742 protein-coding genes, 5 tRNA genes, 5 pseudogenes, 4 riboswitches and 2 other annotated features (1 of these 758 only partly in view) are annotated in these 730,485 nt (G+C 42.2%); of the genes and pseudogenes, 200 read left to right on the top strand and 552 right to left on the bottom strand.

Features of this window, described 5'->3' with window-relative positions; translation table 11 throughout:
- From nikE to NSQ72_RS15580, 18 genes are all read right to left on the bottom strand, one after another.
- Positions 1–339 carry the 5' portion of a nickel import ATP-binding protein NikE gene (gene nikE, locus NSQ72_RS15495; protein WP_327842134.1) on the bottom strand. The gene continues 477 nt to the left of window position 1, outside the view, so the window shows 339 of its 816 coding nt (coding positions 1–339); its start codon is at positions 337–339; its stop codon lies beyond the left edge, outside the window.
- 13 nt (positions 340–352) lie between these two features.
- Positions 353–1,168, bottom strand: a complete 816-nt coding sequence (nikD, locus tag NSQ72_RS15500) for a nickel import ATP-binding protein NikD (RefSeq protein ID WP_181286097.1) — start codon at positions 1,166–1,168, stop codon at positions 353–355.
- A gap of 4 nt (positions 1,169–1,172) precedes the next feature.
- A complete protein-coding gene (nikC, locus tag NSQ72_RS15505) occupies positions 1,173–2,006 on the bottom strand; it encodes a nickel ABC transporter permease subunit NikC (protein ID WP_039181542.1) in 834 nt (277 codons plus the stop codon).
- Positions 2,003–2,947, bottom strand: coding sequence for a nickel ABC transporter permease subunit NikB (gene nikB / locus NSQ72_RS15510; protein ID WP_327842133.1), 945 nt, complete (start codon positions 2,945–2,947; stop codon positions 2,003–2,005). Before nikB ends, nikC begins: the two co-directional genes overlap by 4 nt.
- 18 nt (positions 2,948–2,965) lie before the next feature.
- The gene (nikA, locus tag NSQ72_RS15515; RefSeq protein ID WP_064498021.1) at positions 2,966–4,588 is read right to left on the bottom strand and encodes a nickel ABC transporter substrate-binding protein; all 1,623 of its coding nucleotides are present in this window, start codon (positions 4,586–4,588) and stop codon (positions 2,966–2,968) included.
- Positions 4,589–4,737: 149 nt separating this feature from the next.
- Positions 4,738–5,916, bottom strand: coding sequence for a DegT/DnrJ/EryC1/StrS family aminotransferase (locus tag NSQ72_RS15520; protein ID WP_064498020.1), 1,179 nt, complete (start codon positions 5,914–5,916; stop codon positions 4,738–4,740).
- Positions 5,913–6,602 (bottom strand): acetyltransferase, encoded by a 690-nt coding sequence (locus NSQ72_RS15525; RefSeq protein WP_064498019.1) that lies wholly within the window; start codon positions 6,600–6,602, stop codon positions 5,913–5,915. Before NSQ72_RS15525 ends, NSQ72_RS15520 begins: the two co-directional genes overlap by 4 nt.
- Complete coding sequence (locus NSQ72_RS15530; protein ID WP_039181552.1) at positions 6,565–7,158, bottom strand: sugar transferase; 594 nt, start codon at positions 7,156–7,158, stop codon at positions 6,565–6,567. Before NSQ72_RS15530 ends, NSQ72_RS15525 begins: the two co-directional genes overlap by 38 nt.
- Before the next feature lie 20 nt (positions 7,159–7,178).
- Positions 7,179–8,693, bottom strand: coding sequence for an MATE family efflux transporter (locus NSQ72_RS15535; RefSeq protein ID WP_064498018.1), 1,515 nt, complete (start codon positions 8,691–8,693; stop codon positions 7,179–7,181).
- 28 nt (positions 8,694–8,721) lie between these two features.
- Positions 8,722–9,750, bottom strand: a complete 1,029-nt coding sequence (locus tag NSQ72_RS15540; RefSeq protein WP_064498017.1) for a polysaccharide pyruvyl transferase family protein — start codon at positions 9,748–9,750, stop codon at positions 8,722–8,724.
- A 5-nt stretch (positions 9,751–9,755) separates the two neighbouring features.
- On the bottom strand, positions 9,756–10,778 hold the full coding sequence (locus NSQ72_RS15545; protein WP_327842131.1) for a glycosyltransferase family 2 protein: 1,023 nt from the start codon (positions 10,776–10,778) through the stop codon (positions 9,756–9,758).
- Positions 10,779–10,805: 27 nt separating this feature from the next.
- On the bottom strand, positions 10,806–11,909 hold the full coding sequence (locus NSQ72_RS15550) for an EpsG family protein (protein WP_059376647.1): 1,104 nt from the start codon (positions 11,907–11,909) through the stop codon (positions 10,806–10,808).
- Between the two features lie 14 nt (positions 11,910–11,923).
- Positions 11,924–13,054, bottom strand: coding sequence for a glycosyltransferase family 1 protein (locus tag NSQ72_RS15555; RefSeq protein WP_106025598.1), 1,131 nt, complete (start codon positions 13,052–13,054; stop codon positions 11,924–11,926).
- Positions 13,047–13,886, bottom strand: coding sequence for a glycosyltransferase family 2 protein (locus NSQ72_RS15560; protein WP_144494108.1), 840 nt, complete (start codon positions 13,884–13,886; stop codon positions 13,047–13,049). The genes NSQ72_RS15555 and NSQ72_RS15560 overlap by 8 nt, the downstream gene beginning before the upstream one ends.
- On the bottom strand, positions 13,879–15,027 hold the full coding sequence (locus NSQ72_RS15565; protein WP_144494106.1) for a glycosyltransferase family 4 protein: 1,149 nt from the start codon (positions 15,025–15,027) through the stop codon (positions 13,879–13,881). Before NSQ72_RS15565 ends, NSQ72_RS15560 begins: the two co-directional genes overlap by 8 nt.
- Complete coding sequence (locus NSQ72_RS15570; RefSeq protein ID WP_341084494.1) at positions 14,993–16,867, bottom strand: polysaccharide biosynthesis protein; 1,875 nt, start codon at positions 16,865–16,867, stop codon at positions 14,993–14,995. The genes NSQ72_RS15565 and NSQ72_RS15570 overlap by 35 nt, the downstream gene beginning before the upstream one ends.
- A 165-nt stretch (positions 16,868–17,032) precedes the next feature.
- Positions 17,033–17,716, bottom strand: coding sequence for a CpsD/CapB family tyrosine-protein kinase (locus NSQ72_RS15575; RefSeq protein WP_024423527.1), 684 nt, complete (start codon positions 17,714–17,716; stop codon positions 17,033–17,035).
- Positions 17,706–18,437 (bottom strand): YveK family protein, encoded by a 732-nt coding sequence (locus NSQ72_RS15580; RefSeq protein WP_024423528.1) that lies wholly within the window; start codon positions 18,435–18,437, stop codon positions 17,706–17,708. Before NSQ72_RS15580 ends, NSQ72_RS15575 begins: the two co-directional genes overlap by 11 nt.
- Before the next feature lie 257 nt (positions 18,438–18,694).
- On the opposite strand from NSQ72_RS15580, the gene slrR reads away from it, so the two are divergent.
- Entirely contained in the window at positions 18,695–19,165 is a 471-nt protein-coding gene (slrR, locus tag NSQ72_RS15585; protein WP_058837587.1) for an HTH-type transcriptional regulator SlrR, read from the top strand.
- An 86-nt stretch (positions 19,166–19,251) separates the two neighbouring features.
- On the opposite strand, the gene NSQ72_RS15590 is transcribed toward slrR, so the two are convergent.
- From NSQ72_RS15590 to NSQ72_RS15605, 4 genes are all read right to left on the bottom strand, one after another.
- On the bottom strand, positions 19,252–19,476 hold the full coding sequence (locus NSQ72_RS15590) for a phage holin (RefSeq protein WP_008347764.1): 225 nt from the start codon (positions 19,474–19,476) through the stop codon (positions 19,252–19,254).
- A gap of 144 nt (positions 19,477–19,620) precedes the next feature.
- On the bottom strand, positions 19,621–20,520 hold the full coding sequence (locus NSQ72_RS15595; protein ID WP_039183325.1) for an iron-hydroxamate ABC transporter substrate-binding protein: 900 nt from the start codon (positions 20,518–20,520) through the stop codon (positions 19,621–19,623).
- 17 nt (positions 20,521–20,537) lie between these two features.
- Positions 20,538–21,539: a FecCD family ABC transporter permease gene (locus NSQ72_RS15600; RefSeq protein WP_039181585.1), complete on the bottom strand. Its 1,002-nt coding sequence runs from the start codon at positions 21,537–21,539 to the stop codon at positions 20,538–20,540.
- Complete coding sequence (locus NSQ72_RS15605) at positions 21,536–22,564, bottom strand: FecCD family ABC transporter permease (protein WP_180272443.1); 1,029 nt, start codon at positions 22,562–22,564, stop codon at positions 21,536–21,538. Before NSQ72_RS15605 ends, NSQ72_RS15600 begins: the two co-directional genes overlap by 4 nt.
- 323 nt (positions 22,565–22,887) lie before the next feature.
- Between NSQ72_RS15605 and NSQ72_RS15610 the strand changes: the two genes are divergently transcribed.
- A complete protein-coding gene (locus NSQ72_RS15610) occupies positions 22,888–24,297 on the top strand; it encodes a polysaccharide deacetylase family protein (protein ID WP_144467949.1) in 1,410 nt (469 codons plus the stop codon).
- A gap of 15 nt (positions 24,298–24,312) precedes the next feature.
- On the opposite strand, the gene abc-f is transcribed toward NSQ72_RS15610, so the two are convergent.
- The 8 genes from abc-f to NSQ72_RS15650 form a co-directional block, all read right to left on the bottom strand.
- On the bottom strand, positions 24,313–25,872 hold the full coding sequence (gene abc-f, locus NSQ72_RS15615; RefSeq protein WP_341085043.1) for a ribosomal protection-like ABC-F family protein: 1,560 nt from the start codon (positions 25,870–25,872) through the stop codon (positions 24,313–24,315).
- A 332-nt stretch (positions 25,873–26,204) separates the two neighbouring features.
- Positions 26,205–26,975, bottom strand: coding sequence for an ABC transporter ATP-binding protein (locus tag NSQ72_RS15620; RefSeq protein WP_341084497.1), 771 nt, complete (start codon positions 26,973–26,975; stop codon positions 26,205–26,207).
- The gene (locus NSQ72_RS15625; protein WP_341084498.1) at positions 26,969–27,787 is read right to left on the bottom strand and encodes an ABC transporter ATP-binding protein; all 819 of its coding nucleotides are present in this window, start codon (positions 27,785–27,787) and stop codon (positions 26,969–26,971) included. Before NSQ72_RS15625 ends, NSQ72_RS15620 begins: the two co-directional genes overlap by 7 nt.
- Positions 27,750–28,637, bottom strand: a complete 888-nt coding sequence (gene opp1C / locus NSQ72_RS15630; RefSeq protein WP_151284840.1) for a nickel/cobalt ABC transporter permease — start codon at positions 28,635–28,637, stop codon at positions 27,750–27,752. The genes NSQ72_RS15625 and opp1C overlap by 38 nt, the downstream gene beginning before the upstream one ends.
- 5 nt (positions 28,638–28,642) lie before the next feature.
- Complete coding sequence (gene opp1B, locus NSQ72_RS15635; protein WP_268464320.1) at positions 28,643–29,572, bottom strand: nickel/cobalt ABC transporter permease; 930 nt, start codon at positions 29,570–29,572, stop codon at positions 28,643–28,645.
- Positions 29,573–29,586: 14 nt separating this feature from the next.
- Positions 29,587–31,230, bottom strand: a complete 1,644-nt coding sequence (gene nikA / locus NSQ72_RS15640; RefSeq protein WP_106025594.1) for a nickel ABC transporter substrate-binding protein — start codon at positions 31,228–31,230, stop codon at positions 29,587–29,589.
- A gap of 320 nt (positions 31,231–31,550) precedes the next feature.
- A complete protein-coding gene (locus tag NSQ72_RS15645) occupies positions 31,551–32,720 on the bottom strand; it encodes a macrolide family glycosyltransferase (protein WP_341084499.1) in 1,170 nt (389 codons plus the stop codon).
- 857 nt (positions 32,721–33,577) lie between these two features.
- The gene (locus NSQ72_RS15650; protein WP_341084501.1) at positions 33,578–34,363 is read right to left on the bottom strand and encodes a helix-turn-helix domain-containing protein; all 786 of its coding nucleotides are present in this window, start codon (positions 34,361–34,363) and stop codon (positions 33,578–33,580) included.
- Positions 34,364–34,493: 130 nt separating this feature from the next.
- Here NSQ72_RS15650 and NSQ72_RS15655 point away from each other — a divergent pair, with 130 nt between their 5' ends.
- Positions 34,494–34,697 carry a helix-turn-helix domain-containing protein gene (locus tag NSQ72_RS15655; protein ID WP_269927731.1) on the top strand — a complete coding sequence of 68 codons (204 nt, stop codon included), beginning with the start codon at positions 34,494–34,496 and terminating at the stop codon, positions 34,695–34,697.
- Between the two features lie 45 nt (positions 34,698–34,742).
- Positions 34,743–35,087 (top strand): YolD-like family protein, encoded by a 345-nt coding sequence (locus NSQ72_RS15660; RefSeq protein WP_341084505.1) that lies wholly within the window; start codon positions 34,743–34,745, stop codon positions 35,085–35,087.
- A gap of 15 nt (positions 35,088–35,102) precedes the next feature.
- On the opposite strand, the gene NSQ72_RS15665 is transcribed toward NSQ72_RS15660, so the two are convergent.
- From NSQ72_RS15665 to terL, 24 genes are all read right to left on the bottom strand, one after another.
- A complete protein-coding gene (locus NSQ72_RS15665; protein ID WP_341084506.1) occupies positions 35,103–35,654 on the bottom strand; it encodes a hypothetical protein in 552 nt (183 codons plus the stop codon).
- Between the two features lie 92 nt (positions 35,655–35,746).
- Positions 35,747–35,986 carry a phage holin gene (locus NSQ72_RS15670; protein WP_074041884.1) on the bottom strand — a complete coding sequence of 80 codons (240 nt, stop codon included), beginning with the start codon at positions 35,984–35,986 and terminating at the stop codon, positions 35,747–35,749.
- Complete coding sequence (locus NSQ72_RS15675) at positions 35,983–36,822, bottom strand: peptidoglycan recognition protein family protein (RefSeq protein ID WP_341084507.1); 840 nt, start codon at positions 36,820–36,822, stop codon at positions 35,983–35,985. Before NSQ72_RS15675 ends, NSQ72_RS15670 begins: the two co-directional genes overlap by 4 nt.
- Before the next feature lie 25 nt (positions 36,823–36,847).
- Positions 36,848–37,159 carry a hypothetical protein gene (locus NSQ72_RS15680; RefSeq protein WP_047204067.1) on the bottom strand — a complete coding sequence of 104 codons (312 nt, stop codon included), beginning with the start codon at positions 37,157–37,159 and terminating at the stop codon, positions 36,848–36,850.
- A gap of 32 nt (positions 37,160–37,191) precedes the next feature.
- Entirely contained in the window at positions 37,192–37,332 is a 141-nt protein-coding gene (locus NSQ72_RS15685) for an XkdX family protein (protein ID WP_341084508.1), read from the bottom strand.
- Entirely contained in the window at positions 37,332–37,619 is a 288-nt protein-coding gene (locus tag NSQ72_RS15690; RefSeq protein WP_341084509.1) for a hypothetical protein, read from the bottom strand. The genes NSQ72_RS15685 and NSQ72_RS15690 overlap by 1 nt, the downstream gene beginning before the upstream one ends.
- Before the next feature lie 11 nt (positions 37,620–37,630).
- The gene (locus NSQ72_RS15695; RefSeq protein WP_341084511.1) at positions 37,631–39,067 is read right to left on the bottom strand and encodes a phage baseplate upper protein; all 1,437 of its coding nucleotides are present in this window, start codon (positions 39,065–39,067) and stop codon (positions 37,631–37,633) included.
- A gap of 14 nt (positions 39,068–39,081) precedes the next feature.
- On the bottom strand, positions 39,082–40,962 hold the full coding sequence (locus NSQ72_RS15700; protein ID WP_341084513.1) for a right-handed parallel beta-helix repeat-containing protein: 1,881 nt from the start codon (positions 40,960–40,962) through the stop codon (positions 39,082–39,084).
- Between the two features lie 12 nt (positions 40,963–40,974).
- The gene (locus tag NSQ72_RS15705; protein ID WP_341084514.1) at positions 40,975–42,366 is read right to left on the bottom strand and encodes a phage tail protein; all 1,392 of its coding nucleotides are present in this window, start codon (positions 42,364–42,366) and stop codon (positions 40,975–40,977) included.
- Positions 42,367–42,377: 11 nt separating this feature from the next.
- On the bottom strand, positions 42,378–43,805 hold the full coding sequence (locus NSQ72_RS15710) for a glucosaminidase domain-containing protein (RefSeq protein WP_341084515.1): 1,428 nt from the start codon (positions 43,803–43,805) through the stop codon (positions 42,378–42,380).
- A 15-nt stretch (positions 43,806–43,820) separates the two neighbouring features.
- Positions 43,821–46,625, bottom strand: coding sequence for a phage tail tape measure protein (locus NSQ72_RS15715; protein WP_341084517.1), 2,805 nt, complete (start codon positions 46,623–46,625; stop codon positions 43,821–43,823).
- A gap of 335 nt (positions 46,626–46,960) precedes the next feature.
- Positions 46,961–47,341 carry a hypothetical protein gene (locus NSQ72_RS15720; protein WP_341084521.1) on the bottom strand — a complete coding sequence of 127 codons (381 nt, stop codon included), beginning with the start codon at positions 47,339–47,341 and terminating at the stop codon, positions 46,961–46,963.
- 56 nt (positions 47,342–47,397) lie between these two features.
- Complete coding sequence (locus NSQ72_RS15725) at positions 47,398–47,940, bottom strand: hypothetical protein (protein WP_035389492.1); 543 nt, start codon at positions 47,938–47,940, stop codon at positions 47,398–47,400.
- 43 nt (positions 47,941–47,983) lie between these two features.
- Positions 47,984–48,358, bottom strand: coding sequence for a minor capsid protein (locus NSQ72_RS15730; RefSeq protein WP_341084523.1), 375 nt, complete (start codon positions 48,356–48,358; stop codon positions 47,984–47,986).
- Positions 48,358–48,768, bottom strand: a complete 411-nt coding sequence (locus NSQ72_RS15735; RefSeq protein ID WP_341084525.1) for a hypothetical protein — start codon at positions 48,766–48,768, stop codon at positions 48,358–48,360. The genes NSQ72_RS15730 and NSQ72_RS15735 overlap by 1 nt, the downstream gene beginning before the upstream one ends.
- Positions 48,765–49,103, bottom strand: coding sequence for a hypothetical protein (locus NSQ72_RS15740; RefSeq protein WP_024427745.1), 339 nt, complete (start codon positions 49,101–49,103; stop codon positions 48,765–48,767). The genes NSQ72_RS15735 and NSQ72_RS15740 overlap by 4 nt, the downstream gene beginning before the upstream one ends.
- A complete protein-coding gene (locus NSQ72_RS15745) occupies positions 49,104–49,490 on the bottom strand; it encodes a hypothetical protein (protein ID WP_341084527.1) in 387 nt (128 codons plus the stop codon).
- A gap of 15 nt (positions 49,491–49,505) precedes the next feature.
- Positions 49,506–49,727 (bottom strand): hypothetical protein, encoded by a 222-nt coding sequence (locus NSQ72_RS15750; protein WP_341084528.1) that lies wholly within the window; start codon positions 49,725–49,727, stop codon positions 49,506–49,508.
- 55 nt (positions 49,728–49,782) lie between these two features.
- Complete coding sequence (locus tag NSQ72_RS15755) at positions 49,783–50,874, bottom strand: SU10 major capsid protein (protein WP_341084529.1); 1,092 nt, start codon at positions 50,872–50,874, stop codon at positions 49,783–49,785.
- Positions 50,875–50,929: 55 nt separating this feature from the next.
- Positions 50,930–51,613, bottom strand: a complete 684-nt coding sequence (locus NSQ72_RS15760; RefSeq protein ID WP_341084530.1) for a phage scaffolding protein — start codon at positions 51,611–51,613, stop codon at positions 50,930–50,932.
- Positions 51,614–51,676: 63 nt separating this feature from the next.
- Complete coding sequence (locus NSQ72_RS15765; RefSeq protein WP_341084532.1) at positions 51,677–52,507, bottom strand: phage minor capsid protein; 831 nt, start codon at positions 52,505–52,507, stop codon at positions 51,677–51,679.
- Positions 52,507–54,108 carry a phage portal protein gene (locus NSQ72_RS15770; protein ID WP_341084533.1) on the bottom strand — a complete coding sequence of 534 codons (1,602 nt, stop codon included), beginning with the start codon at positions 54,106–54,108 and terminating at the stop codon, positions 52,507–52,509. The genes NSQ72_RS15765 and NSQ72_RS15770 overlap by 1 nt, the downstream gene beginning before the upstream one ends.
- 3 nt (positions 54,109–54,111) lie before the next feature.
- Positions 54,112–54,537: a phBC6A51 family helix-turn-helix protein gene (locus NSQ72_RS15775; RefSeq protein ID WP_099496794.1), complete on the bottom strand. Its 426-nt coding sequence runs from the start codon at positions 54,535–54,537 to the stop codon at positions 54,112–54,114.
- 17 nt (positions 54,538–54,554) lie between these two features.
- Positions 54,555–56,321 (bottom strand): phage terminase large subunit, encoded by a 1,767-nt coding sequence (gene terL, locus NSQ72_RS15780; RefSeq protein WP_341084536.1) that lies wholly within the window; start codon positions 56,319–56,321, stop codon positions 54,555–54,557.
- A gap of 102 nt (positions 56,322–56,423) precedes the next feature.
- On the opposite strand from terL, the gene NSQ72_RS15785 reads away from it, so the two are divergent.
- Positions 56,424–56,969: a tyrosine-type recombinase/integrase gene (locus NSQ72_RS15785; RefSeq protein ID WP_341084538.1), complete on the top strand. Its 546-nt coding sequence runs from the start codon at positions 56,424–56,426 to the stop codon at positions 56,967–56,969.
- A gap of 17 nt (positions 56,970–56,986) precedes the next feature.
- On the opposite strand, the gene NSQ72_RS15790 is transcribed toward NSQ72_RS15785, so the two are convergent.
- The 5 genes from NSQ72_RS15790 to NSQ72_RS15810 form a co-directional block, all read right to left on the bottom strand.
- Positions 56,987–57,535: a hypothetical protein gene (locus NSQ72_RS15790; protein ID WP_341084541.1), complete on the bottom strand. Its 549-nt coding sequence runs from the start codon at positions 57,533–57,535 to the stop codon at positions 56,987–56,989.
- Between the two features lie 320 nt (positions 57,536–57,855).
- Entirely contained in the window at positions 57,856–58,077 is a 222-nt protein-coding gene (locus NSQ72_RS15795; protein ID WP_341084544.1) for a hypothetical protein, read from the bottom strand.
- Between the two features lie 115 nt (positions 58,078–58,192).
- Positions 58,193–58,468, bottom strand: a complete 276-nt coding sequence (locus NSQ72_RS15800; protein ID WP_341084547.1) for a hypothetical protein — start codon at positions 58,466–58,468, stop codon at positions 58,193–58,195.
- Positions 58,465–58,764, bottom strand: a complete 300-nt coding sequence (locus NSQ72_RS15805) for a hypothetical protein (protein WP_341084548.1) — start codon at positions 58,762–58,764, stop codon at positions 58,465–58,467. Before NSQ72_RS15805 ends, NSQ72_RS15800 begins: the two co-directional genes overlap by 4 nt.
- A 1,058-nt stretch (positions 58,765–59,822) precedes the next feature.
- Complete coding sequence (locus tag NSQ72_RS15810) at positions 59,823–60,047, bottom strand: helix-turn-helix domain-containing protein (RefSeq protein ID WP_144482279.1); 225 nt, start codon at positions 60,045–60,047, stop codon at positions 59,823–59,825.
- Positions 60,048–60,166: 119 nt separating this feature from the next.
- Between NSQ72_RS15810 and NSQ72_RS15815 the strand changes: the two genes are divergently transcribed.
- From NSQ72_RS15815 to NSQ72_RS15835, 5 genes are all read left to right on the top strand, one after another.
- Complete coding sequence (locus tag NSQ72_RS15815; RefSeq protein WP_254965504.1) at positions 60,167–60,292, top strand: hypothetical protein; 126 nt, start codon at positions 60,167–60,169, stop codon at positions 60,290–60,292.
- A 404-nt stretch (positions 60,293–60,696) separates the two neighbouring features.
- Complete coding sequence (locus NSQ72_RS15820; protein ID WP_341084552.1) at positions 60,697–60,873, top strand: hypothetical protein; 177 nt, start codon at positions 60,697–60,699, stop codon at positions 60,871–60,873.
- Complete coding sequence (locus tag NSQ72_RS15825; RefSeq protein ID WP_341084553.1) at positions 60,873–61,256, top strand: hypothetical protein; 384 nt, start codon at positions 60,873–60,875, stop codon at positions 61,254–61,256. The genes NSQ72_RS15820 and NSQ72_RS15825 overlap by 1 nt, the downstream gene beginning before the upstream one ends.
- A 29-nt stretch (positions 61,257–61,285) precedes the next feature.
- Positions 61,286–61,417, top strand: a complete 132-nt coding sequence (locus NSQ72_RS15830) for a hypothetical protein (RefSeq protein ID WP_340968137.1) — start codon at positions 61,286–61,288, stop codon at positions 61,415–61,417.
- A gap of 43 nt (positions 61,418–61,460) precedes the next feature.
- Positions 61,461–61,637, top strand: a complete 177-nt coding sequence (locus NSQ72_RS15835) for a hypothetical protein (protein ID WP_445285755.1) — start codon at positions 61,461–61,463, stop codon at positions 61,635–61,637.
- Positions 61,638–61,681: 44 nt separating this feature from the next.
- Here the strand turns inward: NSQ72_RS15835 and NSQ72_RS15840 are convergent, their stop codons facing one another.
- The 3 genes from NSQ72_RS15840 to NSQ72_RS15850 form a co-directional block, all read right to left on the bottom strand.
- Entirely contained in the window at positions 61,682–62,518 is an 837-nt protein-coding gene (locus NSQ72_RS15840) for a MarR family transcriptional regulator (protein WP_341084556.1), read from the bottom strand.
- Between the two features lie 41 nt (positions 62,519–62,559).
- Positions 62,560–63,048 (bottom strand): hypothetical protein, encoded by a 489-nt coding sequence (locus NSQ72_RS15845; RefSeq protein ID WP_341084558.1) that lies wholly within the window; start codon positions 63,046–63,048, stop codon positions 62,560–62,562.
- Positions 63,049–63,206: 158 nt separating this feature from the next.
- Positions 63,207–63,590, bottom strand: coding sequence for a sigma factor-like helix-turn-helix DNA-binding protein (locus tag NSQ72_RS15850; protein WP_341084559.1), 384 nt, complete (start codon positions 63,588–63,590; stop codon positions 63,207–63,209).
- A gap of 77 nt (positions 63,591–63,667) precedes the next feature.
- On the opposite strand from NSQ72_RS15850, the gene NSQ72_RS15855 reads away from it, so the two are divergent.
- A complete protein-coding gene (locus NSQ72_RS15855) occupies positions 63,668–64,042 on the top strand; it encodes a hypothetical protein (RefSeq protein WP_341084561.1) in 375 nt (124 codons plus the stop codon).
- Here NSQ72_RS15855 and NSQ72_RS15860 read toward each other — a convergent pair.
- From NSQ72_RS15860 to nrdF, 10 genes are all read right to left on the bottom strand, one after another.
- The gene (locus tag NSQ72_RS15860) at positions 64,021–64,581 is read right to left on the bottom strand and encodes a dephospho-CoA kinase (protein WP_341084563.1); all 561 of its coding nucleotides are present in this window, start codon (positions 64,579–64,581) and stop codon (positions 64,021–64,023) included. The two genes, NSQ72_RS15855 and NSQ72_RS15860, sit on opposite strands and share 22 nt — an antisense overlap.
- Positions 64,578–65,240, bottom strand: a complete 663-nt coding sequence (locus NSQ72_RS15865; RefSeq protein ID WP_341084564.1) for a hypothetical protein — start codon at positions 65,238–65,240, stop codon at positions 64,578–64,580. The genes NSQ72_RS15860 and NSQ72_RS15865 overlap by 4 nt, the downstream gene beginning before the upstream one ends.
- Positions 65,237–65,740 carry a SprT-like domain-containing protein gene (locus tag NSQ72_RS15870; protein WP_341084565.1) on the bottom strand — a complete coding sequence of 168 codons (504 nt, stop codon included), beginning with the start codon at positions 65,738–65,740 and terminating at the stop codon, positions 65,237–65,239. The genes NSQ72_RS15865 and NSQ72_RS15870 overlap by 4 nt, the downstream gene beginning before the upstream one ends.
- A gap of 13 nt (positions 65,741–65,753) precedes the next feature.
- Positions 65,754–66,038 carry a 3D domain-containing protein gene (locus NSQ72_RS19370; protein ID WP_445285756.1) on the bottom strand — a complete coding sequence of 95 codons (285 nt, stop codon included), beginning with the start codon at positions 66,036–66,038 and terminating at the stop codon, positions 65,754–65,756.
- A gap of 490 nt (positions 66,039–66,528) precedes the next feature.
- Positions 66,529–67,335, bottom strand: coding sequence for an FAD-dependent thymidylate synthase (gene thyX / locus NSQ72_RS15875; RefSeq protein ID WP_445285757.1), 807 nt, complete (start codon positions 67,333–67,335; stop codon positions 66,529–66,531).
- A 15-nt stretch (positions 67,336–67,350) separates the two neighbouring features.
- Positions 67,351–67,572: a hypothetical protein gene (locus NSQ72_RS15880; RefSeq protein WP_341084568.1), complete on the bottom strand. Its 222-nt coding sequence runs from the start codon at positions 67,570–67,572 to the stop codon at positions 67,351–67,353.
- Positions 67,569–67,889 (bottom strand): hypothetical protein, encoded by a 321-nt coding sequence (locus tag NSQ72_RS15885; RefSeq protein ID WP_341084570.1) that lies wholly within the window; start codon positions 67,887–67,889, stop codon positions 67,569–67,571. Before NSQ72_RS15885 ends, NSQ72_RS15880 begins: the two co-directional genes overlap by 4 nt.
- Entirely contained in the window at positions 67,886–68,410 is a 525-nt protein-coding gene (locus tag NSQ72_RS15890; protein WP_341084571.1) for a dUTP diphosphatase, read from the bottom strand. Before NSQ72_RS15890 ends, NSQ72_RS15885 begins: the two co-directional genes overlap by 4 nt.
- A complete protein-coding gene (locus NSQ72_RS15895) occupies positions 68,407–68,787 on the bottom strand; it encodes a DUF7448 domain-containing protein (protein WP_341084572.1) in 381 nt (126 codons plus the stop codon). Before NSQ72_RS15895 ends, NSQ72_RS15890 begins: the two co-directional genes overlap by 4 nt.
- A 626-nt stretch (positions 68,788–69,413) precedes the next feature.
- Positions 69,414–70,388, bottom strand: a complete 975-nt coding sequence (gene nrdF / locus NSQ72_RS15900; protein WP_341084573.1) for a class 1b ribonucleoside-diphosphate reductase subunit beta — start codon at positions 70,386–70,388, stop codon at positions 69,414–69,416.
- 93 nt (positions 70,389–70,481) lie between these two features.
- Between nrdF and NSQ72_RS15905 the strand changes: the two genes are divergently transcribed.
- Positions 70,482–70,811 (top strand): hypothetical protein, encoded by a 330-nt coding sequence (locus NSQ72_RS15905; protein ID WP_268475203.1) that lies wholly within the window; start codon positions 70,482–70,484, stop codon positions 70,809–70,811.
- Here NSQ72_RS15905 and nrdE read toward each other — a convergent pair.
- The 22 genes from nrdE to NSQ72_RS16015 all read right to left on the bottom strand — a co-directional run bounded on the left by nrdE (position 70,794) and on the right by NSQ72_RS16015 (position 85,306).
- Positions 70,794–72,881 (bottom strand): class 1b ribonucleoside-diphosphate reductase subunit alpha, encoded by a 2,088-nt coding sequence (gene nrdE / locus NSQ72_RS15910; protein ID WP_445285748.1) that lies wholly within the window; start codon positions 72,879–72,881, stop codon positions 70,794–70,796. The genes NSQ72_RS15905 and nrdE overlap by 18 nt on opposite strands.
- Positions 72,878–73,234 carry a class Ib ribonucleoside-diphosphate reductase assembly flavoprotein NrdI gene (nrdI, locus tag NSQ72_RS15915; RefSeq protein ID WP_341084576.1) on the bottom strand — a complete coding sequence of 119 codons (357 nt, stop codon included), beginning with the start codon at positions 73,232–73,234 and terminating at the stop codon, positions 72,878–72,880. Before nrdI ends, nrdE begins: the two co-directional genes overlap by 4 nt.
- Positions 73,231–73,395, bottom strand: a complete 165-nt coding sequence (locus NSQ72_RS15920) for a hypothetical protein (RefSeq protein WP_165783676.1) — start codon at positions 73,393–73,395, stop codon at positions 73,231–73,233. Before NSQ72_RS15920 ends, nrdI begins: the two co-directional genes overlap by 4 nt.
- Entirely contained in the window at positions 73,392–73,565 is a 174-nt protein-coding gene (locus tag NSQ72_RS15925) for a hypothetical protein (RefSeq protein WP_341084578.1), read from the bottom strand. The genes NSQ72_RS15920 and NSQ72_RS15925 overlap by 4 nt, the downstream gene beginning before the upstream one ends.
- Positions 73,562–73,729: a hypothetical protein gene (locus NSQ72_RS15930; protein WP_341084580.1), complete on the bottom strand. Its 168-nt coding sequence runs from the start codon at positions 73,727–73,729 to the stop codon at positions 73,562–73,564. Before NSQ72_RS15930 ends, NSQ72_RS15925 begins: the two co-directional genes overlap by 4 nt.
- Complete coding sequence (locus NSQ72_RS15935) at positions 73,726–73,929, bottom strand: hypothetical protein (RefSeq protein WP_341084583.1); 204 nt, start codon at positions 73,927–73,929, stop codon at positions 73,726–73,728. Before NSQ72_RS15935 ends, NSQ72_RS15930 begins: the two co-directional genes overlap by 4 nt.
- A gap of 2 nt (positions 73,930–73,931) precedes the next feature.
- Positions 73,932–74,285 (bottom strand): hypothetical protein, encoded by a 354-nt coding sequence (locus NSQ72_RS15940; RefSeq protein ID WP_341084584.1) that lies wholly within the window; start codon positions 74,283–74,285, stop codon positions 73,932–73,934.
- Positions 74,278–74,595: an ImmA/IrrE family metallo-endopeptidase gene (locus NSQ72_RS15945; protein WP_341084585.1), complete on the bottom strand. Its 318-nt coding sequence runs from the start codon at positions 74,593–74,595 to the stop codon at positions 74,278–74,280. Before NSQ72_RS15945 ends, NSQ72_RS15940 begins: the two co-directional genes overlap by 8 nt.
- Positions 74,596–74,850, bottom strand: coding sequence for a hypothetical protein (locus NSQ72_RS15950; protein ID WP_341084586.1), 255 nt, complete (start codon positions 74,848–74,850; stop codon positions 74,596–74,598).
- Positions 74,851–74,928: 78 nt separating this feature from the next.
- Positions 74,929–75,114 carry a hypothetical protein gene (locus NSQ72_RS15955; RefSeq protein ID WP_341084587.1) on the bottom strand — a complete coding sequence of 62 codons (186 nt, stop codon included), beginning with the start codon at positions 75,112–75,114 and terminating at the stop codon, positions 74,929–74,931.
- Entirely contained in the window at positions 75,115–75,651 is a 537-nt protein-coding gene (locus tag NSQ72_RS15960; RefSeq protein WP_341084588.1) for a crossover junction endodeoxyribonuclease RuvC, read from the bottom strand. It abuts the gene before it with no gap.
- Positions 75,648–75,851 carry a hypothetical protein gene (locus NSQ72_RS15965; protein WP_341084590.1) on the bottom strand — a complete coding sequence of 68 codons (204 nt, stop codon included), beginning with the start codon at positions 75,849–75,851 and terminating at the stop codon, positions 75,648–75,650. Before NSQ72_RS15965 ends, NSQ72_RS15960 begins: the two co-directional genes overlap by 4 nt.
- Positions 75,851–76,900: a hypothetical protein gene (locus tag NSQ72_RS15970; protein WP_341084593.1), complete on the bottom strand. Its 1,050-nt coding sequence runs from the start codon at positions 76,898–76,900 to the stop codon at positions 75,851–75,853. The genes NSQ72_RS15965 and NSQ72_RS15970 overlap by 1 nt, the downstream gene beginning before the upstream one ends.
- The gene (locus NSQ72_RS15975; RefSeq protein WP_341084595.1) at positions 76,897–79,713 is read right to left on the bottom strand and encodes a DNA polymerase; all 2,817 of its coding nucleotides are present in this window, start codon (positions 79,711–79,713) and stop codon (positions 76,897–76,899) included. Before NSQ72_RS15975 ends, NSQ72_RS15970 begins: the two co-directional genes overlap by 4 nt.
- 176 nt (positions 79,714–79,889) lie before the next feature.
- Positions 79,890–80,642, bottom strand: coding sequence for a hypothetical protein (locus NSQ72_RS15980; RefSeq protein WP_341084597.1), 753 nt, complete (start codon positions 80,640–80,642; stop codon positions 79,890–79,892).
- Between the two features lie 40 nt (positions 80,643–80,682).
- Entirely contained in the window at positions 80,683–81,117 is a 435-nt protein-coding gene (locus NSQ72_RS15985) for a group I intron-associated PD-(D/E)XK endonuclease (RefSeq protein WP_341084599.1), read from the bottom strand.
- A 2-nt stretch (positions 81,118–81,119) separates the two neighbouring features.
- Positions 81,120–81,368, bottom strand: coding sequence for a hypothetical protein (locus NSQ72_RS15990; RefSeq protein WP_341084600.1), 249 nt, complete (start codon positions 81,366–81,368; stop codon positions 81,120–81,122).
- 13 nt (positions 81,369–81,381) lie between these two features.
- Positions 81,382–82,155: a hypothetical protein gene (locus tag NSQ72_RS15995; protein WP_341084603.1), complete on the bottom strand. Its 774-nt coding sequence runs from the start codon at positions 82,153–82,155 to the stop codon at positions 81,382–81,384.
- Positions 82,156–82,404: 249 nt separating this feature from the next.
- Positions 82,405–82,929, bottom strand: a complete 525-nt coding sequence (locus NSQ72_RS16000) for a hypothetical protein (protein ID WP_341084605.1) — start codon at positions 82,927–82,929, stop codon at positions 82,405–82,407.
- Positions 82,926–83,069, bottom strand: coding sequence for a hypothetical protein (locus tag NSQ72_RS16005; protein ID WP_341084608.1), 144 nt, complete (start codon positions 83,067–83,069; stop codon positions 82,926–82,928). The genes NSQ72_RS16000 and NSQ72_RS16005 overlap by 4 nt, the downstream gene beginning before the upstream one ends.
- 144 nt (positions 83,070–83,213) lie before the next feature.
- Positions 83,214–83,849 carry a hypothetical protein gene (locus tag NSQ72_RS16010; protein ID WP_341084611.1) on the bottom strand — a complete coding sequence of 212 codons (636 nt, stop codon included), beginning with the start codon at positions 83,847–83,849 and terminating at the stop codon, positions 83,214–83,216.
- Positions 83,850–84,118: 269 nt separating this feature from the next.
- Positions 84,119–85,306, bottom strand: coding sequence for an AimR family lysis-lysogeny pheromone receptor (locus NSQ72_RS16015; protein ID WP_341084613.1), 1,188 nt, complete (start codon positions 85,304–85,306; stop codon positions 84,119–84,121).
- Positions 85,307–85,656: 350 nt separating this feature from the next.
- On the opposite strand from NSQ72_RS16015, the gene NSQ72_RS16020 reads away from it, so the two are divergent.
- On the top strand, positions 85,657–85,962 hold the full coding sequence (locus NSQ72_RS16020; RefSeq protein ID WP_341085046.1) for a helix-turn-helix domain-containing protein: 306 nt from the start codon (positions 85,657–85,659) through the stop codon (positions 85,960–85,962).
- Here NSQ72_RS16020 and NSQ72_RS16025 read toward each other — a convergent pair.
- From NSQ72_RS16025 to NSQ72_RS16100, 17 genes are all read right to left on the bottom strand, one after another.
- Positions 85,959–86,960: a toprim domain-containing protein gene (locus NSQ72_RS16025; protein ID WP_341084616.1), complete on the bottom strand. Its 1,002-nt coding sequence runs from the start codon at positions 86,958–86,960 to the stop codon at positions 85,959–85,961. The genes NSQ72_RS16020 and NSQ72_RS16025 overlap by 4 nt on opposite strands.
- 111 nt (positions 86,961–87,071) lie before the next feature.
- Complete coding sequence (locus NSQ72_RS16030; protein ID WP_341084619.1) at positions 87,072–88,463, bottom strand: DnaB-like helicase C-terminal domain-containing protein; 1,392 nt, start codon at positions 88,461–88,463, stop codon at positions 87,072–87,074.
- Positions 88,460–89,110, bottom strand: coding sequence for a hypothetical protein (locus NSQ72_RS16035; RefSeq protein WP_341084622.1), 651 nt, complete (start codon positions 89,108–89,110; stop codon positions 88,460–88,462). The genes NSQ72_RS16030 and NSQ72_RS16035 overlap by 4 nt, the downstream gene beginning before the upstream one ends.
- Positions 89,111–89,872 (bottom strand): ATP-binding protein, encoded by a 762-nt coding sequence (locus NSQ72_RS16040; RefSeq protein WP_341084625.1) that lies wholly within the window; start codon positions 89,870–89,872, stop codon positions 89,111–89,113.
- Positions 89,873–89,892: 20 nt separating this feature from the next.
- Positions 89,893–90,105 carry a hypothetical protein gene (locus tag NSQ72_RS16045; protein WP_341084627.1) on the bottom strand — a complete coding sequence of 71 codons (213 nt, stop codon included), beginning with the start codon at positions 90,103–90,105 and terminating at the stop codon, positions 89,893–89,895.
- Entirely contained in the window at positions 90,102–90,938 is an 837-nt protein-coding gene (locus NSQ72_RS16050; protein ID WP_341084630.1) for a hypothetical protein, read from the bottom strand. Before NSQ72_RS16050 ends, NSQ72_RS16045 begins: the two co-directional genes overlap by 4 nt.
- A gap of 1 nt (position 90,939) precedes the next feature.
- Positions 90,940–91,308, bottom strand: coding sequence for a hypothetical protein (locus tag NSQ72_RS16055; protein WP_341084633.1), 369 nt, complete (start codon positions 91,306–91,308; stop codon positions 90,940–90,942).
- A complete protein-coding gene (locus tag NSQ72_RS16060) occupies positions 91,292–91,570 on the bottom strand; it encodes a hypothetical protein (RefSeq protein ID WP_341084635.1) in 279 nt (92 codons plus the stop codon). Before NSQ72_RS16060 ends, NSQ72_RS16055 begins: the two co-directional genes overlap by 17 nt.
- The gene (locus NSQ72_RS16065; RefSeq protein WP_341084637.1) at positions 91,570–91,911 is read right to left on the bottom strand and encodes a hypothetical protein; all 342 of its coding nucleotides are present in this window, start codon (positions 91,909–91,911) and stop codon (positions 91,570–91,572) included. The genes NSQ72_RS16060 and NSQ72_RS16065 overlap by 1 nt, the downstream gene beginning before the upstream one ends.
- Before the next feature lies 1 nt (position 91,912).
- Positions 91,913–92,191, bottom strand: coding sequence for a hypothetical protein (locus tag NSQ72_RS16070; RefSeq protein ID WP_341084640.1), 279 nt, complete (start codon positions 92,189–92,191; stop codon positions 91,913–91,915).
- Positions 92,172–92,378 carry a DUF7695 domain-containing protein gene (locus NSQ72_RS19375; RefSeq protein WP_135226363.1) on the bottom strand — a complete coding sequence of 69 codons (207 nt, stop codon included), beginning with the start codon at positions 92,376–92,378 and terminating at the stop codon, positions 92,172–92,174. The genes NSQ72_RS16070 and NSQ72_RS19375 overlap by 20 nt, the downstream gene beginning before the upstream one ends.
- A gap of 23 nt (positions 92,379–92,401) precedes the next feature.
- On the bottom strand, positions 92,402–92,737 hold the full coding sequence (locus NSQ72_RS16075) for a hypothetical protein (RefSeq protein ID WP_341084642.1): 336 nt from the start codon (positions 92,735–92,737) through the stop codon (positions 92,402–92,404).
- A gap of 2 nt (positions 92,738–92,739) precedes the next feature.
- Complete coding sequence (locus NSQ72_RS16080) at positions 92,740–93,027, bottom strand: hypothetical protein (protein WP_341084644.1); 288 nt, start codon at positions 93,025–93,027, stop codon at positions 92,740–92,742.
- A 238-nt stretch (positions 93,028–93,265) separates the two neighbouring features.
- Positions 93,266–93,589, bottom strand: a complete 324-nt coding sequence (locus tag NSQ72_RS16085) for a helix-turn-helix domain-containing protein (protein ID WP_341085047.1) — start codon at positions 93,587–93,589, stop codon at positions 93,266–93,268.
- 89 nt (positions 93,590–93,678) lie between these two features.
- Positions 93,679–94,599, bottom strand: a complete 921-nt coding sequence (locus NSQ72_RS16090) for a hypothetical protein (RefSeq protein WP_341084646.1) — start codon at positions 94,597–94,599, stop codon at positions 93,679–93,681.
- A gap of 143 nt (positions 94,600–94,742) precedes the next feature.
- On the bottom strand, positions 94,743–95,729 hold the full coding sequence (locus NSQ72_RS16095; protein ID WP_341084648.1) for a tyrosine-type recombinase/integrase: 987 nt from the start codon (positions 95,727–95,729) through the stop codon (positions 94,743–94,745).
- Between the two features lie 183 nt (positions 95,730–95,912).
- A tRNA-Arg gene (locus NSQ72_RS16100) sits at positions 95,913–95,988 on the bottom strand.
- 260 nt (positions 95,989–96,248) lie between these two features.
- Here NSQ72_RS16100 and clpP point away from each other — a divergent pair.
- Complete coding sequence (clpP, locus tag NSQ72_RS16105; RefSeq protein WP_024427684.1) at positions 96,249–96,845, top strand: ATP-dependent Clp endopeptidase proteolytic subunit ClpP; 597 nt, start codon at positions 96,249–96,251, stop codon at positions 96,843–96,845.
- A gap of 62 nt (positions 96,846–96,907) precedes the next feature.
- On the opposite strand, the gene NSQ72_RS16110 is transcribed toward clpP, so the two are convergent.
- Positions 96,908–97,486 carry an LOG family protein gene (locus NSQ72_RS16110; RefSeq protein ID WP_041088147.1) on the bottom strand — a complete coding sequence of 193 codons (579 nt, stop codon included), beginning with the start codon at positions 97,484–97,486 and terminating at the stop codon, positions 96,908–96,910.
- Positions 97,487–97,619: 133 nt separating this feature from the next.
- On the opposite strand from NSQ72_RS16110, the gene NSQ72_RS16115 reads away from it, so the two are divergent.
- Positions 97,620–97,961: a MazG nucleotide pyrophosphohydrolase domain-containing protein gene (locus tag NSQ72_RS16115; protein WP_058837578.1), complete on the top strand. Its 342-nt coding sequence runs from the start codon at positions 97,620–97,622 to the stop codon at positions 97,959–97,961.
- A gap of 27 nt (positions 97,962–97,988) precedes the next feature.
- Here NSQ72_RS16115 and NSQ72_RS16120 read toward each other — a convergent pair whose 3' ends face one another.
- Together NSQ72_RS16120 and NSQ72_RS16125 are read right to left on the bottom strand one after the other, a co-directional pair.
- Positions 97,989–99,611: a SulP family inorganic anion transporter gene (locus NSQ72_RS16120; protein ID WP_047203861.1), complete on the bottom strand. Its 1,623-nt coding sequence runs from the start codon at positions 99,609–99,611 to the stop codon at positions 97,989–97,991.
- A 37-nt stretch (positions 99,612–99,648) separates the two neighbouring features.
- The gene (locus tag NSQ72_RS16125) at positions 99,649–100,230 is read right to left on the bottom strand and encodes a beta-class carbonic anhydrase (RefSeq protein ID WP_047203875.1); all 582 of its coding nucleotides are present in this window, start codon (positions 100,228–100,230) and stop codon (positions 99,649–99,651) included.
- 553 nt (positions 100,231–100,783) lie between these two features.
- On the opposite strand from NSQ72_RS16125, the gene NSQ72_RS16130 reads away from it, so the two are divergent.
- Positions 100,784–101,761 carry a 2-hydroxyacid dehydrogenase gene (locus NSQ72_RS16130; RefSeq protein WP_341084649.1) on the top strand — a complete coding sequence of 326 codons (978 nt, stop codon included), beginning with the start codon at positions 100,784–100,786 and terminating at the stop codon, positions 101,759–101,761.
- Between the two features lie 345 nt (positions 101,762–102,106).
- Positions 102,107–102,433: pseudogene (locus NSQ72_RS16135) on the top strand (ribonuclease); the annotation flags it as partial.
- A 50-nt stretch (positions 102,434–102,483) separates the two neighbouring features.
- Here the strand turns inward: NSQ72_RS16135 and NSQ72_RS16140 are convergent.
- From NSQ72_RS16140 to NSQ72_RS16220, 17 genes are all read right to left on the bottom strand, one after another.
- The gene (locus NSQ72_RS16140; protein WP_341084650.1) at positions 102,484–103,227 is read right to left on the bottom strand and encodes an arylamine N-acetyltransferase family protein; all 744 of its coding nucleotides are present in this window, start codon (positions 103,225–103,227) and stop codon (positions 102,484–102,486) included.
- 38 nt (positions 103,228–103,265) lie between these two features.
- Positions 103,266–103,523, bottom strand: coding sequence for an HPr family phosphocarrier protein (locus tag NSQ72_RS16145; protein WP_338592895.1), 258 nt, complete (start codon positions 103,521–103,523; stop codon positions 103,266–103,268).
- 26 nt (positions 103,524–103,549) lie between these two features.
- A complete protein-coding gene (whiA, locus tag NSQ72_RS16150) occupies positions 103,550–104,500 on the bottom strand; it encodes a DNA-binding protein WhiA (RefSeq protein WP_024423550.1) in 951 nt (316 codons plus the stop codon).
- Positions 104,501–104,517: 17 nt separating this feature from the next.
- On the bottom strand, positions 104,518–105,477 hold the full coding sequence (locus tag NSQ72_RS16155; protein WP_034281026.1) for a gluconeogenesis factor YvcK family protein: 960 nt from the start codon (positions 105,475–105,477) through the stop codon (positions 104,518–104,520).
- Positions 105,478–106,365 carry an RNase adapter RapZ gene (gene rapZ / locus NSQ72_RS16160; protein ID WP_039183329.1) on the bottom strand — a complete coding sequence of 296 codons (888 nt, stop codon included), beginning with the start codon at positions 106,363–106,365 and terminating at the stop codon, positions 105,478–105,480. It lies immediately after the preceding gene.
- Between the two features lie 39 nt (positions 106,366–106,404).
- Positions 106,405–106,869 carry an 8-oxo-dGTP diphosphatase gene (locus tag NSQ72_RS16165; RefSeq protein ID WP_024423553.1) on the bottom strand — a complete coding sequence of 155 codons (465 nt, stop codon included), beginning with the start codon at positions 106,867–106,869 and terminating at the stop codon, positions 106,405–106,407.
- Positions 106,870–107,226: 357 nt separating this feature from the next.
- Positions 107,227–108,177, bottom strand: a complete 951-nt coding sequence (gene trxB, locus NSQ72_RS16170; RefSeq protein WP_039183330.1) for a thioredoxin-disulfide reductase — start codon at positions 108,175–108,177, stop codon at positions 107,227–107,229.
- Positions 108,178–108,411: 234 nt separating this feature from the next.
- Positions 108,412–109,806 carry a C40 family peptidase gene (locus tag NSQ72_RS16175; RefSeq protein ID WP_058837575.1) on the bottom strand — a complete coding sequence of 465 codons (1,395 nt, stop codon included), beginning with the start codon at positions 109,804–109,806 and terminating at the stop codon, positions 108,412–108,414.
- 363 nt (positions 109,807–110,169) lie between these two features.
- Positions 110,170–111,630, bottom strand: a complete 1,461-nt coding sequence (locus tag NSQ72_RS16180; protein WP_144490035.1) for a tetratricopeptide repeat protein — start codon at positions 111,628–111,630, stop codon at positions 110,170–110,172.
- Positions 111,631–111,761: 131 nt separating this feature from the next.
- Positions 111,762–112,391 carry a bifunctional phosphoribosyl-AMP cyclohydrolase/phosphoribosyl-ATP diphosphatase HisIE gene (gene hisIE, locus NSQ72_RS16185; RefSeq protein ID WP_058837573.1) on the bottom strand — a complete coding sequence of 210 codons (630 nt, stop codon included), beginning with the start codon at positions 112,389–112,391 and terminating at the stop codon, positions 111,762–111,764.
- Positions 112,388–113,146 (bottom strand): imidazole glycerol phosphate synthase subunit HisF, encoded by a 759-nt coding sequence (gene hisF, locus NSQ72_RS16190; protein WP_047201833.1) that lies wholly within the window; start codon positions 113,144–113,146, stop codon positions 112,388–112,390. The genes hisIE and hisF overlap by 4 nt, the downstream gene beginning before the upstream one ends.
- On the bottom strand, positions 113,143–113,880 hold the full coding sequence (hisA, locus tag NSQ72_RS16195) for a 1-(5-phosphoribosyl)-5-[(5-phosphoribosylamino)methylideneamino]imidazole-4-carboxamide isomerase (RefSeq protein ID WP_058837572.1): 738 nt from the start codon (positions 113,878–113,880) through the stop codon (positions 113,143–113,145). Before hisA ends, hisF begins: the two co-directional genes overlap by 4 nt.
- Entirely contained in the window at positions 113,877–114,515 is a 639-nt protein-coding gene (gene hisH, locus NSQ72_RS16200) for an imidazole glycerol phosphate synthase subunit HisH (RefSeq protein ID WP_058837571.1), read from the bottom strand. Before hisH ends, hisA begins: the two co-directional genes overlap by 4 nt.
- A complete protein-coding gene (gene hisB / locus NSQ72_RS16205; RefSeq protein ID WP_024423560.1) occupies positions 114,515–115,099 on the bottom strand; it encodes an imidazoleglycerol-phosphate dehydratase HisB in 585 nt (194 codons plus the stop codon). The genes hisH and hisB overlap by 1 nt, the downstream gene beginning before the upstream one ends.
- Complete coding sequence (gene hisD, locus NSQ72_RS16210; RefSeq protein ID WP_341084655.1) at positions 115,099–116,385, bottom strand: histidinol dehydrogenase; 1,287 nt, start codon at positions 116,383–116,385, stop codon at positions 115,099–115,101. Before hisD ends, hisB begins: the two co-directional genes overlap by 1 nt.
- Entirely contained in the window at positions 116,382–117,029 is a 648-nt protein-coding gene (hisG, locus tag NSQ72_RS16215) for an ATP phosphoribosyltransferase (protein ID WP_058837569.1), read from the bottom strand. Before hisG ends, hisD begins: the two co-directional genes overlap by 4 nt.
- Entirely contained in the window at positions 117,022–118,197 is a 1,176-nt protein-coding gene (locus tag NSQ72_RS16220; protein WP_126682340.1) for an ATP phosphoribosyltransferase regulatory subunit, read from the bottom strand. The genes hisG and NSQ72_RS16220 overlap by 8 nt, the downstream gene beginning before the upstream one ends.
- A 233-nt stretch (positions 118,198–118,430) precedes the next feature.
- Between NSQ72_RS16220 and NSQ72_RS16225 the strand changes: the two genes are divergently transcribed.
- Positions 118,431–119,222: a C39 family peptidase gene (locus NSQ72_RS16225; protein WP_260774897.1), complete on the top strand. Its 792-nt coding sequence runs from the start codon at positions 118,431–118,433 to the stop codon at positions 119,220–119,222.
- Between the two features lie 41 nt (positions 119,223–119,263).
- Here NSQ72_RS16225 and NSQ72_RS16230 read toward each other — a convergent pair whose 3' ends face one another.
- The 8 genes from NSQ72_RS16230 to hprK form a co-directional block, all read right to left on the bottom strand.
- Positions 119,264–119,896, bottom strand: coding sequence for a DsbA family protein (locus NSQ72_RS16230; protein ID WP_260774898.1), 633 nt, complete (start codon positions 119,894–119,896; stop codon positions 119,264–119,266).
- Between the two features lie 45 nt (positions 119,897–119,941).
- On the bottom strand, positions 119,942–120,583 hold the full coding sequence (locus tag NSQ72_RS16235) for an NAD(P)-dependent oxidoreductase (protein WP_058837565.1): 642 nt from the start codon (positions 120,581–120,583) through the stop codon (positions 119,942–119,944).
- Positions 120,584–120,670: 87 nt separating this feature from the next.
- Positions 120,671–121,099: an Rrf2 family transcriptional regulator gene (locus NSQ72_RS16240; protein ID WP_024423567.1), complete on the bottom strand. Its 429-nt coding sequence runs from the start codon at positions 121,097–121,099 to the stop codon at positions 120,671–120,673.
- Positions 121,100–121,168: 69 nt separating this feature from the next.
- Positions 121,169–121,687: an acyltransferase gene (locus NSQ72_RS16245; protein ID WP_039181684.1), complete on the bottom strand. Its 519-nt coding sequence runs from the start codon at positions 121,685–121,687 to the stop codon at positions 121,169–121,171.
- 1 nt (position 121,688) lies between these two features.
- Complete coding sequence (ppaX, locus tag NSQ72_RS16250) at positions 121,689–122,339, bottom strand: pyrophosphatase PpaX (protein WP_106025583.1); 651 nt, start codon at positions 122,337–122,339, stop codon at positions 121,689–121,691.
- Positions 122,336–123,280, bottom strand: coding sequence for a nucleoside recognition domain-containing protein (locus tag NSQ72_RS16255; protein ID WP_039181688.1), 945 nt, complete (start codon positions 123,278–123,280; stop codon positions 122,336–122,338). The genes ppaX and NSQ72_RS16255 overlap by 4 nt, the downstream gene beginning before the upstream one ends.
- Positions 123,281–123,299: 19 nt before the next feature.
- Positions 123,300–124,124, bottom strand: coding sequence for a prolipoprotein diacylglyceryl transferase (gene lgt / locus NSQ72_RS16260; protein WP_039181691.1), 825 nt, complete (start codon positions 124,122–124,124; stop codon positions 123,300–123,302).
- A gap of 11 nt (positions 124,125–124,135) precedes the next feature.
- Positions 124,136–125,068 carry an HPr(Ser) kinase/phosphatase gene (gene hprK / locus NSQ72_RS16265; RefSeq protein WP_024423572.1) on the bottom strand — a complete coding sequence of 311 codons (933 nt, stop codon included), beginning with the start codon at positions 125,066–125,068 and terminating at the stop codon, positions 124,136–124,138.
- 177 nt (positions 125,069–125,245) lie between these two features.
- On the opposite strand from hprK, the gene nagA reads away from it, so the two are divergent.
- The 3 genes from nagA to NSQ72_RS16280 are packed head-to-tail and all read left to right on the top strand — an operon-like array spanning position 125,246 to position 127,905.
- Positions 125,246–126,436, top strand: a complete 1,191-nt coding sequence (gene nagA, locus NSQ72_RS16270) for an N-acetylglucosamine-6-phosphate deacetylase (RefSeq protein ID WP_341084660.1) — start codon at positions 125,246–125,248, stop codon at positions 126,434–126,436.
- The gene (gene nagB, locus NSQ72_RS16275; RefSeq protein WP_039181696.1) at positions 126,436–127,161 is read left to right on the top strand and encodes a glucosamine-6-phosphate deaminase; all 726 of its coding nucleotides are present in this window, start codon (positions 126,436–126,438) and stop codon (positions 127,159–127,161) included. The genes nagA and nagB overlap by 1 nt, the downstream gene beginning before the upstream one ends.
- Before the next feature lie 18 nt (positions 127,162–127,179).
- The gene (locus NSQ72_RS16280; protein WP_341084664.1) at positions 127,180–127,905 is read left to right on the top strand and encodes a GntR family transcriptional regulator; all 726 of its coding nucleotides are present in this window, start codon (positions 127,180–127,182) and stop codon (positions 127,903–127,905) included.
- 30 nt (positions 127,906–127,935) lie between these two features.
- On the opposite strand, the gene NSQ72_RS16285 is transcribed toward NSQ72_RS16280, so the two are convergent.
- The 5 genes from NSQ72_RS16285 to NSQ72_RS16305 all read right to left on the bottom strand — a co-directional run bounded on the left by NSQ72_RS16285 (position 127,936) and on the right by NSQ72_RS16305 (position 133,911).
- Entirely contained in the window at positions 127,936–131,790 is a 3,855-nt protein-coding gene (locus tag NSQ72_RS16285) for a metallophosphoesterase (protein ID WP_341084666.1), read from the bottom strand.
- Positions 131,791–131,884: 94 nt separating this feature from the next.
- A complete protein-coding gene (locus NSQ72_RS16290) occupies positions 131,885–132,271 on the bottom strand; it encodes a phage holin family protein (RefSeq protein ID WP_024423577.1) in 387 nt (128 codons plus the stop codon).
- On the bottom strand, positions 132,272–132,466 hold the full coding sequence (locus tag NSQ72_RS16295; protein ID WP_024423578.1) for a PspC domain-containing protein: 195 nt from the start codon (positions 132,464–132,466) through the stop codon (positions 132,272–132,274).
- A 6-nt stretch (positions 132,467–132,472) separates the two neighbouring features.
- Entirely contained in the window at positions 132,473–133,564 is a 1,092-nt protein-coding gene (locus tag NSQ72_RS16300) for a DUF4097 family beta strand repeat-containing protein (protein WP_341084667.1), read from the bottom strand.
- Positions 133,565–133,575: 11 nt separating this feature from the next.
- Complete coding sequence (locus tag NSQ72_RS16305; protein WP_041088094.1) at positions 133,576–133,911, bottom strand: membrane protein; 336 nt, start codon at positions 133,909–133,911, stop codon at positions 133,576–133,578.
- A gap of 197 nt (positions 133,912–134,108) precedes the next feature.
- Here NSQ72_RS16305 and NSQ72_RS16310 point away from each other — a divergent pair, with 197 nt between their 5' ends.
- Positions 134,109–134,339: a hypothetical protein gene (locus NSQ72_RS16310; protein WP_034281058.1), complete on the top strand. Its 231-nt coding sequence runs from the start codon at positions 134,109–134,111 to the stop codon at positions 134,337–134,339.
- Between the two features lie 31 nt (positions 134,340–134,370).
- On the opposite strand, the gene uvrA is transcribed toward NSQ72_RS16310, so the two are convergent.
- The 3 genes from uvrA to NSQ72_RS16325 all read right to left on the bottom strand — a co-directional run bounded on the left by uvrA (position 134,371) and on the right by NSQ72_RS16325 (position 139,765).
- Complete coding sequence (gene uvrA / locus NSQ72_RS16315) at positions 134,371–137,247, bottom strand: excinuclease ABC subunit UvrA (RefSeq protein WP_341084669.1); 2,877 nt, start codon at positions 137,245–137,247, stop codon at positions 134,371–134,373.
- A gap of 7 nt (positions 137,248–137,254) precedes the next feature.
- Positions 137,255–139,240: an excinuclease ABC subunit UvrB gene (gene uvrB, locus NSQ72_RS16320; RefSeq protein WP_039181713.1), complete on the bottom strand. Its 1,986-nt coding sequence runs from the start codon at positions 139,238–139,240 to the stop codon at positions 137,255–137,257.
- Between the two features lie 279 nt (positions 139,241–139,519).
- Positions 139,520–139,765, bottom strand: a complete 246-nt coding sequence (locus NSQ72_RS16325) for a CsbA family protein (protein ID WP_025093987.1) — start codon at positions 139,763–139,765, stop codon at positions 139,520–139,522.
- Positions 139,766–140,046: 281 nt separating this feature from the next.
- On the opposite strand from NSQ72_RS16325, the gene NSQ72_RS16330 reads away from it, so the two are divergent.
- From NSQ72_RS16330 to NSQ72_RS16365, 8 genes are all read left to right on the top strand, one after another.
- Positions 140,047–142,578, top strand: coding sequence for a PEP/pyruvate-binding domain-containing protein (locus tag NSQ72_RS16330; RefSeq protein WP_341084672.1), 2,532 nt, complete (start codon positions 140,047–140,049; stop codon positions 142,576–142,578).
- 89 nt (positions 142,579–142,667) lie between these two features.
- Positions 142,668–143,240 carry a TetR/AcrR family transcriptional regulator gene (locus NSQ72_RS16335; protein WP_126682352.1) on the top strand — a complete coding sequence of 191 codons (573 nt, stop codon included), beginning with the start codon at positions 142,668–142,670 and terminating at the stop codon, positions 143,238–143,240.
- Positions 143,241–143,280: 40 nt separating this feature from the next.
- Positions 143,281–144,615 carry an MFS transporter gene (locus tag NSQ72_RS16340; RefSeq protein ID WP_341084677.1) on the top strand — a complete coding sequence of 445 codons (1,335 nt, stop codon included), beginning with the start codon at positions 143,281–143,283 and terminating at the stop codon, positions 144,613–144,615.
- Between the two features lie 276 nt (positions 144,616–144,891).
- A complete protein-coding gene (locus tag NSQ72_RS16345) occupies positions 144,892–145,875 on the top strand; it encodes a surface antigen (protein ID WP_039181725.1) in 984 nt (327 codons plus the stop codon).
- The gene (locus tag NSQ72_RS16350) at positions 145,872–146,558 is read left to right on the top strand and encodes a response regulator transcription factor (protein ID WP_039181727.1); all 687 of its coding nucleotides are present in this window, start codon (positions 145,872–145,874) and stop codon (positions 146,556–146,558) included. The genes NSQ72_RS16345 and NSQ72_RS16350 overlap by 4 nt, the downstream gene beginning before the upstream one ends.
- Positions 146,555–147,970, top strand: coding sequence for a HAMP domain-containing sensor histidine kinase (locus NSQ72_RS16355; RefSeq protein WP_341084680.1), 1,416 nt, complete (start codon positions 146,555–146,557; stop codon positions 147,968–147,970). The genes NSQ72_RS16350 and NSQ72_RS16355 overlap by 4 nt, the downstream gene beginning before the upstream one ends.
- A gap of 205 nt (positions 147,971–148,175) precedes the next feature.
- A complete protein-coding gene (locus NSQ72_RS16360) occupies positions 148,176–150,290 on the top strand; it encodes an ArnT family glycosyltransferase (protein ID WP_341084683.1) in 2,115 nt (704 codons plus the stop codon).
- Between the two features lie 31 nt (positions 150,291–150,321).
- A complete protein-coding gene (locus NSQ72_RS16365) occupies positions 150,322–151,314 on the top strand; it encodes a glycosyltransferase family 2 protein (protein ID WP_341084686.1) in 993 nt (330 codons plus the stop codon).
- Between the two features lie 44 nt (positions 151,315–151,358).
- Here NSQ72_RS16365 and NSQ72_RS16370 read toward each other — a convergent pair whose 3' ends face one another.
- Positions 151,359–152,708, bottom strand: a complete 1,350-nt coding sequence (locus NSQ72_RS16370) for an amino acid permease (RefSeq protein ID WP_059377561.1) — start codon at positions 152,706–152,708, stop codon at positions 151,359–151,361.
- A 74-nt stretch (positions 152,709–152,782) separates the two neighbouring features.
- Positions 152,783–153,007, bottom strand: a binding site (T-box leader).
- 89 nt (positions 153,008–153,096) lie between these two features.
- A complete protein-coding gene (locus tag NSQ72_RS16375) occupies positions 153,097–153,771 on the bottom strand; it encodes an NAD(P)H-dependent oxidoreductase (RefSeq protein WP_039181741.1) in 675 nt (224 codons plus the stop codon).
- 228 nt (positions 153,772–153,999) lie between these two features.
- Here NSQ72_RS16375 and NSQ72_RS16380 point away from each other — a divergent pair, with 228 nt between their 5' ends.
- Positions 154,000–154,365 carry a winged helix-turn-helix transcriptional regulator gene (locus tag NSQ72_RS16380; RefSeq protein ID WP_024423595.1) on the top strand — a complete coding sequence of 122 codons (366 nt, stop codon included), beginning with the start codon at positions 154,000–154,002 and terminating at the stop codon, positions 154,363–154,365.
- Between the two features lie 9 nt (positions 154,366–154,374).
- On the opposite strand, the gene NSQ72_RS16385 is transcribed toward NSQ72_RS16380, so the two are convergent.
- From NSQ72_RS16385 to ctpB, 3 genes are all read right to left on the bottom strand, one after another.
- Complete coding sequence (locus tag NSQ72_RS16385; RefSeq protein WP_024426241.1) at positions 154,375–155,562, bottom strand: PDZ domain-containing protein; 1,188 nt, start codon at positions 155,560–155,562, stop codon at positions 154,375–154,377.
- A 68-nt stretch (positions 155,563–155,630) separates the two neighbouring features.
- The gene (locus NSQ72_RS16390; protein ID WP_003212923.1) at positions 155,631–155,984 is read right to left on the bottom strand and encodes a swarming motility protein SwrAA; all 354 of its coding nucleotides are present in this window, start codon (positions 155,982–155,984) and stop codon (positions 155,631–155,633) included.
- A gap of 344 nt (positions 155,985–156,328) precedes the next feature.
- The gene (gene ctpB / locus NSQ72_RS16395) at positions 156,329–157,777 is read right to left on the bottom strand and encodes a carboxy-terminal processing protease CtpB (RefSeq protein WP_039181746.1); all 1,449 of its coding nucleotides are present in this window, start codon (positions 157,775–157,777) and stop codon (positions 156,329–156,331) included.
- Positions 157,778–157,930: 153 nt separating this feature from the next.
- On the opposite strand from ctpB, the gene NSQ72_RS16400 reads away from it, so the two are divergent.
- A complete protein-coding gene (locus NSQ72_RS16400; RefSeq protein WP_024423598.1) occupies positions 157,931–158,671 on the top strand; it encodes a sulfite exporter TauE/SafE family protein in 741 nt (246 codons plus the stop codon).
- A 50-nt stretch (positions 158,672–158,721) separates the two neighbouring features.
- Here the strand turns inward: NSQ72_RS16400 and NSQ72_RS16405 are convergent, their stop codons facing one another.
- From NSQ72_RS16405 to NSQ72_RS16425, 5 genes are all read right to left on the bottom strand, one after another.
- Complete coding sequence (locus tag NSQ72_RS16405) at positions 158,722–159,984, bottom strand: murein hydrolase activator EnvC family protein (protein WP_341084687.1); 1,263 nt, start codon at positions 159,982–159,984, stop codon at positions 158,722–158,724.
- A 110-nt stretch (positions 159,985–160,094) separates the two neighbouring features.
- Positions 160,095–160,985: a permease-like cell division protein FtsX gene (gene ftsX, locus NSQ72_RS16410; protein ID WP_039181755.1), complete on the bottom strand. Its 891-nt coding sequence runs from the start codon at positions 160,983–160,985 to the stop codon at positions 160,095–160,097.
- On the bottom strand, positions 160,978–161,664 hold the full coding sequence (ftsE, locus tag NSQ72_RS16415; protein WP_024423601.1) for a cell division ATP-binding protein FtsE: 687 nt from the start codon (positions 161,662–161,664) through the stop codon (positions 160,978–160,980). The genes ftsX and ftsE overlap by 8 nt, the downstream gene beginning before the upstream one ends.
- A gap of 381 nt (positions 161,665–162,045) precedes the next feature.
- Positions 162,046–162,375, bottom strand: coding sequence for a cytochrome c551 (gene cccB / locus NSQ72_RS16420; RefSeq protein ID WP_058837547.1), 330 nt, complete (start codon positions 162,373–162,375; stop codon positions 162,046–162,048).
- Between the two features lie 48 nt (positions 162,376–162,423).
- Positions 162,424–163,272, bottom strand: a complete 849-nt coding sequence (locus NSQ72_RS16425) for a YitT family protein (RefSeq protein WP_024426245.1) — start codon at positions 163,270–163,272, stop codon at positions 162,424–162,426.
- A gap of 189 nt (positions 163,273–163,461) precedes the next feature.
- On the opposite strand from NSQ72_RS16425, the gene NSQ72_RS16430 reads away from it, so the two are divergent.
- On the top strand, positions 163,462–164,196 hold the full coding sequence (locus NSQ72_RS16430) for an alpha/beta family hydrolase (protein ID WP_126682361.1): 735 nt from the start codon (positions 163,462–163,464) through the stop codon (positions 164,194–164,196).
- Positions 164,197–164,212: 16 nt separating this feature from the next.
- Here the strand turns inward: NSQ72_RS16430 and NSQ72_RS16435 are convergent, their stop codons facing one another.
- The 25 genes and pseudogenes from NSQ72_RS16435 to NSQ72_RS16550 all read right to left on the bottom strand — a co-directional run bounded on the left by NSQ72_RS16435 (position 164,213) and on the right by NSQ72_RS16550 (position 186,313).
- Positions 164,213–166,006 carry a M3 family oligoendopeptidase gene (locus NSQ72_RS16435; protein WP_330545596.1) on the bottom strand — a complete coding sequence of 598 codons (1,794 nt, stop codon included), beginning with the start codon at positions 166,004–166,006 and terminating at the stop codon, positions 164,213–164,215.
- Positions 166,007–166,130: 124 nt separating this feature from the next.
- Positions 166,131–167,232 (bottom strand): peptide chain release factor 2 gene (gene prfB, locus NSQ72_RS16440; RefSeq protein WP_098677688.1). Its coding sequence is split into 2 segments (ribosomal slippage): positions 166,131–167,159 and positions 167,161–167,232, totalling 1,101 coding nucleotides; the frame shifts between segments, so codons are not numbered across the junction.
- Positions 167,233–167,299: 67 nt separating this feature from the next.
- Positions 167,300–169,825 (bottom strand): preprotein translocase subunit SecA, encoded by a 2,526-nt coding sequence (secA, locus tag NSQ72_RS16445; protein WP_106025568.1) that lies wholly within the window; start codon positions 169,823–169,825, stop codon positions 167,300–167,302.
- 198 nt (positions 169,826–170,023) lie between these two features.
- Positions 170,024–170,587, bottom strand: coding sequence for a ribosome hibernation-promoting factor, HPF/YfiA family (hpf, locus tag NSQ72_RS16450; RefSeq protein ID WP_024423608.1), 564 nt, complete (start codon positions 170,585–170,587; stop codon positions 170,024–170,026).
- Positions 170,588–170,775: 188 nt separating this feature from the next.
- Positions 170,776–171,723, bottom strand: coding sequence for a methyl-accepting chemotaxis protein (locus tag NSQ72_RS19380; RefSeq protein ID WP_404841323.1), 948 nt, complete (start codon positions 171,721–171,723; stop codon positions 170,776–170,778).
- Positions 171,715–172,461, bottom strand: a pseudogene (locus NSQ72_RS19385) (HAMP domain-containing protein); the annotation flags it as partial. The gene NSQ72_RS19380 and the pseudogene NSQ72_RS19385, both read right to left, overlap by 9 nt.
- A 33-nt stretch (positions 172,462–172,494) precedes the next feature.
- Positions 172,495–172,875 (bottom strand): hypothetical protein, encoded by a 381-nt coding sequence (locus tag NSQ72_RS16460; protein WP_039181775.1) that lies wholly within the window; start codon positions 172,873–172,875, stop codon positions 172,495–172,497.
- 13 nt (positions 172,876–172,888) lie between these two features.
- Positions 172,889–173,230, bottom strand: coding sequence for a flagella biosynthesis regulatory protein FliT (fliT, locus tag NSQ72_RS16465; protein ID WP_039181778.1), 342 nt, complete (start codon positions 173,228–173,230; stop codon positions 172,889–172,891).
- A complete protein-coding gene (gene fliS, locus NSQ72_RS16470; protein WP_041088057.1) occupies positions 173,227–173,631 on the bottom strand; it encodes a flagellar export chaperone FliS in 405 nt (134 codons plus the stop codon). Before fliS ends, fliT begins: the two co-directional genes overlap by 4 nt.
- 17 nt (positions 173,632–173,648) lie before the next feature.
- Complete coding sequence (locus NSQ72_RS16475; protein WP_341084693.1) at positions 173,649–175,178, bottom strand: flagellar hook-associated protein 2; 1,530 nt, start codon at positions 175,176–175,178, stop codon at positions 173,649–173,651.
- Positions 175,179–175,198: 20 nt separating this feature from the next.
- Positions 175,199–175,540: a flagellar protein FlaG gene (gene flaG / locus NSQ72_RS16480; RefSeq protein ID WP_039181788.1), complete on the bottom strand. Its 342-nt coding sequence runs from the start codon at positions 175,538–175,540 to the stop codon at positions 175,199–175,201.
- 160 nt (positions 175,541–175,700) lie between these two features.
- Positions 175,701–175,925 (bottom strand): carbon storage regulator CsrA, encoded by a 225-nt coding sequence (gene csrA, locus NSQ72_RS16485; RefSeq protein WP_008360181.1) that lies wholly within the window; start codon positions 175,923–175,925, stop codon positions 175,701–175,703.
- On the bottom strand, positions 175,919–176,353 hold the full coding sequence (gene fliW / locus NSQ72_RS16490; protein WP_041088051.1) for a flagellar assembly protein FliW: 435 nt from the start codon (positions 176,351–176,353) through the stop codon (positions 175,919–175,921). The genes csrA and fliW overlap by 7 nt, the downstream gene beginning before the upstream one ends.
- Positions 176,354–176,381: 28 nt before the next feature.
- Entirely contained in the window at positions 176,382–176,960 is a 579-nt protein-coding gene (locus NSQ72_RS16495; RefSeq protein ID WP_341084694.1) for a DUF6470 family protein, read from the bottom strand.
- Between the two features lie 46 nt (positions 176,961–177,006).
- Positions 177,007–177,915 (bottom strand): flagellar hook-associated protein FlgL, encoded by a 909-nt coding sequence (gene flgL / locus NSQ72_RS16500; protein ID WP_039181799.1) that lies wholly within the window; start codon positions 177,913–177,915, stop codon positions 177,007–177,009.
- A gap of 9 nt (positions 177,916–177,924) precedes the next feature.
- Entirely contained in the window at positions 177,925–179,445 is a 1,521-nt protein-coding gene (gene flgK, locus NSQ72_RS16505; protein ID WP_126682364.1) for a flagellar hook-associated protein FlgK, read from the bottom strand.
- Between the two features lie 15 nt (positions 179,446–179,460).
- Positions 179,461–179,943 carry a flagellar protein FlgN gene (locus tag NSQ72_RS16510; protein ID WP_024423619.1) on the bottom strand — a complete coding sequence of 161 codons (483 nt, stop codon included), beginning with the start codon at positions 179,941–179,943 and terminating at the stop codon, positions 179,461–179,463.
- 18 nt (positions 179,944–179,961) lie between these two features.
- Positions 179,962–180,225 (bottom strand): flagellar biosynthesis anti-sigma factor FlgM, encoded by a 264-nt coding sequence (flgM, locus tag NSQ72_RS16515; RefSeq protein WP_024423620.1) that lies wholly within the window; start codon positions 180,223–180,225, stop codon positions 179,962–179,964.
- Between the two features lie 79 nt (positions 180,226–180,304).
- Positions 180,305–180,724 (bottom strand): TIGR03826 family flagellar region protein, encoded by a 420-nt coding sequence (locus NSQ72_RS16520; protein ID WP_039181808.1) that lies wholly within the window; start codon positions 180,722–180,724, stop codon positions 180,305–180,307.
- A gap of 56 nt (positions 180,725–180,780) precedes the next feature.
- A complete protein-coding gene (locus NSQ72_RS16525) occupies positions 180,781–181,467 on the bottom strand; it encodes a ComF family protein (RefSeq protein WP_064497978.1) in 687 nt (228 codons plus the stop codon).
- Positions 181,464–181,757 (bottom strand): late competence development ComFB family protein, encoded by a 294-nt coding sequence (locus tag NSQ72_RS16530; protein ID WP_039181811.1) that lies wholly within the window; start codon positions 181,755–181,757, stop codon positions 181,464–181,466. Before NSQ72_RS16530 ends, NSQ72_RS16525 begins: the two co-directional genes overlap by 4 nt.
- Before the next feature lie 49 nt (positions 181,758–181,806).
- Complete coding sequence (locus tag NSQ72_RS16535; protein WP_151284859.1) at positions 181,807–183,204, bottom strand: DEAD/DEAH box helicase; 1,398 nt, start codon at positions 183,202–183,204, stop codon at positions 181,807–181,809.
- A 120-nt stretch (positions 183,205–183,324) separates the two neighbouring features.
- Entirely contained in the window at positions 183,325–184,167 is an 843-nt protein-coding gene (locus tag NSQ72_RS16540; protein ID WP_039181815.1) for a DegV family protein, read from the bottom strand.
- Between the two features lie 216 nt (positions 184,168–184,383).
- Positions 184,384–185,073 carry a two-component system response regulator DegU gene (degU, locus tag NSQ72_RS16545; RefSeq protein ID WP_008348273.1) on the bottom strand — a complete coding sequence of 230 codons (690 nt, stop codon included), beginning with the start codon at positions 185,071–185,073 and terminating at the stop codon, positions 184,384–184,386.
- Between the two features lie 64 nt (positions 185,074–185,137).
- Positions 185,138–186,313: a sensor histidine kinase gene (locus tag NSQ72_RS16550; RefSeq protein ID WP_003213166.1), complete on the bottom strand. Its 1,176-nt coding sequence runs from the start codon at positions 186,311–186,313 to the stop codon at positions 185,138–185,140.
- A 221-nt stretch (positions 186,314–186,534) separates the two neighbouring features.
- Here NSQ72_RS16550 and NSQ72_RS16555 point away from each other — a divergent pair, with 221 nt between their 5' ends.
- Both NSQ72_RS16555 and NSQ72_RS16560 read left to right on the top strand, forming a co-directional pair.
- Positions 186,535–187,203: a YigZ family protein gene (locus NSQ72_RS16555; protein ID WP_012011434.1), complete on the top strand. Its 669-nt coding sequence runs from the start codon at positions 186,535–186,537 to the stop codon at positions 187,201–187,203.
- Positions 187,188–188,279, top strand: a complete 1,092-nt coding sequence (locus NSQ72_RS16560; RefSeq protein ID WP_034623744.1) for an LCP family protein — start codon at positions 187,188–187,190, stop codon at positions 188,277–188,279. The genes NSQ72_RS16555 and NSQ72_RS16560 overlap by 16 nt, the downstream gene beginning before the upstream one ends.
- Before the next feature lie 35 nt (positions 188,280–188,314).
- On the opposite strand, the gene NSQ72_RS16565 is transcribed toward NSQ72_RS16560, so the two are convergent.
- From NSQ72_RS16565 to NSQ72_RS16630, 14 genes are all read right to left on the bottom strand, one after another.
- Positions 188,315–189,382 (bottom strand): glycosyltransferase family 4 protein, encoded by a 1,068-nt coding sequence (locus tag NSQ72_RS16565; protein ID WP_034660156.1) that lies wholly within the window; start codon positions 189,380–189,382, stop codon positions 188,315–188,317.
- Positions 189,383–189,516: 134 nt separating this feature from the next.
- Entirely contained in the window at positions 189,517–190,716 is a 1,200-nt protein-coding gene (tuaH, locus tag NSQ72_RS16570) for a teichuronic acid biosynthesis protein TuaH (protein WP_126682366.1), read from the bottom strand.
- 17 nt (positions 190,717–190,733) lie between these two features.
- On the bottom strand, positions 190,734–191,489 hold the full coding sequence (tuaG, locus tag NSQ72_RS16575) for a teichuronic acid biosynthesis protein TuaG (RefSeq protein WP_341084696.1): 756 nt from the start codon (positions 191,487–191,489) through the stop codon (positions 190,734–190,736).
- Positions 191,490–191,513: 24 nt separating this feature from the next.
- Positions 191,514–192,191: a teichuronic acid biosynthesis protein TuaF gene (gene tuaF / locus NSQ72_RS16580; protein WP_341084698.1), complete on the bottom strand. Its 678-nt coding sequence runs from the start codon at positions 192,189–192,191 to the stop codon at positions 191,514–191,516.
- A gap of 72 nt (positions 192,192–192,263) precedes the next feature.
- Positions 192,264–193,721, bottom strand: a complete 1,458-nt coding sequence (tuaE, locus tag NSQ72_RS16585; protein ID WP_341084701.1) for a teichuronic acid biosynthesis protein TuaE — start codon at positions 193,719–193,721, stop codon at positions 192,264–192,266.
- Positions 193,722–193,760: 39 nt separating this feature from the next.
- Positions 193,761–194,690: an NAD-dependent epimerase/dehydratase family protein gene (locus NSQ72_RS16590; protein WP_106025564.1), complete on the bottom strand. Its 930-nt coding sequence runs from the start codon at positions 194,688–194,690 to the stop codon at positions 193,761–193,763.
- A 14-nt stretch (positions 194,691–194,704) separates the two neighbouring features.
- Complete coding sequence (gene tuaD / locus NSQ72_RS16595; RefSeq protein WP_126682370.1) at positions 194,705–196,042, bottom strand: UDP-glucose 6-dehydrogenase TuaD; 1,338 nt, start codon at positions 196,040–196,042, stop codon at positions 194,705–194,707.
- Positions 196,043–196,121: 79 nt separating this feature from the next.
- Positions 196,122–197,306 (bottom strand): teichuronic acid biosynthesis protein TuaC, encoded by a 1,185-nt coding sequence (gene tuaC, locus NSQ72_RS16600; RefSeq protein ID WP_126682371.1) that lies wholly within the window; start codon positions 197,304–197,306, stop codon positions 196,122–196,124.
- Positions 197,303–198,754: a teichuronic acid biosynthesis protein TuaB gene (tuaB, locus tag NSQ72_RS16605; protein WP_126682372.1), complete on the bottom strand. Its 1,452-nt coding sequence runs from the start codon at positions 198,752–198,754 to the stop codon at positions 197,303–197,305. Before tuaB ends, tuaC begins: the two co-directional genes overlap by 4 nt.
- A gap of 18 nt (positions 198,755–198,772) precedes the next feature.
- Positions 198,773–199,432 carry a sugar transferase gene (locus tag NSQ72_RS16610; protein ID WP_034281119.1) on the bottom strand — a complete coding sequence of 220 codons (660 nt, stop codon included), beginning with the start codon at positions 199,430–199,432 and terminating at the stop codon, positions 198,773–198,775.
- A 199-nt stretch (positions 199,433–199,631) separates the two neighbouring features.
- Positions 199,632–200,231: a hypothetical protein gene (locus tag NSQ72_RS16615; RefSeq protein WP_228280141.1), complete on the bottom strand. Its 600-nt coding sequence runs from the start codon at positions 200,229–200,231 to the stop codon at positions 199,632–199,634.
- Positions 200,232–200,433: 202 nt separating this feature from the next.
- Positions 200,434–201,924, bottom strand: coding sequence for an N-acetylmuramoyl-L-alanine amidase (locus NSQ72_RS16620; RefSeq protein ID WP_039181847.1), 1,491 nt, complete (start codon positions 201,922–201,924; stop codon positions 200,434–200,436).
- 23 nt (positions 201,925–201,947) lie between these two features.
- On the bottom strand, positions 201,948–204,056 hold the full coding sequence (locus NSQ72_RS16625) for a SpoIID/LytB domain-containing protein (RefSeq protein ID WP_126682374.1): 2,109 nt from the start codon (positions 204,054–204,056) through the stop codon (positions 201,948–201,950).
- Positions 204,057–204,080: 24 nt separating this feature from the next.
- Complete coding sequence (locus NSQ72_RS16630; protein ID WP_039181853.1) at positions 204,081–204,404, bottom strand: hypothetical protein; 324 nt, start codon at positions 204,402–204,404, stop codon at positions 204,081–204,083.
- A 182-nt stretch (positions 204,405–204,586) separates the two neighbouring features.
- Here NSQ72_RS16630 and tagU point away from each other — a divergent pair, with 182 nt between their 5' ends.
- The gene (tagU, locus tag NSQ72_RS16635; RefSeq protein ID WP_041087989.1) at positions 204,587–205,507 is read left to right on the top strand and encodes a polyisoprenyl-teichoic acid--peptidoglycan teichoic acid transferase TagU; all 921 of its coding nucleotides are present in this window, start codon (positions 204,587–204,589) and stop codon (positions 205,505–205,507) included.
- A gap of 32 nt (positions 205,508–205,539) precedes the next feature.
- On the opposite strand, the gene wecB is transcribed toward tagU, so the two are convergent.
- Positions 205,540–206,679, bottom strand: a complete 1,140-nt coding sequence (wecB, locus tag NSQ72_RS16640; RefSeq protein WP_228280134.1) for a non-hydrolyzing UDP-N-acetylglucosamine 2-epimerase — start codon at positions 206,677–206,679, stop codon at positions 205,540–205,542.
- Between the two features lie 269 nt (positions 206,680–206,948).
- On the opposite strand from wecB, the gene galU reads away from it, so the two are divergent.
- A complete protein-coding gene (gene galU / locus NSQ72_RS16645) occupies positions 206,949–207,830 on the top strand; it encodes a UTP--glucose-1-phosphate uridylyltransferase GalU (RefSeq protein WP_008343198.1) in 882 nt (293 codons plus the stop codon).
- 26 nt (positions 207,831–207,856) lie between these two features.
- Here galU and tagH read toward each other — a convergent pair whose 3' ends face one another.
- Positions 207,857–209,458 (bottom strand): teichoic acids export ABC transporter ATP-binding subunit TagH, encoded by a 1,602-nt coding sequence (gene tagH, locus NSQ72_RS16650; RefSeq protein ID WP_144489995.1) that lies wholly within the window; start codon positions 209,456–209,458, stop codon positions 207,857–207,859.
- A 19-nt stretch (positions 209,459–209,477) separates the two neighbouring features.
- Positions 209,478–210,305: an ABC transporter permease gene (locus tag NSQ72_RS16655; RefSeq protein WP_034281130.1), complete on the bottom strand. Its 828-nt coding sequence runs from the start codon at positions 210,303–210,305 to the stop codon at positions 209,478–209,480.
- Between the two features lie 292 nt (positions 210,306–210,597).
- Between NSQ72_RS16655 and NSQ72_RS16660 the strand changes: the two genes are divergently transcribed.
- On the top strand, positions 210,598–213,135 hold the full coding sequence (locus NSQ72_RS16660) for a glycosyltransferase (protein WP_144489993.1): 2,538 nt from the start codon (positions 210,598–210,600) through the stop codon (positions 213,133–213,135).
- A 108-nt stretch (positions 213,136–213,243) separates the two neighbouring features.
- Here the strand turns inward: NSQ72_RS16660 and NSQ72_RS16665 are convergent, their stop codons facing one another.
- The 3 genes from NSQ72_RS16665 to tagD all read right to left on the bottom strand — a co-directional run bounded on the left by NSQ72_RS16665 (position 213,244) and on the right by tagD (position 217,518).
- Complete coding sequence (locus tag NSQ72_RS16665; protein ID WP_144489991.1) at positions 213,244–215,523, bottom strand: CDP-glycerol glycerophosphotransferase family protein; 2,280 nt, start codon at positions 215,521–215,523, stop codon at positions 213,244–213,246.
- Between the two features lie 43 nt (positions 215,524–215,566).
- Positions 215,567–217,033, bottom strand: a complete 1,467-nt coding sequence (locus NSQ72_RS16670) for an alpha-glucosyltransferase N-terminal domain-containing protein (protein ID WP_341084705.1) — start codon at positions 217,031–217,033, stop codon at positions 215,567–215,569.
- A gap of 95 nt (positions 217,034–217,128) precedes the next feature.
- Positions 217,129–217,518: a glycerol-3-phosphate cytidylyltransferase gene (gene tagD / locus NSQ72_RS16675; protein WP_034281137.1), complete on the bottom strand. Its 390-nt coding sequence runs from the start codon at positions 217,516–217,518 to the stop codon at positions 217,129–217,131.
- 368 nt (positions 217,519–217,886) lie between these two features.
- On the opposite strand from tagD, the gene NSQ72_RS16680 reads away from it, so the two are divergent.
- Positions 217,887–218,657: a WecB/TagA/CpsF family glycosyltransferase gene (locus tag NSQ72_RS16680; protein WP_039181899.1), complete on the top strand. Its 771-nt coding sequence runs from the start codon at positions 217,887–217,889 to the stop codon at positions 218,655–218,657.
- 11 nt (positions 218,658–218,668) lie between these two features.
- Positions 218,669–219,859, top strand: a complete 1,191-nt coding sequence (locus NSQ72_RS16685; protein WP_281733646.1) for a CDP-glycerol glycerophosphotransferase family protein — start codon at positions 218,669–218,671, stop codon at positions 219,857–219,859.
- Between the two features lie 17 nt (positions 219,860–219,876).
- Here NSQ72_RS16685 and NSQ72_RS16690 read toward each other — a convergent pair whose 3' ends face one another.
- From NSQ72_RS16690 to NSQ72_RS16745, 12 genes are all read right to left on the bottom strand, one after another.
- A complete protein-coding gene (locus NSQ72_RS16690) occupies positions 219,877–222,507 on the bottom strand; it encodes a glucosaminidase domain-containing protein (protein ID WP_151284865.1) in 2,631 nt (876 codons plus the stop codon).
- 124 nt (positions 222,508–222,631) lie between these two features.
- Entirely contained in the window at positions 222,632–223,582 is a 951-nt protein-coding gene (manA, locus tag NSQ72_RS16695; protein WP_058837516.1) for a mannose-6-phosphate isomerase, class I, read from the bottom strand.
- Between the two features lie 147 nt (positions 223,583–223,729).
- Positions 223,730–224,551 (bottom strand): carbohydrate ABC transporter permease, encoded by an 822-nt coding sequence (locus tag NSQ72_RS16700; RefSeq protein WP_041087976.1) that lies wholly within the window; start codon positions 224,549–224,551, stop codon positions 223,730–223,732.
- Entirely contained in the window at positions 224,548–225,519 is a 972-nt protein-coding gene (locus NSQ72_RS16705) for a carbohydrate ABC transporter permease (RefSeq protein ID WP_180272448.1), read from the bottom strand. The genes NSQ72_RS16700 and NSQ72_RS16705 overlap by 4 nt, the downstream gene beginning before the upstream one ends.
- A 55-nt stretch (positions 225,520–225,574) precedes the next feature.
- Positions 225,575–226,840 carry an ABC transporter substrate-binding protein gene (locus tag NSQ72_RS16710; protein WP_144491548.1) on the bottom strand — a complete coding sequence of 422 codons (1,266 nt, stop codon included), beginning with the start codon at positions 226,838–226,840 and terminating at the stop codon, positions 225,575–225,577.
- Between the two features lie 102 nt (positions 226,841–226,942).
- Positions 226,943–228,361 carry a response regulator gene (locus tag NSQ72_RS16715; protein ID WP_144491549.1) on the bottom strand — a complete coding sequence of 473 codons (1,419 nt, stop codon included), beginning with the start codon at positions 228,359–228,361 and terminating at the stop codon, positions 226,943–226,945.
- Positions 228,355–229,797: a sensor histidine kinase gene (locus NSQ72_RS16720; RefSeq protein ID WP_039181916.1), complete on the bottom strand. Its 1,443-nt coding sequence runs from the start codon at positions 229,795–229,797 to the stop codon at positions 228,355–228,357. Before NSQ72_RS16720 ends, NSQ72_RS16715 begins: the two co-directional genes overlap by 7 nt.
- On the bottom strand, positions 229,794–230,795 hold the full coding sequence (locus NSQ72_RS16725) for a sugar-binding protein (protein ID WP_144491550.1): 1,002 nt from the start codon (positions 230,793–230,795) through the stop codon (positions 229,794–229,796). Before NSQ72_RS16725 ends, NSQ72_RS16720 begins: the two co-directional genes overlap by 4 nt.
- A 67-nt stretch (positions 230,796–230,862) precedes the next feature.
- Positions 230,863–231,318, bottom strand: a complete 456-nt coding sequence (locus tag NSQ72_RS16730; protein ID WP_144489979.1) for a GNAT family N-acetyltransferase — start codon at positions 231,316–231,318, stop codon at positions 230,863–230,865.
- Positions 231,319–231,438: 120 nt separating this feature from the next.
- Positions 231,439–232,038, bottom strand: coding sequence for a bifunctional 4-hydroxy-2-oxoglutarate aldolase/2-dehydro-3-deoxy-phosphogluconate aldolase (locus NSQ72_RS16735; protein ID WP_212042523.1), 600 nt, complete (start codon positions 232,036–232,038; stop codon positions 231,439–231,441).
- Entirely contained in the window at positions 232,010–233,026 is a 1,017-nt protein-coding gene (locus NSQ72_RS16740; RefSeq protein WP_341084707.1) for a sugar kinase, read from the bottom strand. Before NSQ72_RS16740 ends, NSQ72_RS16735 begins: the two co-directional genes overlap by 29 nt.
- An 86-nt stretch (positions 233,027–233,112) precedes the next feature.
- Positions 233,113–234,123: a LacI family DNA-binding transcriptional regulator gene (locus tag NSQ72_RS16745; protein WP_039181927.1), complete on the bottom strand. Its 1,011-nt coding sequence runs from the start codon at positions 234,121–234,123 to the stop codon at positions 233,113–233,115.
- 258 nt (positions 234,124–234,381) lie between these two features.
- Between NSQ72_RS16745 and kduI the strand changes: the two genes are divergently transcribed.
- The 5 genes from kduI to NSQ72_RS16770 all read left to right on the top strand — a co-directional run bounded on the left by kduI (position 234,382) and on the right by NSQ72_RS16770 (position 239,803).
- A complete protein-coding gene (kduI, locus tag NSQ72_RS16750) occupies positions 234,382–235,209 on the top strand; it encodes a 5-dehydro-4-deoxy-D-glucuronate isomerase (protein WP_341084708.1) in 828 nt (275 codons plus the stop codon).
- 5 nt (positions 235,210–235,214) lie between these two features.
- Complete coding sequence (kduD, locus tag NSQ72_RS16755; RefSeq protein ID WP_251181007.1) at positions 235,215–235,988, top strand: 2-dehydro-3-deoxy-D-gluconate 5-dehydrogenase KduD; 774 nt, start codon at positions 235,215–235,217, stop codon at positions 235,986–235,988.
- 102 nt (positions 235,989–236,090) lie between these two features.
- Entirely contained in the window at positions 236,091–237,557 is a 1,467-nt protein-coding gene (locus tag NSQ72_RS16760) for a spore germination protein (protein WP_106025549.1), read from the top strand.
- Positions 237,558–237,560: 3 nt separating this feature from the next.
- Positions 237,561–238,661 (top strand): GerAB/ArcD/ProY family transporter, encoded by a 1,101-nt coding sequence (locus NSQ72_RS16765; protein WP_106025548.1) that lies wholly within the window; start codon positions 237,561–237,563, stop codon positions 238,659–238,661.
- On the top strand, positions 238,658–239,803 hold the full coding sequence (locus NSQ72_RS16770; protein WP_341084710.1) for a Ger(x)C family spore germination protein: 1,146 nt from the start codon (positions 238,658–238,660) through the stop codon (positions 239,801–239,803). Before NSQ72_RS16765 ends, NSQ72_RS16770 begins: the two co-directional genes overlap by 4 nt.
- Positions 239,804–239,988: 185 nt before the next feature.
- Here the strand turns inward: NSQ72_RS16770 and NSQ72_RS16775 are convergent, their stop codons facing one another.
- Both NSQ72_RS16775 and NSQ72_RS16780 read right to left on the bottom strand, forming a co-directional pair.
- Positions 239,989–241,386, bottom strand: a complete 1,398-nt coding sequence (locus NSQ72_RS16775) for a bifunctional glycosyltransferase family 2 protein/class I SAM-dependent methyltransferase (RefSeq protein ID WP_341084712.1) — start codon at positions 241,384–241,386, stop codon at positions 239,989–239,991.
- A 136-nt stretch (positions 241,387–241,522) separates the two neighbouring features.
- Entirely contained in the window at positions 241,523–242,887 is a 1,365-nt protein-coding gene (locus tag NSQ72_RS16780) for a sugar porter family MFS transporter (protein WP_144489965.1), read from the bottom strand.
- A 257-nt stretch (positions 242,888–243,144) separates the two neighbouring features.
- Here NSQ72_RS16780 and NSQ72_RS16785 point away from each other — a divergent pair, with 257 nt between their 5' ends.
- Together NSQ72_RS16785 and NSQ72_RS16790 are read left to right on the top strand one after the other, a co-directional pair.
- On the top strand, positions 243,145–244,110 hold the full coding sequence (locus NSQ72_RS16785; protein WP_058837502.1) for an LCP family protein: 966 nt from the start codon (positions 243,145–243,147) through the stop codon (positions 244,108–244,110).
- 164 nt (positions 244,111–244,274) lie between these two features.
- A complete protein-coding gene (locus NSQ72_RS16790; RefSeq protein WP_186307906.1) occupies positions 244,275–245,156 on the top strand; it encodes a Cof-type HAD-IIB family hydrolase in 882 nt (293 codons plus the stop codon).
- Between the two features lie 56 nt (positions 245,157–245,212).
- Here NSQ72_RS16790 and NSQ72_RS16795 read toward each other — a convergent pair whose 3' ends face one another.
- The 5 genes from NSQ72_RS16795 to pgsB all read right to left on the bottom strand — a co-directional run bounded on the left by NSQ72_RS16795 (position 245,213) and on the right by pgsB (position 249,543).
- Positions 245,213–246,436 carry a C40 family peptidase gene (locus NSQ72_RS16795; protein ID WP_341084717.1) on the bottom strand — a complete coding sequence of 408 codons (1,224 nt, stop codon included), beginning with the start codon at positions 246,434–246,436 and terminating at the stop codon, positions 245,213–245,215.
- Positions 246,437–246,544: 108 nt separating this feature from the next.
- On the bottom strand, positions 246,545–246,715 hold the full coding sequence (locus tag NSQ72_RS16800) for a hypothetical protein (protein ID WP_087976066.1): 171 nt from the start codon (positions 246,713–246,715) through the stop codon (positions 246,545–246,547).
- Complete coding sequence (locus NSQ72_RS16805) at positions 246,712–247,878, bottom strand: CapA family protein (RefSeq protein WP_341084719.1); 1,167 nt, start codon at positions 247,876–247,878, stop codon at positions 246,712–246,714. Before NSQ72_RS16805 ends, NSQ72_RS16800 begins: the two co-directional genes overlap by 4 nt.
- An 18-nt stretch (positions 247,879–247,896) precedes the next feature.
- Positions 247,897–248,346 carry a poly-gamma-glutamate biosynthesis protein PgsC gene (gene pgsC, locus NSQ72_RS16810; protein ID WP_007497520.1) on the bottom strand — a complete coding sequence of 150 codons (450 nt, stop codon included), beginning with the start codon at positions 248,344–248,346 and terminating at the stop codon, positions 247,897–247,899.
- A 15-nt stretch (positions 248,347–248,361) separates the two neighbouring features.
- Complete coding sequence (pgsB, locus tag NSQ72_RS16815) at positions 248,362–249,543, bottom strand: poly-gamma-glutamate synthase PgsB (RefSeq protein ID WP_039181962.1); 1,182 nt, start codon at positions 249,541–249,543, stop codon at positions 248,362–248,364.
- A gap of 746 nt (positions 249,544–250,289) precedes the next feature.
- On the opposite strand from pgsB, the gene NSQ72_RS16820 reads away from it, so the two are divergent.
- From NSQ72_RS16820 to rbsB, 9 genes are all read left to right on the top strand, one after another.
- Positions 250,290–251,771: a spore germination protein gene (locus tag NSQ72_RS16820; protein WP_039181964.1), complete on the top strand. Its 1,482-nt coding sequence runs from the start codon at positions 250,290–250,292 to the stop codon at positions 251,769–251,771.
- A complete protein-coding gene (locus NSQ72_RS16825) occupies positions 251,761–252,858 on the top strand; it encodes a GerAB/ArcD/ProY family transporter (RefSeq protein WP_039181967.1) in 1,098 nt (365 codons plus the stop codon). The genes NSQ72_RS16820 and NSQ72_RS16825 overlap by 11 nt, the downstream gene beginning before the upstream one ends.
- Positions 252,848–253,990 carry a Ger(x)C family spore germination protein gene (locus NSQ72_RS16830; RefSeq protein ID WP_341084722.1) on the top strand — a complete coding sequence of 381 codons (1,143 nt, stop codon included), beginning with the start codon at positions 252,848–252,850 and terminating at the stop codon, positions 253,988–253,990. Before NSQ72_RS16825 ends, NSQ72_RS16830 begins: the two co-directional genes overlap by 11 nt.
- A 117-nt stretch (positions 253,991–254,107) precedes the next feature.
- Positions 254,108–255,094, top strand: a complete 987-nt coding sequence (locus NSQ72_RS16835; protein ID WP_039181973.1) for a LacI family DNA-binding transcriptional regulator — start codon at positions 254,108–254,110, stop codon at positions 255,092–255,094.
- On the top strand, positions 255,091–255,969 hold the full coding sequence (rbsK, locus tag NSQ72_RS16840; RefSeq protein ID WP_339208418.1) for a ribokinase: 879 nt from the start codon (positions 255,091–255,093) through the stop codon (positions 255,967–255,969). The genes NSQ72_RS16835 and rbsK overlap by 4 nt, the downstream gene beginning before the upstream one ends.
- Positions 255,966–256,358, top strand: coding sequence for a D-ribose pyranase (rbsD, locus tag NSQ72_RS16845; protein WP_339208420.1), 393 nt, complete (start codon positions 255,966–255,968; stop codon positions 256,356–256,358). Before rbsK ends, rbsD begins: the two co-directional genes overlap by 4 nt.
- 15 nt (positions 256,359–256,373) lie before the next feature.
- Complete coding sequence (locus NSQ72_RS16850; protein ID WP_341084724.1) at positions 256,374–257,855, top strand: sugar ABC transporter ATP-binding protein; 1,482 nt, start codon at positions 256,374–256,376, stop codon at positions 257,853–257,855.
- A 1-nt stretch (position 257,856) separates the two neighbouring features.
- The gene (rbsC, locus tag NSQ72_RS16855) at positions 257,857–258,810 is read left to right on the top strand and encodes a ribose ABC transporter permease RbsC (protein WP_039181984.1); all 954 of its coding nucleotides are present in this window, start codon (positions 257,857–257,859) and stop codon (positions 258,808–258,810) included.
- 13 nt (positions 258,811–258,823) lie between these two features.
- Positions 258,824–259,741, top strand: a complete 918-nt coding sequence (rbsB, locus tag NSQ72_RS16860; protein ID WP_041087924.1) for a ribose ABC transporter substrate-binding protein RbsB — start codon at positions 258,824–258,826, stop codon at positions 259,739–259,741.
- A gap of 35 nt (positions 259,742–259,776) precedes the next feature.
- On the opposite strand, the gene NSQ72_RS16865 is transcribed toward rbsB, so the two are convergent.
- Entirely contained in the window at positions 259,777–260,379 is a 603-nt protein-coding gene (locus tag NSQ72_RS16865) for a flavin reductase family protein (RefSeq protein ID WP_047202606.1), read from the bottom strand.
- Between the two features lie 65 nt (positions 260,380–260,444).
- On the bottom strand, positions 260,445–261,341 hold the full coding sequence (gene alsR / locus NSQ72_RS16870) for an acetoin biosynthesis transcriptional regulator AlsR (protein ID WP_064497939.1): 897 nt from the start codon (positions 261,339–261,341) through the stop codon (positions 260,445–260,447).
- Between the two features lie 150 nt (positions 261,342–261,491).
- On the opposite strand from alsR, the gene alsS reads away from it, so the two are divergent.
- The 5 genes from alsS to NSQ72_RS16895 all read left to right on the top strand — a co-directional run bounded on the left by alsS (position 261,492) and on the right by NSQ72_RS16895 (position 265,758).
- Positions 261,492–263,192 (top strand): acetolactate synthase AlsS, encoded by a 1,701-nt coding sequence (gene alsS, locus NSQ72_RS16875; RefSeq protein ID WP_341084725.1) that lies wholly within the window; start codon positions 261,492–261,494, stop codon positions 263,190–263,192.
- A gap of 35 nt (positions 263,193–263,227) precedes the next feature.
- Entirely contained in the window at positions 263,228–263,998 is a 771-nt protein-coding gene (gene budA, locus NSQ72_RS16880; RefSeq protein ID WP_058838581.1) for an acetolactate decarboxylase, read from the top strand.
- A gap of 149 nt (positions 263,999–264,147) precedes the next feature.
- Positions 264,148–264,624: an Lrp/AsnC family transcriptional regulator gene (locus tag NSQ72_RS16885; RefSeq protein WP_039183339.1), complete on the top strand. Its 477-nt coding sequence runs from the start codon at positions 264,148–264,150 to the stop codon at positions 264,622–264,624.
- Between the two features lie 16 nt (positions 264,625–264,640).
- Positions 264,641–265,222, top strand: a complete 582-nt coding sequence (locus NSQ72_RS16890; RefSeq protein WP_039182001.1) for a chromate transporter — start codon at positions 264,641–264,643, stop codon at positions 265,220–265,222.
- Complete coding sequence (locus NSQ72_RS16895; RefSeq protein WP_249115323.1) at positions 265,219–265,758, top strand: chromate transporter; 540 nt, start codon at positions 265,219–265,221, stop codon at positions 265,756–265,758. The genes NSQ72_RS16890 and NSQ72_RS16895 overlap by 4 nt, the downstream gene beginning before the upstream one ends.
- A gap of 33 nt (positions 265,759–265,791) precedes the next feature.
- Here the strand turns inward: NSQ72_RS16895 and NSQ72_RS16900 are convergent, their stop codons facing one another.
- Positions 265,792–267,111, bottom strand: coding sequence for a UDP-glucose dehydrogenase family protein (locus NSQ72_RS16900; protein WP_341084726.1), 1,320 nt, complete (start codon positions 267,109–267,111; stop codon positions 265,792–265,794).
- A 116-nt stretch (positions 267,112–267,227) separates the two neighbouring features.
- Positions 267,228–267,371, bottom strand: a complete 144-nt coding sequence (locus NSQ72_RS16905; protein WP_003214884.1) for a hypothetical protein — start codon at positions 267,369–267,371, stop codon at positions 267,228–267,230.
- 186 nt (positions 267,372–267,557) lie between these two features.
- Between NSQ72_RS16905 and NSQ72_RS16910 the strand changes: the two genes are divergently transcribed.
- Both NSQ72_RS16910 and NSQ72_RS16915 read left to right on the top strand, forming a co-directional pair.
- Positions 267,558–269,165, top strand: coding sequence for an SWIM zinc finger family protein (locus NSQ72_RS16910; RefSeq protein WP_341084727.1), 1,608 nt, complete (start codon positions 267,558–267,560; stop codon positions 269,163–269,165).
- Complete coding sequence (locus NSQ72_RS16915) at positions 269,152–271,929, top strand: DEAD/DEAH box helicase (protein WP_341084730.1); 2,778 nt, start codon at positions 269,152–269,154, stop codon at positions 271,927–271,929. Before NSQ72_RS16910 ends, NSQ72_RS16915 begins: the two co-directional genes overlap by 14 nt.
- A 69-nt stretch (positions 271,930–271,998) precedes the next feature.
- On the opposite strand, the gene NSQ72_RS16920 is transcribed toward NSQ72_RS16915, so the two are convergent.
- The 3 genes from NSQ72_RS16920 to NSQ72_RS16930 form a co-directional block, all read right to left on the bottom strand.
- Positions 271,999–272,787, bottom strand: coding sequence for a PAS domain-containing protein (locus NSQ72_RS16920; RefSeq protein WP_268473631.1), 789 nt, complete (start codon positions 272,785–272,787; stop codon positions 271,999–272,001).
- 153 nt (positions 272,788–272,940) lie between these two features.
- Positions 272,941–273,801: a Cof-type HAD-IIB family hydrolase gene (locus NSQ72_RS16925; protein ID WP_341085048.1), complete on the bottom strand. Its 861-nt coding sequence runs from the start codon at positions 273,799–273,801 to the stop codon at positions 272,941–272,943.
- Positions 273,802–274,203: 402 nt separating this feature from the next.
- Positions 274,204–274,560 carry a hypothetical protein gene (locus NSQ72_RS16930; protein ID WP_041087904.1) on the bottom strand — a complete coding sequence of 119 codons (357 nt, stop codon included), beginning with the start codon at positions 274,558–274,560 and terminating at the stop codon, positions 274,204–274,206.
- 117 nt (positions 274,561–274,677) lie between these two features.
- Here NSQ72_RS16930 and NSQ72_RS16935 point away from each other — a divergent pair, with 117 nt between their 5' ends.
- Positions 274,678–275,088, top strand: coding sequence for a YwpF-like family protein (locus NSQ72_RS16935; RefSeq protein ID WP_024423692.1), 411 nt, complete (start codon positions 274,678–274,680; stop codon positions 275,086–275,088).
- Between the two features lie 223 nt (positions 275,089–275,311).
- On the opposite strand, the gene mscL is transcribed toward NSQ72_RS16935, so the two are convergent.
- Positions 275,312–275,707, bottom strand: a complete 396-nt coding sequence (mscL, locus tag NSQ72_RS16940; RefSeq protein WP_144491568.1) for a large conductance mechanosensitive channel protein MscL — start codon at positions 275,705–275,707, stop codon at positions 275,312–275,314.
- 127 nt (positions 275,708–275,834) lie between these two features.
- Positions 275,835–276,269 (bottom strand): 3-hydroxyacyl-ACP dehydratase FabZ, encoded by a 435-nt coding sequence (fabZ, locus tag NSQ72_RS16945; RefSeq protein ID WP_047202525.1) that lies wholly within the window; start codon positions 276,267–276,269, stop codon positions 275,835–275,837.
- Between the two features lie 219 nt (positions 276,270–276,488).
- On the opposite strand from fabZ, the gene NSQ72_RS16950 reads away from it, so the two are divergent.
- Positions 276,489–277,544 carry a tetratricopeptide repeat protein gene (locus tag NSQ72_RS16950; RefSeq protein WP_144491569.1) on the top strand — a complete coding sequence of 352 codons (1,056 nt, stop codon included), beginning with the start codon at positions 276,489–276,491 and terminating at the stop codon, positions 277,542–277,544.
- A 14-nt stretch (positions 277,545–277,558) separates the two neighbouring features.
- On the opposite strand, the gene NSQ72_RS16955 is transcribed toward NSQ72_RS16950, so the two are convergent.
- The 4 genes from NSQ72_RS16955 to spoIIID form a co-directional block, all read right to left on the bottom strand.
- Positions 277,559–278,377, bottom strand: a complete 819-nt coding sequence (locus tag NSQ72_RS16955; RefSeq protein WP_039182027.1) for a flagellar hook-basal body protein — start codon at positions 278,375–278,377, stop codon at positions 277,559–277,561.
- Between the two features lie 29 nt (positions 278,378–278,406).
- A complete protein-coding gene (locus NSQ72_RS16960; RefSeq protein ID WP_039182029.1) occupies positions 278,407–279,246 on the bottom strand; it encodes a flagellar hook-basal body protein in 840 nt (279 codons plus the stop codon).
- 124 nt (positions 279,247–279,370) lie between these two features.
- Positions 279,371–280,372, bottom strand: a complete 1,002-nt coding sequence (gene mbl, locus NSQ72_RS16965; RefSeq protein WP_007497573.1) for a cell shape-determining protein Mbl — start codon at positions 280,370–280,372, stop codon at positions 279,371–279,373.
- Positions 280,373–280,556: 184 nt separating this feature from the next.
- The gene (gene spoIIID, locus NSQ72_RS16970; RefSeq protein ID WP_008343327.1) at positions 280,557–280,835 is read right to left on the bottom strand and encodes a sporulation transcriptional regulator SpoIIID; all 279 of its coding nucleotides are present in this window, start codon (positions 280,833–280,835) and stop codon (positions 280,557–280,559) included.
- 347 nt (positions 280,836–281,182) lie between these two features.
- Here spoIIID and NSQ72_RS16975 point away from each other — a divergent pair, with 347 nt between their 5' ends.
- The 3 genes from NSQ72_RS16975 (at position 281,183) to NSQ72_RS16985 (ending at position 283,513) form a co-directional block, all read left to right on the top strand.
- The gene (locus tag NSQ72_RS16975) at positions 281,183–281,596 is read left to right on the top strand and encodes a MarR family winged helix-turn-helix transcriptional regulator (RefSeq protein WP_024423697.1); all 414 of its coding nucleotides are present in this window, start codon (positions 281,183–281,185) and stop codon (positions 281,594–281,596) included.
- A 15-nt stretch (positions 281,597–281,611) separates the two neighbouring features.
- Positions 281,612–282,799, top strand: a complete 1,188-nt coding sequence (locus NSQ72_RS16980) for an MFS transporter (protein WP_039182032.1) — start codon at positions 281,612–281,614, stop codon at positions 282,797–282,799.
- A gap of 114 nt (positions 282,800–282,913) precedes the next feature.
- Positions 282,914–283,513 carry an undecaprenyl-diphosphatase gene (locus NSQ72_RS16985; RefSeq protein WP_024423699.1) on the top strand — a complete coding sequence of 200 codons (600 nt, stop codon included), beginning with the start codon at positions 282,914–282,916 and terminating at the stop codon, positions 283,511–283,513.
- A 38-nt stretch (positions 283,514–283,551) separates the two neighbouring features.
- Here NSQ72_RS16985 and NSQ72_RS16990 read toward each other — a convergent pair whose 3' ends face one another.
- Entirely contained in the window at positions 283,552–284,940 is a 1,389-nt protein-coding gene (locus NSQ72_RS16990; protein WP_341084735.1) for an MFS transporter, read from the bottom strand.
- Positions 284,941–285,110: 170 nt separating this feature from the next.
- On the opposite strand from NSQ72_RS16990, the gene NSQ72_RS16995 reads away from it, so the two are divergent.
- The 5 genes from NSQ72_RS16995 to NSQ72_RS17015 all read left to right on the top strand — a co-directional run bounded on the left by NSQ72_RS16995 (position 285,111) and on the right by NSQ72_RS17015 (position 289,235).
- Positions 285,111–285,998, top strand: a complete 888-nt coding sequence (locus NSQ72_RS16995) for a transporter substrate-binding domain-containing protein (RefSeq protein WP_039182039.1) — start codon at positions 285,111–285,113, stop codon at positions 285,996–285,998.
- A 41-nt stretch (positions 285,999–286,039) separates the two neighbouring features.
- Entirely contained in the window at positions 286,040–286,717 is a 678-nt protein-coding gene (locus NSQ72_RS17000; protein WP_212043454.1) for an amino acid ABC transporter permease, read from the top strand.
- Positions 286,718–286,727: 10 nt separating this feature from the next.
- The gene (locus NSQ72_RS17005; protein WP_341084738.1) at positions 286,728–287,468 is read left to right on the top strand and encodes an amino acid ABC transporter ATP-binding protein; all 741 of its coding nucleotides are present in this window, start codon (positions 286,728–286,730) and stop codon (positions 287,466–287,468) included.
- A gap of 192 nt (positions 287,469–287,660) precedes the next feature.
- Positions 287,661–288,869, top strand: coding sequence for an ammonium transporter (locus tag NSQ72_RS17010; RefSeq protein WP_039182048.1), 1,209 nt, complete (start codon positions 287,661–287,663; stop codon positions 288,867–288,869).
- An 18-nt stretch (positions 288,870–288,887) separates the two neighbouring features.
- Positions 288,888–289,235 (top strand): P-II family nitrogen regulator, encoded by a 348-nt coding sequence (locus tag NSQ72_RS17015; protein ID WP_039182051.1) that lies wholly within the window; start codon positions 288,888–288,890, stop codon positions 289,233–289,235.
- An 86-nt stretch (positions 289,236–289,321) separates the two neighbouring features.
- Here NSQ72_RS17015 and NSQ72_RS17020 read toward each other — a convergent pair whose 3' ends face one another.
- The gene (locus tag NSQ72_RS17020) at positions 289,322–290,218 is read right to left on the bottom strand and encodes a peptidoglycan DD-metalloendopeptidase family protein (protein WP_034281210.1); all 897 of its coding nucleotides are present in this window, start codon (positions 290,216–290,218) and stop codon (positions 289,322–289,324) included.
- 116 nt (positions 290,219–290,334) lie between these two features.
- Here NSQ72_RS17020 and NSQ72_RS17025 point away from each other — a divergent pair, with 116 nt between their 5' ends.
- Complete coding sequence (locus NSQ72_RS17025; protein ID WP_039182054.1) at positions 290,335–290,844, top strand: GNAT family N-acetyltransferase; 510 nt, start codon at positions 290,335–290,337, stop codon at positions 290,842–290,844.
- 32 nt (positions 290,845–290,876) lie between these two features.
- Here the strand turns inward: NSQ72_RS17025 and NSQ72_RS17030 are convergent, their stop codons facing one another.
- The 3 genes from NSQ72_RS17030 to NSQ72_RS17040 are packed head-to-tail and all read right to left on the bottom strand — an operon-like array spanning position 290,877 to position 293,762.
- Positions 290,877–291,407: a TlpA family protein disulfide reductase gene (locus NSQ72_RS17030; RefSeq protein WP_341084740.1), complete on the bottom strand. Its 531-nt coding sequence runs from the start codon at positions 291,405–291,407 to the stop codon at positions 290,877–290,879.
- On the bottom strand, positions 291,404–291,961 hold the full coding sequence (locus NSQ72_RS17035) for a MauE/DoxX family redox-associated membrane protein (RefSeq protein ID WP_064497927.1): 558 nt from the start codon (positions 291,959–291,961) through the stop codon (positions 291,404–291,406). Before NSQ72_RS17035 ends, NSQ72_RS17030 begins: the two co-directional genes overlap by 4 nt.
- Before the next feature lies 1 nt (position 291,962).
- A complete protein-coding gene (locus tag NSQ72_RS17040) occupies positions 291,963–293,762 on the bottom strand; it encodes an ABC transporter ATP-binding protein (RefSeq protein ID WP_341084741.1) in 1,800 nt (599 codons plus the stop codon).
- A gap of 98 nt (positions 293,763–293,860) precedes the next feature.
- Here NSQ72_RS17040 and NSQ72_RS17045 point away from each other — a divergent pair, with 98 nt between their 5' ends.
- Complete coding sequence (locus tag NSQ72_RS17045; RefSeq protein WP_341084743.1) at positions 293,861–294,370, top strand: thiol:disulfide interchange protein; 510 nt, start codon at positions 293,861–293,863, stop codon at positions 294,368–294,370.
- A 46-nt stretch (positions 294,371–294,416) separates the two neighbouring features.
- Here the strand turns inward: NSQ72_RS17045 and NSQ72_RS17050 are convergent, their stop codons facing one another.
- The gene (locus NSQ72_RS17050; RefSeq protein WP_212043458.1) at positions 294,417–294,812 is read right to left on the bottom strand and encodes a hypothetical protein; all 396 of its coding nucleotides are present in this window, start codon (positions 294,810–294,812) and stop codon (positions 294,417–294,419) included.
- Positions 294,813–295,337: 525 nt separating this feature from the next.
- Here NSQ72_RS17050 and NSQ72_RS17055 point away from each other — a divergent pair.
- From NSQ72_RS17055 to rpsN, 4 genes are all read left to right on the top strand, one after another.
- Positions 295,338–295,760 carry a DUF5362 family protein gene (locus NSQ72_RS17055; protein ID WP_039182073.1) on the top strand — a complete coding sequence of 141 codons (423 nt, stop codon included), beginning with the start codon at positions 295,338–295,340 and terminating at the stop codon, positions 295,758–295,760.
- A 144-nt stretch (positions 295,761–295,904) separates the two neighbouring features.
- A complete protein-coding gene (gene rpmG, locus NSQ72_RS17060) occupies positions 295,905–296,054 on the top strand; it encodes a 50S ribosomal protein L33 (protein WP_003214771.1) in 150 nt (49 codons plus the stop codon).
- A gap of 81 nt (positions 296,055–296,135) precedes the next feature.
- A complete protein-coding gene (locus NSQ72_RS17065; RefSeq protein ID WP_341084744.1) occupies positions 296,136–297,332 on the top strand; it encodes a GTP-binding protein in 1,197 nt (398 codons plus the stop codon).
- Between the two features lie 16 nt (positions 297,333–297,348).
- Entirely contained in the window at positions 297,349–297,618 is a 270-nt protein-coding gene (rpsN, locus tag NSQ72_RS17070) for a 30S ribosomal protein S14 (RefSeq protein WP_025093900.1), read from the top strand.
- Positions 297,619–297,872: 254 nt separating this feature from the next.
- Here rpsN and moaA read toward each other — a convergent pair whose 3' ends face one another.
- Together moaA and fdhD are read right to left on the bottom strand one after the other, a co-directional pair.
- Positions 297,873–298,880: a GTP 3',8-cyclase MoaA gene (gene moaA / locus NSQ72_RS17075; RefSeq protein WP_341084745.1), complete on the bottom strand. Its 1,008-nt coding sequence runs from the start codon at positions 298,878–298,880 to the stop codon at positions 297,873–297,875.
- Between the two features lie 10 nt (positions 298,881–298,890).
- Entirely contained in the window at positions 298,891–299,679 is a 789-nt protein-coding gene (gene fdhD / locus NSQ72_RS17080; RefSeq protein ID WP_064497921.1) for a formate dehydrogenase accessory sulfurtransferase FdhD, read from the bottom strand.
- 134 nt (positions 299,680–299,813) lie between these two features.
- On the opposite strand from fdhD, the gene NSQ72_RS17085 reads away from it, so the two are divergent.
- Positions 299,814–301,079, top strand: a complete 1,266-nt coding sequence (locus NSQ72_RS17085) for an L-lactate MFS transporter (protein WP_039182087.1) — start codon at positions 299,814–299,816, stop codon at positions 301,077–301,079.
- Between the two features lie 82 nt (positions 301,080–301,161).
- Positions 301,162–303,510: an FdhF/YdeP family oxidoreductase gene (locus NSQ72_RS17090; RefSeq protein ID WP_341084750.1), complete on the top strand. Its 2,349-nt coding sequence runs from the start codon at positions 301,162–301,164 to the stop codon at positions 303,508–303,510.
- A 50-nt stretch (positions 303,511–303,560) separates the two neighbouring features.
- Here the strand turns inward: NSQ72_RS17090 and NSQ72_RS17095 are convergent, their stop codons facing one another.
- The 6 genes from NSQ72_RS17095 to NSQ72_RS17120 all read right to left on the bottom strand — a co-directional run bounded on the left by NSQ72_RS17095 (position 303,561) and on the right by NSQ72_RS17120 (position 309,057).
- Complete coding sequence (locus NSQ72_RS17095; protein WP_059376383.1) at positions 303,561–304,238, bottom strand: VWA domain-containing protein; 678 nt, start codon at positions 304,236–304,238, stop codon at positions 303,561–303,563.
- Positions 304,239–304,321: 83 nt separating this feature from the next.
- Positions 304,322–305,020: a VWA domain-containing protein gene (locus tag NSQ72_RS17100; RefSeq protein ID WP_039182096.1), complete on the bottom strand. Its 699-nt coding sequence runs from the start codon at positions 305,018–305,020 to the stop codon at positions 304,322–304,324.
- 322 nt (positions 305,021–305,342) lie between these two features.
- Positions 305,343–306,368, bottom strand: coding sequence for a stage II sporulation protein D (gene spoIID, locus NSQ72_RS17105; RefSeq protein WP_041087858.1), 1,026 nt, complete (start codon positions 306,366–306,368; stop codon positions 305,343–305,345).
- A gap of 254 nt (positions 306,369–306,622) precedes the next feature.
- Positions 306,623–307,930: a UDP-N-acetylglucosamine 1-carboxyvinyltransferase gene (gene murA / locus NSQ72_RS17110; RefSeq protein ID WP_024423722.1), complete on the bottom strand. Its 1,308-nt coding sequence runs from the start codon at positions 307,928–307,930 to the stop codon at positions 306,623–306,625.
- Between the two features lie 32 nt (positions 307,931–307,962).
- Positions 307,963–308,697, bottom strand: coding sequence for a YwmB family TATA-box binding protein (locus NSQ72_RS17115; RefSeq protein WP_341084753.1), 735 nt, complete (start codon positions 308,695–308,697; stop codon positions 307,963–307,965).
- A 129-nt stretch (positions 308,698–308,826) separates the two neighbouring features.
- Positions 308,827–309,057: a DUF1146 family protein gene (locus tag NSQ72_RS17120; RefSeq protein ID WP_341084755.1), complete on the bottom strand. Its 231-nt coding sequence runs from the start codon at positions 309,055–309,057 to the stop codon at positions 308,827–308,829.
- Between the two features lie 170 nt (positions 309,058–309,227).
- On the opposite strand from NSQ72_RS17120, the gene NSQ72_RS17125 reads away from it, so the two are divergent.
- Positions 309,228–309,704: a hypothetical protein gene (locus NSQ72_RS17125; protein ID WP_058838604.1), complete on the top strand. Its 477-nt coding sequence runs from the start codon at positions 309,228–309,230 to the stop codon at positions 309,702–309,704.
- 42 nt (positions 309,705–309,746) lie between these two features.
- Here the strand turns inward: NSQ72_RS17125 and NSQ72_RS17130 are convergent, their stop codons facing one another.
- The 21 genes from NSQ72_RS17130 to prfA form a co-directional block, all read right to left on the bottom strand.
- A complete protein-coding gene (locus NSQ72_RS17130; protein ID WP_003214592.1) occupies positions 309,747–310,142 on the bottom strand; it encodes a F0F1 ATP synthase subunit epsilon in 396 nt (131 codons plus the stop codon).
- 24 nt (positions 310,143–310,166) lie between these two features.
- Positions 310,167–311,588 (bottom strand): F0F1 ATP synthase subunit beta, encoded by a 1,422-nt coding sequence (atpD, locus tag NSQ72_RS17135; RefSeq protein WP_008354929.1) that lies wholly within the window; start codon positions 311,586–311,588, stop codon positions 310,167–310,169.
- 24 nt (positions 311,589–311,612) lie between these two features.
- Positions 311,613–312,479, bottom strand: coding sequence for a F0F1 ATP synthase subunit gamma (locus tag NSQ72_RS17140; RefSeq protein ID WP_024423727.1), 867 nt, complete (start codon positions 312,477–312,479; stop codon positions 311,613–311,615).
- 88 nt (positions 312,480–312,567) lie between these two features.
- Entirely contained in the window at positions 312,568–314,076 is a 1,509-nt protein-coding gene (gene atpA / locus NSQ72_RS17145; protein ID WP_039182105.1) for a F0F1 ATP synthase subunit alpha, read from the bottom strand.
- 16 nt (positions 314,077–314,092) lie between these two features.
- The gene (locus NSQ72_RS17150) at positions 314,093–314,638 is read right to left on the bottom strand and encodes a F0F1 ATP synthase subunit delta (protein ID WP_024426340.1); all 546 of its coding nucleotides are present in this window, start codon (positions 314,636–314,638) and stop codon (positions 314,093–314,095) included.
- Positions 314,635–315,156, bottom strand: coding sequence for a F0F1 ATP synthase subunit B (gene atpF, locus NSQ72_RS17155; RefSeq protein ID WP_034281220.1), 522 nt, complete (start codon positions 315,154–315,156; stop codon positions 314,635–314,637). The genes NSQ72_RS17150 and atpF overlap by 4 nt, the downstream gene beginning before the upstream one ends.
- A gap of 120 nt (positions 315,157–315,276) precedes the next feature.
- Positions 315,277–315,489: a F0F1 ATP synthase subunit C gene (gene atpE / locus NSQ72_RS17160; RefSeq protein WP_003214968.1), complete on the bottom strand. Its 213-nt coding sequence runs from the start codon at positions 315,487–315,489 to the stop codon at positions 315,277–315,279.
- Between the two features lie 49 nt (positions 315,490–315,538).
- The gene (atpB, locus tag NSQ72_RS17165; RefSeq protein WP_039182108.1) at positions 315,539–316,273 is read right to left on the bottom strand and encodes a F0F1 ATP synthase subunit A; all 735 of its coding nucleotides are present in this window, start codon (positions 316,271–316,273) and stop codon (positions 315,539–315,541) included.
- Between the two features lie 7 nt (positions 316,274–316,280).
- On the bottom strand, positions 316,281–316,664 hold the full coding sequence (locus NSQ72_RS17170) for an ATP synthase subunit I (protein WP_341084758.1): 384 nt from the start codon (positions 316,662–316,664) through the stop codon (positions 316,281–316,283).
- A 498-nt stretch (positions 316,665–317,162) separates the two neighbouring features.
- A complete protein-coding gene (gene upp / locus NSQ72_RS17175) occupies positions 317,163–317,792 on the bottom strand; it encodes a uracil phosphoribosyltransferase (protein WP_003214553.1) in 630 nt (209 codons plus the stop codon).
- A 147-nt stretch (positions 317,793–317,939) separates the two neighbouring features.
- Positions 317,940–319,187, bottom strand: a complete 1,248-nt coding sequence (glyA, locus tag NSQ72_RS17180; protein ID WP_034281450.1) for a serine hydroxymethyltransferase — start codon at positions 319,185–319,187, stop codon at positions 317,940–317,942.
- Positions 319,188–319,364: 177 nt separating this feature from the next.
- Entirely contained in the window at positions 319,365–319,904 is a 540-nt protein-coding gene (locus NSQ72_RS17185) for a TIGR01440 family protein (RefSeq protein WP_144468014.1), read from the bottom strand.
- A gap of 12 nt (positions 319,905–319,916) precedes the next feature.
- Positions 319,917–320,366: a ribose 5-phosphate isomerase B gene (gene rpiB / locus NSQ72_RS17190; protein WP_003214714.1), complete on the bottom strand. Its 450-nt coding sequence runs from the start codon at positions 320,364–320,366 to the stop codon at positions 319,917–319,919.
- Positions 320,367–320,499: 133 nt separating this feature from the next.
- Positions 320,500–320,958 (bottom strand): low molecular weight protein arginine phosphatase, encoded by a 459-nt coding sequence (locus NSQ72_RS17195; RefSeq protein WP_260774948.1) that lies wholly within the window; start codon positions 320,956–320,958, stop codon positions 320,500–320,502.
- A gap of 63 nt (positions 320,959–321,021) precedes the next feature.
- Positions 321,022–321,576, bottom strand: coding sequence for a manganese efflux pump MntP (locus NSQ72_RS17200; RefSeq protein ID WP_260774949.1), 555 nt, complete (start codon positions 321,574–321,576; stop codon positions 321,022–321,024).
- Between the two features lie 60 nt (positions 321,577–321,636).
- Positions 321,637–322,689 (bottom strand): L-threonylcarbamoyladenylate synthase, encoded by a 1,053-nt coding sequence (locus NSQ72_RS17205; protein ID WP_260776115.1) that lies wholly within the window; start codon positions 322,687–322,689, stop codon positions 321,637–321,639.
- Between the two features lie 161 nt (positions 322,690–322,850).
- Positions 322,851–323,294 carry a GNAT family N-acetyltransferase gene (locus NSQ72_RS17210; protein WP_059376369.1) on the bottom strand — a complete coding sequence of 148 codons (444 nt, stop codon included), beginning with the start codon at positions 323,292–323,294 and terminating at the stop codon, positions 322,851–322,853.
- A 64-nt stretch (positions 323,295–323,358) separates the two neighbouring features.
- Positions 323,359–324,012 carry a stage II sporulation protein R gene (spoIIR, locus tag NSQ72_RS17215; protein WP_341085049.1) on the bottom strand — a complete coding sequence of 218 codons (654 nt, stop codon included), beginning with the start codon at positions 324,010–324,012 and terminating at the stop codon, positions 323,359–323,361.
- A 122-nt stretch (positions 324,013–324,134) separates the two neighbouring features.
- Positions 324,135–324,614 (bottom strand): hypothetical protein, encoded by a 480-nt coding sequence (locus NSQ72_RS17220; RefSeq protein WP_024423739.1) that lies wholly within the window; start codon positions 324,612–324,614, stop codon positions 324,135–324,137.
- 141 nt (positions 324,615–324,755) lie between these two features.
- Complete coding sequence (gene prmC, locus NSQ72_RS17225) at positions 324,756–325,640, bottom strand: peptide chain release factor N(5)-glutamine methyltransferase (protein ID WP_341084767.1); 885 nt, start codon at positions 325,638–325,640, stop codon at positions 324,756–324,758.
- The gene (gene prfA / locus NSQ72_RS17230) at positions 325,630–326,697 is read right to left on the bottom strand and encodes a peptide chain release factor 1 (protein ID WP_039182133.1); all 1,068 of its coding nucleotides are present in this window, start codon (positions 326,695–326,697) and stop codon (positions 325,630–325,632) included. The genes prmC and prfA overlap by 11 nt, the downstream gene beginning before the upstream one ends.
- Before the next feature lie 210 nt (positions 326,698–326,907).
- Between prfA and racA the strand changes: the two genes are divergently transcribed.
- On the top strand, positions 326,908–327,456 hold the full coding sequence (racA, locus tag NSQ72_RS17235; RefSeq protein WP_058838550.1) for a chromosome-anchoring protein RacA: 549 nt from the start codon (positions 326,908–326,910) through the stop codon (positions 327,454–327,456).
- Between the two features lie 35 nt (positions 327,457–327,491).
- On the opposite strand, the gene NSQ72_RS17240 is transcribed toward racA, so the two are convergent.
- From NSQ72_RS17240 to NSQ72_RS17285, 10 genes are all read right to left on the bottom strand, one after another.
- On the bottom strand, positions 327,492–328,448 hold the full coding sequence (locus NSQ72_RS17240; protein WP_039182138.1) for an AEC family transporter: 957 nt from the start codon (positions 328,446–328,448) through the stop codon (positions 327,492–327,494).
- A 90-nt stretch (positions 328,449–328,538) separates the two neighbouring features.
- Positions 328,539–330,239, bottom strand: a complete 1,701-nt coding sequence (gene malS, locus NSQ72_RS17245; protein ID WP_039182140.1) for an oxaloacetate-decarboxylating malate dehydrogenase — start codon at positions 330,237–330,239, stop codon at positions 328,539–328,541.
- 279 nt (positions 330,240–330,518) lie between these two features.
- On the bottom strand, positions 330,519–331,121 hold the full coding sequence (locus NSQ72_RS17250) for a thymidine kinase (RefSeq protein WP_024426350.1): 603 nt from the start codon (positions 331,119–331,121) through the stop codon (positions 330,519–330,521).
- Between the two features lie 87 nt (positions 331,122–331,208).
- A complete protein-coding gene (rpmE, locus tag NSQ72_RS17255; protein ID WP_003215407.1) occupies positions 331,209–331,409 on the bottom strand; it encodes a 50S ribosomal protein L31 in 201 nt (66 codons plus the stop codon).
- A gap of 132 nt (positions 331,410–331,541) precedes the next feature.
- Positions 331,542–332,825, bottom strand: coding sequence for a transcription termination factor Rho (rho, locus tag NSQ72_RS17260; protein WP_008354975.1), 1,284 nt, complete (start codon positions 332,823–332,825; stop codon positions 331,542–331,544).
- A 366-nt stretch (positions 332,826–333,191) separates the two neighbouring features.
- Complete coding sequence (gene glpX / locus NSQ72_RS17265) at positions 333,192–334,157, bottom strand: class II fructose-bisphosphatase (protein ID WP_012011567.1); 966 nt, start codon at positions 334,155–334,157, stop codon at positions 333,192–333,194.
- Positions 334,158–334,189: 32 nt separating this feature from the next.
- Complete coding sequence (locus tag NSQ72_RS17270; protein ID WP_024423746.1) at positions 334,190–335,479, bottom strand: UDP-N-acetylglucosamine 1-carboxyvinyltransferase; 1,290 nt, start codon at positions 335,477–335,479, stop codon at positions 334,190–334,192.
- Positions 335,480–335,726: 247 nt separating this feature from the next.
- Complete coding sequence (fsa, locus tag NSQ72_RS17275; protein WP_039182147.1) at positions 335,727–336,365, bottom strand: fructose-6-phosphate aldolase; 639 nt, start codon at positions 336,363–336,365, stop codon at positions 335,727–335,729.
- Positions 336,366–336,476: 111 nt separating this feature from the next.
- A complete protein-coding gene (locus tag NSQ72_RS17280) occupies positions 336,477–337,334 on the bottom strand; it encodes a class II fructose-bisphosphate aldolase (RefSeq protein ID WP_024423748.1) in 858 nt (285 codons plus the stop codon).
- A 178-nt stretch (positions 337,335–337,512) separates the two neighbouring features.
- Entirely contained in the window at positions 337,513–337,887 is a 375-nt protein-coding gene (locus NSQ72_RS17285) for a response regulator (protein ID WP_003214681.1), read from the bottom strand.
- A 180-nt stretch (positions 337,888–338,067) separates the two neighbouring features.
- On the opposite strand from NSQ72_RS17285, the gene NSQ72_RS17290 reads away from it, so the two are divergent.
- Positions 338,068–338,598 (top strand): DUF2529 domain-containing protein, encoded by a 531-nt coding sequence (locus NSQ72_RS17290; RefSeq protein ID WP_039182149.1) that lies wholly within the window; start codon positions 338,068–338,070, stop codon positions 338,596–338,598.
- Positions 338,599–338,638: 40 nt separating this feature from the next.
- On the opposite strand, the gene pyrG is transcribed toward NSQ72_RS17290, so the two are convergent.
- The 8 genes from pyrG to NSQ72_RS17330 form a co-directional block, all read right to left on the bottom strand.
- Entirely contained in the window at positions 338,639–340,246 is a 1,608-nt protein-coding gene (gene pyrG / locus NSQ72_RS17295; protein WP_039182151.1) for a glutamine hydrolyzing CTP synthase, read from the bottom strand.
- 239 nt (positions 340,247–340,485) lie between these two features.
- A complete protein-coding gene (gene rpoE, locus NSQ72_RS17300) occupies positions 340,486–341,025 on the bottom strand; it encodes a DNA-directed RNA polymerase subunit delta (RefSeq protein WP_064498795.1) in 540 nt (179 codons plus the stop codon).
- Positions 341,026–341,272: 247 nt separating this feature from the next.
- Positions 341,273–341,470 carry a hypothetical protein gene (locus NSQ72_RS17305; RefSeq protein WP_082700883.1) on the bottom strand — a complete coding sequence of 66 codons (198 nt, stop codon included), beginning with the start codon at positions 341,468–341,470 and terminating at the stop codon, positions 341,273–341,275.
- Positions 341,471–341,607: 137 nt separating this feature from the next.
- Positions 341,608–342,750, bottom strand: a complete 1,143-nt coding sequence (locus NSQ72_RS17310; protein ID WP_126682420.1) for an acyl-CoA dehydrogenase — start codon at positions 342,748–342,750, stop codon at positions 341,608–341,610.
- Between the two features lie 16 nt (positions 342,751–342,766).
- Positions 342,767–343,879, bottom strand: coding sequence for an acyl-CoA dehydrogenase family protein (locus tag NSQ72_RS17315; protein WP_341084775.1), 1,113 nt, complete (start codon positions 343,877–343,879; stop codon positions 342,767–342,769).
- An 11-nt stretch (positions 343,880–343,890) separates the two neighbouring features.
- The gene (locus tag NSQ72_RS17320) at positions 343,891–344,754 is read right to left on the bottom strand and encodes a 3-hydroxybutyryl-CoA dehydrogenase (RefSeq protein WP_341084777.1); all 864 of its coding nucleotides are present in this window, start codon (positions 344,752–344,754) and stop codon (positions 343,891–343,893) included.
- Positions 344,754–345,947 (bottom strand): acetyl-CoA C-acetyltransferase, encoded by a 1,194-nt coding sequence (locus NSQ72_RS17325; protein ID WP_341084778.1) that lies wholly within the window; start codon positions 345,945–345,947, stop codon positions 344,754–344,756. Before NSQ72_RS17325 ends, NSQ72_RS17320 begins: the two co-directional genes overlap by 1 nt.
- A 103-nt stretch (positions 345,948–346,050) precedes the next feature.
- Entirely contained in the window at positions 346,051–348,162 is a 2,112-nt protein-coding gene (locus NSQ72_RS17330) for a heterodisulfide reductase-related iron-sulfur binding cluster (RefSeq protein ID WP_024426357.1), read from the bottom strand.
- Positions 348,163–348,305: 143 nt separating this feature from the next.
- Here NSQ72_RS17330 and cls (NSQ72_RS17335) point away from each other — a divergent pair, with 143 nt between their 5' ends.
- From cls (NSQ72_RS17335) to NSQ72_RS17345, 3 genes are all read left to right on the top strand, one after another.
- Complete coding sequence (gene cls / locus NSQ72_RS17335; protein ID WP_341084781.1) at positions 348,306–349,502, top strand: cardiolipin synthase; 1,197 nt, start codon at positions 348,306–348,308, stop codon at positions 349,500–349,502.
- Between the two features lie 12 nt (positions 349,503–349,514).
- Positions 349,515–350,477, top strand: a complete 963-nt coding sequence (gene uvsE, locus NSQ72_RS17340) for a UV DNA damage repair endonuclease UvsE (RefSeq protein WP_341084785.1) — start codon at positions 349,515–349,517, stop codon at positions 350,475–350,477.
- Positions 350,478–350,550: 73 nt separating this feature from the next.
- Positions 350,551–350,805, top strand: a complete 255-nt coding sequence (locus NSQ72_RS17345) for a hypothetical protein (RefSeq protein WP_039182170.1) — start codon at positions 350,551–350,553, stop codon at positions 350,803–350,805.
- A 27-nt stretch (positions 350,806–350,832) separates the two neighbouring features.
- On the opposite strand, the gene NSQ72_RS17350 is transcribed toward NSQ72_RS17345, so the two are convergent.
- From NSQ72_RS17350 to cls (NSQ72_RS17365), 4 genes are all read right to left on the bottom strand, one after another.
- Entirely contained in the window at positions 350,833–351,831 is a 999-nt protein-coding gene (locus tag NSQ72_RS17350; protein ID WP_341084787.1) for a S66 family peptidase, read from the bottom strand.
- Positions 351,832–351,918: 87 nt separating this feature from the next.
- Positions 351,919–352,161 (bottom strand): hypothetical protein, encoded by a 243-nt coding sequence (locus NSQ72_RS17355; RefSeq protein ID WP_039182177.1) that lies wholly within the window; start codon positions 352,159–352,161, stop codon positions 351,919–351,921.
- Between the two features lie 151 nt (positions 352,162–352,312).
- A complete protein-coding gene (locus NSQ72_RS17360) occupies positions 352,313–354,028 on the bottom strand; it encodes an ABC transporter ATP-binding protein (protein ID WP_341084789.1) in 1,716 nt (571 codons plus the stop codon).
- A gap of 105 nt (positions 354,029–354,133) precedes the next feature.
- Entirely contained in the window at positions 354,134–355,651 is a 1,518-nt protein-coding gene (cls, locus tag NSQ72_RS17365; RefSeq protein ID WP_249117613.1) for a cardiolipin synthase, read from the bottom strand.
- Between the two features lie 137 nt (positions 355,652–355,788).
- On the opposite strand from cls (NSQ72_RS17365), the gene NSQ72_RS17370 reads away from it, so the two are divergent.
- A complete protein-coding gene (locus NSQ72_RS17370; RefSeq protein WP_341084791.1) occupies positions 355,789–356,760 on the top strand; it encodes a S66 family peptidase in 972 nt (323 codons plus the stop codon).
- A gap of 611 nt (positions 356,761–357,371) precedes the next feature.
- A complete protein-coding gene (locus tag NSQ72_RS17375) occupies positions 357,372–357,584 on the top strand; it encodes a hypothetical protein (protein ID WP_341084793.1) in 213 nt (70 codons plus the stop codon).
- A 40-nt stretch (positions 357,585–357,624) separates the two neighbouring features.
- On the opposite strand, the gene argS is transcribed toward NSQ72_RS17375, so the two are convergent.
- The 5 genes from argS to speE all read right to left on the bottom strand — a co-directional run bounded on the left by argS (position 357,625) and on the right by speE (position 362,040).
- Positions 357,625–359,298: an arginine--tRNA ligase gene (gene argS, locus NSQ72_RS17380; protein ID WP_058838538.1), complete on the bottom strand. Its 1,674-nt coding sequence runs from the start codon at positions 359,296–359,298 to the stop codon at positions 357,625–357,627.
- On the bottom strand, positions 359,295–359,717 hold the full coding sequence (locus NSQ72_RS17385) for a DUF1934 domain-containing protein (RefSeq protein WP_003215400.1): 423 nt from the start codon (positions 359,715–359,717) through the stop codon (positions 359,295–359,297). Before NSQ72_RS17385 ends, argS begins: the two co-directional genes overlap by 4 nt.
- A 124-nt stretch (positions 359,718–359,841) precedes the next feature.
- Positions 359,842–360,189 (bottom strand): hypothetical protein, encoded by a 348-nt coding sequence (locus NSQ72_RS17390; RefSeq protein ID WP_341084794.1) that lies wholly within the window; start codon positions 360,187–360,189, stop codon positions 359,842–359,844.
- 78 nt (positions 360,190–360,267) lie between these two features.
- Positions 360,268–361,140 (bottom strand): agmatinase, encoded by an 873-nt coding sequence (gene speB / locus NSQ72_RS17395; RefSeq protein WP_039182190.1) that lies wholly within the window; start codon positions 361,138–361,140, stop codon positions 360,268–360,270.
- Between the two features lie 69 nt (positions 361,141–361,209).
- Entirely contained in the window at positions 361,210–362,040 is an 831-nt protein-coding gene (gene speE / locus NSQ72_RS17400; protein ID WP_003214614.1) for a spermidine synthase, read from the bottom strand.
- 224 nt (positions 362,041–362,264) lie between these two features.
- Between speE and NSQ72_RS17405 the strand changes: the two genes are divergently transcribed.
- Complete coding sequence (locus tag NSQ72_RS17405) at positions 362,265–364,334, top strand: transglycosylase domain-containing protein (protein ID WP_341084795.1); 2,070 nt, start codon at positions 362,265–362,267, stop codon at positions 364,332–364,334.
- Between the two features lie 125 nt (positions 364,335–364,459).
- Here the strand turns inward: NSQ72_RS17405 and NSQ72_RS17410 are convergent, their stop codons facing one another.
- Positions 364,460–364,978 (bottom strand): YwhD family protein, encoded by a 519-nt coding sequence (locus tag NSQ72_RS17410; RefSeq protein ID WP_039182196.1) that lies wholly within the window; start codon positions 364,976–364,978, stop codon positions 364,460–364,462.
- Between the two features lie 12 nt (positions 364,979–364,990).
- Positions 364,991–365,647: a site-2 protease family protein gene (locus NSQ72_RS17415; protein ID WP_224929975.1), complete on the bottom strand. Its 657-nt coding sequence runs from the start codon at positions 365,645–365,647 to the stop codon at positions 364,991–364,993.
- A 113-nt stretch (positions 365,648–365,760) separates the two neighbouring features.
- Here NSQ72_RS17415 and NSQ72_RS17420 point away from each other — a divergent pair, with 113 nt between their 5' ends.
- Positions 365,761–365,946, top strand: coding sequence for a 2-hydroxymuconate tautomerase (locus NSQ72_RS17420; RefSeq protein WP_003214939.1), 186 nt, complete (start codon positions 365,761–365,763; stop codon positions 365,944–365,946).
- 50 nt (positions 365,947–365,996) lie between these two features.
- Here the strand turns inward: NSQ72_RS17420 and NSQ72_RS17425 are convergent, their stop codons facing one another.
- Complete coding sequence (locus tag NSQ72_RS17425; RefSeq protein ID WP_058838532.1) at positions 365,997–366,809, bottom strand: zinc-dependent metalloprotease; 813 nt, start codon at positions 366,807–366,809, stop codon at positions 365,997–365,999.
- Between the two features lie 369 nt (positions 366,810–367,178).
- Here NSQ72_RS17425 and NSQ72_RS17430 point away from each other — a divergent pair, with 369 nt between their 5' ends.
- Positions 367,179–368,507, top strand: coding sequence for an LLM class flavin-dependent oxidoreductase (locus NSQ72_RS17430; protein WP_341084797.1), 1,329 nt, complete (start codon positions 367,179–367,181; stop codon positions 368,505–368,507).
- Between the two features lie 39 nt (positions 368,508–368,546).
- Here NSQ72_RS17430 and NSQ72_RS17435 read toward each other — a convergent pair whose 3' ends face one another.
- Positions 368,547–369,437 carry a LysR family transcriptional regulator gene (locus tag NSQ72_RS17435; RefSeq protein ID WP_341084800.1) on the bottom strand — a complete coding sequence of 297 codons (891 nt, stop codon included), beginning with the start codon at positions 369,435–369,437 and terminating at the stop codon, positions 368,547–368,549.
- 150 nt (positions 369,438–369,587) lie between these two features.
- On the opposite strand from NSQ72_RS17435, the gene ssuE reads away from it, so the two are divergent.
- From ssuE to NSQ72_RS17475, 8 genes are read left to right on the top strand one after another with little or no spacing between them, the layout of a single operon-like run.
- Complete coding sequence (gene ssuE, locus NSQ72_RS17440; RefSeq protein WP_212043522.1) at positions 369,588–370,139, top strand: NADPH-dependent FMN reductase; 552 nt, start codon at positions 369,588–369,590, stop codon at positions 370,137–370,139.
- Positions 370,123–371,148, top strand: coding sequence for an LLM class flavin-dependent oxidoreductase (locus NSQ72_RS17445; protein ID WP_341084802.1), 1,026 nt, complete (start codon positions 370,123–370,125; stop codon positions 371,146–371,148). The genes ssuE and NSQ72_RS17445 overlap by 17 nt, the downstream gene beginning before the upstream one ends.
- Positions 371,148–371,402 carry a glutaredoxin family protein gene (locus tag NSQ72_RS17450; protein WP_251180972.1) on the top strand — a complete coding sequence of 85 codons (255 nt, stop codon included), beginning with the start codon at positions 371,148–371,150 and terminating at the stop codon, positions 371,400–371,402. Before NSQ72_RS17445 ends, NSQ72_RS17450 begins: the two co-directional genes overlap by 1 nt.
- Positions 371,403–371,428: 26 nt before the next feature.
- On the top strand, positions 371,429–371,992 hold the full coding sequence (locus NSQ72_RS17455) for a GNAT family N-acetyltransferase (protein ID WP_058838526.1): 564 nt from the start codon (positions 371,429–371,431) through the stop codon (positions 371,990–371,992).
- A 13-nt stretch (positions 371,993–372,005) separates the two neighbouring features.
- The gene (locus tag NSQ72_RS17460; RefSeq protein ID WP_341084804.1) at positions 372,006–372,767 is read left to right on the top strand and encodes an amino acid ABC transporter permease; all 762 of its coding nucleotides are present in this window, start codon (positions 372,006–372,008) and stop codon (positions 372,765–372,767) included.
- Between the two features lie 17 nt (positions 372,768–372,784).
- A complete protein-coding gene (locus NSQ72_RS17465; RefSeq protein WP_341084807.1) occupies positions 372,785–373,627 on the top strand; it encodes a transporter substrate-binding domain-containing protein in 843 nt (280 codons plus the stop codon).
- Positions 373,628–373,643: 16 nt separating this feature from the next.
- Positions 373,644–374,354 (top strand): ABC transporter permease subunit, encoded by a 711-nt coding sequence (locus NSQ72_RS17470; protein WP_341084809.1) that lies wholly within the window; start codon positions 373,644–373,646, stop codon positions 374,352–374,354.
- A complete protein-coding gene (locus tag NSQ72_RS17475; protein WP_058838523.1) occupies positions 374,351–375,094 on the top strand; it encodes an amino acid ABC transporter ATP-binding protein in 744 nt (247 codons plus the stop codon). The genes NSQ72_RS17470 and NSQ72_RS17475 overlap by 4 nt, the downstream gene beginning before the upstream one ends.
- Positions 375,095–375,187: 93 nt before the next feature.
- On the opposite strand, the gene NSQ72_RS17480 is transcribed toward NSQ72_RS17475, so the two are convergent.
- From NSQ72_RS17480 to NSQ72_RS17490, 3 genes are all read right to left on the bottom strand, one after another.
- Positions 375,188–375,688, bottom strand: coding sequence for a YwgA family protein (locus tag NSQ72_RS17480; RefSeq protein WP_047202587.1), 501 nt, complete (start codon positions 375,686–375,688; stop codon positions 375,188–375,190).
- A gap of 30 nt (positions 375,689–375,718) precedes the next feature.
- On the bottom strand, positions 375,719–377,020 hold the full coding sequence (locus NSQ72_RS17485; RefSeq protein WP_007497716.1) for an HD domain-containing protein: 1,302 nt from the start codon (positions 377,018–377,020) through the stop codon (positions 375,719–375,721).
- A gap of 170 nt (positions 377,021–377,190) precedes the next feature.
- On the bottom strand, positions 377,191–377,412 hold the full coding sequence (locus tag NSQ72_RS17490) for a DUF1450 domain-containing protein (RefSeq protein ID WP_003215259.1): 222 nt from the start codon (positions 377,410–377,412) through the stop codon (positions 377,191–377,193).
- A gap of 242 nt (positions 377,413–377,654) precedes the next feature.
- Between NSQ72_RS17490 and NSQ72_RS17495 the strand changes: the two genes are divergently transcribed.
- Positions 377,655–378,464: an RsfA family transcriptional regulator gene (locus NSQ72_RS17495; protein WP_341084814.1), complete on the top strand. Its 810-nt coding sequence runs from the start codon at positions 377,655–377,657 to the stop codon at positions 378,462–378,464.
- A gap of 33 nt (positions 378,465–378,497) precedes the next feature.
- Here the strand turns inward: NSQ72_RS17495 and NSQ72_RS17500 are convergent, their stop codons facing one another.
- The 16 genes from NSQ72_RS17500 to pta form a co-directional block, all read right to left on the bottom strand.
- Positions 378,498–378,731, bottom strand: a complete 234-nt coding sequence (locus NSQ72_RS17500; protein ID WP_058838521.1) for a DUF5970 family protein — start codon at positions 378,729–378,731, stop codon at positions 378,498–378,500.
- Positions 378,728–381,004 (bottom strand): glycosyltransferase, encoded by a 2,277-nt coding sequence (locus NSQ72_RS17505; RefSeq protein WP_341084816.1) that lies wholly within the window; start codon positions 381,002–381,004, stop codon positions 378,728–378,730. Before NSQ72_RS17505 ends, NSQ72_RS17500 begins: the two co-directional genes overlap by 4 nt.
- Positions 381,005–381,109: 105 nt before the next feature.
- Positions 381,110–381,595, bottom strand: coding sequence for a tetratricopeptide repeat protein (locus NSQ72_RS17510; RefSeq protein WP_341084817.1), 486 nt, complete (start codon positions 381,593–381,595; stop codon positions 381,110–381,112).
- 36 nt (positions 381,596–381,631) lie between these two features.
- A complete protein-coding gene (locus NSQ72_RS17515) occupies positions 381,632–382,477 on the bottom strand; it encodes a lipoate--protein ligase family protein (protein WP_058838518.1) in 846 nt (281 codons plus the stop codon).
- A 240-nt stretch (positions 382,478–382,717) separates the two neighbouring features.
- Entirely contained in the window at positions 382,718–383,113 is a 396-nt protein-coding gene (locus NSQ72_RS17520) for an SMI1/KNR4 family protein (RefSeq protein ID WP_341084818.1), read from the bottom strand.
- Positions 383,114–383,218: 105 nt separating this feature from the next.
- Positions 383,219–383,488 carry a hypothetical protein gene (locus NSQ72_RS17525; protein WP_341084819.1) on the bottom strand — a complete coding sequence of 90 codons (270 nt, stop codon included), beginning with the start codon at positions 383,486–383,488 and terminating at the stop codon, positions 383,219–383,221.
- Between the two features lie 241 nt (positions 383,489–383,729).
- Positions 383,730–384,062, bottom strand: a complete 333-nt coding sequence (locus NSQ72_RS17530) for a hypothetical protein (protein WP_341084820.1) — start codon at positions 384,060–384,062, stop codon at positions 383,730–383,732.
- Between the two features lie 19 nt (positions 384,063–384,081).
- The gene (locus NSQ72_RS17535) at positions 384,082–385,776 is read right to left on the bottom strand and encodes a T7SS effector LXG polymorphic toxin (RefSeq protein WP_341084822.1); all 1,695 of its coding nucleotides are present in this window, start codon (positions 385,774–385,776) and stop codon (positions 384,082–384,084) included.
- Between the two features lie 11 nt (positions 385,777–385,787).
- Positions 385,788–386,066: a YwqI/YxiC family protein gene (locus NSQ72_RS17540; RefSeq protein ID WP_341084823.1), complete on the bottom strand. Its 279-nt coding sequence runs from the start codon at positions 386,064–386,066 to the stop codon at positions 385,788–385,790.
- A gap of 4 nt (positions 386,067–386,070) precedes the next feature.
- Positions 386,071–386,463 (bottom strand): YwqH-like family protein, encoded by a 393-nt coding sequence (locus tag NSQ72_RS17545; protein ID WP_341085050.1) that lies wholly within the window; start codon positions 386,461–386,463, stop codon positions 386,071–386,073.
- Between the two features lie 175 nt (positions 386,464–386,638).
- Positions 386,639–386,905 (bottom strand): hypothetical protein, encoded by a 267-nt coding sequence (locus NSQ72_RS17550; RefSeq protein WP_341084826.1) that lies wholly within the window; start codon positions 386,903–386,905, stop codon positions 386,639–386,641.
- Between the two features lie 13 nt (positions 386,906–386,918).
- On the bottom strand, positions 386,919–388,253 hold the full coding sequence (locus NSQ72_RS17555; protein WP_039182254.1) for a TRAP transporter large permease subunit: 1,335 nt from the start codon (positions 388,251–388,253) through the stop codon (positions 386,919–386,921).
- Between the two features lie 46 nt (positions 388,254–388,299).
- Complete coding sequence (locus NSQ72_RS17560) at positions 388,300–389,175, bottom strand: prephenate dehydrogenase/arogenate dehydrogenase family protein (protein ID WP_341084827.1); 876 nt, start codon at positions 389,173–389,175, stop codon at positions 388,300–388,302.
- Between the two features lie 13 nt (positions 389,176–389,188).
- Entirely contained in the window at positions 389,189–389,860 is a 672-nt protein-coding gene (locus NSQ72_RS17565) for an RraA family protein (protein ID WP_082700881.1), read from the bottom strand.
- A gap of 149 nt (positions 389,861–390,009) precedes the next feature.
- Positions 390,010–390,861 (bottom strand): MurR/RpiR family transcriptional regulator, encoded by an 852-nt coding sequence (locus NSQ72_RS17570; protein ID WP_106025491.1) that lies wholly within the window; start codon positions 390,859–390,861, stop codon positions 390,010–390,012.
- A 129-nt stretch (positions 390,862–390,990) separates the two neighbouring features.
- Positions 390,991–391,962: a phosphate acetyltransferase gene (pta, locus tag NSQ72_RS17575; RefSeq protein WP_056766819.1), complete on the bottom strand. Its 972-nt coding sequence runs from the start codon at positions 391,960–391,962 to the stop codon at positions 390,991–390,993.
- Between the two features lie 240 nt (positions 391,963–392,202).
- On the opposite strand from pta, the gene hemQ reads away from it, so the two are divergent.
- Positions 392,203–392,973 carry a hydrogen peroxide-dependent heme synthase gene (gene hemQ, locus NSQ72_RS17580; protein ID WP_024423793.1) on the top strand — a complete coding sequence of 257 codons (771 nt, stop codon included), beginning with the start codon at positions 392,203–392,205 and terminating at the stop codon, positions 392,971–392,973.
- A gap of 67 nt (positions 392,974–393,040) precedes the next feature.
- Complete coding sequence (locus tag NSQ72_RS17585; protein WP_341084830.1) at positions 393,041–394,201, top strand: MFS transporter; 1,161 nt, start codon at positions 393,041–393,043, stop codon at positions 394,199–394,201.
- A gap of 13 nt (positions 394,202–394,214) precedes the next feature.
- Here NSQ72_RS17585 and NSQ72_RS17590 read toward each other — a convergent pair whose 3' ends face one another.
- The gene (locus tag NSQ72_RS17590) at positions 394,215–394,694 is read right to left on the bottom strand and encodes an Lrp/AsnC family transcriptional regulator (protein WP_047202792.1); all 480 of its coding nucleotides are present in this window, start codon (positions 394,692–394,694) and stop codon (positions 394,215–394,217) included.
- Positions 394,695–394,839: 145 nt separating this feature from the next.
- Between NSQ72_RS17590 and NSQ72_RS17595 the strand changes: the two genes are divergently transcribed.
- The 6 genes from NSQ72_RS17595 (at position 394,840) to NSQ72_RS17620 (ending at position 400,940) form a co-directional block, all read left to right on the top strand.
- Complete coding sequence (locus tag NSQ72_RS17595; RefSeq protein ID WP_144468046.1) at positions 394,840–396,072, top strand: MFS transporter; 1,233 nt, start codon at positions 394,840–394,842, stop codon at positions 396,070–396,072.
- Positions 396,073–396,221: 149 nt separating this feature from the next.
- Complete coding sequence (locus tag NSQ72_RS17600; protein WP_024423797.1) at positions 396,222–396,824, top strand: bacilysin biosynthesis protein BacA; 603 nt, start codon at positions 396,222–396,224, stop codon at positions 396,822–396,824.
- A 2-nt stretch (positions 396,825–396,826) separates the two neighbouring features.
- Positions 396,827–397,534: a cupin domain-containing protein gene (locus NSQ72_RS17605; RefSeq protein WP_341084832.1), complete on the top strand. Its 708-nt coding sequence runs from the start codon at positions 396,827–396,829 to the stop codon at positions 397,532–397,534.
- A complete protein-coding gene (locus NSQ72_RS17610) occupies positions 397,531–398,292 on the top strand; it encodes a glucose 1-dehydrogenase (protein ID WP_058838507.1) in 762 nt (253 codons plus the stop codon). The genes NSQ72_RS17605 and NSQ72_RS17610 overlap by 4 nt, the downstream gene beginning before the upstream one ends.
- Before the next feature lie 15 nt (positions 398,293–398,307).
- A complete protein-coding gene (locus NSQ72_RS17615; RefSeq protein ID WP_341084834.1) occupies positions 398,308–399,729 on the top strand; it encodes an ATP-grasp domain-containing protein in 1,422 nt (473 codons plus the stop codon).
- 17 nt (positions 399,730–399,746) lie between these two features.
- On the top strand, positions 399,747–400,940 hold the full coding sequence (locus tag NSQ72_RS17620) for a pyridoxal phosphate-dependent aminotransferase (RefSeq protein ID WP_058838600.1): 1,194 nt from the start codon (positions 399,747–399,749) through the stop codon (positions 400,938–400,940).
- 213 nt (positions 400,941–401,153) lie between these two features.
- Here NSQ72_RS17620 and NSQ72_RS17625 read toward each other — a convergent pair whose 3' ends face one another.
- The 12 genes from NSQ72_RS17625 to NSQ72_RS17680 all read right to left on the bottom strand — a co-directional run bounded on the left by NSQ72_RS17625 (position 401,154) and on the right by NSQ72_RS17680 (position 412,203).
- Positions 401,154–401,945: an SDR family oxidoreductase gene (locus tag NSQ72_RS17625; protein ID WP_341084835.1), complete on the bottom strand. Its 792-nt coding sequence runs from the start codon at positions 401,943–401,945 to the stop codon at positions 401,154–401,156.
- A gap of 104 nt (positions 401,946–402,049) precedes the next feature.
- Positions 402,050–402,505 (bottom strand): dTDP-4-dehydrorhamnose 3,5-epimerase family protein, encoded by a 456-nt coding sequence (locus NSQ72_RS17630; RefSeq protein ID WP_058838504.1) that lies wholly within the window; start codon positions 402,503–402,505, stop codon positions 402,050–402,052.
- A complete protein-coding gene (rfbD, locus tag NSQ72_RS17635) occupies positions 402,498–403,352 on the bottom strand; it encodes a dTDP-4-dehydrorhamnose reductase (RefSeq protein WP_341084838.1) in 855 nt (284 codons plus the stop codon). The genes NSQ72_RS17630 and rfbD overlap by 8 nt, the downstream gene beginning before the upstream one ends.
- A gap of 3 nt (positions 403,353–403,355) precedes the next feature.
- Positions 403,356–404,321 carry a dTDP-glucose 4,6-dehydratase gene (gene rfbB, locus NSQ72_RS17640; RefSeq protein WP_039182292.1) on the bottom strand — a complete coding sequence of 322 codons (966 nt, stop codon included), beginning with the start codon at positions 404,319–404,321 and terminating at the stop codon, positions 403,356–403,358.
- Positions 404,318–405,058, bottom strand: coding sequence for a sugar phosphate nucleotidyltransferase (locus NSQ72_RS17645; RefSeq protein ID WP_099663781.1), 741 nt, complete (start codon positions 405,056–405,058; stop codon positions 404,318–404,320). Before NSQ72_RS17645 ends, rfbB begins: the two co-directional genes overlap by 4 nt.
- 2 nt (positions 405,059–405,060) lie before the next feature.
- Positions 405,061–406,089, bottom strand: a complete 1,029-nt coding sequence (locus tag NSQ72_RS17650; protein ID WP_064498866.1) for a PseG/SpsG family protein — start codon at positions 406,087–406,089, stop codon at positions 405,061–405,063.
- Positions 406,086–406,826: a cytidylyltransferase domain-containing protein gene (locus NSQ72_RS17655; protein WP_064498865.1), complete on the bottom strand. Its 741-nt coding sequence runs from the start codon at positions 406,824–406,826 to the stop codon at positions 406,086–406,088. Before NSQ72_RS17655 ends, NSQ72_RS17650 begins: the two co-directional genes overlap by 4 nt.
- Entirely contained in the window at positions 406,819–407,940 is a 1,122-nt protein-coding gene (locus tag NSQ72_RS17660; RefSeq protein WP_341084842.1) for an N-acetylneuraminate synthase family protein, read from the bottom strand. Before NSQ72_RS17660 ends, NSQ72_RS17655 begins: the two co-directional genes overlap by 8 nt.
- 1 nt (position 407,941) lies before the next feature.
- Positions 407,942–408,817 carry a GNAT family N-acetyltransferase gene (locus tag NSQ72_RS17665; protein WP_268501936.1) on the bottom strand — a complete coding sequence of 292 codons (876 nt, stop codon included), beginning with the start codon at positions 408,815–408,817 and terminating at the stop codon, positions 407,942–407,944.
- Positions 408,814–409,992, bottom strand: coding sequence for a DegT/DnrJ/EryC1/StrS family aminotransferase (locus NSQ72_RS17670; RefSeq protein WP_260774987.1), 1,179 nt, complete (start codon positions 409,990–409,992; stop codon positions 408,814–408,816). Before NSQ72_RS17670 ends, NSQ72_RS17665 begins: the two co-directional genes overlap by 4 nt.
- Positions 409,993–410,013: 21 nt before the next feature.
- Positions 410,014–411,426: a capsular polysaccharide export protein, LipB/KpsS family gene (locus NSQ72_RS17675; protein ID WP_341084844.1), complete on the bottom strand. Its 1,413-nt coding sequence runs from the start codon at positions 411,424–411,426 to the stop codon at positions 410,014–410,016.
- A 6-nt stretch (positions 411,427–411,432) separates the two neighbouring features.
- A complete protein-coding gene (locus NSQ72_RS17680; RefSeq protein WP_058838495.1) occupies positions 411,433–412,203 on the bottom strand; it encodes a glycosyltransferase family 2 protein in 771 nt (256 codons plus the stop codon).
- 184 nt (positions 412,204–412,387) lie between these two features.
- Between NSQ72_RS17680 and NSQ72_RS17685 the strand changes: the two genes are divergently transcribed.
- The 3 genes from NSQ72_RS17685 to NSQ72_RS17695 all read left to right on the top strand — a co-directional run bounded on the left by NSQ72_RS17685 (position 412,388) and on the right by NSQ72_RS17695 (position 414,536).
- Positions 412,388–413,053, top strand: coding sequence for a YIP1 family protein (locus NSQ72_RS17685; RefSeq protein WP_231730911.1), 666 nt, complete (start codon positions 412,388–412,390; stop codon positions 413,051–413,053).
- Between the two features lie 193 nt (positions 413,054–413,246).
- Complete coding sequence (gerQ, locus tag NSQ72_RS17690) at positions 413,247–413,789, top strand: spore coat protein GerQ (RefSeq protein ID WP_034660388.1); 543 nt, start codon at positions 413,247–413,249, stop codon at positions 413,787–413,789.
- A 129-nt stretch (positions 413,790–413,918) separates the two neighbouring features.
- On the top strand, positions 413,919–414,536 hold the full coding sequence (locus NSQ72_RS17695; protein ID WP_039182316.1) for a cupin domain-containing protein: 618 nt from the start codon (positions 413,919–413,921) through the stop codon (positions 414,534–414,536).
- Positions 414,537–414,575: 39 nt separating this feature from the next.
- Here NSQ72_RS17695 and NSQ72_RS17700 read toward each other — a convergent pair whose 3' ends face one another.
- The 3 genes from NSQ72_RS17700 to NSQ72_RS17710 all read right to left on the bottom strand — a co-directional run bounded on the left by NSQ72_RS17700 (position 414,576) and on the right by NSQ72_RS17710 (position 416,691).
- Positions 414,576–414,947, bottom strand: a complete 372-nt coding sequence (locus NSQ72_RS17700; protein WP_025093833.1) for a DUF423 domain-containing protein — start codon at positions 414,945–414,947, stop codon at positions 414,576–414,578.
- Positions 414,948–415,017: 70 nt separating this feature from the next.
- The gene (locus tag NSQ72_RS17705; RefSeq protein ID WP_041087711.1) at positions 415,018–416,325 is read right to left on the bottom strand and encodes a purine/pyrimidine permease; all 1,308 of its coding nucleotides are present in this window, start codon (positions 416,323–416,325) and stop codon (positions 415,018–415,020) included.
- Positions 416,326–416,358: 33 nt separating this feature from the next.
- Positions 416,359–416,691 (bottom strand): YwdI family protein, encoded by a 333-nt coding sequence (locus NSQ72_RS17710; protein ID WP_039182322.1) that lies wholly within the window; start codon positions 416,689–416,691, stop codon positions 416,359–416,361.
- Between the two features lie 170 nt (positions 416,692–416,861).
- Between NSQ72_RS17710 and NSQ72_RS17715 the strand changes: the two genes are divergently transcribed.
- Positions 416,862–418,220 carry an aldehyde dehydrogenase gene (locus tag NSQ72_RS17715; RefSeq protein WP_341084845.1) on the top strand — a complete coding sequence of 453 codons (1,359 nt, stop codon included), beginning with the start codon at positions 416,862–416,864 and terminating at the stop codon, positions 418,218–418,220.
- A 33-nt stretch (positions 418,221–418,253) separates the two neighbouring features.
- Here the strand turns inward: NSQ72_RS17715 and NSQ72_RS17720 are convergent, their stop codons facing one another.
- Positions 418,254–418,934, bottom strand: coding sequence for a uracil-DNA glycosylase (locus NSQ72_RS17720; protein ID WP_039182328.1), 681 nt, complete (start codon positions 418,932–418,934; stop codon positions 418,254–418,256).
- A complete protein-coding gene (locus NSQ72_RS17725) occupies positions 418,931–419,758 on the bottom strand; it encodes a glycosyltransferase (RefSeq protein ID WP_064498857.1) in 828 nt (275 codons plus the stop codon). Before NSQ72_RS17725 ends, NSQ72_RS17720 begins: the two co-directional genes overlap by 4 nt.
- 128 nt (positions 419,759–419,886) lie before the next feature.
- Between NSQ72_RS17725 and NSQ72_RS17730 the strand changes: the two genes are divergently transcribed.
- The gene (locus NSQ72_RS17730) at positions 419,887–420,201 is read left to right on the top strand and encodes a general stress protein (protein ID WP_039182334.1); all 315 of its coding nucleotides are present in this window, start codon (positions 419,887–419,889) and stop codon (positions 420,199–420,201) included.
- 125 nt (positions 420,202–420,326) lie between these two features.
- Positions 420,327–421,136 (top strand): bifunctional hydroxymethylpyrimidine kinase/phosphomethylpyrimidine kinase, encoded by an 810-nt coding sequence (locus NSQ72_RS17735; protein ID WP_341084847.1) that lies wholly within the window; start codon positions 420,327–420,329, stop codon positions 421,134–421,136.
- Positions 421,137–421,185: 49 nt separating this feature from the next.
- Here the strand turns inward: NSQ72_RS17735 and NSQ72_RS17740 are convergent, their stop codons facing one another.
- From NSQ72_RS17740 to NSQ72_RS17765, 6 genes are all read right to left on the bottom strand, one after another.
- Positions 421,186–422,259: a chitobiase/beta-hexosaminidase C-terminal domain-containing protein gene (locus NSQ72_RS17740; RefSeq protein ID WP_058838489.1), complete on the bottom strand. Its 1,074-nt coding sequence runs from the start codon at positions 422,257–422,259 to the stop codon at positions 421,186–421,188.
- 154 nt (positions 422,260–422,413) lie between these two features.
- Entirely contained in the window at positions 422,414–422,668 is a 255-nt protein-coding gene (locus tag NSQ72_RS17745; protein ID WP_041087697.1) for a hypothetical protein, read from the bottom strand.
- Positions 422,669–422,884: 216 nt separating this feature from the next.
- Positions 422,885–424,225: an MFS transporter gene (locus NSQ72_RS17750; protein WP_341084851.1), complete on the bottom strand. Its 1,341-nt coding sequence runs from the start codon at positions 424,223–424,225 to the stop codon at positions 422,885–422,887.
- A gap of 173 nt (positions 424,226–424,398) precedes the next feature.
- Positions 424,399–425,487 carry an amidohydrolase family protein gene (locus tag NSQ72_RS17755; protein WP_075612108.1) on the bottom strand — a complete coding sequence of 363 codons (1,089 nt, stop codon included), beginning with the start codon at positions 425,485–425,487 and terminating at the stop codon, positions 424,399–424,401.
- A 730-nt stretch (positions 425,488–426,217) separates the two neighbouring features.
- Positions 426,218–427,675, bottom strand: a complete 1,458-nt coding sequence (locus NSQ72_RS17760) for a sucrose-6-phosphate hydrolase (RefSeq protein WP_341084853.1) — start codon at positions 427,673–427,675, stop codon at positions 426,218–426,220.
- A gap of 19 nt (positions 427,676–427,694) precedes the next feature.
- The gene (locus NSQ72_RS17765; protein WP_039182351.1) at positions 427,695–429,083 is read right to left on the bottom strand and encodes a sucrose-specific PTS transporter subunit IIBC; all 1,389 of its coding nucleotides are present in this window, start codon (positions 429,081–429,083) and stop codon (positions 427,695–427,697) included.
- A 336-nt stretch (positions 429,084–429,419) separates the two neighbouring features.
- On the opposite strand from NSQ72_RS17765, the gene NSQ72_RS17770 reads away from it, so the two are divergent.
- The 4 genes from NSQ72_RS17770 to NSQ72_RS17785 are packed head-to-tail and all read left to right on the top strand — an operon-like array spanning position 429,420 to position 431,613.
- On the top strand, positions 429,420–430,466 hold the full coding sequence (locus NSQ72_RS17770; RefSeq protein WP_341084854.1) for a hypothetical protein: 1,047 nt from the start codon (positions 429,420–429,422) through the stop codon (positions 430,464–430,466).
- Positions 430,444–430,830 (top strand): ASCH domain-containing protein, encoded by a 387-nt coding sequence (locus NSQ72_RS17775; protein WP_079919346.1) that lies wholly within the window; start codon positions 430,444–430,446, stop codon positions 430,828–430,830. The genes NSQ72_RS17770 and NSQ72_RS17775 overlap by 23 nt, the downstream gene beginning before the upstream one ends.
- Before the next feature lies 1 nt (position 430,831).
- On the top strand, positions 430,832–431,350 hold the full coding sequence (locus tag NSQ72_RS17780) for an ATP-binding protein (protein WP_260335622.1): 519 nt from the start codon (positions 430,832–430,834) through the stop codon (positions 431,348–431,350).
- A gap of 26 nt (positions 431,351–431,376) precedes the next feature.
- On the top strand, positions 431,377–431,613 hold the full coding sequence (locus NSQ72_RS17785) for a DUF3850 domain-containing protein (RefSeq protein WP_079919349.1): 237 nt from the start codon (positions 431,377–431,379) through the stop codon (positions 431,611–431,613).
- Between the two features lie 173 nt (positions 431,614–431,786).
- Here the strand turns inward: NSQ72_RS17785 and NSQ72_RS17790 are convergent, their stop codons facing one another.
- Both NSQ72_RS17790 and NSQ72_RS17795 read right to left on the bottom strand, forming a co-directional pair.
- Positions 431,787–432,620, bottom strand: a complete 834-nt coding sequence (locus tag NSQ72_RS17790; protein ID WP_039182354.1) for a PRD domain-containing protein — start codon at positions 432,618–432,620, stop codon at positions 431,787–431,789.
- A 52-nt stretch (positions 432,621–432,672) separates the two neighbouring features.
- Positions 432,673–432,951, bottom strand: coding sequence for a hypothetical protein (locus tag NSQ72_RS17795; protein WP_341084855.1), 279 nt, complete (start codon positions 432,949–432,951; stop codon positions 432,673–432,675).
- Between the two features lie 500 nt (positions 432,952–433,451).
- Between NSQ72_RS17795 and NSQ72_RS17800 the strand changes: the two genes are divergently transcribed.
- Complete coding sequence (locus NSQ72_RS17800) at positions 433,452–435,878, top strand: S8 family peptidase (protein ID WP_341084857.1); 2,427 nt, start codon at positions 433,452–433,454, stop codon at positions 435,876–435,878.
- A 320-nt stretch (positions 435,879–436,198) separates the two neighbouring features.
- Here the strand turns inward: NSQ72_RS17800 and NSQ72_RS17805 are convergent, their stop codons facing one another.
- The 3 genes from NSQ72_RS17805 to NSQ72_RS17815 all read right to left on the bottom strand — a co-directional run bounded on the left by NSQ72_RS17805 (position 436,199) and on the right by NSQ72_RS17815 (position 439,328).
- The gene (locus tag NSQ72_RS17805) at positions 436,199–437,203 is read right to left on the bottom strand and encodes an LLM class flavin-dependent oxidoreductase (RefSeq protein ID WP_341084858.1); all 1,005 of its coding nucleotides are present in this window, start codon (positions 437,201–437,203) and stop codon (positions 436,199–436,201) included.
- A gap of 53 nt (positions 437,204–437,256) precedes the next feature.
- Positions 437,257–438,006 carry an oxygen-insensitive NADPH nitroreductase gene (gene nfsA / locus NSQ72_RS17810; protein WP_039182366.1) on the bottom strand — a complete coding sequence of 250 codons (750 nt, stop codon included), beginning with the start codon at positions 438,004–438,006 and terminating at the stop codon, positions 437,257–437,259.
- A 110-nt stretch (positions 438,007–438,116) separates the two neighbouring features.
- Positions 438,117–439,328: an FtsW/RodA/SpoVE family cell cycle protein gene (locus NSQ72_RS17815; RefSeq protein ID WP_064498922.1), complete on the bottom strand. Its 1,212-nt coding sequence runs from the start codon at positions 439,326–439,328 to the stop codon at positions 438,117–438,119.
- Between the two features lie 475 nt (positions 439,329–439,803).
- Between NSQ72_RS17815 and NSQ72_RS17820 the strand changes: the two genes are divergently transcribed.
- The gene (locus NSQ72_RS17820; protein WP_008345491.1) at positions 439,804–440,067 is read left to right on the top strand and encodes a spore morphogenesis/germination protein YwcE; all 264 of its coding nucleotides are present in this window, start codon (positions 439,804–439,806) and stop codon (positions 440,065–440,067) included.
- Between the two features lie 77 nt (positions 440,068–440,144).
- Here NSQ72_RS17820 and qoxD read toward each other — a convergent pair whose 3' ends face one another.
- From qoxD to NSQ72_RS17860, 8 genes are all read right to left on the bottom strand, one after another.
- Positions 440,145–440,525: a cytochrome aa3 quinol oxidase subunit IV gene (qoxD, locus tag NSQ72_RS17825; RefSeq protein WP_007497818.1), complete on the bottom strand. Its 381-nt coding sequence runs from the start codon at positions 440,523–440,525 to the stop codon at positions 440,145–440,147.
- A gap of 1 nt (position 440,526) precedes the next feature.
- A complete protein-coding gene (gene qoxC, locus NSQ72_RS17830; RefSeq protein ID WP_039182371.1) occupies positions 440,527–441,144 on the bottom strand; it encodes a cytochrome aa3 quinol oxidase subunit III in 618 nt (205 codons plus the stop codon).
- Positions 441,144–443,102: a cytochrome aa3 quinol oxidase subunit I gene (gene qoxB, locus NSQ72_RS17835; protein WP_007497822.1), complete on the bottom strand. Its 1,959-nt coding sequence runs from the start codon at positions 443,100–443,102 to the stop codon at positions 441,144–441,146. Before qoxB ends, qoxC begins: the two co-directional genes overlap by 1 nt.
- 27 nt (positions 443,103–443,129) lie before the next feature.
- Entirely contained in the window at positions 443,130–444,086 is a 957-nt protein-coding gene (gene qoxA, locus NSQ72_RS17840) for a cytochrome aa3 quinol oxidase subunit II (RefSeq protein WP_099663814.1), read from the bottom strand.
- Between the two features lie 517 nt (positions 444,087–444,603).
- Complete coding sequence (locus tag NSQ72_RS17845) at positions 444,604–445,686, bottom strand: M24 family metallopeptidase (protein ID WP_341084860.1); 1,083 nt, start codon at positions 445,684–445,686, stop codon at positions 444,604–444,606.
- 12 nt (positions 445,687–445,698) lie between these two features.
- Complete coding sequence (gene galT, locus NSQ72_RS17850; protein ID WP_341084861.1) at positions 445,699–447,210, bottom strand: UDP-glucose--hexose-1-phosphate uridylyltransferase; 1,512 nt, start codon at positions 447,208–447,210, stop codon at positions 445,699–445,701.
- A 35-nt stretch (positions 447,211–447,245) separates the two neighbouring features.
- On the bottom strand, positions 447,246–448,238 hold the full coding sequence (gene galE, locus NSQ72_RS17855; RefSeq protein WP_039182383.1) for a UDP-glucose 4-epimerase GalE: 993 nt from the start codon (positions 448,236–448,238) through the stop codon (positions 447,246–447,248).
- Entirely contained in the window at positions 448,238–449,419 is a 1,182-nt protein-coding gene (locus NSQ72_RS17860) for a galactokinase (protein WP_445285749.1), read from the bottom strand. The genes galE and NSQ72_RS17860 overlap by 1 nt, the downstream gene beginning before the upstream one ends.
- A gap of 181 nt (positions 449,420–449,600) precedes the next feature.
- Between NSQ72_RS17860 and NSQ72_RS17865 the strand changes: the two genes are divergently transcribed.
- Entirely contained in the window at positions 449,601–450,446 is an 846-nt protein-coding gene (locus NSQ72_RS17865) for an AraC family transcriptional regulator (protein ID WP_064498814.1), read from the top strand.
- Positions 450,447–450,480: 34 nt separating this feature from the next.
- Here the strand turns inward: NSQ72_RS17865 and NSQ72_RS17870 are convergent, their stop codons facing one another.
- Entirely contained in the window at positions 450,481–450,738 is a 258-nt protein-coding gene (locus NSQ72_RS17870) for a hypothetical protein (protein ID WP_024423842.1), read from the bottom strand.
- 27 nt (positions 450,739–450,765) lie between these two features.
- Positions 450,766–451,197, bottom strand: a complete 432-nt coding sequence (locus tag NSQ72_RS17875) for a GtrA family protein (RefSeq protein WP_039182392.1) — start codon at positions 451,195–451,197, stop codon at positions 450,766–450,768.
- A 408-nt stretch (positions 451,198–451,605) separates the two neighbouring features.
- On the opposite strand from NSQ72_RS17875, the gene NSQ72_RS17880 reads away from it, so the two are divergent.
- The 6 genes from NSQ72_RS17880 (at position 451,606) to NSQ72_RS17905 (ending at position 456,016) form a co-directional block, all read left to right on the top strand.
- Positions 451,606–451,746, top strand: coding sequence for an anti-repressor SinI family protein (locus NSQ72_RS17880; protein ID WP_008345506.1), 141 nt, complete (start codon positions 451,606–451,608; stop codon positions 451,744–451,746).
- Between the two features lie 300 nt (positions 451,747–452,046).
- Complete coding sequence (locus NSQ72_RS17885; protein WP_341084863.1) at positions 452,047–452,736, top strand: class I SAM-dependent methyltransferase; 690 nt, start codon at positions 452,047–452,049, stop codon at positions 452,734–452,736.
- A complete protein-coding gene (locus NSQ72_RS17890; protein WP_058838475.1) occupies positions 452,729–453,397 on the top strand; it encodes a glycosyltransferase family protein in 669 nt (222 codons plus the stop codon). The genes NSQ72_RS17885 and NSQ72_RS17890 overlap by 8 nt, the downstream gene beginning before the upstream one ends.
- A gap of 107 nt (positions 453,398–453,504) precedes the next feature.
- Positions 453,505–453,819, top strand: a complete 315-nt coding sequence (locus NSQ72_RS17895) for a DUF485 domain-containing protein (protein WP_024423845.1) — start codon at positions 453,505–453,507, stop codon at positions 453,817–453,819.
- Positions 453,816–455,357, top strand: coding sequence for a solute symporter family protein (locus NSQ72_RS17900; protein WP_341084864.1), 1,542 nt, complete (start codon positions 453,816–453,818; stop codon positions 455,355–455,357). Before NSQ72_RS17895 ends, NSQ72_RS17900 begins: the two co-directional genes overlap by 4 nt.
- Before the next feature lie 320 nt (positions 455,358–455,677).
- Complete coding sequence (locus tag NSQ72_RS17905; protein WP_106025468.1) at positions 455,678–456,016, top strand: DUF4288 domain-containing protein; 339 nt, start codon at positions 455,678–455,680, stop codon at positions 456,014–456,016.
- Positions 456,017–456,041: 25 nt separating this feature from the next.
- Here the strand turns inward: NSQ72_RS17905 and NSQ72_RS17910 are convergent, their stop codons facing one another.
- From NSQ72_RS17910 to cidR, 4 genes are all read right to left on the bottom strand, one after another.
- On the bottom strand, positions 456,042–456,416 hold the full coding sequence (locus tag NSQ72_RS17910; RefSeq protein ID WP_106025467.1) for a nuclear transport factor 2 family protein: 375 nt from the start codon (positions 456,414–456,416) through the stop codon (positions 456,042–456,044).
- 133 nt (positions 456,417–456,549) lie between these two features.
- Positions 456,550–457,218, bottom strand: a complete 669-nt coding sequence (thiE, locus tag NSQ72_RS17915; RefSeq protein ID WP_064498818.1) for a thiamine phosphate synthase — start codon at positions 457,216–457,218, stop codon at positions 456,550–456,552.
- Entirely contained in the window at positions 457,205–458,029 is an 825-nt protein-coding gene (thiM, locus tag NSQ72_RS17920; protein WP_247543919.1) for a hydroxyethylthiazole kinase, read from the bottom strand. Before thiM ends, thiE begins: the two co-directional genes overlap by 14 nt.
- A gap of 16 nt (positions 458,030–458,045) precedes the next feature.
- A complete protein-coding gene (cidR, locus tag NSQ72_RS17925) occupies positions 458,046–458,933 on the bottom strand; it encodes a cidABC operon transcriptional activator CidR (protein WP_039182411.1) in 888 nt (295 codons plus the stop codon).
- 164 nt (positions 458,934–459,097) lie between these two features.
- On the opposite strand from cidR, the gene NSQ72_RS17930 reads away from it, so the two are divergent.
- Positions 459,098–459,481 (top strand): CidA/LrgA family holin-like protein, encoded by a 384-nt coding sequence (locus NSQ72_RS17930; protein ID WP_080967207.1) that lies wholly within the window; start codon positions 459,098–459,100, stop codon positions 459,479–459,481.
- Positions 459,475–460,155, top strand: a complete 681-nt coding sequence (locus tag NSQ72_RS17935; RefSeq protein ID WP_341084866.1) for a CidB/LrgB family autolysis modulator — start codon at positions 459,475–459,477, stop codon at positions 460,153–460,155. Before NSQ72_RS17930 ends, NSQ72_RS17935 begins: the two co-directional genes overlap by 7 nt.
- A 239-nt stretch (positions 460,156–460,394) precedes the next feature.
- On the opposite strand, the gene NSQ72_RS17940 is transcribed toward NSQ72_RS17935, so the two are convergent.
- Positions 460,395–461,576 carry a class I SAM-dependent rRNA methyltransferase gene (locus NSQ72_RS17940; RefSeq protein ID WP_039182418.1) on the bottom strand — a complete coding sequence of 394 codons (1,182 nt, stop codon included), beginning with the start codon at positions 461,574–461,576 and terminating at the stop codon, positions 460,395–460,397.
- Positions 461,577–461,694: 118 nt separating this feature from the next.
- Between NSQ72_RS17940 and NSQ72_RS17945 the strand changes: the two genes are divergently transcribed.
- Complete coding sequence (locus NSQ72_RS17945; protein ID WP_039182421.1) at positions 461,695–462,078, top strand: VOC family protein; 384 nt, start codon at positions 461,695–461,697, stop codon at positions 462,076–462,078.
- 87 nt (positions 462,079–462,165) lie between these two features.
- On the opposite strand, the gene NSQ72_RS17950 is transcribed toward NSQ72_RS17945, so the two are convergent.
- From NSQ72_RS17950 to NSQ72_RS17960, 3 genes are all read right to left on the bottom strand, one after another.
- Positions 462,166–462,894: an amino acid ABC transporter ATP-binding protein gene (locus NSQ72_RS17950; protein ID WP_039182423.1), complete on the bottom strand. Its 729-nt coding sequence runs from the start codon at positions 462,892–462,894 to the stop codon at positions 462,166–462,168.
- Complete coding sequence (locus NSQ72_RS17955) at positions 462,891–463,535, bottom strand: amino acid ABC transporter permease (RefSeq protein WP_024423856.1); 645 nt, start codon at positions 463,533–463,535, stop codon at positions 462,891–462,893. Before NSQ72_RS17955 ends, NSQ72_RS17950 begins: the two co-directional genes overlap by 4 nt.
- A gap of 70 nt (positions 463,536–463,605) precedes the next feature.
- On the bottom strand, positions 463,606–464,370 hold the full coding sequence (locus NSQ72_RS17960) for a transporter substrate-binding domain-containing protein (protein ID WP_024423857.1): 765 nt from the start codon (positions 464,368–464,370) through the stop codon (positions 463,606–463,608).
- Between the two features lie 518 nt (positions 464,371–464,888).
- Here NSQ72_RS17960 and NSQ72_RS17965 point away from each other — a divergent pair.
- Complete coding sequence (locus tag NSQ72_RS17965; protein ID WP_341084868.1) at positions 464,889–465,974, top strand: Rap family tetratricopeptide repeat protein; 1,086 nt, start codon at positions 464,889–464,891, stop codon at positions 465,972–465,974.
- Between the two features lie 19 nt (positions 465,975–465,993).
- Entirely contained in the window at positions 465,994–466,134 is a 141-nt protein-coding gene (locus NSQ72_RS17970; RefSeq protein WP_341084869.1) for a hypothetical protein, read from the top strand.
- Between the two features lie 44 nt (positions 466,135–466,178).
- On the opposite strand, the gene NSQ72_RS17975 is transcribed toward NSQ72_RS17970, so the two are convergent.
- The 5 genes from NSQ72_RS17975 to NSQ72_RS17995 form a co-directional block, all read right to left on the bottom strand.
- Positions 466,179–466,811, bottom strand: a complete 633-nt coding sequence (locus tag NSQ72_RS17975; RefSeq protein ID WP_039182427.1) for a GTP pyrophosphokinase — start codon at positions 466,809–466,811, stop codon at positions 466,179–466,181.
- A gap of 93 nt (positions 466,812–466,904) precedes the next feature.
- The gene (locus NSQ72_RS17980) at positions 466,905–467,918 is read right to left on the bottom strand and encodes an ABC transporter permease (RefSeq protein ID WP_039182429.1); all 1,014 of its coding nucleotides are present in this window, start codon (positions 467,916–467,918) and stop codon (positions 466,905–466,907) included.
- Positions 467,915–469,411, bottom strand: a complete 1,497-nt coding sequence (locus tag NSQ72_RS17985; protein ID WP_341084871.1) for a sugar ABC transporter ATP-binding protein — start codon at positions 469,409–469,411, stop codon at positions 467,915–467,917. Before NSQ72_RS17985 ends, NSQ72_RS17980 begins: the two co-directional genes overlap by 4 nt.
- A 69-nt stretch (positions 469,412–469,480) precedes the next feature.
- Positions 469,481–470,599: a sugar ABC transporter substrate-binding protein gene (locus NSQ72_RS17990; protein WP_064498822.1), complete on the bottom strand. Its 1,119-nt coding sequence runs from the start codon at positions 470,597–470,599 to the stop codon at positions 469,481–469,483.
- A 171-nt stretch (positions 470,600–470,770) separates the two neighbouring features.
- Positions 470,771–470,880: riboswitch (SAM riboswitch) on the bottom strand.
- A gap of 97 nt (positions 470,881–470,977) precedes the next feature.
- Positions 470,978–472,405 (bottom strand): DUF1565 domain-containing protein, encoded by a 1,428-nt coding sequence (locus NSQ72_RS17995; protein WP_064498823.1) that lies wholly within the window; start codon positions 472,403–472,405, stop codon positions 470,978–470,980.
- 368 nt (positions 472,406–472,773) lie between these two features.
- Between NSQ72_RS17995 and NSQ72_RS18000 the strand changes: the two genes are divergently transcribed.
- Positions 472,774–473,865, top strand: a complete 1,092-nt coding sequence (locus NSQ72_RS18000) for a branched-chain amino acid aminotransferase (protein WP_039182437.1) — start codon at positions 472,774–472,776, stop codon at positions 473,863–473,865.
- 95 nt (positions 473,866–473,960) lie between these two features.
- Positions 473,961–474,155, top strand: coding sequence for a hypothetical protein (locus NSQ72_RS18005; RefSeq protein WP_039182442.1), 195 nt, complete (start codon positions 473,961–473,963; stop codon positions 474,153–474,155).
- A gap of 19 nt (positions 474,156–474,174) precedes the next feature.
- Here the strand turns inward: NSQ72_RS18005 and NSQ72_RS18010 are convergent, their stop codons facing one another.
- The 13 genes from NSQ72_RS18010 to sigY form a co-directional block, all read right to left on the bottom strand.
- Positions 474,175–474,573 (bottom strand): hypothetical protein, encoded by a 399-nt coding sequence (locus NSQ72_RS18010; protein ID WP_144489842.1) that lies wholly within the window; start codon positions 474,571–474,573, stop codon positions 474,175–474,177.
- Between the two features lie 122 nt (positions 474,574–474,695).
- Positions 474,696–476,024, bottom strand: coding sequence for a 6-phospho-beta-glucosidase (locus NSQ72_RS18015; protein ID WP_144489840.1), 1,329 nt, complete (start codon positions 476,022–476,024; stop codon positions 474,696–474,698).
- A complete protein-coding gene (locus NSQ72_RS18020) occupies positions 476,021–476,347 on the bottom strand; it encodes a PTS lactose/cellobiose transporter subunit IIA (protein WP_039182451.1) in 327 nt (108 codons plus the stop codon). Before NSQ72_RS18020 ends, NSQ72_RS18015 begins: the two co-directional genes overlap by 4 nt.
- A gap of 26 nt (positions 476,348–476,373) precedes the next feature.
- Positions 476,374–477,723: a PTS cellobiose transporter subunit IIC gene (gene celB / locus NSQ72_RS18025; protein WP_024423868.1), complete on the bottom strand. Its 1,350-nt coding sequence runs from the start codon at positions 477,721–477,723 to the stop codon at positions 476,374–476,376.
- Positions 477,724–477,737: 14 nt separating this feature from the next.
- Complete coding sequence (locus NSQ72_RS18030; RefSeq protein ID WP_003214824.1) at positions 477,738–478,043, bottom strand: PTS sugar transporter subunit IIB; 306 nt, start codon at positions 478,041–478,043, stop codon at positions 477,738–477,740.
- A 122-nt stretch (positions 478,044–478,165) separates the two neighbouring features.
- Positions 478,166–480,109: a BglG family transcription antiterminator gene (locus NSQ72_RS18035; protein WP_144489838.1), complete on the bottom strand. Its 1,944-nt coding sequence runs from the start codon at positions 480,107–480,109 to the stop codon at positions 478,166–478,168.
- Positions 480,110–480,345: 236 nt separating this feature from the next.
- On the bottom strand, positions 480,346–480,960 hold the full coding sequence (locus NSQ72_RS18040) for a class F sortase (RefSeq protein ID WP_144489836.1): 615 nt from the start codon (positions 480,958–480,960) through the stop codon (positions 480,346–480,348).
- A 59-nt stretch (positions 480,961–481,019) separates the two neighbouring features.
- Positions 481,020–482,411, bottom strand: coding sequence for a copper amine oxidase (locus NSQ72_RS18045; RefSeq protein WP_341084873.1), 1,392 nt, complete (start codon positions 482,409–482,411; stop codon positions 481,020–481,022).
- A 121-nt stretch (positions 482,412–482,532) separates the two neighbouring features.
- On the bottom strand, positions 482,533–482,646 hold the full coding sequence (locus NSQ72_RS18050) for a hypothetical protein (protein ID WP_223250414.1): 114 nt from the start codon (positions 482,644–482,646) through the stop codon (positions 482,533–482,535).
- 82 nt (positions 482,647–482,728) lie between these two features.
- Positions 482,729–484,099 carry an NADP-specific glutamate dehydrogenase gene (gene gdhA / locus NSQ72_RS18055; protein ID WP_039182467.1) on the bottom strand — a complete coding sequence of 457 codons (1,371 nt, stop codon included), beginning with the start codon at positions 484,097–484,099 and terminating at the stop codon, positions 482,729–482,731.
- Positions 484,100–484,410: 311 nt separating this feature from the next.
- Positions 484,411–484,623: a hypothetical protein gene (locus NSQ72_RS18060; protein ID WP_039182469.1), complete on the bottom strand. Its 213-nt coding sequence runs from the start codon at positions 484,621–484,623 to the stop codon at positions 484,411–484,413.
- Positions 484,620–484,931, bottom strand: a complete 312-nt coding sequence (locus NSQ72_RS18065; RefSeq protein ID WP_058838459.1) for a YxlC family protein — start codon at positions 484,929–484,931, stop codon at positions 484,620–484,622. The genes NSQ72_RS18060 and NSQ72_RS18065 overlap by 4 nt, the downstream gene beginning before the upstream one ends.
- Positions 484,928–485,461 (bottom strand): RNA polymerase sigma factor SigY, encoded by a 534-nt coding sequence (sigY, locus tag NSQ72_RS18070; protein WP_144489833.1) that lies wholly within the window; start codon positions 485,459–485,461, stop codon positions 484,928–484,930. The genes NSQ72_RS18065 and sigY overlap by 4 nt, the downstream gene beginning before the upstream one ends.
- Before the next feature lie 452 nt (positions 485,462–485,913).
- Here sigY and NSQ72_RS18075 point away from each other — a divergent pair, with 452 nt between their 5' ends.
- Positions 485,914–486,951 (top strand): pectate lyase family protein, encoded by a 1,038-nt coding sequence (locus NSQ72_RS18075; protein ID WP_064498828.1) that lies wholly within the window; start codon positions 485,914–485,916, stop codon positions 486,949–486,951.
- 53 nt (positions 486,952–487,004) lie between these two features.
- On the opposite strand, the gene cydC is transcribed toward NSQ72_RS18075, so the two are convergent.
- The 15 genes from cydC to NSQ72_RS18150 form a co-directional block, all read right to left on the bottom strand.
- Entirely contained in the window at positions 487,005–488,738 is a 1,734-nt protein-coding gene (gene cydC, locus NSQ72_RS18080; RefSeq protein WP_341084875.1) for a thiol reductant ABC exporter subunit CydC, read from the bottom strand.
- A complete protein-coding gene (gene cydD / locus NSQ72_RS18085; RefSeq protein ID WP_341084876.1) occupies positions 488,728–490,464 on the bottom strand; it encodes a thiol reductant ABC exporter subunit CydD in 1,737 nt (578 codons plus the stop codon). The genes cydC and cydD overlap by 11 nt, the downstream gene beginning before the upstream one ends.
- Positions 490,464–491,480, bottom strand: coding sequence for a cytochrome d ubiquinol oxidase subunit II (gene cydB, locus NSQ72_RS18090; protein ID WP_039182483.1), 1,017 nt, complete (start codon positions 491,478–491,480; stop codon positions 490,464–490,466). The genes cydD and cydB overlap by 1 nt, the downstream gene beginning before the upstream one ends.
- Positions 491,467–492,882 carry a cytochrome ubiquinol oxidase subunit I gene (locus NSQ72_RS18095; RefSeq protein WP_039182485.1) on the bottom strand — a complete coding sequence of 472 codons (1,416 nt, stop codon included), beginning with the start codon at positions 492,880–492,882 and terminating at the stop codon, positions 491,467–491,469. The genes cydB and NSQ72_RS18095 overlap by 14 nt, the downstream gene beginning before the upstream one ends.
- Before the next feature lie 323 nt (positions 492,883–493,205).
- The gene (gene isdG, locus NSQ72_RS18100) at positions 493,206–494,321 is read right to left on the bottom strand and encodes a heme oxygenase (protein WP_341085053.1); all 1,116 of its coding nucleotides are present in this window, start codon (positions 494,319–494,321) and stop codon (positions 493,206–493,208) included.
- Positions 494,322–494,328: 7 nt separating this feature from the next.
- Complete coding sequence (locus NSQ72_RS18105; RefSeq protein WP_341084877.1) at positions 494,329–495,342, bottom strand: FecCD family ABC transporter permease; 1,014 nt, start codon at positions 495,340–495,342, stop codon at positions 494,329–494,331.
- Positions 495,339–496,277: an ABC transporter substrate-binding protein gene (locus NSQ72_RS18110; protein WP_247543942.1), complete on the bottom strand. Its 939-nt coding sequence runs from the start codon at positions 496,275–496,277 to the stop codon at positions 495,339–495,341. The genes NSQ72_RS18105 and NSQ72_RS18110 overlap by 4 nt, the downstream gene beginning before the upstream one ends.
- Before the next feature lie 18 nt (positions 496,278–496,295).
- Entirely contained in the window at positions 496,296–497,045 is a 750-nt protein-coding gene (gene srtB / locus NSQ72_RS18115; RefSeq protein WP_341084879.1) for a class B sortase, read from the bottom strand.
- A 26-nt stretch (positions 497,046–497,071) separates the two neighbouring features.
- Positions 497,072–497,842 (bottom strand): ABC transporter ATP-binding protein, encoded by a 771-nt coding sequence (locus NSQ72_RS18120; protein WP_064498835.1) that lies wholly within the window; start codon positions 497,840–497,842, stop codon positions 497,072–497,074.
- Positions 497,829–498,815 carry a FecCD family ABC transporter permease gene (locus NSQ72_RS18125; protein ID WP_039182499.1) on the bottom strand — a complete coding sequence of 329 codons (987 nt, stop codon included), beginning with the start codon at positions 498,813–498,815 and terminating at the stop codon, positions 497,829–497,831. The genes NSQ72_RS18120 and NSQ72_RS18125 overlap by 14 nt, the downstream gene beginning before the upstream one ends.
- 34 nt (positions 498,816–498,849) lie before the next feature.
- Positions 498,850–499,737, bottom strand: coding sequence for a heme ABC transporter substrate-binding protein IsdE (isdE, locus tag NSQ72_RS18130; protein WP_341084880.1), 888 nt, complete (start codon positions 499,735–499,737; stop codon positions 498,850–498,852).
- A gap of 76 nt (positions 499,738–499,813) precedes the next feature.
- A complete protein-coding gene (locus tag NSQ72_RS18135; RefSeq protein ID WP_341084881.1) occupies positions 499,814–501,670 on the bottom strand; it encodes an NEAT domain-containing protein in 1,857 nt (618 codons plus the stop codon).
- Positions 501,671–501,689: 19 nt separating this feature from the next.
- Positions 501,690–502,346: a heme uptake protein IsdC gene (isdC, locus tag NSQ72_RS18140; protein WP_341084882.1), complete on the bottom strand. Its 657-nt coding sequence runs from the start codon at positions 502,344–502,346 to the stop codon at positions 501,690–501,692.
- A gap of 20 nt (positions 502,347–502,366) precedes the next feature.
- Positions 502,367–502,825 (bottom strand): NEAT domain-containing protein, encoded by a 459-nt coding sequence (locus NSQ72_RS18145; protein ID WP_341084884.1) that lies wholly within the window; start codon positions 502,823–502,825, stop codon positions 502,367–502,369.
- Positions 502,826–503,195: 370 nt separating this feature from the next.
- Positions 503,196–503,528 carry a winged helix-turn-helix transcriptional regulator gene (locus NSQ72_RS18150; protein ID WP_047202942.1) on the bottom strand — a complete coding sequence of 111 codons (333 nt, stop codon included), beginning with the start codon at positions 503,526–503,528 and terminating at the stop codon, positions 503,196–503,198.
- A gap of 177 nt (positions 503,529–503,705) precedes the next feature.
- Between NSQ72_RS18150 and NSQ72_RS18155 the strand changes: the two genes are divergently transcribed.
- The 3 genes from NSQ72_RS18155 to ribD are packed head-to-tail and all read left to right on the top strand — an operon-like array spanning position 503,706 to position 506,416.
- Positions 503,706–504,560, top strand: a complete 855-nt coding sequence (locus tag NSQ72_RS18155; RefSeq protein WP_247543952.1) for a VOC family protein — start codon at positions 503,706–503,708, stop codon at positions 504,558–504,560.
- Between the two features lie 16 nt (positions 504,561–504,576).
- A complete protein-coding gene (locus NSQ72_RS18160; protein ID WP_024427515.1) occupies positions 504,577–505,338 on the top strand; it encodes a GTP cyclohydrolase II in 762 nt (253 codons plus the stop codon).
- Positions 505,325–506,416: a bifunctional diaminohydroxyphosphoribosylaminopyrimidine deaminase/5-amino-6-(5-phosphoribosylamino)uracil reductase RibD gene (ribD, locus tag NSQ72_RS18165; RefSeq protein ID WP_041087597.1), complete on the top strand. Its 1,092-nt coding sequence runs from the start codon at positions 505,325–505,327 to the stop codon at positions 506,414–506,416. The genes NSQ72_RS18160 and ribD overlap by 14 nt, the downstream gene beginning before the upstream one ends.
- 44 nt (positions 506,417–506,460) lie before the next feature.
- Here the strand turns inward: ribD and NSQ72_RS18170 are convergent, their stop codons facing one another.
- The 7 genes from NSQ72_RS18170 to NSQ72_RS18200 all read right to left on the bottom strand — a co-directional run bounded on the left by NSQ72_RS18170 (position 506,461) and on the right by NSQ72_RS18200 (position 513,550).
- Positions 506,461–506,829, bottom strand: coding sequence for a VOC family protein (locus NSQ72_RS18170; RefSeq protein ID WP_047202939.1), 369 nt, complete (start codon positions 506,827–506,829; stop codon positions 506,461–506,463).
- Between the two features lie 298 nt (positions 506,830–507,127).
- Positions 507,128–507,976, bottom strand: coding sequence for a polysaccharide deacetylase family protein (locus NSQ72_RS18175; protein WP_445285750.1), 849 nt, complete (start codon positions 507,974–507,976; stop codon positions 507,128–507,130).
- Between the two features lie 65 nt (positions 507,977–508,041).
- Positions 508,042–508,371 carry a PTS lactose/cellobiose transporter subunit IIA gene (locus NSQ72_RS18180; RefSeq protein ID WP_024423898.1) on the bottom strand — a complete coding sequence of 110 codons (330 nt, stop codon included), beginning with the start codon at positions 508,369–508,371 and terminating at the stop codon, positions 508,042–508,044.
- Between the two features lie 19 nt (positions 508,372–508,390).
- Entirely contained in the window at positions 508,391–508,714 is a 324-nt protein-coding gene (locus NSQ72_RS18185) for a PTS sugar transporter subunit IIB (RefSeq protein ID WP_047202937.1), read from the bottom strand.
- 12 nt (positions 508,715–508,726) lie between these two features.
- Complete coding sequence (locus NSQ72_RS18190) at positions 508,727–510,160, bottom strand: glycoside hydrolase family 1 protein (RefSeq protein ID WP_212039558.1); 1,434 nt, start codon at positions 510,158–510,160, stop codon at positions 508,727–508,729.
- 31 nt (positions 510,161–510,191) lie between these two features.
- Positions 510,192–511,502, bottom strand: coding sequence for a PTS sugar transporter subunit IIC (locus NSQ72_RS18195; protein WP_341084889.1), 1,311 nt, complete (start codon positions 511,500–511,502; stop codon positions 510,192–510,194).
- Between the two features lie 89 nt (positions 511,503–511,591).
- Complete coding sequence (locus NSQ72_RS18200) at positions 511,592–513,550, bottom strand: BglG family transcription antiterminator (RefSeq protein ID WP_144468105.1); 1,959 nt, start codon at positions 513,548–513,550, stop codon at positions 511,592–511,594.
- A gap of 137 nt (positions 513,551–513,687) precedes the next feature.
- On the opposite strand from NSQ72_RS18200, the gene NSQ72_RS18205 reads away from it, so the two are divergent.
- Complete coding sequence (locus NSQ72_RS18205) at positions 513,688–513,891, top strand: hypothetical protein (protein ID WP_039182539.1); 204 nt, start codon at positions 513,688–513,690, stop codon at positions 513,889–513,891.
- Between the two features lie 48 nt (positions 513,892–513,939).
- Here the strand turns inward: NSQ72_RS18205 and NSQ72_RS18210 are convergent, their stop codons facing one another.
- The 6 genes from NSQ72_RS18210 to NSQ72_RS18235 form a co-directional block, all read right to left on the bottom strand.
- Positions 513,940–514,365: a YwqH-like family protein gene (locus NSQ72_RS18210; protein ID WP_039182541.1), complete on the bottom strand. Its 426-nt coding sequence runs from the start codon at positions 514,363–514,365 to the stop codon at positions 513,940–513,942.
- A 287-nt stretch (positions 514,366–514,652) separates the two neighbouring features.
- Positions 514,653–514,916, bottom strand: coding sequence for a YwqI/YxiC family protein (locus tag NSQ72_RS18215; RefSeq protein WP_024423905.1), 264 nt, complete (start codon positions 514,914–514,916; stop codon positions 514,653–514,655).
- A gap of 37 nt (positions 514,917–514,953) precedes the next feature.
- Complete coding sequence (locus tag NSQ72_RS18220) at positions 514,954–515,379, bottom strand: YwqH-like family protein (RefSeq protein WP_041118256.1); 426 nt, start codon at positions 515,377–515,379, stop codon at positions 514,954–514,956.
- A gap of 295 nt (positions 515,380–515,674) precedes the next feature.
- Positions 515,675–517,081 carry a Na+/H+ antiporter NhaC gene (nhaC, locus tag NSQ72_RS18225; protein ID WP_024427525.1) on the bottom strand — a complete coding sequence of 469 codons (1,407 nt, stop codon included), beginning with the start codon at positions 517,079–517,081 and terminating at the stop codon, positions 515,675–515,677.
- Between the two features lie 145 nt (positions 517,082–517,226).
- Complete coding sequence (gene aspA, locus NSQ72_RS18230) at positions 517,227–518,648, bottom strand: aspartate ammonia-lyase (RefSeq protein ID WP_099663822.1); 1,422 nt, start codon at positions 518,646–518,648, stop codon at positions 517,227–517,229.
- Between the two features lie 28 nt (positions 518,649–518,676).
- Positions 518,677–519,666 (bottom strand): asparaginase, encoded by a 990-nt coding sequence (locus NSQ72_RS18235; protein WP_024427527.1) that lies wholly within the window; start codon positions 519,664–519,666, stop codon positions 518,677–518,679.
- 205 nt (positions 519,667–519,871) lie between these two features.
- Between NSQ72_RS18235 and NSQ72_RS18240 the strand changes: the two genes are divergently transcribed.
- Positions 519,872–520,219, top strand: a complete 348-nt coding sequence (locus NSQ72_RS18240) for a helix-turn-helix domain-containing protein (RefSeq protein WP_039182556.1) — start codon at positions 519,872–519,874, stop codon at positions 520,217–520,219.
- Between the two features lie 54 nt (positions 520,220–520,273).
- Here the strand turns inward: NSQ72_RS18240 and NSQ72_RS18245 are convergent, their stop codons facing one another.
- From NSQ72_RS18245 to NSQ72_RS18265, 5 genes are all read right to left on the bottom strand, one after another.
- Positions 520,274–520,738 (bottom strand): helix-turn-helix domain-containing protein, encoded by a 465-nt coding sequence (locus NSQ72_RS18245; RefSeq protein WP_039182560.1) that lies wholly within the window; start codon positions 520,736–520,738, stop codon positions 520,274–520,276.
- A 98-nt stretch (positions 520,739–520,836) separates the two neighbouring features.
- On the bottom strand, positions 520,837–521,364 hold the full coding sequence (locus NSQ72_RS18250) for a YfjD family protein (protein ID WP_058838437.1): 528 nt from the start codon (positions 521,362–521,364) through the stop codon (positions 520,837–520,839).
- Positions 521,365–521,385: 21 nt separating this feature from the next.
- Positions 521,386–522,144 (bottom strand): hypothetical protein, encoded by a 759-nt coding sequence (locus NSQ72_RS18255; RefSeq protein WP_341084892.1) that lies wholly within the window; start codon positions 522,142–522,144, stop codon positions 521,386–521,388.
- Between the two features lie 12 nt (positions 522,145–522,156).
- Positions 522,157–523,353: a DUF6861 domain-containing protein gene (locus NSQ72_RS18260; RefSeq protein WP_024427531.1), complete on the bottom strand. Its 1,197-nt coding sequence runs from the start codon at positions 523,351–523,353 to the stop codon at positions 522,157–522,159.
- A 4-nt stretch (positions 523,354–523,357) separates the two neighbouring features.
- Positions 523,358–523,681, bottom strand: a complete 324-nt coding sequence (locus NSQ72_RS18265) for a WXG100 family type VII secretion target (protein WP_024427532.1) — start codon at positions 523,679–523,681, stop codon at positions 523,358–523,360.
- A gap of 226 nt (positions 523,682–523,907) precedes the next feature.
- Here NSQ72_RS18265 and pepT point away from each other — a divergent pair, with 226 nt between their 5' ends.
- Both pepT and NSQ72_RS18275 read left to right on the top strand, forming a co-directional pair.
- Complete coding sequence (gene pepT, locus NSQ72_RS18270) at positions 523,908–525,140, top strand: peptidase T (protein WP_039182570.1); 1,233 nt, start codon at positions 523,908–523,910, stop codon at positions 525,138–525,140.
- A gap of 289 nt (positions 525,141–525,429) precedes the next feature.
- Entirely contained in the window at positions 525,430–525,609 is a 180-nt protein-coding gene (locus tag NSQ72_RS18275) for a hypothetical protein (RefSeq protein ID WP_039182574.1), read from the top strand.
- 87 nt (positions 525,610–525,696) lie between these two features.
- On the opposite strand, the gene NSQ72_RS18280 is transcribed toward NSQ72_RS18275, so the two are convergent.
- Positions 525,697–526,374: a DUF3298 and DUF4163 domain-containing protein gene (locus tag NSQ72_RS18280; RefSeq protein ID WP_064498846.1), complete on the bottom strand. Its 678-nt coding sequence runs from the start codon at positions 526,372–526,374 to the stop codon at positions 525,697–525,699.
- A 161-nt stretch (positions 526,375–526,535) separates the two neighbouring features.
- Between NSQ72_RS18280 and NSQ72_RS18285 the strand changes: the two genes are divergently transcribed.
- The 5 genes from NSQ72_RS18285 to NSQ72_RS18305 all read left to right on the top strand — a co-directional run bounded on the left by NSQ72_RS18285 (position 526,536) and on the right by NSQ72_RS18305 (position 532,692).
- On the top strand, positions 526,536–527,393 hold the full coding sequence (locus NSQ72_RS18285) for a MurR/RpiR family transcriptional regulator (protein WP_181286087.1): 858 nt from the start codon (positions 526,536–526,538) through the stop codon (positions 527,391–527,393).
- A 198-nt stretch (positions 527,394–527,591) separates the two neighbouring features.
- On the top strand, positions 527,592–528,485 hold the full coding sequence (garR, locus tag NSQ72_RS18290) for a 2-hydroxy-3-oxopropionate reductase (RefSeq protein ID WP_044334415.1): 894 nt from the start codon (positions 527,592–527,594) through the stop codon (positions 528,483–528,485).
- 7 nt (positions 528,486–528,492) lie between these two features.
- Complete coding sequence (locus NSQ72_RS18295) at positions 528,493–529,914, top strand: four-carbon acid sugar kinase family protein (RefSeq protein ID WP_251180924.1); 1,422 nt, start codon at positions 528,493–528,495, stop codon at positions 529,912–529,914.
- Positions 529,915–529,964: 50 nt separating this feature from the next.
- Complete coding sequence (locus NSQ72_RS18300; RefSeq protein ID WP_024423918.1) at positions 529,965–531,284, top strand: gluconate:H+ symporter; 1,320 nt, start codon at positions 529,965–529,967, stop codon at positions 531,282–531,284.
- 82 nt (positions 531,285–531,366) lie between these two features.
- A riboswitch (SAM riboswitch) is annotated at positions 531,367–531,479 on the top strand.
- 88 nt (positions 531,480–531,567) lie between these two features.
- Positions 531,568–532,692 (top strand): 5-methyltetrahydropteroyltriglutamate--homocysteine S-methyltransferase, encoded by a 1,125-nt coding sequence (locus tag NSQ72_RS18305; protein ID WP_341084894.1) that lies wholly within the window; start codon positions 531,568–531,570, stop codon positions 532,690–532,692.
- Between the two features lie 53 nt (positions 532,693–532,745).
- On the opposite strand, the gene NSQ72_RS18310 is transcribed toward NSQ72_RS18305, so the two are convergent.
- From NSQ72_RS18310 to NSQ72_RS18400, 19 genes are all read right to left on the bottom strand, one after another.
- Positions 532,746–534,164 (bottom strand): glycoside hydrolase family 1 protein, encoded by a 1,419-nt coding sequence (locus NSQ72_RS18310; RefSeq protein WP_341084895.1) that lies wholly within the window; start codon positions 534,162–534,164, stop codon positions 532,746–532,748.
- Positions 534,136–536,043, bottom strand: coding sequence for a beta-glucoside-specific PTS transporter subunit IIABC (locus NSQ72_RS18315; protein WP_341084896.1), 1,908 nt, complete (start codon positions 536,041–536,043; stop codon positions 534,136–534,138). Before NSQ72_RS18315 ends, NSQ72_RS18310 begins: the two co-directional genes overlap by 29 nt.
- A gap of 327 nt (positions 536,044–536,370) precedes the next feature.
- On the bottom strand, positions 536,371–537,204 hold the full coding sequence (gene licT / locus NSQ72_RS18320; protein ID WP_024423922.1) for a BglG family transcription antiterminator LicT: 834 nt from the start codon (positions 537,202–537,204) through the stop codon (positions 536,371–536,373).
- Between the two features lie 339 nt (positions 537,205–537,543).
- Entirely contained in the window at positions 537,544–538,194 is a 651-nt protein-coding gene (locus NSQ72_RS18325; protein WP_034738276.1) for a methionine ABC transporter permease, read from the bottom strand.
- A 19-nt stretch (positions 538,195–538,213) separates the two neighbouring features.
- Positions 538,214–539,236 (bottom strand): methionine ABC transporter ATP-binding protein, encoded by a 1,023-nt coding sequence (locus NSQ72_RS18330; RefSeq protein ID WP_341084897.1) that lies wholly within the window; start codon positions 539,234–539,236, stop codon positions 538,214–538,216.
- Positions 539,237–539,256: 20 nt separating this feature from the next.
- Entirely contained in the window at positions 539,257–540,582 is a 1,326-nt protein-coding gene (locus tag NSQ72_RS18335; protein ID WP_341084898.1) for an LLM class flavin-dependent oxidoreductase, read from the bottom strand.
- The gene (locus NSQ72_RS18340) at positions 540,579–541,442 is read right to left on the bottom strand and encodes a MetQ/NlpA family ABC transporter substrate-binding protein (protein ID WP_341084900.1); all 864 of its coding nucleotides are present in this window, start codon (positions 541,440–541,442) and stop codon (positions 540,579–540,581) included. The genes NSQ72_RS18335 and NSQ72_RS18340 overlap by 4 nt, the downstream gene beginning before the upstream one ends.
- A gap of 17 nt (positions 541,443–541,459) precedes the next feature.
- Positions 541,460–541,873, bottom strand: coding sequence for an OsmC family protein (locus NSQ72_RS18345; RefSeq protein ID WP_077233713.1), 414 nt, complete (start codon positions 541,871–541,873; stop codon positions 541,460–541,462).
- A 23-nt stretch (positions 541,874–541,896) separates the two neighbouring features.
- The gene (locus NSQ72_RS18350) at positions 541,897–542,742 is read right to left on the bottom strand and encodes a MetQ/NlpA family ABC transporter substrate-binding protein (RefSeq protein ID WP_059377422.1); all 846 of its coding nucleotides are present in this window, start codon (positions 542,740–542,742) and stop codon (positions 541,897–541,899) included.
- 15 nt (positions 542,743–542,757) lie between these two features.
- Positions 542,758–543,786, bottom strand: coding sequence for an LLM class flavin-dependent oxidoreductase (locus NSQ72_RS18355; protein WP_008355598.1), 1,029 nt, complete (start codon positions 543,784–543,786; stop codon positions 542,758–542,760).
- A gap of 79 nt (positions 543,787–543,865) precedes the next feature.
- Positions 543,866–544,750 (bottom strand): LysR family transcriptional regulator, encoded by an 885-nt coding sequence (locus NSQ72_RS18360; RefSeq protein ID WP_341084904.1) that lies wholly within the window; start codon positions 544,748–544,750, stop codon positions 543,866–543,868.
- A 321-nt stretch (positions 544,751–545,071) separates the two neighbouring features.
- Positions 545,072–545,887 carry a YwqG family protein gene (locus NSQ72_RS18365; protein ID WP_330545743.1) on the bottom strand — a complete coding sequence of 272 codons (816 nt, stop codon included), beginning with the start codon at positions 545,885–545,887 and terminating at the stop codon, positions 545,072–545,074.
- A 169-nt stretch (positions 545,888–546,056) separates the two neighbouring features.
- Positions 546,057–546,896, bottom strand: a complete 840-nt coding sequence (locus NSQ72_RS18370) for a methyl-accepting chemotaxis protein (protein ID WP_039182599.1) — start codon at positions 546,894–546,896, stop codon at positions 546,057–546,059.
- Positions 546,897–547,046: 150 nt separating this feature from the next.
- On the bottom strand, positions 547,047–547,781 hold the full coding sequence (locus NSQ72_RS18375; RefSeq protein WP_058838430.1) for an energy-coupling factor transporter transmembrane component T family protein: 735 nt from the start codon (positions 547,779–547,781) through the stop codon (positions 547,047–547,049).
- Positions 547,771–549,369, bottom strand: a complete 1,599-nt coding sequence (locus NSQ72_RS18380) for an ABC transporter ATP-binding protein (RefSeq protein WP_341084906.1) — start codon at positions 549,367–549,369, stop codon at positions 547,771–547,773. The genes NSQ72_RS18375 and NSQ72_RS18380 overlap by 11 nt, the downstream gene beginning before the upstream one ends.
- On the bottom strand, positions 549,344–549,943 hold the full coding sequence (locus NSQ72_RS18385) for an ECF transporter S component (RefSeq protein ID WP_025093768.1): 600 nt from the start codon (positions 549,941–549,943) through the stop codon (positions 549,344–549,346). Before NSQ72_RS18385 ends, NSQ72_RS18380 begins: the two co-directional genes overlap by 26 nt.
- Entirely contained in the window at positions 549,940–550,626 is a 687-nt protein-coding gene (tenA, locus tag NSQ72_RS18390) for a thiaminase II (protein WP_234107465.1), read from the bottom strand. Before tenA ends, NSQ72_RS18385 begins: the two co-directional genes overlap by 4 nt.
- Before the next feature lie 87 nt (positions 550,627–550,713).
- A riboswitch (TPP riboswitch) is annotated at positions 550,714–550,817 on the bottom strand.
- A 56-nt stretch (positions 550,818–550,873) separates the two neighbouring features.
- Positions 550,874–552,001, bottom strand: a complete 1,128-nt coding sequence (locus NSQ72_RS18395) for a hypothetical protein (RefSeq protein ID WP_341084908.1) — start codon at positions 551,999–552,001, stop codon at positions 550,874–550,876.
- A gap of 140 nt (positions 552,002–552,141) precedes the next feature.
- A complete protein-coding gene (locus NSQ72_RS18400; RefSeq protein WP_341084909.1) occupies positions 552,142–552,798 on the bottom strand; it encodes a type 1 glutamine amidotransferase domain-containing protein in 657 nt (218 codons plus the stop codon).
- A 258-nt stretch (positions 552,799–553,056) separates the two neighbouring features.
- Here NSQ72_RS18400 and NSQ72_RS18405 point away from each other — a divergent pair, with 258 nt between their 5' ends.
- On the top strand, positions 553,057–553,221 hold the full coding sequence (locus NSQ72_RS18405; RefSeq protein ID WP_003214630.1) for a hypothetical protein: 165 nt from the start codon (positions 553,057–553,059) through the stop codon (positions 553,219–553,221).
- A 34-nt stretch (positions 553,222–553,255) separates the two neighbouring features.
- On the opposite strand, the gene NSQ72_RS18410 is transcribed toward NSQ72_RS18405, so the two are convergent.
- The 11 genes and pseudogenes from NSQ72_RS18410 to NSQ72_RS18460 form a co-directional block, all read right to left on the bottom strand.
- On the bottom strand, positions 553,256–553,627 hold the full coding sequence (locus tag NSQ72_RS18410) for a DUF1304 domain-containing protein (RefSeq protein ID WP_034281380.1): 372 nt from the start codon (positions 553,625–553,627) through the stop codon (positions 553,256–553,258).
- A 5-nt stretch (positions 553,628–553,632) separates the two neighbouring features.
- Complete coding sequence (locus NSQ72_RS18415; RefSeq protein ID WP_039182618.1) at positions 553,633–553,887, bottom strand: ORF6C domain-containing protein; 255 nt, start codon at positions 553,885–553,887, stop codon at positions 553,633–553,635.
- A gap of 205 nt (positions 553,888–554,092) precedes the next feature.
- Positions 554,093–556,474 (bottom strand): immune inhibitor A domain-containing protein, encoded by a 2,382-nt coding sequence (locus NSQ72_RS18420; RefSeq protein ID WP_341084911.1) that lies wholly within the window; start codon positions 556,472–556,474, stop codon positions 554,093–554,095.
- 189 nt (positions 556,475–556,663) lie between these two features.
- Entirely contained in the window at positions 556,664–556,957 is a 294-nt protein-coding gene (locus tag NSQ72_RS18425) for a putative quinol monooxygenase (protein ID WP_039182626.1), read from the bottom strand.
- Between the two features lie 25 nt (positions 556,958–556,982).
- A complete protein-coding gene (locus NSQ72_RS18430; RefSeq protein WP_126682515.1) occupies positions 556,983–557,621 on the bottom strand; it encodes a nitroreductase family protein in 639 nt (212 codons plus the stop codon).
- 13 nt (positions 557,622–557,634) lie between these two features.
- Positions 557,635–558,119: pseudogene (locus tag NSQ72_RS18435) on the bottom strand (MarR family winged helix-turn-helix transcriptional regulator).
- A gap of 140 nt (positions 558,120–558,259) precedes the next feature.
- A complete protein-coding gene (locus NSQ72_RS18440) occupies positions 558,260–559,561 on the bottom strand; it encodes a pyrimidine-nucleoside phosphorylase (RefSeq protein ID WP_039182634.1) in 1,302 nt (433 codons plus the stop codon).
- 25 nt (positions 559,562–559,586) lie between these two features.
- Entirely contained in the window at positions 559,587–560,768 is a 1,182-nt protein-coding gene (locus NSQ72_RS18445; protein ID WP_025093762.1) for a NupC/NupG family nucleoside CNT transporter, read from the bottom strand.
- Positions 560,769–560,934: 166 nt separating this feature from the next.
- Positions 560,935–561,606 carry a deoxyribose-phosphate aldolase gene (gene deoC / locus NSQ72_RS18450; RefSeq protein WP_039182640.1) on the bottom strand — a complete coding sequence of 224 codons (672 nt, stop codon included), beginning with the start codon at positions 561,604–561,606 and terminating at the stop codon, positions 560,935–560,937.
- A gap of 84 nt (positions 561,607–561,690) precedes the next feature.
- Positions 561,691–562,635 (bottom strand): sugar-binding transcriptional regulator, encoded by a 945-nt coding sequence (locus NSQ72_RS18455; RefSeq protein ID WP_341084912.1) that lies wholly within the window; start codon positions 562,633–562,635, stop codon positions 561,691–561,693.
- A 60-nt stretch (positions 562,636–562,695) separates the two neighbouring features.
- The gene (locus NSQ72_RS18460; protein WP_341084913.1) at positions 562,696–563,571 is read right to left on the bottom strand and encodes an aldose 1-epimerase family protein; all 876 of its coding nucleotides are present in this window, start codon (positions 563,569–563,571) and stop codon (positions 562,696–562,698) included.
- Positions 563,572–563,810: 239 nt separating this feature from the next.
- On the opposite strand from NSQ72_RS18460, the gene NSQ72_RS18465 reads away from it, so the two are divergent.
- Positions 563,811–565,634, top strand: a complete 1,824-nt coding sequence (locus tag NSQ72_RS18465) for an acyltransferase family protein (protein ID WP_341084914.1) — start codon at positions 563,811–563,813, stop codon at positions 565,632–565,634.
- A 167-nt stretch (positions 565,635–565,801) separates the two neighbouring features.
- Here the strand turns inward: NSQ72_RS18465 and NSQ72_RS18470 are convergent, their stop codons facing one another.
- The 3 genes from NSQ72_RS18470 to NSQ72_RS18480 all read right to left on the bottom strand — a co-directional run bounded on the left by NSQ72_RS18470 (position 565,802) and on the right by NSQ72_RS18480 (position 568,971).
- Positions 565,802–567,073: an MFS transporter gene (locus tag NSQ72_RS18470; protein ID WP_341084915.1), complete on the bottom strand. Its 1,272-nt coding sequence runs from the start codon at positions 567,071–567,073 to the stop codon at positions 565,802–565,804.
- A gap of 96 nt (positions 567,074–567,169) precedes the next feature.
- Entirely contained in the window at positions 567,170–568,267 is a 1,098-nt protein-coding gene (locus NSQ72_RS18475) for a saccharopine dehydrogenase family protein (RefSeq protein WP_341084916.1), read from the bottom strand.
- Entirely contained in the window at positions 568,264–568,971 is a 708-nt protein-coding gene (locus tag NSQ72_RS18480) for a class I SAM-dependent methyltransferase (protein WP_341084918.1), read from the bottom strand. The genes NSQ72_RS18475 and NSQ72_RS18480 overlap by 4 nt, the downstream gene beginning before the upstream one ends.
- 129 nt (positions 568,972–569,100) lie before the next feature.
- On the opposite strand from NSQ72_RS18480, the gene NSQ72_RS18485 reads away from it, so the two are divergent.
- Positions 569,101–570,108, top strand: a complete 1,008-nt coding sequence (locus NSQ72_RS18485; RefSeq protein WP_341084919.1) for a helix-turn-helix transcriptional regulator — start codon at positions 569,101–569,103, stop codon at positions 570,106–570,108.
- 37 nt (positions 570,109–570,145) lie between these two features.
- Here NSQ72_RS18485 and yidA read toward each other — a convergent pair whose 3' ends face one another.
- Positions 570,146–570,958: a sugar-phosphatase gene (yidA, locus tag NSQ72_RS18490; protein ID WP_341084920.1), complete on the bottom strand. Its 813-nt coding sequence runs from the start codon at positions 570,956–570,958 to the stop codon at positions 570,146–570,148.
- A gap of 300 nt (positions 570,959–571,258) precedes the next feature.
- On the opposite strand from yidA, the gene NSQ72_RS18495 reads away from it, so the two are divergent.
- Positions 571,259–571,618, top strand: coding sequence for a MerR family transcriptional regulator (locus NSQ72_RS18495; RefSeq protein WP_047203566.1), 360 nt, complete (start codon positions 571,259–571,261; stop codon positions 571,616–571,618).
- Between the two features lie 130 nt (positions 571,619–571,748).
- Entirely contained in the window at positions 571,749–572,732 is a 984-nt protein-coding gene (locus NSQ72_RS18500) for a Gfo/Idh/MocA family protein (protein WP_059377475.1), read from the top strand.
- Positions 572,733–572,771: 39 nt separating this feature from the next.
- Here NSQ72_RS18500 and NSQ72_RS18505 read toward each other — a convergent pair.
- Positions 572,772–574,151: pseudogene (locus NSQ72_RS18505) on the bottom strand (PAS domain-containing protein); the annotation flags it as partial.
- 449 nt (positions 574,152–574,600) lie between these two features.
- On the opposite strand from NSQ72_RS18505, the gene NSQ72_RS18510 reads away from it, so the two are divergent.
- On the top strand, positions 574,601–575,938 hold the full coding sequence (locus NSQ72_RS18510) for an amino acid permease (protein WP_024423951.1): 1,338 nt from the start codon (positions 574,601–574,603) through the stop codon (positions 575,936–575,938).
- 31 nt (positions 575,939–575,969) lie between these two features.
- Here NSQ72_RS18510 and NSQ72_RS18515 read toward each other — a convergent pair whose 3' ends face one another.
- From NSQ72_RS18515 to NSQ72_RS18540, 6 genes are all read right to left on the bottom strand, one after another.
- Positions 575,970–577,058, bottom strand: coding sequence for a hypothetical protein (locus NSQ72_RS18515; RefSeq protein ID WP_445285758.1), 1,089 nt, complete (start codon positions 577,056–577,058; stop codon positions 575,970–575,972).
- A 110-nt stretch (positions 577,059–577,168) separates the two neighbouring features.
- Positions 577,169–578,497, bottom strand: coding sequence for a GntP family permease (locus NSQ72_RS18520; RefSeq protein WP_039182672.1), 1,329 nt, complete (start codon positions 578,495–578,497; stop codon positions 577,169–577,171).
- 24 nt (positions 578,498–578,521) lie between these two features.
- Positions 578,522–580,066, bottom strand: coding sequence for a gluconokinase (gene gntK, locus NSQ72_RS18525; protein ID WP_047203716.1), 1,545 nt, complete (start codon positions 580,064–580,066; stop codon positions 578,522–578,524).
- Between the two features lie 184 nt (positions 580,067–580,250).
- Positions 580,251–581,108 (bottom strand): MurR/RpiR family transcriptional regulator, encoded by an 858-nt coding sequence (locus NSQ72_RS18530; protein WP_212039541.1) that lies wholly within the window; start codon positions 581,106–581,108, stop codon positions 580,251–580,253.
- A gap of 91 nt (positions 581,109–581,199) precedes the next feature.
- Positions 581,200–582,135 carry a nucleoside hydrolase gene (locus tag NSQ72_RS18535; RefSeq protein WP_047203718.1) on the bottom strand — a complete coding sequence of 312 codons (936 nt, stop codon included), beginning with the start codon at positions 582,133–582,135 and terminating at the stop codon, positions 581,200–581,202.
- A 94-nt stretch (positions 582,136–582,229) separates the two neighbouring features.
- On the bottom strand, positions 582,230–582,736 hold the full coding sequence (locus NSQ72_RS18540; protein ID WP_341084923.1) for a DUF1433 domain-containing protein: 507 nt from the start codon (positions 582,734–582,736) through the stop codon (positions 582,230–582,232).
- 127 nt (positions 582,737–582,863) lie between these two features.
- Between NSQ72_RS18540 and NSQ72_RS18545 the strand changes: the two genes are divergently transcribed.
- From NSQ72_RS18545 to NSQ72_RS18555, 3 genes are all read left to right on the top strand, one after another.
- Complete coding sequence (locus NSQ72_RS18545; RefSeq protein WP_341084924.1) at positions 582,864–584,348, top strand: lipase family protein; 1,485 nt, start codon at positions 582,864–582,866, stop codon at positions 584,346–584,348.
- A 12-nt stretch (positions 584,349–584,360) separates the two neighbouring features.
- Positions 584,361–584,771, top strand: coding sequence for a hypothetical protein (locus tag NSQ72_RS18550; RefSeq protein WP_047203721.1), 411 nt, complete (start codon positions 584,361–584,363; stop codon positions 584,769–584,771).
- Between the two features lie 82 nt (positions 584,772–584,853).
- Positions 584,854–586,530 (top strand): hypothetical protein, encoded by a 1,677-nt coding sequence (locus NSQ72_RS18555; protein ID WP_341084926.1) that lies wholly within the window; start codon positions 584,854–584,856, stop codon positions 586,528–586,530.
- Between the two features lie 15 nt (positions 586,531–586,545).
- On the opposite strand, the gene NSQ72_RS18560 is transcribed toward NSQ72_RS18555, so the two are convergent.
- The gene (locus NSQ72_RS18560) at positions 586,546–587,445 is read right to left on the bottom strand and encodes a LysR family transcriptional regulator (protein ID WP_144489765.1); all 900 of its coding nucleotides are present in this window, start codon (positions 587,443–587,445) and stop codon (positions 586,546–586,548) included.
- A gap of 172 nt (positions 587,446–587,617) precedes the next feature.
- Here NSQ72_RS18560 and NSQ72_RS18565 point away from each other — a divergent pair, with 172 nt between their 5' ends.
- The 7 genes from NSQ72_RS18565 (at position 587,618) to NSQ72_RS18595 (ending at position 597,203) form a co-directional block, all read left to right on the top strand.
- Positions 587,618–588,613: a LacI family DNA-binding transcriptional regulator gene (locus tag NSQ72_RS18565; protein WP_341084928.1), complete on the top strand. Its 996-nt coding sequence runs from the start codon at positions 587,618–587,620 to the stop codon at positions 588,611–588,613.
- A 172-nt stretch (positions 588,614–588,785) separates the two neighbouring features.
- A complete protein-coding gene (locus tag NSQ72_RS18570; protein WP_212039537.1) occupies positions 588,786–590,051 on the top strand; it encodes an extracellular solute-binding protein in 1,266 nt (421 codons plus the stop codon).
- A 146-nt stretch (positions 590,052–590,197) separates the two neighbouring features.
- On the top strand, positions 590,198–591,436 hold the full coding sequence (locus NSQ72_RS18575) for a carbohydrate ABC transporter permease (protein ID WP_047203725.1): 1,239 nt from the start codon (positions 590,198–590,200) through the stop codon (positions 591,434–591,436).
- A 1-nt stretch (position 591,437) separates the two neighbouring features.
- Positions 591,438–592,280: a sugar ABC transporter permease gene (locus tag NSQ72_RS18580; protein WP_041087477.1), complete on the top strand. Its 843-nt coding sequence runs from the start codon at positions 591,438–591,440 to the stop codon at positions 592,278–592,280.
- 11 nt (positions 592,281–592,291) lie between these two features.
- The gene (locus NSQ72_RS18585; protein WP_107162820.1) at positions 592,292–593,500 is read left to right on the top strand and encodes a glycoside hydrolase family 53 protein; all 1,209 of its coding nucleotides are present in this window, start codon (positions 592,292–592,294) and stop codon (positions 593,498–593,500) included.
- Between the two features lie 23 nt (positions 593,501–593,523).
- The gene (locus tag NSQ72_RS18590; protein WP_341084932.1) at positions 593,524–595,590 is read left to right on the top strand and encodes a beta-galactosidase; all 2,067 of its coding nucleotides are present in this window, start codon (positions 593,524–593,526) and stop codon (positions 595,588–595,590) included.
- Positions 595,591–595,874: 284 nt separating this feature from the next.
- Complete coding sequence (locus NSQ72_RS18595; protein ID WP_341084933.1) at positions 595,875–597,203, top strand: CitMHS family transporter; 1,329 nt, start codon at positions 595,875–595,877, stop codon at positions 597,201–597,203.
- 41 nt (positions 597,204–597,244) lie between these two features.
- On the opposite strand, the gene NSQ72_RS18600 is transcribed toward NSQ72_RS18595, so the two are convergent.
- The 7 genes from NSQ72_RS18600 to NSQ72_RS18630 all read right to left on the bottom strand — a co-directional run bounded on the left by NSQ72_RS18600 (position 597,245) and on the right by NSQ72_RS18630 (position 603,997).
- A complete protein-coding gene (locus tag NSQ72_RS18600; protein WP_341084934.1) occupies positions 597,245–597,673 on the bottom strand; it encodes a DUF4064 domain-containing protein in 429 nt (142 codons plus the stop codon).
- A 24-nt stretch (positions 597,674–597,697) separates the two neighbouring features.
- On the bottom strand, positions 597,698–598,648 hold the full coding sequence (locus tag NSQ72_RS18605; protein WP_126682533.1) for an ABC transporter permease subunit: 951 nt from the start codon (positions 598,646–598,648) through the stop codon (positions 597,698–597,700).
- Positions 598,645–599,574: an ABC transporter ATP-binding protein gene (locus NSQ72_RS18610; RefSeq protein WP_126682534.1), complete on the bottom strand. Its 930-nt coding sequence runs from the start codon at positions 599,572–599,574 to the stop codon at positions 598,645–598,647. The genes NSQ72_RS18605 and NSQ72_RS18610 overlap by 4 nt, the downstream gene beginning before the upstream one ends.
- Positions 599,575–599,893: 319 nt before the next feature.
- Positions 599,894–600,232 carry a zinc ribbon domain-containing protein YjdM gene (locus tag NSQ72_RS18615; protein ID WP_024423969.1) on the bottom strand — a complete coding sequence of 113 codons (339 nt, stop codon included), beginning with the start codon at positions 600,230–600,232 and terminating at the stop codon, positions 599,894–599,896.
- A 92-nt stretch (positions 600,233–600,324) separates the two neighbouring features.
- Positions 600,325–601,464, bottom strand: a complete 1,140-nt coding sequence (locus tag NSQ72_RS18620) for a glycerate kinase (RefSeq protein ID WP_341084936.1) — start codon at positions 601,462–601,464, stop codon at positions 600,325–600,327.
- A 30-nt stretch (positions 601,465–601,494) separates the two neighbouring features.
- Positions 601,495–602,766 (bottom strand): GntP family permease, encoded by a 1,272-nt coding sequence (locus tag NSQ72_RS18625; RefSeq protein WP_341084937.1) that lies wholly within the window; start codon positions 602,764–602,766, stop codon positions 601,495–601,497.
- Positions 602,767–602,884: 118 nt separating this feature from the next.
- Positions 602,885–603,997: a CdaR family transcriptional regulator gene (locus NSQ72_RS18630; protein WP_341084938.1), complete on the bottom strand. Its 1,113-nt coding sequence runs from the start codon at positions 603,995–603,997 to the stop codon at positions 602,885–602,887.
- Between the two features lie 160 nt (positions 603,998–604,157).
- Between NSQ72_RS18630 and NSQ72_RS18635 the strand changes: the two genes are divergently transcribed.
- From NSQ72_RS18635 to NSQ72_RS18650, 4 genes are all read left to right on the top strand, one after another.
- Complete coding sequence (locus tag NSQ72_RS18635) at positions 604,158–604,808, top strand: TetR/AcrR family transcriptional regulator (protein WP_039182718.1); 651 nt, start codon at positions 604,158–604,160, stop codon at positions 604,806–604,808.
- Between the two features lie 69 nt (positions 604,809–604,877).
- Entirely contained in the window at positions 604,878–606,131 is a 1,254-nt protein-coding gene (locus tag NSQ72_RS18640; RefSeq protein ID WP_059377321.1) for an MFS transporter, read from the top strand.
- Positions 606,128–608,452, top strand: coding sequence for an ABC transporter permease (locus NSQ72_RS18645; protein WP_341084939.1), 2,325 nt, complete (start codon positions 606,128–606,130; stop codon positions 608,450–608,452). Before NSQ72_RS18640 ends, NSQ72_RS18645 begins: the two co-directional genes overlap by 4 nt.
- A 16-nt stretch (positions 608,453–608,468) precedes the next feature.
- On the top strand, positions 608,469–609,230 hold the full coding sequence (locus tag NSQ72_RS18650) for an ABC transporter ATP-binding protein (RefSeq protein WP_341084940.1): 762 nt from the start codon (positions 608,469–608,471) through the stop codon (positions 609,228–609,230).
- Between the two features lie 32 nt (positions 609,231–609,262).
- Here NSQ72_RS18650 and NSQ72_RS18655 read toward each other — a convergent pair whose 3' ends face one another.
- Positions 609,263–609,475 carry a hypothetical protein gene (locus tag NSQ72_RS18655; RefSeq protein ID WP_058838595.1) on the bottom strand — a complete coding sequence of 71 codons (213 nt, stop codon included), beginning with the start codon at positions 609,473–609,475 and terminating at the stop codon, positions 609,263–609,265.
- 411 nt (positions 609,476–609,886) lie between these two features.
- Here NSQ72_RS18655 and NSQ72_RS18660 point away from each other — a divergent pair, with 411 nt between their 5' ends.
- Entirely contained in the window at positions 609,887–611,065 is a 1,179-nt protein-coding gene (locus NSQ72_RS18660; RefSeq protein WP_341084941.1) for a Rap family tetratricopeptide repeat protein, read from the top strand.
- A gap of 94 nt (positions 611,066–611,159) precedes the next feature.
- On the opposite strand, the gene NSQ72_RS18665 is transcribed toward NSQ72_RS18660, so the two are convergent.
- The 5 genes from NSQ72_RS18665 to NSQ72_RS18685 all read right to left on the bottom strand — a co-directional run bounded on the left by NSQ72_RS18665 (position 611,160) and on the right by NSQ72_RS18685 (position 617,768).
- On the bottom strand, positions 611,160–612,008 hold the full coding sequence (locus NSQ72_RS18665) for a PRD domain-containing protein (RefSeq protein WP_047203741.1): 849 nt from the start codon (positions 612,006–612,008) through the stop codon (positions 611,160–611,162).
- Positions 612,009–612,038: 30 nt separating this feature from the next.
- Complete coding sequence (locus tag NSQ72_RS18670) at positions 612,039–613,505, bottom strand: glycoside hydrolase family 1 protein (protein WP_341084943.1); 1,467 nt, start codon at positions 613,503–613,505, stop codon at positions 612,039–612,041.
- A 4-nt stretch (positions 613,506–613,509) separates the two neighbouring features.
- Complete coding sequence (locus tag NSQ72_RS18675; protein WP_059377336.1) at positions 613,510–615,369, bottom strand: beta-glucoside-specific PTS transporter subunit IIABC; 1,860 nt, start codon at positions 615,367–615,369, stop codon at positions 613,510–613,512.
- 341 nt (positions 615,370–615,710) lie between these two features.
- A complete protein-coding gene (locus NSQ72_RS18680; RefSeq protein ID WP_341084946.1) occupies positions 615,711–616,664 on the bottom strand; it encodes a hypothetical protein in 954 nt (317 codons plus the stop codon).
- Positions 616,665–616,874: 210 nt separating this feature from the next.
- A complete protein-coding gene (locus NSQ72_RS18685) occupies positions 616,875–617,768 on the bottom strand; it encodes a hypothetical protein (protein ID WP_059377339.1) in 894 nt (297 codons plus the stop codon).
- Positions 617,769–617,922: 154 nt separating this feature from the next.
- Here NSQ72_RS18685 and NSQ72_RS18690 point away from each other — a divergent pair, with 154 nt between their 5' ends.
- Positions 617,923–618,474 carry a PadR family transcriptional regulator gene (locus NSQ72_RS18690; RefSeq protein ID WP_047203745.1) on the top strand — a complete coding sequence of 184 codons (552 nt, stop codon included), beginning with the start codon at positions 617,923–617,925 and terminating at the stop codon, positions 618,472–618,474.
- 4 nt (positions 618,475–618,478) lie between these two features.
- Positions 618,479–618,961 (top strand): DUF4188 domain-containing protein, encoded by a 483-nt coding sequence (locus tag NSQ72_RS18695; protein WP_341084947.1) that lies wholly within the window; start codon positions 618,479–618,481, stop codon positions 618,959–618,961.
- Positions 618,962–618,972: 11 nt separating this feature from the next.
- On the opposite strand, the gene NSQ72_RS18700 is transcribed toward NSQ72_RS18695, so the two are convergent.
- On the bottom strand, positions 618,973–619,596 hold the full coding sequence (locus NSQ72_RS18700; RefSeq protein ID WP_341084948.1) for an NUDIX hydrolase: 624 nt from the start codon (positions 619,594–619,596) through the stop codon (positions 618,973–618,975).
- A gap of 171 nt (positions 619,597–619,767) precedes the next feature.
- On the opposite strand from NSQ72_RS18700, the gene NSQ72_RS18705 reads away from it, so the two are divergent.
- Both NSQ72_RS18705 and NSQ72_RS18710 read left to right on the top strand, forming a co-directional pair.
- On the top strand, positions 619,768–619,974 hold the full coding sequence (locus NSQ72_RS18705; protein WP_003215336.1) for a helix-turn-helix transcriptional regulator: 207 nt from the start codon (positions 619,768–619,770) through the stop codon (positions 619,972–619,974).
- Complete coding sequence (locus NSQ72_RS18710; protein WP_126682546.1) at positions 619,971–620,651, top strand: DUF3169 family protein; 681 nt, start codon at positions 619,971–619,973, stop codon at positions 620,649–620,651. The genes NSQ72_RS18705 and NSQ72_RS18710 overlap by 4 nt, the downstream gene beginning before the upstream one ends.
- Positions 620,652–620,698: 47 nt before the next feature.
- Here the strand turns inward: NSQ72_RS18710 and NSQ72_RS18715 are convergent, their stop codons facing one another.
- Entirely contained in the window at positions 620,699–622,045 is a 1,347-nt protein-coding gene (locus tag NSQ72_RS18715) for an amino acid permease (RefSeq protein ID WP_058838384.1), read from the bottom strand.
- A 163-nt stretch (positions 622,046–622,208) separates the two neighbouring features.
- Positions 622,209–622,288: riboswitch (glycine riboswitch) on the bottom strand.
- Positions 622,289–622,552: 264 nt separating this feature from the next.
- Between NSQ72_RS18715 and NSQ72_RS18720 the strand changes: the two genes are divergently transcribed.
- From NSQ72_RS18720 to NSQ72_RS18730, 3 genes are all read left to right on the top strand, one after another.
- Positions 622,553–623,572 carry a LacI family DNA-binding transcriptional regulator gene (locus NSQ72_RS18720; RefSeq protein WP_039182756.1) on the top strand — a complete coding sequence of 340 codons (1,020 nt, stop codon included), beginning with the start codon at positions 622,553–622,555 and terminating at the stop codon, positions 623,570–623,572.
- 439 nt (positions 623,573–624,011) lie between these two features.
- Positions 624,012–625,193, top strand: a complete 1,182-nt coding sequence (locus tag NSQ72_RS18725; RefSeq protein WP_039182759.1) for an MFS transporter — start codon at positions 624,012–624,014, stop codon at positions 625,191–625,193.
- An 18-nt stretch (positions 625,194–625,211) separates the two neighbouring features.
- On the top strand, positions 625,212–626,114 hold the full coding sequence (locus NSQ72_RS18730; protein WP_024423990.1) for a shikimate dehydrogenase: 903 nt from the start codon (positions 625,212–625,214) through the stop codon (positions 626,112–626,114).
- 41 nt (positions 626,115–626,155) lie between these two features.
- On the opposite strand, the gene NSQ72_RS18735 is transcribed toward NSQ72_RS18730, so the two are convergent.
- From NSQ72_RS18735 to NSQ72_RS18790, 11 genes are all read right to left on the bottom strand, one after another.
- Positions 626,156–627,349, bottom strand: coding sequence for an MFS transporter (locus NSQ72_RS18735; RefSeq protein ID WP_059377345.1), 1,194 nt, complete (start codon positions 627,347–627,349; stop codon positions 626,156–626,158).
- A gap of 306 nt (positions 627,350–627,655) precedes the next feature.
- On the bottom strand, positions 627,656–629,131 hold the full coding sequence (locus NSQ72_RS18740; protein ID WP_058838379.1) for a glycoside hydrolase family 1 protein: 1,476 nt from the start codon (positions 629,129–629,131) through the stop codon (positions 627,656–627,658).
- A gap of 18 nt (positions 629,132–629,149) precedes the next feature.
- Entirely contained in the window at positions 629,150–629,992 is an 843-nt protein-coding gene (licT, locus tag NSQ72_RS18745; protein ID WP_048237973.1) for a BglG family transcription antiterminator LicT, read from the bottom strand.
- A 35-nt stretch (positions 629,993–630,027) separates the two neighbouring features.
- A complete protein-coding gene (locus tag NSQ72_RS18750) occupies positions 630,028–631,905 on the bottom strand; it encodes a beta-glucoside-specific PTS transporter subunit IIABC (RefSeq protein ID WP_126682547.1) in 1,878 nt (625 codons plus the stop codon).
- A 583-nt stretch (positions 631,906–632,488) separates the two neighbouring features.
- Positions 632,489–632,821 (bottom strand): tRNA-Val4, encoded by a 333-nt coding sequence (locus NSQ72_RS18755; protein WP_341084950.1) that lies wholly within the window; start codon positions 632,819–632,821, stop codon positions 632,489–632,491.
- Between the two features lie 83 nt (positions 632,822–632,904).
- Entirely contained in the window at positions 632,905–633,231 is a 327-nt protein-coding gene (locus NSQ72_RS18760; RefSeq protein WP_341084951.1) for a hypothetical protein, read from the bottom strand.
- A gap of 19 nt (positions 633,232–633,250) precedes the next feature.
- Positions 633,251–634,972 (bottom strand): T7SS effector LXG polymorphic toxin, encoded by a 1,722-nt coding sequence (locus NSQ72_RS18765; RefSeq protein WP_341085059.1) that lies wholly within the window; start codon positions 634,970–634,972, stop codon positions 633,251–633,253.
- 164 nt (positions 634,973–635,136) lie between these two features.
- Entirely contained in the window at positions 635,137–636,375 is a 1,239-nt protein-coding gene (locus tag NSQ72_RS18770) for a TerD family protein (protein WP_341084952.1), read from the bottom strand.
- A 327-nt stretch (positions 636,376–636,702) separates the two neighbouring features.
- Positions 636,703–637,683, bottom strand: coding sequence for a restriction endonuclease (locus tag NSQ72_RS18780; RefSeq protein WP_341084953.1), 981 nt, complete (start codon positions 637,681–637,683; stop codon positions 636,703–636,705).
- Between the two features lie 151 nt (positions 637,684–637,834).
- A complete protein-coding gene (gene bglA, locus NSQ72_RS18785) occupies positions 637,835–639,274 on the bottom strand; it encodes a 6-phospho-beta-glucosidase BglA (RefSeq protein WP_247544072.1) in 1,440 nt (479 codons plus the stop codon).
- Between the two features lie 9 nt (positions 639,275–639,283).
- Entirely contained in the window at positions 639,284–641,182 is a 1,899-nt protein-coding gene (locus tag NSQ72_RS18790; protein WP_341084954.1) for a beta-glucoside-specific PTS transporter subunit IIABC, read from the bottom strand.
- A 155-nt stretch (positions 641,183–641,337) separates the two neighbouring features.
- Between NSQ72_RS18790 and NSQ72_RS18795 the strand changes: the two genes are divergently transcribed.
- Positions 641,338–642,048: a GntR family transcriptional regulator gene (locus tag NSQ72_RS18795; protein ID WP_039182781.1), complete on the top strand. Its 711-nt coding sequence runs from the start codon at positions 641,338–641,340 to the stop codon at positions 642,046–642,048.
- Positions 642,049–642,098: 50 nt separating this feature from the next.
- On the opposite strand, the gene NSQ72_RS18800 is transcribed toward NSQ72_RS18795, so the two are convergent.
- Positions 642,099–643,082, bottom strand: coding sequence for a hypothetical protein (locus tag NSQ72_RS18800; protein ID WP_445285759.1), 984 nt, complete (start codon positions 643,080–643,082; stop codon positions 642,099–642,101).
- Positions 643,083–643,212: 130 nt separating this feature from the next.
- A complete protein-coding gene (locus tag NSQ72_RS18805; protein ID WP_341084956.1) occupies positions 643,213–645,396 on the bottom strand; it encodes a hypothetical protein in 2,184 nt (727 codons plus the stop codon).
- 238 nt (positions 645,397–645,634) lie between these two features.
- Here NSQ72_RS18805 and NSQ72_RS18810 point away from each other — a divergent pair, with 238 nt between their 5' ends.
- A complete protein-coding gene (locus NSQ72_RS18810; protein WP_341084957.1) occupies positions 645,635–646,531 on the top strand; it encodes a PhzF family phenazine biosynthesis protein in 897 nt (298 codons plus the stop codon).
- Positions 646,532–646,571: 40 nt separating this feature from the next.
- On the opposite strand, the gene NSQ72_RS18815 is transcribed toward NSQ72_RS18810, so the two are convergent.
- The 10 genes and pseudogenes from NSQ72_RS18815 to NSQ72_RS18860 form a co-directional block, all read right to left on the bottom strand.
- Entirely contained in the window at positions 646,572–647,447 is an 876-nt protein-coding gene (locus NSQ72_RS18815) for a LysR family transcriptional regulator (protein ID WP_341084958.1), read from the bottom strand.
- 8 nt (positions 647,448–647,455) lie between these two features.
- Positions 647,456–647,962, bottom strand: a complete 507-nt coding sequence (locus tag NSQ72_RS18820; RefSeq protein ID WP_341084959.1) for an LURP-one-related/scramblase family protein — start codon at positions 647,960–647,962, stop codon at positions 647,456–647,458.
- A 102-nt stretch (positions 647,963–648,064) separates the two neighbouring features.
- A complete protein-coding gene (locus NSQ72_RS18825) occupies positions 648,065–648,406 on the bottom strand; it encodes a darcynin family protein (protein WP_144489733.1) in 342 nt (113 codons plus the stop codon).
- A 70-nt stretch (positions 648,407–648,476) separates the two neighbouring features.
- Positions 648,477–649,067: a Crp/Fnr family transcriptional regulator gene (locus tag NSQ72_RS18830; protein WP_024424005.1), complete on the bottom strand. Its 591-nt coding sequence runs from the start codon at positions 649,065–649,067 to the stop codon at positions 648,477–648,479.
- Between the two features lie 148 nt (positions 649,068–649,215).
- Entirely contained in the window at positions 649,216–650,064 is an 849-nt protein-coding gene (locus tag NSQ72_RS18835) for an MBL fold metallo-hydrolase (RefSeq protein ID WP_341084960.1), read from the bottom strand.
- A gap of 340 nt (positions 650,065–650,404) precedes the next feature.
- Complete coding sequence (locus NSQ72_RS18840) at positions 650,405–650,632, bottom strand: hypothetical protein (protein ID WP_341084963.1); 228 nt, start codon at positions 650,630–650,632, stop codon at positions 650,405–650,407.
- Between the two features lie 207 nt (positions 650,633–650,839).
- On the bottom strand, positions 650,840–651,058 hold the full coding sequence (locus NSQ72_RS18845) for a recombinase family protein (RefSeq protein ID WP_341084965.1): 219 nt from the start codon (positions 651,056–651,058) through the stop codon (positions 650,840–650,842).
- A gap of 596 nt (positions 651,059–651,654) precedes the next feature.
- Positions 651,655–651,801, bottom strand: a complete 147-nt coding sequence (locus NSQ72_RS18850) for a hypothetical protein (RefSeq protein ID WP_341085064.1) — start codon at positions 651,799–651,801, stop codon at positions 651,655–651,657.
- A 13-nt stretch (positions 651,802–651,814) separates the two neighbouring features.
- A pseudogene (locus tag NSQ72_RS18855) lies at positions 651,815–652,269 on the bottom strand (JAB domain-containing protein); the annotation flags it as partial.
- A 122-nt stretch (positions 652,270–652,391) separates the two neighbouring features.
- Entirely contained in the window at positions 652,392–653,735 is a 1,344-nt protein-coding gene (locus NSQ72_RS18860) for a DNA-methyltransferase (RefSeq protein ID WP_341084966.1), read from the bottom strand.
- A 54-nt stretch (positions 653,736–653,789) separates the two neighbouring features.
- Between NSQ72_RS18860 and NSQ72_RS18865 the strand changes: the two genes are divergently transcribed.
- On the top strand, positions 653,790–654,764 hold the full coding sequence (locus NSQ72_RS18865) for a HindIII family type II restriction endonuclease (RefSeq protein WP_341084968.1): 975 nt from the start codon (positions 653,790–653,792) through the stop codon (positions 654,762–654,764).
- 137 nt (positions 654,765–654,901) lie between these two features.
- Here NSQ72_RS18865 and rlmH read toward each other — a convergent pair whose 3' ends face one another.
- The 6 genes from rlmH to NSQ72_RS18895 form a co-directional block, all read right to left on the bottom strand.
- Entirely contained in the window at positions 654,902–655,381 is a 480-nt protein-coding gene (gene rlmH / locus NSQ72_RS18870; protein ID WP_046312614.1) for a 23S rRNA (pseudouridine(1915)-N(3))-methyltransferase RlmH, read from the bottom strand.
- An 80-nt stretch (positions 655,382–655,461) separates the two neighbouring features.
- A complete protein-coding gene (locus NSQ72_RS18875; protein ID WP_144493776.1) occupies positions 655,462–655,632 on the bottom strand; it encodes a CxxH/CxxC protein in 171 nt (56 codons plus the stop codon).
- 161 nt (positions 655,633–655,793) lie between these two features.
- The gene (locus NSQ72_RS18880; RefSeq protein ID WP_041089458.1) at positions 655,794–656,624 is read right to left on the bottom strand and encodes an energy-coupling factor transporter transmembrane component T family protein; all 831 of its coding nucleotides are present in this window, start codon (positions 656,622–656,624) and stop codon (positions 655,794–655,796) included.
- On the bottom strand, positions 656,615–658,330 hold the full coding sequence (locus NSQ72_RS18885) for an ABC transporter ATP-binding protein (RefSeq protein ID WP_341084970.1): 1,716 nt from the start codon (positions 658,328–658,330) through the stop codon (positions 656,615–656,617). Before NSQ72_RS18885 ends, NSQ72_RS18880 begins: the two co-directional genes overlap by 10 nt.
- A gap of 19 nt (positions 658,331–658,349) precedes the next feature.
- On the bottom strand, positions 658,350–658,907 hold the full coding sequence (locus tag NSQ72_RS18890; RefSeq protein ID WP_024424020.1) for an ECF-type riboflavin transporter substrate-binding protein: 558 nt from the start codon (positions 658,905–658,907) through the stop codon (positions 658,350–658,352).
- 14 nt (positions 658,908–658,921) lie between these two features.
- Entirely contained in the window at positions 658,922–659,782 is an 861-nt protein-coding gene (locus tag NSQ72_RS18895) for an SAM hydrolase/SAM-dependent halogenase family protein (protein ID WP_041089455.1), read from the bottom strand.
- A gap of 111 nt (positions 659,783–659,893) precedes the next feature.
- Positions 659,894–660,164, bottom strand: a binding site (T-box leader).
- 192 nt (positions 660,165–660,356) lie between these two features.
- On the opposite strand from NSQ72_RS18895, the gene NSQ72_RS18900 reads away from it, so the two are divergent.
- Positions 660,357–661,046 (top strand): ABC transporter permease subunit, encoded by a 690-nt coding sequence (locus NSQ72_RS18900; protein WP_058838361.1) that lies wholly within the window; start codon positions 660,357–660,359, stop codon positions 661,044–661,046.
- Positions 661,047–661,928 carry an ABC transporter ATP-binding protein gene (locus NSQ72_RS18905; RefSeq protein WP_058838360.1) on the top strand — a complete coding sequence of 294 codons (882 nt, stop codon included), beginning with the start codon at positions 661,047–661,049 and terminating at the stop codon, positions 661,926–661,928.
- A 39-nt stretch (positions 661,929–661,967) separates the two neighbouring features.
- Here NSQ72_RS18905 and NSQ72_RS18910 read toward each other — a convergent pair whose 3' ends face one another.
- From NSQ72_RS18910 to NSQ72_RS18960, 11 genes are all read right to left on the bottom strand, one after another.
- Entirely contained in the window at positions 661,968–662,432 is a 465-nt protein-coding gene (locus NSQ72_RS18910; protein ID WP_341084971.1) for a GNAT family N-acetyltransferase, read from the bottom strand.
- A 68-nt stretch (positions 662,433–662,500) separates the two neighbouring features.
- Positions 662,501–663,691, bottom strand: coding sequence for a S1C family serine protease (locus NSQ72_RS18915; protein ID WP_390273471.1), 1,191 nt, complete (start codon positions 663,689–663,691; stop codon positions 662,501–662,503).
- A gap of 78 nt (positions 663,692–663,769) precedes the next feature.
- Positions 663,770–664,564: an MBL fold metallo-hydrolase gene (locus NSQ72_RS18920; protein ID WP_024424026.1), complete on the bottom strand. Its 795-nt coding sequence runs from the start codon at positions 664,562–664,564 to the stop codon at positions 663,770–663,772.
- A 6-nt stretch (positions 664,565–664,570) separates the two neighbouring features.
- On the bottom strand, positions 664,571–665,434 hold the full coding sequence (locus NSQ72_RS18925) for a two-component system regulatory protein YycI (RefSeq protein ID WP_126682570.1): 864 nt from the start codon (positions 665,432–665,434) through the stop codon (positions 664,571–664,573).
- A complete protein-coding gene (yycH, locus tag NSQ72_RS18930) occupies positions 665,421–666,800 on the bottom strand; it encodes a two-component system activity regulator YycH (protein WP_341084972.1) in 1,380 nt (459 codons plus the stop codon). The genes NSQ72_RS18925 and yycH overlap by 14 nt, the downstream gene beginning before the upstream one ends.
- The gene (gene walK / locus NSQ72_RS18935; protein ID WP_341084973.1) at positions 666,790–668,628 is read right to left on the bottom strand and encodes a cell wall metabolism sensor histidine kinase WalK; all 1,839 of its coding nucleotides are present in this window, start codon (positions 668,626–668,628) and stop codon (positions 666,790–666,792) included. Before walK ends, yycH begins: the two co-directional genes overlap by 11 nt.
- A gap of 7 nt (positions 668,629–668,635) precedes the next feature.
- Positions 668,636–669,343: a response regulator YycF gene (gene yycF / locus NSQ72_RS18940; protein ID WP_024424030.1), complete on the bottom strand. Its 708-nt coding sequence runs from the start codon at positions 669,341–669,343 to the stop codon at positions 668,636–668,638.
- Positions 669,344–669,690: 347 nt separating this feature from the next.
- Positions 669,691–669,763 (bottom strand) — tRNA-Phe (locus NSQ72_RS18945).
- A 27-nt stretch (positions 669,764–669,790) separates the two neighbouring features.
- Positions 669,791–669,867, bottom strand: a tRNA-Asp gene (locus NSQ72_RS18950).
- An 82-nt stretch (positions 669,868–669,949) separates the two neighbouring features.
- Positions 669,950–670,021: transfer RNA gene (locus NSQ72_RS18955), tRNA-Glu, on the bottom strand.
- Between the two features lie 6 nt (positions 670,022–670,027).
- Positions 670,028–670,103, bottom strand: a tRNA-Lys gene (locus tag NSQ72_RS18960).
- Between the two features lie 342 nt (positions 670,104–670,445).
- Between NSQ72_RS18960 and NSQ72_RS18965 the strand changes: the two genes are divergently transcribed.
- Complete coding sequence (locus NSQ72_RS18965; protein WP_024424031.1) at positions 670,446–670,970, top strand: peroxiredoxin family protein; 525 nt, start codon at positions 670,446–670,448, stop codon at positions 670,968–670,970.
- Between the two features lie 29 nt (positions 670,971–670,999).
- Here NSQ72_RS18965 and NSQ72_RS18970 read toward each other — a convergent pair whose 3' ends face one another.
- The 7 genes from NSQ72_RS18970 to NSQ72_RS19000 all read right to left on the bottom strand — a co-directional run bounded on the left by NSQ72_RS18970 (position 671,000) and on the right by NSQ72_RS19000 (position 678,064).
- The gene (locus NSQ72_RS18970) at positions 671,000–671,209 is read right to left on the bottom strand and encodes a hypothetical protein (RefSeq protein ID WP_129193078.1); all 210 of its coding nucleotides are present in this window, start codon (positions 671,207–671,209) and stop codon (positions 671,000–671,002) included.
- Between the two features lie 14 nt (positions 671,210–671,223).
- Complete coding sequence (locus tag NSQ72_RS18975) at positions 671,224–672,357, bottom strand: DUF418 domain-containing protein (RefSeq protein WP_341084977.1); 1,134 nt, start codon at positions 672,355–672,357, stop codon at positions 671,224–671,226.
- Between the two features lie 136 nt (positions 672,358–672,493).
- On the bottom strand, positions 672,494–673,783 hold the full coding sequence (locus NSQ72_RS18980) for an adenylosuccinate synthase (RefSeq protein ID WP_024424032.1): 1,290 nt from the start codon (positions 673,781–673,783) through the stop codon (positions 672,494–672,496).
- Positions 673,784–674,036: 253 nt separating this feature from the next.
- The gene (locus NSQ72_RS18985) at positions 674,037–674,450 is read right to left on the bottom strand and encodes a VOC family protein (RefSeq protein ID WP_039182849.1); all 414 of its coding nucleotides are present in this window, start codon (positions 674,448–674,450) and stop codon (positions 674,037–674,039) included.
- A gap of 131 nt (positions 674,451–674,581) precedes the next feature.
- The gene (dnaB, locus tag NSQ72_RS18990; RefSeq protein ID WP_024424034.1) at positions 674,582–675,946 is read right to left on the bottom strand and encodes a replicative DNA helicase; all 1,365 of its coding nucleotides are present in this window, start codon (positions 675,944–675,946) and stop codon (positions 674,582–674,584) included.
- A 220-nt stretch (positions 675,947–676,166) separates the two neighbouring features.
- A complete protein-coding gene (locus NSQ72_RS18995; RefSeq protein ID WP_144493771.1) occupies positions 676,167–677,123 on the bottom strand; it encodes a DUF4885 family protein in 957 nt (318 codons plus the stop codon).
- Positions 677,120–678,064 (bottom strand): DUF4885 family protein, encoded by a 945-nt coding sequence (locus tag NSQ72_RS19000; protein WP_126682575.1) that lies wholly within the window; start codon positions 678,062–678,064, stop codon positions 677,120–677,122. Before NSQ72_RS19000 ends, NSQ72_RS18995 begins: the two co-directional genes overlap by 4 nt.
- A gap of 110 nt (positions 678,065–678,174) precedes the next feature.
- Here NSQ72_RS19000 and NSQ72_RS19005 point away from each other — a divergent pair, with 110 nt between their 5' ends.
- Positions 678,175–679,032: a hypothetical protein gene (locus tag NSQ72_RS19005; protein WP_126682576.1), complete on the top strand. Its 858-nt coding sequence runs from the start codon at positions 678,175–678,177 to the stop codon at positions 679,030–679,032.
- 118 nt (positions 679,033–679,150) lie between these two features.
- On the opposite strand, the gene NSQ72_RS19010 is transcribed toward NSQ72_RS19005, so the two are convergent.
- Positions 679,151–679,369, bottom strand: a complete 219-nt coding sequence (locus NSQ72_RS19010) for a hypothetical protein (protein WP_059376728.1) — start codon at positions 679,367–679,369, stop codon at positions 679,151–679,153.
- Between the two features lie 523 nt (positions 679,370–679,892).
- Between NSQ72_RS19010 and NSQ72_RS19015 the strand changes: the two genes are divergently transcribed.
- From NSQ72_RS19015 to NSQ72_RS19070, 12 genes are all read left to right on the top strand, one after another.
- A complete protein-coding gene (locus NSQ72_RS19015) occupies positions 679,893–680,777 on the top strand; it encodes an alpha/beta hydrolase (protein WP_341084978.1) in 885 nt (294 codons plus the stop codon).
- A 4-nt stretch (positions 680,778–680,781) separates the two neighbouring features.
- On the top strand, positions 680,782–681,567 hold the full coding sequence (locus NSQ72_RS19020; RefSeq protein ID WP_126682578.1) for a 2,3-dihydro-2,3-dihydroxybenzoate dehydrogenase: 786 nt from the start codon (positions 680,782–680,784) through the stop codon (positions 681,565–681,567).
- A gap of 26 nt (positions 681,568–681,593) precedes the next feature.
- The gene (gene dhbC, locus NSQ72_RS19025; RefSeq protein ID WP_341084979.1) at positions 681,594–682,775 is read left to right on the top strand and encodes an isochorismate synthase DhbC; all 1,182 of its coding nucleotides are present in this window, start codon (positions 681,594–681,596) and stop codon (positions 682,773–682,775) included.
- A 24-nt stretch (positions 682,776–682,799) separates the two neighbouring features.
- Positions 682,800–684,419, top strand: coding sequence for a (2,3-dihydroxybenzoyl)adenylate synthase (locus tag NSQ72_RS19030; protein ID WP_228280010.1), 1,620 nt, complete (start codon positions 682,800–682,802; stop codon positions 684,417–684,419).
- 18 nt (positions 684,420–684,437) lie between these two features.
- Entirely contained in the window at positions 684,438–685,346 is a 909-nt protein-coding gene (locus NSQ72_RS19035) for an isochorismatase family protein (protein WP_341084980.1), read from the top strand.
- Between the two features lie 15 nt (positions 685,347–685,361).
- Entirely contained in the window at positions 685,362–692,510 is a 7,149-nt protein-coding gene (locus NSQ72_RS19040; RefSeq protein WP_341084981.1) for an amino acid adenylation domain-containing protein, read from the top strand.
- Positions 692,511–692,530: 20 nt separating this feature from the next.
- A complete protein-coding gene (locus tag NSQ72_RS19045; RefSeq protein WP_341084982.1) occupies positions 692,531–692,758 on the top strand; it encodes an MbtH family protein in 228 nt (75 codons plus the stop codon).
- A 123-nt stretch (positions 692,759–692,881) separates the two neighbouring features.
- Positions 692,882–694,507 (top strand): AraC family transcriptional regulator, encoded by a 1,626-nt coding sequence (locus NSQ72_RS19050; RefSeq protein ID WP_341084984.1) that lies wholly within the window; start codon positions 692,882–692,884, stop codon positions 694,505–694,507.
- 98 nt (positions 694,508–694,605) lie between these two features.
- Positions 694,606–695,571, top strand: a complete 966-nt coding sequence (locus NSQ72_RS19055) for an iron-hydroxamate ABC transporter substrate-binding protein (RefSeq protein ID WP_341084986.1) — start codon at positions 694,606–694,608, stop codon at positions 695,569–695,571.
- A gap of 98 nt (positions 695,572–695,669) precedes the next feature.
- Complete coding sequence (locus NSQ72_RS19060) at positions 695,670–696,404, top strand: alpha/beta hydrolase (protein ID WP_341084989.1); 735 nt, start codon at positions 695,670–695,672, stop codon at positions 696,402–696,404.
- Between the two features lie 72 nt (positions 696,405–696,476).
- A complete protein-coding gene (locus tag NSQ72_RS19065; RefSeq protein WP_064498621.1) occupies positions 696,477–696,623 on the top strand; it encodes a YycC family protein in 147 nt (48 codons plus the stop codon).
- A 22-nt stretch (positions 696,624–696,645) separates the two neighbouring features.
- Entirely contained in the window at positions 696,646–697,860 is a 1,215-nt protein-coding gene (locus NSQ72_RS19070) for a CynX/NimT family MFS transporter (RefSeq protein WP_268465189.1), read from the top strand.
- 39 nt (positions 697,861–697,899) lie between these two features.
- Here the strand turns inward: NSQ72_RS19070 and rplI are convergent, their stop codons facing one another.
- The 3 genes from rplI to NSQ72_RS19085 are packed head-to-tail and all read right to left on the bottom strand — an operon-like array spanning position 697,900 to position 701,294.
- The gene (gene rplI, locus NSQ72_RS19075; RefSeq protein WP_008359128.1) at positions 697,900–698,349 is read right to left on the bottom strand and encodes a 50S ribosomal protein L9; all 450 of its coding nucleotides are present in this window, start codon (positions 698,347–698,349) and stop codon (positions 697,900–697,902) included.
- Positions 698,346–700,325, bottom strand: coding sequence for a DHH family phosphoesterase (locus NSQ72_RS19080; protein ID WP_039182890.1), 1,980 nt, complete (start codon positions 700,323–700,325; stop codon positions 698,346–698,348). Before NSQ72_RS19080 ends, rplI begins: the two co-directional genes overlap by 4 nt.
- Before the next feature lie 30 nt (positions 700,326–700,355).
- The gene (locus tag NSQ72_RS19085; RefSeq protein ID WP_268501862.1) at positions 700,356–701,294 is read right to left on the bottom strand and encodes a YybS family protein; all 939 of its coding nucleotides are present in this window, start codon (positions 701,292–701,294) and stop codon (positions 700,356–700,358) included.
- A 303-nt stretch (positions 701,295–701,597) separates the two neighbouring features.
- On the opposite strand from NSQ72_RS19085, the gene NSQ72_RS19090 reads away from it, so the two are divergent.
- Complete coding sequence (locus NSQ72_RS19090) at positions 701,598–702,524, top strand: manganese-dependent inorganic pyrophosphatase (RefSeq protein WP_024424048.1); 927 nt, start codon at positions 701,598–701,600, stop codon at positions 702,522–702,524.
- Positions 702,525–702,579: 55 nt separating this feature from the next.
- Here the strand turns inward: NSQ72_RS19090 and NSQ72_RS19095 are convergent, their stop codons facing one another.
- From NSQ72_RS19095 to NSQ72_RS19105, 3 genes are all read right to left on the bottom strand, one after another.
- The gene (locus NSQ72_RS19095) at positions 702,580–703,437 is read right to left on the bottom strand and encodes a DUF3298 and DUF4163 domain-containing protein (RefSeq protein ID WP_268501861.1); all 858 of its coding nucleotides are present in this window, start codon (positions 703,435–703,437) and stop codon (positions 702,580–702,582) included.
- Positions 703,438–703,932 carry an RNA polymerase sigma factor gene (locus NSQ72_RS19100; protein WP_039182900.1) on the bottom strand — a complete coding sequence of 165 codons (495 nt, stop codon included), beginning with the start codon at positions 703,930–703,932 and terminating at the stop codon, positions 703,438–703,440.
- 149 nt (positions 703,933–704,081) lie between these two features.
- On the bottom strand, positions 704,082–704,741 hold the full coding sequence (locus NSQ72_RS19105; protein ID WP_106025365.1) for an aspartate/glutamate racemase family protein: 660 nt from the start codon (positions 704,739–704,741) through the stop codon (positions 704,082–704,084).
- Between the two features lie 84 nt (positions 704,742–704,825).
- Between NSQ72_RS19105 and katX the strand changes: the two genes are divergently transcribed.
- On the top strand, positions 704,826–706,436 hold the full coding sequence (gene katX / locus NSQ72_RS19110) for a catalase KatX (protein WP_411264195.1): 1,611 nt from the start codon (positions 704,826–704,828) through the stop codon (positions 706,434–706,436).
- 49 nt (positions 706,437–706,485) lie between these two features.
- Here katX and wrbA read toward each other — a convergent pair whose 3' ends face one another.
- From wrbA to NSQ72_RS19160, 10 genes are all read right to left on the bottom strand, one after another.
- Positions 706,486–707,100, bottom strand: coding sequence for an NAD(P)H:quinone oxidoreductase (wrbA, locus tag NSQ72_RS19115; RefSeq protein ID WP_034283654.1), 615 nt, complete (start codon positions 707,098–707,100; stop codon positions 706,486–706,488).
- Positions 707,101–707,172: 72 nt separating this feature from the next.
- Positions 707,173–707,781, bottom strand: a complete 609-nt coding sequence (locus NSQ72_RS19120) for an alpha/beta hydrolase (RefSeq protein ID WP_039182909.1) — start codon at positions 707,779–707,781, stop codon at positions 707,173–707,175.
- A complete protein-coding gene (locus NSQ72_RS19125) occupies positions 707,778–708,749 on the bottom strand; it encodes a ring-cleaving dioxygenase (protein WP_039182911.1) in 972 nt (323 codons plus the stop codon). The genes NSQ72_RS19120 and NSQ72_RS19125 overlap by 4 nt, the downstream gene beginning before the upstream one ends.
- Before the next feature lie 192 nt (positions 708,750–708,941).
- Entirely contained in the window at positions 708,942–710,459 is a 1,518-nt protein-coding gene (gene opuFB / locus NSQ72_RS19130) for an osmoprotectant update ABC transporter permease/substrate-binding subunit OpuFB (RefSeq protein ID WP_341084992.1), read from the bottom strand.
- The gene (locus NSQ72_RS19135; RefSeq protein WP_341084993.1) at positions 710,452–711,417 is read right to left on the bottom strand and encodes an ABC transporter ATP-binding protein; all 966 of its coding nucleotides are present in this window, start codon (positions 711,415–711,417) and stop codon (positions 710,452–710,454) included. The genes opuFB and NSQ72_RS19135 overlap by 8 nt, the downstream gene beginning before the upstream one ends.
- Positions 711,418–711,620: 203 nt before the next feature.
- A complete protein-coding gene (gene rpsR / locus NSQ72_RS19140; RefSeq protein ID WP_008359105.1) occupies positions 711,621–711,860 on the bottom strand; it encodes a 30S ribosomal protein S18 in 240 nt (79 codons plus the stop codon).
- Between the two features lie 40 nt (positions 711,861–711,900).
- Positions 711,901–712,443 carry a single-stranded DNA-binding protein SsbA gene (gene ssbA / locus NSQ72_RS19145; RefSeq protein ID WP_007497456.1) on the bottom strand — a complete coding sequence of 181 codons (543 nt, stop codon included), beginning with the start codon at positions 712,441–712,443 and terminating at the stop codon, positions 711,901–711,903.
- Between the two features lie 36 nt (positions 712,444–712,479).
- Positions 712,480–712,767: a 30S ribosomal protein S6 gene (gene rpsF / locus NSQ72_RS19150; RefSeq protein ID WP_024424058.1), complete on the bottom strand. Its 288-nt coding sequence runs from the start codon at positions 712,765–712,767 to the stop codon at positions 712,480–712,482.
- Positions 712,768–712,875: 108 nt separating this feature from the next.
- Complete coding sequence (gene ychF, locus NSQ72_RS19155) at positions 712,876–713,976, bottom strand: redox-regulated ATPase YchF (RefSeq protein ID WP_058837887.1); 1,101 nt, start codon at positions 713,974–713,976, stop codon at positions 712,876–712,878.
- Between the two features lie 216 nt (positions 713,977–714,192).
- Positions 714,193–714,399, bottom strand: a complete 207-nt coding sequence (locus NSQ72_RS19160; protein ID WP_008347561.1) for a DUF951 domain-containing protein — start codon at positions 714,397–714,399, stop codon at positions 714,193–714,195.
- Between the two features lie 294 nt (positions 714,400–714,693).
- Between NSQ72_RS19160 and NSQ72_RS19165 the strand changes: the two genes are divergently transcribed.
- Positions 714,694–716,013 (top strand): hydrolase, encoded by a 1,320-nt coding sequence (locus NSQ72_RS19165; RefSeq protein ID WP_144468188.1) that lies wholly within the window; start codon positions 714,694–714,696, stop codon positions 716,011–716,013.
- A gap of 15 nt (positions 716,014–716,028) precedes the next feature.
- Positions 716,029–716,439 carry a hypothetical protein gene (locus tag NSQ72_RS19170; protein ID WP_039182926.1) on the top strand — a complete coding sequence of 137 codons (411 nt, stop codon included), beginning with the start codon at positions 716,029–716,031 and terminating at the stop codon, positions 716,437–716,439.
- 25 nt (positions 716,440–716,464) lie between these two features.
- On the opposite strand, the gene NSQ72_RS19175 is transcribed toward NSQ72_RS19170, so the two are convergent.
- Positions 716,465–717,520: a YkvI family membrane protein gene (locus tag NSQ72_RS19175; protein WP_080967203.1), complete on the bottom strand. Its 1,056-nt coding sequence runs from the start codon at positions 717,518–717,520 to the stop codon at positions 716,465–716,467.
- Positions 717,521–717,592: 72 nt separating this feature from the next.
- On the opposite strand from NSQ72_RS19175, the gene yyaC reads away from it, so the two are divergent.
- Positions 717,593–718,219, top strand: coding sequence for a spore protease YyaC (gene yyaC / locus NSQ72_RS19180; protein ID WP_058837885.1), 627 nt, complete (start codon positions 717,593–717,595; stop codon positions 718,217–718,219).
- Between the two features lie 25 nt (positions 718,220–718,244).
- Here yyaC and NSQ72_RS19185 read toward each other — a convergent pair whose 3' ends face one another.
- From NSQ72_RS19185 to rpmH, 12 genes are all read right to left on the bottom strand, one after another.
- Positions 718,245–719,099, bottom strand: coding sequence for a ParB/RepB/Spo0J family partition protein (locus NSQ72_RS19185; RefSeq protein ID WP_024424064.1), 855 nt, complete (start codon positions 719,097–719,099; stop codon positions 718,245–718,247).
- Entirely contained in the window at positions 719,092–719,853 is a 762-nt protein-coding gene (gene soj, locus NSQ72_RS19190) for a sporulation initiation inhibitor protein Soj (RefSeq protein ID WP_008360890.1), read from the bottom strand. The genes NSQ72_RS19185 and soj overlap by 8 nt, the downstream gene beginning before the upstream one ends.
- Before the next feature lie 235 nt (positions 719,854–720,088).
- Positions 720,089–720,916 carry an orthopoxovirus pf05708 family protein gene (locus NSQ72_RS19195; RefSeq protein WP_341085061.1) on the bottom strand — a complete coding sequence of 276 codons (828 nt, stop codon included), beginning with the start codon at positions 720,914–720,916 and terminating at the stop codon, positions 720,089–720,091.
- Between the two features lie 149 nt (positions 720,917–721,065).
- A protein-coding gene (locus NSQ72_RS19200) for an IS3 family transposase (protein WP_341084994.1) occupies positions 721,066–722,216 on the bottom strand; the annotation gives its coding sequence in 2 pieces (ribosomal slippage) (positions 721,066–721,943 and positions 721,943–722,216; 1,152 coding nt in all).
- Positions 722,217–722,332: 116 nt separating this feature from the next.
- Positions 722,333–723,208 (bottom strand): nucleoid occlusion protein, encoded by an 876-nt coding sequence (gene noc / locus NSQ72_RS19205; RefSeq protein WP_039182930.1) that lies wholly within the window; start codon positions 723,206–723,208, stop codon positions 722,333–722,335.
- A 105-nt stretch (positions 723,209–723,313) separates the two neighbouring features.
- Positions 723,314–724,033 carry a 16S rRNA (guanine(527)-N(7))-methyltransferase RsmG gene (gene rsmG / locus NSQ72_RS19210; protein ID WP_024424068.1) on the bottom strand — a complete coding sequence of 240 codons (720 nt, stop codon included), beginning with the start codon at positions 724,031–724,033 and terminating at the stop codon, positions 723,314–723,316.
- A gap of 13 nt (positions 724,034–724,046) precedes the next feature.
- Positions 724,047–725,933, bottom strand: a complete 1,887-nt coding sequence (mnmG, locus tag NSQ72_RS19215; RefSeq protein ID WP_039182934.1) for a tRNA uridine-5-carboxymethylaminomethyl(34) synthesis enzyme MnmG — start codon at positions 725,931–725,933, stop codon at positions 724,047–724,049.
- Positions 725,934–725,950: 17 nt separating this feature from the next.
- Complete coding sequence (gene mnmE / locus NSQ72_RS19220; RefSeq protein WP_039182936.1) at positions 725,951–727,330, bottom strand: tRNA uridine-5-carboxymethylaminomethyl(34) synthesis GTPase MnmE; 1,380 nt, start codon at positions 727,328–727,330, stop codon at positions 725,951–725,953.
- Between the two features lie 401 nt (positions 727,331–727,731).
- On the bottom strand, positions 727,732–728,355 hold the full coding sequence (jag, locus tag NSQ72_RS19225; protein WP_039182938.1) for an RNA-binding cell elongation regulator Jag/EloR: 624 nt from the start codon (positions 728,353–728,355) through the stop codon (positions 727,732–727,734).
- Entirely contained in the window at positions 728,352–729,134 is a 783-nt protein-coding gene (gene spoIIIJ / locus NSQ72_RS19230; protein ID WP_087976621.1) for a YidC family membrane integrase SpoIIIJ, read from the bottom strand. Before spoIIIJ ends, jag begins: the two co-directional genes overlap by 4 nt.
- A gap of 158 nt (positions 729,135–729,292) precedes the next feature.
- Positions 729,293–729,652, bottom strand: a complete 360-nt coding sequence (gene rnpA / locus NSQ72_RS19235; RefSeq protein ID WP_341084995.1) for a ribonuclease P protein component — start codon at positions 729,650–729,652, stop codon at positions 729,293–729,295.
- Positions 729,653–729,730: 78 nt separating this feature from the next.
- Positions 729,731–729,865, bottom strand: a complete 135-nt coding sequence (rpmH, locus tag NSQ72_RS19240; RefSeq protein WP_073208224.1) for a 50S ribosomal protein L34 — start codon at positions 729,863–729,865, stop codon at positions 729,731–729,733.
- Positions 729,866–730,485: the final 620 nt, after the last annotated feature.

Below are 730,485 nucleotides of genomic sequence, written 5' to 3' on the forward strand. Positions count from 1 at the left end.
TAAAATTTGTTCAACTGTCCATCTTGGATTAACCGCCGAATAGGAATCCTGAAATACCGCTTGCACATGCCTGCGAAAATGCTTACGTGTTTGCTGATCTGCACGATAGACATCCTGACCTTCAAAAAGAACCTGTCCAGCTCTTGGTTTCTCTAAACCAAGTATGATGCGGCCAAGTGTACTTTTCCCTGCGCCGCTTTGTCCCAGCAGCCCAAGGCATGTGCCTTCTTCAATGTTCAAATCGACGCTTTTCAGGACAGGGGCTGCGCCTTTATTTCTTATTAGAAACGACCGGCTGTTGTATGCATGACTGACTGCTTTTACTTCTAATAAATGCAAGGGCCTTCTCACCTCAAATCGGGCAAACAGCTGGGATGGATGGACGAGCTGCTAGTAGTTTTTTTGTATAATCATGCTTTGGTTGTTCAAAAAGTTCAAGAACTCCTGCCTTTTCCACAATTTCTCCTTGTTTCATGACGACAACTTGATCTGCCATTTCAGCAATGACACCAAGATCGTGGGTAATGAGTAAAATGGCCGTTCCATAGTCATGACGAATTTGGTTCAGATGCTGAAGCACCCGTTTCTGATTGTGTACATCTAAAGCAGTTGTCGGCTCATCTGCAATGATGAGGGGCGGGTGCATACAGGCAGCCATGGCGATCATGACACGCTGCAGCATCCCTCCGCTTAATTCAAAGGGGTATTTGTTGAACAGTTCGTCTGGCTGCGGCAGATTCATTTGTGCTAATGCATCTATTGCCTGTGCTCGTGCCTGCTTTTTACTAACAGCAGTATGCCGGCGGATGGTTTCAACCAGCTGATGGCCGATTGTCCATACCGGCGTAAAGCTGTTCATTGGATTTTGCATAATATATGAGATGTCTTTGCCTCGAATGGACCGCATATTCTTTTCACTTATACCGATCAATTCTCGTCCCTGTAATGTGATACTGCCAGTGACTTCAGTTGTTTTTCGATCAAGCATACGTAAGATCGACATACTTGTCACTGTTTTCCCGCAGCCGCTCTCACCAATTAATCCAAGGATTTGACCGCGCTCTACTTCAAACGATACTTCTTGAATAAGAGGAGTTGTCCCTTGAGGTGTTTTCGTATGCACATGCAGGTTCTCTATTTTTAAAATGGGCTCTTGCACATTGATCATTCCTTTACACACGGCGTTTGATACCATATTTCTCTGAAAGGGCTTCTCCTAGTAAATTAAACAGAATCACCACAGTCATGATCACAAGACCCGGGTACAGCATCAATTGAGGATTCGTTTGAATATACGATTTCCCTTCATGAATCATTGCTCCCCATTCAGGCATAGGAGGCTGAACCCCTAATCCGAGGAAAGACATCGCAGAAATGTCCATAATCGCCCAGCCCATTTCGAGTGTTCCAATGACTGCTAATGGCGGCAGGACATTGGGAATCATATGCTTTCTCATGATGTTCCAGTGCGAGGTCCCACTGATTTTTGCAGCTGCAATAAAGTTCTGTTCTTTTAAACTGAGCACCATTCCTCGGAAGACGCGGGCATAATACACCCATTGCACAAGCATCAAGGCAAGTACGACTTGAGAAAGTCCCGGACCGAAAATGCCGACTAATCCAAGGATCAGCACCAGGTTTGGAAATGCCATGACACCGTCACAGATTCTCATCAAAACATGATCAATCCAGCCGCCTTTGTATCCTGAAAACAGGCCGACAATTAAACCAATGAATAACGAAGAAAGAAAGATTAATAACGCACAGCCAAGCGAAACACGCGCACCATATAAAATACGAGATAAATTGCACCGCCCTAATTGATCTGTTCCAAGAGGATACTCCCACGAAGATCCCTTTAGCTTCATCGCTAGATTAACAGCTGCCGGATCATGCGGAGCGATCCATGGCGCACATATTGTCACAATCAGCAGGAGACCGAGCAGCAGGGCGCAGATCGAGATCATCTTTTGATGAGAGAAGAGATGTTTTACTTTTGTCATCATTGCTGGCGGCCTTCCTTTCTAGAAATACGAGGGTCAATGATCAATTGAATCAAGTCAACCATCAAGCTGCTCAAGATAAAAATACAGGCTGACATGAGGACATAAAATTGAATGACTGGCAGATCCCTGTTAAAGATCGCTTCAATAAAAAATCGGCCAAACCCTGGCCATGAGAAAACGGCCTCTACAATAATGGTTCCGGTTAACAGCTTGCCGAGGTTCACCCCAAGTCCGGTCAACATCGGCGATATCGCAATTCTGAACACATGCTTGAACATGATCGATTGTTCCTTCAATCCTCTCATTCTCGCATATTGAACGAAAGGTTCTTGAAGCGCCTCACTCACACTTGACCGTAAAAGCCTTGTATACGTAGCAATTAAAGGGACTGCCAGTGTGATCGACGGCAGAATGAGATGCTCCCATGTGCCGATCCCTTCAACGGGTAAGAGGTCAAGATTCACTGAAAAAAAGAAGATGAGCAAATACCCCAAGACAAACGTCGGGATAGATGCTCCTAAGAAAGAAATGAGCCGGCTCACATGATCAACGGCACCATTTTTCCTCATGCCGCTGAAAAAGCCGAGCGGAATGCTGACACAAATAGCGATCAGCAGACTGGTCAGTGCCAATTGAATCGTTGCCGGTATTCGATACATCACCTCATCAACGACAGGCTGATTGGACATATACGACCGGCCGAAATCAAGATGAATGACTTTTTCAATGGTATGAAGATACTGCATATAAAATGGCTCATCTAAGCCGAATTCACTTCGTTTTTGCGCTAATATTTCATCCGTAGGTTGGATATGAGCCGCTGCTAAATATGCCTCAGCCGGGTCAACTGGCGAAAGGTGAATCATACCAGTTGTGAGCAGTGTGGCTAATAAAAATACAGGAATAATTGATAGCAATCGTTTGACGATATAGCGGCCCATTTCCTTACCTTCCTTCTGTTACTTCAGCTTAATGCCTGTGAAAGGTTGTTCATCACGATTCGCAGGGAATTCAAAGTCTTTCACAGCTTTTTGATAAACGGCTGTCTTTTTAAAATAAGAGATTGGCACAATTGCCCCTTGATCCTGTAAAGAGGATAAGACAGACGAATACAGTGCTTTACGTTTCTTTTCATTTGTTGTTGATGGAATTTCCGTCATTTCTTTGATCAGCTTTTCCTTATTTGGGTAGGCTGAAATGGCTTCTTTGAATCCAAATCCATCTGATGAGAGAACGTTCATAAACGTATGCGGATCATACGGCGCTCCGTAGTTGCTAAAGAAGTTCATATCAAACTTATTGGCTTTAAAGCGCTGAACCTGTGTGGCTAAATCCACACCCTCAAGCTTGACGCCGACACCAACGGCTGCCCATTCTGCTTGCAGCGTTTCTGCCATCGCTTTTTGAATCGATTCTGCTGAATCATACATCATGCTGAACTCAAGCTTTTTCCCATCTTTTTCACGAACGGATTTTCCTTTTGGAAGTGTCCAGCCCGCTTCATCCAGCAATGCTTTGGCTTTATCCACATCATATTTGAAAGACTTCACCTGAATGTTTGACGTATACGGCATGTTTGTCGGTAAGATGTGATCTGCTTCATCCTCTAAACCAGAGGTGACCCCTTCTACCATTGATTTTTTATTGAAGGCATATTGAAGGGCATGACGCACTTTCTCATCTGACAGCTGATCCACTTTTGTGTTCATGACAAGCTGTCTCGTTGCAACAGGCTCTGACATTTTCGTTTCATACTTGCCGCTTGCCTCTAGCTGTTTGTAGGAATCAAGGCTAATGGTTCCTTCTCCGTAAAGTAGATCCACATCACCTTTTTCAAATGCCATGACTCTCGTTTCCGCATCTGGGATAACCTTTACCTTGATTTCTTTTACCTTTGGTTTTTCTCCCCAATAATGATCGTTTCGTTCGAAAATAGCATAATCATCTTTCTTATATGTTTTTAAAACCCAAGGGCCTGTCCCCACTGGTTTTTCAATTCCTTTTGACGTATCTCCATTTTTAGGGAAGCCTGCTTCACCTAAGAAACGAACTGGACGAACAACGGCTAATTCTTGAACAGTTGGATAATATGGTGCTGTTAATGTGAGTTTAAATGTCTTTTTATCAACGGCTTCTGTCTTTTTGATTTTCTTAATGACACCTAACCAGCTATGTAAATCTTTATTTTTTAAAATCGTATCAAAGTTCTTTTTAACAATATCCGCATTAAATTCAGAGCCATCTGAGAATGTTACTCCGTCTCTTAAATGGAACGTATACACCTTGCCATCCTTTGAAACATCCCATGATTTCGCTAATTCTGGTTTCAGCTTTCCATTCTTTTGATAGCTCACCAACGGCTCATAAATCATTGATTGTGCAAACAATTGTGATGGGTTGTATACGTGTGGATTCATTTCACCAATATCTCTTGGCCACGCCATAGTGATCATGTCAGGGTGATCCTTGTTTCCATCCGCTCCATTGTTTGTTTGAGAGCATCCTACTAATAAAAAGAGAATAAGCAGGAAGGGTAACACAGTATTTATTTTAATTTTCGGAAAATTATTCCAAATAGTCATAAGTTGCTCCTCCTAATTGATGCTGATAATCATTTTCATTTTAAGGAGGAAGGGAGCCCTTGTCAATATCATATTTGAAACGACATGACAATACTTATTCCTAATTATTCCACAAATTGAGGAATTTGATAGAAAGAGAGGCAGGCTGCTTACGAATGAGCAGCCTGTGAAGAGGTAAATGTTTTTTCTCGCAGCATGTCATGAAGTATATGGATGATACGCTCCTGATCTGCATCTGTCATGCTCGTTCCAGACGGGAGACAAAGCCCCCTCTCAAATAACAGCTCGGATACAGGCGTCCCTTTTTCCGCAGTATAAAAAGGGCAATGGCGAAAGAGCGGCTGCTGGTGCAGCGGCTTCCATACATGCCTTGCTTCGATTTGTTCTTTTTCTAAAGCAAGAATGATATCTGCTGGAGACAATTTTGTATCACGATCAATGGTCAATGCCGTCAGCCAGCGGTTGGATTTCGTTTCTTGATATTCTGGCATCAAATGAAGACCCTCCGCTTCTGATAAAGCGTCCTGATAACGCTGGAAAATGCGGCGCTTTTGATCAACACGCTCGTCCAGCACTTCCATTTGAGCAATCCCGACCCCTGCTAAGAGGTTGCTCATGCGATAGTTGTAGCCCATCTCTTGATGCTCATAGTGCATGGCTTGTTCTCTGGCCTGTGACGCAAGAAAGCGGCATCGTTCAATCGCAGCTTCATCATCACTCACAAGCATTCCGCCCCCTGATGTTGTAATGATTTTATTTCCATTAAAAGAATAGATACCGAACCTGCCCATTGAGCCGCTTTTTCTTCCTTTATACAGCGCACCTAACGATTCAGCCGCATCCTCAATGACGGGTACATCATATGCTTCACACAGAGCCATGATCTCGTCCATTTTTGCACTTTGCCCATATAAATGGACGACAATGACCGCGCGAGGTTTTTTACCAAGACGTTTTGATTCAACAAAGGCTTTCTCTAAAGCGAGCGGGCACATATTCCACGTCTCCCTTTCAGAATCAATAAAAACGGGCGACGCTTGTTCATATAAAATCGGATTTGCCGTTGCAACAAACGTGAGGGTGGAACAAAAGACAATGTCTTCTTTTTGTACACCTATCAGCTTTAAAGCAAGGTGAATCGCCGCTGTTCCTGAGGATAAAGCCGCTCCTGACTTCACTCCTGCATAGTCCGCTACTGTCTGCTCAAATTCATTCACAAGCGGTCCAAGCGGCGCAATCCAGTTGCTCTTGAAGGCTTCCTCTATTTTGAGATCCTCTTTTCCGCTCATATGCGGAGGAGATAAGTAAATTCGCTTCCTTTCTTTCATGACTTCCCACCTTCTTTCCGATCTTTGATTTCCATTGCAGGAATTCCTACCGCGACCTTCTGATCATGTATATCTCTTGTCACTGCCGCTCCAGCCCCAATGACCGTCCAGCTTCCAATCGTTGTACCCGGTGTCACGACGGCACCTGCCCCAATATGTGCACCCTCCCGCACGGAAACACCGCCAGTCAGAACCGCGCCTGGTGACAGGTGCACAAACGATTCGAGTATGCAGTCATGCTCCACGATAGATCCTGTATTCATAATCGCATGCTCACCGATGGCTGCATCTGCTTGTACCACTGCCCTTGCCATCACGACAGTCCCCCTTCCAATGACAGCTGACGGACTTATGACCGCCTCTGGATGAATGAGTGTGGCGTACGCTGTATTTTCAAATGAGAGGCGTTCCTTCATGAGCAGTCTGATCTCATTTTGCCCGATTGCAATCAGCCATTTCATATGTGGCATGGTCTTTCTCAGCTGCTCACTCATGGAGATCGGTCCATACAAAATCCCGCTTTGAGTGACCACCTCTTCAAATTGATCATCTAACACCGCACATAATGAGTAATCGGAATGTGCAAAAATGAGATCTTGGATGACTTTGCTATGTCCTCCAGCCCCAATTAAACCAATGGTTTGCTTTTTACATATCGGTTCCTTTGAATTTTTCAGCTGTGGCATGATCCGGCTGCTGCACCCCCTCTGTTTTCATGACTTTCAGCAAGGTCATCCATAGAATTTTCATATCGAGCCAAAACGATTGATGCTCGACATACCAAAGGTCATAGGTGAATTTCTCCTCCCAAGAAAGCGTGTTTCGGCCGTTCACCTGTGCCCATCCTGTTATGCCGGGCTTCACAAGATGACGCCTTGCTTGTTCCTCTGTATACATAGGCAAATACTCCATCAAAAGCGGTCTTGGCCCGACGAGACTGAGCTCTCCTTTGAGTACATTGACAAGCTGCGGCAATTCATCAAGACTAAGCTTTCGAATCAAGGCGCCGGTTTTTGTTAAACGCAGATGATCTGGCAGCAGCTCCCCATGTTCGTCGCGTTCATCGGTCATTGTCCGAAATTTATAGAGCATAAAAGGCCTGCCATACAGACCAGGCCGCTTCTGCCGAAACACCACAGGCGTTCCAATTTTCCATCTAATCAGTCCATAGATGAGAAGAAAAAGAAGACTGCCTGCGATGAGCAGCGTCAATGCCACCATCACATCGATCATTCTTTTCATCATTGCATCTCCTTTTCATATTAGCGGGAGACCGCATGTTTTACCTTACGCATCAGCTGCATCCGCTCTCGTTTCGTTCCTGCAAACACATACAAGTAGCCTATATAGAGAATGAAACAAAGCCCGCCAATACAAAACAGCTCCCACCATGAAGTCACGTTATATACCACTTGAATTCCTGCGCAGACGCCCCAAATAAATAGCGCTCCTGCAAGCGGAACCAGCGTATGCTTGTAAAAGATGGTGCGTTTCTGATTCGTGATGCTAGCCGTATAAAATGGCAGAAACACAATATTTTTGATCAATAAAACCATTGCCCCCGCGGATGCAATGCCATATAAACCGAGCTGCAGCATATGAGTCAATCCATAGGCAAAAAGCACATTAGACACACCTAATATAAGGGTGACAACCGCAGGAACTTTAAAACGATTAAACACGGTTGGCACATATGTGAGCGGTAAAAACATCAAGGTCAAACATAAATAAGCCGCATGAATCATGAGAAGCCATTTCAGCTCCTCAAAAGCAGGGCCAAGCCATAGAAGCATGAGCGGACCAGCGAGACCTCCTAAAAGCGCGGCTGGGAACGCAACAAATAAGCCGCTCCACTTAATAGCGTTTGCAGCATATTGAATGAGCCCCTCTTTGTCGTGATTCGAATAAAATTTCGTGATTGTTGGTGCAAACACAACGGCCAGTGTCCCTGCCAGTGTGCGTAATAATAATGGAAACTGTAAAATCGCCGCATATTTGCCTGTCGCTTCAGCTCCAATGAGCAAGTTGGTCATCAATAAATCAATTTGTAAAAACAACAAAATCCCCATTTGCTCAAATGAATGCCAGACCCCTGATCGAACAAGAGTGAGACTAGACGATAATGAGACATGCCGCCACTTAAACGAAAACCAAGGGATGAGTTTTTTAAAATAATAGATACCGATTCCCATAGCCGCTAAGCTTCCAATGACGGCCGCAAGTGGAATATGCCAAATGGCTGGTGTCGTCCATGTAAACAGGATGACAATCATCAGTGCTCTCAGAAACATTTGAATTGCCTGTCCAACACTTGATACATAGAGCTTATTCGCATAAAACGGTGCAGCCCCAATGCCAGACATGACGAAATTGAGCATAAATAAAAGACCCCCTAAAATAAAGGCGGTCTGTGTGTCTTTTGCGAGATGATCGGGCACATGAAGCCACTCAACCAGCTGATGAGATATGAAAAGACAAAGCAAAAAGAGACTAATAGATAGTAAAAACGAACTGACGAAATAGGAAGCGAGATAGCGCTGCGCCCTCTCCATCTCTCCTTTATGAGCCGCCACAGAAAAAAAACGCACAACAACCGCACTTAACGAAGCGGTAATGACCGATAAATAGTTGATCATATTTTGCGTCAGATGGATTAAGCCGAATGCTTCCACTCCAAGTGTATGAACAATATAAGGTGTTAAACAGACAGACATGAGCATCATCAGGACAAATGTGATTAAGTTCGCACTGGCATTATAAAGAAACGCTCGATTCATTGTGCTTTCACGCAGCGTTTAAGAGCCCTCATCCAGCTTCCTCTCCCTTTTGACCACTTGTTTTCATCAGCTGATGAACGGCCTCTTTCACAGCGGCCTCATTTGGTTCTTTTAAAAGGGTCATAAACGGAAGGTGAGCCACCCATTCAAATCCTTCCATTACCTTATGATCAAACGATCTCAGGACAACACACGGTGTATGAGTGATCGCACAAAAGATCATGCCATGCAGACGATCTGTCACGACGACCTGTGCTTGTTTTAACTCCGTCCATAAAGCCGTTAATTCATCTAAGCGAGTTGTTCGATCGACCCGTCTGCCAATTGTCGTTGTGATTAAACCGACTTGATCATATGTCTCTTGAATATACTGCTGTAGCTGTTGGCGCTCCTCCTTTGTGAGATATGCTTCTTGATCCTCACGCAGACAAAGCAAAACCCCTTCACGTGTTTCATCCTTTGATGATTCGTCTAATGACAGCACCATATCAGGCTGTTTCCACACATCTTGATCAGGAAAATGCTGCTTCATCCATTCATAGGTTGTTTGATCTCTTGCCATGAGGAGCAGTCTTGGGTGCTGCTTATACGTGTGTATGGCGCGTCGCTCCTCCCGTTTCCCTTTCTTTGTTTCTGTAAAATGAACAGTAGCAGGCAGCTGGATCATAGGATAGGACTTGAAGGTCTTGATGATAAATTGTCTCGTCCATTCTTCGTATCGGTATAAATCACCCATATTGCCCCCACCGATCATACAAACGATGTCTTCTGGGTGCCGGCTGCGCTTTAGCGGACGAGCGAGGCGATAGATCTCTTTCATGTCCACTTCTATGATGTCATAGGCTGGAAAGTGTTTCTTTAAAAAACAATAACTCGCATAGGCAATCGCATGATCCCCCAAATTATCATGTCCCGGCAGCAGCGTGAGAATGATTTTCTTCTGATGACTCAGCTCTGGCAGTCTTTGGCGGCTCAGTCTATACTCAAGCGGATATTTGACCTTTAAGAGCAGCCACTCTGCGGCGTTTGCCTTCAATTGCTGCAATGTCAATCCCATCACCCCTATTTCCTTGTCTGATATTCGATCCATTTTTGATAGCTAGAAGCCGCAGCAGAAAGCGGATAAATCAATCGGCACTTAGCAAGAAATAAGATCATACGCTTTCGAACTGTGAGCTTCGATGGTTCCACTTGTTTGACGGCATGCTGGAATGCATCGTGTGTCACCATTTCCCGCATGTGATCAAGCTTTTCCTGAATGGAGAGGTCATTTTGGCTCTTCCATTCGTTGAGCATACAATGAAGCGTATGATTGACGATAAAAAAGTCTAATGCTTTCTCATATAGAGAGATGTCATCATGCTCTTTTAAAAACGAGCGCTGTGCATGATAATAGGTCAGTCCATGATGAAAATACTGCTTCTGATATCGTTGCACAATAGATGACAGATGAACTCTGTAGTAATAAAGGGGCTCATGAACAAAAGCAATGCTGCGTGATAAAGAAAAACAGCGCAGCGTCACATATTGATCTTCAATGTTCTCAAGCTCCCCCCGCAGCGGAAATCGAATGTGATGTTCTTCCATGAAGGCACGCCGATACAGCTTATTCCATGAGAATCCAGTTAAGTTTCCATGTAATAACGCTTTGATTAAATCCGTTTTTTCAGCTGACCGCTTGTCTAACAGCGTCGTTGGTATCGTTCGCTTTGACTGTTCAAATTGAATCCAATACTCACTCACAACAAGATCTGCCCCGGTCATTTCGGCTTTTTCGTACATGGCTTCACAGTAATGAGGAGCGAGAATATCATCTGAATCCACAAAGGCGAGGTACGTCCCTTTCGCTTCCTCGATGCCCCTGTTTCTCACAGCGCCTAACCCTTGATTGGATTGATGAATCACCCGGAAACGCTCATCACGCTCAGCAAATGCTTCAAGCCATTCACCGCTGCGGTCGGTCGATCCATCATTGATAAGAATGACTTCTATATCGGAAAAGCTTTGATCTGCAATTGATTGAAGACATTGCTCCACATATTGACTCGTATTGTAAACTGCGACCAATAGACTGATAGCTGGCATTACAGCATGCCCCACCTTTCTTCAAATCTATTTATTAAATATCGTTCTATACGGCAAAACCGAAGAATCGAACGGCATCAGCATGATGCTGTACAGAATATAGCAAACAGCAATCCCTACATACATAAACACATTAGACCGCTGATCAAAAATGCGTGTGAAATATGGCAGTAAAATGAGCTGATACAAGCCAAAGTAAATATGAAATCTTGCATAAATGACATCTTTCGTTGCAAGGATGCCAAACAAGAAACCAAGCAAACAAAAATTCACAACGTAATCACTCTCAGGTGTCAGCTCACGAAGTCGTTTTCGATAAAAGAAAGCGAGCAGAAGCGGCAAAATCAAGACACCGATTTTTGTCACATTCATTCCATTCGTATTCGTTGTGAGCCATTCCTCGTAATGACCATATGAACTTCCTTGCAGCATCACGACAAACACTGAGACAAAACGGTCATAAAGCGCGGTTAAGCCTAAGAAAATCAGGCATAAGAACAGCATCATCCAAGACCAAGCCTTTGTCCTCACAATAAAATACACAGGAATCATGATGAGAGCCGATGAATGAAACAATGAACATACAAGGACGAGCGGAAAATACAATTTCCACTGACCATTGATCACCAACCGGATGGCATAAAAAAGAATCGCTGCCACCATATACTGACGCATGCCATTAAATGACGCATAATAATGAAAGGTCCCAAGAAAAAGCAGCATACTGAGCTCAAATGGACGGCCATATTGAATAAGCGTCTTGATAATAAAAAAATAAGTAATGGCTCCGACTGAGATATACATGATTTGCGGATCATGAGTCAGTTGATTAAGCATCCATAAAATAAACGTAAACCCTGGATCCGTTGCGGCTTTATCCACACCGAATCCAAATATATGCCAAGGCTTTTCATAGTTAATGGAGAACTCATACATCTGTCCATATGTGACAAAATCGGTTCCTACTTTATACCGAATACCAGACACGATACAAAGAAACAAAAACGGAAAAAACACAAGAAGCTTGTTAGGCCGCCATCCGCTTTGAATGGTATCATCACGTCTGCCGTAAAATGCGGCAAAGCTCGACCATAAATAGACCATGATCATGTTCACCAAATAAACCGCCATCTGCCATTCCTTCCTTACAGTCCATATAGATTCATCACACGTGTAATATTCTGTTTCACATCAAATCCTCTTTGTTCAAGCTGTGAGGTAATGGTCTCTTGAAGAGGAGGTTCTGCATGATATGCTTCAAGCACCGCCTTCATCCATTCATGCGCGGAATCTCGCAGCGACATCCTTTTCACAAGCCCGCAGCCTAAATCTACTTCCTCTGTAATATGATCTGAAATCACACAAGGCAGCCCAGATGCCTGTGCTTCCACTAATACAAGCGGAAGACCTTCAAACAAGGAAGGCATCACAAAAATATCAAATGCTTTCATATACTGTGGAACGTCTGATACGACGCCTGTAAAGACAATGTCCTCCATCAGGCCTGCCTTCTCCGCATACGATTCGACTACTTGCTTCAGCGGTCCATCTCCTACGAGGACAAGCTGAAATGAAACGCCTTGCTTCTTTAAGGTCTGGGCCAGCTCCATAAAAAAAACATGATTTTTTTGCTCATGGAACCGCCCAATATGACCGATGACCATGTTTTTTTCGCGAAGATGGAGCTGCTTTTTGATCTCCGCCTTTTCGTCTGGATCAGGCTGAAAAAAAAGGGATAAATCAATCCCATTTGGCAGCACCTCAACTTGCCCGTTCTGCATTTTTTTCTGTCCAAATAAAAAGACTCCGGCATCCTCGCCGCATGCAACAAGCTGTGTAGAGAATGCAAAGATCAGCTGGCGAAACCCTTTGAGCATCATATGATCCAGCCAGTTTGGCGACTGCTTCCACGCTGTATTATGCGAATGGCAAATGCGCACCTTCACACCCGCTAGTTTTGCAGCAAATGCGGAGAAGCCTGTCTGAAAATCCGTATGTGCATGCACGGCCTGATAGGGTCCTGTTTGCCTAATTGTCTTTGTCAATGTTTTCACAAAAGCAACCGGAGAGGACGCCCCAATACTCGGGACATAAAAGATGCGTCCCCCAAGCTCGCGAATTTCCTCATCATAATCACAGACGTCCTGCCGGTGGGTAATGAAATCAAATTGAAGGACATTCCTGTCGAGTGCACGATAGATATTCATAATCATCGTTTCAGCTCCGCCGCGGTTCATCCCGCCCACAATATGAAGCACGCGCTTTGGCTCACTCATCCCGAACAGCCCTTCTCTTCAGCATAGACGTCGCCAGCTTCCGGCGATGATAAAGCTTCATGACCTTCGGTGACAAGCAGGCACGGACCACCGGCTTTAGAGCAAATAAATAGTCAAGCGGTGATAGCTTTAATAGCCAGCATGCTTTCAAAACGAGCCAGGCATTATCCATCGAATATCGAAACTTTCGCCGCTGAAAGGCTGCTTCATCCTCTCTCACAAGATATAACGGCTCTTGTAAATTAAAGCCTTTCCTCCCAGCAGCAAAAAAGCGGATCCAAAGATCGATATCTTCCATCCGCCTTGTTGTTTTCACAGAGCGATATCCATTTAAAGCTTTGTAAGCAGAAGCCCTCATCATAATGGTCCCATGACAAAAAGGAGTTCCTCTTGCCATCACCTTCCGATCAGGCTCTGAAACAAGTGCCCGCACACCCCTTGTTCCCGTTTCATCAAAAACTGTCATCGCCGTACCGACCACATCGTATTCAGGATATGTATCGAGGAAATGAACCTGTTTTTCTAAACGAACAGGCACCGATAGATCATCGCCATCCTGCCTTGCAATCAACTCCCCCCTCGCTTCAGCCAGACAGCGATTAAGACTGGCAGCGAGCCTTTGATTTTGTTGATTACGGATCAGGCGAATTCTTTCAGGATGTCGTTTTGTATAAGACAGCACCTTCTCATAAGTGCCATCTGTTGATGCGTCATCACATATGATGAGCTCCCAGTTTTCATATGTTTGATGAAGAATGGATTCAATACTTTCTTCTACTGTCTCTTGGCAATTGTAGACGCCCATGATAATTGACACCTTTGGTTTACGCATGCTGTATCACCTTCTCTGCTTGATCCATATAAATTGTATAAATTTCTTCCATTGCACTGACCGTCTGCTCCTGTGCAAATGCATGAGCGATAGAGCGTCCCGCTTTTCCCATGAGAAGCAGCTGATCCTTTTTGTCATAGAGCTGCTGCAAGTAATCAGCTAAACCATTCACATCCTGCGGTTTAACTAAAAAACCATTGACGCCATGTTTGACAAGCTCACAATGCCCTCTATTCTCCGTTGCAATCACGGGTTTTTCTGCCGACATCGCTTCAAGCAGGTTCATGCCGAGCCCTTCTCTCAAGCTGGTGGAAACACACACATCGCTCAAATGCATCCATTCCTCCATTTGTTTGCAAAACCCAGCAAAGTGAACATGCTTTTCAAGCTGGAGCTGGCGGGTAAGCTTTTCATAGTTTGGTCTCATTGTCCCTTCCCCGGCAAACACGATCTTTATATTTGGTATTTTCCTAGACAGTTGTGCACATGCTTTGATGAGCATTCCTTGATTTTTATTCATGTTTAATTCGCCAGCACACAGTACGATAAAATCTTCCGCAGAAAAGCCGTAGGCTGCGCGGAGACGCTGTTTCTCTTTTTCATCAACTGGTGCGAACCGTTTCATATCCACACCCATACCGGGCACATAATAAACAGATGTCCGCTCTTTTGATAGACGGTCTGCTCTTTTAAAATCCTCCCCATTAATGGTGATCAGTGCGTCTGTATAGCGGGCAAGAAATCTCTCAATTGGATAATAGAGCAGCCAGTTTTGAAGCGGCGCCCCCTGCCAAAAGTGAAAGCCATGTGCCGTGTAAAGAACCTTCGTTCCTTTTTTGCGCGCGCCCTTGGCTGCAAGCCTGCCAATGACACTTCCCATTGGTGTGTGGCAATGGATGAAATCATAGTGCTCTTTCGCTAACAGCTTCTTCAGTTCTACATACGCAAGCCGGTTGCGGACATGAAAAGGAGAGCGCTGAATCGGAATCGAGTGAGCTTGATTCACATAGGGCAGCTCCAGCTGGCCATTTGCCGCTGTATGCACTTCCCATCCTTTTTCCTGAAACCACTGGAAATATGGAAGGTGAAAGGCTTTAAAGTGATAATCAACCGTTGCGCAAAACAAGACTTTTTTCTTCATTGGCAAGCGGCTCCTCCTCTCGTTTCATCTGTTCGGACAACATATCATGCGACTCAATGGCCGCAAATAATGCTTGTCTCATTTGCTCTTCACTCATCATGTCAAATTCATGGATAAAGCGGTTCAGCACATATGGGTCACCATCCAGCGCATGGCCGATATGAATTTTCGGGAAGATTTGTTCCTGTGCTTTTTCATGCTGGTTCAGTAGTTCTTCGTACATTTTCTCCCCAGGACGAATGCCTGTGAAAGTGATCGGAATCTGGTCTGTGGTGTAGCCTGAGAGGTGAATGAGGTTTTCTGCGAGGTCTACGATTTTCACTGGCTCCCCCATATCTAAAACAAAAATCTGTCTTCCTTCTGCCAGTGCACCTGCCTGAATCACAAGCCTTGATGCTTCTGGGATGGTCATAAAATATCTTGTCATGGCTGGGTGCGTGACTGTCACCGGCCCGCCTTGCTCGATTTGTTTCTTAAAAATAGGGATGACGCTCCCTCTGCTTCCAAGTACATTTCCAAATCGAACGGCGACAAATTTTGTTTCGCTGCTTGCCCCCATTTGCATAATCAACATTTCAGCAAACCGCTTAGTGGCTCCCATCACATTGGCAGGGTTGACTGCTTTGTCAGATGAGATGAGGACGAATGTTTCAATGCCGTGCTCATGCGCGGCTTCTGCGACATTTTTTGTGCCGATAATATTGTTTTTCACGGCTTCTTTCGGACTGATCTCCATGAGCGGAACATGCTTATGTGCCGCGGCATGATAAATCATATCCGGTTGAAACTGACCAACGATTTCACTCATTTTCTGTTTATCTTGAATATCCGCAATTTGTGGATAGAGTCTGATGCTGTCTCCATATAATTCTTTCAGCTCTAGTAAAATAGAATGAATGCTAAATTCTCCATGTCCCACAAGTACAATCGCTTGAGGAGCAAACACACAAATTTGACGGCAGATTTCTGACCCAATTGATCCGCCTGCCCCTGTGACCATGATCGTTTTTCCTTTTAAATGTACAGATAGACGGCTCGTATCTAATTGAATCGGTTCTCTCCCTAGTAAATCCTCTGGCTGTACATCCCGTAATTGATTCAGCGCATGGGTTCCCTTTAGAATCTGATCCATTTCCGGCATGATCTGTGTTTTGACTCCAGTCGCTACACATTCCTTATACAGCCCTTTTAAGGTGTGGCTGCTTTTGGACGGAATGGCAATGATGATCTTCTGAATATCCATCATCACGACAGCTGTTTGAATTTGTTCTTTTCCTCCTATGACAGGCAGACCCATAATTTCAAGCCTATGTTTCGTCTTGTCATCATCGATGAAGGCGACTGGCTCAATATGTACATCACTCGATTGCTGTAGCTGACGAACGAGCATGGTCCCCGCTGATCCGGCGCCAATGATTAATGCCCGCTCCTTTTCTGCCTGAAGCCGCTTTGCTCCGTCATGAAATAGCCTGGAAGCCATCCGAGAGGCACCGATGAATAAGATATGAAAAAGCCACACGATGAATAAAAACCGAAATGGCCATGTCTGCACGAAAAGGTACAGCATCGTCATCGAAAATAAAAAAGAACACACAAAGGTCTTCATTAAAGAAAATAACTCTCTTACTCCTGTATAAGCCCATACTTGCTTGTACACATGAAATATGCAGGCAAATAGATGGTGCCCAATGAGCAGACTGAGTGAAGAAATGGCGAGCATTTCAAATGTATAAACGGTTAAAGCCGCCTCTTGGACAAATTGAAAACCAAAAAAGACGGCAACTAAGATGAGATATGAATCTAGTGCTACGATGATTGATAATCTTTGGGCGTAAGTCAACGCTCCTCCCCCTTTTTAAAGCATCACTATTCTTACGTAACATGGGCATCAAACCCGTCCTCACATCCCACTACTGATGACGAGCATCTAAGGCACCGGTTGTGCCCACAGCAGGATCGAGTGCCTCCATTGTTAAAGATTAGGAGACATCACCTATCAATCTTTTTAATACATGTACAGCCTGCCCTTTTTCTCTTTCTTGCCATTTAGCATAGCTCCAAGCAGTTTACTTGTTGTTCCCTCTAATACTTCTTTTGATTTCTTCACAGCAGCAATCTTTGTTTTGCCGCTTAAGACAACGAGAATGCTCCCATCCGTCCGGTTCGCCAAGATCTTTGCATCTGCAACTGGCAGAAGCGGCGTGGAATCAACAATCACCATGTCATATTGCTGTTCAATCTCATAAAATAGCTGCTTCATCACAGAAGAGGAGAGCAGCTCTGCTGGATTCGGCGGAATGGTTCCGCTCGGAAGCAGCTCTAAATGCTCAATCGGTGTAGGTAAAATAGCTTCTTCCAAGCTGCAATTATTTAATAGCACATTTGTCAAACCGGTGTGATGACTCAGGTCAAAATATTCATGAACGGCCGGCTTTCGCAAATCAGCGTCCATGAGCAGCACCCGCTTGTTCTGCTGTGCAAAAACAGCTGCTAAGTTTGCAGCCGTAAATGATTTCCCTTCCTTCGGCAAGGAGGAGGTCACTAATATCGATTTCAGCCTTGTTTGGATCGATGTGAATTCGATGTTTGTTCGGATCGTACGGAATTGTTCCGCAATGACAGAGTGAGGATTTAATACAGAAATACAGGATAAATCTCTCTTTTCTCTCTTCTTCCTCTTAAAGATCAATGTTCTGTCCTCCCGTTATGACGGACTGCTTGTCTTTTTTGGCCCTCCTGTCTGCCTGCATCTGATAGACACTGCCAAGGGACGGCAATCCGATCTCTTCTCTTATTTGATGTGTTCGTTTTACAGTATCATCGAGTAAATTCATTAAGAAAATGAGTGTCATTCCCCCTAATAAAGAGGCGCCTAGTGCCAGAACGATATGAACGAATTTCCTCGAATTCATCAGAATCGTGTTGGACAGCTTGGCTTCAGACAAAACATTAATGCGATCCATATTCATTGTTTTTTTGATTTCTTCTTGCAGCACCTCTGTTGCAGTATTCGCAATGGCGACTGCCTTCGCGCGATCCTCATCTTGTACAGAAATATTGATGACCTCAGACTCATTTTCTGTACTTGTGGCAATTTTGTGTTTTAATCCTTCTGCTGATTCTGTGAGATGGAGTGTTTCTTTTACTTTTTCAATGACGATTGGGCTTTTTAATAAAACTTGAAAGGTACGTGTATATTGAAGGTTCATCTGAATATCGTTTAAATCTGCTTGTGCGTCATTGCTGCGTTTATGAACAAGAATTTGAGTGGTTGCCTGATATACAGGAGTCGAGACATAGAACTGATAATAGGCTGAAATGCCCGTTACGATCAGGACAATCAGGATCAGAAGGGCCATTTTCTCTTTAATGACAGAAAACAGCTGCTTAAAACCTATATTCTCATTCATAGATACCTCCCGATTTCATCATAAAAAGGTTATATATGGTTTCTTTTTGTTAATGATTGGATTATAAAAGATAATACCCGCAAAGAAAAATGTCATAATAGGTCTTATAGTTCTTTTTAAAGAACGAAATCGTTCGTTTTCTTTTGTTTACTTCCTGATTCTTACGTTTTTGAATTTTATAAAGAACAATTTATTTCTTATAATGAACGAAAAGGTCGCAGAACTATTCGCCGGGGAGAAGGGAGATCATTGATCGAATGATAGGCAAGGTGATACGCATTTACCGAAAGAGAAAAGGATACTCGATTCAGCAGCTGGCTGAGGATGCTCATGTCTCTAAGTCATATTTGAGCAAAATTGAGCGTGGTGTCCACAGGAATCCATCTGTCCAGTTCTTAAAAAAGGTATCCTCTTCATTAGAGATTGATTTACAAGAGCTGTTTGATGCAGAGACGATGATGTTTCATTACACTGAGGGTGATGAACACGAATGGCGGGAGCATATCGTCAATGCCGTCCAAGCCGGCATGCCTAAAGAAGAGCTCTATCAGCTGCTCCAAACGTATCGAAAGGAGCAGGAAGAAAAGTCGATACATGTCACCCATAGAAAGCTGACTGACTCAAATATTGCAGAATGGAAGCGTCTAATGAGTGAAGCGAAGGCAATTGGCTTAAGCATTGAGGAAGTAAAAGCTTTCCTCAACAACATGGGAGAACGCCGGGCGTAAGCCTTTCAGGAAGAATGATTGCGGGGAGAGGCGTTTGACGCTTCGATGAAAAAGAGCCTTTGATTCATGAAAGGCTCTTTTTTCTCTTATTCTTCTTTTTTTGTTCGTGCTTTTTTCGTTATATCATTGTTTTTCCAATAGGCCCATAGTGATGTAATCCCTAGAAAGGCCAGCGTGATGAATTGCTGAACGCCTTCTTCATCAATAGGAATTGGGCTTTTTCCCGCAGCGGTTAGCGCACTGTTAACAAGCGCCAGTAAAAGCAGCACAAGCCTTGCAATTGTACCTGCACTAATTTTTTGAACCTTCAACTGTAACCCCTCCCTTTCCTCTTCTCACGGGCGGTATTGCTCGTTCTCTCTCATATGTATGCAGCGGCCGAATGAATAGAAGAACGAATCAAAAAAAGAGACATCATTCCTATACGCGGAATGATGTCTGATTTCATTTGCTATTTATTTAGAAAACATCTCTTTTGCTTCATCCAATGCCATTTTATTGCCTAGAGCTGAGTAATCGAGCCATGGCTGATCGGCAATCGGATAGACTTGGTTTTTCTTCACTGCTTTTAGACCCTTCCAAATTGGAGTCTTTTCTAATTGCTTGAATGCCTGCTGCGCTTTATCATCACGGTTGACGACAACAAAGATCGCATCAGCATCATAATCAGGAAGAACCTCTTGAGAAATCACTTCAAATGGGCGCTTGCTGTCCAGCTTTTTCACACCATCGACAGGTGTCAGGCCTAAATCATCGTATAAAATAGGACCCATTGGGCGCTTCATGCTAAATACGCGAAGCTCCTTTGCTGTCACACGGATCGCCATGACTTTTCCGTTTCCAATCTTTTTCTTGATGAGCGATTTGACTTCTTTTGCTTCTTGATTGTAATTCTTAATATATTGGTCCGCTTCTTTTTCTTTATTGACGTGTTTGGCGATTTTTTTCAAGTGATCCCGCCATGTGCCATCATTTAAATTAAACACTTCTGTTTTGGCGATCTTCTTATATTTCGATAAGTCTTGTCCGGCTAATTCTTCATCAACATAAATGACATCTGGTTGTAACGCAAGCAGTGATTCCATATCTGGATCAGCTGCAATGCCGAGCTTCTTTGTCTGACTCAGCTGCTTTTTCGCATGTGGAAGGAAATCTTTTAAGTCTCCTCCTACAACAGAGCCCGCTGGTTTGATACCGAGTGCTAACAAGTCATTTGTTAAATGAATGGACAAGGAAGCAATCTTTGGTGTTCCATTGGTCTTTTCATTTGTTGTATTCTTTGTTTCCTGTTGTCCGCAAGCGGCAAGCAGCAAGAAACAGAGCGTTAATCCAAACACTAGTAGTTTTTTCATGATGAGTTCCTCTTTCATGTTTATTTCGTTTTAGTTAATAAATAGAGAAAATACGGGGCACCGATAAAGGCCACGACCACACCCGCTGGTATGGCATTTGGAGCAAAGATGGACCGCCCGATTGTATCGGCACTGACCAAAATCAACAAGCCAAGCAGCGCACTCACTGGTAAAAAATACTGATGCAGTGACCCGACCAGCCGCCTGGCCAAATGCGGGGCGACGAGGCCAATAAAGCCAATACCGCCTGTCATCGAAACACTTGCACTCGCGAGGCCAACCGCTAAGGTCAGCAAGAGGAGGCGTTTACGCTGGACTCGCACACCTACACTTGAGGCGACAGCATCTCCTAATGTCAATGCATTGAGCGTGTTTGACTGCATCAGCGTAAGCGGCACAAGGCATACAATCCAAGGCAGAAGTGCCAGTACATGAATCCAGTCTCTCCCCCAGACATTGCCCACAAGCCATCTCGAAGCAAACGTGTATGTATCTTCATCCAGCTTCAATGACAAATATAAGGTGAGTGCACTAAATCCCGCAGCAACCGCAATGCCAACTAAGATCAGACGGATAGGAACAAGCCCTTCATGCCGGTCATATGCAAGAAGCACAATAACCGCTGCCGCAAGCAGTCCGCCGCCAAACGTAAAGAGCGGAATAAGAAGAGACGGATTGCCTTCAAGTGCATGAAAATATGTCACAAACACAATTAAGCCAAATGCTGCCCCTGCATTCAGTCCAATGATTCCAGGATCGGCCAGAGGGTTACGGGATAAGCTCTGCAAAATGCCGCCAGCAATGCCAAGACCAATACCAGCTAACATCGTCACCACGATTCGAGGCAGACGATAGTCAAACAGCACCGTTTCACTTTGGAAATCTCCAAAGCCAAATAACGTTTTGACGACCATAACAGGACTGAGTTTCAGCGTACCGGTATTTAAACTATACAGAACAACAGCCGCACTCAGGCAAAGCAAAACGACTGTCACGGCAAGAGCACGCTGTTTCTCTCTCATGACAAGTTCCTCCCTTCTTTTCTGGCAATGTATAAGAAGAAAGGAACACCAACAAGTGCCACCATCACGCCAATGGCAAGCTCTCTTGGCGGATTGACTGTACGGCTGGCAAGGTCTGCAAAGACAAGCAGCATTGCGCCTAATATCGCTGACATCGGAATAACGAAACGATAATCTACACCAACAAGCTTTCGTGCAATATGCGGGATGACGAGACCGACAAACCCAATCGACCCGACTGCTGATACAGAAACCCCTGCTAATAACACAGCAGCGGTCATGCCTAGTATTCGCACTTGTCGGGTTTTCACCCCTAAATTCGCCGCTGTATCTTCACCGAGCGATAGTAAGGAAAGTGACCGGCCTAATAGTATTGCCCATACGATCACAATCAGAATGACCGGAGCAAGAATCGTCAGCTGCGGCCATTTCACACCAGCTACCCCGCCTGCATACCAAAAAGCCAGATCCTGACTCAGATCAAAATAAATCGCGATCCCAGAGCTGAGCGCATGAAGCAATGCGGCGACAACCGCTCCTGCTACAGTGAGACGCAGCGGTGTCAATACGCCGCCAGCCGCCCCAATCGCAAAGATCAGTAGCGTACTGAGCACAGCACCAATAAAGGAGAAAAACATCAGTGCCGAATAAGGCATTCCTGGGAAAAAAGCAAAACAGAGAGCGACCACAAACATCGCACCGCCATTAATACCCAAAATCCCCGCATCTGCCAGTGGATTTCTTGTGATGCCCTGCATAAGAGCACCCGCTACGGCAAACGCCGCTCCCACTAGAGCTGCCCCTAAAACACGTGGAAGTCTTAATTCATGGATGATCTGCTGCTCTGTGACATTTGACTGATAGTCAAATACAGCTGTCCAAACCGTTTGCAGAGACAATGTTTTTGCACCGTATGACACAGCAAAAAACATGGCAGCCGCTAAACCAATAACGGCGAGAAAAAATATTAAAAAGAACAGAATATGTGATGATCGCTTTTGTTGAGGTTTTCGCTTATCCTGCAAAATCGGTGTCATCCTTTTCTTCATTAAAAGTCAGTTTGAAAATGAGAATCATAATCAACAAAATTATAGCCGCCAGCCTCTAAAAAATCAATGTACACCCTATTTTTTAATTAATGAAGGTATGTGCGGAGTAGAGAAAGGCGGGGTTCTTTTTGCCTCACAGAACGACCTATCATGTTTTCTCATATTTTAATAGGAAAATAGTTGACATTTTGCATGAATATCCACTAAAATTACAAAAGTAAGTCAAATGTTATAAAAATATTACAAACAGATGTCAAAATAATAAAGAATGACCCGTCATGAGAGGAGATTTGAAAGTTGTGTCAGTAAAGGGAAAATGGAGTATCGTCCTATTTGCGCTTGCAGTCGTCATTGGAGCAGTTGCTTTCTTTCAAAATCAACAAGCAAGCGGTACAGAGAAGAAAAATGTAAAGCAAGATACGAACTATAAAAACGTGGAAATTGTCACTCTCGTAAATGACGGGAAATTTATGAGATATGCAGTCAACTATCCTCTTTTTCATCAAAAAGAGCTAGATGACAAGATTCAAAGCTATGCCAATTCAGCATTAGAGCATTTCAAAAAAACATTCAGCGAAGCAAAGGATATCGATGAACATAAACGCTATGAACTGAATATTGATTATGAAATGGTGCATTATGCAAAGCAGTCTGCTGCCATTCGCTTTACGACCTATACGTATACTGGCCAGCAAAATGGAACCACCAATCATCTCACGATTAACTTTGATTTTCAGAAAAAAACCTTTCTTGACACAAAAGATCTATTTCTGCCTAAAACCAATTATTTAAAGAAATTATCCTATATTACATATTCGGAGCTTCGAAAGGATAAAACCTTATCTAAGGATCAGCCTCTCCTTCAGAAAGGAACAGCCCCTGATGCTCAAAACTTCAGTCAATTTGCCTTGAAAGACAAATATGTAGAATTTTATTTCCCTGCATCTCAAGTAGCCGCAGAGGATCTTGGTCCGCAAACACTCGCAATCAAAAAGACATTGCTGAAGGACATATTAAAGCCAGAATATATGGATAAAATCAAAAATAAAAATGAAATGAAAGAACCGAACCCAAAAAGAAAAGCCGTCAAGCTTCCGCAAAAATCAAAGCTTGACCCGAATAAAAAAGCCATCGCACTCACATTTGATGATGGACCGAATCCAGCGACAACCTCAAAAATTTTAGATGCGCTGAAGAAAAATAAAGGACATGCCACCTTTTTCGTCTTAGGCAGCAGGGTGCAGTATTATCCTGGAATGCTTGCCGACATTCTAAAAGGCGGGAATGAGATCGGAAACCATTCCTACAATCACCCTTTATTAACAAGACTGCCTTTAGAAGAAGCCGTGAAACAAGTGAAGGACACCCAGCAGCTGATTGAGAAAGCAAGCGGATATACACCTACGCACTTTAGACCGCCATATGGCGGTACAAATCAAGACATCAATGAGGCGATTGGGATGAAGGTCACTTTGTGGGATGTTGATCCTGAGGATTGGAAAATCCGCAACAGCCAGCAGATCACAAACCGCGTTCTCTCACATGCAGCAGATGGCAGAACAGTGTTAATGCACGATATTTATGAAAGCTCAGCTCAAGCAGCAGTAAAGATCATCCGTGAACTCACCAAACAAGGCTACCAGCTCGTCACAGTGAGTGAACTTGAACAATTAAAAAAAGAACGACATGAACAAACCCCTGTAAAGTAAACAGGGGTTTTTGTTTTATGACTCCAAAGACTTTTTTTGCTTCAATAATGCTTGAAATCTCTCTTCAAGCTCTTGCGACGGCTCAATACTTAAACGGCTGAGCACTTCAGACAGCTCCATATCAATTAACAGAAGCTCCTCATCTCTATTTGTCACAGCTGGTTTTTCTTCCTTTTGTTTATATGCTTCATATGTGCCATCAAATCCTTCAATACGTTCCTCATGAATATGGAAAATACGAGTGGCAACTTCCTCTATCAGCCTGCGATCGTGGGAAACAAACACAACGGTACCTGGATAATCCTTCAAGAGACCTTCAAGTGCTTCAACTGCGGCCAGATCTAAAAAGTTCGTCGGTTCATCCAGCATGAGAACATTGGCATCACTGACGAGTAAGGACGCAAGCATCGTTTTCACCCGTTCTCCCCCGCTTAATACGCCAACAGGCTTATGCACATCATCCCCTCTAAATCCTAGTCTCGCCAAAACCGTTCGAACCACTGTCTCTTCTTGAACCGCCTCTTTCAGCGCATTTTGTAAAATCGATTCATCTACCTTCAGTCCTGAAAGATCCTGACGGAAGTACGCTAGCTTGACGGCCTCTGAACGAGTAACTCCGGGATATCCATTCACTAACATACGGAGAAATGTCGTTTTGCCGCTCCCGTTCTTTCCGATAATAGCAACCTTGTCTCCGCCCCTCACTTCCACATTCGCCTGCTTCCAAAGCACTTTATCGCCCGCCTTGCCATCTACATTTTCCACGCGCAAAATGGTACGGCTAGCTACTTCCTTCATCGTATGCTGAGTCATTTGGATCGGCTGAATGTCCTTTACCTTCTCAACCTTTTCTAATTTCTCCATCCTGGTTTCAATGGATTTGGCTGTTTTTTGCAGCTTTTTTTGCTTATTTGCATAGTAGGGCTTTGCAATTTTAGGTCCTGAGGATTTCACCTTTTGGGATGGCTTTGTCGCTTTGTCCGCCTTTTTCTTTTTCTTTTCCAGGGCATGCTCTAATTGTTTTTTCTTTTGTGTATAGGCTTCGTATGCTTCCACCTGCTGACGATGTGCCAGCTCTTTTTGCTGTGCAAAATGTGTGTAGTTGCCTTTGTAATGATGAAGCTTCCCATGATCCAGCTCCCAAATCTCCGTACATATTGCATCTAAAAAAGCACGATCATGTGAAACAACAATGAGAGCTCCCTGATAATGAAGCAGCTTATCTTCCAGCCACTCAATATGCTCTGTATCCAAATGAGTTGTCGGTTCATCTGCTAATAAAAGGGCTGACGGCCGGCTTAATGCTCTTTCAATATAAGTCTGGGTCATTTCACCGCCACTCTGTCTGCCATCTCCTTGTTTCAATTGTGGAAGCAGTATACAAGTCGCTGTGGCGGCCACCGTGCCGCTGTCTGGTGTTTCCTGCCCCGCCAGCACATGCAGTAAAGTTGTTTTGCCGCTGCCATTTGTCCCTACAAGACCAATGCGATCATCTTGATGAATGGCTAGTTCCTCAATATCAAATAACAAGCGATCTTTTCGAAATACTTTTAACTGATTGGCTTTTAATAACATCCAATCCTCTCCTTTCGTATCAGGAGACATGAAAAAGCCTCCCATTCTCAGAATAGGAGGCAAAATGGTGTACAAAAATAAGCGGATTGATCCAGTATGGTGTGCCGTTCCAATTTGAACACACACATCCCACGTATCAATCACCTCATTCTTTGATTCCCAAGCTGTACCATCCTATTCCGAAGCTAAAAAATGAAAACGCAGCAAACATGGCAAACCGATCGTTTGCTAACTGCCTTCGTTCATTCATTTTGCTTACAGGTCATAGGATTAGTACTTCATTGCATTGGGTCACCCTTCCGTCGTTTGTTACGTATACGATAAAAGATTGGTTATTTTTTGTCAAGCTGAAAAGGCATAAGTGAGTCGATTAACTGGAGTGTAAATGGATGGGACACTTCAAACAGTTCGTCCTTTTTGCATTCTTCCACTAGGCTTCCTTCATGTAAAAATAGGAGACGGTCACATAGATACACCGCTGCTTCTACATCATGAGTAATGAGAAGGATGGTCATGTCTAGCTCTTGTTTTAATGTCTCAAGCAGCTCCAATATTTGTACTTGAACAGAGACATCCAGTGAGCTCAAGACTTCATCTAGTATGAGAATGGATGGGTGCGTTGATATGGCTCGTGCGATGCACACTCGCTGGAGCTGACCGCCGCTTAGCTGATGAGCATATTGATTCAGTACAGACGAGGGCATTCTGACTTGCTGAAGTAATGACAAAACTTTCTGATCCAGATTCTGATTCTGCTTTAACAAACGCATCGGTTCTGCTACGATCTCTTTCACCGTAAAGGAGGGATGAACAGAAGATAGATAATCCTGAAAGACAACACTCATTTTCCCCCGATTTACTCTCCGCCACTTGTCAGCTGGCATACCATCAATCTGTACCTCGCCTCCATCTATTTTTTCTAAACCGAGCAGGATACGTGCCAATGTACTTTTGCCACTGCCGCTCTCACCGACTAATCCGGCACATTGTCCTTTTTCAATTTGAAACGAAACGTTTGATATGCGTTCTTTTGATTTCTTTTGATGTGAAAAAAGACCTTTCTTCTCGCCCTGTTTGACTAGATTTAAAGCTGTGATCAACATGGAAACGCCTCCACTCTCTTCTGCTGCCGCAGTGCTTTAATAGGAGCAGATAATCGAAGCCTCGTCTCCAGTAAATGCTTTGTTTGGGGATGCTCGGGTGATGTGAACACTTCCTTGGCTGACCCATGCTCAAGCATTACTCCTTGGTGCATGACCATCAACTCATCGGCGATTGCCTGAACGACGCCTAAATCATGCGTTATGACGATCAAGGTAACACCGGTTTCTTCCTTTAGCCTGTGTAATTGTCTGATGACTTCACGCCGATTAAAGGCATCAAGCGATGCAGTTGGCTCATCTGCAATGATCACGTTAGGAGAAAGCATCATCGTGATGCCAATCATCACACGCTGAAGCATTCCTCCAGACAGTTCATACGGGTATTTTTTCATCAAATCATATGGATTTTTTAAATGAACACGTGCAAGCCCAGCCATAGCATGTGCTTTTGCTTCTTTCCCGCGTAAGCCCAAATGCTGCTGAAATGTTTCCAATATTTGATGACCAATCGTTTCGATGGGATTGAATGCATTCATAGCATCTTGTGAGATGAAACCTATTCGTTTCCCCCGCCATTGATGTGCTTCTTGATTGGTCAATGTTTTGCCGTCAAAAATGATCGTTCCTTCCACTTCTAGCGAAGGGGCGACAAGGTCAATTAACGCTTTTGCGAGAGTTGATTTTCCACTGCCACTTTCTCCAATGACGGCTAAACAGCGTTGTTGGTGTAAAGAAAATGTGATATTCGTCACTATATTCTTTTGCTGCTGTGGATCATGTACGGACAGATTTTTTACGTCGATTAAAGGCAAATGGCCTCCCCCCTTTCTTTCTGGTATGATGCATGGCAGGATTCGCGGCATGCTGAAGGCTGTCTCCTAAAAAGTTCAACGCCATGACCACAAACAAGATGGCAAGTCCAGGCGCAAGCATATGGGCAGGATGTGTCACCATGACATTCTTCGCCTCGTTGAGCATCATACCCCATTCTGGTGTAGGTGCACTCACACCTAACCCAAGAAAAGACAGTGCTGATATATTTAAGATTACCCAGCCCGCATCAAGTGTCGCAAAAACAGCAATTTCTCCTGAGATACGAGGAATTAGATGTCTCCTCAATATGTAAAAGGGTGTGCCGCCAGACACCTTCGCAAACTGAACAGAAGGTTCATTCGCATATTGAAGGACAGATGAACGAATCATTCTTGTATACCAGGCCCATTTCGCTAGAACATTCGCCAAAATAATATTGAATAGTCCAGGTCCGAGGATTCCCACAACCGCAAGGATCATCACCTCTGCTGGAAAGGAAAGCATGACATCACACAGCCTCATCAAAACCCCATCCACCTTTCCTCGAAAGAATCCTGCCATGAGTCCAAGTACACTGCCAATGAGCATCGTGATACACATCGTCAGCATGGCCGCAAGCATTGTTGTCCGAATGCCATATAAAAGCCGAGACAATACACATCTCCCTAGATGATCCGTTCCTAATGGATAAGTAAGACTGATACCGGCATATTTTTGAAGAATGTTCGTATTTGTTGGGTCATGTGGTGCTAACACTGGTGCAAACAGTCCAGCTAATGCAACCAGTGCTAACAGCCAGATTGAAAGAATCGCCATACGGTCTTTTCTTAATTGATGCCACCCTATCATCGTTGTCAGACCTCCTTTCGCAACTGCGGATTCATGGTCATTTGGATCACATCAGCGATGAGATTGCACATAACAAACAGGAACCCCATCACAAATAAATAGGCTTGAATAATAGGGAAATCAGCATGGAAAATAGCTGTTACACACAACCGGCCAACCCCTGGCCAAGCAAAAAGGTTCTCAATAATAACAGTTCCCGCAATGAGCTTTGGAATAGACATGCCAAGTGCTGTCACCGCTAATTGCAGGGCATGCCTCATGACTTTCAGTTGAACGGTTCGTTCCTTTAAACCACGTGCTCTTGCGTAAAAAACAAAGGGCTCGTGCTGAAATTTTAGAATTTGATTGCGTATCAGTCTCACATAGGTCGATAAGTAGCCAAATGATAATGTGACAGCTGGAAGAAGAATCGATTTGAACCCTTCCATTCCACTCGTATTGACCCAATTGAATTTGACAGAAAAAAGCCAAATCAACAATATCCCCAGCCAAAAACTAGGCATTGAAGCGGCGATAAACACAAAGGCTCTCAAGATCCGGTCCACCCAGGAATGATCAGCATATGCACAAATCACCCCGAACAACAAACTGAGCAATATGATCAAAAAGAGCGCTGCTCCTGCAAGCTGCAATGTAGCAGGCAGCGCCTCCATGATAAGATTAAAAACCGGCTCCTGTGTGACATAGCTCTTACCAAAATCACCTGTTAATCCATCTTTAAGCCATGTGGCATAGCGGATGAAAAACGGCTGGTCTAAGCCTAATTCCTGACGCATCGATTCAATCATTTCTTCTGTTGGTGTGACTTGATTCACCCGCAAAGCGACCTCAGCTGGATCACTTGCCCGCATCGTCAGCAGGACAAAAGCAAAGAAGGTGATGAAGATCATAAGCGGAAAAAGCATCAGTATTCGTTTTAAGAGATAGCGAGTCATGTCTCTACCTCGTTTTATGACGCAAAATACATACGGTCAAATGGGATTTCATACTGAGACACATGAAAACCTACGCCTTTCAGGCGCTTATTATAAACGGCCTTTGTCACAGAATAAGAGATTGGGATGTAGACATTTTCATCATGGATATACGTCAATATTTCTTGATACATTTGTTTCCGCTTTTGCTCATCTGGTTCTACTAATACTTCCGTAATCGTCTCATCCAGCCACTTTTTCTTTTTCAGTCCTAATTGGGCTTGATAATCAGCATGGGATGCTACACGGAATGAAGAGACATAAGTTTGTGGATCATATGGGAGTCCCCAAGACAGCGAGTACATCAGATCGAACTTTCCTGTTTTTTGGCGATCTAAAAATGCCTGTTTTTCTTCTCCTCTAATATCCAGCTTGATCCCCACCTGCTTGAAATCTTGTTGAATCGATTCACTGATCGTTCTTTCCCCTGCATTATCGGAATTATAGTAAATAGCCACACTCAGCAGTTTGCCATTTTGATAGCGATACCCGTCTTCTTTCATCCTCCAGCCTGCCTCATCCAATATTGCCTCTGCTTTCTTCTTTTGATAAGTTTTCTTTTTCAATGGAATATTTGCGTAAGGGACAGAAGGGGCAAGCAATGTGTGTGCCACCTTTTCCGTTCCATTTAAAATGCCTTCTGTGATCATGTCCTTTTGAATGGCGTATTGAAACGCTTCTCTTACTTTCGGATCTTTTGTGATTGGCTGGTTTGAATTAATGACTATCGATCTTGAACCAACAGGAGGACTCACGGTTACACCATATTGACCTGCTTCTTTTAAAGCCTGGAATGAGTCTCCATCGATCATGTCACCATCTGCTCCAAATAAAAGATCTATCTCTCCTTTTTGGAGCGCAAGTAAGATGGTCTGGTGATCCGGCATGACTTTCCATTTCACGGTTGAAATTTTCGGCTTTTTCCCCCAATAGTGGTCATTCATTTCAAAAACGGCATATTGATTTTTCTTATGTTCCTTTAGAACATAAGGACCTGTACCTGCATAGCTTTTGACTCCTTTTGCAGTCGTTCCATCAATGAAGCTTTTTGGAGAAATAAAACGGAAGGGGCGTGTTAAGCCCAGCTCTTCTAACGTAGGATAATAAGGCTCTTTCAACGTGAGAACAAATGTATCGTCATCTAACGCCTTTGTGGATTTGATTTCGGATACGAGATTAAGCCAAGCGTTCTTTTCAATATTTTTGACGACAGCATCTATGTTCAACTTAACTGCCTTTGCATTAAAAGGCTCACCATCTGAAAAAGTCACACCTTTTCGAAGATGAAAGGTGTAGGTTTTTCCATCTTTTGAAATGTCCCAGCTTTTCGCTAAAGCAGGCTGAACGCCCTTCTCTGTATTGACGACAAGCGATTCAAACACCATATTTTGAGCAGCCATCTCTCCGCCGTATAGATGGGGATTGATGTCCCTGATATCTTTTGTACTTGCATACACGAGCTCATCTTCTTCTCTATCATTCATGCTGGAAGATGCTTTGTTTCCAGAGCATGAGGCCAATAAAAAACAAGCCATCACTGAAAACAGCATCATGGTGTATGTCACATAGAGATGCTTTTTCTCATATTTCTTCTTTATGTAAACAGGTTGATCACTCATATGTACTTCCTCCAATTCAACATTATCGTAATCATTACGATTATTAATCGAAATGATTACGAATTGAATACTAGCATACAGAAATGGGAAATACAACATCTTTTCATAAAAAAACAGACTCATGATTGAGTCTGTTTCAGATTGTTGACAAAGGGCTAAAATGATCTTGATTTTAGCCCTTTGTCTTCTTTTCAGCGTGATAGAAAACCTTTGCAGTCTAGGAAGGACGAGTACCGGAGCGGAGCGAATTTAACATTCGTGAGCACCGGAGCGCAGGACTGACAACGAATGCGGGGGTTTGGCTACACGCTGAAACAGACTCATGATTGAGTCTGTTTCGCTTGTATGAATTGATCGATCACCCTTAATGCTTTTTCTGTTCCACCTGCTGCTTGGAAGCTTTCTTCAATTTTCTCAATCCCCGCCCGGTACGTATCACTGCCTAAAACCGTCTCAACGGTCTCTCTTAGCTGCTCTGCTGTCAGCTGATCTTTATCAAGTGCGCAGGCAGCAGATAATTCGGTAAGTCTTTGTGCCACCATCGGCTGATCTTTGTCGACTGGAATGACGACCATCGGAACGTGGTAATGAATACCTTCATTGACACTATTCATCCCGCCGTGCGTTATAAACACATCTGTCAGTTCGAGCACTTCAAGCTGCGGCACATAAGGCTCGATCAGAAAATGAGCAGGCGCCTCTTTTAAGAGAGAACGATCTACTTTTTCACCTGTTGCGATAATTACTTTTCCGTCAAAGTCTGCGAAGGCATCTATACACATATTAAAAAATGCTTCTGTATCCCCAAGAACGGTGCCCATGGAAATAAAAACGACTTTTTCTTGCTCAAGTGCTTCCAGCGGGAAATCATGCTGGTCGGCTCTTTTTAGAAAGCTCGGTCCAATGAAGACAAACGAATCGTTTAATGAATCAACAGAAGGCTGGAAATATTCACTTGTATAGACGATATTCAGTTCTCCACGGTTTTTCATAAATTGCATCAAACGCGTTGGCTGAACGCTAAAACGCTCTTGTATTTTTTCTAACAGATGCTCAGCTTTCTCATCCTTCCTGTATAGCGGTGTATCAAAATGCGCCTCTTGCAGCACAAAAGATGGGTTGGATCCAATGCTCGGAATGCGCAAGTAATCTCGAACAAGCTCTCCCGCCCCAAACATATCGTAGTAGACCAAATCAAATGAATGCTTATCGGAAAGTGTTTCCACTACCTCTAAAATATCATATGATGTTTGCAGCATGGCATGAAAGAACGGCTGCATGGAATCTAAATCTCCTTCTTCCACATGTAATGTCCGAATATAGTCTGGATTTATATGTACGTGAGCGCCTAAGCGTTTGATTCGTTCCTCATAATGTACAGTTGTGACCGCATGCACTTCATCGCCTCGATCCGCCCATGCTTTAATCATTCCTAACATAGGGTTCACATGTCCTTCAGCTGGAAACGTAATCAATAAAATCTTCGCCACAAGAAATCCCTCCTCATTGTCAATTCCCTTCCATGTTAATCATATACAGCAAGCCGGCTCAACAAATACGCCTGAAAAGGGAAGAAATGAGTCTTATGTCCAGTATTTCATGGAGAGACATGAACCTGATAAGATTGTTACAAAGCATATAATGCACTTCTCATACGAACATCTAACATAACCCTTTATTATTCATTTTTGTATAATTAGTATATTATTTATAGATTCATATTGGAGGGATATTTTGTGAAAGTCTTGGAGAAATACAGTTATTTAATCATCATTCTTTGTCTGGTGGCAATGATCGTGACAAACTTCACTGTGAATGACAATACAATAAAAAATACTGTATCCGTGATTGGATTTATCATTGTTCTTCTTACAATTATACCTGCGGCTATTTACAGGAAAGGCCAAAAAGGCAGGTAACCCCTTTATAGCAATAACCCCCATCCTTATGTTAAGAGTGGGGGTTATTTTATTATATTCGGATAGATGTTGCTGTTTTGCAACAAGATCGTTTTTTCACTTGCTTACCCTAGCTTTATTAGAAGAGAACGATAAATCCGATTGAACATACAAAACCCCTCTTCTAAATGAAGAGGGGTTCATGAATGACCTTTATCATCGTAAACAAGGTCAATTACGCGCTCGGAGGGATTCGAACCCCCGGCAGACGTGGTACCGGAAACCTATTGCGGAATTTATTACGATTCTTACTACGAAAGCCTTACGTACACTTATTTCGGATAACGGTCCGTATTATTTCGGACACGAATCCGGAATGTAATCAATGCGATTATACACCGGATAATATAGCTGGTCAATATTAACTGTCGCAATTTGAGACGGTTGAGTTACGATTCAAGAAACGCCTCGAACGCCTCTAATTTACCACGCATTTTCCTACGTTTTGCCTCGCTTGCTGCACGTTGGAACGAAATATACACGTAGTCATCAAAACGGTTAATTTCGTTCAATTTCGCTTTGAGTATCGTCTTATGCCACGCATCTACGAATGGCTCCGAATCATGCTCGATCATTAGCGTAGGATCTACGGAAGCCTTAGCACGTAATAACAATCCGTAATATTTATAGATTTCTGCTGCGTCAAAGTAGCGACTCATAGCGTTATAGATTTCCGTTGGCAACGAGTTTTTCAGCGCTTCAGCCGGCACCGCAGCCGTATCTTTAACGTGCTTTTGATTTAATTGATTAATAGAATCCGATGGTTCATTTTCGATTTTCGGCGTCTCAACCGTTGGCACATCGGCGTTTTCCGGCGCTGGTCGAGTGGACATTGTCGACTGGTCATTCGCAGCTAACGGTAAGATGACGATGATGTTTGCGCCCTTGCCTCCGTTGATTTTACGAGTCGTTGCGACTTTCTTTATGATGTTCAGCGCAGCCAATTGATTAAGAACGCGACGCGCCGTCTTGACTGATTTACCGATTAGGTCTGCCAAGGTTTCCGCTTTGAGATGCGCTGCGCCTGCGAACTTAACCGCATAGCGTGCGATCTGTTTAAGTGCGGTCCGCGCCGTATCGGATAGGTCGTATGAGTTTCGTTTGATGTGTTCGTAGACGGCCGTGTTTAGGGCCTGCGTTGATGAGAACGTTTGGTGTTCCGCTAAGTAATGCATATCGATTCCGCCTTTCGTAATTTACTGTTAACGTAATTATAGTTACGGAAAACAGAATTGTCAATTACGTATTGCGTAATAAACGAAAAAAGATTATACTTAGCGTAATGAATATCGGAGGTGGCTTACGTTGAGGCTTCGCATTAACGAGTTATTGCAAAAGCACGGATACACCCAGCAGAAGGATTTCGCGGAAAAGACCGGACTATCAACACGCACTGTAAGCGAAATGTGTTCCGGAAAGATGAAGAGATACCCGAAGGATGTTCTCGAGAAGGTAATAAAAGAGTTCGGACTAACTGATGCGAATGAATTGTTTGATATTTCCGATTGATAAACGAACACACATTCGGTTATAATTTAACCGGAGGTGTCGCCGATGTGGGACGAACGGAAGGATCAGAACCGCTGGCAAATGAAGTTTATACTGCCGGAACACAACGAGGCTTTGCGTCAATTACGCCTCGCGAAGCAGAAGATAGAACGGCCGGCATTAAGCGAAGAACAATTCGCCGAATTTGAGTTTGTTATTTCTTCGGCAATGAGCGAAGACTTGCCGCTGGATTTTGAGTTATATGATGACGGCTTTGTTCGTGAAGTAAATGGTCGCGTTGTGTACGTGGATCATTTACGGAAGGAATTTCGTGTGAAGGATAATCGAGGCGATACTAATTTCGTTAGGTTTTCGGATATACTAAACGTAAAAAACGCCCCATCCAGTTAGGGACGGGGCTTTTCGTTATTGATTAAACGTATATTCGCGAGAAAATGAAGTCGAGTCAGAGACGTCCTTTCCGGCCATTTCGTAAATTTTCCACGATAAACTAACGCTAGTTACTTCGTTTGGAGACGTATTTGACATAGGCCATGCGTAAAAGAAGTCGAGCCTATCGCCTTTGTTCTTCAGTTTAGACGTGCCTTCTTCCGATACTTTAATTAATTCTTCCGGACCGAGTTCTTCACCGGTATTTAACTTAATCGTTTCGGATGCCGGGAATGCTTCGAAGGAAGAATGTCCGATATTTTCGATCGAACCTTTTATCGCGATATGAGCGCTTGAGGGCGAAATGAGAATTCGATCAACCTTTATATTCAGTCCGTCGATATTATCCTCGTCATTAATCTCCGAGCTATACGCCCACAGATCGCTGTCCTCACGCAAATTATCGTTTCCTTCGGTTTCTTTTGCTTGTACTTCTTCGTCTTTATTGCTCGGCTGAGTATTCGACGAACACCCCGCAATTATCAGTAAGGCTATTACTATAGAAAAAAGTAGTCTGACACGCTTCATTTAACCACGACCTTTTTCTTTTAATTATACGTTATTGTTATGTAAGACGGCTACCTACGTTTTTATACGTAAGCAACCGCCGAAAGTTCCGCTTATTTCTTGCCGACTTCATCCAACGCTTTTCTTTCGCGCGCCTTCTTTGTCACGTCGTTGTTTTTCCAGTACGCTAATAGCGAAGTTGCCCCGAGGAACAGTAGCGCAATAAAGTCGGACACTGCCGCTTCATCTACCGGAATAGTCTGCACACCAAACATCGTTAGCCCGCTGTTTACGAGAGCCAACGCAAGCAGAATAAATCGAGTCACCGTTCCTACGCTAATATTCGTCTTCATACGCTATACCCCGCTTTCTTTAGTGCCGCCACCAGTTTGGCGCGTGTTGCCGGTCCATAGATGCCGTCGTTTGCAATTCCGGACTGTGTCGATTGGAATCGTTTGACTGCGTTTGCCGTTTTCGGACCGTAGATGCCGTCGATACCGTTATTCTTGGCGCCTTTGTCCGGATAGAAATAAACGGCTGCTAGTGCGTTTTGAAGTTGTGTAACGGCTGACCCGCGAGCACCTGGACGGATTACACCGGTAGGTACCGTTAGTTTTTTAGCCGACGCCTTTGGTTTAGACGTTTTCACCGGCTTAGTCGCTGCGCCCGTTTTAGACGGCGCTTTGCTTCCGTTTAGAGCCGCAAGTTCCTTCGCGATTGCCGCTTTAACTGCGCCCCATCGACCTTCGTCTAGCACGCGGTGTGGGCAATGCTTTCCGCTCCAATCTTCGTGCTTCTTGACGCGATCGACGCCCCAGCCGCGTTCTTTTAGAAGCTGCGCAATAAATTTGATCGCTAGTGCTTCCGCTTTTTTGTACCGTTCGCCTCCGGATTCAGAGTAGCAAACCTCGACGCCGATTGACGTTCTGTTTCCGCTATTCGCGCCACTTCCATCTCCGCAGTGCCAAGCGTTTCTATTAACCGGAATTCCTTGACGCACTTCTACGTCATCTACTGCGAAGTGGAACGATACCTGATTGCTGTTACCGTTCATATACGAAATCTCGTTTTTGGCCGAGGCATCATTCGCAGTATTGTGGAACGTGATATATTTTGCGTCCATTGAATTCGGACATTTAATACCGTATTTACTCGGGGATACAAGATCCTGCGTCACTTTAATCGTCATATAATCGTCTCCCTTTTCGTTTTATTTAGAAGTAATAACGGAACAGGACCGGCACCAACGCCAGCATTACCGGGACCGCAATCCCGATAAGCCAACGCCGGTCACCTTTAACCTGGTCGCGGTATTCTCGTAGATCGTCGCGGGCAGTTTTAGCAATACGTAGGGCTTCGCTCGCCTTGTCGTCAGCCGTGTCTGCCCTAGATAGCGCCGTTGCCGCCATTTCTCGGAACTCTTCGAAGATGCGTGTCTGATGTTGTTGTGTTGCGATGATGGTGGCGATGTCGACCTGTATCTTCGCGATCTTTTCATTAAGTTCGTGCGTAGTCGGTTGAGTCACCGCAAATCCTCCTTAAGTGCAAAATAAAAAGCCTACGCTTCTACGTAAGGCTCACCCGCAATTTCTTCGTATTGTTCCGGCGTAATTTTCCCCTTGACGACCGCCGCAGCGACTTGTTCCTTCGTCCAATCTCCGTCTGCATAAAACTTCTTGATGATCGCGAACCAATCCATTAAATCACCCCTCCCATCATTAGCGTAAAAACCAACTCGGCGTGCTGTTGTCGTAGAACTTCGATTTCAGTCGGCGGCGCTTTCGGAAAAAGACTGTCAATATACTCTTGCGTAGCCCCTTCGAACCACTCTCCTTTATCCGGATCAAACGTCGCAATAAACAAGCCGCCTTGCGGTTTAACTGGCGTGTATCCTTCGGGAATTTCTTCGCCGTTTTCTATGTCTAATAAGATATCCGCCGACGGAAGATAAATAAAATCGTCGTCATATTTATAAACCCATATCATCTAAACACCTCCTAGACCTTCGCTCTAAAACGGAAGCCAAACGTGATGAATTCGTTTGGATTTGCAGTATTAGAGCACGATTGAACACAAACTCTTCCATCCGTGCTGATGTAAGTTCGGTGATATTGCGGTACACCAGGCGTTCCGACACTAGAAGCCACGCCAATAAAATGCATTGATTGTGCTGGGAAGTACTCAGGGAGTAGCGTAAATGCGGTAACGTTAGCGCCGATAGCACCTCCGGATATTGAACCTAGAATTTCCACGACCCCTCCAGCATCCTTTGTGTATCGGAGTGTATGAGTCGATCCGTCCGTCGAAGCATATTGAACCCAACCGTTGCCTGGAGTCGGGTACTTCCACGTAACGTTAGCATCCGCATCTGTTATGACGCGTCGCCATCCACTCCATACGTTATTGTTTAAATAGTTGGTATATATGTTATTGGCGTAATCCGTTGCATACACCCATCCGTAAGTTGCTTTACCGTTAGAAGCGTCAGTCATATGGTACATTCCTCTAAAGGATCGAGTATTCGGTAAGTCTCGCGAACTAGCTATTGCGTAAAACGTTCCCTGCCCTAATCCGTTATTTGTTATCGACTCTAGAATACTTCCGGAAGTATCTTTTAGAGAAATTAACGGGAGACCCGTGTCTTCAGTAATTCTTCTTTTTTGGTAATTACTTACGTATTCTTTCGCTTGCCGCAGTGCTTCGTCCGACTTCAACTGCGCCCCTGACGTAGTTTCCTTCGAGTTCCATGCCGATCGTTCTTCGTTAGTTACGTGTTTCACTGTATCATTTGCGTGTGCGGTTACCTTCGCTTGGGCACCTGCCGTCGACTCCTTCGCGTCCCATTCCGCTTTCTCCTCAGTCGTGACGTGAACATCCGTGTTTCCGGCATGCGCATCGACTTTTTCCTGCGCACCCGCCTTCGTCTCTACGTTATCTAAGTCCTCGAACTTCGCTTCGATTTCCGCAACGGTTGCAACAACGTCATCGTAAAGATCGTTAATTTGACCGCGCAGTGTTTCAAAGTCATCGATGTAGTACTCCGCGACGGGGACGATGTCTTGATCGATGAGTGACTGCTCGATGTTGAAGCCGAATTTATGAATCGAAAGCGCCTGCCCGTTCGTGTAATACAGAACCAGCTCGGCTTTTACCGCGCCGTAATGTCGGATCTCATCCGCAGCTAAAATATATTCGGCTAGTCCTTCCGGTTTATTTACTAGTGTGACCGGTCGAATAAAACGGCTCCCATCCGCCATCGAAAGGACTAATTTACCTACGACCGCAGACAACGGCAACGGCACGCCGTCTTTCGTGAGTTTAAAGGACAGGCGTGCCGTGTTTATATCTTGCGTGCTAAATTGTATGGCGGCATTGATAGGCCGCTTTGTTTGCGCATTGACGTCGAAAGACAAAGCGCCATCTTTTGCTAACATCCGTTTTCCTCCCTTTAAATAACGTTCGCAGTCGAAGTAATCGGGTCAATGCTGTTATCGTTATAGCTATCGTCAGAACCGGCACCCTTTACGTAGTTTCCATACGTGGATATTTGCGAGCAAGTATTCGTTAAATAAATCCCGTGGCGCATGGTCGTACCGGTTACGTCATTAAATGCGCACATAGATCGCTCAACGCCGGTCAAAAAGATGATGCCGTCGTACCCGTCGCTTTCCGTCGTTCGTGTACCAACGTCTACGAGCGTATTAAAAAAGACGCGCACTCTTTGTGACGACCCTGATACTGAGATTCCGGAAAAGCCGACTTCTTTCAAAATGTTATTTGCGACAGTGACGTTATTGCATCCGCCCTCTTCAACCCTAACTCCGTTACCTTTAATGCCTCGTAAAACATTCGCCGTTACGGATCCGTACATGCTTCGAGTAATTAAAATGCCGTGGTGACCGGTTCCATCGAGAACATTGCTGGAAATGGTAAAGTTATAGACGTCTGATACATGGATCCCATGTCGTTCTACTACGTTATCAATGACGTTATTGGCGATTGTCACATCATCGATCGTCTGATAGCCTTTCCTACCGTACACTTGAATTGCGTGATTCTTCGATATGTTCGTGATTGTATTGTCTGTAATAACGTGATGCTTCGTTTTGTTTATACGACCAGTCGGATTACCGTTCGCATCTTGTGTATATTGAGACGTTATGGTTGGTAGTAGAATACGGATGCCGGAAGCGCAGTTGTTTAGCTTGTTGCCGCTGATTCGCGTATCGTACCATTTGTTTCCGCTGATCGCGTACTCAGTCGTGTCTTCAATAACGTTATCTAAGATGCGGATTACCGAATACCAAACGCCGTCCGTACTCGTATGTGAATCGACCGCACGCGCCCAACCACCGAGGTTGTTTGATTTTCCGAAATAGTTCCCGCGAATGACGATGTTTCTTGTGACGGTTTGATCGTACGAACCGAAAGCGCCGAAGTTTGCAGAAGAACGCATTAAGTCTATCTGAATGGCCGCCGAGAACCATCGGTCGCCTACGTAGTCAGCGTAACCCTTGAATTTTACATTCTCGATCAGGACGTTTTGGTTGCCTGCGCAGTCAAACGCATGCCCACCTACAACGTCAAGTACGGTAATATCGCGAATGATAATTCCGTCTGCATGTGCGAATCCGAAAACGGAACACTGCTGCTTAATGACGGTTCCGTTACTATCGAAGGTACCACCGCCTTCAATTACGATGTTTCCATGCCCGTTATAGCCGCTAAAATTATCAGTTTCCAGTCCGTTGACTAGCATTGAACCAACGAAGTTCCGTTTGATAACTGCGCCGCCCTGAACGATGAGCCGCGTGTTTCTGAAAATACGAAGCGTTCGTGTCTGCGTATAATTACCAGGCGGAACCACAAGCGTAATGGGCGTTGATTTCGATAAGTCCAGTGCTGCTTGCATTGCGTCATCAAAGTTGCCGTATTTCTCTAAGTACGGACGCAACGAAACAAATACGGCCATGTCTTCGATCTTCTTCATTAGCTTAGCGAAGTCATAATCGAAGCGATCTTTCGCTGTTGGATGCGTAGATGCATCGAGTGCTACCCTAAGATCGACGACTTCTTTGACGTCTTCGCCATCGTGATTAACGACGAGGTTCGCAAAGCGAGCGTTCAAGTTATCTAGGCGATTGGCAGCAGTAAAAAGCCCGTGCTGAATTTGCTCGGACTTGTGTGCGGGCGATGCGTTTTTGTGGGCGTTTAGCTCAGCCGTGACCTTCGTAAAACCTTGCTCGATATTCGAAAAGTTATCGTTTAGGTTATTCCGCGCAATACGATCCCACGCCGTTGCTATTCGCTTTAAAAATACGTTAGCCATTTAGTGCCTCCTTTATTTTGATTCCAGCGCGTCTACTCTCGCAGTAAGCGCCGTTAGGTCCGTTACTAGTTTATTAAGATCAACGTTGGCTCCCGAAGAACTGACGATGATCTTCGATAGTTTTATGAAATCCGCCGAAGACATTAGGCCGGCTTTTGATGCGCTTGCCATGTCTACTTGCGGCTTACCATCCGGACCAACGACGATGCTTTGTAGCTTCTGAAAATCGCCCGACGTCATTAAGCCGTCAGAAACCGCAGTCGCCGGCCCGTATTTCGGAATAGTTGTCGGGTCATAGCCGTCGTCAAAGTTGGCGTCACTTCCGATGCGTATTCCGGCTCCGATGGTCGTTCCTTTTACCTTTCCGGCCGCATCGAACAGTTTAGATACGCGCTTCTCCGTCTTACGGAAACCTTTCATATCCGTTTTAATATCGCGCTTCAGCTTTCCGAATGTGTAGACCGGAGATTTATTCGGATCGGAATAGCGCTCGACACCGACAACTTTAATCCTCTTGTTAATTCCGAAAGGATCGATCATGCACCATACGTAGTCGCCTTTACGTATATCTTGGACTCCGAAATGCCGAAGCTCCGTATAGGTTAACGTTAGTGATAGTTCGATCGTATCCGTTAGCTCTTCTTGCAGGCGGATTTCTAACTCGTCAGCATTAGCCGAAGTATAAGCATCGTCGCGAATAGGTGCTGCGTGCTTGATTCCGTATATTTCCGCCAAAGGGCTCGTATACTCAAGTTCGACCGCGTAGGCCTGCGTCTTGTCGTTCTGCTTGCCAAAACCGCGTATATACGTCTTCAGCGAACTTGTATCGATCTCAACCGATTCGTCGCGCGAATTGAATTTATATCGAATCTGATAGTCGGTATCGCGAGCCAATTCCTTCGCAATGACTACTTTTTTGCCGTCGAAGGTGTATTCCGCTTTGTACTTATCGAGAATATCCCGCAGTAAATCGTTAGAGAAACCGTCGCCGAAATCTTCGAGTTCGAACGTAGCGTCTAGTCCCTCCGGTGATATGTCATAGGAGTACCCCGATCCTTCGAGCGCGATCGTAACCATGTCGTCAATGGTCATTTTCCGCTTCTTTCCGCTTTTGCTATAAACGTAGTTGTCTGCGAGGTCGATTAACGGCTTATAAACTCCGGACGCTTCAATCTTTATGGTTTCATTTACCGTGACTGGACGCGTCTTCTTGATGACGTACTCTTCGCCGTCGCAGACGAGTATGTTTTCGTTCTCGATCAATCCGAAAGAATGATCGTTGTTCCTCGTACTTAAAACCGACACATCTAGCGACTTCTCATTCTCGGACGTCTCCCGTACCGTGCAGTCGTAGTCGGTAAGCGCCTCGACTTCGCCTCTTACCGTTTTTATAAGTAGCTCCATCGCGCCACCTCCTAGAAATAATAGAATCGGAAATCGAATTTGATTTCGAAGGACCCGCTCGTTCCCGATAGTACAAATTCGTTCCAGCCCGGCTCGAGCCGAATCGTCTGCCGGTTTGTATCTCCGAAAATGCTCACGCCCTCTTTTCGTGCCTTCACACCGTCTAATACGATCGTCTCTTTAGCCGTCGAATCTCCGGTATATTGCCACGCATCGCCCGTCGTTTTGTTCGTGATCTTCAACTTAGACGAAGCGCCCTTATACGAAATGACGAACGGTAATTCTAACGGATCAATACGAATAGCCCCCGCATTGTAAATACGAAAGCTCTTTGACGTATGTTTATAGACCGGAATAGTATCTTCTAAGTTTTCTCCGAACTGCCAAAGACTCGCGTCAAATGTGAACGGGTCCTGCGTCGTTCCGACCGATTCGCAATAAGGAGACGCACTCTCGAACGTTAGCGAAAAATCGGCCACGCTTCCGCTTCTTTCCGGATCAAAAGAATCGCTCAGCTCCACTCGCCATCGTTTCTTCGGATTGCCTTCCGCGACTAGATAAAACTCGGATTCTTGGTAGAGAGCGTTATATATTTCGTCACGCAGCAGGTAGAAGTCGGCTGCGTCTTCGGCGTACATTGTACAGTCGGCTGTGATTCGTCGATTTCCGAAGTCTTTACCTGTACGATAAGAACCGTTTTTTCCTGGTATGTTTTCGTAGGTGATATTCGGAGACGGAGCCGAAATAACCAAGCTACGTACTAAAACCGATAGATCCCTCGCCATATCAATAATCGTTCCATTGCGATACTGTATTCGGAAGTTTGCATCCGAACGCGGAATCGCTGAAGATCGCCCGAAAACAATATCCGGCGAGAACGCATCTTCATTAAAGTTTTCGTCTATATCAACTACGGACGGTTCCGGCTTTGGTTGCGCTGACTTATCAACATCGGTACTCGTATCCGTTGTCTTCTTCGTATCGTACTTCGTCAGGTTATGCGTCGCGATAATATTGTTCAGTTTCGTCGCGTACGCTGGGTCCGTTGCATATCCGGCATTTACGAGCGCCTTCGTTGCTTTCCTATAGTTCGTTTGACCGACGACTGCTTTGTAGTGATTCGGGTCCCAACTCGTTCCGTTAATGTATAACTTCGCGAGATCCTGCATCGACTCGTACCATGACGGATACTTACGGAAGTCGGCGTAGACCTGAACGTTACGACCGTTATAAACCTCCCACGTAAGCATCCGAATTGACTCGCCTTTGTACGACCCTTTGACGCCGAATAGGTTTTTCCCTTTCGTAGCCAAGCCCGAATTACCATAGCCGGACTCCAAGCATCCCTGCGCAATGATAAGCGACGCGAGTATGTTGTAATTCCGGTATATTTTCTGCGCGTCCGGCGCTATCGCTTTGATAAAACTAGCGTTGCTCAACCGCTCACCTCCTCACTAATAACTGCTTCGATCTATTTCGTCCATCTGCCGCCTGCTTACGTGTGGCTCGACTAGGCGTCCGACCACTTCGCCCTCCATAACCACCGAAAGCCCTTTAAGAGAATCGATAGCAGTTGCGAGACTGGATAGGTGCGCCTGTATTTGCGGACTGTTGCCGCCTGCTGCCGAAGTTATTCGTGCTGTGTGACCCGCGTCGATCATACGGAAAAGATTCGCTTGCTGCGCTTCTGTCAAGACCATCTCGTTCCTTAATGCACGGATATCAACTTCTCGGCTCATTGGATTTCCGAATTTGGACGCCATGCCACCTGAGTGCAGCTTTCCGGCTGGTTTACCGACGATGCCTCCGACATGGTAAGTACCTTCGTTTCCGCGCCCACGGCTGACGGCTCGTTCCGTTTTACGTGTGACGTCCGTCGTGATAATCGTGATGCGCTTACTAAGATCCTTGCTTAGTTCTGCGTTCATAGTCGATGCTTGACCGGTGATTTCGATAACCTTGTTCTTAGTCCGCTCTAACTGCGATAGCTCGCTCTCAATTGCGGCTAGGGACTCTCGGTACTCGGCCGTCTTTTTGTCCGCTTCGGTCGTATTGTTGATTAAGTTTGCACGAGCATCTCGAAGTTTACTTATCTCTCTATCTAGGACTGCGACCCCTTGCCCTTTTTTCGCAGTAAGGCCGACTTGTCGAAGCTCTAATTGGACCATTTTTTGGTTAACTTGATCGAGTTTCGAAAGCTCCTTTTGTGTTTCCGCTAGGCTGGCACGTTTTTTCTGTAAAGACTCCGTACTCTTTACTAATTCGGTTTGCTTTGCCTCCAAAATACGCTTCTCTTGCGCGAGATTGACTTCAAGCATATTAGCTGTTGCCTTATCCCCGTTTTGCTTGGCTTGCGCGATTTTCTGTTCGATACTTTCAACGACAGCTAATTGATTGGCGACCGCCTGTTCTTTGCCTGCGCGCTGTTCTGTGATTCCGTTAATCTCCTGCTTAAGCTGCTTTTCCTTCTGCAATTGACCGTCCATATTTCGTTCAGCAATCGTTTTCTGCTTCTCTAATTCCAAGCGCAACTCTTCCGCTTTCTCAGCACTCAATCGTTTCATCGCCTCGGTGTTCTTCGCGATTGCATTCCCTTGCGCCGAGAAAGCCGCTTCTGTTTCCGGTGACTTCTTGATGATCTGATCGTTCAGTTGTAAGAACCGGTCGAACTCCTCATTCGTAAGCCCCGAGTTTTTACGGAGGTCGTCTTGTTCAGCGTTTAGCTTTTTAATCGCAGTCGAATCTTTTTCGTTAGCCAGCGCGTCTTTGTTGTCTAAGTAGCGAAGAAGCTCATCGTTCGTCAGCTTCATTTTCGCCTGAAGTCCGTCGTATTCTTTGATCGTCTTATTGATTCCGTCGACTTCCTTTTGCTTCGCATTTGCCGCTTCGAGACTGACCGTATTCATCGCTTTATAACCTGCGGAAACCCCTACTAACAAACCGCCAAGTATCGAAAGACCTGTTATGACCCAACCGGCTGGACCCATCGCTGCGAAAAGACCTCGCAATGCAAAGCCGAGTTTGACCGCTGATGCAGCCGTTAGTGCGATCGCCGCCGACGTACCAGCCATTGCGAATCCTGTCGCAACCACGCTAGGATTAATCGAACTGAAAGCCCGAACCAAGTCGGCTCCAATGTCGACTATTTTTCGTAGGTGTGGCAAGAACTCGTTTCCGAGCTTAATACCGAGCGTCTCGACTGCGCCGCTAAGTTCTTCTACTGATCCGAGGAAGTTGTCGAGCTTTACTTTCGATACTTCCGCCGCCGTTACTTTCGACATGGCCGCCGCCATATCTTCAACGCCTTTTGCGCCTTCTTTATAGAACACCGTACCAGCACGAACCGCATCTGAACCGAATAACGTCTGTAGCGATGATTGCCGCTGCTGATCCGTTAGCCCCTTGAATGCGTTTTGAAGAATGCCGGAAATAGACGCCAAGTCTTTCAGTGAGCCGGCTTGGTCGAAGAACTTATTCGTTCCGTCTGCCGTTATAAGGCCGAGTTCCATCATCTCTTCGTGTTGCTGCTTCGTCTGCGGCTCTAACCGCGATAGCATCGTTTTAAGCGACGTGCCGGCATCCGAGCCTTTGATTCCGTTCTGCGCAAATACCGCAAGTGCCGTCGCCGTGTCTTTAAACGACATTCCGATTCCGGACGCGACTGCCGATACCTGCGCCAAGCCGAACTTCATTTCGCCTACGTCCGTCGCCGATGCGTTGGCTGCGCCTGCGAGAATGTCGGCCGCTTCAGATACCGATAAGCTATCGGCCTTGAACGCGTTAAGTGCAGTACTGGCAATCTCGGCCGCATCCGCAAGATTTAAGTTGCCCGCCGCTGCTAGATCGAGCGCGCCCGCTAGGCCTCCGTTTATAATGTCCTTAGTCGTTACACCGGCCTTTACGAGTTCCTCGGTCGCCTGCGCAGTTTCGGTCGCACTGAACGATGTCGATTCGCCTAGCTTGATTGCGAGGTCGGTCAACGTTTTCATTTCGCCAGCCGTAGCGCCCGATACCGCTTTGACGGCGCTCATTTGCTGCTCGAAGTTCGCCGCCGCTTTTGCAGACGCCCCGATGCCGACCACGACTGCGCCGCCCACCGCTAGGGCCGCTTTCTGCACGAGACCCATTTGCGAGCTTAACGACTTAGCCGAATTGCCCATCTGTTGCATCTGCGCCTGGGCTTGCGCTACGCCTGCCGTAAATTGGTTCGATTGTAGCGTCAGCGTCGCTGTGATTTCGCCTACTGATACACCCGCCAATAGATTTCCTCCTTTCCTCCGTTATTTAAAGAAGTTCCGCAATTGCTCGAACTTTTCACGGTCAAATTCTTCGCGATCAACATAGCCGGCCTGTTTACGTAAGTCTTTTACGAGACGTTGGTATTCGCGATCATCCATGGCTCGCCCCTCAGAACCTACAAGCAACGAAATCATCGACAGGCGATCTATCGCATTAGCCTTCGTCTTGGAGCGTAAGATTTTCGGAATATCAACCATGTAATAATCGTTTTCTATTTGCCGCTGCGTGACGCCGAGCAGAACCGCCGCATCTATTAAGTAGTCATCGATTGTGTACTCGCCTTCATCCGTTTGCTTTACTCCGCTACTTTCGGAAGAAGGCTTTTCAGGTTTTTTGCTACGGATTGCAGACGGTTCTTCTCAACTACCGCGATTAAAAACTCGACAATCTCGTCAGTGCCTACGTTTTCGTGCACGTAGTCTTTGTCTAGTCCGGAAAGGACAGCGACAATCTTTACGACTTCATCCATCGCTAGATTAATAGCCGCAACTAGGGTCGCTGCGAAGTCTTCTTGGCCGTTCGTGCTCAAAACCGTAAAGAATAAGTGTGGCAGGCGATCGACTACTTCGAATAGTTCCTTCCATTTGACCGGCGTTAGTTTCGGTACTTGGACCGTTTTGTCGCCGAGTGTAAGTTCGCTTGATACCTTTTTCGTGCCGATACCAAATAAGCTCATTGCGTAACCTCCTTTCAAAATAAAAAGACACCGCCGCTAAGCGATGCCTTTCGTTGTTATTCCGCTGTTTCGTCACCCATGATAAATAGGTCACCGTCGTTGTCCGTATCCGGATATGCTTTAAACGTTAGATTCGCGATACGCTCATCGTCTGAGTTGTACGTGTATTCCGGATCTGACATAGCACCCGCAAGTGGGATCGTGATATAGTCATTTGGCGTTGTGCCTGTAGCCGTCGGTTTAATGACGAGCTTTTTGGCAGCCGCTAACATATCGAATCCTGCTTTACCGGAAACGACTAACTTCATCTTCGCCGGGTCCGTACTATCTTTCACGAGTCGGCTATTCGGCATTGCTGCGGCTAATCTTTCTAAATCATGAAGCGCAAAAGGCACCGTTACTTCCGCATTACGGCCTTTCATCGTCGACTTGACGGGGGTGTCCCCATACTGGTCGACCGTCGTATCTTGAATTGACGTCTCCGCCTTGAAGACGATGCCGCCTTTCGTGATATCAAACGTAACTAGCTCGGAACCTTCGCCAAATTCGACGATTGCCGGACCGATAGGAACGTTAATTCCTCTAATTCCTGCCGCCATCTATTTTCCTCCTTTTATATTTGCGCAAAATAAAAAGCGCCCCCTAAGGACGCTCTACGCAATCGAAATTTAATGAATATATTGGACGATCGGATTCGTCGTCTCCTAAATACAACGGCGCCGAGTTATTACAGCGTATCTGTACGATTGAGCTTTCGCCGATCTGAACTTCGGACAGATTCGTAAGCGCATCGTATAACTCAAACGCTTTGTCTTCCGCCCCTGCCCCGTCTCTTGATTCGCCGCGGACGAGTATTTGGAAAGACGGTCGCTTTAGTCCGGTGTACTTAGACGTCGGGAAGCCGCCCGTTAATTTAACGGATATTTCCGCTCCTGTTCCGTCTATTGAAAACTTATTTGCGTAGTAATCACCGTCGACTCGCGCCTTGATAAAGTTAATTAATTCGACTATACGCATTAGGTCAGCCCTCCACGTGCACCATCGGCAATCCAACGGACGTACTTCTCGGCGTTTCCTTTTAGAGGCCTTTCGAGGTATTTGTTTCCGACCTCGTAACCGTCAATTTCGCCAGCACCCGCCGACGTCGGTCCAAGTTTGTAGTCCATTTCGTGCGTCCAAATTGCGTAGTTAAAACCGTCCTCGACCGCTCTGAATGAGACGTCGACCGATGCTTTTCCTGCCGTCAATTTAAACTTCTTCGTGACGCTGCTCCGTAACGTTCCTTTGTCGATCGGCGCGATGTTCTGCGCAACCCTTGCGAGGTCGTCACCCGAATCACCAAGCGCCTGTGCCGCGCCTTCAAGTGCACCTCGACTGGCTGTGCTGATCCCGCTGATAAAGTTACTCGCATCAAACGTAAAACTCATAGAAGCACCTCCGTCAGAATCGCTTTACCGCCGATATGTCTCTTAACGTTGATTTCCTTCGGTCTCTTTTCCATCGTTTCTCCGAGTTCATTCGTATAAGAGATAACGTCGGTGTAGCGCACGTCTGCCAGGCGATCTAGTAGAATACGAGCCGATGCGACTGTTTCCTCGGACTTAGTGACGCCATTGTTTCGCGACTTGACCGCGGTAGAGCCTTCGTCGATGCGGCATTTTAGCGTTAACTCTTCGGCTTCGGCGATCGGATTTCCCCAAACGTCTCGTTCAGAAGATAGGCGCTTCACCGTAATAGTTTGGCGCATAGGAAAGATCGCCATTTACAGCACCGTCCTTCTGATACGTTTGCCTCCGATTTGAACGCCGTTTTCTTCTTCGATCGCGCTGATTGACTCGCGTGGAATCAAGTCTTCGTCTTCGCTCCGCAGCGTATCCTTGTAGTTAAACGCAGCGACGCCCGTGATTGAATACGAGGAAATTCCGTGTTTGTTCAACCGGTTCGTATCGTTGTACGCGATTGCCAGTACATTGATAAATTCGTAGATTGCTTTATCCGGTATAACGTACGTAGGAAAAACACGAGTAAGAGTCGTAGAAGCTCGGTTAAATAGGCGTGTCTGCGTCTTTTCATCCGCCGCATTCCAGTCCTCGATATCTACTAAAAACGTATTGATATATTCGTTTGCACCTTCGACCGTAGCCGCCATTCGCCCCACCTCCTGTTATTTTGTGGAGGATTTCTTGGCGGGCTTTTTAGCTGGCGCCGGCTTCGGTTTATCCTCCGTTTTTGGTTCGTCTTTAGCCGTGCAAACAGCATCGACGAGTGCGGTTAATACCTCGATCTCTTCCGGATCTGTAGTCGCGTAGATTCCATCCGAAAACTTACGAGGCGCGCCGCCTACATAAAACGTTAATTCTTTGTATCGTGACTCAAACGTTGCCAAGTCCGCATTACCTCCGTTCTATCAAAAAAGTAAAGCCCGCGCTTGCGGGCCGTTATTACTTAGCGCCTTTAATACGTGCGTGAGCTGGCTCCTGTTGGAACTCTAGCGTGTACTCACCGACTAGCATGCCTTGGAAGTAGTCGCCTTTCTTGCCGAGGTACTCATGGCTCATATCGCGCGTCTGTAAAGGGCGAATTTTGATGCGGTTTTTATCGACGATAAGTACTTCGTCCGCTGCCAAGTTATCGTTAATAGATACCGGAAACTCTCCGAAGTCAGTCGTCAAGAAGTTAACAACAGTTCCTCGGCTCTCTTCGCCCTGGTTTACTCTGACAAGCGACTTATCAAATTTAGAAACGATGCGTTTTTGTTTCGCAGGTACGATGATTTCGTACTGACCGCCGGACTTGAAGCCGCCTTTAGTGTAGATTGACTGAACAGCGTCGTTGATAGCTTCTAGCGAAAGTTCTTGACCGGCAAGATCAGTCACGTTAGTTTTAATGAAGCTGCGAACTCCGTCCATTTGACGTACTAATCCGTTCTCGTAGCGAATGCCGCCAATGAACGCTTTTTCCATTTGAAGCGCTAATTCAAGCTGTTTCTTTTGCTTTTCGTACTCGTACATATCCGTGATGCCGTAATTGGCGACAGCCGCAGCAGTACCGGAAATTTCAACAGTTTCGTCAAAGATTTGCGTAATGTTCGATACGCGTTTACGTGGCTTGTAGCGACCTTGTCTAGCGTCAGCACCTTCCGAACCTTCTACGAACTGAACCTCAACTTTCTCGTTCGCAGTAATTGCAGCCGCAGTAGTATTGGCGTAGCCACGGACTACTGTTAGTTCCTTCGCTGACTTATTAACCGCAGTAACAAGCGCTAGTTCTTCGCCAAGTTTAATGACATGCCCGTTACGGAAAGGTTCTACAGAAGATACTTTTAGAACAGTTGCGTCGGCAGCAGCCGCGTCAGTAACGTTGCCTTCATACGCAAACATCTCGTCCTCGAACCATTGGTGCTCGGTTTGTGTTACTGGTTTAGAAAAACCAAGCATCGCAAGCAACGGAGTTTGGTGCGGATTTAAAAGTAGTAATTCGTCTTGTACCGATTCTGTTTTACCAATCAAATCATTAGAGAAAATCTGTGACATAAAAATATGTCCCCCTTTTTGTTTGTATTAAAAAAGACCCCTAATTAAAGGAGTCTCATTTTCTTAACTGTCTTTTTAATTGAGCAACCGCAGCGCGATCTTCTGTACGACCGCTCTTACGTGCTTTTTCCTCGGCTTCTTTAATAAGCTGATCCGGCGTTTTGTCGATCTTATCCGTCCCCGAATTCGTACTCTGACCGATTGGCTTCGGCTTCTGCGCAATAAGGAATGGCTTTTCTTCAACCAACGCCTTTACTACGTCCTCGACGCCGACTACTTTTCCGTCTTCTACCGAAACGCTGCTTAAATCAGCCAAGCGCAATGCATCGTCAAGGTAAGCGATATTTTCCGACGTTGCCGCCTTGATGAATGCGTTCGTAATCTTTTCTTGTTCGCCCGCTTTTTTGAGGTCCTCGATCTGCTGCGTAAGTGATTGCTCAACTTCCGACTTTGCTTCGAGTTCCTTTTTGATGCGGTCGAGTTCCGTTAGCTCTGCATCTGCCTTTTCTTGCTCCGCTTTTTCGTACGCGCTCAGCTTCTCTTTTAAAGCGTCATAATCTGCGTATTTAGAGACCGCGCGTTTAATGCGAGACGTAATCTTCTCGTCAAACTCTTCCTGCGTGAGTTCAAGTTTCTTCGGCTGATCATCGTTTGGTTGCTGCGTCACTTGATCTTCGACTTGGCCTCCGCCTGCTTGATCATCTGCGTCAAATAACGGCATAAATCGTTTTACAAACATATCGTCCTCCAACCGTTTTAAGGCCGTCGCCTATTAGATAAAACAGCCGTTTAGTTTAACGTCTTAACGTTCGGACAATAAACCGACATCTCTAATCGGTGAAAATACGTGCTTACAACGCGGATGAAATATCTCACCCGTCGCCTGTAGTTCTTCATAGGTTTTAAAATCGCCAGGCGCTTCCGGCGTCAACTTTATGATCTCGCCTTCATGACCGCGACAGGCGTCTTTCGCCCCGTGTGACGATATTTGCGCATACAAAACGCCGCGATCAACGGCTTCGTTAGTCGTTGCTTCACGGTATGTCTGCATCATTTTCGTACGAGTCACCATGTCGGCGTATACTTCCGGCTTCCAGCGACGTCCTTTTGCGTCGACGATTCCGGTCACGACCGATTCTTTGAGGCGCTTTTTGATATCGTCTCGTATCGTCCGTCGTCCGTTTGTACCTGACGCCATGTTGTACTTGATAGAATCAGAAACGGCACGGCGAACCGCGGCTTTTGTTTTCCGATCTACGTTCTGCGTGACGGCTAAAAGGTCCGCTTGCGTATCCGCAATAGCAGCCGCGACCATTGCTTCGTTTAGCTCATTGAACTTTACGATAAGAGCCGCTTGCTCAACTGTCTCAGCGACTTTAAGCGCAACAAGCGTATTGATTACGCCTTCGTTTGCGGCAATAGGTACGTTTTCACTAACCCACCGCGCTGACTTCGTATCAAGATCGGATAAAATGCGGCTGATTGACTGAAGCGTTGCGAGCGCATTGGCTCGTCGGAAATCCGTAATATCAACGCGATCAAGCTCGGCGAGAATGTCTTTGATGGCGGAACGATAATAGCCGGCAAGTTGCTTCGTCTGATAATCGTAATTAGGTGCCGGTACTTTCGTCATTACTCATCGTCCTCAGTTTCAGGTGGCGCTTCCGGTTCATTAAAGATCGACGCATCTACGAAGCCATTTGCGGATGTTTCGTCTTCTTCAATGCGGCGCATGATTTCGTCTGCCTTTTCGTCGTCAACGTCATCCATCGCCTTGATTGCGCTTTTCACATCGAGAGTCGGCTTACCTGCCGTTCTAATCTGCATGATCTCCGCCCATTCTTTCTCATTCTGCGGAATACCGTCGTTCCACACAGCCCTCGGATAAACAGCCGCATCAATCTTAATCCGTTTGACGGCCTTCTCCAAGAGCATACACGTCCACAACGCATCTCTAATCGCTTTATCATAGTGCGCCCGTATTCGCTTAACTTTTGATAGAATCGGCATGAACCGCGCTTTAATTGCGGCGCCGTCGGTGTGGGACGTTCCTGTTCCGCCCGAATTATCTCCCGACAAAACAGTTCCGAATAACCACTGCGGCGTCTCCGAGTTCATAAATACACTGCTAAACAATACATCTAACTGCTTAAAGGCCGCGTCTAGTTGCGCTTGCCACACCATATATCCAGGCGTTACGTCTTCTTTTCCGACTGGAATGTAAGCCCCACCGAACTGAACCGTGTTTCCGTCGTCTTGAATTTCCGGTCCGTACGCAGTAGGGTCGCTATGCTTCCATAGGATATAGTCGATCTGCATTAGACGATCGTTAATTGCAGCAAATACCGTTTCTAACTTCTCTAAACCGCCGATGCCAAAGAACTCATCGTCGATCGACTTATACGGAACATGAAATACCGGAATATGCGGCAAATGAGTTTCTTCGATATCTTCTTCGCGACCTGTCGGTAATTGTTCGCCGATTCTATATACGGATACGTGCGTACCTGTTGAGGTATCAACTCCGTTTTCGTACAAACGATATCGCGAATATAGGATGTAGCCCGGTACGTGACGTTCAACGTTTAAAAACGGAATCTCCGTTTTCTCCGTTTCGATCCATTCAACTTGCGCAATATTGACCGCCTTTAGTTTTTTTATGTTCCCGACACTAAACTCCGGAAAGACTGCGCCAGCACTAACATGTTCAATGATCGCTTCCATCTCGGCATCTGCCGGCACTGGTAAGCCGAGTTTCTCAACTTCCGAAAAGTCTTGACGGTATCCATATCGAACCTTAAACCACGAATCGCCGCGGAAGCCGTTTGCCGTTGCGCTTTCGTGGAGAAGCTGATTAATATCGTTTTCCTCTACGTAGCGATTGAGCGCTTTTTGTTCTTCGCTGTCATCGGGAAGGCCACTTTCGAATTGAACCGGTTCGCCTACGAGAAGGTCGGCCGGCTTCGTTACGAGAATGTCGGCAAGATTGACCGCGATATATAGCTTCTTTAATTGCTCGGCTTGCGGTGAATCCTTCAGAACGTCGGTCGCACGCTCGTAGACGTCTCGTTGCTTTCCTTCAAACAGCTTTTTCATGCGCCGATATTTCGCTAGTCGTTCGATCGAATCAGCCGGAGGAAACTGCGCGCCGGGTCGGATGATGCTATACGTTTTAGTATGCGATCCGTCGTCGGGCTCGTGGTTGCGGTGCTTAAAAAAGTCCGTAAAACCCATCGCTTATTCCTCCTTCAAAAGATCGTCTAATTCGTTTGTTAGCGCGTTTATGTCCTCGATTGTTTGATTATCCGATGTGTTGTCGGTGATAATCTGTCTATCCGCTAACTTACCGATTAATTTCGTGTAAATTTCGATAGCCTTCATCGAAGGTTGTTTTCCTCGTATCGACCGCATCAATTGACCATAAACTTCCGCTTGGTGACTCGCTAACATCTCGTCAGCTAATAGACCCATATATTCGATGAACACGGGGTCTTGAGTTCGCCAACGATACAATCCCATACGCGACATGCCTAGTTCTTCAGCTAATTCCGCTTGCGTTTTCTTTGCGCCGTCTTCCGGCATTATTTCATTCATGGCACATGCAAGGGCTGCTTTCCTTTTTTCATACGACAGCTTTGCTTCTAGTTTCTTTTTTAGCGACATTTAACGTCCTCCTTTCGTTACATATACTTCGGCTTCGCTTTAATCACCGTTTTGGCTCGTTTACTGACACTCACCGCCATCTCGAGCGCATCCGGTAGATCATCGTGCCAGTTCGAGCCGTACCGTTCAAACTGTTCGAGTAAAAGCGCTTGACTGCGATGAAATTCGATCTCACCTTTTTCAATCTGCGGCATAAGCGCCTCGATACGTAATGCTTTCCGGGACCTCTGATTGATCTTAGAAACACGTGTAGTTGATGGATATCCTTTTAACGCTAATTCACGTTTGAGGGTGTCAACGAACCATTCTTGTGCGTTTTGAGATTCCGCAGCGATACGGTCCGGCTGATACTCCATGACTTTCTCGACAATTACCTCGAGAAATTTGTCCGGGTGTAGCCGTTCACCATAAGCATCAATAACGTATATTTTTCCAGTCTTTTTATGTTTGGCTACTGTAGCAATCGCGGAAAAGTCGCCTTTCTCTTTCCCCATCGCAAAGTCAATTCCCATATAAATGGCGTATTCTTTATGATTGAGTTTAAAATCCGTCCAATACGAAAAGGACTCCGGTTTAAATATCTGCGAATCCTCGTCAATTGGGTTATTCATAAATTCGGTATTGAACGCTTTTGTACCGATATTGACTTTTTCGATCATCAGCGCAGGCAAAGGGAAGCGTCTAGGCCACAAAACCTCGGCACCTTCGTCCATTTCCTCTTTGTGTTCTTCGTAGAAGCGCATTGCAGCGCGCGCATTCGGGGTAGACATTGTGTCTTCTGATTCCGCCTGCATCATTTCTTCGACTTCTTCGTCGCTTGGTACGTACTCTTTGTAAATACGTTCGAACTCCGCCCACAAGTCGTTTCGTTTCGGCGGCTTGAGGATCGCCGGAAAACTATTCTTAATAAAATCGCGACGTTCGTTCAGTACGTAGTTCAGCAAAGAGTCGAAGTGTACAAGTGTCCCCATGAAAATAAACGCTGTTTTCGTGGGATCACCCGCTGGCATAAGGTCTTGGTTAAGCCAATCCTTCGCCTTTTGGCGCAATTCAGGAGTATTGTTCGAATCAAGCGACTCCAAGTCGTCCAATAAAATTAAATCCGGTCGCTGCGAGCCATTACGGAAACCACGAATCTGTGTTCCGAGGGACGTCGCTTCCATTTTGATTCCAGTAGTTGTAATAAAAGCCGTTTCGGAATCCTTTTCGTTGCGCGTTTTCTGTTCGTACAGGACTTCGCCGAAGTCTTCCCGTAGCTTTTGGTTGTATTTAAGCTGGCCGGCGACCCACTTGATAAATTTGATCGATCCGGCGTTCGTTTCCGAGATAATCAATATCATTCGTCGCTTTTTATAGACGATTTCATGCACCGGAAATCCATTCGATAAGTACGCTGACTTTGCGTGTCCCCTTGAAGCCGCCCATGCGATACGTGCCGTTTTATTACGGTTAGATACTGAGTCGAGAATGGACGATAGCTTCCGGTGAAATTCGGGCGCGTCGTCCATGTCTACTGCGGTCGTCGGTACGAGGTTATCAGGATTGCCGGGGTTCCGAGCTTCCGAAAAGTATTCGTAGAAGAAATACAGCATATCGGTTTCGGCGCGATGAACCCGTTTTAGTTTGATTAATTCGTCGCGATCCTTCCGCATAAGATCGACGTGATATTCGGTATGCTTGCCCGCCTGGATAATATCGCGCAGTTTCTTCAGCCGTTCCGTTACGGCCTCTATCCGCGCTTGCCTTTCTTCACGTTCTAAAAACTTGCCGTTAATAAACGCCAAACTACCACCTCCTTCCCGTCTATTTGCCGTTGACTTACCGAGTTCGATAACGTATAATGAATGTAACTTAAAAATAATTAAAGTACATTGGAGTGAAGACGTATGGCTAACGAAGTTAATCCGATTAAAAGTAAACGCGATTTCAATAAACTAAAAAACGCCCTCAAACCGGGGCGCGACCGTCTGTTATTGCAACTAGGAACGGCTTTTGGACTTCGTATTTCCGACTTACTTTCGCTTAAGATCGGCGATCTTCGCGGCCAAACGTCTCTTAAAATAACCGAGGCCAAGCGCAAGAAAACGCGTGTCATTACGTTCTCGGCATCCGTCATAAAGCTCGTCAATGAACTCGAAGGTGCTGACGATGACTACGTATTTGCCAGCCGAAAGGGCGCTAAGCCGATCAGCCGCGTTCAGGCCTACCGCATTCTTAACGAAGCCGCCGAGCGTGCCGGAATCGCTCAAAAGATCGGCAACATCGGCACTCACACGCTTAGAAAAACGTTCGGCTATCGTCTGTACGAAATGAATATCGCAGTCGACCGGATCATGGCGATTCTCGGTCATTCATCCGAAAAAGATACGCTGAAATACATCGGTATCACAGCCGACGAGATTTCGGTCGCATACGAGAGCATCGCGATTTAAGTCGTGGTGCTTTTTATTTATCTCATTACCTTGGCTGACGTGATTGCGACGCCATCAATAACTATCAACGATTCTTTATCCACATCGACTGTCTCAATCGTTATTAGGCTTAGAGGCGATGGGAATCCGGGCAGCCTGATACCGGGTTCTTTAAATACGATCTTTCCGTTTAATTCGTTCTCTGACGGTTTTTCGTCTAATCCTTCTAAATAAACAACGTCGTCAAACGTTTCAGCTAATGCCCGCAGCGAAGTGGTAACGCCAGCGCATCGTCTGAACATCAATGGACCCGCGTATCTTGTTTCATATGCGCGATAGATAATATCGTTTGTCATCGCTCTTTCGCCGGATCTTTCACCGACCTCATCTTCAATACGTTTGATGTATTCGTTGTATTTACTGCCGTAATTCGAAGCAGCCGCGTCTTGACTACGTAGTTCTGCTAGAGAGCGTACCGTCTCTTTTACTTCGCGCTGTACCGCTTTGAGTCCTTTGATAGCCTCCGAAACATCTACGTCTACCTTTACGTTTAAATCGCCGACTGATTCGCGTTTGTTATCCGCCATTCACGTCATCCCCTTTGTCCGTTTTATTGCTGCGCGTTTAACGCAAGCACAAAAAGACCTCCGGCGCTGACCGGAAGCCTCGTTCTGATTGCGACAATATTACACGCTTTCCGGTACGTATTTTACGTCCCCACCGGCGGAGAATCCTTAGTCGCGTCAGGATATGCGGACGAGGATTTGCACCTCGTATGATCGACATTTCTTCACAACGGGCAGCAGCTTACCTGACTTCCCCTTTACGGTTCCCACGGGTTTAAAACCTCGCCGAGTCGTATTCGATCTTATGTCTAAGCGTCTACCTATTCCGCCACCGCATCCGTTTACTTACCGAAAATGTACTTTAATACTTTTAAGGCCATTCGTATTTTCCGACTGAAAGTTACGCTCGACCCTGCGCAATAAATTACGTGGTCCGTGATATGAAACGCCGTTTTAGACGACTTATCCGTTTTCAAGTCAAAAGCTACGCTGTCTTTCGTTAAAATCAAGTCGCCGTTTCCTGCGATTTTGACAACACCGGATTCTCTCGTATCAATAATCATCTTCCGAACCTCCTTCGAAATCCCACGAAATCAGCGTTTTTCACCGTCCACCCTTACGAATACCCTAGTCGGCTACCAAAACGTCTAATTTCGTGCATTTTACATGTTAAAATCGTTATGCTAGTCCGTACCGTTCACGCAATACTTTCATATCGGCGGTTATTTCCGCTTTGAGTGCGTCGATTGCCGCCGGATCCGCCCCGTCCGTAAGTCGTAGTTGTTTCAGCGTCTCGATTTTCGTCCTTAACGCACTGTTCGTGATCGCGGTTGGGTAATGCGTACCGCAGACGATACAGTCAAAGTACGTTTCGACGACGCCTTTTCGTACGGACCGTTCTTTTAATACGACGGCGGTGCGCTGAGTACATGCGTCGCAGGCGGCGAAGGTCATGGTCGTCCCTCCGTTTCCCATACGACGATATACGCAGCTCCGTCTTCCCCGATACAGAGAGGCGCTCGCTGCGACAGTATTTCCTTATCTCCCGAATCGACCCGATACGTATAAACGACTAATAAGTCGGGGCCCGGTCCTTTTATCGCGATCCTATCCGGTACATATTTCGCGTGCAGGTCCGCTAAAAACTCCGCGGCATTATCTCCGAAGGATTTCCGAAATGAATCGCTAAAAGTGTCCGTTACAAAAACGTTCTCTTCGAGTTGAATACATTCGTCAATATTTGGCGCCATGTGAACGCCTCCTCTCCGTTTAATTAGTGTATTAACCCTCTAGCCCTTCCGAGAAACTTCGGATGATTAACGTACGTCTACGTAGGGTCAGACGATTAACACCCCGAGTTTAAAAAATTGTGCGCAAGTTTAAAGCGTCAGATCCGGCGGTTTTGGCCGGGGCGCTTGGGGGCGGTCGGCTTTCGTTTATTTTTCGCGATTATTATTGAATAACGCATTCATAACGTTGCATAACGAAAGTAACAAAAAGACTTTCTGTTACATTCGTGTTGACCACAAACGTTGGTGTGTCGCCGTTGGTAGTCGTTCGACCAACGCAACTAAACGAATGAACTTTATGCATCGTACCAGCCTCGCCATGCCGCCGTTCGTGCGGGCTACCTATGCCGGCCGTCATGCATACGATCGTGCATAAACGGATTGGCTTCGGCTTTCAACCCCCCCCCCCTGAGTTTTCGGAGGCCTCGTCCGCGGGCGGCGCTTGCTTGATTGCGGAGTTCCTTTCCGGTATATCCACGTCACCCTACCGACCGCCTTCGTACTATATTATATAGACCATCTGTGCCTGCCGTTACATAGCGCCTGTATGACGGTACCCTAAACGCTACCTATCGTCTGCTTACCGTTAGTATGTTACGTAGCGTTACGTCTCTCTATAACGTAAGACAGCATATCCGTATGTTGCACAAGTATATCTACGCAATCCTTAACGATTAGCGACCGGTTATATGTCCGTCCTATTAACGCTATCCTTTCCGTATGTATTTAAGTACAGCGCCCTCGGCTCCGCCTCGTCCGCAAATAAAGACCCGCCGTCCTTCTATATGTATTCTATTGCGTTATCTGCGGAACGGAGTGACGCTAGGTCTTTCCCTAAGAATAAGACAACGTTAACGCCTAAAAACGGCTGTATCCCACGTGGCTCTAAGCGTCAAGGCGGTTTTAGCGTGTTCTGTTTTCGCCACACTGAAAGGCCGTTTTGTTCTGTTTTCGCCACACTGAAACGTCGGCTCCCCGTTTTTAGACGCAAAAAAAAGAGACGCTCGCCCTGAACGTCCCTACTTTTCGTCGCTACCGTCCTCTATTTCGAATAGATCCTCGTACTTCCATCCGCCTGCTTTCATGAGCGCGACGACCTGCCAATCCTCGTGTCGCCCATTCGAATCGAACCGCGAGATAGAACCTTGCGGAACGCCTGACGCTTCCGACAGCCTTGTTTGCGTCCAGCCATCCGCCTTCATTAATTCCTTCAGACGCGGCCGTACGTTTATGCGCTTGCTCATCCGCACCACCTCCGTATTTATATAAGTAATTATACGATATCGAATATTATTTCGCAATATACGTTGACATACGTTATACGATATCGTATAATAAAGGTACAGAAAGGAGGTGCACACGATTGATTGAACTAGCTACTAAAATATCCGTCTTGCTTGCGTCGTGGTTGGCGATCATCAAAACCGCGATGGAAATCAAGGCAATGAAAAAGCGACGGTCTCCCTCCAAGAAGAAACGTCGCAAGTAAACGGACGGGGCGCTAAGCCCCGGTTCAATCAATTATACCACACATGCGCAAAATTAATACGCTTGATACGTTGCTCATTATCGTTTTGATCGCCTGGATAGCGTTCACGGATCACGGTTCAATGCAGCCGATAGACTGCGCAGCCATTGCAACGCTACTGATTTTCGGCTTTACGGTCGCCTTAAAATCGCTAATGAAATAAGACGTCGAGCAGCCGTCCCTGCCTATGACCCTAAGACGCAACTAAGACGGCTCTGACGTACTAAAATCGTGGAGGAATCGCCCAATATGATCGAGTATAACTGCCCGGACTGCTCATTCGCCCGGCTAGACGTAGAAATCGAAACGGCCGCTAAATGTCCGAATTGCGGCGGCCTTCTGAATATCGAGGAGGAGATCGCTTAGTGGACGTAAAATTGACGGCTTTAGGCGATACACAAGCGGCAGTCGATCCGCTACAGCGAGCCGCCGAACTATTTAAAAGAGAACGCGACGATGCGCCAGCCGGTTTTGACTTCGGCTTTAGACTCGCTCTGATAGCGTTCGGATACGATATAAAACTCGAAGGAGATGTTGAATAATGAAACGTTTTATCACGATAACAATCGCGGTGGCACTTATGACGATCGGCTTAACAACGCCGGCCAGCGCAGCATCCATTACGGTTAAGGTTGACGCTCCATACTACACGCCCAAGGCGACTTCAGTAGACGTTGTGGCGTCGAAAAGCGGCGGTAGCCGTGTATATTACACGATGACTTTGCAGCAACAGTACACCGACGGATGGAAGTCGAAGCAATCGTTAAGGGGCGAGTTCGTTAAAAGCACGCCGACCAAACGCTTCTATACAGCAACTATGACAAACGGCCAATATCGAATCAAATTAACGGCTTATAGCAACGCAGCCAAGACGAAGAAAATCGGTACTTACCTATCGAAAGACTTCGCAGTGACTCGGTGGTAGGCGTCTAAAATACGAAGGAGGACGACGATATGAATTTCCGCAGATTCTTGTACGGATGGGCACGTTTCTTAGGCGACGTGAACGCGGTGAAAAAGAACGACGTAGGCGGCCGTATCATGCGACGCAGCGTCGGAAGAGCTTTCGGAAGATTGTTTAAATAAGCGCATAGATACGTTATAATACGAAGGTTGTGAGGTGAAAGACGTGAATAGACCGCAGCCAGGTGATTATGACGTATCTGTCGTTTATGATGTTCGCGAGCTGCCCGACGTTAAGAGCGGACGGTGCGACAATTGCGATACGTCGAAGTTTAACAGTTCGATCAAAGGCGGAGTTTTCCTCCGCAGGTGTTCGAAGTGCGGAATGACTAAACGAATATAGACGCAAAAATAAAGACGCCCTCGTAGGCGTCCTTTTTCGTTTATTTAACGCGCCTTCTTGGCGTGATCATCGAATAACTTTCGCACGGCTACCGTCCATTCCGTTTTAAAGCCTTCGGGTTGGCGGAACAGTAAATCCGGATGCACTAAGTAGCGTACCTCGTTGCGTGTTCCGGTGACTAATACGGCTCCTACGCCTTGCAGACGCCCCATGATTTTCGAAACGGTCGATGCATCGTGTCCGATTAGGTCAGCCAACGTTTCGCGTCCGATATATTCAATGTCCGTCTTTTCTGCGTTAGGATCAGCGCAAAGGTAATATTCGCTATAATGAAAGAACGGAATGATCTTATACAGCATGCCGATTTCGTTTAGGCGCAGATTAGCGATGGTCTGCCGCGCTTTAACCGTATAGACTTTCGTAAATACTTCGTTTTTGATGCGTCCACCCATCGTATGAAAGCGGCTGCTAACGTAAATGCCATCGTCTTTTAGCTCGATCAGTCCGAGTTCAGCCAAGCGGCCGACCAACGCATTAGCATTCGAGCGGCTTCGATCAAGCAAACGCGCTATGTCCGACTTATTCATCGGGTCTCCGGCTGCACCTTTTACGAGCTTGCCGTCGCTTTTGATACGTAGCTGAAGCATGATTTTAACCATCGCGCCGGCTTCCGTAAGTGATAGGTCGCGAATAATAGCGCTGAGTGTATCGTTATAAGATACGATGTAATTGCGACCATGATGAAAACGTTTCTTTGGCGCTAATGTCGCTCGCAAGCGTGCCTTTTCGAGTTCTTCCGGCGTTCTAATGACGGCTTTTATGGTATCCGGTACAAATACGCCGAGTTCTCCGTCCTCATTTACTACGCGATCATACTTCATCATACCGCCCCTTTTCGTATTTATCGCAAAACAAAAGACGCCTATTGAGCGTCTGACCTTACCGTTTTGATGCCGGTTGCTATATTTACGGTGAACTGCCCGCTTGACTTTCCGTTGACGAAATCGTTGTATCGTTTGCGAGCCGTTTTATTACGCGCTTTTGCGAGACGGTCCGTGAATAGATTATCGTACGGTGACCGAGTGCGTCGTTTAGGTACTCCGCGATTAGTGCCGGTGATGTCGTATTCTTCGGCCATCTTGTCGGATGCTTCGCCAGTCTTGCGTGTCTTTTCCATACGCTCAGACATGATCGGATATTCTTCGGCTGTCATTTTATTGCGGCGTGTGTCCGAAAGTTCTTCGTATAAGATTAAGTCGGATAGCCGTTCCAGTGCGTTTTCAGGCGGTGTGCCGTCGTATTTCGCGATCAAAGCGCTAATTGCTGCGATACGTTCTTCTCGCTCTAAAGCACCGGTTTTTGTGTGTTCATATAGAGCCGTAATGGCTTCGTGTAGTTCTTCCTTCGTCAATTAGGCGCCCTCCCTTTTCGGTATTAAGATGTAGCCGCATTTTTCACAGCCGTATACTACCTTATTAGACCGATCCTCCAATTCGGCGATGGCTATCGGGTAGTAATGATGCGCGCATAGAAGCTGTTTCGTACGGGACGCGATACTGACCTTAAGCATCAAACCGCCCCTTTCACAGTTCCGTATCCTTCGCCGTGTGACGCCCAATAATAGTAGATATCGACGATCTTATTTACCGCAGCATTAATCGCATAATCTACGGCCTGCTGCGTAATGCCGAGCGCCGCGCCCGCCTGTGTTTGCGATAGGTCATCGAAATAGACCAGACGCAGGGCTTCGTATTGCTTTCCGGTCAGTGCCGCCAATTCAATAGCGCGGTTCAGGTCGATTAGAATATCGCAAGCAGCCATGTCGCCTAAGAATCTCCGCTGTCTGAGCGTTGTATAATCGGCTAGTAGCGCTTTGACGCCGTCAGATCCGTCGAGCTTGTACTGCGTTTCATAGCGCAGATGTTGGTCGGGCTTGTTCGTTGATGCGCCCAATAAAACCGCCTCCTCCGTTTGCTTTCCGTTGGTATATCGTCTATAATGGTCTTATAAAATAAGCGAGGTGTATCTGCATGGCCTTAGAATGGATTTCCGCGGTAAATAATACCGCCTACATAACGTTGGATAGTCAGAAGCGTATCTTCGTCAATAAAGGCGCGAAGGAGTTAATCGGTATCCCGCCGAATAGTCCCTTCCAGCTAACGATTGGTTACGACGCAGAAGCTAAGTGCTTAGTCGCGGCCAAGCCGGAAATGGTAAGAGCCGACGTGAAGCCGTTCAAATTTAGTAAAGACGCCTATAGTTGGTCGGCAGCCCGTGTTTTACAGCACGCCGGCCTAGACGATCAAGAACTTCCGTTGCGTTTCTTTTTGATCGGTGATGGCGAGGCGTCTAAGCAGCCGCATCTAGCCTATCCGAAAGGTACCTACGCGTTCTCTTTAAGTTGATCGGCCATAATCTCGTCTAGTCGCGCATATAGGTCGTCGAGCGAACCGTCATTTACGATTTCATAATCGACTTCAAAGCCGTCAAGCGCCGTTTCTGTCGGATGGTTTAAGTCGGCTGCCTTGAACTTGTCACCGCGTCGTTTGGCGCGATCAATGCGTGTTTCGCACGGTGCCGTAATGCGGAGAATCTTAAACCCTTCCGCCTTGGCTCGTTCGTATTCAGCCGGCTTCCGAATGTCCGTGATCAATATGCGGCTATCTCGGCAGCAGCGCAGCTTATCGTGGTCTTCAATGCGGCGGAACAAATAATCGACCCATACGTCTTTAGCGCCAGGTACGTCTAATTCGGTGATTCCGTTAATGAAATCACGCATAGGCTGGCGCTGTTTGGCGTCGCCACGTAATTCCGGAAACAGTTCGTAGAAGAGCGCCTTACCTTTTGCGGAAAACGTGAACGGAAAGAATTCGTACATGGCTACGAGATAATCGACGGCTACGTCCTTACCGGCGCCTAGCTTACCCGTGATTGCGAGTTTCATAGGTCGGCCTTCTTTAAGGCGATGATGACTTCCGCGATAAAGGCACCGGATAGCTCCGTTTTACCACCGATATCTGCCGCCACCTTTGCGATCTGTTCGCCTAGACGGACTTTATCTTCGTGGAGGGCGTTGATTTCCGCTTGATGGCGGGCTACGGTACGTTTTAATTCCGCCACCTCTGCGCCTAGATTGGCAAGGACGGTGATGACGTCTGATTCTTGCGGTTCCTCTTCCTCGCGATCATCGGTGACTGGCGTTAGTTTGTACGTTACGCCTCCACCGGAAATAATAGGAACATGCGACGCAGTCCACGGCTCGATATTGACAGGGTTCCCGCCGATTTCCATAGTGAATTTAATCGCGTCCTTTTCCGGATCTTCTAAACGGTAGCGCTCACCGTCAATGTGGACGATGTCGGTCGGTTCGAGTACGTGGTAATTTTCGTGGTTAATTAGCCAGATTTCGTTATCAATGTTGCTTTCAAATCTAGCGCGTGCGCAGTTGCCGCCTAAACAATGGACAACACCATACTCATCTTTCCGGTAAAAACCGCCCCCGTCTACTAATGTATAAATCTTCTCGCCAACCTCCGCGTTTCTATCCACCGCAACATATTCACGATCAACGCCGAGCTTTTCGTCCTTTAATACGTGCATCATTCTGCCGCCTCCCTTTTATCTCCGTAAATTACGTCTTTTCTAACGTTGACTAATTTCGCCTTACAACATCGGGTTTTACACCGCTCATGCTTCTGTAATACCGACATTGTTTCCGTGTAGGCGCTTTTTCCGCATTTTTCGCAATTAAACCGAACGATAGGTCCATATAAAATCGGAACTCCTGTTGAACTGACGCCGTGCTTTTTCAGCTCCGCTTCAAACTCTACACACCCGTCTCTGTAAGGTCGTCCTGATGAATAAAGCGCGTAGTGTATTAATTCGTGGTGTAAAACGTCGATAACTTCCGATCTGCTAGCATAATCCATCAACTTTCCATTAATTTCGATGTCTAAGGCGCCTTCCTTAACGCTGCTTTGAAACCAGCCGAGTGTATTTCGTAATCGATTATTGCGTTTAATTGGAATACCGAGTTTCATGTCGTAGTTCTCCGCTAGAAACCGTTCCGCTTCCGTTATTAGTTCCTCGACTGATACCGCCATAGATAGCGCCTCCCTATTTCGTAATGATCTCCGCTTTCAGCCGTTGACGCCCGAAGCTACGCGCCTCGGCAATGCCCGCAACGTACAGGTCGATATGTCCTTCCGTAATTGCGCCGCCTCGGTCCTCGCAAGTCCTGACGCCGATGCCTTCGATGTTCAGCCGTGTCCCAAACGCCATTGAAGGCGGGCAAGCAATCGTATGGCCGGTCTTGGTGCGTGTGCCGCTTGCCGTGATGCCATAGTCGGGGTCGCCGGCTGACTTGCCCGTAGACTCGGCACCGTTTGTGTACGCAGTCACTTCGTATGTTTGCGCTAGTTTTGGCGCTTTCTGCTTGCGTTTAACTACGTGCTTCGTCGGCTTCTTAAGCGACTTTACTTCGCCCTCTAACGTCTTGATGCGTTGGTTAGCTCGTTGTAAGGCCGCTTGATCAGCCGTTAAAATGGGCGCTGGATTTTCCGCCGCTGGTTGCTGCGTACATAATAAGCCGCACGCGATCGTAAGTTCCGTTATGAATCCGATACAAACACCTCCAGGAAAGTCGAATATCAATAGGTAACGTAGGATACTAGAGCGTCTAGAAACGATTCATTTAATTCACGCATCCGATACATTATCCAATCTATACCTACACCTCTCCTATATAGTTTTAAAAATTTATAGAAATCATCATCCGATAGCTCCAATCGGTACTTGTTCGCACAATCTCTGACTTTTTCAAACTCCCATTGAGACTTACCGCCTGTTACGTATTCTTCCGCAATATGGTCGTACGGTATTACGTATTTCATCACGACACACCCTCGAAGAATTGCGCAGTCCACGGCTCGACTTCGGTTACGGCACGGCGTAAGGCTTCGGCTAGATCGGCGATTTCCGCCTGTGCGCCGTTACCTTTCCGTCTTTTAGCGTAGAAGTCTAGTAGAGCGCGTAGGTTGACGGTCATTACGAGATTGGTAGACGCGGCTTGCGGTAGGACGGCTCTCGCATCTTCTGCCGGAATTCCAAACTTTCTAAGTTCGTCATACATGCGTTGAATTTCCTGCATAGCGACCTTGAACGCATCTTCTGCGGTACATAAATCCTCATCCGCAAAATACGATAACTTTTTCGAGCAGGACTTAACCTTTTCCGGAACGACGTAATCGAATCCGCCCGACCTATCATCGCTCCCTAATCGTACATAACGCTGTGATTGGACGCTGAAGCTAAAGCCGGCGCGGTGCCGTGTTAACTGCGCCAATAAAGCGCGGCTGACGCCTTCGATCGCAAAGGTGAACGTTAGGTGTTCGAGGGTCGACGTATGTTTCGATGCGACGATCTGTCGGAATAGTCGGTCGGCGTCAGTGCCTAAGCCGCCGTCTGATGCGCTGTTGCCGAAATACTTGGCGCCTTCTTTGGCTACGATTTCGGACGGTTTGTTTGCGCTGTAGCACGTTCTAATCGAAGATAAGGCGACCGCTTGGCCGTCGGTTGCTTCGTAATCATCGAAATGGTTGCCGTCACATCGACCGAGAATAGCATCGTAGTTTCCGTGGTCTAGTGATCGATAGAATTTATCGCTTAGTTGCGTATGTGCGAGTAACTTCACGTTCATTTTGGTTTCCGCCATTTATTCGTCCTCCATTCGTTTCAAGGCTTCGTAGTTATTTACGAGGGTCTCTTTTAACATTACTTCGCGCATTTTCTCAACCGTCGTCACTCGGAATGTCGCTTCATCTTTTCCGTACATTTCGCAATAAACGACCCAATCACGAAATAAGTCGTTTATATAGGGAAGATCGCCTTTTCCGTAAAGTTTTCCGTTTAAGAAGCACGCGTAGATTTGCGTCATTTATTGGCCGCCTCCTTGACCGTCTTCGCAATCCTTCTATACTTCCGCTTTGCTTCGTTTCTACTAACGTTTTCGTAATATACGATCATTTCGGCGACGGCTCGTTCTAATGAATCGTATTCCTCTTCGTTTATCCATCCGAGGTTTACCCATAATCCGCTAACGTTTTTATTAGCCCAACGTAAGGTCGTCTTGATCGGCGTTCTATAAACGATTGCACGTAACGCAATGAAATCGACTGCGTATTCCGAAATCAGTTCGAAACGTTCGGTATGAACAAACGTCTTCCCGCTTTTTCTCAGTGGCAACTTCGTCATTTCCCGACCCCGCTACTCCCGAAGCCGCCCGCACCTCGTTCCGTTTCTTCCAACGCATCCACAACCGTAAAGGTCGCTTGCTCTACTGGTTTAATGACCGCTTGGGCAATGCGATCTCCTTTGCGGATCTTAATTATGGCGTTATTATTGAAAACGCCAAGTTTCGAAGCTGATCCGTCTATATGTGTAATAGGGTACGTTTTATCAACGTCCACAACGCCTCTATCTGCGGTGTTTTTCGCAATATTATCCACGATCACGCCGACCTCACCCGCGTATCCGCTATCTACCGTACCTAATTGAACGCGTAGATGCGTCTTCAGCGTAATACCCGAACGCGGCCTAATCTGCATTTCGTAGCCGGGCGGAATCTCGAACGCGAGGCCAGTTGGCACAAGCGCCGTCTCGCCCGGCTCGATAATAACGTCTTCCGCCGCGTATAGATCGAAGCAGGCGTCCGTCGAATGTGCGTATGTTGGCGTAGTTGCGTCGGCTGATAGCCGTTTAATATTTACGTTCACTGCGATTCCTCCAATTGTTCGAAATCGACTGATTCCGAGTAATGTCCGTTTGATGATCCGAACCAACGAATGGTAACGTCGCCTTTGATGGTCGCAAACTTATAAAAAGTCCACGTATATGATCCGTGATGATCTTCTTCCGGCGGCTCTTCTTCGCTTGTTACTTCCTCCGCCATCAGCAACGGATGACCGATTAAATCGGAAAGGTCTCCGCAAATATCGTTTATATGGACGTCCTCGCAACAGTTCTGATAATGATACATGCGGTACTCTTTTCCGCATTCTGTATCGAAAAATATTTCGTCGTCTCCGCTCTGCGTGACCTCAACAAGCGTCTTACCGAGTAGGTCGGATACTTCTGCATCAATAGCGCTCATCTACTCGCCCTCCTTTTGGAAACTTGCACCGGCTAGAATTCCGGCGAACAACGTAAGAAGAACGAGGATAGACTCGATGATTGACGGTTTAGCTATGTCTAGATACTGCGCGAATAATACTACGACAGCTATCGAAGTTTGTGCCTTCATCTACTCGCCCCCCCCTTTTTTTTTCGTATAACCACACGTCCGAATGCCTAACTACCCGGGTCTCTCGTTTATTCACGCTACCGAACGGAATTAAAACAATATTCCCGCCCGCATTGTACCCGACTACTGCGTACAATTTACCGCCCTCATACGGACATCTGACTAATTGACCTCGATTAAACTTTGTCAACTTTTCTCCGCCTTCTTACCGTCCTCAAACGGTAGCGTCATTACGTATAGTAAGAACGGCACACCCGCCGCCACGAACCACCAAAAGCCCGCTGCATGTGCGTACCAAAAGGCCGGCACGATTGACGCTATAAGCAAAGCGCCTCGGTTAATCGTCTGTCGCATACGATCAGCTCCTTCGCGTTGTATCTACGTAATAATACCCGCGGCTTAGAATAGCCGCGCAATATAAGCCGAATTTATTCTGCTTTCATTAATAACTGCGTATAAACTTTTCGTATTGGACATTAATCGGCAGGAAAATAAAAATCTTCGTCTTTAAGTTCCTCGACCGTCGCCTTTTTATATCCGTTCCCTTGCATTGAGAAGAAGTCATGTGCCTTCGTCTTCGTACTCAACCCGTTAATCACGATCGGATTGACCAGTTCATCCGGAAAATACGCCTCAAAACCGAGATTCATAAGCGCCTTATTCGCGTTGTATCGAACGAATGCCTTAACGTCATGCGCCAATCCGACCGCTCCATATACATCGTCTGTATATGCGACCTCGTTTTCGTATAGATCCGATAACAAACCGACAGCCCACTCGTGTAAGCCCGCTTTCACGCCGTCTGTTTGACGATTATAAATTTCCTGCGCAAGCAAACCGACATAGACGCCGTGGATCGCTTCATCACGAATAATTAAGTTGATGATCTCACCGCTCTGCATCATACGGCCCTGCCCGTAGAAATACAACGGATAATAAAAACCGCTATAGAATAGGAAACTTTCGAGGTACACCGAAGCCACCATCGCTTTGTACAACGAAATGTCGTCGCCTTCCTTAATACCGCGATAAAGGTCGGTGATCAGCTTCGCTTTGCGCTGCAAATACCGATTCTCTTTAACCCATTCGAAGACGGCCGTAATCGTTTCCGAAGGCGCCAGCGTTAGAAAGATATTCGAATAGGACTTCGCATGGACTGCGTTCTCCATCATCGCCATGAAATTAAGGACGGCCTTGCGTTGGTGACCGTCTACGTGCGCCATGATCGCAGGCATTCCGGTATTTCCTTGCTCCGTATCTAGCAGCGTCAGGCCGGCGAGTACTTTCATATACGTATCGCGTTCGGCTGGTTTTAGTTCGTGCCATGCGAGAAGATCGCCATTAAGCGAAATCTCCTCCGGCAGCCAAAACTGCTTAACGTTCTGATCGTAGAACATGGCCGTGAAATTATCGTCTGATTGCGACCAGTTAGCCGCTGTGAATGTCGTCAATTATTCGTCCTCCTTTTTTTGGTTTAAACAAAATAGACAAAGTTGTATAATGTTCTCAGGTATTAACTAATCTTGGAATTGGAGTTGGTATTGATGATTACAAATGCATTTCCAGCCACTACACCCTGTAATTACACTTTTTTATATCCGCCTGCTATTAGTTCGGACGCGATCCAAAAGAGCCAACATGCGGTCACAATGATATATAGTCCGCTGTCAAACAAAGCGTACATTGCGATCACAAAAGAGAAGGGGATCGGGTTCACGTTTCCGGTAAGCGGCGACCCAATGACAATTGCGCAGAAGTTCGGCGAAATCCCTTGGGAAGAAGTAGAGATTGCAAATGACAACGGGATATTCACTTACAAAAAAGCGCCTTCTTACAACGAGATGGTAAATTACTTCTCAGACAGCGCAACTTAAACACCCTTCCTGCCCAGTATCTTTAGTGCGCGCATAATACAGCGTCTTAATGCCTTTGTGGTGCGCGTATAGGTCAATCCGATTCAGATCACGCGTCGTCATCGTATCTTTTAAAAACAGCGTAAATGAGATGCCTTGGTCGACGTGCTGCTGAATCGTTGCGATCATATCGACCACTTTAAACATGTCCATATCGTATGCTTCTTTATAGAAGAACCAGTTTTGCGCTGAAAGACCCGGCATTGGATAGTACGTCTTCGAGTTTCCGTAAGTCCGCTCCTCAATACGCTCCATAATCGGCATGACCGAAGCTGTCGCCGATTGCACATACGAAATAGATCCGTTAGGCGCAATCGCAAGTCTATAGGCGTGGTAAAGGCCGTGTATATTTACGTTATCGCGTAAGACTTCCCATTCGAGTGGCGTTGGAATCACGACGTCTTTAAACAACGCCCGCACTTTATCCGTTTTTGGTCGGTAATCCCCTTCGAAATACTTCTCGAAATACTCACCGCTCGCATACGTTGATCCTTCGTATCCTTCAAACGTTGATCCCGTTTCCTGCGCCAATTCATTCGAACGCACCAGCGTCCAGTAATTAACCGTCGCGAAGAATACGTTAGCAAAGTCACGCGCTTCTTCCGATTCGTAGGCGATGCCATTTTGCGCTAGATAGCCGTGGAGGTTCATTGCGCCGAGTCCGATAGAACGCATTTCACGGTTAGCCTTTGCGACGGCTGGCGCGTTTTTAATATTCGTAGATTCAGAGACGACCGTAAGCGCATCGACGGCCAATTTGACGGCGTTCTCGATCGAGCCGCCCGCCATTACATTCGCGATATTAAGAGAGCCGAGATTGCACGAAATATCTAAGCCGATATCGTCCGGTTCGCCGTAGTCGGTGTACTGCGATACTTTACTGCTCTGAAGCACCTCAGAACAGAGATTAGAGAATTTAACACGGCTAATATGATTCAACGCATGTTCACGGTTAACGTTATCTTGAAACATCATATACGGATACCCCGACTCGGAACGCAGCACGGCCATTTTTTCGAGCAACTGACGCGGGTTAATCCGTTCTTTACGTACCGCCGGATTATTTACGAGTTCATCGTACATTGCGCCGATATCCATCTCGTCAAGATGCGTGCCGTATGCTTTGTAGACCGTGTGTGGGTAGAAAACGTAAGTCGGACGATCTTCTCGCGCTAATTCAATGAACTTATCTGGCACAACGACACCGATAGATAGCGTTTTGACGCGGACGTCTTCATCAGCCGAGATTTTCTTCGTATCTAAGAAATCGTTTATGTCCGCGTGGAATACGTTTAGATACGCAGCACCCGCACCTTGCCGCTGGCCCATCTGATCCGCATATCGGAACGCATTATCGAGCAGCTTCATTACGCCAACTACGCCTTTTGTCGCTCCGGCAACGTCCTTGATCGCCTCGCCTTTTGCGCGAATCTTCGAGAGGTTAAGCGATACGCCTCCGCCCGACTTCGATAACTGCATTGAAATGTCGATTGCGCGCGAGATATCGTTCAGCGAATCGTTAACTTCGAGCAGGAAACACGACACCATCTCGCCTCTACGTTTGCGTCCGGCGTTTAGGAACGTAGGAGTCGCCGGCTGGTATTCCTGGCGGATCATTAGTTTCGCAAACTCTATCGCTTTGGCTCCGTCACCTTTTCCGAAGTACAGCGCACAGCAAGCGATGCGATCTTCGTAGCGTTCGAGAATCTTTTTGCGGTCGTTCGTCTTCAGCGCGTAGTCATTGTAAAACTTAAACGCGCTCATGAACGAAGGGAATCGGAACTTGGCGGCATAGGCCGTTTTATAGACCGCTTTGATTTCCTCGAATGTATAAGCGTCTAGGAACTCCGTCTCGTAGTAATCGTTATCGCGTAGGTAGTCGAGCTTCTCGCGTAAGTCGTGGAAAAATACGGTGTTTTGATTTACGTAGTCTATAAAATAAGCACGGACGGCTTCTCCGTCTTTCTCGAATTGAAACCGTCCGTCTTTTTGAATCATAATTTCGTTATTTAACTCGATGTGTCTCTTCAAAGCGCCTTCACCCTTTCCGTGAATAATCTAACGTCCTCTTCCGTCCCTGCTAATTCGAATTTGCCGATCACCGGCACGTCGTAAAGCGTCGCAATAACGTCGGCAGCCGCGCCAAAGCCGTCTCCCCAAGCACGATTGCCTGACGCAGCCACTCCGACCATCCAATCGCCGTTATCCTTAAGCCATTCGCTTACCGTTGCGGGCGGCTGTCCGAAGTCGTAAGTCGGCGTTACGAGCACGAACGGTTCCTCGACGACCTCGCCCGTCTTGACTTCGCGTGCCTGACCGCCTAGTCCGGTCTTAGCGATGAACCGCCGCACGTTCCCCGTCAGCGAGTAGAAATATACGTTCACGGCTGAACTCCGGTCGCGTACGCTAATAGCACCGCAGTAGGAATGATCAATAAAACGAGGCCGGCGATTTTCGTCGTGATTTCTTCGAACGTCTTCGCCTTTGTGCCGCCTACAAATATAATGAGAATCGCGAGGCTGAATAGCGCTACGTACGTAATCATTCGTCTTCACCAGCCTCGACGTCTAATGCCGCCAATTCAGATTCGAGAGCATCGACTTTTTCGTTCAGATAGTTGAGCTCGCCTTCTAAGTCGTCGATTTTATTTTCGGTAACCTCAACCAAGTCGTATAATTCGAAAAGTTCCGCTTCCATATCTTCGTATTTTCTCATCCGCGAGCACCCTTTCTGATATCGTCCATACTCCGCCCTAACTTATTTAACTGCCGTTCAACCTCTGCGCTTCCTTCCTCGCCAAAGTATGCCGGATCTGCGCCGAAAACTTTAGTCGCTGCTTCCATCGCCTTGGCAAAAATAGCATCGTTAATATCCGTCATCCGCGTCCACCTCTCCGTTCAATTTCCGCTTCTAATTCCGCAATCCTAGCCACCGTCCGGTCACGTTCGATTTCCGTTTCAACACGTTTCAGTTCAAGCCGACTCAGTGTGTATTCATGGTCGCCTAGATCCGATTCAAGACGCCGCTTCATGTCGAGTAAATTTGCGATTGGTGCAACGAAAATGTCTCCGTATTCCATCGTTATTTACCTCCGATCGTGTCGAGGATTTCTTTGATTGCGTAGTATTCCGGATTGAGAACCGCTTTGATTCCACTTGAAGCGATGATAATCGAAAGAACTAACAAAACCACACCGATAATAATGCCCCACACAATACCGTCAAATATCTCGTTTGTTACTTTGTTATCGGTTCTTTTCAATACCCGAATAATAATTATCGAAATTGCTACGGCCACAAGCGCAAATATAACTGCGACTCCTATCTTTGTAGCACCCTCAACTACCGCCTGCTTAACGAGCACCCCGTAAACATGTTCCGCCGCCACTCCGAGCTTTGCGGCCAATTTGTCGATGTAAGCCATCGCTTTATCCATTTGCGCCCGCCTCCTTAGTTTCTCGGATAAATGAGAAATCATTATCGCGAAGAAGTGCGTGTAGAACCGAAGCAACTCGGTTGACTACGTCTTCATCTTGCGTCATAAAACCGGCTTCATTAAATACTGCGTGTGTCAATTCGTGGATTAAAACGTTATTCGTTCGTGTAGGTGATAACTCTTTTTCGATCTGAATACTCGTATCTTGATAGGTAACCTGGCCCCATAACTGATGAAGTCTATGCAGTTCGGGTACTAATTCAACGGAGTAATCAACGCCGCCAACACGAAATACCTTACCGTCTATCATCTACTTCGCCTCCTTCGTTGCACTCTCGATCGCTTTCCGAACCGCCAATCCGTTAAGTACGTGCGTAAATTCAATCGAGTTCTTATGGTCGCCTGTATAGTGGTTATACATGACTCCGAGAGCCGTGCTTGCAGCCGTAAAGAATTCCGTTAAGTCGACGTTCTTTAATTCCGCAATAAAATGCTCGGATTCTTCGTGGAAAACTTCCTCCAATGCGCCTGCAATTTTGATTGCGTACTCGTCGTGCTTATCCATCCGAATCACTCCATATCGATTTTATAGTCGGTCGTAATCGTGTTTTCCGGTAAGTTAATTAGCCCCCTGTACACACGGCTAAGTAGTAAGGAATCCGTCGTAAATTAACGCAAAAAGCATCGCGAATGAACCGATAAATACTCCTGATAAAACGGCAACCGCATAATCTTGAAAATTATCGAAAGCATATCCGAATGATCTGCACAGTACAAATCCGCCAACTATCGAAAGCACAATAACCGCAACAATTGATCCTGCGTCCATCTATTCCGCCCCTTTCCGTTTCTCAATTACGCCTTCACGAACTAGATACGAAAGTCCAACCGCCACCGCATCCGATTCATCATCCGTACGAAACGTAAAGTCATCCGATAACGCAAGCATCCGCCTTACCCCCGCCTCTACTTCGTCCTTTGATGCGCTGCCTTTTCCAGTCACATCCCTCTTAACTGTGGTCGGCGGTATCTCTACATCGGCCTTGTATCCATATTTACCAAGCGCCATATCAATGACCGACCATGCTCCGAACACTGTTTGCGTCGACCTCTTATTTCGCCCACCCGTGAAATGTTCGCGGACAACTACGTCAAATGGTCCGTATTCGTGCAGAACCATTGTCGTTGCGGCTTCGATATAAGAGTAGCGATGGCTATCCGGCGATTGGCTTGTCGTGCTGACAGATGCTACGTGAACGAGGTTGATACGCGGCCCTGACTTTAGGTGCTTAACTTCGAGGACTGCGAAGCCTGGATTCGTGGATATGTCCAGCGCAAGGATGCGAATAGGCTTGGCGGCGGTCATCCTAACCACCGATAGAATTCGATTTTCTCCGTCTTTAACGCCTCTGCCGCAAGTTTTTCCGGGTTATCTGCACCATTTGCGATTGCCTTTAAAACCTCCGTATACAATTCGTCTTCCATGCCGTGAGCCGTCTCGTCATCTTCAGCTTCGGCTACTTGTCGGATATCTTCGACACGTTTCATAACGTCATCTACCGTCATCAAACCGCCTCCCCTTCTCGTACTCTCTCGATAAATGCGAGCGCCTCTGCGTACTGCTGCTTTGTGCTTGCGTACATTCCCGACCTACGAACCTGCGCTACTTTCTCGCGGATGGTTTGTAGTTCCTCGTCCGTCAGCGACTTAGCAATCGTAGTTTTATAGTTGTTGAACGTCCATGCTCCGAGATCAAGCGCCGGCGGCGTGCCTGCATCGACAGCATTTCGGATTTCTACGAATCTATCAAGAATCGCGTCAATGTCATGCGGCTTAATTTCGATACCGAACGCTCGGATGTCCGGCGACTTCTCGAACTCACCTTCCGGATAGACCCACGATTTCTTGGACGCATTGACGTAGAGAATAACGTAATAATCGACGCCATACATCGGTCCGTAAGTCACGCATTGTGCTACGTGCTTTGCTTCCGGTTCACGCATCGAGTGTAGCGATGTCTTGGCTGCGGTCGTTTGCTTCGACTTGATTTCGAGGCCAACCCGTAAGATTTCGCCATCCGCCGTCACGTACCGCAGAATACCGTCGCAAGTCCCGTATAGATAAAATGTCTGACCGCCGCGCTCGATCTTATGATTCCGTTTGGCGAAGTCCTCAAATACCGGCGTACCGTCTTCGTTGCGTTCGAAGTCAAACGGACATACACGGCCTGTCTTTTTGCCGAAGTGCTTCGCCATAAACAAAATATCGCGCTGGATCATGTCGCCGATCGCCGTTCCCAGGCGCGTCCATCGTCCTTGATATGGCGGCTTGGCTTCGACGTCCTTTTTCGCGTTCAGTGCCTTGTGATATAGTTCGCGCGGACATGCGTTTGCTGCCGACGGTGAGTAATACGGCCGCTTCGGAAATACGTTTGGCGCGTTCGCATACCATCGGTGAATATCTGCGTCTAGTTGGTTATCCCACGTCTCAGGCAGCGAGTGCCATTCGTTAAGATACGATACAAGTTCATCCGCGATTGATTGCGCAAATGATGGCTCGGAAGAACCGTCGTTACTAAGTAATTGAGCCGCTAATTTTCGTTTGTCTGCCGTCAATTAATCACGTCCTTTTTAGGTTTACAATTCTCGAAGTCCCAATCATCCGGACTGTATTCGTCCATCCAACACGGCTCAATTACCGTGTCACAACCTAACGGAAGTACGAGCGTAAATGTGTTCGTCATAATATCGTCAAATAGCTCGACTGCTTCTTCTGTTAGTTGCTCGTTTGGAGTAGCCGTCTTTAACTCATCGTGAAGCGTCAACGGAAATTCCCAGCCGCGCTCTAAAACACACTCGTAATAAACGCGTATCATGCACATCTGTAAGATATTTGCGCCCGACCCCTGAATCGTGTGGTTAAATGCAGCGCGTTCGCAGCCGCCAGTAAATCGCATCAAGTCCCAAAACTCCGATCGGTCTTCCCATCGTAATTTATTCGTTTTCTTGCCGAGGTCCGGATCGTTTTTGTCCGTAATTCCGCATTTGCGCATCAGTTGGCAAAGTCGTTTGTACTTTTCGACATAGCCCGGAAAGCGCCGCTTCTGCTTAAAGATTGTCGCCGTCCATCCGTGCTTACGTAGGTGTTCGAATGTAGACTCAACCATCCCCTTGAATCCCGGAAGAATCTCGTCAAACTTCTCGTAAGCGACTAACGCCTGATCCTTACCGATCCCAAATGGTATAACGCCTTTATAAAACATATCGAATGCCTGACCGTAGCCAATCGCGAGAAACATCTGCTTCATAGCTTTACGGTAGGCCGGGACGGAATCGTCGGTCCCTTTTACGGATTTATAATAATCCTCCGTACAGATTTCACGCGGGACATCGAATAAGATAGAAGCGAATTCAACGTAAGGGTCTAACCCACGTCGGTACATATCCGCAAATATCTCATCGTTAAATTCTGTCGCCATTCTATGCGCTTGTATTCTCGGTTCAATTGACGATAAATCTGATCCAATGAACGTATAGCCTTCCGGTGGTTTAAACGCCATTCGTACGCGCTGACCTTTTTCAGTTCGCGACGGAATGTTTTGAATGTTCCGCCCCTTTTCCGTCTTCTTTGGCGCATCTACTAATAGACGCATGTATTCTAGAAAATTCTTATCGTTGATATCGTTTCTGTAAATCTCGTTATCTTTTCCTGTGTACTTTTTCGAACTGTAGCGCCCCGTCGATACAGTTTGTAATTGCGTATGAAGACGCCCATCTACATCCTTAACGTTAGGAATTCGATTGATGAACGTTCCTAATAACGTAGATAGTTCCGAAAATGTCGCAAGTGGCTTCAAGCGTGCGTCTTCTTTAAAATACAGCGCGAGAACGTCCTTACTTACGGCGCGTGTTTTTTTCTTGTCGATAATTTTCGTCTTATCTTCAATTCCGAGAACGTCGTAGATTAAATACTGTAGGTGTTGGTCGGAGTCTAGGTTAAATTCGTGTATGAAATCGGGTGCATTCTCCGGAATAGCAGACGCGAGTGGCTCTGTTTTGTATTTCCGGATACGCTCTTTAAGCTGCGTGTATTTCTTGGTTGTCGGATTCGCTTTCTGTAGTTCCGCCTCACATTTCGCAAGCATATCTTTCTGCTTCGCAATTTGCTTTTCGCGGTTTTCTTGCCATGCTCGGATTTTATCTCCTTTTATGTGCATCGACATTGAACGTAAGAACTCGGCATCGATTCCGTATGCTTCGTTAATATCATCTATCGCTTTCTGTAACTGCGGTTCATACTCCGATTTAAGGCGCAACAATTCAGCATCATCGATTACAAAGCCAGTTCGCTCGATCGTCGTGTTAACCTCGTATAGATATTGACGGATCTCAAAGTACGGATAGTATAAGTCGTCGATTTTCAACATCATATCGATCTGCCAACGAGTTAGATACCAGCCTTTTTCAACGTCCTTTATCGCGTAAATGCCTACGATCTCAGGCGAATAGATCATCGGAGAACCTTTTCCGAATAGATCCTCGAAAGTGTATCCGTCTAAATGCGTCGTTCCCGTATGTTCTTTGTATTTCGTATCTAGTTCCTTCAGGCCAAACGACGGCTCGTGTTCGTTCATTAATCGAGCAGCATCAAGTGAGTCGTATCGGAATCCTTTCGGTTTCAGCCCGTCATTCAAGAACATAGCGTAGTCAAAGGGCGTATTGTGGAACGATTTTATGTGTCGTGCGTCTTCGATAAATACTCGGCAGATATCAAGCGCAGCCGATCGCGTACATTGTTCATCTTCGGTTAAATGACCGTACGCGACGTAGTAACCTTCGTTTAAGCACGGGAGCCAAAACGAATAGCCGCCCGACATATCCATAAACGTATCTGTACCGGATGTCTCCGTATCCCATTCCGTAAATGAAACGGCCAAAGGAACTTCGATGCCACGCTCGGCTAATTTGCTGCGAATATGCGTATTGTTGAATAGATCGAATACTTTTCGGAACCACGGATCTAGTTGCTGCGCCTGAACTTCGGCTCGTAATCGTTCGATCATAGGCGCCAGGTCGGCGTCCTTTGTAATAATGTAGTAGTTATCAGGCTTCGTTCTTAGCGTCTCCTGCATACGTTCGTGTCGCAAAGATTCGTTTTCTTTTTCAAGGTGACGGCGTCCGATTGCGCATGCTTCAGTTTTAGTCAGCTTCGTATTTTTAGTACGTACTAGCTCGCCGGCTTTCTGCGCTCGCCATGCCGCTTCAAATTCGCGACGTTCTTTATCGGAGAATTTACACGTTCTCTTCAAGCGATCGAATGCTTCGTCTAACGTTTCCTCTGACTTGGCCGCTTGCTTACGTTTAGCAACGTCGACCGCCGGCGCCGCCTTACTCGCAGTTACGTTTAGTTTTAACGGCCTGATTTCCACGTCGCGTCCTCCCTCCCGTTTAAAATTCGATGGTTTCCGTCCACTTCCGTTTATGAACCGTCTCAATTTCCGCATAAAACTCCGACCAGCAGTCACCGTCGCAACAATACACTTCGTAAAGTGAATCGTAAACGGCGGACTGGCCTTCGTTAATAGGCGCTTGGCAGGCGGTGCATTTAGCTGCGATCAAAACGTGCCTCGACCGGAGTGATTAGCGTGAGTCTTGATGTAGGTAAGAAGTATTCTTCTAGAGCACCCCTGTAGTCTATCGCGCCGATTTTCGGGCCTCTATAACACTCTGAATCTACGATAACTTCTCCGATACCCTCATTCATAAATAAAACTGGATCATCATACGCAACAATATCGCCGACTTTATACTCGTCAACTTTGCGGTCGATCTTCGCCCATTTCGCTTCGATAGAACGTTTTGCTTCCGCTTCTTTGGCGGCTGCGACTTCGTCTTCGGTTGCGAGGACTATATCGGATTCTTGCGCCCAAAAGTAGTCGCCGGCTCCTTTACCCGTAATAACGTCGCATCTAAAAGGAATATTACCGCGATCATCTTCCGTAATCTTAACGATATCTCCTGTAATAGAGATTTCTCCCTCATCGACCACCTTCGCATAATCACCGACTTTTAGTCGTGTATACTTTTTTCGGAAAGCTACACCTTTTTCAATGCTTTGCGTGTATGATGCGTTACCTATAGAGGCTGTCGGAATTACGATGCCGCCCTCTTCGTGTTTTTTAGTCGAATAAAAAGCGCCGGCTGCTCCGCCGATAACGAAATGCCCTTCCTTTAGTAAGAACAAATCGCCCGCCTCAACGGGACTTTCCGTCTTCTCATACTCCGCACCTTCATACGCAACTTTTGTGATTTCTCCGTCCACCATATCGAGCGTCTTTACGCCTTTTAATGCCGCCATCGTTTCGTCCTCCTTTGATTGACCGTCCGACCCGGTAAGGTCAAACCGCCTCCGCTTCGTTTTCTAGGGCCGCCAAGAATGCGCGGTCCAAGTTCAGTTTGAGTTCGTGCCATGCTCGGACGCCTTCGTTCTTACGCGGCATCCAATAGTCCGTAATATTGCGACATTCGAACATATACGCTTTGGTCTCGTGGTCTTCGATTAGCACGCCGATAAAATAATCCGTATCAGATTTCGTATAAGCCTGACCGGTGTTCTTCCGTCCACTGACCGTTAAGCACCCGCGGCTGTCCCGACGGTCACGAATCGTCTTGACCTGAATACGTTTGATTGCGCCCGTAATCGGCTCGGCCGCGAGAATATCATACGGTTCTTCGGTTTCCGGCTTACTAACGCCTGACCAGCCGGCCGCCATTAAGGCAGCGCGAGCGATCAGTTCGGCGAATTTGCCAATCGTTTCTTCTTTGTGCGCCATACTCAGTCCTCCTTCACGCCGTGTGAGGCGAGGATCTCGTCGATATTTCTAGCGATTAATGCCCCGTTCGCTTCCGTATCTCTTAGATATCCGAAATCTTCATTCCAGTGGGTCGACAATCTCCTTCTTAAATCACCGATAATTACCTCACAAGCCGAGGCCGATAACACGATCAACTCCGCCAACGAAACTTCTACGGTGACCTTTTTCGATAAATCTAACGTCTGCGCTTCCGTTTTAACTTCCCGCATCTATACGCCCTCCTTAAAATGGCAAGTCTTCTTCGGCTGGTAGTTCGTCGTCTGCTGCGCTGCCGTCAAGCGATTCTTCGATCAGCGCCAAGTTAAAGCCCGCCGCGACAAGGTTTTCGAGCATTTCCTTTTCGTCTGCTTCGTAAATTAAGCCGTCAAATAACGTCATATCGAATTCCTTACCGTTTTGATCGGTAAAATGCTTGCGTTCAGCTTCCGTCAAGTCTTCTTCCATATCGATAAGAGGTGTTAATGAAACGACTGTGTTCGTACCTGAACCGGACTTCTCCAATTCAAACGCGATACGGCCTAGCTTCTTTTCCTGCTTTTTAATGACCGCGTGAACCGTCGTAGCTTGCGTTTTAGAAAGGTCGACGATGATCGGCAGCCCCGTTTCAAGGTTAATAAAACCGAGCGCATATCGTTCTTTGACGCGATACTTAGCCGCCTCTTGCTTAGCTGCCTCTTCCGCTTTGGCGTCGCCTCGATCAGCCGCCGCTTTCTTTTGGTCTTGGTAATACTTCCACGCGCGATCCCATGACGTTAGATTCGACTCAGGAAAGCCGTTTTTGTTTAGCGTGCTCGGATTAGCCGCCGAGAACGAATTTACTTTCTTATAGATTCCGTATGAAAAGAAGCGAATTAGATCGAAAGCACTCATAACGCGTACCTTATAAACCGTTCCCGTCTTAAAGCTCGCAAACTCGGCGCTATTACCTCCGCCGCCTCCTTCATTTGTTGCGTTCAATGCGTTTAGAGCGTCAGCTCCGCTAGTGTACTTTGTCATCCGATTACCTCCGTTAATTTGTTTTAGGGTTTGACCCTCGCAAAACACCGGTATCTGCGCCCGAGACGCCGCCAGCGCATGGCATAGCGACGCGACAGTTTTACTTAACGAACGCCCCGGTATTCTCCGAGCGTCGGCGGTCATTCGCCGCCTTTAGTCCGTCTTTCTTCGCGTACAAGCGACCAGTACATGCCGCCGATTATGAATGTCGAGATGCTGCCTACGAATGCGAAATACATTAGGAAATCGTCAAACATACGCAGCCACTCCTCTCGCATAGCGTGTTACCTTGCGCTTGAGTTCGAGTGATTCGGTAGGCAGTTCATCGACGCGCATTTGAACGGCATTAATTCGAGCCTGTAGCGCCATTCTTTTAGCTTTCGAACGAGTACGTTTGAGTTCTTCGCCTAGCCAACGCAGTTCTTCGTCTAATTCCTCCGAGAACGTTTCTGTTTTACTAAGCGCCTCGTTTGCGTTCTTTTGTACGATATTATAGGCGTCAATAAGTAAACGCTTGGCGATTGATCCGGCGTTATCTTTTTCTTTATAAACGGTAATAACGACGTTTGAGTCTACCGCAAAATGAATAACTACGCCTTTACTCGCGTACATACGTGCCTCTTTTCCGGATTCATCTACGGTGATTCCGAGATACCGGGCGTGCTCCATTTTCTGCGCGATCCAATTACGTGCGGCATAATGATTGTCGATACCAAACCGCTCTCTAAACCGCTTCTTTGCGTGGTGGGTTATGGTTATTTCGGAAGGTTTCATCCGACGCGCACCGCCTTGATCGTATTCGGTCGGTAATAGTCCGCCGGATCATCTTCGCGGTTTAGTGCGCCTTCGTATTGTAATTCCGTTAATTTTTGGATGTTTACTACGGGTGGGAAATCGTTTGTAGGTTGTTTCATAGTACGTTAGTCTCCTTTTCGATTAGGTTAAACGTACTAGACGGAGGGTTGTTCGCATGGTGTTCGCTTGAAATTCGATTCTCAATCGATTATCATTAAAATACGTAGCGAAGCCCTCGTGCCTAGATACGTGATTATGGCGTGTTATACAGACAGGTAAGCGTTACGCTCGCCGTATTTTGATGCGTCGTAGTTTTCCGCTAATCCTTTAATAACGCGCTCAACTTTCTTATAGTGAACGCCCACTTTTTTTCCGATTGATGAGTAGGTTGGTCGTTCGCTCGCAAGATGCTCGGTAACGATTGCTCTCGTTATTGAGTCAGTATTTTCTGTGAGGGCCTTGATAAGTTGCCGCTTATCATGGTCCGTTTTTGTTTCCCCAAAAGTATGTGAAATTACGTACTCCTCAAGATTGAAGTGCTCATCGGATTCAAATGTTGCCGCATTTTCCTCCGAAGTTGTACCAACTGGTATTCTTCTACTAACGTAAGTCATTTGTTTCCCTCTTGTGAAATCTATGGCGCATCTAAATAATTGGACTTTCAGGTGGCCTTCAATATCAATGCTTCTTGATGAGTCGAAGTTATCGATACAAAACCATAATCTCTCGTTGAGGACGCTAACCATGTCATCGAAAAGAAGTCGACAATTTCTAGTATATTTCGAAGCAACCCCTTTGATTAGATATTGAAAGTGTTCAAAGACTTGATTAAATAATTGAGGGTCTTTTGTAGATTGATAAGTCTGTATGACCGCTATTAAGTTTTTGTTTTTCTTCAACTAAATCACCTCTCACTTATAACTGCGTAATCAGAACAAAGGACGGACACGAGTTTGTGTTTTTTTTATAATTTTTCTTCCATGACCATATAGTACCAAAAACAATTATGTAATCTTTGAAAGTTGAAAAACTAAAAAAAGATTTTGATTTTAAACTAGATTCTATTTTTAGGCAAAAAAAAGAAGCCTAATGGCCTCGTTATCCTCCTGGACGTATATCTGCTGTTTTATACGGTTGATCTGCTTCTAAAGCGCCTTCCGTCCCTTTGTTAAGCTGTACAGTTGATACCGCGATTACTGAAATCAATAAAACACTCAATAAAATTTTCTTCAAAATAAAGCATCCCCTTTTTCGTGTAGTTGTAGTTTGAAAACGTATCAATTAGGTACTTAGGCACCCCAGCGTCTTTGAAATCTCTCATTACTAACGCTGAAAAGAAAAAGTCTGAGTTGAAAAGGAATTGACGATGGCACTCAAATAACCCTTCGACACTACCTGTTTTATATTTTTCAAGGTATATGTAAAAGTCGTCTTTTCTCTCTTCGTATATCACCTCCTTTAATTGAGCTAATAATGCCGAAAGTTTATCAGGGTCTTTTCTATTAACATACGCCTCAGCGAGAAGGAAGTTGTTTTTTGCGTTTGTAATAACGAAATCAACACCCGTTCTATAAGCATATTTATAGCTCTCTTCGAACAAAGACATTGCGTCCCGCTTCCCTTTTGACATCGCAATCATCCCCAAAATATAGTTCGCGTCGGAAACGGACTTATTAGAGATATTTCCATTCTTTATAATAGTTGCGTAGTGTTTGGCTGCGCTTAGATTATTCAAACGTAAGAATACGGGCGACATTAACTCTGCATAACGATGAACGTAGCACTCTTTAATGAAGAGTTTCTTTTTGCCCCCTAGCGATTTGATGTTATCGCCGATTGAAGGTGCTTTGTCTAGGATTGAATGAATTTCACCTTTTCCATAATAACCATAACACATATAAATAGAAGATAATATTCGCAATTCTTTATGCCTACTTTTTGAGAAGAAGCTCATCTCCTCTACCATACTGTCAATACTTATTTCTGCGTTGATGTACTTCAATATAGTTCGGTAAATCTGCACATGATCTTCTAGACCGAAAGTCTTCGCGTGAGTATTGATTAGTTCTGTTAGTAAATCTGTATTCCTTGTGACTGCTGCGTACTCCATCATTTGTTTTAAGTAATCATTATTATCAGTCTTTTGAATCGACAAACACCATTCGGTAATTTTTTTATTGGAGTTATTCGGAAATAGGAAATGTGCGAGGATTACAAGTGACCTAAAACTAATTGTCCCATTGTTCCGGAAGTGTGTCATGGTTGATTTATCTGCTCGAATGATTTTTGCGATCTCTTTATACTTTAAATCACTATCTTCAATCAAACTACATAATTCTCGTCTAATCGATTCCAAAAGCTCTGACCCCCTTCATTGTTCCTTGTCTTTTTATATAAGTTGAGTATAATTGAAGTATACTATATATGTTCGCGTACGTAAACATATATTTTTAATATTTTCCATAAATTATTGGAGGTGTATGAATTGGTTGATTTCTCCCCGCTCTTTGACACTTTGAGAGAGCAAGGTAAATCCAAAAGTTATTTGCGCAATTTTATGTCGTCATCTACTCAGGCTAAAATTACGAAAGAGCCTGCGATGAACGGCGCTAACTTAGAGTTCCGCGTAATAGAACGTATTTGCCTCGAATTGGACGTACCTATCGAAAAGGTTGTCCGAATTCTACCAAATCCGCCCGAATGACGATGGAATCGGCGCGGTTATGTGGTATAATTTCCTTCGTAAAGCACGCATTTTGCTTTGCGGAGGTGTTTATCTCGCAGTATTCGGTCGTCGATTGCCGGATAAAGGAGCTGTGTTATAAACGCGGTTATACTCTTATTCAACTCGCAGAAATGGTCGGAATCTCAAAAACGCAGCTTTCCGATTATATAGCGCTTAGAAACGTCCCTAACGTTGAAATGGCGTATTCTATTGCGCGCTGCCTCGACTGCCCGGTCGAAGACTTATATAATTGGCGTCCTTTATCCGGTAGCAACACGGAGGGTTAAGACAACCTCCGCCGACCGAAAGTTCGGATATTCCCGAACCTTACGTTAATACTTACCGCCTCCGCACGATCAACAACTCGCTTAAGAGCGCCCTCACCTTCCGCCATCAATAATTCATTCGCATCTTTGTACCCTTTCGTTATATAACCGTGCGCAAGCCTGACTTTGCCGCGCATCTTTAGCTCGACCTCCTCCCGCAATTTCTCACCGGCTTCGTCGTTGTCAGATACTACTATTAAATATTCGATCGGTGACTGCGCAATTATGTCCGCCTTTCGATCGGAAAATTTACTGCCGCCTGTCGCAATGCCGCAAAAGCCTGCCGTACGCCACGAAAGCGCATCGATTTCAGCCTCGGCAAGAACGGCTACTTTGGCGCGATCAGCATAAACGGTGTCTATGCCGTAGATTAATTCACGGATCGGCCATCCGCCTTTTGCGTACCAAAACGCTTTATTACGGGTCGATCGGTACTTCACGTTTGCTAGGCGTTTATCAGGCAGCCGCCACGGAATCACCACCGTTTGTCCGACTATACCTACGCCTGCTTCGCGCTGGACTTCTTCGCTTATGCCGCGATTAGTTAAGTACGCATTCGGACCGATTTTAACCTCGTCCAGTAAAGTCTCGGCTAATGGACGCCTAGGCTCAACGATTTTTAAACGAGGAACACGGAGTTTTAGTCGCGTTTCGCCTTCGCCAGTACCGTAAGTCTCGGTGAGATAATAAGCCGTCTCTTCCTCGGTTTCTTCACGTAGGAACGCAAGTAATTTAATGAAGCCGCCGCGTTCGCCCGTGCCGCTATCCCCGAAATAGCCGGCTTTTGCGGTCGGAGTGTCTTCGTAGTAAACGTAAAAACTAGGAGTCCGATCGTCGCGAAAAGGGCTTGCCGCTGTTAAACGGTCAGAATGCCAAGTCGGCCTATCCCATTCGAATCGCTCTAATTCTTCGCGTATGTCGACGTCCGTCGGGACGCCATTGATCGTAATGATCGACATGTATATACGACTCCTTTCGTTATATTACACTATTCTCATCGACATTGTAGTCGTAATTTGTCGAAAAGATTCAGATATTTACGGTGTAATTCATGGTAGGCGTTCCAATTTCTAGAATCCGAAAGCCGCTAAATCCGTTTCCTCAGCCGCTACTTGCTTAATTAAGCCGACTTGCGGCAAATAAACGATCTCAACGACTTCATCCTCGCCACCGTCGCGGCCTTTGTTGACGCCAACCAAGCCCCGACCTTCTCTTGCGTTCGTATCAACCGGAATTAATACCGCAGCATCTTCTAGTAAGGACGAGGTTTTCTTGACGTCTTTACGCTTCGGCAACTTGATCTCACGATTACCTAAGTCGTCTTCAGTCGCGTCATCTTCTCCGGCTTGTGTAATGGCGAAAATAACAACGTCCATCGTTCCGGCTAAACGGCGCATCTTTTTGGACGTATCGGCAGCCGCACCGCCTGTCGTTTTATTCGAGTTAGATTCGTAGTCAAGGTAGTAAAACGGGTCGATCATAACCACGTCTGCATTCGTTTGTTCGATATCCGCTTTGAGGTCTTTTAGCGAACGAGAATCGAAGTCTTTGTCATCTACGGCACGGACCGTAATAGATCCAGCTATTAGCGTATTCAACGTCGCGATGAATTCCATAAAGCCTGCCTCGAACTCTTCTGATAACTTGCCCTGGCGAACGTCCCTCGAATCAAAGCCGGCTTCCATTTGTTGACCGTCGATTTCGCTTAAAGCGACGCCTTGGTCTCCGGAAAGTGATACGTAGATACGTACGAGGACCTCAAACCATCCCATCTCCATCGACCAAATAAGAACGTTAGCGCCTTGGATTGCGCAATGAATGACTTCTTCGAGTGTGATCGCCGACTTGCCGCGCCCTGGCTTTCCGTACACAACGTACATGTTCGAGCTAACGTATCCGCCGATCGCCTTATTAAGCGCCGGAAACTTACTGTTCCATATGCGGAAAGACTCGCCAGCCTTGCGTTTTTCGTATTCGGCTCGGAACTTATCGACGTCTGTCACGACGTTTGTTCCCACCGATTTACGAACGCTTGTTCTTATTTTACTCCGTTCCGCGACTTCGGTCAACCAATCAAAAAATTCCTGCGGATTACCTCCTTCCTGTACACGGTTGAATCGCTGAATAAATTCCGAATCGGCTTTTTTGACTCCGTTGGCGTCGTACTTATCGTTGAATATTTCGGTAAAGTCGTTTAACGCAGCCGTTTCCTTCGCCTTCTGCGCCAGGTACTCGAACGTTGCGTCGATGCTGAATTCCGGCTGGAATGTCGGTACCTCGGTCGCTACCATCTCGGCGGTCGGCGCTTGGTTGCCGTTCTTTTCCGCGTAGGCACTAATATATTCGAAGGCTGCCCGTTCGCCATCCGTTTGGAAATCCTTGCGTGTCAAGCCATAGCGCAATAAAGCCGACGGATCGTTTGCTTCGATTACTTTCGATAGTAGAGAAGATCCGAAACTCATCGGCGTTCAGCTCCCTCGCCAGCCAATTGCGCCATAGTTTCGTCCATCTTCGCCTTAAACGTTACCTCACCCGTCTTTTCATACTGCGCCTTATTCCAGTTATAAATGTCGAGTAGGTTATCGGTTTGTGCCGCCGCATCTTTACGTTCCTGCTTACGTTTTTCCGCTTCAATCGCGCTGAGCTGTCTCGGTGTCTTCGGCTGTTCTTTTGCCGCCATTTCCTCCGCCTCCGTTTCGTAGTTTATTAGATAAACGGTACTTCTAGCTGGCGGATAGTCTTCAAGGTTGAAGTCCGCCAAGTAATCCTCCGCAACGAGCGCGTTAGCTAATAACGTTATGTCCGCCTCGAACGCTTCTAACCATTCGCCGTTGATCGCCTCGTACAGATCGTATTCAATAAAGTTAAAGACGGCCTCTTTCGACGTTTCCTCGATATAGCGTGCGCAGTCAATATAAAAGACGCGTCCTTTATAGCCTTCGACGGAAACTAGGTCGCCAGTTTTATAGACCGGCGTATGGTCCGCAAATTCAAGCGCATCTAGTTTATCGAAAATAGCGAGTTTTGATGCGCCCTCTCCGTTAGCCAACGAATCCGCAACGAGTAGGTCGCGTAGGTACTGAATTTCCGTCAATGATAATCCGCCCATTTACAGCCGCCTCCTTTTTGATTCGCCCGCGAAGACGATTTCTTTGCACTGGTCAGCGATACGGTCCGCCAGTCGCGCTTCCTCGAAAACTTCCGGCAGGTTTTCTATTTTAATATTCGACGTATAAACGGTCGGCAAACGGTTCGTCACGCGGTAGTTGATTATCGTGTGTAAATCGCCGCGAAATCCGTCCGTTACGTCTCTCATGCCTATTTCGTCCAGCACTGCGAAAGGCGCTCGTTTTGCTGCTTCTAGCGCGGTATAATATCGTTTGGCTGCCGGCTCTGCGATTGCGTCGGGTACTCGCGGTCTATTAAACTCGTTGTATTCGTTTTGCCACGCATTAACATCGAGGAAATAAGCCGGACGCTGGTCGGGTTGTATGCCGAGCTTCAAGGCGCCGATGTAATGGACTGTTAGATATTCGTTTAAAAGAGCCGCTGCCGTCGTAGTTTTGCCTGTTCCTGATTTCGCGCTATATAAATACAGCGATTTAATGCGGTCGGCTTCGGCGTCAAATTGACGCTCAAACGTCTGCGCATAAGTATCCGCCGCCTTATAAGCTCCGGGCTGATCGCCGCGTGCCGGCGAGTTGCTCAGCGTCACTAGCCGATAGTCTTCCGCCAATCCAGCCGCGCCTGACCGTCCGCCTCCGCCGTCTAAGCCATGCAAGCCGAGGTATAGTTCGCAGTGTTTCGTACAATTAACGCCGCCGGCTTGGGCGCATTTTCTTGCGAGTAGGCAACGCGATTCATTCGTCATTCATAGCCACCTCCTTTCGGTCAATTTTTAGGAAAGAATAGATGCGGAACAATGTATGGTTCTTTTCCGTCGTCACTGTCCGTTACCGACATTACCATTTCTTTAATTCGGTGATGCTTCGGTATTTCTTCAAATAGTGCCTCATATCCGTTTAACGTCTCCGAAATTTCGATCGTCTCATCCGTATAATATTTACCGCTAGTTTTGAAGTATCGTACATTCACCGTTTTCATTCGCCCTCACCCTCTCTCGTATCGTCGATCGTTTTCGGATCAGTTGCGAGCAATCCGATTCGTCTAGCATGGGCTAAGTAAAAGTCCACATACGGTTCGTTACTGTACACTATGCCGTTCTCGATGCGGTGTACCGTGGTCACATACTTGGCCCCTTTCATACCCGTAAATTCTACCACGTCACCCACACGCACTTCTGTCGGCTGCGGCACGTTAAGGTACTCCGCAGGAACCGACCACCCTAACGCACGTCTTAGCGCAATAGCCTTACCGATGTGTGCGTTGAAGCAGTCGGTAGGGGCGCACTTGGCAATTCCTCTTCGGACTATATTTGTACACCCTTTTATTTTTCTCAGGTCAACGACTGTTCTTTTAGCAGTGTTTACGATAAATTCGTGGTCATGTCCGTAGTCACTCTCAAGCAATCGCCTAACGTCTTCCTTCGCTTTCGCAACGATATCATCCCGTTTCTGCTGATCGGACTTTTCATACGTACCATGCGTCGCCTCAATTTCCGCATCAAAACGTCCTTGATCGTAGCCGTTCTTATATGAGCGTGTTCTTAGCGCCTTCATTGCGTCCTCAACTAGCGCAATTAATTCGTCACAGTCCATTTCGTCTAGGTTCGGTGCTGGCTTGTGTTCTCCGACGATGACTTCGTATTCATGATCGTAGATAAGCCGACCCTTTTTATCGTGTACCACCCGCCCTTGAGAATCTATAACATCTAGCACCGCGCCATTTTCATACCGCGTTTCATTCACATCTACATTCGTAATCAAAATACGCTCGCCAACGTTTTCCTTACGTTTCTCCGTCTTACACTTCGTCATACTAAAACAACTCCCCGTAGTTTATTTGCGACTGTGCAGCCGCCCTTTGATCGTCTTCTTCCGACTGTTTAGCCGTCTTTTGCTTTACGAGTAACGGCGGCAGATGCCGGTCTCGCATATACGAAAACATAAAGCCGAAGTTGCAGCCGGGCCACTGAGACGTCGGTTTCTTATGCGCGAAACACGCGTCGATAAAGTCCCGTACAATAGCCGCCCCATGTTCGCCAATCATCGTCTTTAGGTTCCGCGCTTCCATGCCGCGATTATTGGCGACGTACTTAATGCCGTAGACTTCGAGGTGTCGTTCGTGTAGATAGACGATGAAGTCGCGTGCCGTCCATTTTTCGATAGGCTTATTTATTTCGGGCATTATCCCGTTCCTCCTTACGCTTGGCGTCCGGGTTGCATTCGAGTTGTAATCGGCATAGACCACGCGTTGAAATGGTGACTTCTCCGTGGCGATCCCGATAAAATTCGTTCCAAGTCGCACCAAACGTTATGAAGTCGCGGCTCATTAAACGTTCGGCACCCACCGTCTTCAGTCGTTTGAACTCCTCCTCTGTCGTATAGTACGAAAAGTCGCCACCTACTCGATATGAACCTTTTACGATATATAACGGTTTATCGTACATTACGCATTCACCCCTTCGATTTTGATGCCGAGATGTTCGAGGGTTCGTTTAATTCCTTGCGAAACACCTGTCGTGTAATGGTCTTCCCCGCTAAACGGCTTCGACTTTTCGTGTTTGGCGTAATTAGATTCGTAGTAATCTCGTACCTTCTCCTCCGGTGTCATTACGATTTCATATCCGTTGATTAACGCAGCCGCTAATGAAACACGACTTAAATTGTTCAGTACCGCGCAATGTCTGACATATACGCCAAAGTGACTCAAAATATATTCGTCGTCCCTACCGAGTCCTCTTAAATACGTTATAGCTTCCGCCTGCTCTTTAGTGATTTCCGGCTTCATTTTAACGCCTCCTTTTTATGTCCGCGACCAATTCATCTATTACATAATCCTTGTCGACGATAAACTCTAACTCGCTACACTCCGGAATAGATGCGTAAATACCCTCGGTATTTCTTACGATAGTTTCTCCGGTAGATAGTTTAACTTTAAAACTGCCATACTCAGATGGTCTCGTGTCGTGAACGATTCGGAGGCACTCGACGTACGTCTCATTCTCCGCAATAAGCTCCGCCATTGCCTGACGTAATTCTGCGATTTCTTCATCCTTCGTCTTCTTCATACTTTGACAACTCCTCGAAGTGATTTTCGGCGGGTTGTTCCGGGAATCCCCTACGTAGATATGCAAATCCCCCGTCAACGAATACTTTTCCGCAGGAACATCTTCGGAAATCGTGCGTTGATTTTGATTCGATTATCTCGGCGCAGTGCTTGCATTTGATTGCGTTACGAAGTATCTTTTTAGTCACGATTTAACCGCCTCCTAACCGTTTTATTTGTCGGTAGTATTAGCGCCCTCGATCGTCAGTGCCGCCGCTAATTCCGTGCGAAATTCACGTACCATTTGCGCTATCTCGGCTAAAGACGTCGCATCCGACGTTTTGATTTTCCGATTCATGACGTCCAAGACGGCGCGATCAACCGTAGCGTGATATGAAACTTCTCGCCAGCGTTCGACCGGCGTTGGGTCGGCGTCAGGGTTCTCGGCTAGTTTCTTCGCCCAGCCCGGCGCTTTGGTCGGGTCGGTGAAATAGCGTTCATTTACGATGATGTTGTGGACGTCGGATGTTAGTCGGTAATCGGGTGAGATCGGAATTTCAATCGCCATGATTATCGGACTCCTTTTCGTTTATTGATTCGCGATTCAAGAATCTTTCGTGCCTTACCTAGTTCCTCTATTTCGTACTGAGTGGGACGTAGATTAACCGGGTCAAGTGCGAGTATCTCCTCCGCCTGTTCTTCGGAAATCGTCGATTCTCTTTCGTTTATTAATCGCAATACTTTGTCGCTTAAATCGCCCACCTTTAGTTTTACGCCGTCTTTAAATTGCGACTGAGTGCTCGGGCCTAGTTCGGTAAGCGCTTCGTATATAGTAACGAGTTCATGTTTCGTAAACATAACGCACCTCTTTCCGTTTTATTTAAAACCGTAGCAATTCGTTCGCTTACGCTCACTCTTTGCAAATAACTTTTATCGCGATAGATATATCTTTTAAAGTAATTATTTGCGCGAAAGGTTTTGATTGAGCGCTATTATTTATCTAGTTATTAATGGTTCTAGTTAAAAGATGGTTCTAGTTAGTGTAAAGCCGAGCCGTGTACGGGTCAGCCGTATATGGGTAGACGATACACGGCGTTTATAATTCCTCCGTATCTCCGTCAAAAATAGCGAGTTGACTAATCGGAAGTATCGTATAGCGAGTGTTCTCCCACCGCTGAGTCTTTCCTTCGCGCCCTTGTTTCTTAACGACGAGAGGTCGTCCCTGCCATCGGTATTCACATAGCGATTGTATCCGCTTATTTGCTGCAACTCGGCTTAAATTTAGCGCTTCCCCGATTTGATCCTGCGTCGGATAGCATTCGCCGTTTGCGTTCATAAACGATGATAGTACGCAAAGCGTCTGCCAACGTTCAGGCCCGATATCCGCGATCAAGCCTTTCTTGACGGCATCGACGTACATCTTAACGAAGATACGCGTTTCAGACTTTCCGGACGTTAAGTTATATTCCGACTGAGTTTCTACGGAGACGAGCCGTTGGTGTTCGTTTGTCACGCTACCACCTCGCCCGTCTTTAAGCAGTTAGAGATAAAAACGTCAATTTCATCGTACAGGTCGAATCTACCTAACAATTTCAGGTCTCTTTTAAAATATTCAACACTGAGTAAAGTTACTCGAGTGTCGGAGTTATGCATCGGCTTATCTATGGCGTATATGATAGTTAACTTGTCTGTATGTTTTAAGTATTTTGTAATCGTAGAACATCGTCTGTTAAACACAGTATTTTTGTTCAGTTTAGCGTCAACCCACCCAATACTATCAACAATGAAATCAGGTATACTGTCGTCAACACGAACTTGGTAGTTAACTTCTCCAGGATAAAGAGCATCTAGGATACGTTTCACAAGATTCTCGAACTTCCTCCCATTTAAAATTGAAGCCGATCGACTGCCGCAATCGGTTAATAGGTTTATATCTAGTCCGCAATCTATACAAATATTGCGTATATTACCATTGTAAAATTTATTTATATAATGTTTGATGTGGTATTTCCCCTTTTTTTCTAAAGTAGAGTAGAGCAATCCGTGAGGAAATGCGGCTCTCACATACGAATCTAAAGCCTCTCGTTGAGCCTTAATCCATGCTTCACCTTTTATGCGTTTGAAATCAATGTCTGATAAGTTACACAGTGCTTTCAGGTACGAGATAACATAATTGTTTTCAACCACTCGATAATCTCCGTCTACCGAAAAACATCTATTAAGTTCTATCTCGCTTGGAACGGCTGTAGAATCAAATAGACCATACGCTATTAATGATTCTTTAAGACCTCCAAACGCCCTATATAATCGTTTTCTATCAGCGTTGAATTTCTTGGTAGATAATTCCTTGCGAAGTTTAGTGAGATCAACACCTGACTCAACCAAGTCATCCAGAACCTCTAGTGCTTTTTCTTGTTGAGCATTAAACAAACGCAACACCGCCCCCTCCATCTAAAACGTACAAAATTCACAATGCTATTTTCGCTTTCATAATTAACTGCGTATAAACTTCTCACGTTAGACATATTTTTTCAAAAAAAAAATAACCCCGCCTATTTAGACGAGGTTTTCTTTTACACTTCGAGAGTGTCGTTTTTATTCGCTTTATTAAATTGCTCCACGACGACATCATCAACATAGTCGAGATATACTTGCGTAGATTCTAAGTCAGCGTGGCCAAGTATCTTTTGTAGCGAACGGATATCTCCGCCATTTCGTAGATAGTTGATCGCAAACGTATGACGTAGGCTATGGATACTTGCGCGGCATTCTCCTTTAAGGTTCGCCATTCCAGCGTACTTGGCAGCGCGCTTCCGTAAATGTTCCTTCGCCATCTCGTCTCCGTACTGATTTACGAATACCTTTTGCGCAACTCCGAAATAGTCTTCCGTTTCTAATAGAAGTTGGTGGAGATTATCGGCAACTTTTTCGGTCATCGGGACCATACGGTTTTTACGATTCTTGTTGATTGCGCCCGGCAACATAAGAACTTTATTATCGAAATCGACGTCGGTCGGCTCGAGGCCTTCTAGTTCATTCGACCTTAATCCGCATTTTAATGAAAGATAAAACGCCACGTAGTCTCTGAATCCCGCAAAAGTATCCTTATCGATGACGCTGAAGAATCGCTTTACCTGCGAATCAGTAAGACTTTTAACAACGGTCTGATCGGTACGTAGCTTTGTCACACGACCGCAAGGACTCTCGTTAATAAGGCCGCGCTCTACCATCTTACTGAATAACGATTTAATACCGCCTAACCGAATGTTAATCGTTACCGGCGATAGACCGCGCTTCTTTAACATTATCGTAATATAAGTATGGAAATGATCTTCGGTGACCGCCGTAATTGGCATCGCAGGATCTAACGCAGTCTCGTCCAAAAATTCGCCGAAATGGGCACAGTAGTCACCAATGGTTCTTTCTCTAAAATTCTGCGCAGTCATAACGGTAACTACCGTATCTAATGCGTCTTTTATTGTCGTGAATGAGGACCGAATTCGATCGCTACCTACATCGCGCCTATTACGCACGCCTTGCCGTCTTCTTATATTCGCCATAATAAAAGCCTCCCGGAAATTATTCCGCAAGGCTTCGTAGAGAATCGGTCTAGTTTGTCCGCTAAGACACGAAATCGGATAAAAAACGAATGTCCGTTTCTTCCTAGATCGCGCCCTTCCGTACACTTATCGCATTAACGGACCGTTGGAAAACGTTGATATAACGGCGTTAAAACGTTGTTACGCGCTCGGAGGGATTCGAACCCCCGGCAGACGTGGTACCGGAAACCACCGCTCTATCCAACTGAGCTACGAGCGCACGATATGTTTTTTGAACGTCAGCATATCAAATTATAAGGGAAATACTGCGAGAAAGCAATGATTAATCATTCGTCATGATGATGTATTTTCTTACTTTGGATACATAAACTATTATGATGGTTTGAAGTGGAATGATTTTGGGGAAAATGGATAGGGGTATTTGAATTTAGGTCAGCGTTTTGTTTGACCTTTATTGACCAAAAATGTATCATTGAATTAAGAATTACATACTTACCTAAAAGGTGAAGGAGGAACATTATGAATTTAATACCTACAGTCATTGAGCAAACAAATCGTGGGGAAAGAGCTTACGACATTTATTCTCGTCTTTTAAAAGACCGTATTATCATGCTTGGTTCTGCGATCGATGACAATGTTGCCAACTCCATCGTGTCACAGCTGCTTTTCTTAGAAGCTGAAGATCCAGAAAAAGATATTTCTATCTACATTAACAGCCCTGGCGGTTCAATCACAGCTGGTATGGCCATTTACGATACGATGCAATTTATTAAACCAAAGGTATCAACTATTTGTATTGGTATGGCTGCATCTATGGGTGCGTTCCTGCTTGCTGCTGGTGAAAAAGGTAAGCGTTATGCTCTTCCAAACAGTGAAGTCATGATTCACCAACCACTAGGCGGAGCCCAAGGTCAAGCAACAGAAATTGAAATTGCGGCAAAACGAATCCTTTCTTTACGCGATAAACTGAACCAAGTACTTGCTGAACGTACTGGTCAGCCAATTGAAGTCATTGAGCGCGATACAGATCGTGACAACTTCAAAACAGCGGAAGAAGCACTTCAATACGGACTCATTGACAAAGTCTTGACCCGTAATACAGAAGACCAAAAATAATGATCACAACACAAACCGTCTGTTCCTTGAACAGACGGTTTTTTGTCATTTAAACATATACTTTAAGACAGCTCCGTCCATTTCTGCTGAAGAGACGGTGTTTGATAAGAAGCCATCTGCGTGATTAATTCCTCCGGTTCGCTCGAAGCATGTAACAATTGAAGGTGTGATTCATTTGAAAAGCCTTCCTGTACACTAAACTTCACCATGTCCATAAGCGGGTTGAAATAGTCATTCACTTGATACAATCCAATCGGCTTTTGATGGATGCCGATTTGTGCCCAGCACAGCACCTCAAATAATTCTTCATATGTACCAAAGCCACCTGGCATCGCAATAAACCCATCGGCCAGCTCGCTCATTTTCGCTTTTCGTTCATGCATGCCTGTTACCTCAATTAACTCTGTCAGCTCTTGATGCACGACTTCTCCTCTAAAAAGCCCCTTAGGCATGACACCGATCACTTGCCCGCCATGTCTCATGACCTCATCGGCAATCGCGCCCATTAACCCAATACGCGATCCGCCGTAAACAAGACGAATGCCCTGCTTCGCCATATAAGCCCCCAGCTCTACAGCCTTTTGTTTGTAGACATCGTTTACACCTGGATTTGAACCAGCAAACACACAAATCGTTTTCATCAAAACAGCTCCATCTCTCTCTATGATTTCTTCACTCATTCTACTATAATGATTTGTAAAAAAACAGCCGTTTCTTCTATATATAGTGTAAAATCAAAAGAGTGAACACCATATAAGGAGCTGTATAGAGAGAATGCAAACAACTGAAATGGAGAAGTGGATCAAGGATTTTTATCAAATGAGAAATTGGACAGAATATGGACCGTTTATCCGGTTAGGCTTCTTAATGGAAGAAACGGGAGAACTCGCTCGTGCTGTTAGAGCAATAGAAATTGGACGAGACCGGCCTGATGAGCAGAGACAGGAATCATCTGAGCTGAAGAAAGAACTCATTGAAGAAATGGGAGATGTCTTAGCAAACCTCCTCATTTTAGCGGATCTCTATGACGTCACAGTAGAAGAGGTCTTCAGCGCTCATCAACAGAAACTCACAAAACGTTTTTCTGGAGAAAAAGAGTCAGTAAAAAACACGTGACCAAGCTGTCACGTGTTTTTCTAAGCCTTAAAGATGCTGTGGTGAGATGTCATCTGTTCGTTCAAAGAAATGCTGCTTTCCGATATGATGGAAAAGACCTGTTCGATGCAAAAGCTCCTTAGGCTGTGATTGAAGCCCAACGATCATCAGCTTTCCATTATGATGCTTTAACCGATTGGAGATATTCATGAGAACCGCTTCTGCCGACGTGTCCATATAATTGACTTTATTCATAAGCAGAATGAGTGTTTTCGGTTTTGTTTGAACATGGTCCAAAATCGAATTTTCCAATGAATCTGTTGTTCCGAAAAAGAGCGGACCTTCGATGGAATACATACTGATCCCTTTCTCGTCTACCTGTTTTTCTAAAGCAGCTGCTGTTTCCATTTGAGGAACAGCGACATTTGTATGGATATTGGTCGTCTGGCTCATTTTTTTGATAAAAGCGATAAACGCTAAAATGAGACCAGCGGTAACGCCAATAATCAAATCACCGATCACTGTGAGCAGGAAGGTCACGACAAGTACAAGCGAATCGGCATTTTTCACTTTCACAATATTGATAAATTCTTTTCTCTCACTCATATTCCAAGCAACAAACATTAAAATTGGTGCCATTGCAGCAAGTGGAATCATTGACGCATATGGCGCAAATACCATTAGAATTAACAAAACGACAACGCCATGCACAACACCAGAAATCGGACTTGCTCCGCCATTTTTTATGTTCGTTGCCGTTCGGGCAATAGCTCCGGTCGCTGGAATTCCTCCGAAAAGCGGTGCCGCCATATTGGCAATTCCTTGTCCAACAAGCTCTTTATTGCTGTCATGCTTAGAGCCTTTCATATTATCAGCAACCATTGCGGACAAAATCGATTCCACGCCGCCTAAAAGTGCAATGATAATTGCTGGAGGCAGGAGGTATATCATTTTTTCAATCGTCAATTCAGGAAAAGCGAAGGTTGGCAGCTGACGAGGGATTTCACCATATGCAGAGCCAATCGTTTCAACTTGTCCTTGAAAGAAGAGAACAGCGAGAAACGTAGAAGCCAATAGACCTAATAGAGCACCAGGTATTTTGGGAATGTATTTTTGTGCCGCCAAAATCACAATGAGCCCGGTGACGGCTGTGATGATGGCGAGACTGTTTGTGGTACCGAGATGGACCACGATTTCTCTCATATTGAGGAAAAAACTTTCATGTTTTTCAACACCCTTTAATCCGAGGAAGTTGGCAATCTGTCCTGAAAAAATAATGACAGCAATGCCAGCAGTAAAACCGATGATAACCGGACGAGGAATAAACTTCATGAGCTTTCCTAGTTTGAATATTCCGAATAATACAAGCATACAGCCTGCCATAAAACCGGCAATAAGCAAGTTTTCAATACCGTACTGGCTGACAATCCCGAATAAAATTGGAACAAACGCCCCAGTCGGCCCGCCGATCTGATACTTTGAACCACCAAACAATGAAATCAAAATGCCGGCAACGATGACTGTGTATAATCCATATTCTGGTCCGACACCAGATGCAATGGCAAATGCCATGCCTAAAGGAATTGCCACAACCCCCACGACAAGCCCAGCGATTAAATCGCGTCTAAACTTTGATGAATTGTACCCTTCAAATCTTCCATAAAAACGCATGGTATGTGTTGGCCTCCTTTAAGTATGTGTAGATGATTTAGGTATACTGCGGGTCAATCAGTTTATCTTTCACAACGACATCCAGCTTTCCTGTTGCTGGATGAATCACCAGTCCATGAACAGCCACATCACTTGGCATCAGTGGATGTTCTTTCACTAATTTCACACTTTGGGCCACGCTCTCTTCAACTGAATCAAAGCCTGTCAGCCAGCCCTTTAAATCGACTCCTGAGTTTTTCACAATGCTTAAGCATTTCTCTTCGATTCCACGTGCTTTCGCCTTTTCAAGTAAAGGATCCGCCGCAAGACCTGCCATTCCGCATTCATGATGACCTACAATGCATACTTCCTCTGCCTTTAGCTCATAGATAGCTAGCAGGATACTCCGCATCACACTGCCGAACGGATGTGTCACGATGGCGCCCGCATTCTTAATGATCTTTGCATCCCCATTGCGCAGTCCCATAGATTGCGGCAATAATTCCAAAAGACGGGTATCCATGCACGTTAAAATGACCAGTTTTTTCTCAGGAAATTTCCCCGCTTTGTAAGGCTCATAATGTCTCTCATTCACAAACTCTGAATTGTGCTGAAGAATCTGTTCTAATTTTGATCCCATTTTGCCATCTCCCATCTTTTTTTAAGTAACGTAAGCTCGTGCCCGTCCCCCTTTTCCTTCTCGTGTTCTCAAGAATAGAGAAGAAAAATGATAGAAAAAAAAGAAAAAAATGAGAAAACGATGAGAAGAAATATCGTTATTTTCTCTATTTTACGCTGCATCCCAGCGGATTCGCGGGTTTGTTTTCAATCTATTGTTCTCATCACACTAAAAGACAATAAAATGGTTTAGTAGAAAATGACCATCCCGTTTAATACATTTCAAATATAATAAATTTTCTATCAAAAAGTCTCGATCTATTTTCCAGTTTGTCAGATAATCTCTCGTAAAATCTTGCAAATTCACATGTCTCCTCTACCATCCAATTATTTTTATATAGATAAAAAATGCATCAGATGGCATATGAATCTACTTTTTCACTAAGAAAATGTCTTTCTTTACCGTTATTTTAGTATATTAAATATTGAGCTGCTAACATTCAAACGTGTTCTGCCGAAATGGTTGCTTTATAATAAAAGGAGTAAGATGACCATGTGAAAGGAGCGAATTGACTGTGATACCACACATTTTTGTCGCCAAACCCTTACCTGCTTCTTTTGAGGAAATGCTAAAGGAACATTGTACATACGAGGTTTGGCAATCTAAAGACCCTATTCCAAGAGACATTTTGTTTGAGAAGCTGCAGCACGCTGATGGTCTTTTAACGTCTGGAACGAAAATCGATCAAGAGCTGTTAGATCACGCACCAAAACTCAAGGTAGTGAGTAATAACTCTGTCGGCTATGACAATTTCGATATAGAAGCGATGAGGCAAAGAGGCGTGATTGGTACGCACACCCCTTATACGCTCGATCATACCGTGGCTGACCTTGCCTTTTCGCTCATTCTCTCCTCTGCGCGAAGAATCGCCGAGCTTGATCGTTTTATCCGTGAAGGAAAATGGACAAAATTCGTACAGGAAGAAGAGATCTTTGGCATCGATGTACATCACCAAACGCTCGGTATTATTGGCATGGGACGTATTGGAGAACAAGTTGCCAAACGGGCAGCACATGGTTTTGATATGAATGTTCTTTATCATAACCGAAGCCGGAATGAAAAGGCTGAATCGGCGTATGGCGCTGTCTATTGTGCACTTGATGATCTTTTAAAACAAGCTGATATCATTGTGTTGATTACACCGCTGACCGAGGAAACGTATCATATGATTGGGGAACGAGAATTGAAGTTAATGAAGCAAACGACTTTATTTGTAAACATTTCCCGCGGGAAAACAGTGGATGAAAAAAGCCTCATTCAAGCACTTCAGAAGGGATGGATCAAAGGCGCTGGTCTTGATGTGTATGAGCAGGAACCGCTTCAAGAGGATCATCCTTTCAAAGAGATGAACAATGTCACCCTAGCCCCTCACATCGGTTCCGCTACTGAAACAACAAGGGATCTCATGCTGAAACGAGCCATTCATAATGTGATTCACGGAATAGATGGGAAGGCGCCTGTTGATGTTGTAAAGGAGCTTACTTCCTCTTGATCAAATAAGACGCAGGGAACTGAACTGCGTCTTTTTATTTATTTCTTTAGGAGACATCAGGAGAAAAGACTCATTTTAGCAAAGATCCTGATTCTTTACATTTCCTTCATGTTCGGGTGCTATAATATGAGCTAGACAAGCATCAAGAGGACGGCATCCGATTTCCTTAATAGGAGGATGAAGATGAAAAGATTAAGTTCGGTTTTGACTATGTTCGCTCTGATCGCTGCTATTCTGTTTTCTGGATTTATCCCGCAGCAAGTTCATGCAGAAACACCTCTTACACCAACAGCCACAACTGAAAATGCTTCTATTCAGCTCACGCCAGATGTACGTACCCTTGCCGTCATTAATACGTTTGATGGTGTAGCAGATTATTTAATTCGCTACAAACGACTGCCTGATAACTACATTACGAAATCACAAGCAAGTGCTCTCGGATGGGTGGCATCTAAGGGAAATCTAGCAGAAGTGGCGCCAGGTAAAAGCATCGGTGGAGATATTTTCTCAAACCGGGAAGGACGTCTTCCTTCAGCAAGCGGCCGCACATGGCGTGAGGCAGACATCAACTACGTTTCAGGCTTCCGCAATGCTGACCGTCTTGTGTATTCAAGCGACTGGCTCATTTACAAAACAACAGACCATTATGCGACTTTCACACGTATTCGATAATCAATACAAAAGACAGCCCTGTTTCATCTGGGGCTGTCTTTTAGTATGGTTTACGGTATAAGCTTTTTCACATAATCCTCAAAAGGAACCGGAAGCGGCTTTTTCGACACTTCTTCATGTTCATGTGTGGTGACATGATCCTCAGTAACGACCACACGTCCTGTTGGCGTGAGCTTTGACGCAAGCAGTCTTTTGTTAAAAGGAGAGGATTCATTTTCATAAATCTCGTGTCTCAATTGGACCAATGCAGCCTCGTCCACCTCGTTCAATGTGAAAGCATAGCCTGTTTCAGCACCATCTCCCTTATCTAACTGAAGCAGATGTGTCCCTTTTTCGGTTTCCTTTGCTTTGACGCGAAACCGAATAGACGCTCCTTCCACCCAATCTTCTGTAAAAGGCACAGGCTGAAGAGGTAAATTCACACCAAATCCCGCATCAATGAGAAAGCGTTCGTTATGATGCTTCAACATGATGGCTACATGCGTGCCATCAATGGCCCACGTGTCCGCTTCTTTGATATACACTGTCCCTTGAAGAAGCTGTACAGAGAGCCCTGCCTCTTTTAACACATAGTATAAGAGAGGATTGAGATCGTAACAAAGACCTCCTCTGTTTTCTTCAAGAAGATGCTGCTTCAACCCTTCTTGATTCAAAGCGTAGGATTGTTTGTTCAGAACAGATCTATTTTCGAATGGAAAGGTATAGGCCATTTTTTTTAATAATACAGGTAAGTCATTAAAGGTGATGGACTGACCTTCATATCCGATCTTCTGTAAAAAAGCTGATTGAATCATGACATTCCCTCCTAAAAAAACTGAGCCTTTGTAGAGACTCAGTTTTCTTGATTGATAAAATCTGTTAACGCCTCAATGGCTTCTTGTTCGTCCGCACCATCTGCAATCAGTGTGACAGTAACCCCAGAGCTGATCGCTAGACTCATGAGACCCATAATGCTTTTCGCATTGACTTTTTTCCCATCTTTCTCTAGAAAAATCTCAGCTCCAAAGCGATTAGCCTCTTGTACGAACAAAGCAGCTGGACGTGCCTGCAAGCCTGTTTTCAGCTGGATGGTGACCGTTTTTTCCACCATATGATCTGCCTCCCTTTTTCATTCTCCTATTTGAGTGTAACAGCTTGTCCGTTTCGTAATTGTTCTGCGATTTGATCTAGCTTTCTTAAACGGTGGTTAATCCCTGACTTGCTGATCTTGCCGCTTTCCACCATTTCTCCAAGTTCCTTCAGCGTGACCTCTTGATAGTCGACTCGCAGTTTAGCAATTTCACGAAGCTTTTCCGGCAGGGCATCAAGTCCAATTTTTTCATCAATAAATTGAATGTTCTCGACCTGACGCAGTGATGCACCAATCGTTTTATTCAAGTTTGCTGTTTCACAATTGACGAGCCGGTTGACGGAGTTCCTCATGTCTCGGACGATTCGCACATCTTCAAAGCGAAGCAGTGAGTTATGAGCGCCCACAACACTTAAAAATTCCGTGATTTTTTCTGCTTCCTTCATGTAAGTAATGTACCCTTTTTTGCGCTCAAGTGTTTTACTATTGAGATGAAATTGATTCATCAGCTCACAAAGGGCATCATTATGTTCTTTATATAGTGAAAAAATCTCAAGGTGATAGGAGGACGTTTCTGGGTTATTCACAGAACCGCCTGCTAAAAAAGCACCTCTCATATAGGAGCGCTTGCAGCATCTTTTCTTCACGAGCTCTTCTGAAATATTGCGCTCAAATACAAATTGCTCACCTAATATTTTTAAATCCTCTAAAATGGTTTTCGCTCGTTCTACCAGTCTGACAATATACACGTTATTCTTTTTCAATCTCATTTTTTTACGGACGAGCAGCTCGACTGTCACATCGTATTTCTTTTTAAGCAGCGTATAAATACGTCTTGCAATGGCTGCGTTCTCTGTCTGTATATCTAAAATCAATTTTCGATTAGAGAAAGATAATGAACCGTTCATACGGATGAGGGCAGAAAGCTCTGCTTTTGTGCAGCAGTCCTTCACGTCCAGATTAGTCAGCTCTTTTTTTGTTTCGGATGCAAATGACATCCTTGCCACCCCCATTCCTATTTTTTCTGATGCAGCAGATCGACAAGCAGCGAGGCTACTTTTAGCGTGTCATGACGAATGACATGCTGGTCGTATGTAATGATTTCTCCAGGAATCACTTCTAGTCCCATTGCTTTCAGTGCATCTGTGTCGAATTGGACAGGCTGTGCCTGTTCTTCTGCATATTTTGCTTTGATTTCTTCTGGAATTTCTTTATTGTTCACAAAAATCGTATCGATAAATGGACGATCCATATGATCATTTAATGCCTGAACATGATCAGCTGCACTGTAGGAAAGCGTTTCCCCCGGCTGCGTCATGACATTGCAAATATACACTTTTTTCGCCTTTGAGCGAATCACTTCTTCTCCAATATGCGGGACAAGCAAGTTTGGCAAAATACTCGTATACAGACTGCCAGGCCCAATGACGATCAAATCCGCCTCACGAATGACTTGAATAGATTCTGGCAGCGGTTCAATCGTATCGGGTGTGAGGAACACTCGTTTAATTCGCTCACCATAGGTGGGAATTTTCGATTCTCCTGTCACCATTTGCCCATTTTCTAATTCCGCATGAAGAACAACACTTGAATTTGCTGCTGGCAATACTTTTCCTCTCACATTTAAAACCTTGCTCATTTCAGTGACGGCATGAAAAAAATCACCGGTTATATTTGTCATGGCCGCAAGAATGAGGTTGCCGAGTGAGTGGCCTGTTAAGTCATTCCCTTTGTTAAAACGGTGCTGAAATAAATCTTCTACAAGCGGTTCAACATCAGAGAGAGCTGCAAGGACATTTCGAATATCACCTGGAGGGGGAATATTCAAATCATGCCGCAGTCTGCCTGAGCTGCCTCCGTCGTCAGCAACCGTTACTATAGCGGTAATGTCCACTGGCTTCGTTTTTAGCCCTCTGAGCAAAACAGATAAGCCAGTGCCGCCGCCAAGAATGACCACCTTTGGTAGTGTCGTCATCTATTTTCTGCTTCTCTTTTCAATGTCCCGGTGAGTGACATGTGTATAGTAATCGTTTTTAAAATACTCCGATAAATAGTTGGCCAGCGTCACAGATCGATGCTGCCCGCCTGTACAGCCGATGGCGATCACAAGCTGACTTTTTCCTTCCCTCTTATACGACGGAAGCATAAAGCTGAGAAGATCGATTAATTTCTCTGTGAATTTTTGCGTTTCACTCCATTTCATCACATAGGAGCGCACTTCTTCATCGTTTCCAGTCTGTGGACGCATACTCTCAATATAGTAAGGATTCGGCAGGAATCTCACGTCAAAGACAAGATCAGCATCAATCGGCAGACCGTATTTAAAGCCAAAGGACATCACGTTTACTGTAAACACCTGACCTTGGTTTGTGGCAAAGTGCGTGACGATTTTTTCTCGCAGCTGTTTTGGTTTTAAATCCGATGTATCAAAAATCATTTGAGACCGGCCTTTTAACTCCTCTAACAGCTCGCGCTCCATTGCAATTCCTTCAAGCGGCAAACCTGTTGTCGCAAGGGGGTGCGAACGTCTCGTTTCTTTGTATCTTGAGACAAGCACCTTATCATTTGCATCTAAAAATAGAATCCTTGGCGTGATCCAGTCAAGATCACTCATTTCATCTAATGCCGCAATTAAGCTGTCAAAAAATTCGCGTCCGCGCAAATCCATCACAAGAGCGACCTTGCTCATCTTGGAATTCGATTCCTTCATGAGCTCTAGGAACTTCGGTAAAAGTGATGGCGGCAGGTTATCAACACAAAAGTAGCCTAAATCTTCAAAGCTTTGAATGGCGACGGTTTTCCCCGCACCTGACATTCCTGTAATAATCACAAGCTGAATATCTTCTTGTTTGTGTGTATTCATGCCTGCTTCCTCTCCTTCTTTATGAAAACGGTTCATGTATTATTCTCCCTGAGGATCTAACCGATAAGCAATCAGCTCAAAATCGGGTGTATACGTAAAAGTGCCGTGCAGAAGTCCTTTTCCTTTGAGCATGAAATCAAGAATATGGGAATCTCCTGGAGCCATCGGCAAATGAGGCACATCCTTTACGTCATGCCATTTTAAAATGCCTTCCTCTGACTCTGTTACGTTTTTTCCGGTAAATGAATCTGCCATAAAGGTGAACATCATCCACTCTTGAACGATTTGATCGCCTTCTTTTATGATAAAGGTAAAAACACCTTTCAGTTGCGGATTTAAAATATAAATACCTGTTTCTTCTCTATATTCTCGAACGACTGAATCTTTGACCGATTCTCCGCTTTCCATTTTGCCGCCCGGTGCTACCCACCAGCCCCGTCTTGGCTTTTGCAGCAAGAGAACTTGATCTTCGTGATGCAGCACACAATTGGTTACTCGTTGCATCAGCTGTCACCTACTCTTTTATGTCTTTAACTTATTATACAGGTTCAACCTGACTCCCACAATGAACATGCCCGTTCTTCCCCGAAAACAGACCGGTTTTCGTTTGAATGATGTAACGAGCCATTTCTCTACTCTTTATTTTACAGCATCTAACGGTTCTCCATGCGTCATTTGTGAACATCTGGTGAATTTCTGATTTCAGGCAAAAAAAAGGACACGGATTCACATCCGTGCCAAACATGTATTCCTTATAAAAGGGGGTCAATTACTAGTTTTATCATAACGGAAAATTATTTCACCCGTGTTACATTCCAGTTAAAAGCCCATGACGCTATATTAAGGATTTACGACAGCCATTTATTTCGTTGCTTTGAGTTTTTCAGCAAGCTCTTCTACATAATGCTGTGCGCTTTGTGCTGCAATACTTCCGTCTCCTGTTGCTGTGACAATTTGACGAAGTGTTTTTTCACGAATGTCACCCGCTGCGAAAATACCTTCCACTCTCGTTTCCATTCTTTCGTTTGTCTCGATGTAGCCTTCTTTATTTGTAATGCCGAGATTTTCAAATGGTTTAGACAGTGGCAGCATTCCGATATAGATAAAGGCGCCGTCTGTTTTAAACTCTTCTTCTTCACCAGTCACCGTATCAACCAATGTCACACTGCCGACTTTCCCGTTTTCTTCATTGATCTGTTTCACGGTTTTGTTCCACATGAAGTCAATTTTTTCATTATCAAAGGCACGCGCTTGTAAAATGCTTTGTGCACGAAGTTTATCGCGTCTATGGATAATCGTTACTTTAGAAGCGAAGCGTGTGAGATACACACCCTCTTCTACAGCAGAATCTCCGCCGCCAATGACGACAAGCTCTTTGTTTTTAAAGAATGCTCCGTCACATACTGCACAATATGATACGCCGCGGCCGCCAAGTTCTTTTTCACCTGGTGCACCGATTTTTTTGTATTCAGCCCCTGCCGCGATAATGACAGAGCGTCCTTTGTATTCTTTTGAGCCGGCTTTGACGATTTTGTATTCTTCACCGTTCACGATTTCTTTGATATCGCCATACGCATACTCTGCACCGAATTTCTTCGCATGCTCAAACATTTTATTTGAAAGTTCCGGCCCCAAAATGCTTTCAAAGCCAGGATAGTTCTCGACATCTTCCGTATTCGCCATTTGTCCGCCTGGAATTCCTCTTTCAATCATTAATGTTGAAAGATTTCCCCGTGATGTATAAACAGCGGCTGTCATTCCGGCAGGACCCGCTCCAATGATGATCGTATCGTAGATTTTTTCTTCTGACACAACTGTCACTCCCTCTTCAATTGCTGCTCGCATTTCTTATTAGAATGCCCTTGGGTGATGCTTCCATTCATGACAGAGAGCATCATTTCCACTCTTAGCTTTTATTCCTTACCCATATCCTATTAAATCTGCGGGGAATAAGCGAATCATTTGCTCATATCTTCAAAAAAAGAAAAAGCTTCCTTAAACTGCTGTTTAAGGAAGCCTGTTTACGGTTATATAAAAAGTAATGATTTATTCAACGACTCTTCTTACAACGCCTTTGAATGCTTTTTTCCAGTATACGTTGCTCATTGAGTCAACTGAAACACCGCGAGAGCTGTTATCGTTCAAGAATGTACCGTTTCCTAAGTAAATACCAACGTGTCCATTTACTTTATACGTATCAAAGAACACAAGGTCTCCGCGTTTCATGTCAGATGCACTTACAGCTCTTCCTTTACCTACAAGCGAATCTGTTGTTGTACCGCCAACTGGTCCAAGGTTGATACCTGCTGATGCAAATGCCCAGCGAACGAATGAAGAACAGTCAAAACGACGTGCGTCAATATCGGCTTGTGATCTGCCGCCGCCCCATTTATATGGAGATTGTCCAACAATAGTAGAACCTGTGCTGATTGCACCTTCAATTCCGCCTACGTTACTGCTGACAGGTGATCCACCGCCAGTAGATGGCTTCTTGCTTGGTGAACTGCTGTTGCTGTTATTATTGTTATTGTTGTTATTAGATGACCCGCTGTTACTTGAAGACGGGCTGCTATCGTTATTTGAGCTGTTGTCTTCCGCTTGAACACTAGCTTGACGCTGCTGCTGTTGTCTTTGCGCTTTTTCTTCTTTTGCTTTTTGAGCTGCTTCTCTAGCTTCTTTTTCAGCTTGTTTTTGGGCAGCTACTGTTGCATCCTTTTCAGATGCAATGCTGTTAGCCTCACTGTTTAACTCGCTGATTTCAGAAAAAGCACTTCCTTTTTGCTTTTTCACTTGCTTGAATAGCTTGTCTTTTTCATCAAGCTGTTTATTCAAGTCTGATTGAAGTGTTTCAAGCTTTGCAAGTGTGCTTTGCACATTTTCAAGCTTTGTGTTTAATTCGTTCTCAGACTTTTGAAGCTCTGCTTTGTCTTTTTCCTGCTCTTTAATGATTTCACTGTCTGCGTTGATCAATGTAGAAACTGCACCTGCACGGCTGATGAAATCGCTAAAGCTTTTTGCTCCTAGTAATACATCTATGTATTTCGTCGAACCACCGCTCTCTTGAAGGGCACGTACACGCTTTTTCAAGAACTCGTTTCTTTCTTCAATACGTTTTTCTGTATCAGCAATTTCTTTTTTCAGTGCTTTGATTTCTTTTTTTGTTTTTTCATTTTCTTTTTGTTTTTCTTCGATTTGATCACTTGTTTTTAAAGCTTTCTCATCAATATCTTTAAGCTTTTGTGCAAGTGCCTCTTGTTTTGCTTCAAGCTTTGAAAGCTCTTCTTTTTTCTTTTGAAGATTCTTGTTTACCTCAGATTGCTTGCTGTCTAGTTCTTGTTTCTTTTGTTCAAAGTTCTGTGCGTTTGCTTCATGTGTAAATGGAATAAATAAACCGCTCGCTCCGATCACCGAAGCTAAACCGAAAGTAATAAACTTTTTCACAAATAGTTCCTCCTTTGACAATTTCCCAAGCGACATTAGAAAGCAGCAAATTCTCTGCGACCAATCTGTGCTCTCTATGTCTTTCTTCCTGATTGTTCAGTCAGATGTTGACCAGATTGTTTCATCACTGGGTGTTTCATTATGTATAGTAAAATATTTAAATATCTATCTTTGTTTTAATCCACGATTTTCATTATACATGAGACATCGACAAAATGAGCTAATATTTTTATTACATTTATGTTTCAAAAACATGTCGTGATTGTCATACTTCGCCAATTCCTTGCAAATCCCACCTTTTTATCCAAGAAAAAAGCATGACCTTTTCGGCCATGCTGGGATGTTCTGAATCTATTTACCTATTTAATCAATTAACGTACAGATTTCTCGTTCGTATTTTGACAGTGTTTGAACACTGATTTGAAAAGCAGACGCAATGTCTTTTTTGCTGACAGCTGATTCTTCTTGTTCATTCATCCATAGATAATAAGATGCTGCTGCCCAGGCAGGCGCATTTTTCTTATCAATACCAGAAGCACGTGCCTGCTGAATAATATGGAATAACCAAAAATAAGGCATATGGCTGTCAGGCTGAACGGCTTCCTCTAAACTGGATGCCGCCTGTTTTGCAAAAACTGCATCTTCTGAAAAAGACTTTTCTTTCATTTCATCTTCATACAAAAGCAGTTCTATGAATTGCTGTTCAAAGGCCGTTTTCGCTGCACGTGCATCAAGGACAGACTGCAGAACGTCACGTTCTCCTTTTTGTTTGCTGACATAGTACGCAGTCAGACGTTCCTCAATCGAGACCATTGGCTCAGTCTCCTCAGGTTTATCCTGCCACGGCTTGATCTCATCTGCGTCGATATCTTCTTCGACCATCTTATCCCAAACCGTTTGGGCGAGCGTTTTGTGGCCTGTATGATAGGCTGCGCTTGCAAGCCAGTATAAAAATGTACTATCTCCCTGAAAACCTGTTTTGTACAAAGAATAAAGCCATTTAAAGGCCCATTCAAATTCTCCTACAAGGGCAAATGTTGCACCAAGCTTATAACGCTGTTCACTTAGTATTGGATACACGTGCGTTAATTGCTTCGCTAACTTGTTGACCTTCTCTTCTTCTTTTTCATAATGGTAGAAGACTAGCTGATTGCAAAGGGCATGCAGATTACCGGGATTTTCATGAAGGACCCGGTTCAACATTTCTTTCGCCTGATGGATTCGGCCAGAATAAAAATAGGCCAAAGCGAGATTGTTATACGCTGACCAAAATTCTGGATACTCAACAATCATCTGTTCCAGCATCTCAATGGCTTCATCGAGTCTGCCGCTTTCAAGCAAATGGTTTGCTTGATCCTGCTTCACAATCAGGTCATCCTGATCATAAGGAAAATCTTCGTCCTCTTCGTCGCTCATATCGAGCAGGTCCAAGAGATCGTCATTTTCATCCGCAAATTCCCCGTTCTCTTCCAGTGCGGCATAAGCAGTAGCTGATTTATATGCCTCTTGAAATAGTCCGAGATTGGCATAATTATTGGCTTTAAAGTAGTGACACTCAGACATGTTTTCATCGATGTGTTCGAGGATGAAATCAAGCAGTTCGTTTGATTGCTGGTAATGACCCATTTCAGTATAAATAATGGCAAGCTGTGACAGCATTTCTACATTTTCAGGCTCAAGTACGATGGCCCGCTGTATTAGCTTACTTGCCCTAGACAAATTTCTTTCTCTATATGCTTTAAGACCTTTATGAAAAAAGTAATGCCCATCTTGAAAAAGCTGGACGACTTGTGTGTGATTATTTTGAGAAGTGTATTTACTCACCGATACCCTCCATTTCGAACAGTGTACCGTGTGTAGTATAACATACTTCACCAGTCGTCACATAGAACAAAAGGAAAGGAAGGATTTGTTTTTCATTTAAAAATAAAAAGCCTGGGATATCCCCCGGCTTTTCATTCACCTTGATGACGCTTTTTTAATACCTTTAATACATCATCAAGCGGTAATTGCTGTTCACGTAATAGCACAAGAAGATGATAGAGGAGGTCCGCTGTTTCCCATTTCAATTCTTCTTGATCCCGGTTTTTCGCTGCAATGATCACCTCAGACGCTTCTTCCCCTACCTTTTTCAGGATTTTATCGACCCCTTTTTCAAATAGATAGGTAGTATAAGCACCTTCAGGCATTTCCGCCTGACGCTTTGCAATGACCTGTTCAAGTTCATTTAATATCGCAAAACGATCCTGCTCTTCGCTTTGACGCTTTACGCCTTCTTCCGAAAAACAGCTATAGCTGCCAGTATGACAGGCTGGGCCGCTTGGCGCGACAAGGACAAGCAAAGCGTCCTTGTCGCAGTCATATCGGATAGAACTCACTTGCTGGGTATGTCCGGAGGTGGCGCCTTTGTGCCAAAGCTCGTTTCTCGACCGGCTATAAAACCATGTTTCACCTGTCTCCAGCGTTTTTTCATAGGATTCTTGATTCATATATGCCAGCGTCAGTACTTCCTTACTTTGAGCATCCTGTACAATCGCAGGAATCAGGCCTGCTTCATTAAAAGTTAATTCATTTGCCTGTTTCATCTGACCTTCACCCCGTGTTCTCTCAAATATGTCTTTACCTCGTGAATGGAGGTTTCTTTGTAATGGAAAATGGAGGCTGCTAATGCTGCATCAGCTTCTCCTTTTGTAAATGCCTCCAGCATATGCTGGGCATTGCCAGCGCCGCCAGAAGCGATAACTGGCACAGTGACTGCCTCTGATACAAGCTTTGTCAATCGATGATCAAAGCCTGTCTTTTCACCATCGGCATCCATACTTGTCAGTAAAATCTCTCCTGCACCTCTTTGCACAGCTTCCTTCGCCCAGTCGCTAACCTCTAAATCTGTTTGACGGCGTCCCCCGTGTGTATAGACCATATATGCTTTTTTCTCTTCATCGTATTTTGCATCAATTGCGACAACGATACACTGGGAGCCAAAAAAGTCAGCACCTTCTGAAATCAGTTCTGGCCTTAACACAGCTGCTGTATTGACAGATACTTTGTCTGCACCCGCTCTTAATATACGCTTCATGTCATCAAGGTGGTTAATCCCGCCTCCTACCGTAAATGGTATGGCAAGAGTGGACGCGACTTGTTTAACCACATCCACCATCGTTTTCCGGCCTTCATGCGACGCAGAAATATCTAGAAAGACAAGTTCATCCGCCCCTGCCTCATCATAGATCTGCGCTAATTCTACCGGATCACCAGCATCCTTTAAGCCTAGGAATTGCACTCCTTTGACAACACGCCCTTCCTTCACATCAAGACATGGGATGATTCGTTTTGTCATCATATGCGGTCAAGCCCTTCAAATGCTTCCGCTAAAGTAAACTGCTTCGTGTAAAGTGCTTTTCCAATGATCGCACCAGACACACCAGTTTCTTTTTGCGCTGACAGCTTTTGAAGATCAGCTACCGCGCTGACACCGCCTGAAGCAATCACTTGTTTGCCGGTTGCTTCTGCTAAGCGAACCGTGCTTTCCACATTGGGACCAGACAGCATGCCATCCATTTGAATATCGGTGAAAATAAAGACCTCTGCGCCTTCCTTTGCCAATTCCCTGCCGAGCTCCTCTGCCTTCACTTTAGACGTTTCAAGCCACCCTTCAGTCGATACAAAGCCATTTCGCGCATCAATCCCAATTGCGATTTTCTCTCCATATTGCGCCAGCATTTTTTTCACAAAGGCTGGGTTAGATACAGCTGAGCTGCCAAGTATCACTCTATCGACGCCGCTCTTTAAATAAAAAGCAACGTCTTCTTCTGTCCGAATACCGCCGCCGATTTGTACCTTCACATCTAAAGAAGATGCAATCGCCAGCACATGCTCATGATTGACACGTTTCCCTGCTTTTGCACCATCTAGATCCACAAGATGAATCCACGTTGCTCCATCCTTCGCAAATTTCGCGGCCATGTCGAGCGGTGAATCTCCATAAATGGTTTCTTGATCATAATCACCTTGTACAAGACGTACACATTTGCCATTTCTCATATCAATCGCTGGATATAATGTAAACTCACTCATTTGCTCACCCTCTGTTCGTTTGCTAATTGAATAAATTGTTTGAGCAGCGCCATTCCCGTTGTACTGCTTTTTTCAGGGTGAAACTGTGCACCAAGCACATTTCCCTTGCCAACGATTGCTGGTACTTGAACACCATAGTCCGCGCTTGCTAATTGCTCATCTGGGTTCATATCACTCACATAATAAGAGTGAACAAAGTATGCAAATCCTTCTGGTACACCGTCAAACAATGGGGAGGGCTGATGAAATGTGAGCTCATTCCACCCCATATGAGGTACCTTCAGCCTTTTCCCGTCCTGATCACGATCTTTTAAAAGAACGACACGCCCTTTTAACAGCCCCAATCCTTTTGTGCGGCCTGCCTCTTCGCTTTCTTCAAATAACAGCTGCATGCCAAGGCAAATGCCGAATAACAGCTTTCCTTCCTGCACAACTTGATGAATAAACGCCTCAAGTCCAGTCTCTTTTAACAGCTGCATTGCATCACGAAACGAACCAACTCCGGGCAAAATATAAGCATCTGCTTTTTTCAGCTCCTCCACATCAGAGGAAACGATATAACGGGCACCTGCTCGTTCCAGTGCTTTTGATACGCTGAACAAATTTCCCATTCCGTAATCAATGACTCCGATCATTAGAGCATCCCCTTTGTCGAAGGAATTCCTTTCACACGTGGATCAATGGTTGTTGCTTCATCTAAGGCACGTGCCATCGCTTTAAAAATGGCTTCAATCATATGGTGTGTATTCGTTCCGTAGTGAACAATGACATGAAGGTTGATCCGGGCTTCAAGTGCAAATTTCCACAGAAACTCATGTACTAGCTCTGTATCAAAGGTACCTACCTTTTGACTTGGAAAGGCCGCTCTCATTTCCAAATGAGGACGATTGCTTAAATCGACCACGACCTGGGCAAGAGTTTCGTCCATCGGAACAAAGCTTGAACCATACCGCTTAATTCCCTTTTTATCGCCTAACGCTTCCTTAAACATTTGCCCGAGCACAATGCCGATATCTTCTGTTGTGTGGTGATCATCAACATCCGTATCTCCTTTCGCATCGACGGTCAAATTAAAGTGTCCATGCTTCGTAAATAAATCAAGCATGTGCGTCATAAAAGGGACGTCTGTTTGAATATCCGCTTTTCCTTCTCCATCAATTTCTAGCGCTAATGAAATGTTCGTTTCATTTGTTTTTCTCGCTGTTTTCGCCTGTCTCATTACGATTCCTCCCGCTTTCTCGCTTCAATCGACCTTGCATGTGCTTCAAGCCCTTCTAATCTGGCAAAAGCGGCAATGCTTTCCCGGTGTGTTTCAAAGGCCTCTTGACTATATGAAATAATGCTCGTTTTCTTTTGAAAATCAGTCACACCAAGCGGGCTGGAGAATCGAGCTGTTCCGTTTGTTGGCAGCACATGATTCGGCCCTGCAAAATAATCGCCCACCGGCTCTGGACTATAGCGTCCTAAGAAAATCGCACCCGCATGCTTGATTTGACCAAGAAGTGATTCTGGATATGCTGTCAGCACCTCTAAGTGCTCTGGTGCTAATTGATTGACGACGTCTACTGCACGATCAATTGATTCTGTCACGTAAATATGGCCATGATCTTGAATGGATTGTGCTGCGATTGATTTTCTCGGCAAAGTATCAAGCTGCTTTCTGACTTCAGCCTGCACGCTTTCAGCAAGTGTCTTAGACGGTGTTACCAAAATACTAGATGCAAGGGCATCATGCTCTGCCTGCGAAAGTAAATCCGCCGCTACCTCATGCGCGACTGCTGTTTCGTCTGCTAGAACTGCAATTTCACTTGGACCTGCAATCATATCAATATCTACCTGACCAAATACTTCCCTCTTTGCCAGCGCTACATAAATGTTCCCTGGACCTGTGATTTTATCAACAGGCTTGATGCTTTCCGTTCCATAGGCAAGTGCCGCAATTGCCTGTGCACCGCCCATTTTATACATCTCAGAAATACCAAGCTCCTTCGCCGCAGCTAAGACAGCGTCAGAGAGACGTCCATCTTTCCCAGGGGGTGTCACAAGAACGATTCGTTCAACGCCAGCGACTAGCGCAGGGATTACATTCATTAAGACGGATGATGGATAGGCAGCTGTTCCGCCCGGGACATACACACCTACCGCATCAAGCGGTGTCACCTTTTGACCAAGCATTGAGCCGTCCTTTTGGTGATAAAACCAAGAAGAGGTCAGCTGGCGCTCATGGTATGTGCGAATATGCTTGATAGCCGTTTGGATAATCTGAACCATCTCTTTATCCAAGCGGTCACAGGCTTTTGCCATTTCATCCTCTGTAACAAGCGGATCTTCAATCAACACCCCGTCAAATTGCTTTGTAAAAGACCGTACAGCTTCATCACCATTTGTTCTCACTTCTTGTATAATGCGCTGAACAGTCTGACGCTGCTCTTCTGTTCCTGTATCTAAAGTCCGTTTGAGTGAGAGAGTATCTGTCTCACCTTCTTGTATGCAGGTGATGTTCATGATGATTCCTCCTCTTCACCTTCAATAATTCTTGCAAGACGCTGTGCCATTTCATCGATCACCGTATCCTTCATCCTGTAGCTCACAGGATTGACAATAAAACGTGACGTGATATCACAAATATGCTCTGTTTCCACAAGTCCATTTTCCTTTAGTGTTTGACCTGTAGAGACAATGTCAACAATGCGATCGGCAAGCCCAATGAGCGGTGCTAATTCAATGGAACCATTCAGCTTAATGATCTCCACCTGCTCCCCTTGCTCTCTAAAATAGGACGATGCGACATTTGGGTACTTTGTTGCCACACGCGGTGCGACACCACCCCAGCTCGCTCCTGGCAAGCCAGCAACAGCTAAATGACATTTACTGATGTTTAAATCGAGCACTTCATACACATCACGAGCTTCTTCGAGCATGACATCCTTCCCTGCAATGCCAACATCCGCCACACCGTGCTCTACGTAAGTGGTCACATCCATTGGCTTGGCTAAAATAAAGCGGAGGTTTTCTTCTGGTACATCAATGATTAATTTTCTTGAATCCTCGAATTCCTCTGGCAGCTGGTACCCCGCCTGTCTTAACAGCCCGGCTGCTTCTTCAAATATCCGGCCCTTTGGCATTGCCATCGTCAACACTTTACCCATTTCGCTCTTCCTTTCTAGCGCCGATAAAATAAGTCACCTGTTCAAATGCCTTGGTCATCGCGTCAATATTTTCAATCCCCGCTAAGTCTTGCAGGACGATCTTTTTCCCTTTTGACCGCTCCTTTTCTGCAAAAGCAAAAGCTTCAAGTCTTTGTTCTTTGCTAAAAATCACAGCTTCCTGCGGCTCATTGATCTCTTTCGCATCCAGCGCTTCAAGAAGACGGTCTAGTCGAAGCCCGAACCCTGTAGCTGGTGCGGGTGCATTAAAATGAGCAAGTAATTGATCATATCTACCGCCACTTCCGATGACCGATCCAACATGATCAGCAAATACTTCAAACAAAATACCCGTATAATAGCTCATATGACTCACCATGCTTAAATCTAAACGGATATATTCTGTACAGCCGTAATCTTCAAGTGTCTCCCATAGCGACTTTAGCTGTGCGAGCACCTCTTTTCCTTCTTGTGAAACGACGATTTCCTCTGCCCGCTCTATCACTTCTTGGCCGCCTCTTAACTCTAAAAGCTGTAACAGCCTCATTTTATCGATGGAGGAAAGCGGTAATTGTTTCACATGCTGACGGTATCCTACATAATTCTTTTCATATAAGAAGCGGCGAAGGACGTTTGCACGCTCTGTATTTCCGAGTACATCGACAAATAACGTCTCTGCTAAAGCGACATGCCCAATCGCGATTTTGAAGGACCTTAGCCCGGCATTTTTTAAGGCAAATACGGCAAGTGCGATGACTTCAGCATCTGCACTAATTGAACCATCACCAATCAATTCAATTCCGACCTGCTCAAATTCCGAAGGCCTTCCGCCTTCTCTTTCCTGCGCACGAAACACACTCGCTGCATACCCGACACGAAGCGGATACGCCTGTTCATGAAGCTTAGAAGCCGCCACCCTTGCAATCGGACCTGTCATATCAGGTCTCAGTACAAGGGTTTGCCCGTTTTGATCAAGAAGTTTAAAAAGTTGTGTATCAGTAATCGCCGATTGCACACCGACTGTATCGTAAAATTCAAGCGTTGGTGTCTCCATTAAACGGAAACCCCAACCATTCATAACATCTGTTAAAGAATGTCTCACTTTTTTCTTCGTCTCATACAATCCAGGTAATGAATCCCGCATACCATATGGTTTCTCAAACATAAACATGTTCTTCCGCACCTCCAACACATTAAAACAAAAAATTCCGAATCCTTTAGTTCGCTAATATGATAATATGCTAACAAAATAAAGTTATTAAATCAATCATTTTTATTTCTCTCTATTTTCATCAACATATTCTGGAATTATTACATTCAAGTGACACCTGTGCCTTTTCTGCATGTTCGGTGAAGGAACGTGCTATAATACTTAAAAATATTGAATAACACAGGAGATTAACAGTGAAGTTCATCCAGACATTAATCTTAACTTTGTTGTGCGCATGTCTTGTTTATTTCGGCTTTATATACGTTTCACAAATCGACCAAGTCAAGAAAACAGCTTCGCCGCAAGAAGCAGCAAAAAAAGAAAACGATACGGCACTCGCGGCTGAAGAAACTCGTTCAACAAAAAAAGCAGAAACCACACATCATTCACTAAAAGGAAGCAAAAAAGCCATGGACGTCATTCTCTACAATCAAATGGATGCACCAAGGCTTTATAATGGATGCGAAGTCACGAGCTTAGCGATGCTGCTTCATTACAGCGGCTATGAGCACGTAACGAAAAACGCATTGGCAAATGAAATCAAACGTGTTCCGCTCAATTATGAAAATGGCTTAAAAGGTGACCCTCATGACGGATTTGTAGGCGATATGGAGAATGGACCGGGTCTTGGGGTTTACCACGAACCGATTTATCAGCTTGCGAAAAAATACGCGGGCGATCAAGTTGTCGACTTAACCGGAAAGCCTGTTAAAAAGGCCATCTATCAGTCACTTGAAAAGGGCTATCCTGTCTGGGTGATTACGACATCCACCTTCGACAAAACCGATAACATCGAAACTTGGAATACACCAAATGGCAAAATAGATGTAAGCTTTAATGTGCATAGCGTAGTCATCACAGGCTATGACAAGGAGCATGTCTACTTGAATAACCCATATGGAGAAAAGAATCAAAAGGTCGACCGTGATCAATTTGAAGATTCTTGGAAACAGATGGGCAGTCAGGCGATTATCATTAAAGCGTAAAAAAACAACCTCTATCCGCATAGAGGTTGTTTTTAAATGATTTATTTTTCTAGTAATTCCTTCAGGCGGTCTTCAAGCTTTTCAGCCGTCATTGCACCTCCGCCCAAGCTGAAGTATTCATCCCCTCTTTTTAATAAAAGTGTAGGATAGCCATTCACATGAAGTTGATGAACCTTCGCAAAGTCAGCATATGCATCATTGATCGCTTCTTTTGTTTTCATACGTTCAATGACTGCGTCAGGATCAAGATGATGCGCCAAAGCGATCTCCCGATACGTTTCCTCATCACTCAGACTTTTTCCGTCTTGATAAAAAGCCTTTTGCATCGATGAAGCCAAGTACAATGAACGCTCAGGTGCGATGTATCTTAATGCAGAAAAACCAATGGCCGCAGCCTCAGAGTCTAAAAGAAACGTTCCGTTTGCTAGCAGCTTTTGATAACGTTCACCAAACTCGACACCAGTCAGCTGACTAATACGTTGATTTGCTTCTGGGATGTGTGGATAATCCTTTATCGGAAGACTCCTTTCCCCTACAAATAAACCACCCGACACAAGTGTTAGTGATATCTCTGGATGATTTTCATGTAAAGTGCGGATACTGTTTGAAAATCCATAACACCAGCCACAATATGCATCCCATACATAGATGAAAGACAATTCTTGCTCGTTCATACGTTAGACTCCCCATTTATCATTTTTAGGCGGCCATGAACCTGCTTATTCAGCTTCAGATACGACGGTAAAACGTTCTCCAACATGGGCTGCCTGCTCCACTTCATCAACCAGTGCAATGGCGTAGTCAGCATAGCTTACATAGCTGTCACCTTTAGAATTGACAATCAGATTGTCTTTCCCTTTCACGTATGAACCTGTACGTTTGCCAGCTGGATTAAAGAATGCGGCTGGGCTGAGGAATGTCCATTTTAATCCCTCTGACTGTTGAAGATCTTTTAGATTTTCTCCTTGCTGAGAAGCAGTAGGCACATACTCCTTCGGAAATTCTGGTGTGTCCACAAGTCTTGTTGTTTTCGCCTCATCTACAAATAGACTTCCTGCTCCGCCCACAACGATTAAACGAGTCTCAGGTGTTTCTTTTAAAATATCAATCAGCTTTTTCCCTGCTTCTACGTGAAGATGCTCCTGTCCAGGAGGTGCGCCAAATGCATTCACAATCACATCAAATCCTTTGATGTCATCTGCTTGCAAGTGAAACACATCCTTCTCAAGAACAGCTAGTGATGAATCAGTCACTTTTTGTGCATCGCGGACGATTGCCGTTACTTCATGTCCTCTTGATTGAGCCTCTTTCACAATTTCTTGTCCCGCTTTTCCTGTTGCGCCAATAATTCCAATTTTCATGTTAACTCCTCCTGCAATATGGTTTTATGTTGATAAAGAAAGGTGTAACTATTTCGGTTACAACAGAGGTAAAAAAAATTGAATTGATCATCCAATTTTTTTGATTAGCACATGCGTTAGTTCACTTAATTTGATCTCAGCAAGTACTTGCTCCATCGCACTTTGAGCGCGGCATAAAATTAATTCAAGCACCGCTTGAATATTTGCACCGATCGGACAGTCAGGATTTGGGCTTTCATGAATTTGAAACAATTCACCCTCATCTACGACTTCAACCGCTTTATACACATCGAGCAATGTGATGTCGTCTTCACTGCGGTTCAGCTGCGAACCACCTTTGCCAAGACTCGTTGAGATTAGGCCTGCTTTTTTCAATTTACTCATAATGCGGCGGATGACCACTGGGTTTGTATTCACACTTCCTGCGATATCCTCCGATGTCTGTAAAGATCCTTTTTCAAGTGATAGCAAGGCCAGAATATGGACAGCGACAGTAAATCTGCTGCTGATTTTCATGTTTTCTCACCTCTGTTGTAATCATTATAGTTACACCATGTCACATTGTCAACAAAAAAGTCTGCCGAGCTACTCAGCAGACTTAGATTGACGTGCTTCCATTTCTTCCTTCGTATAAATCATGCGCATTGGATTTCCTCCAACAAATGAGCCTGCTGGCACATCCTTATGAACAAGTGTACCAGCCGATACTATCGCTCCATCCCCAATGGTCACACCAGGTAAAATAGTGGAATTAGCTCCAATTAAGACTTCATCACCAATATAGACTTCCCCAAGTCTGTACTCTTTAATCAAATACTCATGGGATAAGATGGTCGTGTTATAACCGATTACACTATTTCGTCCGACGGTGATTTTCTCAGGAAACATCAGATCAACCATTACCATTAAGGCAAACGCCGTATCCTCGCCGACCTTCATACGAAGAAAAGTTCGGTATATCCAATTTTTCATTCCCATAAACGGCGTGTACCTTGCCATTTGAATAAAAATGAAATTTTTCACGACTTTGAAAAAGGGAACTGTCCGATAGACTTGCCGCAGCGAATTGACCCCTTTTACTGGATATCGATCTGTTTTTCTCAACTTAATCAGCTCCAACAATCGCCAGGAGATCACTCATTTTCTTCAGCATGAAGTCAGGGCGATGCTTTAAAAGGGCCTCTTCTCCTTTAATAGACCAAGCCACACCTGCCGTTTTTGTCCCTGCCGCTTGACCAGACAAAATGTCATGATAATTATCACCAACCATCACCGCTTCATGCGGATCACTGCCAAGCTTTGATAATGCAAGCTGAACAGGCTCCGGATGCGGCTTCTCATTTTGTACATCATCGAGCGTCACAATGACCTCAAAGAACGGCTCTAAACCGGTCAGCTTCAATCCCATTAAAACCGTATCCCGTATCTTCGTTGTGACAATACCGAGCTTAAATCCTCGATCCTGCAGGACTTTCAATGTGTCTAAAACGGTCTCATATTCAGTCACAAGCAGATCATGCTGCTTATGATTAAACGTGCGGTACATCTGAATCATGTCATCCGTCAACTCAGGATCCATCGCAGAGAATGTATCAAACAAGGACGGACCAATGAAATGAAGAATATCCTCACGGCTGTACTGACCAGGGTAATAATGGTCCAGCGTATGCTGAAATGAAGCAATAATTAATTCATTTGTATTGATTAATGTGCCATCTAAATCAAATAGCACTGTGTTGATCGTCGATTCGTTCATATGGCTTCCTTTCTAACAGCTGCATGTTCCCGCTTCCGCCAAATATAGCTAATGGCAGCTGTCAATAAAATTGCAGAAATCAGGCGGATCACAAGAAGCGGCCATACTGGAATACCAAGTGGAATAAAAACCAGCGTATCTTCGACCACCGCATGGCAGGCAACGAGGAAAATAAAAGCTAGGGTTAAGTCCTTTTTACTCACACCGTCCTCTTCCACTGCCTTCATCATCACGCCGGCTCCATACGCCAGACCAATCGTTAATCCAGCCACCATTGTCATAGACGTATTTTCTTTCATCCCAAGCATTCTAGTAAAAGGTGACAGCCACTTAGACAGTGTATGAAGCCAGCCTAAATCTCTCATGAATTGAATGATGATCATGAGCGGGATAACGATACAGGCAAGCTGCAGCACACCGAGTACTGCTTTTTGTATAGCAAGAAGAACGATCATGTACCAGCTGGAAGGCACATCAGCCGCCTGAGCTGCACTCAAAAGTCCATATTGCGCCGGCTCCTCGCCTCCCTGCCAAACGAGATGAATGACAATAGCAGAAATAACAGCAAGACTGATTCTAACCAGCAAAATCACAGATACTCTCAGTCCAACCTTTGCCGCCACTGTCGATTCGATGATCAGGTTATGGCAAAAGGACAGCATCACTGCCAAAATAAACACTTCCTTCACAGGAAGCTCTAATGTCAAAATGGCTGCAATTCCCGCATACAAATTCAGCATGTTTCCTAATACAAGCGGAATCGCTGCTTCCCCCGAAAGACCAAACAGCCCCATAAATGGCTGAATGAATCGAATGATCCAATCCATGACAGGCGTATGCTGCAAGATACTGACGAGAATAGTTACTGGAAAGATAACTTTGCCAAGAGTCCAAGTTGTCGATAGCCCTGCTTTCAAGCCGTTTTTCCATGTCTCTCTCATCTCTTCTCATCCCCCCTGCTTAATTCGATGAATTGTTCTCTTTATACGGAATTGATGCGTACCCTTTCATTCTTCTAAAGAAAATCAGTAGAACAGCCACTGCGAATATCGCAATCGAAATCATCTGTGCGATTCGAAGATGCTCTGTCAGCATTAAGCTGTCTGTTCTCATCCCTTCAATGAAGAAACGGCCGATTGAATACCAAATTAAATAAGACAAGAAGATTTCGCCTCTGCGCAGCGAAGTTCTCCGTAATAAAATCAATATGACAACACCGGCAAGATTCCATAATGATTCGTATAAGAACGTCGGGTGATAATAGGTACCATCAATATACATTTGATTAATGATAAACTCAGGCAGATGCAAATTTTCTAAAAAGGCTCTTGAAACTGCCTCACCATGCGCTTCTTGGTTAATAAAATTCCCCCAGCGCCCAATTGCCTGCCCTAGTAAAATACTAGGGGCTGCGACATCAGCTATTTTCCAAAACGATACCTTTCTCACTTTTGTAAAAACGATGGCTGTCAGCACAGCACCAATCAGCCCGCCGTGAATCGCAATTCCACCATTCCAGATTTTAATGATTTCGTTTGGATGCTGCTGATAGTAATCCCATTCGAAGGATACATAATAAATTCGGGCACAAATAATCGCGATTGGAATGGCAAATAAGATTAAGTCAATAAATAGATCTTTATTGATTCCTCTTTTTTCACATTCTCTCAGTGCGAGCCAGAGTCCAAGCAAGGCTCCGACCCCAATAATCACACCATACCAATGAACCGAAATAGGTCCGAGCTGAAAAGCGATCGGATCAATTGGCTGAATTGCTTCGTTCATATAGTCAACTCCTATTCATCTTGGCCATTGTCTTCAATGACATCGGCAAGTTTACTTGTAAATTGTTCTGCTGCATTATGCCCCATACGTTTCAGCCTGAAGTTCATCGCAGCCACTTCAATGATAACCGCTAAGTTTCGACCTGGCCGCACAGGGATCGTCAGCTTCGGCACATCTGTATCAATAATTCTCATTTTCTCTTCTTCAAGTCCTAAACGATCATACTGTTTGCCTTGTTCCCAAAGCTCCAGATTCATCACAATCGTAATTCTCTTATAACTTCTGACAGCGCCTGCTCCAAATAAGGTCATCACATTAATAATGCCTAACCCGCGGATTTCTAAAAGATGTTCAATCAGCTCTGGTGCACTTCCGACTAACGTATCCTGATCCTCTTGACGGATTTCCACGCAATCGTCTGCAACGAGGCGATGTCCCCTCTTCACTAATTCTAAGGCTGTTTCACTTTTTCCTACTCCGCTTTTCCCAATTAATAATACACCTACACCATATACATCGACGAGCACACCATGAATGGCAGTTGTTGGTGCCAGCTTACTTTCTAAAAAGTTGGTCAATCGACTCGAAAGTCTTGTCGTTTTTAGACTAGATCGTAAAACGGGCACACCATTTTCATTTGATGCTTCGATTAATTCCTTCGGCACATCACGATCTCGAGACAAAATAATGGCAGGGGTAATATCTGTACAAAGAGACATCATTCTCTGCTTTCGTTCGCGTTCTGGGAGCTGTTCAAAAAAAGAAAGCTCTGTTTTCCCTAAAAGTTGAACTCTTTCTTTTGGGTAATATGTAAAATAACCAGCCATTTCAATACCTGGTCTGGAAAGATCACTGATTGTAATGGGACGATTAATCCCTTCTTCCCCACTTACCAGTTCAAGATGAAATTGTTCCATTATGTCCTTCGTACGAACTTTCGGCACGCTTCTTCCTCCTTTTATCACAGGCGATTCAGAAATACAGCTCTATTTTATCACTTTCAATGATGAACCCAAAACAGTATTTTATCCTGTTCCTGTTTCACCGTCCTCACTGGTATAGACAACTATACTTAAAAAGAGTAAACTTAAATGAAAGATAACGAATAAGGGGGCTCAAACATGAGCGGTTCTTTATTGCTCTCCAATATTCATATTGTGACAAAGACAAAGATCATTGAAAACGGTTTTGTCGGTTTACGCGATGGCAAGATTGACTATATTTCAACATCACCACCGACAGGAAATTATGAAAAAGTATATATTTCCCGGGAAAACTTTTATTTACTCCCTGGAATGATTGATATTCACATCCATGGTGGATATGGTGCAGACATGATGGATGCGACAGCAGAAGCGATGAATACACTCGCTGACAACCTTCCATCAGAAGGAACGACAAGTTTTTTAGCGACAACCATTACACAAAACCATCATGAGATTGAGCAGGCACTTAAAAATGTCGCTCAGTGGAAACAAAGTAATGAAGAACAAGCAGGAAGTCAGGCGCAATGTCTAGGAATCCACCTAGAAGGTCCATTTATTTCTAAAGATAAGGCAGGGGCACAGCCTGTTCAATGGATTAAACAGCCCGATATTCCGCTTTTTAAAAAATGGCTGGATGCATCTGAACAGCTAATTCGAATTGTCACGTTTGCGCCTGAGGAAGACACAGATTTTGCTTTTCTGTCCCTGTTACAGGAAAAGAACATGATCCCTTCTATTGGACATACGAATGCCCATCATGACATGATAAATTTAGCAGCTAAGCATGGTGCACGCCATGTAACGCATCTTTATAATGCAATAAGTTCGTTTCAGCATCGTGAACCGAACGCTGTAGGTGCTGCTCTTACGAATGAGAACCTTTATACCGAGCTGATCACAGACGGGATTCACTCCCATCCTCTTTCCATCAAGCTAGCGTATTTGGCAAAGGGAAGTGATCGTTTAATCATGATCACAGACTCGATGCGTGCAAAAGGGCTTGGTAATGGAACATACGAATTTGGCGGTCAGACGGTCACAGTCAGCGGCGAAAAAGCATTGCTGGAAGATGGTATACTTGCAGGATCGATTTTGCGAATGAAAGATGGCGTCAAACGGATGAAACAGCTCACAAATTGTGAGTGGACAGAGATTGCGAAGATGACCTCAACCAATGCAGCCGCTCAGCTGGGACTTGATCAACAGCTCGGTTCCATCGAAATTGGAAAACTAGCAGATTTGGTGATTTGGGATGAATCTGGTGAACTGATGATGACGATCTGCCGTGGACAAATCGTCTTTGAAAAAAAGGAGGCTAACCACTAATGAACATCATCGAATTTGAAAGCAAGGAGCAATTAGGAAAAGAAGCAGCCGCCATTATTGCACATGCAATAGCTGCTAAACCTGATGCCGTACTCGGCCTAGCAACGGGCGGTACACCTATTGATACTTACAAAGAGTTAATTCAACTTCATCAAGCACATCAATTGTCTTTCAAGCAAACAAAAACAATCAATTTAGATGAATATGCAGGACTTGATCCAGAACACGAAAATAGTTATATGACCTACATGAAACGTCATTTATTTAACCATATTGATCTACCTCAGGGTCAGTATTTTCTTCCAAATGGCAATGCAGCTCACTTAGAAAAGGAATGCTTAAGATATGACCAGCTTATTGAGGATGTAGGCGGCATCGATCTTCAGCTCCTTGGAATCGGTCAAAATGGACATATCGGTTTTAACGAACCTGGTACCCCTTTCAACTCAAAGACTCATGTCGTGCAATTAGATGAGAACACGAGACAGGCTAACGCAAGATACTTTTCTTCTATTGATGAGGTACCTACTCATGCGATCACAATGGGAATTGCGAGCATTCTTTCAAGTAAAAAGATTCTCCTTCTTGCTTCGGGAAAATCGAAAGCGAAAGTGATACAATATTTAGAACAGGCAGAGATTCATCCAGACTTCCCAGCATCTGCACTGAAACTCCATGAAGATGTAACAGTTTTGATTGATCGAGAAGCTGGATCACTACGCTAAAAACGAGAGGATTTTCACATGTTTATTGATAAGCAGTCACCTATTCCGATGTACCATCAGATTATGGAGAACTTGAAAAAGCAGATTGAGGATGGAACATTAGCACCTGATACACTCATTCCTTCTGAAAGAGAATATGCCGAACGCTTTGGTATTAGTCGAATGACTGTCAGACAAGCCTTATCGAATCTTGTGAACGAAGGATATTTGTATCGACAAAAAGGTAAAGGCACCTTTGTTAGCCGAAAAAAATTTGAACAGCCGCTTCAAGGCTTAACAAGCTTTTCAGAGGATATGCGGCAGCGAGGGCTCAAAGCATCAAGCCAGCTGATTGACTTCAAAAAAACCGTATGTCCAGAGCACTTGCTGCCAGCCCTACAACTGTCAAATAGTGATGATGTTTTTGAACTAAAACGGATACGCCTTGCAAATGATGAACCGATGGCGATTGAAACGAGCTATATACCTGAAAGATTTGCAGGAGATTTAACAAAGGAACATTTAACTGGCTCTTTATATGAATATATAGAAACTCACACTGGTCATGTCATTGCTCATGCCAAACAGGAGCTTGAAGCCAATGTTGCCTCAAAGGAAGAAGCATACTTGCTGTCTATTTCAACAGGCGATCCTGTGCTTTCCATAACAAGAACGACTTTTTTTCAACAAGAAGTTCCATTTGAGTATGTTGTTTCCGTTTATAGAGGGGATCGTTACAAGCTCATTCATACAATGGAAAGATAAACAGTGCCCCTGACACGGAGCACTGTTTTTTTATTTCCTAAGAAATTTTGTTTCATCATCATTTTTTGTATGAATTTTCCATATTGGTGAAATGGCTTTTCCTTGGAAACGATCTTTTGCTACAGTGTACCAATAATAATCTTCATTTGGCTTTAAGCCCTTCCACTCAAAGCTCGCTTTTTTGCCGCTTTTTACGCCGCGCGCTTCTCCTAGAAGAACATTCGTATACACATTGAGTTCAAAATAATTGGTTTTGACAGATTTCATTTTCGGTGTCAAATCCACATCGATTGAAAATTCATCTTGATCTCCATACGTTTTTGGATCGTAAAAATGCTCTTTATTCAAGTATGGTGAATATGTTGTAAAATGAAGCTGATTTTTTTCTTGATCGGCTGTTATGACCCTCATAAACCCTTGCCCACCTTCAGGTCCTGACTGATAATCGGCGAGTATTTGATATACTTTCCTGTCTGCTTTTCCATCATGGTCATCATCAAGCTCATCTACTTTCCTGCTGGCTCCATGGTAGTGGCCGCTAAATACTGCCACAATATTAGGATGGCGTTTCACCACTTGATGGAAGATGAGATCGCCAATCGGGCTTCGATTGCCGCTCACTAACAAATACTCATGGAAATTTAAAATGACAATACGATCTGGATGCTCAGAAATCACGCGGTTTAACCAATCAATTTCATCTTGCTTAATCCCCCAGCCCATGTACACCATCATATAATCATTGCCGCCGGCAGAGATGAGATCATAATGACCTTTATTGTTTCGATAGGATTCACCATAGTAAGGCTTATCAGCAAAGCGTTTTTCCCCGAAATATTTCCCGTATTCCGCATATAAACCGTCCTTGTGTCTAACATCATGATTTCCTGCTAAAACACCATAGGGAATGTGATTCTCATCTAATACACGCATAAATGTATCAGCACGGTGCCATTGCTTATCCTTTGAATCATCCACAATATCGCCTGTATGGAACACATATTGAATGTTTAATTTCTCCCTCTGATCTCTGATCCATTCGACCATTTGTTTAAAGATATGAGGATAGCTCTTTGCATAATATTGAGTGTCAGACATCCACACCATCTTATATGGCTTTTGTGATTTGCTGATTTCATCCTGTACTAGCAAATCAAACGTTTGATTCTTCATGTACTGTCTCACTGACAGCAGCCCTTTTAGGTAAAATTCCTTTTGATCCTTGGCAAAGTGATGAGTGATTTTATCCCACTTTTCCTGCTGGTGATTCCATGCGTACATTGTCACCTTTCTCCCCGACAATGAACTCCCTTTCCATACAGCTTCGACGACATCCTTTTCGCGCACATCATGATGAACCTTAATTTGAAAACGATGATAAGGAAAACGCTGTAAATCCTTCGTTTCAACTGCCTTCCCATCAACAAATGCAATGCGGTTCCTTTCTTGATCAGAAAAAATCATTTCTCCTTTTTGAAGAAAACTCTTTGGCGGCTCTGTCTCTGCTGCATACTTAAAAATCTTCATTGAAGGATGCAGCGATGTATATTGATAGGCACGATAAAAAGAGTAATCTAACTTATCATTGGTTGGATCCTTGGTTAGCACAGTTTGCTTTGATGATTTCATTTTCGTCTTATCTGCTACCCGTTCTGGTGTTTCTGGATGCTCATGTACCGTCTTGAACTCTTTTTTCAACGTCGACATGTTCCCAGCAGCATCTTTTGCTTTGACCATAAACGTGTGCTTCCCAGGCTTTAATTCACTAGAGGACGTCTGATATGGCAAAGAAACTGGTTTGCCATCTACATACGCCTTCAACTCTTCTATATCACTCCAACGATCCGTTACTTTTGCTTTTAATGTAAAGGCACCTTTATATTGATCCTTTGCTTGTACGTTGGTCTTAATTCTCGGCCCAGTGTTATCAACTTTCACACGTACTGAAGCATGCTCGTCTGAGGTTTTGGCCTCAATTAGGTGCGGCCCTTCTTTCAGCCTTTTTGTATCCCACTTTATATAGGTTGAGACATAAGCCTCTTTTGGAATCTCAAATTGAAACGTTCTAACCTTTTTTGCGTTCCCGCTGTCTCCCATTCTCCATTCTTTTTGCGGCTTCGCATTGATTGGATGAATTTGTGTTCCATTAGATAAGATCATCCTGACGTTTTTCAATTCAAAATCATCATGATTCTCTCCAGGGAGCCTGTCTATCGGAGAAGACTTTGTGCCAGCGTGGAATGAGATCGTTTGGAGACCTGCCTTTTTTATCTCTTCTTCTGGTATTGGCATTGTATAGGTACGATACACTTTTGTCGAATCATCAAAAACAGAAAGTAAACGCTTACCTATAGATACCCCATTTTTAAAATATAAATTTGTTCCTTTGACATCAAATGCGATATATGGATCTGCTTCAAGGGCAGCGGATACTTGCTGATTCCGTTTTCCATCTATCCGTAATTCGATGCTTTTTTTCTGATCAGACGTTGCCTTTAATGAAAATAACCCTGAAACCGTATCTCCCTCTTCTACATTGAATCGGAGACCGTGGGCTTTACTAACCTGCTCCACATCAACCGTTTTTTTCAACGTCTTGGTTTCATTTTCGCCATCTGACGCTTCAAGCTGATATTCCAATTGTTCCTTCCCAATCAACTCAGGTGAATAAATAATATGATGAAATAACCGGTCATTTTGGTCTTTTTGCAGCAGTATTTCCTTGAACGCTTCTTTTCGATTCGTTCGATAACGCAGCTTGACGGTTTTCACGGCCTGATCATCCTGGACATCTGCTTTAATCTCTACGCTTTCAGTTGGTTTCACCGGTTTCCTTATCGTCATATCTTCAATCACAGGTTTATGGATATCTTGAGAAATTTCCTTTTTCTCAGATGGAATTTGTGCTTTTAGCACATTACCTGGAGTGGGCTCTTCCTCAATTTTCGAAATCAGCTTCGTCTGCGTCGTACCATCCATTGGATACTTAAACAGCAAGGATTTATGCTCGCTAAACCACGATGGCTTCAAACGAAATGCGGCAGAAGAAATCTCTTCACCTATATTTGTTGTGATCGAAACAAGACGAGATTTAGAGTTGGACAGCCCTTTGCTCTCGATAATGGTTAGATGCTCGCCCTCTTTTAATTGGCTTTTGTACATGGCATTAAAGTCCGCTACAGTTAAATGCTCCTGCCCTTTTTTTCTCAGCCAAAAAACATAAGGTTTTCCAGGTGAAATGGTGATTGGATTTTTATGAAAGGAATATACATCATCCAATTCGATACCCTGCGTGGGATTGCGGTAGCGGAGCTGATAATGTTTAAGTGAGATAGGCGCATGTGTCGTGTTATACACTTCGATAAACTCAAAAGCATCTTTGCCTTTTCGGTTTTTTGAATTAACGACAATTTCTGTGATGAATAAGTCCGGAATATGCGAAAGATCCTCTTCAAATCCATTTAAATGAACCGATTTCTCTGCTGTTTTGATCACTGATTTTTGCGTAAGGAACTCTGTATAGTAATGAACGGTTGGATTCCATAATTGTTCTGGCGGAATTTTCGCTGTAAATTCTGGCTTCATTCCGGGCAGCCGTTCCATTGGAATCAAGCGATACCCCAGTTCATCACTTTGTTTATAATACAAGTTCGCAGACAAAATCTGTTCTTGGTCACTAATGGACGCACGAAACTGAAGGTCATGGCTTTTTCCTTGAACCGGGCGGACATCCACATGAAATTGATCAAAGATAAAAGGCGAAAAAGGCTTGTCCGGTACATTCACTTCTGTTTGAATAAAAGGCCCTGCTGAAGCAGGCTGACTAAAACAAAAAAGAATGATAAAAAAACATAAAAGCATGATTTGTCTGCTCACGTTCACCATCTTGCACCGCCTCCCTTCGGATATTGTGTCTCCTGAAGGTGGTTTTTATGTCAGATGGAACGGAGAAACGATACAAATTTGCACAAAAAAACCGTTAGCTTTTTTTCGCTAACGGCTCTACGATTCCTTTTTGTATCAACAGATGGAAAATGGACAAAATGACAGCCATCCAAATGGCCGTTCCGAATCCATCAATGTTAAAGCTATCTCCCATAAAGCTCGATGTCATCATGAGTGTAATGGCATTGATGACAAATAAGAACAATCCTAGTGAAAGGACGGTGACTGGAAGCGTTAAAATGATCAAAAACGGCTTCACTAAAATATTGAGCAAGGACAAAATGATACTTGCCACAATGGCTGCGCCAAATCCTTCAATATACACGCTCCCGAGCCCAGGCAAAATGCCTGAATCAAAATATCCAGCAATGACGATTAAAAGTAATGCATTTACTAAAATACTGACGATCCATCTAAGCATTTATTTAGTGCCTTCTTCCGGAACAACAAAATACCAGATGAAGTAGATCAGGAAGATCGGCATAAATGCTGTCAAAAATCCGATGATGACGGTTAAAATGCGAAGCAGCGATGCATCAACACTTAAATATTCCGCAAGTCCACCAACAACACCCGCTATTTTTTTATCTGTTGCTGAACGATAAAGTTTCTTCATGTAGAATCACTCCTTGTCTGATTGGTGCTTTACTTGTATTGAGCCTGTTTTTGTTTCTGCAAAAATGGATATACTGTGCGCCGCTTGTTGATTGGCTTTGATCATTTTCTCTTTTTGTAATGTTTCATTTTTTTCTTTAATCATCTCTGCATCAAGTAAATCGTGAGAGATAGACCCAAGATTGCTTTTCAGCTCAGCGGTCACTGCACATGCGCGCGGGATCTGAACGTCCACACTGCCTGTTGTCGTTTTCGCATAGATGGAACGGCACTTTTCATCTGACAGCTGAACCGCAATATTTCCGTTAAAGCTCTGGGCATCAATTGATTCACTTTTCCCGCGCAGGTCTATGAGCCCATTGATGGTTTCTACTTCAATCATACCACACTCGTGATCTGCCAGTTTGATTTGTCCGTTTGCTGTTTCAATTCCGACTTTTTCTGCCTGTAACGAGGCAAAAGAGACAACACCATTTGTGGTTTTCGCGGCAAGTTCTTTTGTCTTTAGCTTTTCCCCGCGAATCGGCCCATTAAACAGCTTGACCTTGATCTTATTGTATTGGATACGCGGTACGTATAAAGTAACATTGACTTTCATCGTCTTCTTTTCGGTTCGAATAAAAAATTTATCCCCTTCAAGCCCGCAGTCCAATTGATTGAGAAATTGCTGTCTTGCCTGCTCTCCATCCTCTGCACGGTAGATTTTCGCATGACATTCTGCTCGAATATCTCGATCGTCCCAAGGCATCACGTTGAGGCTGCCGTTCGCTAATTGAATATCTAAATGAGAGAGCGATGCGTCTTTGAACTGAAAAATATGCTCAACATCAACGGACTGTCCAAAGTTCAAATCAAGATCCACGTCTTTTACCTTTTTCACCGCAGTATCTAGCCAGCCAAACAGCTTTGCCCCAAGATTTTCGGTGCCATTTCCTTTACTCTCTGCTCCAGCTTTTTCTTCATGAAAGGTGTGATCAGCCGTAGATTTTTCTAATGAGACGGACTGACCTTCTTCTAATTTTTCTAGCAGCGTAATTGCTTCTTTTGCTGATAATACCCCGTCTTCTACTAATTTTAAAATTCGTTCTTTTTCATTCATACAAAGCCCTCCTAAGATTTGATGGATTGAAGTACTTTAATACCTTGAATGATATTCCAAATGACAGAGATCAAAAAGCCAATGGCTACTAAAAAAGACAAGATGAACACCGTCATGACTGGAATGAGCGAGTCGCCTGCCTGTGTCGCCAATAAAAACGGGATAGACCCAAAAACCAATAGAATGCACGCTGCGACCGGCAAAAGATGTGACCATAATGCCCGCATCGCATGCCGTTTCGTTTCCTTTTGGTCTACTACAAAAACCGCCACGATCGGTACGATAAACGGCATAAAAAATACACTAAAGTAACAAATAGAAGCAATAATCGACTGATCTCTATTCATATATATTCGCTCCTTCATAACGAAAATTCCTTTCTAACTCATACGTTTATTGCGTATAAAAAGTTTCAAAATCATTCGATTTACATATGACCTTAGACACAAATTATTTCTTTTTGCACCTAAGAGTAGATTCTTCACAGATTACCCTTTAAAATATGTTGAAAAGATGGTGATTATCATTATAGGGGGTAATTATTTTGACAGATCATCATAATTCAAACCACACGGCTCAAACGCTTTTAGACCTTATACAGAAACAGAAAAGCATGAACAGCGATATGATCAAGGAGCTTGAGACCATTCATCCGTCTCATCCAAAGTATGGTGATATCCGTTATTTAAAGGTACTGCTCGATAGCAGCAGCACGCATATTTTAAAGGATTTAACGCACCTCAGTAATTTAATGCCGAAGGAAGATGTCCAATAAAAGAAAAACCCCTCTTATCGAGGGGTTTTCTTTATGAAGAAGTCACACTTTCTGTTTCTTTGACCAGCTGTTTCATACGCTTACGGTCACGCTCTAAAATAGGCTTCAAGTATTGGCCTGTGTAAGATGCTTCTTCTTTTGCAATGTCCTCAGGAGTGCCAGAGGCAATGATCGTTCCGCCGCCTGCACCGCCTTCTGGTCCGAGATCAACGAGGTAATCAGCAGCCTTGATAATGTCAAGGTTGTGCTCAATGACCAGCACCGTATCACCGTTCTCAACCAAACGCTGAAGCACTTTTAATAAACGGGCAATATCATCCACATGCAGACCTGTTGTCGGCTCGTCCAAAATGTAAAGAGACCTTCCGTTTGAACGGCGGTGAAGCTCAGATGCCAATTTCACGCGCTGCGCCTCTCCTCCGGACAATGTCGTTGCAGGCTGTCCAAGTGTAATGTATCCAAGCCCCACATCATAAATCGTTTGAAGCTTCCGCTTAATTTTCGGGATATTCTCGAAAAATTGGAGTGCGTCCTCCACCGTCATTTCCAGCACATCAGCAATGTTCTTCCCTTTATATGTGACCTCAAGAGTTTCACGGTTATAACGTTTCCCGTGACACACTTCACAAGGTACATACACATCTGGCAAAAAGTGCATTTCAATTTTAATGATGCCATCCCCGCGGCACGCCTCACAGCGCCCGCCTTTGACGTTAAAACTGAATCTGCCTTTTTTATAACCTCTTACCTTTGCTTCGTTGGTTTGTGCAAACACATCCCGCACATCATCAAAGACACCTGTATACGTGGCAGGGTTCGATCTCGGTGTACGGCCAATTGGAGATTGATCAATATCAATGACCTTATCCAAATGATCCATTCCTTTGATTTCTTTGTGCTGCCCTGGCTTCGCCTTCGCTCTGTGCAATTTTTGTGAAAGTGATTTTAATAGAATTTCATTCACAAGCGTACTTTTCCCTGAGCCGGATACTCCAGTCACAGCTGTAAAGACGCCAAGAGGAAACTTCGCATTCACGTTTTTCAGGTTGTTTTCTTTTGCACCTTTTATCTCAATATAGCGGCCGTCAGGCTTTCTTCTCTCGATTGGCAGCGGAATAAATTTCTCACCTGATAAATATTGTCCTGTTAATGATTTCGGATCCTTCATGACTTCTTCTGGCGTTCCAGCTGAAATCACTTCTCCTCCATGAACTCCTGCTCCAGGTCCAATATCTATTAAATAATCAGCGGCAAGCATGGTATCTTCATCATGCTCGACGACAATCAGTGTGTTCCCGATGTCGCGCATGTTTTTCAACGTCCCAATCAACCGGTCATTATCGCGCTGATGCAGACCAATGGATGGTTCATCTAATATATAAAGAACACCTGTCAGCCTTGACCCGATTTGAGTGGCCAGACGAATCCGCTGCGCTTCTCCACCTGATAGTGTGCCAGCTGACCGGCTCAAATTCAGATAATCTAATCCCACATTATTTAAGAAAGACAAGCGCTCTTTGATTTCACGCAAAATGAGCTGGGCAATCTGCAAATCTTTCTCAGACAACTCGATTTTTTCATAGAAATCAAGGGCATCAGAGACAGACAAATCGGTGATTTCTCCGATATGCTTGCCATTGATGAGAACCGCCAGCGTTTCTTTTTTCAGACGATATCCTTTACATGTCGGACATGGCTGATTCGCCATATATTTTTCCATTTGCTCACGAATATAATCAGAGCTGGTTTCTTTATAGCGTCGTTCAATATTACGAAGAACACCTTCAAACTCAATTTCATTTTCACGTACCTGTCCAAAATCATTTTCGTATTTAAAATAAATCCGTTCAGATCCGCTTCCATATAAAATTTTATCGAATAAATGCGATGGGATATCTTTCACAGGAATGTCCATGTCGATGCCATAATGTGTACATACGGCCTCAAGAAGCTGAGGATAGTATTGCGAGCTTTGCGGCTCCCATGGTGCAATGGCATGCTGACGTAAAGTCAGATCCTTATTAGGAATGACAAGCTCAGGGTCGACTTCTAGTTTGGAACCGAGCCCATCACAGCTCGGGCAGGCACCAAAAGGACTATTAAATGAAAACATTCTCGGCTCAAGTTCACCAATAGAGAACCCGCAATGCGGACAAGCATGATGTTCGCTGAATAACAGCTCTTCTTGTCCAATCACATCAATCATCACTCGGCCTTCACCTAGCCGCAGCGCGGTTTCAAGTGAGTCAGACAGACGAGCAGCCACGCCTTCCTTCACCACGATACGATCAATAACCACTTCAATGGAATGCTTCTTGTTCTTTTCAAGCTCGATATCTTCTGAAAGGTCTTCCATCTCTCCATCGACTCTCACTCGCACATAGCCCTGCTTCCGAATTTGATCAAGTACTTTCACATGTGTTCCTTTGCGGCCGGAAACAACTGGGGCAAGCACTTGTAATTTCGTTCTTTCAGGATAATCTAAAATACGATCTGTCATCTGCTCAATCGTTTGTGACGTAATTTCAATCCCATGTATAGGACAAATCGGTTTTCCGACTCGAGCATACAAGAGACGCAAATAATCATAAATTTCAGTAACAGTACCAACTGTTGATCTAGGGTTTCGGCTCGTCGTTTTCTGATCAATACTAATCGCCGGAGAAAGACCTTCAATGGCATCTACATCCGGTTTATCCATTTGCCCAAGAAATTGGCGTGCGTACGCTGAAAGAGATTCAACGTACCTGCGCTGACCTTCTGCATAAATGGTATCAAAGGCAAGCGACGATTTTCCTGAACCAGATAACCCCGTAATGACCACTAGCTGGTCACGCGGGATATTCACATCAATATTTTTAAGGTTGTGGGCTCTAGCACCTTTCACCTCTATTCGTTCCATAGCCATCAGGCAATCATCCTTCCGCTTTTAGCTCTAGCAATAGATCTCTTAATTCTGCTGCTTTTTCAAAATCAAGCGCTTTTGCTGCATCTTTCATTTCCATCTCGACTTTTTCGATCACTTTTTCTCTTTCTTTTTTGCTCATTTTCGAAAGCTTTGGTGCTGCTTTTGTTTCGTATTCTTCCGAATCCTCATGTATCTTTGTTGCCTTAATAACATCTCGAATTTTCTTATGGATGGTTTGTGGGGTAATCCCAAATTTCTCGTTATATGCTTCTTGCTGTTCTCGTCTTCGCTTCGTTTCTTGAATCGCAATGTCCATCGATTTCGTCATATTGTCTGCATACATAATGACCCGGCCTTCTGCATTTCTCGCTGCACGGCCAATCGTCTGGATGAGGGATCTTTCAGAGCGCAAAAAGCCTTCTTTATCCGCATCTAAAATGGCCACGAGCGACACCTCTGGAATATCCAGTCCTTCACGAAGAAGGTTGATTCCAACAAGCACATCATATTTACCGAGACGCAAATCACGGATAATCTCAATCCGCTCAAGGGTCTTAATTTCTGAATGCAGGTAATTCACCTTGATTCCGATTTCTTTTAAGTAATCTGTGAGATCCTCAGACATTTTCTTCGTTAGTGTGGTCACAAGCACACGCTCATTTTTCTCAATTCGTGCATGAATTTCTCCAATTAAGTCATCAATTTGTCCTTCAATTGGGCGCACCTCAATAATTGGATCAAGTAATCCTGTTGGACGAATAATTTGTTCCACAACCTCAGGCGTTTTCTCAAGCTCGTATGGACCAGGCGTTGCTGATACATGCACAATATGATTGATATGCTTTTCAAACTCATCAAAGGTGAGCGGTCTGTTATCAAGTGCTGATGGCAGGCGGAATCCGTGATCAACCAACACTTGCTTTCTCGCTTGGTCCCCGTTGTACATGGCACGGATTTGCGGAATCGTCACATGCGATTCATCGACAACAATCATAAAGTCATCTGGGAAATAATCAAGCAGTGTGTAAGGTGTTGAACCAGGAGGACGCAAGGTCAGATGTCTTGAATAATTCTCGATTCCTGAACAAAAGCCCATCTCTCTCATCATCTCAAGGTCATATCTTGTCCGCTGCTCAAGGCGCTGCGCTTCAAGCAATTTTCCATTTTCACGAAGCTTTTCAAGCTGTTCTTCTAGCTCTTGTTCAATATTGATAATGGCTTTTTCCATTTTTTCTTCTCTTGTGACGAAGTGAGATGCTGGGAAAATAGCCACATGATCACGATCACCAAGTATTTCTCCAGTCAACGCATCCACTTCACGAATACGTTCAATTTCATCACCGAAAAACTCCACTCTGATACAATGCTCATCTCGTGAAGCAGGAAAAATCTCAACGACGTCTCCTCTGACTCGGAAGGTTCCGCGCTGAAAATCTATATCATTACGAGAATACTGAATATCCACCAGCTTACGAAGGAGCTGATTGCGTTCAATCTCCATTTCAGTGCGCAAAGACAGCACAAGCTCTCTGTATTCCTCTGGCGAACCTAAGCCATAAATACAGGACACACTGGCAATGATGATGACATCCCTTCTCTCAAATAACGAGGACGTAGCCGAGTGTCTCAGCTTATCAATCTCATCATTGATGCTGGCATCTTTCTCAATAAATGTATCGGTCTGAGGTACATATGCCTCTGGCTGATAATAATCATAGTAACTCACAAAATATTCAACAGCATTATTCGGGAAAAATTCCTTGAATTCACTGTATAACTGACCGGCAAGTGTCTTATTATGCGCAATGACAAGCGTCGGTTTGTTCACTTCTTTGATCAGGTTGGAGACAGTAAAGGTCTTTCCCGTACCTGTAGCACCTAACAGCGTTTGATGCTGTTTCCCCTGATGGATCCCCTCAACAAGCTTTTCAATCGCCTTTGGCTGATCTCCTTGGGGCTGATAGTTAGAAACTAATTCAAAGCGGTCACTCACATCAAAGCCTCCGTTTCGTTACGAAATCTATCTAATGAATATATTATCATAAAAGAACACAAAAATACGAACTAAAGTTCGGCTCTCGCTTGATTTTTATTTCCAATACAGTCATACCCTCTCTCCCTTGGCAAATAACCCTCTTAAGAAAACCTTCCTTTCAGTATGGAACATTTTGGAGTGAGATATTCGATGAGCAGAAAAAGAAAGCTGTGCTTACTAGAAATCGTAAGCACAGCTCTTGTTTAAAACATGTCAGCTTTCAGCATTAAGATAACATCATTGATGTTTTTCAGCTTTTTCTCTCTTTTCGATTTCTTTTTTAGCCATAAACAAAGCCCCAGCTACTAAAGAAATAATATCTAATCCCACAATAAAGTAGGTTTCTGTATAGCCTTTCATATACGAAGCAAATAAAAGCGCTGCTGTTAACGCAATGCCTACGTAATGATTATAAGTAACCTTTGAAAATAAAATAACGAGCAGGAAAGGAAAAACTAGTGCAAATATGGCTTTTGTAATCACAAAAACCCTCCCTCTTCATGGTCTACTTCCTTGATTATAGTAAAGATTGGCATATTGAACAATTCACAGTTTTCAATTTTGCCTTTTTTCTTCATGTTCGGAGACTTTTGTTTTAGAAATAGCAGAAAATTAGTGAGATTGTCCCCTTTGTAAAGATAGGTCTTTCCGTCTTTGACAATAACATCCAATCAATTCTATGATTAAAATGATAGTGCGCACTATCATTTTGAAAAATAGAGAGACATACAAATCATTGGCTATTTGGATAAGGGGGCATTCCCATGTATTCAGTTTTATTTCATGCGGCTGAAGAATCCGCATCACTCGCAGGGGCAAAAGGCCTGAATTTAATCAAATTAAACAATCACGGCCTGCCAGTACCAGATGGATTTATTATTAAAACCAACAGCTTTGAAAGCTTTCTTTCATATCACAATCTGCAGCCAGCAGAACAAAACCTTTCTCAAAAAATCAAAGAAGCATCGTTTCCTTCACAAATGGAAGCAGAGCTGATTTCGTCCTTTCAATCCTTGCGGAAGACTTATCCCTCAGTTGCAGTACGATCCTCTTCTGTTGCTGAAGATCTCGAAGGCGCCTCGTTTGCAGGACAGTACGAGACCTATTTAAATATCAAAACAAATGAAGAATTTTTACAGGCGGTCAAAGAATGCTGGTCTTCTTATTTTGCAGCGAGAGTCACAGAATATAAGGAAGAGATGAATGAAAACGAGGAAGATATGCCGCTTATGGCCGTTGTCGTTCAAGGATTGATCCATTCTGACGTCTCCGGTGTCATCTTTAGTGAGAACCCCATATCGGGAAAACCAAATGAAATGATGCTGACCGCAAGCTACGGATTGGGAGAAGCAATTGTCTCCGGTCTTGTGACACCAGACACGTTTATTGTAGATAAAGAGAACTTTTCGATTGAAAAAACACTTGGGGCGAAAGAGCTACAAATTGTTCCTTTCCAAGAGGGTGTCATCGAGGAACCAGTAGCGGAGGAAATGGCTGACCAGTTTTGCTTAAACGATGATCAATTGATAGAAATCGCACAAATCACAAAACAAGTAGAAGAACTTTACGGACATGGAGTCGATATCGAATTTGGAATTGCAGATGGGTCGTTTTATTTACTTCAAGCGAGGCCGATTACTACAGCTCTCCCAAAAGCAGTAAATGAAACAGCGGGTGCTTCTTTTCAAATGAAGCCAGATGAGCTGCAGGATTTCTGGATTTCAATGGATGATCATATGCCTGGCCCAACGAGCCCTCTTTTCTCAAGCCTGATCATACCAGCCTTAAAAAGCGGGATGAAGAAAAATGGAGAAAAGTATCAAGTACCTGATATGAACATCAAAGATATTAAGCTTTACAGAGGCCACTTATACTCAGCACCGGCACTGCCAGAAGCGCAAGAGGGAGCTGCACCCGTTTTTGATGAACGTATATTTGAGCTATTTCCGCATTTAAGTGAACGGATGTATGAAATTCTAGAGAAAAATTTCTTTCCATTTTACGAAAAACTCGATCGCCAAATGAATGAACCTATGACCATTGAAAAAGCCATCATTGGCTTTGAAGAATTAAAGGATTTTTATATCCAAGCATATGATGATCATTTTGATATCGTCACACCGCAAGTCATACTATCATCCATCATTGAAGACATGCTTGTAACATATACCGGTGATCAAACACAAGTCGTCTTGATGCACGAAATGATGATAGGCGTGATGAACAAATCTCTTGAAACAGACAAGCTGCTATCTGATATAGCAAAGGATGTCCTTCAAGATCCAGAACTTCATCAGGCATTTATTCATCATGAAAAGAACGCGGACCTGTTATATGCACTCAATCACTCCGAAAAAGGGAAACATTTCATTTCGAAATTGAAGGATTTTCTCCAAGTTTACGGCTGGCGATCTGTTAAAAGTCATGACCTTACGGATGAGACTTGGGTAGAAAACCCGGAGTTTATATTAGATATCATCAGAAATAACATCCAGTCCCAATGTGATTTTGATGAAGAATTTGCAAAAGCAGTGATTAAAAGACAAGAGACGTATAAACATTTTATGAGTCAAGTGAAGGATGAGTCGTTTAAAACAAAATTTGAGACGCTGTATCAATTTGCCCTTCAAGCAGCGAATATCCGAGATGACCACCACTTCTACATTGATGCAATGTTAGATGCAAAAGCCCGGGTATATCTATTAAAAATTGGTGAGCTTCTCGCAAAAAAAGGAGCGATTCCTCATCAAGAAGATCTTTGGTATCTCTACGATGAAGAGGTACAAAAAGCGCTCACAACGTCTATCTCATTCGATTCGGTTATCCAGCAAAGAAAAATGGAAATGAAAGAAAATGAAGCCATTCAACCACCAGCTTACACCGGCACTCCAACTGAAGCTGAATTGCAGCAAGTGGAAAGAATGCTTGGTTCATTAAGAGAAAATGAACACAACACACACGATGTGATCCATGGAATTGGTGCATCCAGCGGTATTGTTTCTGGAAGAGTAAAAGTCATTACATGTGCTGATGAATTCTCACAATTTCAAAAGGATGATATTTTAGTTTGTAAAACGACCACACCTTTATGGACGAGCTTATTTAGAGATGCGAAAGCAGTCATCACCGATGCTGGAGGCATTTTATCTCATTCAGCTATTATTGCAAGAGAGTATATGATGCCAGCTGTCTTAGGTACTAGAATAGCAACTGAAACACTTCAATCCGGTGATCTTGTGACAGTAGATGGCAGCAATGGGCGCATTCAAATATTAAAGCAGCATTCGCGTTCATAAACTTATCATTTGGATGATATTGGCGCTCATAGGTTTTATCGGTATACTTACTTTGTTGCAAACACATTCATAACCTGAGGTGAGTATGCTTGTTAAAATCTACAAATCAACGAATCATTCGCGCAACAATGGATTTATTAACTGAAAAGGGCTATCAAAAAACAACAACCAAAGAAATAGCAACAAAAGCGAATGTGAGTGAAGCAACTATTTTTCGCAACTTTAAAAACAAACGCGGCGTCATTGCTGCCATTATGAAAATGAAATCAACACCGACAAAAACCCTAGAAGCAGAATTTAAAGGCGATTTATACACCGATTTAAAGTTTCTCGGCACCTATTTCCTTGAAGATTTGACTTCAAAAAAAGAATTTATTTATATCAGCATGCGAGAACCAGCTATGTTTAAGGATTTAACCAGTCATGAAAAGATTTATCCTCAAGAACTAAGAGAAATGCTGATACAATATTTCAAAAAGATGGGTGCCGAGCATCTTGTATTAAAAGGAAAAGAAGACATTTATGCAGACATCTTCATTAGTACGTATTTTGGATTTTTCATTCAGCAGCTAGAGCAAGATCTACAACTCGTGCTCACACAAAAAGAAGATTTTATTGAGACATGCACACACATTTTCATGAGAGGAATTTCTCCCGCTTAAAGGGTGAAATTCTTCTTTTTTACAAAAGGTGGTATACACATTGAGGTTAAAAAAAGAGAGTTTGGTCATCTATTCTTTGTTGCTTGGAGCTATACTAGTTCCAGTCAACTCAACGATGATCGCTGTCGCTCTATCATCCATTTCAACTTATTATAATCAATCCCTTTCAAACATCACTTGGGTTGTCACAATTTATCTTATTGTCATGGCAGTCACTCAGCCTATCGCTGGTAAGTTAGGAGATATATATGGACACAGGCGAATGTATTTAATTGGGGTCATGCTCTTTTTAATTGGCTCGATTGGATGTGCTTTAGCACCTAATCTAGCTTTTCTTATCACTTTTCGTTCCATTCAAGCAGCTGGTGGTGCTATTTTAACACCGAATAGCATTGCATTGATTCGTGCAACAGTATCCCCCGAAAAACTGTCTAAAACAATGGGATACTTTGGGTTTGGAGCCGGTATTGGTGCCGCACTTGGACCTTTTATTGGTTCGATTCTTATTCAGAGTTTTGATTGGCACTCTATATTCTTTGTAAATATCCCATTCTTGTTCCTTACACTTGTGACCGGCGTAATACTCATTCCAAAAATAAACCATACACGCTTACAAGCAAATGTGGACATCATTGGTTCATTGTACTTAACCATCGGGATTGCCACACTCATTCTATGCACAAAAAGCCATTTGCTAAATGAATACTTGATCTATGGAATTCTAGCGTTGATCGTCATTCCATTATTCTTTATACATGTACGGAAAGTAAAGAATCCGATCATCGATTTATCGCTTTTTAAAAACAGTTCATTTACAAATGCAAACCTGTCGATCATGCTAAGTAATTTTGTCATGTATGCCATCCTTCTAATTATGCCGCTGTTTATGGAACAACAACTTTCACTGTCTCATACACAAAGTGGTATCATTCTATCGGTATTTTCTCTTTGCATGTCTATTAGTGGCTTGCTAGGGGCAAGACTCCATCCGAAAAAAGGCGCGAAAAAAATGATTGGCTTTTCATTTATCTGTCTCACTTTATCAGGGATCATGTTAATCACACTCAGTCAGTACCCTACCTTACCACTGCTTATCGTGACACTTATCGCAGGTGGAATTTCATCAGGGATTGGAATGACTAGTATGCAGATGGCTTCTTTAACGTCTGTTGATCAAAGCTTATCCGGTTCAGCATCTGGTATTTTCTCTACCTTTCGATATTTTGGCAGTATCATTTCGTCTACATTGATTGGGATCATGAGTGGTTTTCAATCTTTATTTATTGTATTAATGGGTGCAGGCATTCTTGGTTTCTTTTTATCTCAACGTGTAAAAACAAAATCAACCTCCCCATCATCTGAACATTCCGCCTAATGGCTCCCTTGCTCTATGTCTATTTAGAGCGGGGGAGTTTTTCATCATTTGTATCACTGTAAGCTATAGCAAGTGCATCCATCAAATCCTGAAAATCATCTTTTTAAAAAGGAAAAATGGCATATGCCCCGACAAAAAAGGAACTTCAGGTGCAAATTGTCTCCCCTCACTCACCTAAAAACTCTTTTTCATTCTTTTCAGCATAAATAACTTCAATTTTTTTTCACAATTTTTGTGGTATGATTTTGAAAATAGAGAACGCAAAGGAGCGGAAGAATGGAACGTATGAAATATGTTTTAATCTGTTTATCAGCTCTACTTTTATTCTTGACAGGCTGTGGAAAAGAACAGCAATTTACACCGCCAGGCAGCTCTCAATCGATCGCTGTCATCTCTCAATTAAAAAAAGCCTCCTTTTCAATAGTTGATATACAAAAAAATAAAATGCTCTCTTCTGTGGATTTAAAACACCCACTTACTGATCTTATTCAAATCAATAAAGACGTCATCATCGCTACAAGTAAAGAGGGAGAATCCCTTATCGAAATCAATCTAAAAAATGGGACAGCAACAGATTATATGAATGTTGATAAAGGGCTGACTTCCCTTACATATGATGCAGCTTCTCATACATTAATTGCTGCAAATTCGCAGAAAAATGTCGTTTATTTTATTGATACGAAGAGTAAAAAAATAAAATCAACTGTGAAAACCGGAAAATTACCTTCTTCTATGACACTTTCTTCATCAGGTGTTTTATTTGTTTTAAATGCAGAAAGTCATACTGTCTCAGTCATAGATATTAAAAAGGAAAAAAATATACGTACGTTTTCTGTACTTGAACGGCCTTCTGGGATTCATTTTGATGGACAGTCCATTTGGATCGGCGGCCATGGTAAACAAGGTACCTTAAATAAAAGTATTCTTGCTTATGACCCTAAAACAGGCAAAAAACAGCGAGAAATAAAGCTAGGCGTTATGCCTGTTGCATTTTTTCCAGAGAAAAATTCTTCTACTTTATATGTACTATGTCATGGAGATCATACGCTATACAAAGTAGATACCAAAACAAATAAGCAGCTTGCTTCTGTTGAAACTGGTCAAAATCCGAATTATATCACCGCTGATACGACATCAATTTATGTGAGTAACTTGGATGACAACTCAGTATCCATCATCGATAAACACTCACTTATTATGAAAAATCAACTAAATGTCCCCTCAGGACCTTATGCTATCGTGTTGGAGGAAAAGAAATGAAGGAACAAATGCGTATTTTAATCGTAGATGATGAGCTTGATATGCTTGAGTTAATCGGGTCTTTTTTAAAGAGACATGGATTTCACATTACTACTGCGAATAATGGAAAAGATGCCTTGCATCAGCTTGAAAAGGAATCTATTGACCTTGTTGTATTAGATATCATGATGCCTGACATGGATGGATTTGAAGTCTGTCAGCGTATTCGACAAACATCTCAAATTCCAATTTTATTTTTAACAGCAAGAAGTTATGAGGAGGACCGAATTAGAGGACTTGAAATTGGAGCAGATGACTACATCATGAAACCTTTCAGTCTGCGTGAGCTTGCAGCAAGAATTGAAACAACCCTGAGACGAATTAGAGGTCTTTCGCTAAAGCGCAGCCGAATACAGATTGGTGACATGGAGATTGATCAAGATGGCAGACAAGTTTACCTCCATCAACAGCCCGTTAATTTAACAAGAAGAGAATTTGATTTACTCATGTTTCTTTTGCTCAACCAAGGACAAGTGTTTTCAAGAGAACACCTTTATCAAAAATTGTGGGAATCACATTCAACGAGCGGCTCTTTAAGAACAGTCGATACACATATCAAAACGCTGCGACTGAAATTAAAGGAAGCAGAACGATATATTAAAACCGTTTGGGGTGTCGGCTATAAGTTTGAGGAGGAAGAATGAAGCCATTATCGATTAAAAAGAAAGTACTCTTCTTAATCCTTGCAGTGATCGGAATCGTTGCAGCCTCAGCGCTTGCCCTTACTTTTTACTTATACCAGCATTTATATATTGATAAACAGATCGATTCCTTAAGTTTGCAAGGTAAGAAGCTGGCAGAAATCTATCACACACACGGGAAAGACAAGTATTTTACCGACAGAATGAAATGGGCAAATGACTCAAGTCAGGCGAACGTTATTTTTACAGATGATCCAATGGAACTTTCAAGTGGACTTCCTTTTGATACGGACACAAATGACAATCTCATTACGTTCAAGGAACGCCAAAAGCTCCTTCAAGGTGAAACCGTCGTGTTAATTAGAGAACACCCAAAGTTTCACCAAGATATTCTTGGCATCGCCATTCCTGTTTTCTCAATCAATGATGATCTATCGGGGACTATTTTCCTCTCCATGCCCTTATCAGATGTATATGAACCCTTTGTTCAAATTAGATTGACGCTTGGTATATCCATCTTATTGATTATGCTCCTGATATTCTTGATCGGATATAAGAGCTCCAATAAAATTGTGCAGACCATTAATAAAATGAAAGAAATTGCAATAGAAATGGAATCTGGTGATTTTTCAAAACGAATGGCCGTAACCAAAAAAGGAGATGAGTTAAACCAGCTTAGCCGCTCCTTTAATAAACTGTCTTCAACTCTCGAAAAAGTTGAACAGCACCGTAGAGAATTTCTTGCGAATGTCTCTCACGAACTTAGAACGCCTTTAAGTTATATGAAAGGCTATGCAGAAGGAATTGAAGAAGGGATCATTGATCAAAAGAAAGGGATGCAAATCATCCAAGATGAGGCCACACGTTTAAGCCGTCTTGTGCACGATCTTTTAGACCTTGCACAGTTAGAAGGAGACTCTTATCCACTAACGATGGAGCCAATTGTCTTTGCACAGCTGATCCACGATGTTCTTGATCAAATGGCATTCGTCGCTGATAAGAAAAGCATTACTTTCAAACGAACGCTTGAAGAGGATTGTATTGTTTATGGTGATAGCGACCGTCTCCAACAAGTGATACGTAATTTACTGGACAATGCCATTCATTACACGCCATCTGGGAAATCAATATCGATTGAATTACAAGCTCACCAAAGTGTTGCTCAATTGAGAGTGACTGACGAAGGCAATGGTATTCCAAAAGAAGATCTTCCACATGTTTCTGAGCGATTTTATCGTGTAAATAAAGCACGAACAAGAAAAGATGGCGGCTCTGGCCTTGGATTAGCCATTGTCTATCAAATCATCAAAAAACACCATGGGACATTCAACATTCAATCTGAGCCTGGCTTTGGTACAACAGCCATCATTCAACTTCCCAATGCTCCATTCAATGAGAGCTCACCTACTCTATAGCTACTCACATATTTTACTCTCATTGGAATCACTATTTTATCTGATAAATTCAGTATCCATAGAACTTTCTACAACTTGAACAGCTCTTTTCATTAAGAGCTGTTTTTATTTCTAAAAAATAAAAAAATGGCCTTTTTTTATTAACATTTTATTCATATTTGCTTGTTACACTTTTTTCAAGTGAAGAAAAAGGAGTGACATGCTTTTGATCAGACGTTTTCAGAAATTTGATATTTATTTATTTTTCATATTGATCATATCTGCCATCTTAAACATTTATAACATTTGGGAAGATGATACGGTGAATGCGTATTATACTGCGGCTGTCACAAGTATGATGCAAAGCTGGCATAATTTCTTCTTTGCTTCATTTGATCCAGCAGGATATGTCACGGTGGATAAACCCCCGCTCACCTTCTGGCTGCAAACGATGAGTGCCAAAATTTTTGGTCTCCATGGATGGAGCGTCATCTTGCCTCAAGCTTTAGCAGGCATTGGATCTGTTTATCTGATCTATCGTCTTGTCAAACCAACTTTTGGTCAAGCAGCGGCAAGATTAGCGGCACTTATCATGGCGTGTACACCTATTGCGGTTGCTGTATCTCGAACAAATAATATTGACAGCTTACTTGTCTTTATACTTTTACTAGCAACAGGAATGATGTTCAAGGCTGTAAAACAGCAAAAGGTTCTTTGGGCGATTGTTTCGTTTGCGATGATTGGCGTCGGCTTTAATACAAAAATGCTACAAGCCTATATGATCGTACCAGCACTCATTCTTTTTTACATCATTGCCTACCGAACGACATGGAAGAAAAAGTTGTTATCACTGATGATTTCAATGATTGTTCTTTTAGGTGTATCTGCTTCTTGGTCTATCGCTGTTGATCTCACTTATAAAGACAATCGCCCTTATATGGGATCAAGTCAATCGAACTCAGCACTAGAATTAGCCTTTGGTTACAACGGTCTTCAGCGGTTGACTGGTCAACAGTCTGGCGGGGGAGGTGGCACAAATCAGGGTGAGGGACAGCCACCTTCACAGCAGGGTGATCAGCAAAATGACAATGATTCATCCACCATGCCTCAGCCGCCATCTAATGGAAATCAAAACAACTCAGACAATTCAAACCAATCATCCAGTCAGGAACAGCCTTCAATGCAAGGACCACCAAGCAGTGCAAACGGCACAACACCACCTGATATGCCATTTGGCGGTAATGGTGATGGGCCGCCAAATGGCGTGGGCGGAAAAATGGGAAATGGCTCCGGCATGTTTGGTACAGGAACCAAAGGACCGCTACGTCTGTTCCAATCTGAACTATCCGATCAAATCAGCTGGCTGCTTCCATTTGCAATCTTCGGTGCGATTGGTATCTTCTTCTCGACTGCCTTTGAAAGAAGACGTCTCAATACAAAACAAAAAGAAACTCTATTTTGGTTAGCTTGGCTTATACCTGTTGCTGCATTTTTCAGTGTAGCAGGATTTTTCCATCATTATTATTTGATCATGCTGGCACCACCAATTGCTGTATTAGCAGGAGCCGGATGGGTTTCGATGACACAATTATTTCAAACAGGAACTGGGTTTAAAAAATGGCTGCTTCCAATTGCGATATTCGTTACAACAGCATTTGAAACCTTTATCCTATCCACTTTTACAAGCACGATCGGTCTTGGACTAAGCATTGCAGTCGGTATCATTGGTGTTGGAACAATCCTTTCTCTGCTTTTGATAAAAGGAAAAGAAAAACGAAAACAATTCGTGTCTCTCATCGCCATCCTTGGCATGCTGGTTGCACCACTATACTGGGCAAGCACACCTCTTCTTTATGGAGGAAATAGTATGCTTCCAGAGGCTGGTCCTCAGCTTGCCACTTCAAGTGGCAGCATGAGTTCACAAGTCAATGAAAAGTTGATCAGCTATCTTGAGAAAAACAATACGGGAGAAGAATTCCTATTCGGAACAACAGATGCAACCACTGCTTCACCTTACATTATTAAAACTGGAAAAGCTGTTATGGCATTAGGTGGATTTAGTGGATCTGATAACATTCTCACTCTTAGTGAATTCAAACAGCTCGTCAAAGACGGCAAAATCAAATACTTCTATCTTTCTGGTATGAGAGGCGGCAGCTCTGACATTCTAACTTGGATTCAAAAAAATGGAAAAGAAGTATCTGCTTCTAAATGGCAGAACAGCTCTACATCCAAAGTGAACCAACAAACAGACAGCCAACAATCAGAACAAAATGATCAGTCAAATGGACGAATGGGCGGAATGGAGAGCGGCACTCTTTATGAACTATCCGTTGATTAATTCATCTATTAAAAGGGAGGAACGATGACTGATGGAAAAGAACATACAATATTCTATTGTAGTCCCAGTCTATAATGAAGAGCTTGTGATCCATGAATCCTATCAGCGACTGAAAACAGTCATGGATTCGACGGGAGAAGCATACGAGCTTCTCTTCGTCAATGACGGTAGTATGGATCGAACAGCTGAACTAATTAAAGGGTATTCCCAAAACGATCCAAAGGTAAGACTCATTGATTTCTCACGTAACTTCGGACACCAAATTGCAATTACAGCTGGGGTGGATTATGCAAAGGGAGAAGCTGTCATCGTGATAGATGCAGACCTACAAGATCCGCCTGAATTGATATTAGAGATGATCGCAAAATGGAAAGAAGGCTATGAAGTCGTATACGCCGTGCGCACCAAACGAAAAGGTGAATCTTTTTTCAAAAAGCAAACCGCTTCCCTTTTCTATCGCGTTTTACGTCAGATCACCGAAGTAGATATCCCAATCGACACCGGTGACTTCAGGTTAATGGATCGTAGAGTGTGCCATGAAATGAGAAAAATACGAGAAAAAAATCCATTTGTTCGCGGTCTAGTCAGCTGGGTAGGTTTCAAACAGATTGCAGTAGAGTACGTTCGAGATGAACGTCTAGCAGGAGAAACCAAATATCCGCTCAAAAAGATGCTTAAGCTCTCGATGGATGGAATCACTTCCTTTTCCTATAAACCTTTGAAGCTAGCGAGTATAGCAGGAATTGCCCTTTCCGCTATCGGATTCATTTCAATGTTTCTTGTACTTTACTTAAAGCTTTTTACAAACAGCACCATTACAGGATGGAGTTCATTAATTGTCATACAGCTGTTCTTTAGCGGCATTATCCTCTTTATGCTGGGAATGATTGGGGAATACATCGGCCGAATCTACGACGAGGCAAAAGATCGACCACTTTACATCGTAAGAGAGAGTTACGGGCTTCAGTCAAAGCCACATCCTGTTCAACCCCCTGTTCATTTCAAGCAATACAAACAGCATTAAAAAAGCGTGTGAGACCTGTTTCAAGGTCCCGCACGCTTTTTGTATTAAGCAGCAGTTTCAAACCGCTTTCTGTTAATGAAGAAAGAAAGAGTAATCATCAGATAAATGCCCATTGTGACCATTGTTTGGACAATTGGAGTTGTTGACACAACGCCGATGAAAATGGCAATGATCGCAATCACAGAAAACCATGTTGTAAAAGGATACAGCTTCACACGATATCCTCCTGGTTCTGCTACACTTCGAGATTTTAAATGCCCGACAGCAATAATAAACCAGATGAATAAGACCGTATAGCTTAAAGATCCCATTAAATAATTAAAGGTTTGACTTCCTACAAAAAGAGAAATCAATACAGCGGCATACAATGTAGATGTACACACTAGGATTGCTCTAACAGGCACCTGCTGTTTTGATAGCTTTGAGAAGCCCTTCCATACACGTCCATCCATCGCTTGCGTATAAAGTACCCTTGAGGATGCGTACAGTCCAGAGTTCATAGAAGACAAGATCGCTAGTAAAATGATACCGTTCATGATATCACTTGCGTATGGCACGCCAATTGTTGCAAACACGGTGACGAATGGACTCACTTGCTCATTGTTTACTTGATTCCAAGGAATCAAGCTGACGATGATGAAGAACGGCAGTACATAGAAACCGATGATTCGTACAAATGTACTTTGAATAGCCTTTGGAATGACTTTTTCAGGGTTTTTTGTTTCTGCTAATGTGACCCCAATCATTTCCGTCCCGCCATATGAATACACCACAACAAGCATAGCCGCAATTAAGCCGCCCGTTCCATTCGGGAAAAATCCTCCATGGCCGGTTAAGTTGGATAATCCCGGTGCTGCATGCTGACCAAATGAGACAAAAAGCATGGTTAACCCAATGATAATAAATAAAATAATGACAGCAATTTTAATAGAAGCTAACCAGTACTCCGTCTCAGCAAACATTTTAACGGAACAAACATTGATCAATGTCACAACAAGTGAAATGATTAACACAAGTATCCAAATCGGCACCTGTGGGAACCAGTACTGAATAAAGATCGCAGATACGATCGCTTCTGCTGCAATGTTCAGCACCCACATTTTCCAGTATATCCAATCTAAGAAATAGGCCGGATATTTGCCTAACACAGGTTCAATTAAATCACGAAATGTTCTTGCACCAGGTCGTGCAACCGTCATTTCAGCAAGTCCTTGCATAATAAATAATAAAATAAGACCACCAATCATATATGCCAAAATGACAGCAGGACCTGCGATATCAATAGCAGAGCTGCTTCCTTTAAAAAGACCAGCACCAATTGCACCGCCAAGTGCGAGCATCATAATATGCCTTGACGTCATTGTTCGTTTTAACTGCACATGTTCCTTTTCCATTTTCTTTAGCTCCTTTAAATTTGAATCTTCAGACAAATATAAGATAAAAGCATATAAAAAGGCCAGTCATCTCCTGAAGAGACGACTGACCTTGCAACCGCGTTACCACTCTAATTGATTCAACCCTAGCTGAATCCAACTTAAAACCCGTTAACGGAGGTCACACGTAAAGACTTACTATTCATTCAGTCTTACCGCTCTTTGAGCGAGTTCAATGATTCGTTTTACTGCGTTGCACCAACCCGCAGCTCTCTTAAAAAACGGATGTTCATCTACTATTCTCAAGTCAAAGCGTTTATAGTCAATTTGTATATTCATCAAAGATTTTATTTTTTAAATATACTGACTAACCACGCAATTGTCAACATCCTTTTTCAGACATTCTCTTTTAACGAATCCAAACAGCTACTTCATCCATCGGACGGCGCGTTTTGCCGCGCTTCGGCTCGGTCACACGATAACCAAAGGCTGCCATGACAGAAATATCATACTGACCATCCTCAAGCAGCCCTTCTTCATCTAGAATGCGATGAATCTCATCGTAGCTGAATCCCTCGACTGGACATGAATCAATACCAATTTGCGCAGCGGCTGTCATCATGTTTCCAAGGGCAATATACGTTTGTTTTGAAGCCCAATCAAAGAGCGTACGTTCATTTTCTAACAAATGAAGATCATTCTCTTGGAATTCTTGGTAGCGTCCCTTCACCATCTCGAACGTTTCGTCTGTCATTCCTTTGATTTGCTTGTTGATGTATTCTGCATATGCTGAATCATAACGGGCGTCTGTTCTTGCCAAGATGATCACAAAATGGCTCGCAGTCGGAAGCTGCTTTTGCGCTCCCCATGTATACTCTTTTAATTTTTCTCTAAATGCTTCATTTTGAACAACGAGGAACTTCCAAGGTTCAAACCCTACAGAGCTTGGGGAAAGTCTTCCTGTTTCTAAAATAAACGCAAAATCATCTTCTGATATTTTTTTCGCTGGATCAAACTCTTTTGTCGCATGGCGGAACTCATACGCCTCAATGATTTCTTTTTTTAATTGTTCTTTGTCTCGCATTGTATTCATCCTTTCTATTAACCAATTAGGGTGTGTGTTTCATCAATCCAATTTCTTTCCATTCACATATAGAAATTGTTATGATAAGAAAACAAACAGCCCGAATGTGTGATGTGATATCTCTATGGTATAAGAAAAGCTTCGGGTGATTCAAGTACGCACATTTTTGTTCGTTAGTTACCATCTTGTTCGTATATCACCAAATTTGCCTTAGAAAGGAGTCTTAAGATGAGTGCACCATCCAATCCAGTCAGTATTGTCAATCATGGCTGTCCCGTTTCAGTGACGACAAGTGTCATCGGAGGGAAATGGAAAGGAGTGATCCTTTATCATTTGACTTGCGGACCAAAACGCTACAATGAATTGCGCCGGCTTCTGCCAAGAATTTCTCAGCGTGTCCTCACACTGCAATTGCGTGAGCTTGAACAAGACGGCGTTGTTCATAGAGAAGTCTATGAGGAGGTCCCCCCTCGTGTCGAATATTCACTCACTTCTCTCGGAAATACCTTAAAGCCTATCATCTTCGCCATGCGTGAATGGGGCGAATCCTACGGGAAAGAAGCGCGCCCAAAAGAAAAAAGCTGCCATCTCTAGCAGCTTTTTTTAAGATGAAATTGCCGTTGGTTCTTGCTGTGGATCATCCTTTACAAACAGGATGCCAAGCTGATGATGCTCCCCTTCATAAGAAGCCCGTTTCTCAAATCTTGTCTGACCATTTAAGCCAATGATCTCGAGCTTTGTTAGAGCACGATTGGTTTGAAGGGCTTCATAAAATTCCGAAACGGTTTTTACCTCAATTCCATTCACTTTTGTAATGACCTCTCCGATCTCAAGCTTTAAATCAGCCGCTGGTGTATTTGGAATAATTCCTAGCACCATCAGCCCTTGATTACGCTTAGAGAAGTAGAACGGGGCAGCATTGTCATTGACCCTCTGCTTCCATGAGAGAAAGGCTCTTCCTATCACCGCAATCAATACAGCTCCCCAAGCAATCGGTTCAAACCAAATACTTGCAGCACCTAATAAGGCGACAGCGAGTCCGAGCATGAGAATACGCCGCGCTGTAATTTGAATACTAACAATTGGCAGTGAGCCTTGAATTCTCTGACCGAATCCGATGATATAAGGAATCAAAATAAATGAAAAGCTTTGATCATGCACTTGAAGCACCGGCCACCATGGCAGAGAAGAAGTGAATTCACCTGCTGGCATCAGCAAAACAAGCGGTAAAAGCCACAGACGGTTTGCCCGCTGCTGACCAATTAAAAGTCCTCTCGCACTCATCACCATAGCAGGCGATGTACGTAAATGCGCCGTTCGATAGGCTAGGATCCCCTCGGTCATTAATAAAAGTCCTAGCAGAATGACAACGGCTGATGCATTCATCATTGAGAGCTGCGGCAGCCAAGAATGACTCACTTGGAAATGCATCAGTCCAAGTGCCGCAATAAAACTGAAACCGAGTGTGTATGCAGACGAAAGCGCACTCGCCTTAAAGAATAAAGAGAAAACGATGGTCATCGCTGCAATCAGCACGATGAATCCAGGGGGGAGGGCAATCCCTAAGCCTACTGAAATGACGGATAGGCATATCCCTAGAATCCATCCCTTTGAATATGTAAATTTAAGTTCATCGTATACATCTTCTATTCTTGTTTGAAACGCTTTTCTCTCCCGCTTTACGCGGATGTAGCCATGCAATAGGCTGATTAATATCATGAAATAAAAAAGAGGATGGATTAAAAACAGACCGACCGCTTTTAATCCGGCTCCCATCCACTCCGAGCTCATTATCGTTCACCGCCCAAGTCAAGCATTTTCTCTTATTCTATCAAATAAATCGATGCTTGACATCAGGTTTATTTCTCCTGATTCATCCAAAGTGTGACATTCGACAGTGAAAAATCTTTTAAGTAGTGATTGACATCTACATCTAGTATGCCGCCGAGCAGCTGCATCGACCTCTTGATGTCGGTTAAGTTTATACCAAGTCTCTTATGATTATCCATTAAATAATTGAAGTATATCTCAGCACAGTCTTCATCGATTTCGTCGACTGATTCTACCGTTGTGTAATTGACCAAGTACCTGCTTAACAGCATGAGCAGACTTAATGCCTTTGTAGCGGAAAACGTCACATCTTTCGAACGACTCTTAAGTTCCTCTACCAACTCGTAATATTTTTTCTCTCTCACAATACTTGCCCTTTTCAATTGTGTACCCCCATTTACTAGTTCTTTTAAGAAAAGCGCAAACCTCGGTACAGCTTAATGCTCAAGCTGAATATCCGCAAAAAATAAAATATTTAAAATGAGTGCTACTTTTTATTGTAAGAATTATTTATGTAACATACAACTTTCAAAAGTTTCATTTTCATGACATGTTTAAATCAACAGAAAGTCTCTTATATACATATGTTATCGGGTAAAATCGAAGGAATGTTATGTTTTTTGTAAAATAAATGAATATATTTCTCGATATAATTTATTTTTAATCATAAATTATTACATGTTCATGACACTTATGAACCAAAAAAAAGAGGCTATTATTCGCCTCTTTATTTTTTAAGATATAGTGCTTTTAGTGCAGTCTGTAATTGAAGGTCATTTTTTTCGTATGATTTCACTTCATCCACCATTTTGTTCATCATTTCCGCTGTTTTCAAATCAATGACACCTGATTTATCGAGATTGTATGTGCTTTGGAAGGCAAGTACGGCCTTTTTCGTTTCTTCATCAAAATATCCATCTACTCTGCCAGGGTCAAATGACAATCCCTTTAACAGCGTCTGGGCTTGTCTCACTTCTTCATTGTTCATATCAAGCTGAAGCGGTTCTTTTAGCTGAAGCGGACCTGCGGTAAAGTAATCTGGCTGATGAATAGCAATTGTCGGTACGACGCCTTTTTTGTGTATCCAATTGCCTTTTGGGGTGAGCCATTTATACAGCGTTAATTTAATATTACTTCCATCTCCCATCGGAACCGCCTGCTGCACAGTTCCTTTTCCAAATGAGACATCACCGACGACTTCATACTTTCCGGCTTCTTTCATGGCTCCAGCAAGTATTTCCGAAGCGGAAGCACTGCCTTTATCAATTAAGACGTTAACTGGGTAAGGCTTTTGTTCTTTCAGTTTTGAAAAATATCGCTTCCGGTCGCCATTCCGTTCTGCGATTTGAATATAGGGCTGATCCTTCGTAATAAAATGCTTCAAAATATCTTCCACACTTTGCAGATAGCCGCCAGGGTTTCCTCTCACATCCAGTACAAGGCCTTCTATGCCCTTTTTCTCGAGCTGTTTCAGGCTTGACGTGAAATCCTTCGCCGTATCTTCAGAGAAGCTGGAGATCGCAATATAGCCTGTTTTATGCCCATTGACCTCTTTTACAGAGGAAGTCACTGTTTCAAGCGGGATTTCCTCTCGTTTGATATGGAACGTTAGCTCTTTTTCAATCCCATTTCGTTTGATTGTTAAGGCGACAGAAGTTCCTTTTTTCCCTCTTATTTTCAGCACAGCATCGTTTAAGCTTTTTTCTTTCATCGGTTCACCGTCAATGCTGATGACTTCATCTTTCGGCTTTAGACCCGCTTTTGCCGCAGGGGATTTTTTAAAGGCTGAGACGATAATGATCTTTCCTTCATCCATCCCCACTTCTGCCCCAATTCCCTCAAAGGAAGAATCAAGCGAATCAGAAAATTGCTTTGCGGTTTGCTTGTCCATGTATACTGAATATGGATCGTTTAACGTCGAAAGCATTCCTTGGATCGCGCCTTCAAGCAGCTTTTGCCGATCCACTTCCTCTACATATTCATTCGAAATAAGGTCATAGGCTTTCTCGATCTTTTCCATCCCATTCTCTTTCGCCTTATCACTTGATTGAGCTTGTCCAGCCATTGCAGCAGCTGCTTGCGGTGACTCCGCATGAGTTCCTTCTTTATGCGTCATCACACCTGCACTTATTAAGAGAACGACACTTGCCATAATAGATGCGATTTGTTTTTTCATATTTGGCCTCCTTCTTCAACTCTTCCTGATGACCTGAGTTATTATATGCCAGAAGAAGGGATTTCATGTAAAGACATTCTCCCGTGAAGGCTTGACGAATCATTTTATTAGGTGTAATTTTTATTTTGTTATGATTGAGAAGGAGTCTTGGCTATGTATATTATCTTGACGATGCTTTTATTAGGAATTTTATTAGGTTTTGTAGGAGCAGGCGGGGCGGGATTTGTCATCGCATTGCTTACATTAATTTTTGATATCCCTATCCATACAGCACTCGGGACGTCATTAGCCGCTATGGCATTTACGACACTATCAGGTGCATACAGCCACTACAGGGAAGGGAACATTCAGTTAAAATCTGGTTTGATTGTCGGGGCTCTGGCTTGTATTGCTTCTTTTGCCGGGGCTAAGGTCGCTCCTTTTATTCCAGAAGAGAGTCTGCACTATTTAACAGCAGGGATGCTTTTTTTATCCGCTGTTTTTATGATGATCAAACTATTTGTTCTTAATGAAGAGGCTGAGCAGCAACCGCTTTCTTCACGTCAGCTGATGACAAGAGGCATTATTTTAGGCCTTGTGTCTGGAATGCTGTCAGGCATGTTTGGTATCGGGTCTGCACCATTTATTCAAGTAGGACTTTTGATTTTACTGAAGCTGTCGATTCGGCAAGCCGTTGGCACGACGATGCTTGTCATTATTCCGATTTCCATCGGCGGTGGAATTGGATATATTTCAGAGGGCTATGTTGATTTTATCTTGCTGATCCAAATATTAATCGGAACCGTCTTAGGCGCATTTATCGGCGCGAAATTCACACGCCTTGCACCGAAGCTCTTATTGAAATCAGCTGTTCTGTTAACACCTATTATTGCCGGGTTACTGCTGTTATTTTAATTCTATCTAGACAAAGAAAAGCCGATAACGTCATGTTATCGGCTTTTTGATTAGCGGATATATTGCGCTGGATTGACTGCATTTGATTTCGCGCCATTCCATAATCCTTTATGAATTTCAAAATGAAGATGCTGACCATGCGATTGGCCGGTATTTCCCATATAGCCAAGGAATTGTCCTTGTTCAACTCTCTGTCCTGTTGACACACTTCTTGTAGACAGGTGGGCGTATACAGTTTGATATGTCTGTCCATTGATATTGTGCGTAATGAACACAACATTTCCGTAGCTCGATGAGTAGCTTGAGTTTGTGACGGTTCCAGATGCTGCTGCATAGACAGGAACTGTGCCTTTTGCTGCAATATCTAATCCGAAGTGGTTTCCGCCAGAACGTCCGCCAAAGCCAGATGAGAAACGCCCTGCAGCTGGTTTAATAAAGCCTGAGCTGCTTGCTGGTGTATCAGATACTTGATCTGAGCCGCCGCTACGAGGTGCAGGTGCATTTTTTTCAGCTGCTTGCTTTGCTTTCGCCGCTTCTTCCTTTTGACGGTGAGCTTCCTCAGACTTCACAGCCGCTTTTTGGTTCGCAAGAATTTCTTGTTCATTCTCAAGCTTGCCTAGTTCATCATGTGCATGATTTTTTTTATCTGTCACATCACCTAAAATGTGTTCTTTTTCTTTATGCTTCTTAGATAAATCTTTTTTCAGTGCTTCTAGCTCTTTCAGAGATGTTTCAAGTCCACTTAGCTGATTATTTAGCTCTGCTTCTTTTTGCTCCACCAGCTTTAAATCATTTTCATGTTCTGTAATCATGTCTTTGTCTGCTTCAACAATCGTTGTGACAGCCCCAACACGACCGACAAAATCACTAAAGCTGCGAGCACCTAGCAGCACATCTAAATAGTTGATCGTACCGCCGCTTTTTTGCATAGAACGAATTCGGTCTTTGAAAATGGCTTTTCTTTTTTCAATTCGCTCATTGATGACTTGAATGTCTTTTTTTAGCTTCTTGATCTCTTGCTTCGTTTTTTTAACTTCTTTCTCTTTTTCAGCGACTTTTTCAGTTGCAGTACTTACCTTTTGGTCAATTTGTTCAATTTCTTTCTTGAGCTTTGATTCTTTCTTTTCAAGCTTTGCCAGCTCTGACTTCTTCTTCTTCAAGTTTGATTCAGTCTTCGATGTTTTCTCTTCGATTTGTTGACGTTTTTGATCTAGGTCTTCGTATGCAGATGCACGATTCTCGTTCCCTGGAATGTATAGCCACGTTGTTCCAATAAACGCTGCCATTCCAGCCATCATCAGCTTTCTTTTCAAAACGATATTCCCCTCCCATGACAACTGTCGACATGAAGAGCCGACCGGATGAATCGGATCAACCGGTCACATCTTCTATAGAATTCTCGAATGCTGCCATCAAAATATATTTATACTTTTAAGAATTTACGGATAGACGTTAAGCTTCCCCATACCCCAATGATTGCACCGATCACTAGCAGGATCAGTGATACTTGATAGACAAACGGGTTGTATGGAAGCATTGAAATAAATGAGCCTTGTACTCTCGGTGCGACCCAGCCCACTGCATATTGATACGTGCCAAGCAATAGGGCAATAGGTATAATGGAACCAAATACACCAAGCAATAATCCTTCAATGAAGAATGGCCAGCGGATAAACCAGTTCGTTGCACCTACCAGCTTCATAATCTCAATTTCTTTACGTCTAGCAAAGATCGTAATTTTGATCGTATTGGAGATTAAGAACATAGCTGTAAATAACAGCCCAATAATGAGCACAATGCCGACATTACGCGCTACTCCGACTACATTAAAGAGTCGGCTGACCTCTTCTTTCCCATAGGTTACCTTATATGTACCCTTTAGGTTTTCTAATTTCTTCGCTACTTTTGGTGTATCGTGAGGATCTGTTGTTTTCACAATGAACGCATCGTTTAATGGATTTTCTTGATCAACAAGTCCCATGGATTGTCCATTTTCTCCAAAGCTTTTAATCAGTGCTTTCAGTTCGTCATCCTTAGATGAGTACTTCACATTACTGATTTCAGGAATCTTTTCAATTTCTGCTTTTAATTCATCCTGCTGCTTTTGATTCGCCGTTAATTCGATTAATACTTTTACTTCTACTTCTTTTTCAGCGTTCGATGCCATGTTATTCAAGTTGAGCATAATCACAAGGAAAACCCCAACTAAAATCAATGTGACAGTAACCGCACTAATTGATGCAAAAGTCATCCACGTGTTTCTTCCTAGTGAACGGAAGCTCTCACGTAAATGCCGCGAGAGAGTTTTAATCATAAATTCCGTACTCCCCTCTTGCTTCGTCACGCACAATCATTCCATCTTCGATTGCGATGACGCGTTTCTTCATGGTGTTTACAATTTCTTTGTTGTGTGTCGCCATAACCACTGTTGTTCCGCGGTTATTAATCTCTTCGAGCGTCTTCATGATTTCCCAGGAAGTGTCTGGATCAAGGTTTCCTGTCGGCTCATCTGCAATGACGACCTCAGGGCTATTGACGATCGACCGAGCGATAGATACACGCTGCTGTTCACCGCCGGACAGCTGGTCAGGAAATTGGCGCGCTCTGTGTTTTAGCTGGACCAGATCGAGAACGTCAAGCACTTTTTTCTTAATGATATGAGGCTGTTCACCAATCACTTCAAGAGCAAATGCAACATTCTCAAACACAGTAAGAGTTGGAAGCAGCTTGAAATCTTGGAATACTACGCCAATTTCTCTTCTTACGTAAGGAATTTCTTTTTCCTTCATTGAACCTAAATCTTTGTTATTAATTAAGATTTGCCCTTTGGTTGGCTTCTCTTCACGATACATCATTTTGATGAAAGTGGATTTACCAGCACCACTGGGACCAACAACATACACAAACTCTCCTGGATGGATAGAGACATTGATTCCATTGATCGCCTTTACGCCATTAGGATAGATCTTGTAGACTTCCTTCATTTGAATCATGTAATCACCTAATCTTTTCTTATTCGCTGACTAACAGCTATCATGATGTTTTGACACTTCTCGTCAAAAAACGTTATGTATGGTTACGCACATACCCTTCGATACTTACTAGCAATTTATGTCCTTTTCATCCAAAAAGATGAAAAAATTGAATCGTCTCATTTTCAACAACTCCAATTATACGTCATGAATCGACGCAATGGTATTACATTTATATTTCAAAACTTATAAATAAAAGGTAAATAGAACAACCAAAACCGAAAAACGTGCCTTTATACCCTTATTTTTTAAATAAAATTTAATATAATGCGTTTTCATACTATCCAAAAGTCTTTTTCTACATATAAAAAACAAAAAAACCTTGTCGATTAGACAAAGGTTTTATTTTTTCTCTGCAAGCCATTTTGCTACTTCTTTTGCTTGCTTCTCATCTACCATTCCGCTTGGCATAGAGCCTTTACCGTTTTGCGCAATATCTGCGATTTGGCTTTCATTATATTTCTTCCCTACTTCTTTCAGGCTTGGTCCGCCTCCGCCAGATAGGTCTTTCCCATGACAGCCAATACAGTTTTGCTGATAGATCTCCTCACCACTGCTCACAGATGAAGCACTTTTGCTGCCTTCTTTTTCGCTGCTGCTTGAATTTCCTCCACAAGCCGCGAGAACAAGAAGCATTGCTGCAAATAGCATCGTTAATCCGCTTTTTTTCATCTATTTCCCTCCCTTACAATCATTTGGTCAACGCTATTATATCCTTGTTTATGCCCTTTTAAAACCCTCACCAAGCACCTCTTTTGCATCCATTACAATGACAAAAGCTGATGCATCGATTGCTTTCACCACTTGTTTCAACTTTGTGAATTGTGACTGCCCAACGACACACATCAAAATTGGGCGGTCATGATCGGTATATCCTCCGACTGCTGAGATCTTCGTCACACCGCGGTCAATTTGATCAAAAACCGCCTGTCTGACCTCATCTTCATGCCCTGTAATGATCATCGCCATTTTCGAATGACTGAAGCCAGCCTGTACCACATCAATCGTTTTACTCGAAATAAACACACCAATAACCGCGTACAGCCCCTCTTCGATTCCAAAGACCGTCATTGCAGCCAGAACAATCAAACCATCCATCATCGCTAAGCATGTGCCTAGCGTGAGTCCGGTGTACTTATTGATGATTTTGGCAGCGAGTGCCGTTCCACCTGTTGATCCATTCCCAAGGAACACAAGCCCTATACCGATTCCAATGACCACACCGCCAAAAATAGCTGCCAGCAGCGCTTCATGTGTGACAGGTGCAATATGTCTTGTGACAAACACCATGAAAGGTAAAAAAATCGAACCAACGAGTGTTTTCACTCCAAATGTACCACCTAATAAATAAAAGCCAGCGATAAACAGCGGAATATTGAGCCCCCATTGCACATACGCTGCTTCAAAGCCGAATGACTGCATAATGGTACTAATTCCGCTCACACCGCCTGCTGCAATCTGATTCGGTAATAATAACGTATTAAATCCAATCGCCACAATGGCAGATCCGATTAAAATGAACAAATAATTTTTCACTTCGATCCAAAATTGTGAATGTCCCTGCTTCATGTCTTTCTTCCTCCGTTACTTCTGAATGCACACCTATTTTAAGCCCTCTTAAAACGATTGTAAATAACAGCCAAATGCAGTGCTAATGGATTAATACTTTATCACACAGACGGATCAGCGTACTTGCCGGTTGGCATAGGAGTAAATGATGGTATATTTAATATGTACATGAGAAAGAAGGGGCATGCGATGAAGAAAATACTGAAGATAACAGGTATGACATTACTTGCACTGATCATCTTAGCTTTTGGTGCTTTCTATACATGGAGCCGCTTTACATACGGACCATCAGAAGCATTAAAAAAACAGGTGAACATGGAGCAAGTGGAACATAAAAACGATGTTTATACATTTGAAGCATCAAAAAGTGATACTGGCATCATTCTCTATCCTGGGGCAAAGGTGGAACCACTTGCGTATGCCTATATTGGGGATACGCTGATGAAAAAGGGCTACTCTGTCTTTATCCCTGACATGCCATTTTCCTTTGCGATCTTCAATCCAAACAAAGCGCAAGACATCATCAAAGACCATCAAACGATCAAACACTGGTATATTGGTGGACATTCACTTGGCGGGGCAGCTGCCGCTATGTTTGCAGAAAAAAATCAGAGCAAGCTAGATGGACTTTTTTTCCTAGCATCTTATCCAGCATCAGATGACCTGAAACAATCGTCACTAAAAGTCCTCTCTATTTCAGGTGAAAAGGATGGGCTGGCAACACAAGAGAAAATCAAAAAATCGAAAGCAAATCTGCCGTCTCAAACCGTTTATCATGAAATAAAAGGCGGGAATCATGCGCAATTTGGCATGTATGGCAAACAAAAAGGGGATCAGACGGCGGACATTCCAGCCCTGTCGCAGCAAAATGATCTCATTCAGACAATGCTGGATTGGCTGAAGCCAGCAAAAAAGCTCCCATAATGGGAGCTTTTCATTTTTATTTTTTCGTCACTTCTAAAAATTCTTCAGCATCTGCTACAGCCAAACGAATGGCTTCTTCCCAAAATGCTTTTTGGGTAAGATCAACGCCTAGATGCTTTTTAGCTAAATCTTCCACTGTCATTGAAGCAGTATCTTTTAATAATGCAATGTATTTCTCTTCAAACGATGTACCAGCCTGCAATGCTTTTGCATAAATCCCCAACGAGAACATGTATCCAAAGGTGTATGGGAAATTATAAAATGGAACATTCGTGATATGGAAATGCAGCTTAGACGCCCAGAAATGAGGATGGTATTCATCTAATGAGTCACCAAACGCTTCCTTCTGCGCTTCGACCATCAATTCATTCAATCGGTCAGCTGGCACTTCTCCTTGTTTACGCTCTTCATAAAACCGCTGTTCAAATAAGAAACGAGATTGAATGTTCATGAAGAATGCTACACTTCGCTGCAGCTTATCCTCTAACAAGCTGAGACGCTCCTCTTCATTTGCCGCTTCTTTTAATGAAGCATCAGCTACAATCATTTCTGCGAAGGTGGACGCTGTTTCAGCTACATTCATTGCGTATTTGCGATTCAGAATGCGAACATCCTGCATCACGTCCTGATGGAACGAATGACCAAGCTCATGCGCTAGTGTCGCCACATTGGATGGACTACCTGAGAAGGTCATAAAAATGCGTGATTCTCCGCTGTCAGGGAAATTTGTACAAAAGCCGCCTACCCGTTTGTTTGGACGGTCCTCAGCTTCTACCCAGCGTTCGTTAAAGGCTTTTTCTGTAAAAGCAGCGAGCTCTTCTCCAAATCCAGCGAAGTGTTTCACAATAAAAGCAGCTGCTTCTTGATAAGGATAGATTTTGGTCTCACTGCCGATAGGAGCCCCAACATCAAACCAGCTCAGCTTATCCACTCCAAGCATCTCAGCTTTTCGATGTAAATAATCAATGAATGGCTGCTTATGTTCATCAATCACAGACCACATTGTATCAAGGGTTTCTTGTTTCATACGACAAATTTCAAGCGGCTCTTTTAAAATGTGATCCCAGCCTCTTGCTTCATACACTTGCAAACGAAAGCCAGCAAGGTGGTTGAGCGTACTAGCAAATAAATGTTCATCCTGTGTCCATGCATGCTCTAGGTTGTGGTAAACAGCCTTTCTGACTTCACGATCGGAATCATCCATTGCATTTTCCGCTTGGCCTACAGAGATCATCTGCGTTTCACCATGCTGTTCAAACGGAATGGTAATTTTATTCACTAAGCTGGAATAAAGCTCATCCCACGCATGGTACCCATCTACAGCCAGCTTTTGGATCAGTGTTTCTTGTTCAACAGGTAATTGATCCTTCACACGGTCTCTTCGCTCATTTAATATGTAGCGGACATCTGAAAAGACTGCTGAATTCATCAGTTCTTCCCACTTGTTTGCAGGAATAGCAGCAAGCGCTTGATCAAACAGTGCAAGGATGGTTCCTAAATCCGCTTCTAGCTTGGCAATCGTACCTCGAAGGCTGCCTGCTTTCATATCCTTCGTATTTTGAGCTTGGAGGCAGGATACAAATGAACCTGCTTGAGACAATTTTTTATATGTAGTTTCATACGTGTCAAGGACAGACGTTAATTTGCTTTCAATGTGTGTATCTTCTTTTGAAAAGGCATCCACCTTTTGTCGTAATTCATCTAATAGCTGCTGAATGGTTTGCAGGTATGTCTTAAATTCTGGTGAAGAACTGCCTCCTTTAAAAAAGGCATCTAAATCCCACGTTTCTTGCAATGGTGTTAATCCCAAAATATTTCCCCCTTTATTTGCTAATTTCATCATACAAAGGATATAGAATCAGTATGTCGTAAGTATTCCTTTATATTCATTATATTTTCTCACAATTAAAAAAACCCGGCAAGAAGCCGAGTTTTTATGATAATTTCGAACGTAGGTATGCATCGATAAATGAATCTAAATCTCCATCCATCACCGCTTGAACATTTCCCATCTCCGTATTGGTTCGATGGTCTTTCACAAGAGAATAAGGGTGGAATACATAAGAGCGAATCTGGCTGCCCCAGCCAATTTCTTTCTGCTCTCCTCTGATTTCATCCAATTCTGCCTGCTGTTCTTCGATCCGTTTTTGATAAAGTTTCGATTTCAACATTTTCATCGCACGTTCTCTGTTTTTGATTTGTGATCTTTCTGTTTGGCACGTCACGACGACATTGGTTGGAATGTGTGTAATACGAACAGCAGAGTCCGTCGTATTAACGTGCTGTCCGCCTGCTCCACTTGCACGATACGTATCTACCTTGATATCCTCTGTGCGAATATCAATATCAATTTCTTCATTGAATTCCGGCATAACATCACATGAAACGAAGGATGTATGTCTACGGCCAGATGAATCAAAAGGAGAAATACGGACCAAACGATGGACACCTTTTTCTGCTTTTAAATAACCGTACGCATTATGCCCTTTGATCAGCAATGTCACCGACTTAATTCCTGCCTCATCACCTGGAAGGTAATCAAGCGTTTCAACCTTAAAGCCTCTGCGCTCTGCCCAGCGAGTGTACATTCTCAAAAGCATTGAACCCCAGTCCTGTGATTCGGTACCGCCTGCACCTGGGTGAAGCTCCAGAATGGCATTGTTTTTATCATAAGGTTCGCTTAAGAGAAGCTGCAGCTCAAATTCGTTAAATTGCTTCGTTAAGTTCTTCAGCTCTTTTTCAAGCTCTGCATGAAGCTCTTCGTCATAATCTTCCTTTAATAAGTCATGCGTCATTTGCAGCTCTTCATGCGATTCACTGAGCTCATGATAGGAATTCACAGAATCCTTCAGTGCATTGGCTTCATTGATAACGCCTTGAGCCTTTTGCTGATCATTCCAAAAATCAGCCTCTGACATCGTCGCTTCAAGCTCTGCGATTTTGGCTTCTTTTGTTTCTAAGTCAAAGAGACCCCCTAAAATCAGCTAGCCTGCTAGCCATATTTTCAAGCTCTTGTCTAATTTCTACTAATTCCATATCCTTCACCTCATAGATGTATGGGGGCTGACATGAATAGAAAGAGGTTTTCACCTCTTTCCATTACTTATTCTGTCTTCCCATGACAATTTTTATATTTCTTGCCGCTTCCGCAGTGACATGGAGAGTTTCGTCCAATGTCTACGACTTTACGTACCGGCTTTTTCTTCACTGTCTTCTCCTCATCGCCCTCTTGTGGCTGATGAGCCGTTGTTTGACCTTGAACCACTTCTTCGCGTTCTAGGTTGTTTTGGATTTCTGATTTCAAGACATACTTGGCCACATCATCTTCAATTGAAGCAACCATATGCTCAAACATCGCAAATCCTTCCATTTGGTATTCACGAAGCGGATTCGTTTGTGCATACGCACGTAAATGAATACCTTGACGCAGCTGATCCATTGCATCGATATGGTCCATCCACTTCGAATCCACCGCACGAAGAACGATGACTTTTTCAAATTCACGCATTTGTTCTTCGCCGAATGTTTCTTCTTTTGCATCGTATTTTTCTTTAATACGATCCATGATGAAGTCTGTGATTTCATCTGCTTCTTTACCGAAGATATCTTTGACCGTGATGGCACCTTCGTCTAAATAGTTCGTGTTGATTAATTCAACAAGACCATCTAGTTTCCATTCTTCAGGCAGCTCTTCTTTTGGCGTATAAGATCCCACAGCACGCTCAATTGAAGATTGGATCATATTGATGACAATTGATTTTAAGTTGTCGGAATCGATGACTTCAAAACGCTGTTTGTAGATCACTTCACGCTGTTGACGAAGCACATCGTCATATTGCAGAAGCTGCTTACGGGAATCAAAGTTGTTCCCCTCTACACGTTTTTGTGATGATTCAACGGCTTTAGACACCATTTTACTTTGTATTGGTGTAGAGTCATCCATGCCAAAGCGGTCAAGCATCGCCATCGTCCGCTCTGCACCAAATCGGCGCATCAATTCATCTTCCATGGATAGATAGAATTGGGTAATCCCTGGGTCTCCTTGACGTCCAGAACGTCCGCGAAGCTGGTTATCAATCCGGCGGGATTCATGACGCTCTGTCCCGATAACAGCCAGACCTCCAAGTTCTTTTACACCTTCGCCAAGCTTGATATCTGTACCACGTCCTGCCATGTTTGTCGCAATGGTCACAGCACCTTTTTGACCAGCCTCTTCAATAATTTGTGCTTCACGCTCATGGTTTTTCGCGTTTAACACTTGATGAGGAATGCCTTTATTTTTAAGCAGCTTAGAAATAAGCTCAGATGTCTCAACTGCTACTGTTCCGACAAGAACTGGCTGTCCTGTCATATAGCGCTGCGCAACATCCTCAGCCACTGCTTTAAATTTACCATCCATTGTGCGGTAAATTAAATCAGGTCGGTCATCACGAACTACTGGTTGATTGGTCGGGATTGACACAACCTGCATGTTGTAAATGTTACGGAATTCTTCTTCTTCCGTTTTTGCTGTACCAGTCATACCAGATAACTTTTCATACATACGGAAGTAGTTCTGGAACGTAATTGTTGCTAGTGTCATGCTTTCGTTCTGCACTTCAAGACCTTCTTTTGCTTCGATGGCTTGATGCAGACCTTCACTATAACGGCGTCCTTTCATTAAACGTCCTGTGAAGGAGTCTACGATGACTACTTGGCCTTCTTCTACCACATAATCCACGTCTTTTTGCATCGCAACATGTGCTTTCAGTGCCTGAGCGATGTGATGGTTGAGCGCGACATGTTTGACATCAAACAGGTTCTCGATGCCGAATGCTTTTTCCGCTTTCGTCATTCCGCTTTCAGTCAGCTGCACACTTTTTGTTTTAATATCATACGTGAAATCATCTTCGATTTTTAATGTACGGACAAATGCATTGGCTTGTACGTAAAGCTTTGTTGATTTCGCAGCTTGTCCAGAAATAATAAGAGGTGTTCTCGCTTCATCAATTAAAATGGAGTCAACCTCATCGATCACAGCATAATGAAGTGGTCTCTGAACCATCTGCTCTTTATAAAGCACCATGTTATCTCGTAAATAGTCAAAGCCGAGTTCATTGTTTGTTGAATACGTGATATCAGCGGCGTACGCTTCTCTTTTTTCATCTTTGTCTAAGCTGTTTAAGTTTAAGCCGACCGTTAAACCAAGGAATTCAAAAATTTTGCCCATTTCCTGCGCATCACGGCTTGCCAAATATTCGTTGACTGTCACGATGTGGACGCCTTTTCCAGAAAGAGCATTTAAGTAAACAGGCATTGTGGATGTCAATGTTTTACCTTCACCTGTTTTCATTTCAGCGATATTGCCTTCGTGAAGTGCGATCCCCCCCATGAGCTGCACCTTAAATGGGAACATTCCTGTTACGCGGCGGGAAGCCTCGCGAACCGTAGCAAATGCTTCAACCAACAGGTCATCCACGGATTGTCCTTTTTCAAGTTTTTCTTTAAATTCAATCGTTTTATTTCGTAAAGCCTCGTCAGATAATTTTTCAAAATCTTGAGCGAGAGCTTCGATTTCATTTGCCTTTTTTTCATATCGGCTGATCGTACGTTTCGTAGGATCAAACACTTTGTTTAAGATTCCAAGCATATAATAACGCTCCTCTATTTCATGCAATTTTTCGGCATGTCCAAAAGTTTGACAGGTCCATATTTACCTGCATTTATCATACCATACCTTCTTTCATTTCCAAAGAATTTGCCATAATTTCGCACAAAAAACCCGCCCCTTATGAAAGGAACGGGTTTACTTTATTTAGGTTGTTTTTGAATCAGCATCTACTGATATTTAAGCGTTTGGCTCAATGAGTCCATATTTACCGTCATTTCGGCGATAAACCACATTGGTCAAATTTGTCTCAGCATTTGTGAAAACGAAGAAACTATGACCTAACATGTTCATTTGGAGAATGGCCTCTTCGCTATCCATCGGCTTTAAGTTGAAACGTTTTTGTCTGACGATTTCTGTTTCATCAATCTCTTCGTCATCTTGAACTGCTACTTCAGCCGTACCATTTCCTCCAGCAAATAAGTGCTTTTTGGCACCTTGCTCGCGGAATTTACGGTTTACTTTTGTTTTGTGCTTTCTAATTTGACGTTCTAATTTACTGGCTGCTAGGTCTACTGCATTGTACATATCCTCATTATGCACCTCAGCTCGAAGTGCTAGATCAGTCATTGGAATGGTAACCTCAACTTTAGATTCTTGATCATTGTAAAACTTCAAGTTCACGTTGACTGAAGCATCAACATCTGTCTCAAAATAACGCTCCAGCTTTCCAATTTTTTTCTCGACATGATCTCTTAGTGCAGGTGTTACGTCGATGTTTTCTCCTCTGACATTGTAATTCATGTAAAGAACGCCTCCTTTAAAATTAAGGATATGTAAACCTATTTCTACTTTTCCCTCCTTTTCTCCTGCTCAAACGTAAAAAAAATGTGAATATTTATTGAAATTTGTCGAATTTTGCGGTGCTTCAACTGTTGCTTGCTAGGTGATGAATATATATTCGGCTGATTCTTGAAAAAGACCAGCTCACATTAAATGGTAAAAGATGAAATCGATGTTTTCAGCGATTGAGACAAGGATTTTAAATCCTCCGCAGCGGCTTTCATCTCTTCATTGGCCGCTAATGATTCTTCAACAGCAGCAGACATATACTCTGTTTCTTCTGAGTTTCGTTTCGCACCTTCTTCAATGACACCAACCGTTTGAGAAATTTCCTCTGTACTAGCAGAAATTTGTTCTGCAGTGGCTGACAGTTCTTCGGCTTTCATTGAAATATCACGAATAGATTCCAGGATTTCATGGAAGCTCTGTTCAGATAATTGTGATACTTTTACACCCTCTGCTACATCCCGCTCAACCTTCGTCATCGATTGCGATGACCTTTCTGTATCTTTGTTCACGTTCTCTAGTAATTGACTAATTTGATCTGTCAGCTGACTAGATTCTTCTGCCAGCTTCCTCACTTCATCTGCTACAACTGCAAAACCTCTTCCATGTTCTCCCGCTCTTGCTGCTTCTATGGCTGCGTTTAAAGCAAGTAAATTCGTCTGGTCAGCAATGGCATGGATATGACCTAACAGACCTTGAATGCCTGTAAACTGCGCTTGTACATTGGCCATTGTGGAATGGTGTTCATTCACAGACTCTTTAATAGAACTCATTTGTTTCACAAATTGTTGAATAAGAGCGGCACCCTCTTCAGCCTTTTCAGTCACTGAAATTGAGTGACCCGAAACATCGGACGTGTGTACAGCTGCATTTTGCATGCCAGTCGATACTTCTTGAATGGCAGAGGCGACTTTTCCGACCGCATCTGATTGTTCACGTGAAGCTTCACTGACCTGTTCGATCGAACTAGATGTCTGCTCACTAGCCGATATCGTTTGACTGATGGTTTCCTCAAATTGAGCAGCAGAATCAGCAAGCTGTCTTGATCCGCTTTGCACCTGCAAAATAAGCTGACGCAAATGAGCCGTCATTTGATTAAAGGCTGTGCCAAGCTGACCAATCTCATTTTTAGAGGTCACTTCAATCTCTTCAAGGGTCAGGTCACCATCTGCCATCCTTCTTGCGGCATTTGTGACAGAAACAATTGGTTTTGTCATGCGATGAACGAATCTGACACCAATCACCAGAAAGCCAACAATAATCGCTGCACTGACCAAAATGAGTGTAAGCAATAATTGATTACTATCTTGATTGAGCTGATTGATTTTTTGATCACGTTGTTTTAACTGGTTTTGAGCGAATTCTTTTGTAAAGGTATGTATTTCTTGTTCGATAGGTTGTAATTCTTGAGTGAGGCGGGTGTTGAATTCTTTTTGATTTTGCATATTTAATGAATTAAATAATCGATTCGTTGAGGTGTAGTAGAGATAATTTTTTTCTGAGATTTGATCTAATAGATTTTTTGCTTGTTTGACCGTACTTAATTTTGAAGCTTCTGTTGTTTTCTTATTAATATCTTCATATGTTTGCTCAATTTTCTGCAAATTTTCAGCATCTTGGACGACGACATATGTTTTGATCTGTGCTTCCTGCTTTTGCAGAAGCGCCTCTAATTCCAGCGAGGTCTGATAAAGCTTCACTTCCTTGCTTAATAACGCTTTATAGGATTGATCTGTTTTGTAATAGAGAAAGCTTGAGAATCCTAACATACTGACAAACAATACACATATGACAATAAGCCCAAATAAAAATTGATTTTTTAGTCTCATAATTTCCTCCGAATGGTCTGAATTGGACAAAAATTAATGAATGACATACGGCCTCATACAGGCATGTATTTCATCCATCCACTTTCTATATTCAGGTATAAAATATGATTTCAGGAATGATTGGAAGTGATTTGAAGGGAATGTATAGAAAGCTAGTATATCAAAACTTAAAAATATTTGATCAAACGAACGAATCGTTTTGGCAAAGTGTTCATTTTCAATAATTGAAAGCAGAAGGGGGTGTGTTGTGTCTAAATGAAAGAAGGCATGGATCAGATCATTAAAGATCCGATCCCCTTCTGTTTTGTCAAAATCCTTCTCAATTTCATCTAAATATTTTAGACTCTCTTCTATCGTGTATAGAAGTTCATAATATGTGGTTAATAAAATATAGTCATTTGAACGATACGCCACAGGTCTCACCTATTTATTTCCGTTTATCGTAATATACGCCGTCACTTGTTATGGGCTGGTATGGATTTTGATAATTCAGCTGTTTTGTTTTCTTTTTTTGAATGGCTTGAATATCTGCTTTTATCCCATTTTGGATAACCGTTAATTGCTTCGCCATCTCTTGATCTGTTTGTATGATTTCTCGGATTTTCTCTTTTTCTTGATCCGTCAATTCATGCTGTATATCTCTCATTAATTCGTCTCTCTCGATTAAAAAGGCGTCAAAGTCTTCAACCAGTGTCTCACTTTGCGGATTTTCCGCTATCTCTGCTGCCATTTTTAATGTTTGATCATGCAGCTGGTCCACAATACTCATAGAGAGCCCCCAATAGAGTGGTGGCGGCCTTTTCGATCGGTTTGAATGACTTCCTTCCACGCATCACGGAAATCAGTTACGTACTGTTCTACTTCATTCAATATCTCTTCGTCATTTTGAAGATTGGCTTCTATCAGCCTGCGATAAATGTAATCATACATACTTGCCATACTCTTTGATACGTCATAGGAACGATTTAAGGTGACATTTAATTCTTGAATTATGTTTTGAGCCTTTTTCAGGTTCAAGTTTCTCGTTTCTGCATCCTCTTTTTGAATGGCATGCTTCGCTAGTCTGATGAACTTTAAGCAGCCTTCATAAAGCATAAGCGTCAACTCGGCAGGTGTTGCGGTCTCAATAGAATTTTTCTGATAGGCGGCATAAGGGTTCTGTATTGCCATATGTTATAAACCTCCAATTATTGTCCAAGCAGTTGAGAAAGGTAGCCAGATTGGTTGTTTAGCTTTTGAATTGCACTATCCATCGCATTAAACTTTTTGTAGTAACGGGCTTCAACCATTTTTAAGCGATCTTGGAATGTACTCATTCGTTTTGTCAAGGAATCAAGGTCCTTACCAAGTCCATATTCCTTTGATTCCATTGTTGTGCTGCCAGCCTTTTTTTGAATACTTTTCGTTAAGGCTGATAAGGAATTTTTGACACGATAAATGATTCCTTGTTCTTGATATTGCTGCTGCGCTTTGTCTTTATCTTTTGAATCCACATTTAAACTACCCGAGATGAACATTTGTCTGACCTTCTCCGGGTCTTCTTCAATGGCTTTTTTTAATATCTCTACTCCATCACTACCCTTAATAAATTCAAGCTTCCCGCCATCTTTATAACTGGATGATGTCGAAATACCGATTTGTGTGAGTTGGATTTTTTCCCCATCACTTGTCGTAATATTAGCATACAAATCACTTCTTATTTTAGAGGCACCAGATCGTAAAATGGAATCACTTCTCAGCAAGCCAGACTTCGCGGTCGTTTCCCATAGCTCTATTTCTTTTTCAGACATCGCTTTTTTCTCTTCAGCCGTTAATGGATGATAGTCTCTGTTTTTCTTTTCATTGACTTTTCCATTAATCTGCTCAACGAGTTCGTTATATTTATCAACAAATTGTTTAATTTTATCATATATGGCATCAACATCTGTTGAAACGTTTAAGCTGACGGGCTTATCTGTGGTTGCTTTAAGCTCGTACGTAATATCAGCCTGTGTGAATGTATTGTTGTTATTCTCCATTTTCAGACCATTAATCTCGTATTGCGCCTTCTGTCCTTGAGTGGTCGCAACTAATTTGTTATCTCCATCTACTTGGAATCCTAATTGCGTTAAAAATGAAGCCGAATTGCCATCAGCTGCTTTAATACTGACGCCTTCACCCGTTGTCCGAGAAGTAAGAGCAATTGTATCCACGTAGTTAGTGCCATCAGAGATTTGGCCTTTGTAAGCCGTCACACCTAATTGTGCGCTGTTCAGCTTTTTCACGATGTCATCAATTGTGTCGGTATCAGAAGTATTGATTGTCACCATTTTTGGTTTTGTCGAATCTGGTGTCGTCACTTCAAACGTAAACGTTCCGTTTGTTGGTGTAAATCCAGATGTACCAGAAGATTTGAAGACGGAAGCTGTCGCTAGCTGAGTGACATGAATAGAGCCAGAGGTCGCATTTGTTGATCCAGTTGCTGTGACAGCAGATTCATTAGAGCTTGTCACCTTTTTGGCACCATATGTGCTTGGAAGATTTAACTTTAAACTGTTGATCAAATCATCTAATTCTTTAATTTTCGAGTTAACCTCGCGATAGCTGTCTCTTTGCCATTCAAGTGTTTGTTTTTGGCGCGTCATTGTATCAAGTGGTGCCTGCTCCGTTTTCATCAGCTTTGATACGATTTCATCAATATCGAACACATTTGAAAATCCAGTAATACGATTGACCATTGTTTATGTTCTCCCTTCATTTACATCCTTTTATCTACAAATAAACCGACAATTTCTGTCATTGCCGCATAGAAATCAAGCCATTCCTTGGAAGGAATTTCTCTAATAACTTCTTCTGTTTGGTTATCTACGACTTTGACATAATATTCATTGAGTTTTTCATGTAATTCAAATTGAAGATGAAATTGAGTAGGCTCAATCAGCTTGTTTGCGCCTTGAAGCGTTTTTTCAATTTCTTCTTTTGAAACAGCCCTGCCATTTGCTTGTGAGTCAGAGTTTACATTGTCATTCTGGTTATTAGAAACACGGGTTTGAAATGCATCGATAATTGGCTCTAGCGATGTCAACTTACCAACAGACATAGTTATTCAGCTCCTGTGCTTTAATCTATCTTTTATATCGGCTTTGAATTTGCAAATTAAATATAGATGGACCGATTTGTTAAAGTTTCCTATAGATCATGAACATCTGTATCGAACACTTTCACACGGAGAAGGACAGCTGAATGCAATAAAAAAATCCTCACTTTTTTTGTGAGGATAATTGAGAGAGGAGATCTAAGGATAAGCTCGCAGCACGATTGTTCTCTTCTTGAATAGACAGGTACACTTCTTTCCTGTGAATATCAATGTGCTTAGGAGCCTCAATCCCGACTTTCACTTGATCGCCCTCGATTGAAATAATCTTGACTTCAATATCATCGCCTATTTGAATTGACTGGTTTAATTTACGAGACAGCACTAACATGAGGATGCCACCTCTAACAAATGTTTTGTATGATAGGCTGAATCATGCAAAATCACCTGCTTGGCTTTCATGTTTTTCCGGTTCACAATAATAGGCGCTCTTAAATTAGCTGTTGTTTTTTCAATAGATGATTCCATTGTTAAAATAACCATTACTTCCACATCATTGGCATCTTCTACTTCCAGTATGTCTACAACCGTTTCGTCTAAATCAAATTCGTATTGATTGAAGAATAAAAACGGACTGCTGACGATAAAGCCTAATGCTGCGTTTTTCAATGATTGAAGAACTAAAAACGGAGATTCTTCTGATAAAGGCAAAATGACAAACTGTTTTTGATCAAGAAATCCTGGTATCCCGTTAGAGAAGTTGATGATTTGCTCCTCTTTGATTGTCACTTCACCATGGTATTTTGTTTGAATGATCATAATTCACGACCTTTTTCGTTTTTCTTAACTATACCTTATCACCATTTTGGCCCGTTTCGTCAACTTCTATTTTTAATTCTGGGTATTGTAACATATCAATATTGACCTTACCTGGCTGGTAGTTAACGATTGGTTTATGAGGTGTTGCCTCTATGACAGCTTTTTGCGGCTCCACATCAATTTGAAGCTCAGAAGGCTGATAGTGAATTTTCACACTAAAGAATGAAGGTATCACACCAATGGTGAATTGTTTTGCTGGAGGACTGCCGTTGATCTTGGCAAATTCAGCAATCACATTTCCACCATTCTCGATCTTGATAAGTTCACTTCCTTCTTCCGCTCTTCGGCCCATTCCTTCTCCAACAGCACGCTTCCCCTCAGCTGCCCATTCCTCAGAACGTCTAAAAATCGACTTGATGTCCATATCGGCAAATGCCTCGGTTTGATCAATGGTTAATTTCGATGGTGTCCTTTTGATATCCATGACAGCTCGCGGCTGCTGAATCTCAAGGTCCGCTCGTGGCTGCTCTACTTCTTGCCGGGAAGGAGTTGTCGACATTTGAAGCTTTGCATAGGTTTGCTGCATTAATAATCTAGGGATTTGCATATGTTCACCTCCATGATGCAAAAAAGCACCCATCGGATGCTTTTTATTATCTTAAGAAATCAACAAGGGATGGCTGAATGACTTTAGCTGTTGTCGCTAAAGCAGCTCTATTCACCGTCTCTTGTTGAAGAAGATCAAGAATTGCCTTTTCACTTTCAACATCTTCATTATCTGATTTAGCATTTTTCAATACTTGGTATTGTGAAGTTAAACGACTTCCTACTAAGTCAACACGATTCGAACGCGCTCCTAGGTCAGATCGCTCAGCACTCATCACTTCTTTAAACTGATCGATACTTCCTAATGCATCATCAGAATTCGCGAATGTTCCATTTTTCAATGAATTTTCTAAATCAGTCAGCATTTCAATGACATTTTGACCGTTGGCCTGTCCACCAAACGCTGAAATTGGATTTGAGTTTACATTTAAAGTAATCCCATCAGAAATATTCGCTTGAACAACATTCGCATCTGTATAATTTTCGAAGTTAAATGTATACGTTCCGTCTGCATTCTCAACAACTGGTTTAACATTTGTATTTGTCCCATTAAATACGAACTTACCTAGCATTTGAGTGTTCATTGCATCGATGATTTGATTCTTCATCTGACCAATTTCCACTCCGATAGCTGCTAAATCTTCTGGCTGCTTTGTTCCGTTTGCCGCATCAAGCACTTTATCTCGTATATTTGACATAATATCAATAATTTCAGTGACACTTGTTTCAGATGTATCAATCCAGTTTTGTGCTTCATTTAAGTTATTTTTATACTGTTCATTTCGAAACAAGGCAGTACTATATTGAAGGCTTTTTACTGCTGCAACAGGATCATCAGACGTATTCGTGAAACGTCTTCCTGTTTGTGCCTGCTCATTAATTTTAGAAAGTTTTTCGTAACTTTTACTAATATTTCGAAGTGAGTTTTGAGAAATCATACCTTGTGTGACTCGCATCCGTTATCCCTACCTTCCTACGACACCCATGCCGTTTATTACCTTATCCAGTACTTCATCTTGTAATGTCATAATTCTCGCAGCCGCATTATATGCATGCTGGAATTGGATCATATTCGTCATTTCTTCATCGATGGAGACAGCGCTAGTCGACATTCTACGTTCATTGGCTGAATTGACAAGAGCAGCTGAACTGCTTTCAAGCGTCATGTTCTTTTTCCCTTGTACCCCCATCTCAGCAATAACATTTTGGTAATAATCCTGAATGGTCGTTGTATTTCCGCCGATTGGTAATTTTAAGTCTTGTATATTAGCTAATTTCGTAGCATTCGAACCGTCACCTTGAGTTTGATTGAGAGATGCTGCAATATTATCTGTTGATGCTAAAATGACATCGCTCACTTTAATACGAGCTGCCAAACCTTTATTCAACTCATTGTTATTCTCGATATCAAAAAAGTCTTGTCCACTTGCACCAGTTAACGTGTACCCCTGCTTATGTACATCGTTAAATGTATCCATGAATACTTTTGCTACTTCATCCAGTTCTGCAAGCATATCTGGATACATGCCTTTTTCAGCACCGTTTGACATGTAGCCATAAGCCTCAACAAGTGCTTTTACTTTACCGTTTACTTGTAATTGATCCGCTGCAATAGTTGTTGTTCCGAATTGAAGTGAGTTAACAAGTCCCGTAGTATTATCGTAAGAGATTTGCAGTTCAGACTTTTCATTTGTAATACCATTCAAAATGTTTCCAGCAGATTGTCCATTTGCACCGATAATGTCGATATTGACAGTTCCTTCAGCAATTTTAAGTGCATTACCGCCAGGTGGATTGTAGCTGACCTTAATATCAACAAGTGAGGATAATTGATCTACCAAAGTATCACGTGTATCATAAAGATCATTTGGAAGATATCCATTTGGCTCAACTGCTGCAATCTGTTTGTTCACTTCATCTATTTGAGATAATAGAGTGTTCACATCTTTGGCTGTTGAATCGAGTTCCGTTTTCAAATTCTTTTGTACCGTTGTTAAAGAAGAATTGAGCAGACGGAATTGGTCAACTAGAGCCTGTGCACTTGTTTTAACAACTGTACGTGCAGAAGCTGTATCAGCATTTTTTGTTTCTGATAAGACCTGTAATGATTTCCATAGGTTATCAAAAGCTCTGTTCAAGCCTTCATCCGTCAAATCATTCATAACCCCTTCCATCTGTGAAAGGGCATCTGACTTCGTTGAGTAGTAAGACAAGTTGTTGTTATGATCTCTATATTGTAGATCTAAAAAGCTATCTCGAATTCTTTCAACCGTTCCAACTTGTACACCTGTCCCCATTTGACCATACGTCTTTCCATCATAAACAGAAAGGACTGGATAAGGATTTTCTGCTTTAAAGGTCACTCTTTGTCTTGAGTAGCCTTCCGTATTTGCATTGGAGACGTTGTTTGATGTGACATAAAGCCCTGCACGCTGGGCTGTGATTCCTCTTTTTGCCGTTTCTAGTCCCATGAATGTAGAACCCATTGGTATCCTCCTTGTTTACGCCTTTGAATCAAACAAAGCCCTTTGCTGTTTAGGCTTTGAACTCTCAAGACCATTTTGTCCGTAATTCATATTTTCTTTATTGGGGTTAACGAGATCGAATGTCAGTGAAATAAATTGAAGTGACTGCTGAATAAGCTGCTTGTTCAGTTCATTTACATCTTTTAGTTCCACCATGATGTCATTTAGTTTCTCATATAATGAAATGAGCTCTTCTTGATCTGTACCTTCAGCCTTTTCGATACATGCAGTGATGGTTGGTGATTGATCACTTTGTAAAAATTGAACGGTCGCTTCAATTCGTTTTTCTTCTAATTGAGAAATGGCCTGAATATACTTTTGCTCTAAATTCAGAACCTCTGAAAGAGCATCAATCTCATTGCTTTTCAGCATTTCTGTTTTATCCTTAGACAACTTTAATAGCTGTTCATGCAATCCATAGAGACGATGCAGTTCTTCAATAATTATTTTAACTGACATTCACGCTGCTCCCTTTTGTTATTGTTGTTTATAAAAATTCAGCATTTTATCTGCAATGCCTTTTGTATCTACTTGATATGTTCCGGCTTCAATGCTTTTTTTAATTTGGTCAATTTTATCTTGACGTTCTCTCATAATATTCGGCACCTTTTGCATTTCGATTGCCTTTTTAGAAATTTCGACTTTATCAGTTGATTTCGCTTGATTCGATTGCAACGTTTGTTTCTCATATGTTTTCTTGTAAGGATTTACTGGTTGTGTTCCATATCGATTAATTTTCACGGGATTCCTCTCGCTTTCCGTTACAGTCTGTCTTGATTCTATCCATTTTATCGACCAAACTGCAACTTAGTTTAGGGAATCAGTCGTTTTTAGGATTAATGGCATAATAGGTGTCTTTTTTCCTAGATTCAATCTCCCTTTTACGCTCTTCTTCTTGGTTCATTTGGCTGATTTGCGAATGAATATCCTGTTCACATTGGCTACATAGCTTGTTTTTCCTGATCGCTTTGCCACATCTTTCACAAGGATAATTAATATTCGGAAATTGACTAATTTGCAGTCTTTTCAAACGAATAAATTTCAAGATTAATTCTTCATCAACCTCAGTTGCATCTACTATTTCAGCGATGGTTGATTGTCTATTACTTTGTTTTCTTAAGAATTTATATACGATATCAAAAGAACGTTCTTCTTCTTCATAGCATTTGTTACAAACCGTTTGGATGGTGGTTTTTAAAAATAGCTGATTACATTGTGGACAGTTTGCCAATTGATTCATAACCAAAACCCCTTACGTTATTTTCTTTTCTTATTATCGGTTAATTATCATGATTTTTAACTACGTATCAACGTAAAAGAAGAAACACTTTTGGCACCTGCGTCTTTTAAAATTCTTGCTGCATCATAAATGGTTGCTCCCGTTGTATAGATATCATCAACTAATATAATATCCCTTTGAACAATCACATCTGTATGCTTTATTTGAAACAATCCTTTTTGATCTAGGCGTTCATTTTTCTTTTTTTTGGACTGCTTACTTTGATGTATTTTCACGAGTGGCTGCAATATTGGCTTACCTATCAAGGAAGCGATGATGACGGACTGATTAAATCCTCTTTCTGTTAGTCTTTCATGACTTAAAGGGATCGGAATCAGCAGTGGTTCTTTTATGCTGAAGGAATGTTTAAATGCTGCTTGTACATCTCGTTTAAACAGCTCAACTAAAGCCGTATCACCCCGAAATTTAAAGCGGGCAAGGACATCTTTCATCAACTCATTGTAAGTATAAACTGACCTATTTTTCACAAGAACTTTAGTAGAATCAGGGCGTTCATTCCATCTATCGCAGTCCTGGCACATTTGGTCATTTGACTGCGCCCTTCCACACGTTGGACAAATAGGACGCTCAATCTTTACTAAGTCATTCTTACATGCTACACAAAGACGATCATCATTTAATAGTAGGAATGATTTCCAGGTAAAAGCCGGCACAAAATGTCCCTCACAAATTTGGCAATTCAATTGTTTTTCTTGTTCAGCAGCAGACGATTTTCACACCTTGGAAATGCGGAGACCTTGGAAGCTGCTTCTGTCAGAATAACTAGCATAGCAGTATTCTTCTGTTTATCCACCATCTCAGATTTACTGTAAGATATTTTATCGATGTCTGTTATATATTGTGGTTTCACTTGATTCAGTGAAATTGCTAATACATCTTCCATACACTTTTCACAATGACAAATCATGTTTAATTGGTTGAGATATTGATAGAGAATTTCCTTGAGTAGTATTTCTTTTGCATTGAGTAGCATATTTTGTCTCTCCTGCCATTTGTGTATTGTGAATATAATGTACCATGATTTAGTTGAACCCACACTGTTTTTCAGAAAACTCATTTGCAGCCGTATCATTCATTTTAACGATATGCTTCTTTGCTTGTTTCATACTTCTCGTTAAACCAAAATGAAAAAGGAAAACGTCTCCTGTACAATAATCCGGGTGTCTGCCTACTCTTCCAGAAATCTGAACAAGTGCACTCTCTGTAAAAATAGTAGATTCCGAACCTAATACCCCCACTTGAACATTTGGAATGGTTACGCCTCTTTCTAGAATAGTGGTTGTAACTAGTACATCGTATACGTAATCTCTAAAGTGCTGAACCTTTTGTTTCCTATCTGGATCATCGGCAGACACTCCCTCCACGTTTAAGGAGTGTTCTCGAAGAATTTTCGTTACCTTCTTCATGGTAGCAATTGAAGGAACAAAAAGTAATACTCTTCTTTTATTTGCAATATGTCTCTGCATCCAATTCATCACTTTACGGGGCAGCTGATTCTTTTTTAATTTCTTTTTCCAATGTCCAATCCAATGAAAGGTCGGTACGGGTAATGGTTGTTTATGAAAACGCAGAGGAATTTTTATCGCTTCCAGTTTTCCACTAGAAACCTCTCTCGTCATTTTTTTAGAGGGTGTCGCACTTAAATAAATCCTAACCCCTCCGTTCTTTCTCATCGCCTTTAGAACAGCAAATTGGAGACGTTCATCCATTGAATAAGGAAAGGCATCGACTTCATCTACAATGACCACATGAAATGCATTTTTGTACCTCATCAGCTGATGGGTTGTGGCGATCACTAGCGGTGCAATCTGAAACCTTTGAGAACTGCCTCCATAAAGTACGGCTATTGTCATCCCTTGAAATGCTTTTCTAAGTCGTGGTTCGAGTTCAAGCACAACATCTGTTCTAGGGGTCGCAATACAGACACTCATTCCTTGATTTAACGCATATTCGATTCCGTGAAAAAGCACCTCCGTTTTCCCTGCCCCGCAAACCGCCCAAACAAGCAGATCAAATTTGCTTTTGATAGCTTCAATCATTTTTTCTGACGCTCTTTTTTGTCCTTTAGACAGCTCTCCCTGCCATGTTAATTCAGCTCGATATGTTTCTACTTTTTGTGGACCTGTCCATTCATAAAGAAACCCACATTCAGTTGCTTTTCCCATCATGATGCATGATCTACAGTACACACAATCCTTTTGACACACTTCACATGGAGAGTGAGCAAAGTACCGCTTGTGTGATACACCGCACCGGCAGCATGTAAAACCATTTGCTTTCCTCTCAATCGCAGGTGTTCGATTGACTAAGCCCTTCTCCTCCAGCCAATCCAATTTGTACTGTGGGCACCTTGTTTCGGCGGTGAGCAAATGGCGTGAATGCAGCTGCCGCATTAGTTCCATTGCTTTGTCCATATTCAACTTAACCAAACACCTTTCAATTGATGTTTGCCTATTATGCGCAAAGACATGACCTTTCGTCCAACGGGTAAAATAGAAAAACAAAACCCCTTTTCCATAAGAAAAGAGGTTTTTTAGGAATTATCTAATCACCCAGCCAAGAGCTAAAGAGCCTTCACCTAGATGGGTGCCGATCACGGCACCAAAGTAGCTTTTATAAAATTCAACATGAGGATATTTTTCTGATAAGTGCGCAATTAATTCTTCTGCTTCTTCTTCTCTATTACCATGTATCAGTGTTGCTCTCATCGGAACACCACGTGATGCATCTTCATCAAATAATTCAAAAATACGTGAAATGGCTTTTTTACGTGTGCGAATCTTCTCAAAAGGGACAATTAGCTTGTTGTCAAAATGCAGAATAGGCTTTACCTTTAAGAGGCTTCCAATAAAAGCCTGTGCACCATTTAATCTGCCGCCTCTTTGCAAATGAGTTAAATCATCTACCATAAAATACGCCCGCTGACTTTCTTTCAGGTAATTTAGATGTGCTAACACTTCTTCTAAAGAAGCACCTTCTTGGATTTTTTCAGCAGCTTCTAACACATAAAAACCTTGTGCCATACAGCTTGTTTCTGTATCAAACGGGTAAATATCAATCCCTTCAACTAGATCATTCGCTGAAGCAGCACTATTATACGTTCCACTAATTCCACTTGAAAGGTGAATACTAATCACGGCGTCGTATGTTTCACTTAGTTTTTCATATAAGGCTATTAATTCACCAAAAGCAGGCTGAGAGGTTGTTGGAAGATCTTTGTGTTTTTTGATTTCTTCATAATATGTCTTCCAGTCCATTTCTATTTCTTCACGGTATGATTCACTGCCAAAGATGACGTTGAGGGGGATCATATGAATATTATATTTATCACGTAGCTCTTGTGGTAGATAAGCAGTACTGTCTGTTACAACGGCTATTTTCATTCTTAAATACCTTCCTTATTCGTTAAGTTACTCTTTTTTATTTTAAAAGAATGATCATTTTTTCATTAGATTTATAATAGTAATCAAAAAAGCCTGCCTAATCAATAGGCAAGCCCGCTATATCCGAAAAAGACTCCTTACCCTGTCTATCATTTCCCTCCAACTAAAATGTGAGAGAACAAAAAACAGGCGAAAAAGGAGTACTTGTCCGGAACATTATCTCATTTCTACCCAGCCGTTTTTAATTGCTACAACAACAGCTTGTGTACGGTCGTTTACATTCATTTTTTGCAAAATGTTACTCACGTGGTTTTTGACTGTTTTCTCACTAATAAAGAGCGATTCACCAATTCCTCTGTTGCTCTTTCCGTCAGCTAACATTTGAAGAACTTCGCATTCACGTCTAGTTAAGATATGAAGTGGTCTGCGAATTTCAGGATATACCTCGTGTTGTGGATGTGCTGAAACGCCGCTAGTTGCTAGGCGTCGGAATTCATTTACTAAATTATGAGTGACTTTCGGATGTAAATAAGAGCCTCCGTCAGCTACAACTTTCACTGCTTCGATGAGTGTGTCTGCATCCATTTCTTTTAACAGGTAGCCTCTCGCTCCTGTTTTCAATGCATGTGTTACATAGTTTTCATCATCATGAATAGATAGAATAATGACTTTTGATTCGGGATAAAGCTCAACAAGCTGCTTTGTAGCTTCAACACCATTTACATTCGGCATATTAATGTCCATAATGACAACATCCGGATGATAGTGTTCTACGATACGTGCAGCTTCGTCACCGTCGTCTCCTTCTGCAACTACTTCAAAAGTAGGTTCAAAATCTAAAATCCGTTTGACACCTTCACGGAATAATTGGTGGTCATCAATAATTACAATATTTACTTTAGTCACAAGCTACGCCTCCCCATGTTTATTGTTCTACACCTGAACTTTATGGTCAATATGTCTTTTGACTCTATTTTACAATTTTATTTTGCAATGTTAGTGGCACGCGAATCATGATGAATGTCCCTAGACCTATTTTTGAGTCTATGGTCATTTTACCTTCCAGTAAGTCTACGCGTTCTTTCATGCCAAGTAAACCGAAGGATTTGTTTTTGTTTGTTTTCACATCTTTCATATCAAAGCCTTTTCCATCGTCTTTAATAATTAAGGTCACAAAGTCTTTCGTTACTTCTACTTTGACAGAGATTTCTTCGGCTTCTGAATGCTTTAATGAATTTGTGACAGCTTCTTGGGCTAGTCTAAACAGTGCTACTTCAAATTGAGAAGCAATTCTTTCGCTTTCTGTATCACCTAGGCATTGGAACGTAATTTTGGTTTTCCCATCATATTCTTCAATTGTGTTTAAGTATTTTCTTAGTGTTGGAATCAGACCCAAATCATCTAAAGCCATCGGTCTTAAATCATAAATGATTCTTCTTACTTCGTACAGTGCATTTCGCACATTTTGTCTGAGACTTCTAATTTCTTTAAAGCCTTCTTCTGTACCGCGGTCTCTAAAAATCCGTTCAATTAATTCGGAACGCATCATCACGTTTGCCAGCATTTGAGCAGGGCCGTCATGAATTTCCCGAGACACTCTTTTGCGTTCTTCTTCTTGGGCTTCAATAATTCTGAGCCCAAAATCTTGTTTTGCCTGAGCATCTTCAAGTAAAACGCCGACCTGGCGTAAATCCTGGTTGAGATAGTTGAGAACAACTGTAATCTGACTCACAAGGGTTTCAGAGCGTTCTATGACGTCTTGCAAGCTTAGTAATCGTCTTTCCAGATCGTCTCTTCTTTCTCTCAGCTGCTTCTCGCGCTGCTGAATCATGGTGAGTTCCACCTGCAAGTTATGTGCTTTTTCGTAGGCCTCCCGTATTTCTTCTTCGCTGAATTTGTTGAAGTTTCTGCTGACCTCAGATAAGCGATTTCTAGCATGTCTTGTATGGACTTCCAGCTTATCCCCAAAATCAATTACTTCGTTTACTTGCTGCTTGATTTGCTTCAGCTCTTCTACTAGGCTTTCATATTGTTGACGGGACTGTTCGCCTATTCTAAATACTTCGTCCTTGCTGCCATCAACTGTACTTAGCATTTTCATGATGATTGAATCCAATAATTTTGGATCCATTTTGGGTGTTGTCATGGCTTTTCCCTCCCGTAACAGTGATGTCATCTTTTTTTATTATAAATGTCATTGATCTGCATTTTATGTCGAATTATAATGAAAGAATGCGTATAAATCTTGAAGTTTTTATGACGACCCTTTTTCCGCTCCTATCATCATAACAAAATACGCTGTAAAATTCTAAAACCAATGCAAATTTTCACTAGTCTTACAATTTGCTTGTCAGGAGGGTGTGTCTTTTGCTGAATCGCTATCTTACAGTAAAAAGTCGTGGCGAGCATGAGATCGTCATTGAAAAATCACGTTTTATTTGTCATATACAGCGTGCTGTCTCAGAAGAAGAAGCACAAGCATTTATACAATCCATTAAAAAACAACATTGGAATGCCACACATAATTGTTCAGCCTATCTCATTGGTGAACATGACCTCATTCAAAAAGCGAATGATGATGGTGAACCAAGTGGTACAGCAGGTGTGCCAATGCTTGAAGTGCTAAAAAAACGGAAGCTGAAAGATACAGTCGTTGTGGTCACTCGTTATTTCGGCGGTATCAAGCTAGGTGCCGGTGGATTGATTCGTGCCTACGGAAAATCTGTATCAGAAGCTATCAACCATGTTGGAATGGTAGAGCGCTGTTTAATGCGTACAATGCACACAACAATAGATTATACATGGCTTGGAAAGGTAGAGAATGAGCTTAGAGCCTCATCTTTTCAGCTAAAAGAAATCCATTATGCAGAAGATGTTATTTTTGAGACATATGTCGAAGAAACACAAACAGAGCAGTTCATTGAGTGGATGACTGAGCTGACAAATGGAAAGAGTGTTACAAAAGAAGGCGAATTGATTTATTTAGAAAAGGACATTGGTCCGATAAAGGAGACAGATGAATGGCACAACGAGTAAAAGTGCGTGTACGAAAGAAAAAGAGTAAGAAGAAGAGAATTATCAAACGTATTCTGGTCTTATTTTTGCTACTTATCATCTGCATGGGCGGATTCGCAGTATATAAAATCGTCAATACTCTTCAAGCTGCTGACAAAACATATGATGAACTAAACCGTGGAGAGAAATCGAATCTTCGTGATGCTGTCATTGATATTAAGAAAAAACCTTTCTCTGTATTATTTGTCGGAATTGAGGATTATGCCACAAAGGGTGATCATGGCCGTTCAGATTCACTCATTGTCGCAACGATTAACCCTCAAGACAAAACGATGAAAATGGTTAGTATTCCTCGTGACACACGCGTACAGCTTGCAAGTGATACAACAGGAAGTAAAGAAAAGATTAATGCAGCATTTGCTAAAGGTGGTAAAGACGAAACGATCGAAACTGTCGAACAATTCTTGCATATTCCGATTGATAAGTATGCAACCGTTGATTTCGACGGATTCAAGGATGTCATTGATGAAGTCGGCGGAATTGATATCGATGTTCCATTTGACTTCAATGAAAAAAGTGATGTTAAAAAATCGAAAAAGATTTACTTCAAAAAAGGCAATATGCATTTAAACGGGGAAGAAGCACTTGCTTACGCACGGATGAGAAAACAAGATCCACGCGGTGATTTCGGACGTAACGATCGTCAGAAACAAATTTTACGTGCAATGATTGATCAAATGGCGAAGCCAAATAACATTGCGAACGTCGATAACATCGCTAAAGAGGTCAGTGATCACATTACGACCAATTTCCGTATCACAGAAGGTCTTGCGCTTCAGCAAATCTACAGCGGATTTAAAGGAGACGACACAGAAACACTTTCTATTAAGGGATCAGACCTTTATTTAGGGCCAAATCGCACGTATTACTTTGAGCCAGATCCGACCAATTTAGCTAACGTCCAAAATGAATTACGGACGCATTTAAAGCTTCCTACTGAATCTTCAACTGAAACAGATTCACAAACCAATCCATCCTCTGGTGAAACAGGGTCAAGTGATACAACTAACTCATCGACCAGCACACCTGGACAATAATAAAAACAGCCCAGTTCCTAGGAACGGGCTGTTTTTTACTGCCTTTTGACCATTCGTTTATAAAATTTCGTAAATGGTTTAAATTCTTCATTCACTAAGCCTGTGACTTCTGCAATCACTTGCATGAACATGACCAGTAAAAAGATAATGATCAGTGATAACCAAATGGTGGCGCTTGTCAGCAAAATTGCACTTAGACTAAAGACTAATCCAATCATATAAATCACGATGACAGCCATGCGATGGGACAAGCCAAAGGCCATCAGTCTATGGTGAATATGAGATTTGTCGGGTGCTGAGATCGGCTGTTTGTTTAATATTCGCCTAATAATGGCAAAGGTGGTATCGAAAATAGGGACACCTAAGATGATCACTGGAACAACAACACTAAACAAAGTGACACTTTTGTATAGCCCTAATAGTGACAGTACCGAAATCATATAGCCTAAAAAAAGCGAACCGGTGTCACCCATAAAAATTTTCGCCGGATGAAAGTTGTAAAAAAGAAAGCCGATGGTACTACCAATGACAACAAGGGATAAAGAAAGAATCAAAATTTTATCAGCTGAAAATGCCATCACGGCAATGGTTGATAAACCGATGACAGAAATACCGGCAGCCAGTCCATCAAGGCCGTCAATTAAATTAATGGCATTTGTGATTCCGACAATCCATAACACGGTTAGGGGATATGCCATCCAGCCTAACTCAATTCGATCTGTTAAGAAAGGAACAGAGAAAAAGTCCATTTTTAAGCCTGTGCTTACAATCAGACAAGCAACAAGAACTTGTACGAGAAATTTGAATTTTGCACTTAAATTATATTTATCATCAAATATACCTAGAATGACGATAAGTACGGCACCAACTGAAATTGCTGTAATTTTATTATGTAGAAACAGCCCGCCTGCTAATGCTCCAGCCGCTACCCCAATAAAAATTGCCAAACCGCCCATTCGAGGCATTACTTTATCATGAACTTTTCGTTTATTCGGCTGGTCCACTGCACCAATCTTAATTGCAAACTTTTTGACGATTGGTGTCACAATTAAAACTGTAGCCAGAGAGACAAAAAACGCTAATAAGGCGCGTTCGTAATCCATAGGTCAGTCTCCTTCTAAATTGAAATCTGTATTTTGTATATTGGCCGCTCTTTCCATTATACAATTGAATAGAGGATGATCACAAGCTTCCCCTGTGAAGAAGAAACAAATAAAAACGCACAATCCCTGATGAATTATGCGTTTTCTTTAATATTCGTTAGTTCCACCATGTTTGTGAACAGCGCGTGCCAATCTTTTTTCTTCGCACGGCTTTGTCTTAGATGTCTATAATCCATATCGTCTTTTTTGCTGATCACTTTTTGGCAGGCTTCTACGAAGAGTGCAGGATCTTCGCCCTCTAAATATTCATACACATCATTCTCTTTTAGCCTTTCCGTTGACGGAAGATTTAAACCGACAACCGGTATTCCTGCGGCTAAAAATTCATATAGCTTGAGCGGGAACACGGCTTGATTGTAAGGAGATTGTTTGTATGGCATCATGCCTACATCAATCAGCTTCATATACGCAGGCACTTCTTCTGGTGCAACAGCACCTGTCCAAATCACATTTGGCAGTTTAAGTGCATGCTGAAAAGATGGATCACCATTTGTTCCATCCGGACCGACAAATAAAAATGTCCAATCAGGCTGCATGCGGGCAGCTTCTGCTATCATGTCAAAATCCAGCTTCGGCTTGATGCCTCCAATAAAACCAAGAACAGTTCCTTCTCTTCCTCCCAGCACATCCTCCTTACATGGAAGATTGCTTTTGGCAAACACATCGTACTCAACGCCATTTTCCACTGTAAAGACATCTTTCGGTTCACCCATGAGACGTTTTTTAATTTGATCGTGCAAGTATTGAGAAGAGCATGTAATGCTGTGTGCGTATTTGATGATTCGATTTTCTGCTTTCACAATGACACGCTGCCTCATATAAGAAAGCAAATTATTTTTGCCGCTTATCGGCTCTCCCCACAGGTCACTGCAGTCATAGACAATATGTTTCCATTCAAATAAAGAAGATAAGAGCGGAAAGCCCGGAAACGTATACCATAAGCAAACAGCGATTCCCTTCTTTTCCTCCTGCCGTAAATGCTCAAGAAGTGGGGACAATTTATGAATATAGAACATGTCTTGATATCGGCCAAAGCGAAAAAATTTGCTCTTAAGCACATCAGGAATGGTCAATTGCTTCATTCGATCGGTTATGGGCTGAAAGGGAGCTTTATGACGGGATACAGATGGGCATACCCAGATGACCTCTTTCGTTTCTGGATCAGATGCTAGAAATTCCGCCAGTCGATGCCGTCTGTACCTCAAGCCGTCCTGTCCCCATTCTCCCGTCGCTACGATAACATGTATGATCGAGTCTGCTTTCACCTTTATCACCTTTTTTCCCTTCTGTTTTATAAGCGCTTCTTCACAGCATTTGTCGCATAGTGCATAAAACACCAAGATGCTTTGACAAAATGAAGCTGCTCAATTTCTCTGTAGACGAACCACGTTTTTTTCGCTGCTTTCCACTTGTTACTAGAGATCGAGTTCCCAACGATGCGGTATTCACTGAGCGGTTCACTCATACCATAGGCTGTAAATCCTCTTTTTAATATGGACAGCCACGTTGCTAAATCCTGTCTTGTGCGGATGTTCGGCATTTCTATATGTCCGATCTTCTGTACATCAAGCATCACCGTTAAACAGCCGATAATGGTATTTTTCAAAGCTTCATCATAAGTTAATCTTGCTGGTGCAGTGACGGTTTTTTCTAATGGTTCTCCATTTTCTGCGATAATATCATATGCCGTGAATGTAAAGGCATAATCGTTTGTCAGCATGAAGTCTACCTGCTTTTCGAGCTTCGTCTCTTTCCACTTATCATCGCTGTCTAAAAAAGCAATAAAGCGGCCTTTTGCCTTTTTGATGGCTGTATTTCTAGCGATGGCGGCTCCCCCATTTTTCTCTAAATAAATGACGTTGATTCTGTCGTCTGCTTCACTTAAGTCCCCAAGCAGCTTCCTTGTTTCATCTGTTGAACAATCATCTGCGATGATCAGTTCCCAATTGGAATAGGTTTGGGCAAGGACGGAATGAACTGTATCCGTTAAATAACGTTCCGCATTATAGGCCGGTGTAATGATTGATACTAACGGTTGATTGTTCACCTAAGACTCATCTCCAGTTCATCATTAAGATTCTTTGAACACTTCGGGCAAGACCACAAACATGAGCGAGATACTAAAGCCAATGACAAGTCCAAGCAGTGCACGTTTTTTCGCTGACATGCCTTTATTGCCTTCATCAAGAACTTGAGCAGGATCCACAATCTTCGCCTGCTTCATTCCAAGCTTTATAGACTCCAATTCATATAGGAATCGTTCTTTATCTACTTTGGAATCGTTGCTGACAGATTCGTCTTTTAAAGCAGATAATCTACTTTCAATCACCTGCTGCCTTTTTGTAAATAATGCTTTGTCTTGCTTCAGAAATGTATCTGACACCTGCTTCACGACAGCTAAAGCATGATCCTTCTCAGCATCTGTGAAGGACAGCTGTAATTGTGTATCTGATTGATTGGTGAGGATGAGGCGGCTTTTCACATCCTGCCTTTCTTCTTCTTTGATGTCACTGAGTGCTTCATTCAGAAATGCATCGCTTTTTAATAGAGATGTCACTTCAGCTATATTGTTATACACTCCGTCATCATATTTACCAAGCGTGAGAGTAACAGCAGCTGTGTAACTAGACTGCTGCGTTGTTCCTTTGGCAAAAAAGAATCCAAAAGCGCCTAATACGACAGGCAGCAGTACGAGCCATACGATATACTTTTTGATTCGCTTCCCTATTCTAGATATGAAACCAGACATGTTCATTCTCCCAACATTGACGTATTTGCTTTTTCACTAGTGTAGCCATACCAGCGCAGCATCACACACGGTTTACCAAGTCTTAAACCGCTGTTTGTTTTTCAACATATTCACCGCTGCGATCACGAGGCCTAAAAAGACCCAGTGGAAATATAAATTCGAGACAGAACTAGGACTGATACTTGAAACGAGAAAGCTCAGCATGGCAGCGAACAAACCTTCAATGATCATTTTTGCTGATCTTGTGTCAGCCCATTGGTATTGTTTATACAGTGTGAACATGAGATAAGCGTAGACGGAGATATAGCCCAGCATGACCGCAAATCCAAAGTTCGTCATCACTTCCAGCAGCCAATTGTGCACTTCAACCACTTGATCTGTATCAAAGATTGAAAAGTGGGCTAAGTAGTAAGACACATTCCCCGCTCCGACACCAAATCCGTATGAATCCGTAAAGAAATGCCATGCATTTTTGATCAAATTCGCTCTCGCAATGTTGGATGGGAGTGGTTCACTAAAAGAATGCGCGACCTGAGAAGCGAGAAACAAGTCATAAAAGACTGAATAAATCTTGGCTGAAAAAACAGTGATACAGATGACACCAAGTCCACCTGCTGCGATGAGTGACCACTTTTTGAGAAAGCGCGGCATGAGCAGCCACACATAGATGGCGACTCCTGCAAATATGCCAAGCAGGCTCGCGCGGGATTCTGTTAACAAAATGAGATACAGTGCTGCAATGGCGCCAAATAATCCAAATGCTTTGAGATAACCATTTTTCATTTGTCGCATACACGCTAAATATAAGAAAAAGCTAATCGATAAAAACGTCGCAAAATCATTTTGATTAAAAAAGACAGCTGTAGGATAGTGCTGTTTATACGCCGGCCCAAGATATAATGAAGTATTCGGTAAATGGTTCAAAGTAAAGTGATTATAAAACCCTATCCCCATGACAAATACAGTCATGATGAGCCAAATGCTATAAAAGGTGACCACTTGATCCATTCGCTGGATGTACATGACCACAAGGAAGACAAACCCCATCCCCATAGCAAGCAGGGACATATATTTGAGACCGTCTGTCACCGAATGAGCCCACAGCAGTGAGATGAGCCCATAAAGAAACCATGCAGCGAAAAAACCAAGAATCCCTTTTACACGAATCTGCTGCCACTGCGATATGTACGTCCCCTTATCTCTAATCCGCCATATGAATAATGCAAAGGCAGCAATGAGCATAATACGGTAGAGAAAAAGACTAAAGAACCCAGCACTAATTGAAAAGAAAGCGTTGTTGAGAAAGGTCATTGCAATTAAAAGATAAATGGCTGACATGAACACTTGCTCACCGTTCATGTATAGCTTCATTAACACGAGAAAAGCCGTCAGGATCAAAAGCAGGACCGGAATAGCGACGATCTTTTTTAACCCGATGGGCTGCGCAGACGCCATTTGTACAAGTCCTAGCCCTGCTGCAAATAATATACATCCGATCATGATTTGCCATGCTGTTTGTTTCACGCTCATACCCATTTTCCTCCTAAGCAACCCATCCGATTTGAGGGATTAAGCCTTGACTTCCTGTTTATAGTAGGAAATGGTACGAGCCAAACCTTCCTGTAAACTCACAACAGGCTCCCAAGCTAAGACTTGTTTCGTTTCCTCATTTGCTAATGTACTATGCACGATATCTCCTGCACGCTGCGGTTTGTAAATCGGTTCAAGCTGTGATCTCGTTACCCGTTTCATCGTTTGAAACAGTTCATTCACAGTGATGGAATGACCACACGAAATATTTAAACAAACGTTTGATTGGGCTGTTAATGCCGCAACATTCGCTGCCGCTAGATCACCCACATAGATAAAGTCTCTTGTTTGTTCCCCATCTCCAAAGATAAAAGGGGCCTCATCCTTTGCAAACTTATCAGAGAAAATAGAGACAACACCACCTTCGCCAAGTGCGTCTTGGCGCGGACCATATACATTGCTGTACCTGAGAATACAATAGTCCACATCATAAAGTGATTTTGCCATTTCTAAATACCGCTCTACTGTCAGTTTTGCTAAGCCATAAGGTGAACCAGGCTTCAGCCGGTGAGCGGTGTCTACTGGCAGATACACCGGGTCTCCATAGACAGCTGCTGATGAGGCAAAGATGACTTTTTCCACCCCTGCTTCAGCCGCAGCTTTCATGACGTGCAGAGATCCTTTGATATTGACCTCTTCGTCATAAACGAAATCCTGAACGGAAATGGCTACACTTACTTGTGCTGCAAGATGAATGATATAATCCGGTGCGATTTGTTTGATCAAATCAATCGTCGCTGGCTTTGTGACATCTGCCTCTATGCATTGCACGGAAAGATGGGCAATATTTTCTCGAGATCCAGTTGAAAAGTTATCAAGAATGATGGGCTCATAGCCTTTTTCTAGTAAAGCCTCTACCGTATGTGATCCAATAAATCCGCTTCCCCCAGTAACCAATACTTTCTTCATCCAAGCTCCCCCTGTTATTGTGCCTTCGATACCAATTCTGCTTCCCATACACTTGGGCGGCCGATAGACTGGTAAATAAATCCTCTCTCTTTCATTTCTGCTGGATCAAACAAATTCCTTCCATCAATTACAATTGGCGAACGAAGCAGCTGCTTGATCTGGTCTTTATCCATCTTCTGTACGTCATCCCATTCTGTTAGGATGAGACAGGCATCGGTATCTTTTACTGTTTCATACAGGTCATTGCTGAAAACCGCCTGCGGACCAAGCTCCCGCTCAGCTTCCATATAAGCAATCGGATCATAGGCTTTTACAAAAGCACCTAGCTCTCTCAGCATTGGGATAATATCTAATGCAGGTGCGGAACGCATATCATTCGTATTCGGTTTGAATGCAAGACCTAAGACAGAAATGGTTTTTCCTTTAATATCACCGAACACACTCATCAGTTTGCTGACAAGGTGGGCTCTTTGGTTGTTGTTCGTTTCAATGACAGATTCGATCAGCTTGAACCGATACCCGGATGTTTCGGCAATTTTGAGAAGAGCCATTGTGTCTTTCGGAAAACAAGAACCCCCAAATCCAATGCCTGCTTTTAAAAATTTATGCCCGATGCGGCTGTCTAATCCAACTCCTTCACTGACTTTTTCAACGTCAGCGCCTACCCTTTCGCAAATATTTGCAATGTCATTAATGAAAGAGATTTTTGTGGCAAGCATGGCATTTGCAGCATACTTAATCATTTCAGCACTTTCTAAGTTGGTCTCCACAACCTCTGTTTGAAACGGATCATGCAGCCTTTTGATGGTAGTGGAAGCATGAGTGCTTGTTGAACCAATGACCGCCCGCTCCATATTCATCGTGTCTTGAATTGCAGAGCCTTCTCGGAGAAACTCTGGATTGGATACGACGTCAAAGGGATATTTGCTGCGCGATGCCTTTTCCACAATGGCTTGAACGAGACGGCCTGTTCCAACGGGCACTGTGCTTTTATTGACGATGATTTTATAGCCATTCAGGTGTTCACCGATCGTTTGAGCGACGGCTTTCACATACGTTAAATCTGCTTCCCCTTGTGGTGTCATCGGTGTCCCTACAGCAATATAGATAATCTCTGATTCCCTAATAGCGGCAGGAATATTCGTTGTAAAAAACAGTCTTCCTTCTTCTGTATTCTTTTCAATCAATTCCTTTAAACCTGGTTCATAAATGGGAACGACACCACTTTTTAAGCTGTTGATTTTTGATTCATCGATGTCACAGCAGATGACACGATTTCCGATATCAGCAAAACAAGTACCCGATACTAACCCGACATACCCTGTTCCAATCACAGCAATTTTCTTCAACATTTTTCATCCTCTCAGTAAAAGCATATTGTCCGTTCCAAGCTGTTTATCTATCTATCATTCTTTGCACATTTCATCTTGTTTAAACGATGGATGTTGATTGATTGAGCACCTTCTCATATTGCTGAATGAGGTGCTTCGCATTATGTTCTGATGAATATTCTGTATGAACCATTTCATGAAGATCGCTTTTCACTTGCTCATTCCATCTGTTTTCATAAAGGCAGGCGTGAATCGCCTCTTTCAACTGACTCGCCGAACGTGGTTCAACGAGCAGGTGTTGATAGGTAGAAAATAAGGATGGGAGACCGCCAACCCGTGTTGCAATGACAGGTACTTTTAAAGCGAGCGCTTCTAGAACGACGGTTGGCATTCCTTCACTGTAGGAAGGGAGTGCAAACAGATCAGCTGCCATTAAGTAGTCTCTTACCTGCTCATTCGGCACCTGCCCTGGAAGTATGATAGATGCTCCCGCCCGTTCCGTGAGCTCCTTTGCAAGGGGGCCTTTTCCGACAAAGACTGCTTTCACACCATCCATGCTGCTGACAGCATCAGCTAATTCAAGCAAGCCCTTCTCTTTCACTAAACGCCCGACGAAAACAACGAGCTTATCTTGAAGCGGTAAACCTAAGTGCTTTCTGATGCCTTTTTGATCTTCTTCCGTTCTTGAAAATGATTGGAGCGGTATACCAAGCGGAAGACATTTTGCTTCTACCTTCGTCATATCATTTGTCTTTTTAGCGAGCTCCTCACTCACCGTCAGAACAACAGACGCCTGCTTCACCGCCGTTTCAAAGGCTGCCTGTGCCCCTTTGCTATAGCTCGGATATACGTTCACATCACTGCCGTGTAAGGTCAGAAGATAAGGGATTTGCGTTTCTTTCTGAATGACAGCCGCCGCTCCGCCAGACGGCATGGCAAAGTGCGCATGGATGAAATCTGGTGACAGCTGATGATGCTGCATTGCCCGGAGAACGGAAGCCGCTATTCGTTTACTCGGCTGTGCCCATTTCAGCTGTCCAGGGAGCGCTCGATAAGACGGTCTGTAAACTGTCACTCCGTTCCGCACTTCCTGTTCAGGCAGCTCTTTTTTCTGCCTATAGGATGCCTTGAGCATCCGTAAAACCGGCGGATTCTCTGGATTAGGACAAATGACAGTCACTTCTATTCCTTGTTTGAGCAGCTCCTGGACTTGCGTTTCATGAAATACGCCCTCACTCGGATGTTTTTCACTAGGATATACACTTGTCAGCCATAGTACCTTCATGACGAACGACCTCTTCTCAATAATTTGCCTGCAGCCTGGGGATACATTTTGATGAGCAACAAGCCATACAATGCAGCACTGACACAAACAGTCAGAAGTAATTGAAGTGAAATATCTGCTGATGTCAGCTTCATTCCTTGATGTAAAGCTATCGCACAGATCGCCATAAGCAGTGTCATGATAGCAGGCTTTCCAAGTGATTTTAAATACACCTTCATATCAAGCTGAATGACATATGCCATGAGCCATCTACCGACAATAAAGTTGAGCAGGCTGACACCTGAGTAAATCCAAGCTACTGTGAGCAGACTGCCTGTCATGACACCTGCATATAATGCGTAGCCATACACGATGAGCATCCCCGTATCCCAATAAAAGGCTAAGTCCGCTCTCCCTTTTGCAAGAAGTATGGAACCGTTTGGATTCATCAACACACGCAGCAGGCCGACAATGCACAATATATTTAAAACCGGAACCGCTACTAGCCATTTCTCTCCAAACACGACTTCTATAAAACTGTCTGATACGGCAGCAAGGCCGATTAATAATGGAAAACTAACCAATGCGAGCATATTTGTCATACTGAGGAAGCCCTCACGCAGCATGGAGTGATCACGCTGACTTTTTGCGAAAACTGGGAAAGCCACTCTCGTCACAATCGGATTTATCTTCAGTACGGGTATCGTCACAATTTGATACGCCAAGCTGTAAATACCTAACGCCTCCGCTCCAAGAAATCGGCCGATTAAAATCATGTCGATGTTTGATCCTGCTCGGTTGACCAGTCTGGATGCGAGCTGGAATGCACCGAATGAGAAAAATTCCTTCACCTCTCCTAATGCAAAAACAGGTGCTGGACGCCACTTCTTCCAATAAGCCGCTGCATACATGAGACCTTTTCCTGATTGCAGCAGCACTTGAGAAATGACATAGGCGATAATCGGATTCATGAAGAAGGCGAAAACGAGTAAAACGAGCAGCGATATGATGGTCGCAATAGCTTCAATGGTGCTTAATGTTTTAAAGGCTAAGTCTTTTTGCATCATATACTGGTACTGCTGGCCAATCGGTGCAATCAGAAACATGATCGATAATAGCTTGAGCAGACCCTCTAGCTCTGGCCGGTTATAAAAAGCGGCTATCATTGGGCTTAGCAGGATGAGCAGACAAAACAAGATAATCCCTGTGAGCAAGTTGATCCAATATAATGTAGATAATTGACGTTCTGTCGTTTGTTCCTTTTGAATGATCGCTGCCCCAATTCCTAGATCAAGTAAAATCTGCGTAAATATTGTGACAGTTGTGATCATGCCAACGAGTCCAAATTCCTTGAGTGACATCACATTCCCTAAAAAGGCGAACTGTGCAATTTGGATGATGGTGATGATCAATGCGGACAAGCTTGTCCATTTTGCCCCGCCTAGCATGCGTTTTTTTATACTTGCCATTTCTCTTCCCTACTTTACTTATCTGGCTCCGTCACCAGTCATGATGACTTTTAACGTTTTTACCATAATCTTCGTGTCGAGAGAAAATGTCAAGTTTTGAATATACTGTAAGTCATGTGTTAATTTTTCACTTGGACTCATTTCATATCCGCCATTTACTTGAGCAAGACCTGTCAGCCCCGGCTTTACTGCCAATCTTTTTGTGAAGCCTGGAATCGTCCGATTAAATTCTGCGGTAAACATCGGTCTTTCCGGACGAGGACCTACGATACTCATTTCTCCTTTTAACACGTTGATAAATTGCGGAAGTTCATCAATTCTTGTTTTACGGATGAATGCCCCCACTTTGGTGATACGCGGGTCATTTTTTTGAGCCCATTTTGCTCCTCCGCTTTCTGCGTCAGTTCTCATCGATCTGAGCTTCCATAATTTAAAGTAAACACCGTCTTTCCCGACCCTTTCCTGCATATAAAAGGCTGGCCCTGGTGTTTCCAGCTTAATCAAAAGAGCAAACAGCAAAATGATTGGCGTACTCAACATCAATCCGATGAACGAGAACATTAAATCTATGAAACGTTTTGCAAATAAATAACGAACCATATGTTCTGTTAAGGCAAAAGAGTGATTTCGTCTCACTTCATATTCTCTGTAAAGATTCATCGCTTTCTCTGCACTCACTGACCTGCACCTCACCATTCAAAGTAGTTGTTGTGTAAAGAGATGTTCTATGAAAGTCAGTTTAGCAGAGCAACATTAAGCAAATGTAAATGGGTTGTTAAGTCTTGTAAAACTGTGTTAAGAATGTGCACTTATATCAAGTTATGCCCTTTTCAACGTAAAAAAGACCCGCAATTCTGCGGGTCTCCGGGTCTTTTCTTTATTTTGCTTTTACAGATTCGATCGTTTTCAATCGAAGTGTTCCATTTGCATCTTTTGTATAGGTTACTTTTACTTTTGATTCTTCTTTTAAGCTGTTCACTTGTTTAGAAAAGGTATTTCCGAATTGAATCGCTACTTCTTTTCCATCAATGTTGACAGCAATTGTATGTCCATCAGCCAAACCGACATATGTGCCTTCTTTGGTGACTTCATTTTTCTTACTAGTTGTTGATTCTTTCTTTGTTTTAGAGTCAGATTTTGAGTCAGTTTTTGATTGGTCTTTAGCAGGTTCTTCTTTTGTAATTTCTTTGCTTGAGCTGTCTTTTGCTTCTTCATCAGATTGACCTGCTGGTTCTTCTGTTTGAGCAGCTGTTTCTTTGCTTTGATCATCTGATTTTTCATTTTTTGATGATTGATCATCTTCTGATTTTTCGTCTGCAGCCTTATCTTTGTTTTGATCGGTTGCTTCAGTTGTTTCTTTTTGACTGTCATCCTTTTTGTTATCGCTTGATTGATTTGTTGTGCCGCACGCTGTGAGCAATACTCCTAGAAGCAATACTAGAAACGGCATTGTGATTAATTTTTTCAAGATCGTCACCTCTTCATGATTTGTCGGTTTGCTGAAGATTTATGCGTAAACCATTCACCTTCTATGTTTCAATTATAACAAACATAGCCAAAAATGAAATGTATTTTTAACTTGACAATGTTTCTTCGTGGACTTTTAAAAAAAGGCTGCCGAGTTCTTACTCGAGCAGCCTAAGAGGAGTAACTGAGGCACCCCTCAGGTTTGTGTTTTCTTATCTAAAATAACCTGACACACCGCTTGAAATACCTGACGCTAAACGATCTTTATACGTAGCAGATTTCAAGATGTTTGAATCAACTGGACTAGAAACAAAACCAGTTTCTAAAAGAACACTCGGCATCTTAGAATATTTAATGACGTAGAAGCCAGCTGTTTTCACACCACGGTCTCTTGTCCCTAGTGCACTAACCATTTTTGGCTGGATGTTTTGCGCCAGCTTCAGGCTGTTTGCAGCCGCATATGTTTTGTCATAGTATGTTTCTGTTCCATTTGCACTGCTGTTATCATTTGAGTTCGCATGGACACTAATGAAGATATCCGCTTTCGCATTGGCACCTTTGCTCACTCGTGTTTGAAGACTATCAAATGTGTCTGATGTTCTTGACATGGTCACAAGTGCACCAGCGTTGTTTAATTTCGTATTTAAACGCTTTGCTACGTCTAAATTCAAATTCTTTTCATATAATCCGTAACCTACAGCTCCTGAATCATGCGCGCCATGACCTGGATCAATGAATACTTTTTTCCCAACAGCCGGGTTTTTCAGCTGGTTTACAACAGTTGGAGTGACAGTATTTGTACTGCCTACAACAGTAAATTTAGTGATTTTCTTGCTGCTCACTGTTGCTCTTGTTACTTTTGGCAGCGTCTTTTCATTCGTTAGAAGCAATGCTTTGTTTTGCTTCGCCGCAATGCCAGCAGCAGAAGATGAAGTGGCATAGCCAAATCCTCTTCCTACATAGGTATTATTGACGCTCATATTGTATTTTTTCACAATATTTGCCGCGACATCATAACGAGTCGATCCTTTGATTCGTGTTGGAGACTTCAATTGGTTATAAGCTGCTTTTGTGACGTAGTTCTCTCCGCCGACTACAATGGTTTGTTTGACATTGCTTGCTTTTGCAACAGAAGCGATTTCAGAACGAAGTCCCTTTTTATCTGTGTATAGAATCGGGAATCCTTTTTGAGCGGCTACAGGTGCAATTGCAATCCCATGTGCATAGAAAGAACCCTCAACGACAACGACGCCTGCTGGCTTTTTCATTTTTTTCGCGATATTAGCAGATAGCTCATATCGGTTTTTTCCTGAAATACGCTGTGTGGAGATGCCCATTTTCTTCACTTGGTTGACCACGTTGTTTGACACACTTGATGTGCTGCCTAAAACGATCACCGTTTTTGTTTTTAATGAAGTTAAGGCTTTCTTTGTATCACCCGAAAGGCTTTTACTGTTTGTGTAAAGAACTGGTCCATTTTTTTGATGTGCAAGTGGAATTCCTGCTGTTGCATCTGCATACGCAGTTTTCCCTACTAAAACGACTGTACTTGCAGTTCCCCATCCTTTTTTCGCTACGTTTGCCGCTACAGCATATCTGCTACCGCCATCAATTCGTGAGACTGAATTGTCTGCCAAAGCTGTTGGAACGATAACGAAAATAGCGATGAGGCTGAGGATGGCTGTTTTCATCAATGAGCGCATCTTCTATGTCCTCCTTTTACCCTTTAATAGTTTGTTAGTTTTGTACCTGGATAGTAGAACGAGAGTATGGAAGAATATGAGTTTCCAGATTCAGCTCTCGCTTTGGCTCCGTATTGGCTCATACCAATGCCGTGGCCATATCCTTTTCCTGAAATCGTGAAGTCATTTGTGTTGTTTTTGACTGACGCAAACGTGCTTTTCACTTTTGTTGCGCCCATGACTGATCGAAACTCGGTCATCTTCATACTTGCCGTTGTGCTTTTGTTCACCGAATATGTGCCTGTTTTGTTTTTCAGATGGTATGTCAGTTTGATCGATACCGTCTTCGCACGCTGGCCTTTTGTTTTCCCTGAGAACGTCAGGCTTGAGATGGATGCGATTTTCATATCAGATGCAGCAGTTTCTTTGTTTTTAAGCAGCCATGATTTCAGGCCAGCAAGGTCAGCTGCATTTGTCTCTTTTGCCTTAGACCATTGAGATGCTGCTGTGCTAGCAGTCAATGTCGTGCTCAGTTGTTTTTTAGAGAGTTTCAGTGTCCATGGATTGACTGGATCTTTTGGATCCTTTTTGGCCACTAAGTATGGCAGTGCATTTCCCCATACTTCTTCACTTGCCTCTGTATAACCGCCATTGCTAGAGTAATAGGTTGCTGAAATGAGTTGATTGTTGTATTTCAGAACCTTTCCTTTTGTGGCATCGACAGCTTTTGTCGAATTTGTGTACCAGTTATATCCTCCATAGACTTGGAAGGCTGTTGTATCAGGGACGACTTTTCCAATACTTTTCACAGAATACGTTCTAGCGGCAACTGCCTGTGCTTTTAACGCTTCAACATTCCAGCTTGCAGGCATTTCATTAGGCACTACGCCTTTTAGATAGTCTTCAAATGGAATATTTTCGAGAGTCGGCCTGATATACCCTGATTCAATTGCAAAGTTTACGCTGCCTAAATACGGCTTTCCTGCAATTTGAAGGACATTTTTTGTTGAATATTTCTCAGGAACAACTCTTACTGTGCTATACGTTTTTATGCCTTTTAATGAAATTTTTCCGTTAGAAATATTCAATTGGTAGTTTTGATTTTTTTTCAGATAAACTTGTTTGGCTAAGGAATTTTTCAAGCTATCTTTAATCGCACTTGTGCTGCCCGCAAGATGATAAGCATATGTACCTTTTTCCTTCAACAGTGCTTTTAAAGACGCTGTGACAGAATCGGGTTTCACATACACAACGGTACTGTTAGATTTTGCAGCCAATTGCGACAGCGGCATAGCATAAATATAGCTCGAAGCTTTCGCCAAATAAACTTTATCTGCATTAATATTTAATTTCTTTATAATATTCACAGATAATTCATAGCGATTGGCACCGCTGATTCTTGTCACCTGTGAGGTTTTTTTGATTTGATTTTCAACTTTTTGTCCAGTACTTTTCGTACTGCCGATGATGATCACTTTACTTGGCATTCTATAAGACGGAATGGAATCTTTTTTTGTTAACAGGATAGGGTATCCCTTTCTCGATGCATAGGATGCAATGGCAATCCCATTCATAAATGAGTTCCCGCCGACAACGACAGCTTGCTTATAGTTACCCATTTCTTTAGCGATTTTTTGGGAGATTTCAAACTTGTCTTTTCCACTAATACGTCTGACTTTGCCATACTTTTTAATAGATTTCTCAGCAGCTGTTGAAATGCTTTTCGTATTTCCGACAATCAGAATGTTATCCGGCTTCATTTTCTTCAGCTGGTTTTCTGTTGTTTTCGTCAGTTTTTCAATATTCGTATACAAAATAGGTGCGCCCAATTTGTATGCTAACGGTGATACAGAAATAGCATGATCAAATGCATCACGACTGACAATGACAACAGTTGAAGGATTTTTCCAGCCAGCAGATGCAATGCTATTGGCTACTTCATAGCGATTTTTGCCGTCATATCTTTTCGTCACAGCAACATTTGATCCTGATAGCTTGTATTCCCCAGTTGTTGAGATATCCATGCTTGTTTTGTTTCCGATATAATTAGACAATTTCACTGAAATTGCCGAGCTTGCCATGGCAGACTGAAAGGGTGCGACTAGTAGAGTCAGTATCATGAGAACGATTAGTGTAACGCCTGTTTTCTTCAATTTTGTTCATCCCGCCCATCTTTTTTACTTCTGTTTTTCAATCTTCTGGATTTCCTTTTGACCACTGTCATTAATAAAGTAAGAGATTTCTACTGTGTCTCCTGGTTTAAATTCATTTAACACATCTTTAAAATTATCCGTAAATTCATAACTTAAGGTTGTATTCACTTTTTTCACTTCGACTGTATGTGCATCAGCCATTCCAATAAATTCAGCTTTCTCTTCCAGCACCTGAGGAGTTGAACTGCTTGTCTTGTTTTCTCCTGTGGACTGCTCAGCCGTTCCACATGCAGTGAGCACGATACCTAGTAGCAGTATTAAGAACGGTAAAACGACGATTTTCTTCATTTTTTTCACCTCATGTCTTTGTATCGTCTTATAACTTATTATTTTAAGGTAAATTTAAGGTTTTTTGAAACCTTTTTTTTGTTACAACGTCTATATCTAGGTTCAGAGTAAAAAAATAACTTGTTTATCAAGATTCGTAAACCTATAATCATGGAAGAATCATAGAAAAGGTGAGGGACATTATGAGAGCTGAAAGAAAAAGAAAGAAGAAAAAGGTTCTTTGGATTGTTTTATCGATTATTGGCTTATTCGTATTAGCAACTGGCGGATACGCATATCATCTTTGGAACACAGCAGCATCGACCGTCGCAGGCATTCAGGAGAATTTAAAGAAGTCAGATAAGCGTGACAAAGATGTCGATTTAAATAAGAAAGACCCGATTTCTATTTTAGTCATGGGTGTCGATGAACGAAAAAATGACCGAGGCCGTGCAGATACATTAATATACATGACAGTAAATCCGAAAACGAAAACGACCGAGATGGTGAGTATCCCGCGTGATACGTATACGAAAATTGTCGGAAAAGGCACAATGGATAAAATCAACCATTCCTACGCATTCGGCGGTACACAAATGGCAGCAGATACTGTAGAGGAACTGCTTGATGTACCTGTTGATTACTTCGTTAAAGTCAATATGGAAAGCTTTAAGGATATTGTCGATACACTTGGCGGCATTACGGTGAACAGCACGTTTGCATTTAGCTATGATGGCCACTCATTTGGTACAGGAGAGATTAACCTGAACGGGGATCAAGCCCTTGCCTATACGAGAATGAGAAAGCAAGATCCAAAAGGTGATTTCGGACGTCAGCAAAGACAGCGCCAAGTTATTGAAGGCATCATTGCAAAAGGTGCCAACATTTCATCTATTACGAAATTCGGCGATATGTTCAAAGTCGTGGAAAATAATATGAAGACAAACATGTCATTTGACGATATGTGGACGATGATGAATGATTATCGTGATGCAAGACAGCATGTGGAGCAGCACGAGTTGAAAGGATCAGGCGCACGTATCAATAACATTTATTACTACCAGCTTGATGACAGCAGTCTGGCTAAAGTGAAGAAGGAATTGAAGGAAAGTCTAGAGCAGTAAAAAGAAGACTACAGAAATGTAGTCTTCTTTTTTTATGATTGAAATGGAACTGGTTTTTCTTCGCTTAATCCAAAACGATGGAGAAGCTCTTCGACAATTCGTTTTGACGCTTGTCCATCACCATATGGATTAGACGCCTTCGACATGTTGTCGTACTCTTTCTGATCGACTAGCAGCTGTTTTGCCATATTGTAGATGGTCTCTTCATCTGTACCCGCGAGCTTAAGCGTACCAGCTTTCACACCTTCAGGGCGTTCTGTTGTATCGCGCAGCACTAGTACTGGCTTCCCTAGAGAAGGCGCCTCCTCTTGTACACCGCCAGAATCCGTTAATATAAAGTGTGAGGCAGCAGCGAAGTTATGGAAATCAACAACTTCAAGCGGCTCAATTAAGTGCACACGATCAAGATCACTGAATTCTGTCTGAGCCGCATCACGAACAGCAGGGTTTAAATGTACAGGATATACAACCTGAACATCTTCAAACTCTTCTACAATACGTCTAATCGCTCTAAACATGTTTTTCATCGGCTGGCCGAGATTTTCTCTGCGATGAGCCGTTAACAAAATCATTTTATCTGTTCCTATTTTCTCTAAAATAGGGTGTTGATACTGCTCTGTAACCGTTGTTTGCAATGCATCAATCGCTGTATTCCCCGTCACACAAATCGTCTCTTCTTTTTTATTTTCAATTAAAAGATTCTGTTTCGCCTCATTTGTTGGAGCAAAATGAATATCGGCAATCGTGCCTGTCATTTGTCGGTTCAATTCCTCAGGGAACGGCGAGTATTTATTGTGTGTTCTTAAACCCGCTTCAACGTGACCGACAGAAATTTGGTGGTAGAATGCGGCCAAGCTTCCTGCAAAGGTTGTAGTGGTGTCTCCATGAACAAGGACAATATCAGGCTTTTCCTCTTGGAATAATTGATCTAGTTTCAAAAGTGCATTTGATGTGATTTCAGATAATGTCTGGCGTTCTTTCATAATATTTAAATCATGATCTGGTTGAATGTTAAAGGCTTTCAACACTTGATCAAGCATTTGCCGATGCTGTGCAGTCACAGTGACTGAGGATTTGATTTGCGGATGTCTTTTTAGCTCAAGGACAAGGGGTGCCATTTTAATCGCTTCAGGCCTCGTCCCGAATACAGTCATTACATGTAATGTTTTCAATAGTCGATGCCTCTTTCCTTCTCATTTATCATAAGTGTATTATACAAAAGAATAGAAACGAATCCTAATCATTCTATTTTCAATTTTTACATCGCCTTTACTCTTTTCAACATAAAAATTTACACAAACTCTTTACAATAGATATTGAATCAGATCATGCATTTATCGTAAATCATTTGTCATTTCTATCATTTGTAAGTTACACTTTATGAAAGATGAAAAATGAAGTCAAATCATTTTTTCTATATGTAAGGAAGGTGCAAAGTTCATTGAAAAAAGTACGTAAAGCCATTATACCAGCTGCAGGTCTCGGAACACGTTTCCTCCCTGCAACAAAAGCAATGCCTAAAGAAATGCTTCCAATCGTTGATAAACCTACCATTCAATATATTATTGAAGAAGCTGTTGAATCAGGAATCGAAGACATTATTATCGTCACTGGAAAAGGGAAAAGAGCCATTGAGGATCATTTTGATTTTGCACCAGAGTTAGAGCGCAATCTTGAGGAAAAGGGAAAGAGTGAGCTTTTAGAGAAAGTGAGAAAATCCTCTAACATTGCTGACATCCATTACATACGTCAAAAAGAGCCAAAAGGACTCGGTCACGCCGTTTGGTGCGCACGTAACTTTATCGGTGATGAGCCTTTTGCTGTTTTATTAGGTGATGACATTGTTCAAGCCGAAACACCTGGGCTTCGCCAGCTGATGGATGAATACGAAAAAACCCTTTCATCTGTCATCGGGGTTCAGCAGGTAGCAGACAGCGATACGCATCGCTACGGGATCATCGACCCTCTAACACAAGAAGGGCGCCGCTATCAAGTCAAAAACTTTGTTGAAAAGCCGCCGCAAGGAACAGCACCATCGAACCTAGCCATCTTAGGGCGCTATATTTTCACACCAGAGATCTTTATGTACCTCGATCAGCAAGAAATTGGTGCAGGCGGAGAAATTCAGCTGACAGATGCCATTCAAAAGCTGAATGACATCCAGCGCGTATTTGCCTATGATTTCGAAGGGAAACGATACGATGTCGGCGAGAAGCAAGGCTTCATTGAAACAACGCTTGAGTTTGCTCTTCAGGATGAAGAATTAAAAAAGAAACTCATTCCATTTATGAAACAGCTTCTCGAAAAAGAAGAAGTGAACTAAAAAAGCTGCCGACATCGGCAGCTTTTTTAATTCATGACTGAAATAGTCAGTGTATGCTGTTCATTATCAATGACAAACAGATTGTTTTCGCCCTTCACTGCGAATTTCGTTTGTTTCTCATTCATCCAGACATTCTGTTCTGTCAGCCCAAGTGTGGAAGGAGAGATCGGCATAATCTCGCGAAACACAATGGTGTTTGCCTGACCATTTTGAATGACATAGTCAGTTTTCTCTGTGGTCAATCGTTCAATCGTATCTCCTTGATCACTTTTGATCGAGCTCAGCGTCTGCATTCTTTGCTTTAGCACAGATTCTTCTTTTCCAAGGAAAGAAAGTAGATACTCATATGAACCTGCTGATGCAGGCGATACATATGAATTAAACTGTCCTGGTCCAATGGATAATGACTTTAAATCCTCTGCATTTTGAAGGGCATCAGGTTTAACAAAATACGTTTCTGATGCTGTTTTAATTTGAACGGTTTTTTTATTTTCAGCCACAGCCTGTACTGCTTGTCCAAATGGCAAAGTGACATCAGCCTTTTTTTTCATGGCTTGGTCTTTGTAAACCTTGAGTGGGTCAGCCGTGACAATCATCTGTTGATCCACCTTTTTCATATCGGGCGCCCCCTTCGTCTGCGGGTTCTTTGACTGAGGCGCTTCTGCCTTATCTGATGAAATTGCACCAAATGTCGCAAGTGTACGAAGCGGGCGATCCGAAAACATTGATAAGGCAAGCAAAATCGTTAAGGCCGCTAAAACTGTCACTTGAAATGCGGGTCCGAACAATGAGCGCCGTTTTCCGTTCTCTTGATAACGAGACACCTTTTCTGTCTTTTGTACGCCTTTTCTGCCTTCCTTATGTTCCATTTGATATTTTTGTTTCTCTTTCTTGGAAAGCTTGTTAAACCAATCAACAAACTCCTTATACTCTTTCACGACCTTTTTCGTATCATCAAACATACGAAGTTCACCATAATGCATCCAAGCCACCCGATCACAAATTTTTTGGATTTGGCTAATAGAATGACTGACAAAAAAGATCGTCTTTCCTTGTTCTTTGAATTCTGTAATGCGGTCCACACATTTTTGATAGAAGGTTTGGTCTCCAACAGACAGTGCTTCATCAATAATAAGGATATCTGGATCGATATGTGCTGAAATGGCAAAACCAAGACGGGATTTCATTCCGCTTGAATAGCTCTTTACAGGCTGGTCAATAAAGTCACCAATATCCGCAAACTCTACGATTTTTTCATAAAGTTCGTCTATCTCTTTATTCGTCAGTCCCATCATTAAGCACTTTAAACGAATGTTGTCTTTTCCGCTTAATTGGTTGTTCAGCCCTGCTGCAATGGCAATTAGCGATGGCTGGCCGTCCATATCAATTTCACCACTTGTCGGTGGAATGATTTTCGCTAGAAGGTTCGACATTGTCGATTTCCCAGATCCGTTAATCCCCACAAAACCAATGGTCTCGCCTTCATATACATCAAAGGACACATCACGAACAGCAAAGAAACCTTTTTCATTTTTATTAGGTAAAAACAGTCCTTTAATCTTATCCGACTGTTTTTTATATAGGACGTATTGCTTGGATACGTTTCGAAACGAAACCTTTAGTTTCATCGTATAATCTCCTTACTTTTTAAAGAAAATCGACAAATTTATCCCTAAATTTCATATGAAGCAATGAACCGACTGTTAAAAGAAGAAGCGTAATCAGCCAAAAATAAAGTGTGTATTTGACATCATGGAAGAACCATTCTCCCTTTAACAAACTATTTCTAAAACCATCAATAATGTAGAAAAGAGGATTCAATCTTAATATGTCCCCAATCCACGCTTTGTCTCCAGTGAGCTTTTCTGAGATATTCCAAAAAATCGGCAGCAAAAAGAAAAGTAATCTTGTCACAGATTGTAAAAGAAATTGATAGTCTCTCACGAGTACACTAATCGTGGAATTAAACAAACTAAACGAAAACATAAACGCGATCATACAAATAAGATAGTATATATATTGCAGCCAATGCGCGTCAGGGTATATGCCATAGGAAATCAGCACAATCAGATAGACACCCATCATAACAAAGTAGCTGAACAAGTTGGACATAATCACCACAGAAGGCAGCGCACTAATCGGAAAATTCATTTTCGATACCATATTAATGCGTTTAAACACACTGTTTGATCCATCAAGAATCGTCGGACTAATGAAGAACCAAGGGATTAAACCGGCAAGCATCCAGATGATAAATGGAACCTCCATGTCTCCAATGGCAATTGGCTGTCCTCCGCGAATACCCATACCGAAAACAAACCAGTATGCCAGCATCTGCATTAATGGATTTAAAAACTGCCATAAAACACCCAAATAATTCATCTGATATTTTGATTTTGTTTCATAAACAGCAAGTCGCATAATCAGCGGAAGTGAGCTGATCTGCTCTCTTAATATTGTAAACAATGCGTTCATTCTAATCTTCCTTAGATATTAGTTTTTGGGATTGCCTCTTTAAAAAAATCACCGCTCATAATTGTAACAGATGTTGAGAAATATTTCACTTTTCAAATCGAATGAGTATATTAAATAGTAGGGAAATTTGATCAAAACAAACACTGGTATATTCAGCTATTCTAGGTTACTAATTACCTTATTATATCATTGCTTTATAATTGCCATTAGAATATAATTATCAGGATAATTGCATTTCCAAAATAAATATCATTTTCCTATTATATATATTACATGAAGGGGCTTAACATTAATGAGAATCAAGCAATTCAAAAAAATCGTTACAAGAAAGATTAAATTTATTTTAGATCCACTAATTGAATTTTCCAGAGATTCGCGACTTCGTATTAGAAGTAAATACACCTCCTATTTAGAGAAAAACCCAGTAAGAAGTAATTATATTCTATATGAAGCTTATCATGGCAAAAGTATTTCTGGAAATTGTTATGCAATTTTTCTAGGCTTGATGAAAGATAGTACTTTTAAAGATTTACATCATGTTTGGGTCATTAATGATTTTAATGATCCAATGATTGCAGAATTAAAGCAGAAAACTTCTAATATTTCCTTTGTTAAAGTTGATAGTAACGAATATCTAAAATATTTAGCAACTTCTAAATATTTAGTTAATGATACGTCATTTCCTTTTTATTTTATTAAAAGAGACGAGCAAGTTTATATTAATACATGGCATGGAACTCCTTTAAAAACTTTAGGGAAGGATCTTAATAAAAGATCAATGTCTGGTCATAAAAATATCCAAAGAAATTTGCTTCATTGTGATTACCTTATTAGCCCGAATACTTTTACGTATGAAAAGTTACTAAAATCAAATGATGTATTTGGGATATTTGCCGGGAAAATTGCAAATATCGGTTATCCTAGAGTAGATTTAACATTAAACACTAGCAGTGAAAATGTGAAAGAAAGATTAGACTTACCTTTTAATAAAAAAATTGTACTTTATGCTCCAACATGGAGAGGAACAATAGGTGCCGAAGAGGATACTTGCTATACATTGCATAGTGAAGTTGTAAAAATTCAGCAGGCGCTTGGTGATGATTACTTAGTACTTTTAAAATCCCATTACTTTTCTTATAAATTTTTTAAACAGAGCGGTCTTGAACATCTTTGTGTTCCAAACTGGATTGATACAAATGAACTTTTATCGGCTATAGACATTTTAATTACAGATTATTCAAGTATCTTTTTCGATTTCCTACCTTTAAAAAGACCTGTCTTTTTCTATATGCCTGACTTACGTGAATATGAATCAGAGAGAGGTTTTTATATAGATATAACCAAACTTCCAGGACCTATCTGTGAAAGTATAGTTGATTTAATTGACAGCCTAGGCCAACTAAACAGTTTAAATAACTTCAATAAACAATTTGAAAGTCAATACAATGAGTTTTTAGATGAATACTGCTCTTATGATGACGGAAATGCTACTGATCGACTCATTGACATAATATTCAAAGGGAAAAATCAAGATGAATTAATCAAGGTTGAAAGCAATAAACAAAAATTACTTTTTTATTGTGGGGGCTTCTACAATAATGGTATAACCGTTTCAGCGACTAATTTATTTGATCAGATTGATTACAACAAATATGAAGTTGTCGTCATTGATAACTCAAATTATCATAAGGATAAATGGATGAACATACAAAAGCTTCATCCTAATGTTCATATTATTTATAGACCAGGTTTTGTTAATAGAACATTAATAGAAACATATAAACAGAATCTAATTTTCCGCCGTGGTATATACAATAACAAAATGTTAAAATACACTCCAGTAAACTCATACAAAAGAGAATTAAAGAGGATTATTGGTAATACGAAGTTTGATGTGGGAATAGACTTTGGAGGATATAACAAATTTTGGACCCTTCTCTTAGCATTCGGAGATTTTAAAGTCAAAAGTATTTTCCTACATGCTGACATGATGAAAGAGTATAACAAGAAAGTGAACCACAAATATAAACATCGCGGTAACCTAAAAGTAATTTTCTCACTGTACAAGTTCTTCGATAGAATTGTTTCAGTTGCCGAATCGACTAACATAGAAAATCACTTGAATTTAAGCCCTTATATTCCTAATGCTTTAGAGAAAATGGTTTTTGTTAATAATGTAATCTCGCCTAACAAAGTACTTCAAATGAAAGAAAATAAAGAGATTATAGAATTTAATAATGAGAGATATTTAATTACTTATCAAAATGATAAAAACGAATCCATCGGTCTTAATTTATCCGGGATACCACTTCCAAATAAGGAGTATATCAACTTTATAACAATAGGAAGATTATCTCCTGAAAAAGGGCAAAAGAAATTAATTTCTGCTTTTTCACAATTACACAAACAATACCCAAAAGCTGTATTGTATATAGTGGGTGAAGGGCCTTTAAAAAGAGAATTAAAAGATCACACAAAAAAATTACATCTAGAACATTGCGTGTTTTTTGTTGGACAACTCGAAAATCCATTTTCTTTACTAGATGAATGTGATTGTTTTGTCTTATCATCAGATTATGAAGGACAAGGTTTGGTTCTCATGGAAGCAATGATTCTAAAAAAACCAATTATAGCTACCGATGTAACTGGAGTACATTCCGTCTTAGAGGGTGGATACGGATTATTAGTTGATAATAATGAAACTGCGCTATTTAATGGTATGTCTGATTTTATCCAGAATAGTATGGAACAAAAATCCTTTGATTATGAAAAATATAATAGCGAGGCGCTAGACCTCTTCTACAAAAATGTCTGTACAAAAACTAATTAACCACTTATATACAGAATAAATTATATGTATTTAAAAACACCTTTGGATAATGGTCAAGTATTGAACTTGATACCTTCCAAAGGTGTTTTTCTATCTATAAGAAAACAATTAAAAGCGTTCCGAATTAAAAACTACTTCAACCACCCGCTTCGATGACTCTCCGCTCTCTAAGTAACAGAATTTCTCATAAAACGGTGCAAATGATTCTGGTAGTGTAAAGGTCGGCTGTTCTGTTTCTCTTATCCAGTCAATAACACTTGCTGTCTCTTTCACAAGCGGTCCAGGTGCTTCTTGTTCAAAGTCGAAGTAGAAGCCTCTGAGCTTGTCACGATAGGTTTCAATGTCTGGCACATAGAACAGCATCGGACGTTTAAGGTTTGCATAATCAAAGAACACAGATGAGTAATCTGTGATAAGCAGATCTGAAATCATATAAAGGTCTCTAATGTCTTCGTAATGAGAGAAGTCATAGGCAAAGCCTTCATATGGTCCTAAATCAAAGTTTTCAGCAACTAGATAGTGCATACGCAGAATGATAATATATTCATCTCCGATAGCAGCTCTCAGCTCATGCAGATCAAGGTCTAAATCAAATTTGTACTGCCCTTTTTTATAAAATTGATCGTCTCTCCATGTCGGTGCGTATAAGATCAATTTTTTATCGAGCGGCAGGTTCATTTTTTGTTTCAGTGCTCTCATCGTTTCTTCATTGTTTTGATTGTGAAGGAAGTCATTTCTCGGATATCCTGACTCAATCATGGTCTTTTGAAATTGGAACGCACGTGTAAAGATTTCAGTCGAGTAGGCATTAGGAGAGATGAGATAATCCCAATTCGATGCTTCTTTCGTGAAATTCTTTTTGTATTTCTTCGTATTTGTTCCAGGCATATGCACCTCGTCCATGTCCATTGCCAGTCGTTTTAACGGAGTACCATGCCAAGTCTGCAAGTATGTTGTGTGATCTGGCTTTGGAACCCATAGCGGCAGACGGCTGTTTACGACCCAGTACTCGGCTCTTGCCATCGCAAAAATCCATTTCAATGACAGACGATTGATATAATAGATGCCTTTTTCCTTAAACGGTGCTTCATGACCCTTTTTAACGCTCCAGATCAGCGTATATTCAGGGTGATTTTCTTTCATATACTCATAAATACCACGCGGATTACAACTGAATTGTTTTCCGTTAAAGCTTTCAAAAACAACGGTTTTCTTTTTCACAGACAGCTTACTCGCCAGTTTAAAGGTCGTTTTAAACGTTCTTGTCACAAGGCGGTTACGGACTTTTTTGATTTTACCGATCTTCTTTTTGAATTTCTTCCACTTGCTTTTGACGTAATACTTGGCACGTGTTTTCATGGTGTAGTCATTAATACGGATGCCAAGCGTTTGTCTTTTTTTCTTTCGGTACACTTCATATCGAATCGGTACATCGTTTCGCTTATGAATTTGAACAAGTCCTTTGAGTTTGTTCGAGCGGTCTCCAAGCACTAAAGAAGTGGTTGTTAATGTTTCCTCTACTCCGTTCACATCGCAGATAAATTCAAGATAGAAGCGATATACAAGGCGTCTGTTCAAGGAATAGGTCAATTCCTCTAAAGGAACTTCTGCTAAAAATTGATAAAGCTGTGGTACCTGTTGATCATCACGGTATTCGATCACTTCATCTTTTATATGGGTGATATTGACCGGAAAACGATGTTCAATTGGTTCTTCACCATTTTTCTTCAATAGAAGTTTTGCTTCTTTGATCTCATATGGATGTTCTGCACTTAGAACACCTGCATACCCGGATAAAGATAACATACATCCTTTGTTGAGCTCGATTTGATTGAATTTTACAACCTTTAGCTCACGCTTGATTTTCAAAGAAGCATTCCCTTTGTCTGTGCGGTATGGAATGATATACAGCATGGCGTCTTTATTTTCTAAAAAAGTCAGCTCAGGCTTTTCTACTTCCATTTTCAAACGGCGTTTATAGTTTGACGTTTTCTCTTCAGATTCATTATCTGTATTGATATCTGCTTCTTTTACTTCTTCTTCCTCTTCTTCGGAATCAGAATCATAAGCTGAGTCCTCAAGCTCGTCCTCATCCTCTTCTTGGTTTGTGCTTAAATAGTCCGTGACATACAAGTTATATGTCTGGCCTTGCTCTAACGCAAGCGGCAGCGATGATTCACTCAATACCAATTTGAATAGATTCTCTTCTTGATGAACAAGCGGAAGGAAAAGCTCTTGTTTTGATACTCTTTCCCTCATAAACAAATAAAATTCCCTATCTGTTAATGGCATGTCATCATCGATGCGAATCAGCATTTCTAATTTCTCATGGTGATTTTTTAACCCTTCAACAACACTCTTCTTCTTATGAATTCCCTCTTCAATCATTAATCGTTAATCTCCTCTGTTCAGAAATCTTACCGTTATATGGCTATTTCACTTTCCAAGAATAGTTTCCTTGCTTCGTTTGATATGACCATCCATCGATGGACGATGGTTTATTCGTAAGCAGCTCGCCTTCTATTTCTAGACGCTGCAACACCTCTTGAAGTTCTTCTGTTTTAAAACGAATGTAAAAATCCACAAATTTCGTTTGGTTGATTTCAATGTTTTTCTTTGTTTGAAAATGGCCAATTGGGAAGCTGACTAAAAGGTTTTCATCGATTGTTTGAGAAATGATTTCAGCTCCATTCACTCGATCATATCCTGCAAAATCGATTTGCACATGATTCGCATGACTCATTTCATCTTTTAACTCAAGCTGAAGATGAAGAACGTGGTTCTCAGAGCTCAGATCACGCAAGATCCATTTTGTACAATCCACAATCCTTCTTAGTTCATCTTTACGCTCACGATTTTCGAGCATATGATGAAGTGCTGTATTCCAAACCGACATTTTATCAGAAGGTATCATATAAAAATAGGCTTGTTCTCCTAAAATCTTCTCGACATCTTCTTTATGCTTAGTATCCCCAAAGAACACGGCATCCACTTGCTGTTTTCTTATTTGTTTAAACAATTCTTCATATTGGGGTTTCAGCTGATGCTGCTCTTCCTCATAATGTGAGTCATGCACAAATGCAGCATAATAAGTTGTTTCAAGCTGCTCAATTTTAAACAAGTGGCGGTCTTGATCCCGGTCTTCTGTAATCATCAATTTCAAACGGTCATTTTGTGATTGAATGCTGGATAGCCATAATTGTTTAATATCCGTCTTCTTTGTAAATGTTTGAATTCCTGTTTTTTTATACCAATTAATATGCCGAACTGGATTCTTTTTTACATCTCCATGGTAGAGGAACTCCATATAAATACTGCCATCGTCATTGATCAATTCCTCCAAGTATAGTGCACCTGTATGGGGAACAAAACTTTGTACTCTGCATAAAACGCCCTGCCAATTATATTCTTCCCTTTTCACCAATTGCCGCTCTTCATTATACTGTTCAATATAACAAATGGGAGAAGAAGACCGTTCATATCTCGTCACCTGAATCTTGGATTCTTCTGCTGGAATTACGGCTTCATTGATCGAATGCGATGATTCACCGACAATAAATTCCGAGTAACGTCTTTTACTTCCGCTTTCCGGTAGAATATAGTGTTCATACACATTCAAGATCTCAACCTCAGGAGAAAAAATTTCTTCCATGCGGTGAATACGTTCCTTCATATTTACATCATAATTCAAAGTTAAAATTGCAGTACGTTTATGTGGATCAACTAATGGTTCTATTCTTGCCTTTAAAGACTTCGTTAAGCTCTCATCCTGTTTTGGTACATCGCCCATAATAAAGTAGTAGTCCATATCAGGCATGTCCACTGAGGCCATTGTTTCATGTTGTTCAGGTTGATCAAATGTGTCTTCAACTTTTTTCTTCATCCAATTTTGAAACAAAGGAAGCTCTCCTTCATAATATTGTTGACTTACTCATTGTATTTTACATGAAAAAGTACTTCTTACCAAAAGATAAGAAGTACTTTTTTGATCTATTAAAGTCCAGCAATTTCTTCTTTAATTTGGGTTGTCGAGATGCCTTCGGTTCTCTTCAAGTAAACGACTTCGCAATGTTCTTTTAAGAAATCGAACTTGCCTTCCCAGTCATCTCCCATCACAAACACATCAATATCATGCTCTTGCACATCATGGACTTTTTGATCCCAGCTGTTTTCTGGAATAACTTCGTCTACATAACGAATGGTTTCAAGAATCAGCTTTCTATGCTCGTAACTGTGATAAGCTTTTTTTGATTTTTGTAAATTAAACTCGTCTGTAGAGATGGCCACCACTAAGTAATCTCCAAGCTGCTTTGCACGTTCTAGCAGCTTAATGTGCCCCCAGTGTAATAAATCAAATGTACCGTAAGTAATAACTTTCTTCATTGCAAACATAAACTCCTTTCTTTCATCCTTATTCGTCTGCTTTAGGGCAGTAATGTTTATCCGTAATCCTATTATCATCGATCATTTTCTCGCTCTTCGGAACTTCATTATATCACAACGCCTATAAAAGGTTAAGAAAATGTAAAGACAAACTATTTCCAATTTATTGGGCGCAGGAGGAAAAGTCCGAGGAATCAATGTTTCACAGAGGATCGTCCATTTGAATTGATGAAAATGTCATGAAATTTAAAGGTTTGTAAAGTTATTGTTAATATTTCATGGAGCATCTGTGATAAAATGATGAGTAGGCGAAGAATGAATTTACAATGAACGTTCATAGATAACAAGTTAAAAAGGAGGTCTAAACAATGCAAACAGAAGTGGTCTCTAACCTTTCTTATGTAAACGGCGACTTAGATGAATTTATCAGCTATATGAACCAGCATCATATTTCTCAGAAAAGAGGCGCCATGATTGCAACTGTCAATCCAGAGATAGGCTATGCCGTCATGAAGGATCATGCGTACCATCAAGTCGTCTCATCTGCGGATTATGTACTGCCGGATGGCGTAGGCGTCGTGTTGATGTCTCGCATGACCCAAAGTCCGCTTAAGTCAAGAATTGCCGGCTTTGATGTCTTCATGTCTATGCTTGATCTAGCAAACAAGCAGTCTAAAAGAATCTTTTTATATGGTGCGAAAAAAGAAGTGCTTGAGGCTGTGAAACAGCGAATTGATACGGAATATCCAAATGTGGTCCTTGCCGGAAGCTGTGACGGCTATCAAGCTGATAAACGTTTCGTAGCGAAGCAAATCGCGCGCTCGAAACCTGATATGGTGTTCGTTGCATTAGGTTATCCAAACCAGGAGAACTTTATTTACGAATACCGCCATTTATTCCCGCAGGCTGTTTGCATCGGTTTAGGCGGAAGCTTTGATGTATTTAGCGGAACGGTGAAGCGTGCACCACGCTGGATGATTAAGACAAATACAGAATGGCTGTATAGATTGATTGTGAATCCATGGAGATGGAAACGAATGCTGAATATTCCTAAGTACGCTTTTGCCGTATTGAAGGAAAGCAAAGGGAAAAAACGTTACTATCCTGAGCAGGTAAAGGATCAGACGAAGCAGCTGTAAGAGACTGACAAATGATGAATATACGCTCAATGATGATTTCATGTTACGCAGCTTTTATTTCTTTCATTGGATGGCTGATGAGCGGCGTGAAACCGCGTGAAAACCAGGTGACGCTGCTTGTTTCGTTCCAAGAGAATGCGGCTGCTCTCATTCATACTTATCAACAACAGGCGAACATGACAATGAAGCTTACTGTCCTCTATACGAAGCATGCTTCTGCGATAGAAAAGGACGGGCCTCATCTGTCATTTCGCTATTTTCATGAAAAAAATCCTCTCCATCTCATTCAATGTATGTATACGATGTTTAAAAGCAAGGTTGTCGTGACGGATAATTACTTTCTCATGACGAGTGTGCTTAGAAAACGGCCTTCTACCACCTGTATTCAAGTATGGCATGCCAATGGCGCTTTGAAAAAGTTCGGGCTTGAAGATGCTTCAAATTCTGAACGAAGTCCCCGTGACATCGAGCGCTTCAAACGTGTCTATGCGTCTTTCGACTATATCGTAACAGGCTCAGATCACATGCGTGAGATTTTCAAGACCTCGTTTGGAGCCAATGATGAACGCTTTTTACCAACTGGTGTACCACTGACGGATCTGTACTATGAACAGCATCAGCCTTCCTTAAAGCTGAATGATATCCCAAAAGGGAAAAAGATCCTGCTCTATACACCGACCTATCGAGACTTTGCAATGGACAGTCTTGTCCTGCCTTTTTCAAAAGAGCAATTGCAAACTGAGCTGAATGGCGATTATATTCTGCTCGTCAAGCTTCATCCTGCAGTCAAACATTTAGCGAAAGCAGAAACAGACGGTGAATGGATATTTGATGTGTCCGATCAGCCGCTCTATCCATTGCTTTGTGATTGTGATGTCCTAGTGACAGATTATTCGTCGATTGTGTTTGAATATGCACTGCTCGAAAAGCCTGTCTTGTTCTTCACTTATGACTTAGACACTTATCGGGAGAAACGCGGCTTAGTTGATCGGTATGAAGACATCATTCCTGGAAAGGCTTGCGTCACACAGGACATGCTCTTGCAGGAGCTTTTACACCTAAACGGATCAACCAATAAAGAACGAATCAAAACCTTTGCTGAGGAATGGAACCAATATTCAAAGGGACAATCAAGTCAGCAGCTCCTTTCATTCATTGAACAGCAGCTGCTCTTACAAAAAAAACGTCCGGCTTCTCAATAGGAAGCACGGACGTTTTTTTATTTGTTATACACTGGGATATCGTAATACAGCGTATAGTCATCAAGCAGGTTATACAAACTATACATACGAGTGACTTGCTTAGAAGCCCAGCCAATATCTGTTGCATATTGATGAGTTGCTGTAGCAGACCAGCGCATTTTATAAATCGTATCTTGTTTGTATGTCGCATTATTGATGTAGCTGTTGCCAATGAATTTTGCCCCGCCAATAATCGCAGCCTCTGGTGTGAACCATTGCTGTTCATACGCATACTTTGCACCGAGATAATTCGGATTGCTGTCATATGCACCAATGCCATACATGTTATATACTTTCTTTCCATTAAACATTGTACCATTCGCTAGAATGGAACTTCCGTTACCCGTTTCAAGCAACGCATGAGAAATAAGATAAATTTCGTTGATATGATACGTTTTTGCTGCTGTAATAAAGGCTTGTCCTTTACCAGCAAGAATTCCTTTGCCTGCTAAAATCTTTGTATTGACCTCTGCCGGATTGAGATTCGCAGCTTCAGAGAGTTTCAGAAATTGAAAATAAGATTGCGTGCCTTCTGCAATATTGGCTGGATCGACATATTTTTGCACCTCTGCTGCACTTGCATTTCTCCAGCCGAGGTTGATCCTGATCCAGTTTCCTTCTTTTCCAAGCTGTTTCACTTTTGCTCCTTTATTCAGCTGTGCCACAATGTTGCTTGCAGAGCTCGAATCAGGTGTAGAACGGACATTTAAGCCATCCGTATTCACTGTCGATGTTGCTTGGTCTACATATGATGCATAGACATAGGCCGCACCATCTGTCTGTGGTGACACCTTCATTTGTTTGTTTACCATCTCATTGACAGTGAGGTTGTAGTTCGTTTGCATGACCATTGGGCCATTTTTAATTTTTACGGCTGTGGCAGTCCAGCCATATTGGCTTTTCACAAATGCAATGGCTTCATTTACAGTTGGTAATCCTGTAAATTGCTGCGTAATGTTGATTTTGTAAGTTGGTTTCGTTGTTGTTGTATACGCAGCGGTTTCATTCCGTTTTTTGAAAAATGCCATGCCTTGGTCACGCAGTGCAGCTGTTGAGATGGCACCTGTTTTGATCTGATATTGAGCATAATCGACTGCGCCTGTTTTTTGTGCAGCAGCCTTCATTTTTTGTTTCGTCAAATAGCTGAGTGCTTGATTCAGTTTTGTCTGATTCACTGTCGGCTCTGTCGTGATACGGTATTGCTTGACCACTTCTGTCAGCGTTTTTGTACTGCTGGCAATACCATTTTTCTTGATGATCTCTTGAGCCTGCTTCACTTTAGTTTGTTCATATACAGGTGTTGTCTTAAGACTATATGTTTTGCTGACAGCCTGTCCCTTGCTTGTCTTGATGCTGCTTGTCACCTTCTGCGTTTTTAAGTATGCGGCACCTTTATTCACTTTCGCTTGGTCCACTGCTTGATTGACGACGAGTCGATATGTGCTGTCTGATACCTTGCCTGTTTTTTTTGTTGTTGCAGATACTTTTTTCTTTTGGAAGAAAGCCGCTGCTTTTTTCGCTTGGTCATCTCCTAAAAGATTCCCTGTCACTACTTGATATGGCTGTGTAGAAGAAATCTTTTTGGACGTGTAGCGCCATTTCTTTTTCTTGAAAAAAGCTATCGTTTTTGCGTAAGCTGTATCGTTCAATTGATTGAGCTTTACGATATAATTTTTTGTTTTTCCCACTCGCTGCACAGTACCTGCAGCACCGGTTTGCTTCTTAATTTGAGCCGCAGCTGAAGCTGCTTGTTTGTTGTCTTTGAAATAGCCTGATTCCAAGCTGTAGACATTTTTTAAGGCTCCTGTCTTTTGAATCTTCCCGCTGATTTTTGCTTCTTTTTGCAGCTGAGTAAGGAGTGTCTGTGCTTTCGACTGGTTCGCTTGTGCAGCGGATGTGACGATGTAATACGGCTTACCCGCTGTTACCGTTTGAAGCACTGGTTTTAAACCGGATGCCTTCTGAAAACCTTGCAGAATCGTATTCGCCTTACTTTGTCCAACAATACCGCTTGAAATCAGCTGATATACAGTGCCAGCTTTGTTTTCGGTTTGGTATGTACTGGTGACGCCTGCCTGCTTTTGCAACTCGGTTTGAATATTTTTCACTTTCGTTTCAGAATCAATGGTTCCTGATATGACCTGATAAGAAGGCCTACTTTGATTGATAACTTCATAGGAGCTATTGAGCCCAGATGTTTTTGTTAGCTCAAGTGAGAGCTTTTTCGCCTGATTTTCATCGTTAACTGGGTCAGATACGACCTTTTGTAAAGGAAGGCGGTCACCTACTGGAGACACCGTACCGCTCATGCCCACCTCTTTTTTTAATGCAGCTGCACTTGCACTCGCTGCTGCTTGTGACTCATATCCTGAGGCAGTGAGCTGATAGCTCGACGTATTTCCTGAGGTTTGATAAGTGGCTGTCCACTTTTTGTCCTTCTTCAGTGTTTCCACTGCTTTTTTCACTTCTGCTTCTGTTGTAAATACCTTTGTGGTGTTCATCGTATAAATGGATTGGTCGACATAGGAGGCTGCTTGCGCTTCTTTACCCGTGTGTAATGTCATACCAAAGGCAGCTGCGAGTAACATAATCTTGATGGTTTTTTTCACGTTCCCTGTCCCTCTCTTAACTTTGCATAATAGTCTACTAATCTCTTTATCGACAAAAACAAGTACTCTTTCAAGTCATTTATGCAATAGAAAAATAGAGGACCCTCTTGAAGTCCTCTTTGCCTTATATATGCGACACAATCAGTTCACAAGATCCTTCAATTGAGAAGCTTCCTGTTTCAGCCGGCAGAATAAAATGAGCGCCCTTTGGCAGTGGATATGTGTTTCCGTCATGCTCTAAAGACCCTTCTCCATCAATCACACTGCATAGCAAAAACGGATAATCCTGAGAAAGCTCTACTTTTTGATCAATTTCCCATTTATACACAGAGAAGTATTCTGCTTCAACAAATGTACGAATGGTCACTCCTCGGCGTGTTTCAACTGATTCATCTGCATAACCGTCTACATGAGGAACCGTCGTGACATCAATTGCTTGTGCAAAATGAAGTTCACGTTCGTTGCCATCCTGGTCTTTTCGTTCATAATCATATACGCGATAGGTTGTATCTGAGCTTTGCTGCGTTTCAAGGACAAGCGTTCCTTCGCAAAGTGCATGAATGGTACCGCTTGGCACATAATAAAAATCACCAGGCTTAATTTTCACCCGCCGCAAAAGACCTTCCCAATCTCCGCTATTCATCATGGTGACAAGCTCAGTTCTTGTTCTTGCATTGTGCCCATAGATCATTTCCGCTCCTTCTTTGCAGTCAATGATATACCAGCACTCTGTTTTTCCAAGCTCGCCATTTTCATGTCTTTCCGCATAATCATCATCTGGATGTACTTGAACAGACAAGTCTTGGTTTGCATCTAAAATTTTGGTTAACAGTGGGAAGCGATCGCCTTCTATCCCCCCGAACAATTCTCTATGATTGTCCCAAAGTTCGATCAGCGTTTTCCCTTTATATGGACCGTCTTGCACGACACTTGGTCCGTTTGGATGAGCAGAAATTGCCCAGCATTCTCCCGTTTGATCAGAAGGAATATCGTAGCCAAATTGATCCCTTAAGGCTGTACCTCCCCATATTCTTTCCTTCAATTCAGGCAGTAAAAAAATTGGTGACTGCTTCATTCAGGATGACTCCTCCCTTTGCTACCCTTTGATAATCCTTACCTAGCTTGATGAAAACTAGTAAGTCTCAACTTTTATTATGACGCTATCTAAAGAGAAGTCAATCCTTTCAGTACACCGAATGAAAACGATAACACAAAAATTGTTTTACCCTTTGACAGAGCCTGCAAGAAGCCCTTTGACAAAGTATTTTCCAAGAAGAATATAGACGAGTAGTGTCGGCAGCGCAGCCAATATCGCTCCTGCCATTTGGACGTTCCACTGCACAATTTGACTGCCTGATAGATTTTGCAAGGCAACCATCACCGGCTGATGCTCCGCAGTGGTCATCGTGACTGCAAATAAAAATTCATTCCACACATTTGTGAACTGCCAAATGGCGACCACAACAAACCCTGTGATCGAAAGCGGAAGAATCATATGTCTGAAAATCCCGATAAACCCTGCGCCATCCATTTTCGCCGATTCAATCATTTCATCTGGGATGCTCACATAGAAATTTCGGAACATGAGTGTTGTGATCGGAAGTCCATACACGACATGGACAAGCACAAGCCCTGGAATTGAATTATACAATCCGACTTCACGCAAAAATTGAATAAGTGGAATTAGAATACTTTGATATGGAATAAACATCCCAAAGAGCATCAGCGTAAAGACGACTTCTGATCCTTTGAAACGCCATTTTGATAATACATAGCCATTCATTGCACCTAATACAGCTGACAATAAAGTAGCAGGAATGACTAGATAAAGAGAATTCATTAAATTGGGTGCCAGCTTTTCAAACGCGATTTGATAGCTTGAAAAATCGATTGTGGATGGCAGCGACCACATTCGTTCAAGGGTGACTTCACCTAATGGCTTCAAGCTTGTGACGAGCATGACATAAACTGGCATCAAAAAAAATAGACTGCACAAAATCAATAAAGCATAAAGAACTGGACGGACAAACTGTCTGGCTGTCATGATGAAGCCCCCTTCCGGCTCGACAGGAGGTATGGCACGATAAAGACCGCAACAGAGATCAGCATGACAATCGCAATGGCGGCACCACCTGCATAATGGTTTCCTCTAAAGGTCATTTCAAACATATACACGCCCGGGACATCGGTGACAAAGTTCGCACCCGGTCCTGTCATCGAGTAAATCAAATCGAAAATCTTTAATGAAATATGAGCCATGATGATAACAACACTTGCAGTAATCGGTTTTAAAAGAGGAAAAATGATTTTCCAGTAAATCTGCCACTCCGATGCACCATCCATTCTAGCAGCCTCTCTTACTTCCTCTGGAATTCCTCGCAGACCCGCCAAATACATCGCCAGAGAGAAGCCTGTCATTTGCCAAACAGCTGCAATTACGACGGCAATCATGGCCGCAGGTACACCAAACTCAATTTTCCCCCAGACAAATCCGGCCAAAATGTTCGTATCCGTGTACCATTTAGGTTGGATACCGAGCGTTTTCAAAAATAAATTCACCCCTGTTGACGGGTTTAAAATCCATTGCCATACAACCCCTGTGACAACGAAGGAAAGGGCCATCGGAAAGAAGAATAAATTCCGAAAAAGAGATTCCCCCTTGATCTTCTGATCTAGTAAAATCGCAAGTGCAAGACCAGAGACAATGACAGCCCCAATAAAAAATAGAGTAAAAAAGACCGTGTTTCGAAGATCTGACTGAAAGCGGAAATCTTGAAACAGCATGGCATAATTGCGAAGACCTGCGAAAGAGAAATCAGGAACAAGCGTGGTCCAGTTTGATAATGACACATATCCTGTCCAGCCAATAAAGCCGTAAACAAAGATGAATAATAAAACCGCTGACGGGGCTAAAAAGAGCAGCGCCAGCAGCTGATCTCCATTCCATTTTTTCCGCATACGTTTGACCTTGGGCATAGATGTTTTTGTCATCGGCGATGTGTCCATGCGCATGAAGCTACACTCCTTTTAAAAAAGAGGCGGTGCCTAGCCGCCGCCTCTTTCGTCTTTATTTCATTGCATCTTTTAAAGATGATACAAACTGGCTGCTGTCTTTTTGTGTCACGAAGATATTGACGGCTTGATTCGCTTTCGTCACAAACCCTTCTTCAGCAGCTGAGCCATGAGCAAGAGACGGCGCCAGCTTAGCCTCTTTAAATGCCTTCATCGCCGATTTTCCGTATTCATCATATTTTGATACGTCTGCATCCACACGTGCTGGAATCGATCCTTTTAGCGGATTAAACGCATCCTGTCCTTCCACAGATCCTAAAACAGATAAGAATTTCTTCACGTTTTCTGGCTGTTTCACACCCTTTGGCAGTCCGAATGTATCGGTGATCACCATAAAGCTTCCTTCCGTTCCAGGAGTCGCCGTGTATCCAAAGTCTTGATTCACCTTCAAATCAAGATCATTCACAAAGTACCCCTTCGCCCAGTCACCCATGACATTCATTGCAGCTTCGCCTTTTGCCACGAGCTGTGAGGCATCCTGCCAGTTACGTGAGCTGTGATCATCATTGACGTATTCGAGCATGCGCCCAAAGATGTCTGCCGCTTCCTTCACTTTCGGGTCATCCATTTTCATGTCGCCAGCCCAAAGTTTTTGATAACCATCTGCCCCTAATACACCAAGCAAAACACTTTCAAACAAATGAGTCGCTGCCCAAGGCTCCTTATCTCCAAGCGCAAGTGGCGTGATCCCTTTTTTCTTTAATGCATCTGCTGTTTTGAAAAATTCATCAAATGTCGCTGGCGGCTCTAAGCCTGCATCATCAAATACCTTCTTGTTATACCAAAGCACATTGCCCCTGTGAATGTTCACTGGCACGGAATAGATTTTTCCATCTTTGCTGACAAGATCAATCAGTGATTCTGGAAATTTGTCTTTCCAGCCTTCTTTTTCATATAAATCATCCAGCGGCTCCATTTTGCCTGCCGCGACCCAGCTCTCATTCAGCTCCGCCCCGCCATGCACTTGAAACGTAGCAGGCGGATCATTCCCCTGCATACGGCTAGTCAGAACAGCCTTTGCATTCGTACCAGCACCACCTGCGACAGCTGCATTTTCAATTGGAATATCTTTATTCTTCTCTTCAAACAACTGGATGAGTGCCTTTAGCCCGTCTTCCTCACCCGCTCCTGTCCACCAAGAGAAAATTTCGAGCTTTTCCGTTCCGCCTTCTTTTTTTGCCTCTGAGTTCGTCGATGAACTGCAGGCAGTAACGATCAGCATACAGAGTGCAAGCAGTGTAAAGCCTAATTTGACCTTCATGATTGATCCCCCATCCCTATTTTGTAAGCGTTATCAAAATAAGTATAATGGCAGATCCTTGCTTTTTTTCAGGCAAACTTCTGCACTTTTTTATGAAATTCTTCATTTTTTTACGGCCTGTTTTCGATATTCCTTCGGTGAACAGCCGACCATCTTCTTAAACACACGGCTGACGTAATTAGGATCTGTATATCCTGCTTGATAGGTAATTTCTTTTAAGCTAAGCGAGCTGTCCTTGAGGAGCTTTTTGATTTTATCCAGCCGGCAGTTTGTCACATACTCTTTAAATGTCAGACCCGTCTCGTCTTTAAAACGTTTTGTGAAATAGGTTGGACTTAAATCAACATAAGCGGCTGTTTGCTCAAGTGTGATCTGTTCACAATAATGCGTTTTGATGTAACGTTTTGCCCGCTCAATGTCATTGATGGTCTGGGTTCTCGCTTCATACACGTCAAATAGGTGTTCACAGCACTGACGGCATTCAGCTGCGGTGCTGATTGTCAATATCGATAGATCTGTACGGAGACGTGATTTGAAGAGAATCAGCAGTTCCTTTACTTGTGAAATCGTCGCCCCCTCTAATTGAAAGGCATCAAATAAAGCCAGCGCATCCTCTCTTCTCCCTTCCTCGAGCGCCTGCATCATGCTATCCGCAAGGTCTGGCAGATGAATCAATGGACCGGGCTTTATGTCTGTTTGGTAAAAGCCATAACGAACAACGCTGCCACTCTTTTTTCGCTGATAATAGGAAAGCTTCGCCTCTGCTGCACTTTTCTGAAGATGAAGCGGGTTTGAGACTGGGTGCCCTATGCCAACGACAGGTGAAGGCTGACCGTTTGTCATGGCAGCTCGAATGGCTTGCAGCACCTCTGCCTTAAGCTGACCTGGTCCTTGCTGACTATAAATAAAGCATGTAAACAGTTCACCCCCCATCTGAATAGGCACCGTATGAAATTGTGCAGATTTCTGTAAATCGTTCAACAGTTGATTCCCGCCCGTCCGCTGCACCGCGATGATAAGACCTGCTTCATATTCTGAAAATAGCTGTTGAAACTCCATGGAGGTATAGGATTGACCGTTCATGATATGGACTTCAAGCCACTTTGACTGCTGATCGGCCGCTGCCGCCTGCCGCTGAGACGCCTCCTGCTTTATTTCTGCTGCTACAAATCGAATGGCTGCGATGGTTTCGTCTTTATCAGCTGGTTTGACAAGGTATTGTTTCACCCCTTCTTGCATCGCTTGCTTGGCGTAATCGAATGTATCGTAGGCTGTCAGCATAATGAATTTTGTATGAGGACTGCTTGCTTTGATCTGTTTGATCGCCGCCAGTCCATCCATGCCAGGCATCTGGATATCCATGAGCACAAGATGAATGGGCTCAGATCGCACGAATTCAACCGCCTTCTTTCCATTTTCCGCTTCTCCTGCTATATGACACTCTGGAACCCATTCGGTTAAGAACTTCCGCATCGCTAGTCGTTCTATTTTTTCATCATCGACAATCAGCACGTTCAGCATGCCGGTCCCTCCTTCATCGGAATAGCCAATTGTATGGTGGTGCCTTCGTTTGGCTTTGAATCAATTTGAAGGGCATTTTGCACCCCGTAAAACAAACGCAGTCTTGACATCACATTTCGAAGACCAATTCCTGTCGAGTGGCCTTTACTCAGGATGTTCGGATCTTCCTCTTCTTTTTCTGATAGCAATCTTCTTTTCTCCAATTCATTGATGCCCATCCCATTGTCCCGAATCCGAATCATCACATAGCCGCCTTCTTGATAGATTGAGAGCTCAACAAGTCCCTCTTCCTCCTTTGGTTCGACGCCATGAATGAAGGCATTTTCGACAAGCGGCTGTAAGGTGAGACTTGGGATATGTACAGATAAACACGACTCATCGATGGACGTTTTGCACGTAATACGGTCGGCAAATCTCGTTTCTTGTATATGAAAATACTCTTTTACCACTTTCACTTCTTGTTCCAATGTAACGGATGTACTCAGAGCAGACAGCGAATACCGCATCAGCGTGGAAACGGATTGAATCAATCTCGATGTGGCTTCCGCTGATTCTAAGTAAGCCATCCGCGAAACGATGTTTAATGTGTTAAATAAAAAATGCGGGTTCATTTGGTTTTGCAGCGTTTTTAGCTTCATGTCTTTGATTTTTTGATCCAATGCTGCCTTTTGTTTGATCTCTTCAATCATCATTTTCATCTCTTGCCGCATTCGCTGAAAGGCTTCATTTAAAACAGAAATTTCATCCTTTGAGGTGACATGCAAATTCGCTCCATCAAAATTTCCTTCTGATACTTCTTTTACGCTTCGGGACAGATGAACAATGGGTCTTGATATCCCGCCAGCAATCATATAAGCCATCCATAATGCGACCCCGATTGATAACGTAAACAGGCACAAGGTAAAGAGCGCATAGGTATGATGCCTTTTTTGAAGAGATTGATAGAGTACTTGATATTCAGATAATTCATCATCAAGCAGGGTCATCGTCTGCTCTTGTATATAGGAGGAGACGGTTCTCACTTCCTTCACACTTGCAGCATATTCTTCGATTTTCCCTTCTTTTACATGTGTCATGGTCGCATCACTTTCATTGATGAGCGTCCGTATCATATATTGATATTTTTCAATCGATGGAATCGCAGCATGAAGCCCGGCATCCTTTCGCAGCGCTTGATCGTAGGATTTCATTTTTTGTTTTGACGTAAGGTATTCTTTGGCAAACTTCCGATCCTTTTCAATGGCATAGGCATTGACTTTTTCATACATCGTTTTTGCTTCTGTCGATATATCATTGAGCAGCAGAAAAGAACGGAAGCTCCGGCTATATTCTGATGTGATTTTTGAACTGCTCCAGTAGACAAAAAAAGCGGCTACGTTGCCAAGAAGCACAAGGATTAAAAATGCCAATAACAGCTTACTTCGAATTTTTCTCATGGCTGCATCCCCTGCTTTCTGTCTGTTTGCTGAAGAGGCAGATCCCCGCGCCGGATCACACTCGTTCCCGTGTACTGAAGCGGTTCTTCTTTTTCACCTTTTTGCAAACGAACAAGCGATTCAACCGCTTGATAGCCCATTTCATAAGGATGCTGCACGACCACGGCATCAATCGTTCCATCATCAAGCGCCTGAATCGTATCAGGCAATGTGTCAAATGCAAGCACATAAAAATCAGTGGATGATTGATACTGTGCGATTGCTTGAATGATGCCTGCACCATCTAATGCACTTGTGCCATAAAATGCGGTGAGCTTCGCATGATCGTTTAATAGTTTATAAGCGGCACCTGAGGCACCTGACTTCGTAATGGCTGATTCTTCTATTCCAGCAATATGAATGCGTTTTTCAGCGGAGACGGCATCTCGAAAGCCTTTGACGCGCAGCTTTTGATGAATGGCATCCAGCCTGCCTGTGACAATTCCTACATACTGTTCACCTTTTGTATCTGCGATGAGTGCCTGCCCTGCGATAAAGCCTGAATAGTAATTGTCCGTTCCTACATACACTTGACGTTTGCTCCCTTCTGCATCCGTATCGACGGTGACGACATCAATTCCTTTTTCCCTCGCCTTCTGAAAAAGCGGTTTGTATTTTTTTGCATCAAGTCCCTGCGTCATAATGCCATCAACATGCCCAGCGATCGCCATATCAATGGTTTTCAGATGATCGTCGACATCCGCTTGCTTTGGGCCCAAATATTCTAGATACACGTGATGAACGTCTGCCGCATCAGCAGCTCCTTTTTGTACAAGCTGCCAATATTCGTTATCAAGTTCCTCCGGTACAAGGACAAAATGGTATTGATATGTTGACGCTGTTTTATCGGAAGCGCTTTCAATTTTAAATAAATCTTGACCTAATAACGTTAAAAAAATGACAGATACCGCACAAAATGTGAGAAATGCGCTCATTCCAATCCACTTAGATAATTTCACCTTGTCCTCCTCCTTTCACTATTTCAGCATAAAAAAAGAGCTGCTTATAAGCATACTCTCTCGACCTCTATAATTCCTTTGTCATAAATAAACTGTTTGGATCTTCTTGATATGTACCAAAAGGCGGGCCATACTGAAACCCAGCGCTTTCATATAGTTTTCTTGCTGGTTCAAAGAAAGCCATTGCCCCTGTCTCTAAGCTGACACGTGTATACCCGCGCCGTTTTGCCTCTTGGAGAAGATGATTCAGCATATACCTCGCTACACCTTTCCGCATATGGAGGGCTGCAGTTCTCATCGATTTGATTTCCCCATGTTCACTTGACAGCTCCTTTAACGCTCCGCAGCCAAGAAGCTCCTCTCCATCTCGCACACTCCACACGGTGACATCTTGTTTTTTTAAATCAGTTAATGGAAGGGCATGAATGCTTTCGGGCGGCGAATGCTCCTTCATTTCTTCTATATGTGCAGTAATCAGCTGATCAATTCGTCCATCCGTAAGTTCATCTTGTAGAATATACATTTCCATCACTCCTTCACGATCATTGTACGTGAAGAGTTGAATGGTTATCTGCTGTTATGTGAGATAAACGAACAAACAACTGGCATCTACAAGCCAATTGTTTGTTCGTTTTACAAGTATTTATGAGGAAAGAACGGCTTGTAATTCCTCTGCTGTACTGTTTTCAAGCTGACTTCCGACACCGACAGCCACCGCGCCTGCTTGAAGCCACTTCGGAACATCAGCTGGATGAATGCCACCCGTAGGAATAAATTCAATCTCTGGAAATGGACCTTGCAGGTTTTTCATATAGGATAAACCGAAGGAGCCGCTTGGAAAAAGCTTGAGCAAGCTGTAGCCATCTGCTTTCGCCTGCATGATTTCACTTGGGGTGAGAACCCCTGGTACATAGAGTGTGTCGTAAAATGAGAGATGTTCTCCAATCATAGGAAGATACCCTGGGCTGACGATAAACTGTGAGCCTGCCTCAATGGCTGATTGTGCCTGCTCCAATGTCGTAATCGTTCCCGCTCCTACTATGAGGTCTTGTTCATGCTGAAAGGATGCGATAATGCGTTCAGCATTTGGCGTGGTATACGTCACTTCAATGGCACGGACCCCTTTTTTCTTTAAACGCTCAATCATTTCAATGCCTTCTGTTTCACTACCCGCTCTCACCACTGCGATCAATTTACAAGACGCGAGCTGCTTTTTAACGTTCAAACTTGCTGACTTTCCCATATCTCTCATCCCCTTTCATGTAATCCCGCCTTTGATATCGTTTGGCTTCTTTCATAAAAGATTGAAGCTCCTCCCGAGTAGGCAGTCCATCCTTATCGCCAGGAGACATCACTGCAAGTGCCCCAACCGCATTACCTCTTGTCACGGATTTTTCATTTGATAAGCCGTCAAGTAAGCCGCTGATGACCCCCACTGCAAATCCATCACCAGCTCCGACTGTATCTACGACATCCTGCACATAAAATCCATTCACCATTCCTTGTCCGGCTGCACTTTTATAAAAGGCACCTTCTGCCCCTAGCTTAATGACCACTAGCTTGACGCCTTTTTGCAAATAAACATCTGCAATTTCTTCTGGCTCGTGACAACCCGTGAGCCTTTGCCCTTCTGCAAGCCCTGGAAAAAACCAATCCACTTGCGAGGCGATTTGATTCACCGTCTGAATCATGTCCTCCTCCTCTTCCCATAGCTGAAGCCGAAGATTTGGATCAAATGAAATGGTTTTGCCCGCTGCTTTCATTTCTTGAAGGGCACGAAGAGAAAACGCTCTCATTTCACTGGATAAGGCAGGCGGAATACCAGTCATATGAAGGTGGCCTGCCTGTTTGAAATAGGTGGCGGGAAAGTCGCTTGGACTCATTGTGCTCGCAGCAGAGCCTTTCCGATAATACGTGACGTCAGGGTCTCCATCGATCACTTTTGATTTAAGTAAGATGCCCGTTTGAGACCCATCATTTGAACGGAGCACTGCACTTGTATCGACCCCTTCTTTTTGAAGCTCTTCTAAAATAAATGTACCAAGTGAATCTGCTCCGACTTTGCTCATCCAGCCCACATGAAAGCCCAGCCTCGCCAAACCGACAGCCACGTTACTTTCTGCACCAGCAAGCGCCTTTTGGAATGTATGCACTTGATGAAGCTCCCCAACTTCCTTTGCATAAAACATCGCCATTGATTCCCCAAATGTGACCGCATCCAATGCTTTCACTCATTTCTCCCCTTTCTTGGTACCGGTTTCAAATCAGTTGAAAAAGAGAGAGCATGCACGTCTGTATACTCTTCTCTGCCTATCATTTATAAAGATTTCCTTACAATGATTTCACCATCAAGCTGAATCGTTTGGGGCGCACTTTCATCCCCTTCAAGCCGTGTCTTGATTTTTTGCATGGCTGCTTTCCCCATTTCATGAGAAGGCTGGGCAACTGTAGTGATTCCAGGTCCAATCAGCTTATACCATTCTGTATCATCAAACCCTGCAATGCCGATCTCATCAGGAATCTTCATCCCAAGCTCTACAAGTTCACTAATCAGCTTCAGCATGAGTAATCCATTGCCTGCTAAAATCGCTTTTTTCTGTTCGTTTGATTGTAGAAAACGGACAATCTCTTCGCGCATTTGTTCCTTTTGCTTTAAATCAATTTCTGCAATGATTGGCTTCTTATGTTTACTCAAAGCTGTCTGTTCATATGCTTCCTTTCGTTCTTCACGAGGACTGATTCCATCGACGGGCTCAGTAAAGAATGCGATGTGATCATAGCCTTTCTCATACATTTGTTGAAGCAGCCGGATTGTGATATCACGGTTGTTCGTGGTCACTGTGTCGACTTTTAGTTCAGGCAATTTCCGGTCCACAAGAACAATCGGCACACCGTTTTTCTTAAACTCCTCCAGAATGTCATTGTTCTGTCCTGTTGTATTGATGATGAGCCCTTCAATATAATGTGCATTCAGCTTAAGGAGCATTTCCCGTTCTTTTTCTGGACGATTATCTGTGTTGCACACCATGATACTGTATCCATATTCATCACAAATCTCTTCAACTCCGCGAAGTGTTGCCACAGAGAATGGATTCGTAATGTCGGCTACAATAAACCCAATGACCTTGCTTTTTCTGACTTTTAGTCCTTGAGCAAGCTGACTCGGGCGATAGTGGAGTTCCTCAATGGCTTTCTTGATTTTTTTTACCTTTTCTGAAGAAATTTCATTTGTTCTGCCATTGATATATCTGGATACAGTTGATTTTGAGACCCCTGCATAAGCTGCTACTTCATTAATGGTCACTTTCGTTTGCTTTTTCTCTTTCATTCAAAAAACTCCCACAATTGATCTTCTCATTTGGTTCGAAACCGATTTCAAATAAACTTAAAAAGAGCATATCATAATTGATGGCATTTCAGAAGATTTTTTTGCATGAAGATGGCAAAAATTTGTCTAATTAGAGAAAAAGAAAGCGATTTCAAAATAACGGTTGACGGCACTCTCTTTTTCCTCTAGAATTTCCCTTGAAACCGATACCAAATAAATATCAATATTTGTTTCAGATGGAAAGGGAGGCTTATCCAAATGGAAAATCGTTATGCTGTACATCCTGAACAGGTCAAACGTTTTACAACAGAGGAACTTCGTCGTCATTTTCATATTCCTACGCTATTTGTCAATGGTGAATTAAAGCTCTATTACTCTCATGAGGACCGTGTGGTGATTGGCGGAGCCATGCCGGCGGCAGAGCCGATCACACTAGATGCTGGGGACTTTTTACGGACGGAGTATTTTCTTGAAAGACGTGAAATCGGGATTGTGAATGTCGGCGGACAAGGAACGGTCACTGTTGATGGTGAGGCCTTTGTGCTGGAGCATAAAGATTTCTTATATATTGGTCTTGGTCACGAAGATGTACAGTTTGCTAGTTCATCAGGAGAGCAGGCCAAGTTCTATCTAGTTTCAGCCACGGCTCATAGAGCGTACCCTACGCAAAAAGCAGCCATCGCTGAATTAACACCAAACCACTTAGGGGAAGCAGCTGCCTCCAACGTACGAAACCTGTATCAAGTCATCCATGCAGACGGCATCCAAAGCTGTCAGCTCATGATGGGAATCACTCAACTGGAAACCAATAACACGTGGAACACGATGCCTGCACATATTCACGATCGCCGGATGGAAGTATACTTATACCTTGATATCGAAGAGGATGCACGCGTCTTTCATTTTATGGGGGAGCCAACTGAAACAAGACATCTTGTTGTGGCAAATGAGGAAGCAGTCATTTCACCTGCCTGGTCCATCCATTCAGGCTCAGGCACAGCGAATTATTCATTTATTTGGGCAATGGCGGGCGAAAACTATACGTTCAAAGATATGGACTTTGTCCCAATGGATCAGTTGAGGTAACAAGGATGATGACAACATCATATGCAGCGTCCCTCTTTTCCCTTGAAGGAAAAACAGCCCTTGTGACAGGTCCTGGAACCGGCATTGGGCAAGGCATTGCCGTGGCGCTTGCCCAATCAGGTGCAGATATCATCGGCACTTATCACCACACACCGCTTGAAGAAACAAAGGCACTTGTCGAACAGGCAGGCCGATCATTTCATGCGGTTCAGGTTGACTTTTCCGATCCTCAAACTGCAAAACAGGATGTCGACGCCATATTAAAGAAGCACACGATTGATATTTTAATCAATAATGCTGGAACGATTAAAAGAGAGCAAGCGGCTCACTATTCAGAGGAAGATTGGCATACGGTCATGGATGTGAATATCAACAGTCTTTTTTTCCTCACGCAAAAGGTTGGACAGCAAATGCTGAAAAACGGGCAAGGGAAAATTGTCAATATCGCCTCCCTTCTATCGTTTCAAGGTGGCGTCTTTGTCCCCGCCTATACAGCAAGCAAGCATGCTGTCGCAGGGCTGACGAAAGCTTTTGCCAACGAATGGGCGAGCCAGCATATTCAAGTGAATGCGATTGCGCCTGGGTATATTGCGACCAATAACACACAAGCCATTCGGGACGATGAAAATCGAAATGAAGAGATTCTCAAACGAATTCCCGCCGGGCGCTGGGGAAAACCTGAGGATCTAGCAGGTGCTGCTGTTTTCCTTAGTTCACCAGCTTCTGATTATATGAACGGTCATATTTTAGCCGTTGATGGCGGCTGGCTTGCAAGATAAAAAGACGAGAGAATTCCTATCCGGGATTCTCTTTTTTCTACTTGTATAATTCTCCACCTTCCGAGTCACTCTATAAAAAACATGTGATGAGGGTGAGGTATTATGAAAAGTCGTATTGAACAAGATATAGCGTCCGTCATTAAGCGTGTCAAAAGCTTTGCCGGAAGAAGTGATGATATCGTGTTCCACTCTTTTTCATTTGGTCCTTCCACTATGTCTGCATGTCTCGTGTACATTGAAGGACTCACAGAATTTGAGATGCTTTCTAAGCAAATCATTTCACCAATGCAAAAGGAACTGGACCTCACTGAGGTTGATTCTACTACACTTCCCTCCCTTTCAAAAACGTTCTTTGGCATTCAAAGTGATGTGCTGGATGATATGAACCTTGCCATCGAGCAGTTATATAGCGGCAGGGCTATTTTATTTGTAGATGGAGCGGCTCAAGCACTTGCACTCCATACAAATCTTTTTCAATTTAGGGAAGTAGAAGAGCCGCAATCTGAAGTTCTTGTAAGAGGACCACGGATCGGATTTATTGAGAATCTTGAAAAAAACACGGCTTTACTCCGTGAACGGGCAAACGACCCAAATCTTGTGATTCAAAAGGTGAGTATCGGTACTCGCAATAAAAAATCCGCTGCTCTTGTGTATGTTCGTGATATTGCTGATCCTAAACTAGTAGAAGATGTTCTATCACGCATGGCCGAAATCAAAATGGATGACATCCCTGAAACCGGCTATATTGAACAGTTGATTGAGGACAGTCACATCTCTATTTTCCCACAGATTCAAAACACAGAACGTCCTGACCGGGTGATTGCATCTGTGCTTGAAGGCAAAGTCTCGATTTTGCTCGATGGGACTCCTTTTGCCCTCATTTTACCAATGACACTTACAGCTTTGATGCAATCACCAGAGGATTATTATCAGAGGTGGACAAGCGCGACTCTTTTGCGTTTACTTCGTTATATTGCCGTGCTGCTCACGATTTTTTTACCCGGGCTTTACATTGCACTTGTCTCTTATCATCCCGGTTTATTACCGACAAGAATGGCACTCACCATCGCAGGCAGCCGGCAGAATGTTCCCTTCCCTCCTGTTGTCGAAGCCATTCTCATGTCTTTTACGATAGAGCTGCTGCGGGAAGCTGGACTACGGCTTCCAAGAGCCATCGGACAGACAATTGGGCTCATTGGCGGGGTTATTATTGGTCAGGCAGCTGTCCAAGCCAATATTGTCAGTGCCTTAATGGTGATTATTGTGTCGCTGACCGCACTGGCTGACTTCACGGCACCGTCATATGACTTTAGTTTCCCACTGCGTATTTTGCGGTTTATGGCCATTTTTAGTTCGGCATTGTTTGGATTATACGGTTTAATCATGTGTTATTTATTTGTGCTTTGTCACTTGATGCAGTTAAAGACCTTTGGTTTTGACTATTTCACACCTGTGTTGTCTTCACCGTTTTCAGATTTAAAGGATACGTACGTTCGTTTACCAATCGGGCTATTTAAATCCAGACCAAAAACAGCAAAAATAAAAAACCTCAGAAGACAAGGAGATTAAACGATGTACAGACCTGAAAAGCTATCATTGTTACAAGTCACCATTCTGTGCAGTTCTACAATGATAGGCGCTGGAATTTTAACCATTCCACGCAGTTCTGCCAATTCAGGATTCCCTGATGGCTGGATCATTGTATTATTACAGGGCGTCATCTTTGCTTTCGTTGCTTTTTTGTTGGGCTGGATTGCCGAAAAGAATGCACCAGACACCATTTTCGAGTCAAATACAAAAGGAGCAGGCGCATTCTTTGGCACAATCTTTAATTTAATGCTGATCGCCTATTTATTAGGCATTGTCGGCTTTGAGGCGCGTGTCCTTGGGGAAGTGGTTCAGTTTTTCCTGCTGCAATCGACTCCCATGACCGTGATTGTGATGATTTTTTTACTCGTTGCGATCTATCATTTGAAAAGCGGTATCTTTCCAGTCGTCAAAATGGTGACCTATATTTATCCGATCACCATGGTCATTTACATAGCGCTCATGCTGTTTTGTTTAAAAATATTTGATTTTGATTATTTGCGCCCTGTGATGGCGCATGGTTTTAAAGATTTTAGTAACCTTTTCTCTCAAACCTTTATTCAATTTACAGGGTTTGAAGTGATTTTGTTTGTTGTCCCGCTCATTTATAAAGACAAATGGTCTAAGGCAAAATGGGCGGCTGCGATCGGGGTTGGAATTACTTCTCTTGTATATTCCCTCACGCTCTTTATAGTGATTGGCTCCATGACCGTTGGTGAAACGAAATCTCTCACTTGGCCAACAGTTTCCCTCATTCAAGCGCTTGAACTTGAAGGAGTGTTTATCGAACGATTTGATATTTTCTTACTGACGATCTGGACGTGCCAGCAGTTCATTTGTATGCTGGGCTTTTTCCAGTTTGCGATTAAAGGCTGCTTCACTGTTTTTAAAACAACCAATATAACGAGACTGTTATGGCTGTTATTTTTGATTACATCAGCACTCTCACTTTTCCCTAGAAATATCAATGAAGTCTTTTACTACTCAACTTTACTCGGCTACGCATTGTTTGCGGTTTTAGCCATTCCTTTTATTACTGCTATCCTGCTGATGATACGTAAAAAATGGGGAGGTCGTTCTACATGAGAGGCAGGCGTATACTGTTATTCTTTTTTTCCTGCTGTCTTTTCCTTCTATCAGCAGGCTGCTGGGACTTAAAGGATATTGAAAAACTATCGTTTGTACGCGGTGTTGGTATTGATGAGGATGATGACAATGGAGTTAAGCTGACCTACCAAAACCTTGTACCGAAAACAAGCGGAACACAAGAGGCCGATTCTCCCGGCTATGTGAATGTTGTCTCAAAGGGAAAAAATGTGCTTGAGGCTGTCAGTAATGTCGCCTTGAAGGACCCGCCGATCTATAGTGATCACCTAAAAATCTTCTTGTTCGGCAAAACCCAGGCGGAGCATCACGATATTCAAGGAACACTTAATCATTTCATTCGAGATGATGAGGTTCGGCGCAGCAGCTATCTCCTCGTGTCACGAGGAGATGCGTCAAAAGTCATCAATCAAAAGTTAAAGTCTCAACAGAAGGTACCGGTTGAGCATATCTTTGAAACATCCAAAAACCGAAGCTTTAACGGAAAGATCGCACCACCAACACGTATTGGCCGGTCGTCTGATTACTTTCAGATGGGCGTTAGCTTCCTCGTACAAAGTGTAGATGTGATCGACAGTGAAATTATTTATGATGGGGCAGGAATCATACATGGGAAAACGCGTAAACTGATTGATTTTATTCCAGCAAAAGATGTCCAATCTTTAAACTGGGTAATGGGCCGTATCACTGGCGGCGTTGTACCTGCCACCTACAAAGGTTATCCGATCACGTATGAAATAAAAAAAGCAAAAACCAAGGTCAAGCCCTATCTGAAAGACGGAAAGGTATCCTTTAAAATTAGCATACAAACAAATGGAAAATTGTCTGAGGATCAATATCCTCCTGAAAACTCATTCGATGAGCAGTACATTAAACGTTTTGAGCGTATCTTTGCTCATAAAATTAAAGAACGCATTCAAAAAGCAGTAAATCATGTGCAAAAAGAAGTCGGCGTTGATCCCATATTTTTAAACCAGCAGTTCCGTATGAAATATCCCGACTATTGGGATCAGCACGGTACCGAGTGGGATAGGCTATTCCAAGAAGCAGCCATCGATTACGATGTCAAAGTCAGCATTTTGAACTTTGGTGCAGAAGGCGCAACAAAAAGCTTTAAATGGTAATGCCAAAAGGCGGTATCCCAATGGGGAGCCGCCCTCATACTGTTGACAAAGGGCTAAAATGATCTTGATTTTAGCCCTTTGTCTTCTTTTCAGCGTGATAGAAAACCTTTGCAGCCCTAGGAAGGACGAGCACCGGAGCGCTGACCTGACACCGAATGCGAGGGTTTGGCTACACGCTGAAGCGGTTATCCCGGTGGGGAGCCGCCTTTTTTACGTACGACAATGAGAAGCTGATACAAAGTCACTTGGTCAGACAACGATTTTGTTTGAAAGCCAAGTGATGCTCCTATTCTTGCCACCTCATCAAAAAACAATTGAACGTTTTGATCAATCTGTACATTGACCCGCTGCTCGATCACACGTTCAAACAATTGGTCTGGGAAAAGCGCACGCATGGTGTTTGGTGTGAAGAACCGCATATGGGTTCGATCTAAAATTCCTACATCTTGATACGTAAAGTCCCCTGTCATCAAAGGAAGAAGCACCTCTGCATGCATCATGTTAGGCAGGCAGCAAATGATGACACCGCCTGGCTTTAAAGATGCGTGCGCTTGTTCAATGATGTGCCAAGGGTCTGACACATGCTCTAAAACATCTGAAAAAATGACCGCATCAAAAAAGGCCTCTTTCTCTGACCATGGGTATTCATCCACATTTGCCTCAATCACTTCTTCGTAATACGCCTTTGCGACCGCTGCTTTTAATGCATCCTCCTCTACCCCGTACATGGTTACAGACTGCCGGTTCATCAATTCAAGCCCGGTTGCCCCTGCGCCGCATCCAACATCCAGCACACATGCAGCTTCCTCAGGGAGCAATTCCGTAAAATACGGATGAGGGGTGATCAAATTTAGATCTATGCCCCACTTATCTAAAAATCGAAGTCTGTTCTCAGTAAACAGTGTAGAGATGTTCGTTTCTTGATTGGCATTGAAGGTAGCATGACCATGATGATGCACAAAGGAATCATGCACAATTTGCAGCTGATACCCTTGCAGTAATGAACGTAAGCAAAGATCGTCATCCTCAAATGATCCATATACAAACCGCTCATCAAATAACCCCACATCCTCGATCAGCTTTCTTTTCACTAGCAAGCAAAACCCTACAAGCCGGTGCACATAAGTTCTCTGACCTTTTCTCTTAGACGTATATTCCTTAGCAAAGGCTGGGAGCTCCTTCACATCTGTATACGACGGCTGAACCATCTGAGGGCCGCTCACATAATTGGAGACTGGCCCCACCATCCCAATCTGTTCTGATGCGAATAGCGCCTCTTTTAATGGAGGAAGCCAATTTTCCGTCACGATCGTGTCATTATTTAAAAAGAGAATGCTGTCTCCTGAAGCTTCTTTTGCCCCTTGATTACATCCCTTTGCAAAGCCTTCATTCTTTTCATTATCAATGAAAATCACATCATCCAGCTCTCTTACATATTCCTTCGTGCCGTCAGTTGACGCATTATCAACGATGATGAGTTCATATTGGTCGCTGCTCGTATGCTGTTTAATGCTTTGGATACATGTTTTCGTTAAATGCAGTTCGTTGTACGTCAGCATGACAATGCTTGTTTTCCCTTTCATCTCATTTCCACCTTTCGCCCGCCTGTTCCATATGTATGTCATATGGAGCACGTTCAGAAGATGAGGGAATGTCCTTTCTTGATTAAACGTTTGTTTAACATAGAAAAACCAGCTGCATACGGCAGCTGGTCATTGTTCACACTGTTTTCCCTTCGTCACCTGCGACGGCACGATTTCTCTTTTTTAAATCTTCTTCAATTTCTTCAAGACTTTTCCCCTTCGTTTCGGTCACCAAGTACCTCACAAATAAGAAGGCGCCTACACCGATGACCGCATAGATGAGGAAGAGATTACTGATACCAATCGCGCTTAATAAAGCTGGGAATGTAAGCGAGATGATTAAATTTCCTGTATGAAGAAGGAAAGTTGAAACGCCTGTACCGATTCCTCGGACATGTACCGGGAACAGCTCAGGAAGCATTACCCAAACGACTGGCCCCCAGCTGACAGCAAAGATGACGATAAAGAGACCTAAACAAATAACGGTTGTCCATCCTGCAGCTGTTGACCCTTCGAAAAATCGGTTGACCACTGACAGGACAATTAAACTAAGGACCATTCCTGCATTCCCAAATAGGAGCAGCGCTTTCCTCCCTACACGGTCAATGATTTTGATGGCAACAAACGTCATGATGACATTCACTGCACCAATTCCGACAGTTCCTAAAATCGCCGCAGAATTCCCAAAGCCAACACTTGTGAATGTTTTTGGTGCATAGTAGATGATCGTATTTGTACCGATAAACTGCTGCAGAAAGGCTAAGCCGACACCGGCAATCAATGCTGGGCGTACCCATGGCTCAAATAATTCCTTAAAACCGCCTTTTTCTTCACTTTCCGCCTTTTGAATATCCGAAATTTCTTCTTCCACTTCTTGCTTACTTTTTCTGAGTTTAGATAATATCTCCTTCGCACGATCAGCCTGTCCGTGGACAAACAGCCAGCGGGGACTTTCCGGCATAAACAAAATCCCACATAACAAAAGAACAGAAGGAACAACCGCAATTCCAAGCATCAAGCGCCATGCCTCTGCATCCGCTAAAGCGTAGTTCACAATATAGGCTAGAAGAATACCAAATGTGATCATGAGTTGGTTTAATGAGGATAGTGCCCCCCGTGATTCCTTTGGCGCAAGTTCAGATAAATATAATGGAACAATCGTTGTCGAGCACCCGACAGCGAGCCCTAGTACAATTCGGAATAAAACCATCACTTCCGTATTCGGGGCAAGAGCTGTACCAAATCCGCCGATAATAAACAAAATCGCTGCGGCGATGATGGCTTTTTTCCGCCCAAATTGGTCTGTCAGCTTTCCAGAAAGAGAGGAACCGAGCATCGCCCCTATTAAAATCGAGCTGACGACAAGCCCCTCTGTAAACGCATTTAAACCTAAATCCTCTTTCATAAATAAGATGGCGCCAGAGATGACACCTGTATCATAGCCATATAAAGCACCGCCAAGGGCGCCGAAGAAATAAAGCCATCCATTCCGATTTTTCATGTTCATAACCCCACTTTTGTCTCTGTACTCTATGAAAAATCATTTTCCTCACTTCCTGTCATTTCAAACATTTCGATGTTTTATGACAAATATATTTCATTTGTATATCTTTGAAACTTTTTACGAGAAGGATACGTCAATTAAGCGTTAGTGAAAAAAATGTCGCACTATATCCCGTTTTAAGGTATATTTGTTTTAGTTTGTAAGCATAAAGAAGGACATCTTTACTATAAAATCATAGCGAGGGTTTAAAATATATGGATCAATCACGAAGTAAGCGCAAAGGGAAAAAGCGTTTAAAACCATGGGTGAAAGTCACTCTTTTTATATTTGGTATTCTTTTACTGACGACCGCTTCTGTTACTGGCTACGCCTACTACAAAGTAACAAATGCTGCCAAAAAGGCTCAAGTATCTCTTGATCGCGGCGCACAATCTGTGAAACGGATTGAAGCATTCGATCCAGGAAAAGACAGCTTTTCTGTCTTGCTGCTTGGAATTGATAGCAGACCGGGCGAAACAGTGAAACAAGCACGAAGTGACGCAATGGTGTTGGCAACCATTAACCGCACAAATAAAACCGTTAAATTATTAAGCATTCCTAGGGACTCATACGTTAATATTCCAGGCCACGGTTTTGATAAAATTACTCACGCACACGCATTTGGCGGTGCAGATTTAACAGTGAGTACAGTTGAAGATTTACTAGATATTCCGGTCGATTTTGTCATCCAAAGTAATTTTGTAGCATTTAAAGAAATCGTCAATGAATTAAACGGTGTGTCTATTAACATCAAGGATGATTACCTTGTGAAACAGATTAAAAAAGATACAAAAGGCAAAGTTGTGCTTCAAACTGGAACTCATACACTAGATGGGGATCAAGCGCTCGCATATGTGAGAACAAGAAAAGCAGATAGTGATTTAATGCGTGGACAGCGTCAAATGGAAGTGTTAAAAGCCATTTTTGATAAATCAAAATCATTAACATCTATCCCGTCATACGACAATATCATTGATACACTCGGCGATAATGTGTCAACCACCCTTTCTATGAAGGAGTTAGTCGGTCTTTTCCCGCTTCTGACTTCATTGAAATCGGTTGATACCATCCAGCTTAAAGGATCTGATTACCAGCCAAACGGGGTTTATTATTACCAATTGGATCAAAACCAGCTGAACGAAGTGAAGACTGAATTGAAGAAGCAGCTTGAATTATCATAAATAGAAGCGTCCCTTTGGGGCGCTTTTTCTTATTTCCTTGATCATTCGCTCATTTTTGTTTAGCCTTGATAGTGAGGAAACAACCATCCTTTTTTTATGAGAATGAAGGAAATCGTACATACTTTGAAGAGGCTATTGCATGAATGAAGGAGGATTTGACAGCGATGAGAAAAATGATTGCGATTGATCTAGACGGTACACTTTTAAATACAAAAAGTGAAATATCCGCTCAAAACCGAGAGGCATTGATTCGTGCGAAGGAAGCTGGATATATTGTGACCATCTGTACAGGACGGGCAACTTTTGATGTAAAGGAGCTGCTTGGCGATTTGGACATCCCCATTATTGCGGCAAACGGCGGGACTGTCCATACAGAAGGATACGAGCTCTTCAGCCGAATCACATTGGACCAAGAAGCGGGCAAGCGGGCTGCTAAGGCATTAGTGGAACGAAACATTTACTTTGAAGTCTATACAGACGATGCTCTCCTCTCCCCTTACGATGGAAAAGAGAAGCTGAAAGCAGAATTCGATCTGATCGAAAGCGCAAACCCAAATGAGGATCTCGCTGATCTATGGGAAGGAGCCATGACCCAATTTAAACAATTTGGCATCAAACCAGTAGATGATATCCGTCAGATTTTTGAGTCGAATGAACCGACCTATAAATTACTCTGCTTCTCGTTTGATATGAACAAACTGACCGAAGCACGAAATCTTCTGGCAGACATGCCCGAGCTTTCATTGACCTCGTCTGGAAAACATATTATTGAGGTGCTGCCAAAAGAGTCTGGAAAAGGACATGCCCTGAAAAAACTCGCAGCCCATTATGGTGTAGACCGCTCACATATTTATGCAATTGGTGACAGCCCAAACGACCTTTCTATGTTCGAAGAAGCAGGTCACCGCATTGCAATGGGGAATGCGGTTGATGTCATTAAAGAAAAGAGCACTTACATCACAAAAGGGAATCATGAAGATGGTGTCGCTTATTTTATTGATCTTCTTTTACAAAATCAATTCCATGAAAAAAAGACGCTTGTCTGATCAGCGCCTATAGAGAAGTCGAGAAGTCCGATCCAAGTATTGATCGGGCTTTTTCTTTATTTTTTGATTCTAACAGCCGTTTCATATTTGTCCTTCCAGTACGTACTTGTTTTCATATTGGTTAAGACAACACCGTTTGAGACAGTCACATGAATGACTTGATTTGATCCTGCATAAATTGCCGGCATCAATGATGTCCCGCTGAAGAAGACAAGATCTCCCGGCTGAAGCTCAGAACGTTTCACAGGCGCACCTGCTTTGAGTTGACCTGATGCATAGCGGGGCAGCTCAATGCCAAGCACTTCTTGATACACGTACTGCGTAAACCCTGCTGTATCAAATCCTTGTTTTGGGTTCGTACCGCCTTTGACATAAGGGACTTCGCCAATATACGTAGCAGCTTTTGATACGATAGGGTCCTCTTTTGAAAGCTCCAGATCTGTTAATCGTTTCGCACCTGTCCATTTTTCCCGCCAATACGATTCAGACAAATAAGAAATTGTCACACTTTCAGAACGGCTCGCATGAATAAAGCGGTCGCCTCCAATATACATACCTACATGAGAAATTCCGGGTTTATATGTGTTGCTAAAAAAGACAAAATCCCCAGGGCGAATATCGTCTAATGCCACTTTTTCTCCAACAGCCCACTGCTGTTCAGCACTTCGAGGTAAATAAATTCCAAGTGATTTTTCAAATAAATACTGTAAAAATCCTGAGCAGTCGAATCCAGTCTTTGGATCGGTTCCTCCAAATACATAAGGAATACCTAAATAGGTCATCGCATCTTTCACAAGAGGGTCATCAGAAATGTCTTGTGTGCCGGGCAAGCGTTTGACCGCATAAAATCGATCAGTCCAATATTTGCTTTTGCTGACATCCGTTTTCACCACACCTTGACTAAGCGTGATATGGATGACCTGATCGTTCCCCGCGTACAACGCCACATGTGTTGGGATATCCTTCGTTTCTTCAAGACTTCGGAAATACACAAGGTCACCGGGCTGCGCCTTATCCCATGATACCTTTTTTCCAATCTGATATTGGTCAATTACCTTCCGCGGCAAATCAAATGTTTCGGATGTCTTGTACACATATTGAATAAACCCAGATGCATCAAAGCCCGTTTTTGGATCGGTTCCTCCTTTATGATAAGGTGTTCCAATCAGCTTTTCCGCTTGCTCCAAAAGAGATGGTGTTTGAGCAGATACCGCTGGTTGAGACATGAACATCAGCCCTACAAGCGCACACCCTCCGATCAACATTCCTTTCCATTTCATGATCCTTTCCCTCCTATCTTCTATAGTTTCGGCATGACACCATTCATTTTACACCCTTTTTCGACAAAAAAAGAACACGCGATGTGCGTGCCCTTTCTCCTATTTAGGTTATTTACCTGCTTCCGCTTTTGACTGCTTTTGCTGTTCAATTTTCTGCATTTCAACCGAAATCTTTTGTTTTTCGTGATCTGTCAGACTGTCACTAAATTTAAAAGCAGACATAAAGACAAAGACTAAAATTAACGCAACAAACGGCCAGCTTGCTTTTAGGAATTTCATTTCTTCTCTTTCCCTCCGTTTTCTTTTAAGTTTTTAACTTTATCAGCGTGATCTACTTCAAAGAAAATGTGTCCGTCTTTTTCTTTCCAATCCGCATTCGTTCCATTGGTCAGCATACGGATAATGGCTTTTGATTCAAGAGATCCTGCTTTTACTGGAGCAGGTGTTGCTTCTTTGATGTACATTGGGACAACTTCAAATGTCGCTTTTCCATCTTCATTCAGATGATACTGAACAAGTGCAGAATCACGTGTTCTTGACCAGCCTTGGTCAAAAATAAAGTTGCCTAGGCTATAGAAAATCGCCGTTCCGTTATAGACTTCCATTGGTTCAAGGACGTGTGGGTGAGCACCGATAATGATATCAGCACCGGCCTTAGACATCGCTCTTGCCAATTCTCTTTGCCTGTCGTTTACTTCATTGTTGTACTCCTGTCCCCAGTGAGCATGAACAACGACAATATCTGCCTTTTCAGCAGCCTGCGAAATCATCGGAATAAAGATAGATGGATCGGCTGGCAGAATACCCGCCTGGCGATTCGTTGCTTTGAAATCTTTCCCATACACATCTGTAAAACCAAGCGTTGCAATTTTGACACCATTTACTTCTTTGTATGAAATGTTCTGCTTCGCATCTTGGAGGTTACGACCTGCACCTGTATAATCCATGTCAGTTTGTTCAAAGGCATCGATTGTATTATTCAGCCCTTTTTCACCATAGTCTGCCGCATGGTTATTCGCAAAGTTTAAGACAGAGAAATTTAAATCCTTCAATGCTTGGACAGAATCTTCATCTGTTTTTAAATGAATATTCTTTTGGGCTGCCTGTTCTTTATCTGATGCGACTGGATGCTCAAAGTTGCCTGTCACATAATCTGACACATCAAAATATGGCTTGGCATAGCGAAAGAGATGCTCTTTACCATAACGTTCTGTTACTTTCTCTACGTTTCTTCCAAACATAATGTCACCGACAAACGAAGCGGTCAGGATGTTTTCTGGATTCTTTTGTACAGTTGGCACTTGTGCTTTTCCGATAAACGTAAATAGAAATGTACAAGCTATGACGATCGGTAAAGCAATGAGTACGTGTTTATTCGTCTTTTTCTTTTGGTTCTTTGTGATTTTCAGCAGCTTTTCCTGAAAGCTCAATTTTTTATTCATCATTGGACACACCTTATCTTAAAATAGATAGTAAACATACATGATGGCAAATGTTGCACCACTTAGAAGTAACGTGCTTCCAAGGGTAATTGTAAGACCTTGCTTTTGAATCGTATTCGCAATCAATCCAGGAACGATGATTCCAATTCCGCGGAATTCTGCTATTTCAAATGGGACGACTGGATAGAAGAAATCAAATATCAGTTTTAAGGCAATCCCTGTAATGAGCATCGCAGCAAACTTTCTGCGTCCGTATAAAATCATGAATTTTGATAAGCCAAAACGAACGATCACATACGTAAGCAAGCTGACAGATAAGACGACTAAAATGAAGACTGGCTGATTAAATACGAGCGCCAGATAACCTGGGACAACAAGTCCAGCTGGTACGATTCCTGTTTTTTCTGCAAAGATTAAACTGAGTAGAACTCCTAAAATTAACGAGATATAAAGATCTGATCCGAACATTTTCTATATTTCCTCCTAGCTGACAAGCTGCTTAATTTTGTATTCTTGAATTTTTTCGATTAAAGGTTCAGCGGCACCATGGATATTGCCGACTCCATAAACCACTCGATTATGAAGCTTTTTCTCAAGCATATTCATAATTTGTTCTGTAGATTGATATTCAAGGTTGTGTAAGTGGTCAGCCGGAATTTTCCCTTCCTCATATGCCTTCACAATTGGATCTGTTGTTTCACCAATTAAAACAAGGTCACTTGCTTCAATATAAGGAAGTACATCCTCCGCAAACTGGATCGTTCTATCTACTCGATCCGCACGGCAGTTCATAATAATAATCGGTTCATCTGTTGGATATCCAATTTCTTTCACACGCTTCCAAATGTTCAATGTAGAGGATGCGTCATTTGCCGCAAATCCATTTACAAAGTGTCCAGGTGTTTTCGCGTCCATTAATGGAAGAATTCTCATCGCTCCTGGATCAGGTGGCGCATTTAACATTCCTCTGAATGCCGTATCTTCATCAATCCCTAATGCTTGGGCAACACCAAGTGCCAGTGAAGCATTATCTGGGAAAACCATGTACTCAAATTTCCTCAAAAACTCATCGGAAATCTTGGAATTATCTGCAACAATGACTTCTGTGTTGCGTTTTTTCGCAATCTCTTTAAAGAAATCCGTATATTCACTATCCGTAATAACCAAGTGTCCATTGTAAGGAATTGTCGCTGTAAAGGCTTCTGCTATTTCATCAAGTGTTGGCCCCATGACGTCCATATGATCTTCAAGAACGTTTACGATTACGCCAATGTTTGCTTGAAGCAGCTCTTCCTGAAAGATAATTTGGTAATCTGGATTTACCGCCATACATTCACTGACGATGGCATTTGCTCCTCTTTCAACTGTTTCTCTCATAACTTCCTTCTGCTCTCCGATATTCGGTCCTTGCGGTTTCCTTTTAATCGGTTTCTCCTCTGGCGTATCCCAATAAATCATTCTTGCATCCGTTCCCGTTGTTTTACCGACAGTTTTATAACCTGCCTCCATTAAGATACCGGTTGTCAATCTTGTGACGGTAGACTTTCCGCGAATACCATTAATATTGACGCGCACCGGCAGGGCATCGATATTTTTCTGATGACGCTTCTTTTCAATAAAGCCAATCCCTAACATGATGACACAGGCTATAACGATTAACCACATCGCTATCTACATCTCCTTTTTTTATGAGTGTGATATGTAAATTCAATCAACAGTATATCTGTTCAGCATAAAATCACAATCGGTATTATGTAACATAATCTTTCACTTCCTCGTATGCCAAATTCCTCTAATCAAAAGGCTTTTTTGCCTACCTATCCTTTAAATGAAAAGGCCAAAAGACGGACAAAAATCAGTCTGAATTTCTGCTGAATTCATGAGAAAGCGTTAACATCAATGATCCGAAAATCTTTTGTCCTTTTCTCCCTAAATTTTTCGACAATTATTAAGATGTATTTTGAATCAATGTTTTAAAGTCTGTTATTCTCTATAACATCAGTCATATCAGCGCTTTAAATGAATAGTGCGTGTTTTGGAATGTTTTATATTTTTGAATGAACAGGTTAGAAAGTCATTCTCCTTGGTCAGATTGCTGTGTGTTGACCTATGACAAAGGTCACCTCTAAAAAAATCAAGTCATCTGCTTATTTTTAGGTCACAAAAAATTGGGATAAGATGTAAAACTTTGATCATTTCGGTGTACCTTCTCTTTACGAGATTCGCACCTTATGACCTAAACAATGAAACATTATTCATTTGTTTTTATCAAGATTCATCATTTCTTAACATTTTTAATATGAATTTAGTTGAAAGTTGTCAGCTCATGTCATGCTTTCCCCAAAGGTGACGAATAAAATTCGCTTCTCCGCTTACACTATGGTTAAAAAATCTGTGAGAGGAGGCTCAAGATGCCAAACTCCAATGAGCAAACACGCCTGCATTTTTTATCAGGAAGCTTTGAGGAAAAAATCCGGATCCTGAAAAAAACATTTCAGCAAAGCGGCGATTTTGAATACCGAGAATTAATGGTGAATGAAACGAAATCTGCGCTGTTTTTTATAAAAACAAGAATAGATGAAGGAAAACTAAATGATTTCATCATCGGCAACTTGTTAGGCCCTCCTGGAAAGCAGGATTATACAAAATCTCTTAGCACACTTGAAACAGGCGACTTGACGCTGATCACAGACAGTATTATTGCAGGAAGTATTGCCTTTCTTGATGAAAACTCCTCACAAATTAAGCTATTTGCTGTTGGACAGCCTCCGCTGCGCTCTATTTCTGAACCTTCTTCGGAAAGTATTATCGCAGGCGCACATGATGGATTTGTTGAAAGTCTTGATACCAATATCTACTTACTGCGTTCCCATTTAAATGATCGGAAGCTCGCCATTCAATATCATAAGATCGGTACAAAATCGGAAACAAAGCTTGCAACGGTTTATATATCTGATATTGCCAATCAAGAAAAGGTCGAAGAGGTCAACAGACGGATTTCTTCTATTAAAGTAGACACACTGTTAAGTCCTGGCTCTATCGTTGAGGCAATTGAGGAGGATTCATTTTCTATTTTCCCGCAGCTGATTGATACAGAACGTCCGGACAAGGTGAGATCTGCGATCCTTGAAGGCAGAATAGTCGTACTCATGGATGGTAGTCCAATGGCCATCATTCTGCCTATCACGTTCTTTAGCTTCTTTCAGTCACCAGATGATTATAACAGCCGCTGGATTCCTGCTACGTTTATTCGAATTTTGCGTTATCTTGCCTGCATCATCGCAGTTATATTGCCATCTTTTTACATTGCTGTTATTGCGTTTCATTATGAGGTTGTCCCAGATGAACTAGCCATTACCATGAAGAACTCTATTATCGGAATTCCCTTTCCTCCATTAATAGAGGCTATTTTGATGGAGATCACGATTGAACTCATACGTGAGGCTGGAGTGCGTCTGCCTAAACCAATCGGGCAGACCATTGGAATCGTAGGTGGTTTGGTTATTGGGGATGCGGTTGTACAGGCAGGACTTATTTCGAATGTCCAAGTGATTGTAGTCGCTGTAACAGCTGTCGCTTCATTTGTACTTCCGTCGTTTGAAATGACGTCCACCATCAGGATGCTTCGTTTCCCGCTCATGTTTATGGCATCAATGTTTGGATTTATTGGCATTTCATTTGGGCTCGCCATTATGCTCATGAATTTATGCCGCTTAGAATCACTAGGGGTACCATATTTATCACCTGTTGCTCCATTTAACTGGCAGGACTTAAAAGATACTGTGGTTCGACTCCCAATGTGGATGTACAAAAATCGACCTGTTTATTTAAATCCGCAAAAGAGCAAACAAATTGAACAACTGAGAGGATGGAAAAAGAAAGATGAAAAATAAAATATCTCCACCTCAAGCTGTTTTTTTTATTATCCAATCTCAAATTGGTGTTGGAATTTTAGCTCTCCCCCATTTGCTGATGAAAGACATAGGACACGATGGCTGGATGGCGATTATTTTAGCGTGTTTTTTTATACAGATCATCAATACGATTTTTCTTTATATCATCTACAAGTATCCTGAAACGTCATTTTTCCAAGTGCTGATTGAGGTTTTTGGAAAATGGATTGGACGCATCTTGGTCACGCTCTATACGGTATACTTTGCCTCGGTTTGTATCGTTGTGCTTTCAATATTCACAAGGATTCTTGGCATATGGGTGCTCCCGCTTACACCAAACTGGGTCATTAACCTATTACTCATGATATGCATTATCTATATCGCAAAGGAGCAAATTACAGCCATTGTCAGATTCAACTTTATCTTAACGCCCTTTTTGCTCATGCTCTCTCTATTGATGTTCTATGCATTGAAAGGAACCAATATTGATTATCTCATGCCTTTTTTCCAAACGGATGTTTCTCAACTCCAAATTGGATTGAAGGATGTGGTGTTGTCAATGAATGGATTTGAGATGATTCTGGTCATCTCCCCACTAATGAAGGGCTCCATTAAGGAACGATATAAAGTGATGACCATTTCAAATATATGTACGACACTTTACTACCTATTTATTACATTAATTTGTTTTATGTTTTTCAGCCCGGCTGAGCTTAATGTCATCCCGAATCCTGTTTTGTACCTTTTAAAAACCATTACGTTCGGTGTCATTGAGCGGACGGATTTAATTTTTCTAAGCTTTTGGGTCTTTGTCATTCTAGCTACACTGAGTAATTATCTGTACTTTTGTGCAAATGGTGTATCCAGTATGCTTAAGAAAAAAAATCACAAAAAATATGTCTACTATTTTGCCATTTTGATTTATGCTGTCAGCTGTTATCTTTCAACTGATAACTTTAGAATTCAGCGCTTTAATGACTTTACCACTGTTGCACAATATTCATTTATTTACACACTTCCGATCATGATGGCCGTTATTATCTTGATCAAACACCGCAAAAAGAAGGTGAAATCACATGCATCATAAGTACATGTTGACACTGCTTATGTGTGTTTCTCTCATTTTCATGCCAGGCTGCTGGGATCAAAACCTATTAAAAGACATCTCTCTTGTTTTAACTTCAGCTGTTGATCAAGGAGAGGATGACAATGCGAGATATTCGATTACCTATCGAAAGGTGCAGCAGTCTCAAAGTATGCAGCAAGGGAATACCGGCAGTTATTTAACCACTGTTCTCACAACCGATGCACCTACTTTAAGAAAAGCAAGAAGCAACTTTAGCCGGAGTGTAGACCAAAAAATCGATATGTCGAAAATGCGTGTGCTGCTGATCGGTGATGAATTTGCCCAAAACCGGCTGCTCCCTTACTTAGATATGTTTTACCGCGATCCCAAAAGCCCTTTACTCGCAAACTTGGCAGTGGTGCAAGGCGGGAGCTGTGTAGATTTAATCAATCAACTGCTCAAGGAAAAACTTATTGTGAGCGACTATTTAAACAACCTGATCACTTCTGCATCACGCTCCTCACAAGTTTCACCTAAGAACATTCAAAATATCCGGTCCAAAATGCTGCAAACCGGTGAGGATTTCACACTGCCGTTACTCTACTACGATAAGTCAAAAAAGTTAACGAGTGTGAGGGGGGTTGCCTTATTTGATAATGAGAAAAAGAAAGGTGAACTCTATGCCCAGGATGCCATTCTGCTCACCATTATGGATGGAAAAATGGGCAGCTATGCAAACTTCACGAAAAAAGTAAGAAGTGATATGAAATTAAAAGAGAACAATTACATCACCGTTCAAGTAACCGATTCAAATAGAGACATTAAAATCGTCAATCCTGATCACCGAAACTTAACCTTCTCTCTTGAGTTTGAATTCACCACCTCTGTTATTGAATACCCGAAAGACAATTTAGATACAGATAAAAAAATTGAAATGTTAAATAAAAGGCTATCAGCTATTTTCACAAAAGACGCTGAAAAAGTCATTGCCGCCCTGCAAGAAGCGAATTCTGACGTTCTCAGCCTTGGCAGAAAATATCGGGTAAGACACTATGATGAGTATATGAAAATGAACTGGGTCACCGATTATCCGAAGGTGAAAATCATTCCAAAAGTGAAAGTGAACATTACACAAACAGGTATTATTAGTTAAGAAAAGGAAGAAGTCATCTTTCTTTTCTTTTTTTATTTTTTTTAGATTGTCATTTTGATGCTTTCGTGATAATCTATGTGTGTAAACGGTTACACACTCATGAAGGGAGGCTCTCCATTGGCTACCATTAAAGATGTTGCAAAAGCTGCACAAGTGTCTGTTGCCACTGTTTCACGCGTGCTCAATGATACTGGATACGTCCATTCAGATACGAAAACCCGCGTGACACAAGCGATGCAGGAGTTGAACTACTTTCCCAATGAAGTGGCTAGATCCCTTTTCAAAAGAGAATCACGCTTAATCGGCTTAATCTTGCCTGATATCACAAACCCCTTCTTTCCTCAACTAGCTAGAGGTGTTGAGGATGAGATTCATGCGCACGGTTTTCGGTTATTATTCGGGAACAGTGATGAGGATCGAGAGAAGGAAATGGCCTACTTACAAACCTTTAAACAAAATCAAGTGGTCGGTGTCATCGCAGTCACAAATGAACCTGAATCAGATATATACAACGATGATGATTTACCTGTTGTGTTTTTAGATCGAACCGTTCCACATGCACCTTCTGTTTTTGCAGATGCTGCAGCTGGCGGGAAAATGGCCGCAATGGAATTAATTAGACGCGGCAGCCGGCAGATCACACTGCTAAAAGGACCTGCCCACCTACAAACAGCTCGGCAGCGCTTCAAGGGCGCACTCGATGTTCTCACGGATACAGGTGTCGACTTTCATGTGATGTCTAATGCTTCCTTTTCCTTTCAAGAAGCCCGAAAAAGCGCCAAAGCCCTCTTCCAGCTGTACCCTGAAACAGATGGGATCATTGCCAGCAATGACATCGTCGCAACAGCGGTCATCCATGAAGCGCTTCGTATCGGAAAAGCCATTCCAGGAGACGTTCAAATCATTGGATTTGATGATATTCCGCAAAGCGAGCTGCTTTTCCCTTCCTTATCGACCATTAGGCAGCCCGCCTATGAGATGGGGAAAGAAGCGGCACAGCTGTTAATCAAAGCGATTCAGAAACAACCGATAGATCAGCCAGTTATTCAAATGCCCGTCTCTTTTATTGAACGAGAGACCACAAGAAAGGTGGATTCACAATGAGTCATATTGTTGTAGTAGGAAGCTGTTCAATGGATTTAGTCGTCACATCAGATAAACGGCCAAATGCCGGGGAAACGGTTTTAGGCGAATCGTTTAAAACGGTCCCAGGCGGAAAAGGTGCCAATCAAGCAGTCGCAAGTGCCAGACTCGGTGCAGATGTATATATGGTCGGCCGAGTTGGTGATGACGCTTATGGTCAGGAAATTCTCAGTAATTTACAAACACAAGGTGTCCGCATCTCACATATGAAACCGGTTACCGAAATGGAGAGCGGCACAGCTCATATCATTTTAGCAGAAGGTGATAACAGCATTGTCGTGGTCAAAGGGGCAAATAATGAGGTCACTCCTGACTATGTAAATGATGCTCTTTCTACAATTGATGATATCGGGATGGTTCTTATCCAGCAGGAAATACCTGAAGAAACGGTCGAAGCGGTCTGCTCCATTTGCAGTGAAAAAGAAATCCCTGTGATTTTAAACCCTGCACCAGCCCGCAAAGTATCGCAGCAGGTTTTAAATCAGGCTGCTTACATTACACCGAATGAACACGAAGCTGTTCTTATGTTCGATGGTCTGCCAATTGAAGATGCCTTGCGTCAATACCCTAACAAATTACTAGTCACAGAAGGGAAAAATGGGGTTCGATATTTTGATGGATCGAAAGAAGTATTAGTTCCAGGTGTACCTGTAGAAGCAGTCGATACAACAGGAGCTGGCGATACCTTTAACGGAGCCTTGGCTGTCGCCTTAACAGAAGGCAAATCCCTCTATGATGCACTTGCCTTTGCCAATCTTGCAGCATCAATGTCTGTCACAAAGTTTGGCGCACAAGGCGGCATGCCAACAAGAGAAGAATTGGAGAAAAAGAAATGAAAAAAAACGGCATCCTAAACAGCCATATCGCCAAGGTGCTTGCTGACCTTGGCCATACAGATACAATCGTCATCGCAGACTGTGGTCTCCCTATTCCAGAAGGTCCAGCCAAAATCGACCTGGCATTATCAATCGGCACACCGTCCTTTCAGGAGGTCACCTCCCTCCTTCTTCAAGAAATGGCTGTTGAAAACATGACTGTGGCTAGTGAAATCAAAGAGGCCAATGAACGAGATCATTTATTTCTTAAGAAAGCGTTCTCAAAACCATTACATGAAGTAGACCACGAGACGTTCAAAGACATGACCAAACAGGCAAAAGCAGTCATTCGAACGGGTGAAGCCACCCCATACGCAAACTGCATTCTTCATGCCGGTGTCATCTTTTAAAAGGAGGAGCCAGATATGAACATAGAGATGCATAACATCCATAAGGCTTTTGGGAAAAACACCGTTCTCTCCGGGGTCTCCTTTGACCTCGTCACAGGCGAAGTCCACGCACTCATGGGTGAAAATGGTGCAGGAAAATCAACTTTAATGAACCTGCTTACAGGTCTTTATTCTTTAGATCAAGGAACGATACAAATCGACGGAAAAGAAACCGCTTTCAAAAATCCAAAAGAAGCGGAACAGCACGGCATCGCCTTCATCCATCAAGAGCTCAACATATGGCCGGATATGACCGTCTTGGAGAACCTATTCATCGGGAAAGAAATCTATACGAAGCTTGGGCTGCTAGACACAAAGAAAATGAAGGCCCTCGCCCAAACGCAACTGGACCGATTGTCTGTGAATCTCTCGCTTGATCAAGAGGCAGGCAGCTGTTCTGTTGGACAAAAACAAATGATTGAGATTGCAAAGGCATTAATGACCGATGCGAAAGTCATCATCATGGATGAGCCGACAGCAGCTCTAACGGAACGTGAAATCGAAAAGCTCTTCCAGGTCATTGAATCTCTCAAAAAAGAAGGCGTTTCTATCGTCTATATTTCTCACCGTATGGAGGAAATCTTTGCAATCTGTGACCGAATTACGATCATGCGTGATGGGAAAACGGTCGATACGAAAGCCATACCTGAAACGAATTTCCATGAAGTCGTCAAAAAAATGGTCGGTCGTGAATTGACAGATCGATATCCCGAGCGTACGCCTTCTACAGGAGATATTGTCCTTGAGGTGAAAAAAGCAACGAAAAAAGGACAATTTCAAGATATCAGTTTCTCAGTTAAAGCTGGAGAAATCGTCGGTGTTGCAGGCTTAATGGGGGCTGGCCGGACCGAAATGATGCGATCACTCTTTGGCCTTGATCCTCTTGACCAAGGAGAAATCTGGGTTCATGGAAAAAAGGCTGTTATTAAAAAACCAAGTGATGCTGTCAAGCTCGGTATCGGCTTTATCACGGAGGATCGTAAGGATGAAGGGCTCATGCTTGATGCATCCATCCGAGAAAACATCGGTCTGCCAAACTTAAAAAGCTTCTCTCCAAAGGGACTGATTGATAAAAAAAATGAACAGGATTTTGTCGATCTGCTCATCAAACGACTGACGATTAAAACGGCTTCCTCTGACATTTCTGCCCGAAGCCTGTCTGGTGGAAATCAGCAAAAAGTCGTAATCGCCAAATGGATCGGCATACAGCCAAAGGTCTTGATTTTAGATGAACCGACACGAGGTGTCGACGTCGGAGCGAAACGAGAAATCTATCAGTTAATGAACGAACTGACCGATCGGGGCGTTGCCATTTTAATGGTCTCCTCTGAACTCCCAGAGATACTCGGGATGAGCGATCGAGTACTCGTCATCCATGAAGGTACCATCAGCGGAGAATTAGACAAAACAGAAGCAACACAAGAACGAATTATGACACTAGCTACAGGAGGGAAGTAACATGAAACCACTTACTTCAAATGGACGATTTGATAACATCATGCAAAAGCTTGGGCCATTCTTAGGACTCATCATCCTTGTCGCCATTGTTTCTATTTTAAACCCGGCCTTTTTAGAACCTTTAAACATCTTAAACTTACTGAGACAAATCTCCATTAATGCCCTCATTGCCTTTGGGATGACGTTTGTGATTTTAACTGGAGGTATTGATTTATCAGTTGGTGCCATTCTTGCACTATCCAGTGCCCTGACTGCCGGCTTTATCGTTTCTGGCATGGACCCGATTTTAGCCATTATCGTTGGCTGTATCATCGGTGCCGTTCTTGGGATGATTAACGGTCTATTAATCACAAAAGGAAAAATGGCTCCTTTTATCGCAACACTTGCGACGATGACGATTTTCAGAGGTTTGACACTCGTTTATACAGATGGAAACCCAATTACTGGGCTTGGCTCTAACTATGCCTTTCAGTTATTCGGGCGAGGATATTTCTTAGGCATTCCTGTTCCAGCAATCACGATGCTTCTCACCTTTATCGTCCTTTGGGTACTGCTTCATAAAACGCCTTTCGGCAGAAGAACATATGCGATCGGCGGGAATGAAAAAGCTGCGCTCATTTCAGGAATCAAAGTACCGCGCGTGAAAATTATGATCTATTCATTAGCAGGCTTCATGTCTGCCTTAGCAGGTGCGATCTTAACATCTCGTCTGAATTCTGCACAGCCAACAGCTGGCACGTCCTATGAGCTTGACGCCATTGCTGCCGTCGTACTTGGCGGGACAAGCCTGTCCGGCGGAAGAGGACGAATTGTCGGCACACTCATCGGGGTACTCATTATCGGTGTCCTGAACAATGGTATGAACTTACTTGGTGTTTCATCATTCTATCAATCTGTTGTGAAAGGGATTGTCATCTTGATTGCAGTCCTGCTAGACAGAAAGAAATCTGCTTAAGGAGGCAGCTGCTATGAAAAAATATCTTATTCTCATCCTGACTCTCTCATTGTTCATGCTTTCTGCCTGCTCACTTGAACCACCTGAGTGGGCCAAGTCATCAAAAGATGGCAAGAAAAAAGACATCAAGATTGGGCTGTCAATCTCGACATTAAATAACCCATTCTTCGTTTCTTTGAAAAACGGTGTGACAAAAGAAGCGAAAAAGCTAGGCATTGACGTCGTGATTGCAGATGCACAAAATGATTCAGCTAAACAAACAAGTGATGTAGAAGATTTAATTCAGCAAGGTGTCGACGCATTGCTCATCAACCCAGCGGATTCATCTGCCATATCAACCGCTGTCGAATCAGCGAACGCTTCTGATATACCTGTCATCACATTAGACCGCTCAGCCGAAAGTGGAAAGGTAGAAGCACTTGTCGCCTCAGATAACGTCAAAGGCGGAGAAATGGCAGCTAACTTTATCATCGACAAGCTCGGCAAAGGAGCAAAAGTCGCTGAATTAGAAGGCGTACCAGGCGCTTCCGCTACACGTGAGCGTGGAAAAGGATTCCATCAAATAGCAGATAAAGACTTAAAAGTGACAGCGAAACAAGCTGCTGACTTCGACCGGACAAAAGGACTGAATGTCATGGAAAACCTCCTTCAAGGAAACCCTGACATCAAAGCCGTTTTTGCCCACAATGATGAAATGGCACTTGGCGCGCTAGAGGCAATTCAAAGCTCCGGAAAAGACATTCTCGTCGTTGGTTTTGACGGGAACGAAGATGCACTCAGCTCAATCAAAGCAGGAAAACTCTCTGCAACGGTTGCGCAGCAGCCAGAGCTGATCGGTCAACTGGCAGTCGGTGCTGCAAACGACGTATTAAAAGGGAAAAAAGTACAAAAGAACATCGCAGCTCCACTGAAATTAGAACAGAAGAAATAAACAGAACCCCCGAGCATCACTCGGGGGTTTTTTGATTACTGTGGTCTTTTCAGCACAAATGACGTGCCTAAATGGGCATAATCATTACCTGCTAGTCGCGCGACTGGTTTCAGTTCATTAGTAGAAACATAGCCTTTTTCTACATCATAAACACCCTCATCTAAATGTGCACATACAACCCGGCCAATGATATGATCGACCGTGATCTCCCCTTCATCATTTTGAAAGGTGAGATGCTTTTCCAGCTGACATTCAAAACGAATGCGCGCTTCCTTGATCCCCGGCACTGAAATGACATGACTCTCTACTTGATGAAGACCGGTTCGATCCAGCTCACTCTCTTCCTGCGGCAGCGTAGCAGCTGTTTCATTAATATCTTCTATTATGGCTTCATCACTCACATGAATGACAAACTCTTCCCTATCGATAATATGCTGCGCAGTATCTTTCATCTGACCTTCACGTCGACCGATAGAAACGGCAATGAGCGGTGGGTGTCCACTGATGACATTAAAGAAACTAAATGGTGCGGCATTGACGACATTTTCTTTAGATAGACTTGTAATAAACGCTATCGGTCTTGGAACGATAGAACCAGATAATAATTTATATGCCTCTTTTCGTGACAGCTGATCCATTTGCAATGTAATCAATTCAGGTACGCCTCCTTTTAATGTAACGACATCATACCATAACCCGTTCCCTATACCTCTAATTCCAGCTCGGTGCGATGCAGGATATGGTGGACAAGATGAAATAAAGCAGGATTATGATTTTCCCGTCTATAGGAAATCGTCCATTCCGCCAGAAGCTGTTCACCCTCAATGGCCCGATAAACAACATCCAGATTAAATAGACGCCGGGCTGATTTCGGAATCACCGCAATACCGATCCCTGCTGTGACAAGGCCAATGATCATTTGATATTCCGCCGCTTCCTGCACGATATTTGGAGAAAATCCGTACTTTTCACATAGCAGGACAAAGTGCTGATAAAGGGACGGCCACGATTCCTGTGATAAAGAAATAATCGGTTCATGACGGATATCTTCAATCGTGACAGTCTCTTGTTGAGCCAATCGATGATTTTTTGGAATCGCAAAAATACATTCACTTTGCTTCATCAAACGACTGACTAGTTCTTCATGCGGCGCTGTAGGATGTAAGAAACCGATATCAATCTCACCATTTAACAATGCCTCTAGCTGCTGCGAAACAGAAAGCTGCTGCAGCTCGATACTGACAGAGGGATACAGCTCCCTGAATTCACGTACAACGGGCGGCAGAATATCATACGTCGCCGTTCCAACAAAACCTATGATGATTTTCCCCAGCTCTCCTCTTGCTGTGTGACGGGCATGATCAACCGCTTTATCAAGCTGTTGCAACACTCCCCGAATCTCATGTAAAAAGACCTTTCCAGCAGCTGTTAGCTCCACCACCCGTTTCGACCGGTGAAATAAAGGAAAACCCAATTCTTCCTCAAACTGCTTAATTTGCTGACTAAGTGGAGGCTGTGTCATATTCAACCGTGCGGCTGCTCTGCCGAAATGCAGCTCCTCCGCTACTGTGACAAAATACTGCAAATGTCTCAGTTCCATCCTTTCACTCCTCACACACTTATTCGTGAAACATATCAAAACTGCGTTAAACATATATTGGAAATTTTATTTTATGAAATGTATAGTAAATCATATCATGAAAATATATTTTCATAAAAAATTTTACTTGCCGAAAGGAGTGCGGGGTAAATGAAATCTCAAGCACAACCCCTAACAAGACGAGGAGCAGAGTTGATTGTCGATACGCTGATTGCTCAAGGTGTGACCCATGTTTTTGCCATTCCAGGTGCAAAAATTGACGCTGTATTTGATGTATTAAAAGACAGAGGTCCAGAGCTTGTCCTATGCAGACACGAACAAAATGCAGCCTTTATGGCAGCTGCTGTCGGACGTTTAACTGGCAAACCAGGTGTTTGTCTCGTCACATCAGGTCCTGGAGCATCTAATTTAGCAACAGGTCTATTAACAGCCAATACAGAAGGTGATCCTGTTGTCGCAATCGCTGGAAACGTCATTCGTGCAGATCGTCTGAAACGAACACATCAATCACTCGACAATGCGGCATTATTCAAACCAGTCACCAAATATAGTGTTGAAGTACAAGACGTTCATAATATACCAGAAGCATTAACAAATGCTTTTCGCGCGGCACAAAAAGGGCAGGCTGGAGCAGCATTTATCAGCTTTCCACAAGATGTCGTGACAGAACACACCACACAAACAGCAGTGTCTGCTCACCCTTCTCCAGAATTAGGTCCTGCACCGGATGCTCTCATCAGTTCGGCTATCGCCAAAATTCAAAATGCACACTTACCTATTGCGATTGTGGGAATGAAAGCCAGTCGTCCAGCTGCTGCAAATGCCACAAGAGCATTATTAAAAACACTTGGTATCCCATTTGTTGAAACGTATCAAGGAGCCGGCGTTCTCTCAAGAGAGCTCGAGTCTCAATATGTAGGCAGAATCGGCTTATTCCGTAATCAGCCGGGTGACCTTCTCATTGAACAAGCAGATGTCCTTTTGACCATTGGCTTTGATCCAATCGAGTATGATCCGAAGCATTGGAATCTTCAGCCGCAGCAGCGCCAAATCATCCATGTTGATGACATGCAGGCAGATATTGACCATTTTTATGAGCCAGCGCTTGAACTTGTAGGCAATATTTCTGAAACCGTCAAACATCTAGCGCATGACAGTGTTCCTCTTTCTCTATGCAAAGAGAACATAGAATTAGTCACTGAATTACAGGAGCTATTAAGCGACATTGAAAAGGTACCAGAAAGAGAAAGTCATCGATCTCACCCGCTGGATGTCATTCATACATTGAGACGTCTGATTCCTGATGACACAAAGGTCACATGTGATATCGGATCTCACGCGATTTGGATGTCCCGTCACTTCCGCGCCTATGAACCGAACTCATTCTTGGTGAGTAACGGCATGCAAACATTAGGCGTCGCATTACCATGGGCAATTGCGGCTTCTATATTGAATCCAGATGAAAAGATTATTTCGGTTTCGGGTGATGGCGGTTTTCTCTTCTCCGCAATGGAGTTAGAAACAGCTGTCCGCAAAAAGACAAACCTCGTTCACCTTGTTTGGAACGACAGCACATATGACATGGTTGCGTTCCAGCAGGAAATGAAATATGACCGTACATCCTGCGTTGAATTCGGACAGATCGATTTAGTGAAATATGCGGAAAGCTTTGGAGCGACTGGATTACGGGTCAACTCACCTGAGGAGCTTTCAACCGTCCTTCAAAAGGGTATAAACATAGAAGGACCCGTGATCATTGATATTCCGATTGACTATCAAGATAACCCTGACCTCGCCAGTCAAAAATGGCCAGAAGTCTATCGCAAAAAACACACAGCGAACGTCAGATAAGACTTCGATACATTACATTAAAGGAGTGAGCGGATATGGGTATGATGCACCCAATGAATCAACAGAATGACACAAGACAGCATGACAAACAGCAAGAGGTCTATCAAGTATCGACGATGACCTCCTTGCTTGAAGCCGTATATGATGGAGATTTCTCCCTCGCACATATTCCTGAACACGGTGATTTCGGCATCGGTACATTTAATCAATTAGATGGGGAGCTGATCGGCTTTGACGGTGCATTCTACCGGCTGCGCTCGGATGGAACAGCGACACCAGTCACCGATCAAGATTATTCACCATTCTGCTCTCTAGCTTTCTTTGAAACAGATATCGTTCATCGAATTGATGCACCTATGACGTCCAAAGAGCTGGAAGAAGAAATTGACCGCATTTTACCAAGTAAAAATATCTTTTATGCGGTACGCATTGATGGATCATTCAAAAAGGTTCAAACACGTACGGTTGAAAAACAGGAAAAACCTTACGTTCCGATGGTAGAAGCAGTCAAGTCTCAGCCTATTTTCGACTTTGAGGATATTCAAGGTACGATCGCAGGGTTCCGTACACCGCAGTATGCACACGGCATTGCGGTAAGTGGATATCACCTTCATTTTATTGATGAAGATCGAAGTGTTGGCGGACACGTATTTGATTACACCGTTGATCAAGTCACCATCCGCATATCTCAAAAACGTCATATGAATTTACACCTGCCGAATACGCAGGAATTCTTCCAAGCAGACATTGATCGAGCTGACCTTGCACAGCAAATTGCCAGTGCAGAAAGCAACCCGGATCAATAAATGAAGACACCCCGATGAGCTCGGGGTGTTTTTTATGCATAAAGATGTTTTTTCACCCGTAACGTTTTCGTTTCGATAGCAAATGAGAAATCAATCATTCTATACGTAATGAAATATGATAGAATCAACAGAAGAAAGGTGGTTATATGGTGTCAAAAGACTATAGCATTCCGAACTTAACATTAGACGAAAGAGATAAACAAATTTTATCCCTATTACACGAGGACGGGCGCATGTCTTACACAGATCTCGGCAAACAGGTCGGTCTGTCACGTGTTGCCGTACAAGCCCGCATTCAGCAGCTCATTGAAGCAGGAGTCATTGAACGTTTCACCGCTGTGATTAACCCCGCGAAGGTCGGCATTCATGTCTCTGTCTTCTTTAATGTAGAGGTAGAGCCAAAATTTTTAGAAGCGGTTGCCCTTCAGCTTGAACAGGAAACAGCTGTCACGAGTCTTTATCATATGACAGGACCAAGCAAGCTGCATATGCATGGCATTTTTCAGGATGAACAGGAAATGGAGACATTTCTGACAAAAAAACTATACCCGCTAGAAGGCGTTGTCAGTGTGGACTGCCAAATGCTCATTAAACGATACAAAAGCCGTATGGGTATGAAATTGTAGACAGGAGTTGAACCACTTGCAATCATATATCGAACTCATTATCGCTATGGTGCGAACCGGGATTCTCGGTTTTGGCGGAGGCCCTTCCGTGATACCGCTTATTCGCCATGAAGCGGTGGTGAAATATCAATGGATCAACGATGACGAATTCGGAGAAACACTCGCCATCGCCAATGCATTACCAGGCCCGATCGCAACCAAAATGTCAGCATACCTCGGCTATCGATTAAAAGGCGTATCTGGCGCAATTGTCGCAACAGCTGCACATATTTTACCGACATGTCTCGCCATGGTAGCCCTTGTCACACTTGTCAGCGTCTTAAGCTCCTCACAAATCATTCAAAATATGATTGGTGCTGTGACCCCTGTCATTGCCGTTCTGTTAGGCATCATGGCATATGAGTTTGGACAAAAAACGCTGAAAGGCTTCGGCATGATCTTCGGGATCACTCTATTCCTTCTTGCCTTTGTCGGACTGCAAGTGCTCTCCATTCATCCAGGAATCATTGTGATGATCTTTTTATTTTATGGCGCTTTTCATTTTAAGCTGAAAAATCGCTGGCATCGGTCAAATAAAGAGAAAGGAGTGTCTTCATGATACTGATTCTCTTTTTATTCTGGGCTTTCTTTTTATCTAATCTATTAGGATATGGCGGAGGCCCTGCATCCATCCCGCTCAATTATGAAGAAATCGTCAATCATTTTCATTGGATGACGAACGAAGGATTTTCCAATATGCTGGCTTTAGCCAATGCACTGCCGGGGCCAATCGCTACGAAGATTGCAGCATATGTCGGCTATGACGTCATGGGCTGGCCAGGTTTTATCGTGGCACTGCTTGCAACTGTCCTGCCTTCCGCTGCCGGACTCATTTTATTGCTCAAGCTCATTGACCGTTTTCGCCAATCTCCCGTCGTCAAAGGCATGACCTTATCCGTACAGCCTGTCATTGCGATGATGATGCTTTTACTAACATGGGAAATCGGCGGAGATGCAGTGAAAGCCATCGGCTGGACACAATCTCTCGCCATTGCCGCGATCTCCTTTTTCTTGATGACCAAATTCAAGCTGCACCCTGCCTTTCTTATTGTGGCTGCATTTTTATATGGTGGATTCATTCTGCCGCATTCATAAAAACCGATAACATTCACTGTTATCGGTTTTCTTTTACATATAAATTGGAGAAACTGATCTGCGCCCAATCGAATGATACTCGACCCCTGCTTCTTCTGCCGCTTCAAGTGTATGACAGTTTCGTCCATCGAAAATAAGCGGCTGCTTCATCCATTTTTTGTAGGACGCGAGTGGAAACGACTGAATATCCGCCCACTCTGTTAATAGACAGACCGCATCGGCATCCTTGATCGCTTCTTCAACCGTTTGAGCAAATAAGACTTGATCCGGCAGTTCACGAGCTGCACGCCGGGCAGCAACAGGATCATATGCCACAAGCTCCGCACCTAATTGATGGAGCTCATGAGCGATCGGAATAGACGGTGCCTCCCTCATATCGTCTGTATTCGGTTTAAAGGACAGACCAAGAAGCGCAATTCGCTTCCCTTCAAGCGATGCTCCCAGCCGCTCCTGGATATTTCGGATAAAACCTGCCCTTTGCTCATTATTTACTTTGATGACAGCCTTTAATAGCTCAAAATCATGGGACACATGCCCTGCAATTTGGACAAGTGCATTTGTATCCTTTGGAAAACAAGAACCCCCGTAGCCAATGCCCGCTCTGAGAAAGGAAGAACCGATCCGCTGATCAAGCCCCATTCCCTGCGCCACCCATTCAACATCAGCTCCTGTTTTTTCACAAATGGAGGCAATCTCATTCATAAAGCTGATCTTTGTCGCAAGAAATGCATTTGATGCATACTTGATCATTTCAGCACTTTTACGGTCTGTTTTCACCAATGGAAGGTGGAAATCAGCATACATCTCCTCTAACTGGTCTAATACGGCTTTTGTTTCAGCTCCAATCACAAGCCGGTCCGCCCTCAATGTATCTGAAATGCCAGAGCCTTCCCGTAAAAATTCTGGGTTAGATGCAATCGCTAATGGCTCCTTCCGTCCTAATTCTTGATGGATTAACTGATCGATTTGATCACCCGTTCCGACAGGCACCGTACTTTTCACCACAAGAATCGCACCTGATTTTGCTTTTATCCCCATCTCTTTCGCAGCTTGAAACACAAACTGTAAATCAGCTTGGCCATCTGCCTGCTGCGGGGTGCCGACCGCGATCATTAATACATCTGCCTTCGTGTAGGCTTCTGCTCCATTTATGTGAAAATGAATTCGTCCCTGCTCAAGATTGCGTTTCAATAGCTCTTTTAACCCGGGCTCATACATTGGTGGAGTTCCCTGTTTCAGCTGCATGACCTTTCGGCGGTCAATATCAATACACGCCACATCATGACCTGCCTCCGCTAAACACACACCTGTCACAAGCCCCACATACCCACAGCCTGCAATCGCAATATTCATGACACCATCAGCTCCCCATACTCCTTATGCTTGTAATGACATCGTATGCCGGGAGCTTTCATTCCATTCTTAAAAGCATACAAAAACCCCCTGCCATCACTAGCAGGGGGTCACTTTTATGAAACAAGACCATTTCGAATATGAGCAATCAGATTTTCAAGCATTTCTTTTGTTGTGACATCATTTGAATTTTCACCAATATCATGAGCGTACATCAAAATCTTTAAAAACTCTTCTTGATTTAAACCCTTATTATCCATGTCTGTATCCTTTCGATTCCACTAATTTCATTATTATATGCTGTAAGGTTGGTTTATGCAATACTCTATTACATCATTCGACAGCTTTTGAAATTTATGACCATTTTCATGAAAAACTTTTTTATAAACCCCCATTGAGCTATAATAAGAGAATTGGAATCTTTTACTTGGTTAGGAGCGGATCAAATGCTTCAGCACAACATCAATGAAGAAGAAATCAAACAAACAGCCGAACAGATCAAAGAACTTCTTCCTGCAACAGATGAAAACAAACAACTCATCAAAAAAGCATTGATTACTTATAGACAGGACAGCGTATATCGGCTCAAGCAAGAGTCTGATACTGAATGGTCAGCTTATGTACATGATGTCGTGGCAGCAAGAGTCCACCTTCATGTGCTGTTTCCTGTGAGAAGCAGCTGCTCATGTCCAGCAGATGGACTTTGTAAACACATTCTCGCTGTCTTCTTTTCGCTATACGCTCAAGTAGAGAGTGTGACCGGATTTACAGAAAATTGGTCAGAAAAGGATGAATTACAGCGCAGCAAAGAACTGATTCGCCAGCACTTCCAAGTGAAGCGCCCAGACGAACAATCGCTTCAAAGCTGGCTGACTTTTTTCCAAGAGGAATTTAACCTCTGGCTGAAACGGACACCGAAGCACCAGCAAACACCGCAGCATTTGTATTACGGCTATTTATCGATCCTAAAAAAACACGCACCTGCTTCACCTGAATTCAAGAGCTTGTATGCGATTCATTCGTCGATCGATGTATGGCTGAGGCTTCATGAACTGATCGACCTCGGCCGGCTTGATGCCGAAAAAGACTTTTATTCCATGAATCCATATGTAGAACAGCTCATGAACACCATTTTCGATTCAGTGGATCATTTGAAGACATACGCCCTTTCCTTTTCCCTCGATCCGTTTCTTGAAAACACACCAACTGCCGTTCGCACACTTCTTCAAATCAAGGGACCTTTCCAGCATGAACGAGTAGCGGTCTTTATGGAGATTTGGGGCACCATATTAAATAGAGGGAAATGGTTCAAAAAAGAAACAGAATTACTAAAGAACGCCCAGAAAAAAGAACAAACGGTTGAACGTACCATCGGACTGATGCACATGGATTATTTACTGAAAGAAGATGAAAGCCTCTTTCAGCAATTACAGCTGCTCAATGCCGATATGCTGCCAAATGTGCTCAATTGGCTGAAGGATCTCACAAACCGAAAGGACTGGAAGCGGCTCAAGCTCTGGTATCACGAAATCACCTATATATTAGAGGAATATTGCCAGCTCGACCTTTCCTACAGAGAACTGCGGGGAGCCGTCAGTGATTTCTTCTTTTATTTAGATGCATATTTTAAGCAGACGAAGGATCATCATTTATATGAACGCTACCTTCAAATCTGTATGCCCTATGCGTTTACCGAATACAGTCAGCTATTGTATGCACAGCAGCGTTATGCGGAATGGATTGAGATTCACAGCCTTGTTGGTTTCTCCATTAGTGAACTGGAGAAGGATCTGATCAAACAGATTGCAAAAGAGGAGCCAGAAGCCCTCATTCCATCGTACCACCGTGAAATCTCACTGCTTCTCGATCAAAAGAATCGAAGTGCTTATCGAGAGTCTGTGAAAATGCTGAAGAAACTGCGCACGCTTTATCATAAAACGAAAAAAACCGCGATTTGGGAAAGGTATGTAAAGCAGCTGCAAGATTCAACAAAACGGCTGCGTGCGTTCCAAGAGGAAATGAAGAAAGGAAAATTGATTGATGACACGCCATAAACAAATTGTCATTCATGCAGAACAAACAGAAGATTTCTCTTTCACCATTTCAGCGCAAGCAGAGGACGGACATCCTGTTCCGCTTAATGAAATGAAGAGGCAGCTTTTCCAATGGCACGAATCTTCTTTCTACGGAACATTCTTAGAAGATGTCAGCTTTATTGGAACACCTGCCTTCCTGTTAAGCCCTTGGATGACCGTTGAATTGCTAGGAAAAAATTCATTTAATACGTTTAGTCATGTGACATTAACGGATGAAACGGAGCCCCTGATGAAAACAGCCTCCACGATTTACGAATTTATCGAGGACGAAGATTTCGTTCCCGATTACGAGGCATGGACAAAAGGCGAGCTTCGGTTTAAAGACAAAGAAGGTTTATTAGATGGTTATACGGCTGATTGGTTCTCCTTTGCTGTACAGGATTATATTCAGTATGATGATGCCTTGCAGCACAAATGGGAACGCATGAACGCACAATCTCCGGCACTTTCAACCTTCCAAGGACATTTTCTAGATGAGCAGGATTTCTTGGAGACGATTGGCTGGATAGATGACGAGACGCCGTTCACTGTCGGCTTGCGCTTAAATGAGCCGGATTTTGACGGAGATGATTGGAAAATCGAATTGTTTTTGCGAGATAAGAAAAACAGTGACCTTCACTTTTTTGAAGGCATCCGTTCATTGAAAAGGTCTTGGCATCCGTATCAAGATAAAATTTCAAGAGAGCTGGAACGATTCAGTCAAATTGTCCCTTGGCTTTCTTTCACATCTGGCACCACACTCATGTCAGAAGAAGAGGCGTGGCTCTTCCTATCTGAAGCGAGTGAAACCCTTGTTAATATGGGTATTGAGATTCTGCTCCCATCGTGGTGGCAAATTGTTAAAGACAGCACGATGATGTTAAAAGCAAGGATCTCTTCTACACCGCGAGGCGAATCGCATGTCGGAATGGACGCATTAATGGACTTTAATTGGCGCTTTGCTACAAACGGCATTGAACTGACAGAAGATGAGTTCAACGAGCTTGTCCAAAGCAAACGACGCCTTGTCAACATTCGAGGACAATGGATCAAAATAGATCCGACCTTCATCCAGCAAATGAAAAAGTGGATGGAGCGTGCCGAAAACGAAGGACTTCACATGTCTGATATTTTGTCACGTGAACTGGCAGATCAAGAAGCCTCCTCTGAATCGATTCCAGAGCTATTGGACAGTTCAGCATTTGCCCATATTCAATTTGAACTTTCATCGCAATTAAGAGGGCTTGTCCACCAATTAAATGATACGCACGAGCTGCCTTCCTACGAAATGAGTGAGTCCTTTAAAGGCACACTGCGTCCGTATCAGCAGCATGGCGTGAACTGGCTTTTATTTTTAAGATCGCATGGATTTGGGGCTTGTTTAGCAGATGATATGGGCCTTGGAAAAACGATTCAAATGATTGCGTATTTCACCTATTTGAAGGAGCAGGAGCAAAATGCCGCTCCATCTCTCATCATTGCGCCAACCTCTGTTTTAGGAAACTGGCAGCGAGAGCTTGAAACATTCGCACCACATTTGAAGGTTGCCCTGCATTATGGCCCATCGCGTCCACAGGGAGAGGACTTCACAAAAGCATACGAGTCAACAGATATTGTTCTGACGTCTTATGGACTCTCACATTCTGATCGTGATGAATTAACGGCAGCAAAGTGGAATACCATTTGCTTAGACGAAGCCCAAAACATCAAGAACGCCCATACGAAACAATCGAGAGCGATTAGACAGCTCAAAGGACAGCATCACATTGCCCTCAGCGGGACACCAATGGAAAACCGTTTGACAGAGCTTTGGTCCATATTCGACTTCGTCAACAAAGGATATCTCGGCAGCCTGACCGGCTTCCATAAGAAGTTCGTCCTTCCGATTGAAAAAGACCGTGAAGAAAAAAGAATTGAACAGCTGCAGCAGCTGATCAAACCATTTTTATTAAGACGAACAAAACAAGATGAAGAAGTCGCTCTGAACCTGCCTGAGAAACTCGAAGAAAAAGAATTCATTCCGCTATCCGCTGAGCAGGCGTCTTTATATGAACAGCTCGTGAAGGATACATTTGAACATATGGCATCATTAACAGGGATGCAGCGAAAGGCCATTATTTTAAGTATGCTTGGCAGACTCAAACAGATTTGCGATCACCCTGCTCTCTATTTAAAAGAGAGTGGAACAGAAGTGAAACTGCTGAAACGTTCGTTAAAAATGGATAAACTCGCAGAGCTGTTAAAAGTGATACATGAGCAAGGAGAAAGCTGCCTCATCTTTACGCAGTATATTGAAATGGGCAACATGATCAAGCAGCTGGCAGAAAAGATGTTTGGAGAACCGGTCCAATTTTTAAATGGCAGCCTCTCAAAACAGGAGCGGGACAAAATGGTGGACCGCTTCCAGAAGAAAGAATTCAACATTTTAATTCTTTCTTTAAAGGCAGGAGGAACAGGACTCAACCTAACCGCCGCAAACCATGTCATTCACTACGATAGATGGTGGAATCCTGCTGTGGAAAACCAAGCGACAGACCGAGCTTATCGGATTGGACAAAAACGATTTGTTCACGTCCATAAGATGATCACAACGGGCACAATAGAGGAAAAAATCGATCAAATGCTCGAAACAAAACAAACATTAAATGATCAAATTATCCAAAGCGAGAGCTGGATTACAGAGCTATCGACAAACGAACTAGAAGACTTATTTACCTTAAGTGCCGCCGCTCAATCATCTTAATCACAGCAAAAAGAGGACTTTTCTCAAGTTTCATGAAAAGTCCTCTTTTTTATTAGATATAAACGTAAGCTAAATGTTCAGTTTTTTCAATGCAGATTTCACATTCATATACGTATTTAATTCACGGAAGTCCTCTCTCATTTCTCCCATTTTCATTGCAAGATTCGGTTTAATTCCTGTCACAATGAGTTCAGTACCCGTCATTAAAATCAAATCGTTCAGCTTAAAGATCGCATCTGCCACAAATGAATCCACTTCTAATAATCCGGACAGATCGACAATAAAATAATCATCCTTGGATTGAGAGATATAGGTGGAGACCGTTGAAATGATCTTATCAAATCTTGGCGCTGTTAACGTACCAATGATCGGTAACACAGAGATCCCATCTTTCACAGGAACGATTGGGACAGAAATATTCAGCACTTCATCAATTGATTGCTCAAGAAGCTCCTGCTGTTCCTTCTCTTTCGTAACATCCTTTTGCAGACCAACGAAATAAAGACGTTTCCCTTCATTTTCGTCAATCCAAAGAGGAGCGACACTTAACTCGTTCCAAAACATTTGTCCAGATTTTTTATAATTTTTCAGCTGAACAGTGACAGCCTCTTTGTTCTCAATGGCTGTTCTAATTTGTTTGAGAGCGATTTGTTCAGTTTCATCTCCCTGAAGGAAACGACAATTCCTCCCCAATACATCGATTTCTTGATAGCCTGTCATATCTAAAAAGCCCTTGTTCACATATATTAAAGGATTATCAGGTAAAGACGGGTCCGTCACCGTCAGGCCAACCTGAGTATAGTCCAAGGCTTCCTTGATTAAATGCAGATTTTCGGACTTATAAGATTCCAGCGCCATTCGTTTACTCTCCTTATTTTCCTTACAAGCGGGTTATATTCATAATTAAATTATATGATGTTCCACATCATGTGTAAATAGAAGTGGTTCTGAATTCCTCTTTTGTAGAATGCGCTTCATCCTATGTGATTTATACCACGACATCTGATTCATCTATTTCAAAAGGTGCCGGATCATATGCGCCACACCATGTTCATCGTTTGATAACGTGACGTGATCAGCGATTTCTTTTATATCCTGCCTCGCATTCCCCATCGCAACCCCAACACCAGCAGCTTGAAGCATCGATTCATCATTTAAACTGTCTCCTACAGCCGCTGCCCTGCTTAAAGGAATACCTAGTCTTTCTGCCAGCCTTGTTAATGCCTGCCCTTTAGACGCGTGCTTTGAACCAATTTCAAAGTTATGATCAGCCGAACTGACCAATGTTAAATCTGAATCATCACCAAACATATCCCATCCGGCTTTCAATCTGTCCTGAAAGAAAGAAAAACCTAAGATGTTGTAAAATGAAAGCTCTCGATCCTCACGAAACAATTCTTTATATGTATCAATATAAGAAAAACCAGACTGGCTGTATTGAACTTCTGCCGCTTGCTTTAAGACATTTTGATCCGTTTCTGGATTTGCACTTTTTAAACGGTCCATTTCAATCGCAAGAAGCTCTCTGCCGCGATTCGGTGTGAAAATGGCTTCGTTTGTAAAGACTTCATAATAATAATCATGTTCTTTCAGCCATGACAATATGTGTTTAGCCTTTTCTTCTTGTAAAGCAGCTGAATGGTACACTTGTCCAGTTGGATCATGAATCACAGCTCCATTGGCACTAATCACCCATGTATTCATACCAAGCTGGTCAAAAATAGACTTCACATCAAAATACGCTCTCCCTGTTGAAACGACAACCTCAATTCCATTCGCAGCTGCTTCCTTTAATGCCTGCTCGTTTTCCTGACTCACTTTGTGTTCACTGTTCAATAAAGTGCCATCTAAATCCGTTGCGATTAATTGAATGTTTGTCATCATTCTCTCCTTTTTGTCTTTATTTTCAACCGATATCCCGTTAACAAAATCCATCATCATTATGTAATGAGTATCCACCATTTGCAAGAGCTGATCGGTTAAACAGTGAATAAAAGGGTATCCGGCCACGCATTATGACCGGATACACACAAAGGGGATTCATAAGGGGACACATGACCTATACAAAGAAGCATTGGTTCTATTACGCAGTGTTCATATGCACAAGGCAGCATCTATCAGCTTTAGCTAGAGGGGGGCTGTCAGATGATAGACGTTACCTTTTGATCGGGACTTGCCTCCTTTCCTTTCAGCTACCCCTAGTCTACGGAGAAAGGCCTGATGTGACAAAACGTGAAAATAGCAAAATAGGCCTTCAAATTCTCTATATCCTCATTAATTTCTGTTTTTTACCGCTTGCGTATAAAACATCATCTTGTTTTGTTTGATGAAATACTTATTTTTCATAAATTGATAAAAAATATCTGAATGAATCCAATTACTAGAAGGCATGTGAATATAATCAGATCCGTCCCACGCAAACCAATAAAAACAAAGCCGGCCATCATGAACCGACAGCTGAAACTCAAAGCAGTCCATTTGATCCTCAGTAACATATTGAAACGTGAGTGACTCTCCTTCTTCCATATAGACATCACAAAATGAAAGAATGTCTCCCCACGAATAAACACGTATATCACTCTTTGCCTTCTCCTCGCCAATATGAATATTTCTCAATTGATAGGACTCCATAAAACATCTCCTTTCACTCATGTGCAGCTAGTTCTAAGCAGGTAGCGGTTTCATTTATACAGATGTTGTATGCTATAATAATACTTACGAATAATGAACGCTTGTGAGGTGATAAATATGAAAACCTTTAGGCTGATTGATTTAAAAATTGAACTTGATCCACAGCAAGATAAAATGTCCAGCATTCCCCTTCGTGACGGTTTAATCATTAATAAAGAAGACGGTGAAAATCACTGGATGATCGAGGCACTCATTCCAAAGAAACATAGACAGGTGTTTGAGGTACTCTTTCAGCAGCACACAGAAGTGAAGATTCTTGTAACGATCACTAAAGAAAACAACCGCCCTGTTCACCTATCTGTCCAAGTCAAAAACATCGTTGCCTTAGAAGAAAACATTTCTGTATTACTCGATGGTAAAATGATTACAAATCGTTACAGAACAGAAACTGAAGAAGTATTAAAAGACCTCGTCAAAGAGGGGCTTTCAGGAGAAAAACTACTGGATGCTTTTAAACAAAACACATAAAAAAAGAGCGGGATCAGCCGCTCTTAGATTGTTGACAAAGGGCTAAAATGAACTTGATTTTAGCCCTTTGTCTTCTTTTCAGCGTGTTTGAAAACCTTTGAAGTCTAGGAAGGGCGAGCACTGGAACGGAGCGAATTTAACATTCGTGAGTACCGGAGCGCAGACCTGACACCGAATGCAAGGGTTTGTCTACACGCTGAGAGCGGGATCAGCCGCTCTTTTTCTATTGCACATCTTTAGACTGGCTTTGATTTTTCAATAGATCTCTAATTTCAGTTAGCAAAACTTCCGTTTGATCCGGCGTTTCCACAACCTCTTCTTCCTCGACCTTTTTCCGTTTTAACTTATTCAAATAACGAATAAAGATAAAAATGGAAAACGAGATAATTAAGAAATCAACCACTGTTTGAATTAAGTTTCCATATAAAATTTGAGCAGCTCCGATTTTAATGGATAAACCGCTAAAGTCATGCCCTCCAATAATAATACCAACAAGCGGCATGATTAAATCATTTACAAGAGAAGTGACAATTTTGCCAAATGCTCCCCCAATGATGACACCTACAGCCAAGTCAATGACATTGCCCTTGACGGCAAACTCTCTAAATTCTTTCAGCATCCTTTATCACCTTCATCTTTTTTTGTCTAATATGACGTTTTTTTGTCAAAATTGCAAGTCCTTATCCGTTCTAACTGAACGTTTCTAAATAAAAAAGCGATTCATGCTTGATGAACCGCCAGGAAAATCATGATACTTTAGGACCGATAGAAAATGTCAGTTCTGCTTCACATGCAACTTCGCCATCTACTGTCGCTACTGCTTTTCCTTTTGCAACCGGTCCGCGGAGGCGCGTCACTTCAACCTCTAAACGAAGCTGGTCTCCAGGCTTGACCTGTCTTTTAAAGCGGCAGGCGTCAATCCCTGCAAACAAACCAATTTTCCCTTTGTTTTCTTCCTTGCCTAACATAATCACACCAAAAACCTGTGCGAGTGCTTCTACAATAAGCACCCCCGGCATGACTGGGTATCCTGGGAAATGGCCATTAAAAAATTCTTCATTTACTGTGACATTTTTAATCCCAACCGCTCTTTTTTCTCCATCAACCTCTAAAATACGGTCGACCAATAAGAATGGATAACGGTGTGGAATAATGTCTTGAATTTGCTGAGCATCAAGCATATCTTGATCTCTCCTTCTTTTCTATATCGCTGAGCTTCATTTGATTCCTATAGAAGTATATTATGAATGCTGGCATTTTTCAATATTCTCCTCGCGTATATGGTAAAAAATAGAATCTACCATTACCAATTGTCATCAAATATAATCCACACTACACTCATTGTTTTTTCACAAATATGGTAATATATATTACATCATTGATTAAATAAGAGGGTAAAAATGAATTTTATGAGCGATAAATCCATAAAAAAACTTCTCCATTCCTGGTATACAATGCTGAAGCATCGACATTTTTCGAAGGCTGAAGAAATCAAAAAAACACTACTAAAATATAAACGTAAATTATCAAGAAAACAGGAGCTCTATTTCCATTATCAGCTGATGCTTTTTCGTCATCAGCTCTGGATGAATCAAACAGAGGACTTAGAAAAACTCAAACACGAACTGCTGCCACACAAAGATGAAATGAATGAAGAACTACAATATTATTTTTACTTCTTTCTCGGATTATATGAATCTTTAAAAAGTGATCAAAATGATGCGATTCATTATCTCGAAAAGGCAGAGGAACGACTTCCATTGCTTAACGATGAGCTGGAAGAAGCAGAGTTCCATTTCCGTACAAGCGGTGTTTATTATAACAACCGTTACTCGTTGTTATCGATTCGTCATGTTCAAAAAGCCATGGATATTTTTGCAAAGCACGAAGACATCCACAGCATCTATCGGTGTAAAATTGTACTCGCTCTTAACTATAGCGACCAAAAAAAATATGAGGAAGCAGAAGCTATTTTCATTGAGATTATTGATTACGTGAAAAAGATTGATGATCAAGAGCTGCTCGGTATCGTTTATTATGACGCTGGCTTTATTCAGTCGAGACAAAATCGTCACAAGGAAGCACTGGACTACTTTAAAAAAGCGCTTCGTCTCCCAGCATACCGAAAGTCAGCACACTCCTATGTATCGTGCCTATACGAAACTGTGCGTTCCTGCTTTAAAGAAAATTTAACCGATGAAGGGATGAAGTATATTCAAAAAGGGCTGAAAGAAGCCGTTGCTTCGCAGTTTGATATATTAAGAATGAAGTTTCAAATCTTATCTCTTCTCTACAGCCAAACGCCAAAGGCAGATGAGCAGATCGCCACGCTCGTCACATGTCTTGAACGAAAAGAAGCCTGGATTGATCTTGAGGATCTGCTTGCTGATGTCTCAGATTTTTATAAAAAAAAGGGCGACTTTGAGCGAGCCGCCTTTTTTATCATGAGAGGCTGATACGAGCCTGCTGATTATCGAATTGTATTAATTAATCCCAGCATCTGATCGCCCATCGTAATAGATCTTGAGTTCAACTGATAGGAACGCTGCGTTGTCATGAGGTCTGTTAATTCTTTCGACATGTCCACATTTGACGTTTCCAGCGCACCTTGCTGAAGCTGAATCGCCTCTCGGTTTGCACCATTTAGAGCTGTTAATGCGCCTTGATAGGTTCCATCAACTGAGAATAAATTATCTCCTTCAGAGACAAGTGCTGACGAATTGTTGACTCGTACAACGCCTAGATTCACTTGCTGATTCGGTTGATTATCTCTTGAAATCGCCGTAAGCCGTCCATTTTTATCGATTGAAATATCACGGAAATTCGCATTTAAGACGATTGCATTCCCATTTTCATCAAGAATCGGATAGCCTTCGCTCGTGACAAGCTGTACTTGGTTACGGTTATTGCCCGGCTGTAAGTAAAGTGAACCATCTCTTGTATAACGGATATTACCGCCGGCGTTGACCTGCAAATACTGCGACGGCGCTCCGAATGCAACATCAAGATCACGTCCAGTTTCTTTAATTGAGCCTTGCAGCGAGTTAATGGACGCATTGACCATTGTCCCCGTACCAAGCCTTAACCCAGCAGGTGTCAGACGACTGTTTGCCACCTGATCATTTTTTTCATCTACCTGATTAAACTGCTGTCTGATCAGCTCTGAGAAACGGGTGTTTTTCGCGCGGTACCCTGTTGTCTCACTGTTCGCGATGTTGTTGCTGATGATGTCAAGCTGCTTTTGCACTTCATTCATCGATACAGCTGCGTTTATCATCGTTCTAAGCATAAGTATCCTCCTTTCTTTTTATTTCTTGATTAGTACACTCTTCCAATTTCATTCACTGCTTTTTCTAAGCTTTTATCATATGCCTGAACCACTTTTTGGTTTGTTTCAAATGCTCGGTAGGCTGTTGTCATATCTGTATATGATTTCGTCACATCGACGTTCGACAGCTCCGATACCCCTTGGCTTAACGTATAGGACATTTGACCGTTATTGACTGCACTTGGGAGGGGTTGATTATCAGCTGTACGATATAAATCATTTCCTTCACGCGCTAGGTTTCTTGTATCCATCGCAACTCGTACATCGATTTGACCAAGATTTTGGCCATTTTCAGTGACAGTACCATCTGCATTCACTTTGAAATTCTCACTCTGAACCGTAATCGGCTGACCCGTCACGGAAAGAAGAGCACGGCCATTAATGGTCAACTGATTTTGTGCGTTCAATGTAATGGAGCTGCTTTTCGTATAACGAACGCCTTCTGGTGTGTTGACCGCATAAAATAGCGCTGATTTCTGATTGGTCTCAGGATTGATCGGCACATTATTTTCAACTAGTGCTACATCTGTTGTTTGATCTGTTGTTTTTAAAGTTCCCTGTGTAAATTGAGGGATTAATTCCTGCATATATGTCCCAGTATTGATTCCACCAATCGGCGATTGCAGTGGAACACTAAAGCCTTTGCCTGAGGATGTTTGGAAACGTCCTGATTCCATTCGGCTCAGCAGCATTTCTGGAAATGCACGCATTGCCCCTTCATCTGCTTTATAGCCTGGCGTATTCGCATTTGCGATATTATTTGAAAGCATTTCTGTCCGCCGCTCTTGAGCGATCATGGCAGATGTTGCGGTGTATAGTCCTTTTAACACGTGCTCACCTCATTCAAATTCTTTCACATGACCTAAACACAATCTTCTATGAAATATATCGGCTAATTAGCAGGGTTCTTTAATAAAAATCCCCCATTCTTTCTAAAAAGAATGAGGGAAATCATTAGCTGAGTTTACGCTTTGGCAGCTTGTCCATATTATCAAGCATCACGCCAGTACCAACTGCTACACAGTCCATTGGATTTTCAGCAACGAAAACCGGTACTTTCAGCTCTTCAGCAAGCAATTGATCAAGCCCGTTTAGAAGAGCTCCGCCACCTGTAATAATGACGCCGCGATCGATAATATCAGCTGATAATTCAGGCGGTGTTCTCTCAAGAACTTGTTTCGCAGCCTGAACAATCGCAGATACAGATTCACGCAATGCTTCTTCTACTTCTTTGCTTGTGACGGTAATCGTTCTTGGTAATCCTGTCACCATGTCTCGACCACGAATTGAAATCTCTTCGTGACGTGCGTCTGGGAATACCGTTGCAACTTGGATCTTAATATCCTCAGCCGTGCGCTCACCGATCAACAGCTTGTACTCTTTTTTAATGTAGTTTAGAATTTCCAGATCAAATTTGTCTCCAGCCATTTTAATAGAAGAGGCGGTTACAATGTCACCCATTGAGATGACAGCGATATCTGTCGTTCCGCCTCCAATATCTACGACCATGTTTCCACTTGGCTGAAAAATATCCATACCAGCGCCAATGGCTGCTACTTTTGGCTCTTCTTCAAGAAATACATGCTTACCACCGCTTTTTTCAGCAGCTTCTTTGATCGCCTTCTGCTCAACAGATGTAATGTTTGTCGGGCAGCAGATGAGCATACGCGGCTTAGAGAATAGCCCTTTCACATTTAATTTGTTAATAAAATGCTTGAGCATCGCTTCAGTTACTTCAAAATCAGCAATTACGCCATCTTTTAATGGACGAATCGCAACAATATTCCCAGGCGTACGTCCAACCATACGTCTAGCCTCTTCTCCAACAGCCAAAACTTTCCCGCTGTTTTTGTCAAGAGCTACCACAGATGGTTCATTTAACACAATTCCTTTTCCTTTGACATGAATCAGTACATTGGCAGTACCAAGATCAATTCCAATATCCCTAGCAAACATCTATATATATCCTCCTTGAAAATCTGTTTCCATAGCAAATACCACATTCTGCCCTAATTATATATTCTATCATAATTTGCAGAAAAAAAGATATTTCTTTACAAAAGTCTTTACAAAATTTGTGGTTAGAAACTACCGATATGAGGAAGATATATATATCATGTTTATGAACAAAGAACTAAGCTTACTGTTTCACAGGCTCGCCTTCTAAAATTTCTTCTTTTTTATACTTTAACTTGGTGGCTTCTCCTCCTCGCAAGTGGCGGATTGATTTATGATAATCCAGTATCTCCTTCACTTCATTAGCCAGATCTGGATTAATTTCTGGCAGTCTTTCTGTTAGATCCTTGTGTACAGTACTTTTAGAGACTCCAAATTCTTTCGCAATAACACGAACGGTTTTCTTTGTCTCCACGATATACTTTCCTATCTTGATTGTTCGCTCTTTGATGTAATCGTGCACACCACTCGACCTCCCTAAAATGGATGTGAGAAGTGTGAAATGAGATCCGTATGAAGATTATCCATTTTCAGCGGCGCTTGTTCGTCGTAATTTCTCATCCATTAGGTAGTAAATGCCAAACACGATCCCTCACCTCAAACACTCTCTTTGTCAGGTTTGTAACAGTGTATTAGCATTGAATAGGGAATATGCTAAAAATGAAGATGGGACAAGGGATTTATCAGAAAAGGCAAAACAAAAAATCATTTCGGGGCGCGAAAATTTTCACTTTACAAGAAAGGATTCAGCACGTAAAATAGAAAAGGTGAATTTATTTACCTAGCTAAATATTTAAAAAAGGTGAGCATATGGATACGTTAAATAGAGAGTGTTTACATCAAATACATCAAGGCGCACGACTGCTGTCTAAAAAGGCGAACGAAGCGCTTGCTGCTTATGACTTGTACATGTCCCAGTGGACTGTGCTTTTTTGTTTGGATACATTCGGCCCGAAAACCCAAAAAGATATCTGGACATATTTGAACGTCGAAGCACCGACGATCACCAGAACCGTCACCCGTTTAGAAGCAAACGGCTGGGTAAAACGTGTACAAGGAAAAGACAAACGTGAGAATCTGATCGTGATGACAGATGATGCAAAAGCCCGATTTGAAGAAATCAAACGCACGATGGAACAATTTGAAGAAGAATGTCTTTCAGATTTTACCTACGAAGAAAAACAACTCCTCCATACACTTTTACACAAATTATCAACTGAATAGGAAGTGACATACATCATGAACGAACGTATTTGGACAAAAGACTTTATTATGATTGTCCTGGTGAATTTATTTACGTTCACCTCTTTTTATGCCCTTTTGACATTACTGCCCATTTACACAATGGATGAACTAAATGGAACAGAATCACAGGGCGGCCTGCTTGTGACGGTCTTCTTATTATCTGCCATTGTGACAAGACCTTTCTCGGGCGCCATTATTGAGAAATTCGGCAAAAAACAGATGGCGATTTTCTCTTCTACGGCCTTTGCCTTACTCACTTATTTATACATCCCAATTGATCAATTCCAAACGCTTCTTATACTGCGTTTCGTACAAGGGATCTTTTTTAGTATTTTGACGACAGTAGCCAGTGCCATTGCGGCTGATATGATCCCGAAACATAAACGCGGGGAAGGACTCGGATACTTTGTGATGTCCATGAACCTCGCTGTTGTCATCGGTCCATTTATCGCACTGAATCAAGTAGGAAAAATAGGATTTCATTCCTTATTTCTTCTCTTTTCCATTATCGTAACGATCGGAGCCGCTTTTACGATGCTGATTAGACAGCCAGAGCCTGAAAACGGTGGAAGTATCGTCTTCCGATTCACGTTTTCTCACCTGTTTGAAAAAGGCGCATTAAAAACAGCGGCCGTCGGCATCATTATTTCCTTCTGTTATTCGCCGATTATTTCATTTATTTCAGTTTATGCCAATTCACTCCATTTGATGGGTGCAAGCAGTTATTTCTTTATTGTGTTTGCGGCTGCAATGCTTGGATCACGTCCATTTACAGGCAGACTTTTTGACCGAGTTGGAGCTCACGTTGTGATCTATCCTTCGATTGCCCTTTTTGCCATTGGTTTATGGATGCTGACAGCGACACATTCAGCCACAATGCTTCTTCTATCAGGCGCTGTGATTGGACTTGGCTACGGATCGCTCGTGCCATGTTTACAAACTCTTGCGATTCAGCACTCACCAGCTCACCGTACAGGATATGCGACGGCCACTTTCTTCACCCTGTATGATACGGGTATTGCTGCTGGCTCATTTGTCTTTGGACTCCTTGTCAGCTTCACAGACTTTTCAAATGTGTACCTCATTGCGGGTATTGTGGTCTTACTGAGTATGGGCGTTTTTTATTGGAGCGAACGAAAACCCCAGGAAGCAAAAGCACAAAAGGTCTCCCTTTCAGAATAAAAGGATACTATTTTAAACTTCACCGGAAACATGCTAAAATATAGGATATTTCAAATAGAGCATACAGGCTTTTTTGAAAAATAGTTGGCATTAAGCGAAAGTATAGGTGATGTTTTGAATTACGAATTGTTTAAAGTCATACACGGGATGGCTCACCATTCTGAGTTTTTAGATCAGGCCATGATATTCATTACGAAAAAGGCCATTCTTGTGTATGCCCTTGTCTTATTGATTTGCTGGTTTTTAGGGAATCACAAATTTAAGAAGCATGTCTTCTTTTCCGGTGTAACAGGCATTGCAGCACTTATCGTCAACTTTGCCATTACATTGTTTCATTATGAAGAGCGGCCGTTTGTGGCGCATAAAGTCGACACACTCATCCCGCACTCAGCAGACGCTTCCTTCCCAAGTGACCATACAACAGGTGCACTGGCTCTTTCATTAGCCATTCGATCCCGTAATAAAAAGCTCGGCAACATCTTGCTCGTCTTTGGATTACTCACAGGATTCTCCCGCATCTGGGTTGGTCATCATTATCCATTTGATGTTTTAGGCAGCTTAGTCGTATCAATTGTGGTTGTCTTTATCATGAATAAATTATGGAAGTTCTTTGACTCTCCTATTGATCGTATCGTGACATTTTATGAGACAATTGTGGGGAAAATTTTCAGAAGGAAGACAAAGGATCAGGGCTCAGACCTGTCCAACTCTTAAGCGGCCTTGCGATAACGTGATGAAGATTCTTCTCTCACTTATCGTGCCGCTTTTTTTATTGGCTGTCTCCCTCTAACCATACTTGAAAAATATAGACTGACACCAATGCCAATAAGAGAAATGATGATCAACGTCCAGCCTAATTGCGCAAAATGAGAACCAGCAATTTCATCCCCAAAGAGCATGCCAAGCACAGCAGATGACAGAATGGAACCAAGGTAGCGGCATGTTTGAAAAAGTCCAGAGGACGTGCCAATCATTTGCTGAGGACTTGCCTTGAGCATCGCAGCTTGAAGCGCAACATTCCCAATTCCATAACTGAGTCCAAGCAGCGCTAGAACCAATCCTTTCCCCCATAATGGCGCAGGAATAAAAAAGAAAGTCATTGCAGACGCTCCAGCCAGCATCAATACTGCACTCGCTAAAACTGGATGGCGTTCATCCCCGCGATCTACCCACTTTCCTGTCAGAGGCGACACAATAATGCTCACCCCTGACATACACAGCATAAAAAGACCCGTCATCTCCACACGCCAGCCTAACTCATCTTGAAAATAACTCGGCAAACCAAAAAAGAGACAATAGAAAAAGATATTTAAGATGATAAATTGCACATACACAAGTGACAGCCGCTGCTCTTCTCTGAACATCCGTATTTGAATAAACGGTTCATCCACCTGATACTCCCACCAAATAAAAGCGCCTGCACTCAGGAGACAAAGAATGCCTTGAACATATTGAATGCCATCACCGAGTGATAATAAAAATGAAAGCAGGAGAACAATGCAGACAGTAAAAAGAAGCATCCCTGGCAAATCGAGTGTTCGCACGGTTTCGCCTATGCGCAGCTTTCTCTTCTTCTGCTCCTTCGGAAACAACAATAGACCGAGAAAGAAACTGATCAAAATAAACGGCAGATTCACTAAAAAGATAGCCGGCCAGCCGCCAATGGTCATCAAAAATCCGCCAAGCGTCGGCCCAAGTGCCGTCATCGCTGAAGCAAAAATGGATAATACCGCTAACGCAGAAGCCTGTCTTTCTTGAATATGATCCCGAATGAGTCCGACCCCAGAGGGATAAATGGCACTGCTTCCAATCGCCTGTAACAGACGGATCACAATCAGCACCGCAAACGTCGGAGCAAACGGCGCGCAGATGGCTGAGACTGCGACAAGAACGAGACCGAATAAAAATAAGGTTCTCCGGCTCATGACATGATCCCCAATCCGGCCGCTCACTGGCTGCGTCACTGCACTGGCTAAATAAAAAGAAGAAATAAGCCAAGATACAGTCGTAAACGACAAACCGAATTCATGCTGAATTTGATGCAAGGCTAAAGCAATCATTGATGAATTCAGCGGATTCAACATCGTTCCAAAGGCAATAGCGGTTAAAAAAACTTTTCGATTGTCTTTCCACTTGTGCATACACTACTCCTCTTTCTGGCATGTTCTTTGCCCATCCTCCCGTTATTATGAGATTCAATTCCCTTTTTTACCCTGATCAAATCGAGTTCTCTCTCGGAAAAGCTAGACATACATTTTAAAAAGGGCGGCTTTTGGAAAAGCACATATAAAATTGAGAATATGAGGTAGAGATGGTAATATTCATTTCATATTTAAAAGCCTACTTTCTCCTTACAGGGAGAACGGCTGAAAAGGAGGAGAAGCTTATTATTAAAAAAAGACGGTTTTGGGTCCCAGCCCTTTTCTCGGTTGCAGTATTACTTCTGTCTTCGTGTGGTTCAAATGAAACAAATGGGAACGGAGATAAACGTAATTCTACAGCGAAAGGGTCGCCAATTTTGGAGGATGGAAAATTTATTTTTGCAGCATCAGGTGAATTTCATCCGTTTAGTTACATGGATGGAAATCAGATGTCCGGCTTTGATATCGACGTAGGCAATGCGATTAGTGACAAACTAGGCCTCGAACCTATACAGAAAAAATATAAATTCGCAGGCATTGTCGAAGGTGTGAAAGCAGGTAAATTTGATGCGGCAGTTGCAAGTCATACCATCAATGAGGAACGAAAAAAACACGTCCTTTTTTCTAAGCCCTATTACTACTCTGGTCCGCAAATTTTCACAAGACCTGGAGCAGACATTCAACATGCTGATGACTTAAAAAACAAAGAAATTGCTGTATCAAAAGGATCGTCCTACGCTGATATTGCAAAGGAACATAGCGGGAAAGAACCAAAATATTATGATAGTGATGTCGTCGCCTTAGAAGCACTAGCCAACGGAAAACACGATGCAGTCGTGACAGATTTCGCCACAGGTGCAGAAGCGATGAAGAAAAAATTGAAAATCACAGCGCAGGAAAGACTCGGACAAAGCGAGCAGGCAATTGCTGTATCAAAAGAAAATAAACAGCTCATAGAAGAGATCAACGATGCGATTGATGCATTAAAAAAAGACGGAACATTAAAACAAATTAGCGAAAAGTACTTTGATGAAGACATCACGGTCAAACAAGATTAAAACCACGATTGTGCGCCTTTTTATAGGCGCACTTTCTTCAAATGGAGATGATTGTTTTGCCTACCTTAGCACACTTTTTTCAGACACTCATTGATTCTAGAGGCATTTTCTTAGAAGGAATGCTGATCACCTTACAGCTCACGGTGATCAGCATCTTCATCGGTATGTTCATCGGGCTCTTCTTTGCTTTATTGAAAATATCCCGCATAGCCGTTTTCGGTTATATTGCCAATGCTTATATCTTTCTTGTACGCGGAACACCACTTATTGTTCAAATTTTCATCCTATATTTCGGTCTCACAGAATTGAATATACCCGACTTCTGGGCTGCTTCCATTGCGCTCGCCTTTCATAATGGCGCCTATATAGCCGAAATATTTAGAGGCGCCATCCAATCCATCGATCAGGGGCAAAAAGAGGCAGGACGCTCTCTTGGCATGGGTCGTTTTTTAACCATGAGGCGCATCATTCTCCCGCAAGCGATGCGGCGCGCCCTCCCCCCTCTTGGCAACCAGTTCATTATCGGTTTAAAAGATTCATCACTCGCCGCCTTTATTAGTGTGAATGAACTATTTAACATCGCCACCACGCAAGGCTCCAACAGCTTTGATAATATGACGTATTTACTTGTTGTAGCCGTCTATTACTTAGTTCTTGTCCTGCTGTTAACATTCGCTGTCCAAACCTTTGAGAAGAAATTATCAGCCAGTGACCAATAGGAGGAGTAGTATGACAGAATCAAAGGAAGTCATTCGTGTTGAAAAACTCAATAAATACTTTGGAGAGCTTCATGTTTTAAAAGATATCGATCTCACCGTTTATGAAAATGATGTAGTCGTCTTAATTGGCGCAAGCGGTTCTGGAAAAAGCACCTTGCTCCGCTGTATGAACTTTTTAGAAATAAAAAATGACGGAGATATCATCATCGATGGCAGTCCTGTTCATCCAAAGCGCGACCAATTAAACGAAATGAGACAAAAAATAGGAATGGTGTTTCAACATTTTAATCTTTTTCCGCACAAAACTGTTCTTGAAAATATCATCGAAGCGCCTGTCATGGTGAAAAAAACAAAAAAAGCGCAAGCCATCGCCGAAGCCATCACCTTGTTAGAAAAAGTCGGACTTGCAGATAAAGCCAACGTATATCCTTCTAAACTATCAGGCGGTCAAAAACAGCGTGTAGCCATCGCCAGATCTCTCGCTATGAAGCCTGATGTCATGTTATTTGACGAACCTACGTCTGCCCTTGATCCAGAGCTTGTAGGCGAGGTGCTGCAAACGATGAAAAGCCTCGCAAAAGAAGGCATGACCATGGTCATTGTCACACATGAAATGGGCTTTGCGAAAGAAGTTGCTGATCGTGTCGTCTACATGCACGAGGGCCGCATCGTCGAAGAAGGCGTCCCTTCGGAATTGTTTGATTCTCCTAGGGAGGAACGTACAAAACTGTTTCTCAGCTCCATTTTATAGGTCAAACGCCCTTCATTTTTAGTGCTTAACTGACGTTTTTGCTCATTTTTTACGAACTTTTCATCCATTTATATTGAACTTAACCAAAAAACCATGTTAGATAAACTTACATGTATATGTTATATATGACTTTTCTCTCTATAATGAAGAATTAAGAAAACAATAATTCTGAATGATTCGGGGGAATGCAGCATGCAAATGGGTGATACAGTATTTATGTTCTTCTGCGCACTACTCGTGTGGTTAATGACACCGGGTTTAGCTTTATTCTACGGAGGACTCGTGAGAAGTAAAAACGTGTTAAGCACAACCATGCACAGCTTAACGTCACTAGCGATCGTTTCAATCGTATGGATCGTATTCGGTTATTCCTTAGCTTTTGCACCAGGCAATGCATGGATCGGAGGATTAGACTGGGTTGGCCTGAAAGGCGTAGGCTTTGAGCCCGGTTCCTATAGCGAGACCATTCCACATTCATTGTTCATGATGTTCCAAATGACCTTTGCCGTCTTAACAACAGCCATCATCTCAGGTGCCTTCGCTGAACGGATTCGCTACTCAGCAGTCGTTGTATTTACACTCCTTTGGGTCACATTTGTATACGCTCCAGTCGCACACTGGGTATGGGGCGGCGGTTGGATTGGCGAGATGGGTGCGCTTGACTTCGCAGGCGGAAACGTGGTTCACATCTCATCCGGTGTTGCGGGTCTTGTCGTGGCGATTGTGCTCGGGAAGCGTAAAGACGCAGCAAGCTCTTCTCCGCATAACTTGATCTACACTCTTCTCGGCGGAGCTGTCATCTGGTTTGGCTGGTTTGGTTTTAACGTGGGGAGTGCTCTTACATTAGACAGCGTGGCCATGTTTGCCTTTATTAACACCAATACAGCCGCTGCTGCAGGAATCATCGGCTGGCTGTTAGTAGAGTGGATGATCAACAAAAAACCGACTATGCTCGGCGCGATCTCTGGAGCCATCGCAGGTCTTGTCGCCATTACACCTGCCGCAGGCTTTGTTACACCGTTTGCTTCTATTATAATAGGATTCATTGGCGGGATCGTCTGTTTCTGGGGCGTCTTTTCTCTCAAAGCCAAATTTGGCTATGATGACGCACTAGACGCATTCGGCCTTCACGGAATTGGCGGTACTTGGGGAGGAATTGCAACAGGACTTTTCGCCACAACTTCTGTCAATGACGGTGGAGCCAATGGCTTATTTTACGGAGATCCCAGCTTACTTTGGAAGCAAGTGGTCGCGATTGTTGCCACGTACGCTTTTGTTGCCGTTGTGACATACGTGATCATCAAGTTGGTCAATGTCTTCTTCAAAATTCGTGCAACCGAAGAAGAAGAATCCGTGGGTCTTGATTTAACCATGCACGGTGAAAAAGCTTATCAAGATTAAAGAAAAAGGGGTGTCTCTATGAGCAAAATGTATAAAGTGGAGATTGTCACACGTCCAGCTAATTTTGAAACATTAAAGGTGGAGCTTGGAAAGATTGGTGTCACCTCGATTACCTTTTCAAATGTACACGGCTGCGGCTTACAAAAGGGACATACAGAGCTATACCGCGGTGTCAAAAGAGAAAGCAACGTGTACGAACGATTAAAGATCGAAATCGTCCTAAGCAAAGTACCTGTCGAACAGGTCGTTGAAACAGCTCAAAAGGTACTTCGTACAGGCGAACCAGGGGATGGGAAAATTTTTATATATGAGATAGCGAATACAATCAACATTCGGACAGGTGAAGAAGGACCTGCCGCCCTATAGTTTATCCTCCGCCGAGTGGCGGAGGATCTTTTTAAGCAGAAAAAAACCTCTGCATATTTTTATATACACAGAGGACCTTGAAGACATTAAGATTGTTTTGTTTCTTCTGACTGACTGCTGTCTTTAGAGGAATCAGAAGACTTTTCTTGATCAGAGGATTTCCCCTTCTCATCAGACTTTTCTTCTGATTTTTCTCCAGCTGGCTCTTTGGCTTTATCTTCAGCAGCAGGTTCCTTCGTTTTTTCCTCAGTCTTTGGCTGAGCAGGTTCTTTTGCTTGTTCCGTCACTTCTTGCGCTGCTTTTTCAATCGTAGAAACAGGCTTGTCAATGAAGCTAAGCGGATTAAGCGCTAAACCTTCCATACGAATTTCAAAATGCACATGGTTGCCGCTTTCAGCGCCATATAGGTTTTTACCAGAAGCACCGATGACATCATTCTGCTTCACTTCATCGCCTTCTTTAACACTCACTTGTGACAACGATTGATAGACAGTTGATAATCCATCTTCATGTTCAATTTCAACGACATGACCAAGAACTGGATCTTTTTTCGCTTGAACCACTGTTCCACTAAGAGCAGCTGTGACATCAAACACTTTGCCATCTTTATCTGCAAGATCAATACCTTTGCTCAAGGTATAGGTGTTATTATAGTTTACAAGTGCTGCTTCTTTTTCTTTTTGGTCAGCATCTGCTTCATAGAACTTTTTCACGACAGAAACATTATCAGAATTCTGGACCGGCATTGCGACATTTTCAATTGGCTTTCCAACTTCAACAGCATCATCGCGCTGTTCTTGCCCTGTTTGATTTCCATCAGATAGTTGGTCTTTCACATCTTTTGATACAGCTTGATACCAAAGAACGGCTGTTAACACGACCGCTGCGCTGACCAAGTAAATAGCAGGGAATACCCAGCGCTTACGGAAAAATTGCTGAACTTTTGTGATTTTGGAAGTACGTTTCTTTTCTTCCTCTCTCATTTTTCATCACCTCAGCAACATTCTGAACACTTTTCAAAAAATATATACACACGAAATCATTTTTCTTTTTATTTTGCGCAATCGCATCAATAATATGTATGATAAATGAAAAAAAGATGGGGGACTTAATTGTGAAAACTTTCAACCGCATAGCAACAGAAGATGACCTCAAAGCGATCGTTGATATCTACAATTCAACCATTGCTTCAAGAGAAGTGACCGCTGATACAGAACCAGTTTCTGTTGAGGACCGCCGGCAATGGTTTTTGAATCATTCCGAAAAAAGACCTCTCTATGTGAAAACAGATGAGGATGGAATTATCTACGGCTGGCTGAGCTTTGAAACATTTTACGGTAGACCTGCATACAACGGGACCGTTGAAATGAGTATCTATTTGAACCAAGACTATCGAGGAAAAGGCTTAGGCTCACTTTTCTTACAAGAAGCCATTGATTTAGCACCTTCATTAGGCATTCGAACGTTACTTGCCTTTATTTTCGGGCACAACGAAGCCAGCATTCGACTATTTAAAAAGCACGGCTTTGAGACATGGGGCCACCTGCCACGCATCGCAGAAATGGACGGCAGCAGATACGATTTAGATATCCTAGGAAAAGAATTATAAAATGAGCGTCTCCCTGACAAAGAGACGCTTTTTTATGACGCATGTAACAGCTGTTCAAACTGTTTCGCATTTTGAAGAGATTTTCTTTGCAGAATGATACCATGTTCATCAATGAGAATTGCTTGTGGAACAACCGTTACCCCATACAACTCCATAATTTGTGAAGAACGCGTATACACAGCTTGGGACGGAAGCAATTCAAGGATCGGCGTATCATCCGCCTGCTCATCTCCATTAATAATAATGAATTGAGTATCATCGCCAGCGATTTGCTGCTGCAGATCTGCCAAAATACTTTTGCACGTCATACAAGTAGAATTTACAAATAACAGCATCACAGCACTCCCACTTTGAAAATATTCCTTCAAAATGACCTTCTTCCCTAAATGGGAATAGCTTCGAAATAACGGTGCAGGATCCCCCACATCCGCTTCCTTTAATTCAATTCCATCAAGGGTTTTAATTTTATTCATAAATTTTCCGATAAAACGGGCGAGCAAAAATATCACAGCCAGCTGAGCAATGACAATGAATAACACAATAATCAATAGAATATCTGTCATTTCACATCGTCTCCTTCTATAAATAATTCAAATTGATTGATCCATTTTCTTTTAAACATTAAGACTTCTTGACCCACCGCTATCATGAAAGAGACAGCCACGGCAATGAGAAAACAAATAATGTTATATTGCCATGGAATGGTTTCTACATAGGAATGCACATAAAACAATCCGATCACAAGAGCCAGCATCGACACATTGCGAATCACAATTCCCCAGTGAAGGCGTTCATTATCAAGCAGTCCACCACAACCGCAAGAAATATCACGATGTCCTCTCAATAAATTGAAGGTCACCGCTCCAGTATAAATACATAAAAGTGCTGTAAGACCAATCGCCGGTACAAGAGTCATGTGCCATATGAACAAATAACCAGTACAAACCAATTCAGCAGTTAAAAACAAATAAAACATGGGTGCCGTGAAAGAAGGAGGCAACAGCCGATAAGCATCCATCTGCTGCATATGTGCCGTCTGTTTTTTCACTTTATCAAACCATGCACCCGCAAAAATGATCCCTAGTAAATAGACACCTATATAATAAAAGACACTCACCTTACGCCATCTCCTTTTGTTGAAATAATTGAGATTGTGCCTCGTAAAGCCTTTTATACTCTCCGTTCAACACCATCAGTTCATTATGGTTCCCCTCTTCAACGAAAGCACCATCTTTCATTACGATTATACGGTCTGCTAAACGGGCCGCTCCCATTCGATGTGTGATAAACAAGACACCCTGATCCTGCGTGTGATCGAATAGCTTTCGAATGAGTGAAATTTCCGAGAGTGGATCAAGAGCAGAAGTCGGTTCATCTAAAATGATAAAATCACTCTCTCTAAAGAAGGTTCTAGCCATCGCGAGCTTTTGCCATTGTCCGCCAGACAGTTCATGGCCTTCTTCAAAAAACCGGCCAAGCTGTGCATCATATTTTTCTTCCATTTGATGAATTCTTTTCTCTATGCCTGCTTGCCTTGCAGCTGAGATCATCCGCTCTTCCTCGTCTATATGATCAATACGGCCAAACCCGATGTTTTCTTTCACAGTCAACTCGTACTTCATAAAATCTTGAAAAAGAACAGCCATTCTCGCATGATATGACTTTTTTTGAATAGTAGAAATAGACTCACCGTTGACTTTTTGCATATTCGGCTGATCTGGATCATATAAACCGGTCAAACATTTGATCAAGGTGGTTTTACCTGATCCGTTATCCCCCACCAATGCAATACGTTCACCTTTATTGATATGAAAATGTATATGCTCAATGGCAGGTGTTTTCATATTCGGATAAGTAAATGAGAGATTTTCAAGTGTAATGGACTGAATAGACTCGATCTTCCGAAGCGATGCCCCCTCTTCTACCTGCTCATGAATTTCTTCTTCTCTCTTTTGAAAAACTCTCATTTCATCAACATAAAGACTTGTTTCATATAAACTAGAACATTCTCTTGTTAAGTCCTGAAAACCACTTTGGATGTTTTGCACCGCTTGCAGCACAGCGACAAATGTCCCAGCAGCTAATTTTTTTTGAAAAATAAGAAAGACAATAAAAAGACCGCAGCATACATAGGAAAATGTCATAAGCAATCCGCCCGCCATCTCCCAGCGAACTTGCCGCTTAAGCAGTTTATATTTTTCATCTGCACTTTTTACATAATGACCTTTCCATTTCTGAAGAAGATAATCCCCGATTCCATATAAACGGATCTCCTTCAATGAATCTCGTTGCGCGACAAGATCGGACACATACATTTCTCTGCGGTCATTGGCAGTTAACATGCGGTTTAATTGATAACGCGCTCCTCCAAAGAAAAGCTCAATCCACAAGACAGGTAGGGTAAACACGATCAGAATGACCGCCAAGCCCCAATGGATTCCGATCATATAGATAAGAAGTGATACAACAGTAATCAATGCGCTCATGATTGTAAAGATACTTCTAACCATACTCAGAACATGCTGATGACTGTTCATCACACGTTGACTTTCATTGTAAAAAGAAGGGTGTTCAAATGTAATAAACGGCAGCCTAATCGCCTTTTGAAGTAATTCACCCTTCAAATGCAGACCAATCAAATTTGTCGCTTTCTGCTGGCTAAGCTGAAGAACGAATTGAAGCCCATATCCTAAAACCACAATGACCATTTGCAGTCCAAATAACCACAAAACCTTTTGAATGTCTCCTGAAGACGTCATGAATAAAATAATTTCATTAATCAAAGTTTGAATAATCCAAACACTAGCCAAAGGCATAAAACCAACGATTACTTGGATCAATAAGGTAAGAAGAAGATAAGATCGACTTCTTTTCCAAGTATAGGAGATTGCATATAGACAATGGTTCACTGTACTCATCAAACGCTCCACCTTACACCATTTAGTATAATTGACATATTTTTGATATTTGTATTATGATAGCTTTGCGTAACTTCACTCTGAGAGGACGATATACGATGAATGCAATCTTACTTTTACAGCTCACTCTTATTCTTTGCAGCCTATTATTAACGATCGGAGTCATCATCTATTTAAAACAACAAATGGAACTGATCATCTTACCGATACAGCATGTTGGACAAAAACTAGTGCATCCGCTGCTTGAAAAACCAGCACCTATTCCAGTGAATGATTTACTGCAAACCAACAGTAAGCATCAGCTGCTTATTTTCACTGATACATCATGTCCGCATTGCATTCCATCACTTGAACAATTCCTAGAAACGAAAAAGCAGCGTAAATTAGACATTTCATTTAGTATTTTGCTAAAGAATGGGCAAAAAGAGGATCAAGAATTATATCGTGATAATAAAACCAACATGCGAATTATCCCAGTGGACGAACAAATGATAGACACATTCCAAATTGAAGAATTTCCGTATTACATCATGGTAGAAGAAGATGAAATCATCTCATATGCAGCACCTTTTCCGGATGGTCTTTATTCAAGGGTATCTGCAAAATAAAGATAAATGAGGCATGTGAAGAATATCAAACACATGCCTCATTTTTTTATTGTGGATCTGAGTGAACATCTAGATCTTTTTCCCCTGCAGCAGCTTCACTTGCTTCATCTGAAGCCTGTTCCTCGGCTTGTTCAAACTCACTCCGTGCCTCATTTGAAATGTCTACTTGGTCACCATGCTGATTCACAGTAACAGACGAAGAAGACGTCTCTTTTTGAGCCTCTTTCTCTAGTTCCTTTAATTTAGAAACATGAAGTTCCAAATCTTTACCTTGCTGAACTAAAGTAAGTTGTTGAAATAATGCCTTTCTCTCTTCTGGAGAATGGTCACCTTGAACAATTTGAGCCGCTTGGGTTAAAAAAGAATTTGATGATTGACCCGCTTGACGCCTATTTGACGTCTGCATAGCATTTGTTAAGAATGAAATTGAAGATATGCTCATGCGTTCACATCCTATTAAATAAGATCCTTAAATTTAGCAGCCACATCTAACGCGTTCTTGACTAGTACAAATCTCACCTGTGTCACGATCCACGTAGTAACGGAAAGTTCCAACACCTTGAAGGAAACAAGTCGGTGCTGATTTGCATGAAGTGACTAATTTTTGCAAAATACATCTTGCAGCTGCAGGTTGAACATTGGTCATTTTGTTTAAGAAACGATCTAACATATGAATTCCACCTTCCAATTTTTATGGTAATACAACACAATAATAACCAATTACAAGACAACTAACAACATATTTTGATAAATTTACTAATTATTTTTTACTATCAATCTTGTTTATGACATAATTTGTCGATAATTTTAATAGTAAATGTTACTTTTTTCTTATTTGAAAATAATTTATTTATCCATAAATAGTGAAGTGAAGATAGAAACATTTTCATTAATCAACATTCACTCTTCCTAAAGCACTACTTACTCAAGTATGATAAAGAGTGAATACATAAAGGAGTGAACACCAATGCAACAAACTGAGAAAATCATTCAATCTCTTCATTCAATCGTAAAGTGGGGAAAGGTTGGTAGTATCTTTCTCTATATTTCAGGCGGTCTGGCTATTCTTATTGGTTTTTGGCTTGTTCTTCCTGCAGCCCTTGGCGTCTTCCTCATTATGATGGGAATCCATGTACAAAAATCTGTAAAAGCAGCTGAACAATTGATTCAGGCTCCTGATACTTCTTACGAAGAATTATTAGAACAATACGCTAAGATGATGAAAATGCAGACACTGTTTGCCATTTCAAGTATTGCCGCAGTTATTCTTTCATTCATTGCCATTGTTTTGATGCTTATACTAGGCGGGTTAGCCTTCCTCCAAGAAATTCCTTATGATGTCCAGCAATATGAAGGTGATTACGAACAAGAACTCGGTGACTTTTATTAATGGAGTGGGGTATCAATGGTCGTTCGATACCCCTTTTGTTTTTATCATTTGGATTGGATTATCCTCCTATGCTTGACATTCAGTTTTATTCATTTTAAAATACAAATCGTAACTATTACGAATTAAAGGAGGACCCTATAACTTATGCGCGTGAAAATTACGTTGGCCTGTACTGAAACAGGTGACAGAAACTACATCACAACAAAAAATAAAAGAACGAATCCCGACCGATTGGAGTTAAAAAAATATTCTCCTCGATTAAAGAAATACACCCTTCATAGAGAAACAAAATAATTTTTTAGATTATAAATCGTAATGATTACTTTTTAAGTGAGGCGGAAAACAAAATGATCGTTTTCAAAAGGACAAAAACAAATGAATAAGCGTATACCTGTTACAGTATTAAGCGGCTTTTTAGGAGCAGGAAAAACAACGATATTAAATCATGTTCTTCAAAATCGCAAAGGATTAAAAGTGGCTGTGATCGTCAATGACATGAGCGAAATTAATATTGATGCAGAACTAGTCAAACAAGGCGGTGAGCTTTCTCGATCAGATGAGAAACTAGTTGAATTATCTAACGGTTGTATTTGCTGCACTTTGAGAGAAGACTTGTTAATCGAAGTAGAACGCCTTTGTAAGGCAGGTAATATCAATTATATTGTCATTGAATCAACTGGAATTAGTGAACCTATTCCCGTCGCTCAAACGTTTTCTTATATTGATGAAGAAATGGGCATAGATTTGACCCGCTTTTGCCGTCTAGATACGATGGTCACAGTAGTAGATGCAAATCGCTTCTGGACTGATTTCCAGTCAGGAGAGAGTTTATTAGATCGTAAAGAAGCGGTTTCCGATGACGACGAACGAGAAATTTCAGATTTACTCATTGATCAAATTGAATTTTGTGACGTGCTCATTATCAATAAATGTGATCTAGTATCATCCTCAGAGTTAGATCGACTTGAGCATGTGCTGAACAAACTACAACCAGAAGCATCTATCATCAGAACCTCACAAGGTAAAGTACAGCCAGATGACATATTGAATACTGGTTTATTTGACTTTGAAAAATCAAGTGCTTCTGCTGGATGGATCAAAGAGATCAACGCAGGACATGCTCAGCATACGCCGGAAACAGAAGAATACCAAATTTCATCCTTTGTTTACGAAAGAAGACTCCCTTTTCATACAGGCAGGCTGAATAATTGGTTAGATCAAATGCCTGAGCAGATCGTTCGTGCGAAAGGTTTTACTTGGCTTGCCACACATCATGATTTAACCATTTTAATTTCACAAGCTGGGAAATCTGTTGCGATTGAACCAATTGCATACTGGATTGCTGCTCTGTCTGAGCAAGAAAAAACACGGATATTAAATCAGGAACCAGAGCTTCTAGATGAGTGGGACGCAGAGTTTGGTGATCGTCATACAAAACTTGTGTTTATCGGTGTGGATTTGCCTAAAGCAGAAATTATTCGCACTCTTGATCAATGCTTGCTCACACCTGAGGAATTTGATCAAGATTGGACTACATTTGAGGACCCCTTTCAATGGAAAATACAAAATTAGGCCAGGAGGGTTTTAATTGGCAAAGAAATCTAAGATTGCTAAAGAAAAAAAACGGCAGCAGCTTGTATTGAAGTATGCAGAATTAAGGAAAGAGTTAAAAGAAAAAGGTGACTATGAAGCTTTACGGAAATTACCTAGAGACTCTTCCCCTACCCGCTTAAAAAACCGTTGTGAATTAACCGGCCGTCCAAGAGGTTACTTAAGGAAATTCAAAATGTCTAGGATTGCTTTTCGTGAGCTTGCCTATAAGGGTCATATCCCTGGGGTGAAAAAATCGAGCTGGTAAAGAATGATTTGATCTTATCACAGCACTCGGAAAAGTAAAGCGGCACAAAACGATGAAAAATCTATTTTCAAGTCTTATCTCATGCTTTTTGAAGTTCAAAATAGGCATTTAAAAACCAGCAGAATCTCTGCTGGTTTTTTATAATGAATGAGTTCATAAGATAAAATAACCTGTTCGCAAAAAAGGATTTTCAACAATGATTACGCCATTTTTCCTTCTTTTCAAAAATACCTGATCATGATACTTTGTTGTCATTATCCACCGATGTATGACATTTCAACCTTTTTCTGATCTTTTTTCTGCTCTCTCTCAGCTGAATATTGATCAAGTCTATTCGACCATAGTTCCTTTAACAAGTTTGCTAACTCTTCATTATCTTTTGTCGTACGAATCATCCGTTTCAGATCAAAACCCGATGATGCAAACAGACATGTAAACAATTCCCCTCGTGCAGATAGCCTTGCTCTGTTACATGTTCCACAAAAAGCATCTGAAACGGAAGAAATAATGCCTATCTCACCTGAACCATCTTTGTAAAAAAATCGGTTGGCAACTTCACCTGTATATTGAGGAGGTTCTGGTTTGATAGGATATGTTGAATCAATTAATTCAATTATTTCATTCTTTGTCATGACATGTTCTAGATTCCATTTATTCGTATTACCGACATCCATAAACTCGATAAACCTGAGAACGTGCCCTTCTTTTTTAAAGTAAGCCGCCATTGGTAAGACATCCTGATCATTCACACCTTTTTGAACAACCATATTAATCTTGATAGCAAGTCCAGCCTTTTTTGCCGCCTCAATGCCATCAAACACTTTTTGGATAGAAATGTGCCTTCCGTTCATTTGCTTAAAACGATCGGGATTTAATGAATCTAAACTAATGGTGACTCTATTAAGACCAGCTCTCTTTAACTGATCAGCATATAAAGGTAAAAGCGTTCCATTGGTTGTCATCGCAATGTCTTCAATCCCTGGAATTTTTGCGAGCTTTTCTATTAAGACAGGCAGATCCTTCCGCATTAAAGGTTCCCCGCCCGTGATGCGTATTTTTACCACACCTAGATTCTTTACAAAAAGGGTAGCAAGTCGTTCAATTTCTTCGAAACTAAGCAGTTCTTCTTTTTTCAAGAAAGGATAATCTGGTCCAAAAATTTCAGCAGGCATACAGTACGTACATCTAAAGTTACAGCGATCAGTTACTGATATTCTTAAATCGCGCAATGGTCGATGTCTTTTATCTAAAATACTGTCCATACTTTGCCTCCTATTCTGTAATACGCTGAGGATGAGTGTAAATATTAAAGGATTTCCCTCTGACGAATCCAACTGTCGTAATATTTAATTCTTCTGCCATTTGAAGCGCTAGCTCAGTAGGTGCCGATTTTGAAATGACGATAGAGACTCCTAGTTTTGCTGCCTTCAATAGAACTTCTGACGATATCCGGCCGCTAAACACAAGAATTTTATCTCTAAGTGGGATTCGCTGGAGTAAACAATATCCATAAATTTTATCTAAAGCATTATGTCTTCCTATATCAGTTCTAGTGATGAATAGCTTCTCTGTGTCACACAGTCCAGCATTATGCACCCCGCCAGTATGTTGAAATAATTGACTTTCTTCTTGCAAACATTTCATGAGATGCATACAGGTTTCAGCAGAAATACTAATTCGATCAATGGCTGTTTTTGCCGTCTTCACATCTTGAAGAAAATAAAAGTGTCTTCCTTTCCCGCAGCATGAACCAATCACTCGTTTTGTAAAATCTGATGAATCAAATCCACTTGAGTGAACTAAATCAACATAGGCAAAACCCAGACTTTCATCTATTGTAAACCTTTTAATCTCATTTTCAAATCGAATGACCCCTTCTGAAGCCAAAAAACCGATAACCAATTCTTTCAGGTGCTCTGGTGAACAAACAAGTGTCACAAATTCTTCTCCATTCACCATCACAGTTAAAGGAAATTCTTCTACAATTTCATCAGATTTGCATGTAAACTGGCCTTCACGGTATTGGTGTATGACTCGTTTCTTTTTAACAGAAGGATTCATTGTATGATCTTCCTTTCAATGCAAATTTAGTTATATGATCCAATCAAATTGTGATATTATTTTAAAAAGTCATGAAAATGTAACATATTTCTATCTTATCAAACTTCTTGATTGCTTTATATGGGGGGAACAAAATGAACAAATCGAAAAATCGCTGGCTCATTGCAACAAGTGCTGTAGGAATTCATTTATCTATTGGGTCTGTTTATGCTTGGAGTGTTTTTACGAATCCTTTACATGAAGCCTTTCAGTGGTCATTAACAGAAATCAGTCTCACCTTCAGTATTGCTATTTTATTTTTAGGTTTATCTGCTGCTTTCATGGGACATTTCGTTGAAAGGTATGGTCCAAAGGCATCGGGGCTCTTCTCAGCTATTTTCTTCGGCATCGGAATGACTGGATCAGGATTCGCTGTCCACATGTCCTCACTGCCCCTTCTCTATTTATTTTATGGTGTACTTGCTGGAATAGGTTTAGGTGTAGGCTATATTGCACCTGTATCAACTCTAGTCAAATGGTTTCCGGATCGAAGAGGGCTTGCAACCGGCTTAGCCATTATGGGGTTTGGATTTGCTTCTCTTATTTGCAGCCCAATTATTCAATTTCTCATTGAAAAAGTGAATATCGCAAATACTTTTTATATTCTTGGAATCTCCTATTTTATCATCATGGTGATCTCATCTCTTTATTTATCACCACCAACACCTGATGACGTCAAGCAATTTGACGCATTCAAAACAAAGCAAGGAAAAATTCCTCAAGATTTATCACAGCTTACTGCAAATGAAGCGATCAAGACAAGACGTTTTTATTATTTGTGGCTTATGCTTTTTATTAATATCACATGCGGAATTGCTATTATTTCAGTAGCGTCACCTCTTGCTCAAGAAAGTGTTGGGTTCACTGCAGGTGCTGCAGCTACTCTTGTGGGCATTTTAGGTGCTTTTAATGGGTTAGGACGAATTGGCTGGGCATCGTTCTCAGATTATATAGGAAGACCGAATACGTACACGATTTTTTTCAGTATCCAGCTCATTGCTTTTCCTTTACTCCCCTATTTAAAAGAACCGCTCATCTTTTCAATCGTCATGGCGATCATTTATACGTGCTATGGAGGAGGATTTGCTTCAATTCCAGCTTATATTGGGGATTTGTTTGGTACAAAGCAACTTGGTGCCATACACGGTTATATTCTGACGGCTTGGGCCGCTGCGGGTTTAGCAGGACCCCTATTTTCATCCTTCATCCGAGATATAACAGGTAATTACACACAGAGTCTTATGGTGTTCTCTGGCTTATTTTTCATCGCTTTTATCATATCACTTCTTATTCGGAAGGATATTCAGCAGCTGAGAGAAACAAGCCCACCTGCTGCTTCCTCTGTCTCAGCCCGACCTTAATTTGAATTTGACAGAATCACAATCTAAAGGTAATTTTTAGATATGAAAACGCTTTACAAAGTAATAGGAGGGTGATGATCTCATGGGGAAAACTAAACATAAGGGGCCTGTTAAACTCAATAAAAAACCCTCACCAAAGCTATGGGCCTCTTTTGCACCAATGGGGCTTGGCAAAGTGAAACCGAAACACATTCGAGATACGATGAAAGTGGCATGGGAGAACAAAGATAACCTTCCCTACGCGTACCGTATTTTAACGCAGGGCGTTTGTGACGGCTGTGCCCTTGGCGTCTCAGGACTGTATGATCAAACGCTCACAGGACCCCATATATGCACTACAAGACTAAATGTACTTCGTCTTAACACAATGCCAGCTATTGATCCAAAATGGTTTGAAGATATTCATCAGCTAAAGCAAATGGACAGCACCTCTCTTCGCAAGCTTGGGCGAATTCCTTATCCATTGCTCCGAAAAAAAGGTGACAATGCCTTTACACGTATTTCTTGGGATAATGCACTAGATCAAATCGCAGCTAAAATTCAATCAATTGATAAACGGCAGCTTGCTTTCTATTTAACCGCCAGAGGAATTACAAATGAAGTTTATTATACCGCTGCAAAGGCAGCTCGATTTATAGGGACGAATCATATTGATAATGCTTCTCGCATTTGCCATTCACCAAGTAAAACCGCTCTTAAACGGTCCCTTGGCATCGGCGCTTCCAGCTGTAATTACAGTGATTGGATTGGAACGGATGTATTAATTTTTTGGGGATCTGTCGCAGCAAACAATCAGCCTGTTTCCACTAAATATATGTACGCTGCTAAAAAGAAAGGGACAAAAATTATCGTCATCAATCCATATAAAGAGCCTGCCATGGAAAAGTACTGGGTTCCTTCTATTCCAGAGAGTGCTTTATTCGGGACAAAAATTGCGGATGATTTTTACCAAGTCAATATAGGCGGAGATATTGCGTTTATGAACGGCGTCATCAAGCATTGGTTTGACATGGAGCAGCATGCTCCCCATTCAGCTCTTGATCACGAATTTATTCAAAACCATACAACAGGCATACAGGATTTAAAGCAGCATGTCGCACAGTTGAAGTGGGAGGACCTAGAAGCATCATCAGGTTTATCAAAAGAAAGAATGAAGGATTTTGCAACACTGCTTGCCAATGCTAATTCAGGTGTTTTTATTTGGAGTATGGGCCTTACTCAGCACCGCTTTGCAACTGATAATATATCACAGGTTGCCAACCTTGCCATGCTGCGAGGATTCATTGGCAGAAAACATTGTGGTGTCATGCCAATTCGGGGACATAGCGGCGTCCAAGGTTCCGGTGAAATGGGCGCTGATCCATTCGTTTTGCCGGGTAGTGATTTTGATGAAGAGAATATTGAAAGAATCGAACATATATGGGGATTTGACATTCCTAAATGGCATGGTGACACCATTGGGCAATCCTTTGAGAAGATGGCTCTCCCAAAAGATCATCCACAAAAACTCAAAATGCTGTTTACGAGTGGTGGAAACTTTTTAGAAACGATGCCAAACCCAGAAGCGATTGAAAAAGCATTATCTGAACTTGAACTCCGTGTCCACCAAGATATCATTTTGAATACCTCTACGCTGGTAGACGCTGAAGAGGCGGTAATTGTGCTGCCTGCTATGACAAGATATGAACAACCAGGCGGCGGCACATCAACCAGTACAGAACGCATGGTATATTTCAGTCCAGAAATTGAAGGACCTCGTATTGAGGAAGCCAGAGCTGAATGGGACATTTATGTTGATCTTGCGAAAAGGGTCCGGCCAGAAGATGCCGAGCTGATTCATTTTGAAACACCTGAAGACATTCGTCGTGAGATAGCGATCGCCAATCGAAACTATGATGGCATCCAGCATTTACGTCATAAGGGAGACGTTTTTCAATGGGGAGGCGCTTGGCTTTGTGAAGATGGCGTATGTCCAACACCAGACGGAAAGGGGCATCTGCTTCCTGCTCAGCTGCCTCAATATCGAAAAACTGAAGGACATTTCAATATCACGACAAGAAGAGGAAAGCAATTCAACTCCATGATTTACAGTGAAAAGGATGCCTTTAATGGTGGAAAACGTCATTCTATCCTGATGAATGAAGAAGATGCAAAAGAGCTTTATGTCCAAGAAGGTGATCCAGTTGTTCTCTTTAATCAATATGGATCCTATCAAGGAGTGGCTCAATTCGGAGAGTTAAGACGTGGCAATATCGCAGTTTATTGGCCGGAAGGGAACGTTTTAATTCCTAAAGGTGTGTATGAGAGTTACTCACAGATTCCCGAGTATAATACGGCTGCCATATTAGAAAAAGCCGAAACCTTCCATGCAAGAAAGGATCAGCATTACGTGGAGAAACGAATTGATGAATTAGAAACGACCTTGAATTAATCGTCAACTTAAAAACAGCTGGGGTTGTTTCCCCAGCTGCCATTCACTCTCTACTGACCAAAAGCGCTCGCTTCTTGTTGAAGAATGCGGTTCAATTCTTCGGCATTTGCAGCCGGTTGATAATGTCCTCCACCCGCTTTTGCAACAGATTTTAAACTTTTTGCTTCTTTTTCATTTACGTCGAAGCCAATGATATTGACGATTGTATCTATTCCTTCTTCATGTAATTCCTTTGCTGCTTGTGAAGGGCTTCCACCACAAGTTTCTTCACCATCACTGACAACATAAACAATATTTTTCCCTTCAGCCTGGTGATCTTCAAAATCTTGTTTCGTATCAGTTAATGCTTTTGCAAGTGGTGTCCAGCCGGTTGGCTTATACACATTTAGTGCTTGCTGAAATGTTGATGGCTCATATGATCCAAATCCGTAAACAGCTTCAGAACTTGAACAAGAAACGGCTTTCCCTGCATTTTTATTGGTTCCTTCATGACCAAACACACGAAGCAAAACTTGTGTATCTTCTGATAAAATGCCCGCAAAGCTTTGAATAGACCGTTTGGCGATATCGATTTTCTTTTCACCTTCAACTGATTGTGCCATGCTACCGCTTAAATCGAGTAATATCACTACATGAGCAGGCGGCTCTTGTTTTGTTACAGCATGAGCTGGTGAAGAAAGAAGCAGGACAAGACTAGCCAAAATGGTTAATATGATATTTCTTTTCATCAATAAAAACCTCCATTTTTTACTTTTGTACAGAAAAAGAGAAACGAAAGCATGAATCAATCGTTTCCCTTTTGTTCAGCAAGTTATTCGTGTAGTTTTAATGATTCTGCTGATAAGATAGAACCCATTTCTTTACCAGTGCTTGCTTGGTAGTAATGGCCTTTACCAGCTTTGGCTACTTGCTTCAATTGACCTTCATAGCCATCGTTAAAGTCTAACCCGATCACATTTACAACAGTTGATCCTTTTGAGTTATGCAATTCTTTTGCTACTTTTACTGGATCTCCGCCACAAGTTTCTTCACCATCAGTGATTAAGTACACAATATGCTTTGTTCCTTCAGTAAGCTGCTCATCCGCTTGCTTTGCATTTTCAAGTGCACGTGCAATTGGTGTCCAGCCATTTGGTCCAAGTCCGTTTAAAGAATTTTCAAAGCTGTCTTTTTCATAAGGCTGTACGCCGTAAACGCCTCTAATGACTTCACATGATTGAGCTTTACCTGAATTTTTGTTGTTTCCTTCAGAACCAAACAAGCTCATACGAATTTTAGCGTCTTTTGGAAGTGATTGAGCAAATTTAAATACCTCTTGTTTGGCGAGATCAAATTTGCGCTCTCCCTCAACTTTTCTTGCCATACTTCCACTTGCATCAAGTAAGATTGTGACTCTTACATCTTTATTATGTTTTTTGACTGTAGATGCTTCTGCAAATACTGGTGAAGAGATTGACATAGATAATGTCAATACAGCTAAGGTTACGAGTGAGAATACTTTTTTCAACATAATTTTCCTTCCTCCTTATGTATTTAATTGAAACATCTTAATCGTAAAATATTCTGTCTTGGAATGGTATAGGACTCGGTCCCTTTTTCTCTTTCATCAAAATCACTAAAATTCTGTCAGATGTCTAGATATTTTCACCTAACAGACCCTTTATCCTCTCGATTTCTCCTCCTTTTGAGGGGCTTTGTATCGGCCATCAGTTCTTATCGGGACATAAATGTTTAAGTTTTCCTTCGGTGCGTCTTAAGTCGCAATTTGTCACATTCTGTTCAAACCTCTTTGACCACACAAAAAAATGCCCCATTTCTGAGGCACCTTTGCTTTATTTTTTAGCCATATACGTGTTGAGAAAACGATCGGCTGATTCGATTTGAATTCCTTTATAATAATGTTTCACGATGGCATCTACTTTTTTGCCAGCCTGCGCCATATAATGCGCACCATATTGACTCATGCCTACACCATGACCATATCCTTTTGTTGTAATGACAATCTGCTGGCCCTGGCGTTCCCATGTGAAGTCCGCTGAATGAAGGCCTAGTGATTCTCGAATGTCTCGTCCTGACAGTGTTTTACCGTTGATCACGGCTTTCGCTACTTGGTTTCCTGGTGTCCGTTCTACTATCTGTCCGACCTGAGCCTGCTGAGTGAGCGTCACACCTAATTTTTGCTGAAATTCACTTACCGAGATGGTTTTCTTGTTTTGAAATTTTGGCGATTTTTCGTCCCATTTACTTGAGACACTTTTCAAATAAGGGATTTCGTTTTTCCAATAGGCTTCGGCATTTTCCGTTTTTCCGTTACTTGTTGAAAAGAATGAAGCATCAATTGGTTTCTCGTCATAAGTCAGCACTTTTCCTTGTGTGCTGGCGACAGCTTCCGTGACCTTTTTTAATTTCCAATTGTACGCTTTCCCCCAAATTTTCTTGAGTTCCTGTTTGTTTTTGTACACCTGGAACATTTGGGTATCATCTACAAGCGAGCCCTTAGGTGATTTGACGGTCTTATCACTGATCATTTGTCTGACGATATACGTTCTTGCTGCGAGCGCCTGTGCCTTGAGTGCTTCCATTTCAAAATCAGCTGGCATTTCAGATGCTACGACACCAATCACATACTCTTCTAAGGGGATGTTTTCTACCTGCTGATGAGCAGAGCGATAGACGGGGATAGCGACGGGTGATTGCTTCAATTTGACTGAACCCTTCACTTCTTTTTTAACTGATGGTTCCGCTGCTACGTGCTGGCTGGCCGCCGGCTTCCCTTGGAATGTCGGCAACACAAGTAATGTTGGAATCATTAAAATGATGATGCATATTCCTGCGATTGTCCATATCATTGGTTTCATATTTGGCTGCCCCCATTTGTCATTGAATCTCTTTTATCCTATGGGCAGGGACAAGCTAATATGACAGCTTCTTTCATTTAGTGGACAAGTCTTTTATCGAGGTATGAGGCTGTTCTTCAAATGGATTTTACTGTTCGTCTGTATGAATAAAATTTAAGATGGTTGGATACACTAATGATAAGCTTCGTGAAATGAGGCATTCTATGAATCTAAAAAAATCAGCATGCCCAATGGACACACTGATTTCTTTATGATTACGCGTTCAGATCTGATACAACTTGTTCTTGTGTCACATCTGCTGATTCATCGTTTACTCTTTCAATATCTGCACCGATTGCTGCAAGCTTTTGGTGGAAGTTCACATAACCACGGTCAATATGCTTCAACTCTGTGACACGTGTATGACCTTCTGCCACTAATCCAGCAAGTACAAGTGCTGCTCCTGCTCTTAAATCAGTCGCTGCCACTTCAGCACCTTGAAGTTGAACCGGCCCATTGATAATGACAGAGCGACCCTCAATTTTAATATCGCCATTCATGCGGCGGAATTCTTCAGCATGCATAAAGCGGTTTTCAAACACCGTTTCTGTGATCATGCTTGTTCCGTTCGCACGAAGCAATAGCGCCATCATCTGAGATTGCATATCCGTTGGGAACCCAGGATGCGGCATTGTTTTTAGATCGATTGGCTTGAGCTCAGATGGTCCAATGACTCTTAAACCTTCTTCTTCTTCAATGATCTGAATACCCATTTCTTCCATTTTTGCAACAAGTGATGTCATGTGCTCTGGCACTGCGCCTTTTACAAGAACATTTCCTTCTGTAATGGCTGCTGCCACCATGAAAGTACCTGCTTCAATTCTGTCAGGGATGATGTTGTGTTTTGCACCGTGAAGTGTTTCCACACCTTCGATTTTGATTGTACCAGTACCAGCACCGCGAACCTTACCGCCCATGGCATTGATGTAGTTTGCTAAATCAACAATTTCAGGTTCTTTTGCTACGTTTTCTAAAATTGTTGTTCCTTCTGCTAATGCTGCTGCCATGATGATGTTTTCAGTTGCCCCTACACTTGGGAAATCCAAATAGATTTTTGCACCTTTTAAACGGCCTTTTACTTCAGCCTCGATGAAACCATTACCTACTTGAATTTTAGCTCCCATCGCTTCAAAGCCTTTTAAATGCTGATCAATTGGTCTTGAACCAATTGCACAGCCTCCAGGTAATGCAACTCTTGCATGACCTGTTCTTGCTAAAAGTGGTCCCATGACAAGCACGGATGCTCTCATTTTACGGACATACTCAAACGGAGCCTCAGTTTCTAGTGCATGAGATGCATCAACTGATACTTCGTTATTTTCAAAATGTACTTCTGCTCCTAAATGACGTAACACTTCATTGATTGTATATACATCGGAGAGCGTAGGTACATCACAAATTACGCTTTTTTCTGTACTTGCTAACAAAGATGCAGCGATAACTGGTAAAACGGCATTTTTTGCGCCTTCTACTTTAACTGTGCCGTTTAACTTTTGACCGCCGCGGACGATGATTTTTTCCAAGGTCTTCCCCTCCGCGTCCCAAATTCTCTATATTAATATTCAGTCGTTACGATTGGTGTGCCAACCGTAATCGTATGATTTTCGTTCATTTCCGAACTTCTGATGGCAATTTGAACATTCATTTTATCATTTGAAGTCATAATGAACTGTTCCCACTTCTCTGTGTAAGCGGAAAGCGACACAAAATTAGACTCAACGAGATACTCAACTGGTTTTGCTTGAAATTCATTTGCTAACGTTTCAGCTTTTTTTTGCAAAACAACATCCATCATACCATTTACATGACCATCGAGACAAGTAAAAATTACAATTTTCTCTTGTAATATGCTTTTTGCATGACGTACGAACTGATCATATGTATGCTCCCAGGTATTCAGTGGGCGAGCACCTTTTTGCTCATATAATAAATACGACTTTTGATTTGATTTTGTGTCGGTCTTTACGAGTAAAATTTTCGATTCTGTATCATTTTTTTCATCTTTGTAAATTCCTGTGACTTTGGTGACATGTTGTTCTTTTTTTTCGGTCCACTCATACTGTCGTAGTTCGTCTTTCAAACGTTTCACTTTTTTTGAAAATTGTTCGGATGAAATATCTACATTTGTTTTGGCATGAAGGGTCCATCCATCGACTTCGATTTGCTGGTTTTTCAAACCTTCTGCTATTTGAGCGAGCGGAGAAGATTCTTCCGCACAAGCACCTTGAATCATCAGAACAAAAAAAAGAATAAACGCAAATAATGGCCAACCTTTCAAATACTTTCTCACCTGTCATTCCCCCTTGCTACAAGTGTTGCCGCAAGGAGGTCAATGCATACGTGGAAAAGTCAACAAAAGGCGAGCCTTTTGACCCTTTTTTTTACGTTCCCGCAGAAGCCCGTGACCAAACCTTTTATGTTAGAACATATAAGGAATTTGTCTGGATAAATTTAAGTAATCAAGGAAAAAATTGCTGACCGCAGATGCGATGGCAATCGTAATGAGCATCATCAGCAGCCTTGCTTGAACGATTTTCCCTTTTTTAATGAGTGGATCAATATTTACAGCAAGCAGTGCCCACCATGTAACCGCGATAAAAAATAGGTGAATCACAATGCCCACGATTGCTTGTTGTCCAACGTCTTCCATACAATTGAATCCTCCTTTTATTAATTTCTGTAAAGGAAAACTCCCTTTCATTATATCCTCGAAAATCGGAAAGATGAATCATTTGGAAAAAAGAGCTACATTTAGTGTGAATCCCCTCTTATCCTGATGCCAAGGAGATGATATACTGCGTGTGGAAGGAGCTGAACACATTGAAAGATTCTTTTCCTGACTTTGTTGATTTGTACGGAGAATTGGTTCCCTCATTTGATCATGAATGGGAGGCCATTGCTTTCTACTTTGATTATAGACAGACACAGCTAGAAGAATTAGCACAATTGTGTCATTTTCATAACATTTCTTTGGATTACTCTGAGGAAAGCCTGTATCAGTTAGAATCACTATACTTTGATGCATTGACCAAGCAGCTGTTCGCTGAGTGGAAAATGCCAATAGATGCATTAGAAGCGATGATGAGTGTGTATTTAGGAGAGGTTGTCATCCGTCATCATTCAGATGCTGACTGGGTAGTGCGGCCTTATATGGACTCTTCGCACCAATATACGCTTGGCTTACGCAGAAACAATAAAACATGGCATTGCAGTACGCAATTTTGCGAGCAGTTATATTTAGAAAAGCAAGCAACTCATCCTTATGTGTCGATGTATCAATCTCTCATGTCATCCTAAAAAAAATCCTTCTTATCACTGTGATAAGAAGGATTTTCTGTTTTATTTCCCTGCTACATTTAAACGGTTTAACGCCCGTTTTAATGCGAGTTCCGCCCGGCGTACATCACTTTCATTCGGGTGGTTCAAATGCTCTTCAGCACGCTGTTTCGCTGATTTAGCGCGATCAACATCAACTTTGTCTGATGTTTCAGCGGCCTGAGCAAGAATCGTTACTTGTTCAGGGCGGACTTCAACAAATCCGCCACTTACTGCAACCAATTCAGTTGATCCACTATGTTTTAAGCGAACTGCACCGATTTTTAGCGGAGCAACCATTGGAACGTGGCCAGCTAAAATACCAAGCTCACCGCTTTCTGCTCTTACACTGACCATTTCCACATCCGCTTGATACACTGGGCCGTCGGGAGTAACGATATTGACTTGAACGGTCTTCATGCTTTTACCCTCCTAAGGACCAGATTAGGCCTCTACACCCATCTCTTTGGCTTTTTCAACCACTTCTTCAATGCGTCCAACTAAGCGGAATGCATCTTCTGGAAGGTGATCGTATTTACCAGATAAGATTTCCTTGAAACCTTTAACAGTTTCTTTCAATGGCACATAAGAACCCTTTTGGCCAGTGAACTGCTCTGCTACGTGGAAGTTTTGAGATAGGAAGAATTGAACACGACGCGCTCTGTGTACCACAAGCTTATCGTCCTCAGATAATTCATCCATACCTAAAATGGCAATAATATCTTGTAGCTCTTTATAACGCTGCAATGTTTGCTGCACTTCACGCGCAATCGCATAATGCTCTTCGCCAACGATCTCAGGTGCAAGTGCACGAGATGTTGAAGCAAGAGGATCAACCGCTGGGTAAATACCCATTTCAGTCAGCTTACGCTCAAGGTTTGTCGTTGCATCAAGGTGAGCGAACGTAGTTGCTGGAGCTGGATCCGTATAGTCATCCGCAGGTACATAGATCGCTTGAATCGATGTAACAGATCCTACGTTTGTAGACGTGATACGCTCTTGCAGCTGACCCATTTCTGTTGCAAGTGTCGGCTGATAACCTACCGCTGAAGGCATACGTCCAAGAAGGGCTGAAACTTCAGAACCTGCTTGTGTAAAACGATAGATGTTATCGATGAAGAACAATACGTCTTGACCTTGTTCATCACGGAAATGCTCTGCCATTGTCAAACCAGTTAGGGCAACACGCATACGTGCACCCGGCGGCTCGTTCATTTGGCCGAAGACCATGGCTGTTTTTTCGATAACGCCAGAATCTTTCATTTCGTAGTAAAGGTCGTTTCCTTCACGTGTACGCTCTCCAACACCAGCGAATACAGAAATACCGCCGTGTTCTTGTGCGATGTTGTTGATCAATTCTTGAATCAGAACGGTTTTACCTACACCGGCTCCACCGAATAGACCGATCTTTCCACCTTTGATGTAAGGAGCAAGCAGGTCAACAACTTTGATACCTGTTTCAAGAATTTCAACTTCTGTAGAAAGTTGATCAAAAGAAGGCGCTTGTCTGTGGATTGGATCTCTTTGAGCTTCCACACCAAGTGGCTCATCTAAGTCAATGTTATCTCCCAGTACGTTGAATACACGTCCAAGTGTTACGTTACCAACTGGTACTGAAATTGGTTTTCCAAGGTCTACAGCTTCCATACCGCGTTTCACACCGTCTGTTGATGCCATCGCGATGGTTCTCACTGTATCATCACCTAAATGTAGTGCTACTTCTAAAGTTAAGTCGATATCAACTTCACTTTCGCTTTCCGCTTTATGCGAAACTTTGATCGCATTATAAATCTCAGGCAAGTGACCGTCTTCAAAACGAACGTCTACGACTGGTCCCATGATCTGACTGATGCGTCCTGTTTTCATTGCATTCCCTCCTGACAATTATTTCTATTCTAAGGCAGCTGCTCCGCCGACAATTTCTGTAATCTCTTGTGTAATCGCTGCTTGACGAGCACGGTTGTAAGAGAGTGTCAGGCTGTCGATCAATTCTTTTGCGTTGTCTGTTGCACTCTTCATTGCTGTCATTCTTGCAGCATGTTCACTTGCTTTGCTGTCAAGAAGCGCACCGAAAATCAAACTCTCTGCATATTGAGGAAGGAGAACTTCAAGAATTTCTTCTTCAGAAGGCTCAAACTCATAAGATGCGGAACGTTTATTTGGTGTCGCTGCGGCCGAAAGGTCCGTTAGCGGCAATAATTTCTTCTCTGTTACTTCTTGTGAAATCGCACTGACAAAGTGGTTGTAGAACATGTAAAGTTCGTCAAACGCTTCATCAGAGAACATTTGAACTGTGCTGCTTGCTAATTCTTTAATATCAGCAAACGCTACTTCGTCTCCAAGCCCTGTTACTTCAGAAATAACTGGAATACCACGCTTTTTGAAGAAGTCGCGTCCGATTTTACCAATGACAATCACCGCATATTCATCTGCGGATTGATGACGAGATTGAATGGTTTGGTAAGCGGCACGCAAAATCGAGCTGTTAAAAGGTCCTGCAAGCCCTCGATCAGATGTAATGACGAGATACCCTGTTTTCTTGACAGGTCTTGAAAGAAGCATTGGGTGCTTAGCACTTGTTCCAGTTGCGATTGCAGCAACCACTTCCTGGATTTTCTCCATGTAAGGAACAAAAGACTTCGCATTGTTTTCAGCACGATTCAGTTTCGCAGCTGATACCATTTGCATCGCTTTTGTGATCTGACTCGATTTTTTCGTTGACGTGATCCTTGACTTTATATCGCGTAATGAGGCCAAAGATTTCACCACCTTTTTTCAGGAATCCGTGTTCATTTACGTGAAAAGAGAGAAAAAGAGAATCTTTTTCTCTCGGAAAGATTACTAATTAGTTGCTTGGTGCAAACGTACGTTTAAAGCCTTCGATTGCTGTCTTCCACTCTTCATCAGCAGGCATATTTCCTGTTTGAGAGATTGTGTCAAACAAGCCTTTATGGTTTTCTTCAATGTACATGAATAACTCAGCTTCAAAACGTTTAACATCAGCAATGGCAACATCGTCTAAGTATCCTCTTGTTAGTGCGTAAAGAATCGCTACTTGTTTTTCAACTTTAAGCGGTTTGTTCAAGTCTTGTTTTAAGACTTCAACAGTTCTTGCACCACGGTTTAATTTCGCTTGAGTCGCTTGGTCTAGATCAGATCCAAACTGAGCGAACGCTTCAAGCTCACGATAAGAAGCAAGATCCAGACGAAGTGTACCTGCTACCTTTTTCATCGCTTTGATTTGTGCAGAACCACCTACACGAGATACAGACAATCCTGCGTTTACCGCTGGACGTACGCCTGAGAAGAAGAGGTCAGATTGTAAGAAAATCTGTCCATCTGTGATGGAAATAACGTTTGTTGGGATATATGCAGAAATATCGCCAGCTTGCGTTTCTACGAAAGGCAATGCTGTGATAGAACCGCCACCCTTTTCGTCACTAAGCTTCGCTGCACGTTCTAATAAACGAGAGTGAAGATAGAAAACATCACCAGGGAATGCCTCACGACCTGGAGGACGACGAAGCAATAATGAAAGCTCACGGTAAGCTGCCGCTTGTTTAGAAAGGTCATCATAGACAACAAGTACGTGCTTGCCGTTATACATGAATTCCTCACCCATCGTTACACCTGCATAAGGAGCAAGGTAAAGAAGTGGAGCTGGCTGTGATGCAGAAGCTGTGACAACGATTGTGTAGTCAAGCGCACCATGCTTACGAAGTGTTTCAACAACACCACGAACCGTTGATTCTTTTTGTCCGATGGCTACATAAATACAGATCATGTCTTGATCTTTTTGGTTTAGAATCGTATCGATTGCAACAGATGTTTTACCTGTTTGACGGTCACCAATGATCAATTCACGCTGTCCGCGGCCGATTGGAATCAAGGCATCAATTGCTTTAATTCCTGTTTGAAGCGGCTCATGTACAGATTTACGATCCATAACGCCAGGTGCTTCACTTTCGATTGGACGTGTTTTGCTTGTTAAGATTGGACCTAGTCCATCAACAGGCTGACCAAGCGGGTTCACAATACGTCCGATTAACTCTTCACCTACTGGAACCTCCATGATACGACCTGTACGTTTTACGTCGTCACCTTCGCGGATATCTTTGTAAGGTCCTAAAATAACGATACCTACGTTAGACTCCTCAAGGTTTTGAGCCATACCCATTACACCGTTAGAGAACTCAACCAGCTCTCCTGCCATAATGTTGTCAAGGCCATGTACACGCGCGATACCGTCCCCTACTTGAATGACTGTACCGACATCTTTTACTTCAATTTCTGATTGATAGTTTTGGATTTGCTGCTTTATCAGCGCGCTAATCTCTTCAGCTTTGATACTCACTAAGGTTTCACCCCTTCTAACGATTTTCGCCTGCAAGCTGACGTTCAATGCGGGAAAGCTTTCCGCTGACACTGCCGTCATAAATGCGGTTTCCGATACGGATTTTCACTCCGCCTATTAGATCCTTGTCAATCACATTTTCAACACGCAGTGATGTGACTCCGGCTTTTTTGGCAAATACTTCAGATAAAGATTGAATTTCAGCACCGCTCAGCGGTTTCACTGAATACACGACCGCATCGTCTATTTGTTTCGTGCGGTTTGCAAGTTTCACAAACTCAGACGTCATTTCAGAGAAAATATTTGTGCGTCCGCGGTCAATCAGTAAATACATTGTGTGCAACACATAAGTAGAAACACCTTTGAAAGCTTCAGCAATCAACTGTTTCTTTTTGTCTGCCGTAATCTTTGGATGAACAAGGAAGTCATTGAGTTCTTGATCAGCCTTTAGAACTTTTTTGATCTCATTCAGCTCTTTTTCAGTTTCGTCTACTGCCGAAGAAGCAAGAACGATGTCAAAAAGAGCAGAAGCGTAACGCTTAGAGACAATAGTTACGCTCATCGGCTTTCGCCTGCCTCTTTAAGGTACTCTTGAATCAATTTCTCTTGTGCCTGCTCATCAAGTTCTTTTTCAATCACTTTAGATGCAATCAGCACAGATAGTGATGCAACCTGCTCACGCAGTGCAGCCACAGCTTGTTCTTTTTCTTTCACGATTTCAGTTCTAGCAGACTCTTTCAAGCGCTCTGATTCTTGACGTGCTGCTTGAATGATCTCTTCTTTTTGTTTCTCACCAATCTTTTTCGCATTTTCGATGAGTGTATGTGATTCTTCGCGTGCTTCTTTCAATAAGACACGTTGTTCTTCAAGAAGCTTTTCAGCTTGAACGTGCTTTTCTTCAGCACTTGAAATTTCATTTCCTATATAATCTTCACGCTGCTTCATAATACCTAATAAAGGTTTAAGCGCAAATTTCTTTAAAAGTGCAAGCAAAATGAGCATAGCGATAAGCTGGAATAACATATCACCGGCGTTGAAGCTTAAGCCCCCTGCTCCTAAAACCACTGGTAACTGAGACATTTAGTACGGCAACTCCCTTCTTTAAATAATATGTTAAGAAACAAAACATAAAGGAATGGCGAAGTTTCGAACTAATCTGATCTTCGCCATTAAAATTCATATTAGAACGCTTCTCACATATTAACCAAAGAATGCCAAGAATGCGATAACGACAGCGATAATTGGAAGTGCCTCAACTAAAGCGACCCCGATGAACATAAGTGTTCTTAGTTCTCTACCAGCTTCTGGCTGACGAGCGATTCCTTCAACTGTTTTAGATACGATTAGACCGTTACCAATACCTGCTCCTAGTGCTCCTAAACCGATTGCAATTGCTGCTGCTATTAAATTCATTAAAAAGCTCCTCCTTTAAAATAACGTCCTTTTTGGACTCTCAATTTTTTTAGTGTTCGTCGCTGACTTTATGGGAAATGTACACCATTGTCAGCATGGTGAAGATAAATGCCTGGATTGTTCCGACAAACAAACTGAATGCCTGCCATACAATCATTGGCACGATAGCACCTAATGTACCAACGATACCAAGCGCAATGTTTTGCGAGTAGAAATTAGTCGCAAGTCCTGCAAGTAAACCAAGAAGAATCTCTCCAGCGAAAATATTTCCGTAAAGACGCAAACCAAGTGTTAGCGTGTTTGCAAATTCTTCAATAAGTTTCAATGGTACTAAAAGCGGAATTGGTCTAAAGTAGTCTTTCGTATATTCCTTGACTCCTTTTGCCTTGACACCGTAGAAGTGTGTAAGTCCCATGACCATAATTGCTAGTGTCATTGTGATTGCAGGATCAGCAGTTGGTGATTTCCACCACAAGTTGTGATCGACCGTAATCGAGAATGGCAGTCCAAGCATGTTTGAAACAAATATGTACATGAGTAATGTAACGCCAAGCGCTAGAAATGGGGCTCCTGTTTTCATGTCCATCGAACTACCTATGATATTTCGAACAAAATCAACGATCCATTCCATGAAGTTCTGCGCCTTAGTCGGACGAATAGACAGAACACGAGTAGTCAGCACCGCTATGAGAAGAACGATGATACTAGCAATCGTAATCATGAGAACATTGGATAAGTTGAACGTTAACCCTAAAAATTCTGTAGTTTTTGAACTGTGACCCAAAGAGTATTCACCTCTCTTCCATAGTAGAACGTTTAAGTTGAATGAAGGAATCTATCATAATGACAGGATATATTGTCATTAATCCTATAACAACACCTGCCAGATGAACTTCATTAGGGTAACGCCAAGCAATCGCTACTGCGAGAATCGCGTTGGCCCACCTGGCTGTACTTCCCATTGAACGAATGGATTTTCCTTTTTTAACCGCTCGATCAAAAGCGTGCATTCTCCGTATAAGTAGGAATAAATTAAAGAAAGCAAAAATTGTGCCGATAATGAAACCAAGAAACAGTGGTTTAAAACCAGGCATGGCATAGCCAAACACAAAAATTGCCAATAGATAGACCATGTATTTACTCTGTCTGCGGAAAATCGCGTTTGGATCGTTCATTCATCTGACTCCCGATGAAAAATATTGTAAAAAAGGTGATAAATGGTGATGAAAACTGCGTAGAAGACGCTTATGATAAGCCGTCCTATTCGAAAAAAATCAATCACCCATCGGTCTAATTGCACAATCAGACTTGAAATCTTTAGATCTATGGGATGCTGCTTCATTCGTTGATACAAACCCTGATTATTAAAGGGTTCACAATGAGGATTAGTAGAGTGCTATAGGCTATGAAAACCTTACCATAATACCCTCGTTTAGCATACAATAGCGTCTATGATGTGTCAATCGGTTGAAAGTTAAAAAACTTTTCTATAGTGATAGAGCACACAAAATGTTCACAATTTCATCAAACTTTAGGAGAGATGTGACATTCATTGAAAAAAACAGCCAATGTTCAGTATACAATGATTTTTCTAAGAACGGTATCAACCGTTTGTCATATATTTCAAAAAGCCCACATGCACGTTTTGCATGTGGGCTTTTATTAAGACTTTCTTATTTCGTTCCATACATACGGTCACCAGCATCACCAAGACCTGGGATGATGTAACCTTTTTCGTTTAGTTTCTCATCTAATGCTGCAATGTAGATATCAACATCTGGATGATGCTTTTGCATTTCTTCTACACCTTCAGGGGCAGCAATCAGACACATGAAACGAATGTTTTTCGCACCGCGTTTTTTCAAGCTGTTTAACGCTTCGACTGCTGAGCCGCCAGTTGCAAGCATTGGATCTACTACGATAAATTCACGCTCTTCCACATCAGATGGAAGCTTCACATAATATTCAACAGGCTTTAATGTTTTCGGATCGCGGTATAAACCAACATGTCCCACTTTAGCAGCTGGAATGAGTTTCAAAATCCCGTCTACCATTCCAAGACCTGCTCTTAAAATTGGCACAACACCGAGTTTTTTACCTGAGATCACGTTTGATTTCGCTACTTGTACAGGTGTTTCTACATCTACCTCTTCAAGCGGTAAATCTCTTGTGATTTCAAATGCCATTAATGTTGCGACTTCATCCACTAGCTCTCTAAATTCTTTAGTTCCTGTATGAACGTCACGAATATATGTAAGTTTGTGCTGAATAAGCGGGTGATCAAATACATAAACCTTTGCCATAGCTTGCTACAACTCCTTTTCTGTCATCTTCCGGTGAACTTTGCACACTTCCTACAATTCTACATAAAAAGACATCATCTTTCAATATGATTCGCAAATCCTACAAAAAAAACCCACATGCCAAAAATAGGCAAATGGGTCTGTTTTTTAATAATCTAATTCGTTATATAGAGGGAAACGAGCCGTAAGATCAGATACACGCTTTTTCGCCTCTTCTAATTTCGCTTCATCTTCATGATGTTTTAGCGCAAGTGCAATAATGGAACCGACTTCTTTCATCGCTTCTTGATCGAAACCGCGGCTTGTTACTGCTGCTGTCCCTACACGTACACCACTTGTGACAAATGGTTTTTCTGGATCATAAGGAATTGCATTTTTGTTCACCGTAATACCGATTTCATCAAGAACGTTTTCTGCAATTTTTCCTGTGATGCCAAGAGAACGCAAGTCGATGAGAACAAGATGGTTATCTGTTCCGCCAGATACAAGCTGAATATCTTCAGATAAAAGAGTTTCAGCTAGTTGTTTTGCATTATCAATGACGTTTTGTGCATATGTTTTGAAATCTCCGTTCAATACTTCACCGAAAGAAACAGCTTTTGCAGAGATGACATGCATGAGTGGTCCACCTTGAATACCAGGGAAGATCGATTTGTCGATCTTTTTACCAAACTCTTCACGGCAAAGAATCATTCCGCCGCGAGGTCCGCGTAATGTTTTGTGAGTTGTCGTTGTCACAAAATCTGCGTAAGGAACTGGATTTGGATGAAGACCTGCTGCAACAAGACCAGCAATGTGAGCCATGTCGACCATAAAGTAAGCACCGACTTCATCAGCAATCTCACGGAACTTTTTGAAATCAATTTGACGTGGGTATGCACTTGCACCCGCAACGATCAGTTTCGGCTTATGTTCACGTGCTTTTTCAAGTACATCTTGATAGTCGATATGCTGAGTTTCTTTATCTACACCATATTCTACAAAGTTGTACTGTACACCACTAAAGTTTACAGGGCTTCCGTGTGTTAAATGCCCGCCATGTGATAAGTTCATGCCCAGCACTGTATCGCCATGCTCAAGAATAGTAAAGTAAACAGCCATGTTCGCTTGAGCACCTGAGTGAGGCTGTACGTTCACATACTCAGCGCCAAAAATTTCTTTTGCGCGGTCACGTGCGATATCTTCCACAACGTCTACATGTTCACAGCCGCCATAGTAGCGTTTACCAGGATAACCCTCAGCGTATTTATTTGTTAATACAGAGCCCTGTGCTTCCATGACTGCTTCGCTTACGAAGTTTTCTGATGCAATTAATTCGATTTTGTCCTGCTGGCGTTTCCGCTCTAGTTGAATTGCTTTGAATACTTGTGCGTCTTGCTCAGGTAAATGTTTCATCAGCGAAATCCTCTCCAATCTATTTCCATTCGATGTTTTCACCATCTCATTGTACACGGTTTTTGAGTAAAATGTAAAAGTTTTTTTTGGAAAATCGACTTCTTTTTTATGAAAACCCGAATATTCAAGTGGTAAAGCGTCTTCATCATTCAACATTATATTAGAAATATATCGAAGCTATGATCTTGTATAAACCGCTCTTTCTCCGCCAATCAGCTTCGGACGTGTTTTCGCAAAAGTCACATGTGCATGTCCTAATTGATGACGGCTGAGACGGACAGGTACAGCCACTCTCTTTAGGTGCATCCCAATTAACGTATCACCGATATCAATTCCAGCATGCGCCTCAATGGATTCGACTAATACAGGATGTTCCATTTGCTGATACGCGTGAGCTGCCATCGAACCACCCGCTTTACGGACAGGTACTGCAGCTACAATCTCCAAGTTAAAACGGAAAGCCACTTCTTCTTCAACAACTATGGCACGATTTAGATGCTCACAGCATTGAAAGGCGAGCTCAATGCCGGTCTCTCGTCTTAACTGATCCAATTCTTGATAGATGGACGCAGCAATTTGCTCACTCCCTGCAGTACCAATATGCTCACCAGCCACTTCTGACGTACTGCAGCCAATGACTAAGATTTGCCCGGCACGCAACTCAACTGTTTGATGAAACTCTTTTAACATTTCAAGCCAATCTTGACCAATGTTCATATTAAGCGCTCCTTATAGGTGCTTTTCTTCGTAATCAGCAATTTTGCCAATCCGCACAGCATGGCGTCCTGCTGTAAACTCTGTTGTCAGCCAAATGTGCGCAATCTCACGTGCTAATCCTGGTCCAATCACTCGCTCTCCCATTGCAAGAACGTTCGTATCATTATGTTCTCTAGTTGCTTTAGCACTAAATGTATCATGTGCTAATGCACAGCGAATTCCTTTTACTTTATTTGCCGAGATGCTCATGCCGATGCCTGTCCCGCAAATTAAAATGCCGCGGTCGACTTCTCCGTTTGCCACCATATTGGCTACAGGGAATGCATAATCTGGGTAGTCTACAGAACCTGATCCGCATTCACAACCCATATCAATGTATTCAATCTTCAATTCATCCATCAGTTGTTTGATTTCTTCACGAATATTCGTTCCGCCGTGATCGGATGCAATGGCTACTTTCATCGGGCAATTCCTCCTAAGGGTGAGTTGATCTGTTATATCTTACATTCATTCTTTATTTACAGTTATATTTTAACCTCTGCCTAGTGATTTGCAAACAAAAGCAGAAAAACCGTTGACGCAACGGTTTTACAGGTTATCTATGATGATGATCTTTTTTCAATTTCTCAGCGAGCTGATACAGTAAGGCTTCAAGTTCATCACGAGTTTCCTGATAAACAGAAAGACTTCCGCCAAACGGGTCGGATACATCGCCTTCTGTTCCTGTCGCAAATTCCTTTAAAGTGAAGACCTTGCCTTTTGCATGCGCATACTGCTCAGTAATCAACTGTTTATGCTGCATAGTCATCGTGAAGACGTAATGAGCTTCGCGCAGAAGCTCCTCTGTCAATTTTGATGATGAGTGATTCAGTGGAATGCTTTTCTCAAATAATGCTTCGATCGCTTGAGGAGAAGCCTTCCCTTCATTGGAGGCAAAAATGCCCGCTGATTTTACAGTGACCTCTAAACCTTTTTCATCTGCAATGGAAGCAAAAAGGGCTTGAGCCATTGGACTTCTGCATGTATTTCCCGTACAAACAAATAAGATTTTCATCTTTCGCCCTCCTTTTCTTCTATTATATAGCATTTCATTCTACATGTTATGTAAGGAGACTGGCTAGAGCGGAAATAATAATTTGATACCAAAGGCTAGTAAAATGATTCCGCCAAGCACGCCGCTATATGAACCCACCCATGACCGAACCTGTTTACCGAGTAATAATCCGAGCCATGTGAGAAGCATACTAAAAAAACCAAACAATAATATAGTCATCCACACCTGGGAACCGTAAATCCCGAGGCTTAAACCAACAGAGAAGCTGTCTAGGCTGACACTTGTAGCAAAAAGAACGAGACCAGTCCCAACAGGTGCGATAAAGGGCTTATCCTCTTTGCGGATAGAAGCAACGATCATTTGCAGTCCCAGCACCAAAAGCAGCGCCCCGCCAATATAGGTGGCAAGAAGACCGAGCCATCCGGATAAGAGCTGACCTGTCAGCATACCAAAAAGCGGCATAAACATATGAAATATCCCAATAACAAGTCCAATATAAATGATCTGGCGGAACCTCAGCTGAATCATCCCCATACCAAGTCCAACCGAAAAAGCATCCATTCCAAGTGCAAAAGCCATGATGCTGAGCGTCAGCAATTCGCCAGCTAGTTCGTTCATGTAAATCCCCCTTGGACACACATTCTCCTTTAACCTATGTTTGTCCAAGAAAGGTTAGAACTATTGGAACGAAGGGAGTGTACGCCCTCCTGCGGCTTTTTGCAGACGGTTCATAATGGCAGAACCAACTCCTTGCTCTGGAAAGGCTTCTGAAATAATCAAGTCTACATCCGTTTCATCAAATTGTCTCAGTACACGATAGAGGTTTGCAGCAACCGTTTCAGGTTTTTCTCTCCATCCACAGCTGTACACAACATCTGCCGCAAACAACGATTTCTTTTCTTCTGTTGTCAGTACTCCGACTTTTAGACCTTCAGCTTTGTATCTCTGAATGTGCCGCTGCATGTCTTCATCACTTCCATGAAAGATATACATTTGGGCTTCAGGTGCATAGTGTGTGTATTTCATACCTGGCGATACAGGCACCTCGTCCTTTTTTGTCAGCCCTGGATCCACACTCACCGTCCCCACGACCTCTTCTAATGCTTCTTTTGTAATTCCGCCCGGTCTTAAAATCACTGGGGTCTCACCGACACAGGATACAACCGTTGACTCAACGCCAATTCCAGTTGAACCGCCATCCACAATTCCAGCGATTCTTCCTTCGAGGTCACTCGCTACATGGTCAGCTTGTGTTGGTGAAGGTTTCCCTGAACGGTTCGCACTTGGTGCAGCAATTGGCAGACCAGCTGCTCGGATGAGCTCAAGCGCAATGGGATGGTCAGGCATTCTCACACCTACTGTGGATAAACCTGCTGTAACCTGCTTGGATAAAGTGCCCGGCTTACACGGAAGAACGATGGTTAAGGCGCCCGGCCAAAAGGCATCCATCAGCACCTTCGCTTTTTCGCTTTCTATTTGTGCAAATTCGTGAAGCTGCTGAACTTCCGCAATGTGAACAATCAACGGATTATCACTCGGACGCCCTTTCGCTTCATAAATTTTCATCACGGCTTCTGTCTCTTTCGCATTTGCCCCGAGTCCGTAAACGGTCTCTGTCGGGAAAGCAACCACTTCATTTTGCTGCAGCAGATCGGCCGCCTGTTTAATTTGTGGATAGTATGTGGATAAATCCTTTTCTAAATCCACAGACCACCTTTTTGTATTTAACATCATACAAACTCCTTTTAAAAAAGATAAAACTGTTGATATATCTCAATTATCCTTTTGAAAGTATAAAAGATGATGATCAATAAAACAAGCATTGTCCACAATTTGTGGATAACGCTTGTTTTATAGTGGATAAGTATGTGTATAAGTCCATCGTTTTGTGATTAACTGCCTTTTTTTTGCAGGACCACAGCCTGTTCTTTCCCCAATGTCTCTTTTGCATGTGCAGAACTCCATATGCTTTCTGGGATTTCCTCTAAAGGCGTAAAGCCCATTAATGCCAAAAAATCATGGGAAGAGGAATGGTTTGCAACGACATAAAAAGTATCCACACCTATTTTTTCTCCGAGCGTTTGAACGCTTTGGAACAAGGAGACAATGTGCCCCTGACCGAGCTTATCTGATATGACAAGCGACCGCAGCAATCCCTCTTGTTCATTGAGCTGTTCAAGACCTAAGCAGCCTGCCAGCTGACCATCCGCATCTTCCATCACGACAAATGTCGTTCGCTCTGCAAGCGTTACTCCGCCTTTTGCTTGTCCCTTTTCAAGAAAAGCATTGATCGACGGGACATCTTCCTCTGTGGCTATTCTTAATTGATAATACATGCTTTCACCTCTTTTTTGATCTCTTACTTCAACTCTATGAGGCAAAAACCGATTTATACCTTTTTTAAGAGAAAAGACTAGAGACCCATTCGAACAAAAAGAACTTCACTTCACCTGTCTCTTCTTCCTCTTCTTTCACCACTTCATTGACAGACTCTTTCGTTTGCTGCGCTGTCACTTGTTTATCATCATCGCCTTCTGGTGAGGCGATGGCTTCTCCGTTTGAAAAATCGATAAAACAGAGCGGCGGGAATAACACACACCACCAGTTGGCTCCGTCCCCTTCTCCAAGCGTAATTAAAATGGCTTCATATTTCCCAGCAGGATAGACGAAATTTCCATAGAGTTTTGTTGGAAATGAAGCTTTTTGAAAACTGACCGATACAGATTGATCAATATGCTGTTCCTTCAATTTCGCTTTGGCGATACGATTGATTTCTGGCAGCTTCGATCGAATGACACGTCTTGCTTCTTCAATGGATGTGAGGTCTTTGACCCACTCCGTTATATTCGCATTGACCTCGTCACGAATACTTCTTTTCACATCCTGATCCGCTGAACGATCACTATTTGCTAAAATGCGTAATCGAATCGCTTCATCTGGTATAACAACAGGCTGATTTGCAGAAGCAGCCGCCGTCTCCTCTCTGCCAAGGTTTGCAAAAGCACCGCATAATAATAGAAACATATAAAGACAAATCATCGTTTTACTTTTCAACATTGAGTGTTCCCCCCACTTTTTCTCTTCGCTACAAACATTGTGTCCAGGAAACTCATTTCATAAACAGTCAATATGAATTTTTTAATAGATTATGAGTCAAAACAAAAAAGCCGTTCTCTTTAAGAACGACTTTTGAGTGAGGATTGGTAGTCAGAAGGGTACAGTCTCCCATCCCAATCTCGGCTGATTTTTAAACCAGATTCTGTTTTAATAACAGTCATGGCCCCTTTTTTCTCGATTTCTTTTTTGACTTTTCCTTTTTGATCGATAAATTGGATCACCATTTCATAGTTAAATTCAATTCTGTCATCGCTTTCATCTGAAGGCGTAAACATAATTTTCTTCAGTTTAATTTGACAATCTTGATCCTTCGCCGCTTCTAATATGCTCGGGAACATGCTGTCTTGTGTATATTCTTGATATTCATGTTCGGTTAAATAAACCTTCAGCTTCTCTTTCATATCAGATAGGTCATCCGTTCGATTCACTGTGTATTGTGCTTTTTTATAGCTTTCTCCAAATGCTGCTGCCTCTTTTTTAAAGCTCGGTTTACCACAAGCACTCACAATCAATAGTACACTGACGATGACCAACACCATCGCATACCTTTTGTTCACACCATTCGCTCCTTCAAAACAAATTTATGTAAAAAATCATGATCAGAATGTTCATTCTTCTATATATACGTTTCTCTTTTACCATAAGTTTCATCTTTACATAATAAAATAGTCCGGCTATATTCAGCCGGACTTTCCGTTTTGAATGTGTGCGCAAACAGCTCGATCTTTTCCATTAATATCTTTGACGGTGTAGACATGCGCTTTAGGGAAAGCCTGCACGAGAAGCGCTGTGACATCTTGACCTTGCGTATGTCCAATTTCAAAGACAACAACTGCCTGTTCACTCAGCACGCTGTGAAGATCACGAACAAGACGTTTATAAAACCACAAGCCATCACGTCCGTCCGTCAGCGCATTCACCGGCTCATGCTTCGTCACAACCTCAGACAGACTGTCCATTTCTTCCGCCGCAATATAAGGTGGATTGGAAATAAATACATCTACTTTAATACCTTGAGCTATAACCGGTTCAAGTAAATCTCCATGTAAAAAATAAACGTCTGCACCGAGCGCTTGTTGATTCCGCTTTGCTACCGCAAGCGCTTCTTGTGAGATATCAGTCGCTGTGACAGATAGTGATTTTTTTTCAAGAGCGAGCGTAATTGCAATGGCTCCGCTTCCTGTGCCAACGTCAACTGCTTTGAGCGGCTGATCGGGCGGGAAAACGTCACCTACCAAATTGAGCGCCGCCAGAACAACTTCTTCCGTTTCAGGACGAGGAATGAGAACATGCTTGTTCACCTCGAAAGGACGTCCGTAAAAGAATTCAACACCCGTTAAATGCTGAACAGGAACACCTGCCTTATGCTGCGTCACAAATTTGCTGAACAGTTGATCTTGCTCCTCAGGCAGCGCATCATGAAATCGTGCAAGAAGCTCACTTCTGCTCCAGCCGAGCACATGCATCAACAGGAGTTCTGCTGCATTTTGGTCTCTGCCAGCTTCCGTTAACAAAGAAGAAGCCCATTTAAGGGCTTCGAAGATTGTTCGCTCTTTATTTTGCATCTTGAAGCTTTCTTGCTTGGTCTTCCATAATTAGTGCATCAATGACCTCGTCAAGTTTTCCTTCTAAGATTTGATCAAGCTTTTGAATCGTCAATCCGATGCGGTGGTCTGTTACACGGTTTTGCGGGAAGTTGTACGTACGGATACGCTCTGAACGATCCCCTGTTCCAACCGCAGATTTACGCGTTTGATCATATTCAGCCTGTGCTTCACGCTGGAATTTATCATAAATTCTCGCACGCAGTACTTTCATGGCTTTTTCTTTGTTTTTAATTTGTGATTTCTCATCCTGACAGGATACAACAACACCTGTTGGAAGGTGAGTTAATCGAACAGCAGACATGGTTGTATTGACACTTTGTCCGCCAGGTCCGCTAGATGTAAAAGTATCGACACGGATGTCTTTTTCATGGATATCAATTTCAACTTCCTCAGCCTCAGGTAATACAGCGACTGTCGCAGTTGATGTATGAATCCGTCCGCCTGATTCCGTTTCTGGAACACGCTGCACGCGGTGTGCGCCATTCTCAAACTTTAGTTTGGAGTATGCGCCTTTCCCACTGATCATAAAGATGATTTCTTTATAACCGCCTGTGCCAGTGACACTTGCTTCCATGACTTCTGTTTTCCAGCCTTGCATTTCAGCATAACGGCTGTACATGCGGTAAAGGTTTCCTGCAAAAAGAGCAGCTTCTTCTCCACCCGCTGCACCACGAACCTCCACAATAACGTTTTTATTGTCATTCGGATCTTTCGGGATCAGCAAGATTTTCAGCTCGTCTTCTAAACGTTCCGTTTCCTCAGTGAGCTCTGAAATTTCTTCTTTGACCATGTCGCGCATCTCAGCATCCAGCTTCTCTTCGAGCATTGCTTTCGCATCATTCAGCTGGTCGTATGCCGCACGATATTGTCTATATACCTCAACAGTTTCTTGAATATCGGATTGTTCTTTCGAATATTCACGAAGCTTCGTAGTGTCGTTCACCACTTCAGGGTCACTTAAATATTCATTTAGTTTTTCATAACGTTCTTCAATTGATTTTAAACGGTCTAACATGGTCTTCACCTCTGTTTTGTGCGTAACAGTCTAATTATAGTATAGCGGGGTATGACAGTCAAAAAAATTTCCAAAACAATTGATTTTCTGCAATTTTTCGCTAGAAAACACGATCTTTGGCGATTGGTTACTTGTTTTGTCTAACGTGAAGGAACAGGTCCTCCTTAAAGAGAATGGTACTTGTAATTGAAAAAAGGGAGGGCATTTGGTTTGAATACAAATGAGGTTGCAAAGGAAATTGGTGTTTCTTCAAAGACGATTCAGCGTTGGGTCAAACAGCTCAACATCCCTGTCGCCCGGAATGAACTTGGACATTATGAATTTCATGAAGATATTGTACAGCTGCTCAAAGAGGTCAAACACCAGATGAGTGAAGGTGTGATCCTCCAAGATATTCAACTGCCAATCCATAAGGAAACCGTTCGTCAATCAGCACCTGCTGTCGAGGCTGATGTCTCTATACAGCGGATTGAAGCATTAGAAAAACAAGTGAAAGCGCTCATCCAGCAGCAATTACACGTCACTGATGTCGAAGACCGCCTGCAAGAACTTGAACGGAAATTGGCTAAAAAAGCAGATGAAGGTGTATCGTATCAGCTGCTTCAGCACCGCAGAGAAATTGAAGATTTATCCACAAAATTTGACCGCCTCGCCGCAACCTTGAAACAACCGTCACAAGCAGAAGAAAAAAAGGAAATCGCACCCCCTGACCTCAAAAAAAAGCGTGTACTCTTCCCTCTGTTTCATTCATTTCGCTAAGAAAGGCTGCCTCAATAGGCAGCCTTTTTACTATATTATACGGTAAGAGCAATAATGATCGGTAATGTGATGAGTGACATGATGGCACTGATGACAAATGCGGATGCAGTTTCCGCCTCTTGTTTTTCAAATCGTGTTGCGATCATTGCTGCAACAGCTGAACCTGGGAAGGCTACAAGTAATACAGCTTTTGTAATTTCATCAGCCGAAAGACCCATAAGAACCGCAATAAGATACATAAGTATTGGTTGTACAGCTACTTTTAGCAATGCAATACTGAAGGCTGGCAAGCTTAATTTAATTTTGCGGATACCAACAGTGACACCGACTGCGAATAGCGCAACCCCTGATGTAACGCTGCCAATTTCCTCTAACATTTCGTGTCCAATTGCAGGAAGTTTAAATCCTAAAAGAACAAGAATGATACTAGCTAACGGTGCAAGTGCAAGCGGCTCTGATAAACCGTGTAAAATTGCTTTTGTCGTCATTTTTAGGAAGCTTTCGCCGTCTTTGGTTTTCCCTTTTGTTTTTTCACCGACAGTTGATACAATAATTGCAATTGGATCAAGCATTGCATTTACAACTATTCCGGTAATCGCAATCGGAATTGCAACTTCTTGAGCCCCAAATAAACTACCCAAGACCGGAATCCCCATAAATGCAAAGGTCGGTTGTGCTGAGTTTAATGAGAAAACAGATGAGTCTGTTAAATCATATTTAAAAGCAAATTTCGTAACTAAAAGGATAATGATATAAAAACCAACGATTCCGAAAATCAATGCAACGAAAAATGGAATTTGACTATAGAATTTATCTTTTGGTGTTGACAGAATACTGGCGATAAAGTGCGCTGGTAAAGCATACTTTGTTACAAGTGTACTTACACCTTTTGCAGATTTAGCGTCATAGCTGCCGAAGTGTCCTGCGAACCAACCCAGCGCGATAACGAAAAAAATCGGTGCTAGGAGGATCAAAATATTTAAAAAGTCCATCTTACTATTCCTCCTTAAATCCTTTACATGTTTCTTATTTATTGCGGCATTGCTTAGATTACCCGAAGCAATGCCGCGTTACACATTTTATTATGCTCTTACTATTTTTTTATATTCAGGAATCCACATTGCGTCTTTCACAGCTTGTTCGATGTTGTCCGGCGTTTTTCTTGCGACACCATCTTCAATTGCTGCTTTCGCTACTTCAACAGCCACATGAATTGACACTTCTTGCAATTTATCAATACTTGGAAGAAGACCAGCACCTGGTTTCTCATGATCAACCATTTCAGCAATTGCATTTGCAGAAGCAACGAACATGCCTTTTGTGATGATTTTTGATTCTGTTACGATTGAACCAAGACCAAGTCCAGGGAAAACGAACGCATTGTTTGATTGTCCGATTTCATGTTCGATTCCGTTATACTCAACGTTTTCGAACGGGCTTCCTGTTGCAACAAGTGCACGGCCGTCAGTCCATTTGAATAGATCCTCTGGCACTGCTTCAGCAAGCGGTGTTGGGTTAGACATTGGCATGATCACTGGACGCTCTGTATGAGCTGCCATTTCTTTAATGATTTCTTCAGTGAATGCGCCGCCTTGACCTGAAGTACCAATAAGAATTGTTGGCTTCGCTTGGCGAACCGTTTCAGCAAATGAGATTTGTCCTTTTTCATCGCGTGCCCAGCCTTCTACTTCATCAGAAGAACGAAGGTATGGTTTTTGGAAATCAAGCACTTCATCTTCAAATTGGTCTGTTAGCAATCCTCTGTAGTCTAAAGTCCAGAATGCATTGTTTGCTTCTTCTTCTGTTAGACCTTCAAGAACCATTGTGTCACGCATTTGATCTGCGATTCCGATACCAGCTGATCCAGCTCCGAAGATGACAACACGGTGATCTTTCAATTGAGTACCAGTTTTCTTGACAGCTGCAAGAACACCCGCTAAAGTAATGGCACCAGTACCTTGAATATCATCGTTGAACGTTAAGATGTTATCATTGTATTTTTTCATGATGTTACGCGCATTTTTGTTTCCAAGGTCTTCCCAGTGTAGCAATGCTTTCGGGAAGAATTTAAGTGCTGCTTTTACATAAGCATCAATGAATTCTTCGTATTTTTCACCTTGTACACGTTTGTGATGGTTCCCGATGTATAATGGATCATTCAATAATTTTTCATTGTTTGTTCCAACATCTAATACAACTGGAATAACGCGGCTAGGATCAATACCTGCTGCAGCCGTGTAAACAGCTAATTTACCGATTGCGATGTTGATACCACCAACACCCCAGTCACCAATTCCAAGAATACTCTCAGAGTCAGTTGCAACGATGAGGTCAATATCTCCAGCAGTTGCGTGCAAGTTTTCAAATGCTTTCTCGATGCCGTCAATGTCGTCGATTGAAAGATAGACACCATGAGGTCTTCTGTATTCATGGCTGTATTCTTGAATCGCTTCACCAACAGTTGGTGTGTAGACAACAGGAAGCATTTCACGAAGCTTTTCTGTTAAAAGCTTGTAGAACAATACTTCGTTACGGTTTTGTAAATCACTTAAGTATACGTTTTGACGAAGACGATCCGGCTGAGCTAGAAATTGCTTGTACGCTCTTTCTGCTTGCTGTTCTAAAGTGAGAACGGTTGGAGGAAGTAAGCCTTCTAGTCCAAGCTCTTGTCTTTCTTCTTCAGAGAAAGCAACGCCTTTGTTCAACGTTGGAATCGATAATACATCTTTACCTGTCAAAGTGGTTTCGAGGTACCCTTCTTTTGTTTTCTTCACGTTGTTCATCAAAAACTACCCTCTTTCTAAAATATAAATAAAGTGAACTATTAATCCAAAGAACGATTAAGGAGAAAAATCCTTAATCAAAAAAATTATGACAAGAAATCGAACTTTTCGTTTAAATGCTTTACACTACAGTTAGTCATTTTATGCCTGCTTATAACAAAACGCAAGCGTTGAAAATTAGATAATTTAATCGTAGTGTTATTTAATTTATTTAAGTACAAATGATGGGTGTTCAGCCAAAATCTCGAAAAACGAAACACAGCGGCATTTGCTATTTTTTTATTTGTCAAGTGTTGTACCAACATCAAGTCTTGGTACTTCATGGTGATGTCTGCATCGTGCTTCGTATGATTCCTGCGCACCTACTAAAATAATAGGATCATCATAGGATGCGGGTTTACCGTCGATCAAGCGTTGTGTTCTACTCGCTGGGGAGCCGCATACCGAACAAACTGCTTGAAGTTTTGTTACAAGCTCTGCACATGCCATTAAATGCGGAACAACACCAAATGGCTCTCCTCTGAAGTCTTGATCCAGGCCTGCAACAATGACTCGGTAGCCTTGGTCAGCCAATTGAGTGACAATGTCAATGATTGTCTCATCAAAAAATTGCACCTCATCAATGCCAATGACATCGGTTCTTTCTGATATGTGCGTTATTATGTCTTTTGGTGAGGCTACTGCAATCCCATCTAATGATGAACCGTTATGTGACACAACTGAGCTTGTACTATATCGGTTATCAATCGATGGTTTGAATATTTTTACTTCTTGTTTGGCAAAGGTGGCCCTTTTGGCTCTCCGAATCAATTCTTCCGACTTTCCAGAAAACATACTACCGCAGATGACTTCAAGCCAACCGCTTTGTTTCATCACATACATAAGGTCTTCTCCCCCGTTTTAAAGTTCCATCAATCCACGTAAAAAAACAGGCAAGAACGGATTCCTGCCTGTTTATTGTATCTATTATTACTTAAGACCGTATTTTTTGTTAAAGCGGTCAACACGTCCATCAGCAGAAGCGAATTTTTGACGGCCTGTATAGAAAGGATGGCACTCAGAGCAAATCTCGATGCGTACCTCTTCTTTTACTGATCCAGTTTCAAACTCATTTCCACAAGCGCATTTGACTGTAGCTTTTTTGTAGTTAGGATGAATTCCTGTTTTCATCTACTGTCATCTCCTTCCGCCCTGAATCCAATTCGGAAACAGAGTTAATATCTCAGAAATAAATTCTGAAACGCACATGATAAAATTATAACAGTGTAAGTCTATGATTGCAAATGTATTTTTTCAGGGAAGCTATCTTCTTGATGCAGACATATTGGCTTGTTTCCATTCTTGCGTTAAAATATCGAAAAACTCTTGGTTTGTCTTTGTTTTTCTCATTTTACGCATGAACTTCTCAGCGAAGTCAGGTGTATCTGACATCGATTTTCTCATCGCCCATAGACGATCAAGATGCTCTTTTGGCACAAGCAGTTCTTCTTTTCTCGTACCAGAACGGCGAATGTCGATCGCAGGGAAAATTCTTCTTTCGGCCAAAGAACGGTCCAAATGAAGCTCCATGTTTCCAGTTCCTTTAAACTCTTCATAAATCACGTCATCCATACGTGATCCTGTATCAACAAGTGCAGTGGCTAAAATCGTCAAACTTCCGCCTTCTTCAATGTTACGCGCAGCACCAAAGAAGCGTTTTGGACGATGGAAAGCCGCTGGATCAATACCACCTGAAAGCGTTCGGCCGCTTGGCGGAATCACAAGGTTGTATGCACGAGCAAGCCTTGTGATACTGTCCATTAAGATGATGACATCTTTTTTATGTTCAACAAGACGCATCGCACGCTCTAAGACAAGCTCTGCTACTTTAATGTGGTTTTCCGGTACTTCGTCAAAGGTTGAACTAACAACATCCCCTGCAACAGAACGTTCGATATCTGTTACTTCTTCTGGTCGTTCATCAATCAAAAGGACAATCAGCTCTGCCTCTGGGTGATTTTCAGAAATGCTGTTGGCAATTTCTTTAAGCAAAATGGTTTTCCCAGCCTTAGGCGGTGCAACGATTAAACCACGCTGTCCAAATCCAACTGGCGCCATCATGTCCATAATTCTAGTTGACAGGTGATTAGGCTGTGTTTCAAGAATCATTTGGCGGTCAGGAAATAGCGGTGTGAGTGCAGGAAAGTGAACACGTTCCTTTGCTGATTCTGGGTCGTCCCCATTTACCGCTTCTACATGAAGGAGGCCATAGTAGCGTTCATTCTCTTTTGGAGGTCGTACCTTTCCAGACACTTTATCTCCATTTCGTAAATCAAAGCGTCTGATTTGTGAAGCAGAAATATAAATGTCTTCTGAGCTTGGGGAGTAGTTAATCGGTCTTAAGAAACCAAATCCCTCAGACTGAATAATTTCAAGAACCCCTTCCATAAATAAGAGATCCTCTTGCTCAGCATTCGCCTTTAAGATGGCAAAAATTAATTCTTTTTTTGTTAGTTTGCTGTAATAAGAGATTTTGTATCGTTTTGCTAACTCATACAGCTCTTTTAATTTCATATTTTCCAAAGATGAAATCGAAACATCTTTCAATATGGACACCACACTTTTCTAGTCAATGTATTTCTTTACAAATGCATGACCATTGTATTTGATTAGCTTTTTAATTCCGTTGTTGTTGGAATGACCTCGCTCTGATGGTAACGCTCCCACTCGTTTTATCGTGAAAGATAGGAACAATGTGAAATAGAGCTTTTTTAACATAGAGAAGGATAATGAGTATATCGTCATGATGCGGCAGTATTTAAACTTGTTGAAGCTTAAAAGAAGTAAATTCGCAGAAAATTTCGCAGCACTCTTTAGTTTTACCTCATTTGCAGAGAATATTCAACTTTAAAAAGAAAATGATATACATTTGACACCTATATGAAAAGCGGGTAATGAATACCCGCTTTCAGATTACGGACGAATGACAAGATTCGGTTTTTTCTTTAAGCTGTGTCTGCCGTCTACGAAACGAACTGTACCCGATTTCGCACGCATGACAACACTATGTGTTGTTCCAACAGAGCCTTTGAATTGAACACCTTTAAGTAATTCCCCATCTGTTACACCTGTCGCTGCAAAAATGGCGTCATCTCCTTTTACGAGATCTTCCATTCTGAGGACTTTACCAACATCCAGCCCCATTTTCTCACAGCGTCTTAATTCTTCTTCACTTTGAGGAAGAAGCTTACCATGAATTTCACCACCAAGTGCCTTTAATGCAACAGCAGAAAGGACACCCTCAGGCGCTCCGCCTGAACCAAATAGAATATCAACACCTGTGTGATCAAATGCTGTATTAATGGCTCCTGCAACGTCACCATCATCGATCAGTTTAATTCTTGCTCCTGCTTCTCTCAGTTCAGCAATAATTTTTTCATGTCGATCTCTGTTTAAAATCGTTGCAACCACATCTTCAATATCTTTGTTTTTCGCTTTTGCAACAGCGCGAAGATTATCAATGACAGGCGCTTCAATATCGATGCAGCCTACCGCTTCTGGACCTACTGCGATCTTATCCATGTACATATCAGGTGCATTCAGCAGGTTGCCATGATCTGCAACTGCAATGACAGCTAAGGCATTCCAGCCGCCGCTTGCCACAATGTTTGTTCCTTCTAATGGATCAACAGCGACATCCACGCGAGGTCCATATCCGTTCCCAAGCTTTTCCCCAATATAAAGCATTGGTGCTTCGTCCATTTCTCCTTCGCCAATCACCACTGTTCCCTTCATCGGAATGGTGTCAAATACATCACGCATTGCACTTGTTGCAGCATCATCCGCTTCGTCTTTTAATCCTCTTCCCATCCAACGGGCAGATTTTAATGCAGCTGCTTCTGTCACCCGTACTAGTTCCATCGATAAACTTCTTTCCATTTTTGTCCAAATCTCCTCTCACAGTCAAAGCCTTATGAATTTTGAAGTTCTTCTATTTCTTGGTCATTCAGCTTTTCACGCCAGATGGTTGCACCCAAGCCTTCAAGCTTCTTCTCAAGCAAACTATATCCTCTGTCTATATGTTCAAGCCCTGTGATTTCGGTCACACCGTCTGCCATTAGCCCTGCGACAACAAGACAAGCTCCTGCACGCAGATCACTTGCTTTGACCTTTGCTCCTTGAAGCTGCGTTTGTCCGGTAATAATAGCGGATCTTCCTTCGACCTTCATGTTTGCACCCATTCGGCGCAATTCGTCAATGTGCTTAAAGCGAGCTGAGTAGATCGTATCTGTGACCACACTCGTGCCTTTCGCTTTTGTTAACAGCGCCGTCATCGGCTGTTGAAGGTCAGTCGGAAAGCCCGGATACACAAGGGTTTTGATATCGACAGGCTTGAGTCCTTCGTTTCTGCCAACGATCAGCATCTGATCGTTGCTCGTTTCAATGGTGAACCCCATTTCTCTAAGTTTCGCCGTAATTGATTCTAAATGAGTTGGGATCACATTATCAAGTACAACTTCATCTCCCATCGCTGCACCAGCTATTAAAAATGTTCCTGCTTCGATGCGGTCAGGGATGATTGAATGCTTACAGCCATGAAGGGATTCTACACCTTCGATTCGAATGACATCGGTCCCCGCACCTTTGATTTTGGCACCCATGCTTGCAAGCAGTGTCGCTACATCGATAATTTCGGGTTCCTTTGCAGCATTTTCAATCACGGTTTTTCCTTCAGCCAGTACGGCTGCCAGCATGATGTTGATCGTCGCACCTACACTGACAACATCAAGATAAATCCGGGCTCCGACTAATTTTTCAGCGCGCAAATAAATCGCACCCTGCTCGTTTGTCACCTCAGCTCCGAGTGCTTCAAAGCCTTTGATATGCTGATCAATCGGTCTAGGTCCTAAGTGACATCCTCCTGGCAGTCCGATGACAGCCTGCTTGAATCTTCCCAGCATGGCTCCCATTAAATAATAGGATGCACGCAGTTTCTTCACTTTTCCATTAGGAAGCGGCATACTGATCATAGAAACAGGATTAACAACCATTTCACCTTTTTCAAAAGTGACCTTTCCGCCAATTTCTTCTAACAGATCTCGCAATGTGTCGATATCTGATATATGCGGAAGGCCTTCAATGGTTACTGGAGAATCAGCGAGAATCGTGGCAGGAATCAGTGCCACAGCACTATTTTTCGCACCACTAATATGTACGGTCCCACGCAAGGGATCACCGCCGGCAATGTTTAACTTTTCCATATTTGTCTCCCTTCTTAAAGAAGATCACTGTTGGAGTTATACTGTTTGTGGATGTCGCGCTTTAAAAGGTCTTGTCCAAAATTTAGCCAATATCAAGAGAAAGAATACAGGTTAAACGAAATTTGTCGGAAGAAAAATAATCGAAGCTTTGCGAGGCTGTGATGTTCTCTTCTTTGCACAAAACATTTCTTAGCGTTTAAAAGGAAAACTGCGGCAAACGAGAGACGATCCCGCCTGCCACAATCATTTATTTATTCCAGTCTGCTAAAAATTGCTCAATGCCTGCATCCGTTAATGGGTGTTTCGTCAGCTGCTTGATGACTTTCAGCGGCATTGTACCGATATGAGCACCTCTAAGCGCAGCTTCTGTCACATGCTGCGGATGACGAATGGATGCAGCAATGATTTGTGTATCTAATCCATGAACATCAAAAATAGTTTTCACTTCACTGATGAGATCAAGACCATTTTGGCCAATGTCATCTAAGCGGCCAAGGAATGGAGAAACATACGTCGCACCAGCTCTAGCTGCAAGAAGTGCCTGGTTTGCACTAAAAATCAATGTGACGTTTGTTTTAATTCCAAGGTCCGTTAATGCTTTAACAGCTTTAAGGCCATCTGTAGTCATTGGAATTTTGACCGTGATATTTGGTGCGATAGCAGCAAGCTCTTTTCCTTCTTCAATCATTTCCTCTGCTTTTAGGGAAATCACTTCTGCACTGACAGAGCCTGATACCACGTCAGTGATTTCGCGAAGGCGGTCGTGGAATGATACGTTCTTTTCTTTCGCTACTAAACTAGGGTTTGTTGTGACGCCTGCTAAAATGCCAAGCTCGTGCGCCTCTTTGATGTCTTCAATATTCGCTGTATCTACGAAAAATAACATAACTGTGCCACTCTCCTATCAATAAATTGTCTGAAATGTAAATTTGATTGCGCTTTCTCGAGATATGGAGAAAACCGCCTGTGACTCAGGCGGCTTTCGGTTCTCATCAAATTATGCTTGGTTAGAAGAACCAAATTCGCGCATTTTGCCGATAACAGTCGCTTTAATTGCGTCACGAGCTGGTCCAAGATATTTACGTGGATCATACTCTTCTGTTTTTGCAGCAAGTGTTTCGCGTACTGCTTTCGCAGAAGCAATTTGGTTTTCAGTGTTTACATTGATTTTTGCTGTACCAAGTGAAATTGCACGCTTGATGTCAGCAGTTGGGATACCTGTTCCGCCGTGAAGAACAAGTGGAAGACCAGTTGTTTTACCGATTTCTTCCATTTCAGCGAAACCAAGGTTTGGTTCACCTTTGTATGGACCATGTACTGAACCTAATGCAGGTGCAAGGCAGTCAATGCCAGTGCGTTCTACAAGCTCTTGGCACTCTTTTGGATCAGCATAAATAACGCCCTCAGCGATGACGTCATCTTCTTGCCCACCAACAGTTCCAAGTTCAGCTTCAACAGACACACCATGGAAATGTGCAAGTTCAACAACTTTCGCAGTTGTTTCCACATTCTCATCAAATGGGTGGTGAGAAGCATCGATCATGACAGAAGTAAATCCTGCATGAATCGCTTTTGCACAAGATTCAAAGCTTGAACCGTGATCTAAATGAATCGCAACAGGAACTGTTACATTATATTCTTCGATTAACGCTTTAACCATTGCGACAACTGTTTTGAAGCCGCCCATGTAGCGTCCTGCTCCTTCAGATACTCCTAAGATAACAGGAGATTTCTCTTCTTCAGCAGCTTGTAAAATCGCTTGCGTGAATTCTAAGTTATTTAAGTTAAACTGTCCAACAGCGTAACCTTTTTCCTTTGCGTCTTTCAACATTTCTGTCATTGAAACTAAAGGCATGATGAAAAATCCTCCCTATGTAGCTAATTTGCTTGCTAAAAAAAGCTCTCCACCCTAGCATGACCAGAATTTCTCGCCATATGTAAACTTTCAAAGTCAGATCGCTTTCTTCTTCCTTTCTAGGATACCAATTATTCGACAAATCGGCAACAGAATGGCTCGATTCAATCATTTCCATCTAGCCATTTGTTTCAAGCGGCAAGTATTCTTTGACAGCATCTCGGATTTCATCAATATCAAAAGGCTTAGCGAAGTGCGTCAATGCACCGAGTTCTTTGGATTCTTGGATCATATCTAATTCGCCATAGGCTGTCATAATGATGACACGGATGTCTTCATCAATTAATTTCATCCGTTTTAAAATTTCGATACCATCCATTCCTGGGATTTTCATATCAAGCAGGACAAGGTTCGGTCTATGGTTTTTCACAATATCTAATGCCTGTAGTCCATTGGCAGCTTGGAAGGTTTGATAGCCTTCTTTATGAAACACTTCATTCAATAATATTCTAATACCGTACTGATCATCGACAATTAAAATTTTCTCATTCATCTGTTACACCCCATTGCTTTCATTTTTCGCCATAAAAAGAGCTGTTGTTAAATAATTCTGTTTGATTTTCACATTTCCTTTAATTATAATAGTTTACTTTACGACATTTTCTGAGCATTTTTCCTAATATTCTCTTTATATTCTATTATAAAATGATCTGACCGAAGGAGGAAATGAGTCTTGTTAAAAATTTTTACGACCCAGTTATCAGGTATTTTTTCACGTATTGGAGAAAAGCAGGCTGAAGCGATTGAGGACGGTGCACGCCTTCTTGCACAGGCTGTTGTCAGTGGACATGCCGTTTATTTTCACGGAAAAAATGAACTGGCTGCTGTCGCCCTAGAGGCATCTGAAAGCAATGAGCCGTTTCCCGGTGCGAAAGTGCTGCCGCTCGATCAAAAGGAGCGCAGCTTACTTCAACCAAGTGACAGGGTGCTGCTATTTTATTCAGACCCAGAAGATCAGGAAATTCAATCTCTTGTTAAAGAACTGCACGAACAAGGTACGCCCGTTGTTGGTGTAGGGCCGGCACAAAAGGAGCCGTCCACGATTGAAGAGCATTGTGATGTCCACATTGATTTCCAGCTCAAGAAACCGCTTGTGCCCGCAGAAGATGGGACAAGGTTTGGTTTTCCTGCTTTAATGACCTGCTTATACGTCTACCATGCCCTATCGTTTACTGTGAAGGAGATCGTGGAGGAATATGAATAAAAAAACTGCCGAGAAGTGATATTCTCGGCAGTTTTTTGTTTTATTTTGATTCAGATGCTTGTAGTGAAGCACCAACGAAATCTCTAAATAATGGCTGTGGTCTTGTCGGTCTTGAAACGAATTCAGGGTGGAACTGAGAAGCAAGGAACCAAGGGTGATCCTTGAGCTCGATGATTTCAACAAGACGTCCGTCTGGGCTTGTACCAGAGAAGACGAAGCCTGCTGCTTCCATTTGCTGTCTGTATTCGTTATTAAATTCGTAACGATGACGGTGGCGTTCGTAGACCACTTCGTCATTGTATGCAGCAAATGCTTTTGAGTCTTCATTTAATTTACAAGGATATAGACCGAGACGAAGTGTTCCGCCTAGATCATCTACATCCTTCTGTTCTGGAAGAAGGTCAATGATTGGGAATGCTGTTTCAGGATCAATTTCCGCTGAATGAGCTCCTTCAAGGCCTAATACGTTTCTCGCGTATTCGATTGATGCCACTTGCATTCCTAAGCAGATTCCGAAGAATGGCACTTTGTTTTCACGGGCAAATTGTGTAGCAATGATTTTCCCTTCTACTCCGCGGTCTCCGAAGCCTCCAGGAACAATAATGCCGTCAACATCTTGTACGAAATCAGCGATATTCTCTGCTGTCACTTCTTCTGCATTGATCCATTTAATTTGAACATCTGCATCAAACGCATAACCAGCATGACGAAGTGATTCAACGACAGAAATATAAGCATCTTGCAGCTCAACATATTTCCCTACAAGACCAATTGTGACTTGTTTTGAAAGGTTTTGCACTTTATCAACAAGTGCTGTCCACTCTGTCATGTCCGCATCTTGGCAGTCAAGTTTCATATGTTCACATACTAGCTTGTCCAGCCCTTGTTTTTGTAAATCAAGCGGAATGGAGTAAAGCGTGTCTGCATCCTGACATTCGATAACAGCTTTTGTATCAATATCACAAAACAGTGCAATTTTGTCCTTCATATCTTGTGCCAATGGCATTTCCGTTCTGACCACGATGACATTTGGCTGAATACCAAGACTGCGAAGTTCTTTTACACTATGCTGTGTTGGTTTTGTTTTCAATTCACCCGCTGCACGGATGTAAGGAACGAGGGTACAATGAATGTACATCACGTTTTCACGGCCGATGTCACTCTTCATTTGACGAATGGCTTCAAGGAATGGAAGGGATTCGATATCTCCTACTGTTCCGCCGATTTCTGTAATAACCACATCTGCACCCGTTTCTTTTCCGGCACGGTACACGCGGTCTTTGATTTCATTTGTAATGTGGGGAATGACCTGTACTGTTCCACCTAAGTAGTCACCGCGGCGCTCTTTCTTCAGAACAGTAGAGTAGATTTTACCAGTTGTGACGTTGCTGTACTTATTTAAGTTAATATCAATGAAACGCTCGTAGTGACCTAAGTCAAGGTCTGTTTCAGCACCATCATCTGTGACAAAAACCTCACCGTGCTGGTATGGACTCATTGTCCCCGGGTCTACGTTGATGTATGGATCGAATTTTTGAATGGTGACATCCATCCCTCTATTTTTCAGAAGGCGGCCTAACGATGCAGCCGTGATTCCTTTTCCAAGTGAGGAAACAACTCCTCCTGTTACAAAAATATACTTTGTCATTTCGTATGCTCCTCTCTTTTTTACCCTTGCATGTCTACACATGCACAGCTTCATCCTTTTTAGAGTGTATCCCTAAATCTCTTGAAAAATAAGAAAGCTCCCTTTCAAATAAATGAAAGGGAGCGTAAATGAACGTATCTTTACGTACTCTTTTTTAGAGAGCCCAAAATACATACTACATAGTTCGCTCACGAAAGTCAAGACGGTTTTGTCCTGTTTTGAGGACGGGTTTGAGAGGGTTATTTCTCTTCCTCATCATCGTCTAAATCGTCTTCATCAATCTCCGTTAAGCCGTCATCATCTTCATCATCATCTTCGTCGAAGTCTTCAATATCTTCATCGATTTCTTCATCATCGTCTAGGTCGAGATCATCGTCGTCTTCTACAAGATCAAGGTCTTCTTCAAGCTCGTCAATTTCTTCTTCCTCTTCGATTTCATCGAAGTCGTCTTCAACGACAGCTGCTTTTGATTTTTTCTTTTTCGCTTTTGTTTTCACAGCTGGCTGAACTTCTTCTTCGATTTGATCAACTGGATACCAGCTGCGAAGTCCCCATCTCTGATCACCTAACGAAATAAAGCGGCCATCTATATTTAAGTCTGTATAAAATTGAGCAAGTCGATCATCAAGATCGGATTTTTGTATTCCTTGCAAACGGACAATTTCATCTATTAACTCGGAAAACGTAATTGGTGTTTTGCTGTCTCTGAAAATTTCATAAGCAAGTTCAACTAAAGACATTTGTTTGAGCTGTTCCTGTGAGTATTCTTTCAAACTCAAGGTCAGACACTCCCTTTCTATTACATGTATGTATCCATTTATCAGTGAAATAATAAGTATTTATACCTTATTCTTACGACAAACCATACCTCTCATTATAAACAAATTAGGGGAGTTTATGCCACCTTTATTGTTGTTAATTTTTGATTTTTATCACGAGTAGCGCCAAGAGGTCCATCATCTGTATGAAAATGGACCGGTTCTTGTATACGGCATACTTTTTGTCTTTCAGTTGATCACGTCTATTTTAAAACTGGATATTCTGAATGGATGAGAGAACGAGAAAAATCGTGAATAACATTCCCGCTGACATGAGTACGATTAGTTTTCTGCGGCTGTTGTTTTTTTCTTCCTTCTTTTTTGTAGACTTTGTAAGCTCTGCGGAAACCATAATCCAGATAACCATTGTGACGATTGCTGTAATGCCCATAAATGTTGAGTTCAATATCACACCCCCATATTATTCCTATTTTTAACATAATACCACATGCTTATGGATTATGATTGGAAATTACATTACATACTAACTGCATGGCCCACCAAAACAGACCACCTCACATTCAGGTGGTCTTTGCTTCGTTTCTACATATCTAGCAGTTTCCTTGAGATGACCAGACGCTGGATTTCCTGAGTTCCTTCATAAATTTGAGTGATTTTCGCATCACGCATGTATCGTTCGACTGGGTAATCCTTTGTGTAGCCGTACCCGCCGAAGATTTGAACCGCTTCTGTCGTCACCTTCATCGCTGTATCACCGGCAAAGAGCTTGGACATGGCTGATTCCTTTCCATACGGGAGGCCTTTCGTTTCGAGCCATGCCGCCTGGTAAGTAAGCAGCCTTGATGCTTCAATCGCGGTGGCCATATCAGCCAGCTTAAAGGCGATTCCTTGTTGCTGAATGATTGGTTTACCAAATTGTTTACGCTCCTTGGCATAATCAACCGCCGCATCAAGAGCGCCTTGAGCAATCCCAACTGCCTGTGCAGCAATGCCGTTTCTGCCGCCATCGAGCGTCATCATGGCTATTTTGAATCCTTCTCCTTCTTGACCGAGCCGGTTCCTTTCATGAATCCGGCAATCTTCAAATCGAATTTCAGTTGTTGGCGATGAGCGTATGCCCAGTTTGCTTTCCTTTTTGCCAACGGAAAAACCAGGTGTCTCTTTTTCTACAATAAAAGCAGTTGTATTTCGGGATGAAGCTCCTTGGTCTGTTACGGCAAACACAATATAATAATCTGCAATGCCTCCATTTGTAATAAAGATTTTCGCCCCGTTCAGGACATATTCATTGCCTGCCTTGACGGCCGTTGTCTTCATTCCGCCAGCATCTGAGCCTGAACCGCTCTCTGTGAGCGCATATGCTCCTATCTTCTGCCCTTCTGCAAGCGGCTTTAAATAGGTCTCTTTTTGTTCATCCGTTCCGAATGTATAGATTGGCCATGAAGCGAGAGATGTATGAGCGGACAAGGTGACGCCTGTAGAGGCGCATACTCTTGAAAGCTCCTCAACTGCTATGACGTAGGCTAAATAGTCACTGCCGATTCCGCCCACGTCTTCCGGCCAAGGGATACCCGTTAAACCGAGCTCCGCCATTTTGCGAAAAATAGATGGATCATATGTCTCTGTTTCGTCTCGCTCTGCTGCTGTGGGCTCCACTTCATTTTTCGCAAAGTCTCTCACCATTTTTTGAATCATTTCATGTTCGTCACTTAATTGGAACTGCATCGTGAGCCACCTCGTTTCATATTAGCTGTTTACAGATGACCAGCCTTTGAATTTCACTTGTTCCTTCATAGATTTCACAAATTTTCGCATCACGAAAGTAACGTTCTGCTTGATAGCGATTCGTATAACCATCCATGCCTAGCAAATGGATCGCTTCTGTACTGATCTCCACCGCCGTTTTTGACGCAAATAGCTTTGCCATTGATGCTTCCTTTGTGACGGGACGATTGGCCTCTTTGAAAGAAGCCGCTTGATAGACGAGCAGTTTGGCCGCCTCAAGCTTCGCCGCCAAATCGCCCAGTCGAATGGTCGTTTCAAGACCTGCTGGATGTCGCTTTAAATAGCTAACTGCCTCGGTTAAAGCAGCTTCTCCAATGCCAAGGCTTTGAGCCGCAATTCCGATTCTCCCTGCATTTAAGCTAGACATGGCAATTTGAAAGCCTTCTCCTTCTGCACCAAGCAGCTGATCTTTTGGAATCCGCACGCCATCAAAATGAAGCGTGACTGTTTTTGAACCGTGCAGTCCCATCTTTTTCTCATCTTTTCCAATCGTAAATCCCGGCGTATCTTTCTCGACAATGAACGCCGATATATTTTTTCTCGCAGAAGCCGGATCGGTCACCGCAAAGACAAGATATAGCTCTGCTTCTCCGCCGCTTGTGATAAAGATTTTCGTCCCATTTAATACATAATCACCGCCCATCCGCTCTGCTCTTAACTGAATACTGGAGGCATCTGATCCAGCCTTTGGTTCAGTCAGACAAAAGGCTCCAAGCTTCTCTCCTGATGCAAGCAGCGGGACATAGGATTCTTTTTGTTCCTTCGTTCCAAAAGTCAAAATAGGCATCGTCACAACAGATGTATGAACGGACACAATGACACCGATGGTCGCACTCACTTTCGATAATTCATGGATTGCGATGATATACGTTGTAAAATCTGCTCCTAAGCCTTGATACGAAGCTGGTATTGGAATCCCTAGATAGCCTTTCCGTCCCATTTCACTTAAAAGGGTTTTTGGAAACCGGCCTTGTTCCATAGCTTCAACTTCAGGGAATACACGCTGGCGTGCAAATTCTGCTGTCTGTTCTCTCCAGAGACGCTGTTTATCCGTAAGCATAACATCCATCTTGACTCCCCCTATGAGTGGTCGTGGTATGTGTAAAAACCTCTCTTTGTCTTTTTGCCAAGCCAGCCTGCATTCACGTATTTTTTTAAAAGAGGACAAGGTCGATATTTGCTGTCTCCAAGTCCTTCGTGAAGGGTATTCATTATAAATAAACATGTATCCAGTCCAATGAAATCAGCTAGACGAAGCGGCCCCATTGGGTGATTCATCCCAAGTGTCATCACGCCATCAATGCTTTCTGCATCTGCCACGCCTTCATATAGGGTGTAAATGGCTTCATTGATCATTGGCATCAATATGCGATTTGAGACGAACCCTGGGAAGTCTTCCACTTCAATTGGGGTTTTGTTTAATGTCTTCGCTGTTTCATAAACAAATTGATATGTGTCATCACTCGTTTGCAGCGCGCGAATGACTTCAACGAGTTTCATGACAGGAACGGGATTCATAAAATGCATGCCAATCACTTTCTCCGGTCTGCTCGTCACAGCTGCTAATTCTGTGATCGACAAGGAAGACGTATTTGTCGCAAATATGGCCTCCGCCTCTGCAAATTGATCAAGTATTTCAAAGATTTGTTTTTTGACACTCATTTGTTCAGAAGCAGCTTCAATTACTAAATGAGCCTGCTGGACGTCTTTTAAATCTGTGGATACGGCAAGCCGCTGCGTGATATCTCGGACGGCCTGATGTGCCAGTTTTCCTTTTTCTGCCCGCTTCGTCAGTTGTTTGGTCATGGAGGAAATCGCTCGATGAATCTGCTTTTCTGATGCATCATGGAGCAGGACTGTATAGCCTGACTGTGCAAACACTTGAGCAATGCCTGATCCCATTTGACCGGCTCCAACGACCAAAACGGTCTCTTCTATACTCATCAAAAAACGCCCCCCTTTTCATCTACCTTTATCATGATCGCATCTCCTTGACCGCCTCCACTGCAAATTGCCGCAATGCCAATGCCACCGCCTCTTTGTCTTAATGCATGAATCAATGTCAATATGATACGTGTTCCGCTTGCCCCAATCGGATGACCGAGTGCGACAGCCCCTCCGTTGATATTCATTTTCCGCCGGTCGATCCCGGTCATTTTTTCACATGCCAGAGCCACAGCTGAAAAGGCCTCATTGATTTCAAACAAATCGATATCCTCTAGGCGCTTTCCTGTTTTCTTTAAAAGCTTCTCGATGGCAAAGGCTGGTGTTTTCGGGAAATCCTTCGCCTCTACAGCAACCTGAGTATGACCGAGAATGACTGCCATTGGCTTTACGCCATGCCGTGCAGCATACGTGTCTTTCATTAGAAGAAGTGCACTTGCACCATCATTGACACCTGGTGCGTTTCCAGCGGTGATGGTACCTTTCTGATCAAAAACAGGCATGAGCTTTGACAGCCGTTCATATGACGTATCACGCCGCGGAGATTCATCTTCTGTGATCAGCCGTTCTCCCGTTTTTGTTTTGACGGTGACGGGAGTGATTTCATGTTGAAAAAAGCCACTTTTTTGCGCTTCGATGGCCCGTTCATGACTTCTGAGTGCCCACAGATCCTGCTCTTCCCGCGTGATACCAAGCTCCTTTGCAGCCATACCTCCATACTCACCCATATGAACGCCTGTAAACGAACAGGTTAACCCATCTAAAATCATCGCATCTTGTACTGCACCATCTCCCATTTTGTAGCCCCATCGCGCTTTTTTTAGCAGATAAGGAGCGTGAGACATGGATTCCATACCGCCCGCCGCGATGACCTCAGCATCACCGGCTCGCATGATTTGATCTGCTGTGGTCACACTGCGCATGCCTGATGCACAGACTTTATTGATGGTTTGTGTTGGAACAGACCAAGGAAGATCAGCATATCTTGCTGCTTGCCTTGAAGGAATCTGCCCTTGCCCTCCTTGTAAAACACTTCCCATAATGACCTCATCTATTTCATGAGAACCCGAAACTCTTTCCAGTGCAGCCTTGATCGCTATACCGCCTAGTTCTGCGGCACTCAAACCACTGAGAGCACCGCCTAGTTTTCCAAATGGTGTTCTTGCACCAGATACAATGACCGTCGTACTCATGTATGCCCCTCCCCATTTGTTAACGCTTACATATCATTTAGACAGCTGATGAAACAGCCCCATGGATAAGCCGATGAACATCCTATTCATCGGCCTGTCATCTTTACGACACCTGTTTTCCAGGCTCGCCAAACACTGATTTTTCAAGAAGTTCGGCGACATCAAATGTGCCTACCTGCTCCTCTACTTCCTTCGCCTTCGTCCCATCTCCCAGCATCGTTAAGCAATAAGGACACCCTGAGCTGATGATGGACGGCTGGACCTGTAGCGCCTGCTCCGTTCGTGCAGTGTTAATCCGGGTACCCGTCTCTTCTTCCATCCACATTAAGCCCCCGCCTGCACCGCAGCACATACCAGTTTCACGGTTGCGTTCCATTTCTTTCAGCGTCACACCTGGAATGGCTTTTAAAATGTCTCTTGGCGGGTCGTACACTTCGTTATATCTGCCTAAGTAGCAAGAGTCGTGGAAGGTAATTACCTCGTTCACTTCATGTACAGGCGTTATTTTCCCTTCTTTCACTAACTCTGCCAATAATTCTGTATGATGGTACACTTCTGCCTCAAGTCCAAAGTCTGGATATTCATTTTTAAATAAGTTGTAGGCGTGTGGATCAATCGTGACGATCTTTGTGACGCCGTTTTTCTGAAATTCTTCAATATTTTTTGCAGCAAGCTCTTGGAATAAAAATTCGTTTCCGAGTCTTCTTGGTGTATCGCCTGAGTTTTTCTCTTTATTGCCTAGGATCGCAAAGGATACCCCCGCTTCATTGAGGAGTTTTGCAAAGGCAAGTGCAATCTTTTGGCTTCGATTGTCATATGCCCCCATTGAACCAACCCAAAATAAATAATCAAAGGTTTGCTCTGCTTTTTTCAGCTCTTTCACTGTCGGCACATGCACATCTTCTCTCAGTTCACGCCAATTTTCTCTTTCTTTCCGGTTCAACCCCCACGGGTTCCCTTGGCGCTCAATGCTTGTCATGGCACGCTGTGCATCTGCGTCCATTTTTCCTTCGGTCAGCACAAGATATCTGCGCATATCAATAATCTTGTCGACATGTTCATTCATGACAGGGCATTGGTCTTCACAGTTTCGGCATGTCGTACATGCCCAGATCTCTTCTTCTGTAATGACCTCTCCAATAAGAGAAGGATGATATATAGAGCTGGCAGCCGACTCTTCCGCACCTGCTCCTCTCGCCTGCAGTGCCAGCTGGTTTCCTGTTGTCTGCTTGAAGGCAAGCTGCGGGACCCAAGGTGTCTTCGATGTAATGGCGGCCCCTTTATTGGTTAAATGATCTCTTAACCTTAAAATCAAATCCATTGGAGACAGCATCTTCCCTGTCCCTGTTGCCGGGCACATATTCGTGCAGCGCCCGCATTCCACACAGGCGTAAAGATCGATCAGCTGAGACTGACGAAAGTCTTCAATTTTTCCCACACCGAAGGTCTCTTGTGTCTCATCTTCAAAATCGATTTTTTGCAGCTTGCCTGGCGGGTCTAATCTGCTGACAAATACGTTCACAGGCCCTGCAATCAGATGAGCGTGCTTTGACTGAGGAACATATACTAAGAATGTCAGCAAAATGAGCAGATGCACCCACCATGCGGCATAAAAAACAATCGCAGCCGCAAGAGGTGAAATTCCTCCCAGCAAGAAAGCAATACCAGAAGCGATTGGCTCAGTTGGTGATAGAGAGTGCCCATGCCAGATGATGTTCATGCCGTTCCCTAGTAAGACTGTCAGCATTAATCCGCCAATAAATAAAAGCACTAGACCCGATTTAAAACCTCGTTTTAAACGGACAAGTTTTTCCACATATCTTCTATGGAAAGCCCATACAACGGCCACTAAAATGAGAAGTGTGACCACCTCTTGGAAAAACGTAAAGACGCCGTACACCGGACCTAAAGGAAGCCCGCTGTCTGGAATAAGCCCCTTCAAAATAAAATCAAGGGCTCCGAACTGTACAAGGATAAATCCGTAGAAAAACAGCACATGAATGATGCCGCTCTTCTTGTCCTTTAACAGCTTCTTTTGCCCAAATACATTGACCCAAACACGCTCTAAGCGTTTCTTCATGTCTTGTTGAAACTCTTCTTTTTTACCAAGACGAATATACGCCGCTCGTGTTCGAATGAGATAAACAAACAAATACACAGCGTAAGCGGTCACCGCCGCAAATGCGATCAAGTTGATGATTAAAAGGCTATTCATCTTGCTCCCCCTTTCATTCCCCAAAACCCACTTTGTTCCGTTTCCATGTTGTACCTCTATCATAAATAATGAATGAGTATTCAGTCAATATTTTTTGTGCGTTTGGGTACACTATTGAAATATGCAAAAAAGGAGGAAGTTTCATGATCGCATTGATCATCCTACTCGTACTCATTGCCATCGTTTTGCTCGTCATGTTAGACCTTTATATGGGAAAGAAATATTTTTCTACGCACGCATTTGAACGGTCTTTTGACCAAACAAGCGGCGATGCCACCTTTTATCATGATGGCGAACCATTTTTCGATCAGCTGCTTACGGATATACAGCAGGCCTCTTCTTCTATTCATATGATGTTCTTTATTGTAAAGAACGACAAGATTGGTCAAAGGGTGTTCCAAGCATTGAAAGCCAAAGCGGAGCAAGGCGTTTCCGTCTTTTTGCTAACCGACCGATTAGGCTCCTATCCGTTTGATCAAAAGTCGATTGACATGCTAGAAAGAAGCGGCATTCAATTTTACTTTTTAAATAAGCCTCGTTTTCCTTTTTTGATTTACCGGTTAAACATGAGAAATCACCGTAAAATTACGGTGATTGATGGGAAGATTGGCTATATTGGCGGATTTAATATAGGCGATGAATATGTTGGGAAAAAAGGCCGCTTTGGCATTTGGAAAGATTATCATTTGCGGATGACTGGACAGGTTGTCGCAGATCTCCAGCATGTGTTTCTGAATGATTTGTACCGGTCGTCTGGCATTCATCAGCTGCAATATGAGGTTTTCCCTGCATTGGAACCGGGAACATTACAATGCACAACACGCGCGACTGCCGGTTTTTCTTTAGAAGCTTTATTTCTCCAAGATATTCAGCAGGCAAAGAAACAGATCATCATCTGTACGCCTTATTTTATTCCATCAGCCCCTCTTCTGAAGGCGCTGCTTGATGCACGAAAGCGGGGCGTCACAGTTGAAATTATCATTCCAATGAAAGCGGATCATCCACTTGTCAAAGAGGCTGGTTTTCATTATTTAAAGGATCTCATTGCCTCTGGATGTCTTGTTTATCGTTTTTATAAAGGATTTTATCATTCGAAAGCCATATTGATTGATCACAGCCGCTGTATGATCAGTACCGCGAATTTTGATAAACGAAGCTTGTTTTTAAACGAAGAAGTAGATGTGGCCATTGATGATCCCGACTTTACTGCACACGTAGAGGAAAAGATTCGGGAGCATATGGAAGTATCTGAGATCCTGACAGAAGAAACATTGTCAAAGCGCCCTCTTTTCACACGGCCGCTTGAGTGGGTTGCCGCCATGTTCTCGTATTTTTTATAAAGGAGATGACCTATGCGTTATCGATTTGGTTATGTGTCCAATGCCGTCACCTTGTGGGAAGCTTCTCCTGCCAAGTCGCTGACCTTTGCAAGATACAGCAAGCTCTCTAAGGAAGAAAGAAAAGAGGCTTTATTGCGAACAACGAAAGCCAATCTCGTGAATACATTAAGAACGCTTTATTTCGCCATTGCTCATGATATCCCGCTGTACCGTTTTTCAAGCTCGATCGTCCCGCTCGCGACCCATCCCGAGGTGCGCTGGGACTTCGTGACACCTTTTCACAAAGAATTTCTTGAGATTGGCGAGTTGGTGAAACGGCACAACTTACGGGTAAGCTTTCACCCCAATCAATTCACCTTGTTTACCAGCCCAAAACCTTCAATTACAGACAATGCCGTCATCGATATGACGTACCATTATCAGATGCTTGAGGCGATGAAGCTCGAAAAGGAAGGTTACATGAATATTCATGTAGGCGGGGCTTACGGCGATAAAGAATCGGCTCTTCAACGCTTTGATGAAAATATTAAACAACTTCCGGCTCATATCAAAGCGAGAATGACACTTGAGAACGATGACAAAACATATACGTCGCTCGAAACGCTTGGTGTATGTGAAAAGCATGACATTCCATTTGTTTTTGATTATCATCATCACGTGGCAAATAAAGATGACGATGCCGCACTCGATGACATCCTTCCAAGAATGTTCGACACTTGGACAAAGACTGGCATTCCGCCCAAAATCCACTTGTCTTCACCTAAATCAGAAAAAGCCATACGCAGTCATGCAGATGGTGTAGATATGACCTTTGTCTTACCGCTTTTTCAAGCATTAAAACCGTATGGCCGTGAAGTAGATTTTATGATTGAAGCAAAATTAAAGGATCAGGCTCTGCTCCGTCTAGTCGAAGAACTGTCTGCGATTAGGGGCAATAAGCGGACGGGCGGAGGAACCATTGAATGGAAATCATAGAGAAAGGTTTACCTTTGTGCAAATGGGGGTAACAAAGCTATTGTGAGAAAGTAATTAACAGGAGGATATGAAGATGTCTCAAATCTATTCAATCCGAATCGCTGCAAAAGCGTTGAATTTACATAAGCTTATTTCTCTTTATGAAAAGTGCCAGCAGGCTCAGCATCGTATATATGTGTATTCTAAAAAAACAATGTGCAGCATTAAGAACATCGTAGAGCTTGAAACCTTCAGGCTCACTCATTTAGAATCTGATTACTTAATTGTCGTAGAGGGGAAAAAAGCGCAAGACCTTCTACAGCCGTTTGAGAAAGAAAAGGTTTCATAAAAAAGAGCAGCCCCGAGCCGCTCTTTTTTATATCCACTCTTCTGTCAGCCAAACTTGTTTAGAAGCTGCATCTATTTTCACTTGTGCCCCAATTGGCATCGTAAGCATTGGGTGCGTATGGGCACAGTCAAAATCAGCGATGAGTGGTCTCTTCGTCTCTCCGAGCACCTCAAGCAAAATCTCGTAAGGCTCTTTGCCCGTCCCTTCATCATCAAACAGCTCATGTTTTCCTAAAAGAATCCCTGACACCCGTTCAAACACTCCATTTACTTTCAATAAAGAGAAATTCTTTTCTACAACAGAAGCGGTTTTCATGCAATCTTCAATGAGGAGGATGTCTCCGTTTTGGATGGCTGGCATGAACTCACTTCCCCAAATGCCGTACATCGCATTCAGGTTCCCTCCGATCAATCTGCCTTCTGCCTGTCCCTCTATGACGCACAGCCAATCATTCGGACGCTGCTTTTTGTCACGCGTCTTTTCTTCCCAATTGATTCGTTCATCTGTCCAAAAAGGCGGTTTTTCAATCTGATAAGGAATGCTTTGAGGAGACATCAAGATGTCCTCAAATGACTGATATGTAAAATTGACAAACGGTTCAAACTCGCCAAAAGAAGGAACAAGCGCCGGCCCGTAGAAAACAGGAAGTCCCGTTTTTTCATACGCCGCCAGTAGAATCGCTGTCGCATCTGAATAACCGATCATGATTTTCGGATGTTGATTCAGCAGCTCAAAATCAAGATAAGGCAGCAAACTATTTGAATTCGTACCGCCAATCATTGACATGATGCACGCCAAGTCCTCTCTAGCCATCAGCTCATTCAGCTCATCAGCTCGTTCTTGAATTGCACCGGAACGGTAGTGATCCTCTTTCCCTGTTAATGATCCTGGGATCACAATGAATCCTTTTTGCTCAAGCCACTTCTTCGCCCGCTGATACCTAAGAGGCGAGGTCGCTGATGCAGGACTGGAAGGTGAAAAAATACCGATCTTATCGCCCTTTTGTAATCGCCGAAGCCCCTTCATTCCATCAGATCCTTCCTACACGCATTTTTTCTATCCTAACAAAAAAAGCCCTTTATCAAAAGGGCTACTGAACGAATGAAAATCTTTTCAAAAAAATATTTTAAAAAGGCCAAGTAATATGAGCGTAAAACTAATAATCAATGCTATCGATATTTTGACTTTGCTTAAAGAACTGTCTATAACGTTTACAAAAAGGTGAATGCCAAATAAAATAATCCCAATGTAAAAAAATACTGGGTTGATTCCAGCTGGAATGATCAATATAAATAAACCAACAAGAGTCACGTAGTGAATGCTTTTCAGCATGAATGTTTTTGCTGTTTCGCTCAAACAACCCTCTCCTTTTGGATCTAATTTCCTTAAATTATATCAGAATTCCATTTAAATGGTGATTTAAATATTTGCAGGACGAACCACTTTTTATTATCACATGTAAAAAAATGAGTCCAACTCAATAGCTGAACTCATTTACGCCTTACTATCAATGACCAAACTGCGCTTCATGCAGTCTGCTGTACACGCCGCCCATTTGGATGAGTTCTTGGTGGCGGCCTTGTTCTTGAATGCCTTCTTTTGTTACGACGATGATACGATCGGCGTGCTTAATTGTAGCGAGGCGGTGGGCAATGACAAGTGTCGTCCTGCCGACAGCCAGTTCGCTTAGTGCATCCTGTATAGCTTTTTCTGTTTCTGTATCAAGTGCTGATGTGGCTTCATCTAAAATAAGAATTGAAGGATTTTTTAGGAACATCCGCGCAATGGACAGGCGCTGCTTTTGACCACCTGACAATTTGACGCCGCGCTCGCCTATGACAGTATTTAATCCTTCTGGGAAACGCTGAACGAGTTCCTCTAAATGCGCACGACGTACAGCCTCCCAAATCTCCGCATCACTGGCTTCTAGGTTGCCGTATGCGATGTTTTCTCGAATGGTGCCTGAGAATAAAAAGACATCCTGCTGCACAATGCCGATCTGCTGTCTTAAAGAAGAGAGGGTCATCGATTTTGTACTCACGCCATCAATCGTAATCTCCCCTTCATCCACATCATAAAAACGTGGCAGCAAACTGCAAATCGTCGATTTCCCGGCTCCTGAAGGCCCGACAAACGCAACGGTTTCTCCTTGTTTGATCTTCAAATCGATATCCTTTAACACATGACTGTGCTCATCGTAGCCAAATGTCACGTTTCGATATTCAATTTCACCTTTCAGCCCGAATACATCACGAGCTCCTTCTGTATCCTTCACATCTGGCTCTGTTTCAAGTAAGTCGACATAACTTTTAAAGCCCGCAATGCCTTTTGGATACATTTCAATCACTGTGTTAATCTTATCAATCGGTCTGAATAAGACGTTTGTAATCAGAACAAACGCGATAAATCCACCTGCCGTTAATTGACCCTGCAGAACAAACCATGTCCCTGCTAGAAGGACAAACAGTGTCACAAGACGTGTCAGAATGTAACTGATTGAGCCGTTAACCGACATGATTTTATATGAAAGAAGCTTCGCTTTCCGAAAGCGGTTGTTGTTTTCAGCAAAACGCTTTTTCTCAAAATGTTCGTTGGCAAAGGCTTGAACAAGACGAATACCGCCGATATTGTTTTCAACCCTTGCATGAAAGTCTCCAATGTCATTGTTCAGCTGTGTAATCGCCTGTGTCATCTTTTTATTAAAATGAAGGGCAAGCCAAATGATGACAGGCATGATCAAAAAGGTTAAAATAGCAAGCTGCCAGTTAATCATTAGCATGACAGCAAAGGCGCCAAGAATCGTCATAATCGCAATAAACAAATCCTCAGGTCCGTGATGAGCCACCTCACCAATGTACATGAGGTCATTTGTCATCCGAGACATAAGCTTACCCGTTTTGTTGTTATCAAAAAACTTAAATGAGAGACGCTGAAAATGATCAAACAGCTTCTTCCTCATATCTGTTTCAATATTAATGCCAAGCATGTGTCCCCAGTACGACACAATAAATTGCATCACTGAGCTGAGGGCATAAATGATAAACAGAGCAAGTGCGGTCCAGGCAATGACTGTCCAGTTCCCTGTTGGTAATAACGTATCAATGAAGTAGTTCACGATCAGCGGGAAACCAAGTTCCATTAATCCAACTGCGACAGCGCAAAAGAAATCTAAAAAGAACAGACCGCGATAGGGCCTGTAATAGGCGAAAAAGCGTTTTAGCATATGTAAAAGGACCTCATTTCCTCTATAATTGATAATCATTTTCAATTATAGAGGAATCCTCTGCAAAATACTAGATCAGGAAATGATTTCATTGACTGGAAATCCTCATAATACGCCAGAAAACAATCGAGCAAATGATTCCTTCAACCGCTCTTTTAAGCCTCTTTTATAAAAATGAACAGGACCCATTTGCTCACATTCCTTCATATCTTCCTCATAGTGGGCCATCAATTGCTCAATTGGCTTTTTCGCAGCTGTAAAGACATTGACCTCAAAATTGAGCTGAAAGCTTCTCATATCAACATTTGCGGTACCGACAGAGGCGAGCTCTCCATCTGCGATCATCACCTTTTGATGCATGAACCCTTTTTGATAGTGATACACCTTGATGCCCTCTTTTAGAAGCTCAGAAAAATAGGATCGTGTGGCATATTGCGTGAGAAATCCGTCATTGATCTCCGGTACCATCACCCGCACATCCACCCCTCTTGTGGCAGCGATTTTGAGCGCAGTGCGAATCGATTCGTTTGGTACAAAGTAAGGTGTGGCAATCCAGACAAATTGTTTCGCATTAGAAATGAGAGCATCATATAAATCACTCATACTTTCTTTCATATCAGGTCCAGTTGGTACAACCTGAATGACATCCTCTCCGGTCACAGGATGCGGCGTATGATACTTCGGATCATCAATTAATACTTCATCTGATACGTATTCCCAGTCGAGCATAAAAACGGAGTGAAGGGTCTGAACAGCCTCACCCTTTAACATGGCATGCGTATCACGCCAAAAGCCGATCTTTTCATCCCGTCCTACGTATTCCTTGCCAACATTTAATCCGCCGACGAACCCTGTTTCTCCATCAATAATGACGATTTTTCGGTGATTTCGGAAATTGAATTTTTGGTTAAAAAATCCATATTTTAAAGGTAGAAAAGGAGCGACCTTTACCCCTGCCTGCTTCAAGCGTTTAATATCTTTTCGTGAGAAACGAATGCTGCCCGCCGCATCATATATGAAGCGGACCTCTACCCCTTCTTTCACTTTTTCAATCAAAATCTCCATCATCCGGTGGCCGAGGAAATCAGATTTAAACATGTAATATTCAATATGAATGAATGATTTTGCTTTTTTTAACTCTTCAAAAATTCGGGGAAACGTCTCCTCTCCATTCTTTAAAATGTCCATATCACTATTTGTATTCACATGCATGCCTGTAGCTTTTTCTGTGTATTGAAAAAAACCACGCTGATTATCGGTTAAACGTGATTCATCCGGCTTGCTCTCAAGCTCAGATATTCTTCTTAATTTTTCACGGTTATACATTCTCTTTGATTTGAATAAATGACCTTTTACATAGAGCTGCCCTGAGAACAGATAAAACATATAGCCAATGATCGGGAAAAAAACCAGCACATATATCCATAATAACGTGTGCTGTGATGTACGATTCTCCAGCATGAGTGAGACGATACTAAATAAAATAATGGCGATATAAATCGCTGCGTACAGCTGAACGCTCCACGCCGGCACAGTCCACCAATACACCACATATGCCCCAAATATCATAAAATATAAAAATAAAAATTCCAGTCTTCTCTTTTTCACATTCTCCGCCCTCATTCTGTCTTTTTCTCTTCCATACCCTTTGCACAGCTCGTATGAAACGCACGACCCATTCCTTTCTCCTAGCCTTTACAGACTTTCGCTATTTGATCCGATATAATAGAGAAATATGTGATGGAAAGGAAGATCTGTTTATGCATACCTCCTCACCTCTTAAAAAAGGGAGCCATATACGTGTTATTGCCCCAAGCCGAAGTGCCAGCATTTTATCAGAAGAAGGAATTGCTCAAGCGAAAAAACATTTAGAGGCTTTAGGCTTCACTGTCTCTTTGGGACAGCACGTGTTTGAATGTGACCTTCATTCCTCATCGTCTATTGAACACCGCTTGTCTGATCTGCATGAGGCGTTCAGAGATCATGATGTCGATGGTATTTTGACAGCCATCGGAGGCTTCAACTGCAATGAACTTTTGCCTTATATTGATTACGACTTGATCCGTCAGCACCCTAAAGTCCTCTGCGGCTATAGTGACATCACTGCACTTGCAAACGCCATTACAGCGAAATGTGATATGGTGACATATTCCGGCCCCCATTTTTCCAGCTTTTACATGGAGCAGGGGCAGGAGGAGCAGACTGCCATGTTTCAAGCTTGCTTGATGAACGGCGGCGAACCGTTTGATGTGATTCCTTCGACAAAATGGAGTGATGATGCTTGGTATCTCGATCAAGCGAACAGGCAGTTTCATCCGACAACATGGGGGATTTATCAGGAAGGAACAGCTGAAGGCACCTTGTATGGCGGAAACCTTTGTACACTGAACTTACTGCAAGGGACATCGTTTATGCCGAATGTAAAGGATGCGATCTTATTTGTCGAGGATGATGAGCTGGTATTCCCTGAAATGTTCGCCAGAGACCTTACCTCCCTCTTGCAGCATGCACAATCAATCAAAGGATTGATCATCGGACGCTTTCAGAAGAAATCCAAGATGACAGAGGAACTTTTGAGGTTCATTCTAGATAAGCACCCAATGCTCAAACACATCCCAGTGATTTACGATGTCGATATCGGACATACACAGCCCGTCTTCACCTTCCCGATTGGCGGAAACGTTCAGCTAGCGTGTACAAATGGTGACATAAAGCTACGCATTCATTCATAACTAAAGGCAAAAAAGCACCCGAATAGCCGGTGCTTTTTTCTATGCCACCATCTTTTTTAAAATTTTTTTAGAAAAAGTGATCCACCCCTTCATTCCCTTCGTTAAGTAGATGTAAAAAGAAAAGAGAGGAGGCAAAAATATGTTTTCTGATGTACTTAGCCAATTATTCGATTCTATCTCTAACATTATTAACACACTTGGATAATTTCATTTGACGCACACATACTACATGCTTACCGAAGGGAGGCACACTCTATGTTCTCTGATGTACTTAGCCAATTATTTGATTCTATTTCTAACATTATTAATACGCTTGGATAATTTTTAAAACCCGCTATCTCTTGAGGATAGCGGGTTTTTACATGTTTTGAGTGGATGACATGTTGTTCCATTAAATAAATCTAGAACAATGCCTTCTATGAGCATGTTTCTGTTAAGTTATTTAAACAAACCTAATTGGATGCTATAATCTATTAAAGGAATATATTAACTATTTAAGGAGATATAATGAAAAAACGTTTGATTGGTTTGTTTTTTTTACTCTTTGTATTCTTGGATTAAGTTCCACTCCAAATCGTCTCACTCTTTCTGAAGAAGAATTAGATCAAAAGGTGACACAAGTATTAGACTCGTTATGGAAAGAGCATGGCTTGTTACATTATCAAATCGTTAAGACAGATCCCACAATTTCCATCGGCATCAATACTTCAAAAGATATAGCAGGTTTGCAGTCTATATTAGAAAAGAAACTTCCTAAACAAGCATTAGAGAATTATGAAATTGAGATTTTCCAGAGAAATAAAAATGATATAAACGTTGAATGACAAAAACCCACTCCTGTTCCGAGTGGGTTTCTGCGTGTTCTTACATCTTTTCCGGAGCCGATACACCAATTAGTTTTAATGCATTAGCGAGCGTGATTTGTGTTGCTTTCATGAGTGAAAGACGTGCTGTTGTTTTTGTTTCGTTTTCTACATCGATGACCTTCTCGGCATTGTAGAAGCTGTGAAGGGCTGATGCAAGGTCGTAAATATAGTTCGTCACGCGGTGCGGAATACGCTTTTCAGCTGCTTCTGCTACAACTTCTGGGAAGCTGCCAATGATTTTCAGAAGATCGTATTCTTTTTCCGATTGAATGTGAGAGAAATCGGCTTTTTCAAGGTTTGGTTCGTAGCCTTTTTCTTCTCCTTGACGCAACATGCTGCAAATTCTCGCATGCGCATATTGAGCGTAGTACACAGGGTTTTCGTTAGACGTAGAAATGGCTAGGTCTAGGTCAAAGTCCATATGTGTCGCCGCACTTCTCATCGCAAAGAAATAACGAGTCGCATCTAAGCCGACTTCTTCAATGAGATCACGCATTGTGACAGCTTTTCCTGTACGCTTACTCATCTTCATCTTTTCACCGTTTTTGTAAAGATGCACAAGCTGGATGATTTCTACTTCAAGCTTGCCAGCTGGATATCCAAGTGCTTGGATCGCCGCTTTCATTCGAGGGATATAGCCGTGATGGTCCGCTCCCCAAATATTAATAAGCTGGTCAAAGCCTCTGTCCAATTTGTCTTTATGATATGCGATGTCTGGAAGCAGGTAAGTGAAGCTGCCGTCTTTTTTAATCAGCACACGATCCTTGTCATCGCCAAAATCAGTTGAACGCAGCCATGTTGCGCCGTCTTCTTCAAAGACATAGCCTTTTTCACGAAGTGTTTCCAGCGCTGGTTCGATTTTTCCGTTTTCATATAAAGAGGTTTCTGAATACCATACATCAAATGGCACACGGAAATTCTCAAGGTCTACACGTAATTTCTCTAATTCGTATTTCAAGCCGTATTCACGGAAGAACTTCATACGCTCTTCTTCCGGTTCATGCACGAAACGGTCACCAAATTCATCCGCAAGCTTTTGTCCGATGCCTTTGATATCTTCCCCTCTGTAGCCGTCTTCAGGCATTTCTTTTTCAAGACCGAGTGCTTCAAAATAACGTGCTTCGACAGATAAAGCGAGGTTATTAATTTGATTCCCTGCATCGTTGATATAGTATTCACGGCTCACATCGAACCCTGCTTTATCAAGGATATTGCAAAGGGAATCTCCTACAGCTGCTCCGCGGGCATGTCCAAGGTGAAGGTCACCTGTTGGGTTGGCTGAGACGAATTCGACTTGCACCTTTTGACCGCCGCCTGTATTCGTTTCGCCATACGCTTCTTTTGCTTCAAGGACAGCTGGAATCAGCTTTGTTAAATACTGATTGTTCATATAAAAGTTAATGAATCCTGGACCTGCGATATCCAGTTTTTCAATGGAAGCTTTCCCTTTATCAAACGCATTGACGATGTCTTCTGCGATTTGACGAGGTGCTTTTTTCGCAATGCGGGCAAGCTGCATCGCCATGTTGGTAGAGTAATCACCGTGAGTTTTGTCTTTCGGCACTTCTAAAAGGACATCTGGCACCTGGCTTTCATCGGCAAGTCCTGCTTTGACGACTGCCGCAATGATTTCTTCTTTTAACGCATCTTTGACCTGTTCTGCGATATTCATGAACGTAAATCCTCCTTATACGAAATCGATAATGTATGTAAATGCTTTTGATCTTCTCCTGTCAGCATATCGTACGTAATGTGCAGCAGTCCCTTGTCCACATCGAGATCAATGCCATGTGTGTGCACATCTAACTGAAGTGTACCGAATGGCATTGTGTAATGTGTGACGGTCGTTTCTCCAATGAGAAAGCGCTGCTTCATTTGAATAGCCCCTGATCTCATGACAAAAATTTCTTTTTCACTCATTTTCACAACGGTTTTTACTTGACCCATTTCATGTTCTTCATGGTAAGTGAGATACGTTTTGTCATTCTTCTCTTGATACGTTCCAGTCGTGCGGAATTCGATCGTTTCAGCCGGCTCCGTCTCTGGTTTCATCACTGACTTTACATGAATTGAAATTTGGTTTTGTGTCATTTTGCACTTCCTTTGCTAAGACCCGTTTAACTAAAATAGTATACCATAATCATGAGCGCCTATCATACCATCATTTCTCTTCTTCACGGCGATTAAACTTCGTTTTTCATCTTCAGCCATCCCTTTAGAAAAAAAGAAAAATGCAACTGACCAATACGACAAGTCCAGCCTTTACGCCTAAGTCTTTTCTTTTCAGTAAATAAAAAAGAGCTTGTATGCCTGAACTTGCCAAAAATGCCTGAAAAAAATCAATTGGTGCGATTAGATTCTTCTTAAATACCACCTTCATGAATAACGCAATGGCCGTAAGATAGAAAAAGCCCCGATCCTGAAATAAACCAACTAACTCCTCCTTTGCTTCCTTTTTAGAAGCAAAAACAGGTGGATCAGCTGCGAGCTCTCGTTTCAGTGTGAGAAAGCCTGCCGCTAACACACATAAAGCGAGGAACACCATCAATATTGACGAAAACATGAGCTGCCTCCTTTATTTTTTGACCAATGTAAAAAAAGAGCTTGTCCACATGAGATGACAAGCTCCTCTATCAACTGATTATTTCACAAACCCAAGCAGCATTTCGCGTAAAAGCTTACTCGCTGTATTCGCTGTTTGGTCAGAGTGATCATATACAGGTGCTACCTCGACAAGGTCTGCCCCGACTACTTGGACGTCAGATCCTGCAATCGCATGAATGGATGCAAGCAGCTCTTTTGATGTAATACCGCCAGCATCTACCGTTCCTGTACCAGGTGCATGGGCTGGGTCAAGTACATCAATATCGATCGTCACATATACTGGACGCCCTTTTAGCTTTGGCAATACTTGCTTCAATGGCTCCAGCACTTCAAATTTAGAAATGTGCATACCCGCTTCTTTTGCCCATTCAAATTCTTCTTTCATTCCAGAACGGATGCCGAAAGAAAATACATTTTCAGCTCCAATAAGTCCTGCAACTTTACGAATTGGTGTTGAATGTGAAAGCGGCTCACCTTCATATTCCTCACGAAGATCTGTATGTGCGTCCATATGGATGATCGCCAAATCAGGGTATTTCTTATACATCGCACGGAAAACCGGCCAAGACACGAGATGCTCGCCGCCCATTCCTAATGGAAACTTTCCTTTTTCTAAAATGCTGTCGACATACTCTTCAATTAAATCTAAGCTCTTTTGTGCATTCCCAAAAGGAAGTGGGATGTCACCCGCATCGAAGAATGGCACCTCGTGCAGCTCACGATCTAAATAAGGACTGTATTCCTCTAAACCGATCGATACTTCACGAATGCGGTTCGGACCGAAACGTGAACCTGGGCGGTAGCTAACTGTCCAGTCCATCGGCATGCCGTATAAAATGACCTTTGCATCTTCCCATGTCGGATGACTTCCAATAAACACTTTTCCTGAATAAGCCTCGTCGAATCTCATGCAAGATTCCTCCTTTTACGCTTCAAAAAATGCGCAAACTGTCATTTGCGCATTCCCATTTCGCTTCATTTATTTGATTAAGTCGCTCACAAATTTCGGCAGAACGAATGCCGCTTTGTGCAATTCTTTTGTGTAATATTTCGTATCAATATCAAAGAAACGGCTGTCTTCTACAGCAAGTGGATCGTATTTTTTAGAACCGATGGTGAATGTCCAAAGACCGCTTGGATACGTTGGAATATTCGCTGTGTAAAGCTTCGTAATTGGGAAAATTTCTTTCACATCACGCTGTACATTTGTAATCAGCTCCGGTGTGAACCAAGGGTTGTCCGTTTGTGCAACGAAAATACCGTCTTCTTTGAGTGCCTTTGAGATTCCTGCGTAAAATCCTTTAGAGAATAGGTTCACAGCTGGTCCAACTGGCTCAGTTGAGTCCACCATGATCACATCATACTCGTTGTCAGCTTCAGCAATGTGCATAAAACCGTCTCCGACTTTGACATCTACACGAGGATCGTCTAATTTCCCAGCAATAGAAGGAAGGAATTTTTTCGAGTATTCGATAACCTTTCCGTCAATATCAACAAGTGTCGCTTTTTTCACACTTGGGTGTTTGAGGATTTCACGAATAACACCGCCGTCTCCTCCACCTACGACAAGAACATTTTCCGGGTTTGGATGAGTGAAAAGAGGAACATGAGCCACCATTTCGTGGTATACAAACTCATCTTTCTCAGATGTCATCACCATGCCGTCTAAAAACAGCATATTGCCAAACTCTTCTGTTTCCACCATTTCTAAATGCTGAAAGTCTGTTTGTTCTGTGTGAAGGGTTTTGTTCACCTTCAATGTAATACCAAAATTCTTCGTTTGCTTCTCTGTATACCAAAGTTCGCTCATTGTTCATCTTCCTCTCATCCAATAATAAACAAACATCTATTGTTAGCGCCTTTTATCGGCTTTGACTATATCGATTGTCCAAGAAAAAAGTATAGTGGATTCATATCAAATTGTAAAGAACCGCTTGAGTTCTCTTCATTTTTTAAAGCGCTCCTGCAATCGCTTGTTTAAAACGGTTTTCTTTGTTCCATACTGATAAAAAACCGTCAAAATGGGGGCTTTGCATGGACACAATCATGAGTAATAAAAAAATCCGCATGACCGTGAAAACGATTCGAGCCTGTTTTTTTATCGGCTTGCTCGCTTTTCTATTTGCAGGCACTGTCTTTTTGACGATTCTATTAATAGCTAAATGGCAAGGTGCCCCTTCTGTTCAAGTTCCCCAATCCACGACCATTTATGCAGCCGATGGCTCAAAGCTTGGAGAATCCAGCTTTGGAGAAAAGAGATATTGGGTGCCATTAAAGGATATGTCTCCTCATATGAGACAGGCTGTTGTGGCTGTTGAGGATAAAACCTTTTATGAGCATCATGGCTTTGATGTAAAACGGATGGCAGGTGCTGCGGTGGCCGATATTCGTGCCATGGCTAAGGTACAAGGTGCCAGCACGATCACCCAGCAGTATGCACGAAATCTGTATTTAGATCATGATAAAACGTGGAAGCGGAAGTGGAATGAAGCCTTTTACACGATTCGTTTAGAGCAAAACTATACAAAAGATGAGATTTTAGAAGGATACTTGAACACCATTTATTATGGTCACGGAGCGTACGGTGTGGAAGCAGCGTCACGTCTGTATTTCGGGAAAAAAGCAAAGAACTTAACCCTCGCTGAATCTGCCCTTCTTGCCGGTATCCCAAAGGGGCCTTCTCTGTATTCCCCTTATGTGAATGAGGAGAAAGCCGACGCAAGAAAGAATATGATTTTGAGACAAATGCAAGAGGATGGCATGATTACTAAAAAAGCAGCCGATGACGCTGCGAAAGAAAAGCTGTCCTATCGCCCTTTGCAGAAGAAGCAGCTGCAAGCAAAGCAAGCCCCATATTTTTATGACGATGTGATTCGAGAGTTGAAACAAAACTTGGGGTTAACAGAGGAACAGATCGAAACCTATGGACTTCATATCCAAACGACCCTTAATCCAAAATTACAGAAAATCGCAGAAAAGACGTTAAAAAACACGATGGATTCCAAATCAGATATCCAAATTGGCTTTGCCGCCATCCATCCTCAAACAGGGCATGTACTTGCCCTCATAGGTGGGAGAGATTACGAGAAAAGTCCATTCAATCGGGTGACACAAGCAAAAAGGCAGCCCGGTTCAACCATGAAACCCCTTCTTTATTACATTGCCTTGCAAAACGGGTTTACACCCGCAACCGTCATGCGCAGTGAGGAAACGGTGTTTGAACTGGATGATCAAGGCAGCGGTGCGGCTTATTCACCAAGCAATTATCACGGCTATTACGCCAATGACGGCATTACAATGCTACAAGCTTTAGCGCTGTCTGATAATATTTACGCTGTAAAGACCCATCTATTTTTAGGAATGGAACAGCTTGTACGTGCTGGCAAGACATTTGGAATCAAGGAGAAACTAGACCAAGTACCATCTCTTGCTCTAGGCACGTCTCCTGTGAAACCCATTGAAATGACCAATGCTTACGCCATGCTGGTAAATGGCGGAAAACGCGTCAAACCAACCTTTATTACGAAAGTAACCGACGCAAAAGGCAATGTGCTTTTTGAAGAGAAACAAAAACGAGAACAAATCCTCGATGAAAAAGCAGCTTTTGTCACCACCGATATGATGTCAGGAATGTTCAACGATCAATTAAACGGCTATACAAGTGTCACTGGCCGCACCATTATAAAGGACCTTACACGAACATACGGAGGGAAATCCGGGACAACAGGAGCCGACAGCTGGATGATCGGCTTCTCTCCCCAGCTCGTCACAGGTGTATGGACTGGCTATGATAAAGGCCGCACCATTGACTCAGTCGAAGAAACGGCCTATGCGAAAAAAATATGGGCTTCCTTTATGGAATCAGCCCTCTCGAAGCAGCCAGCCTCCTCCTTCATGCCGCCTGACGGTGTCAAAGGGGTATATATCAATCCAAAAACTGGCGATCTCGCAGGACCAGGATGTAACTCAAAGGTATTCACCTATTTTATAGAAGGAACAGAGCCGACAGGTGTCTGCTATGGTGCTGAGGACAAAGCCTCTGAGCAGGAACCAGTTCAAGATCAAAAGCCAAAGAAATGGTGGGAAAAGTGGCTGAAACGTTAAAAAAAGACATGAAAAACCCCGAGATCTGCATCTCGGGATTCTCCATGTCCTAGCTTTAACACCAGTTTACTCAAAAAACGGATGGATTTGGTAGCGATCCGCCATTCTTCACAAAAATTTCACAATTATTCAGGGACAGCCAATCCTTCTTTTAATTCATCTGTCGATGCGTCCCATAGCGCTTCATTGTGACCCTTTAAGAAATCAGCCAGCACCTTTTTGGATACGTCATCCATATGACTCACGACGATTTTTCGCTTCATCGATTTATCCATTAAATTCACATGCTCTGGAAGTGATTTATACCCGCGGCGAATCGAACGGTCAACGGTCATTTCACAAGCCGTCACACCTGCATAATAAGGCCCTTCTTCTCTGCGGTCAATCGTCACCCATACGAGCCAATAAGGCTTTCCGTTCGGTACCTCTTCTTTTGTTTTCAAAAATTTAATTCCTTTTTCGACGGCACTTCTTGCATGCATGGCACCAATATCAATGACAGCTTCCTTTTCCTCTACATCAATGATGACTGGCGAGATATTATCAAGGCTGAGTGCACCTGCCCCAAAGCCTCCATGTCCGTCGGTTGCATCTGTTTTTTTAATGATGTTAAAACCAATTGGTTTCTTCTTTTTACCTTCCATTCATTAAACCTCCTAAAGCAGCGGCTTCAAAATAAGATTAAACCAGTATATGATTTGATCCCGCATTCCGATCAATGGACCAAACACAAACTGACCCAGCGGTGTGATCACGAATATGAGAAAAATAATGATCCCATATTGTTCAAATTGCGTCATTTTCGCACGAATACCAGGACTGACGACGTCCTCAATGATACGATATCCATCAAGCGGCGGAAGCGGCAATAAGTTAAATAGGAACAAGATGACGTTTAAGTTAATAAAGATCTGGAAGAAATAATCGACTCCCGGCTCAAAGCGCATGATCCATTCTCCGCCAAACTTCTGAAGAAGCACATACACAAGAAAGCCCAAAAACGCCAGCACTAAGTTACTTAATGGTCCAGCAATGGAGACACAAATCCCTGCTAAACGCGGTTTTTTAAAATGGTAACGATTCACTGGTACAGGTCTCGCCCAGCCAAACCCGGCCACAAAGATCAAAATCGTCCCGAAAATATCGAGATGCTTCAGTGGATTTAACGTCAGTCTCCCTTGATTCTTAGCCGTCGGGTCTCCGAAACGGTACGCAACATATGCATGTGCCAGCTCGTGCATCGTAAATGCAACAACAAGCGTAATGGCGACATATGGAATAAGTTCTAATGGATAAACAAGAAATTGGTTCAAAGGCATGAATCCCTCTTTCTTTCTATACAATGATTTACTTCATTCAGTATACTATAAGAAGTCCCTTAAACTAAAGGGAAGCGTAGCATTAAAGGAAAAAGGAGGTTTTCGCCATGCCGATTGTCACCGTACAAATGCTTGAAGGAAGAACAGACGAGCAAAAAAGAGCGCTTGTGGAGAAAGTCACTGATGCTGTTGTTGAAACAACAGGCGCAGGTGCAGAAAAAGTCTCTGTTATTATTGAAGAAATGAAAAAAGAACACTATGCCGTAGCAGGAAAGCGAATGAGCGACCTGTAAGCATATAAAAAGGACAAACCCATATGGTGTTTGTCCTTTTGTCTTCTTTCTTATCTGTACCAAGCTTTATTACGGTTCACTTGATTTTTATGAGCCGCATCAAAGTAGTCAACTGTGTAGGAATAATCATAATTCATTAAGCAGACAATGCCGCTTCCTTGAGGGTCATGCGGTAAGCCAAAGTTATGGCCATATTCATGTGTAGCCGCTTTTGCTGTATTCGCTGTTCCTTGGTCAAGGTTCACGGCGAATGCACTTCCGCTTGGTGCACTATTGTAGACATAAGCGATTCCGCCAGCATCAAAGTTTGGATTTGCTGTAAATCCAGTGACAAAGTCGTATCCTCTGCCATCAAAGCTGCGCGCAAGGTTGGAAAGAATTTGTGATGAATTTGATCCCGAAGACGTCCAAGATCCTACTGCTTGTACGACAAAGTCCACATCATGATCACGGTTAAACGTGACATCTGCTTGCTCGATGATGTTGACAATCCGTGTTTGCCAGTCACTATATTTCGCACGATACTGCGCATCAGCAACCGCATAGACAGTGACCTTCTGACTGCCTGTACTTGCTTTTGTTGAAATTGAATCTCCTGTATTGGCCTTAAAGGTTCTCGAGCCTACCTGCTTACCAGACTCATCTAATACCTTTGTTGTTACATCTCGTTCAATTGGAGGTGCTGCCGTCAAATCTTTAAAACTGTTTGCTTTTGGCAACCCCTCACCAATATGGGTTTCGAACGGCGCATGACCATGATCATGCCCATGACCAGCACTCGCTACTGGTGCTGAAGCTGAACTTACTCCCGGTAACAAACTACCTACCAATAAAAATGACAAAAAGACTGAACGCTTTTTCATTCCTATCCCTCCTTTGTTTTTCACAAAGTTATATATTCACTGAAAATTCACCATTTTCCTTCTCTTCAGTCAAAAACAGGGAATTAGATGCACAGGAAAAAAGTCGAATTACGTCATTTTCACTAATTTTTCAGATATTTTGACACACATTTCATCGAAAAATAGCGCTTTTGGTACGGGTCATTTACTTCGTAAACATCCATGTTTTTAAGAAATCATATCATGGACCTAACGACACATCTGAAAGAAAAAAATGATATTAGAAAAGATAAAGTCACACTTTACTGATACCAATTATACTTCTCTGCGGTTCTGCCTTATGATGAAGAACATAAAACATTGCTACCTCAAACAGAAGGGACGATCGGCATGACTGGAAAAAAGCACATACAATTTGGATTAATGTTACATGGCCCAGGGGGTCACATGAATGCATGGAAGGATGAATCGGTTCCAGCAGATGCAAGTGTTAACATTGATTATTATCAAGCGATGACAAAAAAGGCAGAATCAGCGGGTTTCCGTTTTGTTTTTGTTGCAGATGGTTTATATATCCATGAACATTCAATTCCTCATTTCTTGAACCGATTTGAACCATTAACCATCTTATCTGCGCTTGCCACAGTCACCAAACAGATTGGACTTGTGGGTACTGTATCCACTTCATACAGTGAGCCCTTTACCATTGCCAGACAATTTGCTTCCTTGGACAAATTAAGTAAAGGCCGGGCAGGCTGGAATGTTGTGACTTCCCCATTAGAGGGCTCTGCTGAAAATCACATCATCCGTTCGCACCCAAGCCACTCACTTCGATATGAAATTGCAGAAGAGTACTTACATGTAGTGAACGGGCTTTGGAGCTCATGGGAAGAAGATGCTTTTGTAAGGGATCGTTCAACGGGGGTTTTCTTCGATCGAGATAAATTGCACACTTTAAACCATCATGGAAAACACTTTTCTGTCAAAGGTCCTTTAAATATTGAACGCTCTGAACAAGGGCAGCCCGTAATTTTTCAGGCAGGCGCTTCAGATGCTGGAAAAGATCTAGCCGCAAAAGAAGCAGACGCTGTATTTACAAATGCCGATTCACTTGAAAAGGCAAAAGCCTATTACCGCGACGTGAAAAATAGAGCCGAAGCGTTTGGGCGAAAACCATCCGATATCAAAATATTCCCTGGCATCCACCCGATTACAGGAAGAACAGTCGAAGAAGCAGAAGAAAAATATGAAGCCATTAAACATCTAGTCTCTATTGAAGAAGCTCTGCATTATTTGGGCCGATTCTTTGACCACTTGGACTTCAGTCAATTCCCGCTTGATGAACCTTTTCCTGATATAGGTGACGCTGGGTCAAACAGCTTCCAATCCACAACAGAGTCCATTAAGAAAATGGCCAAAGAGCAAAACCTGACCTTAAGAGAAGTCGCTTTACAAGTGACCACGCCCAAAAGTGCCTTTTTCGGCACTTACGAACAAGTAGCTGACAAATTAATTCAATGGATCGAAGAGGATGCCGCAGATGGATTTATTTTTGGCGCTCCGATTTTAGCTAGTGGTTTATCCGAATGGACGGAGCACGTCATTCCGATATTAGTCGAAAGAGGATATTACGACCCAAATTATCCAGCTCATACCCTTCGCGAAAACTTGGGTCTGCCCATTAAGAAGAATCAATTTCTGAAACAAACAGTGAAATAAACTTGAAAGAGGGGCTAGCATAAAGGCTAACCCCTCTTTTTATGATGGTTGGTGCTGGTGCAATCGATTTTCAATGAGATCAATAAACTGGAGCACAGCTCTTCCAGGCGTATCATTTGTTTTCCTTAATAGACCAACTGGCGGGGAAACTTGAATGCCCTTTATTTCTAATACCTTCGTACCTGGGAGTGTAAAAGAATGTGCCGTTCGTGTAAACAGAGAAACTCCTAAGCCCGCCTGAACATAGTGTTTATGGGACATGCTGCTAGTAATCTCTAATTTCTTATAATTTGTCCCAATGACATCGACGATTTGTTGTTCAATTTGAATGCGAATGGGGCAATTTTGCGGTGTGAATAATATGGTCTCATTTTCTAAATCTGTTACCTCCACTGCCTCTTTTTCCGCCAATCGATGGGAAGACGGGACCAGCAGGACGATATCATCTTGAAAAAGCGGCTTGTAGCTATTTTCCATCGAAGCTTCTGGTGCGCCGCAAATCGCAAAATCAATCTCATCATGGGAAAGCAAGGAACTCAGTGTATTTGCATCTGCTACTTGCACAGAAAATTCTACATTCGGAAACCTTTCCTTGAATTCTGCAAGGAGCGCCGGGAATTCTAAACTGGCAGTAGGCTCAGAAACACCGATGCGAATTAATCCCGCAATGCCCACTTCTAAATCTTGGAGCGTTTTCGTCAGTTTCTCATATTCATTGAGTAAAGAATTGGCTCTTTCATAAAAAAGCTGTCCTGATGCTGTTAACTTTAAGGTCTTCCCTCTCTCTAGAAGCTTCTCTCCAATTTCCTCTTCTAAATGTTTGATGTGCAAGGTAATGGTTGGCTGAGAATAATTCAGTGCTTCTGCTGCTTTTAAAAAATTCCCATATTTCACGATGGTGGCAAAGGTGCGGATCGCACGAATCTCCATAAAAACCCCTCTTTTCTCTATATTTTAAATAACTGAATCGTGTATTTATGATTACTAATTATACTTTTCAATTGGTTTGCCTTATTATAATTTATATTATCAACTATTCCAAGTTGTTTAGAAGGAATTATGTGAAATGGAGGAGACGAAATGACGAAAGTAACGATTATAGCAGGCGGACATTCCGTCCAATCTCGATTAACCGGTGTACTGCAGCATGTTCAGCAGCATTTAACGATCAATGGAATCGATGTACATATCATTCAAGTTCACCAGCTGCCTAGCAGCGCACTAATACGTGCGGACTTTTCAAACGAAGAGATTGTCAAGGCCATTGAACTTGTGAATGAGAGTGACGGTGTCATTGTGTTAACGCCTGTCTACAAAGCGTCATTTTCCGGTATTTTAAAAACGTTTTTAGATTTACTTCCACAGAAAGCGTTGCAAAGAAAACCCGTCCTTCCGTTCGTTTTAGGAGGAACCTACGGTCACCTGCTCGTCATTGAATATGCTCTTAAACCGATTATTCATCAACTTGGTGCAACAGTTGTTCAATCTGGCGTGTATGTAGTGGATCAACAGGTCACAAAGCAGGAATCAGGTGATTATTTACTTGATTCAGATGCAGCAAACAGGTTAAACCTCGCATTATCTCAATATCAAAGTCTGATAGGAGGAACAGCCAATGTCGTTCACCCTTAGTATTCTTGATCAAAGCCTTGTCGGTGAAAACGAGAACGCAGAGACGGGCATTCAGCATACTGTCAGATTGGCTGAAGCAGCGGATCAGCTTGGCTATCACAGGTTTTGGGTGTCTGAACATCACAATAACCCTCAAGTAGCAGGTTCTTCCCCTGAAGCTCTTGCCGGCTATCTCTTAGCAAAAACAAACAACATACGCATTGGGTCTGGCGGTGTAATGCTTCAGCATTACAGTCCGTTTAAGGTGGCTGAAACATTTCACGTCCTGGCATCATTAGCGCCTGGAAGGGTCGATTTAGGTGTTGGGAAAGCACCGGGAGGACTGAACCTATCGACACAAGCTCTTCAGGAAGATTATCAGGCGTCACGGAAGGATTTTTCTCAAAAATTAGTGGATCTCAACACCTATCTGACGGAACACACAAATGACTTGAATGCTCAGCCCATCCCGCGCATATCACCTGACATCTTCCTTTTAGGGGGAAGTACGGAGAGTGCTGAATTCGCAGCAAAACTTGGTATCTCCTTTGTGTTTGCCTTCTTTATTAATGGAGATGAAGCCTTATTAAAAGAAGCAAGAGAGACCTTCCAAACATATCAGAAAGCGGGCACCCGCCAGCAGTTCCTTCTTGCCATCACCGTTTCTGTAGCTGAAGATCACGAACAAGCACTCTCGCACATCAAACAAAAGGAAACAGTAAAGGTCTCCTTTTCCGATGGAAGAAAGCTGAATGTCACATCGTTAGAGGATGCAGAAAAACTGGTGAAAGAAACGGAGAAGGAACACTACAACATTCACGTACAAAAAACCGGCTACACCGCTGGCACAAAAGAAACCGTTCGTCACAGACTGACTGAGCTATCCGAGTCATACGATATCGATGAATTCATCGTGCTGTCACCGATCGTAGATATTGATAAAAGGATCACGTCTATTACTTTATTAAAAGAAGCACTTGATCAAGAACAAACAAACCAAAAACCAATCAATCAAGAGGTGAACGTCTAATGTCAAACAATCAAAAAATCATTTTATGGAGCAAAAATGGATGCAGTTATTGCAAGGACATTCAATCCTACTTCAACGAACAGCAGATTCCTTTTTCAACGATTGATGTCACAGAGCATGACGATTACAGAAACATTTTAGAAGCAAAATACGGTGTCCGCTATGTGCCTGTAGTTGAGATCAGCCATGATTCCCACGTGTATCAAGCATTGCTGAATCCAGATATCGAGACTTTAAGAAAAGCGTTAATCTGACATTACATTTTGAATGGAGGTTTGTCATGAGTCGAGATATTTTTCGCATCGCTACCGAAGAAGATGCACCAGCTTTTTTAGAATTGCTGTCCAGTGCATTTAAACCGCTTGGTGAAATGGGCATCGATTGGCCATCCACGAACGCCACGCTTGAAATGGTCACAGAAAACATTAAACAGTCCGCTGCCGTTGTATTAGAACGAGACGGCCGGCTCATATCTACCATCACCATACGTTTTCCTTGGGAAAGCACTGAGCCGGTCTCAGGCTATCCATTTGTTTGGTGGTTTGCGACAGCTCCTGATTTAGCCGGTCAAGGGATTGGAAATAAGCTGCTCGATTATGTAGAAAACACCTTGCTTAGGCAGACATATAAAGCGCCTGCATATACACTGGGCACTTCTGGCCGGAAACACCCTTGGCTTTTAGAGATGTACGAACGAAAAGGATATACAAAATATATTGAACGCGAGGCTGAAAATGGAGATTTAGGTGTTTTGATGTATAAAGTGCTTATCCCTGAACGCTTTGATCCAGACATTCTAGGGACACCACCCGCAGAAGAAAAAGTCGAAACGACTTCTACATAGGAGGTGATTCAACGTGGGTGAGTTTTTCAAATGGGAGTACGTGGTCACACTCTTTCCTAAAGTATTATCAGCCCTTCCAACGACCTTGCTGATTGTTTTATTTGCCACTTTGATTGGCAGCTTTCTTGGATTCATCCTTGCTTATTTTCGAATTGAGCGCATTCCTGTTCTGCACCAACTCAGTGCAGTCTATGTCTCTTTTATTCGCGGAACGCCTATTCTGGTTCAAATGTTTATTGTCTTTTATGGTCTGCCAAGTGTGCTCGCAGCAATTGGCCTTGATATCTCCATGTGGAACAAATTGATCTTTCTTTATATTACATATGGACTCAATACAGCTGCCTACTTTTCAGAAATATTCCGATCAGCCTTATCAAGTGTCCCAGCATCTCAATATGAAGCGGCTGCCTCAATTGGGCTGACGAAATGGCAGATTTATAGAAGGACGCTCATTCCTCAAGCAGGTAGAATCGCGCTCCCGAATATTGGCGTAGCCATTGTCAACTTATTACAAAATACCTCCCTCGCCTTCACATTGGGCGTGATGGATATTATAGGAAAGGTTCAAACATTAGGGGCTTTATACTATCGCGTATTAGAAGGATACTTTATTGCTGCCGTCATTTTTATTTTGTTAAGTCTGCTGCTGGAAAAAGCGTTTGACCTATTGGAAAAACAGATCAATACACCGAAAACAAGAAAACAGCGTCAGACGACATTCGTTTCCTTAAAAAGACCCGAAACGGCTTTCACAGTAGAAAAGCGTGCGAAGTAAAACGAGGAGGATTTCACATGAAAAATAACAAACAATTCAAAAAACATTACATCATCGGTCTGCTTACACTTGGCTCATTGTTGCTTGCTGCCTGCGGAAATGCAGAACAATCGAGTGGAAACAAAGCGGAAGCAGCGAATAATGATCCAGATGCGAAAGAAATCATCGTTGGCACAGGGAACGCTTATCAGCCTTTCGTTTACTTAGATGAAAACGGTCAACTAACAGGCTATGAGAAGGCTGTATTAGATGAAGTGGATCAGCTGCTTCCACAATATAAGTTTAAATATGAATCCTTCGAATTTAAAAATATTCTGCCCGCTTTAGATGCTGGCAAAGTAGATCTCGCTGCCCATCAATATGAAATCAATGATGAGCGCCAGAAGAAGTATCTATTTGGAAAAGTTGGCTACACAGATTATACAAGCTATGTGGTTGTTGATAAAGCCTCCGGTCATGATTTTCAAAGCCTTCACGATTTGGCTGGACACAAAGTGCACACCTCTACAGGTAGTAATTTCGCTTATCTTCTTGAGCAATATAACAAAAAGCATGATCGGAAAATTGACATTGTCTACGGAGATGGCGGAAACGAGATTCTCGTCAAAAACCTTCAAAATGGCACAGTCGATGCGGCCCTGCTCACAAAGTATGACGTCAACAAGCTAAACAAACAATTTAATGCCAATCTAGTCACCTCTGGAAAGCCTGTAAATGTATCTAAAACGTATTATCTTTATCAAAAAAACAATACGAAACTTCAAAAAGACATTGATCAAGCATTACAAAAACTAATCGATAACGGCAAGCTCGCTGACTTGTCTAAGAAAATATTAGGCGGAGACTTTACTACATCATAAGAAAGGAGCGATCTGAGTGGATTTTGATGTTGCCTTTATGCTGCAGGCCTTTATAGCCGCACTTCATTATTTGCCAACGACATTGCTATTATGCTTTCTCCCGCTATTATTTGGCTCTGTCTTTGGATTTGGTATTGCCCTTATCCGTTTTTATCAGGTGCCTGTATTGTCTCCCTTGTTCAAATGGTTTGTGGCTATTTTTAAAGCAATTCCGGTTGTCCTGATTTTGCTCGTATCTTATCTGCTTTTTTCCGATACACTGGACCATTTGGCTGCATCTCTTTCTCTTCAGATTCGTTTCAGTGATTTGGACAGACGATGGATTGCCATTTTCGCCCTTACTTTATATGCCGTAAGCGGGTTATCTGAAATATTTCGAAGCTCTCTTGCATCTATTCCAAAGGGACAATTCGATGCTGCTCTATCCGTTGGTTTCACCAGCAAACAGGTCTTAAGAAGGGTCATCATACCGCAAGTCTTTCCCATCTCCCTTCCAATGCTGAACAACATGCTGATCAGTTTAATCAAAGCCTCTTCTCTCGTTTCTATGGTGTCTGTGGTCGATATTTTAAACGGCGCTTTAATTAAAGCCAATGTGAACTATCGTTATCTTGAAGCATACATCGCCGTTGCCCTGATCTACTGGGCCCTGTGTGCCTCAATCGAAGCCATTACAGCCGGATATGAGAAATATGGACACAAAAACAAAAGGAGACGATTGGCATGATTGATATCAAACAGGTGCATAAAGCGTTCGGTAAAAATCAGATTCTGAGAGGAATTGATTTAACGGTAGAAAGAGGCGAAGTGGTCGTCATTTTAGGTCCGAGCGGTTCTGGAAAATCAACCTTTCTGCGATGCTTGAATTTTCTTGAGCGTGCAGATCAAGGAGAAATCAGCATTGATCACACGACCGTCAAGTTCAATCAAGCAAAGCCTAAAGACATTCTCGCACTTCGCAGAAAAACCGCCATGGTCTTTCAGCAATACGATCTATTTCTTCATAAAACAGCACTTGAAAACGTCATGGAAGGTTTAGTCATTGCCCGTAAACAACCAAAAGATCAAGCCTATGACACAGCTCTCCAATTAATCACAAAGGTCGGATTACTAGAGAAAAAGGATGCCTATCCGCATCAATTATCCGGCGGACAGCAGCAGCGAGTCGGCATTGCACGGGCACTGGCTTTGAATCCAGAAGTCATTTTATTCGACGAACCGACCTCTGCATTAGATCCAGAACTTGTAGGAGAAACGCTTGATGTCATTAAACAGGTAGCACAAACCGGGGTCACCATGATCATCGTCACCCACGAGATGAGCTTTGCCTATGATATTGCTGACAGGGTGATTTTCATGGAGGATGGAGTCATCGTCGAATCAGGTACGCCGGAAGAAGTCTTTGAACAGACGAAAGAAGAACGTACAAAACAATTTTTAGCAAGATTCTCTTATCACCATTCATAAAATACAAGTCGATCCATGCGGTCGGCTTGTTTCTGTACAAAAATAAAAACCAGTCTGTTCTAGCCATCAGCCATCACATACTGGTTCTTCTCGTTAGTTCAATTCCTTCAACTGATCAATATAAGCAAGGGCAGCCTCAAATTCTTCGTCCGTATAACGCTGCTTGCTTTTAATGGTGAAGACCTTTTCCTTTATCTCATCTTCTGGCAGGTCATCAAAATATAAAATCGTTGAGACAAGCTCTAGGAAACGGGACGATTGCTCGTTCATCTGGTGCGTCAGCGCTTTGAGGTCAGGCATGTCCACTTCACATTGATCGAGAAACTCTTTCCCATTGTCCGTCAGCGAATAGCGATATTGATAGTATCCGCCCTTTTTTTCCTTCATTTCGTCCAAGAATCCAAGGTTGCACAGCTCTTCAATTCTGAGCGTCAACTCCTCTGAATAGGGGCCATAAAAATGAAAATCGTATTTCTCGTAAAAAGGCAAATTTAGCTTTTTTGCTATGTAAATCATCTTTTGCAGCTTCTTCCGTCCAACGATTTCCCCTGATTCAGAGAATACCTTCATCAACTTTGCATGCTCTTTCAACAAATTCCCGACATCTCCTTTTTCAGTACTTCTTTATCCCAAACCAAGCAGCTTCATGATCGCCTTCTTTTCTTCAGCTTTTTCCGACATATCTACAATTAAGTCCATCGGGAAATAAAGTTTATGATCGGTTCTTCGTTTACCGGAAATGGCGTCAACAATATCTGACTGTCTCGACAGTTCTTTAATATGACCGCTTTGCGTCAAAAGGTGAATTGGCAGCCTCTCTTCTTCCTCTCCTGGTCTATAAAAGTCATAGGGCAAATCAGAAGACGAGTCGACCACTAAATAGTAGTCAGGATCAATTCCTGCCTCCTTAAACAAGGCGGTCAGCTTGAAATATTTCGTCATTTCTTCATTTGGATTAAACTCTGTATATTGGAACAATCGGCGGTTCATAAAACGGCGGCACAAATCGGCCAGCACGTGATCTTCTTCATCTTCCCACGCCTGAAAATAAAATAAGACAATGGATTCATCCAGCTTAATATAGTCCTCTGTGGTGACATTTCCCTCAAAGATTGAGTAAAAATGAACTGGGGCATGTGTAAAAATATAACCCGTTTCATGCAGCTCTTTTGCACGATGAAGGATTTTCGTTAAAATGACTTCAGCACTGCGTGTCACTGGGTGGAAATAGACTTGCCAGTACATTTGATAACGGCTCATAATATAATCTTCTACCGCATGCATCCCGCTCTGCTTCATCACAATCTGATCTTCTCTCGGGCGCATCACACGTAAAATACGTTCCATATCAAAGTGGCCGTAGCTGACGCCTGTATAGTAGGCATCACGCTGCAAATAGTCCATTCGGTCGGCATCGATTTGACTTGAGATCAAACTAACCACCTGTTTGTTTTGATACGTTTTGGCAATGACTTCAGCCACATGCTTCGGGAAATCATCACTCACCCGGCGGAGCACTTCATTGACTTCCGTCTGCCCTAAAATAATATCTCTTGTAAACGATTCATGGTCTAAGTGGAAAACCTTTTCAAAGGAATGAGAAAATGGACCATGTCCGAGGTCATGAAGCAAGGCTGCACTAAGTACAAGCTCGCGCTCTCCTTCATCCCATTCAGGCCGCCCTTTAAACACATCATCCACAATTCGTCTTACAATCTCGTATACACCGAGTGAATGATTGAATCGGCTGTGTTCTGCACCATGAAACGTCAAATACGTAGTTCCTAGCTGTTTAATCCGTCTCAGGCGCTGAAATTCTCTTGTTCCTATTAAATCCCATATTAATGCGTCCCTTACGTGAACATAACGGTGCACAGGATCTTTAAATACCTTTTCCTCAGATAATTTACCTTTTGGATACGCCATCGTTTCGTCCCTCTTTTTTTAAGACGTGTTTCTATTATATCGGGTAACTTTTCCCGAAAACATCCTTGAATTTGCTGGTGAATGTGTTCTCAAAGATTGCACGGACGTAAAAAGCCCGACCTGACAGGGACGGACCTCTTTTTAGGTCGACTGAACACATTCAGTGACATTTATTTGACTTTTTTTTGAACCTTTTCGAGTAATTCATCTTCTGTTGGTGCGGATAATGGGCGATTGTTCACAAACGCAAAAGCCTTTTTTCGTCCTGGACCACAATAGGATTGACAGCCAATCTCAATTTTTGCATCAGGGTCAACCGATTTGAGTCGAGGCAATAACGTCTTTAGGTTCGTCGCATCACAATCGTCACATACGCGAAACTCATTAGCCATGGTCTTACGCTTCCTTTCAATGATGATACTTCATTCTATATGAAACAGTTGGACAGCCAATCGTGATTAATATACCACCCAACATTGTACATCGAAGCGGCTGGACTTGCAAGACGCTTTGCCGTCCCAATGACGCGCTTACATAAAAGCTAGTATTTTCCACTATCCTTTTAGCAAACTTGTATAAACCTTCTTGAACTTGGCTAATCTAATACCATCAAATCATATGGGGGTTTAAACACATGTCAAAACAAAGACAAGATGCTTGGTCAGAGGAAAATGATCTCCTCCTGGCAGAAACCGTCTTACGTCACGTCAGAGAGGGCAGTACGCAGCTAAATGCGTTTGAAGAAGTAGGAGACAAGCTGAACCGCACCTCCGCAGCATGCGGATTTAGATGGAACGCTGTCGTGAGGCATCAATATGAAAAAGCGTTGGCACTAGCCAAAAAACAACGAAAACAACGGATGCGTGCACTTGGCAATGGCCAGCCTGCGAAAAAACGATTACTTTATCAGCCGCAAGTAGAAGAAACAGTCACTCAGGAGGAATTCTCCCAGGAATTGGAGCCAGCAAAGGAAGAAACATTTGCACCAGCTGCTGAAACTGCCGAACAGCTTCAGTTTGTGGATCAAAGCTACAATGAAGAGTTAGCTAGTTTATCACATTTATTGTCACAGGCTTCTCCTGCCCCAAATACCGCAGAGAAAAAGCCGGAAGCGAATCCATTTAGGCAGCATCAAGAATTAACCATCGACGATATCATTGATTTCTTACGCCGTTATGAAGGCGATGGTCAGCAATCCACTGCCTTACGTATGGAAAACAGCCGCTTAAAACGAGAAAACAATGAGCTTTCTCATAAAGTCTCGCAGCTAGAAGCTGAAGTGAAAAAGCTTGAAAAGGATCAGCTCACGATTCAAGAAGATTATGAAACACTCGTCAAAATCATGAACCGTGCAAGAAAACTAGTTTTGTTTGAAGAAGACGATTGTGCCGCACCAACCTTTAAAATGGACCGGAACGGCAACCTCGAAAAAATGGCAGAATAACAAAAAGTGCTCCCCGCCTCGGGAAGCACTTTTTTAAATGCCCAAAAATAGCATTACACTAAAAAGGACATTGATCAAAAACACGAACATAAAAATATACTTGACCTGCCTTACTTGAAAATCACCAAACATAAAAATATAAAGACCTGCGATGCCAAGTGTTAGTACAGGCTGAAGAAATGGCACTAAAAGCGAAATGCCGTAGCCGGCTCCCATGATGACAGGAAGCCATAGTAAATAGAGGTAACCGCCATTTTTGGATTTCAAGAAACCACTCCCTCTCTTTCTTCTATCTGCTTGATTTCAGGCTGAACAAACTTGAGTCCGGCTATTGTGCGGCCGCGTTTTTGTGATGTCCAAACCACAATCGCCGGCTGCTCTGTCAGAGATTCTGTATCAATGGTGATTAGCACTTTGTCATGTAATTCAATTGAAGCCTCTGACTCGATTTTACACCCAGATAAACTAATATCATGTATGTTCACCGGCACCTTCTCTTCTAACCGGTCCTCATAGACTAGCGTGCCTGCCACACCTTGCAACGGTCTTCTCATCCATTTGCGCCGAATAGCCTTTGGTACTTTCTCCGATTCTCTTACAAAGCGGAGAAATGTCCGAACAGCATAGGATTTTTTCTCACGATCCGTTATCGATACGTGCTCTCGTGTGAATAAGAAGCGGATCAGTGATAGGTACTGTGATTTTTCTGTGTCAGTAAAAGCCACACCAACCATCAGCTTGTCTCCCTCCGGATGACTCCAGACCACAGCACATGCCACACTTTCATTCTCTGAAAAGAATAATTGCATTTGTCCTTGATTTAGAGAAGAAGCTTGATCCGATGGAATGGATAGACGCGCACCTGAATCACTCATATCTAGTAGAAAACAAGCAATCGACTCATCTTGATGATCGGAACGAAGATGCCCCTCTTTTTCAATGACAAACCGCTCTGATTTTCGATAACGCGGACGATCAAACGCCACAATGAGTGCCATGAACAGCCCTGCACCGTTATAAAGTACCCAAAAAATATTAATCAACGTGAGATCAGCATTCATCGTCCCATTTACCTTCATATCGTATCCTATTTTCACAAGGACAAGCAATGAGAGCAGCAAGAAGATCAAATGAGGAATCATCGTTTTCAAATGAAAATGTCTCTTGTCCGTTTGAATTCCCTTCGGTGTGACAAGAAATTCAACCCTCTTCTTCAAAAACAGCTCACTTAAAGCCACACCAGCCAGGTGGAATGCCATAGAGCTTTCGTAAATATGACTCCAAAACATACTTCTTTTTTGATTCGACACCATTTTAAACGCTAAGTACGAACTAAAGAACGCCGGCAGCCAAAACATGAAAATGGACTGAAAATCTGCCCAGAAACTTTGAATACCAAATAATAAAAACAATATCGGTGTAAGAATGTAAATCATTTTAAACAAACCGTTAAACCAATACACAATGCCATCTAAATAAAGAACGCGCTGCATAAGCGTTAAGCCGCGAACCTTCAATGGATTAAACTTACGGGCGCACTGAATGTTCCCTCTCGACCAGCGGTCTCGCTGCTTTAACAGATCAAGCCAGCTTTCAGGTGCCAGACCGACAGCTAATACCTCTCCGACAGACACAGATTTGAACTTCCCTTGGAGAAGCATTCCTGTCGCCATGTCTTCTGTAATTACCCCAGTAGCAAATCCGCCAATTTCCTCTAATGCTGTTCTTCTAAATACCGTATTACTCCCGACATACATGACCGCATTGAATCGATCTTTACCAGCTTGGAGGGTTTGCATGAAGAAGTCCTGCTCATTTGGAATTCGATCCTTCGAGAACATATTATATTGGAAAGGATCTTCGTTATAAAACGCCTGTGGAACTTGAACAAATGCAGTCGCTCCATCATGAAAGTAAGGCACTGTCTTTTCTAAAAAGGCAGGAAGCGGGACCATATCAGCATCAAGTGTGAGAATCAACTCCCCATTCGTTTGAGACATCGCATGGTTTAAATTCCCCGCCTTAGCAAACTTGTTATCCGTTCTTGTCAGATAATGAACACCAAACTCAGAAGCAAGCTGCTTCACAGACTCCCTCTTGCCATCATCACATAAATAAATATGGACGCTGCCTTTTGGATAAGACAGATTCAAACAACCTGCAACCGTGCGTTTTAGCACTTCAATTGGTTCATTATATGTAGCTATGAAAATATCAACTGTTGGCAGCCTGTCAAGATCACTGATCATGACTTGTTTCCGATTTGAAGGCTTCCAAACAAGTGTATAAAACACAAGCAGCTGTAAAAATCCAATACATTCACAGGCCACAAGCAAAATTCCCATCACAATATTAAATGTACCTTCATGCGGCAGTGTAAAGAAGAGACGCCAGCAAATGTATGCGGCATTTGTTAACACACAGAGCACAATGGTGATTTTTTTAATCGTAGAGGCCATCGGCTGAATACGATACATCACATACAACAAAGACAAAACACAAAGCATAAACAGCGGGTAATACGTGGTGATGAATGACAATACATTTTCCTTCTTTCTTATGTCATAAAGGACTATCACATATATAAAATTTCATAACAAAGGAGGGGATTCTTCCATTACATTGCCCCTCCAAATCTATATAAATCATTTCCACAATCTATCTAACTGATTCGAATAAAAATCAATGGCTTTTCGATAACTCAAAATAGTAGGATCGTTTGTCGTCTCAGTTAAACAGTTCAGTAATATTTCCATCGCTTTGCTATGTTCCTTCAAATTATACAAAGTCATGGCATAAAACGTTTGAATGGCTTTATTATCCGCATAAGTTTCCATCGCATGTAGGAATATCTGTTTTGACTTTTCATATTCCCCTAAGGTTCTGTATGTACTTCCTAATCCTAGTAAAGCGTCTTCTAGTTCTTCTGAAGACAATCCTAACTCAATGGCCCTTTCATAAAAAAAGACAGCTTGTTTTTCTTTTCCTAACACATCATAACTCCAAGCACATTGATAATGGATGGAGGCATGGTCTGGATACTCTTCTACAAGACGGGTGAGCATGTCATTGGATTCTTGAAGATGTCCACTTTCTCGAAGTTCAATGGCTTTCAGAAGTTTCGTTTCCATTACATCACCCCTATTTTTTAAGATGGAAAGATGTGTTTACGAGAACACTTTCTCATTCCGCTCAATCATCCGCGTCATGTTTTTCTCAAACTCTAGCTGTTCCTCGGTGGTCAGTCCTGAAGCTGTCAGTTGATCGCTCAGCTTTTGGAGTTCTTCTAGTAAAAGACGCATGAGAAGCGCACAGTCAATTGGTTTTCCAGTTAATTCTGATAGGGATGCCATCGTATCCGGCTGTATATCAGGGAATACCGCTTTCACCTCATGTCGTTTATCCTTTAAGGCCACCTCATAAAAACGGCGAATCAAATCAGCTCGTTTTCGACCGCTTCCATCTGCACACAAATAGATTTGCACAGCGACCCCTCCGCGTAATCTACGCTGAGAAATGCCGGCAAATTTCTTTCCATTGATACTCAAATCGTAGCTGCCTGGACAGTAAGAGCCGACAATTTCATAGGCTTCAATGTCCACCTCGTACATTGACAGCATCCGGCGGATCAATTCCACCATCGCATCATACCCGCGGTCAATATCAATGCCCTTCTTTTGTTCAGCAAAGATTAAAGACACATTCAGTACGCCTTCATCCAGTACCACAGCAAGACCGCCTGAATTGCGCACAATCACACGATATCCTTCATCCTCAAGCAGCTTTACACCATCTTGGAGAAAAGGAAGTCTTGTATCCTGAATCCCAAGCACAATCGTATTGTGATGCACCCAAGAACGGGCTGTCGCTGGTGAGAGGCCCTTCCCCACCGACGCGCAAAGCGTATCATCCATCGCAAAGGATTGCTTTGGGTCTACATAGAGACCTAGGCTCGATTGATCTATGATTCGCCATGTCGGCTGTGTCAATAACTCAATAGGTTCATTTTTCATGTCCTGCATATCCTCTCGTTCATAAACTGTGTTTATTATACCATGGGAGGAATGGAGGGAGAATGCAAAAAAGCTCCATAACATTTGGCGTCACAGAGCGTTTCAGTTAGATGATTTTGTTTTCTTATTCTTCCTTTTCGAGATGAAATAAAAAGCTGCAATTAAAACGACAGGAACCCCAACCACGAGGCATGCAGCGATCAATGTATTCCACGGCAAATTGATCATCTCCTTAATAGACTAAACTTCTATGAAACAGCCCTCATTTACCCAGCTCAACAAGTCTTCAGCCACCAATTCCGCATGCTGAGGGTCCATCACACCAGCATCGACGATCCACACTTTTGTCTCCTCTTCTGCCTGCCGCATGAGAAGTACTCGCCCGCCGCCATCGTCCCCAATTGCTGCATAGCCGCTTGCATATTGCTGAATCTCCCATGTTGCATTGCGTTCCACCATGTCCTCAGTTCCGTATAGTAGAACATCGCCTCCAACAGAACATCCATTTGTCTGTTTCAACAATTCCTTATAAGCATGGGGCAGTTGCATGTTTAGCTGGGATTCTGCCTCTTTGATATGTATGTCACTTGCTGGTTTGTTCACGTGCAAATTTGGGATTTGAGGTAAATTGAGCATTTTAAAGCCTCCTCTATGTTAAGTAGCTGATTTTTTTCATGACCCTTTTATACATCTTTAAAAGAAAATAGCCTCATCTAGAACTATAGACAGCCATTTTATCTATTACAGCATTTCTTTAAGCAAACTCTCTGCTTTATGCAATTCATCTAGAAAGGGGTTTAGATAGTCATTGTAACTATCCAAATAAGCTCTCACCCCGCCAATGATCAACATCTTTTGGAGATCTTCATTGTTCTGAATGATCCTTTGTGCATCCTTATATCTTTTGTATATTAATTGGAGAACACCTTGATTGATCTCTTTTGAATATTCTTTTTCTAGGATGTTGATGACGGTTTGGATTTGTTTCGTTAGTTCTTGTTTTTTGTTCATTGAACGCTCCTATTTTCGAAGTTTTATTTAAATCATTCAATGGTACTTTACTGTTAATAATATAGATTGAGCTTTGATGATACACATGCGCTATCATATTTCAGCCCAAACTGCCCCGGGTATGAACCTACAGAAACCGGTTTTGCCAATGATCAACTTGACGCATATTTCACTAACTCATAAATAATTAAAAGGCCCTCTTACCGAGGGCTTGGATTTTAAAGTTCTAAGATGTCAATTGTTACTCAATTGCCAATTCCCATACTATTTGACCATCTACCAAAATCTTATTTGGTGGATCATCATAAAGAGATATCTCAACTAAAGAGCTTTTCTCTTGAATTAACCAATCGTATACACTGCCACTGTTTTCATTAGGATGAGATAGAATATCATTCACTTGGAAAGCAGCAGCAATATATTCTGTAAAATTAATATCATCTTCATCTAACATATTATTTGTTTCAAAAACTGTATCTAGTTTTCCTAAGATTTTCAACCCACTATTCCATTCCAAAATCATATCTTTTTTTTCATACTTTATTAATGTTCCAATCAAAGAATCGTAACCCATTTTTTACCTCCAATTCATTTTAAGGCCTCGCTGGTACGATGTGAGCACCATCTTTCCCATAATGTATCATTCCCTTAGTAGTCTCTTCATACTTTCCAGTATCAATATTATAGTATTTTCCTATTGCTTGGCCAAAGTCTATCCTTTCTTTATTCTTACCCAATTCTTTGCCTGTCCCTGCATATTTATCCAGCAATTCTTGTGCCTTTTTATTATCTCCGTAAAAAATGCTTTTCTTTTTTCCATTTACTACTTCTTGCTTGTAATTTGGTGTTTCTGGAATATGTTTTTCTTGAGCTCCTGATTTTACTTTTGCTGGGAAACCATTTACTTCACGGTAAGGTCCTTTAGGTACGGATTGTTTTCCGTAAGCAGGTGTTTTAACCCTCTTCACATTCTTCCCTTGATCCAACCTAAAAACATATTTCCCAACCTTCACTATTTTCGTGATTGGGATGATAGAGGCTGCGGATAAGGCTCGGTCTGTGCTACTGATGTTTTGGCTGGTTTCTGGGTCTTTGCCAGTAACGGCTCGGTAGCCGTCGTAGATGCCGCTGTATTCTAGGATGATGTTTTCGGTGGTTGAGACGACTTCACCGTCTAATATGCGTTTAGCGTTGCCACGGCTGCGGCTTTCTGGAATTTTGTCGACTTCTTCTATTCTTATTTCGCCGTTTGCGATATACGTTCGGATGATTTGTTTATTGGCGTAAACGGTGTATCTTCCGCCAATAAAATCAATATCCGATGGATCTGTGACGACTTCATCTGCGATGTCGAATTCTTTTAACTTTTTAATGCCTTTTACGTTGAATAGTTTACCATTTATGACCCTGATGTCTCTATGAATCTTGTTTTTCCCGTTCACGGCTTCCCTTTGCAATCTCGTAAGCGACGGATCGTTTGCTGTGATTTGTTTACTGATGTTTTTATGGGTGTCATTCCGAACAACCGTCTCCACATTCGCTTGTTGTTTCTCTTTCAGTTTCTTCAGCATGATGATCATTGGATTGTCTTTTGGGTTGTCTATTTTGTCGTTCAATCCACTGATGGTGCTGCTTACTTTTTCTTCTTTTCCATCTTTGAAAATAGATCCCTTTTGATAGCTCGAGATGTCGATTTTAGGGCCGGTGAACATGGTACTTAAGGTATCTATGTATTGCTTCATTGTTTGAAGGGAGCTTTTGGTTTCATGTAAAGCACTTGTCTGCTCCCTGTCAAATGCATGAAGCAGACCAATGGTTTTTGAGGTCTCAAGCCATGCCTTTTGATAGTTTTGCTGAAAAGCTGATTCGTCTACACTTGGCAAGTGAACAATATGACCAACTCTGCCGATGGCGTGGTTTACCTCTGATACGATTTCAGAAATCGTACGTTCAGCTTTTTTTAAGCCTTGATCAAGATCATCTTCGATAAACGCTTGTGAGATAAAGCCGTGCTCGTTTGATTCTAGTGCATGAAGAGCCTGCTTTATGTTTTTTAATGCAGCACTATATTCCTCAATGACGACCTGAAAGAATTGCAGGAAGGGAATATGGCATTCTGTATAAAAGGCGCGGATGGCTTGTCCTGCCTCTCCCTTTAGTGCGCCATCGAGTGAGATGATGTGATGGATTTGTTTTTCTAAGGAGCTGATTTGCTGTGACTGTTGCTTTAACGTATTCAGCGTTTGATCTATTCCGTTTATTAGTGCAAAGGCGTCAAGGGTTTTCATTGCGTTCTCCTTTATTTTCTTTTACTGCTGGAAGCAAGCGCCTTGTCCGTTTCAACCATGGTGTTCACCGCTTGTTCTGTTTGTACAAGCTGTTTCTGAAGGATGCCTATATAGGAATTACTTAATTCGTTCAACTGTTGATTGATCTTTTCTAATGAGTCTGCCGTCAGGAGCTGATTTCTTCCTTTGATGGTTGTTGGAAGGGCTGCATTCATTTGAGTGCCTGATTGTTTTGCATGCTGTAATACTCGTTTGACCTGACTGGCATCTATTTTAATTTCTCTCGTCATGTGACTACCCTCTTTTTTCTTCCAGTTGTTTTTCTTTCTCTATTTTTCTTTCAACCGAATGAATTTCATGTTCTAACGATTGGATCTCTGATATTAGGTCATTGATTTTCTCATCAATTCGATTTAATAAATTGGTTAGCTGTACACTTTTTATCTCTTGACTGGCGGAAGCCATTCCGTCACGAATGTCATCAAACGTGTCTGCCAAATGGCCAAACCATGTTTGTGATGTCAGATCTGGATGAGTGATTTTCTTGCTGGCATCTGACAGGGTTGATTTTGCCTCTTTAATTTCTTTGCGGCACATGTTGAGTTCGATGATTTGTTCTTTTTTTATAGATATATCTGCCTTTAATGAATACAAGGCTGTTTTATAACCGATGATTGCTCCAGATATGGTCAAACACCTCTATCCCTTAAATAGTCCTCCGTTATGTTACCATTTACTAGAACAAGAGGCATATGATTGAAAGTGAATTTACCAAAAAATGAATCGTACGTATTGGGTTTTAATACCTATTTCTCGCGCACAAAAAAGCTGAATTCATTTACTGAATCCAGCTGTTTATTGCTTATTTGAGCGAATCACTCGCTGATGCTGATGGATGATCGCTAAATGAGGTGTCTTTCTTTTTAGGAATATAATTGAGAGAGAAACCAACAAGACTAAAAAAGGCACTTAACACCAGTGTTGGGTTTTTGAATAGATTCGTACTCGCAATAATCATATCTCCCTTTTGCAAGAGAATCCCTAGTATTTGACCGAATACCAACAGGGCTCCTGACGTTAAGAACAGGACAAGCAGCACTTTAAATAATAATTCCATTAATGCTCTCATGTGTTTCTCCTTTCTATACTGGAAGTATTCCCATTCCGATGAGCCAGCCAATTCCCACGATTGGCAGCATATAGTAGAGAATCAGCGGTATAAATGTTTTCTCAGGTTTGGCTCCTGCAAGACCAGAAGCAATGAAAATCGATCCTGATGCCGGAGGGGAAGCGCCTTCTGTCGATGAAAAAGCAAGAATGGCGACAACAGCCACAACTGGATCAACTCCGACTGAGACTAAAGCTGAAAATGAGACAAGTCCAACAGCTGTTAATGTAGCTGTTGAAGATAATGGCCCAGCCACCAGCGTGACAAGAATTCCCACAATGAGCACCATGAGCCACTTCGGAATGGTAAGTACTGATGTGATTTGCGTCAAATCTTCTGCCAATCCTAATTCAGCAAGCACCTGGCTTGCCGCAACAGCAAACAGCATCAAGGCACCAATCGTTGTAAATTTAGGAATGGCCGACTTGAAAAACTGAGACCAATCAAGTGCAGACGCCTTTTTCCTTCCAATTGTTAAACTAATCAACATCATGAGAATCGGAATCCACGTAATTAAAGAAATTTGATCCATTGCCTCTGGTCCGATGTTTGGATTACTTTTTAAGTAGTTTGCCAGCGGACCTATTGTGATAATGATAGGAATCAAGGCACCGAAAAAAATAAAGATCGACTTCCACCCTTGTTTCACAGCTTCCCTAAAAGGAAGAATATCATCTGGCGGCATGGCCTGAATTTTATTCTTTTTCACCAGAATATACACCAAAATAAATCGGTATACGACTTGATACAGTCCTCCTATGAGAAGCGCAATATATAAATCTCCCTCAGATACAAGGGCTGCAATTGGTGCAAACCCCAGCATGATAAACATGGAAGAGTTCGGAGGCAGTGCCGCTCCAAGTCCGCCATTCCCTGCTAAAATGGTCGCTGTATGGGTTCGGCTCCAGCCTGATTTAATCATCCAAGATGCCGTGATAGAGCCAGTGGCAGCTGTGTTTGCAGAATTTGAACCTGAAAGAGCACCTAAGACTGCTGAGCCTAACGTACTCATATAAGCCGCTCCACCAGGAAGTTTACCTACAACCGAATTTAAGATTCGCAAGAGTGCATGAATTAATTCCAGCTTTTCAATTAAATAAGCCATGAATACAAATGCGACAGCTGCATAGAGCACCTCATATGTGGATGCAAATTTTAATCCATCCCAGAAAAGTCTTAATGCATCCAATCCGCCAAATAATGTGGTTGCAATAAAGCCTAATAGCATGGCTTCTCCCATATTCCGTTTCACGACGACATTCCATATAATGATGACAGCTATGAATACAATCAACGCAATAAAACCCATATCGTTTTTTCGCCTCCCCTTTGTTAAATAAAACGCTTACAATCTATTACCCCTGCTGCATCACGTCAATGACTTCTTCCCAGCTGGCCGGCTTTTTCCCATTAAACCGTTCAACGAATTGAAAGTCTGCTAATCTCTCTAGCTTCTGTTGCGCTGCCCGAGACATGCTGGCATCAACCTCTGCTTCATCTAACATTTCAATAGAGCCAAGAAGCTCGATCGCTCGTCGTTTTGCATGTAATGCACTCCCTGTCACAAGACGGTTCATGGTCTCTTCAAAACTTTTGCTATCCATTGTATCGCTTAATGAAGAAATCACTTGTTGTTCCACATTATATTTTTTGGAAATTTCCAAAAATTCAATCATGAGACCAACGATCCCCTTCATATAAACGCTTCTGATCAGCTTTAAGGCAGAAGCATCTCCTGGCTGGTCACTGATTTTTGTGATATTCATGCCATAAGCATTCATTACTTTCATGAATTGGTCGGTTCCACTGCCGCTTGCCGTGATCGGAACCTTGTGTTTGTTGACTGGAAGAGGCCCTAGCATGGCAGCATCTACGAATAGAGCTTTTTGCTTATCAATTTCATTGGCCACTTGTTTTTTGATGTCTGGTGTTGATGCCGATACATCTACATATAGTTGATTCTTTTTCAAACTTCCCGTTACAGATTGGGCAACTTCTAAAGTTTTATTCGCTGGCACAGCTGCAATGACAATATCAGATTTCTCAATGACTTCACTAATACTGCTGGTTAATTGAACTCCTGTCTGCGATGCTTTTTCTTTCAACGTTCCAGCCAATTTCTCATTTTGTAAAAGTACATCATACGCATAAAATTGATCTAATCCTTCTGTTTTCAATCCCGTTGATAGCTCATATGCTGCTTCTCCATAACCGATAAACCCTATTTTCATCACCGATTCTCCCCTATTCCTGAAATTTTTTCAATTTGCCTGCCAGCCATGCAGGTGCTAAGAGACTAGTGTCTTGCTTTCCTTCGTCCATATATTGTTGAATCGTGTTTAATCTCTGATTTTCATACGCTTGTTTCTCTTCCGCTAGTGTGAGCATGTGTTCCGCCTTCTCCTGTGGAACGATGACGACTCCATCATCGTCAGCAATGACTAAATCACCTGGTGCTACTTTGACACCGCCGCACGAGATGGTTTGATTCAATTCCCCAGGACCATCTTTAAAAGGTCCGTTTGGCATAAACCCCTTACTGTATATTGGAAAAGCCAGCTCCTCTAAAGCAAGTTTGTCGCGAACAAGCCCGTCAATCACGATTCCTTCTATTCCTACAGCCTTTGCTACACCTGCCATCAATTCCCCTAAATATGCATGACCTTTATGGTCTTTTCCATCAACAATCAGTACATCTCCTTCTTTAGCAGAGTAGATCGCATGATGAAGAAATAAATTATCCCCTGGCCGTAAGCTAACGGTAAAAGCAGTCCCTACTATATTCATACCTCTTGCAACAGGTTTAATTTGATGATCCATCGCTCCGGTGCATCCCATCACGTCTGACAGCAAGGTTGAGTTAAGCTTTCTTGCCCGATCTATTAGATCATTTGACACGAATTGAACAGTACTCATTGTTTCCATCATCCCCTTTGAGTTATATTCGTTACATTAAACTTTATTAAAGTAATATATATTACTTTCGTGACACGATCATACCATCTCGATTTTATTTAGTAAAGCGCTTTCAAAAAATTAAATGAAAAAAATGAGTCACCACACGACTAATGTGTTGTGTGATAACTCATTTTCGTTAACATATGATTGATTTGATCTAAACGTGGTTTTGTCCTTTCAGGGTCATTAATGGCTAAGGCACTTAAAATATAATCTACGATAAAGATAGCAGATACGACAGAGTTATGAGAGCCCGCACTTGCTGAGGAGCATGGTAATACATATTGTGCATACTTAGTTAGTGGAGAGCTGTAGCTGTCTGTAATTAAAAGCACTTCCACCCCATATGACTTCGCTGCCTCCAGCAAGTCCTTTATACGCTTTGCATAGCGAGGATAGCTGACCGCTATAATGAAATCATCAGATTGAAAATGAACGAGATCATCCACCCAGTCGCTTTTGTCCGCATCAATATATTGACAGTTCCCCAATAGCCGATTAATTCCAAATGACAGATACTCGCCAACAGGTCTTCCACTTCGGACACTTGTACACAGAACCTGGCGGGAGCTGGCTATTTTTTCAACAATATGCTGAAAGTTTTCTTCCGTGATATTGTCTAAAGCGTACTGGATATTTTGAAATTGCAGGTCTACATGATTATGCAAAAGCTTACTTTTATTTGAATGCTTGAGGTTCGCTTCAAGTCTCGTTTGAGGGGCAGCTTTATGCTTCATGTTTGATTGAAGCTCTTTTTGAAGCTCAGAGAAACCGGAATACCCTACAGCAGCAGAGAATCTCATGATGGTAGCTGTACTCGTCCCTACTTTTGAAGCCAATTTATCTACAGTTAAAAACGCGACCTCCATCGGATTGTGCACGATATAATCTGCAATTCTCCTTTGTGCCTCTGTTAATCCCGCGACCTTATGCTGAAGCTTATGTATTAAATCGTTCATTATAGCACCTGCCCATTCTATCGGCTTTATCTACGATCAAATTTTTTCTTTTCCCCTATATTGTACACATTTGTCATCAAAAAAACAGCCAGCACGAATCTATCGTACTGGCTGCCTTTGTCGAGATCATTATAATGCTTGAGCTGCTGTGATCAGCGCAAGGTTGTAAACGTCTTCGGCATTACAGCCTCTTGAAAGATCGTTTACTGGCTGGTTTAAGCCTTGCAGGATAGGACCTACAGCTTCAAAGTTACCTAAACGCTGTGCAATTTTGTAACCGATGTTTCCAGCTTCGAGGCTAGGGAAAACAAATACGCTAGCATCACCTTTGATCACGGAATCTGGCGCTTTTTTCGCTGCTACTGAAGGAACGAAAGCTGCATCGAATTGGAATTCTCCATCAAGTACAAGCTCAGGTGCCTTTTCTTTCGCAATGCGAACTGCTTCAGATACTTTTTCTGTTTCGTCTGATTTTGCTGAGCCTTTTGTAGAGAAGCTAAGCATTGCCACACGTGGTTCGATATCAAACATTTTTGCTGTGTTTGCACTTTCAATCGCAATTTCAGCTAGATCTTGGCTGTCTGGAGCAATGTTGATTGCACAATCAGCAAACACGTACTGCTCTTCGCCGCGAGCCATAATGAAGACGCCAGATGTTTTCTTTACGCCTTCTTTTGTTTTAATGATTTGAAGTGCTGGACGCACTGTGTCAGCAGTTGAATGTGCCGCACCGCTCACAAGTCCGTCTGCAAGACCTTTATACACAAGCATTGTACCGAAGTAGTTTTCATCTAGTAATGCTTTTCTTGCTTGCTCTTCTGTTGCTTTGCCTTTACGTCTTTCGACGAAAGCTTGTACAAGCTCTTCAAAACCTTCATATGTATGAGGATCATACACGTCAACACCAGCAAGTGTAAGACCTAATTCTTTTGCTTTTGCTTCAACTTCTTGTTTTTTACCTACCACAATTGGCTGCAATACTTTGCCGTCTGCTAGTTTTTGAACGGCTGTTAGAATGCGTTCGTCCATTCCCTCAGGAAAAACGATCTTTACTCCTTTACCTGCAACCTTTTCCTGAACTGTTGAAAAAATATCTGCCACTACAATACCCTCCTTGATTTTACAAAAAAAGCGTTCTCTTTTAAGCATACTCTTCTTCTACCTAAATTCAAACTACCAACTTATATTATAGCGCTTACAAATTAAATTCTTATTTTTCAAACTAATTTAATCAATTTTGATAAAAGCTGTTTTCTTCGTTCAAGTTTTGATCACATCTCCATTTGGACAAACTATGTTATAGTTGGAACAGATGGAAAACTGTTAATAGGAGTGAAAGAAATGAGCGAACAACATACAACAAATGAAGCAGCTCAAACACTAGATGGCTGGTATGCGCTGCATGATTTTAGAACGATCGACTGGACAGCTTGGAAGCTGCTGACAAGTGATGAGCGCCAAGCCATCATTCATGAGTTCACAGGTCTATTGGAAAAATGGAAAACAGCTGAGCAAGATAAAGCTGGAAGCCAAACAATCTATAGTATTGTCGGCCAAAAAGCAGATATTATGCTCATGATTTTACGTCCGACAATGGAAGAACTAGGTGAAATTGAACTTGAATTCAACAAAACACGACTAGCAGAGTTTACGATTCCAGCTTATTCTTATGTTTCAGTTGTTGAGCTCAGCAACTACTTAGCAGGAGGCGGCGATGGCGGAGATCCTTACGAGAACCCGCATGTACGTGCGCGCCTATATCCAGAGCTTCCTTCTTCTCAATACGTGTGCTTCTATCCAATGGATAAAAGACGTTCTGGCAATGACAACTGGTACATGCTTTCCATGGATGAGCGTAAATCTCTTATGAGAAGCCATGGCTTAATTGGCCGAAGCTATGCTGGAAAAGTAAAACAGATCATTACAGGTTCTGTTGGTTTTGATGATTATGAGTGGGGCGTTACCCTTTTCTCTGATGATGTGCTCCAATTTAAAAAATTGGTTTATGAAATGCGCTTTGATGAAGTCAGTGCACGCTATGGCGAATTCGGTTCCTTCTTTGTTGGAAACCGATTAGCAAACGAGCAGCTGGCGTCTTATTTCCATGTATGATAAACTCTTAAGGCTTCGGATCTTTCCGAAGCTTTTTTATGTATTTGTTTAGAAAGGTGATCACATCATGAGAAACTTCCCCATCGCTATTTTTGCATTAACGCTCGGTGCGTTTTCGATTGGCATGACTGAATTTGTCATCATGGGCCTTTTGCCAAATGTCGCAAACGATCTTCATGTATCAATTTCTGCTTCAGGACAGCTGATTACTGGATATGCACTTGGTGTCGCAGTTGGCGGACCTATATTAACGTTATCGACTGGGAAAATGTCGAGAAAACGTCTCCTCATTCTGTTAATGATTCTTTTCGTGGCGGGAAATGCTGCTGCCGCTGTCTCGACCTCTTATGGTCTATTAATGGCCGCCCGTATTTTAACGTCATTTGCTCATGGAACGTTCTTTGGCGTCGGAGCCATTATGGCTGCACGGCTTGTGCCTAAAGAGAAAAGTGCAAGTGCGATCAGCTTCATGTTTACAGGACTGACGGTAGCCAATGTACTCGGTGTGCCGTTCGGTACCTTTATAGGAAATCAATTCGGCTGGCGTATGTCTTTTCTAGTCATTGCCGTCATTGGTCTCATTTCCTTAATCGGTATCATCAGCTTAGTTCCGAATCAATCAAAGGAAGAAGTATTGGATATTCGAAATGAAGTATCCGTCTTGAAAAAACCACAGGTACTCGTTTCCTTTGCGATGACCATCTTTGGTTTTGCTGGTGTTTTTACAGCATTTACGTATATCAGCCCAATCCTGCTGCAAGTCACTGGCTTTCAGGAAAATGGGGTAACGCTCATCCTTGTCCTATTTGGACTTGGGGTCACCATCGGGAATTTAGTTGGCGGAAAGCTTGCTGACTGGAAGCTGATGCCGAGTATTATGGTGACACTGATCCTACTCATTGCTGTCCTGTTATTGTTTACAGTCACTTCCGAATTCAAAGTGTTTGCCGTGCTGACCATTTTTGTTTGGGGAATCATTTCATTTATTCTTGTTCCTACCTTGCAATACCGCACGATGAACATGGCACATGAAGCACCGACACTCGCATCGACGCTCAGCCATTCTGCCTTTAATATTGGGAATGCCGGCGGTGCAGCGCTTGGCGGTCTTGCTATCGACATCACACATTTACAGCTTGTTCCGTTATTTGCTGCAGCTGTGACATTTATTGGCCTTATCATTACGTTTATGAGTTATCAGTCAGATAAACGAATAAAAAGGACCTGACATAGGTCCTTTTTTATTTCATCACAGTCATTTCTGGCTCTTCTATTTGTTTCAAGCGTTCCTGAATAGGGTGAGAAAAAGAGTGCTCTGACAAGACAATATGGGAGACGGTTTTTGTAAATCCAGACACTTCTTGAATAAAGGCTTCAATTTCTTCAAGAGACGAAACTGACAGCTTAATGAAAAAGCAAGACTGTCCTGCCACTCGATAAGCAAAAAAAGCGCGTGGGTGCTCGTTCATAAAAGCCACAAAACGCTGATACTCCCCATTTAACACCGTAACTTCCAGCAGGCAGTCAATCAGAAGCCCTAATTTTTTATAATTGACCTGAACAGAATACCCTTCGATAATCCCTGCGTCCTCTAATTTACGCACTCTTTCTGCTACCGCAGGTGCTGATAAATTCACTCGTTTGGACAATTCCCTCATGGATAAGCGGGCATCTTCTCTCAATTCATTTAAAATATGCACATCAACATCGGTGATTTTCATTCGTACCTCTCCTATCCAAAAATCGTTCCATTTGAAAAGTATTTGATGATAATACTTATGATGCGAAATGTAAAATAAAACTAAATAATGGTAGAATTTATTTTAACGGAATTGAATGAAAAAGCAAGTATGGAGGGATCACTTGATGAAAGAATCTTTAGACAGCCAGGCTTCTAAAACATTTCCCATCACACTTGCCATCGCACTCACACTTGGCGTTTTTGCGGCGGGATCGGAGGAACTGGTGATTTCACCACTGCTGCCTGATTTATCAAACTCATTTCAGCACTCTCTTGATGTTCTCGCTCTTTCCATCAGCATTTATGGGTTAGCTGTGCTGGTTGGAGCTCCGCTTCTCGTTCCTTTAGGGGACCGGTATTCAAGAGAGCTGTGTTTAATAATTGGGCTGTCTTTCTTTTTGATTGGAACAGTGATGTGTGCTGCTGCCCCAAATTTGGCCGTGTTTTTTGCAGGCCGTGCTATTTCTGGGCTGGCGACTGGTGTATTTGTGCCAACAGCCTATGCTCTTGTGGGCGACCGGGTTCCCTACGAATATCGCGGCAAAGTGATGGGACTCATTGTATCGAGCTGGTCTCTTTCTCTTGTCCTTGGTGTGCCTATTGGCGCTTTTATCGGTCAAAGTTTGAACTGGCGCTGGACATTTTGGATTTTCGCCATGATGAGTCTCGTTGTCCTGCTGCTCGTCATCCTTGAATCTAGAAAACAAGTCGCCACAGCTGATAAGAAGGCACCTCAAGCTAGGGAGAAATCAGGTTCTTTATGGGGGGCTTTGAAAATCGACCGTGTCCCTGCCTATTTGACCGTGACATTTTGTAACATGCTTGGATTTTATGGCATGTACTCATTTTTAGGAGCTTACCTGCAAAGTTTGTTTTCCGGAGGGCAATCAACAGCTGGACTTCTGATCATGGCTTATGGCGTTGGTTTTTCCATGAGTATATTTACCGGGAAATTAGCAGATTGGTTTGGCAAAACACGGTCTCTTTTCTTTGTGCTGGGCGGGATTGCGCTCGTTCTTGCCTTACTTCCTTATGCACCGTTCTCATGGACATTGCTCATTTTCGCTTTATTTATTTGGGGTGCCATGCAAAGTTTATCCGTCACGCTTTTGAGCACCGTCCTGAGCGACTGCTCCCAAACCCACCGAGGCAAAGTGATGGCTTTTTACAGCCTTGCTTCCAATCTAGCCGTTATGCTTGGGTCCGCTTTGATGGGACCTGTTTATGTCCATTTCGGCTATCATACGGTAGGACTTGTATGTGCACTCATTACGCTCGTTGGTTTTCTCATCAGCTTCATCAGCTATAAACGTGAAAAAACCTTACAGCAGAAACATAAAAACACATTTGAAACGTGAGCTCATTTCACTGCACATCTCGATATGTGCAGTTTTTTAGATCAATTTTTAATATCATCATAAAATACATTTTTTATAAATTTTGTTGACAATTACCAATTTTATTTTTTATAATCTAGTAAAAATTTGAAAAAGATTGGATGGTAAACATGATCTTAAAGAATGATGTTTTTCATTTCAAAGAAGAGCCCATCGTTTCACCTAAGATGTTTACAGTCAATACATTAGGCCCTAAGGGGACAAGCAGTGAATATGCAGCAAAACATTTCATCTCTCATTCCACCACTACTCTCGGCACTCATACGAAACTATCCCTTTACGACACATTCGAAACTTGCATTGAACATACTCTCTCTAACGCACTCCAATACACTCTCGTTCCACACGCATACGAAGGAATTAAACACTTCTACATGAGACCTGACCTGCAGCTTTTACAAATATTCAGATGTGACACGCCCATGTATGGTTTGGCTGTCAGACCAGATTTCCCCTTTCAAGAACAAATGCTTCACCATTTAAAAATTGTTTCTCATCCTGCACCTGTGAATTTGATTCAATATTTTATTCATCAAAATGCTGAATTTGAGCTTGTCAATTCCACAAGTACAGCCGCACAAAAAGTAAGAGACGGCGAATTTGATTTCGCTTTAACCAATGAGGTGGCTAGAGCTACATACGGCCTCACCTTCATTCGAACATTTAAAAGCATTCCTATGAGCTGGTCTATATTCGGAAAAGGAGAGATGTAAACATGACAACTGAACAAAAGGTGCAAGAATTATATTTTCCTCAAGCGAAAAAACGAGAATGGGATAATGGTGTCATCCAATATTCTACTGTCAGAGGCGATACGGAAGTGTTAATTTCATACGTCCCTCCTCACACGATCATCGAACCTCACGAGCATCCAGAAGCACAAATCGGCATCGTATTAAAAGGCGAGCTTCAAATGACGGTCGGCCAATCGACACAAGTGCTCACCCCATTAGAATCAGCCTATATTGCACCACCATTCGTTCCTCACGCCGCATCGAATTTGACAGATGAAGAAGTGATCGCCATTGATATTAAGAGATTAAAAGATGGCGAGGAATATACGGCTCCTCCTACTTATTTCTTAGACATTTTCAAAACGCGTGATTTGCTTCCTGGCATGGAAGTGACCTTTTTTGTGGAGGACTGGATGGAGCTTATGATTGCCAACATTCCGGGGAATGGCGGGGAAATGCCTTTTCATAAGCACCGTAATGAACAAATTGGGATTTGCATTAGCGGTGGATACGATATGACGATTGAAGGCTTTACAGAGAAGATGGAATTTGGCACGACCTACTTCTGTGATCCAAAAGAAGATCACGGCGCCATTAATCCAAAGCCAGAAGCATCAAAGTCTATTAATCTCTTCTTCCCTCCACGCTATAACCGCTTAAAGCCAAAAGCGTCTAAGGTGAAGAAATGAACATTGCCGGAAAAGTCGTCCTGATTACAGGAGGTGCGTCTGGGATTGGGCTTGCCGCCGTCAAGCTTTTCCTTGAACACGGAGCAAAAGTAGCTGTGGCTGATATCAATGAAGATAGCGGTAAACAACTTGTTGAATCATTGCCTCATGAACATGCTGCGTTTTTCAAAACAGATATTACAAATGAGGCTGACTGTCAAAAAACCGTTCAATCCGTGCTGAACCAATTCGGGACAATTGATGTGTTGATTAACAATGCAGGCATCGAAATTGTCTCACCTATTCACGAGATGACATTGGAGGATTGGAACCACATTCTACAGGTCAACCTGACGGGTGTATTTCTCATGAGTAAGCATACATTGCCGCATATGCTTGAGAAGAAAAGCGGAAGTATTATTAATACTGGATCTGTCGGAGGTCTCGTTGGCTGGCCTGACATTCCTGCATACAACGCAACAAAGGGCGGTGTCATCCAGCTCACCAAATCGATGGCGATCGACTATGCCGCTCATCAAATCAGGGTGAATTGTATCGCCCCAGGCATCATTGATACGCCATTAAATGAAAAATCCTTTTTAGACAATCATTCAGAAAGTCTTGAGGTTGTCAAAAAGGAAAAAGCAAAGGTGAATCCCTTACTCCGCCTCGGAAAACCTGAAGAAATTGCGGGCGTGATGCTGTTTCTCGCCTCTGATCTATCCAGCTATATGACTGGAAGTGTTGTCACAGCAGATGGCGGATACACCGCTAGATAAAAAGGAGTGCTTTCATTGAGTAAAAAAACCGTACTTGTCATTGCTGACTTAGGAGGATGCCCGCCCCATATGTTTTATGAAAGCGTGGCGGCATCTTATCATATCGTTTCTTACATCCCGAGACCCTTTGCCATTACAAAGGGTCACGCTGAACTAATCGAAAAATACTCCATTGCCGTCATCAAAGATCGTGATTATTTTGAGACACACCCTTCTTTTGAACACCCTGATTCTATTTACTGGGCACATGATGATTATCTGAAATCAGAGGAAGAAGTGGTAGATGACCTAGTCCGTGTGGCTTCCTTTTTCAAAGCTGATGCCATCACCACCAATAATGAATTATTCATTGCACCAATGGCAAAAGCAGCTGAGCGTCTGGGGCTGCGCGGCGCTGGGGTAAAAGCAGCTGAAATGGCACGTGATAAAAGTCAAATGAGGGCTGCATTCAACGCTGCTGGTGTCAAAACGGTGAAAACTCAGCCTGTCACCACTTTAGCTGATTTCCAGCAAGCTATTGAACATATCGGAACACCGCTTATTTTAAAGCCTACATATTTAGCAAGCTCGATTGGCGTGACCCTTTTTCATGACAGAGCGGGCAGTGATGATCTCTTTTTAAACGTACAATCCTACTTGCAAACGATTCCCGTCCCAAACGCTGTGACATATGAAGCACCATTTGTCGCTGAAACGTACTTAGAGGGTGCTTACGAGGATTGGTATCAAGAGGGTGGCTATTCTGATTATGTCAGTGTAGAAGGGTTCGTCTTGGAGGGAGAATATGTCCCTTTTGTCATACATGACAAGACCCCTCAAATCGGTTTTACAGAAACGGCTCATATTACCCCCTCGATCTTAGACAATGAAGCCCAGCAAATCATCATTGAGGCAGCTAAGAAGGCAAATGAAGGGCTGGGACTTGAAAACTGTGCGACCCATACAGAGATCAAGCTCATGAAAAATCGAGAAACAGGACTGATCGAATCCGCAGCTAGATTTGCTGGCTGGAATATGATTCCGAATATCAAAAAAGTGTTTGGTGTGGATATGGCCAAGCTGCTGATCGATGTATTAGTCGATGGAAAAAAAGCGAATCTGCCAAAAGAGCTGCTTTCTGGACATACGCATTATATAGCAGACTGCCATTTATACCCTCAGCATTTCAAAGAAAGCGGACACATACCGGCAGAGGCCACACATATCACCATTGATCATGTCCATATTCCGCAGGATGCTTTAGTTGGAGATACTGTGATCGTCAGTGAATCCGTCCCATCTAAAGGCACCTTTGTGGATCTCTCTTTATTTGAAGCCTTTAATGGCATCGTGTCGCTTGAATTAAAAGGGTCATCCTCACAGGATGTTGCCGCATCCATCCGCAACTTACAGAAGCAAGCTGCCATTCAGTTAATGGATGAATTAGTGAAGGGATAGAAAGAGAGGGTAATGTGGTGAAGATCTTACCATCTAACGTGATTGAACGGCTGCCAGAACAGAAATTTGGAACCGTCTTTGAGAAAATTGCGCATAAAGCACAAAACGGGGCGAACATCATCAACCTTGGGCAGGGAAATCCTGATCTTCCGACTCCTGCACATATCGTAAGCGCGCTTCAAGAGGCAGCAGGCACTTTAGAGTTTCAGCAGTATGCACCTTTTAGAGGCTTCGACTTTTTCAAGCAAGCCATTGCAGATTTCTACAAAAAAGAATTCGAGACTGAGATAGACCCACAGAAAGAAGTGGCCCTTTTCAATGGGGGGAAAACAGGCCTTTATGTCATGAGTCAGTGTCTGCTTGACCCAGGGGACATTGCCCTCGTCCCCGATCCAGGATACCCAGAATATCATTCTGGGATCTTGATGGCAGACGCAAAGCCCTACTGCATCAAACTTGAAACTAAAAATGGCTATTTGCCGAATCTCTCTTCAATTGATCCGGAGGTGCTCAAAAAGGCAAAGGTTCTTTTCTTAAATTATCCGAATAACCCAACAGGTGCTGTGGCAAATGATGCATTTTTTGAAGAGGCTGCTGATTTTGCATCAGCTCACGGACTGCATGTCATTCATGATTTTGCCTATGGTTCATTTCATTATGAGCAAAAACCAGTAAGCTTTCTGAATGCTCCTCTTGGAAAAAGTGTAGGAGTAGAATTATATTCTCTATCCAAAACATTTAATATGGCAGGGTGGAGAGTCGCTTTTGCTGTAGGTAATGAGGACATCATCCAAGCCATTAACGCCTTCCAAGATCATGTGTTTGTTAGTATGTATGGCGGATTTCAACAAGCCGCAACCGTCGCCTTGCAAAGTGATGACCGTCACATTCAATCATTAAAAGAGGTCTACCTTGAACGAATTCACTTCTTCATCCGTCAGGCAGAAAAGCAGCTAGGATGGTCCATCGAACGTCCAGCTGGCGCCTTTTATTTATGGGCTCCAATCCCTGATGAGTTTGAACATTCTCATGCATTTGCAGACTATTTACTCGAACATACCGATGTCGTTGTCACGCCCGGGGGGGTGTTTGGAGCACATGGAAAACGTCATGTCCGCATCTCAATGGTTGCTCCAATTGAACAGCTTGCCCTGTTTATCGACCGGCTTCGCATCCTTCCGATTCGCTTTAATCAAAAAACCCGCATCTAGCGGGTTTTTTTGACAAATGGCTAAAATGGGTCTTGATTTTAGCCATTTGTCTTCTTTTCAGCGTGATAGAAAACCTTTGCAGCCCTAGGAAGGACGAGTACCGGAGCGGAGCGAATTTGACATTCGTAAGCACCGGCACGCAGACCTGACACCAAATGCGAGGGTTTATCTACACGCTGGATCAAAAAACCGCATCTAGCGGTTTTTTTGATGCTATATACTTTTCATCGCTCCACCATCGACAGATATTTGTTGTCCTGTAAGATAGGAGGCTTCCTCTGATGCGATAAAAGCGGCCAATGAAGCCATTTCACTCGCTGAGCCCACTCGTTGCATTGGAATTCCTGACGCTACAGCCTGTACAGCTTCTTCCCGCGATAATGCCTGTTTACGTATCATGTTTCCGATAAATTGTTCATACCGATCTGTAGCAATAAATCCCGGGTTTAAACAATTCACTGTGATCCCTGAAGGTGCAAGCTGTGTGGCAGCATTTTTACTAGCATTGATAATCGCTGCATTCATCATGCTGTTCGTAAACATTTGGTCACCAGGTTCCTTCCATAGGTTCCCGACAATTTGAATGATCCGGCCATATTCATGTCGTTTCATCATCGCTACTGCACGCTTCATCGTATCAATGTACGCAATGGCTTTTTGAGAAAATGCTGCCATCATCTGCTCGCTCTCACACGAATCAAAGGTATCTGGCTTTCCCCCCGGAATGTTATTAATCAACACATCCAGTCTGCCAAACTCTTTTTCTATTTCCTCAAAAGCCTCAGCCCTCACCCCTTCATCTGACATGTCGCCACAGAAAATAGCCACCGGCTCCTTTGTTTCTGCCATACGCCCAATGTCCTGCTGCGCTTCTTCTAGTGAGGATTGATTTCTAGAATTGATGATGATCTTTACATTGTCTTGAGCGGCAAGCTTTATGGCGATGGCCTTTCCAATTCCTGTACTTGCTCCTGTTACAAATGCAATTCTTTTAGACAAACTCATCCACATCCCTTTTCTTATCAGCTTCGTACATATACATAAAATGACACATATAGAATGTATTTCAACAAAAATAGACCTTTCTCCTGCGAAAGGCCCCTCGTTCTCTATTTAAATGTCGTTTCCCAATCAAACCCGATCATTTCGTCATTCCAGGCGATTCGCTTTTCATCTGGGTTTTTCGGGTCATACGATTCTGTTGTGAAATACACAATTTGCAGCGGCGTCTCACCTAATACACGGTAGCCATGCGCGACACCCTTTGGTATGAGAAGCAGCATCGGATTGTCTTCCCCCATATAATACACATCGGTTTGCCCCTTTGTGGGAGAGTCCTCACGCAAATCATATAACACGACCTGTGCATGACCTGCGGGGAAGAACCAAACGTCGTCTTGTTTTTCATGATAATGAAAGGCTTTGATCACGCCTGGAAAGCTTTTCGACCATGACGCCTGACCAAAGCGTTTCAGCATCGGTTCATCATCTCGAATGAGCTCTGCAAAAAAGCCGCGGTCATCACAATGTTTCATGAGTTTTTTCGTTTGAACACCATCAATCATGCTGATGCCATCTCCCTTCTTTCTGCAAGTATTCGTGAAGTGCATCCTTCCAATGCCTCGGCTGCCAGCCTGTGGCTTCAATCGCTTGAAGATCTAAGACAGAATAGGCCGGGCGTGGCGTTTGGAAGCCATACTCTTCCGTGGAAATCGGCTCAATTGTGGCGGACAAGCCGCTTTTCATCACAATTTCTGACGCAAAATCAAACCAGGAACAGCTTTCTCGGTTACTGACATGGTACACGCCTGCCTTCTGATCAAACAAATGAATCAGAGCCTCGGCTACATCCTTTGTATAAGTAGGAGACCCTATCTGATCGTTCACAATGCGTAAATGATCCTTCGTTTCAGCAAGCCGAAGAATGGTATTCACAAAATTATGCCCCTCATGTCCGTAAAGCCACGAGGTACGAATGATTTTCACTTCGTCTGATAAAAGCTGAATCAATTCCTCACCAAGCTTTTTACTCTTTCCATAAATGGTTTGAGGATCTGCTTGTGCATCGACTTGGTAAGGGGTGTCCGCCTGCCCGTCAAACACATAATCTGTACTGACATGTAACACATCAGCCCCTGCGCGCTTTGCTTCTAATGCTGTATAGTAGGCGCCAATGCCATTCACAAGATACGCCTTTTCGGTTTCTGTTTCACATTGATCAACAGATGTATAGGCTGCTGCACTGACAACAATATCAGGCTGATAGTGTCTCATCGCATGTCTGACCGCTTGCTGGTCTGCGATATTGAGCATGTTCCTCGTTAAGGCAATGACGGTCATGTCTTTTTCCTTGAGCTGCCTGCTCAATTCTTTCCCTAATTGGCCGCCTGCACCGGTGATTAAAACTTTCATCCGTCACCCTTCTTCGCTCTGATCGTATTTGGCTCGATACCAATTGATCGTTTTTTCGATACCCTCTTCAAATGACGTCTCCTGCGTCCAGCCGAGCTCGCCTTTTAGCTTACTGGCATCAATGGCATACCGTCTGTCATGTCCTTTTCGATCTTGAATAAACGCAATTTGATCATGACTGATCCCGAGCTGCGATAAAATTGTTTTGGTCAAATCGAGATTTGTTTTCTCATTGCCGCCGCCAATATTGTATACCTGCCCCGCTGTGCCATTTTCGAGCACCTGCTTCACAGCTCTCGCATGGTCCTCTACATACAGCCAATCGCGAATTTGCTGACCGTCTCCATAAATCGGGATGTTCTCTCCATTGACTGCTTTTCTAATAATGGTCGGGATTAATTTTTCCTCATGCTGATACGGTCCGTAATTGTTGCTGCATCGTGTAATCATCGCGGGTAATTGGTGAGTGTGGATATAGGATTTCACAAGCAGGTCTGAACTCGCCTTGCTTGCTGAATAAGGATTATTCGGTGAAAGTGGTGTTTGTTCTGTGAAAGCAGGATCATCTGGCTCCAAATCTCCATATACTTCGTCTGTTGAAATATGAATGAGCTTTTTCGCCTTTCCTTTTAAGACCGCTTCAAGCATACGATACGTTCCGAGGACATTTGTTTGAATAAAAGGCTCTGCTGATTCAATGCTGCGATCAACATGCGATTCTGCCGCAAAATGAATGATGGCATCATAGACTTCGTCAAATGCTTGATCCAGCTCATGCTGAAGGGTGATATCCCCTTGAATAAAACGAAAATGAGACAACTTTAATAATTCATCCATCTCCTCTGGATGGCTGGCATAAGTTAATTTATCAAAAACGGTGAGCCGGACATCTGTATCCTGAAGCAGCAGCTTCACAAAATTCAGTCCGATAAAACCCGCTCCGCCTGTAATTAAATAAGACTTCGTCATTCGGATCCCTCTTTTTTCTTCATCGTTTCAAACATTTTCGCAGATGCTTGGTGGAGAGATTCATGTGTTCCTGCATCAATCCACCACCCTTTTAACATATCATAGGTCAGCTGGCTATTTGAGATATACAGATTGTTCACATCTGTAATCTCTAATTCGCCTCGATCTGACGGTGAGATTCTCTCAATATATTGAAAGACTTCCTGGTCATAAAAATAGATGCCCGTGACGCAGTAAGATGAGCGCGGATACTCCGGCTTTTCCTCTATTGATAAAATTCGTTGGCGCGAGGCATCAATTTCTGCAATGCCAAACCGCTTTGGATCTGCCACTTCTTTCAACAAAACCTTGGCTCCTCTTTCTTGCTGCTGAAAGGCTTCAACAAAAGGGTTTAGTGAATCCTCAAATACATTATCACCAAGCATCAGCACAAACTTCTCCCCTTCTACAAAGGGCTTTGCATAGGATAAACCGTCTGATATTCCAGACGCTTCAGGCTGTACCTGATATACGATGTTCATCCCCAGTTCCTGATCGCTTTCAAGCAGCTTTTGAAACAGCGGGATTTGTTCTTCTTGTGATATGACCATCACATCTAAAATCCCTGCTTCCTTCAATTTGAACAATGACCAATAAATCATTGGATATGGACCAACCGGCAATAAATGTTTATTGAAAATCTTCGTTAAAGGCGCCAGTCGTGATCCCTTTCCTCCTGCTAAAATAACTCCCTTCACATCTACACATCCTTATGTTCTTTTTGGTGATGATTCATGAGGTGTATAAGAATGTTTTTCACTCGTTCAGTTCCTTTTCCATCTATGAGTGTCCGTCCATTGAGATGAATGCTCCTGCGGAGAAAATAGCTGCCGGACAGTCTTTCCACAGCACGCCGAATATCTTTTTCATCCACAAGTTCACCTAATCCAAGATGGTGACAGGCTCCCTTTTGCGCAAAACGAGCGGCTGTCACTGCTTGGTGGTCTACTTGTGAAAGGACAATGCTGGGCACTCCGATACAAACTGCCTCGTATAACGTCATCCCGCCAGCCACTATTGCCAGATCAGCTTCTGAGAGACGCGCAGGTAATTGATCTGTATGACGAATGAATTGAATATGCTCAGCCTCTATTTGTTCTTCAATGCGGGAGGCTTTTCCTGTAACCGCTAAAATGTGTAGGTGATCAGCTTTGAGAAGTGCTGATACAGCCTTTGATAACAATCCTCGCGGGTCACTGCCTCCAAGGCTGATGACTACCTTATTGCATTCTTTTCGAACCTCATATGTGTCTTTTAATCGGCTTATCTCTTGATCTAACAATAAATACGGTGTTCCATCAAAATATGCTGTCCCATCTACTTGCATGTGCTTTTCGTCCAGACCGCCATAAATGCCGTTCACGACAGCATCGGCAAGCTGACACGCTTCTGCTCTATTTTCTTCGAATAAAACCAGCCTTGCAGAGCCGGAGCACGCTTTGATCAATCGAAGAAATTGGAGGTCACATTCAAGTACATCAATCAGCAAAAGATCAGGATTCAGCTCTTTTATATCCTTTTCCATCTGAAGGAATGCCTTCGACTCCTGCACTAAATGAACGTGCCAATTTGGACCTGAGAGCATTTCTACACAGATCTGTTCATTTGTATAGAAATATAAGTCGTTTCCTTCTTGAAGCAGTTGATTTGCCAGCCGTTTCATTCTGACAACATGCCCCATTCCTCTTAAAAACCCGCCATACACAACAATCATGATTTTCTTGTTCATTCAGCATCCTTCTGTTTCACAAATTGATTCAATCGAACAATATCGGGATCTTGTTCGCAAATGGTGATGAGTTCAGCCGTAGGCACATTAATGGAGCCGCCAGCTTTCTCTAGTAAACGGGTCGCAAACTCATAATCTTCTTCTGTATCAATCGTGAATCGATAAGCAGGATATGCAAGTTCTTTGGGCGGTGTGAATAATTGCAGATGAAATTGCTCAGGATGCTTTCTGATATAGAGCGTGACATGCTCACGCTCTGGCTGCGTAAGGGGAAAATTGTCGATTTTACTTAAAATCTGTGCGTCGATCATTTCCCCGGAAATACCGAGTGGTGTGCCAGTCGTATACGTGTAATCAACCTTCTCTTGTCTATGTTTTTCAAGCATTTTCGACAAAAGGGCCGGATCTATAAATGGGTTATCTCCTGTTAAACGCACAATGATTTTCGGTTCAAAATGACGGACAATCTGCGCAAATCGCTGCAATACATCTGTCTCACTGCCACGAAATACTTTATATCCCTTTGAGAGACAATAATGAGCTAGCAGATCATCTTCTGCCTCAACTGTTGTGGCGATCATGAGGTTCTGCGTTTTGTGATTGTAATGATCTGATTGCTTTACCCGTTCAACAATCAGGTCGATCAGCGCCATACCGCCGATCGGTTTCATCACCTTTTTGGGCAGCCTTGTTGAGCCCATTCTCGCCTGTATGACAAAGAGCACATCATTAATCATTTGGCGTCTCCTGCGTGAGTACATCTTTCCACGAAACCCCTGTATGGGCTGGGATATCTCTGACAGCCTTTGCGCCAAGTAAAATCGCCATATACCGCGGATGCAGACCTTGGCTTTTTTGTCCTGGACGTAACACAGCTAGATTTTCTGCGGTCAATGTCTCGCCCTTCGCAATGCCTTTTGTCGTAAAAATGCCTCGATACGCAAATTCACGAATCTTGCCTTCAATAGCTGTTGTCGTTTTATAAGAACTGCCAAGGAGCTCTTCTGGCACTGAATGAGTGTCAGCTTCTTTTAGATTCCGCTGCTTTTCTGCCGCTCGAATATGCTGAACCATTTCCTTCAATTCATCAGGATCAAGAGCAAAGGAATGATCCGCCCCAGGTAACGTTTTATCTACTGTAAAATGCTTTTCAATGATTGCTGCCCCAAGCTTCACAGCGGCCACTGGCGCTTCAGTCGGATGCTCACTATGATCAGAAAAGCCAATAACTGCATCGGGAAATGCCGCAGCTAATGTTTGAAGCACTCGCAGGTTCGTGTAAGCTCTAGGTGCTGGATACTTTGCTACGCAATGCATGATAGCGACCTGCTGATTTTGTTCGCTTGTAATCGCCTCATATGCTTCATGGACATCTGAAATGGTTGCCCCGGCTGTTGAGAAAATAATGGGCTTTTGAAAAGATGCCGTGTGACGCATAAGCGGCAAATGATTGATTTCATAGGATGCCAGTTTGAAAGCCGGCGGATCAGTCTGATTCAATAGATCCGCAGATTCTTCGTCACACACTGTGCTTAAAAAAATCAGCCCTTTTTCCGCGCAGCGTGACAATAACACCGGGAGCCATTCTGGCGGTAGCTCCATTTTTTCTACTAAAGAAAAAATGGACACCTCTTCTCCCTTGGCTGTTTCATACAAACCCGGTTCCTTTTGATACATCCGACCAGCTTGAAACATTTGAAACTTCACCGCATCGGCACCTGCTTCTTTTGCCACATCAATTAAAGCAAGTGCCTGATCCAGCTTTCCATCATGGTTAATGCCTGCCTCTGCAATGATAAAGACAGGCGCACCATCCCCCACTTTGCGATCTCCGATATAGAAATGCGCCATCTTACCTCTCTCCTTTTTTCGGCCACACATGGTAATACAAGAAGGCATTTTTTGTTCTAAAGCCTAGCTTTTCGTACAGCTGAATCGCGGTTGTGTTATGCATCTGAGTTCCAGCAGACATAAACCGGTGCCCTCTCTCATACGAGGCTTTTATCATCGCAGTAACCAGCTTTTTTCCGATCCCTTTTCCTTGTGTATCTGGTCTAATGGACAATAAATCAAGGATCAGTTCATCGCCCTTTGTTACACCTTGAATCAATCCAATGACTTCACCGTTCACCTTTGCCGCGAGATTGATATCTGCACGTCCGAGTAAATTGTTTCTCATCCATTCCTGAAAGAAATGCTGGACGACATTCTGATCTAGAAAAGGATCAAGTGCATACCGGCTTTTCCCAAAAGCCTGATGAGCAAGTGACACCGCCTCATCGTATTCCTTTTCATCTGGCAGACTGATGACCACATCTTCACCTGTTGATGGCATTTCCATTTGAACAGGCGGCGCCTCAAGACGAGTGAGCCCGCCTACATAGTACACATGTGACAGCCTTTGGACGATGCGGTTTTTTTCAAGATCAGACGCTTCAAGACGTAAAAAGAAAAAATCGCATTTTTCTGTTCTCATCCAATTGATGAAACGCTCCATCAATTCTTGAAAAGCTGACGCTGACTCCGCTTCTATAAACTTCACATGAAAAATATGCTGATCAAAAATGCCGCTTTCCCATTTTGACCATTCATATAACAGGACCGCTTTGAGCTGGGCGCCATTAACAAGAGCAAACTGCTTGAAGGCGTTCATTTGTTCCGCTTGTTGGCCGTATTTCTCCAGCCAAGCCGCCAGCACCTGATCATCGATGGAATGAACGACCTTCATGATGATGCCTTCTGTTCTTTTAAAATAGACAGCACCGCTGTGATAACATCCTGCACATCTTCATCTGTCATACTTGGATAGAGCGGCAGTGAGAGCGTCTGCTTGTAGTATGCGAGTGACTCAGGGAAATCCTCTGGTGAATAGTGATACGTTTGTTGATAGTATGGGTGCAGGTGAACAGGGATAAAGTGAACACTCGTGCCGATTTTATATTCCTTTTGCAGTTGATCAATCAGTTCATCACGCGTGATGAATGCTTCTTTTGGATTTACTTGCAGTACATACAAATGCCATGCATGTCTTCCTTCTTGATGCACAGGCGGCAGGATCAGGCCCGCTTCTTTTTGAAAAGCCTGATTGTATTCTTTTGCAATCTGTTCTCTCCGTGCCTGCATGTCATCTAGTCGGCTTAGCTGAACAAGTCCTAGCGATGCCTGCACGTCAAACATATTCATTTTATAACCAGGTTCCTCGACCTCGTAATACCACGTTCCTTTTTCTCCATAACGATTCCACGCTCCCTTGCTCATCCCATGGAGCGCTAGTCGTCTAATTCGAGCCGCAAGCGCATCATCATTTGTTGTCAGCATGCCGCCTTCACCAGTCGCTAGGTTTTTCGTTGCATAAAAGCTAAAAGCGGTCGCATCCCCAATCGATCCAACGGGCTGACCGTGGTACGTTGTGTAAAGAGCATGGGCAGCATCTTCAAGTACAAATAGATCATACTTTTTGGCAATCGCTAAAATCCGGTCCATATCGCACGATTGACCAGCAAAGTGAACAGGGACAATTGCTTTTGTATGTGGTGTTATGGCCGCTTCTATTTTCTCTGCATCCAGATTGAGTGTTGCTGGATCAATATCGACAAATACAGGCGCTGCTCCCGTATGGATGATTGTATTTGCTGTTGCGCAGAATGTCAGAGGTGTTGTAATCACCTCATCCCCAGCCCCAATCCCTCTTGCCTTTAACGCTAAAAATAAAGCAGCCGTACATGAATTGACTGCGATCGCATGTTTTGCACCGGTCAGCTGCTGAAATTCTTCTTCAAATTGTCTTACTTTTGGTCCAGTTGACAGCCAGCCGGACTTTAATGTTCCGATGACTTCATCGATTTCTTCCTGTTCAATGAAAGGCAGAGCATAAGGAAGAAATTGTGCTCTCTTTTTTCCCATATCGCTTGCACACCCCTATCTTCATCTCTGAAAATCCACACCAGTTTTTATTTTGAGCAGAGAAAGCAGAACATCGGTAGATCGCGCATGCGGATAGTGTTGTTTAATGAACTGAGCTCCTTGCTGATTTGCCAGCTTCATCTCTTGTTCATCCGACAAAATACGAATGGCTTTCTCAGCTAGTTCAACAGGGTTTTCCATATGATAGCTGCCAAGCGACTCGTAATATGGGTATCTTCTGCCTTCTGTCATTTTCCCGATCAGCACACTCTTTTCAAAAAGCATGGCTTCAAGACCAACTGTTGATGTGAGCGTAATCACGATATCCACATATGGCAGCAGGTCATACAGGTCAATTTCTTTTTTAATCAATTTCACATGATTTCCCGCTCGTTCAATAGACACATAGTCGTTTAATCGATTTCGAGCAATTTCCCAAGGATGCGGCTTCATGATCAGCTGAATGTCTTTCCGTTTGGCAATCGTTTTAAGAACATCACCATAGAAGGCTTCAGAAAACGGCTGCGTTGCCACAAGCACGGTCTTTTTAGCCGGACTGAAGTTCAATTTACGAAAAATGAGATCCTGTTGAAGCGGTGTTCGCTCCTTCACCAAATCAAACCTCGGATGACCTGTGATTTCCACCTGTTCCGGCTGACAGCCTTTGTCTACATACCAGTCCTTTTCATACTTTCCAAACACTCCATGACAAGTCGTGAAAATCGGTAAAAAGGCTTCGTCTCCCATAAGCGCGCCGTGCTGAAGACAGATACTCGTCAGCTGGCGTTTCACTGTTTGCAAAGCGAGTACGCGGCTGTAAGCATCCTCCGTCGTTCCAACAATAACAGCTGCAATCGGCTGCATTTGAAACAGCACTTCTATCTGGTCAATGACATCAATAAATTGCACAATGTCCTTCCGCAATTTTTCTCTAAAAAAGACATTGCCAAAGACAGGGTGGTGAGCGTAAGGTTTAAGGAGAGCATTTGCTTTTTCAATATATTCAGCGTGGGCTTCTTTATTAACCTCTCCGGTTAATTCCGGCTTACTGATAACAGGTAATCCGAAATAATCTGCCTTCTTCCAGCGAGCAAGCACCACCGTTTGGTTTGGATGGAACCGCTTGTAATTTTGTTCAGTAAAACGCAGGTGTTCAAAGTGAAGCAATACCTTTCCATTCGCCGGACGATAAGCGATACGCTTGATCTGCTGCTTATGCTGATCAAAAAATGGCTGAATCTCTTCCGGTAATGGACAATCGGTTGTCAGTTCTTGACCAAATGCTTCATCTTCCATGCGTTCCCTCACTTCAGGACTGATATATTGATAAAAATTGCTGATCAACCCAAGAGGAATTTCCTTGTAGGACAAATCTTTCATCAGATTCACATACTCAAAGTACACCTGCCAATAATGATGAATATAGTGCGACATTTCAGGTCACCTCCCATATTTTTGTTTTAATATACTGCGGAGATCCCAGCAGGTAGACTGCTCGGGAAGTGCATGAATAAAGGCACTTTTCTCTTCTGCTGCCAGCTGATAATGAATCGACTGTTCTGTGATGTAATTTGTATCTAATATTTCTTCAAAGGGATAAAACGGATAAAAATGATTTAATCGAAAAAAGAAGCGGGCATCCCCTATTCGATAAAAATGCGGACTCTCGTCCCAGTAGGACCCAAATTCATCATGAATTTTTGATAAGATGGATGCACGATGCACGACAGAGCAATGATCTATGGCGCAGGGAGCATTCCATTGCACTGTTTGCGCCGGCCGAATCATTTCCTTCACTGGCTCTTTTTTGCTATTTAAATAGATAACTTTAGAACTAGAATAGACAATATCTTTATCTGGATGGGCATCTAGATAATGAGTGAGCTTCTCTAAACGGTCCGGGGCATAGACATTGTCATCAGTGGCATAGGAAATATACTCACCCTTTGCCAGTTCTAATGCTTGATTAATCAGCACGGCATAGCGAGTTTTCGCTGTTCTCTCTTCCAATGTTTTGACACCGCTTTGGATAAAGTGAACGCGTGGATCTTTGCGAAACGGTTCAATAGCAGCAAGGGTTTTTTCGTTTGATCCATCATCCATGATAAAAAGTTCAAAGTCTGACAGCGTCTGCTGCAGGACCGCTTCAATCGATCTGCCGACGTAAGCCGCCTTGTTGTAGCTCGTCATAATGACAGTTACTTTTGTCAAAATTATCACCTCGGTCTCTTTCAAACTATGTTTATCATATGTGTCTCCTCTTAAAGAGACTGTAGAGTGACCTATTTTTTATAAAATTGTATTTTTTTATTGATCTTTCTTTGAAAAACGTGAAGTTTTTGGTAATATAAGTAATCATTTATGTGTATTAAAGGAGTAAAGAACATTGGAAGCTATGAAGAATGATCACTCCCAAGAAGAGGAAGTAAAAGGATTTTTTCGATTTTTTAAAATTTTCGTCGCGACAAAAACGATTATTCGCTCATATCGACATTCCAATATACCAATTTGGCTGATGATGCTCCTTGCAAGTATCGCCGGTACGGGCTGGATCTACGAAGGGTATTTTAGCGAGTATATGGGCAATCATATTCCATTCCCTTTTATTCTGTTACAAGGAGCGGGTTATGGTATTTTGGCAGGCAATATGATTCTATTTTTCGGTGCCCTCATCATCAAGTGGTTAGGGCGTCTCTTTTTCGGCTGTCAAACGGCGTATCGAGATATACTCAAGGCCTGCACACTGACGGTCTTTTTCCCTTCTGCTTTATTTGCACTTACTTGGATTTCCACTGTTGGGATGCTCGGTCCGTATACGTTTGTTAAAATCACACCATATTTAGATCAGCATTATGAAGTATGGTATTATATCGATCTTTTAACTCTTACGGATGTATATGCAAAGACGTGGATATTTGGAATGGCTGTTTTAGGCATTGTCGCTGTGATGAAGCTCAGATTATGGCAAGCCTTCATCATTGTGATCACACCGCTCGCCGCGTTTTTTCTCATCGTGACACTTTTATTTGATGTCCAGCACGCAGTAAACTGGATTATGTAAAAAGGACGAGTACCGATAGAAGGCGAAGGTTTGTCTACACACTGAGGAATTGCGCAGCAGTTCCTTTTTTTCGTTCAATGTACATATTCTCCCCTCCTGTCTCATAGTGTGAAAGAGAGAAAGAATGCTATGGAAACAACAGGCGCCTAAACGCCTTCTGTTTAGAACACCATGAGGAAAGAGGAGGAACGTTATGAAATTGAAAAATCAATTTGGGCAAGGTTCGGGTTTCGAAGGTCAAGATTTCCGCCAGCAACAATATGGAGCAAATCCGTATCCTGCGCAGCAGATGGGTTATTCAGTCCCTCCCCAAACGCAGGGTCAAATGCAAGGACAAATGCAACAGGGGTTTTCACCAATGCCGTCTACCGGCACTTCACAAGGAGGCCAAGGAACGCAAGGCGGCGGTCAGCCATATCAAATTCCTTCTGGACCGATTTATCAGCAAAATGTCACCGGACAGCTGCCTATTGAGCAGTCCTATATTGAAAATATTTTACGATTGAACCGCGGCAAGGTAGCCACGATTTATATGACGTTTGAGGCGAGTAAAGAATGGAATTCGAAGATTTTTAGAGGCGTCATTGAAGCTGCAGGACGTGACCACATTATCATTAGTGATAACAAAACAGGAACACGATACTTACTATTAACAATCTATCTTGATTACATTACGTTTGATGGAGAAATTCAGTACGACTATCCATATTCAATGTCAACATATTCTCCGAGATAACGACATACATGGCAAAAGCAAGGCTCAGGTGCCCTTGCTTTTTTCTTTTGTCTAGGTTTTTGTCACACCTCTGGGGCGCGGCTCATAAGATGCCTAGTAGTTTTTATCAAAAGCCTAGAGGTGACATCAATGACTGTTGAACTGGATTATACATCACCAAATGTGAAATTTTCATACGACCTGAATCAAAGCCCCCTTGTGAAATACGATCAGCATAACCTGATTAATGTGTTAGGAAAAAAACAATTAAACTCATTGGATCAAGTGTCCCTGCTGGATATATATTTGAGTAAAAGCAAAGTCGTAGAGCCTCATTATCATCAAAATGCCGCAGAGCTTGTTTATTGTATAGCCGGTTCTGCTGCCGTATCGATGCTGAATCCATTTACAAAAAAACTGCACACCTACACCATTACACCTGGACAGGTGGCAAACGTGCCTCAAGGCTGGTGGCACTATGAAGTCGCTCTCCAAGACAGAACTCATTTGTTAGCCATTTTTAACGCATCTACACCTGAAGTGATCCTAGGCTCAGACCTTCTCACCCTCACCCCTTCTCACATCATGGCCCATACTTATTGCATGAACGAAACACAATGGAAGCAGGCGACAAAGCCTGTGAAACCAAGCGTGTTTATCGGACCATTTTGCCACCGGGAGGAAGAGTCTCAAACGCATCCTGTCCCTCCTTCTCACTACGTCCCTTATTATCAAGCACCACCCAATTATACTCCTTACTGGAGTTAAGAAAAAACCGATGCCCCTATGAGAGCATCGGTTTTTGGCTTATAAATTTTTTGCTGCTGCAATGACAAGCATGATCCAAGAGGCGATAAATGCTACTCCGCCAATGGGGGTAATGGCACCTAGAATCTTCACCTGAGTCAATGCCAGCACATAAAGGCTTCCTGAGAAGAAAAGAATGCCTGCAAGCATCACCCAGCCAGCGGCAGGAACCAAGGAGACACCTGACAGCTTATCTGCAAGAAAAGCGACAACAAATAAGCCAATGGCATGGAACATCTGATATTGAACACCTTTATTCCATATTTCAATATATTTTTCAGGGATTTTCCCTTCTAGACCGTGCGCACCGAAGGCTCCAAGGCCTACAGCAAGCATGGCGTTAATGGCACCTAAAATGAAAAATAGTTTCATTCGTCATTCTCCTTATCTCGTCAATTATGTTTATCATAGCGCGGGTGAAGGGCGACATTCAACTTTCCCTTTACGTTGACACGAGATTGTCAGATTTCTTTTTCTTTCGTAACAAGACCTGATCGACAACAATCGCAATGAGCGTGCCTAGAACAAGACCGTTGCTTAATAATGAAATGAGCACAGGATGCATGCCTTTCAAGGCCCCCTGAGGCACAAACATCGCCCCTACGCCTGCTAAAACGGCAATCCCAAGGACAAAGCGAATCCGCGGAATTTCTTCTTTCTCATATTGATCAAACTCTGACATCGCAATCCCAATCATAGAAGAGAAGACCACAAAGTTTACAGCAAGCCCCACAGGTGATGGCAATGCAGAGAAAAAGCTCATGAGCAGCGGAAACAAACTAATGAGAACAACAAGCAGACTTCCTATGAAAAAAGGCTTTCTCGAAGGAATTTTGGTTGTCTGGATAAATCCTGCTGCCCCCGAAATAGGTACAGGCGCAATCGCACCGATCAGCCCGCTTAGTAAATGACCAAATGCTGCGACAAAACCGGCAGGACGTGCTCTCTTCCGCTCACGCAGTTCACCAAATGCCTTCACTGAGCTTTCCACAATTCGGATACTTGCCAGCATGTTCACAATGAGTAAAATCGTTATAAAAAAGGACGTGACAAGCAATCCACTGTCAAAGACCGGCATACCGAATGGAAACAGCTTCGGAAACTCGATGATTTGCTCTGGAATTCGAACTGGCTTCGCCAATCCGAGTAGAGCGAATAACAGCCATCCGCCTGCAAGTGCGAATAACACAGAAAACTGCCTCAAGTAATGCCATTTTGAGCGGCTGATCATGAAGGTGAGGATAATAATCAAGATCGATAAGCAAAAGACAAGCCCGTCTACTTGATTTCCTCGATACCCGATCCCCATCAGCCCTTTCATGATTGGCTGACTTAGCTGCACAACAAGCAGCAGCAGGTAAATGCCTGTGACGACTGGCGTAAATAAAGACGCGAGCCAATTGATGATTTTAAATAGACTAAAAATAAAAAAGAAAATAGCACTAAAAATTAAAGCCCCTTGTAATGCTTGCAAGGTTTCAGGATACGTCGCAAAGATTGTTCCTGTCATGCCGGCATAAAGCGTATACACACCCCACCAAAGCCCTGCTGGACTTTCATTGATTGGCAGCATATGGCCGCATAAACACTGCACCATCGCCACAAGACCAAGTGAAAAGAAAGTACTTTGAATCAGCTCTGCCGATTGTACTTGGTTCAATTCAAATGCTTGTGCAATCGCAATTGGTACGGCAATAGAAGCTGCGATAAAAAATGCCATCCACTGAATGGCGCCCAAAAATAGTTTCAAACCGATCACCTTCCCTTTGTCGTGACAAGACCATTAAAAATCAAAAATAGAGTCGCCGTTCCCGTCCTTCTCTTTTTGACCCTCATCATTTTGCTGAAATTTCTTCGCGCCACTTGTGCCCATGAGTTTCTCCAGCATGGCTTGATCTGTAGACACAGATGGCGCTGATGGTGTATGTATCGATGGAGGTGGTGAGATGACCGGCGACTGCGGCATTTGCACCTGTGATGGTGCGTCGAGAATGACATCACATAGTGAAGAAATCGCCGCCACTTGACGTTTCACCTCTTCATCATTTCCACTTTGTTTTGCTTTTTGAACCGCTTCCTCCATTTTTTGAAGCAGGCTTGATATATGAATATTCAAGGGTAGACCCTCCAATCTAAAAAAATCTCTTTTCAACATTATTTTACCAAATGAACAAACCAAATGGGTTCATTTTTTCAAAGCAGTGCGCTCACGACTCTCTTATTTGACCCGTCACCATCATTCACACATAATAAAAGAAACAAAATCGTCTATGAAAGGATTGAATAATGGACAAGCTCACTGCTCTATTTCAGAAACAAAAAGTCTTTCAGAAGCCGGCGGTTCAAGAACGCATCCGCATTCTTCAAGACTTAAAAGCAGCAATCAAACAGCATGAGAAGGATATTTTACAGGCCTTAGCCCATGATTTGCATAAATCCGAACAGGAAGCCTATACAACAGAAATCGGGATGGTGTATGAAGAAATCAATCATACCATCAAGCACCTTCACAAATGGGCGAAGCCAACACGCGCGAAAACACCGCTGACTCATATCGGATCGAAAAGCATGATCATCAAGGAGCCCTATGGAAGTGTGCTCATCATTGCTCCTTGGAACTATCCTTTCCAATTGGCCCTTTCTCCATTAGTCGGCGCGATTTCTGCGGGAAATGCCGTGATTTTAAAACCATCTGAGCTGACGCCGGCAGTCTCACAAGTGATCAGCACTATCATCAAACGTGTATTTCAAGAAGACCATGCGGCTGTTGTAGAGGGCGGTGTCGATGTCAGTACAGAGCTGCTGAAGCTGCCCTTTGATTATATCTTCTTTACTGGAAGTGTGGCAGTCGGCAAAGTCGTCATGGAAGCCGCCGCAAAGCATTTGACCCCTGTCACACTTGAGCTTGGCGGAAAAAGCCCCTGCATCGTCATGCCTGATGCCGACATCAAACTGGCAGCGAAGCGGATCACCTTTGGAAAATTCACCAATGCAGGGCAAACCTGCATTGCACCAGATTATTTGCTCGTTCATGAATCCATCAAAGAGAAACTTTTGCTAGAAATGACGGCCTGTATCCGTGACTTTTATGGTGAACATCCCGAAACACATCCGCACTTCGGAAAAAATGTCAGTCAGCGTCATTTTGACAGACTCACACAATTTCTCTCAAATGGAACGATCGTCACAGGTGGACAACGCAATGAACAGGAGCTCAAAATCGCTCCGACCATTTTAGACGACATCACTTGGGAAGACCCCGTCATGCAGGAGGAAATTTTCGGACCGATCCTGCCTGTCATGACCTTTGATTCTCTGCATGAGGCAGCGCATATGATCAAAGCAAGGCCAAAGCCGCTGGCGCTTTACTTATTTACAACAAATAAAGAAACAGAATCGTATATTCTAGACAACCTCTCATTTGGCGGAGGATGTATCAATGACACGCTTATGCATGTCGCTACACCTTACCTGCCATTCGGAGGCGTCGGCGAAAGCGGCATGGGACGATATCACGGGAAGGAAAGCTTCTTTACTTTTACGCATGAAAAAAGCGTCCTGCGTCAAACGAACCGCTTCGATTTTTCCTTCCGTTATCCAAATGCGAAAAACGGACTCGACTTGGTCCGCAAATTTTTAAAATAAACAGGACGAAGGGGCTCTCCCCTCGTCCTATTTTCATTCAATATCCTTGATACACCAATTGATTTCTTCGAATCCCATTTGCTTTAAATACGTGTTTACCTTTGAAAACGGCCGGCTGCCAAAAAAGCCGTTTCTTGCAGAAAAAGGACTTGGATGAGGTGACTCAATGATGTAATGCTTGTTTTGATCAATGCGTTCTTTCTTGTTTTGAGCATGTCTGCCCCATAACACAAAAACGACAGGCTGATCACGTTCATTCAGCACATCAATCACGCGGTCTGTCACACGTTCCCAGCCCTTGCCTTTATGCGAATTCGCCTCTCCCTTTCTCACAGTCAGCACAGTGTTTAAGAGCAGCACACCCTGCTCTGCCCAGCTGACAAGTGAGCCGTGGTTTGGAACAGGACAGCCAAGATCATCCTTTAGTTCTTGAAAAATATTTCTCAAAGATGGCGGGTGTTTGACGCCTGGCTGAACAGAAAAGCTTAATCCATGTGCCTGCCCTGGGCCATGATAAGGGTCTTGTCCTAAAATCACCACTTTGACCTTTTCATATGACGTCAAATGAAGGGCACGATACACGTCATCTGGTTTTGGAAAAACGGTCTGCGTGCGATATTCTTCCTTCATCCATTCTCGTAATTCCTGATAATATGGCTGTTCAAATTCACTTTTCATCACAGCCCACCAGCTATCATTTAAAAATGGCTTCATTGTGGTTTTCCTCCTTCTACTTGCTGCGCTAGTCTGGAGATCATCGGTTTTCCATCCCACACAATCTCACTCTCTGATTCTCGTTTTTTCATCGCTGGTTCTTCTAATAATATAGCAAAGTTCGCTGTTGGCAGGTCGCCTAAATCATGCTTTTCACTTAAATCATCTAGGTAGTTCTTCCTTGTTTCACCAAGATCACTAGACTGATTTCCACCGCCGTCAAAAAACGCATAGATCACGCTGGCAGCCGGTACTCGTTTGACTCGGGCATGCTGTGATACACGTAAAAAGAAGTCCCAGTCCCAATAATGATGCATCGCTGGATCAAAATAGCCAATCTCATCGTGTATAGAGCGTTTGTACATACTGCCGGAAGGAACATATGTAGAAAAGACACGCATATCCTCAATGTCCGCTGTATAAGCAAACAAACGTCTCGACAACGGGAAGCGGGTCGCGCCTTTTTCTTCAAATGACACAATTTCTGCATCAGAAAAGACAAAATCGGCATTTTCCAGCGCCTTGCTCATGCGTTCGATATGACAAGGTGTGAAGTAATCATCGTCGTCACTCAGCATGATGATGTCGCCTGTCAGCTCCCGCACCCCCACATTTCTGGCATTCACATGCTGGACATTCTCATCTAAATGAATCAAGCGGATCGGAAGCTCAGGGTAAAGTTCCTGAATGATGTCGACTCGCTCTCCTGCATCATTGACGACGACAATTTCAAAAGGCTGTACGGTTTGTCTTGTAATGGATTCAAGCAGCTCACACAGTGCACTGAGCCGGTTATGTGTCACAATTAATAAGGAAATCTTCATATGCAGCTTACTCCTTTAATAGATTCGTCTTTTTCCATTAAAACATAAATTGGCTTTCTTCTCATGATATAAAAGGCGGTTTGATTTGATGAAAAAATGGGAATTTTTGATGAAAAGGAGTGATGATCATGGAATATATCACGGCTGAGAATAGTAAAGAAGCGAAACAGGCCATCGACCACTTTCATTCATCGGGTTCAACAAAGGACGCTGTTTTTGTTTTTGCATACGACCCAGAACGCTCTGATACCGTAACGGAGTATACAGACGCCAAAAGCATGACTGCGGTCGATCAAGGGATTTTGGATCAAGTCGCCAATGTCATTCGCACCCGGGATGATGAACTGATGGCCAAAATGATGTCAGTTGGCGCCGATCAAGAGTTAGCTTTAACCCTTTTAGACGAACTGAAAAAAGGGAAATTGGTGATTTGTAAAAGGTAAGAAAGAAAGGCGTTCCGAAGAGAGGAACGCTTTTTTATGCCGTTTCATTGTGATAAATGGAAAAGCTGATTATAATAAGGGATAGAACAATAACTGTTACACATCACATTGGAGGTTCAGCAACTATGTCTATGAATAAAGCACTCACCATCGCAGGTTCGGATTCAAGCGGCGGTGCAGGTATCCAAGCAGATTTAAAAACGTTTCAAGAAAAAAACGTCTACGGGATGACAGCTTTAACCGTTGTCGTTGCAATGGACCCTCATAATCATTGGGATCATCAGGTGTTTCCAATTGATACGGCGACGATTCGCGCGCAGCTCTCTACCATTGTTGAAGGCATTGGTGTAGATGCACTGAAAACGGGTATGCTCCCAACCGTCGACGTGATCGAGCTTGCAGCTGACACCATCAAAACATACGACCTAAAAAATGTCGTCATTGATCCTGTTATGGTTTGTAAGGGTGCGAACGAAGTCCTTTACCCAGAGCACGCGGAAGCATTGCGCGAGAAGCTCACGCCACTGGCAACCGTTATTACACCTAACCTTTTCGAAGCAGGTCAATTAAGCGGAATCGGCGAGATCAAAACGATTGAACAAATGGAAGAAGCAGCAAAACGCATTCACGAACTTGGTGCAAAATATGTGGTCATCACTGGAGGCGGTAAGCTAAGCGAGGACAAAGCCCTCGATTTGCTTTATGATGGACAAACCTTCGAACGCCTTGAAACAGATAAAATCGACACAGAATACACACACGGCGCAGGCTGCACATTCTCAGCAGCAGTCACAGCTGAACTAGCAAATGGATCAGACGTGAAAGAAGCCATTTATGCAGCAAAAGAATTCATCACTGCTGCCATCAAAGGCTCTTTCCAGCTAAACGAATACATCGGACCAACAAAGCATTCTGCTCATCGTTTTGACAAATAAAACAGAAAAAAACCGATTCGCCTTGTTAGTAGGTGAATCGGTTTTTTGTTTATCGAAAGCTGCGTCTCTGTGCAAACAGCCAATCGGTTAAGCCTGGCGTCTCATAAGCAGGCGTCCATGATGCATGGTCATATCCATACTTGCTTGCGTACTCCGTATAAAGCGGATTTCCGCCTGCTTTTTGAATAGCTTGAATTGTATTTCTCGCATAGCTGATAGGGATAATGGAATCATCTTCTGCATGAAATGCCCATATCGGCTTGTGTGCTAAAATTCCTGCCTTGCTTGGATCTGCACCCCCCGCAATAGGAATCATCGCTGCAAACAAACGAGGATATGTGATGTTCAACTGGTACGTGCCAAATCCACCTTGTGATAAACCCGTCGCATAAATCCTTTTCTGATCAATCTGATAAGAAGTTAACACATGCTGAAGGACATCATAAGCTTTGTGTAAATCCGGTGAAAATTGAAACACGTTTGTCAGATCGATTTCATTTTGCAAATTTCTTGTTAATGCAAAGCCTCCATCCACAGCATTTCGCGCCTGAGGGGCTAATACGTACGAAGGATGTTTCTTTTGGACTTCAGGGGAAGCCCATAAAACTGCACCATCATTCGCAAGTAACTGCTTTTGATTGTCTGTTCCCCTCTCACCGCCTCCATGTAAGAACAGGACGAGAGGATAGGCTTTACCCCTCTTACGATTTTTTGGAATATACAGCCGATAAGGCATTCCTTTGTATTCGAAAGATAAAAAAGATGATGCAATGTCCTCTCGTGTGACAAACCGATAATTGTATGTAGACGTGGAAAGGCGGTGGTTTTTCTTGTAAACGCTTACTTTTAAAGTCGTATCTTTTTCGATATGTATGGGCTTTTTGTACAACTGACTTTGAGTTGTCGGCTGGCTGCCATCTGTTGTGTAATAAAGAGAAGCTTTTTGAACGTGAGAATGCAGAGCTACCTCTTGTGAACGATAATATTGACCAGACGGGACTGAAGCAGTTGATGCAGCATACGACGTATGATTTCGGGCAGAAGAAATGGAAGGAAAAAGAAAACTCATAGAAAATAGGACAATCATAAAGGTGATCAGGCATTTCTTGGTTGTATGGTTCATATCGTTCCTCCTGTACATGCTCAGATGAATTTTTATTTATTATTTATCATGACAATAAGAATGTCAACGCTTTCATTTAAATTTCTGAATAATCTGACCGAAACAAAAAAGCATACCCGCAACCGAGTACACTCTTTTATCCATTCATGAATGCCTATTTTTGCTGATCGGACTCTTTCGCCATTTTTCGAATAAAGGCTTCGATAGATTCAACAAATAAAGCATATTCTTTCATTTGTTTATACGTATCTGTCAGCTTCTCTTTCACTTCTTCCTGCTCTAAAGAAGGTTCACCGAGAATAGATTGAACTTGAATGAGCAATTCTTTATATTCTTCACGTTTATCTTCAACATGATCTGCCATTGTCTCCAAGCGTTTTCTAGTCGTCGGCTGCTGTTTTGAATTCAAGTAAACAACCCCTTTTTTGTCCTACCGCATTTGGATAAACGTCAGCCTCAGCTGTATATATTTTAAAATGATACCATAATTCCACCTGTTATCATATATGTAAAACGTCATCAAACCGCTTTAGGCCAACCTTGTATATACACGATATAGACCTTAAGATACAGGCTGATTTCACTAGAAAAAGCAGATCATTGATCTGCTCATATTGTAGACAAATTATTTTTCAAGCCGGATTTCCCCTATTTCCTTCTGACTCTTGAAGGCAGTTCTTTTTTGCTCAAATTTCATCGCTAATACTAATATGAAAGCTATTATTAAAATAATACTTAAGAAAATCAAGCCGGCTTGCATTTTTCCTGTAGCATCTTTTAGCCATCCAACTGCATAAGGGCCAACAAAACCTCCTAGACTTCCAATTGAATTAATGACTGCAATTCCAACAGCTACTGTGGCTGGACTCAATATCATAGTGGGTAATGACCAAAAAGGACCTTTAAAACAATACATGGCTGCCAATGATATGGTGATGAAAACCATTGCAATAAATGGATTGGATACCATTCCTACACTGAGTAACGTTAAACCAGCTACGAGTAATGGTAAAGCTGTGTGCATACGTCTTTCACCAGTGCGATCTGAGCGTCTTGACCAGTAATTCATGACGATTGAAGCAATAATGTAAGGGATTGTAGCAATGAAGCCGATCTGGGTGTTTGATAAATAACTAGATAAGCCTTTAATAATTTGGGGCATCCAATATCCAACCCCCAGTGTACCTGCAGTATATACAAAGTAAATTAAGGCGAGGTACCACAGTTTAGGATCAGTCAAGGCCGTCTTATGACTAGTTGTTTGTTGGCCTTTCTTTTCTCGTAGCTCCTCGTCCTTTCTTAATTCTGAAATCAACCAATTTTTTTCTTCGGCTGTTAGCCACTTTGCTTGTTCTGGCCGGTCTGTTAAGTAGAAATATGTAACAAACCCTAAAATAACAGCAGGTGCGCCTTCGATAATAAACATCCAACGCCAACCAGGCACATTCATCCAATGAATATGATCAATAATTAAAGTAGAAACGGGAGCTCCTATAATATAAGAAACGGCGATTGCTGTCATAAACATCGCAATTGTACTTGCTCTTTCTTTAGCTCGAAACCAATAAGTAAGGTATAGAATAATACCTGGAAATAGACCTGCCTCTGCTATTCCAAGAAGGAATCTAATGATATAGAGCTGGGTAGCATTCTGAGCAAACCCAGTTGCCATAGAAATAATTCCCCAAGTAAAGAGTATCCTAGTAATCCAAACTCTTGCCCCAAATTTTTGCATTAAAATATTACTTGGTACTTCAAAGAGAAAATAACCAATAAAAAAAATACCTGTCACAAGACCAAACATTTTACTTGTTAGTCCTAGTGCTTCATTCATTTCCAATGCAGCATATCCCACATTTGCCCTGTCTAGATAAGAAATAATATAGAGTAAAAATAGTAACGGGATAATTCTTCGTGTCACCTTTCGAATCGTCTTCTTTTCGAAATTCAATTGAGAATTTTCCAATCAAATTCCTCCTTTTAAAAAGAAATTTTGATAACGCTTACATTTATCTAAAAAATAAAGAGATACTCTTACGCTTCTGTAAGATGTCTAAGAGTATCTCCATTTACCCTTCTGTTGTTTCCTCAAGACAGCGAACAAAATGAAATATATCTTCTTTCATCGTGTCAAAACGTTTATTTCCAACTAGAAACGCTCTCAATATCTGGTATACCGTTAAATATTAAGTGTTTCGGTTGATAATTAATGTTACCTAACACCGTTTCTCCATCTACATCAGGAAAAGCAGTCTCAGTAGAAGTAGAATCCAGAACCACAAGGTTATTTGGAGTAAAAGTAAAATCGTCAATTCCTAACAATTTAGGAGCTGTTACCAGAACGGTTCTAAAAGCTTCATCTAGAGACAGTCCACCTACAATCATTTTAGAAATGATGTAGCTCATGTTATAAACGGGGTATTTTCTCCATGACGCGCTTGTTAAATCTGAACTGATCGTATCTGGTTTAATTCCTTCAGCTAAGCATTTATAAAAAACATTCCAATTAAAGTGTTTTCTACCGTGACCGATATCTAATACTATCCCTCTTTCTACTGCATCTAGAAATTCTTTTTTTACCTTCCCGGCAGTATTTAACACGTTTCCATCCCTTCCTTGAAATGGATGAGTGAGAATGTCCCCTTTATTAAAATATTGTGTTACCTCTTCAATATCTAGTTTAGTTTCAGTTAAATGAACCATCATTCGTAAATCAGTTCGATCGGCTGCTTCTCTTGCTAAGCGTAATAAAGACCGGTCAGTCGTTATATCCACCTGACCTAAGCGAATCTTAATTCCTAATAAACGATCATCAGCTAAAGATGCAACTTCAACTATTCGATCCAACGAAATACTTTCTGGCTTGGTTGGGTTAGGGTTGGGATGATTGGTTAGCCCTTCTGGTAAGGCTGATAACCAAGAACGAACTGTTAATGGGCTCTTTTCCCAATAACGATTTGCTTCCTCCCATCCGTCATAGCCAAAAGTACCTGCGTCCCCAACTGTCGTTACTCCTGAGGAGAGATATTGTTTATCTGTCACACCAATCTCCGCTCCAGGTGCCCATAAATGACAATGAAAATCGACTAGTCCTGGTACAATTACGCTAGATTCAGATAAATGAATATCCCTATCATCCTCATGAGTAACTGTTATTCTTGTAGACTTATTTGGAATGAATCCCTTTTCTGACCAAATAGAACCGCCTTTAAAATTCCATACTCCCATGCAAATACACCCCTTAACTTCATATTGATATAATAGATTCGTTTATTTAATTGTTAACAATAGCATCTTTTTTACATGCCTTGATAACATCCAACCACTGTGCTAAATCACTGACCAACATACACTCCTCTTCTTTTTGGATAGTAGAAACAATCAACTAAGAGATTCATTTCCATACACAAATCAATAAGATAGCGCTTTCAAAAAATATAATGAATGATGCAACCCCTATCCCAAAAGGATTATCACGCACCTCAAAAAAATTTTTATGATTTATCCTATGTAATAAAAATTACTATTTTTTATATAAGAGTAATGTTTATTACCAACAATTTAAATGTATGTTATCACTCATACTTAATAAAGTAAACCTTTTTTATAAAGAACAGCAGATAAAGTAAAACGAACAGTGAAGCAAATGGGAAACGATCGTTTTCCGGAAAATATAATGGAATTGATGGCGAGGGATATGTAGACGTTGTGATTACCATTGGTCCAAAAGCAAAAAAACAATGAAAATAAAAATTCCACTTATGACAGTGGAATAAAATGAGGATGCGGTATTGGGGTACCCAATTTCCCGCACCTCGCTTATCTGATAGAGAAATGTATTCATCAAACCTTTCTATCAATCGTGCAGACGGCTCTGAATCTCCCTTTTTTATATGCCGTGCTGTTTTTGGTTACTTTTAATTTCACATCATATTAATCATCACATGTAGGGTTCGGATCAACGACCTGCTTCTTTTTGTAAATGCCATGTCTTCAATGTCAGCTTTGTTTCATTTCTTCCACTGATGGAGATTGATTTATTTCCCGGGGAAGGAAAGTAACGTGCAGTAAAAACTTCTTGGCCTCCGTTTACAAAAATCTCAATCGACGATGCATCAATAAAGATATGCAGGTCGTGTAATTCCTCTATGACCGCTTCACGAACTTCTTTTGATCGATCTTCAAATCGATCCCGTTCTAATGTCAGCTTCCCTTCCTCTTTATCATAGATGATCCGTGCAGCTGCACGGATACAGCATTCAAACCCTTTCTGTGTGTCAATTTGATCAATGAATACCTCTGCGCTCGTAATATCATCTACAGGGATAGAATGAACAGAACGTTTAATATGAAAAACATGCTCTTGTTCATTGGTCCGCATGGATTGAAGTTCACTTACTGGTTTTTGAATGAGATGTCCGTCATCATCTAAACGGAGCTCTCTCGGGATCGTGAGGCAGTGTATCCATTGATAAGAAATCGTCGGATGATGCTCTTCTCCTTGATCAGGCACCCCCATCCACCCGATTAAAAGACGTCTGCCTGATTCGTCTAGAAAGGTTTGCTGGGCGTAGAAGTCAAAGCCGCGATCCAGCTCCTCAAACGCTCCATGCGTATATTGATAGGTATGATCATCCAATCTCCCAACAAAATAACCTGATTGATGGGTATTGTGATATTTTAAACCATCTGGCTTGAGCCCTTGCGGTGACACAATCAATACATCCCGGCCGTCTAATTCAAACAGGTCTGGACATTCCCACATATAGCCGAAATTGTCTAAACCATTCTTTCCACTGCCTGCAATCGTGCCTTGAAACGTCCACTTCTCTAACGTATCAGAGGTAAACAAAACAAGGTGTCCTTTCAGATCTAAGCTTTGTGCACCAAGGACCATGTACCACTGACCATTCCTCTTCCATACCTTTGGATCTCGAAAATGGGCAGTGAAACCTTCCGGCAGCGTTGCCACGACACCTTTTTTCTGAAAATGAATGCCATCCTCTGAAACAGCTAAACATTGATACGTCTCACGGTTCCCTTGTTCATCCCGAACGTTTCCAGTGTACATCACATGCATCTGCCCATCGTCTATAAATGCACTGCCAGAATAACAGCCGTTTTGATCAAACCAATCACTTGGGGCAAGAGCGGCTTCTTCGTGATGCCAATTCACTAGATCTGTCGATGTATAATGCCCCCAGAATTTTGCACCATGCCCCGTTTTGAATGGCTGCCACTGATAAAAAACATGATAAATTCCTTTCCACTGAATCAGCCCATTCGGATCATTTAAAAGACCAACTGGCGGCATCAAATGAAAATGCTGCCGGTACACATCCTTTTTAACCAAATGCTCATAGTTTCGAATACGTTCTGCTATTTTTTGACGAAGTGCTGCGTCAGTTGTTGTCATGACTGTGACCACCCCTTGATTATTTTTCGACTTCTTTTACTTTAAAAATGATGGTGAGAATAAATGAAACAGCAACAGCGATTAACATACCAATCACATAATTGACCACATTTTGAACACCGAATGGTGCTGCAATCGCAATCATTGGAATGCCTGTTAAACCATAAGCATTGGCGGCTACCTTCGTGAAAACGACGAATGCCCCGCCCAATGCGCCTCCGATCATCGCCGCAATAAATGGTTTACGGTAGCGAAGGTTTACACCGAATATAACAGGCTCGGTAATTCCTAAAAAAGCAGAGAAGGCAGCAGGAAGGGCAATTTCTTTTGTTTTTGCACGCTTGGCTAAGAAAAAGACAGCCAATCCTGCCCCGCCTTGCGCGACATTGGACATTGCCCAAATTGGCAGCAAATAGTTACGTCCAATATCATTCAGCAATCCTGCCTCAATCGCATGGAAGCTATGATGAACCCCTGTCAGCACAATTAAAGAGTAAGCACCGCCGAAAATGAGTCCTGCTAAGAACCCTGCATGGTCATAGATAAACGTCAGCGCATTCGAAATTCCTGTACCAAGCATTCTTCCAAGCGGGCCAACTGCAATAAACGTCACAAATCCAGTTACAATCACCGTCACAAATGGGGTCACAAGTAAATCAATACTGTTCGGAACCACTTTTCTTAAATTCTTCTCAACAAGACACATGATATATACGGTCAATAACACTGGAATAACCGTCCCTTGGTAACCAAGAAGAGCAATATCAACATTGAATAAATGCATATATTCTGGTTTTGCTTCCGTCAATCCCCACGGATTAAGCAGATTCGGGTGAATCATAATTCCCCCAATGACGGCTCCTAAATATGGATTTCCGCCAAACTCTTTCGCTGCACTGACCCCAATTAAAATCGGCAAAATGATAAAGGCTGCACTTGAGAACATATCAAGCATTTGGAAGACCGCAGAGCTTGGGTCAGCCCATTTGAAGGCTTTCATCATTCCTAAGAGACCCATTAATAAACCGCTTGCCACAATTGCTGGAATGATCGGTACAAAAATATTCGATAACGTCTTTGCAAAACGCGCAAGTGGATTCATTTTTTGTTTCACTGCTTCATCATGGCTGACAGGCTTTTGTTTCTCGTCGCCTGTCTCGAGACCAGTCTCACGAGCAAATGGTTCATACACTTTGTTGACAGATCCAGTTCCAAAAATCACCTGAAATTGCCCTGAACTTGAGAAAGCCCCCTTCACTCCTTCAAGTTCTTCAATAGCCTCTTTGTCAATCAAATCCTCATTTTTCACCACCAATCTGAGTCTTGTTGCACAATGTGTGGCACTGATGACATTTTCCTTGCCGCCTAACAGACTTGTTAATTCTTTGGCTGTTTTTTGATAATCCATGATGTCTCCTCCTTTTTTAAAGCAAAAAAGACCTAAAATTCACCAACGAGCAAAGGACATACACGTCCCCTCGTTACGCAAATTTTAGGTCTTGCCTGCCTGACAGTCACAATCCCGCGATATCAAATTTTGATGACGCTTTCATCATAGTATAAGACTGTGACATGCGTCAACTAGCATTCTAAAAAAATTTCAAATAAAAAAGTCTTATTGGATTCATTACTTATTCCTTAAATAATTTTGCTATAATTGTCTATAGAAAAATTTTCTAAATAAGGATCAGAACACCTGTTTGATCCTATACAAAATGTGAGTTACTATTAGGAGGTATCTTTGGTGAAAAATGATGTAATAGAGCATGTAAAATTTTCTGACCTGAATGTAAACGATCCATTCTTTTTAAGTTTGATTGAAGATTACGAAGGGTTTAAACACTGGTTTATAAAAAAATCGAATCAAGGTGAGAAAGTTTACATTCTAAAAGAACAAAAATTATTGGGTTTTTTATATCTTAAAGAAGAAAACGAGGAATCTATTGATATTAATCCCAAATTCCCCAAAAAACGCCGACTTAAGATAGGGACTTTTAAAATAGATGCACATGGGACAGTTTTAGGTCAAAGATTTATTGGTTTGATTCTAAAACAAATGATTGAGCAAAAGCATAATGAATGTTATGTTACTATTTTTAACAAACAACAACCTCTAATCAAACTATTCGAGAAATTTGGTTTTAAATTATGGGGGAGCAAAGAAAACGGTGAGTTAATTTATGTAAAAACATTAGAATATCATAATAATTTATATAAAGACTTCCCACGTATTCAAAGCCAAAATAGTTCAAAATATATTTTGTCCATTTATCCCGAATATCACACGAAATTATTCCCATACTCTAGACTCCAAACCGAGAACGACCATAAAGTAGAAGATCTATCTTTTACAAATACTTTAGAAAAAGTATATTTGGCTAAGATGTACGGTATGGATAAGCTGAAATCTGGAGATCTAATTATTATCTATAGAACTGCGGAAAATAACAAATCAGCTGAGTACAGCTCTGTTATTACTTCCGTATGTTCAGTAGTAGATACTCGAAATATTAATGAATTTCATACAAAAGAAGAATTCATTAAATATTGTGGAAAAGGAACTATATTCAGTACAGGAGAGTTAAATTATTTTTGGTCTACGAAAAGATATCCTTACATCGTTAAAATGCTTTATAACATCTCCTTGCCCAAGCGGATTATACGACGTGAATTAATAGAAAATCAAGTAATAAATCGGAGCGATTATGCTGGTTTTCTCCCTCTAACAAACTCTCAATTTGAGAAGATTATAGAATTAGGTGAAGTAAATGAAAGTTTTATTATCAATTAAACCTGAATTTGTAGAAGAAATAGTTTTAGGGAAAAAGAAATTTGAATACAGAAAAAGCATATTTAAAAGGGAAGGTATTTCCTCGATCGTAGTTTATGCAACTAAGCCCTATGGTAAAGTAGTTGGAGAATTCGAAATCGAGGACATATTATATGATAAACCAGAAAATATTTGGAATAAAACTAAGGATTTTTCAGGAGTTACAAAAAGTTTCTTCAATCAATACTTTCAAGATAAAGCTACTGGTTTCGCTATACAAATAAAAGAATTTAAAAAATACGATATACCTCTAGATTTATTTGAGTTTGACAATAGCTTAAAAGTTGCTCCTCAATCATTTTGCTATACAAACGGAGGATTATAAGTTGAAATATATTTTTCTTTCAGGTATTCATGGGGTTGGAAAATCGACTTTGTCTAAAAAAATTCAAGAATTATTAGATATTCAAACCGTGACAGTCAGCAATCTGATCAAACAAGCAGGAAAAAATTTTGATAGTTATAACAAGGAAACTAAAAATATTTCAAAAAATCAAGAGTTATGGAAGAATGAGCTGAATAATTTAGATTTGGGTAAATCTAAATTATTACTGGATGGACACTTTTGTTTATTGGATTCAGAAAGGAATATTGTCTTATTACCTTTTGAAACTTTTAATGATACTAATATGGATAAAATAATTGTGATGAAAAATAGGCCAGAGTTAATTAGGGATCGTTTATTTGAGAGAGATCAGATAGATTATTCAATAGATTTTTTGCAGAAATTTCAGGACTTTGAAATTCAACAATCAATAAGTTACTCTAATAAATATGAAATTAAACTATTCATATATGATGAAAAACAACCTTTATCAAATTTACTACACTTTATAACTAGCTAAGAGAATTTCGTTAGAGGGGAAAATTTATGCTTCATAATTTAAAAATAAATCGTGAGTTTTTCAATCCTGTACTAGAGCAGACTAAAACTTTTGAAATCAGAAAAAATGATAGAGGTTTTTGTGTAGGAGACACTGTGATTCTGAATGAGTGGGATAATCAAACGAACCAATACACGGGTAGAAAAGTAAAAATTAAAATTACTTATATGACCGAGTTTGAGCAAAAAAATAATTACGTTGTTTTTAGTTTTATAATGTTATAAATGGGTTATTAACTTGAAAGAGGCAACTAACATGTTGTCTCTTTCTTACTTTATATCAGACGGTCTTTTTCCAGTAAAGAAACTATTAAGCACTATGAAGTCTTGCTATTATCTAAGATGATTGATTATTATCATTCGACCTATTAAAAAAAGCCTGCATGCAGGCATCACAATTAAACCAATTCGGCTTCCTGCAGACGCTGGACATGCAGCGTGATGTAGCCGATCTCCGATTCAGGGAGATGAAGTCCATATTCATCTTTTAACAAATCAGCGAGTCCAAGTGCACACCGGTAAGCCGTATCATACTTTGTTTGGATAAAAATCAGCATGTCATCGTCCATGATTTGAAATGCCTCATTCGATTCCAACCTGCCTAATGCATACCTCAAATGTGTCACAAGCCGCTGATAGGAAATACTATCCTCATCAATTGAATGCTGAAAATAGCTTTCAATATGCTCGATCATTTCTTTGATCATCGTTGTATATTTCACGGTCTTTTTCATGGACTCCGTATTCATTTTGGCCGTATGAATATGAAGTGCCACATATCCTGCCTCATCGTCCGGCAGTTCGACCCCAAGCCGCTCCTTTACATAACGAATGGCATACTTTCCAATCTCATATTCCTGCTTATATAAGACTTTGATCTCACCAAGCAATTTATTATATAACACAATGCCTTTTTGAAGACGTTCAATGGCGAAGGACAAATGATCAGTCAGTGATATGTGAATGTGATCACTGAGCGGCATCATAAGTTTACCTTCTGCATAACTGATGATATGCTCTGCCACCTCAATATGCGCTTCTGGCAATGTGGCAAGAATTTGTTTGAATTTCTCATTTTCTTCACGCACAACAAAGATTTTCTCTATTTTTTGAAGAGGAACGACGTCATTTTTCCCCTTCTGAAAAGCAATTCCGGGTCCCATCACAATTTTCTCCTGATCGCCCTCCTTTACAACCACTGCGTTGTTATTCAATATTTTATATATCTTCAAGGGGTATCCTCTCCCAGCAGATAACATTTCTTATGTGGGATTTTACCCTGTTTCACTTTTTCTGTAAAGGTAAGAGCGGACCAGCACGCGCCTCTCGCATCGTCTTCTCTTCAAGCATCATCAGACTTTGAGTCATCCGCTTCTCTGTCCTGCGTTTCTTCTTATGTTCTTCTGCCAGCTTTTCCAGCTCTCTCTCTTTCACTACTTGAAAAAATCCGGCATCCGCCGCGGCCGCCTGAAACCCTTGCTGCTTTATCATCACACCAGGGTTCACAAGCACATTCATCATGAAACCAAACCATACGCTCAACCAGCTTTTTAATTTCTTCACTGAACATCCCTCCGCTTTTCTTAGAATCTAGCAGCTCTATCAAAACAACTGCTCCTATCATATCCCGAGAAAAAAGAGAGGTTTGTCACAATCTGGGTGAAAAAACAAACTAGTTTTCAGAAGTTTTGTTGAAAAGTGCAGAAGATCATCATGTGCCTAGATGTTTCATTGAAAATTTTATGCACACGCTATCCCAAAGATAAGCACACCTTATCAACAGGGTTTATCCACATATCAACACCCTCTCACTAGATTTTGTGTATGTAAATTTTTTATTTTCCATATATGTATCTTAATAATCGAGTTATCAACAGACATTTGTGAATAAGTGCGACTTTATAAACAAAATAGTTCTTTGTAACTATGTAAAATAAGACCATTTTAGTAAAGGAATTGTTTTCAACATATTGAATACTTAATAACGGGCAGTGAATCTTTCCTATTTATCCACAAAAAGAAAGGCTATCTCCCTAAAAACACAGCTAGAAAGGGGAAAATTAATGAAAAAGGTCATATCTCGTTCTTCTGTTCTATTGTTTTCCACTATATTTATTTTATCCACATTCTTTACCGGTCAACAGGCGGCGGCGGCTCCATCTAACAAAAAGGTGGAACTAGAAAAAGCAGAAATCTTCGGTGAAATCAATGTCAACTCGAAAAAACAAACCACTGTCATTGTTGAATTAAAGGAAAAATCCTTAGTTGAAGCCAAGCAAGACGGCGAAGTACAAACAAAAGCCTCCCTCAAAAAATCTCGAACCAAAGTAAAGAACGCAGCACTCAAAGAGGTAGATAAAGCGAGTGTTCGTCAAGAATATGAAAAAGTCTTCTCTGGTTTCTCTATGAAACTTCCTGCAAACGAAATCCCGAAGCTGCTCGCAGTTGATGGAGTAAAAGCTGTTTATCCGGATGTTACATATAAAACCGATGAAGTGAAAAAGGAAAGCATCCAGCTTCCAAACGAAGATGTCTCCCCGCTTATGGATAAGAGCGCTCCATTTATCGGTGCACCAAAAGCATGGGATGCCGGCTATTCTGGAAAAGGGGTCAAAGTCGCAGTCATTGATACTGGAGTAGACTATACCCACCCTGATTTAAAAGGAAACTTCGGTTTATACAAAGGCTATGATTTTGTTGATAATGATTATTCTCCGCAAGAGACACCTAAAGGAGATCCTAGAGGTGAATCCACAGATCACGGCACACACGTCGCAGGAACGATCGCGGCAAATGGACAAATTAAAGGTGTCGCAAAGGATGCCACACTTCTTGCATACCGTGTACTTGGACCAGGTGGATCTGGAACAACTGAGAACGTTCTTGCAGGCATCGACCGGGCGGTTACTGACGGAGCAGATGTCATGAACCTCTCTCTTGGAAACAGTGTCAATAACCCTGATTATGCAACGAGCATCGCTCTCGATTGGGCCATGTCTGAAGACGTTGTCGCTGTTACATCCAATGGAAACAGCGGTCCGAACAACTGGACAGTCGGTTCACCTGGCACATCAAGAGATGCTATTTCTGTCGGAGCAACTCAGCTTCCGTACAGCCTTTACAATGTGAAATTCCCGAACTATTCCACTGCAAAAGTCATGGGCTACTACCAAGAGAGTGATTTAAAAGCGCTTGACCAAAAACAAGTCACACTCGTCCAAGCTGGAATCGGTGACGAAAAGGCCTTTGAAGACATCGATGTTAAAGGAAAGGTGGCTGTGATTGAACGTGGTGCCATTGCTTTTGTGGATAAAGTCGACAATGCAAAAGCAGCTGGTGCAATCGGCGTTGTGATGTATAACAATACCGATGGAGAAATCCCAGTCGATGTACCAGGTCTCGCACTTCCTACAATTAAGCTGTCAAAAGCTGAAGGAACAGCGCTTATCAAAGCCATTGAGGCTGGAAACAATACAACGGCTTTCTCCATTCAATTTGTCAAAGAACTTAGTGAGCAAGTCGCTGACTTCTCGTCCCGCGGACCTGTTGTGGATACGTGGATGATTAAGCCTGATCTATCAGCACCCGGCGTCAGCATTGTGAGTACGATCCCAACGCATGATCCATCTCAGCCTTACGGATATGGTTCTAAGCAAGGAACAAGTATGGCTTCTCCTCATGTGGCAGGAGTAGCAGCGATCATCAAACAAGCAAAACCATCGTACTCAACTGGACAAATCAAAGCATTGCTGATGAATACAGCAGAAAAACTGTTTGACGCAAATGGCAGCCCATTCCCTCATAACACACAAGGAACAGGCAGCGTTCGAATCATGGAATCACTTCAAGCGTCTTCAATCGTTTCTGATGCGAGCTATTCTTATGGCACTTTCTTAAAGGAAAAAGGCGTTCAAATCAAAACGAAGAAATTCAAGGTAGAAAACCTTTCAAAAGCACCGAAAACGTATACCATTGATTACAAATTCAATGGCAGCGGCATTAGTACAAACGGAACGAAAAAAATCAGCGTCAAAGGGAATTCCACTGGATCCTTTACTTCCGCAGTACAGGTGAATTACGGAAAAACCAAAAAAGGGACGTACCAAGGCAGCATAACCATTCGCGAAAATGGCAGAAAGGTCACGGAAATCCCTACTTTATTGATTGTGAAAGAGCCAGATTATCCGCGCGTCACTTCTGTTTCCGTAGAGCCTGACAACCGTGCTGGAAGCTATGTCATCAGCAGCTACCTGCCTGGCGGTGCTGAGAACCTTGCATTCCTTGTCTACTCAACAGATGGAGAGTATTTAGGTGAAGCTGGTGTTTATCAACTTGTTGATAAAGGAGAGCACCGCGTAAAATGGAATGGTACGATCAATCAAGGCCAGAAGCTTGAAGCTGGTGAGTATACAATGCTTGCGTATGCAAGTTTGAAAGGAAAATCAGATACCGTACAAACGAAGGAACCTTTCGAAATTTACCCTGAATAAATGTGTATCACAAGAAAAGCCTTGTATGAGCGGATAAACTCATCAAGGCTTTTCGATCATATATGGAGGAAAGAGAAACTCATGTTGATATGGCTATGGATCGTTTCTTTTTTTACTGCTTTTTTTCTGACGATCACCTTGGTTTATTTTCTAACCTTTTTACATACGAAGCAGCCTCGTCCTTTTCATCAAGCATGCGAGCTGACTGTTTATGCTTCCTGTATCTACCCGCTCAGTCTGCTCGTGTCAGCCACCTTCTTCCTCACTCTGATGCTGCTTTTCCCCTTTTACTGGCTGCGTGGACGATAAATATACATACGTTATGCATCAAAGGCTTCTTTTAATAAACGATACGATGTGAGCCGGTCTTGCATGTGATGTGTGATGGTCACAGCAATCAATTCATCTGTCCGATAAGCCTTGGCGAGTGTGGTCATCTGCTTTTTCACAGATGCTGGTGTTCCAACGACCATCCTTTGACGATTGGCAGCCACTCGTTTTTGTTCATATGGACTGTAAGAATACGCCTGTGCCTCTTCAAATGAAGGAAAACCCTCAAGCTTCAGCCCCTGTTCATTGGCAAGTAAAGATAAATCTAAGCTGACAGCTAGTTTTTCTGCCTGCTCCTCTGTTTCAGCACATAAAACAAAGACTGCCAGACTGACACGCGGCTTATCACCGAATACTGAAGGTTCAAACCGATTGATATATTGCTCTATAGAATCTTCTCCGCCTTCACCATTAATAAAAAGAGCAAACGTGTAGCCTGCACCTGCTTTCGCCGCAAGCCTTGCACTCCCTCCAGAGGAACCGAGCATCCAAACTTCTGGCGCGGTCTCGACCTTCGGAGAAGCAGTCAAATGAGGCAGCGGGTAAAATTCATCCGCTAGATCGTGTAAATACACCTTCAATTCTTCTACTTGCTCAGGATATTGATCACCTAAACGCTTCCGCTCCCCATGATGAAGGGCAATAGATGAAATGGGCATACCGCCAGGGGCACGTCCAATCCCAAGATCAATTCTGCCAGGAGCCAGCGCTTCGAGAACCCTGAAGTTCTCTGCTACTTTATAGGCGCTATAGTGGGGAAGCATGACGCCGCCCGAGCCAATGCGTATATGCGACGTAACGGCTGATAAATGGCCTAGAAGCACCTCTGGACTTGATCCTGCAAGCCGATTTGAAAAATGATGCTCTGATACCCAAAAACGGTGATAACCCCACTTTTCCGCCTGCTTCGCCAGTTCAACCGTCTGCTTCAAAGCCTCAGCAGGCGTAGCACCTCCTATCAAAGGAGATTGATCCAGTATACTTAATTTCATCATGCTGCACCTCTTACAGAAATCCCCCTCTCTCAAGCGAAAGGGGGATGTCTTATTTATTTTCGATTAAAGCCCTTCTCTTTCACAAACTCTCCAAGGAAGGCACGCTTTGGCTGACTAAAGCCTCGCAGCATCTGCTCAGACCAAGTATCTTTTCTCTCACCGTTTGTTCGTGCTTCATAATATGCGGAAATACGATCGTCGTATTCTTTTAAATAACGATCCACATGCGCTTCATCTTGCTGATATGAATTTTCATGATATATGAGTTCAACTGGCAGCCGTTCCTTTTGAGACGACTGATTAGCTGGATGGCCAACAGCCAGACCGAATAATGGCAGCACATAAGATGGCGTTTCAAGCACTTCAGAGACTTCTCTCAGCTGATTACGCAGTCCGCCAATATAGCAGATTCCAAGTCCCATTGATTCTGCGGCAACACTGACATTTTGTGCAGCCAATGCCGCATCAATGACGCTAATGAGAAAGGCTTCTGTATTCTCAAGCGCCTCCTGATGATTCTTCCCTGCTTTTTTTGCAATATGATCATGGCGTTTCAAGTCTGCACAGAAGACAAAGAAATGCCCATTCTTCTCAACGTAAGGCTGATTCCCAGCCAGTTCAGCAAGCTTGGCCTTCTTCTCCTGATCTGTTACACCAATAATACTATACGCCTGTACGTAGCTTGATGTTGAAGCAGCCTGTGCACTTTTGATCAGTGTCAGCACCTCTTCTTCTGTCAAACGCTCGTCTGTAAACGAACGAATGGATCGATGATTTAATATGGTTTCTATCGTTTTGTTCAACTCGAAGACCTCCTTGACTTCTTCTATCATAAAACAAAGACATAGGGCTTTTCAAAAATTAAAACTCGCAATAAAAAAGACAGCCTATACTTAGACTGCCCTTACCCGTTTTATTTAAATAAATAACTTTGATATTTCGTTAATTGAACGCTTGCGTTATAGGCGATCCCGAATCCAATCAGAACGGACAAGACAGAGCTCCCTCCAAAACTGATAAATAAGAGTGGAATCCCTGTTACAGGCATCACGCCTATGTTCATTCCAATGTTCTGGAACGTATGGATCACAATCAAGGCTGTATATCCGACGCAGAAGAATGACGCAAATCGGCTATAAGGATGTATTCGGTCAATCAATACGACCAGCCGGTAGATCAAGAAGAAGAACATGATCACAACAAACGCACAGCCGATAAAGCCAAAGGCTTCACCTATAATGGAGAAAATCATATCCGTTTGTGCTTCAGGAACATAGACCTTTAAGTTTTTAATGCCGTTCCCAAAAATCTGACCTGCACCTATGGCCATAATCGCCTGCTCTACTTGATATTTATCAGATCCAGATGCATCCTGCGTCTGTGCTTGGTTGGCTGTCGAAGAACTATCAGGCAGCCAAGCGGTAATCCGGTTGATCTGGTACTGCTGAATGCCTATTGTTTTCGCAAAATCAGGGAATAAGATGATCACGGCTAAAACAGAGGCAACTAAAAGTACAACCACTGAGCCAATGAGAGAGATCAGTTTCCAATTGACCCCTGATAAAAATACCATCACCACAACAATAAACATACAAACAGCCGCAGTCCCTGCATCCTGCAAGAAGATCAGTCCAACTGGTACAGCCGCCACCCCGGCAATTTTTAATAGAAGGAAAATATCATCCTCTAATGTCCGCTTTCCTCTAGGTGTAGACTTTCCAATGACAGATGCGAGCATCATAATCAAACCAATTTTCATGAACTCTGAAGGCTGAAATGTCCCTATTCCTGGCAACACAAACCAGCTTTTTGCACCATTTTTGATTGGAGCAAAATCATGACCCCCGATTTGTGCAGGAGCGACTTTAAGAAGAATTAACAGCATAATGCCGCCTATAAATATATATAAGCTCAGTTTCTCTAATTGCTCTAAGTCAAAATAATTAATAGCAACAATACATATAACTCCGACCATATAGTATATGATCTGCCTCGTCCATGCATTAGATCCATACTGCCCAAATTGACCCGCAGCATAAATCGCAATGACACTGATGGCAAAGAAGGCTAAAAATATAAAAATCAAATCTCCTTGATAGTAAGGAGATGTATTCTGCTTGTTCATGAACTAACCACCCTTATTACAAAACATAAAAGCCCTTGTTTATATTAGATTGAAATTTTCACAAAATCAACTCACCTTAAATATGACGGAAGATACATCCGAAAGGTTCCATTCAATTTTCAAAAAATGAAATACTTTTCATCCTAACAATAGGAAAAAATTCCTCTATACACTTTTCATTCAACCGATCTCAAGTCCTTTAAAAAGTTTATTTTACAGATTTTAAGGGGAAAATTCAATGACCTATGTGGCGATATGACAAGTAAACATCAGATGAGATAGCTGCACTGAGGAATGAGGAATAAAACCATTTTGTATGGAATAAGGCCCATTTTCCAATTATTACGTTTACTTCAAAGTCAATTGTGGTATAATACCTGTAACAAAATGTTCACAATATCTCCTAAAAACAGACACAATTGCATCCTGACCTCTCATTTGATTTGAACATCAACTTACAAAGGAGTTGGATACGATGGATATGTTCTTTGCGTACCTATGTATTGCAACGGCTACACCCCTGTTTTTATGGCTGGAAAACAGAAAGATTGCATTAGCATCTATTCCACCCATTATGATTATGTGGATTTTCTTCGGTCTTTACATGACAAGCAGTTTATCTCCAGCAGGACATACCTTCATGATCGCATTCTTTGCCATTAACGTGATTTTGGCTCACATTGCAGCGTTCCTCATCTACGGACTTCCATTCATTCGCAAAAGATTCAGCAGCAGATAGATATCGCCCAACTATTGGAAGCGTTATCACCATTATGATAAAAACCACTCACCTTTAAGAGATGAGTGGTTTTTTTATTATTTCTCTGAATGCTCAGACTGCTTTGGTGCAGACGGTGAATAACCGTCTTTACTGTTCTCTCCGTGGCTGTAGTGAGCCGCAAAGATCCAAACAGATCCGATAACGAAGATAATCGCACAGAACAGACCAAACAAAGTATTTCCGACTTGAACAGTTCCGTTCTCGCTCTCTGTCATGTGCATAAACATGAACAGCTGCAAGAATGCTTGAATGAACGCAAAACCAAAGATAATCCATAGTTTTGCGGAACTGCCAATTTCAGCTCCAATGGCAATCCAGAATGCTAAGATTGTCAGCACAATGGATAGGATGAAGCCAACTACGTGTTTCCAAGGGAAGTGTTCGTGCTCTGCTGAGGAATGTGTTTTTCCAGCCATATCACAAAAGCCCCCCTAATCCGATCAAGTAAACAGCTGTGAAGATGAAAATCCATACAACATCAAGGAAATGCCAGTATAGACTTGAGATGAAAATCTTCGCTGCTGTTTGTGGAGTTAATCCACGTTTTTTAATTTGGAACAAGATTCCGGTAATCCAGAAGATACCGATCGATACGTGTAGTCCGTGAGTTCCTAAGAGTACAAAGAATGCAGACCAGTACGCACTTGTATGGATGCTCGCACCCTCATGTACATAATGGAAGAACTCAAAAATCTCAAATCCAACGAAGCCTGCACCTAGAAGCAGTGTGAGAATCGTCCAGATGACAACCCCTTTTGTACTTCCACGGCGCATTTCATGAACGGCAATCCCGCATGTAAATGAACTAACCAATAGCAGGAATGTCATGATCAATACAAGTTTCATATCAAACAGCTCAGCTGGTAAAACGCCACCAGCTGTTCTGCCATGTAGAACAAAGTAGGTCGCAAAAAGTGTTGAGAATAACACGATTTCCGCGCCAAGGAATATCCAGAAACCAAGAATGTTTAAACGTCCGGTTTCAGAGCGATATTCAAGCGGTGCATTTGCATAGCTGCTATCATTATGTCCCATTACTTCTGCGCCTCCTTATTCTTTTTCTCTGTTTCGATTACTTCTTCAACAGGAATATAGTAGCCATCGTCATATTCGAATGAACGTAAAATCATCGTTGCGAATACACCGATTAAGCCAATAACGCCAATCCAGTACCATTCAAATACAAGACCGAATGCACCAAGTCCAAAGAATGCAGACATGATCAGCGGTCTGCCTGAATTGTGCGGCATGTGAATTTTCTTGAATTCTTTTTCAGGATGAACGTCTACATTGTTTTGCTTCCAATGATGGAATGCATCTGGTGTTGTCACTTCTGGAAGTGCTGCAAAGTTATAATGCGGCGGAATTGCAGAAGATGTCGCCCAGTCAAGTGTACGCCCTTCTCCCCAGCTGTCTCCAGACACTTCACGTTTTGCGTGTCTCCAGCTGTAGTAAATGTTGTAGCAAAGGATGATGAATCCGATACCCATCATAAATGCACCAATTGTTGAAATAAAGTTTAGTGCAGTCCAGCCATCTTCTGGTCCATACGTATAAATACGTCTTGGCATTCCTTGCAGTCCTAAGAAGTACTGCGGGAAGAAACAGATGTTAAATCCGATCATGAATACCCAGAAGAACCATTTGCCTATTCTTTCGTTTAACTTGTAACCAAACATTTTTGGATACCAGAAAACAAGACCAGCAAAACAAGCAAATACAGTACCTGCGATTAATACATAGTGGAAGTGGGATACAAGGAAGTACGTGTTATGGTACTGGTAATCCGCAGCTGCCATCGCAAGCATAACCCCAGTTACACCACCGATTACGAAGTTCGGGATGAAACCAAGTGCCCAAAGCATTGGTGATGTAAAGCTGATACGGCCTCGATACATCGTAAAGAGCCAGTTAAAGATTTTCACACCTGTTGGTACAGAAATCGCCATTGTTGTAATCGAGAAGAATGAGTTAACCGCTGCACTGTTCCCCATTGTAAAGAAGTGGTGAACCCACACAAGGAAACTAAGAACAGAGATTGCCACAATCGAGACAACCATCGCTTTGTAACCAAACAACTGCTTTCTTGAGAACGTCGCAAAAATTTCTGAGAAAATACCGAAAGCCGGCAGGATAACAATATATACCTCAGGATGTCCCCAAATCCAGAATAGGTTCGCCCAAAGCATCGGCATACCGCCTGCTTCGAGTGTAAAGAATGCAGAACCGAATAAACGATCAAATGTCATAAGTGCTAAAGCAACTGTTAGTACAGGGAATGCAAAAACGATGATGACAGACGTAATCAATGTTGTCCATGTAAACATTGGCATACGCATAAGTGTCATACCTTTTGTACGCATTTTTAAGATGGTCACCATGAAGTTAATACCTGTCATAAGTGTACCAATACCTGCAATTTGGAGCCCGAGCAAGTAGTAGTTCTGTCCAGGTCCTGGTGAGAAATCATTTCCGGCGAGCGGCATGTAACTCGTCCAGCCTGCACTTGGTGATCCTCCAATAACGAAGGAAATGTTGAACAGCATTGCTCCGACCATGAATGTCCAGAAGCTAAGGTTGTTCAAATAAGGGAATGCAACGTCACGTGCACCAATTTGAAGAGGAACAACGACGTTGATTAAACCAATTAAAAATGGCATCGCCATGAATAAAATCATGATCGTACCATGCGTTGTAAAGATTTCATTATAGTGGTTTGAATCTAAAAACGTATTATTAGGAAGCGCCAGCTGCGCGCGCATCATCAGTCCGTCTACCCCACCGCGGAAGAACATAATCACAGCAGCAAGGATATACATGATTCCAAGCTTTTTATGATCAACTGATGTCAGCCATTCTTTCCAGAGCCATTTCCACTTTTTAAAGTAGGTTAAAACAAACACGATGGCAATGGAGGTAAGAGCGATAGAAATTTGCGCACCAAGAATTAATGGGTCTCCAGTTACAAAAAACTCATCCCATTTTAAATGCATAACGGCCTCCTCCTTTCCTTAGTCAGTTTATTCTGTTTCTAATTTTCTTTTATAGTTCTTCACATTCTCGAAAGGATCTGTCTTGGAATGCGGAGAAACTGCTTGGTAACCTAAACGTTTGCGTGCTTGGAGTGCATATTCAGAATCCTCTCCGTGCTTCGCAAAGGATAAATGTGTTGATGAGAATGTCTGCACATCTGCAGCATCAGGAAGCATCAAGTAGTCATACGTTTTCTTCGTTAACTTTGGTGCTTCTTTCTTTGTTTTATTTACCCATTTATCATAGTCAGACTGCGTCATCGCATTGACTTTGAATTTTTGCTGAGCAAAGCCCTCGCCTGTGAAGTTGGCGTTTCTTCCTTGATATGTGCCAACTTGATCAGCTTGAAGGTATTGTTCCATCTCCATTCCAGCCATCGCATACTTCTCCCCGCCTAGCTGAGGAATCCATAGTGATGCCATTGTATCAGCGGAAGTGATTTTGAATAAAACCGGCTGATCTTTTGGAATGTTTAAGTAGTTCACTGTCTCAATATTTTCCTCTGGATAGCTAAAGATCCATTTCCAATCGACAGCTGTCGCATAAACGACAAGAGGATCTTTATGGCTTGTTGCTTGAGGTGCCTCTTCCAAAGAGTAAATTGTTTTTACAGTTGGAACTGAAAGGGCAGCAACGATTAATATTGGGATCACTGTCCAGACAACTTCTAGAAGCGTGTTCCCGTGTAGTTCTGGGTTATAAGAGGCGTTTCCAACGTCCTTACGCTCACGGTATTTAACCAAAATGATGGTAAACATTACAAATACCGCACCAACGATAAAGAGCATAAATCCGATAGATAAAAGGATTAAGTCTTTTTGTTGTGCTGCGACTGGTCCTTTAGGATCTAAAACAGCGATATTGCTGCAACCTCCTAATACAAAAACACTCACGAGCATCGCTAATAAAAGCATAGGTTTAATGGCTCTGAACAAGAAGATCACCATCCTTCCTTAGATAATGTATAAATTGCTGAATAATTGTGAAAAGCCATCTGCCTTCGAAAACTTTTCTTCCCTTTGTAATGCTATCAAAATCTGTTAGAGTTAGCTTCCCTTTTTTCAAAAGTTCATTTATTTTTCAACAGATTTCTTTTAAAATGTCATAAATTCGACATAAATTTATATTATTGCACACACAATAAATTTCTAGGATTTTGAAAAGTTGAGAGTTGAAGGCAAAGGACAAACAATCAAGAACTTTGTCAAATTTAGGTTTACCACAATAAAAAAGTTTGGTCAAATTTCAATTTAACTTAATGAAATTTTATCTAGGTAAACAATTTCAAAATAGGTATCCCCACATTTAACAAAAACCTTACTTATTTTAACGCAAGTTGATAAGAAAAGAAAGTATCGATCCTCTGACTATACGCTGTAAGAATTGGTAATCATGTTGAATATGTGGAATCCCACTTAATGACTTCCAGCAAAAAACCGGCTTAGCGCCGGCATTCTGCAATTATTCATCTCTTACTAAAATATCAGGGCGCCTATAGATGTCCCCTTCATGTTCAACGTCAATGTATGTCCACTTGCCTGTATAGGTTAAAAAGCGGTTCCCCTCTTTCTCTACGACCATCGTATCCTCTGATTTCAATCCAGGCAATGAAGGGTTCCATGTAAACACTTGCTGCAGCTGAATTTCTTCCTTAGATGAAGGAACTGCAATCATTTCTCTAGATATAAAGCCCGTTTTTCCTCCTTGATGAAGCTTTTTCCAGCTATCAGGGAAGCCTTCTTTTTCATACTGAGCGATACCTGCTTTCATCACGTCTCCCAAAGTCTTACCGGGGCGCGTAGCGGCATTCATGACCGTGTCAATTCGTGCAAGCCGCTCTTTGTTCTCTTCAAGCTCCTGTGGAAGCTGACCGAAGTAAACAGACCTTGTGACATTCGCCACGAGTCCATGCCGTTCAGCGCAAAGGACAACAAGCGCATGCTTTTGAAGTTTTTTGTCTGTTGGAATTGGATGACGGTATTGATGAATCCGGTCATCTGTTGCTACAAGCAGCACTTCAACCGTCATTCCCTGCGCGATCGCTTTTTGAGCCGCAAGCGAAGCGATTTCGTGCTCCGTCTGTCCTGGAACGATTTCTTTACAGACACTCTCTACAATGACCGCTGTTTCATGACAAAGCGTTTCATATTGGCGGAGCTGTGATGCAGAAAGAATGGATCGAACTTGCGACAAATCCGGCTCAACCGATTCGAATCCGTCCATTTGAATGTCTGACCCGATTCGTTTGTCTTTTGTGAGTGTTTGAATGTGTGCCGTATCATCCTCAAACCAATCCATCGTCACCACTTGAAATGGGTGATCGATATACGCCATCTCTTCTTCAATGATCCGCTTTTCTTCCATTTGATTCACAATGAGGACGATGTCGTCTTTTAACACAAGCAGCTTGCAAACACCCTCTGGTGTATTTAACACGATATGATTTCTTCTTCCTCCTGTCAGCCAGGAGAAGTTATTTCGCCTTTGAATTAAGACACCGTCGAGCTGTTTTTCTTCCATTATTGTTCTTACTTGTTCAATCATCTAATCACCTGCCTATATGAGTGTATGAATGAAACGTTTAAAAGCTGTTTTCCCTTGCTCGGTTCTTTTAAACACACCCGACTGTGAGAGAATTCGAGAAAAAATCATGCCGACTTCTTTTTGTAAAATGGCTTCTGTATTGTCCTCTGTAAAGGTGTTCTCTTCAAGCAGACGCTGTGCCCATGCTTCATGTTTCGTGATAGCAGGGCGGGCTTTGATTTCTTTAAGGGGGTTTGGGGATAACAGCGCTTCTTTTAATTGGCTTAATTCCTCTGCTAATCTACCAGGAAGAACTGCAAGACCCATCACTTCAATTAATCCGATATTCTCTTTTTTAATATGATGGACTTCTTCGTGCGGATGGAAAATTCCGTCCGGGTGCTGCTTGTTTGTACGATTATTACGCAGCACTAGATCTAATTCATAGTCATCTCCATGTCGGCGTGCAATTGGTGTAATGGTATTATGCGGCGTCTCTCCTGTATGAGCTAGCAGCTCCACTTTTTCATCTGAATACATTTTCCACTCGTTCAAGATAAAGTCAGCGGCGTCTGCAAGCGTCTGCCTATCGCTGCTTCGAAGGCGGATCACAGACATCGGCCATTTCACAATCCCGGCCCTCACATTCGGAAAGGCACTCAGAGAAAAAGCATCTTCAAGTTTCGCCTTCGCCATCGGAAATTCATGCGCACCGCCCTGAAAATGGTCATGACTTAATATACTGCCCCCGACAATCGGAAGGTCGGCGTTCGATCCGATGAAATAATGCGGGTATATATATATGAAAGAAAGCAATCGTTCAAAGGTCTTTTTGGTGATATTCATCGGCTCATGTTCGCCTTTGAACACAATGCAGTGCTCGTTGTAGTACACATAAGGTGAAAATTGTAGAAACCAAGATTCATCTGTGAGTGTCACAGGAATAATCCGGTGATTCTGTCTCGCTGGATGGTTGATCCGTCCCCCAAACCCAACGTTTTCTTTACAAAGCAGACAAAGAGGATATTGCTTTTGACTAAGTTTTTTGGCTTCAGCGATTGCTTTTGGGTCCTTTTCCGGCTTCGATAGATTAATTGTGATCTCCAACTCGCCATCATCTGTTGGTGTAAACCACTGCACATTTTTGGCGATTCTGCCAGTATGAATATAGTGTGCGTGCTGCTGCATTTCATAGAACCAGCTTGTAGCCGCCTCTGGTCCTTCATGCTGGCGTTTCTCTTCAAACTTCGCGTAGATGACACTTGGAGGCGCCACCAAGCATCCCATGATTTTCGCATCTAGTAAATCGCGATACGTATCCGTCCCCTCAGGGATAAGGCCAGTCTCTACTGCCCAATCCAGCATTGGCATTAAGATGTCTTCAAGTTCCGCATCCCCTGAGACTGTTCTTGCCTCAGCTTCATCCAGCCCAAGCACCTCAAGCAGCCGATTTCTCGTATAATCGATATCTAGTGGTGTAATCAGCTCTTGATTAACTCCGTATTGAATCAGCTGTTCCAGTTTTTCAAAAATATCTACCGCCATTCTCTCTGTCCCCTCTCTTGCCTGCCTGTTACGCGTTATTTACTCTGGTAACCGTCTGGATGCTTCTGAAACCAATCCCACGCACTTTGAATAATGGTGTGAAGGTCAGCATATTGAGGTGTCCATCCTAATTCCTGCAGCGCTTTTTCAGAAGAAGCAATCAGCTTTGCTGGATCTCCCGCGCGTCTGTCAGCCACCTGTGCTGGAATCGCATGCCCCGTGACGTTTCTTACAGCATCTACTACCTGCTTCACGGAGAAACCTGTGCCATTCCCTAAGTTATATGTTGCACTTCCTTTTCCAGCACGCAGACGATCAACTGCTAAGATGTGCGCCTCTACTAAATCCATGACATGAATGTAATCTCTAATACACGTGCCGTCCTCTGTCTCATAATCATCACCGTAAATCATGATCTGATCTCGTTTTCCTAAAGCCACTTGCAGAATGATCGGAATGAGGTGTGTCTCAGGCTGATGATCCTCTCCGACAAGTCCATCTGTATGAGCGCCAGCTACATTAAAGTAGCGAAGCACGACGTATTTCATTCCATATGCCTGCTCAGACCACTTCAGCATTTTTTCAATCGCAAGTTTTGTTTCTCCATAAGGATTAGTTGGGTTCGTCTCATCCGTTTCAACGATCGGCACACGCTTTGGTTCACCATACGCAGCTGCGGTTGAAGAGAAAACGATGTGTTTCACATCAAATTCATTCATCACCTGAAGTAAAGCTGTTGCTCCCCCAACGTTGTTGTCATAGTACTTTAGCGGGTTTGTTACACTCTCACCTACAAGTGAATCTGCGGCAAAGTGCATAACCGCTTCTATTTGATGCGTTTTGAAAACCTGTCTTAAAAAATCTTGATCTCGTAAATCTCCCTCTTCTAAAACAGCTCCCTCCAAAACAGCTTCTTTGTGGCCTGTCTGCAAATTATCCACTACTACTACTTGTTCACCTTTCGCTAAAAGAGCCGCTACAGCATGACTGCCAATGTACCCTGCTCCCCCGCACACTAAAATCGTCATTACACTTCCTCCTTCGTGAGTTCTCTTGCGCCGCCTCCAATTCTAGCTGTGTAAAAAGAGGCTTGAATACCTGTCTTCTCTTGATAAATCGCACCCGTTTCTTCTATAAACGATGCCAGCTGCTTTTCTTTCACAATACTGATCGTGCAGCCGCCAAAACCCGCGCCCGTCATACGGGAGCCAATTGTTCCAGGATGAATCCAAGCGGCTTCTGCCAGAGTATCCAGTTCAAATCCAGTCACTTCATAATCATTCTTTAAAGAGAGATGAGATGCCTTCATAAGCGCACCTATTTCTTCCATTTTATCATCTTTCAGAAATTTGACTGCTTTTATGGTTCGGTCGTTTTCTGTCACCACGTGCCTTGCACGTTTGCGGCATGTTTCATCCTGAATCAAGTGGGCATGATCGGCAAATTCATCAGCCGTGAGCTCACATAAGTGGACAAGGTCGATTTCTTTTCTCAAATCGTTTAAGGCTGATTGACACTCTGACCGGCGTTCATTGTATTTGGAGTCTGCCAGTGTCCGCTTTTTGTTTGTATTGGCAATGACAAGCGCCAGCCCCTCTTGCCGAAACGGACTGTATTCAAAATCAAGGGTATCGCAATTGAGCAAGATGGCGTGATCTTCTTTTCCAAGAGCGATTGAAAACTGATCCATAATGCCGCAATTGACGCCAATAAATTCATTTTCTGCACGCTGTGAAAGGAGGGCAAGACGGGCATTTGAAACGCCGAATGAATGCCATTCATTGATAAAGACAGCGGTGACAAGCTCGATGGAGGCAGAGGAAGACAAGCCTGCACCATTGGGAATATTGCCGCCGTATACAATGTCAAAGCCTTCTTCTATCTTCATCCCTGCTTCGATAAACTGATGGAACACACCCTTCGGATAATTCGCCCAGCCGTCTGACTCCAAGTAAGCGATTTCAAAAAGGTCGAATTCTTTCACACCATCGCCATCAAAGTTCAAGGAATACATTCTCACGCGGCCATCTGACCGCTTTGCACATGCTGCATATGTACCGAGAGTGAGCGCACAAGGGAATACATGACCTCCATTGTAATCTGTATGTTCACCAATCAGGTTCACTCTTCCCGGGGCAAAAAAATAGCGAAGTTCTTCTTCTCTATCCCCAAATTGCTGGTGAAATGCCGTGCGTAACATATCGATCATATCCATTCCCCTTTTCTCTTCTGATACTCTTATTTTAGTTGCCTGAACTGCGTAAGTTCAATGGTAAAAAAATCGTTAAAAAATACCCTTTTTTTGCTGTGAATGGTACGATGTGATATGAGGTGTACCATGATTCAAAATAGAAAAAGGTTGTTTTTTGCTGTGAAGGAGGTTTTCCAATTTGAAGAAGGAAGCATTTGCATTTCGTTTTCACCATTCTGATGTTACATTGCCGGCACAAATATGGTCTGTTGGCTGGGAGGTTCAATCATCTTCGTTATACAGCTGGAATGGCGTGGAGCGGAAGGATCAGGGCAAGTGCATCTTTCAGCTCACACTGTCTGGACACGGCATGATTGAAATCGGACAGAAGCGGTTCAAAGTCTTGCCAGGGCAGGCCTTTCTTGTGAAAAGCCCAAGTGCCTATCAATATTATTTTCCAGAAGACAGTGAGCATTGGGAATTTCTCTATTTGACGCTTTATGGGGAAGCCTGCGATCTTTGCTTTGACCAATTTATAGATCAAGGAAAGCAGGTCATGCGTTTTCATCCTAATTCCAAACCGATCCGCCTGCTGAAGAAAATTTATGATGAAGCCAGTGAAAGACGGATTACCAATCCATTTGAGGGGTCTAGCCTTGCTTATCAATTTGTCATGGAACTGTATTCATATTTGCCAAAGCTTGAGGGACAAATGGAGAAATGGCCTGAGCCAATCGTTCAAGCGGCCTTGTTTGCCAGCCATCATTTTCACGAGGAAATTGGCCCAGACGATATGGCAGCTGCGGCACGTTTATCCAAAAGTCATTTTACGAGGGAATTCAAAAAGGCCACTGGCTTCACACCTATTCACTACTTAACCAATATCCGGTTAGAGAAGGCGGAAACATTACTAAAAACAACGAAATACTCGATTGAAGAAATTGCCATACAGTGCGGCTACCGAAATGCGAATTACTTGAATAAAGTCTTTCGAAAGAAAATCGGCATGTCTCCAAAGCAAATGCGGGAAACAAGCGATGCATAATAAAAAGCAGCCGCTTTATCATTGGCTGCTTCTTTTACGCTTTTGACAGGTCAACATGAATTCTCCCTTGTCTTAAAACAATGGTCATTTGCGTATCAGGGGTCATTAAATTTTCTAAAATGTCCGTTGCCGTTTGAAGCGCAATGTCCATTCGGTTGATCTTTTCCTTTTCTTGTTCCGAAAACGCTTCTGGATGTGCGGTCATTTCTTTGACTAGCCTCAGCACTTGTTCATGCTGCTTTTCTGTTTGTTGATATATGGCATCATATAAGTCGTCTGGCCTGCTGCTCATTTCACATCACCTATCTTTTTTTATGTGTTAAATCGCATCTTCTTTTGTTTTCTTGAAGACGAACCATTTACTGGCGACATAATTGACCACCACAATCACAAAGTTGACGAGAATTTTTGCGACGGTTTCATTGAGCGCCATTTGGCTCACAAATAAAATCATCAGCCCCAGATCTACACCTAGAGACATGAGACGAACACTAAAAAATGAAGAAAGTTCACGCATGAGGCTTTTTGTGTCACGAGCCTTTTGCTTGAAGACATACTTCTTATTGGTGATATAAGCAAAGAGAACAGCAAATACCCATGAAACAACCGTAGCTGTTTTGTAATCCATGGAGAACATCTCAACGAATAAATAGAAGCTGACGATATTGACAATGGTTGTACACACACCCATCACAAGATACATGACAACTTCTCGATACTTTTGAAAAAGGCTATACATGTCTTTCTTCATTCCTTCTTGGTGGTTTCTGTTTCTTTTAGAATACCATCTTAAGAAGAACTTCCCAAACGAACAATATGTACGTCCTGCAAAGATGAAATTTGTTCTACTCGATGGCAAATGTCAACACAATTGGTTTATATGAGTCAAATGTTTTAGGTCTTTTTCATTATTTTAATTTATAATCTTTCAACTGACATAACAATTGTTTATTATTAGAAGTAAGATTTCAATATTTATGGGTTTTTTAGTCATTTTTTTAGGAACGTGGTAGGTGATAGATTTTACAAAATAGGTTAAATGTCATCATTTTTCGACAAAAATTTATTTTGTGCTGTTTTCAACCACACGTACAGTTACTAGACGGTTTGTTCAAGTCATTGGTTGCAGTGAATATGTCTTATTGAACTGGAGGATATTATGGATACGCAAGTGAAAAGAAGAGTTGACGAAGAGTGGGTTTATTTGATTCAGGAAGCGAAAAAAATCGGACTAGGCATCGAAGAAATACAAGCTTTTTTAACATCCAACGGTGATCAGAAGATGATAAACAAACCGTAAATCAACGCCGTTATCCTTTGTCTTTCAGACTGCTTTGGCTAAAAGTTCTGACCTGTCAATTGACCTTTTGAAAATCCTTTCATGACGATACGCTACAATAATTGAACACCTCTCCATACCAATCCCTTCACTCAATGGGGTTCTGTCTTTCTATATTAGGAGGACAGTCCACTTCCCGTTCTCTATATGATCCCTTTTTAGTTGCATTCATGAAAATTGTCCTTCTCTCGTTATAAAACCAAGCTGCCCACCCATATATTAACCATGAAAACAACGAGAAAGCAGAAAGGTGGGTAGAGCGTGAGTTCAGATTCCCTTTCGTATTATCACCAAAAAAAGGATCAGTATTATCATGGGGTAAACCCGGTCATCGTCAGTCGTATTCGCGCGGAATGGACGTCTTTATTGGATATCGGATGCGGCACAGGCAAGCTTGGAAAAGTCCTGAAACAAAAGGGCCGAACCATCTATGGCATTGAGTCATTTGAGGACGCAGCAAAAGAGGCTGAGCAAGAGCTAAATCATGTTCTCTGCGGAAATATTGAACAGATGGCTCTCCCTTATGACCATGAACAATTTGACTGCATTATTTTCGGAGATGTCCTCGAGCATTTATTGGACCCTTGGGCCGTTTTAAAAAAGGTGAAACCCTTCCTTAAAAAAGAGGGTGCCATCCTGTCATCTATTCCAAATATCGGCCACATTTCAACGGTTTTAGAATTACTAGCCGGCAGATTTACTTATACAGATGCAGGGTTAATGGATCAAACCCATTTACGCTTCTTCACGCTCCACGAAATACATGCACTCTTTCATTCAGCGGGTTTTCGCATTCGCGAATTCGAGGCTATTCGCGTACAGCATCCTTCCTATGCAAGCGTGTTGAATGATCTACATGAATTACTCATGAAACACGGCATTCGTTCTGATTTTCACGAGGCCGCTACAGCCTATCAATATGTAGTCGAGGCGGTTCCATTTCATGAGTAATCCGACCATCCTGTTTGTTTTATGTGTAAATGATGAATCGATGTTTCAGGCTTGCTTCCGGCAGCTCGCTTCGCTTCCGGCTCCTCATGGATACCATGTGGAGGTCTTACCAATCAGACAGGCATCAAGTATGACCTCTGCCTACAATGAAGCCATCACTCATCCAGCTCAGTTTAAAATTTACCTTCATCAGGATACCTTGATTGTCAAACAGCATATGCTGCTTGAGCTCATCCCCCTTTTTTTACAAAATCCATCACTTGGCATGATTGGCGTGATTGGAGCAGAAAGCGTGCCTGACAATGGAATTTGGTGGGAGAGTGCTGATTGCAGGGGTAAAGTCATTGAATATCGCCACGACACCTATCAGCTGCTTTCGTTTGAAAAAGGCCGTCAGCAGCCCGAAGTGCAAGATTATATCAAAGCTTCGGCTATTGATGGTCTATTCATGGCAACACAATACGATGTAAGATGGCGTGAGGACCTCTTTGACGGCTTTCATTTTTATGATGTCTCGCAGTCCTTCGAATTCACTCAGCAGGGCTATGAAGTTGGAATTGCAAAACAAGAAGAGCCTTGGTGTATTCATAAATGCGGAGATCATTTTGACGCAGAAGCATATGAAAAAGCGAGAGAACAATTTCTTGCAAATTATCGATAGAAAGCACCCTTTTCGGGTGCCTTTTTTATGATATACTGTCATAAACAGCCAGATCGTCTCATATGCATTGGAGTACCTTGTCCCTAATTCGTACAAAGGAGGAAACAATGGCAGACAAAAAAGTTCATTATAAGAAGGTTGCCGCTTCAGAGGATTTTCGAAAACTTCTTGAGGAAAAACGCAGATTTATCGTACCGATGACGATTTTCTTTTTTCTCTTTTACTTTTCACTTCCGGTCGCTACATCCTACTTCACCTTTTTGAACACGCCGGCAATTGGCGCGATCTCATGGGCTTGGTTATTCGCCCTCACACAATTTGTCATGACCTGGGTTTTATGTGGACTTTACGCAAAAAAAGCAGCTAAGTTCGACAATTATGTAAGCGCTTTAAAAACTGAATCAAGAGGTGATGACGAATGAGCATGACCGCGTTTATTTTGTTCGTAGCGATCGTAGGTCTCACATTGGTCATCACATATTTTGCTGCGAAAAAAACAAGCAATGCGAGTGATTTTTACACAGCAGGCGGAGGTTTGACCGGGTTTCAAAACGGCCTTGCCATTGCTGGCGACTATATGTCTGCTGCATCCTTTTTAGGGATTGCTGGAATGATCGCGTTAAACGGATTTGACGGCTTTTTCTATAGCATTGGTTTTCTAGTAGCGTATCTTGTCGTTCTTTACGTTGTGGCTGAACCGCTACGAAATCTAGGGAAATATACGATGGCAGACATGATCGCTGCACGATTTAAGCGCCCTGCCATTCGAGGGGTTGCCGCCTTTAATACCATTACAGTCTCTACTTTTTATATGATTGCACAGCTTGTTGGAGCAGGTGCATTAATCAAGCTGCTTCTTGGCATTGATTACTGGATCGCGGTGCTGATCGTGGGTGTCCTGATGACCATTTATGTCGTGTTTGGCGGTATGATTGCGACCAGCTGGGTACAGATCACAAAGGCTGTGCTTCTCATGCTTGGGACGCTCATAATTTCTCTGCTTGTGTTTGCAAAGTTTGATTTTAGTCTGCTAAAGATGTTTGAACAGATGAAAACTGCAACCCCGCTTGGTGAATCGTTTCTTCACCCGGGAAATAAATATGATGTTCCTTTAGAAACCTTGTCTCTTAACCTCGCCTTAGTGCTTGGGACAGCAGGTCTGCCGCACATTTTGATTCGTTTTTATACAGTAAAGGATGCGATTTCTGCGCGAAAATCGGTTCTTTCTGCTACTTGGATCATCGGGATTTTTTATTTAATGACGGTTTTCCTCGGCTTTGGCGCTGCTGCCTTTGTTGGAACAGAAGCGATCACAGCAGCAGATGCAGCAGGAAATATGGCCGCACCTCTTCTGGCACAAGCCCTTGGAGGAGATTTATTATTTGCCTTTGTTTCCGCTATCGCCTTTGCGACCATATTAGCAGTGGTGACTGGTCTTGTTTTATCCGCCGCGTCAGCTTTTGCCCATGACTTTTATAGTCAGATTATCCGCAAAGGAAAGGCGAGTGAGCGGGAGCAGGTGAAGGCGGCACGCTTTGCTTCAATCGGCGTGGCGATCCTCTCTATCATTCTTGCATTATTTGCCCAGTCCTTAAACGTCGCTTTTCTTGTGTCTCTTGCCTTCGCAGTGGCAGCGAGTGCGAATTTACCTTTGATTATCTTCACTGTTTTTTGGAAACGATTTAACTCTACGGGTGCCATCGCCGGAAGCTTAACAGGCCTTCTAAGCGCACTGATTATCGTCTCGCTCAGCCCAAGCGTCTGGGACCCATCAGGAGCAGCCATCTTCACAGGAGAGCCGCTCATCCCGCTGTCGAACCCTGGGATTATCTCGATTCCACTCGGATTCCTTGCCGCATACTTAGGCACGATATTCTCGTCTGAAAAAGCAGATGAAGACACCTTTACGGAAATTCAAGTAAAGGCACATACAGGTGTGCATATGGATACTGATTCATGAGGAAAAGCCGGCTGCTCAGCCGGCTTTTTTTGTGTTCTTCTGTTCAAATCTCAGTAAGGTATAAATTGGCTTTTCAACTTATTTTTATACTTCTCTAATCTGGCAACCCTTCTAAACGTGATGAGAGAGCAGCATGTAATGAGGATTAACAGAATTTCATGAACTTCCCCTATGTTATCAACCACATTCTTCATCTCTATCCCTCCCCGTAATGAATCTATTTATCGTTATGAATTCCCTGCAAGATGTCATTCCTATGTTATCATGTTATACACATACTGGAAATTATTTAAATCGACACGAAAGAAGTGGGATGACGTATGCAAAGGATTTATTCTGCAAAATTATTATTCGAATCCATCTCATCACCAAGCAGTATTCCCGATAAAATCTTTGAAGAACGAATCGTCTTGGTAAAAGCTAAGAACCAACGTCAAGTGAAGGAAATAGTCAAACAAGGCTTCCCAGAGGAAACCTATGATAATGCAGAAGGTGGCCAAACTAACATAAAATTAGCAGCCATTCTAGATATTTTTGAGCTTGTCGATCACTTAGAGCAAAAATCACTACACTTGAGTGAAGTGTATAGCCGCCACCTTATTTTTGATGAAGAAACTTCTGTTCAAGAAGCCATCGAGGCCTATTCTTTAGACAAATAAAAAAGCCGGCTGCTCAGCCGGCTTTTTAATAGCGCTGGAATAACTCTGGGTTTTTCGGAACGTTTTCTAAATAAACGATCTTCCCTTGGTCGTCCAGCTCTGCGATATCAATTCCTTCTGCTGTATAGACACGGCCATCCGAAAGCTTTCCGCACACAGCCCAGTTTGTTTCATACTTTCCATCTTCTCTTTTAATCCATCCATCCCACATATGCTTAATGTCATCATGTACGTGGAAAAATGTGTTCAAAAATTGTGTGAATGCTTGGATACCAGGCTTCTGGGCGCCATTTAAGACAATCATGACATCGTCAGAAAACAATGACAGCAATTCATCCAGCTGCTCCTGCCCTTTTCCTGCTTCATCGTATCGGCGAAAATACGTATCGAGCACTTCCATGTTCATTCTCCTTTATTTACCTGTCATTTCGAAAAAAATCGAACTATATAATTGTACACAATTGTTTCTCGCCTGTCTATTTTCCCCTACATAAGAAAAGACATGAATTGATTCAATCCATGTCTCCCTCAGATCAAAGAGATGCTTTTTCTGCTTCAACAAGTGATTTCAGCTTTTCTGCTGCTTTTTTTGGATCGGCGCTCTGGCTAATAGCACTAATGATGCTTACACCATCTGCTCCAGCTTGTATGACTGGTGCAGCGTTGTCGTATGTGATCCCTCCGATACCCACAATCGGAATTTGAAGGCCATGACGGCGGACTTCAGTAATCAAAGACACCCCCTGGACACTGCGTGTATCCTTTTTCGTTTCCGTTGGATAGACTGGGCCCATCCCGACATAATCTGCTCCGTCTTTCATGGCTTGTTTCACTTCATCTAGGTTATGCGTCGACACGCCTAATATTTTATTCCCGATCCTTTGTCTGACGTCTTGTGCGTTTGCGTCTTCCTGTCCAACATGCACGCCATCTGCATCAAGATCAATCGCTAGCTGTACATCATCATTCACAATAAAAAGAACATTTGCTTCTTGGCAAAGCGCTTGAATTTGACGAGCCAATTGTTTCTTCTCTTCAGCCTGCAAGGCGTTTTCACCCTTTTCACGAAATTGAAACATGGTGATTCCGCCTTGAATGGCCTCGTTCACAACATCAAGCGGCTGTCTCGTTGAATTTGCTGTTCCCATAATAAAATAAACCGATAATTGCTGTTTGATTTGCTCTTGGTCAGCCTTTGTCATGTGAAACTCCCCCTAATTTCCCTAATGTCAGAACATCATCGCCGGTTGTGTGTTCTAGTGCGTTTAACAATTCCATTTGAAAGGTCCCCGGTCCTTTATCCTTTGTGTGCAGAGCTGCCTTTTCAGCTGCCACACCATAAAACAGCAATGCAGCGGCCGACGCATGAAGCGGCCTTTCACCTGCTGCACAAAATGCTCCAATGATAGATGTCAGCAAACAGCCGGTTCCTGTCACCTTGGTGAGCCATTCATGTCCATTATGAATGGACAGCACCTCATTTCCATCTGACACCACATCGACTTTTCCTGTGATCACCACTATTGTCTGAAGTACAATGGACGCTTGTTTGGCTAATGCCGATACATCTCCATTCGCCGCTTTCGCATCAACGCCTTTTGACTCCCAGCCATCCACTCCAAGTAAATGAGCCACCTCAGCAGCATTCCCCCGGACAACGGTCATTTTTACTTTCTCTAACAGCTGTTTAGCCGCATTCGCTCGAAACGTTGTCGCACCGACGCCGACAGGATCTAACAAAACAGGTACACCTTTTTCATTGGCGGCTTGTCCAGCGAGAATCATGGCTTCCACCGTCTCCTTGGTCAGTGTGCCAATATTAAGCACAAGTGCATCCGCTAATTGTGCCATTTCAGCCACTTCTTCTTTGGCGTTTGCCATGACTGGCGAAGCACCTAAAGCAAGCAGTCCATTCGCTGTGAAATTCGTCACGACTTGATTCGTGATATTATGAACGAGTGGATTTTCCTCTCGAACCTTCTCCAATAAATGAGACGCGCGGCTTGTTTTCATCTGTATCATCCTCCTTTTACTCTGCATCCCACACGTAAGATTTCGTATGCTTTAACCATTCTCTTGCCGCAAACGACAAATAACGGTCTTTTCGCCAAATGACACCTAAATGCCACGGGATTGATGGGTTTAGGGAAATGACCTTTACCTTTTCAGGATCAAGATCACGGCAGATTCGTTCTGGCAGAAGTCCAATCCCTAAGTTTTCAGCTACCATTTCACTAATGAAATCCCACTGGGACGTTTCATAAATGACATTTGGCCGGAATCCCGCATTCATACATTCATTTAAAATCCGGCTGTGCAGAACAAAATCTTCTCTAAAGAAAATAAACGACTCTTCCCTTAAATCAGCTAAATGTACCTCCTCACGACCGGCCATCGGATGGGATGGATGCGTCACGAGCTTCATGTTCTCTTTAATAATGGTGTACGTATGAAAAATTTTATCATTTGCAGGCAGAACAATGACACCAATATCTAACGACCCATCCTCGACCCCTTCCTCTACTTTAATGGAGCCGTGCTCGACCAATTGAAATGTGACATCTGGATATTGCTGGCGGAATTCTCCCATGACATTCGGGAAGAAACTTGACCCAATCATCGGGGGCAGTCCGATTCGGATATGCCCTTTTTTCACATTCATTAAATCATTTAATTCGCTCGTTAAATTCTGAAATGACTGCGTGATTTCACTCGCCTGTGTATACATGGTTTGGCCGGCATCTGTCATTTCAACCTGCCGTCCATTTCGGTAAAACAACTGCACCCCCAGCTCATCCTCCAGGTTTTTGACCATCTTGGAAATGGTCGGCTGTGATACGTAAAGGGACTGCGATGCTTTCGTGAAGCTCTTTAACCTTGCCACTTCTAAGAAATATGTTAAATGTCTAATGTCCACATGCTTCATCCTCCTATAGACAAAAGGAATAATTACTATTCGATATATGTATTTTACCTATAACTAAACGTGCTGTACACTTTAAAGTAAGCTCATCAATTGGAACGTTGTCATGTTTTTGTGAAATAGTGAACAATTTATATAGAAAAAGGAGTGAACAGAAAGTGAAATTGCTCAAAAAGCCGCTGATTGCTGCCCTTCAGATTATGGTCTTGTTTATTTTTGCGAAATTCATGAATGTGCTGGCGGCCTTTTTGCATTTAAGAATCCCGGGCACGATCTTAGGCATTCTTGTCATTTTCTTATTACTTCATTTTAAGATCATTCAATTAAAATGGATAGAACTTGGCGCCGTATGGCTGCTCGGAGAACTGCTGCTTTTCTTTATTCCATCAGCAGTTGGTGTCATTGATTATGGAAAACTGCTTTCTCAATCTGGCACAAGTATTGTCCTTGTCGTCTTAATTAGTACGTTTGTGGTCATGCTCTCAACTGGTATCATGACGCAAATGATTGCGAAACGAAAGGAGCGAAAAAAGCTATGTTAGTTAGCGGACTATTTCTGATCTTAACAGTTCTTTTATATCTCGGATCAAAAGCGGTGTACAAACGGCATCCAAAGGTTTATGTCTCACCATTACTTGTCACTCCGCTTGTTCTTGTCGTCTTGCTGTTAATCGTCAACATTCCTTACGATGCTTACAATCAAGGCGGGAAATGGCTCACGAATATGCTGCAGCCTGCGACTGTTGCTTTTGCCATTCCTTTATATAAGTATTTTCATATCCTGAAGAAGCATGCAGTGGAAATTCTTTTGAATGTGGCTTGCGGCTCTATCATTGCGATTTTATCAACGGCATTTATCGCCAAGTTATTTCATCTGGACACAGGCCTTATTGAGAGCCTTGTCCCAAGATCGGTCACAACACCTGTAGCAATGAGTGTGTCAGAAATGATCGGCGGCATGCCGTCCGTTACGGCTGTCTTCGTCATTTTAACCGCACTGTTTGGATCGATTATCGGTCCAATGGTGATCCGTTACTTCCGCATCGATAATGACATTGCCATGGGCGTCCTGCTTGGAACAGGTGCACACGGTGCAGGAACATCGAAAGCCTTTGAAATGAGCTCCGTCTCAGGGACGATCTCAAGTGTATCGATGATTATTTCAGCCATTATTACATTATGTGCAGCGCCGATCCTCATGTCGTTTGCCTTATAAAAAAAGCTATTTCCCTTATAGGAAATAGCTTTTAGATTGTTGACAAAATGCTAAAATGTTCTTTATTTTAGCACTTTGTCTTCTTTTCAGCGTGATAGAAAACCTTTGCAGCCCTAGGAAGGGCGAGGACTGGAGCGGAGCGAATTTGACATTCGTGAGCACCGGAGCGCAGACCTGCGGGCGAATGCGAGGGTTTGTCTACACGCTGAAAGCCATTCCTTATCGGAAATGGCTTTTTCTTATGTTTGTATGAAGACAACCTTTAAATAGTTTCCTTCGGGATAATTCTTCGTTGTACGAAAATCCTCAGGAAGTGTATATTCTTCAAGAATCCGATAGGTTTTCCCTGATTCTTTAAAGGCCTGCGCAATAAATCCTTTGAACTTCTTCATGCCAAATGCACTGCTATTCGTTGATGCCACAATGACGCCATTCTCAGCTGTAATTTGGATGGCTTCTTTTAATAGCTTCTTATAATCCTTCGCCGCACTGAATGTGTGCTTTTTCGTCCGTGCAAAGGATGGCGGATCTAAGATGACGAGATCATAGGTCCAGCCTTTTTTCGCTGCAAACGGAAAATATTTAAAGACATCCATGACTTTGATATCCTGCCCGTCCACATCAATATCATTGACTTCAAACTGCTCAGATGTTTTTTTCAAGCTACGGTTTGCAACATCCACACTTGTCGTACGGCTCGCTCCACCAAGCGCAGCTGCTACTGAGAAAGCACCTGTGTAAGAAAACGTATTGAGCACAGTCTTTCCCTTTGCATAACGATCTCGAATCGCTTTTCTCACATGACGCTGATCAAGGAAAATGCCCGTCATCGCACCATCATTTAAGTAAACTGCTACGTTCATGCCGTTTTCTTTCACAATGAGAGGAAATTCACCTTTCTCTCCCTTCACAAAATCATCATCTTCTATATACTGTCCAGACGTATCAAATCGTTTCTTCTCATAAATACCTTTATAGTCTGGATATACTTGCTCAAGTGCAGCCAATACTTCTGCCTTTAATGTATAGACTCCTTCGCTATACCATTGGATGAGGTAGAATCCGTCATAATGATCAATCGTGACGCCGCCAATTCCATCCCCTTCTCCGTTGAACACACGAAAAGCAGTCGTCTGTGCATCACGAAATAAATGCGTTCTGCTTTTTGCTGCCTGCTCAAGCCTAGAGACAAAAAAAGCTTGATCTATTTTTTCGTTTGCATCAAAGGTTAGTACCCAGCCAATTCCTTTGTTTTGCACACCATAATACCCTTTTCCTAAAAAAGCGCCCCGCTCATCCACCCATTCAATGAGCTCGCCTTCCCGTACACCGTTCACATTCGATACTGCATCTTTGGAAATGAGCGGATATCCCTTTTTCACTTGTTCCGCAAATGTTTGTTTTAATGAGATTTTTTTCATTTGTGTCATCCTTATCCTAAATTGACTCTCTCTATCCTACCATATGAATGTATACGTTACTTCTATTATGATAAGATGAGGAGAAAAATATCAACATGACATAGAGGAGGCACTTCTTTTGACGACATTACGCTTAGATCATACAGGTATTATGGTTTCGAATATTGATCAATCGATTGATTTTTATGAAAAAGTGGTGGGGATGAAATTAAAGGACCGCATCACTCATACAAATGGAGTGATTGAGCTTGCATTTCTCGGTTTTAAAGATGAAGCAGAAACGGAAATTGAGCTCATCCAAGGCTACAGCAGTGACCTGCCATCTGAAGGGAAGGTCCATCATCTCGCCTTCACAACAGACAATATTCATGCTGAATTCAATCGTATTCAAAAGCTACAAATTGAATTAATCGATGAAGAAATCACGACATTACCAAATGGATATTGCTACTTCTTTTTCAGAGGACCAGATCAAGAATGGATCGAATTCTTCCAGCGCTAATATTTCCTAGGAAATCGTGCCGCTAAATCTATCTTCAATTTATTCATAAAGAAAAGAGTAAGAGCATATACATGCCCTTACTCTTTTTTATAACACCTTACTAAGAAATGATTTTGTACGCTCATGCTGTGGGTTTCCAAAGAGAGCTTCCGGTTTGTCTTCCTCGACAATATATCCGCCATCCATAAAGATGACACGGTCTCCTACCTCTCTTGCAAAGCCCATTTCATGTGTCACCACAATCATGGTCATGCCTTCGACAGCTAATTGTTTCATTACAGCTAATACATCACCCACAACTTCAGGATCAAGAGCTGATGTCGGCTCATCGAATAATAGTACTTTCGGGTCCATTGCCAAGGCTCTTGCAATGGCGACACGCTGTTTTTGTCCACCGGATAATTGGTTAGGGTAGCTTTGGGCTTTGTCTTTTAAGCCGACTTTCTCAAGCAAGTCTAACGCTTTTTCGGCTGCTGCCTTCTTTTCAATGCCTTTTACCTTTATCGGTGCGATCGTAATGTTTTCTAAAACGGTTTTATGAGGGAATAAATTAAAGTGCTGAAACACCATGCCTACTTCTTGTCGTACTTTATTGATATTCACCTTTGGGTCTGTAATTGTGTGTCCGTGGACAACGACTTCTCCAGCAGTGATATCTTCTAATTTATTGAGGCATCTAAGAAACGTGCTTTTCCCTGATCCAGAAGGTCCAATGACACACACTACTTCCTTTTCCTCGATGACTGCATTAATATCCTTTAAGACTTCGTGATCGCCAAAGGATTTCTTTAAGTTTTTTACCGTAATCATACTCATTTGATATCAAATCTCCTTTCTGCGTAGCTAGCCAGTAGAGAAAGTAAATAAATGATCACGAAATAAATGACACCGACAATGAGCCAGACATTCAATGGATCAAATGTAGCCGATGCTTGAACTTGTCCTCGCTGCATAATATCGGCAATCCCGATAATAGATAAGAGAGATGTATCTTTCAAGCTGATGATGGCTTGGTTTGTAATCGCTGGAAGCATGCGGCGGAAGGCCTGCGGAAGGACGATAAAGCGCATGTTTTGTCCCCCTGTAAAGCCTAATGAGCGCGCAGCTTCTGTTTGCCCTTTATCAATGGACTGAATCCCTGCACGAATAATTTCTGAGAAATAAGCCCCTGCATTAATTGCTACTGTTATAATCCCTGCGGGCACTCGATCAAGCGAAATGAATTCCAGTGTATTCAAACCAAAATAAATGAAGAATAGCTGTACGATAAATGGTGTGCCTCGAATGGCATTCACAAAGACGAGTGCGATGAAATTTAAGATTTTAAATGGTGACAGACGGAATAATGCCACAATTAACCCGATGATAAATCCTAAAATGATGGCAACAACAAAGATATATAAAGTGGTTTGCAAACCATCCATTAAATACGGAAATGCATTAATAATTGTATCCATGTTTCTCCCTCCCTAATTCACATACGGCTGACACATAAAGAAAGCGCGCTCGGAGCGCGCCTCGCTTGTGTTATGACTTCAAATATTTATCAATAATTTTGTCATACTCACCGTTTTTCTTTAGGTTCTCCAGACCTTTATTGATTTTCTTCAATAGGTCTTGATTTTTCCCCTTCATGACAGAGATACCATACTGGTCTCCATTCAAGCGGTCTCCAACTGTTTTCAATTTTAAATCTTGTTGTGCGATCGCATACGTAATGACAGGATAATCCTCAATTAAGGCATCTGCATTTCCGTTTGATACTTCCTGGAACATAGATGGGCTGTCATTAAATTGAACGACTTCATACCCATATTTATCTGCGTTATCAGATGCGAACTTTGCACCAGTCGTCCCGTTTTTAACAGCTAGCTTTTTCCCCTTTAAATCATTAATTGATTTGATGCTGCTGTCCTTTTTCACAACAACTGTCAGCCCAGCGTCAAAGTAAGGATCTGAGAAATCTACTTTCTTCTTACGCTCATCTGTAATACTCATTCCGCCCATTCCAACATCAAGCTGTCCTGCCTGCATTGCTGGAATGATACCTGAGAAGTCCATAGCTTCCAGCTTCACTTTGAAACCTTGATCTTTCGCGATTGCATTAATTAAATCAACGTCTATGCCTTCATATTTACCGCCCTTTTCAAATTCAAATGGCGGATACGTTGTATCTATCCCAATTTTATATGTGCCTTTGCCTTCTCCCGAACCACTGTCCGACTTTGATCCACAGGCTGCCATGACAAGCACAACAATTAGTCCCATGATCAATAACATCGATTTCTTCATAAAACACGACCCCCATTGTCAGTTTTGTCTAAATATTCGCAATAACAATAATACTATAACACGCTAAAGCTATAGTGTGTGATGTTTTTTATCAATACCAAAGATCCATACAATTCTAGATCAATAGTCTCTTTAAATTTTACTTTTTTGCGAATAACTCATTTTATTCTAAAAGAAGAGTCATTCACAATTATAATGTAAGATAATCTTACAAAAAAATGAGGCAACACCTTGATTAATGATGTTTCTTTCTAGTATACGAAAGCAAACTCAATAACCGGCTTCCTCTCTTTATTGATATTGTAGTATATTTTTTTCAAAACCCTCTTTTTACCTAAAAATATGTAAGCGTATATAAAATGTCTCTTCTCCCTATTTCTTTCACTACTGGTTGAATTTACATCAAAAAACATGTTTTACAAACTGCATGAGAGAGCTTAAAATAAAAGAAGATACTGGAATATGGAAAGTTGATTCAAAAGAACGGATTTTGATAGATGAAGAAAGGAGGATAAGAATTGGCAGAAGCAGGTGTTTTGTCGTCCGTTGATGTAGCAAATATGCTCAATGATTGGTATGTCATGATGAAAAAAAGAGAGATACAAGGTGCCATCCAGTTAAAAGAAGACATTCTTCAGGCGTTTGATCGAATGGAAGAAAATCAAGACGTCTTACTTTACTATCAACTGCTAGAGTACCGTTTTAAAGATCTAATAGAAGATACAGCTTCGTTAGATCATAGTCTTTTTGTTGATGAAAATGCCATCCGTACGGATGATATGCTCAGCTATTATTTCTATTTCTTTAAAGGGATGTATGAAATGCGCAGAGGCAATCAGGATACGGCATTTCACCATTTAAAATTGGCCGAGGATAAATTAGATCTCGTGCATGATGACATTGAAAAAGCCGAATTTCATTATAAAACAGGGTGTCTTTACTATAATATCAGGTCCACGCTTCTCTCCATCCACCACTTAAAGAAGGCTTCATCTATTTACGACGCAGATCCATGTTATGTGAAAAAATCAATCAGCTGTCAAATGATGCTTGCTTTGAATTATGCGGATCAGTCGAAATATGATGAGGCAGAATCGTTGTTCAAAGAAGTGATTCATTCACTAGAACAGATGGAAGATCCAGATTTGCTTGGACACGCCTATTGTAATGCAGCCTTTATTAAAAGTCTAAGAAATGAATACAGTGAAGCTGTGCCACTCCTAGAAAAGGCTTTAATGATAGAAACATTCGAAACTTCTTCTCCAGGCGGCTATTTACTTGCCATGTACGCCTACACAAAAGCACTATTTAAGCTAAAAAAGCCAGGTTTGTTCCACTATTATGTACAGATTTCACTTCAAAAAGCAGAAAATTTAAAACAACGAAACATTTCACTTAAATTATCCATTTTAGAAACACTTATGATTCAGCCAGACAACATGATTGAGCAAATCAAGTCTTATTGTGATCAATTAGAATCGATGAACTTCCTTGTTGATCTTGAAGCTATTTGTCAGGATGCAGCTGCTTACTTAATGGATCTTGGACTTCATGAAGAATCCTCTTATTTTAGAAACAAGGCGTTGTCCTTAAAAACTTGTTAAGAATATGGAGTGATATATGATGAAGAAATGGCTTATCACAAGTGCAATTTTTACTCTCTTGATAACAGGTGTTTCTATTGGTGCTTCCGTTCAAAAAGAGAGCAAATCTACACAATCTCAAGATATCATTCAAAAGAGGGACCGTGGAACCAACCCTTAATATGAAAAAAGCAGCTGTGATCAAAACAGCTGCTTTTTTATGTGCTAATCAATTTCTCGTTTGATATTTTGCATTTTTTCATCTAAGTAATGGGCAATATCTGCGGCTTCCTTCAGTTCATCAGTCAGTTGATGAGGAACATCGTTTTGCAGTTTATAATAGATTTTATGCTCTAGACTCGCCCAAAAATCCATCGCTATGGTCCGTACCTGAATCTCAACCTTCACATACTCCACACGATTCGTTAAGTAGACAGGAATCTCAACAATTAAGTGAAGGCTTCTGTAGCCATTTGGTTTCGGATGTTGAATGTAGTCCTTCACTTCAAGGATCTTTAAATCCTCTCTTTGCCTCAATACATCCATAATATTATAGATATCTTGAATAAAAGAACAGATGATGCGGACACCTGCGATATCATGGATATGCTCCTTGGCACATTGTGTCGTGATGTCGCATCCTTTTCTTGCTAGTTTATTCACAATGCTTTCAAAGGATTTGATCCGTGATTTTGTATGCTCTATAGGGTTATGTCCATGGATTAAATTATACTCCTGACTGATAATCGAAAACTTTGTATCCATTTCATCTAATGCAAATTTATATACTAATAGTTCATTTTTCCAGTCTTCCATGACATTTTTCAAATCTTCAACATGAGTTGCTGACATATTCATTTTCTTTGTCATCTCCTTTTGGGAAACGGCAGCTGTACCGCTTTCCGTTTACTAGACGGAGAGAGGACTCGAATGGTTTTAAAAAATACGCAGTTAGCCTCTTTGTTTGTAATATGTCAGCGCCAGTGCAAGAGCCAGCACAGAACCTTTCACAATATCCATTGCATAATAAGGAACAGACATCATCACAAGCCCATTTTGTAAGATTCCGATGAGTACAGCCCCGATAAAAGTACCAAATGCGTTTGGCTTACCTGCTCCCATGACGGAAAAGCCGATAAAAGCAGCCGCTACTCCATCCATTAAATATGGTGCACCAGCATTAATTTCTGCTGTCATCACTCTTGATGCCAGCACGATACCTCCGATCGCTGCAAATAACGCAGAAAGCAGATAGGCCGCAATTTTGTATTTGTTCACATGAATGCCAGACAATCGAGCCGCTTCCTTATTCCCACCGATGATGTACATGAATCGGCCATGCTTTGTGTAGGTCATGAAAACATGCGCAAATAGAACAATGGCAGCCATAATGAGAATGATATATGGCACCTGTCCGATTTTGCTGAAAAAGGCAGGGATCGTTCCCGTTGAAAACGTGCCATCGGGCAGCACCATATTTTCAGAAATGGTCGCCCCTTTCGTATACGTTTGAGCCAGCCCTTGAATGATAAACATCATGGCTAATGTCATGAGCATATCTGGAATTTTCATTTTGACGATCATCCATGCATTTAACAATCCAACAATGATAGAAGCCGCTAGTGCAGAAAGGATTGCAATCAGTGGATTTTGCGAGAACCATACGAACATAGAAATGACAATGGCATTTGACAGCGTAGCGACTGATCCAACTGATAAATCAAAACCGTTTACTGCCAATGAGATGGTTAAACCTACCGCAATGATGGTCACTATTGAGATAGACCGTAAAATATTGATGATATTTCCCGATTGCAAAAACGCTGGATTCGCTGCCGCAAATACCACAATCAACACAACAATGGTTAAAATCGTCCCATATCGATAAAAGAAATCAAACAGATGAAAGGATGGCCGCTGTTTTTTGATTTGCTGCACAGGGGCTGGAATTTGTTGTTCGCTCATGATTGTCCTCCTGTTGAATGATATAAAAGCTCCTCTTCAGTCGTCGGTGCAGTCATTTCCCGGGCAATGCTGCCATCATATAACACGTATACTCGGTCAGCGATACCTGCAATCTCTGACAGCTCACTCGACGCATAAATGACAGATTTTCCGCGGGCGGCAAGCTCTGCGATCAAAGTGAAAATATCTTTTTTCGCTCCAACGTCTACACCTTTAGTTGGTTCATCAAAGAGATACACATCTGCCTCAGCCAGCAGCCATTTTCCGATGGCAACCTTTTGCTGATTTCCACCAGATAGGTGCTTCACCTTTGCTTCAAGAGACGGCGTTTTGACACCAAGCCGTTTGACGATGTCCCCTGCACCCTGCTTTTCCTTCGAACGATGTAAGAAGCTGAATATCTGTGAAAATGAATGAAGACTTGCAGCCGTTAAGTTCCACCCCACGCTCTCTTCGGTCAGAATCCCTTCTTTTCTCCGCTCTTCAGGCACAAGGGCTATTCCAGCTCTCACAGCTTGATGAGGCGATGTGATGTGAATGGTTTGACCATGCAGCTGCACAGTCCCCGTCTTTTTTTCTGAGGCACCGAAAAGGGCTTTGCACAATTCTGTTTTTCCAGCACCGACAAGTCCTGCGATCCCGAGAATTTCTCCTTTTTTGACATAAAAGTGAATGTTGTTTAATTTGTGTTGATCATTTAAGTCTTTCACTTCAAGCACAATAGGTGCATCCTTCAAAGGTTTGCGAGACGGGAATTGTTCCTCTAATGGCGCACCTAGCATTTCTTCAATGACTTGCTGCGGATTTGTGTCTTTGACAAGGTGAGCTGCGACATCCGTTCCATTTCGCATCACTGTCAGTTCATCACAGATGGTGAAAATTTCAGGCATGCGATGAGAGATAAACACGATCCCTGTCCCATGCTGTTTCAGCCGATCAATCATGGAGAATAATTTGCTTGTTTCTGCATGACTAAGCGGAGCTGTTGGTTCATCTAAGATTAAAATGCTGCATTGAATGGAAACGGACTTAGCAATGAGCACCATCTGTTTTTCAGCAAGGGTCAGATCGCTGACAAGTCGTTTTGTGGAGATGTCGATGTCCATTTCTTTTAATAACTGAGCCGCCTTGCGATGCAGCTCTTTCCAGCTGACAAATGTTTTTTTCTCAATCTCATGCATCATCATATTCTCGCCAACACTTAAGTAGGGAACAAGAGCCGTATCCACTTCTTGATGGACCGTCTGCACACCATATGAGGATGCATCCTTTGGGGTTTGAATGGTTGCCGCCTGGCCATTGATGTGGATGGTTCCGTCGAAGTGGGAATGAGCGCCAGAAAGAACCTTCATTAACGTGGACTTCCCAGCACCATTTGCTCCAATTAGTGCATGGACCGTCCCTTTTTTTAATGTGAAATTCACTTGATCTAAAGCTTTGACCCCTGGGAATTCAATTGAAATATTTTTCATACGAACAAGCGGCGCTGTCATAGGTGTCCTCCTTCTCTTGATATCATCTGAAAAACGAAACACCCTCTATGGAAAGAGAGTGCACGTCGCTTATTTTGTATAATGCTTCTTCAAAGTCTTCATCCAATCTTCCTCAAAAGCAGTCGATGAACCGAATCCCTTCACTTCGTCTGCAAGATTGACCATGTTAATGGCTTTTCCTGCTTGTTGAAGCTGCTTTTGCGAGATGAGAGAGGCCTCAAGGTCATAGGAAGATGGTGTTTTCTCACCAGCTATTTTCTTCGCAAGAATCCTCACGTCGACTGCGCCGATGAGCTTCGGATCAACCGCTGCTGTGTACTTCCATGGACTGTCCTTCGCTATCATTTCTTGAAGATCAGCATTTGACACATCAATCCCATAAATCTTCACTTCTGTTCTTCCCGCTTCCTTTAACGCTCTTGCTGCCCCAATGGCAAAGGCATCCCATGTGGCAAAAATAGCGTCCAGTTTGCCCTTTGGATACTTATTCAGCATGGCTGCTACTGCATTTTGCGTTTGAACAGACGTATCAGAAGAGGCTACACCAAAGCGGTCAAGCTCCTTGATCCCTGAATGTTGTTTGAGCGTTTCTTGATAGACCTTATTTCGTCTCACCATTGGCGGGAATCCATCTACCCATAGGTACGCAATATTTGCTTTTCCTTTAAAATCAGACACGAGCGCGTCTAATGATTTTTTCGCTAATTGTTCGTCATCTTGAGACGTCACTGTGACCCCTTTGATGTCCTTTAGCTTAGGATTCGAATCAAACGCTACAACCGGAATGCCTTTCGCTGTGATCTTTTTCACATCAGCGACTGTCGCCTCGTCGTCCCCGTGAGAGATGATAAAGCCATCATAATTTTCTTCCAGCGCCTGAGAGATGGCATCATGGAATTTTGCTGTATCACCATTTGCGGTGTAGACATCTACCGTAAAGCCGAGTGCTTCACCTTCTGCCTTCGTTCCAGCTAAAAATTGAGCTGTATGATCGTCTCCTCCAATTTTGCGGATCACTTTAATTTTTGCCCCCTGTCCCTTTGCAAATCGCTTCGGTACATTGTCAAAAGAGACTTTTTCGTTTGCATTTGCCTTTGAGCCTGCACTTGATCCAGTGCCGCAGCCAGATAATAGGACGGTTAATGCCGTTAATAAGACAAGAAATGATGTAAAATGCTTACGCTTCATTGCTGTTCCTCCTCAAGTTGTTTTTATTTTTCACATCGGAAAACTAGGTAAAAATGTGGTAATACGCCTGTAAAAACAGGCATTTGATTCGAAAAAGAGACGAAAAAAAGCCTCTCTTGGAAAGAGAGGCTTGATCACCGTTGCATGAAACATGTATCGGGAAGTCTTCCTCTCTTATCTGTCAAAGCTGTAACAGCTTTGCAGGAATTAGCACCAATTTCTACAATAGAAACGGTTGCTGGGCGTCATAGGGCCAGTCCCTCTGCCTCTCTTGATAAGAGATCCGTTATGAAATTTGTTTTCGTTGAAATGTCTTCTTTACTTTAATGTGATGTCACATCAATGTCAATGACTTTTTTGAAAATTTCTAAAATATCATTAACTTCCGATGATTTTCTTAGCAGGTGATGATTCCTTCAGACGGAAATCATATTTTTTCTCATTCACAAATTGTGGGTTGAGATGTGCTGATCCTTTATCTTGACCGCTATTAGAGAGATAGGTTTTGTAGCCTTCCATCCATTTCCCGCGCCAAATCCACTGTGATGCTTTCGCACCTTTGCGATCATCATAAACGTTCTTCAGGAAGGTATTCTTTTGGTTCACTTGATAAAGATTCACGACTAAGTAATGCGAGGCGCTAGCCGTCATGATATTATTCGTGATTCGATTGTTCACTGCTTGATACTGCATCAGCAATTGGCCGCCTTCTAAGCCGGCTGTGTCATTTTTGTACAAAATATTATGTGAAATCGTCGTATTGGTTGTACCGCCACGCTTCTTATCATAGCCGCCAATAGAAATGCCTGTATAACGGTTTAAATATACTTGATTGTGTTCGATGCGGATGCGATCTGCCATTTTTCCTTTATGTTCGCTTGTAACTTCAATCCCCAGGTCATTGTGATGTGAGATGTTATGATCGATCACAATGTCTTTTCCGCCATCAACATAAATTCCGCCAGCGGAGATGTCGCTTCCATAGGCTGGGTTCCCTGCACTCGTAATCTCATATACTTTGTTTCTAGAGACGACTCCATTTCTAACTTGATCATACTTTTTAGAGGGTGCTACGTTCTCAAAACCAATTAAATCAATGCCAATATTATCAGTGTGCCGGACCGTGTTATGTGTCACACGGAACTTTTTGACGTTTCCATTTAGCACGAGCGCTTCACTGAAGCCCAGTTTTAATTTTTCAACGGTATTTCCTTTGATTTCAATGTCTTCTATTGCTGCAGGAGCTTTTGTCCCATAGACAGCAATTCCATGTGCATTTCCATTTTCATGTTTCGTCTGAATGTCATACACTCGGTTATTGAGCAGTTTTACGCCTTTACCGCTTCCTTTGATGAAAATACCAACTGGTGTTAAATCTTCTTTATTCGTCTTAAGATGTCCTACAGTGAGGCCTTTGAGGGTGATGTAGCTCTTTTGCTCGACCGTGACAAGACCGCCATCGGCTTGATTTCCTTTAAGGGAAGCCCCGCTAATCACAGGCTTTTCTTTTCCGTAAGCTTGAAAGACAACGGGTGCTTTCTTTGTTCCGGAATGGCGGACAATCAATTTCTCTTTGTATGTACCGCCTCTCATGTAAATGGTTGTCCCAGCCTTCGCCATACTTGCTGCTTTTTTCAGCGTGCGGAAAGGTTTTTGCTTTGTTCCCGGGTTTTTGTCGTTTCCGTTTACCGCTACGTAATAAGATGTGCTTTGCTTAGCACCAGCTTCCTCTGTCATCGCCTGACAGCCAAAACTGATCATGGACATGAATACAATGAGTAAAATGCTTGGTATCACTCGTTTCATCTTGTTGTTTGCTCCTTTCCCTTCTCTTCTTCCTTTATCGGTTAAAAAAAAGAGGATTAAAATATGACAATGTCCCTTGCAATGTACTAGTCAAAAGGTGTATGGTTGAAAGAATATCTTACAGGAAAACCATTCGTTTTTAAATTGTCAGATTAATCAGTTAATAACGTATTTGGATTTTATTTCTTTTTTAAAAAGGGGGGACATGAGCCAAACTGACAGCAGAGAGAAGGAAAGCGCTTTAACAGATTTTTCTTGTCTGAATTCCAGAAAACCTATTGCTAATATTTTGTGAAGGTATAGAATAGAATCATAATTATTTCATATTATTAGAATTTTCAAATAATCAAACAGCAAGGAGATTTACAATGCCAAAACAACCCATCCGCGTTGAACTTAGTTCAACAAAAAAACCAAAACCTCAATCTGATCAACTTGAATTCGGAAAAATCTTCACAGATCACATGTTTGTGATGGATTATTCAATTGATAAAGGCTGGTATGATCCAAGAATTATTCCTTATCAGGCTATTCCAATGGACCCAGCTTCGATGGTCTACCATTATGGTCAATCTGTTTTTGAAGGATTAAAGGCTTATGTTTCTGAGGATCAAAAAATTCTCTTATTCCGTCCGGAAAAGAACATGGAACGCTTAAACAGATCCAATGACCGCCTGTGTATTCCGCAAATTGATTCAGAAACAGTATTAGAGGGCTTAAATGAACTCATTCGCATTGATAAGGATTGGGTACCTGATGCAGAGGGCACTTCCTTGTATATTCGTCCATTCATTATTTCCACTGAGCCGTATTTAGGCGTTGCACCGTCTAGCACGTATAAGCTGATCATTATCTTATCTCCAGTGGGATCATACTATAAAGAAGGCATTCATCCGGTCAAAATTGCCGTTGAAAATGAGTTTGTCCGTGCCGTTAAGGGTGGAACAGGAAATGCCAAAACAGCTGGAAACTATGCCTCAAGCCTTAAAGCACAGCAAGTGGCTGAAACGAAAGGATTTTCACAAGTTCTTTGGCTTGATGGGGTCGAGAAAAAATACATTGAAGAAGTCGGCAGCATGAATATCTTCTTTAAAATCAACGGAGAAATCGTGACGCCTGAATTGAACGGCAGCATTTTAGAAGGCATCACACGTAACTCTGTACTTGAGCTGTTAAAGCATTGGGGAATTCCAGTCACAGAGCGCAAAATTTCAATTGATGAGTTAATTGAAGCACATCAATCTGGCGAGCTTGAAGAAATTTTTGGGACTGGAACGGCGGCCGTGATCTCTCCTGTCGGGGAATTAATTTATCATGATCAGCCATATGTGATCCAAAATGGTCAAACAGGCGAAGTATCCAAGAAATTGTATGAAGCCATTACTGGCATCCAAAAAGGAACACAGCCAGACATCTTCGGCTGGACAGTTGAAGTTGACTCGGTCGTCAAGCAAGCATAAGCATGTAAAAGAACCTTTCATTCACGAAGGGTTCTTTTTTGTTTATTTACCTCTCCAATATACCTTATAATGGTAATAAATTAAGGAGGGATGGTATGTTTTTTACTTATCTATTAGCGTTCATTGGGATCTGTATCGGTTCGATGATCGTCGCTACTGGTTTCGACGATTCACCGTTCCTCACCCGATTTCTATTTAAGGCGCTTGGGATTTCTATCCTTGCTCTTTCCATCTCTTTTGTAAAGGTTAGACGAAAGAAGTTACAGAAACAAAAAGCGAAAAAGACTTAGTTGACTCGTCTGCTTGCCATCAAATCGTGCACCAAAACAAGACCGAAACCGCAACAATTGCCCCGACGTATATCCACTGTTTCCCCTTGATGCTCCGCTTTCTTTCGATCAGTAAAAAAATCTCTGGCAAAAAGATGATCATGATTTCTAGGATAAAGACAAGATAGTAAACAAGCGGCATCGGCTGGAAATCAAACTTTCTTGCATCTCCTCCAATCGTTGCGAAATACATCAATAGGTTGGTCACTGGAATGGTGAAACAAACAAGCAGACGGAGAACATAGATCCACACATAGCCCTTATGCCGAATGAGACCAACAAATGAAGCAATAAGGCCATACAAAAACAAGATCACTGTGCCATAACTCATGACAGGCTGTACGACAAACCCGTAAAGCATTAAACCAATTGCAACCATATTCCAACAGTCCTTTCTTTGAAGCCATACATGCTGTTTTTTCTATCATACACTTCTTTCTCCAGTTTCCATATGAAGAAATCATAAAAAATGACCCCATAAAAGGGGTCACTCATTATGTGTTAAGCATTGACTGATTTGAAGAATTGCGGTAAATATTCACGATGCGCTTCAAGCATTTCATCTAAAATTTGCTTTGCAATCTCGTCAGATGGGACGAGCGGGTTGATTGTCATCGCCACAAGAGCCGTCTCGTAATTTCCAGTCACAGCCGCTTCAGCTGCCACACGCTCGAATGATTTGATTTGTTGAACGAGCCCTCTGACAGCTACAGGCAGATCACCTGTCGCGATTGGCTTTGGTCCGTCCTTCGTAATGATACAGTTTACTTCAACAGCTGATTCAGCCGGAATGCTGGCAATCGCCCCTCTGTTCACTGTATTGACTGGTTGAATGTCGTGCTTATCATTATAGATGGAGCTGATTAAGTTACAAGCCGCATCGCTGTAATAAGCCCCGCCTCTTTTTTCGAGCTGCGGTGGTTTAATCGACAAATCAGGATCTTTATAGAGCTCAAATAGTTCCTTCTCGACCTGCTGTACAACCTCCGCTCGTGTTCCTTTTTCTTGAGCCGCCTTTTGTTCTTCTTCCAGCATATCTTTCGTTTTATAGTAATAGCGGTGATACGGACATGGGATGACCCCTAATCCTTTCACAAAAGAAGGCTCCCAGTTTTTCGCTTCAATGTTTTTCATGGACCACTGGCTGTTTGGATTTCCTAGTTCATCAAGCACTTGATCCATAATGCTGACCCCGTCTAAATATACGTCTAATCCATAGACCATGTGATTGAGACCGGCAAACTGTACCTCGATGCGTTCTACATCCACTTCAAGCGCCTTAGCGATTCCCATTTTGATCCCAATCGGCACATTGCATAGACCGACGACTTTTTTTAGATTCGTATAGCGTAAAACAGCTTCTGTGACCATGCCGGCTGGATTCGTAAAGTTCACAAGCCATGCGTCTGGGCAAAGCTCTTCCATATCCTTTACAATGTCTAAAATGACTGGGATGGTCCGAAGGCCTTTAAATAAACCGCCTGGTCCGTTCGTTTCCTGACCGATGACGCCGTATTTAAGCGGTATTCTCTCATCCTTTGCCCGTGCTTCCAGTAGTCCTACACGAAATTGTGTCGTCACAAAATCTGCGTCCTTTAAGGCTTCCCGGCGGTCAAGAGTCAGGTGTACCTCAATCGGCAGACCTGCTTTTTCGACCATACGTTTCGCCAGAGCGCCCACGATGTTTAACTTTTCCTGACCCGCTTCAATATCCACAAGCCATAATTCCTTTACAGGCAATTCATGATATCGTTTAATAAACCCTTCGACGAGCTCAGGCGTATAGCTCGATCCACCGCCTATTGTGACAATTTTGATTCCTTCTTTCATGAATTGACACCTCCGAGTTGCTTCATTTTTTCATGGAGCTCAATGATTTCTGCTGCGAGCTCCTTAACAGTCATTGCGTTCATGAGATGATCCTGCGCATGAATCATGAGGAGGCTAATATCCGTCTTTTCGCCCCTGATTTCTCCTTGGATCAGCTCTGTCTGTGCGTGATGCGCCTCATTTAACGCGTCTTGTGCTTCCTGCATTTTTTGCTTCGCCTCATCAAAATTACCTTGCTTTGCACACGTAATGGCTTCCATCGCTGAGCTTCTGCCATTTCCGCCGTGCAGGATGAGTTGAAACACAATTTGTTCCATTTCCATCGGCCGCATCCCCCTTGTTCCCTCTATTACATGCTGACGACATTTTCATCAGTTGATGCTTTTGTTTCTAGCTCACTTTCTTCTTTCAATTTCTGCTTATCCCACATTCTAAAGAATGGGTAGTATAGAGCAAATGACAACGCAAGGTTAATCAGCTGCATGACAGCACCAGAGATTTTACCTCCTGTGGCGAGATAGCCTGAAATGATTGGCGGCATGGTCCATGGGACAGCAATCCCTGCCGGTTTTGCCACAAGGCCTGTGCTCATTCCGATATATGTGGTGATGATCATCATGATTGGCGTAAGGATAAACGGAATGAGAAGCATTGGGTTCATCACAATCGGCATTCCAAAAATGATCGGCTCGTTGATGTTAAAGATGGCTGGCCCAATGGCAAGGCGGCCAAGCTGTTTCATTTGTTTACTTCTAGCACGTAAGATCATGGTCAGCACCAAAGCTAGCGTTGCACCGCTTCCGCCGACGTTGATGAAGATTTCAAAGAACTGCGCTGTGAAAATATTCGGCAGCACTTCTCCTGCTTGAAATGCAAGACGGTTCTCATCCATTGCACCGAGCCAAATTGGCCCCATGACGCCCCCGACAATGGTTGCTCCGTGAATACCACATGCCCATAGGAGCATTTGCACACCCATCGCAACGATACTGCCGCCTAAGCTGCCACCAAGAATGGAAAGCGGTGTACCAATTAAGACTGTGATGATATTATGAATACTCTCAAAAGGTGTCATCTCAATCACAAGTCTAGCGACCCAGATCAGCGTGATGACCACAAAACCTGGAATAAGTGCAATAAACGATTTACTGACTGCTGGCGGTACACCATCAGGCATTTTGATAACGATGTTCCGCTGTACAATAAAGCGGTAAATTTCGGTTGAAAGCATGGCAATAATCATGGCAACGAATAAGCCTTTACTGCCCATCAGTGTGACAGGAATTCCCCCGCCCACTAGGATAGCTTCTGTTGAGCCTTCAGGTGTGAAAGGTACTTGATATGGAGTAGCCAACAGGAAAGCCGCAACAGCGATCGCACCAGATGATAGTGCATCAACGGCATACTTTTCAGCTAGCCTGTAAGCAATCCCGAAGGTCGCAACAAGTGCCATAATGTCAAAGGTTGCATTAACAGGATAGGATAGTTTCGTGGCCCATTCTGCTCCGAAGATACTTGCCATAAAATCGCTGTATCCTGGGATCGGAAGGTTGGCTAAAATGAGAAACAGTGAACCGACAATAATGAGAGGCATCGTTAAAACAATTCCGTCACGCAATGCTTGTAAATGTCTTTGAGCGGCAATCTTCCCTGCAAACGGCATGACCTTCTCTTCTAGAAATCGGTTGAATCCATTCATCCCCTCCGCCCCCTTTATCCGTTCACTAGCTGTTCAGCAGATTTTAAAACCTCGGCGCCATTACATACGCCATAATGCACGGTATTAATTACGTCTACTGGTATTCCTTTTTCTTCTCCGAGCTTTTTCATTTGCGGTAATAAATATCGAACCTGAGGTCCTAATAAAAGCACATCGGCTTGATCAATATGATTTTTCGCAGAATCTCCAGATACTGCCCAAATACGATAATCTTTTCCTTGTTCTTGTGCGCTTTTCTCCATTTTTGTGACAAGTAAGCTTGTAGACATACCTGCTGCGCAAACCAATAAGATGTTCATGTGTAAACGCCCCCTTTTCAAAGTGTGAAGCTATTCTTTACACATTCATCATATTATGAAACCGCTTTCATAAACACCCATACTTTTTCCTTTAGGAAGCGGAAAAAGTTAATATCACACAGTTAGTTCTTGTACGAAGGAGCCTTTTTATACATGATATCAAGCATGTCTTCAAATGTATCACAGGCGATCAGGTGCTGAATGAATTTCACATTATGCACAAGCTCCCCCAGCAGGCGGTACATGCCTTTTAAATCTTTGGCATTCTCTTTTTCAACACAAAGCAGGCAGACAAATTGAACCTTTTTCTCTCCCCAAATGATTGGTTTTTCTAATGTACATATCGCCCAAAACGTCTCATCTGTCAGCGGTGTCATCGGGTGCGGAATCGCCGTATAATGTCCGAAAGAGGTAGGAGCAGCCTTTTCTCTTTCCATGACAGATGGTGTGAGCTCAGCTGGCGCTAATCCCATATCGATGACTTTTTGCGTTAAAAAGGTGATGACCTCTTCTTTTGTGTGAAAGGCGCGTTTTGTAAAAACCAATTCCTTTTTCATATATTGCGAGGCCAATGTCACCCTTGTTTCACTCGTCAGGGCTTCTTCAATTTTTAAAAAATCGCCGCCTCCCAAAATGGTGTTCACTTGAATGACTGGAACCGGTAATTCCATATGAATTGGAATGGTTGTAATAATTAAATCCAGTGCATGTAAAGAGACATGCGGAAGCGAATATAGCTCTGCTGTTCCTAAAATGGTCAGTTTTGATCCAAATTGTGAACGCAAACGATCCTGCAGCAGCCTTGCACTCCCTGCACCAGACGCACAGACAATGAGACACCGCTTCGGCGGGATCTCCATTTTCCTCCGCTCTAAAGCCGCACCAAAATGAAGCGCCATATATCCGATTTCATTCTCATGAATACTCAGCCCCTCCTCTTCTTCAAGGACCCTGCTGGCGATAATCCCCGCTTCAAAGGCAAGTGGATACCCCGCTTTTATTTCATCAAGCATCGGATTTCTTAAGTTCATTCCATATTTACATCGGTTGATGGCAGGCTTTAAGTGCAGACTCAATCCAATCATTAGTTCCGTATCGCCGGCTAAATCAAGCTGCAATTTTTGATCAATGGCCTTCAGCATGAGCTGTACAAGCCGACTCGTGTCATCATCGACAATTTGTTTTTGACCGCTCGAGGAAAAGGACTGTACCATTTTGGCTGTTCCTAGTAAATGAATGGTGATATAGACGATTTCCTCTTGTGGAAATGAGACATCCAGCAGCCCTTCAAGACGCTCCACCATTTTTTTAGCGACCTTGTATTCTTTTGCCCGCGGAATTTCGCTGATTTCCTCTGGAAGAACAGATACATAGTTTCCGTGTCTAATTCGTTTGCAGGCAATAGCAACATGAACGATTAAATTATTCATGCAAATGTCTGATAGATTCATGCCTTCCTCATTGATATAATCTATCATTGTTTTCTGAAGCAATTCGAGTTCATGCTTTGGCAAAATGGTGACCGCTGTGTTCAGCATCGTTTGATAAGAACGACGTTCATTGAATAAATATTCTGACATGCAATAACGAATTTTCATCTCTGATCCCTTGATCCGGCAGCCTTTGCTCGGCTTCGCTTCCAGCTTCAGATCAAAGGGCTCCAGCTTACGTTTGACCGATTTCACATCGTTGCTCATCGTCGATTTACTAATAAACAGCTGCTCCTGTAAATCCTCCAGCTTCACATAGGATTCTGCCAAAAGAAGCCTTTTTAAAATAAACCGAACTCGCTCCTCTGGCAGCACAGCAAGCGGCTCTTCCTGCTCAACCTCCTCCTTCATAAAACGGCGAAAGGCATTCTCATCGTTGATCAACAGCTCATAGCCAGCTCCTCTTACAGCTGTTACAGCCGCTTGATAAGGGGCAAGACGGTCGTTCAGTTCCTTTATGTCTGTACGAATGGTGCGGCTTGTCACTTGTAAACTGGCAGATAGTGCAGCGCTTGTGAGCGGGGTCTCAGCTGCCATGAGCTGACTTAAGATGTGCGCCAGTCTTTTACTCAGCATCAGATCGGCCTCCTTATGTAGGGTGGAGAATCTGCCTTGTCTGGACAGGTTGTAAACGCTTGCAGTTCTCTTCATTACTCATATTCTACTGAAAAGAAATAAAAATTGCCATCTCATTTATATGACAAATGCCCCTATTTATACAACTAACCATATCTAATGTCCTATGAATCTTTTTGAAAGATACTTGCGAAAACCACGAAAAAAAGGCGTACACCATCGTGTATCCGCCTTCTTTATGAAGAGAGCATCTGGGTAAAGACAACCAATCTTTTTTCATGCGTGCCTGCAGCATGATCAAATGTCCCTGTACAAGTGATTAAATTGAGATTCCGTGTAAAGGCGTATCCAAAAAACGCATTAGGCTTCTCTTCACGCGGATAGCTTCTAACTTTTATGACTTCAAAGCTTCGCTTTTTTCCCGATGAGGACGTGACGATCACCTTGTCTCCCTTTTTCAGCTCCTTTAATCGATAAAAAACCGATGGCCCCCATTTATTATCTACATGGCCATTCATGACGGCATTCCCTTTATCCCCCGGTTTTGGACCATCTTCAAACCAAGCCGTGTTGTCTGTATCCTGAGGGACACCCATACTGCCATCCTTTAATAAAGCTGTTTTCTCCACTTTTGCTTTGACATCAATAGCGGGAATGGCGATTTCAGCTGGCACAATACCAGATGGCTCGTCTTTTAATGTATCGTGTGAGTGGTTCTGTTTCTCAGCTTGATGTGTGGTCATTTCCTTAGAAGCTGATATGTTTTTTGAGGATGACGATTCATCCATTGACTGTGATGAACAGCCTGTGATGATGAGAAATGAAAGAATGCTGAGCAGCCAATTCTTCATCTAAGCCGGCCTCCTTTTGAAGAAAGGAACGGCACGATTGTGCACGTTCCCGTCTGTCTTTATGAGTTAGAATTTGATGCCTTACGGCGATTAAGGAAGAATGCACCTGCCACGCCGCCTGCGAGGATCAAACTTGCGATCATTCCCGCAAATGCTTCATAGGACATGCCTAAAGGACCGGCTGTGCCTCCCATACCTGTTTTCGGCATTTCATTAGGCATGTTCGATTTGAACAGCTCAGGATGCTGATCAACAATCGCTGCTGCGACATCCTGACCAACCATGAACATATGACCATAAGCCTCTCTCACTGTCGGATAAAGCTGATCATATTCACCATTATGGTAAGACGTATACGTTTTGATCAGCTCATCAATATGTGTTTTCAAACCAGCTTCTAAATCAGCTGCCTTCAAACGTCCATCTGTCGCTTGATCTAGGAATTTCGCTTGCTTCATTCGATACGCATCTAAATCTTTGACAGCCTTTTCTTTTGCTTGATGATCCCCTGATGCATCCGCTTTGACATAATCAACTAAGTAACCGATATGGCTTGACCAAATGTCTTTGAATTGTTTGCCTGCTTTTTTACCATACACAGAGGCTATTGCATCTGATAAGTCATTCGTGTTGTCATTTAAAGCCGCCGCTGCTTGCTTAAAGTCTTTACTGCCATCATTTCCTTTTTGCATGGCAACTACTGCGAGTGCCAAATGCTCTGAGAACAAGTAGTTTAAATCTTCACGAAGATCCGCTGCTGGTGTATCCACTGACTTTTGATCAAATTTCCCAGGAAATTGATCTGTGATGGCCCATGACACGCCTTTTCCTACCTCAAACATATGATGAATGGATTTTCTCACTGTTTCATAGGTCGTATCAAAATCCTTTTCATTATAGCTATCAAACGCTTTTAACAGTTCGTTCACATGCATCTTCAAGCCTTCTTCAAGCTCACTTGCTTTCAGTCTGCCGTCTGTTGCTTGATCGAGCATATCGGCTTGTTTCATTCGATATTGGTCAAGCTGCTTGATCGCTTTCTTTTTACCTGCATCATCTTTTTTCGCTGTGGCTTGTACATAGTCAACAAAGTAGCCGATATGACTTGACCAAATGTCTTTGAATTGTTTGCCTGCTTTTTTACCATACACAGAGGCTATTGCATCTGATAAGTCATTCGTGTTGTCATTTAAAGCCGCCGCTGCTTGATCGAAGTCTTTACTGCCGTCAATTCCTTTTTGCATCGTGATCACCGCTAAATAGGCATGCTCTGAAAACAGCTGATCTAGTGCTGCTCGAAGATCTGTTGCTTTATTTGATACCTCTTGTGACGAAGACGTCTTCTTCGCCTCCCCATGCATATGTCCTTCGTGTGCACTTGCGCTATGAGCCGCTGGGAATAGTAACGCTGCGCTCAGTGGAATGGTTAACATTGCTTTCTTCATGTTCATCTTTTATTTCCTCCTCTTTCCGTTTGTTATGTACTTAACGGAGAGAGGGATGAAATGGATCATTCGATTCTATTATTTTTTTACAACACAGGATCTGTATGTTTGCATAAAAAAAGCCGGATTATCCGGCTGATACGTTACGACGTTTAGATGCTTTTCGCTCTTTATATATTTTCCTCACCACTGGATAAATCACAGGTGCCCATTTGACAATTTGTTTCAGCCATTTTTTCATTTCTCCCGCGCCTCCTTATTGTCATTCTTAAAGGACGATTCCCCATCTTGTCATGAAATAAACAGGTGCGGGAGAGCAGGAGTTAAATCACGCCTTGTGCAATCATGGCATCTGCCACCTTACGAAATCCTGCAATATTTGCTCCAACCATGATGTTCCCTGAGTGTCCATATTCGTCCGCTGTCTCTGTACACTGACGATAAATAGACTGCATCATTTGTTTCAGCTGATCATCTACTTCTTCAAATGTCCAAGACATTCTTGCACTGTTTTGCGCCATTTCCAGTGCTGAGACACCTACTCCGCCAGCATTCGCCGCTTTTGCCGGCGCAAACAAAATACGATTCTCTTCAAATACTTTGACCGCCTTAAGAGTGGACGGCATATTGGCTCCTTCTCCAACAGCGATGACACCATTTGCCACAAGCTGCTGTGCATGCGCCTCTGATATTTCATTTTGTGTTGCACATGGCAGCGCAATATCACAAGGAACGGACCAAATTTGTTCACAATCTTCAATTAATTCAGCATGCGGGTGAATGTCTATGTATGCCCCAATCCGCTGATTCTCGACTTCCTTCAGCTGCTTAATGGTCTCAAGTGATATCCCTTGAGGATCATATATTGCTCCGCTTGAATCACTGCAAGCCACAACCTTACCGCCTAATTCCATTACCTTTTCCATTGCATAAATAGACACATTTCCTGAGCCCGACACAACAACTGAACGCCCTTCAAATTGGAGCCCATGTGCTTTCAGCATTTCCTCCATGAAGTACACCAGTCCGTAGCCTGTCGCCTCTTTTCTCGCTAAGCTGCCTCCGAATCCAGGGCTTTTCCCCGTGAGTACACCCGCTTCATAAGCACCGCGCATTTTCTTATACTGTCCGAACATATAGCCAATTTCGCGTGCTCCTACACCAATATCACCTGCTGGCACATCTTGATCAGGTCCAATATATCGGCCGAGTTCACTCATAAAGCTTTGAACGAAACGCATGATTTCTCCATCAGATTTTCCTTTAGGGTCAAAATCCGATCCGCCTTTCCCTCCACCGATCGGCATACCAGTCAGTGCGTTTTTAAAGATTTGTTCAAACCCTAAAAACTTGATAATGCTTGCATTGACGGTTGGATGGAAACGAATTCCTCCTTTATAAGGACCGATGGCACTATTGAATTGAACCCTAAACCCTCGATTGACTTGTACTTTGCCCTCATCGTCTACCCATGGCACTCGAAATATCACAAGCCGCTCAGGTTCAATGAGCCGTTCTAAAATGCCCTGTTTTTCATACTCTGGATGCTTCGCAAAAACTGGGACGAGTGATTCCAGAATTTCTTTTACCGCTTGCTGGAATTCCTCCTCGCCGGGATTTCGTTTTTCCACCTCTTCTAACACACGGTGGATGTAGCTTTGTGCTGTTTGTGCTGCTCGATCTAAGGTCAACATGTCGCATCTGCCTCCTTGTAGATATCTCCACACTTTTAATTGTTAGATTTTCTAACGCATATTGAGATTAATTTAACACCAATTGTAAAATCTGATCAATATTGATAACAGATGAAAATGATGCCGAATTGAGATAGATCAAGCAGCCGCAGCAATTGACTTTAAAAATAAGCGCTCAAGGAATGACTAATGTGCTAGAAACGAACAAGCGGATGTTTCTCATCCCGTTTTCTTTGACAAATACATGAATCATGATGAATTTCTAGCTTGTTTTCCAACGAAAAAAGGGTCAAAAGTTTGATCGGATGCACTCAATCTTTTCGGAGCTTCCCGCCTCTTTTTCGATCAGGTAGCACGACACAAAGCCAATATAAAATAGAAGACGATGGAAAGTTAATGAGACCGACAATACCCCAGAACCACTTGTAACGCCCTCTTTTCTTTGCATCCATAAATAAAAGAAAGCCCTGTGCAAACAATAACGGCAAGACGCACAATAAGATGATCATTTCTGTCTGACTCATAAGGAAGACCCTCCTTTGATATGTTGATATTCCTTGTAGCCAACAATAAAGCAGATGGGTACGCTCACTATTTGGAGAAGAATGAAGATGATAGGCAAATGGGTAATGGCAGCTGCAAAGAGTGCCAGAATGGTCAAACTGATCAAAACGTATGCCAGCACTTCTTGTTTAAAACGCCTTTTCTCTTGTTCCTTCGCCTGTTTCAACATCATCATGACAGCCTGCTCACTTGGCTGTTTCACTTCAATTTGTTCATCTAGCTGCTGCAGCTCTTCTTTTAAACGTTCGGTCAAACGATCTTCCTTCATACATCCCACTCCTTTCGAATTTTCTTTAATCCATGATGAACCCTCGATTTCACAGTGCCTTCTCTCATTCCGAGCATTGAAGCCATTTCTGGGTAGGTAAAGCCATAATAATAGTGCAGAATAATGGGTGCTCGCTCCTGAGCCTTTAATTCATTTAAAGCATCCCACATGTCATGCCATGTGTTCCCCTTTTGCTGAACGTTCCATTTGAAACGGCGTATGGCCTCCTGATTCGCTTTTCCTTCTCTCAATTGTTCACGTTTTCTTTTCTTCTGGTGATCTAAAAATTGCCTAGATGCAATCGAAATGAGCCAGGTTGAAAATAAGGCATCTCCTCTAAATGAAGAAAGTTTCATATACGCTTTCAGCATCGTTTCTTGCATGATTTCCTCTGCCAGCTCTTGTTGAAGGGTCAGCTTCAACATATATCGGTAAAGAAAGGAATAATGATGCCGATAAAGGGCTGTAAACGCAGTATCATCGCCCTGTTTTGCCCGCTGAATCAATAATGTCTCTTCTGTCTGCTCCAAACACGTCCCTCCTTCCTTTTCTTCTCTTACTCATGAGACGACACGAATGACAATACCGTTTAAAATAGACCTTATTTTTTAGCATAACTTCTATGAAACCCATTTTATATGCCATTTTTTCTTATGTAATGATTATGGCATTCCTTCTTCTCTAACAAAATGATGCGTTTTGATTTTCTAGCAAATGAAGAGCCTCCTCTCCATAATCATGATGTCATCCACATACCTATCGACAATGGTCCTTATCTCATGAAGATGAAATAAAATAATCATTGGCTTAGCTTCCTAGAAAATCATGGAATACGCTGCGCCTATCCTTAGCCGATGATACCTTTTTGCATGCTATGCTCTTCCTACATTCCGAATGAGGCGATGCTTGTGAAGGAAGGAGGATTGGGTGAATCACAGCTTATTTTGGAAACGTTTTCATTAAAACAAAATAGAGAATGGAGATGTTGACTTTGAAGAGAAAAGTTCCAATGTTAGCCGGTGTATTAGCTGTTGGTCTCGTCACTTCATTATTTGCACCAAACGGGGAGGCAAAGGCAGCAGCCAAATACCCAGAAAGCCCTTCTATTATGGCCAACTTTAATCAACAAGGCTTCTCCACATTAAATGGCGGCACAACAGGCGGTGAAGGTGGTAAAACCGTCACAGTCAAAACTGGAAATGAATTATTGGCTGCCCTCAAAAATAAAGGAACAAACGAAAAATTAAAAATTGTAGTAGACGGGACGATTACCCCTTCTAATACATCAGCCAATAAAATAGATGTGAAAGATACAAATAATGTTTCGATCGTCGGTAAAGGGACGAACGGTGAATTTAATGGGATTGGCATTAAAGTATGGCGTGCCAATAACATCATCATCCGCAACTTGAAAATCCACCACAGCAAAATCGGTGACAAAGATGCAATCGGGATCGAAGGCGGTTCTAAAAACATATGGGTCGACCATAATGAACTGTACAACACATTGAATTCTGGGAAGGATGACTACGATGGTTTATTTGATGTGAAAAATGACTCTGACTATATTACCTTCTCGTGGAACTATGTACATGACAGCTGGAAAACAATGCTCATGGGCAGCTCCGATAACGATAACTATAATCGAAAAATTACGTTCCACAACAACCGTTTTGAAAACCTGAACTCTCGTGTACCGTCTATGCGCTTCGGGGAAGGCCATGTCTATAACAACTATTATAAAGGCATCTTGGCAACAGCGATTAACTCACGTATGGGCGCAAAGATGAGAATAGAACACAACGTATTTGAAAACACCAATAATGCCATTGGAAGCTGGGACAGCCGTCAAGTAGGAACATGGCATGTCATCAACAACTCTTATATTAACAGCACAGGCAGTCTGCCAACATCTTCAACAGGTACGTATAACCCTCCTTATAACTACTCTTTGCTTAACGTGAACAATGTGAAATCAGAAGTGATCTCAAATGCAGGTGTTGGTAAAGTAAACCCTTAAACCACAAAACGTTCGGGCAGAGATTTCCTGTCCGAACGTTTTTGTCATTTCATTTAGATTGTAGAAAAAGGACGATCCATTTCATATAGCTTTTGATAACGCTTGTTTTCTTTTAGTAAAACCTGATGCTGACCCTGCATCTCAATGCGTCCGTCTTCAATAAACATGATGCGGTCACACGCCTCACAGCCAGTCAGATGATGGGTTATCCAAATAACTGTTTTCCCTTTTAACACACGGAAGATGGTTTCAAGCAATTCACGCTCTGTCCGTGGATCAAGCCCGACGGTCGGTTCATCTAATACAACAACCGGCGTGTCCTGCAACAAAATCCGAGCTAATGCTATACGCTGTCTTTCTCCACCTGAAAATCGAACCCCTGTCTCCTGAACACCTGTGTGATAACCTTCTGGCAAAGACTCGATGTAATCATGCAGCTGCACTTGTCTAGCTGCTTCTTTTACCTGCTCTTCTGTCGCCTCTGGAGATCCTAAACGAATATTGTTTAAAACAGTCGTATCAAATAAATAAGGCTGTTGATTGAGCACAGACACATAGGCAGACACATTCTCTTGAATGCTTTGAACCGGTTTTCCTTGAATGCTGACAGCTCCTTGATTTGGAACGACTGCCCCTTCTAACAATTTTAAAATGGTCGATTTGCCTGCACCGCTTTTACCTAAGAGCGCGAGTGATTCCCCTTGCTTCAGAGAAAAGGTCAAGTCTTGAAGTACATATTGATGCGTGTCATACCGAAAGGACACTTGATCGAAACAGACAGCTTCATCGTGAGAAAGGGTTGACCGATCCACTGCCTCGCTCTCAGTTTCTCCTTCATATGACTGCTTTTCATAATGATGTAATCTGCTGACAGCATGCTGATAGACAGGGATATCACCTGCTGCATCTGACAGCGGAAGAAAGGCTTCTGTTAACGGAAACAGCACAAGCACAAAGGCTGCAATCAGGGTGTGTGACATGGATCCTGACTGAACGACCGAGCCGCTCCAATACACGACAAGCACGACAGCTCCTCCAATGATGAGCTGTGCAAAAAATTGGCGCAGACGGATAAACCGGTGCTTTGCTGATTCAAGCGCTAACAGCTGCGCTTCTTTTTGTTCATAACCATCAACAAAATCTTTCTGCCTGCCGCTGAACAACCAGTCACTAACGCCCATGACTGCATCTGTTAAATGGCTGTACAGTTCATTTCTGCCTTTTTTCATTTGAATTTGTCTTGCCCGGTTCACAAGCACTGTGACGTATGGGAAGACGAAGACGAGAAGTGCCATATAAAGCAGCATCAGTCCAGCAAAAGGCCATGAGAAAAGGCCAAGTGCTCCAATGGATGCGGCATATAAAAGCAGTGCACCGATGGATGGAAAGATGGTTTTTAAATAGGCATCCTGCAGCCTCTCCACATCATCTGACAAGAGGCCAAGCATTTCACCTGTCCCCAGCTTTGTCTGTTTGGCACTTCGTTCAGCCATGTCATACAGACGCACACGCATTTTTTCAATCATTGTCAAAATGAGTTGATGGCTCGCCAGCCTTTCTGCATAGCGGGCAGCAGAGCGCGAAATTCCAAAGGTACGTACAGCCACGATTGGGACGTAGACCATGAGTATATTCTCAGGTCTTGTCGCGGCTTTTGAAATGAGAAAGCCCGACGTGTACATCAGCATAGAAGCAGAGAATACCGCAATGGCTCCTAAAATTAAAACCAAGGCAAACAGCTTTCGATTCTCCTTGATATAAGGTATAAACCAGCCTTTACTGATCATGTGTGACCGCCCCCATTTGCTCCTGTACCAATTGATAATACACGCCTTTTCTTTGCATTAATGAATCATGTGTCCCCATTTCTGCGACGGTTCCTTGATCCATGACAATGATTTCATCCATGTCCGGCATCCAATGGAGTCTGTGTGTCGCTAAGAACACAAGTTTATGTTCAAACAGTGGAAGCATTGTTTTCTTCAATTCGTACTCTGTTTCAATATCGAGATGCGCCGTTGGTTCATCTAACAGCATAATCGACCGCTGGCCCAGCACAGTTCGAGCAAGGGCAATTCTTTGCGCCTGTCCACCGCTTAGCCCTCTCCCCTGTTCTCCAATGGCTTCATCCAGACCATTTGGCAGCTGCGTGACAAGCTGAGTTAAACCAGCCTCATGCACAGCTCTTTCCACTTCTTCATCTGTTGCATTCGGTTCATAAAAACGAATGTTTTCTCTTAATGTCATGTGAAATAAATAGGGATGCTGCGGCATATAGACAACTTCCTTTTGCCATTCCTTCATCTGTAAATGAACAAGCGGCTGGCCGTTTAGCGTGATTTCACCCGAAGACGGTTCAACAAAGCCGCCAAGGACATCGGTTAACGTCGATTTCCCTGAACCACTGGCACCAATAATGCCGATTTTTTTCTTCCCTTTGACAGTGAGATCTACATCCTGAATGGAATAAGGGGCATGTTCATCATGCTGGACACAAACATCTTGCAGCGTGAGCACGGATTGTGCATCCCACTTGTCCAGCTGCACAGATTGTGTCTCCTGCGTGCGAAAGCCCTTTTCTTCTAAAATGACCTGCATAGCTTCATTCGCTTCTTTTCCATTTAACGTCGCATGATAATCATTTCCTACTTCACGTACCGGCAGGAAATACTCTGGCGCCAGCATAAGCGCCGTCAAAGCCGGCAATAAGAGAAGCTCTCCTTCAATTAATCGCAAGCCAAGAAAAACAGCGACGGTTGCAATTGATAGCATGGAAAAGAAATCGAGTGCAAACGATGATAGAAAGGCGACCTTCAGTGTGCTCATGGTCGCTTTTCGATATCGCTTTGACACCTCCGCAATATTACGGGAGTGCTTTTTGCTGATACCTAAGTAACGAAGCGTCTCAAGGCCGCGGAGAGAGTCAGTAAAATGATTGGATAATTTCTCATACGATCTCCATTGTTTGGCCGCTTTACGCTGAGCAACAAGGCCTAGCAAAATCATAAAAATAATTAAAATAGGCAGCGTCACAATTAAAATGACGGCCGATGTTTCATCTAATGTCCACACATAGATAAGGACCATTGCCGGAATCACTGCCATGTTCACCATTTTCGGTAAAAACAGCTGTAAATACTGACGGTATTGAGCAATTCCTTCCATTGCTAATGTGACAAGCTTTCCTGTCCCTTTTTTCTTTGCGAAGGCAGGCCCTAATCGAAAAAGTTGGTCTAGCAGCTGCTTTCTGACGTCTGCTCCAATTCGGGAAGAGTACGTAAACATGACCTTCTCCCGAATCAAGGTGAGACCGTGCCGCACAAGAAAGGCAGCAAGAAATAGCAGGACATATGGCGTTGCCTGCGAGAGGCTTTTCCCGTCAAACAGCGTTGTAATGGCATGTGCCAGCCACTGTGCTTGGAAAATAATACTTGCTCCTTGGATGAGTGACACAATACCTAAGAGGGCAAGAAGCCCTCTCATTCCTTTTAGTTGAAGCAAACGTTTATCCATTAGTAGGTCATTGGCTCCTTACCGCTTACACGTTTACGGAAGACGTAATAGCTCCAAATTTGATACCCAAGCACAAAGGGCAGCAAAGAAATGGCCACAATCGTCATGACCGTCAGTGAATAAGATCCAGATGCAGCGTTTTGAATCGTGAGATCAAATGAATGGCTGATTGAACTAATCATGACGCGCGGGAACAATGCAGTGAACAGCATGGACACCGTCACCATGATGCCTGCGCCTGTGAATAAGAATGTCCAGCCATCACGTTCTTTTCTCATCAAAACAAGAGCAGCTATATAACAAGCCACAATCAGCACAGTTAACGGAATGGTGATGATCGGGCGTACGGTATAAATGTCTGTTTCTATGATGGACACACCGACAAAAATAACAAGAACAGGGAGTGCAATAAGCAGGACACGCTGGCCCAGTTTTCTTGCACGATCTCTTAATTCACCCTCTGTACGAAGTGTGACGAAAATCAAGCCATGCAACAGGCAAAGAACTGTCACAGCTACCCCGCCGATCACTGAATAAAGATTCACAAAGTCCGTAAAACCAGCGTACATGTTCATGTCTTGATCAATTGGCATCCCGCGTAAAATACTCGTGAATAATACACCTAGTAAAAATGGCGGAAGCAGACTGCCAAAGAAGATGACCCAGTCCCACACCTTGATCCAAGAGGCTTTCTCAACCTTCCCTCGGAATTCAAAGGCGACCCCGCGCCCAATGAGCGCTAAGAGGAGAACCGCAAACGGAATATAGTATCCGCTGAACATCGTGGCATACCAGTGAGGAAATGCAGCGAAAATAGCGCCGCCAGCTGTAATCAGCCAGACCTCATTCGCATCCCAGAAAGGACCAATCGTATTGATTAAAATGCGGCGCTCGTGCGCGTCCTTTCCAAGCAGCTGCATGGACATCCCGACACCAAAATCAAATCCTTCTAAGAAGAAAAATCCAACAAACAATACTGCGACAAGAATAAACCAAATCTCGTTAAGATATGCCATGATATGCGCCTCCATCAAATGGATCTGTAGACAGGTCCGTTTCATCCTTTTGATCTGTATCTTCTTCAGAATGTGCACCTTTTTTAATTTCTCGAATGAATAAGTAAGCGAGCACAATAGCAAGAATCAGATACATCGCCGTAAAGCTAATGACTGAGAATAACAGCATGCCATACGATACGTTCGGTGAAATCGATTGAGCCGTCGTCATCATGCCAAAGACGGTCCACGGCTGACGCCCGATCTCAGTCATGATCCAGCCGGCTGAGTTCGCAATAAACGGGAACGCAATCATCCATACCATGAAGCGTAAATACCATTTGTTTGTTTCAAGTTTCTTTCTAAAGCTTAAGTACAAGCCAATCATACTAGCAAAAATCATCAGCATGCCTGCACCGACCATGATTCTAAAGCTCCAGAATGTTGTTTTCACTGGCGGAATATAGTCCCCGGGACCAAACTTGGCTTCATATTCTTTTTGAAGTGTCAGCATACCTGGAACATCCCCGCTGAACTTCGAATAAGCCAAATAACTTAAGGCAAACGGAATATTGATCTCCGCAGAGTTTTCTTTTTTATCTGTGTCAATGTTGGCAAATAGTGTCCAAGCCGCTGGATCTCCACTATCCTTCCAAAGGGCTTCACTTGCTGCCATTTTCATTGGCTGTGATTTCATTAAATGCTTCGCTTGATCGTGTCCAGAGAACGCCACACCTAAGCCAGAAATTAAAGCGAGGACCATCGCAATCTGGAATGACTTTTTGAAAAAGGCGATTTCTTGCTTTTTAATCATTTTATAGGCACTAACTCCTGCAATAAAGAAAGCTCCTGTTGCCAGTGCACCAAACAGAACGTGCGGGAATTCAACCCAAAGCTGCGGGTTCGTTACAAGAGCGCCAAAATCATTCATTTCTGCACGACCATTTTTAATGGCAAATCCAACTGGCTCCTGCATAAATGAGTTGGCGAGTAAAATCCAAAACGCCGAAAAGATCGTACCAAGGGAAACAAGCCAAATGCACAATAAATGAATCTTCTTCGGCAGACGATCCCAGCCGAATATCCAAAGTCCAATAAATGTAGATTCAAGGAAAAAGGCCAAAAGCGCTTCAATGGCAAGCGGTGCACCAAAGACATCACCGACAAACCTTGAATAATCTGACCAGTTCATCCCAAACTGGAATTCCTGCAGAATCCCTGTCACCACACCTACTGCAAAGTTAAGTAAGAACAGGTGACCCCAAAACTTCGCCATCTTTTTATAGATGTCTTTTTTCTTGACGACATAAAGGGTCTGCATCAATGCGACGATAAACACCAAACCTATTGACATAGGAACAAAAATAAAATGAAATAATGTCGTTGAAGCAAATTGAAATCTTGCTAAAAACAGCTCACTCACAGCCTTACATCCTCCCTTACTTTCACATGCCGAACGATTCATGCTCACCATTTCACAAAATGTTCACTATTTGTTCAATGTTTCACAAATAAAAGTCCATTTGAAATGGTTCACTCGGTGAAATTTTACTCTTGATTTTCATTCGGTTAGTTATTTATACCTGTACTTTACACCCATACGCTTCAAAAATAAAGTAAATTTTACCTAAAAATTGGATGGTATTGTGTCAGTTATTTGAATACTTTGTCAACAATATGTGACGGAAAATAAAAAACCGCAAAAAAAAGAGCGCTGCATGTGGACCGCAGCGCTGTGTTTCTTTTTTAGGCTTTTTTCTGTAATGCAGGTCTTGTGACTTGCACTTCATAATACGTAATTTTATTTTTTAAAAGGCCTTCAGGTTTCGCTTTTCCATGAGCGTGTGCATCTCCAAATGCCTGAGATTTTGTCCAGTTCACAAAATCTTCTTTTCGATTCCAGCGGGTATGAATGGTCACTTCATCGTAATCGGTTGTCTGCTGTGTGACCCAGACTTCCATGCCTAAAAATCCTTCCATGAATTCTACTTGTCCCTGCTTGTTAAAACGCTTAACGAGATGGTCTGCACTGCCTTTTTCTACTCTAACCTGGTTGTTTACAATGATCATGTTTGGTTCATCTCCCTTTTGTTGTTGGATCGAAGCGATTGGGATAATGAGCGGATGCTCTCCATCTAAGTGAACCTCTGCCTGAATCCCAAAGACTTCTTTGAAAAAGTTTTCTGTTAATACTTCGTTTGGTGTCCCTATTTGGTAAACCTGACCACGCTTCATCGCAATCAGGCGATCACAATATTTTGCTGCCTGCTGCAGGTCATGAAGAACCATTAAAATGGTGATCCCATGCGTTTCATTCAGCTGTTTGAGCAGCTCCAGTAAATCAAGCTGGTGCGCAATATCTAAGTAAGTGGTAGGCTCATCCAGAATAATCGTCTCTGTTTTCTGAGCCAGTGCCATTGCAATATACGCCTTCTGCCTTTCTCCGCCTGACAATGTATGCAGCATCCTGTTTTCATTCACGCGGCTATTTGTCACATCAAGCGCCCACTCTATCGCTTCCTGATCTGTCTGCGAGCTCTTTTTCCAGATCGAACGATGCGGACTGCGTCCAAGTGCAACCAGCTCACGTACTGTCATCGATGGGATGGCAGTTCTCGTCTGCATCAGAACGGCGATTTCCTGTGCAATCTCCTGTGCTGTCATTTCTTTTTGCGGGATATCGTGAATATAAATCATGCCGCTTTCAATCGACGTAAGGCGCGCTGCCGCTTTAATAAACGTCGACTTCCCTGACCCATTCGGTCCAATAATTCCTGTTACACTCCCTTTAGGCACAGCTGCTGAAATAGACGACAGCCGAAAGCCTCCTTGACTGAGACTCACGTCATTCATCGCAATCACATCCAACTTAACCCCTCCCTTTCTTTTTTAATAAATAGAGGAAGAAAGGTGCACCGATACAGGCAAGCAGAATACCAACAGGCAGTTCAACCGGTGTAAACCATACCCGTGCTGCTGTATCTGCAAAGACCACAAGTACGCCGCCGCCCAGCATGGAGATCGGAAGCAGGTACCGGTAGTCATCTCCAATTAAAAGGCGGATAAAATGAGGAACGACAAGACCAACAAATCCAATTAAACCGCTCACGCTTACCGCTGCACCCGCCAAAAGCGCCGCCAGTGCAATTAAGAAAAAACGGGTTCGCTCGACTCTAAGGCCAAGCAGCTGCGCTGACTCATCACCAAGTAAAAGAAGATTTGCGGGCTTGATCGCAAAAAAACAAAGACACAAACCGGCAAGCGCATAGGGTGACACAAAGCTCAGATGATGCCAGCTCCGTCCATTTAACCCTCCTGATAAAAAAGGCAGAACAGCCTGCACACGCTCACTATAAAGCACCATCAACCCATTCATGACCGCACCAAGCAGGGCATTGACTGCCACTCCCGCCAGAATCAATTTCAGTGGCGAAACCCCTTGGTCAAACGACAGGATATACACAACGAGTGCCGCTAATAAAGCGCCAAGGAAGGCAGCCGCTGGAAGCAGATACGTGAATTGTGGAAACACAATCATGCTGAGTACAGCCGCTAATCCACCGCCGGCGGTCACTCCGATGATGCCAGGGTCAGCGAGTGGATTTCGGACGACTCCTTGTAAAATCGCTCCTGATGCTGCGAGACAGGCCCCGACGATGAAGCCTATGAGAACGCGCGGCAGGCGTAAATCCATGACGATCTTTTCATGGACAGGCTGGCCTGATCCCGTCAAAGCAGCGATCAAATCTGGCAGCGATAATTGAACAGAACCTAATGCAAGCCCTAGACATATGCCCACACCTAGCGAAAGAAACAGTCCTGGTATCAGCCACCTTCGTCTCGACTGTCTTTTTTGAAAATCTAACTCTGCATTCACCTTCATGATGACAATCGCTTCAATCTCTTTTCTAGTTCATCAATCGCCTTGATGACGTCTGCGCCTGGATTCGTCCCAAATAAATCACTAGGCAAAATCTCCACGCGGCCATTTTTGACAGCTGATACGTCGTGCCATGCTGCATTTTGTTTCATTTCACTCATAAAGCCCGCTTTCACATCTTCAGGATTGCTGTGTGTCATGAGCAGAATGAGATCAGGATCGGCTTCGATCACCTTTTCAGCATTGATTTGGGCGTATTGAGGGAATTTTTCGAGTGCCGGTTCATTCTCAGCGATGTTTGCACCCCCAGCGATATGCAGTAAATCTCCGCTTAAGGATTGAGGAAGCGCCGCCATATATGTGCCGGGTGCACCGTACACAACGAGTGTTTTTACTTTTTTCTTAGGTTGCTTGACCTGCTTTTTCCGCTCATCAATTTGATCATTGAGTGCTTTAGCCTTTTGCTGCTTCCCAAGCAACTCCCCAAATAACGATATTTGGCGCTGGATGTCCTTCACAGAATTGGCGCTTGTCAAAAGAAGCTGTGAACCAATTCCTTCTATTGTCGAGATGTCCTTGCTGTTTAATTGTTCATTTCCAAGCACAACATCAGGTTGTAGGCTTGTGATCAGCTCTACATCAAATTGATGCGTTGTGCCAATCGTTTGTACGGACTTTGCCTTTTGTAAGCTGTCTGGTAACTCGGCAGTTGGCCTGCCGACCGCCTCACCGCCTAAAGCATATAGAATACTCAAGTCCCCGGTCGATAAGGCGACAATACGCTGAGGGGATTCATCAAATGACAGCGTTCTTCCGGTAAAATCCTTTATCTTCAGCGCTCCTGCTACGCTTTCTTTCTCTACAGGTGCTGCCTGACTGCATCCGCCGAGGAGAAGCATCAAGACGAGTCCCGCCAAGATCACATGTGAAAATTTCAACCGTCTGTCTCTCCTTTTCTAGTAAACTTTCTTTAGCTTTGCCTGTACCACGAGACGCCCGTTTTTAGGTGCAAGCACATGATCACAGGTCGATAAGGTGAGGATGAGGTCATCTGTGGACACGTCTGTCTTCGTTTGATAGATTGATTTCTTCCGCACAGCTTGCAAGTAATGTGCATATTCGCCAAGATCCTGAAAATCGGTTTGAATATAATCGAAGTCAACCGTCGTTTCATACACGGCAAAAATCTCCGCTTCATAGCTTTGATACAGCGTATCGTACTGAAATGTCCGGTGCTCATTAAAGAAATCTTTTTTTAGATAGTTTGTGAGTCCAGCAAACATGGATCCATCCCTCATCCGATGGCCGTACACCACCGTATTTGGGCTTTCATGCAGGACATCATTACGATAATCCATAAAGATACTGCCTGCCCGGGTGTCGTTTTTTAAATAATTACGAGTTAAGTAGAACGCATTATCGCGAGATTGAACGATCGGATACTGAATCATCGTATCCTCCATATTGATCCAGCCGACAATGTCCTCATTCACCTTCCGCAGCTCATCAAATGACGAACGGATCTTTCCCGACTCCCGTTTTTCATTCATTTCTTCATGTCCATACATCGTCTGGGCCTTTGCAAGCACCTGGCGATTTTGATAATAACCGAAAAGTTCGAAGCCGATGGCTGTACCGCTATAAATCAATACGCCTAAACAAACGATCGTCAGCATCCGCTGCCAGAGCTTTTTTCCTCGTTTCACACTGTCTCACCTGCTTTTTGCCCAGCTTATATACCAACAGGCACGATGTACATCCCTGTTTCTGCATCCTGTCTAATCGTCACGGACACATCATAAATGTGCCGCACGTTTTCCTCTGTTAACACATCGTTTGGCTGTCCTTCACTGATAATCTGTCCATCCTTCATCGCTATGATGATATCGCTGTAGCGGACAGCCTGATTCATATCGTGGAGCACCATGACAATGGTTAATCCATGCCTGGCATTCAGCTCACGAATCAGCTCAAGAATGTCAAATTGATAGTAGATATCCAAATAAGTTGTCGGTTCATCTAAGAAAAGGATCGGTGTTTTTTGCGCAAGTGCCATCGCAATCCATACACGCTGCCGCTCTCCACCTGACAGTGAGGCGAGCGGCACCTTTCGTTTGTCCGTTAGCTTTGTACTGGACAGCGCCCACTCTATCGCTCTCTCATCCTCTTCCTTGTCTCCTCCGCGCATTGTCTGGTACGGCGTTCTGCCGAATGCCACGACCCGTTCGATCGTTAAATCAAGCGGTGCTTCATTTTGCTGATGGACGACAGCCAGCTTTTTCGCCAGCTCCTTTGGCTTGAACGCATTCAGCGCTTGCCCGTCTAAGTGTATCTGCCCTTTATTTGGACAATGATTATTTGCCATTAAGGAAAGCAGTGTGGATTTTCCCGATCCATTTGGACCGATAATGGTTGTGATTTTCCCCTTTTCAATCTGTGTTGTGACCGATTGAACGATGTCCTTCTGCTGGTCATATGAGAATGACACCTCACGAATGTCCATGGAGACGGTCCCCCCTTCTTAATAAAAAGATCAGAAACGGCCCGCCAATCACGGCCATGATCGTAGAAGCAGGAATCTCATTTGGCGCCACAAGCGTCCTGCCAAGCGTATCAGCCGTCAAAATAAGCAAAGCCCCGCTTAACGCAGAAAATGGAATCAGTACTCGGTGATCCGAGCCGACAAGCCTTCTTGAAATGTGCGGAATGAGCAAGCCGACAAAGGCTATCACGCCCGCTACTGCAGCTGTCACTGCCGCAAGTAAAACGGCTGTGATGGAAATCAAAAGGCGCATTCTGGTCACACGCAAGCCTAAGTTTTTCGCTGTCTTGTCTTGAAGGGCCAGGAGATTGCACCATCTGCTGAAGAAGAGTGCAACGACAAGACCGACGACACCATAGACACCAATTAAACGGACATCTCCCCACGTTTTCATTGTGAGATTCGACTGTCCTGACTGATTAATTGTGATATTGAAATAGCTGCAAATGGTCACAAATGCTTCAGCCATTCCAGTAAACATGGCATTGATGGCGATCCCAACTAAGATCATGCGGATCGGGCTTAAACCACCCTTCCAAGATAGAACGTATACGAGGAAACACGCAATCGCCCCGCCTAATACCGAAAATAAAGGTGAGTAGAAATAAAATTGAGGAAGCGCTGTAATCGCCATTAATGAAAAGAAGCTGGCTCCTGATGAAATCCCAATGACGCCGGCATCAGCTAACGGATTCCTCATGACCGACTGCAGCAGTACACCGGAGACAGATAAGGCGGCCCCTGTAAACATCGCGATGAGCACGCGGGGGATTCTCAAATCTTTAATGATTTCTACCTGTGCATGTTGACCGGTGATGAGCCCTTCTAATAATTCAATTGGGGTCACATGAATGCTCCCAGTAATGGCTGAATAAATAAACACGCAGACCAGTAAGAGACTGACTATCAGAAATAAAAATCCTGTTTTTTTCATCTTGAACGTCCTTTTATCATTAAGATTCGCAAACTTATGACGGATACAACATACGAGTCAATTCATCTAATGCCTCTGCTGCCTTTAAATTGCCTGTTGTCCCGAATAAGCTTTCTTCGAGGTCATACACCCGGTTTTGTTTGACCGCATTAAAATGTTTCCAGATGTCATTTGTTTTAAATTCTTGATCAAACATTTTGACGACTTCATCCGGCATCCCATGTGCGGCTCGGAGAATGATATCTGGATTGGCTTTTTGTAAATACTCCGTATTGGATTCCAAATACTCCATTTTCTCGCCTTCCACAATGTTCTTTCCTCCTGCGATACGTACAAGATCACCAATATATGAATTTTCTGTCGCCACCAAATAACTTCCTGGCACACCAAGCAAAATCAGAACGGACGGCTTGCGTTTTCCTTTTGCCTTCTCTTGTATGTCTTTCTTTTTTTGCTCAAACGCAGACACAATGCGCTCAGCCTGCTTCTTCCTGTCATACTTATCCCCAAGCTTCGTGATGACCTTCTCCATGTTGGCCATACTCTCGAGATTTAAGTATGTGGCAGGGACACCTGCTTGCTGAAAGGGTTTCTCTAAATCATATTGAAGGGTTGTGACAGACAGGACATCTGTCGGTTGAAGTGATTGGATGATTTCCATGTCCGGGCTCATGGGATTGCCGACTTCTGGCAGTCCTTTGTAACGAGCTGGCAAGGATTTTTGACTTGTTGGCACCCCGACAAGATCCACCTCTAAAGCATCCATGATCTCCGCGGCAGCTACAGTCGTTGCTACAATACGCTCACTTGATTCAGCGCTTTTTTTACCTTTTGCTGAGCTTTCAGCTGACTGTGAGCAGCCCGATAAGATCATGCACACACTGAAGGCAGCGATCAAGGTACATAACATTCGATGCTTCAAAAACAGAAGCCTCCTTTCGAAAAAAGAGAGTGGATGCGCCGAGGTAAAAGGCGCATCTCACTTAAAATAAAACGAACTATCTTGTCCGTGTTTGATATTTTCTGACGAGTACGAATAACGAACCGCCGAATAAAAGAATATACACCCAAAGAAGAGAGGCATCTCCCGTTTTCGGATTCAGCTGTCCAGACTCAGATTTGGTTTGATCATCTGATGGCGTAAATGTCATCTGCTCCGCACCCGTTTCCTCTGGTGCTACATTCTCAAGTTGAGTTGTTTGAGAATCGTGATCATTTGGATTTTTGATAAATCCGATACTCTCATCGTCTCCAATGACCGTTGAAATTCCGCTTCCCTCACCGAGAGCGATTCCTTTTGTGTCATAGACAAGTTTGACATCGTACTGCTCATGATAGTTCGCAGCTGGAATATCAATTTTTACGCGTGCAGCCTGAGCACTGCTTAAACTTTTTGCTTCATATTGAATGACACGTGTATCTGCTTTTTGATCTGTTTTCGCGACAAGTGTCTCTTCAAATTTTCCGCCTGTTCCTACTTGGAATGACGTGATGGCTGAGCTGTTTTTCACTTTATATGAAACGAAATGGCGGCCATTTTTCACAACCAGTGTCGCAGGGCTCACGACGTAATCGTTCATGCGGGAAAGCTCATCCTTGTCTGCTTTCTTCATTGAGAAAGGAAGCTTGTATACACCATCTTTTAGCTGAGTAGTCTCTTGATCAGCTCCGCTGTTATTTGTTTCTGGTGATGGTGTATTTGGTTTTGGCGTTTCTGGTGTAGCTGGTGTTTCTTCCTCTACCACCTGCCCGTCCTTCACTGGAGCGATACTCTTTGAGTCAAATTGAAAACGAATATCGTAGGTTTGGTCATAGTTAGCGGCTGCTACTACAATGTGCACTTTTCCTTTCACCGCTTTTTTCAAATCAGCAGTATCAAATGAAACCACTCTTGTATTCTTCGCTTCATCTGTGCTCACTGTCTTTGCTTCTTGATAAGAACCGTTTTTCTCTGTTTTCAAAGAAGCGACAGACTTATGATCCTTCACTGTAAAGGAAATGGTCTGCTTTCCATTTTTGACGGTTAAGGATGCGGGATGTGAGAAGTATTGATTCATTCGAGATGCCTCATCCGTATCCCCTTTTAGCACACTGTAATTGATACGATATACGCCATCTTTTAATTGATTTTGCGCAGAATCATCTGGTTTTGTGCCATTGTTATTGCCTGGTGTTGTCGGTTGATCGTCTGGTTTTGTGCCATTTTGGTCATCCGGTTTAGCTTCATTGTCATCTGGCTTTGTACCGTTTTGGTCATCCGGCTTTGTTTCGTTATCGTCTGGCTTTGTACCGTTTTGGTCATCTGGCTTTGTTTCGTTATCGTCTGGCTTTGTGCCATTTTGATCATCTGGTTTTGGTTCGTTTTCTTCTGGCTCTGCAGAATTAACGAGTGTAAGGCTGCTTTGATCGAATGCAAGCTGTATGTCATACGCTTCATCATAAATGAAGCCGCCTAAATCCCAGTAAATTTTCACCCAGCCGTTTAATTTCGCTGATAAGTCGGCGACATCAAATTTAATCACACGTGTATTGGCTGTTTCGTCCTCACTGACTGTTTCAGTGGTGACGAGAGCACCATTTTGTTCAACCTTGAAATCTGTTATTTCTTTGCTTTGCTTCAATGTGACATAGGCTGTTTTCTTGCCATTTTCCACAATCAGCTTAGCTGGCTTTTCTGTATAGGTATCCATCATGGACGCTTCTGTGCTGCCATTTTTTAAAATGGAGAACCCGACTGTGTATTCCCCATCAACGAATGATGCCGCTTGTGCTGTTCCTTGAGGAATCTGAAACGCAGTCAACAAACTGAATAAAACAAGCAGAATGGCTGCCTTTAGATGAAAAAGACGTTTCAAATGGTGACACTTCCTTCCGTTAATGCTTGATGATCCACTTTCTTGCTAAAAACCCGCCAGAGCATAAGACAAGCACAAGGAGCCATCCTATCTGGCTTGTATCACCAGTTTGAGGGTTGTCTTCTTGTTGTTTCGTTGTGGATGTATCAGCTTTGTTTGTTGATTCTTTTGATGGCTGCTGACTTTCTGCTGCACCCGTTGATTGATTTGCACTGTTAGACGAAAGTGACTTGATGCTGCTTTCATCGAATTTCAGCTGAATGGTGTAATCATGATCATAATCAGCAGATTTCACAGTGACATGAATTTTGGACTTGATCGGTTTAGACAAGCTTTGAGCTTGGAACTGAACGAGCCTTGTATTGGCTTTTTTATTTGTTGAGAGAACGGTTGTATCGACATAGCCGCCATTTCCCGGCACTTTAAATTCCGTTACCCAGCTGCTATTTTTAATCGTCATTTGTACTGTCAGGTTTCCATTTTTCGCTATTACTTTTGCTGGCTTCAACCAGTAATCATTTGCCATTGAGACCGCATTTCCTTCAGCTTTTAGCACTGTATAATTGACGGAGTATGTACCATCCTTTAATGCGGCAGCCTGTGCATTTGAAAAAGGCAGCATAAGTGCCAGTAAAAAAACCGCCATGAAGACTGACAGCCTCATTCTTTTTTTCATCAAGCGAATTTCCTCCCTTTCTATTGAACAGATGGCGCATCAAACTTAAGGCGAATGTCGTAATTGCCTGTATATCCGATGACCGGTACAGTCACACTCACTTTTGCTGGTACAACCTCAGTCAGGCTGTTCACATTGAATTCTACGGTTCTCTTATTTGCAGCTGTATTTGTACTGATCACCTTCGCATCTTTGTAGACACCTTGATCGAGAGTTTTAAAGCTTGTGATCCAAGAGCTATTCGTTAACGTGACTTGCGCTTTGATTTTTCCATCCTTTACGACAAGCTTAGCTGGTTTTTCAAAATACGTATTCGCTGTTGAAGTCGAATCGCTATCAGCCTTCCATACCACATATTGCGCTGAATATTGACCATCTGCTAAGCCAGCTGCTGAGGCCGAGCTAACAGGAGCTAGAGCAAATAATAGAACAAAACTAAGGAATAATAATACGGGTGATGTTGAACGAATGACTTTCATGTGAACCCTCCTAAATGATATTGATAATTATTCTCAATAGATAATAAAAAAAATAACCTTCATAAGTGCTGGAACACACTTATAGATGATTATGATAATCATTATCAATTGAGTTAAAAAAATAAATCTTTGCTTCCTAAAAGTCAAAGATGTCTGCTTCTAAATGATGGATTGATACGAGTTTTAGGCAATCTGTCCCATTTATAATACCATGGCATAACCTCCATTCCATTACAGGGAAAAGAACCCTCTTCTCCTTGATATTATATAATGCATGAAATGATTGTCAACATCATTTTTCATACTATTGTCTTAGTTTTCTGGAAAATCACACAAAAAAATTTCGATCAGACACACTGATCGAAATGGATTAAGATGAAACATGTTCCTCTATTTTGCTGTGTTTACGATCTAAAGACCAAGCATACATTTCACGAATAATCGGTTCAATCTTCTTCCCTTGAACTGTTAATTCGTATTCAATCCGCACTGGAATATCGGGGTATACTTTTTTCTCAACAAGTCCCTCAGCTTCTAAATCCTTCAGCCTTTCTGATAGTAATCTTCCGCTGATGTTCATTTCATTTTCAAGCTGACAAAAACGCTTAGGCCCTGTCAGAAGCTGATTGATGATGAGAATGACCCACTTCTTGCCTAGAATCTCCATGGCATCTGTAATTGGACAGCCATCTACTTGAGCCATATCTTACTCCCTCCTGCTTTTTTCTCTTTTTTTTATTATAACACAATTAATTACTTGAAATAAGTCACTAACTATTATATAGTTTAGTTACTAAAAGTAACAAGGTATTCATTTTTTATAGATTTTCAAAAACATTTGAACATGCCGATGCATATATCATGAAGGAGATGACCGAGCTTGAAGACAATTGAGCAGCTAAGGCTGGGTGTAACAGAATTACATGTGTCCAGCTTTGATCGTTCTTTACCTTTTTATACAGACATTTTAGGATTTTTTATATTAGAAAAGACTGATTCCACGGTGACACTTGGCAGCAATGCAAAGGAACCGATTCTTTTGTTAAAAGAAGATGCACAACTGAAAGAAAAGCCTGATCATGAGCCAGGACTTTATCATTTTGCTGTTTTATTACCTACCAGAAAAAACCTGGGCACATGGCTGGCACATGTAATCAAAAAAGGCTATCCTTTAATTGGAGCAAGCGATCACTTTTTCAGTGAAGCCATTTATTTAAGTGATCCTGACGGCATTGGCGTAGAAATTTATGCTGACCGTCCTCAGGACATTTGGGTCGGTGAGCATGGAGAACTGAAAGGTGGCGGAAATGCACCGCTTGATGGAGATGGCCTCCTGCAAGAAGCTGCTGATACCACATGGGAAGGACTCCCTGCCGGTACAGTGATGGGACACTTGCATTTCCATCTCAACCCAGAAGAAGCGGATTCCTTTTATGTCAATACGCTCGGTTTTCATATCCGAATGGCTCCACCAGCAAGCGTATTTATCGCCGCTGGTGTGTACCACCACCACCTTGCCTTTAATGCATGGGGACGCGGACGAAAAGGAGCCATTGATCCACGTTTTTCAGGAATTAGAAGCTATACACTGGTTTTCCCAGAAGAAGCAGACAGACAATCCGTCGTCGAACGTCTGACAAAAGCAGGCACTCAAGTCAACACGACAGGAAAAAGCAGCGAATTTGTTGATCCATTTGGCGTTCTCGTTCGTTTACAGATTGAAGAAACAGACTAAAAAGAAGGTGCAGAATATGGACAAACACACAGAGCTTAAAACAGCCATATTAAAAGATAAAATCAAACGAGTACAGCAAGAAGACGGGTATATCTATATCACTGGACCCATTAAACTGCCAGTGAATTTAGACGGAAGAACCGTGATGTTTAACTGGTATTCATGGTTAAAAGACGATGGAAAAGAGCCCTTGTCAGATGAAGCTTTAATTGAAAGCCTTTCGTCCCGCCAGCTGGCTGATCATCAGCAGTCAAGCGTTCTTGTGTATGGGGATTTCGAGCACGCTGACGAAGCTCTTATCCGTATGCATTCCATTTGCCACACTGGCGATATTTTCGGAAGCAAGCGCTGCGACTGTGGATTCCAATTGAAGCAGTCTATGCGAATGATTGAGGACAATGGAGCAGGAGCCCTGTTTTACTTAGCCAATCATGAAGGCCGCGGCATTGGTCTTTTCAGTAAAGCCATGGCTTATATTCTTCAAGAAAACGGCTATGATACAGTAGAAGCGAACGAAGCACTTGGTTTTGAAGATGACACACGTCAATACGAAGAAGCCATTGCCGTTCTTCAAACACTTCGTACAAAGCCGGTCAGACTCATTACCAATAACCCGAAAAAGACAGATGCGATCAGCCATGCAGGTTTATCTCTTTCTGGACGCATTCCGCTTTGGGGAGATGTCTCTGAATTTAACGAGAAATACTTGCAGACAAAAATCAACCGCTCAGGTCACATGAAGGCGGAGCAAGAGGTGCGTACGATTGCCACATCATGAGCGATATATGAAGCTAGCCCTTGATAATGCACGGGCAATGAAAGGTCAGACATCTCCGAATCCGCTCGTCGGGGCTGTGATTGTGCGAGAGAATGAGATTGTTGGAGTCGGCGCTCATATGAAAGCCGGTGAACCGCATGCTGAAATTCATGCACTCAACATGGCTGGAGACAAGGCAAAAGGAGCAACGATTTATGTGACCCTTGAGCCTTGTTCCCACCATGGGCGCACAGGCCCTTGTGCCGAAGCACTTGTGAAAGCCGGCGTCGAAACCGTTGTCGTCGCGGCTCTTGATCCGAATCCACTTGTCGCTGGCCGCGGGATTGCCATTTTACAAGACGCGGGCATCCAAGTTATCACGGGCGTACTTGAACAGGAATCCATTTTGATGAATGAAGTATTTAATCACTTTATTACGAAAAAAACACCTTTCGTGACGCTCAAAGCGGGCATTACCTTAGATGGGAAAATCGCCTCTGCCACGTCTGACAGCAAGTGGATTACATCTGAGACATCCCGTTATGATGCTCACCATATCCGCAGTATCAATGATGCGATTTTGGTCGGTGCTCAAACTGTCATTCACGATGATCCTTCATTAACTGCGCGGATTCCAAATGGAAACAATCCGATTCGAATTGTCTTAGACTCTAAGCTGTCAACACCACTGACAGCAAAGATCGTCACAGATCAGATGGCACCTACATGGATTTTTACAACAAAGCAAGCCGATGAGGAAAAACGAGCGGCTTTAGAAGAAGCTGGCGTCCGTGTCTTTATGACTGACAGCGACACGCGGGTTCCCCTGCAGGAAGTGCTTCAAGTGCTGGGAGAAAAAAATATCTCCTCCCTCATGATTGAAGGCGGCGGCCAGATTAACGCCTCTTTCTTAGAACAGCAGCTTGTAGATAAATTGGTCATCTATATGGCGCCTAAACTCATTGGCGGACGACTTTCCCCTTCCTTTTTCGGAGGCGAAGGCATACGCCTCATGAGTGATGCCATTGAACTGGATCAACTCGCCGTGGAACCACTCGGGAAAGATATCAAAATGACGGGCTATCCCGTTTATCAATAACAAGTAGGCTGTCGAGGAAATCTCGACAGCCTTATTTTTGTCTTCTAGTCTCTTCTCTCTAAAAACTCAATTCGATTCCCAAATGGATCTTCTACATAAAACCGATTGGCTCCCTCCAATGGCTCATCTTCTTTTATACTAATCTGATGCTTCAATAATACCTCTTTTAATTCTGATAGGCTCTTTACAAGAAAAGCTGGATGAGCTTTCTTTGCAGCTTGAAAATGTTCCTGAATGCCAATGTGAAGCTGATGATGACCGCATTGGAACCAGACACCTCCTCGTTTAGCTAAATTGCTAGGCTTAGGTATTTCTTTCATCCCTAAAATTTCACCAAAAAACAAGCGAGCTTTCTCTTCACTGCCTTTTGGGGCAGCTAGTTGAACATGGTCGATTCCCAAAAAGTTTGACATATTTCCCTCTCCCTTTCTGTTCTCAATTGGTTTTTCAATGTAGTGTTTCTTCAGTTTTTATGATGCTGAACAAATTTGATTGTTACTTCATTGGTGGGCTTGATACTTGAAGATTTTCTTTGAGGTGTTTCATAAGATGTAGTGTTTGAATACAGTATTTTTTTCAAAAACAGAACTCCCATGATCATGAAAGTTCTGTCCATCTAAGTGTCTCTTGTCATGACATTTGAAACCAAGATATATCATGATTCATTTTGATGAAACTTGTCGTAAAATGTTTCATGTGAAACATTGATCGTTACTTCCCTTCGACCAGCCTGCCAAAGCTTTCTGGTGAAAGTCCCGGTGAAATGCGGACGCGGTGCAAGGACATCATGCCTTGTTCCTTCTTCGCATGTCCTGGTTCAGTGGTAACAGCCATTTGGTATCCGGCTTCCTTCGCCAGCTTCAACGTCTCTTCATTATAGCGCCCGACAGGATAGCTGACCATTCTCGTACGCTGAGAAAATCGCTGATCAAAGAATGTCTTTGATCCTTTTAACTCCTCTTCCTGCTGCTGCTTTGATAATTGATTGAGCTCTAAATGATGAATCGTATGACTCTCAATCGAGATCCCATGTGCCATCATCTCATCCATTTGCTCATCCGTTAAGTGATTCGGACGGCCAATGGATTGCTCAATCATGAAAATCGTTGCTTTCATTCCATACTGCTTTAAAATCGGAAATGCCTTTGTATAGTTATCCGTATATCCATCATCAAATGTAATGAGGACACTCTTCTTACTTGGCATCGAATTTGTTGTGAAAACGCGGTACACCTCTTCTGGCGACAGTGTGACATAGTCGTTGTCCTTCAGCCATTTCATATGAGATGCAAATTCGCTCTTTGGCACACGTAACGAGTTACCGCTTGAGATGCTGTGATACATCAAAATTGGAAGCTCGACCGGCTCCTTTTGCTTCATCCAGTTTAGTGTCTTTATCACTGCCGTTTCTTTTTTCTGATGCATATCTTTTGTTTGTAATGGACCCTTTTCCTCTTTGACGACTTGCTGGCTTCCTTCCGCCTGCTCCTTCATTCCCATACAGCCCGAAATGAGCAGCAGCATAAGACCAACCGTCATCAGCATACATGTTTTCTTCATTCACCAATCCTGCTTTCTCTTTATCTACCGAATGATTATAACAGAAATTGGTTATTCATTGATATCTATTTTGACAGGGTATTCATTTTTTTACACATTTCGATCATCTCGATGGCGAGCAGATGAATGGTCTCTGTTGTGAGCATTTGATCTTCTGCGTGTATCAGCAGTAAAGAAAACGGAAGCTGTTCACCTGCCGCTTCTTTTTGAATCAGCGACAAGTGCAGGTTGTGGATGCTTCGAAACGCTTCCTCCCCTTTTTCGATCAACTGCTGCGCTTTTTCAAAATCATCAGCTCTTGCTAGACGAATCGCTTCTACATAATGACTTCTTGCCTCGCCTGCATGGGCAATGATTTGAAAGGCTGCTCCCTGCATTTCCTCTAATACCGTCATCTGCTTCTCCTCCAATTACTCAAGATTCATTTGCTAGTTTCAGTGCATGATCTAGGATTTTTTCTCCGTTTGCTGTTCCGTATAATCTCACATTGACGACATCGACAGGGATTTGATAAGGTGCCGCTGTTTTTTCTGCTGCTTTTTTCATAAAACTTACTTGCGGTCCAAGTAAAATCGCCTTTACATCCTCTCCATGCTCTTCTAGTTCATCCGCAATGGCTCCTTCAGGTATAGCATAAATATAGTAATCCAGCCCTTTAGCTTCTGCGGCGGCCTTCATTTTCGACACCACAATGGACGTCGACATTCCTGCTGCACAAGCGAGAATGATTCGTTTCATATCCCATCACTCCTATTGATAAATGACTTCTGTTTCAACTGTCAGTTCCCTAGTTTTGATTAATGTCTGGTACCAATACGCAGATGCTTTCAGCTGTCGATTTCGTTCATTTTCCAGCTGGATTTCGACTAAGCCGTAGCGGTTTTTAAAGGCATTCATCGGTGAGACATTGTCTGTAAATGCCCAAAGCATATAGCCCGTGCAATTTGATCCTTCTGCTTTCGCTTGAAGTGCCCGCTTCAAATGCTGGCTGATAAATGAAATGCGATACTGGTCATCAATGATTCCATCTTCTTTTTTAAACCGTTCTTCCTTTTCTACACCCATGCCATTTTCGGCCACAAACCACTCAATATTTCCGTATTCTTCTTTTATCCTCATCCCCATATCGTAGACAATCTTCGGGTAGATTTCCCAGCCTCTAAAAGGATTCATTTTTCTCCCTGGAAGCTCAAACATATCGTAATAATAGGATGGGTGAAAAGGCGTCCCTTCGTTCCAAGCCTTACTCGGCGCCTTGACACGATGCGGATAGTACAAATTAAGTCCGACGACATCTACCGTATGATTCTTGATGATTTGAAGCTCTTCCTCTGTGGAATCGAAAAGAATATCATGCTTTTTCAACACATCGATCAGTTCCTCTGGATACTCCCCTTTGATGGAAGGATCTAAGAACACTCGATTAAAAAACAAATCATACATACGTGCCGCTTCTTGGTCATGCGGAGCAGACGATCTTGCATACGTCACTTCTGGATTGAGAATCACCCCGATTTTGGCTCCTGCCGATTCCTTCAAACCCATCTCCTGAAACAGCTTCACCACTTTTGCTGTTGCCAGTGCTTTATGATAGTTCCACTGCATCCATTTCTTCGTATTTTGCTCATACGGATATCGGATGGCATCTAGATAAACACGTGTCTGGACAACAATCGGTTCATTAAAACTAAACCAATGTTTGACCCGGTCCCCGTAGCGCTCAAACACTTTTTCTGCATAGAGAACAAACAGATCGACGACATGCTTTGATGACCATCCGCCGTACTTCTCAAGCAAAACGGCAGGAAGCTCATAATGCTCTAAGCAAAACATCGGCTCTACACCTGCTGCGATTAATTCATTGATCAGATTATCAATGTAACGAGCATAGGCCTCATCCACTATCCCATTCTCGTAATCTATGAGAAATCTCGACCAATTGATCGATGTCCTGTAATGTGTCAGTCCAATCTCTTTCATTAAGGCTACATCTTCATGATAGCGCTCGTAAAAGTTCGTCGCACCAGCTGGCCCATAGCCTTCGTGCCACACGTGATACCCTTCCTTATACCATAAATCGATGTACGAGTCCTGATGCGCCCGCTTTCCCTTCCAGCCCTCCGTCTGCCATGCAGAAGCCGCAGCACCTAGGATAAAATCTCTTGGAATCTCAATGCTGTTCATGTCGCCGCCTCCCTTTTCTTCTTCTGAATGTTTATTCTGAATCTGGTGCTGCTTCTGGCTTGCGGTTAGACAAGAGAACAAACGGTAAATAGATGAAAACAGCAACCACAATACAGATAAGCTGTGTGATGACGGCTCCCATGCTGCCAGCGGTTGACAGCCATGCATTCACAAGCGGCGGTGTCGTCCACGGCACCATCACGACCGCTTTTCCAGCGAATCCTGTAGCCGTCGCAATATAACCAATCGTACCTGTCACAAGCGGTGTGACGATAAATGGGATCGCCATCACAGGGTTTAGCATGACGGGTAATCCAAAAATAACAGGTTCATTGATGTTGAACAGTCCGGGTCCTGATGAGAGCTTGGCAATGCTTCGCATCTCTTCCCTTCTCCCAGCAATGAAAATTGCAATCAAAAGTCCAATGGTCACACCTGAACCACCGATGCTCATATACACATCCCAAAACGGCATCGTGATAATATTCGGGATCTCTTTTCCCTCTTGAAATGCTGTCATATTCACTGCAATCGATCCTAATAAGAGCGGCTCCCGGATCGGCTTAATCATCTGGTTGCCATGGATGCCGATCACCCAGAAAAATTGTGCCACAAACATCAACGTTAAAATCCCAGGCAGCCCCTGTACAACACTTTCTAGCGGACGCTGCACCACGTTATATACTGCTTCATGCAAATAAATGCCTGTCACACGATGAAATGCAAACCCGAATGAACTAATGATCGTAATTGTAATGATAGAAGGAAAAAGTGATGAAAAAGACGTTGCCACATTCGACGGAACCGAATCTGGCATCTTGATTTGCAGCCATTTCACCTCAGTCAGCTTACAAAAGATTTCCACAGATACGATCGCAATGATCATCCCTAAAAATAAGCTTTTTGGATCGGAAAATTGTCTTGCCAACACGTCTACAACCTCACGCATCGATCCATCAACTTCAAGAAGAAGTGTCGTTGGAATAACGGATATGAATGAAATCAACGCCATCAATCCTGGGAACAGCGACTTGTGCCCGTTGATTTTCCCAAGCTCAATCCCAATGAGGAACACAGCCCCAATGGTTAAAAAGTTCAGCGTGGCATAATTGATTGCCTTCATAATAGGCTGAAGCTCTGCTAAAAACCTGAATATCTCAAAATGAGCAAGCCCTGTTTCCGGGCTCATGATCATATTCGCCACCAGTACAGCAAAAGCTCCTGTAATGATGATCGGCATCAGTGTGACAAATGCCTGTTTAATCGCCATAATATATTTCTGATTGGTGATGCGATAAGCCACATGCCCCATGACATCTGCCGCTTTCTCCTTGAAGCCCATGATCCGTCTCCCCCTTTGCACAAACTCGTGATCATCCTCCTTTTTGATGTTATTTTAAAAGCGCTTTCATTAACATCTAATCTTTTTCCTCACAGATGCGGAAATGGGTGTCGCGTTTTTTCATTTGGCTGCTCCAATACTTGAAGTGCTGCTGTCAGTTCTTCAAATGAAGAGGCTTTGATGAGCTGTTCCACCACTTCCTTCCGTTCTGTCAGCCGCACAAGAAATTGATAAAGCGACTGTAATTCTTTTTGATACGTCTTCTGGATGCTTAATAAGCAAACGACTTGTACTCGATCTTCTCCCCACAACACCGGCTTTTTTAACGTACAGATTGCACAAAACGTATCGTCTGTTGCCGGCTTAATTGGATGAGGAATCGCAACCAAATGACCGAAAGAGGTGGGTGACACTTGCTCTCTTTCTAGCAATAATTGTTCAAACTCGTCTGGGATTCGATGCTGCTCCTTTAACACGTTCACGAAAAATTGAAGAACCTCTTCCCTTGATTGAAGGTCTTGCTGAAAAAATGTCAGCGCCGGACTCACATACCGTAAAACCCCTGTATCCTGTGAATTTTGCACAAATCGTTTCAGCCGGACAATATCATCGTCACTTAGAATCGTATGTACATCAATTACTGGTACCGGCAATGTATTCTGTAGCGGAATGGTACTAATAATAAAATCAATGCTTCTCAAATCATATGAAGGAAGTTCCCCGACACTTGCAGTTCCAGCGATCTCCAGTCTTCCGCTAAATGCTGCCGTGAGCTTATGAAGAAGAAGCTGACTGCTGGCGACACCCGTCGCACACACAATAAGACATGTCTTTCTCACATGCTGTGTTTTTGTCCGCTCGATTGCAGCTCCAATATGAAGTGCCAAATATCCGATTTCATCCTCAGGAATCTCAACACCCTCTTTTTCCTTCAGCCACCTGCCCATATAAACACCCGCCTCAAACGCAATGGGATAGTGCCTTTTAATGTCTGGTAAATAGGGATTTCGAATATTCATATCGTATCTAAAACGATGAATGGCGGAACGCAAATGAAGACTTAAACCAACGATCAGCTCCTTATCAAACTGAATATCAAGTGACATATGCTCCTCCACATAAGCAAGCAATTGGTGAGTGAAACGAAAATGATCTTCGTCCAGCAGATGAAATAGCGTATGGCCAGCCTCTCCATATGCCATCATCTTTGCCCCCATTAAGTGAATTGCGATGTACGCCATTTCAGATAACGGAAAATCAATCGCTAATACGCGGCGAATATCTTCTGTCATTTGTTGAGCTATCTGGAAAACTGGCTGCACTTGAATTTCTCTCAATTCCGCTTCTGGCATCTGAACCAGCTTTTTTTCTTCTATTCGTTTGCATGCGATGGCAATATGGGTCACTAAATTACTTAAACCGATTTCTGATAAATGAAGCCCGGTGGCTTTTGTACGTGAACGCACGATGTCCTGAATCAGTTGATACGTTTCTTCAGGTAACAGTGCAGAGTTCGCTTGATCCTGCTGAAATACATGCTCTGCCATACAATATCTTAATTTCATTTCATCGCCTGTCAGACGCAGTCCATATTTAGGGCGGTGCGATATAGAAAGTCCATGCAATGAAAACAAGTGCCTGACAGCTTTCAAATCATTTTTCACTGTGGATTCACTCACAAATAATTCCTCTGCCAATCCCTCTAATTTGATATATTCTTCTGACAGAAGCAGCCTTTTCAATAGATAAGCCACGCGGTCCTCAGGCTGATTGGGAATGGACTGTTCCTTTTTCTCATTTCTTTCTCTCAGTGATTTTTTCAAAAATGTACGAAATGCCCCATAATCTTCAACGCTCAATGTATAGCCTGCCCCGCGTTTAATATGTAGTGCGGCACCATGTTCTTCTAAGATCACTTTAAGCGCTTTCATATCTGTGCGGATGGTTCGTGATGTGACTCCGATCACACGGGCAATTTCTTCACTTGTCAGTTCCTGCTCCGCTTGCATCAATCTTTTCAGAAGCTCCTCCTGACGTAGAGATAGCATGGGCTCTCCTCCCTTGGCATTTACTTTTGCCTATCATCATAAACGAAAATAGAACTCTTTGCCCAGTATTTCTTTCAAATCGGGAACCTAGATATGGCTCATTCGTATGAATATGAAACTAGAGGAGGGATGCTTTTATGTTTGTTGTCATTATCATATTAGCTTTTTTAGGAGCCATCATTGCCAGCTTGTTCACACCAAAGGATAAACGTGCATCTGCTAAGCGTTCTGCACATCATAATTCAACGACAAGTACATATACTGATTCGTATACCCATCACGCTTCTGACGCCTCCTGCGGGAGTGATTCAGGTGATAGCGGCGGTGGTGGATGTGACTAAACAAAAAAACAGCCGCCCTTTTATGAGACGGCTGTTTCGTTTATGGTTTTAAAGAGCTTTCCAGCCCCGTTCAATCAAATGTTTAACGTCCTTTGCAAAATCCTCGCCCTTTTCCATCACGTCCTGAGCTCTTCCTGCAAAATTACTGGCAACAGCCAGCTCCATTTTTTTCAATTCAAAGTGTAAGATTTTTTGGTCAATCTCTGTTATATATTTTTCATATTCATCGTTGACGATGTCGTGCATCACGCTGTAAGCGTCTTTCCGGTGGCGATGAAAATCGGTTCCTCTCTCGCCTTTCCATGACGAATCTAGGGCAGGCTTCTTGATTTCTTTGATATCTGACTGGGCAAGATCTTGTTCTGTTCGAATATTGCTTTTGGCTGTCTTTAACCGAGAGATCATTTCGTCAAATTCTGCACGTTTGTTCTCAATTCCCATATGCAGATGGTGCAGCATCTCGGATAAACTCATGTCATCCACCTCTATCTGACCTCATACGAAAGCACGGCGTGAGCACCTTTGGAAACCATCGACTCACTTGATTTTTCCAATCCTGACATTTCTATCGTTCTGCTTTCATTAAGTATAGTATAAGGTGAAAAGCCTCAGGCTTAAATAGGGAAAAGGTGTCCTTTTAGCGACGCGTTTGGAAGAAAAACGGAATAATACAAGGTCTTACACCCTGAATTTTATATGAGTCTTTATAACTACAATTACTTCGTGTAAATGATATCCATAAATAAAAGCGATTGTGCTGGTTATTTTGCAGCAATCGCTTCGTCTTGTTCTTTTAATGTTTTCACGTTAGAACGTGTATCCTGAACGTTTTTGATTAGGGCTTCTTTAAAGCTTGAAACCATTTCGCTTACCTCTGCTTCACGTGCCGTCCACTTGGTTACAAATTCAAGGCTGTTTTCACCCGCTTTATCTGCTGCCTTTTTCATCGCTAAAGCTTCGACTGCTTGGGAGACTTCATCTAGTTTATCCATGACTGTTTGGTAGTTTAACTTAATTTGTCCCATTGTGATATCCTCCAGATTTGTTCAGCATGAAGCTTGCTTACAAGCTGCTCCATGCTTTTGAGATCAAGCGTTTTGCGTCCTCTACTGCGTCTTCTCCCTTTTCAGCAAGGCGTGCGGCGTCTCCAGCTAAGGAACTGGCAAAGGATAACGCAGCTTGTTCTGCTTCTAATGTACTGATTTTGAATTCGATACGGCTCACGTAGCGTGGGTATTTATCGTTCACGATCGTTTGCAGCGCATCATGTGCTTCATTTCGGTCTGTTTTGAAATCCTGGCTTCGCTCACCTTTCCAAGAGGTCCCAAGCTTTGGCTGCTTGATTTGCTTTAAATCTGTTTCTGCCGCATCTTGTTCACGTTCAACTTTGCTTTTCGCCTTTTTGAGCCGAGCGATTTTCTCTTCAATTTCTGCTTTTTTATTTGAAATGCCACCGTTAAGGGCAGACAGCATATCCGATAAGCTCATATGGGTTCCTCCTCCTGTCAAAAAATAAAAACGCTGCTTAGAGTTCCTCTAAACGAGCGTAAGGTGAATAGCACTTTTTCCAATATTGTTATTATAAGGTTCAAAGACTCATGTTTGAATAGGGATTTGTGCCCTTTTTATGGGATAAATATGCTTTCACTCTACTTCACACTCCCCCTTTTGACCTCTTTTATAGGAGGTCTAAATTCCTGTTCGTTTGCTATATGTCACATATAGTCTCTCGGTCCTAGGACAAACAAAGCCGCCCCGTGCAGGAGCGGCTTTTGCAAACGGCTTATGAGGCCGATTCTTCTCTTTCTTGTTGATCTTTCACGTACCAAATGAATTTGCCCGTATATCCGTAAATGATCGCAAGACCAATGGCGACAAAGCTCAACCACATAAATGGTAAATAAGAGAATGTCGATACGCCAAGAATTCCTGCCATGTAAATACCGTTATCTGACCATGGAACCATACCAGACGTAAGCGTACCACCGACCTCAGAGTTTCTGGATAAAACTCGTCTGTCTAACTTTAATTTATCGTAGCTCTTTTCCATAATTTTTGGTGTAAGGATAATTGATACGTACATCGCACATCCAAAAATGTTAGCAAAGAATGCAACAAGAATAGTGGAAAGAGTAACATTTCCCGCATTGTGCAGTTTTTTCTCAAAAGTTGAAACAATGACTTTCAATACACCCAGATGTTCTAAAACTCCCCCGAAACCAAGCCCAAGGATAATCACTACCAAAGAGCCAAGCATGTTGACCATTCCACCACGATTGAGAAGTTGGTTTAGAAAGTCTACATCTGATTGAATTGAAAATCCATTGTATGCTGCACCAATTGCATCACTAGGATTCGCACCTTGAAAAGCAAAGGCCCAGATCGCCCCAAACAAAGCACCGATTGCAATAACCGGCAGAGCAGGCTTTTTCATGACAAGTAAAACGACAACAATTAGAGCTGGAATGAGCATCCATACATTAATATTGAATGTATCGAGCAACGCATTCTTTAAGTATTCAACCTTTTCTTGATCAATATTACGTCCTCCATAGATAAAGCCGGTGACCGTAAACATAATAGCTGTAATAACAAAGGCAGGTATGGATAACACCATCATTGCTCTTACATGCGCCAGCACTTCTACCTTTGATAAGGACGAGGCGAGAACTGTACTGTCTGACAGTGGAGAAAGCTTGTCTCCAAAATAAGCACCTGACAAGACGGCACCTGCAACGATTGGAAGAGGAATCCCTAAACCTTCACCAATGGCAATCATGGCAATACCAGCTGTACCAACTGTTCCCCAAGATGTCCCTGTTGCGACAGACATAATGGCACAAATAATGAGTGTTGCCAGTAAGAAGATATTTGGATGAATAAATTCAAGACCATAATAGATCAGTGTCGGTACGACCCCGCCAGCGATCCAAGTTCCAATTAAAGCACCTACAGCAAGTAAAATCAAAACAGCATCTAATCCATTTGATATCCCTTTTGTAATAGCACCCTGTAAATCCTTATATGAGTGTCCTAAATGAAGACCAAGCCCAATTGCTAAAAACCAAGAAATAAATAAAGCCAGTTGAATATCCAAGTCAAAATAAATAGTAAATGATAAGACAATCGCCAAAAATAAACCTAGTACGGCGATGATCTCCACCATAGATGGCAAGCGAACCGATTTCAATGTTGTTTCCTCCCTTTGTGCGTGCGTTAAGCGTTTTCAAAATATTGTGAAAAAAGTGTGTCAATTCGAAAGAAAGTGAATTGCCTGTTTTTTCTCTTTTTCACAGGCAATTCCACATATTAATAAAATAAAATTTTTGATAATATTATCGCTCTAGGAGCTCTGCACCCGCAATGCCAGGCTTTGTCATCTCAAATGGATTTAAGATAATATCAAGTTCTTCTTCCGTTAAAACATCGTACTGCAAGCAAAGATCTCTGATCGATTGACCTGTTAAGATGGCTTCTCTTGCAATTCTAGCGGCTGCTTCATAGCCTAAGTGAGGGTTCACGGCAGTGATTACGCCTGCACTTTTTTCTACATATTCTTTCAAACGTATTTCATTTGCTTCAATGTCCACTAAGCAATGATCTGTGAATGAGCGGAATCCGTTATTCATTATACTAATAGACTGAAGCAAGTTAAAGACCAGAACTGGCTCCATCACATTTAACTCAAGCTGGCCTGCTTCAGAGGCAAGACAGATCGTGTGGTCGTTCCCAATGACCTGGAATGCGATTTGGTTAATGAGCTCTGCCATGACTGGATTGACTTTCCCAGGCATAATGGATGATCCAGGCTGACGAGCTGGCAATGCAATTTCAGCAAGACCTGCACGCGGACCAGAAGCCATTAAGCGAAGGTCATTAGCGATCTTAGACATGTTCATCATACATACTTTTAAAGCGGCGGATACTTCTGTGTAAGCATCTGTATTTTGCGTTGCATCCACGAGATGCTCTGCCCCTACAAGAGGAAGACCCGAAATATCAGCGAGCTTTTTCACCACGATCTCTATATAACGAGGATCTGCGTTTAAGCCCGTCCCAACAGCTGTCGCACCCATATTGACTTCATATAAATGCTGCTTCGATTGGTTAATCCGCTTAATATCACGGCTCAGCACGCGGCTGTAAGCTTCAAATTCCTGTCCCAAACGGATTGGAACAGCATCCTGCAAGTGCGTACGGCCCATTTTAATCACATGATCGAATTCTTTTGCTTTCTTTTTGAAGACGTCCTGCATGGCTTGCATCGTTTCAAGCAGAATGTCTAACTGCTTGAGCACAGCAATATGGATCGCCGTTGGGAATGAGTCATTCGTTGATTGCGACATATTCACATGTGTGTTTGGGCTTAAATGGATGTATTCACCCTTTTGATGCCCCATGATTTCTAGCGCTCTGTTTCCAATCACTTCATTGGCATTCATATTCATGGACGTTCCTGCGCCGCCTTGAATTGGATCGACAATAAAGTACTCGTGCAGTTTGCCTTCAATGACTTCGTCAGACGCTTGAACGATGGCATTTCCAATTCCTTCATATAAACGTCCGACTTCCATATTGGCTTGAGCTGCTGCTTTTTTCACGATGGCAAAGGCTCTGATTAGTTCCTCGTGCATCCGATATCCTGTAATCGGGAAATTCTCTTTCGCACGAAGGGTTTGAACCCCATAATACACGTCTGCTGGAATTTCTTTTTCACCAAGAAAATCCTTCTCATAGCGATAAGTTGCTTGAACCATCTCTTATGACCTGCTTTCTATAGAATAGTTAAATCACTAAATCTTCTGCGATTGGCGTTTCCATAATCTTTTTGACTTCTCTTGGATCTGTTGTTTTGCCTAGTGCCCACATCAGTTTCGGCACGATAGCTTCTGTATTCATATTTCTTGAACGTGCCACCAATTCTTGATTGATCTTGCGTCCTACCTCATACACACTCATGTCTTCGCCTTCTTCAAGACACTGAGTGGTGATGACAACAGAAATGCCTTCTTCCAGCAATTCGTTGATCTTTTCTAAAAGGTTTCTTCCTTCGAAAGGAATTCCGCCGCTGCCGTAGCTTTCAATGACAACGCCTTTGTACATGCTTTTGACTGCATCTAAAAACTCAGGCTTCAGGCCTGGGTGCAATTTTAACAGACACACATCTGTGTTCAAGGATGCATCTAATTTAAGCGGTTTCATTGGTGTTCTTTTTACTTTGCTATTGTATTCAATTTGATGGTTTTCAATTGATGCAATATATGGGTAGTTAATGCTTTCAAATGCATCATAGCTTTTCGTTCTTAGTTTGATCGCACGTGTTCCTTGGATGACTCTGCCATCAAACACGACATATACGCCGCCAACACCGTCACATGCAAAACGAATCGCATCTGTGATGTTTTTCTTCGCATCTGTTTTCTTAAAAGTAATCGGAATTTGTGAACCTGTAATCACGATCGGCTTATCAGGATTTTGCAGCATATAAGACAGCGCTGCTGATGTATAGGCCATTGTATCGGTTCCGTGAGTTACAACAAACCCGTCATACTGATCATAATTCTCATAAATGGCTGTTGCGATATCAACCCAGTATTCAGGCTGCATATTTGTACTATCTATACTCATTAGGGACTTTGTGTCCATTGTATATTCTGCATTAATTTCGTTTAAATAGCTCAAAAGATCCTCAGCTTTAACACCTGGAGCTAATCCATTTTCACTCTCTACAGATGCTATCGTCCCACCAGTCGTTAAAAGCAATAATTTCTTCAACAGGTCCACCTCTTTCGTAAAATTACTTCGTTTGTCACACATATTATAAGCTAGCTTGTGCTATTCTATAATATACGCTTTACGCGTACCTTCATTGCCATTATAGTCACATAACGCGAATTAATCAAGAAATTGTTACGCATAACGCGTACATTCTATGCCAAAATATGATATACTGTTGTTGTAAATAAAGGAGCGTTCATGTATGATACTCGATCGTTTAACCACTCTTAGAAAAAAGAAAAAATGGTCTCTCCAGCATACGGCAGATCGCCTAGGTATCGCCAAAAGCACCTATGCCGGTTACGAATCTGGGTACCGACGACCTTCGCTTGAAGCAGTGAAGCTGCTGGCTGATTTGTATGATACGTCCATTGATTTTTTACTTGGTAGAACGGACGAGCCAGAGATACAACGCAAAATCTCTGATATCAAAATTGAACTGACGGAAGCAAAAGAAGGAACCATTCATGTAGACGGCGTTCCCCTAAATGATGAAGAAATCAAACAGCTTGTTGCCTTTATTCGGGCGAAAAACACTCTAAAAGTATAAACACAGAAAAGAGAGGCACCTATCAAACAGGTGCCTCTCTTTCCTTTTCCAATCTCAATATGGAGAAGACAGCTGGCTTAATTCCTCTAGGCGCCGCTTCGCTTCTTCTTTATTAAAAGAACTATAATAGCGATAATTCTCCTCATCTAAGATGCGGTAGTGCTGACTAAGTACATTTTGCTGAAGGCGAAACGTGCCTTTTTTGACAGCCGTCCTCCACCAAACCTTTCCGCCAATCGTACGCTCAACTGATAGATGTAATTCATCATGTGCCACAACTTCCAAAATCTCAAGCGGGTCATCCCCTAGTGTCCCTTTCAGAATGTCACTATCTCTGAATAATGCACATACGGCCGCGGATTGCGTCCAATTGAGACGCAGCCTGTTTTTTTCAACCTGCTGTAAATGCCGTTTCGATAGACCAAGTACCTCCGCCATGCGATCCTGCGTATAATCCTTTTCTTTTCGAATCCGTGCCATTTGTTCTGTGACGAGGTCGATTACCATCTCTTTATCCATATCTCATCACCTCTTTCGAGTGTTCAGTCTTTACTGACATCATACACGATTTTTTCGAAAAAGTGGCGCCTCATCCTATACAATTCTGACAAAACAGCTTAGTCGGTCTTCTCTTCTCCCTGGCCATGCTGCTGTCTCCAATTTTCTTGGGCTGCCTGATGTAAATATGGATAGATCTCCTGTTTGACGGTCTGCTCAAATACTTCTTCATCTAAAATGCTGTACGCCGGAATTCTGATCAATTTTCCATCTACTTTCCGAATGAGCACATCCATAAAAAGAAATCCTCTTATGCTGTACCGATGCCTGCGCATGTCGATTGATTGAATATCTTGAAAAGGAATCGTTCGCTCCCGGTGCAGCACAGCACCATTCTCTCCGCGCTGAATGCGAAAAATCACATTTCCCCTCTTCGTAAAAGCAGGCAAAATCATCAAAAAGGAGATCCAGCCATAGACAATACCTAATAGTCCGCCTAAAAATAAAAACAATGTATAGTTCGATTCAAATGTAAGAGCTTCTGAAAATAACCAAATACCGATGATACCGAAGCCGCCCGTTGCTAAGAATGCCCATACTCTTAAAAAAGGTCTGCTCCTTACTTCTATTACTTCACTTGGATTCAAGCGTCATTCTCCTTTTCTCCATTAGAATATAGAACGGAACCCGTCTCGATGAGCCGTCTCAATGCGAAATTGATTTTCTTTTACTCCTGATACAAGCCACGATTGGTTCTCACCTGGAATGACAAATATCATCGACTCCACATCAGGCGTATTATTTTTGTCATAGACGACCTTCATGAGGGAATCCATCTTTCCTTTTCTCGTCTGTACATCAGAAACAAATGCCTTCACGAGCTCTTGATTCTCTGCTTGATTCAGAAAGGATGGCCACTCATTTTTTGCTTCGCTTGCTTGCTCTAACAGCATTTCAAATTCCTCTGCCTGAAGACTGATGACATGTTCAGAGTGATCATTCATCTGTATGTTGAAAAAGGCTGTCACTTGCTCTTCTGCCTGCTGATCGCCGCTCAGTTTACGAATTTGATGCACTTGTTGATCATAAAGCGTATGATGCGCATATACACCCGCCTGAGTTATGTGAAAGGAGGTGCTGATTTCTTCATCTAAATCTCCAAATCTAGACGCCTTGACGGTGTAAGAGGCATCATTCATCGCCTGGATGAAATGACGGTATTCCGCTTTATAACGGTATTGTCTGTTTCGAAATTCCAGTACACCTTTTGCGAGCAAAGAACGGCACGCAATTTCAAATAAAAACCCAAGGCGCTCATCCTCAACATCAGGATAATACGCTTCCTTTAAGGACATGCCTTGTTCAAAATAGCCTTCACTGTAAAAACTAAAGATGAGTTCCTCAATACTTAGACTTAGCTGATCCAACTTGATCTCTCCTTATCCAAAAGAAAATGCACCCTTAAAGAAATCGCCTGCACCCTTTATGAGCGAATCTGCGGTTTCTTTTGTTTTTTCTATCCCTTTATGTATCACCTGATTTGCCTGATCAATGGTATCATTGACTGCTTTCACACCTTGCCCCGCCAGTTCGAATGCTTTTTTCCCTTTATCCACGACCGCATGAATCGGGTCCTTTAATTTCACTGCCATCTGTTCAGCAAAACCGGATGTCAGCTTGGCGACTTTTTCTCCAATAAATCCACCTACCGCTGAACCAATGGCTCCGCCAACAACGGTACCAATCGGGCCTGCAAAGCTTCCAAGAGCGCCGCCGACAACGGCACCTGCGACAGAACCTCCAGCGATAAAGACCGTATTGTTCACTGCATTTCCAACAGCCTTTGCATTTTCACGCTTAAGGACTTCTGGCTGATCACCGAATTCTGCATAGTTCTCGGCAATTTTCAATCCACAGCCCACTGTTTCTGTTGCACCAGTGACAACTGTTGCAATGATGGCATTTCCTTTCGCAAACCTTGCACCATTTTTCAGAACAGACTTGATCGCAGCCGTGTCCTTCCAATTAATACTTCCTTTTGTAAAATCACGGACACTGTTCGTGAACGCAACTGTATCGTCAGGATAAAATTTTGTGAATTTCTTATGGACCAAGTCAGCCATCGGCCAGTTCGATCGTTTTAATAATTCTTTTTTACTCAGCCAAATCCTTGCTAACCGGTCAAATCTCGTTCCTTCTACCCGGCTGGTCAGATCAAGCAGCAGCTTCGAATGCTGCGCTGCATATCGGCCATTTTCTTTAATGAAGGTCGTCATTCCAAGCCCGTAATATTTCGCCTGCATCATCACGATACCTGCTAAGCTCGTGAGTGTACCATATTGATCATAGATGCTGTACAATTTCCGCAATATATCATCTGCTTCGACCATTTTATCTGTTGCATGACGAATGGCAATATCATCGCTGCTCAATTTGCTGATTAACGCTTGTCCTGCTCCCCATGCATCCCCGACACCAGAAAAACAGCTCCTATACCGAGGATCGCAGCCTAAAATCAGCCCGTCCAGTTCACTATGTAAATCGCGGTGCTTCGTTTCAATGGCTGACAGCTCGCCTACAAAATCATTCGCCAGCCCTGTCAGCTGATCTGGATCAACCACAATGTCACGTGCCATCACATCATCTCCCTTCTCTGTTTCTTTCTCTCCGTTCTTCTCGTCTCTTTCGCTCAAGCTCTTCCATTCTGGCAATTTCAGCTTTACGCTCCTCAATTTTGACCGCTGCATCACGCAGTTCCTGACTTGTTTCAAGCAAATCCTTTTCAAATTGATCATAGCGTGCCGTTGTTTCTTCAAAGCTTTGATCAAATTTATCTCTTGCTTCTCCCTGCCAGCCTGATCCTACTGCCTTCAGCCGATTTTCCAGCAGCTGCTTTGACTGCCGAATCTCATCAGCCGCTTCCTGAAACTTTTGAGCGAGTGCCAGCGTTTGACTAGAATCCAACTTTCGCACCCCTTTCTCCCAATTTAACGTACAAATGGATGATTTTATATGTCCTCATTATAAATAAAAAGACACCCAAAAAAATCACCCTAAAGAACCATTCAGCACATCACCTAATGAAAGTAGGCCTTTTTCCTCTCTAATTGCCAGAGAAAGCCTTTCTTGTTATGAAGCGCATTCAAGACGTGATAAAATGGACGTATTCTACAAAAGGAGTGACGTATAGATGAAAGAGGAAATGATTCAGCGTTTCACAAGTTATGTGAAGGTAGATACGCAGTCAGATGCAGAAAAGGAAAGCTGCCCATCTACTGAAGGACAATTGAACCTAGCGAGACAGCTTGTTGAAGAAATGAAGTCCATCGGGATTCAAGAAGTGACAATGGATGAAAACGGCTATGTCATGGGAACGATTCCGTCTAACACAAACAAAGACGTGCCGACCATTGGCTTTTTGGCTCATATCGACACCGCCACTGATTTCACCGGCAAAAATGTAAAGCCGCAGCTTCATGAGAACTATCAAGGCGGCGACATTACCTTAAATGAAGATCTACATATCGTTTTATCTCCACAACAGTTTCCAAATTTACAAAAGTACCAAGGACATACGCTGATCACAACAGATGGCACTACCCTGCTTGGTGCTGATAACAAAGCTGGTATCGCAGAAATTATGACAGCTATGCATTACCTAATCGAACACCCAGACATCAAGCATGGAAAAATCCGCGTCGCTTTTACACCAGATGAAGAGATTGGCAGAGGGCCGCACAAGTTTGATGTTGATGCATTTGGCGCTTCCTATGCTTACACAATTGACGGCGGACCGCTTGGCGAGCTGCAATATGAAAGCTTCAACGCAGCAGGTGCGAAAGTATCCATTAAAGGAAACAACGTCCACCCAGGAACAGCTAAGGACAAAATGGTCAGCGCTGCGAAAATCGGGATGCTCTTTCATAACAAACTTCCTTCTGACGAATCTCCGGAGTATACAGAAGGCTACGAAGGCTTTTTCCACCTGACGAAATTTGTAGGAGAAGTAGAAGAGGCGGAGCTGCAATATATTATCCGTGATTTTGATAAAGAGAAATTCAACAATCGCAAGGCATTGTTTGAAAAAATAGCAAATGACTTAAAAGCCACTTATGGAGAAAACAGCATCACCCTCAGCATTCAGGATCAATATTATAATATGAGAGAAAAAATTGAACCGGTGAAACATATTGTGGACATAGCTCATGAAGCTATGGAAAATCGCTCAGTCACACCGGTCATTGAACCAATCCGCGGCGGCACAGATGGCTCACAGCTTTCATATAAAGGTCTACCAACGCCAAACATCTTTACTGGCGGGGAAAACTTCCACGGTAAATATGAATTTATTTCCGTTGAAAACATGGTGAAAGCAACCGAAGTTATCGTTGAAATTGCCCGTCTATTTGAAGAAAAAGCATAGACATGTTTACAACCGTTCCTGTTCGGGAACGGTTTTTTAATAAAAGTTTACAATTTTCTGAAACTTTTATGACACTTATTCGTACTAATAGAGACAACCCCAGAAAAAATTCTTCTTGACGAGTGAAATAACTGGAAATATAATAGTTAAAAACAACCAGTATTTTAGACCTAAAATAGCAGATCGAATGAACCTTAAGGACTAAACCGATTCTGCTGCTTATTTTCAGTTATAAACATCACTCACCCTGTCTACACTTAAAGAATAGGATGAATTGGAGGAATGTCATATGATGATTTTATTGATTATCGCTTCACTTTGCTGCTACTTACTATTCTCTTTCAAAAAAGATAACCGCACCCAAAAAAGAAAAAGCGCAGAGCTTTCGGAGTTTGAAATCTTTCGTATGCGCCGCCACTACAACGGAAAACGCCGTCACCCACTAAACGAAGCACCTAAACAAGTATAAATCCAAATAAAAGAGTCTCTTGAGGGGCTCTTTTTTGTGTTGGCATAGATAGCAAAAAACGACCAGATTCAGTGGTCGTTTTTCTTTTTATTTATATACCTTCGCAGGAACTTGAATCATAGGAATTCCAACATAATAAGGTGAAATTTCATATGGCTGGAAGACAACAGCAATTCCCTTTTTCGTGAAGTAATACTGTGTGTTGTAGTTGATTTCAATGTCACTTTTTTTCAGGTTCGCATAGAATTTACTTTTATGTTTCTTTGTGTAGTTATAAATATAATCTCTTACTTTCGTACGCTTTTTCTTTGTTTTCACAACGTCAGTCAAGAACAGCTGCTTTGTTTTTTTCTTTGTTAACACATAGTTCATGCTGGAAACCATTGTGTCCCCGTGCATGCTGCCATCATTCATGTAGTCATAGTTTAAGATACTTAGTTTCTTCCCATTGTTAAATTTCGTTTTAAACGATCTCTCGTACGTGATCTTCCCAAAGCCTTCCTTTTTCGCTTCATCCTTTAAGAACAAGTAAGTAGAATAAGAGAAAGCAATATCTTCTTTTAAATCACGATTGATGGTTTTCATATGCGCCTTGCTTAGGTTTTTCACCTGTGCATATTTGAACGTTTTTTTCTTTTTATAATAATGTGTGCTTACTTTTGCTTTTTTTGCTTGTTTGGCATCCGCAGATCCAACTGGCGCAAACAAGGAAACAATCAGTGAGAAAATAAGCAGGCCGATCGTTAGGCCTTTTTTCATTGTCATAGTAAAAACCCCCATTTTTGTCTATTACCAAATGAGTATACCATGACAAAAGAACCAAAAGAAGTATTTTTTCCATATTATTCTTCATTTTTCCACATCTGGTTTGTTTACCGTTTTCATAAGTTCCTGTATGCTTAATATAGAATGCTAGATGAAGTGTGGTGTTTATCATAGAAGAGAATATTTTTAGTCACATTCGGACGACGTTTCATAGTTTGTCCCCAACCCAGAAAAAGATTGCCAATTACATCTTACAAAACCCTCAGAAAGTTGTGCTTCATTCTATCAGTGCACTCGCTGCTGAATGCAGCACAAGCGAAACGACGATTTTTCGTTTTCTAAGAAAAATTGGCTATGAATCGTACCAAGTGTTTCGTGTCCATGTCGCACAGGATATCGCGACCAATACACCTCAATCCATATACGGCGAGATCGAGGCATCCGATAGTGTAGCTGACATTAAACATAAGGTCATAGAGTTAACAACAAACTCTATTCAAGATATGAAGCATATTTTAGAGGATCATGCCGTCACACAATTCATTGAACACATGAAACAGGCACATAAAACCGTCTTTTTTGGAGCAGGTGCGTCCAGCTTTATTGCTGGTGATGCTTATCATAAGTTCCTGCAGCTTGGTTTTGAAGTGAGCCTCTGCAGTGATCCGCATATGATGAATATGATTGCAACACACGCCACGGAACACGATTTTATCGTCGCAATCTCCCATTCAGGAGAAAGCAGAGAAATTCTTGACGCCGTACAGTTTGCAAAAGAAAAAGGGGCAAAAATTGCCTCTATCACCAGCTATCCGAAATCAGAGCTCGCAAAACGGTCTGATTTTCATCTGCTTAGCTCTTCCAGAGAGACAACCTATCGATCGGACTCCATGATCTCCCGTATCAATCAGCTTGTGATCATTGATGTACTATACGTCGCCGCTGTTTTAGAGCTAGGATCAAATGCCATTGAAAACGTGAAACGATCTCGATTAGCTGTAGCTAAAAATAAAACATGAACGCAAAAGACCGGAGCTGATTCCGGTCTTTTTTTGTGACTTTTTTCATATTTTCCGTTGACACGTTCCTATCACGTCATGTACATTAAATGAACAATAGTTTATTTCCTACTATTAAATTTAAAAGATAGTATATATACTAACACAAAGAAAAGAAAGCGCTTTTTGTAAGGGTTTTCTATATAGGAGGCGGACAACGTGACAAAGAAGATTGGATTTATTGGACTAGGTATTATGGGAAAACCGATGGCACTCAATCTATTAAAAGCCGGTCATACTTTAACGGTTTTTGACCTAAATGAGGAAGCGATTCGATCGTTACAGAAAGCCGGAGCAAAGGGTGCTGTTTCAGCAGCTGAGGCAGCTTCTGAAAGCGATATCATTATCACGATGCTTCCTAAAGGGGAGCATGTAGAGGCAGTCGTTTCAGGTGATCAAGGCATTTTAACGACAGCCGCACCTGGCACTGTCATCGTAGATATGAGCTCAATTTCTCCTGTAACCTCTAGGGCTTTAGCTGCTCTTGCCAAACAGCATCAGGTGGAATTTATCGATGCACCTGTCAGCGGCGGAGAACCGAAGGCAATAGACGGAACACTTGCCATCATGGCTGGCGGCGAAGAATCCATCTTTGAGCAAGTGAAGGATGTCCTGCTTGCGATGGGCACTGAGGTCGTATTAGTTGGGGCAAATGGTAGCGGCACAACAGCGAAGCTAGCCAATCAAATCATCGTCAATTTAAATATTGCGGCCATGTCCGAGGCGCTCGTTCTAGCCGCTAAATCAGGCATTGCCATTGATAAGATGTATGAAGCCATCCGCGGCGGACTGGCAGGAAGTGCCGTTCTCGATGCAAAAGTTCCTCTCATCTTAGAACGAAATTTTGAACCTGGCGGACGCATCGACATCAACTTGAAGGATTTAACCAATGTCATGGAAACTGCTCATGATATCGGTGTTCCTCTTCCCCTTTCTAGCCAGCTGCTTGAAATCTTCCACGCCCTCAAAGCAGACGGAAAATCCGGGCTTGATCATGGCGGCATCGTTCAATATTACGAAAAAATGGCTCATGTCGAAGTAAAGAAAGGATGAGATGGTCATGAAGCAAAGTACTGACATATTGAATGCCATTCCAAAAGCAGATTCAAAGGCCATTCAATCAGCATACGAACAAGCACTGAGCAGCTTTCAGCATAAAGTCATTGTATTAGACGATGATCCAACAGGGATTCAAACCGTACATGGCGTCTCTGTTTTCACCGATTGGTCAGAAGAAAGCATTGAGGCTGGTTTTCTTGAAGACAGCCGCATGTTCTTTATACTGACCAATTCTCGCAGTATGACAGAGAAAGAAACTGCCGCTGCGCACGAAACCATTGCTGCAACCATTGTAAAGGTGGCTGAACGGCTTAATCAGGAATTCATCATTGTCAGCCGAGGAGATTCTACTCTTCGCGGACACTTTCCGCTTGAAACTGAAGTACTCAAAACGACCATTGAACAGCAAAGCTCCCGCCAGTTCGATGGAGAAATCCTTCTTCCTTTTTTCCAAGAAGGCGGACGCTTTACGATCGACAATACTCATTACGTACAGGAAGGACACGAATTAATTCCTGCTGGTGATACAGAATTTGCAAGAGACCGTACATTCGGCTTTCAATCCTCTCATCTAGGAGAATGGATTGAAGAAAAGTCAGAGGGATTGTTCACAAAAGAGAACACAACCTACATTTCGTTAGCTGATCTGCGGGCTTTACGCATCGATCAAATCAAACAACAGATCATGGGTGTGAAGGATTTCAAAAAGGTGGTTGTAAACGCAGTGGACTATGACGATGTCAAAGTCTTTGTCACCGCTCTCATTGAAGCCATTCAAGCAGGACAGCAGCTGATGTTCAGAAGTGCGGCCGCGCTCACAAAAGTACTTGGCGGTATAGGGGATCAGGCCTTATTAACAAGAGGTGACTTGATACAAGAAGAAAGCCCTCATGGTGGTCTCATTATGATCGGTTCTCATGTGAAAAAAACAACAGAACAATTAAAAGCGCTTGAGCAAAATAAAGAGATGGCTTTTATTGAATTTAATACCCACCTCGTGTTAGAGCCTGATGCCTTTCGCAAAGAAATTGACCGTGTCATTCAGCAAACTGAAGCACTGTTGGTAGCAGGTCAATCTGTGGCTGTTTATACAAGAAGAGAACGGCTTGATCTTGGGGATGATCGCCAAGAGGAAGAATTAAAGCTCTCTGTACAGATTAGTGATGCTGTGACAAGTATTGTCCAGCGCCTCACCATTCGTCCTAAGTATCTCATTGCCAAAGGCGGAATTACTTCCAGCGATATTGGGACAAGAGGTCTTAGCGTGAGACGTGCGACCGTGGCAGGTCAAATCAAACCAGGGATCCCTGTTTGGCAAACAGGAGAAGAAAGTAAATTCCCTTTCATGTCTTATGTGATTTTCCCGGGAAATGTTGGGTCAAAGGATACGTTAAAAGAAGCTGTAGACATACTTGAAGGATAAGGCATAGGGGGTGTTTGCGCCCCCTTATGCACCACAAAGGAGGAAAGATCATGTCGTTAGTGTTTATTGGACTTGGCGTTTTGTTATTGCTTTTACTCATGGTTGTCTTTAAGTTAAACGCTTTCATTTCTTTGATTATTGTCTCTTTAATTGTTGCTGTGTTAGAAGGGATGACACCACTAGAAGCGATTGCTTCCGTCGAAAAAGGACTTGGCAGTACGCTCGGACACCTGGCACTCGTTCTCGGTTTTGGAGCGATGCTTGGGAAATTGATGGCTGATTCTGGCGGTGCTCAGCGTATCGCGATGACACTCATTGACCGATTTGGCATCGGAAAAATCCAATGGGCGACGATGCTGACTGGATTTGTGATTGGAATTGCTCTATTTTATGAAACCGGATTCATTATTTTAATTCCATTAGTCTTTACGATCGCTCAGGCTGCAAGACTTCCTGTGCTGTATGTGGGCATGCCGCTTGTCGCTGCTCTCATCACCACACATGGCTTCCTCCCTCCTCACCCAGGGCCGACTGCCATTGCGAATGTCTTTCAAGCAAACATGGGACAAACCTTATTGGTTGGGATTATTTTAGCGATTCCTGCTGTTTTAGTAGGTGGACTTCTGTTTACAAAACTATTTAAAAAAGACCAGTTGCACGCACATATCCCAAAGAACTTATTTAATCCAAAGGAATTCACAGAAGAAGAAATGCCTAGCTTCGGCATTAGCATTTTCACCGCTGTTTTGCCTGTATTGCTTATGACTTTCAGAGCATTTCTAGAAATTTTCTTCCCTTCCTCCCCATTGCTGCCTACCGCTGAGTTTTTAGGCGAACCGGCGATTGCACTATTAATCTCAGTGCTGCTTGCCATCTACACGTTTGGGCTTGGAAGAGGAAAGAGCATGCAGGACGTGATGAAGTCCATCACGGATTCTATCGGCTCCATTGCTATGATTTTATTAATTATTGCGGGCGGAGGCGCCTTTAAACAGGTGCTCATTGATAGCGGCGTCGATCAATATATTGCAGGTATTATGCAAGGAAGCACACTTTCTCCCCTGCTTCTGACTTGGCTCATTGCTGCTGTCCTTCGTGTCTCTTTAGGATCAGCGACTGTCGCCGGTCTCACGGCGGCTGGCATTTCTGCACCACTGATTGGCCTGACGGGTGTCAGCCCTGAATTAATGGTGATCGCAACAGGTGCCGGCAGTATCACGTTCTCTCATGTGAATGATGCGGGTTTCTGGATTTATAAAGAATACTTTAACCTATCAATGGCTCAAACCTTTAAAACGTGGACATTGATGGTCACCGTGCTTTCACTTGTCGGACTTGCTGGTGTTCTTGTTGCTGATTTGTTCATGTAGGAAATTAAATTGTAAAAACCATTGACTTTTCCCTGAAAAGGTTGAATAATTGTGTTTATTAAGAAAATTGAATCAAAAGGTAACCTTATTAAGAGTGGTGGAGGGACTGGCCCTGTGAAACCCGGCAACCGCTGTTCCTAGGAACAGAATGGTGCTAATTCCTTAAGCAAGCAGATGCTTGTTTGAAGATAAGGCAGAGTTCTCACAGTATATGATGCTCTTCCTTATCCAAGGAAGAGCTTTTTTATTTGATTTTTTAACCTGAAGAAAGAAGGGATTCAGCATGACACAAGTACAAACCATTGGAAAGAAAACAACGAAACCGCCATACCGCGCAGATCAAGTAGGAAGCTTACTACGTTCAGAACGCATCAAGGAAGCACGCAAGCAAAAGGCAGACGGTACGCTGACAGCAGAGCAGCTCCGACAAATTGAAAACGAAGAAATCACACGTATTGTAGAGAAGCAAAAAGAAATTGGGTTAGAGGTTGTCACAGATGGTGAGTTCAGACGTGCATGGTGGCATTTTGACTTTCTTGAAGGACTCGATGGGGTTGAAGGATTTGAAGCAGATCAAGGCATTCAATTTCATAACACAACGACAAAAGCTAGAGGTATTAAGGTAACAGGCAAGATCGATTTTACAGATCATCCAATGCTGGAGGATTATCGTTTCCTGCACAGCATCGCTGGTGATCATACGGCTAAAATGACGATTCCAAGTCCGAATATGCTCTTTTTCCGTGGAAAGCTTGAAGAAGGAGTGTATAACAGCTTAGAGGAATTCCACCATGATGTGGCACAGGCGTATAAGAAAGCCATCCGTGCTTTTTATGATGCAGGCTGCCGCTACTTGCAGCTGGATGATACGGCATGGGCCGTGTTCTTTTCTGAAAAAGGCCACGAACAAATCAAAGCCTTTGGCCGTGAAGAAGCTGAACTTCGTGAGTCATTTGCGAAGACGATCAATGAAGCTGTTGCCGACCGCCCAGAGGATTTGGTGATCACGATGCACATTTGCCGTGGTAACTTTAAATCAACTTGGGCAGCTGAAGGTGGTTACGAAGCAGCGGCAGAAACAATTTTCGCAGGCTTAGATCTTGATGGTCTCTTTTTAGAATTCGACGACGATCGTTCTGGCGGATTTGAGCCTCTTCGATATGTGAAGAACCCAAACCTTCAAATCGTACTAGGCCTTGTCACTTCAAAATACGGTGAGCTTGAGCCAGTTGAACAGATTAAAAAACGCATTGAGGAAGCGGCTCAATATGTGGACATTAACCAAATTTGTTTGAGTCCACAATGCGGATTCGCCTCAACAGAGGAAGGCAATCTGTTAACAGAAGAGCAGCAATGGGAAAAACTGCGTCATGTGATTGAGATTGCTGATCAAGTGTGGACTTCTTAGTCCCTTTGACGAAAAAAAGACAAACCGCCGTATGAGCGGTTTGTCTCTTTTTGTTAAGCGTCTAAATGATCTCCATTCGTCGCAATCACTTGTTTATACCAATCGAAGCTTTTCTTTTTCTTTCTATCTAATGTACCGTTTCCTTCATTATCACGGTCGACATAAATGAAGCCGTAGCGTTTTTTCATTTCAGCCGTTGATGCGCTGACTAGGTCAATTGGGCCCCAGCTTGTATAACCGATCAGGTCTACTCCGTCTGCGATGGCTTCTCTCGCCTCTAGCAAATGGCTTCTGAGGTAATCAATTCGGTAATCGTCTTGAATTGATCCGTCTTCTTCTACTTGATCGACAGCACCCAATCCATTTTCTACGATAAACAATGGCTTTTGGTAGCGGTCATACAGCTGATTCAGTGTTGTACGAAGTCCTTTCGGATCAATTTGCCAGCCCCAATCACTTGCTTCCAGATATGGGTTTTTCACACCTTCAAATAGGTTACCACCAGTAACTTGTTCAAGGACCTTTGGATCTGTACTCGTCACAAAACTCATATAATAACTGAAGCCAATATAGTCAACTGTATGGTTTCTTAAAATGTCTTCGTCCCCGTCTTGGAACTCAATGTTGATGTCATTTTCAAGGAAATAACGTTTCATGTAACCTGGGTAATAGCCTCTTGCCTGCACATCTGAGAAGAACAATGTTTTACGGTCTTGCTCAATTGCAGCAAACATATCCTCTGGTCTTGAGCTGTACGGATATGTGGTCATCGCTGCAATCATACAGCCAATTTTTGCATCTGGAATGATTTCATGTCCTGCTTTAACAGCCAGAGCACTTGCCACAAATTGGTGATGCGCTGCTTGATATTGAATGCTTTTCTCATCTTCACCTTCTTCAAATACAAGCCCGCCGCCAGTGAAAGGCGCATGTAACACGACATTAATTTCATTGAAGGTCATCCAATATTTCACTTTATCTTTAAAGCGAGTGAACAATGTTTTAGCGTATGTTTCATAAAGATCCACAAGCTTACGGTTTCTCCATCCGCCGTAGTTTTTCACAAGTGCAAGCGGCATTTCATAGTGAGAGATCGTGACAACTGGCTCAATTCCATGCTTATGCAGTTCATCAAATACTCTTTCATAAAAAGCGAGGCCTGCTTCATTCGGTTCCGCATCGTCGCCATTTGGAAAAATACGCGGCCAAGAAATGGATAGTCTGAAGCACTTGAATCCCATTTCTGCAAAGAGTGCAATATCTTCTTTATAGCGATGGTAGAAATCGATGGCATCATGATATAAGTTAAGGTCTTTCATTGATTCATCGAATGGGTGCATAATACCATGCGGTGATACGTCTGCTGTCGATAAGCCTTTTCCATCTTTGTTATTTGCACCTTCAATTTGGTTGGCTGCAACAGCGCCGCCCCATAAGAAACCTTTAGGAAATGTTTTTTCTAACTTGTTCATGTTGAATGCCCTCCTCTTTTTCTTCTACACTGACTGTGAGCAGTGTCTCTTTTACTGTAATCGTTCCATCTGTTTTCGCATCAACTTGTGCATAATCATTCGTGTTGGTGACAATAACAGGTGTGGTCACATCATAGCCTTCTTGCTGAATACCCTTGATATCAAATTCAACCAGCACATCCCCTGCTTGTACAAGATCACCGGACTGCACATGACTTGTGAAATACTTTCCATCAAGTTTTACCGTGTCAATCCCGACATGAATAAGAAGTTCTGTGCCTTGGTCACTCTTCAAGCCAATGGCATGTTTTGTGTGGAAAATGGTTTCAACATTGCCGTTGAACGGTGCGACAACACGACCAACTGTTGGTACAATGGCTGCACCTTTACCCATGATTTCATTAGAGAATGTTGCATCATTTACTTGATTGAGCGGCTTTAATTGACCTTCAAGCGGGCTTTGTACCACTTCATTTTGAAGCGCTGCTGTATCTTTCTTATCTTCTGGTTTGTCTGCTTTTGTATCTTCTTTTACTGGTACATCTTTGAAGCCTAGAACAAGTGTCATGATCGTTGCTACAACAAATCCGATCACTAAACCGATGATTGAGTAGACAAATGTTGGTCCAATGAATGTTGGGAGACCTGGGAGGCCTGCTGATCCAGATATCACATATGATTTTACTTTAAAGATCGACATGAACACGCCGCCTGCTGCTGCACCAATGAGGGCTGCAAGGAACGGTTTTTTCAATCGCATGTTCACACCATACATAGCAGGTTCAGTAATACCCATTAAGGCTGTGATACTTGTAGACATCGCCAATGATTTGAATGTTTTGTTTTTTGATCTTAAGAAGACACCGAATGCTGCGCCTGCTTGTGCCATATTCGCTACAAACATCATTGGAAGTATAAAGTCAAAACCGTTTAACGTAATGTTGTTAATCATGATTGGAAGCAGTGCATAGTGCATGCCCGTAATGATCAATGGTGACATGAATCCGCCTATCAAGAGCCCTGCCAAAATCCCTGCATGTTTAAACAATAAATCAATTCCACCTGAAAGGCCATTACCGATAATTCCACCAAGTGGTCCAACCGCGATGAGCATAACCGGTACAACGACAAGAAGTGTAACTGTTGGAACAAGGATGATCTTTAATGATTTTGGACTATATTTTTCTGCGAATCTTTCAACATATGAGCCGAGCCAAATGGTAAGAAGAATTGGAATCACCGATGAAGAGTACACAACGGCAACCACTGGCAAGCCGAGAAATTCTGTATTTCCCGCACCCAGTAAAGCGGTTAACTGCGGGTGCAGTGCTGCTGCTGCAATGGCAGCTGCGATATACTGATTTGTACCAATTTTTTTGGCTACGCTTACAGCAAGTAGAATCGGTAAGAAGTAAAAGGCTCCATCTCCGATAGCTGTTAAAATCGCATACGTGCTGCTTTTATCTGATATCCAATGGAATGTGAGCATCAGTGCCAAAATCCCTTTGATCATACCGGCTCCAGCGATGGCTGGAAGAATCGGTGTGAAGACACCAGAGATAAAATCAAATAGCTTTGATATCACATTTTGTTTTGACGCTTCTTCTGTACCGCCTGATTTTACATCTGTTGATAGTCCAGAGTCAGCAATCATCGCTTGATAGACATTTGAGACATCATTGCCGATAATGACATGATATTGACCTCCGCTTTGATTCACGCCCATGACGCCGTCTGTTGATTGCAGCTTTTCTTTATCTGCCTTGCTTTCATCGTATAAGTTGAAGCGAAGTCTTGTCATACAATGTGTGACTTGCTTAACATTTTTTTCACCGCCGACAAGTTCTAGCACTTCTTTTGCTGTTTGTTTGTGGTTCATTGTGTTACCCTCCAATCGTTGATTTCATCTTGATATAGAAAAAACCTAAACATCCATTAATGTCCGAGAAATAGCGATTCAGACATTAATCGATATTTAGGTTTTGCCTGCTTAACCAGTAACAATCCTTCATAGCGATTGATCGTTATTTAATTTTTATAAGTCTTTAGATATAAAAAAACCTAAATCATGCCTTATCAAAGATAGGGACAATGATTTAGGTTTTGCCTGCTTGACCAGTAACAATCCTAAAAGATTGTGGGTTATTTAGTTTATAGTTATAAATTATCATGTTAATTTTGTGATGTCAACGCTTTCTTTTTGAATTTATTTTCTTTTTATTACTCTGTCTATATGCAAAGTTAAATATAGCATTTCATCTTCTATGAGACTTCGGTTGTATTCTTTTTGAACATACTCGTTAATTTTTTCTGCGCATTGAAAAGCTGCAGTGTTTTTCTCTTTTACCACTTCATACAGAAACTCATTTTGATTTTCCATTTGTGTTTCGTTAAACAGACGCTGTCCGAAAAACTTCAAATGCGTCACAAATCGGAAATAATTTAATGATTCCTCGTCTAAATCAATTTGAAAGTGATACTTTACGATGTTTAAAATATCTTGAATGAGTTTGGTGATTTGAATCACGTTTGGCATTTCCTCATTGAGCTCTGCATTGACAATATGCATGGCAATAAAGCCGGCTTCATCCTCAGGAAGATGGATGCTCAGCTTGTCCTCAATGATCCGAATAGCTTCTAAACCACATCTGAACTCATCTTTATACAGCCGTTTGATTTCCCAGAGCAAGGCATTTTTGATGTCCATCCCTTTTTGATGACGTTCTATGGCAAAGGTGATATGATCCGTCAGCGTCACATAGATGCTGTCATTTAGATTTTTGTTAAGAGTCGTTCTCGCATGCTCAATAATCGCCTCGCACACTTGCATATACTCGATTGGAATATCATAAAGCAGGGTTTTGAATTTTTCTGATATATCTTTATTTTGAATAGAAAATACCTTCTCGATTCGTTCTTCGTCAATCGGGTCTCCGCTTTTCTTTTGAAACGCGATCCCTCTGCCCATAATGACCAGCTCATGCTGCTCGTCATCATACGCACTGACAACATTATTATTGATTACTTTCGAAATGATCAATTGATACCCCCCAGTACATTCCGCTTTTTCGAGCATTTTATCGTTGATTGATATGTCATTTTATTATTATTTTCAAAAAAGAGGACTTTAAGATGATTTTACATTTTTTTTTGATCCGGTCAACTAGTAAGAATGACATATTGCCTCTTAGAAATGACGAAATAGGGGCAAAAAAGTCTAAAAACATATGAAAAAACAACAAAGTGCTAAAATAAATGACATTTTAGCACTTTGTTTAACTTTATAAAATACAAAGGTGTTCATTTTTTGAAGTTTAGAAAAAACACTCACGAGTTGAATGACATCCTTTCTCTTTCATACATAAATCTTTCCAAACTGTTAACGCCTTCTAATTTTTTTGGATGTGATGTTACCAGCGGATTGAATGACCTGTACAATCACAACCAGTACGAAAACAGTGACCACCATGGTGGCTGTATCAAAGCGCTGATACCCATACGTCAATGCCAAATCACCAACTCCGCCTGCTCCAACTGCACCTGCCATTGCAGATGCTCCTACCAAACCAATTGTAGCTGTTGTAAATGTAAGCACAAGTGAGCTGAGACCTTCAGGCAATAAAAATCGATAAATGATTTGCCAAATTGTCGCTCCCATCGCTTCTGCCGCTTCAATTATCCCCTTATCTACCTCAAGAAGTGAGTTTTCAACAAGTCGTGCGATATACGGTGCGGCGTAAACAACGAGCGGTACAATTGCTGCAGTCGTTCCTATCGCTGTTCCAACGACGAGTCGAGTAAATGGAATAAGTGCAACAAGTAAAATAATAAACGGGATCGAGCGTAAAATGTTAATGACAGAATTCAACAGATGAAAAATGGCCGACTGCTCCCAAATGTGTCCCTTTCTTGTGATCACCAGAATAATTCCAAGTGGCAGCCCAATAATGATAGAAAATAAAAGGGATAAAGTGACCATATATAATGTTTGACCAAATCCGGTTAAAAGTTGATCTAGCGATACTTCCATTCCAAAAAGCTGCGATGTACTAGTCAAGACCCGCTACCTCCTGTACATTGATCTTCTCCTGTTGAATATATGAAAAAGCTTTTTCAATCTCGGTTTGTTCGCCTGTCACTTCAACAATCATATTGCCAAAAGGGGTATCTTGAATTTCTGAAATATTAGCCGACAAGACATTGACATCAATATCATATTTCTTTGCAATTGTGGATAGGAGCGGTTTGCTGGAACTGTGACCAATAAAGTTCATTTTCCACACCGTTTTTTGACCATTTTTTAATTCTTCAATTATGCTATTTGGCAAATGCTCATGGATAACCGTTCTGACAAAACGTCTTGCAATATCAGTTTGCGGATGAGAAAAAATCTCATACACTGAACCTTTTTCAACGATTTGACCGTTTTCCATGACAGCTACTTTTGTACAGATATCTCGAATGACAGACATTTCGTGAGTGATTAACAGAATCGTAATATCATATGCTTGATTGATTTTTTTAAGGAGGTCTAAGATCGCAGACGTCGTATCTGGATCAAGTGCAGATGTCGCTTCATCACATAGAAGAATGGATGGATTCGTTGCCAGTGTACGTGCAATTCCGACACGCTGCTTTTGTCCTCCAGATAGCTGCTCTGGATAATTGTTCGCCTTTGATTCAAGACCTACGAATGATAAAAGCTCATCTACTCTTTCTTTGATTTTCCGCTTTGAGCTTCCGCTTAATAGAAGCGGCAAAGCCACATTATCAAACACTGTCTTTGATTGAAGTAAATGAAAATGCTGAAAAATCATGCCAATGTCTTTTTTCTCTTTCCTTAAGTTCGCTTTAGACAGTGAGGTCAATATTTTTCCATTTACCTTTACCTCTCCTGCTGTTGGTCGTTCTAGTAAGTTCACGAGTCTTAATAGTGTGCTTTTTCCCGCCCCGCTATATCCAACCACACCGAATATATCACCTTTTTCGATGGTCAGATTGATGTTGGACAAGGCTTCAATATTTTGCTGTCCACTCTGATATACTTTCTGTACATCTTTAAATTCAATCATTGGCTGGACCTCTCTTTACTTTATTGATATCGGTTCACTGGTACACGAAGCCCTAAATGCTCCCGAAGCGTGTGCCCTTTGTAATCGGTACGGAATAATTTTCTTTCCTGTAAAATAGGCACAACGAGCTCGACAAAGTCTTTTAAAGTATCTGGGAGAACAGCAGGAATCAGCATAAATCCATCTGCTGCTCCTACATCCACCCATTTCTCCATTTCATCTGCTATTTGTTCTGGTGTACCAATCCAACGGTCATGTGAAGCTGCATTGCTCACCTTGGCATAAAGCTCACCAACTGTTGGGTTTTGCTCATTGATGATACGCATGATCGTTTCAAAGTCACTTTGAATACTATCTACTTCCGTCCACGCCACCTCTTTTGCAGGCGTGTCTGGAGAGTAAGCCGTTAAATCCACATTTCCAACATAACCAGATAAGAACTTTAGTGCCTGCTCAGGCAGGAGCGCTTCGTCCAGCTGACGCTTTTTTTCCTGTGCTTCTTTTTTTGTTCTTCCGATAACCGGTGATATCCCTTGTAAAATATGAAGTTCATTCGGCCTTCTTCCGAATTGAGGCAGCCGCTCTTTCAATTCTTTATAAAACGCTTGAGCAGATTGCAAATCCTTCTTATGACTAAATACCACTTCCGCTGTACGTGCGGCAAATTGTTGTCCTGGTTCAGAAGAGCCCGCCTGAAAGATGACGGGCTGCCCTTGGGGTGTTCTTCCTATATTTAAAGGACCTCGAACTTGAAAGTATGTACCTTTATGATGAATTGGATGCACCTTTTGTTCATCGTAAAATTTCCCTGTCTCCTTATCTCGAATAAAGGCATCATCTTCCCAGGAATCCCATAATCCTTGCACGACATCGATGAATTCCTCTGCCATTTGGTAACGGTCATCATGTTTGACATGTGACGTTCGTCCAAAGTTTTGTGCAGTTCGCCCCGTTGCGTCTGCTGTGGTGACGACATTCCACCCAGCACGTCCTCCAGTCACATGATCAATAGATGCGAACTGTCTTGCGAGCACATATGGCTCACTATAGGTTGTTGAAGCAGTAGCTACAACACCAATCCGATTTGTAGCAGCGCCCATTGCCGTAATGAGAATCGCTGGATCAAACCGATTAAGAATATGAGGGTGTGAATTCTCATCTATGGCAAGGCTGTCTGCAATAAATACCGCATCAAGTTTTCCTTCCTCTGCTTTCCGAGCCATTTCTCGGTAAAAATTCACATCAATGCTTGCATCTGCTTGCACATGAGGGAGTCTCCATGAGCCAAGATGCATACCAGACCCAACGAGATATACGGCTAATTTCATCTCTTTGGTCATGCTCACGCCCCCTCTTTTTGTAGAGCTTTGTCATATTCCTTTAGTAATTGATCAATCGGTGTGGTGACTGGAAGAAAATTTCCTTCGTAGTGATTCGTAATATAATCCGTGATTTTTTTAGAATGTAAAATCTCTGTGATTGTATCAAGCTCTTTCCTTTTCTCCTTTTGGACATCCTTTGTCACAGCAACTACATTAACGTACGGAGCTTCTTTTTTACTTTCATGATATAAAGAACTTTTCAATTTATAGCCTGCTTCAAGGGCTATACCATTATTGATGACCGCTGCATCCACATCATCTAAAAGACGGGGCAGGTTTGCCGCTTGAGCAGGAACAATGTCTAAGTTGTATGGATTTTCTAAGATTTTGTCCTCTCCCCCTTGTCCATTAAAATCATCCTTTAGCTTGATTAAACCGGCATTTTGCAATAATACGAGGGCACGAGGCCAGTTGCTATCATCATTTGGAATCGCAATTTTATCGCCCTTTTTAATATCTTTTAAGCTCTTTCTTGTTTTAGAGTAAATACCGAGAGGCGCTGCAATGGTAGCAATATCCGCTACCAGTTCGCCCTTTCTTGTTTTATTCCAGCTTGTTAAATAGGCAAGATGCTGAAAGGAGTTCGCATCTATTTCGCCATCTTCTGTTAATTGATTCAGATCAACGCCACCAGTAAATGTTTTTAACTCTAAAGTAAGGCCTTTCTTTTTCGCCTCTTCCTTTACAACCTTCCAAAAATCAAGGGTTGCCTCAGTGGTTCCTAAAGTCAGCGTTTGTTTTTCATTCGACGCATTTGTTTGTCCGCAAGAGGTAACAAGGAGGCTCAGTATGAAAATAAAAGCGAGTATATTGATTTTTCTCATGTAGATTCATCTCCTCTTTATGAACTAACGGCTTTTGTTTGATTTGTCACGTCCTCAAATGTAATATCAATGGCATTCACGAGTGAACGTCTAATGGTGCAGCCTCTTTCAGCAGATGTAATGACCTTTTGACGAGCCTCTTCACTTAATTCTTTAGGTAGCTTGATTGACAGGTGCAGTTTTTCTACTCTGGATGGTCCCTCCACTGCTTTTTGGGCTTGGACAGCCACATTGAAGTTTTCCTCTGTGATCGGAGTTCCTTCTCTTTCTAATAACACTCGTAAATTGAGCGATGTGCAGTATCCAAGTGAAGCGCCTAATAATTCAAGTGGTGTTAAACCCTCTGTTCCTATGGTGCGACTGCCTTTTACCTGTTTGCCACTTTCGTTATAAATCGAAAATTCTTCACCATCTAATTTAATATTTGTCATAGCATTCATCTCCTGTATTCGTTTTAGTTCGTGATTTCACTGACTGGTTTATCGACAGGAATTTTCGTTCCGCCAAATTCTTTTTTGACATAGTTCTGAACTTCTTTTGAATGATAAACCTCTGCTAGTTTTTTTAACGTTTTGTTGTCTTTGTTTTTTTCTTGTGTCACAAGCAGGTTGATATTCGCCTTCGTATCTTGATTTACTTCTTCGTGATATAGCGAGTCTTTAATGGCGTTTAGACCGGCATCAAGTGCAACACTGTTTCCAATTAGCGCAGCGTCTACATCCGGGAGCACTCGTGCCGTAGCTGTACCATCTGTTTCAACAAATTGCAGCTTTTTCGGATTGTCATCAATGTCCTTCAAGGTGCTAAAAGAGTTGAAATCAGACTTCAGCTTGATGAGACCAGCCTTTTCTAGCACTCTGAGTCCTCTTGCAGTATTCGCTGTATCATTTGGAATCGCCACTTTCGCACCGTTTGGAATGTCCTCAAGTTTTTGATATTTGTCAGAGTAAAGCCCCATTGGTTCAAGATACGTTGTGGCGATGGCGACAAGCTTTGCCTTCTTTTTCTTCACGTAATCTTGGAAATAGGATAGTGATTGGAAGGCATTCACATCTACTTGACCATCATTTGTGGCTTCATTGATTTGCACGCCGTCATTAAATTCTTTGACTTCAATATTCAAACCTGCTTTTTTTGCCTCATCTGATTTCGCAATAAACTGCCAAACTTGGGCGTCTGATCCTTGTGATGCAATCACAATTTTATCCTGATTTCCTTTGCTGCTTGACTGTTGACCACCGCATGCGGCTAGGACTGTCACTATCATTGCTAGTAAAATAAACACACTATTTTTTCTCATTGTCATCTTCTCCTTTTATGCCAATGTCTCTGCGTGATCGTGATGAAAGGCATCCTTTAAAAGAACAAGAGACCTTTTTCGTTTTTCCGCATCATCAATTGGTGTCAAAATGATAAATTCATCAATTCCCAGCTTCTTCTGCAAAGCAAGTAGCTCCTCTCGAACTAACGCCTGTGTGCCGAAAATGATCTTTCGCTCTTGTTTTTTAATCTCATAGGGTTCTCCGCTTTGATTTCCAAATTCTCTTGCATTTTCTTCGCTTGCTAGGGTAAATGTTTTTCCACTCTTTAAGTGGACTTTGACAATTTCGTCATTTGAAATAAGGCTTTTCGCTTCTTCATTGGTTTCAGCTGTGATAACAGGCAATGCGAGAATGAATGCCGGCTTCTTCTGTACATGTGGATCTACGTTCTGTTGAAATGCTTCGATTGCTCCCTCTAGTTCCTGTTCATCACTATTGATAAATTGGGCAAAGACAAAGGAAACGCCTAGTTTAGCAGCAAGCTCAGCACTCCCCTTACTTGTACCAAGCAAAATAAGATCAGCAGGTACCGGCGGGAGCGGATAGGCTCTAATCTCATCCCCTTTTTCATCCGTATGTTTTTGGTTATGAAGCCACAGGGCCAGCTCTTTGATTTTTTCTGTGAACGGATAATGATCCTGTGATACACCTTTTTGTAAGGTAGCAGTTGAGACAGGCAGTCCACCAGGTGATTTCCCTACACCGAGATCCACTCTTCCTGGTGCAAGGCTGGCTAGTACATTGAAGTTCTCCGCAACTTTATATGGGCTATAGTGCTGCAGCATCACTCCACCAGATCCGATTTTGATTTGTTTTGTTTGAGCGAGCAGATATGAAATGAGCACCTCCGGCGAAGATCCTGCACGCTCTTTCATATTGTGGTGTTCCGCTACCCAAAACCGATGGAATCCTTTTTCATCTGCCATCTTTGCTAGTTCGACGGTATGCTGCAAAGCTTCTTGAGCGGTCTCATTTTGATGGACAGTACTTTGATCAAGAACGCTTAATTTTAGTGACGACATCATTAATCACCTCATCTATGGTTATCAAAACTGATTATCACTATAAAAATAGTATGATTTATATGTAGACAAATCTCATTTATGCAAGCATTAGGCTCCTATTGAATTGTTGATAAATCGCTTTGACACGATCAGTAAAAACAGATTTTGTGCCTTTTAATGAAACAAGACTGATTTGATGACTCACGCTTAGCATGTTCAATTTCTTTTTCATCAACGTGCCTTCTCTCAGCTCTTTCATCACACTCAATTCAGGTAAAAAACCGACTTTTCCATGTCTAATTAGTTCTTTAGCTACCTCAAGATTGTCTGTGTGAAAACCAATATTAGGCGTCTCTGGAAGTGCTTCAAATATTTTATGAATCATTGTCCAATCAAATGAGCCACATTGATAAAAGACAATGGGATGATGGCTAATATCCTCAATCGTTGGCTTCTCATTCGACAATAATTCATGATCTGGTGGAACAATCAAGTGAATTTGATTGTCTAACAGTTTAAAAGAATCCACTCCTGGATGGGAAGTATGCTTCATTAATCCAAATTCCACCTGTTGATTTAAAATCGCTTCGAGCATCGAATCATTCGTTGTCGTCATCGTTTTAAATGTCACATTTGGGTAGCATTTGCTCAAATACGGTAATAGATATGGTAAATAATATTGTGCCATTAATAAATTGGAACCAATCGTGACTTGATCTTTTTCGTTCGGCACATGTAATTGTTTTTTTCCATTTTGATAACTTTTTAAAATCTCCTCGGCATATGGTAAGAAATTCTTTCCCTGTTCAGTGAGGTGAAACTGTTTCCCTTTTCTCATGAACAATTTTGTATTGAGTTCGCGCTCTAAAGACTGAATTCTTGCAGAGACAGAAGGCTGTGACAAAAACAGTGCGTCCGCTGCTTTTCTAAAACTCTCAAAATGATTAACATAAACAAATGCCTCTAAGTGGTCAATGTTCATGGCGCACCTTCTTTGTAAATTAATGTTTCACATTCTATCACACAGATATTAATCAGACAATTCAGATATTTAAAATATAAATGAATAAAATTCTAATTTGACTTATCATGTAAATTAAAACACAGTAAATTTGTATGTTTAATTTATATTAATATTATCCTTCAATTTTTTCACGGTCAATTTGATTTCATTCGAATACTTTTATAGGTTAATAGATATTTTCTATCAATAATCGTTAGAGCTTTGACCACAAAAAAACCTCCATCTGAGATGGAGGTGCATACCGTAGGCAAATCTTCTATAAAGAGTGTTTTTACAAAATCAAGAACAGTCCCAATTATAGACGACATTCTCGAAATTTTTTCGTTTGAGGTCTTCTGGTTTGATAAAAAAGTTGGCGATTCCGCAATCTCCCCACAACATATCTACTTCATCATCTGAGTCAATTTGCAATAACAAAACGGTATGTTCTTGATCTTCATAAGTACGCGGATCTTCTTGTGTAAACCCTGGATACCCGCCCAATTTGTGACCAAAGCCACTCGCTGTTTCATAGAATTCATCCAACAGGGTATCTGCTTCATCACCATTAACACCATCTGCATCTTCAAATAGGTTCCAGCTGTTCTTTCCTGTGACTTTTTCAAAACGGAAATCTCCTACACTGATCGTTTCGCTTGCTAATTCACCTGTAATTGCGCCTTCCTTCGTAACAGGAAAATAAAAATCGTCTGGAATTTTCACAAAAGAAAAATCGGTCAATAACTCTTCTTCTGCTAAGAAAGGTTCTTCAATAAATTTGATCCGGAAATCTTTTTGTTCTGTTTTATGGTCAATATTCATTCCATAAAGATCATCATGCACAGAAATAAAGACTTGCAAAAGTCCTGTTTCTGGATAATCTTTCAGCTTCGGCAGCTGTCCGAAATTAATTTGTGCCAAAAGTTTCATCGGATGTCCTTCGCCGTCAACTGGATATTCATCGTTTTTGGGGAAGTAAGGATCACCAGCTATTTTGCTGTCGTATGGTCCTGTTTTTCCTTGTTTCATCTGCAATTGAATCATTGGTTTTTCAGTTTTATCTAACAACGGACGGTAGGGTGCAAGTATTTCTTTCAGCTTCGCTGATTGTGTCACGATGATCTTCCTCCTTATGAATAGGTCTAATGACAAAACTAGTCTCTCTTTTTCTATCATACAGAAGTGTATCCTGCCTGTCAGCGATAAAACGGTCATAATTCTAACAAGTTTCTCACCTTGAAATGATAAAAAAACCTCCAATTCAGCTGGAGGTTTTGTCGTTCTTTTATTTCACTTGATAGTTCACTAAGTCGTTTGCCAATGATTTCATTGTTTCGTTTGTTTCATGAAGACCTTCAATAATTTTTGTAAAAGTGCCAACAAGTTCTGCCTGATGCTCAGAGGAAGCGACAATTTGCGCAATTTCTTCTTCCATTCCTTTGATCGATCCCTGCACATCTTTTAGGGCTGTTTCAATATCAGTTGTCGCCTGTTTCGCGTGAGTTGACAGCTTTCTCACTTCTGTTGCGACCACTCCAAAGCCTGCTCCTGCTTCTCCCACTCTTGCAGCTTCTATTGATGCGTTAAGTCCAAGTAAGTTCGTTTGATCAGAGATACCTTTAATGAGATTAGACACTTGATTGATTTTAGAGGAATTTTCGACAGTGGTTTTCGTATTTTGTAGAATTTGTTCACTTGTCGCTTGTAGTTCCTCTGAATGTGCGGCAACCTGCTGTACCATTGCGACTAGTTTTTCGGAAGCCTCGTTGCTCTCCGTCATGATGTGCTCTAATCGTTGTTGATTCGTTTGGTCATAGGCCACACAGAAGGCAGCAACCACTTGACCTGATTCATCAGTAATTGGAACGGCTACGATATCCATTGGAATCCCGTATACTTCTTTCGGAATTTGGATAAACGATGGTTCTCTCCCATTTTTCAGCATCGCAAAGTTTTGGAATCCAGGATCTACTGTATCACCAGCTTTAAATCCTAAATCAATATTCCCATGTTGCTGATAATAAAGAACCTTCTCTTTCCCTAAAACAGAAAAGGTTAGCTGTTCTCTCATAGCAAGTCCAATGATTGGTAAAGCGTCTATTATGTTATCAATTCTCTGTGACATTCGCTTACGTTCATCCTCTCTTTTTCTCAGTACACCTTCTTTATCGGTTCGTTATATGATCTATTACAGCCTGTAATGTGTACTAATATCAATCAAATGACCTAAGACATATAAAAAGCCCACATTCTATCTAGTGAATGTGGGTGTTTTTTAAAAAAAGTAAATGCACATAAAGACACTGATACCGATGAGAAAAAGATACATGTAGTCAATCCATGAGGTGCTGATGATATGATAATACGTTCGCTCTCTCGTCCCTGTGAAGCCCCTGGCTTCCATCGCAATCGCTAAGCGCTCTGATTTTCGTACACCTTGTGTAAAAAGGGGTAATGCATAACGCATAAAGGCTTTCCAGCTGTTTTTTTGCTTGTAGCCTCTGATTTTATGTGCAGCTTTCATTTGTTTTAATTCACTTTGAAATAACGGAATAAACCGGAAGCCGGCAAGCATTCCATACGCCCATTTTGGGGACATTCGGCATTGGTGAATCAGACTCATCATAAATGCCGTCAAATCGGTTGTGGACGTAAAAAGGAGACCAAATGTCACAAATCCAAGCATTCTGAAAGCGATGGTGAGACCATTTCTTAAACTCTCCTCCGTGATATGAAACCACGCCCACTTCCAAACAGTATGATCCCCCTTGCCGAATGCCGCCATCATCCAAAAGACGAGAATAAAAAAGAGCAGATAAGGGACAAGCCTTGTGATGAGATACTTCATATTCCATCCACCTAAAACAAGTCCAATGCCAAGAGCAAACAGCCAGATGATAAAGGTTGTTTTAGGATCAGATATCGCCATGAGGCAGCCCATCGCAAGCAGGTGAGCGAGTAATTTCATGACTGGATTCACAGTAGAAAGAAAGGAATGATTACTTTGCAATTGTCAGCACATCCTTTCTTTCTGCCACATAGCGATAATGTAAGGGAGCTCTCAGCTGATAAGCATCGACAAGTTCCTGATTTGAAAATAGATCATAAGGGAGACCATCATATACATGCTTGCCTTGATGAAAAAGAAGCACTTGATCGGCACATTCATCGACAAGCTCCATATCATGTGTAACCATCACAATGGTCGTGCCTTGGCGCTGCCGTTCTTTTAAACGCCTCATTAATTCCTTCGCTGTTTTTTCATCCTGACCGAAAGTCGGTTCATCTAACAGCAATACATCTTGATCAAAAAGGAGCATCGTGGCAACACTCAATCTTCTTTTTTGCCCTAAACTTAAGGTGAAGGGATGTGCTTTTGCATGCTTCTCTAAACCGAACTCTTTCAGCAGCTGGGCCGTTTTTTCTTGTACGACTGATTCTGGCCAGTTTCGCTGTCTGCCGCCAAAGGCGATTTCATCGAATACTGTGTCTTGTATAAATTGAAGCTCCGGATTTTGAAACACAAAGCCTGCTTTTTCATAGAGTAGTCGGTCAGACCATTTTTTAAGGTCTGTTTCTTTTAAGAAAATATGACCTTTTTTAGCTGGCTCTAAGCGGATCAAATGTTTGAGACACGTACTTTTTCCGCTTCCATTTTCTCCAATAACCGCCACCCATTCTCCTGCTTTGATATCAAGCTGAAGGTTACTCATAATCCTTTTTTTCCCGTAGCTTAATTGAAGATTTTCTGTACGAATCATTGTCTCTCGTTCGATTGACGGCACTTTTTCATGCTTCGCTTTTCTTGCTTCATAGGTTTGCATAAAGGTTTGACTCAGTGGATGAAATGGATCTTGAATAATCGTGGACCATTTCTCGGGAAATAATTTTGGCCGCCAAATTCCTGCCTCTTTCATTTCTTCCTCATATGTCACGAGCACATCTTTTGGAGCTCCATCTGCTAAAATGCTGCCTTGATCATCTAATAAAATCACCCGATCCATCCATTCAATGACTCCGTCAAGCACATGCTCTACAAAAATCATGGTTTGCTGCTGATCGGCTGCAAGCTGCTGCAGCAGTTGAAATATGTCCATTCTACCTGCTGGGTCAAGCTGTGCGGTTGGTTCATCAAAGAATAGAACATCCGGCTGTAAAGCTAGTAAACAAGCAAGTGCCAATCGCTGCTTCATGCCGCCAGATAAAGTGTGAATCTCTGAATGCGGATCGACATTCAGTTGGACTTTTTGCATGAGCTGCTGAATGATATCATCCATCTCTTCCCGAGGGACGGAACGGTTCTCTAAGCTAAAGGCAATTTCTTCATTGACGCGGTGCATACAAAACTGAGAGTCTGGATCTTGAAACATGACGCCTGTATGTCTTTGTAACACCACTTCACCCTGCATGTCTGCTTCCACATGCTCTGGAATGATTCCAGCCAGAACCGAAATGAGCGTGGATTTCCCGCTTCCGCTCGGCCCTAAAATAAGCACCTTTTCCCCTTTTTGAATCGTCAGGGAGATTTGATTTAAAACAGGCTTAGGCTGTTCATAAAAACGGACAGTCAGATCATTGCACGCGAGAAATGAATTCATGCTGTTCACCTTTGTTTCGTTTTTCTTTCATAATGGCATATTGATTCAGTACACCTGTTTTGGATAGTGCGTCCACCACCACTTTCGCAAGGCAGCCGCCAAGTATCATTCCACTAATAATTTGAGTCACAAGGGTCATAAGTAAAACTTGAGGCGTGTAATAACCAAAGCCATTTGCCACGAGACTGTACGCCATCGCTCCGATAGCGGCAAAGGCACCAGACAGCATCAGTGTCCACATGCGGTATCGTTTATACCCAAAAAGAGCGAAGGCGATTTCTGCCCCAAGCCCTTGGCATACACCAATCAGCAAAGCTGAAAGTCCGAAGTGGCTTCCTGTCAATAATTCCACAGCCGCGGCAGCTGTTTCCGCAATCAGGGCAGCCCCCGGCTTTTGAATGATATACGCAACGATTGGACTAGCAATGACCCATATTCCAAACATGATATTGCCTCCTGCTGGGCCAACAAGTGCTGTAATCGGTAAGTAAAGTGTGGACCACCCTAAATAGATCACACCGCACGCAACGGATAAAATCACAGCAAGGACGACTTCTTTCATCTTCCATGTCATGATGAATGCACCTCCAGTTGAACTGGCCACTCTTCAACAGTAAAGGCCATTTCCCAAAACTTGTATTCGAGCTGGCAACTTAAGATAAAATGCTGTTTCATTTTTTCCTTTTCCTTCTCACTTGCTGCTTCCGCCAATTGATCGAGCCGCTTGCAAAGCTCACCTGTGACAGAATCGGTTAACCCTCCATAAAACGTGATCCATTCATAAAACGGGTGTGACGGGTCTGGCTGCACATCTGTGAGCATTCGTTTCCCTATTTCCCAATATGTCCAAGGACATGGTAGCAGGACAGCGATGATTTCACCCAGCGTACCTTCCTGTGCGACTTGCAGCATGTGATGAATATAGTGATGAGCACTCGGAGCCAAAGAAGCACCTTGGAGCTCATCATATGCTACTCCTGCCACTCGGCAGAGGTTTTGATGGGGGTGCGTTTCACTATCTAGTACAAACGCAATCTGCTGATGAAAAAACGTAATATCCTCTCTGTCTGTACATCTGCTGAGCGCTGCTGCATAAATTTTAATGAATGCTTGTAAGTATTCTGCATCCTGTTTGACATAATGAATGATCTGTTCCTTTTCCAGCTTTCCTGCTGCCAGGCCTCTGACGAACGGATGCTGATAAATGGCTTCAAATAACGGTTCTGCTTCTTTCCTTAATTGTGTAGAAAATGTCATAAAAAAAGCCTCCTCTTCTTCAGTTGAATAAATGAAAAAGCCACCCCAAATGGAGCGGCCTTCTTATCGATTCAATCATGAATAAGACAAGGTCCAGCTCCACTTCCCTCCGCTAGTACGAACTAGATCAGGTTCAAAGGGTCCAAGATTTTCTCTTGTCTCAGTCATACATGACTCCCCTAGTGGACTTTTGTCATTTAATTATCTTTACTCTACACATGTGGCGATTTGATGTCAACCGCCTTTCTTAATTCAACGTTCTGATTGTTGGCAGTTTCTCGATCCCTGCAGCATAGTAGAAATTCAACACACTGAAGAAATCGATCGGCTTTCCTGTTTTTAAATCTACAGCTAAAATATGATCACCGTAATTTGTCATATCATCAATATCTAAGCGTCTTGGTGTCGTCTTCCCAAGTGTATCAACAAAGCTACTATGGTAGTACTGCCCGCTAGCAAACGATGATTCATGATACATAAATAAAGTCTCCACATCTAAGTAGACGAGAATGGCCTCTGAGGAACTTGCGTATGGAGCAGAGTACGACACTGGTGCCGAAATACTTTTCACCTTCACACTGTCAACAGAATGAGTTCTCTGTTCATATTTTCCATCATATGAGAAGTAAAATACACGCTCCCATTTATAATCGGCGGTATTAGATTGTTTGTTATATACTTTTGTACCATTTGCGAAAACATCCCCATTGGCATACGTAGCGACAAAGTATTGCAATGTTGATGACAGGGATTCAGCACCTGTGAAATTTGGTGGGTTTTTGGCATTCACCTGTAATGTATATGAGTCTCCAAAGTCTCCACCGCTGGTAATACCAAACGCATAATCACCCGCTGGTAAATTGCTTAACGCAATCAGACTGCCTGCCGGTTGAATAAGATCCGTTGGGTAGGCTTGTCCTGTTTCATAATCAACAACAAACAATTGAACGAAATAATCAGGGTTTGAAGAGGTAATCCGGCTGATGAGTGCCTGAGGTGAAGATGTGCTTAAAAACCATAAATCAACTGGGTCGTCCTCTGTTAAGACAGCCGATTGATTTATGGCTAGTCCATCAATGGAGCGAACGGCAGACGTGCGCATTTTGCCATCTTTAGCAGCTTTTCGTTTGATACTGATTCCTTTCTTCTTATTCACTTTAAATGATTTTTTCACTTGCTTCTGTTGGATAGCGGTTCCTTCATCCTGCTTCAAAAACGACTCTTGCACTTGCTGAATCGCTTTTTCTGTCAGTGGTGATCGTTTCCCACTTGATTTTGGTGCTTCTTCTGCTTTTAATGCTGGTGAAAACAAACCTGTTGCGACGAGTAAAACAGACAGTAAAGCTGCAGTGATTTTGACATAAAATGCTCTCACAGGAACATCCCCTTTTCCTCATTTGGGTTTTTTACCCTGTGATAATTTTACCATTATTCCAATCATTGTTTTGGTCTTTTTTGGGACATTTTTATAACAAAAAAACCAGCCGCATGAGTAACGGCTGGTTTTTGATCGTTTTATGCAATAGTTTTGACAAACAAATGTGCTGTTTCTGCACTTGATCCGGGGTTTTGTCCAGTAATGATTTGTCCGTCAACGACAGCAAATGGCGCAAAGGCATCTCCTTTTTCAAACGCTGCCCCCTGCTCACGAAGTTTTGTTTCCAATAAAAATGGAACCTTTGATGTCAGCTGCACGGCTTCCTCTTCTTCGTTGGTGAAGCCTGTGATTTTTTTGCCTTCGATAAATGATTTGCCATTTTCGTCCTTCACATCAACGAATGCTGAAACACCATGACAAACGGCTCCGATCGAACCATTTTTCTCTGAAACCGCTAAGATCGCATCCGCTACCAATTGATTAGACGCAAAGTCGATCATAGGGCCGTGTCCCCCAGCAAAGAAAATGCCGTCATAATCAGCTGGATTCACATCTGTAAGCGCCTTTGTGTCTTGAAGTCGTTCATACACATCTTGATATTGCGCTGGAACACCTTCAGGAATTGAATTTTTGTCAATCGGTACAGTGCCACCTTGAATAGAGACAATTTGTACTTCTAGTTCATTTTCTTTAAAAATATGAAATGGCTCTGCTAACTCTTCTAGCCATAAGCCTGTTGGATGTCCATTCATTTCTGGGCTGCTTGTCGATACTAATAACACTTTCTTACTCATCTTGATCATCCTTTCGATTTATCCTGTGGTTATTTTATATTTTGCACAATTAAATATCAAGCAATATGACTTTGGGTCAGTTCTTTATGTTATACCCGATTTTCTAAAAAATATGGTATGACTCAAAATCTAATCAATATGTCACATTCTATTGGTAGGGAATTTCATGTAAAATTGTCATTGAGTGATATAATATGAGGAAAGATTGACAGATCTCTCGTGTCACATGAGGGGATTTTTAAAGGAGTGGAAAAAGAGATGAAAACCTATTCGATTGTGATGATCATCATCACGCTCTGTATTATATTGGCCGTCTTTTTAATGAACCTAACAGGGGTCATGTACGGAAAAATCATTTTGGCCGTTGCTGTTGCCCTTTGTCTGACATCCATTATTCGTTTGATGGGACTTCGAAAAAGATAAAAGCCGCCCTTTCTAGGGGCGGCTTTATTTAAGATTAGATCGCCAGCATCAGTGCAATTAATGCAAGAAGCGCTGGTACTCCTTGTTTGATGATAATTGATTTATTGGATGTTACACCGCCAAATACTGCTGCGATGATGACACAAAGAATGAAAAATAGCTGAATCATATATCCAACGGTATTCGATCCAAGAATGAGTCCCCAAATGAGTCCTGCTGCTAAAAACCCGTTATAAAGCCCCTGATTAGCAAACATCACTTTGACATTTGGATCTTTTTGCAAGTGTTCTGGCAGCTTAAAAGATCTCTTCGCCATCTTTGATTCCATAAAAAACATTTCTAATAACATGATGACAATGTGTTCTAATGCGACAATTCCTACTAAAATCATTGCTAAAATATTCAATTTAGTTAATTCCTTTCTGATAGACGGTCACGAATCTCTATTTTGTCCGTGTATAAATCAAAGTCTTGTATTAATTCTAGCGCTTCTGTAAAGCGACTTTGTGGAATGTCTTTCATTTTTCTCACGCCGAATTCCTTTTTAATGAAAGCCATGATGGTATTGATATGAAGCTTACCATGACCATCATACTCCAAATGGCTGCAAAAAGTCTGCATCGTCCCTCGAATCACCTTTAATTGCTTGGCAGTGACATAACTCATTGGTAACGCTCATCCTTTCCTTTGTTTTAACAGCTAAAAGAATCATGGTTGAAAGAAAAACCTTCCAGGCTCTATTATATAATGGTTTCATTCGGATATCAAAATAAAAAAGAACAGACATTCGATTAAAAACCAAATCGTGTCTTTATAATCCTTTTCTCACATATCAAAAAGCCGAATTCAATAGTAGAATCCGGCTTTCTATTTAGTTACTTTTCGAAATTAACACCTTTCCAACAGAACGATCCTTACTTTGTCCAACGACTTTAAAGGATAATCCATAGTTCGGTACATCGCGTCCTGCATCTGGGTTATTTGGATTCACATAGTTCTTTTTATCACTAAATGTACGAGTCGGGCGAATGTAGCGATCTTGCAAAGTTAAGCCCGTTGTTGCTGTATAATCGATATTCAGCTTCGTACTTGGATTCAAAGAGAATGCTGCATCATGTACTTGGAAGCCTGTGGCGGCAATGGAACCGTCACTCCATTTTAATACTTGCTGATCTGCATCTACTACGCCAAGGAAGCCGTTCCCCGGATGCTTTCCAACCCAGTTATCACTGTATGATTGATCGACTAACCACACGACCAAACCGTTATTATAGCTCATCAGACTTGCACCACGTTTAATATGCTTTAAGCCTTTATCGACATCAGCATAAGAGCGCCACTCTAGTAAATAGTATTGTGCTGCATATTGTTTTCCATTAGATTTTGAGAATCCATTAAAGGTAAAAGTAGATGTATCCTCGGCATCATCTGACCATACGTTCGTTCCATCTGCTTTGACGTTCAGATCATCTACAAATAAACCTGGAAGTGAATAGCCTGCATCGGTTGTGTAACGGAATTGCAGGTCGATTTTCTTCCCTGCATAAGCAGACAGGTCAAAGGATGCATCTACCCAGCCGTCTGATTTTCCATCGATGCCATTGCCTTCGTTTGCACCTGCTTCATTTCGATCATTCGTGATGTTACCCGCGATGGTCTTCCATTGATCAGTCCCTGTTTCACGCACTTCGACATACGCATAATCATAATCTTCTTCAATATCGTACCATGCTTTAAATGTCAGCTCTGCTTTGCTTCCTTTTGACAAATCAATACCTGTTGTCGTCATGGTTGCATTCAAATTGTCACCCGTTCCGCTGAAGTACGAATATTTTCCTTGAGCAGGTGTCGTAACGACAATCTCTTTATCTGGTAAATCGACTCGAACGGCGTCATGGTTCGTTCCTTTTGTTGCTGCTTCATCAATTAAGACGGTTTTGCTTTTCTTTAATGTTTTACCATCGATGGTTTGTCCAGAAAGCCAGTTGCCCCCATGCAGATTTTGAAGCATTTCTTTCGCATATGGGCTAAAGCCTGTTGGTTCCGTGCCAGGAACTTTACCTGCCCAGCTTCCGCTTGACATGATCGACCAGTAAGAAACGGGCTCTCCGTTGCCTGTGTACTGTGTATCGTACTCGTCAGGAAGACCAAGATCATGTCCGAATTCATGTGTAAACACACCTGCTGCGCCATCTTCAGGCTCAATGGTGTAATCCAATGCGCCTATTTTCCCGCCTTGTCCGACTTCAGATTCAGTATCGGGAATTTCAAATACATCACCAAGTGACCAGCGGTGTGACCAAATCGCATCAGCGCCAAGTTGTCCGCCGCCTGCTTCTTCACCTACACCCGCATGAACGACCATCAGATGGTCAATGATGCCGTCTGGCTCGTTATAAACACCGTCGCCATCAATATCATAGCGGTCCCATTGATCATACTCCCCAAGATCAACATTTGGATCTTTTGCTGCTGCTTCGAGTGCTTCTTTTACCAATTCGCGCGGTCTGCCGTCACTGCCTGAATCGTCAGGTACGTTCCCTCCGTAATAAGCTGCTTCATGCTTCGCTGTATACCATCCTGCAACTGTTCCACTGACTGTGTAACTGCCGCCGGACTGCTTTTCATAATATTGCTTCATGGATACTTTTCGTTTCCCATCTGGACCGATGTAGCCATTTTTTCCGAAAAGCATATCTTGATAATGCTGTTGATCAAACTTGTTATAATACATATCAGTCTCTTCTTTTTTGATACTATTATGCTTATAATCTTTAAAATCTACTAATAAAACCAATACCTTATCATTGCGGACGTCACCTTTATACTTTTCCTTTTTGACCGGCTTTACTTGATTGCCTTCTTTTCCTTTATGCTTCTTTAACTTTTTCTTTTTTGCAAGTTTGTTATGTACCTCTTGTTTGTATTCTTTCAGGAATTCAGGCTCTTCTGTTAAGGTGCTGGCACTTTGTTTCATTGCCGATTCTTCTTTTTTCTTTAGATAGTTCTTTAATGCTTTTTGGGTTTCTGCCTCATTGGCATTCTTTTTGATCTTTCCTTGTTTTTTCAAGGCTTTGACGAGACGGTCTTCATTTACGACACTTGAGTCAAATGGAATACCTGAATAATGACCGCCATCAGAGGATGTTGATTTTTCTGTGGTGTGGGCAGATAGAGGGGTGCTGAAAGCTGTCAATGTTCCTAAACTTAGGACAGCGGTTAGTGCAATTTTCGTCCATTTCCCTTGTTTCATTTTGGTTCCTCCCTATTTTGGTAATAAATAATATCTAATTCTAGCATATTCCAATATACTTAAGTCGAAAAACATTTTATTTTCAGAAATTTTGTGGAAAATGCACAATACGGGAATGAAATGGGTGGAACCATATGTCGAAAATAAAAGAACCCTAGGCGATAACCGCCTAGGGTGTTTGTTGTTTTTCTATGAAAGCTGCTGGCCTTGAAAGGCAACCACGTCAAGTGGAGCGGCTAAGAATTCTTTTGCCTTCGCTACGAACGCCTGGAAATGAGCACTTGCATTATGGCTTTGAACAGCAGCGTCATCTTTCCACACTTCTACCATTAAAAAGGTATTTTCCTTATCTGTATCCTTGAACAGCTTGTAGGAAACATTGCCTTCTTCAGCCTGTGAAGCTTTCATTAATTCGTTGATTTCTTCTAAAAATACGTTTTCTTTTTCTGGATGAATGGTCATCCCTGCATGAATAATAATCATTTGATCGTCTCCTTTTGAAAAGATATTATTTCCACTCAGCAATACGATCAACCGGTAAACGGTAAGATGCATAGCCTTCGTCAGCTGCTTTCCCAATTGATAGCAGCATGACTGGTACATAACGTTCTTTATCCCAGCCAAATGTTTCAGCAATGACTTCTTTATCATATCCGCCAATTGGATTTGTATCATAACCGTGTGCACGTGCAGCAAGCATAAGCTGCATAGACACAATCCCACCGTCAATTAAAATTGTTTCGCGGTTCACTTGCTCTGGAAGAACTTCAAAGTGTGCAGTTAATGCAGCAATTTGTCTTTCTTTCACTTCTTGCGGCATGTATCCATGCTCTACTGCTTTTGAATAAATTTCTTCTAAGTATTCATCGTTTTTCATATCTGCAAAAACTGCAATGACAGCTGCTGATGTTGACACTTGTGTTTGGTTGAATTTTGCAAGTGGTGCAAGCTTTTCTTTTCCTTCTGGGCTGTCAATCACCATGAAGCGCCAAGGCTGTGCATTCACTGATGATGGTGCAGTTGTTGCTTCTTCTAAAATCTCTGTCATTTCTTCTTTGCTGATTTTCACAGATGGATCATAGTTACGAATAGAGCGGCGCCCTTTCATAATTTCCATAAAATCGTTTGTTTTTAATGTTGTAGCCATGTGTAACACTCCTTTAGGTTGTTTGAATCTTTTCGATGTTTTGTTGTATACGGATGAGCACATCAGTGAGAAGCCTTCGTTCTTCTTCACTTACGTTTTCAAGCATTTCTGAGATAAATCGTTCTTTTTCTATTTTAGAAGCTTCGATTCTTGTTCTGCCTTCGTCTGTTAAGCGAACAAGTGTGACTCGATTGTCTTCTGGTTTTCTTCTGCGTGTGACCATTCCTTTTGTTTCTAACTGTTTTAAGTGACGCGTCACAGCTGCACTATCAATATTTACTTTTTTCTGCAAATCTGATTGGCTGATTTCATCGGCTTGGAATAACAGCGATAACAACTCAAGTCTTGATTGGCTGATGCCCGTGCATGCTTCGAACTTCACGCCCATCATACGGTTCACGCACTGCAAACGATATAATACCTCTGCCTCTTCAGAGCAAAATGCAGTCAATGCCATCCCCTCTTTTCTATTCAGAAATCAATTACTTGATATATCAATCATTGACTCGTCAATTAATATACACCCATTGTTTGATGATTGCAAGAGGTTTGTTTCATAAAGTGAATTTTTTTATTTCAATAGAAAAAGACGAGCATAAAAAAAGACAAAAGCGACGAATCACTTTTGTCCTTTTTCTTTATTCAGTAATGACCGTGTGGATCAAAGTTGGTGCATCGGCATGATCAGCGATGCGGATGTTGTCATAAATTTTCTCCATGACATTTGCAACATCTTCTCGATTCGCATGCAGAGTCACAAGTGAATCTCCTTTTTCAACACGATCGCCCACTTTTTTGTTCAGCATGATGCCGACAGATAGGTCGATATCATCCTCTTTTGTTGCGCGTCCTGCTCCAAGAATCATCGCTGCAACACCGATTTCGTCCGCGACGATTTCAGCTACGACACCTGATTCTTTTGCAGGTACTTCGATTTTGTAAGGTGCTTGCGGCAGTTTTTCAGGCTGATCCACAATGGAGCTGTCTCCACCTTGGTTTTCTAAGAATTCCTTGAATTTCTCAAGTGCTTTGCCGTTTTTCATCACTTCAATCAGCTTTTCTCTTGCTTCATCAAGTGTGTCTGCTTTTTTCGCAAGAACGACCATTTGACTTCCTAATGTGAGCACAAGCTCGTTTAAGTCTTCAGGACCTTCGCCTCGAAGCGTATCAATCGCTTCTTTCACTTCAAGGGAATTTCCAATCGCTAATCCTAGCGGCTGGGACATGTCAGAGATGACCGCCATCGTTTGTCTGCCTACGTTATTTCCGATGCGCACCATGGCTTTTGCAAGCTTCTCTGAGTCTTCTGGTGTTTTCATGAAAGCACCTGCGCCTGTTTTCACATCGAGTACAATCGCATCTGCACCAGCAGCAATTTTCTTACTCATAATGGAGCTTGCAATAAGCGGAATTGAGTTAACAGTTCCTGTCACATCACGAAGAGCATACAGCTTTTTATCAGCTGGTGTCAGGTTGCCTGATTGACCAATAACCGCTACTTTATGACGGTTCACGAGCTCGATGAATTCGTCTTTTGTAATTTCTACGTGGAAGCCTTTGACCGCTTCAAGCTTGTCCACTGTACCGCCTGTATGCCCAAGGCCGCGCCCAGACATTTTCGCAACAGGTACATCTAGTGCCGCAACAAGAGGAGCGAGTACAAGCGTAGTTGTATCACCTACACCGCCTGTTGAGTGCTTGTCTACTTTAATACCCTCAATAGCAGACAGGTCAATTGTATCTCCTGAGTTCGCCATAGCGAGTGTTAAATCTGCACGTTCTTGATCCGTCATATCTTGGAAGAAAATTGCCATAGCCAAGGCACTTGCTTGGTAGTCAGGAATTGTTCCGTCCGTATAACCTTTGACAAAGAAAGAAATTTCCTCTGAAGATAATTCTTTTCCGTCACGTTTTTTCGCAATGATATCTACCATTCTCATTGTTTTCACCATTCCTTTTTTTAAATTAGTAAATCAAACCGACAACGCCTGCTGTTAAGAAGCTGACAAGAGTTGCACCGAATAACAGCTTTAATCCAAAGCGTGCGACAACGTTCCCTTGCTTTTCGTTTAAGCCTTTGACTGCTCCAGCAATGATACCGATAGAAGAGAAGTTCGCAAATGATACAAGGAATACAGAAATAATCGCTTCTGTACGAGCACTGAATTGGAAAGCATCACCGGATAGAATTTGCATTGCCACAAATTCGTTCGATACCATTTTGGTCGCCATAATGCTTCCTGCTTGTACTGCTTCGCTCCAAGGTACACCGACAAGGAACGCAAATGGAGCAAAGACATATCCAAGTACATCTTGGAAAGAAACACCGATAACTGCTGTAAAGATACCGTTAATCATCGCAATTAATGCAACGAATCCAATCAACATTGCAGCAACAACAATCGCTACTTTGAAACCATCCATGATGTATTCGCCAAGCATTTCGAAGAAGGATTGTCTTTCTTCCTCGACGACTTCAAGCATGTCTTCGTCCTTAGACACTTCATATGGATTGATGATCGATGCGATAATAAATCCACCAAATAGGTTCAGCACAAGTGCTGTAACCACGTACTCTGGTTTAATCATTTGCATGTACGCACCAACAATCGACATCGAAACCGTCGACATTGCAGATGCACATAATGTATAAAGACGCTGCTGTGGTAATAATCCAAGTTGTTTCTTAATAGAAATAAAGACTTCTGATTGACCTAAAATCGCAGACGCTACTGCGTTGTAAGATTCTAGTTTTCCCATACCGTTTACTTTACTAAGCAAATATCCGATTCCACGTACGATAAGCGGAAGAATACGCCAATGCTGCAGGATACCGATTAACGCCGAGATAAAGACGATCGGCAGTAAAACATTGATGAAGAAAGTAGACGCTTTATCATTCATTAACCCGCCAAATACAAAGTTGATTCCTTCGCCGGCATAGCCTAGAAGCATTTGGAATCCTTTTGCAAAGCCTCCGACTAGGAAGTTTCCAACACCTGTATTGAGCAGAATATAACCTAAAATAAATTGCAGTACAATCATGACAATTACTGGACGGAATTTCACTCGTTTTTTCCCATTACTAGCCAGCCATGCAATGGCCAGAATCACTAGCAAACCGATGATACCAATCACGTATTTCATGTTTTTCCTCCTTGAATGAATTCGTTTACATTAATGCGCTTGTATGGAACAAACCCTATTTCGTAAACAAAACGCGGAAGAAATTCCCAGAAGAGAGGTCCTTCCGCATATGACTTTTTCATCATTTATGAGTCATGAATGTTATCCTACCATAGGATCGTATGAATTAATAGTCTTTCGAAGGAGATGATTGATCCCCTTTGATAATGGAAACGCCTGCACTTGCGCCAATACGGGTAGCACCTGCAGCTGTCATTGCCTCAACGTCTTCTTTTGTTCTCACGCCGCCTGATGCTTTCACACCGATGTCAGGTCCTACTGTTTTACGCATTAATGCGATGTCCTCAGCTGTTGCACCGCCTGTACTAAATCCAGTCGATGTTTTCACAAAATCAGCGCCCGCTTTCACTGAAAGCTCACAAGCTTTGACTTTTTCCTCATCAGTAAGTAAACATGTTTCAATGATAACTTTCACTAATGCTTTGCCTTTTGCTGCGTCTACAACTGCACGAATATCTTGTTCAACCACATCATATTCGCCGTCTTTCAATGCGGCAACATTGATGACCATGTCCACTTCTGTTGCACCGTTTTCAATCGCATCCTTTGTTTCGAATGCTTTCACCGCTGTTGTGTTAGCGCCTAATGGGAAACCGATGACTGTACATACATCAACACCTGTTCCTGCTAGTTCTTTCGATGCAAGAGATACCCAAGTTGGGTTCACGCAAACAGATGCAAATTGATGAGTCTTTGCTTCTTCAAGTAACTGCATAATTGCAGCTCTAGATGTATCTGGTTTTAGTGCTGTATGATCAATGAGCTTTGCTATCGTCATGCTTCACACTTCCTTTTAATTATGATACTTTCATCATATATGACGGATGAACAATTGTAAACATGGTTATGAAATTTTGTTCATCTATTTTGTGACATTTAAAAGAGCCCTCGCTGTGTGCTGATCGATGATCAATACATTCGCATATTTTCCTCTTAGTGCACCGTGTATAGAAGCCACCTTTCGATGACCGCCAGCGACAAGAATGGATTGTTCTTTTGTCCTTAAATCATCTAGCTCCACACCAATTGTGCGATTGTTAATGGCTTCACTGCAAATGCGTCCATCTTGATCATAAAAACGCGAGCAAATGTCTCCGACACTGGATGCCTTGAGGAGCGCTTTTTCTTCTTCACGGAAATAACCTAGTCTAAACAAAAGTGCCTCATCTCTTACCGTTCCAACAGTAAACACAGCGATATTCGCCTGCTTCCCCATTTCAATAATTCGCTGAATGTGTCTGTCCTGCTCAACCATTTCCTTGACAGCAGCACTATCAAATACAACAGGAAGCGGCAAATAGCGCGGTGCTGTTTGAAAGGCCTCAGCAAACAACTGAATGGTTTCCGCAGAATATGTATTCACATGAGAATGGCTGATTCCGCCCTTGAGCTGGACAACCTCTACACCTTTTACCTGTTTAGGTTGCATCTTTTGTGCAATTTGATACATAGTCGTTCCCCAGCTCACGCCAACGATATCACCGTCTTTCACCGTCTCTTGCAAGTAATCTGCACCAAATCGGCTCAAATAATCAGTGATAGTTGGATAGTCGTCCTTTGGCGAAAACACCACATGAGCTTCGAGCAGGTCATATTTTTCCTTAAGCAATGAAGAAAGCTCGTTTAAATCCTCAAACGGATCCATCACCGTAATCTGGACGTATCCCTTCTCTTTCGCATATTGAAGTAGCCGAGATACAGTCGGTCTCGACAAGTTGAGCTGCTTGGCAATTTCCTGCTGGCTGTAATCAGACAAATAGTAAAGCCTCGCCGCTTCAATACTCAGCTGTTGTTTCTCTCGATCCATTCATACGCCCCCTTTTCTCTTCTATCATAACAAATCGTTCACCTCTTCATGCACAATTGTTCATTTGAAGAAAACGGTATAAGTGGCATGAAAGGTCTCATTCTGTTCTAACGTTTGAATGCCAAACTTCTCTTTATACTGCCCATTCGTCCCTTCCATATCGGCGATGCCATACCACGGCTCAATACAAACAAAAGGAGCCATCGTTCCTTTTTCTTGGTCATAAAGCGACCAAATGCCCACGAACGGAAAACCAGTGAGATCGACCTCAACTCCGTGACCTGACCTAGAAGTCAAAGACACTCGATTGATATGGCTAAAGATCATCGCATCATGCTGAAAAAGCTCTGGCCGAAGCTGGATCGGCTCAATCTCAATGCCTTTTCTTTTCTCTCTGACAAGTGAATTCCGCAGTTCATATTGCACAGGGAGATGTTCAGTCGAAGGTGTCAATGTGAGTGAATAATCTGCTGCTTGCTCACCTTCAACAAGAGGAACACGAAATGCTGGGTGCCCTCCAATGGAGAAATACATCGTATCATCTCCGTCATGATCAATTTCCCAGGAAATCTTCAGTCCATTTTCTAATAGTTCATAACGAATACGTGCTGTAAATTCATACGGGTATTGCTTCATGTGCCGGCCTCTTGATTCATATTGAAAGGTCACCGTATGCTCCGTTTCTTCAGATAAATCAAAATTGACATCACGCAAAAATCCATGCTGCGTGAGCTTGAAGGTTTGATCGCCAATCTTGTATTGATCATTCATTAATCGCCCAACAATCGGAAACAAGACAGGCGACACCCTGCCCCAATAAGCTGGATCACCAGACCACATATAGTGACGTCCGCTTTTCTTGTCAAGCACCTCCCTGACTTCCGCTCCCTTTTCATGAATCTGAACCAATAACTGATCATTTTCGATCGTTCTCATTCAACACATCCCCTTTCCTTCTTCTTTTATTATGACAGGGATTTTGGTTTTGAGTATCAAATTCGACATCTCTTCACCCACCAATTCTTTTTTCCTATGAAAAAAATTTAAAAAAAGACAGAAATTCGCCAACAAAATGTAATGCTGATTCGTCTAATCTTATATAAAATAAAAGAATCGTTGCTCTTTTGAATGAACAACAAAAAGAAGCGTTTGACATTGATGGGGGATTCATTTTCATGAACAGCAAGGAAAATCGTTTTCGTTATATTTTAGGATTAGATGGACTAAGAGCCGTTGCTGTATTGGCAGTCATTGCTTATCACTTACATATCGGACCCGCAAGCGGCGGGTTTCTTGGCGTTGATTTATTTTTTGTCATTTCTGGTTACTTGATTACAACGATCTTGTTACATAAGCAGGATTTAGGCTATCAAGAGCTTTTGCCATTTTGGATGGGACGGATCAGGAGGCTTCTTCCAGCTGCTTACATCATGATTTTTATAACCGTCAGCTGGTGCGCGATTGCTGGTTCAAACGCATTATTGTCCATTCGTGGCGATGCCATATCGTCCTTTTTTTATGTCAGTAACTGGTGGTATATTTTTCACGAGCTTTCATATTTTGATAGCTTCAATGCCCTATCTCCACTGAAAAATTTGTGGTCTTTAGCAATTGAAGAGCAATTTTATATCATTTGGCCGATACTGTTGATTGCAGGGCTGAAATGGGTAAAAAACAGATCTCATCTGCCTATGATCACCTTTGGCCTAGCACTTGTCTCCGCCCTATGGATGGCGATTCTTTATTCACCAGATACCGATCCAAGCAGGGTTTATTATGGAACAGATACTCGTGCATTTGCGCTCTTGATTGGATGCAGTCTGGCATTTGTGTGGCCTATGCAAAGACTATCCAGCAAGAAATTACTTCCTGTTGGCAGACGTATTTTACATATTGCCGGGTTCGGTTCGTTTGCGATTTTCCTACTTTGTATTTATGCAGTGGACGATTTCGATGCCTTTCTCTATCAGGGCGGCATGCTTTTATTCTGTCTGAATGCAGCCATCTTAATTGCGTGCGTCTGCCACCCTGCAAGTCTTATCGGGAAATGGCTGTCCTTTCAGCCGCTCGTCTGGCTTGGTAAGCGGTCTTATGGTATTTACCTGTGGCATTATCCCATTATCGTACTGACCACACCGGTCATTGAAATTGGACAGCCTTCCATCGCGCGTGTCACATTGCAGTTCATCGCCATTTTACTAGTTGCTGAGGCTTCATATCGCTTCATCGAACAGCCAATCCGCCAGCATGGCTTCAGACAATATTTTGCCTCTTGGTCTATTTGGAAAAAAGGCATCAAACAATGGTCTACATCTAATAAGGTGTTCCTGGGAATCACCGCAGCTCTTTTGATCTTATTTATCATTGGCATGTCTAGCTCGTCCACTTCCTCCCCACATGTGAAGGAAGTGACGCAAATTAAGACAGCACCGAAAAAAACAGCCGAACCATCGGAATCAAAAACGAAGAAAAAGAAAGAAAAGCACGAGAAAAAAGCAGCTGATCAAAAACAATTTCACCAAATTCTTGCCATTGGTGATTCTGTCATGTTAGACATTGCGCCGAATCTTGAAAAAGCATATAAACAGATCACCATCGATGGGAAAGTTGGCAGACAGATGAACGAAGCCATCAGCATCGCCCCTCAATACAAATCATTTAATCAATCTGATGCCGCTGTTATCATTGAACTTGGCACAAATGGTTATTTTACTGAGGACACGCTGAAAGCATTCATTCAAAACTTTTCAAAGGCACATATTTTCCTAGTGAATACGAGGGTCCCGAGATCATGGGAAAATGATGTGAATGCGGTAATTCAGCGAGTGGCAGATCAAGATCAAAATGTCACCTTGGTTGATTGGCATTCAGCCGCTAGTGGACAGCCATCCTATTTCCAGCCCGATGGTGTTCACCTTTCAAAAAAAGGTTCTGACACATTGACCCAGCTCATCACAGCGAGCATCAAGAAAAAAGGGGATGTGTCGACGTCATCATAAAAAAACTAGCATCCAGCTTGTCAATGTGAAGAAATTTGTGCAGGTGCTCTACTATGAAGCAAAACGTATTTTTATGGAAGATGAAAAAAAGACATGCTCTCCCATGATGGGGCGTCATGTCTTTTTTTGTGATGGATTGCAGGAGCTTATGCAGCACGGAAACTGCATTATGTTTTACTTTTAAAGGACCAAACTATTACAGGTATGAGAAATAAAGATAAAATTCCTCCGCTTAAAGATAATGTCGCATAACTCGTATTCGCAGCTACCATTCCTGAAAGAGCACCGCCAGCAGCACCTGCTAACGCAATAAAAACATCGAGTGTTCCTTGGGTTTTGGCCCGGGTTGATGGTTCTGTAGAATCAACTATTTGAGCAGTACCACTAATTAAACCAAAGTTCCATCCCAATCCAAGTAAAGACAGAGCAATGATTAATAGAATCATTGAATCACTTGGTGCGAATGCTGCTAATAAACCAGCAAGTAACAATGTTATGCCCGACGCTATGCTCATAGTTGTTCGTCCTAATTTATCTACAAGTACACCCGTGATAGGTGAAGGAAGATACATTGCACCTATATGAAAACCAATAACAATTCCCACTTCGGCTAATCCATAACCATGATGCTGCATATGTACCGGTGTCATAGTCATGAGTGCAACCATGACAATTTGAGTTAAGATCATAACCGTGGCACCTACTGTAATCCCTTTTTTATCTATTGTTTTATCAACAGCATCTGGTTGATTTCCATGCTCATGTTTTGCTTTGTACGCTGCTATTCTTTGAGCAATAACTAACGGATCAGGACGCAGCAGAATAAAAAGGACAAGACCTGCTACAATAAATGCTGCGGCTGATAAAATAAAGGGACCCGCAAGTGATGGAACACCAATTGATACGGCGAATTTACCCATCATTTCAACTAAATTCGGACCTGCTACAGCCCCAAATGTTGTCATGACCATTGTCATACTAATGGCCGTTGCACGTTGTTTAGAGTTCGCTAAGTCAGTCCCAGCATAACGAGCTTGTAAATTTGTGGCTGTTCCCGCACCGTAAATGAAGAGCGATGCAAATAATAAAATGACACTATTCATCATAGCTGCAATCACAACGCCAATTGCTCCGATCCCTCCAACAACAAAACCTGTCGATAAACCGATGCGTCGTCCATAACGTTGTGAAAGTTTCCCTACAATGAAAGCTGCCCAAGCCGACCCCAAAGTAAATAAAGCCATTGGCACTCCTGCATAGGCTTCCGTTTCAAGCATTTGTTGAGCTAAAAGGGCACCTACCGTAATCCCTGCGGCTAGTCCAGCCCCTCCAAATATTTGCGATAAACTAACAACGAACAATACTCGTTTATATAATTTTTTCAATTTTTGGGGTGAATCTATATAATTCTTAATGATATCTTGTTCTGTATTTAACACTTGTAAACACCCACTTGAAATTTATTTGCAAAACGTAACCTTTTTATCATTCACGTCTACAACCCTCCATTTGAATCACCCTATGTTCGTATTCTTTTATGCGGTTAAAAGGCTGGCTTTCAGCGCTAACACACGCTTTTCCTTTGTTTTTTGATCCACCAACGCAAATTCTCCATTCTCATACGCTAATGAAAATAATTGTTCGATATGAAACACACCTGTCTGAAACCGCCTGCTCAATAAATGTAGTGCTGCAGCAGAGGCGACTTGAGCTGTGGCTTGAGACTCATCATGCCCTTTTATTCCAAGCGCTGCTTGATGAATCTTGTTCCTCTCCATTCCTGTCGCCTCCACTTTCACTGCATATTGATCTGTTCCCATTTGAGCCGATTGAATCATGGAAATGGCTCTTCCCTTGATTTTCGGAACAGTGAGAAGTGACGTCATTCCAAGACTCCTTGTGAAGGCAAATGCCCGCGTTGCCGCGCGAGAATCAAAACAAAGCCTTGTCGTCACAGAAGGCACGCTGAGTGTCAAAGGCAATGTCTGCTGATCAGAGAAGGGGAACTGATAGGCTTTCCTCTTTCCAAGTTTCACCCCAAAATCTATACGCTTGCCTCCAGTAAAGCTTTTGACTTTTTTACGTTGATGATGCTCAGTAAGCACATAGTCAGTATGGACATTGTCAAGCGTCCATTCAATGGCGGCTTTTCCATGCTGATCACCCAATCCAAGCATAATCCCTATATCTATTTGATTCACTGATGAGAGCATAGATGATGCTTTTGCTGCCAATAAATTCGTAAGGCCAGGCGCAAGCCCAACACTGAGTAAAGCCGTTGCACCGATGTACTGCTGATCCAGCTTTGCCACCTGTTCCATGTACGCCCCTTTCGCAGAGATATCTATATAATCAATACCTGACTGCAGAACTGTTTCAGCAAATGACGGGTCTTCTTGATCAAGGCACATGATCACCAGCTTTGTTTGATCCATCCAGTCCGAAAATAACGGCTCACTGACATCAAGTTGATAGGGAAGAACCTTCCCTTTTGTCTGACGTGAAAATTTCTCTGCCTTCTCATAGCTTCTGCCTGCTGCAACAATTTGACCGGGATACACTTCACTTAGCTGAAGACATATTTGCTGTCCAACATGTCCATAGCCGCCTATCACCATCACCTGTGTTCTCATTTCTCATCCGCCTCTCTACGATTCCGCTTGCAAACAAGCCCTTTGATCATTCCTGCCTGAAAATAAGGTCTGATGTCTTCAAATCCTGCTTTGATTAATTGCGCTTTTATTTCTTCCTCGGGAACAGGGTGTGTCGTCTGTCCCAGCCTGTTTTTAAAGGACGTAAACACCTCTTTTTCTAGGCCTTGCCGCTGCATGAAAAGAGAAAGCATGTGAAGCTCCTGTTGAAATGCATGGGACTTCATCTCGCCTTGTATAAATGCCAACATAAACGGTGCTTCTGGTTGAAGCCTGCGGGCAACCTCGTTTAAAAAGAGCTGGCGCTTTTCTATAAAATGAATGACAAGCAAGCTCACTGCTGCATCGTAAACAGGTTCAGCTGAAACCGTATCTAATGAGGTCTCATGCCATGTGACACGCGCCTCCATTTCTAGCTGTGTAACTCGCTGTTTCGCCATGTCCAGCATAGAAGGTGACGGATCGACCCCTGTGATGAGCCAGTCTTCTTTTCTTTGTAACATGTTGATGATCTCTTCGCCCCCACCTGCTCCGACAGTTAGAATACGAGAGCCCGCTTTCTTTATTTCAGTTTCTAATACATCTACTGTTAACTCATGCAAAAGGTGATAGCCGGGTACTTTATGTGAAATCGTCGCTGCATATGACTCAGCAACAGGATCGTGCCAATGCTGGTTTTCTTTCATGTCCTTCTCCTCCAGTTCCTTTCCGCTTTCCATCGTTTCCTGTACACTAAAGATATGACATCTTTATTGTAAAAAGAGACAACAGAAAACACGATCCCTAAAAGTGGGGATTTTTGAGGAGGAGATCATGTGACCAATCCAGCCACTCATTTTCAGCAGCTGAGACAACACATTCGGGACGAACTTGCTGCCGTCCTTGATTTTGATGCCGCCTGTATCACAACCATTGATCCAGCCACTCTCCTCTCGACAGGTTCCTTCACAGATGAACCGATTGAAGAAATTCATGACCAGCTGTTTCAAAATGAGTTTTTAAAAAGGGACGTACATCAGCATGAGTTTCTAGCCAAAGGCCCTGTTCATGCTGCGAGCCTAGTCCAAAGCGGAGAATACCTTAGCAGTGAGCGCTATCAAAATATTTTGTTACCTAAAGGATGGTCTGATGAATTGCGGGCAGCTCTTGTGATTCAAGGGGAATGCTGGGGGATTGCCAGCCTCTATCGTCTAAAGGACAAGGAACCTTTTCAAGAAAAAGATATCCAAGCGGTCATCGAACAAACGCCCAGACTCGCAGCCAAGCTAAGAGATGAACTTTTCAAGAAAAGAGATACTGAAGAAGACGCGGCGGCGGAGCAACAAGGCTTCCTTATTCTTTCGCACGATTACAACCTTCTTTATGGAAATGAGACAGGTCTTCATTGGCTTCAGACGTTTCAAGCCTTTGAACAAATCCATGACAGGGCGGTCATGCCACGCCCGTTTAGAGCATTAGGGGCAAAACTTTTATACGGCGGTATTGAGCAAACACCGGCAAGCATGACGAGATTGCCTACGGGGTTGTTCCTCTCCCTTCAAGCCTTTCGATTAGCGCAGGCTGACAGGCAGGAGGAGGCTGTCATGATTCACATCAAACGAGCCCAAACAAATGATATCCTTCCTTATGCGGCGAAAACGTACAGACTGACAGAGAGAGAAATGAACGTCCTCGACTGCTTATTAAAGGGCCAGTCGACAAAGGAAATTGCGAGCACGTTATTTATTTCACCCCATACCGTTCATGATCATGTGAAAGCCATGCTGCAAAAGACGAATTTAAGCAGCAGACGTATGCTTGTTTACTTTTTCTCCAATATATAAAAAAGCGGCTACCGCACTGGTAGACCGCTCTCTCTTTTTATTTTCCTAAAACCAGCTCATGCAGCACATGTGCTACTCCGGCTTCATTATTAGATTTTGTTACAACATCTGCTACGGCTTTGACATCATCAATGGCATTTCCCATAGCAACACCGCAGCCTGCAAACTCTACCATTGATATGTCGTTCCCGTTGTCACCAATGGCCATGACTTCTTCACGAGGAATTCCCAGCTCCTTCGCTAGAAGCTTCACAGCATTTCCCTTACTCACATCAGGATGCAGGATTTCAAGGAAGAAATCTGTACTTTTCACCATCATATACTTTTCCTTCACTTCAGACGGGATGGCTTGTATCGTTTTTTCCAACCGTTCTGGCTGATCAATATACATCATTTTCGGAAGTCTCATCGATGAATCTGCCTCTTCAACAGGCATATATTTCAGCGGCAGCTTTGTTAAGTAGGCTTCATGCACTGTGTATTCACTAATATCGCGATTCGGTGTGTATAAATTGGCCGAATCGAAATAATGCATCGGTGTATCCAGCTGACGGCTCAATTCATATAAAGAAGTTAAGTCAGCATAGGATAATGTCAGCTCTGACACCACTTCATTTGTATGGCTGTTTTGAACAAGCGCTCCATTATAGGCGATCACATAATCTCCCTCTTGATCAAGCTGAAGATCAGCTAAATAGCGATTTACCCCGCCAATTGGCCGGCCTGTACATAAAACAATTTTAATTCCTTCTGCCTTTGCCTGTTGAATGGCTTCAAACACTTCATCCGGCACCATATGTTGATCATTTAATAACGTACCATCCATATCAATTGCGACTAATTTATACATTCACTGGTCCCCTTTTCTCAGCAAAAACGTGCTGTCACTATTTTGAGCCACCATTCCCATGATGACAGGTTATTTCATTACTATTTACCTATTTTAGCCTATCGTTTTTTCTTCACGCTGTCTACTTGTTCACATATGTAACAAATATCACATGAGTCTACTCTATTATAACGTATTCTATTCATCGTGCTGATCCCCCATTTACAACAAGTAACTAGAACAATTGTTTAGCACTATAGAATGTTTTGAAACTAGCAAATCTAATTGTATGATGGATAGCAAAGAAAGGAGGTGCAGGGAATGATTACGTTTACGAGAGGTAAATTGTCAAAAATGTCTGGAGTACATATTGAAACCATTCGTTTTTACGAAAATGAAGGGGTGCTCCCAGAGCCCAAAAGAGCGCATAACGGCTATCGTCTATATGATAAAAAATATGTACTCATGCTATCATTTATCACCGAAGCGAGAAAGCTAGATTTCTCCCTTAAAGAAATTCGTGAAATTATCAAATCACTTTTCGAAAAACAGTCAAAAACAGAAGCTGAACAGCTGCTCGAGCAAAAAGTCGAAGATATTCAACACTCTATTCTAGAGTTAAAAAAAAGGAAGGCAGCTATTCAATTGTTAACAAAGCAAACATTAGCAAACATCAGCTGATTGTAAGGGCTGCCAAAGGTGTGCCGGTCTTGGTCACTGGCACACCTTCGCTCAGGTATCTCATTACACGTCCAATGAAAACATCGGTTATACTAGAGACAGCTTAAACGAGTGGAAGGGGTTTTGGAGAATGAACATCGCAACCATTGGAACAGGTATCATTGTGGAAGGCTTCCTGCAAGCGATTGACCAGCTCGAAGGTGCTTCTTGTCGCGCTGTCTATTCAAGAAAGGAAGAAACAGCAAAGAAGCTCGCAGACCAATTTGGGGTGCAGACAACTTATACGGATCTAACCGCTATGCTAGAAGATCCTCACGTAGAAGCCGTTTACATAGCGTCACCGAATCGTTTACATAGCGAGCATGCAACAGCTGCATTGAAACACGGAAAACATGTGATATGCGAAAAGCCTTTCACCTCAAATGTTAAAGAGCTGGAAGCCTTAATCGCTCTCGCAAAGGAAAAGCAGCTTCTCCTATTTGAAGCCATTACGACCGTTCATATGCCAAACTATCATTTAATCAAAAAGCATCTTCATCAATTAGGCAAAATCAAACTGGTTCAATGCAACTATAGTCAATATTCAAGCAAATATAATCAGCTGCTAGCCGGAGAAACGCCAAATGTCTTTAACCCTGCGTTCTCTGGAGGAGCGCTGATGGATATTAATATCTATAATGTCCATTTCATCATGAACCTCTTTGGATCACCAGAGCAGGTCCGATATCAGGCAAACCGCCATCCAAACGGTATTGACACATCTGGTGTTTTGACGTTCACTTACAATGATTTTATTGCGACAAGTGTGGGCAGTAAGGATACAAGCAGCATGAACTTTGCATTGATTCAAGGAGAAAAAGGCTTCATTCATGTGAAAAATGGGGCGAATGGATGTGAGGAAGTACTGCTGCATGTTGATGACAGAGTCGTCTCACTCAATGCACAAACGAATCCAAACCGTCTGTTTTATGAGGCTGAAGCTTTCCAGCATATTATTGAGACAGAAAATCACGAACAGTGCTATGCATGGCTTGATGAAAGTCTCTCCGTGATGAAAGTCCTTGACGCTGCAAGAAAAGATGCAGGTATTGTTTTCCCAGCAGATCAATTTTAATGAAAAAACCGCCTTCGACGAGAGGGCGGTTTTTGACGATTAAATACTCTTTGAAAATGCCACAAGACGCTGAGACATGTGATTCACTTCATCAACTGCAGCATTCACTTGCTCTGTTAAAGCAGCCTGAGTTTGCGTAAGAGCTGTCATATTCGAGATATTATCAAGAATTTCATCAATTTGTGTTTTCATATCCGTTAAACTAGATTCGATATTTTCCGTTGCATTGGCACTATGCAGCGCCAGCTTTCGTACTTCATCTGCAACGACAGAGAAACCACGGCCTTGTTCACCAGCTCTAGCTGCTTCAATCGCAGCATTTAGACCCAGCAGGTTCGTTTGGTTCGCCACTTCTTTGATTAAGTCAGAAATATTTTTCGTCTCATCTGCACTATTTTTTGCTAAGTGGGCGGCAGACGTTGACTGCTCTTGAGCGACAGCCAGCTCCTGTGCTTGATTTGTCACAGAGCTGATGCCCGAAACCATCTCGCTAATAGAACTTGAAAGCTGTTCTACTTGTGAAGCCATTTCATCCGCTGTTTTCTCTTTGTTTTTTTCTAACGTGATGTCACGAATGGTTCCTGCCACTCGAAGAGGAACACCTTTTTCATCACGAATGGTTTCACCACCCGCATGATACCAGCGGTACTCCCCATTTTTACTCTGTAATCTGTAATCAATGTCGAATGGTGTGCGGCCAGAGTGGTCATTTAAATGATCTGCAAAAGCTTGGAGAGCCATTTCTTGATCCTCAGGATGCAGACGATCGCTCCAGCTGCTCAGAACATTCGGGAAATCTTTTTCGTCTGTAAATCCAAGAGTTGTTCTGAACTGCGGAGACCACCAGAATTCGTTATTTGGATTGACTGGATCGCCGGCCTCTACCACCATGTCCCAAGGGGCTTCGACAAGCGCACGGTTGATTAAGTCATATCTTGTGACGAATGCTTGCAGCTCTTCTTCTTTCAACTTCTGATCATGAATATCAAAAAGTGCTCCCGCCACACGAAGAGGGACACCATTTCGATCACGAACGGTCGTTCCAGTTGCTTTGAACCAGCGATAATCTCCGTTTTTTAACTTTAAGCGATATTCGATATCATACGGTGTACGCCCTGAATGGTCCAATAAATGCGAAGAAAATGCATCTAATGTATATTCTTGTTCATCCGGATGTATTCGAGATGCCCAGCTGTCTAATAGATTTGGAAAATCGTGCTCATTTTGAAAGCCGATCATTTTGCGGAAATCATCCGTCCATGTGAATTCATTCTTTGGATTAACTGGATCTCCAGCGACAACGACCATATCCCATAAGCCAACTTGAATGGCTTTTGTCACTAAATCCATCCGCATTTGAATATTTTCATTTGCTTCTTGCATCTTTTGCAAAGCTTCATTAATTTGCGCTACCGCTTCTATCGTTTGGCTTGAAGAGAATGCAGCAGTGTCTAGTCTTGCTGAAAGGTCTCCTTTTTCGATTCTTTCTATTAATTGGCTGCTTTCACTCAGAAGGATTCCAGCCGATGAATCATTTCCTTTTCTCTTAAACATCTTTCATTACTCCTTTCAACTCTAACGTTTTTGAAATATTTTACAGTTATAAATAATTCTTTATTAGGACTTTAGTAATACAAATGATATATCGACAAAAACTGAAAATTGTTTATGTCATAAATAAGGCAAATCTTCATTTATTTGAAGTTTCATTTTTAGAATATGGATGAAATAAGGTAATTATGGATATAAATATATGTTTTGATAGAATCAACCGCTGTTTTTGTCTGAAAAATCTCTTTTTTTATATTGACACTGACGTCCTGAAAAAAGAAAATGGAACATAAGCATTTTTAAAAAAGGAGAACGTCATGAGCGCGAATCAGGAGCAACAAGAATTAAAAAAGCTTTTATCACCGCGTCACATTCGCATGATTGCGATGGGCGGGGTCATTGGTACAGGAATCTTTAAAGGAAGTGCCGATACAATTGGTTTAGCAGGTCCTGGGGTGATCTTTTCCTATGTATTTGCCGGATTGCTGCTCCTCATTGTAATGGCAGCATTAGCCGAAATGGCCATTGTGTACCCGGGAAATAATCTACGCGACCTTATACAAATTGCGCTTGGTCAACGTTTTTCATTTGTCGTCGGCTGGGTTTACTGTTTTATGTGGCTCACTGTATGTGTCATTGAGATTATTGCAGCTGGCAGTCTGCTTCAATATTGGCTGCCGAACGTACCGCTATGGTCACTATGTTTACTTTGCTCACTCTTAGTCATCGGAATTAACTTAAATAATGTAAAATACTTTGGTGAAATTGAATTTTGGTTCGCTGGAATGAAGATTTTCGTTATTATTGTCTTTATTATTCTCGGTGCAGCATTATTATTTGGGATCATTCCAAACGAACAAAGCACACCAGCGCTTACCAACTATCAAAACTTCGTCCCGAACGGATGGGGTGCGATCTTTGCATCACTTTTAGTGGTTATTTTCTCTTATGGAGGCTCTGAATTGATCGGGCTAACCATTACTGAAACAAAGGATGCGGAGAAGGTCTTGCCTGGAGTAGTCAAAAGTATGATGTGGCGGATTATCTTATTTTACACATTGCCGATTTTGATCATCTGCGGACTCATTCCTTGGAATCAAATTGATCCAAATAACAGTCCTTTTGTCCAAGTCTTCTCTGCTGCTGGTATGCAAGGCGCCTCTCACTTCATTAATTTCGTCTTGATTACAGCCGTTCTATCTGCGGCCAATTCTGGAATTTATGGAACGACGAGAATGATTCATTCTCTTTCTAAATCAGATGGCGGTCCGAAAAAGCTGGCACAGGTCAACAAAAGAGGCGTACCCATTTTGAGTTTATGGGTCACCGTTCTATTTCTTCTCATTGGAACATTCTTTGCTTACTTATATCCGGACCAAATTTTCAGCTATATGCTGGCTATTCCTGGTTTTGCAGTTTCACTCATTTGGATCAGCATTTGTATGGCACATCTAAAGCTGCGTCCAAAATATCCACAGGAGCCGTATTTCAAAGTGTGGCTGTTTCCGTATTTGACTTTATTTGCAGGTCTTGTACTCAGCTTGAGCTTTGTTTTGTTCCTATTCAGACAAGAAAACCTGCCTAGCTCCATTATCAGCATCGGCTTCTTAGTCGCTGCCATCATCGCTTCATTCTTAATGAAAAAGAAGGCTTAAACGCCAAAACCCGCCGAAATGGCGGGTTTTTTCATGAGCTTCTATCTTCTGTTACTTCAAAATCGACCGATGCTTTTGGAATGCCGTTGATGATAATCGTTAAAGTATGGATTCCCTCATAGTGCTTTCTCGTCGTCATATTTTGAAAGGACTGTGACCTGACGAATTCTCTATGTAACGCTGCACTTGTTTCAAACTCTGTGATTTTAAATACTTTTTGGTTGCGGGTACCCCGAGCTTTGACATAGTCTATGGCATACTCTACACGCAGCTTTAGGGGCTTAGCGGCCTGAAGTGTAAATTGAAAGATCATTTTCTCTCCAATACGAATGGGATTTTGCTCTACCTTCAAATCCGTTACTTGAACAGATGGATCGTCCCCATAACCAAACAAAGCCATGATATCTGGATCGCCTTTTTTTAGTAATGTACGAGATGCATGTTTGATGATCCAGTTCGTATGTTCATTCGTTCCATACCATTTTTTAGCCGTCACCTTCATCAGATCAGGCTGAATTGCAGAAATATCATTTAAGTGGTTCGCTACACTTTTTTGCACATACCGCGCTGGGTCCGACTTCAACTTTTCCAAAATAGGCAGCGTAACCGAAGGGTCCTTTTTAAGTGCAGGAACAGTTAATCCCCATGGCAAACGTGGTCTGCATCCTTCACTAGCAAGCCGCCGGATATGCTCATTTTGATTCTGTGACCATACGAGCATTTGCGCCAGCATTTTGTCTTGATCCTGAATCAGAAAAGGCCGAACGGCAAATTCAGAAGTGGAAAAAGGTGTAAAGAATTCGAGCGCCTTGATCGAGATATCCCAATGTGCTAGACCGTACGTCTCGACGTAGTCTGGAAATACAAGCGCACTAAGTCCTGAAAAATGCGGGGCTGTCTGACGCAGCACCTCAATTGCCTGCTCATAATCCTTAGGTAGACAGGCATGCATTGATTCAGTGACTCTTCTCATTCTGCCTTTTAACTCCAGCTGCTCCCAATCCTTTTGGAGCACAAGCCGCTTGAATTCTTCAGCATCAAATCCAGTCGACGCTTGTGCAAGTTTCTCGGCTAATTCTGCAATAAATAATTCATGATAAACGTGTTTTAATGGTTCGATCTTGTCCGCCTCCCACATCTCAATATCTTCATTTTACCCCAATCTGAAAAAGGTGGTATGGCTAAAAGCAAAAACAGCCCAATTCCGAAGAATCAGGCTGTTGCGTTTCGCTATATAAACATATTAATGATCATAATAAATGCAATAGCACTAACAGAAATAATTGTCTCCATAGCCGTCCATGTCAAAAACGTTTCTTTAATGGTCATACCAAAATACTCTTTAATCAGCCAAAAACCAGAATCATTGACGTGAGACAAAATCAACGAACCCGCCCCTGTAGCTAACACTAGAAGCTCTCTGCTCACATCCGGCATAGATGCAGCAATCGGTGCGACAATACCAGCTGCGGTCATCATGGAGACCGTAGCAGATCCTGTTGCCACACGAATAACCGCAGCAATCAGCCAGCTAAGCAAAATTGGCGAGATCGGCGAGTGTTTGGCTAAATCTGCAATATAATCACCGACACCTGAATCGATAAGCACATTATTGAAAGCCCCGCCTGCTCCAATGACAAGCAGAATCGAAGCGATCGGACCTAAGCACTCATTACTAAAGGAAAGCACCCGGTCACGGCTCATCCCTTGCACAAAGCCAAGACTGAAGAAAGAATACACGGTTGCAATCAGCAGTGCTGTAATTGGATCTCCAATGTACTTGAATATCTGAAACCATAAACTGTCCTCTGGTAAAATAATATCTGCCAGTGTGGCAAGAAGCATTAGAATCACTGGCACCAAAATCGTAAACATCGTATTTGCAAAGCCGGGAAGTTTTCGATCTTCATTGCGTTCAGTAAATTGCTTTCTCAGCAGCTCCGGAACTGGTTTATGAATCCGTTTTCCAATCCACTTTCCATACAGCGGCCCAGCAATAATAGCTGTCGGTAAACCGACAATAATGGAAAAGAAAATGGTTTTCCCCACGTTGGCATGATAGATGCCGACAGCCGCCATGGCAGCTGGATGAGGCGGCACAAGACCATGAACGACAGACAAGCCAGCAATGAGCGAAATCCCAATTGTCACGAGCGAGATGCCCGTTTCAATCGCAATCGTAAACAATAAAGGAATGAGAAGAACGAATCCGACCTGGAAAAAGACAGGTATCCCCACAATAAAGGCAACAAACATCATTGCCCAATGCACATTTTTTGTCCCAAACCGGCCGATTAATGTGTGAGCGATCCGCTCAGCTCCACCTGATTCAGCCATCATTTTCCCAAGCATGGTGCCAAGCGCTAGAACTATGGCCAATAATGATAACGTATTGCCTAACCCCGTTTTAATGGATTGAATGATTTCCTGCAGGTCCATCCCTGTGGCAAAGCCGACTAACATAGAAGTAATAATTAAACTCACAAACGGATTCAACTTAGCAACTGTTATGAGGATGAGTAAAAGGACAATTGCTGCAATCACGATGAATAAAAGCATGCTCTCCCACCTTTTCCCTGATGTTTAATGATTTTGTTTTAATTGCAGCGCACTGATGACATCAAATTCATCCTTCAGTTTGTCATAGAGGCGCTCATATAAGTAAAACAATTCTATGTATGTTTCATTGTTCTCCATATTTGGTTCATGACGGGCAGAGATTCGAATCCAATCTTGAACCTCTTCTATCTCTTTCATATAACCTAAACTATGAAGTGCGAGGACAGCCGCCCCAAGTGCTGATGCCTCGTAGCTTTCTGGAACAAGTACTTCCCTGCCCATCGTATCCGCTAAAATTTGCCGCCACAGCGGAGATCGCGCAAAACCGCCCGATGCCCTGACATCCTTTGCTGAGCCGGTTAAATCCCTTAAGGCAACACCGATTGAGAAAACACTCATAATGACGCCTTCTAACACAGCTCTTATAAAATGCTCCCGCTTATGCTGAAGACCGATCCCAAAGAAAGTACCTCTCGCATTTGGATTCCAATAAGGTGCACGCTCACCCGTTAAAAATGGCAGAAACAGCAGCCCCTCTGAGCCGGCTGGAACTTTTTTCGCAATATCAATCATCAGATCGTAAGGATCCACTCCAAGACGCTTTGCTACCTCCACCTCCGAGGATCCAAATTCATCCTTCAGCCATCTCAGCATGATTCCGCCATTATTCGTCGGTCCTCCAACCACCCAATGCTTATCAGTCAGCGCATAGCAGAACGTTCTTGATTGTTCATCTGTGATTGGTTTGTCCACGACCGTACGGACTGCACCGCTTGTCCCAATCGTGACAGCCACCTCACCTTTTCCAATCGCTCCCACACCTAAATTCGCTAGAACCCCATCATTCGCACCAACCACAAAGGGTGTATCTTCCGCAATACCCATTCGCAGGGCGATCTCTGGCTGAAGACCTCTCAGCTGATGCGTCGTCGGAACAAGTTCAGACAATTGATTGGCTTTAATTCCAGTAATACGAAGCGCCTCTTCATCCCATTGAAGCGTTTCCAATCGGAACAGCCCTGTTGCTGAAGCAATTGAATAATCGACCACATACTGGCCAAAGAAATGATAAAGAATATATTCTTTGATGGAAATAAATTTCGCTGCCTTCTTGAAGACATCAGGTGCCATTTCCTTGAACCACCTTATTTTTGAAAGCGGTGACATTGGATGGATCGGTGTACCGGTTCTTTTATACACTTGGAAGCCATCCATGTCCGAAATGATTCGCTTCGCTTGTTCTGCACTTCTGTTATCTGCCCAAATGATACTGTTCGTTAACGCCTTGCCATCCTTATCCATCACAATCAAGGAATGCATCGCTGTACTAATTCCGATGCCTATGAGACGTTTTGCATCAAATGCTGCTTTCGTCAACACACCTCTTACACTTGCAATGACAGCTTCTAATATATGTTCAGGGTCCTGTTCAACCCATGCTGGTTGGGGCTGAATGAGATCATAAGGAACCGAATGCTTTGCTATCACTTTCCCCTGTGGTCCAAACAGAACCGCCTTTGTACTTGTTGTTCCAATATCCAAACCAATTACCGCCTGGTTTCCCTTCATCTGTATCACGCCCAATCATTGATTTGAAATCATATTTATTGTTTTCATATACCTGTTAAATCCCATTATAGGAATAATTTTTTCGACATTCAACGACTTAAAAGAAAATTTTTTTCACTTAAAAGCTCACAATCGTTACCACAACGGCATTTTTCATTAATAGAAAAATTTATTTTTGAAACCATTACACCCTTTTTTGTGAAATGGTTTCTCTCATTTTTTTTAAATTCGATAAAGTTTCCTGCTGCCTTAAGTGAGCAAGTGCAAAGTATAGTACGTCAATGACAGTGAGCTGAGCAAGTCTTGCAGACATCGCCTCTGTTCGAAAGGCCGTTTCCTGCGTCGATGTATACAACGTGACATCAGCAAGCTGGCTCAACGGAGAGCGCTGATAGCTTGTAATACCGATGGTTTTCGCGCCTTTTTCCTTTGCTGTTTTCATCGCATCGAGTAAATCTTTATTCCGTCCAGAATGAGATATACCGATCACTGTACTGTACTGGTCGAGAAGACCGGCAGACATCGCTTGAAAATGAGAATCGGTGTGAACAATACAGTTGATGCCTGTCCTCATAAATTTATGAAAAGCGTCTGTTGCAATGAGGCCAGACCCGCCACTCCCATAAAACTCTAAGCGCTTTGCTTCATGAATGATTTGTATGGCTTTTTCTACATCTTCTGGATTCAACAATTGAAAGCTATCCTTTAATGCGGATATATTCGCCTGAAAAACCTTTTGCATAAAAACGGCCGTATCATCATCAAGACTCATTTCTTCGTCTACATAATCAGGCTTTGTTTGATCTATTTCCTGGGCAATTGCAATCTTCAAATCTTGAAAGCCCTCAAATCCAAGCCTTTTACAAAGACGAAAAATCGTTGCCTCTGAGCTCGCTGTCTTTTTGGCAAGCTCGACAATAGATAAATGAATAATGTCGCCAGGTTCACTCGTAATATGTTCTGCTATTCCTTTCAGCTTTGGCGGCAACCCTCTGCTTGCTGCTCGTATTTTTTCAATACTACTTAAACTGACAGAAGCCAATTGACTTCACTCCTTCCTTTTCATGTGAGCGCATACATTTCCTCATGTTCCCATCTTATAAAAAAGAAGCCTGTTTGCACAGACTTCTTTTTTATGAATTCATCGTTTTGATCAATAAATCAAAAAAAGCTTCAGCATCTACATCCATACACACTTGGACATTGCGCTCTTTCTCCCATTGGTGCTGAAAATCACAGATCATTTGACCGTCACAAAACTCACTCTTCGTCTCCACTTCTACATGAAATGTCTGTGTGCTTACAAGCTGCTTGTTAATGGCAAGACTTACAGCAAGCGGATCATGCATGGCACACGCCCACACACCATTACGCTCAAAATAGCGCTGGCGGTAAATGCTTGTACTCTCTCTGATGTAAGCTGCCAACGTTTCATTTTGAATGGCATCGATTCTCTCATCTGTTAACAAGACCTGTCTCGTGACATCCAGCCCTACTTGAGTCAATGAAGGGAACCCAGCCTCCAGCACCAATTTTGCCGCTTCTGGATCTGCATATGTATTAAATTCCGCAACCGGTGTGACATTCCCCTGTCCCTGCACGACTCCCCCCATAAAAATGACCTCTTTCACATGATGAATCAGCTCAGGGCATTTTTTTACCGCAAGGGCTAAATTCGTTAAGGGCCCTGTCAACACAAGCGTGACCTGCTTCGAATACTGCAGCACTTGTTCAATGATAAAATCAGGCGCAAAACCAGCATCTGCGGTCTTCTTAGGCCGGGCGTCCTTTAAAGCGCCGCCAATTCCATCCTCACCGTGTACCCGATGTTCATAATGAGGTGCTCTTAAAAGAGGGGTTGCTGAACCTTTGATGACAGGAATGTTATCTGCCTCAACCAGCTCAAGCACTTTACACGTATTCAAAGTAGCGGTATCGACAGACACATTCCCGCACACCGTTGTCATCCCCAACATATCAAACTGCTTACTTTTCACTGCCAGCAAAATCCCAATCGCATCATCGATTCCAGTATCTACATCCAAGATCAATTTCTTTGTATTTGCCATGGGTGAAATCTCTCCCTTGTTTGTAAGTGTTGTTAGGTGAATGATAGCATATGCCTGCTTCAACTATTTAGGGAATATTAGCAGGTTGATCTTATTACTCTTTTTCTCCAATGTCTCTCAGATACTGTTCACGTTCTTTTTCGGTGAAACTTTTAAGATAATCCTCTTTAACTTTAGGTTCATCTTTATATTCATCCCAGTCTATAAAGCGATCTGATAAATCCTCTGAATAACTCATCGGCCCTATCTTTTTAGATCTATACTGTAATGAAGCAGAAAAATTAAATCTCTCTGGTTCATCATTCACGTATCCATTTATCACAATATCCCCCATAGGATTGATGGTCACTTTTTTTTCAAACGTTATAGTTTTAATAAAATTATGAATATCCATTTTATGTAGATCTTCTTCAATTTTTGGCTTCATCTTTTCTGCGAACTCTTCAGCTTTTTCTTGATCGCTTTTTTCTTTTTCTTGCACGAAATTTTCCCCTCCTGTATCATTTGATTTTTTTTGTTTATCCTGTTGAATAACAAGTGAAATAACTGCGATGACAATTATGCTAATTAAAACAACCAAAATTTTAATTGTTTTCTTCATTAGAAACTATCCACCTTTTGATCTTATTAATAGTAAATTTTTATGTATATTAGACCTGCATTTATAATAGATATTTATAACGCTATATACTATAATAATTAAGATAAATATAGCAGGAGTGTTAATTTTGACCAAAAAATCATATCAAAATCAATTAAATGATAAAGATTATAAAGAAATTTCCTCAAAATCCTATAACATTTTAAATTACGAGAATTCTAAATTAATAAAACTCAGTAATGGTAGAATCATGTATGTCATTAATTATCAAGAAACAAAAAATGGACTAAACGCAATGACTCTTGTATCAAAAGATGACTTTATCCGTTCAGCTAAAGGCAAAGACCTCACCAAAATCAAAAACGCCGTCATCGCCTACCGTGGTTCTGAACCGATTGGTGCAGACCAATATAAAGATACCATTAAAAAACATGGAAAAAAAGAGTCAGATGATCTTCTTTCTACCATTTTGACGAAGCTGCCTCCTTTTAGTCGGTCGAAGGGTTCACAGGAAGTGACGACTAAGTTGACAACAGGCACAACCGCCTATACAAATGAAATTGTTCAAGATTGGATGGTTTCGGATACAAAGTATCTGATTAAAAATATCCCATTTGAGCATGGTGCAGAGAATCAAATGGTTCAAGCGGATCGGTATGCGAAAGAAATCCATAAGAAAATGCCGAATGCGAAGATGTATGTCACAGGGCATTCGCTTGGCGGGTCAAATGCTTCCTATGTTCTTGTCAAAAATGATTTTATTCAAGGCGGGGTCACCTTTGAGAATCCGAATATTTACCCAAATCTATCGGATGGTCTACAAGCTAAAGCATTAAAAGGCGATTACCGCAGTAGATTAACAGAATATATCAATCTCAATGACGGGCTTTCTCTTTTAAATCGGCATACGACAGAAATCGGTCGAGTGAAAGTGATGTATGATGCCGCTCTCCCTGAAGGCGTCGATTACTCCGAGGACTCCTCAAAAGCCGTCCAATTCATAAAAGACCTCCTCAATCGGGCAATGAGTGTGAATCCTTCACTGGATGCGAATTTATTTCTTGAAGCCCTCGCTGGCAGCCATGGATTAGATCGTTATACCTTTTCGCCAGATGGCTCCGTTCAAACCATTGATGATATGTTGAGAAAAAATCCTTCTCTTACTACGGCCATGTTACAACAGTTGGGTCAATCTAATGTTGATCCGCACAGTGTAGTGGCGATATTAATTAAGTCCCACGTTCTCATGAACACAGGACGTAAATTCTCGACATATGCCGATCACCATATGCAGCAAATCATTCGCAAAATTGAGAAACTCGATGACAAAGTGGATCAATCGGTAGAACGAGTTCGTTCGAGATACAAACAAATTGTCGGTTTCGGTTCGTATGATCAGCTGACGGCATCAGATGTAGATGCCGTGATTCGTCACTTAAAAACAGAGGGTCTTGAAAATGAGTTCTATTCGGTCAAAAAGTATGATACAGCGATTGATAGCGCTATGAATATGAAAAGGTGGATGGACTCAATATCAGATGATATGAGCGATCTTGGAAAACAATACCACGATGCAGATACAGCCCTGGCGAAGAACATGGGTATTTCTTAAGGAGTACGATAAATGGAATTTTCAAAGAAACAACCAACAGATGCAGATCGTTTTTTGCAAAGAATGACAGATACGCATACATCAAGCTCCATCTTCTCAAAAGCAAACTTTGACACGGAAGACATGACACCAGCAGAGCTGGCAGCTTTGAAAGCAAAGATCAAAGAAGAACAGAAAACTGCACTTATCAGAGCCATCCGGCATCAGCTTCAAAATGAATTTGCAGATGACCGTCAAGAAGCGGAAAAAATTTTAGATCTAATCGATGAACTTCAGATCAAAGTGTATACACATCAAAATCGCATCCAAACACATATGTCAGGTCAAGCCATTGATGCCTTAATAGAAAAAATTGAACAAAGACTCAAGTTCTACGAAATGAAAGAAGATGTTCGTTCCGCCATCAACTCGATTGGCATTTAGATGAACCTTCCATCCGATGAATCTTTTCCCTGCCTCACTCGTATATACTAAAAGAGTGATTGATTTGAAAGGAGATCTGTTTGTGGGATATATTCTGTTATTTTCGGTTGTGATCGGTCTTGTCCTGACCCTTTTGCTCACACCAATTAGGTTGATTATAAGAAAGAAAGGGACAGAACAGCAGGTGCCGTTCATGTGGATTGCAGGCCTTGCTTTGCTGTTTATGATCGGTATTTTTGTTTTCTATTACATCACCAATTTAGATCGGAACCCTTCCTCCCTATGGCTGATTGGTCTTGTTGTGACAGCAGCAGGCGCCTTTTTGTCAGTTGGATTGGAGCGTAAAATCAAAGGCGTTCTGTTTCTTATTCTATTGCTGCTCGGTGTTTACATGGCGACAGCTTTTCTATTCAATGCGAATGAGAAATTCGATGTCTCCAAAATGGAGCAAAAAGTAGAAATCAAAGCGTTTGAAGAGACAGAAACACCTGCAAGTGTACCGCCTCAATTTGCCCGCAATAAAATGAAGAAATCGTTCGGACAGGTTCCAAATACAAGCTACTATGAGCTTGGAAGCTTGCAAATTCAGAAGGTCAATGGTGAGTATGTTTACATCGCTCCGGTGGAATTCTCGGACTTCTTTAAATGGATTCGTGCAGGCAGCACGCCGGGTTACTTTACATTAAGTGCGACCGACTCATCTGCTAATCCAAAGTTCGTGAAGACGGAGATGGTTTATACGCCTTCCTCCTATTTCAACAAAGAAATTGAGCGTCATATCCGTCTCCAGTACCCAGATTTGATTTTCTACGGCGATACACAGCTGGAAATCAATGATGACGGCAAGCCTTATTACATTCAAACGTATGGCGATTTCATCTCTGCACGAAACGGCTTTAAAGCTTCCGGTGTGGTCGTTGTTGATGCCAAAACGGGTGCCACGAAGAAATATGCTCTAGATCAAGTACCTACCTTTATCGATGGTGCTGTTTCACCAGAGGCGGTCAGTCTGCAAAACAGTTATTTCGGAAACTATATTCACGGGTTCTGGAACAGTATGTTTGGGAAGTCAGATGTAAAGCTGCCTTCCGATGAAGGAACGGAAGCCAATGTGAGCCCGGTGTTTGATTCAAAAGGAGATATGTATTACTTTACAGATTTCACAAGTCCGAAAGAGGGTGTTGATTCCATGCTCGGATATGCCCTGACAAATGCCCGGACAGGAAAAGCAACTTATTATACCGGAAATCTTGAAGAATCCTATATGGATTCTCAGGGCGCTCTGCAAATTATTGAGAAACGATTTATCGAGAAGAAATGGAAAGGGCGCATGCCGATTCTCTATAATTTCTATGGTGAAGCCAGCTGGCTCACACCGGTTCTCGATTCAAATGGATTCCTGCAAAACTACTTTATCGTTTCTGCAGCCAATCCAGAAATCGCTGCGTACGCGTCTACACCAAACGAAGCACTGAGAGCCTATAAAACAGCTCTGCAAAAAGGCGGCGGTACCGTTAACAGTTCCTCTAAGCAAGAAAAGAAAGAAGCAGCAGGGAAGGTCAAACGAGTCTACAAAGAAAAGACCGGTGATTATACAACCGTCACCTTCCTGCTAGACGATGGAAAAAGCTACACTATGTCATCTGAAAAAGAACCTCTCGTCATTTATTTAAAAGAAGGCGATCAGGTCACCATGAAATATACAGATACAGGTGAGATCTTCCTTCCAGTCGATGAAATCAAAATCAAAGGGTTATAAAAAAAGAAGCTTCTCCTATTTTGGAGAAGCTCCTTTTTTCTCTTTCCTTAACAATTCAACGAGCAATTCCTTATTTTTATTTCCCCCGGTCATCGGTGACTCAACATAGGAGAATTTTCGTTTGAAATCCATGCCTCTCACAGAAATAACAGCCAATTCACCGCCAATGCTGCCTCGCTGGAGGACATATTTAGATAAAACAGAAAGACCCATTCCGTGGATTACAGCTTCTTTAATGGCTTGATTGCTGCTAAAGGTCACAAAGGTTCGTGCTTTCAGTCCATTTGATTTCAGGACATGCTGTAAATATTCTCCTGTCCCTGATCCCTCTTCTCTCGTGATCCATGTTTCGTTTTGTAATTGATCAATGGTGACATCTTTCTTCTTGGCAAAAGGATGATCTAATGGCGCCACAATATACAGCTCGTCCTCTAGAAAAGTTTCTACAGAAAGCTCTTTGTCATTGGTTTGTCCTTCGATCAAACCGATATCGACATGGAATAAACGGACGTGTCCGGCGATCGCCTCTGTATTATCAATGACCACCTCAATATCAACATGCGGATAGAGCTGATGAAACTCCGCCAATATTTGCGGCAGCACATACTCACCAATTGTGAAGCTCGCCCCGATGGTCAGCTTTCCTCTTGCCAAATGATGATGCTCATAAATGTCCTGCTTCGCCTGTTCATAGAGACGAATGATTTGTTTTGATCGATGGTACAGCATATCCCCAGTTGGTGTAACGGTTAATTGCTTTGGCGAACGATTCAGCAGAACGGTCTGGAATTCCTGCTCCAAGTTCTTAATATGAAGACTGACACTCGGCTGAGAAATCCGCAGCTTTTGGGCTGCTTTTGTAAAGTTCTTCTCCTCCACCACTGTCACAAAAGTCTTCAGTGCATCGTAATACATCGGTCCCTCTCCTATCAGAAATCTTAATCCAACACCTTACATATATATATCTTACTAATTCCTTTCCAGCACGTAAAGAACCGCCTAAACGAAAATAATTTAATAAAAATATTTACTAATTTTTTTAAAGACTCTATACTAAGAGGAGATATTTTCTATAGGAGGTGCTGATTTGGCAGCTAAAATAAAGGACATTGCAGAAAAAGCAGGTTTATCCATTGCAACGGTATCTCGCGTACTGAACCAAGATCCCAACCTATCTGTCACCGATCAAACACGTGAAAAAGTATATGCCGCCGCAGAAGCTTTGTCCTACCAAAAGAAGACATTCAAACATTCATTAAAAAAAATTGCCTTTCTCTATTGGATGACCGAAAAGGAAGAGCTTGAAGATATTTATTTTAAATCCATTCGACTAGGTATTGAGGAACTGACCAACACTCGGAGTTTAAATGTTACCGCTTACAATCCGTCTGATGGCCTTCATTCCATTGATCCTGCTACAGAAGGGATCATCGCCATCGGCCGATTTAAAACGTCAGAGCTTGACCAATTATATGCTGTCACTCCGCACATTGTCTTTATTGATACGACACCAGATGAAGATCGTTTTGATTCTGTAAAGCCGAACCTGAAACGAATTGTTCAAAAGATCATCGATTCTTTTATTGAAAAAGAACACTCATCTATTGGATTCATTGGCGGCACAGATCTTGATCTCAATACGAATGAGCACATTCCAGATATTCGTGAAACGACTTTCCGTGAATACATGCTTGCCCGCCATATACTTAATGAGCGATTGGTCTATATCGGCCACCATTTCTCAGTCGATGAAGGCTATGCGCTCATGATGAAGGCGATTGATGAGCTTGGTGATGATCTGCCCACCGCTTTTTGTGTCGCTAGTGACCCTCTTGCCATCGGCTGCTTACAAGCATTAAATGAGCGCGGATTTTCTCTGCCGAATCGCGTCAGCGTTTTTAGTATCAACGATATTCATGTATCTCAATATGTGTCGCCGCCGCTCACCACGTATCATATCCATACGTCATTACTTTGTGAGACAGCGATCGATTTACTTTTAGAAAGGCTTGTGGACGGCAGAACATTGCCTAAAACTGTGCTAATTGCCTCAGAACCAGTCTTTCGGAAAAGCACCATATAATCAACTGGAAGACCCTCCTAATGTGGAGGGCTTCTTTTCTCTCTATATGAGTAAAAAAATTTACTTAATAAATTTAATAAAATATGTTTACTTTTTTTACTTAAGTTGATATTCTCACATTAAGAAAGCGTTTTCTTATCATCTGTGAAAAAAGAACGAGAGGGGATTACCAATGAAAAAGGGAAAATGGGCGACATTATCAGCAGTCGTTGGTACTGCTGTGCTTCTGCTTTCAGCATGCGGACCAGGAGATGACAATTCAAACGGGAGTCAGCCAGCATCTACAGGTACAAAGACCTTGCTAGTATGGGAGGATGTCAAAAAGTCTGATGGGATTCAAGACGCTGTAAAAGAATTCGAAAAACAAAACGATGTGAAAATCAAAGTGGTCGAAAAAGCGTATGCTGACCAAATCGAAGCTCTCCGCCTTGATGGAGCAGCCGGGACAGGCCCAGACGTCATCACAATGCCTCACGATCAAATTGGATCAGCTGTTACTGAGGGTCTGTTACAGGAAATCAAGCCTGATCAAAAAGTAATCGATTCCTTTACAGACGAATCCATTCAATCACAAACGGTAGACGGCAAGCTGTATGGCCTTCCGAAATCCGTTGAAACGACTGTGCTTTTCTATAACAAAGACCTTGTCAAAAAGGCACCAACTACACTTGATGGCTGGTATGACCTTTCGAAAAAGCTGACAAAAGACGGGAAATACGGTTTTGTTGCAAAATGGGATGAAATTTACTATGCACAAAGTGTGTTAGGCGGATCAGGGGGCTATATTTTCAAACAGAAAAGCGATGGCTCCTATGATGTGAAGGATATTGGCCTGAACAACGATGGCGCCATCGAAGGAGGAGCATACATTCAAAAATTCTTCAGCGAAGGACTTTTCCCGAAAGGCATCATTGGTGAACAAGGAATCAATGTCCTCAACTCCTTATTCACAGAGAAAAAGGCGGCAGCTGTGATTTCTGGTCCGTGGTCATTTGGTCCATATAAAGAAGCTGGAATTGACTATGGCGTAACAGAGCTGCCAACACTCCCGAACGGAAAACATATGAGCTCATTCCTAGGTGTAAAGAGCTACAACGTCTCCTCTTATTCTAAAAATAAAGACCTTGCTGAGAAATTTGTTGAGTTTATCACGAATGAAAAAAATTCGAAGAAGCGATTTGAAGTAACAGAGGAAATTCCACCAGTGAAAAAGCTGATGAAGGATCCAATTATTACTGAAAACGCAAATGCAGATGCTGTTTCAAAACAAACGAAATATGCCACGCTGACACCGAATACCCCTGAAATGGCAGAGGTGTGGAAGCCGATTGACAGCGCATTAGGTCTCATTGCAACCGGACGAACAGATGTAAAAAAGGCATTTGATGATGCGGTCAATCAAATCGACTCTCAAATTAAAGCAAATCACTCTAAATAATCATCAAACACGGGTAGCCTTTAAGTCTATCAAGCTGCCCGTATTTGATCTAATTTCATATGAAGTAGGTGTTAGACGTGACGGGTAACCTTGAACTAGACCGCACACACATAGTGGAATCAAAGACACACCGGAGACGGGCGCTAATGTTCTCCCTTATACCCGGGATGGGGCAGATATACAATAAACAGTACGGCAAAGGGGCACTTTTTTTCCTATTCGGCGTCTCTTTTATCATCGTATTTTATGATTTATTTAATATTGGCTTCTGGGGGCTGTTCACACTAGGTACGATGCTACCTCGTGACAACTCTGTTTTTCTTTTGGCAAAAGGGATTATTGCGCTGTTAACAGCTGGTTTTGGTATCGGCTTTTACGTACTCATGATGCGTGATGCTTTTATAAACGGAAAGAAACGTGATCAAGGGGTTCCGCTCCATTCCATCCGAGCTCAATATCATCAGCTTATCGACCAAGGCTTTCCTTACTTAATGAGCACTCCTGCTTTCTTTTTACTTCTATTCTCTGTTGTCTTTCCTATTATGTTCAGCTTTGCGCTGGCTTTTACGAACTACGATCTATACCACTCGCCTCCTGCCAATCTGATTGATTGGGTAGGGATCAAGAACTTTCAAAATATCTTTTCAATTGATATTTGGAGAGACACTTTCATTGATGTACTTGGCTGGACCGTCGTATGGACGTTGGCTGCGTCGACCCTTCAATGTGCCATTGGCATCTTTCTAGCGGTTCTGCTCAACCAGAAGGATTTAAAGGGAAAACGGTTTTTTAGAACGATTTTGATTCTTCCTTGGGCTGTTCCAGGTTTTGTGACCATTTTGGTGTTTGCCGGACTGTTCAACGATACATTTGGAGCCATTAACAACACACTTTTTGCATCGATTGGGATTGATCCAAAACCATGGCTAACAGATCCATTTTGGAGCAAAATCGCACTCATTGCGATGCAAACTTGGCTTGGATTCCCTTTTGTTTTCATTATGACAACCGGTGTTTTGCAGGCGATTCCAGAAGATCTATACGAAGCTGCGACCATTGATGGGGCAAACTTCTTTCAGAAATTCCGGTCCATCACGTTACCGCTTGTCCTTTATTCCATTGCGCCTATATTAATCACGCAATATACGTTTAACTTTAACAACTTTAATATCATCTACTTATTTAATGGCGGAGGACCGCCTGTGGCTGGCTCAACTGCTGGGGGAACGGACATCTTGGTTTCTTGGATTTACAAACTCACGATGCAGTCATCTCAATATGCACTTGCTGCCGCAGTCACGATCTTACTTTCAATCTTTGTCATCGCCATTGCACTCTGGCAGTTTAAGAGAACGAATTCATTCAAAGAGGAGGACATGATGTGATATGGGATCAAAACAAAACAAGCTCATTCGCCTGAGCATCACTTATTTTATCCTTTTCATTGCCTCCATTTGTATTCTATATCCACTGCTTTGGACGATTGGTGCTTCTTTTAACCCTGGGAACAGCCTGATGAGTACCAGTATGTTTCCGAAGAATCCAACGTTCAGCCATTTCACCGAGCTGTTCTTCGGTCAGGGGGCACTTTATGCAAAATGGTATTGGAACTCAATGAAGATCAGTATTGCCACTATGGTTTTAACGCTGATTCTTGTTAGTTTTACAGGCTATGCCTTTTCCAGATTCCGCTTCAAAGGACGGAAAAATGGGCTGATGCTCTTTTTGCTGCTGCAAATGATTCCTCAATTTTCAGCGCTGATTGCGATTTTTGTTCTTGCTCAAATGCTTGGACTCATTAATAGCCACCTTGCCCTGATTTTGATTTATGCAGGTGGACAAATTCCGATGAATACGTATTTAATGAAAGGCTATCTTGATGCGATTCCGAAGGATCTCGATGAATCAGCCAGAATGGATGGCGCAGGGCATTTCCGGATTTTCATCCAAATTATTATGCCGCTCGCTAAGCCCATCTTAGCCGTTGTCGCAATCAACTCATTTACAGGTCCGCTGGGTGATTTCATCATTTCCAGTGTCATTGTCCGCTCACCCGAAATGTATACGCTCCCAATCGGTCTGTACAATCTTGTGTCAGATAAAATGGGTGCCAGCTACACGACCTTTGCAGCCGGGGCTTTACTCATTGCGATTCCAGTCGCTTTATTGTTCCTTGTTTTACAAAAACAATTTGTGTCCGGTCTCACACAAGGCGGGACAAAAGGATAAGGGGAGATTTGATGAAAAAATGGTTGCTTGTCACTGTTGCCTTTTTCTTTCTGATAGGGTTAGGTGTTTTGCCTGAAGCTAAGGCAGATGCGATTTCTGTTCAGCCGATCAATGGACTGCAAGGTGATTTCATCAAGGGAGCCGATATCTCGATGCTTGCAGAAGTGGAGAAAAGCGGCGGCAAATACTACAACCAGAACGGACAGCAGGTTGATCCGCTCAAGCTATTAAAGGATAAAGGCGTCAACTATGTGCGTATCAGACTGTGGAACCATCCATATGACAATCAAGGCCGTGCCTATAACGGCGGGACAAATGATCTCAATACAGCCATCGCTTTATCGAAACGTGCAAAAGCACAAAATATGAAAGTGCTTCTTGATTTTCACTATAGTGATTTCTGGACGGATCCGGGTAAACAATTCAAACCGAAAGCGTGGGCGTCCCTCTCACAAAGTGATTTAGAAAAAGCAGTCGGCACTTACACAGGCGATGTGCTCAAAGCGATGAGAGCGCAAAATGCCTTGCCGAACATGGTTCAGGTCGGGAATGAGTTGAACTCAGGTATGCTGTGGCCAAACGGAAAAAGCTGGGGTGAAGGCGGTGGTGAATTTGATCGGCTCGCTGCTTTGCTAAAAGCTGGCTCAAATGCCGTCCGCTCTGTCGATTCAAACATCAAAATCATGCTTCACCTTGCACATGGCGGAGACAATGGTGCATCCCGCTGGTGGTTTGATGAAATCACAAAACGAGGCGTCTCATTCGATACAATCGGTTTATCTTATTACCCATATTGGGACGGCGGCTTTAGCGGTCTGACCTCCAATATGAATGATATTAGCGCCCGCTATAACAAAGACGTCATCGTGGTAGAAACTGCTTACGGCTTTACGACAGCAAACGGTGACAACCTAGATAACTCATTTAATCAAGACTCTGTCAACACAGCCGGCTATCCAGCCTCACCTCAAGGCCAGGCATCTTTTATACGAGATCTATCCGAAAAGATTTCAAAAGTAAACAACAACCGTGGGAAGGGGTTCTTTTATTGGGAGCCGCTTTGGATTCCAGCAAAAGGTGCTCCGTGGTCTAGTCAATACGGGCTCGCTTATATTCAAACCACCGGTACTGTCGGAAATGCGTGGGAAAATCAAGCGATGTTTGATTTCAACGGAAAAGCACTGCCTTCTCTTGATGTATTTAAACAAATGACACCGTAACTAAAAGGATAGGACGTGACAAAATGGGAAAGCGTTACCCACTCGTTCACCCAAATGTGAAAGGCTTTTTGCATGGTGGCGATTACAATCCAGATCAATGGCTCCATATGCCAGAGATCATTGACGAAGATTTTCGATTAATGAAGCTTGCACACTGTCAAACATTCTCCATCAACATATTCGCATGGAGTAAGCTAGAGCCAAAAGAAGGTCAATATGACTTTGCTTGGCTGGATGACATTATGGACCGCTTGGCAGCGCAGGGGGCACACGCCATTCTCGCTACGCCAAGTGGGGCAAGACCTGCTTGGCTGTCGCAAACATATCCAGAAGTATTGCGCGTCGAAGCGAATCGTCAGCGTAACTTACATGGACTGCGCCATAATCATTGCTTCACCTCTCCGGTTTATCGAGAGAAAACGAATACACTCAACCGGCTGCTTGCGGAACGCTACAAGGATCATCCAGCACTGATCATGTGGCACATTTCAAATGAGTACGGCGGCGAGTGTCATTGCGATCTTTGCCAGGAAGCATTTCGAGACTATTTGAAAAACAAATACAATCATGATCTTGAGGCTTTGAATCAAGCATGGTGGACAGGATTTTGGAGCCACACGTATAGTGATTGGTCACAAATCGAGTCACCCGCACCACACGGGGAGCACATGATTCACGGCATGAACCTGGATTGGAAACGCTTTGTCACAGCGCAAACGATTAATTTTTATCAAAATGAAATTGAACCGCTGCGGGAATTGACGCCTCATATCCCAGTAACCACGAACTTTATGGGTGACTATCCGCATATGCGTCCATTCCTTGGGCTGGATTATCATCAATTTGCTAAAGAGGTCGATGTGATCTCATGGGATAGCTATCCTGCTTGGCATAGCGGTAGAGAAACAACTGCCGAATTAGCATCAAATGTCGCCTTTGTACATGATTTGTATCGTTCCTTAAAGGACGGACAGCCGTTTCTCGTCATGGAGAGTACGCCGAGCCTTGTGAACTGGCATGAAGTGAACAAGGTCAAACATAAAGGCATGGCACACCTTTCTGCCATGCAGGCCATTGCCCACGGATCAGACTCCGTGCTTTATTTCCAGTGGCGGCAAGGCCGAGGCGCCTCTGAGAAATTCCACGGTGCCGTTGTCGATCATTCTGGCCATGAACATACGCGCGTGTTTCAAGAGGTAGCTGATCTAGGAAAACAACTGGAGCAGCTGCAGCCAATTGCGGGCACATCCGTTCAGCCAGAGGTTGCCATCATTTACGATTGGGAAAACCACTGGGCCATTGATGATGCGCAAGGCTTAAATAATACAAACAAACGCTATGTAGAGGCTTGTCAAACTCACTATCGAAGCTTTTGGAAAAAAGGTATCCCTGTTGACATTGTCGGAATGGAAAAGGATTTCTCATCCTATCGTGTGCTCATTGGGCCAATGCTCTACATGATCAAACCAGGCGTTGCAGAAAAAATTGAAGCCTTTGTCAAAGCGGGCGGCATTTTTATTGCGACTTACTGGAGCGGCATGGTCGATGAAAATGATCTCTGTTTCCTCGGCGGTTTCCCTGGTCCTCTCCGCCATGTACTTGGCATTTGGGCAGAGGAAATCAACACTTTGATGCCAGATGAACATGTGTTAATGACGACAGGGAATGGACGCACCTATCATGTCGGACAATATTGCGAATCCATACATCCTGAAACGGCCTCTGTGCTAGGGCATTTTGAGAATGGCTGCTACGAAGGACAGCCAGCCCTGACTGTCCGTTCATTAGAAAAAGGGAAGGCATACTATATGGCCTCAGAAAATGAACAGGCTTTTTATGATGAGTTTTACGAAGATCTTATCGCAGGTATTGGCATACAGCCCGTCCTATCCAGTGCAATTCCAGAAGGAGTCAGCGTACAAAAACGAACAGACGGTACGCAGGACTATGTGTTTTTGATGAATTTTTCAGAAGAGCAGCAGAACATGTCACTAGATTCAGAGGCAAGCTATGAGAATATACTGACTGGCCAGCAAGTGCCTGAGCAGCTTCAACTTGATCCTTACGAGTACGTCATCTTGAAAAAATAATTGAAAGAAGCGTCCATTTATTGGGCGCTTTTTGATTTAAATAAGTATATATACCCATATTTATCGCTGTAAATTTATTAGTTATTTTTTATCTAAATTTTTTTGCAATATTTGATGCCGCATTATGACTGGACTCTCCATCCTTTTTTACCATTGTATAGGTATGAAAGCGGTTGCTTCATACTCATAAATTTGATAATCTTTTTTTTCAATGCACCTGTGGGAGTGCATTGAATGAAAAGAATAGATAAATGTAAACGGTTTATTTGCAGGGGGAGGGGCTTATGTTAACGTTTGTTGGATTGATGATTATTTTAACGATTGTTGTGCTGCTGATTTGGGGGAAAGCAAGTCCAATTGTCGCCATGGTCATGGTGCCTTTAATAGGGGCGCTCATCGCGGGATTTGGGATCAATGACATTCAAACCTTCTTTGAGGAAGGGATTATCAAAGTATTGCCGGTGGCGACCATGTTTATCTTCGCCATTTTATTTTTTGGCATTTTGCAAGATACAGGGTTCTTTGAACCTGTAATTAAAGCTTTAATCAAGCTGACAAAAGGAAATGTTGTCACAGTTGCAATGGGAACTGCTTTGATTGGGGTTATCGCACACTTAGACGGAGCAGGGGCTACGACCTTTTTATTAACTGTACCTGCACTGCTTCCGCTTTATAAAAAATTACATATGAGTCCTTATTTACTGCTGTTATTAATCGGGACGAGTGCCGGATTAACCAATATGATTCCATGGGCCGGACCGACTGGACGGGCAGCAAGTGTCCTAAATATGGATCCCTCTGAACTGTGGGTGCCGCTCATTCCAATTCAGCTCATAGGCGTTGTGCTCGTATTAGGGATGGCATTCATTTTAGGAAAAAGGGAAGAAAAACGAATTCGGGTGAAAATTGCTGCAAATGAAATAGCTGCGGTTCAACTAGAAGGGGCAGATTGGGATCGTGCCATTCAGTCTATTAGTGAAACGGGAGACGCCTCTTTAAAGCGTTATCATCTCATCTGGGTCAACCTCATCCTATTTGTATCTGTTGTCGTGCTTCTTGTGTTGAACGTGATTCCTGCTAGTTTTATGTTTATGATTGGCCTGTCACTGGCACTATTGATTAACTTTCCGAATGTGAATCTGCAAATGGAAAGGATCAAGGCACACGCACCTAGTGCGCTGATGATGGCGGCTGTCATTTTCTCCGCAGGGTCATTTTTAGGAATTCTTGAAGGCACGGGGATGCTGAAAGCCATTGCTGTGGACAGTATTCACATTTTACCAGCCTTCTTGCTGCCATTTTTACATATCATTGTTGGGCTGCTTGGGGTGCCGCTGGATATGCTGACAAGTACAGATGCCTATTATTACGCCCTTCTGCCAATTGTTGAATCCATTACATCTGAAGTTGGCGTAACAGGCACTTCTGCGGCATATGCCATGATGATTGGGAACATCATCGGAACCTTTGTCAGCCCGCTTGCTCCCGCTGTTTGGCTCGCTGTAGGTCTTGCAGGGGTTGATATGGGGAAACACATCCGCTACTCTTTCTTTTGGATGTGGGGATTCAGTATTATTCTTCTGTTCGTGGCGATGCTGATTGGCATCATTTAAAAAGAAAGACATGCGCGGATATGCGCATGTCTTTTCTATCATTATGAAGGATATTCACTTGTGTGAATGTCTGTATTCGGCTTTCTAATAAGAGACATTAATCCAATGATAAACAATAGAACCATTGGAGCGAATGCAAGGCCGACTGTTCCAATTAAAAGAGTCACAGCAGAAACCAAGAAAAGAATACCTGATAGCACGGCACGGCGGTCAGTTTTCAAGAAAATCACGCCGACAATCGACAGCACAGCCGCAATTGCGGAAACGACCATGAACTGAGTACCAAATGCCTGAACCGAAGCCTGAAGCGTTTCGATCGGCAATGTTTCTCCTTCCTCTTTTAACACTTCATTGATTTCATCATAAACTGATGGACCTATGGAAAGGAATAATGCTCCAATTCCAACACCAATGGCATTGAGGACAATACTAATAATCCCCATAATTTTTTCACCTTTACGTTTAATCATGTGTAAACCTCCTAAAAAGTTAAATTAACCTGTTTTCACTTCACGCTTTTGGAAAACAATTAAGGCAATGGCTAAGAAAATAGCCCAATAGATGACTAGGACGATTAATGAGAATCCTAGAGACATACCTTCAATAAAAGTAGGTGTGTCCGCGAAATATTGTGCAGGATCGTTGGCAAACAATAAGTATTTCGCCCAATCAAAGAAGAACATCAAAATGCTTGTGATGGATGCTCCAACAATATAAGCTAACACACTAATCGCAATAGAAAGGGCCTCACTTCTAAATACCGTTGAAATGGCAAAAGAAAGTGTTCCTAGTACAACAAACATAGCACAATGTGCCAAATAATATGACACCATATTTGTAAGCTGAGATTGTTCAATGACTTTACCATTTTGATAGGACAAGTACACATAATCATGATTAAGTCCAAAGAAGATCGCACCTAGAATAAATGACAGGATAAATAGGACCGCGATCAGAAATAGAGAGTAAAGTTGAACGGTAAAGTATTTAGATAAAAGAATTTTCATTCTTGATGGTGGACGGATGAGTAATAATTTAATTGTACCATGCTTATATTCAGCCGAGACAATCGTCGCTGCAATGATAATCACAAATACACCGACCAGCTGAAGCAAATCAGCATTGATCTTCACATAAGTCCATGCATTTTTACCGAATTGATCTACAGGAGGTAAATTATGCTTGATTCGATACTCATTGATTGCTATTTCGCTTTCAAGGGATCTCTTATAAAATCCTATATTATCCTCTTTCAATTCTTCCTTGTTTGCTTTATTGATCGCTTGCAGTTCAGTCTTCCAATCACTTGAAGCTTGATCTTTGTCATTTGTTTTCACTGCAAAGATCAGCGTGGCAACCATACCTAATACAAGAAGCCCAACCATAATCCAAGTACCAATACGATAACTGATCTTCATCCACTCGTTTTGAATGAGGCGAATCATACGTCTGCCTCCTTTTTACCTGTTAAGCTTAAGAACTTATCTTCTAAGGTTTGTTTTTCGATTTTGATTTCGTACAAATGAATAGACGCGCTGCTCAAATGACGAATTAATTCTGGCATTTTTTCTTCTAGCATAGAGAAAAATAAGTACTGCTCTTCTTCCCTTACAGTGACGCCTTCCTCAAATGCACCAATGAGCTTCTGTGCTTCTTCAAGCTCACCAGCTGCTACCTTCATTCGATAATTAACCAAATCATCCTGCTTCGTCTCAGCACGCTGATCCTCAATGGCAACTAGCTTTCCTGTTTGGATAATTGCAAAGCGATCACACATCAATTCCATCTCTGACATGAGGTGACTTGAAACAATAACAGCCAGCCCTTCTTCCTTTGCGAGCCTTCTCAAGTAATCTCGTATCATTCGAATCCCCTCAGGATCAAGTCCATTGGTTGGTTCATCTAAGATTAGCAGTTTCGGTCTATGTATGAGTGCCTGCGCAATGCCCAATCGCTGTTTCATTCCTAATGAAAATGTACTCACACGTTTATGTTTCACATGCTGTAAGCTGACTAGCTCTAACAGCTCATCAATTCGCGCTTCATCCACTTTCCCATTCATTCTGGCAAAGTGAACAAGATTTTGTCTTGCCGTTAAGTGATTATACATTTCTGGGTTTTCAATAATGGCACCGACATCTTGGATGGCATGCTGATAGGAGGTTTGAATACTATGACCATTAATCAGAATGTCACCAGATGTAATGGGAGAAAGACCGACCATCATACGAATGGTTGTTGTTTTCCCTGCACCATTTGGTCCTAAGAAGCCAAAGACTTCGCCCGCTTGGACAGAAAAGCTCAAGTCTTGAACAATCTTTTTCCCGCGAATATGCCTAGATACATTATGCAGTTCTAAAACGTTCGTCACGTTACCTCTCCTTCTTTGTCTAAGTATCATCTATCATTCTATTTCCTGATAAACACCATGATCCGTCAAAAATAGAAATACACTTCCATATGGTACAGCAATGCCCAAAAGTTGTGAAGGGGATTAGCCAAAATTTAGCGAATCATCTGCCTTTTTTAAGGTAGGGTTAAGAAAACTGCGGATTTTTATGTGAAAAGAGGCTTGATTTTTTAAAAAATGAACCTTTTTCAACAGGTATATATGTATGGAATTTTGTTTGAGATTATTCCTTTCACCTATAAATAAAGAAAAGAGGCCTCTTACAGCCTCCTTTCATACATTATATCTTCTTCACAAACTCTGATTTTAATTTCATTGCGCCGAAGCTAGGAATTTTACAATCAATGTTATGATCGCCTTCCACTAAACGAATGCCTTTGACCTTCGTTCCTATTTTCAAAACGGATGAAGAACCTTTTACTTTTAGGTCTTTAATAACAGAGACCGTGTCCCCATCACTTAACAGGTTCCCATTCGCATCTTTGACAACAAGCTGTTCCTCTGCCGCTTGTTCTTGTTCAAGTGACCATTCATGCGCACACTCAGGACAAACCAGCAGACTGCCGTCCTCGTATGTATAAGGTGAGCTGCACGAAGGACAATTCGGTAGATTAGACATTTTTGTTTCCTCCAACTTTCTACATCATTTATATCGATTTTACCACATTTCTATAGAAGGAATGTGATAGAAAAGGAAACATTTTTCATCGTTTACTTTTTTATTCCAAATTCTAACACAGCTGCGATATTCCGAGCTGTTCTCTCTACATGAAGATTCGCATCGCGTATCGCCTCAGAAAGAGAGGTGATACCTGGAACAATACTAAAAAGTGCATCAATTCCATGATCATGTACGACTGCACTGTCTTTTGAAAGAGAGCCTGCGATGGCAATCACGGGCAGATTATACTGCTTCGCTGCTTTGGCTACGCCGATTGGCGTTTTTCCATAAATGGTCTGCCGGTCAATTCGGCCTTCTCCCGTAATGACAAGGTCTGCCTCCTTGATGATGTCATCAAAATGAACAGCTTTCAGCACAATATCGATTCCTCTTTGCAAATCTGCTTTTAAAAAGCCTAATAAACTCGCACCAAGTCCTCCTGCCGCTCCTGCCCCTGCTGCATCTTCAAAGGATATATTGAACTGCTTTTCAGCTACTCGTGCAAAATGAGCTAGATTCTTGTCTAACACTTGAACCATTTCTTCATCTGCTCCCTTTTGAGGGCCGAAAACGGCAGACGCTCCTCTCTCACCTGTTAAAGGATTATCCACATCACAAGCCGCCTCCAGCCGGACAGATTGCAGCCTTGGATCGAGTCCAGATAAATCAATTGAAGCTAATTGATGAAGTGCCCCGCCGCCTGACGTCAGTGCATGTCCTGTTTTATCAAGGAAAGCTGCACCTAATCCTTGCATCATTCCAACACCGCCATCATTTGTTGCACTTCCGCCAAGCCCAATGATCACATGCTTCGCTCCTTTATCCATCGCTGCAAGTATTAATTCACCAGTTCCTCTCGATGTCGTCCATAACGGATTACGTTTTTCTCGCGGAACAAGGTGTAATCCAGAGGCTGCAGCCATCTCTATGACAGCAGTCTGACTGTCCCCTAACATGCCAAAAAAAGCATCCACAGGCTCACCAAGCGGGCCCGTGACCACTTGATAAACAATATGCCCGCCCGTCGCATCAACCAACGATTGAACAGTTCCCTCTCCGCCATCTGCCATTGGCAGTTTGATATACTCTGCGTGTGGCAAAATAGAACGAAATCCTCGTTCAATGGCACATGCTGTCTCATAAGCAGACAAACTTTCTTTAAATGAATCTGGTGCGATCACAATTTTCATCCTATCAGCCCCTCATTTCTTATCATGTCCTCAGCCAAACAGCTGGAAAACGCCAAAAATAATGGTCGATACAACGGTTAACGTCAAACCGATTAACGATTCAAAAGGCATGAGCTTTAAACGCTCTTTAATATCCATTTGAACACTTCCTGCTGTTGCATGGAAAAAGCTCCCGTGCGGCATATGGTCAAGCACTGTTGCGCCAGCATGAATCATGGCTGCCCCTGAAAGAGCAGACACACCAAGCCCAATCAGTGTTCCGCTAAACACACCACTCGCTACCGCCGTGCCAGCTGTTGTCGAAGCAGTAGCGGCTGACATAAATATCCCTGAAGTTGGTGCAAGTAAATATGGAGGTAAACCCGATGCATCAAGTGCCTGAATAAACACATCTTTTAAGGAAGAATTCGATACGATTCCTGCTAACGTACCTGTCCCTAATAACATGATCGCGACACCTGACATTTTATGAAGACCTGACATCGCATAATCATTGAGAAATTTCCCTTTTTTCATGAAAAGAGCGCCTACAATCCCTCCAATTGGTAAGGCGATCATTGGATCTATATTGATTTGAAAAAGCGGCCTTAAAGCCAACAATAAAATGGTAACCAGCGGACCAGCCAGCGCTTGAAAAAAAGCAGGTATTTGAACTTTACTTTGCCCGGTTTCCTCTTCAAGAACGGGCGTTCCCTTGTTTGCAAGCTTTTTAGCTAATACATATGTAACCGCCAGCCCGAACACAGCTGGAATGACACCCGCAGCCACCATTGAAGTCAGAGGTACACCAAAAGCATCTGAAGCGGCAATGGCATTCGGATTCGGTGACATGATATTTCCTGCCTTCCCGCCTCCAATCATAGCAAGGAGAATTCCCGTTTTTGAGAGCTTTGCGCGTTTAGCAATGGCTAGTGCGATGGGCGCTACCGTAATAACCGCAACATCTACAAAAACGCCCACTGTTGTTAAAATCATCGTTGCAAGTGCGAGTGCTAATAGTGCCCTCGCCTCACCAAGCCTTCTCACGATGGCCTCAGCGATCGATAACGCAGCACCCGACTCAATGAGAACACCAGCCAGTACACCTGCCGCCATAATTCTAAGGACAGCTGGAATCATGTCCTTAGCACCTTCCATCATGACGTTGACTGTCTGAACAATATCTACACCGCCAACCAAGCCGCCTATAAATGCACCTGCCAGCATGCCATAAGCAGGTGATACTTTTTTTAGAATGAGAACAATCGCGATCACAAGCGCCGCCATGGCTCCCAAAGTACTTACCGTTACATCTCCACTCATCCTCAATCCCCCTAAAAATATCTTTCTCCAATTGTAAGCGTTTACCCAAAGGGATTGTGTTGTGAATCTGGATGAACTTTTTTCATCTATCACTCTACTCAATTGTGCATTTGCACAATCAAGATAATTGATTCATTAGCTGCGCCATATAAAGCTCGATTAACTGTTTTACATGACGAGGGTCTTTTCCAGTCAATTCTTGAATTTTGTCTAAACGATAACGCAATGTATTCCGATGAATAAATAAACGATCAACAATGCTCTGCAAATCACCGCCCTCTTCAATGTAAACCCTTAATGTATGGGCGAGCTCTGCTTCTTGTGTCAGCGGCTTGTAAAAGTCAGTCCATCGACTTTTCTTTTCAGCAATTCCCGCAATCATGAATAAGCTTTCCAGCTGATAAGACTCAAAGAAATACATACTTTCTTCCGGATCAAGAGCTTTCCCTAATCTCAGGGCTTCTCTCGCATGCTGAAAAGAAATTGGCAGCTGGCTGATGTCGTCAGCGACAGTCCCTATCCCCACTAGCACTTGGCCTCCTATTGCTCTTTGCATTGTTCTTTGCAGATGACCTGCCATCTGCTTTAATTGATGTTCAGGTATGGAATGACTTAAAAGAATCAATTCATGACAAAAGGTCATACCAAGTAAATCATCCGCCTTCTTATCATATTGAATCGCATGCATCAATTTATGAACAGCATCCTCTGAGGATGGAACTGGCTGAAAAGCAATAGCCCTTCGGCGCTTGTCTAAATCCATTCCCAGCCAAGCAGCTCGATTTTTCAGCTGATGATCCCCAACATCAGAATATGAAATCAACTGATTGACAATTTCACTTTCTATTCGATGACGCCATTGAACCCGTTCGAGCAGAAAAGATTGCTCTAACACCAGTTCAGCTGCCATCTTCACCAGCTCGGCATGATGCCGAATGTCCTCTGGCTCACCAGTAATCCCAATCACACCAACTACTTGTTCATGAAAGCAAATAGGCAGGTTGATCCCCGGTCTCACTCCTTCTAAGCGCAAGGAGGTCTCATGGTCAATTTCCACACTGTTCCCGCTTGTCAGAACAAGTCTTGCACCATCATGTTTCTGGCCAATCCTGTTTCGTTCACCAGAACCAATAATGACACCATCTGCATTCATCACATTGATGTTTTTATGTAAAATATGCATCGTACGTTCAACCATTTCTTGAGCCAATTCACTGGTTAAAAATTGCATGAGGCATCTCTCCTGAAGGTGTTTTCATTCAATGTATCATAGTGTCTTTGAACAATAAATGCAAAGTGTTTAAAAACCAGCCATTGACAAAGACACCCTAAAAAGTGTTTAATCAAATCAAAGACCGACCGACAGTCTAGTTAAAAGAAAGGATGGCTTTATGAGAACCGTTAAACATCCTGAGGAACGTAAAAATGACATATTAAACGCAGCAGAAGCGCTTTTTTCAACCAAAGGCTATCAGAAAACAACGATTATTGACATATTAAAAGCCGTTGGCATTGCAAAAGGCACCTTTTATTACTACTTTGCATCGAAAGAAGAAGTAATGGATGCCATTATTGACAGGATCATCAAAGAAGATATCATCGTGGCAAAGCGTATTGCGGCTGATCCAGACCTTCCAGTCGTTGACAAACTATTTCGTATCATCATGGCGCAATCACCTCAGCAAGGAAGCCATAAACAGGGGATGATCGATCAGTTCCATCAGCCTTCTAATGCAGAAATGCATCAAAAAAGCTTAATTAAAGCCATTAAAGAACTATCACCAGTGTTGGCAGATGTCATTCAGCAAGGTGTAGAGGAAGGGACATTCAAAACGAAGTATCCGCAAGAGACGGTTGAATTCCTTCTCGCTTCTGCACAGGTCATATTTGATGAAGGCCTGTTTCAATGGACAGCCGAAGAAAGTATACAACGCGCTTTAGCTTTTATCGATATACTCGAATCCTCATTGCATGCAGATAAGGGGAGCTTTTCCTTCCTGCTGAAGCGATTATCTGGTGAGCAGGATGAAAATAATCAGTGATTGGTCACTTCAATACCAATCCTGCATACATTATAGACTGACGGTCGGTCTAAAAGGAGAGTGATATTTATGAATGTATTATTCAAAAGAGATTCATCTCACTTTATCTACCTCGTTCTCGGACAGATTATTTCCGTTTTCGGATCTTCTCTCATTCGATTTGTTCTATCTTTACATGTGCTGGATATGACACAACGAGTTGATTTATTTGCCTTACTTTTCGCTTTATCCAATATCCCGTTCCTTCTCTCCCCATTAGCTGGTGCAATCGCTGACCGGTTTAACAGAAGGAACTTGATGATTTTATTTGACGTCCTCGCCGGCATCATGATTCTTGCTTTTTATTTCTGGTTATTATCTGGAAATGATTCGCTCTACATGATAGGAGCTGTCATGATACTTCTTGGTGTGATGAGTACGTTTTATGCACCTACTGTGATGTCCAGCATTCCACAGCTAGTGAAAGAAGATCAATTAGAACAAGCGAACGGCATCGTCAATGGCGTTCAGGCACTTTCAGGTGTTCTCGCACCTGTTATCGGCGGTGTTCTATACGGAATGATTGGAAGTCAATTCATTATAGGTGCCAGTGCCATCGTATTTTTCCTATCTGCGTGCATGCTCTTACGATTAAAAATACCCTTCTCCTCTAGTCCGCTGACAGATTCTATGGGCAAAGTGCTCATAAAAGATATGAAACAAGGATTTTCTTATATCGGCAGCCAGCCGTTTCTAAAAAGAACCATGCTGCTTGCTGCAATGTTAAATTTCATCCTTACACCATTTTTTATCGTAGGTGGCCCAATCATTTTAAGGGTCACAATGAAAACCAGTGACATCATGTATGGAGTAGGAATGGGCTTGATTGAGTTCGCTGTCATCGCAGGTGCTCTGCTAGTTGGACTCGTAGCGAAGCATTGGCGCATTCCTACTTTATATCGCTGGATGCTTGTCATCGCCATCATCCTACTGCCTGTGGCGTTCTCAACATCGACTATGGCTCTACAATTTGGCACTTATCCAGCTTATTTTCTCTTTTTAGCAGGATGTCTTCCAATTGCTATGCTGCTTACAATGATCTCGGTCGTTGTGATATCACATATTCAAAAGAAAACTCCAAATCAGCAATTAGGAAAAGTGATGGCCAATCTAACAATGGTTTCTCAATGTGCAGTTCCGCTTGGTCAAATGATGTATGGGTTCTTGTTTAATACGTTTTCAGCCAACATGTATGTGACTGTGTTAATCGTCAGTGTTTTCATGTTTGCCCTAGCCTACCTAACAAAAAATATGCTTCAACATGAAGGGGAATCAGCCTCATGAGATTCGCCTTTATAAAGAAAGACTTAACCCGCCACCGTCTTATTTCAATTGGTTTAACTATTTGCATCATGATGACTTCATTTCTCGCAGCAAGTGCCGCTCAAATGACAGTACAGCTGAATGGGTCCATTTCTGGCCTGCTCCATTCTGCTAAAGCGCCAGACTTTGTCCAAATGCATGACGGCGACCTAAATGAAAAAGACATTGAAGCATTTTCAAGTAAGCAGTCCATGGTAAAAGCTCATCAAATCGTCCCAATGATACCAATTGAACATGCAAACATCAGGTTCGGACATGAGCCTGCCAAAGCAGGTGTGATGGATCATTTATTTGTGAAGCAAAATCGCAATTTTGATTTTCTTTTAAATCAACAAAACGAGAAGCTCACTGTCAATAAAGGTGAAGTGGCTGTCCCAATTTATTTTCAACAAAAGTATCATCTCAACATAGGTGAAACGTTACTGATTGAGAAAGGAGCTAATCAATTCACCTTTCGCATCAAAGCGTTCTTGCGAGATGTACAAATGAACCCCAGTCTAGTCAGTTCAAAAAGATTTCTTCTTCATAACGAGGATTGGGACGCAATAAATCAAGTGTTTCAACAAAAAGAGTACTTAATCGAATTTTTACTGCATGATGCCGCGCAGACAGATGCTTTTCAAGCAATCTATCAATCATCACAGATGCCACAACAAGGCCCAGCTGTCACACTGCCTTTGTTGCGCATGCTGAACGCATTGACAGATGGAATGGTGATTGCCATTCTCCTGCTTGTTTGCCTGCTGCTCATTAGTATAGCCCTTCTCTCACTCCATCTTGCTATGACGGCTTCTATAGAAGAAGATGAACGTGAAATTGGCATACTGAAGGTAATTGGGGTTCCTTTAACAAAAATTAAGCAATTATACGTTGGAAAGTATGCCGTGCTTGCTTGTGCAGGATGTATAGCAGGCTATGTGTTAACACTTATATTTGGTGATATGTTTACGGCCAATATTCAGCAATACATGGGGAATCAGCCTTCTTTTGATCATTTGTTAATCCCGCTTTTTGTTTCTATTGTGACTGCAATGATCGTCATCTCTTGCAGCTATGCTGTCCTAAGAAAGTTTGGTCAAATATCAGCTGCTCAAGCCCTTCAAGGTGGTATCCATTCATCGAATCATAAGAAAAAAATACCTATGCACCTCAAGAAAAGCAGGTTCTTACCGATCCACATTTGGCTTGGTTTAAAAGACCTGATATCACGAAAGAAGTTGTACACAACGATTACTTGTATTATTGCACTTTGTACATTTTTAATGCTGATGCCTATTCAGCTATGGCATACCTTACAATCACCGAATTTCATCACCTACCTTGGCTCGGGTAAAAGTGACCTTCGAATTGATATACGCCAAGGAAATCAACTAACGAAAAATACAAACGAAATAGAATCAATGATTCGTGAAGATAGGAGCATTCAAACAGCAGCCATCTATGAGACTGCTTCTCTTCAGGCGAAATCAAAGGAGAATTCATTAGAAACGCTCTATTTAGAAACAGGTGAGCTCTCAGCATTTCCCCTCACCTATTTACAAGGCCGGCAGCCTTTAAAGAATGATGAAATTGCCTTATCCGTGTTAAATGCAGATTCACTTCAGAAAAAGATAGGAGAAAGAATCACTCTCGTAACTAACGGGCATGAAACCCAAAGAACGGTGACAGGTATTTATCAGGACGTCACCAATGGAGGCAAAACAGCAAAAGCAATATCACAGCCATTTCCTCAATCAGCTCTTTGGAAAACCATTCAAATCCAACTAAAACCAGGAGTAAATATTGCCGAGAAAAAGGCGATATTTGAAAAAAAGGTATCTCCTGCAAAAGTGACAGATATGAAAGAATACGTTCATCAAACGATCGGCAGCACAGCAGCTATCGTAAAAGTCGTTGCATTTTTTGCTACATTAGCTGCTTTTGGGACCGCCAGCTTAATGCTGTTCATGTTCTTGCACATGTTAAAAGCGAAAGATTCAAGCCGGAACAACATGTTAAGAACAATTGGGTTTTCTATAACAGATATAACAGCACAATATATAACAAGTTTTATCGTTGTTCTCTCTTTTGGTGCCTTTATTGGAACAATCGCGGTCAATACAATTGGTCCTGCTTTGATGAGTGTCGGTGGAGCTTCATTAGGGGCGTCGAGCCTTCAGTGGCTGTCACCGCAATGGGTGTCGGTTGTGTATCCACTCATACTATTTATTGTCAATTTAGCTTTGATCGCCTGGTTATTGAAGACGTTTTTTTCTAGCCAAACGACAAGGCATACACTTTAATAAGGAGTTGTTTCACATGGAACACTTGATTGAAACGAAGCGATTGTCATTGCAAATCAATTCATTAAAAGGACAGAAACAAACGATTCTTAAGGATATTCATTTATCGATAAAGCGCGGGGAATTCGTGACCATTATGGGACCTTCTGGATGTGGAAAAACATCCTTACTTTATCAGCTTAGCGGTATAGAAACAGCTTCAACAGGAGAGATCAAATATAAAGGCCGAACACTATCAGAAATGACAGAAAAACAGTTAAGTGCTCTGCGCTTAACTGAGATGGGATTTGTCTTTCAGCACAGCCACTTATTAAAAAATCTTAATCTATTTGACAACATCATTGCAGCAGCTTATTTAGCAAAGAAAAAGCCAAGACAAAAAGTGAATGAACGAGCTCAATATTTAATGGAAAAACTTGAAATTGATCATTTGGCAAATAGATATTTGACAGAAGTATCGGGAGGACAGCTTCAAAGAGCCGCTATCTGCCGAGCGCTCATGAATGAACCAGACATACTTTTCGCTGATGAACCAACAGGTGCTCTTAATTCCAGTACAACAAAGGAAGTGATGAATATTTTTTCAAGAATCCACTCTGAAGGAGCAACACTGCTGCTTGTTACACATGACCCCAAGGTGGCTCTTCGTTCTGAAAGAATCATGTTTATGAATGACGGAGAAATGGCAGACAGTTTACAATTAGGAAGATATGATCGTTCAACTGCCGAGAACCGAGAAATGAGATTAAATCAATGGCTGCAAAATTTAGGTTTTTAATTTGAGTAAAATCAGGCAGGAAACTGCCTGTTCTACTTTTTCTGGCACTCAAACGAGTAATCCATAGACAAACTATTTGTTTCTAAGATGATTTTGCCGCCAGCTTGTTGACAAGATTCTGTCAGCAGCTCAATTTCTTTGCTATAGAAGTATCTCTTTGACATATATAGAGTCACTAAAACAAGTAAAAGAGTCGTGATAATGACTGTAATTTGTCTGTTTAAGCTTTGAAATCTTTTTTTCATTTCAACATCCTTTCTAAAAGGTCGGAGTTTGTGTTTAATACTTACTTTTGTCGTCATCTATCAGTTTCTTATCTCATGATCTAGCAACATCATACCTGATTTTCTTTCCTAGATCGACCTTCCATTTTCCCTCTGAAATAGCTAAAACTTCTTTATTCCAAATATACAAGTGTTATTTTCGTTCATTATCATAAAATCCATTGTATAAATCCCTTTTTTAGATTTCCAAAAAGAGATCTTATTCATTTGTGTTAACAAGCAATCACCCTTACAATATCGTACATCGCATGACCTTAGGTCCTTTTTATTACCTCTTGTCAATCACCTCACCGAAACGATTATATTTTACCAAAAATTGTGATATCGTTTTTTATGAAACAGGTGAAAGGATCTTAAAGAGGTGAAATTTCCATGGCTATCATTTCTGCTGAACAGGTGGGGAATCGTTTAAATGATTGGAGAATTGCAATTCGCAAGCATGATGTACACAGTGCAAAAGCAATGTATACAGAAGTAAAGGAATTACTTCAAAAAATGGAAGAGAATCAGGAGGTCTTGACCTATTACTCATTGCTAGAAGGCAAGTATAAGCTCATGTTATATGAACGAAGAGGTACGAAACTGAAGGAACAGCTAGAGCCAGATTGCCCCTCTAAAACAAACGACTTAATTGAATACTATTTTTACCTATACAAAGCCCTTTACGCGTCATATAAAAGAGACTATGCATCAGCCATTGGACTGTTTAAAATTGCCGAGAAAAAACTACAACACATTCCTGATGAAATAGAAGTAGCAGAATTCCATACGAAAATCGCCAACTTATATATGCTGCTTCGTCAAAGCCTAATTTCTCTACACTACATTCAGAATGCTATTGATATTTTCAAAAGCCATGAAGGATATGAAAGAAGACTAGCTGCAGCCTTTGTCATCGCCGCTGCTAATTATATGGACATTGGCGACTTTATAAGGGCAGAAAATTACTACAAAAAAGCATTACACATCGCAGACAGTCTCAATGATCATTTTCTAACATCACAGCTTTATCATAATATCAGTATTTTGTACGCCGAAGCTGGCGAATCAAAAAAATGTATCGATGCCCTAGAAAAGGCTCTTAGTGACGAAGACTATCTCTCATCGTGTTACTTCCATTACTCCATGTACATGTTAATGAAAGAGCTGCTTTCTATCGATGAAAGGACACAAGCTCTCTATTACTTCGAATTGGTTAACCAAAAACATGAATCAGAGAAATGCCCCATCTATACAGCAAAAATGAATTTGCTTTACCATCTATATTTCACTGAAGATATGGCTCAAAAAGCTCAAGCCTGTTTCGATGAAATCAGCATTCTTAAAAAATTAAAAGATGCTGAAGGAGTCTGTGAATTAAGTGCATTAGCAGCAAAACACTTTGAAGAGCTGGGAGCAATTCATCAAGCCTATCTCTTTTTGAAGGAAGCTGATCGCATGAAACATCCTATCATTGACTGGGGGAATTCTAATGAAAAAAATGAGTTTATTGATTATCACTTTGACCATCGTTGTTTTAGGACAAACAGGGACTTTCAATTCATTAAATGATGAAAATGGTCCAACAGAACGACCTATCGGAACTTAATATAAACATTTGCCAAATAAAGAACCACTCGCCTCATCAAGGCAAGTGGTTCCACATTTATTTTAGTTGCTGATAAGAAATGAGGCGGTGTATATGTACCGCAAGATAAGTCAGCTCATCATTAGGAATGATGATACTATGCACCTGTTTAATATAGTCTTTGATCTTAAAAGCAACATCCATCGCTTGAGGATATAAATGTGCAATTTGTTCAAATAACTCATTTTCTTGATCTGATAATAATTTATCAGCATAAAATCTTTCTACAAAGAATTTCACATGTGTAATGAACCGGCTGTAATGAATATTCTCTTGATCCATTTTCATATTCAACGTATATCGAACAAGATTGACAATACTTCCGATCATCTTGGCGTATTTCATACCATCTTTCGACTCGGACTCTTCACCTAATGCATTAATCAAGTGAAAGGCAATATTGGCAGCTTCTTCTTTTGGTAATTGTATGCCCAATGTGTCATTGACTAACTCAAGTGCGTAGTTCCCTACTTCAAATTCTTCTGTATAGTAATTTTTGATTTCCCAATACACACGATTCGTAATATTAATATTCTTTTTATGACGTTCCACTGCAAAATTCAAATGATCCATTAAGGTAAAATAAACACCTGAATTTAAAGTTGAGCTTAAACGTTTTTCTGCATATTGGACAATTTGCTGAGTTAAATCGATAAACTCCTGAGGCATTGAATCTAACAATTGAAGAAATTCTTTTGCTCTCATGTTATCGACTGACATAAAGACTTGGTCCGCTTTTTTCTCTTCTATCATTTGACCTGGTTTCTGGCCATAGCCAATTCCTCGGCCGAACAAAACCATCTCCTGTTGGTTCTGATCTTCAGCCAGGACCACGCTCGAGTTTAAAACTTTTTTGATTTTAAACATCGTCATCACCTGTTTTCATGATTGTGGTGTTTAATCAAGCGATTCACCATTTGTCTCAATGACTTTTTGGTACCAATAAAATGAATCTTTTCGAGATCTTTTTAATGTCCCGTTCCCGTCATCATCTTGATCTACGTGAATGAAGCCGTACCGTTTTGACATTTGTGATGTACCTGCACTAATAATATCAATCGAGCCCCAGCTCGTATATCCAAAGAGATCGACGCCTTCTTCAATGGCTTCTCTCATTTGACGGAAATGCTCTTTGAAATAGTTAATACGATAGTCGTCATGGATTGAACCATCACTTTCAACTATATCCTTTGCACCCATGCCGTTCTCGACAATGATAAGAGGTTTTTGATAGCGATCATACAATTCGATCAAAGAAATTTTCAGACCAACCGGATCAATTTGCCAGCCCCAATCAGTTGAAGGAAGATAAGGGTTTTTGACTCCACGAATGGTATTCCCTTCTGTCTCTTCTAATCCATCTTGGGCTGATTCCGTTAAAGACATATAGTAGCTAAATGAGATAAAATCTACTGTGTTTTCTTTTAAAATAGTAAGATCATCTGCTTCCATATGAATATGAATATCTTTTCTCTCAAGCATACGCTTGATCAGTGGCGGATACTCGCCAAACACCTGAACATCTGCATAGAAATAGTTTTCTAAGTTTTGTTTCAAAGCTTGTTCTACATCATTCGGGTGGCACGTATGCGGATACGTTGTCAATTTTGTCAGCATACATCCTACCTGGCTGCCTGGAATGATACGATGGCAATCTGCTGTTACGAGAGCAGATGCAACAAATTGATGATGAAGTGCTTGGTACACCGTCTCTTCTAATTTTCCTTCTGGGCAGCGATCAGGAATAATTCCCGCTGTAATGAAAGAGTGTCGGTGAATACTATCAATTTCATTAAAGGTAAGCCAATATTTCACATCATCTTTATAACGTTCGAAACAAACATTGGCGAATTTCACAAAGAGGTCGATTACTTTTCTTTCAACCCAGCCGTTATATTTCACACTAAGGGCTAAAGGCATTTCATAATGAGAGAGAGTCACGATCGGTTCTATGTTGTGTTTTTTCATTTCTGCAAATACACGATCATAAAATTGCAGCCCTTTCTCATTCGGTTCCGCTTCTTCTCCAGTAGGGAAGATACGACTCCATGCAATAGAAATTCGAAGTGTTTGAAATCCCATTTCAGCAAAGAGAGCCAAATCCTCTTTATAGTGATGATAGAAATCGACACCTCTGCGCTTTGGGTATTTTTTATCGTCTGGATCTTTCATCGCACGATCTATATTTTCAGTGGTAACTGCAAGATGGCCTTCATAATCTTCTACACTCAAGTTGGAACGGTACATTGCAATATCTGCAACAGACGGCCCCTTTCCATCTATATTCCAGGCGCCTTCTGCCTGGTTAGCAGCAATGGCGCCGCCCCATAAAAATCCTTTTGGAAAACCTTTGATTTTTGTCATATGATTAGCCTCCTAATTGTGTAACAACCATCAATGTATCTTGACGATTGACCTCTTGTAATGGCTGTACCTTAATATCATATTGATCTGTATTTGTGACTACAGCAAGTGTTACTGGATCATATCCTGCTTCCATGATTTTTTCTAGATCAAATTCAATCAATAAATCACCCGCTTGAACACGATCTCCAGCCTGTACTTTTGGATGGAAATACTGCCCTTCCAACTGAACGGTGTCAATGCCGATGTGGAATAATACTTCAACTCCATGGTCCGTTTTCATACCAAGTGCATGGTTTGTTTCGAACAGCAAGGTTACCTCTCCATCTACAGGTGCATAAAGTGCTCCTTTTGAAGGTACAATGGCAATTCCTTCTCCCATGACCTTTGAAGAGAAAATATCATCTTTCACTTCGGATAGAGAGATCATTTGGCCAATCACAGGGCTCTTGAATGTTTCGCCTGCTCCAATTTTTTCAGCAAACCCAGCTTGATCCTTTGTCTTTTCTTCTACTGTTCGATCTTTACCTAATACAAAAGCAGCGATAAAGGCGACAATAAACGAAATGACCGCTCCAATGATAGCAAACATCAGATTTCGCGGTAGCTCATCTGATATAAACATCGACATGCTTGCTAAACCAGGACCAACAAGCACAAAGGCTTGTATACCAACTAATCCAATGAAAATTCCGCCAACAAACGAACCAATCATGACACTTCCTAGAACTCGCTTATTTTGCAGTGTCACACCATACAGCGCTGGCTCTGTGATGCCAAAAAAGGCTGATATCCCTGCCGAAATGGCTGTTGATCTAAGTACCTTGTCTTTTGTTCGAAGTGCCACAGCGAAACACGCTCCACTTTCCGCAATATTATGCGCAAGTGATGCCGGCAAATAAAGTGCTTCTTTCCCAAGGGTTCCCATCGTTGTGACTGCATAAGGAACCATTGCTTTATGCATGCCCGATGCCACCATGAATGGGAGGACCGCTGCTAAAATGGCGACAGCTACCCAGCCTACCGTATTAAACATCGAAAGAATAATAGATGAAAAACCTTGCCCCGCTGTAAAACCAATCGGTCCTAACAGAAGTAGCGTAACTGGTACAGTAATGACCAATGACATCATCGGAACGAAGAAAATCCGAATTGGTTTTGGTGAAAACCGTGTAAAGAATTTTTCCATTTGCGCGTAAAGCAATACAGAAAGGATTGCCGGAAACACTTGATACGCATAAGCTATATTTTTCACATCGAATGACAGTAATTGTGCACCTTCTGTAAGCATCGCCGTCATGTTCGGCAGAAGAAGCGCACCGACTGCTGATAGTGCGACCAGTGGGTTTACTTTTAGTTTATTCGCCGTCGTTACAGCAACTAGTAAAGGCAGAAAGTAAAGTGGTGCGTCACCTACCATGTTCAATATTTGATAGGTTTGTCCCTTTGCATCCATCCAGCCTAATAAAGAGAAAAGGAGAAGAAATGATTTTAAAATTCCTCCGCCTGCGATAGCTGGTACAAGCGGCTGGAAGACACCGACAATGAAATCTAACAGAACTGTGCCTGCTTTTCTTTTTTCATTTGGCTGATTGGATGGCACATTCTGGCTTGATGAGCTGCCGCCTATTAAACTTGTTACCTTTTGATACACTTCAATGACGTCATTCCCAATGACTACTTGGCATTGTCCTGTCATTCTAACAGCTATGACACCCGGTGTTTTTTCCAGTGCTGGTACATCTGCTTTTTTCTGATCAATTAGTGTGAAGCGAAGTCTTGTTGAACAATGTTCAAGGTGCGCAATGTTTTCTTTGCCGCCTACATGCTGTAGAACGTCTTTGGCAACTTGTGTGTAATTCATTTTTTCTCCCCCTTTTCTCATACACGAGACCTATATTTCGGCAACAAAAAAAGGACCTAAAACGACAAATAAAAGAAAAATTCATCGTTTTTAGATCCTGCCTGCATGACCAGTCACATGTCTAATTTATTCATATTGGATTTGTTTTTAGTATATATGCATTATATGAAAGCGTCAACATTTATTTTTCTAAAAATTATTAGGGTCTATATACCTAAAATACTTTTCTCTATTCACTTATAGGAAACCTTCTACTCTTTTGTTCCTTCTATCATCAATCAACCATATTTTTCTCCACAAAAAACCAGATAAGTTGATTCACTCATCTGGTTTAAATTCATCTATTTTCTCTTTTCTTCTACCTTCTTTTTAAATGCTTTCGCTTGTTTTTCATATTCCTTTTTCGTGACAGCTTTTAACTCTACTGAATCGCCTGTCATGATATATGGTTTAGGAATTTCTTTATATTCCTTATCCGTGAAAACTTTTAACTCTACTGTACCGTCTGTCTTTTTAATTGGCAGTTTTACTGATTTTGCATCTCGATCAGTCGAACCTATAATGACACCTTTTTCAATTATAGGATCATAGCTCATGTCAAAATATTCTCCCCCATCAGTATAGCCTCCGACCTCTAATTTCATTTCTTTATAGGGCTTACAACCTTCTTCAGAAACAGTTGTTATTAGAAACGAGCCGTTCCATCCAATCTCAACATGCATGCTTTCCACTTGTAAAAATAGTTGTTTATCCTCTGCCGTATATAGAAAACCATATACTTTCGCCACTTTATCCCTGAAGTGTCTCATATTTTCATAATATCTAGTTTCTGATGAATCAACTAGATTTTGATGTCGATTTTGAATCTTTTTTTGATACGTAACTAGCTTTTTTTGATTGATTGCTTTATAAATCGTGCTTTGCTTCTCGCCTTGTTTTTTCACAGAAAGGTTTTTCCCCGAAAAATGAACTTCGTATATGATCGTTTCTTTTCCTTTTTTCATTTGAAATTCATACCCATTTTCTTTTGAATGGCCGGTTATGACATATTGTTTTTTATATAATTGAGGGTCCCACCAAATTTCTTCTATATATCTTTCATTCAAATGACCTGTTACTTTGCCTTTATTCTCAGATATCTCGAACCAGTTCAGTCTATCCTTAGTTTTATACGCAAATGCATAGGAATGATTCAATGAATTTTTTTGTGCGATTGCTTGATATGCTGTCCAGCCGCCTCCACCCAAGATGAGTACGGCTAGGATAGACACGACCCAGATTTTCAATTTGCTCATACGTACCTCCTCTAATATTTAATTTGAGAAATCAACATCAACAATATTTTACCATATATTCAACTAAATTCTTATTCACTTAAAAGTAGATACTAGAAAATTTAGATAATTATTTTAGTAATTATATCTTACATCTATGCAAATAATATCCTTTTTTTCATGGAGAATTCAGATATGTTATTAACCCTTATTCACCTGGTCCAATACGATCTATTTTTTCTTTTCTTCAGCCTGCTTTTTAAATGCTTCCGTTTGCTCTTGATATTCCTCTTTCGTGACAGCTTTAAATTCTATTGTACCGCCTGCCATTTTAAAGGGAAATCTAATTGATGTTGCGTCTCGGTCAGTTTCCCCTAAAATAAAACCCTTTTCAATTGCAGGATAAGTACTCAAATCAAACATTATCCCATCTGAAACACCCCCGGCTGTATGTTTCGTTTCTTTATAAGGTGCTCCACCATCTCCTGGGACCGTTCTCATCAGAAAAGAACCTGCCCATTCAGACTGCATATACATTCGTTTTACTTTTAGAAATAGCTGGTATGAACCATCCTCCGCCGTATACAGATAACCATAAGCGCCTGTTACTTTCTTAATGAAGTTTCTTACATAATCATGAAATCTATTTTCAGTGTCCTCCATCAGTTCTTCATATAGGTCATGAATGTCCTTTTGAACAGCACGTAGTTTTGTTTGATCAACTGCTTTGTATGTGATGCTTTGTTTTTCACCTTGTTTTCTCACAGAAAGATCTTTTTCAGCAAGGTGAACTTCATATGTGACCGTCTTTTTCCCTTGCTTCACTTGAAATTCGTAACCGTTTTCAATCGTTTTGCCGGTTAATTTATATTTGTTGATAAATAGATTAGGATCAAAATGCCTTTTTGGGTTTTCCTCCAAAATGGTTTCATTCAGATGACCTGTTACTTTCCCTTTTTTCTCCGTTACTTTGAACCAGTTCACATGATTCTTGGTCTTATATGCAAAGGCGTAAGATTGATTCAATACACTCTTTTTTGCATTTGCTTGATATGCTATCCAGCTGACAGCACCCATGATTAGTACCGCTAGAATTGCCACGATCCAGATTTTCGATCTATTCATACATACCTCCACCGACAGAATTTCATTTTTTCTATCAATATATGAGTGAGTCACCTCCTTTATCGAATTTATTTTTCAACAACCCCTTGTATCTGCCACTCCCCATCATATATTATATATCTAAATGATATATCTTTTAGATAGGTGTGCTGATATGAAAAAATACAATGATACGACGTATGCGATTTTAGGTATTTTAACGACAGATTGTAAGTCAGGGTACGAAGTGAAGCAATTAATTGATAGGAGCTTGCATCATTTTTGGAAAATCAGTTATGGACAAATTTATCCAGCTTTAAAGCTAATAGTCGAGGAAGGCCTTGCGGAGGTTTCACCTGCTGCTAGCTCTGGTCGCTCAGACAAGCGGGAATATCATTTGACTGAAAAAGGACTGGACACGTTAAGAGAATGGCTGGCGCAGCCGCTCGATCAGTTACCAACAGAGCGGAATGAGGTGTTATTAAAATTATTCTTCGGTCAATATCTTTCGTTTGAGAAAAAACTAGCGCTTTTACAGGATTATGAGAGGCAGCTCCGTATTCGTTATGAGACATATGTTGCGATTGAACAAAACATTCAAGAGCTGTACCCAGATGAAGCGGATGCGAAGTATTGGCTGTTTACTTTAGATTATGGGAAAAGAGTGGCTCAAGCTGGAATTGATTGGTGCGTGGAGACATTCCATTCGATGAAGAAGGAAGGGTAAATGAATGAAAAAAGACATACGTGCTGGCAGATTTACAACGGACAATTCTGATTCGATTGTGGTGTTCATTATCGGAATGAGGATCAACAAACGCTGGGCCATTCATCAATGGATGCCTGTGTTCATGGCGATGCCTGGCATGATCAAGGAGCTGTATACCCATCAAGAGGAGCTAGGGTTTCTTGGAACAGAGAATTACTTTGGATTACGCACGACAGCGATGATTCAATATTGGAAATCAACAGATGACCTCCTTGCCTATGCCAAGATGGAGAAGCATTTGGCTGCTTGGAAAAGATTTAACCAAATGGCACGAAATAATGATGCGGTCGGCATTTATCATGAAACATACCAAATTCAAGCCGGCTCGTATGAATCCGTCTACGTGAACATGCCTTCCTACGGATTGAGCCAAGCGAGAGCGCCTATTCCAATTGGTAAAGGAAAACAAACAGCGCAGGAACGGCTGAATACAACAAATTCCTAGAGAGCGATTCTCTAGGAATTTCTTTTTGCAACGGTCACAAAATGCTTTAATATGCGGGCTGTTAATCCCCATATGGTGTAGTTTTCGTAATCATAAAACCATTCCTCAATCGAACGGCTCCCCCAGCTGTATTTTTCACCATTCATGATTTTTTCATAAGGGAAGTCCTCTCCTGGTGTTGGCTGAACGGATACATGATGTAGGTACGGCTCATATTGGCTGAGCCATGATAGAGGCACGGTAAAGGTCTCTTCTACTTCTTCTTGATTATAGGAGTGTTTCACTTTTTGCTCATCAATGATACCGACATATGGGTATACGACAAAGGATGGAGAAGCGATATAAGGACTGAGCTGCCCAACGATTTCGACCGATTCTGGCGGAATGCCCAACTCTTCATGTGTTTCTCGCAGTGCAGCCTCCTGTGCTGTTTCGCTGCCGTCGAGCTTGCCCCCAGGAAAACTAATATCACCCGGCTGTTTTCTCATGGTGAGCGATCGTACCTCAAATAATATATGCCATTCTCCATTTACTTGTACTAAAGGGATCAGGACTGCTGCTTTGAACGCTGTCTCTTCTCCAATGAACAACGGTTGTGATTGATGTAAGTCATTTTTTAATTGATCAATGAACACGGCCATCACCTGTTTTCTGTTTCTCTTTCCTTTAGCGTATCATGGTTCACCTTTTCAATAAAGATGATCTTTCTGACAATTATTTTTATCAATTTGACAACTTTACTTGTCAAATTGAATATAATGCTTTACAATCAAGGAAAGATTTCAATTAAAACTTGAGGTGACAGAATGAAAAATCGGTTAAAAGAGCTTCGTGCGCGTGATGGTTTAAACCAAACTGAGCTTGCGAAACGTGCAAAGGTCTCTCGTCAAACCATCAGCTTAATGGAACGTGATGAATTAATGCCGTCTCTCTTGCTCGCTGTTAAGCTTTCACGAATTTTTCAGGAACCCATTGAACGTATTTTTCTATTCGAGGAGGATGAACTATCATGAAAACTGTATACAAAATGCTCTTAGGTGCTCTCCTTGGCTTTCTCGGTGCTTACTGTCTGCTGGCAGCCGAATTTGAGATGACACTTATTGATATTGCATTTGAAGCGACTCTTGTCATCAGTGGAGTGACAATTTTATTGATTATTTATTGTTTTTCAGGGATTTCACGTATGAAAAAAAGAGTGTCTCTTTCGGTCTCTGGAGATGAGGAAGATGAACTGGAGGCTAAGCAATATCGGACCTTTACTGATTCGACATTAGCCAATACGGTGAGTACGATTTTGTCCATTATTGCCATCGGTATAACCATCGTCACCGAGCAGCCACTCTGGTTGATTCTGGTCAATGCTGCTTTATTTATCGTCACCATTATTAGTTCTTATGCAGCGATATCCGTCCTCAAACTTGTCTATCCTAATCGCAATCTACCAAATCCGTCCGACAAAGACTATAGTAAAAAGCTGCTCGCCATTTCAGACGAAGGGGAAAAGCATGTCATGCTTGGCGGACTGTTTCACACGTATCAAATGATGAATATTCTATTGACTAGTGCCATGTTTATTTTGATTGTGTATTCGCTTGGAGCCAATCACTCTCAACTGTTCTCGATCGTGGTCATTGGGATTGTTTTGATCATTTTGAATGCAAATTATGTGTTGAAGATTAGAAATCGTTAAATGATAAAAAGCACAGCTCTGTCAAAAGGCTGTGCTTTTTCCGTCCGTTACGATGCACGGCGTTTCTTTCGTGCATAAATCAAAAATAAGAAACCAAACCATACCGGTGTCAATAGCAACGCAGGACGTGTTGCATCTGCGAAGAGCATGATCACGAGAATGGCTGCAAAGAGCGCAAGAACGCAAATATTCACAAAAGGTGTGAACGGTGCTTTAAAGGTAGATGCTGCATGCAGTTCAGGCCGTGTTTTTTTATATTTCAAATGACAAATTAAAATAATACTCCATACCCAAATGAAACAAATGGCACTGATCGTGGTAACAATCCCAAAGGCTTGTTCGGGAATCAGCTTGCTTAAAAGTGCACCGACCGATACTACAATCGTTGAAACAAATAGCGCATTACTCGGGACAGCGTGCTTGTTCAAACGTCCAAAGGAAGCTGGCCCCTGCTTTTGATGACTGAGATTATACAGAATACGGCTTGTCGAGAACATGCCGCTATTACAAGCTGATGCCGCAGACGTCAACACAACAAAATTGATAAGCCCCGCTGCTACTGGTATCCCAATGAGCCCAAAGGTTTTCACAAAAGGACTTTCTGATGCACTGAGCTCAGACCATGGGTTGATACATAGTAAAACAAAGATCGCACCCACATAGAAAAATAGAATTCTTAATGGAATCTTATTAATCGCAGAGGGAATGTTTTTTTGCGGATTAGCTGTTTCTGCTGCGGATACGCCAACCAGTTCAACTCCCACATACGCAAAAATCACCATCTGGAATGACAGCAAGAAGCCTGTGACACCATTCGGGAATAACCCGCCATGAGACCATAAATTCGTTACTGTCACCGGTCCGGCATCGGTTTGAAAACCAATGATTAAAAGAACAATTCCAACACCGATCAGTAATAGAATCGTAATCACTTTAATGAGTGCAAACCAAAATTCCATTTCTCCGAAAAGCTTCACCGTTAATAGATTCAATCCTAGTAAAATCAACAAACAAATGATGGCAGGAATCCATTGCGGGATATCAAACCAATACTGCACATACACTCCGACCGCAATGACATCCGCCATCGCTGTCATAATCCAGCAAAACCAATATGTCCACCCTGTCACAAAAGATGCCCACGGGCCGAGATAGTCCTCTGCAATATCGGTTAATGACTGATAGCCCGCCTTCGATAAAAGCAATTCTCCAAGTGCCCTCATGACAAAAAAGATGGCCATTCCGACAATTAAATAAGCAAAAATGATTGATGGACCTGCCAATTGAATGGCTTTTCCAGAGCCTAAAAACAGCCCTGTTCCAATGGTTCCGCCAATGGCAATCAATTGCACATGACGGTTTGATAAATCTCGTTTTAATTCTTGTTGTGCCAATGCTAACACCCTCCTACGACACGATCTTATACTGAAATAATGAACTCTTTAAAAAGTCCATAAAAAAAGAGATTGGATGCGCTCCAATCTCACGGTCATAAAAGAATAGCAAAATAGAGAAAAGTAATACACGGCATCATCCATGCATCACAAATACAATATTTCGTACTCTTCTGTCCTTTTGCCTGAGATTGTGAACCCTTCGGCGCCGCACATACATGCGGTCTCTCCAGAAGCTGCTCCTGCTATAGTGTGACCCACAGCAATCATAGCCTTCGTTATTTAATTAAAATGTTGCTATTTCTGAATAATTTTATATTTTACGCCTCAATCAGAATGCTGTCAATGGTAATCTTTTATGATTTACGGTGATACCCATATGTCTTCACTTCATCAATCCCCCCTAATTCATGTATAATAAACCAAAAGATGTTCGGCTCGTCTGATGGAGAAATCCCTCTTGATCATGAACAAAGTTAGGCAATCCATTGAAGTTGGTGAAGATAAATGAAAAAAATGAACAAACAGCGTGTCACATTACAGGAAGTCGCCAAGCATGCCGGTGTCTCGACTTCAACGGCATCACTCGTTGTTCGAAACAATCCTAGAATCTCTGAAGCCACTCGAAACAAAGTACTGCAATCCATGGAAGACTTAGGATACGTATATGACCGCGTTGCTGCCAACATGCGGTCAAAAAGCTCAAATATCGTTGGTGTGATTGTCACAGATATTTCTAACACCTTTATTTCGGAATTTTTAATCGGCGTGCAAACCACGCTTGAATCACTAGGCTATACCGTTTTACTTGGTACAACCTTTGACAGTGTCGACAAACAGGAGCGGCTCATTTCCACCATGGTAGAGCACCGAGTGGGCGGAATTATTTTAAACCCAGCTTCGAAAAGCTCTGCTCGAACCGTCAAACAATTAAATCAAATTCGCACCCCAAAAGTACTTGCAAATCGTGAGTTATCAGATGTGCAATGTGATTATGTCGGTGTTGATTATGAACAAGGCACTTGGATGGCCATTCATCATCTTCTTCAGAAGGGGCATCGACGTATCGCCTTCTTAGGCGGCATCAAGACCTCATCGACTTGGATTGAGCGGATGAAAGGTTTCAAAAGAGCTCATGACGATGAAAACCTGACGATTGATGATTCCCTTATTATTGATATCGTACCTACTCGTGAAGGCGGGAAAGAAGCACTCGCTCAAGTGATGGATCAACCCGAGCCTCCTACCGCTATTTTTTGTTTTAGTGACTTAGTTGCATTTGGAGTCATGCAAGCACTGTCAGCACGGGGCATCCAGCCAGGTGAAGATATTGATGTGGTTGGATTCGATAATGTTCCTGAAGCGGAGATGTACCATCCGCCGCTCACCACTGTTTCTTCATTCCCCCGATCCATCGGGGCAAAAGCAGCGAACCTTTTATATCATAAAATGAACGATCAGGATGAAGAGCTGCAGAGATTGATTTTAAAGCCTCAACTTCATATTAGAGAAACCTCTCCATCATGATGAAAAGAGAATTGTGTGCAGCAATTCTCTTTTTTTATTGAACAAGTCAACTATTTCTTTGTTTCATTTTTCTTTTTTTAAATCACAAAGTCATAAACTTGACACATTTAAAATGCAGGAGTATATTTATCTCGTTGCTTCTTTTAGTATATCGTTATACCTATTTAGTCCTATCGTTATTTCTATCAAAAAACAGTTAAAAGTGATTTTTTATGATTCTGATCAAATCATGAAGTTTCACTTCCTAATCAAGGCTGTTATTATTTTTTACATTTTAGTAGAACGATGTACTTGATTGAAGAACAGATGAATATTCATTATTTTTTCATCAATAAGGGGTGTTGTGATGGGCTTCATATTATTCATTTTGAAGGAAACAATAACAAAGGGTATACAAAGAATTTGACCTTAAAGGGGTTTCAAATATAGGAGTGGGAACATGAAAAATCCTTATATTAAATCGTCACTTGGCATGTATTTAAACTACTTCATGCTTGGCATGATCAATATTATTGTAGCTTCCAACATGGACAGCTTATCTGAGCGCTACCATGTAGATATTCCGAAAATCAGCTTGCTTGTATCGGCGATCGGAATTGGTAAACTCATTGCTCTCTTTTTCTCAGGTCGGTTAGCCGATAGCTGGGGACGTAAGCCTGTCATTATTACAGGAAATTTTCTTTACTTATTATTCTTAATCGGTATTCCAACGACAACGAGTTATACACTGGCATTTATCTTTGCGATTTCAGCAGGTATTGCCAACTCACTGCTTGATTCAGGAACCTACCCTGCTTTGACAGAGTCATTTCCGAAAAAAGCAAGTTCGGCTTCTGTTTTAGTAAAAGCGTCTGTATCCATTGGGGCGACTGTTCTTCCATTTATCTTGGCGTACCTAGTGGCACATGACATCTTCTGGGGCTGGGCGTTCTTTGGACTAGGGCTTCTTTATTTACTTGTAGGAATTTACTTAATCTTTATGCCATTCCCGAACCATAAGCAAGTTTCTTCACAAGACGCTCTTCCAGTACAAGACCAGCTGAAGGAAGAACCAAAAATGCTTGGCGAAGGCTTAGCTGTTGTACTGATGGGATTCACGTCGACTGCATTGTTTGTCGTATGGCAGACATGGCTTCCGCAGCTCGGGTTAAAATTAATCGGACTTGGCACAGGACAAGCCACACAGCTTCTATCTTATTTTAGTATTGGTGCACTCGTATCTGTTCTCTTGCTTTCGATCGTCTTAGATAAATTCATTTCACCGATTATGGTGGCAATCATTTATCCAATTGGGGCGTTCCTTGCAATGCTTTCACTTTTCCAAATCGAAACGTACAGCATTGTCATTGTCAGCACCTTCTTCTTAGGGCTATTTACAGCAGGAATCTTCCAGCTGGCGATGAGTATTATGATGAAATTGTTCCCGACAAACAAAGCAACGGCTTCATCCTACGTTAATATTGCGGCAAGCTCAGCGTTTATTCTCGTGCCGCTCATTACAAGTGGATTGGTCAGCACGTACGATATTAAAATGACGTTATTTTTCGATATGATCATTGCGGTTATTAGCGTATTACTAGCGGTCTTTGTTCTTGGACGCATGAAAAAATTATTTAGATAATTAAAGGAGATGTCAATCATGACAAACATACATGAACGAAATATTGATGGAAAAACAAAATTAGTCGGTCTTCTAGCTACACCAATCGGACACAGCCTTTCACCACGTATGCATAACCTTGGCTATACACTAACAGGTATCAACTATGCTTACCTCGCATTTGAAGTAGGGAATGATGAACTAGAAGCAGCCGTAAACGGTATGAAAGCAATGGGTGCAGCTGGATTTAACGTCTCTATGCCGAACAAAATGAAAGTACTAGATTACTTAGACGAACTAGATGATTCTGCAAGATATACACGTGCAAGTAACACTGTAGTAAACAAAGATGGTAAGCTCATCGGCTACAACACAGATGGTCTTGGATATGTGAGAAACTTGATTGAGCATGGCGTTGAATTAGCCGGCAAAAAAGTCACACTTGTTGGCTCTGGCGGCGCGGCAACTCCGATTGCGATTCAGCTTGCACAGTCCGGTATTCGTGAAATTAGTATTTTTGCTCGTAATGACCAATACTTCGTTCAAGCAGAAGAAAATGTAAATTACATCAACAACGAAATGAAATCTTTCGGTGTCAAAGCAAACATTTTCCCACTTGAAGACAAAGACGCGTTCCGCCGTGAAGTAGCAGAAAGTGCGATCCTGGCAAACGGGACAAGCCTTGGCATGAAACCACTAGATCAGCTCAGCATTATCGATGATACACTTGATGTACTTCGTGAAGATTTGATCGTGACAGATGTCGTATACAACCCGCAAAAAACAAAGCTTCTTGCACAAGCACAGGAAGCTGGCGCCAAAACGATTAACGGTCTTGGAATGATGCTATGGCAAGGTGCACTTGCTTACAAACTATTTACTGGCGAAGATATGCCAGTTGATCAAGTAAAACAAATTCTTTTTGAAAATGACCGTTTCTAAAACAAAAGAAAGACGACTTCCTAAGCGGAGGTCGTCTTTTTTTAATCATGTACCATAACTTGACGGTAGCGATACAGGATATACAGTGCGCCGATAATGGCTGCAACAGCCACCACTGCATCGAACATAAAGATTTGTAAAATGGACGCGTGACTCTGAATTAACCCTGTTACGACCGGGATGACGATAGCCGACACGCCGCCCGCTGTGGAGATAATCCCAGTCATCGTCCCTTTGTTTTTCCAGAAGAATTCAGCCATCACAGTTAACGTCAGCTGAAAAACTCCTGCTGTTGAAAACCCTAATACAAAAGCATTGACGGTTCCTATGACTGGCGATTTCACGACCAAGAGTACACAAATAGAAACAAGTGTAATGATTGGATAAATCAGCAGTACAGTGACCGGACGGACAAAACGGCGCAAAAGAAACGCGAGCAACACAACAGACAGCAGCCCGCCCATGCTATAGTAACTGAGCAGTTTCACAGCACTGCCCGATGCCATCCCCAAGATGGCCTCACCGTACGTAGGAAGCCAAATTTGCGGCAGCGCATACAGCCCATTTGATGTAAAGCTGATTAAAATGAGTGCGATCCCTTCCCTCCAAAATGTAGGCTCTGTCGAGAAGCGCGGAAGTCCATCATGCTCCGTTACCTGGACTTGCTCCACCTTGCGATGATTCGGAAATGGCAAGGTCCACAGCATCAAGACATTCACAAGATAGATCAGAGCAGGAACAAAAAATGAAATTCCATAAAACAAATCATGCTCTGCTAAAAAGTAAATCGCCAGTGGCAAAATGGTTGCCCCAATGGAGATAAAGGCCTTCACCATCACATTCGCAGATCCCGAGTTTTGCGGAAAAGCCTCCATTAACGCAGGATACGTTCCTGCATCCATTGCCGAATTCGCGACCCCTGCCAAAATCGCAAACGCAAACGCGATTTGATAATTCGGAGACAATGGGATTCCAATGAGGAACACCGCCATCAGCACACCAGAAACCAAAATGACCGGCTTCCGCCCAAAACGATCTGACAGTACGCCTGATAAACCATACGTGAGCACCCTGCCAATGCCAAGCGCCGAAATCATATAACTAATTCCCGCACTATTGGTATCTAATTGTTTGATTAAAAATGGCATATTTGAAGCCAAAATAATATTGACCATACCTAATAAAAAGTAATTAATATACAGACTAGAAGCCGTTCTCACATACGGATTCCTCATCCTGACACACCCCTCAACACCATCGCAATGAAGTGACAAATAATGGTTACGCTTACAAGATCTCATATGTGAGGAAGAACAGCTTTGCAGCCTTCACGTTCATACATCTCATCATGTCATGCAGCTCACAGCTTACACGCCCTTCATGTATCAAGCATTTCTTCAATTTTTCACTGCTCTTATTTTATACGAATGAGAAAGGTAAAGATAGTGAATTGCTTAAATTTGAGGGGAATTCATCGATCAAGCGTATGACACCATTGATAGAAAAAAGGAGTGGTTAGCTGCCACTCCTTAACTGATGTCTCATTTCTGTTCATCGTTCATTTTCAACCCATTTTGACGAATGACTTCTTGATACCAGTAAAAGCTTTTTTTAGGTGTTCGATTTAACGTTCCGTTTCCATCGTTATCTTGATCAACATGGATAAACCCATATCGCTTTTCCATTTCAGATGACGAGTAACTAATTAAATCAAGAATTCCCCAGCTGGTGTAACCTATTAATTCGACTCCATCCTCAATGGCTTCCAGCATCTGCTGGAAATGCTGCTCATGATAGCTAATCCGATAATCATCATTTATCTTTCCATCTTCCACCTTGTCGTATGCACCTAATCCATTCTCAACTATAAATAGTGGTAGTTGATAGCGATCGTATAAGTCATTTAAAGAGATACGAATTCCAATCGGGTCGATCTGCCAGCCCCATTCACTCACTTCTAAATATGGGTTTTTCACTCCACCTATTGTATTGCCGCTGACAGTTTCCATGCCTTCACTATTTTCAGTAGCAACCAAGGAATTGTAGTAACTGAATGAAATAAAATCAACAGTATGCACCTTTAATAATTCGTCATCTCCCAGCTGTTTCTCAATGTGAATGTTTTTTTCTTTAAACAGTCGATTGATAAAACGCGGATACTCACCACGCACCTGTACATCTGTAAAAAACATATTGAACTGATTGTTCTTTGATGCCTTCAGAACATCCTTTGGATTACAAGAATACGGATACGTTGTTAATTTCGTCAACATACACCCTATTTTTGCCCCTGGGATCATTTCATGACAATATTTAACGGCCAAAGCACTTGCAACAAATTGATGATGCAATGCTTGATAAACTGCCTGTTCTACATTGTCAAAGCGCTCTGAAACGATTCCACCACTTGTAAATGGATGTCGGACAATACTATCAATTTCATTGAAAGTCAGCCAATACTTGACTTTATCTTTATATCGATCAAATACAACTCGACTAAATTTCACAAAGAAATCAACGACAATGCGATGAGACCATCCTCCATATTGATTCACTAAGTATAGCGGCATTTCATAATGAGATAACGTAACGAGTGGTTCAATATCATGCTTTTTCATCTCATCGAATAGGCGGTCGTAAAATAATAATCCCGCTTCATTTGGCTCTTCTTCATCACCGTTTGGAAAAATACGTGTCCATGCAATCGAGACACGTAACGTCTTCAATCCCATTTCTTTGAACAGCGCCATATCTTCAGGATAACGATGATAAAAGTCTACACCTCTTCGTTTCGGATAACCTTCGGCGGTATCTGCACGCATCGCTTGCTGAATTTGTTCTTCATCCACTTTGTTGTGCTTTTTATAATCAGACTTACTGAGACCTTTTTTAAAGATCGCCACATCAGCAGTCGATAGCCCTTTTCCGTCTACATTCCATGCGCCTTCTGCTTGGTTTGCCGCGATGGCGCCTCCCCATAAAAATCCTTCTGGAAATTTCCTGATTTGATTAGACATGTTTCTTCCTCCTCAAGACTATGCGTTATTTCTTTGAACCACTCGATTAACGTGAATAATTAAATACATTTTTTCGTCACTGGATATCGTGTAATCCACATTTGTTTTAATATATTTCTCGATTTTCTCCACACATTTTACTTCTTCAGGATACTTCCTCATGATTTGATCAATTAGATCGTGATCATCTGTTTCAAGCATTTTGTTCTCAAGTAAACGTTGAACAAAGAACTGTAAATGTGTTAAAAACCTGGAGTAATTAATCGTATCTGTCGGAATGTCAATCTTATAATGCATTTTGATAATATTTAAAATGTCTTTGACCATATTGGTCATCATCACGATTTGATTTAAATTATCTTTGGTCTGCTGCGCATTTACTAGATGAAATGCAATATTCGCCGCTTCTTCTTCAGGCAGCTGAATGCCTAACTGTTTTTCAATCAGCTCTAGTGCATGCAGACCAATACTGAATTCTTCGGGGTAAAATTTCTTCACTTCCCACAGCAGGCGATTTTGTATCGTTAAATTTTCCTTAAAGCGCTTCGTAGCCATGAAAAGGTGATCGGTTAAAGAAATATAAAGATGCTCATTTAAGTGTGTAGATAAACGGCGCTTCGCATAGGATATAATCTCATCTGTCATGATTAAAAATTCCTCTGGGGTCTCCCTCATAAGCTCAGCTAAATCATTAGACGTGCTTTGATCTTCTAGCACATAGATCTTTTGAATATCAGACTCTTGAATAAGACTGCCTGGCTTATTTTTAAATCCAATGGCTTTACCCATTACGATGATTTCCTTACCGTCATCTCTTTTAGCGAGAACCACACTGGTATTCAGCACTTTTATAATTTCCATACCATATCACCTTCCTGGATACATTCAAAATCGATTTATAAGACCGTTAAAAGTGGCTGCTGATGACCAGAAACAGGATTCGTTTTTCCCTCTTGGGGTAAAATTTCTAAATAATCAGCTGTATTTGTAATAATGACTGGTGTTGTTGTATCATAGCCAGCCTTTTGTATATTCTGTTGATCAAATTCAATCAGAAGTTGACCTTGTTTCACTGTATCACCTTTTTGAACATGTGAAGTAAAATATTGTCCATTTAAGTTTACAGTATCAATACCAATATGAATCAGAACTTCCACACCAAGGTTGGATTTTAAACCAATGGCATGATTTGTATGGAAAATCATTTCTACTTGTCCATCAAAAGGAGCAAATACTTTCCCTTCACTAGGTTGAATCGCTGCCCCTTTCCCCATCACTTCTTCAGAGAATACTTTATCATTCACTTTTGCTAAAGGAATGATGTCTCCTTTAATTGGTGCATAAATGACTTCACGATTTCTTGTGCTTTCTGATGTGGAAACAGGCTCATTTTTCTTCTCGATGTTTTCAGTTTCTGCATCTTTAAAGCCGATGATGTAAACAGCAATAAACGCAACGACCGCTGAAACGACTGCACCAATAATGGCAAACGTAAAGTTTGAAGTCCCTTTTTCAATGAAAATCGGCATTGTTGCGATACCAGGTGAAACCATGACAAACGCCTTTAGCTTAATCAATCCAACAAAAATACCTGAAACCCCTGCTCCAATCATACATGCGAGTAATGTTTTCTTAAGTTTTAAATGAACGCCGTATAATGCAGGTTCTGTTATACCAAATAAAGCAGAAATTCCTCCGGACATCGCAATTTGTTTTAACTTAGGATCTTTGGTTTTAAATGAAACAGCCAAAGCACCTCCACCTTGCGCAAAGTTCGCTGCTAGCATAGCGACCCCAATGAGAGCATCGTATCCTGGTGAAGCAAGGGACGCGATAACAACTGGATAGAACACCTTCTGCATCCCAAACATGACGATAAAAGGTAAGAAAACGGCTAAAATCGCAACAGCTGCCCATCCCGCAGTTTGCTGGATCCATAAGACCCCTGCGGCTAAGCCTGCACCAAGATACATACCGAGCGGCCCTAAAAACAGTAAACCAATCGGAGCGACAATAATCATCGTAATTAAAGGAACCATAAAGATTTTGACAGGTCCCGGTGATAATTTATCTGCCAGCTTTTCTACATATGACATCAGCCAAACAATGAGTATGATCGGAATAACCGATGCACCATAAGAAACAGCTTTTAGTGGGATGCCCGCAAAGACAACTGGATCACCACTGCTAAACAGGGCTGTTAAGTTCGGATGTAACAAAACCCCAGCCAAAGCCATTGATACCATAGGGTTTGTGCCAAATTTCTGTGAGCTTGTATAGGCTAACAAAATAGGTAAGAAGAAGAACGCTGCATCTGAGATGATTTTCAATACCAAATAGGTTTGGCTGTCTTCTTTCATCAAGTTCAGCATCGGCAATAAAATTAATAGAGCCTTCAACATTCCTGCACCAGCGATCGCAGGGATGATCGGTGCAAAAATGCCAGTGATCAAATTGGCAAAACGATTGAAATATCCTTTCAAGCTATGATCTTTATTCTGTACAATCTGTCCGCTTGCTTCCGGATTTTGATCAATCAGTTTTGCAAACTCTTTATAAACATAACCCACATCATTTCCAATAATAATTTGATACTGACCAGCTGTATCTGCTACTTGAATGACGCCATCAAGACGGCTAATTTCTTCAGAGTTTGCGCGTGAAGAATCTTTTAAAGTCAGCCGTAATCTCGTCATACAGTGGATGGCATTTTGAACATTTTCGCTTCCGCCAATATGTTTTAGAATGTCTTGAGCTAAGTCTTTATGATTCATTAAAGTCACCGCTTTCATTTTTGATTATAGGCGCTCAGGGAACAAAAAAAGACCTGGATTGGGTGGGAATATACAAATACAGATATCCCATCCAATCTAGGTCTTGCCTGCCGAACAGTAACACGCCTTATTGAATGTACGCATTATTCTATTTTTAAATTTTCATCGTTTCATGAAACCGCTTTTAACATGTTAATATCTTTATAGTAATTAATTATCTTCACAAAAGCAATGTTTTTCTTACAAATCAAATCATAAATTTATTAAATATAGATCAAAGAGCACTTTTATATCGTCTAATCGTACCTATAACTAAGAACGTTAAAGTCATGATCTTTCAACTAGAGACCGTCTAAATTCAAAGTTCATGTAGATTAATTGTTCATTAGGTGCTTTCTTCTGCTTTTTCTTTTTAAGGTTTCCATTTTTGTATTTCTGTTGTTATACATAGAAATCACCTTTTAGGGTTCTTTACTCTTTTAGTACTCAAACACTTAGAGATTCTAATTAAACAAAAGCACTTGTAGCCTAAAGGACTAATCAAGTGTCCGAATCATTATGTTTCTAATCGTCAATATGATAATTAATCTTCGAATATTTCTGGTATTTTCTTTTTCCAAATTAACAACAGCTTTATGAATTCTTTTGTTTCAATTTTATTTTCATGAGGTTCTTCAATTCTATAATGATGTTCAACGATTGTCTCTTCTCTTTTAATACTTACACTGGTGGCATTCAATGTAATTTCAAAGTTTTCATAAACTCCATCTATGACATTTTGAATATATTCTATATACTCATCCACTTCTTCTGTTGAAATATCTTGGATAAAATCTGAGAAAATACTTATTTCTTCTGGGAGTATTATTGCTAAGTCACCAAATTGGTCTTCCTTAAATTCATATGAATACTTCATATAAGATAATCACCTTCATATTAAAGGTTTATAGTGACTAATTTATACAGTCCAACTCATCATCTGTTTCAAAGCCACAAAATTTAATCTTCATTTATTTGCTCGTCAACTTCTTCTAGATACTTTTCTGTATCCAAATAAGATTCAATAAGATTATCTAAAAATTCAACACTAACCTCTCGACCATCTTCATAAATATGCATTTTAGCTCCAGCTTTTTCTAGTAAACTGAAAATTTTTTTCATCTCTTTCAATTCATCAATATCTAATAAATTATAAGATAAAATAAAATCATTTTTATTTATTGCTTCTTTTATTTCAGAAATACTTTTATCTGTATGTTTTCTTAGAATCGAGATATATTTGATTTGATTATCATCTTTCTCTATGCGCATTTTCATTTTAGGCATTTAGTTTCTCCTCCATAGTTTAGAAATCGTCAATAGGTTTAATTCTTTCTCCAGGCAGACTATTCTTCCAATTACCTCCATGCCAACCATTAAAATGTTCATTTGGTGTAGCTGGATATATAATTTCACCTTTGTTCGCTAAATGTGGATATTTTGATGCACTGTAAGAATGGTGACCTTGCACAGTTTTTCCATCTACTTTAGGCTTCTTACCATTTAAAATATCACTTAATTGCTGCTCATCCCAGTTTCTGGTTGGATCCTCTTTATTCAAAATCCTTTGACGTTCCTGATACCAAAACTCATTCACACCAGTGTTTCTATGTTTGGCAAACTTTTTATTCCATTTATAATTTTCGTATTCTAATTTCGTAATCGTCCTATTCTCAAATTTGTCTTTCAACTCTTTCATCTTCTTAGCGCTTAACTGCTTTCTTTGTATAGGGTGCTTCCTTAAATCTAATCCCTTGGTTCTTTCTGCTATAATTTTCTCAGCAACTTTTTGTTCACCGATCCTCAGACTACCATTGAAGCTCTTTTTACCAAACGGCAAAAGCATTCCCAGCGCCGCGTTCATACTCGCTTCCTGCTGTTCTTTTGAGATCTTGTTTCCAAACATATCTCGGCCTGTGATTGCTTCGCTGAAACCGTTGGTGGCGGTGAGGCCATATAATCCTTTTTGTGATGTTTTCAGGGCGTCAAAGGATTTTTGTGATGTCTTGTAGATGTCAACTGCTCTGACTGCAGCTGATGTGGCTTGAGTCGTTTTATAGACCGCCTTTCCGCCTTTGAAAATGCGGCCTGCCCAGCCGACGATTGGGATGTAGCCTGCTGCTGCCATGCCGCCTGCGGCGACTCGCTGGCCTGCGGTGAGTTCCTCGCCCGTGATTGGATCAACGCCTGTTGCGGCACGTTTTGCATCGTTCACGCCGGTCAGTTCATTCACGATGTTTCCGCCATAATCGAGTGCTTTTTCATACCAAGGGCGGTTGGCGAGGGCTTCTTGTTCCTTTGCAATCTTTCGGGCTTCTTCTTGTTCTTTTTTGATTTTCAGATATTCAGAAGTTTGCTTTTCAATATCGCTTTTTGCCTTGTAGATTTCGCTATTTTGATACGCTTTCTTATCAAAATTCATAGGCGAAATCGCTTTTCCGTCATTTGTCGCATTCATCATTTCAGCGTACAATGCCATTGTAGCTTGCTGCTCCGTTTCTGACAAAGCATATTCATCTTTTAAATTTTGATCAAGCTCTCTTAGATCTTTGACAGTCTTTTTTCGTTCATCTTCTGCATCTTCTATTTTTTCGTCAAAGTTTTGGCTATCAAATACCTCTAGGGAAATGAGGTCATCAATGTCTTGAAAAATCGTTTTGAGTGCCTTTTTTTGATCCTTTACAATACTTTTGGCATTCTTGATGCCCATATGTACTGCGTTGTCTAAAAAGTGTTCTTCTACAAAGGTATCGCCGCCAAAGCTCGTATCATCCAGTGTCCCAGAAACACCTTCATGAAAGGCTTTTTGCTTATCGATGAAGCTGATAAACATGTCTACATTTCCAGACAGCTCTTTATAAAAGCTTTTAATGTTATCGGCACCTTTCCCAGTGAAGTCATCACCGAGATTGGCAACACTTTGTAATGCCTTTTTTAAGTCTACCATTTGTTCGCGGAGTTCCTGATAGTGTTTTGCCCTTGTGTCCATTGCACTTGTTAGTGCTTTTGCATCAAGTATCTTACCCAGAAGAAGTCACTCCCTCCATTATTGATCATAAAGTAAATTTTACCGTGCCCCTCAAAACGGAAAAATAGGCTAAATGACACAAATAATGGAATAGGCTCTCTATTAAAAAGTTAAATAAAATAAGCTAGACAATGCACTTTGCTCTGTCTAGCCATACATTCGTTTTATTTATAATCATTGATTGGTCCTTTATCCATCAAAACATGAATTTCATTAGAAGACTTCATTTTTAATTTAGGTCTGCGCTCGGAATTTGGTTTGCTGTAAAGCTCTAGCGGACGGATGATCACACCATCATTTGTATTTTGAAGCATACCCGGCACACAAGAATAAATCCGATCATTATCATTCGCATGTTTGGCATGAATTGTCACAGACGTTCCTTGGTGATTATCGATACTCATAGATACCCTATATCTATAAAAGGAACCTGTTCCGTTTGATTGTGCAGAATAAACAACCGGAACGATAGCAAGGATATCGTCATTTAACCGTAATTTAATGACTTCTGTTTTCATCGATTCACGGTCTCTACCGACATCTCCCATATGCTCTACAGCTCCGTTTCCGTAACTTTTAAGAGCAGGAACACCTTTTGCGCCAAACATGGCCACATCTATTTGTTTTCCTGACTTTGTATAAACCAATGCATAAATATCATAATCCGTTCCAGACTCCCAGGATACTGTAGCTGTAATCTCAGGCGTTTTTTCAATGATGATCGGTTTATGACCTTTGTCTAGACTAATTTTACCTTGAACTTTCTCTAAGCTAATTGGTGCAGCGACTTTCTCTTTAGCAGCTGGCTTCATTGGAGGAGCAGGCTCATCAATTAATTTTTCAGAAGTCATTTGAGGAGGTGTAGAAACATCCTGTTCATCAGGTTCAACCTCTACCCCAAAAAGCTTACATAACCCTTCTAATCCAGAATCGAAGCCACGCCAGATTGATCGTGCTTTCGTTTCACCATTTCTGATATATAGCTCTACTACGACAATACCCTTTTCATTTGTAAAGCTTACTGGTGTAAGGTATAGTACCTCATCGCCTGTTTGAATTTCTGCTTGCAGATTCTTCACTTGAGAAAAACCAATGCCTTGATCCTCTGTTAGTGTAATCGCCACCTTTGTGATTCCAGTAGGCACTTTGCTCATATCAAAATTCAATTGATGTCTTTTCAACTGACCTGATATCTCTGCTGGTAAAAGTGTCGCGACACCCGTGGCACTCTCCGGCTGATTGTAAAAAATAATGCCATTATCTCCTTGAACTAGATCTGAATCTGTTAAGAGAAACGCTGTTAAAGAAATATCAATTGCAGATGATACTTCATAACTGATGGATACTTGTCCCTTTGGAGAGTTTAGTACGGTATTGGCACCCATTTGCAGAGTTTGATTCATTTCAACAACTCCTATTCTTTATCTACCATTTATCGCTTTTATAGATCAATTATACCAAATGGTGTAATAGAGCCTATTAATATCTTTATCTCATTTCAATCTCTGCAATGATATGAGACAATGCCAATTAAAATCAAACTACTCTCGAAAGGAGAATCAATGTGTATAAAAAAATCATTCCTGCTGTTATGGTGATTTTCGGCTTTTGGATTCTTCTTCAAATATCCTTGAACATTAAGATCTTTCTCAATCCAATGAACTATTTTGTCGCTATTACTCTCTTTTTTCTTTGTATTCAGGCATTAATAAAACTTAAACAATGAAAAATCACTCAGGCACATACACTTTTTTCAAAGGTAATAAAGATCTTGTCTCTGTTGGCATGTCCTCATACCATTGTACAATAAGATTCACGAGTTCTTCTAAGTCCAATAGATGAACTTCATTATGCTTCGCAATAGCTTTTGCATGAGAGGTAAATCCGCCAGTAGAAACAAATAAACTATTTGCATTCATGGGGTTAGCTCCTAATAATTGTTGCACTTCTGGTGCACTGGCTGAAGTTTTACGATGCTTGACTTGTACTTTAATAATAGGTTTTTCAAATCCAAATGCATCTTTATAAGCTAATACATCTACACCGCCGTCAGGACCTTTTGGACTCACACGAACATTGTATGACATAGCTTGCAGTAGGCCCCCAACTAAGTCTTGCATCTTCCACGGGTCTAATTTATCCACCTTATCTGCAATCATCACAGTTGCTTTGCTGACTAAATCTTCAATAATTTCATCTTCTTCGGTTTCATCTTCGGATGCTGGTATAGAAGTAGGGTTTTTCAGTAGGTGTTCAATTTCTTCTCCCCAATCATCTACACGAAAAACAGTTGATATAGAACCAAGGCTGTTTTTGGCTGATTGGCTGAGAGAATCTCGTTTCACTGCGATTGATTCCCAGTTGACTTGAATATGATTTGGATACATTTTATCCCCTGCTGCTTCATCAAAAAAATGTGGAGCAATCACCGTACCAACTCGATATTCACGGCTTTCTTTTATGTATGTAATAATTCGATCTCCCTTTTGAATTTCTCTACTAAACCTCCATACCTGACTAACCCAGCTTCTTCTTGTAAACGGTTTGCTCTCGGGGAAGATAACATCAGCTCGGGCATTCATCTCTTGCTTTGTTTGATATTGTTTTGGATTACCTAATTTCGGCCAACCGATTGATGCTAAGCCTTTCTCTTCCCACATCGGAATTAAATCATTCTGGTCTCCTGCACGAACCATCCACCATTTTGTCATTTAAAATCTCTCCCATTCCAATCTTTTCTTCTTACTAAATTATAAGACTTATATCTAGTGAACAAAAGGATATACACACCAATTTTTCTGAAAGAACGCAAAAACCCGAACAAGCATATACCACACTCGTCCGGGCTTCTATTTTCCTTTATTACACTTCTTCACCGTTCGTTGCGATGACGTTTTGATACCAAGTAAACGAATCTTTTTTGAGGCGCTTCATTGAGCCGTTTCCTTCGTTATCGCGGTCAACGTAGATCATGCCGTAGCGTTTTTTCATTTCGCCTGTTGTGAATGACACGATATCAATGATGCCCCAAGGTGTGTAGCCAATAAGGTCGACACCGTCGTATTCAATGGCTTTTTTCAGTGCTTCGATATGAGAAGCGAGATATTGAATTCTTTCTGGATCGTGAATAGAACCGTCTTCTTCCACTTGATCTATTGCACCAAATCCATTCTCTACGATGAATAACGGGATTTGATAGCGGTCGTAAAAACGATTCAATGTATATCTTAAGCCTGTCGGGTCAATCGACCAGCCCCAGTCACTTGATTTGATATAAGGGTTATCTACACCATGCGGCAGGGCTCCGTTGACAATGTCTCCGTTGTGATCAGACACCGTATCACTTTTAACCGTTGTCGACATGTAGTAGCTAAAGCCTAGATAATCCACTTTCCCTTTTCTTAAGCTTTCTTCATCGCCTTTTTCAATTGGAATGTGATAGCCTTCGCGTTCGAATTCTTTTAATGCATAGCTCGGATAGTAGCCGCGCACCTGTACATCTGGGAAGAAATAGCGCTGTCTCATATATTCCTCTGCCAGCATGACATCCTCAGGGTTTGAGGAATATGGATAGATTGGCACGTGAGACACCATCGCTCCAATTTGGAAAGCAGGATTGATTTCTTTTCCTTTGGCTACTGCCCATGCACTTGCAAGTAATTCATGATGTCCTGCTTGATACATGACTTCTTTGGCATTTTCGCCTTCTTTGACTGACACCCCTGAATTTGTCCAAAGGAATAGTGGGTTGTTGACATCCATTTTGTTATTGATTTCATTAAATGTCATCCAGTATGTGACCTTGTCTTTGTATCGATTGAAGCATACTTCTGCGAATTTCGCGAAATACTCAGCGACTTTTCGGCTGCGGAACCCGCCGTACTCTCTTGCTAAATGGAGCGGCATCTCAAAGTGAGATAGCGTAATCACAGGCTCGATGCCATGCTTGAGCAGTTCATCAAATACATCATCATAGAATTGTAACCCTGCTTCATTCGGTTCTGCTTCATCTCCCTTAGGGAAAATCCGGCTCCAGCCAATCGATGTACGTAAACATTTTAAACCCATTTCGGCAAACATTGCGATATCTTCCTTATAACGATGGTAGAAATCGATCGCTTCATGGTTCGGATAAAATTTATCTTCTTCTATCGTTTCAGTTATTTGTCTCGGTACTCCGTGAGCACCTGCTGTCATAACATCTACAACACTTGGGCCTTTTCCTGCTTCATTCCATCCACCTTCAAATTGATGTGCAGCTAATGCTCCGCCCCATAGAAAATCTTTTGGTAATGTCATTATTCATTCCTCCTATTTCACAATTGTGATCATGACGTCTGTTGGCTGACATGTCTCACGTTTCTCTACAATCACATCTTCGTACGCTTGTGTATTGGTGATGATGACTGGTGTGATTGTTTTTAATCCTTTGCTTTCAATGGCTTCTTGATCAAATGTCATCAACAAGTCACCCTTCTTCACCTTGCTGCCTTCTTTGATATGCAAAGTAAATGCTGAGCCATCTAGGGAAACCGTATCAATTCCTACATGAACTAGTAACTCCACCCCGAATTCTGAACGCAGTCCAATCGCATGCTTTGTTGGCGCAAGCATGACGACACTGCCGTCAAACGGTGCATACAGCTTGTTGTCTGTCGGTTCAATCGCAAACCCTTTGCCCATCGCCCCCGAGCTAAATACGGCATCCGGCACTTCAGATAACGGGATCACTTTCCCTGCAAGCGGTGCAGGAATGGTTTCTTCATTGCTCATTGAAGCATTCATTTTTTCTCCATCTTGATCTTTATCAGATGTGGCACCGGCTGTCTGTTCCACTGTATCTTCCCCATAACCAAACATTTGAATAAGCACAACTGGTAAGATCAGCGCAATTGCGACACCAATCAATATGCCGATGATCGATGTTGGATAATCTGAACTAATTCCGTTTACAATCGTCAGTGGACCAGGCAAACCTGCATACGCAAAGTAATAAGGCGTAAAGAAGCTGGCAGCAATGGCACCGACCGCTCCAGATATACATCCGAAAATAAATGGTTTTTTGAAACGCAGGGTAACCCCATAAATCGCAGGCTCAGTAATTCCAAAGAGACCCGTGATTCCCGCTGAAACTCCGACTTTTCGTGTTTCGCGGTTTCTTGCTTTTAAAATAACCCCTAACACTGCGCCGACCTGAGCGATAACAGCGATGGTTTGATATGCCTGGAAGGAGTCACGTCCATATTGTTCAAAGTTGGCGAGCACCATTGGTGTGATGCCCCAGTGAACACCGAAAATGACAAGCACTTGCCAGAATCCTCCGATAATAGCACCTGCTAAAGCTGGGACATTTTCCGCTAAGACATTGTATCCGTTTGCAATCCCATTTGCACCGGCTGTCGAAAGAGGACCAATTAATAGAATCGTTAACGGAACCATGACAACCATGCAGATAAATGGGACAAATAACGGTTTGACCACCTCGTGAATGCGTTTGTTTAAAAATCTCTCTACATATGAAAGAATCCATACCAAGAATAGCGGCGGCAAAACAGATGACGTATAAACCGTTTCAGATAACGCTATGCCTAAAAAGGTAACGCCTTCCCCTGATGCCACGCGTCCAGCAATCTCCGTCCAAGCTGGACTGACAAGCGCTGCTGTACACGCTACGGCGATATACATATTCGTTTTAAAATGCTTGGCTGCTGTGATGGCGATAAAGATAGGCAAGAACGTAAACGGCGCCCATGAAATAAAGCTAAAGACTTCATACGTTCCCGTTTTCGAGAAGCTTGGAAATAATAAATTAATGAGGATAAGTGCACCTTGTAAAATACCTGCTGCTGCCAAAATATACACAAATGGCGCAAACACAGCAGACATGGTCGCGATGACACGGTTCAGCACCGTTCCCTTGTTTTCATTTGGCTGATCATCATCAGACGGCTGCAGCTGAACAAGGCTTGAAAAATGCTCATATACCTCACCAACATGCTGACCGATAACGACCTGAAATTGACCGCCATTTTCCACCACGGTAATGACGCCAGGCATCGCATTGACTGCTTCCTTTGCCTTTGGATTCGAACGTTTCAAGACCAAACGCAGCCGCGTGGCGCATCTTGCAGCACTCACCACATTTTCTTCTCCGCCAACTGCCTCTAAGATGTCTTCTGCAAGCTTTTGATAGTCCCTCACTTTTGACATATAAAACCCCCCTTTATCACTACTAGTATATGTACATTATAATTATACCGGTACAATTTATCAATACATATATAATTTTAAATAGCATATCAAAGGAAATTTGGTATGTGCTATAATACAAAGACAATAAATCGTGAAAACAAAGAGGAATAGCCATGTTAAAGTATCAACAAATTGCGAGCGATATTGAAAAATATATTGTCACCCATGAGATGCAGCAAGGGGATAAGCTCCCTGTACTCGAAACACTCATGAGCCAATTTGCTGTGAGCAAAAGTACCATTATCAAATCGTTAGAATTACTCGAAAAAAAAGGAATTATCTATCAAGTGAGGGGCAGCGGCATCTTTGTTCGAAGACACCGGCGCAAGGGCTACATCAGCCTTTTATCCAACCAAGGGTTTAAAAAAGATTTAGAGGAATTTCAACTGACATCAGAGGTTTTAATGCTAGACACCATCAAGCCGTCCGAAGAAGCTGCACTTAATTTGAACATTGAACAAGATGAAGATGTTTTTTACCTTAAACGCATTCGTTACATCAACGGACAAACCTTATGTTTAGAAGAATCCTATTACCGAAAAACGATCATTCCTTATCTCAACACAGAAATTGCCGCCGATTCTGTTTTTAAATTCGTCAGTGAAGGTTTGGGGCTCAAAGTCGGTTTCTCCGATATGTACTTACAAGTAGGCAAATTGAATGAAACCGAAGCGACGCACCTCGGCCTCAAACAAGACGATCCCGCCCTCCGCGTCGAGACCGTCTTTCACCTTACAAACGGCCAGCCCTTTGACTTTTCGAAAATCACATATAACTACACACAATCCCAATTTTTTATTCAAGCGAATAATTATTATGGGTGATGGACGGAAAAAGCCCCTCAGTTTATGAGGGGCTTTTTGCAAATAACCTATCACTTGTAATAGTTATAATCATTGAACGTCGCGATCATATCTTCTTGTGTGCCTTTCTTCCCGCGATTTGTATTAAAATATAACGTTCCGTCATCAAAATCAACAGCTTCTATTTCAAAAAGAGTAAATGCACTGCTCGTAATTCGAAATGAAAGGTCTTTTCTAGTAAACAACTCTTTTGAAAAATCTTTTGCAGGTGTTTCCTTTTGCTCTTTCAGGATTTGGTTGATATTTAATGGATATGTGAGAATGACACTCACATTAGAAGCCCCGCCATTTGAGTCTGGCTTAGATAATGGTACATATAATGTTCCTTGATAGAAAGAAATGCCTTGAAGAATGTACTTAGAAACATCCACCACTGATTGATTTACAATCGCTTTCGTATAATTTAATGTAAACGTTGCCTCATATTCAAATTGTCCTTTTTGGTCATTAAAATTCCCAATAAAAAAGCGATTGCCAGACCTGACAATAAACTTGTCCGCTCCAACAGAATATGTGATGCCGCTAATAGATAAATTCGCCTCTTGGTACTGAAGGACATAGGATTTAGCCACTTTGTACGTATTTTTCTTCGTGTTCACACTTAACTTCACTATCTTTTTTACATACTTTGCACCATCGGCCATAGGCGCTACATATAAGCTAACTTGCTCATCACCTTTTTGAGCTTTTACAGCTAAGTCATTAGCATGTCCTAAGTCATTACTAGTACTGTTGGTATCAGAGTTTTTAAGGAGCTTAACAGTTCTATTGCTTGACGAGCCGTTCATTTTAATAGCGTACAATTGCGTCAAGTGATTTGACGTATTTATTTTTGCAGCATAAATCATATTATTATTACGATCTACAGCCATCCCTTGCATAGAAGTGTAGAACCCAGAACCTGACATTGCAGAATACGTTGTATATGTGTTGAAATATCCGGATTGTGCCTGAACAGTCGCGGACCACACACTGCAGCAAAAGATGACAGCCATTAGGATAAAATACTGCAATTTTTTCAATATAAACACTCTCCTATCATTGGAATTTATATCGTTTGGCTATTAAAAATAAAATCGTCACCATAGAAATGAATGACGATTTTTTTTAAATGATCATTAAACTCTACTTTTCAGCTTTAAACGCCTTTACCGTTTTACTACTTTCCGACATGCCTTTCCCAGTGACGGTGAAGTAGAGTTTTCCTCCCTTAGCGCCTAGTTGTTTGAAAGTGACTTTTACAACTTTGCCTTTAGTAGCTGTTGACTTCCCAATAAGCTTTCCCGAAGAATGATAGATTTTGACAACATCTTGATTGGTGAGTTTACTGACCGTAACCACGTCTTTTTTCTTTTTGTTGTTCACGATGTTGATTTGGTTGCTTTTTAACGAAGCAGACGGCTCACTTTTAAAAGAAATGGTTTGCTTTCCGCTTTCCAGCATCTTATCGCTGCTACGCGTGATATACACTTTACCGCTCTTAGTCCCAACTTGTTTAACGTACAATTTGATGGACGAGCTGGTAGCTGGTTTTGATGCAGCTAGTAATTTCCCGCTTGTTGAGTAGACTTTAATTACATCTTTTTTCTTCAATTTACTCACTGTAATGATGTCATTTTTATTTTTAAGATTATTGATTTTGACTTGGCTGGCTTTTAAAGCATCTGACTTTTCACCCTGATAACGAATTGGTACTCGATTTCCCTCTTTTAAACCAGGCTCTTTTATATTGATATAAAGCGTTCCACTTGTTTGACCCAATTGTTTGATGGAAATTGCCATGTTCGAACTTGAAGCAGTCTGCTGGGCTATCTCTTTACCGCCAGAGGCTTGTTTAAATATTTTGATGACTGATTGCTTTTTGATTCCTTTTATCGTCACCGTATCGTTTTTCCCTTTATTGTTCGCCACCTTTACTTGAGATGCTAGAAGTGGAGATGTGACGACTTTTTTGACGGTGAAGGCTGGCAAGGCGACCTTTCTCTTTCCACTTTGCAACGTGATTGTTACTTTAGATCCTTGTTGTAATTTTCCCGTTTTCAATTTAAAATCTTTGCCCGGCGTAATGTTGAATGGTCCAAATTTCTTTTTCGTTGTGCTAGCGCTGAGTTTCGACATTGCTTTTATTGTGTTATTCGTTGAATCAGATTGCACCTCTACAATAGCTTGATCGCCAAACGTACTCATGCCATTAATGGTCTCACTTGAATCATCGATTTCTTCCACAAAAACTTTCTGTACATCTTCCTGAGATTGATCCGTTTCACTCGGATTATCAGCCATGAACGACTTGACTGTAATGAAGTCACCACCGATTAACTTTGAAACAGGAACATCATAGACGCCATTAGAGTCTGTCTGACCTTCCCCAATGACTCTTCCCTCTCCATCTAAAATATTGATCATACTTTCAGGAGTTGCAGTTCCGCCCACTGAAGTTGAAAGCTGAGTAAAAGGATCAATAGTCGGAGCGGTTGATCTCAGTTGGAAAGTGGTCTCATACAAAGCATTATCATAAGAAGGTTCCAACACTTGAAATTTACTTTGATTTAATGACTTTATTGTGTTTTTGTCTAAATTCAACTCAAAGTTGCCATCACCATCTGCAGTCATCGATTGAATGATGTCACTTGATTTTTGATTTTTAAAGACGATCTTTGCATAAGGAATTCCCGTTTGGCCTTTCACTGATTTAGACCATTTTGTCGTAGGAATAAGTGAGATTTTCTTAGGATTCACAATTTTTTTGTAAACGTCGATATTGCTGCCAGTCGTCATTTTCACTGTTAGGAATGTCCCTGCACTTAGGGCAGGCAGCTTCAAATGAATGGCATCATTGAATGTGCCTGAGGCAATTACTTTGCCATCTTTCATGACCTCTACTTTTGTGTTCTTCACAGTTTTCCCAGTTAACTCCTGAGAAGTATCATATATCGGATCTAATGAGCTAAAAGATTCCTTGAAAACATACACTTTGTTTGAAGAAAGCATTGTCCCATTTTGGTCATACGTATCTAACTCCGCCGTTTGACCTGAACTAATGTTCCAAGAAAACAACTTAAAGTTTCCATTACTATCTGCTTTTGCGTAGTGCATATATTTAGATTTCCAGTTACTCGGAACACCCCAATCTACGAATGCAACGATTGCGTTTGGCGCTGTTTTACCTGTCAGATAATTATCACCATATTGATAACGATCAACCGTTGTTTTCGTTCCACCCTCTGTGGCACTCACACTTTCTTGTATATGAAAACTCAACATCATCACACATAGAATAGAAGCTACTAATTTCAGGACCATTTTCATAAATATATCCTCACTTTTCCTATTAATGTTTTTATATACAAATATTATACATTTCATCCGATATAGGTACAAGGGCTAATATAGTGACTAAAGACTTATATAATAATTTAAGAGATATGTTGAACTTTCCTCTATTACATGAACACTTCCGATTTAAAACATCAAAAAGATTCATTTTACGAATGCATCAAACAAACTTATGATAAACGTAACAAAAATGTATAGGAGGGTTCGTCAGATGAGAGACATTAGAGTGTATCATGTTGATGCGTTTACAACTGAGAAATTTGGAGGAAATGCCGCTGGGGTGGTGTTGGATGGTGAGTTTTTAACAGAAGATGACATGCAGAGCATCGCCAAGGAGTTGAATTTACCGGAATCCGTCTTCTTACTGCCTGCCCATGATAAGGAAGCCGATTATCGGGTCAAATACTTCACGCCGACGGAAGAGGTCAATTTTTGCGGGCATGCGACTGTTGGATTGACTTGGCTTCTGGCGACGGAGCTAGGGCTGGCTAAAGAGAGATCAGGGGTCGTGTTAGAAACAAAGATCGGCAATGTTCCTGTCGTATGGCACGAAGAAAATGGCAAGGTCGTTGATGTGGAAATGACGCAGGTGACACCGAAGACGCAAGATTTTGTCATCGATTTAGAAGAGCTTAGTGACATGCTTGGTGTGAGCAGTGACCGCATTGATTCCTCCTATCCTATCAAATTAGCAAACACCGGTAACTGGCATCTTCTTGTTCCGATGAAGCACCAACAGGACATTGATCAAGCAGCACCGAACTTAGCGGCTTTAGCTAGAATGAATAAAGAGCATGGCATCTCGACAACCCACCTTTATACGTTTCACCCCTCAAAAGAATGCGATCTTTATACGAGGGATTTTGCACCTGGGATTGGTATACCGGAAGATCCTGTGACGGGGGCAGCAAACGGGGCATTGGCTGGATATCTTTATTTGGAGGGCATCATTTCTCAACAAGAAATCACTCACCTGAACATTGCCCAAGGGGATACCATCGGCAAACCTGGCTTGCTTCGTATCACAGTCATTCCAAATGAATCAAAGCCAGTGATCAAAGTGGCAGGCGCAGCTGTCATCACGATCCGAGGCGTGTTGACTTTATAAAACACCAGCTTGAATGGGAGACATCCTGTTCAAGCTGATTCTATTTAAAATGACTTTTGACCGTTTCAATCCATCTTTTCGCCGATGGGGAAGCTGCTTTAAATGATTTGAGCGCCAAGTTGACCTCACGAAAGACGCTCGTCTCCAGTGGAATGACTTTCGTATAAGGTATGTGCGGCGGTAACACTAATTTTGGAATAATCGTGACTCCCAATCCTTCTTGCACCATAGAAATAAGCGTATTGTTGTCTTCAATTTCAAACAAAACATGAGGCTTCACGCCGCCTCTTTCTTTTAACAGCTTCTTGACGAGTATGTCGCAACCCGCTTTCGGCATGATAAAGGCTTCATCATGTAATGAATCAACTTTGATCACATTCTTCGTATGAAAGCGATGATTCTCTTGTATGAGCACCACCAATTCATCCTGAAAAAGTGGAACAGTATCGAATTCCCTCGATGACTGCGTTAAAAAACCAACATCAACCGTGCCTGAAGCGATCCATTCCTCAATCTCCTCATAACCGCCTTCATATAACTCCAGCTTGATATGCGGATAGCATTGCGTAAAACGGTGAATAAGGCGTGGAAGGACATTTGAAGAAAAACTGGGGAATGTCCCAATCTTGATGCTCCCCACTTCCATCCCTTGAATCAGCGCTGCCTCCTGCTCAAGCAATGCCGCATGATGCAAGATTTGCCGGATATGCGGTATCACCCGCTCACCTGCGTCTGTCAACGAAAGCCCATTTCGATTCCGCCGAAGCAGCACAATCCCGAGTTCCGACTCAAGCTTTGCAATATTATGACTCACCCCAGACTGCGTCAGCCCGAGCTTCTCCCCGGCTTTTGTAAAACTCCCGCATTCGACGACTGTTAGAAATACTTTGTATTGGAATGTGATCAGTGTGCTCACCTCACTTATTAATTCGTCGTTGCCGACGACGAAGACCTAGACGCTGCTTCATCAGCTTTCACACAATCAATCGCAACAACGAGCGCAATCATCACAGGCTCCATCTCTTCTTTCAAAATATCAACCTTATAGCTGTCACCCCAAGTAAACCATTCCTTCTTCACCTGACCGATCACTTCGCCATTCTGCAGCACTTGGAAATTCATATCCCACCAGTTACCATGCACTTCGATCCCAGCAGCATCAATTGAATATTTTGCTTTAAAAAACGTAAACTCTTTTTTAATCGTCAATACCTCTTGACCACCAACCTCTACTAAAAACTTCGGTAAAAAGGTAAACATTTTCTTCGTAATCACAGCGATTTCATCTCGTTCTGTATTCAAAATGGTAAACGTCTTCGGCATCTTCATAAAACTGCCCTCAACCACATACACATCGTTCTCCTGCTGATCCTTTACCGTAAACCTGCCGCTCAGACTAAACACTTTCTGCTTCATGTAAAGCTGTTTCATATGTACCTCCGATTTAGTTCAAAAATTCCGTTCTTACATTACCTCTGATTATACCAAAAAATAGAATGTACAAAAAACCACCTGATAGCAGGTGGTTTTCGATTACTGATCCATTTTCAGAGATTCTTTTTCATATGTTTGAAAAGCATTTTCCATTCCCATGATGACTTCTTTAATTTTGACATAACCACTTGTGTAAGGAATAGAATCTCTAATCTCTTCCCACATAAAATGATAGAACTTCAGGTCATCCGTTTCACACATCACAAAATCTGTGTAATCTTTACCTGGAAGAGCTTCAGCATCAAAAAAGCGCACCGTCACATGTTCCTCATATTTCTGCATCAACTCTTGTAGCGAAGCCGCATGGGTTCTGCGCTCCTCTCGTGGTAAAGCAAGCCAAGATGGGTAGAACTCTAATAAAACAACCATCATATATTTCATCATCATACCCCCGATTCTTCTATGATGTGTTGATTGTACGTCAGATCTAGAGAATGTGCATTAACATAGGTTAATGTTCAGCAGGATGGAGAAGCCTGCTCAGCGAAACCGGAGAAATACCAATATATGAGGCAATATGATATTGAGCGATACGTTGATGTAACCCGGGATATTTCAATAAAAACGCCTGATATCGCTCAATTGCCGGCAAATATAGCAGTTCCCTCTCTCGCTCTTCCTTTCTCGTATACAGCCTCTCTACACTAACCCGAACAAACCGCTCCCACATATGACTTCTATCCATCAACATTTGAAGCAGATCATACGGAATTTCAATCACAATAGAATCCTCCATCGCTTCAATCGAATAAGGAGAAGGCTGCCCGTTGATCATACTTGCATAAGAAGTAGCAAAATCATCTTCCAACGTAAAAGCCACGTTGTACTCCCTTCCATCCGGTAACAAATAGAAGAGACGGAAGAGCCCCGTTATGCAGAAATAAGCATGCTTCACTGGATCGCCAGCCTTGATCATGCATGTACCTGCTTTTAATTGTTTAATCGTTGTTCCATCTTTGAAGGCTTGCCAATGATTTTGTTCGATTGGATATTTGGATATTTTGGTTTTGAAAGTGTCGTATGGGTCAGTTATTTTGTCCATCTGTTTTTTACCTCCTAATAAGGAAAACTCAAGCCTACTTGGGGATTATTTTTATTATCAATGCTAAAAATAAGTCTGTCACCATACATGATGCAAAAAAAGTCTCGTTTGAGGGAAATCACTCAAATGAGACTTTTTTAGTGTTTATTTAATACCCATTTACAAAGTAAGCAATGGTTTCTAATTCATCTTCTTTCAGTTCTCTGTTCACGTAATGTTGATATTCTTTCGTGATTTTCTGCTTATCTCCACCACATTGATCAGTGAATTTCGCTATCATCCGAAGTTTGTCTGTTTCCTGACGAAACTCCTCTTTTGTCCACGGCCTTTGGTGTGAAGGAATATACATATCAGCATCAAAAGCATCTAACTCATCTAAAAGACGCAACGTTTCCTTCACCGTATAATGTACTTTTTCGGCATACATTTTAGGATAAATACAATCACCAAGAAACAGGATTTTCTCTTCTTTCACATACACGATCACGGAATCAGCAGCATGATCGCCTCCAACATGTTGCACGACGCAAGTGACCCCACCAAGATCAATCTCTATACGACGGTCAAACGTGACATCCGGTAAAACCACCTGAATATCTCGATGATCTTGATATTCTTCTTTAATAGCCTTCGCGCAAAACTCAATCTCCGTTCCTTCCCTCACCCGCTCATCGATTGCCTCATTAGACCACGAAAACGGAAGAAGCTTCTCCATTTCCTTTCTGGTCTTTGCAGAAGCAATCGAAACCGAACCAGGCAGCGCTGGCAGACCAAAAATATGATCCCAATGCCAATGCGTGAGGACAACCATATCGGGCGAAGGGTTCTCGTTTCCTAAGGTTTTTTGGATGAAATAGTTCGCATGATCTTCTGAATTACCAGCATCGATCATTAATGTTTTGTTATTGCCTGCGACCATGCCTAGGATGTGGCGGTCGGTGAGTGATACGGGTGTGATGTAGGAGAAGGTTTGACCTATTTTTTTGATTGTGTGCATGAATAGTATTAAATCAATTATTAGTCTCTAAAGTTTTTGCATCGGTTGATAAAAATATTATATCTAATTATAAAATGGATTTTTTAAAAGAGGAGTTAAATGCTAAAACCAATAACTTAGGAAGCATACTCTAGGAGTACTGATTCCATATATTCTAAGATAATATATATTCTGCTGCCTGTAATTTTTTATCCAATATATGGGTGTTTATGTGTTCAATGAATAAGTTATCTCCTATACCAAGTTAGAAAGAACTTTTCTATGATTTTTTTCTTTATTATTTATACCTTTTCCATCAACAGTTATTACAATCCATTCATATCTAGGTGCTAAAGTATACTTAGTATTCATTTTGTTGTTGATAGGATATATTTTTCATCAATTGATAAAAATTTGTTATTCTAAAAGTTTCTTTTCCAAATACTGTGCGTAAGAATAGTAAACTTGCCTCAACTGACCCTACAAAAATAAGGATTTTTTCGAAAACAACCTTGTTTTCAACAACTGTTTTATTATTGTGAATAAGCTGTAATATACTTAATTCTAACTCACTTATGATAATGCTCACCGTACTGGATCCTAAATGGGGGTTTCTTTATTAGATACTACTTGTCATTCATGAGTGAAACAACCACAATGGAGCTATGTTCAACAATTTTTTTATTGCTTCGCCGTTACGTAGATACTCATATAGGCTGTAAAACTCACGTTTAAGTAGTTTAATATTTCTTTTCCCTTCCAGTTCTTCAACAATATTAAGCAAAACTTTCGTTTTTCAAGAAAAGAGCGATTCTTTCCAAACAAGCACTAATTCAAAGTCTTTATTTTTGACATCATGAAGTAATTGTTGCAAAGCAGGTTGCCCCTTAATATTTCCCCCACTTTTACCCCTATCCACGTATTCCTTATGGACAACGTAACCTTCTTGCTCGCACATTTCCCTTAGTAGTCGAACCTGTTCATAAATACTGTAGCCTTCCTCTCCTTGTTCCAATGTGGAGACTCGAGCATAGATAGAGCTTTTTTCTGTGTTTCAGTTCGGCTGAATTGGTCAAGCTGGTCGTCGAGCTGTCTCGCATAGTTCGACATCAAGTTCCCCGCCTTTCTTGTTTTCATCTTTAATCTTTAATTGACCGACGGTCTACCAGTGTTAGCGGAATCCCTTGCATGGCTGCTAACCTTAAATGTCTCGTATTGAGAAATTTGCACATGTACAAACACTCTCAATCCTTCTTCTGTAGAAGTGTCGAATGGTTCCATTATTGAAAAAATCTCCATACCATATCTTGCAAGCTCCCGTTCTATTTGTTGAAGTTCTTTTCCATCAGGAGTAAGCGTAAATACATCCCAAACAAGGACTACTCCGAATAACCCTTCAACATTTTCTTCAATACTTTTCTTCTTTTATCATAAGATTCCGAACTTGGTTCCCAGTAGACTATACTAACTTGATATCCAACCCGCTCACACTTGTCTTTTAAGACCTGGACGTCTCGATGAATTCTGTACCCCTCGGGTTGGGTCCTAGATGTATTTCTTGTGTAAAACAATCTTTTCTTGTTTCTACTGTGCAGTTTCATCTCTACTTATCTAAGCAGTTCCCTCTGAAACTAAATTTTCACCAAGTTCTTCTTTGTACAAAAGAACCGACTCTTCTCCGACTTGTTCTTCATCAACATCGATGCCAAATCGCAACGACATGAAGAGAGCGAAATGTTCGGTGTTGTAGTAACACATTGACCTTCCCCCTTATATATCCTTTTTCTTTCAAGGATGTATACTTTTCCTCTCCAAAAATGAGATGGTCCAACAGCTCATTACCCATAAGCTTACCTGCTTCAGCAAGACGTTTTGTAACATCAATATCTTCTCTTGATGGAGTGGTTTCTCCAGAAGGTTGATTATAAGCTACCATGATACTCGCCGCAGATGACAAGATTGCTGATCTCATAACTTCACGAGGACTAACGATGCTGGCATTTAAGCTACCGATATGGCAGACATTTATGGAACTGGTTGGTTCTTGGTGTGTATGTGTAAGGTTACAACAATGAAATGCTCGCAGTCTTTATCTTCTAATAATTCTTTTAGTAATTCATACGCATCTTGAGGTGAGCGGATACTTCTTTTTTCAAACAGTATACTAGACTCTCTAACTAACTTGACCGACAAAATGTTAACTCTCTTTGCTGTTGTTTTATTCATAAATTTCTCTCCTTTAGCAAAATAAAAAGAGGAAGCCCTGAAGTCTTTATGACTTCAGAACTTCCTCTATTAAAATCATGATTATGATATATATTTAAAAATTCCCCAATCCCACTTAATTTTTAGAATAAAGATAATTGATTCTCTTTGTTTTTCTCATTAAATTCCACTTCATCTAAACGCTTGTTGGCAATTTGAACGTAATCATCATTAATGTCAAAAGCAATAAACTTTCTCCCTAATTTCTTAGCTGCGACAGCTGTTGTTCCACTACCAACAAAGGGGTCTAAAACTATTTGGTTTTCCTGCGTAAAACCTTTTATGATATATTCCATCAATTCTATCGGTTTTTGTGCTTCGTGAAATTTTTCTTCTTCATCTTTAAAATCAAATTTAAAGATATTTTTTGGTTCTTTTCCATTATTCTTTAACTCATTGATATTAATTGCCCCTACATTATTAGTTAAGACACAATCAGTTAAAGTTTTTACGTTGTTATATGGTTTAAACAACCAAGCAATAGGTTCCCAATAAGGTGCAAAGTTGCCTAACTTCCAGCCTTTCCACTTTGCAACTTGAGCTTTTAAAGTGTTATCTGTAAGGCTTCTTTCTAAGATGTCGTACTCATAAGCAGAATAAATTTGTTTAGAAGTAGTTTTTTCAATGTCCTCTTTCAACTCTTTGTAAGACCTATACTCAGTCCCCACCTTAAGCTCTATTCTTTTGAAGTTCTCCGGTTCAAGAATTTCTGAGAACAAATGTAAAAGTTGTTCATTAATACTATACGACGCCCCTCTCTTAATTAAAACTTTAAATATGTCTTGACTACGATGATGTGCATTACTTTTCTCCCAAGAAATTATATCTTTCAATAAGAATCCAGCATCTTCCAAAGCGCTAATTGCACTATGAATAGTTCTTCTCGCTCCAAAAATCAATATTGGAGCTCCTTCTTTCATAACATCAAACAAGTTTAGTGCCCAACTATAAACCCACTCTTCATATTCATAGTTACTTGAACGGTCACTGTTATTCCAACCATTTATAGGTTTACCTCTTCTTTTAAAACCTGTTTTATTAGCTTGTGCAGGAGAAGCTCCCAATAAAGCAGAATTTGTGTTACCATGTAATATATCCCAGTCATCTAGATTAATACCATATGGGATATCTGATAGACATAGATGGACACTATCACTAGGAATTTGCGCTAAAAGCTCAACGGCATTTCCTAAAGTAACTTTATCCAATAGACTTCCACCATTTTTATCTGAGGTACTATTTGTAATACTCTTATACTCTGCAATTAGTATATTTAAATCATTTTTTAACTGTTTTATTTTTTTCTGTATTTCAGATTTTTCTTCTGGTAAAGCTTCAATAAACTCCAGTTGATAAAAGTTAATTTCATTTTTTTTAAATTTTATTTTATTAAGCATTCTTTTTAAGTTAATAGTTGTTTCGTGCATATTTTAACCTCCGTGTAAATATTATTTTATACGCATAGAAAAGGAGTTATCGAAGTGATTTATACACTACATCGAAGACACATAAAATACTTTCTAGATAATACATTAAAAAAATATTATAAGCCTAACGCTGTGTTCGAAACAGCCAAAATATCAAAAGAATTCGAAGAACATCTTGAAAATCTAGACGACGAAAAACTTATCGAATACTTACTTTACTCTATTTATATTCCTGACGAGTACAAACACGATTCCGCTGAAGAAACTTTATTTACAAAACTAATTGAAGTATTAGTTTCACATTTTTTCAAACGTCTTGGCTTGGATAGTGAATATATTACTACAAAATCAGGAAGAGAAGATGTAACTATTTATTTTGAAAACGAACGAGAACAGGCGATAGTATCTGATGTTAAGACCTTTAGACTCGGTCGAAGTCAACAAGCACCCAACGTAAAAGATTTCGTTAAACCATCAGATTTCGAAACAGAGTGGGCGTCAAAGCATAAGAGCTGTTTTGGCGGGCTTATCGTATTTCCTAGGACACATGAGTGGCAAAAAAACAGTCAAGTCTACGCTTACTGTTCAAATCCTAGATTTCCAATACTAATGTTAACATACACCCATCTGGTTTTATTATTGAAATATAAGGAAGACTTTTCAAAAGAAGATTTGAAGAGTCTTTGGGACTATTGTTATTTTAAAGACCCGAATAGCAAAGTTAAATCTAGCTATTGGACATCAGTAGACACGAAGCTAATCAATATTCTCAATCTACCTCGTGAAGAATACTATTCACAATTAACCAACTATGAGAATTTAGTAAAGCACAATATTGAGCTTATAGTTAAGGAATACCTTCAAGAAATTAAAAATCACGCAAATGAGCTTGAATACAAAGTGAATAAAATGAATCATTCAACTCTAAAAGAAGAATATGTTAAGGTGAAAACTATTTACGATACTGAAGGATTACAAAAGTCTATTCATAATATACAAAAACATAGATTAAAAAACACAAAGAAATAATTCAGTTAAAGAAAGTCTTGGGGTTATTTTTCAAGACTTTCTTTTATCTGCTGCAAGAATTACATCTAATTCAACGATAGCGAACTTACGTTCTTATCTCAATCATTAAAATAATTAAAATCTTTAAAAAACCCCACCTACTTATGATAAGGCTCCCCCCGCACAATCCGAAACGCCCGATAAATCTGCTCCACCAACACCAACCTCATCAACTGATGCGGGAACGTCATTTTCGAAAACGACAGTTTCTCATTCGCGCGCTGCATGACAGCATCACTTAGTCCAAGGGATCCGCCTATGACAAAACATACTTTGCTTTTTCCGTATGTTGCCAGCTTATCTATTGTATCGGCTAATTCTTCGGAACTTTTCATTTTTCCTTCGATGGCGAGGGCGATGACGTGGGCGTCTGGGTTGATTTTGCTTAGGATGCGTTCGCCTTCTTTGTCTTTGATGATTTTCATGTCTTGATCGCTGAGATTCTCGGGTGCTTTTTCGTCCGCGAGCTCAATGATTTCGATTTTCGCATAGGCTTGTAATCGTTTTGTGTATTCAGCTATGCCTTGCTTTAAATATTTCTCTTTTAATTTTCCTACTGTGATAATTGATATATTCACAGGTCATCCCCACCTTAAGAACAAGTTATTCATATAAGTTATCAACAATTGTGGATAAAATTTGTGTATTTTGTGTCCGATCATTCGTTCCCCACTATATATATTGCAGGTTCATCGCACAATTCACAGGTTGTGGATAAACTGTGTGTATGTTCGATTTTTCTGAATTCTGGCGACGTTTCGTGATCATCTATGTACATGTCTAATACGGTTTCTATGTGTTCTGCACAAGCATAAAGTGATTTGTTCATAAGTTTCTGATTCCTCCAATATGTTGTCTCGTTATTCACAAGTGTTTCGCTCATTGTTCAATATAACCGATTTATTCACATGTTAATAGTCTTTTACCATTTTCCACACCTTTTATCCACAAACCAAATAAAAAAGCCTCCACTCCTGTGAAGGCTCCCTTCTATAGAAACGGATTATAAAATCTCGTTCCTCTAACAAATGTAATCACTAACGAAACAATCAGTACCACACCAACAAATATGAACGCCACATAATCTGCTTTTTGAAAGTCTTTTGCCGTAAACCATGTTCTCTTTTTATGCTTCCCAAACCCGCGCAGCTCCATCGCATTGCTGATCGTTTCAATCCGCTCCAAGCTGGAGAAAATCAGCGGCATGACAATAGACAGCGCATTTTTGATCCGTTTTCCCAGCTTTTCATTCTTCGATAAATCAATGCCTCTTGCTTGCTGAGAAATCGCGATCGTGCGAAAATCCCGCTGAATATCTGGAATATAGCGCAAGGCAATCGCTACCGCATAGGAAATCCGGTAGCTGACCCCAATTCGGCTGAGAGATGAGGCGAATTCACTTGGATTTGTTGTCACAATAAATAAAAGCGCTGCTGGCATCACGGTCACGTATTTCAGCGTAATGTTCAATTGATAGAAAAGCTGTTCAAGTGTGACGTTGTACCAGCCGGCAATATGAAACAGCTCATGCTTTGCTCCGTAGATGGCGACACCTTGCTGAGGCGCAAAGATGTAAATGGCGATGTTATTAATCACTAGGAAAATCGCCAGGACGATCACCACGAAGGAAATATCACGAAATCGCACGTTTGATAGCTGAAAGAACACGATACTAGCAACTAGCATAAACACTAAAACGCCTGTATCATACGTGAGCATCGCTGCGGATGACCAGAGGATAAAGCAAATGAGTTTGGTGGCACCTGTCAGCCGGTGAATCGGCGACGGGCGATCGATATAGGACAGCATGTCTACAGCCATGTCATTCGTTCCTTTCTGTCAACCTCAATGAAGCGATCCACGAGTTCATTTGGATTCGGCCAATCAGCTTTCAGCGCCAGTTCATACAGCGAAGTTTCCTTTAAGCTCGCCTTTTGGACAAGCAGCTGATCTGTCAGTACTTTGGCTGGTGTATCATCTGCGATTTTTTCTCCATCTGAAATGACAATGGTTCTTGTTGTGTATTCTAGCATTAAGTGCATATCATGGGTGATCATGAAAATCGTGACACCCTGCTGATTTAATTGTTCTAAAAACGTCATCATCTCTGTGTAATGTTTAAAGTCCTGTCCTGCGGTTGGTTCATCTAGGATGAGGATTTCTGGCTCTAATACAAGAATTGACGCAATGGTGACGCGTTTTTTCTGTCCAAAGCTGAGCGCTGAAACCGGCCAGTTCCGAAATGGATACAGCCCACACACTTTCAGGACCCGCTCCACCCGTTCTTTGATCTCTTCTTCCTTTACGCCTCTTAAAACGAGACCGAGTGCGACTTCATCAAAAATCATTTGTTTTGAAATCATTTGATTGGGGTTTTGCATGACGACGCCGATTCGTTCGGAGCGCTGTTTGATCGTATCTCCTGTGATGTCATCACCATTTAAAAGAATTGAGCCTTTCGTTTGCTTTTCAAACGCACAGAGCACCTTAGATAATGTTGTCTTGCCTGCTCCATTGGCTCCTGCGATGCTGATCATTTCTCCTTTTTTGACCGTAAAAGAGATGTTGCTCAGCGTGTTTGGTCTTGTTGGATAATCAAAACTCAGCTCACGCACTTCTAGTAAATCCTGTGCTGCAATCTGCTCTACTGATGGTTCAGACGCTTCCATCCACTTCTCAATTTTCTCTTTTGCCTCATCGTCTAAGATGAGACGCTGTAAATCAGCGATTTGATCTCCAGGCGCGACCGGAATGCCTGCATATTTCATCGCCTTTAAATATAAAGGCTCACGTAAATACGCCGCTTCTAGAACATTTGAGGCGAGCAATTCATCTGGTGTCATATCCGCTACAATCGTTCCTTCATTGACAACGATGATGCGATCCACATGACGGAAGAGGACGTCCTCTAATCGGTGCTCAACCATCACAATGGTTTTTTTCGTTTGTTTTTGCAGCCGGTCAATGAGGTCGATGACTTCTTTACCTGTTGCGGGATCAAGGCTTGCAAGTGGTTCATCAAACAGCAAAATGTCGACATCGTTGATCAGTACGCCCGCAATGGCAACACGTTGTTTTTGTCCACCTGACAGCTCATGCACGGACGATGCCAGCTTGCCGTCTACCTCTGTTAATCTTGCCGCTTCCTCGACACGTGTTTTCATTTCTTCGCGTATGACTTGATCATTTTCAAGTGTAAATGCAATGTCTTCTCCAACGGTCAACCCAATGAATTGTCCATCGGGGTCCTGAAGCACCGTTCCGACAAGCTGAGAGAGGGAGAAAATGTTCTCTTTCTCTGCATTTTTCCCGCCGATGTGAAGACTTCCTTCCATAGAACCTTTATAAGACGCAGGAACTAGCCCATTGATACAATGGGCTAGTGTGCTTTTTCCCGATCCAGACGGGCCTGCGATGAGAACTTTTTCTCCTTCATAGATGGTCAGGTTGATATCCTTTAATGTTGGTTCTGCCTGACTGCGATACTTGAATCCGAAATGTTCGAATTGAATCATCGGTTTCTTCATTTATGTGTTCCACCTTGCTTCATGATGTTTCTTTCGATAGACTGCCGCTTTTGCTTCTCGTTTTTGCATAGGCTGCAATGATGATGGTTCCTAGTACACCAACTGTGATGATGTTTGAAATCCCTGCCACGATTCCTTGAACAAATACTTTGTTCGCAGGTTCTGCATAGATCACAATGTCGAGTACAGGAGCAATGATAAACCAGCCTAATGCTTGTGCGCCTGCTTGTACGGCGTTGAAAAGCGTGATTTTCTTCCAGCCAAAGTCTCCCTCTTCTACTTTTAAACGGTTAGAAATAAAGCCGATCAATAAACCAACCACACCCGAAACAATAATCCAGCTCCACCAAGGGCCAAATGTGGTCGCATCTTTAATGAGATGGCCAATAAAACCAATCAGTGCGCCTGCAACAGGACCAAATAGCACGGCCATTAATGCAAGGAAAGCGTATGAGGTTTCAATTTGTGTATTCGGAATTCCAGTTGGAATGGAGACAAATCGTCCTAAAATCACAAAGACGGCTGCGCCAATTCCAATAGCAACGACAGTTTTCGTTGAAAGTTGTTTTCCTGCCATGATGTATCCTCCTCTTATTCGTATATAATGCGCGGAGCTTTGCGAATCGAAAGGCGCCAGCCTGTGCCTGTACCGATGTTATAAGCCTTTGCAAATGACCCTTGATTGATCGCCACGCCTAAATGGTCGAGTGAATTGACATATACGAGTGGTTCGCCTACCTTTAAATCGGCAAAAGATCGTCCATAGGTCATGATATTTTTATACACATTTTTCGGCCCGTTGGCAATGGTAACTTCTATTGCATCCCCATAATTAATTGAAAGCTGTTCAAATAGCGTGTGATGAATGTTTGTCCACAGGTTTCCGAATCTCACATCTAAAATATCAATCGTCCCTGTGATCACATCTTCTTCCGCATATGCCTGTACGACTGGAAGATGGATAATATCATCAATATTCGCCTTTGGCCCAACCTCTTCAAAAGAAATGACACCTGATGCAATTCTTGCGCCTGTATAAGCGTAAATATCTCTCCCATGGAATGTATGTGATTTTCCCGACTTTGGCAGCCGGTTAATGGTTTCATCTAAATAACGGGCTTCCACAATGCCAATATCCTGTGCGACGTGCGTGAGTGTCCCGTTATCTGGGGTAATGATATAGTGTGAGCTTGTCGTTTTGACAACAAGACTTTTTCTCTCTGACCCAACACCCGGGTCAACGACGGAAACGAATACCGTCTCTTCCGGCCAGTATGTGACGGTTTGAAGCAGGCGATAAGAAGCTTCCCAAATGTCATACTGCGGAATATTGTGTGTTAAATCAAAAATGCGGATCCTGCTGCTGACCGTATTTGCCACCCCGTACATTGCACTGACAGCTCCATCATCAATGCCGAAATCTGATTGTAAAACCAATGCATGTTCACTCATGTCAATCTCCCTTTCATTTGAAAAAATGGATGTGGTGTTTCACGTGGAACATTTGAACAATTGTATGAAAAAAAGTGGACAATAAAAAATACCCCATCCTTATCTTTGAATCATAAGGACGAGGTATTTGTCTCGTGGTACCACCTTTATTTACTGTTTGCTCGCGCTAAACAGCCTCTACAAGTACAAAGCTCCAATCTGGCTCATATACTGTGGTTTTGATAACGAGTACCAACTCTCGTCGTCACCTACTAATATCATAGATATGTTCAGCACGAGGCTCAGAGACCATTTTTCGAATCATTATTTTTGCTTCTTTTCAGCTGCCGAAGCTCTCTGTGGAAAAATTGATGATTGTACTTTCTCTCGTCATTGCCTGTATAATTATCTTGAATTAAAGCTATCATACATGATGTTTTTTCATAAATCAAGATATTTTTCTGAACATTTTTAAAAATGAGTCAACTGGTGCTGGAAGAGTCTTCTTTTTATGAAATTTAAACAAATGTTAAAGAGCAAGATATGGTGTCTTTCTATTCTAGGGGTATAATAAAGGTGAAGGGAGGTACAGCGTGTGTGGACCATCTGTATGAATGAGTTTAAGCAGCTCTTCAAAAGCACAAAATCTATTTTAACAATTGTTATTATTTTCATTTTATCTACTTTTGTTTCAAGTCTTCCGTTTATCGCTGCTCATCAGGAACAATGGGAGCTGGCAAAGGATCCTTATTCTATTGGGAATGAACTGGTGATTTCTTTATTTGGTTTCTTCCTTATTTTTTTGTTGTCTCATGATATTTTGAGCCGCGAGATTCATTTGAAAACCATTCGTTTTCTCGTCAGTAAAACAACCCGTTTGAACATCATCATCGGGAAATATCTTGGACTGATGCTGTTTTGGCTTAGCTGTATTATGACGACATATGTCCTGAATATGATGATTTCACACCGTTTTCTGTTCTCTGATGCGTTAAAAATCTTAACCTTTATCAGTGTCGGTATCTCATGTGCTTTATTTTTATCCATGCTCTTTCCAACACCGCAGAAATCAATGTTTGTCGGCATGTTGTTTTCCTTTCTTTTCCCAATCGTCAGTATGATTTCTGTTCTTTCTTCAGAACGAATGATTCATTGGTTCCAATATATGACGCCTTATTATTATGCGCGCTGGAGTGAACCGCTGACCTACGTCCTAATGAACACGGCATTGACCGTTATCTTACTCATTGGAACTGCACTGCTGTTTCAAAGGAGGGATGTGTAGATGCTTCATACAAAAGGGCTCACAAAAAAATATCGTACAAAAGTCGCAATAGATGATATTAATCTTGATGTCAATCAAGGCGATATCTTCGGACTCATTGGACCAAAGGGATCTGGTAAGACGACGTTTTTCAATATTATTACCGGAATCTCCCGCCCTACCTCTGGTACGTTTACAGTGATGAATAAGCCTTCGCTAAAAAAAGTGAGGCAGCATATCGGTGTTCTGCCTGAATATACGGATTTATATGAAGGTCTTACAGCTCTTGAGCATATTGCCTACTTATCAAAAATCACCGGAACACGCCAGAAAACGAGTGATTATGAAGAACTGCTCGAATTTGTCGGCTTACATCATGATCATCAGGAGAAGGTCGGTGCCTTCACACCTGGTATGAAAAAGCGGCTTGGAATGGCGCAGGCCATCGCCCATCAGCCGGAATTTATTTTACTCGACGAGCCTTTTGCCGATATTGATGCAGATTCGATCTTGCACATCCAGCGGGTCATTGAAGCATTAAAGGATGAAGGAAAAACCGTCTTTTTAACAGCTGACCGCCCAAGGTTCACCAATAGTATTTGTACCAAAACTGCATTCATTTCTGAAGGAAAATTAGTGTCCCCACATACTCATCCTCAAGAGAAAACCATCACATCCTCAAACATACGTGCAACCTTCAAGCATGCATGGATTGATGATGAGGTGAAACCTGTTCTCACGCAGTACCTACAAACTGTCGGAACAGATCTTGTGATCAGTGATGACGAGACCTCATTGTTAATTCGTTCAGAAGCTCAAGTTCCAGCGATCATTCGCGCTTTCGTGAAGTGTAAAGTCGATTTATACAGAGTCACGGCTCAGGATGCCATGATGTCCTCATAAAAAAGTACCGTACGCTTTCTGCACGGTACTTCTTCTTTTTTATAAAGATTTACTCATATAGATCCCAGTTTCTGCAAATCCCGTTTTTTCGTACAGCGAACGGGCGATTTGATTGTGAGCAAAGACATGGAGCGAGAGTTTTTGCACACCTAATGACTTTGCTTCCTCTTCTAATGCAGCAATGGCCTGCTTTGCAAAGCCTTTTCCTCGATAAGCTTCAAACAAAATAAAGTTATAAATAAATCCTTCATGCTGCGGGTGATTCGGGTCATAGCAAAGCCAAACCCAGCCAATCGCTTCATCTCCGTTTAAGAAATTCCACAGCTCATGATGCTCTGTCTGAAGGCCTTCTGGAAGCAGTCTGTCAAATTGTTCTTCTGCGTTCGCAAGTGATTCTTCCTTTTCCCATGTCCCTGCGAGTACCTTTTCTTCCGCGTACCGCTGAATGGCCTTCTTTATCAATACATCGTAATCGGTTTGTGACATCCGTTGTAGTGTAACCAATCGTACAACCCCCTTTTCTTCATCATATGTCAGTCATGCAAAAAAAACCAGTCCCTTACTGGAACTGGTTAGCCGCCATATCGGTCGGTTTGAGAAAGTTTGATCTCTGCTGATTTTTTCTTTCCGCTTCGGTAAAATTGCATTCTTACCTTATCGCCGACCTTCTTTTGATATAAGTATTTACGAAGATCTACGATATTCTGTACACTTTTGCCATCAAAGGAGGTCACGACATCCAGCTCTTTTAGTCCCGCTTTTCCTGCTGGAGATAACGGCTCAACACTCATGACGACAACTCCTGATGTGACCTTGGATGGCAGTTTCAATGTTTCCTGCCAGTGGTAACTCGCAATATCCGCTAATGATTTCATGCCGACGCCAAGATACGGACGCTTTACCTCTCCGTAGCGCTCTAAATCCTCTATGACAGGGATGACCAGATTCGCTGGAATAGACAGCCCGATTCCTTCTACCTCTGATTCAGCAATCTTCATTGAGTTGATGCCGATCACTTTTCCGTCCATATTGATCAAGGCACCACCGCTGTTTCCAGGATTGATGGCGGCGTCTGTTTGCAGTACTTCTGCATTCCAATCCGTTTGTCCGTCTCCATTTGAGTCGACAGGGATCGCTCGCTCCGTGCCCGAAATGACCCCTTGTGTGACAGAGCCTGCGAATTCAAGCCCTAATGGATTTCCAATGGCGATGACTGGCTCACCCGGCTTCACATGATCTGAGTTACCGAAGGCTGCCGTTTTCTTGATTTTATCACTTTTGACAGTGAGAACTGCTAAATCCATGAGCTGATCACTGCCGACAAGATTGGCACCAATTCTTGTCCCATCATGAAGGCTCACTTCAAGCTGGTTGGCACCTTTGATGACGTGATGGTTTGTGACAATATAAAACGTGTCACCCTTTTTTTTATAAATCACACCTGACCCGCTGCCTGCTTCTCCGCCTTCCTCCCAAAAGCTCGACTTTTGGATATTAATGACGCCGACCACCGTATCTGACATATTAGACACCACTTTCGTGACAGCATCATTGACGTTTACATTCACAGTTTTTAAAGGGCCCTGAGATGTTTGTCCATCACCATTTTGCTGCCATCCAAAGGGACTGCCGCTCTGTCCAGATACATAGGGGAAAAAGAATCCCATTAAAAAAGCTCCTACCAATACACCGATCAAACCAGAAAGAAAATATCCTTTTCTGCTTCGTCTCGGCTTCCACTCTACATCGCGATAATCCACTATGTTTCCTTCCTTTCAGTGAATAGATGATGTATATAGTGTTGGTAAGAAGCTCTTATCTTAATCATACGATTATAAAAATCATACGGCGCAAAGCGGGGTTGCTTTTTTCGGGTCCGTATCAAATAAATCAAAGCCGTCCCCAACAACAAAGCCCTTCATTTCAAGCGTCTGCTGGACCGCCATACGGGCTAAATCCTTCATGTTGTTGTCTTGACTCAAGTGAGCCAAATAAATGCGTGAGGTGGCATCTCCAATGACATCTGTCATCGCCAGAGCAGCATCTTCATTTGATACATGTCCGACATCGCTCAGAATTCTGCGCTTAATGCTCCATGGGTATCGGCCCATTTGCAGCATCCCGACATCATGATTGCTCTCAAACACAAACGTATTGGCTGACTTAATAATGCCTTTCATGCGGTCACTCACATAGCCTGTATCCGTCATGAGCGCAAGTTTGCGCCCTCCATAATGGAATACGTAAAACATGGGCTCTGCCGCATCGTGTGAGACGCCAAATGACTCGACATCAAGACCGCCAAAGGATTGAACGGTCTCCATATCAAAATGGAATTTCTGCTCTGTATCAATTTTTCCGATATGAGACTCCATTGCCTTCCATGTTTTCGCATTTGCATAGACAGGAAGCTTGTACTTTCTTGCCATGACACCCAGCCCTTTAATATGATCGGAGTGCTCGTGTGTCACAAAAATGCCGTCCAAGTCTTCAGGCTTGCGGTCGATTTGGCCAAGCAGTTCGACCATCTGTTTGCCGCTTAAACCAGCATCGACCAAAAAGGCATGCTCGTCTGTTTCTAAATAAAAAGCGTTCCCCGTACTTCCGCTCGCTAGTACACTGAACTGCAAGCTCATGTTCTCTCACTCCATTGAAGATTTGTCATCTTTCTCTATATGATCAAGTGTTGAGCCATCGATGGCATTGATCAAATATTCTTCCTCTGTCTTTTTCTTTGAACCTGCTGATACGCCTTCAAGCTCCACACGCCATACAGGAACCATGACTTGCGTGCTTGCCCCCGGGTATTGCGTATAGTAACCAAGCTCTACCTTTTTCACGGTCGTGTTTTGGCTAAGCATATTTTGCGTATATAAGTCCTTCACGGTTTCAAGTGCTGGGACAAGGGTTTCTTTTCTCACTTCATTAATCGACGTCACCATTGACTGCTGATAAGAGACAACTTCGTTTTGATCGTTGAGATCTAAGGTGATTTTCCCGATGGTTTCGGTGTCATCAAGGCCTTCTTGGAAGATGTATTTCCCTTTATACGTTTGGAAAAAGACGATTTTCCCTGTCTCTTCATCTATATTCCACAGCTTATAATTCTTCCCATCCAGCAAACGCTGGTTCACAAGGTTCGTCGCCGCTGTTTTGATATCCTTTTTCGGCAAGGCAACTGGTTTGTTGAAGGTCATTTCAAGCAGCGTGACAGGATCATCTTTGTCTGTTTTCGGGAATGTGCTTTTCGCCTTTTGATCAGCTAATCCGTCGACATCCTTTTTCGTATATTGCTTCTTTTCAGCTGTAATGCGGTATCCAATCTTCGCTTCATCTGATAGATTGCCATATTTAATCCCGTCTGCCTTCATTTCTTCCAGCGTATCCGTTTTTTCGATAATCGCAAAATGATCGGTTGACCGTTTTTCAAAGTATTGAAAACCTAGAAAGATATCGAGAACGAGAAAGGCTAGGATAAAGATCGTTTTGGTCTTATTCCACTCCATGATTCTCGCTCCCCTCTGTCAAAAGATCATTCGATAGAATCACGGTTTTGCCGTTATACTTCATACACCATACAGGCTCCAGCCAGACAAACATCGCTTGATCTTGATCTGATGAAGTTGAAGCAGCTTGATATGCAGGGAAAATCTGTTCAATTTTCTCCAGATCATCATATTTCGTCTGCTTGATGATCAAGTCCTTCAGCTCTGTCCCGTTCATCAGCTTGACCTGTTCACTTTGACTCGCTTTATTGCCAAGAATATAATTTGGACGCTTGTAATTCAAAATGTCATCATTCGCCCATTGGACTTCAAGGGAGGTCATCCCAAATGGATGCTTTGTACTGTTCACAATCGGCAGACCGTCCATAAACATATTAAAGGACAGCTGCTGGTTGCTGTTGATGCCAAAGTATTGGTAGTCATCAGTAAAGCTTCCCGTATCATTGAAATATTTCACGCTTCGCTTGATCAAATCCCCCGTTTGGAAAACAGTGCTGGAATTGATATTGCGATGCTGATATTGAATGCGGTGGTCTTTTTGATTGGCTTCAAGGCGGCTTGTGCCATCTGTGTACACCGTCCGGTTTAAATTAGATTCCTCACCGACAAGGCTCGGATCCGTAAACAAAGCGTCTTTGAACTTGTTTGTCTTAATCGTTTCGATAAAGAACATTTTCGCTTCAAGTTGCTTTTGCTTTCTCGGAAGAAGGAAATCTCGTTTAGAATTCGTAGAGAATGTATAAAGATCATAGCGCGGCATCTCGTTTTGAGCGGCAGCGATACTGTCCATTAGATTACGGTAGTTGGCGGACTCAATTGTCAGCTCAAGCACCGTTTCCTTGCTGTATGAGACCAAGTACACTTTCTTATTGGCCTTATCCTGCTGAGCGAACGGCACAATCATCCGATCAAACGAGTTGTATTCAATGGACTTGTTCGGCCATTTAAAGAGCGCTTGGAAAATATCAATCGGAATCGGATCATTGAATACAAGATCCAATGTTTTCCCTTGTCCTTCGCGTCCATAGAAGAAATTCTTAAATTTCTGCTCGGAATATTGATCTGACACATCATTAATCTCTTTGACATCCCAAAGGCTCACATCATTCCAAAAGTTTTGAAAGAGCTCCTTTTGATCCACTTTAAAATGCTCCCCATTTGAATGGATAAACATCTCTCGCGGCTTCACGACATCAATGAGACTTCTAGGCTCGTCGCTTGAAATCTTCTTCGTTTCCACGACCTGTGTGCCGGCGTCTGCCTGGTCCTGCATGACGGGCTGGAACATCCAGATATTCCACGTAAATACAAGACTGATCGCAATTAGGATTGTCAATATTATGGTTTTAAAGGTCTCACGCTTCATCCCAATCATCCTCTTGTTCTTCATTGTACGGAAGGGTAAAGGTCACCGTTGTTCCTTTTCCTTCAATGCTGTCAGCCCAAATATCTCCGCCATGAGCCTGAACCATTTCTTTTGCAATCGCAAGACCTAGGCCGGTTCCGCCAAGCTTTCTTGTTCTTGCTTTATCCACTCGATAAAAACGTTCAAAGATTTTATCCATATCCTTCTTCGGAATACCGATTCCTTCATCTTTCACGCTGAATAACACAAGGCCTTTCTCCTCATCCAGATCGACGGTAAACGTGATGTGTCCACCCTCTGGTGAGTATTTCATGGCATTGGAAATGATATTATCGAGCACCTGTGTAATTTTATCTTGATCGATTTCCACATATATTTCACGCTGCGGCAGGTTGCGGATAAAATCGACATGCTGCTCCTTCGTCATTTCAAAACGATCAATGACGAGCGAGATAAACCTGATAAAGTTCGTCCACTCACGATTGAATTGATAATCCTTGCTGTCGAACTTAGACAGCTGCAGCAGGTCATTGACAAGCCGGATCATCCGCTCAGTTTCATTTTGCGTGACACTGAGGAATCTTGGCGCAAGCTCTTTATCACCAATCGCCCCTTCAGCCAAAGCCTCAAGGTAGCTTCGCATCGTTGTCAGCGGTGTGCGTAGCTCATGCGATACGTTTGCGACGAATTCACGGCGTTCAGCATCAATTTTCTCCTGCTCTGTGACGTCATAAATGACCGCAATTAAACCGTCAATCTTCCCATGCTCTTTCTGAATGACAGAGAAATTCACACGCAAAACAGCCAGCTGATCTTCGCGTTCAATTTCTATCAGCATGGAATCTTGATTTTCGACTAAATCTTCAAATGTATGAGTTTCCTCTAAGCCAAGTAAAGACGTAATCGGCATCTCTAATGCTGTTTCACGTGAAACATTCAACAGCTCTAATGCGGGGCTGTTTAATAGAATAATTGCACCGTTTTGATTCGTTGCGATGACGCCGTCCGTCATATAGGCAATAACAGAAGAAAGCTTTTTCCGCTCACCCTCCGTCATCAGCTGAGCTTCCTCCAGCTCTCTCGTCAGATGGTTAAAGGTTGTCGCAAGCTGGCCAATCTCGTCATGCCCATACTTCCGGACCTTCCTGGAGAAGTTCCCTTTGGCAAGCTCGATCGCTTGCTTTCTCATATCTGAAATAGGATGAGTGATCGTTCTGAAGATGAAGATACCAAGTAGAGCAGTCGTCCCAAGTGCAATCAGTGTACCAGTTGCCAAAATGGTGTTAATGGTTCGCATTTGGTTAAACACACTTTCCATTGAAGACACAACATAAATCACGCCAACGGTCTCTTGGTTCTCATTTTTTACGGCTGTCGCAGAAATACGCACCCTTTTATTTGATTCAGGGTCATAGAATTTTTTCTCATAGTCTTTGCCAACCGCGAAAATACGGCTAATGATTTGATCAGTGATTTTCTTGCCGGCAATCTCTTGGCTGCCGTTATTGACAGAGGCAATGACCTCTCTGCTTTCGTCAATATAGCTGACTTCAGAGATTTCATTAGACTCATCTTTGTTGTTAAAATCGTTTAATATCTTTTGAGCATCCTCTTTTAATTCTGCCTTGCTTTTCGATGAATCTTGTTCTAGGTAATACGATAACGAGTAGATTCGCTGATTCAAGGAATTATCATATGAATTAATTAAGGACTGCTCTAGCTGCTTCACAAAGTACACGCCAATGATCTGCATGGCGACGATGATCAGCAGCACGTAAATCAAGGTCAATTTGAAGTGAATCGAGCGAAAAAAACCTACTTTACTCATAAGAATCTTAGTCCTGCTCTGGGTTTCTTAAATAGTAGCCGACGCCTCGTCTTGTCACGATCCAGCTCGGATGGCTAGGGTTGTCTTCAATCTTTTCACGAAGACGGCGGACTGTAACGTCTACTGTACGGACATCTCCGAAGTAATCGTAGCCCCATACGGTTTGCAGCAAGTGCTCACGTGTCATGACTTGTCCGATATGTTTCGCTAAGTAATGAAGCAGTTCGAACTCACGGTGCGTCAATTCAATCGTTTCCTCACGCTTAGACACCACATACGCATCTGGATAAATGACGAGTGATCCAACCTCAATATCATTTGATTCAGATTCTTCCTCCGTCTGCGGAGCAGCGGTTTGTCTTCTCAAATTCGCTTTCACGCGGGCAAGAAGCTCACGCGTGCTGAAAGGCTTCGTCACATAATCATCTGCGCCAAGCTCAAGGCCGATGACTTTATCAATTTCAGAGTCTTTTGCTGTCAGCATGATAATGGGCATGTCGTATTTCTTTCTCACTTCACGGCATACTTCAACACCATCTTTATTCGGCAGCATAATGTCGAGCAGAATAATGTCCGGCTTAATTTCTTCTACCATTTCAAGGGCTTCGTTTCCATCATATGCACAATGAACCTCATAGCCCTCTTTCCTTAAATTAAATTCCAATATATCAGCAATCGGTTTTTCATCATCTACGACAAGAATCTTTTTTTCCATTGTGATTTCCTCCTGCATTTTTAGCATCTATGTCATTCCATTTTGCATGTATCATTACGCCTTTTCCGTTTACGAAAAAAAGGCTCACTGTCTATTATAACGTTTTACGAGGCAAAGATAAAAATAATAACGGCTTTCTTTTCTAGTAAACGTTGGATAGAAAGATGCCAGTCAAAAAAATTGATGACTTTTTCCTTTTTTATTGAAACTTTTCCAATCATCAGCCGTCTATATAGATGTAACGTCTTCTTCTTATGGAGCCGGGCCCTACCTAGGTCCGGCTTCTCCCTTTTTATGCCTTCTTTTCATAATAAAAACGCACCTGCGATTGCAGATGCGTTTGGAAGTGGCTCGGGACGGAATCGAACCGCCGACACACGGATTTTCAGTCCGTTGCTCTACCAACTGAGCTACCGAGCCATCATCAAAAAGATGAATATGTATAAATGGCGGTCCGGACGGGACTCGAACCCGCGACCTCCTGCGTGACAGGCAGGCATTCTAACCAACTGAACTACCGGACCTCAGTAACTTGCCCGAAAAAGCAATCGTGGTGCTCCTTCAAGCAAGTGAGGAAAAAATTAGCTTAACGCTAAAGTAAATCAATGACCCGTACGGGATTCGAACCCGTGTTACCGCCGTGAAAGGGCGGTGTCTTAACCGCTTGACCAACGGGCCAATACATGGTGAGCCATGAAGGACTCGAACCTTCGACCCTCTGATTAAAAGTCAGATGCTCTACCAACTGAGCTAATGGCTCTCGGTTTGTGAAAAGTAAATCTGAAGAAGTTGTATTGCGTCAAACCAATCGCTTTAAAAAAGCTGGAACATCGCATCCTAACAAGTTTCAGAGACCTTTGCAACAACGAGATTTATAATATCATAGAATAATTACATATGGCAATACGTTTTTCGACATTTTTTTAAAAAAAGTGTCGGATGTCAAATCTGCTTTCAAAGCCTCCACTTCTGCAACCGCCTTCATTTTACACGTCTTTTCGGATGATCTCTGCCTATTCAAACACATAGACACGTTTCAGGCCGCTCAAAAATGGCTATACATGAAACAAGTGACATTGTCATTGAAAAAGGAGGAAGCAGTATGAGTTCATTCAAATTAGGAGATAAAATGCCCAACTTTTCACTTCCAACAATACAGGGCGATCACATTGATTTCGACAAACATTTAGAGGAGCATCAAAGCTGGCACCTGATCGTTTTCTTTAGAGGATCTTGGTGTCCGGTATGTGTAGAAGAATTAAAAGAGCTCGAACAGCAGCAGTCATATTTTCAGGACAAGGATATTCACTTGATGGCGATTTCAACCGATAACCCTGATGACTTGAAGGCATTTGCGGATAAAGAGGGACTGTCCTTCCCGATCATGTATGACCATGACCTCACGTCATTAAAAGCATATGAAGTCCACTATCACGGGGAAGATGCCCCATATGAAGACCACGGGGTGCACGGTGAACCCGCCTATTTCTTATTAAATGAAAAAGGGCAAGTGCTCTATCAGCAAAGACAAACTAGTCCGTTTGGCAGACCGCATGCCAACGAATTACGCAAAATCATTCAGTACATCCGTAAAAACTTAAAAGGCCAATATAAAAGCCTGAAGTAAGAAAAAAGCCCTCGTGATGAGGGCTTTTTTTATGAATGTTTTTTGTTAAATAACCAGTCAGCGGAGAAAAAAACAAGGAGTCCCGCCATTAAAATGACAAAAGTAACCGGTGGCCTGTCACCTTGGAAATACGCGTACAACGCATGCCCTCCTAATGCCAGAAGATAAAAGACAAATGCCGGCACAGCTGCTTTATGTGCAATCGCTTGTTCTCTTTTCGTCATTTTTTTAAAAAACATATTGTCTATCCCCTTTATGATGCTTTTTTCATCGTCACCCTGCGAAGTGCCCGTGAACGGATATATTCCATTGGTCCAATTCTCCAAACCTTTAGGCAAACTGCTGAAATCGCGATTTGCAGAAGTGAAATTAACAGCCATGCCAATACAATAAGGGGCGCATTGATTTGACCGCCAAAACCCAATCCCCAGCTATAAAAAAGAATGGAGCAGATGACATTTTGCAGGATGTAGCAGCTAAGCGCCATTTTCCCTACATATTCAAACCAATTCCACATGAACCATGACTCCGTGCGTGCGAGGAGCTTCGCAATGACAGCTATATAGAAAATAGAGAGGAATGGTGAAAAGGCGTAGCGCACCACAAATTCCACTAGATCGTTCGGAACGAAGACTAGTGCATTCAGCGGCAGACCAACCCACAGTCCGATTCGGAACAATATTTTCCGGAGAGATTGTCCGCGTTCGTTTGCATAAAATACACCGGCTCTCATCATCCGCACACCCAATAAAAACAGAAATGTGTTCATTGGAATGATAAAGATCGCTTCTTCTCGGTACATGAAAAAGTATTGTAACCGTTCTTGAACCTGCGAAATCCATGTCTCTGGCAGCTGCTCTTCCAGCACCGGTTCACCGTTTTGATCATCGGCCGCTGACTCCATTTCAGAGAGGGAGTACACCATCAAACATGACATGACGAGTAGATGAATCACACCTGAGAATATCATGCCCTTTTTGATACGCCTGCTGCCTCCCCGTACAATGTAAGCCACAAGTAGCCCAGTAACGGCATAACTCATGAGCACATCATATTCCATCACGAGCGCAAAATGGACAAAGCCTTCGATAAATAAAAATAAAAGAATCCATAAATAAGTGCCCGGCCAAGGCGTGTTTTTCCTTTTTGCCTGCTGGTATTTCAGCTCCAATCCAACACCAAACATGATCGTGAGCAGCGAGAGCATTTTTCCATAAACGAACATGGAGACAAGGCTTTCAAGAAAACTGCCATTTTCATATTCATCCGCAATCTGATCTGTCGCAAAGGTATCCCCTGTGTACGCAAAAAACCAGACGTTCGTTCCCAATGTGCCTAGTATGGCAAAACCTCGTAAAATATCTAATAATCGTATTCTTTCTTTCACTAGAACGCTCCTTCCCTCTATACAGTTATCATATTTTGGTAATGACCGGAAGTCCGCTCTACTGAAATTAAGGAATATTTAAACAAAAAAACACCAGTAAAATGCGAGATTTTACTGGTGTCTCATCAATCTATTCTTATGGACGGTACACGCTGCGGACAACGTTCGTTTGTGAACGATCTGGTCCGACTGAGAAAATGGAAAGTGGAATACCTGTTAATTGTGAAATGCGTTCTAAATAATGGCGGGCATTTGCAGGCAGTTCACTTAAGTTCTTCACACCTGTAATATCCTCTGTCCATCCAGGCATTTCTTCGTAGACAGGCTCACATTTCGCTAATTCATTTAGGCTTGCTGGGAATTCCTCTGTGATTTCTCCGTTCAATTTATAAGCAACACAGATTTTCAACTTTTCAATCCCTGTTAGTACATCAATTGAGTTAAGAGATAAATCTGTAATTCCGCTCACACGGCGTGCATGACGGACAACAACGCTGTCAAACCAACCGACACGGCGCGGGCGTCCAGTTGTCGTACCGTATTCACGGCCAACCTCACGAATTTGATCGCCAATTTCATCATGGAGTTCTGTCGGGAATGGGCCATCTCCAACACGTGTTGTGTATGCTTTTGACACACCGACCACATGTTGAATTTTCGTTGGTCCTACACCAGAACCAATCGTCACTCCTCCAGCTACTGGGTTAGATGACGTCACAAATGGGTATGTCCCTTGATCGATATCAAGCATGACCCCTTGTGCTCCTTCAAATAGCACGCGGCGGCCTTCATCTAGTGCATCATTCAGAACAACAGATGTGTCTACGACATATTTTTTCACTTGCTGGCCATATTCATAATACTCGTCTAAAATATCTTCAATCTTGAAGCCTTCTGTGTCGTACATTTTCTCTAAAAGACGATTTTTCTCTTCTAGATTACGTGCAAGCTTCTCTTCAAATACTTCACGATCTAATAGATCTGCGACACGGATACCGACGCGAGCTGCTTTGTCCATATAAGCTGGTCCGATTCCTTTTTTCGTCGTGCCGATCTTGTTAGCCCCTTTCCGCTCCTCTTCCACCTCGTCCAATTTTAAATGATAAGGCAGAATAACATGGGCTCTATTGCTGATTCTGAGGTTATCTGTACTCACATTCCGTTCGTGAAGATACGCAAGCTCAGTGACCAACGCTTTAGGATCAACCACCATTCCATTACCGATGACACAAGTTTTCTCTTTATAAAAAATACCGGATGGAATGAGGTGTAGCTTATAAGTCACTCCATCAAATTTGATCGTGTGACCTGCATTGTTTCCCCCTTGATAACGGGCAATCACCTCTGCATTTTCTGAAAGGAAATCGGTAATTTTCCCTTTCCCTTCGTCACCCCACTGCGTACCTACTACGACTACTGAAGACATATCGTGCACCTCCGTTAACCTTTCAAAACGTTATCTCTTTCAAACACATTTATTTTATCAATGCACACCGAAAAAGTCAACGCAAAATCCGAACATTAATATCTCGAAATCAAATTTTGTTCGCTTTAAATATAAAGAAAAGCGCTTTAATCACTTCTTTAGCGCTTGGAAATGGAGATTTTGAGAAAAAACAACTTTTTATCGTGTCCACTGTTCATCAACATAAAAAAGACCCCACCAATAGGAGTCTTTTTTAAACCGGTGTAATACCATCTGTATTCATCAGCACAACCCGGTACCCATCTGGGTCTTCAATGGTTGCTCCTCCCCGGTCCCAGTATGGATTCGTTGAGATGACATGCCGTCCGCCAAATGAAATCAATCTCTCCTTCATTTGCTGAAATTCCTCTTCATCCGGAATATAGAAAACAAGCAGCTGTTCTGGATGCGGGACGGGCAGACTTTCTTCTTCTTCATGTTTGGTGATTTCTAAATGAACATGCTGGTGAGGTAGCCCGAGCATCACACCATCGTACCCTTCATGCTGATCAAATGAGCCTATTCGTTTGAGCCCTAAGCCTTCTTCATAAAAGGAAACAACCTCTTTCATGTTGACGGTTGGGCGTGCGATACGTAATTGAGCGGCTTCAAACTGTTGAAATTTCATCAGTCTTCACTCCTTTTCTCCTTTTAGTATACGCGCTCTCTTTTTCTCTCTCCTCCTCATATTGACTGTTTTTTCAATCATTCTTTCGATGTAGATCAAATCAAAAAAAGCCCAGCTTCTTGAGCTGGGCTTTAAGCACCGGGCGGAACACCCGCATCATCAAATCTTCTTTCCAGGTTGACGAATTTGTTATATTCTTTGACGAACGCCAGTGATACTGTACCAACTGGACCGTTACGCTGTTTGGCAATGATGATTTCGATAATGTTCTTATTCTCTGATTCTTTGTCATAGTAATCATCACGATAAAGGAATGCCACGATATCGGCATCCTGCTCAATACTTCCTGATTCACGAATATCAGACATCATCGGACGTTTGTCCTGACGCTGCTCAACCCCACGTGAAAGCTGAGACAAGGCAATAACCGGAACTTCAAGCTCCCTTGCCAGCGATTTTAATGCCCTAGAGATTTCAGAAACCTCTTGCTGACGGTTATCGCTTGATCGTCCGCTTCCTTGAATGAGCTGCAAGTAGTCAATCAGAATCATACCAAGACCATTTTCTTGCTTCAAGCGGCGGCATTTCGAGCGAATTTCACTTACTCTGATTCCAGGTGTATCATCAATGAAAATCCCGCTGTTTGACAGCGAGCCCATCGCCATTGTCAGCTTGCCCCAGTCCTCTTCTGTCAGATTACCGGTTCTTAAGTTCTGCGCATTGATATTCCCCTCTGCACACAGCATACGCATAACGAGCTGCTCCGCACCCATCTCTAAACTAAAGATGGCGACACTTTCGTCCGTTTTTGTCGCGACATTTTGGGCAATGTTCAATGCGAAGGCGGTTTTCCCTACTGATGGACGAGCCGCTACAATGATTAAATCATTTCGCTGGAATCCAGCTGTCATCCGGTCAAGCTCAGAGAAACCCGTTGGAATCCCTGTGATATCGCCTTTGCGGTTATGAAGCTGTTCAATATTATCGTATGTTTGAACAAGAACGTCCTTAATGTTTTGAAAGGCTCCTGAGTTTTTACGCTGCGCCACTTCCATAATGGTCTTTTCAGCATCACTCAACAGGTCTTCTACTTCATCCTCACGCGTGTACCCATCCTGTGCAATGGTTGTCGCCGTACGGATCAGACGTCTTAAAATGGATTTCTCTTCTACAATTTTTGCATAGTATTCAATGTTTGCGGCAGTTGGGACCGAGTTCGCAATATCGGTTAAATACGAAATCCCGCCTACCTCTTCTAGTAAATCTGTATTGGCAAGCTCAGATGTCACCGTGACAAGATCGACCGGTTCTCCTCTATCGCCAAGGATAAGCATCGCATTGTAAATCTTTTGATGCGACATTCTATAGAAATCCTCTGGAATTAATACCTCAGAAGCGAGCGTTAGCGCAGATGGTTCTAAAAAAACAGCACCTAATACGGCCTGCTCGGCTTCTATATTTTGCGGCGGCAGCCGGTCATCGAGAAGTTCCGTCATGCCAAGCACCGTCCTTTCATAAAAAAATACGCTACTCATCATTTTAACATTTTCATCAATAAAAAAGTGAAAAACATCGACTATAGTCAAAATTACCATGAGGATGTTTCGTTGAACAGCGAAACAGCGCACTTCAATAGAAAAGACTCTGTAACATAAATTGTTATAGAGTCCTTTATTAACGGTATCTAGTTTTGTACCTGTCGTCGTCCACGTTTTGTTAATCTATCGTTTTCTTAACCCCATAATTCTCTTTTTGTCCAATGTCTTGTAAAGAGCCATTTTGATAACCAATAGATAGCACCAAATCGGGAATAGAATCAAACCCGTTTTTCGCTAGGTCAAATAGTTGTGCACCATAATGTGAAGCAGCAATGCGTGCATTTTCAGCTGTGTATGGATTTTTCAGGAGTTCTTCTTTGTATAGATCAAAAATATTCGTTCCTTTATCCGTTACAAATTGACCGTTTACAATGCTTAAATCTTTTAAATTGTAGCCTGTCACCGTTTTGATTTGATTGACAAGATGGAACTTTGCTAGAGAATCAGGTGTGAATTGAGTAGAATCATCATTTTTGCTTTTCATAATATGGAAAAATAGTTCTCTTGTATTGTTAGTTGTATTTAATAGGTCTTCTATTTGTTTCATCAGCGATTCTTCTTTTGAACCACTTACCACTAATTTAAAATTGTTCGGGTCAATAGTAAAGGTTAAATTCGTGTTTTTAGGAATGGTTATACCGTTTTTAGAGAATAAATCTTGTAATTGTTCGTTCACTTTTTGACGATTGAGTATTTTCTTTTCTACACTTTCTTGTGTAGGATCGTACCGTTTTTCATTACGGAAGATGGCGTCATTAAAGTCATATTGACCTCCTTTTCCAGAATTAGCCCAGCCAATCTCCATCGTATAAGCAGCTTCTCTCTCTACTTTAGTTAGATCACTCCTGAAATAAGGAGAGCGTGGATTTCGATACTTATCGTGTATATGACTATGAGGATTTTTGAAACGTTTATTTTGTTCATTTATTTTTTGGTATTTTTCATCTAGTATTTTCATCCGTCTATCAGCTTCGGTCATCACCTCATTTGTACTTTTAATAGCTGAATGGCTATTGAAGTCCGAAAGGTTCTGCTTATTTAGAACGGCTGTCGTGTTAGATGTATTTATCTTCACTTTGATACTCCGTAATTCACCTTTTGTCCAATGTCATATAAGGAGCCGTTTTGGTAACCAATAGATAGCACCAAATCGGGAATAGAGTCAAACCCATTTTTGGCTAGATCAAAGAGCTGTGCACCATAATGTGAAGCAGCAATACGTGCATTTTCAGCTGTGTATGGATTTTTTAGGAGTTCTTCTTTGTATAGATCAAAAATATTCGCTCCGTTATCCGTTACAAATTGACCGTTTACAATGCTTAAATCTTTTAAATTGTAGCCTGTCACCGTTTTGATTTGATTGACAAGATGGAACTTTGCCAGAGAATCAGGTGTGAATTGAGTAGAATCATCATTTCTGCTTTTCATAATATGGAAAAATAGTTCTCTTGTATTGTTGGTTGTATTTAATAGGTCTTCTATTTGTTTCATCAGCGATTCGTCTGTTGATCCACTCACCACTAATTTGAAATTATTTGGATCAATGGTAAAAGTTAAATTTGTGTTTTTAGGAATGGTTATACCGTTTTTAGAGAATAAATCTTGTAATTGTTCGTTCACCTTTTGACGATTGAGTATTTTCTTTTCTACACTTTCTTGCGTAGGATCGTACCGTTTTTCATTACGGAAGATGGCGTCATTAAAGTCATATTGACCTCCTTTATTATTCCTTGCCCAACTCATTTCCATAATGTAAGCAGCTTCTCTTTCCGTTTTTGTTAAATCACTTCTGAAATAAGAAGAATAAGGGTTTCTATACTTATTATATATATGGTCTTGAGGATCTTTGAATCGTTTATTTTGTTCATTTATTTTTTCGTATTTTTCATCTAATATTTTCATCCGTCTATCAGATTCGGTCATCACCTCATTTGTACTTTTAATAGCTGATTGATCTTTAGAGTCGATTCGGTTCTGATTGTTTGAAGGTATCGTATATGACGTATTGATATTCATTTTGATTCTCCTTTTTTAAAAAAATTAGTGATTATTAAATATATCGGCAATTCAGTTAAAATTTGTTAGTTTTGATCCGATATAGTAATTATTACAAGGAGGGTTAAAATATGACAAATACTATCTTCAAACGTTTTTTATTACCTGCATTATTATTAGTGCTTTTTACTAGTTTTTTTGCACCTCATTCAGCAGAAGCAGCTATTACGGGGAATAACAGTCCTAACACAGCAAGCTCAATGGGATATTGGAAATATAGTCGTCCAGATACGACAATCTTACCTGAAGGTGAAAATGAAGCGTATTATCAGTTTACGATCAATAAAGGTGAAAGAGTTTATGTCAGAAGTTCGTATAATAAGCAATATACAGGGATGAATATCGAGGTGTATAATTCTAAATATTCTAGGACAGGGTCCGAAGTTATTAATCCTGATTCAGTAACGCCTTTTATTTTTGCTAATACTGGTGACGTGACTTCAACTTCAGAAACTTATTTTGTGAAAGTGACCCGTGGTACATATACAGGGAATATGTACTTTACTGTTTCCATTCAAGATCGTATTAAATCTGGGAATGGGACATTCAATTTTTCGGGGACTGCTACTAACTTGGGGAATTCTTCTTTAAATTTTTTAGGAGTTGATTCTTCAGTCATTACAATGGATTTAACTAATAATTCCACAGTTCCTAAACGTGCTGTAGTTAAATCGATTTCGACAACTAGTACCCAAACACCCAACCAAGGGAATGTCACTCACAAACTGATGGCTAGTGAAAGTAATATTTGGTACACATCACTTGTTTCATCTGCAACAAGTGGTTCTTACCGTATTTCTCTGGATGATCAATTAAAAGTCGCGCAAAAATGGAGCTTTAAGTACAACGCAAAGGCTACAGCGAGATCTACTATGAGCAATGTCAAAGCCGATATTCGTTACGAATATGATGTCACAGATGGATTTTAATTGAATGGTGTTTGCAGAAAAAAAGTAAGGGGACATCCCTTACTTTTTTAATTGCCGCATTTTTGATGCTATATGATCTTTTGCCACTCTTAAAACAGCACCGTCCTTTCATAAGAAATTATTGGGGTTTTTGCTTGAGGGCGTGTTGAAAGAGGAGGATGGTGATCATATCGGTGGCCCGCTGGTATAAATCCCATTGTTCATAGGCCGCAAATGACATCCGTATTTCATGTAATGACTGTTTCATTTCATGATATTCTTCCACTGTAAATGTATTTGTCAGTTTGAGCTGATTTTCATGCAGTTTTAGCCTCAGCTTTCCTAATGAAGTTTTCATTCTGCCCACATTCCCTTCGATCTTGTCTTCCTTAGAAAATTGTATATGAATTTACGTATAATATTGAATAAGTTGTGAGATATGATCACCAGCTTTTCGAAAAATTCTCCTCTTTTTTCCTAAAAATACAAGAAGGTCTATAGACTTATTTTTCCTCAAAATGATTTCAAGAAGAAAAACCTATATATATTCCTGAATCAAACAGAAGAAAATGGTAAATATCCCGAGACGGTCAAGGTCTTTTGGCATTTCTCCTCTTTTTAAATGACTCAGTCCGGCATTCCCTATTTCCATTCATTTGGTAGTTATTTAGTCCTTTATTTTCATAATATTTAGATTAAATGATCAACTACACGACTTAATGAACATTTGACTTCATAATTGATAACCATTATCATTTGATTTGCTTGCGTGATAATTGAGAATCATTTTCATTTCAATTCTATTACTACACTCATCCTATATCCGCAAGCCTGCTTTTATCATCGTATGAGAGTCATTTTGAGGAAGGGGATTTTTACACATGTCCAAACGCCCTGAAGGAATGGGTACTGAGGATTCACTTTTCGGAGAAAGCCGGCCTTTTTTTATACCGGGGACGGAGCAACTGGATATCACAGCACACCCATACAGACTTTTTATATTTAAACCGAATACTACTCCTCCAGCGGCTGGTTTTCCAGTCATGTACGTGCTTGATGGGAATTCACTTTTTGGCACAATGGTCGAAGCACTTCGTTTACAGTCGAGAAGACCTGAAAAAACAGGTGTCGTACCTGCCATCATCGTTGGAATTGGCTATCAGACAGAAGCACCCTATCATCCGCTCAGGCATTATGATCTCACTCTAACCGGCCCTGATGCTTCCATTGGTGGCAAAAGACAGGACTTCTCCAACCATACATATGGCGGCGCCTCTGCGTTCTTTTCTTTTTTAGAAAAGATTGTAAAGCCTTATATCGAGCAGCGCTTTCCGATCAACCAGAGTCGTCAAACACTGTTTGGGCATTCTCTTGGTGGTCTTTTTGTATTAAACACACTATTTGAGCACCCTGATGCTTATCAGACATATATTGCAGGCAGTCCTTCTATCCACTGGAACAAAAAATTATTTCTAGAAAAAGAATACCAATTCACTAGCCGTATACGTCAGCTGTCTATGGATGCCAGGCTGCTTGTAGGTGTAGGTGAATTAGAAAAACATCATCCATGTCAAATGAATGATCATGCACATGCACTAGCAAATCGGATGCTGCCTTTATCTTCATATGGCTTGCATACGACCTATCACGAGTTCCCTGAAGAAGGACATACGTCCGTTTTACCAGTGCTAATGAATTACGCTTTTCGTTTTGCACTCTATCATGATGATCCTTTCACAACCACAGACATGAAGGAAAGGCAGTGAACACATGAAACATAGTGGTCTATCTCAAAAAATTGCCCTTATTACAGGCGCAGGACAAGGTATTGGACAAGCAGTCGCTAAAAGACTAGCCGAGGAAGGTGCGATTATTGCAGCAGTTGACGCAAATGAAAAGCAGCTGCAAAGCACCGTCAGGCAAATGAATGATGATGGCATACGTGCCTTTGCCTATCCAGGGGACATCACCGATCAAGCTTCTGTTCAGCACATTGTCGATCAAATTGAAAAGCAGCTTGGACCCATTTATTTACTGGTCAATGTAGCAGGCATTCTTCGAATCAGTTCTATTGACCAGCTTAGTGCAGATGACTGGCAACAAACTTTCTCAGTCAACACACACGGTGTCTTTTACGTATCTCAAGCTGTCTCCAAATACATGATGAAAAGATCAGAAGGGGTCATTGTGACTGTCAGCTCTAACGCAGGTGCCATTCCTAGAATGAATATGGCTGCCTATGCCGCTTCAAAAGCAGCAGCTACTTCCTTTACAAAAACACTTGGATTAGAGCTGGCAGCCTACGGGATCAGATGCAACGTCGTCTCTCCCGGCTCTACCGCAACACCTATGCAATGGGCTTTATGGGCTGATGAACAAGGAGAAGATCAGGTGATTAAAGGCTCATTAGAGACGTATAAAACCGGTATTCCTTTACAAAAAATCGCTGATCCTCAAAACATCGCTGATGCAGTCATTTTCTTTGCATCTGAGCAATCCAGTCATATTACGATGCAGAATCTCACGATTGATGGTGGCGCAACACTCGGAATCTAGCATTTCATTCAAAAGGAGGCCTTTTCATGAAACATTCATTATTGTCGTCAGAAGAAAAAGTACAGTTGCTTCAAGACTATCAGCCAGGCGCTTTTTTCCTTGCTTCCCCTAAACGCACGATACTTGCCGAAGGGATATTCCAGCATATTGAAACCAATCAACTAAATGAACTATCCACAAAGGTAGCGCATGTATTTGACGCTGCCAAACAAGCTGGTATTCAAGCACCGATTGTGGCTGGTGCTGTCCCGTTTGATCCGGTGCAGCCCGTTCGTTTAAATGTTCCAGTCCATGTACAGTTTAGTGATCCACTCGAATTTCAACAAGGTGATGAGGAGTCAGAAGTGGTATCGCCATCCTATGAGGTGACACCTGTCCCTGCCCCAGATGTCTACATGGAAGGTGTGAACGAAGGATTAGCTAAAATTGAGAACGGAGAGCTTAGCAAAATCGTACTCTCTCGATCTCTCCATCTCAAAGCAAATCAAGAAATTCATACGAAAGCAATACTCGAACGACTGGCTCGCCATAATACGACTGGCTATACGTTTGCTGCAAATATAGCTGACCCGAAGGCTTCCCAAAAGCGCACACTTCTTGGGGCAAGCCCTGAGCTGCTACTTTCAAAAACTGGTTCATCTGTGATTTCCAATCCACTCGCTGGTTCTCGGCCGCGCAGTTCAGATCCAGTAGAAGACCAGCGCCGCCGCGATGAACTTCTTACTTCAGCGAAGGATTTACACGAGCACGCAGTGGTTGTCGAAGCTGTCACTAAAGCGCTTACTCCTTACTGTCACACATTAGATGTGCCTGCATCACCATCCGTCATACAAACAGAAACGATGTGGCATTTATCTACTGTCGTAAAAGGTGAATTAGCAGATCCAAATGTGTCCTCAATTGATATAGCGCTGAGCCTTCATCCAACACCTGCAGTATGCGGAACACCTACAGCAGATGCACGTGAAGCCATTCAGGCAATCGAACCCTTCGATCGAGGATTTTTCACAGGAATGATCGGCTGGGCAGATGAAAATGGTGATGGTGATTGGATTGTCACCATTCGTTGTGCAGAAGCTGAGGGTCACTCCCTTCGCCTTTTTGCTGGTGCAGGAGTGGTCAAAGGGTCAAAGGCAGAAGAAGAGCTAGCTGAAACATCTGCAAAATTCAACACAATGCTTCATGCGATGGGCATCCATCAGCTATAAAAATTCTTAGGAGATGACAAAAACATGTTTGTTCAACCACCTACATGGCCAGAAGAATTTGCAAAACGCTACCGTGAAAACGGCTGTTGGCGTGGGGAAACCTTTGGCGGTATGCTTCGTGCACGCGCCGCATCGTTAGGAAATAAAACAGCGATTACATACGCTGATACGCATATGAGCTACCAAGAACTTGATGAGCGCGTCAGCAGTCTTGCCGCCGGTTTTCATCAGCTTGGCATTCAAAAAGGAAGTCGAGTTGTCGTGCAGCTTCCTAACATTCCTGCTTTTTTTGAGGTCATTTTCGCTTTATTTCGAATCGGTGCTTTACCCGTCTTCTCTCTGCCATCTCATAGAAGCAGTGAAATCACTTATTTTATTGAGTTTGCCGAAGCAGACGCATATGTCATACCAGATATCGATGGCGGCTTTGATTATCGAACACTCGCACGTCAAGTGAAAGAAAAGCTTCCCTCATTACCTCATGTCATTGTTGCAGGGGAAGCTGAGGAATTCCTTGGCTTAGATGATCTGCGCAAGGACCCAGCACTTGATCCCCAAATTCATGTAGAGGCAAGCGATATTGCATTTCTTCAGTTATCTGGAGGCAGCACAGGCCTTTCTAAGCTTATTCCTCGCACGCATGATGACTATATTTATAGTCTTTGGAAAAGCAATGAGGTGTGCGAGCTCACACAAGAAAGTGTGTATCTAGCTACACTTCCAGTTGCACACAACTATCCATTAAGCTCGCCCGGAGTCCTTGGGACGTTATACGCAGGCGGAAGAGTCGTTCTTGCACCTGGATCAAGCCCTGATGTCGTCTTTCCACTCATTGAAAAAGAACGGGCGACTATTACCGCTGTCGTTCCACCTATCGCATTGATTTGGCTAGAGGCCGCTCCTCATCGATCAGATGACTTATCGAGTCTTGAAGTCTTACAAGTCGGCGGTGCTAAATTCAGTGCTGAGGCAGCAAAACGAGTGATGCCTGCCCTTGGATGTAAGTTACAGCAAGTTTTTGGTATGGCAGAAGGTCTGGTCAACTATACCAGATTAGATGATCCTGAACATGTCATTATTCATACACAAGGACGCCCGATGTCTGAATATGATGAGGTACTAGTGGTAGATGATGAGGACAAGCCCGTCCCGCATGAAGTGGCTGGACATCTTTTAACAAGAGGACCTTATACGATTCGTGGCTACTATAAAGCCGATGAACAAAACAAAAAAGCATTTACACCCGATGGCTTTTACAGAACAGGTGACATCGTGCGATTAACCAAAGAAGGAAATGTTGTTGTAGAAGGCAGAGACAAGGATCAAATCAATCGTGGCGGTGAAAAGGTTGCCGCTGAAGAAGTTGAAAACCATTTACTTGCGCATGCTGACATTCATGATGCCGCCATGGTATCCATGCCGGATCCATTTCTTGGCGAACGCTCATGTGCCTTTGTCATTGCAAAAGGAGACAACAAACCAGCACCGCACGTCTTAAAATCATTTCTAAGAGAACGCGGGCTCGCAGCCTATAAAATTCCTGACCGCATTGAATGGATCGATGCGTTCCCACAAACAGGTGTAGGCAAAGTCAGTAAAAAAGCATTAAGAGAACTAGCTGCAACCCATACTGCCAACGTATAAAAAAGAGGAGTGAAAACCATGGCAATCCCTACTATTCCTGCATATCCAATGCCAAGCACACAAGATTTACCCGAAAATAAAGTGAACTGGATCCCAGATCCGAAACGTGCTGTTCTGCTGATACATGACATGCAGCAATATTTTTTAAATGCATTTCAACAAGATACATCACCGATCACAGAGTTAGTTCAGCATATTGAACAATTACGTGACACATGCAATGAACTTGGCATTCCAGTCGTCTATACAGCTCAGCCTGGTGACCAAGACCCGAAGGATCGTGCCCTATTAACAGATTTTTGGGGACCTGGACTTGGTGATGATGAAGCATTGACAAAAATCATTGATCAGCTTGCTCCATCTGAGGCAGATACATTGCTGACAAAATGGCGTTATAGCGCATTTAAGAAATCTAATTTTTTGGATATTCTTCAAGAAGGCGGGCGTGATCAACTGATCATTACTGGCGTATATGCACATATTGGCTGTATGCTGACAGCCGCAGAAGCATTCATGCTCGATATTGAAACCTTCTTTGTCGCCGATGCCGTCGCTGACTTTTCATTGAAACATCACAAAATGGCCATGACCTATGCAGCTGAACGCTGTGCGGTCACCACAACAACAAATCAAATCATTGGTCGTTTAACAGGACAGGAAGAAGAAAGTGATGAGCTATCCTTTGAGGCTATTCTTCAGCAAGTAGCTGAGTATCTCCAAATGGCGCCGAATGAAATACCGCTTGACGAGAATCTCGTCTACCTTGGACTTGATTCTATTAGAATGATGAGCCTAGCAGAAAAGTGGAGACAGCAAGGAGCGACAGTCAATTTCGTTGAGCTTGCAGCAAATCCAACACTCGCTCATTGGCGGACTCTTCTTTTCCCAGACAAACAGCCATCTATTCCAAATATCGATTACTTGTAAAGGAGGTATAGACCCTTGTCGATCCAGTCAGTCGATTCATTTCCACTAACCGGTGCCCAATCAGGCATTTGGTATGCGCAGCAGCTTGATCCATCTAATCCTATTTTCAATACAGCTGAGTATATAGATATTAAAGGTCCTATTGACCCCATACACTTTGAAGCAGCCATTAGAAAAACTGTCTTAGAAGCAGATTCTTTGTATATGCGATTCGTTGAGGATACTGACGGTCCAAAGCAATGGTTCTCATCTAAGAACGAGATTCCATTCCAATTGATCAATTTACAAAATGAAAAACAGCCGCTTGATGCGGCTAAAGCATGGATGAAGGCAGATCTTTCAACGCCAGTCTCTTTAGAGAAAGATGTATTATTCCGTGAAGTACTTTTTCAACTTGCTGACGATCGATTTATCTGGTATCAGCGCATTCATCACATTGCCATTGATGGATTTGCCTTTTCGCTCATTGCGCGTCGTGTTGCTGAGGTCTATTCCGCTCTATCGAAAAGGACACCTGTGCCTCCTCAAACATTTGGATCCTTACATGACGTAGTCCAAGAGGAGCTCACCTATCAACAGTCCAATCGATATGAAGATGATCAAGCGTTTTGGAAAAATCGCTTTGCTGATCAACCTGAAATTGTCAGCCTTGCTGAGCTTGCCCCAAGAACGTCGGATCATTTTATCCGAAAAACGGTTAGCTACGATGCCGCAAAGGTAAGCAAAATGAAAAAAAATGCTCCAGCCTTCGGTGGTACGTGGCATGAAATGATCCTTGCTGCATCCGCTTTATATGTGCATCGTATGACTGGTGCACATGATATTGTTTTAGGATTACCTGTGATGATGCGCCTTGGATCGTGCGCCTTACAAACACCCGGAATGGTCATGAACCTAGTACCGCTTCGTTTAACATGTAAACCAGAAATGACGCTCTCAGCACTTGTTCGCCAAGTATCTGATGAGCTAAAAGCCATTCGTCCTCATCAACGATATCGTCACGAGGACATGCGGAGAGACTTTAAACTTATCGGAAGAAATCAGCGATTATTTGGCCCGCAGATCAATATCATGCCATTTGATTATGATCTCATGTTCGATCAGAGCATTGGTCAAGCACATAACCTCTCAGCAGGGCCCGTGGATGATATATCGATCAACATATACGACCGCGCGGATGGGAACGGATTTCAAATCGACTTTGATGCAAATCCTGCCGTTTACAAAGAGCAAGCAGTTGACGCTCATCAGCAGCGTTTCCTTCAATTGCTGGAAGAAATAACCGGACTAGAGCAAGATCAGACGATCAGTCAATTCAACCTTCTTTTGTCTGAAGAAAAAGAGACCATTCTCAAGCACTGGAATGATACAAAACGAGAATTACCAAAGGAATCTTTACGGGAACTATTTGAAAAACAGGTGAGCAAAACGCCACAAGCAAAAGCACTACAGTTTGAAGGAATCACTTTGACTTACGAAGAGCTAAATCAGCGGGCTAATCAATTAGCTCATTATTTGAAAAAACATGGTATTGGACCAGAACAATTTGTCGCCATTGCTCTGCCTCGATCCATCGATATGGTCGTAAGTCTATTAGCCGTCGTCAAAACGGGAGCTGCATATCTGCCATTAGACCCTGATTACCCTAACGATCGAGTCGCCTATATGCTAGAAGATGCCAAACCGGCGTGTTTGCTCACAGTCAAAGAGACAGCAGACGGTTTGGACCATCCGCACATTGTTCAACTGGATGATGCAGCTGTTCATCAGGAGATAGCAGGCAGTTCTCATCTCAATCCGACCTGGAGCGAGGGTTCTCCGCATCACCCGGCTTATATCCTCTACACGTCAGGATCGACAGGCAAACCAAAGGGTGTTGTTGTAACAAAGCGAAATGTGATCAACTTTATATTGTCCATGCAAGATTCGTTTTTATTAGATCAAGAAGACCAGCTATTAGCCGTAACAACCATTGCCTTTGATATTTCCGGGCTGGAAATGTTCCTCCCGCTTTTACATGGGGCTGCTATTTTATTGGCAAAAAAAGAAACCATACAAGAACCAGCAAAGCTTTCAGACATGATTCGTTCTCATCATGTCACCATCATGCAGGCAACACCAACGCTGTGGCATGCATTGGCAGATGAATATCCTGACGTGATTACAGGTATGCGAGTTCTTGTTGGAGGAGAAGCACTCCCTGCCTCCCTTTTGCATACCTTGCAATCTCTTCAATGCGACATTACTAATTTGTACGGACCTACAGAAACGACGATCTGGTCTACGATGGAAAATGTCACAGCACATCGAGAGAATAGCGGGCCGGCAATCGGTAAACCCATTTGGAATACGAGCGTTTATATTTTAGATGAAGGACTAAACCCAGTCCCAGCAGGGTCAATCGGTGAACTTTATATTGCTGGTGAAGGAGTATCTAGAGGATATCTTGGACGATATGATTTAACGGCTGAACGTTTTGTTGCTGATCCATTCGGCACAAGCGGCACGAGAATGTATCGTACTGGTGATTTAGCCAGATGGCGTGAAGATGGTTCGATTGATTATATCAGCCGTGCCGATCATCAAATTAAAATCCGCGGCTTCCGTATTGAACTAGGTGAAATCGAAACCGTGATGATGCAGCACCAAGCCATTAAGCATACATCTGTTATCGTTCGTGAAGATCAACCTGGGCAGCAGCTGCTTTGTGCATATGTTGTGCTGACAGATGGCTCTTCTCTACACCCTTCAGAGCTCAGACAGTTTGTGGCTTCATTACTTCCTGATTACATGGTACCTTCTGCTGTTGTCGTTTTGCCAGAACTTCCACTTACGCCAAACGGCAAAATCGATCGCAAAGCATTACCAATACCAAATATGTCTTTAGTTAGTTCTGAGCGGACACCTAGAACACCACAAGAAGACATGTTATGTAGTTTATTTGCAGAAACCCTTGGAGTATCTCAAATTGGCATAGATGATAGTTTCTTTGACTTAGGAGGACATTCCTTACTCGCCGCTCGCCTGCTTAGACGTATACGCGATACACTTGGCGCAGACCTAAGCATGAGTACCATTTTTGAATCGCCTCGGGTTGCTGATCTTGCGCAGCATATTGACAAAGCGAAGGACATTCGGCCGCCGCTTCAGGTTGAAGACAAGCCAGATGAAATTCCATTATCCTTTGCCCAAAAACGGCTCTGGTTCCTTCATTGCCTTGAAGGGCCAAGTCCAACTTACAATATTCCACTTGTCATTCAACTGACAGGTACACTAGATCAAACAGCTCTAATTGGTGCTCTGGCAGATATCACTGAAAAACATGAAACCCTTAGAACCATTTTTCCAGATAAGAACGGCATGCCAAGACAGGTCATTTTACATCCGAAAAGTGTTCAGCCTGAACTCCATGTCACAGCTTCAACCGATCAACAAATTGAGAGTCAGTTAAACGAAGCCATTCGCTATAGCTTTAAAATTGAAGAAGAACCTGCACTGCGAGCAGAGTTATTCACGCTTGATGCAAACCGATCCGTCCTGCTTCTATTGCTGCATCATATCGCTGGTGATGGCTGGTCACTTGCACCATTGACGCGAGACTTAGCTGCTGCTTACGAAGCCCGTATACAAGGAAAATCCATCTCCTTGCCAGCAGAACCTGTTCAATATGCTGACTATGCTATTTGGCAGCAGAAGCTGTTGGGTAGTGAAGAAGAGACGGATAGTCTATTTGCCAAGCAGCTCAGCTATTGGAAAGGTGCCTTACATGACTTGCCTGAAGAACTTGAACTTCCCTATGACTTCCCGCGTCCACAGGAAGGAAGCTTCAACGGTGCGACGATAGACTTTACGATTGAACCCGCTTTACATCAGAACCTCCTTGAGCTTGCCAAGCAGCATCAAGTGAGTTTGTTCATGGTGCTTCAAGCATCACTTGCAGCATTAATGACACGCCTTGGAGCAGGGACAGATATCCCAATCGGCAGTCCGATTGCTGGACGCAATGACGATGCACTTGACGATATTGTGGGCTTGTTTGTGAACACACTAGTATTACGTACCAATACAGATGGTAATCCAACCTTTAGTGAGCTATTGAAGCGAGTGCGAGACGTTGACTTAGCAGCCTATGAGCATCAGGATCTGCCATTTGAACGGCTAGTCGAAATCCTAAATCCTACCCGATCCAGATCACGAAATCCATTGTTCCAAGTCATGCTTGCCTTCCAAAATACACCGAAGGCAGAAATGAAGCTGACACAGCTTGATTCAGACCTTTACGTGAAACCAGTAGGGTCAGCTAAATTTGATCTGACCATCGAATTGACTGAACAAAGAACTGACACTGGATCAGCAGCAGGATTAACAGGTTTGTTTGAATTCAGTACAGATGTATTTAAAGAAAGCACCATTCGAGCAATCGCTGACAGAATGAAGCGCTTTTTAACTGAAGTGACTGAGCGCCCACACGTGCCGATTGGCCAAGTGAATATTTTATCAGATAAAGAACGTCAAACATTTCTCCCTAATAAAAAGACATTCGCTCAGTTAGATCAAGCACATAGTCTCCCAGCCTTATTTGAAAAAACGGCACAGAAATATCCTGATCGAGTGGCTGTAACGTATGGCAATAAGCAGCTTACCTATGGTGAGTTAAACTACAAAGCCAATCGTCTTGCTCATTTATTAATACAAAGAGGCGTTGGACCAGAACAGTTCGTTGCACTTGCCCTGCCTAGATCAATCGACATGCTCGTAAGCTTATTAGCCGTTCATAAAGCAGGCGCAGCCTATGTTCCGCTTGATCCTGACTATCCAGTAGACAGGCTGGCATACATGATACAAGATGCCAAACCAGTTTGCAGCATCACAACAAAAACAGATGCAGTGCATCTCCCTGCTGATTGCGATTTGATTTTGTTAGACGAAAAAGAAACGAGCGATCAATTGCTGACTATGCCAAATCATAATCCGGCTGATATAGACAGAATTGAACCGCTATCTTCTCTGCATCCGGCCTATATTATTTATACATCCGGTTCTACAGGGAAACCAAAAGGAGTGGTCATCCCACATCAAAATGTCATCCGTCTTCTGACATCTACTGAACATTGGTTCCATTTTGATGAAGAGGATGTTTGGACAATGTTCCATTCATATGCCTTTGATTTTTCAGTATGGGAAATATGGGGACCACTTTTATATGGCGGCAGGCTTGTCATTGTACCTCATACCATCTCTCGCTCTCCTGAAGAGATGCTGCAGCTTCTAGTCGAGGAAGGTGTGACTGTGCTTAATCAAACACCTTCTGCCTTCTATCAGCTCATGCAGATAGACAAGGAACAACAAACACTAGGCCAAGCATTATCACTCCGCTATGTCATCTTTGGCGGTGAAGCATTAGAGCTTAGCAGATTAGAAGATTGGTACAGCCGTCACTCAGACTGTAAGCCAAAGCTAATTAACATGTACGGCATTACAGAAACCACCGTACACGTTACGTACAATGAACTCAATCGAGACATAATCACAAAGAACTCCAGCAGTTTAATAGGTGAACCGATTCCTGATTTACACGTTTACGTACTTGATGAATACCTGCAGCCTGTTCCCCCTGGGACAACAGGTGAAATGTATGTAGCTGGAGCTGGCCTTGCAAGAGGTTATCTAGGCAGACCTGACCTGACATCAGATCGATTCCCTGCCGATCCATATGGAGCACCTGGCACAAGGATGTATCGTACCGGCGACCTTGCGCGCTGGACAGAAGAAGGGGCGCTTGATTACATTGGCAGAGCTGATCATCAAATTAAAATACGCGGATTCCGTATTGAACTTGGAGAAATCGAAGCCGTTCTGGCACGTCATGATGCAGTTGCACAAGTGGCCGTCATGGTGCGAGAGGATCAGCCTGGCGACAAGCGCTTAGTTGCATATATCGTCACAACGGAAGAAGACTATTTCGATACTGAAGCCCTTCGTCATTTTGCAGCAGCCAGTCTTCCTGATTACATGGTGCCCGCAGCATATGTACAGATTGACGCCATGCCGCTTACAGCAAACGGGAAGCTTGATCAAAAATCACTGCCGGCCCCTCAATTGCATTTACAGCAAGCGGATGGGCGCGGCCCAAGAAATCCGAAAGAGGAAATCCTATGTCATCTCTTTGAAGAGGTGCTTGATTTGCCTAAAATCAGCATAGACGATCGCTTTTTTGACATTGGTGGGCATTCACTGCTTGCAGTTCGTTTAATCAGCCGCATTCGGGATGCACTTGGTGTCAAACTAAGTATCGGAACATTGTTTGAAGCACCAAATGTGGCAAGTTTGGCAGAGAAACTAGAAACAGGAAGCGATGAAAACGCACTAGACATCTTGCTGCCGCTGCGAACAAATGGAGAAAGATATCCACTCTTCTGTGTTCACCCAGCAGGTGGTCTTAGCTGGTGCTATGCCGGTCTCTTGAATACATTAGAGAAAGACATCCCTATTTATGGATTACAGGCACGAGGAATCGCAAGAAAAGATGACTACCCGCACACACTAGATGATATGGCTGCGGATTACATCAAGCACATCCAAACAATTCAGCCAAAAGGTCCTTATCATCTTCTTGGCTGGTCATTAGGTGGAAACGTTGTACAAGCAATGGCTACACAGCTCCAGCAGCAAGGTGAAGAAATCGCACTTGTTGCGATGCTGGATGCCTATCCAAACCATTTCTTACCGATTAAAGAAGCACCTGATGAAGAAGAAGCACTAATCGCTCTTCTTGCGCTCGGCGGTTATGATCCAGATACCTTAACAGGTGAACCGCTCACGATGAAAAGTGCCATCGACATTTTGAAAAAAGATGGCAGTGCACTAGCAAGCTTAAGTGAAGATGCCATTAGAAATCTAAAAGAAACCTATGTGAATTCAGTTCGATTGCTCGGAGAATATCAGCCAAAAACTTATCAGGGAGACATATTATTCTTTAGATCTACCATTATCCCAGATTGGTTTACACCAATTGATCCCGAAGCATGGGCACCTTATATCAACGGAACAATCGAACAACACGACATTCATTGCCGGCACAAAGACATGTGCCAGCCTAAACCCCTAGCAGAAATTGGTGTCATCTTAGACAACGCACTGCATCGGGTCAAACAAAAGCACTAAGAATAAAGGAGAGATGACAAATGACAAATCCCTTTGATCGTGAAGACGGTGTATTTCTTGTGCTTGTCAATGAACAAGGACAGCATTCACTTTGGCCATCATTTGCACCAGTGCCAGATAGATGGGAAAAAGTCTTTGGTGAAGACACTAGAAATGCCTGCATCGATTATATCCAGACACACTGGCAGGACTTGCGGCCATTAAGCTTAACAAAAGAACCTGCACTAGCACATGGAAAAACGGAATAAATCATCGCACCCTGATCTCACTCAGGGTGCTTTTTTGACAGAATAAACATCACCATCTTTCAGCTCTTTCTGCTACAATTTAATTGAGAATGTTTATCAATCAATAAGAGATCAGGTGGTTTTATGGGAAACAACAATCAATTACGTACATTGGCAAATGCCGAACAATTCATCTATCGATTAACATATACTGAAAAAATAAATAATGCAGAGCTTCCACATACAGAGCAGCAGCTATCAGATACATTCTGCCTCCTCTTCAGCATAAGCGGCAGCGGTTTACTCACATTGAACGATCAAAAATGGCGATTGAAACATCTGACACTCTATACGATCATGCCTGGGGAAACATTTATGTTGAAAACAGAGCCTTATCAAAAACACGAGCTCTATCTGTTTCGCTTTCAGCTCTACACGCTGCAAGATCAAAACATAGGAGAAGTATCAACGGAACATGCCCGTTCTTTACTGAATAAATGGCAATTTATCGATATTAGTTCGATTGAACAAATTCATTCTTTACTGTCCGATATGACAGAGGAATGGCAAAGACCTGAACCCATTAGCTTTTTTAGAAGCCAAACTCTTTTTCAGCAGCTCATTATGCAGCTTTTCACACTGCATAAAGAAGATATTTGTGACACGGCACATGCCCTTTTCAAAACAAAACAATATATCGATCAACATTCCGAAGAACCCCTCAGCCTGACAAGTCTATCTCATATGGCTGGCATCAGCTCTAATCATTACAGTGAGCTATTTAAAAAGCATTTTGATGTGAGTGTCACTGATTATATCACCAAGAAAAGGATGGCTAGAGCGAAACAATTAATGGCAAAAGGCAGCGCAAAACTCAAAGACATTGCACTTGAAATCGGCTATCAAGATCCGTATTACTTCAGCCGCATCTTTAAGAAAAAAACGGGCATGACCCCTTCTACTTATATGAAAAGCCGGCAGCGGAAAATTGCAGCCTATGGCCATTCCATACTCGGCCAGCTCACACCCATTCATATCATCCCATATGCTGCCCCTCTCCACCCTAAATGGACAGCACATGATTTTGAGCATTATGCAGAAGAAATTCCGATTCACCTGAGTGCACATCGGATCAACGAGCACGCTGAAGCCAATTTACAGCTATTAAAGGAAACAAAACCTGAGCTGATCATTGCCAATGATCATGTGACAGAGGAAGAAAAACAAGTGTTAAAAACCATCTGTCCTGTTCACTTTGTTCCATTCACACAATTGGATTGGCGCACTCAATTCAGACAGACAGCTATGTTCTTAAACGAAGCGAAGGAAGCAGAAGAATGGCTGATTCATTACGAGGAACTCGTCATTCAAGCGAAAAAGGCATGCCTTTTTGATCATCCACCAAAAACTATCCTGCCCCTTCGTATCTTTCAAGATCAACTCTATTTGTCTGTGAATCGCACCATGTCAGAAGTGATTTTTCAAGACATTGGTCTTCAGCCAGCTTTTCAGAATGACGGCCAGCTAATAGAAAAAAAAATCAGCATTCGCTCTATACAACAGCTAGATCCAGACACCATCTTCCTTTTCCTGCATAAGGAGCCAAAAACCATTGCTTTTTATCAAAAATTAAAGCAGCAGGAGGATTGGCAAAATCTCAAGGCTGTGACGCAGCAAGCAGTCTATCCACTTACGTCTGACCCTTGGCGTGAATACACAGCAGCCAGTCATCAACGAGTCATTCAGGACCTTTTATCTTTTTTTCCGTAAAAAGTCCATCATTTGACAGATCATTGTCTATGGATAAAAGGACGAAAGACTACTACAATCTTTAATTGAGAACAATTATCAGTTAAAGGAGAAAACAAATGAAAAAATGGTTCGCATTGCTTATCCTTTGTATCATGACGATCATCGCAGCAGCCTGTGGTGCTGCAGAAAATAAACCTGCTTCAAACACAACCAAAGGCAAGTCAGCTGAAGCAGCTGAAACAAACATCAAATACTTAGAACAAACGTACAAACTCAAAACACCAGTGAAACGAATCGTCATTGCTGGAAGCCTAGAATCAATGGAAGATGCAAAATTACTTGGTATCGAGCCTATTGGTGCTTCTACTGTAGGCGGCACTTTCCCTGAATTATTTAAAGACATCACATCAAAGACTGAAGGCATCGGGGAAAAAACAGAACCGAACCTTGAAAAAATCCTAAAACTAAAACCAGACGTGATACTCGGATCAACCAAGTTCCCGCCTGCAACAATTAAAAAACTAGATAAAGTCCAAACGACGATCCCAGTATCACATGTCTCTTCCGACTGGGAAAGCAATCTTTTATTACTCGGCGAACTGACTGGAAAAAGTAAAGAAGCCAAAACCATCATCTCTGATTATCAGAAAGATCTTAAACAAGCAAAAGAAACTTTGAAAGACAAAAGCAGCAACAAAACAGCTGTCATTTTACGCATTAGACAGGGCGACTTGTACGTGTACCCTGAAGACGTATACTTCAACTCTACCTTATATGGAGACTTAGGTTTTACAGCACCAAGTGATATCAAAAAAGCCAAAGCGCAGGCATTGATTTCATTGGAGCGCCTAGGAGAACTCAATCCTGACTATATTTTTGTTCAGTTCTCTAAAGAGGAAAACTCATCGAATCCGAACGCATTGAAGGACTTAGAGAAAAATAAAATTTGGACAAGCCTAAAAGCTGTGAAAAATGGGCACATCAATGAAAATGCCGTTGATCCTATGCTTCAAGGAGGAACAGCACTAAGCAAAACAACCTTCCTTGATAAGGCCGTCAAATGGTTAGATCAAAACAACTAAAAAAGATGTGACGAATGACAAAGGGCTAAAATGATCTTTATTTTTAGCCCTTTGTCTTCTTTTCAGCGGAGCTTGAAAACTTGGAGGAGAGATGACACATGAACGGAACGTTTCTATATGACGAGTTTAACGGGCGTCAGCTTGATATTTACCTACCACCGGACACTTCTATTAATGTTCCAGCTGTCTTTGTACAAGATGGCTCTTCTTTGTTTAGAACACACCTGCTAGAGATCGAAAGAATGATCGAAACCAAAACCATCTCGCCAATCATCATTGTCGGCATACACCCCTTCAATCGACTCGATGAATATACACCATGGAAGGCAGCATCACTGCGTTCTGGGTTTCCTGACTTTAAAGGCGAGGCACAGACGTATGTGTCATTTTTAGCGAATGACTTGCTCCCATATATCAAAAGAGAATATCCAGTTCAAGAGACCTGTCATGAACATAGCCACGTAGGTGCTTCATTAGGCGGGTTATTTGCTATTTATACTTTATTCATGCACCCTGATCTTTTTAAAAACATCGCATCAATCTCAGGATCATTTTGGTATGAAGATTTTCTACCATTTGCTAAACAACAAAACATTCAGTGTCTGGATCACCTTGTCTATTTGTCGGTAGGCAGTGAAGAAGGGAAAGGCAAAACATCTGTTCAACAGCATATGCCGTTATTCACCAAACAACTGCATGATCTTTTATTACAGAAAGGGATGCAGGAATGGCAGCTGCACTATCACATTGAACAAGGAGAAGGCCATCATCTGAAACAATTTCAAAAAAATTTCTTATCGGCTCTAAAGTGGTTTTATAAAAGAGAATGCTAATTTTTTATCAGCATGACACAAAGCCGATATGATATATTGGAACGTATAGATTGAAAGAGGAGGGATTTGCGCATGAGACCTTTACAAATCTCAGCCGATACCGCACAAAAGCTTGCTGCATCACTCAATGTACCGTTAGAACAAATTATGCATATGCCGCAGCATATCTTATTAGCTAAATTAGCGGAGCTTGAACAGAAGAAAGATCGTTCTTCTTAAAGACATAAAGGAGTTTACATTCATGGAACAACAACTAGAAAAATCAACATTACATCCTCGCAGTACAGGACAAACCATCCTGCTGATTGCTGGGATTTTGCTCATTGCATTTAATCTGCGGCCTGCCATTACGTCCGTTGGCCCTGTTATCGGCGCGATTCGTTCCGATTTACAGCTTTCAAATGGACTGGCAGGTTTTCTTACGACATTACCACTGCTTTCATTCGCATTGCTTTCTCCAATTGCACCTAAAATCGGAAAACGCCTTGGCAATGAACGAACCCTCTGGCTTGGACTTGCTGTCCTTCTGTTTGGGATTGTGATTCGCTCGTTTGGCACCATCACCTTCTTAATGATTGGAACGGCGCTAGTCGGCGTCGGAATTGCGATTTGTAATGTGCTCTTACCGGGGCTTGTGAAGCATAAATTTCCTGCACATGCAGGTTTGATGACAAGTGTATACACGACTTCAATGTCCGTCTTCGCTGCACTTGCATCAGGTGTCAGTGTTCCGCTTAGTCATACGATGCCTGGCGGCTGGAATACATCATTCCTTGTATGGGCTGGACTTGCCCTTCTCGCCATGATGGTTTGGGCGCCGCAGCTTCTTCATCAGAATACAGCGGCCGTCAAAACCATTTCTCTTACAGAGCAGCCAATATGGCGCTCACGTGTCGCATGGCAAGTGACCTTTTTTATGGGCTTGCAATCATTCCTTTTCTATAGCAGCATCGCTTGGTTTCCTGATATTTTAACATCACATGGAATGAATCTGGCGACAGCTGGATGGATGCTGTCCATTATGCAGTTCGCTGGTCTGCCATCCACCTTCTTAACACCCGTTCTTGCAGAAAAATTAAAAACGCAAAGACCGCTTGTCGCCGGCCTTGTCCTTGTGTATTTACTAGGCATGATTGGACTTCTTCTCGGAGGATCGACACCTATTCTTGTCATCTCTGTCCTATTGATCGGCATTGGACAAGGTGCTAGTATCAGTCTAGCGCTCACCTTCATTGGATTGCGGACAAGACATATGGAACAAGCAGCTGCCCTCTCTGGAATGGCGCAGTCACTCGGTTATTTATTAGCCGCTGTTGGTCCATTCATGATCGGTATCCTTTTTGATTTCACACATACATGGACACCAGCAATTATCATCTTTATCATCATCCTATTTTTCATGTTTTTATCCGGTATGCGTGCCGGACGCAGCGTCTATATTTCAGATCCTTCATAAAAAAGAACCCGCCTCCTCGTGAGACGGGTTCTTTTCTGCTTATGCCTGCTCTGTCACATGTACCTTTAACGTTGCTTGTACCTCTGGATGAAGCTTTACCGGTACATTTGTGTAACCTAATGCACGGATGGCATCATTCAGCTCGATTTTGCGCTTATCGAGTTTAATTTGATGATCTTTTTGCAATTTATCAGCGATTTGTTTGCTTGTAATGGATCCAAACAAACGGCCGCCTTCACCTGATTTTGCAGTGAGTTCCACTGTTAACGCCTCAAGTGTTTCTTTTAATTGTTTTGCTTGTTCAAGCTCTTGGATGGCATTCTTTTTCTCTTTGTTTTTCTGCCCTTCCAATGCACTTAGGTTCGTTGGAGTTGCTTCAACAGCTAACCCTTGTTTGATGAGAAAGTTGTGAGCGTATCCGTCAGCTACATTCTTGACTTCGCCTTTTTTCCCTTTGCCTTTTACGTCTTTTAGAAAGATGACTTTCATCTTTGAACCCCTCCTTCGAAATATTCGTCTATGGCAGCCTTTAACTTCCCTACCGCTTCTTCAATGGTTATACCATAAATCTGGGTAGCAGCGTTAGTCAAATGACCGCCGCCGTCTAGTGCTTCCATAATAATTTGAACGTTGATATCCCCTAATGATCTGGCACTAATGCATACCGTATCGTCATCTCGTCTAGCGACAGCAAATGACGCTTCTACCTCACTCATTGACAACAAGGAATCAGCCGTCTGGGCAATCGTAATTTGATCATAATACTCCGACCTGTCAGACGGTAATGAAGCAATAGCCACCTGATTTTGATACAGCTCTGTATGCTGAATGAGTTTTGCCCGTTTGATGTAATGATCGACTGTTTCTTTTAAAAACTTTTGCACAAGGACAGGATCTGCTCCCTTTGCACGAAGGTAAGATGCTGCATCGAACGTTCTTGATCCCGTTCTCAGAGAGAAACTCTTCGTATCCACGATGATCCCAGCAAGAAGCGCAGTTGCCTCAATCATGTTAATCCGCAATTTCTTCGGCTGATACTCTAAGAGCTCTGTCACAAGCTCTGCTGTAGATGAAGCATACGGCTCCATATAAACAAGTAAAGGATCACGGATAAATTCCTCGCCTCGTCTATGATGGTCAATGACCACGACGTTTTCAATCTTATTCAACAGCCGTTCCTCCATGACGAGAGACGGTTTATGTGTATCCACGACGACAAGCAATGTGTCATCCTTTGCAAGCTCCATTGCTTCCTCTGGCGTGATAAAACGTGACCAAAGCTCTTCATAATTTTTAATTTCACTAATTAAGCGTTGAACACTGTCGCCAATCTGGTTGGCATCAATGACTATATAGCCTTCTTTTCCATTGGCCTGGGCGACCTTTAAAATCCCGATGGAAGCACCGATTGAGTCCATGTCTGGGAACTTATGACCCATGATCATGACATTACCGCTTTCAGATACAATTTCTTTTAAAGCATGAGAAATGACCCGTGCGCGTACGCGTGTCCGTTTCTCCATTGGGTTCGTTTTTCCACCGTAGAACTTCACTTTTCCATTCGGCTGTTTAATGGCGACCTGATCCCCGCCTCGTCCGAGGGCAAGGTCAAGACTCGACTGCGCTAGTGCCCCAAGCTCTTTCAAAGAAGGAACGGACGCACCAATCCCGATACTCAAAGTAAGCGTCGCACTATGTGCCCCTGTTTTCTCACGGACCTCGTCTAAAATAGAGAATTTCGACGCTTCAAGCTCAGCTAAAATGCTCTCATTTAGAACCGCCATAAATCGTTCAGACGAAATTCTCTTCAGAAAAATTCCGTATTCTTGTGCCCAATTGTTGAGCAGAGACGTCACTTCACTATTAATCGCGCTGCGCACTTGATCATCAAGGCCCTGCGTGACATCGTCGTAGTTGTCTAAAAAGATATAAGATAAAACCGTTCGTTCATTTTCGTACTGTCGTTCAATCTGCACCTGTTCCGTGACATCAAAGAAATATAAAAGGCGCTCTGATCGCTTAATAATGACTTTGAATTTCCGGTCATTCAGCGTTACATTTTCGGTCTCGACCTCTTGTTTAATAAGAGGCACAATGGACTCGAATGTATCGTACAAGGATCTGCCGACAAGTGTGCTTTCATGAAAGCACGAAGCGAGAAATGGATTCGTCCATTCGATATAATACTGGTCATTAAACAGCATAATACCAATTGGCATCTCCATTAATGCTTCTTCTCCAACCTTTTTGACTCGATAGGATAATGTTGAAATATATGAATCAATCTCTTTCTGCACTTGCGTATCTGCCCACTTTAAGAAGTAGAGCACACCTGCAAGGACGAAAAGACCAACCGCTCCTATGATCCAATTAAAATAAAGGTTGAGGAGGACTGTGACCACCGCAAGGACAATTAACGCGATGATCGGATACTTGATGACAGGTTTTCTATAGAAGCTTGGCACTGATATCAACTCCTCAACATTCAGAGTGAATTATTTGTTTTTTACTTTTTCTCTTAAATCAAAGCCTATGTCAGCAATCCCTATAATTCGCACAATCACACCGATCGGCGGAAAGAAAACCGTTAACACGACAGCGAAAATGGGTACCGCTTTTGAGATGTTTTTTTCGTGGCAATAATAGAAGAGAAAAGAAAATCCCTGAATAAGCACCAGTATAAATAAAATTTGAAACGCACTCGTTTGAACGAGCCATAAAAAGCTGCCTTTTTCCGTCTGAATCAGCATCAAAAGCAATGTGAGTAAATAATACCATACCATGCTTTTTGGCAGCCGCATATCCTTAAATTTCTTCAAAACCGGCATGTCTGAAACAAACCGTTTGAGCAAAGGCCGCACGAACCAATGATTCACAAAAGCCATCAAAGTAACAGCGATCAAAAGCGCTACAGGTAAAGCACTTAATGCCATATCCTGCATCTCTTTAAACTGTTTGAGCTGTTTGGCTATGTCCTTTTCAGAAGCCCCGGATTGCTTTAAAACACTCTCTACCATCGGCATCATTTGCTCAATCGACTCTTTCGCCATATTCATGATATCGATTTGAAAGAGCTGAACACTGACAACAAATGAGATGAGAAAACTGAATAAATAAATCAGCGCACCTGTAATGATGGCATTCCCAGGCTGCCTTCTGCTGTAGAAAGCACCCATGCCTAATCCGGCGGCAATCAATATTGGTGCACTCATGAGTCCAGCCATAGACCCAATTAAAAAGCTGATCACTATGCCAATAGCGCCAGCAGCAATTCCTTTTTTCAAGCCGTGTCTGATTGTATAGAGGATGATCGGAATCGGAGCAGCTAGAAAGAAAATAATGGATAATAGCGGCACATACAAATAAAACAGCATCATGACCGAGAAAATACTCATCATGATTGCGCCCTCTACTAACGCTTTTGTTTGTTTCACACCTTCACCTCTATCCAATCCTTTTGTCTATATCTTGCTCAATGTGTACTTCTATGTATACGTATGATGTCAGCTCCATCATGTCTTGCCCCAACCTTTATTTTACCATAGCGGCAAATCTCAAGTAAAATGCAGGCTATTCTGGGAGCGTTTCACGTGGAACACCGATATGGAATCGCACATGCAAGTTTTCAAACAGCATGTTACAATTTTTAAGATAATTCTTAGCTATAAACCCTGAATTCAAGGTCAAAAGCTGTTAGAATAGAAACATCATCAATAAAAGTAAGAAGGAGAATTCACATGGGAAAAACACTCGTATTCGGACACAAAAATCCTGACACAGACACGATTTGTTCTGCTATTGCTTACGCTGATCTGAAAAACAAAATCGGCGTTCAGGCAGAAGCCGTCAGACTTGGAGAAATCAATGGAGAAACACAATACGCATTAGATTTCTTTAAACAAGAAGCACCTCGTTTCATTGAAACGGCTGCAAATGAAACAAAGCAAGTCATTCTTGTTGATCACAACGAATTCCAGCAAAGTGTAAGCGACATTGATCAAGTACAAGTAACTGAGGTCATTGACCATCACCGTATTGCCAACTTTGAAACAAGTGAACCTCTTTACTATCGTGCTGAGCCTGTAGGCTGTACAGCAACGATCTTAAACAAAATGTATAAAGAAAACCAAGTGACGATTGAAAAGGAAATCGCTGGTTTGCTTTTATCTGCGATCATTTCTGATTCCTTACTATTCAAATCACCAACATGCACACAGCAAGATATTGATGCTGCGCATGAGCTTGCAAAAATTGCAGGGGTAGATCCAGAAGTTTATGGCCTAGACATGCTGAAAGCAGGCGCTGATCTAAGCCAAAAAACAGTTCAAGAATTAATTACACTTGATGCAAAAGAATTCGCACTAGGCAAAAGCAAAGTGGAAATTGCGCAAGTCAATACAGTAGATATTGCTGAAGTGACAGCAAGACAGGCTGACATTGAAGCGAAAATCAATGAAGTCATTGCAGCAAAAGGTCTTGATCTATTTGTTTTAGTCATCACAGACATTTTAGAAAATGACTCCCTTGCTCTTGCACTCGGTGCAGAAGCAGCAAAAGTAGAAAAAGCATTTAACGTTACGCTTGAAAACAACACAGCTTTACTAAAAGGTGTTGTATCAAGAAAGAAACAAGTCGTACCTGCATTAACAGACGCACTTTCTTAATAAAACAAGACAAGACTGCTGAATCATTCAGCAGTCTTTTTTGTCTGTCTTCTTTTTAATGAATGTACGTATCACTCACGAGAATATCCTTTAACACACTTGTTGGAATCGTGAATTCAACTACGCCCATGTAACCAGGTGCCACATCATATTCATTAAAGGAAATCACCAGTTTGCCTTTTGAATTGATATAGAAATTTTGATCCGGCTTAATTTTCTTAAATGGATCCGCCATATCTTGCTTGCCAATCCAATATATTTTGTTTGAATCCTCTTTCATCTGTTTCTTCATCTGCTCTTTAATATTTTCACTAATCACATCTATATACTGGTTATCTTTAAACAGACTTGGCAATGTAATGAGGACATGATTTTTCTTATCCACCGTATCATATGTCATTTCCTCTGCCGCAGAAGCCTGAGTCGTCACCTTGTATCGACCTAGTGAAAGAACTTGGTCATTGTTTGTTTTTACTTCATATCCGCTCTCTACACTCAAATGACCATTTTTATAACCCTTTGTTTCCTTTTCAAAATCTTGATACAGCTTTTTGTTTTCAGCTAAATATTTTTCATTCAGGCTGTCTTGTAATGTTCCGTCCCCAAGTCCTGAAACGTGTGGTGTTTTAAGATCAATATTCGTTCCTTGATCGCTCTTTTTAAATTCTGTAAACGTCACGACTTTCACCAGCTCGCCAATGATAGGTACTTCTGAAATCGCTCTTGCTGCCTGTGGACTGACATTAACAGTTGTGACAAAAAGAGCAGCCGCTGCAACAAGTCCGATGGTCCATTGCTGAAAATGAGGTTTTTTGTTTTTTCTTTTTAACGTTCGTTCAATCATCGCATCATATTCCGGTGGTATAGGGATTTCTAAATATTCATCTTTTAAATGTTCCAAATACTTATCCATTTATATTTCCTCCTGTGATAATTCTACTTTTAAAAGCCGCAGCGCCTTATATAATCTTGTTTTAATGGTGTTTTCATTTTCATCGAGAATCTGGGCGATGTCCTCTAATTTTAGATCTTCAAAGAATCTCAAAATAATGATGACTCGATACATCTCAGGCAAATCTTCTATAGCCCGTTTGACGTCTTGATCCTCGTATACATCTGATTCGCCCTGTGATAAGAATTCAAGCGTATCATCATCTGTCACCTGCACCCGCTTCTTCTTTCGTAAAAAGTCTAGGGCAGCGTTCACCACGATTTTATAAAACCAGCTATGCATCTTGCTCGTATCCTCTAATCGATGAACAGATTTGAGTGCTTTATGAATAGCCTCCTGAACAACATCCATAGCATCTTCTGGGTTTTTGACATAACTATAGGACAACCGATAAAAACTGTGTTTATGCTCCATGACGTAATCCGCAAATTGATCGTCTATTTTTCGTTTCTTCATTTTACAAAGAGCTCCTTTATCTTAAATGCGCATCTGTTATTTCTTACATTGGATAGACGCGCGCCTTTTAAAAATAGTTTGCGCTCGGTTATTTTTTTAACATGTCATCGCATTTGCATTCCTATACAAAAAGAGCGAACCTGATGGGTTCACTCTTTCCAAGCGGATAGTGTTTGATGGACAAACTGTTTTAGTGGAGAAAGCGGATGAATGATAGGAACGCCTGTCTCCCGCTCCATCTGCTGTGCCGCATGAACCATCGAAAGCTGCATCACACAAATATCTCTGCCTTTTTGCTTCATACATTTTCTCAGCTGCTCCATGATTTGTTCATCATAGGCTTGCATATCACCGTTTAGGCAAAGATGAAAGACATCCTCCATCACAACCATTTCTACTTCAACCTGTTTACCCCGCTCTGTTGCATATGATTCAAGCCGCTGCATCGTTCCCTCCACTGTATTTGGGTTGGAAAACACAAGCTGAAGAGGCCCTTTTTTCTCACAAATCAGCTCAAATAACGGTTCATCGATCGGAACAATCGGTTGTTTAAAGAGGTGCTGCTGATCACCTAGAGCAGCAATGTATTGTGTACACGTGAGCAGAATGAGATCGGCTTCACTTTCTTGCTTTAATCTGTTGATAGCATACGTTTGCTGCTTGTGTTGATCAAACGAGGGATCTTGAGTGGCGCGTTCTATAAATGATGAATCGACTGTGTGATGCAAATCAACATCTGTATCACCAAAAACATCTTCTATATATGACTGATTGGACGGATGGGCGTGAAGGCAGTGTAATCGAATCATCAGGCTCTCTCCTCATGAAAGTTTTCAATCATTATATCAATCCTTGTATGAAATAGGGAGCAGCATGACCATATTGTTAAGGAGATATTGAAGGAGGGATTTGAATTGAAAGAAGATCAACAGCCTAAACCATCTTCAGAGTCAGAAGAAACCTTAACGAATCGGCAAGGTCATCCCGTCACAGACAATCAAAATATGAGAACTGTTGGGAATAGAGGACCCACTACACTTGAAAACTACGATTTCCTAGAGAAAATCAGTCATTTTGATCGTGAACGCATCCCTGAACGTGTTGTGCATGCACGTGGTGCCGGAGCTCACGGTTATTTTGAAGCCTATGGAACATTCGGCGATGAACCGATCTCCACCTATACGAGAGCGAAATTGTTTCAGGAGAAAGGAAAAAAAACGCCTGTTTTCGTTCGTTTTTCTTCTGTGATTCACGGCGGGCATTCGCCAGAAACATTACGCGATCCGAGAGGGTTTGCAATTAAATTTTATACAGAAGAAGGCAACTGGGATCTCGTGGGGAACAACCTGAAAATTTTCTTTATCCGTGATGCTTTAAAATTCCCTGATTTGGTTCATGCCTTTAAGCCAGACCCCGTCACCAATCGTCAGGACGGCGAGCGTATCTTTGATTTTGTCTCACAATCACCTGAAGCGACGCATATGGTGACATTTCTCTTTTCACCGTGGGGCATCCCAGCAACATACCGGCATATGCAAGGCTCAGGTGTCCATGCGTACAAATGGGTGAATCATGAAGGAAAAGCGGTGCTGGTTAAATATCATTTTGAACCGAAACAAGGCATTCGCAATCTGACCCAAGAACAGGCGCAAGCGATTCAGGGAGAAAATTTTAACCATGCCACACAGGATTTATATGAAGCCATTGAGCAAGGAGATTATCCTGAATGGGAGGTATATGCACAGATCATGGAAGATGATGCCCACCCTCACCTCGACTTTGACCCGCTTGATCCGACAAAGCTTTGGTACAAGGATGACTATCCATGGAAACCAATCGGACGGATGGTATTAAACAAAAATCCAGAAAACTATTTCGCAGAAGTCGAGCAGGTTGCCTTTGGGACTGGTGTACTCGTAGATGGTTTGGATTTCTCAGATGATAAATTGCTTCAAGGCCGTACCTTCTCCTACTCTGACACGCAGCGATATCGTGTAGGACCAAACTATTTACAGCTGCCGATCAATGCACCGAAAAAGCATGTCGCCACCAATCAGAGAGACGGCCAAATGGAGTACCATGTCGATCAAGGCAAAGGGCAAAATCCCCATGTGAATTATGAACCATCGATCCTCGGGGGATTAAAAGAAGCCAAACAGGACGGAAAGGATCATACCCCTTTTGTAGAGGGTGAAGTCAAACGAGAAGCCATTGACCGCCCAAACAACTTCGGACAAGCGGGAGAAACATATCGCCGTTTTAATGATTGGGAGCGAGAGGAACTGATTAAGAACTTAGTCAACACCCTTGCGACATGTCAAAAGGACATTCAAGACCAAATGATCGAAAACTTTACAAAAGCAGACCCTGATTACGGCAAGCGTGTCGCTGACGGTTTAAAAGCCTTTAAACAAGAGCAGTCAAGCGGACCTATCGGCTCTACCGGCGCTGCTCAAGCCGTGGACGAAGCCATCAACAACAGCACACCATCAGATCCTTATTAATGAAAAAAAGAATGCAGCGGCGAGGCTGCATTCTTTTTGTATACATCTATTAAGCGTTTTGACCTTTTTTGATCCATTCTGCCACATTCACTGTACGTTTTGCCTGATGTTTCACAGCTGCTTCTGCATCCTCTTGGATTTTTCCATTTTGGTCAACAGTCACACTCACACCGTAAGGGTTGCCCCCTGCACCGTATAAGGAATCATCTGTGTATCCTGGAGCGGCAATAATTGCTCCCCAGTGGAACATTGTCGTATAAAGGCTGAGAACCGTCTGCTCCTGTCCGCCATTTGCGTTTTGAGCTGAAGTCATCGCACTGACTGCTTTGTTTGCCAATTTACCTTGGAACCACAAGCCGCCTGTCGTATCTAAGAACTGCTTCATTTGAGCTGGCAGGTTACCGAAACGTGTCGGCATGCTAAAGATGATGGCATCTGCCCACTCTAAATCACTTAATTGAACCTCTGGCACATCCTTTGTTTCGTCTAAATGTGCTTTCCATGCTGGATTTGAAGCTACAACTGCTTCTGGTGCCAATTCAGCAACCTTTAATACTTTAACTTCTGCGCCAGCTTCTTTTGCTCCAGCTTCAGCCCATTTCGCCATCTGATAGTTTGTACCTGTTGAACTATAATAAATAATCGCTAATTTTACGTTTTCCATTTGATCCATCTCCTTTTGTTTGTTTTGCCCAAAAAGCTTCTGTAAAAATCCCACCTGTATTCCCCACCTTATTTAAAATTGACGACGATACCATAAAGCCGCAGCATCGACTTCTTCTCTCGTTAACTGATGTCCGCGATTTTCCCAATGAAGTGTAACCGATGCGCCTGCACCCTGCAGCAATTGCTCCAGCTCCTGCGATTCCTCTGGACGGCACATTGGGTCATTTTCACCAGCTGCTATAAAGACTTGTTTCCCCGCTAATGAAGGCAATGAAACCCCGCGTCTTGGAACCATTGGATGATGCAGGATGGCTCCTTTTAAAGCATCCCCATAATGGAATAACAAGCTTCCAGCAATGTTTGCCCCATTGGAATATCCGATAGCCACCACATTGTGACGATCAAACCCATATTCATCGGCTGCTTCTCCGATAAATGTATACAGCTCCTCTGTACGAGCAATCAAATCCTGCTCATCAAATACGCCCTCTGCCAAACGTCTGAAAAACCGCGGCATGCCGTTTTCTAATACATTCCCTCTCACACTAAGAACAGATGCGTCAGGATCTACTATCTGTGCAAGCGGCAATAAATCTTCTTCCGTCCCGCCAGTTCCATGCAGTAATAGCAGAACAGGTCTTTGTTCATTCTTTCCTTTTCGAAAAAGATGCTTCATCATGAATCTCCTTTCCCTTTAACTTCTCTCACTTCAATTGGCAGTACAATTTGTTCAATCTGACTGCGCTGCGCCTCATATTGCGGTGGCAGTTTCAATGCTTCACCCATTGTTTCCACTGATTCGTCATGTGCAAACCCTGGAGGATCAGTGGCAATCTCAAATAATATGCCCCCAAGTTCTCTAAAATAAATGGCATTGAAGTAATTTCGGTCTTGCACAGGTGTCACTTGATACCCGCTTTGTGCAATATGTCTTTGCCAATCTAATTGGTCCTGATCATCTGTTGCTCTCCATGCAATATGGTGCACAACTCCAACACCCATACGTCCTCGTGGAACAGGTGTGATGTTCACATCAATGACATTGCCTATTTCGCCAAACGAACGGAATCTCACATAGTCTCCTTCTGCTCCGACTCTTTCAAGTCCCATCGTTTGCTCTAGCAGCTGCATCGTTTGTTCCGGCTGCGAAGTTAATAAAACAGCTCCGCCAAATCCTTTAATCGCTACATCTGGTGTGACACCGTTAAATGTCCACTCGTTTTGCTTTCCTTCCGCACGCTCTACTAGCTCAATCAATAAGCCGTGTGGATCTTCAAATGAGAGAAAAGCTTCACCAAAACGTTCAACCATTTCATAAGAAACATTAAACTGCTCAAGACGATCCTTCCAGAAAGAGAAAGCGCCTGTCGGTACGACATATGTCGTCACGCCCACTTGACCTGCACCAATTTGACCTTTTTGTGCTCCCGGCCAAGGGAAAAATGTAATAATGGTCCCTGGAGAGCCGCCTTCATTTCCAAAATATAAATGATATGTGCCCGGATCATCAAAATTCACGGTCTTCTTCACGAGACGAAGCCCTAAAACACCTGCATAAAAATCAACGTTCTCCTGAGGATGACCCACAATAGCTGTAATATGGTGAATTCCTTCTGTTTTTTTCACTTCTAATGACCTCCTAATCATGAAGTAATAAACCTCTATTCATTATGTCTTTACTGACGTCTTTATATTATCTCGAATTCGAGATATTAAATCAAAAAAATATATTTATCTCGAATTAAGGATATGATGTTTTTAAGTAAATGTCAATGATTTTTGTTTTTTCTTTTAAAAAAGCAGAGCTGCTTTGCCATAAACAGCCCTGCTTTTCCTTGATTATTGCAGCAATTTTTTCTTTTTTAAATAGGCTTTCGCTACCTGAAATGCATCCTTCCCCTTCACATTGACTTCATAATTCATTTCTCTCATCTCATCGTCTGTGATTTGACCCGCAAGCTTATTGAGAGAGGTCTCAATCTCAGGGAATTCAGTTAATGTCTCCTGCCTGAGCAGCGGTGCTCCTTGATATGGCGGGAAAACATGCTGATCATCATCAAGCACCTTTAACTTGTATTGTCTCAATTCACTATCTGTCGAATACGCATCGACTAAATTGATATCCCCTTTCCGAATCGCTCGATACCGAAGCTTAGGCTCCATCGTCACGACATCGTTAAAGGAAAATTGATAGGCTTTTTGAATGCCTCGATACCCATCCTGACGATCAGAAAACTCTAAGGTGAATCCAGCTTTTATACGGTTTTTGATCTTACCTAGATCTGAAATGTTGGACACCTTATATTGATCAGCCAGTGACTGCGGCACGGCTAAAGCATACGTATTGTTGTATGCCATGGGCTCAAGAAGGCGGAGCTGAAAGGATGATTCCAATCCGCGTCGAGCTTGCTCATACACTTTTCTTTTATCTGTGCTTTTTGCTGTTTCCTTGAGGAATTCAGAAATCGCTGTACCCGTAAACTCAGGATAAATGTCAATATCACCAGAGCGTAAAGCCTGGAAAACAAAGGACGTCTTACCAAGACCGGGCTTCAGGTTCACTTGAATATCTGTATCCTGTTCAATTAAAAGCTTATACATCGAGATCAAAATCTCAGGCTCTGAACCTAACTTTCCGCCAATGGTGATTTCTTTCTTTTCTTGCTGAAACAGCACGGGGGAAGCGACAACTGCTCCTGCAATCAGAGCAAAAACAGTCACAGAGATCACCGTCTTTTTAAAGGAAATCTTCTCAAAGGTTCGCAGCACCACATCAAATAAGAGTGCGAGTAAGGCAGCTGGTATCGCGCCAATGACAATGAGCGACATATCATTTCGATCAATTCCCAGCAGGATTAAGCTTCCTAATCCCCCAGCCCCGATCAGTGCTGCCAGAGTGGCGGTTCCCACAATGAGAACCATCCCGGTTCGGATACCCGCCATGATTACTGGCATCGCAAGAGGTAGCTCCACCTTTAATAACCGTTTGCGATGATTCATCCCCATAGCAAGCGCCGCTTCTCTCAGGGAAGGATCAACCTCCTGAATGCCTGTATATGTATTTCTTAAAATAGGGAGTAAAGCATAGACCACAAGCGCAATAATGGCAGGCACTTGCCCAATCCCCACGAGAGGAATCAGCAAGCCAAGCAGTGCAAGCGACGGAATTGTTTGCAAGACAGCCGTCACCCCGATGACCCACTCCGCTAGCTTTGGAACCCTTGTTAAATAGATACCTAATGGAATGGCAATCAAAATCGCTAAAAATAAAGCAATAAAAGAAATTTGAATATGCTCAAGTAAGGCGTGTCCCAATTGTTCTTTTCGTTCCCATAACACACGGGTCCAATCATTCATGTGAATCGCCCCTCTCTCTAGGAGAATCAGCTAAAAACTGAATCACTGCTTGACGGTTCACTAGTCCTATCCGATCTCCATTCTTTTCAACAGCCAATTCCTCGTGCCTTGCCAATTGAGATAAGACTTCATCCAGTGTGGCACGTGCTGAGACCGCCTCATAGGATAAAAGAGCTTCGTGAGCCATCGGTTGCGCCAAGGTTTCCAGCTCAAATGCTTGATGTCCTACATGATGGGCAGCCCCTGAGACAAACTCCTGTACAAAGGCATTGGCTGGTTGCTGAACCAATTCCTCAGGACGTCCGATCTGCACTACTTTTCCTTCATTCATCACACAAATTCGATCACCCAGCTTCATAGCTTCCTGCATATCATGCGTCACAAAAACAATGGTTTTTTGAATCCGGCGCTGCAAATCAAGCAGATCATCCTGCAATTTCTCCCTCGTTAGTGGATCTAACGCACTAAAAGGTTCATCCATCAGGACAATCTCAGGATCAGCTGCAAGTGCACGTGCCACACCGACACGCTGCTGCTGCCCACCAGAAAGCTCTGCTGGCTTTCGATGTCGATACATAGCAGGATCAAGCCCAACCATCAACATGAGTTCATCGACACGCTGATTGGTCTCATTCCGGCTCCATTGTTTAAGCTCTGGCACCACAGCAATATTTTCTTCTATGGTCATATGAGGAAAAAGCGCAATTTGCTGTAGAACATAACCGATATCCCAGCGCAGCTCATACATATCATAATCACTTATTTTTTGACCTTTTATGTAAATCTCACCTTCTGTTGAAGAAATGAGACGATTGATCATTTTCAATGTCGTCGTTTTCCCGCTGCCACTAGGTCCAATCAATACAAAAAACTCACCTTGCTGAATTTCCAAATCAACAGATTGAACGGCATAGCGCTCATCAGAAAATTGCATCGATACCTTTTTAAATTCAATCATCTTCCCACGCCCTGACTGCAATTATTTTCTAGACTACCAATATGACAGATCAACCTCATATTTGTATAGAATAAACTGTCACTTTAACATACTTCCCCTCGGTTGACTGCCAAAAACAGTTCTAGCAAAAATAGATGAGGTTCTTAGTGAGACAAATAAAAAAAGCGAAGAGCTCGGGGCTCTCCGCTTTTTAAGTCAACGACTTACTCACCAGTAACGTATGGAAGTAATGCCATTTGACGTGATCTTTTGATCGCTAATGTCAATTTACGTTGATACTTAGCGCTAGTTCCTGTTACACGACGAGGTAAAATTTTACCACGCTCAGAAACAAACTTTCTAAGAAGATCAACATCTTTGTAATCGATGTGCGTGATACCGTTAGAAGTAAAGAAACATACTTTACGACGTTTCGCACGACCGCCTCTGCGTCCACCTGCCATTTGTTTTCACACCTTTCCTTTAGTCATTTTTTCAGATCAATTAGAATGGCAAATCATCATCGGAGATGTCAATCGGTTTACCATCGTTCGCAAATGGGTCATCATTGAAGCTATTTCCCTGATTACGATTTTGGTTGTTTTGATTGCCATATGGATTTTGACTTGGTTCATTTCCAAATGGATTCTGATCGTTTTGGCTGCCGCCATAATACTGGCCTCCGCTATTGCCACCGCCGCTGTATCCACCTGAACCAGCACCGCCGCTCTTAGGCTCAAGAAATTGAACACTTTCAGCTTGAACTTCTGTCACGAAGACACGCTGTCCTTGCTGATTTTCATAGTTTCTTGTCTGCAAACGACCGTCTACACCGGCAAGACTTCCTTTTTTCAAGAAATTAGCCACGTTCTCGGCTTGTCTTCTCCAAGTAACACAGTTAATGAAATCGGCTTCACGCTCTCCAGATTGATTCGTAAACGTACGATTCACAGCTAGAGTAAACGTGGCTACAGCCGCACCATTAGGCGTGTAGCGAAGCTCAGGGTCTTTTGTTAGTCTTCCGACCAATACAACACGGTTTAGCATATTGAAAGACCACCTTTAAATATATATTTCAATGATTTATACTTCTTCTTTAACAACAATGTGGCGAATGATATCGTCACTGATCTTAGCTAAGCGGTCAAATTCTTGAACTGCTGCAGCGTCAGATTGAACGTTTACGATTTGGTAGAAACCGTCACGGAAATCGTTGATTTCGTATGCAAGACGACGTTTACCCCAATCCTTTGTTCCAGTGATCTCCGCACCGTTAGAAGTTAACACGTTATTGAAACGCTCGATAACTGCTTTTTTAGCCTCATCGTCAACTGTTGGGCGGATGATGTACATAACTTCGTACTTTCTCATCTGATTGCACCTCCTTTTGGTCTAAGCGGCCCTAAACGGGCAAGGAGCAATAAATTATATTACTCACAATTGTATATTATAACAAATCACTTGGCCTATGACAAGAACCTATACGTTAAAACGGAAATGAATGACGTCTCCATCTTTCACTACATATTCTTTACCTTCTAGACGAACTTTCCCTGCTTCTTTAGCAGCAGACATGCTTCCGCCAGCTAGTAAATCCTCATACGCAACCGTTTCAGCACGAATAAATCCACGCTCGAAGTCTGTGTGGATGATTCCAGCACATTCTGGCGCTTTCATTCCTTTTTTAAATGTCCAAGCACGTACCTCTTGCTCACCTGCTGTGAAATACGTAGCTAATCCTAGAAGAGAATAAGATGCTCTAATTAGCTGATCAAGCCCAGACTCATTAATACCAAGCTCTTCAAGGAACATTTGCTTCTCTTCTCCTTCAAGCTCTGCAATTTCAGACTCGATCTTCGCACAAACGACGATGACTTCAGCGTTTTCACCAGAAGCAAACTCACGGATTTGCTGCACATATTCGTTGCCGTCATGATCCGCTACTTCATCCTCACTCACGTTTGCTACATAAAGAACTGGTTTAGATGTGAGTAAATGGAGCTGTTTCACAAGCTTTTGCTGCTCATCTGTAAATTCTACAGATCTTGCCGATTTCCCAGCTTCAAATGCGGTCATTAGCTTCGACAAAATCTCAAATTCAGCTACTGCTTCCTTGTCCTTTTGTTTTGCAAGCTTGCTCACACGAGCTAAACGCTTTTCAACTGTTTCTAAATCAGCCAAAATCAATTCGAGATTAATTGTTTCAATATCTGCAACAGGATCAACCTTACCAGCTACGTGTGTAATGTTATCGTCTGCAAAAGCTCTAACCACGTGACAAATCGCATCTACTTGACGAATATGAGAAAGGAATTTATTCCCTAAACCTTCACCTTTAGATGCACCTTTGACAATACCCGCAATATCAGTGAATTCGAAAGCAGTGGGAACTGTCTTTTTCGGCTGCACCAATTCTGTTAGCTTTTGTAAACGCTCGTCTGGAACTTCTACAATTCCGACGTTTGGATCAATGGTACAAAACGGATAGTTAGCAGACTCCGCTCCAGCCTGTGTAATTGCATTAAATAGCGTTGACTTCCCGACGTTAGGTAAGCCAACAATACCAGCTGTTAAAGCCATTCTTTCATCTCCTCTATATCAAACGTGCTCGTTATACTGCGTAATATGAACCTAGAGCAATTATAAGTAGGTTTACATGAAAAGACAAGCTAACCATCATGCATTTTCAATAGAAGAAACATCGTCAAAATGAATAAATCAATGCTTCAAAACGGGAAATTGCACCTGGCTTTGCTGTAGAAAAGACAAATTTAATAAAAAAAGCATGAGGCCTACTTAAGCAGTTGGCTCCTCATGCTTGACGAGAATTTTCTTCATTTTTCGTTCAAAATCTCTTCTTGGGATCATCACGCTGTGTCCGCAGCCTTCACATTTAATACGGATATCCATGCCCAAACGAATGACCTTCCACCGATTGGCACCACATGGATGGGGCTTTTTCATCTCAACAACATCATGTAACCCAAACGCTTTGTCTGCCATCAGCCTTCACCTCTCTTGCTCACTTCATTGCATCTATTGTACAAAAAAACGGCGATGGAGGGCAATGCACAAAACAAAGAGTCTCTTTCAATCGTTCATCCTATTCTTTTTTAAAGAAAAAACCCTTCTTTTAGATCATTTTATTTGTGACCAATAGTTACTTAAACTCCGCTTTTTTTCAATATTGTCACAAACACTGTAGGTCAAAAGGTTTTTATTGGTAGAACGCGGTGGTTTTTCCATATTTTTTGATTTATGATATCTGCATAAATGTTATGTGAGGGAGCAGGTACGATGGTCAATCGAAAGGATAGATTAACTGATAAAGACTATAAAATCATATCCGATCATGCTGGAAATATCGACAATTACCAGCAGCACCATACGATAGAAATAGGTCAGCAAACACTCACTGTCCACGATTTTCTAAAAATCGATCAAAAATTATATGGTTTAACGATGCAACCGGAACAATCAGACGAATTCATCGTCGCTTTTCACTGTCCGCTGCCACATCAAATGACAGTGACATCTAAGCAAGATGTACACAACGCTGCACAGTCATTACTCAAAACAGATTATGCCTATCCAATTGAAAGAAAGTCCCTTGACAGCAATCAAGAACATGTCTTTTTTAAAGGGAAGGAATACATAGAGAAAGTCTGTCAGAAGCATCCGAATGCAGGTATCCATCTCACTGGACAAGCACTTGCCGGTGCTGTTTGTGCTTATGTTGCAACAGAACAGCCAGCTGTCAAAAAAGCCGTCACTTTTGACAGCCCAAATATATGGAGCAGTCTATCGCCTTCGATTCAGCAAAAGGCGCAGCAAGGTCAATATACACACATGTTGACTGAATATATTCAGCCTAGTCATTACGTCGGTTTACTCAATCGTCATGATCAAGGGGTTGGACAAGTCAAGTACACCGTACCGCCAAAGCAGCAAGGCTCAGTCCAAGAATCCGTTAAATACAAAAAAAGAGAAATAGACACCTTTTTAAAATCAGCTTTTGCATCTATGAATATAGAATGGAACGAATCCTTTGATACAAATGCTTTTTTAGCTCTCGTTTCAGGAGAATTTAAAGAAAATGGATATTCATTCCATCCGAATGGATCTGCCCGTATTTTAGATGAACAGCTTGATCATAATACAAGTTTTACAGCCATGCTGCTGCAAGAAATTCATTCTGGACGTGCATATGCACAAAGCGGACTTGAAATTATCATAAAATCCCATTTACTGAAAAATTCATCCTATGATCTGCAAAGTATTATTGAACATGAAGTACACACTGTATTTGAAAAAATCGATGGAATTGATGAAAGCGTAAAAGACGCCGTTCATCATGTAAAACAAGAGCTCAAAGGACTCGTCGGCTTTGGCCACTATGATTTATTAAGTCATAGTGATGTGGAAGCACTCGTAGAGGAAGTGAGAATGGAACAGACCCATTCCTCCTTTTATTCACACGAAAAACAACTGAATGCCTTGTACACCCTGAGAGATTACGAACAAGAGCTTTCTACCCTTTCAAGACATATGTACACAATGGGTGATGACTACGCCAAGGCAGATAGACGCCTTGCGGTGCAAATGGGTATTCATTAAGAAAGGAGTCATCGCATGATCAATCAAAATAAACCTCCTAGTGACGCCCAGCGTTTCTTGCAAAATGTGAGTGCCCGCCGCTCCATGTCTGTATTTGAAAATCAATCGGCACCACACACACAAACACAGTCTCCTGAAGAAATTGCCGCCATTCAGGCCATGCGCAGAGAAGGACAGCGTAAGGATTTAAAACGGCTGCTCAAAATGCGGCTGCACGACGAATTAGCAAATACACGCGTGCACTTGGAGTATCAGTTGGCTAAAACAGAAGACATGATAAACCAGACGACCATTGTCAAACAACACATTTCCCAGCATTTAAAGGGACAGGCCATTTCTGAATTAGAGGATCGCCTCCAGCGTCTTAAACAAATGCCTGTCTACGATGACATCAAAGAAGCTATTGATTCAATTCAGATCAAATAAGCACAGCTCTTAAAAAGAGAGGTGCTTATTTTATTTTATCAATATAATTTTTAGGGCGAGAAAATATCTTTTTACTTAAAATCGGATACAGCATTAAACAGACGAGCAAATAAAGATTCAACAAACTATAAATTGGATACAAGAAAGCAATCAAATCAGCAAATCCAAGAGATGTTAAAGGTGCCATCAAAAGAAGCATTACCAATACAACCAGCCAGCGGGGCATTCGTACAAAAGAAAGCATCCGGCTGGATAATCCAAATAAACCTGCTGCCGTCGTCGTATAAATGGCTAGACAAAGGACAACCGTCATAAACACAAACAAAGACGCCGGCGCCCCTTCTAATACTGTAAACAAAGGAATTCCCTCTGCTGAAAGGCTTCCAGAAATATCAACCAGTATTTCGTTATACACATACGAGATGACACCAAAAATGAGACCGCTTAATATACTCGCCACTTTGGCTTCCCCAAGCCCCTTCATTTCTTTCCCAACCGAAGACAGCACTGCCACAACGGATAATATATTCAAAGAAGCAAAGACAATGCTGGCAGGCCAATTGTACTGCTGTCCAAAATCAATCCGCCACATATGATCATGGTTCATATAATAAAAAACAAACGCATAGATGAGCCCTGCCACCAAAATTGGTATAATGAAAGCATTCACAGATAAAAGCCCTTTCACATCCCAGAAAAAAATCATAAACGAAAACAAACAGAACGCGCCGATGCCAATCCAAAAAGGCACATGATACATCTCAAGAGTCACCCCGCCGCCGGCAATCATGACCGTCGTTGTCGTGAATAAATAAAGGACAATTAACACGTCATACACCTTAGCCAGCCATGGACCGACAAGCCGCTCCAGCACTGGCACAAAGTGATCGGCACGCACCTCATAACTGATTTTTAACACCACATAGGTAGACAGCATAAACATCAATGTAAACAGTAGAATGGCTAGTCCGCTATCAATGCCAAAAAACTGCCAAATTTCCTGGCCGGAAGCATATCCCGCTCCTATTAAGCTTCCTAAAATTAAAAGCGTCCACCTTGAACCAGCCTTCCACACAATCATCACCTCATAGGTATAGAATTAAGCTTGTTTCCGTATACTGTTACTAACTACTATGACAAGGAAGTGAGACCTATGAATAGCAAGAACGGTCTTTTTTTTAGAAATAGGGTGAAAGAATACGTGTCCCATACGGATACAAATGCCATTCAACAGCTTAAAAGTATTTTATTCTCGCATCTTCAGAAAGCAGGAAAAAGACCCGTTGCCATCGTTTGTATTGGAACAGACCGCTCAACCGGCGACTCTCTAGGTCCACTTGTTGGTACAAAGCTTTCAGGTCTGAATTTGAAAAAGCTTCATGTATATGGAACACTCTCTGATCCAGTGCATGCAGTCAATTTAAAAGAAAAACTCGCTGAAATTGAACAAGCTCATAAACACCCGTTTATTGTAGCGGTTGATGCCTGTTTAGGAAGAGTGAAAAGTGTCGGTTCCTTCCAAATTGGAGATGGACCGTTAAAGCCCGGGGCTGGTGTGCAAAAAGAACTGCCAGAGGTAGGAGATATTCATATTAATGGAATCGTCAATGTGAGTGGTTTCATGGAATACTTCGTTCTCCAAAACACACGTCTTCATCTAGTCATGTCTATGGCCAATACACTTTCTGAAAGTCTATCTCACATTGACCAAATGGATTGGACAAGAGAAAAAAGCCGGTCTCTTTTCACCCCTATTCAAAATATCACTGGGCGAATATAAAAAAGACCATCCTGTATCAAGATGGTCACTCTGATGATTCCCTCGTAGAAAGCAATTCAAGGATTCTTTCTAAATCTTCATTGGAGAGAAATTCAATCTCAATTTTCCCTTTTTTCTTCTGTTTCTTGATCGTCACGGAAGTACCAAAGTAGTTCTGTAAGAAAGACTCTCTTTCTTTCAACACTCGATCCTTTGGTGCTTCTTTTTTCTTTGTTTCACGTGGAACATTTTCGTTTAACTGCTGCACAAGTTTCTCAACCTGGCGTACGTTTAATCCCTCATCCACGATTTTCTTTACTAAAGGCGCCAGCTTCTTTTTGTTTTTTAAGCTAAGCAATGTCCGGCCATGTCCCATTGATAACGTTCCATTTGCAATCAGCTTTTGTATGTCATCCGGTAAAGTCAACAGACGGAGATGGTTCGCAATATGCGGTCTGCTTTTCCCTAATCGCTTCGCTAATTCCTCTTGCGTCACACTTAGATGATCCAGCAAGGAAGCATACGCTTCGGCTTCCTCTAGTGGAGATAGATCCTCGCGCTGCAGGTTTTCTAAAAGGGCAATTTCTCTCATCAGCGTTTCTGAAAACTCTCGAACGATCGCAGGAATTGTTGTCAGACCAGCTTGTTGTGCCGCGCGAAAACGGCGCTCTCCTGCTACAATGTCATATCCTTTAATCGATTTACGAACAATGATTGGCTGTAAAACACCGTGCTGCTGAATCGATTCTTTCAGATCAGACAACGCATCATCATCAAACGTTTTCCTTGGCTGATACGGATTCGGGCGCAAATCCTTTAATTTGATTTCTTCAACCGTTTCTTCATTTGAGTCTACGTTGTTAAATAGTGCATTAATACCCTTTCCAAGACCTTTAGCCATTCGCATCCACTTCCTTTGCTAAGTCTAAATAGACATCTGCACCTCTTGAACGTGGATCATACAAGATAATCGGCTTTCCATGACTTGGCGCTTCACTCAGCCTCACATTTCTAGGAATCACGGTTTGATAGACTTTATCTCTAAAGTACTTCTTCACTTCTTCAATAACCTGAATCCCAAGATTTGTTCTGGCATCAAGCATTGTCAGTAAGACACCTTCAATGGCTAAATCGGTATTTAAATGTTTCTGCACGAGACGAACTGTGTTTAACAATTGGCTCAATCCTTCAAGCGCATAATATTCGCACTGAACTGGTATTAAAACGGAATCAGAGGCAGTTAACGCATTAATCGTCAGTAGTCCAAGTGATGGCGGGCAGTCAATAATCATATAATCATAATTCTGCTTAACAGATTCAAGTGCTCTCTTCAGCCTCACTTCACGTGAGATTGTAGGCACAAGCTCTATTTCAGCCCCTGCAAGCTGTATCGTCGCAGGAATGACATCAAGATTTTCGACCTCTGTCGTCTTAATCACATCAAGAACATCTGCATCATCAACTAAAATATCATACACACACTTCTCTACGTCGGCCTTCTCAATCCCAATACCACTCGTGGCATTGCCCTGCGGATCAATATCAACTAACAACACTCGTTTGCCTATGTATGCTAAACACGCACCCAAATTAACAGAAGTTGTCGTCTTCCCGACGCCGCCCTTCTGGTTGGTAATCGCTATGATTTTTCCCACGATGTCACCCACTTTCAACTTAACAAGTTTCTCATTCATTCATACTTCCTATTCTATCAAAAAAAGTATGAAACGTTTGCTTTTTTTGTTTCCCTATTATAAATTCGTCGGTGAATGTGCCTTTTCGTACATAAAAGGATGAATGAAAACACACCCAAAAAGTATATTGATATATCTTTTTCAAGAAATAGACATGCTCAAAACCCTCACTTTCATCAAAAGTGAGGGTCACATGTCAAAAGTTTAATTCACCTATTTTACGGCCTTCACTCACAATGACCTTAGGAGTTACTGTTTTATAGCTTTTCTTTTTTAAAAATCCGTAGGGTGTCTTAATGGTAAAGTTCGCATGTCCCAATGCGTCCCCTGTTTTGCCATAGGCCTGCCACACAATCTTTGAACAATAAGTCGGATCCAGTGATTGAATGGACATGGTGATCGAGTAGCGAGCCTTCGGATGACCTTTCACATAATCGTGTGCCCATTCTCCTGCTAAATCTGCCTTTTCCTCTTGATTAATCCGAATTACCTTTGTATTGGCACTATAGCGAAACCAGTTATGAATGGAATCTAGTTGCGGATGCTGCCGTAACCCTGGAATAGAAGCATAGCTTTTCTCATTAATGACGATACCTGCATGTCCAACCAACCCCTTCACAGCATCAGTGGTTGTCACCAAAATATCTCCTTTTTTAGGGATAATATCGGTACCAGGATACGGCTTTCCTAAAAGGAGCTTGAGGGTGTGCGGCTTCTCATCCGTCACCAGCTCATCCTGCTTATTTTGTCGTAATCCATAGTTCTTCAAATCATCGTCAGTTGTAATCAAGTCGATCGAATCGTCGGAAGACGCATACTCTTGATTGAATTGCTGTACAGTCACATCTTGAGAAACAGCACCTTGCTCCTTCAGAACGTTCAATTCTTCGTTGGTCATCAAACTTTCATCCGCATGATGAGCCGTTGACGATTTCACAGCGTATATTGTCGCTTCATTTGAAAAAAGAGAAAAAGAAAATAGTAAATAACAAATAATGGCGAAAGTAGTCTTCTTCATTTTTATCAAGTAGTTGTCACCTCCTTTACACTTCTAAAATCATATTTTACCAATTTATAAATATAATGTATATTGAATGTGTGCTAGAAATAAGACAAAAAAAAGCTGACGAGTGGGGACTGACCCCCGTTTTTGAGACAGGGATCAAAACACCTTTATACAGCCAATTGCCGATAGTTTATCGGTGATTGGTTGTTTAGTTTCGTTTGAATACGAATGTTGTTATAATAATAAATGTATTCTTTGACAGTGCGTTCTACGATGGTGGTCGTAGTGCGATCAATCCTGTTAAGATAGAACGTTTCAGACTTTAGTGAGGAATGAAACGATTCGATGGAGGCATTATCAGCGGGTGTCCCTTTACGGGACATGCTCATGGTAATGCCTTTTATATGAACAGCTTTCTGATACTCGTAAGATGTATACACAGAACCTTGATCGCTATGTAACACGCAATTCTCAGGCAGTGCTGGGAGCTGATTAAGTGTGTTTAAGATAAAGTCTGTGTCCTGCTTATCACCAATCGTAAAAGCAATCACTTCTCCATTATATAAATCCAATATACTGGAAAGGTACAATTGTTTCTGTCCATAAGGCAAATACGTGATGTCCGTTACTAGTTTTTTAAGAGGGCGATCAGACTGAAAATTCCGATCCAGTATATTACCAGCCACGGCATAGGGCTGCCCATTCTTCTTACGCTTTTTCATTTTAACCTGGCATTGCCACTGGTTTTTCTGCATGATACGTTGAACAGTTTTATGGTTAATACGCATTCTCATTTTTAGTATGGCTGTGATTTTCCGATAACCATATCGATATTTGTGCTTTCGGCACAACGTGCCGATCTGTTTCTCTAATTGTCTTTTAGAATGATTTTGAGTCAAATCCTTTTTCCATCTATAATACGAAGTACGTAAGATGCCTAAATGGACACAGATGTCCTGTACCGTCATCGTTTTGCACAATTCTTCTACCAGTTTGATTGACGTTTCCTTATCAACTTCCTTTCCAATTCGTTGTACTTTTTTAAAACTTCATTCTGTTGACTCAAATAGCGATTTTCTGCCTGCAGTCTCTCTAATTCGGAAGAGTACTCGGGACCCTTTCCATAGGTATATTGTTTTCCAACAGGTTGTTCGAACCTGTGTGTATCCCCAGCTTTATGCCACCTCACCCATGTCTGAACCTGCGTCTTATTCTTAATATTCAATTCCTGCATGATCTTTTTCATTGGTACGCCTGCCAATCTCATTTCCACAGCCTTCTGTTTGACTTCAACCGGATAACTCACTCTTGTCCCCATAGAAAAAACACCTCCATGTTTTATTTCGGATCACAACGATCCGTTTTCAAACTTGAAGGTGTTTTTTATTTGTCTCATCTTATGGGGTCAGTCCCGTGGCGCTCATCAGCTTTTTTCTATTTAGGGATTCGAATTGTTAATTGGATATATTCCTCAAACTCTTCTTCCTCGGTATTTATCTTAAGTCCGCTGTCTTCCACCATGTGGAGAGACTGACGAATGGTATTCATCGCAATTCGTGTATCACGACTAAACGCCTTACGTTTTGGCTTCGGTTTGCGATCTGTTTTTTGTTCAAGCATCTTCACTACACGCTCTTCAGTCTGTTTCACATTCAACTGCTTTTCGATGATTTCCTGCAATAGCGCGATTTGTAATTCTGGAAGCTTTAGGGGCACAAGAGAACGTGCATGCCTTTCAGAGATTTTTTTCTCTAAAATGGCTTGTTGTACCTCTTCAGGCAACTTTAAAAGTCTTAATTTGTTTGCAACAGTTGATTGTCCCTTGCCTAAACGCTGAGCAAGCGCCTCTTGTGTTAAATCATGGAGCTCTAAAAGACGTGCATAAGCATGAGCCTCCTCAATAGCAGACAGCTCTTCTCTTTGCAAATTTTCAATCAATGCCACAGATGCCGTTTCCGTATCAGTAAAATCTTTTATAATAGCGGGGATTTTCTCCCATTGAAGAGTCTGTACCGCTCTCCAACGTCTTTCGCCGGCGATCAGTTCATATTTTCCTTCTTCTTCTGTTGGTCTAACAACAATCGGTTGGATAATGCCATGGGTATGAATCGTCGTGGCCAGCTCTTGTATCTTTTCTTCTGAAAAAATGGTGCGTGGCTGAAAACGGTTTGGCATAATTGTGTCGACCGGGAGCTCCTGTATCTCTTCCTTTAATGTATCATGCTCAGCAATCTCTGCCTCTATTTCGGTTTCACGCTCAGGATGTTCTTTGTCACCAAGCCCGAAGAAGCGTGAGAGTGAATGCTTCATGAACCTACACCACCTTTAAAAACTACCTTTTTATAATTCTATTTTCTCATGTTTTTTCCTTCTGTAAAATCATAAATATTGAAGAAAAACCGACCTTTTACATGATCAACCTTCTATTGGTGATTTATTAGGTGTTCCTGGTTTTCTAGGATATTTTTTTGGTGTTTGCTTTTTCTTTTCAATGACAATGATGTTCCGTTCGCTTTCTTCTAAAGGCAGAACAAAGGAATGCTTTTCAACAACCTCTCCTCCGAGGACTGTGACGGCTTTTTTCCCTGCTTGCATTTCTTCATCAGCGGCAGATGCTTTTAAGGCAACAAACAATCCTTCCTTTTTCACTAGAGGCAGACAAAGTTCGCTTAAGACGGATAAACGTGCAACTGCTCTAGCAGTGACAAGATCATAGCTTTCACGCTTTTCCTTACGTTGTCCAAACGTTTCCGCACGATCATGATAAAAAGTAGTATCTTGTAAGTTTAATCCTTTTGCTAACTCATTGAGAAACGTAATTCGTTTCTGAAGAGAATCAACAATGGTCACATGTAGATGAGGGAAACAAATTTTAAGAGGAATGCTTGGAAAACCAGCACCAGCTCCAATATCACAAATCGTCGTCACTTTGTGAAAATCAATAAAAAATGCTGCTGATATTGAATCATAAAAATGCTTTAAATACACTTCTTCCTTTTCAGTAATGGACGTTAAATTCATTTTCTCGTTCCATTCTACAAGCATGCGGAAGTAGGTTTCAAATTGTTCAAGCTGCACAGGAGAAAGAGTGATCCCTTTCTCCTCTAGTGCTGCTGTAAATTGTTCAATGTTCATGCCGACATCCTTTCTATTCTGCTATCTTCGCAATACGCCCCTGCTCTAAATATACTAAAAGGATAGAAATATCAGCAGGGTTAACGCCTGAAATACGAGAAGCCTGTGCAACAGAAAGCGGTCGGACTTCTTTCAGCTTTTGTTTCGCTTCAGTTGCAATTCCTTTGATGGCGTCATAATCAATTCGATCAGGAATCTTTTTGTTCTCCATCTTTTTCAGTTTTTCAACTTGCTGGAGTGACTTTTCAATATAACCTTCGTATTTAATTTGAATCTCTACCTGCTCACACACATCAGAAGGAAGCGGTGTTTCAGCAGGAGCTAATTTCACAACAGATTCATAGTTCATTTCTGGACGCTTCATCAAATCGCTTGCACGAATACCGTCCTTCAGCTCACTTCCACCGAGTGAACGAATAAATTCTTGAGTCTCTGCTGTTGGTTTAATGATGACAGAATATAAACGTTTTTTCTCTGCTTCAATGGCTTCTTTTTTCTGCTGGAATGACTGGAATCTTTCTTCAGAGATTAATCCAATTTGATAGCCAAGTTCAGTTAATCTTAAATCAGCATTGTCATGACGTAGAAGTAGACGATACTCAGCACGTGATGTCAAAAGACGGTATGGTTCATTTGTTCCTTTTGTGACAAGGTCATCGATGAGAACACCGATATATGCATCAGATCGGCTTAAAATGACTTCTTCTTTACCTAATGCTTTTCTTCCTGCATTAATACCTGCCATAATCCCTTGACCTGCTGCTTCTTCATAACCAGACGTACCATTAATTTGGCCAGCTGTATATAATCCAGAAATTTTCTTCGTCTCAAGTGTAGGCCACAATTGAGTAGGTACAATCGCATCATACTCGATGGCATAACCCGCTCTCATCATTTGTACATTCTCGAGTCCTGGGATGGTTGAAAGCATGCGCTGCTGTACATCCTCAGGAAGACTTGTAGACAATCCTTGAACATAAACTTCCTGTGTATTACGACCTTCTGGCTCTAAGAAAATTTGATGTCTCGGTTTATCATTGAAACGCACCACTTTATCTTCGATGGACGGGCAGTATCTAGGGCCAGTTCCTTTAATCATACCTGAATACATTGGAGAACGGTGTAGATTCTCATCAATTATTTGATGAGTCTCTAAACTCGTGTATGTTAGCCAGCATGGCAGCTGGTCAGTAATATATTCAACCGTTTCATAGGAGAATGCCCGCGGGACATCATCACCTGGTTGAATTTCTGTTTTACTATAGTCAATCGAGTGACTATTCACTCGAGGAGGTGTTCCTGTTTTAAAACGAACCAAATCAAATCCTAGTTCTGCTAAATGATCCGATAATTTAATAGAAGGCTGCTGGTTATTTGGACCGCTTGAATACGAAAGGTCTCCTAAAATAATGCGGCCTTTTAAGAAAGTCCCTGTTGTTAATACAACAGACTTCGCACGATAGTTCGCCCCTGTTTGAGTAACAACACCTTTACATTCATCATCTTCTACAATTAAATGATCTACCATACCTTGGAGCATTGTCAGGTTTGGTTCATTTTCCATTGTTTTTTTCATTTCATGCTGATATTGGAACTTATCTGCTTGCGCTCTTAACGCACGGACAGCAGGTCCTTTCCCCGTATTCAGCATGCGCATTTGAATATGCGTCTTATCTATATTTCGTGCCATTTCTCCGCCTAGAGCATCAATTTCTCTGACGACAATCCCTTTTGCGGGTCCGCCTACGGACGGATTACATGGCATAAAAGCAACCATATCGAGGTTGATAGTCAATACAAGTGTTTTGGCGCCCTGTCTTGCAGATGCAAGAGCAGCCTCAACTCCAGCATGACCGGCACCCACGACGATTACGTCATAATTGCCAGCTTCATAACCCATTTCTTATGTTCCTCCCTTTACTTTCCTAAACAGAATTGAGAGAATAACTGATCAATCAAGCTTTCATGAACAGCATCCCCAATAATTTCACCCAACTGTTCCCAGCAGCGTGTTAAATCTATTTGAACTATGTCGATCGGTACGTCCATTTCAATTCCTTCAAGAGCATCCTCAATTGATTGTTTTGCTGCCTGAAGGAGCGCAATATGCCTTGTGTTACTTACATACGTTAAATCTCCACTTTCAATTGAACCCGTGAAGAATAGTGATTGAATCGCAATTTCAAGCTCATCAATCCCTTTTTCTTGTAATAATGATGTCGTAACCACCGGACGATCCTTCGCTAACTGCTTGACCTTTTCGATATCAAGCTTAGGCTCAAGATCTGTCTTATTCACGATCACGATGATATCCATGCCTGAGACGGCCTCAAATAGTTTGATATCCTCTTCTGACAATTCCTCGCTATAATTGAGCACAAGTAAAATCAGGTCAGCTTCTTTTAAGACCTGTCTAGATCGTTCAACCCCTATACGCTCAACAATGTCCTCCGTCTCACGTATACCCGCAGTATCGACTAAACGAAGCGGTACACCTCTAACATTTACATATTCCTCAATGACATCTCTCGTTGTTCCAGGAATATCCGTTACAATCGCTTTTGTTTCCTGTACAAGACTATTCAACAAGGAAGACTTCCCAACATTCGGTCTTCCAATAATGACAGTGGATAAGCCCTCGCGAAGTATTTTCCCCTGCTGAGACGTCGTTAACAGTGACTCAATTTCCTTTTTCACTGATGTTGCCTTTTCAACTAAGACCCGATGCGTCATTTCTTCAACATCGTCATACTCAGGATAGTCAATATTGACTTCAACATGGGCCAAAGTTTCCAATATCTCGCCGCGAAGTCGTTTAATCAAACCGGAGAGGCGTCCCTCCATTTGAGTAATCGCTACATTCATCGCACGATCTGTCTTTGCGCGAATCAAATCCATTACCGCTTCAGCCTGTGAAAGATCAATTCTTCCATTTAAGAAAGCTCGTTTTGTAAACTCACCTGGCTCCGCTAATCTTGCTCCTTCTCTTAAAGCAAGCTGCAATACTTTATTGACCGTTACAATTCCGCCATGGCAGTTAATCTCAATAACGTCTTCTCTCGTAAATGTTTTTGGCGCTCTTAATACTGACACCATGACCTCTTCTATTACTTGCTCAGTGCTAGAATCCACAATATGACCATAATGAATCGTATGAGAATCCACCGATATAAGTTTTTTCTCCTTAGGACCTTTATACATCCGATCAGCAATCTGTACCGCATCAGGCCCGCTTAAACGAATAATCGCAATTGCTCCTTCACCCATCGGCGTAGAAATTGCTGCAATTGTATCCATCACTCATTCACCTCTTTCTCTACTGAATAAACAGTCTGTTATCTATTAAATGGACATTGTCCATCTCTATATCAAAAACGCTTAATCCAAAATTTAAAGATACCATAAATGAAAGCGAAGTGAAAGTATCTCATATCTAATTATCCACAGCTTTGCATCTTATCTATTTTAACACTTAACTTATCCACATGTGAATAACGACGTTTGAAACTTGTCTTCACATCTTACACCTAAATCCAATAAATTTAAACGCCCTGACCCCTTTACTTACTTGTTAAAATGGCGTTTTACACTCATATCTCACACTTAATTTTTAGAAATAAAGGATGAATCATCTATAAAAAGCAATTTTTCAATAAAAAAAGACTAAAATCCAGCTTTGCTGAATCTTAGCCTTTCTGCTATTTTTTATACAACACCACAACATGACGCTTGCTGCCTGTATCTTCAGATGCCGTTGCAAGTTCTTTAGAGAATGCAGCAATCGCATCATGAACAATTTTTCGTTCATTCGAAGGCATTGGTTCTAAATGAACCTTTCTCTTCGTTTTTAAAACCCGATTTGCTGTTTTGACGGCATATTGTTCAAGTGCTTCTTGTCGTTTCTTCCTATAATCGCCAATATCAATTGTTATATGATGATACTGATCAGAATAACGATTAAACACTAGCTGTACCAGAGTTTCTAAAGAGTACAATGTTTGGCCTCTTTTTCCAATCATTAATGACGTTTTATCTCCATCAATGTGGAAAGAAATCTTTTTCGGTTCCTGTTTGGAAATAATCTTTGCTTTAGGATCAATAGACTTAACAATTTTATCTAAATACTGTGTAGCTAATTTAAGTGCATTTATCTTTTCTACTAACTTGACCACAGCTTGTCTTTTACCAAATAATCCTAAAAACCCTTTATTTCCTTCATCTACTATTGTGATTTCTACTTCTTCTTGTAGTAGCTGAATTTGTTTAAGTCCGGAATCTACTGCTTCTTCGATTGTGCGACCGACAGCAGTTATTTCCTTCATTTTTTATTCCCGCCAGCTTTTTCTTTTGTATCAACTTTTACTTGAGGTGTTTTAATCACCAATGTTTGAATGATCATGAAAATGTTACCTACAACCCAGTACAATGAAAGTGCTGCTGGGAAACTAATTGCAAACACAACGATCATAATCGGCATCACCCATAACATGATAGCCATTTGAGGGTTGTCCGAAGGATTTCCAGCCATCATCAGCTTTTGCTGAATGAAAGTAGCTACACCCGCAATAATCGGTAATAGGAACAATGGATCTGGGCTGCCTAAGTCAAACCATAAGAATGTATGCTTTTTAATTTCTGCTGTTCTCATAATTGCATGATAGAAACCAATAAGGATTGGCATTTGAATTAAAATTGGGAAACAGCCAGCTAACGGATTGACGCCATTTTTTTGAAAAAGGGCCATTGTTTCCTGCTGAAGCTGCTGCTGTGTTTTTTGATCTTTAGAGCTATATTTTTCACGAAGCTTTTTCAATTCAGGCTGTAATGCTTGCATCGCTTTTGTACTTCTTAACTGTTTAATCATTAATGGTAAAATAAGCAAGCGAATTAGCAGTGTCACAATAATAATCGCTACACCATAGTTTTCACCAGTTAAGTTTGCCATGTACGTGATTAATTGAGATAGCGGGTAAACAATATAAGAATTCCAGAATCCCTTACTATCTGATGTAATTGGTTCATTGATCTGTGTACATCCTGCCAATAAAACCAATACGCCAATCAAGCTAAATATTAGTAATAATCGCCTTTTCAACAAGATTCCTCCCATTACTTCAAACTTTATTTAAGTTGGAATTGATTAAGAAAGTGACTCACCTAATCAGTATGGTAACATTTTTTCTTTGCAAAGTGGTGGTTACATTTTAATTCACTAGATGAAGGAAGCGCTTTTAAAAATTGATTCAACGAAAGTTTCTATTACGAAGACTTTTTCGGTTGTTGTTGATAAACAGCGGATTTTCTAAATAAATGTTGGAGAGACTTCTTTGTTTCTTCAAAGGTCAATTCACTCGCTGGTTTTCGTGCAATGACTATGTAGTCTTTTTCTTGCTTTAACTTATGACCTTCCTCTAAAAACACCTGACGGATCAGTCGTTTAATTCGGTTTCTTAACACTGCATTACCAATCTTCTTACTGACAGACAATCCTAAACGCAGTTCATCTTGATTTGGCTGATCCAGCTGGTAAATAACGAATTGGCGATTTGCCATTGATTGACCTTTTTTGAACACCTTTTGAAACTCTTCATTTTTTTTTAGCCTGTTTCGCTTCTTCATGTTTTCTTCCACTCCGATAAAAACTGACAGTTCATTTACGATTTTATGTAAAAAAGACCACTGACATTATTCAGTGGCCTAAGCTGATAATTTTTTTCTACCTTTGCTGCGGCGTCGCTTTAAAACTAGACGTCCGTTTTTAGTACTCATACGGCTGCGGAAGCCATGAACTTTACTACGCTTACGGTTATTTGGTTGAAACGTTCTTTTCATTTATGACACCTCCCTGAGGAATAGCTGTTTAAGACAGTCTAACTCATTATATTTGTGTAACCCATCGATTGTCAATATCAATGATAAAACTCTTATTATCAACCTTATAAGCATAACATAAGTTATCAAACGAAGAAACCTTCTTTTTTAGTTTCCAGCATTTTATTCTTTTTTTCCTCCTAAAAGACCTTCAAAACATGGATGTGGATATTTTTCCGGCATATTTAGACTATCCACACCCATTATCGACATTTTTTTCACACAAATAACCGATGTGGATAATTATTTTTCAACAGGATGTAAAGTGTGTGGATAAGTTTGTGACACCCATTGCACCATCTTGTTTATTTTGATATTATATTTGTGTTTTAACTCTTAATTACTTATCTGGCCTATTTATATTATCCACAATTTGTGGATAACCTGTGGAAAGTTATTACACAGCCTGTTGAATTGTTTATCCACAGCTTGTGTAATTTGTCGAAAAGACGTTTTTCTACTATATTAATTGTTTTCAACAATGTATGTGCACGAATGGTGATGACCATTTGCTCTTTTTCGTGTTCTATAACAGTTTGATACTGGTCATTTTAAAAAGAAAAGGAGGGGGGAGAGGCCTT

This window comes from Bacillus sp. FSL R5-0659, from assembly GCF_038008785.1.
In the GTDB taxonomy this organism is placed as follows: domain Bacteria; phylum Bacillota; class Bacilli; order Bacillales; family Bacillaceae; genus Bacillus; species Bacillus safensis.

What these genes read in the sequence shown, in the direction of transcription:
- nikD (WP_181286097.1), bottom strand. Translation starts at nt 1,168, where the DNA reads ATGATCAATGTGCAAGAGCCCATTTTAAAAATAGAGAACCTGCATGTG.
- nikC (WP_039181542.1), bottom strand. Translation starts at nt 2,006, where the DNA reads ATGATGACAAAAGTAAAACATCTCTTCTCTCATCAAAAGATGATCTCG.
- nikB (WP_327842133.1), bottom strand. Translation starts at nt 2,947, where the DNA reads ATGGGCCGCTATATCGTCAAACGATTGCTATCAATTATTCCTGTATTT.
- nikA (WP_064498021.1), bottom strand. Translation starts at nt 4,588, where the DNA reads ATGACTATTTGGAATAATTTTCCGAAAATTAAAATAAATACTGTGTTA.
- NSQ72_RS15520 (WP_064498020.1), bottom strand. Translation starts at nt 5,916, where the DNA reads ATGAAAGAAAGGAAGCGAATTTACTTATCTCCTCCGCATATGAGCGGA.
- NSQ72_RS15525 (WP_064498019.1), bottom strand. Translation starts at nt 6,602, where the DNA reads ATGCCACAGCTGAAAAATTCAAAGGAACCGATATGTAAAAAGCAAACC.
- NSQ72_RS15530 (WP_039181552.1), bottom strand. Translation starts at nt 7,158, where the DNA reads ATGAAAAGAATGATCGATGTGATGGTGGCATTGACGCTGCTCATCGCA.
- NSQ72_RS15535 (WP_064498018.1), bottom strand. Translation starts at nt 8,693, where the DNA reads ATGAATCGAGCGTTTCTTTATAATGCCAGTGCGAACTTAATCACATTT.
- NSQ72_RS15540 (WP_064498017.1), bottom strand. Translation starts at nt 9,750, where the DNA reads ATGGGATTGACATTGCAGCAATTGAAGGCAAACGCCGCAGAGTGGCTG.
- NSQ72_RS15545 (WP_327842131.1), bottom strand. Translation starts at nt 10,778, where the DNA reads ATGCCAGCTATCAGTCTATTGGTCGCAGTTTACAATACGAGTCAATAT.
- NSQ72_RS15550 (WP_059376647.1), bottom strand. Translation starts at nt 11,909, where the DNA reads ATGGCGGTTTATTTGGTGAACATGATCATGGTCTATTTATGGTCGAGC.
- NSQ72_RS15555 (WP_106025598.1), bottom strand. Translation starts at nt 13,054, where the DNA reads ATGAGTGAGCCAAAGCGCGTGCTTCATATTGTGGGCGGGATGAACCGC.
- NSQ72_RS15560 (WP_144494108.1), bottom strand. Translation starts at nt 13,886, where the DNA reads ATGCGTAAACCAAAGGTGTCAATTATCATGGGCGTCTACAATTGCCAA.
- NSQ72_RS15565 (WP_144494106.1), bottom strand. Translation starts at nt 15,027, where the DNA reads ATGAAGAAAAAAGTCTTGTTTTGCGCAACGGTTGATTATCACTTTAAA.
- NSQ72_RS15580 (WP_024423528.1), bottom strand. Translation starts at nt 18,437, where the DNA reads ATGAATGAGAATATAGGTTTTAAGCAGCTGTTTTCTGTCATTAAAGAG.
- slrR (WP_058837587.1), top strand. Translation starts at nt 18,695, where the DNA reads ATGATAGGCAAGGTGATACGCATTTACCGAAAGAGAAAAGGATACTCG.
- NSQ72_RS15600 (WP_039181585.1), bottom strand. Translation starts at nt 21,539, where the DNA reads ATGAGAGAGAAACAGCGTGCTCTTGCCGTGACAGTCGTTTTGCTTTGC.
- abc-f (WP_341085043.1), bottom strand. Translation starts at nt 25,872, where the DNA reads ATGTTATTAAAAGCCAATCAGTTAAAAGTATTTCGAAAAGATCGCTTG.
- NSQ72_RS15620 (WP_341084497.1), bottom strand. Translation starts at nt 26,975, where the DNA reads ATGTTGATCACAGCTTTAAATCTAGTCAAACAGGGCGAGAAGAAAGGT.
- opp1C (WP_151284840.1), bottom strand. Translation starts at nt 28,637, where the DNA reads ATGATAGGGTGGCATCAATTAAGAAAAGACCGTATGGCGATTCTTTCA.
- opp1B (WP_268464320.1), bottom strand. Translation starts at nt 29,572, where the DNA reads ATGACTCGCTATCTCTTAAAACGAATACTGATGCTTTTTCCGCTTATG.
- nikA (WP_106025594.1), bottom strand. Translation starts at nt 31,230, where the DNA reads ATGAGTGATCAACCTGTTTACATAAAGAAGAAATATGAGAAAAAGCAT.
- NSQ72_RS15650 (WP_341084501.1), bottom strand. Translation starts at nt 34,363, where the DNA reads ATGCATTACTTAGCGGAACACCAAACGTTCTCATCAACGCAGGCCCTA.
- NSQ72_RS15660 (WP_341084505.1), top strand. Translation starts at nt 34,743, where the DNA reads ATGTGGGACGAACGGAAGGATCAGAACCGCTGGCAAATGAAGTTTATA.
- NSQ72_RS15665 (WP_341084506.1), bottom strand. Translation starts at nt 35,654, where the DNA reads ATGAAGCGTGTCAGACTACTTTTTTCTATAGTAATAGCCTTACTGATA.
- NSQ72_RS15670 (WP_074041884.1), bottom strand. Translation starts at nt 35,986, where the DNA reads ATGAAGACGAATATTAGCGTAGGAACGGTGACTCGATTTATTCTGCTT.
- NSQ72_RS15675 (WP_341084507.1), bottom strand. Translation starts at nt 36,822, where the DNA reads ATGACGATTAAAGTGACGCAGGATCTTGTATCCCCGAGTAAATACGGT.
- NSQ72_RS15685 (WP_341084508.1), bottom strand. Translation starts at nt 37,332, where the DNA reads ATGGATTGGTTCGCGATCATCAAGAAGTTTTATGCAGACGGAGATTGG.
- NSQ72_RS15690 (WP_341084509.1), bottom strand. Translation starts at nt 37,619, where the DNA reads ATGATATGGGTTTATAAATATGACGACGATTTTATTTATCTTCCGTCG.
- NSQ72_RS15695 (WP_341084511.1), bottom strand. Translation starts at nt 39,067, where the DNA reads ATGTTAGCAAAAGATGGCGCTTTGTCTTTCGACGTCAATGCGCAAACA.
- NSQ72_RS15700 (WP_341084513.1), bottom strand. Translation starts at nt 40,962, where the DNA reads ATGGCTAACGTATTTTTAAAGCGAATAGCAACGGCGTGGGATCGTATT.
- NSQ72_RS15705 (WP_341084514.1), bottom strand. Translation starts at nt 42,366, where the DNA reads ATGGAGCTACTTATAAAAACGGTAAGAGGCGAAGTCGAGGCGCTTACC.
- NSQ72_RS15720 (WP_341084521.1), bottom strand. Translation starts at nt 47,341, where the DNA reads ATGAGCTTATTTGGTATCGGCACGAAAAAGGTATCAAGCGAACTTACA.
- NSQ72_RS15725 (WP_035389492.1), bottom strand. Translation starts at nt 47,940, where the DNA reads ATGGCGGCAGGAATTAGAGGAATTAACGTTCCTATCGGTCCGGCAATC.
- NSQ72_RS15730 (WP_341084523.1), bottom strand. Translation starts at nt 48,358, where the DNA reads ATGCGTATAGTCGAATTAATTAACTTTATCAAGGCGCGAGTCGACGGT.
- NSQ72_RS15735 (WP_341084525.1), bottom strand. Translation starts at nt 48,768, where the DNA reads ATGAGTTTTACGTTTGATGCGAGTAACTTTATCAGCGGGATCAGCACA.
- NSQ72_RS15740 (WP_024427745.1), bottom strand. Translation starts at nt 49,103, where the DNA reads ATGGCGATCTTTCCTATGCGCCAAACTATTACGGTGAAGCGCCTATCT.
- NSQ72_RS15745 (WP_341084527.1), bottom strand. Translation starts at nt 49,490, where the DNA reads ATGGCGGCTACGGTCGAAGGTGCAAACGAATATATCAATACGTTTTTA.
- NSQ72_RS15755 (WP_341084529.1), bottom strand. Translation starts at nt 50,874, where the DNA reads ATGTCACAGATTTTCTCTAATGATTTGATTGGTAAAACAGAATCGGTA.
- NSQ72_RS15760 (WP_341084530.1), bottom strand. Translation starts at nt 51,613, where the DNA reads ATGTTTGTAAAACGATTTATGCCGTTATTTGACGCAGATGATCAAGCA.
- NSQ72_RS15765 (WP_341084532.1), bottom strand. Translation starts at nt 52,507, where the DNA reads ATGACGAAAGTACCGGCACCTAATTACGATTATCAGACGAAGCAACTT.
- NSQ72_RS15770 (WP_341084533.1), bottom strand. Translation starts at nt 54,108, where the DNA reads ATGGGTTTTACGGACTTTTTTAAGCACCGCAACCACGAGCCCGACGAC.
- NSQ72_RS15775 (WP_099496794.1), bottom strand. Translation starts at nt 54,537, where the DNA reads ATGTCGCTAAAAAAGAAACTAGAAGCAAAGCTGTCGTATGAAAAAAGG.
- NSQ72_RS15785 (WP_341084538.1), top strand. Translation starts at nt 56,424, where the DNA reads ATGGCTAACGAAGTTAATCCGATTAAAAGTAAACGCGATTTCAATAAA.
- NSQ72_RS15790 (WP_341084541.1), bottom strand. Translation starts at nt 57,535, where the DNA reads ATGGCGGATAACAAACGCGAATCAGTCGGCGATTTAAACGTAAAGGTA.
- NSQ72_RS15795 (WP_341084544.1), bottom strand. Translation starts at nt 58,077, where the DNA reads ATGATTATTGATACGAGAGAATCCGGTGTTGTCAAAATCGCAGGAAAC.
- NSQ72_RS15800 (WP_341084547.1), bottom strand. Translation starts at nt 58,468, where the DNA reads ATGACCTTCGCCGCCTGCGACGCATGTACTCAGCGCACCGCCGTCGTA.
- NSQ72_RS15805 (WP_341084548.1), bottom strand. Translation starts at nt 58,764, where the DNA reads ATGGCGCCAAATATTGACGAATGTATTCAACTCGAAGAGAACGTTTTT.
- NSQ72_RS15810 (WP_144482279.1), bottom strand. Translation starts at nt 60,047, where the DNA reads ATGAGCAAGCGCATAAACGTACGGCCGCGTCTGAAGGAATTAATGAAG.
- NSQ72_RS15825 (WP_341084553.1), top strand. Translation starts at nt 60,873, where the DNA reads ATGAAACGTTTTATCACGATAACAATCGCGGTGGCACTTATGACGATC.
- NSQ72_RS15830 (WP_340968137.1), top strand. Translation starts at nt 61,286, where the DNA reads ATGAATTTCCGCAGATTCTTGTACGGATGGGCACGTTTCTTAGGCGAC.
- NSQ72_RS15840 (WP_341084556.1), bottom strand. Translation starts at nt 62,518, where the DNA reads ATGAAGTATGATCGCGTAGTAAATGAGGACGGAGAACTCGGCGTATTT.
- NSQ72_RS15855 (WP_341084561.1), top strand. Translation starts at nt 63,668, where the DNA reads ATGGCCTTAGAATGGATTTCCGCGGTAAATAATACCGCCTACATAACG.
- NSQ72_RS15860 (WP_341084563.1), bottom strand. Translation starts at nt 64,581, where the DNA reads ATGAAACTCGCAATCACGGGTAAGCTAGGCGCCGGTAAGGACGTAGCC.
- NSQ72_RS15865 (WP_341084564.1), bottom strand. Translation starts at nt 65,240, where the DNA reads ATGATGCACGTATTAAAGGACGAAAAGCTCGGCGTTGATCGTGAATAT.
- NSQ72_RS15870 (WP_341084565.1), bottom strand. Translation starts at nt 65,740, where the DNA reads ATGGCGGTATCAGTCGAGGAACTAATAACGGAAGCGGAACGGTTTCTA.
- thyX (WP_445285757.1), bottom strand. Translation starts at nt 67,335, where the DNA reads ATGAACGTGAAGTTACTCGCACATACGCAACTAAGCGATAAATTCTAT.
- NSQ72_RS15880 (WP_341084568.1), bottom strand. Translation starts at nt 67,572, where the DNA reads ATGACGCAAATCTACGCGTGCTTCTTAAACGGAAAACTTTACGGAAAA.
- NSQ72_RS15885 (WP_341084570.1), bottom strand. Translation starts at nt 67,889, where the DNA reads ATGACGAAGTTGCCACTGAGAAAAAGCGGGAAGACGTTTGTTCATACC.
- NSQ72_RS15895 (WP_341084572.1), bottom strand. Translation starts at nt 68,787, where the DNA reads ATGAGCGCTATTGATGCAGAAGTATCCGACCTACTCGGTAAGACGCTT.
- NSQ72_RS15905 (WP_268475203.1), top strand. Translation starts at nt 70,482, where the DNA reads ATGATTACAAATGCATTTCCAGCCACTACACCCTGTAATTACACTTTT.
- NSQ72_RS15920 (WP_165783676.1), bottom strand. Translation starts at nt 73,395, where the DNA reads ATGATTACGTACGTAGCGCTATTCAGCCTCGCGATTCTCATTATATTT.
- NSQ72_RS15925 (WP_341084578.1), bottom strand. Translation starts at nt 73,565, where the DNA reads ATGAGAAAATACGAAGATATGGAAGCGGAACTTTTCGAATTATACGAC.
- NSQ72_RS15930 (WP_341084580.1), bottom strand. Translation starts at nt 73,729, where the DNA reads ATGACGGATATTAACGATGCTATTTTTGCCAAGGCGATGGAAGCAGCG.
- NSQ72_RS15935 (WP_341084583.1), bottom strand. Translation starts at nt 73,929, where the DNA reads ATGGAATACGGAGACATTTTCGTTGCACCAATCGCAAATTTACTCGAC.
- NSQ72_RS15940 (WP_341084584.1), bottom strand. Translation starts at nt 74,285, where the DNA reads ATGGATAAAGCGATGGCTTACATCGACAAATTGGCCGCAAAGCTCGGA.
- NSQ72_RS15945 (WP_341084585.1), bottom strand. Translation starts at nt 74,595, where the DNA reads ATGATAGACGGTAAGGTATTTCGTGTTGGCGGCGTTGATTACTCCGTT.
- NSQ72_RS15950 (WP_341084586.1), bottom strand. Translation starts at nt 74,850, where the DNA reads ATGGATAAGCACGACGAGTACGCAATCAAAATTGCAGGCGCATTGGAG.
- NSQ72_RS15955 (WP_341084587.1), bottom strand. Translation starts at nt 75,114, where the DNA reads ATGGACGCAGGATCAATTGTTGCGGTTATTGTGCTTTCGATAGTTGGC.
- NSQ72_RS15960 (WP_341084588.1), bottom strand. Translation starts at nt 75,651, where the DNA reads ATGACCGCCGCCAAGCCTATTCGCATCCTTGCGCTGGACATATCCACG.
- NSQ72_RS15965 (WP_341084590.1), bottom strand. Translation starts at nt 75,851, where the DNA reads ATGACGGTAGATGACGTTATGAAACGTGTCGAAGATATCCGACAAGTA.
- NSQ72_RS15980 (WP_341084597.1), bottom strand. Translation starts at nt 80,642, where the DNA reads ATGGCGGCATTAAAAGGCGTAAAGACGCTCGATATGGTGGACGGAGAA.
- NSQ72_RS15985 (WP_341084599.1), bottom strand. Translation starts at nt 81,117, where the DNA reads ATGGCGCACAAAGAAGAAACGATTGGCAAATTCGCCGAACTGATCGCT.
- NSQ72_RS15990 (WP_341084600.1), bottom strand. Translation starts at nt 81,368, where the DNA reads ATGCGGGAAGTTAAAACGGAAGCGCAGACGTTAGATTTATCGAAAAAG.
- NSQ72_RS15995 (WP_341084603.1), bottom strand. Translation starts at nt 82,155, where the DNA reads ATGACAAAGTACACTAGCGGAGCTGACGCTCTAAACGCATTGAACGCA.
- NSQ72_RS16000 (WP_341084605.1), bottom strand. Translation starts at nt 82,929, where the DNA reads ATGAAACCTTCCGAAATAACCATAACCCACCACGCAAAGAAGCGGTTT.
- NSQ72_RS16005 (WP_341084608.1), bottom strand. Translation starts at nt 83,069, where the DNA reads ATGAAACAACCTACAAACGATTTCCCACCCGTAGTAAACATCCAAAAA.
- NSQ72_RS16020 (WP_341085046.1), top strand. Translation starts at nt 85,657, where the DNA reads ATGGAATCGGCGCGGTTATGTGGTATAATTTCCTTCGTAAAGCACGCA.
- NSQ72_RS16025 (WP_341084616.1), bottom strand. Translation starts at nt 86,960, where the DNA reads ATGTCGATCATTACGATCAATGGCGTCCCGACGGACGTCGACATACGC.
- NSQ72_RS16030 (WP_341084619.1), bottom strand. Translation starts at nt 88,463, where the DNA reads ATGAGTTTCGGATCTTCTCTACTATCGAAAGTAATCGAAGCAAACGAT.
- NSQ72_RS16035 (WP_341084622.1), bottom strand. Translation starts at nt 89,110, where the DNA reads ATGGGCGGATTATCATTGACGGAAATTCAGTACCTACGCGACCTACTC.
- NSQ72_RS16040 (WP_341084625.1), bottom strand. Translation starts at nt 89,872, where the DNA reads ATGACGAATGAATCGCGTTGCCTACTCGCAAGAAAATGCGCCCAAGCC.
- NSQ72_RS16045 (WP_341084627.1), bottom strand. Translation starts at nt 90,105, where the DNA reads ATGAAAACGGTGAATGTACGATACTTCAAAACTAGCGGTAAATATTAT.
- NSQ72_RS16050 (WP_341084630.1), bottom strand. Translation starts at nt 90,938, where the DNA reads ATGACGAAGTGTAAGACGGAGAAACGTAAGGAAAACGTTGGCGAGCGT.
- NSQ72_RS16055 (WP_341084633.1), bottom strand. Translation starts at nt 91,308, where the DNA reads ATGCCCGAAATAAATAAGCCTATCGAAAAATGGACGGCACGCGACTTC.
- NSQ72_RS16060 (WP_341084635.1), bottom strand. Translation starts at nt 91,570, where the DNA reads ATGTACGATAAACCGTTATATATCGTAAAAGGTTCATATCGAGTAGGT.
- NSQ72_RS16065 (WP_341084637.1), bottom strand. Translation starts at nt 91,911, where the DNA reads ATGAAGCCGGAAATCACTAAAGAGCAGGCGGAAGCTATAACGTATTTA.
- NSQ72_RS16070 (WP_341084640.1), bottom strand. Translation starts at nt 92,191, where the DNA reads ATGAAGAAGACGAAGGATGAAGAAATCGCAGAATTACGTCAGGCAATG.
- NSQ72_RS16075 (WP_341084642.1), bottom strand. Translation starts at nt 92,737, where the DNA reads ATGGCGATTGAAATTCCGATCTCACCCGATTACCGACTAACATCCGAC.
- NSQ72_RS16080 (WP_341084644.1), bottom strand. Translation starts at nt 93,027, where the DNA reads ATGTTTACGAAACATGAACTCGTTACTATATACGAAGCGCTTACCGAA.
- NSQ72_RS16085 (WP_341085047.1), bottom strand. Translation starts at nt 93,589, where the DNA reads ATGTACGTCGATGCCGTCAAGAAAGGCTTGATCGCGGATATCGGGCCT.
- NSQ72_RS16095 (WP_341084648.1), bottom strand. Translation starts at nt 95,729, where the DNA reads ATGGCGAATATAAGAAGACGGCAAGGCGTGCGTAATAGGCGCGATGTA.
- clpP (WP_024427684.1), top strand. Translation starts at nt 96,249, where the DNA reads ATGAATTTAATACCTACAGTCATTGAGCAAACAAATCGTGGGGAAAGA.
- NSQ72_RS16110 (WP_041088147.1), bottom strand. Translation starts at nt 97,486, where the DNA reads ATGAAAACGATTTGTGTGTTTGCTGGTTCAAATCCAGGTGTAAACGAT.
- NSQ72_RS16115 (WP_058837578.1), top strand. Translation starts at nt 97,620, where the DNA reads ATGCAAACAACTGAAATGGAGAAGTGGATCAAGGATTTTTATCAAATG.
- NSQ72_RS16120 (WP_047203861.1), bottom strand. Translation starts at nt 99,611, where the DNA reads ATGCGTTTTTATGGAAGATTTGAAGGGTACAATTCATCAAAGTTTAGA.
- NSQ72_RS16125 (WP_047203875.1), bottom strand. Translation starts at nt 100,230, where the DNA reads ATGGGATCAAAATTAGAACAGATTCTTCAGCACAATTCAGAGTTTGTG.
- NSQ72_RS16140 (WP_341084650.1), bottom strand. Translation starts at nt 103,227, where the DNA reads ATGATTCAATCAGCTTTTTTACAGAAGATCGGATATGAAGGTCAGTCC.
- NSQ72_RS16145 (WP_338592895.1), bottom strand. Translation starts at nt 103,523, where the DNA reads ATGGTGGAAAAAACGGTCACCATCCAGCTGAAAACAGGCTTGCAGGCA.
- whiA (WP_024423550.1), bottom strand. Translation starts at nt 104,500, where the DNA reads ATGTCATTTGCATCCGAAACAAAAAAAGAGCTGACTAATCTGGACGTG.
- NSQ72_RS16155 (WP_034281026.1), bottom strand. Translation starts at nt 105,477, where the DNA reads ATGACGACACTACCAAAGGTGGTCATTCTTGGCGGCGGCACTGGCTTA.
- rapZ (WP_039183329.1), bottom strand. Translation starts at nt 106,365, where the DNA reads ATGAATACACACAAACAAGAAGATATTCAGCTTGTGATTATTACAGGA.
- NSQ72_RS16165 (WP_024423553.1), bottom strand. Translation starts at nt 106,869, where the DNA reads ATGCAACGAGTAACCAATTGTGTGCTGCATCACGAAGATCAAGTTCTC.
- hisIE (WP_058837573.1), bottom strand. Translation starts at nt 112,391, where the DNA reads ATGAAACAGGCAAATGAATTAACTTTTAATGAAGCAGGCCTGATTCCT.
- hisF (WP_047201833.1), bottom strand. Translation starts at nt 113,146, where the DNA reads ATGATGACAAAACGAATCATCCCATGTCTTGATGTGAAGGAAGGGCGT.
- hisA (WP_058837572.1), bottom strand. Translation starts at nt 113,880, where the DNA reads ATGAGTGAGTTTACATTATATCCAGCGATTGATATGAGAAATGGCAAA.
- hisH (WP_058837571.1), bottom strand. Translation starts at nt 114,515, where the DNA reads ATGATCGGAGTCATTGATTACGGAATGGGAAATTTGTTCAGCGTATCA.
- hisB (WP_024423560.1), bottom strand. Translation starts at nt 115,099, where the DNA reads ATGAGACAGGCGAAAACAGCGAGAAAAACAAATGAAACGAACATTTCA.
- hisD (WP_341084655.1), bottom strand. Translation starts at nt 116,385, where the DNA reads ATGAACATCACCTGCATACAAGAAGGTGAGACAGATACTCTCTCACTC.
- hisG (WP_058837569.1), bottom strand. Translation starts at nt 117,029, where the DNA reads ATGGGTAAAGTGTTGACGATGGCAATGCCAAAGGGCCGGATATTTGAA.
- NSQ72_RS16220 (WP_126682340.1), bottom strand. Translation starts at nt 118,197, where the DNA reads ATGTTTATGTTTGAGAAACCATATGGTATGCGGGATTCATTACCTGGA.
- NSQ72_RS16230 (WP_260774898.1), bottom strand. Translation starts at nt 119,896, where the DNA reads ATGAACGAGCAAGAATTGTCTTTCATCTATGTATGGGATGCATATTGT.
- NSQ72_RS16235 (WP_058837565.1), bottom strand. Translation starts at nt 120,583, where the DNA reads ATGAAAATTGGAATTATTGGCGCAACAGGAAAAGCGGGACAAGAAATT.
- NSQ72_RS16240 (WP_024423567.1), bottom strand. Translation starts at nt 121,099, where the DNA reads ATGAAAATCAGCAGCAGATTTACTGTCGCTGTCCATATTCTGGCCTTG.
- ppaX (WP_106025583.1), bottom strand. Translation starts at nt 122,339, where the DNA reads ATGAACGAATCGACGATCAACACAGTGCTATTTGATTTAGATGGCACA.
- NSQ72_RS16255 (WP_039181688.1), bottom strand. Translation starts at nt 123,280, where the DNA reads ATGAGAGAGACATGGAAAAACGGCTTGAAAGCAGGGCTATCGACAACT.
- lgt (WP_039181691.1), bottom strand. Translation starts at nt 124,124, where the DNA reads ATGAACGAAGCAATTCAGCCAATTGATCCGATCGCTTTTCAGCTCGGA.
- nagA (WP_341084660.1), top strand. Translation starts at nt 125,246, where the DNA reads ATGAGCGGTTCTTTATTGCTCTCCAATATTCATATTGTGACAAAGACA.
- nagB (WP_039181696.1), top strand. Translation starts at nt 126,436, where the DNA reads ATGAACATCATCGAATTTGAAAGCAAGGAGCAATTAGGAAAAGAAGCA.
- NSQ72_RS16280 (WP_341084664.1), top strand. Translation starts at nt 127,180, where the DNA reads ATGTTTATTGATAAGCAGTCACCTATTCCGATGTACCATCAGATTATG.
- NSQ72_RS16285 (WP_341084666.1), bottom strand. Translation starts at nt 131,790, where the DNA reads ATGGTGAACGTGAGCAGACAAATCATGCTTTTATGTTTTTTTATCATT.
- NSQ72_RS16290 (WP_024423577.1), bottom strand. Translation starts at nt 132,271, where the DNA reads ATGCTTAGATGGATCGTCAGTATTTTAGTAAATGCATTACTTTTAATC.
- NSQ72_RS16295 (WP_024423578.1), bottom strand. Translation starts at nt 132,466, where the DNA reads ATGAAGAAACTTTATCGTTCAGCAACAGATAAAAAAATAGCGGGTGTT.
- NSQ72_RS16300 (WP_341084667.1), bottom strand. Translation starts at nt 133,564, where the DNA reads ATGAATGAAAAAGAACGAATTTTAAAATTAGTAGAAGACGGGGTATTA.
- NSQ72_RS16305 (WP_041088094.1), bottom strand. Translation starts at nt 133,911, where the DNA reads ATGAATAGAGATCAGTCGATTATTGCTTCTATTTGTTACTTTAGTGTA.
- uvrA (WP_341084669.1), bottom strand. Translation starts at nt 137,247, where the DNA reads ATGGCTATGGAACGAATAGAGGTGAAAGGTGCTAGAGCCCACAACCTT.
- NSQ72_RS16330 (WP_341084672.1), top strand. Translation starts at nt 140,047, where the DNA reads ATGTATTCAGTTTTATTTCATGCGGCTGAAGAATCCGCATCACTCGCA.
- NSQ72_RS16345 (WP_039181725.1), top strand. Translation starts at nt 144,892, where the DNA reads ATGGAACGTATGAAATATGTTTTAATCTGTTTATCAGCTCTACTTTTA.
- NSQ72_RS16350 (WP_039181727.1), top strand. Translation starts at nt 145,872, where the DNA reads ATGAAGGAACAAATGCGTATTTTAATCGTAGATGATGAGCTTGATATG.
- NSQ72_RS16355 (WP_341084680.1), top strand. Translation starts at nt 146,555, where the DNA reads ATGAAGCCATTATCGATTAAAAAGAAAGTACTCTTCTTAATCCTTGCA.
- NSQ72_RS16365 (WP_341084686.1), top strand. Translation starts at nt 150,322, where the DNA reads ATGGAAAAGAACATACAATATTCTATTGTAGTCCCAGTCTATAATGAA.
- NSQ72_RS16370 (WP_059377561.1), bottom strand. Translation starts at nt 152,708, where the DNA reads ATGGAAAAGGAACATGTGCAGTTAAAACGAACAATGACGTCAAGGCAT.
- NSQ72_RS16375 (WP_039181741.1), bottom strand. Translation starts at nt 153,771, where the DNA reads ATGCGAGACAAAGAACAATTAAAAAAAGAAATCATTGAGGCGTATGAG.
- NSQ72_RS16380 (WP_024423595.1), top strand. Translation starts at nt 154,000, where the DNA reads ATGAGTGCACCATCCAATCCAGTCAGTATTGTCAATCATGGCTGTCCC.
- NSQ72_RS16385 (WP_024426241.1), bottom strand. Translation starts at nt 155,562, where the DNA reads ATGAGCTCGGAGTGGATGGGAGCCGGATTAAAAGCGGTCGGTCTGTTT.
- ctpB (WP_039181746.1), bottom strand. Translation starts at nt 157,777, where the DNA reads ATGAAAAAACAAATCGCATCTATTATGGCAAGTGTCGTTCTCTTAATA.
- NSQ72_RS16400 (WP_024423598.1), top strand. Translation starts at nt 157,931, where the DNA reads ATGTATATTATCTTGACGATGCTTTTATTAGGAATTTTATTAGGTTTT.
- ftsX (WP_039181755.1), bottom strand. Translation starts at nt 160,985, where the DNA reads ATGATTAAAACTCTCTCGCGGCATTTACGTGAGAGCTTCCGTTCACTA.
- ftsE (WP_024423601.1), bottom strand. Translation starts at nt 161,664, where the DNA reads ATGATTCAAATGAAGGAAGTCTACAAGATCTATCCTAATGGCGTAAAG.
- cccB (WP_058837547.1), bottom strand. Translation starts at nt 162,375, where the DNA reads ATGAAAAAAAGCGGATTAACGATGCTATTTGCAGCAATGCTTCTTGTT.
- NSQ72_RS16425 (WP_024426245.1), bottom strand. Translation starts at nt 163,272, where the DNA reads ATGAAGCAGGGACATTCACAATTTTGGATCGAAGTGAAAAATTATTTG.
- NSQ72_RS16430 (WP_126682361.1), top strand. Translation starts at nt 163,462, where the DNA reads ATGAAGAAAATACTGAAGATAACAGGTATGACATTACTTGCACTGATC.
- secA (WP_106025568.1), bottom strand. Translation starts at nt 169,825, where the DNA reads ATGCTTGGAATCTTAAACAAAGTGTTTGATCCTACGAAACGTACGATC.
- hpf (WP_024423608.1), bottom strand. Translation starts at nt 170,587, where the DNA reads ATGAATTACAATGTCAGAGGAGAAAACATCGACGTAACACCTGCACTA.
- NSQ72_RS19380 (WP_404841323.1), bottom strand. Translation starts at nt 171,723, where the DNA reads ATGACGGCTCATTTGCGTCAGCTTATTTTGCAGGTGCAAAGCGGATCA.
- fliT (WP_039181778.1), bottom strand. Translation starts at nt 173,230, where the DNA reads ATGAGTATTGTGGACCAGCTGCATGATCAAACATTAAAAATGGCAGCA.
- fliS (WP_041088057.1), bottom strand. Translation starts at nt 173,631, where the DNA reads ATGGCAATACAGAACCCTTATGCCGCCTATCAGAAAAATTCTATTGAG.
- NSQ72_RS16475 (WP_341084693.1), bottom strand. Translation starts at nt 175,178, where the DNA reads ATGGTCAATCGTATTACTGGATTTTCAAATGTGTTCGATATTGATGAA.
- flaG (WP_039181788.1), bottom strand. Translation starts at nt 175,540, where the DNA reads ATGTCTGTTGGTAAGTTGACATCGCTAGAGCCAATTATCGATGCATTT.
- csrA (WP_008360181.1), bottom strand. Translation starts at nt 175,925, where the DNA reads ATGTTAGTGCTGTCTCGTAAATTAAACCAGTCAATTCAAATAGGCGAT.
- fliW (WP_041088051.1), bottom strand. Translation starts at nt 176,353, where the DNA reads ATGATCATTCAAACAAAATACCATGGTGAAGTGACAATCAAAGAGGAG.
- NSQ72_RS16495 (WP_341084694.1), bottom strand. Translation starts at nt 176,960, where the DNA reads ATGCAAATCCCTAGATTATTAATGCAGCAAACCTATGCAAAGCTTCAA.
- flgL (WP_039181799.1), bottom strand. Translation starts at nt 177,915, where the DNA reads ATGCGAGTCACACAAGGTATGATTTCTCAAAACTCACTTCGAAATATT.
- flgK (WP_126682364.1), bottom strand. Translation starts at nt 179,445, where the DNA reads ATGGGTTCTACATTCATGGGACTAGAAACGGCAAAAAGAGGAATCACA.
- NSQ72_RS16510 (WP_024423619.1), bottom strand. Translation starts at nt 179,943, where the DNA reads ATGTCAGTTAAAATAATTATTGAAGAACTGCATCGTCTCTATGGATTG.
- NSQ72_RS16520 (WP_039181808.1), bottom strand. Translation starts at nt 180,724, where the DNA reads ATGAATCAATTGGCAAACTGTCCACAATGTAATCAGCTATTTTTAAAA.
- NSQ72_RS16530 (WP_039181811.1), bottom strand. Translation starts at nt 181,757, where the DNA reads ATGCTACTCAATGCAAAAGAAATACTACTCAAGGAAATTCTCTATCAA.
- NSQ72_RS16540 (WP_039181815.1), bottom strand. Translation starts at nt 184,167, where the DNA reads ATGAAAATAGCCGTTGTAACAGACAGTACTGCTTATCTACCACAAGAG.
- NSQ72_RS16550 (WP_003213166.1), bottom strand. Translation starts at nt 186,313, where the DNA reads ATGACAACACCCAAAATGGATCCAAAATTATTGGATTCAATCATCATG.
- NSQ72_RS16560 (WP_034623744.1), top strand. Translation starts at nt 187,188, where the DNA reads ATGGCACAACGAGTAAAAGTGCGTGTACGAAAGAAAAAGAGTAAGAAG.
- NSQ72_RS16565 (WP_034660156.1), bottom strand. Translation starts at nt 189,382, where the DNA reads ATGGATTACGAACGCGCCTTATTAGCGTTTTTTGTCTCTCTGGCTACA.
- tuaF (WP_341084698.1), bottom strand. Translation starts at nt 192,191, where the DNA reads ATGTCTGGTTTCATATCTAGAATAGGGAAGCGAATCAAAAAGTATATC.
- tuaE (WP_341084701.1), bottom strand. Translation starts at nt 193,721, where the DNA reads ATGAGCGTGAAACAAACAGCATGGCAAATCATGATCGGATGTATATTA.
- NSQ72_RS16590 (WP_106025564.1), bottom strand. Translation starts at nt 194,690, where the DNA reads ATGAAGAAAGTATTGGTTACTGGGGGAAGCGGATTTATTGGATCACAT.
- tuaD (WP_126682370.1), bottom strand. Translation starts at nt 196,042, where the DNA reads ATGTTGAAGAAAATTGCTGTGATTGGAACAGGGTATGTCGGGTTAGTA.
- tuaC (WP_126682371.1), bottom strand. Translation starts at nt 197,306, where the DNA reads ATGAAGGTACTATGGCTGACAAGTGTATATCCTAGTGAAAAACATCCG.
- tuaB (WP_126682372.1), bottom strand. Translation starts at nt 198,754, where the DNA reads ATGGCAAGTATAAAAAAACGCATGCTAGGCGGGGCAAAATGGACAAGC.
- NSQ72_RS16620 (WP_039181847.1), bottom strand. Translation starts at nt 201,924, where the DNA reads ATGCGCTCATTGATGAAAACAGCCATCCTCAGCCTCATCGCTATTTTC.
- NSQ72_RS16630 (WP_039181853.1), bottom strand. Translation starts at nt 204,404, where the DNA reads ATGAAGAAAATCGTCGTTTTACCGTTCTTAATACTGCTACTAGGTATC.
- tagU (WP_041087989.1), top strand. Translation starts at nt 204,587, where the DNA reads ATGAGAGCTGAAAGAAAAAGAAAGAAGAAAAAGGTTCTTTGGATTGTT.
- tagH (WP_144489995.1), bottom strand. Translation starts at nt 209,458, where the DNA reads ATGAAACTAAAGGTTTCGTTTCGAAACGTATCCAAGCAATACGTCCTA.
- NSQ72_RS16655 (WP_034281130.1), bottom strand. Translation starts at nt 210,305, where the DNA reads ATGAACGCATTGTTTACAATATTAAGAGAGCAGATCAGCTCACTTCCG.
- NSQ72_RS16660 (WP_144489993.1), top strand. Translation starts at nt 210,598, where the DNA reads ATGAGAATCAAGCAATTCAAAAAAATCGTTACAAGAAAGATTAAATTT.
- NSQ72_RS16665 (WP_144489991.1), bottom strand. Translation starts at nt 215,523, where the DNA reads ATGATTGAAGAGGGAATTCATAAGAAGAAGAGTGTTGTTGAAGGGTTA.
- tagD (WP_034281137.1), bottom strand. Translation starts at nt 217,518, where the DNA reads ATGAAGAAAGTTATTACTTACGGTACATTTGATTTATTACACTGGGGG.
- NSQ72_RS16680 (WP_039181899.1), top strand. Translation starts at nt 217,887, where the DNA reads ATGCAAACAGAAGTGGTCTCTAACCTTTCTTATGTAAACGGCGACTTA.
- NSQ72_RS16685 (WP_281733646.1), top strand. Translation starts at nt 218,669, where the DNA reads ATGATGAATATACGCTCAATGATGATTTCATGTTACGCAGCTTTTATT.
- manA (WP_058837516.1), bottom strand. Translation starts at nt 223,582, where the DNA reads ATGAAGCAGTCACCAATTTTTTTACTGCCTGAATTGAAGGAAAGAATA.
- NSQ72_RS16700 (WP_041087976.1), bottom strand. Translation starts at nt 224,551, where the DNA reads ATGACAGCCAGACAGTTTGTCCGTCCAGTTCTTTATGCTTTATTGATT.
- NSQ72_RS16705 (WP_180272448.1), bottom strand. Translation starts at nt 225,519, where the DNA reads ATGCGCATGGACACATCGCCGATGACAAAAACATCTATGCCCAAGGTC.
- NSQ72_RS16710 (WP_144491548.1), bottom strand. Translation starts at nt 226,840, where the DNA reads ATGAAGGTCAAATTAGGCTTTACACTGCTTGCACTCTGTATGCTGATC.
- NSQ72_RS16715 (WP_144491549.1), bottom strand. Translation starts at nt 228,361, where the DNA reads ATGCTGAACGTGCTGATTGTCGATGATGAAAAAATAGAACGACTAGCG.
- NSQ72_RS16720 (WP_039181916.1), bottom strand. Translation starts at nt 229,797, where the DNA reads ATGAGAAAAATTCGAAGTAAGCTGTTATTGGCATTTTTAATCCTTGTG.
- NSQ72_RS16730 (WP_144489979.1), bottom strand. Translation starts at nt 231,318, where the DNA reads ATGTATATTCTACAAGATGAACTTACGGATGGACGAATTGATCAGCTG.
- NSQ72_RS16735 (WP_212042523.1), bottom strand. Translation starts at nt 232,038, where the DNA reads ATGGGAAAGTCAGCAAGTTTGAACGTTAAAAAGCAGCTCGCGTCTTGT.
- NSQ72_RS16745 (WP_039181927.1), bottom strand. Translation starts at nt 234,123, where the DNA reads ATGAAAGAGAAAAAGCAAACGAAAGTGACCATTAATGAAGTAGCAGCT.
- kduI (WP_341084708.1), top strand. Translation starts at nt 234,382, where the DNA reads ATGGAAAATCGTTATGCTGTACATCCTGAACAGGTCAAACGTTTTACA.
- kduD (WP_251181007.1), top strand. Translation starts at nt 235,215, where the DNA reads ATGATGACAACATCATATGCAGCGTCCCTCTTTTCCCTTGAAGGAAAA.
- NSQ72_RS16760 (WP_106025549.1), top strand. Translation starts at nt 236,091, where the DNA reads ATGAAAAGTCGTATTGAACAAGATATAGCGTCCGTCATTAAGCGTGTC.
- NSQ72_RS16765 (WP_106025548.1), top strand. Translation starts at nt 237,561, where the DNA reads ATGTACAGACCTGAAAAGCTATCATTGTTACAAGTCACCATTCTGTGC.
- NSQ72_RS16770 (WP_341084710.1), top strand. Translation starts at nt 238,658, where the DNA reads ATGAGAGGCAGGCGTATACTGTTATTCTTTTTTTCCTGCTGTCTTTTC.
- NSQ72_RS16775 (WP_341084712.1), bottom strand. Translation starts at nt 241,386, where the DNA reads ATGAAAGGGAAAACAAGCATTGTCATGCTGACGTACAACGAACTGCAT.
- NSQ72_RS16780 (WP_144489965.1), bottom strand. Translation starts at nt 242,887, where the DNA reads ATGAAAAATCGGAATGGATGGCTTTATTTCTTCGGCGCCCTTGGCGGT.
- NSQ72_RS16785 (WP_058837502.1), top strand. Translation starts at nt 243,145, where the DNA reads ATGGATCAATCACGAAGTAAGCGCAAAGGGAAAAAGCGTTTAAAACCA.
- NSQ72_RS16790 (WP_186307906.1), top strand. Translation starts at nt 244,275, where the DNA reads ATGAGAAAAATGATTGCGATTGATCTAGACGGTACACTTTTAAATACA.
- NSQ72_RS16795 (WP_341084717.1), bottom strand. Translation starts at nt 246,436, where the DNA reads ATGAAATGGAAAGGAATGTTGATCGGAGGGTGTGCGCTTGTAGGGCTG.
- NSQ72_RS16800 (WP_087976066.1), bottom strand. Translation starts at nt 246,715, where the DNA reads ATGAAATTCCTAAAAGCAAGCTGGCCGTTTGTTGCGTTAATTTTAGTC.
- NSQ72_RS16805 (WP_341084719.1), bottom strand. Translation starts at nt 247,878, where the DNA reads ATGAATAAAAAATTGAGCTTTCAGGAAAAGCTGCTGAAAATCACAAAG.
- pgsC (WP_007497520.1), bottom strand. Translation starts at nt 248,346, where the DNA reads ATGTTCGGATCAGATCTTTATATCTCGTTAATTTTAGGAGTTCTACTC.
- pgsB (WP_039181962.1), bottom strand. Translation starts at nt 249,543, where the DNA reads ATGTGGTTAATCGTTATAGCCTGTGTCATCATGTTAGGGATTGGCTTT.
- NSQ72_RS16820 (WP_039181964.1), top strand. Translation starts at nt 250,290, where the DNA reads ATGCCAAACTCCAATGAGCAAACACGCCTGCATTTTTTATCAGGAAGC.
- NSQ72_RS16825 (WP_039181967.1), top strand. Translation starts at nt 251,761, where the DNA reads ATGAAAAATAAAATATCTCCACCTCAAGCTGTTTTTTTTATTATCCAA.
- NSQ72_RS16830 (WP_341084722.1), top strand. Translation starts at nt 252,848, where the DNA reads ATGCATCATAAGTACATGTTGACACTGCTTATGTGTGTTTCTCTCATT.
- rbsK (WP_339208418.1), top strand. Translation starts at nt 255,091, where the DNA reads ATGAGTCATATTGTTGTAGTAGGAAGCTGTTCAATGGATTTAGTCGTC.
- rbsD (WP_339208420.1), top strand. Translation starts at nt 255,966, where the DNA reads ATGAAAAAAAACGGCATCCTAAACAGCCATATCGCCAAGGTGCTTGCT.
- NSQ72_RS16850 (WP_341084724.1), top strand. Translation starts at nt 256,374, where the DNA reads ATGAACATAGAGATGCATAACATCCATAAGGCTTTTGGGAAAAACACC.
- rbsC (WP_039181984.1), top strand. Translation starts at nt 257,857, where the DNA reads ATGAAACCACTTACTTCAAATGGACGATTTGATAACATCATGCAAAAG.
- rbsB (WP_041087924.1), top strand. Translation starts at nt 258,824, where the DNA reads ATGAAAAAATATCTTATTCTCATCCTGACTCTCTCATTGTTCATGCTT.
- NSQ72_RS16865 (WP_047202606.1), bottom strand. Translation starts at nt 260,379, where the DNA reads ATGGATCAGCTGTCACGAAAAGAGGCATATAAATTATTATCTGGTTCT.
- alsR (WP_064497939.1), bottom strand. Translation starts at nt 261,341, where the DNA reads ATGGAACTGAGACATTTGCAGTATTTTGTCACAGTAGCGGAGGAGCTG.
- alsS (WP_341084725.1), top strand. Translation starts at nt 261,492, where the DNA reads ATGAAATCTCAAGCACAACCCCTAACAAGACGAGGAGCAGAGTTGATT.
- budA (WP_058838581.1), top strand. Translation starts at nt 263,228, where the DNA reads ATGGGTATGATGCACCCAATGAATCAACAGAATGACACAAGACAGCAT.
- NSQ72_RS16895 (WP_249115323.1), top strand. Translation starts at nt 265,219, where the DNA reads ATGATACTGATTCTCTTTTTATTCTGGGCTTTCTTTTTATCTAATCTA.
- NSQ72_RS16900 (WP_341084726.1), bottom strand. Translation starts at nt 267,111, where the DNA reads ATGAATATTGCGATTGCAGGCTGTGGGTATGTGGGGCTTGTGACAGGT.
- NSQ72_RS16905 (WP_003214884.1), bottom strand. Translation starts at nt 267,371, where the DNA reads ATGGATAATAAGGGTTTAAATCAAGAAGAGTTTTTAAAGATTTTGATG.
- NSQ72_RS16910 (WP_341084727.1), top strand. Translation starts at nt 267,558, where the DNA reads ATGCTTCAGCACAACATCAATGAAGAAGAAATCAAACAAACAGCCGAA.
- NSQ72_RS16915 (WP_341084730.1), top strand. Translation starts at nt 269,152, where the DNA reads ATGACACGCCATAAACAAATTGTCATTCATGCAGAACAAACAGAAGAT.
- NSQ72_RS16920 (WP_268473631.1), bottom strand. Translation starts at nt 272,787, where the DNA reads ATGGCGCTGGAATCTTATAAGTCCGAAAATCTGCATTTAATCAAGGAA.
- NSQ72_RS16930 (WP_041087904.1), bottom strand. Translation starts at nt 274,560, where the DNA reads ATGGAGTCCTATCAATTGAGAAATATTCATATTGGCGAGGAGAAGGCA.
- NSQ72_RS16935 (WP_024423692.1), top strand. Translation starts at nt 274,678, where the DNA reads ATGAAAACCTTTAGGCTGATTGATTTAAAAATTGAACTTGATCCACAG.
- mscL (WP_144491568.1), bottom strand. Translation starts at nt 275,707, where the DNA reads ATGCTGAAAGAATTTAGAGAGTTTGCCGTCAAGGGCAATGTCATTGAC.
- fabZ (WP_047202525.1), bottom strand. Translation starts at nt 276,269, where the DNA reads ATGCTTGATGCTCAGCAAATTCAAGACATTATTCCACACCGTTATCCA.
- NSQ72_RS16950 (WP_144491569.1), top strand. Translation starts at nt 276,489, where the DNA reads ATGAATTTTATGAGCGATAAATCCATAAAAAAACTTCTCCATTCCTGG.
- NSQ72_RS16955 (WP_039182027.1), bottom strand. Translation starts at nt 278,377, where the DNA reads ATGCTTAGAACGATGATAAACGCAGCTGTATCGATGAATGAAGTGCAA.
- mbl (WP_007497573.1), bottom strand. Translation starts at nt 280,372, where the DNA reads ATGTTTGCTAGGGATATTGGAATTGATCTTGGTACTGCCAATGTACTG.
- NSQ72_RS16975 (WP_024423697.1), top strand. Translation starts at nt 281,183, where the DNA reads ATGGATACGTTAAATAGAGAGTGTTTACATCAAATACATCAAGGCGCA.
- NSQ72_RS16980 (WP_039182032.1), top strand. Translation starts at nt 281,612, where the DNA reads ATGAACGAACGTATTTGGACAAAAGACTTTATTATGATTGTCCTGGTG.
- NSQ72_RS16990 (WP_341084735.1), bottom strand. Translation starts at nt 284,940, where the DNA reads ATGCACAAGTGGAAAGACAATCGAAAAGTTTTTTTAACCGCTATTGCC.
- NSQ72_RS16995 (WP_039182039.1), top strand. Translation starts at nt 285,111, where the DNA reads ATGGTAATATTCATTTCATATTTAAAAGCCTACTTTCTCCTTACAGGG.
- NSQ72_RS17000 (WP_212043454.1), top strand. Translation starts at nt 286,040, where the DNA reads ATGGAGATGATTGTTTTGCCTACCTTAGCACACTTTTTTCAGACACTC.
- NSQ72_RS17005 (WP_341084738.1), top strand. Translation starts at nt 286,728, where the DNA reads ATGACAGAATCAAAGGAAGTCATTCGTGTTGAAAAACTCAATAAATAC.
- NSQ72_RS17010 (WP_039182048.1), top strand. Translation starts at nt 287,661, where the DNA reads ATGCAAATGGGTGATACAGTATTTATGTTCTTCTGCGCACTACTCGTG.
- NSQ72_RS17015 (WP_039182051.1), top strand. Translation starts at nt 288,888, where the DNA reads ATGAGCAAAATGTATAAAGTGGAGATTGTCACACGTCCAGCTAATTTT.
- NSQ72_RS17020 (WP_034281210.1), bottom strand. Translation starts at nt 290,218, where the DNA reads ATGAGAGAGGAAGAAAAGAAACGTACTTCCAAAATCACAAAAGTTCAG.
- NSQ72_RS17025 (WP_039182054.1), top strand. Translation starts at nt 290,335, where the DNA reads ATGGGGGACTTAATTGTGAAAACTTTCAACCGCATAGCAACAGAAGAT.
- NSQ72_RS17030 (WP_341084740.1), bottom strand. Translation starts at nt 291,407, where the DNA reads ATGACAGATATTCTATTGATTATTGTGTTATTCATTGTCATTGCTCAG.
- NSQ72_RS17040 (WP_341084741.1), bottom strand. Translation starts at nt 293,762, where the DNA reads ATGAGTACAGTGAACCATTGTCTATATGCAATCTCCTATACTTGGAAA.
- NSQ72_RS17045 (WP_341084743.1), top strand. Translation starts at nt 293,861, where the DNA reads ATGAATGCAATCTTACTTTTACAGCTCACTCTTATTCTTTGCAGCCTA.
- NSQ72_RS17050 (WP_212043458.1), bottom strand. Translation starts at nt 294,812, where the DNA reads ATGAGCATATCTTCAATTTCATTCTTAACAAATGCTATGCAGACGTCA.
- NSQ72_RS17055 (WP_039182073.1), top strand. Translation starts at nt 295,338, where the DNA reads ATGCAACAAACTGAGAAAATCATTCAATCTCTTCATTCAATCGTAAAG.
- rpmG (WP_003214771.1), top strand. Translation starts at nt 295,905, where the DNA reads ATGCGCGTGAAAATTACGTTGGCCTGTACTGAAACAGGTGACAGAAAC.
- NSQ72_RS17065 (WP_341084744.1), top strand. Translation starts at nt 296,136, where the DNA reads ATGAATAAGCGTATACCTGTTACAGTATTAAGCGGCTTTTTAGGAGCA.
- moaA (WP_341084745.1), bottom strand. Translation starts at nt 298,880, where the DNA reads ATGGACAGTATTTTAGATAAAAGACATCGACCATTGCGCGATTTAAGA.
- fdhD (WP_064497921.1), bottom strand. Translation starts at nt 299,679, where the DNA reads ATGAATCCTTCTGTTAAAAAGAAACGAGTCATACACCAATACCGTGAA.
- NSQ72_RS17085 (WP_039182087.1), top strand. Translation starts at nt 299,814, where the DNA reads ATGAACAAATCGAAAAATCGCTGGCTCATTGCAACAAGTGCTGTAGGA.
- NSQ72_RS17090 (WP_341084750.1), top strand. Translation starts at nt 301,162, where the DNA reads ATGGGGAAAACTAAACATAAGGGGCCTGTTAAACTCAATAAAAAACCC.
- NSQ72_RS17095 (WP_059376383.1), bottom strand. Translation starts at nt 304,238, where the DNA reads ATGAAAAGAAATATCATATTAACCATTTTGGCTAGTCTTGTCCTGCTT.
- NSQ72_RS17100 (WP_039182096.1), bottom strand. Translation starts at nt 305,020, where the DNA reads ATGTTGAAAAAAGTATTCTCACTCGTAACCTTAGCTGTATTGACATTA.
- spoIID (WP_041087858.1), bottom strand. Translation starts at nt 306,368, where the DNA reads ATGAAACCAATGATATGGACAATCGCAGGAATATGCATCATCATTTTA.
- NSQ72_RS17120 (WP_341084755.1), bottom strand. Translation starts at nt 309,057, where the DNA reads ATGGAAGACGTTGGACAACAAGCAATCGTGGGCATTGTGATTCACCTA.
- NSQ72_RS17130 (WP_003214592.1), bottom strand. Translation starts at nt 310,142, where the DNA reads ATGAAGACCGTTCAAGTCAATATCGTTACTCCCGACGGCCCAGTGTAT.
- atpD (WP_008354929.1), bottom strand. Translation starts at nt 311,588, where the DNA reads ATGAAAACAGGACGCATCAGTCAGATCATGGGACCAGTCGTAGACGTT.
- NSQ72_RS17150 (WP_024426340.1), bottom strand. Translation starts at nt 314,638, where the DNA reads ATGAGCGTAACTATTGTCTCTAAGCGTTACGCTTCTGCTCTTTTTGAC.
- atpF (WP_034281220.1), bottom strand. Translation starts at nt 315,156, where the DNA reads ATGTCTCAGTTACCAGTGGTTTTAGGAGCAGGGGGCTTAAGCTTCAAC.
- atpE (WP_003214968.1), bottom strand. Translation starts at nt 315,489, where the DNA reads ATGAATTTAATAGCAGCAGCAATTGCAATCGGTTTAGGAGCACTAGGA.
- NSQ72_RS17170 (WP_341084758.1), bottom strand. Translation starts at nt 316,664, where the DNA reads ATGAACGATCCAAACGCGATTTTCCGCAGACAGAGTAAATACATGGTC.
- upp (WP_003214553.1), bottom strand. Translation starts at nt 317,792, where the DNA reads ATGGCAAAGGTTTATGTATTTGATCACCCGCTTATTCAGCACAAACTT.
- glyA (WP_034281450.1), bottom strand. Translation starts at nt 319,187, where the DNA reads ATGAAACATTTACCTGAGCAAGACGCACAAGTATTCAAAGCAATTCAA.
- NSQ72_RS17185 (WP_144468014.1), bottom strand. Translation starts at nt 319,904, where the DNA reads ATGAACATTGGTCAAGATTGGCTTGAAATGTTAAAAGAGTTTCATCAA.
- rpiB (WP_003214714.1), bottom strand. Translation starts at nt 320,366, where the DNA reads ATGAAAGTAGCCATTGCATCCGATCACGGCGGAACGAATATTCGTGAA.
- NSQ72_RS17195 (WP_260774948.1), bottom strand. Translation starts at nt 320,958, where the DNA reads ATGAAAATCTTATTTGTTTGTACGGGAAATACATGCAGAAGTCCAATG.
- NSQ72_RS17200 (WP_260774949.1), bottom strand. Translation starts at nt 321,576, where the DNA reads ATGAACGAACTAGCTGGCGAATTGCTGACGCTCAGCATCATGGCTTTT.
- NSQ72_RS17205 (WP_260776115.1), bottom strand. Translation starts at nt 322,689, where the DNA reads ATGTTAAATACAAAAAGGTGGTCTGTGGATTTAGAAAAGGATTTATCC.
- NSQ72_RS17210 (WP_059376369.1), bottom strand. Translation starts at nt 323,294, where the DNA reads ATGTATTATCAATTAAGAATAGCCACAGAGGAAGATGTCCCGTCGATC.
- NSQ72_RS17220 (WP_024423739.1), bottom strand. Translation starts at nt 324,614, where the DNA reads ATGGTGTTGGTCATCGTCAGTGTACTATTGATTGTGAGTGCTTGTGGT.
- prmC (WP_341084767.1), bottom strand. Translation starts at nt 325,640, where the DNA reads ATGCAAAATAAAGAGCGAACAATCTTCGAAGCCCTTAAATGGGCTTCT.
- prfA (WP_039182133.1), bottom strand. Translation starts at nt 326,697, where the DNA reads ATGTTAGACCGTTTAAAATCAATTGAAGAACGTTATGAAAAACTAAAT.
- NSQ72_RS17240 (WP_039182138.1), bottom strand. Translation starts at nt 328,448, where the DNA reads ATGGACTTTTTAAATATTTTGATCCTCCTAGCACCGATTTTTTTCGTT.
- malS (WP_039182140.1), bottom strand. Translation starts at nt 330,239, where the DNA reads ATGAACAACGTGAAGAAAACAAAAGAAGGGTACCTCGAAACCACTTTG.
- NSQ72_RS17250 (WP_024426350.1), bottom strand. Translation starts at nt 331,121, where the DNA reads ATGTATGTGATGAAACAAAGCGGTTGGCTTGAAGTCATCTGCGGTAGT.
- rpmE (WP_003215407.1), bottom strand. Translation starts at nt 331,409, where the DNA reads ATGAAAACAGGAATTCATCCTAACTACAAAAAAGCTACAGTCAAATGC.
- glpX (WP_012011567.1), bottom strand. Translation starts at nt 334,157, where the DNA reads ATGGAAAGAAGTTTATCGATGGAACTAGTACGGGTGACAGAAGCAGCT.
- NSQ72_RS17270 (WP_024423746.1), bottom strand. Translation starts at nt 335,479, where the DNA reads ATGGAAAAGTTAAACATTGCCGGCGGTGATCCCTTGCGTGGGACCGTA.
- fsa (WP_039182147.1), bottom strand. Translation starts at nt 336,365, where the DNA reads ATGTTATTTTTCGTAGATACAGCGAATATTGAAGACATCAAAGAGGCG.
- NSQ72_RS17280 (WP_024423748.1), bottom strand. Translation starts at nt 337,334, where the DNA reads ATGCCTTTAGTTTCAATGACAGAAATGTTGAAAGACGCAAAGGAAAAA.
- NSQ72_RS17285 (WP_003214681.1), bottom strand. Translation starts at nt 337,887, where the DNA reads ATGAATGAGAAAATTTTAATTGTCGATGATCAGTACGGTATTAGAATA.
- pyrG (WP_039182151.1), bottom strand. Translation starts at nt 340,246, where the DNA reads ATGACAAAGTATATTTTTGTAACAGGAGGAGTTGTTTCCTCACTTGGA.
- NSQ72_RS17310 (WP_126682420.1), bottom strand. Translation starts at nt 342,750, where the DNA reads ATGCAGTTCCAATTAAGTGACGAACATGAAATGATTCAAAAAATGGTG.
- NSQ72_RS17315 (WP_341084775.1), bottom strand. Translation starts at nt 343,879, where the DNA reads ATGGATGTTATGCTTACGGATAAACAGCGTCTCTGGAGAGAACAGACA.
- NSQ72_RS17320 (WP_341084777.1), bottom strand. Translation starts at nt 344,754, where the DNA reads ATGAGTATAGAAGAGACCGTTTTGGTCGTTGGAGCCGGTCAAATGGGA.
- NSQ72_RS17325 (WP_341084778.1), bottom strand. Translation starts at nt 345,947, where the DNA reads ATGAGTACGACGGTCATTGTATCTGGTGCAAGAACACCATTTGGAAAA.
- NSQ72_RS17330 (WP_024426357.1), bottom strand. Translation starts at nt 348,162, where the DNA reads ATGAATAGCCTTTTAATCATCAACTTGATCGCATTTGCGGCGGTGACC.
- cls (WP_341084781.1), top strand. Translation starts at nt 348,306, where the DNA reads ATGATCGCATTGATCATCCTACTCGTACTCATTGCCATCGTTTTGCTC.
- uvsE (WP_341084785.1), top strand. Translation starts at nt 349,515, where the DNA reads ATGCGTTATCGATTTGGTTATGTGTCCAATGCCGTCACCTTGTGGGAA.
- NSQ72_RS17345 (WP_039182170.1), top strand. Translation starts at nt 350,551, where the DNA reads ATGTCTCAAATCTATTCAATCCGAATCGCTGCAAAAGCGTTGAATTTA.
- NSQ72_RS17350 (WP_341084787.1), bottom strand. Translation starts at nt 351,831, where the DNA reads ATGAAGGGGCTTCGGCGATTACAAAAGGGCGATAAGATCGGTATTTTT.
- NSQ72_RS17360 (WP_341084789.1), bottom strand. Translation starts at nt 354,028, where the DNA reads ATGCTAAAACGCTTTTTCGCCTATTACAGGCCCTATCGCGGTCTGTTC.
- cls (WP_249117613.1), bottom strand. Translation starts at nt 355,651, where the DNA reads ATGAGGGCGGAGAATGTGAAAAAGAGAAGACTGGAATTTTTATTTTTA.
- NSQ72_RS17370 (WP_341084791.1), top strand. Translation starts at nt 355,789, where the DNA reads ATGCATACCTCCTCACCTCTTAAAAAAGGGAGCCATATACGTGTTATT.
- argS (WP_058838538.1), bottom strand. Translation starts at nt 359,298, where the DNA reads ATGAATATCGCAGAACAGGTCAAAGATGCGTTAAAAGAAGAAATCATT.
- NSQ72_RS17385 (WP_003215400.1), bottom strand. Translation starts at nt 359,717, where the DNA reads ATGACACAAAACCAAATTTCAATTCATGTAAAGTCAGTGATGAAACCA.
- NSQ72_RS17390 (WP_341084794.1), bottom strand. Translation starts at nt 360,189, where the DNA reads ATGTTTTCGTCAATATTGATGGTGTTCCTCGCTTTATGTGTGTTAGCG.
- speB (WP_039182190.1), bottom strand. Translation starts at nt 361,140, where the DNA reads ATGAGATTCGACGAGGCTTATTCAGGAAAAGTGTTTATTGGAAGTCAT.
- speE (WP_003214614.1), bottom strand. Translation starts at nt 362,040, where the DNA reads ATGAGCGAACTTTGGTATACAGAGAAGCAAACGAAGAATTTTGGTATT.
- NSQ72_RS17405 (WP_341084795.1), top strand. Translation starts at nt 362,265, where the DNA reads ATGGACACAATCATGAGTAATAAAAAAATCCGCATGACCGTGAAAACG.
- NSQ72_RS17410 (WP_039182196.1), bottom strand. Translation starts at nt 364,978, where the DNA reads ATGGAAGGTAAAAAGAAGAAACCAATTGGTTTTAACATCATTAAAAAA.
- NSQ72_RS17420 (WP_003214939.1), top strand. Translation starts at nt 365,761, where the DNA reads ATGCCGATTGTCACCGTACAAATGCTTGAAGGAAGAACAGACGAGCAA.
- NSQ72_RS17425 (WP_058838532.1), bottom strand. Translation starts at nt 366,809, where the DNA reads ATGAAAAAGCGTTCAGTCTTTTTGTCATTTTTATTGGTAGGTAGTTTG.
- NSQ72_RS17430 (WP_341084797.1), top strand. Translation starts at nt 367,179, where the DNA reads ATGACTGGAAAAAAGCACATACAATTTGGATTAATGTTACATGGCCCA.
- NSQ72_RS17435 (WP_341084800.1), bottom strand. Translation starts at nt 369,437, where the DNA reads ATGGAGATTCGTGCGATCCGCACCTTTGCCACCATCGTGAAATATGGG.
- ssuE (WP_212043522.1), top strand. Translation starts at nt 369,588, where the DNA reads ATGACGAAAGTAACGATTATAGCAGGCGGACATTCCGTCCAATCTCGA.
- NSQ72_RS17445 (WP_341084802.1), top strand. Translation starts at nt 370,123, where the DNA reads ATGTCGTTCACCCTTAGTATTCTTGATCAAAGCCTTGTCGGTGAAAAC.
- NSQ72_RS17450 (WP_251180972.1), top strand. Translation starts at nt 371,148, where the DNA reads ATGTCAAACAATCAAAAAATCATTTTATGGAGCAAAAATGGATGCAGT.
- NSQ72_RS17455 (WP_058838526.1), top strand. Translation starts at nt 371,429, where the DNA reads ATGAGTCGAGATATTTTTCGCATCGCTACCGAAGAAGATGCACCAGCT.
- NSQ72_RS17465 (WP_341084807.1), top strand. Translation starts at nt 372,785, where the DNA reads ATGAAAAATAACAAACAATTCAAAAAACATTACATCATCGGTCTGCTT.
- NSQ72_RS17475 (WP_058838523.1), top strand. Translation starts at nt 374,351, where the DNA reads ATGATTGATATCAAACAGGTGCATAAAGCGTTCGGTAAAAATCAGATT.
- NSQ72_RS17485 (WP_007497716.1), bottom strand. Translation starts at nt 377,020, where the DNA reads ATGGCGTATCCAAAAGGTAAATTATCTGAGGAAAAGGTATTTAAAGAT.
- NSQ72_RS17490 (WP_003215259.1), bottom strand. Translation starts at nt 377,412, where the DNA reads ATGGCTAATGAGTTTCGCGTATGTGACGATTGTGATGCGACGAACCTA.
- NSQ72_RS17495 (WP_341084814.1), top strand. Translation starts at nt 377,655, where the DNA reads ATGTCAAAACAAAGACAAGATGCTTGGTCAGAGGAAAATGATCTCCTC.
- NSQ72_RS17510 (WP_341084817.1), bottom strand. Translation starts at nt 381,595, where the DNA reads ATGGAAACGAAACTTCTGAAAGCCATTGAACTTCGAGAAAGTGGACAT.
- NSQ72_RS17515 (WP_058838518.1), bottom strand. Translation starts at nt 382,477, where the DNA reads ATGAAAAATGAACCTATTGAGTTATTGACACAGCCGACATGGCGAATC.
- NSQ72_RS17520 (WP_341084818.1), bottom strand. Translation starts at nt 383,113, where the DNA reads ATGCTCAATTTACCTCAAATCCCAAATTTGCACGTGAACAAACCAGCA.
- NSQ72_RS17525 (WP_341084819.1), bottom strand. Translation starts at nt 383,488, where the DNA reads ATGAACAAAAAACAAGAACTAACGAAACAAATCCAAACCGTCATCAAC.
- NSQ72_RS17530 (WP_341084820.1), bottom strand. Translation starts at nt 384,062, where the DNA reads ATGGGTTACGATTCTTTGATTGGAACATTAATAAAGTATGAAAAAAAA.
- NSQ72_RS17535 (WP_341084822.1), bottom strand. Translation starts at nt 385,776, where the DNA reads ATGAAAACCCTTGACGCCTTTGCACTAATAAACGGAATAGATCAAACG.
- NSQ72_RS17540 (WP_341084823.1), bottom strand. Translation starts at nt 386,066, where the DNA reads ATGACGAGAGAAATTAAAATAGATGCCAGTCAGGTCAAACGAGTATTA.
- NSQ72_RS17550 (WP_341084826.1), bottom strand. Translation starts at nt 386,905, where the DNA reads ATGAGAGCATTAATGGAATTATTATTTAAAGTGCTGCTTGTCCTGTTC.
- NSQ72_RS17555 (WP_039182254.1), bottom strand. Translation starts at nt 388,253, where the DNA reads ATGGGTTTTATTGCGTTGATTGTATTCATAGCTGTCATCATTATATGG.
- NSQ72_RS17560 (WP_341084827.1), bottom strand. Translation starts at nt 389,175, where the DNA reads ATGAAAATAGGGTTTATCGGTTATGGAGAAGCAGCATATGAGCTATCA.
- NSQ72_RS17565 (WP_082700881.1), bottom strand. Translation starts at nt 389,860, where the DNA reads ATGAGTACTGTTCAATTCGTGTCAAATGATCTAATAGATCGGGCAAGA.
- NSQ72_RS17570 (WP_106025491.1), bottom strand. Translation starts at nt 390,861, where the DNA reads ATGAACGATTTAATACATAAGCTTCAGCATAAGGTCGCGGGATTAACA.
- hemQ (WP_024423793.1), top strand. Translation starts at nt 392,203, where the DNA reads ATGAGCGAACAACATACAACAAATGAAGCAGCTCAAACACTAGATGGC.
- NSQ72_RS17585 (WP_341084830.1), top strand. Translation starts at nt 393,041, where the DNA reads ATGAGAAACTTCCCCATCGCTATTTTTGCATTAACGCTCGGTGCGTTT.
- NSQ72_RS17590 (WP_047202792.1), bottom strand. Translation starts at nt 394,694, where the DNA reads ATGAAAATCACCGATGTTGATGTGCATATTTTAAATGAATTGAGAGAA.
- NSQ72_RS17595 (WP_144468046.1), top strand. Translation starts at nt 394,840, where the DNA reads ATGAAAGAATCTTTAGACAGCCAGGCTTCTAAAACATTTCCCATCACA.
- NSQ72_RS17600 (WP_024423797.1), top strand. Translation starts at nt 396,222, where the DNA reads ATGATCTTAAAGAATGATGTTTTTCATTTCAAAGAAGAGCCCATCGTT.
- NSQ72_RS17605 (WP_341084832.1), top strand. Translation starts at nt 396,827, where the DNA reads ATGACAACTGAACAAAAGGTGCAAGAATTATATTTTCCTCAAGCGAAA.
- NSQ72_RS17610 (WP_058838507.1), top strand. Translation starts at nt 397,531, where the DNA reads ATGAACATTGCCGGAAAAGTCGTCCTGATTACAGGAGGTGCGTCTGGG.
- NSQ72_RS17625 (WP_341084835.1), bottom strand. Translation starts at nt 401,945, where the DNA reads ATGAGTTTGTCTAAAAGAATTGCATTTGTAACAGGAGCAAGTACAGGA.
- NSQ72_RS17630 (WP_058838504.1), bottom strand. Translation starts at nt 402,505, where the DNA reads ATGATTGATGGTGTTCAAACGAAAAAACTCATGAAACATTGTGATGAC.
- rfbD (WP_341084838.1), bottom strand. Translation starts at nt 403,352, where the DNA reads ATGAAAGTTTTAATCACCGGTGCAGGCGGCCAATTAGGGAAAGAATTG.
- rfbB (WP_039182292.1), bottom strand. Translation starts at nt 404,321, where the DNA reads ATGACGAAGTCTTATTTAATTACAGGCGGAGCGGGTTTTATCGGACTG.
- NSQ72_RS17650 (WP_064498866.1), bottom strand. Translation starts at nt 406,089, where the DNA reads ATGAACAAGAAAATCATGATTGTTGTGTATGGCGGGTTTTTAAGAGGA.
- NSQ72_RS17655 (WP_064498865.1), bottom strand. Translation starts at nt 406,826, where the DNA reads ATGATTAATGATGTGCTCTTTGTCATACAGGCGAGAATGGGCTCAACA.
- NSQ72_RS17660 (WP_341084842.1), bottom strand. Translation starts at nt 407,940, where the DNA reads ATGGCGCATTTCTATATCGGAGATCGCAAAGTGGGGGATGGTGCGCCT.
- NSQ72_RS17665 (WP_268501936.1), bottom strand. Translation starts at nt 408,817, where the DNA reads ATGAAGGTCGTTCATTCCATCGATGATCAGGTGCTGGCGGCTTGGCTG.
- NSQ72_RS17670 (WP_260774987.1), bottom strand. Translation starts at nt 409,992, where the DNA reads ATGGGAAAAAAGAGAGCACAATTTCTTCCTTATGCTCTGCCTTTCATT.
- NSQ72_RS17675 (WP_341084844.1), bottom strand. Translation starts at nt 411,426, where the DNA reads ATGTCGCACTATATTCATCATTATTGGCAGGTGTACTTTGAGTATGTG.
- NSQ72_RS17685 (WP_231730911.1), top strand. Translation starts at nt 412,388, where the DNA reads ATGAAGAATGATCACTCCCAAGAAGAGGAAGTAAAAGGATTTTTTCGA.
- gerQ (WP_034660388.1), top strand. Translation starts at nt 413,247, where the DNA reads ATGAAATTGAAAAATCAATTTGGGCAAGGTTCGGGTTTCGAAGGTCAA.
- NSQ72_RS17695 (WP_039182316.1), top strand. Translation starts at nt 413,919, where the DNA reads ATGACTGTTGAACTGGATTATACATCACCAAATGTGAAATTTTCATAC.
- NSQ72_RS17700 (WP_025093833.1), bottom strand. Translation starts at nt 414,947, where the DNA reads ATGAAACTATTTTTCATTTTAGGTGCCATTAACGCCATGCTTGCTGTA.
- NSQ72_RS17715 (WP_341084845.1), top strand. Translation starts at nt 416,862, where the DNA reads ATGGACAAGCTCACTGCTCTATTTCAGAAACAAAAAGTCTTTCAGAAG.
- NSQ72_RS17720 (WP_039182328.1), bottom strand. Translation starts at nt 418,934, where the DNA reads ATGAAGCCATTTTTAAATGATAGCTGGTGGGCTGTGATGAAAAGTGAA.
- NSQ72_RS17725 (WP_064498857.1), bottom strand. Translation starts at nt 419,758, where the DNA reads ATGAAGATTTCCTTATTAATTGTGACACATAACCGGCTCAGTGCACTG.
- NSQ72_RS17730 (WP_039182334.1), top strand. Translation starts at nt 419,887, where the DNA reads ATGGAATATATCACGGCTGAGAATAGTAAAGAAGCGAAACAGGCCATC.
- NSQ72_RS17735 (WP_341084847.1), top strand. Translation starts at nt 420,327, where the DNA reads ATGTCTATGAATAAAGCACTCACCATCGCAGGTTCGGATTCAAGCGGC.
- NSQ72_RS17740 (WP_058838489.1), bottom strand. Translation starts at nt 422,259, where the DNA reads ATGAACCATACAACCAAGAAATGCCTGATCACCTTTATGATTGTCCTA.
- NSQ72_RS17755 (WP_075612108.1), bottom strand. Translation starts at nt 425,487, where the DNA reads ATGGGAGTATGGAATTTTAAAGGCGGTTCTATTTGGTCAGAAAAGGGA.
- NSQ72_RS17760 (WP_341084853.1), bottom strand. Translation starts at nt 427,675, where the DNA reads ATGACAACAACTGACGCAGCACTTCGTCAAAAAATAGCAGAACGTATT.
- NSQ72_RS17765 (WP_039182351.1), bottom strand. Translation starts at nt 429,083, where the DNA reads ATGGATTATCAAAAAACAGCCAAAGAATTAACAAGTCTGTTAGGCGGC.
- NSQ72_RS17775 (WP_079919346.1), top strand. Translation starts at nt 430,444, where the DNA reads ATGAAAGTTTTATTATCAATTAAACCTGAATTTGTAGAAGAAATAGTT.
- NSQ72_RS17785 (WP_079919349.1), top strand. Translation starts at nt 431,377, where the DNA reads ATGCTTCATAATTTAAAAATAAATCGTGAGTTTTTCAATCCTGTACTA.
- NSQ72_RS17800 (WP_341084857.1), top strand. Translation starts at nt 433,452, where the DNA reads ATGAAAAAGGTCATATCTCGTTCTTCTGTTCTATTGTTTTCCACTATA.
- NSQ72_RS17805 (WP_341084858.1), bottom strand. Translation starts at nt 437,203, where the DNA reads ATGATGAAATTAAGTATACTGGATCAATCTCCTTTGATAGGAGGTGCT.
- NSQ72_RS17815 (WP_064498922.1), bottom strand. Translation starts at nt 439,328, where the DNA reads ATGAACAAGCAGAATACATCTCCTTACTATCAAGGAGATTTGATTTTT.
- NSQ72_RS17820 (WP_008345491.1), top strand. Translation starts at nt 439,804, where the DNA reads ATGGATATGTTCTTTGCGTACCTATGTATTGCAACGGCTACACCCCTG.
- qoxD (WP_007497818.1), bottom strand. Translation starts at nt 440,525, where the DNA reads ATGGCTGGAAAAACACATTCCTCAGCAGAGCACGAACACTTCCCTTGG.
- qoxC (WP_039182371.1), bottom strand. Translation starts at nt 441,144, where the DNA reads ATGGGACATAATGATAGCAGCTATGCAAATGCACCGCTTGAATATCGC.
- qoxB (WP_007497822.1), bottom strand. Translation starts at nt 443,102, where the DNA reads ATGCATTTAAAATGGGATGAGTTTTTTGTAACTGGAGACCCATTAATT.
- NSQ72_RS17845 (WP_341084860.1), bottom strand. Translation starts at nt 445,686, where the DNA reads ATGATTGAACAAGTAAGAACAATAATGGAAGAAAAACAGCTCGACGGT.
- galT (WP_341084861.1), bottom strand. Translation starts at nt 447,210, where the DNA reads ATGGCGGTAGATATTTTTGAAAAACTGGAACAGCTGATTCAATACGGA.
- galE (WP_039182383.1), bottom strand. Translation starts at nt 448,238, where the DNA reads ATGACGATTTTAGTGTGCGGGGGAGCAGGGTACATTGGCAGTCATGCT.
- NSQ72_RS17860 (WP_445285749.1), bottom strand. Translation starts at nt 449,419, where the DNA reads ATGATCGATATGTTACGCACGGCATTTCACCAGCAATTTGGGGATAGA.
- NSQ72_RS17870 (WP_024423842.1), bottom strand. Translation starts at nt 450,738, where the DNA reads ATGAGCAGCAGGCCAGACGACTTATATGATGCCATATATCAACAAACA.
- NSQ72_RS17875 (WP_039182392.1), bottom strand. Translation starts at nt 451,197, where the DNA reads ATGAAGAAAGACATGTATAGCCTTTTTCAAAAGTATCGAGAAGTTGTC.
- NSQ72_RS17880 (WP_008345506.1), top strand. Translation starts at nt 451,606, where the DNA reads ATGGATACGCAAGTGAAAAGAAGAGTTGACGAAGAGTGGGTTTATTTG.
- NSQ72_RS17890 (WP_058838475.1), top strand. Translation starts at nt 452,729, where the DNA reads ATGAGTAATCCGACCATCCTGTTTGTTTTATGTGTAAATGATGAATCG.
- NSQ72_RS17895 (WP_024423845.1), top strand. Translation starts at nt 453,505, where the DNA reads ATGGCAGACAAAAAAGTTCATTATAAGAAGGTTGCCGCTTCAGAGGAT.
- NSQ72_RS17900 (WP_341084864.1), top strand. Translation starts at nt 453,816, where the DNA reads ATGAGCATGACCGCGTTTATTTTGTTCGTAGCGATCGTAGGTCTCACA.
- NSQ72_RS17905 (WP_106025468.1), top strand. Translation starts at nt 455,678, where the DNA reads ATGCAAAGGATTTATTCTGCAAAATTATTATTCGAATCCATCTCATCA.
- NSQ72_RS17910 (WP_106025467.1), bottom strand. Translation starts at nt 456,416, where the DNA reads ATGGAAGTGCTCGATACGTATTTTCGCCGATACGATGAAGCAGGAAAA.
- thiE (WP_064498818.1), bottom strand. Translation starts at nt 457,218, where the DNA reads ATGACAAAGGCTGACCAAGAGCAAATCAAACAGCAATTATCGGTTTAT.
- thiM (WP_247543919.1), bottom strand. Translation starts at nt 458,029, where the DNA reads ATGAAAACAAGCCGCGCGTCTCATTTATTGGAGAAGGTTCGAGAGGAA.
- NSQ72_RS17935 (WP_341084866.1), top strand. Translation starts at nt 459,475, where the DNA reads ATGTTAGTTAGCGGACTATTTCTGATCTTAACAGTTCTTTTATATCTC.
- NSQ72_RS17940 (WP_039182418.1), bottom strand. Translation starts at nt 461,576, where the DNA reads ATGAAAAAAATCTCATTAAAACAAACATTTGCGGAACAAGTGAAAAAG.
- NSQ72_RS17950 (WP_039182423.1), bottom strand. Translation starts at nt 462,894, where the DNA reads ATGAGTATGATTACGGTAAAAAACTTAAAGAAATCCTTTGGCGATCAC.
- NSQ72_RS17955 (WP_024423856.1), bottom strand. Translation starts at nt 463,535, where the DNA reads ATGGATACAATTATTAATGCATTTCCGTATTTAATGGATGGTTTGCAA.
- NSQ72_RS17960 (WP_024423857.1), bottom strand. Translation starts at nt 464,370, where the DNA reads ATGAAGAAATCGATGTTATTGATCATGGGACTAATTGTTGTGCTTGTC.
- NSQ72_RS17970 (WP_341084869.1), top strand. Translation starts at nt 465,994, where the DNA reads ATGAAGAAATGGCTTATCACAAGTGCAATTTTTACTCTCTTGATAACA.
- NSQ72_RS17975 (WP_039182427.1), bottom strand. Translation starts at nt 466,811, where the DNA reads ATGAATATGTCAGCAACTCATGTTGAAGATTTGAAAAATGTCATGGAA.
- NSQ72_RS17980 (WP_039182429.1), bottom strand. Translation starts at nt 467,918, where the DNA reads ATGAGCGAACAACAAATTCCAGCCCCTGTGCAGCAAATCAAAAAACAG.
- NSQ72_RS17985 (WP_341084871.1), bottom strand. Translation starts at nt 469,411, where the DNA reads ATGACAGCGCCGCTTGTTCGTATGAAAAATATTTCAATTGAATTCCCA.
- NSQ72_RS17990 (WP_064498822.1), bottom strand. Translation starts at nt 470,599, where the DNA reads ATGAAGCGTAAGCATTTTACATCATTTCTTGTCTTATTAACGGCATTA.
- NSQ72_RS17995 (WP_064498823.1), bottom strand. Translation starts at nt 472,405, where the DNA reads ATGAAACGAGTGATACCAAGCATTTTACTCATTGTATTCATGTCCATG.
- NSQ72_RS18000 (WP_039182437.1), top strand. Translation starts at nt 472,774, where the DNA reads ATGCCAAAACAACCCATCCGCGTTGAACTTAGTTCAACAAAAAAACCA.
- NSQ72_RS18005 (WP_039182442.1), top strand. Translation starts at nt 473,961, where the DNA reads ATGTTTTTTACTTATCTATTAGCGTTCATTGGGATCTGTATCGGTTCG.
- NSQ72_RS18010 (WP_144489842.1), bottom strand. Translation starts at nt 474,573, where the DNA reads ATGGTTGCAATTGGTTTAATGCTTTACGGGTTTGTCGTACAGCCTGTC.
- NSQ72_RS18015 (WP_144489840.1), bottom strand. Translation starts at nt 476,024, where the DNA reads ATGAAAGAAGGAATCAAAATTGTCACAATAGGCGGTGGATCGAGCTAT.
- NSQ72_RS18020 (WP_039182451.1), bottom strand. Translation starts at nt 476,347, where the DNA reads ATGGAAATGGAACAAATTGTGTTTCAACTCATCCTGCACGGCGGAAAT.
- celB (WP_024423868.1), bottom strand. Translation starts at nt 477,723, where the DNA reads ATGAATGGATTCAACCGATTTCTAGAAGAGAAGGTCATGCCGTTTGCA.
- NSQ72_RS18030 (WP_003214824.1), bottom strand. Translation starts at nt 478,043, where the DNA reads ATGAACATCTTATTGGTTTGCGCAGCAGGTATGTCTACAAGCTTACTT.
- NSQ72_RS18035 (WP_144489838.1), bottom strand. Translation starts at nt 480,109, where the DNA reads ATGCTGAGTAAAAGACTGGCGCACATCTTAAGTCAGCTCATGGCAGCT.
- NSQ72_RS18040 (WP_144489836.1), bottom strand. Translation starts at nt 480,960, where the DNA reads ATGAAGAATTGGCTGCTCAGCATTCTTTCATTTCTCATCATCACAGGC.
- NSQ72_RS18045 (WP_341084873.1), bottom strand. Translation starts at nt 482,411, where the DNA reads ATGAACATGAAGAAAGCAATGTTAACCATTCCACTGAGCGCAGCGTTA.
- NSQ72_RS18050 (WP_223250414.1), bottom strand. Translation starts at nt 482,646, where the DNA reads ATGAAAAAATGGCTGAAACAAATTGTCAAATGGGCACCTGTGATTTAT.
- gdhA (WP_039182467.1), bottom strand. Translation starts at nt 484,099, where the DNA reads ATGTTGACCTTAGATCGAGCAGCACAAACAGCACAAAGCTACATCCAC.
- NSQ72_RS18060 (WP_039182469.1), bottom strand. Translation starts at nt 484,623, where the DNA reads ATGAGTCAGACAGAAATGATCATCTTATTGTGCGTCTTGCCGTTATTG.
- NSQ72_RS18065 (WP_058838459.1), bottom strand. Translation starts at nt 484,931, where the DNA reads ATGAAGGAAGATCGTTTGACCGAACGTTTAAAAGAAGAGCTGCAGCAG.
- NSQ72_RS18075 (WP_064498828.1), top strand. Translation starts at nt 485,914, where the DNA reads ATGTTGACTTTGAAGAGAAAAGTTCCAATGTTAGCCGGTGTATTAGCT.
- cydC (WP_341084875.1), bottom strand. Translation starts at nt 488,738, where the DNA reads ATGATCAGTAAAGGCTGGTTTATACCTTATATCAAGGAGAATCGAAAG.
- cydD (WP_341084876.1), bottom strand. Translation starts at nt 490,464, where the DNA reads ATGGATAAACGTTTGCTTCAACTAAAAGGAATGAGAGGGCTTCTTGCC.
- cydB (WP_039182483.1), bottom strand. Translation starts at nt 491,480, where the DNA reads ATGGCATATCTTAACGAGATTTGGTTTATTCTTGTCGCAGTATTGTTT.
- NSQ72_RS18105 (WP_341084877.1), bottom strand. Translation starts at nt 495,342, where the DNA reads ATGAAGGTGAATGCAGAGTTAGATTTTCAAAAAAGACAGTCGAGACGA.
- NSQ72_RS18120 (WP_064498835.1), bottom strand. Translation starts at nt 497,842, where the DNA reads ATGGACATTCGTGAGGTGTCATTCTCATATGACCAGCAGAAGGACATC.
- NSQ72_RS18125 (WP_039182499.1), bottom strand. Translation starts at nt 498,815, where the DNA reads ATGAAAAAAACAGGATTTTTATTTCTGATAGTCAGTCTCTTACTGGTC.
- isdC (WP_341084882.1), bottom strand. Translation starts at nt 502,346, where the DNA reads ATGAAAAAAAGAATGAGGCTGTCAGTCTTCATGGCGGTTTTTTTACTG.
- NSQ72_RS18145 (WP_341084884.1), bottom strand. Translation starts at nt 502,825, where the DNA reads ATGAAAGTCATTCGTTCAACATCACCCGTATTATTATTCCTTAGTTTT.
- NSQ72_RS18150 (WP_047202942.1), bottom strand. Translation starts at nt 503,528, where the DNA reads ATGGCTCAAGTAGATGGCTGTCCAATTACAGATGCCATGGAGATTCTA.
- NSQ72_RS18160 (WP_024427515.1), top strand. Translation starts at nt 504,577, where the DNA reads ATGGACAAACACACAGAGCTTAAAACAGCCATATTAAAAGATAAAATC.
- NSQ72_RS18170 (WP_047202939.1), bottom strand. Translation starts at nt 506,829, where the DNA reads ATGTCAAACTTTTTGGGAATCGACCATGTTCAACTAGCTGCCCCAAAA.
- NSQ72_RS18175 (WP_445285750.1), bottom strand. Translation starts at nt 507,976, where the DNA reads ATGAAGAAAACATGTATGCTGATGACGGTTGGTCTTATGCTGCTGCTC.
- NSQ72_RS18180 (WP_024423898.1), bottom strand. Translation starts at nt 508,371, where the DNA reads ATGACGGTATTAGAGGAAATGCAGGGAGCAGCCTTTCAAATCATTGCC.
- NSQ72_RS18185 (WP_047202937.1), bottom strand. Translation starts at nt 508,714, where the DNA reads ATGAAACGAATCATTCTCGCTTGTGCAGCAGGAATGTCGACGTCCATT.
- NSQ72_RS18190 (WP_212039558.1), bottom strand. Translation starts at nt 510,160, where the DNA reads ATGAACAGCATTGAGATTCCAAGAGATTTTATCCTAGGTGCTGCGGCT.
- NSQ72_RS18195 (WP_341084889.1), bottom strand. Translation starts at nt 511,502, where the DNA reads ATGGGCTTCAAGGAGAAAGCGGCAGATGTCATGGGGCATGTGGCTTAT.
- NSQ72_RS18200 (WP_144468105.1), bottom strand. Translation starts at nt 513,550, where the DNA reads ATGCTATCTCTACGTCAGGAGGAGCTTCTGAAAAGATTGATGCAAGCG.
- NSQ72_RS18205 (WP_039182539.1), top strand. Translation starts at nt 513,688, where the DNA reads ATGTTTGTTGTCATTATCATATTAGCTTTTTTAGGAGCCATCATTGCC.
- NSQ72_RS18210 (WP_039182541.1), bottom strand. Translation starts at nt 514,365, where the DNA reads ATGAGTTTATCCGAGATGCTGCACCATCTGCATATGGGAATTGAGAAC.
- NSQ72_RS18215 (WP_024423905.1), bottom strand. Translation starts at nt 514,916, where the DNA reads ATGGGACAAATTAAGTTAAACTACCAAACAGTCATGGATAAACTAGAT.
- NSQ72_RS18220 (WP_041118256.1), bottom strand. Translation starts at nt 515,379, where the DNA reads ATGAGCTTATCGGATATGCTGTCTGCCCTTAACGGTGGCATTTCAAAT.
- aspA (WP_099663822.1), bottom strand. Translation starts at nt 518,648, where the DNA reads ATGGTTCAAGCAACTTATCGCTATGAGAAGGATTTTCTTGGTGAAAAA.
- NSQ72_RS18240 (WP_039182556.1), top strand. Translation starts at nt 519,872, where the DNA reads ATGATACTCGATCGTTTAACCACTCTTAGAAAAAAGAAAAAATGGTCT.
- NSQ72_RS18245 (WP_039182560.1), bottom strand. Translation starts at nt 520,738, where the DNA reads ATGGATAAAGAGATGGTAATCGACCTCGTCACAGAACAAATGGCACGG.
- NSQ72_RS18260 (WP_024427531.1), bottom strand. Translation starts at nt 523,353, where the DNA reads ATGGCACGTGACATTGTGGTTGATCCAGATCAGCTGACAGGGCTGGCG.
- pepT (WP_039182570.1), top strand. Translation starts at nt 523,908, where the DNA reads ATGAAAGAGGAAATGATTCAGCGTTTCACAAGTTATGTGAAGGTAGAT.
- NSQ72_RS18275 (WP_039182574.1), top strand. Translation starts at nt 525,430, where the DNA reads ATGATGATTTTATTGATTATCGCTTCACTTTGCTGCTACTTACTATTC.
- NSQ72_RS18280 (WP_064498846.1), bottom strand. Translation starts at nt 526,374, where the DNA reads ATGACAATGAAAAAAGGCCTAACGATCGGCCTGCTTATTTTCTCACTG.
- NSQ72_RS18295 (WP_251180924.1), top strand. Translation starts at nt 528,493, where the DNA reads ATGAAGCAAAGTACTGACATATTGAATGCCATTCCAAAAGCAGATTCA.
- NSQ72_RS18300 (WP_024423918.1), top strand. Translation starts at nt 529,965, where the DNA reads ATGTCGTTAGTGTTTATTGGACTTGGCGTTTTGTTATTGCTTTTACTC.
- NSQ72_RS18305 (WP_341084894.1), top strand. Translation starts at nt 531,568, where the DNA reads ATGACACAAGTACAAACCATTGGAAAGAAAACAACGAAACCGCCATAC.
- NSQ72_RS18310 (WP_341084895.1), bottom strand. Translation starts at nt 534,164, where the DNA reads ATGAACAAGTTAGAAAAAACATTTCCTAAAGGTTTCTTATGGGGCGGC.
- NSQ72_RS18315 (WP_341084896.1), bottom strand. Translation starts at nt 536,043, where the DNA reads ATGAACCACAAACAAACAGCAAAAGAAGTGCTAGAACTTGTCGGCGGT.
- NSQ72_RS18325 (WP_034738276.1), bottom strand. Translation starts at nt 538,194, where the DNA reads ATGGAAGTATCGCTAGATCAACTTTTAACCGGATTTGGTCAAACATTA.
- NSQ72_RS18330 (WP_341084897.1), bottom strand. Translation starts at nt 539,236, where the DNA reads ATGATTGAATTTAAAGATGTACAGAAAGTATATCAGAGTGGACAGCAA.
- NSQ72_RS18340 (WP_341084900.1), bottom strand. Translation starts at nt 541,442, where the DNA reads ATGAGAAAAATCAATATACTCGCTTTTATTTTCATACTGAGCCTCCTT.
- NSQ72_RS18345 (WP_077233713.1), bottom strand. Translation starts at nt 541,873, where the DNA reads ATGACAAATATTAAATTAGATGGTGAAGAATTTTCGATTTATAACGAA.
- NSQ72_RS18350 (WP_059377422.1), bottom strand. Translation starts at nt 542,742, where the DNA reads ATGAGAAAAAATAGTGTGTTTATTTTACTAGCAATGATAGTGACAGTC.
- NSQ72_RS18355 (WP_008355598.1), bottom strand. Translation starts at nt 543,786, where the DNA reads ATGTCGTCACTAAAATTAAGCGTTCTTGATCAAAGTACTGTCCATCAA.
- NSQ72_RS18360 (WP_341084904.1), bottom strand. Translation starts at nt 544,750, where the DNA reads ATGAACATTGACCACTTAGAGGCATTTGTTTATGTTAATCATTTTGAG.
- NSQ72_RS18370 (WP_039182599.1), bottom strand. Translation starts at nt 546,896, where the DNA reads ATGTCACAGAGAATTGATAACATAATAGACGCTTTACCAATCATTGGA.
- NSQ72_RS18380 (WP_341084906.1), bottom strand. Translation starts at nt 549,369, where the DNA reads ATGAATTCATTTCTCGCGTGCAATGATCTGACTGTCCGTTTTTATGAA.
- NSQ72_RS18385 (WP_025093768.1), bottom strand. Translation starts at nt 549,943, where the DNA reads ATGACATGGAAGATGAAAGAAGTCGTCCTTGCTGTGATTTTATCCGTT.
- tenA (WP_234107465.1), bottom strand. Translation starts at nt 550,626, where the DNA reads ATGACATTTTCTACACAATTAAGGAAAGAAGCAGAACCGTTATTTGAA.
- NSQ72_RS18400 (WP_341084909.1), bottom strand. Translation starts at nt 552,798, where the DNA reads ATGAGTAAGAAAGTGTTATTAGTATCGACAAGCAGCCCAGAAATGAAT.
- NSQ72_RS18405 (WP_003214630.1), top strand. Translation starts at nt 553,057, where the DNA reads ATGAAAACCTATTCGATTGTGATGATCATCATCACGCTCTGTATTATA.
- NSQ72_RS18415 (WP_039182618.1), bottom strand. Translation starts at nt 553,887, where the DNA reads ATGAGTTATGTCACTGCCAAGCAATTAAAGGTGATTCGAGGGACGATG.
- NSQ72_RS18420 (WP_341084911.1), bottom strand. Translation starts at nt 556,474, where the DNA reads ATGAAACAAGGGAAATGGACGAAAATTGCACTAACCGCTGTCCTAAGT.
- NSQ72_RS18425 (WP_039182626.1), bottom strand. Translation starts at nt 556,957, where the DNA reads ATGATTATTATTCATGCAGGGATGACCATTCATCCAGAAAAAGAAAAC.
- NSQ72_RS18430 (WP_126682515.1), bottom strand. Translation starts at nt 557,621, where the DNA reads ATGGCTACAACATTAAAAACAAACGATTTTATGGAAATTATGAAAGGG.
- NSQ72_RS18440 (WP_039182634.1), bottom strand. Translation starts at nt 559,561, where the DNA reads ATGAGAATGGTAGATATCATTGCGAAAAAACGTGACGGAAAAGAATTA.
- NSQ72_RS18445 (WP_025093762.1), bottom strand. Translation starts at nt 560,768, where the DNA reads ATGAAATACGTGATTGGTATCATCGGTTTGCTAGTGATTCTGGCCATT.
- deoC (WP_039182640.1), bottom strand. Translation starts at nt 561,606, where the DNA reads ATGACGATAGCAAAGCTCATTGATCATACAGCACTAAAACCAGATACA.
- NSQ72_RS18455 (WP_341084912.1), bottom strand. Translation starts at nt 562,635, where the DNA reads ATGGATCGAGAGAAACAACAGCTGAGTATTGAAGCGGCGAGGCTTTAC.
- NSQ72_RS18460 (WP_341084913.1), bottom strand. Translation starts at nt 563,571, where the DNA reads ATGAGAACGATCGAAAATGATCAGTTATTGGTTCAGATTCATGAAAAG.
- NSQ72_RS18465 (WP_341084914.1), top strand. Translation starts at nt 563,811, where the DNA reads ATGAACAGCAAGGAAAATCGTTTTCGTTATATTTTAGGATTAGATGGA.
- NSQ72_RS18475 (WP_341084916.1), bottom strand. Translation starts at nt 568,267, where the DNA reads ATGAGAACACAGGTGATGGTGATAGGCGGCTATGGACATGTTGGACAG.
- NSQ72_RS18480 (WP_341084918.1), bottom strand. Translation starts at nt 568,971, where the DNA reads ATGAAAGAAAACCAGCATTGGCACGATCCTGTTGCTGAGTCATATGCA.
- yidA (WP_341084920.1), bottom strand. Translation starts at nt 570,958, where the DNA reads ATGTATAAATTAGTCGCAATTGATATGGATGGTACGTTATTAAATGAT.
- NSQ72_RS18495 (WP_047203566.1), top strand. Translation starts at nt 571,259, where the DNA reads ATGATTACGTTTACGAGAGGTAAATTGTCAAAAATGTCTGGAGTACAT.
- NSQ72_RS18500 (WP_059377475.1), top strand. Translation starts at nt 571,749, where the DNA reads ATGAACATCGCAACCATTGGAACAGGTATCATTGTGGAAGGCTTCCTG.
- NSQ72_RS18510 (WP_024423951.1), top strand. Translation starts at nt 574,601, where the DNA reads ATGAGCGCGAATCAGGAGCAACAAGAATTAAAAAAGCTTTTATCACCG.
- NSQ72_RS18520 (WP_039182672.1), bottom strand. Translation starts at nt 578,497, where the DNA reads ATGCTTTTATTCATCGTGATTGCAGCAATTGTCCTTTTACTCATCCTC.
- gntK (WP_047203716.1), bottom strand. Translation starts at nt 580,066, where the DNA reads ATGAAGGGAAACCAGGCGGTAATTGGTTTGGATATTGGAACAACAAGT.
- NSQ72_RS18535 (WP_047203718.1), bottom strand. Translation starts at nt 582,135, where the DNA reads ATGGCAAATACAAAGAAATTGATCTTGGATGTAGATACTGGAATCGAT.
- NSQ72_RS18540 (WP_341084923.1), bottom strand. Translation starts at nt 582,736, where the DNA reads ATGAAGAAAACAATTAAAATTTTGGTTGTTTTAATTAGCATAATTGTC.
- NSQ72_RS18550 (WP_047203721.1), top strand. Translation starts at nt 584,361, where the DNA reads ATGGAATTTTCAAAGAAACAACCAACAGATGCAGATCGTTTTTTGCAA.
- NSQ72_RS18560 (WP_144489765.1), bottom strand. Translation starts at nt 587,445, where the DNA reads ATGTATTACGATGCACTGAAGACTTTTGTGACAGTGGTGGAGGAGAAG.
- NSQ72_RS18570 (WP_212039537.1), top strand. Translation starts at nt 588,786, where the DNA reads ATGAAAAAGGGAAAATGGGCGACATTATCAGCAGTCGTTGGTACTGCT.
- NSQ72_RS18575 (WP_047203725.1), top strand. Translation starts at nt 590,198, where the DNA reads ATGTTCTCCCTTATACCCGGGATGGGGCAGATATACAATAAACAGTAC.
- NSQ72_RS18580 (WP_041087477.1), top strand. Translation starts at nt 591,438, where the DNA reads ATGGGATCAAAACAAAACAAGCTCATTCGCCTGAGCATCACTTATTTT.
- NSQ72_RS18585 (WP_107162820.1), top strand. Translation starts at nt 592,292, where the DNA reads ATGAAAAAATGGTTGCTTGTCACTGTTGCCTTTTTCTTTCTGATAGGG.
- NSQ72_RS18590 (WP_341084932.1), top strand. Translation starts at nt 593,524, where the DNA reads ATGGGAAAGCGTTACCCACTCGTTCACCCAAATGTGAAAGGCTTTTTG.
- NSQ72_RS18595 (WP_341084933.1), top strand. Translation starts at nt 595,875, where the DNA reads ATGTTAACGTTTGTTGGATTGATGATTATTTTAACGATTGTTGTGCTG.
- NSQ72_RS18600 (WP_341084934.1), bottom strand. Translation starts at nt 597,673, where the DNA reads ATGATTAAACGTAAAGGTGAAAAAATTATGGGGATTATTAGTATTGTC.
- NSQ72_RS18605 (WP_126682533.1), bottom strand. Translation starts at nt 598,648, where the DNA reads ATGATTCGCCTCATTCAAAACGAGTGGATGAAGATCAGTTATCGTATT.
- NSQ72_RS18615 (WP_024423969.1), bottom strand. Translation starts at nt 600,232, where the DNA reads ATGTCTAATCTACCGAATTGTCCTTCGTGCAGCTCACCTTATACATAC.
- NSQ72_RS18620 (WP_341084936.1), bottom strand. Translation starts at nt 601,464, where the DNA reads ATGAAAATTGTGATCGCACCAGATTCATTTAAAGAAAGTTTGTCTGCT.
- NSQ72_RS18625 (WP_341084937.1), bottom strand. Translation starts at nt 602,766, where the DNA reads ATGAGTGGAGATGTAACGGTAAGTACTTTGGGAGCCATGGCGGCGCTT.
- NSQ72_RS18630 (WP_341084938.1), bottom strand. Translation starts at nt 603,997, where the DNA reads ATGCAATTTTTAACCAGTGAATTGGCTCAAGAAATGGTTGAACGTACG.
- NSQ72_RS18635 (WP_039182718.1), top strand. Translation starts at nt 604,158, where the DNA reads ATGAGAACCGTTAAACATCCTGAGGAACGTAAAAATGACATATTAAAC.
- NSQ72_RS18640 (WP_059377321.1), top strand. Translation starts at nt 604,878, where the DNA reads ATGAATGTATTATTCAAAAGAGATTCATCTCACTTTATCTACCTCGTT.
- NSQ72_RS18645 (WP_341084939.1), top strand. Translation starts at nt 606,128, where the DNA reads ATGAGATTCGCCTTTATAAAGAAAGACTTAACCCGCCACCGTCTTATT.
- NSQ72_RS18650 (WP_341084940.1), top strand. Translation starts at nt 608,469, where the DNA reads ATGGAACACTTGATTGAAACGAAGCGATTGTCATTGCAAATCAATTCA.
- NSQ72_RS18655 (WP_058838595.1), bottom strand. Translation starts at nt 609,475, where the DNA reads ATGAAAAAAAGATTTCAAAGCTTAAACAGACAAATTACAGTCATTATC.
- NSQ72_RS18660 (WP_341084941.1), top strand. Translation starts at nt 609,887, where the DNA reads ATGGCTATCATTTCTGCTGAACAGGTGGGGAATCGTTTAAATGATTGG.
- NSQ72_RS18665 (WP_047203741.1), bottom strand. Translation starts at nt 612,008, where the DNA reads ATGTTTAAAATCAAAAAAGTTTTAAACTCGAGCGTGGTCCTGGCTGAA.
- NSQ72_RS18670 (WP_341084943.1), bottom strand. Translation starts at nt 613,505, where the DNA reads ATGACAAAAATCAAAGGTTTTCCAAAAGGATTTTTATGGGGCGGCGCC.
- NSQ72_RS18675 (WP_059377336.1), bottom strand. Translation starts at nt 615,369, where the DNA reads ATGAATTACACACAAGTTGCCAAAGACGTTCTACAGCATGTAGGCGGC.
- NSQ72_RS18680 (WP_341084946.1), bottom strand. Translation starts at nt 616,664, where the DNA reads ATGAGCAAATTGAAAATCTGGGTCGTGTCTATCCTAGCCGTACTCATC.
- NSQ72_RS18685 (WP_059377339.1), bottom strand. Translation starts at nt 617,768, where the DNA reads ATGAATAGATCGAAAATCTGGATCGTGGCAATTCTAGCGGTACTAATC.
- NSQ72_RS18690 (WP_047203745.1), top strand. Translation starts at nt 617,923, where the DNA reads ATGAAAAAATACAATGATACGACGTATGCGATTTTAGGTATTTTAACG.
- NSQ72_RS18695 (WP_341084947.1), top strand. Translation starts at nt 618,479, where the DNA reads ATGAAAAAAGACATACGTGCTGGCAGATTTACAACGGACAATTCTGAT.
- NSQ72_RS18705 (WP_003215336.1), top strand. Translation starts at nt 619,768, where the DNA reads ATGAAAAATCGGTTAAAAGAGCTTCGTGCGCGTGATGGTTTAAACCAA.
- NSQ72_RS18710 (WP_126682546.1), top strand. Translation starts at nt 619,971, where the DNA reads ATGAAAACTGTATACAAAATGCTCTTAGGTGCTCTCCTTGGCTTTCTC.
- NSQ72_RS18720 (WP_039182756.1), top strand. Translation starts at nt 622,553, where the DNA reads ATGAAAAAAATGAACAAACAGCGTGTCACATTACAGGAAGTCGCCAAG.
- NSQ72_RS18725 (WP_039182759.1), top strand. Translation starts at nt 624,012, where the DNA reads ATGAAAAATCCTTATATTAAATCGTCACTTGGCATGTATTTAAACTAC.
- NSQ72_RS18730 (WP_024423990.1), top strand. Translation starts at nt 625,212, where the DNA reads ATGACAAACATACATGAACGAAATATTGATGGAAAAACAAAATTAGTC.
- NSQ72_RS18735 (WP_059377345.1), bottom strand. Translation starts at nt 627,349, where the DNA reads ATGAGGAATCCGTATGTGAGAACGGCTTCTAGTCTGTATATTAATTAC.
- NSQ72_RS18740 (WP_058838379.1), bottom strand. Translation starts at nt 629,131, where the DNA reads ATGTCTAATCAAATCAGGAAATTTCCAGAAGGATTTTTATGGGGAGGC.
- licT (WP_048237973.1), bottom strand. Translation starts at nt 629,992, where the DNA reads ATGGAAATTATAAAAGTGCTGAATACCAGTGTGGTTCTCGCTAAAAGA.
- NSQ72_RS18750 (WP_126682547.1), bottom strand. Translation starts at nt 631,905, where the DNA reads ATGAATCATAAAGACTTAGCTCAAGACATTCTAAAACATATTGGCGGA.
- NSQ72_RS18755 (WP_341084950.1), bottom strand. Translation starts at nt 632,821, where the DNA reads ATGAAGTATTCATATGAATTTAAGGAAGACCAATTTGGTGACTTAGCA.
- NSQ72_RS18760 (WP_341084951.1), bottom strand. Translation starts at nt 633,231, where the DNA reads ATGCCTAAAATGAAAATGCGCATAGAGAAAGATGATAATCAAATCAAA.
- NSQ72_RS18770 (WP_341084952.1), bottom strand. Translation starts at nt 636,375, where the DNA reads ATGAATCAAACTCTGCAAATGGGTGCCAATACCGTACTAAACTCTCCA.
- NSQ72_RS18780 (WP_341084953.1), bottom strand. Translation starts at nt 637,683, where the DNA reads ATGACAAAATGGTGGATGGTTCGTGCAGGAGACCAGAATGATTTAATT.
- NSQ72_RS18790 (WP_341084954.1), bottom strand. Translation starts at nt 641,182, where the DNA reads ATGTCAAAAGTGAGGGACTATCAAAAGCTTGCAGAAGACATCTTAGAG.
- NSQ72_RS18795 (WP_039182781.1), top strand. Translation starts at nt 641,338, where the DNA reads ATGTTAAAGTATCAACAAATTGCGAGCGATATTGAAAAATATATTGTC.
- NSQ72_RS18800 (WP_445285759.1), bottom strand. Translation starts at nt 643,082, where the DNA reads ATGGCTGTCATCTTTTGCTGCAGTGTGTGGTCCGCGACTGTTCAGGCA.
- NSQ72_RS18805 (WP_341084956.1), bottom strand. Translation starts at nt 645,396, where the DNA reads ATGAAAATGGTCCTGAAATTAGTAGCTTCTATTCTATGTGTGATGATG.
- NSQ72_RS18810 (WP_341084957.1), top strand. Translation starts at nt 645,635, where the DNA reads ATGAGAGACATTAGAGTGTATCATGTTGATGCGTTTACAACTGAGAAA.
- NSQ72_RS18820 (WP_341084959.1), bottom strand. Translation starts at nt 647,962, where the DNA reads ATGAAACAGCTTTACATGAAGCAGAAAGTGTTTAGTCTGAGCGGCAGG.
- NSQ72_RS18825 (WP_144489733.1), bottom strand. Translation starts at nt 648,406, where the DNA reads ATGAAATATATGATGGTTGTTTTATTAGAGTTCTACCCATCTTGGCTT.
- NSQ72_RS18830 (WP_024424005.1), bottom strand. Translation starts at nt 649,067, where the DNA reads ATGGACAAAATAACTGACCCATACGACACTTTCAAAACCAAAATATCC.
- NSQ72_RS18835 (WP_341084960.1), bottom strand. Translation starts at nt 650,064, where the DNA reads ATGCACACAATCAAAAAAATAGGTCAAACCTTCTCCTACATCACACCC.
- NSQ72_RS18850 (WP_341085064.1), bottom strand. Translation starts at nt 651,801, where the DNA reads ATGTGTTACTACAACACCGAACATTTCGCTCTCTTCATGTCGTTGCGA.
- NSQ72_RS18860 (WP_341084966.1), bottom strand. Translation starts at nt 653,735, where the DNA reads ATGCACGAAACAACTATTAACTTAAAAAGAATGCTTAATAAAATAAAA.
- NSQ72_RS18875 (WP_144493776.1), bottom strand. Translation starts at nt 655,632, where the DNA reads ATGAACAAATCACTTTATGCTTGTGCAGAACACATAGAAACCGTATTA.
- NSQ72_RS18880 (WP_041089458.1), bottom strand. Translation starts at nt 656,624, where the DNA reads ATGGCTGTAGACATGCTGTCCTATATCGATCGCCCGTCGCCGATTCAC.
- NSQ72_RS18885 (WP_341084970.1), bottom strand. Translation starts at nt 658,330, where the DNA reads ATGAAGAAACCGATGATTCAATTCGAACATTTCGGATTCAAGTATCGC.
- NSQ72_RS18890 (WP_024424020.1), bottom strand. Translation starts at nt 658,907, where the DNA reads ATGGCAGGAAAACAACTTTCAACGAAAACTGTCGTTGCTATTGGAATT.
- NSQ72_RS18895 (WP_041089455.1), bottom strand. Translation starts at nt 659,782, where the DNA reads ATGAGTGAACATGCATTGGTTTTACAATCAGATTTCGGCATTGATGAT.
- NSQ72_RS18905 (WP_058838360.1), top strand. Translation starts at nt 661,047, where the DNA reads ATGCTTCATACAAAAGGGCTCACAAAAAAATATCGTACAAAAGTCGCA.
- NSQ72_RS18920 (WP_024424026.1), bottom strand. Translation starts at nt 664,564, where the DNA reads ATGAGCTTGCAGTTCAGTGTACTAGCGAGCGGAAGTACGGGGAACGCT.
- NSQ72_RS18925 (WP_126682570.1), bottom strand. Translation starts at nt 665,434, where the DNA reads ATGGAGTGGAATAAGACCAAAACGATCTTTATCCTAGCCTTTCTCGTT.
- yycH (WP_341084972.1), bottom strand. Translation starts at nt 666,800, where the DNA reads ATGAAGCGTGAGACCTTTAAAACCATAATATTGACAATCCTAATTGCG.
- walK (WP_341084973.1), bottom strand. Translation starts at nt 668,628, where the DNA reads ATGAGTAAAGTAGGTTTTTTTCGCTCGATTCACTTCAAATTGACCTTG.
- yycF (WP_024424030.1), bottom strand. Translation starts at nt 669,343, where the DNA reads ATGGAAAAAAAGATTCTTGTCGTAGATGATGAAAAACCGATTGCTGAT.
- NSQ72_RS18965 (WP_024424031.1), top strand. Translation starts at nt 670,446, where the DNA reads ATGAGTTCATTCAAATTAGGAGATAAAATGCCCAACTTTTCACTTCCA.
- NSQ72_RS18970 (WP_129193078.1), bottom strand. Translation starts at nt 671,209, where the DNA reads ATGTTTTTTAAAAAAATGACGAAAAGAGAACAAGCGATTGCACATAAA.
- NSQ72_RS18980 (WP_024424032.1), bottom strand. Translation starts at nt 673,783, where the DNA reads ATGTCTTCAGTAGTCGTAGTAGGTACGCAGTGGGGTGACGAAGGGAAA.
- NSQ72_RS18985 (WP_039182849.1), bottom strand. Translation starts at nt 674,450, where the DNA reads ATGAAATTTCAACAGTTTGAAGCCGCTCAATTACGTATCGCACGCCCA.
- dnaB (WP_024424034.1), bottom strand. Translation starts at nt 675,946, where the DNA reads ATGACGGAACTTCTCGATGACCGGCTGCCGCCGCAAAATATAGAAGCC.
- NSQ72_RS19000 (WP_126682575.1), bottom strand. Translation starts at nt 678,064, where the DNA reads ATGAATATCAATACGTCATATACGATACCTTCAAACAATCAGAACCGA.
- NSQ72_RS19005 (WP_126682576.1), top strand. Translation starts at nt 678,175, where the DNA reads ATGACAAATACTATCTTCAAACGTTTTTTATTACCTGCATTATTATTA.
- NSQ72_RS19010 (WP_059376728.1), bottom strand. Translation starts at nt 679,369, where the DNA reads ATGAAAACTTCATTAGGAAAGCTGAGGCTAAAACTGCATGAAAATCAG.
- NSQ72_RS19015 (WP_341084978.1), top strand. Translation starts at nt 679,893, where the DNA reads ATGTCCAAACGCCCTGAAGGAATGGGTACTGAGGATTCACTTTTCGGA.
- NSQ72_RS19020 (WP_126682578.1), top strand. Translation starts at nt 680,782, where the DNA reads ATGAAACATAGTGGTCTATCTCAAAAAATTGCCCTTATTACAGGCGCA.
- dhbC (WP_341084979.1), top strand. Translation starts at nt 681,594, where the DNA reads ATGAAACATTCATTATTGTCGTCAGAAGAAAAAGTACAGTTGCTTCAA.
- NSQ72_RS19030 (WP_228280010.1), top strand. Translation starts at nt 682,800, where the DNA reads ATGTTTGTTCAACCACCTACATGGCCAGAAGAATTTGCAAAACGCTAC.
- NSQ72_RS19035 (WP_341084980.1), top strand. Translation starts at nt 684,438, where the DNA reads ATGGCAATCCCTACTATTCCTGCATATCCAATGCCAAGCACACAAGAT.
- NSQ72_RS19045 (WP_341084982.1), top strand. Translation starts at nt 692,531, where the DNA reads ATGACAAATCCCTTTGATCGTGAAGACGGTGTATTTCTTGTGCTTGTC.
- NSQ72_RS19050 (WP_341084984.1), top strand. Translation starts at nt 692,882, where the DNA reads ATGGGAAACAACAATCAATTACGTACATTGGCAAATGCCGAACAATTC.
- NSQ72_RS19055 (WP_341084986.1), top strand. Translation starts at nt 694,606, where the DNA reads ATGAAAAAATGGTTCGCATTGCTTATCCTTTGTATCATGACGATCATC.
- NSQ72_RS19060 (WP_341084989.1), top strand. Translation starts at nt 695,670, where the DNA reads ATGAACGGAACGTTTCTATATGACGAGTTTAACGGGCGTCAGCTTGAT.
- NSQ72_RS19065 (WP_064498621.1), top strand. Translation starts at nt 696,477, where the DNA reads ATGAGACCTTTACAAATCTCAGCCGATACCGCACAAAAGCTTGCTGCA.
- NSQ72_RS19070 (WP_268465189.1), top strand. Translation starts at nt 696,646, where the DNA reads ATGGAACAACAACTAGAAAAATCAACATTACATCCTCGCAGTACAGGA.
- rplI (WP_008359128.1), bottom strand. Translation starts at nt 698,349, where the DNA reads ATGAAAGTCATCTTTCTAAAAGACGTAAAAGGCAAAGGGAAAAAAGGC.
- NSQ72_RS19090 (WP_024424048.1), top strand. Translation starts at nt 701,598, where the DNA reads ATGGGAAAAACACTCGTATTCGGACACAAAAATCCTGACACAGACACG.
- NSQ72_RS19095 (WP_268501861.1), bottom strand. Translation starts at nt 703,437, where the DNA reads ATGGATAAGTATTTGGAACATTTAAAAGATGAATATTTAGAAATCCCT.
- NSQ72_RS19100 (WP_039182900.1), bottom strand. Translation starts at nt 703,932, where the DNA reads ATGAAGAAACGAAAAATAGACGATCAATTTGCGGATTACGTCATGGAG.
- NSQ72_RS19105 (WP_106025365.1), bottom strand. Translation starts at nt 704,741, where the DNA reads ATGATTCGATTACACTGCCTTCACGCCCATCCGTCCAATCAGTCATAT.
- wrbA (WP_034283654.1), bottom strand. Translation starts at nt 707,100, where the DNA reads ATGGAAAACGTAAAATTAGCGATTATTTATTATAGTTCAACAGGTACA.
- NSQ72_RS19120 (WP_039182909.1), bottom strand. Translation starts at nt 707,781, where the DNA reads ATGATGAAGCATCTTTTTCGAAAAGGAAAGAATGAACAAAGACCTGTT.
- NSQ72_RS19125 (WP_039182911.1), bottom strand. Translation starts at nt 708,749, where the DNA reads ATGATTAGGAGGTCATTAGAAGTGAAAAAAACAGAAGGAATTCACCAT.
- opuFB (WP_341084992.1), bottom strand. Translation starts at nt 710,459, where the DNA reads ATGAATGATTGGACCCGTGTGTTATGGGAACGAAAAGAACAATTGGGA.
- NSQ72_RS19135 (WP_341084993.1), bottom strand. Translation starts at nt 711,417, where the DNA reads ATGATTGAATTTAAAAAGGTATCGATGCAATTTTCTGATGAGCGCTAT.
- rpsR (WP_008359105.1), bottom strand. Translation starts at nt 711,860, where the DNA reads ATGGCAGGTGGACGCAGAGGCGGTCGTGCGAAACGTCGTAAAGTATGT.
- ssbA (WP_007497456.1), bottom strand. Translation starts at nt 712,443, where the DNA reads ATGCTAAACCGTGTTGTATTGGTCGGAAGACTAACAAAAGACCCTGAG.
- rpsF (WP_024424058.1), bottom strand. Translation starts at nt 712,767, where the DNA reads ATGAGAAAGTACGAAGTTATGTACATCATCCGCCCAACAGTTGACGAT.
- ychF (WP_058837887.1), bottom strand. Translation starts at nt 713,976, where the DNA reads ATGGCTTTAACAGCTGGTATTGTTGGCTTACCTAACGTCGGGAAGTCA.
- NSQ72_RS19160 (WP_008347561.1), bottom strand. Translation starts at nt 714,399, where the DNA reads ATGGCAGACAAAGCGTTTGGGTTACATGATGTTGTTGAGATGAAAAAG.
- NSQ72_RS19165 (WP_144468188.1), top strand. Translation starts at nt 714,694, where the DNA reads ATGGTCAATCGAAAGGATAGATTAACTGATAAAGACTATAAAATCATA.
- NSQ72_RS19170 (WP_039182926.1), top strand. Translation starts at nt 716,029, where the DNA reads ATGATCAATCAAAATAAACCTCCTAGTGACGCCCAGCGTTTCTTGCAA.
- NSQ72_RS19175 (WP_080967203.1), bottom strand. Translation starts at nt 717,520, where the DNA reads ATGATTGTGTGGAAGGCTGGTTCAAGGTGGACGCTTTTAATTTTAGGA.
- yyaC (WP_058837885.1), top strand. Translation starts at nt 717,593, where the DNA reads ATGAATAGCAAGAACGGTCTTTTTTTTAGAAATAGGGTGAAAGAATAC.
- NSQ72_RS19185 (WP_024424064.1), bottom strand. Translation starts at nt 719,099, where the DNA reads ATGGCTAAAGGTCTTGGAAAGGGTATTAATGCACTATTTAACAACGTA.
- noc (WP_039182930.1), bottom strand. Translation starts at nt 723,208, where the DNA reads ATGAAGCATTCACTCTCACGCTTCTTCGGGCTTGGTGACAAAGAACAT.
- rsmG (WP_024424068.1), bottom strand. Translation starts at nt 724,033, where the DNA reads ATGAACATTGAACAATTTACAGCAGCACTAGAGGAGAAAGGGATCACT.
- mnmG (WP_039182934.1), bottom strand. Translation starts at nt 725,933, where the DNA reads ATGGGTTATGAAGCTGGCAATTATGACGTAATCGTCGTGGGTGCCGGT.
- mnmE (WP_039182936.1), bottom strand. Translation starts at nt 727,330, where the DNA reads ATGGATACAATTGCAGCAATTTCTACGCCGATGGGTGAAGGAGCAATT.
- jag (WP_039182938.1), bottom strand. Translation starts at nt 728,355, where the DNA reads ATGAAGGAAATAACTGCTGTCGGTCGCACAATCGAAGAAGCAGTAGAT.
- rnpA (WP_341084995.1), bottom strand. Translation starts at nt 729,652, where the DNA reads ATGAAGAAGCGAAACAGGCTAAAAAAAAATGAAGAGTTTCAAAAGGTG.
- rpmH (WP_073208224.1), bottom strand. Translation starts at nt 729,865, where the DNA reads ATGAAAAGAACGTTTCAACCAAATAACCGTAAGCGTAGTAAAGTTCAT.